At 64.2% G+C, this 767,504-nt stretch carries 696 protein-coding genes, 10 tRNA genes, 2 rRNA genes, 1 other RNA gene and 10 pseudogenes (2 of these 719 cut by a window edge); 356 read left to right on the top strand and 363 right to left on the bottom strand.

Going from position 1 to position 767,504, the window contains the following annotated elements; translation table 11 throughout:
- The 4 genes from U1700_RS04190 to rplQ form a co-directional block, all read left to right on the top strand.
- A 23S ribosomal RNA gene (locus U1700_RS04190) occupies window positions 1-1,619 on the top strand (it extends 1,177 nt beyond the left edge of the window).
- Window positions 1,620-1,776: 157 nt separating this feature from the next.
- A 5S ribosomal RNA gene (gene rrf / locus U1700_RS04185) occupies window positions 1,777-1,891 on the top strand.
- 128 nt (window positions 1,892-2,019) lie between these two features.
- Window positions 2,020-2,096: transfer RNA gene (locus tag U1700_RS04180), tRNA-Met, on the top strand.
- Between the two features lie 94 nt (window positions 2,097-2,190).
- A complete protein-coding gene (rplQ, locus tag U1700_RS04175) occupies window positions 2,191-2,613 on the top strand; it encodes a 50S ribosomal protein L17 (protein WP_332750411.1) in 423 nt (140 codons plus the stop codon).
- 59 nt (window positions 2,614-2,672) lie between these two features.
- Here rplQ and U1700_RS04170 read toward each other — a convergent pair whose 3' ends face one another.
- Entirely contained in the window at window positions 2,673-3,392 is a 720-nt protein-coding gene (locus U1700_RS04170; protein WP_332750410.1) for a DUF2334 domain-containing protein, read from the bottom strand.
- 89 nt (window positions 3,393-3,481) lie between these two features.
- Here U1700_RS04170 and U1700_RS04165 point away from each other — a divergent pair, with 89 nt between their 5' ends.
- The 5 genes from U1700_RS04165 (at window position 3,482) to U1700_RS04145 (ending at window position 9,311) form a co-directional block, all read left to right on the top strand.
- Window positions 3,482-4,678 carry a glycosyltransferase gene (locus U1700_RS04165; protein ID WP_332750409.1) on the top strand — a complete coding sequence of 399 codons (1,197 nt, stop codon included), beginning with the start codon at window positions 3,482-3,484 and terminating at the stop codon, window positions 4,676-4,678.
- A gap of 60 nt (window positions 4,679-4,738) precedes the next feature.
- A complete protein-coding gene (locus tag U1700_RS04160) occupies window positions 4,739-5,959 on the top strand; it encodes a M20 metallopeptidase family protein (protein WP_332750407.1) in 1,221 nt (406 codons plus the stop codon).
- A gap of 91 nt (window positions 5,960-6,050) precedes the next feature.
- Window positions 6,051-8,057, top strand: coding sequence for an OPT family oligopeptide transporter (locus tag U1700_RS04155; protein ID WP_332750405.1), 2,007 nt, complete (start codon window positions 6,051-6,053; stop codon window positions 8,055-8,057).
- Between the two features lies 1 nt (window position 8,058).
- A complete protein-coding gene (gene queF / locus U1700_RS04150) occupies window positions 8,059-8,508 on the top strand; it encodes a preQ(1) synthase (protein ID WP_332750403.1) in 450 nt (149 codons plus the stop codon).
- On the top strand, window positions 8,505-9,311 hold the full coding sequence (locus tag U1700_RS04145) for a sulfurtransferase (RefSeq protein ID WP_332750401.1): 807 nt from the start codon (window positions 8,505-8,507) through the stop codon (window positions 9,309-9,311). Before queF ends, U1700_RS04145 begins: the two co-directional genes overlap by 4 nt.
- Here the strand turns inward: U1700_RS04145 and U1700_RS04140 are convergent.
- The 6 genes from U1700_RS04140 to U1700_RS04115 form a co-directional block, all read right to left on the bottom strand.
- A complete protein-coding gene (locus tag U1700_RS04140; RefSeq protein ID WP_332750399.1) occupies window positions 9,301-9,645 on the bottom strand; it encodes a hypothetical protein in 345 nt (114 codons plus the stop codon). The two genes, U1700_RS04145 and U1700_RS04140, sit on opposite strands and share 11 nt — an antisense overlap.
- Before the next feature lie 51 nt (window positions 9,646-9,696).
- A complete protein-coding gene (locus U1700_RS04135; RefSeq protein WP_332750397.1) occupies window positions 9,697-10,245 on the bottom strand; it encodes a winged helix-turn-helix domain-containing protein in 549 nt (182 codons plus the stop codon).
- A 5-nt stretch (window positions 10,246-10,250) separates the two neighbouring features.
- Window positions 10,251-10,658 (bottom strand): DUF3035 domain-containing protein, encoded by a 408-nt coding sequence (locus U1700_RS04130; RefSeq protein WP_332750395.1) that lies wholly within the window; start codon window positions 10,656-10,658, stop codon window positions 10,251-10,253.
- On the bottom strand, window positions 10,651-11,157 hold the full coding sequence (gene lspA / locus U1700_RS04125; protein WP_332750393.1) for a signal peptidase II: 507 nt from the start codon (window positions 11,155-11,157) through the stop codon (window positions 10,651-10,653). Before lspA ends, U1700_RS04130 begins: the two co-directional genes overlap by 8 nt.
- Window positions 11,147-14,020 carry an isoleucine--tRNA ligase gene (gene ileS / locus U1700_RS04120; RefSeq protein ID WP_332750391.1) on the bottom strand — a complete coding sequence of 958 codons (2,874 nt, stop codon included), beginning with the start codon at window positions 14,018-14,020 and terminating at the stop codon, window positions 11,147-11,149. The genes lspA and ileS overlap by 11 nt, the downstream gene beginning before the upstream one ends.
- Before the next feature lie 140 nt (window positions 14,021-14,160).
- Entirely contained in the window at window positions 14,161-15,084 is a 924-nt protein-coding gene (locus U1700_RS04115) for a bifunctional riboflavin kinase/FAD synthetase (RefSeq protein ID WP_332750389.1), read from the bottom strand.
- A gap of 248 nt (window positions 15,085-15,332) precedes the next feature.
- Here U1700_RS04115 and rpsM point away from each other — a divergent pair, with 248 nt between their 5' ends.
- From rpsM to U1700_RS04085, 6 genes are all read left to right on the top strand, one after another.
- A complete protein-coding gene (gene rpsM / locus U1700_RS04110) occupies window positions 15,333-15,701 on the top strand; it encodes a 30S ribosomal protein S13 (RefSeq protein WP_332750387.1) in 369 nt (122 codons plus the stop codon).
- 67 nt (window positions 15,702-15,768) lie between these two features.
- Window positions 15,769-16,158 (top strand): 30S ribosomal protein S11, encoded by a 390-nt coding sequence (rpsK, locus tag U1700_RS04105; RefSeq protein ID WP_332750385.1) that lies wholly within the window; start codon window positions 15,769-15,771, stop codon window positions 16,156-16,158.
- Between the two features lie 92 nt (window positions 16,159-16,250).
- Window positions 16,251-17,324 (top strand): DNA-directed RNA polymerase subunit alpha, encoded by a 1,074-nt coding sequence (locus U1700_RS04100; protein WP_332750383.1) that lies wholly within the window; start codon window positions 16,251-16,253, stop codon window positions 17,322-17,324.
- A 225-nt stretch (window positions 17,325-17,549) separates the two neighbouring features.
- Entirely contained in the window at window positions 17,550-18,092 is a 543-nt protein-coding gene (locus U1700_RS04095) for a hypothetical protein (RefSeq protein ID WP_332750381.1), read from the top strand.
- A 144-nt stretch (window positions 18,093-18,236) separates the two neighbouring features.
- Window positions 18,237-18,404 carry a hypothetical protein gene (locus U1700_RS04090; protein WP_332750379.1) on the top strand — a complete coding sequence of 56 codons (168 nt, stop codon included), beginning with the start codon at window positions 18,237-18,239 and terminating at the stop codon, window positions 18,402-18,404.
- 35 nt (window positions 18,405-18,439) lie between these two features.
- Window positions 18,440-19,429, top strand: coding sequence for a hypothetical protein (locus U1700_RS04085; RefSeq protein WP_332750377.1), 990 nt, complete (start codon window positions 18,440-18,442; stop codon window positions 19,427-19,429).
- Window positions 19,430-19,594: 165 nt separating this feature from the next.
- Here the strand turns inward: U1700_RS04085 and U1700_RS04080 are convergent, their stop codons facing one another.
- Window positions 19,595-20,188 (bottom strand): NADPH-dependent FMN reductase, encoded by a 594-nt coding sequence (locus U1700_RS04080; protein ID WP_332750375.1) that lies wholly within the window; start codon window positions 20,186-20,188, stop codon window positions 19,595-19,597.
- 70 nt (window positions 20,189-20,258) lie between these two features.
- Between U1700_RS04080 and U1700_RS04075 the strand changes: the two genes are divergently transcribed.
- Together U1700_RS04075 and U1700_RS04070 are read left to right on the top strand one after the other, a co-directional pair.
- Window positions 20,259-20,732, top strand: a complete 474-nt coding sequence (locus U1700_RS04075; protein WP_332750373.1) for a hypothetical protein — start codon at window positions 20,259-20,261, stop codon at window positions 20,730-20,732.
- A complete protein-coding gene (locus U1700_RS04070) occupies window positions 20,717-20,977 on the top strand; it encodes a 4a-hydroxytetrahydrobiopterin dehydratase (RefSeq protein ID WP_332750372.1) in 261 nt (86 codons plus the stop codon). The genes U1700_RS04075 and U1700_RS04070 overlap by 16 nt, the downstream gene beginning before the upstream one ends.
- Here U1700_RS04070 and crcB read toward each other — a convergent pair.
- On the bottom strand, window positions 20,954-21,310 hold the full coding sequence (crcB, locus tag U1700_RS04065) for a fluoride efflux transporter CrcB (protein WP_332750371.1): 357 nt from the start codon (window positions 21,308-21,310) through the stop codon (window positions 20,954-20,956). The genes U1700_RS04070 and crcB overlap by 24 nt on opposite strands.
- A complete protein-coding gene (locus U1700_RS04060; protein ID WP_332751126.1) occupies window positions 21,307-22,263 on the bottom strand; it encodes a DUF808 domain-containing protein in 957 nt (318 codons plus the stop codon). Before U1700_RS04060 ends, crcB begins: the two co-directional genes overlap by 4 nt.
- Window positions 22,264-22,412: 149 nt before the next feature.
- Between U1700_RS04060 and serS the strand changes: the two genes are divergently transcribed.
- The 7 genes from serS (at window position 22,413) to U1700_RS04025 (ending at window position 31,127) form a co-directional block, all read left to right on the top strand.
- Window positions 22,413-23,663, top strand: coding sequence for a serine--tRNA ligase (serS, locus tag U1700_RS04055; protein ID WP_332750370.1), 1,251 nt, complete (start codon window positions 22,413-22,415; stop codon window positions 23,661-23,663).
- A complete protein-coding gene (locus tag U1700_RS04050) occupies window positions 23,660-24,388 on the top strand; it encodes an alpha/beta fold hydrolase (protein ID WP_332750369.1) in 729 nt (242 codons plus the stop codon). The genes serS and U1700_RS04050 overlap by 4 nt, the downstream gene beginning before the upstream one ends.
- 192 nt (window positions 24,389-24,580) lie before the next feature.
- Window positions 24,581-25,345, top strand: coding sequence for an ImuA family protein (locus tag U1700_RS04045; protein WP_332750368.1), 765 nt, complete (start codon window positions 24,581-24,583; stop codon window positions 25,343-25,345).
- Window positions 25,254-26,909: a Y-family DNA polymerase gene (locus tag U1700_RS04040; protein WP_332750366.1), complete on the top strand. Its 1,656-nt coding sequence runs from the start codon at window positions 25,254-25,256 to the stop codon at window positions 26,907-26,909. The genes U1700_RS04045 and U1700_RS04040 overlap by 92 nt, the downstream gene beginning before the upstream one ends.
- Window positions 26,910-26,972: 63 nt before the next feature.
- Window positions 26,973-30,218 (top strand): error-prone DNA polymerase, encoded by a 3,246-nt coding sequence (locus U1700_RS04035; RefSeq protein WP_332751124.1) that lies wholly within the window; start codon window positions 26,973-26,975, stop codon window positions 30,216-30,218.
- An 88-nt stretch (window positions 30,219-30,306) separates the two neighbouring features.
- The gene (locus U1700_RS04030) at window positions 30,307-30,714 is read left to right on the top strand and encodes a DUF2147 domain-containing protein (RefSeq protein WP_332750365.1); all 408 of its coding nucleotides are present in this window, start codon (window positions 30,307-30,309) and stop codon (window positions 30,712-30,714) included.
- On the top strand, window positions 30,711-31,127 hold the full coding sequence (locus tag U1700_RS04025) for a DUF2147 domain-containing protein (protein WP_332750364.1): 417 nt from the start codon (window positions 30,711-30,713) through the stop codon (window positions 31,125-31,127). Before U1700_RS04030 ends, U1700_RS04025 begins: the two co-directional genes overlap by 4 nt.
- Here U1700_RS04025 and U1700_RS04020 read toward each other — a convergent pair.
- From U1700_RS04020 to U1700_RS04000, 5 genes are all read right to left on the bottom strand, one after another.
- Window positions 31,124-31,303, bottom strand: coding sequence for a hypothetical protein (locus U1700_RS04020; RefSeq protein WP_332750363.1), 180 nt, complete (start codon window positions 31,301-31,303; stop codon window positions 31,124-31,126). The two genes, U1700_RS04025 and U1700_RS04020, sit on opposite strands and share 4 nt — an antisense overlap.
- A 56-nt stretch (window positions 31,304-31,359) precedes the next feature.
- Window positions 31,360-32,571, bottom strand: coding sequence for an imidazolonepropionase (gene hutI, locus U1700_RS04015; protein WP_332750362.1), 1,212 nt, complete (start codon window positions 32,569-32,571; stop codon window positions 31,360-31,362).
- Between the two features lie 81 nt (window positions 32,572-32,652).
- Window positions 32,653-34,230, bottom strand: a complete 1,578-nt coding sequence (locus tag U1700_RS04010) for an ATP-binding protein (protein ID WP_332750360.1) — start codon at window positions 34,228-34,230, stop codon at window positions 32,653-32,655.
- An 87-nt stretch (window positions 34,231-34,317) separates the two neighbouring features.
- The gene (locus tag U1700_RS04005; RefSeq protein WP_332750359.1) at window positions 34,318-35,064 is read right to left on the bottom strand and encodes a molybdopterin-binding protein; all 747 of its coding nucleotides are present in this window, start codon (window positions 35,062-35,064) and stop codon (window positions 34,318-34,320) included.
- Entirely contained in the window at window positions 35,061-35,864 is an 804-nt protein-coding gene (locus U1700_RS04000) for a cytochrome b/b6 domain-containing protein (RefSeq protein ID WP_332750358.1), read from the bottom strand. The genes U1700_RS04005 and U1700_RS04000 overlap by 4 nt, the downstream gene beginning before the upstream one ends.
- A gap of 79 nt (window positions 35,865-35,943) precedes the next feature.
- Here U1700_RS04000 and U1700_RS03995 point away from each other — a divergent pair, with 79 nt between their 5' ends.
- The 8 genes from U1700_RS03995 to U1700_RS03960 all read left to right on the top strand — a co-directional run bounded on the left by U1700_RS03995 (window position 35,944) and on the right by U1700_RS03960 (window position 41,345).
- Window positions 35,944-36,708 carry a sulfite exporter TauE/SafE family protein gene (locus tag U1700_RS03995; RefSeq protein ID WP_332750356.1) on the top strand — a complete coding sequence of 255 codons (765 nt, stop codon included), beginning with the start codon at window positions 35,944-35,946 and terminating at the stop codon, window positions 36,706-36,708.
- Complete coding sequence (gene moaA / locus U1700_RS03990; protein ID WP_332750354.1) at window positions 36,705-37,685, top strand: GTP 3',8-cyclase MoaA; 981 nt, start codon at window positions 36,705-36,707, stop codon at window positions 37,683-37,685. The genes U1700_RS03995 and moaA overlap by 4 nt, the downstream gene beginning before the upstream one ends.
- Window positions 37,685-37,918: a MoaD/ThiS family protein gene (locus U1700_RS03985; RefSeq protein WP_332750352.1), complete on the top strand. Its 234-nt coding sequence runs from the start codon at window positions 37,685-37,687 to the stop codon at window positions 37,916-37,918. The genes moaA and U1700_RS03985 overlap by 1 nt, the downstream gene beginning before the upstream one ends.
- Window positions 37,915-38,367 (top strand): molybdenum cofactor biosynthesis protein MoaE, encoded by a 453-nt coding sequence (locus U1700_RS03980; protein ID WP_332750350.1) that lies wholly within the window; start codon window positions 37,915-37,917, stop codon window positions 38,365-38,367. Before U1700_RS03985 ends, U1700_RS03980 begins: the two co-directional genes overlap by 4 nt.
- On the top strand, window positions 38,354-38,881 hold the full coding sequence (gene moaB, locus U1700_RS03975; protein WP_332750348.1) for a molybdenum cofactor biosynthesis protein B: 528 nt from the start codon (window positions 38,354-38,356) through the stop codon (window positions 38,879-38,881). Before U1700_RS03980 ends, moaB begins: the two co-directional genes overlap by 14 nt.
- Window positions 38,878-39,348 (top strand): cyclic pyranopterin monophosphate synthase MoaC, encoded by a 471-nt coding sequence (gene moaC, locus U1700_RS03970; protein ID WP_332750346.1) that lies wholly within the window; start codon window positions 38,878-38,880, stop codon window positions 39,346-39,348. Before moaB ends, moaC begins: the two co-directional genes overlap by 4 nt.
- On the top strand, window positions 39,345-40,535 hold the full coding sequence (locus U1700_RS03965; protein ID WP_332750344.1) for a molybdopterin molybdotransferase MoeA: 1,191 nt from the start codon (window positions 39,345-39,347) through the stop codon (window positions 40,533-40,535). Before moaC ends, U1700_RS03965 begins: the two co-directional genes overlap by 4 nt.
- A 114-nt stretch (window positions 40,536-40,649) precedes the next feature.
- Window positions 40,650-41,345, top strand: a complete 696-nt coding sequence (locus tag U1700_RS03960; RefSeq protein ID WP_332750342.1) for a GntR family transcriptional regulator — start codon at window positions 40,650-40,652, stop codon at window positions 41,343-41,345.
- Window positions 41,346-41,540: 195 nt separating this feature from the next.
- Here the strand turns inward: U1700_RS03960 and U1700_RS03955 are convergent, their stop codons facing one another.
- Window positions 41,541-41,807 (bottom strand): hypothetical protein, encoded by a 267-nt coding sequence (locus tag U1700_RS03955; protein ID WP_332750340.1) that lies wholly within the window; start codon window positions 41,805-41,807, stop codon window positions 41,541-41,543.
- Between U1700_RS03955 and U1700_RS03950 the strand changes: the two genes are divergently transcribed.
- Entirely contained in the window at window positions 41,801-42,043 is a 243-nt protein-coding gene (locus tag U1700_RS03950) for a hypothetical protein (RefSeq protein ID WP_332750338.1), read from the top strand. The two genes, U1700_RS03955 and U1700_RS03950, sit on opposite strands and share 7 nt — an antisense overlap.
- Window positions 42,044-42,331: 288 nt before the next feature.
- Here U1700_RS03950 and leuD read toward each other — a convergent pair whose 3' ends face one another.
- From leuD to ilvC, 7 genes are read right to left on the bottom strand one after another with little or no spacing between them, the layout of a single operon-like run.
- Complete coding sequence (gene leuD / locus U1700_RS03945; RefSeq protein ID WP_332750336.1) at window positions 42,332-42,892, bottom strand: 3-isopropylmalate dehydratase small subunit; 561 nt, start codon at window positions 42,890-42,892, stop codon at window positions 42,332-42,334.
- A complete protein-coding gene (gene leuC, locus U1700_RS03940; protein ID WP_332750335.1) occupies window positions 42,889-44,316 on the bottom strand; it encodes a 3-isopropylmalate dehydratase large subunit in 1,428 nt (475 codons plus the stop codon). Before leuC ends, leuD begins: the two co-directional genes overlap by 4 nt.
- Window positions 44,313-45,392, bottom strand: coding sequence for a 3-isopropylmalate dehydrogenase (leuB, locus tag U1700_RS03935; protein WP_332750333.1), 1,080 nt, complete (start codon window positions 45,390-45,392; stop codon window positions 44,313-44,315). Before leuB ends, leuC begins: the two co-directional genes overlap by 4 nt.
- 3 nt (window positions 45,393-45,395) lie before the next feature.
- Window positions 45,396-47,006: a 2-isopropylmalate synthase gene (locus tag U1700_RS03930; protein WP_332750331.1), complete on the bottom strand. Its 1,611-nt coding sequence runs from the start codon at window positions 47,004-47,006 to the stop codon at window positions 45,396-45,398.
- On the bottom strand, window positions 47,003-47,257 hold the full coding sequence (locus tag U1700_RS03925; protein WP_332750330.1) for an ACT domain-containing protein: 255 nt from the start codon (window positions 47,255-47,257) through the stop codon (window positions 47,003-47,005). Before U1700_RS03925 ends, U1700_RS03930 begins: the two co-directional genes overlap by 4 nt.
- Complete coding sequence (gene ilvG, locus U1700_RS03920; RefSeq protein WP_332750328.1) at window positions 47,254-48,960, bottom strand: acetolactate synthase 2 catalytic subunit; 1,707 nt, start codon at window positions 48,958-48,960, stop codon at window positions 47,254-47,256. The genes U1700_RS03925 and ilvG overlap by 4 nt, the downstream gene beginning before the upstream one ends.
- Window positions 48,960-50,000 carry a ketol-acid reductoisomerase gene (gene ilvC / locus U1700_RS03915; protein ID WP_332750326.1) on the bottom strand — a complete coding sequence of 347 codons (1,041 nt, stop codon included), beginning with the start codon at window positions 49,998-50,000 and terminating at the stop codon, window positions 48,960-48,962. Before ilvC ends, ilvG begins: the two co-directional genes overlap by 1 nt.
- 404 nt (window positions 50,001-50,404) lie before the next feature.
- On the opposite strand from ilvC, the gene ilvD reads away from it, so the two are divergent.
- Window positions 50,405-52,099 (top strand): dihydroxy-acid dehydratase, encoded by a 1,695-nt coding sequence (gene ilvD / locus U1700_RS03910; RefSeq protein ID WP_332750325.1) that lies wholly within the window; start codon window positions 50,405-50,407, stop codon window positions 52,097-52,099.
- On the opposite strand, the gene thrC is transcribed toward ilvD, so the two are convergent.
- The 5 genes from thrC to proB form a co-directional block, all read right to left on the bottom strand.
- Window positions 52,096-53,388 (bottom strand): threonine synthase, encoded by a 1,293-nt coding sequence (gene thrC / locus U1700_RS03905; protein ID WP_332750323.1) that lies wholly within the window; start codon window positions 53,386-53,388, stop codon window positions 52,096-52,098. The genes ilvD and thrC overlap by 4 nt on opposite strands.
- The gene (locus U1700_RS03900) at window positions 53,388-54,332 is read right to left on the bottom strand and encodes a homoserine kinase (RefSeq protein WP_332750322.1); all 945 of its coding nucleotides are present in this window, start codon (window positions 54,330-54,332) and stop codon (window positions 53,388-53,390) included. The genes thrC and U1700_RS03900 overlap by 1 nt, the downstream gene beginning before the upstream one ends.
- A gap of 1 nt (window position 54,333) precedes the next feature.
- On the bottom strand, window positions 54,334-56,082 hold the full coding sequence (locus U1700_RS03895) for a homoserine dehydrogenase (protein WP_332750320.1): 1,749 nt from the start codon (window positions 56,080-56,082) through the stop codon (window positions 54,334-54,336).
- Between the two features lie 373 nt (window positions 56,083-56,455).
- Complete coding sequence (locus tag U1700_RS03890; RefSeq protein WP_332750318.1) at window positions 56,456-57,691, bottom strand: glutamate-5-semialdehyde dehydrogenase; 1,236 nt, start codon at window positions 57,689-57,691, stop codon at window positions 56,456-56,458.
- Window positions 57,688-58,848, bottom strand: a complete 1,161-nt coding sequence (proB, locus tag U1700_RS03885; RefSeq protein WP_332750316.1) for a glutamate 5-kinase — start codon at window positions 58,846-58,848, stop codon at window positions 57,688-57,690. Before proB ends, U1700_RS03890 begins: the two co-directional genes overlap by 4 nt.
- An 80-nt stretch (window positions 58,849-58,928) precedes the next feature.
- On the opposite strand from proB, the gene U1700_RS03880 reads away from it, so the two are divergent.
- The 7 genes from U1700_RS03880 to lysA all read left to right on the top strand — a co-directional run bounded on the left by U1700_RS03880 (window position 58,929) and on the right by lysA (window position 65,888).
- The gene (locus U1700_RS03880) at window positions 58,929-59,504 is read left to right on the top strand and encodes a chorismate mutase (protein ID WP_332750314.1); all 576 of its coding nucleotides are present in this window, start codon (window positions 58,929-58,931) and stop codon (window positions 59,502-59,504) included.
- The gene (gene aroA / locus U1700_RS03875; protein WP_332750312.1) at window positions 59,501-60,799 is read left to right on the top strand and encodes a 3-phosphoshikimate 1-carboxyvinyltransferase; all 1,299 of its coding nucleotides are present in this window, start codon (window positions 59,501-59,503) and stop codon (window positions 60,797-60,799) included. Before U1700_RS03880 ends, aroA begins: the two co-directional genes overlap by 4 nt.
- Window positions 60,796-61,329 (top strand): prephenate dehydratase, encoded by a 534-nt coding sequence (locus U1700_RS03870; RefSeq protein WP_332750311.1) that lies wholly within the window; start codon window positions 60,796-60,798, stop codon window positions 61,327-61,329. Before aroA ends, U1700_RS03870 begins: the two co-directional genes overlap by 4 nt.
- Entirely contained in the window at window positions 61,326-62,411 is a 1,086-nt protein-coding gene (gene aroC / locus U1700_RS03865) for a chorismate synthase (protein WP_332750309.1), read from the top strand. Before U1700_RS03870 ends, aroC begins: the two co-directional genes overlap by 4 nt.
- Entirely contained in the window at window positions 62,408-63,508 is a 1,101-nt protein-coding gene (gene aroB / locus U1700_RS03860; protein WP_332750307.1) for a 3-dehydroquinate synthase, read from the top strand. Before aroC ends, aroB begins: the two co-directional genes overlap by 4 nt.
- A 223-nt stretch (window positions 63,509-63,731) precedes the next feature.
- Window positions 63,732-64,589, top strand: a complete 858-nt coding sequence (gene phhA, locus U1700_RS03855) for a phenylalanine 4-monooxygenase (protein ID WP_332750306.1) — start codon at window positions 63,732-63,734, stop codon at window positions 64,587-64,589.
- A 36-nt stretch (window positions 64,590-64,625) separates the two neighbouring features.
- On the top strand, window positions 64,626-65,888 hold the full coding sequence (gene lysA / locus U1700_RS03850) for a diaminopimelate decarboxylase (RefSeq protein ID WP_332750304.1): 1,263 nt from the start codon (window positions 64,626-64,628) through the stop codon (window positions 65,886-65,888).
- Here lysA and cysN read toward each other — a convergent pair.
- Genes cysN through U1700_RS03815 form a run of 7 tightly spaced genes read right to left on the bottom strand, consistent with a single transcriptional unit; the run spans window position 65,885 to window position 73,110 of the window.
- Window positions 65,885-67,570: a sulfate adenylyltransferase subunit CysN gene (gene cysN, locus U1700_RS03845; RefSeq protein ID WP_332750303.1), complete on the bottom strand. Its 1,686-nt coding sequence runs from the start codon at window positions 67,568-67,570 to the stop codon at window positions 65,885-65,887. The two genes, lysA and cysN, sit on opposite strands and share 4 nt — an antisense overlap.
- Complete coding sequence (gene cysD, locus U1700_RS03840; RefSeq protein ID WP_332750301.1) at window positions 67,570-68,487, bottom strand: sulfate adenylyltransferase subunit CysD; 918 nt, start codon at window positions 68,485-68,487, stop codon at window positions 67,570-67,572. Before cysD ends, cysN begins: the two co-directional genes overlap by 1 nt.
- A complete protein-coding gene (gene cysG, locus U1700_RS03835) occupies window positions 68,484-69,926 on the bottom strand; it encodes a siroheme synthase CysG (RefSeq protein ID WP_332750299.1) in 1,443 nt (480 codons plus the stop codon). The genes cysD and cysG overlap by 4 nt, the downstream gene beginning before the upstream one ends.
- Window positions 69,923-70,648, bottom strand: a complete 726-nt coding sequence (locus tag U1700_RS03830; protein WP_332750298.1) for a phosphoadenylyl-sulfate reductase — start codon at window positions 70,646-70,648, stop codon at window positions 69,923-69,925. The genes cysG and U1700_RS03830 overlap by 4 nt, the downstream gene beginning before the upstream one ends.
- Entirely contained in the window at window positions 70,645-71,127 is a 483-nt protein-coding gene (locus U1700_RS03825) for a DUF934 domain-containing protein (protein WP_332750297.1), read from the bottom strand. The genes U1700_RS03830 and U1700_RS03825 overlap by 4 nt, the downstream gene beginning before the upstream one ends.
- A complete protein-coding gene (locus U1700_RS03820) occupies window positions 71,114-72,790 on the bottom strand; it encodes a nitrite/sulfite reductase (protein ID WP_332751123.1) in 1,677 nt (558 codons plus the stop codon). Before U1700_RS03820 ends, U1700_RS03825 begins: the two co-directional genes overlap by 14 nt.
- Window positions 72,790-73,110: a DUF2849 domain-containing protein gene (locus U1700_RS03815; RefSeq protein WP_332750295.1), complete on the bottom strand. Its 321-nt coding sequence runs from the start codon at window positions 73,108-73,110 to the stop codon at window positions 72,790-72,792. Before U1700_RS03815 ends, U1700_RS03820 begins: the two co-directional genes overlap by 1 nt.
- Before the next feature lie 214 nt (window positions 73,111-73,324).
- On the opposite strand from U1700_RS03815, the gene U1700_RS03810 reads away from it, so the two are divergent.
- Both U1700_RS03810 and U1700_RS03805 read left to right on the top strand, forming a co-directional pair.
- On the top strand, window positions 73,325-73,789 hold the full coding sequence (locus U1700_RS03810) for an Lrp/AsnC family transcriptional regulator (RefSeq protein WP_332750293.1): 465 nt from the start codon (window positions 73,325-73,327) through the stop codon (window positions 73,787-73,789).
- A 176-nt stretch (window positions 73,790-73,965) separates the two neighbouring features.
- The gene (locus tag U1700_RS03805; protein WP_332750291.1) at window positions 73,966-74,685 is read left to right on the top strand and encodes a Crp/Fnr family transcriptional regulator; all 720 of its coding nucleotides are present in this window, start codon (window positions 73,966-73,968) and stop codon (window positions 74,683-74,685) included.
- Here U1700_RS03805 and U1700_RS03800 read toward each other — a convergent pair.
- On the bottom strand, window positions 74,682-75,080 hold the full coding sequence (locus tag U1700_RS03800) for a nuclear transport factor 2 family protein (RefSeq protein WP_332750290.1): 399 nt from the start codon (window positions 75,078-75,080) through the stop codon (window positions 74,682-74,684). The two genes, U1700_RS03805 and U1700_RS03800, sit on opposite strands and share 4 nt — an antisense overlap.
- Window positions 75,081-75,313: 233 nt before the next feature.
- On the opposite strand from U1700_RS03800, the gene U1700_RS03795 reads away from it, so the two are divergent.
- Complete coding sequence (locus U1700_RS03795; RefSeq protein WP_332750289.1) at window positions 75,314-76,186, top strand: hypothetical protein; 873 nt, start codon at window positions 75,314-75,316, stop codon at window positions 76,184-76,186.
- Window positions 76,187-76,290: 104 nt separating this feature from the next.
- On the opposite strand, the gene U1700_RS03790 is transcribed toward U1700_RS03795, so the two are convergent.
- The 3 genes from U1700_RS03790 to hflK all read right to left on the bottom strand — a co-directional run bounded on the left by U1700_RS03790 (window position 76,291) and on the right by hflK (window position 79,883).
- Window positions 76,291-77,844 (bottom strand): Do family serine endopeptidase, encoded by a 1,554-nt coding sequence (locus U1700_RS03790; RefSeq protein WP_332750287.1) that lies wholly within the window; start codon window positions 77,842-77,844, stop codon window positions 76,291-76,293.
- Window positions 77,845-77,937: 93 nt separating this feature from the next.
- A complete protein-coding gene (hflC, locus tag U1700_RS03785) occupies window positions 77,938-78,792 on the bottom strand; it encodes a protease modulator HflC (RefSeq protein WP_332750285.1) in 855 nt (284 codons plus the stop codon).
- On the bottom strand, window positions 78,789-79,883 hold the full coding sequence (hflK, locus tag U1700_RS03780) for an FtsH protease activity modulator HflK (protein WP_443025901.1): 1,095 nt from the start codon (window positions 79,881-79,883) through the stop codon (window positions 78,789-78,791). The genes hflC and hflK overlap by 4 nt, the downstream gene beginning before the upstream one ends.
- 93 nt (window positions 79,884-79,976) lie before the next feature.
- Between hflK and U1700_RS03775 the strand changes: the two genes are divergently transcribed.
- From U1700_RS03775 to U1700_RS03755, 5 genes are all read left to right on the top strand, one after another.
- Entirely contained in the window at window positions 79,977-80,234 is a 258-nt protein-coding gene (locus U1700_RS03775; RefSeq protein WP_332750282.1) for a type II toxin-antitoxin system CcdA family antitoxin, read from the top strand.
- Window positions 80,235-80,534, top strand: a complete 300-nt coding sequence (locus U1700_RS03770; protein ID WP_332750280.1) for a CcdB family protein — start codon at window positions 80,235-80,237, stop codon at window positions 80,532-80,534.
- Complete coding sequence (locus U1700_RS03765; protein WP_443025873.1) at window positions 80,534-81,463, top strand: Mrp/NBP35 family ATP-binding protein; 930 nt, start codon at window positions 80,534-80,536, stop codon at window positions 81,461-81,463. Before U1700_RS03770 ends, U1700_RS03765 begins: the two co-directional genes overlap by 1 nt.
- A 31-nt stretch (window positions 81,464-81,494) precedes the next feature.
- Window positions 81,495-81,926, top strand: a complete 432-nt coding sequence (locus tag U1700_RS03760) for a CoA-binding protein (RefSeq protein WP_332750279.1) — start codon at window positions 81,495-81,497, stop codon at window positions 81,924-81,926.
- Window positions 81,927-82,028: 102 nt separating this feature from the next.
- Window positions 82,029-82,889, top strand: a complete 861-nt coding sequence (locus tag U1700_RS03755; protein ID WP_332750278.1) for a hypothetical protein — start codon at window positions 82,029-82,031, stop codon at window positions 82,887-82,889.
- A 44-nt stretch (window positions 82,890-82,933) separates the two neighbouring features.
- On the opposite strand, the gene U1700_RS03750 is transcribed toward U1700_RS03755, so the two are convergent.
- From U1700_RS03750 to U1700_RS03740, 3 genes are all read right to left on the bottom strand, one after another.
- On the bottom strand, window positions 82,934-84,280 hold the full coding sequence (locus U1700_RS03750) for a TldD/PmbA family protein (RefSeq protein ID WP_332750277.1): 1,347 nt from the start codon (window positions 84,278-84,280) through the stop codon (window positions 82,934-82,936).
- A gap of 18 nt (window positions 84,281-84,298) precedes the next feature.
- Complete coding sequence (gene ubiA / locus U1700_RS03745) at window positions 84,299-85,243, bottom strand: 4-hydroxybenzoate octaprenyltransferase (RefSeq protein ID WP_332750275.1); 945 nt, start codon at window positions 85,241-85,243, stop codon at window positions 84,299-84,301.
- 77 nt (window positions 85,244-85,320) lie between these two features.
- Window positions 85,321-85,617, bottom strand: coding sequence for a PilZ domain-containing protein (locus U1700_RS03740; protein ID WP_332750273.1), 297 nt, complete (start codon window positions 85,615-85,617; stop codon window positions 85,321-85,323).
- A 140-nt stretch (window positions 85,618-85,757) separates the two neighbouring features.
- Here U1700_RS03740 and U1700_RS03735 point away from each other — a divergent pair, with 140 nt between their 5' ends.
- From U1700_RS03735 to purL, 5 genes are all read left to right on the top strand, one after another.
- Entirely contained in the window at window positions 85,758-86,498 is a 741-nt protein-coding gene (locus U1700_RS03735; protein ID WP_332750271.1) for a 16S rRNA (uracil(1498)-N(3))-methyltransferase, read from the top strand.
- A 9-nt stretch (window positions 86,499-86,507) separates the two neighbouring features.
- Window positions 86,508-87,878, top strand: a complete 1,371-nt coding sequence (locus U1700_RS03730; RefSeq protein ID WP_332750269.1) for a glutamate--cysteine ligase — start codon at window positions 86,508-86,510, stop codon at window positions 87,876-87,878.
- A gap of 12 nt (window positions 87,879-87,890) precedes the next feature.
- Window positions 87,891-88,847 (top strand): prolyl aminopeptidase, encoded by a 957-nt coding sequence (gene pip, locus U1700_RS03725; protein ID WP_332750267.1) that lies wholly within the window; start codon window positions 87,891-87,893, stop codon window positions 88,845-88,847.
- 65 nt (window positions 88,848-88,912) lie between these two features.
- On the top strand, window positions 88,913-89,884 hold the full coding sequence (locus U1700_RS03720; RefSeq protein WP_332750265.1) for a sensor histidine kinase: 972 nt from the start codon (window positions 88,913-88,915) through the stop codon (window positions 89,882-89,884).
- Window positions 89,885-90,053: 169 nt separating this feature from the next.
- Window positions 90,054-92,333 carry a phosphoribosylformylglycinamidine synthase subunit PurL gene (purL, locus tag U1700_RS03715; RefSeq protein ID WP_332750263.1) on the top strand — a complete coding sequence of 760 codons (2,280 nt, stop codon included), beginning with the start codon at window positions 90,054-90,056 and terminating at the stop codon, window positions 92,331-92,333.
- Here the strand turns inward: purL and U1700_RS03710 are convergent.
- The 7 genes from U1700_RS03710 to panB form a co-directional block, all read right to left on the bottom strand.
- A complete protein-coding gene (locus U1700_RS03710; RefSeq protein ID WP_332750261.1) occupies window positions 92,330-93,112 on the bottom strand; it encodes an alpha/beta fold hydrolase in 783 nt (260 codons plus the stop codon). The two genes, purL and U1700_RS03710, sit on opposite strands and share 4 nt — an antisense overlap.
- Window positions 93,113-93,154: 42 nt before the next feature.
- Complete coding sequence (locus U1700_RS03705) at window positions 93,155-93,559, bottom strand: Hpt domain-containing protein (RefSeq protein ID WP_443025900.1); 405 nt, start codon at window positions 93,557-93,559, stop codon at window positions 93,155-93,157.
- Window positions 93,560-93,668: 109 nt separating this feature from the next.
- A complete protein-coding gene (gene der, locus U1700_RS03700) occupies window positions 93,669-95,090 on the bottom strand; it encodes a ribosome biogenesis GTPase Der (RefSeq protein WP_332750257.1) in 1,422 nt (473 codons plus the stop codon).
- A gap of 66 nt (window positions 95,091-95,156) precedes the next feature.
- A complete protein-coding gene (locus U1700_RS03695) occupies window positions 95,157-96,482 on the bottom strand; it encodes an outer membrane protein assembly factor BamB family protein (RefSeq protein WP_332750255.1) in 1,326 nt (441 codons plus the stop codon).
- A 45-nt stretch (window positions 96,483-96,527) separates the two neighbouring features.
- Window positions 96,528-97,229, bottom strand: a complete 702-nt coding sequence (locus U1700_RS03690) for a tetratricopeptide repeat protein (protein WP_332750253.1) — start codon at window positions 97,227-97,229, stop codon at window positions 96,528-96,530.
- Between the two features lie 354 nt (window positions 97,230-97,583).
- Window positions 97,584-98,591, bottom strand: a complete 1,008-nt coding sequence (locus U1700_RS03685; RefSeq protein WP_332750251.1) for a sensor histidine kinase — start codon at window positions 98,589-98,591, stop codon at window positions 97,584-97,586.
- 159 nt (window positions 98,592-98,750) lie between these two features.
- Window positions 98,751-99,623, bottom strand: coding sequence for a 3-methyl-2-oxobutanoate hydroxymethyltransferase (panB, locus tag U1700_RS03680; protein WP_332750249.1), 873 nt, complete (start codon window positions 99,621-99,623; stop codon window positions 98,751-98,753).
- A gap of 177 nt (window positions 99,624-99,800) precedes the next feature.
- Between panB and U1700_RS03675 the strand changes: the two genes are divergently transcribed.
- A complete protein-coding gene (locus U1700_RS03675) occupies window positions 99,801-100,097 on the top strand; it encodes a hypothetical protein (RefSeq protein ID WP_332750247.1) in 297 nt (98 codons plus the stop codon).
- An 81-nt stretch (window positions 100,098-100,178) separates the two neighbouring features.
- Here U1700_RS03675 and U1700_RS03670 read toward each other — a convergent pair whose 3' ends face one another.
- The 3 genes from U1700_RS03670 to U1700_RS03660 are packed head-to-tail and all read right to left on the bottom strand — an operon-like array spanning window position 100,179 to window position 102,620.
- Entirely contained in the window at window positions 100,179-101,066 is an 888-nt protein-coding gene (locus tag U1700_RS03670; RefSeq protein ID WP_332750245.1) for an SDR family NAD(P)-dependent oxidoreductase, read from the bottom strand.
- 10 nt (window positions 101,067-101,076) lie between these two features.
- Entirely contained in the window at window positions 101,077-102,366 is a 1,290-nt protein-coding gene (fahA, locus tag U1700_RS03665) for a fumarylacetoacetase (protein ID WP_332750243.1), read from the bottom strand.
- 56 nt (window positions 102,367-102,422) lie between these two features.
- Entirely contained in the window at window positions 102,423-102,620 is a 198-nt protein-coding gene (locus tag U1700_RS03660) for a hypothetical protein (protein WP_332750241.1), read from the bottom strand.
- A 103-nt stretch (window positions 102,621-102,723) separates the two neighbouring features.
- Between U1700_RS03660 and U1700_RS03655 the strand changes: the two genes are divergently transcribed.
- Window positions 102,724-103,272, top strand: coding sequence for a hypothetical protein (locus U1700_RS03655; RefSeq protein WP_332750239.1), 549 nt, complete (start codon window positions 102,724-102,726; stop codon window positions 103,270-103,272).
- A gap of 55 nt (window positions 103,273-103,327) precedes the next feature.
- Window positions 103,328-103,582, top strand: a complete 255-nt coding sequence (locus U1700_RS03650; protein WP_332750237.1) for a DUF2171 domain-containing protein — start codon at window positions 103,328-103,330, stop codon at window positions 103,580-103,582.
- Window positions 103,583-103,674: 92 nt separating this feature from the next.
- Here U1700_RS03650 and pepN read toward each other — a convergent pair whose 3' ends face one another.
- Window positions 103,675-106,278: an aminopeptidase N gene (gene pepN / locus U1700_RS03645; RefSeq protein WP_332750235.1), complete on the bottom strand. Its 2,604-nt coding sequence runs from the start codon at window positions 106,276-106,278 to the stop codon at window positions 103,675-103,677.
- Between the two features lie 125 nt (window positions 106,279-106,403).
- Between pepN and U1700_RS03640 the strand changes: the two genes are divergently transcribed.
- Window positions 106,404-107,726: a M48 family metallopeptidase gene (locus U1700_RS03640; protein WP_332750233.1), complete on the top strand. Its 1,323-nt coding sequence runs from the start codon at window positions 106,404-106,406 to the stop codon at window positions 107,724-107,726.
- Here the strand turns inward: U1700_RS03640 and U1700_RS03635 are convergent.
- From U1700_RS03635 to U1700_RS03620, 4 genes are all read right to left on the bottom strand, one after another.
- Window positions 107,621-108,568 carry a DMT family transporter gene (locus U1700_RS03635; protein WP_332750232.1) on the bottom strand — a complete coding sequence of 316 codons (948 nt, stop codon included), beginning with the start codon at window positions 108,566-108,568 and terminating at the stop codon, window positions 107,621-107,623. The genes U1700_RS03640 and U1700_RS03635 overlap by 106 nt on opposite strands.
- Entirely contained in the window at window positions 108,565-109,566 is a 1,002-nt protein-coding gene (locus U1700_RS03630; RefSeq protein ID WP_332750230.1) for a threonine aldolase family protein, read from the bottom strand. The genes U1700_RS03635 and U1700_RS03630 overlap by 4 nt, the downstream gene beginning before the upstream one ends.
- A 98-nt stretch (window positions 109,567-109,664) precedes the next feature.
- Window positions 109,665-109,823, bottom strand: a complete 159-nt coding sequence (locus U1700_RS03625; RefSeq protein WP_332750228.1) for a Flp family type IVb pilin — start codon at window positions 109,821-109,823, stop codon at window positions 109,665-109,667.
- Between the two features lie 83 nt (window positions 109,824-109,906).
- Window positions 109,907-109,981: transfer RNA gene (locus tag U1700_RS03620), tRNA-Thr, on the bottom strand.
- Window positions 109,982-110,086: 105 nt separating this feature from the next.
- Here U1700_RS03620 and U1700_RS03615 point away from each other — a divergent pair.
- Window positions 110,087-110,218, top strand: coding sequence for a hypothetical protein (locus U1700_RS03615; RefSeq protein WP_332750226.1), 132 nt, complete (start codon window positions 110,087-110,089; stop codon window positions 110,216-110,218).
- Here the strand turns inward: U1700_RS03615 and U1700_RS03610 are convergent.
- The gene (locus U1700_RS03610; protein ID WP_332750224.1) at window positions 110,215-112,008 is read right to left on the bottom strand and encodes an aminopeptidase P family protein; all 1,794 of its coding nucleotides are present in this window, start codon (window positions 112,006-112,008) and stop codon (window positions 110,215-110,217) included. The two genes, U1700_RS03615 and U1700_RS03610, sit on opposite strands and share 4 nt — an antisense overlap.
- Before the next feature lie 66 nt (window positions 112,009-112,074).
- Here U1700_RS03610 and U1700_RS03605 point away from each other — a divergent pair, with 66 nt between their 5' ends.
- Genes U1700_RS03605 through U1700_RS03590 form a run of 4 tightly spaced genes read left to right on the top strand, consistent with a single transcriptional unit; the run spans window position 112,075 to window position 115,990 of the window.
- A complete protein-coding gene (locus tag U1700_RS03605; RefSeq protein WP_332750223.1) occupies window positions 112,075-114,129 on the top strand; it encodes a S9 family peptidase in 2,055 nt (684 codons plus the stop codon).
- Window positions 114,126-114,527 (top strand): acyl-CoA thioesterase, encoded by a 402-nt coding sequence (locus U1700_RS03600; RefSeq protein WP_332750221.1) that lies wholly within the window; start codon window positions 114,126-114,128, stop codon window positions 114,525-114,527. The genes U1700_RS03605 and U1700_RS03600 overlap by 4 nt, the downstream gene beginning before the upstream one ends.
- A 9-nt stretch (window positions 114,528-114,536) precedes the next feature.
- On the top strand, window positions 114,537-115,178 hold the full coding sequence (gene maiA / locus U1700_RS03595) for a maleylacetoacetate isomerase (protein ID WP_332750219.1): 642 nt from the start codon (window positions 114,537-114,539) through the stop codon (window positions 115,176-115,178).
- A 14-nt stretch (window positions 115,179-115,192) separates the two neighbouring features.
- On the top strand, window positions 115,193-115,990 hold the full coding sequence (locus U1700_RS03590; protein WP_443025899.1) for a class II aldolase/adducin family protein: 798 nt from the start codon (window positions 115,193-115,195) through the stop codon (window positions 115,988-115,990).
- Here the strand turns inward: U1700_RS03590 and U1700_RS03585 are convergent.
- Window positions 115,987-116,856, bottom strand: coding sequence for an aldo/keto reductase family oxidoreductase (locus tag U1700_RS03585; protein ID WP_332750216.1), 870 nt, complete (start codon window positions 116,854-116,856; stop codon window positions 115,987-115,989). The genes U1700_RS03590 and U1700_RS03585 overlap by 4 nt on opposite strands.
- A gap of 128 nt (window positions 116,857-116,984) precedes the next feature.
- On the opposite strand from U1700_RS03585, the gene U1700_RS03580 reads away from it, so the two are divergent.
- Window positions 116,985-117,677 (top strand): type 1 glutamine amidotransferase domain-containing protein, encoded by a 693-nt coding sequence (locus U1700_RS03580; protein WP_332750215.1) that lies wholly within the window; start codon window positions 116,985-116,987, stop codon window positions 117,675-117,677.
- Window positions 117,678-117,688: 11 nt separating this feature from the next.
- Here U1700_RS03580 and U1700_RS03575 read toward each other — a convergent pair whose 3' ends face one another.
- Together U1700_RS03575 and U1700_RS03570 are read right to left on the bottom strand one after the other, a co-directional pair.
- The gene (locus U1700_RS03575; protein WP_332750214.1) at window positions 117,689-118,384 is read right to left on the bottom strand and encodes a UTRA domain-containing protein; all 696 of its coding nucleotides are present in this window, start codon (window positions 118,382-118,384) and stop codon (window positions 117,689-117,691) included.
- Window positions 118,381-119,736, bottom strand: coding sequence for a formimidoylglutamate deiminase (locus U1700_RS03570; protein ID WP_332750212.1), 1,356 nt, complete (start codon window positions 119,734-119,736; stop codon window positions 118,381-118,383). The genes U1700_RS03575 and U1700_RS03570 overlap by 4 nt, the downstream gene beginning before the upstream one ends.
- A 99-nt stretch (window positions 119,737-119,835) precedes the next feature.
- Here U1700_RS03570 and hutH point away from each other — a divergent pair, with 99 nt between their 5' ends.
- The 3 genes from hutH to hutU are packed head-to-tail and all read left to right on the top strand — an operon-like array spanning window position 119,836 to window position 123,796.
- Window positions 119,836-121,350 (top strand): histidine ammonia-lyase, encoded by a 1,515-nt coding sequence (gene hutH, locus U1700_RS03565; RefSeq protein ID WP_332750210.1) that lies wholly within the window; start codon window positions 119,836-119,838, stop codon window positions 121,348-121,350.
- A complete protein-coding gene (hutG, locus tag U1700_RS03560; RefSeq protein ID WP_332750208.1) occupies window positions 121,347-122,138 on the top strand; it encodes an N-formylglutamate deformylase in 792 nt (263 codons plus the stop codon). Before hutH ends, hutG begins: the two co-directional genes overlap by 4 nt.
- On the top strand, window positions 122,138-123,796 hold the full coding sequence (hutU, locus tag U1700_RS03555) for a urocanate hydratase (RefSeq protein ID WP_332750207.1): 1,659 nt from the start codon (window positions 122,138-122,140) through the stop codon (window positions 123,794-123,796). Before hutG ends, hutU begins: the two co-directional genes overlap by 1 nt.
- A 72-nt stretch (window positions 123,797-123,868) precedes the next feature.
- Here the strand turns inward: hutU and U1700_RS03550 are convergent.
- The 3 genes from U1700_RS03550 to U1700_RS03540 all read right to left on the bottom strand — a co-directional run bounded on the left by U1700_RS03550 (window position 123,869) and on the right by U1700_RS03540 (window position 125,669).
- Window positions 123,869-123,945 (bottom strand) — tRNA-Pro (locus tag U1700_RS03550).
- 72 nt (window positions 123,946-124,017) lie between these two features.
- Window positions 124,018-125,322, bottom strand: coding sequence for an FAD-dependent oxidoreductase (locus tag U1700_RS03545; RefSeq protein WP_332750205.1), 1,305 nt, complete (start codon window positions 125,320-125,322; stop codon window positions 124,018-124,020).
- A 26-nt stretch (window positions 125,323-125,348) separates the two neighbouring features.
- On the bottom strand, window positions 125,349-125,669 hold the full coding sequence (locus U1700_RS03540; protein WP_332750204.1) for a polyhydroxyalkanoic acid system family protein: 321 nt from the start codon (window positions 125,667-125,669) through the stop codon (window positions 125,349-125,351).
- A gap of 63 nt (window positions 125,670-125,732) precedes the next feature.
- Here U1700_RS03540 and U1700_RS03535 point away from each other — a divergent pair, with 63 nt between their 5' ends.
- The gene (locus U1700_RS03535) at window positions 125,733-126,458 is read left to right on the top strand and encodes a hypothetical protein (protein WP_332750203.1); all 726 of its coding nucleotides are present in this window, start codon (window positions 125,733-125,735) and stop codon (window positions 126,456-126,458) included.
- Here the strand turns inward: U1700_RS03535 and U1700_RS03530 are convergent.
- Complete coding sequence (locus tag U1700_RS03530) at window positions 126,389-127,513, bottom strand: phosphatase PAP2 family protein (RefSeq protein WP_332750201.1); 1,125 nt, start codon at window positions 127,511-127,513, stop codon at window positions 126,389-126,391. The genes U1700_RS03535 and U1700_RS03530 overlap by 70 nt on opposite strands.
- A 79-nt stretch (window positions 127,514-127,592) precedes the next feature.
- On the bottom strand, window positions 127,593-127,838 hold the full coding sequence (locus U1700_RS03525) for a DUF2474 domain-containing protein (protein WP_332750199.1): 246 nt from the start codon (window positions 127,836-127,838) through the stop codon (window positions 127,593-127,595).
- Window positions 127,839-127,903: 65 nt separating this feature from the next.
- Here U1700_RS03525 and clpB point away from each other — a divergent pair, with 65 nt between their 5' ends.
- Entirely contained in the window at window positions 127,904-130,483 is a 2,580-nt protein-coding gene (gene clpB, locus U1700_RS03520) for an ATP-dependent chaperone ClpB (RefSeq protein WP_332750197.1), read from the top strand.
- Window positions 130,484-130,489: 6 nt separating this feature from the next.
- On the opposite strand, the gene U1700_RS03515 is transcribed toward clpB, so the two are convergent.
- Window positions 130,490-131,872 (bottom strand): L,D-transpeptidase family protein, encoded by a 1,383-nt coding sequence (locus U1700_RS03515; protein ID WP_332750196.1) that lies wholly within the window; start codon window positions 131,870-131,872, stop codon window positions 130,490-130,492.
- Between the two features lie 184 nt (window positions 131,873-132,056).
- Between U1700_RS03515 and U1700_RS03510 the strand changes: the two genes are divergently transcribed.
- On the top strand, window positions 132,057-132,356 hold the full coding sequence (locus U1700_RS03510) for a PilZ domain-containing protein (RefSeq protein ID WP_332750194.1): 300 nt from the start codon (window positions 132,057-132,059) through the stop codon (window positions 132,354-132,356).
- 5 nt (window positions 132,357-132,361) lie between these two features.
- Window positions 132,362-132,679, top strand: coding sequence for a PilZ domain-containing protein (locus tag U1700_RS03505; protein WP_332750192.1), 318 nt, complete (start codon window positions 132,362-132,364; stop codon window positions 132,677-132,679).
- 2 nt (window positions 132,680-132,681) lie between these two features.
- Here U1700_RS03505 and U1700_RS03500 read toward each other — a convergent pair whose 3' ends face one another.
- Window positions 132,682-133,293 carry an arylesterase gene (locus U1700_RS03500; RefSeq protein ID WP_332750190.1) on the bottom strand — a complete coding sequence of 204 codons (612 nt, stop codon included), beginning with the start codon at window positions 133,291-133,293 and terminating at the stop codon, window positions 132,682-132,684.
- 50 nt (window positions 133,294-133,343) lie between these two features.
- On the opposite strand from U1700_RS03500, the gene U1700_RS03495 reads away from it, so the two are divergent.
- The 3 genes from U1700_RS03495 (at window position 133,344) to U1700_RS03485 (ending at window position 136,818) form a co-directional block, all read left to right on the top strand.
- Complete coding sequence (locus U1700_RS03495; RefSeq protein ID WP_332750188.1) at window positions 133,344-134,012, top strand: ABC transporter ATP-binding protein; 669 nt, start codon at window positions 133,344-133,346, stop codon at window positions 134,010-134,012.
- A complete protein-coding gene (locus U1700_RS03490) occupies window positions 134,009-136,483 on the top strand; it encodes an ABC transporter permease (protein ID WP_332750186.1) in 2,475 nt (824 codons plus the stop codon). Before U1700_RS03495 ends, U1700_RS03490 begins: the two co-directional genes overlap by 4 nt.
- Before the next feature lie 77 nt (window positions 136,484-136,560).
- Window positions 136,561-136,818 carry a hypothetical protein gene (locus U1700_RS03485; RefSeq protein ID WP_332750184.1) on the top strand — a complete coding sequence of 86 codons (258 nt, stop codon included), beginning with the start codon at window positions 136,561-136,563 and terminating at the stop codon, window positions 136,816-136,818.
- A 7-nt stretch (window positions 136,819-136,825) separates the two neighbouring features.
- Here U1700_RS03485 and U1700_RS03480 read toward each other — a convergent pair whose 3' ends face one another.
- Window positions 136,826-137,695: a peptidylprolyl isomerase gene (locus U1700_RS03480; RefSeq protein WP_332750182.1), complete on the bottom strand. Its 870-nt coding sequence runs from the start codon at window positions 137,693-137,695 to the stop codon at window positions 136,826-136,828.
- Window positions 137,696-137,836: 141 nt separating this feature from the next.
- Here U1700_RS03480 and purT point away from each other — a divergent pair, with 141 nt between their 5' ends.
- From purT to U1700_RS03450, 6 genes are read left to right on the top strand one after another with little or no spacing between them, the layout of a single operon-like run.
- A complete protein-coding gene (gene purT / locus U1700_RS03475; protein ID WP_332750180.1) occupies window positions 137,837-138,988 on the top strand; it encodes a formate-dependent phosphoribosylglycinamide formyltransferase in 1,152 nt (383 codons plus the stop codon).
- Between the two features lie 37 nt (window positions 138,989-139,025).
- Window positions 139,026-140,033: an N-acetyl-gamma-glutamyl-phosphate reductase gene (gene argC, locus U1700_RS03470; RefSeq protein ID WP_332750178.1), complete on the top strand. Its 1,008-nt coding sequence runs from the start codon at window positions 139,026-139,028 to the stop codon at window positions 140,031-140,033.
- The gene (gene argJ / locus U1700_RS03465; protein ID WP_332750176.1) at window positions 140,030-141,190 is read left to right on the top strand and encodes a bifunctional glutamate N-acetyltransferase/amino-acid acetyltransferase ArgJ; all 1,161 of its coding nucleotides are present in this window, start codon (window positions 140,030-140,032) and stop codon (window positions 141,188-141,190) included. The genes argC and argJ overlap by 4 nt, the downstream gene beginning before the upstream one ends.
- Window positions 141,187-142,140: an acetylglutamate kinase gene (gene argB / locus U1700_RS03460; protein ID WP_332750174.1), complete on the top strand. Its 954-nt coding sequence runs from the start codon at window positions 141,187-141,189 to the stop codon at window positions 142,138-142,140. Before argJ ends, argB begins: the two co-directional genes overlap by 4 nt.
- Window positions 142,122-142,580, top strand: a complete 459-nt coding sequence (locus tag U1700_RS03455) for an arginine repressor (RefSeq protein ID WP_332750173.1) — start codon at window positions 142,122-142,124, stop codon at window positions 142,578-142,580. The genes argB and U1700_RS03455 overlap by 19 nt, the downstream gene beginning before the upstream one ends.
- An 11-nt stretch (window positions 142,581-142,591) precedes the next feature.
- Entirely contained in the window at window positions 142,592-143,011 is a 420-nt protein-coding gene (locus U1700_RS03450) for a hypothetical protein (RefSeq protein WP_332750172.1), read from the top strand.
- Window positions 143,012-143,093: 82 nt separating this feature from the next.
- On the opposite strand, the gene U1700_RS03445 is transcribed toward U1700_RS03450, so the two are convergent.
- The 4 genes from U1700_RS03445 to galE all read right to left on the bottom strand — a co-directional run bounded on the left by U1700_RS03445 (window position 143,094) and on the right by galE (window position 146,444).
- Complete coding sequence (locus U1700_RS03445) at window positions 143,094-143,363, bottom strand: hypothetical protein (protein WP_332750171.1); 270 nt, start codon at window positions 143,361-143,363, stop codon at window positions 143,094-143,096.
- A gap of 205 nt (window positions 143,364-143,568) precedes the next feature.
- Window positions 143,569-143,694 carry a type B 50S ribosomal protein L36 gene (ykgO, locus tag U1700_RS03440; RefSeq protein WP_006833921.1) on the bottom strand — a complete coding sequence of 42 codons (126 nt, stop codon included), beginning with the start codon at window positions 143,692-143,694 and terminating at the stop codon, window positions 143,569-143,571.
- Between the two features lie 84 nt (window positions 143,695-143,778).
- A complete protein-coding gene (locus U1700_RS03435) occupies window positions 143,779-145,422 on the bottom strand; it encodes a M20/M25/M40 family metallo-hydrolase (protein WP_332750158.1) in 1,644 nt (547 codons plus the stop codon).
- Window positions 145,422-146,444, bottom strand: a complete 1,023-nt coding sequence (gene galE / locus U1700_RS03430; protein ID WP_332750157.1) for a UDP-glucose 4-epimerase GalE — start codon at window positions 146,442-146,444, stop codon at window positions 145,422-145,424. The genes U1700_RS03435 and galE overlap by 1 nt, the downstream gene beginning before the upstream one ends.
- Before the next feature lie 136 nt (window positions 146,445-146,580).
- Here galE and U1700_RS03425 point away from each other — a divergent pair, with 136 nt between their 5' ends.
- Window positions 146,581-147,726 carry a M14 family metallopeptidase gene (locus U1700_RS03425; protein ID WP_332750156.1) on the top strand — a complete coding sequence of 382 codons (1,146 nt, stop codon included), beginning with the start codon at window positions 146,581-146,583 and terminating at the stop codon, window positions 147,724-147,726.
- On the top strand, window positions 147,726-148,412 hold the full coding sequence (gene gpmA / locus U1700_RS03420) for a 2,3-diphosphoglycerate-dependent phosphoglycerate mutase (RefSeq protein WP_332750154.1): 687 nt from the start codon (window positions 147,726-147,728) through the stop codon (window positions 148,410-148,412). Before U1700_RS03425 ends, gpmA begins: the two co-directional genes overlap by 1 nt.
- A gap of 38 nt (window positions 148,413-148,450) precedes the next feature.
- Here gpmA and U1700_RS03415 read toward each other — a convergent pair whose 3' ends face one another.
- Window positions 148,451-149,008, bottom strand: coding sequence for a GGDEF domain-containing protein (locus U1700_RS03415; protein WP_332750153.1), 558 nt, complete (start codon window positions 149,006-149,008; stop codon window positions 148,451-148,453).
- Window positions 149,009-149,164: 156 nt separating this feature from the next.
- Between U1700_RS03415 and purE the strand changes: the two genes are divergently transcribed.
- Window positions 149,165-149,653 (top strand): 5-(carboxyamino)imidazole ribonucleotide mutase, encoded by a 489-nt coding sequence (purE, locus tag U1700_RS03410; protein ID WP_332750151.1) that lies wholly within the window; start codon window positions 149,165-149,167, stop codon window positions 149,651-149,653.
- Window positions 149,580-150,725, top strand: a complete 1,146-nt coding sequence (locus U1700_RS03405; RefSeq protein ID WP_443025871.1) for a 5-(carboxyamino)imidazole ribonucleotide synthase — start codon at window positions 149,580-149,582, stop codon at window positions 150,723-150,725. Before purE ends, U1700_RS03405 begins: the two co-directional genes overlap by 74 nt.
- A 32-nt stretch (window positions 150,726-150,757) precedes the next feature.
- Here U1700_RS03405 and U1700_RS03400 read toward each other — a convergent pair whose 3' ends face one another.
- On the bottom strand, window positions 150,758-153,562 hold the full coding sequence (locus U1700_RS03400) for a M16 family metallopeptidase (RefSeq protein ID WP_332750147.1): 2,805 nt from the start codon (window positions 153,560-153,562) through the stop codon (window positions 150,758-150,760).
- A gap of 170 nt (window positions 153,563-153,732) precedes the next feature.
- Between U1700_RS03400 and lepA the strand changes: the two genes are divergently transcribed.
- The 4 genes from lepA to U1700_RS03380 all read left to right on the top strand — a co-directional run bounded on the left by lepA (window position 153,733) and on the right by U1700_RS03380 (window position 160,806).
- Window positions 153,733-155,553, top strand: a complete 1,821-nt coding sequence (gene lepA, locus U1700_RS03395) for a translation elongation factor 4 (RefSeq protein ID WP_332750145.1) — start codon at window positions 153,733-153,735, stop codon at window positions 155,551-155,553.
- Window positions 155,554-155,662: 109 nt separating this feature from the next.
- Window positions 155,663-156,769: an alpha/beta fold hydrolase gene (locus tag U1700_RS03390; protein WP_332750144.1), complete on the top strand. Its 1,107-nt coding sequence runs from the start codon at window positions 155,663-155,665 to the stop codon at window positions 156,767-156,769.
- 88 nt (window positions 156,770-156,857) lie between these two features.
- Window positions 156,858-157,445: a DedA family protein gene (locus tag U1700_RS03385; RefSeq protein ID WP_332750143.1), complete on the top strand. Its 588-nt coding sequence runs from the start codon at window positions 156,858-156,860 to the stop codon at window positions 157,443-157,445.
- Window positions 157,438-160,806 carry a polysaccharide deacetylase family protein gene (locus U1700_RS03380; protein ID WP_332750142.1) on the top strand — a complete coding sequence of 1,123 codons (3,369 nt, stop codon included), beginning with the start codon at window positions 157,438-157,440 and terminating at the stop codon, window positions 160,804-160,806. The genes U1700_RS03385 and U1700_RS03380 overlap by 8 nt, the downstream gene beginning before the upstream one ends.
- Before the next feature lie 35 nt (window positions 160,807-160,841).
- Here the strand turns inward: U1700_RS03380 and U1700_RS03375 are convergent, their stop codons facing one another.
- The 3 genes from U1700_RS03375 to U1700_RS03365 form a co-directional block, all read right to left on the bottom strand.
- Window positions 160,842-163,184 (bottom strand): putative bifunctional diguanylate cyclase/phosphodiesterase, encoded by a 2,343-nt coding sequence (locus U1700_RS03375; protein ID WP_332750141.1) that lies wholly within the window; start codon window positions 163,182-163,184, stop codon window positions 160,842-160,844.
- 96 nt (window positions 163,185-163,280) lie between these two features.
- Window positions 163,281-165,206: a M1 family metallopeptidase gene (locus U1700_RS03370; protein WP_332750140.1), complete on the bottom strand. Its 1,926-nt coding sequence runs from the start codon at window positions 165,204-165,206 to the stop codon at window positions 163,281-163,283.
- A gap of 53 nt (window positions 165,207-165,259) precedes the next feature.
- On the bottom strand, window positions 165,260-165,742 hold the full coding sequence (locus U1700_RS03365; RefSeq protein WP_332750138.1) for an SspB family protein: 483 nt from the start codon (window positions 165,740-165,742) through the stop codon (window positions 165,260-165,262).
- A 48-nt stretch (window positions 165,743-165,790) separates the two neighbouring features.
- On the opposite strand from U1700_RS03365, the gene U1700_RS03360 reads away from it, so the two are divergent.
- The 4 genes from U1700_RS03360 to U1700_RS03345 all read left to right on the top strand — a co-directional run bounded on the left by U1700_RS03360 (window position 165,791) and on the right by U1700_RS03345 (window position 169,977).
- Window positions 165,791-166,168 carry an HIT domain-containing protein gene (locus U1700_RS03360; RefSeq protein ID WP_332750136.1) on the top strand — a complete coding sequence of 126 codons (378 nt, stop codon included), beginning with the start codon at window positions 165,791-165,793 and terminating at the stop codon, window positions 166,166-166,168.
- A gap of 115 nt (window positions 166,169-166,283) precedes the next feature.
- Window positions 166,284-167,876: an amino acid permease gene (locus U1700_RS03355; RefSeq protein WP_332750134.1), complete on the top strand. Its 1,593-nt coding sequence runs from the start codon at window positions 166,284-166,286 to the stop codon at window positions 167,874-167,876.
- A gap of 83 nt (window positions 167,877-167,959) precedes the next feature.
- Complete coding sequence (locus U1700_RS03350; protein WP_332750132.1) at window positions 167,960-169,174, top strand: sensor histidine kinase; 1,215 nt, start codon at window positions 167,960-167,962, stop codon at window positions 169,172-169,174.
- Entirely contained in the window at window positions 169,171-169,977 is an 807-nt protein-coding gene (locus tag U1700_RS03345) for a LytR/AlgR family response regulator transcription factor (RefSeq protein WP_332750131.1), read from the top strand. The genes U1700_RS03350 and U1700_RS03345 overlap by 4 nt, the downstream gene beginning before the upstream one ends.
- A 3-nt stretch (window positions 169,978-169,980) precedes the next feature.
- On the opposite strand, the gene U1700_RS03340 is transcribed toward U1700_RS03345, so the two are convergent.
- Window positions 169,981-171,777 (bottom strand): M14 family metallopeptidase, encoded by a 1,797-nt coding sequence (locus tag U1700_RS03340; protein ID WP_332750129.1) that lies wholly within the window; start codon window positions 171,775-171,777, stop codon window positions 169,981-169,983.
- Window positions 171,778-171,864: 87 nt separating this feature from the next.
- Here U1700_RS03340 and U1700_RS03335 point away from each other — a divergent pair, with 87 nt between their 5' ends.
- Window positions 171,865-172,626: an isocitrate lyase/PEP mutase family protein gene (locus tag U1700_RS03335; RefSeq protein ID WP_332750127.1), complete on the top strand. Its 762-nt coding sequence runs from the start codon at window positions 171,865-171,867 to the stop codon at window positions 172,624-172,626.
- Here the strand turns inward: U1700_RS03335 and U1700_RS03330 are convergent.
- Together U1700_RS03330 and U1700_RS03325 are read right to left on the bottom strand one after the other, a co-directional pair.
- Window positions 172,623-173,855 (bottom strand): ABC transporter permease, encoded by a 1,233-nt coding sequence (locus U1700_RS03330; protein WP_332750125.1) that lies wholly within the window; start codon window positions 173,853-173,855, stop codon window positions 172,623-172,625. The two genes, U1700_RS03335 and U1700_RS03330, sit on opposite strands and share 4 nt — an antisense overlap.
- A complete protein-coding gene (locus tag U1700_RS03325; protein ID WP_332750123.1) occupies window positions 173,856-174,797 on the bottom strand; it encodes an ABC transporter ATP-binding protein in 942 nt (313 codons plus the stop codon). It lies immediately after the preceding gene.
- A gap of 35 nt (window positions 174,798-174,832) precedes the next feature.
- On the opposite strand from U1700_RS03325, the gene queG reads away from it, so the two are divergent.
- A complete protein-coding gene (queG, locus tag U1700_RS03320) occupies window positions 174,833-175,861 on the top strand; it encodes a tRNA epoxyqueuosine(34) reductase QueG (RefSeq protein WP_443025870.1) in 1,029 nt (342 codons plus the stop codon).
- Here the strand turns inward: queG and U1700_RS03315 are convergent.
- Window positions 175,858-176,229, bottom strand: a complete 372-nt coding sequence (locus U1700_RS03315) for a hypothetical protein (protein ID WP_332750119.1) — start codon at window positions 176,227-176,229, stop codon at window positions 175,858-175,860. The two genes, queG and U1700_RS03315, sit on opposite strands and share 4 nt — an antisense overlap.
- Window positions 176,230-176,317: 88 nt before the next feature.
- On the opposite strand from U1700_RS03315, the gene U1700_RS03310 reads away from it, so the two are divergent.
- Genes U1700_RS03310 through U1700_RS03300 form a run of 3 tightly spaced genes read left to right on the top strand, consistent with a single transcriptional unit; the run spans window position 176,318 to window position 179,315 of the window.
- Window positions 176,318-177,310 carry an adenosine kinase gene (locus U1700_RS03310; protein ID WP_332750117.1) on the top strand — a complete coding sequence of 331 codons (993 nt, stop codon included), beginning with the start codon at window positions 176,318-176,320 and terminating at the stop codon, window positions 177,308-177,310.
- A gap of 32 nt (window positions 177,311-177,342) precedes the next feature.
- Window positions 177,343-178,734, top strand: coding sequence for a class II fumarate hydratase (gene fumC, locus U1700_RS03305; protein ID WP_332750116.1), 1,392 nt, complete (start codon window positions 177,343-177,345; stop codon window positions 178,732-178,734).
- Window positions 178,735-178,790: 56 nt separating this feature from the next.
- On the top strand, window positions 178,791-179,315 hold the full coding sequence (locus U1700_RS03300) for a DUF4142 domain-containing protein (protein ID WP_332750114.1): 525 nt from the start codon (window positions 178,791-178,793) through the stop codon (window positions 179,313-179,315).
- Window position 179,316: 1 nt separating this feature from the next.
- Here U1700_RS03300 and U1700_RS03295 read toward each other — a convergent pair whose 3' ends face one another.
- Together U1700_RS03295 and U1700_RS03290 are read right to left on the bottom strand one after the other, a co-directional pair.
- The gene (locus tag U1700_RS03295) at window positions 179,317-179,841 is read right to left on the bottom strand and encodes an acyloxyacyl hydrolase (protein WP_332750112.1); all 525 of its coding nucleotides are present in this window, start codon (window positions 179,839-179,841) and stop codon (window positions 179,317-179,319) included.
- Between the two features lie 80 nt (window positions 179,842-179,921).
- Window positions 179,922-180,482, bottom strand: a complete 561-nt coding sequence (locus U1700_RS03290) for a DUF2585 family protein (RefSeq protein ID WP_332750110.1) — start codon at window positions 180,480-180,482, stop codon at window positions 179,922-179,924.
- Between the two features lie 146 nt (window positions 180,483-180,628).
- On the opposite strand from U1700_RS03290, the gene U1700_RS03285 reads away from it, so the two are divergent.
- The 4 genes from U1700_RS03285 (at window position 180,629) to U1700_RS03270 (ending at window position 185,138) form a co-directional block, all read left to right on the top strand.
- The gene (locus U1700_RS03285) at window positions 180,629-181,603 is read left to right on the top strand and encodes a magnesium transporter CorA family protein (RefSeq protein ID WP_332750108.1); all 975 of its coding nucleotides are present in this window, start codon (window positions 180,629-180,631) and stop codon (window positions 181,601-181,603) included.
- Between the two features lie 71 nt (window positions 181,604-181,674).
- A complete protein-coding gene (locus U1700_RS03280; protein WP_332750107.1) occupies window positions 181,675-182,082 on the top strand; it encodes a hypothetical protein in 408 nt (135 codons plus the stop codon).
- 117 nt (window positions 182,083-182,199) lie between these two features.
- On the top strand, window positions 182,200-184,875 hold the full coding sequence (gene acnA, locus U1700_RS03275) for an aconitate hydratase AcnA (protein WP_332750106.1): 2,676 nt from the start codon (window positions 182,200-182,202) through the stop codon (window positions 184,873-184,875).
- A gap of 20 nt (window positions 184,876-184,895) precedes the next feature.
- Window positions 184,896-185,138, top strand: a complete 243-nt coding sequence (locus U1700_RS03270) for a CBU_0592 family membrane protein (protein WP_332750105.1) — start codon at window positions 184,896-184,898, stop codon at window positions 185,136-185,138.
- Here the strand turns inward: U1700_RS03270 and ygfZ are convergent.
- Window positions 185,095-185,793 carry a CAF17-like 4Fe-4S cluster assembly/insertion protein YgfZ gene (gene ygfZ / locus U1700_RS03265; protein WP_332750103.1) on the bottom strand — a complete coding sequence of 233 codons (699 nt, stop codon included), beginning with the start codon at window positions 185,791-185,793 and terminating at the stop codon, window positions 185,095-185,097. The genes U1700_RS03270 and ygfZ overlap by 44 nt on opposite strands.
- 28 nt (window positions 185,794-185,821) lie before the next feature.
- On the opposite strand from ygfZ, the gene pyrC reads away from it, so the two are divergent.
- Window positions 185,822-186,835, top strand: a complete 1,014-nt coding sequence (pyrC, locus tag U1700_RS03260; RefSeq protein WP_332751120.1) for a dihydroorotase — start codon at window positions 185,822-185,824, stop codon at window positions 186,833-186,835.
- An 83-nt stretch (window positions 186,836-186,918) separates the two neighbouring features.
- Entirely contained in the window at window positions 186,919-187,410 is a 492-nt protein-coding gene (locus U1700_RS03255; RefSeq protein ID WP_332750101.1) for a hypothetical protein, read from the top strand.
- A gap of 7 nt (window positions 187,411-187,417) precedes the next feature.
- On the opposite strand, the gene U1700_RS03250 is transcribed toward U1700_RS03255, so the two are convergent.
- Window positions 187,418-188,167, bottom strand: a complete 750-nt coding sequence (locus U1700_RS03250) for a Crp/Fnr family transcriptional regulator (protein WP_332750099.1) — start codon at window positions 188,165-188,167, stop codon at window positions 187,418-187,420.
- 248 nt (window positions 188,168-188,415) lie between these two features.
- Between U1700_RS03250 and U1700_RS03245 the strand changes: the two genes are divergently transcribed.
- Window positions 188,416-188,505: transfer RNA gene (locus tag U1700_RS03245), tRNA-Ser, on the top strand.
- 139 nt (window positions 188,506-188,644) lie between these two features.
- On the opposite strand, the gene U1700_RS03240 is transcribed toward U1700_RS03245, so the two are convergent.
- Window positions 188,645-188,914 carry a metal-sensing transcriptional repressor gene (locus U1700_RS03240; protein ID WP_332750097.1) on the bottom strand — a complete coding sequence of 90 codons (270 nt, stop codon included), beginning with the start codon at window positions 188,912-188,914 and terminating at the stop codon, window positions 188,645-188,647.
- A gap of 75 nt (window positions 188,915-188,989) precedes the next feature.
- On the opposite strand from U1700_RS03240, the gene U1700_RS03235 reads away from it, so the two are divergent.
- Complete coding sequence (locus U1700_RS03235) at window positions 188,990-190,315, top strand: MFS transporter (protein ID WP_332750095.1); 1,326 nt, start codon at window positions 188,990-188,992, stop codon at window positions 190,313-190,315.
- Between the two features lie 76 nt (window positions 190,316-190,391).
- Here the strand turns inward: U1700_RS03235 and U1700_RS03230 are convergent, their stop codons facing one another.
- From U1700_RS03230 to hisD (U1700_RS03215), 4 genes are all read right to left on the bottom strand, one after another.
- Window positions 190,392-191,552 (bottom strand): cellulase family glycosylhydrolase, encoded by a 1,161-nt coding sequence (locus tag U1700_RS03230; RefSeq protein ID WP_332750093.1) that lies wholly within the window; start codon window positions 191,550-191,552, stop codon window positions 190,392-190,394.
- A gap of 249 nt (window positions 191,553-191,801) precedes the next feature.
- Window positions 191,802-192,614: a phytanoyl-CoA dioxygenase family protein gene (locus tag U1700_RS03225; RefSeq protein ID WP_332750092.1), complete on the bottom strand. Its 813-nt coding sequence runs from the start codon at window positions 192,612-192,614 to the stop codon at window positions 191,802-191,804.
- A gap of 171 nt (window positions 192,615-192,785) precedes the next feature.
- Window positions 192,786-193,556 carry an SDR family NAD(P)-dependent oxidoreductase gene (locus U1700_RS03220; protein WP_332750090.1) on the bottom strand — a complete coding sequence of 257 codons (771 nt, stop codon included), beginning with the start codon at window positions 193,554-193,556 and terminating at the stop codon, window positions 192,786-192,788.
- Window positions 193,549-194,883 (bottom strand): histidinol dehydrogenase, encoded by a 1,335-nt coding sequence (gene hisD, locus U1700_RS03215; protein WP_332750089.1) that lies wholly within the window; start codon window positions 194,881-194,883, stop codon window positions 193,549-193,551. The genes U1700_RS03220 and hisD (U1700_RS03215) overlap by 8 nt, the downstream gene beginning before the upstream one ends.
- A 91-nt stretch (window positions 194,884-194,974) precedes the next feature.
- On the opposite strand from hisD (U1700_RS03215), the gene U1700_RS03210 reads away from it, so the two are divergent.
- Window positions 194,975-195,919 (top strand): cupin domain-containing protein, encoded by a 945-nt coding sequence (locus U1700_RS03210; RefSeq protein ID WP_332751118.1) that lies wholly within the window; start codon window positions 194,975-194,977, stop codon window positions 195,917-195,919.
- A gap of 70 nt (window positions 195,920-195,989) precedes the next feature.
- On the opposite strand, the gene U1700_RS03205 is transcribed toward U1700_RS03210, so the two are convergent.
- From U1700_RS03205 to U1700_RS03160, 10 genes are read right to left on the bottom strand one after another with little or no spacing between them, the layout of a single operon-like run.
- A complete protein-coding gene (locus U1700_RS03205) occupies window positions 195,990-196,736 on the bottom strand; it encodes an HpcH/HpaI aldolase family protein (protein WP_332750087.1) in 747 nt (248 codons plus the stop codon).
- Window positions 196,736-197,866, bottom strand: a complete 1,131-nt coding sequence (locus U1700_RS03200; RefSeq protein WP_332750085.1) for a cobalamin-independent methionine synthase II family protein — start codon at window positions 197,864-197,866, stop codon at window positions 196,736-196,738. The genes U1700_RS03205 and U1700_RS03200 overlap by 1 nt, the downstream gene beginning before the upstream one ends.
- Window positions 197,863-198,561 carry an alpha/beta fold hydrolase gene (locus tag U1700_RS03195; protein ID WP_332750083.1) on the bottom strand — a complete coding sequence of 233 codons (699 nt, stop codon included), beginning with the start codon at window positions 198,559-198,561 and terminating at the stop codon, window positions 197,863-197,865. The genes U1700_RS03200 and U1700_RS03195 overlap by 4 nt, the downstream gene beginning before the upstream one ends.
- Window positions 198,558-199,193, bottom strand: a complete 636-nt coding sequence (locus U1700_RS03190; protein WP_332750082.1) for a hypothetical protein — start codon at window positions 199,191-199,193, stop codon at window positions 198,558-198,560. Before U1700_RS03190 ends, U1700_RS03195 begins: the two co-directional genes overlap by 4 nt.
- Window positions 199,190-200,260 (bottom strand): hypothetical protein, encoded by a 1,071-nt coding sequence (locus U1700_RS03185; protein ID WP_332750080.1) that lies wholly within the window; start codon window positions 200,258-200,260, stop codon window positions 199,190-199,192. The genes U1700_RS03190 and U1700_RS03185 overlap by 4 nt, the downstream gene beginning before the upstream one ends.
- Window positions 200,257-201,336 carry a nuclear transport factor 2 family protein gene (locus U1700_RS03180; protein ID WP_332750078.1) on the bottom strand — a complete coding sequence of 360 codons (1,080 nt, stop codon included), beginning with the start codon at window positions 201,334-201,336 and terminating at the stop codon, window positions 200,257-200,259. Before U1700_RS03180 ends, U1700_RS03185 begins: the two co-directional genes overlap by 4 nt.
- On the bottom strand, window positions 201,318-202,358 hold the full coding sequence (locus tag U1700_RS03175) for an arginine N-succinyltransferase (RefSeq protein WP_332750076.1): 1,041 nt from the start codon (window positions 202,356-202,358) through the stop codon (window positions 201,318-201,320). The genes U1700_RS03180 and U1700_RS03175 overlap by 19 nt, the downstream gene beginning before the upstream one ends.
- A gap of 48 nt (window positions 202,359-202,406) precedes the next feature.
- Window positions 202,407-203,456: a LacI family DNA-binding transcriptional regulator gene (locus U1700_RS03170; RefSeq protein WP_332750074.1), complete on the bottom strand. Its 1,050-nt coding sequence runs from the start codon at window positions 203,454-203,456 to the stop codon at window positions 202,407-202,409.
- A 25-nt stretch (window positions 203,457-203,481) separates the two neighbouring features.
- Window positions 203,482-204,825, bottom strand: coding sequence for a glycoside hydrolase family 1 protein (locus U1700_RS03165; RefSeq protein WP_332750070.1), 1,344 nt, complete (start codon window positions 204,823-204,825; stop codon window positions 203,482-203,484).
- A gap of 2 nt (window positions 204,826-204,827) precedes the next feature.
- The gene (locus U1700_RS03160; protein WP_332750068.1) at window positions 204,828-207,668 is read right to left on the bottom strand and encodes a TonB-dependent receptor; all 2,841 of its coding nucleotides are present in this window, start codon (window positions 207,666-207,668) and stop codon (window positions 204,828-204,830) included.
- 173 nt (window positions 207,669-207,841) lie between these two features.
- On the opposite strand from U1700_RS03160, the gene U1700_RS03155 reads away from it, so the two are divergent.
- From U1700_RS03155 to U1700_RS03145, 3 genes are read left to right on the top strand one after another with little or no spacing between them, the layout of a single operon-like run.
- On the top strand, window positions 207,842-208,921 hold the full coding sequence (locus tag U1700_RS03155) for a nuclear transport factor 2 family protein (protein ID WP_332750066.1): 1,080 nt from the start codon (window positions 207,842-207,844) through the stop codon (window positions 208,919-208,921).
- On the top strand, window positions 208,918-210,327 hold the full coding sequence (astD, locus tag U1700_RS03150; protein WP_332750064.1) for a succinylglutamate-semialdehyde dehydrogenase: 1,410 nt from the start codon (window positions 208,918-208,920) through the stop codon (window positions 210,325-210,327). The genes U1700_RS03155 and astD overlap by 4 nt, the downstream gene beginning before the upstream one ends.
- 4 nt (window positions 210,328-210,331) lie before the next feature.
- Complete coding sequence (locus U1700_RS03145) at window positions 210,332-211,933, top strand: tetratricopeptide repeat-containing sulfotransferase family protein (RefSeq protein WP_332750062.1); 1,602 nt, start codon at window positions 210,332-210,334, stop codon at window positions 211,931-211,933.
- Here the strand turns inward: U1700_RS03145 and U1700_RS03140 are convergent.
- Window positions 211,930-214,365, bottom strand: coding sequence for a TonB-dependent receptor (locus U1700_RS03140; protein WP_332750060.1), 2,436 nt, complete (start codon window positions 214,363-214,365; stop codon window positions 211,930-211,932). The two genes, U1700_RS03145 and U1700_RS03140, sit on opposite strands and share 4 nt — an antisense overlap.
- 110 nt (window positions 214,366-214,475) lie before the next feature.
- Window positions 214,476-215,483, bottom strand: a complete 1,008-nt coding sequence (locus U1700_RS03135; RefSeq protein ID WP_332750058.1) for a nuclear transport factor 2 family protein — start codon at window positions 215,481-215,483, stop codon at window positions 214,476-214,478.
- Between the two features lie 109 nt (window positions 215,484-215,592).
- On the opposite strand from U1700_RS03135, the gene U1700_RS03130 reads away from it, so the two are divergent.
- Complete coding sequence (locus tag U1700_RS03130) at window positions 215,593-216,696, top strand: nuclear transport factor 2 family protein (RefSeq protein WP_332750056.1); 1,104 nt, start codon at window positions 215,593-215,595, stop codon at window positions 216,694-216,696.
- Complete coding sequence (locus U1700_RS03125; RefSeq protein ID WP_332750055.1) at window positions 216,689-217,882, top strand: MFS transporter; 1,194 nt, start codon at window positions 216,689-216,691, stop codon at window positions 217,880-217,882. Before U1700_RS03130 ends, U1700_RS03125 begins: the two co-directional genes overlap by 8 nt.
- On the opposite strand, the gene U1700_RS03120 is transcribed toward U1700_RS03125, so the two are convergent.
- Window positions 217,879-219,303 (bottom strand): MFS transporter, encoded by a 1,425-nt coding sequence (locus U1700_RS03120; protein WP_332750053.1) that lies wholly within the window; start codon window positions 219,301-219,303, stop codon window positions 217,879-217,881. The two genes, U1700_RS03125 and U1700_RS03120, sit on opposite strands and share 4 nt — an antisense overlap.
- Window positions 219,304-219,443: 140 nt before the next feature.
- Here U1700_RS03120 and U1700_RS03115 point away from each other — a divergent pair, with 140 nt between their 5' ends.
- Both U1700_RS03115 and U1700_RS03110 read left to right on the top strand, forming a co-directional pair.
- A complete protein-coding gene (locus U1700_RS03115) occupies window positions 219,444-220,472 on the top strand; it encodes a LacI family DNA-binding transcriptional regulator (RefSeq protein WP_332751117.1) in 1,029 nt (342 codons plus the stop codon).
- 225 nt (window positions 220,473-220,697) lie between these two features.
- Window positions 220,698-221,960 carry a hypothetical protein gene (locus U1700_RS03110; protein ID WP_332750051.1) on the top strand — a complete coding sequence of 421 codons (1,263 nt, stop codon included), beginning with the start codon at window positions 220,698-220,700 and terminating at the stop codon, window positions 221,958-221,960.
- On the opposite strand, the gene U1700_RS03105 is transcribed toward U1700_RS03110, so the two are convergent.
- Entirely contained in the window at window positions 221,957-222,091 is a 135-nt protein-coding gene (locus U1700_RS03105; protein ID WP_332750049.1) for a hypothetical protein, read from the bottom strand. The genes U1700_RS03110 and U1700_RS03105 overlap by 4 nt on opposite strands.
- A 134-nt stretch (window positions 222,092-222,225) precedes the next feature.
- A complete protein-coding gene (locus U1700_RS03100; RefSeq protein ID WP_332750047.1) occupies window positions 222,226-224,688 on the bottom strand; it encodes a glycoside hydrolase family 3 protein in 2,463 nt (820 codons plus the stop codon).
- A gap of 302 nt (window positions 224,689-224,990) precedes the next feature.
- Between U1700_RS03100 and U1700_RS03095 the strand changes: the two genes are divergently transcribed.
- Both U1700_RS03095 and U1700_RS03090 read left to right on the top strand, forming a co-directional pair.
- Window positions 224,991-225,914 (top strand): glycoside hydrolase family 16 protein, encoded by a 924-nt coding sequence (locus U1700_RS03095; RefSeq protein ID WP_332750045.1) that lies wholly within the window; start codon window positions 224,991-224,993, stop codon window positions 225,912-225,914.
- Window positions 225,915-226,979, top strand: a complete 1,065-nt coding sequence (locus U1700_RS03090) for a LacI family DNA-binding transcriptional regulator (RefSeq protein ID WP_332750043.1) — start codon at window positions 225,915-225,917, stop codon at window positions 226,977-226,979. It abuts the gene before it with no gap.
- 79 nt (window positions 226,980-227,058) lie between these two features.
- Here U1700_RS03090 and U1700_RS03085 read toward each other — a convergent pair whose 3' ends face one another.
- Window positions 227,059-230,265 (bottom strand): TonB-dependent receptor, encoded by a 3,207-nt coding sequence (locus U1700_RS03085; protein ID WP_332750041.1) that lies wholly within the window; start codon window positions 230,263-230,265, stop codon window positions 227,059-227,061.
- A gap of 171 nt (window positions 230,266-230,436) precedes the next feature.
- Between U1700_RS03085 and U1700_RS03080 the strand changes: the two genes are divergently transcribed.
- From U1700_RS03080 to U1700_RS03060, 5 genes are all read left to right on the top strand, one after another.
- Window positions 230,437-231,942, top strand: a complete 1,506-nt coding sequence (locus U1700_RS03080; protein WP_332750039.1) for a tryptophan halogenase family protein — start codon at window positions 230,437-230,439, stop codon at window positions 231,940-231,942.
- A gap of 734 nt (window positions 231,943-232,676) precedes the next feature.
- Window positions 232,677-233,033, top strand: a complete 357-nt coding sequence (locus U1700_RS03075; RefSeq protein ID WP_332750037.1) for a hypothetical protein — start codon at window positions 232,677-232,679, stop codon at window positions 233,031-233,033.
- Between the two features lie 71 nt (window positions 233,034-233,104).
- Entirely contained in the window at window positions 233,105-234,370 is a 1,266-nt protein-coding gene (locus U1700_RS03070) for a TolC family protein (RefSeq protein ID WP_332750035.1), read from the top strand.
- Window positions 234,367-235,596 carry an efflux RND transporter periplasmic adaptor subunit gene (locus U1700_RS03065; protein ID WP_332750032.1) on the top strand — a complete coding sequence of 410 codons (1,230 nt, stop codon included), beginning with the start codon at window positions 234,367-234,369 and terminating at the stop codon, window positions 235,594-235,596. Before U1700_RS03070 ends, U1700_RS03065 begins: the two co-directional genes overlap by 4 nt.
- A complete protein-coding gene (locus tag U1700_RS03060; RefSeq protein ID WP_332750030.1) occupies window positions 235,593-238,724 on the top strand; it encodes an efflux RND transporter permease subunit in 3,132 nt (1,043 codons plus the stop codon). The genes U1700_RS03065 and U1700_RS03060 overlap by 4 nt, the downstream gene beginning before the upstream one ends.
- Before the next feature lie 51 nt (window positions 238,725-238,775).
- Here U1700_RS03060 and U1700_RS03055 read toward each other — a convergent pair whose 3' ends face one another.
- From U1700_RS03055 to copC, 4 genes are all read right to left on the bottom strand, one after another.
- Complete coding sequence (locus U1700_RS03055) at window positions 238,776-239,090, bottom strand: hypothetical protein (RefSeq protein ID WP_332750028.1); 315 nt, start codon at window positions 239,088-239,090, stop codon at window positions 238,776-238,778.
- Between the two features lie 78 nt (window positions 239,091-239,168).
- Window positions 239,169-241,427: a heavy metal translocating P-type ATPase gene (locus U1700_RS03050; protein WP_443025897.1), complete on the bottom strand. Its 2,259-nt coding sequence runs from the start codon at window positions 241,425-241,427 to the stop codon at window positions 239,169-239,171.
- Between the two features lie 670 nt (window positions 241,428-242,097).
- On the bottom strand, window positions 242,098-243,009 hold the full coding sequence (copD, locus tag U1700_RS03045) for a copper homeostasis membrane protein CopD (protein WP_332750024.1): 912 nt from the start codon (window positions 243,007-243,009) through the stop codon (window positions 242,098-242,100).
- Window positions 243,010-243,013: 4 nt separating this feature from the next.
- Complete coding sequence (gene copC / locus U1700_RS03040) at window positions 243,014-243,379, bottom strand: copper homeostasis periplasmic binding protein CopC (RefSeq protein ID WP_332750022.1); 366 nt, start codon at window positions 243,377-243,379, stop codon at window positions 243,014-243,016.
- A 127-nt stretch (window positions 243,380-243,506) separates the two neighbouring features.
- Between copC and U1700_RS03035 the strand changes: the two genes are divergently transcribed.
- The 5 genes from U1700_RS03035 to U1700_RS03015 all read left to right on the top strand — a co-directional run bounded on the left by U1700_RS03035 (window position 243,507) and on the right by U1700_RS03015 (window position 248,053).
- A complete protein-coding gene (locus tag U1700_RS03035) occupies window positions 243,507-243,782 on the top strand; it encodes a hypothetical protein (protein ID WP_332750020.1) in 276 nt (91 codons plus the stop codon).
- Window positions 243,779-244,231 (top strand): periplasmic heavy metal sensor, encoded by a 453-nt coding sequence (locus tag U1700_RS03030; protein WP_332750018.1) that lies wholly within the window; start codon window positions 243,779-243,781, stop codon window positions 244,229-244,231. Before U1700_RS03035 ends, U1700_RS03030 begins: the two co-directional genes overlap by 4 nt.
- Window positions 244,232-244,241: 10 nt before the next feature.
- On the top strand, window positions 244,242-244,805 hold the full coding sequence (locus tag U1700_RS03025) for an RNA polymerase sigma factor (protein WP_332750016.1): 564 nt from the start codon (window positions 244,242-244,244) through the stop codon (window positions 244,803-244,805).
- Window positions 244,806-244,898: 93 nt separating this feature from the next.
- Window positions 244,899-246,881: a copper resistance system multicopper oxidase gene (locus U1700_RS03020; RefSeq protein WP_332750014.1), complete on the top strand. Its 1,983-nt coding sequence runs from the start codon at window positions 244,899-244,901 to the stop codon at window positions 246,879-246,881.
- Complete coding sequence (locus U1700_RS03015; RefSeq protein WP_332750012.1) at window positions 246,878-248,053, top strand: copper resistance protein B; 1,176 nt, start codon at window positions 246,878-246,880, stop codon at window positions 248,051-248,053. Before U1700_RS03020 ends, U1700_RS03015 begins: the two co-directional genes overlap by 4 nt.
- A gap of 114 nt (window positions 248,054-248,167) precedes the next feature.
- Here the strand turns inward: U1700_RS03015 and U1700_RS03010 are convergent, their stop codons facing one another.
- Genes U1700_RS03010 through U1700_RS03000 form a run of 3 tightly spaced genes read right to left on the bottom strand, consistent with a single transcriptional unit; the run spans window position 248,168 to window position 253,174 of the window.
- Complete coding sequence (locus tag U1700_RS03010) at window positions 248,168-249,532, bottom strand: HlyD family type I secretion periplasmic adaptor subunit (RefSeq protein WP_332750010.1); 1,365 nt, start codon at window positions 249,530-249,532, stop codon at window positions 248,168-248,170.
- Window positions 249,529-251,268, bottom strand: coding sequence for a type I secretion system permease/ATPase (locus U1700_RS03005; RefSeq protein ID WP_332750008.1), 1,740 nt, complete (start codon window positions 251,266-251,268; stop codon window positions 249,529-249,531). Before U1700_RS03005 ends, U1700_RS03010 begins: the two co-directional genes overlap by 4 nt.
- 16 nt (window positions 251,269-251,284) lie before the next feature.
- Window positions 251,285-253,174: a cellulase family glycosylhydrolase gene (locus U1700_RS03000; RefSeq protein ID WP_332750006.1), complete on the bottom strand. Its 1,890-nt coding sequence runs from the start codon at window positions 253,172-253,174 to the stop codon at window positions 251,285-251,287.
- Window positions 253,175-253,671: 497 nt separating this feature from the next.
- Here U1700_RS03000 and U1700_RS02995 point away from each other — a divergent pair, with 497 nt between their 5' ends.
- The 4 genes from U1700_RS02995 to U1700_RS02980 all read left to right on the top strand — a co-directional run bounded on the left by U1700_RS02995 (window position 253,672) and on the right by U1700_RS02980 (window position 256,784).
- The gene (locus U1700_RS02995; protein ID WP_332750004.1) at window positions 253,672-253,830 is read left to right on the top strand and encodes a hypothetical protein; all 159 of its coding nucleotides are present in this window, start codon (window positions 253,672-253,674) and stop codon (window positions 253,828-253,830) included.
- Between the two features lie 122 nt (window positions 253,831-253,952).
- Window positions 253,953-255,353, top strand: coding sequence for an exopolysaccharide biosynthesis polyprenyl glycosylphosphotransferase (locus U1700_RS02990; RefSeq protein WP_332750002.1), 1,401 nt, complete (start codon window positions 253,953-253,955; stop codon window positions 255,351-255,353).
- Window positions 255,354-255,424: 71 nt separating this feature from the next.
- Entirely contained in the window at window positions 255,425-255,667 is a 243-nt protein-coding gene (locus U1700_RS02985; protein WP_332750000.1) for a hypothetical protein, read from the top strand.
- Window positions 255,668-255,722: 55 nt separating this feature from the next.
- On the top strand, window positions 255,723-256,784 hold the full coding sequence (locus U1700_RS02980; RefSeq protein WP_332749998.1) for a glycoside hydrolase family 5 protein: 1,062 nt from the start codon (window positions 255,723-255,725) through the stop codon (window positions 256,782-256,784).
- 54 nt (window positions 256,785-256,838) lie between these two features.
- Here U1700_RS02980 and U1700_RS02975 read toward each other — a convergent pair whose 3' ends face one another.
- The 6 genes from U1700_RS02975 to U1700_RS02950 all read right to left on the bottom strand — a co-directional run bounded on the left by U1700_RS02975 (window position 256,839) and on the right by U1700_RS02950 (window position 264,616).
- Window positions 256,839-258,179, bottom strand: coding sequence for a hypothetical protein (locus U1700_RS02975; RefSeq protein WP_332749996.1), 1,341 nt, complete (start codon window positions 258,177-258,179; stop codon window positions 256,839-256,841).
- A 37-nt stretch (window positions 258,180-258,216) separates the two neighbouring features.
- Window positions 258,217-259,113 (bottom strand): hypothetical protein, encoded by an 897-nt coding sequence (locus tag U1700_RS02970; protein WP_332749994.1) that lies wholly within the window; start codon window positions 259,111-259,113, stop codon window positions 258,217-258,219.
- A gap of 10 nt (window positions 259,114-259,123) precedes the next feature.
- Entirely contained in the window at window positions 259,124-259,894 is a 771-nt protein-coding gene (locus U1700_RS02965) for a hypothetical protein (protein WP_332749992.1), read from the bottom strand.
- Between the two features lie 77 nt (window positions 259,895-259,971).
- Window positions 259,972-261,372 (bottom strand): GumC family protein, encoded by a 1,401-nt coding sequence (locus U1700_RS02960; protein WP_332749990.1) that lies wholly within the window; start codon window positions 261,370-261,372, stop codon window positions 259,972-259,974.
- Entirely contained in the window at window positions 261,365-262,636 is a 1,272-nt protein-coding gene (locus U1700_RS02955) for an ATP-binding protein (RefSeq protein ID WP_332749988.1), read from the bottom strand. Before U1700_RS02955 ends, U1700_RS02960 begins: the two co-directional genes overlap by 8 nt.
- A 114-nt stretch (window positions 262,637-262,750) precedes the next feature.
- Window positions 262,751-264,616 carry a WecB/TagA/CpsF family glycosyltransferase gene (locus U1700_RS02950; RefSeq protein ID WP_332749986.1) on the bottom strand — a complete coding sequence of 622 codons (1,866 nt, stop codon included), beginning with the start codon at window positions 264,614-264,616 and terminating at the stop codon, window positions 262,751-262,753.
- A 141-nt stretch (window positions 264,617-264,757) separates the two neighbouring features.
- Between U1700_RS02950 and U1700_RS02945 the strand changes: the two genes are divergently transcribed.
- From U1700_RS02945 to U1700_RS02935, 3 genes are read left to right on the top strand one after another with little or no spacing between them, the layout of a single operon-like run.
- Window positions 264,758-266,326 carry an oligosaccharide flippase family protein gene (locus tag U1700_RS02945; RefSeq protein WP_332749984.1) on the top strand — a complete coding sequence of 523 codons (1,569 nt, stop codon included), beginning with the start codon at window positions 264,758-264,760 and terminating at the stop codon, window positions 266,324-266,326.
- 58 nt (window positions 266,327-266,384) lie between these two features.
- Window positions 266,385-267,089, top strand: a complete 705-nt coding sequence (locus U1700_RS02940; RefSeq protein WP_332749982.1) for a polysaccharide biosynthesis/export family protein — start codon at window positions 266,385-266,387, stop codon at window positions 267,087-267,089.
- Between the two features lie 56 nt (window positions 267,090-267,145).
- Window positions 267,146-268,576, top strand: a complete 1,431-nt coding sequence (locus U1700_RS02935; RefSeq protein WP_332749981.1) for a mannose-1-phosphate guanylyltransferase/mannose-6-phosphate isomerase — start codon at window positions 267,146-267,148, stop codon at window positions 268,574-268,576.
- Window positions 268,577-268,640: 64 nt separating this feature from the next.
- On the opposite strand, the gene U1700_RS02930 is transcribed toward U1700_RS02935, so the two are convergent.
- Window positions 268,641-269,735: a TonB family protein gene (locus tag U1700_RS02930; RefSeq protein ID WP_332749980.1), complete on the bottom strand. Its 1,095-nt coding sequence runs from the start codon at window positions 269,733-269,735 to the stop codon at window positions 268,641-268,643.
- A 518-nt stretch (window positions 269,736-270,253) separates the two neighbouring features.
- Here U1700_RS02930 and U1700_RS02925 point away from each other — a divergent pair.
- On the top strand, window positions 270,254-270,979 hold the full coding sequence (locus U1700_RS02925) for a glycosyltransferase family 4 protein (RefSeq protein WP_332749979.1): 726 nt from the start codon (window positions 270,254-270,256) through the stop codon (window positions 270,977-270,979).
- Here U1700_RS02925 and U1700_RS02920 read toward each other — a convergent pair.
- Together U1700_RS02920 and U1700_RS02915 are read right to left on the bottom strand one after the other, a co-directional pair.
- Window positions 270,954-272,297, bottom strand: coding sequence for a hypothetical protein (locus U1700_RS02920; RefSeq protein ID WP_332749977.1), 1,344 nt, complete (start codon window positions 272,295-272,297; stop codon window positions 270,954-270,956). The two genes, U1700_RS02925 and U1700_RS02920, sit on opposite strands and share 26 nt — an antisense overlap.
- A gap of 99 nt (window positions 272,298-272,396) precedes the next feature.
- Window positions 272,397-273,164 (bottom strand): WecB/TagA/CpsF family glycosyltransferase, encoded by a 768-nt coding sequence (locus tag U1700_RS02915; RefSeq protein ID WP_332749975.1) that lies wholly within the window; start codon window positions 273,162-273,164, stop codon window positions 272,397-272,399.
- 370 nt (window positions 273,165-273,534) lie between these two features.
- On the opposite strand from U1700_RS02915, the gene U1700_RS02910 reads away from it, so the two are divergent.
- Window positions 273,535-274,005 (top strand): universal stress protein, encoded by a 471-nt coding sequence (locus U1700_RS02910; RefSeq protein WP_332749973.1) that lies wholly within the window; start codon window positions 273,535-273,537, stop codon window positions 274,003-274,005.
- Window positions 274,006-274,038: 33 nt separating this feature from the next.
- Here the strand turns inward: U1700_RS02910 and U1700_RS02905 are convergent, their stop codons facing one another.
- On the bottom strand, window positions 274,039-274,473 hold the full coding sequence (locus tag U1700_RS02905) for a hypothetical protein (RefSeq protein ID WP_332749972.1): 435 nt from the start codon (window positions 274,471-274,473) through the stop codon (window positions 274,039-274,041).
- Between the two features lie 108 nt (window positions 274,474-274,581).
- On the opposite strand from U1700_RS02905, the gene U1700_RS02900 reads away from it, so the two are divergent.
- On the top strand, window positions 274,582-274,845 hold the full coding sequence (locus tag U1700_RS02900) for a DUF6356 family protein (protein ID WP_332749970.1): 264 nt from the start codon (window positions 274,582-274,584) through the stop codon (window positions 274,843-274,845).
- A gap of 128 nt (window positions 274,846-274,973) precedes the next feature.
- Here U1700_RS02900 and U1700_RS02895 read toward each other — a convergent pair whose 3' ends face one another.
- From U1700_RS02895 to U1700_RS02865, 7 genes are all read right to left on the bottom strand, one after another.
- Window positions 274,974-275,654: a hypothetical protein gene (locus tag U1700_RS02895; protein WP_332749968.1), complete on the bottom strand. Its 681-nt coding sequence runs from the start codon at window positions 275,652-275,654 to the stop codon at window positions 274,974-274,976.
- A 365-nt stretch (window positions 275,655-276,019) separates the two neighbouring features.
- The gene (locus U1700_RS02890; protein WP_332749967.1) at window positions 276,020-277,024 is read right to left on the bottom strand and encodes a DUF2806 domain-containing protein; all 1,005 of its coding nucleotides are present in this window, start codon (window positions 277,022-277,024) and stop codon (window positions 276,020-276,022) included.
- A gap of 3 nt (window positions 277,025-277,027) precedes the next feature.
- Entirely contained in the window at window positions 277,028-278,083 is a 1,056-nt protein-coding gene (locus U1700_RS02885; protein ID WP_332749965.1) for a ribonucleotide-diphosphate reductase subunit beta, read from the bottom strand.
- Window positions 278,084-278,133: 50 nt separating this feature from the next.
- Complete coding sequence (locus U1700_RS02880) at window positions 278,134-278,535, bottom strand: PepSY domain-containing protein (protein WP_332751116.1); 402 nt, start codon at window positions 278,533-278,535, stop codon at window positions 278,134-278,136.
- Window positions 278,532-278,774 (bottom strand): hypothetical protein, encoded by a 243-nt coding sequence (locus tag U1700_RS02875; RefSeq protein ID WP_332749963.1) that lies wholly within the window; start codon window positions 278,772-278,774, stop codon window positions 278,532-278,534. The genes U1700_RS02880 and U1700_RS02875 overlap by 4 nt, the downstream gene beginning before the upstream one ends.
- Before the next feature lie 64 nt (window positions 278,775-278,838).
- On the bottom strand, window positions 278,839-279,240 hold the full coding sequence (locus U1700_RS02870; RefSeq protein ID WP_332749962.1) for an endonuclease domain-containing protein: 402 nt from the start codon (window positions 279,238-279,240) through the stop codon (window positions 278,839-278,841).
- 88 nt (window positions 279,241-279,328) lie between these two features.
- Window positions 279,329-281,194: a ribonucleoside-diphosphate reductase subunit alpha gene (locus tag U1700_RS02865; protein WP_332749960.1), complete on the bottom strand. Its 1,866-nt coding sequence runs from the start codon at window positions 281,192-281,194 to the stop codon at window positions 279,329-279,331.
- Window positions 281,195-281,383: 189 nt separating this feature from the next.
- Here U1700_RS02865 and U1700_RS02860 point away from each other — a divergent pair, with 189 nt between their 5' ends.
- Window positions 281,384-281,599, top strand: a complete 216-nt coding sequence (locus U1700_RS02860) for a hypothetical protein (protein ID WP_332749957.1) — start codon at window positions 281,384-281,386, stop codon at window positions 281,597-281,599.
- On the opposite strand, the gene U1700_RS02855 is transcribed toward U1700_RS02860, so the two are convergent.
- From U1700_RS02855 to U1700_RS02840, 4 genes are read right to left on the bottom strand one after another with little or no spacing between them, the layout of a single operon-like run.
- Window positions 281,589-282,500 carry a diacylglycerol/lipid kinase family protein gene (locus U1700_RS02855; protein WP_332749955.1) on the bottom strand — a complete coding sequence of 304 codons (912 nt, stop codon included), beginning with the start codon at window positions 282,498-282,500 and terminating at the stop codon, window positions 281,589-281,591. The two genes, U1700_RS02860 and U1700_RS02855, sit on opposite strands and share 11 nt — an antisense overlap.
- A gap of 46 nt (window positions 282,501-282,546) precedes the next feature.
- Window positions 282,547-282,897: a hypothetical protein gene (locus U1700_RS02850; protein WP_332749953.1), complete on the bottom strand. Its 351-nt coding sequence runs from the start codon at window positions 282,895-282,897 to the stop codon at window positions 282,547-282,549.
- Window positions 282,894-283,415, bottom strand: coding sequence for a DUF3617 domain-containing protein (locus U1700_RS02845; RefSeq protein WP_332749951.1), 522 nt, complete (start codon window positions 283,413-283,415; stop codon window positions 282,894-282,896). Before U1700_RS02845 ends, U1700_RS02850 begins: the two co-directional genes overlap by 4 nt.
- A 49-nt stretch (window positions 283,416-283,464) precedes the next feature.
- Window positions 283,465-285,177, bottom strand: a complete 1,713-nt coding sequence (locus tag U1700_RS02840; RefSeq protein ID WP_332749950.1) for an N-acyl-D-amino-acid deacylase family protein — start codon at window positions 285,175-285,177, stop codon at window positions 283,465-283,467.
- A 63-nt stretch (window positions 285,178-285,240) separates the two neighbouring features.
- Between U1700_RS02840 and uvrB the strand changes: the two genes are divergently transcribed.
- Window positions 285,241-287,439 carry an excinuclease ABC subunit UvrB gene (uvrB, locus tag U1700_RS02835; protein ID WP_332749949.1) on the top strand — a complete coding sequence of 733 codons (2,199 nt, stop codon included), beginning with the start codon at window positions 285,241-285,243 and terminating at the stop codon, window positions 287,437-287,439.
- Between the two features lie 136 nt (window positions 287,440-287,575).
- Here the strand turns inward: uvrB and U1700_RS02830 are convergent, their stop codons facing one another.
- Complete coding sequence (locus tag U1700_RS02830; protein WP_332749947.1) at window positions 287,576-288,055, bottom strand: hypothetical protein; 480 nt, start codon at window positions 288,053-288,055, stop codon at window positions 287,576-287,578.
- A gap of 104 nt (window positions 288,056-288,159) precedes the next feature.
- On the opposite strand from U1700_RS02830, the gene U1700_RS02825 reads away from it, so the two are divergent.
- Window positions 288,160-288,741, top strand: a complete 582-nt coding sequence (locus tag U1700_RS02825; RefSeq protein ID WP_332749945.1) for a hypothetical protein — start codon at window positions 288,160-288,162, stop codon at window positions 288,739-288,741.
- A gap of 56 nt (window positions 288,742-288,797) precedes the next feature.
- On the opposite strand, the gene U1700_RS02820 is transcribed toward U1700_RS02825, so the two are convergent.
- Together U1700_RS02820 and U1700_RS02815 are read right to left on the bottom strand one after the other, a co-directional pair.
- Window positions 288,798-290,621 (bottom strand): autotransporter domain-containing protein, encoded by a 1,824-nt coding sequence (locus U1700_RS02820; protein WP_332749943.1) that lies wholly within the window; start codon window positions 290,619-290,621, stop codon window positions 288,798-288,800.
- 179 nt (window positions 290,622-290,800) lie between these two features.
- Window positions 290,801-292,147: a M20/M25/M40 family metallo-hydrolase gene (locus U1700_RS02815; RefSeq protein ID WP_332749941.1), complete on the bottom strand. Its 1,347-nt coding sequence runs from the start codon at window positions 292,145-292,147 to the stop codon at window positions 290,801-290,803.
- A 112-nt stretch (window positions 292,148-292,259) separates the two neighbouring features.
- Between U1700_RS02815 and U1700_RS02810 the strand changes: the two genes are divergently transcribed.
- From U1700_RS02810 to U1700_RS02800, 3 genes are all read left to right on the top strand, one after another.
- Window positions 292,260-292,820 carry a glycoside hydrolase family 108 protein gene (locus U1700_RS02810; RefSeq protein WP_332749938.1) on the top strand — a complete coding sequence of 187 codons (561 nt, stop codon included), beginning with the start codon at window positions 292,260-292,262 and terminating at the stop codon, window positions 292,818-292,820.
- Between the two features lie 68 nt (window positions 292,821-292,888).
- Window positions 292,889-293,302, top strand: a complete 414-nt coding sequence (locus U1700_RS02805; RefSeq protein ID WP_332749936.1) for a holin family protein — start codon at window positions 292,889-292,891, stop codon at window positions 293,300-293,302.
- Window positions 293,303-293,340: 38 nt separating this feature from the next.
- A complete protein-coding gene (locus U1700_RS02800; RefSeq protein ID WP_332749935.1) occupies window positions 293,341-294,231 on the top strand; it encodes an alpha/beta hydrolase in 891 nt (296 codons plus the stop codon).
- Here U1700_RS02800 and U1700_RS02795 read toward each other — a convergent pair.
- Entirely contained in the window at window positions 294,220-295,608 is a 1,389-nt protein-coding gene (locus tag U1700_RS02795) for a Mur ligase family protein (RefSeq protein WP_332749933.1), read from the bottom strand. The two genes, U1700_RS02800 and U1700_RS02795, sit on opposite strands and share 12 nt — an antisense overlap.
- Window positions 295,609-295,654: 46 nt before the next feature.
- Here U1700_RS02795 and U1700_RS02790 point away from each other — a divergent pair, with 46 nt between their 5' ends.
- Together U1700_RS02790 and U1700_RS02785 are read left to right on the top strand one after the other, a co-directional pair.
- Window positions 295,655-296,467 carry an LD-carboxypeptidase gene (locus U1700_RS02790; protein WP_332749931.1) on the top strand — a complete coding sequence of 271 codons (813 nt, stop codon included), beginning with the start codon at window positions 295,655-295,657 and terminating at the stop codon, window positions 296,465-296,467.
- 77 nt (window positions 296,468-296,544) lie between these two features.
- Entirely contained in the window at window positions 296,545-296,823 is a 279-nt protein-coding gene (locus U1700_RS02785; RefSeq protein WP_332749929.1) for an SWIB/MDM2 domain-containing protein, read from the top strand.
- 201 nt (window positions 296,824-297,024) lie between these two features.
- Here the strand turns inward: U1700_RS02785 and U1700_RS02780 are convergent, their stop codons facing one another.
- Window positions 297,025-297,774, bottom strand: coding sequence for an NUDIX hydrolase (locus tag U1700_RS02780; RefSeq protein ID WP_332749928.1), 750 nt, complete (start codon window positions 297,772-297,774; stop codon window positions 297,025-297,027).
- A gap of 132 nt (window positions 297,775-297,906) precedes the next feature.
- On the bottom strand, window positions 297,907-298,188 hold the full coding sequence (locus tag U1700_RS02775; RefSeq protein ID WP_332749926.1) for a hypothetical protein: 282 nt from the start codon (window positions 298,186-298,188) through the stop codon (window positions 297,907-297,909).
- Between the two features lie 108 nt (window positions 298,189-298,296).
- Between U1700_RS02775 and ssrA the strand changes: the two genes are divergently transcribed.
- The 3 genes from ssrA to U1700_RS02760 all read left to right on the top strand — a co-directional run bounded on the left by ssrA (window position 298,297) and on the right by U1700_RS02760 (window position 302,902).
- Window positions 298,297-298,660: a transfer-messenger RNA gene (gene ssrA / locus U1700_RS02770) on the top strand.
- A 120-nt stretch (window positions 298,661-298,780) separates the two neighbouring features.
- On the top strand, window positions 298,781-300,823 hold the full coding sequence (locus tag U1700_RS02765) for an amidohydrolase family protein (RefSeq protein ID WP_332749925.1): 2,043 nt from the start codon (window positions 298,781-298,783) through the stop codon (window positions 300,821-300,823).
- 75 nt (window positions 300,824-300,898) lie between these two features.
- A complete protein-coding gene (locus tag U1700_RS02760) occupies window positions 300,899-302,902 on the top strand; it encodes a response regulator (protein WP_332749923.1) in 2,004 nt (667 codons plus the stop codon).
- 33 nt (window positions 302,903-302,935) lie between these two features.
- Here U1700_RS02760 and U1700_RS02755 read toward each other — a convergent pair whose 3' ends face one another.
- The 5 genes from U1700_RS02755 to U1700_RS02735 form a co-directional block, all read right to left on the bottom strand.
- Window positions 302,936-304,972 carry a M13 family metallopeptidase gene (locus U1700_RS02755; RefSeq protein ID WP_332749921.1) on the bottom strand — a complete coding sequence of 679 codons (2,037 nt, stop codon included), beginning with the start codon at window positions 304,970-304,972 and terminating at the stop codon, window positions 302,936-302,938.
- Window positions 304,973-305,031: 59 nt separating this feature from the next.
- Window positions 305,032-307,056, bottom strand: a complete 2,025-nt coding sequence (locus tag U1700_RS02750; protein ID WP_332749919.1) for a M13 family metallopeptidase — start codon at window positions 307,054-307,056, stop codon at window positions 305,032-305,034.
- 119 nt (window positions 307,057-307,175) lie between these two features.
- Window positions 307,176-308,513 carry a sensor histidine kinase gene (locus tag U1700_RS02745; RefSeq protein ID WP_332751114.1) on the bottom strand — a complete coding sequence of 446 codons (1,338 nt, stop codon included), beginning with the start codon at window positions 308,511-308,513 and terminating at the stop codon, window positions 307,176-307,178.
- 92 nt (window positions 308,514-308,605) lie between these two features.
- Window positions 308,606-309,271 (bottom strand): response regulator transcription factor, encoded by a 666-nt coding sequence (locus U1700_RS02740; RefSeq protein WP_332749917.1) that lies wholly within the window; start codon window positions 309,269-309,271, stop codon window positions 308,606-308,608.
- Between the two features lie 135 nt (window positions 309,272-309,406).
- Complete coding sequence (locus U1700_RS02735; RefSeq protein ID WP_332749916.1) at window positions 309,407-309,715, bottom strand: hypothetical protein; 309 nt, start codon at window positions 309,713-309,715, stop codon at window positions 309,407-309,409.
- Window positions 309,716-309,904: 189 nt separating this feature from the next.
- On the opposite strand from U1700_RS02735, the gene U1700_RS02730 reads away from it, so the two are divergent.
- On the top strand, window positions 309,905-311,689 hold the full coding sequence (locus tag U1700_RS02730; RefSeq protein WP_332749915.1) for an ABC-F family ATP-binding cassette domain-containing protein: 1,785 nt from the start codon (window positions 309,905-309,907) through the stop codon (window positions 311,687-311,689).
- 6 nt (window positions 311,690-311,695) lie between these two features.
- On the opposite strand, the gene prsR is transcribed toward U1700_RS02730, so the two are convergent.
- Window positions 311,696-313,075, bottom strand: coding sequence for a PEP-CTERM-box response regulator transcription factor (prsR, locus tag U1700_RS02725; RefSeq protein WP_332749914.1), 1,380 nt, complete (start codon window positions 313,073-313,075; stop codon window positions 311,696-311,698).
- On the bottom strand, window positions 313,072-315,177 hold the full coding sequence (gene prsK, locus U1700_RS02720; protein ID WP_332749912.1) for an XrtA/PEP-CTERM system histidine kinase PrsK: 2,106 nt from the start codon (window positions 315,175-315,177) through the stop codon (window positions 313,072-313,074). Before prsK ends, prsR begins: the two co-directional genes overlap by 4 nt.
- A gap of 90 nt (window positions 315,178-315,267) precedes the next feature.
- Between prsK and U1700_RS02715 the strand changes: the two genes are divergently transcribed.
- Window positions 315,268-316,200, top strand: coding sequence for an aldo/keto reductase (locus U1700_RS02715; protein ID WP_332749910.1), 933 nt, complete (start codon window positions 315,268-315,270; stop codon window positions 316,198-316,200).
- On the opposite strand, the gene U1700_RS02710 is transcribed toward U1700_RS02715, so the two are convergent.
- Genes U1700_RS02710 through U1700_RS02700 form a run of 3 tightly spaced genes read right to left on the bottom strand, consistent with a single transcriptional unit; the run spans window position 316,197 to window position 318,845 of the window.
- Window positions 316,197-316,853, bottom strand: coding sequence for a DUF4893 domain-containing protein (locus U1700_RS02710; RefSeq protein WP_332749909.1), 657 nt, complete (start codon window positions 316,851-316,853; stop codon window positions 316,197-316,199). The genes U1700_RS02715 and U1700_RS02710 overlap by 4 nt on opposite strands.
- A gap of 40 nt (window positions 316,854-316,893) precedes the next feature.
- Complete coding sequence (locus U1700_RS02705) at window positions 316,894-317,679, bottom strand: 3-hydroxybutyrate dehydrogenase (protein WP_332749907.1); 786 nt, start codon at window positions 317,677-317,679, stop codon at window positions 316,894-316,896.
- Window positions 317,679-318,845, bottom strand: coding sequence for a patatin-like phospholipase family protein (locus tag U1700_RS02700; RefSeq protein WP_332749905.1), 1,167 nt, complete (start codon window positions 318,843-318,845; stop codon window positions 317,679-317,681). Before U1700_RS02700 ends, U1700_RS02705 begins: the two co-directional genes overlap by 1 nt.
- A 116-nt stretch (window positions 318,846-318,961) precedes the next feature.
- Here U1700_RS02700 and ypfJ point away from each other — a divergent pair, with 116 nt between their 5' ends.
- Window positions 318,962-319,858 carry a KPN_02809 family neutral zinc metallopeptidase gene (gene ypfJ / locus U1700_RS02695; RefSeq protein WP_332749904.1) on the top strand — a complete coding sequence of 299 codons (897 nt, stop codon included), beginning with the start codon at window positions 318,962-318,964 and terminating at the stop codon, window positions 319,856-319,858.
- 41 nt (window positions 319,859-319,899) lie between these two features.
- Here ypfJ and U1700_RS02690 read toward each other — a convergent pair whose 3' ends face one another.
- Both U1700_RS02690 and U1700_RS02685 read right to left on the bottom strand, forming a co-directional pair.
- The gene (locus U1700_RS02690; protein WP_332749902.1) at window positions 319,900-320,883 is read right to left on the bottom strand and encodes an NADP-dependent oxidoreductase; all 984 of its coding nucleotides are present in this window, start codon (window positions 320,881-320,883) and stop codon (window positions 319,900-319,902) included.
- A 133-nt stretch (window positions 320,884-321,016) separates the two neighbouring features.
- A complete protein-coding gene (locus tag U1700_RS02685; RefSeq protein WP_332749900.1) occupies window positions 321,017-321,997 on the bottom strand; it encodes a DUF2171 domain-containing protein in 981 nt (326 codons plus the stop codon).
- A 206-nt stretch (window positions 321,998-322,203) separates the two neighbouring features.
- Between U1700_RS02685 and U1700_RS02680 the strand changes: the two genes are divergently transcribed.
- From U1700_RS02680 to U1700_RS02655, 6 genes are all read left to right on the top strand, one after another.
- Window positions 322,204-322,279, top strand: a tRNA-Ala gene (locus tag U1700_RS02680).
- Window positions 322,280-322,404: 125 nt separating this feature from the next.
- Complete coding sequence (locus U1700_RS02675) at window positions 322,405-324,504, top strand: malate synthase G (RefSeq protein ID WP_332749899.1); 2,100 nt, start codon at window positions 322,405-322,407, stop codon at window positions 324,502-324,504.
- Window positions 324,505-324,712: 208 nt separating this feature from the next.
- Window positions 324,713-325,726, top strand: a complete 1,014-nt coding sequence (locus U1700_RS02670) for a sulfate ABC transporter substrate-binding protein (RefSeq protein ID WP_332749897.1) — start codon at window positions 324,713-324,715, stop codon at window positions 325,724-325,726.
- A gap of 8 nt (window positions 325,727-325,734) precedes the next feature.
- Window positions 325,735-326,631 carry a sulfate ABC transporter permease subunit CysT gene (gene cysT, locus U1700_RS02665; protein WP_332749895.1) on the top strand — a complete coding sequence of 299 codons (897 nt, stop codon included), beginning with the start codon at window positions 325,735-325,737 and terminating at the stop codon, window positions 326,629-326,631.
- Complete coding sequence (cysW, locus tag U1700_RS02660) at window positions 326,628-327,464, top strand: sulfate ABC transporter permease subunit CysW (RefSeq protein WP_332749894.1); 837 nt, start codon at window positions 326,628-326,630, stop codon at window positions 327,462-327,464. The genes cysT and cysW overlap by 4 nt, the downstream gene beginning before the upstream one ends.
- The gene (locus U1700_RS02655) at window positions 327,461-328,495 is read left to right on the top strand and encodes a sulfate/molybdate ABC transporter ATP-binding protein (protein ID WP_332749892.1); all 1,035 of its coding nucleotides are present in this window, start codon (window positions 327,461-327,463) and stop codon (window positions 328,493-328,495) included. The genes cysW and U1700_RS02655 overlap by 4 nt, the downstream gene beginning before the upstream one ends.
- A gap of 12 nt (window positions 328,496-328,507) precedes the next feature.
- Here U1700_RS02655 and U1700_RS02650 read toward each other — a convergent pair whose 3' ends face one another.
- Complete coding sequence (locus tag U1700_RS02650; protein ID WP_332749890.1) at window positions 328,508-329,671, bottom strand: alpha-hydroxy-acid oxidizing protein; 1,164 nt, start codon at window positions 329,669-329,671, stop codon at window positions 328,508-328,510.
- A gap of 83 nt (window positions 329,672-329,754) precedes the next feature.
- Between U1700_RS02650 and U1700_RS02645 the strand changes: the two genes are divergently transcribed.
- From U1700_RS02645 to U1700_RS02635, 3 genes are read left to right on the top strand one after another with little or no spacing between them, the layout of a single operon-like run.
- Window positions 329,755-330,864: an S-(hydroxymethyl)glutathione dehydrogenase/class III alcohol dehydrogenase gene (locus U1700_RS02645; protein ID WP_332749887.1), complete on the top strand. Its 1,110-nt coding sequence runs from the start codon at window positions 329,755-329,757 to the stop codon at window positions 330,862-330,864.
- Complete coding sequence (gene fghA / locus U1700_RS02640) at window positions 330,865-331,698, top strand: S-formylglutathione hydrolase (protein ID WP_332749885.1); 834 nt, start codon at window positions 330,865-330,867, stop codon at window positions 331,696-331,698.
- The gene (locus U1700_RS02635) at window positions 331,695-332,933 is read left to right on the top strand and encodes an NAD(P)/FAD-dependent oxidoreductase (protein WP_332749883.1); all 1,239 of its coding nucleotides are present in this window, start codon (window positions 331,695-331,697) and stop codon (window positions 332,931-332,933) included. Before fghA ends, U1700_RS02635 begins: the two co-directional genes overlap by 4 nt.
- 230 nt (window positions 332,934-333,163) lie before the next feature.
- Here U1700_RS02635 and U1700_RS02630 read toward each other — a convergent pair whose 3' ends face one another.
- The 13 genes from U1700_RS02630 to U1700_RS02570 form a co-directional block, all read right to left on the bottom strand.
- Window positions 333,164-333,913 carry a hypothetical protein gene (locus U1700_RS02630; protein ID WP_332749881.1) on the bottom strand — a complete coding sequence of 250 codons (750 nt, stop codon included), beginning with the start codon at window positions 333,911-333,913 and terminating at the stop codon, window positions 333,164-333,166.
- 127 nt (window positions 333,914-334,040) lie between these two features.
- Window positions 334,041-336,455, bottom strand: coding sequence for a polyribonucleotide nucleotidyltransferase (pnp, locus tag U1700_RS02625; RefSeq protein WP_332749879.1), 2,415 nt, complete (start codon window positions 336,453-336,455; stop codon window positions 334,041-334,043).
- Window positions 336,456-336,609: 154 nt separating this feature from the next.
- Complete coding sequence (gene rpsO / locus U1700_RS02620) at window positions 336,610-336,879, bottom strand: 30S ribosomal protein S15 (protein WP_332749877.1); 270 nt, start codon at window positions 336,877-336,879, stop codon at window positions 336,610-336,612.
- Between the two features lie 14 nt (window positions 336,880-336,893).
- Window positions 336,894-337,790 (bottom strand): tRNA pseudouridine(55) synthase TruB, encoded by an 897-nt coding sequence (gene truB, locus U1700_RS02615; protein ID WP_332749875.1) that lies wholly within the window; start codon window positions 337,788-337,790, stop codon window positions 336,894-336,896.
- Window positions 337,787-338,404 carry a thymidine kinase gene (locus tag U1700_RS02610; protein ID WP_332751112.1) on the bottom strand — a complete coding sequence of 206 codons (618 nt, stop codon included), beginning with the start codon at window positions 338,402-338,404 and terminating at the stop codon, window positions 337,787-337,789. The genes truB and U1700_RS02610 overlap by 4 nt, the downstream gene beginning before the upstream one ends.
- On the bottom strand, window positions 338,404-338,949 hold the full coding sequence (locus tag U1700_RS02605) for a GNAT family N-acetyltransferase (RefSeq protein ID WP_332749873.1): 546 nt from the start codon (window positions 338,947-338,949) through the stop codon (window positions 338,404-338,406). The genes U1700_RS02610 and U1700_RS02605 overlap by 1 nt, the downstream gene beginning before the upstream one ends.
- Window positions 338,946-339,338: a 30S ribosome-binding factor RbfA gene (rbfA, locus tag U1700_RS02600; RefSeq protein WP_332749871.1), complete on the bottom strand. Its 393-nt coding sequence runs from the start codon at window positions 339,336-339,338 to the stop codon at window positions 338,946-338,948. The genes U1700_RS02605 and rbfA overlap by 4 nt, the downstream gene beginning before the upstream one ends.
- Before the next feature lie 147 nt (window positions 339,339-339,485).
- Entirely contained in the window at window positions 339,486-342,020 is a 2,535-nt protein-coding gene (gene infB, locus U1700_RS02595) for a translation initiation factor IF-2 (protein ID WP_332749869.1), read from the bottom strand.
- Window positions 342,017-342,772, bottom strand: a complete 756-nt coding sequence (locus U1700_RS02590; RefSeq protein ID WP_443025868.1) for a DUF448 domain-containing protein — start codon at window positions 342,770-342,772, stop codon at window positions 342,017-342,019. Before U1700_RS02590 ends, infB begins: the two co-directional genes overlap by 4 nt.
- Complete coding sequence (gene nusA / locus U1700_RS02585) at window positions 342,753-344,396, bottom strand: transcription termination factor NusA (RefSeq protein WP_332749867.1); 1,644 nt, start codon at window positions 344,394-344,396, stop codon at window positions 342,753-342,755. Before nusA ends, U1700_RS02590 begins: the two co-directional genes overlap by 20 nt.
- Entirely contained in the window at window positions 344,397-344,936 is a 540-nt protein-coding gene (gene rimP / locus U1700_RS02580; protein WP_332749865.1) for a ribosome maturation protein RimP, read from the bottom strand.
- Between the two features lie 128 nt (window positions 344,937-345,064).
- Window positions 345,065-345,574, bottom strand: coding sequence for an isoprenylcysteine carboxyl methyltransferase family protein (locus U1700_RS02575; RefSeq protein WP_332749863.1), 510 nt, complete (start codon window positions 345,572-345,574; stop codon window positions 345,065-345,067).
- The gene (locus U1700_RS02570; RefSeq protein ID WP_332749861.1) at window positions 345,571-346,512 is read right to left on the bottom strand and encodes a type III polyketide synthase; all 942 of its coding nucleotides are present in this window, start codon (window positions 346,510-346,512) and stop codon (window positions 345,571-345,573) included. The genes U1700_RS02575 and U1700_RS02570 overlap by 4 nt, the downstream gene beginning before the upstream one ends.
- A gap of 143 nt (window positions 346,513-346,655) precedes the next feature.
- Between U1700_RS02570 and U1700_RS02565 the strand changes: the two genes are divergently transcribed.
- Window positions 346,656-347,903: a PQQ-dependent sugar dehydrogenase gene (locus U1700_RS02565; protein WP_332749859.1), complete on the top strand. Its 1,248-nt coding sequence runs from the start codon at window positions 346,656-346,658 to the stop codon at window positions 347,901-347,903.
- A gap of 61 nt (window positions 347,904-347,964) precedes the next feature.
- Here U1700_RS02565 and U1700_RS02560 read toward each other — a convergent pair whose 3' ends face one another.
- From U1700_RS02560 to U1700_RS02485, 16 genes are all read right to left on the bottom strand, one after another.
- Entirely contained in the window at window positions 347,965-348,447 is a 483-nt protein-coding gene (locus tag U1700_RS02560; protein ID WP_332749857.1) for a YybH family protein, read from the bottom strand.
- Between the two features lie 264 nt (window positions 348,448-348,711).
- Window positions 348,712-349,395, bottom strand: a complete 684-nt coding sequence (gene trmB, locus U1700_RS02555; RefSeq protein WP_332749855.1) for a tRNA (guanine(46)-N(7))-methyltransferase TrmB — start codon at window positions 349,393-349,395, stop codon at window positions 348,712-348,714.
- Window positions 349,392-350,897 carry an apolipoprotein N-acyltransferase gene (gene lnt / locus U1700_RS02550; protein WP_332749853.1) on the bottom strand — a complete coding sequence of 502 codons (1,506 nt, stop codon included), beginning with the start codon at window positions 350,895-350,897 and terminating at the stop codon, window positions 349,392-349,394. The genes trmB and lnt overlap by 4 nt, the downstream gene beginning before the upstream one ends.
- A gap of 134 nt (window positions 350,898-351,031) precedes the next feature.
- On the bottom strand, window positions 351,032-351,910 hold the full coding sequence (locus U1700_RS02545; protein ID WP_332749852.1) for a hemolysin family protein: 879 nt from the start codon (window positions 351,908-351,910) through the stop codon (window positions 351,032-351,034).
- Window positions 351,910-352,431 carry an rRNA maturation RNase YbeY gene (gene ybeY / locus U1700_RS02540; protein ID WP_332749851.1) on the bottom strand — a complete coding sequence of 174 codons (522 nt, stop codon included), beginning with the start codon at window positions 352,429-352,431 and terminating at the stop codon, window positions 351,910-351,912. Before ybeY ends, U1700_RS02545 begins: the two co-directional genes overlap by 1 nt.
- The gene (locus tag U1700_RS02535; RefSeq protein ID WP_332751108.1) at window positions 352,431-353,405 is read right to left on the bottom strand and encodes a PhoH family protein; all 975 of its coding nucleotides are present in this window, start codon (window positions 353,403-353,405) and stop codon (window positions 352,431-352,433) included. The genes ybeY and U1700_RS02535 overlap by 1 nt, the downstream gene beginning before the upstream one ends.
- A 170-nt stretch (window positions 353,406-353,575) precedes the next feature.
- Window positions 353,576-354,889: a tRNA (N6-isopentenyl adenosine(37)-C2)-methylthiotransferase MiaB gene (miaB, locus tag U1700_RS02530; RefSeq protein WP_332749849.1), complete on the bottom strand. Its 1,314-nt coding sequence runs from the start codon at window positions 354,887-354,889 to the stop codon at window positions 353,576-353,578.
- Between the two features lie 10 nt (window positions 354,890-354,899).
- Window positions 354,900-355,637, bottom strand: a complete 738-nt coding sequence (locus U1700_RS02525; protein ID WP_332749848.1) for a lysophospholipid acyltransferase family protein — start codon at window positions 355,635-355,637, stop codon at window positions 354,900-354,902.
- On the bottom strand, window positions 355,634-356,056 hold the full coding sequence (locus tag U1700_RS02520; RefSeq protein ID WP_332749846.1) for a Fur family transcriptional regulator: 423 nt from the start codon (window positions 356,054-356,056) through the stop codon (window positions 355,634-355,636). The genes U1700_RS02525 and U1700_RS02520 overlap by 4 nt, the downstream gene beginning before the upstream one ends.
- 74 nt (window positions 356,057-356,130) lie before the next feature.
- Window positions 356,131-356,553, bottom strand: coding sequence for a MucR family transcriptional regulator (locus tag U1700_RS02515; RefSeq protein ID WP_443025896.1), 423 nt, complete (start codon window positions 356,551-356,553; stop codon window positions 356,131-356,133).
- Window positions 356,554-356,671: 118 nt separating this feature from the next.
- On the bottom strand, window positions 356,672-357,160 hold the full coding sequence (locus tag U1700_RS02510; RefSeq protein ID WP_332749842.1) for a GNAT family N-acetyltransferase: 489 nt from the start codon (window positions 357,158-357,160) through the stop codon (window positions 356,672-356,674).
- A complete protein-coding gene (gene tsaB / locus U1700_RS02505; RefSeq protein WP_332749841.1) occupies window positions 357,157-357,798 on the bottom strand; it encodes a tRNA (adenosine(37)-N6)-threonylcarbamoyltransferase complex dimerization subunit type 1 TsaB in 642 nt (213 codons plus the stop codon). The genes U1700_RS02510 and tsaB overlap by 4 nt, the downstream gene beginning before the upstream one ends.
- Before the next feature lie 62 nt (window positions 357,799-357,860).
- Window positions 357,861-358,448: a NifU family protein gene (locus U1700_RS02500; RefSeq protein ID WP_332749840.1), complete on the bottom strand. Its 588-nt coding sequence runs from the start codon at window positions 358,446-358,448 to the stop codon at window positions 357,861-357,863.
- A gap of 36 nt (window positions 358,449-358,484) precedes the next feature.
- Window positions 358,485-359,399, bottom strand: coding sequence for a 3-hydroxyisobutyrate dehydrogenase (mmsB, locus tag U1700_RS02495; RefSeq protein ID WP_332749839.1), 915 nt, complete (start codon window positions 359,397-359,399; stop codon window positions 358,485-358,487).
- Window positions 359,400-359,837: 438 nt separating this feature from the next.
- Window positions 359,838-360,332 carry a hypothetical protein gene (locus U1700_RS02490; protein ID WP_332749837.1) on the bottom strand — a complete coding sequence of 165 codons (495 nt, stop codon included), beginning with the start codon at window positions 360,330-360,332 and terminating at the stop codon, window positions 359,838-359,840.
- A 138-nt stretch (window positions 360,333-360,470) separates the two neighbouring features.
- Window positions 360,471-360,779, bottom strand: a complete 309-nt coding sequence (locus U1700_RS02485; protein ID WP_332749836.1) for a hypothetical protein — start codon at window positions 360,777-360,779, stop codon at window positions 360,471-360,473.
- A gap of 192 nt (window positions 360,780-360,971) precedes the next feature.
- Here U1700_RS02485 and U1700_RS02480 point away from each other — a divergent pair, with 192 nt between their 5' ends.
- Window positions 360,972-361,715, top strand: a complete 744-nt coding sequence (locus U1700_RS02480; protein WP_332749834.1) for a hypothetical protein — start codon at window positions 360,972-360,974, stop codon at window positions 361,713-361,715.
- 38 nt (window positions 361,716-361,753) lie between these two features.
- On the opposite strand, the gene U1700_RS02475 is transcribed toward U1700_RS02480, so the two are convergent.
- The 3 genes from U1700_RS02475 to uvrA all read right to left on the bottom strand — a co-directional run bounded on the left by U1700_RS02475 (window position 361,754) and on the right by uvrA (window position 365,547).
- Complete coding sequence (locus U1700_RS02475) at window positions 361,754-361,984, bottom strand: BrnA antitoxin family protein (protein ID WP_332749832.1); 231 nt, start codon at window positions 361,982-361,984, stop codon at window positions 361,754-361,756.
- Window positions 361,985-362,003: 19 nt separating this feature from the next.
- Complete coding sequence (locus U1700_RS02470) at window positions 362,004-362,444, bottom strand: EF-hand domain-containing protein (RefSeq protein ID WP_332749830.1); 441 nt, start codon at window positions 362,442-362,444, stop codon at window positions 362,004-362,006.
- 148 nt (window positions 362,445-362,592) lie between these two features.
- Entirely contained in the window at window positions 362,593-365,547 is a 2,955-nt protein-coding gene (uvrA, locus tag U1700_RS02465; RefSeq protein ID WP_332749829.1) for an excinuclease ABC subunit UvrA, read from the bottom strand.
- Between the two features lie 136 nt (window positions 365,548-365,683).
- Between uvrA and U1700_RS02460 the strand changes: the two genes are divergently transcribed.
- A complete protein-coding gene (locus U1700_RS02460) occupies window positions 365,684-366,307 on the top strand; it encodes a peptidylprolyl isomerase (RefSeq protein WP_332749828.1) in 624 nt (207 codons plus the stop codon).
- Between the two features lie 6 nt (window positions 366,308-366,313).
- On the opposite strand, the gene U1700_RS02455 is transcribed toward U1700_RS02460, so the two are convergent.
- The 3 genes from U1700_RS02455 to coxB all read right to left on the bottom strand — a co-directional run bounded on the left by U1700_RS02455 (window position 366,314) and on the right by coxB (window position 369,759).
- Entirely contained in the window at window positions 366,314-366,640 is a 327-nt protein-coding gene (locus U1700_RS02455; RefSeq protein ID WP_332749827.1) for an excalibur calcium-binding domain-containing protein, read from the bottom strand.
- Between the two features lie 294 nt (window positions 366,641-366,934).
- Window positions 366,935-368,626: a cytochrome c oxidase subunit I gene (ctaD, locus tag U1700_RS02450; protein ID WP_332749826.1), complete on the bottom strand. Its 1,692-nt coding sequence runs from the start codon at window positions 368,624-368,626 to the stop codon at window positions 366,935-366,937.
- Between the two features lie 11 nt (window positions 368,627-368,637).
- Window positions 368,638-369,759: a cytochrome c oxidase subunit II gene (coxB, locus tag U1700_RS02445; protein WP_332749824.1), complete on the bottom strand. Its 1,122-nt coding sequence runs from the start codon at window positions 369,757-369,759 to the stop codon at window positions 368,638-368,640.
- A 186-nt stretch (window positions 369,760-369,945) separates the two neighbouring features.
- Between coxB and pyrE the strand changes: the two genes are divergently transcribed.
- The 6 genes from pyrE (at window position 369,946) to U1700_RS02415 (ending at window position 374,752) form a co-directional block, all read left to right on the top strand.
- Window positions 369,946-370,524, top strand: a complete 579-nt coding sequence (gene pyrE / locus U1700_RS02440; RefSeq protein WP_332749822.1) for an orotate phosphoribosyltransferase — start codon at window positions 369,946-369,948, stop codon at window positions 370,522-370,524.
- Window positions 370,521-371,480: a serine hydrolase domain-containing protein gene (locus tag U1700_RS02435; RefSeq protein WP_332749821.1), complete on the top strand. Its 960-nt coding sequence runs from the start codon at window positions 370,521-370,523 to the stop codon at window positions 371,478-371,480. The genes pyrE and U1700_RS02435 overlap by 4 nt, the downstream gene beginning before the upstream one ends.
- Entirely contained in the window at window positions 371,477-372,217 is a 741-nt protein-coding gene (locus U1700_RS02430) for a pyridoxine 5'-phosphate synthase (RefSeq protein ID WP_332749819.1), read from the top strand. The genes U1700_RS02435 and U1700_RS02430 overlap by 4 nt, the downstream gene beginning before the upstream one ends.
- Before the next feature lie 139 nt (window positions 372,218-372,356).
- The gene (gene acpS, locus U1700_RS02425; RefSeq protein ID WP_332749817.1) at window positions 372,357-372,764 is read left to right on the top strand and encodes a holo-ACP synthase; all 408 of its coding nucleotides are present in this window, start codon (window positions 372,357-372,359) and stop codon (window positions 372,762-372,764) included.
- On the top strand, window positions 372,764-373,666 hold the full coding sequence (gene lepB / locus U1700_RS02420; protein ID WP_332749816.1) for a signal peptidase I: 903 nt from the start codon (window positions 372,764-372,766) through the stop codon (window positions 373,664-373,666). The genes acpS and lepB (U1700_RS02420) overlap by 1 nt, the downstream gene beginning before the upstream one ends.
- 21 nt (window positions 373,667-373,687) lie before the next feature.
- Window positions 373,688-374,752, top strand: coding sequence for an AI-2E family transporter (locus tag U1700_RS02415; RefSeq protein ID WP_332749815.1), 1,065 nt, complete (start codon window positions 373,688-373,690; stop codon window positions 374,750-374,752).
- On the opposite strand, the gene U1700_RS02410 is transcribed toward U1700_RS02415, so the two are convergent.
- Both U1700_RS02410 and rpsU read right to left on the bottom strand, forming a co-directional pair.
- A complete protein-coding gene (locus U1700_RS02410; RefSeq protein WP_332749813.1) occupies window positions 374,753-375,316 on the bottom strand; it encodes an FKBP-type peptidyl-prolyl cis-trans isomerase in 564 nt (187 codons plus the stop codon).
- 27 nt (window positions 375,317-375,343) lie between these two features.
- Window positions 375,344-375,550, bottom strand: a complete 207-nt coding sequence (gene rpsU / locus U1700_RS02405) for a 30S ribosomal protein S21 (protein WP_332749812.1) — start codon at window positions 375,548-375,550, stop codon at window positions 375,344-375,346.
- Window positions 375,551-375,897: 347 nt separating this feature from the next.
- Between rpsU and U1700_RS02400 the strand changes: the two genes are divergently transcribed.
- Genes U1700_RS02400 through U1700_RS02390 form a run of 3 tightly spaced genes read left to right on the top strand, consistent with a single transcriptional unit; the run spans window position 375,898 to window position 378,370 of the window.
- Window positions 375,898-376,575: a murein L,D-transpeptidase catalytic domain family protein gene (locus U1700_RS02400; protein ID WP_332749810.1), complete on the top strand. Its 678-nt coding sequence runs from the start codon at window positions 375,898-375,900 to the stop codon at window positions 376,573-376,575.
- A 49-nt stretch (window positions 376,576-376,624) separates the two neighbouring features.
- Window positions 376,625-377,302, top strand: a complete 678-nt coding sequence (locus U1700_RS02395) for an MOSC domain-containing protein (protein WP_332749807.1) — start codon at window positions 376,625-376,627, stop codon at window positions 377,300-377,302.
- 21 nt (window positions 377,303-377,323) lie between these two features.
- Entirely contained in the window at window positions 377,324-378,370 is a 1,047-nt protein-coding gene (locus U1700_RS02390; RefSeq protein WP_332749805.1) for a DUF3667 domain-containing protein, read from the top strand.
- Here U1700_RS02390 and U1700_RS02385 read toward each other — a convergent pair.
- The 8 genes from U1700_RS02385 to ptsP form a co-directional block, all read right to left on the bottom strand.
- Entirely contained in the window at window positions 378,367-378,735 is a 369-nt protein-coding gene (locus tag U1700_RS02385) for a hypothetical protein (RefSeq protein ID WP_332749803.1), read from the bottom strand. The two genes, U1700_RS02390 and U1700_RS02385, sit on opposite strands and share 4 nt — an antisense overlap.
- Window positions 378,736-378,776: 41 nt before the next feature.
- Window positions 378,777-379,175: a hypothetical protein gene (locus U1700_RS02380; RefSeq protein WP_332749801.1), complete on the bottom strand. Its 399-nt coding sequence runs from the start codon at window positions 379,173-379,175 to the stop codon at window positions 378,777-378,779.
- Window positions 379,176-379,257: 82 nt separating this feature from the next.
- Entirely contained in the window at window positions 379,258-381,198 is a 1,941-nt protein-coding gene (gene ftsH / locus U1700_RS02375; protein ID WP_332749799.1) for an ATP-dependent zinc metalloprotease FtsH, read from the bottom strand.
- A gap of 81 nt (window positions 381,199-381,279) precedes the next feature.
- Window positions 381,280-381,648, bottom strand: coding sequence for a DUF423 domain-containing protein (locus tag U1700_RS02370; protein WP_332749797.1), 369 nt, complete (start codon window positions 381,646-381,648; stop codon window positions 381,280-381,282).
- A 10-nt stretch (window positions 381,649-381,658) separates the two neighbouring features.
- Complete coding sequence (tilS, locus tag U1700_RS02365) at window positions 381,659-382,615, bottom strand: tRNA lysidine(34) synthetase TilS (protein WP_332749795.1); 957 nt, start codon at window positions 382,613-382,615, stop codon at window positions 381,659-381,661.
- A gap of 4 nt (window positions 382,616-382,619) precedes the next feature.
- The gene (locus U1700_RS02360; RefSeq protein ID WP_332749793.1) at window positions 382,620-383,549 is read right to left on the bottom strand and encodes an outer membrane protein assembly factor BamD; all 930 of its coding nucleotides are present in this window, start codon (window positions 383,547-383,549) and stop codon (window positions 382,620-382,622) included.
- 20 nt (window positions 383,550-383,569) lie between these two features.
- On the bottom strand, window positions 383,570-384,415 hold the full coding sequence (locus U1700_RS02355) for a helix-turn-helix domain-containing protein (protein WP_332749791.1): 846 nt from the start codon (window positions 384,413-384,415) through the stop codon (window positions 383,570-383,572).
- Window positions 384,416-384,479: 64 nt separating this feature from the next.
- Window positions 384,480-386,747, bottom strand: a complete 2,268-nt coding sequence (gene ptsP / locus U1700_RS02350; RefSeq protein ID WP_332749789.1) for a phosphoenolpyruvate--protein phosphotransferase — start codon at window positions 386,745-386,747, stop codon at window positions 384,480-384,482.
- A 223-nt stretch (window positions 386,748-386,970) separates the two neighbouring features.
- Here ptsP and U1700_RS02345 point away from each other — a divergent pair, with 223 nt between their 5' ends.
- A complete protein-coding gene (locus tag U1700_RS02345; protein WP_332749787.1) occupies window positions 386,971-387,318 on the top strand; it encodes a hypothetical protein in 348 nt (115 codons plus the stop codon).
- A 57-nt stretch (window positions 387,319-387,375) separates the two neighbouring features.
- Here the strand turns inward: U1700_RS02345 and U1700_RS02340 are convergent, their stop codons facing one another.
- Together U1700_RS02340 and U1700_RS02335 are read right to left on the bottom strand one after the other, a co-directional pair.
- On the bottom strand, window positions 387,376-388,359 hold the full coding sequence (locus U1700_RS02340) for an NAD(P)H-dependent flavin oxidoreductase (RefSeq protein ID WP_443025895.1): 984 nt from the start codon (window positions 388,357-388,359) through the stop codon (window positions 387,376-387,378).
- A 74-nt stretch (window positions 388,360-388,433) separates the two neighbouring features.
- Window positions 388,434-389,678, bottom strand: a complete 1,245-nt coding sequence (locus U1700_RS02335) for an aspartate kinase (RefSeq protein ID WP_332749785.1) — start codon at window positions 389,676-389,678, stop codon at window positions 388,434-388,436.
- 51 nt (window positions 389,679-389,729) lie between these two features.
- Between U1700_RS02335 and ubiG the strand changes: the two genes are divergently transcribed.
- Window positions 389,730-390,458 (top strand): bifunctional 2-polyprenyl-6-hydroxyphenol methylase/3-demethylubiquinol 3-O-methyltransferase UbiG, encoded by a 729-nt coding sequence (ubiG, locus tag U1700_RS02330; RefSeq protein WP_332749784.1) that lies wholly within the window; start codon window positions 389,730-389,732, stop codon window positions 390,456-390,458.
- Between the two features lie 14 nt (window positions 390,459-390,472).
- Here the strand turns inward: ubiG and U1700_RS02325 are convergent, their stop codons facing one another.
- Window positions 390,473-391,366 carry a LysR substrate-binding domain-containing protein gene (locus U1700_RS02325; RefSeq protein WP_332751103.1) on the bottom strand — a complete coding sequence of 298 codons (894 nt, stop codon included), beginning with the start codon at window positions 391,364-391,366 and terminating at the stop codon, window positions 390,473-390,475.
- 251 nt (window positions 391,367-391,617) lie between these two features.
- Here U1700_RS02325 and U1700_RS02320 point away from each other — a divergent pair, with 251 nt between their 5' ends.
- From U1700_RS02320 to U1700_RS02285, 8 genes are read left to right on the top strand one after another with little or no spacing between them, the layout of a single operon-like run.
- The gene (locus tag U1700_RS02320; RefSeq protein WP_332751101.1) at window positions 391,618-392,826 is read left to right on the top strand and encodes an aromatic ring-hydroxylating oxygenase subunit alpha; all 1,209 of its coding nucleotides are present in this window, start codon (window positions 391,618-391,620) and stop codon (window positions 392,824-392,826) included.
- Window positions 392,816-394,075: a cystathionine gamma-synthase family protein gene (locus tag U1700_RS02315; RefSeq protein WP_332749782.1), complete on the top strand. Its 1,260-nt coding sequence runs from the start codon at window positions 392,816-392,818 to the stop codon at window positions 394,073-394,075. The genes U1700_RS02320 and U1700_RS02315 overlap by 11 nt, the downstream gene beginning before the upstream one ends.
- On the top strand, window positions 394,072-395,538 hold the full coding sequence (locus U1700_RS02310; protein ID WP_332749779.1) for an FAD/NAD(P)-dependent oxidoreductase: 1,467 nt from the start codon (window positions 394,072-394,074) through the stop codon (window positions 395,536-395,538). The genes U1700_RS02315 and U1700_RS02310 overlap by 4 nt, the downstream gene beginning before the upstream one ends.
- On the top strand, window positions 395,535-396,671 hold the full coding sequence (locus tag U1700_RS02305) for an NAD(P)/FAD-dependent oxidoreductase (RefSeq protein ID WP_332749777.1): 1,137 nt from the start codon (window positions 395,535-395,537) through the stop codon (window positions 396,669-396,671). Before U1700_RS02310 ends, U1700_RS02305 begins: the two co-directional genes overlap by 4 nt.
- Window positions 396,668-397,924 (top strand): sarcosine oxidase subunit beta family protein, encoded by a 1,257-nt coding sequence (locus U1700_RS02300; protein WP_332751099.1) that lies wholly within the window; start codon window positions 396,668-396,670, stop codon window positions 397,922-397,924. Before U1700_RS02305 ends, U1700_RS02300 begins: the two co-directional genes overlap by 4 nt.
- Window positions 397,921-398,184: a sarcosine oxidase subunit delta gene (locus U1700_RS02295; protein ID WP_332749775.1), complete on the top strand. Its 264-nt coding sequence runs from the start codon at window positions 397,921-397,923 to the stop codon at window positions 398,182-398,184. The genes U1700_RS02300 and U1700_RS02295 overlap by 4 nt, the downstream gene beginning before the upstream one ends.
- Window positions 398,181-400,952, top strand: a complete 2,772-nt coding sequence (locus U1700_RS02290) for an FAD-dependent oxidoreductase (RefSeq protein ID WP_332749773.1) — start codon at window positions 398,181-398,183, stop codon at window positions 400,950-400,952. The genes U1700_RS02295 and U1700_RS02290 overlap by 4 nt, the downstream gene beginning before the upstream one ends.
- Window positions 400,945-401,436, top strand: coding sequence for a hypothetical protein (locus U1700_RS02285; protein ID WP_332749771.1), 492 nt, complete (start codon window positions 400,945-400,947; stop codon window positions 401,434-401,436). The genes U1700_RS02290 and U1700_RS02285 overlap by 8 nt, the downstream gene beginning before the upstream one ends.
- Here U1700_RS02285 and U1700_RS02280 read toward each other — a convergent pair.
- Window positions 401,433-402,755: an alpha/beta hydrolase family protein gene (locus tag U1700_RS02280; RefSeq protein ID WP_332749769.1), complete on the bottom strand. Its 1,323-nt coding sequence runs from the start codon at window positions 402,753-402,755 to the stop codon at window positions 401,433-401,435. The two genes, U1700_RS02285 and U1700_RS02280, sit on opposite strands and share 4 nt — an antisense overlap.
- A gap of 16 nt (window positions 402,756-402,771) precedes the next feature.
- Entirely contained in the window at window positions 402,772-403,620 is an 849-nt protein-coding gene (purU, locus tag U1700_RS02275) for a formyltetrahydrofolate deformylase (protein WP_332749767.1), read from the bottom strand.
- A 369-nt stretch (window positions 403,621-403,989) separates the two neighbouring features.
- On the opposite strand from purU, the gene U1700_RS02270 reads away from it, so the two are divergent.
- From U1700_RS02270 to U1700_RS02235, 8 genes and pseudogenes are all read left to right on the top strand, one after another.
- Window positions 403,990-406,758, top strand: a complete 2,769-nt coding sequence (locus tag U1700_RS02270; protein ID WP_332749765.1) for a TonB-dependent receptor — start codon at window positions 403,990-403,992, stop codon at window positions 406,756-406,758.
- Window positions 406,759-406,898: 140 nt separating this feature from the next.
- Window positions 406,899-407,258: pseudogene (locus U1700_RS02265) on the top strand (tetratricopeptide repeat protein); the annotation flags it as partial.
- A gap of 489 nt (window positions 407,259-407,747) precedes the next feature.
- Window positions 407,748-408,929, top strand: a complete 1,182-nt coding sequence (locus tag U1700_RS02260; protein ID WP_332751097.1) for a sulfotransferase family protein — start codon at window positions 407,748-407,750, stop codon at window positions 408,927-408,929.
- 13 nt (window positions 408,930-408,942) lie between these two features.
- Window positions 408,943-410,247: a spinster family MFS transporter gene (locus U1700_RS02255; protein ID WP_332749763.1), complete on the top strand. Its 1,305-nt coding sequence runs from the start codon at window positions 408,943-408,945 to the stop codon at window positions 410,245-410,247.
- Between the two features lies 1 nt (window position 410,248).
- Window positions 410,249-411,682 (top strand): aldehyde dehydrogenase family protein, encoded by a 1,434-nt coding sequence (locus tag U1700_RS02250; protein ID WP_332749761.1) that lies wholly within the window; start codon window positions 410,249-410,251, stop codon window positions 411,680-411,682.
- Entirely contained in the window at window positions 411,679-412,863 is a 1,185-nt protein-coding gene (locus tag U1700_RS02245; RefSeq protein WP_332749759.1) for a mandelate racemase/muconate lactonizing enzyme family protein, read from the top strand. The genes U1700_RS02250 and U1700_RS02245 overlap by 4 nt, the downstream gene beginning before the upstream one ends.
- Window positions 412,863-414,482 carry a GMC family oxidoreductase gene (locus tag U1700_RS02240; protein ID WP_332749756.1) on the top strand — a complete coding sequence of 540 codons (1,620 nt, stop codon included), beginning with the start codon at window positions 412,863-412,865 and terminating at the stop codon, window positions 414,480-414,482. The genes U1700_RS02245 and U1700_RS02240 overlap by 1 nt, the downstream gene beginning before the upstream one ends.
- Before the next feature lie 64 nt (window positions 414,483-414,546).
- On the top strand, window positions 414,547-415,458 hold the full coding sequence (locus U1700_RS02235; RefSeq protein ID WP_332749754.1) for a LysR substrate-binding domain-containing protein: 912 nt from the start codon (window positions 414,547-414,549) through the stop codon (window positions 415,456-415,458).
- Here U1700_RS02235 and U1700_RS02230 read toward each other — a convergent pair.
- Window positions 415,455-416,408: an NAD(P)-dependent oxidoreductase gene (locus U1700_RS02230; RefSeq protein WP_332749752.1), complete on the bottom strand. Its 954-nt coding sequence runs from the start codon at window positions 416,406-416,408 to the stop codon at window positions 415,455-415,457. The two genes, U1700_RS02235 and U1700_RS02230, sit on opposite strands and share 4 nt — an antisense overlap.
- Before the next feature lie 155 nt (window positions 416,409-416,563).
- On the opposite strand from U1700_RS02230, the gene U1700_RS02225 reads away from it, so the two are divergent.
- From U1700_RS02225 to U1700_RS02210, 4 genes are read left to right on the top strand one after another with little or no spacing between them, the layout of a single operon-like run.
- A complete protein-coding gene (locus U1700_RS02225; protein ID WP_332749750.1) occupies window positions 416,564-418,984 on the top strand; it encodes an FAD-dependent oxidoreductase in 2,421 nt (806 codons plus the stop codon).
- Window positions 418,985-418,989: 5 nt separating this feature from the next.
- Window positions 418,990-421,434 (top strand): GcvT family protein, encoded by a 2,445-nt coding sequence (locus U1700_RS02220; protein ID WP_332749748.1) that lies wholly within the window; start codon window positions 418,990-418,992, stop codon window positions 421,432-421,434.
- Entirely contained in the window at window positions 421,434-422,684 is a 1,251-nt protein-coding gene (locus tag U1700_RS02215; RefSeq protein ID WP_332749747.1) for an aromatic ring-hydroxylating oxygenase subunit alpha, read from the top strand. Before U1700_RS02220 ends, U1700_RS02215 begins: the two co-directional genes overlap by 1 nt.
- Window positions 422,681-423,751 carry an alcohol dehydrogenase family protein gene (locus U1700_RS02210; RefSeq protein ID WP_332749746.1) on the top strand — a complete coding sequence of 357 codons (1,071 nt, stop codon included), beginning with the start codon at window positions 422,681-422,683 and terminating at the stop codon, window positions 423,749-423,751. The genes U1700_RS02215 and U1700_RS02210 overlap by 4 nt, the downstream gene beginning before the upstream one ends.
- Before the next feature lie 8 nt (window positions 423,752-423,759).
- On the opposite strand, the gene U1700_RS02205 is transcribed toward U1700_RS02210, so the two are convergent.
- The 6 genes from U1700_RS02205 to U1700_RS02180 form a co-directional block, all read right to left on the bottom strand.
- Window positions 423,760-425,076, bottom strand: coding sequence for an aspartate aminotransferase family protein (locus U1700_RS02205; protein WP_332749744.1), 1,317 nt, complete (start codon window positions 425,074-425,076; stop codon window positions 423,760-423,762).
- Between the two features lie 97 nt (window positions 425,077-425,173).
- Complete coding sequence (locus U1700_RS02200) at window positions 425,174-426,532, bottom strand: aspartate aminotransferase family protein (protein WP_332749742.1); 1,359 nt, start codon at window positions 426,530-426,532, stop codon at window positions 425,174-425,176.
- Window positions 426,532-427,638, bottom strand: a complete 1,107-nt coding sequence (locus U1700_RS02195; RefSeq protein WP_332749740.1) for an ABC transporter ATP-binding protein — start codon at window positions 427,636-427,638, stop codon at window positions 426,532-426,534. The genes U1700_RS02200 and U1700_RS02195 overlap by 1 nt, the downstream gene beginning before the upstream one ends.
- A complete protein-coding gene (locus U1700_RS02190; RefSeq protein WP_332749738.1) occupies window positions 427,638-428,474 on the bottom strand; it encodes an ABC transporter permease in 837 nt (278 codons plus the stop codon). Before U1700_RS02190 ends, U1700_RS02195 begins: the two co-directional genes overlap by 1 nt.
- Window positions 428,471-429,373, bottom strand: a complete 903-nt coding sequence (locus U1700_RS02185; protein WP_332749736.1) for an ABC transporter permease — start codon at window positions 429,371-429,373, stop codon at window positions 428,471-428,473. The genes U1700_RS02190 and U1700_RS02185 overlap by 4 nt, the downstream gene beginning before the upstream one ends.
- Before the next feature lie 5 nt (window positions 429,374-429,378).
- Window positions 429,379-430,518 (bottom strand): ABC transporter substrate-binding protein, encoded by a 1,140-nt coding sequence (locus U1700_RS02180; RefSeq protein WP_332749734.1) that lies wholly within the window; start codon window positions 430,516-430,518, stop codon window positions 429,379-429,381.
- Between the two features lie 166 nt (window positions 430,519-430,684).
- Here U1700_RS02180 and U1700_RS02175 point away from each other — a divergent pair, with 166 nt between their 5' ends.
- Window positions 430,685-431,599: a LysR family transcriptional regulator gene (locus tag U1700_RS02175; protein ID WP_332749732.1), complete on the top strand. Its 915-nt coding sequence runs from the start codon at window positions 430,685-430,687 to the stop codon at window positions 431,597-431,599.
- A 178-nt stretch (window positions 431,600-431,777) separates the two neighbouring features.
- Here U1700_RS02175 and U1700_RS02170 read toward each other — a convergent pair whose 3' ends face one another.
- The 4 genes from U1700_RS02170 to U1700_RS02155 are packed head-to-tail and all read right to left on the bottom strand — an operon-like array spanning window position 431,778 to window position 436,619.
- Window positions 431,778-433,157, bottom strand: a complete 1,380-nt coding sequence (locus U1700_RS02170) for a glutamine synthetase family protein (protein WP_332749731.1) — start codon at window positions 433,155-433,157, stop codon at window positions 431,778-431,780.
- The gene (locus tag U1700_RS02165; RefSeq protein WP_332749730.1) at window positions 433,154-434,419 is read right to left on the bottom strand and encodes an NAD(P)/FAD-dependent oxidoreductase; all 1,266 of its coding nucleotides are present in this window, start codon (window positions 434,417-434,419) and stop codon (window positions 433,154-433,156) included. Before U1700_RS02165 ends, U1700_RS02170 begins: the two co-directional genes overlap by 4 nt.
- A gap of 3 nt (window positions 434,420-434,422) precedes the next feature.
- Window positions 434,423-435,814, bottom strand: coding sequence for a glutamine synthetase family protein (locus tag U1700_RS02160; protein WP_332749728.1), 1,392 nt, complete (start codon window positions 435,812-435,814; stop codon window positions 434,423-434,425).
- Between the two features lie 16 nt (window positions 435,815-435,830).
- Window positions 435,831-436,619, bottom strand: coding sequence for a TorF family putative porin (locus U1700_RS02155; protein ID WP_332749727.1), 789 nt, complete (start codon window positions 436,617-436,619; stop codon window positions 435,831-435,833).
- A gap of 236 nt (window positions 436,620-436,855) precedes the next feature.
- Between U1700_RS02155 and ald the strand changes: the two genes are divergently transcribed.
- From ald to U1700_RS02135, 4 genes are read left to right on the top strand one after another with little or no spacing between them, the layout of a single operon-like run.
- Window positions 436,856-437,956 carry an alanine dehydrogenase gene (gene ald, locus U1700_RS02150; RefSeq protein ID WP_332749725.1) on the top strand — a complete coding sequence of 367 codons (1,101 nt, stop codon included), beginning with the start codon at window positions 436,856-436,858 and terminating at the stop codon, window positions 437,954-437,956.
- 38 nt (window positions 437,957-437,994) lie between these two features.
- A complete protein-coding gene (locus U1700_RS02145) occupies window positions 437,995-439,425 on the top strand; it encodes a gamma-aminobutyraldehyde dehydrogenase (RefSeq protein WP_332749724.1) in 1,431 nt (476 codons plus the stop codon).
- Window positions 439,426-439,432: 7 nt separating this feature from the next.
- Entirely contained in the window at window positions 439,433-440,182 is a 750-nt protein-coding gene (locus U1700_RS02140) for a gamma-glutamyl-gamma-aminobutyrate hydrolase family protein (protein ID WP_332749723.1), read from the top strand.
- A 9-nt stretch (window positions 440,183-440,191) separates the two neighbouring features.
- Window positions 440,192-441,565 carry an aspartate aminotransferase family protein gene (locus U1700_RS02135; RefSeq protein ID WP_332749721.1) on the top strand — a complete coding sequence of 458 codons (1,374 nt, stop codon included), beginning with the start codon at window positions 440,192-440,194 and terminating at the stop codon, window positions 441,563-441,565.
- Between the two features lie 1,280 nt (window positions 441,566-442,845).
- Here U1700_RS02135 and U1700_RS02130 read toward each other — a convergent pair.
- Window positions 442,846-444,132, bottom strand: a complete 1,287-nt coding sequence (locus U1700_RS02130; RefSeq protein ID WP_332749719.1) for a cystathionine gamma-synthase family protein — start codon at window positions 444,130-444,132, stop codon at window positions 442,846-442,848.
- A 131-nt stretch (window positions 444,133-444,263) separates the two neighbouring features.
- Between U1700_RS02130 and U1700_RS02125 the strand changes: the two genes are divergently transcribed.
- Window positions 444,264-444,773: an Lrp/AsnC family transcriptional regulator gene (locus U1700_RS02125; RefSeq protein WP_332749717.1), complete on the top strand. Its 510-nt coding sequence runs from the start codon at window positions 444,264-444,266 to the stop codon at window positions 444,771-444,773.
- 189 nt (window positions 444,774-444,962) lie between these two features.
- On the opposite strand, the gene U1700_RS02120 is transcribed toward U1700_RS02125, so the two are convergent.
- The 13 genes from U1700_RS02120 to U1700_RS02060 all read right to left on the bottom strand — a co-directional run bounded on the left by U1700_RS02120 (window position 444,963) and on the right by U1700_RS02060 (window position 457,286).
- Window positions 444,963-445,163 (bottom strand): helix-turn-helix transcriptional regulator, encoded by a 201-nt coding sequence (locus U1700_RS02120; RefSeq protein ID WP_332749715.1) that lies wholly within the window; start codon window positions 445,161-445,163, stop codon window positions 444,963-444,965.
- A 139-nt stretch (window positions 445,164-445,302) separates the two neighbouring features.
- Window positions 445,303-445,527: a DUF2274 domain-containing protein gene (locus U1700_RS02115; RefSeq protein WP_332749713.1), complete on the bottom strand. Its 225-nt coding sequence runs from the start codon at window positions 445,525-445,527 to the stop codon at window positions 445,303-445,305.
- A gap of 14 nt (window positions 445,528-445,541) precedes the next feature.
- Window positions 445,542-446,735: a TrbI/VirB10 family protein gene (locus U1700_RS02110; RefSeq protein ID WP_332749712.1), complete on the bottom strand. Its 1,194-nt coding sequence runs from the start codon at window positions 446,733-446,735 to the stop codon at window positions 445,542-445,544.
- A 113-nt stretch (window positions 446,736-446,848) separates the two neighbouring features.
- Complete coding sequence (gene trbG, locus U1700_RS02105; protein WP_332751095.1) at window positions 446,849-447,625, bottom strand: P-type conjugative transfer protein TrbG; 777 nt, start codon at window positions 447,623-447,625, stop codon at window positions 446,849-446,851.
- Window positions 447,626-447,795: 170 nt separating this feature from the next.
- Complete coding sequence (trbF, locus tag U1700_RS02100; protein ID WP_332749710.1) at window positions 447,796-448,620, bottom strand: conjugal transfer protein TrbF; 825 nt, start codon at window positions 448,618-448,620, stop codon at window positions 447,796-447,798.
- Entirely contained in the window at window positions 448,620-449,921 is a 1,302-nt protein-coding gene (gene trbL / locus U1700_RS02095; protein ID WP_332749709.1) for a P-type conjugative transfer protein TrbL, read from the bottom strand. The genes trbF and trbL overlap by 1 nt, the downstream gene beginning before the upstream one ends.
- An 80-nt stretch (window positions 449,922-450,001) precedes the next feature.
- Window positions 450,002-450,751, bottom strand: a complete 750-nt coding sequence (gene trbJ / locus U1700_RS02090) for a P-type conjugative transfer protein TrbJ (RefSeq protein ID WP_332749707.1) — start codon at window positions 450,749-450,751, stop codon at window positions 450,002-450,004.
- 39 nt (window positions 450,752-450,790) lie between these two features.
- Window positions 450,791-453,220 (bottom strand): conjugal transfer protein TrbE, encoded by a 2,430-nt coding sequence (gene trbE, locus U1700_RS02085; protein WP_332749706.1) that lies wholly within the window; start codon window positions 453,218-453,220, stop codon window positions 450,791-450,793.
- The gene (locus tag U1700_RS02080) at window positions 453,214-453,501 is read right to left on the bottom strand and encodes a VirB3 family type IV secretion system protein (protein ID WP_332749704.1); all 288 of its coding nucleotides are present in this window, start codon (window positions 453,499-453,501) and stop codon (window positions 453,214-453,216) included. The genes trbE and U1700_RS02080 overlap by 7 nt, the downstream gene beginning before the upstream one ends.
- A complete protein-coding gene (locus U1700_RS02075; RefSeq protein ID WP_332749702.1) occupies window positions 453,498-453,821 on the bottom strand; it encodes a TrbC/VirB2 family protein in 324 nt (107 codons plus the stop codon). Before U1700_RS02075 ends, U1700_RS02080 begins: the two co-directional genes overlap by 4 nt.
- On the bottom strand, window positions 453,821-454,840 hold the full coding sequence (trbB, locus tag U1700_RS02070) for a P-type conjugative transfer ATPase TrbB (protein WP_332749700.1): 1,020 nt from the start codon (window positions 454,838-454,840) through the stop codon (window positions 453,821-453,823). Before trbB ends, U1700_RS02075 begins: the two co-directional genes overlap by 1 nt.
- Window positions 454,837-455,256 carry a CopG family transcriptional regulator gene (locus U1700_RS02065; RefSeq protein ID WP_332749698.1) on the bottom strand — a complete coding sequence of 140 codons (420 nt, stop codon included), beginning with the start codon at window positions 455,254-455,256 and terminating at the stop codon, window positions 454,837-454,839. Before U1700_RS02065 ends, trbB begins: the two co-directional genes overlap by 4 nt.
- Window positions 455,257-455,267: 11 nt before the next feature.
- Window positions 455,268-457,286 carry a conjugal transfer protein TraG gene (locus U1700_RS02060; RefSeq protein ID WP_332749696.1) on the bottom strand — a complete coding sequence of 673 codons (2,019 nt, stop codon included), beginning with the start codon at window positions 457,284-457,286 and terminating at the stop codon, window positions 455,268-455,270.
- Window positions 457,287-458,332: 1,046 nt separating this feature from the next.
- Here U1700_RS02060 and U1700_RS02055 point away from each other — a divergent pair.
- Window positions 458,333-461,650 carry an Eco57I restriction-modification methylase domain-containing protein gene (locus U1700_RS02055; protein WP_332749695.1) on the top strand — a complete coding sequence of 1,106 codons (3,318 nt, stop codon included), beginning with the start codon at window positions 458,333-458,335 and terminating at the stop codon, window positions 461,648-461,650.
- Between the two features lie 99 nt (window positions 461,651-461,749).
- On the opposite strand, the gene U1700_RS02050 is transcribed toward U1700_RS02055, so the two are convergent.
- Entirely contained in the window at window positions 461,750-462,574 is an 825-nt protein-coding gene (locus U1700_RS02050; protein ID WP_332749694.1) for an IS5 family transposase, read from the bottom strand.
- A 315-nt stretch (window positions 462,575-462,889) separates the two neighbouring features.
- Here U1700_RS02050 and U1700_RS02045 point away from each other — a divergent pair.
- Window positions 462,890-463,111, top strand: a pseudogene (locus U1700_RS02045) (IS630 family transposase); the annotation flags it as partial.
- A gap of 159 nt (window positions 463,112-463,270) precedes the next feature.
- Here U1700_RS02045 and U1700_RS02040 read toward each other — a convergent pair.
- The 4 genes and pseudogenes from U1700_RS02040 to U1700_RS02025 form a co-directional block, all read right to left on the bottom strand.
- Window positions 463,271-464,434, bottom strand: a pseudogene (locus tag U1700_RS02040) (IS3 family transposase).
- A 65-nt stretch (window positions 464,435-464,499) separates the two neighbouring features.
- Window positions 464,500-465,429, bottom strand: a complete 930-nt coding sequence (locus tag U1700_RS02035) for a 2-dehydro-3-deoxygalactonokinase (RefSeq protein WP_332749693.1) — start codon at window positions 465,427-465,429, stop codon at window positions 464,500-464,502.
- On the bottom strand, window positions 465,413-466,117 hold the full coding sequence (locus U1700_RS02030; protein ID WP_332749692.1) for an SDR family NAD(P)-dependent oxidoreductase: 705 nt from the start codon (window positions 466,115-466,117) through the stop codon (window positions 465,413-465,415). Before U1700_RS02030 ends, U1700_RS02035 begins: the two co-directional genes overlap by 17 nt.
- A 53-nt stretch (window positions 466,118-466,170) precedes the next feature.
- Entirely contained in the window at window positions 466,171-468,777 is a 2,607-nt protein-coding gene (locus U1700_RS02025) for a TonB-dependent receptor (RefSeq protein ID WP_332749690.1), read from the bottom strand.
- Window positions 468,778-468,997: 220 nt separating this feature from the next.
- Between U1700_RS02025 and U1700_RS02020 the strand changes: the two genes are divergently transcribed.
- Entirely contained in the window at window positions 468,998-469,918 is a 921-nt protein-coding gene (locus U1700_RS02020) for a dihydrodipicolinate synthase family protein (RefSeq protein ID WP_332749688.1), read from the top strand.
- On the top strand, window positions 469,915-471,099 hold the full coding sequence (locus U1700_RS02015) for a mandelate racemase/muconate lactonizing enzyme family protein (protein WP_332749687.1): 1,185 nt from the start codon (window positions 469,915-469,917) through the stop codon (window positions 471,097-471,099). The genes U1700_RS02020 and U1700_RS02015 overlap by 4 nt, the downstream gene beginning before the upstream one ends.
- Here U1700_RS02015 and U1700_RS02010 read toward each other — a convergent pair.
- Window positions 471,077-472,321: an MFS transporter gene (locus U1700_RS02010; RefSeq protein WP_332749685.1), complete on the bottom strand. Its 1,245-nt coding sequence runs from the start codon at window positions 472,319-472,321 to the stop codon at window positions 471,077-471,079. The genes U1700_RS02015 and U1700_RS02010 overlap by 23 nt on opposite strands.
- Window positions 472,322-472,391: 70 nt before the next feature.
- Window positions 472,392-473,126 (bottom strand): IclR family transcriptional regulator, encoded by a 735-nt coding sequence (locus U1700_RS02005; RefSeq protein ID WP_332749683.1) that lies wholly within the window; start codon window positions 473,124-473,126, stop codon window positions 472,392-472,394.
- A gap of 295 nt (window positions 473,127-473,421) precedes the next feature.
- Between U1700_RS02005 and U1700_RS15565 the strand changes: the two are divergent.
- A pseudogene (locus U1700_RS15565) lies at window positions 473,422-474,556 on the top strand (IS3 family transposase).
- 193 nt (window positions 474,557-474,749) lie between these two features.
- On the opposite strand, the gene rlxS reads toward U1700_RS15565, so the two are convergent.
- The 6 genes and pseudogenes from rlxS to U1700_RS01960 form a co-directional block, all read right to left on the bottom strand.
- Complete coding sequence (gene rlxS / locus U1700_RS01985; protein ID WP_332749679.1) at window positions 474,750-476,723, bottom strand: relaxase/mobilization nuclease RlxS; 1,974 nt, start codon at window positions 476,721-476,723, stop codon at window positions 474,750-474,752.
- Window positions 476,724-477,383: 660 nt separating this feature from the next.
- A pseudogene (locus tag U1700_RS01980) lies at window positions 477,384-478,395 on the bottom strand (IS110 family transposase); the annotation flags it as partial.
- Between the two features lie 328 nt (window positions 478,396-478,723).
- Window positions 478,724-479,329 carry a lytic transglycosylase domain-containing protein gene (locus U1700_RS01975; protein ID WP_332749678.1) on the bottom strand — a complete coding sequence of 202 codons (606 nt, stop codon included), beginning with the start codon at window positions 479,327-479,329 and terminating at the stop codon, window positions 478,724-478,726.
- Window positions 479,317-479,886, bottom strand: a complete 570-nt coding sequence (locus U1700_RS01970; protein WP_332749677.1) for a S26 family signal peptidase — start codon at window positions 479,884-479,886, stop codon at window positions 479,317-479,319. The genes U1700_RS01975 and U1700_RS01970 overlap by 13 nt, the downstream gene beginning before the upstream one ends.
- Window positions 479,879-480,106, bottom strand: coding sequence for a helix-turn-helix domain-containing protein (locus U1700_RS01965; RefSeq protein WP_332749676.1), 228 nt, complete (start codon window positions 480,104-480,106; stop codon window positions 479,879-479,881). The genes U1700_RS01970 and U1700_RS01965 overlap by 8 nt, the downstream gene beginning before the upstream one ends.
- A 172-nt stretch (window positions 480,107-480,278) precedes the next feature.
- Entirely contained in the window at window positions 480,279-480,575 is a 297-nt protein-coding gene (locus tag U1700_RS01960; protein ID WP_332749674.1) for a DUF736 domain-containing protein, read from the bottom strand.
- Window positions 480,576-481,224: 649 nt separating this feature from the next.
- On the opposite strand from U1700_RS01960, the gene U1700_RS01955 reads away from it, so the two are divergent.
- Window positions 481,225-481,374 carry a hypothetical protein gene (locus U1700_RS01955; RefSeq protein WP_332749672.1) on the top strand — a complete coding sequence of 50 codons (150 nt, stop codon included), beginning with the start codon at window positions 481,225-481,227 and terminating at the stop codon, window positions 481,372-481,374.
- A 108-nt stretch (window positions 481,375-481,482) separates the two neighbouring features.
- Here U1700_RS01955 and U1700_RS01950 read toward each other — a convergent pair whose 3' ends face one another.
- The 9 genes from U1700_RS01950 to U1700_RS01915 all read right to left on the bottom strand — a co-directional run bounded on the left by U1700_RS01950 (window position 481,483) and on the right by U1700_RS01915 (window position 491,193).
- Window positions 481,483-483,306, bottom strand: a complete 1,824-nt coding sequence (locus U1700_RS01950; RefSeq protein ID WP_332749670.1) for a ParB/RepB/Spo0J family partition protein — start codon at window positions 483,304-483,306, stop codon at window positions 481,483-481,485.
- A gap of 82 nt (window positions 483,307-483,388) precedes the next feature.
- Window positions 483,389-483,652: a hypothetical protein gene (locus U1700_RS01945; protein ID WP_332749668.1), complete on the bottom strand. Its 264-nt coding sequence runs from the start codon at window positions 483,650-483,652 to the stop codon at window positions 483,389-483,391.
- Window positions 483,649-484,674 (bottom strand): ArdC family protein, encoded by a 1,026-nt coding sequence (locus tag U1700_RS01940; RefSeq protein ID WP_443025894.1) that lies wholly within the window; start codon window positions 484,672-484,674, stop codon window positions 483,649-483,651. The genes U1700_RS01945 and U1700_RS01940 overlap by 4 nt, the downstream gene beginning before the upstream one ends.
- Before the next feature lie 345 nt (window positions 484,675-485,019).
- Window positions 485,020-485,631, bottom strand: a complete 612-nt coding sequence (locus U1700_RS01935) for a DNA -binding domain-containing protein (RefSeq protein ID WP_332749664.1) — start codon at window positions 485,629-485,631, stop codon at window positions 485,020-485,022.
- Window positions 485,624-485,860 carry a transcriptional regulator domain-containing protein gene (locus U1700_RS15560; RefSeq protein ID WP_443025867.1) on the bottom strand — a complete coding sequence of 79 codons (237 nt, stop codon included), beginning with the start codon at window positions 485,858-485,860 and terminating at the stop codon, window positions 485,624-485,626. The genes U1700_RS01935 and U1700_RS15560 overlap by 8 nt, the downstream gene beginning before the upstream one ends.
- A gap of 154 nt (window positions 485,861-486,014) precedes the next feature.
- Window positions 486,015-486,677, bottom strand: coding sequence for a S24 family peptidase (locus U1700_RS01930; protein ID WP_332749662.1), 663 nt, complete (start codon window positions 486,675-486,677; stop codon window positions 486,015-486,017).
- Between the two features lie 438 nt (window positions 486,678-487,115).
- The gene (locus U1700_RS01925) at window positions 487,116-488,351 is read right to left on the bottom strand and encodes an NAD(P)/FAD-dependent oxidoreductase (protein ID WP_332749661.1); all 1,236 of its coding nucleotides are present in this window, start codon (window positions 488,349-488,351) and stop codon (window positions 487,116-487,118) included.
- Window positions 488,352-488,383: 32 nt separating this feature from the next.
- Window positions 488,384-490,609: a TonB-dependent receptor gene (locus U1700_RS01920; RefSeq protein WP_332749659.1), complete on the bottom strand. Its 2,226-nt coding sequence runs from the start codon at window positions 490,607-490,609 to the stop codon at window positions 488,384-488,386.
- 65 nt (window positions 490,610-490,674) lie between these two features.
- Window positions 490,675-491,193 carry a TetR/AcrR family transcriptional regulator gene (locus U1700_RS01915; protein ID WP_332749658.1) on the bottom strand — a complete coding sequence of 173 codons (519 nt, stop codon included), beginning with the start codon at window positions 491,191-491,193 and terminating at the stop codon, window positions 490,675-490,677.
- 168 nt (window positions 491,194-491,361) lie between these two features.
- Here U1700_RS01915 and U1700_RS01910 point away from each other — a divergent pair, with 168 nt between their 5' ends.
- From U1700_RS01910 to U1700_RS01890, 5 genes are read left to right on the top strand one after another with little or no spacing between them, the layout of a single operon-like run.
- Window positions 491,362-492,519: an alpha/beta fold hydrolase gene (locus tag U1700_RS01910; protein ID WP_332749656.1), complete on the top strand. Its 1,158-nt coding sequence runs from the start codon at window positions 491,362-491,364 to the stop codon at window positions 492,517-492,519.
- A gap of 1 nt (window position 492,520) precedes the next feature.
- The gene (locus U1700_RS01905; protein WP_332749654.1) at window positions 492,521-494,230 is read left to right on the top strand and encodes a DUF885 domain-containing protein; all 1,710 of its coding nucleotides are present in this window, start codon (window positions 492,521-492,523) and stop codon (window positions 494,228-494,230) included.
- Window positions 494,220-494,984 (top strand): alpha/beta fold hydrolase, encoded by a 765-nt coding sequence (locus U1700_RS01900; RefSeq protein ID WP_332749653.1) that lies wholly within the window; start codon window positions 494,220-494,222, stop codon window positions 494,982-494,984. The genes U1700_RS01905 and U1700_RS01900 overlap by 11 nt, the downstream gene beginning before the upstream one ends.
- Entirely contained in the window at window positions 494,981-495,952 is a 972-nt protein-coding gene (gene pip, locus U1700_RS01895) for a prolyl aminopeptidase (RefSeq protein ID WP_332749651.1), read from the top strand. The genes U1700_RS01900 and pip (U1700_RS01895) overlap by 4 nt, the downstream gene beginning before the upstream one ends.
- The gene (locus U1700_RS01890; RefSeq protein WP_332749649.1) at window positions 495,949-498,003 is read left to right on the top strand and encodes a M3 family metallopeptidase; all 2,055 of its coding nucleotides are present in this window, start codon (window positions 495,949-495,951) and stop codon (window positions 498,001-498,003) included. Before pip (U1700_RS01895) ends, U1700_RS01890 begins: the two co-directional genes overlap by 4 nt.
- Here U1700_RS01890 and U1700_RS01885 read toward each other — a convergent pair.
- From U1700_RS01885 to U1700_RS01875, 3 genes are all read right to left on the bottom strand, one after another.
- Entirely contained in the window at window positions 497,991-499,388 is a 1,398-nt protein-coding gene (locus tag U1700_RS01885; protein WP_332749647.1) for an MFS transporter, read from the bottom strand. The genes U1700_RS01890 and U1700_RS01885 overlap by 13 nt on opposite strands.
- Window positions 499,389-499,475: 87 nt before the next feature.
- Window positions 499,476-500,429, bottom strand: a complete 954-nt coding sequence (locus U1700_RS01880; RefSeq protein ID WP_332751091.1) for a dipeptidase — start codon at window positions 500,427-500,429, stop codon at window positions 499,476-499,478.
- 252 nt (window positions 500,430-500,681) lie between these two features.
- Window positions 500,682-500,990, bottom strand: a complete 309-nt coding sequence (locus U1700_RS01875) for a hypothetical protein (protein ID WP_332751156.1) — start codon at window positions 500,988-500,990, stop codon at window positions 500,682-500,684.
- Here U1700_RS01875 and U1700_RS01870 point away from each other — a divergent pair.
- The 3 genes from U1700_RS01870 to U1700_RS01860 all read left to right on the top strand — a co-directional run bounded on the left by U1700_RS01870 (window position 500,884) and on the right by U1700_RS01860 (window position 503,090).
- Window positions 500,884-502,269, top strand: coding sequence for an alpha/beta fold hydrolase (locus tag U1700_RS01870; RefSeq protein ID WP_332751089.1), 1,386 nt, complete (start codon window positions 500,884-500,886; stop codon window positions 502,267-502,269). The genes U1700_RS01875 and U1700_RS01870 overlap by 107 nt on opposite strands.
- A 12-nt stretch (window positions 502,270-502,281) precedes the next feature.
- Window positions 502,282-502,533: a hypothetical protein gene (locus tag U1700_RS01865; protein ID WP_332749645.1), complete on the top strand. Its 252-nt coding sequence runs from the start codon at window positions 502,282-502,284 to the stop codon at window positions 502,531-502,533.
- A gap of 107 nt (window positions 502,534-502,640) precedes the next feature.
- Window positions 502,641-503,090: a hypothetical protein gene (locus tag U1700_RS01860; RefSeq protein ID WP_332749644.1), complete on the top strand. Its 450-nt coding sequence runs from the start codon at window positions 502,641-502,643 to the stop codon at window positions 503,088-503,090.
- Window positions 503,091-503,312: 222 nt separating this feature from the next.
- Here U1700_RS01860 and U1700_RS01855 read toward each other — a convergent pair whose 3' ends face one another.
- Window positions 503,313-504,518, bottom strand: coding sequence for a tyrosine-type recombinase/integrase (locus U1700_RS01855; protein ID WP_332749642.1), 1,206 nt, complete (start codon window positions 504,516-504,518; stop codon window positions 503,313-503,315).
- A 246-nt stretch (window positions 504,519-504,764) separates the two neighbouring features.
- Window positions 504,765-504,850: transfer RNA gene (locus U1700_RS01850), tRNA-Leu, on the bottom strand.
- Window positions 504,851-504,945: 95 nt separating this feature from the next.
- Between U1700_RS01850 and U1700_RS01845 the strand changes: the two genes are divergently transcribed.
- The 6 genes from U1700_RS01845 to U1700_RS01820 all read left to right on the top strand — a co-directional run bounded on the left by U1700_RS01845 (window position 504,946) and on the right by U1700_RS01820 (window position 508,795).
- On the top strand, window positions 504,946-505,938 hold the full coding sequence (locus U1700_RS01845) for a complex I NDUFA9 subunit family protein (RefSeq protein ID WP_332749641.1): 993 nt from the start codon (window positions 504,946-504,948) through the stop codon (window positions 505,936-505,938).
- Between the two features lie 11 nt (window positions 505,939-505,949).
- Entirely contained in the window at window positions 505,950-506,750 is an 801-nt protein-coding gene (locus U1700_RS01840; RefSeq protein ID WP_332749639.1) for an undecaprenyl-diphosphate phosphatase, read from the top strand.
- A gap of 82 nt (window positions 506,751-506,832) precedes the next feature.
- Window positions 506,833-507,282 (top strand): hypothetical protein, encoded by a 450-nt coding sequence (locus tag U1700_RS01835; protein WP_332749638.1) that lies wholly within the window; start codon window positions 506,833-506,835, stop codon window positions 507,280-507,282.
- 124 nt (window positions 507,283-507,406) lie between these two features.
- The gene (locus tag U1700_RS01830) at window positions 507,407-507,598 is read left to right on the top strand and encodes a hypothetical protein (protein ID WP_332749636.1); all 192 of its coding nucleotides are present in this window, start codon (window positions 507,407-507,409) and stop codon (window positions 507,596-507,598) included.
- Between the two features lie 49 nt (window positions 507,599-507,647).
- Window positions 507,648-508,319, top strand: a complete 672-nt coding sequence (locus U1700_RS01825) for a glutathione S-transferase family protein (protein WP_332749634.1) — start codon at window positions 507,648-507,650, stop codon at window positions 508,317-508,319.
- A gap of 104 nt (window positions 508,320-508,423) precedes the next feature.
- Window positions 508,424-508,795, top strand: a complete 372-nt coding sequence (locus U1700_RS01820; protein WP_332749633.1) for a hypothetical protein — start codon at window positions 508,424-508,426, stop codon at window positions 508,793-508,795.
- 4 nt (window positions 508,796-508,799) lie between these two features.
- On the opposite strand, the gene U1700_RS01815 is transcribed toward U1700_RS01820, so the two are convergent.
- Entirely contained in the window at window positions 508,800-509,192 is a 393-nt protein-coding gene (locus U1700_RS01815; protein WP_332751087.1) for an MAPEG family protein, read from the bottom strand.
- An 83-nt stretch (window positions 509,193-509,275) separates the two neighbouring features.
- On the opposite strand from U1700_RS01815, the gene U1700_RS01810 reads away from it, so the two are divergent.
- The 3 genes from U1700_RS01810 to U1700_RS01800 all read left to right on the top strand — a co-directional run bounded on the left by U1700_RS01810 (window position 509,276) and on the right by U1700_RS01800 (window position 512,075).
- Window positions 509,276-509,800, top strand: a complete 525-nt coding sequence (locus U1700_RS01810; RefSeq protein ID WP_332749631.1) for a gamma carbonic anhydrase family protein — start codon at window positions 509,276-509,278, stop codon at window positions 509,798-509,800.
- Between the two features lie 38 nt (window positions 509,801-509,838).
- Window positions 509,839-510,531 (top strand): pirin family protein, encoded by a 693-nt coding sequence (locus U1700_RS01805; RefSeq protein ID WP_332749630.1) that lies wholly within the window; start codon window positions 509,839-509,841, stop codon window positions 510,529-510,531.
- 92 nt (window positions 510,532-510,623) lie between these two features.
- Window positions 510,624-512,075: a hypothetical protein gene (locus tag U1700_RS01800; RefSeq protein ID WP_332749629.1), complete on the top strand. Its 1,452-nt coding sequence runs from the start codon at window positions 510,624-510,626 to the stop codon at window positions 512,073-512,075.
- Between the two features lie 50 nt (window positions 512,076-512,125).
- On the opposite strand, the gene U1700_RS01795 is transcribed toward U1700_RS01800, so the two are convergent.
- Both U1700_RS01795 and U1700_RS01790 read right to left on the bottom strand, forming a co-directional pair.
- Window positions 512,126-512,821 carry a hypothetical protein gene (locus U1700_RS01795; protein WP_332749628.1) on the bottom strand — a complete coding sequence of 232 codons (696 nt, stop codon included), beginning with the start codon at window positions 512,819-512,821 and terminating at the stop codon, window positions 512,126-512,128.
- A 65-nt stretch (window positions 512,822-512,886) separates the two neighbouring features.
- A complete protein-coding gene (locus tag U1700_RS01790; RefSeq protein ID WP_332749626.1) occupies window positions 512,887-513,549 on the bottom strand; it encodes a YoaK family protein in 663 nt (220 codons plus the stop codon).
- A 350-nt stretch (window positions 513,550-513,899) separates the two neighbouring features.
- On the opposite strand from U1700_RS01790, the gene U1700_RS01785 reads away from it, so the two are divergent.
- The 3 genes from U1700_RS01785 to U1700_RS01775 all read left to right on the top strand — a co-directional run bounded on the left by U1700_RS01785 (window position 513,900) and on the right by U1700_RS01775 (window position 516,330).
- Window positions 513,900-514,466, top strand: coding sequence for a DUF1993 domain-containing protein (locus U1700_RS01785; protein ID WP_332749624.1), 567 nt, complete (start codon window positions 513,900-513,902; stop codon window positions 514,464-514,466).
- 136 nt (window positions 514,467-514,602) lie between these two features.
- Entirely contained in the window at window positions 514,603-515,703 is a 1,101-nt protein-coding gene (locus U1700_RS01780) for an alpha/beta hydrolase (protein ID WP_332749623.1), read from the top strand.
- 66 nt (window positions 515,704-515,769) lie between these two features.
- A complete protein-coding gene (locus U1700_RS01775; protein ID WP_332749621.1) occupies window positions 515,770-516,330 on the top strand; it encodes a J domain-containing protein in 561 nt (186 codons plus the stop codon).
- Here U1700_RS01775 and U1700_RS01770 read toward each other — a convergent pair.
- From U1700_RS01770 to U1700_RS01715, 13 genes and pseudogenes are all read right to left on the bottom strand, one after another.
- Complete coding sequence (locus U1700_RS01770) at window positions 516,293-516,802, bottom strand: hypothetical protein (protein WP_332749619.1); 510 nt, start codon at window positions 516,800-516,802, stop codon at window positions 516,293-516,295. The two genes, U1700_RS01775 and U1700_RS01770, sit on opposite strands and share 38 nt — an antisense overlap.
- Before the next feature lie 53 nt (window positions 516,803-516,855).
- Window positions 516,856-517,479, bottom strand: coding sequence for a DNA-3-methyladenine glycosylase family protein (locus tag U1700_RS01765; RefSeq protein WP_332749617.1), 624 nt, complete (start codon window positions 517,477-517,479; stop codon window positions 516,856-516,858).
- A complete protein-coding gene (locus U1700_RS01760) occupies window positions 517,479-518,216 on the bottom strand; it encodes a TrmH family RNA methyltransferase (protein ID WP_332749615.1) in 738 nt (245 codons plus the stop codon). Before U1700_RS01760 ends, U1700_RS01765 begins: the two co-directional genes overlap by 1 nt.
- Window positions 518,217-518,243: 27 nt before the next feature.
- Window positions 518,244-518,738: an ATP-binding protein gene (locus U1700_RS15555; RefSeq protein WP_443025893.1), complete on the bottom strand. Its 495-nt coding sequence runs from the start codon at window positions 518,736-518,738 to the stop codon at window positions 518,244-518,246.
- Window positions 518,727-518,915: pseudogene (locus U1700_RS15550) on the bottom strand (histidine kinase dimerization/phospho-acceptor domain-containing protein); the annotation flags it as partial. The gene U1700_RS15555 and the pseudogene U1700_RS15550, both read right to left, overlap by 12 nt.
- 404 nt (window positions 518,916-519,319) lie before the next feature.
- Window positions 519,320-519,751 carry a hypothetical protein gene (locus U1700_RS01750; RefSeq protein WP_332749611.1) on the bottom strand — a complete coding sequence of 144 codons (432 nt, stop codon included), beginning with the start codon at window positions 519,749-519,751 and terminating at the stop codon, window positions 519,320-519,322.
- 45 nt (window positions 519,752-519,796) lie between these two features.
- Entirely contained in the window at window positions 519,797-520,138 is a 342-nt protein-coding gene (locus U1700_RS01745) for a hypothetical protein (protein ID WP_332749609.1), read from the bottom strand.
- A gap of 65 nt (window positions 520,139-520,203) precedes the next feature.
- Entirely contained in the window at window positions 520,204-520,779 is a 576-nt protein-coding gene (locus tag U1700_RS01740) for a helix-turn-helix transcriptional regulator (protein ID WP_332749607.1), read from the bottom strand.
- A 226-nt stretch (window positions 520,780-521,005) separates the two neighbouring features.
- Window positions 521,006-521,992: a class II fructose-bisphosphatase gene (glpX, locus tag U1700_RS01735; protein WP_332749605.1), complete on the bottom strand. Its 987-nt coding sequence runs from the start codon at window positions 521,990-521,992 to the stop codon at window positions 521,006-521,008.
- Between the two features lie 56 nt (window positions 521,993-522,048).
- On the bottom strand, window positions 522,049-522,528 hold the full coding sequence (locus U1700_RS01730) for a DUF2721 domain-containing protein (RefSeq protein ID WP_332749603.1): 480 nt from the start codon (window positions 522,526-522,528) through the stop codon (window positions 522,049-522,051).
- A 36-nt stretch (window positions 522,529-522,564) separates the two neighbouring features.
- The gene (locus tag U1700_RS01725) at window positions 522,565-522,978 is read right to left on the bottom strand and encodes a hypothetical protein (RefSeq protein ID WP_332749601.1); all 414 of its coding nucleotides are present in this window, start codon (window positions 522,976-522,978) and stop codon (window positions 522,565-522,567) included.
- 73 nt (window positions 522,979-523,051) lie between these two features.
- Window positions 523,052-524,230: an LL-diaminopimelate aminotransferase gene (locus U1700_RS01720; protein WP_332749598.1), complete on the bottom strand. Its 1,179-nt coding sequence runs from the start codon at window positions 524,228-524,230 to the stop codon at window positions 523,052-523,054.
- Window positions 524,231-524,274: 44 nt separating this feature from the next.
- On the bottom strand, window positions 524,275-524,907 hold the full coding sequence (locus U1700_RS01715; protein ID WP_332749596.1) for a trimeric intracellular cation channel family protein: 633 nt from the start codon (window positions 524,905-524,907) through the stop codon (window positions 524,275-524,277).
- 92 nt (window positions 524,908-524,999) lie between these two features.
- Between U1700_RS01715 and U1700_RS01710 the strand changes: the two genes are divergently transcribed.
- The gene (locus tag U1700_RS01710; RefSeq protein WP_332749594.1) at window positions 525,000-526,751 is read left to right on the top strand and encodes a PHA/PHB synthase family protein; all 1,752 of its coding nucleotides are present in this window, start codon (window positions 525,000-525,002) and stop codon (window positions 526,749-526,751) included.
- Window positions 526,752-526,780: 29 nt separating this feature from the next.
- Here the strand turns inward: U1700_RS01710 and hisIE are convergent, their stop codons facing one another.
- The 8 genes from hisIE to U1700_RS01670 are packed head-to-tail and all read right to left on the bottom strand — an operon-like array spanning window position 526,781 to window position 533,565.
- A complete protein-coding gene (gene hisIE, locus U1700_RS01705; RefSeq protein WP_332749591.1) occupies window positions 526,781-527,392 on the bottom strand; it encodes a bifunctional phosphoribosyl-AMP cyclohydrolase/phosphoribosyl-ATP diphosphatase HisIE in 612 nt (203 codons plus the stop codon).
- The gene (gene hisF, locus U1700_RS01700; RefSeq protein WP_332749589.1) at window positions 527,389-528,153 is read right to left on the bottom strand and encodes an imidazole glycerol phosphate synthase subunit HisF; all 765 of its coding nucleotides are present in this window, start codon (window positions 528,151-528,153) and stop codon (window positions 527,389-527,391) included. The genes hisIE and hisF overlap by 4 nt, the downstream gene beginning before the upstream one ends.
- The gene (locus U1700_RS01695) at window positions 528,153-528,896 is read right to left on the bottom strand and encodes a 1-(5-phosphoribosyl)-5-[(5-phosphoribosylamino)methylideneamino]imidazole-4-carboxamide isomerase (RefSeq protein ID WP_332749587.1); all 744 of its coding nucleotides are present in this window, start codon (window positions 528,894-528,896) and stop codon (window positions 528,153-528,155) included. The genes hisF and U1700_RS01695 overlap by 1 nt, the downstream gene beginning before the upstream one ends.
- Complete coding sequence (hisH, locus tag U1700_RS01690) at window positions 528,893-529,474, bottom strand: imidazole glycerol phosphate synthase subunit HisH (protein WP_332749586.1); 582 nt, start codon at window positions 529,472-529,474, stop codon at window positions 528,893-528,895. Before hisH ends, U1700_RS01695 begins: the two co-directional genes overlap by 4 nt.
- On the bottom strand, window positions 529,471-531,120 hold the full coding sequence (gene hisC / locus U1700_RS01685; RefSeq protein ID WP_332749584.1) for a histidinol-phosphate transaminase: 1,650 nt from the start codon (window positions 531,118-531,120) through the stop codon (window positions 529,471-529,473). Before hisC ends, hisH begins: the two co-directional genes overlap by 4 nt.
- Window positions 531,117-532,370 (bottom strand): histidinol dehydrogenase, encoded by a 1,254-nt coding sequence (gene hisD / locus U1700_RS01680; RefSeq protein WP_332749582.1) that lies wholly within the window; start codon window positions 532,368-532,370, stop codon window positions 531,117-531,119. Before hisD (U1700_RS01680) ends, hisC begins: the two co-directional genes overlap by 4 nt.
- Window positions 532,370-533,254 carry an ATP phosphoribosyltransferase gene (gene hisG / locus U1700_RS01675; RefSeq protein WP_332749580.1) on the bottom strand — a complete coding sequence of 295 codons (885 nt, stop codon included), beginning with the start codon at window positions 533,252-533,254 and terminating at the stop codon, window positions 532,370-532,372. The genes hisD (U1700_RS01680) and hisG overlap by 1 nt, the downstream gene beginning before the upstream one ends.
- On the bottom strand, window positions 533,251-533,565 hold the full coding sequence (locus U1700_RS01670) for a YerC/YecD family TrpR-related protein (protein ID WP_332749578.1): 315 nt from the start codon (window positions 533,563-533,565) through the stop codon (window positions 533,251-533,253). The genes hisG and U1700_RS01670 overlap by 4 nt, the downstream gene beginning before the upstream one ends.
- A 76-nt stretch (window positions 533,566-533,641) precedes the next feature.
- Between U1700_RS01670 and arsC the strand changes: the two genes are divergently transcribed.
- The 13 genes and pseudogenes from arsC (at window position 533,642) to U1700_RS01605 (ending at window position 546,340) form a co-directional block, all read left to right on the top strand.
- Window positions 533,642-534,058, top strand: coding sequence for an arsenate reductase (glutaredoxin) (gene arsC, locus U1700_RS01665; protein WP_332749577.1), 417 nt, complete (start codon window positions 533,642-533,644; stop codon window positions 534,056-534,058).
- Window positions 534,055-534,733: pseudogene (locus tag U1700_RS01660) on the top strand (aquaporin). The gene arsC and the pseudogene U1700_RS01660 overlap by 4 nt, the downstream one beginning before the upstream one ends.
- A gap of 184 nt (window positions 534,734-534,917) precedes the next feature.
- Window positions 534,918-535,931 carry a 3-deoxy-7-phosphoheptulonate synthase gene (aroF, locus tag U1700_RS01655; RefSeq protein WP_332749576.1) on the top strand — a complete coding sequence of 338 codons (1,014 nt, stop codon included), beginning with the start codon at window positions 534,918-534,920 and terminating at the stop codon, window positions 535,929-535,931.
- Complete coding sequence (locus U1700_RS01650) at window positions 535,928-537,490, top strand: anthranilate synthase component 1 (RefSeq protein ID WP_332749575.1); 1,563 nt, start codon at window positions 535,928-535,930, stop codon at window positions 537,488-537,490. The genes aroF and U1700_RS01650 overlap by 4 nt, the downstream gene beginning before the upstream one ends.
- Window positions 537,487-538,080 (top strand): aminodeoxychorismate/anthranilate synthase component II, encoded by a 594-nt coding sequence (locus U1700_RS01645; protein ID WP_332749574.1) that lies wholly within the window; start codon window positions 537,487-537,489, stop codon window positions 538,078-538,080. Before U1700_RS01650 ends, U1700_RS01645 begins: the two co-directional genes overlap by 4 nt.
- A complete protein-coding gene (gene trpD, locus U1700_RS01640) occupies window positions 538,077-539,108 on the top strand; it encodes an anthranilate phosphoribosyltransferase (RefSeq protein WP_332749573.1) in 1,032 nt (343 codons plus the stop codon). The genes U1700_RS01645 and trpD overlap by 4 nt, the downstream gene beginning before the upstream one ends.
- Window positions 539,101-540,462 (top strand): bifunctional indole-3-glycerol-phosphate synthase TrpC/phosphoribosylanthranilate isomerase TrpF, encoded by a 1,362-nt coding sequence (gene trpCF / locus U1700_RS01635; protein WP_332749571.1) that lies wholly within the window; start codon window positions 539,101-539,103, stop codon window positions 540,460-540,462. Before trpD ends, trpCF begins: the two co-directional genes overlap by 8 nt.
- Window positions 540,463-541,626: a tryptophan synthase subunit beta gene (trpB, locus tag U1700_RS01630; RefSeq protein WP_332749569.1), complete on the top strand. Its 1,164-nt coding sequence runs from the start codon at window positions 540,463-540,465 to the stop codon at window positions 541,624-541,626.
- Window positions 541,623-542,438 carry a tryptophan synthase subunit alpha gene (gene trpA, locus U1700_RS01625; protein ID WP_332749568.1) on the top strand — a complete coding sequence of 272 codons (816 nt, stop codon included), beginning with the start codon at window positions 541,623-541,625 and terminating at the stop codon, window positions 542,436-542,438. The genes trpB and trpA overlap by 4 nt, the downstream gene beginning before the upstream one ends.
- A gap of 41 nt (window positions 542,439-542,479) precedes the next feature.
- Window positions 542,480-543,226: an energy transducer TonB family protein gene (locus U1700_RS01620; RefSeq protein WP_332749567.1), complete on the top strand. Its 747-nt coding sequence runs from the start codon at window positions 542,480-542,482 to the stop codon at window positions 543,224-543,226.
- 57 nt (window positions 543,227-543,283) lie between these two features.
- Complete coding sequence (locus U1700_RS01615; RefSeq protein WP_332749565.1) at window positions 543,284-545,224, top strand: CocE/NonD family hydrolase; 1,941 nt, start codon at window positions 543,284-543,286, stop codon at window positions 545,222-545,224.
- Window positions 545,225-545,337: 113 nt separating this feature from the next.
- Entirely contained in the window at window positions 545,338-545,883 is a 546-nt protein-coding gene (locus U1700_RS01610) for a hypothetical protein (protein ID WP_332749564.1), read from the top strand.
- Window positions 545,884-545,902: 19 nt separating this feature from the next.
- Complete coding sequence (locus U1700_RS01605) at window positions 545,903-546,340, top strand: DUF411 domain-containing protein (RefSeq protein ID WP_332749562.1); 438 nt, start codon at window positions 545,903-545,905, stop codon at window positions 546,338-546,340.
- Window positions 546,341-546,562: 222 nt separating this feature from the next.
- On the opposite strand, the gene rplA is transcribed toward U1700_RS01605, so the two are convergent.
- The 4 genes from rplA to ppc all read right to left on the bottom strand — a co-directional run bounded on the left by rplA (window position 546,563) and on the right by ppc (window position 552,089).
- On the bottom strand, window positions 546,563-547,261 hold the full coding sequence (gene rplA, locus U1700_RS01600) for a 50S ribosomal protein L1 (protein WP_332749560.1): 699 nt from the start codon (window positions 547,259-547,261) through the stop codon (window positions 546,563-546,565).
- 4 nt (window positions 547,262-547,265) lie between these two features.
- Entirely contained in the window at window positions 547,266-547,697 is a 432-nt protein-coding gene (gene rplK, locus U1700_RS01595) for a 50S ribosomal protein L11 (protein ID WP_332749558.1), read from the bottom strand.
- A gap of 123 nt (window positions 547,698-547,820) precedes the next feature.
- Window positions 547,821-549,389 carry a sensor histidine kinase gene (locus tag U1700_RS01590; protein WP_332749557.1) on the bottom strand — a complete coding sequence of 523 codons (1,569 nt, stop codon included), beginning with the start codon at window positions 549,387-549,389 and terminating at the stop codon, window positions 547,821-547,823.
- Between the two features lie 18 nt (window positions 549,390-549,407).
- Window positions 549,408-552,089 carry a phosphoenolpyruvate carboxylase gene (gene ppc / locus U1700_RS01585; protein WP_332749556.1) on the bottom strand — a complete coding sequence of 894 codons (2,682 nt, stop codon included), beginning with the start codon at window positions 552,087-552,089 and terminating at the stop codon, window positions 549,408-549,410.
- A 145-nt stretch (window positions 552,090-552,234) separates the two neighbouring features.
- Here ppc and U1700_RS01580 point away from each other — a divergent pair, with 145 nt between their 5' ends.
- The 3 genes from U1700_RS01580 to U1700_RS01570 all read left to right on the top strand — a co-directional run bounded on the left by U1700_RS01580 (window position 552,235) and on the right by U1700_RS01570 (window position 554,854).
- Complete coding sequence (locus U1700_RS01580; protein WP_332749555.1) at window positions 552,235-552,747, top strand: DUF2231 domain-containing protein; 513 nt, start codon at window positions 552,235-552,237, stop codon at window positions 552,745-552,747.
- Window positions 552,744-554,099: a PQQ-dependent sugar dehydrogenase gene (locus U1700_RS01575; RefSeq protein ID WP_332749553.1), complete on the top strand. Its 1,356-nt coding sequence runs from the start codon at window positions 552,744-552,746 to the stop codon at window positions 554,097-554,099. The genes U1700_RS01580 and U1700_RS01575 overlap by 4 nt, the downstream gene beginning before the upstream one ends.
- Before the next feature lie 98 nt (window positions 554,100-554,197).
- Window positions 554,198-554,854, top strand: coding sequence for a hypothetical protein (locus U1700_RS01570; RefSeq protein WP_332749551.1), 657 nt, complete (start codon window positions 554,198-554,200; stop codon window positions 554,852-554,854).
- A gap of 121 nt (window positions 554,855-554,975) precedes the next feature.
- Here U1700_RS01570 and U1700_RS01565 read toward each other — a convergent pair whose 3' ends face one another.
- The 6 genes from U1700_RS01565 to U1700_RS01540 all read right to left on the bottom strand — a co-directional run bounded on the left by U1700_RS01565 (window position 554,976) and on the right by U1700_RS01540 (window position 558,939).
- Entirely contained in the window at window positions 554,976-555,659 is a 684-nt protein-coding gene (locus U1700_RS01565; protein WP_332749550.1) for a spermidine synthase, read from the bottom strand.
- A gap of 119 nt (window positions 555,660-555,778) precedes the next feature.
- A complete protein-coding gene (locus tag U1700_RS01560) occupies window positions 555,779-556,105 on the bottom strand; it encodes a DUF6481 family protein (protein WP_332749548.1) in 327 nt (108 codons plus the stop codon).
- 2 nt (window positions 556,106-556,107) lie between these two features.
- Window positions 556,108-556,647 carry a transcription termination/antitermination protein NusG gene (nusG, locus tag U1700_RS01555; protein WP_332749547.1) on the bottom strand — a complete coding sequence of 180 codons (540 nt, stop codon included), beginning with the start codon at window positions 556,645-556,647 and terminating at the stop codon, window positions 556,108-556,110.
- A gap of 21 nt (window positions 556,648-556,668) precedes the next feature.
- Window positions 556,669-556,869, bottom strand: a complete 201-nt coding sequence (secE, locus tag U1700_RS01550) for a preprotein translocase subunit SecE (RefSeq protein WP_332749545.1) — start codon at window positions 556,867-556,869, stop codon at window positions 556,669-556,671.
- A gap of 127 nt (window positions 556,870-556,996) precedes the next feature.
- A tRNA-Trp gene (locus U1700_RS01545) sits at window positions 556,997-557,072 on the bottom strand.
- A 112-nt stretch (window positions 557,073-557,184) separates the two neighbouring features.
- Complete coding sequence (locus U1700_RS01540; RefSeq protein WP_332749543.1) at window positions 557,185-558,939, bottom strand: fatty acyl-AMP ligase; 1,755 nt, start codon at window positions 558,937-558,939, stop codon at window positions 557,185-557,187.
- A 156-nt stretch (window positions 558,940-559,095) separates the two neighbouring features.
- Between U1700_RS01540 and U1700_RS01535 the strand changes: the two genes are divergently transcribed.
- The 5 genes and pseudogenes from U1700_RS01535 to U1700_RS01515 all read left to right on the top strand — a co-directional run.
- Window positions 559,096-559,644 (top strand): regulatory protein RecX, encoded by a 549-nt coding sequence (locus U1700_RS01535; protein ID WP_332749542.1) that lies wholly within the window; start codon window positions 559,096-559,098, stop codon window positions 559,642-559,644.
- 71 nt (window positions 559,645-559,715) lie between these two features.
- Window positions 559,716-560,288 carry a cold-shock protein gene (locus tag U1700_RS01530; RefSeq protein ID WP_332749540.1) on the top strand — a complete coding sequence of 191 codons (573 nt, stop codon included), beginning with the start codon at window positions 559,716-559,718 and terminating at the stop codon, window positions 560,286-560,288.
- Between the two features lie 104 nt (window positions 560,289-560,392).
- Window positions 560,393-560,755 (top strand): DUF192 domain-containing protein, encoded by a 363-nt coding sequence (locus U1700_RS01525; RefSeq protein ID WP_332749538.1) that lies wholly within the window; start codon window positions 560,393-560,395, stop codon window positions 560,753-560,755.
- A 52-nt stretch (window positions 560,756-560,807) separates the two neighbouring features.
- A complete protein-coding gene (locus U1700_RS01520; protein WP_332749536.1) occupies window positions 560,808-561,197 on the top strand; it encodes an NADH:ubiquinone oxidoreductase subunit NDUFA12 in 390 nt (129 codons plus the stop codon).
- Between the two features lie 2 nt (window positions 561,198-561,199).
- Window positions 561,200-561,571: pseudogene (locus tag U1700_RS01515) on the top strand (DUF2155 domain-containing protein); the annotation flags it as partial.
- 35 nt (window positions 561,572-561,606) lie between these two features.
- Here the strand turns inward: U1700_RS01515 and aat are convergent.
- The gene (gene aat / locus U1700_RS01510) at window positions 561,607-562,362 is read right to left on the bottom strand and encodes a leucyl/phenylalanyl-tRNA--protein transferase (protein ID WP_332749534.1); all 756 of its coding nucleotides are present in this window, start codon (window positions 562,360-562,362) and stop codon (window positions 561,607-561,609) included.
- A 183-nt stretch (window positions 562,363-562,545) separates the two neighbouring features.
- On the opposite strand from aat, the gene U1700_RS01505 reads away from it, so the two are divergent.
- Both U1700_RS01505 and U1700_RS01500 read left to right on the top strand, forming a co-directional pair.
- Window positions 562,546-563,133: a YMGG-like glycine zipper-containing protein gene (locus U1700_RS01505; protein ID WP_332749533.1), complete on the top strand. Its 588-nt coding sequence runs from the start codon at window positions 562,546-562,548 to the stop codon at window positions 563,131-563,133.
- A 16-nt stretch (window positions 563,134-563,149) separates the two neighbouring features.
- A complete protein-coding gene (locus U1700_RS01500; protein WP_332749531.1) occupies window positions 563,150-564,466 on the top strand; it encodes a L,D-transpeptidase family protein in 1,317 nt (438 codons plus the stop codon).
- Here the strand turns inward: U1700_RS01500 and U1700_RS01495 are convergent.
- From U1700_RS01495 to U1700_RS01470, 6 genes and pseudogenes are all read right to left on the bottom strand, one after another.
- On the bottom strand, window positions 564,463-565,194 hold the full coding sequence (locus U1700_RS01495; RefSeq protein ID WP_443025866.1) for a glutathione S-transferase family protein: 732 nt from the start codon (window positions 565,192-565,194) through the stop codon (window positions 564,463-564,465). The two genes, U1700_RS01500 and U1700_RS01495, sit on opposite strands and share 4 nt — an antisense overlap.
- Window positions 565,154-565,789 (bottom strand): 3-oxoacid CoA-transferase subunit B, encoded by a 636-nt coding sequence (locus U1700_RS01490; protein ID WP_332749528.1) that lies wholly within the window; start codon window positions 565,787-565,789, stop codon window positions 565,154-565,156. Before U1700_RS01490 ends, U1700_RS01495 begins: the two co-directional genes overlap by 41 nt.
- Entirely contained in the window at window positions 565,789-566,109 is a 321-nt protein-coding gene (locus U1700_RS01485) for a DUF5076 domain-containing protein (RefSeq protein ID WP_332749526.1), read from the bottom strand. Before U1700_RS01485 ends, U1700_RS01490 begins: the two co-directional genes overlap by 1 nt.
- The gene (locus tag U1700_RS01480) at window positions 566,109-566,819 is read right to left on the bottom strand and encodes a CoA transferase subunit A (RefSeq protein ID WP_332749524.1); all 711 of its coding nucleotides are present in this window, start codon (window positions 566,817-566,819) and stop codon (window positions 566,109-566,111) included. Before U1700_RS01480 ends, U1700_RS01485 begins: the two co-directional genes overlap by 1 nt.
- Window positions 566,820-566,873: 54 nt before the next feature.
- Window positions 566,874-567,843: pseudogene (locus tag U1700_RS01475) on the bottom strand (DUF2855 family protein).
- 128 nt (window positions 567,844-567,971) lie between these two features.
- Window positions 567,972-568,268: an SCP2 sterol-binding domain-containing protein gene (locus U1700_RS01470; RefSeq protein ID WP_332749523.1), complete on the bottom strand. Its 297-nt coding sequence runs from the start codon at window positions 568,266-568,268 to the stop codon at window positions 567,972-567,974.
- A 93-nt stretch (window positions 568,269-568,361) separates the two neighbouring features.
- Here U1700_RS01470 and U1700_RS01465 point away from each other — a divergent pair, with 93 nt between their 5' ends.
- The gene (locus U1700_RS01465) at window positions 568,362-569,789 is read left to right on the top strand and encodes an NAD-dependent succinate-semialdehyde dehydrogenase (protein WP_332749521.1); all 1,428 of its coding nucleotides are present in this window, start codon (window positions 568,362-568,364) and stop codon (window positions 569,787-569,789) included.
- Window positions 569,786-571,444 carry a thiamine pyrophosphate-binding protein gene (locus U1700_RS01460; RefSeq protein WP_332749519.1) on the top strand — a complete coding sequence of 553 codons (1,659 nt, stop codon included), beginning with the start codon at window positions 569,786-569,788 and terminating at the stop codon, window positions 571,442-571,444. The genes U1700_RS01465 and U1700_RS01460 overlap by 4 nt, the downstream gene beginning before the upstream one ends.
- Window positions 571,445-571,474: 30 nt before the next feature.
- Here U1700_RS01460 and U1700_RS01455 read toward each other — a convergent pair whose 3' ends face one another.
- Window positions 571,475-572,188, bottom strand: coding sequence for an energy transducer TonB (locus U1700_RS01455; protein WP_332749518.1), 714 nt, complete (start codon window positions 572,186-572,188; stop codon window positions 571,475-571,477).
- Window positions 572,189-572,255: 67 nt separating this feature from the next.
- Here U1700_RS01455 and U1700_RS01450 point away from each other — a divergent pair, with 67 nt between their 5' ends.
- The 3 genes from U1700_RS01450 to U1700_RS01440 all read left to right on the top strand — a co-directional run bounded on the left by U1700_RS01450 (window position 572,256) and on the right by U1700_RS01440 (window position 573,531).
- Window positions 572,256-573,050, top strand: coding sequence for a thymidylate synthase (locus U1700_RS01450; protein WP_332749517.1), 795 nt, complete (start codon window positions 572,256-572,258; stop codon window positions 573,048-573,050).
- A 110-nt stretch (window positions 573,051-573,160) separates the two neighbouring features.
- Window positions 573,161-573,289 carry an entericidin EcnA/B family protein gene (locus U1700_RS01445; RefSeq protein ID WP_332749516.1) on the top strand — a complete coding sequence of 43 codons (129 nt, stop codon included), beginning with the start codon at window positions 573,161-573,163 and terminating at the stop codon, window positions 573,287-573,289.
- A 113-nt stretch (window positions 573,290-573,402) separates the two neighbouring features.
- Window positions 573,403-573,531 carry an entericidin EcnA/B family protein gene (locus U1700_RS01440; protein WP_332749514.1) on the top strand — a complete coding sequence of 43 codons (129 nt, stop codon included), beginning with the start codon at window positions 573,403-573,405 and terminating at the stop codon, window positions 573,529-573,531.
- A 320-nt stretch (window positions 573,532-573,851) separates the two neighbouring features.
- On the opposite strand, the gene rpoC is transcribed toward U1700_RS01440, so the two are convergent.
- Both rpoC and rpoB read right to left on the bottom strand, forming a co-directional pair.
- Window positions 573,852-578,186, bottom strand: a complete 4,335-nt coding sequence (rpoC, locus tag U1700_RS01435) for a DNA-directed RNA polymerase subunit beta' (RefSeq protein ID WP_332749512.1) — start codon at window positions 578,184-578,186, stop codon at window positions 573,852-573,854.
- 82 nt (window positions 578,187-578,268) lie between these two features.
- Window positions 578,269-582,438 carry a DNA-directed RNA polymerase subunit beta gene (gene rpoB, locus U1700_RS01430; RefSeq protein WP_332749510.1) on the bottom strand — a complete coding sequence of 1,390 codons (4,170 nt, stop codon included), beginning with the start codon at window positions 582,436-582,438 and terminating at the stop codon, window positions 578,269-578,271.
- A 371-nt stretch (window positions 582,439-582,809) separates the two neighbouring features.
- Between rpoB and U1700_RS01425 the strand changes: the two genes are divergently transcribed.
- The 3 genes from U1700_RS01425 to U1700_RS01415 all read left to right on the top strand — a co-directional run bounded on the left by U1700_RS01425 (window position 582,810) and on the right by U1700_RS01415 (window position 586,515).
- A complete protein-coding gene (locus U1700_RS01425) occupies window positions 582,810-584,306 on the top strand; it encodes an ATPase domain-containing protein (protein WP_332749508.1) in 1,497 nt (498 codons plus the stop codon).
- Window positions 584,303-585,982 carry an ATP-binding protein gene (locus tag U1700_RS01420; protein WP_332749506.1) on the top strand — a complete coding sequence of 560 codons (1,680 nt, stop codon included), beginning with the start codon at window positions 584,303-584,305 and terminating at the stop codon, window positions 585,980-585,982. Before U1700_RS01425 ends, U1700_RS01420 begins: the two co-directional genes overlap by 4 nt.
- Before the next feature lie 128 nt (window positions 585,983-586,110).
- On the top strand, window positions 586,111-586,515 hold the full coding sequence (locus U1700_RS01415; RefSeq protein ID WP_332749504.1) for a response regulator: 405 nt from the start codon (window positions 586,111-586,113) through the stop codon (window positions 586,513-586,515).
- Between the two features lie 3 nt (window positions 586,516-586,518).
- Here the strand turns inward: U1700_RS01415 and U1700_RS01410 are convergent, their stop codons facing one another.
- The 3 genes from U1700_RS01410 to rplJ form a co-directional block, all read right to left on the bottom strand.
- Window positions 586,519-588,045, bottom strand: a complete 1,527-nt coding sequence (locus U1700_RS01410; RefSeq protein ID WP_332749502.1) for a PAS domain-containing protein — start codon at window positions 588,043-588,045, stop codon at window positions 586,519-586,521.
- A 206-nt stretch (window positions 588,046-588,251) separates the two neighbouring features.
- Window positions 588,252-588,623, bottom strand: coding sequence for a 50S ribosomal protein L7/L12 (rplL, locus tag U1700_RS01405; protein WP_332749500.1), 372 nt, complete (start codon window positions 588,621-588,623; stop codon window positions 588,252-588,254).
- A gap of 56 nt (window positions 588,624-588,679) precedes the next feature.
- Window positions 588,680-589,195 (bottom strand): 50S ribosomal protein L10, encoded by a 516-nt coding sequence (gene rplJ, locus U1700_RS01400; RefSeq protein WP_332749498.1) that lies wholly within the window; start codon window positions 589,193-589,195, stop codon window positions 588,680-588,682.
- A 746-nt stretch (window positions 589,196-589,941) separates the two neighbouring features.
- Between rplJ and U1700_RS01395 the strand changes: the two genes are divergently transcribed.
- Window positions 589,942-590,790: a hypothetical protein gene (locus U1700_RS01395; RefSeq protein WP_332749496.1), complete on the top strand. Its 849-nt coding sequence runs from the start codon at window positions 589,942-589,944 to the stop codon at window positions 590,788-590,790.
- A gap of 168 nt (window positions 590,791-590,958) precedes the next feature.
- Here the strand turns inward: U1700_RS01395 and ppk2 are convergent, their stop codons facing one another.
- Window positions 590,959-591,738: a polyphosphate kinase 2 gene (gene ppk2 / locus U1700_RS01390; protein ID WP_332749494.1), complete on the bottom strand. Its 780-nt coding sequence runs from the start codon at window positions 591,736-591,738 to the stop codon at window positions 590,959-590,961.
- Between the two features lie 75 nt (window positions 591,739-591,813).
- On the opposite strand from ppk2, the gene pgl reads away from it, so the two are divergent.
- From pgl to U1700_RS01375, 3 genes are read left to right on the top strand one after another with little or no spacing between them, the layout of a single operon-like run.
- Window positions 591,814-592,515 (top strand): 6-phosphogluconolactonase, encoded by a 702-nt coding sequence (gene pgl / locus U1700_RS01385; RefSeq protein WP_332749492.1) that lies wholly within the window; start codon window positions 591,814-591,816, stop codon window positions 592,513-592,515.
- Between the two features lie 16 nt (window positions 592,516-592,531).
- A complete protein-coding gene (locus U1700_RS01380) occupies window positions 592,532-593,902 on the top strand; it encodes an alpha-amylase family glycosyl hydrolase (RefSeq protein WP_332749490.1) in 1,371 nt (456 codons plus the stop codon).
- Between the two features lie 19 nt (window positions 593,903-593,921).
- Window positions 593,922-594,962, top strand: coding sequence for a YeiH family protein (locus U1700_RS01375; RefSeq protein ID WP_443025865.1), 1,041 nt, complete (start codon window positions 593,922-593,924; stop codon window positions 594,960-594,962).
- On the opposite strand, the gene U1700_RS01370 is transcribed toward U1700_RS01375, so the two are convergent.
- From U1700_RS01370 to U1700_RS01355, 4 genes are all read right to left on the bottom strand, one after another.
- Window positions 594,959-596,611, bottom strand: a complete 1,653-nt coding sequence (locus U1700_RS01370) for an MFS transporter (RefSeq protein ID WP_332749488.1) — start codon at window positions 596,609-596,611, stop codon at window positions 594,959-594,961. The two genes, U1700_RS01375 and U1700_RS01370, sit on opposite strands and share 4 nt — an antisense overlap.
- 173 nt (window positions 596,612-596,784) lie before the next feature.
- A complete protein-coding gene (locus U1700_RS01365; protein WP_332749486.1) occupies window positions 596,785-597,282 on the bottom strand; it encodes a DUF3833 family protein in 498 nt (165 codons plus the stop codon).
- Between the two features lie 38 nt (window positions 597,283-597,320).
- On the bottom strand, window positions 597,321-599,246 hold the full coding sequence (acs, locus tag U1700_RS01360) for an acetate--CoA ligase (protein ID WP_332749485.1): 1,926 nt from the start codon (window positions 599,244-599,246) through the stop codon (window positions 597,321-597,323).
- On the bottom strand, window positions 599,243-600,307 hold the full coding sequence (locus U1700_RS01355) for an NAD(P)-dependent alcohol dehydrogenase (RefSeq protein WP_332749483.1): 1,065 nt from the start codon (window positions 600,305-600,307) through the stop codon (window positions 599,243-599,245). Before U1700_RS01355 ends, acs begins: the two co-directional genes overlap by 4 nt.
- Before the next feature lie 242 nt (window positions 600,308-600,549).
- On the opposite strand from U1700_RS01355, the gene U1700_RS01350 reads away from it, so the two are divergent.
- Entirely contained in the window at window positions 600,550-601,626 is a 1,077-nt protein-coding gene (locus U1700_RS01350) for an extracellular catalytic domain type 1 short-chain-length polyhydroxyalkanoate depolymerase (RefSeq protein ID WP_332749482.1), read from the top strand.
- Window positions 601,627-601,669: 43 nt separating this feature from the next.
- Here the strand turns inward: U1700_RS01350 and U1700_RS01345 are convergent, their stop codons facing one another.
- Window positions 601,670-602,062 (bottom strand): winged helix-turn-helix transcriptional regulator, encoded by a 393-nt coding sequence (locus U1700_RS01345; protein WP_332749480.1) that lies wholly within the window; start codon window positions 602,060-602,062, stop codon window positions 601,670-601,672.
- Window positions 602,063-602,221: 159 nt separating this feature from the next.
- On the opposite strand from U1700_RS01345, the gene U1700_RS01340 reads away from it, so the two are divergent.
- Together U1700_RS01340 and U1700_RS01335 are read left to right on the top strand one after the other, a co-directional pair.
- Window positions 602,222-602,773 (top strand): FMN-dependent NADH-azoreductase, encoded by a 552-nt coding sequence (locus U1700_RS01340; protein ID WP_332749478.1) that lies wholly within the window; start codon window positions 602,222-602,224, stop codon window positions 602,771-602,773.
- A 112-nt stretch (window positions 602,774-602,885) separates the two neighbouring features.
- A complete protein-coding gene (locus tag U1700_RS01335; RefSeq protein WP_332749476.1) occupies window positions 602,886-603,122 on the top strand; it encodes a hypothetical protein in 237 nt (78 codons plus the stop codon).
- Window positions 603,123-603,165: 43 nt separating this feature from the next.
- Here U1700_RS01335 and U1700_RS01330 read toward each other — a convergent pair whose 3' ends face one another.
- The 4 genes from U1700_RS01330 to U1700_RS01315 all read right to left on the bottom strand — a co-directional run bounded on the left by U1700_RS01330 (window position 603,166) and on the right by U1700_RS01315 (window position 608,200).
- Window positions 603,166-604,551, bottom strand: coding sequence for a DUF2867 domain-containing protein (locus U1700_RS01330; protein ID WP_332749475.1), 1,386 nt, complete (start codon window positions 604,549-604,551; stop codon window positions 603,166-603,168).
- 77 nt (window positions 604,552-604,628) lie between these two features.
- Window positions 604,629-605,906, bottom strand: coding sequence for a dihydrolipoamide acetyltransferase family protein (locus U1700_RS01325; RefSeq protein WP_332749473.1), 1,278 nt, complete (start codon window positions 605,904-605,906; stop codon window positions 604,629-604,631).
- Window positions 605,907-606,920 (bottom strand): alpha-ketoacid dehydrogenase subunit beta, encoded by a 1,014-nt coding sequence (locus U1700_RS01320; RefSeq protein WP_332749471.1) that lies wholly within the window; start codon window positions 606,918-606,920, stop codon window positions 605,907-605,909. It abuts the gene before it with no gap.
- Window positions 606,917-608,200, bottom strand: coding sequence for a 3-methyl-2-oxobutanoate dehydrogenase (2-methylpropanoyl-transferring) subunit alpha (locus U1700_RS01315; protein WP_332749469.1), 1,284 nt, complete (start codon window positions 608,198-608,200; stop codon window positions 606,917-606,919). The genes U1700_RS01320 and U1700_RS01315 overlap by 4 nt, the downstream gene beginning before the upstream one ends.
- A 199-nt stretch (window positions 608,201-608,399) precedes the next feature.
- Between U1700_RS01315 and U1700_RS01310 the strand changes: the two genes are divergently transcribed.
- Entirely contained in the window at window positions 608,400-608,696 is a 297-nt protein-coding gene (locus U1700_RS01310) for a DUF3297 family protein (protein ID WP_332749467.1), read from the top strand.
- 95 nt (window positions 608,697-608,791) lie between these two features.
- Here the strand turns inward: U1700_RS01310 and U1700_RS01305 are convergent, their stop codons facing one another.
- Window positions 608,792-608,989: a hypothetical protein gene (locus U1700_RS01305; RefSeq protein ID WP_332749465.1), complete on the bottom strand. Its 198-nt coding sequence runs from the start codon at window positions 608,987-608,989 to the stop codon at window positions 608,792-608,794.
- 254 nt (window positions 608,990-609,243) lie between these two features.
- On the opposite strand from U1700_RS01305, the gene U1700_RS01300 reads away from it, so the two are divergent.
- The 6 genes from U1700_RS01300 to hmgA all read left to right on the top strand — a co-directional run bounded on the left by U1700_RS01300 (window position 609,244) and on the right by hmgA (window position 613,209).
- Complete coding sequence (locus tag U1700_RS01300) at window positions 609,244-609,384, top strand: hypothetical protein (protein ID WP_332749463.1); 141 nt, start codon at window positions 609,244-609,246, stop codon at window positions 609,382-609,384.
- On the top strand, window positions 609,377-610,192 hold the full coding sequence (gene pspA, locus U1700_RS01295; protein ID WP_332749462.1) for a phage shock protein PspA: 816 nt from the start codon (window positions 609,377-609,379) through the stop codon (window positions 610,190-610,192). The genes U1700_RS01300 and pspA overlap by 8 nt, the downstream gene beginning before the upstream one ends.
- Complete coding sequence (locus tag U1700_RS01290; protein ID WP_332749461.1) at window positions 610,189-610,581, top strand: PspC domain-containing protein; 393 nt, start codon at window positions 610,189-610,191, stop codon at window positions 610,579-610,581. Before pspA ends, U1700_RS01290 begins: the two co-directional genes overlap by 4 nt.
- On the top strand, window positions 610,578-610,814 hold the full coding sequence (locus tag U1700_RS01285) for a hypothetical protein (protein ID WP_332749460.1): 237 nt from the start codon (window positions 610,578-610,580) through the stop codon (window positions 610,812-610,814). The genes U1700_RS01290 and U1700_RS01285 overlap by 4 nt, the downstream gene beginning before the upstream one ends.
- A 62-nt stretch (window positions 610,815-610,876) precedes the next feature.
- Window positions 610,877-611,941: a 4-hydroxyphenylpyruvate dioxygenase gene (gene hppD, locus U1700_RS01280; protein ID WP_332749458.1), complete on the top strand. Its 1,065-nt coding sequence runs from the start codon at window positions 610,877-610,879 to the stop codon at window positions 611,939-611,941.
- A complete protein-coding gene (hmgA, locus tag U1700_RS01275; RefSeq protein WP_332749456.1) occupies window positions 611,938-613,209 on the top strand; it encodes a homogentisate 1,2-dioxygenase in 1,272 nt (423 codons plus the stop codon). Before hppD ends, hmgA begins: the two co-directional genes overlap by 4 nt.
- Window positions 613,210-613,365: 156 nt before the next feature.
- Here the strand turns inward: hmgA and U1700_RS01270 are convergent, their stop codons facing one another.
- Complete coding sequence (locus U1700_RS01270) at window positions 613,366-614,487, bottom strand: aldo/keto reductase (protein WP_332749455.1); 1,122 nt, start codon at window positions 614,485-614,487, stop codon at window positions 613,366-613,368.
- A gap of 80 nt (window positions 614,488-614,567) precedes the next feature.
- Between U1700_RS01270 and U1700_RS01265 the strand changes: the two genes are divergently transcribed.
- On the top strand, window positions 614,568-615,182 hold the full coding sequence (locus tag U1700_RS01265) for a TetR/AcrR family transcriptional regulator (protein ID WP_332749453.1): 615 nt from the start codon (window positions 614,568-614,570) through the stop codon (window positions 615,180-615,182).
- 717 nt (window positions 615,183-615,899) lie between these two features.
- Here the strand turns inward: U1700_RS01265 and U1700_RS01260 are convergent.
- Window positions 615,900-616,835, bottom strand: a complete 936-nt coding sequence (locus tag U1700_RS01260; RefSeq protein WP_332749452.1) for a HEPN domain-containing protein — start codon at window positions 616,833-616,835, stop codon at window positions 615,900-615,902.
- 81 nt (window positions 616,836-616,916) lie between these two features.
- A complete protein-coding gene (locus U1700_RS01255) occupies window positions 616,917-620,531 on the bottom strand; it encodes an SIR2 family protein (protein WP_332749449.1) in 3,615 nt (1,204 codons plus the stop codon).
- 652 nt (window positions 620,532-621,183) lie between these two features.
- Between U1700_RS01255 and U1700_RS01250 the strand changes: the two genes are divergently transcribed.
- A complete protein-coding gene (locus U1700_RS01250) occupies window positions 621,184-622,554 on the top strand; it encodes a hypothetical protein (protein ID WP_332749448.1) in 1,371 nt (456 codons plus the stop codon).
- 242 nt (window positions 622,555-622,796) lie between these two features.
- On the opposite strand, the gene U1700_RS01245 is transcribed toward U1700_RS01250, so the two are convergent.
- Both U1700_RS01245 and U1700_RS01240 read right to left on the bottom strand, forming a co-directional pair.
- A complete protein-coding gene (locus U1700_RS01245; RefSeq protein WP_332751083.1) occupies window positions 622,797-625,403 on the bottom strand; it encodes a DEAD/DEAH box helicase family protein in 2,607 nt (868 codons plus the stop codon).
- Window positions 625,403-626,929 (bottom strand): site-specific DNA-methyltransferase, encoded by a 1,527-nt coding sequence (locus U1700_RS01240; protein WP_332751081.1) that lies wholly within the window; start codon window positions 626,927-626,929, stop codon window positions 625,403-625,405. The genes U1700_RS01245 and U1700_RS01240 overlap by 1 nt, the downstream gene beginning before the upstream one ends.
- 518 nt (window positions 626,930-627,447) lie before the next feature.
- On the opposite strand from U1700_RS01240, the gene U1700_RS01235 reads away from it, so the two are divergent.
- From U1700_RS01235 to U1700_RS01210, 6 genes are all read left to right on the top strand, one after another.
- Window positions 627,448-627,684 (top strand): hypothetical protein, encoded by a 237-nt coding sequence (locus U1700_RS01235; RefSeq protein ID WP_332749447.1) that lies wholly within the window; start codon window positions 627,448-627,450, stop codon window positions 627,682-627,684.
- Between the two features lie 684 nt (window positions 627,685-628,368).
- Window positions 628,369-631,353 (top strand): MobA/MobL family protein, encoded by a 2,985-nt coding sequence (locus U1700_RS01230; RefSeq protein ID WP_332749446.1) that lies wholly within the window; start codon window positions 628,369-628,371, stop codon window positions 631,351-631,353.
- A 516-nt stretch (window positions 631,354-631,869) separates the two neighbouring features.
- Window positions 631,870-632,697: a hypothetical protein gene (locus U1700_RS01225; RefSeq protein WP_332749444.1), complete on the top strand. Its 828-nt coding sequence runs from the start codon at window positions 631,870-631,872 to the stop codon at window positions 632,695-632,697.
- An 85-nt stretch (window positions 632,698-632,782) separates the two neighbouring features.
- Window positions 632,783-633,388, top strand: a complete 606-nt coding sequence (locus tag U1700_RS01220; protein ID WP_332749442.1) for a hypothetical protein — start codon at window positions 632,783-632,785, stop codon at window positions 633,386-633,388.
- Between the two features lie 99 nt (window positions 633,389-633,487).
- Window positions 633,488-634,360, top strand: coding sequence for a hypothetical protein (locus U1700_RS01215; RefSeq protein ID WP_332749441.1), 873 nt, complete (start codon window positions 633,488-633,490; stop codon window positions 634,358-634,360).
- A 463-nt stretch (window positions 634,361-634,823) separates the two neighbouring features.
- Window positions 634,824-636,254 carry a DUF2235 domain-containing protein gene (locus tag U1700_RS01210; protein ID WP_332749439.1) on the top strand — a complete coding sequence of 477 codons (1,431 nt, stop codon included), beginning with the start codon at window positions 634,824-634,826 and terminating at the stop codon, window positions 636,252-636,254.
- Window positions 636,255-636,351: 97 nt separating this feature from the next.
- Here the strand turns inward: U1700_RS01210 and U1700_RS01205 are convergent, their stop codons facing one another.
- The 5 genes from U1700_RS01205 to U1700_RS01185 all read right to left on the bottom strand — a co-directional run bounded on the left by U1700_RS01205 (window position 636,352) and on the right by U1700_RS01185 (window position 644,480).
- Window positions 636,352-637,275, bottom strand: a complete 924-nt coding sequence (locus U1700_RS01205) for a diacylglycerol kinase family protein (RefSeq protein WP_332749437.1) — start codon at window positions 637,273-637,275, stop codon at window positions 636,352-636,354.
- 346 nt (window positions 637,276-637,621) lie between these two features.
- On the bottom strand, window positions 637,622-638,878 hold the full coding sequence (locus U1700_RS01200; RefSeq protein WP_332749435.1) for a glycosyltransferase: 1,257 nt from the start codon (window positions 638,876-638,878) through the stop codon (window positions 637,622-637,624).
- A complete protein-coding gene (locus U1700_RS01195; RefSeq protein WP_332749434.1) occupies window positions 638,875-642,114 on the bottom strand; it encodes an efflux RND transporter permease subunit in 3,240 nt (1,079 codons plus the stop codon). The genes U1700_RS01200 and U1700_RS01195 overlap by 4 nt, the downstream gene beginning before the upstream one ends.
- A 6-nt stretch (window positions 642,115-642,120) precedes the next feature.
- Window positions 642,121-643,275: an efflux RND transporter periplasmic adaptor subunit gene (locus U1700_RS01190; protein WP_332749433.1), complete on the bottom strand. Its 1,155-nt coding sequence runs from the start codon at window positions 643,273-643,275 to the stop codon at window positions 642,121-642,123.
- Complete coding sequence (locus tag U1700_RS01185; RefSeq protein ID WP_332749432.1) at window positions 643,272-644,480, bottom strand: TolC family protein; 1,209 nt, start codon at window positions 644,478-644,480, stop codon at window positions 643,272-643,274. The genes U1700_RS01190 and U1700_RS01185 overlap by 4 nt, the downstream gene beginning before the upstream one ends.
- A gap of 747 nt (window positions 644,481-645,227) precedes the next feature.
- Here U1700_RS01185 and U1700_RS01180 point away from each other — a divergent pair.
- Window positions 645,228-645,698, top strand: coding sequence for a DUF3833 family protein (locus U1700_RS01180; protein WP_332749430.1), 471 nt, complete (start codon window positions 645,228-645,230; stop codon window positions 645,696-645,698).
- A 35-nt stretch (window positions 645,699-645,733) separates the two neighbouring features.
- Window positions 645,734-646,978 carry a sodium:proton exchanger gene (locus U1700_RS01175; RefSeq protein ID WP_332749428.1) on the top strand — a complete coding sequence of 415 codons (1,245 nt, stop codon included), beginning with the start codon at window positions 645,734-645,736 and terminating at the stop codon, window positions 646,976-646,978.
- Window positions 646,979-646,995: 17 nt separating this feature from the next.
- Here U1700_RS01175 and U1700_RS15545 read toward each other — a convergent pair whose 3' ends face one another.
- From U1700_RS15545 to U1700_RS01160, 4 genes are all read right to left on the bottom strand, one after another.
- Window positions 646,996-647,385: a cupredoxin domain-containing protein gene (locus U1700_RS15545; RefSeq protein WP_443025864.1), complete on the bottom strand. Its 390-nt coding sequence runs from the start codon at window positions 647,383-647,385 to the stop codon at window positions 646,996-646,998.
- Between the two features lie 166 nt (window positions 647,386-647,551).
- Window positions 647,552-647,971: a hypothetical protein gene (locus U1700_RS01170; RefSeq protein ID WP_332749426.1), complete on the bottom strand. Its 420-nt coding sequence runs from the start codon at window positions 647,969-647,971 to the stop codon at window positions 647,552-647,554.
- Between the two features lie 62 nt (window positions 647,972-648,033).
- Window positions 648,034-648,624 carry a hypothetical protein gene (locus U1700_RS01165; protein WP_332749425.1) on the bottom strand — a complete coding sequence of 197 codons (591 nt, stop codon included), beginning with the start codon at window positions 648,622-648,624 and terminating at the stop codon, window positions 648,034-648,036.
- A 137-nt stretch (window positions 648,625-648,761) separates the two neighbouring features.
- Window positions 648,762-649,499 carry a hypothetical protein gene (locus U1700_RS01160; protein ID WP_332749424.1) on the bottom strand — a complete coding sequence of 246 codons (738 nt, stop codon included), beginning with the start codon at window positions 649,497-649,499 and terminating at the stop codon, window positions 648,762-648,764.
- Window positions 649,500-649,883: 384 nt separating this feature from the next.
- Between U1700_RS01160 and U1700_RS01155 the strand changes: the two genes are divergently transcribed.
- The 3 genes from U1700_RS01155 to U1700_RS01145 are packed head-to-tail and all read left to right on the top strand — an operon-like array spanning window position 649,884 to window position 652,422.
- The gene (locus tag U1700_RS01155; protein WP_332749423.1) at window positions 649,884-650,381 is read left to right on the top strand and encodes a hypothetical protein; all 498 of its coding nucleotides are present in this window, start codon (window positions 649,884-649,886) and stop codon (window positions 650,379-650,381) included.
- A 5-nt stretch (window positions 650,382-650,386) separates the two neighbouring features.
- Window positions 650,387-651,172, top strand: coding sequence for a PepSY domain-containing protein (locus tag U1700_RS01150; RefSeq protein WP_332749420.1), 786 nt, complete (start codon window positions 650,387-650,389; stop codon window positions 651,170-651,172).
- Window positions 651,169-652,422 (top strand): hypothetical protein, encoded by a 1,254-nt coding sequence (locus U1700_RS01145; protein WP_332749418.1) that lies wholly within the window; start codon window positions 651,169-651,171, stop codon window positions 652,420-652,422. The genes U1700_RS01150 and U1700_RS01145 overlap by 4 nt, the downstream gene beginning before the upstream one ends.
- Before the next feature lie 246 nt (window positions 652,423-652,668).
- Here U1700_RS01145 and U1700_RS01140 read toward each other — a convergent pair whose 3' ends face one another.
- The 12 genes from U1700_RS01140 to U1700_RS01085 all read right to left on the bottom strand — a co-directional run bounded on the left by U1700_RS01140 (window position 652,669) and on the right by U1700_RS01085 (window position 664,991).
- Window positions 652,669-655,086, bottom strand: a complete 2,418-nt coding sequence (locus U1700_RS01140; protein WP_332749416.1) for a PAS domain S-box protein — start codon at window positions 655,084-655,086, stop codon at window positions 652,669-652,671.
- 317 nt (window positions 655,087-655,403) lie between these two features.
- On the bottom strand, window positions 655,404-655,907 hold the full coding sequence (locus U1700_RS01135; protein WP_332751079.1) for a phosphatase PAP2 family protein: 504 nt from the start codon (window positions 655,905-655,907) through the stop codon (window positions 655,404-655,406).
- 423 nt (window positions 655,908-656,330) lie between these two features.
- Window positions 656,331-658,049, bottom strand: coding sequence for a DUF6538 domain-containing protein (locus tag U1700_RS01130; protein WP_332749414.1), 1,719 nt, complete (start codon window positions 658,047-658,049; stop codon window positions 656,331-656,333).
- Between the two features lie 76 nt (window positions 658,050-658,125).
- Window positions 658,126-658,200, bottom strand: a tRNA-Glu gene (locus U1700_RS01125).
- Window positions 658,201-658,271: 71 nt separating this feature from the next.
- A complete protein-coding gene (recJ, locus tag U1700_RS01120) occupies window positions 658,272-660,029 on the bottom strand; it encodes a single-stranded-DNA-specific exonuclease RecJ (protein ID WP_332749412.1) in 1,758 nt (585 codons plus the stop codon).
- A 58-nt stretch (window positions 660,030-660,087) separates the two neighbouring features.
- Window positions 660,088-660,174, bottom strand: a tRNA-Tyr gene (locus U1700_RS01115).
- Between the two features lie 191 nt (window positions 660,175-660,365).
- Window positions 660,366-660,439, bottom strand: a tRNA-Gly gene (locus U1700_RS01110).
- Between the two features lie 25 nt (window positions 660,440-660,464).
- Entirely contained in the window at window positions 660,465-661,490 is a 1,026-nt protein-coding gene (locus U1700_RS01105; protein ID WP_332749411.1) for a site-specific integrase, read from the bottom strand.
- A 119-nt stretch (window positions 661,491-661,609) separates the two neighbouring features.
- On the bottom strand, window positions 661,610-662,704 hold the full coding sequence (locus U1700_RS01100) for a DNA-methyltransferase (protein ID WP_332749408.1): 1,095 nt from the start codon (window positions 662,702-662,704) through the stop codon (window positions 661,610-661,612).
- A 195-nt stretch (window positions 662,705-662,899) separates the two neighbouring features.
- Window positions 662,900-663,805: a DNA N-6-adenine-methyltransferase gene (locus U1700_RS01095; protein ID WP_332749406.1), complete on the bottom strand. Its 906-nt coding sequence runs from the start codon at window positions 663,803-663,805 to the stop codon at window positions 662,900-662,902.
- A 191-nt stretch (window positions 663,806-663,996) separates the two neighbouring features.
- Window positions 663,997-664,641 (bottom strand): hypothetical protein, encoded by a 645-nt coding sequence (locus U1700_RS01090; protein ID WP_332749404.1) that lies wholly within the window; start codon window positions 664,639-664,641, stop codon window positions 663,997-663,999.
- Entirely contained in the window at window positions 664,638-664,991 is a 354-nt protein-coding gene (locus U1700_RS01085; protein ID WP_332749402.1) for a hypothetical protein, read from the bottom strand. Before U1700_RS01085 ends, U1700_RS01090 begins: the two co-directional genes overlap by 4 nt.
- A gap of 1,275 nt (window positions 664,992-666,266) precedes the next feature.
- Here U1700_RS01085 and U1700_RS01080 point away from each other — a divergent pair.
- On the top strand, window positions 666,267-667,703 hold the full coding sequence (locus U1700_RS01080) for a hypothetical protein (RefSeq protein ID WP_332749401.1): 1,437 nt from the start codon (window positions 666,267-666,269) through the stop codon (window positions 667,701-667,703).
- Window positions 667,704-668,035: 332 nt separating this feature from the next.
- Here the strand turns inward: U1700_RS01080 and U1700_RS01075 are convergent, their stop codons facing one another.
- The 4 genes from U1700_RS01075 to U1700_RS01060 all read right to left on the bottom strand — a co-directional run bounded on the left by U1700_RS01075 (window position 668,036) and on the right by U1700_RS01060 (window position 671,148).
- Window positions 668,036-668,290 carry a hypothetical protein gene (locus tag U1700_RS01075; RefSeq protein ID WP_332749399.1) on the bottom strand — a complete coding sequence of 85 codons (255 nt, stop codon included), beginning with the start codon at window positions 668,288-668,290 and terminating at the stop codon, window positions 668,036-668,038.
- A 35-nt stretch (window positions 668,291-668,325) separates the two neighbouring features.
- Window positions 668,326-669,300, bottom strand: a complete 975-nt coding sequence (locus U1700_RS01070) for a hypothetical protein (protein WP_332749397.1) — start codon at window positions 669,298-669,300, stop codon at window positions 668,326-668,328.
- 142 nt (window positions 669,301-669,442) lie between these two features.
- A complete protein-coding gene (locus tag U1700_RS01065; protein WP_332749395.1) occupies window positions 669,443-669,772 on the bottom strand; it encodes a hypothetical protein in 330 nt (109 codons plus the stop codon).
- Between the two features lie 134 nt (window positions 669,773-669,906).
- Window positions 669,907-671,148 carry a hypothetical protein gene (locus U1700_RS01060; RefSeq protein ID WP_332749393.1) on the bottom strand — a complete coding sequence of 414 codons (1,242 nt, stop codon included), beginning with the start codon at window positions 671,146-671,148 and terminating at the stop codon, window positions 669,907-669,909.
- Between the two features lie 260 nt (window positions 671,149-671,408).
- Here U1700_RS01060 and U1700_RS01055 point away from each other — a divergent pair, with 260 nt between their 5' ends.
- From U1700_RS01055 to U1700_RS01025, 7 genes are all read left to right on the top strand, one after another.
- The gene (locus U1700_RS01055; protein ID WP_443025863.1) at window positions 671,409-674,438 is read left to right on the top strand and encodes a BPTD_3080 family restriction endonuclease; all 3,030 of its coding nucleotides are present in this window, start codon (window positions 671,409-671,411) and stop codon (window positions 674,436-674,438) included.
- The gene (locus U1700_RS01050) at window positions 674,435-675,361 is read left to right on the top strand and encodes a hypothetical protein (protein ID WP_332749389.1); all 927 of its coding nucleotides are present in this window, start codon (window positions 674,435-674,437) and stop codon (window positions 675,359-675,361) included. Before U1700_RS01055 ends, U1700_RS01050 begins: the two co-directional genes overlap by 4 nt.
- A 2-nt stretch (window positions 675,362-675,363) precedes the next feature.
- Window positions 675,364-678,315 carry a site-specific DNA-methyltransferase gene (locus U1700_RS01045; protein WP_332749387.1) on the top strand — a complete coding sequence of 984 codons (2,952 nt, stop codon included), beginning with the start codon at window positions 675,364-675,366 and terminating at the stop codon, window positions 678,313-678,315.
- A 1-nt stretch (window position 678,316) separates the two neighbouring features.
- A complete protein-coding gene (locus U1700_RS01040) occupies window positions 678,317-678,628 on the top strand; it encodes a hypothetical protein (RefSeq protein ID WP_332749385.1) in 312 nt (103 codons plus the stop codon).
- Between the two features lie 13 nt (window positions 678,629-678,641).
- The gene (locus U1700_RS01035; protein ID WP_332749384.1) at window positions 678,642-679,118 is read left to right on the top strand and encodes a hypothetical protein; all 477 of its coding nucleotides are present in this window, start codon (window positions 678,642-678,644) and stop codon (window positions 679,116-679,118) included.
- A gap of 9 nt (window positions 679,119-679,127) precedes the next feature.
- The gene (locus tag U1700_RS01030; protein ID WP_332749382.1) at window positions 679,128-681,215 is read left to right on the top strand and encodes a 3'-5' exonuclease; all 2,088 of its coding nucleotides are present in this window, start codon (window positions 679,128-679,130) and stop codon (window positions 681,213-681,215) included.
- A 632-nt stretch (window positions 681,216-681,847) separates the two neighbouring features.
- The gene (locus U1700_RS01025) at window positions 681,848-682,282 is read left to right on the top strand and encodes a hypothetical protein (RefSeq protein WP_332749380.1); all 435 of its coding nucleotides are present in this window, start codon (window positions 681,848-681,850) and stop codon (window positions 682,280-682,282) included.
- 130 nt (window positions 682,283-682,412) lie between these two features.
- On the opposite strand, the gene U1700_RS01020 is transcribed toward U1700_RS01025, so the two are convergent.
- On the bottom strand, window positions 682,413-682,772 hold the full coding sequence (locus tag U1700_RS01020) for a hypothetical protein (protein ID WP_332749379.1): 360 nt from the start codon (window positions 682,770-682,772) through the stop codon (window positions 682,413-682,415).
- Window positions 682,773-682,809: 37 nt separating this feature from the next.
- Complete coding sequence (locus U1700_RS01015) at window positions 682,810-683,388, bottom strand: recombinase family protein (protein ID WP_332749377.1); 579 nt, start codon at window positions 683,386-683,388, stop codon at window positions 682,810-682,812.
- Window positions 683,389-683,438: 50 nt separating this feature from the next.
- Here U1700_RS01015 and U1700_RS01010 point away from each other — a divergent pair, with 50 nt between their 5' ends.
- The 5 genes from U1700_RS01010 to U1700_RS00995 all read left to right on the top strand — a co-directional run bounded on the left by U1700_RS01010 (window position 683,439) and on the right by U1700_RS00995 (window position 686,786).
- Window positions 683,439-684,461, top strand: a complete 1,023-nt coding sequence (locus tag U1700_RS01010; RefSeq protein ID WP_332749375.1) for a hypothetical protein — start codon at window positions 683,439-683,441, stop codon at window positions 684,459-684,461.
- Window positions 684,462-684,907: 446 nt separating this feature from the next.
- Window positions 684,908-685,126 carry a hypothetical protein gene (locus tag U1700_RS01005; RefSeq protein ID WP_332749374.1) on the top strand — a complete coding sequence of 73 codons (219 nt, stop codon included), beginning with the start codon at window positions 684,908-684,910 and terminating at the stop codon, window positions 685,124-685,126.
- Window positions 685,127-685,714: 588 nt separating this feature from the next.
- Window positions 685,715-686,302, top strand: coding sequence for a hypothetical protein (locus tag U1700_RS01000; protein ID WP_443025862.1), 588 nt, complete (start codon window positions 685,715-685,717; stop codon window positions 686,300-686,302).
- Window positions 686,274-686,465: a DUF3293 domain-containing protein gene (locus U1700_RS15540; protein WP_443025861.1), complete on the top strand. Its 192-nt coding sequence runs from the start codon at window positions 686,274-686,276 to the stop codon at window positions 686,463-686,465. Before U1700_RS01000 ends, U1700_RS15540 begins: the two co-directional genes overlap by 29 nt.
- Window positions 686,466-686,498: 33 nt before the next feature.
- Window positions 686,499-686,786 carry a hypothetical protein gene (locus U1700_RS00995; protein ID WP_332749372.1) on the top strand — a complete coding sequence of 96 codons (288 nt, stop codon included), beginning with the start codon at window positions 686,499-686,501 and terminating at the stop codon, window positions 686,784-686,786.
- Window positions 686,787-686,880: 94 nt separating this feature from the next.
- On the opposite strand, the gene U1700_RS00990 is transcribed toward U1700_RS00995, so the two are convergent.
- Window positions 686,881-687,222, bottom strand: a complete 342-nt coding sequence (locus tag U1700_RS00990) for a hypothetical protein (protein ID WP_332749371.1) — start codon at window positions 687,220-687,222, stop codon at window positions 686,881-686,883.
- A gap of 208 nt (window positions 687,223-687,430) precedes the next feature.
- On the opposite strand from U1700_RS00990, the gene U1700_RS00985 reads away from it, so the two are divergent.
- Window positions 687,431-687,982: a recombinase family protein gene (locus U1700_RS00985; protein ID WP_332749370.1), complete on the top strand. Its 552-nt coding sequence runs from the start codon at window positions 687,431-687,433 to the stop codon at window positions 687,980-687,982.
- Window positions 687,983-688,002: 20 nt separating this feature from the next.
- On the opposite strand, the gene U1700_RS00980 is transcribed toward U1700_RS00985, so the two are convergent.
- Window positions 688,003-688,302 carry a hypothetical protein gene (locus U1700_RS00980; protein ID WP_332749369.1) on the bottom strand — a complete coding sequence of 100 codons (300 nt, stop codon included), beginning with the start codon at window positions 688,300-688,302 and terminating at the stop codon, window positions 688,003-688,005.
- Between the two features lie 266 nt (window positions 688,303-688,568).
- Complete coding sequence (locus U1700_RS00975; protein ID WP_332749368.1) at window positions 688,569-688,853, bottom strand: hypothetical protein; 285 nt, start codon at window positions 688,851-688,853, stop codon at window positions 688,569-688,571.
- A gap of 239 nt (window positions 688,854-689,092) precedes the next feature.
- Between U1700_RS00975 and U1700_RS00970 the strand changes: the two genes are divergently transcribed.
- Window positions 689,093-689,530, top strand: coding sequence for a hypothetical protein (locus tag U1700_RS00970; RefSeq protein WP_332749367.1), 438 nt, complete (start codon window positions 689,093-689,095; stop codon window positions 689,528-689,530).
- A 177-nt stretch (window positions 689,531-689,707) separates the two neighbouring features.
- On the opposite strand, the gene U1700_RS00965 is transcribed toward U1700_RS00970, so the two are convergent.
- Window positions 689,708-690,067 (bottom strand): hypothetical protein, encoded by a 360-nt coding sequence (locus U1700_RS00965; protein WP_332749365.1) that lies wholly within the window; start codon window positions 690,065-690,067, stop codon window positions 689,708-689,710.
- Between the two features lie 253 nt (window positions 690,068-690,320).
- Here U1700_RS00965 and U1700_RS00960 point away from each other — a divergent pair, with 253 nt between their 5' ends.
- Both U1700_RS00960 and U1700_RS15535 read left to right on the top strand, forming a co-directional pair.
- Window positions 690,321-690,611 carry a hypothetical protein gene (locus tag U1700_RS00960; RefSeq protein WP_332749363.1) on the top strand — a complete coding sequence of 97 codons (291 nt, stop codon included), beginning with the start codon at window positions 690,321-690,323 and terminating at the stop codon, window positions 690,609-690,611.
- A gap of 575 nt (window positions 690,612-691,186) precedes the next feature.
- Window positions 691,187-691,384 (top strand): DUF6538 domain-containing protein, encoded by a 198-nt coding sequence (locus tag U1700_RS15535; protein ID WP_443025860.1) that lies wholly within the window; start codon window positions 691,187-691,189, stop codon window positions 691,382-691,384.
- Here the strand turns inward: U1700_RS15535 and U1700_RS00955 are convergent.
- On the bottom strand, window positions 691,341-692,003 hold the full coding sequence (locus U1700_RS00955; protein WP_332749361.1) for a hypothetical protein: 663 nt from the start codon (window positions 692,001-692,003) through the stop codon (window positions 691,341-691,343). The two genes, U1700_RS15535 and U1700_RS00955, sit on opposite strands and share 44 nt — an antisense overlap.
- Before the next feature lie 191 nt (window positions 692,004-692,194).
- Between U1700_RS00955 and U1700_RS00950 the strand changes: the two genes are divergently transcribed.
- The 3 genes from U1700_RS00950 (at window position 692,195) to ligD (ending at window position 697,297) form a co-directional block, all read left to right on the top strand.
- On the top strand, window positions 692,195-693,667 hold the full coding sequence (locus tag U1700_RS00950; RefSeq protein ID WP_332749360.1) for a hypothetical protein: 1,473 nt from the start codon (window positions 692,195-692,197) through the stop codon (window positions 693,665-693,667).
- 248 nt (window positions 693,668-693,915) lie between these two features.
- Window positions 693,916-694,809, top strand: coding sequence for a non-homologous end joining protein Ku (gene ku, locus U1700_RS00945; protein WP_332749359.1), 894 nt, complete (start codon window positions 693,916-693,918; stop codon window positions 694,807-694,809).
- Between the two features lies 1 nt (window position 694,810).
- Window positions 694,811-697,297 carry a DNA ligase D gene (gene ligD, locus U1700_RS00940; protein WP_332749357.1) on the top strand — a complete coding sequence of 829 codons (2,487 nt, stop codon included), beginning with the start codon at window positions 694,811-694,813 and terminating at the stop codon, window positions 697,295-697,297.
- Between the two features lie 297 nt (window positions 697,298-697,594).
- Here the strand turns inward: ligD and U1700_RS00935 are convergent, their stop codons facing one another.
- Entirely contained in the window at window positions 697,595-697,885 is a 291-nt protein-coding gene (locus tag U1700_RS00935; RefSeq protein WP_332749355.1) for a GIY-YIG nuclease family protein, read from the bottom strand.
- Between the two features lie 143 nt (window positions 697,886-698,028).
- Window positions 698,029-698,415, bottom strand: coding sequence for a hypothetical protein (locus tag U1700_RS00930; protein ID WP_332749353.1), 387 nt, complete (start codon window positions 698,413-698,415; stop codon window positions 698,029-698,031).
- Window positions 698,416-698,521: 106 nt separating this feature from the next.
- Here U1700_RS00930 and U1700_RS00925 point away from each other — a divergent pair, with 106 nt between their 5' ends.
- The 23 genes from U1700_RS00925 (at window position 698,522) to U1700_RS00815 (ending at window position 724,351) form a co-directional block, all read left to right on the top strand.
- Window positions 698,522-698,746, top strand: coding sequence for a hypothetical protein (locus tag U1700_RS00925; protein ID WP_332749352.1), 225 nt, complete (start codon window positions 698,522-698,524; stop codon window positions 698,744-698,746).
- Complete coding sequence (locus U1700_RS00920; protein WP_332749351.1) at window positions 698,743-699,489, top strand: hypothetical protein; 747 nt, start codon at window positions 698,743-698,745, stop codon at window positions 699,487-699,489. Before U1700_RS00925 ends, U1700_RS00920 begins: the two co-directional genes overlap by 4 nt.
- A 370-nt stretch (window positions 699,490-699,859) precedes the next feature.
- A complete protein-coding gene (locus U1700_RS00915) occupies window positions 699,860-700,351 on the top strand; it encodes a division/cell wall cluster transcriptional repressor MraZ (protein WP_332749350.1) in 492 nt (163 codons plus the stop codon).
- Window positions 700,348-701,385, top strand: coding sequence for a 16S rRNA (cytosine(1402)-N(4))-methyltransferase RsmH (gene rsmH, locus U1700_RS00910; RefSeq protein WP_332749349.1), 1,038 nt, complete (start codon window positions 700,348-700,350; stop codon window positions 701,383-701,385). The genes U1700_RS00915 and rsmH overlap by 4 nt, the downstream gene beginning before the upstream one ends.
- Window positions 701,382-702,065 (top strand): hypothetical protein, encoded by a 684-nt coding sequence (locus U1700_RS00905; protein ID WP_332749347.1) that lies wholly within the window; start codon window positions 701,382-701,384, stop codon window positions 702,063-702,065. Before rsmH ends, U1700_RS00905 begins: the two co-directional genes overlap by 4 nt.
- Window positions 702,065-703,774: a peptidoglycan D,D-transpeptidase FtsI family protein gene (locus tag U1700_RS00900; RefSeq protein WP_332749345.1), complete on the top strand. Its 1,710-nt coding sequence runs from the start codon at window positions 702,065-702,067 to the stop codon at window positions 703,772-703,774. The genes U1700_RS00905 and U1700_RS00900 overlap by 1 nt, the downstream gene beginning before the upstream one ends.
- Before the next feature lie 3 nt (window positions 703,775-703,777).
- Window positions 703,778-705,226 (top strand): UDP-N-acetylmuramoyl-L-alanyl-D-glutamate--2,6-diaminopimelate ligase, encoded by a 1,449-nt coding sequence (locus U1700_RS00895; protein WP_443025859.1) that lies wholly within the window; start codon window positions 703,778-703,780, stop codon window positions 705,224-705,226.
- Complete coding sequence (locus tag U1700_RS00890; protein WP_332751075.1) at window positions 705,223-706,608, top strand: UDP-N-acetylmuramoyl-tripeptide--D-alanyl-D-alanine ligase; 1,386 nt, start codon at window positions 705,223-705,225, stop codon at window positions 706,606-706,608. The genes U1700_RS00895 and U1700_RS00890 overlap by 4 nt, the downstream gene beginning before the upstream one ends.
- Window positions 706,596-707,666: a phospho-N-acetylmuramoyl-pentapeptide-transferase gene (gene mraY, locus U1700_RS00885; protein WP_332749344.1), complete on the top strand. Its 1,071-nt coding sequence runs from the start codon at window positions 706,596-706,598 to the stop codon at window positions 707,664-707,666. The genes U1700_RS00890 and mraY overlap by 13 nt, the downstream gene beginning before the upstream one ends.
- Window positions 707,663-709,084 (top strand): UDP-N-acetylmuramoyl-L-alanine--D-glutamate ligase, encoded by a 1,422-nt coding sequence (gene murD / locus U1700_RS00880; protein ID WP_332749343.1) that lies wholly within the window; start codon window positions 707,663-707,665, stop codon window positions 709,082-709,084. Before mraY ends, murD begins: the two co-directional genes overlap by 4 nt.
- Window positions 709,081-710,301 carry an FtsW/RodA/SpoVE family cell cycle protein gene (locus U1700_RS00875; protein WP_332749342.1) on the top strand — a complete coding sequence of 407 codons (1,221 nt, stop codon included), beginning with the start codon at window positions 709,081-709,083 and terminating at the stop codon, window positions 710,299-710,301. Before murD ends, U1700_RS00875 begins: the two co-directional genes overlap by 4 nt.
- Window positions 710,301-711,458: an undecaprenyldiphospho-muramoylpentapeptide beta-N-acetylglucosaminyltransferase gene (gene murG / locus U1700_RS00870; protein WP_332749340.1), complete on the top strand. Its 1,158-nt coding sequence runs from the start codon at window positions 710,301-710,303 to the stop codon at window positions 711,456-711,458. Before U1700_RS00875 ends, murG begins: the two co-directional genes overlap by 1 nt.
- Entirely contained in the window at window positions 711,455-712,888 is a 1,434-nt protein-coding gene (gene murC, locus U1700_RS00865; protein WP_332749338.1) for a UDP-N-acetylmuramate--L-alanine ligase, read from the top strand. The genes murG and murC overlap by 4 nt, the downstream gene beginning before the upstream one ends.
- Entirely contained in the window at window positions 712,885-713,775 is an 891-nt protein-coding gene (murB, locus tag U1700_RS00860) for a UDP-N-acetylmuramate dehydrogenase (protein WP_332749336.1), read from the top strand. Before murC ends, murB begins: the two co-directional genes overlap by 4 nt.
- A gap of 23 nt (window positions 713,776-713,798) precedes the next feature.
- Window positions 713,799-714,722, top strand: coding sequence for a D-alanine--D-alanine ligase (locus U1700_RS00855; RefSeq protein ID WP_332751072.1), 924 nt, complete (start codon window positions 713,799-713,801; stop codon window positions 714,720-714,722).
- Window positions 714,719-715,666, top strand: a complete 948-nt coding sequence (locus U1700_RS00850; protein WP_332749335.1) for a cell division protein FtsQ/DivIB — start codon at window positions 714,719-714,721, stop codon at window positions 715,664-715,666. The genes U1700_RS00855 and U1700_RS00850 overlap by 4 nt, the downstream gene beginning before the upstream one ends.
- 2 nt (window positions 715,667-715,668) lie before the next feature.
- Complete coding sequence (gene ftsA, locus U1700_RS00845) at window positions 715,669-716,922, top strand: cell division protein FtsA (protein ID WP_332749334.1); 1,254 nt, start codon at window positions 715,669-715,671, stop codon at window positions 716,920-716,922.
- A 169-nt stretch (window positions 716,923-717,091) separates the two neighbouring features.
- A complete protein-coding gene (gene ftsZ / locus U1700_RS00840) occupies window positions 717,092-718,459 on the top strand; it encodes a cell division protein FtsZ (RefSeq protein ID WP_332749332.1) in 1,368 nt (455 codons plus the stop codon).
- Window positions 718,460-718,624: 165 nt separating this feature from the next.
- Window positions 718,625-719,920 (top strand): tetratricopeptide repeat protein, encoded by a 1,296-nt coding sequence (locus U1700_RS00835; RefSeq protein WP_332749330.1) that lies wholly within the window; start codon window positions 718,625-718,627, stop codon window positions 719,918-719,920.
- Window positions 719,917-721,074: a deoxyguanosinetriphosphate triphosphohydrolase gene (locus tag U1700_RS00830; RefSeq protein WP_332749328.1), complete on the top strand. Its 1,158-nt coding sequence runs from the start codon at window positions 719,917-719,919 to the stop codon at window positions 721,072-721,074. Before U1700_RS00835 ends, U1700_RS00830 begins: the two co-directional genes overlap by 4 nt.
- Window positions 721,075-721,077: 3 nt before the next feature.
- Window positions 721,078-721,713 carry an NAD-dependent dehydratase gene (locus U1700_RS00825; RefSeq protein ID WP_332749326.1) on the top strand — a complete coding sequence of 212 codons (636 nt, stop codon included), beginning with the start codon at window positions 721,078-721,080 and terminating at the stop codon, window positions 721,711-721,713.
- 50 nt (window positions 721,714-721,763) lie between these two features.
- Window positions 721,764-723,203, top strand: coding sequence for a DUF1800 domain-containing protein (locus tag U1700_RS00820; RefSeq protein WP_332749324.1), 1,440 nt, complete (start codon window positions 721,764-721,766; stop codon window positions 723,201-723,203).
- A 2-nt stretch (window positions 723,204-723,205) separates the two neighbouring features.
- Window positions 723,206-724,351 carry a DUF1501 domain-containing protein gene (locus U1700_RS00815; RefSeq protein WP_332749322.1) on the top strand — a complete coding sequence of 382 codons (1,146 nt, stop codon included), beginning with the start codon at window positions 723,206-723,208 and terminating at the stop codon, window positions 724,349-724,351.
- Window positions 724,352-724,357: 6 nt separating this feature from the next.
- Here U1700_RS00815 and U1700_RS00810 read toward each other — a convergent pair whose 3' ends face one another.
- Both U1700_RS00810 and U1700_RS00805 read right to left on the bottom strand, forming a co-directional pair.
- Window positions 724,358-725,113, bottom strand: coding sequence for an SIMPL domain-containing protein (locus U1700_RS00810; protein ID WP_332749321.1), 756 nt, complete (start codon window positions 725,111-725,113; stop codon window positions 724,358-724,360).
- 113 nt (window positions 725,114-725,226) lie between these two features.
- Window positions 725,227-725,598 carry a hypothetical protein gene (locus tag U1700_RS00805; RefSeq protein WP_332749319.1) on the bottom strand — a complete coding sequence of 124 codons (372 nt, stop codon included), beginning with the start codon at window positions 725,596-725,598 and terminating at the stop codon, window positions 725,227-725,229.
- Between the two features lie 187 nt (window positions 725,599-725,785).
- Here U1700_RS00805 and argS point away from each other — a divergent pair, with 187 nt between their 5' ends.
- From argS to tatC, 9 genes and pseudogenes are all read left to right on the top strand, one after another.
- A complete protein-coding gene (gene argS / locus U1700_RS00800; RefSeq protein ID WP_332749317.1) occupies window positions 725,786-727,516 on the top strand; it encodes an arginine--tRNA ligase in 1,731 nt (576 codons plus the stop codon).
- A 119-nt stretch (window positions 727,517-727,635) separates the two neighbouring features.
- Entirely contained in the window at window positions 727,636-728,295 is a 660-nt protein-coding gene (locus U1700_RS00795; protein ID WP_332749315.1) for a hypothetical protein, read from the top strand.
- 16 nt (window positions 728,296-728,311) lie between these two features.
- Complete coding sequence (locus U1700_RS00790; protein WP_332749313.1) at window positions 728,312-729,019, top strand: SPOR domain-containing protein; 708 nt, start codon at window positions 728,312-728,314, stop codon at window positions 729,017-729,019.
- The gene (gene nagZ, locus U1700_RS00785; protein ID WP_332749312.1) at window positions 729,019-730,026 is read left to right on the top strand and encodes a beta-N-acetylhexosaminidase; all 1,008 of its coding nucleotides are present in this window, start codon (window positions 729,019-729,021) and stop codon (window positions 730,024-730,026) included. Before U1700_RS00790 ends, nagZ begins: the two co-directional genes overlap by 1 nt.
- 20 nt (window positions 730,027-730,046) lie before the next feature.
- Window positions 730,047-730,790: a segregation and condensation protein A gene (locus tag U1700_RS00780; RefSeq protein WP_332749310.1), complete on the top strand. Its 744-nt coding sequence runs from the start codon at window positions 730,047-730,049 to the stop codon at window positions 730,788-730,790.
- A complete protein-coding gene (gene scpB / locus U1700_RS00775; RefSeq protein WP_332749309.1) occupies window positions 730,790-731,356 on the top strand; it encodes an SMC-Scp complex subunit ScpB in 567 nt (188 codons plus the stop codon). The genes U1700_RS00780 and scpB overlap by 1 nt, the downstream gene beginning before the upstream one ends.
- A gap of 32 nt (window positions 731,357-731,388) precedes the next feature.
- Window positions 731,389-731,586 (top strand): annotated as a pseudogene (locus U1700_RS00770) (twin-arginine translocase TatA/TatE family subunit); the annotation flags it as partial.
- Window positions 731,587-731,844: 258 nt separating this feature from the next.
- A complete protein-coding gene (locus U1700_RS00765; protein WP_332749308.1) occupies window positions 731,845-732,225 on the top strand; it encodes a Sec-independent protein translocase subunit TatA/TatB in 381 nt (126 codons plus the stop codon).
- Window positions 732,222-732,992, top strand: a complete 771-nt coding sequence (gene tatC, locus U1700_RS00760) for a twin-arginine translocase subunit TatC (RefSeq protein ID WP_332749306.1) — start codon at window positions 732,222-732,224, stop codon at window positions 732,990-732,992. The genes U1700_RS00765 and tatC overlap by 4 nt, the downstream gene beginning before the upstream one ends.
- A gap of 263 nt (window positions 732,993-733,255) precedes the next feature.
- Here tatC and U1700_RS00755 read toward each other — a convergent pair whose 3' ends face one another.
- Complete coding sequence (locus U1700_RS00755; RefSeq protein ID WP_332749304.1) at window positions 733,256-734,779, bottom strand: sensor histidine kinase; 1,524 nt, start codon at window positions 734,777-734,779, stop codon at window positions 733,256-733,258.
- 45 nt (window positions 734,780-734,824) lie between these two features.
- Window positions 734,825-735,022 (bottom strand): NepR family anti-sigma factor, encoded by a 198-nt coding sequence (locus tag U1700_RS00750; protein ID WP_332749302.1) that lies wholly within the window; start codon window positions 735,020-735,022, stop codon window positions 734,825-734,827.
- A 311-nt stretch (window positions 735,023-735,333) separates the two neighbouring features.
- Between U1700_RS00750 and U1700_RS00745 the strand changes: the two genes are divergently transcribed.
- The 5 genes from U1700_RS00745 (at window position 735,334) to U1700_RS00725 (ending at window position 740,513) form a co-directional block, all read left to right on the top strand.
- Entirely contained in the window at window positions 735,334-736,134 is an 801-nt protein-coding gene (locus U1700_RS00745) for a response regulator (RefSeq protein WP_332749301.1), read from the top strand.
- Between the two features lie 88 nt (window positions 736,135-736,222).
- The gene (locus U1700_RS00740; RefSeq protein ID WP_332749300.1) at window positions 736,223-736,360 is read left to right on the top strand and encodes a hypothetical protein; all 138 of its coding nucleotides are present in this window, start codon (window positions 736,223-736,225) and stop codon (window positions 736,358-736,360) included.
- A 79-nt stretch (window positions 736,361-736,439) separates the two neighbouring features.
- Window positions 736,440-737,102 (top strand): sigma-70 family RNA polymerase sigma factor, encoded by a 663-nt coding sequence (locus U1700_RS00735; protein ID WP_332749298.1) that lies wholly within the window; start codon window positions 736,440-736,442, stop codon window positions 737,100-737,102.
- Between the two features lie 344 nt (window positions 737,103-737,446).
- Window positions 737,447-740,080, top strand: coding sequence for a bifunctional [glutamate--ammonia ligase]-adenylyl-L-tyrosine phosphorylase/[glutamate--ammonia-ligase] adenylyltransferase (gene glnE, locus U1700_RS00730; protein WP_332749297.1), 2,634 nt, complete (start codon window positions 737,447-737,449; stop codon window positions 740,078-740,080).
- Complete coding sequence (locus tag U1700_RS00725) at window positions 740,070-740,513, top strand: peroxiredoxin (RefSeq protein WP_332749295.1); 444 nt, start codon at window positions 740,070-740,072, stop codon at window positions 740,511-740,513. The genes glnE and U1700_RS00725 overlap by 11 nt, the downstream gene beginning before the upstream one ends.
- Here the strand turns inward: U1700_RS00725 and U1700_RS00720 are convergent.
- A complete protein-coding gene (locus tag U1700_RS00720) occupies window positions 740,510-742,708 on the bottom strand; it encodes a TonB-dependent receptor (RefSeq protein WP_332749294.1) in 2,199 nt (732 codons plus the stop codon). The two genes, U1700_RS00725 and U1700_RS00720, sit on opposite strands and share 4 nt — an antisense overlap.
- 203 nt (window positions 742,709-742,911) lie before the next feature.
- On the opposite strand from U1700_RS00720, the gene U1700_RS00715 reads away from it, so the two are divergent.
- The 5 genes from U1700_RS00715 to U1700_RS00695 all read left to right on the top strand — a co-directional run bounded on the left by U1700_RS00715 (window position 742,912) and on the right by U1700_RS00695 (window position 748,965).
- Window positions 742,912-745,041, top strand: coding sequence for a prolyl oligopeptidase family serine peptidase (locus U1700_RS00715; RefSeq protein WP_332749292.1), 2,130 nt, complete (start codon window positions 742,912-742,914; stop codon window positions 745,039-745,041).
- A 62-nt stretch (window positions 745,042-745,103) separates the two neighbouring features.
- Window positions 745,104-745,883 carry a succinate dehydrogenase iron-sulfur subunit gene (locus tag U1700_RS00710; RefSeq protein ID WP_332749290.1) on the top strand — a complete coding sequence of 260 codons (780 nt, stop codon included), beginning with the start codon at window positions 745,104-745,106 and terminating at the stop codon, window positions 745,881-745,883.
- A 72-nt stretch (window positions 745,884-745,955) separates the two neighbouring features.
- Entirely contained in the window at window positions 745,956-746,381 is a 426-nt protein-coding gene (locus U1700_RS00705; RefSeq protein ID WP_332749288.1) for a PaaI family thioesterase, read from the top strand.
- Entirely contained in the window at window positions 746,378-747,481 is a 1,104-nt protein-coding gene (zapE, locus tag U1700_RS00700; protein WP_332749286.1) for a cell division protein ZapE, read from the top strand. The genes U1700_RS00705 and zapE overlap by 4 nt, the downstream gene beginning before the upstream one ends.
- 56 nt (window positions 747,482-747,537) lie before the next feature.
- Window positions 747,538-748,965 (top strand): M20/M25/M40 family metallo-hydrolase, encoded by a 1,428-nt coding sequence (locus tag U1700_RS00695; protein WP_332749285.1) that lies wholly within the window; start codon window positions 747,538-747,540, stop codon window positions 748,963-748,965.
- 51 nt (window positions 748,966-749,016) lie between these two features.
- Here the strand turns inward: U1700_RS00695 and U1700_RS00690 are convergent, their stop codons facing one another.
- On the bottom strand, window positions 749,017-749,448 hold the full coding sequence (locus tag U1700_RS00690) for a hypothetical protein (RefSeq protein WP_332749283.1): 432 nt from the start codon (window positions 749,446-749,448) through the stop codon (window positions 749,017-749,019).
- A gap of 230 nt (window positions 749,449-749,678) precedes the next feature.
- Here U1700_RS00690 and mdh point away from each other — a divergent pair, with 230 nt between their 5' ends.
- The 5 genes from mdh to lpdA are packed head-to-tail and all read left to right on the top strand — an operon-like array spanning window position 749,679 to window position 757,123.
- Entirely contained in the window at window positions 749,679-750,644 is a 966-nt protein-coding gene (mdh, locus tag U1700_RS00685) for a malate dehydrogenase (protein WP_332749281.1), read from the top strand.
- On the top strand, window positions 750,641-751,525 hold the full coding sequence (gene sucD, locus U1700_RS00680) for a succinate--CoA ligase subunit alpha (protein WP_332749279.1): 885 nt from the start codon (window positions 750,641-750,643) through the stop codon (window positions 751,523-751,525). The genes mdh and sucD overlap by 4 nt, the downstream gene beginning before the upstream one ends.
- Window positions 751,526-751,531: 6 nt before the next feature.
- The gene (locus U1700_RS00675) at window positions 751,532-754,366 is read left to right on the top strand and encodes a 2-oxoglutarate dehydrogenase E1 component (RefSeq protein ID WP_332749277.1); all 2,835 of its coding nucleotides are present in this window, start codon (window positions 751,532-751,534) and stop codon (window positions 754,364-754,366) included.
- Window positions 754,367-754,375: 9 nt separating this feature from the next.
- A complete protein-coding gene (gene odhB, locus U1700_RS00670; RefSeq protein ID WP_332749276.1) occupies window positions 754,376-755,713 on the top strand; it encodes a 2-oxoglutarate dehydrogenase complex dihydrolipoyllysine-residue succinyltransferase in 1,338 nt (445 codons plus the stop codon).
- A 9-nt stretch (window positions 755,714-755,722) separates the two neighbouring features.
- A complete protein-coding gene (lpdA, locus tag U1700_RS00665) occupies window positions 755,723-757,123 on the top strand; it encodes a dihydrolipoyl dehydrogenase (RefSeq protein WP_332749275.1) in 1,401 nt (466 codons plus the stop codon).
- A gap of 19 nt (window positions 757,124-757,142) precedes the next feature.
- Here the strand turns inward: lpdA and U1700_RS00660 are convergent, their stop codons facing one another.
- Together U1700_RS00660 and sppA are read right to left on the bottom strand one after the other, a co-directional pair.
- Window positions 757,143-757,679 carry a GNAT family N-acetyltransferase gene (locus U1700_RS00660; protein WP_332749273.1) on the bottom strand — a complete coding sequence of 179 codons (537 nt, stop codon included), beginning with the start codon at window positions 757,677-757,679 and terminating at the stop codon, window positions 757,143-757,145.
- Complete coding sequence (sppA, locus tag U1700_RS00655) at window positions 757,667-759,538, bottom strand: signal peptide peptidase SppA (protein WP_332749271.1); 1,872 nt, start codon at window positions 759,536-759,538, stop codon at window positions 757,667-757,669. Before sppA ends, U1700_RS00660 begins: the two co-directional genes overlap by 13 nt.
- Window positions 759,539-759,639: 101 nt before the next feature.
- Between sppA and U1700_RS00650 the strand changes: the two genes are divergently transcribed.
- Window positions 759,640-761,040: an MATE family efflux transporter gene (locus tag U1700_RS00650; RefSeq protein ID WP_332749269.1), complete on the top strand. Its 1,401-nt coding sequence runs from the start codon at window positions 759,640-759,642 to the stop codon at window positions 761,038-761,040.
- Here U1700_RS00650 and U1700_RS00645 read toward each other — a convergent pair.
- Window positions 760,995-761,549 (bottom strand): L,D-transpeptidase family protein, encoded by a 555-nt coding sequence (locus U1700_RS00645; RefSeq protein ID WP_332749267.1) that lies wholly within the window; start codon window positions 761,547-761,549, stop codon window positions 760,995-760,997. The two genes, U1700_RS00650 and U1700_RS00645, sit on opposite strands and share 46 nt — an antisense overlap.
- 243 nt (window positions 761,550-761,792) lie before the next feature.
- On the opposite strand from U1700_RS00645, the gene groES reads away from it, so the two are divergent.
- The 4 genes from groES (at window position 761,793) to U1700_RS00625 (ending at window position 766,201) form a co-directional block, all read left to right on the top strand.
- Window positions 761,793-762,080 (top strand): co-chaperone GroES, encoded by a 288-nt coding sequence (gene groES / locus U1700_RS00640; RefSeq protein ID WP_332749266.1) that lies wholly within the window; start codon window positions 761,793-761,795, stop codon window positions 762,078-762,080.
- Between the two features lie 94 nt (window positions 762,081-762,174).
- Window positions 762,175-763,821 (top strand): chaperonin GroEL, encoded by a 1,647-nt coding sequence (gene groL, locus U1700_RS00635; RefSeq protein WP_332749265.1) that lies wholly within the window; start codon window positions 762,175-762,177, stop codon window positions 763,819-763,821.
- A gap of 262 nt (window positions 763,822-764,083) precedes the next feature.
- On the top strand, window positions 764,084-765,022 hold the full coding sequence (lepB, locus tag U1700_RS00630; protein ID WP_332749263.1) for a signal peptidase I: 939 nt from the start codon (window positions 764,084-764,086) through the stop codon (window positions 765,020-765,022).
- 438 nt (window positions 765,023-765,460) lie between these two features.
- Window positions 765,461-766,201, top strand: a complete 741-nt coding sequence (locus tag U1700_RS00625; RefSeq protein ID WP_332749261.1) for a PspA/IM30 family protein — start codon at window positions 765,461-765,463, stop codon at window positions 766,199-766,201.
- 73 nt (window positions 766,202-766,274) lie between these two features.
- Here U1700_RS00625 and U1700_RS00620 read toward each other — a convergent pair whose 3' ends face one another.
- Window positions 766,275-766,535 carry a circumsporozoite protein gene (locus U1700_RS00620; RefSeq protein ID WP_332749259.1) on the bottom strand — a complete coding sequence of 87 codons (261 nt, stop codon included), beginning with the start codon at window positions 766,533-766,535 and terminating at the stop codon, window positions 766,275-766,277.
- Window positions 766,536-766,715: 180 nt separating this feature from the next.
- Here U1700_RS00620 and U1700_RS00615 point away from each other — a divergent pair, with 180 nt between their 5' ends.
- On the top strand, window positions 766,716-767,504 hold the start of the coding sequence (locus U1700_RS00615) for a protein-disulfide reductase DsbD family protein (RefSeq protein ID WP_332749257.1). 1,200 nt of this gene lie beyond the right edge of the window; 789 of the gene's 1,989 nt are visible here — the first part of the coding sequence; the start codon lies at window positions 766,716-766,718; its stop codon lies beyond the right edge, outside the window.

Below are 767,504 nucleotides of genomic sequence, written 5' to 3'. Positions count from 1 at the left end.
AAAGTGATGCACCGAAGCTTAGGGTTCGATCTTCGGATCGAGCGGTAGCGGAGCGTTCCGTAAGCTGATGAAGCGTCCTGGTAATGGGGCGTGGAGGTATCGGAAGTGCGAATGCTGACATGAGTAGCGATAAAGAGGGTGAGATGCCCTCTCGCCGAAAGACCAAGGGTTCCTGCGCAAGGCTAATCCGCGCAGGGTGAGTCGGCCCCTAAGACGAGCCCGAAGGGGGTAGTCGATGGGAACACGGTTAATATTCCGTGACCTGGTGGTGTGTGACGGATCTAGTAAATTGTCAGCCCTTATTGGATTGGTGCTGGCAGTGAATAGGTTCCAGGAAATAGCCCCACCGTATAGACCGTACCCGAAACCGACACAGGTGGTCAGGTAGAGTATACCAAGGCGCTTGAGAGAAGGGTGTTGAAGGAACTCGGCAAATTGCCTCCGTACCTTCGGAAGAAGGAGGCCCCATATAAGCGCAAGCTCTTATGGGGGGCACAGGCCAGGGGGTAGCGACTGTTTAACAAAAACACAGGGCTCTGCTAAGTCGGCTTCAAGACGACGTATAGGGTCTGACGCCTGCCCGGTGCCTGAAGGTTAAGAGGAGGTGTGCAAGCACTGAATTGAAGCCCAGGTAAACGGCGGCCGTAACTATAACGGTCCTAAGGTAGCGAAATTCCTTGTCGGGTAAGTTCCGACCTGCACGAATGGCGTAACGACTTCCCCACTGTCTCCAACACCTGCTCAGCGAAATTGAATTCCCCGTGAAGATGCGGGGTACCCGCGGTTAGACGGAAAGACCCCGTGCACCTTTACTGCAGCTTCAGAGTGGCAGTGAAAAACAATTGTGTAGAATAGGTGGGAGGCTTTGAAGCTTGGGCGCCAGCTCGAGTGGAGCCAAAATGTGAAATACCACCCTGTTGTTTTTTACTGTCTAACCTCGCACCGTTATCCGGTGCAGGGACCCTCTGTGGCGGGTAGTTTGACTGGGGCGGTCGCCTCCTAAAGAGTAACGGAGGCGCGCGATGGTGGGCTCAGGACGGTTGGAAACCGTCTGTTAGAGTGCAATGGCATAAGCCCGCCTGACTGCGAGACTGACAAGTCGAGCAGAGACGAAAGTCGGTCATAGTGATCCGGTGGTCCCTCGTGGAAGGGCCATCGCTCAACGGATAAAAGGTACGCCGGGGATAACAGGCTGATAACCCCCAAGAGCTCATATCGACGGGGTTGTTTGGCACCTCGATGTCGGCTCATCACATCCTGGGGCTGGAGCAGGTCCCAAGGGTTTGGCTGTTCGCCAATTAAAGTGGTACGTGAGCTGGGTTCAGAACGTCGCGAGACAGTTTGGTCCCTATCTGCCGTGGGCGTCGAAATTTGAGAGGAGTTGACCCTAGTACGAGAGGACCGGGTTGAACATACCTCTGGTGGACCTGTCGTGGCGCCAGCCGCGCAGCAGGGTAGCTATGTATGGACGGGATAACCGCTGAAAGCATCTAAGCGGGAAGCCTCCCTCGAGATAAGATTTCATCGAGCCGTCGAAGACCACGACGTTGATAGGCCAGGTGTGGAAGTGCGGTAACGCATGAAGCTAACTGGTCCTAATTGCTCTTTTCGCGCTTGAGAATCTCGCCATCATCGAGAGTCCTGTTGGACTGTCGAGAAGGGTTTGATCTCAGCTAGATGACGCTGAAATATATGGTTGCACGATTTCTAGAACTTGACGCTCCGCAAGGAGGCGAAAGGACAGCAATGTCGTTTCGTAACGCACTGGCCCCATAGCTTGGTGGTCATAGCGTCTGTGACCCACCCGATCCCATCCCGAACTCGGCCGTGAAACCAGACTGCGCCAATGGTACTTCAGCTTAAGCTGCGGAAGAGTAGGTCGCCGCCAGGCTTTGAAGCCAGTGCAAGCGGTTCCCATCAAAGGAGTACTTTGATGGGTTCCCGATACGTCAAGAACCCATTCACAAGTTAGAAAAAGCCGCTGCCGGGGTCTCCCCCAGTGGCGGCTTTTCTGTTTGTCGCGGGATGGAGCAGCCCGGTAGCTCGTCAGGCTCATAACCTGAAGGTCGTAGGTTCAAATCCTACTCCCGCAACCAACACTTTTTGATTTCCAAGGGATAATGGCGGCTCCCCAAGCCCGCCTGGCTGGCGTTACCTCGTACGGGCGCCCGACGAACGAAGGACTGACCCATGCGTCATCGTAATGCCCATCGCAAATTGCAGCGCACCAGCGCTCATCGTACCGCGCTGTTCCGCAACATGTCGGCCGCGCTGATCAAGCATGAGCAGATCACCACGACGACCGCGAAAGCGAAAGAACTTCGCCCCTACATTGAAAAGCTGATCACGCTGGCCAAGAAGGGCGGCCTTTCAAACCGTCGTCTCGCCCAGTCGCGGCTGATGGACGACACCCAGCTGACCAAGTTGTTCGACGTTCTTGCCGCGCGCTACGCAGACCGCCAGGGTGGCTACGCCCGGGTCATCAAGGCCGGCATCCGCATGTCGGACTCGGCGCAGATCGCGGTTATCGAACTCGTCGACCGTGATGTCTCGGCCAAGGGTCAGGATTCAGGTCCGGTGATGATCGACGACGATGGCGATGCCGACGCCTGAGCCCATCGCTTACCGCCAAATAATCAAGGGTCGCTTCGGCGGCCCTTTTTTTGTGCCCGTTACAGATCGGCGTAGCGCCCCGGGGCGTGCGTCCTGAGGATCGCAGCCAGCGTCGCCGAGATGCTCGCCAGCAGCGCCGACGACGTCACGTCCCCAGGATGCACCGCCATCCGCACCACCGTTGCCAACGGCACGACCCGCGCCGCTGCCGCCACCGCCAGCGATGACCAGCGCCGCATCCGCGTCCGGCTCGCCCAGGTAATGACCGGACCCTTCGCCAGGACCTTGCCGGTCACCGGATTCCACACCCGAAGGTGATCTTCGGCAATCGGCATCCCTGTCGCCTTGAGGGCGGCATGCGCGCCGTCGCCATAGAGCCATGCCGGCGCGACGAACCCCGTCACCGGGCGCCCGATAATGTCCTCGAGCAGGGCTCGTCCGTCCCGGATCCGCCGTTCGGCTTCGGTCGCATCCAGCCCCAGGAACTCGCCCTCGCCAGCGGTCATATGCTTCGCTTGGAACCCCGCGACCCCAGAGTGCTTACTGGCATCGCGATGAAACCATCCGTGAAGAAAAATTTCATGGCCCGCGTCGCTCAGCGCGCGCAGCCGCGTTGCGAACGGCGTCCCCGCGACGATCGGCGCTTCGCCCCAATGATCGGGCACGACCAGCAACGCGGGCCGCTCGACCCCCAGTGCCCCGAACCGCGCATGAAGCGCATCGAACGCGCTTTCGCTGCGCGGACCGACGTCGTGGATCGAGGCAAGCAGGGTCCGCATCGCGCCCTCCTATCGCACCCAGCCGCCCCAAACTACCGCCAGTTCCTCGCTCATCTTTTGTTCATCGTGGATCAAGCTATGATATTCTCATGCGGATCGTCGATGTTTGTGCCTTTTACACACCCCACGGCGGAGGGGTCCGCACGTACATCGACCGCAAGCTTCAGGCCCTTCCCGCGCTCGGCCACGAAATCGTCGTCATCGCGCCGGGCCCCCACAATTCGGTGGTCGAGCGTGCCCCCGGCGCGATTCTCGTGACGATCGCCCAGCCGGCGCTGCCGTTCGACCGCCGCTATCATTTCTTCGACGATCGCAACGCGCTCCACGACGCTCTCGATGCGTGGCGGCCCGACCTTGTCGAGGCCAGCTCACCCTGGTCGAGCGCCACCAAGGTCGCCGAATGGCAGGGATCGGCCCCGCGCGCGCTGTTCATGCACGCCGACCCGCTGTCGGCCTATGCCTATCGCTGGCTCGGCCGCATCGCCAGCCGCCAGCGCATCGATCGCGTATTTTCCCCTTTCTGGAATCACCTGCGCACCCTCGACGCCGGCTTTGACCTCGTCGTCAGTCCGGGCGCCAGCCTGACTCGCCGTCTTACGGAGGGCGGCCTCGACAAGGTCGTCACCGTCCCGCTCGGGGTTGAACCCGGCATCTTCCGCCCCGCCCGCTCCAGCGCTGAAGTCCGCGATGAAATGCGTGCCCGCCTCGGCTTGCCGGAAGATGGCCTCATTCTCCTCGGGGTCGGTCGTTTCGCGTCGGAGAAGCGCTGGCCGATGGTCATCCGCGCTGTTGCCGCTGCCGGGCGGGATCGTCCCGTCGGCCTGCTCCTTGTCGGCGCCGGCAAGCAGCGCGCCAAGCTTGAGCATGAGGCTGCGGCCTTCCCCCACATCGTCGTTGCCCAGCCGACCGCCGACCGGGACGAACTCGCCGCCATTCTCGCCAGCGCCGACGCGCTCGTTCACGGCTGCGAGGCCGAGACCTTTTGCCTTGTCGCCAGTGAAGCGCGCGCCAGCGGCCTACCGATCATCGTCCCCGACGCCGGTGGCGCCTTTGACCAGCTTAGCGCCGGCGCCGGTCTCTCCTATGCCGCGACCAGCGAGGCGTCGCTCGCTGAGACCATCGTCCGCTTCCACGACGCCGCGCCCGGCGCGTTCGACCGCCGCCCCGCGACCGCCGCCCGGGTCCGCACGATGGACCAGCATTTCTGGGACCTGATGGTTCGCTACGAGCGCCTCGCCCCCGACGTCCCCTCGCGCCGTTCCCACCTTCACCGGGCGATCGCCTAAACAAAAGACATGCGCGCGAGAGGCTTGCGCGCGAACGGCTTAGGCCGCACCTTGCCACGCATGGACAAGCCCATCGACATCGACTGGACCGCCGCTGCCGAGGCCGAGCATGCCGATACGATCACGCTTCGCCGCGCGATCCACGCCGATCCCGAACTCGGCCTCTTATGCCACCGCACCACCCACAAGCTAAAATCGGCGCTCGCCGGCCTGCCGCTGACCATCCGCGACAGCAAGGCCAGTTCGGGCTTCGTCGCCCGCCTCGACGGTACCAAGGCGAGCGGTGAGCCCGGCCGCACCATGCTGCTGCGCGGCGACATGGATGCGCTGCCGATCCATGAAGACACCGGGCTCGCTTTCGCCTCGGCCACCGCCGGCCACATGCACGCCTGCGGCCACGACACCCATTCGGCCATGCTTGCGGGCGCCGCGCGGATCCTGTGCGCCCGCCGCGACCAGTTTGCCGGCACCATCCTGTTCATGTTCCAGCCGGGCGAAGAGGGTCAGGCCGGCGCCCGCCACATGATTGAGGAAGGCCTGCTCGACGATCCCACCCCCGAAGCGGCCTTCGCCATCCACATCTTCCCCAACGTCCCCGGTGGCACCATCGCCTGCCGCAGCGGGGCGTTGCTTGCCGCGACCGACCAGCTGTTCGCCACCATCCACGGCAAGGGCGGCCACGCGGCGATGCCCCATGACGCCATCGACCCGATCCCGGCGGCGTGCGAGGCGGTGCTGTCGCTCCAGTCCTACATCGCCCGGCGAACCACCTTCACCGACCCAGCGATCCTCTCGATCACTCAGATGCACGCCGGCTCGACCCACAATGTCATCCCCGACAGCGTCGAGTTGAACGGCACATTGCGGACTCTGTCCGAACCGCGCCGCGCCGACGCCCATGCCGCCATCGCCCGCATCCTGTCGCACGTCGCCCAGGCGCATGGCTGCACTGCCGAGACACGTATCGCGCCGGGCTATCCGGCGACGATGAACGACCCGCGCGCGGTCGCGCTGGTCCGCGCCTGCACCACCGATCTGTTCGGGTCTGGCGCCTATCACGACATCCCCGCCCCGATCATGGGCGGGGAGGATTTTGCGTTCGTTCTCCAGAAGCTTCCCGGCGCCATGGCCATCCTCGGCGTCGCCCCGCCCGAGGGAGACGCCGCCGCCCGCGCACCAATACACAACGCCAGGATGCTGGTCGACGAAGCCACCCTTGCGCGTGGGGTCGCGCTGCACTGCGCGGTCGCAACCCGCTTCTTGGCGCAGGGCTGGAATTGATTTCGTCATTGCGAGGAGCGCAGCGACGCGGCAAGCCAGTGCGGCGAGGCTAGGTTGCCGCGCTGCGCTTGCAATGACGGAGTAAAAACTGATGGCCACCGCACCCACGGACCCGATCCGCGAACTAACCATCCGTGGCATCATCCTCGGCGCGATCCTCACCGTCCTGCTGACCGCCGCCAATGTCTATCTCGGGCTGAAGATCGGCATTACCTTCGCCACCTCAATCCCCGCCGCGGTCATTTCGATGGCGGTGCTGCGCAACTTCTCCGGCGCGACGATCCAGGAAAACAACATCGTCCAGACCATCGCCAGCTCGGCGGGCACGCTGTCGGCGATCATCTTCGTCCTACCCGGGCTGATCATGGTCGGCTGGTGGACCGGCTTCCCCTTCTGGCTGTCGGTTGCGGTGATCGCCGTCGGCGGCATCCTTGGCGTGATGTACTCGGTCCCGCTGCGCCGCGCGCTCGTCACCGGCTCTGACCTGCCCTATCCCGAAGGTGTCGCTGCCGCCGAAGTGCTCAAGGTCGGCACCGGCGACGGCGGCGCGGAGGAGAACAAGCGCGGCCTCGGCATGATCGTCATCGCCTCGCTGGTCTCGGCCGCTTACCAGTTCCTGACCTACATGGGCTTCGTCACTGGCGAGGCGTCAAAGACGTTTCGGACTGGTGACGGGGCCACCAGCGTGTCCGCGCTCATGTCGATGGCACTGATCGGCGTTGGCCACCTTGTCGGCATCGCCGTCGGCATCGCCATGTTCATCGGCATGCTGATCAGCTGGGCAGTGCTCGTCCCCCATTTCAGCGCGATCGACCCCGCGATGGCGACTAGCGGCGACCTCGCGGCGTTCGTCGGTTCGGTGTTCAAGTCGAAGGTCCGCTTCATCGGCGCCGGAACGATCGGCGTCGCCGCGATCTGGACCCTGCTCAAGATTATCGGGCCGATCGTCACGGGCTTGCGCGCCGCGCTCGCCGCGAGCCGCGCCCGCGCCGCCGATGGCAACGCCAGCCTCGACATCACCGAACGCGACCTGCCGATCGGCATCGTCTTCGGCACGATCATCGCCTCGCTGATCCCGATTGGCCTGTTGCTCGCCGCCTTCGCCCAGACCAACCCGATCGCCGCCAACCCTGCCGCGACGATCGGCTTCACGCTGGTTTACATCCTGATCGCTGGCGTCATCATCGCCGCCGTATGCGGTTACATGGCCGGGCTCATCGGCGCCTCGAACAGCCCGATCTCCGGAGTCGGCATTCTCGCCGTACTCGGCATTTCGCTGATCCTCGTCGCCATCTTCGGGCGCAGCCTGGGCATCGACGCGACCAAGAGCCTCGTCGCCTACGCCCTGTTCGTCACTGCGATCGTGTTTGGGGTCGCGACCATCTCCAACGACAATCTCCAGGATCTCAAGACCGGCCAGCTCGTCGGCGCCACCCCGTGGAAGCAGCAGGTCGCGCTGATCCTCGGGGTGATCTTCGGCGCGCTCGTCATCCCGCCGATCCTGACCGTCCTCAACACCGCATTCGGCTTCGTCGGCGCCCCCGGTGCCGGCCCCAACGCGCTCGCCGCCCCGCAGGCCGCGCTTATCTCCAGCATCGCGCAAGGGGTGCTCGGCGGCAATCTCGACTGGAACCTGGTCGGGATCGGCGCCGCCATCGGTGCGGCCGTCGTCATCGCCGACGAGATCCTCCGCCGCGGTGGCAAGTACAGCCTGCCCCCGCTCGCGGTCGGCATGGGCATCTACCTCCCCATGTCGATCACCCTGCTGATCCCGGTCGGTGCGTTCATCGGCTGGTTCTACAATCGTTGGGCGGAACGCTCGCCCAACCCTGCCTTCGCCGAGCGCCTCGGCGTGCTGATGGCGACCGGGCTGATCGTCGGCGAGAGCCTGTTCGGGGTTGCTTTCGCCGGGATCGTCGCCGCCACGCGCAGCGACGCCCCGCTTGAAATGGTCAAGGATTTCGCAATGGCGATCCCGCTCGGGCTTATCCTGTTCTTCGGCTCGATCGCCTATCTCTACTTCAAGACCCGCAGCGACGCGGCCAAGCCGATTGTCGCCCCCGACGGCCCGATCATCACCGAAGCGACCTACCGCTAGCATGACCGACCCGATCCACCTCGGCCAGTCGAGCAGGCTTCCCGCCTCCCCCGAGGCGGCAGTCCTCGACTATGTCCCCAACCCTCGTTCGGGCACGCTCTACCTCGTCCGTTTCGCCGCGCCCGAATTCACCTCGCTGTGCCCGGTCACCGGCCAGCCCGATTTTGCCCATCTCGTCATCGACTATGCGCCGGGCGAGACGATCGTCGAATCAAAGTCGCTCAAACTTTTCCTCGGCAGCTTCCGTAACCATGCCGGCTTTCACGAAGACGTCACGGTCGGCATCGGCCAGCGCCTTGCTGCCGAGATGAAACCGCAGTGGCTGCGAATCGGCGGATACTGGTATCCCCGCGGCGGCATCCCGATCGATGTCTTCTTCCAGACCGGCGCCCCGCCATCGGGCCTGTGGGTTCCCGACCAGGGCGTCGCGCCCTACCGCGGCCGCGGATGAACAGCCTCGTCGCCACCGAATGGCTCGCTGCCCATCTCGACGATCCCGGCCTCGTCATCCTCGACGCCAGCCTCGCGCCGCCCGGCGCCCCCGCCGACATGCGCGCCGTATTTGAGCGTCAACACATCCCGGGCGCGCGCTTCCTCGACCTCGCCGCGCTCAAGTCCGCGCCCAGCTTTGCCGCCGCAATGCGCGACCTCGGGATTGCCAATGACAGCATGGTCGTCGTTTACGATCAGACCCCGCTGCACAGTGCCACGCGCGGCTGGTGGCTCCTTCGCCAGCACGGCGCGCCCCGGGTTGCGGTGCTCGACGGCGGCCTTGGCAAGTGGCTCGCCGAAGGTCGCGTGACCGCCAGCGGCCCTGCTCAGGCCCATCCTGCGACCTTCACCGGTGACCGCAATGCGGCGGCGCATGTCACCAAAGGCGACATCCTCGCCGGGCTCGACCTCCCCCTCGTCGACGCCCGCGATGCGGCGCGCTTTGCCGGCACCTCGAGTGACCCCCGCCCGGGCATCGCCGACGGCCATATACCCGGCGCCCGCAACCTGCCCTTCGCCGCGCTCTACCAGCCCGACGGGACGTTCAAATCGCTCGAAGATCTGCGCGCACTCTTCGCCGTCGCCGCGATCGACCCGGCACGCCCGTTCGTCGCCAGCTGCGGGTCGGGCGTCACCGCCACCTCGCTGCTCTTCGCTGCGCATTTGCTCGGTAATGACGACGCGAAACTCTATGAGGGAAGCTGGACCGAATGGGGCGCGGATCCCGCCACCCCGAAGGAATTGGGTCCGCCTACAGGCTGAACAACCGGTCGAGATCGGCCAGCTCGGTACGCAAGGTCAGCGCCAGCCGCTCGACCGACCGGGGATGCGCCTCGGCTCCCGAAACCTGCTGCGCCGCCATCATTTCCAGCCCGGCCGCCGCGCCCTGCGCGAGCTCGATCGACCGTGCTTCGAAACAACGTTGCCGCGCCGCGCTTGCCTGCGGCCATGCCAATGGAACTTGCGGCACCTCGCTCGTCTCCATGCCCGCCGCCCGCTCGGCCAGGTTCAGCGCGGTGCGAATACTCGCCAGCCGCCCGACCGCCTCATTATAAGGGGTCGCGGTGGCAAAGCTGTCGGGCAGAAAATGGATCATGTGCCCGTGTGTACGCGCGCACCCCTAACGAAGGCTTAAGCACCCGCTTGCTTACGCCGCCCCAGCCTCGATGTCGCGCAGGATCCAGCCGCGCTGCGGGATCGTCTCGATGAATTCGGCCCCGTTCGACGCCATCCGCAATTTCTTGCGCAGCTTGGAGATGAACACGTCGATGATTTTGGGCTGGGGCTGGTCGTCGGCGCGACGGTAAAGATGCTTCAGCAGCATGTTGCGCGTGACGACATTGTTGCGCGCATAGGCGAGCAGTTCCAGCACGCGATATTCCATCTCGGTGATGCCGATCGGGTGGCCGTCGATGCGGATCAGCCGCTGCGTCTGGTCGACCGCCAGTCGTCCGCCGCACAGCGTCGCGGGCATGTCCCCGCCCGACGCCTTGATCGAGTTGAGCAGCTTCGACGCCGCCTCGTCGGTCTCGTCGGCGGTCATCGTCGCCGGTGATCCCAGCAGCGCCTGCTGGATATCGCCGAGCAGGCCGTGCGCTTCATCGACCAGCCGAGCGCCTTCCTCGAACCGCCGGCGCGACCGGTCGAGCAGCGCTTCGACTTCGACCAGCCGGGCGGAGAGGGGTTCGCTCGACATGCGGCTTAGCGCGGAGTCGCTTGTGCGTCCTGGCCGTCCCCGGCCGGTGCCGCCAGGATGGTCGGGGTCGCCGCGCCCTTGTCGACGACCCGAGTCGCGGGGTCGCCCGCGGTCGATCGCGCGCCGACCGGGGCACGGTCGCGGCCGGCACTGTCGAGCATGCTCGTCTCGGTCGAGCTGCGCCCGGCGGGGCCGCCGAACAGCGCGTCGATCGCCTGGCTCTGCGCGTCGGTTGCGCTCAGCCCGATCGTGCCCGCGACGGGCGGGGTCAGCGTATAATCGGGCGGGATCACCAGCGGGGCGTTGCGCGCCACGGCGAACTCGTCGAGCGCCTTGCCGCGGCCCTTGCCGAGGGCGCAGCCGGACAGCGCGACGGCGGTGGCGGCGAGGATCAGGATCGGGGCCTTACGCATTGAGATTCTCCTTGGGGTCCGGCTCGGCCCGCGTCCAGAAGGCGCGGATCAGCAGGATCACGACGCCGATGCTAATCGCGGCGTCGGCGATATTGAAGACCAAAAACGGGCGATACGACCCGAAGTGAAGATCGGCGAAATCGACGACATAACCCAGCCGTATCCGATCGAGGATGTTTCCGACAGCCCCGCCGAGCACCATCCCCAGCGCAATCCGGTCGCCATGGCGCGGTTCGCGCAGGATCCACACCAGCATCGCCAGCGCAATCGCCGCCGTGACCCCGACGATCGCCCACCGCGCGGCGTCGCTGTCGGCACGAAACAGGCCGAGCGAGATGCCCAGGTTATGCGTGCGGGTGAAGTTGAAGAACGGTAGGACGTAATGCTGGTCACCCTCCCGGCTGAGACCAAGCGGCCCGACCACCCACCATTTGACGATCTGGTCGAGAACGAACGTCACCCCCGCGACCAGGAAGGCATAAGCGCGATTAGGCTGCATGAACCACCCCCTCGCACCGACCGCAAAGATCACCGTCCTCGGTCACTTCGGGAAGGTGCCGCCAGCACCGCCCGCATTTGTGGTTGGTGGTTTTACGGAGAGCAGTGGATAACCCTTGGCGGACGGTCGATACGATGAACAACTCGCTCAAGTCGACCTGGCCAGCATCGCCCGGATAATCCACTTCGACCTCTAGCGATGATCCGATTTCCTTCGCTCGGCGCATTGGCTCAATTGCTTCGTTAACGATCATTCGCGTCGCGCGAAGTTCACCCCATCGCTTTGCGATTGCCCCGTCTAGCCGATCGCCGATCTCCGGCCACTCGGCCAAATGCACCGACTCCGCGTCCGGCCACCGCGTCCCCCACACTTCCTCGGCGGTAAACACCAGTACCGGCGCCGCCCACCGTACCATCGCCTCGAAGATCGCGTCGAGCACGGTCCGATAGGCGCGTCGCTTGTCGGTCTGCACCCCCGTCTCGGCATTCACGTCGCAGTAGAGGCTGTCTTTCCGAATATCGAAATAGAAGGCCGACAGGTCGTTGTTGGCGAACTCACCCAGCAACCGCGTGTACGAATTAAAGTCATAATCCGCGACCGCGGCCCGCAACTTGCCATCAAGCTCGGCCAGCAGGCTGAGCATGTAGCGCTCCAGCTCGGGCATATCCTCGACCGCCACCCGCTCGCCCGGCTCAAACCCCTCCAGCGCCCCCAGCAAGTACCGGAACGTATTCCGCAACTTCCGATACTGGTCGGCGACCCCGGCAAGGATCTCTTTCCCGATCCGGTGATCCTCGGTGAAGTCGACCGACAGCGCCCACAACCGCAGGATATCCGCGCCATAATCGCGCATCAGGTCGATCGGGTTGATCGTATTGCCCAGGCTCTTGGACATTTTCATGCCCTTGGCATCCATCGTGAAACCATGCGTCAGCACCGCGTCATAGGGCGCTCGCCCGCGAGTCCCGCAGCTTTCCATCAACGACGACTGGAACCAGCCGCGATGCTGGTCCGACCCTTCGAGATACAGGTCGGCCGGCCATTGCAGATCGGGCCACCGCGCGCTTTCCAGCACGAAGGCATGGGTGCAGCCGCTATCGAACCACACGTCGAGAATGTCGGTCACCCGCTCATAATCGTCGGCGACGTAATCCGCGCCCAGATACTCCTGCGCCCGCTCATCGGACCAGGCATCGACTCCGCCCGCCTTCACCGCCGCAACAATCCGCGCGTTCACGGCAGGATCGAGCAACGGCGCATTGGTCCCCCGCTTGACGAACAGCGCGATCGGCACCCCCCACGCCCGCTGGCGGCTGATCACCCAGTCGGGCCGGTCGGCGACCATCGAGCCGATCCGGTTGCGCCCCTTCTCGGGCACGAACCGCGTCGCCGCGATGGCCTGCGTCGCGAGGTGGCGGAGTGTCGGACCCGCGCCTTGGATCGAACCGCCCTCATTGTCCCAACGCTGTTCGGCAAAGCTTTCGCAATGCTCGGCGCTGAGCGGCATATCCATCCCGATGAACCATTGCGGGGTACAGCGATAAATCACCCGCGCCTTGGACCGCCACGAATGCGGATAGCTGTGCTTGAAATCGCTCGCCGCCAGCAACGCCCCCGCCTCGCGCAGGTCCGCGCAGATCTGCCCATCGGGCGCATTGAACTTCGTGTTGATGACCGAGCCCTGCCCGCCGAGCCAAGCCCAGTCGGCGCGATACTTTCCGTCCCCTTCGACCGCGAACACCGGCTCGATCCCGTTGGCCTTGCACAGCGCGAAGTCGTCCTCGCCATGATCGGGCGCCATGTGGACGAGGCCCGTGCCGGTATCGGTCGTGACGAACTCGCCGGGGAGAAAGGGGCGCGGCTTTGCGAAGAAGCCGCCGAGGTGGTGCATCGGGTGGCGGGCGATGGTACCGGCGAGGTCGGAGCCCGTACCGTTCCAGGAAATATCGTCGCCGGGTTTCTTCGTCCACTCCGAGCGGGGATGTTCTGCGGCTAACCAGCGCTTATCGAACTCTGCGCCGAGCATGTTAGCGAGCAGATATCGTTTTCCAGCATATTCTGAGACGTAATACTCAACCTCAGGCCCATATGCGATCGCCTGGTTCACCGGGATCGTCCACGGCGTCGTCGTCCAGATCACCGCATAGGCCCCGACCAACTCCGGAACCGGCGACTCAACAATCTCGAACGCCACATCGATCTGGGTGCTCGTCACATCCTCATATTCGATCTCGGCCTCGGCCAGCGCGGTCTTCTCGACCGGGGACCACATCACCGGCTTGGCCCCGCGATAGAGCTGCCCGCTCTCGGCGAACTTCATCAGCTCGGCGACAATCGTCCCCTCGGCCTCGGGGTCCATCGTCAGATAGGGCTTGTCCCAGTCCCCGCCGATCCCGAGCCGCTTCAGCTGCTCGCGCTGCACATCGACCCAATGCTGGGCATAGGCCCGGCACTCGGCGCGAAACTCGACCAAGGGGACCTGGTCCTTGTCGAGCTTCTTCTTGCGATATTGCTCCTCGACCTTCCACTCGATCGGCAGCCCGTGACAGTCCCACCCCGGAACGTAGGGCGCATCCTTCCCGAGAAGGGTCTGAGTGCGAACCACCATGTCCTTCAGGATATGGTTGAGCGCATGGCCGATATGGATGTCGCCATTGGCATAGGGCGGGCCGTCGTGGAGAATATACTTCTCCCGCCCCGCCCGCGCGGCGCGAAGCTGCTGGTAAGCGCCATCGGCCTGCCACTTGGCAAGAATCCCCGGCTCCTTCGCGGGAAGGCCGGCCTTCATCGGAAAGTCGGTCTTCGGCAGGAAGACGGTCGAGCGCCAATCAGGCTTTGCGGGAGTTTCGTGAGTGTCAGACATTGCGCGCGGCTCTAGCGGCTGTGGAGGGGGATGCAAATGCCACTCTCGTCACCCCGGGCTTGACCCGGGGCCTGCCTGCCTACGTCCGCCACGAAGTGAAGCCAAAGAATGCAGGTCCCGGGTCAGGCCCGGGATGACGCCTACCCCAGCACCCGCCGCGCCTCGGCACTGTCCGCATCCATCTGCGTTACCAATGCACCCATGTCGTCGAACTTCAGCTCAGGCCGCAGATACGCCACCAGCGCCACTTCGATCGTCCGCGCGTACAAATCCCCCGCCCAGTCGAAGATAAACGTCTCCAGCATTTCGACCGGCGGATCGAAGGTCGGGCGGATGCCTAGGCTCGCGACTCCCTTATGCTCGCTGCCGTCATCGAGCCGCACACGCACCGCGTAAATCCCGTACTTCGGGCGCAAATACGGCCCCAGCGGCACGTTGGCGGTGGGATAGCCCAGCGTCCGCCCGCGCTTGTCGCCGTGGCCGACCACGCACTCGATCGCGAAGGGCCGGGTCAGCAGCCGTGTCGCCGCGCCAGGATCGCCCGCCGTCAGCGCCGCGCGCACCCGGCTCGACGAGACCGCTTCGCCATCGAGCAGCACCGGGGCGACCGTCTCGGCGACAATCCCCGCCCTGGCGCCTAGCTCGGCCAGCACTGCGGCATTGCCTGTGCGGCGTGCGCCAAAGGTATAGTCATTGCCCGTGATCACGCCCGCCGCGCCGATCCGCTGTCCCAGCAAGCTGGCCACGAATTCTTCAGCACTGGTCGCCGCCAATTGCCCGTCGAAGCCGAATACCATCATCGCATCGGCCCCGGCCTGCCCGAACAATCGCTCGCGCTGGTCCAGGCTGGTCAACCGGAACGGCGCCGCGTCGGGCTTGAAGTGGCGCACCGGGTGGGGATCGAAGGTTGCCACGATCACTGGCCTGCGCTCGTGCGCGCCACGCTGCACCGCGCGCCCGACCACCGCCTGGTGGCCAAGGTGAAAGCCGTCGAAATTGCCCAGCGCCAGGATTGCGCCGCGCAAGGCTTCCGGTACAGGCGTGTCGAGGGTCAGCCGCTCCATTGACGTCTCGTTAGCGGCGCCGCCGCCGCGATGCAAAGTGGGCCGTTGACCGCTTGACTCACAGCCTGCGGACTCCTAGTTACAGCCAATCCCGTTTCACCGGTTGCCGGCGGCGCTTTGTTGCGTGCGCCGTTTTGCTGTTGAAGTTGAGGCCACCGCCGTTATGCATCGCTCGCGAAGCATAACAGACCAGTGCTATGAGATAGGGTGCGCGTGCCACGCCGCCCTGTGGAGCTAGGAGATTATCAATGGCACGTATTGCGGGCGTCAACATCCCGACCAACAAGCGCGTAGAGATTGCGCTTACCTACATTCATGGCATTGGCCGCACCAAGGCCGTCGAGATCACGAAGAAGCTGGGCATTGAGCCTGCGCGCCGGGTCCAGGACCTGACCGATTCGGAAGTCCTCCACATCCGTGAAGCGATCGACGCCGACCACACGGTCGAGGGTGATCTTCGCCGCCAGGTCGCGATGAACATCAAGCGGCTGATGGACCTCGCCTGCTATCGTGGGCTTCGTCATCGCAAGGGTCTCCCCGTCCGCGGCCAGCGCACGCATACCAATGCACGCACGCGCAAGGGCAAGGCCAAGCCGATCGCCGGTAAGAAGAAGTAACGTCGTTCGCCGTCACCGCGAACATTCGTGAACATTCGACCGACAGCTATAATCAGGATTCTCTTAAATGGCCCAAGCACCACAGCGTCTCCGCCGCCGCGAACGCAAAAATATCACGTCGGGGGTGGCTCATGTTAATGCCTCTTTCAACAATACGATGATCACGATCACCGATGCGCAGGGCAATGCGATTGCCTGGTCGAGCGCCGGGACGATGGGCTTCAAGGGGAGCCGCAAATCGACTCCCTACGCTGCCCAGGTCGCGGCCGAAGACGCCGGCAAGAAGGCCGCCGAACATGGCGTCCGGACGCTTGAAGTCGAGGTCAAGGGCCCCGGCTCGGGCCGCGAATCGGCGCTCCGTGCGCTCCAGGCGGTCGGCTTCCAGATCACCTCGATCCGCGACGTGACCTCGATCCCGCACAACGGCGTCCGTCCGTCCAAGCGGCGCCGCGTCTGATCTGCCGGCCGGGGCAAACGTCCTGGCCAATCGAAGTTTGAACATCATAGGAGCCAAGCGGGACGCCGCTGCTCCGCTGCCAAGGGATGAACATGGCCGTCAACGCAAAGAACTGGCAGGAACTCAAGAAGCCGACCGCACTGGAGCGCAAGCCCGGTGGCGACAGCCGCCGCAAGGCGGTGTTCGTCGCCGAGCCGCTGGAGCGTGGCTTTGGCATGACGCTGGGCAACAGCCTGCGCCGCGTGCTGCTGTCATCGCTGCAGGGCGCCGCGGTCACCGCGATCCGCATCGAGGGCGTGCTGCATGAATTCAGCAGCCTTGCCGGCGTCCGCGAGGACGTCACCGACATCGTGCTGAACATCAAGCAGCTGGCGCTCAAGATGGAAGGCGAAGGTCCCAAGAAGCTTCAGCTGAGTGCCACCGGCCCGGGCGAAGTCACCGCCGGCCAGATCGCCACCACCGGCGATATCGAGGTCACCAACCCCGAGCTGGTCATCTGCCACCTCGACCAGGGTGCGACGCTCAACATGGAACTGACCGCAGACGTCGGCAAGGGCTATGTTCCCGCCGCCAGCAACCGTCCGGCCGACGCCCCGATCGGGCTGATCCCGGTCGACGCGCTCTATGGCCCGGTCCGCCAGGTGGCGTACAAGGTCGAGAACACCCGCGTCGGGCAGGAGCTGGACTATGACAAGCTGACGCTGACGGTCGAGACCGACGGCACGGTCAGCCCCGAGGATGCGGTCGGCTATGCCGCGCGCATCCTGCAGGACCAGCTGGCGCTGTTCGTCGGCTTCGAGGACGGCGCAATGCGCCCGGCATCGAGCCCGATGATGGGTGGCCAGTCGTCGGCGGCAAGCCCGGCCGAAAGCCAGGCCGACACCAACCAGCTCAACCGCTATCTGCTGAAGAAGGTCGACGAGCTGGAACTGTCGGTGCGCAGCGCCAACTGCCTCAAGAACGACAACATCATCTACATCGGCGACTTGGTCCAGAAGACCGAAGCCGAGATGCTGCGGACCCCCAACTTCGGCCGCAAGTCGTTGAACGAGATCAAGGAAGTCCTGTCGAGCATGGGGCTTCGTCTGGGCATGGACATCCCCGGCTGGCCGCCTGAGAATATCGAGGAAATGGCCAAGAAGCTGGAGCAGGAATTGTTGGGCTGAAAGCCCTAGACTGTCCGGGGGACAGCGGTATCAATTCTTTTCTCGGATAGCCGAGAGGCATCTGTTCGAAATCACGGGCGGTCCCATTGGGGGCCGCCCTTTTTTTGTTCCGTGGCGGGGGCGAAAGGGGCGCGGTCAACAGGCTTGGGAAGTCCAATCCATAACGGATGAACTTGGACGCGGCACTGGCGCATAATGGCGTTAGAAGGCACCAAGGAAGCCAATGTGATCGAGGGGCAGATCCAGCCGCACCGTGCCGTGCGAACCAACATGTTCATCGCCGCTGTGCTGCAGTGGGACGGCTGTTCGGCGCCGGTGACGATTCGCAACATGTCGCCCGGCGGAGCATTGGTGGAAGGCGCGACGCTGCCGCCGCCGGGAACGTTCGCCACGCTTTGCCGCGGCAGCCTGTCGGTAAGCGGCAACGTCACCTGGTCAAACGAGCGCCGCTGCGGCTTGCATCTGACCGGCATGCTCGACGTTGCCGGCTGGATGGCCCGCCCAGGCAATATGGGCCAGGCCCAGATCGACCGCGCCGTGCAGCAGTATAAAAGCGGCGTTGGTCCACTCACCGCTGCGCCACCGCCGCTGCCCGCGCCGCCCCTCTCGTGTGGCGCGCAGCAGGTCGCCCACATTCGCGCGCTCGAACAACTTGTCGCCGACCTCAGCGAGGCCCTGGCTTCCGACCCCGAAACCATCATCCGCCACGGCGCGGCGCTTCAGAAGCTCGACCTGCTAGCGCAGGGACTGGAGCGGCTGCACGGCTAAGTTCACAGCATTGACTCCTGCCGCAGTGTCGCCCTCACCCTGCTCGCTTCGTGAGTCGCACTCTCCCGGGGGGAGAGGAGCGAAAAAGCTTGACATTGTGAACCAATCTGGTTAGTAGTTCTTCCGGTTTTGGGGAGGCGTGTCATGGCGATGGATTGGGATCGGTCGGGCGAGGGTGCTGGGGCGGTGCGGTTGGGGATTGCGACCGGGATGGCCTGGAGCGCTGGGGAGGGGATTTCAAATAACGGTCAGCTCGATGCGTTCTCGTCATGGCTGGCGCATGTCGATGCTGGCCGGATTGCGGTCCGCTGATGCCGCGGGGGCGCAGGGTGGGGGAGGTTCGGCGGTTGCCTGACGAACCTTTCTGGTGTGCCGTGTTTCTGGAGGCGCTCGCGCTTACGGGGAATGTGGCGGCGGCGGCGCGCCTCGCCGAGATCGATGCGGCGGGTGTGTATCGGCGGCGGCAGCGGGATGACGTGTTTCGCGCGCGGTGGGCTGAGGTGCTGCGTGCGCGGGAGGCGCGGGCGAGCGGGATTGCGGGGGCTGGTGATGCGGCTGACGGGGTGCCTGCGCCTGAGTCGGCCAGCAAGGGAGCCAGGGCGGTGGCCAAAGAGGTTGCGGCGATGGGGTTGGAGGCGCGGGTGACGTCGTCGGGGGCGAAGCTGGCGCGGCCGAGCACGCGGCGGTGGACTGCCAAGTGGGAAGCGAAATTCCTCCACATGGTGGCGGGCGGGGCGAGCGTGGCGGTGGCGGCCGAGCATATCGGCTTTTCAAAGCAGGCAATCTACAAACGGCGGCTGAAGGACCGGGGGTTCGCGGCGGCGTTCGAGGCGGCGATCGGGATCGGCCAGGTCGACGTCCAGTCGGGGCTGGTTGTCCATGCCGGGCGATCGTGGGAGCCGGGCGGTGGGGCGCTGGAGCCGTGGGAAGTGGCCGAGGCGGCCGAGGCGGTCGACCGGATGACCGTCGCCGAGCGGCTGGCGGTGGCCAAGATGAACATCGGGCGGCAGGCGGCGGGGAACGGTGCGGCGGGACGGGGGGTGCCCTTTGCCTATCCCGACTCGCTGGCGATCCAGGCGGCGGAGATGACCCCCGCCGAGCTGCTCGAGGTGCGCGACAGCATTCTCCTCAAGCTGTGCAAGGTCCGTCGCCAAATCATGGACGAGCGGCGGCGCAAGGGCGGGCTTGAGGTCGGGCGGCTGGTGCTCGATCCGGACTGGGTGTGGACTGGCGAGGGACCGCCGCCGCCAATGCCGGGGCAGGACGACGACGAGGGCTGGGACGCGATTTTCGAGGCTGAGAAGAAGAGGCTGGGGAAGGGCGGAGGTGCGGGGTGAGCGTGGTGAGTCTTTTGTTGCGAAGAACTGTACCGGCCCACTCCCCCACCCGACCTCCCATAGCGTAAACTGTTTGGGAGGTCGGCCATTTCCCCAGAGTGTCCCCCGGACACTCTGGCTCATAGCGGGAGTGGGCTGGTGCCGAACTAACGAAGCGCCAACAAACTACGCCTCCCCCGTTCCCGTTAAACTCGGGTCGGCCATGCGCATCTTGGCGAACTGGACCGTCTGGTGGCCGACGAGGGTCAGCTGGTTGGCGGCCGCGGGGTCGGTGCAGGCGCCGTCGACAAAGGCGCCGGGGCCGGTCTTGACGCCCGCGCCGAGCGGGGTCGGCCAGCCGCGCAGGGCATGGACGATCGAGCGCAGCGTGGCGATGGTGCTGGCGGTCGCCTGCCAGCCATAGGCGGTGGCGATCAGCCCGACGGGGACCCCGTCGAGATAGACGCGCGGGTCGCGCGCGGTTTCCTCCAGATAATCGATGGCGTTCTTGACCAGCCCCGAGATCGAGCCGTGATAGCCCGGGCTGGCGATGACCAGCCCGTCGGCCTTGCGGATCGCGGCGATGAGATCGGCGCCGGCATCCTTGCTGCCGGGGGCAAGATAGTGGGGCAGGCCGGCGAGATAGTCGCCACCGAACAATCGGGTTTCGGCGCCGTCGGCGGCAGCGGCAGCCAAGCTGAGCACGAGCGCCTGTTCGGTCGAGCTGTTGGGAATGGCCGATCCGCCGAGGCCGACGATGAGGGGGCGCGAGTGAGGCATGGCGCAGGGTTAGGCAAATTATCGCCGCGCCGCTAGAGCGGTGGCGGGGCTCTGAACAGGGCTGGAGATAATGATGCTTGCGATAATGATGGCGGCGTTGGTGCAGGTTGCAGCCCCGTCGGCACGCGTGCTGCCGCCACCGAGCGCCGAGGCGCTCAGGCTGGGGCGCGAGCTGGCGGATGCCGGGACGCTGGCGCACCTGCTGCCGCTGATGGAAAGCGCACAGGTGGCCGAACTGGTCGGCGAGAATGTCGACATGGCGGCGAGCGACCAGGCGGCGCTGCGGGCGACCGCGCACAAGGTATTCGTGGGCGGAGCCGAGCGGCTGCTGGCGGGCGAGGGGCTGAGCTATGCGCGGCTGCTGAGCATAAGCGCCCTGCGCACCATCGTCGGGTTCGAGCGCAGCGCGGCGGGGCGGGCCTATCGCGCGGTGACCCCGCAAGTGATCACCGGGACGATGGCAGCGGTCGGCAAGATTGACTTCAAGGGCGAGGTGCGCGCGGCGTTCTGCAAGGAGAAGGGCAAATTATGTCCGGGGAAATGAGCGGTTGGGAGGAGCGCGACGGGGCGCTGTGGCGGAGCTTTACCTTCGCCGATTTTTCGGAGGCGTTCGGGTTTCTGACGCGGGTCGCCTTCGCGGCGGAGAAGGCCGATCACCACCCCGAGTTTACCAGCGTGTGGAACCGGGTCGACTTCAGGCTGACGAGCCATGATGCGGGCGGGGTCACGCCGAGGGATCATGCGCTGGCGGCGGTGATCAGCGGGTTAGCGGGTGAGAGCGAAGCCTAGGGCTACTGCGACCAAACTGACGATGACCGACACCGCGACATAGGCGGCGGCGTGGGCCGGGCTGGTGCGGTATAGGGTCAGCGCGTCAAGCCCGAAGGCGGAGAAGGTGGTGAAGCCGCCGAGAATGCCGGTGAGAAGGAACAGTTTTGCGCTCTCGCTGCCGCCATTGCGGGTGAACCAGCCAGCGAGCAGCCCCATGATCAGGCAACCCAGGATGTTGACCCCGAGCGTGGCGAACGGCGGGGCGTAGCCGGCGAGGATCGTCGCGCGCCCGGCGGCGTAGCGGAGCAGCGCGCCGAGGCCGCCACCGAGGAAGACGAGAAGCGGGTTCATGGCATCGCCTTGGCTGCGACCGGCTTGTTGCGCTTTGCGAGGTGGAGGGCTGCCACGATCAGCCCGCCGACGAGCAAACCGGCGATTGCGCCGCCGATGGCATTGAACAGCCATTCGAACGCCCCGACGGCCACCCCGATTGCCTGCGCGGCATGGCGCGCGCCATCGTGGACGAGGCGCGGGATGGTGGTGGCGCCAAGCTCGTCGAGCCCGTGCAGCAAGATCTGCCCGCCGACCCACAACATGGCGGCGGTGCCGATGACCGACAGCGCGGCGAGAAGTTTGGGGACACCGCGGACGAGGCCCCTGCCGACCGACTGTGCCAGCCGCGACGCGCGCCGCGCGAGGTGGAGGCCAATGTCGTCGAGCTTCACGATCAGCCCGACCGCACCATAGACGCCGACGGTGATCGCGATCGCGACGACGGCGAGCGCGAAGCCCTGCATGACGAGGCCATTGCCCTCGAGCGTGCCGAGCGCAATCGCCATAATCTCCGCCGAGAGAATGAAATCGGTGCGGATCGCGCCCGCGACCTGGCGCTTTTCGAGCTCTTCGGGGGTGTCGCACTCGGCCAGTTCGGCTTCTTCATGATGATCGCCGCTGAGCTTTTCCCAGATTTTCTCGGTGCCTTCATAGGCGAGATAGGCGCCGCCGATCATCAGCAGCGGGGTGATCGCCCACGGCGCAAAGGCGGCCAGCAGCATCGCGGTGGGGAGCAGGATGAGCAGCTTGTTCCGCAGGCTGCCGATGGCGATCTTGAGGATGATCGGCAACTCGCGCTCGGGGGCGAGGCCGACGACATAGTTGGGGGTGACGGCGGTGTCGTCGATGACGACCCCAGCCGCCTTGGCGCCGGCCTTGGCGGTCGCGGCGCCAATGTCGTCGAGCGACGCGGCGGCGAGCTTGGTGAGGGTTGCGACGTCGTCGAGCAGCGCGATGAGACCGGAGGACATGGGGGGCAGATAGGGGGAGTGGTTCGTCATTGCGAGCGAAAGCGAAGCAATCCCGCAGTTCAACTAGGACTGGGTTGCTTCGCTGCGCTCGCAATGACGGGGTGTTGCGGAAAATGCGACTTTCGCGCAGGGCACTGGCCATGTTGAGCATGGATTATATCAAGCGCGAGCGGGCGCAGGTCGAGCGGGCGGTTCGGGACAAGGGGGTCTCGGTCGACCTCGATGCGCTGCTGCGTTTTGAGGAGGAGGTGCGCGGGGCCAAGACCGAGATCGATGTGCTTCGGGCGGAGCGCAATGCGATCAGCGCGAGCTTCAAGGATGCCGCGCCAGGGGACAGGGCGGCGCTGGGCGCGCGGGCCAAGGAAGCGGGCGCGCGGGCGAGTGCGATCGAGGAAGGGATTGGGGCAAAGGAGGCCGCGCTTCGGGGCATGATGCTGCGGCTGCCCGGGATCCCGTGGGAGGGGGCGCCGGTCGGGCCTGACGAGGACAGCAATGTCGTCATTCGAACCGAGGGAGTGCTGCCGACGTTCGACTTCGAACCGCTCGATCATGTCGCGCTGATCGAGCAGAATGATTGGGCCGAGCTGGCGCGGATTGTCCAGGTGTCGGGATCGCGGATGTATTGCCTCAAGGGGCGATTGGCGCTGCTCGAGACGATGCTGATGGGCTGGACGTTGCAGCAGGTCGCGGCAGCGGGGTTCACGCCGATCACCGTGCCGTCGCTGGCCAAATATTCGGCGTTCGTGGGGACGGGGCATTTCCCGGGGCATGAGGACGAGGCTTATGCCGTTCCGGCCGATGACCTGTACCTGGCGGGGACGGGGGAGATTGCGCTGACGTCGCTGCATTCGGGCGAGATACTGGATGGGGCGTCGCTGCCGATCGCCTATGCCGGGCTGTCGCCCTGTTTCCGGCGCGAGGCGGGGAGCGCGGGGCGCGATGTGCGCGGGCTGCTGCGGGTCCACCAGTTCCTGAAGGTCGAAGCCTATGTCATTTGCGAGAATGACGAAGCGGTGTCCGCGGCATGGCACGCCAAATTGCTGGGGCTGGCCGAGCATTTGCTGCGCGAATTGGAGATCCCCTATCAGGTGGTCGAGACATCGACCGGGGACATGGGGCTGGGCAAGTATCGGATGAACGACATCGAAAGCTGGGTGCCGAGCCTGGGCAAGTATCGCGAGACGCACAGTTGCTCGACGCTGCACGAGTGGCAGGCGCGGCGGGCGAATCTGCGGTATCGGGATGCCGAGGGGAAGGTGCGGTTTGCGCACACGCTCAACAATACCGCGCTGGCGAGCCCGCGCATTTTGGTGCCGCTGCTGGAAAATCACCAGATGGCCGATGGGCGGGTGCGGTTGCCCAAAGCGCTGCAGGCGATGATGGGGTCGGAGTTTCTTTGAGCGACGGGGCCGACGAGACAAACCCGCTTGATCCCGACGATCGGGCCCCCTCGGGCTGGCTGCGGTTCGGGGAGATTGCGTGGCATTTGCCGCGGCTGGTGGCGGGGCTTGGGCCGCTCGGGCCGAGGGGTCCGGAGCATGGGCCGCCGGCGCTGGTGCTGCCCGGGTTCCTGGCCGACGACCGCACGACGATGGAGCTTCGCCGGGCGCTGTCGCGGGGCGGGTGGCGGACCTATCCGTGGGAGCTGGGGACCAACAAGGGGGCGAAGGCCGACACGCTCGACAAGCTCGGGCGGCGGCTCGATGCGGTCCATGATCCGCGCAAGGTGCTGCTGGTCGGGTGGAGCCTGGGCGGGCTGTTCGCGCGCGAACTGGCGCGGACCCATCCCGACAAGGTGCGTGGCGTGGTGACGCTGGGGTCGCCGTTCTCGGGGGATTTGCGGACCAATACCAATGTCCGGCGGCTGTATGAATGGGTCGCGGGGCATCCGGTCGACCAGCCGCCCTTCCCCCGGATCACCGACAAGCCGCCGGTGCCGACGCTGGCTTTGTGGTCGCGGCGTGACGGGATCGTGTCGGTGCGATCGGCGCGGGGCCTTGCGGGGGAGGCGGACAAGGCGGTCGAGATCGACACCAGCCACATGGGGTTCGCGGTGTCGCGCCCGGTGCTCGAGCGGGTGGTGAAGGAGATTGCGGTGTTTCTGGAGGAGGTCGAGGGGAAGTAGCGACGGATGCGGGGACGTTTCCCGTTTCGCTTCGCTCGCGCTCCATCCCCTCCATTCCCCGAACAGGTTCGGGGAGGATTTTTAGGCCGTTGACTCCCTCCCCCTGACTCGCGGTACAAGAACAAAAGTAGAACATAGCGATGCGAGTCGATGGCGGCAGGATTTTCCCTGGTCGCTGGCGAAGGCAGTCTCATGCCGTCCGTGGGGACCACGGGCGGGGGGCGGAGCTTTGCGCCGGTTGGCGATGCGCCTCCTGATCGGGGGCAATGGAGCCTGCTGTCCGCGCTCCCCCGGCCCGAGGTTGCGACCCTGTCCGAGCTGTTCGTTGGCGGCGCTCGTAATGGCGGCGCGCGCGATGGCGGGGCGACGGGGTTCCTGCTGGCGCAACTGGGCCGGGCGCTGGCGGGGCGCGGGGGGCCGTTGCTGTGGGTGCAGGAGCGGATGGCGATCGTCGAGGGGGGACGGATCTATCCCCCGGGGATCAATGTCGCGGCGCTGATCCATGTCGAGGCGAAGGATGCGCGCGCGGCGCTGTGGGCGATGGAGGAGGGCTTACGATGTGCAGCGTTGGGCGGCGTGATCGGCGAGCTGTGGGGGGACCCGCGCGCGCTCGATTTCACCGCGTCCCGGCGGCTGGCGGTGGCGGCCGAGCGATCGGGGGTGCCGGCGTGGCTGGTGCGATTGGGGGGCAGTGCGAATTTGAGCGGGGCGCGGATGCGGTGGCGCGTGGGAAGCGCGCCGTCGGGGGAGAATGTGCTCGACCCAAGGGCGCCGGGGGCGGCGGCGTGGGACGCCGAGCTGTTCCGCGCGCGGGGAGTGGCGCCGGGGCGATGGGTGGTTAGCGATGAGCGCGGAGAAGCAAAAGGTGGAGCGGAGAATCCTGTCGGTATGGCTGCCGCGGCTGGCGATCGAGCGGTGGATGAAGGGCGCGAACAATGGGGGCGAAAGTGCGCCTGAGGTGGCGGTGGCGTTAGTGATCGAGGGGCCGCATGGGCAGATCATCTCGGCGGTGACCGATGCGGCGCGCGCGGGCGGGGCCAGGATCGGTGCGCGGCTGACCGATGCGCGCGCGCTGGAGCCGGGGCTGGTCGCGGTGGCGGCGGACGTGGCGGGGGATGCCGCATTGCTGGTGCGGCTGGCGCGCTGGGCGGGGCGCTGGTCGCCGCTGGTCGAGGTCGACGGGGCGGACGGAATCCGGATGGACGTGTCGGGGGTGGCGCATTTGTTCGGGGGCGAGGCGGGGCTGGTGGCGGATGTCGAGGGACGGTTTGCGAAGGCCGGGGTGACGGCGAGGTGCGCGGTGGCGGGGACGGCGGGGGCGGCGTGGGCGCTGGCGCGATATGCCTCTCCCGTGGGAGACGAAGGGGCCCGATCGACGCAGTCGAGTGGGAGGGTGAGGTCGGCGCGTCATCCTCACCCTTCCGCAGCCGTTGGCTGCTCCCTCCCTCTCCCAAGGGAGAGGGAAAGATTGTTTCCGCTGCCGGTGGCGGCGCTCAGACTTTCGGCGGCGGCTAACCATACGCTTAATCGGCTTGGATTGAAGACGATCGGGGCGCTGGTCGGGGTGCCGCGGCGGAGCCTGGCGCGGCGGTTTCGGGAGGCGGACAATCCGCTCGATGCGCTCGACCGGCTGATGGGGCGGACGCCCGAGCCGCTGACCGGGCTGGCCGACGAACCGCCGCCGCGCGCCGTGCTGCGGCTGGCCGAGCCGGTGGCCGACCCGGGGATATTGGCGAGCGCCTTGGCGCGGCTGGCGGATCCGCTGGCCGAGCAGCTGGCGGCGCGGCGGCTGGGGGCGCGGCGCGTGGCGCTGGTGGCGTGGCGGGTCGATGGCGAGGTGCGCGAGGTCGAGGCCGAGACATCGCTGCCGACGCGCGAGGCGGGGCACATTGTGCGGCTGCTGGCGGAAAAGGTGGCGGTGATCGACCCGGGCTATGGAATCGATGCGTTCGCGCTCGAGGCGCGGTGGTGCGAGCCGCTGGCGGCGGGGCAGGACGCGCTGATCGGCGAGCCGCCACGCGAGCTGGAACTGGCGCGGCTGATCGACCGGCTGGTGGTGCGGCTGGGCGCGATGCGGGTGCGGCGGCCGGCGGCGCGCGAGAGCCATGTGCCCGAGCGGGCGAGCGAGTGGGTGAGCGGGATTGATTCGTCATTGCGAGCGAAGCGAAGCAACCCAGCGGACCAAGGCCTGGATTGCTTCGCTTCGCTCGCAATGACGGGAGGGAGGAATGGCCCTGCGCGGCTGCTCGACCATCCTGAAGCGATCGGGGTGGTGTATGCGACGCCCGAGGGGGTGCCGCGGCGGTTTACGTGGCGGCGCGGCGTGCATGACATCGCGCGGGTCGAGGGGCCCGAGCGGATCGCGCCCGAGTGGTGGCGCGAGCCCCGGGGCACGCGGCTGCGCGATTATTACCGGGTCGAGGATGGTGCGGGGCGGCGATACTGGATCTTCCGCGAAGGGGTGATCGGCGACGGGCGCGGGGGCGCGCCGATGTGGTTTATGCACGGGTTGTTCGGGTGATGCGGCAATCGGACAGGGCGATCAGTGCCTGAATATACGGGCTTTGCGCGGCGCAAGCTGGTGATGGACGATGACGCGCCGCTGCCGGTCATCGCGCGGGCGGACTATGTCGAGCTGGGGGTGACGACGCCGTTTTCGTTCCTGCGCGGGGCGTCGGATGCGATCGAGCTGGTGCTGACGGCGCTCGACCTGGGGATGGATTCGCTGGGGGTGGCCGATCGCAACACGCTGGCGGGGGTGGTGCGGCTGCACAGCGCGGCCAAGGGAGCGGGATTGCGCCCGCTGATCGGGTGCCGGGTGGAGCCGGTGGATGCGCCGGCGCTGCTGGCTTACCCGCGGGATCGCGAGGCCTATGGGCGACTGTCGCGGATGTTGTCGCTCGGCAAGATGCGCAGCGCCAAGGCCGAGTGCGACCTGCTGCTGAGCGAGGTCGCGATGCACTCGGAAGGGATCGCGTTCATTGCGCTTCCGGGGGAGGATTTGCCCGCGTTCGAGGCGGCACTCCCGGCGATGGTCGCGGCGCTGCCGGGGCTGCGGCATGTCGCGGGGGTGAATCATTATCGGGGGGACGACCTCGCGCGGATCGAGCGCATCGACCGGATGGCGCGGGCCAATGGCTGCACGCTGCTGGCGACCAATGACGTTCATTATCACGCCCCCGAGCGGCGGCCGCTGCAGGATGTGATGAGCTGCATCCGCGAGAAGGTGACGCTGGCGGGGGCGGGCTATGTGCTTGAGGCCAATGCCGAGCGGCACCTGAAATCGCCCGCCGAGATGGCGCGGCTGTTTGCGCGCTGGCCACATGCGATTGCAGCGACGCGCGCGTTTGCCGATGCGCTGGATTTTAGCCTGGACGAATTGAAATATGAATATCCGCGCGAGAGCGTGCCCGAGGGGCGGACCCCGCAGGAGCAGCTGATATTGCTGACCTGGGCGGGGGCCGGGCGGCACTGGCCGGAAGGAGTGCCGGACAAGGTGGCGGGGCAGTTGCGCCACGAGCTGGCGCTGATCGAGAAGCTGGATTTCGCGCGCTATTTTTTGACGGTGCACGATATCGTCGCCTTCGCGCGGAGCCTGGATCCGCCGATCCTGTGCCAGGGGCGCGGGTCGGCGGCGAACAGCGCGGTGTGTTACTGCCTAGGGGTGACCGCGGTCGATCCGTCGACCAATTCATTGCTGTTCGAGCGGTTCATTTCGGAGGAGCGCAAGGAGCCGCCCGACATCGACGTCGACTTCGAGCATGAGCGGCGCGAGGAAGTGATCCAGCATATCTATCAGAAATATGGGCGGGATCGGGCGGGGATTGCGGCGACGGTGATCCATTACCGCCCGCGATCGGCAATCCGCGAAGTGGGCAAGGTGATGGGCCTGTCGGACGATGTGACCGCGGCGATCGCGGCGACTCACTGGGGCAGCATGGAGGCCGATATCGCCGAGGAGCGGGTCGGCGAGGCAGGGCTGGATTTCGCCGATCCGCACTTGCGGCGGGTGATCGCGCTGGCGAGCCAGCTGATCGGGATGCCGCGTCATTTGTCGCAGCATGTCGGCGGCTTCATCCTGACCGAGCGACCGCTGATCGAGACCGTGCCGGTCGGCAATGGGGCGATGGACGAGCGGACGTTCATCGAGTGGGACAAGGACGATATCGAGGAACTGGGGATCCTCAAGATCGACGTGCTGGCGCTGGGGATGCTGACCTGTGTGCGCAAGGCGTTCGATCTGATCGAGGCGCATCATGGGACAAGCTGGGAGCTGGCGACGGTGCCGCGCGAGGAGCCGGGGGTCTATGACATGCTGTGCAAGGGGGATTCGCTCGGCGTGTTCCAGGTCGAGAGCCGGGCGCAGATGAACATGCTGCCGAGGCTCCGCCCGCGCTGTTTCTATGATCTGGTGATCGAAGTAGCGATCGTCCGGCCGGGGCCGATCCAGGGGGATATGGTCCATCCGTTCCTGAAGCGGCGGCAGGGGCGCGAGCCGGTGACTTTCCCGTGCCCGGCGCCCGAGCATGGCGAGTGGGACGAGCTGGAAAAGATCCTCGGGCGGACGCTGGGCGTGCCGATCTTCCAGGAGCAGGCGATGAAGATCGCGCTCGATGCGGCCAAGTTCAGCCCGGCCGAGGCGAACCAGTTGCGGAAAGCGATGGCGACATTCCGGTCGCGCGGGACGATCGAATTGCTGCAGGGCAAGATGGTCGGGCGGATGGTCGAGCGGGGTTATGATCCCGATTTCGCCCAGCGCTGCTTCGACCAGATCAAGGGGTTTGGCGAATATGGCTTTCCCGAAAGCCACGCGGCGAGTTTCGCGCACCTGGTCTATGTGTCGAGTTGGCTGAAGTGGAAATATCCGGCGGTGTTCGCATGTGCGCTGCTCAACTCGCAGCCGATGGGATTTTATGCCCCGGCGCAGATCGTGCGCGATGCCAGGGAGCATGGGGTCGAGGTGCGCGCGGTCGATGTGAACCACAGCGAGTGGGATTCGACGCTTGAGGGGGGCGCCCTCCGCCTTGGCCTCAGGATGATCGACGGGATGCGGCTCGATGCGGGGACGCGGGTGGTGGGGGCGCGGGGGGACACGGCTTATGGCTCGGTCGAGGAGGTGAAGCGGCGCGCGGGGGTCAATGTCGCGGCGGTCGAGAAGCTGGCCGAGGCCGATGCGTTTCGGTCGATCGGGATCGACCGGCGCGGGGCGCTGTGGGATTCCAAGGCGCTGAAGGGAACTCCAGACCTGCCGCTGTTCGCGCATGCCGAGGCGCGCGACGAGGGGTGGGAAACCGAGGTGGTGCGATTGCCGACGATGCCGTTGGGCGAGCAGGTGGTGGCCGATTACCAGACGATCCGGCTGTCGCTGAAGGCGCATCCGATGCAGTTTTTGCGCGATCATTATGGGGCAAGAGGGTTCACCACGGCGGACCAGTTGCGCAGTCTGAAATATGGGCGGCGGGTGAGCCTTGCGGGGCTGGTGCTGATCCGCCAGCGGCCGGGGAGCGCCAAGGGGGTGTGCTTCATCACGCTGGAAGACGAGACCGGGATCGCCAATCTGGTGATCTGGCCCGATGCGTTCGCGGCGCAGCGCAAGATCGTGATGGGCGCGCGGCTGATGGTCGTCCACGGGATGGTCCAGCATGACGAGGCGGTGGTCCATGTCGTGGCGCGGACCCTGGAGGACGATACGGCGATGCTGCGGGCGATCAGCGAGGAAGCGATGCCGTCGACGCTGAGCGCGGGGGATGGCGGGGGGAGCTGGCGGGCTCCTGTTGGGACGCACCCGCGCAACGTCCAGTGCATCCCCAAGAGCCGCGATTTCCATTAAGAGCTGCCCAAGTCTTGCCATGTTGATGAACCAGGGGAAACCAGGGGCGACACCGCGGGTTAAGCATCGCGAAGGCAATGAGGCGCGCATGACCAAGACATCACTCACCGCCGCCGCGTTTTTCGCTGCGATTGCCCTTGCCGCCAGCCCGGCGATCGCCGGAGCGCCAATCGAGGGCAATTGGACCAATCCATCGGAAAATATCGTCGTCAAGATCGCGCCCTGCGGGGCGGCCCTGTGCGGTCATGCCATCTCGGCCAGCGCGCGCGCCAAGGGGAAGGCAATGAATTCGGGCTTCGGCAATATCCTCGGCGCGCCGCTGATGAAGGGCATGATGCCTGCCGGTGCGGCCAGGTGGAAGGGCACGGTGTTCGTCCCCGACCGCAATATCCATGCTCCGGGCACGATCCAGATGATCAATGCCGACCGCATCAAGGTCAGCGGTTGTGTATGGGGCTTGTTGTGCAAGGCCCAGGTGTGGAAGCGAGTCGGATGATGATCAAATTTGCAGTTGCCGGACTGGCGATGATGATGGCGGGGGCGGCCTCCGCAGCGGGCCCGATCGAGGGCAATTGGGTCAACCCGAGCCGCACGGTAACGGTCCATATCGGTCCGTGCGGGGCGCAATTGTGCGGGCGGGTGGTGGCGGCCAGTGCCAAGGCGCGCGACGATGCGGCGGCGGCGGGAACCGCGCGACTGATCGGAACGCGGCTGATGAGCGGGCTGGAATCGACCGGCGAAGGCGCGTGGCGGGCAGATATTTTCGTCCCCGATCGTAATCTTCATGCGCCGGGAGAATTGCGCCTGACCGGGCCGCGCACGCTGGATGTCCAGGGCTGCCTGGGCGGGCTGATCTGCAAGACGCAGACGTGGGTCAAGGTGGCGAGCTCGGTGAAGCGCAAGCATTAGGGGGAAGCCGGCCGGGGCACGCGCTTGCCCTTGGTGCGGCTGGTCAAGTGATAATGATCGCCGCGGTCGCAGCGATAGGGGCGAAGCGTGATCGTGGCGTCGGCGGCGGCGAGGTGCGCGGCGGCGGCGGTCGGATAGCGCGCCTTGCGGAGGCAGATGGCGAGACGGGTGTTCATCGCCTCCATCGAGAAGAAGCGGGAACCCGGGTCAAGCCCCGGGTAATGGTTAAGGGTTACGCATCCCTCCCCGCGACCACTCGCCGCACCGGGCCGGGGAGGCCGATCCAGTAGGCGAGTTCGGCGGGATCGGCGATGTCCCAGGCACACAGGTCGGCGGCCTTGCCCGGGGCAAGGCTACCGACGTCAGCGTCGATGCCCAGTGCGCGCGCAGCGTTGATGGTCATTCCGGCAAGGCACTCGTCGGGGGTCAGCCCGAACAAGGTCGCGGCCATGTTCATCGCCAGCGTGGGGGAGAGCAGGGGCGAGGTGCCGGGGTTGCAATCGGTCGCGATCGCCATCCTGACGCCATAGGCTCGGAGCAGATCGACCGGGGGCTTGCGGGTTTCCTGAAGGGCGTAAAAGGCGCCGGGGAGGAGGACGGCGATGGTCCCGGCGTCGGCCATGGCGGCGATGCCATCCTCGTCGACATGTTCGAGATGGTCGGCCGACAGTGCGTCATATTTGGCGGCGAGTGCGGCGCCCCCGCTGTTGCTGAGCTGTTCGGCGTGGAGCTTGACCTTGAGCCCGTGGGCGGTGGCGGCGTCGAACAGGCGGTCGGTTTCGGCCGGGGTGAAAGCGATGGTCTCGCAAAAAGCGTCGACCGCGGTGGCGAGCTTCAGCCGGGCAACCGCGGGGATGAGCTCGTCGATCACCTGGTCGACATATTCGTCGCGGCGGGCGGCATAGTCGGCGGGCAGGGCGTGGAGCGCCAGTAGGGTCGGCACGATCCGCACGGCCTCGGAGTTGCCCAGGGCGCGGGCCGTGTTGAGCATGCGGATCTCGCTCGCCGGATCGAGGCCATAGCCCGATTTGATCTCGACCGTGGTGCAGCCCCCGGCCATGAGCGCATGGAGGCGTTTGCGGGCCGAGGCGATGAGGTCAGTCGCGCCCGAGGCACGAGTGGCGGCGACGGTCGAGACGATCCCGCCCCCGGCGCGGGCAATGTCTTCGTAGGAAGCACCGGCGCGGCGCATGGCGTGCTCGGCCGAGCGATTACCGCCAAAGACGAGATGGGTGTGGCAGTCGATCAGGCCCGGAGTGACCCATGCACCGTTCAACGGCACGACCTCCGCCGCGCGGAAGCCGGCGAGTTCGGTGCGCTTGCCGACGCGGACGATACGACCGTCCTGGACCCCGATCGCGGCGTCGCGCTGGACCCCCATCGGGTTGCCGTTGGCGTGAACCATGGTGACGGCATGGCAGTCGACGAAGAGGCGGTCCCACATGGTGGTCGGCCTTAGAGACTGATCGGTGGCGGTGGAAGCGGCGTGCGGTCGCCACCAGCGTCGATCCGGCCCGTCACCGGGTCAGGCCGCCGCGACGGTGTCGAGGAGCAATTGCGAATCGACCGGCTTGGCGAGGATTTCGGCCTTGCCGTTGAGTGCGGCATCAATCGCGGCGCTGTCCGAATAGCCGCTGACGAAGACGATGCGCTGGGTCGGGCGCTGTTCGAGGAGGTGACCGGCAAGCTGGGCGCCGTTCATTCCGGGCATGGCGAAATCGAGCAGGACGAGGTCATATTCGCGATCCTTGAAGGCGGCGAGCGCGGCCTCGCCCCCGGGGACGGCAGTGACCTGGTGCCCGGCGTTGCACAGCATGTCCTCGATCGCGGTGCGGACGACTTCGTCATCGTCGACCAGCAGGATCATCTTGCGGGCGGGGACCGGGACCGGTTGGCTGGTCACGGTGGAGAGTGTCGCGGTGGCGTTGGCGGCTGGCAACTGGCCAGTCAGTGGCAGATGGATGGTGACGGTGGTGCCGCGCCCGACCATGCTGTCGATGACGAGGTCGCCGCCCGCCGCCTGCGCGACGCCATAGGCCATCGACAGGCCGAGCCCGGTACCGCTGCCCGGACCCTTGGTGGTGAAGAAGGGCTCGAGCGCGCGCTCGGCGACATCGGGGGTCATGCCCGTGCCATGGTCGGTGACGCGGATCGCAACCATCGCCACGCCACGCTCGACCGCGATGTCGACCGTGCCGCCGTCGGGCATCGCGTCGCGGGCGTTGACCGCAAGGTTGAGGACGGCGAGCTCGAGCTGGGTGGCGTCGGTTTCGACCGGGCAGGTGCCGGGGTCCGCAGTGATCCTGAGGTCGATGGCGGGGCCGACCGACTGGCGAAGGAGCGGGTCCATCGCGCCGACGAGCGCGGCGGCGTCGATCACCCGCGCCTCAATTCGCTGGCTGCGCGAGAAGGTCAGCAATTGCCCGGTGAGGCGGCGCCCGCGGTCGACGGCCTGCAGCGCATTGCCCGACCAGCGCGCGATCTTGTCGGGGTCGGGGGTGCCGGCGCGACCGGCGATGAGCTCGAGATTGCCGGCGATCGCCTGGAGGAGATTATTGAAATCATGCGCGATGCCGCCGGTGAGCTGGCCGAGTGCCTCGATCTTCTTGGCCTGGACGAGCGCATCCTCGGCATGCTGGCGTTGGGCGGCTTCCTCGCGCACCCGGTCGAGCGCGTCGTCGCGCTCGGCGACCATGACCGCCAGATTCTCGTTGGCGGTCTGGAGCTGGCTGGGGGAGGGCAAGGCGAGCAGGCGCGGGATCAGCGGCCACAGGATGATCGCGGTCGGGATCGAGGCGGCGGCGGTGATCGCCTTGACCACCGCCTCGATGCCGTAATCGCCGTGCCACAAATTCCACACCGACAGGATGTGCGTCATCCCGCAGGCCAGGATGAACACCGCGAACAGCATGAATATCCACGAGAATTCCAGATCCTTGCGGCGGCGGATCAGGCTGACGAGGGCAAGCGGGATCGAGAAATACGCGGCGGCGATGAGCAGGTCGGAGACGACATGGGTCCAGATCAGCCCGGGATTCCACAGCAGGCAATAGCCATGGGGTTCATAGCTGCCGTCGAAAAACGGCTTGAGCATATCGTGCATGGCGCCCCTCTTGCCGGGCAGTCGTTGCTGCCCCGGAAAAGTGACTAATATTTCACCGCGGTCAATTCCAGTGCGTTTTGGAGCAACCTAGATTCCGGCATACCATTGGTATCCAGCGACATCCTCCCAATAGCCGCCCTTGCCCCCGAACAGGCCGGACAAGCTGGCGACGGCTTCGATGCGCATGACATATTTGGCCTGCTTGTAGCCCAGCTGGCGCTCGACGCGGAGCCGGACGGGGGCGCCGTGAGGGACCGCCAGAGGAGTGCCGTTCATTCCCCAGGCAAGGATCGTCTGGGGATGGAAGGCGTCGATCAGGTCGATCGATTCATAATAAGGCGCGCCGCCGCTGTCGTCGGCACAGTGGAAGACGATGAAGCGGGCGTTGGTCGAGAGGCCGGCCTGTTGCAGGAGAAGGCGCAAGGGGGTGCCGGTCCACTGGCCGATCGCGCTCCATCCCTCGACGCAGTCGTGGCGAGTGATCTGGGTGCGGTGAGGGGCGGCGCGAAGCTGGGCGAGGGAGAGTGACAGCGGGCGCGCGACGAGGCCGTCGACGGCGAGCCGCCAGTCGGCGAAGTTTCCCGCGACATGGGATGCGTAATCGGCCGAGCCGGGCATGGTGTTGCCGTTGGTACGGAAGGTCGGGGACATTTGTGCTGCTGCAAATTCAGGGGCGAGCGCGGCGCGGTCGGTGACCAGCCGCTGGGCCGAGAAGGTCGCATCCTCGCCGAGGCTGAGCAGCTTGCGGACGTTGGGCGAGGCGTCGATCCGGTCGCAGCCGGCGATGACGAGGCCGCCTATCCCGGCGAAGAGGGTGCGGCGGGTGACGATCATGGCGTGACCTCCGCGACCGGTTCGGGCGCGGGATCGGGGGGCACGCGATACCAGCCCGAGATCATCGAGCGCACTTCGTTCAACGGTCCGGCGAGGATGACCATGACGAGATGGACGATGATGAAGGCGGCGAGGCCCATCGCGCAGATGAAGTGGATCGATCGCGCCGATTGCCGCCCGCCAAACAGGTCGAGCAGCCACGGCCAGGCGGCGTTAAGCCCCGGCGACATGGTTATTCCGGTGAGGATCACCCCGGGGATGAACAGGAAAATCACCGCGCAATAGGAAAGTTTCTGGAGGATATTATAGCGCGTCGCGGCCTGACCAGTGGGAAAGCGGAGGCGGGCGTGCTGGCTGATGTCGTGGGCGATGTTGGCGGGCGCGATTTCGGCGCGGGTCGGCCACAGGTCGCGCTTGTGGCGCCCCCACAGCGTCCAGCCGAGGAACAGGATTCCGGGGACGACGAGGATCCACGCAAAGGCAAAATGCCACTGGCGCGACCCGGCGAGGTCGTAGTGGGTGGGGATGGTGAAGAGCGGATTGACGGTATAGGCGCGGCCATCCTTGATCACCCCGAAAATGCCCAGCCCGGGGAGGGTCAGCGGGCCGACACGGACGTGACCGGGCGATATCTCGAACCAGGCGGAGTCGCTGTTGGCGCCGTATTTGCCCCAATAGAGGCGCGGGTGGGCCGAAAGGATCATCAGCCCGCTCATCAGCATGACGATGACCGACAGCGCGTTGGTCCAGTGCCACAGGCGGGTGGGAAGGCGGTGACGGTAGGTGCGGGTGTCGGCCATGGGCTGTGACTATCTCGTAAAGAGGGGCGGTGGGCAATGGTCCTCAAGCGAAGTACGTGTGGCGCTTGACGGAGGTTACATGATCGGGCTGGTGGCGACGTTTTTCCTGACGGCATTGCTGTACGCCTCGGTCGGTTTCGGCGGGGGATCGACCTATAATGCGCTGCTGGTGCTCGGCGGCGTAGATTATCGCGCGATCCCGGTGATTGCGCTGTTGTGCAATTTGATCGTGACGAGCTTTGGCAGCTGGCGCTTTGCGCGGGCGGGAGAGATCGAGTGGCGACGAGCGTGGCCGCTGTTCACCTTGTCGGTGCCGCTGGCGTGGGTCGGCGGGCGGATCGTGGTGCCGCAAATCTGGTTCGTGGGATTGCTTAGCGGATCGCTGATCGTGGCCGGGCTGGCGATGCTGTGGCGGCGCGAGGCCTTGCCCGAGGGCACGACGACGGGCGTGACGTGGCGCGAGCCGGTGATCGGCGGAGCGTTGGGATTGCTCGCCGGGATGGTCGGAATTGGCGGCGGGATTTTTCTCGCCCCCATCCTCCACCTGATGCGGTGGGGCGGGGCCAAGGCGATCGCGGGGACGTGCGCCCTGTTCATCCTGGTCAATTCGATTGCCGGGCTGGCGGGGCAGCTGGCCAAGTCGGGGGTGGCTACGGTCGGGGCGACGGTGACGGCGCACTGGATGCTGTTCCCGGCGGTGGCGATCGGCGGGCTGGCGGGGGCGGTGATCGGGGCGACGCGATTGAAGCCGCGCCATGTGGCGGTGGTGACTGCCGTGCTGGTGCTCTATGTCGGCGGGCAACTGGCGGTGCGCTTTGCCGGCATGCTATCGAGGACCGCATGATCGATCCCTTCGGCCGGCTTGTGACCTACCTGCGCCTGTCGGTGACCGACCGGTGCGACCTTCGCTGCACCTATTGCATGCCCGAGAAGATGCGGTTTTTGCCGCGTTCCGAAATATTGTCGATCGAGGAACTCGACCGGCTGGCGTCGGCGTTCGTGCGGCTGGGGGTGCGCAAGCTTCGCCTGACGGGGGGCGAGCCGCTGGTCCGGCGCGGGTTGATGACGCTGGTCGAGGGGCTGGCGCGGCACCTGGACAGCGGGGCGATCGACGAGCTGACGATGACGACCAACGGGACGAGATTGGCCGAGTTTGCGGGCGGCCTTGCGGCGGCGGGGGTGCGGCGGATCAATGTCTCGCTCGATCATCTCGATCCCGAGGAATATAAGCGGATCACGCGCGGCGGCGATGTGGCGAAGGTGATTGCCGGGATCGATGCGGCGATGGCGGCGGGGATTTCGATCAAGATCAATACGGTCGCGCTGGCACAGGACAATGCCGATCATCTGGTGACGCTGGCCGAGTGGGCGCACGCGCGCGGGGCCGAGCTGAGCCTGATCGAGGTCATGCCACTGGGGCAAGTCGAGGCCGATCGGATCGACCAGTATCTGCCGCTCAGCGTGGTGCGGGCGATGTTTGCGGAGCGCTGGACGCTGACCGACATGGCGCGGTCGACCGGGGGGCCGGCACGCTATGTGCGGACCGATGAGGGCGGGACGATCGGCTTCATCACGCCGCTGACGCATAATTTCTGTGGCGGGTGCAACCGGGTGCGGGTGACCGCGACGGGTCAGCTGTTCCTGTGCCTTGGCAATGACGCCGATGCCGACCTGCGCGGGCCGCTGAGGTCGGCGGGTGACGATGACGCGCTCGATGCAGCGATTGCCGAGGCGATGACCCGCAAGCCAGAGCGCCACTCGTTCGACCATGGCCAGAAGGCGCCGGCGGTGGCGCGGCACATGTCGATGACGGGGGGCTGATGCGGGTCGCTTATTATGGGCGGCTGGCCGAAGCTGCTGGGGTGCGGAGCGAGGTGATCGTGGATGCGCCTGCGACGGTCGCGGAATTGCGGGCGATGCTGGCGGCAAGGGGTGCCGGGATCGGTGATGCGGGCAAGGTGCGGGCGCTGGTTGATGATGTTCTGGTGGGCGAGGATCATGCGCTGGCCGGGGTCGCGGAAGTCGGGTTTTTGCCCCCGGTGAGTGGCGGATGATTTGTCCCGAGGCAATCGATCCGGCGGCTTTGCTGGTGCGCTTTTCGGAAGCGAACCGCGCGGCGGGGGCGGTCGTCAGCTTTACCGGCGTGGTGCGGGGGGGCGATGGTGTGGAGGCGATCGAGCTCGATCATCATGCGAGTTATTCGGCCAAGGTGATTGGTGCGATTGGAGACGAAGCCAAGGCGCGGTTCGACATATCCGACTGCCTGGTTGCGCACCGCGTCGGGCGGGTGGCGGCGGGGGAGCCGATCGTGTTCGTGGCCGCTGCCGCGACGCACCGCCGCGCGGCGTTCGAGGCGGTCGATTATTTGATGGATCGACTGAAGACCGAAGCGCCGCTGTGGAAGCGCGAAATCGGGGCCGATGGCGGGGGCAAGTGGATCGAGGCGCGCGGGGCCGATTGGGTCGATGCCGCGCGGTGGGGAGTGCAAGATGCCGATCGATGAAAGCCTTAGCTTCAGGCCGGTGCGGGTGGCAGTGCTGACGGTGTCGGATAGCCGGTCGCTGGCCGAGGACACGTCGGGCGAGATACTGGCGCAGCGGATCGTCGCGGCGGGGCATGAGCTGGGCGACCGGCGGCTGGTGCGCGACGATATCACCGAAATTCGCGCCGTGTTGGGCGAGTGGATCGACGATGGCGAAATGGATGCGGTGGTGACGACGGGGGGCACCGGGCTGACCGGGCGCGACGTCACCCCCGAGGCGGCGCGGCCGTTGTTTGACAAGGAAATCGACGGGTTTTCTGTCATCTTCCATATGGTCAGCTTCGGGACGGTGGGGCTGTCGACGCTCCAGTCACGAGCCTGCGCGGGGGTGGCGAAGGGGACCTTCATCTTCTGCCTTCCCGGGTCGAACGGGGCGGTCAAGGACGGCTGGGACAAGGTCATTTCGATGCAGTTGGATTCGCGGCATCGGCCGTGCAACCTGGTCGAGTTGATGCCGCGATTGCTCGAGCGATGAGCGGGCTGACCCACTTCGACGAGGCTGGCAAGCCGCGCATGGTCGACGTGTCGGGCAAGGCCGATACGGCGCGCGAGGCGGTGGCGCGGGGGCGGGTGCGATTGGCGGAGGCGACGCTGGCGCTGGTGACCGCAGGGAGGGTCGGCAAGGGCGACGTCATCGGGATCGCCGAGCTCGCCGGGATCATGGGGGCCAAGCGGACGGCCGAGCTGATCCCGCTGTGCCATCCGCTGGCGCTGAGTTCAGTAACCGTGCGGGTGACGGTCGCGGAGCCGGGGCTGCTGGTCGAGGCGACGGCGCGGACGACGGGACCGACCGGGGTCGAGATGGAGGCGCTGACGGCGGTCAGCGTGGCGTGCCTGACCATCTACGACATGCTCAAGGCGGCCGAGCGCGGGATCAGCATCGAGGCAATCGAACTGGTCGCGAAGTCGGGGGGCAAGTCGGGCGAGTGGCGGCGGGGATGATCAGCCTGGACGAGGCGCGGGAATTGCTGCTTGCGGGCGTAGGCGTGCTGGCGAGCGAACGCGTGGCGATCGGGGAGGCGGCGGGGCGGGTGCTGGCCGCCGATGTCGTTGCACCGCGCGACCAGCCGCCGAGCGCGGTGTCGGCGATGGATGGCTATGCGGTGGTTGCGGCGGCGGTCGGGGATACGCTGCGGGTGATCGGCGAGGCACCGGCGGGGGCGCCGTTCGCGGGTGTGGTGGGACCGGGCGAGGCAGTGCGGATTGCGACCGGCGGAGTGGTGCCCGAAGGCGCGACGCTGGTCGTGATCCAGGAACATGTCGAGTGCCAGGGCGATGGCATCATGGTTCGCGAGCTGTCGCAGGCAAATCACGTGCGGCCGACGGGCGGAGATTTCCGGAACGGCGCGGTGGTGGCGATTGCCGGTGACGTGCTGACGCCCGGGCGGATTGCGCTGGTCGCGGCGACGGGGGTTGCGGGAGTTGCGGTGGTGCGGCGGCCACGCGTGGCGATCATTGCCAGTGGGGATGAACTGCGCGCGCCGGGCTCGCGCGATGTGGGCGCGATCTTCGATTCGGGCGGTCCGGCGATTGCCGCGCTGGTCGAAGCATGGGGCGGGAAGCCGGTGCGGCTGCCGATCCTGCCGGATGATCGCGTGGCGCTTGATGCGGCGCTGGCGGGCGCGGATCTCGACGTCGATGTGATCGTGACTTTGGGCGGGGCATCGGTCGGGCATCGCGACCAGCTGCGCCCGGCGTTCGTGGGCCTGGGCGCGGTGATCGCGTTCGACAGGGTGGCGGTAATCCCGGGCAAGCCGACGTGGCATGCGCGCTTTGGCGACGGGCGGCTGCTGGTCGGGCTGCCGGGCAATCCGGCCTCGGCATTCGTCTGCGCACATCTGTTTGTGGCGCCGTTGCTGGCGGCGCTGACCGGGCGCGATCCCGGGCTACGGCTTGAAGTGGCTCGGCTGGGGCAAGCGATCGGCGCCAATGGCCTGCGCGAGGCATGGCTTCGCGGGCGGGTGGCGGTCGACGATGAAGGGCGGCGGATCGTGAGCGTCGACGCGCGCCAGGACAGTAGTTTGACGACCCCGCTGGCGGCCGCGAACGTGCTGGTGCGGCGCCTGCCTGACAGTCCGGCACTGGGCGTTGGCGACAAGGTTGAAACCCTCGCCATAGGCGCTTTCTGATCGGCTGATTCACGACCAGCCTCTATGGACGAGGCCCGCTGGCCGCTCTAACATGTGGGATCCCAAAATACTGGTGAGTGTCATTTCCCGTTTGTTTTCAAGAAAGTCGCGCTGATGGCCGAAACCAGTGTCGCGCAGCGCATTCGCCAGTTGATCATTTCGGGCGAACTTCCCGGGGGCGCCCGCGTCGCCGAGGCCACAATCGCCGAGCGGCTGGGCGTGTCGCGCACTCCGGTCCGCAACGTCATCCCCGCGCTCGCCGCCGAGGGGTTGCTCGAACCGGTCGGGCGGCGTGGTTACGCGGTCCGCCGGTTCAGCATCGAGGACAGCTTCCGCGCGACCGAATTGCGCTGCCTGCTGGAAGGCCAGGCGGCGCGGGCGATCGCAGCGAAGGGTGCCGGGCCCGAATTGATCGCGGCGCTGCGCGAGGTGCTCGACGAGGGCGACCGGGTGGTGGCGCAGGAGCGGATCGTGCGCGACGAGCAGGAAGCCTATGCGGCGATGAACCTGCGTTTCCACACGCTGATCGTCGACGCCGCGGAGGACGCGCTGCTCGCCGACCTGATCCACCGGGTCTATGCCGTGCCGTTCGTCTCGCCGGGCGTTGTCGCCTCGACCGGGATCCCGGCCGAGGATATTCCCGGCATCCTGCAGACCGGCCAGCGCCAGCATCACGCCATCGTCGACGCGATCGAGGCGGGGCAGGCCGATTTGGCGGAGATGCTGATGCGCGGCCACTCGGCGCCGGCGAGGAAGACGCTGGGTCTCGACGGCCCGCGCGAGGGAGATGTTCGCGACGTGGCGCTGTAGCGCGGGCGAATGTTCACGAATGTTCGCGCTCGTGAGCGGTTATTTCGGCTCGCCTTTCGCTGCCGCTCGCTCGCGTGCGTAAAGCGGGAAAGGGGAGAATCGGTGCGCATCGCGTCGGGCTAGGCGCATCACTTGCCTGTAGGACAGGAAAATCGACAATTCCGGGGGATTGGGTGGTAAGTCGGCGCTAGAGGGCTAAGCTCTCATAGCCGCAAGTATAAGTTCTCGGCTCCATAGGCCGACATAACGCGGAAAATCCCAACCCATGCGATAGTCGCGCAAATAGGCCAGAGGCTTGGGTAGCGAAATCGGCTGCATTTCGAGATCCAGATAGCGCCATCCACCGACAGGAACATCCAGGTTGCGGTGAAATGCTCGGCTGCGATGAGTCGTCAGCAAGGCGTACGGAATGCCAGACCGCAAAAAGTTCTCAAGCGCCAGTTTGATGTCAGCGAATGGCAAGTGAAAAAGCAATCGCGGCAGTGCCAGACATCAGCGGCGGGGAATGCATCGGTGCAAATGTCGAAGGCTCGCAGGTCAAGCTCAGGATGAGCGCGACGAATGTCTTTTATCAAGGTCGGGGAAATGTCGCCACCGATATAGTGTCGCCCTTCCATGACACCCAATATCCAGTTCAGGTCGCCGCAGGGTGCATCAAACACCGTGTCTACTTCGAGCCGGTCGAGACAATCCCGTAACTCATTAACGTAATTCTGTGTGCGTCGGACTTCTGAGCCAGGCCCGCTGCGGCTCTCAGCGGACTTCCAGCCGTTGGCCTGGTAGATCGCATCGAAAGATGAGCGCCTATCGCCGTGTGCTGTCGCGTTGGGGAAGGCTCGAGGAACTGGATTGAAGCCAAACGGCTTACCAACGGCGTTGGCAGCGCGGATTGCGATAAGCGGAAGCACTCCTCCACCTACTCGCGATGGTCGCTAGTGACAATCACCAGACGACAATTGGGGTGCAGCTAATGGTCCGCATTGTTGCTAGACCCCGACCCGCTCCTCATACGCCTTGATCGCCGCTTCGCTTTTCAGCGTCAGGCCGATTTCGTCGAGGCCGCTCATCAGGCTTGCCCGGCGGAAGGGATCGAGGGTGAAAGCGAACTGTTCGTTGCCGGCGGTGACGGTCATGTCGGCGAGGTCGATGGTAACCGGGGCGTGCTCGGCGAGGTGCATCAGGCTGGCAACATCGGCGGCGGGCAGGACGACGGTGACGAGGCCGTTCTTGTAGGCGTTGCTGCTGAAAATGTCCGAGAAGCCCGGGGCGATGACGGCGCGGATGCCCATGTCGTCCATCGCCCAGGCGGCGTGCTCGCGGCTCGATCCGCAGCCAAAATTGGCGCCGGCGATCAGGATCGGAGCGTTGGCGAACTCGGGGTCGTCGAACACATTGCCGGGCTCGGCACGGATCGGGGCGAAGGCGTATTTCCCGAGCCCGCTGCGCGTCGTCGTCTTGAGGTGATCGGCGGCGATGATCACGTCGGTGTCGATATTGTCGCGGCCGAGCGGGTAGGCGCGGCCCGAGATGCGGTTGACGGGGGTCACTTGATCAGCTCGCGGACGTCGGTCAGGCGACCGGTGACGGCGGCGGCGGCGGCCATTGCCGGGGACAGCAGATGGGTGCGCGCGCCGGGCCCCTGGCGGCCGACGAAATTGCGGTTGCTGGTCGAGGCGCAGCGCTCGCCAGGCGGGACCTTGTCGGGGTTCATCGCGAGGCACATCGAACAGCCGGGCTCGCGCCATTCGAAGCCGGCATCGAGGAAGATTCGGTCGAGCCCCTCGGCTTCGGCCTGGCGCTTGACGAGGCCCGAGCCGGGGACGACCAGCGCCTGGCGGATCGAAGGGGCGATGTGGCGGCCGTTGGCGACTTCGGCGGCGGCGCGCAGATCCTCGATGCGGCTGTTGGTGCAGCTGCCGATGAAGATATGCTCGACCGCGACGTCCTGCATGCGGGTGCCGGGGGAAAGGCCCATGTAGGCGAGGGCCTTCACGGCGGCGGCGCGCTGGCCGGGGTCGGCGAAGGTTTCCGGATCGGGGATGGATCCGGTGATGGCGACGACCTCGTCGGGGCTGGTGCCCCAGGTGACGTTGGGGGCGATGTCGGCGGCGTTGAGGGCGATGGTCTTGTCGAAGGTCGCGCCGGGATCGGTGACGAGGGTACGCCAGCGGGCGACGGCGGCATCCCAAGCGGGGCCGGACGGGGCCATCGGACGACCCTTGAGATAGGCGAAGGTCGTGTCGTCGGGGGCGAACAGGCCGGAGCGGGCACCGGCCTCGATCGACATGTTGGCGACGGTCAGCCGCTGTTCGATGGTCATCGCGTCGAAGGTCGAGCCGCGATATTCGATGACATGGCCGGCGCCGCCCGCGACCCCCAGCTTGCCGATGATGGCGAGGATTACGTCCTTCGCCGAGACGCCGAAGCCGAGCGCGCCGTCGACCCGGACGTCGAGCGTCTTCGAGCGTTTCAGGAGCAGGGTTTGCGTGGCGAGGACATGTTCGACTTCGCTCGTGCCGATGCCGAAGGCGAGTGCGCCCAGCGCGCCGTGCGCCGCGGTGTGGCTGTCGCCGCAGACGACGGTGGTGCCGGGCAAGGTGAAGCCCTGTTCGGGGCCGACGACGTGGACAATGCCCTGGCGGGCGTCGAGATCGTCGATGTAGGGGACGCCAAATTCGGCGACGTTGGTGGTGAGCGCGGACAGCTGGGTGGCGCTGGCGGTGTCGGCGATGGCGACGCGATTGCCGGCCAAGTCGACGCGGGCGGTGGTCGGGATATTATGGTCGGGGACAGCGAGCGTGAGGTCGGGGCGGCGGACGCGGCGGTTGGCGCGGCGCAGGCCCTCGAAGGCTTGCGGGCTGGTCACTTCATGGACGAGGTGACGGTCGATGTAGACGAGGTCGGTGCCGTCGGCGCGCGCCTCGACGACGTGTGCGTCCCAAATCTTGTCGTAGAGCGTGCGCGGGGTCATGCGGCGGCCTGCGTGCTTGGTCGATCACGGTCGGCCAGCGCATCGGCAAGTTCGGCGAGGACTGCGGTGCCGAAGTCGGAGCAGCTCGAATAGCCGCCAAGGTCGCTAGTACGGGTGCCATGAAGCAGGGTCGCATCGAGCGCGTCGGTGAGCAGCGCGGCCTCGTCGCCATGGCCGAGATGGCCAAGCATCAGTGCCGCGCTGGCGATCATCCCGCCCGGGTTGGCGCGGTTCTGCCCGGCGATGTCCGGGGCCGAACCATGGATCGGCTCGAACAAGGCGGGGGTGCCGGGCGCGCCGCTCGACGAAGAGCCGAGCAGGCCGATCGAGCCGCCGATGACCGACAGCTCGTCGGAGAGAATGTCGCCGAACAGGTTTTCGGTCAGGATGACGTCGAAGCGGGTCGGCGAGGTGACAATCGCCATCGCGGCGGCATCGACATAGAGATGGTCGAGCGCGACGTCGGGGTATTGGGCCGACAATTCGGTGACGACACGGCGCCACAATTTCGAGGTGGCCAGGACATTGGCCTTGTCGACCGAGGTCAGCTTGCCGCGGCGGGCGCGGGCGGCGGCGAAGGCAATGTGGGCGATGCGCTCTATCTCGGGGCGCGAGTAGGCGCACAGGTCGGAGGCGTCATCGTCGGACAGTGATTTCTCGCCGAAATAGAGCCCGCCGATGAGTTCGCGCACGACGAGGACGTCGGCGCCGGTGGCGATTTCGGGCTTAAGCGGTGAAAGATGCTCGAGCCCGGGGATGATGCGGGCGGGGCGCAAATTGGCGAACAGGCCGAGTTCGCTGCGCAGCGCGAGCAGGCCCTGTTCGGGGCGGCGCGGGGCGTCGTCCCACTTGGGCCCGCCGACCGCGCCCATCAGGATCGCATCGGCGCCTTTGCAGGCGGCAAGCGTAGCGGGGGGAAGGGGGTCGCCGTGACGGTCGATCGCGATGCCGCCGAAGTCGTGATGGTCGAAGGCGAGATCGAGGCCGCGTGCCTTCGCCACCGCCATCAGGCAGGCTACCGCGACGTCCGCGACTTCGGGCCCGATGCCGTCACCGGGCAGGACGACGATGTTCATCGCTCAGGCCGCCTGCGGGGTGGCGTGCTGGATGGCCTCGGGTCTGCTGCGGACATTGCGCACCGCTTCGGCATTGCTGGCCGCGTCGATGTAGGCCGAGACGAAGCAGGGCAAGATGTCACGACCCCGCGCGCGTCCGGCGAACAGTTCGCCGTCCACTTCAAGCGTGATTTCGGTCAGCACATTGGCGCCCTGCCCGTCGGGGGCGGGATCGTCGGCGTCGATCGCGATGTATTGCATGTCGAGCTGGTCGACGCGGGCGGGGATGTTCATCATTTGCGAGACCGCGAGGAAGGCGGCGTCGAGCGCGCCGGGGGCCGAGGCAATGTCCGTGACGCGACCGCGCTCGCCATGTTCAAGCTCGATCCGCGCGACCGGCCAGGCGGTGGCCGAAACGGGCGAGCGAATGTCGACCTTGTTCAATTTCCACAGCCGTTCAGGCGCGCCGCTGTCGATGCCGCTGAGCAGCGAGAGGAGGCGTGCGGAGTCGACGATGCCAATCTCGTCGGCGACGGTCTTGAAGGCGGTGAAGGCGCGGTCGAGGCGATCGCCGTCGAGGATGAAGCCAAGCGCCTTGGCACGCGCGGCGAGCGCGTGGCGGCCGCTGTGCTTGCCAAGGATGATGCCTTCGGCAGCGAGGCCGATGTCTTCGGGTTTCATGATCTCGTAGGTTTCCGGATTCTGGAGCATGCCATGCTGGTGGATGCCGGATTCATGCGCGAATGCGTTGGCCCCGACGATCGACTTGTTGCGCGGGGGTGGCGAGTTGGTGACCTGAGCCAGCGTGTGGCTGGCGGCCATGATCCGCTTCGTGTCCACCCCGGTGGTTACTCGGAAGGTGTCGGCGCGGGTCTTGAGCGCCATGACGACATCCTCGAGCGCGCAATTGCCGGCGCGCTCGCCGATGCCGTTGACGGCGCATTCGACCTGGCGCGCGCCGCCGCGGATCGCCGCGAGGCTGTTGGCGACGGCCATGCCGAGATCGTCGTGGCAATGGGTCGAGAAGATGGTTTCGGACGAGCGGTTGACATGCTGGGCGAGGAACTGGAACAGGTCGAAAATCTCGTCGGGGGTGGTGTAGCCGACGGTGTCGGGGACGTTGAGCGTGGTGGCGCCGGCGGCGGCAGCGGCGGACAGGCATTCGACGAGATAGTCGCGCTCGGTGCGGATCGCGTCCTCGGCCGAAAATTCGACATCGTCGGCCAGGCTCCGGGCGTGGGCGACTGAAGAGCGGATATGTTCGAGTACCGTCTCGCGGCTCATGTGAAGCTTGAAGTCGCGGTGGATCGGGCTGGTGCCGAGAAAGACGTGGATGCGCTTTTTGGCGGCGGGAGCGAGGGCGCGCGCCGAGGCTTCGACATCGCCGCGAGTGGCGCGCGACAGGCTGCAGATAATCGGGCCATGGATGTCGCGCGCGATCCGTTCGATCGACGCGAAATCGCCCGGCGAAGCGGCGGCGAACCCGGCCTCGATGACATCGACGCGAAGCTCGGCCAGCGCGCGCGCCATGCGCAGCTTGGCATCCTCGTTCATCGAGAAGCCCGGCGCCTGCTCGCCGTCGCGCAGCGTGGTGTCGAAGATGCGGACGCGGTCGGGGGCGGCGATATCGGTCATTGGACGGATCCTGACGGAACTGTGACGGAGGTGACGCCAATGAGGCGCTGTAACTGGAGGTCGAGGACATCGAGCCGGCGACTGGCGTCACGGGCCACGAGGTCGAGGGTCATGGCGGCGGTCGTGCTATCGGCCTCGGTCATGGTCATCGCGCGACATTCGAAGCCGCGCCGCTCAACCAGCCCGACGATCCGCCCGATCGCGCCCTCGCCAGGCGCGAAGCGGATCGTGATTCGAGACGGCTCGGTCACCAGCGGGTCTCCATCATCTGGACGTTGGACGAATTGGGCGGGACCAAGGGCCAGACATTCTCGCGCGGGTCGATGCGGACGTGGCACAGGACGGGTCCGCTGGTCGCCAGCAACCGGTCGATCGCGCCGTCAACGTCTGAGCGGTGATCGACAGTGAATGCCTCTATCCCGAACGAGCGCGCGACTTCGGCGAAATCGGGGTTGTCGCTGAGGTCGATTTCGGAGAAATTCTCGTCGAAGAACAATTCCTGCCATTGACGGACCATGCCCAGCTGGCTGTTGTCGAGCAGGACGATCTTGAGTGGCAGGCGGTAGCGGCGAAGCGTCGCCAGCTCGTGGATGTTCATCATGATCGAGCCGTCGCCCGAAACGGTGATGACGGTTGCGTCGGGCTCGGCGATCAGCGCGCCCATGCCGGCGGGAATGCCATAGCCCATCGTGCCGAGCCCGGCGCTGGTGAGGTGCGCCTGGGGGCGGACGAAGCGGCAATGCTGCGCGACCCACATCTGGTGCTGGCCGACGTCGCAGGTGAAGATCGCCTTGTCACCGGCGCGTTCGGACAGAGTCTTGAGCAGTGCCGGCGCATAGACGCCATTGCCGGGGGCGTCATATTTGTTGGCCCACAATGTCTTTTGCGCGGCGCACTGGTCGCGCCAGCTTTCGGCGTCGGCGGGAGCGGCGGTGAGCGCGTCGAGGATGGTCGTGAGGTCACCGGCGAGCGCGACTTCGGGGCGGCGCAGCTTGCCGATTTCAGCGGGGTCACCGTCGAGATGGATGACCCTGGCATTGGGCGCAAACGTGTCGAGCTTGCCCGTGGCGCGGTCGTCGAAGCGCGCGCCGACGCAGATCAGCAGGTCGCAATTGTCGATCGCGACATTGGCGCCGCGAGTGCCGTGCATGCCCAGCATGCCGAGGTAGCTGCCGGTGTCGGTCGGGATCGCGCCCAGCCCGCGCAGGGTCGCGACCGAGGGGATGCGGGTGCGGGCAGAGAAATGGCGCAGGGCCTGCTCGGCGCGGGCGATGCCGATACCGCCACCGAAATAGAGGATGGGCTGACGGGCCGCGGCGATCAGCTCATTGGCGTGGGCAATGGCGGCCGCGTCGAGCGGGACAACCGGGGCGGCGGGCAGGGTGACGGGCGCGGGACTCGCGGTCTTGACGGTGACGTCCTTGGGCAGATCGATCAGCACCGGCCCGGGGCGACCCGAGCGCGCAATCTCGAACGCTTCGGCGAAGATGCGCGGAATATCGGCGGTGTCGCGGATGACATAGCTGTGCTTCACGATCGGCAGGGTGATCGCGAAAATATCGACTTCCTGGAAGGCGTCTGTGCCCATCAAGTGGGACGCGACCTGGCCGGTGATGGCGATCATCGGCACGCTGTCCATATAGGCGTTGGCGATCCCGGTGACGAGGTTGGTCGCGCCGGGGCCCGAGGTGGCGAGGCACACGCCCGGGCGGCCGGTAACGCGGCCATAGGCATCGGCGGCGAGCGCCGCAGCCTGCTCGTGCCGGACGAGGATGTGAGTCAGCGAAGATCCGGGCAGCGCGTCATAAACGGGCATGATCGCGCCGCCCGGATAGCCGAAGATATGGGTCACGCCTTCGCGCTCAAGCGCTTCGACGACCAGCCGCGCCCCGCTGAGCGGCGCAGGCTGGGGAGCCGGGGATGCGTCGTCAGGGCGGGGAGCGGTGTTGGTCATTACGCGGCCTTTGCTTCGGTTTGGGTAGTCGCAGTCGCAGCCTTGGTGTCGGTGTTGAGCCACGCCATGTGGCTGCGCAATTCGGCGCCGACCTTTTCGAGCGGCAGGTCGAGATCGGCCTGCATCATGGCGTCGTAATTTTTCTTGCCGGCTTCATTCTCGGCGATCCAGTCGCGCGCGAACTGGCCCGACTGAATGTCGGTGAGGACTTCCTTCATACGCGCCTTGGTCTCGGCATTGATGACTCGCGGGCCCGAGACGAGGTCGCCGTATTTGGCAGTCTCGGAAATGAAGCTGTGCATCTTGGCGAGCCCGCCCTCGTAGAGCAGGTCGACGATCAGCTTCAGTTCGTGAAGGCATTCGAAGTAAGCGACTTCGGGCTTGTAGCCGGCTTCGACCAGCGTTTCGAACCCGGCGTTGATGAGCTCCGACGCGCCGCCGCACAGCACGGCCTGCTCACCGAACAGGTCGGTTTCGGTTTCTTCCTTGAAAGTCGTTTCGATCGCGCCGGCGGTGGTCCCGCCGATGCCGCTCGCATAGGCCATCGCCTTGTCGCGGGCCGTCCCGGTCGAGTCCTGGTGGACCGCGAACAATGCCGGCACGCCGCGGCCGATTTCATATTCGCGGCGGACCAGGTCGCCCGGGCCCTTGGGGGCTACCAGGATGACGTCAATGTCCTCGCGCGGGGCAATCTGGCCGTAGAGGACCGAGAAGCCGTGGGCGACGAGCAGCGCCGCGCCGGGGGCGAGGTTGGGGGCAATGTCGTCGGCGTAGGACGCGCGATGCGCCATGTCTGGGGCGAGCAGCGCGACGAGCTTTGCCTCCTTCGCGGCATCGGCGGGCGATACGGTGCGGAAGCCGTCGGCCTTGGCGGTACGTTCGGCCTTGCCCCCGGCGCGGGCGCCGACGATGACGTCATGGCCGCTATCGCGCAGGTTGCGGGCGTGGGCCCGGCCCTGGCTGCCATAGCCGATGATCGCGATCGTCTGGCCCTTGAGGGCGGCCTGGTTGACGTCGCTTTCGGTATAAATCCGTTCCACCGTATGATCTCCTGTTGAACCAATATCGTAGATAAAATTAAACCCCCGCTCCGGGGGGAGCGGGGGTCGGTCTTGTCCGGTTCCTGTCGAACCGATCAGCCGATCGCCGCCCCGCACTGCGAGGGGATAAGTACGAGCGTAAGGAGCAGGCGCACGTCGAGGATCGCGGCCGGGGCCCCGCTCAGTGTCTCGTCGGTGGCCAACTTCGTCATCACGGTCGCGAATCATCCCCTTGCGGAATCCATGTCGGGATCCCGTTCGCCCTCTCCCTATGCCGATAGCGAGCAAGGATTCAAGGACATTCGCTCTTGTGGCGGCATTTTTGGAGGTTATGGAGTGGGCGCAGCGGTGGCCCGGGGGCGGCCATTGTGTCCCAAACTTGCCTTCAAAAGACTGGAATTTCCATGACGCCCGAAGACCCGGTTTCCCCAAATTGGCCGTCCCGCGAATTGGTCGAAGGGCCGGCCCGTGCCCCCGCCAGGGCCATGCTCCACGCCGCCGGCTATGACGCCGAGGCGCTGTCGAAGCCGATGATCGCGATCGTCAACAGCTGGTCGACGGTGACGCCGTGCAACATGCATTTGCGCGCTCTTGCCGAACATGTCCGGCGCGGGATCCTGGAAGCGGGCGGGACCCCGGTCGACTTCAACACGATCGTCGTGACCGATGGCATCGCGATGGGCACCAAGGGGATGCGCGCCTCGCTCATCAGCCGCGAAGTGATCGCCGATTCGGCCGAACTGGCGGTGCGCGGGCACAGCCTTGACGGGGTGGTGTTCCTGGTCGGCTGCGACAAGACGATCCCGGCGGCAGCGATGGCGGCGGCGCGAATGGATTTGCCGAGCGTCATCTTGTACGGCGGATCGATCATGCCGGGGCGGCTGGGCGACCGCAAGCTGACCATCCAGGATGTGTTCGAAGCGGTCGGCGCGCACAGCAGCGGCAAGATCAACGACGCCGAACTGGCCGAAATCGAACAGGCGGCATGCCCCGGGGCGGGGGCGTGCGGCGGGCAGTTCACGGCCAACACGATGGCGCTGGCGATGACCTTCCTGGGCCTTTCGCCGATCGGACTGAACGATATTCCTGCCGTTGCTCCAGCCAAGAGCGAGGCGGCGGCCGAGGCCGGGCGGATCGCGGTCGCCGCGGTCAAGGCGGGGCTCAACGCGCGCCAGATGATCACCCCGACCGGGCTTCGCAATGCGGCGGTAGCGGGGTCGGCGACGGCGGGGTCGACCAACCTCGTGCTCCACCTGCTCGCGATCGCGCGCGAAGCGGGGCTGGGCGAGGATGAGTTTGCGTTACCGATCTTCGACGAAGTGTCGCGAAAGACCCCGGTGATCGCCGACTTGAAGCCGGGCGGTTGTTACATGGCGCCCGATATGAGCGCGGCAGGCGGGTCGGCCTTGCTCGGCCAGCGGTTGCAGGAGGCGGGGCTGCTGGTCGATGCGCCGACGGTGACGGGCAAGTCGCTGTTCGAAAGCTTCGTGGGCGCCAAGGAGACCCCGGGGCAGGACGTGATCCTGTCTGCGGCGAAACCGCTCAAGCAGCGCGGCGGGTTCGGGGTATTGTTCGGGAACATCGCGCCAGACGGCTGTGTGGTGAAGCTGGCGGGGCATGAGCAGATGCTGATGGATGGGCCGGCCAAGGTGTATGACGGCGAGGAAGCCTGTTTCGCGGCGGTGACGCATGGCGAGATCGAGCCTGGCGACATCGTCGTGATCCGCGGCGAGGGGCCGGTCGGGGGGCCGGGGATGCGCGAGATGCTGGCGATCACTGCCGCAATCCAGGGGCGCGGGCTTGGCGACAGTGTCGCGCTGGTCACCGACGGGCGATTCTCGGGCGCGACCTATGGCTTCATGGTCGGGCATATCGCGCCGGAAATGGCCAAGGGCGGACCGATTGGGAAGCTGCGCACCGGCGACCGGGTGGTGATCGACGTCGAGCGGCAGGTGATCGAGACTGACGCCGATCTCGACGCGCGCGAGGCAGCGCCGGTGCTCGACAAGGGCGAGCAGTTGACCGGGGTTTACGCGAAATATGCCGCGCTGGTGGGTTCCGCGTCGCAGGGCGCGGTGACCAGCGGGGCGGATCGCTAAGCAGGAATTGAGAGCAGCGCTTCCAACTCGGCGAGGCTCGGGCCAATGCTGTCCTTGGTGCTTGGTCGCGACAGGATCGCAGCGAGGGCGCGGGGGGCGGGTATCGTCTCGCCGGTCAGGGGTTCGATGACGTCGGCGAACTTATACGGGTGCGCGGTGGCCGCGATCAGCCACGGTTGGTCGTCGCGCATTGTTTGCGGCAGGCGGGCATAGGCTTCGGCGGCGGCGGCCGAGTGCGGGCACCATAGATAGGTCTTCTGGTCGGCGATAATCCGCGCCTTGATCGCATCATCGGTGACGAGTTCGACGGTCACTTCGCGTAGTTCGACCGGGAGTGAAATCAGCCGTTCGAAATTGCTTGGGGCGCCGACGTCCATCGCATTGGCGATCGTCGCGACCGACGGGCGTGGCTCGTACAGCCCGGTCGCGGCCCAGTCGGCGAGCGTGCGATTTTCGTTGGTGGCGAGGTGCAGCGGGCCAATCGGCGCGCCCATCGCGCGGGCATAAAGCGCAGCGAAGCCGTGGCCGAGATTGCCGGTCGGGATGACGAAGCCGGGCTTGTGGCCGGTCTCGGCGAAAATGCGCGTGGCGGCAAAAGCGACATAGGCCATTTGCGGCATCAACCGGCCGATGCTGATGCTGTTGGCCGAGGTCAGGTTGAGCGCCTTCGTCATCGCGGGATCGGCGAAGGCGGCCTTGGCGAGGCGCTGGCAATCGTCGAAGTCGCCATCGACCTCGATCGCGCGGACGGGGGCATTCCAGCAGGTCAGCTGATGCTCCTGAAAGGGCGAGACGCGCCCCTTGGGATAGAGGATGACGGCGCGCACTGCTGCACATCCTTCGGCCGCGCAGCCGACCGCGCCGCCGGTATCGCCCGAGGTTGCGGCGAGGACGGTCAGCGGGCGGGCGGGCCCACTCTTGCTCGAAACCCCCAGCCGGTCGAGGCAGGCCATCAGGAAGCGCGCGCCGAAATCCTTGAAGGCACCGGTCGGGCCGTGGAAGAGCTCAAGCACGCGGCGGCCATCGGAGAGGGTTTTAACCTCGATCGGAAAGTCGAATGCGGTGGTACAAATGGCGGGAAGGTCGGGCTCGAGTTCGTCACCGGCGAAAAACGGGGCGAGGAAACGCGCGGCGAAATCGGGGAGGGACAGCGCGGGGTCGAGCGCGGTGGGATCGGCCACGATCTGGCGCTCGGGCAGATACAATCCGCCGTCGGGCGCGGCGCCATTGCGGATTGCCTCGCTCAGGGAAACGGTGGGCGACTGGCCGCGGGTGCTGGTGAAACGCATCAAGCGGCCCTCGCCGAAGTCTGTTCGACCCGGGCACCCGCCGAATCGATTGGCGCGCGATAGGCGCGCGCTTCCAGCCCGGCATCGGCAAAGGCATTGGCCATGGCGACTTCGACCGCGCGGGCCTCGCTGTCGGGGACCCACGCGAAGACCGAAGGACCCGACCCCGAAAAGCTGCAGCCGAGCGCGCCCGCGCCCAGGGCGGCGGCCTTGACTGCGGGCAGGGTCGGGAGGAGGTGCGCGCGCTGAGGTTCGATCAGCACATCCTCCAGCCCGCAGCGGATGAGCTCCAGGTCACCCGACACGCACCCGACCATCAACGCCGCGAGCCGCCGACTATGTTCCACGATCGTTGCCATCGGCACTTCCTTCGCCAGAAGTTTGCGCGCACCGCTGGTCTCGATCTCGGCCGCCGGGTGGAACAGGATACACGCCACCCCGGCCGGCGTGGGCAGCCGCGCCAGCCTGACCGGTGCCTCGCGCGCACCCAGCACCAGCCCGCCGAGCAGGCTCGCCATGACATTGTCCCAATGCGGCGGATCCGACGCCACGCGCTCGCCTTCGAGCGCGAAAGGGAATAAATCCTCAATCGAATAGGGGCGATCGAGCAACGCATTCGCCGCGACCGCACCGGCTACCGCCGACGCCGCCGATCCGCCCATTCCGGCCGACATCGGCACGCCCTTGTCGATCGACAGCCGCACGCCGAACCGCGCCCCGGCGGCATCGAGCACGGCCCGTGCCGCCGCCAGCGCGGTGTTTTTCGCCGGGCTGTCGGGCAGGCTCGTGACGAGGCCGGTGACCGCCCCGAGACGGACCCCCAAAGCTTCCTCGCGCACCGCAACGACGGTGTCACGCACGGCATCGAACGCCTGGCCGAGAATGTCGAAGCCAGGGCCGAGATTTGCGATGCTGGCGGGTGCGCTGGCGGTCGCCTGGGTCATGTCAGGCGGTCATCCGCAGGGGCACGACGCCCGATCCGGCGGTCGGCGCGGCGCGCTGGCACGGGGCCGAGCGCTGCAGGTCCATGATGTCAGCGAACACCGCGGCGGCGGTCGGCCATCGCCCGGCGCCATGGCCGTGGACTTCGTGGACCGATCCGTCGGCAGCGGTGATCAGCACGCTGTTCTCGGTATTGGTGACCTTGGCCAGCGGGTGTGCCATCGGCAGCGGTTCGATGCGGACCGAGGCTTCGACCTTGCCGTCGGGCAGCAGGCGCGCGCGGCTGACCTGCTTGAGCACCTGCCCCTTGGCGAGCGCGGCAAGGATTGCCTCGGCGGTGACGGTCATCAGCGAATCCTTGGGAATGTCCTCGGCGGCGACCGCCACTCCCATGGCGTCACGGATGAGCAGCGACAGCTTGTAGGCGGCGTCATGGCCTTCGACGTCGCTGGTCGGGTCGGCCTCGGCGAACCCGAGTTCCTGGGCCTTGGCCAGCGCGCGGTCGAAGGTCCAGCCATTGGCGAGGCGGGCGAGGAGGAAGTTGACCGTGCCGTTGACGACCCCGTCGAGCGCGACGACTCCGGGATCGCTCGCCAGCCGGGCGACCGCCTCCAGGACCGGGGCGCCGCCGCCGACCGCGCCCGAGTAAAGCAGCTTCGCGTTGCCTGCAGTGGCGCAGGCGTGGAGCGCGTCATAATGGGCCGCGACGACCGCCTTGTTGGCGGTGACGACATGGATCCCGGCGCGCAGGGCGTCGCACAGCGGATCGGCATATTCATGCGCGCCGCCCATCGTCTCGACGATGATATCGACTTCGCCGGCGAGCGCTTCGGCGAGGCTGTCGGTATAGAGCACGGGCTGGTCGCGGCGATCGGGCGAGCGGACCAATACCTTGTTGAGGACGAACAGGTCCGAGCGGTTGAGGAGATAGTTCATCACGCCTGCGCCGACCGTGCCGCAGCCGAGCAACGCGACTTTCAGTTTGGCGCGCTGGAGGGGGAGGGACTTGACGAGGGGAAGTTTCGCGACGGTGGTTTCCTCGGCCGAGCCGATCGACGCAACTTCGATCATTACATCATTTTCGGCGGCGGCGCGGATCGCTTTTTCCTGGATGAGGCCGGCGCTGACGCGGACGGCATCGTCATAGCCCAATTGGGCAAAGCGTTCGGCGAGCGGGTTCTTGGCGGGGTCCTGATCATAGACGCCGTCGACATCCTTGATCAGGCGGACGCGGTGGGCGTCGAGCCGGGCGGCGAAGAAGACTGCGGTAAGGTCGGTCCCGCCGCGGCCCAAGGTGACGACGCCATGGGTCGCGTGGCCGGCAGTGAAGCCGGGGACGACGAGCACGTCATGGCTGTCGAGCGTAGCGAGGACGGCGTCGGCGTCGAGCCCGGTGAGGGTTGAATCGAGCGGATCGCCAGTCGCGATAAGGCCCATTTCATGGGGGTCCATCGTCGTCGCGCGGACGCCGATCTGGCCGAGCGCGAGGGCGAGCAGGGCGGCCGAGTGAAGTTCGCCGGTGCGGGCGACGCGGGCGAGGAGCAGCGGCTGCTCGCCGCCGACGCGCATCCCCTGGTTGAGCAGAGCATCGGTCTCGCCGGCCAGCGCCGAGACGACCGCGACGACCTTCTCGCCATTGCGGACGTGGCGGTAGCATTCGTTGGCGACCGCGGCATAGTCGCCCTCGGTTTCGAGCACGCTCGACCCGAATTTGAGGACGCAAAGTCGCTTGGGCGCGGGGCGTTGGTTCATCGTCGTCAGCCTTCGTCTTTTTCGGCGTTCGGGGCCATAAAAAAACCCGCTCGCCTGGTTGGGGAGCGGGTCGGAAATGTCGGCCTGTCAGATGATGATCAGCCGATATCCCCCCGCGGGCGGGTAATAATCGTCGTGGTCATCATGATGGCGGCGTTGGTCATGTTGGGCAGGGCAATGCGTCGAAATGCGGACCATGGTCAAGCCAAAAGCACTATTTGGGATCCCGTTTGGCGTTTTTGGGTGTGATCGGTGCGGTTAGGTCACGGATTTTTGATCTGCCTCGTCATCCCGGACTTGATCCGGGACCTGCCTTCTTCCGGCGCAGAGGTTAGGCAGGTCCCGGGTCAAGCCCGGGATGACGATCATTTGGTTAGGGGCGAATCCGGCCCCCGCCGCGAACGACATATTTGAAGCTGGTCAGCTGCTCGGGGCCGACCGGACCACGGGCGTGGAGCTTTCCCGTGGCGATGCCGATTTCGCCGCCGAAACCAAACTCTCCGCCATCGGCGAACTGGGTCGAGGCATTGTGGAGGACGATCGCGGCGTCGACCTTGTCGAGAAAAGCATTGGCGGCGGCTTCGTCATCGGTGATGATCGCCTCGGTATGGCCGGTACCGTAGCGGCGGATATGGGCGATTGCCTCGTCGAGCCCAGCGACGATGCGGACGGCGAGGATCGGTTCGAGATATTCGCACGACCAGTCGGCATCGGTTGCGGCGACCATGGGGACGATGGCGCGCGCTTCGTCGTCGCCACGAAGTTCGCAATCGGTCAGGGCGGCGGCGATTTGGGGAAGCAATGTTGCGGCGACGGCGCGGTCGATCAGCAGCGTCTCGGTCGCGCCGCAGACCGACGTGCGGCGCATCTTGGCGTTGCGGACGATAGCGATGGCCATGGCGGGATCGGCGGCGGCGTGGACGTAGCTGTGACACAGGCCCTCGAGGTGGCCGAGCGTGGGAACGCGCGATTCGTTGGTGACGCGCTCGACCAGCGGCTTGCCGCCGCGCGGGATGATCAGCTCGATCGAGCCGCCCAGTCCTTCGAGCATATGGCCGACGGCGGCGCGGTCAGGGGTTGGGACGAGCTGGACGACATGCGGCGGGAGGCCGGCTTCGGCGAGCCCGGCTTGCAGCGCGTCGTTGATCGCGACGCAGCTGGCAAAGGCTTCGGAACCGGGGCGAAGGATGACGACATTGGCCGAACGCAGGCACAGTGCGGCAGCGTCGGCGGTAACGTTGGGGCGGCTTTCGTAGATCATGCCGATAACCCCGATGGAGGTGCGGATGCGGGCGATGTCGAGCCCGTTGCCGGGAGTCCAGCGGGCCAGTTCCTGACCGACGACATCGGGCAGGCCAGCGATGATATCGAGCGAGGCGGCCATCGCTTCGATGCGGGCTTCGTCGAGGCGCAGGCGATCGACGAGCCGGGTGGCGGCAGCGACATCGGCCCTGTTGGCGGCGAGGATGGCGGGGGTGGCAGCACGGATGTGGCGGGCCATGGCGGCGATGCCGACCGATCGCTGTTCGGCGGGGACCGAACGCAGGGCGTCGGCGGCAGTTTTGGCCTGCGCGCCGAGGAGGAGCATCTGGTCGGAAAGGTCGGTCATAGCATCACCAGATCGTCACGATGGATGAGTTCGTCGCAGCGCGAATAGCCGAGGCGGGTCGCGATGTCGGCGCTCGGGCGGCCTTGGATGGCCTGCGCCTCGACGGCGGAATAGGCCGCGATGCCGCGCGCAATCTCGGTCCCGGCAGGATCCAGGATGCGGATGCAGCTGCCCTGGTCAAAGCGGCCCTCGACCTGGGTGACCCCGGCGGGGAGAAGGCTTTTGCCTGCGGTAAGGGCTCGCGCGGCGCCGGCGTCGATGTGGACCGACCCGCCGGGGGCCAGGCTGCCGCGGATCCATGCCTTGTAGGCCGAAGCGGGGGAGCCCGAGGGGGCGACGAGCGTCGCGCGGGCGCCGTCGGCGAGGCGGGCCAAGGGGTGGAGCTCGCGGCCATTGGCGATGATCGTCGCACAGCCGAAGCCGCTGGCGATTGCAGCAGCGTCGAGTTTGGTGCGCATGCCGCCGGTGCCGACTCCTGCCGCGCGGGCACCCCCGGCGAGAGCCTCGATCTGGGGGGTTATGGCGGCGATGTGGGGCAGGTGCTCGGCCGACGGATCGCGCGCGGGGTCGGCGGTGAACAGGCCGTCGACGTCGGATAGCAGGATCAGCACGTCGCTGTGGATCAGCTGGGCAGCGCGGGCCGAGAGGCGGTCATTGTCGCCATAGCGAATCTCGTCGGTGGCGACGCTGTCATTCTCGTTGATTACCGGCAGCGCGCCAACCCCGAGCAGGGTTTCAAGCGTGGCACGGGCATTGAGCGAGCGGCGACGCTGTTCGGTGTCGTCAAGGGTGAGGAGGAGCTGGGCGACAGGGATGGCGTGAGGGGCAAGCGCGCGCTCCCACGCCTGCATCAGGCGCGACTGGCCGGCGGCGGCGGCGGCTTGCTTATGATCGAGCCGAGCCGAGACGGGCAGGCCGAGGTGGCGGCGGCCGAGCGCGATTGCGCCTGACGAGACGAGGAGGAGTTGCTTGCCCTGTCCGCGCAGGGCGGCGAGATCGCTGCCGACCGACGCAAGCCAATCAGCGCGCACCCCGCCGTCATCGCCGACAATCAGCGACGAGCCGATCTTGACGGTGATCCGGCGGGCGTTGGCTAGCGCGTTCGGGACCGCGCTGGCGAGCGCGGCGGGGGCGGATATTATGGACGACCGAGTCACGCGCGCTCCTTTCATCCCGCCTCATGGCGACGGGATCCCAACTTGACAATGCGCGGCCTCACCGGGAAGGCGGCGGAACGATGACCGATGTACCGCCAAACCTGACCGACCTGCGCGACGAGATCGATGCGCTCGACGATGCGTTGCTTGAAATACTCGAGCGGCGGATGGCGGTGGCGAGCGAAGTTGCGCGGCTCAAGGGCGATGACGGCTTGCTGAAGCTTCGGCCCAAGCGCGAGGGGGCGATTGTCGCGCGGCTGGCGGGCAAGGCGACGATCGCGAGTGAAGCCCTGATCGCCCATGTCTGGCGCGAGCTGATGGCGCATAGTCGCCAGAGCCAGGCGAAGATGGAGGTTCGGCTTTACGCCCCGACTGCGGCGGTGGCGCTGCGCGAGGCGGCGCGCGAGCGGTTCGGGCGGGTCACTCCGATCGTCGAGGCGGGATCGCCGGCAGAAGCCTTGTCGGCGGCGGCGGGTGGCGAAGTGGTCGCGCTGATCGAGTTGGACGGCGCGGCGTGGTGGCGCGATTTGCCGCCGGGGGTGGCGCTGTTCGGAGTGATCGGGCCAAAAGAAGGGCGCGCGTTGCTTGCGGGACGCATGGCCGAGGCTGATATCCCTGACGAGGACTGTGCGGCGTTGAAGGATATCGTCGCGTGAGCGGCGAGCAATTGACGGCGCGCGCGTCGGGTCCGCTTGGCGGGACGATTGCGGTGCCGGGGGACAAGTCGATGTCGCACCGCGCGCTGATCCTCGGCGGGCTGGCGGCGGGAGTGACGCACATCACGGGTCTGCTCGAGGGCGAGGATGTGTTGCACACCGCGCAGGCGGTGACGGCGCTCGGGGCGAAGGTCGAGCGCACCGGCGGCGGCGAGTGGCGGGTCGAGGGGTGCGAGTGGCGGTCGCCCGAGGGCGAGGTTTATTGTGGCAATAGCGGGACAGGCGCGCGCCTGCTGATGGGGGCGGCGGCGGGCTTTCCCATCTCGGTCACCTTCACCGGCGACGAGAGTTTGAGCGGTCGGCCGATGGGGCGCGTGCTGGGACCGCTGCGCGACATGGGCGCCGGGGTCGAGGCGAGCGACGGCGACCGGATGCCGCTGACCATCCATGGCGGCAATCTCAACGGGCTGCGCTTCGTCAACACCAAGGCGTCGGCGCAGGTCAAGTCGGCGATCCTCTTCGCCGGGCTCAGGGCAAGCGGGGCGGTCGAGGTGGTCGAGCCGATGCCGACCCGCGACCATAGCGAGAATATGCTGCGGGCGTTCGGGGCCGAAGTAGCGACACGGTCGGACACGGTATCGCTGGGTGAAAAACGTGAGCTTTTTGCGTGCCTTGTGGCGATTCCGGGGGACCCCTCTTCGGCCGCTTTTGCACTGGTCGCGGCGCTGGTCGTTCCGGGGGCGAAACTAACTGTGACGGGGGTGATGTTGAACCCGCTGAGGACGGGGCTGTTCACGACTTTGGTCGAGATGGGGGCGAATCTCACCATCGCCAACGAGCGCGACTTTGGCGGCGAGCGGGTCGGGGATATTACATCCAAGTTCAGTAACTTGCGCGGCGTGACGGTGCCAGCGGAGCGATCGGCGAGCATGATCGACGAATATCCGATCCTGGCCGTCGCGGCGGCGTTTGCGAGCGGGCAAAGCGTGATGCACGGGCTGGCCGAACTGCGGGTCAAGGAAAGCGACCGGCTGGCGGCGATCATCGCCGGGCTGGTGGCGTGCGGGGTCGATGCGCGCGAGGACGGGGACAGCCTGGTGATCGAGGGGCTTGGCGGTCCTCCCCGCGGCGGCGCGGTGATCGACGCCAATCACGACCACCGCATTGCGATGAGTTTCCTGACCCTGGGGATGGCGTCGGCCAAGCCGGTGCAGGTGACGGGGACGGCGACGATCGCGACCAGTTTCCCGGGCTATGCCGAACTGATGCGCTCTCTTGGAGGTCGGATCGAATGACGATCGGCTATGCCGGCGCCCCGGGGGCGTTTGCCCACGAGGCAGCAAGCCTGTTCGCCCCCGATCAGGTCCAGATTGCCTTTGCCAGCTTTACCGCAGTGGTCGAGGCGGTGGCGTCGTCGGCGGTCGAGCTTGGCGTGCTGCCGGTATCGAACGGGCGCGTGGGCAAGGTGCCGGGGGTGGCGGCGCTGCTGGCCGATGCGCGGATCGAGGTGATCGAGGAGCGCGAAGTCGCGGTGCGGGTGCATTTGCTTGCGCTTCCCGGCGTCACGCTGGATGAAGTGCGGATGATCGCATCGCATCCCGTCGCACTGGCGCAATGTGCCGAGCATCTGGCCGCACTGGGGATCGCGACCGAGGAAGCGGCCAATACGGCGGTTGCGGCGGCGGCGCTCGACCGGCGCGACAAGGGCGTGCTGGCGTCGGAAGCGGCGGCCGAAGCCTATGGGCTGGCGGTGCTGAAGCGCGATCTTCACGACGATCCTGACAATCGGACGCGGTTTGCGCTGATTGGGAAGGTGGCGGCGTGAGCGTCAACAGCTTTGGGCGGATGTTTCGCTTTTCGACCTGGGGCGAAAGCCATGGGCCGGCGATCGGGGCGATCGTCGACGGTTGTCCGCCGGGGATAATGCTGTCGGAGGGCGACGTGCAGCCGTGGCTCGACAAGCGCCGACCGGGGACGTCGCGCTTCACAACGCAGCGACAGGAGCCCGACCAGGTGCGGATCCTGTCGGGGGTGTTCGAAGGGCGGACGACAGGGACGCCGATTTCGCTGATGATCGACAATGTCGACCAGCGCTCGAAGGATTATGCGGAGGTCGCCAAGGCGTATCGTCCGGGTCATGCCGACTATAGCTATGACGCCAAATATGGCCATCGCGACTGGCGCGGGGGTGGGCGGAGCAGTGCCCGCGAGACGGCGTCACGGGTCGCGGCGGGAGCGGTCGCGCGGCTGGTTTTGCCCGAGGTGTCGATATTGGCTTACCTCGTTGAGATGGGTGGGGACCGGATCGACCGGGCGGCGTTTGACGCGGACCAGATTGCGGCCAATCCCTTTTACTGCCCCGATGCTGCGGCGGCGGCACGGTGGGAAGTTGCGCTCGATGCGGCGCGGAAAGCGGGATCGTCGCTGGGCGCGGTGATCGAGTGCGTCGCGACCGGGGTGCCGGCGGGATGGGGAGCGCCGCTTTATGCCAAGCTCGATGCCGAGCTCGCCAGTGCGTGCATGTCGATCAACGCGGTCAAGGGGGTCGAGATCGGTGACGGGTTCGATGCCTCGCGGTTGCGCGGGGAGGAGAATGCCGATCCCATGCGTGCCAAGATCGGGGGGGGCGGAAGTGATGGTCCAAGCTTCCTCGCCAATCACGCCGGCGGGATCGCGGGCGGAATTTCGACCGGGCAGCCGGTGGTGGTGCGGGTGGGGTTCAAGCCGACCTCGTCGATCTTGACCCCGGTCGAGACGATCGACCGCGAGGGCAAGGAAACCGAGATTGTCACCAGGGGGCGGCATGATCCGTGTGTCGCGATCCGCGGCGCACCGGTGGTCGAGGCGATGATGGCGCTGGTGCTGGCCGACCAGAAATTGCTTCATCGCGGGCAGTGTGGGCAATGACCATCATTCCGGTTGCGCTCGGCAATCGCAGCTATGATGTCGTGATCGAGGACGGGCTTTTGGGCCGGGCGGGAGCAAAACTCTTCCCCTTCGCGCGCAATGGGCGGCTGGTCGTGGTGACCGACGAGAATGTGTGGGCGGCGCTGGGCGACACGTTCGTGGCGGGGCTTGGCGGGCTCGAGGCGGCGACGATCGTGATGCCCGCGGGCGAGGTCAGCAAGAGTTGGGCGGGGTTGTCGACTCTGATCGACCAGCTGCTCGCGCTGGGGATCGAGCGACGCGATCATGTCGTCGCGCTTGGCGGCGGGGTGATCGGGGACCTCGCCGGGTTCGCGGCGGGGATCGTCAATCGAGGCTGTGGCTATGTGCAGGTGCCGACGTCGTTGCTGGCGCAGGTCGACAGCTCGGTGGGGGGCAAGACCGCGATCAATGTTGCGGCGGGCAAGAACCTCGTCGGGGCGTTTCACCAGCCCGAGCTTGTGCTGATCGATCCGGCGGCGACCGCCACCCTCGACCCGCGCCATGTCGCGGCGGGCTATGCCGAAATCGTCAAATATGCGCTGATCGAGGATCCGGGGTTCTTCGAGTGGCTCGAGGCAAATGGCGCGGCGGTGATTGCCGGGGAGGCCGAGGCACGGGTCCATGCGATCGCGACCGCCGTGGCGGGCAAGGCCAGGGTCGTCGCCGAGGATGAGCGCGAGACCAGGGGGCGGCGGGCGTTGCTCAATCTGGGGCATACGTTCGGCCATGCGCTGGAGGCCGCGACGGGGTTTTCGGACCGGCTGTTTCACGGCGAGGCGGTGGCGGCGGGGTGCGCGCTGGCGTTTGATTTTTCGGCGTCGCGCGGGCTGTGCAGCGCCGAGGATGCGGCGCGGGTGCGGGCGCATCTGGCGCGGGTTGGGCTTCCGGCGGGATTACGCGAGGCGGGGGTCGAGGCGTCGGGGGCCGAGCTGGTCGCGGCAATGATGACCGACAAGAAGAAGGAGGGCGGGCGATTGCCGTTCATCCTGGCGCACGGGATCGGGCAGGCGTTCGTCGACAAGTCGGTCGAGCTGGCCGAGGTCGAGGGGTTTCTGGATGGGAGCGCTAAACCTTGACGGGATCCCGTTGGCACCTATATGGGCGGGGTATGACCACCGCGTTCGCCTCGACTATCGCTGCCAAACGTAGCAGCGCTGCGCGTAAAGCCGATGGCTATAAGCCCTATTATCTGTGCCTGGTGGGCATCGACTGACGCGCGCTTTCCGCCGCTGAGTTCGAACCCCGCCAGGATCGCCCCGGTGGGGTTTTTTATTGTCTAACAGCCCGAGAGTAACCCGCATGACCGATCAGTCGAACAGTCCCAAGCATGGCGCGCTGGCATCGCCGACCCCGCCGCCGGGGGTCAATGCCGACTGGACCGTGCCGCAAAAGTGGGATGAACTGACTGCGGTCGATCATCAGGTTTGGGATACATTATTCGCGCGGCAGCGGGACCTGCTCCACGGCAAGGCGACGGCGTCGTTCGAGGAAGGGCTTGACGTCCTGAGCCTGAGCCATCCCGGCGTGCCCGACCTCGAGGAGCTCAACGAGCGGCTTCACAAGCGTAGCAACTGGACCGTCGTGTCGGTGCCCGGCGTGGTGCCCGACGATGTGTTTTTCCGGCACCTGAGCGAGCGGCGGTTCCCCGCGGGCAATTTCATCCGCAAGCTCGACCAGCTCGATTATCTCGAAGAGCCCGACGTGTTCCACGATGTGTTCGGTCATGTCCCGATGCTCGCCCAGCCCGAGGTTGCCGACTTCATGCAGGCGCTGGGGCACCTTGGGCTGGAGGCGTTGGCGCATGGCTCGCTCGACCGGCTGGCGCGACTCTACTGGTACACGGTCGAGTTCGGGCTGTGCCGCGAGGATGGCGATCTGAAGATTTATGGCGCGGGGATTTTGTCGAGCTTTGGCGAGGCGCATTACAGCCTTGAAAGCGATGTTCCCAAACGCTTCGGCTTCGATTTGAAACGGGTGCTGCGCACGCGGTATCGCACCGATGCGTTCCAGCAGAATTACTTTGTGATCGACCGGTTTTCGGACGTTCTCGACCTGGTTCAGCGCAACGACTTGCCGGCAATTTATGCCGCCCTCGACGGAATGCCGGAGATTGCGGCAGGCGACGTCGATCCTGCGGATCGCTTGCTCGCCGCCTGAGGCCACGGGCGGCGGGACCGCTGACGAAAGAAGAAAATGGATCATTTCGAAGTTTCTGGCGGCGTCCTTCATTGCGAGGGGGTCGCGCTTCCAGCGATCGCCGCGGCCGTCGGCACGCCGGTCTATGTCTATTCGACGGCAACGATGGTGCGCCATGCGCAGGTTTTTCGCGATGCCGTCGCCGCGACGGGGGATCCGCTGATCGCCTTTGCGGTCAAGGCCAATCCCAATGGCGCGGTGCTGGCGACGCTGGCGCGCGAGGGACTGGGGGCCGACGTCGTGTCGATCGGCGAGTATCGCCGCGCGATTGCGGCGGGGGTGCCCCCTGAGCGGATCATTTTCTCGGGCGTCGGCAAGACTGCGGCCGAGATGGAATATGCGCTGAGGGGTGGGCTGCTTCAGTTCAACCTGGAAAGCGTCGAGGAGGCCGAGATGATGTCGGCGGTGGCAGATCGGCTGGGCCTGCGCGCGCCGGTCGCGTTCCGGATCAATCCCGACGTCGATGCGCGGACCCACAAGAAGATTGCGACCGGCGGCGCGCTGAGCAAGTTCGGCGTGCCGATCGACGAGGCGCTCGACTGTTACGCTGCGGCGCGCGACCTGCCGGCGTTGGATGTGCAGGGGGTGGCGGTTCATATCGGCAGCCAGCTGACCGACCTTGCACCACTGGAGAGCGCGTTCGGCAAGGTGGGCACGCTGATCGGGGAATTGCGCGAGGCGGGGCATGACATTCGCTTTGCCGATCTGGGCGGCGGGCTGGGCGTGCCTTATGATCGCGACATGCCGCATCCCCCGGGGCCGGCCGAATATGGCGCGATGGTGGCGCGGATCACTGCCGACTGGGATGTGCGGCTGGTGTTCGAACCGGGGCGGCTGATTGTCGCCAATGCCGGGGTGCTGCTGTCCGAGGTCATCCGGGTGAAGCCCGGGGTCGGGGACGACTTTGTTGTGGTCGATGCGGCGATGAACGATTTGATGCGGCCGAGCCTATACGATGCCTATCATGCGATCGACCCGGTCAGGCCGGGCAACAGCCAGATGACGGTCAATGTCGTCGGCCCGATCTGCGAGAGCGGGGACACGTTCGCGACGGGGCGGACGATGGGGACGGTCGGCGCGGGCGACCTGGTCGTGTTCAGGACCGCGGGAGCTTATGCTGCGACGATGGCGAGTACCTATAACAGCCGGCCGCTGACCCCCGAGGTGATGGTGTCGGGGGACCGGTTCGCGGTGATCCGTGAGCGGCAGGATATCGAGGCACTGATCGCAGCGGATGTGTTGCCGGAGTGGCTGGGTTAGATCACCCAGTCGTCGCCTTCGTCGGCGTCGGGTTGGTCGCTGTCGATGTAGTGGCCCGGGTGGGCATCGGCCTTGCCGGCGCCCGTGTCGATCAGGACATGCACGCCGGCGCGGGCTAGCAGGCGGGCGGCTTCGCGGGCTCGGCGGAGGGTCTCGGGTGACGCGCTGTCGAGGTCGGCATTAAGGTCTGCGAGACCGACCGTGTCGAGCAGGAATACCGGGTGGCCCGACGCCTGGAGGCGCTGGCGCAAATGGCCGATGAGCGTGCCGCGCCTCGCTGCCGAGGCGCCGCCGATCCAGTGGATGCGGCTGGCCTCGTCATCGTCGGTGCGGGTGCGCGCGCCGGCCCGAAGCGAGCGGATCATGCCGGCGGCAACGGTTGCGTGGCTGACCTTGTCGATCAGGATGAAGGCGCCGAGCTGGCGATTGTCGGCATAGGCCAGCGCCGGGATGGCGCGGTCGAGATCGAGCCGGCAGTCGGCGATGTCGTTGAGCCCGAGCGAGGTGGCGGGGGCGCGGGCGAGCGTATCGACGTCGATCTTCTGGTCGATCGCGGTGACCGAGGCCGACAGCATCTGGGTGCCGATCTTCATCAGATACGACCGGCGCGGGGCGAGGCGATCCTCGGCCATCCAAACCAATGTGGCGTCGAGCCCGGCGGCCAGCGCGACGGGCTCGGCGGCGAGCATGTCGCCGCGCGCAATGTCGAGCTCGTCGGCGAGCGTCAGCGTGACCGACTGGCCGGCGGTGGCGTGGGCCAGTTCGCCATCGAAGCTGACGATGCGGGCAACGGTCGACGACAGGCCGGTGCGCGAGACGGTCAGGCGGTCGCCCGGGCGCACGCTACCGCTGGCGATCTGGCCGGCATAGCCGCGGAAGGCGGCGTTGGGGCGGTTGACCCACTGGACCGCCATGCGCGCCGGGGCGTCGGCCTCGGCCGGGGCGGCGACGGGGACGGTTTCGAGATGCTCGATCAGCGTGGGGCCCGAGTACCAGGGCAGGGCCGCGCTGCGGGTCGCGATATTGTCGCCGGTGAGGCCCGAGACGGGGATGGCAGTGAAGGTGGCGATCCCGGCCTCGTCGGCAAAGGCGCGATAATCGGCGACGATCTCGTCGAAGCGGGCTTGGCTATAGTCGACCAGGTCCATCTTGTTGATCGCCAGCACGATGTTGCGGATGCCGAGCAGGTCGACGAGGAAGCTGTGGCGGCGGGTCTGGGTCAGCACCCCCTTGCGCGCATCGATCAGCAGCACGGCGAGCTCGGCGGTCGAGGCGCCGGTGACCATGTTGCGGGTGAACTGCTCGTGGCCGGGGGTGTCGGCGACGATGAATTTGCGCTTCGGCGTGGAGAAGAAACGGTAGGCGACGTCGATCGTGATGCCCTGCTCGCGTTCGGCGGCGAGGCCGTCGACGAGCAGCGCCATGTCGAGCGCGGCGCCTTGGGTGCCCGACTTGCCGCTGTCGATCTCGAGCGTCGCGAGCTGGTCCTCGAACAACGTGTGCGTGTCGTAGAGCAGGCGCCCGATCAGCGTCGACTTGCCGTCGTCGACCGACCCGCAGGTGAGGAAGCGGAGCAGCGACTTCTTGGCGTTGAGCGCGAGCCAGGCGTCGAGTTCGGCGCGGGCTTCGCCCTCTCGAAGACTTAGGGCGCGGTCGTTGATTGTGCGGGCAGCGGTGGCCATCAGAAATAGCCCTCCTGCTTCTTGATCTCCATCCCCGCGCCGCCTTCCTTGTCGATCACCCGGCCCTGCCGTTCCGACGTGGTCGCGACGAGCATTTCGGCGATGATCTCGGGCAGGGTCGCGGCCTCGCTCTCGACCGCGCCGGTGAGCGGATAGCAGCCCAGCGTGCGAAAGCGAATCGAGCGGTCGACCGGGACTTCGCCGGGGTTCAGGCGGAAGCGGCCATCGTCGACCATGAACAACTGGCCGTCACGCTCGACCGTCGGGCGCATCGCCGCGAGGTAGAGCGGGACGATCGGGATGTCCTCGGCATAAATATATTGCCAGATGTCGAGCTCGGTCCAGTTCGACAGCGGGAAGACGCGGATGCTTTCGCCGGGCGATAGCCGGGTGTTGTAGAGGTTCCACAACTCGGGGCGCTGGTTGCGTGGGTCCCAGCGGTGACTGGCCGAGCGGAACGAGAAAATGCGCTCCTTGGCGCGGACTTTTTCCTCGTCGCGCCGGGCGCCGCCAAAGGCCGCGTCGAAGCCATATTTGTCGAGCGCCTGCTTCAGCCCCTCGGTTTTCCACATGTCGGTGTGGCGGCTGCCATGGTCGAACGGGTTGATGCCGAGCGCCTCGGCCTCGGGGTTCTTGTGGACGATCAGCTCCATCCCGCTCATCGCGGCGACCTTGTCGCGCAGTTCGTACATGGCGCGGAATTTCCAGGTCGTGTCGACGTGGAGCAACGGGAACGGTGGGGGCGCGGGGAAGAAAGCCTTGCGCGCCAGGTGAAGCATCACCGCCGAATCCTTGCCGACCGAATAGAGCATCACCGGGCGATCGGTCTCGGCGACGACTTCGCGCATGATGTGGATGCTCTCGGCCTCGAGCTGTTCGAGGTGGGTGAGGGCAGCGATGCTGGACGGGACGTTCATTCGGCGGCCTTGGCGAAGGGGGCGCTGGCGGCAAGTTCGTCGCGGGTCACCTGACCCAGGATGACGAGGACGGGGGCGCCGGCGGGGAGCGTTTCGGTGTGGGCGGCAAGATCGCCGAGCGGGGCGGCGATGTGGAGCTGGTCGGGTCGGGTGGCCGAGGCGACGGCCACGGCGGGGGTTGCCGGATCGAGCCCGGCGGCGATCGCGGCGGCGACGAAATCGGCCAACGTCTTGCGCGGCATGTAGACGACGGTGGTCGCCTTGGGGTCGGCGATGGCGGGCCAGTCGATGTCGGTCGGCAGCTTGCCGTCGGCGCCGTGGCCGGTGACATATTGGACGCGGCGGGCGTGGTGGCGTTCGGTCAGCGAGAAGCCGAGGGACGCGGCGGCGCCCTGTGCGGCGGAGATGCCGGGGATGATCGACACCTCGACCCCGGCGGCGTGGCAGGCATCGATCTCCTCGGTGGCGCGGCCAAAGATCAGCGGGTCGCCGCCCTTCAGGCGAACGACGGTCTCGCCAGCCAGCGCGAGGGTGACGGCTTGCGCGTTAATGTCGACCTGGCTGCACGACGGGCCGTGGCCGGTCTTGCCGACGGCGATGCGGCGGGCCTCGCGGCGGGCGAGCTCGAGGATTTCGGGCGTGACGAGGTCGTCGTAGAGGATGACGGTGGCGGCCTGGAGCGCGCGGACGGCTTTCAGGGTCAGCAGTTCCGGGTCGCCCGGACCGGCGCCGACGAGGATGACGCGGCCGCGGCGTTCGGACGCTTCGTAGCGGCCGAGGAGGGCTTCGAAATCGGCCTCGTCGGGATCGCGGTCGATATGGTCCCAGGCGTGGGCAGTGAAGCGGCCCCAGAAGTCGCGGCGCTCGGCGAAGGTCGTGATGCGTTGCTTGAGACGCGGGCGCCAGCCGATCGCGGCGCGACCCCAGGCGGCGAGGCCGAGGGGGAGGATGCCTTCGATGCGGGTGCGGATCGACTGGCCGAGCATCGGCGCGCCGCCGCTGGTCGAGATGGCGACGATGACCGGCGAGCGGTTGACGATGGTGCCGAGCTGGAAGTCGCACAGCGGGGTCTGGTCGATGATGTTGACCGGGGCCCCGGCGGCTCTTGCGGCAGCGACGAAGGCGAGGGCTTCGGCATGGTCCGATATGTCGGCGAAGGCGAGCGCAGCGCCGGTCAGGTCGGCGGCTTCCCAGCGGCGGGGCAAGACGGTCAAGGCGACACGGTTGGACACGGTATCGAGCGAGTCGAAGAGGGCTGCATTTTCCTCAGCCAAAACAATAACTTGAGCGCCACACGCGAGCAATAGTTCGGCCTTCCACAAGGCGCCTTCGGTACCGCCTGCGACGACCACTTTTCGGCCCTCCAGCTTGTGGAAGGCGGGGAAGGTGGCGAGGGGGGCGATGCGCGCCGGGGTGGGCAGGGGCTGGCGGTCGGTCATGCCGTCACGCGCGACCGGACGAGGGTGCCGTCGGTGCCGATGTGGAGGCCGCATTCCTTGGCCTCGTCGCTTTCCCACCACCACCGACCCGCGCGCTCGGGCTCGCCCGGCGCGACGGCGCGGGTGCAGGGTTCGCAGCCGATCGAGAGAAAGCCTGCCGCGTGGAGCGGGTTGACGGGGACGGCTTCGCTGGTGGTGAAGGCGACAATCTGGTCGCGGGTCCAGTCGTGCAGGGGCGCGGCCTTGACCAGGGCGTGGGTCTCGTCCCAGGCGGCGAGCGGGACGGCGCCGCGCGCGCCGGACTGGTCGCCGCGAAGCCCGGTGACCCAGCCTGCGGCGCCGGACAGGGCGCGTTGCAAGGGCTCGACCTTGCGCACGCCGCAGCAGCCCGAGCGGGCCTCGGCGGCGTGGTAGAAGCCGTTGATGCCCCAATCGGCGACGAAGCCCGCGACGGCATCGGCATTGGGATAGTAAGCGGCGATCCGGCGCGAATAGCGTTCTTCGGTGTCGGCCCACAGCTTGTAAGTCTGGGGAAAGAGACGGCCGGTGTCGATCGTGACGACGGCGATGTCGAGGGCAGCGTCGAAAATCATGTGGGTGAGCGCCTGATCCTCGATCCCGAAGCTGGTGGTGAAGACGATGCGGCCATCGACAGCGCCCCGCAGCGAGGCGAGGCGTTCCTGCGGGGTGGAGCCGGTGATCGAGGCGATGAGATCCTTCAACGGGTGGCCTTACGCCGTTCAAAGATCGAGGGGGTGCCGTCGGGGGAGGACTGGTAGCTGAGGGTCAGGTCGCCGAGCGCGGAGAGCCACTGGTCGAGCGGCTGGCGGGCAAGGCGGGCGTCGTCGATCTCCACCTCGTCGAAGCCGCACTGGAGGGCGAAGGCGAACTGGTCAGGGAGCATTTGGCCGGTGGCGCGCAGCGTGCCGGTATAGCCGCCCTCGCGGAGGGCGTTGGCGATGCTGAACCCGCGACCATCGGCGAATTTTAGGAAGGCAACGGCGATCAGGTCGATGCCCCCCTGGGTCGGGATGCTTGTGGGCACGGCGGTGTTGGGGACATCGACACCGATCCGCTGGCCGGAAGGGCGAGCGGCGATGGCGGCGTCGAGATCGGCCAGCGGCACGATAATCGCCAGAGCGGCGGGGTCGTCTCGGGTGAAGAGGTCGGGCACGAGACCGGTGCGATCAAGCAAGGGCATCGGCGGCCTCCGGTGACACGAGCGCGGGCTTGAACGGGTCTAGCCCGACGCGGCGGACGGTGGCGATGAAGGCTTCGTCGTCGCTGGTGCGGAGCGACAGGTAAGTCTCGACGATCCGTTCGATTGCGCCAGGAACGGCGTCTCCGTCGATCCCCGCGCCGAGGCGTTCGCCAAGGCTGGCATCGGTGCCGGGCTCTCCGCCGAGCGTGATCTGGTAATTTTCGACCCCGCCTTTTTCGAGCCCGAGGATGCCGATCGCGCCGACATGGTGGTGGCCGCAGGCGTTGATGCAGCCCGAGATCTTGATCCCCAGCTTGCCGATCTCGCGCTGGCGGTCGGGGTCGGCGAAGCGCTCGCTGATCGCTTCGGCGATGGGGATCGAGCGCGCGGTGGCGAGCTTGCAATAGTCCATGCCGGGACAGGCGATGATGTCGGTGATCAGGCCGGCGTTGGGAGTCTCGAGCCCGGCGGCGACGAGCGCGGCATGGACCGCCGGGACGTCATCGAGGCGGACGTGCGGCAGGACGACATTCTGGACATGGGTGATGCGCAGTTCGTCGAGCGAGTAGCGCGCCGCAATGTCGGCAAGTCGGTGCATCTGCTCGCCCGAGGCGTCACCGGGAGGCGCGCCAACGGGTTTCATCGAGACGGTCAGTGCGGTGTAGCCGGGGATCTTGTGGGGAAAGAGGTTGTTGGCGGCGAAGCGGTCGAGCGCGGGGTCGCTGGCGCGCGCGGCGTCGAAGCTGGGCGAGGTGGCGGGAAGGGTTTCATATTCGGGGGGCGCGAAATAGGCGGCGATGCGCGCGACTTCGGCGGGATCGGCCTGAACGCTGGGGCGGGGATTGGCGGCATATTCGGCCTCGACCCGGGCGATGAACGCCTCGGTGCCGGTTTCGTGGACGAGGATCTTGACCCGGGCCTTATACTTGTTGTCGCGGCGGCCTTCGAGATTATAGACCCGCATGATCGCTTCAAGATAGCCGAGCAGCTCGGCTTTCGGGAGATATTCGCGGACCGTCTTGGCGATGAACGGGGTGCGGCCCATGCCGCCGCCGACGAGCACCTTATAGCCGATCTCGCCAGCGTCGTTGCGCAGGATCTGGAGGCCGATGTCGTGAACCGCGATCGCGGCGCGGTCGTCGGCGGCGCCGGTCACCGCAATCTTGAACTTGCGCGGCAGGAAGCTGAATTCGGGGTGAAACGTGGACCATTGGCGGATCAGCTCGGCGGTCGGGCGCGGGTCCTCGACCTCGTCGGCGGCGACCCCGGCAAAATGATCGGCAGTGACGTTGCGGATACAGTTTCCGCTGGTCTGGATGGCGTGCATTTCGACGTCGGCGAGTAGGTCGAGAATGTCGGGAATGTCGCGTAGGACGGGCCAGTTATACTGGATATTCTGGCGGGTGGTGAAGTGGCCGTAGCCGCGGTCATATTTGTCGGCGATGAGCGCGAGCTGGTGGAGCTGCCTTGAATTGAGCGTGCCGTAGGGGACCGCGACGCGCAGCATATAGGCGTGAAGCTGAAGATAAAGGCCGTTCATCAGGCGGAGGGGGGTAAACTCCTCCTCGGTCAGCGAGCCGTCGATGCGGCGCTCGACCTGCCCACGGAATTGCGCGGCGCGTTCGCGGACGATGGCGTCGTCAAATTCGTCGTAGCGGTACATCATTGCTCTCCGGGCACGAAGGCGGGGCCGGCAAAGGCGATCGTCGGGCCCGACAGGCGGTAGATGTCGCGATAGTGGCGCGGGGCGATCTTGCCGTCGGGCGAGAGAGTGACCCCGGCGAGATAGGGGTCGATGATCGCGCCGCGGACAAGCTCGGCGCGGCCGAGGGCATCGAGCGCGTCGGCGGCATCGGCGTCCGTCGCGACCTGCGCGTCGGCGAGTCTGGGCACCCAGGCGGCGCCGTCATGATAGACGGTGTAGCCCGACAGCGTGTCATTGGCGGTCAGGACAAACGGCAGGGCGGGGCGCTTGGCGTCCATTATGGCCGCTCACCTTGCGGCGCTAATTGAGAATAATATTCCAAGATCATCTTGCAAATCGCCTGGGCTGCCGGGTAGTGGCGCGCGGAACGCCAGTGTGATGGCAGATACTTGTCGCAGGCGCTTTTGGGAACGGCGCCCTGCAAAAGGCGTCAATCTTTCACGGGGGCACGGCCAGCGAGCATATTCTTGCGGCCAGACGGGACGGCACGAAATGGATCAGACGGACCTCAAGATTTTGGCGATCCTGCAGGAGGATGCGTCGCTGCCGGTCGCCGAGATCGCGGCGCGAGTCCATCTGTCGCAAACGCCGGCGTGGCGGCGGATCCAGAAGCTGGAACAGGCGGGCGTCATCCAGCGGCGGGTGGCGATCCTCGACCCGCAGGCGATCGGGCTTGGCCTGACGGTGTTCGTCGAGATCGAGAGCGGGGATCATAGCGCCGAATGGATCGAGAGCTTTGCGGCGAAAGTGTCGGCGATGCCCGAAGTGATGGATGTCCACCGGCTGGCGGGAGACGTCGACTATCTGCTGCGCGTCGCGGTGCCGGGGATGAGCGATTACGACGCCTTCTACAAGCGGCTGGTCGGGACTGTGCCGTGCAAGAATGTGACGTCGCGGTTTGCGATGGAGCGGGTCAAGTCGACCACTGCCTATCCATTGCCAATCGAGCGACGGTGAGCGCTAAAACTCTATAATATTTGAAAATAAATTAGAAATCCGGCTTGATTAAGTATAAGGTCGACCCATCACCAGCGCACTAACGTGGCTTACTGGTGGCTGAGAGATGCTTGTGCTCCCGCCTTGCGGAGAGCCGTGTGAGTACCGAGTGTCTGGATCATCCGCTTGCGCCCGTCGTGCGCAAACTGTCGCGCTGGGCAACGCTCAGCGTGGAGGACGAGGCAGCGATCATGGCGTTGCCGTTCATCGAGCGTGAGCTCGATCTTGGCCAATATGTTGTATGGGATGGCGACCGGCCGCAACATTGCGGGCTGTTGCTGTCGGGATTTGCCTATCGCCACAAGCTGGCCGGGGACGGCGGGCGGCAGATATTGTCGATCCACATGAAGGGCGACCTCGTCGACCTGCAGAACTCGCTGCTGGGGACCGCCGATCATAATGTGCAGATGCTGACCCACGGGCGGCTGGCGCTGGTGCCGATCGAGGCGATCCGCAAGGTTGCGTTCGGCCATCCCACGATCGGCATGGCGATGTGGTATGAGACACTGGTCGAAGGTTCGATCTTCCGCGAATGGATCCTCAACATCGGGCGGCGCGACGCGCGCAAGCGGATTGCGCATCTATTGTGCGAGATTGCGCTGCGGATGGAGCTGGCCGAGCTTGGCAAGCAGACCGAATATATGCTGCCGATCAGCCAGGAACAGCTGGCCGACGCCGTGTCGCTGACCCCGGTGCACGTCAACCGGACGCTGATGCGGTTGGAAGCCGAGGGGCATATCCAGCGGTCGAAGCGGATGATCGTGATCGCCGACTGGCAGAAAATGGCCGAAGTGGCGGATTTCGACCCGCGCTATTTGCATGTCGGGGCGCGGCAGCACGAGGTTGGCGGAAGCTAGTTTCGCGCCTTGGCGGCGGGGATGAAGCTGGTGTGGCGGCGCAGGACTTGCCAATCGTCACCGTTCTTGACCCAGACGTCGGTCAGCAGCACCCGCTCGTCGATCGTCTGGCCGAGGTAGCGGACCTTCCAGCAGGCATCGAGTGTGCCGACGATGGTGTCGTCGGTCCCGACCGCGTCGATGACGTGCATCTCGACCGTGACGATATCCATGCGGTCGAGCGCGGCGATCCAGTGGTCGACGTCGATCGACAGCGCTTCGCCCGACTGGCGGACCCCGACGAGCCGGAATTCGGGACGAATCAGGGTGCGCAGTGCGTCCTTGTCGCGGGCGAGCAATGCCGCCCGCCAGCGCTCCTCCAGCGCGCACAGGATGGCTGCATGATCAGTGGCCACGGACGTGTCCGCCAACAAAGCGTTTCCTAAGATAGCAACCCAAATCCTGCTCCCTTCCCGGTAATCGCACCGAGAATATCCTGCCGCGCGTAATTGCCGACTTGGCGTCGATCGAGCTGGCCGCAGCCCGACCACGCCCTAAATGTCAATTCTTGTCCAGCCGGGGTTGATCATGACCGCTACGTCGGCCAATCCTACCCATACAGCGCAAGTGTGCAAAGGGGGATGTGAGCATGTCCGACGACAAGCCAGCGGCAGAAGTCGACGTCACCAAGGAATGGCGCGCGACGCACGACCAGGGCGCGGCCGCCAAGCGCCTGCGCATCTTCGCGGCGCTCGCATGGATCGTCGCCATTGGCGGCGAAATCTTCGGGATCGTGCTCCTTCGCCAGCACAAGTTCGATCACGGCAATCTGCCGCTGCTGATCGGTATCCTGGTCGGGATCGCAATCTTCGCGATTGCCGGCAGCCTGATGTGGAAGGCGGCCAACAAGCAGGACCCGGCTCGAGCGTCCGACAAGGCCAAATTCTTTTTCCAGAACCAGCTCGGCGCGATCATCACGCTGGTCGCCTTCCTGCCGCTGGTTGTCCTGATCTTCATGGACAAGGACATGGATCCGAAAAACAAGAAGGTCGCGGGCGGCGTGGGTGCCGTCCTGGCGGTGGTCGCGACGCTGATCGGGGTGAGCTGGAACCCGCCGTCGGTCGAGCAATATACCAAGGACATGAACAGCTGCGCGGACCAGATCAAGGCTGGCCAGCCGACGACGGCCTGTTCGCCCGAAGTCGCCGCCCAGGCGCAGGACATCGCCCGCGATTCCAAGACGGTGGCCGAGGCGACCAAGGACGCGGCCCATCCGACCGGTCAGAACATCGTCTACTGGATCGCGCCGGAGGGTGGGGCCAAGAAGTCCGCGACGCCGCACGTCTTCCATATTTGCCAGGGCGTCAGCCCGCTGCGCTCCAAGACGGTGAACCACGGGTCGGTGACCGAGGCTTACGCCGAGAATGCGACCCGCATCACCAAGCAGATCCCGATGGAGCAGGCGCAATGCGGGCTCGCCGGTGCAAAGGGTGAGAAAGCCGCGAGCCAGCCCGCAGGCTGATTGTTCGGCCGACGCGGCCTGTCTCGCGCCCCTCCATTCCGCCCCGGTTTGAGGCGGCGTGGAGGGGCCCGCACATAGCCAAGTCAGTTCAGCGCATTGCCCGTTTAGCGCGGGATGATGTTGATGCCGAAGAAGGCCTCTGGCTGATTGCCGCGCTTGACGAGCAGCAGGACACCGGTGCGACCAGCGGCACGCGCCGCCGCGACGACGCTGCTGACTTGCGCCGGGGTCGTGACCGGCACGCGGTTGGCCGAGATGATCACGTCGCCACGCTTCAGCCCCTTGTCCGCCGCATCGGACGACGGATCGACCGCGGTGACGACGACGCCGTGCGCGCCGGGGGGTAGGCTCAGCGCTTGGGCGATCTGCCCGGTGAGCGGCTGGAGCGAGAGGCCGAGCGCCTTGGTCGCGGGGCCGGTGGGAACGCCGTCATCACTGCCGTCATCGCTGCCGCCACCGGCCTGCTTGGCGACGACGTCCTCGGCCGGACGCTGGCCGACCGTGATGCCGAGCGCCTGGCGCTTGCCGTCACGGAAGATCTCCAGCGGTACGCGCGCGCCGACCTGGCTGTTGGCGATGAGATAGCTGACGGTCTGGTCGGGGGTGACCTGCTGGCCACCGACGCGAAGGATCACGTCGCCCTGCTGGAGCCCGCCCTTGGCGCCGGCCTGACCGGGCACGAGCGCGCGGACGAGTTCGCCCTGGTCCTTGGGAATGCCGAGCGAGGCGGCGATATTCTCGTCGAGCGGCTGGAGGCTGACGCCGAGATAGCCGCGCGACGGGCGCTGGCCCCGGCGCAGCGTCTCGATGACCGGCTGGGCAAGCTCGGCGGGGATGGCGAGGCCGATGCCGACGCTGGCCCCGGTCGGCGAGATCAGCGCCGAGTTGATGCCGATGACATTGCCGTTGAGATCGAACATCGGACCGCCCGAATTGCCCATGTTGATGCTGGCATCGGTCTGGATATAGCGGTCGTAGGCGCCGTTGCCGGTGATCCCGCGATGGAGCGCCGAGACGATGCCGGCGGTGACGGTGCCGCCCAGCCCATAGGGATTGCCGATCGCGATGACCCAGTCACCGACGCGCGAACGGGTTGAATCGCCCCAGTTGACGAACGGCAGGTTGGTGCCGTCAATCTTGAGCAGGGCAAGATCGGAGGCCGTGTCGCGGCCGATGATCCGCGCCGTATATTCCTTGCGGTTGGTCATGATCACGGTGACGGTGTCGACGGTGCCGCCATTTTCGCCAGCGACGAGATGGTTGTTGGTGACGATGTAGCCATCGGGCGAAATGATGAAGCCCGACCCCAAGGAGCCGGCCTCGCGGGTCTGGGGCTGGCCGCCGTTGGGGGCGGGTTCCTGCTGGCCCGGGGCCTGGCCGCCGAACTGGCGGAAGAATTGTTCGAACGGGTCCGACTGCTGCTTCACCGCGACGCGCTGCTTGGTCGAGATGTTGACCACTGCCGGCTGGAGACGGGCGGCGAGATCGGCAAAGCTCATCGGCGCGCCGGGGCGCGGGGACATGGCGGTCGGCGAGTTTTGCGCAACCTGGGCGCCAACCGGACCGGTGGCGAGCGAGAAAGCGGTGCCGCCGATCAGCAGGGCACCGGTTACTCCATAAGCGTAGCGCACGATCGGAGACTCCTTGAGGAAACTCATTCGAAAAACCCTCATCTATTTAAGCGTAACTGGGCCCGACGCTAGGTTGATTGCATGAACGCGATTTGAACGGTGGCAGACGCCGTGCCCCGATCAGCGCCCCGAGAATTGCTTGAGATACTCGCTTTGCGGCGAGAGGATGACCGTGGTCGGGTTGGGCTTGTTCACGCCATCGCCGACGATCGTGGTCTGGTAGGACTGCATCGCGCGGTAGAAATCATAGAAGGACGCATCCTTGTTGAAGCTGGTCGCGTAGATTTTTGACGCATCGGCATCGGCCTGGGCGCGGATGATCTGCGCCGTTTTGGCGCCTTCTGCGCGGATCGAGCGGGCTTCCTGTTCGCGCGCGGTGCGCATCCGGTCGAAGGCGCTGTCGAGCGGCGTGCCGGTGGGCAGGTCGGCCTTCTTGATGCGGACATCGATCACTTCGGCGCCGTACTGGCGAGCGACCCGGTCGAGACCGCGTCGGACATTGTCCATCACGCCTTCGCGTTCGGGCGATAGCAGCGAGGCGAACGGGCGCTTGCCCAGTTCGTTGCGGAGTTCGGAGCCGAGGTTGGGGACCAGCGCGGCCTGCAAGCCGTCGACCGAGCGGGCGCGGATATACATGCGCAGCGGATCGACGATGCGATAGCGCGCGAAGGCGTCGACTTCGAGCCGCTGCTGGTCCGTCGAGGTGACTTGGCGGCCTTCCATGTCGACATCGAGCACGCGCTTGTCGACCCACACGAGATTGTCGACGAACGGGATCCGCCAGTTGAGCCCGGCGCCGTCGGAGCCGAGTGGCTGGTTCGGACGATACTGGTTGAGGATGTAGATCGGCTTGCCAAAGCGGGTGATGATCGCCTGGCGGGTTTCAGGGACAACGATGACCGTATTGAGCAGGATGATCAGCAGCGCGAAGGCAATCGCGGCGCTGGCCAGCGGACGGCGGAAGAGGAAGCTCATTTGGCTGCTCCCTGGGGCGCGCTTCGCGTGACGGCGGGAAGCGACTGGTAATTGTTGACGCCGGGGGCATCGACGATGGTCTTGTCGACGCCTTGCAGCACGCGCTCCATCGTCTCGTAATACATGCGACGACGAGTGACTTCGGGGGCAAGCTTATACTGTTCGTAGACCTTGTCGAAGGCGACCGCCTCGCCCTGTGCCTTGGCGGTCAGCTGGGTGGCGTAGGCGTTGGCGCCATTGATGTAGCTTTGCGCCTGCTGCTGCGCCGCCGACACTTCCTTGAAGGCGTCGAGTACCTTGGCCGGCGGATCGGCCTGGCGGATGGCGATGCCCTGGACCTGGACGCCCGAATGATAGCTGTCGAGGACGCGCTGCATTTCCTCCTGGACGCGGTTTTCGATCTCGCCGCGCTTCTGGGTGGCGTCGCGCAGGGTGACGTTGGCGATCGCCGCGCGCATCGCGCTTTCAGCGACCTGGCGAATGGTCTCGTCGGGCTGGGCCAGCTCGAACAGATATTGTTCGGGGACGCGGATATTGAAGCGCACCTGGTAGGCGATATCGATGATATTGCCGTCGCCGGTCAGCATCAGCGTCTCGCTCTCTTCAGAACCGAGGTCGATCGTCTGGATCTTTTCGACATCGACCTTGCGCACCTTGTCGATCGGCGCGGGCAGGGTGATCCCGACCCCGGGCGAGAGCGTGTAGGCGTAGCGGCCGAAGCGGGTGACGACGCCGCGCTCCTGGGGGGCGACCGAGTGGATCGAGGTCAGCAGGAGCCATAGCGCGGCAAGCGCGGCGGCGGCCCACAGGAAGATCGATCCATCGGGGCGAAAGCCGATCCCGCCGCTAGCGCCGCCATTATTGCCACCGCCACCGCCGCCAAACTTCTGGCGTCCGCGACGCAGCAGTTCCTCGAGATTGGGAGTGCCGGGCGTGCGCCCGGTCGGGCCTTCGGATGGGCGGCCCCACGGATTTTCAGCGGGCGAAGGCGCGTCATCATGAGGCGCGGGCTTCACGCCCTCTTCATCATGGCTGCCCGAGCCCCACGGCCCCTTGCTGTCGGCGAACAATCGCCCGATCAAATTGGTCATGAACAGTGTATAGGCACGGCGCGGTCGGAAAAACAGGGGAAGCGAGCGGATGCGACCGTTGCGCAACCTGAATGCGCATAATATATGCGCATGATGGCAAGCCGATCGCACCGCTCAGACCCTGCCGCTTCACGCAAGCGGGCAACCAACGTCTCGCTGTCGGAAGCGCTGGTCGCGGAGGCCAAGCAGCGCGGGATCAACGTATCACGTTCATGCGAGGAAGGGCTGGCGCGAGCGGTCAAGGCGCGGCGCGAAGCAGAGTGGCTGGCTGCCAATCGCGTGGCGCTCGAATCGAACCACTCATGGATCGAGACCAACGGCATTCCGCTTTCACAATTTCGGAAATTCTGATTGAGCCAGTATGACGTCTATCGGCCGAAGGGATCGGACGTACCGGTGGTCGATTGCCAGAGCGACGTGCTTGCCCATCTGCCAACTCGGTTCGTGATCGCCATGCTGCCGATCGACAAAGCCCCGGTCCCGGCCGAGCGATTCAATCCGGTTCTTTCGTTCGCGGGTGCCGACTATCAGCTCAGTCCGCAATATGTCGCCTCTCTGTCGATGACCGAGCTTGGGGAGCCGGTCGGATCGCTTGCCGGTGACCATCACGCGATCGTTACCGCGATCGATTTCCTGATCGGTGGATATTGATGACCGAGGATGACGGCGTTCGCATTCGATCGCGCAAGGAGGCGGGGGGCGTTGTCACGCTGATTGTCGACGGGGGCGGGCTGGAGAAGGTCGAGCGCGAGGCCCTGTACGAACGGATCGAGGCGAGCGAGAAGGCGGCGGGCGCCAGCGAGGTGCGGATCGCGATGACCGCAGCCAAGCAGGGGCGGACGATCATCGCCATCGCCAGCGGCAAGGGCGGGGTCGGCAAGTCGACCGTGTCGGCCAACCTGGCGGTCGCGCTGGCGCGGATGGGCAAGCGCGTCGGGCTGATCGATGCCGATATTTACGGGCCGTCGCAGCCGCGTTTGCTGGGCACCACGGCGCGGCCCGAGGCGCGGGACAAGACGCTGATCCCGGTCGAGGCGCAGGGGGTGCGATTATTGTCGGTCGGGCAGCTGGTTCCGGCGGGTCAGGCGCTGGCGTGGCGCGGGCCGATGGCGGCGGGCGCGCTGGCGCAGCTGATCGACGGGGCGTGGGGGGATACCGAGATCATCCTGGTCGACCTGCCGCCCGGAACCGGGGACGTGCAATTGTCACTGGTGCAGAAGGCGCGGCCGGCGGCGGCGGTGATCGTGTCGACGCCGCAGGATCTGGCGCTGATCGACGCCGAGCGGGCGATCGACCTGTTCGGGAAAACGGGGGTGCCGATCGTCGGGCTGATCGAAAATATGGCGGGCTATGCCTGCCCGCATTGCGGCGAAAGTTCGGACCCGTTCGGGAGCGGGGGCGCGGAGGCGGCGGCGGGTCGGCTGGGGATCCCCTTCCTTGGGCGACTGCCTTTGTCGGCGAGCCTGCGCGAGGCATCGGATGCGGGCACGCCGCCGGCGGCAAGCGACGGTCCGGCGGGAGCGGCGTTTGCGGCGCTGGCGAGGGCCTTGCTGGCGCAGATGGAGAAAGTCGCTCGCTGAGGCATTGGTGGAGTGGAACAGGAGAAATGACGTGCCGCTGACCACCGACGCCGAGATTGATGCGCTGCTTGCGAGCGCGAAGACGATCGCCATCATCGGCGCATCGGACCGCCCCGACCGGGCGTCATACGGGGTGATGAAATTCGTCCAGGATCGCGGCTATCGCACGATCCCGGTCAATCCGCGCATCACCGGCGAGCATGTCCATGGCGAATTTGTATGGCGCGAGCTGGCGCAGATTGGCGAGCCGATCGATATCGTCGACATTTTCCGCAAAAGCGAAGACGTTGGCCCGGCGGTCGACGAGGCGATTGCGGCGGGGGCCAAGGCGGTGTGGATGCAGCTTGGCATCGCCAATGCCGAGGCAGCGGCCAGGGCCGAGGCGGCGGGATTGAAGGTGGTCGAGGACAAGTGCCTCAAGATCGAGCTTACGCGGAGCGGGGCGCGCGCGCAGACTGAATAGCCTCGGCTTGACTCGAACTGGGTGAAGGCGGACAAAACCGTGTCCGCCGCCTCGTCCGTCGCGGAAGTGTTGCATCCGACGACGTTCACAAGGGGGCAGGATATGATCAGCAAGATTTTGCGCGCCGCACTTCTGGCCGGCGTTGCGCTCGCCGGTGCGACGCCGACGATGGCGAATAATGCCTGGGGCAATTATCATTGGGCCAAGACTGGATCGACGCTGTCGCTCAAGGTCAACAAGGCGGTGACTTCTCAGTGGACGACCTACGTCGATACGGCAATCAATACCGACTGGAACGGGCGGTCGATTCTGAGCCTGACCAACCAGGCGGCGCCGGGCGGAACCAGCGCCAAGCGTTGCAGCCCGATTACCGGGCAAGTGCTGGTATGCAACGACAGCTATGGCAATCGCGGCTGGCTGGGGATCGCCTCGATCACGGCGGATGCTTCGTCGCACATCACGTCGGGGACGACCAAGCTCAACGACAGCTATTTCAACACCGCCCAATATAACAAACCCGAGTGGCGGGCGATGGTCGCGTGCCAGGAAATCGGCCATGATTTCGGGCTCGGGCACCAGGACGAGGCATTCGCAAACTACAACACCGGCAGCTGCATGGACTATACCAACGCGCCGCAGGGCGGGGTCGTCAGCGGATTTGACTATGGACCGAACAACAAGCATCCTAATGACCACGATACCGCAGAGCTGGGCCTCATCTATAATCATGCGGACGGCTACACGACGAGCACGGCGGCAACCAATTTCGGGGTGCGGCAGGTCGGCAAGGCGGTGCCGCAGGCGCTTCCTGATGCGGGCGATACGCGCGCCGAGTGGGGCGCCGCGACCCATCGCGACGGCAAGGGACGGCCCGACATGTTCAGCCGTTCGTTGCCCGGTGGCGGCAAGCAGCTGACGCACGTGTTCTGGGCGCTCGATGCAGATGGGCATGAGGCGGATTAGGCTTTTGTGACGGCGCTGGGCCAGGCAGGTCCAGCGCCGAAGCCTTACGCCGCAGCGATCATCATCTCCGGGATCATCACGGTCGGGCTGTCGATGCCTCGACGCAGGGCGAGGTCGTTGCCGGGCTCGAGGCTCGCAAACATGTCGAGCAGGGTCGAGGCGATGGTAATCTCGCTGATCGGGCCGACGATCTCGCCATGTTCGACTAGGAAGCCCGCGGCGCCGCGGCTGTAGTCGCCGGTGACGCCGTTGACGCCCATGCCGATGAGTTCGGTGATCAGGACGGCGCGGGGGTGGGCGGCGAGGAGTTCGGACGGGGTGCGGGTGCCGGCAGCGAGGTAAAGGTTGCCGGGGCCGGCGCCGGGCGCGCCCGAGACGCCACGGACGGCGTGGCCGGTGGGCATGATGCCGAGCTGGCGGGCGGCGGCGCTGTCGGCGATCCAGCCGGTGAGGGTGCCGTTGTCGATCAGCTTGCGCGCCGAGGTGGGGAGCCCCTCGCCATCGAAGGCGCGCGAGCGGAGGCCGCGCTGACGATGGGGATCGTCGTGGATGTCGATGCCGTGGGCGAAGATTTGCGCGCCGAGCTTGTCGATCAGGAAGCTCGACTTGCGGGCGATGCTCGACCCGCTGATCGCGCCGACGAAATGGCCGAGCAGCGAGGAGGCGACGCGCGGGTCAAAGATGACCGCCATCCGGCCCGAGACGGGTTTGACCGGGTCGAGCCGGGCGGCGGCGCGGCGGCCGGCGCGCTGGCCGATGATTTGGGCCTCCTCGAGGTCGGCTAAGAAGCGGGCGCTGTCATAATCATAGTCGCGCTGAAGCGCACCGGCCTCGCCCGCGACGACGCTGGCCGAGATGCCGTGGCCCGAGGAGCGCGAGGCGGCGGCGAAGCCCGCCGAGGTGGCGAGCGCGAGGACCGACTGCGAAACGGAGGCCGAGGCGCCGCCGCTGTTGGTGATGCGCGGGATGGCGAGGGCGGCGGCCTCCGCCTCGAGCGCGCGGGCCTTGAGCTCGGCGGGGTCGACATGGGTCGGGTCGAAGCTGTCGAGGTCGGCGGCGGTGTCTTGGAGGAGCAGTTCGGACGGGGCGAGCCCGGCATAGGGATCCTCGGGGGCTTCGGCAGCCATGGCGAGCGCGCGATCGACAAGGATCGCGAGCGCGTCGGGGGTCAGCGCCGAGGAGGCGACGCTGGCCGAACGGTGCCCACGAAAGACGCGAAGCCCGATCTGCTCGCCTTCGGACGAGGAGACATCCTCGAGCGCGGCCATGCGCACCTGCACCGATTGCGACAGGCCGCCGATATAGATGGCGTCGGCGGTGTCCGCGCCAGCTGCGCGGGCGCGCTCGACGAGGGCGGCGGCGGTGTCGCGGGCTTGGTCTGGGGTAAGCATGGCAGGCGAGTTAGGCGGTCAGGTGGCTGCGGACAAGCTGCCTGCCGACGCGAGTCCAACCGTGAGCATTGCAAGGAAGACGAGCAGTCCCGTCGTGCGGTTCGAGCGGAACAGCGCGAGCGCGAGGGTGCCGTTGGCGGGGTCGGCGCGGGCGACCTGGCTCGCAAGGTGAAGCGTCGCGGGGAGCAGGGTGAGAAGTGCGAGGGCGCGCGGCTGGACACTCCAGATCGCCAGTCCCCATCCGGCGAGCGCGGCAATGTAGCAGATGGCGATTCCAGTGGCGGCGTGGCGGCCGAGGCGGCGGGCGCTGCTCTTGACCCCGACGAGGGCGTCATCCTCGATATCCTGGACGGCGTAGAGCGTGTCGTAGCCGATCACCCAGGCGATACTTCCCGCCCACAGCCACAGCGCGGGGGCAGCGAGAGAGCTGGTGACCGCCGGCCAGCCGACGATCGCGCCCCATGAGAAGACCAGTCCTAGCCACGCCTGCGGCCACCAGGTGATGCGCTTCATAAACGGGTAGGCGGCAACGGGGAGGATCGAGGCGAGCGCGGCATATTGGGCGGTTCGGGGGAGCTGGAGCAGGACGATCAGGCCGACGAGGCATAGCGCGAGGGTCAGAATCCAGGCGGCGCGAAGGCTGGTGCGGCCGCTGGCGAGGGGGCGAAGGCGGGTGCGCTCGACCCGGGCGTCGAGGTCGCGGTCGACGATGTCGTTATAGACGCAGCCGGCCGAGCGCATCGCGAAGGCGCCGAGTGCGAGCCAGGCGAACAGGAGCCAGTGGCCGCCGACCCCGGCGAGCGCGACGCTCCACGCGCACGGCCAGTAAAGCAGCCACGCGCCAATCGGGCGGTCGAGCCGCATCAGGCTGGCGAGCGGACGGAGCGCGGCGGGGAGCGCACCGATCAGGCCGCGCGCCTCACTATCGGGGACAATGTCGGGGATGGTGCGGGAGTCGGTCACTGGGGCGGGTCTAGCGAAGCGCGGGGCGCGTGTCGCGGGCCGGGCGGAAATTGTCCAGGCTGAAGCCTCCGCCCCGGTCAGGCGGCCTTCTGGCGTTCCAGCAGCATGGCGAAGACCGAGGGGTGGAGCGGCTTCCTGAACTCGACACCGGCGACGAAATCGCGGGTCCAGCAGACATCGGCCTCGAGGCTTTCGAGCCCCGGAAACTTGATCCAGATAATCTCGTCCAGTTCGACCCGATCGACCAGGTTGATCGAGCAGCCTTCTGGCGAGAAGTCGCGGACGGTCACCTGATATTTCATTCCGCGAGTTCGGCGAAGGTCGATCTCGGCGTCGAACGGGAGCCGCGCCGTCCGGCGCTCGATGGGTTTCATGTCCTTAGTCATCGCAATTCATGGCCCCCCATTGGCGATTCTGCCTGTCAGTAACACAAGTTGCCGCCGTTGTGAGGCAGGATTGCGACCGGAGCGGTGCGATGCTGGCGGGGACCGCGGCGGCAGGCTAAGCCGTGGCCATGCCTGCAACCCCCGCCTGGCCCCCCAAATCGCTTCCGCGCCTGTTCGTGGAGGCGGCGCTGTCAGAGCAGGCGACGGTCACGCTCGACAGTGCGCAGGCCAATTATCTGGGCAATGTGCTGCGGCTGGCGGTCGGGGGACAGGTGTTGCTGTTTGACGAGGCAAGCGGCGAATGGATCGCAACCGTGGCGCAGATGACACGCAAATCGATGCAGTTGACGGTCGAGCGGCGAACGAAAGTGGCCGAAGCGGTGCCCGACCTGTGGCTAGCGTTCGCGCCGGTCAAGCGGACCCAACTCGACTGGCTGGTCGAGAAAGCGACCGAGCTTGGCGTGGCCAGGCTGTTGCCGGTGATGACCCGACGGACAGTGGTCGAGCGGATCAAGGGCGAGCGGCTGCGATCGATCGCGGTCGAGGCGGCGGAGCAATGCGGGCGGACGATGCTGCCGGCAATCGATGAACCGGTCGCGCTGGAGCGGATGCTGCAGGATCGCGACCCGGCGCGGACACTGTATTTTGCCGACGAGACCGGCGGGGAGCCGATGGCGAAGGCGTTTGCACCTGGGCCGGGGCTGATCCTGACCGGGCCCGAGGGCGGGTTTACGAGTGAGGAGCGCGCGATGATCCGGGCGACGGCGGGGGTGAAGGCGATCTCGCTCGGGCCCAGGATCCTGCGCGCCGAGACGGCGGCACTGGCGGCAGTGGCGGGATGGATGGCGTTCGCTGGCGACTGGAAGTAGGGGCGATCCATGACCACCAGAACCGACACCAGCGAGACCCCGTTCATCGAGAGCCGCGAGGACCTGCTTGCGGTCTTTTCGGGCGGGGAGAAGCCGCGCGACAAGTGGCTGATCGGCACCGAGCATGAGAAGTTCGTCTATCGGACGGCCGACCATCGCGCGCCGAGCTATGATGAGCCGGGCGGGATCCGCGACCTGCTTGCCGGTCTGACCGAATTTGGCTGGACCCCGGTCGAGGAGGGCGGAAAGGTCATCGCGCTCGCCGGCAAGGACGGGACGATCAGCCTTGAGCCTGCCGGGCAGTTGGAACTGTCGGGCGCGGCGCTATCGGACCTGCACCTGACCTGCGCCGAGGCGGGACGGCATCTCGAGCAGGTCAAGGCGATCGGGGACCGGCTGGGTCTGGGGTTCCTCGGGCTGGGGATGTGGCCCGACAAGGCGCGGGCCGATCTGCCGGTGATGCCCAAGGGGCGCTACGAGATCATGCTTCGGCACATGCCGCGGGTGGGCTCGCTCGGGCTCGACATGATGCTGCGGACCTGCACCATCCAGGTCAACCTCGATTATGCGTCCGAAGCCGACATGGTGAAGAAGTTTCGCGTCGGGCTGGCGTTGCAGCCGGTGGCGACCGCGCTGTTCGCCAATTCACCGCTGACCGAAGGCAAGCCCAATGGCTTCAAGTCGTTCCGCAGCCATATCTGGGAAGATACTGATCCACATCGGACCGGAATGCTGCCGTTCGTGTTCGAGGAGGGGTTCGGATACGAGCGATATTGCGACTATGCGCTCGACGTGCCGATGTATTTCGTCTTCCGCGACGGCAAATATATCGATGCTGCAGGCAAGAGTTTCCGTGATTTCCTGGATGGGAAACTGGACGTGCTGCCGGGCGAAAAGCCGCGCATGTCGGACTGGGTCGATCATATGTCGACGGCTTTCCCCGAGGTCCGATTGAAGAGCTTCCTCGAGATGCGCGGGGCCGATGGCGGGCCCTGGGGACGGATTTGTGCGCTGCCTGCGCTGTGGGTCGGACTGCTTTATGCCGACGGCGCGCTCGACGCGGCGTGGGACCGGGTCAAGCATTGGACGATCGAGGAGCGCGAGGCGTTGCGCCATGCCGTGCCGCGCCAGGCGTTGGCGGCGCCGGTTCCGGGTGGCGGCACGATGCGCGAACTGGCTGCCGAGGTGCTAAACATTGCCACCGCCGGGCTGACCGAGCGCGCTGCGCTCAATGGCGCGGGCGATAATGAAGGTGGCTTCCTCGACCCGCTGCGCGAAGTGGTGGCGAGCGGGATGACCTTTGCCGATCGGCTGCTCGAAAAATATCACGGCGAGTGGGGCGGCGATGTGTCGCGGGTATATGACGAGTTTTCGTTCTAGGCGGAGAAGATCATGACGGAGCGCCGCACGCTGTATCCCGAGTTTGAACCGCGCGAGGCGGGAATGCTCGACGTCGGCGACGGCCATTCGCTATACTGGGAGCGGAGCGGCAATGCGGTGGGCAAGAAGGTCGTCTTCCTCCACGGCGGTCCCGGCGGCGGGTCTAGCCCGAGCCATCGGCGGCAATTCGATCCGGCGCGCTATGACATCCTGGTGTTCGACCAGCGCGGGGCGGGCAAATCATTGCCGCATGCCAGCCTGGTGGCGAATACGACGGCGCATCTGGTGGCCGATATCGAGACGTTGCGGACGCACTTCGGGATCGACCGCTGGATGGTGTTCGGCGGATCGTGGGGATCGACGCTGAGCCTGGCCTATGCCGTCGCGCACCCCGATCGGGTGACCGAACTGGTCCTTCGCGGGGTGTTCCTGTTCGATCAATATGAAGTGGATTGGCTGTATCGGGAGGGCGGCGCGTCGTCGCTTTACCCAGAAGCGTGGGACGATTTCGTGGCGCCGATTGCCGAAGAGGAGCGGGGCGACCTCGTCGGGGCCTACCGGCGGCTGCTGACCGGGGACGACGCCGTGGCGCGGCTCGTTGCGGCCAAGGCGTGGAGCAAATGGGAAGCAGTGACTGTCACGCTGCTGCCGAGCAAGGACACCGAGGATCATTTTACATCCGACGAGGTTGCAATTGCGATCGCGCGGATCGAGAATCACTATATGGCCCATAAGGGGTGGCTGGCCGAGGGCGAGTTGCTGGCGGGGGCGGCAAAGCTGCGCGATATTCCGGGGGTGATCGTGCAGGGGCGTCATGACTGCTGCACCCCGCCGCGCGCGGCCTGGGCGCTGAAGCAGGCATGGCCCGAGGTCGAGCTAAATATTGTCCCCGACGGTGGCCACTTGTTCAGCGAACCGGGTGTTCTTGACGGGCTGGTGCGAGCAACCGACCGATTTGCCACAGTCTGATGCAAAAGTACCGGACCGCTATGAAATCACTGGAATGATACGATAAACTAAATAATCTTGGTGGCATGAATATCGCGTGGGGTAATTTCAACACCGGCCTCCAGTCTGTCCTCGACACCGCGCTCGACGCGGTGGTCGTCATGGGCGACGATGGCGTTATCATCGGCTGGAACAGCAGCGCCGAACGGATGTTCGGATGGACCGCGGCGGAGGCGATCGGCCAGTTGCTGAGTTCAACGATCGTCCCGCAGGTCCACCGCAAGAATCATGAAAATGGGCTGTCGCATTATCTGCAGACCGGCGAGGGGCCCGTGCTGGGCAAGCGGATCGAAGTTCCGGCGCGACGCCGCGATGGAAGCGAGATCCCGGTCGAACTGTCGATCAACGCCACCGAGCAGTTCGGCGCGCGAATGTACGTCGGCTTCCTGCGCGATATTTCGGACCGCCATGAGGCTGCCGAGCGCCAGCAGCGGGTCCTTCAGGAATCCGAGCATCGGGTGAAGAACATGCTCACGGTCGTTGCCGCGATCGCGCAGCAGACGGCGCGGGCGTCGCCCGATCTCGACAGCTTCAGCGAGGCGTTTTCGGGGCGATTGCAAAGCCTGGCCAAGGCACATCAGCTGCTCGTCGGGCGCGCGGTGTCCGACGTCGCGCTGACCGCGCTGGCCGAACAGGTGCTCGGCGCCGACGTGTCGCAAGGCCGCGCGCGGTTCGGTGGCCCTGAGATATTGCTTGAGCCCGGGCAATTGCTCGGTCTTTCGATGATCCTCCACGAACTGTACACCAACGCCGTCAAATATGGCGCGCTGTGCGGCGACGATGGCGAGGTTGCGCTCGACTGGGAAATCGAGGGCGACGAGATCGCCATGCGCTGGATCGAATGCGGACCGGCGTGCGAACCCGAGGGTACGAGCAGTGGCTTCGGCCAGCGGATGATCGCATTGAGCGTCAAGTCCGACCTTTGCGGGACGATCGAGCGCGACTGGCGGCCCGAGGGGCTGACGGTCATGCTGCGCTTCCCGCTCAAGACCGGCTAGAATTTCCGCCGCAACACGTTCCGTTGAGACCCTGATTCACGTTTGAGGTGGAAGAAGTAAGTTCTTCCACCTCAAACGATCAGGCTTTTTAGTCAGACCCTGATTCACGCTTTCGGTGGAAGAACTAAGTTCTTCCACCTCAAACGATCAGGCTCTAGAGCGCGGGGCCATGAGCAACACGCCCGCGATCACCCCGCAAATCGTCGCCGAGCACGGCTTTTCCACGGACGAATATGAGCGGCTGCTGCACGCCATGGGGCGCGAGCCGAACATGGTCGAGCTTGGCATATTCTCGGTCATGTGGTCCGAACATTGTTCTTATAAATCGTCGCGGGTGCACCTCAAGAAGCTGCCGACCACCGCGCCGTGGGTGATTTGCGGGCCGGGCGAAAATGCCGGGGTGATCGATATTGGCGAGGGGCCGGGTGGCACGAAACTGGCGGCGATCTTCAAGATGGAGAGCCACAACCATCCCTCCTACATCGAGCCCTACCAGGGCGCGGCGACCGGGGTCGGCGGCATATTGCGCGACGTGTTCACCATGGGCGCGCGCCCGGTGGCGAACCTAAACGCCCTGCGGTTCGGGCGGCCCGATCATCCCAAGACGCGGCACCTGGTCGCCGGCGTAGTCGCGGGGATTGGGGGATATGGCAATTGCGTGGGCGTGCCGACGGTCGGCGGCGAGGTGAATTTCGACGCGGCTTATGACGGCAATATATTGGTCAATGCGATGACCGTGGGAATCGCCGATCAGGACAAGATCTTCTACTCGGCGGCGTCGGGGATCGGCAACAAGATCGTCTATGTTGGATCCAAGACCGGCCGTGACGGGATCCATGGCGCGACCATGGCCAGCGCCGATTTCTCCGAGGATTCGGACGAGAAGCGTCCGACGGTCCAGGTTGGCGATCCGTTCACCGAGAAGTTGCTGATCGAGGCCTGCCTGGAGCTGATGGCGTCGGATGCGATCGTCGCGATCCAGGACATGGGCGCGGCTGGCCTCACCTCGTCGAGCGTCGAGATGGCGTCGAAGGGCGGGGTCGGCATCCGCCTCGACATGAACGCGGTGCCGTGCCGCGAGGAGGGGATGACCCCGTACGAAATGATGCTGTCGGAGAGCCAGGAGCGGATGCTCATGGTGCTGAAACCCGGGCGCGAGGGGTTTGCGGAAGGCATTTTCCGCAAATGGGAGTTGGACTTCGCGGTGATCGGCGAGGTGACTGATACGGGGCATATGGTGCTCGAATGGAATGGCGAGATCGTCGCCGACATTCCCCTCGGGCCGCTGGCCGACGAGGCGCCGTTGTATGAGCGGCCGTACTTGAGCCAGGACGAGTACAAGGCGTGGGCCAAGGTCGAGCCGCTCGGAGATATTCCCGAATCGACCAACATCGGCGCGGATTTGCTCAAGCTGATGGCGAGCCCGGCGATCGCCTCGCGGCGGTGGATCTGGGAGCAATATGACAGCCAGGTCGGCGCCGACACCGTCCAGACCGGGGGCGACGCCGCGATCGTGCGGATCCACGGGACCGAGCGGGGCCTCGCGATGACCACCGATTGCACGCCGCGCTATTGCTATGCCGACCCGGTCGAAGGGGGGAAGCAGGCCGTCGCCGAAGCGTACAGGAACCTGTGCGCGGTGGGGGCGACCCCGCTGGCGGTGACTAATTGCCTCAACTTCGGCAACCCCCAGCGGCCCGAGATCATGGCCCAGATTGTCGGGTGCCTGCAGGGGATGAGCGAGGCGTGCGTGGCGCTCGACATGCCGATCGTGAGCGGGAATGTGAGCCTCTACAACGAGACCAAGAACGACGACGGGACGGGAAGTGCGATATTGCCGACGCCGGCGATCGGGGCGGTGGGTGTGATTGAGGATGTAAGGAAGGCTGTGGGGATCGGTTTCAAAAATGATGGCGACCATCTTTGGCTCATCGGCAACGATGTTCATTCTGGCGAGCTCGGTCAATCTCTCTGGCTTCGCGAGGTGCACGACCTTCGAGACGGGCCGCCCCCGGCTGTCGACTTGCAACTTGAGCGCAAGGCAGCGGAGGTTGTTCGACAGGCGATTGCAGAAGGTTGGGTGACGGCAGTCCACGATGTCTCGGACGGCGGCTTAATGACAGCCATAACGGAAATGGCGCTTTCTGGGAATCTCGGCGCGACGATTGATGGGCAAGCAATCTACACGTCGAAAGCTGGAATGGCGGCTATCGCATTTGGGGAGTCGCAAGCGCGTTACGTAATCGCTGTCCGCGACTCCGATGACTATCGAGCGATCACGCTTGCCAAGGAGATGGGCGTTCCCTCGACCTGGCTGGGGATGTGCGGTGGAGATAGCATACAGTTGGGCGACTTCGGCCAATTCTGCGACGTAAGTCTCACCGACCTCCGCGCCGCGCACGAGGGGTTCTTCCCCGCGCTGATGGGTGCGGACGGGGCGCTGGCCTAGGCCGTTGTCGCGAGGATGAGCTCCACGGCTTCCTGCGGCTGATCCCACATGGGAAAGTGGCCGCAGTCTTCAAACCAATAGAGTTTGGCGCTGGGGAAGGCGGCCTTGGCGCGGGCGGCCTGACGGGGGAGGCAGAGGCGGTCCTGGCGGCCCCAGCCGATGACGAGATTGCCAGTCGACGGCGCGGCGGGACCGGGTTGGCTCGGGCCGGTCGAGAGGTCCTGGACGAGTGCGCCGAAGGTCGAGGTGTCGGCAAAGGCGCGCAATTCGTGGGCGGTCATCGCCGGGTCCAAACCCGAGGGACGATTTACAAGCTGGAGCAGGGTCGCGCCCCGGGTCAGCGTATGAGCGGCGATGCGGGGGAGCAGCGGTCGGATCAGGCGGAGGAGCCGACCCGACGCGCCAAGCGTGATCGCGAGATATTTGGCCTCCCAGCCCTGCCAGAAACCGCCGGGGTCGAGCGCAATGCAGTTGCCGACGCGACCGAGGCGGGCGAGTTCGAGGACGATACGACCGCCGAGCGAGCTGCCGACGACGTCGATGCCGGTCAGGCCATGCTCGTCGAACAGGGCGTTCATGCTTCGGATCAGGCCGACGAAGGTGCCACTGTCGGCCTCAGCCGCGGTCATGCCGTGGCCGGGTAGTTCGAAGGTGATAACCTCGCGGTGCCTGGCCAACGCGGGCAACACCATGTCCCACGCGTGCGCAGTGGCGCCGAGTCCGTGGACGAGGAGTAGGGGCTTGCCGCTCCCGGTGCGATGAAGCGTTGGACCTGTCATCACCGTAGAACGCGACGCGCGCTGCTATGGGTGCAACGGCGGCTAGATCCGGCCGAAGCTCTGGTTGGTCGACTTGCGGCCGAAGGCGCCCTGCGGCACGGCGCGGGTGAGGAGGGGGTTGGTGGCCTTGTCGAACAGCTCGACCGTCGCGTTGAACAGGCGGCGCAGTTCGACCACTTCGGGGATGAGTTCGTCGGGGAAGCGGCGGGTCTCGACGCAGCTTCGCGCGGTATTCTCGATCGTCTCGGCGACCGCCGCGAGGGGTTCGGCGCCGAACATCAGCGCTTCACCCTTCAGCGTGTGCGCGGGGATAACCAGCGCGGCGCTGTTCTGCTCGTGCATCGCCGCCTCGATCGCCGCGACCGACTTGAAGCCGTCTTCGCGGAAATAGGTCAGGATGCGGATGAAGCCGCCGCCAAGCTCGGCGCGGCTCTTTTCGAAATACATCCAGTCGACGAGGTCGAGTTGGTCGTCGGTCACTGATCGTCCCCTGCCCCAAGCGTCATCGCCGGGCTGCTTCGCCAGAGACGCTACGCGCGAAAGGGTAAAGACGGGGTTATTTTCGGCGGGTTCTCGGCGCCGCGGGAGGCTTGCCGCCGCCGGGGTTGGCGTCGTGATACGGATTCTTGGTCGAACGCATCGTCAGGCGCAGCGGGATCGCGCCAAGGCCGAGGTCCTTGCGCATCGAATTGACGAGGTAGCGCTGGTAGCTGTCGGGCAACTGGTCGACGCGGCTGCCGAAGATGACGAAGCTGGGCGGGCGCGACTTCACCTGGGTGACGTAGCGCAGCTTGATCCGCTTGCCGCCGGGGGCTGGTGGCGGGTTGGCGTCGACCGCTTTTTCGAACCAGCGGTTGAGCTCGCCGGTGCCGACGCGGCGTGACCAGGCATCGCGCAGGTCGAAAGCCGCCTTGAAGAGGACGTCGATGCCCTTGCCCGACTTGGCCGAGACAGTCAGCAGGGTAACACCCTTCAATTGCGACAGCCCGTCCTCGAGCGCGCCCTTGACCCCGTTGAACAGCGAGGAGGCGTTCTCGGCGACGTCCCATTTGTTGAGCGCGATGATCAGCGCGCGGCCTTCCTGTTCGACCGAGTCGGCGATCTTGAGGTCCTGCACCTCGAGCCCGCGAGTCGCGTCGAGAAGGAGGACGACGACCTCTGCATGGTCGATCGCGCGCTTCGTGTCCTGGGTCGACAGCCATTCGAGCTTGTCGTCTATCTTGGCGCGTTTGCGCAAGCCGGCGGTGTCGACCAGCCGGACGGGGCGCGGCTGGCCCTCTTCGTCGACCCAGTTGTAGTCGGTGGTGATCGAGTCGCGGGTGATGCCGGCTTCGGGCCCGGTGATCATCCGTTCCTCGCCAAGGATGCGGTTGACCAGCGTCGACTTGCCCGCATTGGGGCGGCCGACGATGGCGAGCTTGAGCGGGCCGCCTTCGGGCCAGGCATCATATTCGTCCTCGTTCGGACTTTGCGCCTCGAACGCGTCGCAGATCGGCATCAGCGCGTCGAACAAGTCGGCCATGCCTTCGCCATGTTCGGCGCTGAGCGCGAGCGGGTCGCCAAGCCCGAGCTTGTAGGCGCCCAGCCGCTCGGCCTCGGCCCCGCGGCCTTCGGCCTTGTTGGCGGCGACGATGACCGGCGTGTCCTGCGCGCGCAGCCAGCGGCCGATTTCCTCGTCGAGCGCGGTCAGGCCTTCGCGGGCGTCGATCAGGAACAGCGCGACATCGGCGTCGGCGACCGCCGCCTCGGTCTGCTGGCGCATCCGGCCGGGGAGTGAGACGGGATCCTCGTCCTCGTAACCGGCGGTGTCGATGACGCGGAACTCGAGCCCCATCAACTGGCCCTCGCCCTCGCGGCGATCGCGGGTTACGCCGGGGCGATCATCGACCAGCGCGACGCGCTTGCCGACGAGGCGGTTGAACAGGGTCGATTTGCCGACGTTGGGTCGGCCGACGATTGCGACGACGGGAAGCGGCATGGGCTAGCCCCTGCCCGCTGGCGGGGCGGGGGTCAACGTTTGGGCGAAGAACGCCGGTACAGCCCTCTACCGATACGCCGCCAAACGGCCCGAATCGGTCAATATATAAAGCGTCTGGTTGGCGACGACGGGGGGCAGGCTGACGGTGCCGCCGGCGTTGGTCTGGCTCTGGAACGAGCCGTTGGCGGGGTTGAGGTTGATCAGCGTACCGTTCGATCCGGTCAGGATCAGCCGGTCGCCGGCCATGATCGGACCTTCATAGCTGATCGATCCGGCCTTGGCCTTGGCCTTGCGATAGCGCGGCAGCTGGCTGATCCAGCGGACCTTGCCGGTCGAGCGCGCGACCGCGACCACCTTGGCTTCGTCGGTGACGATGAACACCCAGTCACCAACGACGCAGGGGGTCGAGATTCCGGCGAGATTGAGTTCCCACAGCCGCTGGCCGCTGACGAGGTCGAGCGCGACCATCCGCCCGCCCTGGCCAAGGGCGAACACCTGGCCCTGGTCGATCACCGCATCGGCGTCGACATCGGCGAGGCTGGAGACGCTGGTGCGGACCGAGGTGCGGGCGAGCGTGTCCTGCCACACCATGCGGCCGTTTTCGTAGCGATAGGCGTTGAGCTCGCCCGACGAGAAGCCGGCGATGACCGTGCCCTGGCCGATCGCCGGGGAACCGGCGCCGAACACGCCAGCGATTTCGAGTGCGGCGGCGTTCGACCATTTGGTCTTCCCGTCGGCCTGGCTCATGGCATAAATCTGGTTGTCCTGGCTGATGGCGTATAGCGTGCCGTCGGCGACCGAGGGGGCACCACGCAACGGGCCGCCCGGACGGACCTGCCAGACTTTGCCGCCATTGCCGGTGTCGAGCGCCGCGACGAAGCCGAGCCCGTTGGTGGCGAATACGCGCCCGCCGTCGACCGCGACCCCGCCACCGAACAGCGACTTGGCGCCGCGCGCCGCGGTGCCGAACTGGGTCGCCCATAGCGCAGCACCGGTGCGGGCATCGAAGGCGCGGACGGTCGAGGCGGTGTCGATCGTGAAGACCTTGCCGCCCGAGACGACCGGGGCGGCGGCGAGGCGCGCGCCCTTGGCATCGCCAGCGCCGATCGACACGTTGAACGCTTGACCGAGCGACTTGCCGAGCGCGAGGTGGCCGGGCGACTTGCCGGGCGCCCCGCCGGGCTGGCTCCAGTCGCTGTTCACCTGGGCCGGGGGAAGCGTCATCGGGATAGCGGCGGTGGCCGGATCGACCGAAATGTCGAGCTCGGTGGCAAGGATCGAGATGCGCTCGCCGAGCACCGGGGTCTTGGGCTTGCCCTTGCGCAGCGTGCTGCACCCGGCAAGCGCCGCGCCGAGCATCAGGGCCGTGGTCAGAGTGCGAAAGCGAGTCATGGCGAAGTCCTTGATGGCAAGAAGAAAGCGCTGGGTAGCAGCGGGTTAGCGAGAAACTTGCGGGAGCGAAGCGCTGGCGTCGACTCCGAGCGAGCCCGCCATCTGCACCGCGCGGCCGCGGATCGAATCGGGGACGGTCGGGTCGGCGGCAATCTGGCCGAACAGGCGTCCGGCCTCGCTCTTGCGATTGGCCTTGAGCAGCGCGAGCCCGGTCATTTCGCCGGCGCTTCCGAACCACGGCTGGCCGGGCTTGGCGAGCGGGGCGAGGCGGGCGATGACGGCTTGCGGGGTGAGGCTGTCAAAATCGAGGCTGGTGAGGCGGATGGTGGCGAGGTCGCGCCACGGCTGGGGCACGCTGTCGTCGGCGGCGACGGCGGTGTAGATCGAAATCGCGCGCGGCCGCTGGTTCTGCTGGAGCGCAAGCGCGGCATTGGTCAGCCGGGCCGAAATGGCGATGGCGTCGGCATTGGACTTTTCGAGCGGGGCGAGCTGGGCCGGGACGGTCGCGGTCTTGCCGTTGCCGATATCCTCAATCGCCTGCGACAATTTCTCGCCATCCGCAGCGGCCTGCTTCGCCTGCTGGTCGCGCCAGAAGAACAGCGCGGCGATGGCAATGAGCAGCAGGACGAGCCCGGCGATGGCCCATTTGCCATAGGCGCGGGCGGCATCGCGCAGATTGTCACGGCGCAGATTCTCGTCGACTTCGCGGGCGAAGGTCGTTGCGGACTGATCGGGGGCAATCGCCAAGGGACATCCTCATTGGCCTCATCGCGAGGCATCGGGCGCGGGGAACGTGGTGGCTTCTTCCCCCCGCCAAGCTGAACAAAAGCTGGCGTGGCGGTCCTAGCGGGAGGGGCGGGCAAAGGCAAAGGGGGGAAGGCGGGAGTCTTTATTGGCTCACCTGTCGCTGGGTTTTTGAATGTTCACACATGTTCGCGGTCGTGACGATGTTTTGCCGTTGCGTCGGGTAGGGCGCGAAGGCGTGATCCGGAGGTTCGAAAGAGCCGACCGGGACGGTGGCATATTTGGAGTGCTGTAGGACAGGAAAATCGGTGAGAGGCGAGATTGCGAGGACGACCACCTCAACAATATTGGCGATGGCTAGGCCGCCAGGCGATCCTGACGCATGCGCAGCGTGACTACCAGGCCGCTCGCCTGCCAGTCATACCCGAGCATTCCGCCCAATTGCCCGGAGACGCTACGCGCGATGAGCTTGCTCCCATAGCCTTTCAGGACGGGCTCATCGATAATCGACGGGCCCCCAGTTTCGGCCCAGATCAGGCAAATATCGTCACCGTCGATCAAACTGGTGATGTCGAGCGACCCCGCCGCGCACGACAGGCAGCCATATTTGACCGAGTTGGTCGCCAACTCGTGAACGACCATGGCCAGCGCAGTTGCCGCGCGCTCGCCGACTCCCATCCGCGCGACCGCGACCCGAATGCGCCCGGAAAAGGCGGCAGTTTCGTCATAGGGGGCGAGCAGGATCGAAATGAGGTCGCCGAGCAGCGCCGCCTTGCCCTGCTCCCCCGGCAGCGGACGGACAAGGTCATGGGCGCGCCCGAGCGAGGTCAGCCGCTGCGTCAGTTCGCTGGTCATCGCCTCGACCGAGATTGCCGAACGACCCGTCAACTGGGTCAGGCCGGCGGCCAGGGCGAGCAAATTCTTGACCCGGTGGCTCATTTCCCCGGCCAGCAGTTCGCTGCCCTCCTCGGCCTGCTTGCGGCCGGTGACATCGATGAAGATCCCGAACATCACGCGATCGACGATGCCGACGTCGGCCCCCTGGCCGCGGGCCGAAATCCACCGCACCTCGTCGCCCAGGCAGATGCGGAAGTCGATTTCATAGGAACCGGCGACCGAGCGGGTCGCGGAGAAGGCCGCTCGCACCCGGTCGCGATCGGCCGGATGGATGTGCGTGGAGAGTTGTTCGAAGCTGACCTGGTCTGCCCATGGCAGGCCCCACAGGGTGAACGACCGCTCGTCCATCGCGAAGCTGTCGAGATCGACCTGCCACGACCATAAGGCGACGCACGCCGCCTCGACCGCCAGGCGGAGCTGCTCTTCACGCCAGACCGGTGGAGCGGATTGCCCGGACGCCAAACGCATTCCTTTCAGGAACCAGCCGCGAGCCATGTGCCCGGCAGGCGCGATGCGCAAGCGCGAAGTGGGGGGGGGCTTCGCTATCCGAGAACCGACCCAAGCCTAAACCTGCTGCCGGTGGGTCCGTCCGTTTGACCCTAACCAAATGCAATGGATGGATGTAAGTTAAATTGCCTTCGCCCGATACGTCTCCGCCTCAGTCGGGAATGCCCTGGCCTTCACTTCCCCCGCATAGCTTGCCACCGCGTCGGTGATCCTTGCCGCCATGTCGTCGTAGCGTTTCACGAAGCGGGGGGTGCGTTCGAACAGGCCGAGCATGTCTTCGGTGACGAGGACCTGGCCGTCGCAACGGGCCGAGGCGCCGATGCCGATGGTGGGGATGGCGACGGCCGTGGTGAGCTGGTCGGCGAGGCTTTCCAGCACCCCTTCGATGACGATGCAGAAGGCGCCGGCGTCGGCGACGGCGCGAGTGTCGGCGAGGATGCGGTGCGCTTCGGCGTCGCTGCGACCGCGCGCGCCATAGCCGCCCAATTGGTTGACCGCCTGGGGGGTGAGGCCGACGTGGCCGATGACGGGGATGCCGCGCTTCGAGAGGAAATCGATGGTCGGGGCGATCGCCTCGCCGCCTTCCAGCTTGACCGCCGCGCAGCCGCTTTCCTTCATGATCCGCGCGGCCGAGGTGAAGGCTTGTTCGGGCGAGGCTTCGTAGCTGCCGAAGGGCATGTCGACCGCGACCATGCTGTGCCAGCTGCCGCGAACGACCGCTGCGCCATGGTTGCACATCATCTCGAGCGTGACGGGAACGGTCGAGGGAAGGCCATAGATGATCTGGCCAAGGCTGTCGCCGACGAGCAGCATGTCGCAATGCGGATCAAGCAGTTGCGCCATGCGCATGGTGTAGGCGGTCAGCATCACGATCGGGTCGGCAGTGGTGCCGCCTACCTTGCGCTGGCGGATGGCGGGGACGGTGATGCGCTTGCCGGGGACGGGCGAGGGGGTCGCGCGGCTGGTCGCTGTGTCGAGGGTGAAGGTGGACATGGGGCCAAGTGTAGCCACCGCGCGACGAGTGGACCAGCCCGTTCGGTCGACCCCGCGAGCCGAGCAGACTGACGACAATCGCAATCATTAACGAAAGCGCGCCCCTAGACCGATGAGGCGGCGCACCATTCCCCCTGTGCGCGTCGCATTCCCTGAATGAACGAGAAGGTATTTTTTATGACCAAGCGCATCATCCTGGCCGCGGCGTCGACGCTGGCGTTGCTGGCCGGTCCGGCGCTGGCCCAGACGGTTGGCGCATCGGGCGGTGTTTCGGGTAGCGTAACGGCGCCAGTGCCGGCGCTGCCGCCCCTGCCGAGCGTGACGACTCCGGCGGTGTCGGCGAGCGGATCGGCGGCGGCTGACCTGACGACCCCGCCGGCGGACATTGCGGTGACCCCGACGGCGAGCGATCCGCTGGCCCCGGTGGCTGGCAAGACGGGCAAGGCGGCCAAGGCGAAGAAGCGGGCGCGCTAGGCGACAAAGGTGCGGGGGGCGAGAGTCCCCCGCATCACTTGGCGCATCACTTGGCGCATCACCCCGCGCAATACCATTAGCTTAGCCGCGAGCGGCGAGGGCTTTCTGAATTTCGAGCATCCCCTGCGCGGCGCCCATGTCGGGGACGGTCGCGCCTTCGCCGATCTGGTCCCATTCGGCGAGGATGCGGTCCGCGGCGTCGGCGGGCTGGTCGTGGCCGATGTAAATGCCGTGGCTCATGGTGATCGTCGCGCGCTCGATCCCGCTGGCCCCCGCGAGCAGGATGGCGCGGGTTGGCGCATTGTCGGCGACGAGCGCGAGGAGCGCGGGGCTGACCCGGTCGGGGTCGAGCAGCTCGAGCGCCTCGGGCGGGAGCAGTCCCTCGGTCATCGCGGTGCGCGCGGTCGGGGCGAGGCAATTGACGCGGATATTATTCTTCGCGCCTTCGATCGAAAGGGTCTGCATGAGGCCGACGAGCGCCATTTTGGCCGCGCCATAGTTGGACTGGCCGAAATTGCCGTAGAGCCCCGATGACGAGGTGGTCATGACGATGCGGCCGTAGTTGTTGGTGCGCATCTGGTCCCACAGCGCGTGGGTGCAGAGGTAAGCGCCGGTGAGGTGGACGTCGATCACGTCGCGCCAGTCGGCGAGGGTCATTTTCGAGAAGCTCTTGTCGCGCAGGATGCCGGCATTGTTGACGAGGATGTCGACCTTGCCGAAGCGCCGGGTGGCTTCGTCGACCATCGCGCTGACGGCGGCTTCGTCGGTGACCGAGGCGGCAATGGCATGAGCGGTGCCGCCGTGGCCTGCAATCTCGGCGGCGACGGCGTGGGCCTTGTCGATCGACTGCGGGATGTCGTTGATGACGATGTTGGCGCCGTGGGCGGCGAGAAGGTGGGCGTGGGCGCGGCCGAGGCCGGCCCCGGCGCCGGTGATGAGCGCGGTGCGGCCGGTGAGATCGATCGACATGGGAGTTTCCTTAGCGGGAGGGAACGACACGGCCGGAGCAGCTGCCGAAGCCGATGCGGACGGCGCCGGAAGCTTCGCACCAGCCGGTGAGGGTGAGCTCGTCACCGTCTTCGAGGAAGCTGCGCTGTTCGCCGCTGGGCAGGGTGATCGGGGCTTTGCCGCCTTGAGAGATTTCGAGGAGCGAGCCCTGGCCGGTGGCGTCGGCGGTCGACAGCGTGCCGGTGCCGATGAGGTCGCCGGGGGAAAGGTTGCAGCCGTTCGAACTGTGGTGCGCGACGATCTGCGCGGCGGACCAGTACATGGCGGCGGAGGCTTCGCCATTGCTCAGGATGTGGAGCGGGAGGCCGGCGGTGCGCATCGCTTCGGTCGAAATGGTGACGATGAGGCTGATGCCGAGTGCGCCCTGCTCGCGGTCGGCTGGGTCGTCGAGATAGGGGAGCGGGGCGGGGTCGCCGGCCGGGCGCGGCGGCATGGGCTTGCGGAAGGGCAGGAGCGCGTCGGCCGAGATGATCCACGGCGAGACACTGGTCAGGAAATTCTTGGCGAGGAAGGGCCCCAACGGTTGATATTCCCACGCCTGGAGGTCGCGCGCCGACCAGTCGTTAAGCAGACAGTAGCCGGCGATATGGCCCCCCGCCTCGGCGATGGGAACGGGCGAGCCGAGTGCATTGCCGCGGCCGATCCACAGCCCGAGCTCGAGCTCATAATCGAGGCGGCGCGAGGGGGAGTAGGTCGGTTCGGTCGCTTCGGGGGGCTTGCGCTGGCCGCTCGGGCGGATGACCGGATGTCCCGACACGCGGACCGAGCTGGCGCGGCCGTGATAGCCAATGGGGACATATTTATAGTTGGGCATCAGCGGCTGATCGGGGCGGAACTGGCGGCCGACGTTGGTGGCGTGGTGGATCCCGACGTAGAAATCGGTGAAGTCGCCAATCTGGACGGGGAGGTGCATCGTTACCGCCGATTGGGCGACGAGATGCGGCTCGAGCGAAGCGCGGTGGGCGGGGTCGCTCAGCAGGCCGGACAGGCGGCGGCGAAGCGCGCGCTCGTCGGCGGGGGTACGGGCGAGCCAGCTGTTGAGGGTGGGCTGCGACAAGGCGCGCTGCCACGCCGGATCGAGTAGTGGGGCGATCGCGGCGAGGTCGAGGATCTGGTCGCCGATAGCGCAGCCGATCGCTGCGTCGTCGCCGCGCTGGAAGACCCCGAGCGGCAGGTTCTGGATCGGGAAGTCGGGGTGACCGTTGGCGCTATCGACCCAGCTGGTGCGCAGCGGATCGTGAGTTTCGTCGAGCGTCGTCATTGCACTTTCCCCGCGCCGGTCAAGGCGCGGGGGTTAGGGCGAGCCGCCGAAAAGGTCTAGTTTACGTTGACGTTGATCTTGTCGGGAATGTTGATCGTGGTGGCCTTGCTGCCGAGGCCAAGCTGGTCACGGAAAACATAGAGAAGGCCGAGGACGACGATGATCAACACGACCACCGCGACGATCCCGCCGCTGCCGCCGCCACCGTTTTCAATGATCGTGGTGTGCTCCACTGGCCGTTCGTCATTGTCCATGATGCTGCTCCCTGGGTTGCTTGTTTGATGTGCGAAACAATTTGCGGCGGACGTGGTTCCAGATGTCCCGGAACGAAGCGGAGGCTAGGCCGGTTAAGGGGCAATGAGAATCATTTTCGTGTGCGCGCTGGTGATCGTCGGCGGGTGCCATCAGAATTCGCCGGTCGCCGAGCGCGCGACCCCGGTCAATGCGGCAGTCGCGATCGGATCTCCGACGGCGCCAATCGCAAAAGCGCCCGTTGCATCGCCCAACCAAGGCCGGTTGGCCGAACCGAAAGGCAAAATCGACCCCAAGGGTCCCGAAGGGGCTAGGCAAGTCGTGCAACGCTACGCCTCGCTTATCGAGGGCGGAAAGGGTGCCGAGGCGCAGGCGGCGTGGGGCAAGGGGATCGAGCAGGGCATGCTCGGCCCGGCCCGGCTGGCGGCGCTGCGGGGGGTCCATTTCGAAGTCGGCACGCCCTATGACCAGGAGGGAGCAGCTGGTTCGATCTACATCATGGTGCCGCTAACGCTGACCGCGACCGACAGGGCAGGGAAGCCCGTCCGATACGCGGGGCCCGTCACGCTGCGCCGGGTCAATGACGTCGACGGGGCGAGCGCCGAGCAGTTGCGCTGGCACATGGTCCAGGGCGAACTGGTCGCGACGAAGTGACGCATCTTTCGGCGACGCGCGGCGTTGATCGGATCGAGACATAAGGAGAAGAGCAATGTCGGGCTTTGAGGACATCAAGGAACATATGGAAGTCATCGGCGCCGACGGTGTGCATGTCGGCACGGTCGACCATACCGACGGCGACCGCATCAAGCTGACCAAGATGGACAGCGGCGAAGGCAGCCATCAGGGCCACCATCATTACATCTCGCGCGGGCTCGTCGCCGGGGTCGAAGGTGACAAGGTGCGACTGTCGGCCAATGCCGATGTCGCGGTGACGTTCGAAGAGGAAGAAAGCGGCGCCGCTTAAGCGCGCTGCTTGCCAGGAAAACGGCGCGGCGTAATTTGCGTTGTTTGCGTACGGAAGGGGCGCGCTGTCGAAAGACGGCGCGCCCTTTTTCGTTACACCAGCGATTTCGAGACTTGTTCGAACAGGTCCTTCGACAGGCCGGGCGTCGCCGCCATGCGTTCGAGTTCGGTGCGCATCAGGGCGGCTCGGCCGGGCTCGAAGCGGCGCCAGCGGGCAAGCGGGGTGACCAGCCGCGCGGCGGACTGCGGATTGATGCGGTCGGTGTCGAGCAGCATGTCGGCAATGAAACGATAGCCCGCGCCCGAGGGGTCGTGGAACGCCCACTGGTTGGCGCCGAAACTGCCGAGCAGCGAGCGCAGGCGGTTGGGGTTGGTCATGCTGAAATCGGGGTGGCTGGCGAGGGCCTCGACTGCCGATAGCGTGTCGGTCCGCTGGGCGGCGGCCTGAAGCCCGAACCATTTGTCGAGGATCAGCGGGTCCCCGGCGGCGCGATCGTGGAAGGCGGCGAGGGCGGCCTCGCGTTCGGGCCCGTCGAGGCTGACGAGGATCGACAGCGCGCCTTGGCGGTCGGTCATATTGTCAGCGGCGTCAAATTGCGCCTTGGCGAGAGTGGCGCCGCGGACAGGATCGCCGGCAGCAAGCAGGCCGAGCGCGACGGTGCGCAGGCGGCGGATGCCCTTGGCGGCGGGGGACAGGTCGTGGCCGGGGGCGGTTTCGCGCTGGGCGGCGGCGAGGGGTTCGGCGAGGGACTGGCCGATGGCGGAGCGAAGCGCCTCGCGCGCGGCGTGGATCGCGCCGGGATCGACGAGGGCCATGCGGTCGCCGATCAGGCTTTCGGAGGGGAGCAGGAGTGCTTCGCCCTTGTAGGCGGGATCGAGCGCATTGGAGGCAAGGGTGCGGCGCATCGACTCGATCACCGGGGCGGGATCGGCGGGATCGCCCTTGGCCCCGGCAATGAGGGTGCGCAGCATCAGGTCCTGGAGCGCTTCGTAGCGGGCGAAGGGATCGGGATCATGTTCGGCCAGCGCTTCGAGTTCGCCGGGCGCACGAGCTACGTCGAGGCTGATTGGGGCGGAGAAGTCGCGGTTGATCGACAGCATGGCGGGTTCGGTGACGCCGTCGAAGGCGATGCTCTGCTCGGCCTCCGTCAGGAGGATCAGGCGTTCGGGGGCGAGCTCGGCGCCGCTGTCGCGGCCGATCAACGCGGTGCGTAACGGGATGACCATCGGCTGCTTGGTGGGCTGGCCGGGAGTGGCGGGGACTGTTTGCGACACATGGAGGATGGTGGTGCCGTTCGACTGGTCGAGGCGGGCGGTGATGGTGGGTGTGCCGGCCTGCGAATACCACAAGCGGAACTGGGTGAGGTCGGTGCCGCTGGCGTCTTCCATCGCCTTGACGAAATCCTCGCAGGTCACGGCCTGGCCGTCATGGCGGTCGAAGTAGAGGTCGGAGCCGGCGCGGAACTTGTCGGGCCCGAGGATGGTGCGCATCATGCGGATCAGCTCGGCGCCCTTGTTGTAGACGGTGGCGGTGTAGAAGTTGGTGATCTCCATGTAGGATTCGGGGCGTACGGGATGGGCGAGCGGACCGGCGTCCTCGGGGAATTGGGCCATGCGCAACATCCGGACATCCTCGATCCGCTTGACTGCGGCCGAGCCCATGTCGGCCGAAAAGCCCTGGTCGCGGAACACGGTGAAGCCTTCCTTGAGGCTAAGCTGGAACCAGTCGCGGCAGGTGACGCGGTCGCCCGACCAATTGTGGAAATATTCATGCGCGACCACTGCAGCGATGGCGTCGAAATCGGCATCGGTGGCGGTGTCGGGATCGGCCATGATGTAGCGCGAGTTGAAGATGTTGAGGCCTTTGTTCTCCATCGCGCCAAAGTTGAAATCGTCTACGGCAACGATGTTGAACAGGGACAGGTCATATTCGCGGCCATAGACGCGCTCGTCCCACGCCATCGATGCTTTCAGCGCGCCCATTGCGTGGGCGGTCTTGGCGAGGTCCTGTTCGCGCACCCAGATGGCGAGGTCGACGGTGCGGCCCGACATGGTGGTGAAGCAGTCGCGGTTGGCGGCGAGATCGCCGGCGACCATCGCGAAGAGGTAAGATGGCTTGGGGAAGGGATCGTGCCATTCGGCCCAGTGCGTGCCGTCGGCGCCGTCGCCGCTGGCAGTGCAGTTTCCGTTGGCGAGGAGGATGGGGAGGAGCGCCTTGTCGGCGGTCATGCGGACGCGATAGGTCGACAGGACATCGGGGCGATCGGGGTGGAAGGCGATGCGACGGAAACCCTCGCTTTCGCACTGGGTGCACAGGATCCCGCCCGAGGCGTAGAGCCCCATCAGTTTCTTGTTGGCCGAGGGGGCGAGGGTGACTTCACTGTCGATCGTGGCGCGGTCGCCGGTGATGGTGATGATCAGCGCGCCGTCGTCGGTGACGGGAGTGATGGTGGCGCCATCAAGACGGATCCAGTCGGCGACGAGATCATCGCCTTCGAGGCGGAGCGGTCGGTCGTGATGGCCGTTGCGGACGACGGTCAGCGTGGCGCGGACGGTCGAGCGATCGGGATCGAGCGTCACGTCGAGCGAGACGTCGGGGACCAGCCAGTCGGGTGCGCGATAGTCGGCGCGGCGGGTTTCGGCATGAGCGGGGGCGGCGGGGGTGGGCGCGGCAGATGGCGCGGTGCGGATATCCATCGTCATGATCTAGGGACGAGGGCGCGGACGGGCAATGCGCAGCGCCGCCGTTGGTCGATCTGCCAATGGTGATGGTCATGGCTGTAGTGCTGATATAATACACTACCGTCATTCAGGGGACGACCATGCTGCTTCATATTATCGCCGCCGCCATCACGCCGCCGTTCGACGTCGAAATCGCGTCGCGCGCCTATCTCGACACGCTGAAGGGCGCCGCGCGGGCCAAATCCGACGCCTATTTCGAGGGTGGTTACTGGCTGACACTGTGGGGCGCAGGCGTGACGATGCTGTCGTATTGGGTGATGTTGCGCACGGGCTGGTCGGCGAAATGGCGCGAACTTGCCGAGCGGATCACGCGGTGGCGGTTCGTTCAGGCGCTGCTCTATGCGCTGCCATTCGGGATCGTCGGCGCGCTGCTGACGCTGCCGTGGATGATCTACGAGGACTATGTCCGCGAGCAGCAATATGGGCTGATGAACCAGTCGCCGGGCAAGTGGGCGGTGGAGCAGTCGATCGTGCTGGGAGTCAATACGCTGATCTTCGCGCTGGTCGTGGCGGTGGTGTTCGCGCTGATCCGCTGGTCGCCGCGGCGGTGGTGGCTGTGGTCGGCCGGCGCGGTGACGCTGTTGCTGGCAGTTTTCGTGATGGTCACGCCGGTGTTCATCTCGCCGCTGCTCAATACGTACAAGCCGATGGCGGCGGGGCCGATGCGCGACCAAATACTGGCGATGGCGCACGCCAACCATATCCCGACCGACAATGTCTATGTTTTCGATGCGTCGAAACAGTCGAAGCGGGTGTCGGCCAATGTCTCGGGACTGGGGCCGACGATCCGGATTTCGCTCAACGACAATCTGCTTAATCGCGCGAGCCCAGCGGGGGTCAAGGCGGTGATGGGGCATGAGATGGGCCACTATGTCCTTAATCATGTGCCGTGGATGATCGCTCAGTTCGCGGTGTTGCTGCTGGCGGTGATGTTTGCGCTATGGTGGTCGGTGCCGCGGCTTATCGCGCGTTGTGGGGGGCAGTGGGGCGTGAGCGGGGCGGCCGACCTGGCGGCAGTGCCGGCCTATATGCTGATCGTTACGCTGATCTTTCTAGTGGCGACGCCGGTGACCAACACGCTGATCCGGCGTCACGAGGCGCAGGCCGATGCGTTCGGGCTGGATGCCGCGCGAGCGCCCGACGGCTTTGCCGAAAGCGCGATGCAGCTGAGCGAATATCGCAAGCTGGAGCCGGGGCCGATCGAGGAGGCCTTGTTCTATGACCATCCCTCGGGATCCGAGCGGGTCCATCGGGCGATGGCGTGGAAGGCGGCGCACCTGGCGCAATTGCCGGTCGATCAGCGCGGCGTGGTGCGGCCCTTCCCCGCGCCTTCCGATAGAGCGAGCAGCATGCCGAGCAACGCCAGTGTCCCACCCGCAGCCGCCAGCAGCGACCAGCGATAGCCCTCGAACGCGGTCGACAAAGCCATCGCGATGATCGGGGTCAGCACGCCCGACCACGCCGCCTTGCCCGGCCCGATCCGCCGCACCACCGGGAAATAAAGGCTGAACGCCAGCACCGACGCGACCAGTGCGAGATAGATTAGCCCGAGCCAATATTCCGGTCGGGGATCGAACCGTGGCGGCCCGGTCATCTGCCATGCCAGACCGGCATCGATCACCGCCCCGACCGCCATTGACCAGGTCAGCAGCACCGGGATCGGTACTCGCCGCACCCGCTCCAATGCTTGATAGACGTTCGCTACCGACGCTCCGACCATGCCCACGACGGTCAGCAACAACCCCAGCCCAATCTCTGGCCCGAACGCCGGATGATCCTGCGCTTCATGGACGAACAGCAGCGCGATCCCGGCCACCGCGACTGCGCCCCCGGCCAGGAAACGCCTGCTTACCCGATGCCCGAGCCACGCCCAGGCGAGCAGGCTGTTGGGGATCAGCAACAGCGCGAAAACTGTCGCCACCAGCCCCGACGTGATGTGACGCTCGGCCAGATAGACGGCGTTGAAATTGACGCAGAACTGCATCAGCCCGAGCAGCAGCGCCGCGCGCAGTAAGCCACGATCGGGGCGGAGGGAGTGTCCCTGAACCCTCGACACCACGGCCATCGCCGCCCCTGCGATGATGAAGCGATAGGTCACCGACCATTGCGCGGGCACCGGGCCAAGCTGAAAGCGGATGACGAACCAGGTCGAACTCCAGATCAGCGTGAACAGGATGAAGGGAAGAATGATCTGGCGGAAGCGATGTTCGTTCTGGCGGTGATCGGTCGGGGGGTTTTGGCTCACAGCGCGCGGATCGCGTCGGCAAGCTGGCCGACCGCAGCCATGTCCTGGTCCCAACTGGTCATGAGTCTGACTTCGCCGGGGCCCCAGTCGTAAAAGTCGAACCCGGCGGCGCGCAGGGTCGCAGCTTCGGTCGGGGTCATGCGGACGAACAGCTCATTAGCTTCGACGGGGTGAACCAGCCGTTCGGGACCAGTCGCGTCGGCCAGGGCGCGGGCGGCGGCGTTGGCGGCGCGGCCGTTGGCGAGCCAGCGGTCGTCTTCGATCAGCGCGAGCAATTGTGCGGCGCTATAGCGACCTTTGGACAGGAGATGGCCCGAACGCTTGCGACGGACAAGGGTGACATCGGCGAGTTCGGGTTTGAAGAAGATCAGCGCCTCGCTGTTCATCCCGCCATTCTTGACGAAGCCGAAGCTGAGCGCATCGACCCCGGCGCGCCAAGTGACGTCGGCCAGCGATTCACCCGTCGCGGCCATGGCGTTGGCAAGGCGCGCGCCATCCATGTGAAAGCCGAGCCCGCGGCGTTTGGCGACGTCGCCGAGCGCAGCGACTTCGGCGGCGCGGTACACGAGGCCATATTCCGTCGCGTTGGTGATCGACAGGGCGCGCGGCTGGACCTGGTGGACGTCGGCGCGAACCCGGGCACAGGCAGCCTCGACCGTGTCGGGCGTGAGCTTGGCGCCGACACCGTCGAGCAGGGTCAGCTTGGCGCCAGTGAAGAAGCCCGGCGCGCCCGCCTCGTCGACTTCGATATGCGCTTCGCGGTGGCACAGGATGGCGCCTTCGGGCGGGCACAGCGCGGCGAGTGCGAGGCAGTTCGCGGCGGTGCCGGTGGTGATCCACAGGGCGCGCACCGAAGTCTCGAACAGGTCGGAAAAGGCACCGTCGAGCCGGCGGCTCCACGCATCGCCGTCATAGGGAGTGTCGAGCCGGTTGGCGGCAACCAGCGCATTGAGCACCACCGGGTGACATGGTGCGGCATTATCGGAAAAAAACTGCATGGATTTGGCGATGGCGAGCGGCGTGGCTGCGGTCAACGACGAAAACCCCTGCGCCGCGTGGCGCCGGAGCTTTCATCCTAGTCTACGAACGACTGGTTCTAGAGTGAGCCGCTGACGTTGGTGAACGTTACGCTCAGTTTCGAACCGACAGCGGTCATCGCGCCAATTGCGGCGACGGCAATCAAGGCCGCAATCAGGCCATACTCGATCGCGGTGGCACCGCGATTATTCCGCGCGAGCTTCAGAAAAGTGCGCATGTCGGTTTTCCTTCAATGGTGATGAAGGGATAAGCCGCCGATGTTAAGAAAGTCTGAAACGGAGCCCTGTCGTGTCCGGAAAATGGTGCTGCCGAAGGGGATCGAACCCTTGACCTCAGCCTTACCAAGGATGCGCTCTACCACTGAGCTACGGCAGCATTGTCGGCGCCGGGATGGGCGGGGGACGCGGGGCCTATGGCGGGCGGGGCGGGTCGCGTCAAGGCGGGTTGCGGTAGGCGGGGTGATCGCCCTAGCGTCAGCCGATGAGCGAGAAGAGCAAGGACGAGCGGCTGGCCGAGGCGCTGCGCAACAATCTGCGGCGCAGAAAACAGCAGGCGCGCGAGGTCGATCCGGTGGTCCCCGAGACGTCGCCCAAGGAACAGGGCGGCTCTTAGAGCCGGGCGCAGGCGGCTTCGAGCCAGGCGCGGTCCTCGCCGTCGAGCTGCGGACCGATTTTTGCCAGAACCTGTGCGTGATAGTCGTCAAGCCACGCGAGTTCGGTGGGGAGGAGCATTTCCTTGACGATCAAGCGGCGTTCGATCGGGGCGAAGGTCAACGTGTCGAAACCGAGCGTTTCCTTGTCGGCGTTGGCTTGGGGTTTTTCGACCACCAGCACCAGATTCTCGATGCGGATGCCATAGGCGCCGGCCTTGTAATAGCCCGGCTCGTTGGACAGGATCATGCCCGCAGCAAGCGGTTCGTCGCCGCCCGACTGGCTCGATCCGGCGGGCGAAATCCGTTGCGGGCCTTCGTGGACCGACAGGAAGCTGCCGACGCCGTGGCCGGTGCCATGGGCATAATCGAGCCCGGCTTCCCACAGCGGGCGGCGCGCGAAGCTGTCTAGCTGCGAGCCGCGCACACCTTTGGGGAAGATGGCTGAGGCGAGCGCGATATGGCCGCGCAGGACGCGGGTGAAACGATCGCGCATTTCGTCGCTCGGGGTACCGATGGCGAGGGTGCGGGTGATGTCGGTGGTGCCGTCGGCATATTGGCCGCCCGAATCGATCAGGTAGAGCGAGTCCTGGTCGAAGGTGCGATTGGTTTCGGGCGAGGCCTTGTAGTGGACGATCGCGCCATTGGGTCCGGCACCAGAGATTGAATCGAACGACAGGTCCTTGAGCAGGCCGGTGTCGGCGCGAAAGGCTTCGAGCCGGTCCGACGCGGTGAGTTCGTCGAGCTGGCCCTTGGGGGCTTCGATTTCGACCCAGCGCAGGAAGCGCGCGATCGCGGCGCCGTCGCGGGCCTGCGCCGCCTGGTGCCCGGCGATCTCGACGCGGTTCTTGATCGCGCGGGGAAGGACGGTGGGGTCGCGCTGGCTGATGATGGTCGCCCCGGCGGCATCGAGCGCTTCGAAGATCGCCGCGACCGAACGTTCGGGATCGACCGCGACATTCTTGGGGCCGAGGGTACGAAGCGCGGCTTCGAAATCGGCGCGCTCGTGGAGGCGGACGCCATTGCCGAGGTGCTGGGCGACGTCGGGGCCGACTTTTTCGGAGGCGACGAACAGGTCGGCAGTGCCGTCGGCGTTGACGAGGGCATAGGCGAGCGCGACCGGGGTGTGGCTCACGTCGGCGCCGCGCACGTTGAAGGTCCAGGCGATCGAATCGAGCGCAGCGAGGACGGCGGTGTCGGCGCCCTGCTTGACCAGCCAGTCGGCGATGGCGCTGCGCTTGTCGGCCGAGGACTGGCCGGCAAATTCATCGGGCTGGACGACGAGGCGGGCCTTCGACGCTTCGGGGCGGTCCTGCCAGACGATGTCGATCGGGTTGAGCGCGACCGCGACAAGCTCGGCTCCACGAGCCTTGAGTGCGTCGCTAGCCTGCCGCACCCAGTCCCGCGAATGGAGCCACGGGTCGTAGCCAATGCGGCCGCCTTGTGGGGCATGATCCTTGAGCCATGAGGCGATGCTGGTCTCGGGGACCGACTGATAGCTCCACTGGTCGCCCGAAACCTGGCTGCGGACCTGAAGCGTGTAGCGGCCGTCGGTGAAGATCGCGGCTTCCTGAGGCAGGACCACCGCCGAGCCCGCCGAGCCCTTGAATCCCGTCAGCCATTCCAGTCGCTGGGCGTAACTGCCGACATATTCGCTCATATGCTCGTCGGTCAGGGGGACGACGAAACCGTCGAGCCGGTCCTCGGCAAGCTGGGCGCGAAGGGCGGCGAGACGGTCGGCGTAGCTGGACATGGCAATCTCTCGTTCGGACGCTAGAAGGCCCCGGGATAGACCCATTCGCTGCTCGCAGGAACCCCGATGACCCTTCCCCCGCCACCTGTCGCCGACCGGCGCCCGCATCAATCGACCCATCATGGCGTGACGATCAGTGACGATTGGGCGTGGCTTCGCGATGCCGGCTATCCGACCGTCACGGACGAAGACGTGCTGTCCTATCTGAAGGCGGAGAACGCCTATTTCGAAGCGGCGATGGCGCCGCAGGCCGCGCTCGTCGAGACGCTGTTCCAGGAGATGAAGGGGCGGATCAAGGAGGATCTGGCGAGCGTTCCCGCGCCTGACGGACCTTATGATTATTGGTGGGCGTACAAGCCGGGCGAGCAATATCGGCAATGGTATCGCCAGCTGCGCGATGGCGGCGCCGAGGAGCTGATCTTCGACGAAGTCGCGGCGGCGGCGGGGCATGATTATTTCCGGTTGGGCGCGCTGGTGACGTCGCCCGATTATCGGCTGCTGGCGACGCTGGTCGACGATGACGGGTCCGAGCGGTTCAAGCTGCGGGTCCGCGATATCGCCAGTGGCGAGGACATCGAGACGATCAGCACGGTGGTCAACGGGGCGCCGGTATGGGCGGCGGACAGCGGCGGCATCGCCTATACCGAAGTCAACGAGCATTGGCGCAGCGACAAGGCCAAATATCACCGGCTGGGCGACGACCCTGCCCAGGCGGCGATCCTGTATGAAGAGGTCGACGACAAGGGGTTTCAGGTCGGGCTGGGCAAGTCGCAGGACGATGCGCTGATCTTCATCGGCACCGGCGACAATACGACCAGCGAAGTGCGCTTCGTGCCGGCGAGCGACCCGACGGCGCCGCCAGTGCTGGTTGCGGCGCGCAAGGCCAATGTCGAATATCAATGCGATGCGGCGCACGGACGACTGTGGATCGTGACCAATGACGCGCACGTCAATTTCCGGCTGGTGTCGGCGGCGATCGAGACGCCCGGCGAATGGCGCGAGGAGAAGGCCGGGTCCGATCGGGTCTATCTTAGGGGGGCGACGTCGTATCGCGATCACCTTGCGCTGACGACGCGGATCGACGGGCTCGATGCGCTGGTGCTTCGCGGATATGACGGGGACGAGCGCGCGATCCCGTTCGGCGAGGCGGCCTATTCGGCCGATTTCGGAGGCAATGCCGATTTCGCGCCGGTTGCCTATCGGGTCGGCTATTCGTCGATGGTCACCCCGCCCACGGTTTATGATTATCATGCCCACGATGACCGGCTCGAAACGCTGCGGGTGCTCGAGATTCCGTCGGGGCATGATCCGGCCGATTATGTCATCGACCGCCGGCTGGTTGCCGCGCGGGACGGGGCAATGGTGCCGGTCTCGATCGTGCGTCGGGCGGACAGCAAGCTCGACGGGTCGGGGCGGTTGTTTCTCTATGGCTATGGCGCCTACGGGCTGGCGATTCCGCCGGGCTTTTCGCCGAGCCGGCTAAGCCTGGTCGACCGGGACTTCTCCTTTGCGATTGCGCATATTCGCGGCGGAGATGACCTTGGCCATGGCTGGTATCTCGACGGGAAGCTGACCAGGCGGACCAACACGTTCAACGATTTCGTCGATGTTGCGCGCGGGCTGATCGACCTTGGCTATGCCACGCAAGGCCGGATCGCGGCGCAGGGCGGGTCGGCCGGGGGCGAGCTGATGGGGGCGGTAGCCAACCAGGCGCCCGAGCTGTGGGGCGCGATTGTTGCCGATGTGCCGTTCGTCGATGTGCTCAATACGATGCTCGATGGCGACCTGCCGCTGACGCCGGGCGAATGGCCCGAGTGGGGCAATCCGATCGCGGACAAGGCGGCGTTCGACCTCATCCAAGGTTATTCTCCGTACGACAATGTCGAGGCGAAGGCCTATCCGCCGATGCTGATCACTGGCGGGCTCAACGACCCGCGCGTGACCTATTGGGAGCCGGCGAAATGGGCCGCTCGGCTGCGTGCGACCAAGACCGATGACAATCTGCTGCTGCTCAAGATCAACATGGGCGCGGGCCACGGCGGCAAGTCGGGGCGGTGGGACAGTTTGCGTGAGCAGGCCGAGGCCTATGCCTTTGTTCTGGGGCAGATGGGCAGCGAATGAACCCCGTCTTCACGCAGGCGATTACCGCGAGCGAAGCGGATATCGACGAGCTGGGGCACGTCAATAATGCGGTGTGGGTGCAGTGGATCCAGACGGTCGCGGTGGCGCATTGGGATGCGGTTGCCGAACCGCTGCATCATGAGGCCTATTTTTGGGTGATCGTGCGGCACGAGATCGACTATCTGCGCGCCGCCTTTGCGGGCGACCTGATCACCGCGCGCACGTGGGTCGGCGAGGTGCCCAAGGGCGCCCGGTTTGATCGGCACATGGAGTTTGTCGGCGCGGACGGGAAGCTTCGCGTTCGCGCCAAGACGCAATGGGCGATCATCGACAAGGCCGCCGGACGCCCTATCCGAGTGCCCCTCGAAGTGGTGGCGCCGTTCCTCGCAGCGGACTAGGATCGCCCGATGAGCAACATCATTCTCCACGATTTCTGGCGCTCGTCGGCGAGCTATCGCGTTCGCATCGGCCTCAACCTGAAGGGCGTCGCCTACACCTCCCACTCAGTCGGTCTGCCCGCTGACGAGCATAAGTCGGCCGACTATCGCGCGCTCAATCCTCAGGGTTTCGTGCCGATGCTGGAAATCGACGGCCACCGCCTGACGCAGAGCCTGGCGATCCTCGACTACCTCGACGCGACCCACAAGGAACCGCCCTTCGTCCCGCATGATCCCGCCGAGCGCAGCCATGTGCTGGCAATGGCCCTGGTCATCGCATGTGATATCCACCCCCTCAACAATTTGCGCGTCCTCAAATATCTCGGCAGGCCGCTTGGCCAGACCGAAGCTGTTCGGGACCACTGGTATCGCCATTGGATAGCCGAAGCCTTCCCTGCGCTGGAAGCAATGGCCGCGCGCTCAGCCGGACGGTGGCTGAGTGGCGACGGGGTCAGCCTCGCCGACATTTGCCTGGTCCCGCAAATATATAATGCGCGACGCTTCGACGTACCGCTCGACGCCTATCCGACCCTCGTCAGGATTGATGCCACAGCGCAAAATCATCCCGCCTTCGCCGCCGCGCATCCCGACCGCCAGGAGCAGCCAGCATGAACCGAGTCGCCACGATGAACCGCGGGATCGAGCATGCCCGCGCGCTCGACAGTGTTGAGATCCCGAGCCTGGAAGGGCAATGCTCCGCGGAGGAGTGGGCGATCCGGGTCGACCTTGCCGCGGCCTATCGGCTCGTGGCCTATTATGGCTGGGATGACCTCATCTTCACCCACTTGTCGGCGCGGGTGCCGGGGCCGGAGCATCATTTTCTGATGAACCCCTATAATCTCATGTTCGAGGAAGTGACCGCGTCGTCGCTGGTCAAGATCGATGTCCACGGCCGTGCGGTCGACCCGACGCCGTTCGTCACCAATCCGGCGGGCTTCACGATCCATTCGGCGATCCACATGGCGCGGGACGATGCCCATGCGGTGATGCATCTCCACACGCCTTTCGGCCAGGCGGTGTCGGCGCATGGCGAGGGACTGTTGCCGCTGACCCAGACCGCGATGCTGGCGCGGGGCGACATGGCGTTCCACGATTACGAGGGCGTCGCGACCGACCTTGACGAGCGCGAGCGGCTGGTCGCGGACCTAGGCGACAAGACGTCGATGCTGCTGCGCAATCACGGCACGCTGACGGTTGGCAAGACGATCGGCGAGGCGTTCGTGCGGATGTATTTCCTCGAGCGGGCGTGCGAGGCGCAGGTTTATGCACTGTCGGCGGGGGACAATATCAGCAATCCGCCGCAGGGAACGCCCGAACTCGCCGCGGAGCAGGCCCGGGCGACGATCCCACTCGGGGCAAATCTGCTCGCCTGGCCGGCGCTGAAGCGCAAGGCGTATCGGCTCGACCCGGGGTTCGCAACCTAGCCCAATGCCTCCAGCTGGGCGATCGCTTCGGGCGGAAGGGTCAGGTGCGCCGCCGCCATATTTTCGCGCAAATGAGCGCGCGACGAAGTGCCCGGGATGAGCAGGATGTTGGGTGCGCGCTGGAGCAGCCACGCCAGCGCGACCTGCATCGGGGTGGCGCCTAGATCGGCGGCGACCTGCGACAGGCGGTCGGATTGGATCGGGGAGAAACCGCCGAGCGGGAAGAAGGGGACATAGGCGATGCCGTCGGCGGCGAGGCTGTCGATCAAAGCATCATCGTCGCGGTAGACGAGATTATACTGGTTCTGGACGCACACGATGTCGGTGATTCGGCGGCCGTCGGCGACCTGTTTTGCCGTGACGTTGCTGAGGCCGATATGGCGGATGACGCCTTCTTTCTGGAGATCCGCAAGGACCGCGAGCGGCTCGTCGAGCGATCCTTCGGCGGGGCCCATCTGACTGAACATGCTGCGCAGGTTGACGACGTCGATCGCCTCGCGGCCCAGGCGGCGAAGGTTGTCGTGGATCGCCCTGGTGAGCTGCTTTTTCGAGAACGCCGGCTTCCATGAACCGTCGTCGCCGCGCAGCGCGCCGACCTTGGTCACCAGGACGAGGTCCGCAGGATAGGGATCAAGCGCCTCGCGGATGATTTCGTTGACGACGAACGGCCCGTAATAATCGCTCGTGTCGATATGGTTGACCCCGCCGGCCACTGCCTCGCGAAGCACGGCGATGGCTTCGTCGCGGTCGCGCGGCGGGCCGAAGACATGGGGCCCGGCGAGCTGCATCGCGCCATAGCCCATGCGATTGACGGTAAACGAGCCAAGCGGCGCGACCTGGTGGGGCAAGCCAGTTTGATTGGGCATCGGGGGAACTCCGGGTGGGGGCCAAGCGATATGGGGATGAGAGTCTCGACTGGCCAGCCCATCTATCGGTGACGCTGGCTTACAACCCATCGCCGCCCGCGTCCTGCGCACGAACCGGAGAGTTTCGAATGAACATATTGATGGTCCTGACCAGCCACAGCGAGCTTGGCGATAGCGGCAAGAAAACCGGTTTCTGGCTGGAGGAATTCGCCGCGCCTTATTATGTGCTGAAGGACGCCGGGCACGAGATCACGCTGGCCAGCCCGAGGGGTGGGCAACCCCCGCTCGACCCCAAAAGCGATGCCCCCGACGCGCAGACCGATGCGACCCGGCGCTTCAAGACCGATGGCGCGGCGCAAACGCAATTGGCGACGACCGAGCGCCTGTCCGATATCGATGCGACCATGTTCGACGGGGTATTTTATCCGGGCGGGCACGGGCCGATGTGGGACTTGGCCGAGGATGCAGATTCCAAGGCGCTGATCGAGGAGATGATGGCGGCGGGCAAGCCGGTGGCGCTGGTCTGCCATGCCCCCGCCGCGCTGAAGAATGTGATGACCCCGGGCGGCGCGCCGCTGGTACGGGGGAAGAAGGTGACAGGCTTCACCAATGGCGAGGAAGATGCCGTCGGGCTGACCAATGTGGTGCCGTTCCTGCTGGAGGAAATGCTCAAGGCCAAAGGCGGAGACTATGTGAAGGGGCCGGATTTCAACCCCTATGTGGTTACCGACGGGCTGTTGATCACTGGGCAGAACCCGCCTTCGAGCGGGCCCGCGGCGGAAGCGCTGATGAAGGCGCTGACGGCGGAAAGCGTCGCATAGGCTCTTAGGCGCTAGCGCCCTTCGGGGGTGAAGGTGGCGACCAGATCAAAGCGATCGCCGCGGAATGTCTGGCCAACGACGGTCACGGCATTTCCAGCTCGCCAGGTCGACCGTTCGACGAGCAGGCACGGCGTGTGGCGCGAAATGGCGAGGTGATGGCTGGCGTCGGTGCCCGCACCTACGGCGCTGATCCGATGCCGCGCCTGGGTCCACGGCACCTGGGCCAGCAGCCACTCGCCCGGAGACTGCGCCGCGAAGTCCGCCTCGGCCGCTTCAGGGACGCATGTCAGGCTGATCAACCGATCTTCGAACGCGAATGGACCGTCTTTGCCGTGGTGAACGCCAGTGACATGGCGCAGGCGTGTGCCGACGGCAAAATCACCGCTGCGCCCATCATCGGTGACGATGCGCGAGGACAGGAGGGCGAAACGATAGCTGCCGGTCCGTTCGGCAATGGCCTTGCCGATGTCCGGTATGTCGAGAATGGCCGACTGGACATGGGGATAGGCGACGAAGGTGCCCGCCTTGCGCCGCCGCTCGATCAGGCCGGCGCGGACGAGGTTGGTCAGCGCCTTGCCAACGGTCGCGCGGGCGCAGCCATATTCAATGACAAGCTCATGCTCGAACGGGATGCGGTGCCCCGGCGGCCATTCGCCTGATGCGATGCGCGCTTCGATGTCGCGTCCGATGCGGTTGGAAATGGTCATGCCGCGAGGATCCGGTCGATGACCGCGAGATAGCGTTGGGTGACCTGCACGGCGTCGCGATGGCGACCGGCGGAGACGAGTCTTTCGCCCCGCCGCCAGACCGAATCGATGCAGTTGCTGCGCGACGCGAACACCATATTGTCGAGCAGCTGGTCCCCCGATCGGCCGTGCATGGCGGGGTGGCGAGGATCGAGCGTCATGAAATCGGCCGAGTGGCCGACCGCCAGCCCGGGCGCGATGCCGACCGCCTGTGCGCCGCCGGCCAGGGTCGCGCCGAACAGTCGGCGGGCGACCGACGGGCAGGCATCGCTGGCCAGCACGTTGCGCGACCGGTGCGCAAGCCGCTGGCTATATTCAAGCGCACGCAACTCCTGCGAGGGATCGATCAAAATGTTGGAATCGGTACCGGTGGCGATCCGTCCGCCGGCGTCGAGGAAGCGCTTGGCAGGGAAGATGCCATCGCCCAGATTGGCTTCGGTGATGGGGCACAGGCCGGCAACCGCGCCGCTGACCGCCAGCCGGTCGGTCTCGGCATCGGTCAAGTGGGTCGCGTGGATGAGGCACCAGCGGGGGTCCAACGCGACATTGTCATCGAGCCATTCGACCGGGCGTTTGCCGAGGAAGGCGAGGCAGTCGGTCACTTCCTTGACCTGTTCGGCGGCGTGGATGTGGATCGGGCCGTGGGGGTGCATGGCGATCAAGTGGGCCAGCTGTTCGGGGGTAACCGCGCGCAGGCTGTGCGGGGCGATGCCGAGCCTGTCGCCGTCGGCCAGCAATGGTCGACAGGCGTCGAGAAGGCGGGCGAAACTGTCGAGATTGTGGATGAAGCGACGCTGGCCCGGCGTGGGCGGGGCGCCGCCGAAATTGCTGTGCGCGTAAAACACCGGGAGCAGGGTCAGGCCGATGCCGGTGGCGTGGGCGGCGGCGGCGATGCGGGCGGCCATCTCGGCAGGGTCGGCATAGGCGCCGCCCTCGGCGTCGTGGTGCAGATAGTGAAACTCGCCGACGTGGGTGTAGCCGGTCTCGAGCATCTCGGCATAGGCCATTGCGGCGATGGCCTCCATGTCGTCGGGGGTCAGCCGGTCGAGGAAGCGGTACATGACCTCGCGCCAGCTCCAGAAATTATCGTCGGCTTTCGTGCCGCGATGTTCGGCGAGGCCCGCCATTCCGCGCTGGAAGGCATGGCTGTGGACGTTCGCCAGTCCGGGCAAGAGGATGTGGTGATGATCGTCGCCGGGGAGGGCGGGCGTGCCCGTATCGATCGCGCTGACCAGGCCATGATCGATCGTGATGCGGACGTCCTTCGCCCAGCCATCGGGCAGCAGTGCCGTTGCGGACCATAATGTCGGCATGACCAATCTCCCTGAGCGTTAATAATATGTCTAGACATAATCACACCGGTCTGCAACCACTGGGTGTAAGCCGCGAACGGGATGGGTGAGGCGATGGACATGATCATGACGGCGGGGTCGGTGCCGCTTGGCGGATGGCGGAGCATCTATCGCGGCGAAACGCCCGTGCTCGATCCGTCGTGCGAAGCCAGCATCATCGCCAGCGCGGCGGCGGTTGCGCGCATTCTGGCGCGGAACGAGCCGGTTTACGGGATCAACACCGGCTTCGGGAAACTGGCGAGCGTCAGGATCAGCGACGACGACCTGCAAACGCTCCAGCGCAACATCGTGCTGAGCCATGCGGCGGGAGTCGGCGAGGCGATGCCAGTCGCCATCGCGCGGCTGATGATGGCGCTGAAATTGGCGAGCCTGGCGCAGGGCGCGTCGGGGGTGCGGATGGCGACGGTCGCACTGATCGGGGCGATGCTTGCCAAACAGCTGACCCCGGTGATCCCGGCACAGGGATCGGTCGGCGCGTCGGGCGATCTTGCCCCGCTGGCGCATATGGCGGCGGCGATGATCGGCGCGGGCGAGATCTGGGTTGAGGGGGTTGCAGTGCCCGCGGCGCAGGCGCTGGCCGATGCCGGGCTCGCACCGCTCGTGCTTGGTCCCAAGGAGGGGCTGGCGCTGCTCAACGGAACCCAGTTCAGCTGCGCCTATGCGCTGGCGGGATTGTTCGAGGCCGAGCGGCTGTTCGCCTCCGCGCTGCTGACCGGCGCCTTGTCGACCGAGGCCGCCAAGGGATCCGACGCGCCGTTCGATCCGCGGATCCATGCGCTGCGTGGTCATGCCGGACAGATTGCGACGGCCGATGCGCTGCGCGGGCTGATGGAGGGATCAGCCATCCGCGCGTCGCACCTGGTCGACGACAGCCGGGTACAGGACCCTTATTGCCTGCGCTGTCAGCCGCAAGTGATGGGCGCGATCCTTGACCTGTTGCGCCAGGCGGCGACGACCCTGCTGATCGAGGCCAATGGCGTGTCGGACAATCCGCTAATCTTCGCCGACACCGACGAGGCGCTGTCGGGGGGCAATTTCCATGCCGAGCCGGTCGCATTTGCCGCCGACATGATCGCCATTGCAATGTGCGAAATCGGGTCGATCGCGGAGCGGCGGGTGGCGATGCTGGTCGATCCCGCGCTGTCGGGGCTGCCGGCCTTCTTGACGCCTCGGCCGGGGCTGAACTCGGGCTACATGATCCCCCAGGTGACGGCGGCGGCGCTGGTGTCCGAGAACAAGCAGCGCGCCTATCCCGCGAGTGTCGATTCGATCCCGACCTCGGCCAATCAGGAAGACCATGTGTCGATGGCGGCGCACGGGGCGCGGCGATTAATGGCGATGGCCGACAATGTCGCGGCGGTGCTGGGGATCGAATATCTGGCGGCGGCGCAGGGCATTGATTTCCTGGCGCCGCTGCGGTCGAGCGAAACGCTCGAGCGGGCGCGGGCGCTGTTGCGCGCGCAAGTCCCGACGCTCGACGAGGATCGCTATATTCACCCCGACATGGCCAAGGCGCAGGCGCTGGTGGCGTCGGGTGCGCTGGCGGAATTGGCCGACCTGCCGGGGCTGACATGACCGACTGGTTGATCGTCGAGCGCGGCGATGCGCCGCTGGTGGTCAGCATTCCTCATGCCGGGATGCTGATCCCCGAGGATGTCCACGGGCTGGTGTCGCGTGAGCAGGCGACGCACGATGCCGATCATCATGTCGAGAAACTCTATGCCTTCGCGCGAGGGATGGGGGCGACGATCCTCCACAGCCGGATATCGCGGACGGTGATCGACCTCAATCGCGATCCGTCGGGCAAGTCGCTGTATCCGGGACAGGCGACGACCGGGTTGTGCCCAGTGACGAGCTTCGACGGGGAGCCGCTCTACGTGGCAGGAGCGGAGCCCTCGGCGGCCGAGATCTTGCGTCGGCGGTCATGCTATTTCGACCCCTACCACGCCGCGTTGCGCGGGGAGATCGACCGCTTGCGCGCCCTCCATCCGGCGATCGTGCTCTACGACGCCCATTCGATCCGTAGCCATGTACCGCGCCTGTTCGACGGGGAATTGCCCCAGTTCAACATCGGCAGCTTCGACGGGGCGAGCTGCGATCCGGCGCTGACCAACGCGATTGCGGCGCACTGTGCGAGCGCCAGCCATGTCGTCAACGGGCGCTTCAAGGGCGGCTGGATTACGCGCCATTATGGGGCGCCGATGCACGGAATCCACGCCGTGCAGATGGAGCTTTCGATCCGCGGATACGCCGCCGAGGATGGCGCCTGGCCGCCGCCGTGGGACCCGGTTCGCGCCGCGCCGATGCAGGCGATGCTGGGCGCAATTCTCGCTACCTGCCTGGACTTTGCGAAGGACCAATGATGAACCGCATCGACAACAGCCGCGTCATCCGGGCCGACCGCGGGACAGAACTCAGCGCAAAAAGCTGGCTGACCGAGGCGCCGCTGCGGATGCTGATGAACAACCTCGATCCCGATGTGGCCGAGGATCCGGCGTCGCTGGTGGTCTATGGGGGGATCGGCCGCGCCGCGCGCAACTGGGCCTGCTACGACCAGATCGTCGAGGCATTGAAGCGGCTGGATGACGACCAGACCTTGCTGGTCCAGTCGGGCAAGCCGGTCGGGGTGTTCCAGACCCACAAGGATGCGCCGCGAGTGCTCATCGCCAACTCGAACCTCGTGCCCCACTGGGCGACATGGGAGAAGTTCAACGAACTCGATCGCGCCGGGCTGATGATGTATGGCCAGATGACCGCCGGATCATGGATCTACATCGGCTCGCAGGGGATCGTGCAGGGCACGTACGAGACGTTCGTCGAGCTTGGTCGCCAGCATTATGGCGGCGACCTGGCGGGCAAGTGGATCCTGACCGGCGGGCTGGGCGGGATGGGCGGGGCGCAACCGCTGGCGGCGACGATGGCCGGGGCATCGTGCCTGGCCGTGGAATGCCAGCCGTCGCGGATCGAGATGCGGCTTCGCACCGGCTATATCGATCGCCAGACCGACAGCCTGGACGAGGCGCTGGAGATCATGGCCAAGGCCGCTACGCCGGTCTCGGTCGGCCTGTTGGGCAATGCCGCCGACGTATTCCCCGAAATCTATCGGCGCGGGGTGCGGCCGCATGCGGTCACCGACCAGACGTCTGCGCATGACCCTATCAACGGCTACCTGCCGCAAGGCTGGACGCTCGACCAGTGGATGACGGCGCGTGAGCGTGACCCGGCAAGTGTCGAACAGGCAGCGCGTGCGTCGATGGCGGTGCACGTTCGCGCAATGCTCGATTTCTGGCGGGCCGGGGTTCCGACACTCGATTATGGCAATAATATCCGTCAGGTCGCGAAGGACGAGGGCGTTGCCGACGCGTTCGATTTCCCGGGGTTCGTGCCGGCCTATATCCGGCCCTTATTCTGTCGCGGGATCGGCCCCTTCCGCTGGGTCGCGCTGTCGGGCGACCCTGAGGATATCTACAAGACCGATGCCAAGGTGAAGGAGCTGATCCCCGACGATCGGCACCTCCACCAGTGGCTCGACATGGCGCGCGAGCGGATCCAGTTCCAGGGGCTTCCCGCGCGCATCTGCTGGGTCGGGCTGGGGCAGCGTCACCGGCTGGGACTGGCGTTCAACGAGATGGTGCGCAGCGGCGAATTGAAGGCGCCGATTGTGATCGGGCGCGATCACCTCGATTCAGGATCGGTCGCCAGCCCCAATCGCGAGACCGAGGCGATGAAGGACGGGTCTGATGCCGTGTCGGACTGGCCGCTACTCAACGCGCTGCTCAACACCGCGAGCGGGGCGACGTGGGTGTCGCTCCACCATGGCGGCGGGGTCGGCATGGGCTTTTCGCAGCATAGCGGGATGGTCATCGTCGCCGACGGCAGCGACGACGCGGCGCGGCGGTTGGGGCGGGTGTTGTGGAACGATCCCGCAACGGGGGTCATGCGCCATGCCGATGCCGGTTATGACATCGCGCTGGATTGCGCCCGCGAGACCGGCCTGGACCTGCCCGGCATCTTGGGCTGACGCTCGCTGGAGCGGATCGCCTCCGCCGACCAGGTGGCTGAAATCAGTCACTTGGCGGCGAAACGCGAAAAATGGTCGGGGAGAGAGGATTCGAACCTCCGGCCCCTGCCTCCCGAAGACAGTGCTCTACCAGGCTGAGCTACTCCCCGACACGGGCTCGGCCGGACCGAAGTCCGGTGCAGGGCTCGCGCCTCCTAGCGGCGGGTCGGGGCAAGCGCAAGCTACTCGCCGAGGGATTTGAGCCAGTCGTCGTGGCGGACCATTTTCGAGCGCGGGGCGCCTTCGCGGGCCGAAGCGATTTCGGCGGCTTCGATCGTCCGCCAGTCGGCGAAGCTGGTCGGGCGGACTTGGCGGGAAGCGAGTAGCGCGTCGAGCCCGGAGGACCCGGACTTGCCACCTTCGCTTCCCGGCGGAGCAGCGGCGATGATGCGATCGGCGACTTCATAGCCATCGGGCCGGTTGGTGCCGATCGTACCCGACGGCCCGCGCCGCGCCCAGCCGACGCAATAGAGACCGCCCTCGATATGGCCGTGATCATTGGCGAACTTGCCGCCGCGATCGTCATAGGGGACGCCGGGGATCGGCGGGGTGCGATAGCCGATGCAGCTGACGATCAGGCTGGCGGGGATGGCATAGGTTTCGCCGGTGCCGATGCTGTTGCCGTTGGGATCGAGGCTGGTGCGCTCGACGATCAGGCGTTCGGCGCGGGTCTCGCCCTCGATACGCACCGGGCGGGCGAAGAAGTCGAACTCGATGTGTTTGAGCTTATCCTCGTGCGGGCTGGCGAAGTCGCGCAAATGGGCAACCGACTTGCGAACGCCAAGGTCAAGTGCGGCGTCGGCGTCGGCATCGGGGAAGTCGCCGGGCTCGGCATGGGGGACGGCGGCTTCGAGGTGGCCAAGCTCGCCCAGCTCCTTGGGAGTCATCGCGATCTGGTGGGGGCCGCGGCGGCCGACCAGCGTGATCTGGCGAATTGCAGAGCCTTCGAGCGCGTCGAGCGCATGGTCGACGATGTCCGATCCGGCGAACTCGGCGCGGGTCTTGGACAGGATCCGCGCGACGTCGAGCGCGACATTGCCATTGCCGATGATCGCCGCCGCCGCGCCGTCCAGCGGCGGGTCGAGGTCGGCAAAATCGGGGTGGCCATTGTACCAGCCGACGAACGCCGCCGATCCGACAACCCCCGGCAGATCCTCGCCCGGGATGCCAAGCGGGCGGTCGTTGGGGGCACCGGTGGCCAGCACGACCGCGTCGTAGAGGGTGGTCAGTTCGGCGATAGTCACGTCGCGCCCGACCGCGACATTGCCGACGAAGCGCACCGCTTCCTCCTCGGCGACCTTGTCATAGCGGCGCGAGACCGCCTTGATCGACTGGTGATCGGGGGCAACCCCGAAGCGGATCAGCCCATAGGGGACAGGCAGCCGATCGATCAGGTCGATGTGGGCATTGGCGCCATAAGCCTTGGCGAGCGCCTCGACGGTGTAGAACCCCGCCGGGCCCGAGCCGATCACTGCGAACTGGCGCATCCGTCCTCCGTATTTTCTTAGCAGACTTATTTCTTGCGATGATCCTCGAGCAGTTCGGGACCCCTCGATTTGAGCATCGCCTCGATCGGGCGCGCAAACAGCCCGAGCATCCCGGGCAGCATGATGTGACAGCGGACCAGGCTTTCCTCAACAGTAATGGTCGCCTTGACCGCCGCACCCATCGCCGCGACGGTCAGGTTGAGCGTGTCGCCGACCCAGTTGTGGGTGACCTCCGCCGAGCCGCCGGGGATATGGTCGGCAAGTTTGTGGATGTTGCTGGCGAGCCGCTCGCGCGCTGCTTGCTTGCCGAGCTTGTGGGGAAGGGTGACGTCGATCGGTTTTTCCATGGCGCCGGTGTGGCGCCGTGCGCAATGCTTTTCAAGCGCTTCGCACCGTGTAGGGTGAGGGTGATGCGACGCTTCGGATATATTGCGATGCTGCTGGCGGCACCGGGGCTTGCCCAGCCGACGGTCAACGCCGCGTCGCCCTACATTACCCCCGGGCAGGACGAGCCGGGCTATCGCGCATGGGTAATAGCCGATCCCTCGCGGCCAACAGCGGTGGCGGCCTATTATGCTTTCCTGAGCGGGCGCGGCGTGGCCGGGATCGTGCCGACGTGGCAATTGCTGCGAACCGCGACCGACTGGCAGAAATGTGCTGCCGAGCCGTTCGACGTGCCCCCGCCCGAGCAATGGCCGCATATCGTCGAGACGCTCGACTATGTCCGTGCGCATGTCGTGCCAGTGATCGGGCCGGTCGAACCGGTGTCGGTTTATCGCAATCCCGCCCTCAATGCCTGTGCCGGCGGAGCAAAGGAAAGCGCGCATGCCCAGCTTTATGCGATGGACCTGGTGCCGCTGAGGCCGATCCAGCGCGGGGCGATGGTCCGGTCGCTGTGCGCGATCCACTTGTGGCGGGGGACGGGATTCGACGTCGGGCTGGGCTTCTACAAGGGGCTGCGCTTCCACGTCGATTCGAAGAAGTTTCGCAAGTGGGGCGGGGACGGCAAGGGCGAGAGTTCGCCCTGTGCGGCGATGGTCGCCGAGCTCGATGCGGCAGCGGCGCCTCAGGTAGCGAGCGGGACCCCGATATCGCCGACGATACCGCCCGTCGACCCGCTGGCACCTAAGCCCTGAGCAAGCGGGGTCATAGCGCTTCGCCCGGGATACATCAGGCAAGCAAGCGGGGCGCTGGCCTTCCAGATGGCAAGGATCATCAGCGCAGCGACCGGGCCGTCGACGAAATAATGCCAGCCGAAGAAGATCGACCCGATCCAGATCAGGAAGGCGTAGCTGCTCAGGACGAAGCCCCACGCACGGTTGCGCTGGAAGCCGGCGATGCCGATCAGGGTCGCCAGGGCGACGTGCATCGAGGGCATGGCCGAAATCCCGCCAGCGACACGCAGACCGTCATGTTCGCGAAAGACCTGGAGCAGGATCGGTTGATATTGGAGGGTGGTGATCGCCTCGCCCTGGCTCGCGGCCATCCGGGCAAGGTGTGACAATCGCTCCTGCAGCAGCGCGTAGCTGGGGTCGGGGCCGATCAGCGAATTGAAATAGACCGGGCCCGCCGACGATAGCAGCCATGCTGCCACGGTCGCGATCAGTATCCATGTCGCGACCCAGGTGAAGATCAGGCGGAAGCGAGTGCGCGGATCGGGCACAAGCGCAGCGGTCAGTTGCGGGAAAGTGAAGGCCAGCGGGAGCCAGATGCTGTAGAGGAAGTCCAGCGCCCGCGCGCCCTTCACGCTGCCGAACACTTCATGGGTGATAACCCATGGCGACACACCAAACAGCGCGCGGCCGAGGTGCGCAAAAGTGCGGTCCCACAGGAAGCCGCGGTTGGGAAGGATCAGTTGCTTGAAGGTGCCGAAGAAAGGGATCAGCAACCAGGCGATGGTCGCGCTGACGATCAGCCAAAAAATCCGCGTCTTGATGTCGAACCGCGATTCGGGACGGAGCCACCAGGCGATCCCGGTAGGGATGCCGACCACCAGCATCGTGACCAGCGCGACCGGCTCATATTCGAACACCGTGGCGCTTTGCTCGCGCAGCGATACCCCGGCAATCTTGCCGACGATCAGCCCATAGGCGAGCACGATTCCAACCAGCAGCAGCGCCGCGCGGCGATCATGAAAGCGGAGCCGACCGAAGGACAGGCGTGGTCGAAGCGGATAGGCAACAGCTGCCAAGACTGGTCCTCCGTGTTACGTCCGATACGGAGTAAACAGGCGTGATTAAGAATTGGTTGAAGCGGTCGGCCGCGCGCGATCAGTGGATCACCAGGTGGATCGCATAGGCGACAAGGCCCAGCACGGCGACGCTCAGGAACCAGATCAGGACCAGCCTGCCGATGCGTTTCCACAGTGGTCCCGGGGCCTGTCCGGGCCCGCCCGCGCTGGTGATTGAGCAACCAGCGCTAGCCTTCCCTGACGCCATCGAAAACATGGTGCGGACTTTGGGGTTGGTTCGGCCCTTCAGATGGTCGCAGTCAAAGTGAAAGCGACGGGCCGCCACATTTAGGCTGACGAGGCCTTGTGTTGCCCAAGAGCCACACTAACTTGGACCCAACGGAGGACTTCATGGATTTCGAGAAATTGACCGAGCGAGTGCGTGGGTTCGTCCAGGCAGCGCAGACAATTGCTGTGCGCGAGAATCATCAGCGGATCGTGCCCGCGCACCTTGCCAAGGCGTTGATGGACGACGAACAGGGGATGGCGGCGGGGCTGCTGAAGGCGGCGGGCGGGGATGCGCCGGCTGCCAGGATCGCGGTCGACGCGCTGGTCGCCAAGGAGCCGAGCGTTACCGGCAATGGTGCTAGTGCCGCGCCGGGAATGGACGGCGCGACGATCCGCCTGATCGATCAGGCGCAGGAGATTGCGACCAAGGCCGGGGACCAGTTCGTATCGGTCGAGCGACTGCTGCTGGCGATGCTGCTCGCCAAGGGGACAGGGGTGGGAGACGCCTTTGCCAAGTCGGGGGTTTCGCCCCTGGCGCTCAATACCGCGATCGACAAGTTGCGCGGCGGGCGGACCGCGGACAGCCAGTCGTCGGAAGATCGTTACGATGCGCTGAAGCGCTTTTCGAAGGACCTGACGCAAGCTGCGCGTGACGGCAAGCTGGACCCGGTGATCGGGCGCGACGAGGAAATTCGCCGCACAATCCAGGTGCTGGCGCGGCGGACGAAGAACAATCCGGTACTGATCGGCGAACCCGGCGTCGGCAAAACCGCGATTGCCGAGGGGCTGGCGCTGCGGATTGCCAATGGCGACGTGCCCGACGGGTTGAAGGATCGCAAATTGCTGTCGCTCGACATGGGCTCGCTGATCGCCGGGGCGAAATATCGCGGCGAATTCGAGGAACGGCTGAAGGGCGTGCTCGACGAGGTCAAGCAGGCCAATGGGCAAGTCATCCTGTTCATCGACGAGATGCACACGCTGGTCGGGGCGGGCAAGGGCGAGGGGGCGATGGATGCGTCCAACCTGCTCAAGCCCGCCCTGGCGCGGGGCGAGTTGCACGCAATCGGCGCAACGACGCTCGATGAATATCGCAAGCATGTCGAAAAGGATGCGGCGCTGGAGCGGCGGTTCCAGCCGGTGTTCGTGGGCGAGCCGACGGTGCCCGACACGATTTCGATCCTGCGCGGACTGAAGGAGAAATATGAGCTTCACCATGCGGTGCGGATCACCGATGCGGCGCTGGTCGCGGCGGCGACGCTGTCGAACCGCTACATTGCCGACCGTTTCTTGCCCGACAAAGCAATCGACCTGATGGACGAAGCGGCGTCGCGGCTCAGGATGGAGGTCGAGTCCAAGCCCGAGGAGATTGAGAATTTGGATCGGCGGATCTTGCAATTGCGGATCGAGCGCGAGGCGCTGAAGCGCGAGACCGATGCCGCATCGAAGGACCGGCTGGGTACGCTGGAAGGCGAACTGGCCAACCTGGAGGAGCAATCGGGGGCGCTGACGACGCGGTGGCAGGCCGAAAAGGACAAGATTGCCGGCGAGGCCAAGATCAAGGAAGCGCTCGACGGGGCGCGGCTGGAGCTGGAACAGGCGCAACGGTCGGGTGATTTGGCGAAGGCAGGAGAGATCCAGTACGGACGCATCCCGGGGCTGGAGAAGCAACTGGCCGAGGCCGCGCAGGCGTCTGCCGGGGCGATGCTGCGCGAGGAAGTGACCGACCAGGATATTGCCGCGGTGGTCAGCCGCTGGACGGGGATTCCGGTCGAGCGGATGCTTTCGGGCGAGCGCGAGAAACTGCTCAAGATGGAGCAGCTGATCGGCAAGCGGGTGATCGGGCAGGAAGCGGCGGTGAAAGCCGTGTCGGCGGCGGTGCGGCGGGCGAGGGCGGGGCTGCAGGATCCCGGGCGGCCACTGGGGTCGTTCCTGTTTCTGGGCCCGACGGGGGTCGGCAAGACCGAGTTGACCAAGGCGCTGGCCGAATATCTGTTTGACGATTCAGCCGCGATGGTCCGCATCGACATGTCCGAATATATGGAAAAGCACGCCGTCGCGCGGCTGATCGGGGCGCCCCCGGGCTATGTCGGTTACGAAGAAGGCGGGGTGCTGACCGAGGCGGTGCGGCGGCGGCCCTACCAGGTGGTGCTGTTCGACGAGGTCGAGAAGGCGCACGGCGATGTGTTCAATGTCCTGCTGCAGGTGCTCGACGACGGGCGACTGACCGACGGGCAAGGGCGGACGGTCGATTTTTCGAATACGATCATCATTTTGACGTCGAATTTGGGATCGCAATATCTGGCTGCGCTGGGCGAGGACGAGGGCGTCGAAAAGGTCGAGCCGCAAGTGATGGAAGTCGTGCGGTCGCACTTCCGGCCCGAATTTTTGAACCGGCTCGACGAGATCATCCTGTTCCACCGGTTGGGGCAGGCGCACATGGGGCCGATCGTCGACATCCAGATCGGGCGGCTGGGGCGGTTGCTGGAAGATCGCAAAATCCGGCTCGAACTGACCGATGCCGCGCGGGCGTGGCTCGGGCGGGTCGGCTATGACCCGGTCTATGGCGCCAGACCACTCAAGCGCGCGGTGCAGAAATATCTGCAGGACCCGCTGGCAGACGCGATTCTGGCGGGGACGGTGATGGACGGCGCGACGGTGCACGTCGGTGAGGGCGATGGCGGGCTGGAAATCCAACCCGCCTGACGTGCATCACCGCGGGCGGAGCGGGTCGTTCTGGAGCTTGATCGGAGCGGGCTTGGGCTTGGGCGCTGAAACGGCGGCGGGCGCAGTGTCCGCCGCGGTCGTCGCGTCCTTGGCCAGGCTGGCCTCGGCGGCGGTCGATTTCTTGGCGGCGCGCGGCTGGTTGAGCAGCGCGGCTATGACCGTCCCGTCACGCTTGTAGACATCGTCGTAGCGAACGATCGTGCCATCGAGCGCGGCGGCGGCAGTGAAATAGACGATGTAGACCGGCAACGGCTTTACGAAGCTGGCCATTTGAGTCTTCTTGGACGCGAGGGTCATTGACACCTTGTCGGGGTCCCATGTTCCGGCATCTTCCGACAGCAGCAGCCGAGCAAGGTCGCCAATCTTGTCGGTGCGGACGCAGCCGTGGCTGAAGGCGCGAACCGAGCTGTTGAAGCGGCTCTTGGCGTTGGTGTCGTGGAGGTAGATGGCATAAGGATTGGGCATCACGAACTTCATCTGGCCAAGAGCGTTGGCCGGTCCCGGGGGCTGGCGCCAGCGCTGGACCGCGCCCGTGGTGGCGTTTTTGACCGCGACGAAGCCACCCTTACCGGCAACTTCATGGCTGATGCTGGTCGGGACTTCCCACCACGGATTGAGGATAACCCCGGTGGCCATCGCGCTGAGTTGGGGTGTGGGAGTCTTGATTGCCCCCGCGACCGCCTTGTGGCGAGAAATGGCGACGCCGTTTTCGACGAGTGTCGCGGTGTAGGCCGGGACATTGGCGATGATGTAACGGGTGCTAAGGTCGCGCGGCAGCCAGCGCCAGCGATCCATGTTGAGGCGGATGGTGTTGACCTGCGCCGCGTTGATCGGGTCGGTCAGCGCGACGCGCAGCGCGCCATATTGGGGGTGGGTCGGCAGCAGCCCGCGAAGGGCATCGCCGATGCGGTGGGTGGACAGGGCGAGGTCGAGCAACGCGCGCTGGCGGTCGTTGGTGAGGTCACCGTCGACGACGTGCCAGTCGATCCGGTCTTCGCCGCGGACATGGCCGAAGGCGAAGTCCGACGATAGCTTGTTGAAGCTGTCGGTGGCGACCTGGGCGACGCGGTTGGCATCGCGGCTGGCGATCGCATCGGCCAGCCCGGCGGGGTTATAATCCCTGGGAGTGAGTCCTTCGGCGCCGACCGACTGGATTACCGAGAGCAGGTCGGTAGCATCGGCGACGGGCCAGAAAGGCGGAGGCAGAACGACCGGCGGCGCGGGCGGGGTCGGGAGCGGGGCGGGTAGCTGGGCCGTGGGCAGCGGCGCGATCGGATCGGTCGTAACCTGCGCAAAAGCGCTGGCGGCGCTTGCCAAACTGATGACACCGGCGAGCGCTGCGACCAGGGTACGCGACGAGAATTTCATGATCGATCCTTTTGAACCCCGGCATCGAGCCGCCGTTTGACGCTGCCGCCGTATCGGTGGAGAGCCTTACACAGGATGAATATCGCGGGCCAGTGTTGCCGCGCCACAGTGATAAGGAACAGTAAGCGCGACAACCGGATGTTAAGACACGCGCGCCTAAGTCGTTGATCGTGGGGAACGAGTGATGAAATTCAGTCTTAGCGGATCGATGATTCCGCGCCATGTGAAGCGGTTGTTCGACCAACGCGGCGAAGCGCGGGACGAGCCCGATCCCGACACCGCGCTGCTCAGCTGGCGCGGACAGACGCTGGTCGTCCGGCTGGCCAATATATCGTCAACGGGGGCGATGCTGTGGTTCGACGAGATTCCCCACATCGGCGAGCGGGTAGCGCTGCAGCTGCTCGATCGGCGCGCGGTTCCCGCCCAGGTGCGCTGGGTCCGCGACGGGCGGGTCGGGATCAACTTCACCGGCCCGCAGGGCTGACCGCGATGGAGATGAATTACGCGATGATCCGCGCGCGGATTTCCGAAGCCGCCGAGGGTGGCGAGCGCCGCCGGGCCGACCGCCTGCCAGTCGCGATCGACGCCCGGGTGCGCGCACTGGGCGAGGAAGGCAGCGAGGCGAGGATCGTCAACATCTCCGAAACGGGCTTCATGGCGCAGGTCAGCGACGTCTATGAAGTGGGATCGCGGGTGTGGCTAATGCTGCCCGGTCGCGAACGATCGAACGCCGTGGTGCGGTGGATTGCAGGGGACAAGATCGGCGCGGAGTTCGCCGAGCCAGTAGTGCTTTCGGCCTTAAGCTAGAACTACTTCAGCGCCGCCTTCACCGACGGCAGGATGCCCGTGACGATCCGCTTCACACCCTCGAATGTCGGGTGGAGACCGTCGCCCTGCTGCATGCCCGAGACACCCACGACGCCATCCATGAAGAAGGGGTAGAGCGCGGCGCCATGGGCCTTCGCGAGCGCCGGGAAGATCGGGTCGAATTTCGCGACATAGGCGGCGCCGAGGCTGGGGCTGGCGCGCATACCGGCGACGAGGACCCGGATGTGGCGGCGGTCGAGCTCGGCCAGAATCGCGTCGAGGTTGGCGCGGGCAATGGCGGGGTCGAGAGTGCGCAGCATGTCGTTGGCGCCAAGCTCGACGATGATCAGGTCAGGCTTGCGGGGCAGCCCATCGAGGGTCCAGCCGAGCCGCGCCCTGCCGCCCGTGGTGGTATCGCCCGAAACCCCGCCGTCGGCGACGGTCGCGGCGATGCCGTGGCGGCGCAGGCTCGCCTGCAGCTGGGGTACGAAACCCAGGCCGGGCGCGAGGTTATAGCCCGCGGTGAGGCTGTCCCCAAAGGCGAGGATGAGAGTCTTGGGAGCGGGCTGGGCGGCGGGCGCAGCGGCGAGGAGTGCGAGGGCGGCGAGGATCATATATTGACCCTACCATTGTGGCGGGGTCGTGCCATCCCTAGCTCCGCGTCATGACCAATCCCCTGATCGAGCTTACCGACGTCCGCCTGACCCTTGGCCACGGCGAGGTGCGGACCGAGATTTTGAAGGGGATTTCGCTTAGGCTCGACCCCGGTGAGAGCCTGGCGATACTGGGGCCGTCTGGGTCCGGGAAAAGCAGTTTGATGGCGGTCGTCGCGGGGCTGGAGCGGGCGACCAGCGGCACGGTGCGGCTGCTGGGGCAAGATGCCAGTGCGCTTGGTGAGGATGCGCTGGCGCGGATGCGCGGACGAGACATCGGCATCGTGCTCCAGTCGTTCCAGCTGCTGCCGACAATGACGGCGATCGAGAATGTATCGGTTCCCCTGGAACTCGCCCGCGTGTCCGACGCTCGGGCGCGGGCCGAGGCCGAGCTGGTGTCGGTCGGGCTGGGGCATCGACTGACCCATTATCCGGCGCAATTGTCGGGCGGCGAGCAGCAACGGGTGGCGATCGCCCGGGCGACTGCGCCGCGGCCCAAATTGCTGCTGGCGGACGAGCCGACGGGGAACCTCGATACCGGGACCGGGGGGTCGATCATCGACCTGCTGTTCGAACGGGCGAGCGCAGCGGGAGCCGGGTTGCTGGTGATCACCCATGACGCGGCGGTGGCGGCGCGGGCGGGACGGCGGATCGAGCTGGCCGACGGGCGCGCCAAGTGAAGGAAGCGATCGCGCTAGCGCAGCGGGATCTGCGTGGCGGGCTGGGGGGCCTTGGGCTGTTGTGGCTGTGCCTGTGGATCGCGGTGGCGGCGATCGCCAGCGTGACAAGTGTTGCGTCGGCGATCGACCATAGCATCGCGGCCAATGGGCGCGCTTTGATCGGGGGCGACCTGGTGCTTCGATCGGCGCAGCGGCCGGCCAATGCGGCCGAACTGGCGGCGATGCAGGGGCTGGGGCGGACTTCGTCCAGCGTGACGTTGCGGTCGATGGTCAGTGGCGCCGGCGATACCGCGCTGGCGGAATTGAGCAGCATAGATCAGGCGTGGCCGCTGGCGGGCAGCATGGTGTTGGCGCCGGGCGGACGGCGGCCGCACGGGCGCGAGGCGGTGATCGGACGCGAACTGGCCGAACGGTTGGGAGTGGCGAAAGGCCAGTCGGTGCGGATCGGCTTTGGCGATTATCGCGTGACCGGGATCATCGAGCAGAGCCCGTCAATATCCGGCTTTGCCTTTGCCCCGCCGGTACTGGTCGACGAGGCCGGGATAGGGGTGACCGGGCTTGTCCAGCCGGGGAGCTTGGCGAGCTATAGCTATCGGCTGCTGCTTCCCGCGGGGCGTGATCCGGGGGCGCTGGGCAAGGCGTTTCAGGCGAAGTTCGGCGACGGCGGCTGGTCGGCGAGCGATCGCAACGACGCCGGGCAGGGGACGCGGCGGTTCGTCGAGCGGGTGGCGGAAATGCTGCTGCTGGTGGCATTGGCGGCGCTGGCGATCGGCGGCCTGGGAATTACCAGCGCAGCGGCGGCGTTCGCTTCGTCGCGGCGGGCGACGGTGGCGACGCTGAAATTGCTTGGCGCGGGGCGGGCGAACTTGGCCGCAATGCTGGGGATCGAAGTCGCGCTGATCGCGGCGGCGGCGATTGTAGCGGGGCTGCTGGCTGGGGCGATTGCGCCGGCAGTCGTGGCGGAATTTGCCCGGCAGTCGCTGCCGATCGTGCCTGAGGCGAGCCCGCAATGGGCGGCGCTGGCCGAAGCGGCGGCGTTCGGGGTGCTGGTGACGATTGCCGCAGCATGGGGTCCGCTGGCGAGCGCGATTGATACGCGCCCGGCGAGCCTGCTGCGCGGTGATGTCGGCGAGGGACCGGCGCGGCGGCGCTTTCTGGTGCCGGTGGTGGCGTTGCTGGGCGCGGGCGGGTTGGCGGTGGCCAGCGCGCAGGATCCGCGCTTTGCAGCCTATGGCGTTGGCGCAATCGCGGTGCTGGCGCTGCTGTTCGCGGGGGTCGGGTGGGTCATCCGGCTGGTGGCACGGGCGAACCGGCATCGCGGCGGGCCGATCATGCGACTGGGAATTTCGGCGCTTGACCGACCGGGCGCGGCGACGGTGCGGCTGTCGATAGCGTTGGGGCTTGGCCTGGCCTTGCTGGTGACGCTGGCGACGACCGCACAAAGCCTGCTCACGACGATCGACGAACAGGTCCCCGGGCTGGCCCCAGCGCTGTTCCTGATCGACATTCCGGTCGCTGAGCGGGCGCGGTTCGAGGCGGTCGCCAAGGCCAGCGCGCCCGATGCCGAGTTGCGGTTGGTGCCGTCGCTGCGCGGGCCGGTGGTCGCAGTGAAAGGGGTACCGGTGACCGAAATGAGAGAGGTTCCCGAGGGAGCGTGGATCCTGAAAGGTGATCGTGGGCTGACCTTTGCGCGCGATCTGCCGCTAGGCAATCGCGTGACCGCAGGTGAGTGGTGGCCGGCGAATTACCGCGGGCCGCCGATGATCAGCATCGATCAGGATGCGGCAAAAGCGCTGGGGCTCAAGGTCGGGGACTCGATGACAATCGCGGTGCTGGGGCGGCCGATCGAGGCCCGGATCGCTTCGCTGCGCGAGATCGACTGGCGGTCGATGGGGTTCAACTTCGCGATCATCTTTGCGCCAGGTGCGCTCGACAATGCGCCTTATTCGCTGATGGCGACGGTATCGCCCAAGGCGGGGGAAACGGTGGTGCCGCTGGAGCGCGCGCTGGCGAAGGCATTGCCGATGGTCAGCGTGATCCGCGTCGCCGAAATTACGAAACAAGTACGGGCATTGCTGGTCGCGCTGGCGGCGGCGGTGCGGATCGCGACCGGGGTCGCGTTGCTGCTGGGGGTGATCGTGCTGGCGGGGGCGGTGGTCGCGACGCGGCGGGCGCGGGCGCGCGATATGGTGCTGCTGAAGCTGGTTGGCGCGACGCGCGGCGAAGTGCTGGCCACGCAGGCAATCGAGTTTGCGATTTTGTCACTAGTGGTGACGGCGAGCGCGGTGGCGGCGGGGCTGGGGGCGGCATGGTTGTTGCTGGCGAAGTCGTTCGGACTGGACTTCCGGCCCGACTGGGCGAGCCTCGCCGGGCTGGCGGTGGGATCGGTCGTGGTGACGGTCGGGGCGGCGCTGATGGCGGCGATCCCGGCGCTGAATACTCGTCCCGCAATGGCACTTCGTTCGCTGTGAAGCGTCGGTGCAGCCGTAATGGAAATGAAACCAAGTCTGATTTCGGTCGTTTTCGACCGATGAAAGGACTCCTCCCGATGACGAGCATCCCCACCCTGAGCGATCTCAACATGTCGCATGACCCGGCCCAGCGCGGATATCATGCCGTGTATCGCGAGCATCAGGTGAACCACTGCCCGGGGTGCGGCCGGACGCATTGGCTCATCGGGCGGATGTCGGCGGAGTGCGCCTTCTGTTCAACGGCCTTGCCGCTGGCCGAGGCGAGCATGCGGTCGCACACGTCGGCGGCGGTAATCCAGCATCGCAACCGGCCGCAGGCGGCTTGGGCAGCGTAGTTTTCCGCTAAGGTTTGGCCCTGACCGGTACGGGGGCATTGCACAGATCCACCCCGCCGGCGGGGCGCTCGTAGAAAGCATCGTGACGATTGGCACGAAGGCGGACGAGCCGCGCGAACGTCGGGCTGGCCGTGTCCATCACTTCGAATGACGGGCGCTCGGCGGGCGGGATGTCGCTAGCGAGCCGAGTGGTCGCGATCGGCGTGTCCGACGAGCGGTCCTTGTAAAAGCCCATCGGTGCAGGGCCGCGGGGCAGGCTGCTCATCGCCTCAATCCCCGAAATCACCCGGCCGACGATGGCGATGTTGCGGTCGAGCGCGCGCGGTGCGCCGCTGATGATCGAATAAAGCTCTCCGCCGGTGCCGGTGTCGGGGGCAAGGTCACGCCCGACGCCGACGGTGGCGTAGCAATGGGTGAGGTTGGCGCGGGCGCCGCGGACGGCGACGGGCCAGCCGCCCGCAAAGCCGGCTGCGGGGGCATAGGCGTCGCGATAGGGGAAGGGCGTGATGGCAAGGCCGCGCACGGCACGATCATATTCGGCGGGGGGCCTGGCGACGACGCCGGGAGGCATCTTGCGTTCGTCATTATGGCCCCATTGCGCGACATAATTGTCCTGGACGCGGTAGATCGCCGCGCCATCCCACCAGCGGCTGCGGGCAAGGGCGCGGATGTTGGCGACGTGAACCGGAGCAAAAGCGGGGGCGAGCTGAATGACGATCCGCGTGCCCGATTTCAGGTCGAGGACGAGCAGGTCGTCGGCGGGGATGGCGCGCCATGCCGAGGCGGGGGCGGCGGCGATCAGGTCGGGCGGCGTGAGGGGCTTGGGCGCGGCTGCCGTCAGAAGCAGGGCGGTGGTGGCGAGCAGGATCGTGCGCATGGGATTCTTTCAACGGACAGACGCCAAGTGGAGAAGAAGCCGGGTCCCGGGTCAAGGGTGCCCATTAAACTCGTAGTTTGATGAGACCCAAGCCCGGGATGACGGTTTGCGGTGATCGGACGGCGGCGCTAGTCGGGGACGATGTATCTGGCGACGATCATGCTGCTCGGTTCGGGCGAACTGGGGCGCGAAGTGGCGATCGCGGCGAAACGGCTGGGGTGCCGGGTGATCGCGTGCGATCGCTATGACGATGCCCCGGCAATGCAGGTTTCGGACGCGCGCGAGGTGTTCTCGATGCTCGACGGAGCGGCATTGAGGGCGGCGGTCGAGAAGCATCGGCCCGACCATATCATCCCCGAGATCGAGGCGATCGACACCGCCATGCTGGGGGTGCTGGAGGGCGAAGGGTGGCATGTCGTCCCTTCTGCCAAGGCGGTCCAGCTGACCATGAACCGCGACGGGATCAGGGATTTCGCAGCGGAGGAGCTGGGGCTGACGACATCGCGCTATCTGTTCGTCAAGAGCCGGGACGAGGCGATCGCGGCGGGGGCGACGATCGGCTTTCCGTGCGTGGTGAAGCCGGTGATGTCGTCGTCAGGCAAGGGCCAGAGCGTGGCCCGCGATGAGGGCGAACTGGGCGCGGCGTGGGATTATGCGGTGGCCAACATGCGCGGCGACCGAGCCCGCGCGATCGTCGAGGAATTTATCGATTTCGACAGCGAGATCACGCTGCTGACGGTCGCGACGCGCCAAGGGGTAATGTTCTGCCCGCCAATCGGACACCGCCAGGAAAAAGGCGATTATCGGGAAAGCTGGCAGCCCGCAGCGATGAGTGAGGCATTACTCAAGTCCGCGCAGGAACAGGCGGCGAAGGTGGTCGAGGCGCTGGGCGGATACGGCCTGTTCGGGGTTGAATTTTTCCTGAGTGGCGAACGGGCAATCTTTTCGGAATTGAGCCCGCGGCCGCATGACACGGGGATGGTGACGCTGATCGGCCAGTCGCCCAATGAGTTTGAATTGCATGTGCGGGCGATCTTGGGGCTGCCGATCCCGTCGATTGAGCTGTCGGGAGCGTCGGCGTCGGCGGTGATCCTGGCCGATCGGCGGGCCACGCAGTTTGGTTATGAGGGGGTTGCGGAGGCGATGCTCGGCGGGGCCGAGGTGCGGTTGTTCGCCAAGCCCGAGACGCTTCCCGGGCGGCGAATGGGGGTCGCCTTGGCCCATGGATCGAGCGTCGAGGCAGCAATGGAGGCGGCAGTGGCGGCGGCGGCGCTGGTGAACATCGTCGAATAAACTTGCATAAACATGCAGGTTTTTGCATAGATCATCGATGATCAAGGCGGCCATCCTCGGTGCTTCCGGCTATGTCGGTGGCGAATTGCTCAGGTTGATTGATGCGCACACGGGGATTGACGCGGTCCGCCTGTTTGCCGCGTCCAATGCCGGGCAGCCGGTCGCGGCGGTGCATCCGCATCTGGGACTGGCGTATGCCGGACGGTCGTTCGAGGCTTATGAACGCGGCGCGCTGAGCAGTTGCGACGTTGTGTTCGCCGCGCTGCCGCACGGCGAAACGCAGAAGCTGGCGGATGATTTCCTGTCGAGCGGGGCGAAGATCGTCGACCTCGGCGCGGACTTCCGGTTGGAATCGGCGGCAGAATATGAGCGCTGGTACAAGGAGCCGCATGCCCGGCCCGAGTTGCTGCGCGAGTTCGTCTATGGCCTGCCCGAGGTCAATCGCGCGGCGATCGCGGGCGCACGGCTGGTCGCGGCGCCGGGCTGCTATCCGACGGCGGCGACGCTCGCGCTGCGGCCGCTGGTCGAGGCCGGGCTGGTGTCGCGCGAGGGGTTGATCATCGATGCCGCGTCGGGGGTCAGCGGGGCCGGACGCGTAGCATCGACGGGGACGCATTATTGCAGCGTCGAGGGGTCGATGCGGGCTTATGGGTTGCTTGGCCATCGCCATACCGCCGAAATGAAGATGATGTTGGGAGGCGAGCCGCTGTTCACGCCCCACCTAGTGCCGATGAGCCGAGGGATTTTGGCGACCTGCTATGGCCGGGCGACGGGAAGCGGGGATCCGATGGCCGTGCTTCGCAAGGCTTACGCGGGCGAACGGTTCATCGGGGTGACCGAAGCGCTGCCCGAGACCAAGTGGACGGCGGGATCGAACGCGGCGTTTGTCACCGCGCGGTTTGACGAGCGGACCGGCATGGTGGTCGCGGTCGCGGCGATCGACAATCTGGGCAAGGGCGCGGCGGGACAGATGATCCAGTGCGCCAATCTGATGCTCGGGCTTGACGAAAGTACGGGCCTTTCGAGCATAGGGACATATCCATGAGCGTCACCGCTGCCGAGGGCTTTGTTGCGTCGGGGATGCACGCCGGGATCAAGCGAGCGAAACCCGACCTGGCGCTGATCGCGACCGACGATGGACGGCCGGTGGCGTGCGCCGCAGTGTTCACGACCAACAAGTTCGCCGCGCCCCCGATCGATGCCTGCCGCGAGCAGCTGGCGGCGAGCGGGGGACGTGCTGCTGGGGTGATCGTCAATTCGGGCAATGCCAATGCCGGGACGGGCGCGCCGGGGCGGGCCGATGCCGAGGCGATGTGTGCCGCCGCTGCCGCCGCGATCGGCTGCGATGCTGGTGAGATGCTGGTCAGTTCGACCGGGCTGATCGGCTTTCCACTGCCAATGGAGACGATCCTTGGCGCGACGCCGACGCTTGCGGGCAAGCGGTCGCGGGAGGGCGGGACCGATGCTGCCGAGGCGATCCTCACCACGGACACGAAGCCCAAGGAGGCGGTCGTTCATGGCGACGGCTTCACCATCGGCGGAATGGCCAAGGGATGCGGAATGATCGCGCCGAACATGGCGACGATGCTTGCCTACCTCACTACCGACGCCGACATCGACGCCGCGACGATGCAGGCCATGCTCCGCCGCGCCGCCGCCGCCACCTTCAACGTCCTGAGCGTTGACGGTGCAACTTCGACCAACGATACGGTGTTGTTGTTTGCAAGTGGTCGGCGGTCGGTCCCCAGCGCGGAGGGGTTTGAGGACGCGTTGCACCGGGTTTGCGAGGAACTGATGTTGCAAATGGCGCGTGACGGCGAGGGAGTGACGCGCGTCGTGCAGATCCACTGCACCGGGGCAGCAAGCGATGACGAGGCGCGCCATGTCGCCAAATCGATCTCGCGCAATATGTTGATCAAGTGCAGCTGGGCCGGGTCGGATCCTTATTGGGGGCGGATATTAGGCGAGGCGGGAGCATGCGGCGCGCAGTTCGTCACCGAGACATCGTCTGTCGCCTATGGCGGGATCATCGTGTCGCGCGGCGGGGTCGAGATCGCACACGATGCCGCAGCCGTTCATGCCCACATGGTCTTGCCCGAGATCGAGATCATCATTGACCTTGGCATCGGGACCGGGATCGGGCGCGCGGTCGGGGTCGACCTGGGCCCGGGCTACATCAAGGAAAATGTGCAAACCTCATGATCATGACCCCCAACGACACCGCGCAACTGCTGATCCAGGCGCTGCCCTACATCAGGCGCTATGTCGGCAAGACGATGGTGGTGAAGGTCGGCGGACTGCCGATGACCGATCCCGAGCGGGCGCGGAGCCTGGCCAAGGATATCCTGCTGCTCCACTCGGTCGGGATCAGGCCGGTGCTGGTCCATGGCGGGGGGCCGCAGATCGATGCGCAGATGAAGCGCGCGGGGCTGGTGCCCGAGTTCCGCGAGGGATTGCGCGTGACCGACGCCGACACGCTCGACATTGTGCGGATGGTGCTGGTCGGCAAGATCAACCGCGAGCTGGTGGCGGCGATGAACGCGCTGGAGCCGGTCGCGGTCGGGGTAGCCGGCGAGGACGGGCGGCTGCTGGAGGCCGAACCGCTCGACCCGGCGCTGGGATACGTCGGCACGGTCACCAATGTCCGCGCGGGATTGCTCCATGCACTGCTGGATGATGGGCTGGTGCCGGTGGTGTCGACGGTCGGGGCGGATACGTCGGGGCAGCCGTACAACGTCAACGCCGACGATGCCGCGCGGGCGATCGCGGTGGCGATGGGGGCGGAGAAGATCATCTATCTGACGGGCGCGCCGGGGTTGCTGGCCGATCCGAATGATCCCGACAGCCTGATCGATCAACTGACGGCAGGCGAGGCCCGCGCAAGAATTGCCGATGCGAGCGTGACGGGGGGAATGATCCCCAAGCTGACCAGCTGTGTCGAGGCGGTCGAGGGCGGGGTCGGCAGCGCGGTGATGCTGGACGGGCGGGCCGAGCATTCGCTGCTGATCGAGCTGTTCACCGACCAGGGAATCGGCACGATGGTGTGCGCGGACGACAAGCGTCCGCTGATGGTTTGCGCAGACGACAAGCGTCCGATTGTGGTGTGCGCAAACGACAAGCGTCCGCTGGCGGCGTGCCCCGAACCCCGATGAACGCCAGGGACCAGCGACGGGCAATGATTGCCGACTGGCTTCGCGCAGGCGGGGTCGGGGGGCAGGAGATGCTGGTCGAGCGGCTGGCCGAGGCCGGGGTGTCGGCGACCCAGGCGACGGTGTCGCGCGACCTTGAGGCGTTGGGCGCGGTCAGGGTGCGGTCGGGCTATGTGCTGGCCGAGGGGCTTCGCGCGAGCGGTCCGGGACTGGCGGCGATGCTCGGCCAGTGGGTGACGAGCATCATCGCGGCGGGGCCGCTGGTGGTGCTGAGGACTCCGCCGGGGTCGGCCAATATCGTTGCCCATGCGATCGACCAGGCGGCGCTGGGGGAGATTGCCGGGACGATCGCAGGGGACGATACGGTGTTCGTGGCGCTGTCCGACGGGGTCGCGCCGGGTGATGCCGCAGCGATGTTTCGTGCGTTGAGAGCGCAAGGGTGATGGAGAGTGTCATGCGGCAGATGGTGATGATGACGGCGGTGCTGAGCACGTTGGCGCTGCTGGGCGCGTGCGGTCCATCGACGCCGCCGCCGCCCAAGCCCGAGATCAAGGTGCAGGGCGAGGCGCAGAAACAGCTCGCCAGCGCCAGCGAAATGAATCGGGTGATCGGCCTGAAGCGGGCGATTCATGATTCGGGCCATTACTGCAAGCGGATCATTGGGTCGAACGCGCTGGCGCCATGGAAGAATTTGCAGGCATGGCAGGCCGATTGCGATGACGGCAAGAGCTGGACGGTGTTCGTGGCCGCTAATGGCGTGGCGCAGGTCAGCTCGTGCGATGACGCAAAGGAGTTGAAGTTGCCGCTGTGTAGAGCGCCCGCCAAGGACGTGGATGCGGGCAAGAAAACGGCGGGCACGAAGCCCGCCGCTTGAGGATGGGTTGCCGGAGTTTCCTCTCCATCACTCAGCTTCGCTGAGCGGTCCCTATCCCCTCGAAAACGAGGGGACGATTAAATCAGTCGCACTTGCGGGTTTCGCTATAGTCGCCGCTGGCGGACTTGGCCTTGACCGTGGTGCACTGGCCCTGGCGAACTTCCTCGCGCCAACTGCCGTCGGCGGCGGTGACGCGATTGGCCTTGGGCACCCGCTTGCCGTCGCGGATTTCATAGTTGAAGCCCTTGGGAGTCGACGGGGCGTCCTGGACGATGACGGCATTGGCCGAGCCGGCCACGAACAGCGCCAGCGCTGCCCCCGTAACCCACTTGATCATTCCGAACCTGCGCATCGCATGTCTCCTTGCCCTGATGGTCTATATAGCAACGAGTGAACCGGTGATGAAGATGAAACGAGAGGATTTTGCGACGGATCGATCGGTGCGAGGGCCGAAACGACCGATCGCCCGGTCCGCTGGTGAGCGGCCGGGCGATCGATTGGTCGTTGGATGCAGGCCGGGAGCGCGGGCGATTAGCCCCGCGACTTAGCCTTGGAGCTTAACCCTGTCTGGCTTTGAAGCGACGGTTCGTCTTGTTAATGACGTAGGTGCGGCCACGGCGGCGAATCACCCGGCAATCGCGGTGGCGCGACTTGAGCGACTTCAGGGAATTGCGAATCTTCATGGCCGGAACGCCTGCTTACGTGTTTGAATGACGATGGATTCGGCCGAAACCGAAGCGGCCCCCTAGCCGGAGGGGGGGCGGGCGTCAAGGCGCAAGGCGGCTCGCGCGCGGCTCGCCGGGGGCGAAGCGGTCGCCGAAATAGTCGCCGGGATACCAGCGCGGCCGGGCGGGATCGTCGGCCAGCGCGCGGGCGATGGCATAGTTGAGCATGCCGTAGCGGGCGAGGCTGCGCCACATGATCGGCTGCGACAGGTCGTCAGCGGGGCTGTGGTACACCTTGGCCATGAAATGCTTCCAGACCGGCTCGCCGCCATTGGCGTAGCCGGTCATGAGGAGGATGGCGGGGACGCCGCGGCGCACGAAGCTGTAATGGTCCGAGCGGACGAAGATCGATTCCTGCGGCATCGGGTCGGGCGAGACGCCAATACCCATGCTCTTGCCGGCCAGCGCAACGGTACGGGCGAGGGTCGAGTGATCGGCGCCGAACGCGATGACATCGGTGAAGTCGTAGAGCGGCAGCGGCATGTCGAGATCGACGACGCTAACGATCGAAGAAGGGGGAACCGGGGGGTGGGCGGCGAGATAATCGGCGCCGAGCAGGCCCTTCTCCTCGCCGGTATTGGCGATGAACAGGATCGAGCGGGCGGGACGGCGGCCACTGGCGACGAACTCGCGCGCCGCCTCGAGCATGGTCGCGACCCCGGCGGCATTGTCGAGCGCGCCATTGTAGATGCGATCTTCGCCGGGCCCGCTCTTGGCGGTCTGGGCATCGGGCTTGACGCCGAGATGGTCGAGATGGGCCATCAGGACGACGTTTTCCGAAGCACGGACGGGGTCGGTGCCGGGCAGGCGGGCGATCACTTCGGGGCTGGTGAAGTCGGTCCAGCTGGAATCCGCGTTGAGGGTGATGCGACCGGGGAGGGCGAATCCGGTGGGGCGGACGTTGGTGACGACCTGCGCGCGGATGTCCTTGAGCGAGGTCGGTGCGCCGTCGAAGATCTTGCGCTGCCAGTCGGGAGACAGGGTGAGGCGGGCGCGCAGGCCCGAGGAGTCGCCGGTGCGCCCGGCGGGGTCGATCCAGCTGGTCGCGGGGCGAGCGCCGCTGGCGACATCGCCCCGGTCGCGGCCGGTGCCGGCCAGCGTGATGAGGCCGACCGCGCCGTGGCGGGCGGCGGCTTCGGCGCGGGTCGAGCCGACGTGAGCGGCAATCTCGGTCGGCAGGCCATTGGGAGTGCCATCGAGCGCGACGACAATTGCGCCGCGGACGTCGATATCATGATAATCGTCGAGCCCGAGGAGGGGCTCGTCGAGGCCGTAGCCGACAAAGACGAGCGGCGCGGTGAGCGCGCGATGGGCTTCGGTGAGGCTGGGGCGGAGGGTGACGTCGGCAGCCCAGCGCAGGCTTTGCGTGCCGCCGGGGGTAGTGATGGTGACGGTCGGGGTGGCGGCGGTGGTCGCGCTGCGCAGGGGGACTTCGATAAACCAGCTGCCGTTGGTGCCGCCCGGCTCGAGCCCCATTTCGCGAAAGCGGCTGGCGACGTAGCGCGCGGCGATGGCATGCCCGCGCGAGCCCGTGTCGCGCCCTTCGAGCAGGTCGTCGGCGAGGAATTCGACATGGGCACGGACACTGGCCATGGCGATCTGCTCAGTGGGGGTCGGGGCCGGGGGTGCTGGAGCAGCGCCCACGAGAAGCAGGTAAAGTGGCACGAAGGCCAGTCTCTTTCGCATCAAACAGGGGTTCCATCGGCCAGCTTGCGTTCCCACGCGAGTGCGTCGGAGATGATCCGGTGGATATCGGCATGCGCCGGGGTCCAGTCGAGGGTTTCGACCAATGCGCGGTTGGAGGCGACGAGCTGCGGCGGATCGCCCGGGCGGCGCGGGCCGATGACGCGGGGGACCTTGCGCTGGACGACGGTATCGAGCGCGTCGAGCACTTCGATCACCGACAGCCCGGTGCCGTAGCCGCAGTTCAGGAGGAGGTTTTCAGACGGGCGTTCGATCAATTTTTCGAGCGCGGCGACATGTGCGGCGGCGAGGTCGGAGACATGGATATAGTCGCGGATGCAGCTGCCGTCGGGGGTCGGGTAATCGACCCCGAATACATCGACATGGGGGCGCTTTTCGAGCGCCGCCTCGGTCGCGATCTTGACGATGTGGGTCGAGGTTCTGCCGATCTGCCCCGAGCGCAATTGGGGATCGGCGCCGGCGACGTTGAAGTAGCGAAGCGCGGCATAGTTGAAGTCGTGGACTTTTGAGGAGGCAGAAGGGCGCGCGGCGTCGGCGAGCATCTGCTCGGTCATCCATTTCGAGACGCCATAGGGGTTGATCGGAAGTTTGGGGTCGTCCTCATCGATGGGGAGACGCTCGGGCGCGCCATAGATGGCGGCGGTCGAGGAGAAGACGAAATGGGGGATGCCCGCGGCGACGACTTCCTCGATCAGGACGAGGCTGGCCTGGGTGTTGTTGCGATAATATTTGAGCGGGTCGGTGACCGATTCGGCGACGAGGATCGATCCCGCGAAGTGCATGATCGCGCCGATCCGGTGATCGCGCAGGGTTGCGGCAACCAGGGCGCGGTCGGCGATCGAGCCTTTTACATAAGGCACGTCGGCCGGGACGAGCACCCCGGTCGAATTGCTTTCATCGTCGAGCACGACAACGGGCCAGCCGCCATCGCGCAGCGCAAGGACGGCGTGGCTGCCAATGTAGCCGCCACCACCAGTGACGAGGACGGTGATCTTGTCGGTCATGAAGCCCCTTTGCGCGATAAGGCGGAGTCGTGCGAGCCCGATTGCGTAATGAGCGCGCCCGTTTGCGGGTTCCCACCACCGTGCCGACTGATTATCAGCGGCGACGGTTTTTCATGCACATAGCCAGGGTGAGCAGATGACGATCAGCATTTCGAGCGCGTTCGACGCGGGCAATATCCGCGTCGTCGGGATCGACGGGACCACCGCCAACCTCGAAATCGTCACCGATCATATGAGTGACTTCTTCCAGTGGTTCCACTTCCGCCTGGCCGGGGGCGGGGGCCGCGAGGTGACGCTCAACATTACCAATGCGGGCAAGTCGGCCTATCCCGGCGGCTGGCCGGGCTATCGCGCCTGCGTGTCGATGGACCGCGAGGACTGGGTGCGGGCCGACGACACCAGCTATGCCGACGGTACGTTGACGATCCGCTTTACCCCCGAGACCGACCTGGTGTGGGTGGCCTATTTCGCGCCCTACTCGATGGAGCGGCACCACGACCTGGTGTCGACCGTCGCGGCGTTGCCGGGGGTCGAATATCGCTCGCTGGGCAAGTCGCTCGACGGGCAGGACATCGATTGCCTGACGGTCGGCGAGGGCGACATGACGGTGTGGCTTTATGCGCGCCAGCATCCCGGCGAGACGATGGCCGAGTGGTGGATGGAAGGCGCGCTGGAGAAATTGACCGATCCCGACGACCCCGTCGCGCGGATCCTGCGGCGCGACTGCACCTTTCACGTCGTGCCCAACATGAACCCCGACGGGTCGCGGCGTGGGCATTTGCGGACCAATGCGGTCGGCGTGAACCTCAACCGCGAATGGCATGAGCCGACCGCCGAGCGCAGCCCCGAAGTGTTGTGGGTCAGGAATGCGATGGACGAGGCCAAGCCGGTGTTCGCAATGGACGTTCATGGAGACGAGGCGATCCCGGCGAACTTCCTGGCCGGGTTCGAGGGGATTCCGTCGGTCACCGATCGCCAGCTGGAACTGTTCAGGCTGTTTTCAAAGACGCTGGAGCGGGTCTCGCCCGACTTCCAGACGCGCCAGGGCTATGAACTGTCGGGGGCGGGTCGGGCCAATCTGACCATGTCGACGACCCAGCTCGCCGAGCGGTACGGGTGTGTGTCGATGACGCTGGAAATGCCATTCAAGGACAATGACGACCTGCCCGACGAGGTGTACGGCTGGAGCCCCGAGCGGTCGAAATATCTGGCGGGGTCGTGCCTCGACGCGCTGTACGCGATCCTGCCCGAGCTGAAGGTCGCCAAGGTCGGAAGCGCCTGATGCCGACGCTGATCCTGCTTCGCCACGGGCAATCGGCGTGGAATCTGGAAAATCGCTTCACCGGCTGGTGGGATGTCGATTTAACCGCGCAGGGAGTCGAAGAGGCACGCGCGGCGGGGCGGATGCTTCGCGACAAGGGCTATGACCTCGACCGGGCTTATACTTCGCTCCAGTCGCGCGCGATCCGGACGCTCAACCTGGTGCTGGAGGAGATGGGGCGGTCGTGGCTGCCGGTGACCAAGGCGTGGGAATTGAACGAGCGCCATTATGGCGGGCTGACCGGGCTCAACAAGGCCGAGACGGTAGCCAGGGTCGGCGAGGAACAGGTCAGGATATGGCGGCGATCGTTCGACATTCCGCCGCCGGTGCTGGACGCGGGGAGCGACTATGACGTGGCGAGCGACCGGCGCTATGCCGGGATCGACGTGCCAACGACCGAGAGCCTGAAGGACACGATCGCGCGGGTGCTGCCTTACTTCGAGAACCACATTGCCCCGGCACTGCAGGCGGGGGAACGGGTGATCGTGGCGGCGCACGGCAATTCACTGCGCGCGCTGGAGAAATATCTCAGCAAGATTGCGGATGAAGATATTGTGAGCCTGGAGATCCCGACTGGTCAGCCCATCGTGTACGAGCTGGGCGATGATTTCTCGGTGACGGAGCGTTTCTACCTTAGCGAGCGGTAGGAGTTTTTGTTGCGGGCTGGCACCGCCGCTTCAAACGATTAAGCCGCGGCTTTGCCTTGGTACATCGCCGCGTCGGCGCGCGCGAGGATCGCGGCGGGGGTATCGTCGACTTCGATAAGGGTGAAGCCGATCGCGACCGAGAGGGGGACGGCGCGGCCATCGACGATGAAGTCGGCGTCGGCGATGGCGTCGATCAGCCGCTCGGCAGTGTCCATCGCGGTGATTTCGCAGGCGTGATCCAGCAGGACCGCAAACTCGTCTCCGCCGAGCCGTCCGACAGTATCCGATTCGCGCACCCCGCGCGTCAGGAGCGTGGCGACATGGACCAGCGCGGCGTCTCCGGCGGAATGGCCAAAGCTGTCGTTGAGCATCTTGAGCCCGTCGAGATCGACGAACAGGACCGCGGCGGGGTCTTTGTAGCGCTTCAGCCGGGCAATGGTCTGTTCGAGCTGGCGAAGGAAACCACGGCGATTGGGGACGGGGACCAGCGTGTCGTGGTGGGCGAGGCGGTCAAGCTCGGTGCAACGCCGTTCAAGCTCCGCGATGCGGCCGTGAAGCTCGGCAAGTTCAGCCTCGCGGCTGGGCTGTTTGGTCACTTCATGCACCGTGTCCGACTCTTGCCGTGGCGATATCGTTGAGGATGCATAACGCAGATCAGTCGAATCGGAAATCTGTGCTTCGTGACTGTCCCGCATTGCACCACCTCCAACACGCCCCTAAACCCGCCGTTCCTAAGGGGAGCAGCAGCGACCATGAGCGCTGACGGGGTCATAGTCGGGATCATCATGGGCAGTCGATCCGATTGGGATACGATGTCCCACGCGGCGCGGATGCTCGACGAGCTGGGAATTTCGCACGAGGCGCGGGTGGTGTCGGCGCATCGCACCCCGCAGCGGCTGGTCGAATATGCCAGCGGCGCGGCGGCGCGGGGACTGAAGATCATCATCGCCGGGGCTGGCGGGGCGGCGCATTTGCCGGGGATGGCGGCGGCGATGACGCGGCTGCCGGTGCTGGGCGTTCCGGTCGAATCGAAGATGCTCAAAGGGATCGATAGCCTGTTGTCGATCGTCCAGATGCCCGCGGGGATCCCGGTGGGGACGCTGGCGATCGGCAAGGCGGGTGCGGTCAATGCGGCGCTGCTGGCGGCGGCGATCCTGGCGCTGGGCGATGACGCGCTGGCGGGGCGGCTCGAGGCGTGGCGCGCGGCACAGACCGAGGCGGTGGGCATGTCGCCCGAATGATCGCCAAATGCACATGATCTCGCCGGGCGGGACGATCGGGATCATCGGCGGCGGGCAGCTTGGCCGGATGGTCGCGCTTGCCGCGGCGCCGCTGGGCTACAAGGTGCATATCTTCGACCCCGACGAAGCGCCGTGCGCGGCGGACGTCGCGGCACGGTTCACGCGGGCGACGTTCGATGATGCAGCGGCGCTCGCGCGGTTTGCGGCGGCGGTCGATGTCGTGACCTATGAGTTCGAAAATCTGGCGGTGGCGCCGTTGGAAGTGCTTGGGCAAAAGCTGAGGCCCGGCACCAAGTCCCTGGCGATTGCGCAGGACCGGGCGGTCGAGAAGCGCTTTATCGAGGCCAATGGTGCGCGCGTCTCGCCGTGGCGGGAAATCGACAGCCTGGCCGATGTCGAGGCGGCGGTGACGGCGCTGGGGCTGCCGATCGTGCTGAAGTCGCGGCGGCTGGGGTATGACGGCAAGGGCCAGGCATGGGTGCGTGTCGCGGGCGAGGCGGCGACGGCATGGGATGCGATCGGGCGGCAGCCGGCGGTGGCCGAGGCGGCGGTTGATTATCTGGCCGAGTTTTCGGTGCTGATGGCGCGGACGGCGGCGGGCGAAATTGCCTGCTGGGACGTGCCGCGCAACGAGCATGAAAGCGGGATTTTGCAGCGGTCGACGGTTCCATCGGGACTCGATGGGCTGGCCGAGGCGCTGGCGATGGCGCACGGTCTTGCCGAGGCGCTGGCACATGTCGGAGTGATGACGGTCGAGTTTTTCGCGACGGCAGACGGCCCGATCGTCAACGAGATTGCGCCGCGGGTGCACAACAGCGGGCACTGGACGATCGAGGGGGCCGAGACGTCTCAGTTCGAACAACATGTTCGCGCGATCTGCGGGCTGCCGCTGGGGCCGGTCGGTCTGACGGGGGCCAGCGTGACGATGGACAATTTGCTGGGCAACAAGATCGATGGCTGGGCCGAGATCATAGCGGAGCCGGGCGCGCACCTGCATCTTTACGACAAGGGTGCGGCGCGGCCCGGTCGCAAGATGGGCCATGTGACGCGGGTGGTGCGGTCGGTCGCCTGATCCTCCCCCAGCGAACTGGAGGAGGATAGGGCTTATTTCGCCTCGACCAGCTCGATCGGGTAGCCGATTTTTTCGAGTTGGGGGCGGACCTTGGCGGCGTCGCCGACGATGATCCAGGTGAACCCCTTGGGGTCGACCGCAGCGCGGATCGCGCGATCGAGTCCGGCGGTGGTCTGGGCACGGTAGCGGGCCGGCAGGCTGGTATAATAATCGTCGGGCCGGCCGAGCAGGTCGCTTTGCATCATCGCCCCGAGCAGCGCCCCGCCGGTCTCGAATTCGCCGGGCAGCTGGTTGATGCTGTTGGCGACGGTGAGTTCTAGTTCTTCACTGGTCACCCCCTTGGTCGACAGGAAATCGGTCACATCGGCGTTGATCGCGGTCAGCGAATCGCCGGTGCGGTCGGCCTGGACCGGTGCATAGACGGCGTAAGCGGTGGCGTTGGCAAGGAGCTGCGCGCCGCCGCCGACGCCATAGGACCAGCCCTTGGTCTCGCGCAGGTCCATGTTGAGTCGCGACAGGAAGTTGCCCCCGAGCACGTCATCTGCGGTACTGAGCGGCACCGTGTCGCTACGCGGATCGACCGGCAGGAGCTGCCCCCCGAAAATCGTCGACTGGGGCGCGCCGGGCCGATCGATCAGCAGGATCCGCGGTGAGGTTGCACGCGGCGTGGGCGCCACGAACGCCTTGACTCCGCGCGGTGCCGCCGGCGCCGCCCAGCTGCCGAAGCGCGCTTCGAGCAGGGGCTTGAGCTCGGCCAGCGGGCGGTCGGAAACGATAAACAGCTTCATCGTGTCGGGGCGCAACCAGCGCTGCTGGAAGCCGGCGAGATCACCCTGAGTGAATTTGGCGATGGCCGCCGGATCACCGCCCGACGGGCCCCCATAGGGATGATTGGCGCCGAATAGCGCGACCGGCAGCATCCGCTGCGCGACCCGCGTCGGATCCTTGAGGGTCTGCGCGATCGAGGCCAGCTTCTGGGCGCGGACCCGGTCGATGTCGGCCGACAGGAAGGCGGGGCGCTGGACGATGTCGGCGAGCAGGTCGAGGCTGGGCGCCAGATTGGGGGTTAGCGACGACAGGATGACGGTCGAACGATCGGCCGAATTGCTGGCCGAAATGTCCGCGCCGAGACGCTCCTCGGCTTCGGCGATCTGCTGCGCGGTGCGCCCGCCGGCGCCTTCTTCGAGCAAGCCCATCGTCATTCCGCCGAGCCCGCGCTGAGTCAGCGGATCGGCCGAGTTGCCGGCATCGAACGAAAGCGCGAGCTGGGTCAGCGGGACCGCGCTACGCTGGGCATATTCGACCATGATCCCGTTGCCGAGCCGATCATGGACGATCGGCGGGATCTGCAGGGCGGCAAGCTGGCCGACCGGTGGCGGGGTGCGCGTCGGCTTGCCGATCACATCGGTGACCTTGGGCGCAGGGGCGGCGGTGACCTTGGTCTCGGCATAGGCTTCACGCTGACCGGGCGAGAGGGTGATGGTCAGCGCCGGGCGGGTCAGCCACTGTTGCATTGCCGCGCGGACGCTGGCCGGGGTGACCGCAGCATAGGCGGCGAGCGTGCGCTTGTAGAAGTCGCTGTCGGCGGCGAAGGTCTGGCCCTCGGCGAGGGTAACCGCCTTGCCGCCGAACCCGCCGACTTGCTCGAGCCCGCGGATTCGACCGGCGATTTCGGCGGTGACCGCGCGCTGCACCTCGTCGGCGGTCGGGCCCTTGGCGATGAAGTCGGCGAGGATGGCGTCGGCGCGCGCAGTGACCGCAGCCGAATCCTGCCCCGGGCGGGCGATCGTTTCGATCTGGAAGATGCTGGCGCGCTGAAGCGACTGGAGATTGGCATCGGCCTTGAGCGCGACCTTATCGTCGCGGACGAGCGTTTTCTTCAGCCGCGAACTGGCGAGGCCGCCGAGGATCGAGGCGCCGACGTCGAGCGAAGCGACCTGGGGCGAGAGCATGCCCGGCACGGCCCAACTGCGCTGGACGATGGTGTAGGCGAGCGCATCCTTGAGCGCGATCGTCCGGGGCGCGGCGAGGGTCGGGACGCCGGCCATCGCCGGACGATTGACCGGTCCGCGTGCGATGGCACCGAAATAGCGCTCGACCAGCGGACGCGCCTTGGCCAGCGTGGTGTCCCCGGCGATGACCAAGACGGCGTTGTTGGGGCCGTATTTGTCGACGAACCACTGCTTGACGTCGGTCAGGCTGGCGGCGTCGAGGTCGGCCATCGAGCCGATCACGCTGTGATGATAGGGATGGCTCGCGGGGAAGAGATTCTCGAGCTGGGCATAGTCGGCGAGGCCGCCGGGCTGGCTGTCGCGCTGGCGCTTCTCGTTCTGGACGACGCTTCGCTGGTTATCGAGGACGCCTTGCGTCACCGCACCGAGCAAATGCCCCATGCGGTCGCTTTCCATGAACAAGGTCCGTTCGAGCGCGCCGGCGGGCACGGTTTCGAAATAGTTGGTGCGGTCGAAGAAGGTCGTGCCGTTGTAATCTGTCGCGCCGATCTGCTGGAGATATTTGAAAAAGTCGCCGGGGAGGTTCTCGCTGCCGTTGAACATGAGATGTTCGTAAAGGTGGGCGAAGCCGGTCTTGCGCGCAGGTTCGTCCTTCGAGCCGACGTTGTACCAGGTCGAGACCGCGACGATCGGCGCCTTATGGTCTTCGTGGACGATGACGGTGAGGCCGTTGGCGAGGCGAAACATGGTGTGGGGAATGGCGACCTGGCGGACGAGGCTCGACACGGGTGCGGCGGGCGCGGGGGCAGCGGCGGCGGGGACGGCAGCGGCGGGGACGGCAGACAGGGCGGTCGCGGCGAGCAGGGCGGCAAGGGTCAGGCGCATGTGTCGAATATCCCCGGTGATTTTATTGTCGGGAGGAGCCTAATCGGTGACCGGCAAGCGCAATCGGGCTTCTCGCCCGGCGGGCGGCACGGTTCGACCAACGGCGGAAATTCAAGGGGATGAACGGCGGGACTGACATCGGCGCGCCAGCCCGCTAGAGGCATCGCGACATGACCGACCTCAAGCACATCCGCAATTTTTCCATCATCGCCCATATCGACCATGGCAAGTCGACGCTGGCCGACCGATTGATCCAGCGCACCGGCGGGCTGACCGAGCGCGAGATGTCGAGCCAAGTGCTTGACAACATGGACATCGAGAAAGAGCGCGGGATTACCATCAAGGCCCAGACGGTGCACCTTGAATGGGTTGCGGCGGATGGCGAGAATTACACGCTCAACCTGATGGACACGCCGGGGCATGTCGACTTCGCCTATGAAGTGTCGCGCTCCCTTGCCGCGTGCGAAGGCGCGCTGCTGGTGGTCGATGCGGCGCAGGGGGTCGAGGCGCAGACGCTGGCGAATGTCTATCAGTCGATCGAGCATGACCATGAGATCGTGCCGGTCATCAACAAGATCGACCTGCCCGCCGCCGACCCCGAGCGGGTTCGCGCCGAGATTGAGGAAGTGATCGGGATCGACGCGTCCGAAGCGGTACTGGCCAGCGCCAAGTCGGGGATCGGGATCGATGAGGTGCTGCAGGCGATCGTCGACAAGATCCCCCCGCCCAAGGGCGACCGCGATGCGCCGCTGAAGGCGATGCTGGTCGATTCATGGTACGACCAGTATCTTGGCGTCGTCATCCTGATCCGCGTGATCGAGGGGCAGCTGAAACGCGGCCAGCTGATCAAGTTCATGGCGACGGGGACCCAGCATCTGGTCGACCGGGTCGGCTGTTTCCGCCCCAAGATCGAGCAGCTTGAGGGATTGGCGGCAGGCGAGATCGGCTTCATCACCGCGCAGATCAAGGAAGTCGCGCAGACCCGGGTCGGCGACACCATCACCGACGCCAAGCGCCCGACCGCCGAGGCGCTGCCGGGCTTCAAACTGGTCCAGCCGGTGGTGTTCTGCGGGCTATTTCCGGTCGATGCCGCCGATTTCGAGAAATTGCGCGAGAGCATCAGCAAGCTGCGGCTCAACGACGCCAGCTTCAGCTTCGAGATGGAGTCGAGCGCTGCGCTGGGGTTCGGTTTTCGCTGCGGGTTTCTGGGCCTGCTCCACCTCGAGATCATCCAGGAGCGGCTGACCCGCGAATATGACCTCGACCTGATCACGACCGCGCCGTCGGTGGTCTATAAGCTGGTGCTGTCGCATTCGAAGACCGAGCCGGCGCAGACGATCGAGCTCCACAATCCGTCCGACATGCCCGACGTCAACCGCATCGAGAGCATCGAGGAGCCGTGGATCGAGGCGACCATCTATGTCCCCGACGAATATCTCGGGCCAATTCTCAAGCTGTGCCAGGACCGGCGCGGGATCCAGAAGAACCTGACCTATGTCGCGGGACGCGCGCAGTTGACCTACGAACTGCCGCTCAACGAAGTGGTGTTCGATTTCTACGATCGGTTGAAGTCGATGTCGAAGGGCTATGCCAGCTTCGACTATCACCAGATCGGGACGAGGCCGGGCGACTTGGTCAAGATGAGCATCCTGGTCAACGAGGAGCCGGTCGACGCGCTGTCGATGATCGTCCACCGCGGGACGGCGGATACGCGCGGGCGCGGGATGGTCGAGCGGCTGAAGGAGCTTATCCCTCGGCATATGTTCAAGATCCCGATCCAGGCGGCGATCGGCGGCAAGGTGATCGCGCGCGAAACGATCGGTGCGATGCGCAAGGACGTGACCGCGAAATGCTATGGCGGCGATGCGACCCGCAAGCGCAAGCTGCTCGACAAGCAGAAGAAGGGCAAGGCGCGGATGCGGGAATATGGCAATGTCAGCATCCCGCAGGAGGCGTTCATCGCCGCCCTCAAGATGGGCGACGAAAATTAGGCGAGGCCTGCTCGACGACCGTCGCATTCGGGGATAGCGTTTCGACTGGCCGTCGGTGCTGGCGAGTCGGTTCGGGAGATTGCCTGTGCGATTAATCGGTCATGCGCTTGTGCTGCTTGTTGCTTGCTCGTTCGGGGTCGAAGCTGCCGCCGCCCCGCCCGGAACTCTGGTCTCGTCCGATCCCGTCGTTGACACTCCCGCCGGCGCGCAGGCGTGGCGAATCCGTTACTGGACGACGAGCGACCGGGGTCAGCCGATCGAAGTGACCGGGATGGTCGTCGCGCCGCGCGAGGCGCTGCCCACCCGCCCGCGCGATGTGGTGGCGTGGACCCACGGCACGTCGGGAGTAGTCGAGCGGTGCGCGCCATCGAACAGCCCACAGTTTTTCGCCGCGACGCCCGGGCTGACCGAGGCGATGAAGCGTGGCTATGTCGTCGTCGCGCCCGATTATCCCGGGCTCGGCAGTGGGACGGCGCATGCCTATCTGGGCGGGGTCAGCGCGGCCAATGCGACCCTCGATGCGGTGCGGGCGGCACGCGACATCGCCGGGGCGGCGGCAGGCAAGCGCTTTGTGGTGTGGGGCGAATCGCAGGGCGGGCATGCCGCGCTGTGGACCGGGCAGCGGGCGCGCGCCTATGCCCCCGACCTTAATTTGCTGGGCGTGGCGGCCGCCGCTCCGCCGACCGACTTGGTTGAGAATTTGCGCGGGGGCAGCGATCCGTCGGTGCGCGCCTTCCTGACCGCCTTCACCGCCTATAGCTGGTCGCAACATTATGGCGCGCCGCTGGCGAGCCTCGGCAATCGCCAGACGCAGGGAATCATCACCCGGCTGGCGCAGAACAACTGCGTCGAGCTGGGGAAGAAGCCCAAGCTTGGGACGGTGCTGGGGGTGATGGCGCTTCGCAGCAGCCTGAAGAATGTCGATTTGGGGTCGATCCGGCCGTGGTCGGACATTGCGCGCACCAACAGCGTGCCCGTGCGCAATCCCGGGGTGCCGATGCTGATCACGCAGAATCCGGCGGACAAGATCGTCTCGCCCGCAGTGACCCGCGCGTATGTGGCAAGGATGTGCCGCAGCGGCGCGCGGCTGCGCTTCGAAAGCGTCAACGGCCAGGGGCATGAGACGAGCGCTCGCGATGCCACCGCGCTGACCATGGAATGGATCGCGAGCCGGTTTGCCGGCGCGCCAGGGCCAAGCAATTGCGGGAGGGCCTGATCAACTGGTTGTTCCTAATTTCCAGCTAATTTAGAGACATTAGCGAATATGGAGGCAACACCCTCCGTCATGCGTTAGAGCGCCATCCATGTCACTCGACCTTCACCATTTGATCGAGCGGTTCGGCGCGATCGGCGTCGGGCTGGGCGGCGCGATCGAGGGCGAGAGCGCGGTGGTGATTGGAGGCGCGATCGCTCGCCACGGGATGTTCTCGCCATGGGGAGCGGCGCTGGCGGCGTTTATCGGCGCATTCTTTTCGTGCCAGCTATTCTTTTATGTCGGTCGGTCGCAGCGCGAGCATCGGCTGGTCCAGCGGATCACCGAGAAGCCTGTCTTCGCCCGCGCGCTGATCCTGATCGAGCGGCACCCGCGGCTGTTCTGCTTCGGCTTTCGGTTCATTTACGGATTCAGGATCGCGGGGCCAGTGGCCATCTCGATGAGCCGGGTCAAGGCGCGGGACTTTGCGCTGTTGCAGCTGGCGTCGGCGGCAATCTGGGGACCGGGCCTGGTTTGGCTGGGATACACGTTCGGGCGGCAGATCGTGTGGCTGGTGAAATTGCTGTTGACCCCGGCCAATGCGGTGATTGCGGCGGCGGCCGGGATTGGGTTGCTGCTCGGCTGGCTCGAGTGGCGGCGGCGGCGCGTGCCGACGAGCGGGCGACCCGAGCTTGGCTGAGCGCGCAGTATTTTTCGATCCGACCGGGCGACGGCGACGGCGCTTTGCGGTGTCGGCGATCCTGTTTGTGCTGCTGGTGGTGCTGTCGCTGGCGGGGCTGGCGGCGACGATCCAGCTGCTGCCCGCGGCCGAACCCCTGCCCGTCGCGCTCGAACGGGGCAAGGCGCTGCCACCGCCGCGCACGAGCCTGCTCGCTCAGACCGAGCGGTCGATCAACAATGCCATCGCCCGGCTGAAAGGTGCGCGCCCGCCCAGTGCCCGGAAAGTCGGGGCAAAACAGGCGACCGCGACTGCAACGGCGATGGGCAGGCCGCTCGCTATCGGCTTTTATACGCCGTGGGACGTCAGTTCGACCGCGTCGCTCCAGCGCCATATCAATGACATCGACTGGCTCGCGCCGGTGTGGCTGACGGTAACGGGAGACACGCATGACCTCAATGTGCTGCCCGATCCGCAAGGCCGGGCGATCCTCAACACGAGCAAATATCGGCCGCTGATCCTGCCCGTGGTGCAGAATGCCCAGCTTGGCGTGTGGCAGGGCAAGCAGGCCGGCGCGCTATTCGCCGATCGCGCGGCCCGGCGCGCATTGCTGGTCCAGATCGAAGCCTTCCTGGTGGCCAATCATGCATCGGGCGCGGTGTTCGATTTTGAGGAGCTGGATCCGGCGGCGCAGGCCAATTACCGGTCGTTCCTGGCTGAGGCCAACTCCGCGTTCGACAAGCATGGCTGGATCACGACGGTGGCGGCGCCGGTCGATGGCGGGTGGGATCTGCGCGCCACCGCCGCCGCCGTCGATCGCGTGTTCCTGATGGCCTATGACGAGCATTCGAACGATGGCCCGGCGGGGCCGATCGCGTCGCAGGGCTGGTGGGCAACGACGTTGGCGAAAGCGCTGCGCGAGGTGCCGCGCGACAAGGCGATCGTGACGATCGGCAATTATGCCTATGACTGGCATGAGGGCAGCGGCGATCCGCTCAATGTCGAGGAAGCGTGGCTCGACGGGGCGGACAGCGACGCGATGCCAATGTTCGATCGCGCGAGCGGCAATTCGAGCCTGGCCTATGACGATGAATATGGCCACCGGCACACGCTGTGGATGCTCGACGCGGCATCGGCGTTCAACCAGCTGACGCTGCTCGACAAGGCCGGGACCAACAGCGTCGGGCTGTGGCGGATGGGCGCCGAGGATCCGGCGCTGTGGTCGGTGTTCGGGCGGAGCGCGCCAATCCCCCGCAATCCAACCCTGATCGAGCATTTGCCGCAGGGGACCAATGTCGATGTCGAGGGGACGGGCGAGATATTGCGTATCTCGTCGCTGCCCACGCCGGGCGAACGGCGGCTGGTGCGGGGCAAGGACGGGCTGATCGAGAACGTCAGTTTCGCCAGCCTGCCGCGACCCTACACGATCACGCGGACCAATTATCAGCCGGGCATGGTGGCGCTGACCTTCGACGATGGACCCGATTCGCGCTGGACCCCGCAGATCCTCGATATCTTGAAGGCCAAGGGCGTGCCCGCGACCTTTTTCATCGTCGGCGAAAATGCGCTGACCGAGCGCGGCCTGCTCAGTCGGATGCTGGCCGAGGGGCATGAGATCGGCAACCACACCTATACCCATCCCAATCTGGCGACGACGGGTCGGACGCAGACCTTGTTCGAGCTCAACGCCACCCAGCGCCTGTTCCAGGCGTTTACCGGGCGCACGATGAAATTTTTCCGTGCGCCCTATTTTGGCGATGCCGAGCCGACGACTGCGGATGAAATCAAGCCCGCTCTCGAGGCACAGCAACGCGGCTATATTTCGGTTGGGCTCCATGTCGATGCCCAGGACTGGCAGCGGCCCGGCGTGACTGCGATCGTCAACAATGTCGTCACCGGAGTGGTGTCGAAGACGGGTAATATCGTGCTGCTCCACGATTCGGGGGGTGAGCGCAGCCAGACGATCGCCGCGCTGCCCGCGATCATCGACCGGCTGCGCGCGGCGGGGTATAAATTCGTGCCGGTTTCGACGCTGGCGGGGCTGAGCCGAGATCAGGCGATGCCATTGTTGTCACCGGGGGACCGGGTGGCGGCGCGGATCGACCTGGCGGTGTTCGAGAGTCTTGGCTTTTTCGTCAACGCGCTGTCCTTCCTGTTCGCCGCCGCGATCAGCCTTGGTATCCTTCGCGCGGTGACCCTGAGCGGGTTGGCGCTGATCGGGGCGCGGCGCGAGAACCGGACGATTTTCCCGGCGATCGATCCCGAGCGCTTCGTCAGCGTGCTGATTCCGGCCTTCAACGAGGAGCGAGTGATCGAGCGGTCAATCCGCCAGGTGCTGGCGAGCGAACGGGTCAGGATCGAGGTCATCGTGATCGACGACGGGTCGAGCGACGGTACGTCGGCGGTGGTCACCGGGCATTTTGCCGAAGATCCGCGCGTGCGGCTGCTGACCATTCCCAATGGCGGCAAGGCGGTGGCGCTTAATCGCGGCCTGGAACTGGCGAGCGGCGAGATCGTGGTCGCGCTGGATGCCGATACGCAGTTCGAGCCCAAGACGATCGCCCGGCTGGCGCGCTGGTTCGTCGATCCGAAACTGGGTGCAGTGGCGGGCAATGCCAAGGTCGGCAATCGCGTCAACTTGGTCACCAAGTGGCAGGCGCTGGAATATATCACTGCGCAAAATCTGGAGCGGCGGGCACTCGCGCAACTTGGTGCGATGACGGTCGTGCCGGGCGCGGTCGGGGCATGGCGCAAGGCGGCGATCGCCGAGGTCGGGGGCTATCCGCCCGACACGCTCGCCGAGGACCAGGATTTGACCATCGCCGTCCAGCGCGCCGGGTGGACGGTGATGCACGACCAATATGCGGTGGCGTGGACCGAGGCGCCACAGTCGCTCCGCCAGCTGGCCCGGCAACGATTCCGCTGGGCATTCGGGACGATCCAGTGCGTGTGGAAGCACAAGCGCATCCTGGCGAGCGGACGGCCGAGCGGGCTAGCAATCGTCGGGCTGCCGCAGGTCATGCTGTTCCAGCTGGTCTTTTCGATTATCTCACCGATCATCGACCTTGCGCTGATCGTCAACATCGTGGCGACGCTGACCTCGATCCACGAACATGGGATGACCGCGGTCAAGGGCGATCCGGCGCGAATGGGGATGTTCTGGCTTTTGTTCGCGGCGATCGACCTGACCGCCGGGCTGATCGCCTTCGTGCTCGAAAAGCGCGAGAACAAGCGGCTATTGCTATGGCTGGTGCCGATGCGGTTCGTCTATCGCCAGACGATGTATTATGTGGTGATCAAGGCGATCGTCCAGGCGCTGCGGGGCCCACGCGTCGGCTGGTCGTCGATCGCGCGCAGCGGCGAGGCGAAGGTCGGCGCCTGAAACCGGCAGCGTCCCGACGAAGGCAAATTCCCCCGCTAGCCCGCCAGTTTTTGCTTCGCGCTGAGACCGTGGGCCATTTCGCTGGCGCGGGCGTAGCTGAGCGGGCGGCCGAAGAGATAGCCCTGGATCGTGTCGCAACCCAACTCGCGCATCCGTTCAAAATCCTGTGCGGTCTCGACACCCTCGGCGGTGACCGACATGCGGAACGACTTGGCGAGCTGGACGATCGACTGGATGATCGCGACATTTTCGGGCCGGGTGCCGGCCTCGCGGACGAAGCTGCCATCGATCTTGAGCTTGTGGAACACCGCCTTGTTCAAATAGCCGATCGACGAATAGCCGGTCCCGAAATCGTCGAGCGCGATGCCGACGCCGAGGCTGCGCAAACGGCGAAGCACGTCGAGGGTCGCACCGTTATCGCCGATGAAGACGCCTTCGGTGACTTCAAGTTCGAGTCGGTTGGCCGGGACCTTGTGCCGGGCGAGTGCCTGGCTGACGATGTTGGGCAGGGCCGGCTGGATCATCTGCTTGGGGCTGATGTTGATCGCCAGGGTGAGCGGCTCGGGCCAGGTCGCGACGGCGCGGCAGGCTTCCTCAATGACCCAGTCGCCGATGGTCGGCATTAGCCCCGATTCCTCGGCGACGGGAATGAACACGAACGGCGGGACCAGCCCGCGCTGGGGGTGATTCCAGCGGATGAGGGCTTCGAACCCGACGAGCTTCTGGCTTTTGGCCGAGACCAAAGGCTGGAACAGCAAGTGGAACTGCTTGAGCGCGATCGCCTGGCGGAGGTCGGATTCGAGGCGGACGCGGTCCTCCTGCTCGGACTGGAGTTCGGAACTGAAATATTTGGCCATGCCGCGCCCGGCGCCCTTGGCCTCGTACAAGGCGAGATCGGCCTTGAGAATGAGGTCGTCGACCGTCGCGCCGTCGATCGGGCCGAAGGCGCAACCGATCGACACGCCGATCATGATCTCCGTCTGGTCGATCATGTAGGGCTGTGCGATCGATCGGATGATGCGGTCGGCCAGGCCCTCGATCTTGCGGCGCGACTGGGCGTCGGGGATGACGATGGCGAATTCATCGCCGCCCATCCGCCCGACATGGCCGTCGCCGGCCACTTCGTCGCATAGCCGCTTGGCTACCGCTTGGAGGACAGCATCGCCCTTGGGGTGGCCAAAGGTGTCGTTGACCGGTTTGAACCCGTCGAGATCGAGGAACATGATCGCGCACGGCACATTGCCCACGGTGGCGGCGCGCAACGCCTCTCCGAGGAGCTGGCGGACCCGACCGCGGTTGGGCAGCCCCGACAGGACGTCGACATTGGCGAGGTGGGTCAGTCGTTCCTGCGTCTGGCGAACTTCGGTGATATCCGATCCGACCCCGCGAAAGCCTTCAAAGCGCCCGGCGGTATCGATGATCGGATCGCCGGCGATCGAGATCCAGCGCGTGCCCCGCGCGGTGCCAAGCTCCATTTCGAGCGAGGTGAAGGCCTGCTTGTGAAGCAGGACGCGGCCCAGCTCGGCATGGCCGCCGAGCAGCGAGGGCAGCGAATGGCCGAGGATCTGCGCTGAAGGACGATTGAGCAGCGCGGTCATCCGGCTCGAGATATAGGTTACCCGATTGTCGGCATCGATTTGCCACAGCCAGCCGACGCCGCGCTGTTCATATTCCTGGAGCAGGAGCGAGGCCGATTCGCTCTGGCTGCCGATGTCGGCATTGGTCTTGAGCTGTTCGAACGCCCAGCGCGCAATCGACAAGACCCCGAGCACGGCGAGGCCAAGCGTGAACACTGCCCCGAGCATGTGCTGGAACGGGATCGAGGAACGACCAAGGAAAAGTTCGACGGTGAGCCCGGCGACGAACGCGCTGAGCCAAACGGTGGCGCAGGTCGGGATCATGATCAGCCCGACCGCGGCGGTGCCAACCGCGGCGGTCAGCGAGGCGACCACGATCTGGTCCGACGGGCCAAGCGAGGGGAACAGGTAGAGCGGTAGCGACAGCCAGACGATTGCGCGGCCGACGACGTCACCCTTCATGTGCAGCGCGGGGACATTGCGTCCCGAGCGACCGACGTGGGTGATCGCCTGGGTTTGGGCAAATTTGGTCGCAAGGAGGTTGGCGCCGATGACCCCAGCGGCCCATGGCGCCAGATAGATGGCCGATACATTCGGCCATAGCGCGGCGCAGACGCACAGCATCGCGACGATGTTGGCAGCCGAGAAGAAGACGGCAAGCTGGCCACGCGAGATCAGCTGGATATCGCGAAGCGGCGAGGAGCCGTCGTCGTCGCCGACCTGGTTGGTCAGCCCGAGCGATTCCCCACCCGGGAGCCGGGCAGCAGTCAGCCTTTTATATCGGTCCGGTGCTTCGTACATTCCCACGTCCAATTGGTAGGATGCAGGAATAGGCCGGGGAGGGTTTAGAGCGAGTTAAGGCCAGCCCTCAAATATCGCTTATTTTCGAGTCGGCATCTATTTTGAGAGTCCAAGCGGATCAAGCTCGCGGGTGACGAGCGGGTGATAGAGCGGCCGTGCGCGGGGATAGAGGGCGTTGGCGATCGGCCGGCCCCAAGCGCTGTCCTTGGCCATCGCCTTGAACAGCGGCTTGACGAACTTGCCGCGACCATTGGCCAGCAGGAACTGAGCGATACTCGGCCGGGCGGGGTCGAAGCGGTTGGCGATGGCGAGGTCGAGCCAGGCAAAGCGGACTTCGCTGTTGGGGCTGTCGTTGAGCGCGAACGCGGTGTTCAGGGCAGCGAGGCGGCCGGGGGCAAACGTGCGCGGGACATGGGTGAGGAACTGCAGCCGCTCGTCGGTCGTCCAATGGCCCCACGCGGCGGGATCTGGCGCACCACCGGCGGTAAAGGCGGCGACCGCCTTGTTCTGGTCGGCGAAGGCGGCGGGATCGGCCGGGATGGCGTTGGCGGGGATGCCGGGCTGGTAGACCCAGTCGTCGAGCATCAGCTTTGTCTCGAGCGCCTTGTCGCCCTTGATCAGATGCTGACGAATGTCGGCGAGGAAGATCGACGAGGTGACGGGGCGGAAGGCGTGGCGATCGAACCAGCCCTTCAGATAGGCGTCGAATGCCGGGCGTCCGACCGCGGCTTCGATCACGCGAAGGAAGGCAGCGCCTTTTTCATAGGCGATGTCGGTCAGCCCGTCGTCGGGGTGGCGGCCCGCAAGATTCTGGTGAAGCTGGGTGTCCTTCGAGGTCGGGCCGCCGGCGTCGGTGACCGCTTTGTCCTGCGAGTCGATACCGAGCGCGACCTGCTGCGATGCGACTTTCCTGCCATAGAGCTGCTCGACGATACGGCGCTCGGCGTAGGTCGTCATGCCCTCGTTCAGCCAGATGTCGCCCCACGTCGCGTTGGTCGCCAGATTGCCCGACCAGCTGTGTGCCAGCTCATGGGCGACGAGGCTGACGAGGCTCTTGTCGCCAACGATGAAGGTCGGGGTGAGGAAGGTCAGGTTGGGGTTTTCCATCCCGCCGAAGGGGAAGGAGGGCGGCAGGACGATGACGTCGTAGCGACCCCATTTATAGGGGCCGTAAAGCTGCTCGGCGGCGCTGACCATCTTCTCGCTGTCGGCGAGCTCGGTGGCGGCGGCGGGCAACGTGGCGGGTTCGGCCCAGACGCCGGTGCGGGCACCAAGCGATCGGAAAGCGAGGTCGCCGACGGCGATGGCGATGCCGTAGCTGGGGACCGGATGCTGCATGCGATAGGCGAAGCGCGCCTTGCCGGCGGGGAGGGCGGCGGAATCGGCGCGATCGTCCTTCTGGCCACTCATGACCGCGGTGAAGCCGGCCGGCACGGTGATCCTCGCTTCCCAGCTCTGGCGGATGCCGGGCGAATCCTGGGTCGGGATCCAGCTTCGATTCTCGATCGATTCACCCTGGCTGAACAGGAAGGGGAGTTTCTTTCCGGCGGTCTGGGCCGGGGTCAGCCATTGCAGCGCGCCGGCGTCGGGGGCCGATTTGTAGTGGACGACGAAGTGGCGGGCGGCGCCGATCCGGACGGTCAGCGGGGCGCCCAATTTCGGGTCGACCGCGCCGACCTGCCACGGCAGCGCCTTGCCATGGCCGTCATCGATCGAGGCGATGTCGAGGCCCTTGTCGTCGAGGATGATGGTATCGACCCCGGGCCTGGCATCGACGTCGAGTGCGGCGGTGCCGGCGATGCGCTTGCCCGCCATGTCGACATCGAGGTCGAGCGCGACATGGGTGACCCGCGCGTCGAGCGGCTTGGCGAAGCTGTGAGGATCAACCGCGTCGGGGGCATCGAGGATCGGCGCGATGTCGCCGGCGCTGGCGGTGGTTGGGGCGGCGGCGTTGCCCTGGGGCAGCGCGCCTTGCTGGCAGGAGGCGAGCGCGAAGGCAGTGACGGCAATCAGGTTACGCATGATCGGTCCTGGGGTTGGACCCGCAGCAACAGCGCGGGCTATTTTCGGTCGGGCTATTTCTTGCGGGTGAAGTCGACAGCGACGACGTTGCTGCCATCGTCGACCTGGGGGGTGACGGGGATGTCGTTCTGGGGAAGATCGTGGGTCTCATGCTCGAGCGGGGCGCCGCTGGCGAGGAACTTCAAGCTGAAGTCGACCGCCGGATCGACGAAATCGGTGACCGCCGCGAACGGTACGACCAGCGTCGAGGGAATGCCGCCGAACGACAGGCCGACCGAGAAAAACTCGTCCTCGACCTTGAGGTCCCAGAAGCGGTGCTGGATGACGATCGTCATCTCCTCGGGGAAGCGCTCCATGAGGTGCCTGGGGATCGACACGCCGGCGAGCCGGGTGCGGAAGGTGATGTAGAAATGATGCCCGCCCGGCAGCACGCCGGTCGATTCGACTTCGCGCAGAACCCGGCCCACGACCTCGCGCAGCGCCTCCTGCACGATCTCGTCATAGGGAATGAGGCTTTCAGGCGTGTCGTCGACCATCGTGTCGTGGTAGCGCCGGGGTCGCCCCGGTCAAGCGGAAGAGATAAGATGCCAATCGATGCCAGCCTGCCTTACGACGACAGCAACGTATTCGCGCGGATTTTGCGGGGGGAATTGCCCGCCAAGAAAGTCCACGAAAGCGAGCACAGCCTTGCCTTTCATGATCTCCACCCGCTGGCGCCGATCCATGTGCTGGTGATTCCCAAGGGCGCCTATGTGTCGTGGGACGATTTTTCGGCCAAGGCGTCGGATGCCGAGATCGGCGATTTCGTGCGCGCGGTGGGCGACGTTGCGCGGATGACGAGGGCCTCGGCGCAGGGCTATCGCCTGCTAAGCAATTGCGGCAAGCGCGGCGGGCAGGAAGTGCCGCATCTGCACGTCCATTTGTTTGGCGGGGCGCCGCTCGGGCCGATGCTGGCGCGATAGCCGTCGGCTGGCGCGATAAGCCCTTCTGATCTGGAGGGATTGCGCGAACCGCGCGACACGCTAGGCTCTGCGCCCAATAAGCCCGCGCCCGAGCGCGCAGCCCAAGGGGAAGTCCATGTTGTTCGACCGCGTAAAATCTTTGGACGCGATCCTCGCGACCGCCGAGAAGAAGGGGCTGCACCGATCGCTCGGCGCGTTCCAGCTGACCATGCTCGGGGTCGGCGCGGTGATCGGCACCGGGATTTTCGTGCTGACGTCCGAAGCCGCGCAAAAGGCCGGGCCGGGCATGCTGCTCAGCTTCGTCATCGCCGGCTTCGTCTGCGCGGTTGCGGCGCTGTGCTATTCCGAACTGGCGTCGATGGTTCCGGTATCGGGCTCGGCCTACACCTATACTTATGCCGTGATGGGCGAGTTGATGGCGTGGATGGTCGGCTGGGCGCTGATCCTGGAATATGCCGTGGGCGCATCGGCCGTGGCGGTCGGCTGGTCGGGCTATTTTGTCGGCTTCATGGGCCATATCAATGACTTCCTGCCATTTATCCCCAACATGACCATCGCCAAGGAATTTGCGGTCGGGCCAAGCCAGGGCGGGCTGATCAACCTGCCGGCCGTCGTCGTCTCGATCCTTGTCACGCTGCTGCTGATCGCCGGGACGACCGAAAGCGCACGCTTCAACGCCGTGCTGGTGTCGATCAAAATTACCGCGCTAACGCTGTTCATCATCCTCACCGTCCCGGTCATGAAGGGCGTCGAATTCCATCCGTTCGTGCCCAATGGCTGGGGCACGATCGGGGTCGTTGGCGCGGCGTCGTCGATCTTCTTCGCCTATGTCGGCTTCGATGCGGTCTCGACTGCGGCCGAGGAAACCAAGAACCCGCAGCGCAACGTTCCGATTGGACTGATCGGAAGCCTGGCGATCTGCACCATCTTCTACCTGCTCGTTGCCGCCGGTGCGATCGGCGCGATCGGGGCCCAGCCGGTCGCCGGTGTCAATGGCGAAGTGCTTTCGCCAGGTTCGTCCGAGCTAGCTGCGCGCTGCGCCGCAATCGTGGCGAGTGGCGTGAGGGAGCCGCTGGCATGCAGCCACGAGGCTCTGGCGCACGTGCTGCGCAGCGTCGGCTGGACCAAGATCGGCAATTTGATGGGGGTTGCCGCCTTCCTCGCGCTGCCGTCGGTCGTGCTGATGATGATGTTCGGCCAGACCCGCGTGTTCTTCGTCATGGCACGCGACGGGCTGCTCCCCGAGAAGCTGGCCAGCGTTCATCCGCGCTTCAAGACCCCGCACGTCGTGACGGCTTTTACGGGCATTGTCGTGACCATCGCGGCGGCCTTCCTGCCGGTTGGCAAGCTGGCCGATTACTCCAACTCGGGAACCTTGTTCGCCTTCGCGATGGTCGCCATCGCGGTGATGGTGCTGCGCAAGAAGGACCCCAGCCGCCATCGTCCGTTCCGCACCCCGGCGATCTATGTGGTCGCGCCGCTGGCGATTGTCGGCTGCGTCGGGCTCTACCTGTTCCTGCCGTTCGTGGCGCAGATGGTGCTGTTCGGCTGGGGCGCGATCGGGTTGCTGATCTATTTTGGTTATTCGCGCAGCCGCAGCCATGTCGGGCTTGGTCGCAGCGAGGTCAATGAACTCGACCCCGATGCGCCGCCGCAGCCGGTCCCGCCGCTGCCGGGCGCGCATACCCCTGGCGGCCGGGACGCCTGAGCTCAGATAGGGCGGGGCGCTTGGGCTTTCCCGGCGCTCCGCCTATATCGACCCGATGACGACCCTTATCCCGCGAAGCTTCCATGGCGCCTGACGGTGCGCGGATGATCGACGAGGCAGCGCGCGATGACGCTGCCGCGCAACCGGTGCCCGCCGCGCCGCGATATCCGGTGCGCCGCAAGAGCGCGGCATCGGGCAAGGGACCGGCGCGCCCGATCCTCGAACGGGTCAACCTCGACAGCCCTTTTTTCGACGACAAGAACAAGGCGTTCTGGCTGCTCCAGTCGGCCGGGTGGACGGGATATTTCATCCTCCGCTCGCTGAACGGCATCGCCAATTCCATGGGCCTGATGTTCCTGGTCCACACGCTGCTGCTGACCGCGACCGGCTATTCGCTGACGTTGTTGATGGCATCGCTCTATCGCCGGCTGATCACGATGCGATCGCTGTGGACCGCGACGATCAGCTTGGGGACGGTAGTGTTCGCCTCGGCCGCCTTCTCGTTCATCGAGACGTGGAGCAATGCGACCTTCGTGCGGCCCGACGCACGCCCGGTGGGGATTGAGTATCTCGGTGCGATCCTGCTCGATTTCGCGCTGCTCGCGGCATGGTCGGCACTTTACTATGGGATCAACTATTACCTTCTGCTCGAGGAAGAAATCGAGCAGCGTGAGGAAATGGAGAGCCAGGCCTCGTCGGCCCAGCTGGCGATGTTGCGCTACCAGCTCAACCCGCATTTCCTGTTCAATACGCTCAATTCGATTTCGACGCTGGTGCTGCTTCGCCAGACCGAGCGGGCCAATGCGATGCTGTCGCGGCTGGCGAGTTTCCTGCGCTACACGCTGATCAACGAGCCGACCGCACAAGTAACGCTGGCGCAGGAAGTCGAGACGCTGAAGCTCTACCTCGAGATTGAGAAGATGCGCTTCGAGGATCGGCTTCGCCCGCATTTCCGGATCGATGCCGAAACGATCGGCGCGCGGCTGCCGTCGCTGCTGCTTCAGCCCCTGGTTGAAAATGCTATCAAATATGCCGTCACGCCGAGCGAGGAGGGCGCCGACATCTGGATCACCGCGTCCCGCGAAGGCCGCGCGGTGAGGATCGAGGTCGCCGACAGCGGGGCGGGGGCGGGCGGCCACGGCACGGCGACCGAGTCGACCGGGGTCGGACTTGCCAATATTCGCGACCGGCTGACCCAGGCGTACGGCGCAGCGCATGGATTCGAGAGTCGAGCGAACGATAAGGGGGGCTATAGCGTTATCCTGGAAATCCCGTCCGAGAGCGAGTATCGATCATGACCATCCGCACCATCCTCGTTGATGACGAACCGCTTGCGACCCAAGGACTGCAACTGCGGCTCCAGGCGCATGACGATGTCGAGATCATTGCCACCGCCGCCAACGGGCGCGAGGCGATCCGCGCGATCAAGACCGACAAGCCCGACCTTGTCTTCCTAGACATCCAGATGCCGGGGTTCGACGGGTTTTCAGTCATTCAGGGGCTGATGGAAGTCGAACCGCCGTTGTTTGTGTTCGTCACCGCCTATGGCGACCATGCGCTGCGCGCGTTCGAGGCGCAGGCGGTCGATTATCTGATGAAACCGGTCGAGGAGGATCGGCTGGCGGCGACGATGGACCGGGTTCGCCAGCGGCTGGCTGAGCGGCGCGGGGCCGAGGAAGCCGGACGGCTGAAGGAAGCGCTCGAGGAACATGCTCCCGAGGCGGCCGAGACGCTGGCTGAGGAGACGAGCAGCGACGGACATGCCGCCAACCGCTTCGAGAAGATGATCAACATCCGCGACCAGGGCCAGATCTTCCGCGTCGACGTCGACACGATCGAGCGGATCGACGCCGCGGGCGACTATATGTGCATCCAGACCGGCGACAATACGCTGATCCTGCGCGAAACGATGAAGGATTTGGAAAAGCGCCTCGACCCCAGACGCTTTCAGCGGGTCCACCGTTCGACGATCGTCAACCTCGACCTGGTCAAGCAGGTCAAACCGCACACCAATGGCGAATGTTTCTTGGTGCTCGACTCAGGGGCGCAGGTGAAGGTGTCGCGCAGCTATCGTGATGTGGTCGCGCGGTTCGTTCACTAACCGCTATTTCTTCAGTTCGCGCCCGACGGGATAGAGCAAGAAGCGATCGTCGTAATAGGGGGTGCGCTCGTAGAACCAGCCGAGCCGTGCGTCGGGGTCGGCGGCGAATTTCGGGTCGGCGGCGAGCTTCGCCTTGAACTGGGCCCGAAGCGCAGGATCTGTTGCAAGCATCCGCTCGGCAAGCGGGGCGATGACATAGCCCTCCATATATTCGGTCCGCATCAGGATCTCGGGGTAAAAATTCCACGCCAGCAGCGAATCGGGGCTTTCGGGCTCGAGCATCGCGGCGGCGAGGAGGCCGAGCGGCTGGTTGGACGATACGCGGACTGACCCGGCGGGGTAGGTCTCGCTTCGCGCGGAATGAGCATAGGCGGCGGCAACGAGCGGGACATGGCCCTCGTCGGCGGCCTTGAGCTTGGGCCCGCGCAGGCGGACCATGTCGAGCGTGATGGTGCGCGGGGCGGCCAGCGTCTCGACCTCGACCCCGTGCAGCTTGAGCAGCGCAATGACGTCGGGCTTGGTCACGGGCACCCACCAGGCGGCGGGAAGAGTCACGACCGTGTCGGGATCCTTGCCGATCACGGGCATGCGCTGGGTCACCGGACGCCCGAGCCAGCTTATTTCTCTGCCGCCCGATGCGGGGGACAGGCGGAGCGTGTGGGCGATGCCCTTATAGTCGGGGATGACGTAAAGCGGCGTCGGCCTTGCCTTCCACGTCATGACCTCGGTCGCCGGGCGGCTGGCGCGGTCGGTGGCGATCGCCTGGTCGAGCGAGGCCCCCTCGGCGCCGAGCAGCCGCAGCGACTCCTCGACCAGCACATAGGTGCCGAGCACGCGCTGACGATAGGGTTTGAGCGAGTGGGTTTCCACCAGCACCGTCGGCTGGCGGGCAAGGTCGCCATAGCCGGTCGAGAAACGCGGCGTGTCGGGGCTAAGCGCAATCCCCTTGTCGGGATCGCGCGGGTCGAGCGCGTCGACATAGACGCCGGGGATATGCCCCTGCCCCGCCAGCGCCGCCGTAACCGCCGGGCGGTAGCGCGTGTCGAGCCAGCGGCCGATCGCCGGCGAGTGGGCGAAATAGCCTGCCCAACCGGGGAAGGCGAAGGTGATGTCATATTGATAATCGACCCCGTCGGTGACGTGGAGATCGAGCACCAGGTCGGGTTGGATGCGGTTGAGATAGGTCCGCATGGCGCGCATTTCGGGCGTGTCGGCCTTGAGATAATCTCGGTTGAGGTTGAGGTTCTGCGCGGTGGTGCGCCAGCCCTGGTTGACCGGCCCGCGCTGGTTGGGGCGGTTGAAGGGCGAGGTTCGCTCATGCCCGTCGACGTTGAAGATCGGCACGAATACCAGGTCGGCATGGTCGAGCAGCCGGTCCTTGCCGCGCAGCGCAATGTCGCGCAGCAGCATCATGCCCGAGTCCTTGCCGTCGATTTCGCCCGAGTGGATTCCGGCCTGGACGAACAGCAAGGGCTTTGCGCCGGAACCATGTTTCGAGGCGCGGATGGCGTAAAGCTCGCGGCCCTGGGCGGAGTGGCCGAACACTTCGAGGCGAAGCAGCGGCGAGGCGGCGACCAAGCGTTCGAGCCAGGCGCGAGTCTCGGCATAGGATGGAGTGCGGTCGAAGCCGCTCGCCTCGATCGGGGTGATCCACGGGTCGTTTGGGGTCGCGACCAGGGCCTCGCTGGCGCCATGCCAAGGTAGGGTCGGCGGCAAAGGCGCGGATAAATTGGCGGGCTGTGCCGCGATGTTCGAAGCCAGAAGAGCAAGGCCGGCAATAGCAAGGGAAAAGGTGCGCATGAGCCGAGACTAGGGACGCCGATCTGGCATGGCAATCGGCCGCGGTGAGGCCTAGTTTGGGGGCGAATCCTTGCGGGAGATCCGATTATGCCGACACCCAGCCCGTCGCTCTTTGCCCGTTTTGCTGCGCTGCACGTGCCCGGCGACCCGGTGGTGCTGTTCAACGTGTGGGACGCGGGCAGTGCGAAGGCGGTCGGCGCAGCGGGGGCGAAGGCGCTCGCCACCGGCAGCCATCCCGTCGCCGACGCCAATGGCTGGCCCGATGGCGAGACCGTGCCGATCGCTTTTGTGCTGGCCAACGCGGCGCGGATCATGGCAGCGGTCGACCTGCCGCTGTCGGTCGATTTCGAAGGGGCCTATTCGACCGATCCCGCGCGCGGCGCCGAGAATGTCGCCATTCTCGCCGCGACGGGGGTCGTCGGCTGCAATTTCGAAGACCAGGTGATCGGCGGGGAGGGGGTCCATCCGCTGGCGCTGCAGGGACAGCGGATTGCCGCGATCCGGCGCGCGGTCGGGGATGCTTTCTTCATCAACGCGCGCACCGACATCTTCCTCAAGGTCAAGCCCGAAGCGCATGACGCGGCGCTGGCTGACGAGGCGATCGAGCGGGCGCGGGTGTTCGCCGACAGCGGGGCAAGTGGTTTCTTCATTCCGCGACTGGGCGACCTCAAGCTGGTCGAGCGGGTCGTGCGGGCGACCTCGCTACCGGTCAACGCCATTGCCTATCCGGGCGGGCCGACGCGCGCGCAATGGGCCGGGGCGGGGATAGCGCGAATTAGTCACGGACCCTTCCCGCATCGCGCGCTGATGGCAACTCTAGAGGAACGCGCACGCGAGGCGATTGGCTAGACGCTGATGTCGGGGATGGCCTTGGCTCGTTTCCACCATTTGCCCTGAGGTCCCGATTTCAGCACGCTGCGACGGAACAGGCGAGCACCGCCGCGAAGGATCAGCGAGACCCACAGTGCCTGCCACAGCAAGGCGGCGAGATGCGGCCAGATGAGGTCCTGCTCGGCGGCGCGGGCAATCATCGTGAACGGCGAGGAAAGCGGGAAGATCGCCGCTGCCAGCCCGCGCGGCTCGTCGAGATGGCCGACCGCCGAGGCGCCGAAGAAATAGATGGCGCTCTGGGCGAGGACAACCGGCATGTTGATCGTCTGAATCTCGCGGACGCTGCCCGCCTGGCTGCCGATGGCGAGGAACACCGACCCGATTAGCAGATAGGCCATCGAAAAATAGGCGACCGTCAGCGCGATGAACAAGGGCCAGCCGACGGCCGGAGCGGGGAGGCCCGAGAGGCCGCCGGGGCTCCAGGCCGAGATGGCGATCGCTCCGGCGGTGACCCACACGGCGATGCCGACGAACGAGATGGCGAGCATGGCGAACAGCTTGCCGACGAAGATCGCCTCGACCGGCACGGCGGCGGCAAGGATTTCGATCGCCTTGTTCGACTTCTCCTCGATCAGCTGCGACAGGACCGCGCCCGCGAGGAGGATGGTGAGCAGGAAGATGATCGTCTGGCCGGCGCGCGCGGTCAGGCCCTGCGCGCTGGCCAGCGTGCCTCCCGATTGCTCGGTCGAAACCACGGTAATCGCGGAGCCGACGCTGCCGTTATCGGCGGCGCGGTCGCGCGCGTCGGACATGATATGGTCAAGCTGGGCCGCGGTGCGCCCATCGGGATGGACCGTCCCGGTCAGCGTCGGGTTCGCCGGGAAACTGTCGAGCACGGCCATGATTGCGGGGCTTTTCTGGGCGAGCAGCGCCGCACGCTGAGCGGGAAGGTCGCCTGTCGGGTTGGTCTGGACCAGTTCGACGGGCGGGTCACCGGACACTGCCGCCAGCCGGTTGCGGGCGGCGGCGAGCGGGGCGAAGTCAGTCGGCGAGGCAATCACCGCCACCGCCGGTTTGACACTGTCCTCGGCAAGCTTGGCGCCCATGCCGCCGAAGCCAACCCCCATCAGCACCGGGAACAAGGGCCCGAGAAGAAACAGGAGGAAGGTCTTGCGAAGGACCGTCGCGGTGAAGTCGCGGCGGGCAATGACGAAGGCGGCGCGGATGATTTCTGGAAGCTTGATCATTCAGGCGACCTCCGCCGGTTGCTCGGCCATGGCGCGCGCGGCGGCCTCGCCGGCGATGGCGACGAATGCGTCATGAAGGCCCGGGCGCTCGATTGCCAGCGTTTCGATCCCCGCGCCGCCGTCGAGCAGCGCGCGGAGCAAGGGCTCAGGCCCGCCCTCGGGCAATTCGAAGGTCCATTCGTCGCCGTCGCGCCGGGCGCCGCCGGGGATCGCGACACGCCATGGACCCTCTGCCGAGCGAGTCTTGAGGCGGACGATCGGGCGGAGCCGGTCACGCGCTTCATCGACTTCGCCTTCGAACGCGACTTTGCCCTCGGCGATGATCGCGACCCGCTCGCACAGGCGTTCGGCGTGGGCGATGACGTGGGTCGAGAAGATGATGGTCGTGCCCGATGCCGCCTCGCGTTTGATCAGTTCCTCGAGCTTGGCCTGGTTGATCGCGTCGAGCCCCGAGAAAGGTTCGTCGAGGACAATCAGGCGGGGCTTGTGGACCAGGGTGCCGAGCAGCTGGACGGTCTGCGCCATGCCCTTGGACAAGGTGCGGATCGGCTTGTTGGCCCAGGCGCCGAGGCTATGCCCCTCGAGCAGTTCGCGCCCGCGGCGCTTGCCTTCGCGCAAGGGCAGGCCACGAAGCGCGCCCATGAAGGCGATCGCATCGACCGAGGTCATCGACGGGTAGAGGCCGCGTTCCTCGGGAAGATAGCCCACTTCGCGCGCCGCCTCGATCGGCTTCGACCGGCCGAGCAGGGTCGAGCTTCCCGCCGACGGGTCGATGATCCCCAGCAGCATGCGCAGCGTGGTCGTCTTGCCCGCGCCGTTGGGGCCAAGGATGCCGTAGATGGCGCCGGTCGGAACCGACAGGCTGACCCCGTCCACCGCCCGCTTGTCGCCGAAATCCTTGATGAGATTGTGCGCGGTCAGCGCGACGCCAGTATCGTTCATGGCGCCAAGTGGTAGAGGGTCGAGGGTAAATGACAATGAGCATCGAAACCCGGATTCGCGAAAAAGCCGCCGAGCTGGGGTTCGTTGCGTGCGGATTTGCGGCCGCCGATGCGGCGCCCGAGGCAGGCGTGGGCCTGCGCGAGTGGCTCGGCGAGGGGCGCCACGGGGGCATGGCGTGGATGGAGGCGCGGGCCGATGAGCGGGAGTCCCCCACCGGCCTGTGGGACGGGGCGCGGTCGATCATCGCGCTGGGGATGAGCTATGCCCCGGCCAGGGATCCGCTGGCGCTGGCGGGGGTAAGCGAACGCGGGCGGATCTCGGTCTATGCGCAGGGCGGCGACTATCACAAGGCGGTCAAGAAGGGGCTGAAATCGCTTGGGCGATGGCTGGCGCAAGAGACGGGATGCCAGCTCAAGGTGTTCGTCGATACAGCGCCGGTGATGGAGAAGCCGCTTGCCGCTGCGGCGGGGATCGGCTGGCAGGGCAAGCACACGAATTTGCTCAGCCGCGAGCATGGCAACTGGCTGTTCCTCGGCATCGTCATGACCAGCCTTGAGCTCGTCCCCGATGGGCCCGCCAGCGACCATTGCGGGTCATGCTCGCGCTGCATCCAGGCGTGCCCAACAGGCGCGATCACCGCGCCCCACCGGATCGATGCGCGGGCCTGCATTTCCTACCTTACGATCGAGCATCACGGGCCGATCCCGACCCGATATCGCGCGGCGATGGGCAATCGAATCTATGGCTGTGACGACTGCTTGGCGGTGTGCCCGTGGAACCGCTTTGCCGAGGCAGGGCGGGCCAATCAGGCATTTCTGCCGAGAGCCGAACTGGCGGCACCCGCGCTCGGCGACCTGCTCGGCCTTGACGAGGCGGGGTTTCGCGAGATGTTTGCGGGCTCGCCGATCAAGCGCATCGGCTGGGCGCGGATGATGCGCAATTGCCTGGTCGCGGCGGGCAATAGCGGGTCGGCGGACCTTCGCCCGAGGGTCGAGCGGTTTGTCGATCATGCGGACCCGGTGGTCGCCGAGGCGGCCGAATGGGCACTCGCCCGGCTGGCCTAGCGCTTGCGCTCGATTTGGGCTTCGCAGGCGGCGGCGTCAGTGTCGGCGCCGCTGGTGAGGCGTGCGTCGACATGGGTCACGCGCTCGACCCCCTGGCCGCTTTCGGGGGCGTAGAGATAGGCGTCGAGGACACAGCCGCCGCCGCGATATTGCAGCTTGAGCCCGGCGCCTTCGCGGACCTGGAAGCTCGGCGTGCCGAACAATTCGCCAAGGTCGGGAATGGCAAGCCCGATCAGCCGGCCGTGCTGATGCACGCCGGACCCGGCCGAGACGGGTGGCGGCACGTCGACCGGCGCGCGGGAGTCGCTGGCGCAGGCGGCCAGCAGCAGGGTCAAGGCGGTGGCGATGGGGCGAACGAAACGGCGCATCGCGGCTTGCTAGCCGGGCGCGGCGGTTGTGTCATCCGCCCCCCGCCGCTAACCGGCGCGCATTCGTTATTTCCCGGCAGGACCAGATATGACCGACAAGCCCCTCGACGTGCTCGCCATCGGCAATGCGATCGTCGACGTGATCGCCGATGCCGACGACGCCTTCCTTGTTGCGCAGGGGCTCGACAAGGGGGCAATGCGGCTGGTCGACGAGGTTGAGGCGGTCGCGCTTTATGGCAAGATGGGCCCGGGGCGCGAGAGCAGCGGCGGATCCGCAGGGAACACTGTGGCCGGACTTGCCGCGCTAGGGCTAAGCGCGGGCTTCATCGGCCAGGTCGCCGACGACGAGCTGGGCAAGATCTTTGCGCACGACCTGCGCGCGACTGGGGTCGAGTTTGGCACCCCGACCCGCAACGACGTCGGTGCTAGCGCGCGCTGCCTGATCCTGGTCACGCCCGACGCCCAGCGCACGATGAACACCTTCCTTGGCGCGGCGCAGCGGCTTCCCGCCAGCGCCATCTCGGCGGCGCACGTGGCGACGGCCAGGATCCTCTACCTCGAAGGCTATCTGTGGGATCCCGAAGAGCCCCGCGCGGCGATGGAGGCGGCAATCGACGCGGCGCGGGCGGCGGGGACCAAGGTCGCCTTCTCGCTGTCCGATGCCTTCTGTATTTCGCGCCATCGCGACGGCTTCAACCGGCTGATCGACGACGGCCGGATCGACATCCTGTTTGCCAATGAGGACGAGATCCTCAGCCTGACCGGAGCGGCCGACTTCGACAGCGCGGTTGCTGCGGTGGCGCCCAAGGTTCTCGTGCTGGCGGTCACGCGCGGCGCGGCGGGTGCGGTCGCGGTGTCGGGCCAGGAGCGCGCCGAGGTTGCCGCCGAGCCGATTGCGAAGCTGGTCGACACGACCGGCGCGGGGGACTTGTTCGCGGCGGGATTCCTGGCCGGCCAGGCGCGGGGGAAATCGCTGGAAGTGTCGCTCAGGCTCGGCGCGATCGCCGCGGCTGAAGTCATCCAGCATTATGGCGCGCGGCCCGAAGCGGACCTCAGGGCGCTCGCCGGAGAATTGCTTTAATTCGATCCATTCACTCAGCCGGGAGTCTCGACATGACCAGCACGCGTAGCGAAACCGACAGCTTCGGCGCAATCGACGTTCCTGCCGACAGCTATTGGGGCGCGCAGACCGAACGCTCGATCGAGAATTTTCCGTTCGGCGAGCGTGAGCGGATGCCGATCGAGATCGTCCACGCGCTGGGCTTCGTCAAGCAGGCCGCCGCACGGGTCAATGCGCGCATCGGCGGGCTCGACGCCAACGTTGCCGAAGCCATCCAGCAAGCCGCAGCCGAAGTCGCGCGGGGCGATCTCGACGGACAATTCCCGCTGGTCATCTGGCAGACGGGCAGCGGCACCCAGTCGAACATGAACGCCAATGAAGTGATTGCCGGTCGCGCCAACGAGCAGCTTGGCGGCGCGCGCGGCGGCAAGTCGCCGGTCCACCCCAATGACCATGTCAATCAGGGCCAGTCGTCGAACGACAGCTTCCCGACTGCGCTTCATGTCGCGGCGGCGCGCGGGGTGAGCGACCGGCTGATCCCGGCCTTGAAGCTGATCCACGCCCGGCTCGATCAGCTGGCGAAGCAGTGGGACCATATCGTCAAGATCGGGCGAACCCATTTGCAGGACGCCACCCCGCTAACGCTCGGCCAGGAATTCTCGGGCTATGCCCAGATGATCGCCGACAATATCGCACGGGTCGAAGGCGTCATGCCGCGGCTGTTCCGGCTAGCGCAGGGGGGCACTGCGGTTGGCACCGGGCTCAACGCGCCCAAGGGCTTTGGCGAGGCATTCGCCAAGGAAATGGCCAACTTGACCCGGCTGCCGTTCACCTCGGCGCCCAACAAATTCGCCGAACTGGCCGCGCACGATACCTTGGTCGAGCTATCGGGAGTGATGAACGTCGTCGCCGTCTCGCTCAGCAAGATCGCCAATGATATCCGCCTGCTCGGATCGGGACCGCGCTGCGGGTTGGGCGAATTGAAGTTGCCCGAAAACGAGCCGGGCAGCTCGATCATGCCGGGCAAGGTCAATCCGACCCAGTGCGAGATGCTGACGATGGTCTCGGCACAGGTCATGGGCAATCATGTCGCGGTGACGATCGGCGGGCTTCAGGGCCATTTGGAGTTGAACGTGTTCAAGCCGCTGATCGGCGCCAATGTGATCCGGTCGATCAACCTGCTGTCGGTCGGGATGGAGAGCTTCACCGAGCGCGCGCTGGGCGGGATCGAGGCCGACGAGGTGCGCATCGCCGAGCTGATGAACAAGTCGCTGATGCTGGTCACCGCGCTAGCCCCCGAGATCGGCTATGACAATGCCGCGACCATTGCCAAATATGCCCACAAGAAGGGGCTCACGCTGAAGGAGGCCGGGGTCGAGCTGGGGCTGGTCGACGAGGCGACGTTCGACCGGGTGGTCATTCCGGAATCGATGCTCGGGCGCTAGATTGGCGTCGCGATGCAAGCTGGGTTAGGCTGGCCCCGACAGGGGACGGGGCAATGATGAGCAAGAAGATGAAATGGGCGCTCGCGCTCGGCATGACGGCGCTGGTTTGCGCCTGTTCGACGGGTGGCGAGCGGCCGACGCCGGTGCCGCCGCCGATCACGGTCGATCTTGGCCTCTCCCCGGCGGACTATGTCGAGCAGGCCGGATCGCTCGACCTGTTGATGGTCAAGTCGTCGCAACTGTCCTTCACCCGCTCGGGCAATCCGCGGATTCGCAACTATGCGCGAATGATGATCGACGAGCATGTCGGGCTGGCAGCGCAGCTGTCCTTTGCTGGGCGGCGGTTGGGGGTCTTGCCCGCAGCCGTGCTATTGCCGCGCCATCAGTCGATGCTCGACGGGCTAACGGCAAGCCCCGACTTCGACCGCGCCTATCGCAGCCAGCAGGGTGAACTTCACCGCGTCGCGCTTCGGTTGCACAGCGACTATGCCGCGCGCGGGTCGAGCCCGACGTTGCGCCCGGTCGCCATTTCGGCGGTGCAGGTCATCCGCCGCCACCTTGCCATGTTGCAGGGCCTCTAGGTCAGAAGGCGAAATTTGCCCGGGCGCCGATATTGTCGATGCCGGGGTTCTGGCGGCTGAAGACCTGGCCTTGGCTCATATGGATCCAGTTGGCCTCGACCGAAGTTCGGGGGTTGAGCTGATAGCCGATGCCGAGTTCGGGCTCGAACAAAATGCGATTGCCGAAGGCAATGCGGTCGGGGTCGTCGAACCGCCCGGCCGAGCCATTGTGGATGGCGAGGCCGATGCCCGGTCGGACATAGAAGGTCTTGCCGAAGCGCCATGACAGGCCGGCAGCGGCGTAGCTGGTGTCGCCGGCACTGTTGAGCGCGCCGAAGGCGTAGGGCTGGAGGCCGAGGCCGGGGATGATCTTGCCGCCGCGGATGCCGAGCATCAGGTCGACCCCCTGCTCGCGGCCGCCTTCGAGGCTGAACGGGGTCGAGACGGCGTGGCTGTAGATCCCGCCGAACAGCTCGGTCGCGGAGGCGGGGAAGGCGACACCGTTGGACACGGTCAGGAGCAGCGCTAGGCGGGACAGGCGGATCATCGTAACTCCTTCTGATCCAACATCTTTCGCGTCGGCCTGATCCCAGGTCAAGCGAGCAAATGGCAAGTGCTTTGGTACCGTCAGATCGCGGCGGCCTGCCAAGTGCGGATGGCGTCGATTGGGTGGACCAGCATGATGATGTTGAGGGTAAGATTGTCGCGGATGGCGGCGAGCGGGATGAGTTCGAGGGTGATGACGGTGGCGACCGAGGCCCACAGCGGCAGGCGGCGGGCGATGAGGAAGCCGATCGCCATCATGCTGATGTCGCTGACCGAGTTGAGCACGCTGTCGCCCGAATAGCCGACCGATGCGGTTGCACTTCGATAGCGTTCGATGATCCACGGGCTATTTTCGGCGAATTCCCATGCCGCTTCGATGCAGATGGCGATGGCCAGGCGGGTCGGGAGCGAAAGGCGGCGGGCGACGAGCCATAGCAGCCCGAAGAAGAGAAAGCCGTGGATGAGGTGGCTCATGCTATACCAGTCGGCGAGCATCTGGCTGGTTTCGGCGCTGGCCGGGCTCGACACCCATAGCGAGACATAGCCGCAGGTGCAGATCGGCGGGCGGCCCATCGCGAGGAGGATCGCGGCGGCCAGCGGGATGAGGAGCAGCGGCCTCAGCCCGGGGCGCGAACGGATCATGGGGTCGTCATAGTCGAGAATCCTTTCCAGACTATGCAACCATCGGACTCGCTGTGCGGAGGTCAGGCAGGTCCCGGATCAAGTCCGGGATGACGGGGAGCGCTTGACGCTTGCCAAGTGCGTCGGGGCGCGCGACACCGGCCGCGATGCTTCGCTTGTTCGGTCCCAACTGCGACGGTTCGCCGATCGAGGTCACGCCGACCACCCACATCCCCGCCGATGTCGTATGGCTCGACCTGCTCGAGCCGACCCGCGAGGAGGAATCCCTCGCCGAGAAGTTCATCGGGTCGAACGTGCCGACCCGCGCCGACCTGCAGGAAATCGAACCGTCGAGCCGACTCTACCAGCGTGGCCACACGCTTTACATGACGGTGTCGACGCTGGTCGGGATCGACGAGGGCGAGCCGACATCGACCCCGATCGCCTTTCTGCTGACCGAGCATCAACTGGTCACGGTGCGCTACGCCGACCCGCGCCCGTTCAAATTGCTGGCCGAGCAATATAAGCGCGAACCGACGATGGCGTCGGATGCATGCCACATGTTCATCCGCCTGCTCGATGCGATCGTCGATCGGCTGGCCGACGAGATTGAGCGGTCGCATGGCGAGAGCGAGAAATTGTCGCTGCATATTTTTGCCAAAGACATGGACGAGCGACGGATTCCGGCCAAGCGGCTGACCGCGCTGCTGACACGGATCGGAAGGGCGCAATCGCTGCTTTCGCGAATCCGCGAGACGGCGGTGAGCACGAGCCGGCTGCTCCATTTCCTGTCGGCCACCCAGCGGGTAAAACGGCTGGACGACGAGCGCGATCATGTTGCCAGCATGATCGCCGACGTCTCCGCGCTGATTGACCATTCGAGCTTCCTGTCCGAGCAGTTGACCTTCCAGCTCGATGCCTCGCTGGGGCTGATCTCGATCGAGCAGAATGCAGCGATGAAGTTGTTCAGCTGGGCCGCGGTAGTGTTCATGCCGCCGACGTTGGTCGCCGGAATTTATGGAATGAACTTCGAGCATATGCCCGAGCTCAAGTGGATCTACGGCTATCCGATGGCGCTGGTGATCATGGTGTTGAGCGGCGTGCTGCCATGGTTCTACATGCGCAAGCGCGGGTGGATCTAGGAGCCGACCGACCGTTCCTCCCGATTGTGACGGCTGCGCAACCTATCGTCCAATCAGTGCGTTGCAGCGCCATGGCGTCATCCCCGAAGTCCAAATTCGTTGTCATCGGTGACCGGGTCTCGGCCTGGACCGCTGATCTGTTTGCCCACCCCGGGGTCCAGATCGGGGTGATCATCTTCTGCATTGCATGGTTTGCGCTGGGGTTGAAAACCGACCTGCTGACTGCCGCGCTGTCGATCCTGGCGATCACGCTGACCCAGATGGTGCTCAACAGCCAGAAGGAGCGCGAGTGCGACGACTATCGCCGCGATGTCGCGCTGCACGCCAAGATCGACGAACTGCTGATCGCGATGAAGGGCGCCCGAAGCGAGATGGCGGGAATCGAGGAGCTCGATGTGGAAGAGATCGTCGAGCTGAAGGAAAATGCGCAGGATCAGGTCGAGACGCTCGAGGAAGAACTTGAGGATCGCGGTCAGTAAGCTGGTGCCGCCAAGGCAGTATGACCGCGTCAGGGTGAAGCGTTGGCGCAAGGCTTTGCGCGATGAGACAGTGTTGCTAAGGCGCCGGAGAAATACCCTCATCTCGCAGGAACCGCCATGATCCCGACCGGCCAGGACAGCCTCAAGACTCGCTCGACCCTCAGCGTGGGCGGGGCGAGCTTTGCCTATTATGACCTGGGCAAGGCTGGCGCGGCGCTGGGCGATATTAAGCGGCTGCCCTATTCGATGAAGGTGTTGCTGGAGAATCTGTTGCGCTTCGAGGATGGCGTGACGGTCACCCGCGACGATCTGCAGGCGATGGTCGACTGGCAGAAAGAGCGCAGGATCAGCCGCGAGATCCAGTATCGCCCGGCGCGCGTGCTGATGCAGGATTTCACCGGGGTGCCCGCAGTGGTCGACCTGGCGGCGATGCGCGACGCGATGAAGCAGCTTGGCGGCGACCCCAAGAAGATCAACCCGCTGGTCCCGGTCCACTTGGTCATCGACCATTCGGTGATGGTCGACGAATTCGGCACGCCACGCGCGTTCGAGGACAATGTTGCGCTGGAATATCAGCGCAATGCCGAGCGCTATGAGTTTCTGAAGTGGGGCAGCCAGAGCTTCGACGACTTCAAGGTGGTGCCGCCTGGAACGGGGATCTGCCACCAGGTCAATCTGGAGAATATCGCACAGACGGTGTGGACCGGGCCCGACCAGACCGGCGAGATGGTCGCCTATCCCGATACTTTGGTCGGCACCGACAGCCATACGACGATGGTCAACGGGCTGGGCGTGCTGGGCTGGGGTGTCGGCGGGATCGAGGCCGAGGCAGCGATGCTGGGGCAGCCGGTGTCGATGCTGATCCCCGAAGTCGTCGGCTTCCGCTTGTCGGGGTCGCTGTCGGAGGGAATTACGGCGACCGACCTGGTGTTGACGGTGACGCAGATGCTGCGCGCCAAGGGCGTGGTCGGCAGCTTCGTCGAGTTTTTCGGACCGGGGCTGGCGGCGCTGAGCCTGGCCGACCGGGCAACGATCGCCAACATGGCGCCCGAATATGGCGCGACCTGCGGCTTTTTCCCGATCGATGCGCGGACGATCGAATATCTGAAGCTCACCGGACGCAGCGACGACCGCATCGCGCTGGTCGAGGCCTACGCCAGGGCGCAGGGCATGTGGCGCGACGAAAGCGCGCCCGAGCCGTTGTTCACCGACACGCTCGAGCTCGACATGCTGTCGGTCATGCCGTCGCTTGCGGGACCACGGCGGCCGCAGGACCGGGTCGTGCTGGCCGATGTCGACGACCGCTTCAACGACGAGCTGGAAGTAACCTATCACAAGGCGACCGACCCGCGCGTGGCGGTCGAGGGGGCAGACCACGACCTTGGCAATGGCGACGTCGTGATTGCGGCGATCACCAGCTGTACGAATACGTCCAACCCGTCGGTGCTGGTCGCGGCCGGGCTAGTGGCGCGCAAGGCTCGCGCGCTAGGGCTGACGCGCAAGCCGTGGGTCAAGACCAGCCTCGCGCCGGGGAGCCAGGTGGTCACCGCCTATCTCAACGAGAGCGGGCTGTCGGAGGATCTCGACGCGATCGGGTTCAATTTGGTGGGCTATGGCTGCACCACCTGCATCGGCAATTCGGGGCCCTTGCCCGAGCCGATCAGCAAGGCGATCAACGAGCATGACCTGGTGGCGGTCAGCGTGCTGTCGGGCAATCGCAACTTCGAAGGGCGGGTGTCGCCCGATTGCCGCGCCAACTACCTCGCCTCGCCGCCATTGGTGGTCGCTTACTCGCTGCTCGGAACGGTGCGCGCCGACCTGTCGACCGATCCGCTGGGCAAGGGCAAGGACGGGCAGGACGTGTACCTCAAGGACATCTGGCCGACCAATGACGAGGTGCGCGCGCTGGTCGACGCCCATGTCCATTCGGCGATGTTCAAGGAACGCTATGCCGACGTCTTCGCCGGCGATGCGCGCTGGCAGGGGATCGCGGTGACTGGCGGGGCGACCTACCAGTGGCCCGCAGGATCGACCTACATCGCCAACCCGCCTTATTTCGAAGGCATGACGATGACCCCCAAGCCGCTGACCGACATCGTCGATGCCAAGACGCTGGCCGTGTTCGGCGATTCGATCACCACCGACCACATCTCGCCGGCGGGATCGATCAAGGCCGAGAGCCCGGCGGGGCGATTCCTCCAGGATCACCAGGTCAACCGGGGCGAGTTCAACAGCTATGGCGCGCGGCGCGGCAACCATGACGTGATGATGCGCGGCACCTTCGCCAACATCCGCATCCGCAACAAGATGCTGCCCGGGGTCGAGGGCGGGATGACCCGCGGGCCCGACGGCGAGGAGCTCGCCATCTATGATGCGGCGATGAAGTATAAGGACGCCGGCACCCCGCTGGTCGTGCTGGCGGGCAAGGAATATGGCACCGGCTCGTCGCGCGACTGGGCGGCCAAGGGCACCGTCCTGCTAGGCGTGCGCGCGGTCATCGCCGAGAGCTTCGAACGGATCCACCGGTCGAATCTGGTCGGCATGGGAGTGTTGCCGCTGCAGTTCGAGGATGGTTGCGGGGCGAACACGCTCGGGCTCGATGGCAGCGAAACCTATTCGATCGACGGGGTCGCCGACCTCACGCCGCGCCAGGACGTGGTCGTCAAGGTGACCAAGGCCGACGGCACGGTGATGAGCCTCAATACGCGGTGTCGGATCGACACCTACAACGAGCTGGAATATTTCCGCGCCGGCGGGATCCTGCCGTTCGTGCTTCGGAAGCTGGCCGCCTGACGCTCGAGACCGCCATCGAGGTGATCGGCTGGCTGGCGGCGGGGATGATCCTTGCAGCGTACGGCCTGATGACCGCGCGCCGGATCGCGTCGGACAGTCACGCCTATCATTGGCTCAACGTGATCGGGGCGTTCGGGATTTTGGCCAATGCCGCCTGGCATCGCGCGGTGCCGTCGGTGGTGCTCAACATCATCTGGGCCGGGATCGGGATCGTCGCGCTTATCCGGATGAGACGAGGGCGTCCTCAAGCCACGCCGGAATAAGCGCGTCGGGCGGGAGTGCGTCGGTCCTGGCGTGGACAATGGCGAGCCCGAGCTCGGGGTAAAAGGCGCGGCCGCGATCGGGCAACGCAGTCGCGGGGACGACGAACAGACGGCGGTTGACCTTCGATCGCCAGTTCATTCGCGCGGTATTTTCCTGCCCCACGAAACAGCCCTTGGTGAAGCTGACCCCGCCCAGTTCGGCGGCATTGCATTCGAGCCAGAGCAGGTCGGTCAGTTCGGGGCCTTCGGCAACCCCGAGGGCGAGGCGATGGGCGAGGTAGGCGCCGGTGGGCTCTCCCGCCGGGCCGAGCGAGCGTGTCCCCAATTCAGCCAGGCGGGGGTCGTTGCCGGGCTCGGGGGACCAGTGGACGGCCAGCGTCTCGTCGCGCGCGATCGTGATCGGGCGGCGGAGGCGGTACATCGACAGGCGGCGGATGAGAGCATCGGCGTCGTCGGTGTGGACATCGAGCAAGAGGTCGTCGCCATCGGCCGATATGAAGAAGTCGGCGATGACCTTGCCTTGTGGGGTTAGCAGCGCGGCATAGACCGGGAGGTCGCCGGTGACGCTGCTCGTGACCAGCCCGTCGAGGAAGCCGCGGACATCCTCGCACGAGAGGCGGATGATGCTACGGTCGATGAGGGTGGATGCGGTCATGTCCATGAGGTAGGGGCGCCAAGTGAATATGCAATCGATCAGCATCCGCCGGCCCGACGACTGGCATGTCCATTTGCGCGACGGGGCGATGCTCGACACGGTTGCGCCCTTCACCGCGCGGCAGTTTGCGCGGGCGATTGTCATGCCCAACCTGTCGCCGCCGGTGACGAGCGTGGTCGCGGCGAGCGCCTATAGGGAGCGGATCGTGGCGGCGGCGGGTGGCGACTTTACGCCGTTGATGACCTGTTACCTGACCGACGATGCCAGTGCCGACGAACTGGCGCGGGGCCATGCCGAGGGGGTGTGGGTCGCGGCCAAGCTTTATCCCGCCAACGCCACCACCAACAGCGCGCATGGCGTGACTGACCTGCGCAAGCTGTGGCCGGCGCTGGAGCGGATGCAGGCGATCGGGATGCCGCTGCTGGTTCATGGTGAAGTGACCGACCCCGAGGTTGATATTTTCGACCGCGAGGCGGTGTTTATCGAGCGGGTGCTGGGCGGGCTGGTGCGCAACTTCCCGGCGCTCAAGATCGTGCTCGAGCATATCACGACCGCCGAGGCGGCGCAGTTTGTCGCCGACGCCCCCGTCACGGTGGCGGCGACGATCACTCCGCAGCATCTCCACCTCAATCGCAACGCGCTGTTCGCCGGGGGGCTTCGGCCGCACGCCTACTGCCTGCCGGTGGTGAAGCGCGAGAAGCATCGCCTGGCGGTGCGCGCAGCGGCAGTCTCGGGATCGGCGAAGTTCTTCCTCGGCACCGACAGCGCGCCGCACAGCGTCGAGGCGAAGGAGGCGTCGTGCGGCTGCGCGGGGATTTTCAACGCGCCGAATGCGCTGGAAAGCTATGCGATGGTGTTCGACGAGGAAGGCGCGCTCGACCGGCTGGAGGGGTTCGCTTCGGAGCATGGGCCGCGCTTTTACGGGCTGCCCCTCAACGAGGGCCAAGTGACGCTGGAGCGAGCCGAGGTGTCGGTGCCCGAGCGAGTCGCGGGGCTGGTGCCGTTCCATGGCGGGGCGACGATCGGCTGGCGACTGGCTTAAGTCGTTCCGGTGGCGTCTCTTTTTGTGAGTGCTTGCCGGGCCCCGAAGCAAAGCGCATCCTGCTGCATTGAGGGAGCAGGATCATGAACAATATCGCCAAATATGCCGCGATTGCGAGTGTCGTGATGGTCGCCGCAGTGCCCGCGGGCGCGACGGACTTCACTGTCGTTGGACTGTCAAACGGCGTCAGCATGAACTACGCCAAGATCGAATGGGCCCGAATTGCGGGCGCGATGGAAACGGGTGTGGTCAAGTTCCGCTGTGACGGGGGCGCCATGACCGGCGCGTGGCTTTATTCGCCGCGCGACGTGGCGACGGGCCAGGCAAGCGGCAAGCGAATGCACAAGCCCATCACGTTCGTGAAGGAATGGGGAGCGGCGTCACCGGCAGTCTCGAAGGGCAGCTGGGACCTGGCAACGGGCAAGGGCGCGCGCAGTGCCGGTGGCGTCAGCGCCATGGATGACTGGACGGCGATCACCGTTACCGGGCTGGACCAGGCCTGTTCGTCGAAGCTCAACAACAATCCGGCATTCCAGGATTCGGGCATGGCTGGCGAGATGCCTGCCCCCAAATAGCTCAGCGTTAAGGCGGAGTGCCGACCCCCTTGAGCCCGATGATCGAGGCGAAATGGCCTTCGACCGCGGCGTAGCATTCGCACGCCTGGCGCTCGAGCCCGCGGCGGTCGAGGACCTGGATCGCACCGCGGCGATAGGCGATGAGGCCTTCGTCCTGGAACTGACGAGCGACCGCGTTGACCGTGGTGCGCTGGACCCCGAGCAGCCCGGCGAGTGCTTCCTGGGTCAGCGCCAGCCGGTCGCCGCCGACGCGGTCCTGCGCGGTCAGCAGCCAGCGGGCCGCTCGCGATTCGATTGAATGGAAGGCGTTGCACGCGACCGACTGCATGACCTGGGCAAGGAGATAGTCGGCGTAGCGGCAGAACAGGTTCTGGATGAAGGGCGAGTTTCGCTTGAGCTCCTCGAGCGCGTCGAGCGGGATGGCGATGGCCGGGCCGGCGATCTGGACCTGGGCCTGGGCGTAGGCGGGGGCGTGGCCGCAGCTGACGATCCCGCCGACTGCGCCCTCCTTGCCGATCGAGCAGACCTCGACTGTCCGTCCGCCGTCGAGTTCGACGATCATCGAGATCATCAGCGAATCATAGGGAAACAGGCTGTGGGTGACGGCCTTGCCGGCGTTGAGCACCATGTCGCCGCGAGCCAAGTCTACCAGCGTCGCCAGCGGTTCGATCAGCGCGCGAACATCGTCGCTGAAGGTCGCCAGCAGGCGATTGCTGGCAAAAGCCGACGCAAGGCGAGTGTCGCGGGAAACGATCATCTGATCCACCTGACCCAAATTACCGCAAGGCATGACTAAGTGATTGTTGCGCCCGAACGACGCACTCCCACCCCGGAAGGCAGTTACGCCAACGTTCCGACCGCTAGCAATAGTTTATTTTTTCAGAGACTTAACTGGGCTGCTAAGTCGCCTCGCCGACATAGTGTGGCCGGACATGATGGCCCGGTCACACATGCGGTTGATCCCGCGCCCTGCGCTCGCTACAGCGCACCCGCCGCAAACGGTCGGGAGACGTGGGTGAGTGGCTGAAACCAACGCTTTGCTAAAGCGTCATACGGGAAACTGTATCGAGAGTTCGAATCTCTCCGTCTCCGCCACAATGCCATCGGTTTTCGCAATGCCGTCGCGGGCAAAGCATTTGGACTCACCGCTCGGCTCGAGCCGGATCGGCCATATTTCGCTGGACCGTAGCGGACGGCAACAAAAGCGCGTGCGATCAATCACTCGGTTTTGGCCTCACAGATATTTCGAGATCGCTCGAAACTGCTCGATGGCCGCGCGGGGACCCTCGCCTTCTTCGGCATGGACCAGGCAATGGTCGATATGATCGTTGATGAGGGCGCGCTTGGCGCTCGCCACGGCGTTCTCGACCGCCTGTAGCTGTTGGGCGATGTCGACACATGGTTGCTCGGATTCGATCATCTCGATGACGCTTCGCAGATGACCGCCAGCGCGGCTCAAGCGCTTGACGATGGCGGGATGGCTAGCGTGGGTGACGTGGCTCATCCGCGTTTCTTCTCATGGCGGCCTTTATCTGTCGAGCCTTGTTGACTTATCCCCGGTGGGGGATAGGGCGGCGGGATGTTATCCGTTCTTGCCAACCGCACCTATCGCCATTTGTTCCTGGCCCAGGTCATCGCCCTGATCGGGACGGGGCTCGCTACCGTCGCGCTGGGATTGCTCGCCTACGATATAGCGGGAGGCAACGCCGGGGCGGTGCTGGGGACGGCGCTCGCGATCAAGATGGTCGCGTATATTGGCGTGGCGCCGGTCGCGGGCGCCTTCGCCAACCGGGTCCCGCGACGCGCCTTGCTGGTGGCGATGGACGTCATTCGCGCGGGGGTGGCGTTGTGCCTGCCGTTCGTCGACCAGGTGTGGCAGGTCTATGTCCTGATCTTCGTCCTGCAGTCGGCGTCGGCCGCATTCACGCCGACCTTCCAGGCTACCATTCCGGACGTGTTGCCGGACGAGCGCGATTATACCCGCGCGCTTTCGCTGTCGCGGCTCGCCTATGACATGGAAACCCTGACCAGCCCGATCCTTGCGGCCGGGCTGCTGACGCTGATCAGCTATCATTGGCTGTTCTCGGGCACTGCGATCGGTTTCGCAGCATCCGCGCTTTTGGTCGTCTCGACGGTGCTTCCCCGTCCCCAGCCGGTCAAGGACGAGGGCGGCATCTACGACAAGACGACGCGTGGCATCCGGATTTACCTCAAGACGCCGCGGCTGCGGGGCTTGCTCGCGCTGACGCTCGCGGCAGCGGCGGCAAGCGCGATGGTGATCGTAAACACTGTCGTCATCGTCCGCGGGCTCGGGCTGAGCCAGCGCGACGTGGCGCTGACGCTTGCGGCGTTCGGTGGCGGCTCGATAACCGCCGCGCTGACGCTGCCAAAGATCCTCGACCGAGTTTCGGACCGCCGCGTGATGTTGATCGCGGCAAGCATCATGGCGCTTGCCCTGGCCGGGCTTGCGGTTGCAGCGCGGGTAATGCCGCCCGGCAGCGACTATTGGCATGTGCTGATTACAGGCTGGATCGTGCTCGGCCTGGCCTATTCGGCGAGCGTGACGCCTTCCGGCCGCTTGCTCCGCCGCTCGGCCAATGCCGAGGACCGCCCGGCTTTATTCGCCGCCCAGTTCGCCTTGAGCCATGTCTGCTGGCTGATAGCTTATCCGCTCGTCGGCCAAGTTGGCGCGCACGTGAACATGGCCGCCGCTTTCGCTGCCATGGCAATCCTTGCCGCGATCGGCGTCATCGCCGCGGCCCGGCTCTGGCCGGCCGAAGACCCCGCCCGGATCGAACATTCGCATGGCGATGACGACGTCGGACCCGAGCACCGCAAACTGCACGCCGACGGTGGCCACGACTTCGTGATCGACCGGCAACATACTCGTTGGCCATCGCGATAGGGTTTGGACTGCCTTCCGTGACGCCTTCCCGACGGCTGTTCGGACCTCCTTCGTCGTCAATCTTCAAGGTGCGATGCTAATTTCGCTTCTTGACCGCACCCGTGATCTTGCGAAGGAATTCCACTTCATGTGGGCGATGCGGCCGGCCGTCGGGATGGAGTACGTCATGGAACCACATGTCCCGCGCTTTTTTGTCCTTCTTCAACGGTTTCCACGGAAGATGGGTCTGCGTTCGCCCTAGCACCAGGCCCCAGCAGAAGGCAGCCACTCCTTGTTCCTTGGCCACTGGCAGGATCGTTTCAAACGTGCTCCCCGTGGTGCGCGCCATGAACTCCGTGCACAAAATTGGCCGTCCGAAACGCTTCAGCCAGCGTACACGCTGCCGAAATGCGTTGGCCTTCAAATAGCTATGGAAACTGACGACGTCCGAGCAGCCAAGTTGCAGGCGCTGGATGGCGCTGAGCAAAACCTCGTCAGACCAGTCACCAAGCCATATCCCGCTGGTCAGGGGCTGGCTCGGGCTGGCGTGCCGTGCCCATTCGAACGCTTGCGCTAGAACAGGAGCGACAAGCGCACCCTTGGCTGCGAGCACCGCCGGTTTGCACTGGTCCACCTCGTGGCCATTATCCGGCTCGTTCCAAATATCCCAGGCAAGCACCCGCTCGTCGTCTCGAAAAGCTGAAACGATCGCCGTGACATAAGCTTCGAGCCGCGGGTGCTGCGAGGGATCGGATAATGCCTTCAGTCCAGGCGACTGGACCCACCCAGAATTGTGGACGCCCGGCGTAGGTTGCCGCTGAGGACCCAGCTGGGGCTCCGGATGCCAGCAGCTATCGAACAGGACGAGCATCGTCCGAATACCATGTCGTGCCGCCACAGTCAGATAGGCGTCAATCCGCTCGACGAAACCGACCGGGTCGGCGAGCCACAAAAGATCGTGAAGATACACTCGCGCTGCATTCATGCCGAGCTCGGCTGCCCAACCGAGTTCACGATCGATAACGCCAATGTCGAATGATTCTGCTTGCCAGAAATCAATCTGATTAATGGCGTAGGACGGGGTAAAATTGCAGCCAACCAACCACGGCAATGCGGCGTACCACTCCCGCGCTTGTTGAAGGCTCCATCGCTGATGCTCAAGCGGCAGCGGCGCATGCTCGGTGATCGCGCCGACCGGCATTTCATTACGGCGATACACTTCATTCGAACGAGCGACGGCTCGCGGGACCGAAGACATCAACGATATTCCTAAATCATGTTCTATGGGAGCGGGCCACAACCCTGGGAGAAATTCTAGTTATAGATATCTGAACCCGCAATGACGTTTCTGCCATCGGCCGCCCGGAGCAATTGACAGAAGGGACATGCATTCACTCGCCCCCCTCTTGGGAGGCGAGGGCATCCGCAAGCCGACGTCAATTGAGTCAAGACACCAACTCCGCTGGAACCGGCAGCCATGAGCGAGCCTCCTGGTACCTGCACGTCGTCAATATGCCGGGCTGAGGAGGCCGCCGATGACATGGTTTTGGATCACCGGTGTAAGTTGGTCGACGACGCGGCAGCACAGATGTTCGCGCACGCGGGGCGGCAGTCGCGCAAGATATGTTGGTGTCACCTGCAAGTCGTGATGAGCGGAATTGGTGGCATCGGGTGCGTCCACTCCTACGACTAGCACTGGGCGAGCTTCCGCCGACCGGTTTGCCGTGCCGCGATGAATCGTCAGTGCCGATCGCGCCGATATGTCGCCACGTTGCGCCATGCTCGACCGCGCTTTGGCGGAATAGCGGGGCCAGGAGTGCTGAGGAGGGAACATGCCCTTTTCGCAGCCTTCAAACTCATCCCATTGCGTCCCCGGGGCTATCTCGAACGGACCCATCTCGGGTCGAGTATCAACTGCGGTCAGGTTGAACGCGAGCGAGTTGAGGCGTCGCTGAAGTCGAGTTGTGTCGGGTACGGCGAAGTCGCGATGCCATGGTTGGTCTGCGGCCCCCGGAAAAGGGATGTCGAATCCGATTTCGACGATCCGATAGTCGGAGCCGAGCACCGCTTCACATACGGCGACGAACCAGGGGTGAGTTGCAATCTCGACAAACCCGCGGATCCGTTCCGGCTGAACCTCGACGTACCAGCGCTCTGGCCCGCGCGGGAGCACGCCGCCCTCTACCAGCCTCGCTTCCGCGAACAATAGCTCGATGTCTTCACGCAACTCGTCTGCGAATATTGTGTCGAATGCGTTGGGCAGCGACGTGATCCCGTCACCGTAGATCGCGCCCATAATCGCGGCTCGCTCGAAACTCACGGTAAAGTCCTTTTCACGGCGTTGCTTTGGAGCGCGGGTTTGTTCGTAACTCAGAAATCATCTTACCTCGCTTTCGTTAAAACGGCTAAATTCAGATCCTCTCAATCCTGTTCGCCGGCCCATCGGCAATAGGTGGAAGCGGAGCCGGCGCACGTGGTGAGAACCATCACTTCAATCCGCGGTCCATCCGCCGTCGATGAGGAGGCTGGTGCCCGTGACCAGGGCGGATGCGTCAGACGCAAGGTAGATTATCGCGCCGAGAAGGTCCTCGACCTGGCCAATACGGCCAAGCTTGATCTTTGCAAGGACTGAGGCCTTGAACTGCGCATCCTCAAAGAAGGGGCGGGTGAGCGGCGTTTCGATAAAAGTCGGGGCGATTGTGTTTGAGCGAATTTGACGCGGCGCAAGGTCGAGGGCAAAAGCCTTCGACATCCCTTCCAGCGCCCATTTGGAGGCGCAATAGAGCGAACGATTGGGACCGCCGACATGGCCCATTTGCGAACTCATGTGAATCAGCGATCCGCGTTTGCCGGCCTTGATCAAGCTGCGAGCGCAGCCCTGCGCGACGAAGAACGCGCTCTTGAGGTTGAGGTCGAGGACGGCGTCGTAATCGGCTTCGGCGACCTCTTGCATCGGCATGGGCCGATTGGTTCCGGCATTGTTGACGAGGATTTCGAACGGTCCTCGCTCGTCGAAAAAGCGTGCGACGGCGACGAGGTCAGTGACATCGAGCTGGGCGGCTTCTGCCCTTCCGCCGGCTTGCCTGATCTGTGCCGAAACAGCCGCAATTTCATTCGGACTACGCGCGACCAGAGTTACCTCGGCACCCGCATTCGCCAACGCGGCTGCAGCGGCGCGTCCGATGCCTCTTCCCGCCCCCGTAACGAGCGCGCGGCGGCCGTCGAGTCTGAAACTCGGGGTACGCGGGAGCGGCTCAGGCATCGATCCGGGTGCGTTCGGAGGGTTCGACCGCGCCCGCGTAAGGAACATTGCGCCCGCCGTAGCGACGGACCCGGATGTTGGCTTGCTCACCATGACCGGCGAACCCTTCGAGCGCACACAGCCGGCTGCAATATTCGCCGATCAGCGTCGTCGCCTCATCGGTAAGAACGCGCTGGTAGGTGCAGGTCTTGAGGAATTTGCCGACCCACAATCCGCCCGTGTAGCGGGCCGCCTTCCTGGTGGGCAGCGTATGATTGGTCCCAATCACCTTGTCGCCATAGGCCACGTTGGTGCGCGGGCCGAGGAATAGCGCGCCGTAATTTGTCATGTTTTTCAGGAAATAGTCGGGGTCGCGAGTCATCACCTGGACATGTTCATTGGCGTAAACGTCGGCGACGCGGACCATCTCGGCCTCGTCCTCGCACAGTACGACCTCGCCATAATTCGCCCAGGCCTTGCCCGCGATCCCGGCTGTCGGGAGAATAAAGAGCAGCCGCTCAATCTCGCGCATCGTATCCTCGGCCAGGCGGCGGCTGGTGGTGATCAGGATCGCCGGGCTCTCGGGGCCATGTTCGGCCTGGCCGAGCAGATCGGTCGCGCAAATTTCGCCATCGACACTGTCATCGGCAATGACCATCGTTTCGGTCGGACCCGCGAACAGGTCAATTCCGACGCGGCCGAACAATTGGCGCTTGGCTTCGGCGACAAACGCATTGCCCGGGCCAACGAGCATGTCGATCGGCGCGATACTCTCCGTGCCGATGGCCATTGCGCCGATCGCCTGGATGCCGCCGAGCGCATAGATTTCGTCGGCGCCGGCCATCGCCTGGGCGGCAACGATCGCCGGGGCGGGCTTACCCTCGAACGGCGGTGCGCAGGTGATTACCCGCGACACGCCGGCGACCTTGGCGGTGATGACGCTCATGTGCGCCGACGCGAGCAACGGATATTTGCCGCCGGGGACATAGCAGCCGGCGGCGTTGACCGGGATATGCTTGTGACCCAGGACGACGCCGGGGAGCGTTTCGACCTCAACCTCGTGCATGCTGTCGCGCTGAATTTGCGCAAAGTTGCGCACTTGGGTCTGCGCAAACTCGATGTCCTTAAGGTCTTGCCCGGTCAGTTGGTCCATGCAGTCCTGGATTTCACGCGCGCTCAGCCGATAGTCGGCGCGGTCCCAGCCGTCGAACTTGATCGACAGGTCGCGGACCGCCGCATCGCCGCGCGCCTGGATGTCAGCAAGGGTCGCTTCGACCGTATCGCGAACCTTGCGGTCCAGATCAGCGCGAACCTCAGCACTGGCGCCACGCTTTAGCCACTCGGCCATCGATGCTCTCCCCAAACAAACAACAGGCCTACCTATTGACTGCGAATGCAACACTGTTCAAGAAGTTTGTGAAGCAGGGGTGAGCGTGACTATGACGACGGAACTATCTTCAGCACGCGCGGCCGTCGCGGAATTGGCCAGGCGGGTCGTCCGCTACGCCGAGCTTAGCCCGTGCCGCAACGCTTTCATCGATACGCGCACGCCGGGGTCGGAAGAAAAAGAAAATTTCACGATCATCGGACCGGGTGTGTCGGAAAATCCCGATCAATTCGTCCATATGGAAGAGCCCCACGGCTTCAACATTGGCGGCGCGCGCCAGCCGCCTCATTGCGTCAATTCGCAACACAGCCACGACACCGCCGAAGTGTTCGTCGTCCATAGCGGTAACTGGCGCTTCGATTTCGGCGAACATGGCGACGATGCGCAGGTTGAAGCGGGTCCAGGCGATGTCGTGTCCTTTCCAACGAAGGCCTTCCGCGGCTTCACTAACATCGGCACGGGGCCGGGCTTCCTGTGGTCGGTCCTCGGCGGTGATGATCCCGGACGCGTCACCTGGGCGCCAAGTGTGTTCGAGATGGCGAAGAATTATGGCCTGGTGCTGATGGAAAACGGCTCGCTGGTCGATACGGCGGCGGGACAGGAGCTTCCTACCGGGATCGCACCGATGCGACCGACTACCCCTGCCGACGTCGCCGCGCTGCAGCGGCTGACCCCGGCCGATACCGGACAAGTCATCGCGCGTGATAATGCGACGCGCGGCGTCAAGGAGCGACTTGTCATCGGCGACGGCGGCCTGCTTGAGCCGACAGACGACTTTATCCTCCGTCGCAGCGACCTGGCCGAAGGGGAGCAAATCGACGAGGCCGCGAGCGCGCATCAGGAGGTCCTTTTCGTTCACCGCGGCGCAATTGCGGTCGAGGCCATGGATGGCGAAGTGATGCTGGGCGAAGGCGATACGCTGTCAGTGCCGGCCGACACGCCGCGCCGCTATCGAGCGGTGAAGCCAACGGCACTGTTCCGGGTCAACGCTTGTTAAAAACTGATCGTCTGAGCCGAAAGCGCGAGGTGCTTCCGCCGATGAGCGTATTCAGTCTCTGATCAAATGCCTAGAGTCCACAGGCGGCGCGCATCGCGCGCGTACCGGCGCGCACCGCGCTATGGTCGGATCCCTGCAGGAACAAGGTTACCCCCTTGGCGCGCCAGCCAACAACGTCGGCGTCACGCGGTACGAACATGCCGACCGGACGCCCGGCGGCCCGGCAGGCCGTCAGGATCTGTTCGATCGCATCCAGCACCACGCGATCGTCGGGGCTCGCCGCGTCGAGCGAGACGGTGAGGTCGATCCGCCCAATGAACAGGGCGTCGATGCCCTGCTCGGCGGCGATCGCCTCGATCTCGTCGAGCGCCTCGCGGTCCTCGATCTGGGCGATGACCGTAGTCCGTTCGGCGGAGCGTGCGCGGTGGTCGGCCATGCTGCTCAGGCCGTAGCCAGCGGCGCGGCTCGATCCGGCATAGCCGCGGCCCCCGGGGCGATAGCTCGCCGCCTCCGCCAGCACGCGCGCCTCGGCGGCCGAGCGGATGTGAGGGACGAGGACGCCGTCGGCGCCAACGTCGAGCGCGTTGAGAATTTGCTCTGGCGCGTTGCTAGCTGGACGGACAAGCAGTGGGAAGTTGGCGGCGCGCGCAGCCATCGCGCACAGGTCGATCGCGGCACGGTCGAACGGGGCATGCTCGGCGTCAAGGCACAGGCAGTCGAGCCCGGCCGTGGCCAGTACTTCGACCAGGATTGGCGAGGGCGTCTTGAGGAAGGTGCCGAGCAGCGTGTCGCCGGCAGCGAGGCGTTGCTTGAACATCAGTTGCGCGCCGAGGCCAGCGCCGCGCCTTCGGCAAGCGCGCCCAGCTTGGCATAGGCAATGTCCGGATCGACTGCGCCGAACCCGGCGAAGGTTGAAAAGCCGCAGTCGGTCCCGGCAATCACCCGCTCGGCCCCCACCAGTTCGGCGAACGCCCTGATACGTTTGGCGACCAGCCTGGGATGTTCGATAAAGTTGGTCGTCGAATCGATCACGCCGGGGATCAGCACCTTGTCGTCGGGAATGATCGCCAATTGCTCAGCGATGGTGTCGACATCGTGCTGGTGGCGCGGGTTGGCGGTTTCAAACAGCAGGCCCGCCGGGCGCGCCTTGATCAGGGTCGGCAGGATCACCGCCATCTCGACGTCGCAGTGGTGCGGGCCTTCGTAATTGCCCCAGCAGACGTGCATGCGCATTTCCTCGGGGGCGATGTTACGGGTCGCGTGATTGAGCACTTCGACATGGCGTTCGATCCGCGCGAGATACTCGTCCTCGCTGCGATCCTTATACATCGTGTGACGGCCGAGGCCGAGGTCGGGACTGTCGAGCTGTAGCACCAACCCGGCAGCGACGATCGCTTCATATTCGGGCCGCATCGCTTCCGCGAGGGCTTCCAGATAGGCGTCGTCGTTGGGATAGTGATCGTTGGGCTGGAACAGCGCGATGACCCCGGGCGAGGCGGCATTCATGAACCCGGCGGGATCGCCATGCGCTGTGCACGCGGCGGCGAAGCGGCGAATATCATCGTGGAGCGGCGCGAGATTGACGCTGCGGACTTCGCCAACGCAACGCGGGCGGCGATAGGTTGGGGTGCCGCCGCTCGACGCCTGGCGATGAAGAAAGCCAGGAAAGGCCTCCAGATCCGCTGGCGCGCGGCGCGGCGAGTCGCCGTCGAAACCCGAAACGCGGTCCTTGATGTAGGTCGCGTAGCTAATCTTGGCCATTTCCCCGTCCGACACGATGTCGATCCCCGCGCCCCTCTGGCGGGCGACCGCCTCATCGACCGCCGCGGCGATAATGGAATCGGCGTCGGCTGGGAGCGCCTCGCCGCGTTCGGAGGCGAACAGCAGATCGGCGACGGCGGCGGGGCGCGGCAGGGAGCCGACATGGGTGGTGCGGACAGGCATCATAAACTCTCCAGCCAGGGGCCCAGCGCGGCAGCTAGCGCGGCGGGCTGCTCAAGGGGTAGCATGTGCCCGGCGCCGGGGATGATGTGAAGTTCGGCGCGCTTCATCCCGGCGGCGAGCCGTGCGTGCCATTCGGGCGGACATAGCCGGTCCTCGGCACCGACTGCGACGAATATCGGGCAGTCGAGCGAGGGCGCGACATGGGCGTGGCTGGGACGGGTACGAAGCGCCTCGCTCTGGCGGACGAAGGTGTCGGGGCCGAGCGCCATCGCCATATCGCGTAGTAGCGTCAGAAGCGGCTCGTTTCGGAGATTTTCGTCGGCCAGATAATTGGGCTTGAGTTCGTCGACCACCACGTCGAGCAGCCGTCCGCAGCGGACATCAGCCTGCTGGCGCGGGCGCACGGCGGCGCGCTCGGGCAGGTCTGCGGCGGGGTTGCAATCGAGCAACACCAGTCCGGCGAGCCGTTCGGGCGCGCGCTCGGCGATGGCGAGCGCGACAATCGCGCCCATCGAAAAGCCGACCGGGAGCAGCGGGCCCTCAGCGGCCGCCAGCGCCCGCTCGGCCATTGCCGCAATGCTGTCGTCATGGCTCAGGTCGACGTCGCGCGGGCGCGGCAACAGCGCCCTAATGGCGGGCGTCCACAGCCGCTCGTCGCACATGTTGCCCGCAAGCAGCAGCGCGGTCGCGTCAGTCAAAGCCGCGGGGTCCACGGCACCGATATGGCCTGATCCTTGATGATATGCTGCGATCCGTCACGTAGGGCGACCGCCTCGAAAGCGAACCCGCTCGACCGCACCTCGCCGCCCGAAAGGCGGTGGACCGCGAAAAGTGCAGCGGCGCGCTCACCGGTCGAGAACGCGCGCACCAAGAACGCGCGTGCGCGATGCTGGCGGGCCCCTGTCGGCGCAGCGATCAGCTCGGTCGCGGCTGCCTCGATGGCCGGGAGATGCGCCGTGGCCAGCAGCGGATGATCTTCGGCGCGGGCGTAAACTCCGCCGCGCGGCTGGCGCAGGTCGGGATCGAACGCCACCGACACTGCAGGTTCCGTTGCCGGCGTCTCGCCCGGGCCAAGCCGCCACAGCCGTCCGATGCGCCCGTCATAAAGGTCGGCGAACAACATCGAGTCACCCGAGAACCAGGCGGCATGTTGCGCACAGTCGAGCAACACTGCTTCCTCGTGGGCGACCATCGGCGCGGCGCGAAAAGCCTCGCCGATCGCCTCTTCGCCATAAATTTCCGCACCGGCCCACTCGCACTTGCAGTTGCCGATCAGTAGCGGCGATTGGCCGGTCGTGCCGAGTTGCACCATCGACTCGCGAATATTCATGCGCCGAGCCCCCCCGCAGCCTGGCGGAGCGCGGCGACTTCGTCGAAAACGGTTACATCCTCGACGATTGCTCCTGCCCGCAACCGATAATGCGATACCGCCATGAGCAGTATCTCGCGTCCCGAAGGTTCGCCCCATGGCCCCATGCCGCCGTGGCGGCCGACGATCGACCAGCGCAGCGCGACCGCGACGTCGCCGTGGGGCAGGGGACGCGCAGCGATGTGTTGGAGCCGGTAGGAGCAGTCGTGAAGCATCGCACGCAGCTGCATGACGCAACCGGTCCAGTAGCCGCGGCCGTAGCCTCGCCGATTGGACGGCCAGTGGATCTCGGCGGCAGGTGACAGGGTCTGCGCTGCCTCGCCGAATAGATCATCAACGAACGCCGCGCGGAGCATCGCGGCGGGAAGTTCGGCGGGATGAGCTGGCGGTACCGCGATGTCGGACTGCTCGCGGACTTCGGCAATCATCAATCTACGCCAATCGTGTCGCCCCTGGTCGTCGGCGCGGTCGGCCTCCGCCTGCGCCTCGGCCAATGCGCGCGGATCGGCGCCGACCTGCCACAGCGCGCGGAGGTTGTCGCGGACCAGCCATTCCTCGACGATGCGATTGGCGACGACCTTGCAGTCGGCGATCGTGGTCGTGCCGCTGCCACGCATTGTCGCCGCGCCGATCCCGGCCTCGTCACCGAAATGGGTCGAGCGGCTCATGATGCGGTGCGACGTATAATAGGTCCCCGGCGAGTCCTCGCTCCAGATGACATCCTCGGCCATCACGACGCGATCGGCATAACCGGCGAGCGCGCCGATCGTGTTTTGCGTCACGACCTCGGCCCCAACCGCCGGACCGGCGAGCGTATGGAGCTGGCAATCCTCGCCGTAGTGGCTGCGGCACAGCCCGACGTTCTTCTCTTCCCAGATGCGGTGGGTGCAGCGGATGATATAGTCGACGATGTCGCGATAGACCGGCTCGAAACCCTCGAGCTGTTGCCGTGGTGGTCCCTCGGCGAGCAGGTCGATCATCGGCTGGCCGACGGGCGATAGGACGCCAGGATCCTGGTCCCAACTCATTGGCGATAGGCCTGAACGAGAACGCCGACTTCGTCGAACAGCATCCATTCCTCGACGATCCGCGCGCCAACCAGCCGCAGGTGGCTGATGCCCATCATCCGAACCGGGCGCCCGGCGGGACATTCCCCGAGTACGCCGCCCGGCGCGGTACGGCCCTCGAGCGTCCAGCGGACCGCGACGATCACGCCGTCCCGCTCTTCGCTGTGGCAGACATGCTCGACGCGCAGGACGCCGTCGGGAATTGCCGCGAGCAGATGAACGAAGAGGGTCTGGATATCGCGCGGTCCCTGGGCGTAGCGCCCCCCCCCGGCGTGGACGATTGCGTCGTCGGCATAGTAGCGGTCGACCCAGTCGAGCCGACGGCGGTTGACGAGGTCGTGGTAGAGACCCTCGACCCAGCCACGCATCGTCGAGCGGTCGCCGCTGGGCTCGGTAGCAATCGCCTCGCCCTGCAGCCGCTGCGTCGGGGTAACAACTTCCTGCTCGCTCGTTCCCGCAGCGGCGATGGCGCGCGCTGCCTCCTGCAGATCAAAGCCGAGCTGCCGGAGCGCCGCGCCATTGTCGCGGACCAGCCACTCGGTGTGAATGCGATTGTCGCGGCTGATGCAGTCGGCGGCGAAGCGAATTGACGTGCGTTTGCCGGTCGCCGGCCCGAAGCCACTGCGACCGAGGTTGGTCGAGCGGCTATGGCCGAGATGACTGGTATAGAACCCTTCTTTCTCATCACCGCTCCAGGCGACGTTAAGGTGATGAATTTCGCCGTCGGGATAGCCGTTGAGCGTGGTCACCGTGCCGGCGACGACTTCCTCGATCGAGCGGACGACGCCATACGTCGAGTAGATGGTGCAGTTCTTGTCATATGTGTCGTAGATGTAGCCGATTCCGCGATCGATCCAGATCTCGTCGGTGATCCGCACGATATAGTCGACGATATCGGTAAAGCGGTCCTCGAAGCCGGCCAGTGGCTGGGTCCGCTTGCCCGGGGGGGGCGCGACCGCCGGTTGCTGGCGGAGTTGGCGTACCAATGCCCGCTCGGGCAGCGCGAAGGGCAGCGAGGTCATTGCGCGGTCAGACAAAGCAAATCTCCTTCGGCCGCACCCAGTGCCTCGGCCAGCCGCCGCTCGATCGTCACGTCACTGGGTTCGCCAAGAAGTGTCGGCGCGCTTGCCTCGACTATCCCGGCCGCGGCACGGAACTGCGCGCCATGACCATGCGACAGCAGCATTTCCTCACCCACAGCGAGGTCTTTCACGAGCAGTGCGACCCGTCCGTCGCTTGCTCGGCGCAAGGCGCGAAGCGCGTCGATGTCGGCGACCAAGGTGGGGCCGCCGTCGAAAATGTCGACATATCCTTCGTCGCGAAAGCCCTCCTCAAGGAGCATGTCGCGCGCCGGCCGACCATCGTTGTGCGGCTGCCCGAGCGCGCGTTGCGCGTCCGCCGGAAGCATCGACACGTAAAGCGGATAGCGCGGCCCCAGATCGGCGATGAACTGGTTGCCCTGGATCGCGCCGGTGCGGTCGGCCTCATGAAAATCCATGTCGTAAAAGTGGCGCCCGATTGCTTCCCACACTGGCGAACGACTCATCTCATCCTGCCAGCCGCGCAATTCGGCCATGACGCGGTTGGCGAACCAGTCGCGGTGCTGGCCGATGAACAAATATCGTGCGCGCGCCATCAGCCGGCCGATCGAGCGCCCGCGCGCCGCCGGATCAACCAGCAAGCCCCCAACTTCGACTTCGCCGTCAAAGTCGTTGACGAGGTTCAGGACTTTCTGCGCACGATGCCGACCAAGCGCGCGCGACACGGCGGCCTGACGGGTGAGGCGATAGCTGTAGAAGGGCCACTCCGCTCCTACGCGCGCAAAGATCATGCCGGTAGCGACGACATCTCCACCAAGCTCGGCGACAAGCATGATCGCTGCCCCGCTGTCACGCGCTTCAGCCGAACGGATCGCGAGTTCGCTCGCTGCGATCTTGGACGCAAGTGTCTTGCGTTCAGGGGGCAGACTGGTCAGGCCGCTGCCACCGCGCCCGGCGAGCGCAAGCACCGCGTCAAGGTCGTCAGCGCGAACCGAACGAACAAAGGGAAGGCCAGTCATCTCGCCCATTGAACGCGAATTGCATTCGCAGTCAACAGAATTGCAAATTCAATCATTTGATCCGAGCATAGCCGAGCGTCCTTCGAGCAGCTGTCCCGCGAAGGTGCGCGTTTCCGGGGGCAGTCCCGGGGTTTCGATGCGTTCGACGATCATCGTGACCGCGGCGTCTGTCATACGATTGACCGGCTGGCGGATGGTGGTTAGCAGATAACTTGGCCAGCGCGCGGGTCCCACCCCGTCGAAACCGACGATCGACAGGTCTCGCGGCAGGTCGAGTCCGAACTCGTGCCGCGCCGCGTCGATCGCGCCGATCGCCATGAGGTCATTGGCACAGATGATCGCTTCTGGCCGCTCCTTCGTCCCAAGCAGCGCACGCAGACCGGCGGCGCCGCTGTCATGGCTGAAATGTCCGCCCACGATAGCTGGAGTAATGCCGTGTGACTTCAGCCGCGCCGCCGCGGCTTCGACCCGCTGGCGCCCGACGAAGCTGTCCTCGGGACCACCGATTATCCCAAAACGGCGATATCCCGCCGCCAGCAGTCGATCGACTAGAATGTTTTCGCCGTCCACAGAGTCGCAGCACACACTTGCGGCCGGCGCGCCCTCCCCGGTGCGGTTGTACAGCACCACGGGCACCTTGTGGCGCTCGAAGGTGCGGAGCTGCGCGGCTGACAGCCGCGCCGCGCAGATTGCCCCATCGACACGGTAGCGCCAAACTTGGTCGAGCGCCGCATCGATGTCGCTCTCATGTTCCAGCGCGAACAGTAGGACGCGCATGCCGCGCTGATCGAGCCGGTGAGACAGGGCTGCCAGCACTTCCGGATAGTAGAGGTTGGTAAGGTTCGAGATGATCACCGCGACGAGGTTCGTGCGCTTGGTGATAAGACCCGATGCAAAGGCATTTGGCTGATAGCCCAGCTTGGCTGCGGCCGCCTCGACCCGCCGCCGAGTCTCGGGCGCGATGCTGCCCCCCGCGCGGAAACAGCGCGACACCGCGGACTGAGAAACCCCGGCCATCTGAGCCACATGATAGGAGGTCGCCCTGCCGAGCGCGTCAGTCGCGACGACCTTTTCGAGATGTGCTTTCCGATTCGCCATCGGCTCCCCTTAGCGCCAAAGCACTTCAGGTGCGCGTGTTCCGTTCAATATGCCGATCATGAATTCGCGCCTGCGCGACTAATGAGCGATAAAGCGCGACGCTGGGCTTGGCGGTGCGGCGGAAACTAGTGCGATCGACCGCGTAAAGCCCGAAGCGTGGCTTGTAACCTGAGCCCCATTCGAAATTGTCGAGCAAGCTCCAGTGGATATAGCCGAGCAGTGGCAGACCCTCTCGCCTAAGTCGCCGGACGACCGGGAAGACGCGGTCGAGATACGCCATGCGTAGTCGGTCGTCGGTTGCCGTGACACCATTTTCGGTGATCAAGATGGGCGCGCGGCAATGGTGCGTAATTTCATGGGCTACTCCAGCAATCGCCTCGGCATCGGCATCTCGACCCCAGGCGTCATTGGTCGCGGTCGGGGAAGTTGGCAGGTAGCCGGAGGGTCCGGTCGCCATGCGGTTATAGGTTTGCATACCAATGAAGTCGTCTCGATCGGCCAAGGCATAATATGGAGCGCGCGACTCATCGAAAATGCGTCGATACAGCGCTTCTCCGCCCGGCCCCGCCGACAGGTCCTGAAGTGCGAGGGTGATCCCGACTTTCATGTGAGGTGCCACGCCTTTGATCGCCTCAACCCCCCTGCGATGGGCAATCAGCGTGACGTCGCGAACCTTGAGTGAGTCCCCCTGGAAAAAGGCGTGGAAGCGGTCCGAGCCCGTGGCGCGAGCCGCCTCAGCCCGAATTTGGGCTTCGCGGGCGAAGGGCTTGCCGTTCGCGACGACATAGGAGGTGACTTGCGCATTCGGTTCGTTGATGGTGCAGCCCCAGTCGACGAAATCGCCAATGGCGTGCGTTACCCGCTCGCAATAACGGGCAAAGCGGTCGGCGGTTTCGGGATTTTCCCAACCGCCGCGCGCGGCGATCCAGCGCGGACTGGTGAAATGATGGTAGGTGACGACGGGGCTGATCCCGGCTTCCCGGCATGCCGCGCACATTCGCCGATAATGGTCGAGCACTGCATTTGAAAACACGCCCGGTTCGGGTTCGATGCGGGCCCATTCGACGGAAAAGCGATACGCATTGAGCCCGAGACCGCGGACTAGGGCGACATCCTCGGGCCAGCGTTCCCAGCTGTTGCAAGCGTCCCCCGAGGGTTCCGGAAAGCCCGTGCCCGCAACATTTTCGAGCAGCCAGTAATCGGAGTTGACGTTATTGCCCTCGATCTGGTGCGCCGCCGTCGCGACACCCCACAGGAAGGGATGATGTTTCGCCGTCCCCTTGCCCCGGGGGGCCGCCGCGGTGACGGGAAGAAGCGCTCCCGCCGCCGCAGCGGCACCAATTACGCGGCGACGTGATAGCGGCTCCATGATTAGAAGCGATAGCCGAGCTTGACGCCGTACGTGCGCGGATCGTCATACGTCCCTTGCACCTGGCCGTTCGAGCTTACCGTGATCCGCCCCAGCGTCGCTTCTTTCTCAATATTATGGACGAACACCTGTCCGCTTAAGTGACCGTCGGCCGAGACCCAGCTAATACGCGCGTCCGTTTTGAAATATGACTTCTGCTCAATATTCGGTGCTTGCGGCGACAACAAATATCTACCGCTCCAAATCGTATTGAACTGCGGTGTCAGCGTACCGGCTCCGCCAAGATCAATTCGATAGGAGGCGCCAAACTGCGCGGACCAGTCCGGCGTATTTTGCACGCGCCGGTCACGAGGGATATAGGCATATTGGAAACCGGAAATGCCCGTGTTGACGAAGTCCCCGGGATTGGTCTGAGCGTTTCCAAAATATCCACCACCTACGCCGTAGTTCGCGGGCGCGTTGGAGGAAAATGTACCGCCCTGGCAACCGCCGACCAAGTAGAAACAGATGAAGCTGGGCGGGATGTACGACGGGTACGGCTTGTAGCGCGCGTGCAGATAATTAAGCGATCCGGTCAGGGTCAGCGCCCGCGTCGGCTTCGCGATTATCGCCACTTCTGCGCCAGGCGCACGTTCGGACCCCGTATTGAAGATCGTCGTAACGTTTCTCGTCACGCCGTTAATGACCACCTGCTGCGTACCCTGAGCCTGAAGCTTGGTGTAATAGTTGAGGAAGGCGGTAACGTTCAGCTGTAGCCGGCGATCGAAGAACTGGTTCTTGGAGCCGATCTCATACGCTTTCACGCCTTCCGAATCGAAGGTTGTGAAAAGACCGGGGCTGCCGGCCGCGAACGCACCGGCTCCGAACCCGCCCGAGTGCCGTCCGGTACTGAAGCTGGCGTAAACCATATTGTCGGGCGTGATCTTGTAATCCACCGCCGCCCGGTAGGTCCCGAACTTGAATTTCCGACTGCCGCAAAGTGTGTAAAAATAGTTCGGCACAGTCGCCACCGGGGTACTACTCTGGGCGGTGGAGATCGGCTGCGGCGTAAAGCCGCCACAGGTCAAATTCGCGAAATTGTCGCTGTAGGACGGATTGACCGCGTAATAATTGCCGGGATTGGCAAAGCCCTGTGCCGCGGCATATTGACCGGCAAATGAAGTGCCATTGGCAGAACTCTGAGCGATCGATTTGAAGGTTTTGTCGTCGACCGTGTAGCGAGCGCCCAGTGTCAGCGTCAGCTTGGTGTCGATCGTGTAGGAGGCCTGACCGTAGATGGCATATGATTTGGTTGTTGCGGCGCTCTCGCTACGTGAATCAAAGAGATTACCGGTCGTATAATTCAAATTACATGCGGCCGTGGTCCTAAAGCTGAACTGACAGCCGTTGGAGGCGCCGAACCCGCCGATGCCGCCGTAGAGCACCGGCAAACCCTGCGCCGCTGCGGTCGCGGTCGTATAGGTTCGATTCAGATAATAATAAGACGATGCCTCTCGGGCCTTCTCGTTGAGATAAAAACCGCCGATCGTATATTGAAACGGACTTGCCGCATTGGCTGATTGCAGCTGAAGTTCCTGCGTGAAGGTCTTGGAACGCGTCCCGGTTACAAAATATTGCAGGGGGATCGGGCCACCGTCCCCGTCGCCGCCGTTGACGGTGCGAAAATTCGTGTACGAGGTGATCGAACGGACACGGATTGCCGGGCTGAGCTCGTAGCCGATCGTTGCGCTATACTGCTGCTGCTTCAGCTTTTCCGATGCCGGAGCATCATAGACTGACTTGTATTTGCCGGGCAGCGGGATGCCGACGTCAGCACCGTTTACGTCGGCAATGCCGTCGCGGAACGCATTGGTGAAGGGATATAAATCGCCCGTGCCGGGGTTCAGGCCGTTGAAGCCGCCGAGGCCATTGCCTGGGGCCGTAAAGGTGAAGCTTTGCCCGTTGTAATTCAGCGTGCCGCCCGGTGCGGTTACGAGTGACGGGTCGACCGCGACGCCAATCACCTTGCCGTTTACCGAGTTAAAGCCGTGGTCGTCACGCTTGTAGTAGGTGCCGTGCAGTAGCACCTCGAGACGGTCGCTAAGCGACGGCGGCGCCCACCGCAACGAGCCACGGAAGTAAAATTCCTTTTTGTCCTGAAGGTCGGCACGGCGGTTGACGATGCTTTTCAGATAGCCGTCATGCCGCTCGAACTCAGTCGCGACACGGATCGCAAGGCCGTCGGCGAGCGGCTGGTTGAAGAACCCCTCCACGCGAACCCTGCCGTAGTTGCCGTAAAGGGCATCGATCCCGCCCTCGACTTTCTTGTCGTTGGGCTTGGCGGTCGTAAACGCAATGTTGCCGCCATAGCTGTTGCGGCCGAACAGAGTTCCCTGTGGGCCTTTCTGGACTTCGACTCGTTCCAGATCGACCAGCGTTGCCGTCGACTGTTGTGGGCGCGACTGATAGACTTCGTCGATATACAGGCCGATCCGCGGATCCGAATTCAGGCCGATCGCTTCGGTGTAGACGCCCCGGATCGCCGGCCGCTCAGACGCACCCGAACGGCCAAGCCGCAGGCCCGGCACAACCTGCACCAGTCGGCTGACGTCACTGATGTCCTGCTTGCGGATGTCTTCGCCGGTGATCGCGGAGATCGAGAGCGGCACCTGCTGCAGCCGCTCCTTGCGGCGTTGCGCGGTAACCACGATGTCGCCCGGGTTGTCGGAGGCGGAATTGCCAGCACTGGTTGGCGCAGGCAAGGCGCTGATGGGCACAGATGACTGCGCAACCGCGAAATTTGCTGAAAGAGCTAGGTATGCAACCGACGAAACCAGTCCGGACCGAACCAACATCTTGCCCATTTTAGCCCCCTAAACTAATATCTTGCCGAACCGGTATATGACAGAGTTTTGATTGTTGCAATCGGATGCACGTACAACCTTCCCTTGGCGTCTCTTATTTGGCACAGGACGGGTGTAGGTAGCTCTAGCCGTCCGGGCTGCGGCAGTCCGTCAGGGTCGCGAGGGAGAAGAGTGTGGCAGGGGAGAATGAGGCAAAGGAACTGCTGGCAGGCTTGCTTGCAATGCTGGGCGAATCCTCGCCGGCGGCCAACTCACTTGACCGCTTTGCGCACCCTGACTGTCGCTGGGACATTTTCCATCCGTTCAATCAACTGGATGGAAATCGCGCGGCGGCAGCACAGTTTTGGGGTCCTCTGCGTGCAGCGCTTCCCGATTATGAGCATCGCACTGCGTTCATGCTTGCTGGATCCTACGAAGGCCGCGCGATGGTCAGCAGCATGGGGCATTTGATCGGGACCTTCGATCACCCGCTGGCCGGAATTCCGCCAACTCGGGGCCTGATCTTTCTGCGGTTTGGTATCCATGGCACGGTTCGCGATGGACTGTTCTCCCACATCCATATCCTGCTCGATCTTGTCGACGTGATGCGTCAGGCCGGGGTCTATCCATTCCGAACCATGCCCGGCTCATCCGAGCAATGGCCGTTTCCGCCAAGCGATACCGGTGCAAGCAGCCATACGATCGATTCTACACGAGGCGTGAGATCGCTGCAGATCGTTCACGAAATGCAGATGGGCCTGCCGCCGGCAGGAGCAAAAATTACCGCAGAATCTTCTAGGGCGAACCATAGTCACCATTGGCACGGAGATATGAATTGGTATGGCCCGGCAGGAATTGGATCCACGCGCGGGCGGCGCGGATTTCGAGATTTCCATGGCGCCCTATTCCTTCAGGCTTTTGGCGATCGAACGGGCTTTCCGCGAATCGAAGGGGGCTCAGCCGACGCGCCGGGCCATTTCATCCGCCTCGGCGACGGCAATTACGCAGTAACCAGCGGGTGGCCGTCGCTTCATGGGACGCATACAGGTTCCGAATGGCTTGGGCTGCCGCCGACCGGCCGGAGAGTCGAGATGCGGGTTGCCGATTGGTACCGAATCGACGAGCAGGAAAAGATCATCGATAATTGGGTAATGATCGATATTCCGCACATCGTTTACCAGATGGGGCTCGATATATTTCACGACCTTAAGTTTCGCGTTGATCCGTCGATCGAGCGGCTTCCCGAACCGCCGCTTGCGTCGGCTGGCGAATGACCCTCCGTTCGATCGATCCGGCAACCGGCGACACGGTTTGGGAAGGCGAGGTCGCCGATGCCACGCGCTGCAGAGCCGCTGTTGCAGGCGCGCGCGCAGCCTTCGCTGGATGGGCGCGATCGCCGCTTACCGAACGGATCGCGGTGGCCCGCCGCTTCGCCGAGTTGCTCGGCGCTAATCGCGATACCCTTGCCGAGACCATCTCGCGTGAGACTGGCAAGCCGCGCTGGGAAACGCTGACCGAAGTCGCGTCGATGCTTGCGAAGGTCGAAGTATCTATTGCTGCGCAGGCGGAGCGCGCCGGCGAGCGGTCAAGCACGCTGGGGTTTGGCCAATCAGTGCTTCGCCACCGCGCGCACGGCGTCATGGTGGTGCTTGGCCCCTATAATTTCCCGGGGCACTTACCCAACGGCCATATTGTGCCCGCACTTCTCGCCGGCAATGTGATCGTGTTCAAGCCGTCCGAAGAAACGCCTGCAACGGGCGAGGCAATGGTGCGGCTGTGGACCGACGCGGGCCTGCCTACTGGTGTCTTGACGCTGGTCCAGGGAGCGCGTGAGACCGGTGCGGCGCTTGTCGAGTCCGATATCGACGGGCTCCTCTTCACCGGCTCGGCGAGCGCAGGCGCGGCGCTTGCCCACGCGACGATCAACCGACCCCATCTCATTCTCGCGCTGGAGTTGGGCGGCAATAATCCGCTGATCGCGTGGGATGGAGATCCGTTTGCGGCAGCGTCGATAATCGTTCAGTCAGCGTTTATCACTAGCGGCCAGCGCTGCTCCTGCGCACGCCGCCTGATCGTCCCTCACGGTGCCGACGGCGATGCAATTGTTGGCGCGGTCGACGAACTTTCCGGGCGCATTCGCATTGGTGCCTGGAACGACGATCCCGAGCCATTCATTGGTCCATTGGTCTCGGTCGCGGCAGCGCGCCGCGCGCGTGGTCAAGTCTCCGAGCTGAACAATTCCGGCGCGCAAATAATCCGCGCGTTCGGGCCAGTCGACGGGCTCGGCGATGCCTTCGTCACTCCAGGGATAATCGACGTTACCGGCGTTACCGTCCCCGACGAGGAGATATTCGCGCCAGTTCTGCAGGTCATCCGCGTCCCCGATTTCGGAGCCGCAATCGCTGTCGCCAATGCCACTCGTTTCGGGCTTGCTGCCGGGCTCATCAGCAACGAGGATTCGTTGTGGGATCGCTATCTGCTCGAAGGCCGCGCGGGCGTGCTTAATCGTAATCGACCGACGACCGGAGCGGCCGCGGGAATGCCATTCGGAGGGGTCGGCGCTTCGGGCAATCACCGCCCGAGCGCCTATTACGCCGCCGATTATTGCGCCTATCCGGTCGCGAGTTTCGAAGCCGCGCGAGTCGTCGATCAGACGGTCGACATCCGCGGTCTCTCGTGATGCCATGAGCCTCGACTTGCAGGCCGTACTCGGCGCCGCGCAGCGTGACCCGTTGCTGGTCGAGGCGGCACTGGCGCTGCAGCAAGCCCGCCTCGACGCCGCCGAGGCAGCGCTACGCAGCCGGCTGCGCGAACGCCCAACGGACATCGCCGCGATCCGCATGCTGGCGGAAGTCGCGGCGCGTATCGGGCGCTACCCCGACGCCGAGAAGTTGCTCGCACGGGCGCTGCAGCTGGCGCCCGATTTCCACGCGGCGCGGGCCAATTATGTTACGATTCTCCAACGGCAGAGCAAGTTCGTCGAGGCCGAGGCCGAGGCAGACCGGCTGATCGCCGCCGAGCCCCAAGAACTGGGGCATCTGGCTCTGAAAGCGGCAGTCCTGGTCCGCACGGGAGGCTATGACGAAGCGATCGCCGCCTACCGCCGCGTCCTCGCCGCGCACCCGGACCAGCCGCGCTTGTGGATCAGCCTTGGCCATGTTCTCAAGACCGTCGGGCAACGCGACGGCAGTATCGCCGCTTATCGCCGCGCGATCGACCAGCAGGACACGCTCGGCGACGCATGGTGGAGCCTGGCCAATCTCAAGACGCTGAGCTTTGGTGACGGGGACATCGCGCGCATTAGAGATGCGCTTGCGCGGGCGCCGACCGACCAGGATCGATATCATCTTCACTTCGCGCTGGGCAAGGCGCTTGAGGATCGCGGAGAGTGGGAACGCTCTATGTCGCATTACGTCGAGGGCAATCGACTTCGCCGCGCCGAACTGCCTTATGACCCCGAGCGGACGACGGCGCACCTCGATCGCTCGTGTTCCTTGCTGACGCGCGAAGCGTTCGCGAGTCGCGTTAGCGGGCATCCGTCGGACGAGCCGATCTTCATTGTCGGGCTGCCGCGCGCCGGATCGACTCTAATTGAACAAATCCTTGCCTCGCACAGCGCGGTCGAAGGAACGATGGAACTCCCCGACATCGGCACGATTGCCGCAGACTTGGCCGGACGGAGCGGGGACGGCGATTATCTCGACGCCTTGCTGGCGCTCAATCCGCGCGAACGCCATGCGCTCGGCCAGCGATACCTTGATGGAACGCGCATCCAGCGTAAGACCGCGCGTGCGCGCTTCATCGACAAGATGCCGAACAATTTCGCGCATATCGGGCTGATCCACCTAATCCTGCCCAACGCGACGATCATCGACGCGCGTCGGCATCCGATGGCCAATGGCTTTTCCGCGTTCAAGCAGCATTTCTCGCGGGGCCAGGGCTTCACCTATGATCTAAGCGAGATCGGGCGATACTGGCGCGACTATGCCGCGCTGATGACGCATTTCGACGCGGTCCTGCCGGGCCGGGTCCACCGCGTCCTTCACGAGCAGTTGGTGGCTAATCCCAAGTCCCAAATCCGGACGTTGCTCGACGATGCCGCGCTGCCGTTCGAGCCCGCCTGCCTAGTCCCGCACCGCACCGACCGTGCGGTGCGAACGGCGAGTTCGGAGCAGGTGCGCCGCCCGATCAACGCCGAGGCCATCGATCACTGGCGCCACTACGCGCCGTGGCTCGGCGAGCTGAAGGCGGCGCTAGGCGAAGCGGTCTCCGCCTACCCCGCTTAGAATTTCTGCCCGAAGCGGATTCCCACGGTGCGCGGCTGGATGTAGACCCGATAGACTTCGCCGATCGGGTCGGCCGACGACGGTCCGCAATAATTGATGTTGCACCGTGCAGCCCGTGTCTGCTGTCCGCGTGCATCGGTCAGGTTGCGGCCGTAGATTTCGAACCTTGAATTGCCGAAGGTGAGTCCAGCCGAGGCTTCGAGCGTGAAATAGGCTGGAAGCGTCCCCGTCTTGATGAGATCGCGTTGCACCACCACAGGATTGCGCCTGCCAATATAGGCGCCGGCAAGCTGCACATGCGCCTTGTTCGCATTGCCGACGATCCATTCGTAACGGCCGATCAGATTTCCCTTAAATCTGGGCGTGAGCGGCAGGCGGGAACCTGCGGGGGCAGTCACCGCGCCATAGAGGATGAACGGGCTGAGCAGCTTCGCGTCAATGTAGGCCGCCGAGCCACTCACCGTGAAGCCACTATGCGCGCGATAGGAGAAATCGCCCTCGATCCCCCGCGATCTCGCCTTGCCGACGTTGCCGATAAGGGCAACCCCTCCGCCGCCGGGTGGCTGGTAGGTCACCTGGACATTCTTCCAGTCCTCCTGGAAAATGTCCGCGTTCAGCGTCAGCCGGCGATCAAGAAAACTGTTCTTGGTCCCGATCTCATAATTGGTCAGCTTGTCGGCGCCGAATGGAGCGGTCCCTGGATCGCGGTTGATGCCGCCCGGCCGGAAGCCCGTCGACGCCGTGATCCACACCATGTTGTCGGGGGTGAAACGGTAAGTCGCGTTCGCGCGCCACGTTACGCCGGAGCCCTTCGAGAATTTGGGCGAGATAGACCCGTCGGCGTTCAGCACGCCGAGGTTGGTGCACGGCGTGCCGGGAACGACCGCGAGACCATAGCCATAAGGTCCCCCGCCGGCCGCGCGACCGAGACATTGCCGGACGCCGGTGCCGTAGTAGGTGGTGTTGACGCCGTAAAAGCCGACCAGGCTGTTCTTGAACTTGTAGCCACGCGCACCCCCGGTCAACGTCAGTTTGTCAGTCACGTCGAAGTCGGCCTGCCCGAAAATTGCATAGTCGCGATCGACGCGGTTTTCGAGCGTCAGCCAAACCTGGCCGGGGCGACCCGGGATCGACAGGCGATCGGCAAATCCTGGGGTCAGATAGTCATTCTCGTCGAGTTGCGTCTGACGCTGGAAAAACAGGCCGGCGACCGCGCGAATATGATTTTGGCTTGGGGTCGCGACACGCAACTCTTGGCTGTGTTTGGTCAGGTGCGCGTGGTTGCGATTGACCTGTGACGGGTCGATCAGCTGCCCGGCGTTGTTGACCACGCCCGAGCCCGAGCCGGCAACGAGATCATAGAAATAGCCATAATCGGCATAGTCGTTCTGGTCGGCGCGGCGACGGTCCATATAATAGCCGGCGTAGGTAACATCGAGATCGGCGACCTTGCCGGTGATCGTGCCACCGGCTTGAATAAATTCGTCGCGGCCATATTCGGGGAAATAATGCGCGGTCTTGAGTTCGCCGACCTTAGTGTCGTCGGACATGAAGCTGCCGTTCCAGCGCGACTTCTGATAATTAACCGACGGCGTGACGGTCCAATTGTCGTCGAGGTCGATGCCAAGTTGGGCGCGCAGGCCATAAATGTCGACGTCGTTGGCATTGTCCTTGACCGTCGAGCTATTGGTCTGGACGATGCCGGAGGTGGGAAAGCGGCGTGAGCGCAGCACATTGTCGATGTAGCCGCCGGTGTGGTCGTACCAGGCGACGGTGCGCAGCGCGATGCGGTCCTTGACGATCGGCAAGTTGAAATAGCCTTCCGCCTGGCCGCCAACGCCTCCCCGGAAAATCTTGTTCAGTTCGAGGTCGTAGGAACCGCTCGCCTTGTGAGGATCGGGCTTGTTGCTAATGATCCGGATTGTGCCGGCTTCGCTCGACGCGCCATATAGCGTGCCCTGCGGACCAGCGAGCGCCTCGACCCGGGCAATGTCGTAAACATGGATATCGACCGTGCCAACGACCGAGGTGATCGGCTGCTCGTCGAGATAGGTGCCGACTGTCGGGAGCGTGCCAGACAGGTAAAGGCCGCCGTCGGTGACGACGCCACGGAACGATGCCGACGCATTGCCGGGTGTACCGGTCGTTCCCGTCGTGTAGCTGGTGCTCGGCAGGTAGGCGACATAGTCGGCGAAGTTGCGCACCTGGAGGTCTTCGAGCTTCTTGGCCGTTAGTGCCTGGATATTGAGTGGCACGCGCTGGAGATTCTCCGAACGCTTTTGCGCGGTGACGATGATCTCGGCCGGATCGGTTTGGGGCTGGGCCGTCGTCGCGACGGACTGGGCCCATGCGCTGGTTCCGCTTGCAAGCACCGTGCTGACCAACAGTGTCCGCAACAGCAACCGCGAAGACAAGATATCCCTACCACTCATGTCAGATCCCCCAACCTACGCCTTCCGCTCCATCATTCCGATTGCGGATGGCCTTGACGAGCTAGACTGACACGAACTGCATGCGCATGCAACAAAAACTCGTCACGCGGCTAATAGCGAGCGATATTCGCCATCCGCGCGAGGACATCGAGCCCCTGCAGGTTGAGGTAATGGAGTAGGTCGATGAAGATCCAGTTTTCCGCGAGCTTGCCGTTCTGTTCGCGGTACAGATCGACGACTCGCATCTCGGATGGGCCGGGCCCTGCGGTCATCCCAAGATAGCCGCCAGCGTTGGTCAAGGTGAGGTTTGCCCACCCGAAGAAGCCCCCGAAATGACCTTCGGCCATGCGGCATAGATGGCCATTGAAGCGGTAGCCTTCGGACAGCGCGTCGTCGAACGGTTCGCAATGCTGGCGGAGGTAGCGCGGGATTGTATAGGTTGCGCCGATCCCGGCCGGTCCCCACCAAATCATGTCGTCGTGCCACACCCGTGCCAGCCGAGTGGCTTCATCAACATTGTGAAATTTAGCGCCGGGATTGTCGAGCATGGCATTGATCGCGGCGAGAGTCCGCTCGCCGATTTCGGCGGGCTGAGCGTCGAACATCAGGCCTTCGTGGGTCATCGGTCCGGGCTGAATCAGCATGGCGCCGGTTTGCGGCGGGAAAGGGTTCTGCCCCGCCTGAATCATCAGGTGCGGAATATCGACGAACATCGCGCTCTCGACAATGCGGCCGTCGGCGACGCGGTTGAACTCGGCGAACCGTAGCATGGCGATCTTGCCGGTCGGACGAATCCCAAGCCAAGGTTGGTCGAAAAGCCCCATGAGGTGACCCATCTGGACCACCCAACATCCGTTGAACCCATCGATTTCGTTCAGCCCGGCCATGAAGATGTCGGGGCGGCGTTGAAGCCCAGTCATAGCGGTCATCAGGGGGACCCAGAACTGCTCAGCGACCGCGGCGGCCCCATGCTGCTCGTGGAACGGGTGCATGCCGCGCCAGTGCCAGTCCGGCGCGGTAAACCGATCAAGGACGCTTGTCGCGGTGGCAACGTCCGCCGCGGCAAGCGCGGCATGATAGTCGCGCACAAGGGCCTTCTCGGCTTGGAAGTCGGTCATCGGTGCTCCTTACCGTCACTCGATCCCTCATTCCGATGCGTATTGCAAGCGCTTGCAAAATCCGATTCGAAAAGTCATACGTTTGCCTGTTTTGTACCGGAGACAAGAAGTGGCAGATAGTGAAGTCGAACCCCGGGTGCCTTTTCGTCTCGATCGGCGACCAGGCGTAACGCAGGTCCGCCATCGCTCCGAACCCGAGCTCCTTGCGGCCACCGCCGGCACCGATCGTGATCTTGCCGGTTTCCCCGACGATTACGCCGACATTGTTGACTTCATCGTCAAGATCACCCGGCGTATCTGGGTCGATGGCGCGATTGGCCTGATTTACGATACCTATGACGCCAATTGCGTCGTCTACACCGCCGCCGACGTCGCGCGGGGAGTCGACGTCGTGGTAGAAAACACGACAGTTTCGATGGCGGCCTCTCCCGACCTCGACAATCACTTCCTCAACATCGCATGGAGCGGCAACGCTCGCGACGGCTTCTACACCAGCCACCTTGGTTTTGGCACGGGCCTAAACCTGGGCGACACGATCTACGGCCCCGCAACCGGCAAGAGTGCAACGATCCGCTTTTGCGCCGATTGCATCTCGCTCGGCGGGCGCATCCACACTGAATGGCTGGCGCGCGATAATGGCGCGCTAGTCCGCCAGCTCGGCATCGACCTCCACGACGCCGCTCGGCGAGTGGCGGCGATGCCTCCGCAAGAACTGTATGTACGCGGCGCGCCCGAAAAGCTCGACGGGCAGACCGCGCCGCAACCGCTCGACGGGCCGCGCGATTCGCTCGAGCAGCATTTGCGGCACCTGTTTCATGACCTGTGGAACCGACGGATGTTCGACCAGCTAGCGGTCCATTACGACCCGGGTGCTCGGCTTCATACGGCTGGCGGACGGGTCGGCGAGGGGATTCGCGGCATTCGCGCCCTTCACCTTTCGCTCCTCGCCGCCATGCCCGACGCGCGGATGACCGTCGCCAATGTGTGCTGGTCTGTGGAGGTCGATGGCGTCATCGGTGCGGTAAGATGGGAGCTTGTCGGTACCAGCAGGTCGGGCGGATGGTTCGGCGCGATGCCCGCAGGCGTGCCTTTCGCCATTCCGGGAATGACTCACTGCCGGTTTGGCCCGGATGGCCGGATCGTGGAGGAATGGACAGTGTTCGACGAGGTTGGCGTGCTTGCCCAAGTCTATCGCGCCGCGCCCCTTGCCTAGCGCCGTCCCGCTCGCCCGGCGGATCGCGGCCTACGTCGCGGTGCTCGTCGGTTATCTGTTCTATTGCTATAACTTCAACGTCGTCGACTATGTCCGGCCATATCTCGTCAGTGATTATCACTTCTCGCTGACCCAGACCGCCAACCTGTCGGTGGCGCAGAACATCGGGGTCACCGCAGGGGCCTTCTCATGGGCGGCCTTCGTCGCCTGGGCAGGCAAGCGCAGGGCAGTCGGCGCCATCGCCGCCTCGATCGGGACGCTCGCCATCCTGCAGGCGCTGGTCACGACGTTCCCTTTATGGTTCGGCGTGCGCGGGATGATGGCGGCGGCGCTCGGCGGCTATTATGTCGTCGCCACTGGCCTCGTCGTTGCCCTCTTTCCGGTATGGATCCGGGGCCGGCTAATCGCGCTCAATTCGGCAATGTACCCGCTGTCGAACATCCTGCTCGGCATGCTCGGCGGACGGCTCGGCGACGCGCATTGGCATGTGCTTATGTGGCTCGGCGCCATCCCGCTCGCGGTCGCGCCGCTGGCAATGCTGCTCGTTCCGCGTGACCTTGCCGAAGGTGACGCGGTCGTTCCGACGAAAGAAGAGCCCGGCGGCTGGCGCGAGATGCTGTCGGGCCGACTGCGCTGGATCACGATCGGCTGCATCCTGCTGTCGGGTATCGACTTCAACGCCTACCAATTGTTCGCGTCGTTCGTGACTCTCTACCTCAAGCAGTCGCTTCATTATGACGCAGTCGGGGTCGGCAAGACCGTTGCGCTCCTCGGCAGCGGCTCGCTGATCGGCGGGTTCGGCTGGGCCTGGCTGTCGGACCGCTACGGCCGACGCAGCGCCGCCTCGGGCTATGTGCTGTGCGCGGGCGCCATCGCCGCCTTCCTCTACGGCGGCATGACCGGCGACGCGCTGAATGCGATTGCGGTGGTGTTCGGGGTCGGTCTGTCGTGCACCTCGGCGTGGGGCGTGTGGTTCACCGAGCTTTACCCCGAGCGTCTGCGACCGCACGGCGCCGCCTTATTCCACGCGGGCCATATCATCGCGATGGCGGCGCCGCTGTTTATCGCCATCTTCAGCCCGACGCTGGGCCTGCGCGGAGTGATGCTGTGCGGTGGCATCGTTTATCTGATAGGCGCAGCCATCTGGTGGGCGCTACCCGAGACACTCGGGCGCAACTCTCCTTAGGCCTCGGCGGCGATCTGATCCAGCCCAGCGCGGGTCCGGTCATAGCTTCCGCGTGAGATACCGAGCCGGACATAGCAAGCCGCCGCGATAAGCCCCGGAATGGTCGACAGGATGAAGGCAAATGCCAGGCCGTGCAGGACCGGCTCGGGCACCTGGCCCGGCACCGCGGACTTGGGAAAGGCGATCAGCGAAAGTGCCCAGCCAGCGAGCGCCGCACCAACTGCCTGGTCGATCCGGCCGAAGAAGGTCTGGGTTGAATAAAGCACCCCCTCCTGCCGCTCGCCGTAGCGCAGCTGGTTTTCGTCGGCGATGTCGGCAAGCATCGAATAAAGCGTCGTTGTCATCAGGCTGTAGGGCAAGTGCTGGAGCAGCGAGAAGCTGATCAGGATGACGAGAATCCCGGGGGTCGCCGCGCTGATCAGCCCGAGCCAGCCGAGGAACAGTGGCAGCGCCGGCCCAAGCGAATAGACCGCCACCGCGATCGTCCCGGTCCAGCGCTTGTCGAGGCGGCGGTGGACCCAGGCGACGATGATCGAACCGCACGAGTAGCTAATGAAGCTGCCCAGCGCGAACCAAGTGATCTGGGCGTTGGTCAGCTGCCAGAAATAGGTCGCGGTATAAATCCACAGCCCCCCGCGCACGCCCTGCATCATCGACAAAAAGAACAGGCTGACAAGTAAGATAACATAGTTGCGGTTCGACAAGGCGTGACGCACGTCACGGATGAACGCGCGGGGCGAGAAGCCCTCCATCCCCGGGGGCGCCTTGGGCAGGAACGGAATTCGCTTGCGCGTGCCGAACGACGACGTGAACAGGATGATTACGACCAACACTGCGATGGTGGTCGAGAACAGCGGGTAGCGCGTCGGGTCGAGCGCGCCGTTGGGGAAGCGCTTAGTCGCACCGAAGAACAGGCCAAAGGTCGTCAACCAACACAGCGTGTCGCCCGCCCACAGGAAGAAAGTATTATAGCTCATCACCCGCGTGCGCTCGATATAGTCGCCGCTGAGTTCTCCGCCCAGCGCAAGGTGGGGCGTGTGGAAGGCAGTCAATGCCTGCTGCAACAGAATGTTGAACAGCGCCAGCCACGCGAGTTGCTGCCATTGCAGCAACCCGCTGGGCGGATTGAAAATCGCAAAGAAGGCCAGCGCGACGGGCAAGATCGCGGCGAACATGAACGGATGGCGGCGACCGAGGCGCGAGCGCGTGCGGTCTGACCAGCTGCCGACGATCGGATCGATAATGGCGTTGACCGCGAGCCCTGCGGCGATCGCCATGCCTACTTCCGCGGACGACAGGCCGCGTACCTGGTTGTAGAACAGCATGACGAACTGGGTAGTGGAGGAATATACCACGGCTTCAGCCATACTGCCCACGCCATAAGCAAGCTTGAAGCGGCGGGTCAGCGGTGGCGCGTCCAAAGCAGGCGGGGTATCTTCGTTGATAGCCAGTCCAATCACGTTTAGGGTCGAGCCATGAACCAACCAAGCCTAACCGGCGTTGCATCCGTTTGCAATGCGTTGGCGGGCGCTCCTTGAGCCGACGCTTGACCTCCCAGGACGTGGCACGTGCGGCAGGCGTTTCAGCGTCCGCCGTGTCGCGTGCCTTCACCCCCGGGGCCAGTGTTTCAGCCGACAAGAAGGCACGCATTTTGCGCGCCGCCACCGAGCTGGGTTATCGGCCCAATGTGATGGCACGCGCTGTCGCAACACGGCGCTCGAACGTCGTCGGTCTGATTTTATTCAACGAGACCAATCGCCATTATCCCGAGGTCCTGCTCGCATTGTCGAACGCTTTTTCTGCGGTTGGCGTTCGTATCATGCTGTTCTTGCTGGAGGACGACGACGAGATCGACGAGACCATAGACCACGTCCTGTCCTACCAACTCGATGGGGTAATCACCGCAGCGCCGATCCCCGATGGCGCGCTGCAACAGCTTCGCGCGGCGCGAGTGCCGCTATTGTTCTACAACCGGCCCGGTGCAGAAGGTTGTGCATCGGTCAGCTGTGACCATGTTGCATCGGGTATCGCCATTGCCCGGTACGTGCTGGCGCAAGGTCATCACCGAATCGGCGTCATTCGCGCCTATCGCGATTCTTCCGTTGGAAGCGAACGAATGGCTGGAGTGGAGCAGGAACTGGCACGCGGGGGAGCGGCCATTGTCGCCGAATATCGCGGTGATTTCGACTATGACAGCGGTCTTGCGGCAGTGCTGGACTGGGAAGAGCGCGGCGACGTAACCTTCACTGCGTTAATCGCCGCAAACGATATGATGGCGATCGGAGCGAGGGATGGACTTGCACACCTACTCGGGCGGCGCGTCCCCAACGAAGTTCTGGTCGTCGGCTTCGACGGGATCGAGGCGTCGCGCTGGATAGGCAACGCCATTCCTTCGGTCGCGCAGCCGATTGAACAAATGTCGCTTGCTGCTGCGAGTATGATGGTCGAGCGAATTGCGGATCCAGATCGTCTAGCCGAACGGCGACTATTTGCGGGTCGATTGTCGCAGCCCTCAACCCGAGACCTAAATTCCGATCGCGGCTGGAATCCCAATCATTCCCCGAATGAAGGTTGCAACGCAGGAAATTAACCAGACCTCATCCAATCGGGAGAGAGCCTCGCCAGTCGATCCGGAATCTTTCATGGTTGGATTCGGCCTCGCGTAGTCATTCGGGCGCGTAGTCATTCGGGCAGCACCGACACGCTTACTCTCCGCAGCGTCCGATCAAAAACGCGCCGCCATCTTGATTGCGAACGTTCTCACCATCATGACAGCATAGTTCCTCTACGTACAATCGCTTTGATGGAGACGCGCATGTTCAACTTGGTCAAACGTGCCCTAGCCGCCACCTTCGCTTTCGCGGCTTTCCTTGGTGCTCCCGCTAGCGCGCACCTTACTGCGGGCACCGGTAAGGCAAAGATCGATCCCGCTGCGTCGTTATTTCCCGTGGACAACGGCTCGGGTGACGCTCCGTTCAACGGCGTGCATGATTCGCTTTTTGCGCGCGCACTTGTGCTGGCGCAGGACGGCGTAAGAACGGTTATTGTTGTGACCGATACGGTCAATCTGCCTGACGATGTCTACGGTCGGCTCGTCGTCCGGATCGCTGACCGGTATCGCGTCGCGAAGGACCGGATTTGGCTGACTGCCACCCACGTGCACACAGTGCCGTGGAGCTTGGGCAAGGGTTACGAGCAGACGATCACTGATGGAGTTTTTGCGGCAATTGGCGATGCGCTGAAGACGCCGGAGGCCGTGACGGTCGGGTCCGGTGCAGGCATGGCATTCCTCAACGTGAACCGAGATGAGCGGACAGCAAAGGGGTTCATTCTGGGTCAGGACCCAACCGGTCCGTCCGACAAGACGGTTCGGGTTGTCGGCTTCTTCCGGGCGAACAACACCCCTAAGGCGATCCTCGCCAACTACGCCGTTCACGCCGTGGTCCTACACAGTTCGGTTACCGGTGTTGGTCGGAATTCGCTGATCAGTGCTGACCTTCCCGGTGCGACGGATGACTTCGTCGATGCGCACTATGCCGGCGCGATGACGTTCTGGACGAGCGGCGCGGCCGGTGATCAGAACCCGATCATGATGTCTTACTACGCCGAACCTGGTCCAGACGGGACGTCGGTGCCAACGGACTTGAAGGCGACGGGATTTGCACTGGTTGACCGGTGGGGCCAGAATCTCGGCCTAGAGATTGTCCGAGTGGTCGACGCCATGAGGCCGAAGCCGTTGACTGAGCCGATTCGTGCGGCGCAGACGATCTTGCGCTGCCCAGTGAAGGCCGCTGGTGGGGCACTAAAGCCACTTCGCGTCTCGTGGCTAGGCATCGGCTCGATTGACTTGGTGGGCGTGTCAGGCGAGGTCGGCACGGTAATCGACCACCGCCTGCGCGAACGGACTGGCCGACGGAAACCCATCCTAGTGACCTTGACCAATGGTTACGCCGGCTATCTTCCGGACGATGCCAGTTATACGCGTGGCAATACGTTCGAGGTCGACCACAGCTTCTTCCTACCAAACTGCACCGAGAGCGGCATCATCGATGTAGCCGCGCGGCTGTTGACGCTTTAACTCTTTGCGCATTGCTGAAGATAATCGTCGACCCGAAGCCAGCCGCTTCTGGCGAGCGTCATCAGCGAAACGAACGGCGGGAAGTGAGACGAATTGCCGTCAAGCTGGTTCTGGACCTGCAACGACGCCACCGCTTCGAACCCGATCGGCGTGCCTAGTCAGTCAACGGCTTGCGCGGCGAAAATCTATTGAACCAGCGACGGCACGGTCGAACGCGCCTTGCCGCGCACCTTGTGGCTAGAAATCACCCTGCGATAGGCGCGCCTTACGGGCAGCGCTGGTCGGCAACCGCTTCCAGCTCGATGCGCTCGACCGTCAGGGCAAAATTGCCGTCGGTCTTGAGCCGGAAGGGGTTGCCGACGCTGGTCACTTTCGCCTTCTCATCGGTGAAGCAATGCAGAGGGACGACGATCCGGGTCATGCCCTTGGCCGTCACCAGCTTGCTGATGTCGCGATCGAATCCGGCAAAACTCAGCGTCACCGGGGTACTCGCCGGCTGGTCGATCCGGCCGTGAATGACGAGCGCGAACCCTTCGAGCAGTTCGCGCGACACATCGCCACCGGGCCCCTCGATCGCGACCGATGCGGCACCCGTCCAGGTGAAGGCGAGGCTGTCTTCCTGCGCGGTCAAGTCGACGCTGCGTGCGGACAGCAGTCCGCCGGGGCTGGTGGTGGCGCCGGTCGTCACGGGGCGGGCGCCACCGCTGTCGTTGAGCGTCATCGTCCACGGCGCGAGGGTGCGCCCCTTGGCAAAATATTTGTCGAGGTTAAGCGCGGCGGCAATGTCGATCCCGGGGGCTTCGGCGAGTGCCGAGACATGGGTCGGCCGAGCGTAGCTTTGGCCATAGCCGACCGGGAACAAAGGGCGGATCATCGGCGAACGAGCATCGCGCGGCCAGGCAAAGGACAGGCGTCCGCTGAAGTCCTTTCGGGGGCGACCGTCGCGAGCCGCGATCAGCACGTCGGCGACGCCATCACCCTCGGTCCCGGGCAACCATGCCGCCACAAACGCATCGGAGGCGTTGATCTCCGGCGAGGTGAACAGCGGGCGTCCCGAAAGAAACACGGAGACGACCTTGATGCCGTCCTGCTTCAGGCGTCGGAGCAGTTTGAGGTCGCTGTCGTCTTGCGGGCGGAAGGCGAGGGTGGGGACGTCGCCCTGGAATTCGGCGTAAGGAGTTTCGCCGAACACGACGATCGCGACATCGGGTCTTGCGTCATAGCGGCCGTCGACCGACAGCGTCGCCTTGCCCCCGCTGGCGGCGACCGCCGTCGCGATGCCGTCGAAGATTGTCGAGCGACCAGGAAAGTCGCGCTTGGTCGTGTCGGTCCCTTGCCAAGTGATGGTCCAGCCGCCGGCTTGCTTGGCCATGTTATCAGCGCCGTCGCCGGCCACCAGCACGCGCATGCCGGGGCGGATGGGCAGCACCGATCCTTCGTTCTTGAGCAGGACGAGACTTTCGGCGACCGCCTGTCGCGCGATCGCACGATGCGCGACGGTGCCGATCCGCGACGGGTCATCGCGCACCGGGCGACCGTCGAGCAGGCCAAGCTTGGCCTTTACGCGCAGGACACGGCGCACCGCATCGTCGATCCGCGCCATCGGGATCCGGCCGGCGCGGACGTCCTCCAGCGTATTGTCGTACAGCCCCTTCCAGCTGTCGGGCGCCATGAACAGGTCGAGCCCGGCGTTGTAGGTCTGCGGGCAATGGACGGTCGTGCAGCCGTCGACCTGGCCGTGCGCGTTCCAATCGCCCACCGTCAGGCCGGCGAAACCCATGCGGCCTTTGAGTATGTCGGTGATCAGCGATCGGTTGGCGTGGTTCTTGGTCCCGTTCCAGCTGGAAAAGGAGATCATTACAGTCAGCGCCCCGGCATCGATCGCTGCCGGATAAGCCTGCGCATGGCGGGTGACGAGCTCGGCTTCGGCCAGCTTCGCGTCACCTTGGTCCTTGCCGCCGAAGGTGCCGCCGTCGGCGAGGAAATGCTTTGCGGTCGCGGCGACATGATTGGCGGCGACATGAAGACGGGGCAGCAAAGACCCCTGCAAGCCGAGCGTCATCGCCCGGGCATAGCTCGTAACCAGCGCGGGGTCGGAAGAGTAACCTTCATAGCTGCGGCCCCAGCGCACGTCCTGCGGAACGGCAAGGGTCGGCGCGAAGGTCCATTCGATCCCGCTGGCTGAAACCTCATCGGCGGTGGCCGCCCCGATCCGCTGGATCAGCGCCGGGTCATGCGTTGCGCCAAGGCCGACATTGTGGGGGAAGATCGTCGCGCCGGGCAAGTTGGAGTGGCCGTGGACCGCGTCGACTCCGAACAGGATCGGGATGCCCGACGCCATGCTGTGCGCACGATACTGGCGGACGAGTTCGGCCCAGCGCCCGCTAGTCGCGCGCTCGTCGCCGAACGGGCCGCTGTTGCCCCCCGCCAGGATCGACCCGAGCGGGTAGCGGTCGAGATCTTCGGGTGTGATGGTACTGATATCGGCCTGGATCGTTTGCCCGACCTTCTGCTCGACGCTCATGCTCGCGATCATCCGGTCGATGCGAGCTTCGGTCGCCGAATCGGTGATTGCAGCGGGGCTATGCGCCTTGGGCCAGCGCACGGGATGGGCCGTAGATGAAGAAGCGGCGGCGGCGCTGATGGCGGGGATCGATCCCGCCATCAGTGCGCCGAGCGATGGCAGGAACAGCCGGCCAAGCCCTCCGACCCGAGTGTTCACACGCATTGCCATCCCCCGCCTTTTCGCCTCCGCTCTTCTATGAGAACGTTCCCAAGAGTTGGCACGGTTGCGCGAGCAAGGCAAGTCGCGACGACCGTTGCGGATTGTCGCCACTTGTCTCCATACGAGCAATATGGATAAGGCGTGTCGTCGCCCGCCACGCTTGACAAGGTGAACGTTAACATCAAAGTCGAATGCACAAGGGAAGGCGCGACCAACTGCGGCTCACCAGCATGGAGAAGGCGAACATGCCCCGGGTCACTCACTCGATTGCGTCCGCAATACCACAGAGCCTCCGCACGATAGTCGTGGCATTGTTTCTCGCGGCAAGCGCGACCGCCGCCCCGCCCGCGCCGACGGTGGCGTCGGATGCTGGCTGGCGCATGGTGTGGTCGGATGAATTCGAGGGCAAGCGCATCGACCGTCACAAGTGGGACTTCGATGTCGACTGTGCCGGCGGCGGCAATGAGGAGCGGCAATGCTATACCGCGCGCCGCAACAACGCGCTGGTCAAGGATGGCATGCTGTCGATCATCGCCCGCCGCGAAAGCTGGCATGGTCCGGCCCAGATGCACGGCCAGCCGGCTAAGGACGGGACCATCCAGGAAGCGACCAAGCCGTTCACCTCGGCGCGAATGGTCACCCGCGGGCGGGCATCGTGGCGCTATGGCCGGGTTGAGGTCCGCGCCCGGTTGCCGCAGGGACAGGGCAGTTGGCCGGCGATCTGGATGCTGCCCGAAGAATGGCATTATGGCAGTTGGCCGCGATCGGGCGAGATCGACATTATGGAGGCGGTCAACCTCGGCACTCCATGCAGCACCTGCGCCGGCGGCCGTGAGAACCACGTCCTCGGCACCATTCACTTTGGCGACTTTGCTCCGCGCAACAAATATCTGTCGACCAACGTCGAACTGACCGGTGCAATCGATGAGTTCCACGTCTATGGCATGGAGTGGAACCCCGACCGGATTGTCTGGACGGTCGACGGAAAGCGTTATGCCGAACGCCACATCGGCGAATGGTCGACCCCGGCCTCGCCCGATCGCCACGCGCCGTTCGACCGTCCGTTTCACCTGATTCTCAACCTGGCCGTCGGTGGCCATCTCGCCGAGGAACGCAATCTCCGTGGGGTCGCCGACCGCGGGTTTCCGATGACCATGCAGGTCGACTGGGTCCGCGTCTGGCAGCAAGAAAACGGCGCGGCTTCAACGACCCTGGCCAAGGAACGATAGGTGGCACGCCGCCGCCAGAGCGTGACGATCAAGCATGTCGCTGCCGACGCCGGCGTGTCGCTGCAGACCGTTAGCCGCGTCATCAACAGCGGGGCCAATGTCCACCCCAAGACTAACGAGCGCGTTCAGGAAGCGATCGACCGACTGGGTTATGTCCCGTCGATCGCGGCGCGGCGCATGGGCGGGTCGAGCAGCTATCTGATCCTGTCACTCAACGACCGCGACCGGACGATTGCCGACTGGACCAATCGCGAAGGCGCCGACTGGGTTGACCAGATGCTGTTCGGGGGCATGATCAAGTCGGCCGAACTCGGCTATCGGCTATTGCTCGAACTGGTCGACACGCACAACGACCATGTCGAGCGCGAGCTGCGTGAGACCATCGCCGCGCTCCAGCCCGATGGCGTGATCCTGACCCCGCCGCACAGCGAAAATCCGTTGATTACGACCCTGCTCGACGAAGAGGGGATCAGCTTTGCGCGCATCGGATCGCTCGGGGCGGGGCCGGGAATTGCCCTGACGATGGACGACGAGGAGGCCAGCAGTCTCGCGACGCGCCATCTCATCGCACTCGGCCATCGCCGCATCGGCTTCATTGCCGGATCGAACGAATATTCGCTCAGCGCGCGGCGCGTCGCGGGGTGGCGTGACGCAATGGCACAGTCGGGCCAATCGGTCGCAGAGCTGCTCGCCCCGGGCGACTTCAGCTATGCGTCGGGTGAACAGGCCGCCGCTACGCTGCTGTCACTGGCCGATCCGGCGACCGCGATCATTGCCAGCAACGATCAGATGGCGCTGGCGACGCTAAGCGTCTGTAACGCCCGCGGAATGGTGGTGCCCGACGACCTCTCGCTGATCAGCTTCGACAACACGCCGATCGTCCGTTTTGTCCAGCCGCCGCTGACCGCGATCGACCAACCGATTGCGCAATTGGCATCCAAGGCGGTCGAGCTGATCGTCACGGCGCATCGCGGCCTTGGCGTGCCCGATTGCCCGGTGGTTGTCCCGGCCAGTCTAGTCGAGCGCAAGTCGACGGCGCCACCGCGCCCCGCCAACCCCCGCTAGACGCAGCACCAAACAATGAAAAACGGGCCAGGGTCACTCGACCCCGGCCCGCTTTCATGTCGATCGGGAAAACCCGATCCTAGAAGTCGAAACGCGCGAGTACCGTGTAGCGGCGGTCATTGCGGAACGCGGAGCGCGTTGCTCGGGTACCCTTGAAGTCGATCACCTGCGAGGTGCGGGTGACTTCGTCGAGCAGGTTAACGCCCTGGACCCCGAACTTGATCTGCTTAGTCGCCGCGACGAAGACCGAGGCGTCGAGTTGGCCCGTCGCTTCGCCATAGATTGGCGAGAAAGGGAAGATCACATCACGCGGGGTCTGCAGGAAGTCCGAGCGCCAGTTGTAGGCAACCCGGGCCGACAGCGGACCCTTTTCGTAGAAGGCGACGGCATTGATGGTGTGCTTGGAAACACCCGCCAATGGCAGACCGCCGGACAGCGGGCTCTGCTCGGCGCCGAGCGACGAATTGTTGAAGTCCTTCGCATCGACATAGGTGTAGGTAAGCTGCGACCCTAACCCGCTCAGGAAGCCGGGCAGGAAGCCATAGGTCTGCTGATAGGAAACCTCGACCCCCTTCAGACGCCCGCCGTCGGCGTTGACCGGGCCATTAACCAGCACGTCAGTGCTGACCCCAGAGGGACTGGTGAAGCGCCGGACGACCGCACCGCTATTGACGATGCCCTTAATGTCCTTGACGAATGCCGAGATGGCGAGCGAACCGACCTTGTTGAAATACCATTCGAACGACAGGTCATAGTTCCACGACTGGACCGGCCGGAGTAGGCGGTTGCCGGTTCCGATCTGGAACAGCGGTCCGGTATCGAGCGTGCCGCCGGCCTTGAGGTTGAAGGTATTATCGGAGATCGCACCGCCGGTCGCGAAGGCCGACAAATCGGGTCGCGAAATCCCCTTGGACACCGCGGCTCGGATCAGCATGCCGTTGCCGAAATCGACCTTGGCGTTGAAGCTTGGCAGCCAACTGCGGAACTTGATCGTCGAGCTGTCGTCCAACGTTTCTCCGGTGAAGACAGCTGCGAATTCGGCAAGGCGCGCGGGCGTCAGGCTGCAATAGCCCGGCGCCACTTGACCAGGCTGGATCCGACCGCACGCGGCCTGGAGTTCGCCGACGCTGACGATGCCATCGCCATTGCCGTTGGGCGCTGCGTCGAAGAACTGGCCCGACGGGAAACCGATGGTCCCGCCGCTGCGGATCTTCGTCTCAACAACGCGAACGCCGATATTGCCGACCAGCGTGGTCCGGCCGCCAAGGTCCGCGCCAAAGTCAGCCCGCGCATAACCGCCGAGCGTCTTTTCACCGACATCGGAAATTTCGCCAACGGTCCACGGTCCGCCGGGGACCAAGTTGTTGCGCGCCAAGATCGGATGCCATGCATTGGGCGTCAGCGTGAAATCGGTGATCGCGCCGGCCTGCTGGGTGATGGCGCCGTTGAGATAATCCGAAACCAGATTGTCCCCGCCGAAATAGAAGGCCGAGCCATTGCCGAACGGCACGGGCGCGCCGCCGCGCTGGAAATTGTCGCCGAAGGGATTGACCAGCTGCGACGAGCCCGGGAAGTCCTTCACATAGGCACCGCCGCAGCCAAAGGCCTGATAGTCACCGCAGTTCCAATTGCCGCCACGACCCGTCCACGGCGCGCCCAAATTGCCCCAATTGCTGAAATTGGCATTGCGCGTGACGCGATTGCGGTCGCTCCAGCGTGCGCCAAAGCGGACCTTCTTGAGGAAGCCATCGTTGCTGACATCATAGTCGCTGTCGATCCGCAGGCTGTTGAGCTTGCCTTCGTTACGCACCTGGTTGTCGAGCAGAAACCAATAAAAGGTCTTCGCCGGATCGTTGAAATAGTCGGCCGAAGAGCCGGTCGAGCCAGGCACAAGGAACTGCACCTGCGGGGTCTTGCCCGTGTTGTCGATGGCAAGATCGGTGTAGGTCTGCATCGCACCGATGAAGCCGGTTTCGGTCCGGTCGGAACGGAGATGCTGACCTTCGACATTGAAGCGCAGGCGGTCGGTCGCATTGAACTTGAAATTAGCCGAGTAATCCTCGGTCATTGCCTTGTCCCTGCGCTGGAAGCGCAGCAGCTCGGTCGGGATTCCCCGCCCGCCGGTGAACGGCTGGAGCTGCGTCAGCGTGCCCTTGACGAACTGGCCATTTTCGAACGTCGGCGTCGTCCCGGGCGCGATGACCGGGAACAGGCCGTCGTCGTTGACCAGCGCGAGCGCAGAATATTCGTCGAGCGATCCCTTGGTCTTGGCCCGCAGATATTCGAACGTCAGCAGCGCGCGACGGTCGCTGCTTTCCCACTGACCAACCGCAGAAAAGGCGTTGCGGTTGCGGACGAGGTTGGTGGTGCGAACACCTGCTCCCTTCGGCACGAACACCGTTCCCGCGGGCGGGAAGTTGGACGCGTCATATTGCTGGCTTCCGCCGAACCCGCCCGACCCGACCGGTCGGACGCGAATGCATGGGCCATCCAGCGTGATCGCACGATAGCAGGGGTCGGTGATCTGCGACGCATCGGTACGCGTCACCAGTTTAGACTGGGCATAGGCCAGCTGGATCCCGAAAGTGCCAATACCTGTCTCGAAGGTCTTCGATCCGAGCACGGAGAAGCCTGGCGACCACTTCTTCGCAAGGTCGCCATAGTTGGCCTCGAGCGTGCCCGAGATATGAAAGCCCCTGCGATCCAGCGGCTTGCGGGTGACGAGATTGACCGTCCCCGAAATCCCCCCGTCGATCATGTCGGCGGTGGTGTTCTTGAACACTTCAACCCGGCCGAGCAATTCGGGCGAGACGTCGTTGAACGACAGTTCGCGGCCACCGTTGGCGGAGAAGATGTCGCGGCCGTTAAGCTCGGAGCGGACGAACGGCAGGCCACGGATGATCACGCCCGACCCCTCCACCGAGAAACGGTCGGGATCGTTGCGCTGTTCGAAACGGGAGATGTTGACGCCGGGAACGCGCTGCAGTGCTTCGGCGACGGAACGGTCAGGCAGCGCGCCAATGTCCTCGGCCGAAATGACGTCGACGAAGGTGTCGGCGGTGCGCTTGATCTTCTGCGCGCTTTGGAGGGATTTCTTGTAGCCGGTGACCACGATCTCTTCGCCGTCGGGCGCAGCGTCGGTCTTGTCCTTGGCTGCGGGGACGGTAGTTTTTGCCTGGGCATAGGCAGGCTGCGCGGCAAGGGCGCACATTGCAAAGGTTGAAGCGCTGGTCAGTGCCGCAATGCGGCGCAGGCGCCCCGCCATGGTTTCAAAGCTGCGAGCCAATTTAGCCTCCCCCTTACAACGCCATGGGAGGTGTTTTCCCTCCTCTGACCAACTCTTATGATACATTGAGAGCCTTCACAAGTTGAAAAATGAACGTTCACAATTGGCGCTCTACCGCAATGCTGCTATCCCGGCGGCCGCAAGTTTTCAGTCGGTGAGAGGATCGGTTCGTTGGCGATTGACAGGATAATCATCGTTGGCGGCGGCACCGCCGGGTGGATGGCGGCCGCGGCGCTGTCGCGCCTGAAAACCGGGCGGCCAGTGGCGATTACCCTTGTCGAGTCAGAGGCGATCGGCACCGTCGGAGTCGGCGAAGCGACGATCCCGCCGTTCCTCGATTTCAACAAATTGCTCGGCGTCGACGAGCGCGAAATGCTCAGCGCGGTCCAAGGCAGCTTCAAGCTAGGCATTCAGTTTGTGAATTGGGGCAAGCTCGGCGACAGCTATATCCACCCGTTTGGAAACTATGGTTATCAAATCGGCGGGATTTCTTTCCATCACTTGTGGCATAAATATCACCAAGCTGGCGACAAGCGCCCGATCCAGCTATTCAACATGGAAACCATCGCCGCCCACTTCAGCCGCTTCGCTCGCACTGACGATTATCAGCGCGACGACCTTCCGCCGATCAATTACGCCTATCATGTCGACGCCACACGCTACGCCCGTTTCCTGCGCAGCTATGCCGAAACGCGCGGTGTCGTTCGCCGCGAAGGCAAGGTCGCCGACGTCGCGCTCGATGGCGAAAGCGGGTTCGTCACGTCAATCACGATGGACGATGGCGACGTCATCGGCGGCGACCTGTTCATCGACTGCTCGGGCTTTCGCGGGCTGCTCATCGAGCAGGCGCTAAAGACCGGATATGAGGACTGGACTAATTATCTGCCTTGCGACCGGGCGGTCGCGCTCCCGTGCGTACGCGAAGACGGCAGCGGGCCGTTGCCCTACACCCGCTCCACGGCGCATTCGGCCGGGTGGCAATGGCAGGTCCCGCTGCAGCATCGCAACGGCAACGGGCATGTCTATTGCAGCGAATATATGTCCGACGACGAGGCACATGGCATCCTCGTCGGTAACCTCGCGGGCAAGCCCGGAGCCGAGCCCAATTTCCTCCGCTTCGTGACCGGGCGACGCAAGAAATTCTGGAACAAGAATGTCGTTGCGCTGGGCTTGTCCGCGGGCTTCATGGAGCCGCTCGAATCTACCTCGATCCACCTGGTCAACACGGGCATCAACAAGCTGATTGCATTGCTTTCGCTCGATGGGATCACTCAGGTTCAGGAAGATGCGTTCAATCGGCTCACGGGCAAGGAATATGCCCGGATCCGCGATTTCCTGATTCTCCACTATAATTCCACGACGCGCGACGACAGCGCCTTCTGGAACTATTGTCGCAATATGGACGTGCCCGATAGCCTGACCGAAAAAATCGAACTCTTCCGCCACAATGGCCAAATCTTCCGTGAAGACGACGAGCTGTTCACCGAAACCAGCTGGGCTGCGGTGATGATGGGGCAGGGGATCGCGATGACCGGGCATAATGCCATGGCCGACGCCCTGCCCGAACCTGCAACGCGAAAGGAATATGATGCTATCCAGCAATCGATCCGCTTCGTGGTCGATCACATGCCCCAGCATGGTGACTATCTGCGAAACTATTGCCCCGCCCCCGACTGACCCGCGGGCGCAGAAAAATGGAAACGGAGCGGCGATGACAACTCTGGATGATCGAATGGTAAATTTCGCGCCTCTCTCGCAATGACCGCCTTGCGGAAAAGATTGGGATACCCATTCGTCAGCGAGCAATCACAAAACCCGCGAAGTCGCTGATACCTGTTGATATCGCGCAAGGCTGCTGGTCCGCAGGCGTCTCCAAACAAGTGTTGCATGTCGCCTGACGCCTAATAAACCTCCGCTTCTTCGCAGTGTCGAAATCGTCCCGAACGGCAGCAGGTAGCGCGAAGCCGTCATGATTATAGCAGCCTTTCGGCGGAATCGCCGAGTGCCATCATTGGATGGTGGAAGGAACTGCAGACCGACAGTAGTCTGACCCTCGAGGCCGTCGCGTAGCGCGAAGGCATTACAAGCCCCTACGTGTTGCGGATTGTTCGCCTCTCCTTTTTATCGCCGCAGATGCTTGACAGCATCCTGGCGGGCACGATGCTAGCCCATCAATCGGCGGATCGCGACCACGGCGTCGCCGCCCGTTGGGATGATCAGCAACACTGACTCACTGCTATGGCCGGTTTTTTCTACACCGACCAATACTGTACCTTGGAATTCGCCTTCCTGCAGCGGCACTAGAAATTGACAGTTCTTCGATCGTTTCCTGCCAGTCGTGCATTGCATGTCTATAATCGGCGGCAGCGCCGCAATTGACTTTGCATGCTTCGCCCGTAGGGTCGCATACCGTGAAACGCTTGCTTCATCTTGGGCTCCTGCTTCTGGCGCTGACCGGCCTCGCTGGCCAGTCGATTGCGCACGCGACGACGTTCGAGCGACTTGCGGGTCCGATGCAAATGTCGTCCGGGTCAATGGCGTGCGGCGGCGCAGCCGCGCAGTCGGATCGCGACAAGGCTCCGTGCAAGCAGGTTGGGCTGCAGTGCCTGGCGGCGATGGGCGGCCCGGCGATGACAATGACCATATCTCCCGCGGTTCCTGACCAATGCGCCGCGATCGAAGCGGTAAGGTCGGTTCCGGCGATTGCTAATGCGCTGCACGGTCGCTCCGGTGTCCCGGAGCTTGAGCCACCCACCCTCCTGATCTGACGCCCGACCTCCGCATGCCGCTGCTTTGGGCGGTGGCTGCGCAGATTTGCCTCAAATCAGGATGTCACCCGATGCTGTTTAAGCGATGCGCCGATCGTGGCGCGAACACGCGCCGCGTTGCTGGCTTGGCAGCCGTGCTCGCCGCCGCCGCGCCTGTCAGCGGCGCGCCATTGACCTTTGAAGGGGCGATTGCAGCTGCCCGCGTCAACGCGCCTTCGCTTCGAGCCAAGGGGCTGGGCGCGGCGGCAAGCCAGTCCGCCCGCCAGGCCGCGGGCGCGTTGCCCGATCCGAAGGTCTCGGTCGGCGTCGAGAATTTCCCGATTTCGGGACCGCTGGCATTCAAACCGTCGCGCGACGACTTCACCGGTATTCGCGTCGGCCTGTCGCAGGATATTCCAAACCCCGCGAAACGCCGTGCGCAGCGAAACCGCGCCGATGCCGATATCGCAGTTGCCATTGCCGACGTCGGCGTGGAAGCGCGCTCCGTCGAGGTCGAGACAGCGGTCGCCTGGATAACCCTCGCCTTCGCCCACAAGCGCCTGGCGGCACTCGATGGTGTGCGTCATGGCTTGGCGCAAATCGTTCGAGCGACCCCGGCGTCGGTCGCGGCGGGATCCGCACGACCTGCCCAGACGGTAGCAGGCAAACAGGCACTGGCGGCGCTTGACGACCGCCGCGACGAATTGGTCGCCGCGCTGTCGACGGCGCGCGCCAACCTTACGCGGTGGACGGGCGATCCTGACCCTGTCGTCACGGGTCGAGTGCCGGAGTTCTATGTCAAAACGGTCGAGCTGATGAGCTCGCTGGACGGCAACCCCGTGCTTGCGCCGCTTGCCGCTCGCTCCGAACAGGCTCACGCGGACGTGCGGGTTGCGGAGGCGGAGCGCCGTCCCGACTTCGGCGTCGACGTATCCTATTTGAGGCGCGATCCCCGCTTCGGCGACTATGTTTCGGCCGGCGTGACGGTCGGACTTCCGCTGTTCCAAAAACGTCGCCAGCTGCCGATGATAGCGGCGCGCCAGGCGGAAGCTGCGCAACGGCTGGCCGAGCAGGAGGCGTCCCGGCGCGAGCTAAGGGCAAAGCTGCAGGCAGCGCTTGCCGACCATGCCATGCACCATGCGCAATTTATGCGGTCGCGGGACACGCTCGAACCGCTGGCGCATCAGCGGGTCGAGCTCGAGACCGCGAGCTTTGCCGCCGGGCGCGCGAGCCTGGTCGATATCGCCGAGGCCGAGACGGCGCTGGCCGAGGCTGCACTGGTGACGCTCGATCGCGCGGCGCTGGTCGCGATCGACGGTGCGCGCCTGACAATGACCTATCGGGGAGCCGTTCGATGACGCCGCAGGATCTTGTTCCCCGCACGCCGCTCGCCCGCCTGGCTATTGCGGCGATCGTGATGAGCGGACTCGTCGGCTTTGGCATCGCGCGGGTGACGAACCCGACGCCGGTGCCGCTCGTCGCTGCTCCGCAGAAGAAGGTTCTTTACTGGTACGATCCGATGATCCCGGCCGAGCATCATGACGGACCGGGATTGTCGTCGATGGGCATGAAGACCATCCCGCGCTACGCCGACGTGGGCGAGGCCGGGGAAAGCGGCGGGGTCCGGATCGATGCGTCAGCGACGCAGAATCTAGGCGTCCGCCTTGCCACCGTCGAGCGTGGAGTGCTGCAATCCGACCTGACGGTGACGGGAGCGATCGATTTCAACCAGCGCAATGTCGCTATCGTCCAGGCACGCGCTGCGGGCTTCGTTCAGCGCGTTTATCAGCGCGCGTCGGGCGATATTATTGGCGCGGGCGCACCGCTTGCCGACGTCCTCGTACCAGAGTGGGCAGGAGCCCAGATCGAGGCGCGGGCAGTGCAGCGCACCGGTGACCGAGCGCTGATCGCGGCGGCGCGCCAGCGCTTGCACCTGCTCGGCGGTAGCGGGTCTGGCGGGGGCGGAATGACGACCATTCGCAGCCCGATCGGCGGGGTCATCCAAACGCTCGACGTGCGCCAGGGGATGACGCTGAACGCCGGGCAAACCCTTGCGCAGGTGTCGGGACTGGGCAGCGTCTGGCTCAATGCCGCCCTGCCTGAGGCGCAGGCGGGGCAGGTCCGCGTCGGGGCGGCGGTTCGCGCGGAACTGGCGGCATTCCCGGGCCAGAGCTATTTTGGGAAGGTTATTGCCATACTTCCGACGGCGCAGGCGGACAGTCGAACCCTGACCGTGCGGATCGAGCTACCCAACCGCGGCGGGCTCCTTCGTCCCGGAATGTTCGCGACGGTGCACTTTACGGGCAATGGTGCCGTCGCGCTGCTCGTACCGAGCGAGGCCGTCATCCGAACAGGCAAGCGCGATGTCGTGATGGTGGCCGGTGCGGGCGGTCGTTACCAACCCGTCGAGGTCAAGGTGGGACGCGAGGGTAACGGCAAGACGGAAATCCTCGCCGGTCTTGGCGATGGGCAGAAGATCGTCGCCTCTGGCCAGTTCCTGCTCGATTCGGAAGCGAGCCTGAGCGGGACGAAGGTTACCCCGCTCGGCGGGGAGCCAATGACGCCAACGGAGCAAAGGCGTTGATCGCTGCGCTGATCCGCGCCGCGATCCGGGGGCGGGTGTTTGTCCTCATCGCAGCCGCGCTGTTGGCGGCGGTTGGCGTCTGGTCGGTACGCTCGACGGCGCTCGACGCGCTGCCCGACCTGTCCGATATCCAGGTCATCATCCGCACCAGCTATCCGGGCCAGGCGCCGCAGATCGTCGAGAACCAGATCACCTATCCGCTGGCGACGACCATGCTGTCCGTACCCGGTGCGCGCGTCGTGCGCGGCTATTCGTTCGTCGGCGACAGCTTTGTCTATGTCCTCTTCAAGGATGGCACCGACCTCTATTGGGCACGCAGCCGGGTGCTTGAATATTTGAGCCAGGTGCAGGGACGCCTCCCAAAAGGCGCGACCGCCTCGCTCGGGCCCGATGCGACCGGGGTTGGCTGGGTCTATGAATATGCGCTCGTCGACCGGAGCGGCCGTCACGATTTGTCGCAATTGCGCAGCATCCAGGACTGGTTCCTGCGCTACGAGTTGAAGAGCGTGACCGGCGTGTCCGAAGTTGCGAGCATCGGCGGCATGGTGCGCGAATATCAGGTGGTGCTCGATCCCGCCAAGCTTGTGTCTTACGGCGTGACGCAGGCCGATGTGACCAAGGCGCTGGAAGGCGCCAACCAAGAGACTGGCGGATCGGTCGTCGAGATGGCCGAAGCCGAATATGTCGTGCGCTCGACCGGCTATCTGAAATCGCTCGATGACTTTCGTGCGGTTCCGCTCAAGACGGCGGGCGGGGTGCCGGTGCGGCTGGGCGACGTCGCGACAATTCAGGTCGGTCCGGAAATGCGGCGGGGAATTGCCGAGCTCAACGGTGAAGGGGAGGTCGCGGGCGGGGTAATCGTGATGCGATCGGGCGAAAATGCGCGCGCCGTGATCGACGCCGTCAAGGGGAAGCTCGCGACCCTGAAGACGAGCCTTCCGCCGGGTGTCGAGATCGTCACGACCTATGACCGTTCGCAGTTGATCGATCGCGCGGTCGATAACCTCAAGGAAAAGTTGCTCGAGGAGTTCCTGGTCGTCGCGCTCATCTGCGGGCTGTTCCTGTGGCACGTTCGCTCCGCGCTGGTTGCGATCCTGACGCTCCCGCTGGGCGTGCTGATGGCGTTCATCGTCATGCGCCAGCAGGGCATTGACGCGAACATCATGTCGCTGGGTGGGATCGCGATCGCGATCGGGGCGATGGTCGATGCGGTGGTGGTGATGATCGAGAATGCTCACAAGCATCTGGAGCGGTGGCAGCACGCGCATCCCGACGAGGCGATCGGGACTGCCGAACGATGGAGCGTGATCGCCGAGGCCGCCGTCGAGGTCGGACCGGCGCTGTTCCTCAGCCTGCTGATCATCACCTTTTCGTTCCTGCCGGTGTTCACGCTCGAAGGGCAGGAGGGGCGGCTGTTCGCACCGCTTGCGTTCACCAAATCCTATGCGATGGCGGGGGCGGCAATCCTGTCGGTGACGCTTGCGCCGGTATTGATGGGACTCATGATACGCGGGCGGATCCCGGCCGAAGACGCCAATCCGATCAATCGAGTTCTCACGCGGGTGTATCGCCCGGCGCTCGATTGGGTGATGCGACGCCCCAAACGGACGCTGGTCCTTGCCGCGCTGGTGTTTGCGACCTGCCTGTGGCCGATCAGCCGGGTCGGTGGCGAGTTCATGCCGTCGATGGACGAAGGCGATCTGCTTTACATGCCGTCGGCGCTGCCTGGTGTGTCCACCGCTCAGGCGGGACGGCTGCTCCAGCTGACCGATCGGCTGATCAAGACCGTGCCCGAGGTCGAGAGCGTGTTCGGCAAGGCGGGCAGGGCGGAAAGTGCTACCGATCCAGCGCCGATGGAGATGTTCGAAACCGTCATACGATTTCGCCCGAAGAGCGAATGGCGGGCCGGGATGACGTCGGCGAAACTCGTCGAGGAGCTTGATCGCACGGTCAAGGTGCCCGGCCTGTCGAACATCTGGGTTCCGCCGATCCGCAATCGCATCGACATGCTCGCGACCGGCATCAAGAGCCCGATCGGGATCAAGGTCGCGGGATCGGACCTTGCCGAAATCGACCGCGTCGCACGCTCGGTCGAAGCGGTCGCAAAGGGTGTCGGGGGGGTCAGCTCCGCCTTTGCCGAGCGGCTGACCGGGGGCCGTTATATCAACGTCCAAATCGATCGCGCCGCCGCTGCGCGCTATGGAATGAACATTGCCGACGTCCAGTCGATCGTCTCGGGCGCGATTGGGGGCGAGGTGGTTGGCCAGACGGTCGAGGGGCTTGCGCGCTATCCGATCAACGTCCGCTATCCGCGTGAATTGCGCGACGACGTCTCCAAGATCCGCGACCTGCCTATGCTGACACCCTCGCGCCAGCAAATCACGCTGGGAACGGTTGCCAATGTCCAGGTCGAGCCCGGACCTCCGATGCTCCGCAGCGAGAATGGCCGACCCGCGACGTGGGTCTATGTCGATGTGCGCGACCGCGACCTCGCGTCAGTGGTGCGTGATCTTCAGGTTGCGGTTGGCCAGAAAGCCCGGCTCTCCCCGGGTCTGAGCATCGCTTACACCGGGCAGTTCGAATATCTGCAGCGGGCGACCGAGCGCCTCAAGATTGTCGTTCCGGCAACGCTGCTCATCATCTTCCTGCTGCTCTATCTTACCTTTCGCCGACTCGACGAAGCGCTGCTGATCATGGCGACGCTGCCGTTCGCGTTGACCGGTGGATTCTGGCTGCTTTACCTGCTCGGCTTCAATCAGTCGGTCGCGACCGCCGTCGGGTTTATCGCATTGGCGGGCGTGTCGGCCGAGTTCGGGGTGGTGATGCTGATCTATCTCAAACAAGCGCTGGCGGAACGCGGGGCCGATCCCGACGATGCATCGATGGACGCTGCCGTGCGCGAGGGCGCCCTATTGCGTGTCCGGCCCAAGGCGATGACGGTCGCGGTGATCCTCGCGGGCCTGTTTCCGATCCTGATCGGGTCCGGGACGGGGTCGGAGGTCATGCGGCGCATTGCTGCGCCGATGATTGGCGGCATGATCACCGCGCCATTGCTATCGATGCTGGTCGTGCCGGCCGCCTATCTACTTGTTTTAAAGCGGCGAAATCGGGTGCGACGACGCCCGTGACCGACACGCTCCGGCCGGTCGATGCCGGAGCGTGCCCAGACGAAGCGCGAATTACATCGCGTGCTTCATCATCTTTCCATGCTTCATCATTTTGCTGCACGTGCGGCTCTTCATCATGCGAGAATGCGACATCTTGTGGCACATCGCGATGGTCTTTTTAGACATGCCCGCATGGTTCATCGGCATCATGTGCGACTTGCTGCCCATACCCTTGTGCATCATGCCCTTGTCCATCGAACCCTTACCCATCGAGCCGCTGCTCATGCCTCCCATGCTGTTGCTCATGGTGTTGGTCGACTGAGACATTGCTGGCGTCGCGACGAGACCCAAGGCCGCGATGGCGGCGAGAAGTTTGATGCTGTTCATGTGTCATCTCCGTGTCCGCGTTTTTGATATCCTTCGAGAAGCGGGCACTCGGAGGAATTTCTGGGACGATGTGGCTGATTACAGTTTGACCGTGTTCAGCCGCAGCGCGTTGAGCACGACGGTGAACGACGACAGCGCCATCGCCGCTCCCGCCAGCATGGGCGAGAGCAGGATTCCGGCAACCGGGTACAGCACGCCCGCCGCGATCGGCACGCCGATGCCGTTGAACAGGAACGAGAAGAATAAATTCTGGCGGATGTTGCCCATCGTCGCGTGTGCCAGTTTGCGAGCACGGACGATCGCGGAAAGGTCGCCGCGGGTCAGAGTCATCCCGGCGCTTTCGATCGCGACATCGGTGCCGGTGCCCATCGCCAGTCCGACGTCGGCGGCGGCGAGGGCCGGGGCGTCGTTGATGCCGTCGCCCGCCATTGCGACCTTTGCGCCGCTTGCCTTGAGCTCGTTGACGATGCGCGCTTTGTCCTCGGGCTTGAGGCCGGCACGGACCTCGTCGAGCCCGCCGACCGCGCGCGCCACTGCGTCGGCGGTCGTCTGGTTGTCGCCGGTCAGCATGACCACGCGCAGGCCTTCGCGGCGCAGCTGGGCGATCGCGTCGCCAGCGTTGGCGCGGACCGGATCGGCGACCGCGAGCAGGCCAGCAAGCTTGCCGTCGACAGCAATCAACATGACCCCGGCCCCCTCACGGCGATAGCGCTCGGCTGCCTCGTCGAGCGGGGTGGGATCGGCGCCGACGCTGCTCATCTGCGCGGCATTGCCGACCGCGACGCTGCGCCCATCGACCATCGCAGTGACGCCAAGTCCGGTCTGAGAGGCGAAGTCGGTGACAGTGCCGAGTTTGAGCGCCTTGTCCTTCGCCGCCACCGCGATGGAATGGGCGAGGGGGTGTTCGGACGAGGCTTCAACCGCTGCCGCCAGGGCCAGAAGTTCGTCCTCCCCGATCGCCCCGCTGGTTTCGACCGCAATCAGCTTGGGCTTGCCCTCGGTCAATGTGCCAGTCTTGTCGATGACGAGCGTGTCGACCTTCTCGAACGCCTGGAGGCTCTCGGCGTTCTTGACCAGCACGCCCGCCTGAGCGCCGCGCCCGGTGCCGACCATGATCGACATCGGCGTTGCCAGGCCCAGCGCGCAGGGGCAGGCGATGACCAGCACTGCGATCGCGTTGAGCAGCGCATGGCCCATGCGCGGGTCGGGTCCGACCAGCGACCAGACGATGAAGGTCGCGACCGAAATCAGCACGACGAGCGGCACAAACCAGCCCGAGACGCGGTCGGCGACGGCCTGGATCGGCGCCCGGCTGCGCTGTGCCTCGGCGACCATCCGCACGATCCGCGCGAGCATCGTGTCGGCGCCGACCGCGCGCGCCTCCATGACGAGGCTGCCGGTGCCGTTGACGGTGCCCCCGGTGACGTGCGCATCGGCCTCCTTGAGTACCGGGGCGGGTTCGCCGGTGAGCATCGACTCGTCGACCGAGGAACGGCCCTCGACGACCACCCCGTCGACCGGGATTGCCTCGCCGGGGCGGATGCGCAGCCGGTCACCCGTCGCGACCAAGGCAACCGCAATTTCCTCCTCCGCGCCGTCGGCACCGATCCGGCGCGCGGTCTTGGGGGCGAGGTCGAGCAGTGCTCGGATGGCGCGACCGGTCGCCGCGCGGGCGCGAAGTTCGAGCACTTGGCCGAGCAGGACGAGCGTGACGACTACGGCGGCGGCCTCGTAATAGACGGGCACCACGCCATCCATCCGAAACGACGCCGGGAAGGCGCCGGGGACCAGCGTCGCGAACAGGCTGTAGAGAAACGCCGCGCCGACCCCGAGCGCGATGAGCGTAAACATGTTGAGGTGGCGCGTGACGACCGAGCGCCAGCCGCGAACGAAAAACGGCGCTCCAGCCCATACTACAACCGGCGCAGCAAGCGCGAACTGGACCCATGGCGAGGCGGTCGGGCTAACGAGCTGATAGCGGAACAGCTCGGCGAACATCGACACCGCCAGCAACGGGATCGTCAGCGCGGTCGCGATCCACATCCGGCGGGTAAAATCGACCAGCTCGGGATTGGGTGCGTCATCGAGCGACGGCTCCTCGGGCTCGAGCGCCATCCCGCATATAGGGCAGCTTCCAGGGCCAACCTGACGAATCTGGGGATGCATCGGGCAGGTCCAGATTGCGCCGGGCGGTGCCGTGGGTTCGGGCTTCGGTTCAGCACCGAGATAAGCGGCCGGGTCCGCGATGAACTTGGTGCGGCACCCCGCGCTGCAGAAGTGATATGCGTGGCCATCATGCTCAGCAAGGTGCGCGGTCTTCGCCGGGTCGACCGTCATCCCGCACACTGGGTCCTTCACCAACGCCTCGCCAGTTGCGATCTTGCTGCCCGAGCAGCAGCCGCTCGCATTGGCCTGATTATGGGGATGCTCGACCGACGCGTGACCCAGTGGGGCAGTTGCACAGCATGATGCCGATACGGTTTTCGTGTCAACGACGGCGATGTCCGCCTCACGCGTGCCCGAACATCCGCATCCGTCGGATTTTGTAACGGCTGCTACCGGGTCGTCCATGACGCTTGTCTCCAACGATGCAAAAAATCATTCCCGGCATTGAACGGAGGTCAGTCCCTGAGCCGCATGCCAATCTTTATTATGATCTACGTCGTGTGATCCGATTGCCCTCGAAAACAGCCGGAGGGCGCCGGACGATCAATGCATTCTTGATGATCGCTAGCCCCTAACGCTCACCTCGCCCTGAAAGCCCCGGGGGGACGAAGAAAACGGCTAAGCAGGCTCGCTAACGCTGCTCGCCTTCGTCGGGGCCATCATCATTGTTATCAAGCGCGGTCGCTAGGTAATGTACGCTTTGCGGCTTCGTTGGCCCTTGCCATCGTCGAGCGCTCTGTACCGCGCCGGCCGTTCGACGAACGCGATCATGTTACGCGCGACCTCGAGCGTGAGCCGGTGAGGGGTCACGCTCTGCCACCAGCAGGGGAAAGCCTCGGCCTCACATCGCCGATGCGGGCGGGGCCAAGGTACCGAGCAAGGCGACCAGCGCCAGGATGGCCGTCACACAGGCCGTTTCGAAGGCCAGGCTCTTCCGAAGCGCACCGAGCGCACCGCGATGATCGGCGGCGGCGATCGAATGCTCGAATGCCGGGGTCAGGCGAAAGCGGTTGAGCGCGGCGAGCGCCAGCATCACCGCGAACAGTGCCAGTTTGGTAAGGAGAAGCTGGCCGTAGAGCGTGGTCGCGAGACTGCTGAGGTTGCCGATCCCGACCATGAACCAGCTGTTGATCAGGCCCGTCACCACGATCGTGGCGACCACGAACGTCCCGACGGGACCGAAGCCGTGCAAAGCGCGGTGCGTCATGTCGAGGTGGTTGCGATCGACCCGCACGATCGGGCGCGCTACCAGCAAAATCAGGCCTACCAGCGCGCCCACCCAAGCTGCCGAGGCAATCAAGTGGAGAATATCCGCCCCAAGGTGCGCCCAACCGGGCATACGCTCGCCCACGGATCCATGGCCGGTCCACGCCAGCGAGGCGAGCGCGACCGCTGACGAAGCTGCAACGACAGACAGCCACCGCGTGCGGGTGGCCGCCAGTCCCGCGATCACGAGGGCAATCATGCGGACTTTCCAGGCGGTCCCGATTGCGCTGCCGGTCAGCAGGTCGTCGATCGCCGCGCGATCGACAGGCCAAAGCGGAACGTCCGCCATCGATGATGCCATGAGCAGCAGCCAGCTGGCCGACAGCAGCAGTCCGGCGATCGAACTTGCGATCAGCCAGCCGCGAAGAGCGAGCGCACCGCGCCCGCCCCCTCGCAAACCATAAAGACCAAAGGCTGAGAGTCCGAATAAAATTGCGAGCGTTGCATAAACGCCGAAACGGACCGCGATCAGCTGCCAGTCGGACATGGGCCTATTTCACCGCGAAGGCGGTGCGCCCGGTAACCTTGTGCGTGTCGCTCGACACCACGCGCCACCCGACAATGTAGCGCCCGCGAGCAAGGCGCGTCTTGGGCGTGACGACAAGCGTCTTGCCATCGGCGGCCACTGTCGTCGCGCTCGCCATCTTCATCGCGCCCATGCCGGGCATGGCGGCCATCGTCAGCTCGGCCTTCGAAAAGGCAGGCATCAGTGTCTCACTGAAACGAAGGCTAATATGCGCCGGTGCCGCGATGGTTGCATTGGCGGCGGGGGTCACTGACAAGAGCTTGGGATGGGCATTTGCGGTGCCGGCGATCGAGAGCAAGGCGACAGCGGTCAATATCGGATTGAAGTGCATGGCAATGTCTTTCGGTTGATAGTCCCTGTCTCTACGATACGCGGCACCGCGCGAAACCCCTTGATCGCGGTTGAGGGTATTGGACTGGTCGCGCGTAACTTGATCTGCAGGGGCGGGGATTTGGAACATGGATAGGCTCGATACGGTTTTTATGCAGCTTGCCTCGACGCCCGTGCCAGCGGGTCTCGACGCGATCGACGTTGGCGTGTTCGCGGGGCTGGCAGCCAGTCCGGCGCATGGCGTTCGGCGCGGGGCCGGCGCGGCGACGGTCGCGGCCGCGCTCGTTTTCGGAATCGCTGGCGCCACATTGCCGTCGCGCGATGCGGGAGCGATTTCGCTCACCCCCCTGGCTTCGATGCCCCCGCTGTCGCCAGCTACGCTGCTGCTTGGTGGAGAACAATGAACGGCTCTCGAAGTGGTCGTGGCTGGTTGGCATTTGGCGTGGCCGCTTGCTTCCTTGCGGCCATCGGCGGTGTCTTCGTCGGGCGGATGTTATTTCCAGCGCCGCCACCGCCAGGTGCCGAACTCCATGATGTGCTCCACCACCGGCTGACCCTCGACGCCGGGCAGCAGGCACAGCTGCAGCTGCTCGAGCAGCGGTTCGCGGTTCAGCGCCGCGCGCTCGAACTCGACCTCAGGGCCGACAATGCGCGACTGGCGGAAGCGATGGAGGCCGAACATGGCAACGGGCCGCTTGTCACCGCGGCGGTTGACCGTAGCCATGCCGTCCTGGGCGAACTGCAGAAAGCGACGCTCGCCCACATCTTTGCCATGCGGCAATTGCTCCGTCCCGACCAGACGATGCCGTTCGACAAGGCTGTCGTGAAGGCACTGACCGACGACGGTCAGTAAGGCTCCGAACATGAGCCTGGACTGGACGACACTAACCGATGGCGAATTGGCGACGCTTAGCATAGCTGGTCGCCAGGCGGCGTTTGCCGAAATTATGAACCGCTATCGCCAGCCGGTCTTTCGCCTGATTCGCGCGTCGGTGGGCGATGCCGAGGAAGCGCTCGACCTTACCCAGGAAAGCTTCATTTCGGCCTATCAGGCCCTGGCGCGGTACGATCCCGACCGTCCGATGCGCGCATGGCTATCGACGATTGCCATAAACAAATGCCGCGATTGGGGCCGCAAGCGAAAAGTGCGCCGCTTCCTGACGTTTGGTGGAGCGCTCGGGGCCGAGGGCGAACGCGTCGCCGATGACCGCGTAGCTGCCGATATTGCGGCGTCCGATCGACAAGAACTGGAGCACGTGGCCAAGGCGATCACCGATCTCCCCGCGAATTTGCGCGAGCCGCTGGTGCTCCGGACCATCGAAGGTCTCAGCCAGGCTGACACAGCCAGCATCCTCGGCATTAGCGAAAAGGCCGTCGAGACACGATTATATCGGGCGCGAGCCAAGCTCGAAGCTGCAATCAGATAATATTGATCGATTGTGAGGGCCCCTTCGTGCGCCCGCGTAGTTGTTTGTGAAAAGCGCAGCGTCGCTCATCCTCACGACAATGGTTAACTCCCCATGCTGGATTCCCTGACCCTCGAACGACGCGGCTTTCTTCGCGCGGTTGGCCTCGCCGGCCTTGGTGCGGCGGCCGGAAAGGTCCTGCCGGCCTGGGCACAACCAGTCTCGGGGGGGATCGTCAGGCCGCTTCCCACCGTCAGCGGCAACAACATCGCCTTGTCGATCGGCAATGTCGCGGTGCGTGTGGACGGCAAGGTCAGCAAGGCAATCGGGATTAATGGCACCGTCCCGGGACCGCTGATCCGTCTGAAACAGGGCCAGCAGGCGCGGCTGCGGGTCACCAACACGCTCGCCCAGGACAGCTCGATCCACTGGCATGGTGTGCTTGTGCCTTTCACGATGGACGGCGTGCCGGGCGTGAGCTTTCCCGGCATCGCGCCGGGCGCGACGTTCGATTACACTTTTCCGATCGTCCAAGCCGGGACCTACTGGTATCACGGCCATTCGGGCTACCAGGAGCAGGACGGGCTGTACGGCCCGATCGTGATCGATCCCGAGGGTCCCGATCCGGTCGCCTACGACCGCGAGCATGTCATCATCCTGTCCGACCACAGCCCGATGCTCGGCGCCACGATCTTCCGCAAACTGAAGCAGATGGGCGGCGGCTATTTCAACATGCAGCGGCAAACGCTGTCGGGGCTGATCGCCGGGCGTGACCAGACCCAGAAGGAGCGGCTCGAGTGGGCTAAGATGCGGATGGACCCGGCCGACATCGCCGATGTCACCGGATCGACCTACACTTTCACCGTCAACGGGCACGGGCCGTTCGATAACTGGACCGGGTTGTTCACGCCCGGCGAACGGGTGCGGCTGCGAATCATCAACGCCGCCGCGCAGACCAATTTCAATGTCCGCATTCCGGATCTGCCGATGACGGTTGTCCAGGCCGATGGGCAGAACGTCCGGCCGGTGATGGTCGACGAGTTCCAGATCGGGGTGGCCGAGACGTTCGACGTGATCGTCACGCCGGGCGACCGCGCGTACAGCTTTGTCAGTGAATCAATTGATCGCTCGGGCCTCGGCCGGGCGACATTGGCACCGCGCGCCGGAATGAGCGCCCCGGTCCCGCCGATCCGTCCGCGTCCGCTAGTGACCATGATGGACATGGGCATGGGCATGGGCGACATGGCGGGAATGGACATGAAGGATCCGGCAATCAAGCGCGGGATCGATCCTTCGGCCCAGCAAAATGCCTCGCGCCTGCTTGCCAAGCTCACGGGGTGGAAGGAGCCAACCGATCATGGCTCTATGGCGGCCAGTGCTGCTGCATCGATGGCCGGCATGGCCGGAATGTCGGACGGATCGATGGCGGGGATGACCGGCATGGACCATGGCGCGGCAGCGACGGCCGGAGCCGCGATGCCCGGGATGGATCATTCGGCGGCAGGTCCTGCAAATGCTGGATCAGGCCACGCGATGAGCATGAATATGCGCGACGGAAAGAATGCCCCGGGCGTCAAGATGGGTCCCGGGGTCCAGACCATCTCGCCAATGCCGACGGATCGGAGCGGAGAAGCGCCGCAAGGGCTCGACGGGCTCGACCACCGCGTGCTGGTCTATCGCGATCTCGTCGCGCTCGATCGTAATCCGGATGTGCGCGCCCCGTCGCGAGCGCTCGACATCCACCTCACCGGCAACATGGAACGCTACATGTGGTCGTTCGACGGGGTCAAGCTCAGCGACCCCGCCGAACCGATCCCGTTTCGGCTTGGCGAGCGGGTCCGCGTGACGCTGATCAACGATACGATGATGCCGCACCCGATTCACTTGCACGGTCATTTCTTCGACTTGGTCACGGGGCATGGCTCGTCGGCGCCGCGAAAGCATACGGTGAACGTGCCACCCGGCGGGAAGGTCAGCTTTGATCTCACGGCCGATGCGGCGGGGGATTGGGCGTTCCATTGCCACAATCTGTACCACATGGCCGCCGGAATGATGCGCGTCGTGACGGTTCGCCCGACGACGGGAGAGCCAGCATGAAGCGCCGCGACCTCAGGCTGGTGGCGGCGGCGGCCGGACTGGCGATTGCAACTCCGGCGGTCGGTCAAATGAACATGCCCGGGATGGATATGCCCGGAATGAAGATGCCCGCTGCCAAGAAGACGAGTGGAAAAAAGAGTCCGACCAAGACTGCGTCAAAAAAGGCGGCCGCCAAGGCGCCGCCCGCGCGCAGGAAGCTTGCCCCGACAAGCAAGGTGCCTGTTGCTACCCACGACATTTCGTCGATGCCTGGCATGGCGATGCCACCGGGGCATTCCATGGAGGGCATGCCCGCAATGACGACGCAACCAACGCATGACATGTCGTCAATGCCCGGGATGACCGTGCCCCCCGGCAAGGACATGAAGGATATGCCCGGCATGGCGACCCCCTCGTCGCCCGTTGTCGAGTCGAATGGGACCGATCTGCCTGCTGGGAATGCACCGCCTCCAGCACCTCCGACCGATCATGCTGCCGATCAGGCTTATGGCGCTGCGGCGATGGCGATGGGTCGTCATCACCTCGGGCAGTTCCACGGGGGCCAGAAGCTCACGCAGGTAATGCTCAATGTTGCCGACTATCAATTTAAGCGCGGCCGCGATGGGTTCGAATGGGTCGGCCAGGGCTGGTACGGCGGCGACATCGACCGCCTGTGGATCAAGAGCGAAGGCGACGGTGAGTTCGGCGGGGGCATTGGGCGAGCCGAGGTACAGACGCTCTACAGTCATGCCATCGGTCCCTATTTCAACCTTCAGGGCGGGCTGCGCTACGACTTCAAGCCGAATCCTTCGCGCACCTATGCGACAGTTGGCGTCGAAGGCCTCGCGCCAGGCTTTTTCGACTTGGAGGCTGCGCTGTTTCTGTCCAACAAGGGCGAGGTGATGGGCCGCGTCGAGGGAAGCTACGACCAGCGCATCACCCAGCGCTTGATCCTCCAGCCGCGAGTCGAGGTCAATCTTGCGGCGCAAAACAGCCCCGCAATCCGCACAGGGGCGGGCTTGTCGGACGCCGAGGTCGGGGTGCGCTTGCGCTACGACCTCCGCCGCGAATTCTCACCCTATGTGGGCGTTCAGTACAAGCGCTCGTTCGGCGCGACCCGCCGTTATGCGCGGGTGAACGGTGACAGTCCCGGCGGGTGGAGCTTTCTGACGGGCATCAGGGCGTGGTTCTAGTCGGCGGGCGATGCTGAAACCCTCAATCCTCGGATATCTGGTCACGTCAATCGGGTGACGCCGTCCACCGACTCGCGTTGCGCCAGGAGCCGCTCAGCACCCTACGACTGGCCGTTATTCGCTGGACGTCCCGCGGAGCGAGCCGAGCAGTGGTTCGAGCGCGAATTGCAAGGCGGTCCGCGAGCGGCCTGGTATCTGGACCGAAACCGGCATGCCCGCGCGCAGCGAATGACGCACCGCAAGCTGATCGATGCGCTTCATCTCCGAAGGAGGAACCGACACCTCCGCCGTGTAAAAGGAAGCACCGCTCTTCTCGTCGGTAAAGGCATCTGCCGACACGCGCGATATTTTCCCTTTCAAGGCGGGCAGCGATCGTTCGTGAAGCGTGTCAAAGCGGACGAATGCCTGTTGCCCCACACTGATATCATCACCGTCGCTGACCGCTACCTTCGCTTCCACGACCAGTGATGAACGGTTCGGGACGATGTCCATCATTTTCTGTCCGGGAGCGACGACGGCACCCTGGTGGAATACCGAAAGGCCGATGATCGTGCCGTCCGTGGTTGCCCGAATGTCGATCCGCGCAAGCTGGTCACGCGCCGCCTGAAGCTTAGGGAGGCAATCGTTGAGGCTTGTCTCAACCTCCCGCAATTCGGTTGCGATCTTGTCGAGATAGCCGCTTTGCGCCTCCAGCACCTGCAATCGCGTTTCCGCACCACGGCCCGCAGATTGCCCCGCCCCGGCAGCATATTCACCGCGCTGCGCCACAAGCCGGGCACGCTCCCGCTCGGTCGCCCTGATGCGGTTCTGGGACACGAAGCCCTGTCGGCCGACCGAGCGCAAGCCGTCCAGCTCCTCGTCGATCAGGCGGATCTGCTCGCTTGCCCCGGTAACCTGGCTGTGAAATCCCCCGGCCGCGCTGCCCGCCTCGGCGGTCCGTTCGTGGATGATCCCGCGCTGCGCGGCGAGCAGCGAACGCCGAGCAGCCATCTGCGCTTCTTGCGTGTGCATGGCTTGATCGGCGATCGCCCGCTCGGCGGGTTCGAGGGTTGCGAACTGCGCGGGCAGGGTGATGGTCGACTGACTTGCTTGCTCTGCCCGCAGGCGAGCCTGTTGTGCAAGCAGCCCGATGGCTTGCGACGAGAGCCCGCGTTCCAGCGCACGGGCTTCTTCGCCAGCCAGGCGGATCATCAACTGGCCACGCCGGACATGATCGCCTTCGCGGACCAGAACCTCGCTGACGACGCCACCTTCCTGATGCTGCACCGTCTGTCGCGAACCACTGACGGCGAGCCGACCGGAGGCTGCAGTGGCTGCGCCCAGCGGCGCCACCGCCGCCCACCCAAGAAACAGGACGAAGAATAATGCCGCAACAATCAGGCCCAGCCGAATGTCGGCTGAGGGATCCGACCGGCCTTGCAATGTTTGTGATGCAGGAAAGGGTTCGAGGAGCGTGCCCCGATCGACGACCAGTTTCATGCCGCGCGCCCCCCCGCGGCAAGAATGGGAGCAGCAGCCATGGCGGGCGCAATCGTCCGCAGAACATGATCTCGCGAGCCAAAGTGCGCCACCCGACCGTCACGCAGGACAAGCAATTTATCGACTAGCGTGAGCATGGTCAGGCGGTGCGCGGCGATAAGGATCGTCGTTCCACCAGCCTTTAGTTGCTCGAGCGTCGCGATAAGTTGGGTGTCCCCTTCGGCATCGAGGCTTGCATTGGGTTCGTCGAGGAGAAGGAAGGTCGGATCGCGAAACAGCGCCCGGGCCAAGGCGATGCGTTGGGCTTGTCCGGCCGATAAGCCACGTCCGGTCATTCCGATTACATGATCATAGCCGCCGCGCAGGCCCAGGATCAGCTCGTGCGCTCCGGCCAGCTTGGCGGCGCGGATGGTCTGTTCGTCGACCAGGAGAGCATCATCCGATCCGGGCCGCGAAAAGCCCGAGATGTTTTCGCCAACCGTGCCGGCGAGCAATATCGTTTCCTGCGGCATGAAGCCAACATGACGGGCGAGCTGATCAGCGTCCCAGTCGTTGCGGTCCGCACCGTCGAAGCGAATGGTCCCCTCACCAATTGGCTCGGCACCGGCGATCGCGCGGATCAGCGTGGATTTGCCGGCGCCGCTGGGCCCGACAATCGCAAGGATCTCCCCCGGATTGACGGCGAAACCAACGGACTTCAGAATCGGCTGGCGTGGATCGGGGCCAACGATCAACTGGTCAATCGAGAGCCGACCGGCGGGAGCCGTCAGTAAGGTGCGCTGGACCGGAACGGGGGCGGTGTGGAACAGACCGTCAAGCAGGGCGATCGCTCCGCGCGCCTGGATCATGGCTCGCCAGCTTCCCACCAGCTGATCGATCGGAGACAAGGCGCGCCCGACGACGAACATAGACGCGAATACCGCACCGGGGCTAATCTTGGCGCTGATTGCCAGAAGTGCACCAACCGCCAGCGCGGCGGATTGAAGCGCCAGTCGCACCAGCTTGCTTTGGGCCATCAGGCGGGCGCTGGTCATGCCCGCAGTCGTCTGCAGGGCGATCATCGTCACGCGGTCCTGCAGGTGCCGGTCGACGAGTGCATCGCGGATGCCCAATGCATGGATAACATCCGCCGACGCGAGCGACGCGTCATACAAGGAATATGACCGGCTGGCCGCCATATTGGCCTCTTGCAGCGGAGCCTGCGTTGCGCGCTCATTATACCAGGCCAGTCCAAGGATCGCGACCACGCCACCGAGCGTGAGCATGCCGATCCAGAAGTGGAGCAGGAAACCGATCAGGATATAAAGCGGAACCCACGGCAGATCGAGAAGGGCGGGCAGCGTTGCGCCAGTCAACGCCTGACGCAGCGTATCGAGTTCACGCAGCGCCTGTCGCAGCACTCGGGGCGAACCGTGCTGTAGCCGCAGTGTCGCACGCATGATCGGCCCCGCCAATGCCTCGTCGATCCGGACACTTGCCCTGACGAGCAGCCGCGACCGGATTGCCTCCAGCGCAGTCAAGGTGGCGAGCGAAAAGAGCAAGACCAGCGACAGCAACAGCAGCGTCAATCGGGCTTGTGCCGGGATAACCCGGTCGTAGACCTGCAACATGTAGAGCATCGGCGCCGTCAGGAGGATGTTCAACAATCCACTGAAAAAAGCCGCGTAAACGATGTGCCGGCGGCATACGCGCAGGATCGTCATGCTGGTTTCGCTGGTACGCAGGCGAGTGAACATGGAAAGTCACTTCCGACTAGAGGATCAGGCCGAGGCTGCTCGCCGGATGATTTCCGTCCAACGTGATGGTGAAGTCGGCGATACGGTCACCATTGACGTCACCCGCGACATAGGTCGTGTTGTTGGCGACATAGACCCGCAGCTGTCCGGCTGCCCCCGTGAAGGCTTGGGCGCCGATGAGCTTGAAGGCCTGGTCGCCAGGAAATCTCGAGTTGGCGTCGATCAGGCTTAGGTCGAGCCGATCGCCGATCGTGAAGTCCGTGACACGATCGCCATTGGCGTTGGCGGGCGAGTCAAAGACAAAACGGTCATTCCCCGGCCCACCGGTCAGGATGTCTGCCCCGCCACGACCATTTAGCACGTCATCACCTGCGCCTCCGACCAGCGCGTTCACTCCGGCATTGCCTGAAATTATGTCGCTAAAATTGCTGCCGACTATTCGCTCAATGTTGATCAGGCTGTCACCTTGGGCATCGCCGCCGATCTGGATCAGCCGCGACATATCGACATTCACTGCAGCGCTGCTGTCGGCATAGCTGGCAGTATCGTAGCCGCTGCCGCCGTCGATAGTGTCGCCACTTCCGCCGCCAATAAGAACGTCGTCTCCAGCGTTGCCGATCAGGATGTTCACGCCGGCGTCACCGTGAAGTGTGTCGGCATAAGCACTACCGGTAACGTTTTCGAAGTTGGAAAGCTGGTCTCCCTGCGCGTCGCCGTTGAATTGGGACGCGCGCTGTAGATCGACATCGACCGCTGCGCCCGAAGTGGCGTAGCTCATCGTGTCGGTGCCGGTTCCACCATTTAATATGTCTGTGCCGCCGCTGCCCATCACGGTGTCATTGCCGCCAGCTGCATCGACTTTGTCGGCGCCCGACGTCCCCCACATTAAATCAGCATTGGCGGTACCGAAGATTGTCGGATCAGGTGCCGCGACGATGACTGGAGGGGGCGGGGGAGGCGGAGTGGTGGGCGCGCTTGGGGACGCGGTGACATTGTGCGCCAGCGTCTGGAGGTATGTGAACTCGGCCGAATCCGCCGTCCCGCCGCCACCAAGGCGCATCACATAGTCCGGGTTCCACCAGAAGCCCCCGCCCCAAGCGGTGCCGGAGATTCCGTTCGCGTTCATCGCCTTGACGAAACCATCAAGCACGGTCAGCCAGCGAGCGTCGTTGCTGGGGACGCCGAACTCGCCGATGAAGCCCTGCGCATTATGAGCTTTCAACCAGTCCGCGAAGGGCTGCAATCGATCCGCGCCCATGTTGGCGTAGGCACCTTCGCTGTCATAGCCGCCGCTGTAGACGCCGGAGTTATTCCGATCGAAATATTGGTGCGCTTCATAGATCAGCTTGTGCGCCGGATCATAAACGTTGAGACCGGCATTATACTGTTGCCAGGTCGACGCGCCCGACCAGTTGTCGCCTTCGACATAGACCGTGGTCGTCATGTCGACTTTGCGAATGGCATCGACCGCCGCTTGGGCAGCCGTTGGCCATGCCGTAGTGCTGGACATGTCGTGCGGCTCGTTCATGATGTCGTAACCGGCTAATCCGGGAAGGCCCTTCAATGCCGATGCAAGTTTGCCCCAGAAATCGGCAAATTGCTGATAGGATACGGCTGACGAGCCAATGGTATTGCCACCATAGCGGCCATAATTATGGAGATCGACGATAACCGATATACCCAGGGACTGGGCGTTACTAATCAACGTCTTCATATAGCCGAGTTCAGACGACGACAAATCCCCACCCAGAGCAGGCTGCATTCTTTCCCACGTAAATGGAAGCCTGATGCTGGTTACGCCGCGTGCTGCGTAATAGGACAGCTCGTCAAGACCAGGATAATGATAATCCGATCCATAATTTGTGCCCGACCCAAATTCCGCGCCAGATAGATTGATACCGATCATGAGGTCCCCCCCGGGATACGCAAAGCGTCCAAGTGGAAAAGCCCACTTGCTCCCGACCTCTTTATGACAATTAAAGGTTAAAGGATTGTCTAAATCAGGCCATTGTCGTGAGTTATCGACGGAAGGCCTGAAAATGCCGCCAAAGCACGCGGCTTTAATTTATGCTTGTTAATCAGCGGTATTCACGATCATGCCGCAAAAGGTTAATGAACTTTCAATTGCCGGAACGTATTGCACAAATGGTTAACAGCGAAGCTTAACCTATGAGTGGCAACTTGCACAAAAACGAGAAGCGGCGACAAATGCATGGTCGCGCTTTCGATCAGGCTGGGAACGCAGAAGCAAGGGCGGCGACCAACGGTCGATTAGGCAAATTGCGCGATGGAGGCGAATATCCATGGCTCAGGTGCTGCGTCGGTTGACGCTGATAATCATAGTTCCTATGTCATCTTATTGAAGCGTGACTGGTCATCATGGACCGGCGAGGCTTCGGAGAGGTGCCAGTGAAGCACGAGAAATTCTCGGTCGAGCCAAGCCGCCTCAATGGCGGGGACGAGTTTGACCAGCCATCGAGCGCGTTCGTCCGTTCGCTGATCGCATGCCTGATGGCAGGCGGTGTATTCTGGGCGGCGGTCGTTCTGGTTTTCGTCTGGTAAGTCGCTGACGCGGGGTGGACTGTCGGCCCCGTCGAGTGAATATCGGCGGGTTAAATAGAAATTATCCAAGAGTCAGTGTGCATCCATCGGCCGTTTGAGTCGTTGGTGGGCATTGAATTCTTTTGGTAGTTTTGATGACAGTAGATGGCGTACTCATTGCTTCGGCAACTGATCAGTCTTTGGTTGGACGAGCCTCCAGCCGTCCTCTCAGGGTAAAGCTCTATCTGACGCTCGTGCTGAGCGACATGACGTGCCTCATCGGTGCGTTTGTCGTCGCGGCGTTGATTCGCTTCGGCGGGCTTGACGCTATCGGCTGGGCAGGCGTTGCAGGATCGGTCCTGTCGCTGTTTCTGGCCAGTGCAACATTGACCGGTGCCTATTCGATCGACGTATTACGTAGTCCGAGCAAGGGCATCGCGCGATCAATCGGATCGCTTATGCTGGCGTTCACCCTGCTGTTTCTCCTGTCCTTCTTCCTCAAGGCTGATGTCCGCTTTTCTAGGGTGCTGGTGAGTACGGCGTTTGTGCTCGCATTCGCGAGTATCGCGTTTACCCGGCAAATGCTGAGCGACTGGATCCGGCATCGCTTCCGCGGGCGCTTGACCAATGAAGTAGTGCTTTGCGATGGGGTCGAGATAGATGTGTCTGATGCATATCGGACGGTCGACGCAGTTGCGATCGGGTTGCGTCCAGACCCGCGTGACGCAACGATGCTGATCTTGCTAGCGAGCATTTTGCAAGGTGCCGATCGGGTTGTCGTCGCGTGCGGTCGTCCGGCGGCACAGAAATGGGCGCAGATGCTCCAGGGAGCCGACATCCAGGGCGAGATATTGGCCAAGGAGTTTGATACGCTGGCGCCGACTGGAATTGCACAACTCCACGGACTGACGACGCTGGTGGTGTCGTCGGGGCCGCTCAATGTTCGCCAGCGGCTGACCAAGCGTATCTTTGACCTTGCCTTGGCGGTACCGGCAATGATCTTACTTGCACCGGCATTGTGCATGATCGCCGTGCTGATCAGGCTGGACAGTCCCGGGCCGATCTTTTTCAAGCAGCGCCGCGTCGGTCTCGGCAACGGCTTATTCGAGATCTATAAATTCCGCTCCATGGCGGTTGAACGCAGCGACGCCGATGGTCGGCAGTCGGCGCGGCGTGACGATGACCGGGTCACCCGCGTGGGCAAGATCTTGCGGCGCACCAGCGCCGACGAACTTCCGCAACTGCTCAACGTACTGTTCGGCTCGATGAGCATCGTCGGGCCGCGGCCTCATGCGCTGGGTTCTTTGGCGGGCACGGAGTTGTTCTGGCATGTCGACGAGCGCTATTGGCATCGCCATTGCCTGAAGCCTGGCATAACCGGTCTGGCGCAGGTGCGCGGTCATCGCGGCGCGACGCACACGCGCGAGGATCTAACCTCGCGGCTACGATCCGATCTTGAATATGTCAGTGGGTGGTCATTGTGGCGCGATATTTCGATCGTTGCGCGAACCGCCCGCGTGCTGTTTCACCGCAATGCGTATTAAAGTCCATAATATTCCGGGGCTTAACGATTTGTTGAGGGCTTATTGTCCAACTCATGCGGCAAAGGATCCGCATGACCAGTCTAGACAAAACAGATTCAGACCAGCGAAGCGCACGTGGCTTCGCCGTCACCGACACCTCGGCCCACACCTTTGTCGATATCCATGCGCTTCTGTCGCGCGACAATCTTTCCGACTGGCTGTTGCCGTGCAAGCCATTGACCATCGGCGAGAAGATCGTCCGTTTCGTCTCCAGCGCTGCGGGTCCAGTATTGGTGGTCGCCGCATACGCGCTACTTATCAGGGCGTCTTTCTAGCCGAGGCCCACTCCCTTGCGGAAGGCAAACCCCGGCGTCGCTCGAGCTTCACGCGATGACGCGGCGCCTAAGGATGGGGCAGGCGAGCACGATCGCCGGGTTATTGCTGATCATGTCGAGCGCCGGTTGGCTGCTCGCCGCCTCGCCGCCTGCAAGTCCGCCGGCTGCAGGCAAGCCGGCCTATTATGGCGTCAATCTCGCCTCGGCCGAATTTGCGCCCGAGAAGATTCCCGGGGTCTATGCGAAAGACTATATCTATCCCTCGCGGCAGACTGGGGCGCCATTTCTCGCGGCGGGAATGAACAGCGTGCGCCTGCCCATCCTGTGGGAGCGGATCCAGCCGCACGCCCTGAGTCCGCTTGACGCCGCCGAACTGGCCCGTCTCGATCGTAGCCTAGCGGAGTTGGACGGGTTTGCGATGGTTATCCTCGATCCCCATAATTCAGCGCGTTATCGGGGGCAGGTGCTGACAAAGGCGCCCGGCTCAATCGAGCTGATGCCCGATCTATGGCGGCGTCTCGCCGAACATTACAAGGGCCAGCCAAAGATCGCCTTCGGCTTGATGAACGAGCCGCACGACATGGACGGTAAGGAATGGCGAACGATCCTCGACCGGACGGTGCTGGCGATACGTGCCACCGGCGCGCGCAATTTGTTGCTTGTTCCCGGCATCCGTTGGACAGGTGGCCATTCCTGGTTTGAAGGCGGAGACAAGTCGAACGCGGCGTTACTCAGCGGCTTTACGGACCCCGCCAATAATTTCCTGTTCGAGATACATCAGTATCTTGACGCAAATTCTTCCGGCACCAGCCGTCAATGCGCTGGTCGGACCATCGGTCGCGATCGGCTGGTTATGCTGACGCAGTGGCTTCGCCGTGAGAGGGCCGGTGCAGTGCTGGCCGAGTTTGGTGCATCATCGTCGGCGGAGTGCCTGGCGTCGCTCGACGACCTGCTCGATTTTCTCGATACCCACGCCGACGTATGGCGAGGCTGGAACTATTGGGCGGCGGGCGACTGGTGGGGCGACTATTCCTATGGCATCCAGCCTGATGGGGCGACCGACAAGCCGCAAATGGCAGTCCTCCGACGCCACCTGCATTATGGACAGGCGCATTGAATATCCGGTCAAACCATGGATTACAATGCCGGGGATCGACCTGAACGAACAATCTTAGACTGGAGCCCAGCGGTGGCCTGTCGGGTCATTGACATCGCGCAGAGGCCGCGCTCCGCCTTGCTCTCGGTCGGCAGCGACCTGCGCGCCATCCGCACGCAGAAATCCGACCAAAAGCCATATCAGCGCGGCGATCTTGATCGTGAATACCGCGTTGCCCGCAATGAGCAGGTTGATAAACACAAATAGCGAAAGCATCAGGCCGCAGCGCCGCTGATCGACGTTCCGGTTCCCCGACGCGAGCGAAAAGAGCAGCCACATCACTAGCATGCCGATCAGCGATGTCGCATAGATCAGATAGGTATAACCGCTATCGACGAAATCGATGGCGGTCGGGGCTTTGGCGCCGATCAATGCCATCGGATCGAGATCGGCAAGGCTCCGTATCGTAAGGCCCACCCGGCCGACAAAGGTGTCTTCCTTGCTCGGTGGCAGGCTGTAGGTAATGATCGTTCCCGCAACCAGGATAAGCGGCATCACGGCCAGCGTGGCATATCGGGAGAGGCGCGGCGCCGCCCAATAGACGATTGGGGCTCCGATCGCGAGGGCAAGGCCGGCGCGTGTATTGTTCGAAAGCAAGATCAGCGCGATGAGGCCGATATAAAACACGCGGACGCCAAAATGAATGCGTTTCCACAATGCGACTAGATAGATGACCAGCACGGTCGAGAAATTTGCCAAAGAAACTTGTTCGAGGAACAGCGAGGCGGTGCGGTGGTTCGAGATGCTGGAGATCGCAAAGCGCCCCTCATACCAGACCGCATTCCGGAACAGGCCAAGCTCGTCGATGTCGGCCAGTGCGATGCCGCGTGTCTGCGCGAAATACGTACCGGGCTGCAACAGCGCGGCATAGCTTTTCACCGAGACCAGCTCGAGCACCAGACACGCCGCGATCAGCAGGCTGACGATCAGGAAGCAGGCCTTGAGTGCGCGTTCGTCAATCCGCGACCCCAATAGCATGAACAGCACGATGATGGCCCCATTGCGTGCCATATCCACGAACAGGGCGCCACTGAGCAGCGAGACCAGCAAGGCATTTCCGAGGAAGAAGGCGAACAGGGCAAAACCGGCTGAGTCGATGCTACGACGACCGCTGCTGACTACCAGCATCAGTGCCGCGGCCAGAACAATACCCTCTGTGATTGCCACCATCGCGCGATTGATTGAAATGCCATGGGCGTTGGCGAAAGCGAGAACGGCGTTGTAGAAAACCGCTGCGAGCACGATCGCGATGATTTTCGGGCCATGCCGTCCGGCAGACGCAATCGCTCCGGCGTGCGCCTTGCGCCTGGCTTCGCCAATGAAGATGTTGGCATGGCCCGCAGTCGACCCGGTCACCTTGCCGGATCCGGACCTGGCCGGGGCGGTCGGACCGTTAATCAAGGCGCTGCATCATATTCCGCAGCGCGCGTGCGCTGAGGTACAGGATAATGAGGATAACCTGCCCCGCCTGGTCAACCGTGATCCGGACGCCCGATGCCAATAGCGCCGCGCCAACACTGAAAAATAGCAGGAAGGTCACAAGGTGGAGCGGCAGGCGCTGGCGATTGCCACCGCTGCGATACACTACATAAGCCGTCCACCGAGCGACCGCGTGGGCCAGGCACAGGATCCCGCCGACCAGGCTGATTTTGAACAGCAAAGCATAACCAAAAACCCGCGCCAGTTGCATCATCATCATCGAAGTCAGCCGCGAATCCGGCGTGGAATGATTAAACGCGTAGAAGATCAGACGCGTGACAAGCTGCAAACCCGTAACAAGCGCCCAGTTCGACCCAAAAGTAGCCAGGCGGCTGGCATCGCTATCAAAAAATGGACCGCTCAACTGGGCGGCGCCCTGCAGGGCGGCGCCGGCCGCGCCGAACATCAGCCCGCTGATCCACCCCAGAGCCGGGGAAAATCGGTACGATTGCTCCACAAACGCCGGATGGACGATCGGCAATCTTTCGAGCTTGGCGGCGACCTTGTCGTTCTCGAAATATCCAATTTCATACGTTGCGAAAAAAGCCATGATATACAGCCCGAGGCACGCGACAACGAGCGCTGGCCGGGGCGAAATTGGCGCATAAGCAAGCGCTGTCACCAGCAAGTCGTAGCCAACAACTCCATGCAGAATATAATGTTCGTCGGGTCGCTTGATCTTTGCTGTATATTCGAGCGGTAGAAACAGTCTTGCCGACCGGCCTGGAGCTTTTTTTATGGGCTCGACAAGACCGGGCTGCCAACGCCGACTCACTTTACTGAAGGCGCCCCGCAAGACCACGTCCGTCAAAATTCTCGGCTTATTCGATAATCAGGATGGAGGAGTTGTGAACTCCCTCATCGCTGAGCAGGCGCATGGTCGCTTCGAGCGTCCGGATCGACGAAACATGCCGCTTTACCGCGATGACGACATTGTCCACGCCAGCCGATATCCGCGCGAGGAGCGAAGGGGGCAGACCCGACGCATCGATGATGATATAGTCGAACGCACCCGCGATCGGATCCAACCTGTGCTTTACACGCTGCCGCGACAGGAGGCTGGCGTAGTTCGACACGCGAGACCCTGCGCAGATTACCGCAAGATTGGGGATCGAAGTTGCTTGCGGCAGAAGGTTGGGGGGATTGGCGCTGCCCAGCAGGTCGGACAGGCCAAAGCCGTTCGCCAGGCCGAACATCGAATGGAGCCTTGGCCGCGACAGATTGGCATCGACCAGCAGGACCTGGAACCCGGTCACGGCACAGGTTACCGCCAGGCTGGCCGCGACGACCGATGAACTTTCGTCGGTACCCACTCCGGACAATACGATCGAATGCGCCCCGGCTTGCGCCGTTCTGTTTGCGCTCAGGGTCGCCACGAGTTCTCGGAGCTGGGTCGCAAACCTGCTGTTTGACTGGCGCCGAATAAGCGCGGTTTCAGCATTGCCGGCGTCGTCGACGTGCACCTGCAGCGGCATCAGATTGCGCGATCCGTCGATGCTGTTGATTGCGGCTGGTGTTTCGACTTCCGCAACATCGTCGTTGGCGGTGGTCGAAGCATCGCCCACCTGACGCATTCCCAGGGTCGCGAGCACTTCCTCTGCCGGGCGCGAGTTGCGATCACTGGATCGACTGACCTTCCCGAGGAAGGACGAACTATTCTGAAGTCGCATCAGGCATGCCCTCGTTCGAGTAACAACGGTCCATCCCGGGGCAGTGTCAAAGTCGCCAGTACCGGAGCACCGAGGAGACGCTCGAGGCCACTCCAGCTGCGCACGCGAGGATCGAGCGCTTCCAGCACAATTGCCCATATAGCGCCGAGGATCAGCCCTAGGAGGATCGTCAGGGCGATGATCAGGCCGGGCTTGGGCCAGGTCGGCTCTAGCGGCGGGGACGCGCGGTCGAGTATTTGGACCTCGGTTTGAGGTACGTTCCCCTGAAGCCGCATGCGTTCGAGGCGATCGTTGAGGTCGTTGAAATTTTTCTGTGAGGCTACGAATTCGTTCTTGAGGCGGCCATATTCGGCAAGATTGACGCCCATTTTTTCCACGCGCGCCCGCTGTTGCGAGGCGAGCGAACGGAGCCGGGCTTCGCTGGCCCCGGCCGCTCCGCGTTCGGCGGAGGCTTCTCCGCTGCGTGCGGCCCCAAAGGCGCCGGTCGTCGAGGACAATTGCTTGGTCAGCTGTCCCTGGAGCGTGTTGAGCTCGGCTTCAGTGCGCTTGACGTCGGGATAGTCGGGCCCGAAAGTCGCGCGCATATTCGAGAGTGTCCCGCTGGTCACGGCGACCTGCTTCCGCAATTCCTGAATCGAGACGCTTTTCTCGGCGTCGCCTCGGCTTTGCGCGCCAGCAAAGGTCGACTGCCGGGCGGCTGCGGCCCGTGCCTCGGCTGTCGCCAACTGCGTCGCCACCTCTGCCATCTGGGTTCCCTCGCTACTCATGTCGCCGTCATTCGTGATACCCGTGGCCCGAACAAAACTACTCAGTGCGTTTTGCGACTGGATGACATTATTCTTTGCTGTTCCAAGTCGCTGCTCAAGCCAGACGGCGTAATTCTTGGCCGGTTGGGTACGCAGCCGATATTGTGACGCGACCGAGGCGGTTGCGAACCCGTTGGCAATCCGCGCAGCTTCGACCGGATCCTTCGACTTGACCTGAATGACTAAGATGTTGGAATCCTTGCCCGGAACGACATCAAGCGACTTCAACATCCGTTCGCGCATCCATCCATCGAACGGCTTGTCGCCGTCAGTTTCCTTTTTCCATTTGGCGATCACGTTGGGATCTCGATTGACGCCCGCATTGGCGGCCGCCAGGTCACTCACCGAGGGCGACCGGATAAGATCGGCCTGGGTTGCAATGATCTCGCGTGCATTATCCTTCGAATCGTCCGACTTGTTATCGCGAAGCGGATCGGCCGCCCGCGTGTCGAGCAAAAGCGACGAGCTGGCCTGGTAAGAGCGCGGGGCAATAATCACGTAGAGAAGCGCGATAAGGGTAAGAACGAAAGTAACCAGGGCTACCAACTTCCAACGAAAACGGACCGCCTCGATCCAGTCGGCAAAGCTAAGCACGGGGGGCGACCTTTTTGGCTAAGGGCATGATCTTTTCGGCCGAACGGCACAAAGCAATGAGAAATTGAGGCGCCGTCGCATCACGGAAGGTCACAACTCCGTCGAGCCGTTCGAGGGCCGGCGCCAGCGCTCCCTGCTCTTCAGCGGTCAAGGATGCGCGATCGTCGCGATCGTCGGTGGACGCGCGACCGACGCTGCTCCGCGCGAACCGGGCGTAAGGCTCGTTGTCGCCGAAGTCGCCCTCGGCGACCCCCTGGATTGCTTGGCCGGCTTCAGGGTTCATTAGCGCCCACTCAGCGAAGGCGCGGCGCAGTCCGGCAAGTGCCTGGTCAATACCAATGGAGGGCTGTCCGCCTTTGATGGCGCATAAGGATGCGTGCATCCCAAATAGCCGTGCATGGTATGGAGAGCCGCAGGCGACGTCTTCGATGAGGTCAAGCGCAGCATCGGTGAAGGTCAGTTCACAACGTGCCGCGCAGTCGCGCAATATGGCGATGATCGCATCATGGTCGAGCGGATCGGTCGTTACCCTGGTAATGTGGCGGGTCAACGAGGGATGGCTTTGAACGATCGTGTCGAACGCCGAGGCATCGCCGACCAACACAAAGCGCACGGAAATTCGCGCATCGGAAAGCAGCTTAAGCAGTGAGGCGATCTTCCAGCGCAAGTCGGGATCCGAAACGCGGTCGAATTCATCGGCAATGATGATGACTTGAGCGTATTTCACTTGAGCAAGCAGGCCGATAATCTGGTTCGGTGTGGCGTCCGAGCGGAGCGCGCCTATTCGCTCGCGGATTAATCCCACCATATCGGGCTCGAACGACGAAACCGGGATTTGCTCGAGATATTCGCGCATGAGGTCGCCAAAACGCGTGCCATTGTCACAAGCCGAGTAGAGCACGACGACGCCGTCACGGTCGGTATATTGGCCAAAAGTACGAACGAGGGACGTCTTTCCCGAGCCACGCGGCCCCGAGATTATCCCATGGTTGCGACGGAAAAGCACTCCGCTCACCAGTTGGGCAACTTGGGTCTCTCGTCCCCGCAAGTCGCCCGGTTGATCGACCGGCTGCGACGCATCGAAACTTGTATAGACCAGGTCGGCGTCGTCCGAACGGAGCGCCAAGATACCGCGGTCATCTCCTCGTGCCGATAGCAGCCACTCGCCGGCGATCGCGCCTTGATCGAGCGTCCGATACTCCTCCGGCGCGGTCCACAGCTCGAGTGCCGGGACATGCTCGTTCCGGCCACCAAGCTTGTTCATGACAAACTGCGTGATCGATTGCCATTCCATCTCAATCACCCGACCGATAATACATTTTAAATTCCCTCTTGTGGCCAGTAACGTTCATTTCGCCCGCCGCTGACCCAAGCGGCTCTACAATCTCGGGCCGACCAATCGCTGACCGGCAAGTCGCCACAAAAAGGCAATGTTACCAAGCAGATATCGGCGCGCAAGGCGGCGTGGTTCCTGCGCGAGCCGATAAGCCCATTCGAGGCGCAGTCGCCTGAAACCGACGGGTGCACGCGGGACTTCCCCAGCCAGGAAATCTAGCAATGCACCTACGCACAGACAGGGACCTGGAAGGTCGCGCCAGTGACGTTGAGCCCACTCCTCCTGCTGCGGCTGGCCCATCGCCACCAGCACCATGTTGGCACCACTTGCCGCAATGCGACCTAACTGCCTCTCCTCTTCGTCCCGTTCGAAATAACCGTGATCGAAGCCGACAACGGTCACGTTAGCGAATCGTTTAACTAACGTATCGGCCGCGCGTTCCGCGACTCCGGGCACGCCACCCAAAAGGTATAGGCGCAGTGGATGCGTGGTACTGGCGAACAGATCTGGAACGAGATCTGTGCCGTTGAGATTGCTGGGGAACGGCGCGCCGAACAGCGCCTTGCTAGCGATATCGACGCCCAACCCGTCGTTGAGCAGCAAGGCTCCGTCCATCGCTGCGACAAATGCGCGGTTGTGGCTGGCGAGGTTGACGGAATGCGCATTTGCAAACGCGACCATCAGCGGCTTGCCCGCCGCGGCACTTGCCGAAATTCGCCGCTTCGCTTCGTCCCGACTGCAGACGTCGATCGACAATCGCCCGATCCTGCGTCGATCGGTGCCGATCACCCGGCGGTAGACCTCTTCAAAGTGCGGCGCCGAGGCCGCCCAGTCGAACGGCTCTACCGCCCGGCGGGTCGCTTCCCGTCCGAACCGGCGCTGGAATGCGCTTCGGCTCGAAGCTAATCTGTCATAGCTGGCGGGCCATCCGGCGACATCATCAAAGTCGATCAGCTCGCCAAACCCGAGCCGCTCGATGCTGGCGGCAAAGGGAGGAATGTCGCTCAGCGCCAGGAAGAGCCCGGCGCTTGCGGCCTCGACCGCAGCCAAGCCGAATCCTTCATAGGAAGAAGCGCACACATAGACCGAGCTGCGGGCCACCAGCGCCCCCAAGGCCTCGGTGTCAGGGCTGAGGTGGAATTCGACCCGCTCGTTGATATTGAGCAATTCCGCCTGTTTGCGAAGCTCGTCGATGTCTGTGCCCATCGGCTTGCCGGCAATAATCAGCCGGGCATGGGGCTGGATCGCGGCCAGCCCGGCAAACCACGCGAGCAGCAGATCGACCCGCTTGTTGGGGGCGATCCGCCCAAAGTAGATGAAGACGGGACTCGTGGGGTCGGCCTTGCCGGCGAACTTGTCGATGTCGACCGGGTTCGCGATGAGCAGCAGCCGATTGCCGGAGATCGGCCGAAAAAGACGCTCATCCTCCGTACTGCAAGCGATGACCGCGCCATATTGGGAAAGCGACGCGCGAGTGATCGAGGCAAAATAGAGCCGTTTGAGACTCTGGGCGAATTCGGTGTGAAAAAATCCGCCGTGAGTAGTCAGCACCATTGGCTTGCGATGGATGGCGACCGTTGCAGCAAGGTAGTCGGCAAAGAAATCGACTGCATGGACGTGGATGATATCGGCATCGCCGATACTGCCCAGAATCGAGGGAGCAATCGGGTAGCGCATGGAGCCGCGGAAAGGGATCCGCTCGATCAGGTAGCCGTCGCGACCTTCGCGCGCCGGCAGGATGACATCATGGGGATCGGCGAAGATGCGATTGAGCGTGATGACCCGGACATCGTGACCCGCCAACGCCTGGTGCCGCGCCAACTGTGCGACAAATTCCTCGATTCCGCCTAGCCCCGGATGAAATTGCCGGACTACGTGCAGGATTTTTAGCGTGCCACGTTCAGTCATTTCGTTACTTTAACTCGCCCACTGCGTTACCAAGCACGACGCATAAACGCCGGGCGACCGATCCGGGTGCAAAGTCCTGTGCAGCGTGGGCATAATCCAGCGCTGAAAAATTGCACCAATCGCTAACGGAATCACTGCTCCATGTCGTTCTTCGTTCGAATCCTTAGACATTCTTCGCAAAGTATCGTCGCCGGCCTCACTGGCGCGGTCGGATCATTTGTCGCCGCCGCCGTTATCGCGCGAACCTTGGGTGTGGAGGGTACGGCGACGGTCGGCATGGCATTGTGGATCATATTCCTGACGACCACCCTTGCCGACATTGGGATTACCGGAACGCTCTCCCGCTTCCTCGCCGCGCAGCCCCACGACAGAGATCGCCGCGATTTTCAAAGGCTGACCGCTTATGGAATGAGGATCTTCAGCTTGGCCACGATCGCTGGCCTGATCCTGACTGCTGTCATTTTGAGACTCTATTGGTCTGATATCATTGCGAAATATGCGGCTAGCGAGCGGGAGGGGGTGATTTTTTGCGTCATCGTCCTGCTCTGCTTCTTGGTGCATATGCTCTATGCCTTCTCCTATCAGCTGCTGCGTGGTCTGCGGGCGTTCGGGACAATCACTCTTCTGTCTCTGGTCGGGACCGTCGCGCAGATCATTTTGGTGTTCGTCGGCATCCGCTGGCTCGGCGCCAACGGCGCGCTGCTCGCCTATGTCGGCTTTAGCCTGCCGATGTTGTGGGCGCTGACCAAGCTTCGCCCGGCCGACGGTCTGCCGCCACTTTCGGCCCGCCGCCAGATGCGCAGCTACGCCACCAGCTTTTATGCGGCAGCGTTGTTTTCGCCTTTGCTGTGGGTCCGCATTGACGTTATTTTCGTCGATCAGCTGCGTACGGCGCGCGAAGTCGGGCTGTTCGTCGCCGCCTCGACCTTGGCGGCGTTGCTGCTCCAGGTCAGTCAAATGGTCTGCAACGCCTTGCTGCCAAATATCGTGCATGCCGCCAAGGACGGTGAAGAGCATTTGCGGCAGGCCAGCCGGACGGCAGTCCGCTTTGGCTTGTTTCTCCTGCTGCCGGCTTCTGCGATTGTCGCTGCGGTCGCGCCGCAGGTGATCGTCGCTATCTATGGTGCCGCCTTCGCGGGCGCCGGGATAACTGCCGCGCTATTGTGTCTGGCGGCGGGCGCTTCAAGCATGACTCTGGTGGTTTCAAGTGTGCTGAGCGCAGCGGACGCCAATGCACCCTTGGCCCGTAACGGGGTAATTGGGGCGGGACTGACGATCGTTTTCGGGGCCGCGCTGGTTTGGCAGTTCGGGCTGGTGGGCGCTGCTGGTGCAAGGATTTTTGCACAATCGGCGGTTGCGTTCCTAAATCTCGCTGCCCTGCGACGGCGCCTTCCGGATATTGTGCAACTGGGATGGCTGGTGCCGCTGATCGCGGCGAGCTTATGTGGCGGGGCGGCTGCCTTTGCACTCATCACTGTAGCTGCGGGGATCCTTATTGTACCCCTGGCCATGGCGCTTGGCGGCATCGTCTATCTGGTCGTGGCCCTGATCTGGCTGAATCCCAGTCACTCCGAAATAGCCAGCGCTGACCGATTAGCCTTGGCCCAGCCGCCATTCATCGCTGCGATCATGACCAAGTTGGTCAGGCTAGCCGGTTGGCGGCAAAAGAACCGCACATTCGATAATTCATCAAATCCGCCTGCGAAATGAACCTACGCTTCGCTCGTTCATTTTGCATTTCAGGTTCTGCTCTAAAAGGTTATGCAGCATGTTCATGAAATTGAGCCATGTATCCGCCATGGTCGCTGTTGTGGCTCTTTCGTCATGCGGCGGTCAGACCCTTGGCGCTGGCAGCAGTGCGGTGTCGGTCGCCAAGGCGCTACCGCCGCCCGATGCGCCAATCATGCTGTCCGACTTTACAAGTTATCGGCTGGGGCCGCTCGACGTGGTCAGCATTGAGGTTTTCGGCGCACCAACGCTGACGCGCGAAGGAGAAGTGGATGCGGCCGGAAATCTGGCCGTGCCGCTTGTCGGTACCGTGGCGGCCGGTGGCAAGACGCCCAAGGAGGTCGCCACGCTGATCGCCAACGGCCTGCGCGGGCGATATGTGAACGACCCACAAGTCACCGTAAACATCAAGAAGGCGGTCAGTCAGACCGTCACAATCGATGGCTCGGTTCGCGAGCCGGGCATTTACCCCGTCGTCCGCCGAATGACCCTGCAACAGGCTATTGCCTCTGCCAAGGGAGCAGACGACCTAGCCAATCTTGATAATGTCGCAATTTTTCGCACGGTCGGTGGAGAAAAAATGGCCGCGCTCTTCAGCCTTAAGGCAATTCGAGCCGGGCGCATGCCCGATCCGCAAATCTATGCAAATGACATTGTCGTCGTCGGCGAAAATGCGACTAGGCGACTGCTCAAGGACATCAACAATATCCCGATCCTCGGCTCGTTCGGCCGGTTCATCCCTTAATCAGCCCCAGCCATCAGACCATCTTTGATCGACCGAACCCAGGAGCTTTGCATTTTATGACGAAGATACGTCCGGTGATCTTGTCCGGGGGCTCCGGAACGCGGCTGTGGCCATTGTCGCGCCGAACCTTTCCCAAGCAGCTCCTGCCCATCGTGGGTGATGAGTCGATGCTTCAGGTCACGGCTCGGCGAGTAAGCGGCGAGGCATTCGAGCCCCCGCTCGTAATTGGCGGCGAGGATCATCGTTTTTTCCTAAAGAGCCAACTTGAAGAAATTGGCCAAGCGGTGGAGGCGATCCTGCTGGAGCCGGTTGGACGCAATACGGCCAGTGCTGCGGCGCTTGCAGTTGAGTGGGTGCTGGCGCGCGGCGATGACGAACTGCTTTTGCTGATGCCGTCAGACCATGTGATCGACGACCAGCCGGCGTTCGAGCGAGCCATCGCTGCAGCCACGGAGCAGGCGATAAATGGAGGCATTGTCACATTCGGCGCCAAGCCGATGTCGCCAAGCTCGGACTATGGATATATTGAAATCGGCGAGCCGTTTGATGAGGGCCGCGCCCTGCCTATCGCAAGCTTTGTCGAAAAACCCGACGAAGCCCGCGCGGCGGAATTTATTTCTTCGGGCCGATACCTCTGGAATTGTGGCATATTCCTGTTTCGTGCAAGCCATTATCAGGCGATGTTTCGCCAGTTTCTGCCGCACAGCGCCGACGCCGTTGCGCGCTCGATCGAGTCCAGCAGCCGCGATGGAATTTTTGTCCGTCCCCAGCGCGATGCGTTTGCATCGGCAGAAAATATTTCGATCGATCATGGCATCATGGAAAAGACCGCCGAGAAATTCGTCCTGCCCACGAGCATGGGCTGGTCCGACGTCGGAACCTGGAAATCCGTCTGGGAAAAGGCTGAAAAAGACGAGTACGGCAATGCGGTCAGCGGTGACGTCGTGCTGCAGCAAACGCATAATTGCTTGATCAGGAGTGATGGGCGGGCAGTCATTGCCGGCCTTGGGCTGGAGAATATCGCGGTCATTGCCCAGTCGGATGCGATCTTCATTGCGCCCCTCGACCGGGCATCGGGTGTCAAGGCGCTGGTCGATCAACTCGGCGAAGCCCAGGTCGTCAACTTGCCGCCGCGGGTGGCACGGCCGTGGGGATCGTATGAGACGATCAGCGAAGGTGCCCGCTTCCAGATCAAGCGGATCGTCGTGTCGCCGGGCGAGCAACTGTCGTTGCAGATGCATTTCCACCGGGCCGAACATTGGATTGTGGTCAGCGGCACTGCAGAGGTCACCGTCGATGACGAGGTGAAGCTGCTTCAGGAGAATCAGTCGACTTATATTCCGGCCGGCGCGCGGCATCGTCTGGCCAATCCCGGCAAGGTCGCTCTGGAATTGGTCGAAGTCCAGTGCGGACCTTATCTTGGGGAAGACGATATTGTTCGGTTTGACGATGTTTATGGTCGCCACGCAGAATCGGCGGGTACTTGACGAACGGAATTTGGCGCGGCTGTTTCCGTGGTTTGCGAACAATGGGCACTGACCGGACCAGGCGCTAGCGCCGCTGGTCGCGTCGGCCCCATCTTGTGGTCGTTCGAACTTCGCTGGGGACCGCTTTTCCTTGCGCATTGGTGGCCGGATCAAATCGCAAGCGTTCCGTCAAAAGCTGGCAGGTAAGTTGGTCAAGGCGCGGATCACCGCTGCTGCGTTCGGCGCGGCAGTTGCTGATCGATCCCTTAGGTTCAACAACGAACCGGATTCCTACCGTTCCGACCAGTTGGCCATCCATATTGTCACCGTCGGTAAGCCCGCCGCCAAGCCAACGTGCTGGCGCGTCCTTTCGGTCAACGGTCCTGGCCGAACGATCGCCCGGAGCGGCCGGCGGGGCCGGGACGGGCGACAAAGTGGTTTTGTCCGCCACGCCAGGCTCCTTGGAAACCGTTACCCCCTGATTATCGGCTGGCGGTTTCGTGGCCAAGGGAGCCAGCGCGGCTGCAGTGTCCCCAGGAGGCGGGACCGCCGACCCCTTTCCTGCAACTTGCCCGTCGCTCAGCACCCCACCTGCGCGGTCGCTCAGCTGGGAAGGCTGCTCTGTTTGTGGATCGGTTGCCGCTGGCGTCTTGTCCGTCGGTAACGGCGTAAAACTGCCTTCGGATAAACTGTTTGACCCCTGTTTGCCGGGTCGTGCGGAGTACGAATTGACATCGGCTTTAACCGTAGCCGGCAGATGATCGACGATCGGGGTCGGATAGAAGGTCATCAGCATGATGGTGGTGGCGCCCAGCGCGATCAATGCGACGCCGAGCGGGTACCAGATGCGCTTCCGCTGTCGCATGGGCTCTTCGCTATCGTCGCCGAAATCGGCCCCCTTCCAACCATCGTTCGGCAAGGCCGACTGCGGTGTCTTGAGCAGGGTAGCTCCTGCAGGACCCGCAATGGAGTCGTCGTATTGCCGCCGCTTGACGGGGTTTTGCAGGATAGTGTGCGCGATGTTGATCCGGCGGGCCCGCTCGATGCGAACAGGATCGGGTTCGCCCGGCCGGTCGCGGTGGACGCGGATCAGCGAGCGATACGCGTCATGGACCTGCTGTGGTGTCGCATCTGACGTTACGCCCAAGGTCTCGTAATGATCATGATCCGCTGTCGCCATATGGTCGAAACGAACATCCTCGTTACAAGTTCTCCCACAGTCGGCACCGGTTACAAATTGCCGAGGGCGGGCGGCACGTCGAACGGCGTCGGGCGTCGCTATATTCTGCCAATGCTCGCCGCCGTAACTTTATCTAGTGAATAAGTGATCTGGATGAGCATATTGAGTTTAAGCAGCCGAGGAGGAGAGGGGCTTCAGTGCGAGTATTGCAGATCGTCAATTCGCCCGATCCAGGAGGTGTCCTTGCTCTAGCGAATGAGATCGGGTCAGCGCTGCGCTTAGACGGGCTGCGGGTCACGACCATCTTCCTCGCCCCAGAAGTGGACGTTTCGAAAATTGCTAAGTTGCGCGGGGCCTTCAGAGCGGGACGGCGGCTATTGGGGGGCGGGTTCGACACGGTAATTGCTTATCAGGCCGCACCTGCGATCATCGTCGGCCTCGCAGGACTATTTCGCCCGGGGATCCGGCGGATTGTTCATCAAACTACCGTGCCGCGGGCTACCGCCGGCCCGCTCCGCTTGCTCGACCGGATTTTCGGGACGCTCGGCTTGTACACTGCGAATATCGTCAACACGGGTTTTACGCGCGACGAGTTCGCCGCTTATCCAGCGGCCTATCGTCGCCGGCTCATCCTGATCGAACATGGGGTACCAAAACCCGCAGTCATTCAATCCAGGGTAGAGACGCTGCGGCAACATGCCGTCCCGAATGATCGCAGGATCATTCTTGCTACCGCCCGACTAGTTGAGCAAAAGAACCTTCAATTGCTCGTCAGGGTTCTCCCTGATCTGCCCAATGCGCGCCTGATCATTGCCGGAGACGGAAATCTTCGTCACCATCTGGAACGCCTGGCCCGTGATCTGGGGGTTAACGACCGCCTTCATTTGCTTGGGCCGCTGACCCACCGCGATACGGCGCAGCTATATGGCGCTGCTGATATTTTTGCTTTTCCGTCGCTTCACGAAACCTTCGGAATATCTGCCGTCGAAGCCGTCATCATGGGGCTTCCGACGATCGTCAGCGACATTGTGGTTCTCAAGGAAGTGCTCCGGATCGACGCCGCCTCGCCTGTCGCCTTCCTCCCGCCAACCGACGCTGCTGTCTGGGCCGGTGCCATCGGCAAATGGCTCGACACGCCGCCCCCGATACAGGTTCGCGACCAGTTTGCGACCGCGATGGCGCTGAAATACTTACCAGACCGGATGGCCCGATCTTATCTTAGCCTGGTTCGGTCCGCTCGATAGCGCGCCTGCCCGAATAACTGCTTCCTCGCCTTGTCGACGGCATTTGGCTTGTTGGAGACGTCTCTTCGTCCTCATCAGGCAATACCGCATCGCGCGACGCCGTATCTTCGTCGGCGGCAATCGTTTGGCCAAGCAGGATCCACAGCAAAGCCGCGGTCTTGATCGAGAATAGAGACCAGCTGACGATCAGGTTGAGCGATAGATAAAGCGCCACGCCGAAGTGAACATAGCGACTTTCGAGCGTTTTGGCGGGCTTGGCGAACAAGATTGTCCAGATCAGGATGGCTACCACCAGCGACTGCGAGTTGATCAGATAGGCAAACCCGGCGTCTTGGGTCGCCGCCATGTGGCTGAGCGATATGCCGCCAAGATCGTCGAGCGTGAACTTGCGCAGCGTCTCCACGCTATATGCGACGCGCCCGGGGAAATCATCGTTGCCCGCACGAAGGTTCAATATCGCTACGGCAATGAATGTGGCCGCGATTGTGGCGGGGGCCATTACGAGCGGAACAACCGCGGGCAGTCGCTTCTTGAACGGCGCTGCGGTCAGGAGAATCACACAGGCGATTGTCGCCAGCCGACTGTCGCAACCGACAAGCAACAATAAATTGGCAAAGGCCGCGACAATCACCATCCACCTCGGCATGTGCCGCCAGAAGCCGACCAGCCAGACCGTCGCCAACACCACATAATTACCAAGCGACACCGGCTCCAGAAACACCGACGACAACCTGTGGAGTGGCAGGTTGCTGAACAGGAAACGGGCCTCGGGCCGGATGGAACTGATGTACAGCCCGTTGTTCACCCACCAATCATCGACCGACTGCCCCCGAGTGTGCGCAAAATACTGGCCGACCGAAAAGACCGACACGAAACCCGTGGGTGCAATCGCCTCCCACAAGGCGAAAAAGAGGATGACGAGGTGGAGACGAAATATGCTGACGTGAAGGCGACTGTTCCTGCACGTCATGCCGACGATGATGAAGATCGGGATGATTGCAACGTCGCGAAACAGCTTGGGATCGGCGGTCCCGCGGACAATCGACAAGACGAGCCAGGTTACCAACAGGAATGCGAATAGTATGTCCCAGCGACCGGGGCGCCGGGCGGGGCTCAGGAATGGCAGGCCAACCGCGGTCGCCAAAATCAGCGCTTCGCCCAGGATGACCTCCTGTTGGCCCAGCCTGACGATGTTCGTATCGATGAAGCACAGCAGCAGGTTGAACAGGACACTCGCCCACAGCAGGCCGTGCGACCAGGTCGAGGCCGAGTCCTGGCGGGGCGACGCGTGACCCGCGGCCTGCGGGGAAAGCAGCATTGGACGACGATCTGACCCATTTAACCGCGACACGGCGCCCGCGGGGGGAGCGCTCATCGCGCTGATCTCGCCTGCTTGCCGCGCTGCATAACCAACGTGTCAGCCCCTTGTCCGCTCACGGCGCTGGTCGTCGGCAACGGCCAGGAAAAAACCGAACGACCTGACGAAGTAGCGACTGAACAAGCGTCTCGGCTCAAGCAGGAAGCGCCAGAACCATTCCATTCCAAAACGCCGCATGAGCACCGGTGACCGCACCTTCAGGCCCGTCACGAATTCCACTGCCGCGCCTACGCACAGGACCGTTGCGTTGCCGATCGAATCGCGATGATGATAAGCCCAGATTTCAGACTTGGGGGCTCCGACTGCCATGATCAAATGGGTCGCGCCAAAGTCGCGCACATTTGCCGCCAGTCTGTCACCAAACGCCTCATCGCTATCAAATCCTAACGGGGCAACCTCGATCGTTAGGTTATCGTTGCTGAATTTCCGGTCGACCATGGTCTCGCGTATCCTGTCGGCTACTTCGTCATTGCTGACCAGTAAGAACAGGCGGTGCACCATCGGGTCCCAGCGAAGCACGAGTTCCGCAAACAGATCAGCGCCCGTTATCCGTTCCTTCAAAGGTAGGCCAACGACCTTCGCATAAAGATAGACCGGTGCACCATCCGCTGTGATCCGCCAGGCGGAGCGATAGGCATCCTGAAAGGCGACATCGGTTCGCAGCGTCACAACATGATCGACATTAACCGTTGCAACCAACCGTGCGAGACCAGACTGGTCAGGCTTTAGTATCTCGTCGATTAATTCTTCTTGGGTGAGAGAACAGATTGGCAGGCCGAAGACGCGACTTCGCTTTGCGTCGCTCACGCCCATCGCACCCCACCCGTAGGCGAGGGGTCGCCGTCAGAACTAACGCCAAACATGCTCCACCTTAACGCAATCAATTGGACCGGCACAGCATCAACACCGCCAATGGAGCGATGTTCCTGCTGCATCGTGCGGCCATGGCCATCAACCCGTGAGTGCAAGCCCTTGTCCCCTCGACTTTGGCGTCCGGGATATTCCCACCGGGTGATCAGCTGGCGACGAAGCTGCTCGGTTAATCGGGCTGGCCGCGTCCGGGCAATGCCCGCGCTTCCCGATCCGGCGCGAGACGGTGGCTCCGAGGAATAATGGCCGGAAATTGCAATGACATGTAGCACCGCCTATCCCTCGAGCGGGTGGGTGACGGACGGCTATGTACAAGAGAATCCTGTTGGCGGCGGACTGCTCACGGCAGACGCTGGTTGCGTTGCGCGAGGGTGCGCTGATCGCGCAGATCTTCGCGGCGAAGGCGCATCTGCTGATCATCGATCGCGCCGCCGCCGGCTGGGTGACCGCCGATGGCCTCTCGATGGTGCACCAACCGTCCGAAGGGCCCGACCTGCTCAAGCTGGGCCTTGAGCGATTGTCCCGCCTGGGCGTCGCCGCGACGGGGGAAATTCGGCGCGGTGACCCTGCCCAGCTGATTGCGACGACCGCCGTGCGGATGCGCGCCGACCTCATCATCATCGGCCATCGGCGGCAGACGTTCCTGGAACGCTGGTGGTTGACGTCGCCCGGCAGTTCCATCATCGACTCTGTCCAGTGCAGCGTCATGATCGCCCGGGAAACGGTCAGCGATGCACAATTCGAGGCGCATTTCCGGGCGGCACCCGACGCCGAGTGAACCACAGCCGCGCCGCTGCGCCCTGCCGCGACGCTAGCCGCCGCAGATCGGGTTGATGCTCCCCGCCGTTCCCGGCAGCAACACCGCCACCACGAACAATATCGCGCAGCCCAGCGAGACCAGCGCGATGAAGCGCCGTTCGGGGGTTTCATGGCTGTGGTAGGCGACCCCGATCGAGCCCATCGCGCCGATCCCGATGCACAGCAGCCCGAGCCCAAGCACTGCCGCCATCACCGCCGGCGAATAGCGCGCGCAATCGTTGAACAGCCCTGTCGAACCCCATTGGTGAACAACGGCGATTCCAGCGAACCCACCAATGATCCCCGACCAGGGCAGGAAACGACCAATTCCAGTGCGCCGACGCCGGCTCATGCGGCCGCCGGCGACTCGATGGCGCGGGCACTGGTCGGTGCGGGCAGGGCGGCGGCGCTCATTGGGGATATGCTCGATGAAAGGATGGGTCGCCATAGGCCACATAAGTCCGGGCATGCAACCGATTGACGCCGCGGCAAAAAGCGGGCGCGCCGGGGACTAAATTGGGCTATGGCCGGGACCGACCAACCGCGGAGCGCCCCCATGAAGCTGTTCACTCGCCATCCTGCCTCGATCGGCGAAACCTATGGCGAACATCTCGCCGTCGCGTTCGGCTTTGGCGCGCGGATGATCGCGGGCGGCGCCGCCTGCTGCCTCCACGCGCTGCTGCCGTTCGCCTTCGAACGGACCGGCAGCCAGACCGTCGCCGCGCTCTATGCCCAGATGATCGAACATCGCGCCGCGCGATCGGAAGCGCGCAGGGCAAGCGAATATGGCGCATTCGGCGAGTTCGACTGGGCGATTTAAAGCGTTTTTGTTGGCTCGGAGTCTTTGTGCGCTCGCCTTTCGCTGCCGCTCGCTCGCGGGCGAATGTTCACACATGTTCGCGCTCGTGACGTCGTTGTGGCTTGCCTTTCGCTGCCGCTCGCTCGCGGTCAATCCACCGGCACATCGGTCAGCGCGGCCATCAGCGCGGGGAAGGCGGCCTGGACGTCGGCTTGCGGATCGGACAGGTCGCCCGAGCGGCGCTCCCACGGCCCGGCAAAGCGTGCCGGATCAAGCCGCGCGAGCAGCCAGGTCAGCAGCCGATCGGACGGCACGCGCTTCTCGCCGATCAGTTCGTCGCCGCACCAGATCTGCTCGACCCGGCCATTGATCGCGCGGTCGAACACCAGCGCCGACAATCGCCCAACGGCCAGCTGCTGGGCGGCGTCCCACGCGCGGGCGAACGCTGCCGAGCGGATCCTCAGGCCATAGGCACTGCGCGCCGACAGCCCGGCCGACTTCGCCGCCAGATGAACCGATCCGGTTTCCGCAAGCGTGCCGACGAACAGATGCTGGCGCGACGCCGACCAGCCGCCAACCTTGCGGCTCGGCTCGGGCGCAAAGGGCACGGCGTGAAGCGTGGCGGGAGAGGTCAGCTGATCCGGCGCCGCGTCGACCTCGTCGGGCAAGATCTCGAGGCCGAGCCGCTTCGGTTGCGGGACGAACGACAGCCGCGGCCCGCCCTCCTCGTCAGCAGCCTTGCTGCACGCCTTGAAGCTGTCGACCGAGGCGGACCAGGCATCAAACTCCTCCGGCGAAATGTCCCGCACCCTGTTCTTCCGCCGCGCCATGCCCGTCCTCCCGTTGGTCAGGACGGCTCTATGAACCTAAAAGGTTCGTGTAGGACAGCAAAATCTTTTTGGGGGTATTCGGATAAGGGTAAATTCGCGAAGCGGACGTCGGTCGTCGTCCTGGCGAATGCCGGGATCCCTGTCGCTAGAGAATTGAAAAGACCACGCAACCGCCTCTTGGAACCGCCACCACTGGATGTAGCCGAGCTACTGCTGCAGATCGCGCGCGCTCGTATGTTCGGCGCCATGGTTGTTACGACGCCTTAGCGCTTCGAACGAGGGTTGGGTGGCGGACAAAGATCGGTCGGCCAAATGCTGCAATCGGCTACTCAAGGGGTTTGAGTAAACCGTTACCGTAATCTAATTTACTCGGTCGCTGGTGGCTGAGGCGCTTTCAAAACCTCAGTTTGCATCCAGTTGATCTGGCCCGGGCCTGTCTCACTTAGGACAACACCTAACGTGATTGAGGTAGTGACGGGCGGCATAAGGGTTGCGAGTTGTCGGAATGCCCCGTCTTGAGGGATCTGTGGGAGAACGGTGAGAAGGTCCAAGCCAGCTCGGGAAATCAATATGATGCCAACTTGAATTTGGTGCCCCGCAGGACCCTCGGCAACAAATACCAAGTTACCTGCACGGTGGACGAAGTTTCCCTCATCATTGAAATTCCAAGTGAAATTCAGCATTCCGCTGACTTCTCGTAGATAACCGGCGTCTTCAAGAGCTGATAATTCAAGAAGTTCTTCGCCCTTGGTATCCTCATCGTCCTTAAGGAGAAACTTACCTTCAAAAACGTTGCAAACGTGCTTCTGAAACAATTCCGCGAGTCGCTGATCAGTTTCGCTCACGACTCGGAGCGTACTAAGGGAAAAAGAGCCCGGCTTCCTCGACTCGCTTGCGAGTATCTTACCCCACAGTTGACGCACGTGATCCGCGGTGGCTTTTTCCGCGCAAGACTCAAACCAATTCAGCCAATCATCAGATATATCACCTTCGAAGTTCTCGTCCGAGGCACATTCGGACTGTCCTTCTCTAAGATCCTCGAGAGCGAACGCAGCGACGCTAGCTAAGTTTAGGAGCCGTTTAGTCTCTCTTTCTTGAGAAATGTACGCAGCCGCTAAGCCAAGCTGCGCGAGTTTTAGCTCTCCGGCCAGCTGAAGTTCAGCTTTTTGCCGCATTCGCTGGCGGTCTAAGTCGGCTGACAAACGAGTTCGCGCGACCCGCGCTTCAAGGTGGGTCGCAGGCAACGAGAATATTCCGCCGAACAGCCGGTCGATCGCTGATACAAAGCGGCTCCGCGCGTTTAGTGCGACGCCACTTTCCGTAAGCGAAGCTTCAATAGAAACTAGTTCGGGCGGCTCATCTTGGTCCATACCCTACTCCGCCGCCACTCCAGCCCTAGCAAACATATCCTCGCCCTTGTCCTCGATCGCGACGACGTCGTTGCTTGCCTTCGCCTTCGCGCGCACGTCGAAATTGTCCCACACTTCGCCCCAGTTGCCGCGCGTCGCCGCCTTGGAATATTCCGTCGCCCTCGTTTCGAAGAAGTTGGCGTGCTCGACCCCGTTGAGGAGGGGTGCGAGCCAGGGGAGGGGGTGTTCCTTGACCTTGTAGATCGGCGGCAGGTGGAGCTGGCTCAGGCGCCAGTCGGCGATGTAGCGGACGTAGAGCTTGATATCGTCGGCGTTCATGCCTTCGACCGGGCCGGCCTCGAACGCCAGGTCGATGAACGCGTCTTCCAGCCGCACGGTCTTGAAACACATGTCGGTGATGTCGTCGCGGACGGCGCGGGTGAGGCAGTCGCGCTCCTTGGTGAAGGCGTGGAACAGCTTGATGATGCCCTCGCAGTGAAGGCTCTCGTCGCGCACGGACCATGACACGATCTGGCCCATGCCCTTCATCTTGTTGAAGCGCGGGAAGTTCATCAGCATGGCAAAGCTGGCGAACAGCTGCAGCCCCTCGGTGAAGCCGCCGAACATGGCCAGCGTCTTGGCAATGTCCTCGTCGGTGTCGACGCCGAAGGTCGACAGATAGTCGTGCTTGTCCTTCATCTCCTTATACTGGAGGAACATGCCATATTCGCTCTCGGGCATGCCGATGGTGTCGAGCAGGTGGCTGTAGGCGGCGATGTGGACCGTCTCCATGTTGGAGAAGGCGGCGAGCATCATCTTGATCTCGACCGGCTTGAAGATGCGGCCGTATTTCTCGTGATAGCAGTCCTGCACCTCGATATCGGCCTGGGTGAAGAAGCGGAAAATCTGGGTGAGCAGGTTGCGCTCATGCTCGGAGAGCTTCTGCGCCCAGTCGCGGCAATCCTCGCCCAAGGGTACTTCCTCGGGCATCCAGTGGATCTGCTGCTGACGCTTCCAGAAATCGAACGCCCACGGGTATTCGAACGGCTTATACTGGTTGCGGGTTTCGAGAAGGGGCATGGCGGTGGCTCCTGGGTCCTACGAGTGAATATGGGGGCGGGCGGCGGCGATCACCAGAACAGGCGCCGCGGATGGCTGTGGCGGTGGGCGCGGCGGCGGTACATCTGGACGTACATCCACATGCCGGAGATGGCGAAGAAGATCAGGCCGAGCCCCGACAGGATCGAGATGACCACGCCGACCGGCCCGAACTGCTCGCCCGAGTGGAGGTGGTGGAGGAAACCGACGTTCCAGGCGCCGGGCGCGGGCTTAGGACGGCAGTTCATGGTTGCGGGGCAGACGAAGCCGGCGGGGACTGCGGGGGCGGCAGCTCCGGCGGTTGGGCGATCATCGTCGTCCATCCCGCCCTTGTTGACGAGCTCGCCGACCTGGCTGAGCACCCCAGTGACCGCGATCCACAGGATGAAGACGCCGAACAACACGCTCAGCCAGCGGTGGTACTTGCGCATCAGCGGGACGCTCCCAGGTTCATGTCGAGCGGCTTGGCCGTGGTGAAGCCGATCGCGAAACCGGCGAGGAGGAGACCGAAGGCGGCAAGCATCATGCCCGCGATGAGCAGGCCATATTTGGCAGGCTCGCTGTCCTTCGCCCCGATCAGCCGGCGGATCAGCGACGGGCGAAGCAAGGTGACCAGTCCGAGGATGAGGGCCGTTGCACCGGCGAGGGTGAAGACGAGGTTGGCGGTGGTCATTATGTCCCTCTCCCCTTGGGAGAGGGAGGGAGACGCGAAGCGGCGGAAGGGTGAGGGCGAAAGGTCACGGCCTCACCCCGCTCAGCTCCGCTGAGTCGCCCTCTCCCAAGGGAGAGGGGTTTAGAGCGTTCGCGACGCTGGTAACCACGCCTTCGAGGTTTTCCAGCACGTCGTTGTTCCAGAAGCGAAGGACTCGATAACCCTGCGCTTCGATGAAACGTGTTCGGGCGGCGTCATATTCGCCGGCCTCGGCATGCTGGCCGCCGTCGAGTTCGATGACGAGGCGCTCGTTAAAGCAGGCAAGGTCCACGAAAAACGGGCCGACGGGCATTTGTCGGCGCCATTTGCGATCGGGGAAGCTTTCCCGGAGCGCGCTCCACAACCGCTGCTCGGGCTTGGTCGAGTCATGGCGAAGCTGGCGGGCGCGGAGGACGGCGCCAGTTCGTGCCGTGTCGTAGGTCTTCACGGCCTCACCCTTTCGGCGCTGCGCGCCTCATCCCTCTCCCATTGGGAGAGGGAAGGAGCGGCGCCGCCGCGGTAGGGTGAGGGAGTGATCACTGACACGCGAGGCATTCGTCATAGTCCGTCGTTGCCAGCTCATATTTCGGCGCTTCGACCGTATTGTCGGCTTCGACCCCGCCGGCGAACCCGGCGCGCTGGACCGATTTCGAGCGGAGGTAATAGAGCGACTTGATGCCCAGTTCCCACGCGCGGAAGTGAAGCATCATCAGGTCCCACTTGTCGACGTCGGCGGGGATGAACAGGTTCAGCGACTGGGCCTGGTCGATGTAGGGGGTGCGGTCGGCCGACAGTTCGAGCAGCCAGCGCTGGTCGATCTCGAAGCTGGTCTTGTAGGTGTCCTTCTCCTCGGCCGTGAGGAAGTCGAGGTGCTGGACCGACCCGCCCTGCTCGAGGATCGAATTCCACACGTTGGCCGAGTCCTTGGACTTGTCCTGCAGCAGCTTCTCGAGGAACGGATTCTTGATCGAAAAGCTGCCCGACAGCGTCTTGTGGGTATAGATGTTGGCCGGGATCGGCTCGATGCACGCGCTGGTTCCGCCGCAGATGATCGAGATTGACGCAGTCGGCGCGATCGCCATCTTGCAGCTGAAGCGCTCCATCACGCCCATGTCGGCGGCGTCGGGGCAGGGGCCACGCTCTTGTGCGAGCATCATCGACGCCTGGTCGACCTGAGCGCGGATATGCTTGAAGATCTTGAGGTTCCACGACTTGGCCATGGCGCCCTCAAACGGCAGGCTACGCGCCTGGAGGAAGCTGTGGAAACCCATCACGCCGAGGCCGACCGAGCGTTCGCGCTCGCAGCTATATTTGGCGCGCGCCATCTCGTCGGGGGCGCGGGCGATATAGTCCGACAGGACATTGTCGAGGAAGCGCATGACGTCCTCGATGAAATCCTTGTCGCCGTTCCACTCGTCCCACTTTTCCAGGCCGAGCGACGACAGGCAGCAGACCGCGGTGCGCTCGGCGCCGAGATGGTCCTTGCCCGTCGGCAAGGTGATTTCACTGCACAGGTTCGAGGTCGTCACCTTGAGGCCGAGGTCGCGATGATGCTTGGGCATCGACCGGTTCACCTGGTCGATGAAGATGATGTAGGGCTCGCCGGTGGCGAGGCGGGTCTCGACCAGCTTCTGGAACAGCGATCGCGCATCGACCTTGCCCCGCTCGGTCTGGTCACGGGGACTGCGCAGGATGAACTCGTCGCCATTTCGCACGGCCTCCATGAACTCGTCGGTGACGAGCACGCCGTGGTGGAGATTCAATGCCTTGCGGTTGAAGTCGCCCGAGGGTTTGCGGATCTCAAGGAATTCCTCGATCTCGGGGTGCGAGACGTCGAGGTAGCAGGCGGCCGAGCCACGGCGCAGCGAACCCTGGCTGATCGCGAGGGTCAGGCTGTCCATCACGCGGACAAAGGGGATGATCCCGCTGGTCTTGCCGTTGAGGCCGACCGGCTCGCCAATGCCGCGGACATTGCCCCAATAAGTGCCGATGCCGCCGCCCTTGGACGCCAGCCACACATTCTCGTTCCACGTATCGACAATGCCGCCCAGGCTGTCCGACACCGAGTTGAGGTAGCATGAAATCGGCAGCCCGCGCCCGGTGCCGCCGTTCGACAGCACAGGGGTGGCGGGCATGAACCACAGCTTCGAGATATAGTCATAGACCCGCTGGGCATGGTCCTGGTTGTCGGCGTAGGCCGAGGCGACGCGCGCGAACAGGTCCTGATAGGATTCGCCCGGGAGCAGGTAACGGTCGTTCAACGTGTCCTTGCCGAAGTCGGTCAGGAGCGCATCGCGGCTCGAATCGGTGACGACGTTGAAGGCGCGCGTATCGATCGTGTGGCTGTCGCGCACGGGCGCCACGTCGGCGGCGTCGACCGTGCTGCTGCTTGCGAAATCCATGACCGGCTCCTGCTTTTCCGGGGAAGCGAATGGCTTCCCATGTTCTATATCTGTTCGACTCGCGACCATGGCCCGAGCCTAGCGTATTTTGCACCGTCGCGGGTCTTTTTCTGTGGCCTGTCCCCGATATCCACAGGCACAGCGCCTCCGTTACCGGATATAGGTATATCCAGTCCCAACCACTAGGTGTTGAGTGAAGCCCCCGTCGCTACACAATGGATAGTGTTTGAAAGTGACGCCGGACGCAAGATAGATTTTAACGATCCGTTAAAAAATCGGACGATTTTCGATGAAATGGCTGAAACGCGCCACAGTCGCCCCTTCGGCGCCAAGACGATGTCGATCCGTCTTTGGTGGTGCGGATACAGCGTGCTCACGGTCGCCGACGAAAGGCTCAGCCCTTAGTCGCTTCGGGCTCGGGTGGCGGTCCCATGACGCGCAGCGCACCCTTGCGGATCTTATACTCAAGCGGCGACTGGAGTTGCTCGGTCTCGCCGTCGACCGACACCGTCAAATGGCTTCGGCGGCTTTCGACACGCAATGTCTCGACCGCGTCGAGGCGGATCATGTCATCGTCGCGGGCGCGGTTGAGCAGGGTGCGGAGCGCGACCGCGAACAGGCCCCAGCGGCCCTTCTTGCGCAGCACCAGTACGCACAATTTGCCGTCGACCAGCGACTTGCGCTGCCCGGGGGTCGGCAAGGCCACGGCATAGTCATTATTGCCGATGAACAGCAACGGCGTCTCGATCGCCAGCCGGTCGCCATCGGCGCAGATCGTGATCCGGGCATGGCGAAAGCGGACCAGCGTGCGCAGCGCGGCGATCATCATCGCCGTTTTCTTCGACCGGCCGAGGCGTTTCTGCTGGGCGTCGCGGTCGACCACCATCAGCGGGTAGAGGCCAAGCGCGCTATTGTTGACAAACACCTGCCCGTTGAGGTCGGCGACGTCGATACGGCGGTCGTGCCCGCCGCCGATGATCACCGCCGCCTTGTCGATGTCGAACGGGATGGCGAGGTCGCGCGCAAGGTGGTTGAGCGTGCCCAGTGGCAGAATGCCGAGGATTGTCTCGGTCCCGGCGATGGCGCCCGCCGCCGCGCTGATCGACCCGTCGCCGCCGCCGGCGATGACGAGTTCGGCCCCCGCCGCGACCGCTTCCTGCGCCCGCCTGGCAACTCCCGCGCCGTCGAGCAACTCGACCTCGCCCTCGATGCCCGCTGCGCGCATCGCCGCCTCGACCTTCTGGCCGATCTGGTCGTCGCCCTTGGCGGTCCCGCCCGAGCGGTTGATGAGGATGACTGCTTTCATGGGCGGCTTAACGCAGCGAGGCGCGCAATGGGTGCGCGGGACCAGATCAGTGCCCGAGCAGGACCAGCGCGGTCGCGAGCCCGACTGCGACGACAAGGATCAGCAGGAGCCACGGAATCTGGCGATATTGCGCCTGGCGCCGTCGCTCGACCACCGCTTCGTCAAAGAAATAGCGTCCTCCGCCAACGTCCTTGATCACGTCGATTGCTTCGAGCCGGAGGAGCCATTGCCGCTCCATGAATGTCGGTCGGTCGAGCGAGATCGCCTTTGTGCGGTCGGTTGCCCCATGGCTCGTCAACCGCTCGATTAGCCGGCGCCGTGCCATTTCGGAAAAGGCCGCGATCAGGATCGTAAAGAGCGGCGCGACCGCCGGCGCGTGGCGGGTGAGGTCGCTCATGCCTTGGCCGGAGCTCCCGCCGCCGCCGCCGGGCAATTGCCGACGCGCTTGCCGGTCAGGCTGCGATTGGCGACATAATCATCGGGGCTGATGAAGCTGGTGCCCGTGGTGACCTTGGCGGTGAAGCCGTCGGCGGTGAACTGGCCGTCGATCGAATAGTTGACCGACCCCGACTTGCCCTTGCGCTGGCAGTTGTACTGGATGTTGAGGATCGCGCCGCTCGAATAGCTTTGGGTCGCCCTGCACACGTCGCCGGGTTCGATGAACAGCGTCGCCTCGGGCGTCCCGTCGGCAGCGACGCAGCCCTTGAGCGTGGTCATGTCGCCGACCTTGGCCGTGGTCGCGGGGGCTTCGCGGTCGGCCTTGGCCAGCGTGTCGAGCTTGGCCGACACCTCATAGGCGCCCGCGGTCAGCTGCTTGGCCTCGCCGGCGCGCTTGTCGACCTTGGGGGCATCGTCACAGGCGGCGAGGAGCAGTAGCGGCGCGGCGGCAAGCGCCCAGCGAAGGTCGGTCATCATTTTATTCCCCTTGGAGTTTTCTGGTGGCGCATTGATTTGATCGAGCGTTTCATTTTGGCGGACACCTCCCCGTACCGGGACCGGTGACGGCACGGCCGGGGCGGGCGAGGGTCATCTGGCCGTCGAGCAACACCGGCTGGCCGTTGACCAGCACGTCGCGCATGCCGACCGCGAATTGCTGCGGCTTGTCAAAGGTGGCGGTGTCGGCGATTTTGGCCGCGTCAAAGATCGCAAGGTCGGCGTGCATGCCGGCGCGGATCATCCCGCGATCCTTAATGCCGAGGTTCGACGCCGGCTGGTAGGAGAGCTTGCGCACCGCCTCGGCCAGCGACAGCTTCTTGTCGTCGCGGACATATTTGCCGAGCAGCCGCGAGAAATTGCCGTAGGTGCGCGGGTGGACGCTCGACAGCAGAAATTTGCCCCGTGGTGCTTGCGAGCCGGCGTCGCTTCCAAACGACATCCACGGCAGGGCGGTCTGGCGCGCGACATTCTCCTCGCCCATCAGGAAATAGGCGGTGCCGACACGCGTCCCGTCCTCGATCACCAGGTCGATCGCAGTGTCTTCCGGGCTGGTCCCCCGCGCCTTCGCCACCTGGGCAAGGGTCATGCCGGTATATTTCTTCAGCGCCGGATTCTTGAACTGCAGGAACAGGACCTTGTCGGGGCCGCCGGCCTGGAAATAGAGGCTGTCCCAGCCGACCGGGCGAAGCTTCATCTCGGCGATGACTTTCTTGCGCATCACCGGGTCGAGCAGCCGCTTGCGCCATTGGTCATAGCCCCCCGCGCGGACCCATGGCGGCATCGCCGCGTCGAGCCCGGTGGCGCCGGCGGTGTAGGTGTACATGTCCGCCGTGATGCGGATGCCCTGCGCCCGCGCCGCCTCGATCCGGTCGATCATCGGCTTTTGCTTGTCCCAATTGCCCGTGCCGGCCTGCTTCATATGATAGATTTCGGCCGGGCCGCCCGAAGCGCGAGCGATGGCGATCAGCTCGTCGGTCGCGTCGAGGACATGGTCGCTCTCGTTGCGCATGTGGCTGATGTACATGCCGCCGCACTGCGCCGAGGCAGTGGCGAGCGCGATCAGCTCGGGGGTTTCGGCGAAGGTCGCGGGGGCATAGATCAGCGACGATCCGACCCCCATCGCGCCCTCGTTCATCGCCGCGCGGACGAGGTTCTGCATCTCGGCGAGCTGGGCCGGGGTCGGGTCGACATCATCTTCACCCAGCACAAAGGTGCGAACCTGGCTGGCGCCGACGAAGCTGGCGACGTTGGGGGCGATGCCCTTTTTCTCGAGGAAGTCCCAATAGCCGCGCAGGCTGCGCCAGCTGATCGGATATTTGATGTCGACCTGCTGCGCCTCGGCGTTGGCGATCATCTTGTCGTTGTAGGGGCCCTCACTGTCGCCCTCGCCCATCACTTCGAGCGTGACGCCCTGGCGGATGTCGCTTTCGCTCGCGCCATCCTCGACCAGCGAGTCATTGGCCCAGCTGAGCATGTTGACGAAGCCCGGCGCGACGGCGAGGCCGGTGGCGTCGATCGTCCGACTGGCCATGCCGTCGAGGTGCGGCGCGACGGCAACGATGCGGTCGCCGCTGATGCCGACGTCGCCGGTGAACGGCTGGCCGCCGCTACCGTCGACGATGGTCCCGCCGCGAATGATGAGGTCGAACTGCTGCGCCGTCTGTGAAGGGGCGCGTGCGGGGGGCGGGGCGCTGGCGCAGGAAGCCAAGAGGAAAGAGAGCGAAGGCCATAAAGCACGCATGAAATCCCCCCCCCGGAACGCCCGCGTTGCGCAGGCCGATTGGCGGCACCATATCGCCAAGCGATGGCAATACAAATCCGAACCTCGCTCGCCGAGCCCGATATGGGCGACAGCTTCGTCCCGCACCGTCCGCAGCGGCCTGAGAAAGCCGAGGGTGGGCGCAAGTTCGTGCTCGCTTCTTCCTATGATCCGGCCGGGGATCAGCCAACCGCAATCAGGGAGCTGAGCGAAGGCATTGATGAGGGCGAAAAGGATCAGGTGCTGCTGGGCGTCACCGGGTCGGGCAAGACCTTCACCATGGCCAAGATGATCGAGAAATTGCAGCGCCCGGCGCTGATCCTCGCCCCGAACAAGATCCTTGCGGCGCAGCTTTACGGTGAGTTCAAAAGCTATTTCCCGGACAATGCGGTCGAATTTTTCGTCAGCTATTACGACTATTACCAGCCCGAAGCCTATGTCCCCCGCTCGGACACCTACATCGAGAAGGAAAGCTCGGTGAACGAGGCGATCGACCGGATGCGGCACAGCGCCACCCGGTCATTGCTCGAACGCGACGATGTGATCATCGTCGCGTCGGTGTCGTGTCTCTATGGCATCGGCTCGGTCGAGACTTATTCGGCGATGATCTTCTCGATGAAGAAGGGCGCCCACGCCGACCAGCGCGAGATCATCCGCAAGCTCGTCGCGCTGCAGTATAAGCGCAATGACGCGGCCTTTGCGCGCGGCAATTTCCGGGTCAAGGGCGATAATCTGGAGATTTTCCCGTCGCATTATGAGGACACCGCGTGGCGGATTTCCTTCTTCGGCGACGAGATTGAGGACATCGTCGAGTTTGATCCGCTGACGGGCAAGAAGGTGGCGTCGCTCGACAGCGTGAAAGTCTATGCCAACTCGCATTATGTGACTCCGGGGCCCACGCTCAAGCAGGCGATGGAGGCGATCCGCCACGAGCTGGCCGAGCGTCTGAAAGAGCTTGAGGCCGAGGGCAAGCTGATCGAACACCAGCGGATCGAGCAGCGCACCAATTTCGACCTCGAAATGATCGCCGCAACCGGCTCGTGCGCCGGGATCGAGAATTACTCGCGCTTCCTGACGGGGCGGATGCCGGGCGAGCCGCCGCCGACCTTGTTCGAATATCTGCCCGACAACGCGCTGTTGTTCGTCGATGAAAGCCACCAGACGGTGCCCCAGATCGGGGCGATGGCCAAGGGCGATCACCGGCGCAAGATCACGCTCGCCGAATATGGTTTTCGTCTGCCGAGCTGTATCGACAATCGCCCGCTGCGCTTCAACGAATGGGACGCGATGCGGCCGCAGACGACGTTCGTCTCGGCGACTCCCGGCCCATGGGAGATGGAGGCGACCGGCGGAGTCTTTTCCGAGCAGGTCATCCGCCCGACCGGGCTGATCGATCCGCCGGTCGAGATCAAGCCGGTCGAGGACCAGGTCGACGACCTCGTCAACGAGGCGAAGAAGGTCGCCAAGGCGGGCTATCGGACATTGGTCACGACGCTGACCAAGCGCATGGCCGAGGATCTGACCGAATATCTCCACGAGGCCGGGCTTCGCGTTCGCTATATGCATAGCGACGTCGAGACGCTGGAGCGGATTGAGCTGATCCGCGATCTGCGCCTCGGCGTCTATGACGTGCTCGTCGGGATCAACCTGCTGCGCGAGGGGCTCGACATTCCCGAATGCGGGCTGGTTGCGATCCTCGATGCCGACAAGGAGGGGTTCCTGCGGTCCGAAACGTCGCTGATCCAGACCATCGGCCGCGCCGCGCGCAACGTCGACGGGCGCGTGATCCTTTACGCCGACCGAGTGACGGGCAGCATGGAGCGCGCGCTCAACGAGACCGATCGCCGCCGCGAAAAGCAGGTCGCCTACAACCTTGAGCACGGCATCACCCCGGCGTCGATCAAGAGCCAGATCAACGACATCATGAGCGACGTCAGCTTGCGCGACGGCGTGCTGGTCGAGACCGGCGACGACGAGCGGCCGCATTTGGTCGGGCATAATTTGAAGGCCTACATCGCCGACCTCGAAGGGCGGATGCGCAAGGCCGCGGCCGACCTGGAATTCGAGGAAGCCGGGCGCCTTCGCGACGAGATCCGACGGCTGGAGGAAGACGACCTCGGCATTCCCCAGCAACAACGCCGCGCCCCGCGCCCGGCCGGCAATTCGAACGAAGGCAAGCCAGGGACACGGAAGGGGCGGTACGGAAAGCAGTCGCGATTCAAGTCGGGTGGATCTGGGCGATAGCTAACGGCCAACCTTTGCCGGTGGCGGTTGTGTAAACGCCAACGATGATTCGCAATTTCGCAGACATGGAAACCGACATGGAAGAAGTTCGCCTTGCGGAAGGCGTTGAATTAGCGAGAATTCGGCCTCGCGCCGCCTAACGCAACACCCCGCGCGCCTTCATCCGCTGCGCATACAACAGTAGCGCGATCGCGATTCCCCAGATGGCGAAGTCGAGGGCCAGCATGCCACCGGTCTGGGTCTCCCCCGGCGGCGGGTTGACGAACCATTGGTAGGCGCTGCTCACGGCCAGCCCGGCCAGCGACACGCCGAACACCGCGACCGCGTGGCGGCTTCGCGCAAGCAGCAGCAGCGACCCCGCAATCGCCCCCCACACGCCCAGCGCCCACGCCGCCACTTCCCATGCCGGGAAGCCCGCGAACCAGGCGATCTGAGCGGGGGTCGCGGCGGCGAGGTAGGCGGCATTGTGAGTCTGGGTCATGGTGTAATCGATCCCGCCGATCGCATTCCACGCCAGCGACAGCAGGCCGACCGCCCATAGATGCCACGGCGTGCGTCCGACGCTAACTGGCGTCCCGATCGGTGCCGCATCGGCGGTGTGCAGCGTCTCGTCCATCATATCCTCCCCCGGGTGTTGATCAACGACGGCTATTGCGCGCCCACTGTCGCCGACTGTCAAGCCGCAACGCAACCCCGCCGGGCGCGGCGCGTTGCCGCTTGATGACCAAGATCGTTACGCACCTGTTCCTTGCCGCGCTCGTATCCACCTTAGGGGCGTGCAACGACAGCTCTCCGGTGGCGAACAATGCCGTCGCCCCGCCCGACAATGCCGTTGGCGACGCGCCCGCGTCCGGGCTTGCCGCACCCGCAAATTCGGGCGTGGCCGAAGCGGTCGCCAAGGCGTCGATGCCGCTTCCGACCGACGGCATGCATTGGCACTGGAACGAAGCATCGGGGTCGGCCGATTATGGCGGCGGACCCGGGGCGATCACTTTCTCGATCGCCTGTCGCGGGGGCAAATTGCTGTTCCACCGAGCCGACGCCGCGCCCGAGGGGGGCAAGGGCACGATCAGCTTCACCGGCAACGCCCGCGCCGCCTCGGTCCCGGCATTGGCGGTCGGTGATACCGCGGCAATGACCAGCAGCTGGCTGGCGAGCGAGGCGCCGTCGGACATGACCAGCGCCGTCGCCCGCGTCTTTTCCGGCCCAGGCCCGGTCGAAATCGCGCTGACCGGGACGATGCGGCTGGTCACCAAGCCCTCGCCGATCCCGCTGAAGCCGTTCGCGCGCTGTCGCACATAAAAGGGCGGCCCCGATGTGGGACGGCCCTCCTACCGTGACGAAAGTCTATCCGGTAATCAGAAGCCGACGTTGAACCCGATCTGGCCCGAGGTCTCGTTGCCCTGCTTCTTGCCGAAGGTCCCCGACACGCCGGCATCGACCGACAGCGCCGACGAGATTCCGGCGCCGAAGCCCAGGTTCAACCGGCCATAGGTCTTCTTGCTGGCGTTCTCGAAAGCGAAATGGTTGACGATCGTCGGGGCCGAGGTCTGGGCGTAGTAGACGGTTCGTCCGTCGCCCTTGAAATCCTTCTCGGCGAGCAGCGCGGCAAACGGGCGGAAGTGCATGCCGCCCAAGTCCATATCCCCGCGAAGTTCCAGCCCGGCCGACCCGCGCAGCGATGAGAAGCGCTGCGAATTGACGTTGAGGGTCAGCGCTGCGTCGCCCGTTTCGGTATAGCCATCGACCTTGGCCTTGGCATAATCGAGCGCCACGACCGGTCCGGCACGAAGCCCGCCGAGGCCCATCAGATAGCCCGCCTTCGCGCCCGCCAGCACATGGCTGCCCGACGGCTTGGCCGACATGGCGTCGATCACGCCCATGCGGCTGATGCGATGCTTGTCCTTGCCATAGCCGAGATAGCCTTGGGCAAAGCCGCCCGCGAGACCGAAGCCGGCAAAGGCGCCGATCTGGTAGCTGCGCGAGCGGGTATCGGCGACGCCTGCGCCGACCTTGGCCTTGGGCTTGGAGTAGTTGGCGGCGATCCCGGCAGTCCCGCCCGAAAAGCCGGCCTCGAGCCCCAGCGTCGCGCCAACACTGGTGGTCTTGATCTGGTCGCTGGTGAAGGTGGCATCGGCGGTGCGGCTGAACGTGTCACCCAAAGCGAACAGGCGCACCCCCGACAGCAGTTCGCCATCGCGCGGGCTGCCTGCATCCATGCGCGTCATCATCGTCCGGCCGAACTGGCGGGCGGTGTCGAGCGCCAGGTCGCTGGTCGCCTGAAGCGTCAGCGGGGCTTCCATCTGCGCCGCGATATATTTGGCGACGATGCGGAACCCGTCCGAGGTCAGGTGAAGCTGGTCGCCATAGAAAAGATAGCCCGAGGCATTGACGACGCAGGTCGGGTTGGGGAAGGCCGGGCAGACCAGGTTGGTGATGCCATAGGCCGCAGGCGTCGCGGTGATGCGCGCGCCGACCAGCCCGACGTCGAGATAGTTCACGATCGCGCCATTGGCGGCATAGCCCGCCAGAGGGGCCTTGATCCCGGCGTTAAAGGTCGACGAGAAGGCGCCGCGAACGGCCTGCGCCGGCAGGTTCCCAGCTACTTCGGGGGCGGTCGAGGCGTCGAGCGCGATGTAGCTGATGTTGCGCGCCCCGGCCGCGACCAGTGCATTGGTGTTGGCGGTGAAGTTGGCGACCGCGACATTGGCGGCGGCGGTTGCGCCGGCGACGGTGCCGCCCGACTGCTGATATGCGCGCGCGTCATTGCCTCCGACCGAAATCGCCAGCAGATCGTTGGGGCCAAAAGTGGCCGGGCCCGCCGGGAACAGCGTACCGCCGCCTGCGAGGAAGCTTCCGACCTGCGTCGAATAGCCGAGCGGCGCCGGGACCGTGACGTTCGCCGAACCGGTGGTTGCGCCGCCGATGGCATAGTTGACTTGGGGTGCGTTCAGCAGGGTCGACAGCGTGTCGATATAGTTGGTCCCGCCCGAGAATCGCCCGGTGGTGTAGACCGTCGTCGAAACCGGATTGAGCCCGATGATACGGAACAGGTTGCCGGTGTCGGCATAGCTGTCACCAAAGGCGACGATGCGCGTGACGCGCTGCGCCGATGCGGGCGTGGCGGCAACCAGCGCGGTGGCGGCAAGCAGCGATGCCGCTACGAAACGACGAATAGTCATGAAAACATCCTCCCCTGCGGCCGTGACCGGCCTGTCCAGCGCGACTAATACGCCACGCGTTCGCCCAGGGAAGTGGCGCGGGCGCAACAGTCGTGAAGTTTCAAGCAGTTGCCGCTACGTCAAGCTTGGCTACGTCGATGCGCAGCCCCGTCAGGCGTGGCTCTGCCAAGGCGACACGATCAGCGTTTCTCCGCTGCCAATCGGCTCATCAATAGTGCGGCGCGCTTGGCCTGGCGGAAGATCGACGGGATATCGACCGTCTCGGCCGGCGTATGATCGCCCGTGCTCGCGGGCCCGAGCCCGGCCAGCCCGTCGACATCGGCGGCAACGAAGCTGATGTCGCCCGCACCGCGCTTGAGCGGGTCGAGTTCGACCATCGCCGCAAGCCCCATGTCGGCATTGACCCGGTTGAGCCGCGCCAGCAGCGCGCGATTGCCCGGGGTCGGGGCCATTGGCGGATAGACGTCGTCGTCGAAGCTGATGCTGCTCGTTGCGCCGGGCAGGGGTGCCCCGACGATCGCCTTCATTTTCGCCACGGTGCGGGCATATTGGTCACGGGTCAGCGCGCGCAGGTCGCCGCGTGCGACGGCGGTCGCGGCAATGATATTGGTCTTGCCCGCCGCCGTCAGCCGGATCTTGGCCGCGTCCGTGACCGCCTCCTGCCCGCCGCCGAACAGCCCGACATTAAAGGTCAGCTTGTCATCGCGCAACTGGGTGCGGAAGGCATCGATGATCCGCGAGAGTTCATAAATCGCGCCATAACCAGCCTCGCTGGAGAAAACGCCGCTCGAGTGGCCGGGCTTGCCGGCGACCGTAACCGTCCACCCCGCCACACCGCGCCGAGAGACCGATCCCATGTCGACCAGCCCGCCCCGGGCGTCGGGCAACCGGATCAGCCCTTCGAAATCGAGCGCGACATCGGCCGCCTTCCCCGCCGCGATCAGGTCGCGCCGGGCGATCTCGATCGGCGATCCGCTATCCTCCTCGTCCCCAGTCAGGAAGACCGTGATGTCGGCATTCTTCAGCGTCCCCGCCGCCTGCATCGCGCGCAGGGCCGCGACCATGACCGCGTCGCCGCCCTTGTCGTCGCTCGCCCCCGGGCCATTGGCCCGATCACCGGAGCCACCGCCACTGCGGACCCACTTCTGAAACGGGCTGTCGGCCTCGAACACCGTGTCGAGATGGCCGATCAGAAGCAATCGCTTGCCGGTGCCCTGATGATGCGCGACCAGATGCCCCGCACGCCCCGTCTGGCGCAGCGGAAGGAAGCGCACTGCGAACCCCAGCGGCTCAAGCTCGGCGCGGATCATCTTGCCCACCGCCTCGACCCCGGCGAGATTGTGCGACCCGCTGTTCTGGTTGACCCACCGCTCAAGCATGGCGAGCGTCCGGCCCTGCTCGGCATCGACCGTCGCGATCATCCGCCGTTCGGTCGAGGAAGGCGCCGCCGACGACGGGACAGCGATCAGCAGCGCCACGGCGGCTGCGGCGATATGGACGAAGGGCGAACCTGGAAATCTGCTCATCGACCAAGGCTAGCCGCCCGTGGGCAAACCCGCAATTCCACCGACGCCAAAAAAAGACTGTCCTACACCATAACCAATGTGGTTCATGCAATTCGCCAACGAGGAACATGAGATGACCGATTCGGCCTGCCCTACCATCGATGCTCTGATCGATGCCCTGATCGACCGCGAAGGCGGCTATGTCGCCAACTCCGCCGATCGCGGCGGCGCGACCCGCTTCGGCATCACCGAAGCCGTCGCCCGCGCGCACGGGTTCGGTGGCGCAATGAGCGAATTTCCCCGGGCCGAGGCCGTCGCTATCTATCGCCGACTCTACTGGCTCCGGCCGGGCTTTGATGCGGTCGCAATCCGCGCCCCCCGGCTGGCCGCCGAACTGTTCGACACCGGCGCCAACATGGGCCCGGCGGTGGCGGCGACCTTCCTCCAGCGCGCGTTGACCGCGCTTAACCGTAACGCGCGCGACTATAGCGACCTCGTCCCCGACGGCCGTATCGGCGTCACCACGCTGGCCACGCTCGACGCCTTTCTCGCAACTCGGGGGGTGGCCGGGGAGACCATCCTGCTGCGCGCGCTCGATGCGCTCCAGGGTGAACGCTACCTCCGCCTGGCCGAGCGCCGCCCCGCCAACGAGGCTTTCCTCTACGGCTGGCTCGCGAACCGCGTCGGCACATAGGCGCCCGTCAAAGCATCGTCACGACCGCGAACATGTGTGAACATTCGATCCCTAAAAGGAGACAGGACATGGCCTTACTCGACAGTATCATCGGCCCGATTTCACAGCTTCTCGACCGCATCATTCCCGATCCGCGCGCCCGCGACAGTGCCAAGCTGGAACTATTGAAGCTTCAGGGCGACCAAGAAATGGCGAGCCTTGCGACTCAGATGCAGGCGATTGTCGCCGAAGCCCAGTCGCCCGATCCGTGGACCAGCCGCGCACGCCCGTCGTTCCTCTACATCATGTATGCGCTGATCCTGTGGTCAATCCCGATGGGGCTGATCGCCGCAGTCCAGCCGTCGATGGCCAGCGCCATCGGCAACGGCATGTCGTCCTATCTGCGCGGCATCCCCAATGAACTCTACACCCTCTTCGGCACCGGCTACCTCGGCTATACCGCCGCACGCACCTGGGGCCAGATCAAGGGAGTCGAGCGGTAAAATGCGTCCGGATTGATCGGGGCGGCGTTACGGATGCCATGAACCATATTCTCCGCCGCCTCGCCGTTCCGGCATTTTTCGCCTTGGCCTCGGCCTGCTCGCCGCCGAACCTGCTCAGCGGGATCAACCGGTTCGTCCCCGGCGACCATGGCGCGCGACGCGTCGCCGAGGGGATTACCTTCGCGCCGGCGACTGGGCTCAAGCTCGACGTATGGGCACCCGCCAAAGACCGTAAGGCGGCGTCCAACCACAAGCTGCCGGTGGTCATTTTCCTCTATGGCGGCGGCTGGGTCGCGGGGTCGCGCAGCGGCTATGCCTTCGCCGGAGCCGGCTATGCAGGCCAAGGGTTCATCACCGTCGTCCCCGATTATCGCCTGGTCCCGACGGTGCGCTTCCCGGCGTTCATTGAAGACGGCGCGCTGGCGGTCAAATGGACCCGCGATCATATCGCGGCGCTTGGCGGCGACCCCGACCGGATCGCTGTCGCCGGGCATTCGGCAGGCTCGTACAACGCCGCGATGCTGGCGCTCGACCCGCATTATCTGGCCGATGCCGGGGTGCCCGCCGGCACGATCAAGGCGGCCGCCTTGCTGTCCGGCCCCTACGATTTTTACCCCTTTACCGAACAGCGCGGGCGCGATGCGCTCGGGGCGTGGCCCCGCCCGGCGGAGACCCAGCCGATCAACTTTGTGACCCGTTCGGCCCCGCCGATGCTCCTCGCCACGGGCAGCGCCGACGACATCGTCATGCCCCGCAACAGCCAGGCACTGGCCGCGAAACTGGCCGCCGCAGGCGTCCCGGTCGAGCTGAAAATCTATTCCGGCAAGGGCCATGTCGACCTGGCGAAATCGCTGTCAAGACCGTTCCGCGGCACCACTCCCGCGCTGGCCGACAGCGCGGCCTTTTTGCACCGCATTTTAGGGAGCTAGCCTCTTCACCAACTCGGCGGCGAATTCGCTCAGCGTGTCGTCGCGCGCGCCCATCACGACGATGCGGTCGCCGACGCGCGCGGTGGAAATCAGTGCGTCGCCGATCGCGCTTCGCTCGGGTAAATGGGTCGCCCCGAACCCCGCTGCGCGAACCGCCTCGGCCAGCCAGTCCGATCCCCGCGAGCGATCGACCGTCCCGCCCTGATAGACCGGATCGGGTAGAAACAGCTCGTCCTGCTCGCGAAGCCCATTGGCAAAAGTCTGCGCCAACTCGTCGCCCATTTTGGCGAGCGGGCCAAAGCCATGCGGCTGGAACATCACCAGCAATCGTCCGGGCTGCGCGGTCAGCGTGGCGAGAGACGCTGCGATCTTGTCAGGATTGTGGGCAAAGTCGTCGATCACCGTTACCCCGCCCGCCGTCCCGACCGTCTCGAGCCGCCGCCGAAGCCCGGCGAACGAGCCCAGCGCCGCGACCGCCTCGGCCAGCGGCACGCCCAGCGCACTGACCGCCGCCAGCGCCGCCAGCGCATTCGAGGCATTGTGGCGACCCGGCACGCTCATCCGTACCGCCGCCTGCTCGCCGGCGTGATCGACGGTGAACGCCACGCCATCGGGTAATAGCTCGAGGTTGCGTGCCGCGAACGCCGCGCTCGGGCTGTCGAAGCCGTAGCCGAGCAGTTGTCCCGCGGGCACCTCGTCGGCCAGCATCCGCGCTTCGGGATCGTCGAGGTTGATGACCGCGCGGCAAGCGACCTTGAGGAAGTCGCCGAACAGCGCGCGCAACGCTTCCATCGAATGATGGTCGAGGCTGACATTGGTCAGCACCGCGACCGTCGGGCGATAGAGCGAAATCGATCCGTCGCTCTCATCGACCTCGCCGATGAACAGCGCTGGATCGCCTACCAGCGCGCTGGCGAACGGCGCCGCCGCGGACACGAAATTCTTCATCACCGCGCCGTTGATCACCGTCGGGCGGCGGTGGCAGGCCGACAGGATCCAGCCGATCATCCCGGTTACGGTCGACTTGCCCGAGGTGCCGCCGATCGCCACCGACTGGCCTGCGGCGTTCATCAACTCGGCAAGCAGTTGCGGCCGCGTGACATGGGCAAGGCCAAGCTCATTCGCCCGCACGACATCCAGGATAGTCGCCTCGACCGCTGCCGACGTGACCAGCGTCGTGCCCTCGCTCAATCCCGATCCGTCCTGCGCGAACAGATCGATCCCGAGCGATGCAAGATAGTCGAACTTGGCACCCAGTCGCCCGGCGTCGAGCGCCCGGTCGGACCCGGTGACCTTCGAGCCCGCTGCCCGGACGATGGCCGCGAGGGGAAGCATGCCGCTGCCGCCGACGCCGCAGAAATGATAGTGATTGCTCATGCCCGCTGCCCTATTGCGGGGCGAGCCGATTGCATAGGGAGTGGGCATGCGGATTGCGGTGGTCGCGCCGAGCAGCGCGTTGAGTGAGGTTGCAGCCGACCGGGTCCAGGCGCTGGTGGCCAAGCGAGGCGACGCCGAACTGGTGATCCACCCGCAATGCCTGCTTCGCGATGGCCACTTTGCCGGAAGCGATCGTCTGCGCCTCAACGCCCTGCGCACCGTGATGGCCGATCCCCGCATCGACGCGGTGTGGTTCGCGCGCGGCGGCTATGGATCGAACCGCATTGCCGAGGGCGCGCTCGCCGACCTGCCCGATGCGGCGCGGGCCAAGACCTATCTTGGCTATAGCGACGCTGGCTTCCTGCTGGCGGGGTTTCACAAGGCGGGACTAAAGGTCGCGCACGGGCCGATGGTCCAGGACGTGCTGCGCAGCGGCGGCGAGGTTGCGGTGGCGCGCTCGCTCGACTGGCTGGTGAGGCGCGATCCGGCGACGCTCGAACCCGGGATCGGTGGCCCAGCGATGGCCTATAACTTGACCGTGCTGTCGAACCTGCTCGGCACTCCGCTCGAACCCGATTTCAGCGGGATCGACCTGATGATCGAGGATGTCGCCGAATATCTCTATCGCATCGACCGGGCGATGTTCCACCTCACCTCGTCCCCCGCAATCCGCCGCGTGAACTCGCTTCGGCTCGGCCGTGTGAGCGATGTTCCCGCCAATGATCCGCCGTGGCGCGGTGACGCGGAAGCCATTGTTAGGGGCTGGTGCGAGCGGTCCGGAATCGCCTTTGCCGGACCGGCAGACATTGGTCACGACGCCGGTAACCGCATTGTCCCTTTTCCACTTGCCGCAAGTTAATCGTCCTCGTCGCGCTACGCTCTTGCAAGGGGGGCGCGATTGCGCTCTATCTCCTCACCGAACAACAGGAGGGCCAAATGGCAAAAGCAACGACCGGTACACCGCGCAAGGCTGGGGGCGGGCTCGCTCGTCCGGTCACCCCGTCGCCTGAACTGGCAGCAGTGGTTGGTTCTGACCCGCTTCCGCGCAGCGAAGTGGTGTCGAAAGTATGGGCTCATATTCGCAAGCATAATCTGCAGAATCCCGCCAACAAGCGCGAGATTTTGGCGGACGACAAGCTCAAGAAAGTGTTTGGCAAGGACAGCTGCACCATGTTCGAAATGAACAAGCATCTGTCGGCTCACCTCAAGGCATAGCCGTATCCCGCATGGGAGACGAAGGGCTCGCGGGAAACCGCGGGCCCTTTTTCATTGGCGCAGGCGCGATCCGACTCGAGTTTTTTTCAGCCAATCTGAGTGCGGCACCAGCCCGCACCCCCACCCGGCCAACCCACTCAGTGTATCTTATGGGTTGGCCGGGTGGGGGTACGGGCCGGTTCCGTTCGACTGAAACAGATTCTAGCCGCGCAGGCTTTGATCGAGTCTTTCGGCGCAAAGCGGGTAGCCGAGGTGGTCGGGAATGGTCAGCCACTGCTCCCCGTTCCGCTCCTCGACCCACGGCGTGATCGTCTCGACCGGGTGGGCAAGTGCGTCGGCGCGCATCGCGGCAACGCTTTCGTGGAGGGCAAGCCGCTCCAGATTGCAGCGGGTCGGAAAGATGATACTCGCGCGCCCGGCGGCGCAGCGGTCGAGCGTGGCGCGCGCGGAAAGCCATTCGGCGCTTCGATTCTCTGCCTCGCCGACGATCGGATGCCACTCGCCGGGCGGCGCTTCGGCGAGGAAGAACAAGGTGTCGAAGCGGCGCGCCAGGTGCAGATTGGGCAGCCACCGCGCCCATGGCAGTAGCAAATTGGCGTCGAACGCCAGGCCGTGCTGCGCGATGACGTCGGCCAGCGGCCGCTCGGCCAGCAGCGATCGCTGAAGCTCGGCGGCGAGCGCGGCGTCGGGCAGCGGAGACAGCGCGATCGGGACCGCGGTCTCCTCGATCGTCTCGCGCACTGCCGCCACCAGCGCGGCGCCATGATTGACCCCCAGCGCATCACCCAGCGCATGATCGGCCGGGTCGATCCGCCCGCCCGGAAAGACCATCGCGCCGGGGGCGAAGGCCATGGTCGATGCGCGCTCGACCATCAGCAGTTCAGGCGGGCCCCCGGGCACATCGCGGGCCAGGATCAATGTCGCGGCGGGGATGGCGGGCGTGTCGTTCATGGCTTGCCTTAGGTCATCGCCTGACGACAAAAAAGGCCGACGTCGCCGTTGGCCGGCAACAAAAAGGCCGGCACCGTTTCCGGCGCCGGCCTCCTGTCTTGTCCTTCCAACGCAAGCGCCGAGGAAGCGAAATTACATCGCGTTGACGGACTTGTTGGCGGTCGCTTCCGACACGTTGCCGGCGGCGACGTTGTCAGCGAGCTTGTCACCCTTGTCCTTGAGCGCGTCGGCCTGGTTCGATAGCGTGTCGGCGGCGGCGTCGTTCGAGGTGTTCGATGCGGCCGCGTCAAGGTTGTCGGCGATGTTGCCGACATTGGCTTCGACATTGTCGGCCGCAACCTTGTTTTCGCTCTTCTGGCAGGCGGCCATGGTCAGCGCCGCGGCACCGAGCAGTAGAATTGAAAACTTCTTCATGGAATAAACCCCTTGTTATGGTCACGCAGAACGATGTCGCAAGGCGCAACACAGACCGTCCCAACGTCGGCTGTGCATGCAAAGTTCCCGCTGGCGGCCAATATGTCAATCATTGCGAAACCGCGCCCGCGCGCCTATCTCAGCCACGCCGGGCAACCGGCTATGTCGGTAGAATGTTAGGTGGAATAGGCATTTCGGACCCGGGGGGCAGTACCCCGGCGCCTCCACCACCAGCGGCGGATCGCGGCTTTTTTGAAGCCAAGCGCCGTTGCTGATGGGGGCGAAATAGGATCGACGAGTGCAATAAAGTCCTGATTGCCGATCGGCCTGAATGCGCCGTAAAACCGTTCATAACCACAAGTGCCAACGACAACGTAGCACTCGCGATTGCCGCGTAACTGAGGGCCTAACGGCCTGACGTTATAATGACAAAAGCGCGGTTGGACCCCACCGGGCAACAGAAGGGGATTCCAGCGGCCGCCGGGGGAGCCGGGCAACAGAATCCCCCGGACCTTGACGGGTCCAGTTTGCGCTTGCCGCGCCCATTTCCCCAGCGCAGACTTGTCCGCGATCAATCCGGGGGAAATCACCGATGTCGGCTGTTCGTTTCATGCTTCTGGCGGGCTTCGCCACCTCTGCTGCCGCTGCGCCGTTGGCCAAAGAGCAGCTGATGGTCGTGCCCGACGGCGCTCGCCATTTCACGATCAGCTCGACCGCCGCCAAGCATGGCGATGTCTGGTCATGGCGCCTGCCCGACGGGCGCGTCGCCTATCGAATGTCGATGTCGCTGCGCGGCTGGATCACCGAGACCGACGAGGTCGTGACGTCTGGTGCCGACGGCCGCGTGATTGCGAGCGAAGTGCGCGGATTTACCGATTCGGGTGATGCCAGCGAGAAGTTCAGCGTCGGGAAAGACGGCATCGCCAATTGGGCGACTGCGGTCGATAGCGGGTCGGCGCCATTCGGGGCCAAGCGCTACGAAAGCTATGGCGGGCCATGGTTGGCGAACGAGCAAGGCATTGCTGCGCTCGTTGCGGCTGGGCCAAGGGGGATCGACCTGCTGCCCGGGGGCCATGCGTCGATCAGCATCGGCCAGTCGACCCGGATCGTCGGCCCTCGCGGACCCGAAACGGTGAAGCTTGCCTTCACCAGCGGATCGGGCTTTGCGCCGTCGCCGGTTTGGCTGACCAGCGACAACCGTTTCTTCGCCTCAGTCGGATCGATTTCGCTGATGCCCGAAGGCTATGAGGCGGTCGCGCCAACCCTGAAGGCGATCCAGGAAAAGGCCACCGCCGACATGGTCCGCGCCACCGCGCACCGTTTCCTCAGCGCGGCCGGTCGCCGCCCGACACTGTTCGACCATGTCAAATTGTTCGATTCGGTCGGCGGGCGCTTCCTGCCCGACCGCGCAGTTCTGGTCGCCGATGGCAAGGTCGCGGCAGTCGGCAAGGGCGGATCGCTGCGGGTCGCGTCGGGCACGCGGCGGATCGACGGGCGCGGCAAGACCTTGCTTCCGGGGCTGTGGGACTCGCATCTCCACGTCGGCGGGGACGACTGGGGCCTGCTCCAGAATCTCGCCACGGGAATGACCAATTACCGCAGCCCCGGGTCGATGATCGATGAGGCGCAGAGCATTTTCCGGCGCCGCGCTGCGGGCGATTTGCTCGCCCCCGAAGGCAAAGTGTCGGTGATCATCGATCGCAAAGACCCGCTCGCCGCGCAAATTGCGCTGACCGTCTCGTCACAGGCCGAGACCATCGCTGCGGTCGACAAGATCAAGGCGGCGGGCATGTGGGGCGTCAAATTCTACACCTCGATGAATCCGGCGTGGATTGCACCCGGTGCGGCCGAGGCGCATCGCCTCGGGCTCCACGTTCATGGCCATGTCCCCGCCGGGATGCGCCCGCTCGACGCGGTTCGTGCAGGCTATGACGAAGTCACCCACATCAATTTCATCATGATGCAGGCGATGCCCCAGTCGGTCGTCGACAAGGCCAATACCGCCGCCCGGATCGAGGGGCCGGCGCAATATGCCAAGGACGTCGACCTCGATTCGCCCGACATGAAAGCATTTTACGCCGAACTCGCGAAGCGCGGGACGATCGTCGACCCGACGCTGGTGGTGTTCGAGCAATTGATGGCGTCCGACGGGACGGCCGTGACGCCCGCCTATTTGCCCTATGTCGCCATTTCGCCGCCCGCCGTGGCGCGAGGGTGGAAGATTGCCGGCTATCCGCTGTTCGGCGGGCTGACCCGAGACGATTTTCGCAAGAGCTTCGCCAAGATGGCCGGGCTGGTCGGGCGGCTTCACCAGGCAGGCGTGCGGATCGTCGCGGGGACCGACGGCTCGGGGGTCGAATTGGTCCGCGAGATCGAGCTGTACCACCAGGCCGGGCTGACCAATGCGGAGGCGTTGCAGACCGCGACGATCATTCCGGCGCGGATGGTCGGCATGGCCGGGCGGGTCGGATCGGTTGCCCCGGGCAAGACCGCCGACCTCGTGCTGGTCGATGGCGATGTCGAGGCCAGGCTCGGCGCGCTGCGCCAGGTCGACAAGGTCGTGCTCGACGGCGTGCTGATGGATGGCGACGCGCTGCGTACTGCATCGGGCTTCAGCGGACGGCCGACGCGCTGAGCCAGTGGATCATTCTTGGTGGGGATTGCGTCTGGCACGACTTGCCTGCCAGTCGGCATCGCTTAGAAGCGGCGCATGGGTGATTTGCGGCGACTGGCGTGGCTGATAGCCGCCGCGGCACTGGTGCCGTTGCTGATGTTCTGGATCATCGAGGCTGGGTTCAAGGCGCGCGAGGAACGCCGCACGATCGAGGCCAATGCGGTGTCGACCGCCGAATCGTTGCAATATCGGGTAGACGGCGTGGTCGAACGGCATCTCGCCGCGCTGGCCGCGATGGCGACGACGACCGCGCTGAAAAAGGGCGACCTGCCCGGCTTCCGCGCCCGCGCGGCCGAATTGGTTACGCTCAATCCCGGCTGGGTCGCCGTCACCCTGGTCGATGCGCCCGGAGAGCCGATCGCTGATGTCGGCGCGGGCAAGCGCAGCGTCGTGCTCGATCGCCCCGTCCCGGGCGCTGGTGCCGCCCCCTATCTCGCCGGCTATGCTCGCGGCGATGGCTGTCCGTGCATGGTGTTCACCCATGGCGCGCTGGTCGCCGGCAGGCCCGCGACCGTCCGCCTGTTCGTCAGCAACCGCGAGCTGGTCGCGATGTTGCCTCCAGCCAGCGGCGATTATGCCGTCAGCGCGGTGGTCGATCCCGCCGGCCGGTTTATCGCGCGCACGGTCAATGGCGATCAGCGCTTCGGGACGTCGGGATCGAAATATCTGCGCGGCGCGGTGTCGGCGCGGTCGCTCGCCGGCGTCTATCGTGGATTCACGCTTGAGGGGATGGAGAATTTCACCGCCTATCGCCGCTCGGCGCTGACCGGCTGGTCGAGCCATGTCGCGCTCAAATCCTACCAGGTCGACGACCGCGCGCGGCGGTTTATCCAGTCGCTCGGGGTTGCCGCGCTGCTGTCGCTGCTGCTCGCCGCGATCCTCCTATGGTTCGCGCTTCGCCAGATTGCCGAGCGCCGGCGGATCAGCGATCGGATGGAGCAGGCGCAGAAATTGGAAGCGCTCGGCCAGCTGACCGGAGGGATTGCGCACGACTTCAACAATCTCCTGACGCCGGTGCTCGGCGCGCTTGATTTCGTCGCCAACAAGCCGACCACCGATGCGGGCAGCAGGCGACTGCTGCTCGGCGCGCTGAGTTCGGCCCAGCGCGCAGGCAAGTTGACGGCGCAGCTGCTCGCTTTCTCGCGCAAGCAGAAGATGCGCATCGAATCGATCCGCATCGCAACCATGCTTGACGAGATTGCCGACCTGTTCCGCCAGTCGATCGGCGACTCGCATCACCTGGCGATCATCGCTGCCGACCGCTCGCTTTGCGCGCTCGGCGACGTCACCCAGCTTGAGCTGGCCGTGCTCAACATCATGATCAACGCGCGCGACGCTGCGCCCGCCGGATCGACTATCACGGTGCGCGTCGTAGGCAGCGGCGAGCCTGCCACGGGCGAGGTCGCGATCGCCGTCACTGACGAGGGCGAGGGGATGGACGAGCCGACCCGCCGCCGCGCGATGGAGCCCTTTTTTACCACCAAGGCGCTAGGTCACGGCACCGGTCTGGGGCTGGCGCAGGCGTTCGGCATGGCCGAGCAATCGGGCGGGCGGCTGGAAATCGCCTCGGTCGAAGGCAGCGGAACGACGGTAACCATCTACCTTCGCCGCTGCGAGGAGGGCGAGGCACTGGCCGACTCCGTGCGTTCGACTCAGCCGGCCGAACTTGCCCCGCTTCGCCTGCTAGTGGTCGACGACGACGCTGCGGTACGTTCGGCAATCGTCCGCCCACTCGAGGAGGCGGGCCATGTCGTCGACGCGGTCAGCGACGGTCCGACCGCGCTCACTGCGATCAGCCAGCGCAAATTCGACCTGGTGCTGGTCGATTTCGCCATGCCCGGGATGAACGGCGCCGAAGTCATTCGCCGCGCGCGCATACTTTGCCCCGACACGGCCTTCCTGATCGTTAGCGGCTATTCGGACAGCGACGCCATCGCCACCGCCGCCCCGGGCACCCCGGTCCTCGCCAAGCCGTTCGGCAATGCCACGCTGCTGGAGATGGTGGCGGCGCTGAGGCATGAGAAAGGCGCGCAGGGCTGACCTGCGCCAGTGTTTGGGTGATCGCAATAAAGCCTAACGCCAGATATGCACCCGTTCCGCCGGCGCCAAGTACAGCTTGTCCCCGCTCTTTACCCCGAACGCGGCAACCCATTCGTCCATGTTGCGGACGACGCCGTTGACTCGATAAGTCGCTGGCGAGTGTTCGTTGGTGAGCAATTGCGCCCGAAGTGCGCCCTCGCGCTGCTTGGTCTGCCATGAATAGCCATAGGCGATGAAAAAGCGCTGGTCCCCGGTCAGCCCGTCGATCAGCGCCGGTTCGCCATGCTGCGCGACATAACGGCGGTAGGCGGCGTAAGCGACTTCGAGCCCGCCCAAATCGCCGATATTCTCGCCCAGCGTCAGCTGGCCCTTGATGTGCACCCCGGGCACGGGTTCATAGCCATTATATTGCTTCACCAGTTCAGCGGTGCGCGCCTCATAGGCCTTGGCGGCGGCGGGGGTCCACCAGTCGCGCAGCCGGCCGGTCGCATCATATTGCCGCCCCTGGTCGTCGAAGCCGTGGCCAATCTCGTGGCCGATAGTCGCGCCGATGCTGCCATAGTTTGACGCGGGGTCGGCGTTGGGATCGAAATAGGGCGCCTGAAGGATCGCCGCGGGAAAGGTGATCTGGTTCATCGACGGGTCGTAATAGGCATTGTTGGTCTGCGGGGTCATGTACCACAGCGAACGGTCGACCGGTTTGGGCAGCCGCTTGAGCTCAAGCGCGTGGCCAAATTTCTCCGCCGCCATGACATTGCCGAGCAGGTCGTCGCGGCGGATCTCCATCGACGAATAATCGAGATACTTCTTGGGATGGCCGATGCGCGGATCGAAGCTGGCAAGCTTCGCCAGCGCCTCGCGCTTGGTCGACGGGTCCATCCACGCATTGCGCCCGATGAGGTCGCCCAGCGCGGCGCGGATGTTGGTGATCAGCTCGCCCATTTCGGCATCGCTGGCGGGCGGATAGTGGCGCGCCACGTAGATTTGCCCGACGCCCTCGCCCAGCGAGCCGTTGACCAGGTCGACCCCGCGCTTCCACCGGTCGCGCTGGGTTGGCACGTCGCGAAGCGTGGTCGAGTAGAAACCGAAGTGGGCATTGTCGAACGCGCTCGGCAGATAGGGCGCGTGGCCGTCGATGAAGTGGAACGTTGTATAATCCTTCCACGTCGACAGCGGGGTCGCGGCGAACAATCGACCTTCGGCGGCGACCGCGCTGTCCTGCCCGACGACGACCTTGGCTTGCGAACCATAGCCCGACTTGGCGAGCAGCAGCGGCCACTGGAACTGCGGCGCCAATTTTGCCAGCTGGACGCGGGTCATCGGTTTGTAGTTGGCCTTGACGTCGCGCTCGCGCTCGGGAGTCCAGTGGATCTTCGCGATCGCTGTCTCCAGCGCGATGATCCGGTCGGCCTTGGCCGCGGCATCGGCAATGCCGGCGAGCCCTTGGAGCTTGATCACATAGGCGCGGTAGGCGGCGCGAAAGCCGTCATATTTGGCCCCGGAGAGCAGATAATAATCACGGTTGGGCATGCCGAGGCCGCCCTGGCCGGTATAGATGGTATAGCGCGTCGGGTCCTTCAGGTCGGGGCTGATGCCCAGCCCGATCGGCGCCGGAAAGCCCGGCTCGGCGAACAGCGTCACCAGGTCGGTACGCGACTTCGCGGCGGCGATGCGCGCCAGGTAGGGCTTCAACGGCGCGCCCCCGCGTGCTTCGATCCGGCCCGTGTCCATCCAGCTGGCGTAAAAGTCGCCCACCTGTTGCCCGATCCGTCCCGATTGCGCCGGGTTTTTGGCCATATCCTCGACGATTGCCCGCACATTCCGGTCGGTCTCGTCGTTGAGCACTGAATCTATTCCGACATACGTCTTGTCCGGGGCGATATCGGTCTTTTTATACCATGCTCCGTTGACGAAGCCGAAGAAGTCGTCCCCCGGCTTGACCGCGCGGTCCATCGCCGCAGCGTCATAGCCCCAGCTGCCATAAACCGGCTTGCCCGCCGTCTGCGCGATCACGGGGGCGGCCAGCGACAGGCTCGCGGCGGCAAGCAGCAACAGGTGAGAGGGGCGCATCGACTGTCTCCGGATAGGGGCGCAAAAAAAGGGGGCGCCGCGAATGACGCCCCACAGGCTTACCAGATGTGTACGCGCTGGTCAGGCGCGAGGTAAAGCGCATCGCCCGACTGGATGTTGAACGCCTTGTACCAGGCATCGACATTGCGGACGATGCCGTTGACCCGATATTTGCCGGGCGAATGGGGGTCGGTCAGGATTTGCTGCCGCTCGGCATTTTCGCGATCCTTTTCCTGCCACGCCTGGGCATAGCCGATAAAGAAGCGCTGGTCGCCGGTCAGCCCGTCGATCACGGGCGCCGCGCCATGCTTGGCCTGATATTTCTGGTAAGCCGCATAAGCCGCCTCGACCCCGCTTAGATCGCCAAGATTCTCGCCCAGCGTCAGCTTCCCGTTGACGTTGACCCCGGGGTAGGGGCTGAACGCATTATATTGGCTGACCAGCTTGTCGGTGCGCGCCGAATAGGCCTTGACCGCTGCCGGGCTCCACCAGTCGCGAAGCGACCCTTTTGAGTCGAACTTGCGCCCTTCGTCGTCGAAGCCATGGCCCATCTCATGGCCGATGACCGCGCCGATCGCGCCATAGTTGGTCGCCGCGTCAGCCGCCGGATCGAAGAACGGTGCCTGCAGGATCGCTGCCGGAAAGGTGATCTGGTTGTTCGACGGGTCGTAATAGGCGTTGATCGTCTGCGGGGTCATTCCCCACAGGCTGCGATCGACCGGCTTGGGAAAGCGCGACAGCTCGAGCTGATGCCCGAATTCCTCGGCGCGCAGGGCATTGCCGAGCGGGTCACCCTTGATCACCTTGAGCGTCGAATAATCGATATATTTGGTGGGGTGCCCGATGCGCGGCTCGAACGCAGCAAGCTTGAGCAACGCTTCCTTGCGGGTCGCCTCGTCCATCCAGCTGTTATGCGAAATCCGCTCCTGGTAGGCATCGCGCAAATTGCCGATCAATTCGGTCATCTGGCGCTCGGATGCGGCGGGATAATGGTCGCGCACGTAAATCTCGCCGACCGCCTCGCCCATCGCGCCGTTGACCGCGCGAACGCCGCGCTTCCACCGCTCGCGCTGGACCTGGACGCCGTTCAACTCTCTGGAATAGAAAGCAAAGCGCGCGTCGTCGAACGGCTTTGAAAGCAGGCCGGCGTGATCCGATGCGAAGCGGAAGGCCAACCATTCCTTCCACGTCGACAGCGGCACCGACGACAGCAGCGATCCCGCGCCCGCGACGGCGGAAGGTTCGGTGACGATGATCGTCGGCGCGGCCGGCAGGCCATAAGCGGCGAGCGTCGAGTTCCAGTTGAATTGCGGCGCCAGCTTGATCAGCTGGGCCTGGTTCATCGGATTGTAGATCTTGTCGATGTTGCGGCGGTCGGCGGGTTCCCACTGTGCCCTGGACAGCGCCGTCTCCAGCGCGATGATGCGATCGGCCGAAGCCGGGCCGCCGGGCAGGCCGGCGAGCTGCTGGATTGTCTGGATATAATTGCGATAGGCGGCGCGATAGCCGACCATCTTGGCGTCGGTGCCCAGATAATACGCGCGGTTAGGCAGGCCCAGCGTCTTCTGGCCGGTCGTGGCGACATATTTCGCCGGGTCCTTGAAATCGGCAGTGATGCCAAGGTCGATCGGGCTTGCAAAACCCGGCTGGACGAAGAGCGCGACGAGTTGTGCGCGCGACTTTACCGCGCCGATCCGGGCGAGATAGGGCTTGAGCGGCGCAGCACTGGCGGCGTCGATCGCGGCGGTGTCCATAAAGCTGCCATAATAGTCGCCGACCTGGCCGCCGAGCGCGGTCCGCTGGGGTGCGTTGGCGAGGCTGTCGACAATGGCACGAACGTCTTTTTCCGACTGATCGGACAGCGTCACGAACGGCCCGGCAGACGAGCGGTCCGGCGCGATCGGGGTGGCCTTGTCCCAGCTGCCGTTGACGAATGCCCAGAAGTCGTCGCCCGGCTTGACCGCACGGTCCATCGCTGCGGCATCATAGCCCCAGCTGCCATAGACTGGCCTCGTCTGCGAAACGGCGGTCGTGCCGAGCGCAATCGTTGCGGCGGCGGCGAGAAGGAATACGCGAACGGACATGGGCGAGGGATCCCGAACAATGAACACAAGAGGAGAAGGACATAGTCGCCGCTGAAACGTTCCCGCGCATATTTCGACCAACGGTCAGGGGGTTAGGCGAACGGCGGAAGCCGCTTGGCTCAGGCCGCAGGAAGCGTCAGCCGCGCCAGCAACCCGCCCAGGTCCTCGCTCTCGTCGAGGCTTACCTTGCCGCCATAGATGACCGCGACATCGCGAACGATCGCCAGCCCCAGCCCGGTGCCCGGCTTGTCGGTATCCAGCCGTGCGCCGCGCGTAAACAGCATGTCGCGCTCGCCCTCGGGGATCCCCGCGCCGTCATCCTCCACCAGAATCTCGACCATTCCGTCGGCCGGCTTCTCGACCGTGACGAACACCCGCCCACCGCCATATTTCGCGGCATTCTCGACCAGATTGCCGAGCATTTCGTCGAGGTCTTGACGTTCGACCCTGACGTTCGCGCTGCGGTCCCCGGCGATGTCGACAGTGACGTCGGGATAAAGCCTGCTGACCGCACGCTCGACCGGTCCCACGCTGTCCCACACCGTGGCGCGCGCCTGGCTCGATGCGCGCCGCCCGATCGCTCGCGCCCGCGCGAGGTGATGGTCGACTTGCCGCCGCATCACCGACGCCTCGCGGATTACGGTCTCGGCCAGGTCGGGGGCGTGTCCGGTGGCGGCATTGTTGACCACCGTCAGCGGGGTCTTGAGCGCGTGCGCCAGATTGCCGGCATGGCGCCGCGCTTCCTCGGCCTGCTCCTCGCTGTGCGCCAACAGCAGGTTCAACTCATGAACCAGCGGGTGGATTTCTTGCGGATAATCCTCGCCGATCCGGTCCTGGCGCCCGGCGCGCACCCGCACCAGCTCGCGCCGTACCCGGCGCAGGGGCCATAAGCCAAACAGCGCCTGGAGCGCGGCCAGCGCGATCAACCCCGCACCAAGCGCACCAAAGCTCCACAGCAGAGTCGTGCGCAGCGCCTCGATCTGCTCGTCGATAGCATCTCGCCGTTCCGCGACCTGGAAGCGCCAGCGGATCGGCGATCCCGGCAGGATGACATCGCGTTCCACGATTCGCAGCGGCTCGTCGGGCCCGAATTCCTTGCTATCATACTGGTGCAGCTTGGTGTCGTCATGCGCCTCGACCTTCAATCGCCGGTCCCACAGCGATCGCGAGGGGTAACAGGTCGGCGTGTCGATCTTCAGCCGACAGCTGTTGCCGGGCAGGTCGGTGATCTGGAAATAGAGCCCCGAATAGGACTCGATGAAGCGCTGGTCGGCCGGCTGGCGGTTGAAGCGCACTTCGCCGATCGGGTCGATCTCCGACGACGCCAGCATGGCATTGAGCACATAGGTCAGCTGCGCGTCGAAATTATCGACGATCGACCGCGACAGTACGCGATCGAGGGCGAAGCCGCCGCCCAACAGCAGCACGCCGATCCACAGCGCTGCCACCCCAATCATTCGCCGGGTCAGCGATCCAGTGCCCCGCGGCAATTTCCCCCCGCTCGCCGCCCGCCCCTTCGTCAATACGGGGACGTCGGCGACCGCCTCGCTCAAGCCGGCACGTCCTCAAGGCTGTAGCCAAGCCCGCGAATAGTCGTGATCACGTCGGCGCCCAGTTTCTTGCGGATGCGCGTCACGAACACCTCGATGGTGTTGGAATCACGGTCGAAGTCCTGGTCGTAGATATGCTCGATCAGCTCGGTCCGGCTGACGACCTTGCCCTTGTGGTGCATCAAATAGCTCAGCAACTTATATTCCTGCGCGGTCATCTTGACCGGCTCGCCGGCCTTGGTGACCTTGCCCGACCGCGTGTCGAGGCGAATGTCGCCCGAGATCAGCTCGCTCGACGCATTGCCCGACGCGCGGCGGATAAGGGCCCTCAGGCGCGCGATCAGCTCCTCGGTCTGGAAGGGTTTCGCGAGATAGTCATCGGCCCCGGCATCGAGCCCAGCAACCTTGTCCGACCATGAATCGCGCGCGGTTAGGACCAGTACGGGCATCCGCTTGCCCTCCTTGCGCCAGCGGTCGAGCACGGTCAGGCCGTCGATTTCGGGAAGTCCCAAGTCGAGCACCACCGCATCATAATTTTCCGTACTGCCCAGGTAATGCCCGTCCTCGCCATCGGTGGCCAAGTCGATGGCATAGCCTGCACCCTCGAGCGTGGAGCGCAGCTGGCGCCCCAAATTGGGTTCATCTTCGACGATCAGCACACGCATTCGGATCTTCCCAATAAGGTCGTTGTGGCATGAACACGCGCGAAGCTGAACGGTTGCGCAACGGCAACGAGTTGGGGCGGGGCGGGGACAAGGTCAAGACGGTTGGATTCAGAAGCAGCGAAGCCGAAAGAGACTCTACTGCCCGACCTGGTTGACGACCCGTCCAGTAGCGGCATCGACATCGACCCAGATTACCCGCCCGTCGCGGACGAACTTCAGGCGATAGGTCTCGCCGTGGAATTCAGGTCCCAGATAGTCGGCCCCGCCCATCATCGGCACCACGCGGCGCTCGATTCGCGGCAGCGGCATGGCACGGCCGTCCTGGGTCGCCCGAAACGCCCGGTCTTGGTCGCGCGGGCGCTCGGCGACGGCCGGCGCGCACAGCAGCGCTCCACCGATGGCGGCGGCGACGATCGTCGGGAACTGGCGGATCAGGTTGGTCATGTCGAAGCCGGTGGTAGGTACAAGGCATTGAATGTCCTATGAATGACCCTGTCAGCAAGCGATATGATTCGCCGCGTGACGGATTAGCCACACGCCGCTGATCTAACGATATGTTCAGAGACTGATTCAAGCCATCGGCGGTAGCGCGACGCGCTTCCACCACTGAAGATCAGGCTCTAGAGGGCGCGTATGGCTCCCCCAATTCTTTCCTATGAAGACCTCGGCCTCGTCCAGGGTGAAGGCTGGCTGTTCCGCCACCTCGACATCCATGTCGGGCCGCGTGATCGGCTGGCGCTGATCGGACGCAACGGCGCAGGCAAGACAACCCTGCTCAAATGCATCGCCGGGGTCATCGATACCGACGAGGGTAAGCGTTCGATTGTCCCGGGCAGCCGGGTCGTGCTGCTCGAACAGGATCCGGTGATGACCGCCCATGCCACGCTCGGCGAGTGGGTGCTGGCCGGCGCCGACGCCCCCGAACCGCACGAGGCCGCCGCCATCGCCGACCAGATCGGAATCGATCTCGATCGCCCGACCGTAACCGCCAGCGGGGGCGAGCGACGCCGCGCCGCGATCGTCCGCGCTCTTGCCGTCGATCCCGACGTCCTGCTGCTTGACGAGCCGACTAACCACCTCGACCTCGCGGCGATCGACTGGCTCGAACAATGGCTGGGGCGGTTCAAGGGCGCGTTTATCGTCATCAGCCACGACCGGACCTTTCTCACCCGCCTGACCAAAAGCTGCCTGTGGCTCGATCGCGGCACGATGCGCCGGGCCGAGATCGGCTTTGGCGGCTTCGATGCGTGGACCGACGCCGTTTATGCCGAGGAGGAGCGCGCCGCCGACAAGCTCGACGCCAAGCTCAAGCTCGAACTTCACTGGCTCGAGCGTGGCGTGACCGGCCGCCGCCGCCGCAACCAGGGGCGCTTGGCGAAACTCAACGAGATGCGCGCCAGCCGGGCGGCAATGCTCGGGCCCCCAGGCACCGCCGGGCTCGCGCTCGCCCGCGACGATGTGAAGACCAAGAGCGTGATCGAGGCCGACAAGGTCATCAAAAGCTTCGGCGAGCGGACGATCATCAAGGATTTCTCGCTCCGCATCCAGCGCGGCGACCGCATCGGGCTGGTCGGCTCCAACGGTGTCGGCAAGACCACTTTGCTTCGGCTCCTGACCGGCGAACTCAAGCCCGACAGCGGCACGATCCGCCAGGCCAAGACCCTGTCGGGGATCGTCATCGATCAGCAGCGCAAGCTGATGGAGCCGCAGCGGCGCGTTCGTGACGTGCTCGCCGAAGGCGGTGACTGGATCGAGGTGCGCGGGGTCAAGAAGCATGTCCGCGGCTATCTCAAGGAATTCCTGTTCGCCCCCGAACTGATCGACGCGCCCATTGGATCGCTGTCCGGCGGAGAACGCTCGCGGCTGCTGCTCGCCCGCGAATTTGCGCGCGAATCCAATCTGTTGGTTCTCGACGAGCCGACCAACGATCTGGACCTCGAAACCCTCGACCTGCTCCAGGAAGTGATCGGCGACTATGACGGAACCGTCCTTATCGTCAGCCACGACCGCGACTTCCTCGACCGCACGGTTACCGTCACCCTCGGGCTTGACGGGTCGGGCAAGGTCGACATTGTCGCGGGCGGCTATGAGGACTGGATGCGCCAACGCGCCGCCGCATCCGCGCCTAAAGCCGCGCCCAAGGCGACCGCCGCGCCCGCTCGCACCGCCGCCGCCCCGGCGCGCAAGCTGAGCTACAAGGACCAGCGCGACCTCGACCGGCTACCCGGCGAGATCGACTCGATCGAGGCCGATATCGCCCGCGCCGAGGAAGCGCTTGCCGACCCCACGCTCTACGCCCGCGACCACAAGAGGTTCGACGAGCTCACCCGGCTGATCGACGTGAGGCGCGAGGCCAAGGAAGCCGCAGAATTGCGCTGGCTCGAAGTCGCTGAAATGGCTGAGGCGCTTCCCGGCTGACCGTCGTTACGCCTGCAGATGATATTGCTTCAGCAGGTCGTACAACGTCGGCCGTGAGATCCCGAGCAGCTTGGCTGCGCCCGAGATGTTATGCTCCGTTCGTGCCAGCGCAGACCGGATCGCGCGGCGGTCCGCGACTTCGCGCGCGGCGCGCAGGTTGAGCGCCAGCTCCTCGCCCTCGTCGACCGCAGCGCGGCTTCCGGGCAGGTCGAGGTCGGCCGCGCCGACCAGCTTGCCGTCGGCCATGATCACCGCCCGCTTGAGCCGGTTCTCCAGCTCGCGGACGTTGCCCGGCCACGGATAGGCGTCGATCACCGCCAGCGCGTCGGCGCCAAGGCCATGTACTTGAGGATTCAGCTCACGCGAGAAGCGCTTGGCGAAATGCCGTGCCAGCAGCACCGCGTCGCCCGGTCGCTCGGCCAGCGTCGGGATCTTCACGACGATTTCTGCCAGCCGGTAATAAAGATCCTCGCGGAAGCTTCCGGCTACCTGCATTGCGTCGAGGTCCTGGTGGGTCGCACACACGATCCGCGTGTCGACCGCGATCGGCGAGCGCCCGCCGATCCGCTCGATCACCCGCTCCTGCAGGAAGCGCAACAGCTTGACCTGGAGCGGCAGCGGAATGTCGCCGACCTCGTCGAGGAACAGCGTGCCGCCCTGCGCCAGCTCAATCTTCCCGGGCGTCGTCTTGACCGCCCCGGTGAACGCCCCGCGCTCATAGCCGAACAGCTCGGCCTCGAGCAGGTTTTCGGGAATGGCGGCGCAGTTGATCGCGACGAACTGGCCATTGGCGCGCGGGCTGAGCTGATGGACCGCGCGGGCGAGTAACTCCTTGCCGGTGCCCGACGCGCCCAGCAGCATGACCGACACGTCGGCCCCCGCGACCCGCTCGACCGTTCGCGCCACCTTGGTCATCTCGGGCGCCGCGCTCAGCAGCGAGCCCAGGATCGTGCCACCGCCCGAGTCCCGGTCCTCGAGCAAGCGATTTTCGGCCTCGATCGCATGAAGGTGGAACGCCCGCGCCACGATCAGCCCGAGTTCGTCGATGTCGATGGGCTTGCGATAGAAATCATAGGCGCCCAACGCGATCGCCCGAAGCGCACTTTCGCGCGCGCCATGGCCCGATGCCACAATCACCTTGGTGTCGGGTTTCAGCGCCAGTATTTCGGTCAGCGTCGCGAACCCCTCGGCGGTCCCGTCGGGATCGGGCGGAAGGCCAAGGTCAAGCGTGACCACGGCCGGCTCATGGGCGCGAACCTGCTCGATCGCCGTGGCGCGGTCGCCCGCAATGACCACTCGATACCCCTCGTAGGCCCATTTCAACTGGCGCTGCAGCCCCTCGTCATCCTCGACGACTAGCAGCACTGGGAGGTTCAAATCGGTCATGCGATCTTCCGCTGGAGAGGCTCGGCCGCGGTGGCGGCGGTGAGGTGAATGACAAAGCTGCTGCCCTTGCCGGGGGTCGAGCTGACGACGAGGCGCCCGCCCATCGCATTGACCAGGCTGCGCGCCTCGAATGCGCCGACCCCAAAGCCGCCCTGCTTGGTCGATGCGAACGGCTGGAACAGGCGGTGGCGAACGAACTCGGCGTCCATTCCACACCCCGCGTCGATGATCTCGACCTGGACGCTGCTATCATCATGGCTGACCCGCACGACCACCGCAGCGCCGTCGGGCGAGGCGTCGATCGCGTTTTGAAGCAAGTGGCCGACCGCCTGCTCAAGCCCCAGCGGATCGACCAGCGCCCACAGCGAGGTATCGCCCAGCAAGCGCACGTCATGGTCGCGGCGCTTGGCGGCGACCGCAGCCGACAGCAGGTCGCGCAGCGGGGTCGGCTCGGCGCGCTCGCTGCGCTGCCCGGCCTGCGGCGACAGCCGCGCGAGCAGGTCGTTCATCTTGCCGACCGATCCTTTCAGCGTCGCGACCATGTCGGCGCGGAATTCCGGATTGTCGGCGTGGCGTTCGGCATTGCGACTGAGCAGCGACAATTGGCTAACGAGGTTCTTCACGTCATGAAGGATGAATGCGAAGCGGCGGTTGAACTCCTCGAACCGCTGGGCATTGGCGAGCGCTTCTTGGCCATGCGCTTCAGCCAGGCTCGATGCCGCCTGGCGCCCGGCGGTGCGCAGCAGGTCGAAATCCTCCCAGTCGAGCGCGCGGCGATAATCAGGCGCGGCGAGCAGGACGAGCCCGACCAGCCGGTCGTGGTGGATCAATGGCACTCCGACCCAGGCGGCTTCGTCGGCCAGCATCCAGTCTGGGATGGGCAGCTGGTCCTTGGCGCTGCCATGCTGCCGCCGTGCCGAATCGAGATCGAGGATCCGCCCCTCGGTCTCGACGATGCGCCAGAAATCGGCGGCCGGGCGCGGCTCACCGGTCGCCAGCGCCGTTCCCGTCCAGTGCCACGCCGCCGCCGGATCGATCGCCCCGCTTTCGTCGGCGACAAGTAGAAGCCCACCGGGCACGTCGAGGATGTCGGCGAAGGCCTCGATCACCCGCTCGCCGAGCGGGGCGGCGCTCCCGCCGCTGCGTCCGATCGTCCCGGTGAAGCGCAGCCATTCCGCGCGATAGTCATAGCGATGCTCGAAGAAATGCTTGGCCAGCTTGACCTTGGTCCATGCCCGCGCCCGCGACGACGGCAGCAGAACGACCGCGCCAAGCGTCATGATCGCGATCCCGATCACGCTCAGGCCACGCGACCAGTCCCACCCGCTGCCGCGAAGCGCGGTCGCCAGGAAGGCCATCATGATGAAATAGGCGCAGATCGCGAGAAGCGACAGCGACTGAAAGGTGGCGGCGTGCGACAGGCGGATGCGCCAGCCCGAATCGCGATCGCGGCTAAGCGCGAACAGCGGTACCGTCGCGGCGATGACCAGCCCGCGCCACACGACCAGTCCGTCGGCAAGCGGCGCCCCCAGATAGGCCAATGTGTAGAGATTGAGGTCATAGCCCCACGTCGCGGCAAGCGCGAACATCGCCAGCTTGATCGATCCCCGGCTGGACGGCGCCGCCTGGGCATAGACATTGTGGATGATGATCAGCGCGCCCGCCGCCATCACCACCCGCAGCAGGCGCGATGTCTCGTCGAACGCCCGGGTCAATTCGGGGGTCATCGCCGCAGTCAGCGCAAACAGGCCAAGGATCAGCTCGAGCCCGATGACAAGCGCCTCGGCACCGAACACTAGCCGCAGCCCGCGCGCGGCAGCCTCGCCCTTCGCCGACGCCGCGCCCGACAGATTGTATAGGATTACCACCCACAACAGGTTGCGGACGGTCTCGGCCAGCACCGGCAGCGGCGCGGTCGGCCCCTCGATCGCGACCAGCCACGCCCAGGCGGCGGTAATGGCATAAGCGGCAAGCAGCAGAAACTGGTCGCGCCGGGTCACGCCCGCGCGCAGCCGCCACAGCAACAGCACGGCAAAACCGACCGCCGCCAGAGCGTGGGTCCAAAAGGCCGCCGAGGCCAAGGGTGTCAAATCGCCCGACATGCCACCACTGTCGGCAAAATTTACAAAGAAGTGGTGAACGCTTGGCGGCTGCGCTCTTTTATCCCAGTGGTGCGGGCGAAGGAAATTGGCATGGGCAAACGGTTGGTTGGATCGAGCGGGATCGAGGTTGCGCCGCTCGTGCTAGGTGGCAACGTGCTGGGCTGGACCGCCGACGAGGTGACCAGTTTTGCGCTGCTCGACCGCTTCGTCGATGCCGGAGGTACAATGATCGACACCGCCGACGCCTATTCGGCATGGGTGCCCGGTCACACGGGCGGAGAGAGCGAGACGGTCATCGGCAAGTGGCTCCGCCAGTCGGGCAAGCGCGATCGGGTTGTGATCGCCAGCAAGGTCGGGATGATGACGGGGCTCGCTCCCGACACCGTCACCGCCGCCTGCGACGCGTCGCTCAAGCGGATGGGGATCGACATGATCGACCTCTATTATCAGCACAAGGACGACGAGGGCGTTCCGCTTGCCGACAGCCTTGGCGCGTTCGACGCGCTGGCCAAGGCCGGCAAGATCCGCGCCATCGGCCTGTCCAACTTCGCGCCACCCCGGATCGAGGAAGCACTTGCCGCCGCGCACCACCATGGGCTGATGGCTCCGTGCGCATATCAGGGTTGGTACAACATGCTCGAGCGCGACAAATATGAAGGGGCGCTGCAGGACTTCGTGACCCGGAACGATCTTGCGATGTTCCCCTTCTACAGCCTCGCCAACGGCTATCTGACCGGCAAATATCGCTCGGAAGCCGACCTTGCGAAGTCGGTCCGCGGGGTCCGCAGCCGCAACTATCTGATGGGCAAGGGCGTGGCCGTCCTTGCCGCGCTGGACGCGGTTTCGGCCGAGACCGGGGCTCCGCTGGCAGCCGTCGCGATTGCCTGGACCCGAGATCGGCCGGGCGTGACGGCGCCCATCGCCAGTGCGACGACCCTTGCGCAGCTCGACGAGCAGTTGCGGGGCCTGACGCTCGAGCTCAGTGCGAGCCAGGTCGAACATCTCGACCAGTCAAGTACTTAACCCGCCGGCACCAGTTCGATAACGTCGATCTGCGATTCAAAGGTCGGGTGCGGCATGATCAGGCGCCACTGGCGCGGCCCCAGCCGTTCGATATAACCCGCCACGTCGCGATCGGGATCGCCGCCATATTGCATCGCGCGATTCTCGTCGCCTAGCATGAGCGTCCCCAGGAATATGTTGCGCATTGCATCGCCGGGGAAAATCAGCCCGACCTGGCGTTGCGACCCGGTCAGCTTGGCAAAACCCTGCACGTTGCGCTCTTGCCTGACTCGGCAGACGAACGGCGGGTAGGTGACGAAGTCGAGCATCCCGGCCGACTTGGCGCCAAGCTTGATCGTCCGGCAGCGATAGGTGCCGTTGGGGATTGCGGGCCCGGGCAGCGCCGCGTCGGGGCGAAGCAGCGCGCCCTCGGCATCGATCTTTGGCCCCGCGCCAGAACGTCGCGCCGAGGCCAGGCCATTGACGAACGCGGGCCGCCAGTCGCGCAAGCGCGCCCGATCCGCCACCGTCGCGACAAGGTGCCAGTCGCGCGTCGGCTGGTCGACCAATGCCCCTTCGCGGTCGAGCGTTCGCTCCATGGAAGCGCAGCCGCCCAGCGGGAGGACGGCGAGGGACAGGGAAACTGAAAGGAAAAAGGACGGGGAATGACGCATTGGCCAAGGCTAGGACGAGGCCGCCCCGTCGGCAAGTCGCCTATTGCGCAGTCCAGCCGCCATCGACCGACATGTTCGCCCCGGTGATCGATCGGGCGTCGTCGCGGCACAGGAACAGCGCCAGCGCCGCCACTTCCTCGGGGGTGACGAATTTCTTGGTCGGCTGCGCGGCAAGCAGGACGTCGTTCATCACCTGATCGCGGGTTAGTCCACGCGCCTTCATCGTGTCGGGGATTTGGTTTTCGACCAAGGGCGTCCAGACATAGCCCGGCGAAATGCAATTGACCGTTATCCCGTCGGTCGCGACTTCCAGCGCAATGGTCTTGGTTAGCCCGGCGATGCCATGCTTGGCCATGACATAGGCGCTCTTGTTGGGGCTCGCGACCAGGCTGTGAGCTGAGGCAGTCGACAGGATCCGGCCCCATTTCTTCGCCTTCATCAGCGGCACGACGGCGCGCGTCAGGTACCAGGCCGCGTTCATGTTGAGCGCGATGATCTTTTCATATTGCTCGGGCGGAAAATCCTCGATCGGGGCGACGTGCTGCATCCCGGCATTGTTGACGATGATGTCGGGGCCGCCGGTCGCCTCGTGGCACGCCTTGACCATCGCCTCGATCGCGGCCGGATCGGTCATGTCGGCGTTGCTGTAATATGCGTTCGCGCCCGCCGTTGCCTCAAGCGCGGCCCGCTCGGTCTCGATCGCGGCGGCGTCACCGAAGCCGTTGATCGTGACGCTCGCGCCCTCGGCGGCGAAAGCTTTCGCAATGGCCAGGCCAATGCCCGACGTCGAGCCGGTGACGATCGCGGATTTGCCTTTGAGCAGCATCAGGAAACTCCTGTGGAAAGGATTGGCTTGGAAAGATCGAACGAGGCACTTTTGCCGGTGGCGATATTCTCGGCAACTAGGCGCGCGTTGGCCATCGCCTGCGCCACCGATGCTTGCCCCGCCTGCCAGTGTTCGCGCATCGTCCGCGCCGAAAATTCATAGTCCCGCGAGCCGCCTTCCCAAGCATTGGCGCGATAGATGAGCTGGACAAGGTTGACCGGGCGATCAGTCGCAAGTTCGGCGCATTTGCGCGCGGCGGGAGTGTCGCGAAGTTTGGCCGGAAGCTCGTCCAGCAGGGCCCGGACGGCTTCGCGCGCGGCGAGGATCTTCATTGCCTCGGTCGAGACTTGCCGCGTCCGGCTGGAGAAGCGGATTTCCTTTTCGCGCGCCATCACGTCCATGATCGTACGCGGGCGTTCGGCGGCGGTGGCAGTAAACAGGTCGACCTGGAACACCAGTATCTCGCCGAGCTGCTCCTCAAGCAGATAGGTCAGCGGGGTGTTCGAAACGAGCCCGCCATCCCAATAGTGGCAGCCGTCGATCTCGACCGGCGGAAAGCCCGGCGGCAGCGCGCCCGACGCCATGATGTGGCGCGCATCGATCGTTTCGCGTTCGGTATCGAAGAAGCGGAAATTGCCGCTGTCGACATCGACCGCGCCGACCGACAGTCGCATCGGCCCCTTGTTGACCAGATCCCAGTCGACCAGCCGATCGAGCGTAGCGACCAGCGGGGAGGGGTCGTAATAGCTCAGCGCGGCGGCGCTCCCCGGGGGCGCAAAGGTTGGCGACAGCATCCGCGGACGGAAGAATCCCGGCACCCCCGACAGCGCGACAAACCCTGCCGACCATTCGTGGAGGAATTCGCGTTCGCGCTCGTCGCCAAGGATCGGGAAGCTCGGCAGAGAACTTGATACCGTCGTCCAGAAATCGCGCAGCGCGGCGACCCGCGTGTCGGGCGGATTGCCTGCAATCAGCGCGGCATTGACCGCCCCGATCGAGATACCTGCCACCCAGTCGATCTCGATCCCGCCTTCGGCCAGCGCCTCGGCGACGCCCGCCTGATAGCTTCCCAGCGCACCCCCGCCCTGAAGCACCAGCGCCACTGTTTCGGGCAGCGGCAGGGCGCCGGCGTGGCGCATCGAGTGGTTGTTGTCCGCATCGGCCATGCCCCTAGATGGCTTGTGCAGCGCAGCAAGCCAAGTCCCGCGCGAGCTTCCCCCGATTGAATGTTTTGCAACCGCCACGTCATCCGCGCATTAAGCCGGACGACAGGGAGAAGATCATGCGGCTCGACGACCAGCGCGAAAGCAGCAATTTCGAAATTGATTCGGGACGCGGCGGCGGCGGCGGAATGGGCTTTGGCGGCGGTGGCGGCGGGCTTGGCATGATTTTCGGCCTGATCGCCAGCCGCTTCGGCATCGTCGGCATCATCATCTTCGCACTCGGCTATTGCGCGCTGACCTCGCTCGGCGGGCTCGGCGGCGGGATGATCAGCTCGCCTTCGACCAGCCAGTCGCCAGCGGGCGCTGGCGCTTCAGGAGTGATCGATCCGACCACCGAGCGCTTCGCCAACAAAATCCTCGGCTCGACCGAGGATACGTGGGCCAAGATCTTTGCTGCGGCGGGCCAGAAATATGAGCCGACCCCGATCCATTATTATCGCTCGGGCACGACCTCAGGCTGCGGCGCGGCGCAATCGGCGATGGGCCCCTTCTATTGCCCGACCGACAAGAAGATCTACCTCGACGCCAGCTTCTTCGACGAGCTGTCGCAGCGTTTCCAGGCGCCGGGCGATTTCGCGGAGGCATATGTCATCGCGCATGAGGTCGGCCATCATGTCCAGGACCTCGAAGGCACGCTCGACAAGGCGCACAACGCCCAGGCGCGAATGGGCGACACGCAGGGCAATGCCGTCCAAGTCGGGGTCGAGCTGCAGGCCGATTGCTATGCCGGAGTGTGGGCCAAGAATGCCCGCGATTCCAAGGGGCAAGCGATCATGGAAGCCGGCGATATCGAGGAAGGACTCAAGGCCGCTAATGCCATCGGCGACGACACACTCCAGCGAGAGTCCCAAGGCCGGGTGATGCCCGACAAGTTCACCCACGGTTCCTCGGCCCAACGCGTCGCGGCGCTGCGCAAGGGCTATGAAACGGGCGACCCCGCCCAGTGCGCGATGTGATTATTCCCTCCCCGGCCCAGCGGACCGGGGGAGGAACTTGCCTATAGCCGGACCAGCATCTTGCCCGTGTTCTTGCCGGTGAAAAGCCCCATGAATGCCTCCGGCTGCTGCTCTAGCCCGTCGACGATCGTGTCGCGGCTCTTGACCTTGCCGGCCGCGATCCAGCCGCCCATTTCCTCGTAGAACTTCGGGAATTGTGCCGCATAGTCGGTGTAGATGAAGCCCTGCACGCGGATCCGCATCGCGATGATCCGCATGATGAAGCGGAAGCAGGTGGGCTCGCCCTTGTTGTAGTTGGCGATCATCCCGCAAATCGCGAAGCGCGCATCCTTGTTGGCATGGGCAAAGGCGGCATCGAGATGGTCGCCCCCGACATTGTCGAAGTAGACGTCGATGCCGTTCGGCGCGGCTTCACCAAGCTGCTTGACGAGGCTGCCTGCCTTGTAGTCTATCACCTTGTCGGCGCCGAGCGACTTGACGAATTCGCATTTCTCGGGCCCGCCGGCGGAGCCGATCACGGTCATGCCGCGGGCCTTGGCAATCTGGACCACTGCGGATCCGACCGCGCCGCCTGCCGCCGATACGAACACGACATCGCCTGGCTTGGCCGACGCGGCGTCGAACAGGCCGAAATAGGCGGTCCCGCCGGTCAGGCCGAGGTTACCCAAGAAATCCTCGATCGGCACGCCAAGTTCAGGCAGCTTGTTGAGCGCCGCCGCTGGGACCACCGCCTCGTCGCGCCAGCCCAGCATGTGCATCACCTTGTCACCGACCGCGAAGCCTGCAGCGCGGCTTTCGATCACTTCGCCGACTGCGCCGCCCTCCATCGGAGCGTCGATGGCGAACGGCGGGACATAAGATTTCACGTCGTTCATCCGCCCGCGCATATAGGGGTCGACCGACACGAAGCTGTTCTTGACGCGGACCATGCCGTCGCCAAGTTCGGGCGCTATGTCCTTGAGGGCGAAATTCTCGGCGGTGGGCATTCCTTGCGGGCGGCTCATCAAATGCCAGGCGCGGGCCATATCTGTCTCCTGAAGTCTGGTTGTTGGTTGACGCCCGCCTTGCCCCCGCGCGGCGCAAAAAGAAAGCGCCGGTGGAGGGGGCTCCACCGACGCTTCCTCTGCGGCCCGGCCTGTGGAGGCGGGCCGAAGCGGGTTAGCGCTTGTCGTCGGGATAAGTGCCCGAGAAGCTGCGTTCGAGGTTGTGCGGACCTTCGCTCATTTGCGATTGCTGGCGATCCTCTCCGTGGCCAAACCCGTGATCGCGCTGGTCACTGGAGTTGCGTTCGTCGAACGAGCGCTCTTCGGTGAGCCCTCGCTTTGCCTCATCGGCGGGTTGCGTGAGGAACAGCCGATCGCCCTCGATGCGGTCGATCGACGCACAGCCGAGCGACTTGTGAACACCTCCCTGACTGTCCTTGGTCAGGATGATCTTGTCGCCGCGCACCTTGTCGACCACGCCGACGCTCTGCTCGTCCGACCCGACCACTTCCATGTGCTCGCGCACCTGGGCCAGCATCTGGCGCTTGGTCTGGCGAGTGCCGCGCCATGACGAAAAATCATTGTCGAACTTCGACTGATGCTCCCGGCGATATTCATCATAGTCATGGTCGAGCGCGTCGATCTGGCGCTGGCGCCATTCGCTGTAATGCGGGTCGTGATCGCGGGTTCGCGGGGCCGGCCGGCCAGAGCGGTCGCCGAACATGGCGCCGGCTGCCGCGCCGACCGCTGATCCGAAGCCGCCGCCACGCTGGCGTTCCTCGCGATACCGTTCGCCCGGATTGCCGCCGCCGCGACCATAATCGCCCGCGAACGGCCGGTAGTCGTCGCGCGGACGCTCCTGCGAACGATCAAACTGGCCGCGCTCGTTGCGATCCCACTCAGGCTGGCGGGTCGACGACGAGGCACCATAATTGCCGCGCGGGGGTTCGCTGGGCCGCGATCCAACCGAACGATCGTCGCGATCACGCCGACGCTCGGCGTCATCGTCACCGAACCAGCTTGAAATCTCTTCGCCGGCGCGTTCGAAAAAGCCGCGTCCGCCGCTGCTGTGACCTTCCGGCTGGCGCTCGCGGTCGGAGCGATGGCGAGCGCCGAACTGCTCGTCTCGCGGATTTTCGTAACGGTCGTTGGCCATGATCATGCTCTCCCAGTAACCGGCCCCCGCCGCACTTCTTGTTTGAGGTCGATCAACGAAGCGCCTCGTTCAAGCGTTCCCGCAAACGCGTGGCGCCGGGCCAGTCTGAGCAGGCACGGCGCTGAAGCGAAGCGAAAGGGGCGGCGGCAAAACAGGGCGTTGCCAGCGGGCGCGAGCACCGCTAATGGGCCTGTCACCGACGGCGCGGGGCTGTAGCTCAGATGGGAGAGCGCTGCAATCGCACTGCAGAGGTCAGCGGTTCGATCCCGCTCAGCTCCACCACCCGCCGTCGCCCAGCTACCCGCTCCACGGGATCCCAAATATTCGCACAGAGCCTTGATCGGGCTGGACCGCCGGGTTCGCCCGAGGCATGGCGCGCGCTGAGCGCAAGATCGAGGGAAGCAAAAGTGGGCTATGTCGACAAGGGTGACGTAAAGGTCGCCGCTGAACTTGCCGCCTTCATCGACGATCGGGCGTTGGCCGGCACCGGGCTGGATCCTGCCGCCTTCTGGGCTGGGTTTGCTGCACTGTTCGCGCGTTTCGCCCCTGAGAATGCCGCGCTGCTGGCTGTCCGTGATAACCTCCAGGCGAAGATCGATGCATGGCATGGCGAGCGCGCCGGGCGGCCTATCGACCAGGCCGATTATCAGGCGTTTCTTCGCCAGATCGGCTACCTTGTTCCCGAGCCCGCGCCATTCGCCGTCACCACGATCAACGTCGACGACGAGATTGCGCGGATGGCAGGCCCGCAACTGGTCGTGCCGGTGCTTAACGCGCGCTTCCTGCTCAACGCCGCCAACGCCCGTTGGGGCAGCCTCTACGATGCGCTGTACGGGACCGATGCGCTGCCCGGCGGGGCGTCGGGCAAGGGCTATGACCCGGTCCGCGGCGCGCAGGTCATTGCCTGGGCGAAGACATTTCTCGACGAGGCGTTCCCGCTCGCGGCGGGTTCATGGACCGACTATTGCGGTGGCGCTCTCAACCTTGCCGACCCCTCCCAGTTGGTCGGCACGGCGGGCGACAACTTCCTCCTTCGCCACAACGGGCTGCATATCATACTGGTGATCGACAAGGCGCACCCCGTGGGCGCGGGCGATCCTGCCGGTCTGGCCGACCTAGTACTGGAATCGGCACTGACCGCGATCGTCGATCTCGAGGATTCGATTGCCGCGGTCGATGCCGAGGACAAGGTCGCAGCTTATTCGAACTGGCTCGGCGTAATTGACGGCAGCCTGTCGGCCAGCTTCACCAAGGGCGGCCAGACGCTGACCAGAGCGCTTGAGCCCGACCGCCATTTCACCGCGCTCGACGGGTCCCAAATCATGCTCCCCGGTCGAAGCCTGCTGTTCGTCCGCAACGTCGGCCACCTGATGACCAATCCCGCAGTCCTCCTCGCCGATGGACGTGAAGCGCCCGAGGGGATCCTCGACGCCATCGTCACCAGCCTGATCGGGATGCACGACCTTGCCGGCAGCAGCGCCTTTACCAACAGCCGGACGGGGTCGATCTACATCGTCAAGCCCAAAATGCACGGCCCCGACGAGGCCGCCTTCACCAACCGCTTGTTCGACGCGGTCGAGGACCTGCTCGGGCTCGCGCGCTACACGGTCAAGGTCGGCGTGATGGACGAGGAACGCCGCACCTCGGCCAATCTCGCCGCCTGTATCGCCGCGGTGAAGGACCGCATCGTGTTCATCAACACCGGCTTCCTCGATCGCACCGGGGACGAGATGCACACCTCGATGCGGGCGGGAGCGATGATCCGCAAGGGCGAGATGAAGAACAGCGCATGGATCAAGGCCTATGAGGACCGTAACGTCCAGATCGGGCTCGCCTGCGGCCTGTCTGGCAAGGCTCAGATCGGCAAGGGGATGTGGGCCGCGCCCGACTGCATGGCCGACATGCTTAACCAGAAGATCGGCCATCCGCTGACCGGCGCCAACACCGCCTGGGTGCCAAGCCCGACCGCCGCCACGCTCCACGCGACGCATTACCACCGCGTCGACGTGTTCGCCCGGCAACGTGAGCGCATGGCCGAACCGATCGCCTCGCTCGATGCGCTGCTCGATGTCCCCGTCGCCCACGGCCAAAACTGGTCGCGCCAGGAGGTGCTCGAGGAACTCGACAATAATGCGCAGGGCATTCTGGGTTACGTCGTCCGCTGGATCGACCAGGGTGTGGGCTGCTCCAAGGTCCCTGACATTCATGACGTCGGGTTGATGGAGGATCGCGCGACGCTGCGCATTTCGTCGCAGCACATGGCCAACTGGCTGCTGCACGGCGTCGCCACCCGCGCCGAGGCCGACGCCGCATTCGTGTCCATGGCGGCGAAAGTCGACGGCCAGAATGAGGGCGATCCGCTCTATCTACCAATGGCTGGCAATCCCGACAGCCTGGCGTGGCAAGCCGCCCGCGCACTGGTGTTTGAAGGGGTCGAGCAGCCCAATGGCTACACCGAACCGCTGCTCCACCAATATCGCGCCCGGGCGAAAGCCAGACCCGATTAAGGCCATCGACGCGAACAATATGCGCCGCGATGGACTAGAAAGAGGGCCAATTGGGCAAGATTCTTTCATTCTGGCGACGTTCAGCAGCCGCTTGTCTGCTTCCTTCGTCCACCCTCTTGCAAAGCGTCGCGCTTGCCGCCTTGGATGCCGCCACGACGATCGCTCCGGGGTCGAATCACCGCCTCCGGCACAACAGGGACAGTTTGACATGGCCAAGTGGATTGCCGCGGCGCTCGCCGCGACCATCGTCCTGACCGGGTGCAGTAAGAGCGGCGGCGACGCCAATTCGCCCAAGCTCCTGAACGTCAGCTACGATCCGACTCGTGAGTTGTACAAGGACATCAACACCGCTTTTGCCGCCTCGTGGAAGAAGGACCACAAACAGGACGTGGCCTTCGAGATGAGCCACGGCGGGTCGGGCAAGCAGTCGCGCGCGGTCATCGACGGGCTTGGCGCCGACGTCGTCACGCTGGCGCTGGCCGGCGATATCGACGCCATTGTCGAAAAGAGCCACAAGCTGCCCGCTAACTGGCAGACGCTTCTGCCCGACAATAGCGCGCCCTACACGTCGACGATCGTGTTCCTGGTGCGCAAGGGCAATCCAAAAGGGATCCGCGACTGGGGTGACTTAGTCAAGCCGGGGGTCGAAGTGATCACCCCCAATCCCAAATCATCGGGCGGCGCGCGCTGGAACGTGCTTGCGGCGCTCGCCTGGGGCCGCGCCACCCTCGGCTCGGACCAGAAGGCCGAAGCCTTCGTTGGCGAGCTGTTCAACCATGTCCCGGTGCTCGACAGCGGCGCGCGCGGCGCGACCACGACCTTCGTCGAGCGCGGTATCGGCGACGTGCTGATTGCGTGGGAGAATGAGGCGCTCCTCGCGCAGCAGAAGCTGGGCAAGGACAAGGTTCAGATGATCGTGCCCTCGGTATCGGTCCTCGCCGAGCCCCCGGTCGCGGTGATTGACGAAAATGCGAAGAAGCATGGCACGACCGAGATCGCCAACGCCTACCTCAAGTTCCTTTACACCCCCGAAGCGCAGGAACTGATCGCGAAGAACTTCTATCGTCCGCGCGACCCGGTGGTCGCCGCCAAACATGCCGCCGACTTCCCCCAGCTCAAGCTGGCGACGATCGGCGACTTCGGCGGGTGGAAGGTCGCCCAGAAGAAATATTTCGCTGACGGCGGACTGTTCGACACGATCATGGCGAAGAAGGCCAACTGACCAGCGCAATGGCCTTGCCGGCCGCGCCGGACACGGGATTTGTACCGCACCTGCCGCGGCCGACGCCCCGTGTCCGGCGCATTCGCCGGTCGATCATTCCCGGCTTCGGGCTGACGCTGGGGCTGACCATCGCCTGGCTGTCGGCGATCGTATTTCTGCCGCTGGCGGCGCTGCTGCTCAAGGCGGCGGGGATGGGCCCGGCAGAGTTCGCGACTGCGGCACTCAGCACCCGCGCCATCGCCGCCTACAAGGTCAGTTTCGGCACGGCGATGGCGGCCGCGCTGATCAACGCTTTGTTCGGGACACTGATTGCGTGGGTGCTTGTGCGCTATCGTTTTCCCGGGCGGCGGCTGGTTGGGGCGATGGTCGACCTGCCTTTCGCGTTGCCGACTGCGGTCGCCGGGATCGCGCTCACGACCCTCTATGCCGAGAACGGCCTGATCGGCGGACTGCTCGCCCCGCTCGGGGTCAAGGTCGCCTTTACCTGGATCGGCATCACCGTCGCCTTGACCTTCGTCGGACTGCCGTTCGTTGTCCGCGCGATCGAGCCGGTGCTCGCCGACCTTGGCCATGATGTCGAGGAAGCCGCCGCCACGCTTGGCGCCAATCGCCTGCAAACCTTCAACCGGGTGATTTTCCCGGCTATCTTTCCTGCGCTGCTTACCGGCTTCGCGATGGCGTTCGCGCGCGGGGTCGGCGAATATGGCTCGGTCATCTTCATCGCCGGCAACATGCCCTACAGAACCGAAATCGCGCCGCTGCTGATTGTCACGCAGCTCGAGCAATATGACTATAACGGCGCCAGCGCGATCGCCGTCGTGCTGCTGCTCGCCTCCTTCTCGGTGCTGGTCGTGCTCAACCTTTATCAAAGCTGGATCGCACGGCGCGGGGAGCGCGGCGAATGAGACGCGCGGTCGGGCATGGCCGGCGCGGAAGCACCGTCCTCATTGTCATTGCGCTGGCGTTCCTGGCGCTGATGCTTGCGTTGCCGCTGGCGACGGTGTTCGGCCAGGCACTCGATCATGGCGTGCCCGCCTTTCTCGATGCGATCCGTCAGCCTGACGCGTTGGCAGCGATGCGCCTGACCCTCACCGTCGCTGCGATCGCCGTCCCTGCCAATGTCATCTTTGGGCTCGCCGCGAGCTGGGCGATCACCAAGTTCGACTTCCCCGGCAAAAGTCTGCTGACCAGCCTCATCGACCTGCCGCTGTCGGTCTCGCCGGTGGTATCGGGACTGATCTATGTCCTTTTGTTCGGGGCACAAGGATGGTTCGGTGAGTGGCTCGCCGAGCATGACGTGCAGATCATCTTCGCGGTGCCCGGGATCGTGCTAGCCACGATGTTCGTCACCTTCCCCTTCGTCGCGCGCGAGCTCATCCCTCTGATGCAGGGCCAGGGCCGCGACGACGAGGAAGCCGCGCTGTCGCTGGGCGCCACCGGTTTCCAGACCTTTTTCCGTGTGACCCTGCCCAACATCCGCTGGGGGCTGCTCTACGGCGTCCTCCTCTGCAACGCCCGTGCGATGGGCGAATTCGGTGCAGTGTCGGTTGTCTCGGGGCACATCCGCGGCCAGACCAACACCATGCCGCTCCATGTCGAGATCCTTTATAATGAATATGATTATGTTGCGGCCTTCGCCGTCGCCGCGCTGCTCGCCTTGCTCGCGCTCGTGACGCTGGGGCTCAAGACGCTGCTTGAATGGCGCTATGGCCACGGCCCTGCGGGAGCGGCGCATTGAGCATCTCGCTCCGCAATATCAGCAAGACGTTCGGCAATTTCGCCGCGCTCCACGACGTCAGCCTCGATGCGCGCGACGGCGAGTTCCTCGCCCTGCTCGGCCCCTCGGGTTCGGGCAAGACGACCCTGCTGCGGATCATCGCCGGGCTCGAATTTCCCGATAGCGGGCAGGTCTTCTTCGATGACGAGGATGTCACCGACCTGAAGGCCGCCGCCCGCCGCGTGGGTTTCGTCTTCCAGCACTATGCGCTGTTTCGCCACATGAGCGTCGCCGACAATGTCGCCTTTGGGCTTGCCGTCCGCAAGCGCCGCGACCGTCCGCCCGCCCGCGAGATCAAGCGTCGCGTCGGCGAATTGCTCGAGCTGGTCCAGCTCGGTGGCCTCGGCGATCGTTATCCGGCGCAGCTGTCGGGCGGCCAGCGGCAGCGGATCGCGCTGGCCCGCGCGCTGGCGGTCGAACCGCGCCTGCTGCTGCTCGACGAGCCGTTCGGCGCGCTGGATGCCAAAGTCCGCAAGGATCTGCGCCGCTGGCTGCGCACGCTTCACGACAGCATGGGGGTAACGTCGGTGTTCGTCACCCACGACCAGGAAGAGGCGCTCGAACTCGCCGACCGGGTCGTCGTCATGGATTATGGCCGGATCGAGCAGGTCGCCGCGCCGCGAACGATTTACGATCGGCCCGAAAATGCCTTCGTCTACGACTTTGTCGGGGACAGCAACAAGCTGCCCGTGGTGATGGTCAAGGGCGTCCCCAGCTTCCACAACCGTCCGTTGGCGCTACGCCTGCCGGCCGCGCCCGATGGACCCGCCGACCTGTGGTTCCGCCCGCACGAAGTGCGGCTGACCAATGGCGAAGGCGCGCTCGAAGGCCGTGTAACCCTCATCCTTCCCCGTGCCGGAACGCTGCGGGTCGAAGCCGAGGTTGACGGCCTCCCGCGCCCGGTCGAACTCGACCTGCCGCTCGATGCACCGGTGGCCTATGGCGAGCTGGTGCGATTCATTCCGACCGAACCGCGGATCTTCGACGCTTAGGCCCTTTGCTGATCAATCCAGCCGTCGCGCGCCCTCCCGCCGCACGTCGGCGATCGTGGGCATTCCGTTGACCGCCATCATCAGGTCGGCTTCGGCGAGAATGCAGCCCAGCGCATGCGCCGCCCCTTCGGCGCCGCCCAGCACCAGCCCGTAATAATAGGGCCGCCCGACCCCGACCATGCGCGCCCCCAGCGCCAGCGCTTTCACCACGTCGCTGCCCGACCGCACCCCGCTGTCGAACAGCACCGGCACTTCGCCCGCCGCCGCGACCACCCCGGGCAGGCAGTCGATCGCGGCGATCCCGCCATTGGCCTGGCGCCCGCCGTGATTGGAGCAATAAATGCCGTCCGCCCCAGCCTCGACCGCGCGGCGGGCATCGTCTGGGTGGCAGATCCCCTTGAGCAGGATCGGCAGGCTGGTCAGCGATTTCAGCCAGCCGATGTCGTCCCACGTCAGCACCCGCCCGAACAGGCTGGCCCATAGCGTCACCGCCTCCTGGCGATTGCCCTCGACCGGTTTGCCGAGCAGTTTGAGGAACACCGGATCGGAGAAATAATTCTCCATCACATGGCCCTTGAGCTGCGGGAAACTGCCGTTGTTGAGGTCGCGCGGGCGCCAGCCGGTGACCCATGTGTCGAGGGTCACGACGATCGCCTTCGCCCCCACCGCTTCGGCTCGGGCGACCAGGCTCTGCGCCAGATCCTCGTCCTTGGGGGTGTAGAGCTGGAAGAAGCAGGGCGTCTCACCTGCGGCTGCGATCACGTCCTCGACTGGATCGTTGGACAGCGTCGAGGCGATCAACGGCACTCCGCTCATTGCCGCCGCGCGCGCCGCCGCGATGTCGCCATGCCCGTCGCTCGTCGCCAACCCGGTTACCCCGATCGGCGCCATGAACAGCGGCGAGGGAAAGGTCATCCCGAACAGCTCGACCGACAGGTCGCGGACGCGCGTGTCGATCATCATCCGCGGGATCATTCCCCAGTCGGCAAAGGCGCTGGCATTGCGGCGCTGGGTTGCCTCGTCGCCGCACCCGCCCTGGACATAGTCGAGCAGATAGGGCGGCATGGCCTTCGCCGCCGCGGCCTCCATCGTCGCGAAATCGACCGGCACTTTGGGCAGTATGCCCTGCAGGCCCTGGCCGTAGATCAGATTCTGGTAATCGCCATAGTGCGGCATGCACGCATCCCTTTTTTCGCTAACGCACCTGCTTCTAACGTCAGCTCAATTGGCTATAGCGGCAGCAAGCAAAGGGGAAGTCCATGAAAACTCGTGCCGCCGTCGCGTTCGAGGCCAAGCAGCCGCTCGAGATCGTCGAGCTAGACCTCGATGGCCCACGCGCCGGCGAAGTGCTGGTCGAAATCATGGCGACGGGCATCTGCCACACCGATGCCTACACGCTCGACGGGCTCGACAGCGAGGGGATCTTCCCCTCCGTGCTGGGCCATGAAGGCGCGGGCATCGTGCGCGAGATCGGCGCGGGGGTGACCTCGGTTGCGGTCGGCGATCATGGGATCCCGCTTTACACCCCCGAATGCCGCCAGTGTAAGTCGTGCCTCAGCGGCAAGACCAACCTGTGCACCGCGATCCGCGCTACGCAGGGCAAGGGAGTCATGCCCGACGGGACGTCCCGCTTTTCGTACAAGGGCCAAAGCGTCTTCCATTACATGGGCTGTTCCACCTTTTCGAACTTCACCGTCCTGCCCGAGATCGCGGTGGCGAAGATCCGCACCGACGCGCCGTTCAAGACAAGCTGCTACATCGGCTGCGGCGTGACCACCGGGGTCGGCGCGGTGGTCAATACCGCCAAGGTTCAGGTCGGCGACAATGTCATCGTCTTCGGTCTCGGCGGGATCGGGCTAAACGTGCTCCAAGGCGCGCGGATGGCCGGTGCGGGGATGATCGTCGGGGTCGATATCAACCCCGACCGTCAGGAATGGGGCAAGAAGTTCGGGATGACCCACTTCGTCAACCCGAAGACCATTGAAGGCGATATTGTTGCGCATCTGGTGGCGCTGACCGACGGCGGGGCGGACTATACCTTCGACTGCACGGGCAATACGACCGTGATGCGCCAGGCGCTGGAAGCCTGCCATCGCGGCTGGGGGACGTCGATCATCATCGGTGTCGCCGAAGCGGGCAAGGAAATCTCGACCCGCCCGTTCCAGCTGGTCACCGGGCGCAACTGGCGCGGGACGGCGTTCGGCGGGGCCAAGGGCCGCACCGACGTGCCCAAGATCGTCGACTGGTACATGAACGGCAAGATCGAGATCGACCCGATGATCACCCATGTCCTGACGCTCGACGAGATCAACAAGGGGTTCGACCTGATGCACGCTGGACAAAGCATCCGCTCGGTCGTGGTCTACTAGATGGAGACCGTCTCGACCGTCCGCGCTCACGGTGGCACGCAGGGCGTCTACAAGCACGCCTCGTCGGCGACCGGGACCGAGATGGTCTTCTCGGTGTTCGTCCCCGACCATGCCGAAGGCGTGAAACTGCCCGTCGTCTGGTATCTGTCGGGGCTGACCTGCACGCACGCAAACGTCACCGAGAAGGGTGAATATCGCGCCGCCTGTGCCCGCCATGGCCTGATCTTCGTCGCCCCCGACACCAGCCCGCGGGGCGAGGGCGTCGCCGATGCCGAGGGCTATGACTTTGGCCAGGGCGCGGGCTTCTACGTCGATGCGACCGAGGCCCCGTTCGCCGGGCATTTCGCGATGTGGAGCTACGTCACCGACGAGCTTCCCGCGTTAGTCGCGGCCGAGTTTCCGGCCGACCCGGCGCGCCAGTCGATCATGGGTCATTCGATGGGCGGGCATGGCGCGCTTACCATCGGGCTAACCTACCCCGAACGCTACCAGGCGGTCTCGGCCTTTGCGCCGATCGTCGCACCGTCGCAGGTGCCTTGGGGGCAGAAGGCGCTGGCTGGTTATCTGGGCGAGGATCGCGCGGCATGGCGCAAGCATGATGCGGTCGCGCTGATCGAGGACGGAGCGCGAGTTCCGGCGCTGCTGGTCGATCAGGGCGAGGCCGACAGTTTCCTCGTCGAACAGCTTAGGCCGGAACTGCTGGCGGCGGCGTGCAAGACCGCCGGGATCGACCTGACGCTCAGGATCCATCCGGGCTATGACCATAGCTATTACTTCATCTCGACCTTTATGGCCGAGCAGATCGACTGGCACGCGCAAAGACTGACTGCATGAGCAGATCATATGACGTGGTCATCGTCGGCGCCGGGCACGGTGGCGCGCAGGCCGGAATCGCGCTTCGCCAGCATGGCTTCGCGGGCAGCATGGCCATGCTCGGCGATGAGCCCGAGCTTCCCTACGAGCGACCACCACTGTCCAAGGATTACCTCGCCGGGGACAAGGAGTTTGCCCGGATCCTGATCCGTCCCGCCGCCTTCTGGGAAGAGCGCAATGTGACGATGTTGCTCGGTCAGCGGGTCACTGCGGTCGATCCGGAACCGCACACCGTCACTAGGTCCGACGGCGAGGTCATCTCCTATGGCAAGCTGATCTGGGCAACCGGCGGAAGCCCGCGACGGCTGACCTGCTCTGGCCACGACCTGGTCGGGGTCCATGGCGTGCGGACCCGCGCCGATGTCGACCGGATGATCGGCGAGCTTGGCGACACGCGCGAGGTCGTCGTTATCGGCGGTGGCTATATCGGGCTCGAGGCGGCGGCGGTGCTGACCAAGCTGGGCAAGCATGTCACCGTGCTCGAAGCGCTCGACCGGGTGCTGGCGCGGGTCGCGGGCGAGCCCTTGTCGCGCTTCTACGAGGCCGAGCATCGGGCGCATGGGGTCGATGTCCGGACGGGCGCGATGGTCGAGTGTATTGAGGAAGATGATGGCCGCGCCACCGGGGTGCGGCTGGCGGGGGGCGAGGTGCTGCCGGCACAGATGGTCATCGTCGGGATCGGGATCATTCCTGCGGTCGAGCCGCTGCTCGCCGCCGGGGCCGAGGGCGGCAACGGCGTCGCGGTCGATGCCCGGTGCCGGACCAGCCTGCCCGATGTGTTCGCGATCGGCGACTGCGCGGCGCATCCCAACGGGTTTGCCAGCGGAGCGACGATCCGGCTCGAGTCGGTCCAGAACGCCAATGACCAGGCGACTTTGGTGGCCAAGGCGATCGTCGGTGGCGAGGTCGAGGACTATGACTCGGTGCCGTGGTTCTGGTCGAACCAGTATGACCTCAAGCTGCAGACCGTTGGGCTGTCGACCGGTTTCGACGATGCCGTGCTCCGCGGCGATCCGGCAACGCGGAGCTTCTCGATCGTCTACCTCCGCGCTGGCCAGGTGATCGCGCTCGACTGCGTCAACATGGTCCGCGATTATGTCCAGGGCCGCGCGCTGGTCGTCCAGCGCCTGTCCCCCGACCGCGCCGCGCTGGCCGATCCTTCTATCCCCTTGAAATCACTGGTACCTGTGGCCTGATACGACGGATGTCGTGTCGCGAATGTTCACACATGTTCGCGCTCGTGGAGCATTTTTACGTTCCAGCTTTTCGTCCCTGCGGCGGCGCATCACTCCCGCCGCATCGTGACGCGAATGACCGGAACGGGGTGAGTCGAAATGCATTTGTCACGGCTAGGCCGGTCACCCGCCTGTAGGACAGCAAAATCGACAAGGTTAAAGTTTGCCCCAATCGGAGGCCGCAAAAAGTCTCAGACCCCCAGAAGCGGATGGGCGATGCTCAGCCACCACGCGCTGTTCCCGATCGGCACTTCGGTAAGTCCGAGCAGCAACAGCGTGACGGCGCCGATCAAGGTTGCGGGATGGATCGTGCGTCGGCTGGCCAGGTCATAGGCGGCGAGCGATGCGATGAGCCCGAAGAAGATGTACTGGCCAAACGCGCTGATCTCGGGAATGCGACCGATTGCGGCGCCGATCAGGCCGAGGCTGCCCAGGATCACCCACCGTTTGTGATAGTCGGGCTTGTGGGTCAGCAGCATCGCGGCGCCCGCGAGGAGGCCGAACATCGCCAGATCGGCCAGTTCGCCGTAGAAAAATGACAGCGCTGCGTCACCGTCACCGGCCTTGTAATCATGCACCGTGTCGCGCGCCGCCACGATGCTGCCAAGGATAAGCATGGGCAGTACCAGCCAGCGTGCGATCGCCCCGATCGCCCGATGTGCTTTGAGCCGCTTCGTTGCCGCCAAAAACGCCTGGATCACCAGCAGCCCCGTCCACGCGAAAAACAGGGCACCATGGAAGTGGACGACCAGCGGCTTTGACAGTGAGCCGTGGGCGATGGGGATGAAGAAAGTTCGCGAGAAGCCGACCAGCACGATGGCAGCGAATAATAGCGTGAAAGCGATAAAATAGCCGTGGAGCTTGCGCGGAACGGGGCGGGTGCCCCCGCGGCGAACCGGCGCCGCAGGGCCATCGGCAGCTTGGCTTATGCCTTGTCTCATCAGACCCCCTCTGGCGTGATGAGAGCATGGAGCGCCGCTGATCGCAACTGCGCCAAGGTGGGGCGGGGCCGACAACGAAAAAGGGCCCCGCATTGCTGCGAGGCCCTTCTGCTACTTTGGACTTGGATTATTCGTCGTTGCCGCCGGTCAGGAAGGCGGGGGCGAATTCGGGCGCGGGGCCGTCTTCGCGCGATCCGCCACCGTCACGGCGCGGGCCGCGATCGCCACCGCGACCGCCGCCATCACCCCGGGGACCGCGATCGCCGCCGTCACGGCGCGGGCCACGGTCACCGCCGCCGCCGCCCGGGCCACGACCTTCGCCGCCACCGGGACCACGACCGCCGCCGCCATCACGGCGCGGGCCGCGATCGCGATCACCGCCGCCGCCATCGCGACGCGGACGGTCGCCGCCTTCGCGCGCCTCACGCGGAGGACGGGTGTCCTCCAGCTCGGCACCGGTTTCCTGGTCGACAACGCGCATCGACAGGCGGACCTTGCCGCGCTGGTCGACTTCAAGCAGCTTGACCTTGACGTCCTGGCCTTCGCTCAGCACGTCGCGAACATTCTCGACCCGCTCATTCTTGATTTCCGAGACGTGGACGAGACCGTCCTTGCCCGGCATGAACGTCACGAACGCGCCGAAATCGACGATGTTGGCAACCTTGCCCGAGTAGATGGTGCCGATCTCCGGCTCGGCGACGATGCCGTGGATCCAGGCGCGAGCGGCCTCGATCTGGGCGATGTCGCTCGACGAAATCTTGATCACGCCCTCGTCGTCAATGTCGACCTTGGCGCCGGTTGTCGCGACGATTTCGCGAATGACCTTGCCGCCGGTGCCGATGATCTCGCGGATCTTGTCCTTGGCAACCGACATCGTCTCGATGCGCGGAGCATGGGCCGACATTTCGGTGCGGGTATGGTCGAGCGCCTTGGCCATCTCCTCGAGGATGTGCGCGCGGCCTTCCTTGGCCTGGGCCATGGCGACCTTCATGATCTCCTCGGTGATCCCGGCGACCTTGATGTCCATCTGCAGCGAGGTGATGCCCTCGCTGGTGCCGGCGACCTTGAAGTCCATGTCGCCCAGATGATCCTCGTCACCGAGGATGTCGCTGATGACCGCGAAATCCTTGCCTTCGAGGATCAGCCCCATCGCGATGCCGGCGACCGGACGCTTGAGCGGAACGCCCGCGTCCATCATCGACAGCGACCCGCCGCAGACCGTCGCCATCGACGAGGAGCCGTTGCTCTCGGTGATGTCGCTGAGGACGCGGATGGTGTAGGGGAATTCCTCGTTCGACGGCAGCACCGGATGCAGCGCGCGCCACGCCAGCTTGCCATGGCCGATCTCGCGACGACCCGGCGCGCCGAAGCGGCCGACTTCACCGACCGAATAGGGCGGGAAGTTATAGTGAAGCATGAAGCGCGAGTAGCTCAGCCCGTCGAGGCCGTCGATCATCTGCTCTGAGTCCTTGGTGCCCAGGGTAGTGGTGCAGATCGACTGGGTCTCGCCGCGCGTGAACAGCGCCGAACCGTGGGTGCGCGGCAGGAAGCCGACCATCGCCTCGATCGGGCGGACGGTCTTGGTGTCGCGACCGTCGATGCGGCGGCCTTCCTTGAGGATGGCGGTGCGGACGATGTCTGCCTCAAGGCTCTTGACGGCCTTGGACGCCGACATCTGCTCCTGCGCGTCGGCATCGGCGAAGGCAGCCTTGGCCTTGTCGCGGACCACGGTCAGGGCAGCCGAACGCTCGGACTTGTCGGTCAGGCGATAGGCGGCCTCGATGTCCTTGCCGACGACGGTCTTGAGCTTCGCCTTGGCGGCGGTCTTGGCGTCGCTGGTGGCGAGATCCCACGGATCCTTGGCAGCCTTTTCGGCCAAGTCGATGATCGCGTTGCAGACCTTCTGGCTGGCGCGATGGGCGAACATCACGGCGCCGAGCATGACCTCTTCCGACAGCTCCTTGGCTTCGGATTCGACCATCATCACGGCGTTGGGGGTGCCCGCGACGACGAGGTCGAGGTCACTGACCTTGATCTGGTCGGGGGATGGGTTGAGGACATATTCGCCGTCGATATAGCCGACGCGCGCGCCGCCGATCGGGCCCATGAAGGGCACGCCCGACAGGGTCAGGGCGGCCGAAGCGGCGATGAGCGCGAGGATATCGGGCTCATTCTCGCCGTCGTAGGACAGGACCTGCGCGATCACGAGGACTTCATTGTAGAAGCCTTCGGGGAACAGCGGGCGGATCGGGCGATCGATCAGGCGGCTCGTGAGAGTCTCCTTTTCGGTGGCGCCGCGCTCACGCTTGAAGAAGCCGCCCGGGATGCGCCCGGCGGCCGAGAATTTTTCCTGGTAGTGGACGGTCAGCGGGAAGAAATCCTGCCCCGGCTTGACCGACTTGGCAGCGGTGACGGCGCACAGGACGACGGTTTCGCCCAAGGTCGCGAGGACCGAGCCATTGGCCTGACGGGCGACGCGCCCGGTTTCGAGCTTCAGCGTCTTGCCGCCAAGGTCGACTTCTACGGTTTTGATATCGAACATGTTGTTTCCTTCACCCGGGCGCCAAATGCGGCCGGGACATCATTTGCGGGCAATCCGGCCTGCAGCGGTTTCGGGCCCTTTGGCCCTCCCGGAAACGGTCGCCTTATTGCGACTGCCCCAGATGTGCGAAGGGCGCCCGAAGGCGCCCTTGCGGTTACTTGCGAAGACCAAGCTTCGCGATGAGTGCGGTGTAGCGGCTGGCGTCTTCACGCTTGAGATAATCGAGCAGCGAACGACGCTTGTTGACCATCATGAGCAGGCCGCGACGCGAATGATTGTCCTTCGCGTGGGTCTTGAAATGCTCGGTCAGGGTAAGGATGCGGCTGGTGATGATCGCGATCTGGACCTCGGGCGAACCCGTGTCGCCTTCGGTGCGACCATGTTCAGTAATCAGCTTCTGCTTGTTTTCAGCGGTAATCGACATCGGATACTCCTTGATTAGATGTTGAACCCGCGGACGACCGTGAGGCCATCGGTGCCGGCTTCGACCAGGGCCACCGGACGACCAGCGTCGGTGGCAAGGTGAAGGCCCGGTGTCGCGAGCGTCCGTGTCAGCTTCTGTCCGTGGCGGAGCAGGGTGGCTTCTGCGGGAGTGACGGGGAGGGCCGGGATGTCGTCCAGCCCCGCGGATAGCGGGAGGACCGCCCCATCAAGCGAGCGCGCCGTAGCAAGATCGGTCAATTTGTCCAGCGATATCGCGTGGGAGAGGTCGAACGGCCCGGCCTTCGTACGGCGGAGCATGGTAACGTGACCGACGGTGCCGAGCGCAATGGCGATGTCGCGGGCGAGGGAGCGGATATAGGTGCCTTTGGAGACAGTGGCGGAGAGGGTGACGCATTCCAATTCCCCCCGAGCGAGATCGGGGCGGATTTGCAGCAAGTGCACCGTCACCGCACGGGTCTTGAGCGCGAACTCCTCGCCCGCGCGTGCCATGTCGTAGGCGCGCTTGCCGTCGACTTTCAGCGCCGAGTAATTGGGCGGAACCTGCTCGATCGGGCCGGTAAAACGGGGCAGGACGGCCTCGATAGCGGTCAGCGTCGGGCGGACGTCGCTGATGGCGATGACTGCGCCTTCGAGGTCGAGCGTGTCGGTCTGCGAACCGAACGTGATCGTAAACTCATAGACTTTGGTCGCGTCGAGCATCCGCCCGGCAAGCTTGGTCGCTTCGCCGATGGCGATCGGGAGCACGCCCGTCGCCAAGGGATCGAGCGTCCCGCCATGGCCGACGCGATGCTTGGGCTCGCCCGCCTCGCGAAGCGCGCGCTTGACCGCCGAGACGCCCTGGGTCGAACCCAGCCCGAGCGGCTTGTCGAGGATCAGCCAGCCGTTGATCATGTTCTCGGGATGGCAAGGCTCAGCTGGCGCGCCTCGCTCTCGCGCAGGCGGTCGAAGAAATGGCGGCGGCACAGCGCGATATAGCGGTCGTTGCCGCCAATCTCGGTCTGCGCGCCGGCCGAAACGGCATGGCCGTCGGCGTCGACACGCAGGTTCATCGTCGCTTTCCGCCCGCACTCGCACACCGCTTTCAGCTCGACCAGCGCATCGGCCAGCGCGAGCAGCGATGCCGAGCCGGGGAACAGCGCCCCGAGGAAGTCGGTGCGAAGCCCGTAGCAGAGCACGGGGATCTTGAGCTGGTCGGCGACGCGGCACAGCTGGAGGACGTCATCGGGAGTGAGGAATTGCGCCTCGTCGACCAGGATGCAGTCGAGCTTGCGCCGGATCAGCTCGCGCACGATGGCGTCGAGCAGGTCAATCTCGGGCGAGAAAGCGTGGGCATCAGTCTCGATTCCGAGGCGCGAGACGATCTTGCCCGCGCCAGAGCGGTCGTCATGCGCAGCGGTCCACAGCATCGTCTCCATGCCGCGCTCGCGATAGTTGAAGTCGGCCTGGAGCAGGGTCGTCGACTTGCCCGCATTCATCGCCGCATAATAGAAATAGAGCTTGGCCATCAGCGCGAATTCGCGATCGGCCACTCGTCGCGCAGGATTGCGAACAGCACGGTGTCGCGGACATGGCCCGTCCAGGTGATGCGGTCGGCGCGAAGCACGCCCTCGCGCACCGCGCCGAGGTTGCGCATCGCCGCCTGGCTGCGGGCGTTGCGGCGGTCGACGCAGAACAGGACCCGCCGATATCCGCTGGCAAAGGCGCGCTCGAGCATCATCGCTTTCACCCGGGCGTTGAAGCCGGTGCCGCGAAGATGCGGGCGGTAGAACGTGTTGCCGATCTCGATCGTCTGGCGGGCGTCGAGCCGGTTGAGGTAGGCCGACATGCCGGCAAATTCGTCGCCGTCGAACAGCATGAACAAATGCGCGAAAGGGTCGGCGATCAGGCGGTCGATGCTGGCGTCGAAATGGTCGGGATCATAGCTGACGCCGTACATCGCCCAAATGTCGCCGTCCTCGGCGCAGGCGGCGCGCAGCGCCTCGCGATGGTGCTCGGCGAACGGCTCGGCGCGGCAGCCCTCGCCGCTCATCGGCGCGGCGAGATCGGTCATTCCTCGCCGAGATCCTGGGCGACATGTTTGGTCCGCAGCAGCGCGTCGATCCTGCCGCCCTCGTCGAAGCTCTCGTCGGCGCGGAAGCGCAGCTTGGCGGCATATTTGAGCGAGACGCGGCGTGCGACCTCGCGCTGCAGGTAAGCGGTATTGGTGCGCAGTGCCTTGAGCACGACCTCCTCGTCCTGGCCGAGCAAAGGCTTCACGAACACGATCGCGTGGCGCAGGTCGGGGGTCATCCGGACCTCGGTGACGCTGACCAGATGCGACGCGAGCGTATCGTCATGGACGTCGCCGCGAGTCAGGATGTCGGACAGGACATGACGCATCTGCTCGCCAACGCGAAGCAGGCGGACCGATCGTCCTTCGGGGGTTTCAGCAGTGCGCATTCTGTCTCCATTTCCTCTCCCACTGGGAGAGGAAGGGGCCCGCCCGGCCATCCGGGTGGGAAAGTGAGGGTGACCGGCGCACGTTCGTCGCCCTCACCCTTCCGCCGCGGTGCGGCTCCCTCCCTCTCCCAGTGAGAGAGGGATTGTTCACAACGTCCGCGCGCGCTCCTCGACTTCGTAGGTCTCGAGGTAATCGCCCGCCTTGAGGTCGACGAAATTCTGCGTGAAGGTCACGCCGCACTCCAGACCCGCACGCACCTCTGCAACATCGTCCTTGAAACGGCGCAGCGAGGCGATCTCGCCGGTGTAGGTGATGACGTCCTCGCGCGTGATACGCGCTTTGAGTGCCTTGCGGATGATGCCTTCGACCACCAGCAGCCCGGCGGCCTTGCCATGCTTGCCGGCCGAGAAGACCTCGCGGATTTCGGCCTTGCCGACGACGGTCTCGATGATCTCGGGACCAAGCTCGCCGGCCATTGCGCCCTTGGCCCAGTCGGTGAGGTGGTAGATGACGTCGTAATAGCGCAATTCGACCTTGTGACGCGTCGAGATTTCGCGCGCCTTGGCGTTGGGGCGGACGTTGAAGCCGATGATCGGCGCGCCCGAGGCCGAGGCCAGGGTAACGTCGCTCTCGGTGATCGCGCCGACCCCGGCGCTGAGGATCCGCACCTTGATCTCGTCGGTCGACAGGCGGTTGAGCGCGTTGACGATCGCTTCGGCCGAGCCCTGGACGTCGGCCTTGATGACCAGCGGGAACTCGATCATCGTCGAGGCCTTGTCGGCAAACATATTTTCGACGCTCATCGGCGCCGTGGTCGTGCGCTTGGTGTCGCGCAGGCCCTGGCGATAGGCCGCGACTTCGCGCGCGCGCGCCTCATTTTCGACCACGGTGAACGGATCGCCCGCCGAGGGGACCGCGCCGAGCCCGAGGACTTCGACCGGGACCGAGGGACCCGCAGTCTTGACCATCTTGCCCTGGTCGTCGTGCATCGCGCGGACCTTGCCCGAGACGGCACCGGCAACGAACACGTCGCCGACCTTCAATGTGCCGCGCTGGACGAGCACGGTCGCGAGCGGGCCGCGGCCCTTGTCGAGCTTGGCCTCGATCACGGTCGCCTCGGCGGCGCGGTCTGGGTTGGCCTTCAGTTCGAGCAGTTCGGCCTGGGCTTCGATCGCCGCGAGCAGCTTGTCGAGCCCGGTCTTCTTGAGCGCCGAGATTTCGACGTCCTGGACGTCGCCGCCCATGTCCTCGACCACGATCTCGTGCTGGAGGAGCTCCTCGCGAACCTTTTGCGGCTTAGCCTCGGGCTTATCGATCTTGTTGATCGCCACGATCATCGGCACGCCAGCGGCCTTAGTCTGGTTGATCGCCTCGATCGTCTGTGGGCGAAGGCCATCGTCGGCGGCCACGACCAGCACGACGATGTCGGTGACGTTGGCGCCGCGCTGGCGCATTTCGGTAAAGGCTTCATGGCCGGGCGTGTCGAGGAAGGTGATCTTCGAGCCGTCGGGGATGGTCACCTGATAGGCGCCGATATGCTGGGTAATTCCGCCGGCTTCGCCCGACTGGACCGAAGCGCCGCGAATGGCGTCGAGCAGCGAGGTCTTGCCGTGATCGACATGGCCCATGATCGTGACCACCGGCGAGCGCGTTACCATCGTGGCATCGGCATCGACGTCGGCGGCCGAGTCGATGTCGACATCGCTCTCGCTGACGCGTTTGATGGTGTGGCCATATTCGGTGATCAGCAGTTCGGCCGTATCCTGGTCGATGACGTCCTGCTGGGTCGAGGGCAGGCCCATCTTGAACAGCGACTTGATCAGGTCGGATCCGCGCTCGGCCATGCGATTGGCGAGCTCCTGGACGGTGATGCCTTCGGGCACGACGACTTCGCGGAACTGCTTGGACGACGGTCCGGCCGACTGTTGCGAGCGTTTCTGCTTCTCGCGCTCGCGGCGAAGCGCGGCCAGGCTGCGGGCACGATTATCGTCTTCACCGGCCAACGCCTTGGTGACGGTCAGCTTGCCCGAGTGGCGGCGATCGTCACCCATCTTGCCGCGCGCCGGGCGCACGATTTCGGGACGCTTGACGACCTGGACCGGGCCGGGCTTGCGATAGACGCGGTCGTCGCCGGGGGCGGCGCTGGCGCCAGCATCGGGCTCGTCGGGGGCAGCGGCGTCGACGGACGGCGCGGGAGCTTCCTCGGGGGGCAAGGCGGCGACGCGCGCGGCCTCGACCACGGCGGCCTCATCGGCCTTGCGATTATCTTCGGCGCGGCGCTTTTCTTCCTCGGTCTGTTCGACCTTGGCGCGATCGTCGCGGCGACGGGCGTTCTCGAGCGCCGACATGCGGGCTTCGTCGGCCTCGCGCAGCAGCTGTGCCTGAAGCTCGCGGCGAGCACCGATATCGTCGGCCGGGCGGCGCTGGACGGGGGCAGGCGGGGGCGGGGCGGCGCGGACGGGCGCCGGTGGCGGCGTGGGCGCAGCCGCAACGGGCGCCTCGACCACAGGGGCCGCAGCTTCACCGGGCTTGCCGAGAATGCGGCGCTTCTTGACCTCGACCACGACGGTATTCGATCGGCCATGGCTAAAGCTCTGCTTCACCTTGCCGGTCTCGACCGTGCGCTTGAGGCCCAGCGGGGGCCGGGTGCCAAGCTTGGGCTTGTCGCTCTGGTCGGTCATTCTTGTCCTTCGTCTTCGTCAGTCGAGCCAGCGGCTTGAGCGGCGCGCTGGCCGCCCTCTAGCCCGGCATCGGGATCATTGAAAGCACGCCACCGGGCAATCGCGCTGGATACGCGAGCGGCGGCGGCGGCATCGGTCAGCGCGATATGTACCACATTTTCGCGGCCAAGCGCCATCGACAAGATGGTGCGGGTTTCGGGAAAAACCATACCCCGGTCATGGCCGCGACGGTCGGCACCGCCGACTCGCCACGCGGCGTCAAGTTTCTTGTTGCCGTCTATGCTGGCGTCGGCGGCGTGGATCAGCAGGTGGACCTGGCCAGACCGGCACGCCGTCTCGACCTTGTCCGAGCCCGACAGCAGGGTGCCGCCGCGCGCTTCAAGCCCCAGCCGGTCGAGCAAATGCTGGCGAAGCGCGCCTTCGATCTTCTCGCCAAGGTCGGCAGGAATGGCGAGGTCACTGGTCTTGAACGCGCGGGCGAGCGCGCCCTTCAGCTTGCCCTTGGCGTTGGCGGCGTCGAGTGCGGCGCGGCCGACCCCGATCCACGCGCCGCGCCCAGGGGCTCGGGCACGCACGTCGGGCGCGACCTGGCCGTCGGGGCCGAGCGCCAGGCGGATCAGCGTATCACGCGTTCCGGGCGCACGGCTGAGGACGCAGGTGCGGACATTGTCCGCCGCCCGCGCCGCTCGCCCGTTGACGGGGCCGTCCAGCGTCGATGGATCGCCTAGCGGGTCATTCTGCTTGTTCCGCAACCGCGTCCTCCCCAGTCGGAGCAGCAGTAGCGTCTTCGTCCTCGAACCAGTGCGCGCGGGCGGCCATGATGATCTCATTGCCCTGCTCTTCGGTCAGGTTGAAATCGGCCAGCAAACCGCCCTTGTCCTCGGGCCGCTTGACTGCGGTTTCGGCCCGTCGGCGCGGCTCCTGGCGCTTCTTCTGGATCAGCTCGTCAGTGGCGAGGTCGGCAAGATCGTCGAGCGTGCGGATATTGGCCTTGCCCAGCACGACCAGCATCACTTCGGTCATGTGCGGCAGCTCGGCCAGCGCATCGTCGACGCCAAGGGTACGGCGCTGCTCGCGCGACGCGGCTTCGCGGCGTTCGAGCGCTTCGGCGGCGCGGCTCTGGAGTTCGCCGGCGATCTCGTCGTCGAGCCCTTCGATCGAGGCGATTTCGTCGCTGTCGACGTACGCGACTTCCTCCATCGAGGTGAAGCCTTCGGCGACCAGCAATTGGGCAAGCGTCTCGTCGACGTCGAGTTCTTCCTGGAACATCGTCGAGCGTTCGATGAATTCGCGCTGGCGCTTCTCGCTGGCATCGGCCTCGGTGAGAATGTCGATCTGGCTGTTGGTCAGCTGCGACGCGAGACGGACGTTCTGGCCGCGGCGACCGATGGCGAGCGAAAGCTGGTCATCGGGAACGACCACCTCGATCCGGCTCTCTTCCTCGTCGATGACGACGCGGGCGACGGTCGCGGGCTGGAGCGCGTTGACGACGAAGGTCGCCAGATCCTCGCTCCACGGGATGATGTCGATCTTTTCGCCCTGCATTTCCTGGACGACCGCCTGAACGCGGCTGCCCTTCATGCCGACGCAGGCGCCGACCGGGTCGATGCTGCTGTCATAGCTGATGACGCCGATCTTGGCGCGGCTGCCCGGGTCGCGGGCGGCGGCCTTGATCTCGATGATCCCGTCGTAGATTTCGGGGACTTCCTGCGCGAACAATTTCTTCATGAAATCGGGGTGGGCGCGGGACAGGAAGATTTGCGGACCGCGCGCCTCACGGGCCACGCGCAGGATCAGGCTGCGGATGCGGTCGCCAACGCGGACCATTTCGCGCGGAATCTGCTGGTCGCGGCGGATGACGCCCTCGGCGCGGCCCAGGTCGACAACGACATGGCCGAACTCGACCCGCTTGACGACGCCGGTGATGACTTCGCCGCCGCGTTCCTTGAATTCTTCATATTGCCGGTCGCGCTCGGCGTCGCGGACCTTCTGGAAGATGACCTGCTTGGCGGCCTGGGCGGCGATGCGACCGAACTCGATCGGGGGCAGCGGATCGACGATGAAGTCGCCGATCGCGGCGTCCTTCTGCAGCTTCTGCGCGCCCTTCAAATCGACCTGCTTGAAATAATCATCGACCTCTTCGGTGACTTCGACGACGCGCCACAAGCGAAGGTCGCCCGTGACGGGATCGAGCTTGGCGCGAATATCGTTCTCGGCGCCGTAGCGGGCGCGGGCGGCGCGCTGGATGGCATCCTCCATCGCCTCGATGACGATCGCGCGATCGATCAGTTTCTCCTTGGCGACCGCGTCGGCGATGGCGAGAAGCTCGGCCTTGTTGGCGCTCGGACCGGCGGTCTGGGGGGCAGCGGTAGCCATTTAACTCTCCGTCTTGATGGTATCGGCGCCGTCGGTGCTGATCGGCGCAGTCGCGTTGATGAGCTTGTCGGTCAGCAGCAATTTTGCCGCGGCGATCGACGAGAAGGGAAAGGAGCGTTGCCCCTTGGGACTGGTGATCGTGACAGTCCCGCCGTCGTCGATCCCGTCGATGATCCCGCTGACCTGCTTGGCGCCGTCCTGCGGTTCGGTGAACTTGACGCGCACTTCATGCCCGGCCCAGTCGGTATAGTCCGCCGCACGGGTCAGCGGGCGGTCGATCCCGGGGGACGAGACTTCGAGCCGATAGGCGCCCTCGACCGGGTCGCGCCCGGCGGCTTCTTCGGCATCGATCACGTCCGAAATCCGCCGCGACAGGGCCTCGCAATCGGCGAGCTCAAGCTGCCGGGTCGAGGCTTTCTCGGCCATCACCTGAAGCGTGGGGTCCGATGCCCCGCCGATCATGATCACGCGCACGAGGCTGAGCCCGAGGGCTTCGGCCTCAGGCGTGATGAGCGACGTGATGGTGGCGATATCGGCCAAGCAAGGGTCCTGAATCAAAATAAGCAGTCTCGGCGCCGGGTTCCGGAAGGAACCCAGCCTCAGCATCCGGCGATGTCGAGGAGTGCAGATGATATAGGCGCGTCGCCGAGTCGGCGCAAGCGGTCCGCTTAGCCCCTCAGTGCGACCCCCTCGGCGCGGATGCGGATGGCGAGGACGGCGGCGTTGAGGAGCGAGAAGACGATTGCGGTTCGCACCAGACCGAACACCAGCGGGAGGACCAGAATCTCGCCGATCACGATCAAATAATTGGGGTGATTGACGAAGCGATACGGGCCGCGCGCGACAAGCGTCTCGCCCGGCAGGATGATGATCCGCGTCGTCCATCGCGGGCCAAGCGTTCGCAGCGTCCAGATGCGCAGGCCAGTCAGCACCCCGAACAGTATCAGGAAGCCGATATGGACCGGCCTGCCCGGCGCCTGGAGCCATAGCGCGGCAAGCCAGGCGATGTGGACCGCGACGATCAGCGGGTAATGGCCCGGCGCGACTTCATGCGCGCCCTGCTCCACCAGCCGCTTCGTATTGGCCCTGGCGACAGGAAGCTCGCTCACCCGCTGGAGCGTAACGAAGCTCAATATGGCGATCGCCGGCCACAGCGGGCCGGGGCCGAACGGGATCATGCCGGGCGTTTCAACGATAGCGCCGCCAGCGTGAACCCCGGCCCGAGCGCAGTCATCAACGTGCGCGACGGCAGCCCGCGCTCGATCAGCGCCTCCAGCACGAACAGCACCGTCGGGGCGGACATGTTGCCATGCTTGCGAAGCACGGCGCGTTCGATGTCGAGCGTTCCGGTCTGCAGGCCCAGCGCGCTCTCCATCGCGGTCAGCACCTTGGCCCCGCCGGGGTGGCTGCACAGCCGGTCGACGTCGGCAAAGCTCAGGCCCAGCCCGTCGAGAATCGCATCGAGCCCCTCGCGCAAATTGCTTTCGAGGAACGGCGGGATGGCGCGGTCGAAGACGACGGCGAGCCCGGGATCCTCGACCCGCCAGCCCATGATCTCGAGCGTTCCGGGCCATAGCCGCTCGCCCGATCCCTCGACATGGGCGAGCGCGTCGCCCTCGGTCGAGATCACCGCCGCAGCGGCGCCATCGCCGAACAGCGCGGTGGCGACGATCGCGGCAGGGTCGTCGCTGTCGAGGCGGATCGAGATCGAGCAGGTCTCGACCGTGACGAACAGCCAGCGCGAGCCAGGCTCGGCCGCGGCCAGTCGTGCGGCGGTGGCGAGGCCGCTCACGCCGCCAGCACAGCCAAGCCCGAACACCGGGACCCGGCGGATGTCGGGGCGGAAACCGATCGCCTGCGCATTGCGTGCCTCGAGGCTCGGCGTGGCGATGCCGGTGGTCGAGACCGCGACGACTCCGTCGATATCGGTCGGGCTCAGCCCGGCGCGTTCGATCGCGGCGCGGGCGGCGTCGACGAACAACGTGTCGGCGGCGGCAAGATAGGCCTTGTTGCGCTCGGCCCAGCCGTGATTTTCGCCATACCAGGCAAGCGGCGCGACCAGCTGGCGCTCGTCGATCCCGGCATTGTCGAACACCCCCGACAGCCGGTCGAACAAGGCCTTGCGGCCGGCGAACAGCGCGCGGCCGGTCGCCTTCGCCTCGTCCTGGCTGATCGGGAAGGGGGGGCTTGCGGTCGCGAGCGAAAGGAGGGAAGCGGTCAGGGGGAAACTTTCACTGGTGCGGGGGAGTAACGGTCGTCATGAGCTACTTGATGCAAAGCCCGCTGGCACGAACATTGTTCCTTGTCGCCACGCTTGCCGCCTGTTCGGCCGGGCCGGCGAGCGAGGCGGAGAGCAAGGCCAAGGCCAACACTGGCCCCACCAAGCCGTTCGTCGCGACTCCGGTGGGAACGTTCGATACGCCGTTCGCGATGGCCTTCCTGCCCGACGGGTCGGCGCTGGTGACCGAAAAGGCGGGGCATCTGCAGCATTGGCGTTCAGGCCAGCCCAACGCCGAAGTCGCCGGCGTCCCGGCGGTCAAGGCCGGCGGGCAGGGCGGGCTGCTCCACGTCACATTGTCGCCGGGCTTCACGAGCGACCGGACGGTCTACCTGACTTACTCCGAACCGTCGGCCAATGGCGGCGCCGGGCTGGCGATGGCGCGCGGGATGCTGGGGGAGGCCGGCGGGCGCATGCAGCTGACCGGCGTCCGTGTCCTTTGGCATGATCCGCAGGGCGGCAAGGGCGGGCAATATGGCGGGATCATCGCCTTCGCGCCCGATGGCCGGTCGCTCTTCCTAAGCTCGGGCGAGCGACAGCGCTTCACCCCCGCGCAGGATGCGAGCCAGCCGCTCGGCAAGATCCTTCACCTGACCCTAGACGGCCAGCTCGCGACCGGCAATTTCGGGGCGGGCAAGGTCGGGGCAGCGAGCACCACCCTCACCGATCCGCCGGCCAATAGCAGTGCGGCGAAGACCGCGCGCGGGCGCGGCTTCAGCTGGCCCGGCGCCAATCGCACCCCTGCCGAAACCTGGTCGAGCGGCCACCGCAACCCCTACGGTCTCGCGTTCGACGAGGCCGGTCGACTGTGGGAAACCGAGATGGGGCCGCAGGGCGGCGACGAGCTGAACCTCATCAAGCCCGGCGCCAACTATGGCTGGCCGAACGCCTCGAACGGCAGCAACTACGACGACAGCGACATCCCCGATCACCGTCCCGGGGACGGCTACGAAGCCCCCAAGACATGGTGGAACCCGTCGATCTCCCCCGGCGGCCTGATCATCTATCGCGGCGGCAAGTGGCCACAATGGAAAGGCGACGCCTTCATCCCCGCTCTGTCCGCCAACGCCCTTATCCGCGTCCATCTCTCAGGCGAAAGTGCGACGAAAGCCGATCAATGGGACATGGGCGAACGGATCCGCAGCGTGGCACAAGGGCCGGGAGGGGAGATTTACGTGCTGGAGGATGGGAGCGGAGCGCGGCTACTGAGGCTGGACAAGGCCCGATAGTGCGCGGCGCGTGAACTCCGCTACCGACCCAAAAACGGACATTAGTTGGACAGTATGAAACTTAGCAGCCGGGTCCACGACAACCGAGGGTGACGTAGGTTTCGGACACGACTCGCCACTGGCCCGTCGACTTCGACCAGTGAACGAAGTAGCGGCCAAAAGGCCGGGACACTCCGGCAGTTTTGTGGTCGATACCTTCCCACCGACCAAGCTCGGCGGCTCGGAGCACTCCTTTGCGCTTGCCGACATCAACCAGCGTGGTCGTGCGCACGTAGCGATCATGTCCCTCGATAGCGAACTCCTCAGCCCAGCCCATCCGGTTTTCAGCCGGGCTGCGTTCAATGCTGCTATTGCCACCAATCATCACATAATCGTCTGCGACGATGCGCATTGCGCCGTCCAGATCGTGAGCTGCAAGCGCTCGATTGTTCTCTGCTCTCAACGCAAGGATTGTCTTCTTTTCATCCGCGTAGGTCGGAGCGGCGTGTAGTTGCGCGCTGATCAGTGTCATGCCTAACACAGCATAAGAGGTTTTTGAAAGCATGTTACCGTCCCCCTAGCTACTGGATGAACTGTGTGCCGTCAGCGCCGTTGGGTCAACATCCGCCTTCCACCCATCTCGGCCATCGACGATTTTCCTGTCCTACAGGCGACCGTTTATGCTTGGCTCGCCCGATGATATTTCGCGCCATCCTGACCAACGCTTGCCCGTTGACACGCGGGTCACGCATGACACCACCGACGCGGATGACATGGTTGTCACAAAACCGCGCCACACTGTCTACTTGTCCAAAACGCCGCCGCGCAGCTACCGTCGGCGATAGCGGAAATAATAGGGCTGGCGGCCTTCGCGGCGGGATTTCGCGCCATAGCGGGTTTCGATCCAGCCGCTGGGGGGCAGAAGGAAATCGGACGGCTTTTCGCCGAGCCATTCGAAGCTCGCCTCGTGCCGCTGCATCACCATCAGCGACCAGTCGAGATAGACGGCATGGTCGGTCGCGAGGCGGAATTCGCCGCCGGGCCTGAGCTTGGCGGCGATGAGGCCGAGCGGGCCGGGGTTGATCATCCGCCGCTTGGCATGGCGCGCCTTGGGCCATGGATCGGGATGGAGGAGGTAGACGAAACTGAGCGCGCCATCGGGCACCCGGGCAAGGACTTCGAGCGCGTCGCCCATGTGGAGGCGGATGTTGGCGAGGCGTTGATCGCGGACATGGCCGAGCGCGGTGGCGACCCCGTTGAGGAACGGCTCGCAGCCGATGAAGCCATGGTCGGGGAGAATGTCGGCGCGGCTGGCGAGATGCTCGCCGCTGCCAAAGCCGATCTCGAAATGGAGCGGGCGCGGATCCCCGAACAACGTTTCGGCGGAGACTTCGCCGGTGGCGGGGACCGAAATGGCGGGGAGCAAAGTCTCGACCAGTTCGGCTTGGCCCTTGCGCAATTTATGCCCGCTCGACCGGCCATAAAGCCGGGCGATGGTCAGCGGATCGGTCATTTGGAAATCGGCTCGCGACCTCGCCATAGCCCGACGAAGAGCAGTCCGAAGGCGAACAGCAGGGGCAGGAGGTTGCCGAAGCGCGCGAACGGGGTCGGCGCGCGGGCGGCGGGCAGGTGAGCGTCGATCTGGCCTGGTTCACGCCATTCGAGCGACTTGAGCAAGCGGCCATCGGCATCGACCAGCGCGCTGATCCCGGTGGGGGTCGAGCGGACCACGGGAAGACCCTCCTCGGCGGCGCGAAGCCGCGCCTGGGCGAGGTGCTGCGGCGGGCCCCAACGCCCGAACCAGGCGTCGTTCGACGGGTTGAACAGAAAGTCGGGACGGTGGGCGCGGTCGACCACTTCGCCCGAAAAGATGATCTCGTAGCAGATCTGCAGCCCCATCCGGCCAAAGCCCGGCAGGGTCAGCGTCTGCGGCCCGGGGCCGGGATCGAAGTCGACGTCGCCGGGGGCCAGACGCGACAGGCCAAGGCGCGACAGGATCGGGCGCATGGGGAGATATTCGCCGTAGGGGACGAGGTGGGCCTTGTCGTAGCGGCTGAGCAGCTGGCCCGAAGGAGCGAATACGAACAGGCTGTTGCGGACCCCGGCGGCGGTCTGGCCGTCGGTCGAGCGGACCCCGAGCCCGCCGGTCAGCAGCAGGTCGTTGGGGCCCAATGCGCGGACGATTGCCGCACGCTGCTGGGCGACGAACGGGGCGGCGCCGTTGCGATTGTCCTCAAGCGGGGCGGTGACTGCGGCTTCGGGCCACATGACCAGGCGCGGCTCGACGCCGGGGGTGCCCGAAAGGGAGAGGAGGCGGGCTTCGGCGGTCGCGGCGGCGCCGGGCTGCCACTTGCTGTCCTGGCCGATATTAGGCTGGACGATGCGCAGCGCGGGCCCCTGGCGGTCGGGGGCGTGGGGCAAGAGGAAGGTTGCGAGGCCGGCGGCAAGCGGGACAGTGAGGGTCACCCCGGCATCGCGCAGGCTTCGCATCCCAAGCCACAGCGCGCCGCCGATCAAGACGGTCAGCCCCGACAGGCCATAGGTGCCGATGAAGCCCGATGCGCGGCGCAGCGGAGTGGATACGAGGGTCACGCCGACCGGGTTCCAGGCGAAACCGGTGAAAATTCCGGCGCGCAGATATTCGCACAGGATCCACCCTGCGGCGAGGGCGAAGACCAGCGCGATCGGCTGGCGCCGCCCGATCCGCCAGGCCAGCCCGGTGGCGAGCATCGGATAGACGGCGAGATAGAGCGAGAGCAGGACCACCGCGAGCCAGCCGAGCCACGCCGGCATCGCTGCCTGATAGGTGAAGCTGGTCGCGATCCAGTTGAGGCCGACGCAGAACTGGCCAAGCCCGAAGCCCCAGCCGAGCGCCAGTGCGGCGCGCATCCTGGGCGCGCTGGCGACCAGCCCGGCAAGGATGGCGAAGGCGACCGGCATCAACGGCCACAGCCCGAACGGCTGGAAGGCAAAGGCCGACAGCGCGCCGACGATGACCGCGATGAGGAACTTCATGGCAAGGAGGCGGGGCGATTGGACATGGCGCGGCCCTTACGCAAAACCGTGCAGCGGGGAAATGATTTCGCTCAGCGCCGCCATGATCGCGACCTCCGCAGAAAAACCGATGCTGTCGCTTGGGGGGACGCGACCTAGTCTGTGCCCGATGCCTCGTCGGGGGCGTGGAGGCGGAGGCGGATCATGCGGCGGGTGTCGGCCTCGATGCACTCGAACCGCCAGCCCGAGGGATGCTCGACCGATTCGCCCGGAGGGAGGATCCGTCCGGCAAGCAGGAAGGCGAGCCCGCCAAGCGTGTCTATATCGTCCTCGCCCGCGACCAGCCGCGGGTCAATCGTCGCGGCGACTTCCTCCAGCTCGGTGCGCGCATCGGCTTCCCACAGGCCATCGTCGAGCAGGAGGAGGTTGCCGGTCGCCTCCTCGTCATGCTCGTCCTCGATATCGCCGACGATCTCCTCGACGACGTCCTCAATCGTGATCAGTCCCTCGGTCCCGCCAAATTCGTCGACGACGATGGCAAGGTGGGTCCGCTCGGTCCGCATCCGTGCGAGCAGGTCGAGCACGCCCATTGATTCGGGCACGAACAGCGGGGTGCGGAGCAGGCCTTCGATGGTGCGCGAGCGGCCGGGATTGGCAAGCGCGGCGAACACGTCCTTGATGTGAATCATGCCCACGACGTCGTCGAGGTCGGCTCCGGTCACTGGAAGGCGGCTGTGCTCGGCCTCGGCAAAGGCGGCGACCAGTTCGGCAAAGTTCAAGGTCTGCGGGACCGAGACGATATCGCCGCGCGTGACCGCCACTTCACCCGCAGTCCGATCGCCGAAGTGGAGCAGGTTGCGCAGCATCTGGCGTTCGATCGGGGACAGGTCGCCGCGCTGCGTCGGCACCGTCTCCGACGCGTCGATGGCGTCCTCAATCTGGTCGCGAAGGCTGGTTTCGCCATCGTCGCCGAAAATCAGCGCGCGCATTCCGCGCCACAGGCGGGATCCAGGTTCGTCGGGGGTCGACGCCATCAGCGGTCGCCCTCTTGGCTGATCGGCTCATAGGGATTGGCGATCCCAAGCCGGGCCAGCGCCCGCGTCTCGCGCGCTTCCATATCGTCGGCGGCAGCGTCGTCGCCATGGTCATAGCCGAGCAGATGAAGCGTGCCGTGGACCATCAGATGCGCGGCATGGTCGGCGATCGGGATGGCTTTCTCGGCGGCCTCGGTCGCGCAGACATTGTGGGCAAGCACGATGTCGCCGAGCATCAGTTCGGGGCCATCCGCCGTGCCGAGGTCATTGAACTCGTCGGTCGCCACCATAGGAAAGGACAGCACGTTGGTGGGCTTGTCCTTGCCGCGCCATTGGGCGTTGAGGCCTCGCACTTCCGCGTCACTGGTCAGGCGAAGCGCGATCTCGACCGCACGCAGGCTGTGGGCAAGTTGCGGAAAGGCGCTCTCGGCGACGGCGGCATGGGCGGCGCGCTCGGCGAGCGGCCCCCACGCGATGCTACTGTCCCATTCCGCATCGGCTTCGGTGTGCACGTCGAGCATCACTGGCCCGGCCCCTCATAGGCTTCGACGATTTTGCCGACGAGCGGATGGCGCACGACGTCCTTGGCCGAGAAGCGGATCATCGACAGCTTTTCAATCCCCTCCAGCTTTTCGACGGCATCGTTGAGCCCCGACTGGACACCGCGCGGAAGATCGGTCTGGTTGGGATCGCCGCAGATCACCATCCGGCTGCGCATGCCGAAGCGGGTGAGAAACATCTTCATCTGCGGCGCGGTGGTGTTCTGCGCCTCGTCGAGGATGATGAACGCGTCGGACAGCGTGCGTCCGCGCATGAAGGCGATCGGCGCGATCTCGATCTCGCCCGACGCAATGCGGCGTTCGACCTGCTCGGTCGGCAGCATGTCGTAGAGTGCGTCGTAGAGCGGACGCAGATAGGGATCGACCTTCTCCTTCATGTCGCCGGGGAGAAACCCCAGCCGCTCGCCCGCCTCGACCGCCGGGCGCGACAGGATCAGGCGATCGACCTGCCCCGAAATCAGCATCTGCACCGCCTGCGCGACCGCGAGATAAGTCTTGCCGGTGCCCGCCGGCCCCAATGCGAAGATCATGTCGTCGCGGCCGAGCGACTGCATATAGGCGGTCTGGGTCGCCGAGCGCGGCACGATCGTTTTCTTGCGCGTGCGGATCATCACGCCCGGCGCATTGGCGACTTCGGGCGCGATCAGGCCGTCGAGGATCGGCTGGTTGGCCATGCCGATGACCGCCTCGACCGCGGCGCCGTCGACATCCTGGCCCTGGTCCAACCGGTTGTAGAGGCCGAGCAGGACATCGCGGGCGCGAGCGGCGGCATCGGGCTCGCCATCGATCATCACGCGATTGCCGCGCGCCGAAATGTTCACGCCCAGCCGCTGCTCGATCATCACCAGGTGGCGGTCATAATCGCCGAATAGCGGGCCCAGCAAGTACGGCTGGTCGAAATCCAGCTCCATCCGGGCGCGGCCGAAATTGTCCATGCTGGTGTCGGACTGGCTGGTTGCGGGGTTAAAGTCGGGCTTGCGCGGGGGCATCAGGCGGAGACCTGCGGAGGTGCCAAGTGCGGATGCCTTTCAATCGAGTGGATTCGGTGCCCCATGTCCGCCCAAGATAGAGCGGCTTCGAAGCGACGCAAGCGGGCGTGAAGTTTTCAGGCGGCTTTTGCCGTCGCCAGCACCCCGGCCAGACTGTTGGGCAGCGCGGCGGTAGTGACGACGTCTACCATCTCGCCGATCGCGGCACTGGTTTCGACGAATACTGACTGGAGCCACGGGGTCTTGCCGATCATCTGCCCGGGCAGGCGCCCCTTGCGATCAATCAGGATCCTCGTCGCCTTGCCGACGGTGGCCTGGTTGAACGCCAGGCTGTGGACGGCGAGGCGTGCCTGGAGCCGCTGGAGCCGCTCGTCCATCACCTGCGGCGGCACCTGGTCGGGCATCGACGCGGCGGGGGTGCCGGGGCGCGGCGAATATTTGAAGCTGTAGGCGGCGGCGTAGCGAACCTTGTCGATGATACTGAGCGTCGCTTCGAAATCTTCCTCGGTCTCGCCAGGGAAGCCGACGATGAAGTCGCCCGAAATGGCGATGTCGGCGCGCGCGCGTCGGGCCTGCTCAATGATGCTCACATAACTGGCGGCGGTGTGGCTGCGGTTCATCGCTTTCAGGATGCGGTCGCTCCCCGCTTGCACCGGCAAATGGAGGTAGGGCATCAGTTCGGGCACCTCGCCGTGCGCGGTGATCAGCGCCTCGGTCATGTCCGTCGGGTGACTGGTCATGTAGCGGATCCGCTCGACGCCCGAGATTCGCGCGATGCGGCGGATCAACGTGTCGAGCCCCGAACTGCCGTCGCTCCACGCATTGACGTTCTGGCCGAGCAACGTGATCTCGCGCGCGCCGCTTATCGCCAGCGCCTCGGCCTCGGCGATGATGTCGCTCGCCGGGCGGCTGATCTCGGCCCCGCGGGTGTAGGGGACGACGCAATAGGTGCAGAATTTGTCGCAACCCTCCTGCACCGTCAGGAAGGCGCTCGGCCCGGTGCGGCGGCGGGCGGGCAGCGCGTCGAACTTGCTAATCGCGGGCATGTCGGTGTCGACCGGGCGCTGGCCCGATGCGGCAGCGGCAACCATTTCGGGCAGGCGGTGATAGGCTTGCGGGCCGACCACCATGTCGATCATTTTCGATCGGCGCTTGGCCTCCTCGCCCTCGGCCTGCGCGACGCAGCCGGCCAGTGCGATCAGCGGCTTCGACCCGTCGTCGCGGCGCAGGCGGCCGACGTCGGAATAGGCGCGATCGGCGGCCTTCTCGCGGATGTGGCAGGTGTTGAGCACGACCAGGTCGGCGGCGCTGGCATCGGCGGTCGCGGTCATCCCTTGCGCGCCAAGGAGTTCGGCCATCCGCTCGCCGTCATAGACGTTCATCTGGCAGCCGAAGCTTTTGACATGATAGGTTTTGGGCAGGTCGGTCATTGTCCGGCGCCTATAGGGCAGGCGCGCCGCCGTTTGAAGCCGAGTCCTCAAGCGCCTGTTCGATCGCCGCGCGCGCCGAGCGCGCCAGCGCCTTGCGGTCGAGGCTTGCGTCGAGCGGGGCGAGCAGGCGGACCGTCACCGCGAAGCTGCCGCGGCGACCGAGCAGCCGCATCGCATTGACCTTGCCGCTCTCGCCGTCGGTCCAGCCGAGCAGGGACCGCATTGCGCCATAGTCGATTGCCACCGGGCGGACGGTCGTTCTCGGCGGGGCCTTGGCGATCGCCGCGAGCAGCGAAGGGCGGAACGGCAGGAGCAACTCGCCATCGCCCGTCGTCCCTTCGGGAAACAGCGCTAGTGGCTCGCGGCCGGCGAGAGCGTCGGCGACCGCGCGCGCCTGGTCGAGCACCGCGCTGCGATCGGACCGTTCGATGTAGAGGGTATGGTTCTGGTCGGCGAGCCAGCGCAGCAGCGGATGATCGCGGACCTCGGCCTTGGAAACGAATCGCGTTCCCGTCGCCCCGGCCAGGACGAGGATATCGAGCCAGCTGACATGATTGGCGAGCAGTAAAGTGTGCGGCGCGATCGGCTCGCCGGTGACGCTTACCCGCGCTCCGCAGGTCCACCCCGCGCTGCCCAGGAACCAGCGCGGGAAGGGCGATCGCGCGACCTGCTTCCACAGCCAGTGCGGCGGCGCCATGATCGCCAGAAGCACCAGCAGACCGGCGATGCGCAGGCCCGCACGAATCACCGGCTGCGGTCGGTCGCCACCCCGTAGAGTTCCATGCGATGGTCGACGAGGCGGAAGCCGAGCCTTTCGGCGATGCGGCGCTGCAATTCCTCGAGTTCCTCGTCCACGAATTCGATGACCTTGCCGGTCTCGACGTCGATCAGATGATCGTGGTGGGCGTCCGACGCGGCTTCGTAACGCGAGCGGCCGTCCCCGAATTCATGCCGCTCGAGAATCCCTGCCTCTTCGAACAGGCGGACGGTACGATAGACAGTCGCGATCGAGATGCGTGGGTCTACCGCAGCGGCGCGGGTGTGGAGCGTCTCGACATCGGGATGGTCGTCCGATTCGGACAAGATGCGCGCGATGGTTCGCCGCTGGTCGGTAATGCGCAGGCCCTTGGACGCGCACAGGGCTTCAATGTCGATCGAGTGGGGCATTGGCACATGGGTAGGCGAGCGCGCGAGGTCAGGCAATCCTCCCCGGACGGTGTCCGCCCGGGGAGTTGATCACCTCAGCGCTTGCCCGCAGTGACAGGACGCTTGCGCTTGGTCCCAAGACCGATTGCCTTGGCCAGCGTACGGCGCTGTTCGGCATAGTTGGGGGCGACCATCGGATAGTCGCTGTTGAGACCCCACTTCTGGCGATACTGGTCAGGAGTCATTTGATAGTGAGTCATCAAGTGCCGCTTGAGCATCTTGAGCTTCTTCCCGTCTTCAAGGCAGACAATATAGTCGGGCTTGATCGACGAGCGCACCGGGACCTTGGGCTCGGGCTTGGCTTCGGGCACCGACGAAGCGCCGCCGAGACCAGCGAGCGCGCTGTGAACGTTGGCAATCAATTGCGGCAAGTCATTGACGGCAACGCTATTGTTGCTGACGTGCGCGGCGACGATGTCGGCGGTGAGGGTCAGCAGCGTATCGTCGGTAGAGTCCATATCCATTTGAGGTGTCCCGATCTGTTCAGCTAATCGCCCGCGTCGGCATGGCGCGGTGAAGTGCTGCTGTAATAATCAAGGTCGCTTTAGGCAAGACGGCAGCCCGGCTTGCGCCAGATCAACTTTCGTTCGACGCATGCACCAGTGTCAATGCGTCGAAGTTGCCAGTAGAACCACGGTAATAGTCGCGGCGGCGACCTGCGATTTCAAACCCGGCGGCGCGGTAAAGGCCAAATGCGCCATTGCCGTCACGCACTTCAAGGTGGAGGCGACTGGCGCCCTGCTGCCGCGAATGACTGATGAAATGGTCGATCAGCGCGCGCCCGACCCCGCGCCGCTGGGCATGCGGGGCGACCGCGACCAGCAGCAGTTCGGCCTCGTCGGCGACGGTGCGGAGCAGCGAGAAACCCTGCGCCGCTTCGCTTGCGACATCGCGCGCCAGGAACAGCGCGACTCCCGCCATCGGCAGGATCCCGGCGCATTGCGAACGGGTCCACGCCTCGCCGAAATTGGGCGAGAAGGCGCTCGCCATGATCGGCATCACCTCGTCGAGGTGGCTGGCCTCGCAACGCGTGAACAACAGCGGACGCGGCGCGACGCTGCTCATGCCGCTTTCGGCCGGGCGTCGGGGGCACGGATGTAGAGTGGAGCGGGGGCGAGGCTGCGGAGTAATGGCGGCAGGCGCAGCGCGGCACTGGCGGTCGGGACAAGGTCAGCCAACGCCGTCCCGCCGCGCGCTTCGGCCAGCGCCAAGGCACCACTGCCGACCGGGGTTGCGGTGGCGAACAGCGCAGCGGCGTCGCGCGGCGTGAGGTTGAGCGGCGCGCTGGTCGCGGCGAAGGGCGAGCGGTCGAATGCCTGGACGAACAGTTCGCCATGCCCGCCGCTCATCGCCGCAACGACGGGTTCGTTACCGGGGGCCGAGGCGGCAAGGAGGGCGAGGCTCGGCAGCCCGTGAAGCGTCGCGTCCCAGCCGATCGCCAGGCCATGCGCGGCGGCGATCGCGACGCGCAGCCCGGTGAAACTGCCTGGCCCGACCCCGACGACGATCTCGCTGGGCACGCGACCGTCGAGCAATTCGGCGATCATCGGCACCAGCCGTTCGGCATGGCCGCGACTGATCAGCTCGTCACGCGCGGCGATCAGCGTGCCGTCGGCAGCGAACAGTGCGGCGGTGCAGGCCGCAGTCGAACAGTCGAAGCAAAGGATCAGCGCACTGTCTCCTGGTCGTTCGGACGGGGCCAAGTTGAGCCCAAGCCCGGGCCAAGGCAAGCCCCTACGATCGCCGACTTATCAGACCGCTTCGCTTACACTGCTTCGACCGTCTCGACCTCGGGCACATAATGTTTAATCAGCCCCTCGATCCCGCGTTTGAGCGTGATCGCCGACGACGGGCAGCCGGCGCATGCGCCCTGCATTGCGAGGTAAAGCGTGCCCTTGGCATAGCCGCGATAGACGATGTCGCCGCCGTCCTGCGCCACTGCCGGGCGCACGCGTGTCTCGATCAGCTCCTTGATCTGCTCGACGATATCGGCGTCGGCAGGGTCTTCCTCGACCGCCATGGTCGCGCCATCGTCCTGCGGGTCGACCGCGATGCCGCTCGCGCTGCCGGCCACGAACAGCGGCGCGTCGGTGACGAAATGGTCGAGCAGGATCGACAATATGTCGGGCTCGAGCGCTTCCCACGCGGCGTCTGGACTAGCGCTGACCGACACGAAATCGCGCCCGAAGAAGACTCCGTCGACGTCTCCTGTGGCGAACAGCGCGGCAGCGAGCGGGCTTGCCTCGGCGGCAGTTGCATTGGGAAAGTCGCGGCTGCCGGCGGTCATGACGGTGCGGCCCGGAAGATATTTGCGGGTCAGCGGATTGGGTGTGGTTTCGGTCTCGATCAACATGAGGGCGATGTGGGCGCGATGGGCTCGCCGTTCAACCTACTTCGCATTGCCGGGCGCCGGCGGGACCTGCCAGCTGTCGTCGATCATCTTGATCAGCGCCGAGAAATCCTTGCCCGCGCCGCCACGGTCGGCGAAGCGCTGGTACAGCTCCTCGGCCTCGCCGCCCATCGGGACATAGGCACCGACCGATTGCGCCGCCTCCATCGCCAGCTTCATGTCCTTGAGCATCAGCGCGGTCGCGAAGCCGCCTTCATAGTCACGGTCGGCGGGGGTCTCGGGACCGACCCCGGGGACCGGGCAATAGCTAGTCATCGACCAGCTCTGGCCAGACGCCTTGGATGAAATATCGTAGAATGTCTGGAGGTCGAGGCCGAGCTTTTGTGCCAGCACGAATGCCTCGCACGTCGCCGCCATGGTCGCGCCGAGCAGCATGTTGTTGCAGATCTTGGCGGCCTGTCCAGCGCCGGCATCGCCCGCGTGGATCACGGTTTTGCCCATCACGTCGAGGAATGGCTGGGCGGCAGCGAACCCCTCGTCCGTTCCGCCGACCATGAAGGTCAGCGTGCCCGCATCGGCTGCGGCGATCCCGCCCGACACAGGGGCGTCGACCATCGTGAAGCCGGCCGCACCGGCCTCGCCCGCGACGGTCTTCGCAGTGGCGACGTCGATCGTCGAGCAGTCCATCAAAATGGCGCTTTTCGGCGCGGAAAGAAGTACGGCGGTGCGGTAGACTTCGGCAACATGGCGCCCGGCGGGGAGCATAGTGACGACCGCCTCGACGCCTGCCAACGCATCGGCCGGCGAGGCGGCGGGGGTACAGCCCTTGGCCGCGGCTCGCTCCATCGCGTCGCTGCTGAGGTCGAAGGCGTGGACCTCATGCCCGGCCTTCGCGAGGTTCGCGGCCATCCCGCCGCCCATGTTGCCAAGCCCGATGAATGCGACGCGTGCCACTGCTCTCTCCTGCCGATCTGGCTAGCGCCCTAGCGAAGAACGCGGGAGCGGCGCCAGCCCTGTCGCGGCGAATGTTCACACATGTTCGCGGTGATGACGCGTTTTTGTTAGCTCGCCGGTCGCTTCCGCTCGCGGGTCTTTGTTTGCTCGCCGGTCGCTGCCGCTCGCGGGTCTTTGTTGGCTCGCCTGTCGCTGCCGCTCGCGAGTCTTCGTTGGCTCGCCGGTCGCTTCCGCTCGCTCGCCTGTCGCCCGCGGGCGTTCAAGTATGCGACGGTTGACTCGAAAACTGGCCGAAACCTCGTTCAACAATACGATGATGACGATCATTCCCCCGGATGATGTCAGCCGCCGCCCGACTCGGGCGCATTCACGACGATGGCAGAAGCGGGTGGCTGTAGGACAGCATTTTATCGAGTCCGGCTTTATCGGGACCGGCCCCTATTCCTCCTTCTTCGCCGGGTGCCAGCCGCGTACGGTGACCTTGGCGTAGCTGAGCGTGACGGCGTCGGGGTCACAGCGGGTTACGACGACGCTGCTGAACGCATAGCTGGCGGCGGCATCGTCGAGCGTGGCGTCGGGGACGGTGGCGCCGACGCGGCAGTCGGTCCACGGGAAGCGGACCTTGACCCTGAGTTCGCCAGCGCCGGGAGGCGGCGCGTCGCGGCCCTTGATGGTGCCGTCCCAGCCCTTGCGGCCCTTGATCGAGCCATCCCACCCCTTGCGGCCGTTGCTGGTGCCCCACGACCAGGACGAGACCTCAATCCAGTCCTTGTGCCCGGAGCGGGCGGCGGAAGTGGTGGGGGCGGGGGTGCCGCCGATCTTGAGAAAGGCGTTGAGCGCGGCGCTGGCGGGGGTGGCGGCGAAGGTGGCGGCGAGGGTCGCGGCGGCGGCGAGGGTGATGGTGCAAAGAGTGGGTTTGGTGACGATGGGCATCGCTCGGGTCCTTTGACGGGAGGCCATGGAACGGAGCCAGATACGCGGCCGGGCAGGGGGGCAGTGTAGGCGTGTTGCGCGCGAGGGGAAGCCCGCGAGCGAGCGGCAGCGACAGGCGAGCGCACGAAGACTCCCCTCTCAGAATCGGATGCGGATGCGGGCCATGACGCGGTTGGTGGGGATGGGGCCGATGCTGCCCTGTTCGGTCACGACCCCGACGCGGGCGCCGGCGATGCCGAACTCGGCGGGGCCGAACCGCGGCGTGTCGGCGGGGGCGAGCGGGGGGAGGCGATAGCGGTCCGCCTGCCGGGTCCCGCAGACGATGATTTCGCCGGTCGGGGCGGCGGGGCAGGCGGTGGTCAGCGTGGCGAGGTTTGCGGGCGGCGCGTCATGGCGCGGGGTCGAGCCGGCACTCGCCTGAAGCAACAGGAGCAGGGTCGCGAGCATCAGGCACCTCTCGCGGAAGTGTGGTCGAGGGGCGGGGCGGGGGCAAGGGTTTTAAAGATGGGTATTGACGGCAGGGGGTGGGACCGGCTCGCGGTGAGGCCCGCGCCCACAGATATGGGTTGACCGGGCGGGCGCCACTGGTCTGAAGATGGCGGTGCAAGCGCGGTCGAAACCGCCGCGAAGGAGAGGCCGATGACGGGGCAGGATCGCAGGCGGCGGCCGGGGCTGGCGGTCATTGCCGCGTGCATAGCGGTGCCTGCGGCGGTAGTGTTGTGGCCGGTGTTCGGGCTGGGCATCCCGCCGCGCATGATATTGGGCGATCCGTCGACCTTTACCGAGCAGCCGGCCTATCTCGGGCTGATTTCCGATCTTGGTTTCGTTGGCTGGTGGACGGCGGCGGTGGCCTGCCTGATTGCGGCGTCGGTGACCCCGGTTGCGACTTATCGGCGCGCGCTGGTGGTGGGCGGGGTCCTGTCGGCGGTGCTATGCCTCGACGACCTGATGATGCTCCACGAGACGTTCGGGGAGAAGATCTTCTTTCCTTTCTATGTCGTGGCGTCGGCGCTGTATCTGTGGCGCGAGCGGGCGCTGCATCGCCGGGTCGGCCCGGCGTTGCTGGTCACCGGACTGGCGTTGCTGGCGACGAGCCTGGCGATCGATTCGGTCGCGGACCTGGCGGAGGGGCATCCCGCCTGGTTCGACCATGCCGCGCGATCATGGTTGCATCTCGACCTGGCGGCGTGGTCGGCGGGGCGCAATCCGGCGGTCGACGACCTCCACTCGACGGGCGTGTTCCAGCCGATGCGGATGGCACTCGACGACTGGCGACGGATCGCCGAGGACGGCACCAAATTCGCGGGGATCGTGAGTTGGGCGGTCTATCATGTGTATCTGGCGCGATTTTGTCTGGTGAGTGGGGGTGAGGGGCGGGGGTGAGGGTTGAGGGGGTGAGGGTCGAGGGGAGCTTGCTCCCCCTAGACCCCCGCCGCTTTCCTCAGCGCCTCGTTCATTCGCGATTGCCAGCCGGGGCCCTGGGCGCGGAAGGCGGCGATGACGTCTTGATCTAGGCGGAGCGAGACTTGCGCCTTGGCCGAACCCGGCGGACGGCCGCGGCGGGCGGCCATTCCGCCGACGCGCAGTTCGGCGCGGTCGAGCATTTCGGTGGTCCAATCGGGCGCATTATCCGGATCCACCCAGCTGCTCACCAAACTCGGCTTGCGCCCGTTAGCCCTCGGCCGGCCTGGGGGCGTGGCGGGAGGCGTCGGCGCGCTCGGCGGCGGTGAGGATGCCGTCGTGGTTGACGTCCATTTCGTCGAAATGGGCGAGCATGGCGGCTTCGAACTGGGGCCGGGTGACGGACTGGGCGGTGGCGAAGCTGCGCTTCATATAGTCGAGCGTGTGGCCCCCGATACCGGGCGCGACGTCGCGGTGGAGGGCGGCGCGGCGCAGGAGCAGTTTCCCGCCGACGCTGCGCGCTTCCTCGCGCGTGACGAGGCCGTCGTGATTGGCGTCGAACTGCGCGAACAGGCTGTCGGCGCGCTCAAGGGCTTGCGCGCGGGTCATGTCGGGCGGGGTGGCGCCGTCGCGGGCGTGCGCGTGGGCAAGCGCGGGGGCGGCGGCCGCAAGCAGGGCTGCAGCCATGAGTGAGAGGGGCGGAAACGACATCGCGAGCTCCTTCGGTGCGGGTCGAACCGGCCGAAGGATTGCGGGCGGCTTCGACGCAAACCACCGTGGGCTGGGGCCGATGAATGAGGGGTTGCTGGCGATGGAGCGAGCGGGCGAGGGGTCGAGACGACCACCGCGGGGGCGGGCCTCAGACGTCGAGGGTTGCCGCTTGCTTGGAGCGTTTGGGGGCGTGCTTGACGAGGGGCATATCGACGCGTTCTTTTTCGAGGAGGGGCTTGAGGTAGAAGCCCGTTGCGCTCTTTTTCTCCGCCGCAATTGCCTCCGGGGTTCCGACCGCGACGATGTCGCCGCCTTTGACGCCGCCGTCGGGGCCGAGGTCGATGACCCAGTCGGCGGTCTTGATGACGTCGAGGTTGTGTTCGATGACGACGACGGTGTTGCCCTGCTCGACCAGCGCGTGGAGGACTTCCAATAGTTTGCGGACGTCTTCGAAATGGAGGCCGGTGGTCGGCTCGTCGAGGATGTAGAGGGTCTGGCCGGTGGCTCTACGCGACAGTTCCTTGGCGAGCTTGACGCGCTGGGCCTCGCCGCCGCTGAGCGTGGTCGCCTGCTGGCCGACCTTGACGTAGCCGAGGCCGACTTCCTGCAACATCGCCATCTTGTCGCGGATGCCGGGGACCGCTTTGAAGAAGTCGACCGCATCCTCGACGGTCATGTCGAGTACCTGGGCGATACTCTTGCCCTTGAACTTCACCTCCAATGTTTCGCGATTGTATCGCTCGCCGTGGCAGACGTCGCAGGTGACGTAGACGTCGGGGAGGAAGTGCATCTCGATCTTGAGCAGGCCGTCGCCGGTGCACGCCTCGCAGCGGCCGCCCTTGACGTTGAAACTAAAGCGGCCGGGCTTGTAACCGCGCGCCTGGGATTCGGGGAGGCCGGCGAACCAATCGCGGATCTGGGTGAAGGCGCCGGTGTAGGTCGCGGGGTTGGAGCGCGGGGTGCGGCCGATCGGCGACTGGTCGATGTCGATGACCTTGTCGAGATGTTCGAGCCCGGTGATCCGGTCGAACTTGCCGGCGAGGATGCGGGCGCCGTTGAGAGCGCGGGCGGCGGCGGCGTAGAGCGTGTCGATGGTGAAGCTGGACTTGCCCGAGCCCGACACGCCGGTGATGCAGGTGAAGGTGCCGAGCGGGATCGAGGCGGTGACGTTGCGAAGGTTGTTGGCGGTGGCGCCGTGGACGGTGAGCTTCTTGCCCGAGCCTTTGCGGCGTTTGGCGGGGAGAGGGATCGAACGGCGGCCCGAGAGATAGTCGGCGGTCAGGCTGCCCTCGCAGGCCATGAGATCGGCCAGCGTGCCCGCGCACACGACTTCGCCGCCGCGCACCCCTGCGCCGGGGCCCATGTCGATGATATGGTCAGCCGAGCGGATGCTGTCCTCGTCATGCTCGACGACGAGGACGGTGTTGCCGAGCGATTTGAGCCGCTGGAGGGTTTCGAGAAGGCGGTCATTGTCTTTCTGGTGGAGGCCGATCGAGGGCTCGTCGAGGACGTAGAGGACGCCCGACAGGCCACTGCCGATCTGGCTGGCAAGGCGGATGCGCTGGCTTTCGCCACCCGACAGGGTGCCGGAGGTTCGGTCGAGATTGAGATAGTCGAGCCCGACATTGTCGAGGAAGCCGAGGCGCTCGTTGATCTCCTTGAGGATGGCGCGGGCGATCTCGCGCTGCTGGGGGCCGAGCTGTTCCTCGAGGCCGCGGAACCAGGCGAGGGCGTCGGACACCGAGCGGCGGGCGGAGAGGCTGATATCCTCGCCGATGATCTTGACCGACAGGGCCTCGGGCTTGAGGCGGGCGCCGTGGCAGGTCTCGCACGGCTGGGCGGCCTGGTAACGCGAGAGCTCCTCGCGCATCCAGGCGGACTCGGTCGAGGCCATGCGCCGCTCGAGGTTGCCGATGACGCCTTCGAAGGATTTCTTGACCTCATAGGATTTGCGTCCGTCGACGAAGCGCAGGGTGATCGCCTTGCCCCCGGTGCCGCGCAGGACGGCGTATTGCGCGGCCTCTGGCAGCTCGTTCCACGGGGTGGCGAGGTCGAAGTCATAGGCGCGGGCGAGGCTGCCCAGCACTTGCATGTAATAGGGGGAGGGCGGGTTGGACTTGGCCCACGGCACGACCGCGCCCTTGGCGATCGAGAGGGTGTGGTTGGGGACGACCAGATCCTCGTCGAACAGCATCTTCATGCCGAGCCCGTCACAGGCGGGGCAGGCGCCCTGGGGAGCGTTGAAGGAGAACAGGCGGGGCTCGATCTCGGCGATGGTGAAGCCCGAGACGGGGCAGGCGAATTTCTCGGAAAAGACGATCCGGCCGGGGGCGCCATAGTCGAGCTTCATGCCCGAGGCGGTGACCTGTTCGGGGGCGTCGCTGGGGTCGGCGGGGTCGAGGAAGGCGAGACCTTCGGCCAGCTTCAGCGCGGTTTCGAAGCTGTCGGCCAGCCGCGACTGGATGCCATCGCGGATCGCGATGCGGTCGACCACCACTTCGATGTCATGCTTGTATTTCTTGTCGAGCGCGGGGGCGTCTTCGATGTCGTAAAATTCGCCGTCGATGCGGACGCGGGTGAAGCCGGCGCGCTGCCATTCGGCGAGTTCCTTACGATACTCGCCCTTGCGGCCGCGGACGACGGGAGCGAGGAGGTAGTGGCGCGAGCCTTCGGGCAGCGTCATGGTGCGATCGACCATTTGGCTGACGGTCTGCGCCGATATGGGCAGGCCGGTCGCGGGGGAATAGGGCACCCCGACGCGGGCCCACAGCAGGCGCATATAGTCGTAGATTTCGGTGACCGTGGCGACGGTCGAGCGCGGGTTGCGGCTGGTCGTCTTCTGCTCGATCGAAATGGCGGGGGAGAGGCCGTCGATATGCTCGACGTCGGGCTTCTGCATCATCTCGAGAAACTGGCGGGCGTAGGCCGAAAGCGATTCGACGTAGCGGCGCTGGCCCTCGGCATAGATGGTGTCGAAGGCGAGGCTGGACTTGCCCGATCCCGACAGACCGGTGATGACCGTCAGCGCATCGCGCGGGATTTCGACGTTGACGCCCTTGAGGTTGTGCTCGCGGGCACCCCTTACGGAAATGTGGGTAAGCATGAAGTGAACTGTTCCATATTTGTTCGCATGGGGCAAGCGGGCGGGGGCGAGGGTTTGGAGATAGGGGCGATGCGCTTCGGTTCAACCGCTCGCGGGCGGCGGTTGCGCTTGGAACAAGATGCGCTAGCTTGCTGTAATGATGTGTCGATTCCTTGTCGCCGTGGCGCTGGCCGCTGTTTCCCTGAATGGCGCGGGGGTGGCGCAGGTTGCGGCGCCCGTTTCTGTCGCGCCCGCCCCGGCCCCCAAGGCCGATATCGTCAAGGTTGCGATCGTAACGTCGAAGGGGCGGATGGTGATCGCGCTCGACCGCGGCCATGCCCCGATCACGGTCGCCAACTTCCTCCATTATGTCGACACGAAACGCTATGACCGGCAGAGTTTTTACCGGGCGATGCCGTATGACAAGGGCGGGCTGATCCAGGCCGGGATCACGAGCAATGCCAAGCTGCTGTTCAAGCCGATCGCGCATGAGCCGACGTCAGTTACGGGGCTGAGGAATGTGCGGGGCACGATTTCGATGGCGCGGATCGAGCCGGGCAGCGCGCGGAGCGACTTCTTCATCCTGACCGAGGATATCCCGGGGTTCGACGACGATGTCGCCGACCCGGGCTTCGCGGCGTTCGGGAGCGTGGTCGAGGGGATGGATGTGGCGGACAAGATCTTCCACGCGCCGGTGTCGCCGACCAGGGGAGTGGGGGCGATGAAGGGGCAGATGCTGGCGCCGGCGGTGAAGATTTTGCGGGCGGTGAGGGTGAAGTGAGGGGGGCTAGCGCAGCCGATATTTGGGCAACGGCTCGCACGCGAGGCCATCCTGATCGGCATCAAGGCCGTCGCGGTAACCCGGTTCGCCACGTTTGATCGACTTGGCACCATTCATTTGCGCCCAAGAGCAACTGGGATAGTAGGTCGGCAAAAGCCGCCGGATTGAATTCCAGTTCGTGATCGCCAATCCAGCAACGAAGACGGCCATTGCAAGGCCAGCGATTAGGCCGACCGTTTTGTTTCTGATCGAACGGCGTTTTTGCTCCTCTCCAGCCAGAGCATATGGCCCCAGCTTTACAGGCTGAGCTCGGAATGGCTTTCGAAAGCTCATTATCAAAAGATAATATGATTGCGACGCAACCCGCAAGTGCCCGCACTTTTGTCATCCCCGGACAGGCGGGGACCCAACTGGTGGGGGTTGCTTCGGTGGGCTTGGGGAGATCGGTTCCCGCTTTCGCGGGAATGACGGGGGAGCAGATGACTACCCACGCCACGCCCTCACGGGGATAAACCCCGTGACGTCGATCCTGTCGCTACGCGCAGGTCGGCCGGCTTTCGGCAGCTCTTCGACAGAAGGCCCGGAACCGCGTTGCGATTCCGGGCCTTCTGCTCGGCGCCTCAAGACCTAGTTGATCTTCGGCAGGGTTTCGAACTGGTGATAGGGCGGCGGGCTCGACAGGGTCCACTCGAGCGTTGTCGCGCCTTCGCCCCAGGGGTTGTCGCCGGCCTTCTTGCCCGCGGCCAGGGACCAGAACAGGTTGACAAAGAACACCGCCATGCCCGCGACCGTGACCATGTAGCCGTAGGTCGACACCACGTTCCACTTCTCGAACGCCGGAGTGTAGTCAGGGATGCGGCGCGGCATGCCGTCAAGGCCGAGGAAATGCTGCGGGAAGAAGATGATGTTCACGCCGACGAACATCAGGAAGAAGTGCAGCTTGCCAAGGGGCTCGTTGAGCATCTTGCCGCTCATCTTGGGGAACCAGTAATAGAAGCCCGAGAAGAGGGTGAACACCGCCCCGAGGCTGAGCACATAATGGAAGTGCGCGACCACGTAATAGGTGTCCTGCATGTAGGTATCGACCCCGCCGTTGGACAGGACGACCCCGGTCACGCCGCCGACGGTGAACAGGAAGATGAAGCCGATCGCGAACAGCATCGGGGTTTCGAAGCTGATCGAACCGCCCCACATGGTGGCGATCCAGCTGAAGATCTTCACGCCGGTGGGGACCGCGATGATCATCGTCGCGGCGGTGAAGTACATCTTGGTGTTCACGTCCAATCCGGTGGTGAACATGTGATGCGCCCACACGACGAACCCGACGACCCCGATCGCGACCATGGCGTAGGCCATGCCGAGATAGCCGAAGACGGGCTTTCGGCTGAACGTCGCGATGACCTGGCTGACCATGCCGAAGCCCGGCAGGATCATGATGTAGACCTCGGGGTGGCCAAAGAACCAGAACAGGTGCTGGTAGAGGATCGGATTGCCGCCGCCGGCCGCATCGAAGAAGGCGGTGCCGAAGTTGCGGTCGGTCAGCAGCATGGTGATCGCGCCGGCCAGGACCGGAAGCGCGAGCAGCAGCAGGAAGGCGGTAACCAGCACCGACCACACGAACAGCGGCATCTTGTGCAGGGTCATCCCCGGCGCGCGCATGTTGAAGATGGTGGTGATGAAGTTGATCGCGCCGAGGATCGAGCTGGCGCCCGCAAGGTGAAGCGCGAAGATCGCCATGTCGACCGAGGGGCCGACCGAGCCTGAGGTCGAGAGCGGGGCATAGACCGTCCAGCCGGTGCCGGCGCCGAGCCCGGTGCCGCCCGAGACGAAGCTGGACCCGAGCAGGAGGATGAAGGCCGGGACGAGCAGCCAGAAGCTGATATTGTTCATCCGCGGGAAGGCCATGTCGGGCGCGCCGATCATCAGCGGCACGAACCAGTTGCCGAAGCCGCCGATCATCGCCGGCATGACCATGAAGAACACCATGATCAGGCCGTGGGCGGTGATCAGCACGTTCCAGTGGTGGAGCGCCTCGTCGAAGTTGGTGGTGCCCGAGCCGAGCGGCCACGCCTGGTTGAGGATCTGGATGCCGGGATGCATCAGCTCGGCGCGCATGATGCCCGAAATAGCGCCGCCGATGATCCCCGCGACGATCGCGAAGATCAGGTAGAGGGTGCCGATGTCCTTGTGGTTGGTCGACATGAACCAGCGGGCGAAGAAGGCCGGCTTGTGATCGGCGTCGTGATGGTCGTGCGCATGGTCGTCATGCGCGGTCAGCGGGAGGGCTGCTCCGTCGACGGTGGGGGCGATGGTGCTCATGGGACTGGGACCTAGCGAATATTGTTGGTCGCGCCCTGCGTGGGCGCGGTGGTGACGGGCTTGGAAGTCGGTGCGGTTGCCGCCGGGATCGGCGTGGCGCTGGCGACTTGCGGAGCGGCGGCCGGGGGCGTGCCGCCGGGCGACAGCGGCGAGACCGCGGTGGCGTCGGGGCCGGTGGCAGGTTTGGCCGCCGTGGGCATGGTGCCGCCCTTCGACGCGATCCATTTGGCATAGTCGGCGTCGCTGACAACCTCGACCGCGATCGGCATATAGCCGTGGCGCGCGCCGCACAGTTCGCTGCACTGGCCGAAATAGACGCCGGGGCGATCGACCTTGACCCACGTCTCGTTGAGGCGGCCGGGAACGGCGTCCATCTTGGTCCAGAAAGCGGGGACTGCGAACGAGTGGATGACGTCGGCGCCGGTGACGATGAACTTCACCACGCGCCCGACGGGGATGACGATCCGCTCGTCGACGGCGAGCATCGGCGGGCCATCGGCGTCGGTCCGGGCGCGCTCGCCGGGCTTCACGTCCTTGGCCTCCTTGAGCATGTTCGAGGTAATCTCGAACCCGCCATTGTCGGGGTACTGGTAGCTCCAATACCATTGGTTGCCGATGACCTTGATCGTCACATCGGCCTTGGGCGGCGAATATTGATGGCTCAACAACCGGATCGAGGGGATCGCGATCGCGACCAGGATGAACACCGGAATGACCGTCCAGGCGACTTCGAGGAAAGTGTTGTGCGAGTTGCGCGACGGCACCGGATTCTTGCCGCGGCGGAACTTGAAGATCGCGTAGGCGAGCAGCAGCAGCACGACGATGCTGATCGCAAAGCATAGCGGCACGAGCCAGTGATTGTGGAAATTGGCGGCTTCATTGCCGATCGGGGTGACCTGGTCCTGAAGACCCATGCGACCGTCGGGCATGCCGATTCCCGGAGTCGGGACGACTTCGGCGGGCGCGGCAGGTTTCACTGAAGAGGCAGGAGCGGCGTCAGGTTTGGTGGCGGCAACAGTGGTCGGCGTCCCGGTTGCCGTTACGGCAGGGGCGGTTGCAGCGGTAGTTTGCGCGGCAAGCGGGCTAAGCCCGGCGGCAGCAAGCGCAATCACGAAACCCAGAATCTTCATCATCACTCCGGCGTGGCAGAAGCCCGCACGGTGCGGCGGACCCTAAAAGAAATCGGCGGCTTTGTAGGCGGCCCCTTAGACCGGCTCAAGCAACTGTGCCAGCCTCTTTTGCAGGCTTTTGGGACGGGGTGTTGAAGGGCGCGGGCGCGGGCCGTAAGGCGCTTGCGAAAGTTTGGCGGGGACGGGTTAATGACCGAGAATGAAGTGCTGGGCGAATTTCGCGCTGCGGGCGCGCTGCTCGAGGGGCATTTCATCCTGTCGTCGGGGCTGCACAGCCCACGTTACCTGCAGTGCGCGCGAGTGTTGATGGACGCCAGGCGGGCCGAGCGGTTGGCGACGGCGCTGGCCGAGAAGTTGGGGGCGCTGCGGGGGCAGATCGACGTCGTGGTGTCGCCGGCGATGGGGGGCGTGATCATCGGCCACGAGATGGGCCGCGCGCTGGGCGTGCCGGCGATGTTCGTCGAACGGCCCGATGGCGAGTTCCACTTGCGCCGCGGGTTTGCGCTGCAGGCGGGGGCGCGGGTGCTGATGGTTGAGGATGTGGTCACCACCGGGCTGTCGTCGAAGGAAGCGATAAAGGCGATCGGGGCGGCGGGGGGAGTGGTCGTGGCGGCGGCGAGCCTGGTCGACCGGTCGGGGGGAGCGGTCGAGCTGGGGGTGCCCTATGTGGCGCTGGTCGCGCTCGACGTGCCGACGTTCGCGGCGGATGATCTGCCGCCGTCACTGTCGGCGTTGCCTGCGGTGAAGCCGGGGAGCCGCGCAGCGTGATCGTGCTCGCATTCACGCTCGCCATCGCTGGTGCGAGCGTCCCGGCGCGGGTCGCAGAGGTCGCCGCCAAGGCTGGCTTCGCCGGGGAGATATTGGTCGGGCGGGGGGACCGGGTCATCCTCGACCGGGGCTATGGGACGGTGGCCCCCATCGCGGGGGGGCGTCGGCATCGTGCGGGTGCGACGTGGCGACTGGCGTCGATCACCAAGCAAGTAACGGCGACACTGCTATTGCGCACTCACGCCACCGACCTCGACAAGCCGATGATCCCGCCAGCGCCGAATCTTACACTACGGCAATTGTTGACTCATCACAGTGGCTTGGCAAACCCAGACACGACGCCGGCAGGTGCAGATGGGGTGCCCGCCTTCTATCGACAGACGCCGCCGGATTATGGTTTTTGTTTATCGAAGCTTGCGAAACCGGGGAGCGAGTTCAGTTACAATAATTGCGACTATCTGGTCGCTGACTTCGCCTTTGAAGGAATGCTTGAGTGGCCCGCCGGGATGCGGATGGCGCGTGGCGGGGAGATGGGGGTTGCGGGATTTGTCGCGGGCAAGCCCGAGCCGCATTATGAGCTCGCGAGTTTTGGTGCGGCGGGCGGGCTGATGGGCAGCGCCCGCGCGGTCTTCAATTTCGACCGCAAGTTGATGACCGGCAAGCTGCTGTCGCCCGCCGCTCGGGCCGAATTGTGGAAGCCGGAGGGTGGGCGGAGTTACCAGGCGCTGGGCCAGTGGGTGTTTCCGGGCCAGGTCAATGGTTGCGCATCCCCCAAGCGGATCGTCCAGCGCGATGGCGAGATCGGCGGGGTGCAGACGCGCAACTATATCCTGCCTGACGACGATCTGGCGGTGGTGGTGTTCACCAATCGCGGGCCCGACGATTTCGCGATCGGCGAAATCTGGCAGGGCAAGGGCTTTGCCTATGACCTGCTGTCGGCGGTGGCGTGCTCATGACCGGCAAGCTTCGCCTGGGGGTCAATATCGACCATGTCGCGACGATCAGGAATGCGCGCGGGGGCGAGCATCCCGATCCGCTGCGTGCGGCGCAGGCGGCCGAGCGGGCGGGGGCGGACGGGATCACGGCGCATCTGCGCGAGGACCGGCGGCATATCACCGATGGCGATATCGACCGGCTGATGAAGGGAATTTCGCTGCCGCTCAATTTGGAGATGGCGGCGACACAGGAGATGCTGCGGATCGCGCTTGCTCATCAGCCGCATGCGGCGTGCATCGTTCCCGAAAAGCGCGAGGAGCGGACGACCGAGGGCGGACTCGACGCCGCCGGGCAGTTTGACGCGCTGGTGCCGATCGTCGACCAGTTGGGGGCGGCGGGGATCAGGGTCAGCCTGTTCATCGAGCCCAGCGAGCGGCAGGTCGATGCGGCCTTGCGCCTGGGCGTGCCGGTGGTCGAGTTTCATACCGGGCGCTTTGCCAGTCTTTTCGCAGACGTTCCGGGAGAGGATGCCGTGGCCGAGTTGCGCCGGATTACTGACGCCGTGGCGCTGGCCGCGAAAAACGGGATCGAGGCGCATGCCGGGCATGGACTGACCTTCGACAATGTCGTGCCGGTGGCGGCGATCCCGCAGGTGGCCGAGCTGAATATCGGACATTTCCTGATCGGCGAGGCGATTTTTACCGGGCTGGAGGCGAGTGTCGCGCGGATGCGGGCGCTGATGGACGGGGCGCGGTGAAGATCCTCTCCCCCTGGGAGAGGAAGGGGCCCGCCGCGCAGCGGTGGGAAGGTGAGGGTGACGATCGTCGCTTGGTCACCCTCACCCTTCCCACGCCGTTGGCGCGGGCCCCTTCCCTCTCCCAGCGGGAGAGGGATTTATGATTGTCGGCATCGGGTCGGACCTGTGCAATATCGAGCGGATCCAGTCTTCGCTCGACCGGTTCGGGGAGCGGTTTCTCAATCGGGTGTTCACTCCCGTCGAGCGCGCCAAGGCCGAGCGGCGGCCGTTTACGCGGGCGGGGACGCTGGCCAAGCGCTTTGCCGCCAAGGAGGCTTTTTCGAAAGCGGTCGGGACGGGGTTCAAGCGCGGGGTGTATATGAAGGACATCGGCGTGGTGAACGCACCGTCGGGCGCGCCGACGCTGGCGCTGACCGGTGGGGCCCGCGCGCGGCTTGACGCGTTGACCCCGCCGGGGCACGCCATCGATGTCCATTTGACGATGACCGACGATCATCCCTGGGCGCAGGCGTTCGTTATTTTATACGCGCGAAAACTGGAGTCCTGATGAGCGACAGCGTCGATATCCCGTCCGAGGCGACGCCCGAAGCGGGGCCAGAAGTGCCGCCTGAATCGAATGCGGTTAAACCAGACGCCAAGCCCGAGGGCAGCGCGGTGTGGCGCGAGATCAAGGGCATCTTCTGGGTGCTGCTGGCGGTGCTGGCGGTGCACAGCTTCATCGCCAAGCCATTTTACATCCCGTCGGAATCGATGATGCCGGGGCTGCTCAAGGGTGACCGGCTGGTGGTCAGCAAATATCCCTATGGCTGGTCGTGGGTGTCGGCCAGCTTCCACGTGTTTCCGCACTGGAGCGGGCGATTATTCGGCAAGATGCCCGAGCGCGGCGATGTGGTGATTGTCACCCCGCCGGGGCGGAGCGACGATTATATCAAGCGCGTGATCGGGCTTCCCGGCGACACGATCGAAGTGCGCGGCGGGCGGCTGATCCTGAACAATGTGCCCGTCAAGGCCGAGGTCCGCCCGGCGGCGATGATCGCGATCGACGATAATGCGCCATGCGCGCCGACCCAGTTCCAGGGAAATCTGGTCGAGGCCGGGGACGGGCGCCAATATTGCCGGCTGCCGATCGTCCGCGAGACGCTTCCGAACGGGCCGAGCTATGACACGGTCGAGCTTGGCCAGAGTCCCGGCGACGAATATGGCCCGGTGACGGTCCCCGCCGACCATGTCTTCCTGATGGGCGACAATCGCGACCGCAGCGCCGACAGCCGCTTCAGCCTGGCCGATGATGGGCTTGGCGGGCCGGTGCCGTGGGAGAATATCGGCGGGCGGGCGGAATTCCTGACCTTCTCGCTCGACGGGTCGGCGAGCTGGTATAACCCGATCAGCTGGTTCCAGTCGCTGCGATCGGGACGCGCCGGGCACAGCCTGCGCGCGAGCCGCGGCTAGGTGGGGCAAGAGGGGGACCGGGTGGTCGTCGAGCCCCCTTTAACGCCGCACGTAGAAAAACCGGGGCCGGCCGACTTCCGCGACCCGGTCACCCACACCGAGATCAAGCGCGCGACGGTGTGGATTTCAATGGCCCTGCTGGTCGTCGGGGTGATCACGCTGGCCCAGCCGCTGATGCTGATCGTCGGCGGGCTGGTGTTTTCGGTGTTGCTCGACGGGGGCACGCGGTTGCTCGGGCGCGTGCTGCCGATACGGCGCGGGTGGCGGCTGACGATCGTGATCCTGAGCGCAGTGGCGTTCATCGGCTGGGTCGGCTGGTTCGCGGGCACGACGCTGGCGGCGCAGGCCGAGGCGTTGCGCAGCGTGGTCGCGTTCCAGGTCGAGCGGCTGATGGGTTGGGCGAGCGGGATGGGGCTGCTGCCCAAGGGCGAACGTTTCGACGTTGGCGCGCAGATTGCGGGGTCGGTGGGGCGGCTGACGAGTGCAGTCGGGACGGCATTGGGGGCGGTGACGAGCGCGATCCTGATCATCGTCATCGGCATTTTCATCGCGGTCGAGCCGCGGCTGTACGACCGCGGTGTCGCGTGGATGCTGCCGCTGCGCCACCGCCAGCCCTTCTATGTGATTTCAAGCCGGGTCGGGGCGACGCTTCGGCGATTGCTGTCGGGACGGCTGGTGGGGATGGCGTTCGAAGGGGTGTTCACCTTCGTCATGTTGTCGCTCGGCGGGGTGCCGATGGCGGCGCTGCTCGGGCTGATCACGGGCTTGCTGGCCTTCCTGCCCAACATTGGCGCGATCGTGTCGGGCGTGCTGATGGTCGCGGTCGGGTTCAGCGCGGGCAACGGCGAGGGGCTGTGGGCGCTGTTCGTCTATTTCTTCGTGCAGCATGTCGATGGCTATCTGGTAGTGCCGTACATCGCGCGGCGGACGGTTGACCTGGCCCCGGCGCTGGTGCTGGCGGCGCAGCTGATCATGGGGGCGCTGTTCGGGATTCTGGGGCTGCTGCTGGCCGACCCGGTGCTGGCGGGGCTCAAGGTAACACTGGAGGAACTGAGCCGGATGCGAGCCGGGGAAGTCGTGGAGTAATTAGCGCGTCGGCTCGGGGGCGGGCTGTTCGCCGGCGCCCTGCTGCATTTGTTGCATCTGCGCCTGCTGCTGGGCCTGCTGGGCGGCCATCTGCGCGGCGTTGGGAACGAGCTCGACGATCTCGACATCGAAATCAAGGTCGGCGTTGGGGGGGATCGGGGCGCCGCGCGGCGGGGTGGCGCCATAGGCCAACTTGCCGGGGATGCGGATGCGGTATTTGCCGCCCTTCTGCATTTCGGTCAGCGCCTTGCCGAAGCCGGGGATGACCTGCCCGGGAAGCATCGGCACGGGCTCGCGCCCGCTATTGCTGTCGAAGGTCGTACCGTCGGTCAGGCGCCCGGTATAGTTGACCATGACGCCGTCGTTCATCGTGACCTTGGGGCCGTGGCCGGGGCGAACGGTGCGGACGATCAGGCCCTCGCCGACGTCGCTGCCGCGCATCCGTCCAGCGCCGGCCCAGGCCAGCAGCAAGCCGGCGGCGACGAGCAGGCCAATGCCGAGCAACAGCTTGGCAAGGCTGCCGCGCTTAAGCGGCTGGATCGGGACGGCGGTGACGGTCGACATGAGAGCGAGCCTCAGTTCAGGAGAGGCTTACTTGACGCCTTCACGCTCGGCGCGCTTGCGCTCGAGCTTGCGGGCGCGACGGATCGCGGCGGCGCGTTCACGAGCACGGCGCTCCGACGGCTTCTCGTAATGACGACGAAGCTTCATCTCGCGGTAAACGCCTTCGCGCTGCAGCTTCTTCTTGAGCGCACGCAGCGCCTGGTCGACATTATTGTCGCGAACGATGATTTGCATAAAAGCCGCTTCACTCCTTGAACCCGCCGCCTCGAATCAGTCGAGGCGCCGGGCAGCAACACCATCTCGCCCCGCGCCGTGCGGAGAGCAAATGGCGATGCCCATGAACATTGATCACCGGGAGCAAAGCCCCTCGATGGACGCGCGCCCCTAGCAGTGTCGGATGGCATGTTCAAGGCTGGGAAGGGGTTAGCGCACGGCCGATGCGAATCGGGAACCGCGTTCATTTCGATCCTTCGATCGCGACGAATCGTGGGTGTAGCGCGACGAACCCGCCGAAACGGGGCGCCCGGTTATCGGCGCTTAATCTTTTCCATGCTATTAGAGACGCTCACCGGAGGGCGAATATGTCATTGAATCGGCGTGAAATGTTGCGACTGGGTGCAGTGGGTGCGGGCGGCTTGCTGCTTTCATCGGCGGCAAGCAGTGTCGGCCTTCCGTCGCTGGTGTTCAATGTGCCGCTGCCCAAGGCCGATCCGCTGTCGCCGCTGACCGCGTCGCCGGTTTCGCCGATCGGGATCAATCCCAAGCTGTTTGCCAAGGCCAAGGCCGCGCTCGATTCGCGCCCGTGGATCGCGCGCCGCGACGTCATCGGCGTGGTCGACTTCTCGTCACCCTCGGCCGACCCGCGCTTTCACCTGGTCGACCTGTTCAACGGTACGGTCGACAGCCATCGCGTGGCGCATGGTCGCGGATCGGACCCCGATCATTCGGGCTATCTTGAGCGTTTCTCGAACAGCTTCGGGTCGGAGGCGAGCTCGAACGGGGCCTATGTCACCGCCGATTATTACGAGGGCAAATATGGCACCTCGATGAAGGTCCGCGGGCTCGACTGGTCGAACAATAATGCCGAGAGCCGGGCGATCGTGATTCACAATGCCTGGTACGCCGAGGACGAGGTCGCTCGCGATTTCGGAAAGCTGGGCCGCTCGGAAGGCTGTTTCGCGTTCAGCAAGACCAGCCAGCACCAGGTGATGAGCCGGCTGGCGGGCGGGCGGATGATCTACGCCGAGAAGCTGGCGTAGTTTTGCACATTATGGTGGCGTGAGGTCGCAGCCGGGCTAGATTGTCCCGATGCTGCGCAACATCCCGTTCCTGATCGACGCCCTGCTGACCGGTATGATCGACCCCGACTTTGCGCCGGGGCGCGGTGACAGTGCAATCGCCAAGCGCGCGGTGACGGGGTCGCGGCGGGTCGGCCTGCTCGGGATCGAGGGCGATGCGCAAGCCGATCTCACTGTCCACGGCGGGCGCGACAAGGCGATCCACCATTATCCGCGCGATCATTATGCCGGCTGGGCAACCCTGATTGGCGACCATGCGCTGCTTCGGCAAGCGGGGGCGTTCGGGGAAAATATCTCGACGACGGGGATGACGGAGGAGGCGGTGTGCCTTGGCGACCGCTACCGGATGGGCAGCGCGCTGGTCGAGGTCGCGCAGGGGCGGCAGCCATGCTGGAAGCAAGCGCATTATCTGGGCGTGCCGAGGATGGTTGCGCTGATGGTCGCGAGCGGGCGGACGGGCTGGTATTATCGAGTGATCGAGGAGGGGGCGGTGGCGGCGGGGGATGCGCTGGTGCTGGAGGATCGGCCGTGCCCCGAGTGGCCCGTGGCGCGCCTGTTTGGTCTGCTGATCGGGGGCAAGCATCGTGGCGAGGCGGAGGCGCTGGCCGAGTTGGCCGGGCATCCGCTGCTGGCCCAGGAGTGGCGGCAGCGGGCGCGGGGGCTGGCGGGGTCCGCGCGGCGCCGGTAGGAAACGCCCAGGGGGGCTATGATGGACGATCTGGATTCAATCGGGACGATGATGAGTGGGGCGGTACTCGCCGGCACGATCGAGGCCGAGCGCGCGCCGGGTCGCGACGGGCATACCCATGAGCATGGCTGTCTCAACTGCGCCACGCCGCTGACCGGGCCATTCTGCAATGCGTGCGGCCAGCATGCCCATGTCCACCGGACGCTCGGGGCGTTTTTCCACGACCTGGCGCATGGGGTGTTTCATGTCGAGGGACGGACGTGGCGGACGCTGCCGCTGCTGGCGTGGCGCCCGGGTGAGCTGACGCGGCGCTATATCGAGGGCGAGCGGGTGAAGTTCGTCTCGCCGATGGCGCTGTTCCTGTTCAGCGTGTTCCTGATGTTCGCGGTGGTCAGCAAGATGGTGCCGGTGACGGTCATGGCCGACCCCAAGGCGCAGGATGCGATGCGCAGTGAAGCCGACGGATCGGCGGCCAACCTTGCCAGGCTCAAGCAGCAGCGAGCGGTGATGAGAACCAGGCATCAGCCGACCACGGCGATCGACGCGCAGATCGTCGAAGCAACCCAGCAGACGACGTTCATGCAGTCGATGGCCAAGGACGGCGTGATCAAGGGCGGCGCGGTGACGGTATCGGACGATGTGCCGGCGTGGTTGCGTGAACCGATCCGCCACGCGTCGGCCAATCCCGACCTGCTGCTCTACAAGCTCAAGAGCGGGGCGTATAAATGGAGCTGGGCACTCATTCCGCTGTCGGTGCCGTTCCTGTGGCTGCTGTTTCCCTTTTCGCGGCGGTTCCGACTGTACGACCACACAGTGTTCGTGACCTATTCGCTCAGCTTCATGACGCTGCTGGTCGTCGCGGTCGCACTTGTGTCCAAGGCCGCACTGTCGGCGGCGCCGATCGCGCTGTTCCTGATCCCGCCGGTCCACATGTATCGCCAGCTGAAAGGCGCTTATTCGCTGTCGACGGCGGGGGCGCTGGTGCGGACGCTGGCGCTGTTGTTCGCGGCGGTCCTTGCGCTGACCTTGTTCGCCATGGCGATGGTCGCGGTGGGGGTGCTCGACTAGCGCGGGCAGGGATAATCACGCGCGAAGACGGCGCGCATTGCCTGCTTGATATCCATCCGATCGAGATCGGCGGGGGGGAGGGCGTGCATCCCTTCGATCAGTTCGCGCGGCCCGAGATATTTGGCGGCGGGAGCGCACCAGTCGGTCGGCTGGTGTGACGACATGCGCTCGGCATGTTCGACATGAAGCTCGTCGCCGGCGGCCTCCGCCTCGAACTGGAGGGTCTTCAGGTCGGCCGATAACAGGGCGAGTGGGCCGCGCGCGCGGAGGGCGTCGGCTTTCTTGAGGAACAGGCTGGCCGGCATTCGCGCCGCAGCTTGAGAAGGCGAGCCGACGATTGCCGCAGCCGCAAGTCCTGTCCACATCCACCACACAGCATTTCCCCCCGCCCCGCGCTGCTTGTTCGTCAGGCGGCGGATTTTTGCAACGGGCCGCGGCAGGGGTATTTCTTTTCCAGCAGCGAGCGCAGCACGTCCTTGGTATCGGTTGAGCGGCGATGGGCGACGGGGACGGCGCGCAGGGCGGAGAGATATTCGGTCTTCGACACGCGCGGCTTGTCGGCAACCGGGGGGCAGAAGGCAGTGCGGTGACCGAGTGCCTTTTCGCGGGCAAATTCGAGTTTCAGCTCGTCGCCATTGGCCTCGACCAGCCGCTTGAGGCGGTAAAAGTCGGGCGAGAGCAAAGCGAACGGGCCGCGTGCGATGAGCGTGTCGACGCGGACGAGGAAGTGGGCGACGTCCTGCGCGCTGGCAGCGGTCAGCGGGGCGACGACCAGCAACAGTCCCAGAGCGAATCTCGATTTCAAGCAATTCTCCATCGTCCGGCCCCCGATGAGCGAATGGGGGCCGGGCAATGAACGTCCGATGAGCCGGTTAAGGCCCAGCGTGCTATGCCCCGGCGGGCGCGGCACCACCAATCGCGGTCGGGCGGCGACTTTTGGGGATTGACGTGCCGCCGGTCGGGAGCAGCGGCGCGGCCGGGCCGGTGCGGTCGATCTTGCCTCCGGCGATGAGCGTCTTGATTTCCTCGCCGGTCAGTGTCTCGAGCTCGAGCAGCGCGTTGGCAATGAGGTCGAGCTGGTCGCGATGCTCGGTCAAAATCGATCGGGCGCGTTCCAGTCCCTGTTCGACGAAGCGGCGGACCTCGCTGTCGATCAGCTTGATCGTGTCGCCCGACATGCGCTTTTGCTGGGGCGCGAAATAGCCGGTCGGGGTTTCCTCGCCTTCGGAGAAATCGAGCGGGCCGAGCGCATCGGACATGCCCCATTTGGTGACCATGGCGCGCGCGAGGCGGGTCGCCTGCTGGATGTCGCTTGACGCACCCGACGAGACTTTCTCGTGCCCGAAGACGATTTCCTCGGCGGCGCGGCCGCCGAAGGCGACGGCAATGTCGGCGTGCATCTTGTCGCGGTGATAGCTGTAGCTGTCGCGTTCGGGCAGCGGCTGGACCATGCCGAGCGCAAAGCCGCGCGGGATGATCGTCGCCTTGTGGATCGGGTCGGCGGTGGGCTCGTGCGCGAAGACGAGTGCGTGGCCGGCCTCGTGGAAGGCGGTCATCCGCTTTTCGTCGTCGGTCATCGCCATCGAGCGGCGTTCGGCGCCCATCATCACCTTGTCGCGGGCGTCGTCGAATTCCTGCGCGGCGACGAGGCGCTTGCCGCGGCGGGCGGCGAGCAATGCGGCTTCGTTGACGAGGTTGGCGAGATCGGCGCCCGAGAAGCCCGGCGTACCGCGCGCGATCGTGCGGGGCTCGACATCGGGGGCAAGCGGGACCTTCTTCATGTGGACGGCGAGGATCTGCTCGCGCCCGTCGATGTCGGGGCGCGGGACCATCACCTGGCGATCGAAGCGGCCGGGACGGAGCAGCGCCGGGTCGAGCACGTCGGGGCGGTTGGTCGCGGCGATGATGATGATGCCTTCATTGGCTTCGAACCCGTCCATCTCGACCAAGAGCTGGTTGAGGGTTTGCTCGCGCTCGTCGTTTCCGTTGCCGAGGCCGGCGCCGCGATGGCGGCCGACGGCGTCGATCTCGTCGATGAAAACGATGCAGGGCGCGGATTTCTTGGCCTCGGCGAACATGTCGCGGACCCGGCTGGCGCCGACGCCGACGAACATTTCGACGAAGTCCGAACCCGAGATGGTGAAGAAGGGCACGCCCGCTTCGCCCGCAATGGCGCGGGCGAGGAGGGTCTTGCCGGTGCCGGGCGAGCCAATCAGCAGTGCGCCCTTGGGGATCTTGCCGCCGAGGCGGGCGAACTTGCCCGGATCCTTCAGATATTCGACGATTTCCTCCAGCTCCTCGCGGGCTTCGTCGATCCCGGCGACGTCGGCGAACGTTACTCGGCCGTCCTTTTGATTGAGCATCCGCGCGCGCGACTTGCCAAAGCCCATCGCGCCCGAGCCCGAGCCCTTCTGCATCTGGCGGAAGACGAAGAAGCTGACCCCCAGGATGAGCAGGAAGGGCAGCGAATTATAGATCATCAGCATCAGCAGCGAGGATTGCTCCTCGGCCTTGACCTGGACCGCGACGCCCTTGGCGATCAACCGGTCCGAGACGTTGGCGTCGGACGGGGCGATGGTGCGGAAGTCCTTGCCCCCGGCGATCTTGCCGTTGATGACCGCGCCCGACCCGACCCCGGCCGAGGTCATGGTGACGGCGCGGATATTGCCCTCGTCGACCTGGCGGACGAAATCGGAATAGGGGATGGTGTCGCTCGCCGAAGCGCGGCCGCCGCCGTCGATCATCTGCACGAACAGCACCAGCGCGAACAGGATGCCGACCCAGATCAGCAGCGACCTGGTCCACGCGTTGGGCTTCTTCTCGTTCATCTCTGGCTCGTCCTTGGCGTCGGCAATAGTCGCCGAGACGCTAAGATAAGCCGATATGCCCCAATGACAATGATCTGGCGGTCAGCGATCGGTCGCGAGGAGGGCGAGGGCGATCCAGCCGCCGATGAGCAGTAGCCCGCCGATGGGGGTGATCGCGCCAAGCCAGCGGGGGAGGCCGAGCGCCATTGCGTACAGGGTGCCCGAAAAGATGATGGTGCCAGCGGTAAACAGCGCGGCGGGGATGGCGGGGCGGCGCAGCGGGAGCGCGGGGATGGTGAGCAGGGCAAGGGCGTGCGCGAGTTGGTAGTGGACCCCGGTCTGCCACCAGCCGAGCTGTTCGGGGGCGAGGCGCGCGCGCAGGGCGTGGGCGGCGAACGCGCCGAAGATGACGGCGGTGGCGCCGAGGAAGGCGGCGGTGCGCAGGATGAGGCGGGGCGTGGGTTGGAACATGGCGCCGGGCCTAGCGCGGCGTGCGGGGCGGGGCGAGGCTAATGTGCCACTGCGCGCCGCCCGACAGCTTGAGCGGGCCCAGCGTGACGGTGTCGCCCAGGGTAAGGGCGGCGATCGCGCGGGCGAGGTCTGGACCGCGCGGGGCAGGGGCGGCGAGCATGGCAAAGGCGGCGAGGAGCAAGCGGCGCTGGAGCTCGCGCGGGAGGTCGGTCGGGTCGAGGCGGAGCGAGTCGCCGTCGCGGCGGATGCGGTCGAGACGGTCGAGCGACCAGTCGAGCGCCTCGTCAGCTTCGCGCAGCCAGGCGGCGCTGGCGGCGAGGCGGGGGGCGGCATCGGGCGCGAGATCGGCCAGCATGGCGCGGACGCGGGTGCGGTCGTGGCGCGGGTCGTGGTTGGCGGGGTCGTCGGCGGGGACGAGGCCGTCGGCGACGACAATCGCTTCGAGTTCGGTTTTGCGCCAGCCGAGCAGGGGGCGGATGAGCGGGATTGTGGCGGTTAGCGGGCGCGACGGGCGAGTGCCGGCAAGACCGCCGACCCCGCTGCCGCGGGCAAGACGCATCAGCAGGGTCTCGGCCTGGTCGTCGGCGTGGTGGGCGGTGGCGACAGCGGTCAGGGTGCGGGAGGTCGCCCACTGGCCGAGAAGGGCATAGCGTTCGGCGCGGGCCTCGGCCTGGAGGTTGGCAGTGGGGGGAGTGGTCCAGCGAGCGGTGAGGATGGCGTGGGGGATGCCGAGGGTGGCGCAAATGTCGGCGACGGCCTCGCACTCGGCGCGGGCGGCGGGGCGGAGGCGGTGGTCGACGGTCGCGGCCTCGATCTTTTCGGGGCGCGCGGCGTGGGCGAGCAGGAGCAGGGCGAGGCTGTCGGGACCGCCGGAGATGGCTAGGCCGAGACGGCCCCCCTCCCCGTACTGGGGAGCACTGAGGGCGGCGAGGTCGGTCGCGAAGCGCTCGACCTCGGCTTGCGTCATCGGCTTAGTTGCACCCAGCCTGGGCGCGGGCGGCGGGGAGCATTGCGGCGAGCTGGGGACGGAGTGTCGCGCCATAGACTGCGCCTAGTTCCTCATAGGCCTTGCACGCCTGTTGCGGCTGGCCGAGCTTCATCGTCGACTGGCCGAGGTAATAGAGGCTGTCGGCGGCGCGCTCGCCCTTCGGATTGCCACGGTAATTGGCCAGGAAGGCGGCGGCGGCGGCGCGCGTTTCGCCCTTGTCGAGCAGCGCGCGGCCAACGAGGTTGTTCGCCCAGCTGACGCGGCGGTGGCCGGGGAAGCTCGATGCCATGGCGCGCAGCTGGGTGATTGCCGATTCGTATTTCTTCGCGCTCCACAGGTCGAAACCGGCGGTGTAGGCGGCCTCCCCGGCGGCATCGAAGCTGACCGGGGCGGACGCGGTGGGGCGCGGGTTGGGACGCGGGGTCGGGATGGGCGCGGGCACATCGGTGACGGGTTGGGGCAGGTCGCCGGTGGGCACGGCGCCGGGGCCAGCCTCGATCGCCTTGAAGCGGCCGTCATTGTCGGCGCGCATGCGGGCCAAGTCAGCCTCGATCACGCTCAGCCGGTGGGTGTTTTCCTCCGAAGTGCGGACGAGGTCGGTCAGTTGGCGTTCGACCGTGTCGAGCCGCGCAGCGAGGGTGTCGGTCACTTCCTTGCTGGCGGCGGGATCGTCGGAGAAGCCGGCGGTGTCGGCAGGCTGGCCCTTGGGATAGACGGTGCGCTGGATCTCGCGGACCTGGAGCTCGACCCGGCGGATGCGCTGTTCGGGAGTGACCGGCTCGCGCGCCTGTGCGGCGACGATCGGGGTAGCAGCGAGGAGCAGGGCGAGGAGCGTCTTGGGCATGGTCATGGTCGAGAGTTCCGGTCGTGAACGGGCGCCGCCCCGATCGCCGGGGCGGCTTGTCGGGCTCATGAGTATCTAGCGGATCATATCTAGCGGATCGCGGGTGTGCCAGCACTGTTCGCGACGGGCGGGGTCGGGTTTGCGGAGGGCGCCGCGCCGGTTGCCAAAGTCGCACTACCCTTGGCGAGGTCGGCGGGGAGGAGGCTGACCTTTGATACCGGACGCCCGGGCTTGCCGATCGGCGGCACGCCCTGCCCGGCGACGGTGACGCTGAGCCCCTCGGGCCGGCCGGCGTCGAGGATCGGTGCGGTGGCGGTGGCGGGAATGTCGAACCGCTCGCCCGGCTGGAGGGTGGTCTCCTTGATCGTCCTGCCATTGTCGCGGACGCGGATCCAGACGGGGGACGTGGTCGCGGCGAGCGTGACCTGTCCGCTGGTCGGGACCGCGGCGGGGGTGGGAACGGTCATTGCGGCCGGGGTCGCGCCGGAGTCCGTGGCCTGCGCCGCGGCGGGGGTCGTGGTTACGGTGGGATCGAGTTCGCGATTGCGAAGGAAACTGAGCACGGCGAGCACGATCAGCACGGCGATGACCGCACCGACGAGCAGCCATTTGGGCATCGATCGCTTGGGGTCGGCCGGCTGGAACACTTCGGGCTGAATCGACTGCGGGCGGGTGCCACCCATCTCCATCCTGAGCTGGTCGGCGATGGCGGCGCGGTCGAGCCCGACGACGGTCGCGTAATTCTTGGCAAAGCCGATGGTGTAGGTCGGTGCGGGCAACGTGCTCCACTCGCCGTTTTCGAGCGCGAGCAAGTGGCGGGTCGGAATGCGGGTGGTCGCGGCGACGGTATCGAGGGTCATGCCCTGCGCCTCGCGCGCCGCACGAAGCTGTTCTCCTGCGGTCACGATGGCTGCATTTTCCTCGACGTCGTCCAATGCCTGTCCCCTTAGCCGCCGCTTGTCTTAGGGCCGGAAGGCAGTGTCAACATGGGTAAGGCGCTCAATCGATGGCAACTTGATGTTTCTTGGCCCAGTCACCGATCGACTTCCGCATGTTGCGCGGCGGGCGGGCGAGAAGTTCGGTCATCTTGGCGCGAATGGCCGGGGCGTCGATCGACCGGACCATCGCCTTTACCGGGCCTACCGCCGCGGGGGTGATCGAGAAATGCTCGATGCCGATGCCGATCAGGGCAAGTGCTTCCAACGGACGGCCACCCATTTCGCCGCACAGCCGGACAGTCACTCCGGCTGCATTGCACTGCGCCGCGACGCGGGCGAGGAAGCGCAGGATCGCCGGGCTAAGCCAGTCGTAGCGCGCAGCGAGGCGCGGGTCGGCGCGGTCGGCGGCGAACAGGAACTGGGTGAGATCGTTGGTCCCGATCGACAGGAAGTCGAGCCGGGGCAGGAGGATGTCGAGCATTTCGGCGAGGCTGGGCACTTCGAGCATCGCGCCATATTCGATCTTGTCGGGCAAGCGACGCTTGGCATCGCGCGCCCAGGCGAGCTGCGCTTCGAACAGCGCGCGGGCTTCCTCATATTCCCATGGTTCGGAGACCATCGGGAACATTACGCGCAGAGTACGACCCCCGGCAGCCTCGATCAGCGCGCGGGCCTGGGCCTTCATCAGGGTCGATCGTTCGAGGCTGAGGCGGAGCGCGCGCCAGCCCATCGCCGGATTCTCGCTCTCGTCGCGATGGTCCTGAAGATAGGGCAGCGCCTTGTCGCCGCCGATGTCGAGCGTGCGGAACACGACCGGCTTGTCCCCGGCGCCATCGAGCACGCTCTTGTAGAGCCGCTGCTGGCTTTCGCGCCCGGGCAGGGTGGCGGCGATGAGGAACTGGAATTCGGTGCGGAACAGGCCGATCCCGTCTGCGCCTGTGATGGCGATTTGCGCTGCGTCGTCAGCGAGCCCGGCATTGACCATCAGGGTGATCCGCGTGCCGTCCTTTGTCAGAGGCGGCAAATTGCGGATTGCGGCGAACTCGGCACGGCGGCGCTGGCTGGTCGCCATGCGGTTTTCAAACTGGTTGGTCAGGCTTCGCGTCGGGCGGACGACGACGGTGCCGAGGTCGCCGTCGACTAGCACGGTGTCGCCTTCGCTGGCGACGTGGCGAATATCGCTCAATCGGCCGACGACGGGGACGCCCATGGCGCGCGCGACGATGGTGACATGGGCGGTGAGGCTGCCTTCCTCGAGGATCACTGCCTTCAGCCGGCGGCGGTCATATTCGAGCAGTTCGGCCGGGCCGAGGTTGCGCGCGATAAGCACGGTATCCTTGGCCAGCCCGGTCTGGGCAGCGGTGCCCATCCGGCCCGAAACGATGCGGAGCAACCGGTTGGCGAGGTCGTCGAGGTCGTGCATCCGCTCCTTCAGCAAGGGATCGTCGATGTCGCGCATGCGCGCACGGGTGCGTTGCTGAACCCGCTCAATTGCGGCCTCGGCGGTCAGCCCGCTGTCGATCGCCTCGTTGATGCGGCGGCTCCAGCCCTCGTCATAGGCGAACATCTTGTAGGTCTCGAGAATCTCCTGATGCTCGCCGATCGTGCCGAACTCGGCCTCGCGGGTCATGTTCTCGATCTGCTCGCGCATCTTGCGGAAAGCGGCATAGACGCGGGTGCGCTCAGCCTCGGTATCCTCGGCGACGGTCTGGTGAACGATCACTCGCGGCTGGTGGAAGACGGCGATGCCGCGCGCCATGCCGCTGACCAGCTTGAGGCCCGCAACGCGAACCGCGCCGGTGTCGCTGTTGGCGCCGCGGCGGGTGAGGTCGACGAGACGGGCCGATGCAATCAGCTCCGACAGGACCATGGCGACGGTCTGCAGCGCTTCGATCTCGACATCCTCATAGCCGCGCGGGTCGCTGTGCTGGACCGACAGCACGCCGATGACGTTTTCGCGCTGGATGATGGGCACCCCGGCGAAGCTGTGGAAATGCTCCTCGCCGGTTTCGGGCCGGTAGACGAATTCGGGATGTTCGGCGGCTTCGGCGAGGTTGAGGATGCGCGCCTCGCGAGCGATCGTCCCGACCAGCCCCTCGCCGAGCGCGAGGCGGGTGACATGGACGGCTTCCTTGCGCAGGCCGTGGGTGGCGTAAAGCTCGAGCAGATTGTCGCTCATCAGGTAGATGGAGCAGACCTCGCTCTGCAGCGCCCCGGCGATCAGGTCGACGACATGGTCGAGCTTGGCCTGCGGCGATCCGCGGCGGGCCATCAACGCGTGGAGTCCGGTCAGGATTTCGCGTGCGGCGGCAACGGCGGGCGTAGGCATGGCACTTCGCTAGCAGGCGCAAGGGCAGGGGCCAAGTCGAGGTGAAGATAGCGCGCATTTCGGCGGATCTCGCCTCCGCTTTGGACATGGTAGCGCGCGCATCGGCGGCGTGACCCGCGCATAAGGGCACCGGGTCGATATCAAGCCGCAAAGGGCAGCCGTGACGCGTTCCTTATCATCCCCGCCCGAGTGTGCCACGACGGCTGGGGCCGCGACGGGCGTCATGGCTGCCCCCGAAAGGTCCGATTTGCATCGGGCTGATTCGCTTGAGGAACTGCAGGCTGAGGCGGCGGAGACGATCCGGCGCGAGCTGTCGCGGCTGACCGCGCTGCTTCGGCGGCACTTCAGCCAGGGCGGCGCGGAAAGCCTGCTGCCCGCGCTGGCCGACACCAGCAACACGGAGGCAGCGGCAGGTGCGCGCGCCTTCCTGACCCAGATCCGCACCCTGGCCGAAGGGCTGGAGGCGGATGCCCGGCGGTGGGCAGACTCGGCGCCCACCGCCGGCGCTTTCGCCGATTTCAGGCGCGAGGCGCTGGCGTTGCTGGCGGGGGTCGAGGACCAGATCGCCTAGGTAGGCAAGTAGGGGAGTTGCTGCAAAGCGCGGCCGCGGGAGCACCTGCTGGCTGAGCTAGCTCCGGCTACCCAATGCGCTCGCCGCTTCGTTGACCAGTTCGGCAATGATCGCGGCGACGGGTTCTTCGCGTTTGACCATGCCGACCGATTGCCCGGCCATGACCGAACCGCTTTCGATATCGCCGTCGATCACCGCGCGGCGCAGCGCTCCTGCCCAATAATGTTCGATCTGGAGCTGGGCTTCGGTCATGTCGAGCGCGCCGTCGTCGAGCGCGTTGGCGATTTCACGCTGTTTCGCGGCGAAATTCTCGGTCTCGCGATTCTTGAGCGCGCGGACCGGGATGACGGGCAGGCGCGGGTCGAGCTGGACCGAGGGAACGGCGTCGCGGGCCGAGGCGCGCAGGAACGCCTTCTTGAAATTGGCGTGGGCGATGCTTTCGGTCGCGCAGACGAAGCGGGTGCCGAGCTGGACCCCGACCGCGCCCATTTCGAGATAGGCGGCGATCGCCTCGCCGCGGCCAATTCCGCCGGCGACGAACACCGGCACATCGGCGGCGATTTCGGGGAGGATTTCCTGGGCGAGGACCGAGGTCGAGACGGGGCCGATATGGCCGCCGGCCTCCATGCCTTCAATGACGAGGGCGTCGGCACCGGAACGGCGCAGTTTCTTGGCGAGCGACAGGGCCGGGGCGAAGGCGATGAGCTTGGCGCCCGAGGCCTTGATCCGGTCGATCGCGCCGCCGGGGGGGAGGCCGCCGGCGAGGACGACGTGGGTCACCTGGTGCCTGGCGCAGACGTCGATTAGCTCGCTCAGCATCGGGTGCATGGTGATGAGGTTGACCCCGAACGGCTTGGCGGTGAGGGCTTTGGTCGCCTCGATCTCGCGGTCAAGCAGGTCGGGGGTCATCGCCCCGCAGGCGATCACGCCGAAACCGCCGGTGTTGGAGATGGCCGAGACGAGGTTGCGTTCGCTGACCCAGCTCATCGCGCCGCACATGATCGCGACCTCGCAGCCGAGGAAATCAGTGCCGCGCTTCATCAGTTCGGCCAGGCGGGTGGTGCCTTTCCCGGATGCGTGCATGGCGCGCGGTTCGGCGATCAAACCCTCTCCGCTCATGCTGCGGCTCCGGCGATGGCGGCGGGGGCATCGAGCCCGAAAGCGGTGTGGAGGACGCGGACGGCGAGCTCGGTGTAATCCTCGCTGATCAGCACGGAGACCTTGATCTCGCTGGTCGAGATGGCGACGATGTTGATCTGGCGTTCGGCCAGCGTGTCGAACATCCTGGCGGCGATCCCGGCGTTGGAGCGCATGCCGACCCCGACCACGCTGACCTTCACGATGTCGGTGTTGGTCAGGATTTCCTCGAACCCGCCGGTCTCCCTGACCCGGGCGAGCGCGTCGACGCTGTGCGCCAGGCTGGCCTTGGGGACGGTGAAGGTGACTTCGCTCTTGAGGCCGGCGCGCGGGGCGGACTGGACAATCATGTCGACGTTGATGTTGGCGTCGGCCAAGGCACGAAAAATCGCCGCCACGGTCCCGGGGCGATCAGGAAGCCCGATCAGCGTGATGAACGCCTCGTTTCGGTCATGCGCGATGCCGGTGATGATATTGCGTTCCATGAGGCTTCCTTCGTCCGCGACAATCATTGTGCCCGGCAAATCTTCGAATGAGGAAAGGACTTGAAGCGGCATGCCGAAGCGCATCGCCAGCCCGACCGAGCGGGTCTGCAGGACCTTGGCGCCGACCGAGGCGAGTTCGAGCATTTCCTCATAGGTGACGACGTCGAGTTTTTTCGCGCGCGGCACGATGCGCGGGTCGGTGGTGTAGACCCCGTCGACGTCGGTGTAGATGTCACAGCGGTCGGCCTTCGCCGCGATCGCCAGCGCCACGGCCGAAGTATCCGACCCGCCACGGCCAAGCGTTGCGAGCGCACCGTCGGAAGTGACACCCTGGAACCCGGGGATGACCGCAATGCCGTTATCGTCGAACACGCGGTCGAGGACGGCGACGTCGATCCCGTCGATCAGCGCCGAGGCGTGGCCCGAGGCGCGGATCGGCAACTGCCAGCCCATGTAGCTGCGGGCGTTGAGCTTCATTCCCTGAAGCGTCATGGCGAGGAGGCCGGCGGTGACCTGCTCACCCGAGGCCACGACGACGTCATATTCGCGCGGGTCGTAAAGCGGGGCGGCTTCCTTGCACAGTTGCACCAGCCGATCGGTCTCCCCGGCCATTGCCGACACGACAACCGCAACCTGATTGCCATTGGCGACCTCGCGCCTGACGCGGTCGGCAACGTGGCGGATCCGCTCGATCCCGGCCATCGACGTGCCGCCGAATTTCATCACGATGCGGGGCATAGGGGGCGAGCGGTCCTTGGGTTGTCGGCGGCGCCCTGTTAGGAGGGGCGGATGAGCGAGACAAGTATCGTAGCGCGAGAAGCGGCGCACTTCGGATCGATGGCGGGCGACTGGTGGGATCCGGACGGCGCGTCGGCGATGCTGCACAAGTTGAACCCGGTGCGGCTGGCCTATGTGCGCGACCGGATCGACCAGCACTGGTCACTTGATGAATGCAAGCTCAAGCCATTGGCAGGCAAGCGCGCGCTCGATGTCGGGTGCGGGGCGGGGCTGCTGTGCGAACCGCTGGCGAGACTGGGGGCGCAGGTGACCGGGGTCGATGCAGCGCCCGAGCTAATCGCGGTGGCGGCGGCCCATGCGGAGGCGTCGGGACTGGCAATCAATTATCGATCCGTCGGGGTCGAGGCGGTCGAGGGGGTGTTCGACCTCGTTACCTCGATGGAAGTGATCGAGCATGTCGCCGACCCGGCGGCATTCGTGCACGCGCTGGCGGCGCGGGTCGCGCCGGGCGGGCTGTTGGTGATGTCGACCCCCAACCGCACTGGCCTGTCGAAGCTGCTGACGATCACACTGGCGGAGGGGTTCGGGCGGATCCCACGCGGCACTCATGATTATGACAAATTCATCGGTCCCGATCGGCTGGGCGAGCTGCTCAAGGCGGCGGGAATGATCTGCTGCGACGTCAAGGGGATCGCTTTCTCGCCGACCCGCGGTCTACATCTGAGCGAAGATCTGCGGCTCAATTATCTGGTTGCGGCGAAGCGGGCCGACGCGGCCTGACAGGGTGCGCCCGGTCAGGCCGGGACGGACGCCCGGCGCGGATGGTCGGCGAAGCGGTTGATCAGCCAGGTGCGGAACACCGAGATGGCGGGATCGGCGAGGTCGTCGGCGTGGAGTTTAAGATAATAGCCATAGCCATCGTCGATCGACATGACGAACGGCATGACCAGTCGTCCGTCGGCCAGTTCCTGCGCGAACATGTCGTAGTCGCCAAGGAAGACGCCATTGGCCGCCATCGCATATTGCGCCGCGGCGATGGCGGTGTCGAACGCCAGCCCGCCCTCGGTCGGAATGGCGAGCGTGCACTGGCGGGCAAAGGTCGCCCACAACAGGTCGCGCGGTTCGTCATCGAGCTTGACGTGAAGCAATTCTTGCCCGGCGAGGAAGTCGGCAAGCGACGAGCCCGCGCAGTCGCGTGCAGTCTGGGGCGAGCATAGAGGCGCGACGCGGACATTCCACAACAGGTCGGTGACTCGATCGTCGACATTGGGCCGGTCGAACACGATCGCCATGTCGAGGTTGGTCGCGGGAAGTCCGGTGACATGCGCGCTCGACACGTCGATGCGGATGTCGGGATGCTCGCTTTTGAAATCACGAAGCATCGGCAGCGCAAGTTGCTGGAGCAGCGAAGGCGGGATGTGGATCCGGAGCGCCCGTTTGGCGGTATCGTCGTCGCGGATCCCGTTCATCGTCTGCTCGAGCCGATCGAGGCATTTCCGGACGACCGGAAGCAGTTCCTCGCCCGCCGCAGTCAGGGTCAGCTTGGGCGTGTCGCGGTGAAACAGCTGCTTGCCGAGCAATTCCTCGAGCCCGATGACATGGCGGCTCATCGCGCTTTGCGACACCGACAGCGCGGCCGCCCCGCCGGTGAAACTGAGGTGCTGCCCAACCGCGTCGAACGCGCGCAGGGCGTTGAGCGGGAGCCAGCGACGATTGATCGAGCCACGATTTGAGATAGCACGGCCCCTTTCCCCGGTACGCGGCGTGCATGATCCGCGCCACCGGCACAGGATGCAAGCGACTATCCGTGTCCATCGCCCGATTTGGCAGCGCCAATTCGCTATCGCCCAATTTGACATGGGCGTATCAAATAATGGGATTATCGGCAGCGGCGATCCTCGTCCTATCAGTGAGGCTGTTCACCAGGAGGGGCGCCTTGATGGATCTTGGCCAGATTCGCGGCAGTTTTGAGGCTCGTCAGGTCGGCCACAGCCTGCCCCAGGCGCTGTATAATGATCCAGCGGTGTTCGCGTTCGACATGACGGCAATCTATGCCACCAGCTGGCTGATGGCCGGGTTCGAAGTCGAACTGCCCAAGCCGGCAGGCTATCTGGCGCTGATGATCGGCCAATGGCCGGTGATCATCATCCGCGACAAGGCTGGGGAGATTCGGGCCTTTCACAACAGCTGTCGCCACCGCGGATCGATGCTGTGCGCGGCGGGATCGGGATCGGTTCCCAAGCTGGTCTGCCCCTATCATCGCTGGACCTACAACCTTGACGGGTCGCTGTTTTCGGCGGGGCGGATGCCTGACGATTTCGAGAAAGCCGATCATGGGCTCAAGCCGATCGGCCTAGAGATTGTCGCGGGCGTGATGTTCATCTGCCTGGCCGACGAGCCGCCCGCCTTTGACGAGTTCAGGACCCGGATGACGGCCTTTGCCGAGCCCCACAATTTGAAGGACGCCAAGGTCGCGTTCGAAAGCGTGCTGGTCGAACATGCCAATTGGAAGCTGGTCATGGAGAATGCCCGCGAATGCTATCATTGCGGCACGGGACACCCGGAGCTCGCCGCTACCTTCCCGGTCGGCATGTCGAAACATTTCGATTTTGGCGAGGAAGGCCTTGCCAAGCAATTCGAAGCCGCGATGGGGAAGCATGGTTTCGACCTTGGTCCGGTTGAGGGCGATTGGTGGCAACTCGCCCGGTTCCGCTTGAACGACGGAAGCCTGACGATTTCGATGGATGGGAAGCCAGTGGTCGGCAAGCTGATGTGCGAAGCCAATGGCGGCGACATCGGTTCGATGCGATGGGCGCTCGATCCGCATTGTTTCGCGCACGCCACGGGCGACCATGTGTTCATGTTCAGCGCCATGCCGATCGGCCCCAATGAAACGCACGTCCTCGGCAAATGGCTGGTCCACAAGGACGCGGTCGAAGGGGTCGATTATGACCTCGACCGGTTGACCGAACTATGGACGCGGACGAATTTGCAGGACAAGGCGCTGGCCGAGAATAACCAGCTCGGCGTCAACAGCCTGGGCTATACGCCGGGGCCTTATTCGCAGGAGGCGGAGATGCTCGCACAGCGGTTCGTCGACTGGTATTGCGACAAGGCCATGGCATATCTTGACGCCCATGCCGGCTGATCCGCCGCAGGGGCTTCGTCCCGAAACGCTCGCGGTCAGCCACGGCTATGATCCCGCCATGGGAATGGGCGCGGTCAAGCCGCCGATCTTCATGACCTCGACCTTCGTCTATCCTTCGGCGCAGGCGGCCAAGGATGTTCACGAGGCGTTTTTCGAGGGCACCGGCCCGGCAGTCGGAGCGACCAACCACATCTACGCACGGCTCGGCCATCCGGGGCTCGACATGCTCGAGGCGCGGCTGGCGGCAATCGACGGGGCCGAGGCGGCGGCGGCGTTTTGCAGCGGCATGGCCGCGCATTCGACAATTGCCCTCGCCCACGTCCGGCCCGGGGACAGCGTGCTTCACGGGCGGCCAATCTATGGCGGCGTGGATATGCTCTACAACAGGTTTCTGCCGCAATTCGGCGCGCATGCGGTGGCCTATCTCGACGGGACCGATGACGCAGGGGTACGGTCCGCCGCCGAGGCAGCGCTGGCCAAGGGTCCGCTGGCGCTGATCATCGCCGAGAGCCCGGCCAATCCGACCGCCGCGATCGTCGATCTGGCGTTGATGGTGCGAATTGCCGACGAGGTTGGCAGCAGGACGGGGCGGCGGCCGCTGGTGGTGGTCGACAATACGCTGCTCGGGCCGTTTGCGCAGCGGCCGATCGAACATGACGTCGATTTGTGCATGACCTCGCTGACCAAATATTGCGGCGGGCACAGCGATTTGCTGGCGGGCGGGATCACGGGTGCCAAGACACTGGTCGATCCGCTGCGCCAGCTGCGCACGACGCTCGGCAATCACCTCGATCCGCACACGTCGTGGCTGCTGATGCGATCGCTCGAGTCGGTTCATGTTCGCACAGAGCGGGCGATGAGCAATGCCCGCGCAGTGGCTGATTATCTGCGCGATCACCCCAAGGTCGCGGGGGTTACCTATCTTGGCCATCTCGCCGAGGGATCGCGGCAGCGCGCGGTTTATGACCGGCAGTGCAAGGCGGCGGGATCGACCTTCTCCTTTCACCTCCATGGCGGCGAGGACGAGGCGTTTCGGATGCTCGACTGCCTCCGCCTGATGAAGATGGCGGTGAGCCTGGGCGGATCGGAGACGCTGATCTGCCATTCGGCGAGCACCACCCATTATGCCGTCGCTCCCGAGCAGCGGCTGGCGGGGGGCATTACCGACGGCACGATCCGCCTGTCGGTGGGGATCGAGCATGTCGACGATCTGATCGCAGATCTTGGCCAAGCATTGGATGCGGTATGATGGAGCTCAATTTCAACGGCACCGACATTTGCGCGATCAACGGCACGCGCAGCCCGGCCGAGGCGCATTACGACATCGTCGTGGTCGGCGCCGGGCCGAGTGGAATTGCCGCCGCGATCGAGGCCGCTGAGAGCGGGGCGTCGGTCCTGTTGGTCGACGAAAATCCGGTCTCGGGCGCGCTGATGGGCAATGACGTGCCGCTTTATTTCGGCGGACGAATGACTGCGGCGACGCAGAACAGCGACCGCATGCTCGAGGCGATCTTCATGTCGATGCCCGCGATTGAGACCGCGATGGACGCGGGGGTTGAGGTTTTGCTCGGGACGACCGCGTGGGGGGTCTATCGCAACGGCCCTGGGGTCGCGAGCCTGCCCGAGCAGCTGGTCGGGCTGGCCGACGGCGAGCGATCGTGGATGGTCTCGTTCGGCGGGATCGTGCTGGCAACCGGCGCGCGCGACCTGGCGATGGCGTTTCCCGGGTGGAACCAGCCCGGCGTAATGGGCGCGGCGGCGTTGCAGATGCTGCTGAGCCGCTATGACGCCTTTGCCGGGCGGCGAGTGCTGGTGCTGGGGTCGCATGATCTGGCGCTCGAAACGGCGCTGCTGGCGCACGAGCGGGGGATCGAGATCGCAGCGCTGGTCGAGGTGCGCGATGCGCCGCAGGGCAGTGCCGAGTTGCTTGCCAGGGTCGAAGCCGCCGGGATCGCGATCCGATGCGGGCAGGTAATTACCCTTGCCAGGGGTGGGGTCGACGGCGTCTCGGGCGCCACGCTGTCCGGCGGCGAAGAGGTCGTATGCGACACGATCTGCGTCGCGATCGGGCTAATCCCATCGATTGAACTGGTCGACGCGATGCACGGCGCGCGCGCACTCAGTGTCACGCGCGGCGGCTATATTCCCTCTAGCGAGCCGACTGTCTCGGCCGTCGGCGATTGCGCGGGGCTAGCCGACATCGGCTTCGACCATATTGCCTATCGGATGGAGTGGATGCGCGGCCTGTCGGCGGTCAGCGCGCCCGACACGATCATCTGCCAATGCGAGGAGGTCACGCGGGCCGACCTGATCGGAGTCCAGCCGCCCAACTATCTCACCCGACCGCCGGCAATGTGCGCGCGCTCGCTCGAAACACTGATCGCCGACGGCCCGCCGCATCCCGACCAGGTCAAGCGGCTGACCCGCGCCGGCATGGGCGTGTGCCAGGGCCGCCGCTGCCGCGACCAGGTCGCGATGCTGCTGGCGATCGAGGCCGACAAGCCGTTCGGCACCATCCCGCTCGCCTCGCACCGCGCCCCGGTTCGTCCGCTGCCGCTCAAGATCATCGCCGACTGGCATGAGACCGAGGCGATGACCGCCGCGTGGGACGTGTGGTTCGGCATCCCGACGCAATGGGTTCCGGTCCAGGACCTTGGCACGGTCCACGAGGAAGAACATCGCCAGATGCTCTACACCGGAATGTACGAATGAGCGGGTCGGAGGTCGTCATCGTCGGCGGCGGCGTGACCGGGCTCAGCGCTGGTTGGTGGCTGGCGCGGTCAGGGGTCAAGGTGACCGTGATCGACAAGGGCATCGTCGGCTGGGAAGCGTCGGGCCGCAACGGCGGCGGCGCATCGCATTACCAAAGCCCGCTATTCGACGAAGAGCATCGGCTGTGGCCACAGATGGACGAGCTGCTCGGTTATCCGACCGAACACCAGCGCGAACGGATCATCATTGCCATGACCGAGCGCCAGTGGGAGCAATATCGCTTCGTCGCCGCGCGCCACCATCGCCTTGGCCACCCGGTCGACCTGCTCGATAGCAAGCAGGTCCAGGAGGCGGTGCCGCTGGCCGGGGAGAAGAGTTTCGGGGGAGTCCATTATCGCTTCGGCGGCCATGCCAATCCGCAGCGCACGGTACAGGCCTATGCCTGGGCGCTGCAGGACCTCGGCGGAACGATCGTCCAGCATTGCGCGGTGACGGGGTTCGACACGGCCGGGGGGAAAGTGACCGGGGTCAGGACCGCCAACGAAACCCATGGCTGCGATTCGCTGGTCATCGCGGCGGGCCCGCAAACCGACCGGCTGACCGCGCAGCTGGGGGTCGAGATCCCGCTCGCCGCCGCCCGCGCCGAGATGATCATCACCGAGCCGGCGCCGATGATGAAGATCGGCGGGGTCGACGGGCACAAGCTGTACGGCCGCCAGACGATGCGCGGAAACCTTGCCTATGGCGGCGGCCCGCACGAATGGGTCGATATCGAGGAGGGCGGTCCGGTGGCGCGTCCGTCGACCCCGCTGATGCGCAACCTCGCCTCGCGCCTGGCCGAACTGCTGCCCAAGGCGGCGCATCTCAATGTCATCCGCAGCTGGGCGGGGGTGATCGAGAATACCCCCGACGGGCGCCCGATCATCGACCGACTGCCCGGTTCCGACAATGTCGTCGTCGCGACCATGTCGGGGGTCGGTTTCGGCCTGTCGCCGGCATCGGGCCACGCGATTCGCGACCTGGTGATCGACGGCGTCTGCTCGTTCGCCGATATTGGCATCCTCGGCCTTTCGCGCTTTGCCGACCTTCCCGCCGACTGGCGCCAGGAGCGTGGGTGGCTGCCGATCACATGAACCGATATTCGGCGCTTGGTCTGGTTCGCGGTGCGCTGGGGGGCCACAAGCATTGGCAACCCGCGTGGCGCGATGCCGAACCCAAGCCGAGCTATGACATCATCATCATCGGCGGCGGCGGGCATGGGCTGGCGACCGCCTATTACCTCGCCAAGGTCCACGGCATCCGCAATATCGCGGTGCTCGAAAAGGGCTGGATCGGCGGCGGCAATACCGGCCGCAACACGACCATCGTGCGCTCCAATTATCGCCTCGCGCCGCTCCATGATTTGTTCGAATTTGGGCTCAAGATGTGGGAGCATCTAAGCGATGAGCTCAACTATAATGTGATGTTCAGCCCGCGCGGGGCGATGTTCCTGGGCCACTCGGATGCCGACATGACGCGGCTTGCCGAGCGCGGTGACGCGATGCGCTGCAGCGGGATCGACGCCGAGCTGATGACGCGGGACAAACTGGCCAAATTCGAGCCCCTGCTCGACCTGTCGCGCAGCGCCCGCTTTCCGATCGAGGGCGCACTGATCCAGCGGCGCGGGGGCACGGCGCGGCACGATGCCGTCGCCTGGGGCTATGCCCGTGCGGCTGACGGTCTGGGCGTCGACATCATCCAGAAGTGCGAAGTCACCGGCTTCGTGCGCGATGGCGATGCGGTCGTGGGGGTCGAGACCACACGCGGACGGATCGGCGCGGGGCGGGTTGGGATCTGTGTGGCGGGCAACAGCGGCCATGTCGCCGGGCTCGCCGGGCTCAGGCTGCCAATCGAATCGCAGACCTTACAGGCAATGGTCACCGAAGGCGTCAAGCCGATGGTCAACAGCGTCATCATGTCGCAGTCGATGCATTGCTACATCAGCCAGTCGGACAAGGGCGGGATCGTGTTCGGCGGCGATCCCGACAATTGGCCAAGCTATGCCCAGCGGGGCATCCCGATGGTGATGGACGGCGCGATCGCACAGGGGATCGCGCTGATGCCCGCACTGTCGCGGCTGCGGATGGTGCGGACCTGGTCCGGCGTCACCGACATGAGCTTCGACGGCGCGCCGATCATCGGCGAGACCCCGGTCAAGAACCTCTTCCTCAACGGCGGCTGGTGCTATGGCGGGTTCAAGGCGACCCCGGCATCGGGCTGGACCTATGCCCACACGCTCGCGACCGGCAAGCCGCATGCGCTCAACGCGCCATTTGCGCTCGACCGTTTCCGCCGCGGCGACACCATCGACGAGACCGGGACCGGCCCGATGCCGAACAGCCGATGATGCAGATCGACTGCCCCCATTGCGGAAAGCGCGCGCAAGGTGAGTTTACCTACGAGCGCACAGTCGATTCGGTCGTGTCGCTCGACGCTTCGCCCGATGCGGCGATGGAGAGCCTGTTCACCCGCGCCAATCCGCGCGGGCTTGACGAGGAGATATGGCGCCACACCTTTGGCTGCCGCGCATGGCTCGTGCTGACCCGTCATCGGGTGAGCCATGTGATCGAGGCGGTCCGCGCGGTCGGGCCCGAGGCGCTGCCATGAGCGGGCCATCGCGCGTCTCCGGTGACGAGACTTTGTCCTTCACCTTCGACGGGAAGCCGTATCGCGCGCGCCTTGGCGACACGCTCGCGGCGGCGCTGCTGGCCAACGGCATCGGCCTTGTCGGGCGCAGCTTCAAATATCATCGGCCGCGCGGGATCATGACCGCAGGGGTCGAGGAACCCAATGCGCTGGTCACCGTCGGCGAAGGCGGACGGACCGAGCCCAACACCCGCGCGACCGACGTGTTTGTGTATGACCGGCTGGTCGCGAAGAGCCAGAATAGATGGCCGAGCCTGCGCTTCGATGCCGCGGCGGTGATCGGGCTAGTGTCGCGATTTCTGCCTGCGGGATTTTATTACAAGACCTTCTTCGGCTCGGCCAAGCGGTGGATGGTCTATGAGCATTTCATCCGCAAGGCGGCGGGTCTGGGCCCGGCACCGAACGAGGCCGACCCCGATCGCTTTACGCAGCGGGCGGCGTTTTGCGATGTGCTGGTTGTGGGAGCTGGGCCAGCCGGGCTCGCGGCCGCACTCGACGCCGCTGAGGCGGGCAAGCGGGTCATCCTCGTCGAGCAGGACCGCATCCTCGGCGCCTCACTGATCCGCGATCCGCAAGCCCTCGACACTGCGTGGATCGACGCGACCGCAGAACGCATTCGCGCGGCGGGTGGGCGAATTCTTACCCGGACAACCGCGTCGGGCTTTTGGGACCATGGCTTCCTCACGCTGAGCGAGCGGCTCGCCGAGCCGGGGCAAGTCCCGCCGAATGGGGTTGCGCAGCGGATGTGGCATGTCCGGACCGGAGAGGTCATCCTCGCCACCGGAAGCATCGAGCGTCCGGTCGCTTTCGCCCAGAATGACGCGCCCGGCGTGATGCTGTCGCAGGCGGTTCGCACCTACATCGCGCGCTTCGGGGTGCTGCCGGGCAAGCGCGTGGTGATCGCGACCAACAATGACGACGGCTATGCCACCGCGGATGCTGTCACCAATGCGGGCGGAAAGGTGATTGCCATCCTTGATGCACGCCCGGCCGGCGAGGGTGGCGAGCAATCGCAATTCCCTGTCTATCACGACGCGGTGCCGGTCTCGACCAAGGGCACGCGCCATCATTGCTCGAGGGTCACTGCCCGCGTTGGTGGTGTACAACACAGCTTCGACATCGACCTGCTCGCCGTGTCGGGCGGCTTCACCCCGGTCGTCCACCTCCACATGCAGGCCGGCGGCAAGCTCGACTGGAACGACGCCGCACAGGCGTTTGTGGCAGGGGCATCGCCGCAGAACGTCCGCACCATCGGCGGCGCGGCCTCACCCGCCCCGGTCTTCACCACCGCGCCCGCAGGCGACCCGCGCAAGTCGTTCGTCGATTTCCAGAATGATGTGACCTTGGCCGACGTCGACCTTGCCTGGGCCGAGGGCTATCGTTCGGTCGAGCATCTCAAGCGCTACACGACGCTGGGCATGGCGACCGACCAGGGCAAGCTTGGCAACATGGCCGCGCTTGGCCGGCTTGCGGAGCGCCAGGGCGTGGCGATCCCGGAGGCGGGGCTAACGACTTTCCGGCCGCCCTATACGCCGGTGACGATGGGGCTGCTCGCCGGGGCAGGAGCGAAGGACGGTGGTGCGCCGGTGCGGCGGCTCGCCCTCCACGACCTGCACCAGGCGCATGCGCCGCTGTGGCAGCCACTCGGCTATTGGTATCGCCCGCGCGCCCATCCGCGTGGCGGGGAAACCCTGGCGCAAGCCGCGCTTCGGGAGGCGAAGACGGTGCGCACCAATGTCGGCGTGACCGATGTCTCGACCCTCGCCAAGTTCGAAGTGACCGGCCCCGACGCCGCCGCATTCCTGGAGATCGTCTGCGCGACGAACGTCTCGAAACTGGCGGTCGGGCGCGGGCGCTACACCTTCATGCTGCGCGAAGACGGGTTCGTGTTCGACGACGGCACGGTATGGCGGCTGGGCGAGCAGCGCTACCTGCTGACCAGCTCGACTGGCGGCGCCGACCGCATGGCGACGCTGATTTCCTATGTGCGCCAATATCTCTGCCCGCGGCTGCGTGTTTCTGTGGTCAATGTGCAGGAACATCATGCCGGGATCGCGGTCGCCGGCCCGAGTGCGAAAGCGGTGCTGGCGGGCCTGATCGGGGAAGATCCGCCGCGTCACATGTCGACGATTGCCGCGACGATTGCGGGGCTTCCGGTGCTCGTCCTCGCGGCCAGCTACAGTGGCGAACGCGCGTTCGAAATCTATGTCGAGGCGACCTGCGCCGGTACGGTCTGGACTGCATTGGAGGCGGCGGTGACCGCGCAAGGCGGCTGCCTCTACGGCATGGAAGCGATGGAATTTCTGCGCATCGAGAAGGGCCATCTGGTGGTCGGCGGCGAGATTGACGGGCGGCTCACCCCGCATGACCTCGCGCTCGACAAGATGCTCAACAAGGCGGGTGGTTTTATCGGAGCGGCCGGGCTCCAGCGGCCGGCGCTGGCGTCATCCGGCCGCCGCCAGCTTGTCGGGCTGGAAGCGGTCGCGGGCTGGATACCCGAGGGCGCGATGCTCATTACGCGCACCGGCGATAAGCCGCAGGGCCATGTCAGCGCCGCGGGGCGGGACGTCCTTGGCGGCGGTTCGCTCGCGCTCGGTCTGCTCGAAGGCGGGTTCGCCAGAACCGGCGAGGAGCTGGTCGCGACATCTCCAACGCGCGGGCAGGAAGCGCGGGTGCGCGTCGTCGCGCCGCATTTCTACGATCCCGCCGGGGAGCGCTATCGTGACTGAGGTGACGATCACCGCGCTGCCCGCAGCCCCGCTCCACGCGCTCGAAATCTGGAGCAATGCGCCGGCCGTCGCCAGGCGATTCGAGGCCGCAACCGGTTTTGCCCTGCCGCGCCTCGGCACGTCGGGCGGGTCCGATGCGCTGTGCCTGATCCGCTTCGAGCCAACCGTCTGGCTGGTCGAAGGCAATGCGAGCGGGCTTGCCCGGATCCTCGGCGAGGATGGCGCGGTGACTGCGATCGGCGGCGGTATCGTCCGCGTTCGCCTGTCAGGCCCCGGCTGGCGTACGCTCCTGATGGAAGGCGGCATGTTCGACGCCGAATCGCCCGCATTTGCGCCGGGCTGCAGCGCCGCGACGATCATCGACCATGTGGCGGTGCGGCTGTATGTCGTCAGCGACGAGGCGTGCGACGCCTATGTGCCCGCCAGCTTCAGCGCGGGGCTGATCCACTTCTGGCAGCAGGCCGCCGCGACGCTAGTCGCCTAATCGTCGAGCATGACGCCCGCGTGGCGCAATATCATCCCGCGGGCGTGGCGCCGCTGGAAACCTTTCCACAGCGTCACGCCAGCACCGCCAGGGCTGAAAGCGCTCCACGCGGTCATGGCAGGCGCATTCCACACGCCGTCGTCGCTGTTCGCGACGGGCACATCGAGATAGGTCGCCATGTCGGCCTTGGCACGCAGGTGGAGGTCGAGGAAGGCGGTGATGAAGTGGAGGTTGATCGCGTTGATGCGGTCCTGCCGCCAGATCGGATCCTCGAACCAGTCCATGTCCCAAACGCTGCCGTGCATTTCGGTCGGAGCGGGATTGAGCGCGATGGCGTGGCCCGCCTGGCGATAGGTCAACAAATAGCGGTCCGAATGCACCGCGCCCGCGAACACTGCCAGCGCGCCGGTCCGGTAATCGACGACGGGGTCGGCATCGCCCTGAATTAGCAGCAGCGGCGCCCTGATCGCGGCGAGGCCCGCCGCGCCCCACGCACTGGTCGGCAAGCCGCCAGCCGGGGCGAGCGCGACGATCGCCTTGACCCCGGGCACCACGATCTCGCCCGCGCCCGGCTGTCCGCGCGCCACTTTGCTGAGCCAGCCGCCAGCGACCAGCGGCATGTTGGGGCCGGTGGGATCGAGGCTCGCCCCGCCAGCGGTCAGCACGCCATAGCCGCCCTGAGAATAGCCGATCAGCGCGACCTGCGCCGGATCGATCTGGCTGCCGAGCATCGCGCGCAGCCGCGCCGCAACGAAGGCGATGTCCCGGGGCCGGTTATAGTTGGGCGCCGCGCGAACGCCCGCCGGGACGATATAGGGGTCGGGATCCTGATGATGGATCCCCGCGACAACATAGCCCTTCGATGCCAGGTTTTCAGTCAGCCAGATCATCACCGCGGGTGCATTGCTATAACCGTGGCTGAGGATCACCAGCGGATGGCCGCGGCCGACCGGCGTTGCGCCCAGCACCGCCAACCCGACCTGGGTGAAGCCGACCGGCGGGCGCGGCGGCTCGCCGAACAGCGTGCCGTGATAGGTCACGGGCCTGGCCCCGCGAGATAGCGTCGCGGGATACCAGATATCGACGACCAGCTTGCGGTCATGAAGCGGGATGGCTGCCTTTGGATCGCCCGCCTCGAGCATCGGCTGGGCGCGGTGGACCAGGGTCAGGGTCCGAAACGCGACGCCGCTCGGCCCCATCGCCGCGAGCTGGGGCGCATCGACACCCGGCACGCTCGGCGGTCGGGCCGATGAATTCGGCTGGGCCATGGCGGGGCCAGCAACCGCAAGCAGCGCCAGGAAACTAAAGGTAATCCTCACCGCGTGCGCCCCTTGTTCAGTCGCGGAAGACGACGGTCTTGTCGCCATTCAGGATCACTCGACCGTCGAGGTGGAGCCCGACCGCGCGCGACAATACCCGCCGCTCGATATCGCGGCCTTTGCGGACCAGGTCCTCGGCGCTGTCCGAATGGCTGATCCGCTCGACATCCTGTTCGATGATCGGGCCCTCATCGAGGTCGGCGGTGACATAATGGGCGGTGGCGCCGATCACCTTGACCCCACGCGCATGCGCCTGATGATAGGGCTTGGCGCCCTTGAAGCCGGGCAGGAAGCTGTGGTGGATGTTGATGCAGCGGCCGTCAAATCTGGCTGACATGTCGTCCGACAACACCTGCATGTAGCGCGCCAGGATCGCCAGTTCCGACCCCGTCTGGGTAAAAATCTCCCAGATGCGGGCTTCCTGCGCGGCCTTGTCGCCCTTGGTGACGGGCAAATGGTGGAACGGGATGTCGCCGAGGTCCAGGCCGCCGAAGCTTTCGCGTGCATGATTGGAGATGATCGCGGTGACGTCCATCTCCATCTCGCCGATCCGCAGGCGGTAGAGCAGATCGACCAAGCAGTGGTCGAATTTCGAGACGAGGATCAGGACCTTGCGGCGCTGGCTGGTCTCGCGGACGAGCCACTTCATGTCATATTCGGCGGCGAGCGCGTCGAACCCGACCTCGTTCGCATCGGCAGGAAGCCCGAACGCTACGCGCATGAAGAAGCGGTTGGTTTCGGGATCATGATATTGGTTGGAATCGCGGATATTGCCGCCAGCCTCGAAGATCAGCGTCGACACGCGCGAGACGATCCCCGGTCGATCTTCGCACGCCAGGGTCAGGATGAAGTTACGGTCGGCCAAGGTCGCTCTCTCTTGCGGTCACTGAGTACAGAAAAAGATCAGTTATTCGTGGAACGCAAACAGTGCGAGGCCAAGCCACCGCGTGGATCGGGCGGTCGCTATTCTGCCCTGGCCTCGACCAAGGGAGTGACATCTCCCAGTGCCATCGCTGCATGCATAAAAGCGATATCCCGGGGGCATTTTGATATGATGCTGGGCGCCAAGATAATGCTTAGCTCCTGTTCTCTACCAGTCGTGGCGACGGTAAATTTTCTTACCAATCGCTGAAAATTGGTCATTTGCTTCCATGAGGCGATCTCAACAGTCTCGATCGATTACGGCAACAAATATATTGGCCTTCAAGGCCAGGCGAATTCCGGGGGGAAAGTCATGAAGAACAGTTGGAAACTATCCACAGCGATCCTTGCGCTGCTCGCGATGGAAGCCGCCGGTTCACCTGCGCTGGCCCAGCAGGCGGCGCCACCTCCGGCTCCTACCCCTGCGGCCGACAATGGCATTCCTGAAATCATCGTGACCGCGACCCGCCGCGAAGAGTCGGCCAACCGGGTGCCGATCGCCATCCAGGCGCTGAGCGGTGACTCGCTGGGCAAGCTCAACGTCACCAACTTTGAAAAGCTGGTCGAATACCTGCCCAATGTGCGCACGGCGTCACGCGGGCCGGGGATCTCATCAATCTATATCCGCGGTCTGGCCACCGATACTGCCGGTGCCCAGATCCTTGGCGTTGCCGGGGTCCAGCCCAGCGTCGGGCTCTACCTCAACGATGCGCCGGCTTCTACTCCGGGCCGCAACCTCGATATCCACGCGACCGACCTCAACCGGATCGAAGTCCTGGCCGGTCCGCAAGGCACCCTGTTCGGGGCAAATGCGATGGGCGGCGTGGTGCGCTACATCACCAACAAACCCGACCTCGCCGATTTCCATGCCGGAGCTTCCGGCAATGCCGCCGCCACCAAGGGCGGTGCTGCCAGTTTCGGAGCCGAAGGGTTTATCAACGTCCCGATCGTCAAGGACAAGCTGGGGGTCCGCCTGACGTTCTACAGCGATCATCAAGGCGGCTACATCGACAATGTTGCCGGAACGTACCGGATGCCGTGGGATCCGGGTGGCGCGGGCCGCTTGCCAACCGGCAATCCGCTGCTGGTTCAGCAGGCAATCCAGTCGTGCGTCGGCGTGCTCAATTGCGTGGCGACGGCCACCGGCACCAGTGGCGGCTTCAAGGTGCCGCTGCGCCGGTCGATCAGCAACAATGCGTTCATCGAAGACAATTACAACGACGCCAATTACAACGGTGGACGCGGCGCGATAACCTACAAGGTAAACGATGACTGGTCGCTCGAAGCGATGTCGATGTATCAGGAGCTCAAGACCAACGGCGTGTTCGACTATGCACCGGGGGTCGGCGACCTGAAGGTCCAGCAATATGGCCCGAACACCCTGAAAGACACGATCAGCCTGTCCACGCTGACCCTCAAGGGTCGGTTAGGCATTCTGGATATGATCTATACCTCGTCCTACCAGGATCACCATTCGGTGCAGCAGGCCGACTATGCGAAATATGCCAACATTGGCCTGTTCATGCCCTACTACAACTGCGATCGCGGTGTGTACTACGCGGGTTACGCCAACTCGGCCTCCAACGGCCAGACCTGCTATTCACCGGCCAACAGCTACAAGGTCAACGATCGCAACCGCCGCTGGACCCAGGAATTCCGCGTCAACACCCCTGCCGACAAGCGTGTGCGTGGGACGTTTGGTTTATTCTATGACGTCAACCGCATTTACGACGTGACCCAGTGGAACTACGTCCTTCCAGATGCCGGGTTCGTTTACAACCTCGCGCCAAACCCTGCGGTCAATCAAGAGATTAAGGCAGGCGTTCTGCCCGGCGCGGGCTTCGTCAACACAATCTTGCGGCGCGACCGCCAGTACGCCGTCTATGGCGAAGCTTCGTTCGACATCGTTCCTGACAAGCTGATCGTGACGGGTGGAGCACGATACTACAACGAAAAGGCGGGCATGTATGGCGGGTCCAGTACAAGCTTCGTCGGCGGAATTCGCCAGAACTGCAGCGCGGTCACGACCGATCCCGCGACCGGTCTGACGAGCTGTGTTTACACACCTCTTGCCACACCGCCGACTGTTCTTGGTGCCAGTTCGGTGCTCTCCAGCCGGCTCGCCGGGATCAACCCGACGACGTACACGGGAGTGCTGTTGAAGGCTAACCTGACCTACAAGATCAATCCGAGTTCACTGGTCTACGCTACTTTTTCGGAAGGGTTCCGCCCCGGCGGCTTCAACCGCAAAGGCTGTAACAGTGCGAGTGGGTCGGGCGGTCTAACTGCGGCCGCCTGCTCGGCCAATCGTTCCTATGCTCCCGATCACGTCAAGAACTACGAAATCGGCGTCAAGTTGGGGCTGTTCGATCGGCGGCTTCAGATCAATCTTGCCGCATATGTCATCGACTGGCGCGATATCCAGATCGCGGCGTTCGACCAGAACATATCGAACCAGACCTTTGTGAGCAATGCGGCCAATGCCCGAATCCACGGGATCGAGGGGGATATTACCGCGCGGCCCATTTCGGGCCTGACGATCGGCTCCGGCTTCTCGTATAATGATAGCAAACTGACCGGTTGCTCCTCGGGCGCGGTCGCCCAGACATTGTGCGCGCAGGGTGTGATCGCTCCGGTGGGAACCGCGCTCGCGCTCAGCCCCAAATTCCAAGGCAATATCCGCGTCCGTTATGAATGGGAGACGGGTTCGGGGCTCAAGCCGTTCATTGCCGGCGGGGTTCACTATGTTGGCAGCACGATCACCTCTGACCTTGTCAACGCCAACATTCTGTATGGTTGCGCCTCGCCCTATACGAACTGCGGGGTGAATTCGACCATCAACGGTGTCACTGTGCATCCGGGGGATTCGATCACGAACTTGCAGAACCTGTTCACCCAGCCTTCCTATACCACCTTCGAAGCCTCGGTCGGGGTCAGCAAGGACAATTGGTCGCTGACGGTTTACGGTGAAAACCTGAGCGACGCGCGGCCGCAGCTGTTCACCAGCGCGAATGACGGTGAAAAGCGCGTCACGACCTCGCGCCCGCGCACGATCGGGCTGCGTGTGTCATACAAGATGTGACGAAGGCTCGCCCGGTCTCAAAAACTCACGGGCAGAGACCTTCGGGTCGGGCGAGGGCAGCGCGTAATTGCGCTGCCCTCTGTCGCAACCGGCCCAACTTGGGGATTGGATAATTGGCGCAGTCCGGCCAGATTGACCGAATGGAAACCGACAAGACAACGTATCGCACGCCATCAGGCGCGCCAGACGAAGCGGAACGACTGGTCGAAGCTGCTCGGTCCGATCTGCAGCGCGGCAAACTGGGCGATGCCGAAGGCAAGTGCCTCGACGCGCTGCGCCAGATGCCCGATCACCATGAAGCGCTTTACCTGCTGGCGGTGATCCAGCGCTTTTCCAAGCGGCCGCTCGAATCCCTGGCGAACATTGCCAGGTTGATCGATGCCGATCCCGGCAACGGACGCGCCTATCAGGAACGCGGGCATTGCCTGCGTGCACTCGGGCGGACCGATGACGCCCTGGCCGCGTTTCAGGATGCGGTTGCCTACAATAGCGGATTGCTCGCGAGCTGGCGGGTCTTGGCGGATATGCACGAGCGCGCCGACCGCAAGGAAGCCGCGGGCTTTGCCCGGCAGCAGTGCGCCTTTCTGGAAAGCCTGCCCGACGAACTTCAGGCAGTGATCCGGCTGATCCAGGAAAATCGTCTTCGCAAGGCAGAAAACCTGTGCCGCGCTTACCTTCAGCAGCATGGCCACCACACTGAGGCGATGCGCCTGCTCGCCGAAATCGGCACCAAATTCAATTCCTATGACGAGGCCGAATTCCTGCTCGAATCGTGCATTGTGCTTGAGCCGGATAATACCAACGCCCACGTTGACTACGTCAACGTGCTGCACAAACGACAGAAATTCGGTGAAGCGCTGGAGCAGGCGCAGGTGCTGCGGCGCAAGGCTCCGGGCAAACCGCAGTTCGACCTGCTTTATGCCAACCAGAGCCTTGCGGTCGGTGAATTCGATGAGGCTGTGGGGATTTATCGTACGCAGCTCGGCGAGATGCCGAATAATCCGACGCTGCACCTGTCAATCGGTCACGCGCTCAAGACGGTTGGCAAGCAGGCCGAGGCGATCGACGCCTATCGCGGTGCCTACCGCGTCGCGCCAGATTTCGGTGACGCTTACTGGAGTCTCGCCAACCTCAAGACTTACCGCTTCGAAGAAGCCGAGATCGAGGGCATGCGGGAGTATGAAGCTGCCAGCACGACCAAGCTCGTCGATCGCTACCACCTGTGCTTTGCGCTGGGCAAGGCATTGGAAGATCGGGGTCAATATGCGGAATCGTTCGATTACTACGAACGCGGCAACCGGCTGAAGCGGGAAGAAGTCCGCTACGACTGGACGCGGATCGACAAGGAAATGAAGCTTCAGATCGAACATTGCACTCCGGCCTTGTTTGCAGCCAACCAGGGGTCGGGCTGCCGCGCGCCAGACCCCATCTTCATCGTCGGCCTGCCGCGCGCCGGATCGACCCTGCTCGAACAGATCCTCGCCTCGCATTCGATGGTCGAGGGTACGATGGAGTTGCCCAATATCCTGGCGCTGGCCCACCGCATCGACGGCCGCCGCCGGATTGGCGAGGAGGCGCGCTATCCAGCCAATCTGGCTGAGCTGACCGCCGACGAGCTGACCGGCTTCGGCGAGGCCTATGTCCGCGACACCGCGATCCACCGCAAACTCGGCACGCCCCATTTCATCGACAAGATGCCCAACAATTTTCGCCACATCGGGTTGATCAGCCTGATCCTGCCCAACGCGAAAATCATCGACGCGCGGCGCGATCCGATGAGCTGCTGCTTCAGCGGCTTCAAGCAGTTGTTCGCCGAGGGGCAGGAGTTCACCTACGGTCTCGAGGAAATTGGCCATTACTATCGCGGCTATGTTGACCTGATGGCGCATTGGAACGACGTGCTCCCCGGCCGGGTGCTCCGCGTCGACTATGCCGACGTCGTCGGCGACCTCGAAACGCAGGTCCGCCGGATCCTCGATCATGTCGGCTTGCCGTTCGAGCAGGCCTGCCTCGACTTTCATCAAAGCGAGCGCGCGGTGCGCACGCCAAGCTCCGAACAGGTCCGCCAGCCGATCTTCACCAGTGGGCTAGACCAATGGCAACATTACGACCCCTGGCTGGCGCCGCTGCGTGCCGCGCTGGGGCCCCAAGCGGAAGCACATACTCCTTAAAAAGGGCGCGGACATGGCGACGACGACGGCGACGATCCCGACCACCGATGACCATTCGATCGGCCAGCGCTGGTATGTCCTGATCATCATGATGATGGTCTACGCCATCAACATCGCCGACCGCTATGTCATGTCGACCGTGCTGGAGCCGATCCGGGTCGAACTTCACCTGACCGACGGCGGTATCGCTTTCCTCACCGGGGTGTCGCTCGCGTTGTTTTACGTGACGCTCGGTATCCCGCTGTCGTGGGTTGCTGACCGATATAACCGGCGCAACCTGCTCGCCGGGTCGCTTGTCGCTTGGTCGGCGATGACCGCGCTGTGCGGCTTGTCGCGCGGCTATACCCAGCTGCTCCTCGCACGGATCGGCGTCGGGGTCGGCGAGGCGGGGGGTACGCCTGCGTGCAACTCGATCGTCGCCGATTATTTCCCTGCCAGCCGCCGCCCGATGGCGATGACGGTGTTCGCACTAGGCGCGCCGATCGGGGCGTGGATGGGAGCCGACATGGCGGGCGCGGTCGCCAACGCCTATGGCTGGCGCGCGGCGTTCCTGGCGCTTGGTGTCCCTGGGGTGATCGTCGGTGCACTCGTCTATTTCACCGTTCGCGAACCCGTCCGCGGCCGGCTTGACGCGCACAAGGATGATGCCACCCCGACGATGGCCGACACGCTGCGCTTCCTGTGGAAACAGAAGGCGGCGTTCCACCTTGTCATGGGCGGCGGCGTCTCGGCTTTCTGGGGCTGGGGCCTGATGTGGTTCACCCCGACCTTCCTCCAGCGCAGTTTCGACCTCAGTGTCGGCGCTGCGGGCGCGGTTGTCGGTCCGATCCACCTGATTGCCGGAATTGCCGCGTCGTTGTTTACCGCCTGGTTGCTGGCCCGTCCTTCGTTTGTTGATCCGCGCCGCATCCTGTGGCTGCTCGCGGGGGTCACCGCCGCCGCGACCATCCCTTCGTTCATCGTTTACTACACCCACTCGCTACAGACCGCGACGATCATGCTGTGGATCTTCATCCCGGCGATTTATTTCTACATCGGCCCGGCGATGGCGCTGATTCAGAACCTTGCCCCGTGCAAGATGCGCGCGATGTTCATCGCCGTTTCACTGCTTTCGGCCAATGTCCTCAACCTGATTGTTGCGCCGCAGGGGGTGGGTTGGCTAAGCGACTATTTCGCAGGGCCCGGCGGCCCGACGGCGGCGTCGCTGCGCATGGCGCTGCTGATCCTTGCCCCGACCGGTTTCTGGGCGGCGTGGCATTACTGGATGGCCGGCCGGACGATCGTCGAGGATCAAAAACGCGCGGCAGGAGCGCTGTGACATGGACCTGTTGAAATCCTATATCGGCGGTGAATGGCGCCTGCCACTGACCTCGACCGCAGTCGCCGACGCAATCAATCCCGCGACCGAGGAAATCGCCGCGCGGGTCGCGCTCTGCGGGCCCGACGATGTCGATGCCGCGGTTCGGGCCGCGCGCGGGGCGTTCGACGGCTATGCGGCATTGACCCTCGACGACCGCATCGCGCTGGTCGAAAAATTGATCGCGGTGTTCGAAGCGCGTTACGGCGAGATGGTCACCGCCATTTCGACCGAGATGGGCGCGCCTTACGACCTGTCGTTCAACGCCCAGGCCGAATGCGGCCCCGGCCACCTGAAGGAAACCATCAAGGCGGCGCGCGCCATGGCGTGGGACAGCCGCATCGGCGACCATGCCAGCCTGGTCCACGAACCGATCGGGGTGTGCGTCCTGATCACACCATGGAACTGGCCGATCAACCAGCTCGCCGCCAAGGTCGGCCCCGCCCTCGTCGTTGGCTGCACGATGGTGCTGAAACCAAGCGAGGTCGCCCCGCTTTCGGCCCAACTGTTCGCCGAGTTCATCGATCAGGCGGGCTTCCCGCCCGGCGTGTTCAACATGGTCTATGGCACCGGCGCCGCGATTGGCGATGCGCTGACCAGCCACGCTGAGGTCGACATGGTCTCGTTCACCGGGTCGACCCGCGCTGGCATCCAGGTCGCCAAGTCCGCCGCCGACACCGTCAAGCGAGTCTCACAGGAACTTGGCGGCAAGTCGGCCAATATAGTCTTCGCCGATGCCGACCTCGAAGCCGCGGTCACGCGCGGGGTTCGCCATTGCTTCGAAAACGCCGGCCAGTCGTGCAACGCCCCGACCCGGATGCTGATCGAAGCGTCGGCCTATGACGAAGCCGTCGCGATCGCTGCGCGCGTCGCTTCCGGGATCAAGCTTGGCGATCCGACGGCCAAAGGCTCTCACCTCGGCCCGGTCGTCAGCAAGCTGCAATATGACAAGATTCAGCGGCTGATCCAGGTCGGCATCGACGAAGGCGCAAAGCCGGTCGCGGGCGGCGTCGGGCGCGCCGAGGGCTTCGATCGCGGCTATTACGTCCGCCCGACGGTCTTCGCCGGAGTTCATAACGGCATGGCCATCGCGCAGGAGGAAGTGTTCGGTCCGGTGCTGGTGATGATCCCGTTCGCCGACGAAGCCGACGCCATCCGCATTGCCAATGATTCGCCCTACGGCTTGGCTGGCTATGTCCAGAGCGGCGACATCAACCGCGCCCGCCGGGTTGCGTCGAAAATCCGCGCCGGCAGCGTCCATATCAACGGTGCCGGCCAGGATTATGGCTCCCCCTTCGGCGGTTACAAGCAGTCGGGCAATGGCCGCGAATGGGGCGCGTTTGGCCTGCACGACTTCCTTGAGGTCAAGGTGGTCAACGGCTTCTACCCGGGATGAAGCTAACCGATATCAAGACGTTCGTCGTCGGCAATCCCCCGCCCCATTTCGGCGGTCGCTATTTCGTATTCGTCAAGCTGACGACCGACAATGGCGTGTCCGGCATCGGCGAGGCCTATTGCGTCCCGTTCGACCCGCACCTCGTCGCAAAAATGATCGAGGATGTGTTCGCGCGTTACGCCGCGGGCAATGATCCGCACGATATCGAGACGCTGTGGCGGCGGATCTATTCGAGCGGTTTTACCCAGCACCCCGACCTCACCCTGATGGGGGTGCTCAGCGCGATCGAAATGGCGTGCTGGGACATTATCGGCAAGGAAGCCAACCAGCCGGTTTACAAGTTGCTCGGCGGGAAGGTCCATGAACGGCTGCGCGCCTATACCTACATCTACCCCCGGCCGGGCGACACAAGCGACGTCTATCACGATCCCGATCTCGCAGCCGAGCGGGCGAGCGAGTATCTGGCGCAGGGCTTTACCGCACTGAAGTTTGATCCGGCGGGCCCCTATTCGGCGTTCGACGGGCGGCAATTGTCGCTCGATGCGCTCGATTTGTGCGAGCGGTTTGCGGCAAAGCTGCGCGAGGCAGTCGGCAATCGGGCCGACCTGCTGTTCGGCACCCATGGGCAAATGACCGCAGCAGGCGCGATCCGGCTGGCCAAGCGGCTCGAACCCTATGACCCGCTGTGGCTCGAGGAACCCGTCCCGCCCGACGCGCCCGAGGAAATGGCCAAGGTCGCCCGCGCCACCACCATCCCGATCGCGACCGGCGAGCGGCTGACCACCAAATATGATTTCGCCCGCCTGTTGAAGGCCGGCGCCGCTGCGATTCTTCAGATGAACCTCGGCCGCGTCGGCGGAATCCTCGAGGCGAAGAAGATCGCCGGCATGGCCGAAGTCGACCACGTCCAGATCGCGCCCCACCTTTATTGCGGCCCGGTGGTCGGCGCCGCCAACATCCAGATCGCGACCTGCTCGCCCAATTTCCTGATCCTCGAGAGCATCGAAAATTGGGGCGGTTTCCACAGCGAGATATTGAAGACCTCGATCCGGATCGAGGAAGGCCATGTCATCCCCCCGACCGCGCCCGGGCTGGGGGTCGAGCTCGACGAGGCGGTGGCTGCGGCCAACCCCTATACCGGCACCATGCTTCACCTCGAAATGACCCAGCGCCCCGTCTGATGGACGATGCATACGACTATGTCATCGTCGGCGCAGGAACGGCGGGCTGCGTGCTGGCCAACCGGCTGTCGGCGGACGGCAAGGCGCGCGTCCTGCTGATCGAGGCGGGGGGATCCGACCGGACGATCTGGATCCAGCTGCCGATCGGCTATGGCCGGACCTTCTTCGATCCGCGCGTCAACTGGATGTACGATACCGATCCGGTAGCCGGGCTCAATGACCGCACCAGCTACTGGCCGCGCGGAAAGGTCATTGGCGGATCGGGATCGATCAATGCGATGGTCCACGTCCGCGGCCAGCCGCACGACTTTGATGACTGGGCGGCGGCCGGGAATTCCGGCTGGAGCTGGCACGACGTGCTGCCCTATTTCATCAAGTCCGAAGACCATCATCACGGCGCCAGCGACTGGCACGGCGCGGGCGGGCCGCAACGGGTCAGCGACATCGCTGACCTCGCCCACCCCCTGTGCCGAACCTTCATCGCAGCGGGTGAGGCGCTCGGTTTTGCTGCGTCGGCTGACTTCAACGGCGAACGCAGCGAAGGCGTTGGGGTGTTCCACTTCAACACCCGCAACGGCCGCCGCGCCTCGACCGCCAACGAATATCTCCGTCCCGCGCTCAGGCGTCGCAACCTCACATTGCGGACGAAAGCCCACGCGACGCGTATCCTGTTCGAGGGGCGGCGAGCGGTCGGAGTGGAATATCGTCGCGAGGGCCGGATCGAACAAGTTCGTGCCACGCGCGAGGTCATCCTTAGCGGGGGCGCGATCAACTCGCCGCAACTGCTTCAACTGTCGGGCATCGGCCCGGCGCCCTTGCTCCAGTCGCTTGGCATCGCGCCCCTGCTCTACGCCCCTGCGGTCGGCCAGAACCTTCAGGACCATCTCGCGGTGAGCTATTTCTACAAGAGTTCGGTGCCGACGCTTAACGACATCCTCAGCCCCCTATCGGGCAAAATCCGCGCCGGGCTCCACTATCTTCTCAACCGCGGCGGCCCGCTGTCGATGAGCGTCAATCAAGGCGGCGGGTTCGTTCGCGCGCGCCCCGACGATCCGCGCGTCAACCTGCAGCTCTATTTCAGTCCGGTAAGCTACACCAAAAGCCCGCTGTCGGAGCGCAAGCTGCTCAATCCCGACCCCTTTTCGGCCTTCCTGCTGTCGTTCAACAGCTGCCGCCCGACCAGCCGCGGGCATCTCTACATCACCTCGCCAGATCCGTTCGCGCACCCCGTCATCCAGCCCAACTATCTCTCGACCGAGCACGACCTCGCCGAGGCCCGCGCCGGTTGCCGACTGCTGCGCACCTTGGCGGCGACCGCACCGCTTTGCGACATCATCGTCGACGAACTGGTCCCGGGCAGCCACGTCCATACCGATGACGAATTGCTCGTCGATTTCCGCGCCCGCGCCGACACTGTCTATCACCCCAGCTCGACCTGCACGATGGGCGCGAACCCGGCGACCTCGGTGGTCGACGCCCGCCTGCGGGTCCATGGGATCGACGGACTGCGCGTGGTCGACGCCTCGATTTTTCCAACGATCACATCGGGCAATATCAACGCGCCGACGGTGATGGTCGCCGAAAAGGGCGCGACCATGATTCTCGAGGACAACAGGTAAATTTATCTTACCGGTTGCACTCGGCCTCGCAGTGCATACAGTCGGGCCCCAAGGGGAGCGCGCCATGTCGAGCCAGACGAAGATCGACCTGCGGCAACTGCCGCCGCTGAAGGCTCTCAAGGGGTTCGAGGCCGCAACCCGCCGCCAGAGCATCCGCGACGCCGCCGACGAACTGTGCCTCACCCACCCCGCCGTCAGCCACCAGGTCCAGCTGATCGAAGATGCGCTGGGCGTGCAACTGTTCGCGCAAGTCGGCCGTCACATTATTTCGACCGAGGAAGGCCGGGTCCTCTACCCTTATGTCCGTGCGGCATTCGAATCGCTGATTGAAGGGGTCGAAGCGGTCCATCGCCACACGCTCGACAAGCCGCTGCGGGTGCAGACCTATGTCACGGCATCGATCCGCTGGATGGCGCGGCGGGTGCCGCAGTTCCTGACCGAGAATCCCAAGGTGAAGCTGTCGCTGAGCACCTGCGCGGTCGAGTGGGAATTCGACGAGGTCCACGCCGATGTCGGCATGGTCTATTGCGAGACGGTCCCCGACCCGAACAAATATCACTGGATGCCGCTGTTCGAATATAGCCTGTTCCCGGTATGCAGCCCGGCACTGGCGGCGCGGATGGGGCCGACTCCAACCCCGGCCGACCTGCTCAGCCTGCCGCTCGCCACCATCTCGACCGAAGTGCGCAACTGGCAGTCATGGTTCGCCTCTGCCGGGCAGGAATTCGACCCGTCATCGCCGCACATGGTGGTCGATACGCTGGCAGTGGCGCTGGAACTGGCGCTCGACGGCGAGGCGATCGCGCTGGTCAACGGCCCGTTCGTCGATGCTGACCTGGCCAGCGGGCGACTGGTCAAACCGGTCGATCACCGCACCATCTGCCCCGGCGAATGGGGCCTGATCTGCCGCAAGGACATGAAGGAGAATGTCCGCGTGCGGGCGTTCATGGACTGGGTTTCAGCCCACTCCGCCTAGCGCTTGGGCACCACCTCATAACCCGGCGCTTCGGGCTCATCGTCGCACATCTGCGCCGGAAAGCCCGTGCCCAGCACCTTGATCCCGAGCGGCTCTTCATAGCGGCGGATGATGTTGGGCGAATGTTCGCGCGGGCCGAACCTTTTTTCGCCATCCTTGAAGATGCCAACGATCAGCGGCGACAGCTCAACCGGCACATGATGCTCGCGGGCAATGGCGTCGAACAGGCCGACGTCCTTCGACACCAGGTCCATGGTGAAGTTGATGTCGCGGCTGCCGTTGAGGATGACCTGGCTTTCGGTTTCATGGACAAAGCTGTTGCCCGACGAGATGCGGATCGCTTCATAGGTCGTGTTCATGTCCATCCCCGCGGCCTTGCACACGGTCAGCGCTTCGGCGAGCGCGACCAGGTGCGCGGTGCACAGGAAGTTGGTCATCACCTTCAGTTGCGACGCGGTGCCGAGCGCGCCGGTATGGAGGATCCGGCGGCCCATCGTCGTCAGGATCGGCAACACCGTATCGAACGCCGCGCGCGGCCCACCGGCAAAGATCGCGATATTGCCGGTATCGGCGCGGTGGCAGCCACCCGACACGGGGCATTCCAGCATCATTCCGCCGCGCGCCTCGACCAGCGCACCCAGCCGGATGATCTCGCTGTAATCGGTCGTGCTCATTTCGAGCCAGACCTGCCCCGGGCGCATCACGCCGAGGAAACCATCGGGTCCTTCGGCGACGGCGCTGCTGGCCGCGGGGGAGGGCAGGCAAGTGATGATCAGGTCGACCGCGCCGCCAAGCTCGGCCGGGGTGGCGGCGGCGACCGCGCCCCGCGCGACATAGGCCGCGACCAAGGCGTCATCGAGGTCGCGCACGGTGATGTCATGGCCGTTGCGAATGAGGCTCCCCGCCAGCTTCCCGCCGACGTTGCCGAGCCCAATAAATCCGATTTTCATGGCGCTGACTAAATCGCCCGCGCGAAATCGCCACAATTGAAAATTTTGACCCGTATCGTGAAATTTTTTGAGCCAATCGGCGCGAAATGCTAATTTGTGCAGCGCGCCCCTGTAGCCCTAGCGTCGCCGGAACATTGGCATCCAAGAACAGGGCGATGATGCAGACAAGCGCACGGGTCGTGATCATCGGCGGGGGCATCATGGGTGCCTCGCTGCTCTATCATCTGGCCGAACTGGGCTGGACCGATTGCCTGCTGATCGAAAAGGACGAATTGACCTCGGGCTCGACATGGCACGCCGCGGGGCAGTGCCCGAGCATCACCGGCAGCTATAATCTCGCCAAGATCCACGCCTACAGCAACGACCTCTACCCGCGGCTGGAGGAGCTGACCGGCCAATATGTCAGCTGGCACAGATCGGGCGGCATCCGCCTGGCAACCAACGAGCGCGAACTGTCGTGGATGAAATATATCCATGGCTATTCGAAGAATATCGGCTTCGACATGGAGATCATCTCCCCCGAGGAGATCCGCCGCATCAACCCGTTCATGGCCACCGACGGCGTGATTGCCGGCGCCTACACGACCAGCGACGGCCACGCCGACCCGTCGGGCCTGTGCAACGCGATGGCGATCGGCGCGAAGAATCTCGGCGCGACGATCGTCCGCAAGACCTTGGTCACCGGGCTGACCCAGCTTCCCACCGGCGAGTGGGACGTCATCACCGACAAGGGCATTGTCCGCGCCGAAATCGTCGTCAACGCGGCGGGCTGCTACGCGCGGCAAGTCGCGCAGATGGCGGGCATCGACATTCCCGTCACCAACATGGAACATCATTACATCGTCACCGACCCGATCCAGGCGTTCATCGACCGCGAGGGCGAGATACCGGTGATGCGCTGCCCCTATGTGTCGGGCTATTTTCGCCAAGAGCAGAAAAGTGGCCTGATCGGCATCTACGAAGACATCGGGTTGGCCGAAGCGTGGGCGCCGGGGGGACAGCCTCAATGGGCCTCGACCAGCGAGCTGTTCATCGACGATCTCGACCGGATTTCGAAATGGCTGGAGCGGGCGATCGAACGGATGCCGGTGTTTGGCGAGGTCGGCATCCGGCGAATCGTCAACGGCGCCATTCCCCACACCCCCGACGGCGGACCCTTGCTCGGCCCGGCGGCGGGACTGCGCAATTTCTGGCATTGTTGCGGGACCTCGTTCGGGATTGCGCAGGGCGGTGGCTCGGGCAAATATCTCGCCCAGTCGATCGTCTATGGCGATGCCGACATCAACATGACCGAGTTTGATCCGCGTCGTTATGGCCCCTTCGCCGACGAGGATTACAGCCGGGCGAAAGTGTTCCTCGACTATCGCTTGACCTTCACCACTCGGCTCCCGGGCGAGGAGGAGCCCGACGGGCGCCCGCGCAAGGTGTCACCGATCCATGACCGCCTGCTCGCGGCGGGGGCGGTGCACAGTGAGACCTACGGCTGGGAGCGGCCGAAATGGTTTTCGCTCGACGGACGCGCGGAAGAGTCGGGCTATGCGCGCACCAATGTGTTCGAGGTCGTGGCGACCGAAGTGCGTGCCGTCGCCGAGCGCGTTGGCGTGCTCGACCTCACCGGTTTCGCCAAATATGACGTTACCGGTCCCGACGCCGAGGCATTCCTCCACCGCATCTGTGCCAACCGTATGCCGCGCAAGCCGGGCGGGATCGGGCTGGTCCATTCACTTTCGCGCCAGGGTCGCATCCATGGCGAGATGACCGTCACGCGGCTGGCCGACGATCATTATTATTGCCTCTCCGCAGCAGCGGCAGAGCAGCGCGACCTCGACCTGATGATGCAAGCCAGATTGCCGCACGAGCAGGTCACCATCACAAACGTGACCGAGGATCGCGGCGTGATCGTGCTGAGCGGCCCGCGCTCGCGCGACCTCCTCGCGACGCTGACCGATGCCGATTTGAGCAACGACGGTTTCGGTTGGCTGCGCGGGCAGGAAATCGTCGTCGCCGGTTTACGGGTCCGCGCGCTGCGGGTGTCCTATGTCGGCGAGCTGGGGTGGGAATTGCACCCACTGATGGTCGATGTCGCCGACCTCTATGACGCGATCTGGGCGGCGGGACAGCCATTCGGGATCGTCAATTACGGGCTCTACGCGGTCAATGCGATGCGGATGGAAAAGGGCTACAAGGCGTGGGGGTCGGAGCTTACCAACGAACTCACCATGATCGAGGCCGACATGGGTCGCTTCATCAACTTCAAGAAAGATGATTTCGTCGGCAAGCAGGCGACGCTGGAGGCGCCCGAACGGCCGCTGCGGATCGTCTACGGCGAGGTGGATGCGGCGGATGTCGACGTGCGCGGGGCCGAGCCGGTGATGGTCGGCGACACGTGCATCGGCCTGACAACCTCGGGCGGCTTTGGTCATCGGACGGGCAAGAGCCTGTTCTTCGCCTGTGTTCCCCCGGCCTATGCCGACCCGGGCGCACGCTTCGACATTTACCTGCAGGGCGAAATGCGCGCCGCCACCGTATTGGCCGATCCCGCCTATGACCCCGACAACGCCAAGATGAAGGCCTGACCGCGATGGCCGAACTCCCGGGCAAGGCGCGCGTCGTGGTCATCGGCGGCGGCGTCATCGGTTGCTCGATCGCCTATCATCTGACCAAGATCGGCTGGGACGATGTCGTCCTGATCGAACGCAAGCAGCTGACCAGCGGCACGACCTGGCACGCCGCCGGGCTGGTCGGGCAATTGCGCCCCAGCATCAACATGACCAAGCTCGCCAAATATACCGGAGAACTCTACCGCGGGCTGGAGGCGGAGACGGGCCAGGCGACCGGCTATCGCCAGTGCGGGTCGATCTCGATGGCGACCACCATGGAACGGTTCGAGGAGCTCAAGCGCAGCGCTTCGATGGCCAAGGTGTTCGACCTGCCGGTTCACGTCATTACCCCGCAAGAAATCCGCGAACGGGCGCCGATCGTCAATGTCGACGACGTCGTCGGCGGCATCCATATTCCCAGCGACGGCTATGCCAATGCGGTCGACATCACCCAGGCGCTGGCCAAGGGGGCGCGGGCCGGGGGGGCGCGGATCTTTGAAAATTGCAAGGTTACGAAAATCCGCCATGACGGCGAACGGGTGACCGGGGTCGACACCGCCGAAGGTTCGATCGACGCCGACTATGTCGTGATCTGCGGCGGCATGTGGACCCGCGACCTTGCCGCCAGCATCGGCGTCGCCGCGCCGCTCCACGCCTGCGAACATTATTATGTGCTGTTTGAGGGCGTGAAGGGGATCGACCCCACCCTGCCGGTGCTGCGCGACTATGATTATTGCGGCTATTATAAATATGACGCGGGCAAATTGCTGGTCGGGGCGTTCGAGCCAAATGCCCGGCCGTGGGGCATGGACGGCATTTCGGAAGATTTCTGCTTCGACGAGATCGCCGGCAGCTTCGAGCATTTCGAGCCGCTGCTGCTGGACGCGATGCGGCGCGTGCCCGCGCTCGAGCAGGCAGGCATCCAGAAATTTTTCTGCGGGCCTGAAAGCTTCACGCCTGATGTCCGCTATCACCTTGGCCAGGCGCCCGAGCTGAAGGGCTGCTTCGTCGCCGCCGGGCTTAATTCGATCGGGCTCCAGTCGGCGGGCGGGGTCGGCAAGGTGATGGCTGAATGGATCCGCGACGGCATTCCCCCCGCCGACCTGTGGTCGGTCGACATCCGCCGCAACATGCCCTTCCAGAGCAACCGCAACTATCTGCGCGAGCGGGTCACCGAAAGCCTCGGCCTGCTCTACGCAACGCACTACCCGTACAAGCAATATGCGACCGCGCGGGGGGTGCGAAAGTCGGCGATCCACGACCGGGTCAAGGCGGCGGGCGCCTGTCATGGCGAGGCCTATGGCTGGGAACGGCCCAACTGGTACGGCGATCCGGGCAGCACGCCCGACTATGCTTACAGCTATGGCCGCCAGAACTGGTTCGAGGCAAGCGCTGCCGAGTGCCGCGCCGTTCGCGAAGGCGTCGGGCTGTTCGACCAATCCTCGTTCGCCAAGTTCCGCCTCGAAGGCCGTGACGCCTGCGCGGCGCTCAACCATGTCTGCGCCAACGACGTCGATGTCGCCCCGGGCAAGCTGGTCTATACCCAGTGGCTCAACGACAAGGGCGGGATCGAGGCCGATCTGACCGTGACGCGGTTGAGCGAAACCGCGTTCCTGATCGTCACCGCCGCCGAGACCGAAGTGCGCGATTTCGACTGGCTCAAGCGCCACATCGCGCCCGACGCCCACGCCGTGCTGACCAATGTCACCTCAGGGCTCGGGGTGATCTCGATCATGGGTCCGCGCGCGCGCGACCTGCTCCAGTCGCTCACCCCCGACGATCTGTCGAACGCCGCCTTCCCGTTTGCGACCAGCCGCGAGATCGAGCTGGGCTACGCCATCGTTCGCGCCTCACGCATCACCTTTGTCGGCGAGCTCGGATGGGAGCTCTATATCCCGACCGAATTCATGCTCGGCGTGTACGACGCGATCGTTGCGGCGGGGGCGGCGTTCGGCCTCAAGCATTGCGGCTATCACGCGCTCAACTCGCTGCGGATGGAGAAGGGCTATCGTCACTGGAGCCATGATATCACCGACGAGGACACGCCGCTCGAGGCCGGGCTCGGCTTTGCGGTCAAGATGGACAAGCGCGGCGGCTTCATCGGGCGTGAGGCGCTCGTTCGTCAAAAGGAGAGCGGCCTGAAGCAACGCCTCGTCCAGTTCCTGCTCAAGTCGCCCGGACCCTTGCTCTATCATAACGAGCCGATCTGGCAGGGAACGCGCATCGCCGGCTATATCCGCTCGGGGATGTACGCCCATACGCTCGGCGCGGCGTGCGGGCTGGGTTATGTCGATGCAGCCGATGGCGGCGTGGTCGGACCGATCGGCGCCGACGATTACGAGATCGAGATCGCCGGGGTACGCCATCCCGCGACCGCCTCGCTAAGGCCGATGTTCGACCCCACCAGTGCGCGGATCAAGTTGTGATGAGCGAAGCCCCGACCGACATGATGCAGCGCCTCGCCGCCGCCACCCGCGCCGGCTACAGCCTGCCGCAGGAATTTTATGCCAGCGACTCGGTGTTCCAGGCCGACATGGACCGGGTCATCGGCCAGAAATGGATCCTCGCCGGGCATGTCAGCCAGGTCCCGAAGAAGGGCGACTATTTCCTGTTCCGCATCGGTGTCGAGCAGATCATCGTCATTCGCGAGAGCGCCACCAGCGTGCGCGCCTTCTTCAACGTCTGCCGCCATCGTGGATCGATCATCTGCTCGGCCGACAGCGGCAATGCCCCGCGGCTGGTGTGCCCCTATCACGCCTGGACCTATGGCCTCGACGGTCGGCTGATCGCTGCGCGGCTGATGCCCGACGATTTCGACAAGGCCGACAACGGCCTGCTGGCCTGCCACATCCGCGTCTTCCACGGGCTGGTCTTCCTCAACCTGAGCGACGGCGAGCCGGTCGATTTCGATACGACCTTCGGCGACATGGAGCCGATCCTCGATTATCACGGGCTTGCCGACGCCCGCATCGCCCATCGCGGCAGCTACCCGACCACCGCCAACTGGAAGCTAGTCGTCGAGAATTTTTTCGAATGCTATCACTGCGTCCCGTCGCACCCCGAATTCTGTTCGATGCACGCGGCCGAATCGATCGTCGCGGTGGGGGCGGGGCCAAGCTCGGGACCGGCCGATGCCGTCGCCGGCTTCATGCCCAAACTTCACGCCTGGGAAGAAAGCGCGGCGGCGCTCGGACGCCCGATCGGCAATATCGATGATGCCGCGGACAGCAGCCATTTGCGCCTGCTGATGCAACGGATGAACAAGGACGGTTGGTCGGCGGAGACGCAGGACGGAACGCCGCCCGCGCCGCTGATGGGCAAGCGCACAGCGCCCGACGGCGGGCGAATGCACCTGAGTTTCAGCCCGTTCAGCCAGATCGTCGCCGACGACCATTTCGCGATCCTGTTCCTGTTCACTCCGCGCGGACCGCTGGCCTCGGACGTCGAGATGATCTGGCTGGTCGATGGCCGCGCGGGCGAGGCCGAGGTCGACATCGACAAGATGATCTGGGGCTATCACGCGACCACGACGCAGGACAAAAAGATCACCGAGGATAACCAGGCGGGGATCATGTCGTCGCGCTACCGCCCCGGCCGCTATTCCGACCAGGAAGGCAGCGTGATCAAATTCCAGGCCTGGTATCTGGCGCAATATGGGCTGGCCCCCGGGGGATGAGCCTGCCCGCAACCATGCGCGCGGTGCTGCTGACCGGCAACGGCGGGTTCGACCGGCTTCAGCTACGCGACGACATCCCCGTCCCGTACCCCGGGCCGGGCGAGGTGCTGGTCAGGGTCGGCGCGGCGGGGGTCAACAACACCGATATCAACACCCGCATCGGCTGGTATTCCAAGGCCGTAGCGGATGCGACCGAGGTCGGCGGGACGACCGGAATCGTCGGGGCCGAGGATGACGGCTGGTCGGGGGCGGCGTTCAGCTTTCCGCGAATCCAGGGGGCCGACGCGTGCGGGCGGATCGTCGCGGTGGGCGCGGGAATCGACCCTGTGCGGATCGGCGAGCGCGTACTGGTCGAGCCGGTGTTTCACGGATCGTCCCGGTTCGACGGGCGCTATTTCGGGTCCGAGGTCGACGGCGCCTTTGCCGAATACGCGCGCGTGCCCTCGCCCCACGCCCACCGCATCGAGTGCACCCTGACCGACGTCGAACTGGCGAGCTTCCCGTGCGCCTATTCCGCCGCCGAAAACATGCTGACGCGCATCGGGCTGACCGCAGGCAAGCATGTCCTCATCACCGGCGCCTCGGGCGGGGTCGGGTCGGCTGCCGTCCAGCTCGCCAAGCGCCGCGGCGCGCAGGTGACCGCGATTGCCGGGGCCGACAAGGCGGAAGCAGTCCGCGCGCTCGGCGCCGACCGGGTCATCCCGCGCGACGCCGATCTCGCCGCGCTGTTCGGGGACGAGGTGTTCGACGCCGCCGTCGATATCGTCGGGGGCGCGCAATTCGCCGCAATCCTCGCCTGTCTCAAGCGCGGCGGTCGCTATGGCGTGGCGGGGGCCATCTCGGGCCCGGTGGTCGATCTCGATCTGAGGACCCTTTACCTCAAGGACCTGCGCCTGCTCGGCTGCACCATCCTCGACGAGGGCGTGTTCGCCAATCTGGTCGGTTACATCGAACGCGGCGAAATCAGGCCGCTGGTCGCCACCACCTATCCGCTAGCCGACATCGTCGCGGCGCAGCAGGCCTTCCTGACCAAGCGCCACGTCGGCAAGATCGTGCTGACGCTCTGACGCGTCGCTTAGTCGATCGTTTCGACCAGCTCGGCGATCCGCCCGACGATTTCGTCGATATGCTCTTTGTGGAGGATCAGCGGCGGCGACAGCGCGATGATGTCGCCGGTCGCGCGGACCAGCAAACCATGGTCGAAACAGGCATGGAACAGCTCCATCGCGCGCTTGCCCGGCGCTCCGGCGCGGGGTTCGAGTTCGATCCCGGCAACGATCCCCATGGTCCGGATGTCGATGACGTGGCGCTTGCCCTTCAGGCTGTGAACCGCGTCCGCCCAATAGTCGTGAAGCCCAGCCGCATGCTCGAAAATCGCCTCGTCGCGATAGAGGTCGAGCGTGGCGATCCCGGCGGCGGCGGCGAGCGGGTGCCCCGAATAGGTGAAGCCATGGAAAAGCTCGATCCCGTCGGGTCCGCCCTCGACGACGGTGTCGTGTATCGCGCGGGCAATCGCTACCGCCCCCATCGGCACGGCGGCGTTGGTCAGTCCCTTGGCCATGGTGATCATGTCGGGAATGACCCCCAGCGTCTCGGCCGCGGTCGCCCCGCCGATGCGCCCGAAGGCGGTGATGACCTCGTCGAAGATCAGCACGATGCCGTGCTTCGTGCAGATCTCGCGCAATTTCTGCAGGTAGCCGACGGGTGGGACAAGCACCCCGGTCGACCCCGCCATCGGCTCGACGATTACCGCAGCAATAGTCTCGGCGCCATGCAGCGCAACGATCCGCTCGAGCTCCTCGGCGAGGTGTCCGCCCCACGCCGGCTGGCCGCGCGTAAAGGCGTTGTGCGCCAGGCTGTGAGTGTGGGGCAGGTGATCGACCCCGGTCAGCAGCGTGCCGAACTGGCGCCGGTTGCTGACGATCCCGCCGACCGAAATTCCGCCGAAGCCGACCCCGTGATAGCCGCGCTCGCGCCCGATCAGGCGGGTCCGCGTGCCCTCGCCGCGCGCGCGCTGATAGGCGATCGCGATCTTCAAAGCGGTGTCGACCGCTTCCGATCCCGAATTGGTGAAGAAGATCCGGTCGAGCGGCTCGGGCATGATCGCCGCCAGCCGCGACGCCAGTTCGAACACCAGCGGATGGCCAATTTGGAAGGTCGGGCCGAAATCAAGCTCGCCGGCGGTCTTGCGGATCGCCTCGACGATCGGCGCGCGGCAATGGCCGGCGTTGACGCACCACAGGCCGGCGGTCCCGTCGAGCACCTGCCGCCCGTCGCTGCTGGTGTAATGCATGTCCCTGGCACTGGTCAGCAGGCGCGGGGTCGCCTTGAAGGCGCGGTTGGCCGTGAACGGCATCCACAGCGCGGCGAGCGGATCATTTTCGAGTCTCATCGGTCAGGACCTTGGCGTCAGGTAAGAAGAAAACAGAATGAAAAAATTGTCGCGACTGGAAAATTATCGGTCGCGGCCAGTCCGGAACCGACCCTAGTCACCCCGCGATCCCCGCCACCACCGCGCGGGTCGCCGCGACCAGCTGAGCGATATCGTCATCGCTCGTCGCGGGCGAGACCAGCATCATGTTGTGGAACGGGGCGATCAGTACCCCCTGGTTGAGCAGCCCGATGTGGACCGCCTGCTCCAGCTCGACGAGATGCGCCGCTTTGGCCTCTGTCCCGTTGCGCAGCGGCTTTGCGGCGAAGATAAACTCGATCCGCGCCCCGACCCGTGCGACGTGCCATGGGAGCCCGGCAATCGCCTCGGCCAGCCCGTCGGCCAGCCGCTCGGCGCGCGCCTCCATCGCAGCGTAGTTGGCGGGCGTCATCACCTGCTCCAGATTGGCGCGAAGTGCGGCCATCGACAGGGCATTGGCGGCGAGCGTCGTGCCGATCCCGCTATGCCCCGGCGGCTTGGCGCCAAGCGCCGCCTCATACCCCCGCGCGACGGCGTCGGTCATGCCCCACACTGCGGTCGGGACACCCCCTGCTATCGCCTTGCCGCAAACCCATAAATCCGGATCTAGACCGTGTCCGAGCGTATAGCCTCCGTAGCCCGACGAGATCGTATGGGTCTCGTCGATCAGCAGCAGCGTCCCCGCCGCCCGCGTCAACCTGCGAAGTGCGGCGTGGAAACCGGGGTCGGGCAGGACCATCGACGAATTGGTCAGCACCGGCTCGGTAATGACGCAGGCGATGTCCCCGGAGGCAAGCGCCGCCTCCAACGCGGGCAGGTCGTTGAACTCGACCACTGCCGTTCCCGCCGTCAGGTCGCGATACTCGCCGAGCAGGCCGACGCGGGTGCGCGGGTGGCCATCGTGGAGCTCGACCATGCATTCGTCGACCGTGCCATGATAGCAGCCGTTGAAGACCAGGATCCGCGGCCGACCGGTGACCGCGCGCGCGACCCTCAGGGCAAAGCGATTGGCGTCGGTCGCCGACAGCGCGACCTGCCACACCGGTAGTCCGAACGCCGCGCGCAACAACCCGCCGACGACCGCCGCATCCTGGGTCGGCAACATGTGGGTGAAGCCGCGCGCCGCCTGTGCGCTCGCCGCTGCGACCACCGGCGGGCTGGCGTGGCCGAACATTGCGCCAGTATCGCCCAGGCAGAAGTCGGCATAGTCATGCCCGTCGACATCGGTCAACCGGCTGCCCGCGCCAGACTCGATGAACAAGGGATAAGGCAGCGGCCAGTCGGTCATCCACTGCATCGGCACGCCATTGACCCAGCCGTCACGCGCGTCGCGGGCGAGCCGCGCCGAAACCGGGCGCGACGCACGGTACATCAGCTCCTGATCGCCGCGACAGGCGCGCAGCCGGTCGATCATTATTCCACCGAGCATCTCACCCATCAGGACAGCAGCACGACCGGGCTGGAAGGGTGCCAGCTCAGCGCTACCTTGTCTTCCCAGGTGAATTGCAGCTGGTCGGTGCGCGACAGGTTGGGGCGCGACACGCGAACCTTGCGCCCGGTCGTCAGCTCGACTTCGTAGATGGTGATGTCGCCCAGATAGGACATTCCCTTGATCACCCCTTGCGCATGATTGGCGCCGTCGGGAGCATCGTCGCCATCACGTTCGCCGGGGCGCTTCATGTGGATCTTCTCGGGCCGGATCGCGACCCACAGGTCGGCGCTGTGGGAACCGGTGACGCCATGGTTGAGGTAGATGCGGCCAATCTCGGGGCAGTCGATCATTGCCTGTTCGGGCTCGTCGATCAGCATCCGCCCGTCGAAGATGTTCACCGATCCAATGAAGTCGGCGACGAAGCGGTTGGCGGGATATTCATAGAGGTCCGAACAGCCTGCAAGCTGCGCAATTTGCCCCTTGTTGATGACCGCGATCCGTGTCGCCAGCGACAGCGCCTCGTCCTGGTCATGGGTGACGGTGACGAAGGTGATCCCGACCTTTTCCTGGATGTCGGCGAGCTCGAACTGCATCTGCGCGCGCAATTTCGCGTCAAGCGCGGACAGCGGTTCGTCGAGCAGCAGCACCTTGGGCTTCATCACCAGGCTCCGCGCTAGTGCGACCCGCTGGCGCTGCCCGCCCGACAACTGATCGGGCATCCGCTCGCCCAGCCCGTGGAGCTGGACCAGCGACAGCGCTTCCTCGACCCGCTCGCGGATCTCGTTTTTGGGCGTCCGCGCGATCTTCAGGCCGTATCCGACATTGTCGGTCACCGACATGTGCGGGAACACCGCGTAGCTTTGGAACACCATGTTGACCGGGCGCTTGTTGGGCGGGACGCTCGCCATGTCCTGCCCGTCGATCAATATCTGGCCTTCGGTCGGTACTTCGAACCCGGCGATCATCCGCAGCAGCGTCGTCTTGCCGCAGCCCGAGGGCCCGAGCAGCACGAAAAACTCGCCGGCCTTGATGTCGAGGCTGATATTGTCGACCGCGGCAAGGTTGCCGAAACGCTTGGTGACATTCTTGATCTGGATGATCGGGTCGGCCATCAAGGGGCTCCGCTTTCGCCCGAGATGTCCTGCATCTTGAGCGCGATGGTGGTGAGGACGACGGTCAGCAGGATCAGCAGCGCCGACACCGCGTTGACCGCGGGCGTGACCGAAAAGCGGACCATCGAATAGACTTTCACCGGGAAGGTGATGGTGTTGGGTCCACTGGTGAAAAAGGTGATGACGAAATCGTCGAGACTGAGCGTGAAGCTGAGCAAGGCGCCAGCGATCAGCCCGGGCTTCATGTGCGGCAGCAACACGTCGCGAAATGTCTGCCACTCGGTCGCGCCAAGGTCTTTCGCCGCTTCCTCCTGCTCGCGGTTGAAGCTGGCGAGGCGCGCTCGCACCACCAGCGCCACGAACGGGAAGCAGAAGGTGATATGGGCAATGGTGATCGCGCCGAGGCTGAACGGCCACGGCAGATCGTTGGGCCAGCCGATCGCCGCGAAGAACACCAGCATGGCGACCCCCATGCAGATTTCGGGGACCACGATCGGCAATGACATCGCGCCCTCGACGCTCGCCTTGAACGGGAAGCGGAAACGCCACAGCATCACTGCCGCCAGCGCGCCGAGCACGACACTGGCCAGGGTCGCGAGGAACGCGATCGTCAGCGAATTGCCGAGCGCCACCATCAGCGTGTCGTCGGCGAACACCTTGCCATAATATTTGAGCGTGAACCCCTTCCAGACGAGGTTGGCCTTGCTGTCGTTGAAGCTGAACACGATCAGGAAGACGAGCGGCGCGTACAGGAATACCGCCACCGCCCCGACCCAGGAACGCAGCCACAGCCGCCGCCCATATTCGAGCGGGGCAATCGGCACGCGGGCGCTCACGACCGCGCCTCGGCCTTCTTGTTGCGCATCGCCTGAAGCGCGATCAGAATGAAGGTCGCGTACATCAGCAGGAACGACAGCGCCGCCCCGAACGGCCAGTCGTTGGCGCGCTTGAATTGGCGCTCGATGACGTTGGCGATCATCTGGCTGTCGGTCCCGCCCATCAAATCGGGGGTCAGATACGCCCCCAGCGCGGGGACGAAAGTGATGATCAGTCCCGAGATGATCCCCGGCGCGGCGAGCGGCGCGACGATCCGCGTGATCGTCCGGAAATGCCCCGCGCCAAGGTCGAGGCTGGCCTCAATCAGGCTTTTGTCGAGCCGGTCGAGCGCGGCGTAGAGTGGCAGCACCATGAAGGGCAGATGGACATAGACCAGCCCAAAGATCACCGCGAAATTATTGTAGAGCAGCGGCACCGGCTCGAACGCGTGAAATGCCCCGAAGCCGAGCAGCGCCGAGACATGGCTCGACCCGTTCCACAATTTCTCAAGGCCTCCATTGGCAATCCCGCGCGTCCCCATCAGCGACAGCAGGGCATAAGTGCGAATGAGCAAATTGGTCCAGAAGGGCAGCATCACCAGCAGCAGTAGCCATGGCTTCCACTTCGGTTGCGCAAACGCGATCGCCATCGCCACCGGGAAGCCGACGGCGAGGCAGATGGCGGTCGTCAGCGCTGCCACTGCCACCGATTTCAGGAAAATGCCGAGGTAGAGCGGCTCGATCGCATGGGCGTAGTTGGCAAAGGTCCCGCTGATGCGGATATTGGTCAGCCCGTCGTTCTGGCCAAAACTATAGGCCCATACGATCGCCAGCGGCACGATGAAGAACAGCAACAGCCATCCGATCGGCGCGCCCGCGACCGAGGCGAAGGCGCGCCGATGCCAGGACCAGTCCTGCACGCTCGTCAGGCCGCGCGAACGCGGGTGAAGGCTTCCTCGTACAGCGGCTGAACGTCGGGACGGAAACGCGCATACTCGCACTTGGCGAGTTCGGCCGCAGGCGGGAAGACGACCGGATTATTCTTGTACGTGTCGGGCATCAGCGCCTTGGCCGCGGCGTTCGGGGTCGGATAAAGGATCGTGCTGGTGATCCCCTTGCCGACCTCGGCGTCGAGCAGATAGTTGATGAAGGCGTGGGCGTTCTTGGGGTGCGGCGCGCCGACCGGGATGCACAGCGTGTCCGAATTGAGCTGGCTGCCTTCCTTGGGCAGGACGAAGTCGATGTCGTCGTCCTCGACCATCTTTTGCGCAATGTCGCCATTATACTCCAGGACCAGGTCGATCTCGCCCTTGACCAGCAGATCCTGGCCATTGTCCTCGTGGAACACCTTCACGAACGGCTTTTGCTTGATCATCATCTTCTCGATCACCGCAATGTCCGCCGCGGTCAGCGCGTTGACCGACTTGCCGAGATATTTGCCATAGAGGCGGAACAAGTCGCCGGCCTCGCTCAGCAGCCCGATCTTGCCGGCATACTCATTCGAATCGAACAGGACTTTCCAGCTGTCGGGCGGCGTCTTCACTTTGGACTTGCGATAACCGATGCCCAGCACCAGCCAGGTATAGGGCATCGAATATTTGCGGCCCGGATCATAGGGCACGTCGATGAAGCTGGGGTCGATATTCTTGATGTTGGGAATCAGACTGTGATCGAGCGGCACAATCATTTTTGATTCGACCATTCGCTCGACGAAATCGTTCGACGGCACGATCACGTCGAAGCCGGGGTTGCCCGCGCGCAGCTTGGCGAACAGCTCGTCGTTGGTCGCGAACAGCGACATGTTGACGGGAATGTCGCTTGCCGCCTTGAAATCGGCCAGCGTGGTTTCGCCGATATACGTGTCCCAGTTGTAGAAGTTGAGCTTCTTTTCCTCGCCGGTCGCGGCGATCTTGGCCTTGGAGCCAGCTGCTGCCTCGTTGCCGCCACTGCCCTTGCCGCACGCCGCCAGCCCGCCGAAGCTCAGCCCGATCGCGGCGACGCCAAGTCCTTGGAGGATCGACCGGCGATTGGCCTTGAGTTCACCCAGCGTGATGCGCGTATCCATTGATGCCACCCCTTACCGAAATTTGAGCCCGTCTTGTGTCTCGCCGACGAACCGCGCGCAAGCGCCGCGCCGCCGGCTGGCGACAATAACCACAGCAAGCCCCGTCTTGCTTCCCTAAGCCAGCCTGTTCTGCAACAAGGCGGGCATCTGGGAAACCGATAGCACAATGAATATCACCTTCAGACAGATGCGTTACTTTATCGCTGTGGCCGAAATACGCTCTATTTCCGGGGGTGCGGCCAGTGTCGGCATCTCGCAAAGCGCCGTGACCGACGCGATCCGCTTCATCGAGGCCGAACTTGATTGCGAAATGTTCGCACGCCATGCCCGCGGCGTCGTGCTGACCCGCGAAGGGCAGCAATTTCTTCGCCACGCGCGCAAGATCGTCGAGGCGATGAACGATATCCGCGGTGGCGTCGGCCACGAGTCGGCCAGTGTCGGCGGGCGGCTGATGGTCGGCGCCACCCCGACCGTGACCGGCTATTTCCTGCCCGACTTGCTTGCCCGCTACCGCCAGGCGCTGCCCGACGTCCAGGTCGTGATCGTCGAGGAAAAGAGCGATTATGTCGAACATCTGCTGGTCAACGGCGAGCTCGACCTCGCCATCCTCGTCGTCCCCGGGCTGACCCGCCCCGAGGCGCTCGACCATGACGTGCTGCTGCGGTCCGAAATGCGGGTGTGGATGGCGCCGGCGCACCGCCTGTCGAACCAGGACAGTTTCAGCCTGGCCGAACTCGCCGACGAACCGCTGATCGACATCAACCGCGAGGAGTTGCAGCTCGTCTCCAACGCGGTCTGGGCACGCCAGCCGGTTCATCGCCGCCCGGCCTATCGCAGCGCCTCGGTCGAAGCGATCCGTGGCCTTGTCGGGACCAATGCCGGGCTCGCGATCCTGCCCGACCTGCTCTACCGGCCATGGTCGCTCGACGGCGACCGCATCCTGGCCAAGCGCAGCCGCGATCCGCTACCGACGGTCGACATCGGTCTCGTCTGGCGCCGCCTGAGCCGCCACAGCGAGGCCGCCGAGCTGTTCATGGAGGCCGCGCGGGGCAAGCGAACGATGCGCGGGAAACAGGGTTGAGCAGCCTCATCATTGACTTTTTGTGCAGTGCAGCATAAATGTTGCCGGTCGGGCGATGGTGTCCGACGTCACATCCAGTTGAGAATATTCATGCCCGCGTTCGCCCTGCTGTCGATCATCAAGCTGCTTTTTCCAGCCCCGCACCAGCGCTGAGCCCGTCGCGGCTCGCTGACGGGCGTCACGCCGGCCGCAGATACCATTCATAATCCAGCGCCGGGACTTCGCCGAAATAGCGGTCCTGTTCCTGTCGCTTGACGATCGAATAAATGTCGACGAACCGCTCGCCCAGATACTCCTTCATCAGCGCCGATGCGGCAAAGCGGTCGACCGCGCTGAACCAGTTCGACGGCATTGCCTCGGCACTGGGGTCAGCGGGGGCTTCATAGCCATTACCGGTCACCGCCGGCCCCGGGTCGAGCTTGCCCGTGATGCCATGGTGCATCGCCGCCAATAGCGCCGCGACCGCCAAATAGGGATTGGCGTCGGCCCCGCACGCGCGATGCTCGACATGGCGGCTGGCGGGCGATCCAGCGGGAACGCGGAACGACACGGTGCGATTATTGACCCCCCAGGTCGGCGCGACCGGGGCATAGCTGTTGGCCTTGAACCGGCGATAGCTGTTGGCGTTGGGGGCGAAGATCGCGAAACTGTCGGCGAGTAGCGCCTTCATCCCCGCAATCGCCTGCTTCAGGATCGGCGCGCCTTCGGGGTCGTCCGACGCGAACGCATTCTTGCCGCTCTCGTCGAGCATCGACACGTGCAGATGCATGCCATTGCCCGCGCTGTCGGCGAACGGCTTGGCCATGAAGGTCGCTTCCAGCTCGTGTTGGTTGGCGCTCGCCTTGACCAGCCTTTTGTACATCAGCGCATCGTCGCAGGCGCGCATCGCGTCGGGTTTGTGCCGCAGCGTCAGCTCGAATTGCCCCGCGGCATATTCCGAGATCGCGCTTTCCAGCGGGATGCCCTGCGCGTCGGCCCCGGCATAAAGCGTGTCGAGGAACGGCCTCTGGTCGTCGAGCTCGGCCAGCCCGTAAACCTGGATATCCCTCCGCGCGACGCCCCGCGACCGGGCGATGCGCGGAAGCCCGTCACGACCATGCTTCGCCTCGAGCAAGTAGAATTCCAACTCGACCGCGACCACCGGCGTCAGCCCGATCGCGGTCAACTTGTCGATCACCCCCTGCAACACCATCCGCGGGTCGAGGTCGTGCGCGCGCCCGTCAAGTTCGTGGAAACTGGCGAGGAACTGCGCCGCATTGGGCCCGCCCCACGGCGTCGGCACCAGCGTCCCCGGCACTGGCCAGCAATGGCAATCGGCATCGCCCGTTTCCCACAACAGCCCGGTCTCCTCGACATCGCGCCCGGTAATATCGGCGAAAGTGACCGAAATCGGCAGGAAGCGCCCGCTCTCATAGACTGCCAATACCTCATGCTGGCGCAACCGCTTGCCGCGCGGCACGCCGCACATGTTGGTGAAGATCATGTCGATCGCGTCGATGTGCGGATGCGCCGCAAAAAAGGCGCGGGCTTCGTCGATGGCGGAAACGGGAGCGGTCATAATCTGTCCTTCAGCGCATAATAGAGCAGGCCGAGCGTCGCGAGCGGCTTGGCAAAATGTCGGCCCCCGGGAAAGCGGCGGTGGGGCAGGGCAGCGAGCCTATCATAATCGGCGCAGTCCCCGTCAATCGCCTCGGCGAGCAGCTCGCCCGCCAGCGTAGTCAGCAGCGCGCCATGTCCCGAAAAGCCGTGCGCGAACCAGATTGCGCGCTCGCGGCCAAGGTGGGGCAGGCGGTTCATCGTCACGCTCACCACGCCGCCCCAGCCATAATCGATCGGTACGTCAGCAAGCTCGGGAAACACCCCGGCCATGTGCGGGCGGACGAAATCGGCGATGCTGGCGGGCGGGGTTTGACGATATTTCTCGCCCCCTCCAAAAATCATTCGCTTGTCCGCGCTTAACCGGAAATAGTTGAGCACGAAGCGGCTGTCGGCGACCGCCGCGTCGCTCGGTAGCAGCGTGTCCGCGAGCACACCGAGCGGCGCCGTGGCAATGTTGTAGTTGATGATCGGCACCGTCATCCCGCGCGCTTCGGGCAACAGCGTGTCGGTCCACGCATCGGCCGCGACGATCGCTTGCGGTGCGATCACCGATCCGCCGGCCGTGACCACGGTTACCTGGCCCCCTTGGCGAAGCTCGATCACCCGGCTGTCCTCGCAAATCACGACCCCCGCCGCCAGTGCCGCCCGCGCCAGCCCAATCAGATAATTTAGCGGATGAAAATGCCCGCCGCGACGGTCATAAACCCCGCCATGATAGAGGCGCGTGCGGATATGCCGTTCCATCTCGCCGGGCGCGACCAGCTCCAGATCATCCCGCCCGAAATCGCGCGCCAGCAGGTCGGCCTCGCGCGCCATCGCCGCCAGGTGCGCCGGCCTCCACGCTGCCTCCAGATGTCCGCTCTTGTAGTCGCAGGCGATGCCATGCCGCTCGATCCGCGCTGCGACCCGCTCGACTGCCATCATCGCCACGGCATGGATCGCCTTGGCTTGGGCAATCCCGAATTCGGCGACCAGCTCGCCCGCGCTCCAGCGCAGCCCGGGGATCAGCTGCCCGCCATTACGCCCCGACGCGCCGTCGCCGATCTGCCCGGCCTCGACCAGCACGACCCGCCGCCCGCGCTCGGCCGCGCTGAGCGCCGCCGCCATCCCGGTAAAGCCGCCACCGACGACGATCAGGTCGGCGCTTGCCTCCCCCGCCAGCGCCGGCTGCGCCACCCAGCCATTCGCCGTCGCGCGATAATAATTGCTCTCGTTCTCCACGCGTCAGACGCGCAGCAGCAGATGCTCGCGCTCCCACGAGCTGATCACCGACTGGTAATTCTCGAGCTCGCTTTCCTTGATCGCGTAAAATAGCTCGAAAAACTCGTCGCCGAGCAGCGCGCGCACCGGGCGGCAGGCGCGAAAGCGGTCGAGCGCGACCTCCAGGTTGCGGGGCAGGGTGCGCGCCCGGGCATAGGCATTGCCCTCCATCGCCTTGGGCGCGATCATCCGCTCGATCATCCCGATATAGCCGCACACCAGTGACGATGCGATCGCCAGATAGGGGTTCGAGTCCGCCCCCGGCAGGCGGTTCTCGATCCGCCGGTTGGCCGAGTCGGAAACGGGGATGCGCAGCCCACAGCTGCGATTGTCGCTGCCCCACTGGACATTGATCGGCGCGTCGCTGTCGGGGCGCATCCGGCGAAAGCTGTTGACGTTGGGCGCGAACATCGGCGCGACATGGGGAAGCAAGCGGGCCAGTCCCGCAATATAGCTGCGGAAGGCCGAACTGTCGCGGCCGTCGGCGCGGCTGAAGATATTCCGGCCCGAAGAAATCTCCAGCACCGACTGGTGGATATGCATTGCCGATCCCGGCTGTCCGCTCATCGGCTTGGCCAGAAACGTTGCATAGACGTCATGCTCCAGTGCGACCTGGCGCACGATCCGCTTGAACAGCAGCACCTCGTCGGCCAGCCGCAGCGGGTCGCCGTGAAGGAAATTGACCTCGAGCTGGGCCGCCCCCGACTCATGGATCATCGTGTCGATGTCGAGCCCGGCCTTTTCGCAATTCTCGTAGATATGCTCGATGATCTCCTCGAATTCGTTGAGCGCTTCCAGGCCATAGGGCTGGCTCGCGGTTTCGGGCCGCCCCGATCGCCCGACCGGCGGGACCAGCGGGAAATCGGGATCGAGGTTGCGCGAGACGAGGTAGAATTCGACCTCGGGGGCGATCACCGGCTTCCACCCCTTGTCGGCGTAAAGCTGCAACACGCGCTTGAGGATCATCCGCGGCGCGATCGCCACCGCCGCGCCGTTGCGGTCGAACGCGTCGGCGATGACATAAGCGGTGCGCGTCTTAAACCCCGGCGCCTCGCAGATCGTCGAGGCGTCGGGGACCATCATCTGGTCGGGATCGGTGACCGGCACGATATGGCCGATCCCGTCGGGATATTCGCCGGTAATGCTGACCGAAAACACGCTGCCCGGGATTCGCAGCGTGCCGTCCATGACCCCCGACAGAAATTTGCCAGCAGGCAACACCTTGCCGCGCTGCACTCCGTTCATGTCGGGGACGATGCATTCGACCTCGGCGATGTCATGCTCGGCGATCCACTCGGCCAGTCTGGTCGATGTATCGCTCGCCTTTCGCTCGTCCGAAGATCGTCCCCGTGCCATGATCAATCGCCCACGATCAACGAATGTCGGTCGAAAAGCTGCGGCTCAGCGACAGCACCAGCCGAGGCACACCGTTGGGATCGCCAAAGGTGTGCCCTGCGCGAACATAGGCGCCCCCGACGATGAACCCGCCGACATCGGCCGACAGCCCAACCGAATAGTCGCGCTTGTTCGAATAGAAAGCATTGTCCTCAAGCCCGACCGATCCGGTCACCGAAAGCGGGGTGTGGGGGATGGCATAGGCGGCGTTGACCGCGCCATAGAGCCCGCGCGTCGGCGCCGCCGTACCCTGCTTGGGGGTGTAGGCCAGCGTTGTGCCGATGGTCAGATTGCCGAAGGCATGGCTCGCGGTGCCGATGAACTCGACATAGTTGAGCCCGTGGGTGCCCGGATAGACATAGCCGGTTGCGCCGATATCGACCGTCAGCGGGCCGACCGTACCGCCCCAGCCGCCGATCAGGTCGAGCTCGTTATTGTCGCCATCGTTGGGGGTGATGTTCGATCCCCACGCGCCGACGTGAAATCCGGACTTATGGGTCACGGTGAAGCTCGGCTGGAAAGCGGCCTTCTTGTCGCTCAGCGAGATCCCGCGAAAGCGGTAATCCGACACCCCGCCAATCGTCAGGTTGAGCGAGAAGTCTGCCGCGGGCGCTTCGGCCTTGGCGGGTTCGGCGGCGGCCTGGCCGGCATCGACCTTGGCGGCGGTGCCCGATGTCGCCGCTGGCGGCACATCCTGTGCTGCCGCGGGAGATGCGAAGAACGCTGCAGCCGCGAGCAGCAGATATCCCTTGTCCGTCTTGACCATGTGAAAGCCCCCTTGATGTCATCGAGATGACGGTCGTTGCCGCCTTGAGCCCCCATGGGGCCACAGCTAGGCGCGAAAGGCCAGTCCAAATCTGCCTAGGACTAGTATCGGGAAAACCGATATGAAGCCGGGATGTGATTGCGGATTGTAGCAGTCGTGCTGCGCTCTAGAGGCTAAGCGTGGCGACTCAAGGTGGCACAACGGCCCCTCAAGACCATCGGATAAGGAACAACCCCATGCGCGTCGGTGTCCCCAAGGAAATCAAGAATCACGAATATCGCGTCGGTCTGACCCCGGCGTCGGTGGCTGAACTGGTCGCAGCAGGGCATGAAGTGGTGATCGAGACCAGTGCTGGCATGGGCATCGACTTTCCCGACAACGCCTATGAGCAGGCCGGTGCCTCGATCCTTCCCGACGCCGCGGCGGTGTTCAGGGCCGCCGACATGATCGTCAAGGTCAAGGAGCCCCAGCCCGCCGAGATCGCGATGCTCGAACCGCGCCACATCCTGTTCACCTACCTCCATCTCGCCGCCGACAAGCCGCAGGCCGAGGGGCTGATGGCGTCGGGTGCGACCTGCATCGCCTATGAGACCGTCACCAGCCGCTCGGGCGCGCTGCCCCTGCTGAAGCCGATGAGCGAAGTCGCCGGCCGCATGTCGATCCAGGTCGGCGCCCATTATCTGGAAAAGGAGCAGGGCGGCCGCGGCGTGCTGCTCGGCGGCGTGCCCGGGGTTGCCCCGGCCAAGGTCGCAATTCTCGGCGGCGGGGTAGCCGGCATCAACGCCGCGCAGATCGCCACCGGCCAGCGCGCCGACGTGACCATCTACGACATCAACAATGACCGTCTGGCCGAACTCGATATGCACTTCGGATCGACCATCAAGACGGCCTTCGCGTCGAAGGCCGCGATTGCCCAGGCGGTCAAGGAGGCCGAACTGGTGATCGGCGCGGTGCTGGTCCCCGGAGCAGCGGCGCCCAAGCTGGTGACCAGGGCGATGCTCAAGACGATGAAGCGCGGATCGGTCCTCGTCGACATCGCCATCGACCAGGGTGGCTGCTTCGAGACAAGTCACGCCACGACCCATGCCGACCCGGTCTACACGATCGACGGCGTGATCCATTATTGCGTCGCCAACATGCCCGGCGCGGTGGCGCGCACCTCGGCCTTTGCGCTCAACAATGCGACCCTGCCGTTCGCGCTCAAGCTCGCCAACCTCGGCGCCGACGCGGCCATGGCCGCCGATCCCCACCTCGCCAACGGCCTCAACGTTTCCGACGGCAAGATCCGCCACCAGGCCGTCGCCGAAGCCCTCGACCTGCCGTTCGTGGCCGCCTGATGCCGACGAATGCCGACCCGCACGCTGGAGAGAAGAGCATGAGCGACCTTCCCGGGCTGCTGGTTGACGGCGCGTTGCGCACCGGCGACGGCGAGGCGGACCAGGTCTATGATCCCAGCGACGGGTCGGAAATTGTCGCGCTGGCCGGGGCCAGCCGGGCACAGGTCGATGAAGCCGTCGACGCCGCCGATCGCGCCTTTCCGATCTGGTCGGGCTTTTCGCCCAAGGAGCGCTCGCTCGCGCTGCTGCGCATTGCCGACCGCATCGAATCGCTCGGCGACGAGTTTGCCGAGCTTGAGATGCGCAACTGTGGCAAGCCGCGCGGCACCGCGCGGGCGGTCGATGTCGGCAATACCGTCGACGTGTTCCGCTTCTTCGCCGGCGCGCTTCGCACCACCGGGGGAATCCCCGCCGGCGAATATCGTTCGGGCTTCACCTCGATGCTTCGCCGCGATCCGCTGGGCGTCGTCGCCGGGATCGCGCCGTGGAATTATCCGCTGATGATGGCCGCGTGGAAAGTCGCTCCGGCGATTGCCGCGGGCAACACGGTCGTGCTGAAGCCGTCCGAACATACCCCGCTGACCGCGCTCCGCCTCGCTGAAGTATGCGCCGAGTTTCTTCCGCCGGGGGTGTTCAACGTCGTCAGCGGCAATGGCGCCGATGTCGGCGCGACGCTGGTCGCGCATCGCAAGGTTCGGATGGTCTCGCTGACCGGCGACATCGCCACCGGGCGCAAGATCCTCGAAGCGATCGCGCCAACCATCAAGCGAACCCATTTCGAACTTGGCGGCAAGGCCCCGGTTATCGTCCTCGACGATGCCGATATCGATGCCGCTGCCGAAGGGATTGTCGACGCCGGCTATTACAACGCCGGGCAGGATTGCACCGCCGCCAGCCGGGTCTATGCCCAGGCCGGGATCGAGGAAAAGCTCGTCGCGGCGATCGAACAGAGGGTCAAGGCGCTGCGCATGGGCAATCCGCGCGACGCAAACACCAACCTCGGCCCGCTGATCTCCCAGCGCCAGCGCGACCGGGTCGAGGGCTTCGTCCGCCGCGCGGTCGAACATAACAAGGCCGATCTCGTCACCGGCGGCAAGTTCGGCCCGGGCGACGGCTTTTTCTTCGAACCCACGCTCATCGCGGGCGCCCGGCACAATGACGAGATCGTCCAGCGCGAAGTATTCGGTCCGGTCGTTTCGGTCACGCGCTTCGACGACATCCCGCAGGTCATCGATTGGGCCAATGACAGCGATTACGGTCTCGCCTCGTCGATCTGGACCCGCGATGTCGGCCACGCCTCGGCGATCGCGGCGAAGCTCCAATATGGCGTGACCTGGGTCAACACCCACAGCGTCAACGTCACCGAAATGCCCCATGGCGGGGTCAAGTCGTCGGGCTATGGTTCGGACCTCTCAATCTATTGCCTCGAACATTATACGACCGTGCGCCACATCATGTTCAGGCATTGAGGCGATCATGAGCGCGCGCCCCGTCCTCGGGATCATCTGCGATAATCGTGATGTTGGCGGTCGGCCGGCGCAGATCGTGCTCGACCGCTATGTCCGCGCCGCGATCCACTATGGCGACGTCGCGGCGCTGCTCATCCCGTCGCTGCCCGACCTGATGCGCGCCGCCGAGGTCGCCGGGCGGCTCGATGGGGTGCTCCTGACCGGCAGCCCGTCCAATGTCGAACCGTCACGCTATGGCGATGGCGACGATGGCGCGGGCCCGTTCGACCCGGCGCGCGACGAACTCGCGATGGAGTTGATCGACGCGGTGACGGGCAGGGGTCGCCCGGTGTTCGGCGTGTGCCGCGGTTTCCAGGAAATCAACGTCGCGCTTGGCGGAACCTTGCGCCGCGACACCAGCGCCAGCGACGACCTCATCCGCCACCACGCCCCAGACGGTGCCAGCTACGACGCCATGTTCGACCATCGCCATCCCGTCGCGCTGACCCCCGGGGGGATGCTATCGGCGGTCTATGGCAAGCATCAACTTAACGTCACTTCGGTGCACTTTCAGGGCATTTCGACCCTCGCATCCCAGGTCAGGATCGAGGCCGTTGCGCCCGACGGATTGGTCGAAGCCTACTCCGCCACGATCAATGGCGCGCCCCTGCTGGCGGTCCAGTGGCACCCCGAGTGGGACACCGATTCCGACCCCGACAGCCAGACTTTCTTCCGTCTCCTCGGCCGTGCGTTGCGCGGTGAAACCCTGAATTCCTAAGGATTTAGCATGCCGCGCAATTATGACATCGCCGAACTCCGCCGCCTCGACGTCGCCCACCATCTCCCCGCCCAGCAGGACTATGCGCTGATCGAGCAGATGGGCGGCAGCCGCATCATCACCAGTGCCGACGGCTGCACGATCGTCGATGGAGAGGGAAACCGGATCCTCGATGGGATGGCGGGACTGTGGTGTGTCAATATCGGCTATGGTCGGGACGAGTTGGCGGAGGTAGCGGCCGAGCAGATGCGCGAGCTGCCGTTCTACAACACCTTTTTCAAGACGGTCACCCCGCCAGCCGTCATGCTCGCCGCCAAGATCGCCAGCCTGACCGGCAATCGCCTGCCGCACGTCTTCTTCAACACCTCAGGCTCCGAAGCCAATGACACCATCTTCCGCATGGTCCGCCATTATTGGAAGACCAGGGGCGAGCCCGAGCGGACGGTCTTCATCAGCCGCCACAATGCCTATCACGGATCGACCGTCGCGGGGGTTAGCCTGGGTGGGATGAAGGGCATGCACGCGCAAGGCGATTTGCCGATCCCAGGGATCGAGCATGTTCGCCAGCCTTATTGGTACAACGAAGGCCGCGACATGGACCCCGAGGCGTTCGGGCTGCTCTGCGCCAAGGCGATCGAGGACAAGATCCTCGAGGTCGGCGCCGACAAGGTCGCGGCATTCATTGGCGAGCCGATCCAGGGCGCCGGCGGGGTAATCATCCCGCCCGCGAGTTATTGGCCCGAAGTCGAGCGAATTTGCCGCAAATACGGCATCTTGCTGGTGTGCGACGAGGTCATCAACGGGTTCGGGCGAACCGGCAACTGGTGGGGCCACGAGACTGTCGGGGTGAAGCCCGACATGATCGCGATGGCGAAGGGTCTGTCGTCGGGCTACCTTCCGATCAGCGCGGTGGCGGTATCGAGGGAGATTGTCGACGTCCTCAAGACCGGCGGTGATTTCGTCCACGGCTTCACCTACTCGGGCCACCCGGTGTGCGCCGCAGTGGCGCTACGAAATATCGAGATCATTGAACGTGAGGGCCTCGTCGAGAGAACCCGCGACGATACAGGACCCTATTTCGCGAAGGCTCTGGCCGCCCTCGCCGAGCATCCCTTGGTCGGCGAAGTGCGCAGCGCAGGGCTGATCGGCGCGGTCGAGATCACGTCCGACAAGGCAACCGGCGCTCGCTTCGGCGGGGCGGAGGGAACCGCCGGGCCGATGGTCCGCGACGCCTGCATTGCCAACGGCCTGATGGTGCGCGGAATCCGCGACACGATCGTGATGTGCCCGCCGCTGATCATCAGCCACGCCCAGATTGACGAGATGATCGCCATTATCCGCCGCTCGCTCGACCAATGCAGCGAAGACCTGCGCGCGGGATGAACGACGACAGCTTCCCCGGGCTGTGACACGTCGCGGCCCGGGGTCTGCAATTCGTGCCTCTAAGCGGCGCTGTGACGGCGGTTTTTCCTGCCTCTCGGCAAAAGGAAACTGGCTGCGACCAGCTATAGTTGGGACACACCGGCTCAGGCGGGACCGATACGAGCTATGAGCAGGCTGAACCTGCGGCCTAGCCGTTAGTATCGAATGTAGTGAAGGAGGCTCCTCCGCAACACCATCCCGAACTCGTCGCCGGAGTCGCGGTCGGTGACGATCGCCCCGGCCCCGAAAGGGCGTTGTGGGCATATTCCACGTGGAGGTTGGCGATCTTATTGGTGTAGAGGAGGTTGTAATTGACACCCGCGCGCACGGCCTGTTGCCGATCGCGCGCTCGGCATAGCCGCAGGCGGTGCGCAAATTCTCCCGACTGATAGACCAACTCGGCATTGGGATTAACCGATAAGCTCTGGGCGGTGTGCGGCGCGAGGTCTGTTGGATCCGCGGGGGCTCGCTCTTCTTTGGAGCCGACGGACCGGGCAAGGTTTGCGCTGTCGCCGGTGCCGCAGAAACGGCTCCATGCCGCCTGCGCGGATCAGTTCGAGCACGGTGCGCGAGGTTCCGCACTCGGGATTGTGAAAGACGATGATATCGCTCGGCATCAGGCGACCTCCGCGTGCGGTGAGGTGACGCCGTCGCTTCGTCGGATCTCGCGAGCATCAGCAAAAAGGAAAATGGTGCCAGGAGAGGACTCGAAGTTGGCAGCTAAGTATATAATAATTAACGAAAAAGCTTAATTGACTTTTTCCGTGGCCCGCTTGATGGCCCCTGAATGATCGCGATTTGGTGGTTCGAGTCAGAAACGAGGACTCACTCTCAAAAATGTCTCATATTTTCTTCAGACGATCCGCGCTAATTTTACCTTTTCGGATTGCGCAGAATGGAGCTCACGTAGACGCGCCGAAAGCCTGACAAGGTACTTCCCTTCGGATAGCCGAGGCATCGACCGCGCGGACATAGGGTAGGTCACTTATAAGGGCTCTGTGCGCCATTTTACCGATCTTGGGGCAGCGAGCCGGCTGCTCTGCTGCGAATGGACGGTCTGCCGAATTTATATTCGTTCACGCGATGAGCCCATGCCCAGGCCCGCTCTATGCTTTCAGTCTGCATAGCCGACGCCTCCCGGGGAAGCTGATCAACTTACCGTGCGGCTGATCTGGGTACGAACCCGTGGATAGAGTTGCTCTGACAAAACCGGCCCGCATGGCGACCGCTGGGACTAGCGACTAGACTTGATCAAGTGCCTGAGCAAAGTCAGCGATCAGATCTTCGGGCTCCTCAACGCCGATCGACAGTCGTACCAAGCTTGGAAGGATGCCGGTTGCCAGCTTGGTCGCCTCATCGACGTCTACGTGGGTCATGCCGAACGGGTACGACGCCAGACTTTCGGTCCCGCCCAGGCTAACCGCGAGCTTCACGAGCTTGAGCGCGTCTAATAGTCGGAAGGACTCCGGCTCGCCCCCCTTGAGAATGATTGAGAAGGTGGAACCTGAGCCCAGGCACTGCCGTGCAAAAATTCGCCCCTGTTCACTGTCCGGATCGAGGAAGCCGAGGTAGCTGACGCTTTCGACCTTGGGATGGTCACGCAGAAAAGCAGCAACGTCGCGCGCGCTTGCTTCCGCCTTACGCATCCGCAGCGACAGCGTCTCCAGGCTGCGCAGCAGTAGCCACGCAGTATGCGGATCGAGCATGCTGCCGAGTATGGTGCGAAATCCGCGAATACTGGCCAAGTCTTCCTTTTTGCCAAGGCATGAGCCGGCGACCAGATCGCTGTGGCCACCGACATATTTGGTGAGGGAATAAACGGAAACGTCGACGCCATGATCGAGCGGGCGCTGCCACAATGGCCCCATCATCGTATTGTCGACGATCAGTTTGGGCCGCCCGCCGGGTTGGTCAGCAAGGTCGTTGGCCACCCGCGCAAGCATGGCGAGATCTACGAGTTTGTTGGTCGGGTTAGCGGGCGTTTCAGCAAAGATGATGGGGACGCGTCCGTTGCCTGCGTAACGCTCAACACCACTGCGCAGAACGTCCTGCACCTCCGCCTCGCTCGCTTCGGCCTGAAAGCTAATCGCGCGGATGCCAAAAAGAGGCAGCAATTTCTCGAACAGATAATCCGTACCGCCATAAACCGGGCGACCATAGGCAATTACGTCGCCCGGACGGGCAAAGCTTAATATGGTGGTCGAGATGGCCGCCATGCCACTGGCGAACACCAGTGCTTCTTCGGCGCCGTCCCACAGCGTCAGCCGATCTTCGAGTATCTCAAGCGTTGGATTATTGATCCGCGAGTAAATCAGGCTGGGGTCTTCCGCCGGCTTTCGCTCCCGTAATCCATAGGCAAGCTGCATTGCGCTTTTGCCCGCCGCCGCGCTTTCGAATGCGAAAGTCGACGTCTGGAAGATCGGGCACTTGATCGCTCCTTCAGACAATTTCGGATCGAAGCCGTAGCTCATCATCAACGTCGACGGGCTCAAGCGGTGATCACCGATCAAGGTGCGGGTGCGGCTCATGGTCATTCCCTTCGTAGTTGCTCGATCCTGCGAAGGGATTGTGAGCTTGGCAGAGAGAACCTGCATTGCCGGGCTTTGCAGTATCTCAAACAATGATTTAGCCTAATTACTGATCGGAAATCGGTCTAATTTTGTTGTTTGCCACGTCGATATTGGCAGAATATGCCAAGCAGGAGCTTCAAATGGATGAGAAAGATCGACAAATTTTACGGGCGCTTCAGGACGACGGTCGCCTTTCGAATCAGGCATTGTCCGAGCGTGTCAGTCTGTCGCCTTCCCCGTGCCTGCGAAGGGTGCGGCGCCTAGAGGAGTGTGGCATCATTCAAGGCTATAGCGCGATCGTTAATCAGAAAGCCTGCGGCCTGCCTGTTACCGCTTTCCTGACCGTCCGCCTGACTCGACATAGCGCGGAGGAAGTCCGCGATTTCGAGGCCCAAATCGAGAGGCTTGAGGAAGTGACGGACTGTTACCTCATGACTGGTGCAGCAGATTATCTCCTCCGTGTCATTGTCAGAGATCTCGAAAGCTATGAGGCTTTCATTCGGCAAAAAGTCCATCAGATTGCAGGCGTCGCGGCGCTCGACACCAGCTTTGCTTATGGAACAATCAAAGCTGGGCGGACCGTCAACCTGTCATCTTGAACAACTTGATCTCCATTACAACAAATTCGCAATTTTTTTATCTGCTCGGCGTAGCTTGCTGACATCACCGCCACCCTCTGTGTGTACCAGATCAAGGCAACTTTGACGCCGTTGGCGAGGAGTTAAGGAGCCCGTCAAGAATATCGGCAAGCCGGAGCATCACTGGCGCAAGAATGTACTGTACCCGGGTCAATGATCAGCAGGTGTGTTCCCACAATCCTTAATCCAGGCATCGACTGCGGACTGACGCCACGCGCAGCAGCGGTCGCTTATTTTAATCTGGCTTGGAAATGTGCCGCTCTCAATCTTCCGATACAGGGTGGAGCGGCTGAGGCCTGTCCTGGCGAGCACAGTTTTGATGCGCAGGAAGCATTCTGGTTGGAACGTCATCGTGATCTCCTTGGGTCAACTTGGCTCGCCTCAGGAAGCTCTTGGAATCCAACCTTGCAAGACGGTCGGGATCGGCCTGCGTTCGAACTGCGCTGGATTGCGTCCGTCGGTGTCGGCCGATGAGATGGCCACCGACATCTTACGCCTTGACGGCCGTCTGCCGACGCCGTTGAAAGGCACGATCGCTTTCGAGGAAGCCACTCAACATTGCAGGGATCAGCTCAGTCACCGGCTCCTCGTGTCCATAGTTTTCGGCGTACAAAGCCGCATATCTGGCAAGCGCGTGATGCAGGTCAGGCGGCAAGGTGATGGTGAGTTTGACCGGCGTGCGGTCGGGCAACCTCCCCAGCTTGAGATCAATCATGCGTATCTCCTCCTTCATCCGCGCCATGGCGCGAGGATCAAGTCTTTCTGCACTACCAGTCGAACTGGCGTTCCAGACCGGATGGTGATGGTCGGCTGGACGTTGAGAGTCTTCGACGTCAGCTGATCGCCGGCATGGGCGACGTTCTGCTGACCGGACTGGCGGATGGCTTGAACAAGTCCACTGCCTCCCGAGAACTGAAGCTCGGAGCCGACCCCCAACAGTGTCGAGATGACGACTCCCTTGAGCAGCGCCCAGCTGTGCCCGTCGACCTTGTCGGCAAGACCGGCATAACCCGAGGCGTCGCTCGCTGGCACGTTGTCGAGGCCGAGCGAGCTTCCGTCTGGCAAGACGATCCGCTGCCAAACGACCAGTGCGCGTTTCTGGCCGTAGGCGACCACGCTATCGTATTTGCCGATCAACCGCGCGCCCTGGGGGACGAGGAGGATGCGTCCCGTGGCGCTGTCGAACACATTCTCGATAACCTGCGCCGTGACCAGTCCGGGCAGGTCCGAACGGATGCCCGTGATCAGGCTTCCGGCAATGACCGTGCCGGCGCTGAGCAGGTATGGCGACACCAGCCGCGTCAGCATGTGCGGATCGACGCTATCCTCCTTGACAGATCGCGCGAGGAAGTCGGACTTGCGCTGCTGGCCGTTCGGATCGCGCTCAGGATCGAGCGCGACCTCGCCCGCGTCTGTTGCTGCCGTAAGGTCAGTCGAGGCGGACGCTGGGGACGCCGCAGTCTCAATGCGTCCGCCAGACTGGACCAGCAGCGCCGATCGGCGGGCGGCCTTGAGATCGGCGAGCTGGCGCTCACGTTCCGCCTGGGCCGCCTGCTCGGCCTGCGCCTTCGCGTCCGATAGCGGTGGCGAGACCCCTGACCCGTCGGTCAATAGTTGCTGTTGTCGTTCGAGGATCGGTCCGCCGAGGTCACCGGGGAGCGGCGGGCCAAGCCGCGGCACGTCGCCGTAGGTCTTGGGCAACGCGCTGAGGGCATCCGCCGGTGCCCGCGCGCCGAGGTCGGCTTTGTCTTCGCCGTTCGCGATCACTTTGAATACCGACGGCTTCAACGCGATGCCTGTGACGCCCACGAGCGCGATGACCCCGACAGTGGTGATGCCGATAACGACTTTTCGCTTGAACCGGATCGCTCGGAGCGGGGACGCCCGAATGACGAGCGTCTCGGGATCGACCTTCGGCGCCATCGGCGGTGCTCCCTCGTCCGGAGCAGCTTGAGGTGGGATGGGTCGGGGTGCCGAGAACAAGTCCGGATTGAGCTCACGGGGCGTCGGCGCTTGCGACGTGGTGACGCGCTCGCTCATGACGCCCTCCGCGCGGCCGAGCCGTCGCGCAATCGAGTGATCCGAACGATCTGCTGACGCTTCAGGCCGAAGCGCAGTTCGACAACGTCGAACAGGCGATCGACCACGTAATAGTGTCCGCGCATGCGATAGTTGACGAGCTCAGCGCTGCCATTGGCGCCGACCATGAACAACGGCGGGGCAACGCCGGTCGCGATCTGCGCCGGGAACTCGATGAAGGTCTGCCGCCCGTCATCGAATGCGCGAACCGGACGCCAGTCAGGCTTGTCGCCGCTGACCGCATAGCCGAAGTGAAGCTGGTCGATCGCCAGCCCTGACGCCACCGGCGCCGCGGCTTCGGCGGCTTCCGCCCGCTTCTGAAGCGCGATCAGCTGATCCTGCGGATAGGTCCACGACAGGGCAGTCAGCGCCGTGCGCGTCGTGCTGGTCAGCGACAGATGATAGACGTGCCGGTCGGTGGTGATGACGAGGTTAGTCGAAAGCCCGACGACCGACGGTTTGACCAGCACATGGCTGCGCCGCGTCTCGCCAGCGCCACTCGCGGTGTCGCCGATGATCCAGCGCACCGTGTCGCCCGCCGCGACCGCGCCAAGCGTTTCGCCGGGCTGAAGGGCGATATCGGTGATACGGCCGGGCGCGGTATAGACGTGATACACCGAGCCCTCGGCGTAGGGATAGACCGACGAGGCATTGACGAACCCGGTCGGCTCTTCGGTCGCGGCGCGCGTTGCCGCCGCAACGCGCGACGCATGCGTCCAGCGAGCGTGGCGCATGGCTGCATGACGTACCCGCGCCTTGGGTATCACCTTATGCACGACCGGCACTTTCGGAAGTGGCTTCGGCATGACGAGGGACTTGGCCACGATGGCGGATCGTGGCGCGGGCGCCGCTGCGCAAAGCAGCAACGCTGCGCCGCTCAGGACAAGACAATACTTCGCGTTCATCACTGGGCCTCCTGGTTCGACGCCGGGGTGGCGTCCGGGTTGGGAATGGGCACGGCATCCAGGGCCGGCGCGGTCTGTTCGGTCGGACTTGGCGTGGATGCCGGTGGCGAAGGGGGCGTCGTCGCTGTAGGCGGCGTTGGCGGCTCGAGCTCGCGGCTCCAGTCGATCGCATCGACGTAGAGGCCGAGCGGGTTCTTGCGCAGCGTTTCGGCCGAGGTCGGCGGCTTGACGATGACCGTCACCATGGCAGTCCAGTGCGACGTCCCCGCCTGGCTGCCACGTTCATAAGCCGTCTCGGTCCATTTGACCTGGAACGAGCGATCAGACGCCCGGACCACGCTGGTGACCTGGACCGACACGGTGCGCTCGCCGATGTTGGCGAACGGATCGGCCGACCGGGCATAATCGCCGAGGAACTGCGCGCCGTGCCCCGTCGCGAAATCATAAGCTTCGAGCCAGCTGGCGCGCATCAGCACCGGGTCGAGCGAGACCGAGCGGACATTGCCAATGAAATGGCCGAGCGCCCACGCAATCTGCGGATCGGTCGGTCGATAGCTCGCCTCGGCCTCGCTGATCGCGCGCGGCTCGCCAAGCCGGTCGACCGCGACGACATAGGGGACGACCCGGCTTTGCAGCGACTGCCAGACGAGCGCGCCGGAGAGACCCGTCGAGAGGACAAGCCCGCCGAACGCCATCAGCCGCCAGTTGCGCGCCTGGACGCGGGCCGAGCCGATGCGCTCGTCCCACAGCTGGCCCGCACGTTGGAATGGTGTTTCCGGTTCGGGCGTCCGCCCGTAGCGCTGGATCGATCGTTTGAACTGCATCAGTCTTCCCTTTCCTTAATATCGGGGGTGGCGGAGGCGCCGCCTCGGTCGCCTTCCTTGAGGGTCTGCAGAGCAACGTGACGGTGGTGGCGCGCGGACTGCTGCGACTTCAGATCGCGGGCCCAACCGGGGGCGTCGCCCGACGCGCCTTGCGCATCGGGCGAAGGACTTGATCCGCCGGCCCCGCTGCCCTTGAGCGCATTCCATGCCGCGTCGCGGCCACTGGCGGCGGCGTCCGAAAGTCCGAGCGCGTTGGAAGCGCCGCTGCGGGCCGCATTGCCAGCAGCCTTGGCGACGCCCCCAAGGCCAGCACTTACCGATGATGTGCCTGCAGCTTCCTGCCCAAGCTGGTAAGAGGTCGATGCGGCGGACCCCATCGCAGTGCCCGCCCGAACTGCGCCAAGCACAGCGCCGCCGGCGGCGCTGGTAGCGCCAGCGCCAAGCATCGTCACGCCAGCGGCGCCGATCACCGTGCCCGCGACCGCACCAGCGCCGAGCTGCGGCGCTCCGGCAACCAATCCCGACGCGATGCCGGGACCGAAAATGCCAAGTCCGAACAGCGCGAGACTGGCCAGCACCAAGCTCATCGCTTGGCCGATTTCGGGCTGCTGCCCATTCAGCGCGGCGGTGAACTGCCCAAAATAGTTCGAGCCGATGCCGACGATAACGGCGAGCACCATCACCTTGATGCCCGAGCTAACGACATTGCCGAGCACGCGCTCGGCGAGGAAGCCGGTACGGTTCCACAGCGCGAACGGCACGAGGATGAACCCGGCGAGCGTGGTCAGCTTGAACTCGATGATCGTGACGAACAGCTGCACGGCGAGCACGAAGAAGGCGACGATGACGATGGCCCACGCAAACAGCAGCACCGCGATCGTCAGGAAATTGTCGAAGAAGCTGGTGAACCCCATCAACTTCGAGGCTTGGTCAAGCAATGGCCAGGCGGCGGCAAACCCGGTGCCGGCGAGATGGCCGGGCTTGAGCAGGTCGGCGGCGGTCAGCGTGCCCCCGCCTGCCGTGAGCCCAGCCTGCGCAAACGAGCGGAAGATGATATCGGCCAAGCTCGAGAAGCGATTGAGGATGAATGCGAACGCGCCGACGTAGAGGATCTTCTTGAGGAAACGGCCGATGACATCCTGCTCGCCGCCCATCGCCCAGAACAGGCCGGCGAGGGTGATGTCGATCCCGATCAGGGTCGAGGTCAGGAACCCGACGTCGGGACCGAGCAGCCCGAACCCGCTGTCGATGTAGCGGATGAAGTCCGCCATGAAGCCGTCGATGACGTTGAGGTCGGTCACTGGGCGTTCGTCCTATTGAAAGGGTGACGGCGGGATGATGATCAGACAGTCAGGTCGGCGGGCCTCGGCCCTCCGAACCGTCAGTGCGGGGTGTAGGCCGAGCCCGTGCCGAGGAACTTGGCGGTCGCCGCCTTCGCCTCTGCTTCGGCCTGGACTTTGCGCGCCTGCTCGATCGCTTCGGCGCGATACTGCGCCGCCATCAGCTGCTGGATCTGGAACTGCTGCTTGGCAGTGAGCGCGAGCAGCTGGTTGGTGGCTTGGGCCACCTGCAGCGCGCCCTCCGCCCCCTGGCTGCGCGCGACGATGCCGGTTAGCGCCTGCGCGTCGGCCTCGACATTCTCGGCGACCCGCGACTGGACCATCATGGTCTGCTTGTAGGCGGCCATGCTGGTATCTAGCCGGGTCCGTGCTGCGACCACCCGGGCGTTGACCGTCAGCGCCTGGTTGAAGCTTTGCGGAAACATCTGCCGGAACTGCTGGTCCAATCCGGCAACACGGAACCTGATGCCCTGCGCCTGGCCCATCAGCTGGTTGATCTGCTGGATAGTCTGGGTGATCGCCTGCAGCTCGGGGAAGCTGACGGTCGTCAGATTCTTGGCCTGGTTGGTCAGGCTCGTCGCCTGGTTCTGGAGCATGCGGATCTGATTGTTGATCTGCTCGAGCGTGCGCGCGGCGGTGAGGATGTTCTGACTGTAGTTGCTCGGATCGAAGACGATGACCGCCTGCGCCGGGGTCGCCGCCACTGTCGTAACGGCAATGACCGAGCAGGCGGTGCCGAGCGCGACGATCAAGTGCGCGAAACGGGTCTTGAGATGAAGATTGTGAATCATGGTAATTCTCCTTGGGGGCAGGGGGTCAGGGGTTGGCGATCAGGCAGGAAAGTCGGCGAGCAGAAGCGCGGCCCAGGCGAGACCGGCATCGGCAAGGAAGCGGGCGGCGAAGTCGGCATCGCCATGCTCGGCGAGCAGCGTGTCGATCCGCTGCTGGCTTGCCGGGTCGGACGCACCGCAAAGTGCGAGCGCGATCGGCCCGAGGCCAAGCTCGAAGAGTCGATTGCCGCGCGCGGACTGGAGATAATAATGGCGCTTGGGCGTGGCTCTGCTGATGAGCTCGATCTGGCGCTCGTTGAGCCCGAACCGCTCGTAGGCTTCTCGGCTTTGCGGCTCGATCGCCCGGTCGTTGGGCAGCAGGATCCGCTGCGGGCAGCTCTCGATGATCGCCGGTGCGATACTGCTGGCGGCGATGTCGGCCAGGCTTTGGGTCGCGAACAGCACCGCGACATTCTTCTTGCGCAGCACCTTGAGCCACTCGCGGATGCGCGCAGCGAACAGCGGGTGGTCGAGGAAGACCCACGCCTCGTCGAGGATAAGCAGCGTCGGCCGCCCATCGAACCGCTCTTCGAGCCGGTGAAACAGATAGGTCAGCACCGGCGCGACGACGCCCGAATGGCCCATCAGCGCCTCGGTCTCGAAGCACTGGACATCGGCGAACGCCGCGTCGGGTTCCGCAGCGTCGAGCAGCCGACCATAGGGCCCGTCGAGCGTGTAAGCAGCGAGCGCCGAGCGCAGAGCGTTCGACTGGAGCAGCAGGGCGAGCCCGGTCAATGTGCGCTCTTCAGTCGGGGCCGAGGCGAGACTGCCGAGTGCCGACCAGACGCTTTCCTTGACGTCCGGCGTGACGCTGACCTTCTCGTGGGTGAGCAGCGCTGCGATCCAATCGGCCGCCCAGGCGCGTTCGCTTAAGCCGTCGATGTGGCGCAGAGGCTGGAAGGCAAGAGTCTCGCCCGTCCCCTGCCCACCGCCAAGTCCGAGCGCATGATGCTCGCCGCCCATGGCAAGCACGGCGGTGCGCGCGGAATAGCCCTTGTCGAAGATGAAGACCTGCGCGCCTGGATAGCGGCGGAACTGAAGCGCGATCAGCGCGAGCAGAACCGACTTGCCGGCTCCGGTCGGGCCGACCACCATCATATGGCCGACATCGCCGACATGGGTCGAGAGGCGGAACGGGGTCGAGCCAGCGGCCTGCGCATAAAGCAACGGCGGACCGCTGAGGTGCGCGTTGTACGCCGGGCCCGCCCAGACGCTCGACAGCGGCATCAAGTGGGCAAGATTGAGGGTGTGAACCAGCGGTTGTCGAACGTTGGCATAGACTTGGCCGGGCAGGCTCGACAGCCATGCCTCGACCGCGTTGACGCCTTCGCGGATCGTCGTGAACCCAAGGCCGTTGACGACCCGCTCGATGCGGCGGACCTGCTCCTCGACCCGGGTGCGGTCAGTGTCGGCCAGCGTGATCGTGGTGGTGAGATAGCCGAACGCGACATGGTCGGCGCCGAGCGCCTGAAGCGCGAGGTCGGCGTCCACGACCTTGTTGTCGGCATCGCTGTCGAGCAGCTGGGTCGGCTGATTGTACATGATCTCGCGCAGCAGCGCGGTGATCGACTTGCGCTTGTTGAACCATTGGCGTCGAAGGCTGGTCAGCGCCTTGGTCGCATCGCTCTTGTCGAGCGCGATGAAGCGGGTCACCCAACGATAGCCGAAGTCGAGATGGTTGAGCGCGTCGAGCAGTCCGGGCCGGCTCACATTCGGAAAGCCGAGGATAGTCAGCGTGCGGAGATGCTGTTCGCCAAGCATCGGCTCGAGCCCGCCGACCAGCGGCGTGTCGGCGAGCAGCCCGTCGAGACACATCGGGGTCGACGGCACCGCGACCGGGTGACGGCGGGACGAGATGCGACCGTGAAGATAGGTCAGCGTCTCGGCCGAGCCGAGCGCCTGGGTCTCGGGCATAAAGGCCGCGAACAGGTCGAACGCGCGGTCGGTCTCGGCGATGAAGGTCGCCAGCGCCGCGCGCCAGTCGCGCGTGCTGTTGCCCTCGGGACGATCGACCAGTGAGCGGCCTGCCGCGTCGCTGCTGTCGGCAGTCGGCAGGAAGGTCAGCGTGAGGTGATAGACGCTCTCGTAATGGCCACCCTCGGCGACGAACCCGGCACGGCGTTCCCGATCGACCAGCCAGGAGGCGGCGTCGGGGAAATCGCTGTCGGGATAGGCGATCGCCTCGCGGCGTTCGGCCTCGAAGAACAAAGCCCAGCCCGTGCCGAAGCGCTTCAATACATTGTTGGCGCGGGCCGAGGCAGAGACCAGCTCGGCCTCGGTTGCGGACTCAAGATCGGGGCCGCGAAAGCGAAGCGTGCGCTGGAAGCTGCCGTCCTTGTTGAGGATGACGCCGTCGGCGACCAGCGCCGCCCACGGCAGATGGTCCGCAAGCCGGTCGCTATGGTGACGATACTCAGCAAGGTTCAGCACGAATAATGGCCTTTCTGACGGAGATGACGGAGCAGAACCGGCGCGAAGTGCGGATCGCGGCGGGCGGCGAAGACGGCGAGGCTGTGCCCCACCGCCCACAGGACGATCCCTGCGATCCATTGCTGGAGCCCGAGCCCGACCGCTGCGGCGATCGTGCCGTTGACGATGGCGAGGCCGCGCGGCGCACCGCCCAGCAGGATCGGCGTTCCCAGCGAGCCGTGGATCGGCACTTCGAAGCCGGCGATGTGCTCGGCCCCTGAGTGATGGAAGGGCCCGCTCATGCGATCAGCGCCCCGCCGCCGAAACTGAAGAAGCTGAGGAAAAAGCTCGATGCCGCGAACGCGATCGACAGGCCGAACACGATCTGGATCAGCCGCCGGAACCCGCCCGCACTCTCGCCGAACGCCAGCGTGAGACCGGTGACGATGATGACGATGACCGCGAGGATCTTGGCGACCGGTCCCTGGACTGAGCCGAGCACTTGCTGGAGCGGCTGCTCCCACGGCATGCCGGTGCCCGCCGCCTGCGCGGCGGTGGCGAACGAGGTCGAGGCGAGTGCGGTCGCTGCAGCGGCGATCGAACGAATGCGCAACTTGGCCATTAATTATCTCCTTGAGGTTGGGCTGGGGTGATGAGGTCGGTGAGCGCGTAGCCGCCGCGGGCATCGAGCCCGTCGACGCGGGCAATGGTGGTGACGCGGCGGTCGAGCCCGCGACCGGCGATGAACACGACGAGATCGATCGCGCCGGCGATCAGTTCGCGCGGGACGGTAACGACGGCCTCTTGAACGAGCTGTTCGATGCGATGGAGCGCGCGCAGGGCACTGTTGGCGTGGACCGTTGCGATGCCGCCGGGGTGGCCGGTGTTCCATGCCTTGAGCATGTCGAGCGCCTCGGGCCCACGGACCTCGCCGACGATGATCCGGTCGGGGCGAAGGCGGAGCGTCGAGCGGACGAGGTCGGCCATGGTGACGCTGCCCGCGCCGCTCGAGTTCCCAGGGCGCGTTCGGAGCGCGACCGTATCGGGCGCCGGGCATTGCAGCTCGCGTGTGTCCTCGATGAGGATGACCCGCTCGTCGAGCGAGGCCATCTCGGCGAGCAGGGCATTGGCGAGCGTGGTCTTGCCGGTGCTCGTACCTCCGGCAATCAGGATGTTGTCGCGGCGGATGACGGCGGCGCGGAGCTGCTCCGCCGCTGCCGGCGCGATGATGCCGTCGGTCACGTAATCGGCGAGCGTGTAAAGCCGGGTCGCGGGCTTCCGGATCGAGAAGCATGGACCTGTCGCCACCGGTGGCAGCACTCCTTCGAACCGCTCCCCAGCGCGGCCATCAATGCTGGCCGGAAGCTCTGCCGAAACGATCGGTGCGTCGCCATGGACCTCGGCGCGCGCGTGACTGGCGACGAGGCGGATGATCCGCTCGACTTGCGACGCATCAAGCCGATCGCCCGTGTCGACCCGGCCCTGGCCGAGAATGTCGAGCCGAAGCGCGCCGTCAGGGTTGACCATGATCTCGATGACGCGTGGGTTCGCGAGCGCGGCGGCGATCGCCGGACCCATCGCCGTGCGGAGCATCGCGCGACGACGATCGTCGGCGCCGCCGGGAAATGCAGCGGCGCTCATCGCGCCTGATCCTTGCCGATTGCCGAGAGTGGGTCGGGCGCCAGCGTCCGTCGACCACTCGCCAGCCGCTCGCCGACGCGGGCAACGAACTCCTCGAACCGGGCGCGACCGACCGCGCGCGCAGCGTCGTCGCCCTTGGGCAATGGCGCGTTGACCGTAAGCTCGATCAGCACGAACAGCGCCAGCGTCTCGAGCAGGACGTGACCGTCGCGCTCGATTCGCCCCACCGCATTGGTCATACGATCGAGCCGGGTCCCGAACTTGTCCTCGAGCTCGCTCGCTGCACGGCGATTAAGCCAGGCGGTCAGCGCGTCGACGAGGATAGCCGACTTGGTCGCGCCGGGTTTGCTGGCCAGCACCTCGAGGCGTTCGCTTAACTCCTTCGTCAGGAACAGCTGGTGACGGATGCGATCCATGGGGCCGCTCCTCAGAAGCTGGGGAGCAACTCATCATGGTCGCTCCCTTCGTTGATGGCGTGCGCGCGGACGACCGTGTTTGCAGCCTGCGCCGCGGCCATGGCGCGCGTGTCGGCAGCGATATCGCCATCGTCATCGACTCCGAGGTCGGGCTTCTCGGGTTCGACGGAGGGGGGAGCGCTGTCCTCGGCGAGGTCAGGCGCGCGCTGCTGCTGAAGCCCGCCGTCTTCGTCGCGTTCGGCATCGGCCTTCTGGTCGAGCCGCGCGTCGTGCTGGCGCACGAGCCCGCTCCAGTCGTCGGGACGCGGCGTCGGGCGGTCGCGATACGGGCCATCGGTCAGCGCGGGCGCGGGTAACGCGCGCGCCTTGAAGGTCGGGTCTTCGTAATAGCGCAGCTTCTTGGCGCGGATCGGCGACAGGCCCGAGACGAGGATCAGCTCGTCTGTGGCGGGCAGTTGCATCACCTCGCCTGGGGTCAGCAGGGCACGCGCGGTCTCCTGGCGGCTGACCATGACGTGGGCGAGCCACGGCGCCAGCCGGTGCCCGGCATAGTTGCGCATTGCGCGCTGCTCGGTCGCCGTGCCAAGCGCGTCGGAGATGCGCTTGGCGGTGCGCTCGTCGTTGGTCGCGAACGCGACCCGCACATGGCAATTGTCGAGGATGGCGTTGTGATCGCCGTACGCCTTCTCGATCTGGTTGAGGCTTTGCGCGATGAGGAAGGCGCGCACGCCGTAGCCGGCGAGGAAGGCCAAGCTGGTCTCGAAGAAATCGAGCCGTCCCAGCGCCGGAAACTCGTCGAGCATCATCAGCAGTTTGTGCCGGCGACCCTGACCCTCCGCGTGAAGCTGCTCGGTCAGCCGTCGGCCGATCTGGTTGAGCACGAGGCGAATCAGCGGCTTGGTGCGGCTGATGTCCGATGGCGGCACGACCAGGTAGAGCGACACCGGTGACCCGCTCTCGACGAGGTCGGCGATGCGCCAGTCGCAGCTCGACGTCACCGCCGCGACAGTCGGGTCGCGGTAGAGGCCGAGGAACGACATGGCGGTCGACAGCACGCCCGAGCGCTCGTTATCGCTCTTGTTGAGGAGCTCGCGCGCCGCCGATGCGACCACGGGATGCACCGCCGGCGCCGCGGGCGTGCCGAGATGATTGGTGGTCATCATCCGCTCAAGCGTCTTGGCGAAGCTGCGCTGTGGATCGGATAGGAAGGTCGCAACGCGGGCGAGGGTCTTCTCGTCCTCGGCGTAGAGGACGTGAAGGATCGCGCCGACCAGCAGCGAGTGGCTGGTCTTCTCCCAGTGATTGCGGCGTTCGAGCGCGCCTTCGGGATCGACGAGGATGTCGGCGATGTTCTGGACGTCGCGAACTTCGTTTGCGCCGCGGCGTACTTCGAGCAGCGGGTTGTAGCGCGCCGAGCGCGCATCGGTCGGATTGAACAGCAGGCAGTGCGAGAACATCGAGCGCCAGCCAGCAGTCAGCTGCCAATTCTCGCCCTTGATGTCGTGGATGACTGCCGAACCGGTCCAGCCGAGCAGGGTCGGAACGACGAGGCCGACGCCCTTGCCCGAGCGGGTCGGCGCGAACGCCATGATATGCTCGGGGCCGTCGTGGCGCAGATACCGGCCGTCATGCTGGCCCAGGAAAACGCCCTCAATATCGCGAAGACCAGCGCGCTCGATCTCGCGACTGTTCGCCCAGCGGGCCGAGCCGTAAGTTGTGACGTGGCGGGCTTGGCGTGCACGCCACAATGATCCCGCAATGGCGGCGGCGCATCCGATGAAGCCACTGGCACCGGCGAGAAGGCCAGCCTTGTTGAAGACGTGCGGCGCGTAGGCATCGAAGTGATACCACCAGGCAAAGAGCGCCCATGGGTGATAGACCCGGTGCCCAAAGGCGATCGCCCATGGTGCGCCAAGCTGCGGCTGATAGGCGAGCTGCGCCGCGATCCACTGGGTCGACGCCCACAGCCCGGCGATTACGATCGCGAAGACGATCAGGATCTGGCCGAAAAGCAACTTGGTCGGGGTCATGCGTGGGCTCCGACCGAACCACGATGGTGGTTCGGATCAGGCGCCTAGATCAGGCATTCTCCCGGGCATTCGCATTGCCGTTCCGACGAAACAGGGCGCGAGCGGCGGCAGTCGGCTCGTATTCGTGTAATTTTTTGAAGACAGGTCTTCTGAACTTGGCCGGTGAGGTCAGCCACTCGCGATCGACACCTGCACCAGCCTTCCTGCGTCTTATGGCCTCCCATCCACGGTTCGACTAAAGTCGGGCGAAGGGGTTCCCATTGTCCGATTCTGCGTTGTTCATTTCCGGGTCGCTTTTGACGGTCGACTATCTGGTGGAGGCAGTCGCCGCGACCCCCGCCTACCAAGATGTGGACGTTGCCGGCCTTCGCGCTACCCTTGACCTGATTGCCGCCAGGTTTCCCAAAAACTCCCGGACGAACGAAAGCCAGACTGAAGACGACTTCATCTGGCCCGTGCTGGCCGCCCTGGGCTGGTCGGAATCGCTCCGCCAACAAAATCTGACCGTCGCGGGACGAGACGATGTGCCAGACGGTGTGCTGTTCAAGGATGCCGCTGCGAAGGCCGAAGCGAATGCGCAAGACGACCAATGGCGGCGCTATTCGCATGGCCTGGCAGTCGTCGAGAGCAAGCGTTGGGCGCGTCCGTTGGACCGGGCGTCGGGCCGCGACGAAGCGACGGCGCCATCGACCCAGATGCTCCGCTATTTGCGCCGTATCGACGACCTGACGACTGGCAAGCTGCGCTGGGGCATCCTTACCAACGGCATGAAGTGGCGGCTCTATTGGGCTGGTGCGCGGTCGGTGTCCGAAGAGTTTCTGGAAATCGACCTGGCACGCGTGCTTGGCTTGGACGGTCGCGATGGTCTGTTCGCCAGCGATGCCGACCGCGACCATTGGTTGCGCGTGTTCGCGGTCATGTTTGCGCGCGAGGCCTTCATCAAGGATGGCGCGGATAATCGCTCATTTCACGAGCGGGCGCGGGCGACTGCAGCGTTCTATGAAGAGCGCGTCGCCGCCAGCCTGTCGAAGCTCGTCTTCGAACAGGTGTTCCCCAGCCTTGCCTCTGCGATCGCCGATGCCTCGCCGCAAGCGCCGCTCCAGCACGTGCGCGAAGCCGCGCTTGTGCTGCTCTATCGGCTACTGTTCCTGCTCTATGCCGAAGACCGTGACCTGCTGCCCGTCAACGACAAGCGCTATGATGATTACGCACTCAGGCCACTTCGCCTCGATGTCGGCAAGCGGGTCTCGGAGGGCGATGCACTGTCATCCTCGGCGGCGCGCATCTGGAGCCATATTTCTGACCTGTCGCGCATCATCGACAAAGGCGATGCATCGGTCGGCATCCCGCCCTATAACGGCGGCTTGTTCGCCAGCGGCGGCGCGTCGTTGCTCGATGCGGTCCGCATTCCCGACAGCGTCATGGCTCCCGCGCTCGATGCGCTGTCCTACGAACGCTCGTCAGGCGAACGACGCTACATCAACTACCGTGATCTTTCAGTACAGCAGCTTGGATCAATCTATGAACGGCTGCTTGAATTTGAGATTTGCCGCGGCGACGATGGTGCGCTCGAAGTGCGCCCGAACCTTTTCGCGCGGAGGAATTCGGGTAGCTATTACACTCCTGATGAATTGGTCGGACTAATCCTCGATCAAACGCTCGAACCGCTTATATCCGAACGGCTCGAAGCCTTTTCGTCGGCGCTCAAGACGCTCGATCCCAAGGACGCCGAAGATTATCAGCGCAATCTGTTGCGAGATGTTGACCCGGCGACATCAATCCTGAACCTGCGCGTCTGCGACCCAGCGATGGGATCAGGTCATTTCCTCGTCAGCCTCGTCGATACTCTCGCTGATCACGTCCTCGATGCGATGGCAGAGGCCGCCTCACTCGGGGCCGATCTCGGGTACGCATCCCCGCTGGCGACCAAGATCGAAGATATCCGCGCGACCATCACGAAGAACGCGCGCGCCGCGAGCTGGACCATCGACGAGGGTCAGCTTGACGACCGACATATTGTCCGCCGCATGGTCCTTAAACGCTGCGTCTATGGCGTCGATAAAAACCCGATGGCAGTTGAACTCGCCAAGGTGGCGCTGTGGCTTCACACCTTCACCGTCGGCGCTCCGCTTTCGTTCATCGACCATCATCTCCACGCCGGAGACAGCCTGTTCGGGATGTGGGTGCGCGATGCGATCGACAAGGCCGGGAAACTCGGCGGCGAACTGCTGTGGAACGAAGCCCTACGCAACGCGCAGCGTTCAGCGGAAGCGATGAAGACCATCGAAGCCTTGACGGATGTCGAGATAGCAGAGGCGCATCGGTCGGCTGCGATGTATCAAGATGTCGAGCTTATGACCGGCGAACTCGATGGGTTTGTCAATTTCATGCACGCGCTCGATTGGCTGAACCTCAAAACCGCCGATAAGGGACTGGTGCGCCTTTGGCTCGATGGCCGGTTCGGCGATCCGGTGCCTATTGCACGCGGCAAGAAAGGACCTGAAACCGGCAAGGCAAAGGCCGAGGAAGTCGATGCGTTCACGTCGATTTGGGAGCGCGCCCGTGCGCTGATCAGCGAAGAACGGTTCCTAAACTGGCAAATTAGCTTCCCCGGCGTCTGGGACAACTGGGCCAGTAAAGGTCTCGAAGGCGGATTCGATGCCGTGGTCGGCAATCCGCCGTGGGACCGGATCAAACTGCAACAGGTCGAATGGTTTGCCGCGCGTCGTCCCGAAATCGCGCTGGCCGCTCGGTCGGCCGACCGCGCCCGTATGATCGCGAAGCTGAAAACCGATGGCGATCCACTTTGGGAAGACTTCGCCCATGCCGAACAACGCGCGGTCGATACGGCGCGAGCGGCTCGAAAGTCGGGTCACTATCCGTTGCTGTCGGGCGGAGACACGAACCTCAACTCCCTGTTCGTCGAGCGCGCACATGCGCTTGTTAAGCCGGGGGGAATGGTGGGGCTGTTGATTCCTTCGGGTATCGCTTCCGATCAAAGCTCGTCGGCATTCTTCAGAAAGGTGACGGGCGATAAGCAGGTTCACCGTGTCATCGACTTTTTCAACCGGCGCTACGATGGCACGCTGTTCTTTGCCGACGTGTATTATCGGTTCAAATTCTGCGCCTACATCGCGGGGGGTGCAGAACGTAAGTTCGAGGGTGCATCCTACGGCTTTTTCATCCGCGATTTGGCTGAGGTAGACGATCCTGACCGCGTGTTCCCGTTAACCGCTGAGGAAATTGCGCGGATCAACCCGAACAGCGGCACCGCTCCGATATTTCGGTCACGCCGCGATAAGGAAACTACGTCACAAATTTACGCGCGCTTGCCGGTCTGGACAGATCGCTCCGCGGGCGATGGTCAACCGGTTTGGCCTCTGCGCTATGTGACGATGTTCCACATGGCTAACGATAGCGCTAAATTTCGCACCCGCGCCGAATTGGAAAATGCGGAAAATGCTTGGCCGGTCGGTGGCAATCGGTTTGAATCGGCAGCGGGCGAATGGGTCCCACTTTACGAAGGCAAGATGGTGCAGGCGTTTGACCATCGTGCGTCGGACATTGTGCTAGCGGAAGCCAATGTGTTCCGGTCCGGCCAGGGCGCCGACTTGAAAGATGAAGATCATCGCGATCCAGCGCGTCAGCCGATACCGCGCTATTGGGTGAAGTCTTCGGACTCGGGGTGGGACACCCCGACTGATTGGTGCTTGTCACTCAAGGACGTGACGTCGGTCACGAACGCCCGCACGACGATCACGACGATAATCCCTCGTTTCGGGGCTGGCCACACGTTGCCGGTGCTGTTTCCGGCAAAAGGCGCCGAAGGCGCCAGCTACATCGATGCCGCGCCGCTCGTCACTGCGAACCTCAACTGTCTAGTGCTTGACTATCTGGCGCGGCAAAAGGTCCACGGCAATCATCTCGCATGGTATCTGCTCGAACAACTACCGATGGTGCCACCTCCGGCATATGCGCGCATGTTCGGCCCTAAAGCCGCCTCCGACATTGTCCGCGAAGCTGTTCTCGAACTCACCTATACCGCCCACGATCTGGCCCCATTCGCGCGGGACATGGGTCATGTCGATGCGACCGGCGATGTGTTGCCGCCGTTTGCGTGGGATGAGGAGCGCCGCCTGAAGCTTCGCGCCAAGCTCGATGCCCTATATTTCATCCTCTACGGAGTCTTCGATCCTGCCGATGCATCGCTTGGCCGGGATGATATCCGTTACATCTATTCGACCTTCCCGATTGTCGAGCGTGAGGAGATAGGGCGCTGGGGGAATTATCGCAGTCGGGATTTATGTCTTGCGTGGGTCAACGCGCTGACGTCGGGTCAGCCAGACGCAACGATTGATGCATAACCGCTGCGTCCTCAAAGCGACAGGAATTGGGCCGTTAGGAGACCGTCAGTTATTGGAGCCAAAATCTTAGAGTCTGACTCATAATCATTTGCATTGATTTCATGCGCTTGCGATTCTGCGGGTGATGAGCTGGATGGAGGCGAGATAGAGCCACGCGGTGGCGCTTTCGATGGTTCGTTCGAAGTCCTTGGCGAGCCGGCGGTTGCGCCCCAGCCATGCGAAGGTGCGTTCGACGACCCAGCGCCGGGGCAGGATTTGGAAGCCCTTGGCGTGGTCGGAACGCTTGATGATCTCGATTGTCCACTTGCCGATTTTGGTGAGCGCCGTGCGAAGTTTGTCGCCGGCATAACCTCCGTCCGCGAAGACATGGCGCAGCCAGGGGAAGCGGTGGCGGATGCTGGCGAGCACATCGGGCGCGCCATCACGGTCCTGCACATCGGCGGTGTGGACGATGGCGCCGACCAGGAAGCCTTGCGTGTCGGTGATGATATGCCGCTTCCTGCCCTTGATCTTCTTGCCTGCATCATAGCCGCACGGGCCGCCGCTCTCCGTGGTTTTGACGCTTTGGCTGTCGATCACCCCGGCCGACGGCGATGCCTCGCGCCCCGCCGCCTCACGCACCGCCATCAGCAGCGTGTGATTGATCGAAGACCATAATCCCATGTCACGCCAACGGTAGAAGTAATGCTGCACCGTGGTCATCGGCGGGAACAGATCGGGCGGCAGCATCCGCCACGGCAACCCGCCGCGCAGCAGATAGAGCAGGGCTTCAACGATCTGCCGGTAACTCCAGAGCGGGGGTCGCCCTCGGTGCGAACGAGCCGGAAACAGCGGCTCCAGAACCTCCCATTCCGCGTCGGTCAAATCGCTTGGCAAACGCAGGCTGCTTCGGGCAAACTGCCTTCGGGTGGTGTCAGTCCACATGGGATCCTCCGTCGATGCTTCGCAACACCGATTGAATCACATCACACTGATATCACCCAACTTCTTTTTCGGTCAGGCTCTTAGAAAGCGGATGTTGGCTTACTCGCGGCCGGATGTCAGCTTTGCTCAGTAGTATTCCGCAAAGCTGCCAATCAGCTACCGCCCCAATTGCGGACGCGCGCCGGCGGTCACAAAATTGATGAAAGACGACATTGAAGCTTAGAGCGGATTTCGACCGGCATGAATCGCTGGGGGATTCCCAAGGGTCTGAAAGTCTGATTCAGAATGCAGGCTGGGATATGGAGGCCAGCATGCATGGGTCAGCCTCTCTCGATGGATTTGCGCACGCGGCTTTTGGCCGCGATTGATGCGGGAATGAGTTGCCGGTCGGCGGCGGTTCGGTTTGGCGTGGCGCCCTCGACCGCGATCCGGTGGCAAGCGCGGCGTCGCATGACCGGGAATTTTGCGCCGAAGCCTCAGGGCGGGGACACACGTTCGCGTCGGATCGAAGAGCGTCGGGAGGAAGTCTTCGCCATACTCTAAGTGGCACCTCGACGAACTCGATCCCGACGTCGACGAGCGTGGTCAGGACATCGAGTGCGTCGGCGGTTGGCAGCCCGCGAAGGATCGCGATAATCCGCGTCCGGCGCAGCGCCTCATCGAAGCGTCGGGTCGTCATGACGTGACCCCCGTCTTTCATCCAGCTGCAGCCAGAGACCGACCGGTGTTGTCGCGCATGAGCGCGGGTGAGGCAACGGGTGGGATTAAATCCGCCCGTTGCTGTTCGAGTTCGGCGGCGAAGGCCGCCGGGGTGACGTAGCCGAGCGAGGAGTGCGTCCGCTCGGTGTTGTAATCGTGCATCCAGCGGGCGAGGATCAAGCGCGCCTGGCCGATTGTGAAGAACAGCGTCTCATTGAGGAGCTCGTCGCGCATGCGACCATTAAAGCTCTCGACGAACCCGTTCTGCGTCGGCTTGCCCGGCGCGATGTAATCACTCGACCCCGGCGTCGCCTGACCAGGCGAGCACCGCGTTCGAGGTCAGTTCGGTGCCATTGTCGCTGACGATCATCTTGGGCTTGCCGCGCTCGGCGATCAGATCGGTCAGCTCGCGCACGACCCGCCGTCCGGAGATCGACGTGTCGACCACCGCCCGCAAGCACTCGCGCGTCACGTCATCGACGATGTTGAGCACGCGGAACCGCCGGCCAGTCGCCAGCTGGTCATGCACGAAGCCCAAGCTCCAGCGCTGGTTGGGAAGCGCCAGCACCGGGGCAGGCGCCCGCGCGCCGACGGCGCGCTTCCGTCCCTTCCTGCGGCGCACCGTCAAGCCTTCCTCGCGATACAGCCGCTGGGTCTTTTTGCGGTTGATCGTGATGCCGTCGCGGCGAAGCAAGATGTGCAATCGCCGGTAGCCGAACCGACGACGCTGTTGCGCCAGATCACGCAAGCGCGACCGAAGGTCGCCATCATCTGCCCGGCACGAGCGATAGCGCATGCTCTTGCGATCAGCCCCGACGACAGCACACGCCCGCCGCTCGCTCATCCCCAGCGTCGCCTGGAGATGGGCAACAGCTTCCCGCTTCGCGGCGGGCGCTACCATTTTTTTGACAGCAGGTCCTTCAGACCAGCGTTGTCCATGATCGCTTCCGCCAGCAAGCGCTTGAGCTTGGCGTTCTCGTCCTCGAGCGCCCGAAGCCGCCTCGCGTCCGACACCTCGAGCCCGCCGAACTTGGCCTTCCATGCATAGTAGGTCGCGCTCGACAGGCCGTGCTTGCGGCACAGCTCCGTTACCACCGCGCCCGCCTCGGCCTCCTTCAGGATGCCAATGATCTGCTCTTCCGAAAACTGCTTCCGCTTCATCTGTCCGTCCCTTCGATGGGTCGGACCCTAGCTCCAACTGGAGGAAAAAACGGGGGTCACGTCAGTCAACACAGTTTCATGCTTTGAAGATCAAGCGCGACGAAGCCCGCAACGGTCGCGTCGCGGCTGTCGACGATCTCTGCTGCGAATCCGAAGAAGGGTGCGGCTGCCTGATACAGGCGGCACAGTCCTGGATTGCCGACCAGCACGATGGTGTCGTCCGTCGGCCCGATACCGAGGTGCGCCGCATCGGCAAACTCGCTCCCGATAAGCAGCCCGCGAAGGTAGGATGCGGCATCTGAGCGATCGACGGTCCCGCGGATGACGCCAGCCCGTACGCCGAACAGCGCAGTCGTCAATCCCAGCCCATCCGATCCCTCAGCCAGCCCCTTTTGGAAAGCGTTGCCTGGGATGGCCTCGTCCGAGACAATTGAAGCCAAAAGGCCGCCCGCCGTGAGGCGGTCGAACATCTCCCCCGCCATGCTGGTGAAGAATTCGACGAGGTAACCATCCTCGATATGGGCCCATTTGGTGTGGGTGCCCGGCAGCACGATGGTCCTGCCCGATGCTTCGGCACCGCGCAGGGCAATTGCGCCAAAAATTTCCATGTCTTCGCCGCGAAGGATGTCGGGGCGGCCGTCGGCGCGGCGAACGCAGGCCAGGCCGGGCGCCAAATACACGGTGGTTGGCCCAATCTTGGTCGGTGCACAGGCAGCGGCCAGGTCGGCCAGCGAGACTGGGCATTCGAGATAGGGTCTCTCCGTCCAGCCGATATTTGATCCAATCATGCCAGTTGCGATTATTCGGGCAACGGCGGGCCAACGAGCCGTCACCTCGTCAATGACAGTAGCCATCGCTTGCCGGTCGAGGCCTACCACGCCCGACGACGAAACAAGTTGATCCTTAACAATCCCGTCTGGACCGACGAGCCATGCGCGAAAGGCACTGCTGCCCCAGTTGATTGCGATCAGACCGCCGTCACCTTCGCGTGACATGCGCCCCACCGTCGATCGGATGAACCCCGCCGGTAATCCAGTCAGCCTCGATCGAACACAAAAATGCGATCAAATGAGCTACCTCCTCTGGAGCTCCAAGACGGGCCAAGGGATGACGAAGCGCATTTTCCCGGAGTGCCTGCTGAGGATCGGGGGCATCGGCGAACGACGCTCTAAGTAACGGAGTGTCGATCGATGCAGGAGCAACGGCGTTGACCCTGACGCCGCTCGGCGCAAGTTCGACTGCGGCAGTCATCACTAAGTTTTCGAGGCCCGCCTTCGAAGCCGCGTAAGCGGCAAGAGTTGGCGTGGCAAAACGGGCATTGACCGAAGAAACCATGACAAAGCTACCTCGGCCCTTTTCGATCATGGCTGGGGCACAAGCCCGGATCAGGCGAGCCGCGCCTATGACATTGACGTCGTAAAGCCTGGCAAAGTCGGCGCTCGAGGTGGTCATCACCGATCCGGAAACACTCGCCGCGGCCGCATGAATGACGATGTCGGGCAGGCCGGTCGTCGCACGCACTTTTTCCATCGCCGCGGCAACGGAAGCGTCACTCCCCAAATCGGCGACGATGTTTGCGTTTCCCTCCTCGCTGAACGTGAGGTCGAGGACGGCAACGCGAACACCGTGATCGCGCAAGCGCCGGACCGTCGCGCGGCCGATACCGCTCGCCCCGCCCGTCACGAGAGCGATCGTATCGTCGGCAAACCTCACGCCCGTCCTCGCTTTCAGCGCAGTTAGAATTTTACGCTGATTTTGGCCTTAAACTGCCGACCATAGATCGCGTTCGTCCGCAGCGCCTCCCGAACGCCATCATAGGTCCGCTGCCGGCTGTTGAGGAGATTGTTTCCTTCGATGCTGAGCGACACGGCCTTATCGAAATCAAAGCGGATCGTCGTGGAAAGATCAGTGTATTTGTCGTTGTAGATGCCAGTCGCGGCTGCGGAAAGCCCGACCAGATACTGATCGCGCCAATTATAGGCGACCCGAACGCTCAGGGGGCCGCGCTCATAGTATCCGATCAGATTGACGTTGTTCTTCGAAAGGCCAGGAAAAGGCAGCGTGCGGCCGCTGATGTCGGTGATTGGCGTTTTCGAATCGATCAACGAATAGGTCGCCACGATACCGAAACCGTCGAACGGAGCTGGCAGGAAATAGAATGGCAACTGGGCGAGCATCTCCACGCCCTTGACCTTGGCCCCCGCCCCGTTGACGTTGCGATTGATCAGGTAATTGACGCCACCATAGCTCTCCGCACTTTGCCGCTGGACGATGAAGCTCGAAATGTCCTTGTAGAAAAGACCGAGTGAAACAAGCGCCTGCTTGCCGAAATAATATTCGATTGATCCGTCGAGCTGTTTCGCCTTGAATGGATTGAGCCCCGGTGCACCACCCGTGCCCGTGCCCGGCGACGTCTGAACCCCATTCACGAAGACGGCATTGTTGCTGAGCGTCACACCATTGTTCAGGTCTTCGGTATTGGGGAATGCGACGACCTTTGCAGCCCCGAGCCGCAGTACCAACGCCTTTCCGACCGCCAGTTTCGCAACACCCGAGGGCAACCATTCGCGGTCTTGACGCAGAAACACCGTAGGCGTCGCGCCGCCTGCGGCATTGATGATGTTCCCGATCGACGTAAGGTCACGGTCGACATAGCGAAGTCCGACGTTTCCGGTTAACTTGCTGGCGGCGAGTTCGGTCCCGAAGTTCAGCTTGCCATAGGCGTCTACGAACCGCTCCTTAACCTGAAAGGTGCCGGCAAGCGAGTTGGTGGTTGTCCCCGGACTTGTGCACTGAATATTCTGGGATATCGCAGGAATGGAAGTAAAGGCAGCGCAACCGGTAACGGTGTTGGGATTTGCCGCAAGGAAGGTTCGGGGCAGACCCATGAACCCCTGCGGCAGAAAGTTGGGATTGGCGTAGGTCGTCACGAAGTCGCCAAGCGAACTTGCCACGAGACCGCCAGCGGGCCGAATGTCGGCGCGCAAAGGGTTCTGCAGCGAGTGCAGACGGCTATAGCGCGCGCCGAATTGCAAATTGTCGAGAAAGCCGTTTCCAGTATCGACTGTCCAATCCGACCGGGCGTCGAGACTGTCCGTCTTTGCGCGGAAAAGCTGGTCGAACAGGATCGTGAATCGAAGCTGCGCAGGGTCTGTCAGGTTGATCCCGTTGATTACAAAGCTGCCATATGGCGTGTTCGTGAAATCGAAGGCGACCGTTGGCGTTATCGTCGAGATCGGTTGAAGCCGAAAATAGAGCTGTCGATAGCTCGACGTTGAGCGACCGTAAGAAACTTCGGCAGATGTCGTGATGGCGTCGCTCAAACGAACCTTGCCGCGCACAGCGGACGACCAGACATCCGAACCGACCGTTGCAAATTCGGTGTTCGTGAGAACGGCCGTCGTCGCGGCTCCCTTTAACAGGATATTATTGGGGGAATAGGTAGCTCCGCTCAGGCCCGCGGTGGGATTGAAGGAAAGCCAGTGACGGTTCCGGTCGGAATCGAGCTTCGAATAAAAAGTGTCGGCGATGATTTCGACATCGGTGCTGGGCTGCCATTGAATGGTGCCCGACAGTCCTAGCTTGCGACGACGCTCGTTGATCTCCTGCGCGCGCACATCGGCGTTACCAAAGCGGAATACTGCCGGGGTCACGGTTGCGTCAGAAAAACGCCTGTAGCCCGAGAAGGTGTCGAGGCTTTGCTGCGACAGGTCGCGCTGCGAATACGAGGCGGTTACCAAGATCCCGAGCGTCCCATCGGCGGTGCGCGTGTTAGCAATTCCGAACAGTTCGAAGCCCGGCTTCTTGGCCAGCTGATCGTATGACAAGGCGGCGCTTGCAGCGATCTGGCTCCGCGTGCCTTCAAGCGGCTTGCGCGTCTGGATATCAACGACTCCGCCGATCGACCCTGCGATCTGATCGGCACCGGCCAGCTTGGTTACCGACAGTCGCGAAATCAGCCCCGACGGAACCAGCGCCAACAGCCCGTAGGTCGAGGTGCCGAGCTGGTCGAGGCCGTTGCCTCCGCGACCGGTCGCATCGTAGATCTGACGGCCATCGAACAGAATGACGTTCTGGCGCAGTCCCCGAATCGAAATGTCGGTGCCTTCACCAATTCCGCGGTCGACTTGAACGCCGGAAACGCGCGCGAGCGATTCGGCAACATTGGTATCGGGCAATTTGCCGATATCGCCGGCTACGATGGCATCCACGAACTGCGTGGATTCTCGCTTGATATCTCGCGCGGCGGCAAGGCTGCGTCGGATACCGGTCACAACGATATCATTCGGGCCTGTTGCAACAGCAGGAGCACCTTCCGCGGGGGCCGCCGTCTTTTGCGCCATGGCCGGAGACGCTAGTGCTGTCGAAACTGCCAAAACCGCTGGCCATGAAATCCGGATCGCTGATCTCGTCATCTCGACACCCCCTGTCTACTTGCTTCTTAAATTGCGCTTCGAATGTGTCTATGGAAGCAACGAAAGCTACGCAAGACTTATTTGACTCATCATCGAGGATCCTTCTATTGCTTTACAAGCAACAGTGCGGAACTGACAGGGGCGAGTGATGGTCGATTTATCCGGTGTGTTCCCCATCATGCCCACCGTCTTCGACGTCCACGGTGAGCTTGACCGCGAGGGCATGCTCAACGTGGTCGATTACCTCGTTCGGTGCGGCGCAACCGGGGTCGTATTTCCAGGTCTTGCGAGCGAACATGACCAACTCACACGTCAGGAGCGGATCGCCACTACGCAGGCTATCGGGGAGTGGCTGGCCGGTCGTGCAACGTTCATCGTTGGAGCGAGCGCCGCAACGCCGGCCGACGCAATCACTTACGCCCGGGCCGGTGCGGAGGCGGGGGCGGTGGCGGCGATGGTTCTTACACCTTCAGCACTGGGGTCCGATGTCGAGGCGTTGACCGGGTTCTACGACGCGCTTGGTCGGCAGGCCGGGCTGCCGATCATGCTCCAGAACGCACCGGCACCGATGGGTGCCGGATTATCCCCATCTACCGTGGGGGAATTGGCCATGAAGGTTGATGTGATCCGGTTTGTCAAAGAGGAAGCAATGCCATCAGGCCAACGAATCACGGCGCTTGCCCGATATAAGACGGCGCTTGATGGCGTGTTCGGTGGAGCCGGCGCGCGCTATGTCATCGACGAATTGCGACGGGGGGCAAAAGGCACGATGCCGGCCTGCGAGATCACCGAAGTTCACGTCGCCATGCTTGCGGCGTTCGAGAGCGGCGACGAAAATCACGCTCGCCAGCTGTTCGAACGCACCTTACCGCTCCTTAGTATGCAGGCGGTATTCCGCTGGCGGCTGACGAAGGAAGTGCTCCGCCGGCGTGGCTTGATACGCTCTGCTTTCGTGCGCGCGCCCGGCCCCGAACTCGATCCGTTCGACCACCGCGAACTCGGCGTCTTGCTCGAACGGATCGCGGACCTACTGCACATCGCACCTGTCGTGGCTGAAGCCGCCCAATGAACCCCGTCGTCGCCATCGAGACATTTATTGTCACCTCGCCCCGCGACGTCCCCTATCTTGGGCCGCTCGGCCCTGGCGAAGCGATCAACGCCAAGGGATACGTAGTCAGGAAGGGCAACGGGACCCTCTACCCAACGACGGATCGGTCCGTGGCGGTCCGAATTACGGCCCGGGACGGCACCGTCGGGTGGGGAGAAACCTACGGGATTTGCGCGCCACGCGCGGTTTGCGAAATCATCGATGACCTGTTTGCCCCGGTCGTAGTCGGGACCGAGCCCGGCGACGTGGAGTCCACCTGGGACACGCTTTACGGACTGATGCGCGTGCGCGGTCATTCCAGCGGCTTCACGGTGGACGGCATTGCTGCCATCGACATCGCACTGTGGGACCTACGGGCACGCCAACTCGGCTTGCCTCTGTGGGCGGTAATCGGCGAGCGCGTCCACGACCGAATTCCCAGCTACGTTTCGGGGCTACCCGCAGGGTCGCTCCAGCAGCGGGTTGCTCTCGCCGTCCAGTGGAAAGAAAAGGGGCATCGGGCGATCAAATTCGCCGCCGTCATCAGCCACGACGGCATCGCCGAAGAGTTCGCTGCGCTTCGCAGCGCGCTTGGTCCCGACGTCGACCTGATGGCGGACCTTCACTGGAAATTTGACCCTCCAACCGCAGTGGCGCTTTCTTCGCGGCTCGCACCTTTCACCCCGCGATTCATTGAGGCCCCAGTTAGCCCCGAGGATGTAGGCGGCCTAGCCTACGTCATTGCTCACAGCGAAGTCCCGATCGCCGCTGGCGAGGAATGGAGCACCGAATATGAAGCCGCGCTTCGCCTCAATGGAGGCGGGCTTGCGTTCATCCAGCCCGAAATGGCGCACACGGGGGTCACGCAATTCTTACGGATCCTCAGATTAGCCGAGCGTGCTGGCATCGCTGTCGCGCCCCATGCCACCATTGGAACTGGCATCTTCCTGGCAGCCAGTCTGCACGCCTCGGCGACGAGCTCCGGACTGTGGCGGCACGAATGGCAGCCCTCGGTGTTCGACGGCAACTTGAAGCACTTACAGACCAGCATGGCTGCGGACTCTGAGGGTTATTTGCTTCCCGAAGGCATGGGGCTGGGTGCAACCCCGGCGGAGGCATTCTGGCGTCGCGCCGAACCCATCACGAGTTTTCCAGTGCCGTGACCCTGCGTCCCGCCAACCGGAACGCGAAGAAGGCGACGATCCAGGCGAGCGGATGTAATAAGGCCATCAACGTGAAAGCCCGGTCGAAATTACCCGAGGTTACCAGCATTCCCACTGCTTGGGTCGAGAGCAGTCCACCCAAGCCGCTTCCGGCAGCGATGACCCCGAAGACCGTCGCAACGCGACGCTGGGGGTATATATCGACGATCAATGTACTGATATTTATCTGAAACACGAGGTGCGCGAACGCCACCGTCGAGGCGATTAGGTACAGCGTTGGGAGCGCGGGGTGGGTAGCCGCAAGCGCGCCAACCGGCGCAATGGCCGCCGCCATCGCCATGGCCATGATCCGGCTCTTCTCGGGGGCGGTTCCACGCGAAACAAGGCGGCTTGAAATCATTCCGCCCCCGACACTTCCGAGGTCGGCTGCGAGATAGACCAGCCAGGCGGAGGCGGCGACAGCGGATAACGCCATTGACCGTTCGTCGGTCAAATATTTGGGGAACCAGAACAGGTAGAAATACCAGACGGGATCCGCGATAGCACGCGACAGCGCAAGCAGCCAGATTGTCGGATCAGTCAAGATCTCGCGCCACAGCGCCGGCTCGGATTCAAGCCGTTCGGCTCCAGGCACGACCTTCAATAATCCTCGGCTGACAAACATCCACCCCAGCAGCCAGACCAGGCCCGCCGCTCCCGTCGCCATGAACGCGGCCCGCCATCCGAAGGTCAGCGCAATTCCGCCGATCAGCGGCGGAGCAAGCGTTGCACCCACCATTGCCCCTGCCGTGTAGATGCCCAAGGCCAGTCCGCGTTCCCTTGGTTCGAAAAGCTCGGCGACGAGTTTCGGTCCGACGGTGTAATTGCCCGCCTCGCCCAGTCCGAGCGCAAACCGAGAAGCGCCGAGTTCGGCGGCATTTCGCACCAGTCCGGTCAACATGTTGGCAATTGACCACCAGGCGACGAACAGGCCCAAAGCCAGCCGGCTTCCAAGCCGATCGGTGATGCGTCCCGCAAGGAGATACGCAAGCGTGTAAGCCGCCAGGAACAACTGGACGACGTGCGCATATCCGATATCGGTGATTCCCAGATCTCGCTGAACCGTCGAAGCGAGGATCGAAAGTGCCTGCCGGTCCAAGTAATTGAGGACCGTCGAGCCGAACAACATCGCCAGGATCGCCCATCGAACCCCCGACCGCGGCAATCCGAGCACGATTGTCATGCCATCACTCCCCAAACCATCTGTTGCACTGATAGCAATAACGAGAGGCGATGCAATGCGTGTCGGAGGTTCAGTCGCGGATGTCCTGCGTCGCCTTGTGCAACGCTTCTACCAAGGGTTGCGTCGCGGACTCGGGTATCCACCCCGACATTGCGACGCCCGCATGGGCAGGATCGCCGGTGGTTACGGCAACGATGTGATGATCACGATCATCCGCGACGTGAACACGGGCAAAGCCTTGCGCGCGGACAGTCGCCAACAGCGCAAGCAAAGCATCAATGCCGTCCGGGAACCGCGGGATGTCTCGTCCAGCATAAAGGCTGCGTATCTCGTCGTCGTCCCGCTCCGCGAGCAGTGCGATGCCGATGCCACTCGTCGTTGCCGGAAGCAGGCCGATACGACCAAGGCCGCGCGACGCTTCGATGCCCGGCGGCGCATGGAAAAGGTAGCTTACGTTGTCGTTCCACAGAACGCCCATTGCGACGGTGTGACCAAATCGTCTTAGCTGCTCGAGTTCGGGGAGCGCGCGACGCACCAGCCCCGATGCGAAGAGGCTTTGCGCCGCAAGGACATGCATCCCCGGACCTGCCGTATATTTGCGATTAGCCGTCTGCCTAGCGATCCCGAGATAAGCGAGCGTCTTGAGCAAACGGTTCACCTTCGATGGATCCAAGGCCAGCGCGCGCGCCAGTTCCCGGCATCCTACGGGCTCGGCCGAGGATGCCAGCGCCTGCAAAGTCGCCATGCCATCAATCAAACTCTGGTTTGGCTGAGCGCTGTTTTGAGCGGACATGATATAATCCATGAAGACTTTGTATTGCCTAGAGACACATTCACCTTACAACGCAAGCCGCTAGGTCGCATCGTGAAAAGACAAGGAACTCCCGCAACGCGGCCGTTGAGCCGGAATCGAGAAATGGTCTTGATCGGAACAGAATTCAGACGATCGCTTTGAGCCACGGTTGATAGCGCATGATTCCCTTCACCCGCTCCATCGCTATCACGCTTCGATCATAGAGGTGGCCCGGCAAAACTGGACAGTGCGTTAAGTGGAGTGTCTGCCTGAAGGTGGCCTGGATGGCTGTCGAACAGGAGAGATGATGACGAAGCGAACGCGCCGGAACCACAGTCCGGCATTCAAGGCGAGAGTGGCGCTGGCAGCCGTGAAGGGCGAGAAGACGCTGGCCGAGTTGGCGCAGCAGTTCGACGTTCACCCGAACCAGATCACGACCTGGCGCTCGCAGCTTCTGGAAGGCGCCGCCGGTGTTTTCGGATCAGACGTGCGAACTGGACCTGCGGAGCCGATGATCGACGTGAAAACGCTGCACGCCAAGATCGGCGAGTTGACGTTGGTGAATGATTTTTGTCCGGGGCGCTCGGCAAGGCGGGACTGTTGCCGAGCGCAAAACGATGATCGACCGTGTCCACGCGCTGCCGATTGCCCCGCAGGCGCGGGAGCTGGGGATCAGCCGCGGCAGTGTTTATTATATGCCAAGGCCGGTGCCGGCGTCCGATCTTGCCATCATGCGGCGGATCGACGAGCTGCACATGGACTTTGCGTTCGCTGGCAGCCGGATGTTGCGCGATCTGCTTGGAGCCGAAGGCGTCAAGGTCGGCTGCCTGCATGTTGCCACGCTGATGAAGAAGATGGGCGTGGCGGCGATCTACCGGCGGCCGAACACGTCGAAGCCGGAGCCGGGCCACAAGATCTATCCGTATCTGCTGCGCAAGCTGGCGGTGACGCGGCCCAACCAGGTCTGGGCCACGGACATAACCTATATCCCGATGGCGCGCGGGTTCGTATACTTCGTCGCATCGTTGACTGGTTCAGCCGGCGGGTGCTGGCCTGGCGGCTGTCGATCACGCTGACGACGGACTTTTGCATCGAGGCTTTGGAGGAAGCGCTGGCGCGCTTCGGCAAGCCCGACATCTTCAATACCGACCAGGGCAGTCAGTTCACGAGTATCGGCTTCACCTCTGTCCTCCAACGCGAGAAGATTGCGATCAGCATGGACGGCAGGAGCGCCTGGCGGGACAATGTGTTTGTTGAGCGCCTGTGGCGCTCGGTCAAATACGAGGAGGTCTATCTGCGGGCTAAATGCCTCGGTCAGCGATGCCCGCTCGTCGATCGGCCGGTATCTGACGTTCTACAATACCCGACGGCCGCATTCTTCACTTGACCGCAAGACACCCGATCAGGCCTACTTCAACCAACCGCTCCTCGCAGCGGCATGAAACCGGCAGACGCTCCACTTAACAAACGCGCGAGCCTGTTCAAACAAACCGAGCCACCTCTCTCGACTATCTAGCCGGAAAGCCGACCGGCGGCTTTCGGGAATTGACTGTCGATGTCGGAACGACGGGGACTGGGCGCACTCCGGCCGAGCCACGACAGGAGCTTGCGCTCGGGCCGCGATACCGATGACGGTCACTCAACGGAAGGCCCGGATCTGCCTTTCCCGATGACCCAACTCACTCCACCGTCTCGAATGACGCCGGCAACAGACTTACCCACGTGACGCTCAAGAATGGGCCGCCACGGAACCAGCGAGAACTCGCGAGACTTTTCGATCAGTGCGAAGCGGCCGCTTGCCAGGTCTATCCGTCGCCTGAATACACCGTCGATCCGATCACCCTGCCGCGCTTCCTCGAACGGCTTGCCAAGCTCTTCCGAGAGCCGCTTCCCCATCATCAAAAGCTCGCGTTGCTGGAGCGTAGACAGCATGTCGGGGCGATAGGTCATTCGTCCGCTGACTTGCTCGGCTAGCTCGTGCTCGATCAGCCACGCCTGCCGGGACATCTGAGCGGAACGGATTTCGCGACCGAACCCCGCGTCGCGAACCGGTAGAGGCTCGGCTGAGGTCAACTCGCGATCGAGCCAAGTAGCCGCGTTCATGGTCCTAAGCCTATCAAGCGGAACGCTGGACAGGACTTCGACAGTCACGGGCCGATCGACCGTAAGCCTAGCTTCGAATGCGGACGCGCGTTCGAGATGATCCGGTCCAATGACCCAGCGTCCGTCGGGTTCACGGTCGACGCTGCGCATAATCCGCCGCAACGCCTCAAGTCGGCGGACATGCGTTTCGGCGAACGCCTCGCTTGCGTTAGGGTCGAAGCGAAGGTGAGCGTCGATTGTGTAGTTGCCGTCATTCGCCGCTGCGACCGCAGCAATTGTTCGATCAACCTCACGCACACCTCGCGGTGAGCCCACGACACGTATAATCGCGTCCTGAAGCAGAGGTTCGACCGCATCGCCCTTGCCGATGCCGATGTAGTGGCTGCGCCCATCGATCCCGTCGACGACCAGATAATGGCGATCATTAAGTTCATCGGCGAGGCCACGCGCGACGACGCGGCCCACGATCGGCTGCATTTCGCTGCTGTCCTCGATGACCTGGTCGGCGGCGGCGCGCTCGGGAAGGCGGGCACTCAGTTCACGCTGCATCGTGCGGATGATGTCGCCGCGCTCGCCCATCCGGCGGAGCGTATCCTCAAGGCTGTCAGCAAGCTGCCACCGACCACCGCCTCGGTAATCCGCGAGGCCAAGTCGTTCGAGGGTCTTGAGTCGACCAGCGCGAAGCGATTGTTGTAGCGGATCGCGGTCAGCCGACGACACCATCCTATCACCATCCATGGCACGAACGAGCCGGCGATCGATCGCGGTCAGGCGTTCCTGGCCAACATCGTGGCGCAAACGCTCTTCGATCTCGAGGTCGGTGCGCGGTCCGAGGTCGAGACTCACGAGGGCACACGCGCGCTCGCGGAATCCGTGGGCAATATACTCGTGGGCGATGATCAGATTTTCGCCGCGATCATCCTTGCCGCGGAGCATGATGTGCGAGTGTGGATGACCGGTGTCGCGATGGTCGGCGGCAACCCAATCGAGCTTGGTCCCCAGATCCTCTTCCATCTGCGTCATTAGCCGCCGCACGAATGGTTTAAGGTCGGGATATTCATCGCCGTCCTCCGCCGATACAATGAAACGGAACTGGTGACGATCGCCGCTGCCACGCTCGACGAAGGCCGCGCCATCGGCGACGTCGCGATCAGCCGAGTAGAGGCCGGCAGGTGCTCCGTCGGGTGTGGCGCTGTCACGCTGGATATAGCGCAGGTGGGCGCGACTCGCCGAGACCCCTTTCGTGCCTAGCTTGACTAGCCGCGCCTTGATAACGACGCGACGGCTGCGGAGACCGGAATGGCGATCGCCGCCGCGCAGCACTCGGCCGACGCTCGCGCCTCGCCCAATCCGACTGCCGTCGAAACGGCGTGATCTGACGCCGGTAGACGCGCCCGTCCGCGCTGTCGCAGCGACAATCCGGCCAAGGAATTTCCGAGTGCGCTTGCCGCTCGGCCCGCTAGCGCGAAGGCGGCCAAGGCGAGGCTTGAACTCGTCGTCCGTCATGGCAGGAGCACGCCAACGAGCGCTCGCGTGGCGGCGGCTCGACGATAAGAGGAGGACCTAGGGCGTTGCTCGCGATCTGCGCGGGAAAGCGCCGGATTACTGCCATTCCTATTCGACCTATCTCCCTCAAGCGAGACCCTGTCTCGCGATAAAAAGATGTGCAGACAGACACTTAGCAGGGCCAGCGAGGCACTGCCTTTATCTTGCATTCTTATTTGGGGTCGTTTTTCTGCAAGTCTTCGCCATCGCCATTCTCCCTTTTTACCAGTCAAGGCCGTAGTAATCCACGCCCACTTCAAAGGTCGCTCGCAGTCGTCGAGATCAGATACGCCGTGCATTCTTCCGTGCTCATCGAGGGCAGTTTTAGGTGGCACGAAGCCAGCGTTCGAACCCTCGAGGCACATGTCGCTATCGGAGTCACGGGGCAGCATCACAGGCAATACGGCGTGGTCCGGCGTGGCCGGCCACAGGCAAGATACCGTGCTTCCCGTCTTCCTGGTCTGTATCATCGCTCATCCGCTTGCGCGGATCTCCTCAGCTTGTTGAACCGCTCACCGGCGGCGTGAACAGGTGATCATCATCCTCATGACCGCGCGTAACTCAGGCGCTTTTCCTTGGCGGTGACCCATGTTGCTACCTGCTCTGCGGTCGCATCGAGATCGCCGACATAGAAGGTCCCGTCGCGCCACATCGCGTGCATCACGACCGCCAGCTTGCGCGCAACCGCGACGCGAGCCTTGGCATGACACTTGGTCTGGGCCAGCTTGAGACCCCAGCTTTTGATCGTATCGCTGCCCTTGAAGCGCGTCAGCATCGCCGACGCAGCCTCGTACAACGCGCGGCGAACATCTGGATCGCCGGCCTTGCTGATGCGACCCTTGATGTCGATCGAGGTGCCCGACTGCCATCGTTTGGAGGTCAGGCCGAAGTAGGCCGCGACGTCGCGCGAGCGCCGGAACCGTGTCGGATCCTCGATCGCGGTGCTGAAGCTGAGCGCGGTGACAGGCCCCACGCCGGGGATTGCCATCAGGCGGCGACACAGCTCGTCCCGCATCGTGATCTGCACGACCAGCTTGTTCAGCGCGAGGTATTCGACCCACAGTGCCGACCGGGCGCGGAGCATCGCTTCCATCAGTCCCAGCGTCATTGGATCGCCCTCGACCGCCTTCAGGACGGCGCGTTCGAAGCCGCCGCGGCCGACCTTCCCAAGCTTGATCCCGAACACCTTGAGCGAGTGACGGACGCTGTTTTCGAGGTCGAGGAACTTGCGTTTGAGGTTGCGGCGCTGGCTCAGCAGCAGTCGTAACCGGTGGCAGGCCGCGCTCTTCACATGCGCCTCCCGGAACCACCCCGTGCGCATGAGATGGGCGATTCCGAGCGCGTCAGCCGCGTCGGTCTTGTTGCGCTGCGCGGCCATCGCTGCACGAACGTGGCGCGTTTCCATGCAGATAACTGGTACTCCGAGCGCGAGCAGCTCGGCGTGCAGCCACGGAGTCAGTGATCCGGCTTCATGGCCGACGCGTCGCATTCGGTCGGCGAACTTCTCCAGGGCCTGACCGATCATCGCGGGATCGGTTGTGACCGACGTGCGCATCACGACATCGCCGCCGTCGGTGACGACGCAGATGGCGGTCTCGTCGATCGACACATCGAGGCCTGCAAAATACTCCATTTGACGGCTCCTTCGCTTGCGTTTTGCCACCGCAAGCGTCGGCCCAGAGGTAGAGTCGACGCAAGGAACCAGTGCGTCACTCGGCTTGGACTGGGCCGCCCGGTCGTCCGCCAAGTCACGCCCAAATACAGCGGCAATCCCTTCTCTCCCTCCATTTCTCCCCCATCCTCGCCAACCAAACAAGAATTGGCATCAGTTTCCCCCCGCCATTTCGCCGTCGGAGTACCGTCCAAAAGGGGCGCTATCGAACGTCCCTTTCGCTGCCGCTCGCCCATAGAATAGGCGCCGCCAGACCTCAGATTCGGGGTTGCTGCGCTTCGCTTTTCAGTCATTGGTGGGGCCGTTCGATCGCGAATATGCCGTTGTTCTGAGCTGGATTTCGCCCTGTCGGTGTCGCGTTCGTTAGGTCGCGCCGAAGCACGAACATCAGTTCGCGCGGCTGGGTCTGCGGGGTGATTGCGGTTGCCGTTGCTCGCCCCGTGACCGTATTGAGATAGGCTACCGTCTCGGCTGGCAGCCGCTGCCGCCGCGCAAGATAGGCCGCGTAGCGTGCCGGTCCAGCGTTGTAGGCGGCGATCATGCCAGGGTAGCCAAAACGTGTCCCGAGCTTGCGCAGGTAGGCAGTCCCAGCAAGGATATTGTCGCGTGGGTCATGAGGATTGGGCCCAAGTCGAAGCTCGGATCGAAGCTCGGCCCACGTCCCGGGCATCAACTGCATGAGCCCCATCGCGCCCGCCCGGCTGGCGATCGGGCGGCCGTTGAGCGTCGTTCGTCCGCCGCTTTCTGCGCGAATGACCGACGCGATAATGCTTTGGGAGACGCCGAACCGTTGCGACGCCTCGGCGATTAGCGGCTGCCACCGGCCAACCGACGACGGTCCAGCTGGGGCGTCACCGACCAACGCGACGGCCATGGCCAGGCTCAGCGCTGCCATAACAACACCGCCTTGCCATGGATCGCCTCGTTCGCGACCGGCCCGAAATAACGGCTGTCGAATGACCTGGCCGGGCGATTGAGGAGCAGAAACTGGCCCGCTCGGAGTCGACGACAGCCGTTCCACCAAGGCATTAAGCGGCCCTCGGCGTCACGCTTGCGCCGATGCGCAAGGGTCAGCCCATTGACGATAATGCGCGTTCGCATCGCGCACACCCGGCTCCCTTGCATGGCTGCGATGCGCTTCACGAGAGGCACGCCGGAGGGCAGATAACCGCGCATCGCGGCGAGCTTGCGGACACCCGCCGGTGTCCGCACGGCGACCATATCGCCGATCTCCAGCGACGTTCCCGGAGTGATCAGGTAGAGCCCGACCGGGGCGCTGGCGCTCGCATTCCACAGCAAGCGGACCTTCGGCGGATGAGCAATCGTGCCGAGCAGGATGCCGATCCCGAGACCGATGAGCGAAGCGCGAATAAGCAGAGAGCGATGCCTGGAGAAAATCTGAATGCCCGGTTCGGCGGGCGGGAGACCGCCCTCTTCTGCCGCCTCAAACACGTGACTGATCCACGCCGCGCACGTCGCGCGACCAGGTGTCGAGGTCGTCGATGTGGTAGCGGACGAAGCGGCAGTGGCGGCGAAACGGCGGGCCGCCGTCGCTGCTGCGCATCATCTGGAGCGTGCGGGGGCTTAACCCCAGATAGAAGGCGGCTTGCTCGGTATTAAGAAACGGGCTGCCCTTCTTGGCGCGCTGGGCGCGGTCGAAATCGTCTTCCATGGATCCTCGGCGTGTTTGGCGGAGGGCACCACGCCGTCCGCTGCGCCGGGAATGGCCGCGCCCGACGGTCGCCGGGAGGCTCGCAAATCGACCCTCCCGATTTGCGATCCGGGTCGACTTGACCTGATGGAAAAGGCCCCGCCGCGCATCGCGCGGCGGGGTGATCCGAGGCTCAGCGGGACCAGATCAGCGCCTGCTCGCCGCCCTCGCCTTCGATCAGCGAGGCGTAGATCGGACCCGGGAAGCTGGGGTCATCGAGCTTGAGAGAGAGGTAGTCGCGGCCCTCGCGCGAGGTCTTCTTCCACGCCGCGCCGAACTCGACGGCGGCGTTGAACACGCGGTAGTCGGGGGCCTTGTCATTCTCCTTTTCGGACGGGCGGATAGTCGCTTTGACGTTGAGGGTGAGGGTGCGGATGGTGCCGGCGAGCATGCCATTGTCGCCGCTGGTGAAGGTTCCGATCTGTGCCATGATGTTATTCCTTGTGCTGGTCGCGACCGCCTGATGCGGCCTCGATGGCGCCTTGAGGCGCTGCGGCGGTCGGCCCGCACCCGTAGGGCCGAAGCGCAGCGGAGGACGGCGGCGGACGGGGTTTTTGCTGCGCGAGGAGCCGCAAAGCGGCGGGGAAAAAGCTCGTCGGCCGCCGTTGCGGGCATGAGGCCGGGGCGCGAAGCGCCCGAACCGCAGCGCCAGGCCAGCCAATCGACGAGGCCGTGAGGGCGGTTGTGAGCAGTGAAGTGACCCTAAGCCCGCGCTGATCGGGATACCGCGCCATGGTCAAAATTGCTTGCGCTTTACGCCAGGCTGTCCCTTCGACGCGAAGCGCACTGGCCATGAAGAAGGAATGAAGTGCAGGCAACCGCCACGCGTTCAGCTTATCGCTGGACTGCGCCGGAAGAACTCAAGCGCCTCGGAGAGCCACGAATATCTCCAACCGACGTCATCACGAAAAAGCGCGGTCACGATCGTGTAACGAGACGGTGGCGTAACAAGGCTCGTTGTCGATCTGTTCTCGCGAGTCGGCAATCGGCATCCCGCATGCCCGCGAACGACCGGGGGGTCAGCCATGTCGTCGAACAATGTCGAATATTATCGTAAGCGTGCGAGTGACGAACGGCGTTTGGCGCTGGCGGCGAGCCAGCAAAATGTCGCCGCGATTCACGAGGAACTGGCGAATCAGTATCAGGCGCTGGTCGATCAAGCCGAGCTGCGGCCGAAGCTGCGGATCGATTTCGCGGGCATCTCATCCTCAGATCAATCCGCCGCGTAAGCGGCAAAATTTCAACAATCAAAGCCGCGCGCCGTTGCCCGAAGGCGACGGCGCGCGGCGATTTTTCGAGCGACAAACGGGCGGCGGCGCATGCCACCGCCCGCATCGTCATGCGGCTGCAAGCGTCTCTTCGTGCGCGTCCTCGCCAGCGGGATCGGCCTCCGCCTCGATCACTGCCGCGACCTCTTGCACCTCCTCTGGCAATGTTGCGGCCTCGAATAAGGGTGCAACCTGGAGGGCATGGCTGACCGTCCGGAACCCGCCCCGGTCGGTGTAGGCAGCGGGCGGAAACGCCATCCAGCGCGGCAACCATGCCCGCTGGGGCCGACCGTTGGTCCCATCGATGAAGTCACGGACCAGCTGCTTTTGCGCCTTTACCTTCTCGCCAGCGTTCGCGCTGGCGACCGCCTCGCCGCCGATGTCGGCGAGCAGCGCATTGACGATGGCCTTGTCGCGGATCAGCTCGAAGAAGGCTGCATCGGGCTGCCACAGCGCAGCAATATCGACCCCGAGGTGAAGCCCGACCGCCTCGACGACCATGCTGCCCGCCTCAAGGCTCTCGCCCATCGCGACCGCGATCACATCGAGGATTTGCGCTTCGGTCAGGGTCAACAGCTTGGCGAACAGCTCCGCCGTGGCGTAGCCATCGCCGAACCTCCCGACCACCGTTGCCGCGTCCGGATCGAAGTCGAGCATGGCCAGTACAGCGCGCCGCTTAGCATCGAACGCCGCTTCGGCGGGGGCATTCTCGATGCTTTCGGCGATCATGTCATTGCCGCTTCGCTGCGGCTCGGCTTGGACCCGGAACAGGTGCGACCCGGCAATGACATGCGCGACCATCAGCCGAAGCGCAGCGCCGTGATGATCGGTCAGCGTAGCGCGTACCGCCGCATGTCGGTGCAAGTCGACATAGGTCTGCATGCTGCTGCTGACCTCGGGGCGGGCGGGCTTGATCAGCTCGACCTCGCTCTCGCCACGCGCGGCGCGGCGCGCCTTCTCCGCCTCGCGGCGGCTGACATAGCCTTCGTGTAACGCGACCTCGCCGCGATGCGAGATGGCAATATAGACCTTGCCGCCTTTCGACTTGGCGGTCTTCTCATGCTCCCACGACTGGAAATAGTCGTGCGGCCCGAGGATCACGACCTCGCTCCACCCGGCCTCAAGATAGGCCAGTCGCCGCGCCTCAACCGCCGCGCGCTGGGCTTCCCAAAACGCGTTGGCGTCGGCAAAATAGCCTGCATCGCCGAACAGGTCAGCGACGATCTGGCCGGTGAAAGAGGCAAGGTCGAACAGCGCGACGCCGGTAGCGATGGGCTGGCCCCCGAACAGCCATTGCTTCAAACTATGACCGGTCGGGGCATAGGCGTCCTTGTCATTCAACAGCGCCAGCCACTCCTTCTGCTGCGCCTTGCTCGCCATTGTCAGATGGCGGACGCTAGCCGGATCGATCTCGTCGCGGGCATAGGCTTCCCTGATCTTGGGCAGGAGATTGCCGAGCGCCAGCGTGCGGCGAACCTGCACTTCCTCCATTCCGAAGGTCGCGGCGATATGCTCGGGGCGGCGTCCTTCCTTGGTGACGAGCCGGGTGAACGTCTCCCATTGTTCGACCTCGTGGGCGTCCAATCGCGCGACATTCTCGATCAGCGAGGCTTCGAGCGCGGCGGCATCGTCGCCCGGCTCCATCACCGCGCAGGGCAGCGGATCGCCGCTGCCGCCCTCGTCGGCAACCGCCTTGGCGGCGAAGAAGCGTCGGCGACCGGCGACGATCTCATAGGTATCGGGCGAGCCGTTGGCGCGAACGAGCAACGGCACAAGCACGCCACGCGCGCGGACGGAGGGGAGGATATCGCTTATCTCGGGCAGCTTTTTTGAGGCGCGCATGTTGGCGGGCGAGATCGACAGATGGTCGAGGGCGATGTGGGCAAGTTGCATGATGAGTTCCTTTCTTGGGATTGCCTCCGCTCGAAGACTGGGCCGAGCGCCGGGAGGCGCGGCGCGCGGCCCAAACCGGTTTTCAGGGTGGCGGCTGGCGTTCGGGGTCAGTGCGCTGCGCGCGCCCGCTGATCCCGAACAGGTCGAGCTGGTTGCGCGCGGCCATGTCGAACAGGCCAAGGTCGAGCGGCTTTTGCGGGCGGGTCGGCAGCAAGGGCGCGGCCATCCGCGCCTGCAACCGGTCGCGCATCGTGATCGGCACGACGCCGGGGACAAGTCGCTGCTCGCCGACGGGCGTCGGTTCGGACAGGTGCGCGGACGCGATTGGAAGGGGCGATGCGGTCACGATGCCAGCTCCATGCGCTCGGCTTCGGCGACTGCCGGGGCGGCGATTGCGGCCTGATTGTCCTGCGGAGCGTCGGGCTGGAATGCCAGCAGATAGTCGGCGGCGCGGCTGGCGTGGCTCGCAGCGCGAAAGATCGCGCGCGGATCGGCGCGCAACACCTCAAGCCACGAGGCCAGATAGTCGGCATGGCGAACGGTCGGCACGATCCCGAGCGCGGCGCAGAGATAGGCGGAGGCCAGTTCGGCGCATAGTTCTTCGCGGGCATAGTCCGCCGACCCGAACGGGTGTGACTGATCACGGCCAAGACGCGAGTGATGCCCGGTCCAGTGGCCAAGCTCGTGCAGCGCGGTGCGGTAATAATCGATCTGGTGATGGAAGGCAGGCTGCGGCGGAACCTGCACATAATCCGCGCCCGGTGCGTAATAGGCCTTGGCTCCGCCGATGCGGAAGTCCGCTCGGCAAGCGACTATCAGCGCCTCGGCAATCGGCATCGTCTCGCACTCGGGAAGCGGCGGCGCGGCAATGGCGAGACGCTCGGGCAAGCCATCGCACTGGTCGATGTTGAACAGGGCGAAGCGCTTGAGGAAAGGGATCGTGCGGGGATCGTCGCCCTCGCTCCGCGCCCGTTCGCGCTCGTTCTCGGGGGTAAAGCAGTCGGCATAAACGACCGTCACGCCGCGCTCGCCTTTGCGGACGCACCCACCTGCGTCGAGCGCCTGGGCGAAGGTCAGCCAGCCTTGCGAGGCATGACCGCGCTCGATCACTGCGCCCCACAGCAAGAGAATATTGATCCCCGAATAGCGTCGCCCGGTGACGGCATTGCACGGCAGGCCCGGCGCGGCGGTCGCGCTGCTCCACGGTTGGACCCACGGGAACCGTCCCGCCTCCAGCTCGGCAATTATGCGCGCTGTGACCTCGGCATACAGCGAAACGCGCGGCTGCTCGCTTTCAGCGCGTGCCCCGCGAGCGCCTCTTCCGCCTCGCGCCCGGCCTTTGCCCGCACCCGCGCGCGAAGTGCGCATTGTCCCGTCGTGACGCATCGGTCCTTCCTTTCAAATCTCACACCGGACCCCGGAGAAGCGGGGTGGGCGGCGACTGGCGACCTGGAAGGTCCGCATTGAGCGGACGGCGGCACCGGAACGGCCGCAACGCAGTGGAGGACTGGCGCGAAGCGCCGGTTGCCGCTGGCCGCGGCGGACCTAGAGGGGAGCGCCGGCCAACCCGCTTGTCCGGGTCCGGCAATAATAGCGCCGCGCCGCGCAAGCGGCGCGTCCATGTCAGGGACCGAGGGTCCCGTCGCGCCATGCGATCGTCACCCGTAGGGCCGGGACGCTCCGCGGCCTGGCATGGTAGAGCGCGGTCGCGCGTCAGCGCGAGGCGTCGGACCTCAGGTCATGCGAGCCACGAAGCAAATCGAGATAACCGCCGCCGATCATCCCATTCGCATCGCGCAGCAGACGCTGGACGCGCAGTCGGAGAAAGTCGGATCGTGTTCGCCATTCTCCGACCACATCGGGACCGAACAGCACCCCGGCGATGTCGCGTTGCGAGGCGCCCAAGGTACTTAAATCATGTGCCCGGAGCATCATTACCCACCGCTCGGCCTTGGGTTCACGCGGATGAAGGCGACGCGAAAACCGGCCGAGACGGTGCAACGCCAACAATCGCTGCAGGGTCAACATCTGCGCTTCGGAGTTTTCGAAGCCCGCGAGCCGATAGTGAAGTTTGACGGAACCTTGGAGCAGTGTCCCCGACACGACATCGAGCCGGATGCGCTTCATTCCGTCGGATATCGACAGATGCTCCGAGCCGGACGTCCCGACGATCGTCGTAGTGGGAATAGTCAGTCGATCAATGCGGAAGGCATCGGAATGGTCCGGAGCGATCGGCTCGGCAGCACAGGAAACAACAGAATGATCGACCGTGGCGCTCCAGACGACATGGTTGGAAATCGCGTGCGAGGGCGCTGCCTCAGCCATAGTGAAGTCCCCAGCGCAGCAAGCTACATTCCATCGCTGTCTCAGAGTGAATAACGATGACTGAGCTGGTCGCAGTACGCGCTATTGTCGTTAGTGCAGGGAACGTAAAATCCGGATTGCGGCGAAGCCATTCCCACGCCCAACCGGCCCTATCCAGTTCACGCAGATGCCCATAACTCGACGTCAGACTGGCGGAGTGGGCGACAGAAACCCGCAAATCTGACGACACGCTCGTTCCTCCAATTCAGGAGGCGACCAACAAGATCGACTCCGACTAGAACGAAAAATGAAGTTGCAGGGTAATTCCTATTTTAATCCAACAAAACGACGATGCGCTCATTTTGTCGGATTTATGCGCGTGGGATGAGCGGGCATACGGTCCGTTAGCGGAGGCGGCGCCCTACCCAGACGACTCGCCCGATGATGTCGACGTCAGCCAGCTCGCAGTCCGGCCAACTAGGATAGCTGTCATTGTCGCTCTGGATGATGATCCGCCGGGATGCCGGACTAGGAGCAATACGTTTCACGAGAAGAACATCGTCGCGGCGCAGAACGTAGATCCCATCGCGCAGCCGCTCGACGCCGTCGCCGGCGTCGACGAGAATATCGTCTCCGTCCGAAAGCGTCGGTGTCATCGAGTCGCCCTGAACTTTGATCACCGACAAGTCACTCGACTTGCTCCGAGACACACGTCGAAGCCACCTCTCGTCAAACCCGATATGAGCGTTTTCGCTCTCGCTGTCGTTGAACGCGCCAGGCCCCGCAGAAGCGTCGACGTTGAGACGGGGCACCGGGATGAGGGACGAAGAGGTTCGTGAAGCATCACTTGAATCGTGCCCCGGACCGCCCAGTTCGACTTCCGATATCCCGAAATAGCGAGCGAGGGTGTGACGATCGCTCTCGCTCAGCCGCTTGGGTACGCCCCGCCGGATAAACTGCTGAATATAGGCGGAGTTTCGCCCGATCAGCCGCGACAGGCTGGCATAATCCTCGCGGCGCTCCTGGATCAGGCGCTCAAGCACGGCTCGTTGATCGACGTTTGTCATATCCAGAACATAGGACGGACATTTACCCTAGACAAGTAGGAATTGACTAACGATCATAGGGCTTGATCGAGTCGAGGTTGTTATGCTGCTGCACCGCGTTGAAAAGTATCTCCGGGCCACTCGGACTCCACCCACTCGCTTCGGCCGCGAGGTGTTAGGAGATTCGCGCTTCGTATTCGATCTTAGGTGCGGACGCGACCCGCGACCATCGACCGTTCAAAAAGTAAGTTCATTTCTTGACAAAAACCCGATCTGACTAACGACCTGATTATGACGATGGCTACCCGATGCCGGCACAGACGGCCGAAGGCGGAGGGCCATACGCGAGACTTTCCCAGGTAGTCTCAACTTCCGTGAGGTGCGCCATTGCGCCGCATGCACTGAGGGTAGAGTGAAGTGCAGAACTTTGTTCGCCTCTCTTCCACCGATTACACCAGCCTAGGCAAGGGCACTTTTGGTTTGTACACTTATCGGAGCGCGATTGACGCTGAGAAAGCCTGGGTCGGCGAACGTATCGAAATGATCCTGATTGCCAGTGATGGACCGAGCAATGAGGCTTCCAATTGATGGAGCAAGTTTAAATCCATGCCCGCTGCAGCCATTCGCAGCATAGAAGCCCGACAAGGCCGTCTCGCCAACGATCGGATGAACGTCTGTCTCGTTGATAGTATAGAGCCCGCTGTAGCCTTTTACTCCACGAATCGGGAGAGCTGGGAAGCGGTGGGACAATGCATGGAGTTTCGCAGCCACAAACTGTTGATCGACACCTCGATCGAACAGGTCGGGGTCACCAATCTTGTCCTGTTCGTCGGCTTCAAGCACCGAACCGACAATGATTTGCTGGCTGCCTAACTGTTCGCGAAAGTAAATTCCGCTCGTTAGGTCGGCACAAATTGGTAGCTGATTGTGATAGGCAGACGGGCAGTCAATATGGACGATCTGGATACGGGTAGGAGCGAGCGGCCAAGTCGCCAATCCAAGGTCCTTGAATAGATCGTCGCACCACGGCCCAGCGGCATTCACGACGACACCGGCGCACAGAGTCGTTCCGTCCTTGAGGAGCACGCCAGTGGCCCGCCCCCCCTCACTCTGCACTTGCGTGGCCTTGCAACCAAACTGCACTTTCCCGCCGCGCGCACGAACTGCTTCGAGCAGATCGGCCGCCGCGGCCATGGGGTCCATGTAGCCAGCATCTTCTTCAAGTAGGTGCACTCCGCCGCCCTCGCAGCAGTGGTCGGCACCGGTTTCTAGGTCCGGGGAACGGATACAGCGGCTCATCAGAGGAAAGCGGCTCGCGAGCGCCGTATCGTCTAGTACCGACGCGCTTACGCCAAGCCGCATGAGCCGGGCCGCTTCGGGCTCGGCCCAGCTACGCCCGTATGGAGTGAACCAGAGATTGCCCTGGCGATGATAGGTGCCGGCAGGTGAGGTGAGGCCCAGGAATTCACTCCAATTGCGATAAGCGGCGACCCCGTCGCGTGCCAGCAGCACCATCTCGTCGTTCGAATAGCGGAACCGGCAGACGGCGGACGAGGCACCGGTCGATCCCTCGCCGAGCCCCGCTCCCTTCTCGAGCACCAGAACATCGAGGCTGGAGCGGCGCAGTATCTGGTGCGCGATGCTCAGCCCGACGATCCCCGCGCCAACGATGATGACGTCGGCCTGATTTTTCACTTTAGTCCCGATCGATGAGTTACCAGTGAAGTTCAGTACTGGATTCGCATGCCGAACCCCAGCGTTCGCGGGCGAGTGCGGATGGGTTCGAAGAATGCACCAAAGGCAGGGTTGATGATCTTGTTCTCATCAAAAATATTGTTCGCGAAAACATACAGTTCTGCATTGCGCACATTAATCCCGGCACGCGCGTTCGCAATCACTCGGGACTCGGAGAAGAACACCGGCTGAAGGCCCAACGGCTCGAAGTTGCGCAGGATGATCGAGGCTTTGCGTGTGTAACCGGCGTCCGCGTGGAAAACCAAGCCAAGCCCTTCGCGCAACTGTGGCGTGTAATCGATGGATGTGGACCAGGTCCAGCGGGGCACCTGGTCCAGCGGATCGCCGGGACGGCGGTCCGGCGAAAGAGTCTTGTACTTCACATCGTTCCAGCCAATTGTAGCACTCAGGCTGAGATCGCGTCGTGGCTTCGCAATTAGCGTAAAATCCGACCCAAAGCCGTTGGCCTTACCGGCATTGCGAGTCCCGGCGAGGGTGGCGCCCGACTGGATGATGGTTGCCTGAATACCCTTGTAGTCGTTGTAATAAACTGCAGCCTCAATGAGGATGCGATTATTCATCAGGCCCTGGCGAGTTCCTACCTCGTAGCTCCAGAGCTTTTCGGGGCCGAAAGTCGCCGGGGTCGTCGGGTCGACTACCTGATTAAAACCGCCGCTGCGGAAACCCTTGGCGGCATTGGCGTAAATAATTCCGTTTTTTGACGTTTTGAATGTGATGTCGGCTCTGGGATTGAAGCTATGGAATGCGCCCGATGCCTGCGCAATGCTCGGCGGAACGGGAAAGCCAATTAGAGTGAAAACGCTGTCGACCGAGCGCCGGTCGCGGAAGAAACGCCCGCCGACCCCGATGTTGAGACGGTCCGTAATGTCGTAGTTTAGGTTTCCGAAGAGTGCCCAAACCTTCGACCGTGTAGCAGAGTTCAGGTTGAACACCACGCCAAGCGCGCTGGCCGGTAGCCCGGGAACGAGCGACTCTCCGTTGCCATCGATTTTGCTGCTCGTCTTGGCATCGGAATAGCTGGCGCCGACCAGATACTGGAGCGGGCCATGCCCGTTGGAGGACAGCCTGACTTCCTGAGCGAAACGCTTGAATCGGCCGCGCGTATCAGTGACCGCCGTGCGAAGCAGCGGCGCGCCGAACAGCTGATTGAAGAAGCGCCCAGAGTCATCGACGCTACGCGACTTTTGATCGAGGTAGCCGGTCGAGCTGAGGAGCGTGACAGGGCCAAAGTCATAGGAAGCGACTAGATTGGACAGGGCGTAGCGTTGAGATATTGGCGACGGCACGATTTGCTCAGTCGTGCGATTTTTTAGGCTGTAATTTTTCACGTCCTGATCCGACTTATGATACAGACCGAGTAGCGAAATCGATAGGGCGGCGGTTGGGCGGATCAGCAATTTGCCGCGGACGACGGTCGTATCCTGGTCGTTTCCATTCTTGCCAAAAGTGGCGTCGGCGTAGCCTGGCACGGTCTCGCGGGCGGCCGCGATACGCAGGCCGACCTCATTGGTAACCAGCGGCAGGTTCAAAACGCCTTCGGTGCGGAAGCCGATTTCGCCATCTTTCACTGACGAGATTTCATTCACGAATTCGCCGGACGTCCGGTCGAGCTTGGGGGATGCTGTAACGTAGCGGATCGTTCCGCCCATCGAGCCCTCGCCGTAAAGCGCGGGCTGCGGGCCTCGGAGCACCTCGACCCGATCCATATCGAGCAGACGAATTTCGGCCGAGCCGGACGCTCCCTCACTATTGACGGAGAATTCGTCGATATAGTTCCCCACCGTCGGCAGGCCGAGATATTGAGAAATGCCGCGCAGCTGGATCCGCTGCGATCCGGGTCCGATATCGACGATGCGCAGGCCCGGGACCGACGCCTGAAGTTCGCTCAAGGTCGTGACGCCACGATTGGCAATATCCTTGGCAGTGAAGGTTGAAATCGAAATAGGCACATCGATCAGCCGCTGCGCCCGGCGCTGCGCGGTGACCACGATATCCCCTGGCGCGCGGTCGCCATTGTCTTGCGTCGTGCCGTCAGCAGCCGCTGGCATCTGGCTCGACGGCGGGATCACCTTTTTGTCTTGCGCCAGTGCCGGGGTGACGAAGCAAGTCCCGGCAAGCAGCATCGCGACGCTATATCCTGGTCCCTTGAGTCGCATTGAATCCCCCTCCTGCGCGAATGACACGAACAAAAGTGTCACCTTCGCGTCAAAAGGTCAATACACCCTTGTATCGAATATATTCAAGCTGGTCGGCTGGGAATCGATCAGTCAAGTCCGGTCAGGATGCGGTCGTAGAGCGGGATAAGGGTCAGCCGGCGGGCGCGCGTCTCTTCGAGGCCAAGCGTGTAATAGCCGACCTGATGAAAGTAGACGATTCTTGCCCGGATCATCGCCTCATCCGTTTCCTGCCCTGCCTCGAGAAACAGCTTTTGCAGGGCTGCGATCCGTTGCTCGTCATTCTCCCGAACGCGAGCGCGAACCGCCTGATCGATGCTTCCCCATTGCCGCACGGCGCCGTCAAGCGCAGGATTGAAGTCTTTTTCGTCAATGAAAAGGCGGACCAACCGCCGGTACCGCTCCTTGGGCGTGCCCGAGCGCTCAAGCGCGACAAGAAAATTGCGGCTATTGGTGCTTTCCCAATGGTCGAGAAGATGATTGAGCAGGTCTTGGCGATTGCGAAATCGCCAGTAGAACCCGCCGCGGGTGACACCTAGCCGTTGGGCGAGGGCGTTAATCTGCAGGGAGGCCACGCCCCCCTCGATGAGCATCTTGAGGGCAGCCATCAGCCAGTCATGCTCCAGGGGAGCAGGCTGGTCCTCCGCTACAGGTTTGGATGGGGTTGCCACAGGTTCGCCTTGTTAGAGCCAGCCCAAACATCGCCCTTGGATCATCCGCTGACAAGCTGCATCAGTGCGCTTGACCTTTTCGCGATACAAGGCTGTATTGATTGAATGTCCGATCGACTGCTCTTGATCTTGAGCCGTGAGTGGCTCGCAGTGGCGGTCGGGGCCGTTCTGGCCTGCGCGGGCCTGTCGCTTTTCGCCCGTCATTCTTCGGCTTTCGCGCTCGGCATCCTCGTTGCGCTGCTTGGGTTTCTGCTCATCGTCGGCGGATGCATCCACCTGCTTCGATTGGGCCGCGCGCGGCTCCGCCATCCCCCACCAGGAACACTCGTTAAACTAGGTAAAGCACGCGTACACGTCTACGCCGAGGGACAGGAGGACGGGACCTATCCGGTCGTCTGGTTCGGTGGCGCTCACTCTGCCGGACTGACAATGGATCATCTTCACCGGGCACTTCGCGGCAAGACACGGTCGATCCTCGTCGATCGGCTGGGCACCGGCTGGAGCGACACAGGCAGCTTTCCTCGGCGCACGGAGCAGGAGGCCGATGAAATTCCCAACGCTCTGCGCGAGGCCGGCGAAGCGGGTCCGTTCGTCCTCGTCGGATATTCTTTCGGCGGCTTGCTTGCGGCCAACATCGCGCGCCGGCATCCCGAACTCGTGGCGGTCCTGATACTGCTCGACGCCACTCCGCTCGAAACCATTGTTTTCGGACCGCGTCTTGAGGCCTTGCGAGCAATGCGTCGCGACGCGTTGTTGAGCGGCCTGCTGCGCCTCGTCGGCATCCCGGCCGACCTTTCCCGGAAACGAAGCCAAGCCGCCGGACATTCCGCCGCGACGGAGCGGTTCGAGCGGGCGCTTGGGCCAGCGCTCGACACGCTCCGTGCCGTCGAGGTCAGCGCGGGCAGTCAGTTCGCCAACTATTCGAGCTATCAAGATCTGGCTGGTCCCACGATCGCCGATCGTGGGTGGGAAACTATGGTCTATGACGGCGACCTTGGCGATATGCCGGTCTGGCTGGTTGCGCCGGGAAATGCATCGGAGGTCATAGCGGAAAAGGAGGTCGCGGGCGCTGGTAAAGAGCAGGAGCGCATGGTCCGGTTCTTCGCCCGCAGCCGTGAGCGCTATCTCGCAATCTCGTCCAATGCGCGGCGCATCATGACCCCTTTCGGTACCACGCACCAGTTCGTCTATGAAACACCAGAGTTCGTCATTGGGGTCGTCGAGGAAGCGATCCGGCACGGCCAGAACAACAGGGAGAAATAGGTTGATTGAACGCACCCCGGGTCAGCGGCTTGCAGAGCTTGCCGAGCGCTACTGGAAGCAAGAATGCGAGGAGTCGACGCTTACCGCGGTGTTGGCAGGCGAGCCAAGCGACGCCACATATCTGTTTCGCGCGTCGCCAGCGGATGCTGCGCGGCGCGACCGGGCAGCGGCGGACATGCTGTCGGAACTCGACAAGATTTTTCAGCAGGAGCTTCTTCCAGGAGACCGGATCACCCATGGCCTCCTTCGCCGCGAACTGAACGCTGTGCGCGAACAATTCTCCGTTCAGGCTCATCTCAAGCCTTGGCTGCTGCCTGCAGGCCCCGAGTTTAACACCATCTTCTTCGCGAATTCGACCGCGCTATCGAGCGCGGAGGATGCCGCGCTTTATGTCGAGCGGCTTCGTTCCATTGAGGGTTTTCTGGGTGACATTCGAGCGAGCCTGGCGGCGGGGCTGGAGGCGGGGCACCGCTATCCCCGAACCGTGCTGGAGGCCGCGCTCCCCGCGATCCGTGCGCTTGGCGGCGGCAACCCACGCGAAACCGCCTGGTACGGACCGTTCAAGCGAGCCGCGATCCACGGAGGCGAATTCGATGAAGCGGCCGAACGCGCAGCGTCGGTGATCGAAGAGGTCGTCCAGCCGGCACTGCGCGCCTATTCCGACTTCCTGGCCGGCCCGATGTCGGCCGCTGCCCGCGAGACGCTTTCCTGCACCGATGCGCCCAATGGCCGGACTTATTATCAGTCGTTCGTCCGCTATTTCACGACGACTGACATGAGTCCGGACGAAATCCATCAACTGGGCTTGAACGAAGTCGCGCGAATCGCCGGGGAAATGGACACCGTCTCAGTTAAGGCGGGGTTTGCATCCATGGAAGCCTACCGCGAGCATCTGTCAACCAGCCCCGAGTTCGTCATCGACGATCCCGAGCGCCTTCGTGAGCAACTGGAGGCACTGTGCAAGCGGATCGACCGGCGCATTCCGGCTTTCTTCAAGCGCCTGCCACGGATCACCTACGGCGTGGAAAGCATGCCCCCTACGCTCGCCGCAAGCATGCCGCCTGCCTATGCCCAGCCGAGCCCGGCGGATAATAGCACGGCGGGCATTTTCTGGGTCACCTCGCTACCCGAGCGCTGTCCAACTTACATGCACTTGCCACTCGCGCTGCATGAGGCATGGCCCGGCCATCTCATGCACATCGCCATGCTCCAGGAGGCGGACAAGCTGCCCGCGTTCCGACGCAACGGCGCGGTCAAATATACGGTGCTGGTCGAAGGCTGGGCACTTTACTGCGAGACGCTTGGTATCGAGATGGGGCTTTACGAGACGCTCGATCAGCACTTTGGCCGCTTGCAGATGGAAATGTGGCGCGCCGTGCGCCTCGTCGTCGATACCGGGCTGCACTGGCACAACTGGTCGCGTGAACAGGCAATCGGCTACTTTGCAAAGCACGTCGCCCTGCCCGAAGAGACGATCGCGCAGGAAGTGGACCGGTATGTCGCCTTGCCGGCGCAGGCGCTTGCCTATCAGATCGGCAATCTCAAGATGCGCGAATTGCGCACGCGAGCGGAACGGGCGCTAGGTAGCCACTTTTCCGTCAGGGACTTTCATGCCGCCATCATCAGCGGCGGGGCGGTCAGCCTGCCGGTGCTCGAGATGATCGTCGATGACTGGATCGAAGAGCAGAAAGTAAATTCCCTTGCCGCATGATCCCGTCAGCGGCGTCTATTATGAGGTGCACGGGAGCGGCGTTCCGCTAGTTACGGGCCTGCCGTGGTTTGCATCGCAACGCGACATGCTCGGTGACGCAGCGGCAGATGCCCGAGATGCCTTTCTCGCCGCTTTGTCCGACCGTTACGCGATACTCGTCATGGATTATCCCGGTAATGGCCAAAGCCGGGACATCGTGCCCGACGACCTGTCCGCCGACCGGGTCGCGCAGGATCTTCTCAGTGTCGCGTCGCATGCCGGCTTCGACCGCTTTGCCTATCACGGCTATTCGTGGAGCGCTGCCGCCGGGCTCCAGCTCGCCGCGCGGACGCCCCGCCTGACTGCCTTGGCAATTGGCGGCTGGCCGCCACTCGATGCTCCGTATCCGGCAATCTGGGCGGCGGTTTGCGAGCGGATCGGCAGTGTCGACTCTGGCGCGATGCGGGTCCTTCGATCGGCGGACCAGTATCGGCAGTGGGACGCATTCTACCGCAGCTTTGTCGGCCACTGGGACGAGCGCGCGAGTGTCGAGGCGATCAAGTGTCCGCGGCTCGTCTACTTCGGGGGGAATGGCGATCTGGTCGAGGAGGGACATGCAGTGTCAATCGCCTCGACCATCCGCAAAACTCGTTCGGAACTGGAACAGCTCGGCTGGCGGGTGAGCGAGATCGCGGGCGAGGGGCACGAAGTCGGGATCAATGCCGAACTGGTGATTCCGCTGCTTCGCCCCTTCCTCGACGAGGCACTGGCATGACAAGCCCCTCGAACGATCCGCTTCATTTCCTCTACCCGATCGTAGAGTCCGATGCTTCCGGCATGCTCAACGTGAGCGACGGGCACAATATCTGGTGGGAGGCGAGCGGCCGACGCGACGGCGTCCCGGTGCTGTTCTTGCATGGTGGTCCCGGTGCGCCGGCCAGGCCCTGGCATCGCCGCTTCTATGATCCCGACTTTTATCGTCTGATCGTGATGCATCAGCGGGGCTGCGGAAATTCGCGGCCGTTGGCGGAAACGGCCGGCAATACGACGCAGTCGCTGATCGCAGACATCGAGTTGTTGCGGACACTTGTCGGCGTCGAGCGCTGGCTTGTGAGCGGGGGCAGTTGGGGAAGCAAGCTCGCGCTCGCATACGGAGAACGCTTTGCCGGACGCTGCTTGGGCTTTTCCCTTGCGGGGATCACACTTGGGCGGCCGCACGAGATGGATTGGTGGTGGCGCGGGGCCGGCATGCTGTTTCCCGAGGCGCACGATGGCCTGATGGAGGCGCTCCCGCTTAACCTCCGCGGCGATCCGCTTGGCGGTTATTACCAACTCCTGATCGATCCAAACCCGGCTGTCCATCTCCCCGCCGCGAAAGCCCTTTGCATTTATTCGGCGGGTACGGTGAACATCGTGCCGAGGTCCGAACTGGCCGCTTCCTACGACGACCCGGACGTTGCACTGCCGCTGGCGCGCCTGTTCGTCCATTACGCGGTTCACGGCTTCTTCCTCGAGCCTGACGAGATTTTGATGAACCTCCACCGCATTGCTCATCTTCCCTGTGAACTGGTTGCGGGGCGCTACGACGTGACGACCCCCTGCGAAGCGGCATGGACGTTGCACAAGGCGTGGCCCGGGTCCAATCTGACGATCGTCGCGGACGGCGCTCATGGCATTGCCGACCCCTCCTCCGCTGCCGCATTTCTGGCCGCAAACGAGCGCATGAAAGAGTGGATTTCGTGAGCACTTCACCAGACGCAATACGGCATTTGCTTGGTCCATGGCCGGGGCCAATTGGAGGCCTTCCTCCGCTCGATCAAGTCACGCCCGAACTGATCGAAAAAGCCGTGATGACTGCCATCGAGGAAAAGCGCTGCGCGATCTCGGCGATCTGCTCCAGTTTCGACGCGGCGACTTTCGGCAACACGGTGCAGGCACTCGAGGAAAGTGGCCGTTCCTTGCGAAATGCAGAGGCCATCCGCTCGTTGATGACCAACACCGCTGCGCTGGGCGAGATGCCTGCTGTCGGCAGGCGCCTGTCCTCACTCGTCGCGGAACTGGCTGACGAAATCGCTCTCAACGATGTGCTGTTCGCACGTATTGAAGCGGTGAGCGCCGGTGGCGAGCGGCTGGACGAGAACCAGGCGCGACTGGTGGAAGTAACGCGTGATCGCCTCAGGCGGCAGGGCGCGGGGCTGGCGCCGGACCGGCGGGCTCGGCTTATCGAAATCAACCAGTTGATTGCAGACAAGCAATCCCAGTTTCACGAACGGGAACTGGGCGAAGGTCAGCGAATGTTGTGGGTAAGCGACGCGGAAGAGCTGAACGGCCTTCCCACCGAGACGGTCGAGTGCGCCGCGCAACTGGCGCAGGCCAACGACCGTGGCGGCGAATGGGCCTTCGCCAACCGGCGTGCGGTCGTATGGACGGTTTTGCAAAGCTCCCGGCACCGCGGCCTTCGCGAGCGGATGCGCGACATGTGGGCGGCACGCAACGCCCACGGGGACCAATTGGACAATCGAGTACTGGTGGCGGAAGTCGTCACTCTTCGCGGCGAAAAAGCACGCCTACTCGGCTTTCAGAGCTTCGCCCATCTAGTGACTTCGGCGCGCATGGCCCAGACTCCTGAACGAGCGCTCGCGCAGTTGAAGGCCATTTGGGGACCGGCGCACAGGGACGCGCTGGCACGGCTCACGGAAATGCAGGAGCTTGCGAAAGAGGATGGCCTGATCGAAGCGATCGGGCCGCACGATTATCTCTATTATGCCGAGCGCCTGCGCGAACGGCGTTTCCACTTCGACAGCAGGGCGGTGCGCGAATATTTGAAAGCGGACAATGTGATTGCCGCGCTGTTTGACGTGGCGAACCGCTTGCATGGATTGTTGTTCCGGAAGCTCGACACGGTGCCAGTGCTTGATCCTGAGGTGCGCGTCTATGAGGTGAGCCGGTCCGGCGAGCTTGTCGGAGTTCTGTACCTCGATTTGTTCGCGCGGCCGGGCAAGATGCCGAGCGCATGGCAGCAGGAGCTACGTCAGGCCGAAGGGCTGGAAGAGCGTCTCCCGCCCTTGTCCGTCATCTGCGCGAACATCGAGCAACCGGGCGACGACGGTCCGGCCCTGATGGGGTGGGAGATCGCCAACGTCCTGTTTCACGAGTTCGGGCACGCACTCCACATGCTGCTCAGCCGGGCGCCCTATCCGTCGCTCGGAAGTATCCACGTTGAATGGGACTTCGTCGAATTGCCGTCGCAGCTAAACGAGCGTTGGCTTTACGATGCCGAGCTGTTGCGCCGGCATGCGCGCCATTACCGAACCGGCGACCCGATGCCTGTTGCGCTGATCGATTCCTTGATCGCGGTGCGAGATGATGAGCGAGTGACCAGCGTGACCCTTCCCTATCTGGCTCCGGCAATCGTCGACCTCCAGGTCTATCTCGCGGCTTCGGGAGAGCCGGTCGACGCGCTGTCGATAGAACAGCAGGTTTATGCCAGGCTCCAAATGCCGCAGGCGATCGACCCCGTCTTCAAATTACCTGCGCAGCACCATAGCTTCACCGACGCCTATGCCGCTGGCCTGTATTCCTACCTGTGGGCCGACGTCATGGTTGCGGAAGTACTCGAAGCCTTCGACACAGCGGAAGAGGGAATCTATGACCGGGCGGTCGCGATGCGCTGGCACGACGAGCTGCTCAGTGTCGGCAGCATGCGCCCAGCGGCCGAGGCGTTCCGGAATTTCCGGGGACGGGATCCGGACCCGGCAGCGCTCGTGCGGCGCTTCGGACTTCACCCCGCCTGAAGAGCTTCGGCGGCACCCGTCTCGTGGGGCTCGCCGTCAGTCGGCGACACCTCGCCCGCGTCGGCCACCTCAACCGCACGCAGCGTCGCGGGCACCGCCTTCGACCCCCACCAAAGGAAGAGCAGACCGACCGCAAATGAGGGAATGACCACCGCCGACATAGCGTTCAATATTCCGCGCGGTCCGGCAAAAGCGGCGGACAGCGTGCCGACCATCAATGGCATAATCGAGCCGAAGAGGATCGTGACCATCCCACCGATGGCAATTACCCGGCCGCGCATTCGCGCCGGGGCGATTAGCTGAAGCACTGTCGGTGCAAGCGAGGTCGCCATGAAGGTCAAGCCAAGTTTGACGAGCACTATCGTATAATATTGCGTCACAGTTTGCGCGAAAGGCATAAACAAAGCGACGATCAAGCCACCCAGTAGCGCCCACTGGGCAATCATAAGAGCCGTCTGGTCGCCGTAACGCGGCCGAAACCTTCGGGCGAGCAGGACACCCATAAATACGCCAACTAGTGAACAGACCGCACTGCCGTAGCCCAGGACTTGACCGATATTCGCGGGGTCCGCACCGAAAACGCGTTGAACGATCACCGGGCTCCACACCCCGTTGGCTCCGAACGCGGCATAGCTAACGCCGAACCCGAAGAAGATTCCCGTAAGCGCGCGGGCGTGCGTCTTAAAATGATCGATCACGTCCCTGTTCGTCGCCATGGGCACACCGGGCAGTGTTATCCGCTCCAGCCTCAGGAACAGGAGCATTAGCGCCAGCAATGGGCCGCCCGTCGCCACGACCAGCATCGCGATCCGCCACGGCTCAAGTCCAGCGACGATCGCCGGAACCGCCCCGCGGTTGTTCGTCACGAAGCCGAGCAAGGTGCCCGCGAGACCCATGCCGACGTAGCTACCCACGAGAACGGTTGCGACGAACACGCTATTGACTGCAACCCATTTCGACCGCGGAAACAGGTCGGGGATCATTGAATAAGTCACCGGCCCGAGTACGGCTTCGCCCAGACCGATCGCCATCGCGGCGACGAACAGCGCCGGAAAATGGGTCGACAGGCCAAAGGCAACGCTGCCCGCCGACCAGATCATGACACAGATAGAGAGAAGCCAGCGCCGGTCCATCTTGTCGGCAAGCCAGCCAACTGGAATCGTCGCGATTGCCGTAATGAAGGTCAGCGCAAGGCCATTGATGAGTCCTAGGTGCTGGTCCGTGAGCCTGAGAGATATCCGAAGGGACTCGCTGATCAGGGGTATGACCCCCTTGGCAACGATCGACCCAACGATCGACGCAAGTGCAATTATGCCGAGCCCGTACCAGCCGTTTGCCGCGCTTGTTCGCGGCGTCAATTGATCAGCCAAGTCCGAAGCGTCCATGCGGCGAGCCCCCTACCAATCCATCACGATTAGGCTGCCCGACAATGCCCGATACAGGGGTGTATCGCAACTATGAAATGGTGGAGCCTAGTGCCACACCTGAGCGGCGACCCTTTGCCAATTCCCGCCGAGGATCTTTGCAAGTGAGTCGGTGCCGAAACCGCGCCTTTTCAGCTCGTGCGCGACAAGGGCAATATGGCTGTCGTCGAGCATTGCCAGCGCGTCGGTCGGATCGTCATCGGGGAAGGTGTGCCGCATCTTCGCCAGATATTCCTCCAGCTCGTTGCGATCGAAGACATAATCTAGTGCAAGGCCCACGTGATCGTCACCCACGCGGGTCGCGACATATTCAACATGATCGGCGACGCGTTCGGGAGTCGCATTCCCGCCGAGGAAGACGCCGAGACCGTTGATTCCCACGACCCCGCCACTCGCGGCGCACGCGTCGATCAATTCATCCGGAATGTTGCGCGCATGATCGTCGAGCGCGCGGACGTTTGAGTGCGAAAAGATGACCGGCATTCCAGCATGTTCGATCGCCTCGATCGCCGTCCGCCGCCCGGTGTGAGAGCAGCAAAGAATCATGCCCACCCGTCGCATTTCATCGATGACGTCGCGGCCATACTGAGTCAGTCCGGTATCGACTTCGTCGTAGCAACCGGAGCCGGCATCATTTGCGCGATTATAAGCGATCAGCATCCAACCGACAGCGGCCGCTCGAAACGTCTCGACCAGATCGATCCGCCCATTGTTCAGCGGAGCCATTCCCTCGACGTCGAAGATTATTCCAAGTTTGCCGCTCGCCCTCGCAGCCGCGACGTCGCTTGAGGATCTGACGATCAAGTAATCGTCCGTTCGACAGTCCAGCCAGTCCGTGAAACTGCGCAACATGGCCAGGTGTTCGTCCGGCCCCGTAGGCCCAAACCCGACGTTTAGGCTGAGGATATCCACTCCGGCGGCACGGACATCTTCTAGCTTAGGCAAGAAGCTCGTATCATCGGGCCGCAACGGCATGCAGCCGTGATTATTCCAGATGATCATGCTATGCAGCGCATCCGGGCCGGCTTCGTCTGGGGTCGTCGTCATGGACAGCGCTTTCCGTTTTTTACGACTTTAATTTCGCCGGCCTGAAGAACAAGCTCCACATTCTCGTGCGACCGCCTTTCATGCCAAGCTCGTCAAAAGAGGGTCGCACATCAGGGCGCATGCCAATGAGAGCTACAACTGGATGACACCCGGTTTTTCGGTCACTCAAATAATGTCCGACAACGCCAGCACCTGAAAAATGAAGCGTCACGGCTGCACCGTCGGTCCCAGCCAGTTTTTCCCGTCTTGAATTTCGGCACGCCCCGAGCTGCGGTTGTAGGCGCAAAGCAAGCGTTTCATGTGCCCCTTGGCATCGCGTCCACGGATCATCCGCAAATCGATGCCGATAACGTCCGAAAAGCTGTTTTTGAATGCTAGCAATTCAGGCCTGGCTAGGCCGCTGATAGCTATGCATGTGCGGCCCGACTTACGATCAAGCTGTTTCCAGCTCTCCGGCGTGGACGCAGCGAGGCTTGAAGCAAAGACCAGTGCCAAAACAAGCGCGTATTTGTACATGCTTCGTTCCTACGTCAAGTTCTTGCCGAGCGACCCTCATGCCCGCTTCCCACTTGGCATTTGTTCCGCGGTCGTTGCAAGTGCGGAACTGGCTTGCCACCTCGGGGGAAGAACCGCATTCTGCGCCAGCAGTACAGAGGGAATCGCCATGGGTTTCGTAAATCGTGTTATCTTGGTGCTCGCATCGACTGCGACGGCCGTTGCCGCCCCTGCGGCACCACCAGGGACACTCAGCCACTCGGATCCAGTGGTCGAAACGCCTGTCGGCGCTCAGGCTTGGCGGATCCGCTATTGGACAACAAGCGATCAAGGTCAGCCGATTGAAGTGACCGGGATGGTCGTTGCCCCCCGCGAAGCAATTCCGGCGAAATCACGAGCAGTGCTAGCCTGGACTCACGGCACTTGGGGTGTCGCGGAGCAGTGCGCTCCGTCGCGCAGCGCTAACTTCTTTGCGGCCACTCCCGGCCTTAGTGACGCCATGCGGCGCGGCTTCGTGATCGTCGCCCCCGACTACCCCGGGCTCGGTAATCCGACGTCTCATGCCTATCTTGGCGGCATCGAAGCCGCCAACTCCACTCTCGATGCCGTCCGTGCGGCGCGACAGATAGCGGGTGCTGCCAGCGGATCTCGCTTCGTGGTGTGGGGAGAGTCGCAGGGCGGGCACGCCGCGTTATGGACTGCGCAGCGGGCACGAACTTATGCCCCCGACCTGCAGCTACTTGGTGTCGTTGCAGCCGCACCTCCCACCGACCTGGCCGCAAATCTGCGTGCAGGAAGCGATCCCTCGGTTCGTGCCTTCCTCACCGCATTCACCGCCTATAGCTGGTCTCGTCATTACGGAGCACCGCTCGCCAACCTCGGTAATCGATCCACACAGGGGATCATCACTCGGCTTGCGCAAAACAATTGTGTCGAGCTCGGCAAAAAGCCGCGACTTGGGACCATGCTCGGCGTTCTCGCGCTGCGGAAGAGCCTTCAAAACGTCGATCTCGGGACGATCGCGCCTTGGTCTGACTTTGCGCGCCGGAATAGCGTTTCGGCCTCACTGACGGGCGTGCCGCTGCTGATCGCCCAGAACCCCAACGACAAGATTGTCGATCCCAAGGTCACCCGGGCGTTCGCAAGCCGCGTGTGTCGAAACGGCGGACGCCTTCAGTATCTGCCGATCTCGGGCCAAGGCCATGAGACGAGCGCGAAGGATACTGCAGCGGCGACCCTGACCTGGGCGGCTGCGCGCTTCTCAGGCACGCCCGCTCCGAGTAACTGCGGTCATTTTTAGCCTGACATCTCAGTGATCGGTCATTTCTTCGCCCATGCGCCGCTTCTCCTCGCGGGACTGGCGCTGTTTATCGCAATGGTCCTCGCTCGCGAGCTGGGAGCCTATGCGAGTCACGTCGCCGCTCGTCGTCATGAAGCCAACCCGGACACGAACGGTGACGCCAACGTGCTCTTGTCGGTTGCACTTGGCCTGCTGTCCTTGTTGATCGGCTTCGCGTTCTCCCTGTCTCTCAGTCGCTTCGACCACCGCGAGAACTTGTTATAACCGAGGCAAGTGCGCTGAGCACAGCGGCACAACGTATTCAGCTGCTCGATAACCCTGCTCGCGATGCATTGACGAGCCGCCTACATGATTATGTCGCAGCGCGCGCTATGGCGGGCACAAGCGATGTTGATGAGCAGCGCCATCAACTCGAGCGAAAGGCGGAAGACCTGTCCGTTCCGCTTATTCAGACTGCCCTTGCAGCTGTCATGCCGATCCGTGGGACATCGACTGCATCGTTCGTACTCGATGGCGTCGATCACGCCGTTGACCTGGCCGACCAGCGAGCTGCGGCCGCCGAAGCAAGGCTACCAGACAGGGTTGTCGAAGCCCTTTCTATCTATTGCGTCGTGGTTGCCGGACTGTTCGGCTACGCTTTAGCGTCTACTTCCTCCCGAAACAGGGTCGCTAGCTATCTAGTTTTTGGCCTGTTTGCCTTTGCGATCGCCACCATTCTGGACCTCGATCGACCTCGTGGTGGATCCATTATGGTGGGCGAGGAGCCGATGATGACCGTATTGCAGAAGTTGGCCGTTCATCCGTCCGGACCAGTTCAATAATTTATCCGCCCAGTTTATGGCGACCTCTGGTTTCTGCTTCCTGCGTAAAGTGGCCGCTCTTAGATCGCCGACTAGGGGAAGACTTATTGACATTTGGCGCAATTTTTCGTTCGACACGGCGCCACGCCTATTAAGAATCCCATCATCGCTTGGCGGTAACCTTTTCCGTCGAGGACCCAGCCGCCGACCGCGCGATGACGTCCGCCTTACGAGCTGACACGTTCAAGTTTTTAGGTTGATCGTTGCTTGATCACGAAGTTCATCGAGGTAATCGCTCCACCACTGATGCATCGCGACCCGCTCCTCCCAATAGGACCCGCGGTTATAAGTGCCCCGAATTGAATCCGCGTCGGCATGGGCAAGGGAGCGCTCGATCGCATCCGGGCTCCACTTCCCGCTCTCGTTTAGCAAGGTGGATGCGGTGGTACGAAGACCGTGAGCCGTGATCTCTCCGACCGCGTAGCCCATTCGGCGAAACGCTTGGTTAATCGTATTCTCGCAAAGTGGTCGCCGCGAGGTGTAAAAGGCCGGAAACACAAAACCGTCCGGTCCGGTCAGCGGGTGAAGCTCGTTGAGGTAGGCGAGAACCTGTCGCGACAGCGGTACCGCGTGAGGCCTGCGCATCTTCATCCGTTCTGCCGGGATTTTCCAGACCGTTTTGTCAAAGTCGAATTCTGACCATTGGGCCTGCCTGATCTCGCCGGGGCGAGCCATTACGTGGGGAGACAGCTTCATCGCAAGGCGGGTGATGAGATGGCCCGAATAGGCGTCAATCGACCGCAAAAGTTCGCCGACTGCAGATGGATCAAGGATAGCACTATGGTGTTTGGTCTTCGGCGTGATCAGCGCTCCACGAAGAAGGGAGGTCGGATCGGTTTCAGCTCGCCCGGTAGCCGCAGCGTAGCGAAAGACACGACCCGCGAACGAGCGGCAGCGGCGGGCGGTCTCGAGCTTACCCTTGGCTTCCTGGCGTTTCAGGGCAGCGAGGACGTCAATCGGTTTAAGGTCTGCAATCGGCTGATCTGCGATCGGCGCTAGTTGCTCCAGAAGCCAATTCGCCTTGGTCGTCGTCGTGGCCGCCAGCCCCTCGGCCACCATCTTGTCGATGTATTCCCGAGCCAAGTCACCGAACGTATTGGCGCCCTTGTAAATCGCCAGGAGCTTGTCGCGCTTACGCTCCGCGGCGGGATCAACACCTTCGTAGAGCTTGCCTTTGACCTCATCACGCTTTCGGCGGGCCTCCGCCAGGCCAACTTCAGGATAGCAACCAAGCGCGATTCGCTTGTCCTTTCCCAAGTAGCGATACCTGTAGCGCCATAGTTTCGTGCAATTTGGACTGACCTCAAGGTACAGGCCGCGATCGTCCGTTGATTTGTACGGTCGATCGCCCGCCTTGAGTGCTCGAATCTTCACGTCAGTTAGTGACATTTGCCGTCTCCCCACCCTTAGGCGACCAGAAGCGCAGTTTGCTCTCACCTTTTCAGCACTTTGGCTCAGAAATGGGGCCATCGGGTTTGGAAGGAGGCCGATGGCCCCTTTCATGACCCCTTATATGGCCCCATTTTCGACGGGATGAACTGAAACAGGATCGGACACTCCGGGACAAAACCAACGCTAAAGTGGCATATTTCAAACGTTTTGTCGAGTGTTTTGGGAGGTTATGAAAAGAACAAATGGTGCCCAGGAGAGGACTCGAACCTCCACGGCCTTGCGACCGCCAGCACCTGAAGCTGGTGCGTCTACCATTCCGCCACCTGGGCACGGTGCATCGAACGTCAATCGGGTAGAGGCGGGCGGTTAGCGTTGGCATCGGCGGCTTGTCAACCGGCTTGGGGCAAGGCTAGAGCGCGATGCCATGATCGCCAGCCCTTCCGACGCTTCGCAAACCCCCGACTTCATGCCCAGAGTCGTAACCGTCATCGGCGGCGGCGGCTTCATCGGCCGCTATGTCTGCGAGGCGCTCCTTCGCGTTGGCGTCCGCTTGCGCGTCGCCCAGCGCGATCCGCGTAGCGCCTATTTCCTTCAGCCGCTGGCCGGGGTCGGGCAGGCAAGCTTCATCGCAGCGTCGCTCGGAAATCGTGAAAGCCTTGATCGCGCCTGCCACGGGTCGTCGGCTGTCATCAACCTGGTCGGCATCCTTAAGGGCAAGTTCGACGCGGTCCATGTGGAGGGCGCGCGCCATGCCGCCGAGGCCGCGGCGGCGGCGGCGGCGTCGGCATTTGTCCAGGTCAGCGCGATCGGCGCATCGGCCACCAGCCCGTCTGCCTATGGCCGGTCGAAGGCCGGGGGCGAGGCCGCAGTGCGCCTCGCCTTCCCGGGTGCGACGATCATCCGCCCCAGCCTGGTGTTCGGGCGCGAGGACCAGCTGACCAACCGTTTTGCGCAAATGTCGCGGTTGCCGATCCTGCCGGTGATCGCGGGGGGCACGCGCTTCCAGCCGGTCTATGTCGCCGACCTGGCACAGGCGATCGCGGCGGCGGCGCTCGATCCCAAGTCGCATGGCGGCCAGACCTACGAGATTGGCGGACCCGAGGTGATGACGATGCGTTCGCTCAATGAGGCGATTGCCGCGCTGGCCAACCAGTCACCCGCTGTCGTCGGGGTGCCCGATTTTATTGCGGCGCAAATGGCCCGGCTGGGCTTCTTGCCCGGTGCGCCGCTGACCCGTGACCAGTGGGCGATGCTCCAGTCGGACAATGTCGTGGCGGCCGAGATGCCAGGGCTCGAGGCGTTCGACATCACCCCCACCCCGCTTGCCGCCGTGGCGTCGGCATGGCTCGACCGTTTTCATCGTGGTGGACGCTTCGCCCCGCGCAAGATTGCGTCTGCCGACCCCGCTTCCCTGTAAAAGGAACGCCCGTGCCGATCATCATCGTCGTCATCCTGCTCGGCATCGTCGAGGGGGTTACCGAGTTTCTCCCTGTTTCCTCGACCGGCCACCTGATCCTCGCCAACGCGCTGCTCGGCTATCATCCTGAGACGTGGAAAGTGTTCAACGTCGTCATCCAGCTGGGGGCCATGATGGCGGTGGTGGTGCTCTACTGGCGGACCTTCGTGGCGGTGATCATGGGGCTCATCAAGCGCGAGCCCGGGGCCTTTGCGTTCGTCCGCAACATCCTCATCGCCTTCTTGCCGGCGGCGGTGATCGGGCTTGTCATTCACAAGCAGATCGAGGCGATGCTGGGATCGGCGATGATCGTGTCGGTCGCGCTGATCGTCGGCGGGATCGCGATCCTGGTCATCGAGCGCGTGGTCAAGCCGGGCGATATCGCCTCGGTCTCGGCAATCCCGTGGAAGACCGCGATGGCGATTGGTTTCATCCAGTGCCTGGCGATGATCCCGGGGGTCAGCCGGTCGGGCGCGACGATCCTTGGCGCGCTGTGCCTCAAGGTCGAGCGGCGCACTGCGGCCGAGTTCAGCTTTTTCCTCGCGCTGCCGACCATGGCGGGGGCGACCGTGCTCGAGCTGTTCACGAACCGCCACGACCTCGGGCCGATCGGATTGCCGATGATCGGTCTGGGGATGCTGGTTTCGTTCGTGGTCGCACTGGTCGTGATCAAGGCGTTTCTGGCGATCGTCACCAAACGCGGGTTCGGGCCGTTTGCCTGGTACCGGATCCTGGCTGGGGGGGCCGCGCTGGCGTGGTTGACGACGATCTGAGGCGTGACGCTCGGAGACGGTCAAATATTATGCTATGGCATTGGCGAGTCGCGATAATATTCACTGAATGTAGGATTTCGATATGCGCCTTCTGGTCCTTGTCCCGCTGCTCCTGCTGACAACCCCGGCGGGCGCGCAGTATGCCCCGCCACTGCCCGCTCACGGGGCCGTGCCGAGCCTTCCGCCGCAGGTGATGGACCCGGCGCTTCCGGGACAGCTGGCTCGGATGGCGGGGGCGTTGACCCATGCGTTCATGAACCTGCCCGTCGGCGAGATGCAGGCGGCGGTCGAGGGGCGACCGGTCACGCCGCAGGATCGTCGCCGGACGGTGGGCAGCGAGACGGCGCGGAACAACCCCTATGTCGCGCAGGACATCCAGCGCGATGTCGCGAACCAGACGGTCATGGTCCAGAACATGGCGCGCGGCATGCAGCGCGCAATGCCGGCGATCCAGCAGGCGCTGGGGCAGGCGGCTGCGGCGATCGAGCGCGAAACCGCCAATCTGCCGAGCCCTGACTACCCCCGGCGCTAAGCTGATCGGGCAGGCATGTCCGCAACCCGATACGTTGCTTAGCCGAAACTTTATTTTGCAAAGTGTCGGGTGGCAGACTCGATCACCGAATAATTTTGTGAAATCTAGGCGATGGGGAGGGCCCATGGCCAGTTACCGTCTATATTGCCTTGATCTGCAGGGGAAAATCGCGTCCGCCGAGTGGGTCGAGGCCGAGGATGACACGGCGGCGACCGCGGCGGCGCGGGCGCTGGCCAAGCCGACCGATTGCGAGCTGTGGCTGCGCAACCGGATGATCGACCGGATCGAAGCGACCCAGCCGACAACCGAGGGATAATCGCCTCAAGCCGGTGGACGCGCCCGCTGCCTGCGTTAAAGCAAGCCACATGTGGCAACTGTTCCAATTCCCGCTCTGTCCCTTTTCGCGCAAGGTTCGCCTGGTCCTTGGCGAGAAGGGCGTGCCGCATGAACTGGTCCGCGAAAACCCGTGGGAACGGCGCGACGAGTTCATGGACCTCAACCCGGCGGGCGAGACCCCGGTGCTGGTCGAAACCGAGCTTGGCCTGACGCTGATCGGGAGCCAGCCGATCTGCGAATATTTCGACGAGACGGTCGACAAGTCGCCGATGCTCCACGGCAATTCGGCGATGCGCGCCGAGATCCGCCGGCTGACCCAGTGGTTCGACGAGAAATTGTTTCGCGAAGTGGTCGAGCCGCTGATGCACGAGCGGATGCGCAAACGGCTGGTCAGTCGCGAAAGCCCCGATACGGGAGTGCTTCGCCAGGCGATGAAGGTCGCCAACGGGCATCTCGATTACCTCGATTATCTGCTCGACCACCGCCGCTGGATTGCCGGGCCGGGACTGAGCCTGGCCGATTTTGCCGCCGCCGCGCAATTGAGTGTGGTCGACTATCTGGGGGCACTCGACTGGCGCGGGCACAAGCAGACCAGGGACTGGTATGCGGTGATGAAAAGCCGGCCCGCGTTCCGCCCTTTGCTGGGCGAGCGGATGGAAGTGATCGTGCCGCCCGCGCACTACGACAAGGTCGATTTCTAGATCCATTTCCAAATTGATTCCCGGGTCGACTTCAGGGCGATCCGGCCCGCATCCGGGCGCGCGGCGAAGTCGTATCTGCGGCGTAACAAGCCGGGAGCAAGCAGATGAACAAGTTCGCAAAGATCATGGTCGCCGTGGCCGCGATGGTGCTGCCGTCGGCGGCGTGCGCGGGGCACAGCGAGCTGACCGTGCCGCCGTCGGACACGTTCGAACTCGGCGGCGACCAGTCATCGCCGATGTCGGTCGCGGGCAAAAATGTTGGCCAGACCGGGGTGGTTATCCTGTCGCGCAGCAAGACGGGCGAAACCAGCATCGCCAGCGTCGCCCCGGGCGGGACCTTTGCGCATGACTTTGCGGTCGGCGAGACCGCGCTGATCCGCAACGCGTCGGCCGCTACGCCTGCCCGGCTGAGCGTCGACTTCAGCGGATCGCCGTCGAGCCTGTCGATGACCTATTCGCTGCCGCCCAAAAAATAGCGGCTTACCGCAGCAGGGGCCACAGCAGCATGACGATCCCGACCATGCTGACCATGAACGCGACGCTGCGGACGACGGGGATGCCTGCGGCGTAAAGCGGCAGATAGATGACCCGTGCGCCGAGCCACAGCATGGCACCGAGCATGGTCAGGGCGCTGGTCCGGTGGGTCGCTTCGATCATCAGGATGGCAGCGGCGACGATCGGGAAGGTTTCGAAGAAATTGGCCTGCGCTCGTTCCATCCGCCCGACCAGCGGGCTTGGCGGAGGGACAGCCTCGTCGCGTGCGCCCATGTTCCACTTGGTACCATATTGCTTCGTCCTGACCCGCCCTGCGGCGAAGACGTGGATCAGCGCCAGCAGGCAGCCCCACGCTAGTATCCTGAGTTCGATGCTGATCATAAAGTCCCCCTGTGCGTGTCCCGGTGTGGCGGGTGGCGGGGACGCTGTCAAAGCGGGGGGCGTCGCGCTAGGCTGTGGTCATGGCGATCCATGAAATCGACGGCGCCGTGCCGCTGCTGGGCGCGGGATCATGGGTCGCGCCCTCGGCCGACCTGATCGGCGAAGTCATCCTGGGCGCGAACGCCAGCGTGTGGTTCGGGGCGGTGATCCGCGCCGACAATACGCCGATCGGGATCGGGTCGATGAGCAATGTCCAGGATGGCGCCATTTGCCACAGCGATCCCGGCGCGCCGCTGACGGTGGGCGCACAGGTCACCGTCGGGCACCAGGCGATCCTTCATGGCTGCACTGTCGGGGCGGGATGCCTGATCGGGATGGGCGCGCGGGTGCTCAACCATGCCGAGATTGGCGCCGGCTGCCTGGTCGGGGCAGGGGCGCTGGTGACCGAAGGCAAGAGCTTTGCCGCGGGGATGCTGATCGTCGGATCGCCGGCGCGAGCCATGCGGGCGCTGACCCGGGAGGAGCAGCAGCGGCTGCTGGAATCGGCGGTGCATTATGCCGACAAGGCGGCGCGCTATGCGGCGGGCTTGCGGTTACATCGGTGACACTTGGCGGCGGCGCGCCGACGTCCCATCTTGGCTGCATGATCGACATCCGCCCCTTCGCTTCGCTCGGCCACGCCGACCATGGCTGGCTTGACGCCCGCCACCATTTTTCGTTCGCCAGCTATCATGAGCCCGCCCGCATGGGGTGGGGCGCGATCCGGGTGTGGAACGACGATCGCATTGCCGCGAAATCGGGCTTCCCGCCGCATCCCCACCGCGACATGGAGATCGTCACCTATGTGCGGACAGGCGCGATCACTCACCAGGATTCGCTTGGCAACAAGGGCCGCACCGGGGCCGGCGACGTGCAGGTGATGAGCGCCGGCACGGGGGTCACCCACTCCGAATATAACCTCGAGGACGAAGAGACGACGCTGTTCCAGATCTGGATCGAAAGCGATCGCCGCGGGGTCAAGCCCGGCTGGGGCGCGATGCCCTTTCCCAAGGCGGCACGCGACGGGTCGTTTCAGCTACTGGCAAGCGGGGACGAAAGCGACGGTGCGCTGACCATCCATGCCGATGCCAGGGTGCTGGGGGCGACGCTCGCGGCGGGCGAGACGCTGGTCTACGAAGCCGATCCAGGCCGGCACTTGTACCTTGTCCCGTCGGCGGCGGTGACCGTCAATGGCGTGGCGGCGGGGGCGCGTGACGGGATTGCGATCACGGGCGAGGCGCGGGTCGAAATTGTGGCGAGCGAGGCCGCCGAACTGGTGCTGGTGGACGCCCGGTAGAAACCTGCCTGCTTGACCCGGCGGCGCGGTTGGCGGCATGAGGCCGCGGGGGCTGGAGGATCGCGGTCGGCGCCGTGCAACAAGGCATTTGAATGATGAACTTCTCGCGCGGACGGCAGATGATGCGCCGCGCTTTCCTGGGCGGAGTGGCGGGGATCGTTGCCGGCGTGTTGCCGGTGGCGGCGCTTGGCCAGGCCGCGCCTGCCAATAGCAGTGGCAATTCGAGCGGCAATAGCGCGGGCACGATCGGCCCGGCGCAGCTGCGCGACTTTTCGCTCGGCAGCAAACCTGCGGCGCAAGTGCCGCCGTCGACCGACGTCCCGCCCGACCTGATCACGCCCCGCGCCGTGCCGGGCCGCCCGCGCACCCCGCCGCGGGAAACGGCGCCGGCGACGAACACTGCCCCGGCCCGGACGACTGCGCCGCCGCCAGCGCCCGCCACGGTGACCACTCCGTCGGCAGCGCGCCCGGTCGCGGTGGCACCGCCGCAGCCGGTCGCGAACCAGCCGTCGAGCGGCGGCGGGGTGACTGTCACGCTGCCGCCCGCCGATCCGCTGGGCACCAGCCCCACGCCGGCCAATGAGAATGGGGTCGCGGGGATCGCCGGACAGCCAATCGGCTCCACCGGGTCGCTGTCCCCCGATAGCGAGGGCAGCGCGCGCTTTCTGCCGTGGCTGATCGCGCTGCTGCTCGCTGGCGGGGCGGTGGTGGCCTGGCTGCTGCGGGCCCGCTGGCGGCGCGAGCCGGCGTATGACGGTGCGGGGACTTTTGTGCCCGAGCGGCCCGAGCCGGTCGGCTACGTCCCGCCGCAGGCGCCGCCAGCGCCTGAAGCCATCCCCGAGCGTCAACGAGCCCCGACCGCAGCGCCGCTGCTGCGAGCGCCGGTCAGCGGCGGGATAACGGTCAAGCGGCCCGACGGCTTTGCTCCGGTTGCGCCGCCGCCGCCTCCGCCAACCCCATCGACCACGCCATCGCTGCAGACCATGGGAATCGTCTCGACCCGGCTCAGGCCATGGCTCGAGATCGAGCTGGTCCCGAGCCGCGCCATCGTCGACGAGGCGCAGGCCAGCGTCGAGTTCGACGTTGTCGTCACCAACAGCGGCAACGGCCCGGCCCGCCAGGTGCTGGTCGAGGCGTGCATGATCAATGCCGGCGAGGAGCAGGACGACGAGCTCAAGCGCTTCTTCGACGCGCCGGTCGGGGCGGGGGACCGGATCGACGCGATCGCGCCGCTCTCGACGATCACGCTGAAGAGCGCGGTCAGCCTGCCGCTGGCCCAGGTTCGGGCTTACGAGGTCGGCGGGCGGAGATTGTTCGTGCCGATCGTGGCGTTCAACGCGCTTTATGAGTGGGGCACCGCCAAGGGCCAGACCTCGGCCAGCTTCCTGCTTGGCCGCGCCACCGGGGTCAGCGACGAAGTGCCTGGTGACGAGGGCGAGGCGCCGACCATCGACCGCCGAATGGCGCCGCTCCGCCTCGACCTAGGCCCGCGCGTCTTCCGCCGGCTTGATGCGCGGCGGCATTCGATGGGCAAGAGACGCTAGTTCGCGAAGAACGGCACCGGGCTGGCACAGCGCTTCAAACAAGAACGCCCCTACTTCTTCAGCAACACAAGATCGTAGGTAGAGGTCATCGGTTTGCCGCCGCCCTTGGGCGGGGTCTTCTCGGCGAGAGCATTGGTGCTGCAGGTCGCGACCGGAGTGTAGAGCGGATTGGTACTGGCGTGCGCCGACGACATGTCGGACTGCGCCTTGTAATAATCATAGCCCTTCTTCGATTGCCACATGTGGATCAGCGGGGAGACGGTGCGCTGCTTGATGAGGGTGACGTGGCCGACGTAATTCTTTGCGGTCGAGCCGTCGCCGAACGCCGATAGCGGCACGGTGAACCGGACGGTCGGCGCGCTCGCGTCGCCCGACAGGTCGCAAGTTGCGCCCTTGGGTTGATCAGCGCCGTCGGCTGCACGGATGACGCACGTGTTGTTCATGCCGCGGCCGTTGTTTGCGCCGGTGCCCTTGGTGTTGATGGCGTGGGCCGAGACCACAGGCGCGCCATCAGGGCCGGTCGAAACCGCAATCTCGATCCCGCCGTCGCCGCTAGAGTCGAACGAGACGGTACCGGTGCCGGAGAGGGAAGCCGGCGAACCGGACAGCGCACAATCGAAGCTGCGGAAGTTCGAGACCATCCACGCTTTCTGCTTGACGCCGACCATGGCCGACCCGTCCTGCGCAAGGCCCAACGAGGGCGTGAACAATAACGCGGTGGCGGTGACAAGCTTCAGGCTGCGCATAGGTCCACTCCCCGACTCGGCGCGTGATCGCGTCCGGCAACGGGAGGATAGCATGGATCGGCGCATCAGCGTGTTTCGGGGGCGGTGAGGGGGTGGCGAAGGACGATCAGGGTCATCAGCGCCGCCGCGCCGGTCGCGATCCACAGCGTGCCGAGCCCGAGCCAGCCGAACGTCAGCGCGCCCGTGATCGCCCCGGCGACCAGCCCGAGCCACAGCAGAAGGAACGGCGCCCAGGCCCAGCGATCGCCGCCGCTGAGAGCGGTGGCGAGCCGCTGGCCGATGCGGACCAATGTACCGGTCATGTAGGTGACGCCGAGGCGGACATCTCCCTTGCCGTCGAGGGCGCCGTCGAGGATCATGTTGATGGCGCCCATCGCCACCGCGACGACGGCAAAGGTGGCGAGCGGCGGCGCCAGGGGGGCGAGGATCGCGGCGAGCGCAAGCAGCGCGGTGACCAGCAGCAGCACGACCGGCGCGCGGCGCGGGCCGGCGCGCTGGCCGATGAGCGCGGCGATCATCACGCCGGCAACGAACGCCGCGACGAGGGCGAGCGCAGTCGCGGCAAAGGCGGCATTGCGCGCAACCCCGACGGCAAGACGGGTCGAATTGCCGCTCATGAACGAGACGAAGAAGCCACCCGTGCCAAGAAAACCGATCGCGTCGACGAACCCGGCGAGCGCGGACAGGGCGGCGGCGAGCAGGCGCGAGCGGGTGTCGAGACTGGTCATTTACGAGACTGGTAGGCTTGGTGCGTTTGTTGGCTCGCCTGTCGCTGTCGCTCGCTCGCGGGTCGCTGCCGCTCGCGAGTCTTCGTTGGCTCGCCTTTCGCTGCCGCTCGCTCGCTCGCTGGCGAATGTTCACACATGTTCGCGGTGATGACGAGTTTTCCGGATCCTGTTTCTCCGCCTTGCGGGAGGGTGACGTGAGGCAGGGCAGGTGAGTCGGCACGCATCGGATCGGGCTAGGCGCATCGGTTGGCTGTAGGACAGGAAATTCGTGAGGATGCGCTGCTCAAGCCGATGGACAGCCCGCCCAGCCATCGGATAGCGCGGTTCGGTCACCTCGATGAAAGCTGGCCATGTCCCTGACGAAACTGCTCGTGCCGACTTTCACGCAGATGCTCGGCACACTGTCCGGATGGCTGACCAAGGCGCAGGAGCAAATGCCGGGTGACGAAGCCGAGACCCTGCTGTCCGCGCGACTGGCGCCGGACATGTTTCCGCTCTCGACCCAGATCCGCTTTGCCTGCATGCAGGCGCAGGAAGCGGTGGCGCGGCTGACCGGACAGGATCTCCCCGATGCGGTCGCGACCCTGCTCGATGAAGGGCGCAATGCGGGCGAGCGGCCCGGCTCGATCACGGATGCCCAGGCCCGGATTGCGGAGACGCTGGCATTGCTGGACGGCCTTGCGCCCGATGCGCTCGACCGGGAGCCGGACAGCGCCCTTGCCCACCCGCTTCCGAACGGCATGACGCTGGATTTGACCGCAGAGCAATATGCGCGCGACTGGACGCTCGCCCAGTTTTATTTCCACGTCATGACTGCCTATGCGATCCTGCGCAGCCACAAGGTGGCGCTCGGGAAGGCCGATTACGTGCCGCACCTGCTGCCTTATTTCCGACCGCAAGTGGCGCCTGGCGCCTGACCGTCGGCGAACGACGTGACCGCAGGCGCGGCGCGCAAGATGCGACTCCACCAGAGCCCGACGCAATGTAGGCCATGGAACGCCTTCGGCTGCGCCGGGTTAAGTCATTGGGGGAATGACAGGAGTTTTTGCAGCAATGACATCCAATTTCGCCCGCGCGGTTCTCGCGGCGCCGCTCGTGCTGCTTGCCAGCACGGCCATTGCGCAAAGCTCGCCGACCGGTTCACCCGATGCCCGGCCACCGATGTTCAGGCCCCAGTCGCGCCAGCTTCCCCCGGCCGCGGCGCCCGACATGCAGGCTGTGCTCAACGGGCTCGCCAAGCTGGGTGCCCGCCCGATCCATTCGCTGACCCCGGCCCGGGCCCGCGCCCAGCCGTCGCCCGCCGATGCCGTCGCCGTCGTGCTTCGCCGGCGCGGGATGAGCACTGCGCCCGATCCCTCGGTCGTCACCCGCGAACTCGCCTATGGCCCCGACAAGGAACAGGTCGTCCGCATCTACACCCCTGCCGGACGCACGCGCGGACTGCTGCCGACGGTCGTCTATTATCATGGTGGCGGGTGGGTCATCGCCAATCTCGACGTCTATGACTCGACCCCGCGAATGCTGGCGAAGAAGCTTAACGCGATGGTCGTGTCGGTCGAATATCGCCACGCGCCCGAGTTTAAATTCCCGGCGCAGCATGACGATGCCGTCACCGCCTATCGCTACACGCTGGCCAACGCGGCGAAGTGGGGCGGGGATGTCCGCCGGCTGGCCTTTGTCGGTGAGAGCGCTGGCGGCAACCTTGCCATCACCACTGCGATTGCCGCACGTGACCAGCATCTGCCGATGCCGCGCCACATCGTCTCAGTCTATCCGATCGCCAATTCGAGCATGATGCTGCCCTCGCGCCGGATGGCGGCCAATGCCAAGCCGCTGAGCACCCCCGACCTGCCGTGGTTCGGCTATTATTACACTCGAACCCCGGCTGATTTGCAGGATCCGCGAATCAACCTGGTCAAGGCAGACCTGCGCGGGCTTCCGCCGGTGACGATCGTCAGCGCGCAAATCGATCCGTTGCTGTCGGACGGGCTGACGCTGACCACCGCGCTTCGCCGCGCCGGGGTGAGTGTGGAGCAGCACACCTTTCCCGGAGTGACTCATGAATTCTTCGGCATGGGCGCGGTCGTTCGCGGCGCGGCAGCGGCCAATGACTATGCCGTCGCTCGCCTCCGCCCGGTGCTCGACCGCCGATAGGGCCGCGGCGGTTCGGCGGAGCGGGCGTTTTGACGACGGCTCGATCTTGGGTATCATCGCGGGGTGATGGCCAGCGACGATTATTACGCGATCCTCGGAGTCGCTCCGGGCGCGCAAATTGCGGTGATCCAGGCGGCGTACCGCGACTTGATGCGGCGGTTCCACCCCGACGTGAACGCAACCGCCGAAGCCGACGCCCGGGCCAAGGCGATCAACGAGGCCTATGCCTGCCTGCGCGACGAGGCACGGCGGGCGAGCTATGACTGGCAGCGTGGGGCGCGGTCGGCGAATGCACGATCGGCCCGGGCACGGTCGGCCTACGCGCGGTCGGCCTATGCCCGGTATGCCGATGTCGAATCGAAGCCTCAGCGATCGCGACCGGGGTGGAGTGGGCCAAGTAGCGCCGGGGTGCGATCGAAAGCGTTCACGCTGACGTGGGGCAAGGCGGTAGGGCTGGGCATTGCGGCGCTGATCACGCTGATCACCTTCGCGATGACCTCGGCGACGCCCCCGCCGGGTGCGGTGGTGATAGGCCGCGACGGGGAGGTGGTGATGAAGGTGGTGGCAGGGCCGGATTTACCCGACGCATTCAGTAGCGGTCGAAACCGTGGGCGTCCTGGCCGATGAACGTCCATTCGCCGCTGCCATTTTTGAAGAAATAGCCGGTGGTGGCCGCCTTGGCCTTGATGCCGTAATTTTGCGTCACATAGACGTCAGACTTGCAGAAATAGGCGCCGGGGGGATGCTCGCCGATCAGCGGGCGTGCATCGGCATCGACGTTCCCGGGATCGATCCGTTCCCAGTTGCAATTGGCTACGGTCACCTTGTCGATCGGGTCGATGTTGCGCAGGGCCAGGATGCCGCCTTCGATCTGAAGCTCTTTTAACAGCGTCGTGCGATCAATGACGGTCGCAATCGCCTCGTTGGGAAATTCACTGGCCTTTGCCACCGGGCGACCCTCGAACATGTCGGCCAGCGCCAACTCTCCGGCGATATAGCCAGTTTTCGCCTCAACCTCGGTCGGCGGGCCGTAGGCGGGATCGGGCAAGGACGAGCATGCCGAGAGCGAAAGCGCGACCAGCGCGAATAATTTACGCAAGGAAGATCTCCAGCAGTTCAGTCCGCCATATGCCGGATCAAGATTAGCATCTTCTAAATCGCGGTGCCGACCATATTATAGCTGTGCCACGCCAGCACCGCCGCGGCGCCGCGGTGGGGGCTCCACTTCTCGGCGAGGGCGCGGAGCTGTTTTTCGCTGGGGCGGTCGGGGAGGCCGAGGAGGCGGCCGACTTCGATCTGGACGGCGAGGTCGCCGGCGGGCCAGATGTCGGGGCGGCCTTCGGCGAACAGCAGATAAATCTCCGCTGACCAGCGGCCGATGCCCTTGATCCGGGTGAGTAGCGCGATCGCTTCCTCGTCGTCGGCGGGCAAATGGGCGAGGTCGAGTTCGCCCGAGCGGACAAGCGCGGCGAGACTTTTGAGATAGGACGCCTTCTGGCGCGACTGGCCGAGTGCGCGCAGTTCCTCGTCGGTCGCGGCGAGGATGGCGTCGAGATCGGGGGGCGAGCCGAATGCGCCTTCCAATTTGGCCCACATCGAGCGCGCGGCGGCGACGCTGACCTGCTGGCCGACGATGGTCCGCATCAGGCTGGCGACCCCGCGATCGGACTGGCGCGGTTCGGGGTGGCCGTGGCTGGCGAGGACCTTCGCAAAGCCGGGCTCGATCGCGGCGAGCGCGTCAAGGCTGGCGTGGAGGGTTTCCACGCTGTGGACCATCAGACGATGCTGGCCGCGTAAAGGGCGATGGCGGCGGCGTTGGAAACGTTGAGGCTTTCGACCGCAGCAGAGATCGGCAGGCGGGCGAGCGCGTCGCTATGGTCGCGGGTGTTGGCGCGCATGCCGGGTCCCTCGGCGCCAAGGATCAGCGCGACGCGGGGCGGGCCGAGCGCGTCCTTGAGGTCGGTCGTGGCGTCGCCGGTCAGGCCGATGCGCCAGAAGTCGGCTTCGGCGATTTCCTCCAGCGCGCGGGCGAGGTTGACGACGCGAACCCACGGCACCCGTTCGAGCGCGCCCGAGGCGGCTTTGGCGAGGACCCCGCCCTCGGTCGGCGAGTGGCGGTCCTGGGTGACGATGCCGATCGCCCCGAACGCCGCGGCCGAGCGGAAGATAGCGCCGACATTATGCGGGTCGGTGACCTGGTCGAGGACGAGGAGGACGCCTTTCGGGGGGGCGTCGGCGAGGACGTCACCGAGCCACACATCCTCGAGCGGATCGACTTCGATGACGAGGCCCTGGTGGGGGGCGTCGTTGGGGACGAGGCGGCCAAGGTCGGCGACATCGGCCATGGTCACCGGGATGTCGGCGGGGAAGTTCATCAGCGCGGCACCCTCGCGCGTCGCCCAGGCGCGAAGCACGCGGCGATCGGGATTGTCGAGCGCGGCGGCGACCGCGTGGCGGCCCCAGAGACGCGGGCGGTTGCTGCTGTGGGCGGGGTGGGAACGCTTGCGGGCCATGCGCGTCCCCATGCGGCGCGAACGGGCTCAGAGCAAGGGGAAGGCGACCGCGACTTCGGTCCCGCTACCGACCACCGAGCGAATATCGAGCGCGGCGCGGTGACGTTCGGCGATATGCTTGACGATCGACAGGCCCAGCCCGGTACCGCCCGAATCGCGGCTGCGCGCGGCGTCGATGCGATAGAAACGCTCGGTCAGGCGAGGGAGGTGATCGGGCGATATGCCCTCGCCCTGATCGATGATGCGAAGCGTTGCGCGGTCAGCGGTGGTTCTGGTTTCAATGTGAACTGGAGTGCCGCCGCCATAGCGCACGGCATTGGCGACGAGATTGTCGGTGAGCTGGAGCAATTGGCCGAAATCACCCGCGACGGGGCCGGCGGGCGCCACGTCGAGGATGATCTCGCATTGACGCAGCGCAGCGAGTGGGGCGGCGTTGACGGCGGCGATGCGGGCGATCTCGTCGAGCATGATCGGATCGGTCGGGGGGACGAAGCGGTCGGCCTCGATCCGCGACAGGCTCATCAGATCCTCGACGATGCGCAGCATCCGCCGCGCCTCGCCGTGGATGGTGGTGCCGAAGCGGATGCGAAGGTCGTCGGGGATGGCGCCCTCTTCGGCCAGCGTCTCGGCATAGCCGATCATGGTGGTCAGCGGGGTGCGCAGTTCATGGCTGGCGTTGGCGACGAAATCGGTTCGCATCCGCTCGGCCGAAAGGGTCGCGCTGCGGTCGATCAGGCGGACGAGCTGAACCCCGTCGGGCAGCGGGCGGACGATGATCGTCCACGGCTGCTCGCGCCCGCCCAAAGCACCGATCTCGCGCGATCCGCCGCGCCCCGGAAGAATGACCTCGAGCGCATCGGGGTGGCGCAGCACGAAGCGGATGTCGCGCCCGACGATGCGCTCGCCGAGCAGGGCAAGGGCCGGGACGTTGGCGGCGGCGACCCGCTCATTCTCGACGACGAGGGCGGGTTCCTCGATCGCGTCGAGCAGGGCAATCGAGAGGGTCGGGAGTGCCATGCCCCCCCTTAGCCGGTCAGGCGGTGGGGTGGCCAGTCTCCCCTGAGCCGATCAGGCGGTGCGGTAATCGGGCTCCCCTGAGCCGATCAGGCGGTGGGGCAATCAGAGGCGCGCCGGCGGCGATGCGCGCGCCACGCGCCGATGACGAGGATGAGGAGGATGGGGTAGCTCCAGAACACGGTCGCCGCGCCATAGGCCCGCGGCAGGAGCGACCAGTCGATCGCCTTGAGCACATGACCGATCAGGGTGGTCAGCTGAAGGCCGGCAATCCACAAGGGCCAGAAGCGCGAGCTGCCCAGCGCGATTGCGGTAAAGCCGGCGAAGGTGGCGAGATCGACCGCGAACACCCCGGTTTCGACCGAGGCGAAGCGGTGCGTGACCGGCTGCAGCAAGAGTTGTGTCATCACCACCGCGCCGACGCACAGCGCTGCCGCCAGCCGACTTTCGCGATCGCCGCGCCAGAAGGAATAGGCTGCGGTCGCGGCCAGCAGCACGGCGAAGAAGAGGAGCCTGGTCATGGCGAAGCGGCCGGACCGCAGCAAAGCGACCCGGCCAGCATCATCTCAGGCAACGACGCGCAGCGGCGCGACGGCGGTTTTGGGGGGACATTCGGCGTCGCCGAAGCTGACCGTGCGAAGGCCCGGGACGACCGACTTGGCGTCGAGCAGGGCGGCGTGGCAATTGCCCATCCCGCCACGGGCGACGACCAGCGAATGAAGCGTGGTGGCAAGATGCTCGAGGGCGTCATGCCCGGTGCGGACGCCGACGCCGGCGACACTGCGCGCGCGCATCATGCGGCCCTGAAGCTCGGCGATCTCGGAAAGGGCGTTGTCGATCGTATCCTCGACCGTGCGGACCTGCTCGGCGACATCGAAGGCGGCGTTCTCGATCATCTGTTTGCGCATGGCTGTTCCTTTGCCCCGGCTCGAAGTGCGGGATGGCTGGGCCAGCATCAGGGATCAGCGCCGTATCAGTGACCCATCAACCGGGAGAGGCTTTCCAGACCGGCGAGATACATTCCCGCCGAAAAGGTCGTGCCAATCGCGATGCCGACTATCCAGGTCAGTTTCTGAGCGACGCTCATCTCATTGCTGGGATGGCTCCTCGTTGCGAACGGCAAAACCAAAGGGGACCGGGAAAGCGTCTTCTGCTCGGTTTCGAAGCCGGTATCCCCGGCCCCCTCTGCACGATCAGCGTGCCGAATCTGATAACTGATCGCCCCGCTTTGATGCGCAATATTATCTGGTTCGGCGATGTACGGCGGTTGATGTATCAATGGCTGATATGCGGCCGGGGGCCGTGACGGGGGCTGGGGCTGAAGGGCGCCCGACCGCTGGTCGCCCTCGATCAGCATTCGCGCCGCCTGGCTGCGCCGTTCGACCCCCAGCACCTGTAGCGCGCCGCGGATGCGCTGGTCGACGGTGTGCGGCGAAATGCCATGCTGGAGCGCGATTTCCTTTGACGACAGATGCTGGGCGACAAGGCGCAGGCAATCCGCCTGCCCCTTGGTCAAGCGGTCGACCGGCCGGATATCCGGATGGTCCATCGCGTTAAACTCCCTCAGCGACGAAGCCGCAGTTGCCATGAACCGTCCCCCAACTTGGCGACAGCCTACAGGCTTGAACCGCAAGTTGCACGCTAAGAGTTAATAGTCTGAATGTGCTGCAAGTTAATACAGCAAGACAATATGGGGCGACTACCGTGCGATGCCGAAATAGGCTGCCGGAAAGAGTTTTAGCATACATGAAATTCCTGGCTTAAACTGTATCAGTTCAGACCATGCCCTTGTAATGCTCACCAGTGATTCGCCGCACCGTGCCCGAACTGGCGCGCATGACGATGCTTTCAGTCTTGAGCAGTCCGCCGCGAAGACGTTTGACGCCCGACAGCAACGATCCGTCGGTTACCCCGGTGGCGGCGAAGATGCAGTCGCCGCTGGCCATTTCTTCAAGCTGGTAAATGCGGTCGAGATCCTCGATCCCCCAGCGGCGGGCGCGGGCGCGCTCGTCGTCGTTGCGGAAGAACAGCCGGCCTTCCATCTGCCCGCCGATGCAACGCAGCGCGGCGGCGGCTAGCACGCCCTCGGGCGCGCCGCCTTGGCCCAGATAAATGTCGACCCCGGTGTCGGGATCGGTCGTGGCGATGATCCCGGCGACGTCGCCATCGGGGATGAGCATGATCCCGCAGCCCAGCGCGCGAAGCTCTGCAATGATCGCCGAGTGGCGCGGGCGATCGAGCACGCAGGCCATGATCTCGCCGACCTCGACCCCCTTGGCCTTGGCCAGCGCGGTGACATTCTGCGTCGGCGAGCGGGTCAGGCTGACGAGGCCGGGCTCATAGCCGGGGCCGATCGCGATCTTGTCCATATAGGTGTCGGGGGCGTTGAGGAGGTGGCCCTGCTCGGCGATGGCGAGCACGGCAAGCGCGTTGGGCCCGGCCTTGGCGGTGATCGTCGTCCCTTCGAGCGGGTCGAGCGCAATGTCGATCCTGGGGCCAGTGCCCTGCGCCGAGCCGACTTTCTCGCCGATATAAAGCATCGGCGCCTCGTCGCGCTCGCCCTCGCCGATGACGACGGTGCCGTCCATCGGGAGTTCGTTGAGTGCGGCGCGCATCGCTTCGACGGCGGCGGCATCGGCGGCCTTCTCGTCGCCGCGGCCGACCAGCCGGGCCGCGGCGATCGCGGCGGCTTCGGTCACTCGGACCATTTCGAGGACGAGGACGCGGTCGAGGACGCTACTGGCGCGCGGTGTTTCGGACATTGATGGCTCCTGAACTGGTGCGCGGGCGATAGATGCGGGGGCGGGGGTTGTCGAGATTAGTCAGGGTCCTCGACCCGATGCTCGAGCAAATGGGAGCGGACGCGGACCGCCGTCGTGCCCAGCCTGGTCTCGTAGAGGAACACCGCGAAGCCGCCGGCGGTGGTCAGCATCGCGGCGATGAACAGCAGCGCGATTTCGGTCCCGAACTGGAGGCCGACGAGGCGCCCGGCGAACAGCAGGATGACAACGAGGCAGATCAGCACCGCCGCGCTGACCGAGAACAGGACGGCCGCGTTGACGATCCGAATTCGCCGATCGAGCAGGTGGAGTTCCTCGATAATCCGGTCATGTTCGACGCCGCGGCTGGCGAGCAGCCTGGGCTCGAGGTTGCGCGAACGGTCAACGATCCGCGCGAGGCGGCCGACACAGACGTTGAGGAAGGCCCCGATCCCGGCAAGGAGGAACACCGGCGCCACCGCCGACTGGATGACCGTCGCGACTTCGGTGTTGGTCGTGTTGAAATCGGGAATCAGCATCCCCGCGCTATGCACGGCGCGCCGCGAAAATACCAATTAGCGGCGGCGGTAGCGGCCGTTGGAGCTGCTGGTTCCGACCGAAATGGCGACCGCCGCGTTGCAGCCGAGCGGGACGACGGCGGCGCCATAGGTCCCCGAATAGCCGCCGCTGCCCATCTCGACCCCCATTTCGCCATGCGGTTTGGTCGGGCAGGGGCGGGCTTCAGTGATGCCGGTTGCGGGACCTTCGCCGACGCCGCTTTCGCCAACCACCGCATCGGCGGGGCGCTTTCCGGTTTTCGCCAGGATTGCATCGACCTGTTCAGGGGTCAGGCGGCGTTCGGAGGCGGTCGACGACTGCGACGTCTCACTGGCGGCCTGCGGCGTGACGGGGGCGACCCCGGGGACGTTCTGGGCGGCGGCGAGGGTGGGGACCGTAACGAACGCGAGCGCGGCGAGAAACTTGATCATGGCACCGACCTTTCCGAACTGCCCGCCTGCGCCCCGCTTCCTGTCGCGGCGATGAATAGACGCGTTCGATCAGCTATTGGCACGAGAGCAATTTCTTCACGCCGCGCGCGGCCTGGCGCAGGCGCTGCTCGTTTTCGACCAGCGCGATGCGGACAAAGCCCTCGCCTTCCTCGCCGAAGCCGACCCCGGGAGCGACCGCGACATGGGCGTGGGTCAGCAATTGCTTGGAAAATTCCATGCTGCCAAGCTTGGCGAACTGTTCGGGGATCGGCGCCCAGGCGAACATGCTCGCTTGCGGGACGGGGATCGTCCAGCCGGCGTTGGCAAAGCTTTTGACCAGCACATCGCGGCGTTTCTTATAGAGCGCGCGATTTTCGGCGATAATGTCCTGCGGGCCGTTGAGCGCGGCGGTAGCGGCGGCCTGGATCGGGGTGAAGGCGCCATAATCGAGGTAGGATTTGACCCGGGTCAGCGCGCCGATCAGCCGCTTGTTGCCGACCGCAAAGCCCATCCGCCAGCCGGCCATCGAATAGGTCTTGGACATGGACGTGAACTCGACCGCGACCTCCTTCGCGCCCTCGGCCTGGAGGATCGACGGGGTCGGCACCTCGCCGAAGTAAATCTCGGCATAGGCAAGGTCGGAAATGACGATGAGGTCATGCTCGCGCGCGAAGTTCACCAGCCGCTGGTAGAAGGGCAGGTCGGCGACATAGGCGGTCGGGTTTGACGGATAGCCGACGACCAGCACCTTGGGCCGCGGCACGGTATAGCGCATCGCCATTTCGAGCCGGTCGAAGAATTCAGGGCCGGGCGCGGCGGGGATCGACCGGATCGCGGCGCCGGCGATGATGAAGCCGAAGGTATGGATTGGATAGGACGGGTTGGGCGCAAGCACGACGTCGCCAGGCGCGGTGATCGCCTGCGCCAGGTTGGCGAGCCCCTCCTTCGAGCCCAGCGTGACGATGACTTCGCTGTCGGGATCAAGGTCGACGTCCCAGCGGCGCTTGTAATAGGCGGCCTGGGCCTTTCGCAGTCCTGGAATCCCCTTGGACGCCGAGTAGCGGTGCGCGGTTGGCTTTGACGCGACTTCGCACAGTTTTTCGATGACATGCTTCGGCGGGGCGCCGTCGGGGTTGCCCATGCCAAGGTCGATAATGTCCTCGCCGCGCGCGCGCGCCGCGGCCTTCATCGCGTTGACTTCGGCGAAGACATAGGGGGGCAAGCGGCGGATGCGGTAGAATTCTTCGTCCATGGGATCCCGTCTGGCGGATTTTGCTGCGCTGCGGAAGAAAAAAACTAGCGGGCGGTATAGCCGGGAAGTTTTAATCCGCGCGCAATGGCAAGGCCACGAAGCGCGAAAGCCGCGACGAAGGCGACCGCTGCGGCGGGGAGGGCAGGAAGCCCGACGACAGTCAGCGCGACGAACAGCGCCGACGACAGCGCCGCTGCGGTGACATAAATCTCGGGCCGCATCAGGATCGACGGCTCGCCTGCCAGCACGTCGCGGATGATGCCCCCGGCGCAGGCGGTCAGCACCCCCATCGCAAAGGCCGGGATCGGCGCGACGCCATGGCCCAGCGCCTTGGACGCGCCATAAGTCGAGTAAGCGGCGAGACCGAGTGCATCGAACCACAGCAAGGCGCGCTCGTTCCAATGGTGGCGGGCGGTCAGCCAGACGGCGAGCCCGGCGGCGAGGCAGATGCCCAAGGTGATATTCTGGTGCACCCAGAACACCGGCGCGCCGATGAGGAGGTCGCGCAGCGTGCCCCCGCCGACCCCGGTGACGACCGCAAAGAACAGGAAGGTGACCAGGGTCTGGCGGCGCTCGGCGGCGAGCAGCGCGCCTGAAATGGCGAACACCGCCAGCCCGAAATAGTCGAGCAGGTAGAGCGTGTCGGGGATTGACGGAGTGGGGAGGACCGGGGGCATATTTCGTCATTGCGAGGAGCGATGCGACGAATCAACCCAGCGGCGAGAATGGATTGCTTCGCTCCGCTCGCAAAGACGGTTAGGATCGCCCCATGACCGACAAGCCCGACTCCGCCACCACACCCGCCGCCTCCGTCCCCGGGCTCGAGGATTGGCAGCACTGGACGCTCGTCATGGGACGCGCGCAGCAGATGATGATGAATGCCTGGGCCGAGCGCGCGGGCAAAGACGAGGGCGCCCTGCCCACCGCCGCCGCCATCCCGGCAAGCCTGCCCGACCCGATGCCGTGGCTCGCGGCGGGGGCCGAGGCGTGGTCCAAGGGCCTTGAGGCATGGGGCCAGATGCTGACCGGCTTCGAAAAGGCGGGCGAAGTTCGCGACCGCCGCTTCGGCGCGGCCGAATGGCACGACTATCCGTTGTTCGACACCATCCGCCAAACCTATCTCGCCATTTCCGACCAGCTTTTGGGATCGGTCGACAAGATCGATGGCCTCGACGAGGCCGCGCGGCAGAAATTGCGCTTCACGACAAAAAGCTTTGTCGATGCAATGTCGCCGTCCAACTTCGCACTGACCAACCCCGAAGTGATGAAGCGCACGCTGGAGACGAAGGGCGACAATCTGCTCAACGGGCTGAGCAACATGCTGGGCGACATCAAGGCCGGGCAGATGAGCCAGAGCAAGGCCGGGGCGTTCGAGCTTGGCCGCAATTTGGCGATGACCCCGGGCAAGGTGATCCACGAAACGCGCCTATTCCAGCTGATCCATTATGCGCCGACCACGCCCGACGTGCTGGCGACGCCGCTGGTGATTTTCCCGCCGTGGATCAACCGCTTCTACATCCTTGACCTCACGCCCGAAAAATCATTCGTGAAGTGGTGCGTGGGCCAGGGCGTGTCGCTGTTCATGGTCAGCTGGAAATCGGCCGACGAGAGCCTCGCCGACGTGACCCTGGACGATTATGTCGCGGCGCAGATCGAGGCAGTCGACGTGATCCGCGAGGCGCTCGGCGTGCCGGCGGTCCACACCATCGGCTATTGCGTCGCGGGGACGACACTGGCGGCGACGCTGGCACTGCTCGCCGCGCGGGGCGAGGCCGACAAGGTAGCGAGCGTCACCTTCTTCACCGCGCAGGTCGATTTTGCCGACGCCGGGGACCTGACGCTGTTCCTGGGCGACGAGACGATGGGGCTGCTGGGGCAATTGACCGAGGACAAGGGGTATCTCGACGGGCGCTACATGGCGGCGACCTTCAACCTGCTGCGCGGGCGCGACCTGATCTGGTCCTATGTCGTCAATAACTACCTGATGGGGCAGGAGCCGGCGCCGTTCGACCTGCTCCACTGGAACGGCGACACGACCAATTTGCCGGCCTCCTGGCACCGCGATTATCTCGACCGTTTCTACAAGCAGAATTTGCTGGTCAAGGCGGGGGCGATCACGGTCGACGGGACGCCGATCGACCTCAAGAAGATCCGGACTTCGGCCTATATCCAGGCCGGGCGCGAGGATCATATCGCCCCGCCCGAAAGCGTGTGGAAGCTGATGGATTTCCTGTCCGGTCCCAAGCGGTTCGTGCTCGCGGGGTCGGGACATATCGCGGGGGTGGTCAACCCGCCCGCGCTTGGCAAATATCAATATTGGCGCGGGGCCGAGGATGCCAGGAGCCTGGCCTCGTTCGTCGAGGGCGCGACCGAGCATAAGGGCAGCTGGTGGCCCGACTGGATCGAGTGGCTGCGCGAACGGGCGCCGAAAACGGTCGCGGTCAAAGGGGCGCGGGTGCCGGGGATGGGCAAGCACAAGGCAATCGAGGATGCGCCGGGGCGGTTTGTCAAAGCTAGATAATCGCGACGCTTCATCAGGGTCGGATCCGGTCATTGATGACGGGACTGAAGCTCCCCCACGATATCACCCCACGCCAATCCTCGCGCCTTCAGCAACACCGTAAGGTGATAGACCAAATCCGAAGCTTCCGAGATCAGCTCCGCGTCATCGCCGCATCGCCCAGCAAGCGCTGTTTCGACCCCTTCTTCGCCGACCTTTTGCGCGGCTCTTGCGGGGCCTTCGGTTAGAAGTTTCGCGGTGTAGCTGGTGGTAGGGTCGGCGCCTGCTCGGGACTGGATGACGCGTTCCAGCTCGCCGATGAAGCCGACGCCCGGCGCGCCCTGGTCGCCGAAGCAGCTGGTCGTGCCAGTGTGGCAGGTCGGGCCTCTGGGGGTGGCGAGGACGAGTAACGCGTCCTGGTCGCAGTCCATGCGCACCTCGACGAGGTCGAGGATGTTGCCGCTGGTCTCGCCCTTGCGCCACAGCGCGTTCTTCGAGCGGCTGTGGAAGGTGACCATCTTTTCGGCCAGCGTCGCGTCGAGGGCGGCGCGGTCCATGTAACCGAGCATAAGGACTTCGTCCGAGGCGGCGTCCTGGACGATCGCCGGGACCAGGCCGTCCATCTTGGCCCAATCGAGCGTCTTGGGATCGAACTCAGTCACAGGCGAACCTCCACACCCATTGCGCGAAGCTGGGCTTTCAAGTCGGGGATGGCGATGCGGCGGTCGTGGAACACGCTCGCGGCGAGCGCGCCGCTGACGCCTGCGCCGAATGCGTCGGCAAAATGCTGGACCGTGCCGGCGCCGCCCGAAGCGATGACGGGGACGCCCAGCGGGATGATCGCAGCGGTCTGGGCGAGGTCATAGCCCTGGCGCACCCCGTCGCGGTCGATGCAGTTCAACACGATCTCGCCCGCGCCTAGGCGGACGGCTTCGGTCGCCCACGCCACCGTCTCGCGCCCCGCGTCGATCGTCGCTTCGGGCTTGCCGGTATATTGCTTGACGATCCAGCGACCATCAGCCGCCACGAGGCTGTCGATGCCGACGACGACGCACTGCCGCCCGAAGGCGTCGGCCAGTTCGGCGATCAGCTCGGGGCGTTCGAGCGCGGGGGAGTTGACCGAAATCTTGTCGGCGCCGCTTTCGAGCACGCGCGCCGCCTCGTCGACGCTGCGGATCCCGCCCGCGACGCAGAACGGGATGTCTATCACGGCGGCGACGCGGTGGACCCAGGCGGTATCGACCCCGCGGCCTTCGGCGCTGGCGGTGATGTCGTAGAATACGAGTTCGTCGGCGCCCTCGTCGCGATAGCGCAGCGCGAGGTCGACAATGTCGCCGACGTCGCGATGGTCACGGAACTTGACGCCTTTCACCACGCGCCCTTCGGCGACGTCGAGGCAGGGGATGATCCTGGCCGTGGGCATTACGCGTCCGCCGCCTTCAGCGCCTGCTCGACGGTGAAGCGGCCTTCCCACAGCGCCTTGCCGACGATCGCCCCGTCGGCGCCCGACTGGAGCAGGAGCGCCAGGTCGTCGAGGGTCGCGACCCCGCCCGAAGCCTGCAGCGCGACTGCGGGATACCAGTCGACGATCGCCTGAATCAGCGGGATGTTGGGGCCAGTAAGCATTCCGTCGCGACCGATGTCGGTGACGAGCAGGTGGCGCACGGCCGGGAACTGGTCGAGCACCTCGTCGAGACTCTGGCCCGATCCCTCGGCCCAGCCGTGGGTGGCGACCATCGCCTTGCCGCGATCGACGATCTCGCCCGCGATGCGGACATCGAGCGCGAGGGTCAGGCGGTCGGGGCCGAATGTGTCGAGCAGGGCGGTGAAGGCGGGGGGATCGTTGACCGCGAGGCTGCCGACGACGACGCGGGCGACTCCGGCGTCGAGGAGGGCGGCAACGTGATCGGGGGTGCGAATCCCGCCGGCAACCTGCAACTTAAGTGGGGATGCTTTCGCGAGGTCGGCGAGGAGGGCGTGCTGACGGGGTTCCTTGGCGCGGGCACCGTCGAGGTCGACGACGTGCGCCCAGCTTGCCCCGGCATCGGCAAAACGGATCAGCGCATTAGCGGGGGCTTCATCATAGCCCGTCTCACGATCGAAATCGCCTTGGCTCAGGCGGACGCAGCGGCCGGCGATGAGGTCGATGGCGGGATAGAGGATCATGCGCTGAGATAGGCATTCAGAAAGGCGGCGCCGGGTGCGGACGAGCGCTCGGGATGGAATTGCGCGCCCCACAAATGGCCATGGCGAAGCGCGGCAGGGAGGGGATCGGCGTAGGTCATGCGGGCGGCGGTGGCGGGACCGTCGTCGCAGGCGAAGCTGTGGGCGAAATAGACGTGGTCGCCGTCGTTCAGCCCGATGTCCGGGGCGACATCGTGCACGGGCGTCCAGCCCATGTGGGGGATGGGTTTGCCCGGCGCCGGGGCCATCGCGCGGACGCGGCCGGGGACGAGGGCGAGGCACTCGGTGTCGGCCTCGTCCGATCCGTCAAACATCAGCTGCATGCCAAGGCAAATACCGAGGAGGGGCTTGGTGCGGGCGCGAATTGAGTCGACGATCCCGAGAGCATGGAGCTGCTCCATGGCATAGCCCGCTGCCCCGACCCCGGGGAGAACGAGACGTTCGGCGGCGAGGACGTCAGCCGGGGTCTTCACCAGCGCGACCTCGGCGCCAAGCCGGGCAAAGCCGAGGCGGATTGATTCCACATTGCCATAGCCCAGGTCGAGAATGGAGACGGTCAAAGGACCCCCTTGGTGCTGGGCAGCGTATCGCTGCCGCCGACCGACAGCCCCATGCGCAGCGCGCGGCCGAACGCCTTGAAGCAGCCTTCGACCTTGTGGTGGTCATTGTCGCCCTCGACCTTCACATGGATCGCGCAGGCCATCGAATCCGCCAGGCTGCGGAAGATGTGGGGGACCATTTGCGTCGGCAGGCCGCCCACCTCGGGGGTGTCGAAGTGGCCGTCGAACTTGCTGAACGGGCGGCCGGAAAGGTCGATGAGGACCTCGGCGCGGACCTCGTCCATTGGCAGGGCGAAGCCGAAGCGGCCGATCCCGCGCTTGTCGCCGAGCGCCTGCCTCAACGCCGCGCCGAGCGCGAGCGCGATGTCCTCGACGCTGTGGTGGGGGTCGATCTCGAGGTCGCCGGTACAAGCGAGGGTCAGGCTGAACCCGCCGTGCGCCGCGACCTGGTCGAGCATGTGATCGTAGAAGCCAATCCCGGTGTGGATCGAGCGCGGCTCAGACCGGTCGAGGTCGATCGCGACCGCGATGCGGGTCTCCTTTGTGTCGCGGACGAGTTCGGCGCGGCGGCCCGGGCGGGTGGTTTCGGTGAGCCCGAACACCGCGAGCATTGCGGCATTTTCGGCCTCGGTGCCGACCGTGACGCGGACCCCGCCCGGCGCTGCATTGGGGCGGAAGCGGAGGCGGATTCCGGCGGCGGCGAGGCGCTGCGCCAAGGCAGCGGGGTCGGCCACTTCAAGGAACAGGAAGTTGCCGCCGGTGCGGATGCTCTGGATTTCGGGAACGGCGCGGAGCCGGGACGCAAGGGCGTCGCGGTCGGCTTTGAGCCGCGCGATGCGCTCGGCGTGGAGCGGCATCCGCTCGGCCGCCAGCGCGTCAAGAGTCGCGGCGATGGAGAGGCTCGGGAGCGGGTAGGGGGGGGATGCGCGCGACGCCAGTTCGATGATCTCGGGGTCGGCGATGAGGCAACCAATGCGCGCGCCCGCCAAACCATAAGCCTTCGACAGGGTGCGCAGGACGAGAAGGTTGCCCCCTACTTGCGGCACGAGGCTCGGCGTGTCGGCAAACTCGATGTAGGCCTCGTCGGCGACGACCAGTGTGTCCGGGAGCGCCCGCGCGATGGCGAGCACGTCGGCCGGGTCGACCGGAGTGCCGGTCGGGTTGTTGGGGGTGCACAGGAAGAGCAGTTTTGGTTTGGCGTCCACGCACGCCGCGATCACGGCCTCCGCGTCGAATAGCAGGTCATCGGTCAGCCGGGCCGAGATGACCCGCGCGCCCTGCACCCGGGCAAATTGCGCATAGGCCGAGAAGGTCGGCTCGACGATCGCGATGCTGTCGGTGCCGGGGACGCAGAAGGTGCGGATGAGCAGGTCGATCGCGTCGTCGCTGCCGCGCGTCGCCCAAAGCTGCGAAGGCGCGCAGCCGTAGAGGTCGGCGAGGCGCTGGCGGAGCGCGACGGGTTGCGGCTCGGGGTAGCGATTCACCGACGCGGCGATGCTGCCCGCGACCAAGGGCGCGAACGGATTTTCGTTGGCGTCCAGCTTGATCGAGCGGCCGATCGGGGCGCCGCCCGCAGCCGCCGCGGTATCGGTCGGAGGGAGGGCGAGGATCTCCGGGCGGGCGAGGCGCTGGGCGAGCGATATCATGCGCGCAACTCCGCTGCTCTTGCGTGGGCTTCAAGCCCTTCCAACCGCGCCAAGGCAGCAGCTGACGCGGCGACAGCGCGCGACGCGGCGGGGGTGGCGCGGAGCACGCTGACTTCCTTCATGAAACTGAGCACCGTCACTCCGCCATAAGCGCGCGCGGCGCCCCCGGTGGGGAGGACGTGGGACGAGCCGGCGAGATAGTCGCCGAAGCTTTCCGCCACGCCATGCCCGACGAAGATCGCGCCGGCGTTGCGGATGAGGGGGACCAGCGCCTCGGGGTCGGCGACGGCAAGGCTGAGATGCTCGGGCGCCCAGTCGTTGGCGATCGCCACGGCCTCGGCGAGGGTCGGGACGATAACTGCCCTGGCGTGCCCCATCGCGGCGCGCGCGGGAAGAATGTCGGCGAGCTGACGGTCGGCCTCGGCGATCACCCGCTCGGCCAGCGCGGCGTCGGTGGTGACCAGCACGACCTCGGCGTCGGGGTCATGCTCGGCCTGGCTGAGCAAGTCGGCGGCGACGGTCGCGGGATCGGCGCTGGCGTCGGCGATGACAAGCAGCTCGCTCGGTCCCGCGGGAAAATCGATCGCGGGGCCGCCGGGGGTGCTCGCGACCATTGCCTTGGCTGCGGCGACCCACGCATTGCCGGGGCCGGCGATCTTGGCAACGGGCGCGATGTCGCCTGCACCGAAGGCCAGCGCGGCAATCGCCTGCGCCCCGCCGACGGTCCAAATCGCGTCGATCCCGCACATCTCCGCCGCCAGCGCAATCGCCGGGTCGAGCCCGCCGTCGGCGCGCGGCGGGGTGACCACGACGATCTCGCGCACCCCGGCGGCGCGGGCGGGGATGGCGAGCATGAGGAGGGTCGAGAACAGGGGCGCGTTGCCCCCGGGGACGTAGAGCCCGACCCGGTCGATCGCGCGCCACTCCTTGGCGACGGTCAGCCCCGGCATCGTCTCGACCATCGCGTCGCGCGGGCGGGTGCCCTCGTGGAATTTGGTGACATTGGCGAAGGCGAGCTCGACCGCCGCCAGCGTCTCGGCGGGCCATGTCGCGCGGGCTTGCGCGGCGAAGGGCGCGACCTCGACAAGGCGCGGCGGCGCCCGGTCGATCCGCTCCGCTTCGGCGACGAGCGCGTCCCAGCCGCCTTCGCGCACGCGCTGCACAATCGCGGCAACGGCCTCGCGGAAGACGGGGTCCTCGCTCCGCGTCCGGCGATCGAGCGCGCCGGGCTTGTTGGCGACGATACGCATTACAGCATCATCTTTTCGATCGGCATGACCAGGATCGCCGACGCGCCGGCCGCCTTCAATTTCTCCAGCGTCTCCCAGAACACCGATTCCTGGCACACCGCCTGGACCGCATAATGGCCCGGCCGCCCCGCCAGCGGGATCACCGTCGGAGCCTCGGCGCCAGGCAGGATCCGCGCGATTTCGGCAAGCGATTCCTCGGTCGCGTTGAGGACGATATACTTTGATTCTGCGGTCGCGATGACCCCGTTGATGCGGGTCATCAGCGCGGTCGCCCGCTCGGCCAGCGCCGGAGCGACGGGCTTCAGCGTGCGGACCAGCACCGCCTCGCTGGCAAATACGGTTTCAACCGCCGCCAGCCCATTGGCCTCCAGCGTCGCCCCAGTCGAGACGAGGTCGCAGACGAACTTCGCAATGCCGAGGCGCGGGGCGAGCTCGACCGCGCCCTTCATTGTGACGATCTCGGCCTCGATCCCGCGCTCGGCAAGGAAACGCTGGGTGAGGCGCGGATAGCTGGTGGCGATCCGCTGCCCGGCCAGCATCGCCGTCTCATATGCCATGCCCTCCGGCGCCGCGATCTTGAGGCTGCAGCGCCCGAAGCCCAGGCTTGCAACGGTCTCGAAGCGCGGGCTCGCGAACCCCAGCGCATATTCCTCGAGCACATTCTGGCCGCAGATGCCCAGCTCGCACACTCCGTCGGCGACGAAGGTCGGGATGTCGTCGTCGCGGACGAACATCAGGTCGAGCGGAAAATTCTCCGCCCGCGCCGTCAGCGCATTCTTCGCCCCCTGCACGCGAAGGCCAGCACCTTTCAGCAAGTCGCGGCTCTGGTCGCTGAGGCGGCCCGATTTCTGGATGGCGATGTGAAGGCGGCTGCGGTCGGTCACTTGGGCTCTTTCAATTTGTCGAGCGAGAGGCGGTCGAGCAGCAGGCGGTATCCGCCGTTCTGCTCCTCTTTCAAGAACCGCGCGACCCGCACGATGGTGGTCGTGCTGACCCCCGTCGCATCGTGGATTTCGCGATAGGTAAGCTGCCCCGCATCGAGCAATCGGGCCACCTGCCACCGCTCGGCCAAGGTGCGGATTTCGGCCGGGGTGCACAGGTCGCGAAGCAGCGCCCGCGCCTCATCGTCCGAGCGAAGCGCGGCCAGCACGGCGGCAAGGTCCTCGACGGGACGGGCGGGAGCGGCGGCGGTCATATTGTTACAGCATGATAGAACAATGATACGGCAGATGCAAGTGGCGCCGCGCCGGGTTGGCCGATATATGCCCGTCATGGACGTCATCATCTATCATAATCCTGCGTGCGGCACGTCGCGCAACACGCTCGGCTTGATCCGTAACAGCGGGGTCGAACCCCATATCATCGACTATCTAAAGTGCCCGCCGAGCCGCGCGATGATCGAAAGCCTGGTCAAGCGGATCGGCACCGGGGCGCGTTCGCTGCTGCGCGAGAAGGGCACGCCGTTCGCCGAGCTCGGTCTGGGCGACCCCTCGCTGTCCGATGCGGCGTTGATCGACGCAATGGTGGCGCACCCGATCTTGATGAACCGCCCGGTTGTAGTGTCGCTCAAGGGGGTCAAGCTGTGCCGCCCATCGGAGCAGGTGCTTGACCTCTTGCCCCCGCAACAGGGGGCATTTCTCAAGGAAGACGGCGACATCGTCGTGCCTGCCGAACCCCCCGCGGCATGACCCCGCCGCTGCCGCGCCGCCTGGTCGCCGAAGCGCTTGGCTCGTTCCTGTTGTTTGCCACCGTCGTCGGCTCGGGGATCATGGGCGAGGCGCTGGCGGGCGGCAATGATGCGGTCGCACTGCTCGGCAATACCGCCGCGACGGGGGCGATGCTGTTCGTGCTGATCACCATGCTTGGCCCGATTTCGGGGGCGCATATGAACCCCGCCGTGTCGATCGTCGCGGCGATCCGGGGCGATTTGCCGGCCCGCGATGCTGCTGCTTATTCGCTCGTCCAGCTTGGTGCCGGGATCCTTGGCGTGTGGTGCGTGCATTTGATGTTCGAACTTCCGATCGTGCAGTTTTCGGTCAAGGCGCGCAGCGGCATCGGCCAGGCGGCAAGCGAGGCGCTGGCGACGTTCGGGTTGATCTTGACGATCCTCGGCACCGTCCGCCATCGCCCTTGCCGCAGTCCCGGCGTCGGTCGCCCTATACATTACCGCAGCCTATTGGTTCACCTCGTCGACCAGTTTCGCCAACCCCGCGATCACCGTCGCGCGAAGCCTCAGCAACAGTTTCGCCGGAATTTCCCCGGCGGACGTCCCGCTGTTCGTCGCGGCACAGTTGGCGGGGGCGGGACTGGCCGCGCTGGTCGCCCATTATCTGTTCGACGGCGACGCGCCTGAAAAATCCTGAGTTGACAAAAGATATCCCGTTCGCGCATTTGGCCGCCATGTCGATCAACTCGCTCAGCAGCCTGACCTGGTGGCGCTCCTCGCAACGATGGCGCGCGCGCGGTTGATTCTCGTCTTGTGACGATGTCCCCGGGTCCGCGTTTCGCGGGCCTTTTTTTTCGCCATTTGCGCTCAGGAAATTTCCAATGATCATCGTAATGAAGCCCAATGTCCCTGACGAGGCGGTCCAGGAACTGCTCGAGCGGATCGAGGCCAAGGGCCTTCGCCCGCTGCACATGCCGGGCAGCGAGCGGGTCGTGCTCGGCGCGCTTGGCGACGAGCGCGTCCTGGCAGATCTCGCGCTCGAAAATCACCCCTATGTCGAGGCGGTCAAGCCGATCCTGGCGCCCTACAAGCTGGTCAGCCGCGAGCTTCATCCGCACGACACGATCGTCAATATCGGCGGGGTCAGCATCGGCGGCAGCCGGTTTGCGCTCATCGCCGGACCCTGCGCGGTCGAGAACGAGACCCAGCTGCTGGCCAGCGCCAAAGCCGCGAAAGCCGGCGGCGCGCGGATCCTTCGCGGCGGCGCGTTCAAGCCGCGCACCTCGCCCTATTCCTTCCAGGGCCATGGCGGCGACGCGCTCCTGTTGCTCGCCGAGGTCGGCAAGCAGGTCGGCATGCCGGTCGTCACCGAGGTGCTCGAAAGCAGCGATGTCGAACTCGTCGCGCGCCATGCCGACGCGATCCAGGTCGGCGCGCGCAACATGCAGAATTTTTCGCTGTTGAAGGCGGTTGGCCAGACGCGAACCCCGGTCGTGCTGAAACGCGGCATGTCGGCCACGGTCGAGGATTTGCTGCTGGCGGCGGAATATATCCTGGCCGAGGGCAATGACCAGGTCGTGCTGTGCGAGCGTGGCATCCGCACGTTCGAAACGGCGACGCGCAACACGCTCGACCTTTCGGCCGTGCCGTTGCTCAAGATGAAGAGTCATTTGCCGGTGGTGGTTGACCCAAGCCACGGCACGGGCATTCGCAGCCTGGTCACGCCGATGGCGCTGGCGGGGGCTGCGGTCGGGGCCGACGGGCTGATGATCGAAGTGCATTACGACCCGACGGTCGCGCTGTGCGACGGGGCGCAATCGCTTTATCCGGCGCAGTTCGAGGCGCTCGGCAAGCAGCTGGCGCAACTCCTGCCGGTGGTCGGGCGCAACCTGTGAGCACATTGGGCGCCGGAACCGCAGCAAGCCTCGTCCGGCGCCTCGCCGGGCCGGTCGTCGCGCGTGACCTCCACGCCGCGCTGCTCGCCGACGGCAAGGGCACCCCGCCATTGTTCATCCAGCGGACCGGCGGCCCCGCGCTGATCGTCGAGGCGGCGGCGATCAAGGCAGTGTGCCGCGGGCAGGAGGTCGTGCTGACCGCGCTGACCGAGAGTGGGCGCGTGGCGCTTGCCGGGCTCTCGGCCGTGCTCGGCGACGCCATTGCGACACGCGCCGATGATCGGCTGGTGGCGCGCTTCACCCGCTGCGACGCGCCGGAGGAATTTGACCGTGCCCACGCCAGATCACCGTTCGATGTCCTGCGCGCGCTGGCCTTCGGCCACGTTCCGCAGGACCGCGACGAACCCTTTGCGCTGACCGCAGCCGGGGTCGTTGGCTTCGACCATGTCGACCTGTTCGAGGATCTGCCGGCAGGACCAACGAGCGACTTCCCCGATTATGTCTTCTGGCTCGCCGAAAGCCTGGTGGTGGTCGATGCGACCGGCGCCGGTCGGCTGATCTGCACCGCCTTTGGCAGCGACGATGCCACCACGGCGCATCGCCAGCGCAGCCTTGCCCAGGAAAGGCTCTCCAACTTCTCCGCCCGGATCGACTTCGCGCGCGAGATTGGCGCCCCCGCGATGGTCGCTGAAGGATCGGGCGAGGCCGAAGTGACGACCGATCTCGACGACGCCGGCTATGCCGATGTGGTCGCGCGTCTCAAGGATAATGTCGCCGCCGGGGACGTCTTCCAGGTCGTGCCGAGCCGGGCCTTTCGCACCCCCTGCGCCGATCCTGCTGCCGCCTTCGCGCGCCTCGCCGCCGCCGATCCCAGCCGCTACCTGTTCTTCGTCGACAGCGAATTTGGCACGCTGTTCGGCGCCTCGCCCGAGACCGCGGTCGCCGTCCGCCGCGATGGCGACGAGCGGATCGTCGTCGTCACCCCGATCGCCGGCACCCGCCCGCGCGGAAAGACAATCGACGAGGACGACCGGATGGAGGCCGACCTTCGCCTCGATGCGAAGGAAGTCGCCGAGCATATGATGCTGGTCGACCTGGCCCGCAACGACGTCGCGCGGGTCGCCGAGCCGGGCACCCGCCGCGTCGCGACCCTGCTGTCGGTAGAGCGGTTCGCTCGCGTCATGCACCTCGTCAGCCGCGTCGAAGGCCGCCTCGAAACCGACCGCGACGCAATTGACGCGCTGATCGCCTGCGTCACGTGCGGGACGTTGAGCGGGGCGCCGAAATTGCGCGCGCTCGAACTGATCCGCGCGGCCGAAACCAGCGCCCGCGGTCCCTATGGCGGCGCGGTCGGCTGGATCGCGAGTGACGGCAGCATGGATACGAGCATCGTCATCCGCTCGGCGCTGGTGGTCGACGGCATCGCCGAAGTCCGCGCCGGGGCAGGGGTCGTCCATGACAGCGACCCGGTTTCCGAAACGGCCGAAACCCGCCAGAAAGCGAGTGCAATCCTCGCCGCGATCAAGGGTTTTTCGTTTCACGCAAAGGTTGCAGCATGAAAATCTTGCTGATCGACAATCGGGACAGTTTCACCTTCAACCTGGCCGATAGCTGCGCCCGGCTCGGTGCCTATGTGAAGGTCGTCCGCAACAGCATTTCGGCGTCCGCCGCGCTCGATCGCGCCCGGCGCGAGGGGATGATGATCATGCTTTCCCCCGGCCCCGGCCACCCGCGCGACGCCGGCTGCTGCATGGAATTGATCGCGCTGGCCAAGGGCCGCGTTCCGCTCATCGGTATCTGCCTCGGCCATCAGGCGATGGTGCTCGAAGCCGGGGGCACGGTCGAGCGCGCCGCGGCCATTGTCCATGGCAAGACCAGCCTGATGCGCCACGACGGGCAGGGGCCCTTCGCCGGGCTGCCCAACCCGCTCGCCGTCGGCCGCTACCATTCGTTGTGCACGCCAAACCCCCCGGCCAATTTCACCGTCCATGGCGAGATCAATGGGATGGCGATGGCGATCAGCGACGAGAAGGCCCTTCAGGTCGGGCTTCAATTCCATCCCGAATCGATCCTCACCCCGATGGGCGATCCGCTGCTGGCCAACATCCTGGCGTGGGCCGCCACCAAGGTTCCGGAGCCCGTCCTATGACCTTCCTCGACCTTGGACCCGTCCCCAATCCGCTCCCCAAATTGCTCTCGGGCGAGGATCTCCCGATCGAGGATAGCCAGCACCTGTTCGAACGCCTCGTGCTCGGCAAGCTCGAACCCGCCGAGATTGCCGCGACCCTCGTCGCGCTGCGGATGAAGGGCGAGACCGTCGATGAAATGATCGGAGCGGCGACAGCGTTGCTCGAAGCGGCGCTGCCGTTCGATCGCCCCGACTATCTCTACGCAGATTGCTGCGGGACCGGCGGCGATGGTTCGGGTCTGATCAATGTCTCGACCGCTGCGGGCTTCGTCGCCGCTGCCTGCGGGCTGCCGATTGCCAAGCATGGCAATCGCTCGGTCAGCTCGAAATGCGGCTCGGCCGACGTCCTCGAAGCGTTGGGGGCGAGGATCGAAGTCGATCCCGCGCTTGGCCGCCGAAACCTCGATGATACCGGCTTCTGTTTCCTCTACGCGCCGATGTATCACCCGGGGATGAAGCATGCCGCGCTCGTCCGCCGTCAGTTGCAGGTGCGTACCGTGATGAACCTGCTCGGCCCGTGCGTGAACCCGGCGCGGCCCCCGGTGCAATTGCTCGGGGTCGCCGATCCGCGCCTGCTCCGCCGCATCGCCCAGACGCTCGCCGCGATGGGGGCGAAGGAAGCCCTTGTGGTCCATGGCTCCGGGCTCGACGAGGTTGCGCTTCATGGCGAAACTCGTGCCATCCGCCTGTCGGGCGGCGAACTTCACGAACTTTGCATCACCCCCGAGGACGCAGGACTGGAACGCGCGCCGTTGACCGCCGTGACGGGCGGCAATGCGCCCGAAAACGCCGCCCGCCTACGCCAGCTGCTCGACGGCCGGGGGGAGCCCGCCGAGAGCGATATTGTCGCCCTCAACGCTGGTGCGCTATTGATGACCGCAGGGTGCGCGAACAATCTTCGCGACGGAACCGGGCAGGCGCTCGACGCGCTCGGATCGGGCGCGGCGGGACGGGTCCTTGATCATTGGGTGGAGGCAAGCCGTGGCTGATGTGCTGGGCGAAATCGTCGCGGCGAAGCGGATCGACGTCGCCGCGCGGTTCGGTAACCGGACCGCCGATGACCTGCGCGCCGGGGTCGAGCCGACGACGCGCAGCCTCGCCGCCGCTTTGTCCCAGCCCGGCGCGCGCTTCATCATGGAAGTCAAGCGCGCCTCGCCCTCGGGGCACCGCAGCACTGTCGATCCCGCCGACGTCGCGCGCGCCTACACCGGGGTCTCCGACGCCATCAGCGTGCTGACCGACGGCCCTTATTTCGGCGGCTCGATCGACGATCTGCGCACCGTCCGCGCAATCTTCGACGGGCCGATCCTGGCCAAGGATTTCGTGGTCGACCCGCGCCAGCTAATCGAAGCGCGCGCCGCCGGGGCCGATGCCGCCTTGGCGATGCTGTCGGTACTGACCGATGCCGAAGCTTCCGCCGTCTATGCTGAGGCGCAACGGCTGGGCATGGATGTCATCACCGAAGTTCATGACGAGGAAGAACTCGCCCGAGCCAAGTCCCTCGACGCCAAAATCATCGGCATCAACAACCGCGACTTGAAGACCCTCACCACCGACCTCGCCGTCACCATGCGCCTCGCCCCCCTCGCCCCGCCCGACGCCATTCTCATCTCCGAATCAGGCATCGCCACCCGCGCCGATGTCGAGCGGCTCGGCCGCCACGTTGACGCCTTCCTCGTCGGCTCATCGCTGATGGCCGCGCCCGATGTCCGCGAGGCCGCGCGCGCGCTGGTCTTCGGCCGGGTCAAGATTTGCGGCCTCGCGCGCGACGAGGATGTCGCGCTCGCCGCCGCACTTGGCGCCACCCACGCCGGTTTTATCCTTGCCCCCGGCACGCCGCGCGCGCTGACCGAGGCGCAGGCCGCGCCGCTGGTCAAACACGCGCGCAGCCTCGGCCTTACCCCCGTCGGCGTGTTCCGCGACGCCGATCCCGAGATGGTCGCCAACCTTGCCGAAGACCTCGGCCTCGCCGCGGTCCAGCTCCACGGAGGCGCGGGCTATTCGGCCATCGCCCGGATCAAGCGCAGCTTTGCCGGCGAAGTCTGGGCAGTCAGCCGCGACGGCGCCGAGGCGGTGTGCGACGCCGCCGACCGCACCCTGTTCGACAGCGGGACCGGAGGAACCGGGCAGACGTTCGACTGGACCCTGCTCGACGGCCGCCGCGACCTCGCCACCGCCTTCCTCGCCGGAGGAATCACCCCCGCCAACGCCGCCGCCGCCGCTCGCGTCGGGACCTACGGCATCGACCTCAGTTCGGGCGTCGAAGCCCAGCCCCGCATCAAGGATCCCGTCAAGATGGCCGCTCTGTTCACTGCCCTCCGCCCCGCCAGCAGGGCCCGTTAGATGCGCCAGTCCGGCCGCTTCGGGCGCTTCGGCGGCGCTTACGTCCCCGAAATCCTCGTCCCCGCGCTCGAACAGCTCGAGGCGGCGTTCCTTGATGCGCAGGAAGACGAGGCGTTCAACGCCGAGCTCCAGAACCTGCTCACCACCTATGCCGGGCGCCCGACCCCGCTGACCCGCTGCCGCAACCTCGGCAGCGAGCGCACCCGCATCTATCTGAAACGCGAAGACCTGATCCACGGCGGGGCACACAAGACCAACCAGACGCTGGCGCAGGCGCTGCTGGCGAAGCGCATGGGCAAGACCAAGCTGATCGCCGAGACCGGGGCCGGCCAGCACGGCGTTGCCACCGCGCTCGCCGGGGCGCTGTTCGGGATGGAGACCAAAATCTACATGGGCGCCGAGGATATTGCGCGCCAGTCCCTCAATGTCTTCCGCATGGAGCTGATGGGCGCGACCGTGGTCCCCGTCGTGTCGGGTTCCAAGACCCTCAAGGACGCGGTCAACGAGGCATTGCGCGACTGGACCGCCAGCTTCGCCGACACCCATTATATCCTCGGCACCGCCGCCGGGCCGCACCCGTTTCCGCTGATGGTCCGTGAGTTTCAGCGCGTCATCGGCAAGGAATCCCGCGAGCAGATCCTCGAGATCGAGGGCCGCCTGCCCGACGCGGTCATCGCCTGTGTCGGCGGCGGGTCGAACGCGATCGGCATCTTCGCCGACTTTGTCGCCGACGAAGCGGTCCGGCTGATCGGAGTCGAACCCGCCGGAAGGGGCCTCCACGGCCACGAGCATGGCGCGACGATCCTGCGCGGATCGCCCGGCATTCTCCACGGCGCCTCGACCCTGCTGCTCCAGGACAGCGACGGGCAAGTGGCCGAAAGCTGGTCAATTTCGGCCGGGCTCGATTATCCCGGGGTCGGCCCGGAACACGCCCATCTGAAGGATATCGGCCGCGCCGAATATGTCGGCTGCGAGGACCAGGCCGCGCTCGACGCGTTCGTCCTGCTCGCGCGGAAGGAGGGCATCGTCTGCGCCTTCGAAAGCGCCCACGCGCTGTCCCACGCACTTGAAATGGCGAAGGCCGATGAAGACCAGATCCTCCTCATCAACCTGTCGGGGCGCGGCGACAAGGACATGACCCAGGCGCGGGAGTTGCTCAAGTGAGCCGCCCCGAGCATCGGCCGTTGAGCCGCTACACCGAGATGTTTCAGCGCCTCGCCCAGCGCAATGAAGCCGCGTTCGGCGCCTTCCTCATGCTCGGTGATCCCGATCCCGAAACCAGCGCGGCGCACCTCGACGCCTGCGCCAATGGCGGCGCCGACATGATCGAGGTCGGCATCCCGTTCAGCGATCCCGTCGCCGACGGCCCGGTCATCCAGGCCGCCTCCATCCGCGCGCTGGCCAATGGCGCCCGGGTCGATGACGCCTTCGCCCGCATCGCCGAATTGCGTGCGAAACATCCCGCCATCCCGATCGGCATCCTGACCTACGCCAACCTGCTCGCGGCGCGCGGCGAGGCCCGGTTCATGGCGGATGCCAAGGCGTGCGGCGCCGACTCGATCCTCATCGCCGACGTGCCCAGCCTTGAGGCGAAACCCTATGCCGCCTGGGCGCGCGAGGCCGGGCTCGACCTCGTCATGATCGCCGCGACCAACACCGCCGCCGACAAGCTCGCGACCATCGCCGCCTTGTCCTCGGGCTACACCTATTGCGTCGCACGCGCCGGGGTCACCGGGATGCGCGATGCCTTGTCGCTCGATCACGCCGCGCTGTTCGCCGGACTGGCCGACGCGGGTGCCCCGCCGCCGGTGCTCGGCTTCGGCATTTCGACCCCCGATCATGTTCGCGCCGCGGTCGCCTCGGGCGTCGCGGGGGTCATCAGCGGCTCGGCAATTGTCGCGCTGGTGACCGAAGCGGACTCCACCACGAAGATCGAGGCGTTCGTCGCCCAGATGAAAGCCGCGACGGCACGCTGAATCATACCGCAACCGAAACCAGCGCGCTTCGTTCAACGGCGGTGTATTCAGGGGACCTTTCGCCGCGCGACCGCGCCGGGCCGATCATCGCGGTGGTCGCGGTCCATGTCGGGCTGGCGTTCATGCTGCTCGGCATGGCGGGGCACCTGACCCCGGCGGCGTTGCAGGACAGCCTCAAAGTGTTCGACGTCCGCGAGGTCCCTCCGCCTCCGCCCGAAGTCCAGCCGCCGCCGCTTAAGCCGAAACCAAAGCCCAACCCCGCCTCGGCCAAGCCGAAAGCCGCTGCCCCCCCGGCCAAAAAGGCCGAGGCAACCCCCATCGTGCTGCCCAAGCCGCGCGTCGTCATCCCTGTCCCGCGCACCGTCGCCGTCGCACCCAAGGCCGGCACCGGCGCCGCCCCGTCGCAAGGCGCCTCGACCGCCGGCACCGGCACCGGCGCGGGCGGCACCGGATCGGGCACCGGCGGCGGAGGCAATGGCAATGGCGCGGGCGGAGACGGCGACGACGGCACCGGCACCCACCCGCGTCCGCTGTTCCGCCCGCTCAACCCGCGCGGCTTCCCCCGGGCGCTGGTCGAACCATTGCCTCCCGGCGCACGCGTCCTGATCATCTTCACCGTGCAACTCGACGGCAGCATCACCGGCTGCTCGGTCCGCCAGTCGAGCGGCAGCGCCGGGCTCGACGCGCTCGTCTGCCAGGTCGCGACCCAGCGCTTTCGCTACGAACCCGCGCGCCACGTCGATGGGCGGCCTTATGTCGCCAAGTCGGCCTATATGCAGGTTTTCTGACCCGGCTGGACAGCGTCTGCGCAAACGCTAGGTTCGCCCCGACAAGGGGAACTGACCATGACCACGCACCGCATTGCCTTGAGCGCCGTACTTACCATCGCGCTGCTCGCCGCTTCGGCATCGGCCCCCGCCGCCAAGCCGCCCCGCCCGGCCGACTATAACGACACCCCCGCAACGGCGACCGTCCCCACCGCCGACTGGGGATACACTCGCCGCACCGCCGAAATCCCGATGCGCGACGGGGTCACACTCCACACCGTCATCCTGGTGCCCAAGGGCGCTGCCGGAGCGCCGATTCTGCTCACTCGCACCCCTTACGACGCCAACGGCATGACCAGCCGCGGGCACAGCGGCAATCTGGCCGCAGTGCTCGATGGCTATGACAATGCGGTCGATACGATCGTCGACGGCGGCTACATCCGCGTCGTCCAGGACATTCGCGGCAAATATGGCTCGAAGGGCACGTACGTGATGAACCGGCCGCTGGTCGGCAATCCGCTCAACCCGACCAAAGTCGACGATTCGACCGACGCCTATGACACCATCGACTGGCTGGTGAAGCACACCCCCGAAAGCAACGGCAAGGTCGGCATCATCGGGATCAGCTATGACGGCTATGAACCGCTCGTCGCGACGATCAACCCGCACCCTGCGCTGAAAGTATCGGTGCCGATGAACCCGATGGTCGACGGCTGGCGCGGCGACGACTGGTTCCACAACGGCGCCTTCCGCCAGGCTGGCATCGACTACATCTTCGAGCAGGAAGCGACCCGCGACAACAGCGTCAATTTCGCGTGGAGCAGCTACGACACTTACGACAATTTCATGCGCGCCGGATCGGCCGGGGAACTTGGCCGCCAGCACGGGCTCGACCAGGTCGGCTTCTGGCGCCAGATCACTGCCCATCCCGCCTATGATAGCTTCTGGCAGAGCCAGGCGATGGACAAGATCCTTGCCGGACAGCCGCTCAAGGTGCCGATGATGATCGTCGGCTCGTTGTGGGATGCGGAGGATATTTACGGCGCCCCTGCCGTCTATCGCGCGCTCAAGCCGAAGGACATGACCGGCGACCAGGTCTATCTGACGCTCGGCCCCTGGTATCATGGCCAGGGGATCGACCAAGGCCGCAATACCGGCGCGATCCAGTGGGACCAGGACACGTCGAAGGCGTGGCGGCGCGACGTGCTCGCCCCGTTCCTTGCCCATTATCTCAAGGGCACGCCGATGGACGTCGCCCCGGTCACCGCCTTCCAGTCGGGCACCAATCGCTGGCAGCGGCTGGCACGCTGGCCGACCGCAGGGGAGGGGAGTGCCTCGCCGTCACGCAACCTCTACCTCGCCCCCGACGGCGCGCTCGGCTTCGTCCCAGCCACTGGAGCCCCCGCCCAGACCGCCGACTATACGTCGGACCCGGCGCATCCGGTGACCTACGTCCCGCGCCCAACCCGCGCGTCCGGCTATGACGATGATCACTGGAAGGCATGGCTGACCAGCGACCAGCGCAACGTCGCCACCCGTCCCGATGTAGTCAGCTTCACCGGCCCGGTGCTGACCGCTCCGCTGACCATCGCCGGCACTCCCGTGGTCCACCTCACCGCATCGACCAGCGGGACCGACAGCGACTGGGTGATCAAGCTGATCGACGTCTATCCCGACGAAGTCGCCGGCGACCGCGCGATGAGCGGCTACCAGCTGCCGATCGCGATGGACATTTTCCGCGGCCGCTATCGCCAGTCGCTCGCCGAGGCCAGGCCGCTGACCCCCGACACCCCGCTCGGCTATCGCTTCGACCTGCCGCAAGCGAACCACGTCTTCCTCCCCGGGCACCGGATCATGGTCCAGGTCCAGTCGAGCTGGTTCCCGCTCTACGACCGCAATCCGCAGAGCTTCGTCCCCAACATCTTCTTCGCGAAACCCGCCGACTATATCGCCGCGCGCCAGAAGATCATGGTCGCAGGACCGCAGCAGAGTTTCATCGAACTGCCCGTCACACCCTGACGCCCCCCACGGCGATGCAATGGTGAGGGCGACTAGCACCTCACCAGCCTCTTCCCACCGCCCCCCAACAGGCATATCCTTGTCCGGCAACTGACTCCTCGGAGGCTAGCATCATGCCCGTACATTTCGCCGGACGACATCTCGCGCTGATCACTGCGCTGACCCTCGCCGCCGTCCCTGCCGTCGCCGCACACCCCACCTCCGCCGGGTTGATGATCGCCAGCGCCACCAGCGCCGCCCCGGCGTCGATCGGCGCCAAGGCCGCGGTGATGGCCGGTGACGGCAAGCTGCTGCGCAAGGGCAGCAACGGCTGGACCTGTATGCCCGACAACCCCGCCACCCCCGGCCCAGACCCGATGTGCTTCGACAAGGGCGGGCTGCACTGGGCGATGGCGTGGATGGCGCACAAGCTGCCGACCCCCAGCACGATCGGCTTCGCCTACATGCTCGCCGGCGGGGTCGACGCCAGCAATACCGATCCGTTCGCCACCAAGCCCGCCGCGAAGTGGGTCCGCACCGGCCCGCACCTGATGATCCTCAACGCCGCCGTCGCCGAAGGGTCGCCCTACCCCTCGCGCGAAGCGAAACCCGATACGTCGAAACCCTATGTCATGTTCGGCGGCACGCCCTATGCCCACATCATGATGCCGACCAACTAGCACGAAAAGGATCGCCCCCATGAAATCCCGCCTAGCCATTGCCGCCGGCCTCGCCCTGTTCGCCACTGCCGCCACCGCCGCCAGCGACATCGTCATGCACCGCGACCCCGGCTGCGGCTGCTGCGAGAAATGGGCGATGCAGGTCAAGGCCGCGTTCGGTCGCAAGGTCCGCGTGATCGACGACGCCAACCGCGCGGGCTTCAAGGCGGCGGCCGGGGTCCCCGCGACGCTCGCCGGCTGCCACACCGCAGTGATCGACGGCTACAGCTTCGAAGGCCATGTCCCGATCGCCGACATGAAGCGCCTTATCGCGACCCATCCCCGGGGCGTCCGCGGCCTCGCCGTCACCGGCATGCCGGGCGGCTCCGCAGGAATGGAAATGGCCGGCATGGCGCCCACCCACTACAACGTCATCGCGTTCGGCGCGGGCAAGCCGACGGTGTTCGCGCGGCATTGATGTGGGCGGGCTCCACCCTCCCGAACTCGTCAACCCTGGCTTGACCCGGGGCCTGCCTGACCTTTGCTCCGGCAGAAGGCAGGCCCCGGATCAAGTCCGGGGTGACGATCAACTACGCGGAAAATGTTTCAGCCAAAACCCACCCATAGAAAAAGGGGCCGAAGCTCGCGCCCCGACCCCTCTCCCTAAAACTCGATCAAAGTAGCACTTTGATCGAAAAGCCTACGCGCCTGCCATCTCCGACACATCGACCTTGACGCCCGGGCCCATGGTCGAGCTGAGCGCGACCTTCTGGATATATTTGCCCTTGGCGCCGGCCGGCTTGGCCTTGGCGATGGCGTCGACGAAGGCGTCGAAGTTCGCCTTGAGGTCGGCCGCCGGGAAGCTTGCCTTGCCGATGCCGGCATGAATGATCCCGGCCTTCTCGACGCGGAATTCGACCTGGCCCGACTTGGCGTCGGTGACCGCCTTGGTGACGTCCATCGTGACCGTGCCCAGCTTGGGGTTCGGCATCAGGCCCTTGGGACCCAGCACCTTGCCCAGCCGTCCGACGATGCCCATCATGTCGGGGGTCGCGATGACGCGGTCGAAGTCGGTCTTGCCGCCCTGGATCGCTTCCATCAGATCCTCGGCACCGACGACTTCGGCGCCCGCCGCAGTCGCTTCGTCGGCCTTGGCGCCGCGCGCGAACACCGCCACGCGAACGTCCTTGCCGGTACCCTTGGGCAGGTTGACCACGCCGCGGACCATCTGGTCGGCGTGACGCGGATCGACGCCCAGGTTGATCGCGACTTCCAGCGTCTCGTCGAACTTGGTCGAGGCGAGCGACTTCAGCAACTCGATGGCGGCATCGACCTTGTACAGCTTCATCGGCTCGACCTTGCCGTCGAGGCTCTTCTGCTTCTTGGTGACCTTGGTCATGTGCTTAACCCTCCACGACCTGAAGGCCCATGGCGCGAGCCGAGCCTTCGATGATCTTCGTTGCCGCTTCGATGTCGTTGGCGTTGAGGTCCTTCATCTTGGCCTCGGCGATTTCGGCGACCTGTGAGCGCCGGATCGTGCCGGCCGAGATCTTGCCCGGCTCCTTGGAGCCCGACTTCAGCTTGGCGGCCTTCTTCAGCAGGAAGCTGGCGGGGGGCGTCTTGGTCGCGAACGAGAAGCTGCGATCGGCGAACACGGTGATGACCGTGGGGATCGGCATGCCCTTTTCCAGCTCCTGCGTGGCGGCGTTGAACGCCTTGCAGAATTCCATGATGTTGACGCCGCGCTGGCCAAGCGCCGGGCCGATCGGCGGCGACGGGTTGGCCGCGCCCGCGGGCACCTGCAATTTGATATAACCGGTAATCTTCTTTGCCATGTGGCTCACTCTGTCGGGGACCGGACGCCAGGGCGTCGGCCCGGTTCAAGTTTAGCGGTTCAAGCGGACAGGGCGAACCCCATCCTCCCGCAGCGTGTTTCCAGATGCTGGAAGCGGCGTCCCCTAGCGCAACGGGGGCGTGCGATCAACCCGCGTCGGCAGTGGCGGAACCCCCCCGCCGGGCGATGATGCCTGACCCTCGATCGGCAGGGTGACGATAAAGCAAGCCCCGCCCTGTTCGCCCGGCTCGCCCGCAATTGTCCCGCCATGCGCCTCGACGATCGTCCGGCACAACGGCAGGCCAAGCCCCAGCGAGACGTCCTTGGTCGACCAGAAGGGCTCGAACAATCGCTCGGCGTCGCGGTCGCCAAAGCCCGGCCCGCTGTCCTCGAAGCGAAGCACCACCGTCTTGCCCACGGTGCGCGCGTCGATCGCGATCGATCGTGCCTCGGTCTCGGTCGTGCTCATCGCCTGCGCCGAATTGGTCAGCAGATTGAGCAGCACCTGTTCGATCTGGACATGGTCGCACGCCACCAGCGGCAGGTGCCGCTCGATGTTGAGCGCAAAGTCGATCCCGCGCGCCGCCGGGTGGACGCGAAAATCGTCGACCACCCGTCGCATCAGCACGGCGATATTCTCCGCCCTGCTGGCGACCTGCCCGTGCGCGGTGAACTCGCGCATGTGGTGGATGATCCGCCCTGCCCGCAGGCAGCTCTCGCCGCCCTGCGCCAGCAGCCCGTCGATCAGCACGCGGTCGACCGTCTCGCTGCGCTTGAGATGCTCGCGCGCCGCGCCGACGAAATTGGCCGCCGCGCCGATCGGCTGGTTGAGCTCGTGCGCCAGGGTCGATGCCATCGCCCCCATCGCGCTCAGCCGCGACACGCGCAGCAGATTTTCCTGCGCCTGCCGGGCCTCGGCCTCGGCTGCACGACGCGCCGTGATATCCAGATAGACCGCCGCGACCTGGCGATCGGCGTGGCGATAGGCGCGGATCTCGAACACCCGGTCCATCGCGGGGACTTCGGCCTCGATTGTCTCGCTCGCCCCGGTCGTGGCGACCCGAGCAAATACTTCGACCAGCATCGGCGCGGCATCCCCGGTCAGCGTCGTCAGGCTCGATCCCATCGCTTTTCCCGGCGGCAGCCCGGTCAGCAGCTCGAACTGCCTGTTGCTCTTGACGATCACCGCGTCGACCGCGCTGCCGACCTTGTCCACCTCGACCTCGAGCACGACGAACCCCTTCTGCATCTCGTCGAACAGGTTGCGCCAGTCGGCCTCGGCCTGGCGAATGCGTTCCTCGGCCTCGATTTGGGCGCTGATGTCGACATTGGTGCCGAACCAGCGGACCACCGTTCCGCCTTCGTCGCGGATCGGCACGACGCGCGTCAGGAAGGGGCGAAAAATGCCATCGGCGCCGCGCAACGGGAACGTCAGCTCAAGCATGTTGCCGCTGGCGATCGACTCTGCCCACACCGCGCTGACGCGGGGCAGTTGCGTGGGATCATGGACCGATGCCCAGCCCCAGCCCTCCATGTCGACGGGCTCGGTGCCGGTGTAATCATACCATTTGCGATTATACCAGAAGATGTATCCGTCGGCGTAGGCGATCCACGCCGGATTGGGCAGATTGTCCGCCAGCGCCGACAATTCCTGCCCGGCAACGCTCAGCGGACTTTGTTCGGGCATCGTCATAGGGACATCTGTCTACCCCTATCCGCTGTTGCGCAACGCCGTCGCAATGGCATTGATCGACAGCTGGATCCCTTCGCTGATACGCGGGTCGCGCTCGCCCGATCGGTGGCGCTTGATCAGCTCGATCTGGAGCAGGTTGAGTGGCTCGATATAGGGCATGCGCAGCCGGATCGAGGCATCGAGCGCCGGGTTCTTCTCCAGCAGTCGCGACTGGCCGGTGACCTCCAGCAACAAATCATGCGTCCGCTGCCAGCCATCGCGGATCCGCCCGAAGATCGCCTCGCCCGCAGCCTTGTCCTCGACCAGCGCGGCATAGCGCGCGGCAATCCCCATGTCCGATTTCGCCAGCACCATTTCCAGATTGGCCAGCGTCGTCTGGACGAACGGCCACTCCTCGATCATCTCGCGCAGCAGCACCGGGTCGCCAGCGGCCAGCCCGTCGCCCGCGCCATACCAGCCCGGCAGCATGACCCGCGCCTGGGCCCAGCTGAACACCCACGGGATGGCGCGCAGATCCTCGATCGCGTCCGATTTCTTGCGGCTCGCCGGGCGCGACCCGATCTTGAGGTCGGCGATCTCGGCGATCGGGGTCATTTCGCGAAAGAAGGTCCGGAACCCCGGGGTCTCGTACACCAGCCCGCGATAGGCTCCGAACGCCGCTGCCGACATCTTGCTCATCGCGTTCGAAAAGCGCGCCCGTTTGTGCAGCGCGCGCGGCTTCAAACTGGCGAGCAGCGTCGCCGATGCCATCGCCTCAAGATTGGCCGACGCGCTTTCGGGCGTGCCATATTTGGCGGCGATGACTTCGCCCTGCTCGGTGATGCGAATGCGTCCTTGGACCGTGCCTGCCGCCTGCGCGCGGATCGCGGCGAATGACGATCCGCCACCGCGTCCGACCGCCCCGCCGCGCCCGTGGAACAACTGCATCCCGATTCCCGCGCCCCCATTGGCCTTGGCAAAGCTCTCCGCCAACTGCTGGCTCGCCTGGTGAAGGCTCCACACCGACGTCAGATACCCGCCGTCCTTGTTCGAATCCGAATAGCCGACCATCACTTCCTGATAGCCTCGCGCCCGCCCCAGCGCGGCGACTTCGGGCAGCGCCAGCCACTCGGCCATGATCCCCGGCGCGGCCTCCAGGTCACCGATGGTCTCGAACAACGGCACCGCCATGATGCTCGCCGACGGCACCTCGCCCGGCCGATACAGCCCCGCCTCCTTCAACAGGAGATGCACTTCCAGCATGTCCGAAATGCTTTGCGCCATCGAAATCACGTAAGTGGTGATCGCCGCCGCGCCGTATCGCGCCTGCGCCTCGGCCGCCGCGCTTACGATCGCCAGTTCGCTCGCCGTCTCGTCCGAATAAGTCGCAAACGGGCTCGCCAGCACGCGCGGCTCGGCCAGCAACCGCCGCAGCAACCCCGTCCGCTCGCCTTCGTCCAGCCCGAGATAATCCGCCTCGACCCCGGCCACGCTGAGCAATTCGGCGACGACCCGCTCGTGGACCGCGCTGTTCTGGCGCATGTCGAGCGTTGCGAGGTGGAAACCGAACGTGTCGACGCTGCGGATCAGCCGCCCCAGTGGACCGCCCTCCGCCAGCATCCCCTTGCCCTCGGCGCCCAGCGCCGCCGCGACCGTCGCCAGGTCACCCCGAAACGCCGCCGCATCGGCATAGGCCTCGGCCCGCAACCGCGCCGGTCGTGCCGGGGCGCGTCCGACCAGCCCCTCGAAGGTCGCCGCCAGCCGCGCGTAAATCCCGGTCAGCGCGCGGCGGTAGGGCTCGTCACTGCGCGCCACGCCATCGTCACCCGATACGTCGGCCAGCGCGCTGAGCTCAGGTGTCACCCCCGCAAGCTCGCTTGAAATCGACAGCTCGGCGCCCAGCGCGTGGACGCTGTCGAGATAATGGTCGATCACCGTCTCGGCGCCCCGCGCCAGCGCCAGCCGCAACGAATCCGCCACCACGAACGGATTGCCGTCGCGGTCCCCGCCGATCCAGCTGCCGATCCGCAGGAAACTCGGCGGGCGCGCGCCCAGCACCCGCTCCCACCGCGCATACAGCGCGGGAAGCACCGGCAGGAACACCTCGCGCATCGTCGCCAGCGCCGACTCCACCTCGTCGGCGACGTACAGCTTCTCGCGCCGCAGCGGCCGCGTTTCCCACAACAGCGCGATCTGCCGCATCAGCGCTTCCTCGACCGGGTCGCCATCACTGGTCTCGGCCGCTCCCGCATCGCGCAGCCGCATCAGCTCGGCGATCCGGTTGCGATGATCGAGCATCGACTTGCGCCGCACTTCGGTCGGGTGCGCGGTCAGCACAGGCGCGACCAGTGCGCGCTCGAGCAGCGCCATTACCTGTGCCCCGTCGACTCCGTCCGCCGCCAGCGCCGCGACCGCTTCGGCCAGCGTTGCGCCGGCCTCGCTCGCCACGCCCTGCCGGTCCTCGGCCAGGTTGGCGAGCATCGAGAACAGCATGAACCCGCGCACGAAGCTCAGCGTCTCGTCGAGCCCCAGCGCGTCGAGCCCCGGGTCGACCGCGTCGGCCGCAGTCACCCCGCGATGGCGGTCGACCGAGGCCGAGCGGATATATTCGATCCGCCGGAACAGCGGCTCGCCGCCAAACTCGCGAATGACGTCGCCCAGCAACCGCCCGAGATAGCGGATGTCGGGGTTCTGCTCGATGCTGCCTGCTGTGCTCGCCATTGCCGCGCCATGCTCGCCCGCCCCCACCAACGCAAGCGGCTGACAAGGTTTCACGCCATCCAAGGTTTCACGCCATCCCGCGCCGACCAACGGAACGACCGCCGCGTTCGCTCGTAGAGCGCCTGTACGACGAGAGGATGTTGCGATGGCGGACTATGTCGAGGATCAGCCGATCGGCGAACCCTATGTCGAAACCCAGCGCGAGACCCGGCTCGAACCTCACCGCAGCGGGATCGCTTCGGGCGTCCACCGCTTTCTCGGCGGCTTCCCCACTGCTTTCTTCACGCTCGCGCTGGTCACCGACTATGCCTATATGCAGAGCGGCACCCTCCAATATCAATATTTCTCGACCTGGCTGATCGTCGCCGCGCTCGTCACCGGCGGCTTTGCGGTGCTTGCCGGGATCGCCGACTGGATCACCGGGCCGAAGGGCCGCCGCGGCTTTGGCTGGCACTTTGGCCTGACCATCCTCGCGTTGCTGCTCGGCCTGCTCAACGCCTTCGTCCACAGCCGCGACGGCTGGGTCGCGGTCGTCCCCCAGGGCATCCTTCTCAGCCTCGCCACGGTGGTCGTCCTGTATGCCGGGGGCTTCATCGGCGCGATGATCGACCGCCGCGCCCGCACCCGTGAAACCGACGCTTCGGAGTATCAGGCATGAACCGCGCGACCCTCCTCCTCGGCGCCGCGCTGATCGCCTCGCTGTCGGCCTGCCAGGATCCGCCCTATGACGCCAACAGCCAGCTCGGCCCCAACCCGTCGCTGCCGGAGCCAAAGAATTTCCTCTTCCCGGCGATGGGCATTTCGCCCGGTATCGGCTGGAAGCAGGGCGAGCTGCCCAAGGTCGCCCCGGGCCTCGTCGTCAAGGCGCTCGCCACCGGGCTCAACCACCCGCGCTTCGTCTATTCGCTCCCCAATGGCGACGTCCTCGCGGTCCAGGGCGACGGCCCCGGCACCGAGCCCGTGCTGAAACCGAAGCAGTTCGCCTTCAAGATCATCCGCAAGGGCGCCAGCAGCGGGCCCGGCGGCAAGCCGCTCAGCCGCATCACCCTCATCCGCGACGCCAATGGCGACGGCACGCCTGAAATGACCTCGGTCCTGCTCGATCACCTCTCGTCGCCGTTCGGGGTCGCGTGGATCGACAACCTCCTCTACGTCGCCAACACCGACGGGGTGATGGTCTATCCCATGCCGCTCGGCACCACGACCATCACCGCGCCGGGCAAGCTGCTCACCCCGCTCCCGGGCGGCCCGATCGATCATCACTGGACCAAAAGCCTGGTTCTCTCGCCCGACGGCCAGCGGCTCTACGCCACCGTCGGCAGCAATTCGAACATCGTCGAAAACGGGTTCGAAGCCGAGAAGGGCCGTGCCGCCGTCTGGGAAATCGACCGCGCCACGGGCCGCAGCCGGGTCTTCGCCGGCGGCCTGCGCAATCCCAACAGCCCGGTCTTCTACCCCGGCACCAACGACCTTTACGTCGTCGTCAACGAACGCGACGAACTCGGCTCCAACCTCGTCCCCGACTATATGACGCGGGTGCAGGACGGAGGCTTCTACGGCTGGCCCTACAGCTATTGGGGCAAACACATCGACGAACGCATCCCCCCGATGGACCGCCGCCCCGACCTCGTCGCGAAGGCGATCATGCCCGATTACGCCCTCGGCAGCCACGTCGCCGCGCTCGGCCTTGCCTTCAACACCGGCACGCTCTTTCCGCAATATCAGGGCGGCGCGTTCGTCGGCGAACATGGCAGCTGGGACCGCTACAGCCCGTCGGGCTACAAGGTCGTCTATATCCCCTTCGTGGGCGGCCGGCCGAGCGGCAAGCCGGTCGATGTCGTCGCAGGCTTCCTTACCCCCGACAACAAGAACACCTTCGGCCGCCCGGTCGGCGTCGCGATCGACCGCTCGGGCGCGCTGCTCGTCGCGGACGATGTCGGCAACGCCGTGTGGCGCGTGACGCCCGCGACGATGCCGGTGGCAGCAGCCAGAGAGCCGACGAAGCCCTAATTTTTGTTGCAAAGAAGGTGCCGAACCGGCGTAGCAAAGCGAAACGCCGCAAAAACACGCTGCTTGACTAGTAGGATATTCCTCGCGAACCCTGCTCGATGCCCCGGCCCACCTCCCCGCATCAACTTGCCGCCTTTGTCGGTGCGCTGGTCGAGACCGGCAACGTCACCCTGTCCGCCGAGCGCGTCGGCCTCGCCAAGTCGGGTATCTACAAGCGCCGCGCGCGCGATTCCGGTTTCGACCGGATGTGCCGCGACGCGATCGCCGATTTCGACGTCGGGAGCATCCCTGACGCACCCGACCATTTCGCCGATCCTGCCGCCGCCCGCACCCGCAAGCATGAACTGGTCCATCTCCCCGCCCACGCCGGCCGCCCGGCGCAGCTTCGCCGAAGCCCCGGCGGCGCGCTAAAACCCTCGGCGATGGCGATCTTCCTCGCCCACCTCGGCGAGACTGCCAACGTCCGCGGCGCCGCCCGCGCCGCCGGCATCGCCCACAGCAGCATCCTCCGCCGCCAACACCGCGACCCGGCCTTCGCCGCGGCGATGGCCGAAGCGATCGATATCGGTGGATTCAGCCTCGAAGCCGCGCTCAACGAAGCCGCGCTGGTGTTCCTTGACCCGGCCAAGCTCGACCCTACCCGCCCACCGCTGCTGCTCCCCTCGATGAGCGTCAAGGCCGCCATCGACATCGTCAATTCCGCCCACCGCCGCAAAGCAATGCGCGACATGATTTTGCGACAAGGGGAGGGGTGAGGGCAGGGAGGGGGAGGGGAGAACGAGCCAGTCTGCTTCGTCGGTCATTGCCTCACAAACACGTCAACCTTCGTCCTTGCGAGCGAAGCGAAGCAATCCAGTCTTCAACGAACCGGCAGCCCTACCTGACCGTCGCAAACCAGATCATGTGGATCGGGCCCTTGCCATTCTCGCGCGCCCTCACGCGCACCGCGTCGACCTCGAACCCGGCGCTCGCCATCTTGGTCGTGAAGGCGACATCGGGCGCCGCCGACCAGATCGCCAGCACGCCGCCAGGCGCCAGCGCGTCGCGCGCATTGGACAGGCCGCGCCCGGTATAAAGCTTGTTGTTGGCATCGCGCGACAGGCCGTCGGGGCCATTGTCGACGTCGAGCAGGATCGCGTCGTAACGCGGCTCGATGCCTTGCGCGGCATCGTCGATCTCGCGGATGACGTCGCTCACGTGCAGCGTCACGCGCGGGTCGTCGAGGCAGGTGCCGGTCATCTCGCGCATCGGCCCCTGCGCCCAGTCGATGATCTCGGGGACGATCTCGGCGACCACTACGTCAGCCTCGGGCCCGACCCCGGCGAGCAGCGCGCGCAGCGTGAATCCCATGCCGTAACCGCCGACCAACACGCGGGGGGCGGCGGGGCTGCCCAGTCGCTCGAGCGCCATCGTCGCCAGCGCGACTTCGGACCCGCTCATCCGCGTGCTCATCAGCTCGTGGCGTCCAAGCGAGATCATGTAGTCGGCGCCGCGGCGATAAAGCGACAGCGGCGCACCGCCCGGGACTTCGGCCGTCCCGACCAGCTCACGCAGGATCATGGCGTTTTTGTGAGGCGCGCGATCATCGCCTGCGCGCCTTGCGCTTGGCTAAAGATCAACGCTTCCGCGCTTGCTGGTCGAAGCGCGGCATCAACGCGCTTGCTGGTCGAAGCGCGGCATCAACGCTTCCGCGCTTTGCGAGCGGCGTAGCGCGCGTCGCGGATCGCCTTCTGCTCCTCGGCGGTCAGTGGCTTGGCGGCAGCCGCCTCGGCGGCTTCGCGCTCGGCCTTGGCGGCTTCCTTGGCGGCCTTGACCTCGGCCATTTCCACCCGGCGCGCTTCACGCTTGGCTTCGGCGGCGACCTGCTTGGCGGCGGCGGCTTCGACCTTGGCAGCGATCGCGGCGGGATCGGGGGCGGGCTTGGCGCGCAGTTTCTCCAGCGCGCGTTCCTTCGCCTCGCGGGCCAGCGCGGCGCGTTCGGTAAAGTCGGGGACCTTGAAACCCATGACTATTTCGACCGCTCGACCTGTTCGAACTCAAGCTCGACCGGGGTCGCCCGGCCGAAGATCGAGACCGAGACCTTGACCCGGCTGCGGTCGAAATCGAGTTCCTCGACCAGGCCGTTGAAGCTCGCGAACGGGCCGTCGAGCACTTTCACCGAATCGCCGATTTCATAATCGACCTTGATTCGCGCCTTGGGCGCAGCCGCTGCCGCCTCTTCCTTGGTGTTGAGGATTCGCGCTGCTTCGGCTTCGGTGATCGCCTGCGGCTTGCCGTTCGGGCCCAGGAAGCCGGTGACCTTGGGCGTGTTCTTGACCAAGTGATAAACCTGATCGCTCATGCCCAGCTTGGCCAGCACATAGCCCGGGAAGAACTTGCGGTCGCTGGTGACTTTCTTGCCGCGGCGAACCTCGGTGACCTTTTCGGTCGGCACTTCGACGGCTTCGACCTGGTTGGCCAGACCCAGGCGATTGGCCTCGGCCAGGATCGAATCGCGGACCTTGTTCTCGAAGCCCGAATAGGCGTGAATGATATACCAGCGGGACATATTTGGTCGCTCTTTTGTCGGTTACTTGGCCAGAAGGCCGAGGAGGAACTGGACGATCGTGCTGAACATCGCGTCGACCCCGAAGAAGAAGACGGCCAGGATGCTGGTCAGCAGCGCGACCATGATGCCGGTGGTGACGGTCTCGCGGCGGCTCGGCCAGACGACCTTGCTTCCTTCGGCGCGAACCTGACGGAAGAATTCGCCGGGGGAGACTTTAGCCACCTTTTCGTCACTCACTTTGTTGGCGTGGAAAAACAGATAGAAAAAAGAGGTCCGCGGGGGGTGCCCGCCAGACCTCGTTGCACCGCATGTAGCGCGATTAGCGACACGCTTCAAGCATGCGGCGGCCTGGCAGGGGCAGGGGGACTCGAACCCACGACCCTCGGTTTTGGAGACCGATGCTCTACCAACTGAGCTATACCCCTAGGCCCCGCCCCCCTACCCTCACAAAAAATTGGGGGCAAGGGCGTTGGGTGGTGCTTGTCCCGCGTGTCGGTCAGTGCTTGTCTCACGCACGACGGAAATAGGACAGGAAAATCAGGCGGCGACGTCGAACGGCTGGATCTCGCCCGAAAGGTAGAGGTTGCGCGCCTTGGTCCGGCTCAGCTTGCCAGACGAGGTGCGCGGCAAGCTGCGCGGGGGGATGAGTTCGACCACCGGGGAAATGCCGGTGATCGCCCGCACCCGCTCGCGGATGTCGTCGCGCAACCGACTGCGCTCGCCGGCGTCGCTGGTACGGCAATGGACCAGCACGGCGGGGGTTTCCTCGCCCGACGGCCCAGTGATGGCGAAGGCGGCAATGTCGCCCGACTTGAACCCGGGCAATTGCTCGACCGCCCATTCAATATCCTGCGGCCAGTGGTTGCGGCCGTTGATGATGATCATGTCCTTCGCCCGGCCGACGATGAAGATGTATTCACTGGACAAATAACCCATGTCGCCGGTGTCGAGCCAGCCGTCGGGGGTAAGGCAGGCATCGGTCGATTCCTGGTCACGAAAATAGCCGACCATGACGCTGGTACCGCGGCAATAGACTTTGCCGATGCCGCGGTCCGGCAGGATTGCGCCGGTGTCGTCGCGGATCTGCAACTCCATTCCCTCGACGGCTTTCCCGCAATTGACGATCGCGCGATAGCGACGCGGGCGCTCTTGCGCCGGAGTGCCGACCCCCGACAATTCGCTTTCCTCGACCAGTTCGAGGCGGATTCCTTCGCCCGGCGGCATCAGCGAGACGGCGAGGGTCGCTTCGGCGAGGCCATAGCTTGGGCAGAAAGCGCTCGCCTTGAACCCGGCATTGGCGAAGCCGTCGACGAACGATTGCATCACGTCAGGGCGGATCATGTCGGCGCCGTTGCCCGCGATCCGCCAGCGCGACAGGTCGAAGCGATCCTCGACCTTGGTGATCGACGACAGTCGCCGCGCGCAAATGTCATAGCCGAAGGTCGGCGAATAGCTGACCGAGGTGCCCGGATTGCGGCTGATCAGTTCGAGCCACGCCAGTGGGCGGCGGGCGAAATCCTCGGTTCTCTGGTAATCGACCGATAATTGGTTGGCGAGCGGCGACAGCATGCAGCCGACCAGCCCCATGTCATGATACCATGGTAGCCAACTGATCACCCGGTCGGTGTCGCACATCGCGAGCCCGATGCCATGCGAGCGAAGATTGTCGAGCAGCGCACGATGAGTGACCGCGACGCCGTGCGGAAAGCGGGTCGATCCGCTCGAATATTGGAGATAGGCGATCTCGTCGGGGTTGCCCGGCGGCAGCGCGCAATGCTCGTCGACGACGACATCGACCAGTCCTTCCCATTCGCGCCCGGGGACGCCGACCGCAATGCCAGCAGCATTGGCGAAGTCGGCGAATTCGGCAGGGAAGAGGAACAGCTTGGGATCGCTGCTGGTCAGCATGACCTTCAATTGATCGACATAGGCCTCACGCCCGCCAAAGCTGGTCGGCAGCGGCAGCGGCACCGGCCATAGCCCGGCCAGTACCGCGCCGAAGAAGCAGGCGGCAAATTCCGGACCGGTCTCGGCCACCAGCGCCAGCCGGTCGTCCTTGACCAGCCCGAGCGCCACGAAGCGGCGCGCCATGGCGATCGCGTCGGTGCGAAGTTCGGCATAGGGGTAAGCGCGCAGCAGCGTCCCACGGGCATCGTGGAAATTCATCCCGCGACTGCCCTGCGCAGCATAATCGAGCGCGTCCTGCAGCGTGGTGAAGTCGGAAATGCGCCGCGGGTGGGCGTCGAGGGTCGGCGTGGCGCCCGGCGGCGAAAGAGTGTCGACTTTGCTCACGTGCATTCCTGTCTCTGGCGGGCTTCGGGGCCAGCCTTTGATCGGCACTGGCGCATTGCCCATGCCGCTGGATCTTGGCCGGCGCAAACCAGCGCGGGAACAGCTTCGGCTCCCGCTATGGTGAATGGAAAGTGACTGTGGCACAAACAAGGCGTCATGCCGCCCCGAAACGGTCACCGGCCCCGCCCACCCGTTGGCGCGGCGAAGCTCGACGAGCTGGCATTAGCCTATGTCGGGCGCTTCGCCACGTCGCGCGGCAAGCTGGTCGACTATCTGCGCCGCAAGCTGCGCGAGCGCGGGTGGGAAGGGGAAGGCGACCCGCCATTGGCTGACATCGCCGACCGGCTGGCACGGCTCGGCTACATCGACGACGCGGCCTATGCACTGTCGAAAGCGCGGGTTTTGGGGGGGCGCGGCTATGGCGCGCGGAGGGTCGAACAATCGCTCCACATTGCGCATATTGACGAAGACGATCGCGGCGGAGCGATGGAAGCGGCGCAGGAGGGACGGGTCGAGGCGGCGTTGCGGCTGGCGAAGCGGCGGCGGATCGGACCCTTTGCAACCACGCCATTGGATCCCATAGCGAGGCAGAAGGCGATCGGCGCGATGCTTCGTGGCGGTCACCCGCTGGCGCTTTCGCGGGCCATCGTGGAGATGTCGCCGGGACACCGTATCGACCACAGCTATCTTGCGGAGTTGCGCTAGATTAAACTATATGTCGGTTTGCAGACACTAGAAGGTAGGCTATGCTTTCGGCTGTGGAACGAGTTGGTGTGGTGGGGCCTGATTCAGCAATGGCGGATGACGATCGACCCGACGATGTCTCGCCAGAGCCTAGCGGCATGGTCATTCGCGGCCGGGTCAAATGGTTCGACGCCACGCGTGGTTTCGGCTTCCTTGTCAGCGACGATTGCGAGGGCGACGTCCTCATTCATTTCAGTGTGCTGAAAGATCATGGACGCCGCTCTTTGCCCGAAGGTGCGACCATCGAATGTGAATGCGCGGTCCAGTCGCGCGGGCTGCAGGCGATCAAAATCAGCGAGATAGACCTGTCAACGGCCTTGCCCTCGGCGCCGCGTCCGGCCATTCCTGCCGCCGACCGGGCCGATCGCGACGCACTTGCCGACGCGGCCGGACCGTTTCTGTCGGTGGAGGTCAAATGGTTCAATCGCGTCAAGGGCTTCGGTTTTCTGGTCGAGCCGGAGGGCACGCCGGGGGACATCTTCGTCCACATGGAAACGGTGCGGCGGGCGGGCCTGGTCGACCTGCAACCGCTGGACCGGCTCCAGGCGCGAGTCGCCGAGGGGACCAAGGGCCGGACCGCAGTGGAGCTTCGCGACGCGGACTAGTCGCCGCGCTGTCGCTCGGGCTGGGACTTGCTCTCGCCGCGTGCCAGCCTAGCGCCAGCCTGGCGACCCCGGTTGCGGCCACGGCTCCGTCGGGACTGGCGCAGGTGCCACTGACGGTTGCAAGCGCCAACGGCACGCACCGCTTCACCGTTGAAATTGCGGCGACCCCGGCGCAGCAGGAATATGGCCTGATGAACCGACAAAGCTTGGCCCCCGATCACGGGATGATCTTCCCCTTTGCGCAGCCGACCAATGCGACCTTTTGGATGAAGGACACGCTGATCCCGCTCGACCTCCTCTTCGTTCGCAGTGACGGAACGATTGCCAATATTGCGGTCAATGCCCAGCCGATGAACCTGTCGCTGATCCCCTCGGTGGGCCCCGTGACGGCGGTCCTCGAACTCGCCGGCGGACGGTCGGGCGAGCTTGGCATTCGCGCCGGCGACAAGGTCAGCTGGCCGCATTGACGGCGATGCGCTCTGGTTGCGCAAGCGCGTGGAACACGGCAAAGGCGGCGCCATGGGACTGATCCGCAATTTCTTTCGCGCGACCTGGTGGAACGGGGCGACCTTCGGCACCGCGATCTTCTCGCACCGCCACGGCAGCGCGGTCGGCAAGGACGATGCCGGCAACAGCTATTTCCAGCACAAGCGCGATCCGCGCCGTCGGTGGGTGATGTATGCCGGAAACAATGACGGCAGCATCGTTCCGCCAGGGTGGCAGGCGTGGCTTAAAAGCACGATCGACGATCTGCCCGAGCGCGAACTGCCCCCGCGCCGCCCGTTCGAGCAGCCCGCCTCGATCAATCAGACGGGGACTTTTGCTGCCTATCGCCCCGGTGGATCGCTTGGCCGGGACGGCGTCCGCCCCGCCGCAACGGGCGATTACCAGGCGTGGACCCCGGAATAGGCATGCGCCGTACCGCCCTGACGATGGCCGCGCTCGGCCTGCTGCTTGCGGGCTGCGATCGCGCCAAGCAGAATGAAGTCACGGGCCCGATCGTCAATGCCCGCAAGGGCGCGGTCCTGCAGAATGTCGGCGAGACCCCGATGGCCGAGCGGGTCGCGGTCATCGGCCTGCTCAACAAGCGCAACGGCATCGTCCGCAACCTGACGATGAAGCCCGGCGAGGCGCTCCGACTGCGCGATGTCATCGTGCGACTGCGCGCGTGCGAGACGACCGCGCCTTGGGAAAGCCCGCCACTGACGGGGGCTTTCCTCCAGCTCGATATCGAACAGCCGAGCAAGGAATGGCGGCGAGTCTTTTCGGGCTGGCTGTACAAGGAATCGCCGTCGCTCAACGTCGTCGAGAACCCGCTTTACGACGTATGGCCCAAAAGCTGCACGATGAGCTGGCCCGGCGCGCCGGTTGCGGCGCCGGAAACCTCCGCGCCCGTCGATCGATCGTCGAGCAAGCCGTCGAGCGCGAAAAAGTCCGCTGGCAATGCCTCGTCGCCGCCGTCCGCGCCGGTCGCTGCCGAACCGCTCGAACCTGCTCCGGCGACTCCCGACCCCAGCGCCACCCCGAGTAACCGCACGTAGCGGTGGCGCGAGACGCTGACTGCGCCAAGCGAGGCGAGGTGGGCGGTCATGAACTGGCAGTCGAGCAGGGTGAAGCCGCCGACCCTGAGCCGTGCGACAAGCCACGCCAGCGCTACCTTCGATGCGTCGGTCGCGGTTGAGAACATGCTTTCGCCAAAGAAGGCGCGGCCCAGCTTTACGCCATACAGCCCGCCGACCAGCTCGTCCCCCTCCCACACCTCGACCGAATGGGCATGGCCGGTGGAATGGAGCCCCAGCGTCGCGCGCTCGATCGGCTCGTTGATCCACGTTTCCTCGCGCGCCGCACAGTGGCGCAGCACCTCGCCGAATGCCTGGTCGACGGTTACGCTGAACCGCTTCGACCGCACGCGCCGGGCAAGCGACCGCGACAGGCGAAACCGGTCGATCGGCAGGATTGCCCTGCTACGCGGCTCGACCCAGAAGACGTCGCTGGCCGCGCGGCTGTCGGACATCGGGAAGGTCCCGGCGGCATAGCCACGCAGCAACAGCCGGGGATCGAGCGTGGCAGTCATCGCACGACTGTAGCAAGCGTTGCGCCCATTCGTCACGCCGATCCTGGATCACCCCCTGTTCAGGCTGGGACCACTAGCGGAACGATCGAGCAGGGGGGTCGTTTCTTGGATCGTGGCCTTTTGCGCCGCGCCGGGGCTGCGTCCCGCGCCAAGGTCGCTGCAACGAAACAAGGGAGAATGACCATGACCAAATCGATGATCGCCGCGCTGATGGCCGGCACAGTCGCCCTGTCCGCGTGCGCTACCACTGGCGACAATCGCACAGCGGGCAACCTTGCCACCGGCGCTGCTTATGGCGCGGCTGGCGGCGCGGCGCTCGGTGCAGTCGTGCCCGGGGTCAGCGTTGCCGAAGGCGCGCTGGCGGGTGCTGCGATCGGCGGGATCGCCAACGCCGTGTGGGCCGACCGTAACAATGACGGTTATGTCGATGGCTACGTCCAGAACGGCCAATATTACAGCGGGACGCCGCAAAGCTATGACTCGACGCTTCGCCGCGTCGCTACCGGCGCCATCGGCGGAGCAGTGCTTGGCGCGGTGGCCGGAGCCGTCATTCCGGGCGTCAGCGTCCTGACCGGCGCCGCGATCGGGGCTGCGGTCGGCGGCGTTACCGGCGCGGTGTGGGCCGATAAGAATGGCGATGGCCAGCCCGATGGCTATGTCGAGAACGGCCAATATTACCCCGGTGCGCCGCAGGGCTATCAGTCGGCGCCCGCACCAGCGCCGACCTATGCACCGCCGCCGTCAGCCCCGGCGCGCGGCGAACGCGGCTAGTCGACGAGGAAAGCCGATGGCCGTTGTGAGTCGTTTCATTCGCCTGACCCGCCGCGCCCTGTTTGGCGCGGCGGGGCTGGTGCTTGTGCTAACCCCGGCGACGAGTTTTGCTCGCACCGCGAGCAGCTTTCGACTGGCGCAGGGCGACGTCGCCCAGTGGCAGGCGCATTCGCAACGGTCATTATGGATCCAGGACGGCCAGCTCCGCCCCGAGGCGAACCAGCTGATCGAGCTGGTCCGCAGCCTCCAGACCGATGGGCTCGATCCAGATTCCTATCGCATCCGCAGTCTGGAAGGCATGGTGCGCGCTGCTTATGGCGGCAATCCCCGCGACCTCACCCGCGCCGATTTCGCTTTATCGCAGACCTTTGCCGCGGTCGTTCGCGACATGCGCACCGTGCGCTGGAGCGAGATGAAGTTTGCCGATACTGCCGCAGTTCCACCCGCGCCGAGCACGCAACTCCTCCTCGACGCCGCCGTTCGTGCGCCGTCGCTGTCGGCTTTCCTCGACGCCATGCCATGGATGAACGCCGCTTATGCCCCGCTGCGCGCTGCGTTGCGCGAAACCAGTGACCCGCGCGACGTGCAGCGGCTGCGGATCAACATGGAGCGTGCCAAGGTCCTGCCGAGCGCGCTTCACCCCGGGCGCTACGTCATGGTCGATGCTGCCGCCGCGCGGCTCTACATGGTTGAAAACGGCATGGTGAAGGACTCGATGCGGGTCGTTGTCGGGCGGACCGACAATCCCACCCCGATGCTTGCGGGGATGATCCGCTTCGCCATCCTCAACCCCTACTGGAACGCCCCGCCCGATCTTGCCGCGACCCGGCTCGCGCCGCATGTGGTCAGCGAAGGCGTCGGCTATCTCACTCGCGCCCGCTATGAAGTCCTCAGCGACTGGGGCGACAATGCCAAGCGAATCGACCCCAAAACGATCGACTGGCAGGCGGTGGTCGACGGCAAGATGCCCGACATCCGTATGCGCCAGCTGCCCGGGCCCGACAACAGCATGGGCAAAATGAAGTTCATGTTTCCCAATGACATGGGGATCTACCTCCACGACACGGACGACAAGAGTCTGTTCGCCGCCCCGGCGCGGCAGAAAAGCGGTGGCTGCATCCGGCTGCAGGCGGCGGCTCGGCTGGGTAGATGGCTATACGGCAAACCGCTCACGACGACGTCGAAGAAGCCCGAACAGAAGGTCGCGATCCCCCATCCGGTGCCGGTCTACGTCACCTACCTGACCGCCGCGCCGGAGAACGGCCAGATCGCCTATCGCGACGATTTCTACGGCCGCGACAATGTGGCCGCGGCGCGGGTCGCTGTGCGCTAGTCTTTCTGCCTGAAGTCGGCGATGATCGATCCGGCAGCGGCGAGTTCGGCCTCGTGACTCGCCTCGCGCCAAGTCTCGGCCAGCGCCTGCTCTTCCCATTCTAGCATCGGCGGCAGCGCCAGCATGCGATCGACCCACGCCGCCCCGAGCGGGCCGACCGTGATCCCGAAGGTGCGGATCCGATAAACGACGGGGGCGAAGAACGCATCGGCGAGGGTGAAGGATTTTCCCGCCAGAAACGGCCCGCCAAACCGGGACAGCCCCTCCTCGAAAATCTCGAAGATGCGCGCGATGTCGCGGGCGAGGGCAAGGGAGCCGGGGCCGCGCCTTACTCGCGTGCCGACATTCATCGTGCAGTCGCCCCGCAGCGCCGAAAACCCTGAATGCATTTCGGCACTGACGCACTGGGTCCAGGCGCGGGCGTCGGCGTCGGTCGGGAATACCCCGTCGTGGCGGTCGGCGAGATAGAGCGAAATCGCCAGACTGTCCCAGACCCGCCGCTCGCCATCGACTAGCAGCGGAACCTTGCCATTGGGACTGAACTCACGAAAATCATCATGATTGTCGGGCTTCGAAAATTCGATCCGCTGATCCTCGAACGGCAGGTCGAGCATCTTCATCAGCAGCCACGGGCGAAGCGACCAGCTCGAGTAATTGCGATTGGCGGTGACCAGCTTCACTGCCGCCTCACGCGACGTAATGCGCGGTGGTTTTCCTGGCGACGGCATCGGCCGTCACCCCCGGGGCGCATTCGACCAGCCTGAACGGCGATCCGTGGTTGGGCCGTTCGAACACCGCGAGGTCGGTGACGATCATGTCGACGACATTCCTGCCGGTCAGCGGCAGGGTGCAGGCGGGAATGAATTTCGGCGAGCCGTCCTTGGCGGTGTGCTCCATGACGACGATGATCCGCTTTACCCCGGCGACCAAATCCATCGCCCCGCCCATGCCCTTGATCATCTTGCCCGGGATCATCCAGTTGGCGATGTCGCCGTCTTCGGAAACTTCCATCGCGCCCAATACGGTCAGGTCGATATGCCCGCCGCGGATCATCGCGAAGCTATCGGCCGAGGAGAAATAGCTCGAGGATGGCAATTCGCTGATGGTCTGCTTGCCGGCGTTGATGAGGTCGGCGTCGACTTCATCGGGGTAGGGGAAGGGGCCAATCCCGAGCATGCCATTTTCGGACTGCAGCGTGACCGTCATCCCGTCGGGGATGTTGTTGGCGACGAGCGTCGGAATACCGATGCCGAGGTTGACGTAATAGCCATCCTTCAACTCGCGCGCGGCGCGGGCCGCCATCTGGTTGCGGTCCCAAGACATTAACTAGGCATCCCTGCTTGATCTGAAACTAAGTTCGCACGTTCGATGTCGAAGCCGTCAAAAATCCGTTGCAGTGCTTCATCTTCAGACATTCCTGTCTGGGCCGAAAAGGCGACTGCGGCGGTGTGAATGCTCTCGACCAATATCGAGCCCAAAAGCTCGGGCTGCCACCCTTCTGGATAGCCGACAGCAACAAACGACCGGTCCTTGTCGACCCAAAAGCGAGCCACCTCAAACGCATCATCGGTCAGGTTAGGAAAAGACGGCCTCAATAAGATTTCGCCTGGGTGGCCCTTACCCGATCGAAGGAAGCTGAACATCAAACAGCCTCCCTCTCGCGGGTCGTCATGAATTCGATCTTCTTTTCGTAGGGCGCGCCGTTGACGAGGCGGTTGATGTAGATCGAGGGCAAATGGATGCAGTCGGGGTCAAGGCTGCCCACCGCGACAATCTCCTCGACCTCGGCGATGCACATCTTTCCGCAGGTCGCTGCCGGCTGATTGAAATTGCGCGCGGTCTTGCGGAACACCAGGTTGCCCACCTCATCGGCCTTCCAGCCTTTGATGATCGCCAAGTCGGCGACGATACCGCGCTCGAGGATATACTCCTCGCCGTCGAACGACTTGGCCTCCTTGCCCTCGGCGACCTTCGTGCCGACCCCGGTCTTGGTGTAGAAGCCCGGGATGCCCGCGCCGCCTGCGCGCATGCGTTCGGCGAGGGTCCCCTGCGGGCAGAATTCGACCTCAAGCTCGCCCGACAGATATTGCCGCTCGAATTCCTTATTCTCGCCGACGTAGGACGAGATCATCTTTTTCACCTGACGCGTGCGGAGCAGCTTGCCGAGCCCCTCGCCGTCGATCCCGGCGTTGTTGCTGGCGATGGTGAGGTCCTTGACCCCGCTCGCCACGATCGCGTCAATCAGCCGCTCGGGGATGCCCGACAGGCCAAACCCGCCAGCGGCAATGGTCATCCCGTCGAACAAGACGCCCTGTAGTGCCGCAGCGGCGGTGTCGTAGATTTTCTGGGCCATGCGCGGTCCTTAGGTAAGCGCCGTGGCGCGGGCAAGCGGGTCGGGGCGTGGCGCTCAGGGGCGGATCAGCACGCCTGCGCGGAGGTCGGCGCGGCCCGCAACGGCGTCCTGATAGGCGGCGAGCGCAGCGTTGGCGCCGTCGCTTACCTCGATCCGAAACAGGGTGCGCGCATCGTGGAGGAAATGGGTCCACGCCGCCGCCATGCGATCGCGAAATCCGCCCGGACCCCAATCCTTCGACCGTTTCTCGACCCGCGCTGGGGCAAAGAAACCGATCGCCGGAAAGCGTTTCCCCGGGACTGAATCCCAATGCGCCTTTCCGACGATGAGGGTCAGCAACAGCTTGTCGCCAAAGTGATCGTGGAGCGCGGCGGTGACGTCGCTGTCCCCGGCAATCGACGAAGGCGGCAGGAATGGTCGGGTCGATCGCGGCGATGTCGTCATAGAGGATGAGCTCGTCATACAACCCCGCCTCGGCCAGGAACGCGCGCCCGCGTGACGAGGTCAGCCCGACCAGCCGGGGCCGCTCCTCGCGCTGGAGCATGGCGTGGGCAAAGCCGATCGCGGTCTTGGACGAGGCGCTGGCGACGATCACCTGCCCAGCCCCATAATCGGCTTCGTCCTCAAACTGGTCGGCGATCAGCCCGCCGGTGAGATAGAGCGGGCGGAATACCGGCCACCAGTCGCGGTCGCCCTCGATAAAGTCGCCCAGCGCCGACACGCGCGCATAATGATCATAGACTGATGGCATCCCCTCGCGATGCGGCGCCACGTCGACGAATCCGCCCGGATTGACCCGCCCCGGGGTCAGACGGACATGCGACGCCATCGGATAATAGCCGTAAAACTGCTCGCCCTCGGCGATCCCATCAGCGGCGCTTTGAGTGACGGTGGCAAAGCCCCACACTGGCAATCGCCCCGGCCCATCGCCCCCGGGCGAGAAAAAATCCCAATAGCCGCGGCCATTGTCGAACAGCCCGACCGGCTTGCCGAGCGCGGCGTAGGTGACATTGTTGGCGGTCATCGCGAAGCTATCAAGGCGCACCTCGATTGTTCCGGGGGCGAGCGACGGCGGGGGCTCGTCGACCAGCGAGGCCTGCCCGATGTCGTCCCGATCGATGTCGATCGCCCAGCGCGCGCCGGTCATGCTGGCTACTTCAGCTTCGACAGCACGCCCTGCAACTGCATCGCGTTCGACATGTCGCCCTCGACTTTCAGCTTGCCGGTCATGAAGGCGGTCATCCCGTCGAGCTGGCCCGCGGCAAGCGCTTCCCAGTCGGCCCAGCTGACCTTGATCGTGGTGTCGGCGGCGGCGTCGCTTTCGCTGACCGTGTTGGCGTTGCCGTCGAGCAGCAGCACGCCATCGTCACCAAAGTCGATCTTGACGGTCTTGCCGGGGATCACGGCGCCGGCGTCCTGCATCTGGGTGGCGAGTTCGGACTTGGTCATGGCAATATCTCCTTTGGATCCCGCCTAGCGACGCCGGCGGTGTGCATCAAGCGGGGGTTGGCGAGCGGCGCGTGCACGCCTATCTCGCAGCTCATGACCTATGACACAGAGCTGAAACTCTTCATCGACGGCAGCTGGCGAAGTGGCGAAGGCCGCGACGCGTTCACCGTCGTCAACCCGGCCACTGGCGGGGGCATCGGCGAAGTGCCGCTTGCCAGCACCGCCGACCTCGACGAGGCGCTGGCTGCGGCCCAGCGCGCCTATCCGCTTTGGCGCGCGACCGATGTCGAGAAACGATCGGCAATCCTGAGAAAGGCCGGCGCCCTACTGCGCGAACGGGCCGATGCGATTGCCCGCCTGCTGACCCAGGAACAGGGCAAGCCCCTCGCCGAGGCACGCGGCGAAGTCATCGGCGCGGCGTCGATGTTCGATTGGTACGCCGAGGAGATTAAACGCGATTATGGCCGCACGCTGGTCCGCCCCGCCGGGCAGCGTGCGATCGTGCTGCGTGAGCCGGTGGGGGTCGTCGCGACCTTCACCCCGTGGAATTTTCCGATCTATTTGCTCGCCAAGAAGGTCGCTGCCGCGCTTGCGGCGGGGTGTGCCGTGATTTCCAAGCCGCCCGAGGAAACCCCCGGCTGCACCGGCGCGCTCGCTCGTGCGCTCGACGATGCGGGCTTGCCCAAGGGCGTGTTCCAGCTTGTCCACGGCGTCCCCGACCAGGTTAGCCGCCACCTCATCGGATCGCGCATCGTGCGCAAGTTTAGCTTCACCGGCTCGGTCCCGGTCGGCAAGGCGCTGATGAAACTCGCCGCCGACAGCATGACGCGCGTGACGCTCGAGCTCGGCGGCCATGCGCCGGTGCTGATCTTCGACGATTGCGACCTCGACAAGACGCTCGACATGGTCGTGCCGCAGAAATTCCGCAATGCTGGCCAAGTGTGCGTCTCGCCGACGCGCTTCTATGTCCAGGAATCGATCTACGACGCCTTCATCACAGGGTTTGCGGCGCGCACCGCCAAGGTCGTCACCGGCGACGGCCTGGCCGATACCACCAGCATGGGCCCGCTTGCCAATGCCCGCCGTCCCGCCGCGATCAGTGCGCTGGTCGACGACGCCAAGGCCAAGGGCGCACGCGTCATGGCCGGTGGCGAGCGCGGGGAGGGAGGCTTTTTCTTTCAGCCGACGCTGCTTGCCGACGTGCCGCTCGATGCCGACATCATGAACAATGAGCCTTTTGGCCCGGTCGCAGTGACCGCCCGGTTCAAGGATTTCGACGACGCCATTGCCCAGGCCAACCGTCTTCCGTTCGGACTCGCCGCCTTCGCCTTCACCGAAAATGGCCGCCGCGCCAATCTGTTGGGTGACGCGATCGAAGCCGGGATGATCGGGATCAACTCGTTCGGCGTGTCCTCGGCTGACTCGCCGTTCGGCGGGGTCAAGGATTCGGGCTTCGGATCCGAAGGCGGCAAGGAAGGGCTTGAAACCTACCAGGTGGTGAAAGCAATCCACCAGGCATGACCAGTAACCTCCGCACCGGCGGTCGCATCCTTGTTGACCAACTCGTGGCCCAGGGCTGCGACCGGGTGTTCACCGTGCCCGGCGAAAGCTTTCTCGCCGTGCTCGACGCGCTCCACGATACGCCGTCGATCGAGGCGGTCGTCTGCCGCCAGGAGGGCGGGGTTGCCTATATGGCCGATGCCGACGGCAAGATGACCGGGATGCCCGGAGTCGCCTTCGTTACGCGCGGGCCGGGGGCGACCAATGCCTCCGCCGGGGTCCATGTCGCGATGCAGGATTCGACCCCGATGATCCTGTTCGTCGGCGACCTCGATCGCGGCGACCGTGACCGCGAGGGGTTTCAGGAAATCGACATGGCGGCCTTCTTCGCGCCGATCGCCAAATGGTCGGCGCGGATCGACGATGCCCGCCGCATCCCCGAATATGTCGCCCGCGCCTATCGCGTCGCTACCGCCGGCCGGCCCGGCCCGGTCGTCCTCGCTATCCCCGAAGACATGCTTCGCGATTCCGTCGAGGCGATCGACCGCCCCGCTATTGCGCCGATTGCGCAGCCCGCCTGCGCCGGAGCGATGGGCGCGCTATTTGAGTTGCTGAAGGATGCTGCCGCCCCCGTGGCGATCATCGGCGGGGCCGACTGGAGCCCGGCCGCGGCGCATCACTTCGCTCATTTCGCGCACCGCCACGGTATCCCCGTCGCGGCTGCCTTCCGCCGGCAGGATGCGATCGACAATGGCTGCGGTGTTTACGCCGGCCAGCTTGGCTATGGCCCCAATCCAAAGCTCCAGCAGCGCATCCGCGATGCCGACCTGCTGCTCGTCGTCGGCGCGCGGCTCGGCGAAGCGACCACCGACGGCTACACACTGGTCACCCCCGATCATCCCGGCCAATTGCTGGTCCACGTCCACCCCGACGCCAACGAGCTTGGCCGGGTTTATCGCCCCGACCTGCCGATCTGCGCCGACATGGCCGAATTTTCCGAGACGGCGGCGGGGTGGGGCGACCCCGATCTTGTCCGCTTTTCGGCCGGCGACGAGGCTCATGGCGAATGGCTCGCCTGGTCCGACCCAAAGCCTCGCGACGGGGTCAGGCTCGACCTTGGGCCGTGCGTCGCGGCGATGCGCGATGCCCTTCCGGCCGACGCGATCATCTGCAATGGCGCGGGCAATTTCTCGGGCTGGTGGCACCGCTACTGGCGCTATGGCGCGATGCCGTGCCAGCTTGCCCCGACCTCGGGCACCATGGGCTATGGCCTGCCCGCCGCGGTCGCCGCCAGCCTTCGCTTCCGCGACCGGGTCGCGGTGTGCGTGGCCGGAGATGGCGACTTTCTGATGAACGGACAGGAACTCGCTACCGCCGTACGCTACGGCGCCGACGTGCTCGTCATCCTGGTCGACAATGGCGCCTATGGCACGATCCGCATGCACCAGGAGCGCGACTATCCAGACCGCGTCAGTGCCACCGGCCTGACCAACCCTGATTTCGTGCAGTTGACACAAGCTTATGGCGGCTGGGCCGAGCGGGTCGACGCGACTGCCGACTTTGCGCCCGCGCTGGCCCGCGCGATGGAGCGCAAGGGCATCCGCCTGATCCATTGCGTCACCGATGTCGAGGTGATCAACAGCAGCACGACCATCGCGGAGCTACATTCGCGCTAGTGGCCGCATCGCAATGACGTGGCGTTCCGGTCATCGTCGCCTCGCTACCATCACGAAGCGAAACCGGCGACCCGACATCTCCTCGACGGGCTTGCCTGCAGGGTCGAGTGCCGGATTGTAGAGCAGGCGCTGTTCGATGATGCCGCAGGTCATCCGGTCGAGCTCGGCGCTTCCGCTCGAGTGATCGATCTTGCACTCACGCACCCGGCCGTCGACCTGGACGATGAAGCGAACATCGACCACGCCTTGAAGCCGGGCGCGCTTGGCCGCGTCGGGATAGTCGCGGTTGGTGAGGCCGCCGCCGACCCACTCGGCGTGCCGCGCGATTCCGCCGCCGCCACCGCCGCCGCCGCTACCGCCAGATCCTGTCCCCGAACCCAAGCCGGGCGGCCCACTGCCGACCGATGCGCCGAGATCGACATTCGCTGCCGCCTCGACGGCGGGCACTGGCACCGGGAGGGGCGAAGGCGGCTTCACCGTCGGCGGGGGCGAACGTCCGGGCGGGGGCGGTCTGGCCTTGCGGGGCGCGGGCTCCGGAGGATCGGGCCGCGACGGGACAGGGGGCGGCAGAGGGATGGTGACGAGCTTGAGCGCCTGGTCACGCACCCGCAGCAATTGATCCTGGGGCATGGCAATCAGCAGCGCGAGGATGCCGAAATGCGCAAGTACCACCGCCGTGAGGAGCGCAAAGCGACGCCGCCCGTCGGGTCGATCGCTCCATCGTCGCTGGTCGCGCGCCTTCATGACCATCTGAACGCGTCACGCGCCACTTGGTTGAGCCCGCCCGGCAGCCGGGCTAAGCTTGCCGGCGATGAAGCAATATCTCGATCTCATGGCCCAGGTCCTTTCCCAAGGCGTCCCGCAGGCCGACCGCACCGGCACCGGCACCCTTTCGCTGTTCGGCGCGCAGATGCGGTTCGATCTGGCCGACGGCTTCCCGCTGGTCACGACCAAGAAGCTCCACTTGCGATCGATCATCGTCGAACTGCTGTGGTTTCTGCGCGGCGACACCAATGTCCGCTGGTTGCAGGATCGCAAGGTGAGCATTTGGGACGAGTGGGCCGACGCCGATGGCAGTCTGGGCCCGGTCTATGGCAAGCAATGGCGCGACTGGGAGACGGCGGACGGCCGCCACATCGACCAGATCCGCGACCTGATCGACCTCATCAGGCGTGACCCCTCGTCGCGTCGCCAGATCGTCACCGCCTGGAACCCCGGCGAGATCGGCCAGATGGCGCTCGCCCCGTGCCACTGCCTGTTCCAGACTCAGGTCGCCGCGGGCCGCCTCAATCTCCAGCTTTATCAACGCAGCGCCGACCTGTTCCTCGGCGTGCCCTTCAATATCGCCAGTTACGCTCTTCTCACCCACATGCTGGCGCGCGAGTGCGGGCTCCAGCCTGGAGTATTCGTGTGGACCGGCGGAGACGTTCACCTCTATTCGAATCACCTCGATCAGGCCCGAACCCAGCTCGGCCGCGACCCGCGCCCCTTGCCGCGCCTGACGATTGCCGATCGCGGGCAGGCGATTGACGGCTACGAATTTGAGGATTTTGCCTTCGACGGCTACGATCCGCACCCCTCGATTGCCGCACCGATCGCAGTTTAGCGCGCTTTTCCTGTGTGATGGACCCGTTCGCCTCGACGGGCGTTGATGGGTTGCTGAATTAAGCAGTCACGAACGACCCAACTTCGGCGTGACATCAAGGGAGAAAAATCATGGTTCGCAAAATTGTAACGATCGCCCTCATCGCCAGCGGCCTGACGATGGCCGCCTGCAACACCGTCCGCGGGGCAGCCCGTGACGTGAACTCGGCAGCGAACGCTACCCAGAACGCGATGCACTAAATCCCTCCCCCTTGGGGGACGGGAAGAAAGAAGATCGGGCCGCTGTTCAGACTCTGGACAGCGGCCCTGCTTTTGAATCATGGTCGCACCACAACCAAAGGGAGGGACTGATCATGGTTCGCAAGATTCTGACGCTCACGATCATCGGCGGCGCGCTCGCGCTGGCGGCCTGCAACACCGTTCGCGGGGTAAGCTCCGACATCGGCTCGGCCGCCAACGCCACCGAAAATGCGATGCACTAAGCGCGCACCGACCGGAGTAAACAGCAGCCCTGTCGGTTGAAAAACCGGCGGGGTTGTTGCGTTATCCGGCCGCGAATGTTCACGCATGTTCATGGTCGTGACGATGTTCGCGCTCGAGCTACGTCCGCCATGGCCACCATCCACGAGCCTAATAATATTCGCTTGCGATGGCGGTGCCGCAGACGAAGAATTATGATTGCTGCACATCGGGCATGACTAGGCCAGGCGCTGCCCTGTAGGACAGGGTTTTCTTCTATCTGCGAAAAAGGCCGCTACCCCCGGGGGGACAGCGGCCTTGTTCCTATCGCGGGCAGGATGCCTTAGCTGTTGAGGTAGTCCCCGGCGTCGGCATCGCTGCCGTCGCCCGACATCGCCACATCGCCCAGCGGATCATTGCCCATCGCGGCTTCGGGGCCCTGTGCCAGTTCGGCAGCATGCTCCTCGGCCGCACTCTCAGGCGCGATCAGGCTTTCCTGGATCTTGATCGGCGTGGGGGCAGGCGCCGGCGCCGGAGCCGGAGCAGCGGTTGCCGCCATCGCCTCCTGGAAGCGCTTTTGCTGGGCGCGGAGTGCCGTGTCACGGCTGGTCGCCGCAACCCGCATCCGGCTCATGCCCGCGCCAGTACCCGCCGGGATCAGCCGGCCGACAATGACATTCTCCTTGAGGCCATTGAGCGTGTCGATCTTGCCCTGGACCGACGCCTCGGTGAGCACGCGCGTGGTTTCCTGGAACGACGCCGCCGAGATGAAGCTGCGAGTCTGCAGCGACGCCTTGGTAATGCCGAGCAGGACGGGCTTGCCCTCTGCCTTCTTGCCTTTCTTGTCGAGCTTGGCGTTGGCCTCGTCCATCTCGTCGCGATCGAGCTGTTCGCCGGCGAGCAGGACGGTGTCGCCACCATCGGTGATCTCGACCTTCTGCAGCATCTGGCGAACGATTACCTCGATATGCTTGTCGTTGATCTTCACGCCCTGGAGACGATAGACTTCCTGGATCTCCGACACGAGATATTCGGCCAGCGCGACGATCCCGAGCACTTCGAGAATGTCATGCGGATCGGGCGAGCCGCCGACGAGATTGTCGCCGCGCTTGACGTAATCGCCTTCCTGGACGTCGATCACCTTCGACTTCGGCACGAGGTACGCGACCTCCTCCGAGCCGTCGTCGGGAATGATCACGATCTTGCGCTTGGCCTTATAGTCCTTCTTGAAGCTGACCTTGCCCGAGATCTTGGCGATGATCGCATTTTCCTTGGGCTTGCGCGCTTCGAACAGCTCGGCAACGCGCGGCAGACCGCCGGTGATGTCGCGCGTACGAGCGGCCTCACGGGGAAGGCGGGCAAGCACTTCGCCCGCTTCGACCGTCGCGCCGTCCTCGACCGCGATGATCGCGCCCGGGACGAGGCGATAGACGCCCGCCTCGGCGGCATCGGCCCCGGTCAGGGTCAGGCGGGGACGAAGGTCCTCTTTCTTGGACTTGGCGATATCGTCCATAATCACGCGCTGCGAGATGCCCGTCGACTCGTCGGTCACTTCCGAGAGAGTACGGTTGTCGATGACATCCATATACTTCACGACGCCCGCCTTTTCGGTGATGACCGGCGCGAACGACGGATCCCACTCGGCGATGCGATCGCCGCGGCTGACGATGTGCCCGGTCTCGCACAGCAGGTGGGCACCATACTGGACGCGGTGGGTCGACAGTTCGCGACCGTCCATGTCGAGGATCGCGATTTCACCCGAGCGCGACAGCGAGATGTGGCGGCCACGCGGATCGGTGATCGTCGGCATGTCGCGGAACTCGACGGTGCCGTCGACCGGCGCCTCAAGGTTCGACTGCTCGTTGAGCTGCGCCGCGCCGCCGATGTGGAAGGTCCGCATCGTCAGCTGGGTGCCCGGCTCACCGATCGACTGGGCTGCGATGACCCCGACCGCTTCGCCGATGTTGACCGGCGTGCCGCGGGCCAGATCGCGCCCATAGCATTTGCCGCAAACGCCGACCTTGGCCGCGCACACCAGCGGTGAGCGGATCTTGAGCGCCTGGAGACCGATTTCCTCGAGCTTGAGGATCATTGCTTCATCGAGCAGCGTGCCCTCGGGGATCATCGGCTTGGACGTCTTGGGGTCCATGATGTCCTCGGCGGTCGTGCGCCCAAGGACGCGATCGCCGAGCGAGGCGATAACCGCGCCGCCCTGAACGATGGCACGCATTTCGAGCGCCTGGTCGGTCCCGCAATCGAGCTCCATCACGACGCAATCCTGCGACACGTCGACAAGGCGGCGCGTGAGGTAACCCGAGTTGGCAGTCTTCAACGCCGTATCCGCAAGGCCCTTGCGGGCGCCGTGGGTCGAGTTGAAATATTCGAGGACGGTCAGGCCTTCCTTGAAGTTCGAGATGATCGGGGTCTCGATGATCTCGCCCGACGGCTTGGCCATCAGCCCGCGCATACCCGCAAGCTGCTTGATCTGTGCCTGCGAACCACGGGCACCCGAATGCGCCATCATGTAGATGGAGTTGATGTCTTCCTCGCGGCCATTTTCGAGCATTTTGACCGACGAGATTTCCTTCATCATCTCGGTCGCGACGCGGTCGCCGCAACGCGACCAGGCGTCGATTACCTTGTTGTACTTTTCCTGCTGGGTGATCAGGCCGTCCTGGTACTGCTGCTCATAATCCTTCACCAGCGCCTTGGTCTCGTCGACCAGCTGGATCTTGGCACCCGGGATGACCATGTCGTCCTTGCCGAACGAAATGCCGGCCTTGAACGCGTGGCGGAAGCCCAGGCTCATGATCGCATCCGCGAACAGCACGGTCTCCTTCTGGCCGGTGTGGCGATAGACGATGTCGATGACGTCGCCGATTTCCTTCTTGGTCAGCAGGCGGTTGACGGTCTCGAACGGCACCTTGTGGCTCTTCGGCAGCGTCTCGCCAAGCAGCATGCGGCCCGGGGTCGTCTCGAAGCGTTTCATATACTGCTTGCCAGCTTCGTCGGTCTGCGGAACGCGGCTGATGATCTTGGTGTGGAGCGTCACCGCCCCCGCCGCAATCGCCTGATGCACTTCCGTCATGTCCGACAGCATCATGCCCTGGCCCGGCTCGTTCTGCTTCTCGATCGAGAGGTAATAGAGCCCCAGCACCATGTCCTGTGACGGCACGATGATCGGCTTGCCATTGGCGGGCGAGAGGATGTTGTTGGTCGACATCATCAGGACGCGCGCTTCCAGCTGGGCCTCGAGGCTCAGCGGAACGTGCACGGCCATCTGGTCACCGTCGAAGTCGGCATTGAACGCGGCGCAGACCAGCGGGTGAAGCTGGATCGCCTTGCCCTCGATCAGCACCGGCTCGAACGCCTGGATGCCGAGGCGATGGAGCGTCGGCGCGCGGTTGAGCAGCACGGGATGCTCGCGGATCACCTCGTCGAGGATGTCCCACACTTCCTTGCGCTCTTTCTCGACCCATTTCTTGGCCTGCTTGAGGGTCATCGACAGACCCTTGGCGTCGAGACGCGAGTAGATGAACGGCTTGAACAGCTCGAGCGCCATCTTCTTGGGCAGGCCGCACTGATGAAGCTTGAGTTCAGGACCGGTGACGATGACCGAACGGCCCGAATAATCGACACGCTTGCCGAGAAGGTTCTGGCGGAAGCGGCCCTGCTTGCCCTTGAGCATGTCCGACAGCGACTTCAGCGGACGCTTGTTGGCGCCAGTGATCGTGCGGCCACGGCGGCCGTTGTCGAACAGCGCGTCGACGGCCTCCTGAAGCATGCGCTTTTCATTGCGGACGATGATGTCCGGAGCGCGCAATTCCATCAGCCGCTTGAGGCGGTTATTGCGGTTGATCACGCGGCGGTAGAGATCGTTCAAGTCCGACGTCGCGAAGCGGCCGCCGTCGAGCGGCACCAGCGGGCGAAGCTCGGGCGGGATCACGGGGACGACCTCGAGGATCATCCATTCCGGGCGATTGCCCGATTCCAGGAAGCTTTCGACGACCTTCAGCCGCTTGATGATCTTCTTGGGCTTCAGTTCGGACTTGGTCTCGGAAAGCTCCTTGAGCAGGATTTCCTTTTCGCCGGCTAGGTCAAGATCCATGAGCATGATGCGCACGGCCTCGGCACCGATTCCGGCCGAGAAGGCGTCCTCGCCAAAGCTGTCCTGCGCTTCGAGCAGCTCGTCCTCGGTGAGGAGCTGATACTTCTCAAGGGAGGTCAGGCCCGGCTCAATGACGACATAGGCTTCGAAATAGAGAATCCGCTCAAGCTGCTTCAGCTGCATGTCGAGCAGCAGGCCGATGCGGCTCGGCAGCGACTTCAGGAACCAGATGTGCGCGACCGGGGCGGCGAGCTCGATATGCCCCATCCGCTCGCGGCGGACCTTCGAGACGGTGACCTCGACGCCGCACTTCTCGCAGACGATGCCCTTGTACTTCATGCGCTTGTACTTGCCGCACAGGCACTCGTAATCCTTGATCGGACCGAAGATGCGCGCACAGAACAGGCCGTCACGCTCAGGCTTGAACGTGCGGTAGTTGATGGTCTCGGGCTTCTTGATCTCGCCGAACGACCACGACCGGATCTTGTCCGGCGAGGCAATGCCGATGCGGATCTGGTCGAAGGTTTCCGGCTTGGCGATCGGATTGGCGAAGTTGGTCAGCTCGTTCATGTCTTACTCCTGGCCCCCGGGTGACGGGGGTTGGGGTGAAATATCGTGGGGACGGGCAGGCGGGCCCGTCCCCTGATGATCATTACTCCGCGGCGATTGCCGCCGGTTCGGCATTCGGATCGACGATCGAGTCGAGATCGACCGACAGGCCGAGGCTGCGCATTTCCTTGACGAGCACGTTGAAGCTCTCCGGAATGCCTGCCTCGAACGTGTCGTCGCCCTTGACGATCGCTTCATAGACCTTGGTGCGGCCGATGACGTCGTCCGACTTGACCGTCAGCATCTCCTGCAGCGTGTAGGCGGCGCCGTACGCTTGAAGCGCCCACACCTCCATTTCGCCGAAGCGCTGGCCGCCGAACTGGGCCTTGCCGCCCAGCGGCTGCTGGGTGACCAGGCTGTACGGCCCGATCGACCGCGCGTGGATCTTGTCGTCGACCAGATGGTGAAGCTTGAGCATGTAGATATAGCCCACGGTCACCTTGCGATCGAACGGCTCGCCCGAGCGCCCGTCGAACAACGTCACCTGGCCCGACGGGTCGAGACCCGCCTTCACCAGCATCGCCGACACATCGGGCTCGCGAGCGCCGTCGAACACCGGAGTGCCCATCGGAATGCCGCCAACTAGATTCTGCGCCAGTTCCTGCGTCTGGACGTCGTCGCGGGCATCGATCTCGGCGTAATAATTCTCGCCGTAGATGTCCTTGAGCTTGTCCTTCATCTCGCTGACATCCTTGCCAACGAAGCCCTGACCACGGTCGTGCATGTCTTCGAGCATCTTGCCGATCTGCTGGCCAAGACCGCGCGCGGCCCAGCCCAGATGGGTTTCGAAGATCTGCCCGACGTTCATGCGCGACGGCACGCCGAGCGGGTTGAGCACGATGTCGACCGGGGTCCCGTCCTCAAGGAACGGCATGTCCTCGTTGGGCAGGATGCGGCTGATGACGCCCTTGTTGCCGTGACGGCCGGCCATCTTGTCACCCGGCTGGAGCTTGCGCTTCACGGCGACGAAGACCTTCACCATTTTCAGCACGCCGGGGGGAAGCTCATCGCCGGCCTCAAGCTTGGCGACGCGATCTTCCAGGCGAGCCGTGATGACGCCGACGGCTTCATCATACTGGCCCTTAACGGCTTCCAGATCGGCCTGGCGCTGATCGTCCTTGACCGCGACTTTCCACCAGTCATAGCGGTCGATCGCATCGAGCTGCTCGTCGTCGAGGGTCGCGCCCTTCTTGACGCCCTTGGGCGCCGCAGTTGCGACCTGGCCGATCAGCATTTCCTTCAACCGCCCGAAGGTCGCGCGGTTGAGGATCGCGCGTTCGTCGGCGGCGTCCTTGCGGAGACGCTCCTTTTCCTCGGTCTGGATGGCGCGCGTACGATCGTCGATGTCGATGCCGTGGCGGTTGAACACCCGCACTTCTACCACCGTCCCGGCAACCCCCGGGGGCAGGCGGAGCGAGGTGTCGCGAACGTCCGACGCCTTTTCACCGAAGATGGCGCGGAGCAGTTTCTCCTCCGGCGTCATCGGGCTTTCGCCCTTCGGCGTGATCTTGCCGCACAGGATATCGCCCGGCTCGACCTCGGCCCCGATGTAGACGATGCCCGCCTCGTCAAGGTTGCGAAGCGCTTCCTCGCCGACATTGGGAATGTCGCGGGTGATGTCCTCCGGCCCAAGCTTGGTGTCGCGCGCCATGACTTCGAATTCCTCGATGTGGATCGAGGTGAAGACGTCGTCCTTGACGATGCGCTCGCTGATGAGGATCGAATCCTCATAATTGTACCCATTCCACGGCATGAACGCGACGAGCACGTTGCGGCCGAGCGCGAGCTCGCCGAACTGGGTGGAGGGGCCGTCGGCGATGACTTCGCCCGCAGCCACCGTCTCGCCGACCTTCACCAGCGGACGCTGGTTGATGCAGGTGTTCTGGTTCGAGCGCTGGAACTTCATCAGCGTGTAGATGTCGACGCCGCTCTCGCCCGGCTTGAGATCGCCGGTTGCGCGGACGACGATGCGGGTCGCATCGACCTGGTCGACGATGCCCGAACGACGGGCAGCGATCGCCGCGCCGGAATCGCGCGCAACAGTCTCTTCCATGCCGGTGCCGACCAGCGGCGCGTCGGCCTGCAGCAACGGCACGGCCTGGCGCTGCATGTTCGATCCCATCAGCGCGCGGTTGGCGTCATCATTCTCCAGGAAGGGAATGAGCGACGCAGCGACCGAGACGAGCTGCTTGGGGCTGACGTCCATCAGCGTGATGGTGTCGCGCGGCGCCATCAGGAAGTCGCCCGAGCGACGGCTCGAGACGATTTCCTCGACGAAATGACCGACGTCGGACAGTTCGGCGTTGGCCTGGGCGATGGTGTGCTTGGCCTCTTCCATCGCCGACAGATAGACGACCTCTTCGGTCACCTTATTGTCGATGACCTTGCGGTATGGGGTCTCAATGAAGCCGTACTTGTTCACGCGGCTGAAGCTGGCGAGCGAGTTGATCAGGCCGATGTTCGGCCCTTCGGGAGTCTCGATCGGGCAGATGCGGCCATAATGGGTCGGGTGAACGTCGCGGACTTCGAAGCCGGCACGCTCACGCGTAAGCCCGCCCGGCCCGAGCGCCGACACGCGACGCTTGTGGGTCACTTCGGACAGCGGGTTGGTCTGATCCATGAACTGCGACAGCTGCGACGAGCCGAAGAATTCGCGCACCGCGGCGACCGCCGGCTTGGCGTTGATCAGGTCGTTGGGCATCACCGTCGACACGTCGACCGAGCTCATCCGCTCCTTGACCGCACGCTCCATGCGCAGCAGCCCGACGCGATACTGGTTTTCGAGCAACTCACCCACCGAGCGCACGCGGCGGTTGGCGAGGTTGTCGATATCGTCGATGTCGCCCTTGCCGTCCTTGAGGTTCACCAGCTCCTGAACGACCGCCAGGATATCCTCGCGGCGAAGCGTCGTCACGGTATCCTCGGCGTCGAGGCCGAGGCGCATGTTGAGCTTGACCCGGCCGACGGCGCTGAGGTCGTAGCGGTCGGGATCGAAGAACAGACCGTAAAAGAGCGCATCGGCGGTCTCGCGCGTCGGCGGCTCGCCTGGGCGCATCACGCGGTAGATGTCGCTCAGCGACTGGTCCGCGTCCTCGGACTTGTCGGCTTTCAGTGTGTTGCGGATCCACGGGCCCGTGTTGACATAGTCGATGTCGAGCAGTTCGAGCCGGTCGATCCCGGTCTTGTCGAGCTTCTCGAGATTCTCCGCCGAAATTTCATCGCCGGCCTCGACGTAAATCTCGCCAGTGGCTTCGTCGATCAGATCATAGGCCGAGAAGCGGCCATAGATTTCCTCGGTCGGGATGATCAGGTTGAGGAGGCCGTCCTTGGCCGCCTTGTTGGCGGTGCGCGGAGTGATCTTCTCGTGTGCCTTGAACATGATCTCGCCGGTGTCGGCGTTGATCACGTCATGGACCGGCTTCTGCCCGCGCCACTGCTCGGACACGAACGGGATCTGCCAGCCGTTGGAGCCGCGGACGTACACGACCTTGTTGTAGAACTGGTTGAGGATTTCTTCGCTCGACAGGCCCAGCGCGTGAAGCAGCGCGGTCACCGGCAGCTTGCGCTTGCGATCGATGCGGACGTTGACGATGTCCTTGGCGTCGAACTCGAAATCGAGCCACGAACCGCGATAGGGAATGACCCGCGCGGCGAACAGGAACTTGCCCGACGAATGGGTCTTGCCGCGGTCATGGTCAAACAGGACGCCCGGCGAACGGTGCATCTGGCTGACGATGACGCGCTCGGTGCCGTTGATGATGAAGGTGCCGTTCATCGTCATGAGCGGCATGTCGCCCATGTAGACGTCCTGCTCCTTGATATCGATGACCGACTTGGCCTCGGTATCGGGATCGATTTCGAAGCTGGTCAGGCGCAGCGTGACTTTCATCGGCGCGGCATAGGTCAGCCCGCGCTGGCGGCACTCATCGGTGTCGAACTTGGGGGGCTCGAGCTCATAGCGGTCGAAGTCGAGATGCGCGGTGCCGGCGAAATCCTGGATCGGAAAGACCGAGCGCAGCGTCTTCTCGAGACCCGAGACGTACGAGATTGAAGCATCCGAACGAAGGAACTGCTCATAGGATTCGCGCTGGACCTCGATCAGGTTCGGCATCTCGCTGATCTCGTGAATATTCCCGAAAATCTTGCGGATGCGGCGCGTGCTGGTCGGGCGCGGCGCCGTCGTCGGGGACAATTCGATCGCTTTGGTAGCCATGAGAGTTCCTGCGCTGTTGCTCGCACCTCCGGCGGACCGGAGAGGCGAGGCTGGACCCCGGATGCCCGGGGCGAGAAGGTCGGAGCGCTTGGTTCCCGGTAATCCTTCTCCATGCGTGCGGCCCGTGCGCGGTTCGGGCCCTGTCCCGGAGAGGGCAGGAAAAGGCTCCGGGCGCACGAAAGGATGCGGACGGAGCCGTGATGTTTTGGATGAAGACGGGATATAGCGCGTGGAACCAAAAAGAAAAGGGGGTGTTGCGGCTTTTACGACAGTGGCGCGCGTGGTGGCATTTCCGCGGCTTGTCGATCAGGGGCAGCAACGTCTAGGATAGGTCATGCTGGTCCACCAGGCGGGCGCGAAGAGGGACCGGGATGAGCGATCTGGAGGGCAAGGCAGGAAGCGGGGTCGAGGGACTCGACGATATCCTGTCGGAGGGATTTAATCGCAATCGGCTCTATCTGCTCGAGGGCAGTCCCGGCACCGGCAAGACCACCATCGCCACCCAATTCCTGCTCGAAGGTGCCAAACGCGGGGAACGCGGGCTTTATATCACCTTGTCCGAAAGCGAGCAGGAGCTTCGCGAAAGCGCCGCATCGCACGGCTGGACGTTCGACGCGCCGCTCGAGATTTTCGAACTCGTACCTCCCGAAAGCCTGCTTGACGACGATCAGCAGCAAAGCCTGCTTTATTCCTCTGACCTCGAACTCGGCGAGACAACCAAGCGGGTGTTCGAGGCGATGGAGCGGGTCAAGCCCAGCCGGGTCGTGCTCGACAGCCTCAGCGAAATCCGCCTGCTGGCGCAAAGTTCGCTCCGTTATCGGCGGCAGGTGCTAGCGCTCAAACATTATTTCTCGAAGCATAACGTCACCGTCCTGCTGCTCGATGACCTCACGACCGATGCGCTCGACAAGACCGTGCACAGTGTCGCTCACGGCGTCTTGCGCCTTGTAGAGCTCGCCCCCGACTATGGCGGCGAGCGGCGGCGGATGCGGATCATCAAATATCGCGGCCAGAAATATCGCGGTGGCTATCATGACTATGTCATCGATACCGGCGGAGTAGTGGTTTTCCCGCGTCTTGTTTCATCCGAACATCGCATTGCTTTCACTCGCGACGTGCTGAAATCCTCGTCGGAAGGCCTCAATTCGTTGCTTGGAGGCGGCATCGAGCGAGGCTCGAGTACCCTCGTCCTGGGTCCTGCTGGCACCGGCAAATCCTTTCTCACGCTTACGTTCGCAATGGCGGCCATCGAGCGCGGCGAAAAGGCGGCGATGTTCATCTTCGAAGAAGAGCTCGGCCTGCTCATCGAACGGGCCAAGGGCCTTGGCCTCGACCTCCAGCCGCTGATCGACAGTGGACATTTGATGCTTGCCCAAATCGATGCTGCCGAACTCGCACCTGGCGAATTCGCACACATGGTTCGCACCTGTGTCGAAGAGCGCGGGGTCAAGACCGTCGTGATTGACAGCCTCAATGGCTATCAAGCGGCGATGCCCGAGGAGCGGCAGTTGATCCTCCACATGCATGAGCTTCTGCAGTTCCTCAATCGCCAGGGCGCGACGACCTTTCTCACCGTCGCTCAGCATGGGATCGTCGGAGACATGCGTGCTCCGGTCGATCTAACCTACCTCGCCGATACCGTGATCCTGCTGCGCTTCTTCGAGGCCGCCGGTCACGTTCGCCGTGCCATCTCGGTCATCAAGAAACGGACCAGCGCCCATGAAGACACGATTCGCGAATATCGCCTCCACAGCGGCGGGATAACGCTCGGCGAACCGCTGACCGGCTTCCAGGGCGTGCTTAGCGGTGCTCCCGAGTGGATTGCGTCCGCTCGCCCTACCGGGCGACCTAACGGCCTGAGCGATTGAACGATCAGCTTTCCGAACGTGCGTTGATCCTTGCACCCGGCGGTCGCGACGCTGGCGTGGCGGCCGCCATGCTCGGCGAGGCGGGGATCGCCGGGACCTCCTGCACCGACGCCCAAGGTCTGGTCGATGGCCTTCAGGCGGGCGCCGGTTTCGCGCTGGTCACCGAAGAATCGCTAATGCGGGTCGACCTCCACCGTCTCTCCCAATGGATCAACGCCCAGCCCGAATGGTCCGACCTGCCATTCATTGTCCTCACCCAACGTGGTGGGCTGGAGCGCAATCCTGCCGCCGGACGACTGCTCGAACTGCTTGGCAACGTGACCTTCCTCGAACGGCCGTTCCACCTGACCACCCTCATCAGCGTCGCCCGTTCGGCGTTGCGCGCCCGCCGGCGCCAATATGAGGCCCGTGCCCGGCTGGTGTCGCTCCAGCACAGCAAGGAGACCCTTCGCCAGGTCAATGAAACCCTCGAAGCGCGCGTCGACGAACGCACCCGCGAGCATGAGCGCGCCATGGCCCAGCTCCACGAAGCGCAGAAACTCGAGACGCTTGGTCAGCTGACCGGCGGGGTGGCCCATGATTTCAACAATCTCCTCACCCCGGTGATCGGCAATCTCGACCTGCTCCGCCGCCGCTTCCCCGATGATCCCCGCGCCCAGCGGCTGATCGACGGCGGCTTGCAGGCGGCGAGCCGCGCCGCGACCCTCGTCCAGCGCCTGCTCGCCTTCGCCCGCCGCCAGGATCTGCAGCCGCGACCGGTCGCCATCCCCGCCCTGCTCGAAGGCATGAGCGACATGCTAGCCCGCTCGCTCGGGCCGACAATCGACGTCCACATTGCCTTCACGCCTGATCTACCTGCCGCCCGCGTCGACCCCAACCAGCTTGAACTCGCCCTGCTCAACCTCGCCATCAACGCCCGCGATGCCATGCCCGACGGTGGCCCGCTGCGGATCGAGGCAAGCGCGGTCGACCGCCGCAGCCTGGGCGCGCTATCTGCCGGCCACTATATCCGCATCGCGGTGATCGACGGCGGGCTCGGCATGGACCGCGACACGCTGGCACGCGCGGTCGAACCCTTCTTCTCGACAAAAGGCGTGGGCAAGGGCACCGGTCTTGGCCTGTCGATGGTTCATGGCCTCGCCGCCCAGCTCGGCGGAATGCTGACGCTGACCAGCACGCCCGGGCAGGGGACCACCGCCGAAATCCTCCTGCCGACTACCACCGAGCAGCCCGGCGAGACCGAGCATGACAGCGTCGTCCTGCAGGAAGCGGTCGTTCGCGCCACCATCCTGCTGGTCGATGACGAGGAGCTGGTCCGCAACGGTACTGCCGACATGCTGCGCGACATCGGCTATGAGGTCCTTGCTGCGGCATCGGGCGCCGAAGCGCTGATGCTGCTGCGCTCGGGGACCGAGATCAACCTCCTCGTGACCGACTATCTCATGCCCGGGATGAACGGCGTCGACCTGGTCCAGGCGGCGGGGAGCGTTGTTCCCGGCCTTCCGGCCCTGCTCATCACCGGCTATTCGAACATCGCCTCGGGTCCTGGTGCCGCCCTGCCGCGCCTTGCCAAGCCGTTCCGCCAGGTCGATCTTGCAGCGCGTGTCGCCGAATTGCTGGTTCAGCGTTCGGCTGACGTCGTCCCGATCCGATCCGACAGGCGCAACCAACCATAAGGTTGGTCCTTAATCCGACAGTTCAGCACTGTATTCGTTCAGCTCATCAGCCATTTTTCGCCACAATGATCGCGGCGAGGATTGTGAGCCCATGTGCCGGATGCATCACGCTAATCAAAGGTGAACCGGTGTCCAAGACGATCCTCATTGTTGAAGACGAAATTTTCGTGGCGATGGACATCGAGCGAATACTTGCCGACGCTGGCTATCATGTCGCGGCCATCGCCGCCGACCGCGAAACTGCACTGACGGTCGGTGAGCCGGTCGATATCGCATTTGTCGACATCAACCTTCGTGACGGACAGACCGGGCCGACGATCGCCTGCGACCTGGCCGATCGGCACGGCACCAAGGTGTTTTATGTTACCGCCAACCCGGCCCAGATCGATCCAATAGCGGGCACGGCGGTCGGCTATATTCGCAAACCCTTCAGCGAGGACGCGATCCGTGCGGCGGTCGCACTTGCTTCCAGTCCGCTTCCGATCACCGATCCCCGGCATAGCGAGATCACGCTTTTCCACACCGAACACTGAACTTCATCCGCGGCGCATCGAGCTGAGCGGTACTTTGATTGAGACGGCCAGACCGTCCGCATGCCAATGGCGATCGATCGTCCCGCCAAGCTGCTGCTCGACGCTCATTGCAATCAGCCGCGACCCGAACCCAGCGGCGCGGGGCTCCGCGACCGACGGCCCGCCGCGTTCGCGCCAATCGAACATTGCCTTTTCGTCGGCGCAAGAGATAGTCAGTTCAACCGACCCGTCTTCGCTCGACAGCGCGCCATATTTGGCGGCGTTGGTGGCCAGCTCGTGGAACAGCAACGCCATCGGGGTCGCCGATCGGTCGTCGATTCCGGGGTCTTCGCCGCAGATCCGGATGCGGTCCCTGCTGTCCGACTGATAGGCCGCAAGCAGCTCCTCAAGCATGCCATGAAGGCTGGTCTGCTCGCCCGCCGGGCGGGACGTGGCGCTGTGCGGGCGGACGAAATCATGCGCCTTTCCCAGCGCCATCACCCGGTTGCGCAGGTCGTCGGCGACGGGCTTGATCTCGGGATGCTGGCGGCTCGACACCATGATGAGCCCGCTGATGACCGAGAAGATATTCTTGATCCGGTGGCTCAGCTCATGGCTGATCAGCTCGCGCTGCTCCATCGCTCTTTTCTGGTCGTCGATATCGGTACATGTCCCGAACCAGCGCGTGATCACCCCGCCCTCGTCGAGCATTGGCACCCCGCGGCCCAATACCCAACGATAGCTCCCGTCATGGTGCCGAATGCGATATTCAATTTCGTACAACTCGCCACTTGTCACCGATTCCTGCCATCGGTTCCAGGCGCGGTCCTGGTCATCTGGATGGAACACCCCGGTCCAGCTTTCGCCATCGGTAGTCCCTTGGGGTACTCCGGTATATTCGTACCAGCGGGCGTTGTAATAATCGACGCGCCCGTCGGGCGGAGTAGACCACACCATTTGCGGCATCGAGTCGGCCAGCACTTTGAACCGTTGTTCACTATTGTCACGCTCGTCGCGTGCCACACTGGTTTCGGCCTGCATTGCAATGGTCGAGCGATTGGCCTCAAACAAGGTCATGACCGATTGGGCAAGTGTCTCGAGGCCGTGTCGCTCAAGGTTGCTGAAGTCGGGATGCGGTACCGTGTCGATCACGCACAGCGTCCCGATCGGCGCACCCTCGACCGTGCGAAGCGGGGCACCGGCGTAGAAGCGGATGCCGGGCTCCGCCGTGACCAGCGGATTGTTCGAAAAGCGCGGGTCGGTCGAGGCGTCGAGAACGACCATTACGGTATCGCAGCCCATGGCCTGGGCACAAAAGCTGTTTTCGATCGGGGGCTCGGCTGCATCGAAGCCGGTGCGGGCGAGGAAGATCTGGCGGTGATCCTCGACCAGACTGACCAGCGCGGTCGGGGCATCGCAGAGGTCGCCGGCGAAGTCGGTGATCGCTGTCAGTCTCGGATCGTTGCGCAGTACCTCGAACTGGTAAGGCGCGAACAATGCCTCGCGGCTCGGGATCGACGGCAGCTGGTCGAAGGCGGTTGGCGCAGTCATTGAGCTCCGGTCCCGGCATTTGCGAGCGGCCCGAACGGCTTACGCCGACTGAGTCTAAACGTGGTCGGCCTTTTGCGCCAGTCCCGACGCATCGAGGGCGGCACCGGATCGAACGGAAAAAGGGTGACCCCTTGCGAGGCCACCCTTTCCCGATCACGGGCGCTTCAAGACACCCGCAAAACCGGTTTCGCCGAAGCGAAGCAGGATTACTTGAGCTCGACGGTGCCGCCGGCCTCTTCGATCTGCTTCTTGATCTTCTCAGCTTCTTCCTTGTTGACGCCTTCCTTGATCGCCTTGGGAGCGGATTCGACGAGCGCCTTGGCTTCGCCGAGGCCCAGGCCGGTCAGGGCGCGAACTTCCTTGATGACGTTGATCTTCTTGCCACCGTCGCCGGTCAGGATCACGTCGAATTCGGTCTTCTCTTCTTCGACCGGGCCAGCGGCAGCAGCCGGGCCGGCGACGGCGACGGCAGCAGCGGCCGAAACGCCCCACTTCTCTTCGAGCAGCTTGGCGAGGTCAGCGGCCTCGAGAACGGTCAGCGCCGACAGGTCGTCGACGAGCTTGTTAAGATCAGCCATGGTAAACTCCTTGTGGGCCTAAGCCCTTGTAAGTGCGGTTAAAACGAAACGAAGAACTATGCAGCAGCCTTGTCGGCATATGCCGCGAACACGCGCGCCAGCTGGGCGGCGGGTTCAATGGCAATGCGCGCGATCTTGGTCGCCGAGGCCTGCATGAGGCCGATAAGCGTGCCACGCAGCTGATCGAGTGACGGAAGCGCGGCAAGCGCCTTGATCCCGTCCATGTCGAGCAGCGTATCGCCCATCGCGCCACCAACGATTTCCAACTTGTCGTTGGTCCTGGCGAACTCCACTGCAACCTTGGCGGCGGCAACGGGGTCGATCGAGGTGGCAAGCGCGGTCGGGCCAGTCAACAAATTGCTGATTGGACCATAGCGCGTGCCCTCGAGGGCGATGACGGCCAGCTTGTTCTTCGCGACTTTGAACTGGGCGCCGGCGTCGCGCATCTTCAGGCGCAAGTCGGTGGACTGGGCCACCGTCAGGCCGAGATTGCGGGTGACTACCACCACGCTCGTCTCGGTGAAGACGCTCTTCAGCTCGGCAACCAGATCGGCCTTTTGCGAACGATCCATGCCAACTCCTTGGTTCGGCCACGGGAATGTCCCGGGACCGAGCTTCACAAACCCCCGGCCCGCAGATGCGCACCGAGGAACGATGTCCGTGGGGGCTGGATCAATGGCGTCGCTTCGTTTCGCAACGCACGGCAGCAGTACTGCCCGAATTCCTGTCCCCGCCTCGGTCGCAGATTAAGGAGGAAACCCCCAGCGACTGTCTCGGACGGATGCACCGGATCGGTCGAGACTGGCCCGGTACGGCGCCGCCTATAGCGCAACGGCGGATTTGAGCAAGGGGCGGGAGCGCGCGAGCGAGCGGCAGCGACAGGCGAGCACACAAAGACTCGCGAGCGGCAGCGACAGGCGAGCACACAGAAATCCAGCCGGCGTTTTGGACATGCTGGACAGTGTGGCGCGATTTTGTGGATGTCGTGTCGGGAATGTCGCTTGTGGCGAAGCTGTCGCTGGAGTCGCCGGGCGTGACCGGTTGGGAGGGGCGAGGCGCCTATTTGTGGACAGTGTGTCAGGCGTGTCGGCAGTGTCGCGCGTGTCGTCGGGAGCAGCCGGATCGGCCCGGCGACGCGCATTTGTGGCAAGCATGTCAGGCGAGTCGGCGGTGTCGCCAGCGTCATGAGTGACGGTGAAGTCGGGGGTGACGGCGGAAGGGCCGGGCGTTTCGCCACGGCGTTCGGCGTCAGGATGCGCGCGAAGGCTCATGCGGCAAGCCAAGCATAAACGGTCGCCTGTAGGACAGGAAAATCGACATGGCCGCTTCTGGGGGGGGAAGCGGACGTCAGCTTCCTTTCAATTTTGACGACCCTGACGTCGCAACTAAAATTGCTTGCTGGTCGGCGGGCCGTGGGCTTAGCTTAACCAATCGGGGGGATCAGATGGGAAATCCAAGGGCGCGGGACCGCGCCAGCCGCATCTATCTCGGCTTCGGTTTGGTCGGTCTAGCTGCCATCGCGGCTGGCTTCAGCACGACCTTTTTCCTCCCGATGTATCGGGGCACCTTTGTCGCCCCGGCGATTGTCCATCTGCACGGCGCGCTCGCGCTCAGCTGGATCATTCTGTTAATTACGCAATCATCTCTAGTTCGCGCTCAATCAACCCCGCTCCATCGCCGGACTGAACTGATCGGCCTGCCGCTCGCGATCGGCATCCTGGTGACCGGCGTGTTAGTCGCGTTGTGGGCGGCGCGTCGTGACTATCCATCGCAAGGTCCAGTAGCGGCCTCGTTGATGATCGGCGTTTTCACCACGCTCACGCTGTTCGTGCTGCTGGTTGGCTTGGCGATCCTATGGCGTCGCTGGCCGGACTGGCACAAGCGCCTGATGCTATTGGCGACCATTCTTGTCCTGTGGCCCGCATGGTTCCGGTTGAGACACTTGATGCCGTGGCTTCCCCGACCAGAGTTCTGGCTTGCCTATGTTTTGGCACTCTCGCCGATTGGCCTAGCGGCGCTCTACGATCGGTGGAAATATGGCTTCGTGCACCCAGTCTGGATCTATTTCGGCACAGCCATCATCCTTGAGCAGGGACTTGAAGTGCTTGCGTTTGACAGCCCTGCTTGGCGGTCCGTCGGGATGTGGCTTTTTCAGACATTTGCCTAAGCAATCCCGAAGTCGTCGGCGTTTTGTAGCTCCGAATTTGTCTAATGCCTGCTTGGTCGCTGCGCCAATGTCCGTTTTTGGTCGATACCCGCCCTTCTTCATGTCTCCGTCGAGAAGAAGCGGGACCCCGGGTCGAGCCCGGGACGACGAGTGAGATGACAGCGAACCTTACGCCCCCTTCTTCGCTGGCCACGGCGCGATCGGTTCGAGCGCGGAGTAATGCTCCCTCGACGGCGGGTTCTGCAGCTCCGGGAAGACCGGCAACTCGAGCGGGATGCGCATGTCGGGCATTCGGTCCAGCAGGTTGCGGATGAGCGTCAACCGCCCGCGCTTCTGGTCGTTGAAGTCGACCAGGGTCCATGGTGCGTGGGGGGTGTGGGTGGCCCTGAGCATGGCTTCGCGGGCGTGGGTATAGTCGTCGTAATGCTGGCGCGCGGCGAGGTCGACCGGGGACAGTTTCCATTGTTTGAGCGGGTCGGCGAGGCGCTGGGCGAAGCGCGATTCCTGCTCCTTCTGGTCGCAGCACAGCCAATATTTGAACAGCAAGATGCCTTGGTCGGTTAGCCCTTTTTCAAAGGCCGGGACCGCGGCGAGGAAGTCCACCGCCTGTTTTTCGGTGCAGAATCCCATGACCCGCTCGACCCCGGCGCGGTTGTACCAGCTGCGGTCGAACAGCATGATCTCGCCGGGTGCGGGCAGGCGGGTGGTGTAGCGCTTCAGATAGGCCTGGGTCGGGAGCACGCGGGGCGGCTTGCCAAAGGCGACGATGTGGCAGTCGCGCGGGTTGATATGCGCGTGGATGGCGTCGATGGTCCCGCCCTTGCCGGCGGTGTCGCGGCCTTCGATGACGACCAGGATGCGCTGGCCGGTGACCTTGGCCCAATGCGCCATCGCGACCAGTCGGGCGTCGAGCTCGGCCAGTTTGGCGTCATACTTCCTGCGCTTCATGCACTTCCTCCGCTCGCCCGCGTTGCCCTCTTGCGGCCACTCGCTATAGCGCGTTCGACGCGATGGAGTAGACGGATGATCGAGGCTGAATTCTGGGATTATGACTCGGTGGACGAGATGGCGGCCGCGGTCGCCGGGGACATCGGCTTCATCATCGAAAGCGCGCTGGACGCGCGCGGCTCGGCCTTGCTCGCCTTTCCCGGCGGATCGACCCCGCAGCCGATCTTCGCCGAGCTGGTCAAGGCCAAGCTGAACTGGAAGAAAGTCACCATCTTCCCCGGCGACGACCGGCTGGTGGCGATGGACAATGAACTGTCGAATGTCCGCGGCATCGCCAAGGCGTTCCTGCCGACGGGCGCGCGGGTGTTCCCGATCACCGCCCCGATCGACGATTACAAGCTGGCTGGCAATTCGGCCGACGCGCGCCTGGCTGATTTGCCGTGGCCGCCCGACCTGGTCTGGCTGGGGATGGGCGAGGACGGGCATACTGCGTCGATCTTCGCCGGGCCCGACCTTGAGGCTGCGCTCGATGCGCCCAAGGCGCGGCGGATGGTCGGGGTGATGCCCGATCCGCTGCCGGTCGAGGCGCCGGTAGCGCGCGTGACGCTGACCCGCGCCGCGATCCTCCAGGCGCGCACGATCCTGATCACCATCAAGGGCCAGAAGAAGCGCGATTTGCTGGAACAGGCGATCGAGGATGGTCATTCGTCGAAACTGCCAATCGGGCGAGTGCTGGCCGAGTGCGACCAGCCGATCGACATTCACTGGTGTGCCTGAACCAAGGAGACTGACGATGCACCGCCTGATCGCTGGACTTGCCGCTGCCCTCTCACTGGTCGCGAGCCCGGCGATGGCGGCGCGTGACCCCTATACGCCGGCGAGTTTCGAGGGGGTCACGCACCCTGCCTGGTCGAAGCAGGCGGTCATCTATCAGATCAACACGCGGCAATTTACGGCTGCGGGGACGCTGAATGCGGCGCGTGGCGAACTGCCCCGGCTGAAGGCGCTCGGGGTCGATATCCTTTGGCTGATGCCGGTCCAGCCGATCGGGGTGAAGAACCGCAAGGGCACGCTCGGCAGCCCCTACAGCATCCGTGACTATCGCGCCGTGAACCCCGAGCTCGGCACCATGGCCGACTTGAAGGCGTTCGTCGCCGCCGCGCATGGGCAGGGGATGCACGTCATCCTCGACTGGGTCGGCAATCACACCAGCTGGGACAATGCGCTCGTCGCGCAGCACCCCGACTGGTACAAGCATGACTGGCAGGGCAAGATGCGCCCGACCCCGTGGTGGGACTGGTCGGACATCGTCGACCTTGATTATTCCAAGCCGGGGCTTCGCCGCTACATGGAAGAAGCGATGCTGATGTTCGTGCGCGACGTCGGGATCGACGGGTTTCGCTGCGATGTCGCCGCCTATGTCCCGCCCGATTTCTGGGCCAAGGTCCGCCGCGATGCGAACGCCACAAAGCCGGTCTGGATGCTCGCCGAATGGGGCCAGCGCGACGTTCATATGTCGACTTTCGACGCCAGCTATGGCTGGGAGTGGGCCAAGCCGCTGATGGCGATCGGGCAGGGCAAGGGCGATGTCACCGGGCTGTTCGGCTATTATAGCGAGAATGAAGGCGCCTGGCCGAGCGGGGCGCAGCGGATGCTGTTCACGTCGAACCATGACGAGAATAGTTGGTCGGGGACCGAATTCGAGCGCTACGGCCCGGCGCTCGCCAACGCCACCGTTCTGCAGTTCACCGGCGAGGGCATTCCGCTGATCTATAATGGCCAGGAAGCCGCCAACGACCGCCGCCTGAAATTCTTCGAGCGCGACCCGATCGTGTGGAAGGACGCGCCGCAAGCCGTGGAATATCGCCGCCTGATCGCGTTTCGCGACGCTCACCCCGCGCTATGGAACGCGCCGTGGGGGGCGCGGATGGTGCAGGTCGTGAACTCGGAGCCGGCCAAGCTGTTCAGCTTCGTTCGCGCGAAGAATGGCGACGCGGTGATGGTGCTCCAGAATTACTCCGCCGCGCCACTGACCGCGACCCTTGCCGCCGTGCCCTATCCGGGGCGGTGGCAGGAGGAGGGTGGGGGTGCGCAGGCGTTCGACAAGGGGACGTCGGTGACGCTGGCGCCCTGGTCGAGCCGCCTGTTCACGCGCCGCATTTGACCGGTCCGGGCGCCATCTGATGAGCGAGACCCGTCGCCCGGTGATGGCGGCCGACCTTTACGGCGATATCGAGCCTGATCCCCAGACCCGCTGGCGTGATGTCGTCCCCGGGCTGCTGATCGTGGTGCTGGGTACACTGGCGGCGGGGTTTCTGTCGGACCATTATCACGCGCCGCTGACGCTGATGGCGCTGCTGATCGGGCTGTCGTTGAACTTCCTGTCGGCCGACACCCGACTTGCCCCGGGGACCGCCTTTGCCGCGCGGTCGCTGCTGCGCTGGGGGATCGTGCTGGTCGGGGTGCGGATTACCGTCGGGCAGATCGCCGACCTCGGCCCGGCGGCGCTGGTCAGCATCGTCGCCATCGTCGCGCTGGTCATGGGCGGCGGGATCCTCGCCGCACGCAGGCTCGGCTTCAGTCCCGGTTTCGGCACGCTTGCGGCGGGGGCGGTCGCGATATGCGGGGCCAGCGCCGCGCTCGCCATCGCCACCACGCTGGGCGAACGCCGCGCGAGCCAGGCGCAGCTGACCCTCGTCTTGGTCGGCATTTCGGCGATGAGCGCGGCGGCGATGATCCTCTATCCGTTGCTCGCCCACGCGCTGGGGCTGAGCGATATCAAGGCCGGCTTCATGCTCGGCGCGTCGATCCACGATGTCGCCCAGTCGCTCGGTGCGGGCTACAGCTACTCGCAGGGCGCGGGGGAGATTGCGGCGATCGTCAAGCTCACGCGGGTCGCGCTGCTCGCCCCCTTGCTGGCCATCGTCGCCTTGTTCCTGCCGCGCGGCGAGGCCGGTCGCGGCGGGCCGATCCTGCCATGGTTCGTCGCGGGCTTCTTCGTCATGGCGGCGATCAATTCGCTCGGCCTCATTCCCCCCGCAGTCGCCATCTGGGCCGAACGCGCGGCCAGCGCGCTGCTTGCCGCCGCCGTCACCGCGACCGCGCTCCGCTCGCCGCTGCCTAAGCTGATGGAGGCGGGGCCCAGGCCGCTGCTGGTGATCCTGGCGGCGAGCATGGTCGCGCTGCTCGCCTCGCTCGCCGCCGCAGTCTGGGTCGTAGCCTAGGTCAGCGGCTGGCCGCTGGTTTCCTTGTAGAGCAGCAAGCAGGTCACGACCGAAATGGCGGTGAAGGCGAAGGCGTACCACAGCCCGGCGTAGAGGTTGCCGGTGATCGCGACGATGGCGAAGCTGGTCACCGGCAGGAAGCCGCCGACCCAGCCGGTGCCGACATGATAGGGCAGGCTCATCGCGGTGTAGCGGACCCGGGTCGGGAACATCTCGACCAGCGCTGCGGCCATCGGTCCGTAGAGTGCGCAGGCGGCGGCGGTGAAGAGCAGCAGCCATGCCATCAGCGTGAACCAATCGACTTGTCCGACGTCGGCGCTGGCGGGATAGCCGGCGGCGGTCAGCGCAGCCTTGAGCTTCTCCCCGGTCGCGGCCTTGAGCGCCTTGACCCCCTTGGCGTCGAGTCCCGAGCCGTCGGGAACGGGGACCAGATTGCCCCCGACCGAAATGGCCGAAGCGTCACGCTCGGACACGGTCACGCTGTAGCTGATGCCTGATCCCGCCAACAGACTTTTCGCGATATCACAAGCAGTTGCGAAGTGGCGGGTGCCCGCGGGGTCGAACTGGACCGAGCAGGTTTGGGGACGGGTGATGACGGTCACCGGGGTGTTCGCCTGCGCCGCGATCAACGCTGGGTTCGCGGCGCGGGCGATGGCGTGATAGCCGGGGAAATAGGCCACCAGCGCGACGATCATTCCGGCCAGCATGACTGGCTTTCGGCCCCATTTGTCGGACAGCCAGCCGAACAGGATATAGAGCGGGGCCGACACCAGGACCATCGCCATGACGACTTCGTTAACCGTCCGCCCGGGCAGCCCGACCATCTTTTCCAGGAACACCTGCATGTAGAAGAAGGTCGAGTACCAGACCGCACCCTGTGCGCACATGAAGGCGAAGAAGGCGATTCCGACCTGTTTGAGGCTTTCCCGTTCGGCAAAGGCTTCGCGCAACGGGGCTTTGGAGAGGTTTCCCTCCTCTTTCAGCGCGGTAAAGGCCGGGCTTTCGGCGAGCTTGGTGCGGAGCCAGATCGAGATCGCTAGAAGCACCGCCGACAGCAGGAATGGCACGCGCCAGCCCCAGGCGGCGAACGCCTCCTCGCCGAGCAGGGTGCGGGTCAGCAAGATGACGCCAAGTGCGGCGATCAGCCCGAAGGCGGCGGAGGACTGGATCCAGCTCGTCGCCAGCCCGCGGCCATCGGCAGGGGCATGCTCGGCAACGTAAATCGCCGCGCCGCCATATTCGCCGCCGAGCGCAGTGCCCTGGCAGATGCGCAGCACGATCAGCAGGGCCGGCGCGATCCACCCGGCGGTGGCATAGGTCGGCAGGCAGCCGATGAGGAAGGTCGCCCCGCCCATCAGGCTGATGGTGATGAGGAACGCCCCCTTGCGCCCCATGCGGTCGCCAAGGCTGCCGAACAGGATCGCGCCCAGTGGCCGGAAGGCGAAGCCGGCGGCAAACAGCCCCAGTGCGGCGATCAGCGAAGCAGTCGCGTCGAGCCCGGCGAAGAAGGTCTTGGAGATGATCTGGGCAAGGCTGCCGAAGATGAAGAAGTCATACCATTCAAACGCGGTCCCGGTCGACGAGGCGGCGATGACCCGCGCCAGTCCTGTCGTCGTCGGCGCTGTCCTGCCCTGCTGTTCGCCCGCCATTCACTGCTCCCCGTTTTGTGGGGACGATAGCGGGGGTGGGCAGGGGAGCGCCAGAGTCTGTTTGCGAAGAACGGCACCGGCCCGCACCCCCACCCGGCCTCCCATAGCATAAACTGATTGGGAGGTCGGGTGAGGGTGCGGGCCGGTGCCGACTCAGCGCAGCCAAACAAAAACTACCCCTTGACGATGACCTCGTCGACGCGGGCGAGTTCGAGGCCGAACTTGGTGACGGTGAGTTCATTGTCGAGGGTCTTGCCGTCGGGGCGAAGGGTCAGCACTTGCGCCGCTTTGAGCCCGCCCTTCATCGGATAGGCGATGTCGAGCCGGGGGCCGGCGACCCTTGCCACGACCGGGCCATTGGCGTCGGTCAACGTCCCGGTGAAGCGGCCCGGACCGGCGGGAACGAGGTGCCAGCTGCGCACGCGGGCGGGTTTGCCGGGTTCCTCGATCCGCTGGTCGAGAAATACTCCGCCCTTGCCGTCGCTGCGCCCGGCCGAATGAACCAGGATCGATTCGGGCTTGCCCATGATCTTGTGGAGCGTCGCACGCCCCTCGGCCGTGCCGGTAAAATAGGCGATCGGGTCGAGTGTCGCGGTCGAGACGGGCGGGGGCGGCGGCGCGCTTTGAGCGCAGGCCGACAGGGCGAGGGGGAGCAGGGCAAATAAACGCATGGGGGGTAAACGCCGGGGGGCGGGTGATGGGCCCACGGTCAGGAGTCCCGCACCTTCACCAGCGCGTCGACTACCGCCGGATCGGCGAGCGTGGAGGTATCGCCGAAGCCGTCCGACTGCCCCTCGGCGATCTTGCGCAGGATGCGGCGCATGATCTTGCCCGAGCGGGTCTTGGGCAGCGCCGGGGCGAACTGGATCCGTTCGGGCGTGGCGAGCGCGCCGATGTGCTGGCGCACCCCGGCGTTCAATTCCTTGTGGAGGTCGGGATGCGGATCGACCCCGGCGTTGAGGGTGACGAAGGCGTGGATCGCCTGGCCCTTGATGTCGTGCGGCACCGCGACGACCGCCGCCTCGGCGACATGGTGATGGGCGACGAGCGCGCTTTCGACTTCGGCGGTGCCGATGCGGTGGCCCGAGACGTTGATGACGTCGTCGACCCGGCCGGTAATCCAATAATAGCCGTCCTCGTCACGACGGCAGCCATCGCCGGTGAAGTAGAGACCGCGATAGGCGGTGAAATAGGTCGCGAAAAAGCGTTCATCGTCGCCCCATATGCCGCGCATCTGGCCGGGCCACGACGAGCGCAGGCACAGGTTGCCGGAGGTTGCGCCGGCCAGTTCGCGGCCCTCGGCATCGACCAGCAGCGGTTCGACCCCGGGCAGGGGCCGGGTCGCGCTGCCGGGCTTCATGTCCATGGCGCCGGGGAAGTTGGCGATGAGGATGCCGCCGGTCTCGGTCTGCCACCAGGTATCGGTAACGGGGCAGCGCTTGTCGCCGACGACGCGCCAATACCAGTCCCATGCCTCGGGATTGATCGGTTCGCCAACTGTGCCGAGCAGGCGCAGCGAGGCGCGGCTATGCTTCGTCACCCACTCGTCGCCTTCGCGCATCAGCGCGCGGATCGCGGTCGGGGCGGTGTAGAGGATGGTCACGCCCAATCGGTCGCAGCTTTCCCACAAGCGGCCGAAATCGGGGTAGTTGGGAACCCCGTCGAACATCACGCTGGTCACGCCGTTGAGCAGCGCGCCATAGACGGTGTAGCTATGCCCGGTGATCCAGCCGACATCGGCGGTGCACCAGAAGATGTCGTCCTCGCGCGGCCCGAAGATCCAGTCGAACGTCGCCGCCACCCACACCGCATAGCCGCCGGTCGAATGGACGACGCCCTTGGGCTTGCCGGTCGATCCCGAGGTGTAGAGGATAAATAGCGGGTCCTCCGCGGCCATCGGCTCGGGCGGACAGTGGGGGGCAAAAGTCTCGCGAAGCGCCGACCAGTCGAGATCGCGTCCCTCGACCATCGGCACAGCGGCGCCGGTGCGGACGATGACGATGACGGTGTCGACCGGGCTTGTTTGGAGCGCCGTGTCGACATTGGCCTTGAGCGGGATCGACTTGCCCCCGCGGCGGCCCTCGTCGGCGGTGATGACCGCGACGGCGCCGCAATCGGCGATCCGCCCGGCGAGGCTTTCGGGGCTGAAGCCACCGAACACGACCGAGTGCACGGCGCCGATCCGCGCGCAGGCGAGCATCGCCGCTGCGGCTTCGGGGATCATCGGCAGGTAGATCATCACCCGGTCGCCGCGCTTCACGCCGCGCGATTTGAGCGCGTTGGCGAGGCGGCAAGTCTCTTCGTAGAGCTCGCGATAGGTGAGGGGCCGCCCTTCGCCGGGCTCGTCGGCCTCGAAGATCAGCGCGATCTTGTCGCCCTTGTCGGCCAGGTGGCGGTCGAGGCAGTTGGCCGACAGGTTGAGCTTGCCGTCGGCGAACCAGTTGATGCGGAAGTCGGCTTCGTCGAACGACCAGTCGCCGGCGGCCGTCGGCTCGTCGATCCAGTCGATCCGCTTCGCCAGCGCCAGCCAGAAGGCGTCCGGGTCGGCGGCGTGCGCGGCGTGGAGCGCGGCGAGTTCAGCCGGGCCGATGCGGGCGTCGAAGCCCTCGGGGACTGCGACGACCGCCTGGCTCATGACGCCTGCGACGCTTTGAATTCGGCCATGTCGATCACGAAGCGATAGCGGACGTCGTTCTTGAGCAGGCGCTCATAGGCTTCGTTGACCTCAGACATCTTGACCATCTCGCACTCGGGATAGACCTCATGCTCGGCGCAGAAATCGAGCATTTCCTGGGTTTCGGGGATGCCCCCGATCGCCGACCCGCCGACCGCCCGGTTGTGCGACAGCAGGTTGAAGCTGTGGAATTCGGGCATCATGTCGATCATTCCGACCAGCACCATCCGCCCGCTCCGCCCCAGCAGCTGGAGGTAGGGAGTGATGTCATGCTTAACCGGGATAGTGTTGAGGATGAAGTCGAAACGGTTCTTGGCTGCCTTCATCTGGGCGGGTTCGGTCGAGATGATGACGTCGTGCGCGCCAAGTTCGCGGGCGTCGGCGCCCTTGGCCGGCGTGGTGGTGATCATGGTGACGTGCGCGCCCATCGCGGCGGCCAGCTTGACCCCCATGTGACCAAGCCCGCCAAGCCCGACGACGGCAACCTTGCTGCCCTCGCCGACGCCATATTGGCGAAGGGGCGAATAGGTCGTGATCCCGGCGCACAACAGCGGCGCGACGCGAGCGACGTCCATGCCGTCGGGCACCTTGCAGCAGAAATGGTCGCGGACGACGATATGGTCCGAATAGCCGCCCTTGGTCAGCGATCCGTCATGCTTGTCGGTGCCGTTGTAAGTGCCGACCTGGCCATTTTCGCAAAAGACTTCCCAGCCTTCCTTGCACTGGTCGCACTCCATGCAGCTGTCGACCATGCAGCCGACCGCAACGGTGTCGCCGACCTTGTGGTTGCTGACCTCGGGCCCGACCGCGGTAACGGTGCCGACGATTTCGTGCCCGGGGACGACCGGATAGCGGCTGTTGTGCCAGTCGTTGCGGCACTGGTGGAGGTCCGAATGGCAGATGCCGGCGTGGGTAATGTCGATCGCGACGTCATTGGCGCGAAGCGCTCGGCGTTCGAAGGTCATCGGTTTGAGCGGCTGGTCCGCTGCCTCGGTGCCCCATCCGCGTGCGCTCGTCGCCATGATCATCTCCTGAATGCCTGGGCTCTTAAATAGGTGCGGGCACACGGATTGTCAGCCCGGCGTTAGTGATAATCCTCATGCCTTTTTCGCAAACGCCTTGTCGGAACAAGGCAGTACGCCAATTTATTGTGCACTGCAGCAATTATGCAAATAGTGCGTCGCCGCGCTGTTCCGCCCTGGAGATTAGTATGCGCCGCTTCGACCAACCCCTCGCTGCCGCCTTTCGCAAGGCCCGACGCGCCATGCCGACGCAATCAGCCACCGCCCGGCTCGATCCGTTGAACGACCTTGGCGACAATCCGGGCGACTTGCGCGGTTTCATCCATGTCCCGCGTGACTTGCCGCGCGGGGCGCCGCTGGTCGTCGTGCTCCACGGCTGTACCCAGGACGCGGCCAGCTATGATCGCGGCAGTGGCTGGTCGGCGCTGGCCGACGAGCAGGGGTTTGCGCTGCTTTTTCCGGAGCAGCAGCGGGGCAACAACCCCAGCAACTGCTTCAACTGGTTCCGCCCTGGCGATGCCAGGCGCGGGCGGGGCGAGGCTGCATCGATCCGCCAAATGGTTGCCGCGATGGTCGATGCCCACGGGATCGATCAGCGCCGCATCTTCGTCACCGGCCTGTCGGCGGGCGGGGCGATGACCTCTATCATGCTGGCCGCCTATCCCGACGTCTTTGCCGGGGGCGCGGTGATCGCCGGGCTGCCGTTCGCGGTGGCCAATTCGGTTCCCGAAGCCTTGACCCGGATGAACAGCGCGGGCGAGATTGACGGTGATGCGCTGGGCGCGCTGGTCGCCGACGCCTCCCCGCATGACGGGCCGTGGCCGACGCTGTCGGTGTGGCACGGCACCGCCGACATGACCGTCAGCCCCGACAATGGGGCGGCGGTGGTCGAGCAGTGGCGCGGGCTTCACGGCGCGTTGGTGGCCACGAGCGAGACCGTCGACGGCCATCGCCGCGACGTGTGGCGCGACGCCGCCGGGCGCGAGGTCATCGAACGCTACACCATTGGCGGGCTCGGCCATGGCACGCCGCTCGGTACTACTGGTGATGAGGGCAATGGCGCGGCGGGCCCGCACATGATCGAGGCAGGGATCAACTCGACCCGTCGGATCGCATCCTTCTGGGGGATCATCGGTCAGCCGAGTGTCGCCGCCTGGGGTGAAGCCGCAATCGTCGCGCCCGCCCCCAAGGCCACGCCGGTGCGCGCCGAACCCCCGGTCTTCGCCCGCCGCATCCATCGCCCCGCATCGCATCCCAGGCTGGCCGGCGTCGCCGAGACGATCGACAAGGCGCTGCGCTCGGCCGGGTTGCTGCGCTGATCTTGTTGCAAAGAGCGGCACAGTAGTTCCCAACGAAAAGACGCTAGTCTGAAGCACCCCGCGCGTCGAACGCGGCCTGGGCGGTGCGGATGCAGGCGATGTGGGCGATCGCCCATTCGCCAAGCGCGCTGACGGGTTCGCGCAGCGACTGGCCAAGCTCGCTCAGGGCATAATCGACTCGCGGCGGGATCGACGGGGTGACCTTGCGCGTGACGAGCCCGTCGCGCTCGAGCCCGCGCAGCGACAGGGTCAGCATGCGCTGGGAGATGCCGTCGACCAGCCGCTTGAGTTCGTTGAAGCGGCGCGGGCCGTCGGACAGGATCATCACGATCAGCATGCTCCACTTGTCGCCGACGCGGTTGAGTACCGGGGCAACGTTGCGGCAGCCGGCGTGGGCGAGGGGTGCCGACTCGGCGGGCGCGGAGACGGCAGGCACATCCTCCTGCCGACTTTGTAAGGCAGGCACATCCTCCTGCCGACTTTGGAAGGCAGGCACAGGCGTGTTCCTTACGAACAAATTTTTGCGTTCTTGATGCGTGTCCATGGGTAGTTATTTAGCCATCCTCGGTTACAAATCAATACCAAGGATCAAACCATGACCATCCTCCGTCTCGATAGCAGCATCACCGGCGAGCACAGCGTCAGCCGCACGCTCACCAACGCCATCACCGCCCAGCTGACCGCCGCCAATCCGGGCGAAAAGCTCGTCGTCCGCGACCTTGTCGCCGCGCCGCTTGCCCACCTCACCCTGCCCGAATTCGCCGACACCAGCGTGATCGATGAATTCCTTGCCGCCGACACCATCGTCATCGGTGCGCCAATGTATAATTTCAGCGTTCCCAGCCAGTTGAAGGCGTGGATCGACCGCATCGCGGTGGCCGGCAAGACCTTCCAATATACCGCCGAGGGACCGGTCGGGTTGGTCGGCGACAAGCGCGTGATCGTCGCTTTGTCGCGCGGTGGCTTCTATGGTCCGGGCTCGCCGGCGGAAAGCTTCGAGCATTTGAAGACCTATCTGTCGACGGTCTTCGGGTTCCTGGGCGTGGCCCCCGAGTTCGTCCATGCCGACGGCATCGCGGTCGGTCCCGAACAGCGCGCGGCGGCCATCGCCAGCGGGCTTGAGGAGGTCGTGGCGCTCGCCGCCTGACCTTGGGCGGGCGTCGCATTTCTCTCCCCGAGCCTCAATGCGACGCCCGTCCTTCACCTCGGATTCAGGATCGAAGGCCGATCCAGAGCTCGTCATCCCACCGGAGCGTCCCATGATCAGCATCACCCCGTTCGACCTCAACGCGTGGCCCGCAGCCGAGCCGGCGACGGCGCGCGAGGATTTCTCCGAAGTCGAATATCTGCTCAAGCGCGCCGACCAGGAGAGCATCGCCGCGATCCGCGCGGTCGACCCCCGGGTTCATGAAAGCCACCTTGGGCTGGCGCGGGGCTATTCGCGCGCGAGCCACACGCTGATGGCCAAACTCGACGCCGAACGCGCGCACGGGTGAGTTTCGAGCGGATCGGCCGGTCGTCGCCTTTTCGCCGGGACCATTAGCTCAGGTCGCGCAATGCCCATCCGACGGCATGACGAAGCATCGCCGGGGCAATGAGCCGGCGGTGAACTGCGCGGATCGCACCCATGTAGAAATGGCCGAACCGATTGGTGCAATGAACGGCGTTCTCGAGGGAGAAGAGCAGTTCATGATCGCCGACGACCGTTACGCTGACGCCGCTGCGGAACGACAGGTGGCGATCGTCGGCGCCAAGCACTACTTGCGCCTCGCTGTCGCTTATCTGCTGGTCGAGAACCGGATAGCGCCCACGGAATAAATTTCCCGTGGCAGGGCCGATCAATGACGAAACGGGACAGCCGAGCGGCGATCGCCTGAGCCCCATCGGCATCACCAGCAGGTTGCGCAGGCCCATCAGCCGACCGACGAACACGGGCGGATTGAACAGGAAGCCTTCAAGGACGGCCTCGAGTAAGTCGCCGGCACGGTGTTTGGAACCGTCGATACCGGAGACGCGGATGCTGTTGATGTCCTGATGGTCGATCGATTGCCCCGGAAACTGGGCGGGAAGCAGCGACTCCGGCGGGAGTTTTTCACCCCGGGAGACTTCACCCATCGACAGGAAGGACATGAAGCCCAGCTTGTCGAAGGGCTTGGCAAGTCCCTGGCGCATCGTGCCCATGTTGCCACGAAACAGGTTGCAGGCGAGGCGGTGAAGCGTCCCGTGTGGTGCGTCGAGCGAGAGCGACACGGTCGGGATCTGGCGCAGGATATCGTCCCGTTCCAGCCATTGTCCGATATCGTCGTCGAGCAATTCGGTCAGCGTCGGGATGTCGGACTCATCGGACAGGACCATGGCCTTCAGTTCATCGTTCAGATCGCCGCCAAGCTCATCGGTGTGGCACGACAAGGCAAACATGACTGGATGGCGGCTGCCGCGAATAATGGGCGCAAACTGGTGCCAGATATTTCCGCCGAAGCGCACGGTAAACAGGCAATCGGGCGGAATGTTGATAAATCGGAGCGTCTTGAGGAACGCCTCGGCTCCCTTTGCCAGCGTGGCGTCATCGAGCGTGGAAAAGCGCAACTGTGCTCCGCCGCTGCCCGATATTGCCGTGAAGATACGGTGTCCGGCGTGACGATGAAACGGGTGGCCCTCAGGTCCCACGGTAAAGGAATAGAGCGAGGTGGCATCACCACGATCGAAGTGCGGAGCGCCGATCTTTGCCGACGGCTCGCTCAACTCGTCGACAAAGCGCTCATGGTTTCGCTGGCGAAACGACACGTTGGCGAAAACATGATCGCCAGCCCCATGTCCCAGTTGGGTAATCAGCGACACATCGATCGGAAGGTGCCGCTCGTCGCCCGACAGCTGGACCGAAGGGAAAGTACGAATGGCCTTGGTTAAGACAGGCGCATTGAGCATGGCGAACGTTCTTCTCAGCGCCCGCCTTTTATGAGCGATCGGCGGCGGGTTCAATGCGTCGAACAGGGAGCCGCGCGCTAGGCCGACAACAGCCGCATCGGGTTCTCGATCAGGGCCTTCATCGCCTGCAGGAAACTCGCTGCGTCCCAGCCGTCGACGACGCGGTGGTCGCAGCTGAGGGAGAGGTTCATCCGCTTGCGCGCCTCGATCTCGCCGTCGACGATGACCGGAAGCAGCTGGACCTTGTTGACCGCGATGATCGCGACTTCGGGGCGGTTGATGACGGGGGTCGAGGTGATCCCACCCATCGGGCCGAGGCTCGACAGGGTGATGGTCGAGCCGGTCAGTTCGTCGCGGGTGGCCTTGCCGGTCTTGGCGGCATCGGCGAGGCGGGCGATCTCGCTGGCCAGCGCCCATACCGACCGGGATTGCGCGTCGCGGATCACCGGGACCATTAGCCCGCCGGGGGTCTGGGTGGCCATGCCGAGGTGCATCGATCCGTGGCGGGTGACGGTCATCGCCTCGTCGTCGAAGGTCGCGTTGAGCATCGGCCAGTCGGGAAACGCCTTGCCCATCGCGGTGATGAGGAAGGGGAGGAGGGTCAGTTTCGGTTGGTCGCCGCGATCGCGGTTCATCATCGCCCGCGTCGCCTCGAGGTCGGTGACGTCAAACTCCTCGACCAAGGTGAAATGGGGAATGCGGCGCTTCGCTTCGGCCATGTTCTCGGCGATCTTACGGCGCAGGCCGACGACCTTGCTGACCTCGTCGGCGCGGCTGGGGGCGGAGCCTGACACGGTCCCGCCGTGGTAGAGGAGGTAGGCGTCGAGGTCGGCGTGGCGGATGCGGTCGGCGGTAGTGCGGACTTTTGCGAGGTCGATGCCAAGGTCGCGCGCGCGGCTGCGGACGGCGGGGGAGGCGAGGGACTTTGACCCGGCAGGAGCGGAGGGTTCGACCGGCGCAGGGACAGTAGCGGAAGCCGGAGCCGGAGCCGGAGCCGGAGCGGTGACCTCCTCGGTTGCGCTCACTGGGATCGCTTGCTCCATCGCCGCACTGGCGTGGACCGCGCCGTCGCCGAGCGGCTGTTCGTCACGGCTCTCGACCGCGCTGGTGTCAGCGTCGCTCTCGATCTCGACCAGCGAGGCGCCGATCGCGACCATGTCGCCGACTTCGCCCGCCAGTCGCATGACGGTGCCCGCGACCGGGCTCTCCATCTCGACCGTGGCCTTGTCGGTCATCATGTCGGCGAGCTGCTGGTCCTCCTCGACACGATCGCCGACCTTGACGTGCCACGCCACGATCTCGGCCTCGGCGATGCCTTCGCCAATGTCGGGCAGCTTGAAGACGAACAGCGACATCTAGGACTCCAAAACCTTTTTGAGGGCATTCTTCATCCGCAGCGGACCCGGAAAATAGACCCATTCATAGGCGTGCGGATAGGGCGTGTCCCACCCCGCGACGCGGACGATCGGGGCTTCGAGGCAATAGAAGCAGCGCTCCTGGACCAGTGCCGACAATTCGGCACCGAAGCCCGAGGTGCGGGTCGCTTCCTGGGTGATCAGGCAGCGCCCGGTCTTCTCGACCGAAGCGGCGATCGTTTCCATGTCGAGTGGCATCAGTGTGCGCAGGTCGATGACCTCGGCGTCGACGCCATTCTCCTCGGCGGCGGCAAGCGCGACATGGACCATTGTGCCGTAGGCAAGGATGGTCACCGCCTCGCCGGCGCGGACGATCTTCGCCTTGCCCAGTGGCACGGTATAATGGCCATCGGGCACCTCGCTGTCGGGATGCTTGGCCCATGGCGTGACGGGACGGTCGTGGTGGCCGTCGAACGGGCCGTTGTAGATCCGCTTGGGCTCGAAGAAGACCACCGGATCGGGATCCTCGATCGCGGCGATGAGCAGGCCCTTGGCGTCATAGGGGGTCGAAGGGATGACGGTCTTGAGGCCCGAAACGTGGGTGAACAGCGCCTCGACCGACTGGCTGTGGGTCTGCCCGCCAAAGATGCCACCGCCATAGGGCGAACGGATCACGACCGGCATGGTCCACTCGCCGGCGGTGCGATAGCGCATCCGGGCAAGCTCGCTGACGATCTGGTCGTAGCCGGGGTAGATATAGTCGGCGAACTGGATCTCGACGACGGGCCTGAGGCCATAGGCAGCCATGCCGATCGCGGCGGCGATGATGCCGCCTTCGCTGATTGGCGCGTCGAAACAGCGGGTCCTGCCAAACTCTTTCTGCAGCCCCTCGGTGACGCGGAAGACCCCGCCGAAATATCCGGCATCTTCGCCGAACACGACGATGTCGGGGTCGCGGGCCATCATGACGCGGTGGGCGTCGTTGATCGCCTGGATCATGTTTCTGGTCGTCATTTGGGTTCGTGCCCCAGGAATTCGCGGGCTTCGGCCAGTGCCTCGTCGCGCTGCTCGGCAAGGTGCCACGGGGTATCGGCGAAGACATCCTCGAACATCGACCCGATCCGTTCGAAGCCCTGCTGGGGAAGGACGCCGTCGGTCTCGGCGCGTTTCTGGGCGGCGCGGACGGTGGCGTCGATCTCCTTGTCGAGCGCGGTGTCGCGCTCGTCGTCCCATTCGCCGAGGTGCATAAGATGCTGTTTCAGCCGGGCAATCGGGTCGCCAAGCGGCCAGGCGCCGGCCTCGCCCGCCGGACGATATCCGGTCGGGTCGTCGGAGGTCGAATGACCCTCGGCGCGATAGGTGAAGAACTCGATCAGCGTCGGGCCATGGTTTGACCGCGCGCGATCGGCTGCCCAGCGCACCGCCGCATGGACCGCGAGCGCGTCATTGCCGTCGACGCGAAGCCCGGCGATGCCATAGCCGACGGCGCGCGCGGCAAAGGTCGACTGCTCGGCCCCGGCAAGCCCCGAGAAGCTCGAGATTGCCCACTGGTTGTTGACCACCGCGAGGACCACCGGCGCCTGATAGACCGAAGCGAAGGTCAGCGCCGAGTGGAAGTCGCCCTCGGCGGTCGCGCCCTCGCCGATCCAGCCCATCGCGATGCGGCTATCGCCCTTGATCGCCGAGGCCATCGCCCAGCCGACCGCCTGCGGGTATTGCGTGCCCAGATTGCCCGAGATCGAGAAGAAGCCGTGCGCCTTGTCCGAATACATGATCGGCAGCTGGCGGCCGTGGAGCGGATCGGCGCGGTTCGAGTAGATCTGGCACATCATCGTTTCGAGCGGATAGCCGCGCGCCACCAGCAGCCCCTGCTGGCGATAGGTCGGGAAGTTCATGTCGTCGCGGTCGAGCGCGTGGGCGGCAGCAACCGCGATCGCCTCCTCGCCGGTGCACTTCATGTAGAAGCTGGTCTTGCCCTGCCGCTGGGCGCGATACATGCGATCGTCGAATACGCGGACGGTCTTCATGTCCTTGAGCATCTGGCGCAGCGTGTCGGGGTCGAGACGCGGATCCCATGGCCCGACCGCGCGGCCATCATCATCAAGCACGCGGACGAGATGGGTCGTGAGGGGATGAGTCTCGCTGGCCGGGGCGGCGACGTCGGGACGCGGGGCACTCCCCGCGGCGGGGACCGAAACGCTCGAAAAATCGGGTGCATCGCCGGGCCGATAGGTCGGCTCGGGGACATGAAGGGCAAGCGGCGGCCGATTGGCGCGCGCGGCGGGGTCGTTCATCCTGATCCTTCCAGCCGACTGTCCGTCGGGCCGATATGTTTGACCCTCCCTAGTCGCTTGGGCGGGGCGGGTGAAGAGGGTACAGATGCAACCGCTCAGGGGAGCGCAACTCCGCCGCGCTGCTTAAATCGTGTCCATCCGGGTCGATGGTTGACGATCGTCAATTGACCCGATGCATCGGCGGCGGTTAGGGCGCGGCATGTCCCAGACCAGCAACTTGCCCGACCGGCTCTCGCTCGATCCGCGCAGCCCCCATTTTGACAGCGACGTGCTGCAGCAGGGGGTGCGGATCAATTTCAACGGGGTCGAGAAGACCAACGTCGAGGAATATTGCGTGTCCGAGGGGTGGATCAAGGTCGCCGCCGGGCGCAGCCGCGATCGCCATGGCAATCCGATGATGCTCAAGCTCAAGGGCAAGGTGGAGCCCTATCTGACCGAGAGTGAAGACACGGAAACGGCGCCCGAGGCTCCTACGGACGCCGCTTCGGACGCGTAACTGGCTGGTCCCGCCCGCCGACTGCCCCGTTCCCCAAGGAACTCACTCCAGGCCGAGGCCGAGAACGGGACCGCCAACGGGCGGAACGGCGTGGGTCAGGCCGCAGGGCGCTGACGAACGCGGTAGTCGTTGAGCTTCTTGCCGTACCCGGCCGCCAGCAGCAGCACGAGCGGCTTGGCGCCGCGACGCGCTGCGACGGCGGTTGCTGCCCCTGCCAGCGCACCGGTCCCGCCACGATTGAGGCGGCTGAACAATTTTTCGCCGACATAAGCGCCGAGGATCTTGCCGAACATGTTGATATCCTTCGTGAGTATATATTTGCAGGCCTGAACCCGCCGCGCGCCGAGCGGTTCCGCGCACGATAAGCGAGCTGTGTTTCGCCGATTGGGAGGGCGCGCCAACTGATGGTGGGAAATCCCGCCACTTTGCCGATGCCATTGTCTTTTGAACGACGTTTTTCCCGCGAAACCGCGATTGGCACGGCTCTTGTATTACTCCTTGCATCAGCCCGCGACGACCGCGGGCAGGATAAAAAGGGAGTTTTCAAATGTTCAATCGTGGAATGATCCAGCGCCAGATCGCGGTGTTCGCCGCTGCCCTGCTGATGAGCTCGATCGCGGTCGGTGCCGCCATCGCCCCGGCCACTTCGGCGGTCAGCCCGTTCGCCGTTGCGGCGACCTATGCCTGAGTTTGACCTCGAGCCGATCGAGGCGGTCGCGCCGGTTCGCCCGGTGCGGATGGAGCAAGGCCATGCCGGCGCCGATGCGCGCCCCAGCATTCGCTTTGCTCCGCTCGCCGGGCTGTTGTCAGGGCCGGTGTTCAGCCGGGCCCGCGACATCATCGCCGCCAACATGACCGAGCTGCTCGATCGCGCCGAGGACCCCGCCCGAATGATCCGCGTGATCATCATCGAGATGGAAGAAACGCTGGTCGAAGTGCGCGCCACTGCGGCGCGGACGATTGCCGACATGAAGGAAATGGGCCGCGCGCTGAGCCGGCTCGACCGGATTGCCGACAATTGGACCGAGAAGGCCGAACTGGCGCTGTCAAAAGGCCGCGAGGATCTGGCGCGGTCGGCGCTGGTCGAGCGGCAGGAAGCCACGGCAATGGCCGACGGTCTGCGCGAGGAGATCGACGGGCTGAACGCGGTGCTCAAAGGCTATGAGCAGGACATCGCCCGGCTCCAGGGCAAGCTGCGCGAGGCGCGGATTCGCCAGGCGTCGATTTCGGCGCGGATCGACAGCGCGATGAGCCGCGCCCGCGTCAGTGAAGCGATGCACGGCAGCCGCGCCTCCGAAGCGTTCGCGCGCTTCGAACAGCTCGAGCGCCGCGCCGACCTTGCCGAGGGAATGGCCGATGCGCTGGGGATGCAGGGGCCCAAGAGCCTTGAGCAGGAAATTGCCGAATTGCGCAGTAGCGAACAGGTCGATGCCGCGCTCGACGAACTGAAAGCGGCGCGCGGCGCGCGTCCGGTATCAAAAGGGGAAGACCAGTGATCTCACGCTATTCGATGAAGCGCCGCGACAAGAAGGTCGCTGGAGTCTGCTCAACACTGGGCGATGTGTTCGCGGTTGACCCGACGATCCTGCGCATCGGCTTTGTCGCTTTCGCGCTGATCGTCAGCATCAAGCTGGCGCTGATCGCTTATGTCGGGGCGGGGCTGTGGCTCCATTTCCAGAAGCGCTCGGCTAACCGCGCGGTGCGCGATCGGCGCAGCGACTTCGACCGGATGGAAGACGTCGGGCGGGTGCGCCCGTCGGTCTATGCCATGCTCAACCAGCTCGACGCGACCGACCGTCGGCTGATGGCGATCGACGATCATCTTGCCAAGCCCAACGACAGCCTGGCGCGCGAGATCGAAGCCCTGCGGGAGAAGCATCAATGACCGATCCGATGTCGATTGCGCTAGTCGGCGCGAGCATCATTGCGACGCTGCTGGTGGCGTCGGTGGCAATCCTCAAGGGCTGGCACGGCTGGCTCGAACTCAAGCGGATGGAATTCGACCGGGCGTGTGACGGCGTCCCGGTTACCCATGCCACGGGCGGACGGATCGAAATCGCCGACTTGCGGGAGCGCGTGCGCAAGCTGGAAGCGATCGCCGAAGGGATTGATTACTGACGGGCTTGTCGATCGAGGTGAACTGGGTTAGTTTCAGATGAAACGACATCGGAGTCGCCACTATGACCGACAATCCCATGGGCCTCGACGGGTTCGCGTTCGTCGAATTCACCGGTCCTGATCCCGATGCCCTGGCTGGCCTGTTCCTGAGCATGGGCTTTACCCATGTCGGAACGCACCGGTCGAAAAACGTCCGACGCTATGCCCAGGGGGACATCAATTTCCTGCTCAACATGGAGCCGGCAGGGCAGGTCGGCATCTTTCGTGCCGAACATGGGCCGAGCGCCAATGCGATGGGGTTTCGCGTTGCCGATGGCGCGAAGGCGCTCAAGCTGGCGGTCGAGAAGGGCGCGCGTGCGGTCACGAGCCATGTCGGGCCGGGCGAGCTCAACCTGCCGGGGATCGAAGGCATTGGCGGGTCCAACCTCTACCTCGTTGACGAACGCGGCGGGGCGAGCATCTGGGACATTGATTTCGAGCCGGTTGCGGGCGCCGGGGCCGACGATCATTCGGTCGGGCTGCACACGCTCGATCACCTCACGCACAATGTGAACCGCGGCCGGATGGCGCATTGGGCAGCGTTTTACGAGAGCATCTTCAACTTCCGCCAAATCCGCTATTTCGATATAGAGGGGCAGTCGACCGGGCTGTTCTCCAAGGCGATGACCGCGCCCGACGACAAGATCCGCATTCCACTCAACGAGAGCCAGGACGAGCATAGCCAAATCGAGGAATTCCTTCGCGATTATAATGGCGAGGGGATCCAGCACCTCGCGCTGGCAACCGACGATATCTTCAAGACGGTCGATGCGTTGCGGGCGAACGGGGTGCGCTTCCAAGATACCAATGAGGCCTATTTCGACCTCATCGACCAGCGCCTGCCGGGGCACGGCCATGACGTCGAGGAAATGCGCAAGCGGCGTATCCTGATTGACGGCGCGCCAGAGACTGGCGGGGGGCTGCTGCTGCAGATCTTCACCGAGAATATGGTCGGGCCGATCTTCTTCGAGATCATCCAGCGCAAAGGAAATGACGGGTTCGGCGAGGGCAATTTCAAGGCCTTGTTCGAAAGCCTCGAACTCGACCAGATGCGTCGCGGGGTGATTCCGGGTATCAGCGAGGGATGACCGATTATCTGACCGGCTTTGGTAACGGCTTCGCAAGCGAGGCGGTCGCCGGTGCGCTCCCGGTCGGGCGCAATTCTCCGCAAAAGCCGGCCTATGGGCTTTATGCCGAGCAACTGTCGGGGACGGCCTTCACGGCGCCGCGCCACGAGAACCGGCGGAGCTGGCTGTACCGGCTGCGGCCGAGCGCAAGCCATTCGGCTTATGTGCCTTATGCCAGTGCGTTCGATGGGGCGGCGAGTGAGGAGCCGCTGGCGCCCAACCGGCTGCGCTGGTCGCGGCCGACGCCGACCAGCGGGACCGACTTTGTCGACGGGCTGCGACCGATGCTTGGCAATGGTTCGGCCGAGCGGCTGGAGGGGTGCGGCGTGCATCTCTATGCGGCCGACCGGAGCATGGAGCGGCGGGTCATGTTCAGCGCCGATGGGGAGCTGTTGATCGTGCCCCAGGCGGGGGCGATGGAGATACGTTCGGAGACGGGCAAGTTCGAGCTTGGACCCGGTTCCATCGCATTGATTCCAAGGGGATTAAGGTTCCAGATTCGGCTCCTCGACGGACCCGTTTCGGGCTATGTTGCAGAGAATTATGGAAGCCTGTTCCGTCTGCCCGAACTGGGGCCGATCGGGTCCAACGGGCTGGCCAATGCGCGCGACTTCGAGACACCGGTGGCATGGTATGAGGATCGCGACGAGCCGACCGAGATTGTCCAGAAATATGGCGGAAGGCTGTGGTCGACGACGATCGATCACAGCCCGCTCGATGTCGTCGCATGGCACGGCAATTTGGTGCCCTACCGCTATGATCTGGCGCGGTTCAACACTATCGGAACGGTGAGTTTCGACCATCCCGATCCATCGATCTTCACCGTGCTGACCTCGTCCAGCGACACGCCGGGGCGGGCCAATTGCGACTTCGTGATCTTCCCGCCGCGATGGATGGTGGCCGAGGACACGTTCCGGCCGCCGTGGTTCCACCGCAACCTGATGTCGGAAGCGATGGGACTGATCCACGGGGCCTATGATGCCAAGGCCGAGGGGTTCGAGCCCGGCGGGCTGTCGCTCCACAACCGGATGAGCGCGCATGGCCCCGATCTCGACAGCTGGCGGGGGGCGAGCGAGGCCGCGTTGCGGCCGCACAAGATCGAGGGGACGATGGCGTTCATGGTCGAAAGCGCGCTGCCGTTCGTGCCGACTGCCGCCGCGCTGGCGAGTGCGCAACCCGATTATGACGGGGCGTGGAGCCAGTTCCCGAAGGCGGTCATTCCACGCTGATTCAGTCGAGCGGCAGGCCAACGTGAGTTCCGAAGGGCAGTCCGGGCGGTTTTCGTCCCGCGAAATGAATCGAGTTCGGCCATTTGCAGCCTGCGCGACAAGCCGTCCGATTGATGTTTCTCTTGCCTGGAACGCGAAGCGCTTGCTCCGTACCGGTCAGGGCGCGATGCCACGCTCGCCGCGTGCCGCAACCGAATGGCCGCCGAAAATTACCTGACGGCGCATAGACGGCGCGGAAAGATCAGAGATGCTGGGCGCGGGACGGCTGGCTTCGTCGAGTGCGGCGAGATGCTCGCGCCCAAGATGAAATCCGAGCGCGGCGATATTGTCGTGCACCTGGGTGACTTTGCTGACGCCGATTAACGTGGTGTCGACTCCCGGCCGCGACACGACCCAGGCGAGTGCGACGCGCGCGGGAGGCACGCCGAGTTCAACCGCCACCTTCTTGACCGCGTCGACGATGCCCCAATTGCGGTCGGTGAACAAAGTATCGCCGAAGGGATTGGCGCCATCGAGCCTCTTCTCGTCGCCGTCACGCTCTCCGCCGGTCGCCGGGCTGTCGGGGAGGCCGGCCTGCAACGGTCCGCGTGCCTCAACAGAGGCGCGGTGATAACGGCCGGTGAGCAGGCCATAGGCCAGCGGGCTCCACGGCATCATGCCCAGTCCCACCTCGCGGGCAAGAGGCAGGTGCTCGGCCTCGACGTCACGGCTGACCAGCGAATACCAATATTGTAGCGCGATCGGGCCCGGCATTCCGCGTTCCGAGGCCAATGTAACCAGCCGCGCGACATACCAAGCCGGGGTGTTGGAAATGCCCCAGTAAAGGATCTTGCCGGTGCGGATCAGCGACGACATCGTCTCCAGCAGCTCCTCTGCCGGGGTCACGCCATCCCACACGTGGATCCAGTAGAGATCGACGTAGTCAGTGCCGAGCCGCCGCAGCGACCCTTCGACCGCGGCACGGACATGGCGCGCGCTATTGCCCCCGGCACCGAGGTCGCGTCCCGCCGAAAAGCCCGACTTGGTCGCGATCACCAGCCGATCGCGAAGTCCGCGTTCCTTGATGATGTCGCCCAGCATCTCCTCGCCGCGCCCTCCGGCATAGACGTCGGCGGTATCGACCAGATTTCCCCCCGCTTCGACATAAGCATCGACCACTGCCGCCGCCTCATCGCGCTCGATTCCCCAGCGATCGACCCCGAAGGTCATGGTGCCAAGCGCGAGTGGGCTCACGACCAAACCCGAACGGCCGAGCGTGCGATAATCAGTGAGAGTCATGAACATACTTTCATAGTGATTGCTACGGAACCCTTTGGCGCGCGTTGCGCCCGGCGTCAACGTCTTCTATAGCGATCGCTATGAAAACTGTTTCAAACAGCGCCACGCGGCCGGGGCGCCCGCGCTCTTTCGATCGGTCGCAGGCGCTGGAGGCGGCCAAATATGTGTTTTGGGCGCAGGGCTATGAAGGGACATCGGTTGCGGATCTGACCCGGGCGATGAAGATCACCCCGCCCAGTCTTTATGCCGCATTCGGCGACAAGCGCCGCTTATTCATCGAGGCAGTCGACGATTATCTCGGTGGGGCCGACAATTTGGTCGCCGCCATTGCCTCGGCCCCGAGCGCGCGTCAGGCGGCACACGACCTCCTGCATGCCGCCGCCGACGGGAATACCGGCGCTCACACCCCGGCCGGTTGCCTCCTTGCCAGCTCGATCGTCAGCAGCTCTGCTGCAGCGGCAGACGTGCGCGAGAGCTTGGCGCTCATCCGGCGCCGGATCGAAGTTGCGTTGCGCGATCGAATCGCGATCGATGCGGCCGCCGGATTATTGACCCGGGACATCCCGCCCGAGGGGCTTGCGGGGCATGTCTTCGCTGTCGTCCAAGGAATGTCGACGCTCGCCAAGGACGGCGCCGATCGCGCGAAATTGCGGTTGATCGTGGATACGGCGATGAGGGTCTGGCCTCAGGACTAAACGCCCAGGAATCCATATCCCGGCCACGCAAACCCTCTTTCGTGCCACTCCCTTGTGCCGATGGGGCAGTTAATAAGTGGTTGGTTCTCGCGGTTTCCGCAGATTTCTTGCTGATTTGAAGCGAGCTGGTGACCCCTACGGGAGGGGAAACAACTGAAAAAAATCGCGTAAAAACAGCAGTTTTAGGGCCAGCAGCCTGAACAAGTGTAAGCGGTTAGGGATGACAAGTGTAAGCCAGTGTCGCCAATGATCCAACTGAATTTCTACCTGAAAAATCATTCAAAATCTTTTTTGTCATCAAAGGCAGAGGAAAGTTGCCAACGGAAATACCATGGGCTTCCAGTAGGAATGCTCGACGTGGTGGCAAACGCTGTTCGGGGAGCCGATGAAGGGAATCCGCTCCAATTCCTGATATAATCGAGAACGCCAGAAATCCGCGGTTTTCTGATATGTCCGCGACCCTTGTGCTACAGCCTTGTGCGACAGGCAAGTGTGCATAACCGTGATGGTCCGGAATGCGCCCAAACTCAGCCGTTCGGCTGGTCGCAGGCTGATCCCGAAAGCGGCATTCCGTTTGTAGACCCACAACCGGCATAAGTCGTGGAATGCGGTTCGTTTGCTTCGAGCCGCAGATTGATCATTCTGCTCGCTCGTTCGCTTCATGACCTCTTCAAGCACAGAGACGGCTTCAGAGAAGCTATCGTTTTGATACGAAACTCATGGGTCCTCAAAGCGCGACAAGCCGCCGATCGACAAAGCGAGGTTCGCGCCGGCCTCACGCAGTATGTTAATGAGTTCATAAGCCGCCTTTTGCGCGGCTAGGGCCTCGTCGCGAGAGCAGGGCTCGTCGCCGTAGCGAATACCTGGCGAGCATTGAATTGCCGCGATCTGTGCGCTCGCGTTGAAAACGAGGCCTGTAGAGGTCAGCGCATTTGCGAGCGCAGTCAGATTGTGCGTGGGCTTCGGTTCGGCCCCGGCCCGATCGATCGCCGCCTTGAGCACCTTCTCGGCGACCTGCAGCGAGGCCCATTTGGCATCGCCATAGCGGCCGCCCCGCGCCATCAGCGCCTCGACCGCAACTCCAGCGTCGCCGAGCGCGATCGCCGTTAGCGGATGATCGGTCCCTTCGAGCGTATAGGCGGCCAATACCACCGTCTCGAACGCGGAGCCGATCGTTTCGAGCCCCGCGTCCGAGAGGCGCGCCGCCTTGGCCGGAGTCATCCCGTCGATCAATTGGACGATATTCGCGGTCGCGGGACCGCGCGAAATGCCGGGAGCGTCGAGCCATTGGCGGGTGACCACGAAATTGACGCTGCCGAAGATGCGTGGGACGCGCAGCGCATAGAGGTCGCCGTCGAGCAGCAGGACTATACGCGCCGGGCACGGGTCCTCCTTCAGACGACCACCGTAGTTAGTCTTATACCAGCGGTCGATCGCATCGCTGAGCGCGGCGTTTTGCCGCAGATTTGGCGGCAGCCGCGCCGGGTCGCCGCCACTAAGCGGCATCTCGAGCTGGTAGCGCAGCGACACCTCGCGCAATGCGAGCATCGGCCGCGACGGAATATCGACGCCGTCCTGCGTCAGTTTGAAGTCGATTTGAGCCATCATCGCTTCGAACTGCGGGCCGTGTTCGGCCGGCCTTGCCACTGTCATGACTGGGCTGACTTTGACCCACGGATTGCCTGACGGACCCTTGCTCCGCAGTCCGGTTCAGCCTGACCGTTTCCGGTAGGATCACTCATAGCGGACGGCCCTCTGTTCCAGCCACTGCAGGCGCCGGTCCGTCTCGATTGCAGGCATGGCGGCCACTAGGCGGTCAAGAATCTTCGGGACGCTGTGAAGGTTGCTAGTCGTCCCCGGGCCATACAGCCTCCACAGCAGCGCCAGGGTGTCGCGTGGGAAACGCTCGGGAGCCTCGGACCGCTCGATCGTGAAGGTGCCGCCGTGGCCCTCGATCTGCGTGATGTAGGGCATCAGCTGTCCGAGCGCGTCCGGGAACGCGTCGGCGCTTTGGACCGCGAGGTCGGCGAAGTGCCGGCTGAGGCCACGCTCACTGAACCTTCGCTCGCGTGGCCAGACCTCGCGCAGCATGGGTCCGATGCCCGCGCGCCAGGCAATGGCGCGATCCGTGTCGATCTGGTGGATCCACTGCGTCAGCAGTTCGGCGGCGCCGATTCGGAGCCCCGGCGGGCCGGTCCTGAGCGCGCGCGAGACGGCCGCGGTCCCGAAGCCCCAATCGGCGTCCGTCTGCTCTCCGCGGACGATGCCGAGCGCCGGACCAATGATCTTAGCGGCCGCGTTAGTCAGGTCGTGCCCCTGTCCCGTCAGTTCGTCGAGGCCGCGCAGGATCGCGGCGCCGAACGTCCGCGACGCGATCGACGACAGGCGGCCGTCGGTCACCAGCACGCGGCGGAGCGCACGCCCCTCGTCGCCGTCGTCCGTCAGCGCGGCCCCGAGCGGCTCGGCCATCTGCTCGCCGACGACGGTGAGGACGAAGCCGGCGGCGTAGACGAGCGCGCCGCGCGCCATCGTGCCCTGCCGCCCGGGGGCGGCGGCCGCCGTCCAGATCGCATCAAGCAGCGCCGGATCGATCGGCGTCCCCTCGGCGCGGAGCACCTCGATGTCGACGAGCGCGGCTTGCGTGAGGCGGCCCGCGGGCGTGTTGATGAGATCGGCGTAAAGGTCGCGGGAGGGATCGAGCGCCTCTTCGTCGCGCGCCACGGCCGCCGCGAAGAGTCGCGGCCACCAGGCGGCGATCGCCGGCTCCAAACGTCTCGGCGAAGACCAGTAGAGGTCGGCGAGGCGGCCAGCGACCAGCTGCAGGAAGGCGTCGTCCGCGCCCTCAAGCGCATGGAACACTGCCACGACGATCCGCCGACGTCCGGAGTCTAGCTCGTCTTCCGGGAATGAGAGCCCGCCCGCTAGGTCGCGCCACAGGGGCGCGTTCGCCGCGTCGAGGGGCGCGTCCGCGAGCGTGTCGAGCGCGCCTTGGGGATTGGTCCGGCAGAAGACGCTCCATCCCTCGCGCTTCTCGATGTCGTGGCTGCCGATAACCTCCCTCGCGACCTGCAGCCGCTCGCCGTCCGCGGCGTGGACGATGGGTTGCGGATCGCCCACCACGAGGTGGACGCCGGTCGAGTAGGAGCGGAAGAAGTCGCGATCCTCCACGTCGCGGTCCAGGTAGGGACGGCGGTGCCTGATCGCCGCAAGCTCGGCCGCGCCCGCGGGCGACAGGCGCCTGGCCTGGCCAAGCATGTTCAGCCGCAGCCAGACCTCCGCGTCGAGCGCGTGCGCCGGCCAGTCCGGCTGGCCCTCCTCGACGCTGTAGCGAGAGTAGTAGGCCGCGCCCTCAGTTAGGAAGCGTCCCTCGACGTCGGCCACGATCTGGAACGGGGCTGCTCCCGCGCGATCGCGGAGCAGGACCGCCAACTCGCGCCTCACCGTCCAAAACGCGTCGAGCGGGAGCCCTGCCACGCCGGAAAGCGCCTCTTCCGCTCCGAAGAGCTGCGGTTGCCGCAGCGCATGGAGCCACAATCGCAAGCCGAGCCTGCCGGGCATCGTTTTCCAAGACGACGCAATCCTCCGCACCGCTTCGCGATCCGCGGCGGCCGCGGGCTCCAGCGTCCGGGCGATCAGCTCGACAAGAAAGATTGGGCCGTCGTGATGCTCGTTCTGGGCGTGCGGCTCGATCGAGGGGACCGCGGTGTCGCTCGCGTCGTAATCACTGTCGGTCATGCGGGCGTCGACCGACAGCCCGGTCGCCGTTCGGAGCCTCGCGGTCGCGATCTCGAGGACGGTGAGGGGCTCGGACGTGTTCGCGAGCGCGTCGACGAGCTCGGGGGCGCCTCCGCGGTCGGGCAGGGTGAGTCGTGGCCAGCACAGGTCCGATAGGCGCTCCGGAGTATCGATGATCGCCTCGTCCTCGTCGAAGCCCATGCCGGATCTGAGCTCCAGAGTGGGGGCAAGCAGGGTGACCGCCCGTTCGAGATCGTGGTGGAGCACCACCGGCCCCTTAAGGACCGCCATCAACGCGTAAGCGCGGTCCTCCCAGATGTCCGCGCGGTCTGGTCTGCTAATCGTGACGAGCCGCCACAGCCTGAGCCAGTTCTCGGGCACGTCCTTCGCCTGCCAAAGGCGGCGCTCCATCTCGTCGGCGAAGGCTGTCCCGAGTTTGCCGATCCAGTCGATAGCCTTTCGGCACCGCTCCACCGACTGCAGGTCCCTGACCATCCAAGCGGCCACGATCCACGGCGCGTCCCGCTCTCCCCAGAGCCGGCGCTCCGCGAAGAAGTCCAGCCATGCCGGGTCTGACACGCACTGGATCGCCACGGGCCAGAGATCCTGCCGGCCGTCGAGAAGCCATGCAACGTGGTCGAGGTCGGCCGCGTCCGTCTCCGCGATGGGCCGTGACAGGATCGTTTGCGCCCACTCGCGTCGGCCACGGCGCGGTCGCTCCACGAGGTCGGCGAGGCGCTCGAGGTCACGCCAGAGGGCCGCGTGGCTCGTCAGGTCGCCGTTCCCGTTCGGCAGGAGCTCGTAAGCGATCGGCTCGACGGCGAGCGCGGCCCAGCGCACGTCCGCATGCTCGCGCGAGGTCACCCCGTCCACAGCGTAGACGGGGCGCAGGTCCGGGAATCGCTCGCGGTCGGCCTCTAGCACGTTCAGGAAGTAGCGGACGGGGGCGTCGCCCGCGCTGTAGCCGACCAGCACGATCGTCTTGCACCGGCTAAGGTCGAAGAGAAACCGCGAAGCCCAGCCCGCCCGCATGTAGGCGTCGCCGTAGTCCGCGCTCGTCACAATAAGCGGCGTCTGATTAACGCGGACGACCGGGTCGGCGATCCGGCCGTGGATGTGGATGATGCCGCCGAAGCCTGCGCTGCCGGGCGGGGGCAGGTCCTGCCCTGCGAAGCTCAGGCCGCGGACGAACTCGCCCTCCTCCTTTTCGAGGAGGGCACGCTCGATCAGCGTATCGAAGTTGGTGGTGACAACCGCCGGCCGGTTCTCCAGGTCGCGGGAGAGGCGGAGGATCGTCCGGTGATGCGACAGGTCGGCGTCGAGGGGGACCTGGAGTTGGTCTACAACGGAGCGGATCATTTCGGTCGGGTCGACGATCCGGCGGCTAAGTGATCCGAGCGCCTCCTCGAAGCGGAGCGTGTCGAACGAGAGCTTCTCCGACAGGCTCATCTCTACGTTGAGATCGACGAAGCAGCGCGTCACGAGGGCGCCGAAGCCCGGCAACTGCGGCGCGCTCACGCCCGCCCCGCACAGGAAAACCACATCACCCGTCAGGAGCGCGTCGACCAGCTGCTCGGGGAACTCGGGGCCAGCTGTTGAAAAGCGCAGGCTCACGTCTCTACTCGCATCGGGGTTCAAACCTGCTGAGTCTTAGCGCGTGTATTGTGGAGTATAATAAAATCGATCGCTCCACATGCCCGACTGTCCCCACGAGCAAAAACTTGCGCATTCTATCCACTTAGTCGATTTCTGCTCGGCACGATAAACCAATTTCAAACCATATCTGACCAGAATGCGCGTGCCGGTGCGACCAGACATCGATGCCGGGCTTCGCTGCAACAATTTAATCCGATGCTTTCTACATGCAGCGACCCAGCAGCGACGGCGGCGTCCACAGCCTCCAGCATGTTCCGCCAAACCCCTTTTTGGCCGGAGAGAGAGTCCTTCTACCATGTTGAAAGCGACGGTCATATTGATCTCATGCTCCGCGAGATTTGGGTGCGTGCATTGAAAGGAGTCCGGTCGACGATGTGGCCACAGGCCTTGAACGGATCCGACAGCGTGGCTTGTTCAAGAACGTCGCACTTCGCGGGACAACGGGGGTAGCTTGTCTCGTCGCTTCTACAAGCACCGGACAATCATCCGCACGAAGATGAAGCGACGCAGAGCATCGCCAAATGCTGGTCGCACGCTGGAAGATGAACACTAAATCAGTGCCGATAAGAAGATCAATGTATTCAGATCGTCAGGTCTCATCGGTTTTACCGTGAGAGAGGAAAAAATATTCATGTCAGATCAGCTAGAGAGCAGCGGGCCCGGATCATTCTCGCGCCTGCAGGAGATATTAGAAGACGTCGCCACGCCTGTCGGCACGCGGCTCGCCGATGCACTACTGTGTGCGCTTGCAGTGGATTGTCGGCAGAGTGGCGACCGCTCTGCATTCGAAAAGCTGGAGAGTCTGTCTGTTGACGACATGATCGATGTTGCTCTCGACTTCAAGTGGGCTCTCCAAGCCGAGTTTGAATTCACCCTGCCGCTTGGCACCAAGGTGAAAGGCAGTGATCCAGGAAGCGTGCAGATCGGATCCGAGCTGTTTGTTTTGGATGCTGGTCGAGACGGTCTCTTCCCAGTGAAAACGACAAGCCGAGCGGCAGAGGGGCCAAATCTTGCCTTGCTTCGGGCAGAGATCGAGCGACTAACTCGGAGGCTCGCATGCCGGCGCATCGGTCTCCCCTCCAGTATCTATCTGGTCGACAGCGACTCTCATCAACTCCAGTTTCCACCTCTTGAACAAGCAGCCGGAGTGGTTTTGCAACGCAATGCTCGCGAAACCGGAGCAGACCGGTTCTGCTCGGCAAACCCCGCGCAGATCAAGGCTTTCGCCGAGGACATAGTCCTCGACATGCGCGCGCTCTGGTGCAAGCGAGGCAAAGTCGGGAAGCAAGTAACATTGGTCCGGGCCGCGGTCGAGAGTGCGTTGATAGAGGCTTCTGCCCCTGGCAGTGTGCGATCGATCGCAATCCAAATGAACGATCAGCGGGGACAATCGTCCTTTGTGCTATCCGTAGAATACGAAGGCACGGATCAGGCGATGCGCGACGGCATATTGACGAGTGCCGTCCCGCCTTCGCATCTCCCTGGAAGGTTGCCGCTATACTACAGAGCCGCAGCCGCCATGAGAGAACGTGACTGGCTCAACAGCCAAGGTGCCGACGGCCGGATCGACGAGATAGCTTTGAACATCCTTTCGGCAGCACCCGAGGGAATAATGGCGGTGCTCGAGAAGCTTGCAAAGTCCCACTCGACCGTTCTCAGCGTCCCAGTCGGCCGAAAGCAGCTATCCGCCACGTTATTCTGGCGGTTCGGTTGCATTCGGGCGCACGTTTGGCTGGCAGGCGAACTCGAAATAAGTCATGAGACATTGTTCTGCGAGGATTGCAGTTTGCCGGAGAGCCTGTTGTCTCAACTTGCCGGACGAAGCGTCAGTTCCTTAATCGAGCTGCCTTTTGAATGCAGCTGCAAGATCGAAGCCGCCCGAATAGATTCGGCGCAAGAACTTCGTCTCGATCTCGCGCCTCTCCTTTATCTCGTGAATCTCTCATCCGGTAAAGTTTGGCTTGAGCCAGAAGGACCATAATCCCCTTAACAGGTTTTGCCTGCCGGCAACTCAGGCTGCCAACAGCACGCACTTGATTCCGCCGAGCTTGCGTAACGGCCTGCAGGTGTCACTGTCCACGACTCTCGAAAACGCTTACTCAGGCGGGCGGCATGCAACCTGGAACAGCCACTTGGCAGACTTCTCCGCTTCACTCGACGAGATAGCGCAAAGTCCGCTCATTCAAGCACTGGCCACGAAGTGACGAGCTAGTTTCTCCCAAGCTAAGCGCAGATGACGGCGTTGAGCCGTAGCGTGAAGTCAGGAGCTTTGGATCGTTCTGCCATCCAAAACACAACTTTTCGTTTGCTGATTTCTTGCAATCTTGCGCCTACATTCGCCTTCTCCAGCGTATCGGGGTCATGGATGAGGTGCGCTCCCTTGTATTCGATCACCATGGTCCTCCCATCTATGAGTTCAGCCACGAAATCTGGGTAAAAGCGATCCGTCGAGGTCGGCAGCCAATAGGCGTGCGGCCCGCGAACGATATTGCGGACCCAATGCCGAACGGATGGATGGCTATCGAGGGCCACGGCGCAACGGAATTCCTCGCCGGCGTCCTTCAAATCATCAGGGCGAGGGAAAAAATGCTTCTGCCATGTGTAACTGCCGGCATAGGGCCGCGGGGGAAAGTATCGGCCATCGGCGAACATAAATGCGTTATCGCCTAAGCCCAGCGCGGGCGTGATATCACCCAGCAGCAGTTGCATGCCTCGTCCGCCGGCCGCCATTCTTAACTCAGACACGCGCATTGCGATGGCTCGCTTCAAGACGTCCTTCGCGCGCACTAGGGCGGCCAGCGACATTCCGCGCTGGTCGACGAGACGAGTAACGACGCGGCGGCAAAATTCGAGAAATATCGGCTGCGACACGTCCACCTGGCGAGTCATCCCGTCGAGCCAGCGGGATAGATCCCCGACCGTCCACAAGGTCTCATCTTCAAGCTGCAACGTCATCTGCGAGCTCGCCCGGCTTATCCGAACTTGCCCATCATTCACATCAACCACGACGGTGTCGGTCGTTTCACTCAGCTGGAATCCGGGGAGGCTTGGATCCACGCCGTCTAATGTCCACCCAGAAAGGTCGAGGAGCGTGTCTGGATAGACCAGATCAAGCTCGCCGTGTTGCTCCAGCGCCAGGCCTGGCACCGTGAAAGAAGCGCCTTGCTGGGACGGTGTTGCTGCGGCCTGTCGCCGTTCCACATGAGCGGCGATCGCGGGGCGCGGGTCTTGGTCGCCCGCCAGCGACGCCAGTGCTTCGCCTACAAGCGCCAGCACCTCGTCGCTGGCGTCCGGGTTGATGATCACCGAGACGCCTTCGCCTTCGCCGATCACCGAAACGGCATCGCGCACCTCCGGTGGCAGGGCTGCGAGGTCCGGTCGGGCAGAGAGAACGACAGGCGGTATCGCCATTGGGATAGGCATCGGCAGAACGGCCGCCGCGGCATCGGAAACCTGCTGCGCAATAATCTCGTCGCGAGCGGTTCGCTCGTCAAAGCCCATGGCAACCAGCGTGTCCTTGAGTTTGTTCGCGGCCGCGTGAAAGCCAACGCCCGTCACATGAGCATACGCCCGGTTCAGTTCCTCTGTGGTTCGCCTTTTGGCAAACGGCATACGAAGCACGCGGCCCAGCAATTGCTCGACTGCCGTGGAGGACTGAATGTTTGCCACCGAGCAGAATACGTAGGCAAAGCTGCAATCCCACCCTTCTCGAAGGGCTTCGACTGTTATGATGTGTTCGATGGGGCAGGCAGGGTCGAACAAGTCGATGCCAGCAAGTTCGCGCTGCGTGCCGGTCGCAATGGCAATGGAATTCTCGGCCACGCCATGTGCAACCAGCGTTGCCTTCACCACATCGACTGTCGCCTCGGCCCCAACCGTGGCCGCTCGCGCCTGGTAAAGTGCGATCGGCCGGATCGGTTCGTTCGCAGCACGCGCGACTGTTGCCAGACTCGCACGCTGCTGCAATGCGTGGACGATCGCCGACTCCCAGCCTGTATGCTGGGTAAGGTGGATCGGGAGCTTGATCATCTGCTCCGCCTTCAGCTCGTCGGCGGTGGCAGAAACGATGACGTTGGATCGAACCGGCGTGGCGGTGAATTCGATGATAGCGCTTGGGTTGAGCCGGGCGCCGGTCGTCTCCGATAGACCGGTCACGAAATTGTGCGCCTCATCGACGATCATGATGGGGCGCACCAGCCGCATGATGTTGGCAAACGAACAGCTGGTCTCCCCGGGCCGCACCACCGCGTCCTCTGTGTTGCGCATCATGTCATCGGGGAGGACTCGGCCCTTGAAGAACGGCTCATAATTCTCATCGTCTTTGTAGACGTTGCGCTGGGCCGCTTGGGCAACGCGGAAAGCCTGCACCGTGGCGACAAAAACATGCGCCGCGGTCGCCAGATCCTGCGGCGTGATCTGGCGCCGTTCATCAATACCCAATACCCGGACATTGCCGCCAAACGCCGTCTCCAGCGCAGCACGATAAGGATGACCCGGCGTCTTAAGCGCGCCAAGGGTCTGGTCGGCGATCGTGGTGGAGGGGACCAACCACAGCGCTACCGGATATTGTGGCCCGTCGACCCTATGCTTGTGGGCAATGCCGATCGCGTGTGCACCGAGCAGCGTCTTGCCACCACCGGTCGGCAATCGGAGGCAGCAATATGGCACACTGCGAAGATAACCGAGCGGCTCATAGATCGATGCGTAGAAGCCCGGATCGCCGACCTTGCAGGCGATGTTGTAGGCGACGCCATGCGGCTTGGTCACCGCTTCAGATAAGAAAATGTCGAGGGCATCGAGCGCGCGCCGCTGATATTTCTTAAGCTGCATCACCGTGACTTCACATCGTAGGGGGTTTGCTTGAAAGTGACGCCAGCCGCCGCCAGGCGTGCCGCACCCAGCCGGCAGGCTTCACCATATACGATCCACGGACCATCGTGTTCGGGCAGGGTCGCGTTCAGGTGAGCGAGCAAAGACGCAGTCAGAACATTGCCGCCATCCGCTGTGCGATCGCCCAAGATGCCGTTGTAGAGCAGCGCGAAGGCGACGCCGGCATGAACGCCCAAGACGGGCGATGCCTTAGTATGGATGCCTGAAGCGGGCTCGCCCGTCTCGGCGAACCAGATATGCGCCGCCAGCGCGTCGAAGCGGATGGCCGGATCAATTCGCCCACTGGCATCGAACGCCGGTGAGCCGAGGCGATAGTATCGATAGCCTCCGCCGCCCTGCCAACCGACCGTGGCGCTGATACCGCCCTGTTCGCCGGCGATGACCTTGTCGAGCCGGGGCTTGCAATGGGTTTCGGCATGGTCGCCCATCTCAATTCCTATCCATTGTCGCCCCATTTTCTGCGCAACGGCGGCTGTGGTGCCGGAGCCGAGAAAGCTGTCGAGGATCAGGTCGCCAGGATTAGTCGCGATGTGAATGATGCGCTGCATCAGGCGTTCGGGCTTAGGCGTCCCGAAACTAACATCAGAACCAAAGAGCATGTTCGCTTCTTTTTTGCTCTCGTCGGTATGGCCCACCTCGTCATGCGGCCACCAAGTCCAAGGCACGAGCCCTTCAACTTCCGACAAGTATCGGATGACACTGGGCTGGGCATTGCCATCCTTGCCCCAATAGATGCGATTGGCAGATCGTAATTTCTCAAATTCCGTTTCGATCATCGACCAACAACGACCTTCCGGTGGTCGATGCGTCTGTCCGTTGTCGGCAACAATTTCATACATCTGATTGGGTCGGAAACCTTGGGCTGTCATAGGCAGGCCACGCCAGCGCTTGGTCGGGTCAGTTTCCCTTGAATTTGTGGAGTCACGGTAGATCTTAGCCTGACGCTCATCGAGTGGGAGAAGGTTGCGCCTCGATTTAAACTTCTCGACTGACTTCGCGTAGACCACGATATATTCGTGAACGTCGCCGATCGCCCCGCGATTTTCGCGGGAATACCGCTTTTGCCAAACTGGGCTAGCGACAAAATTCCGCCGCCCAAACACTTCGTCCATCAGGACCTTGAGGTAATGTCCCTCGTTGTCGTCGATCGACGTCCATATGCTCCCGTCCTCAGCCAGCAGCTCGCGCAGCAATATGAGCCGCGGCGTAATCATCGCCAGCCATTGCGCATGCTCCAGATTATCGTCGTAATGATCGAAGGCACTGCGCGTGTTATAAGGCGGATCGATGTAAATGCATTTTACCCGCCCGGCGTAGAACGGCAGTAGCGCTTTGAGCGCGTCAAGGTTGTCCCCCTGGATGAGCAAGTTCGCGGAATCCGCGTCTCCCCCGTCTAGCGCCGGCACCGCCTCCAGCATCCGATACGGCACGCGCGCATGAGCGGTGATATCCGCGCTCCGCGTCATCCAGTCCAATGTCGGCAACGACTATACCCCCAATACGCCCGAAATGCGGGGGTTAAAGCCGCCCAATCCGCCATCCAGCATCATCCTGTCCTATAAGGTATTTGCCAAGCGCATATTCGCGCAGAGAGCCAGAAGGAAAGACTGAGATGAACTACCATCCCACGCAAAACCCATTCGACGGGCCGAACGACACCCCAACCCGCTCGGGACTAACCCCCGGTCATGGGAACACGAGTGGCCTACCGCAATTGCCGATTGGGCCACCGGCACAGCCACCGGCACAGCCACCGGCACAGCCACCGGCACAGCCACCGGCACAGCCACCGGCACAGCCACCGGCACAGCCACCGGCACAGCCACCGGCACAGCTACCGGCACAGCCACCGGCACAGACGTCCGTATCCGCCTTAGCGAGTGGGTCAGCGCAGCAACCTAAACAGCCGACGACCCCGTCCGCGCAGTTGCCGAGGTCTGGGACTGGTTCGTCCGTGGGCACGCGGCCGATGATCTCGGTTAACATGACGACGGAACAGCGCGCGGCTTACATTGCGGGCATAAAGATACCCACATCGCGCAAAAAACTTCGCCCATCGCTCGACCGATATCTGGAACTGCTCGAGGAATGCGTCAGAAACAACGCGCCGCTAGGCCGCGTGTTCGATGACCTTACAGCACTAGACCCGGCCGTGCTCGAGGAATTCGGACCAGATGGGCACCGCAAGTTCCGCGCTTGTCTCAAGCGTAAGTTCAAGTAATGTCGATAGTAGGGCCGCGTTCTCCCGCGCCGCCCTTGGTCAAAACAATATCTCAGGATCAAGGCACATCAGCAAACCAAAGACAAAATAGTCTAGGACCAAATCAGATTCGTTGTTTGAACGGTTTCAGCACGACTAAGAAAGAACCAGAATGCCCCTAATCAACAAGGGTAAAGGAATTGTAACAAGAAGACCAAAACGATAGTTTAGGAAGTAGTAAACAGGTTATGAAGGTAGGTGCATTAGCGCAAATTTTATGACTTATGCCATAAAGCTTGCTAGATTGATGCTTGGACCGCATATAATGGTCGATGAAGGGCCAGCACAACAATAATTCCGAGAAGGTTAGCTAAGGTGGAGCAAGGTTCTGCCATTACAGCCGCGCGCGAAGAGATCGAGGAAAGCTTGGCACGATCCAAGGCTCGCCGGCTCGAACGGGAATTTGGGAAGACTATAAGGCTCGTTCAAAGTGTCCGCAGGTCTGAGCCGACAAGCGGTGGAGGCTCATTCCGTAGGAAAGCTACAAGTCGGCTTTATTCCGGCACCAGCCGCTCAATGCCATTCAAACTGCCGGTCGTGGTTGGAGGGCGGGCCCGCCTCCCGGGTGGGAAAGCTCCATTCACCTTCAAGATCGCAGCTATCCCCAAGACTAGGATGGAACGAAAGCTTCGTAATGGGACAAAGGTGAGCCCGGGCGCCGCCGGCAGAGGAGCAAGATACTCAGCAGGCGAACGCGGCGGCTACCTGGTTAGCGACCGAACCCAGGTCAACGAGATCGGAAACATTGAGCTAATCAGCAACATAGACACCGACGTTGAGAAATGTATAGAATTCTTTGACGCCGTCGAACGTTGTGAGCGCAACCCGTCGGTCGATCAAGTGGAGATTGATTTTGATAAATCCCGCTGGCTCTGGCGCAAGGTTGTCGATCATCCAGCGTGTGACCCGGCGATAATTGCTGCTTATCGGCAAAACCCCGATGGTGAAGCCGTTGTCCAGCTCTGCCGTGGCGGAATGGCCCTTCAAGATATCATCCGAGAATGCGATTTTCGGCCTCCGGTGAAGCCCCGCAATCAGGTAGCACGTGACCGCGCCGATGGCATCAAATGGCGGCTAGGCCGGGGCGGGCGGACGCAATGGCGAGTCGTCGTCAGCTTCCCTTCAGAATTTAGCGCTGCTCAGCGGGTTGAAGCGCTCGAGCTCATCTGTGCACGCTTTCTGGCTCTGAATTGCATGTATATGGCGGTCATTCACGAGCCGTCAGCAAAGAATGATCGCCGAAATGCCCACTGCCATATCGACATTTATGACCGGCCGTGTCGCCGTCTCAACGGTATCGAAAAGGACGATTTGGCCAACGTATCGGCCAGGTGGATAGACGATGTCCGGGAAGACTATCGGGCCGGGAAATTTGACAAGGACAAACGGCGCTGGGATTTTGAGGTCATCCGGGAATGCACTTATGCTTCAGGAAACAAGCGACCACAGAAGGTCTTCCGGCAGAATAAATCGGAACCGATGCGTGCCTACTCAGTGCCCAAAGAGAGTAGGCGAGACATCGCGCTTATCATAAACAAAATAGCGATACGGGATTTTGGCCGCGTGCTCGTTGACCATCGTAGAAACGAAGAAAGAGGGATCGACAAAAAGCCCGACCGCCCGCTTGGCCCTGACGCTCACGCGCTGGAGCGTAGAGGCTTCGCCGCGGAGATAGGGCTTCGCAACGAGCAAAATCATGCCGAAGCTGCCCGCAAGGAAATCGCGAAGCTTTACAATAATCGGATGACTGAGCTCGATGTCGCCCAGGTAGCTTTGGCTGGTCAGACAATGGATGCAATGCTGTTGGGTGCTCGCTTTAGAGAGCGCAAGGCAGCAGCTGAGGGCTTTCAAATTGCTCGTTCGCTGGCCGCGAAGAAGCGAGACGCGGCCTCCTTGCAGCTGGAAATAGATCGCAATCTATCAAGCGCCTATTTGGCCATAAAAACGAACCTTCGCGTTGTGCGCCACGGTGAGGATAGGCATGGAAAACATGCGACAATCGTGAACGCAGCGCGGCGATATTGGCGGGAATGGGTGGCAGCCCATCCCGATGACGTGTCGTGTCTCAAGGAGCTGAAAACATCGATCAAAGAGCTTGAAAAGGGTCCTGACCTGCAATTGCTCATCGACCGGGCCAGCGATCCGCTCTCCGCTGAGGAGCGCGCGGACCTTCACTTTCGCCGTCTGCCAAAGCTCCCAATTCTACCAACGAGACGTATGCAATCCATGCTTCGGCAGTCCGCCGCAGAGCCGCAGGCCCCAAGCAAATTTGAATCGCTGGCCCCTCAAAGCCCGCGTCTCCCAGCAGCTGCCGTGCCCCAAAGCGACAACATTGTCCAAACGGTTGTAACCCAACCCGCGTTCAAATCGTCGGTCGTTCCGCCGCTTGTCCGGAGCCCAAAATCACCTGCACCTCGCGTTGTTCCTCCTTTGGTCGCCTCCGCGAAAACTCAAACGGAGAAGCCTGGCGTCGTCGGCGCCGATGGGGCCATTAGCCCTTCGTTAGTGCCCCCCGAGGCGCTCTTGTCATGGGCGAGCAAAATGGAGCGATTCACCCGCTTGAGTCTTGAAATTGATGCCGCGGACAGGTCACGGTCACATGGATCGCCCGCTCAAGCGCCGGCGGAGGGCATAGCAAACCCACGTTCAAGCCTTGGACGCGAGCTCGCCCAAAAGCTGGCAAATGGCCCCGATCCAGAACTGAACTATATCTCGACCCCTACCGAGCGCCCGTCTCAGGCAGCCGAGACGAGCAAGGAAATTTCGGCCAATCCGGCTGTAACCCGCGAAATTAATCCGGGGCCGCTTAATGTTGCACCCAAGGATGACTCACCTTCAATCATTAGTTCGACGTCTCACCAAGTCAATCGGCCCGGCCCGGTTGACCTGGATACGCAAGTTTTTGTTGAGGGGGGTGGGCGAGGAAGTGAACTAGTCAATCGATCCTCGGTCGACGCGGGTGGGCTTACCGAACCGGTCGCTCCTGCCGGTCTGGATCGGCAGGAGGTGGATTCCGCTGCATGGATCGTTAAGGGCATGCTGGATGCCTTCGTCAAAAGGCTTGAAGAAAGAAACGTCCTTCTCATCGAGAAGGATGGTGTGGTTTTGGCGGCACCAGACCAAGAATTGGAGCGTGGTGATCCTGCCCTCATCGGTCAAAGGCAATTAGCCTTGCGAGCTGTCAAAGCTCGACAGGATCTGATAGCTCTTGAGGTTGCCAAGGACCTTTGGACTAATCGTGAGTTGCTGGCGGCAGGTAGAACGAATGCCCTAGACCGCATGACTCTCGAGTTGATGGAAAAGTGGCCGATCCATCCGAATATCGCATGGGCTGTCGCTCATATCGAGCCCCCACTCCTAGCAGAACGAACACAGCCAGAAATCGTCGTTGAAGCGGCAAAAGCTGAGCCACAGCAAGCGAGCGTCTCGGAACCTCTCCTGCTTTGCCATAATTTTATCTCCGCGAAGACAACAGAAGAACGATTGAAGACGGCAGCCGCAATCAGGCGCAGTCCGGCAGCTCTGAAATTGATCGGGTCGAGTGCAAAGGAGGCTTGGGAAGCTGAGCAAATCCGGTTCGTTCATGCACAGCGTGACGGTGCCGGGGGTTCCGGAGGCATTGGTGGCTAGTGGATCGGCTCACGTTTGTTGGCCATCGCAGGGCGCCGCCCGGGGTTAGTCGCGTCATCCGGTTACACGTCCTTCTGAACTGACCGCCAACCAGTATGGATGCTCACCCTGCAAGAAGCCGTCCGCCATGACGGCTAATGGAGCAGCGTCAGGCCGATATTGACTAACTATTTAACTCGGCCGTCGCCAAACAATCGGTCTCGACATTCCAAGACATTTTCGAGAGTCGTCGGGCATCGGCGGCCTGCCCACTGCGGGAGGCCCAGATTGCAGGATTTGTCTTTTGGCCGCCTAGTCTCGATCGACGTGCAAGGTGCCGGCAATCGCCGCACCCCAATCAGTGCGATGGCGCATGAGCTTATTCGTGGAAAAGTCGACCGCCGCCGCGGCGGCTGCGACATTCCAGGGCGAAGTAAAAGAGCTTCAGGGAAGGGCTTCCGGTGAGACCCGGAAGGGAGAGGAAAATAGTCGGCAAGTCGCTGACGGCTCCCGCCGGGTCTGAACATGGAGACAGTTATGCACTTTAATCAAACCTACAATAAGGCGCCAAGCCATCTTGCGGTGCTCGATATCGAGACCTTGGCCCCGGCGCGGCCAGATGGCGGGTTCCCACCATGGCCGCTGCATCGACCGCTTGTCGCAAGCGTGCTGGTCGCAGATCAGGCTGAATATGGGCAGTGGCAATTCGCGATCGAAAGCGTCGAGTTTCGTGACGAAGGAGCGGCAATCGCTCGCATCGACGAACTGCTCAAGGGCCGACGGACAATCACGTTTAATGGAAAGGGATTCGACCTCAGCGTGCTTTCAATGGCCGCTTTCCGGGCCTCCGCTTACGAATGCCGAAACCTTACGGACGCGTGGGCATCACCCCGCTTTGGCGGCAGCCACATCGACGTTGCCGAGCTCATTACCAATTTCGGAGCGGCCCCGCGGGCCAGCCTCGAGATGCTCTGCGAAGCAGCACTGATCCCATCGAAGCAAAATGGTCATGGCGGTGATGTTGCCGAGATGCTGCGTGACCACGGCATCGAAGCTGTGAAGCGGTATTGCGAAGAAGACGTAGGCTCAACTCTTGTCTTGTTCGCGATGGTGCAGGCCCTCCGCGCCAATGACGCCGCATTTGCCGCGAGCTTGATCGGCGACTTCGCTAACTGGGTCGGCGATGCCGGTCTGGACCACCTGGACGAGTTCCAGAAGCTGTCCGGCAACGCCGTGCTGGAGCGCGTCCGACTGCTTCACCGCGTCGACGAAGGCATTCGCGCTCTCGATGATCGAGTAACTGATCGGCACTTCGAGGAGCAAGCGCGCAGCGCGCCAAAGTCCCGCCAAAGCACCGTCGGCTAAGCCGGCCTAACCAACCGTTACGAGCTTCCGTCACCGCTGCGAGCCCGCGGTCGTAGGCGCTCGCCCTCAGTAAAAGGAAGTATTTATGTCAAACTACCCAGCCAAGATGGCGGTCGTCGTTCCCGGCTTCGTCATCGTTGATGGAGATCAGCAAAAAGCCAATCCAACCAAGCTCGTTTACCTCAACGGTTTCGCCATTCTGAAAGTCGAGCGGAGGGGACGCGGCTTCAAATTCGAGGAGTTCCGCCAACTCGATGAGACCGGCACCCAAAGCGCTCGCCTGCTCAAGGACCTCGCGTTTCATCTGGATCCTGACACGACGTTGGCCGGTCATCGCCTTGACTTAATGGTTGATGCCTTGATCCGTGTGCCTTGCGGCGATCAGAATGAAGCTGGCTGCAAGCCTGCCTTGCTGCGTCTACAGGCGGCGCTGACCAACGAGGTCCAAGATGCGTATTGGTGGGATCGCGATCGCCACCGCTCGCTTGAGGTCTTAGCCAGCGAATACGCCCTGCCGGCCGAGTGGCACCGACCCAATCGGCAGTGCAATCCAAACAAGCTGGGGCAGGAACTCTCAGCCAAGGCGCAGTCGATTTGGCTCATAATCGCGCATGAGTGGCTGACCAAAACCGAGCTTTGCCGGGCAACCGCAGACTATGACCAATGGCGGACGGCGCACTCGATCGCCTGAGCCTCACCTTACCACCAACGACTTTCGACAAGGCCCGCCATCATGCGGGCCTTGTCGCATCTAGCGCCCGCAAGTGGCGCCGCATTAAGGAGAATATACGTGAACGACAAACATTTCAGTGAAGCTCAACCCCGCTGCTATATCGTGCTCGACGTCGAAAGCGCCGTAGCCGACGAGGCAGGACACCGGCGCTATCAGGCCATGGAACGATGGAGCGGCAACGACGACGAGAGCCGCCGTGGCTACAAGCGCGACGACGACCCTCTTAAGACCCCTCGCTGGCCTTTTCAGACGATTTTTGCGGTGTCCGTCATGGTGTTGTTTGAGCACTGTCAGGGCAACATCCACGTATCGCGCTTTGAGACTTTTGCGGCGCCCGATCTCGATGAGCGCGGGCTAATGGTTGCCTTATATCAAGTCCTTGGTGAGCTTCCGGAAGGTGCGGAAATTGTTTCTTGGGGCGGTGGCTGGCATGATTTTCCGCTGATCAAGATTGCGACCCTCCGCCATGGGCTGTCACTTCCGCCACGCTTTCGATGGATGGCGTGGAGCGGCGAAGGCAAAGCCAATCACATCGACTTATGCCGAGTGTTGACAGGTGGCTCCAAAATGAAACCGGTCCACATGAGCGAATATGCGGCCTCGCTTAACATCCCAGCAAAGATCACTGCGCCGCCGTTCGCGGTGGCAGGCCTGATCAAGGGTGGCGACTTCGAAAGTTGCCAGGAATGTGTTGAAGTTGATGTGATTACCACAGTGCTGATCCTAGCTCGCTGGCGCAAGCTGCTCGATCCGGGCGCCCGTAGCGAGGTGGTCGAAGACCGTATCCTCCGTCAGATTGAAGAACTGAAGGGCACTCGGCGGTATATCCCGGCATTGCGCGCGCACCGCGCCATGCTTCAACGGCAGATGATGTTGGCAGCAGCCAACGACGTCGATGCAATCAATAACGAGGGTTCGATTGCGGCCTAACCGCCAGGTTTTGCATGGAGGAATTGTGCAATCGCTGGTTGCCTCCACGACAGCAAAGCTCGAGCTAACGACACGTGGGGCCGGTTACGACCGGCCCCTTCAGCGGCTCGCTAGTGGTATTCAGCAGGTTTTACATCGTGGGAGTGACCACTCGTCGCAAGCCAGCGCGAGCGCCGTTCCGATCAACTCATTAAGGGGATGATGGCGCATGCAGCCATTGGCCGCTCAAGACTGTTCCACGGCCAAGGACGGGATCCTTCTGGCTGCATCGCCAGCACCGAGTAAAAGAGGGCAGTCGGTTGGCTGAGCCTAATTTTGCCGTCGACCCCATTGTTTGGTCCATTTCAAAAGAGCCACCATTTAATTTTCGGGTTCGCGCATGTTGCTAGGTTGTTCTCGTAGTGCCATTGACCTCGGGGGAGGCAGGCAGTGTCCTCGGGGCTTACGGACGGGGGGAGTAGGCGTGCCGAAAAACTTAGTGATCTTTTCGGATGGGACCGGCCAAGCGGGCGGTGTGCGGCCGGACCAGCGCCTAAGCAATATCTATAAGCTGTTCCGAGCCAGCCGAACTGGTCCAGACAGCTCTATCGACCCTGCGGCCCAAGTCGCCTTTTATGAAGCGGGCCTTGGAACTGACGACGACATTAAGGGAGCGCCGACGCGGTTCATTCGCTGGTTACGAAAGCTCATGGCCTCTGCGACTGGACGCGGCATCACGGACAACATCATCGAGTGCTATGCCAACATTCTGGATAACTACGATGAAGGCGACCATATTTTCATCTTCGGCTTTAGCCGGGGTGCCTACACGGCGCGCTGTGTTGCAAACTTACTTGAGCTGTGCGGTGTTCCGACAGTCGGTCGTGCCGGCCAGCCATTTCCTCGTCGCAAACCGGAGGCAGGTTCGATCGCCGAAGAGGCCGTAAAGACGGTTTACGAACACGGTGCAGGGCGGTCAGCGGCCAAGTTTGACGAAGAGCGCAAGGAGCTGGCCCGTCGCTTTCGTTCTAAATACGCTTCAGGCAACCTCGACGAGTCCAACGTCCATCCGCATTTTGTCGGGGTATTTGACACGGTGGCCTCGTTGGGCGCTCGAGGCATGGTGCGAGTAGCATTGAGCCTCGCTTTGGTTGGCGGGCTTCTCGTGCCCAGCATGGCCATCGCCGCAGTATCTAAAGCTGCCTTTGCGACATCTTTCTGGATGGCAACTGCAACGCTTATGATCGGCGCGCTGCTGATTTTCACCTACTCCAGCGTGCGTTCCACGCTCCACGTGATGCGCGACTTCCCAAAAAAGGGTGACCTCCGTTGGCACATCGCAAAGTGGCAGATGAAGAATTACGACCAACGGCGCCCGCAAGGGATCAGGTTCGCCCGGCATGCCCTCGCGATCGACGAGACTCGTGCTGACTTCCCGCGCGTGAAATGGGGGTGGAAGGGCGTCATCGATGAACGGAAGGAAGGCGAGCCGGAGCGTTTTATTCAATTGTGGTTTGCAGGTAATCACTCTGACATTGGCGGTAGCTACGCGGAGGAGCAATCTCGTCTTTCGGACATCGCCCTTAATTGGATGGTCGGCGAGGCCATGTCTATACCGGACCCGCTGATCGTGGATCGCACTAAGCTAAATACTTTTCCGTCACCTGCTGGCATCCAGCATTGCGAAGTCGACGCTATGCGCGATGCAGTCGCGCGTTGGTTGCCCGGATGGCTCAAGCGGCGTTGGTCGCCGAGCTGGAAAGAGGCGCTTCGAACCGAGGCAGCGGGGGCCCCATTGCACCCCAGTGTTCAACAAAGGTTCGATCTCGCCGGGGTTTGGAAATGTGGCCATTTCGCCCGTTACCAACCCGAGAACCTCCGCGCTGATCCGCGCTTTGATCAATATTATGGGTAGTCAGCGTCATTGACGCTAGCAGACTATTATTGAAGCCTTCTTCCATCCCAGGCAGCCGAGCGGCAGCTACGGTTTCGCTGGCCTCATAGCCGCTTGGTCAGGTTGTAAACTGCCCATCTTCCGGCGCCGCCACCTCGATCGCGCCTCGTGCCACACTCACTGTCACAGGCGTGCGCGCGGCAATTTCCCCGTCTATGGAGATGTCGAGCTCCGGTCGGGTTATCAGGCGCATTCGCCGCCCTCGAAATTCGCACGTGGTTCCATGCCGCGATCGGAGGCGGAGCACGGTTGCGAACCAGCTCCATGCCAATCCCCACACGCTTGTTCCTGTCACCGCCTGAATGACGATCTCGCCGCTGTCGATCTCGTGATTCTCTAGGATTTCTACTCCGCCGTGATGTGTTCCGTTCGCGATCCGCGCTTCCGTCGCCCACACTTTGTCACGGTGGCCGTCCTCATGTTCGATGACCATGCGAAAAGGGCGAAACTCGAATGCGCAGCGTATTGCCCAGAGGAGGTAACCGACCATGCCAAGGTAGCGCTTCAGATTATGCGGCACGGTTTTTGCGATCATTGGCGACAGGCCAATTGCTGCGGCATTCACAAAGAAGTCTCCGTCGATACAGCCGAGGTCGATACGCTTTCGTGTTCCTGACGCAATAACTGCAATGGCACCGTCAATGTCCTTCGGAATGCCTAGCGTCCCAGCAAAGCTATTCGCGGTGCCCAGCGGCACAAACGCGAACACCGTATCCTTTCCCATAAAAAGATCGACGTTGGTCGACAGCGACCCGTCCCCTCCACCAAGGATGACCATTGGCGCCTTGGCGATGGCATCCTGAACCGTTCGCTCCATTTGCTCGGGCTGGTCGATCGCGTGCGCCTCGAGCAGCTCAACGCCGGCGTCGATGAGTTTGGTTCGAACTTCCTCGAACGCGTCAGCACCGCGACGGCTCATTGCGTTGACAACTAGGATCGCTTGCTTGGGAAGCGGCCTCACTTTGAGTTTCGTTGCCAACATTTAGACCCCGGGCTCATTACGTCTTTGGTCGGATTGTGGCGAAAAGGGCCAGGACAGCAGACATGCTAAAGCGATGAGCGGAACTAGTATTAAACCAGCGAATCCAAAAAGGTATATCCAAATTTGATACTTTTTGTTTTTGGACGTGGTCAAGTCGTCAAGCAAAGCGAGACTTGTGCGGTGATTTCGTCCCCGGAACTCATATTCTTGTGCCATGACAGCCATCCCCCACCCTAAGGTGTTTGAAAAACTCAATTACTAATCAGTCGAGATTATCGACAGCAATAAAAAGTCAGCTAAGCCGAATAAGTTTAACATAAGCTCGTAGGATTTGTTTTGAGCATTATTAACTTTGACCACGCGATAGCGCTGGAAGACAGGTGTTATACAGCGCGACAGAATAAACCTTCGTGAACAGCGTTCTCATTGTTTGGTCCCACGAGAACTTTGTCTCAACGTGGTTGCGCCCAAGATGACCCATTGCGCGGGAGCCATGTGCCCACACTTCAAGAATATTCGCTGCCATCTCGCGCGCGTCGTCCACTGCGCCAAGCCGCCCCGTAGCAGGTGAAATTCTGTCGATCATAGCGCCGGCTTTCACACCAACGATTGGCAGGCCTGACGCTTGGGCTTCGATTACCGAGATTCCAAATGTTTCATCGGCCATTGCCGATACATAGATGTCTGAACTGGCAAGCCAGCGCGCGACCTCGCGCCGATCACGCAGAAACCCAGGTGCAATTACACCATGGGCAAGGAGGCTTTGTCTTAACGGCCCCTCGCCGAGCATCACGAGTTTTGCTCCCACTTCGGGGGGAAGTAGCCGGAATGCTTCGAGCACGATTTGGGCCCGTTTTTCGTGATCAAGCCGGCCTGCATAAATGAGGACGGGCTGCTTCTCACTCACGCCGATTGATGCTCGCAGATCATGGTCGCGGCGATCGGGCGTGAAAACCGACAGATCGATGCCCAATGGAACGACTGGGACGTTAGCCAGGCCCGCAGCCTCAAGCTTATCCGCGCCTCCGTGCTTCGACAGCGCAAACACCGCATCGAACTTTCCATAAAGCGTTCGGCAGTAATGCATTGCTATGCCCCGGCCCCATTCCCCGATGCCGGCCGAGAGGAAGCGAGTGAGCGGACGTTCTACGTAGACGGTGGGAAGGTCGGTCATATATGCAGCGACCAGGGCGCAATCGAGATACTTCTCACGGTGCGCGATTGCCGCCCAAGGCAAGTTATAGGCATCTTGGCACTCGATGAGCGTTGGCCGATACAGTTCAAGAATTCGACGGACCGCCCGGTTTCGCAGCAGCAATCGATAATGCGGGCTTCCAGGAACTCGCGGCGACTTGACGAAAACGGTTATACAACGGTCTTCGGTGATGGTTTCGTCCTTGGGTCCGGGGATGATCAGCAGATGTCGGTGCTGAGTATTTTCCAAGATGTGTTGGCGCTTGCGCATGAGATAAGTGCGCACGCCGCCGCCGACCTCGGACCAACTCTGCGTAAGATCGCAAATCATTTTTGAGCTGTCATGCACGGGTGCCTGCACATCAAAGTGGCTGGTTTGAGGGACCGTCGCAGCGCCAGTTAGTGTCATGTCGACGACCCGAACTTTGCGGCTTCTTGAGGCCTAATCGAGGCCTGGGTCGTCCTTCGCTCGCGCCAACGCAAGGCGATTTCGGTCAGGACGGGAAGGACAAACAGGGTTAGGATAGTCGCCGTCATCAGGCCACCGATGACCACGACGGCAAGTGGCTTCTGCACCTCCGCCCCGGTTCCGTGAGCAATAGCCATGGGCACGAAGCCAAGCGATGGCACGACTGCTGTCATGACGACCGAACGAAAGCGTTCTATGGCGCCGTTCGACACGGCTTCGCCAATTTCATTACCCATCGCAAGCCGCGACTGGATGCTGGTCATCATGACAAGCCCGTTTAGGATCGCAACGCCGGACAGGGCGATGAAACCTACAGCAGCCGATATTGAAAATAGCTGGCTGGTCAGCAGCAGAGCAAAAACGCCACCCGCAAGCGCCAGTGGGACCGTGGCAAAGATGACGGCCGACAGGAGTATATCTCCGAGCGCCATGAATAGCAGCAAGAGGATGACCGCAGCGCAAATTGGCACGACGATGGCAATCCGGGCTTGAGCTGCTTTTAAGTTTTCCGACTGGCCGCCCCACTCGAGAAACACGCCCGGCGGAAGTCGCAGCTGCTCATTGACCTTTGCTTTGGCAGTCGACGTGTAGGAGCCCGCGTCCGTGCCCCGAACGTTCGACTGGACGACGACACGCCGCTTCCCATTTTCGCGACTGATCTGATTGAGTCCATCCACGTTGGCAAAGTGCACTAGGGTGCGCAGCGGGACGGATTGGCGAATGCCTTGTCCTCGATCTGGCAACGTGATTGGCAAAGCCCCAATTGCATCGAGGTTATTGCGGAGAGGATCGCTCAACCGAACGACAATAGAAAAGCGGCGATCGCCCTCAAATACTTGTCCGGCTTCCTTTCCGCCAAGCGCCGTTGACACCGCCGACGTAACTTCGTCGATCGTTAGGCCTGCCGCCGAGATTGCAGCGCGATCAAACTGCAAATCGAGAGTTGGGAAGCCACCAGTTTGCTCCACGCGAACGTCTGCCGCCCCTGGGATAGAGCGAAGGATGGTAGCGATCTGATCGCCGATCCGGGTCATCTGCTCTAGGTCTTCGCCGTAGACCTTGATGGCAACGTCGCCGCGGACACCGGCAATGAGTTCATTGAAGCGTTGCTGTATAGGTTGGCTAAAGCTGTAACTACTGCCAACGAGCTTGGAGAGCTTGCGGTCGATCTTTTCAATGAGTTCAGCTTTTGACATCGATGGATCAGGCCATTTGTCATGCGGTTTTAGCATGACGAGGGCGTCTGAGGAACTTGGGGGCATGGGGTCCGAGGCGACCTCGGCGGTTCCGTTCTTCGAGACTACGCGCTCGACCTCTGGAAAAGTGAGCAGCTCACGTTCCAGCTGAAGTTCAAGCTGCACTGAGGTATTCAGGGAGGTTGAAGGAATCCTGACGATTTCAAGCGAGAAGTCTTTCTCGTCGAGTTGAGGCATGAATTCACGCCCGACACCGCCGAAAATGAGAAAGGCGGCTACGAAAACACCAACAGCTGTGCCGATAGCGACGAGTGGTTTGTTTCTCGCCCACGCCAAGCCCCGGATATAATGCGCTTTCGTAAAAGCGATGACCCGGACTTCCTTCTCCTCGACCTTGCCGGTAATCAGCAGAGCAAGCATCGCGGGGACGAAGGTCAAGGATAGGACAAACGCTCCGGCGAGTGCCAACATTACGGTGATCGCCATTGGCGAAAAGGTTTTGCCCTCCACGCCCTGGAAAGTCAGCAGCGGAATGAACACGATGAAGATGATCGCCTGGCCAAAAAGTGTAGGTCTGACCATCTCTTTGACGGCATCCGTAACCTCTTGAAGCCGTTCAGCTAGCGAAAGCAGGCGGCCCGTTTCATGTTGGCGTTCGGACATTCGTCGAAGAAAATTCTCGACAATGATGACGGCCCCATCGACAATCAAGCCGAAGTCGAGCGCCCCTAGGCTCATCAGATTTCCCGACACTCCCAGCCTCGTCATGCCGATGGCCATCAGCAGAAATGACAAAGGAATCACGAGCGCTGTTATCAGCGCCGCTCGGATATTACCGAGCAGAAGGAACAACGCGACGATTACGAGCAACGCGCCTTCAATGAGGTTCTTTTGCACTGTGGCAATGGTCGCGTCGACGAGCTTAGCCCGATTGTAAACAACCTCTAGCGCGATGCCCGCGGGTAGTGATTTACTGACGTCTTCCAGCTTCGCAGCCACAGCGGCCGAAACCGTCCGGCTGTTTTCTCCAACAAGCATCAGCGCTGTTCCAATGACGGCCTCGTCACCGTTTTCGCTTCCGGCGCCCGTCCGTAACTCGCCGCCGATTTTAACGCTTGCTACGTCCGCAACGGTGACCGGAACGCCCGCTTTGGTGGCGATCACCGATCGAGTAATCTCTTCGATCGTCCTGATACGAGCATCTGCCCGGATCAAAGATGCTTCGCCGCCGCGTTCAATAAAATTCGCGCCAACCGAGATGTTCGCCTTTTCAAGACTGGCGGCGAGATCTTCGAATGAAATGCCATATGCCGCGAGCCGGGCGGGATCTGGCTGCACCAAAAACTGCTTTTCGTATCCGCCAATCGAGTCAACGCCGGCGATACCGGGGACTGACTTGATTTGCGGTGCGACGATCCAGCTTTGCACCGTGCGCAGGTAAGCCGCTTGGGCAACCGGGTCGGCGAGGATCTCGCCTTCGGGCGTTCGATAGCTTCCATCGGCTTGCCAGCCGGAAACACCCGTGACCTTGCGTGGCTGCTTGTAGCGGATCGACCAGGTTAAAACCTCGCCTAGTCCGGTCGACACGGGACCCATGGCGGGTTGGACGCCGCTCGGAAGCTGATCACGCGCTTGTGCCAGGCGCTCCGCCACCTGCTGCCGAGCGAAATAAATATCGACACTGTCGGCAAAGACGGCCGTAATCTGGCTGAACCCGTTGCGAGAAATAGACCTGGTGCTCACTAGCCCCGGAATGCCTGCAAGCGCGGTTTCGACCGGAAATGTGACTCGCTTTTCCATATCCAGCGGGCCGAGCGCCGGATCGAGGCTATTGATGATGACTTGCTTGTTCGTAATGTCAGGAACGGCGTCGATCGGCAGAGCGCTAAGCTGGTATATGCCGAATGCCGCCGCGATGCTTACGAACAGCAGCACCAGGTATCGATGAGCGACCGAAAGGTCGACGAGCCGGGCGATCACCGTCGATTACTCATCGCTCGGCGTCTTCTGAAACTCCGCCTTCACTAGGAAAGCATTTTTACCGGCGATCGTTTCGCCGTCTCGCAGGCCCGACAAAATGGATACGCGACCACCACTCCGAATACCGATCGTTACAGGGCGAGCAACGAAGGCGCCTCTGGTGCGGACGAAGACAACGTTATGCCCAGCAACGGATTGGACCGCTTCTTCGGGCAACATCAACGACGACGGGCCGGTGGCGGCTGTTTTCAGCGCAACTTGGACGAACTGACCGGCTCTCAACAGGCTTGATCCACCGTGCGGGTCAATGACTACTGTCGCCGCTCGACTCTCAAGCGTTGCGGACGGTGTAACGGCCCGGACCCGTCCGGTGATTTCTGTTCCCCCGAAGAGCAAGCGAGCGCTATCTCCAGGCTTTACTCGGTAGGAATCACTGACTGGAAGGGCCGCCTCAACTCGAACGCCCACGCTGGTCGCGATCCGAAATAATTCCGTTTGGGCCGTCACGTATGTGCCAAGCACTGCAGGCGCTGCGGTGACGCTTCCGGAAATCGGAGAACGAACAGTAATAAATCTCCCGTTGGCATTGGCGGCAGCCTTGGCAGAGCTTGCCCGGCCTGCTTCCGCGCGTGCGGTCTCATATTCGGCAATCGCGGACTCATAGTCAGCTTTGGCAGTGACTTTTTCGAAATAAAGCTTTCGCTCACGCTCGAATCTCGCTTGCGCAAGCCGCAGTTTCGAACCGGCGACGATTTGGTCCGCAGAAATCGTTGCGGCCTCGCGGCTCTCTATCAGAGCAACGCCTTGCCCACGGGCAACTGGCTCCCCGAGCCCTTTTTCGATCTTGACGATGCGACCGTCCGCGCCAGCGCTCAAAACGGCGAGGCCGTTTGGTGAGGAGACGATCGTGCCCTGAACGAGTATCTCGGAGCCCTCGCTCTCGAGATGTGGAGTTACTAACCCAATCTGGGAAAGACGAATCTGGTTATCGCTGAGCGCAACCCGGTCCTTGGCTCTCTCCGGCGCCGAACTCGCGACTGCCTTAGCTGGCACAGACTGCGGAGGGGAATTCGGCGGGTCGTGAGACCAGACCACGGCGCCCAATGTCGCGACCGCAGCGATACCCAAAATCCACTGCCAGCGTGCGTTTCCGTTGCTCATCGTGCTGTCACCTTTGCAAGGGTCGCGGCGGCCTGTGCTCGCGCCAGCTTGGCATCAAGGAGCGACGACTCCACTTGATTGAGGGCGGATTGGGCATCCAGCAGCTCAAGGAGTGAAAACTTACCGGCTCGATACCCAATCTCCGCCAGTCGCACTGCTTCTCGGGCTTCACGCAAGCCGGAGAGTTCGAGGGCTACGACCCGTGCGTTCGCAGCGGTGAGGCCAATTCGAGCGTCTCGCACTAAGCGAGTGTCCTCCCGTTGGGCCTGCGTCAGTCGTGCCTCGGCCAATTCGGCCTCAATGCGTGCTGCCTGCACCGCATTCCGGTTATTATTAGCCAACGGGATCGGCACCGAGATTCCGGCAACTAAAGCTAGATCCCTACTGCTCTCGATGCGCCTAATGCCGAAATCGCCGGTGACGTCTGGGATCGCGCCGGCCTGCTCCAGGCGCAATCGAGCGCGCGCTGCATCGCGCTCGGCCAGTGCCAGCTGAATCGGGAAGGAGGGTGTTACGGTCAAACGGCTTGGGGTCATTGCTTGCGAGTTGAGCATTTCTTGGGGAGCAAGCTCGTATGGACCCTCAGCTTCAACTTGGGTTTCACCTTGCCCGAGGACAGAGGCGAGCGCGCTGCCGGCTTGCAAGAGCGTAGCCTCCGCTGCTCGGCGCGCAGCCTCGACTTCGGCCGCAGCGGCCTGGGCGCGCAAGGCTCGTAGCGGTGGTTCGCGTCCTGCCTCGACCAACAAGCGGACAATGCGTGCCAGGTCGCGAGCTCTTGCCTCTGAAGACATCGCGAGAGCCAATCGGTCACGCGCCACCGACAGTTCAGCGAAACGAGACGTCGCGCTTGAGGTTGCCTCGGTCTTCGCCTGAAGCAGCCTTATTTGGGCACCGCGAAGCTCGGCCTCGGCAACGTCACGGCGGGCCGTGCGCTTTCCGCCCAGCTCGAAGCGTTGACTTATTGACAGGGTGGTCTCGGATTGGCGAATGCCGCGATATTCCCCAGTGCCACCAAACCCTTCGACGGCAAGTCCCACCTCGGGGTTCAACCGAAGGCCAGCCAGGCGCGCTCTAGCTTGCGCGGCTGAGACCGCGCCGCGCGCCTGGACGACTGCCGGTCCTACGTCAGTAGCACGATGCACCGCCTCGGAAATAGTAATGGGGCTTGCGGACACAGGAGAGCTAACAAATGCACTGATGCACATTGTCGCCAACGCCCTGCGCACGGCGGAGATTCGGGAAGCCATGGTATACCCTGAGCAAACGGAACAGGCGGCCGCCGCTCATTGCGACGGCGCGAACTGTTAGCTCAGTGGTGGACGATCACCCGGACCGAGGTCCCTGTTCGTCAAGACTCTCGTCAACTTTGGATAGTCCGTCGTTGAAGGCCTGCTTGACTGCACCGAAGCTGGGCGCGGGAGGGCGGCAAGGTTGTATCCTGACAGCGTGAATTGCCCGGTCGATATGCCAACGAGTCCGCTTGGCTCACCCTGACGCGCTGCTATCGTTCTGTTATCAAGGGACTCAATACGCTGGGCTTGGCGGCCGCCATCGTCGCTCGCCTCGACATAGCATATATTCTGAGCAAGCGCTGGGGAAACAGCGCACAAGAACACCGATAGCGCCATCACCACGCGCAGCCAGAACTTTTTCAATGTCAGTCCGCGGCTGAGCAAAAGTAGACCCTTAAGCAATGCCAAGTCGATACAAGGGCGCGGTAGACAGTCCTTTCCTGTCGTGTCAAGCACGATCGCACGAACCTGCATAATCTCAAGGCCCCTACCTGTCTTATCGGACTATGGGATAAGCTGTTGGTTCTCCCGGACAAACTTGCTTGACGACTCACGACGCCCTCGGCGAAAGGGCCAACCGTCGCGTCCTAGGGCGCGGGACGCTTCCTACTTCATCCCCCTCGGAACGGTCCAATGTATCTTAGTCTAGTTAGATTTTTCTTGGCCGCGGCGCTCGTTTTGTCGAGCCCTGCTGGGGCCAAGCCGCTAGTTGACCCGCTAAGTTTTTTCGAAGGGCGCACGGAGAGTTCTGGCTCGATAAAGGTTTTACTGCAAGATCCATATCGTTCGCACAGTGTCGGACAAGGTCGCATCGGAGCGGATGGCAGCCTTTCACTTGTTCAGCAGGTTTATGAGCAGGGAAAGCCGCCAGCGGTTCGCAAGTGGCAAATTCGAAAAACGGCTAATGGGCATTATGTCGGCACAATGTCGGACGCTAGCGGTCCGGTTGTTATTGATCAGATCGGCGATCGGTTCAGGTTTCGCTTCAAATTGAAAAATAATCTGTCTGTGGAACAATGGGTTGGTCCATTGTCGGATGATGCGATCGCCCGCAATCTCATGACGGTTCGCAAATTTGGCTTTACCGTTGCAACCGGTGACGGGATAATCCGGAAAATCGCTCCCGGGTGAATGCCCAACTTGTTTACGCGATGGAGGCACGGTCGATGCATCGTTTTTTGACCTATCTCTTCATTGCGATGTTGGCGGCGAGTCCCGCCATATTCATGCGGCTGCATGGCACAAGCGCGGGACCTCTGGTCCAAGCAGGGGTTTTTGGAGGCGCCATTCTCGCGGCGGGTTTTATGTTATCGTGGGGGGCGGAGGCAGCTGAAAGCCGGGTGTCCCAAGGCCTGATGCTTGCTGGACTCGCGCTGGTCACCGTCCTGCCGGAATATGCGATCGATATCTATTACGCGTTCCGTGCTGGCCAGGCGCCGGACAGCAATTACGTCCATTATGCTGCTGCGAACATGACCGGAGCTAACCGCCTATTGGTAGGCGCCGCTTGGCCGATGGTGGTTTTTCTCCATTGGCGCCGGACACGAGAGCGGGCGATCGAGTTGAAGCCTTCGAACCTCGTCGAACTGTTCTTTCTGCTCCTTGCCAGCCTCTACGCATTCGTGATTTTGATCAAAGATCGGATCGACCTCGTCGATTTCGCGATTTTGCTAGCAATTTTTGGGGCGTATATTTGGTGTGTTTCCCGGTCTTTGCGCGGCGGCGAAACTCACGTGGACGAAGATGAGGATGACGACGATGACGCCGAGCCGGGGCCGGCGGCAGTCCTCGAAACGCTTACGCCGCGTGCCCAATGGGCTTGGACCGCAGGCCTGACGCTAGTTGCCGGAGCGATCATCCTCCTGTCAGCGGAGCCGTTCGCTAACGCAATGATCGGCTCCGGTCGGGCACTCGGCGTTGACGAATTTCTGTTGATCCAGTGGATAGCGCCTTTGACGGGTGAATCGCCTGAGATTTTGTTGGCCGTATTGTTTGTTTATGCGGCGCGCCCCGGGTCTGCGCTCATTGCGCTTGTCAGTGACAAGATCAACCAATGGACGCTGCTGGTTGGCGCCTTGCCCGTTGCTATGAGTATCGGCGCGGGGAGTCTCATCGCCCTCCCGCTGAGCGAGCGGCAACATGAGGAGTTCTTTCTCACCGCGGCGCAATCACTATTTGGCATTTCATTGCTGCTTGGCCTTCGTCTTCGGTTAGTCGGAGCCTTCGCGCTAGCGGTGCTTTTCGGCGGACAGCTCGTTTTGGCCTTTTCGCTCCAGCACAATCCCGCGGCGGAAATTGCCGCTTTGACTGGTCTAGGATGGGTTTACCTCGTGCTCGCCGCGATCGTCGTGGCGGCGCAGTGGCGCGCCATCGCCGCCATGTTTAAAGCACCTTCGCGGGTAGCGGATTAACGCCGATCGGCCGAGCTTCAGTCTACCTGAATGACGCCCTTCATTTCGAAGGCGGAATGCATCATGTGAGAGCACCTCAACCGATACGAGCCTTTGGCAGGGGCCAAGCTGATATCCACCGTGCTGCGTCTAGCAACCTCGACCGTCCCGTTGCGCACCATGCTGACGGCTGATGACAACAGCCGTGCGGTCTTAAAAAATTCGGGTGCACTAAAACTGTGAGCACTGCCGGCCGAGTTTTGGAGTCGGAGCGTAATCGGCACTCCGGCCCTAAGACGGATATTCGGCGGGCTAAATCTAAAGTTTGAAAGGTCCACCGCCACAACCGTCGGCAAGCTCGTTTGCGATCGCGCAGGGGGCGGGAGGAAGGCTGCTATGAAGAGTAAAGCAATGCTTAGTCGGGCCATAAATCACCTCCGACTCCGGGTAGTAGCATGGTGGCAAAACTCGTCCAACCTAGGCTCAAATTCATACGACAAACGTCCGACAAAGGCGGCGGGTTGAACGGGTGGTCGCAATGCTTCACTCTTGGGTTTGCAATGGAGTGGCAGCGATGAATCAGCCTGCCGGCACTCAATCGCCAGACAGGATCTCGCGCTGGATACCCTTATGATCTCGGAACACGAGCGTCTTGCTGACACCGTTTTCGAATTCGAGGACTTCCGAACCCTTGGGTATGTCGGTCACGCCGTATTCGGCGTCATTCCCGAGCGGCGGGGCGTCCTTGTATTCCTCATGAGAGACCGTCCGCACTCGCATCTTGTTGCAGGTGTCCCAGGCCTTATAGATCAGGTTCCCCCCGTCCGCCCACTTCCCCTCGATGATACAGATCGCTTTGGGGCGGCCCTCCAGTGATCGGCGTCCGACTTTAAACACTTTTAATGCTGGCGGTTGGGCGGCCTCCAGTGCTGAGGTTGCAAACAGGCAAATCGCCAGCACGCCGAGCAGCAAGACGCTCTTCGGAACCGGAAAACCTAAACGGGACGTCGTCATAAGGTGCCTCCTGAGGGTCATACAGTCGTCTCCGATCCTCGCGCGCAGAAGTTGTCGCGCGATCAGTTTCGGTCGACCCAGTCGATTTTGTCGATGAGCCATGTTCCATCCATCAGGCGGAACGAAGTGGTCACGTTGCGCGCCTCGCCGGAGCTTGGCGATACGAAGTAAGTGCGGATCGAAAGCGAGTTGGACGTTGGCCGCTGAAGGCCGGCAACTCTGGCCACCTGCATGCAGTTGCGACGGTCATGGGTCATCAGAGAGCCGAGACCCATTGCCGTGTAGTGCAGGTCGTCATCGACGCTCGAGTAGGTCTCCGGCGTGATCCGGTCGCGGTTGAGGCTATGAAGAGCCTTGGCGCTGGTGGCACACCCCATGGTCATCAATAGGCGTTCGACGACCGGGCGCGCGGCTGCCAACGACCGTGCCGCAGCCGTTTTGGGTGCAACGGCCCTATCAAGCGCCGTCTTCATGCTTGCAACGTCGGCAGCCTTCGCCGGCACGCTTACGCTAGCAAAGTTAGTTTGCCCCGGTGCCATTGGTGTCAGGCCACCTACGACGCCCTTGATGGTGCGCAGAAATCCGTTGAGAGGGTCGGCGCTGGCCTGCGTCGCCGACAACCCGATGAAAACGGCTGTGATCAATTTTTTCATAATGCGATCCCTTGATTTAAGTTGGATAATGCTGGGGCAGCACAGCGATGATGCTTCGACGGTCGGCGACACATGCCTACCTCCACGATGACGGGATGGTAGGGTCACGTGCGCGGGACTTCGTCCTTGGCCCGTCGTCATGCTTCCAGCCTGCGGATGGACGCGCAAAGTTCCTCGACCACGCGCCGATCAGAACCTCCGGGCACGGTCACCGTGCTGACGGGCCCGTTCTTCTCCATCTGATACCGGATCTCGAGAACGTATTCGTCGACCGTGCTGGTCACCGAGGTCGAGCGGCCACCCATGGTGTAAGCCATGCCGAATGAGCCGCCCAAGCCCGCTATGCTAGTTCGGCCGCCGTGGTGCGTCTGCGTGATCTGCTGCGACTGCCGCTCGACCCGGACATCAGCGATCTGATGGGGTGCCAGCCGAAGCGGTTCGTATTGGTGGGCATGATCAAGCATGACGACCTCGCCTGATCGGGTAATCGCCATCGAGCCCGGAGCACCGATGGTCCAGCTGAAGGGACCGACGGCGACGTCCCCGCCCGCCTGCACCTGCGCGCGAAGCCTGGTGGCCGCCCGATTGTAGCGGATCCGCCGACTTGGCTCGAGGATCAATGCCCTCAAGCCCCGGCCGACCAGTTTGGCGATGAAGAAGGTGAAGACGGCACCGATGATCATGCCAAGAACATCGCGGTGAGGGTTCACCAAGGTCAGGAGCGCAAACACGCCCCACACAGCAAGCATGGTGGCCATAGGCAGGCTGCGTTCCAACCGCTCTTGGCTCGCCACGCAGCGGATTACGTCGTCGTTAGCGTGGGTGGCCAACGCCTGCCACATGTCGTGGTCCGTGGTCGCGACTTGAGTGTTCACGCAGTTACTCCCCGCATCGCCAGCTGATGGACAGCCGGCGGCATCTCCCCGTTGCGAGGCGATGCCGGCCTTGGAACCGGATGTTGGAAACCTGCAGTTAGACAGGCGCGAGCGCCTTTAGCCGGATAGCCTGGACATACGCGCCCGCCACCCGGTCGACCAAGGGTCGATACCAGCTCTAACTGTCGAGGTTTCCACGCCTCGGCCCACAATCCTGTGGGCACCGGCAAGTTAGGTCCATCACCAGCGAAAGAAAAGAAGTTTCGTGCCGCGCCCTCGCGTGCCGCAATCGCCTGCGTGACACGCCGCGAACAGAGGAAGGCTCAACGGGAAGGAGATGCGTGACTGATCCCACTGATGGGAAAAGTTACAAGGAGTAAGAGAATGACCAATGCAATTATGCAAATGGCGGCGATGTCCGCAGCCCTGCGCATGCTTCTGGCTGGCGATCCGCTGACGAAACCTGATGACTTGCTCATCTGCGCGAGCAACGAGTTAACCGAGCAACTCATCAAGGATATGGTGGCGAACGCAGCCAATGGGCGCACGACCTTCCTCACCTTGTTTTATATCGAGGACGACACGGCCCGACTGGATAAGGTCATGGTTGTGGACGGATCGACCGAGAAAAACCAGATCAACGTAGGCGGAGGTAAGCTGGTCGAGAAGGCTAACGGCAGCTTCGCAATCCTGTCGCTTAATCGCGATAAGCCTTATGAATACGCGTTCGGCCGTAATGGTCATCGCTTAGAGCGCCGGTCGGTTGCGGATGTCACCGACCGGGCGATGATGGAGTTGCGCGGCTTGCAGGCGCTCCTCGCGATGGCAGAAACAGCTGCCTGTGTAGCAGAAGCGCAGAGTGCGTCGGTCAGCCATTGCTAATCAAGGTGGGCGCCGTCAGGTGCCCACCACTACCGCAGGATCTAAGCCTCGTTGCTGTAGCCCGCAGCTTTCGGGATGCTTTCGCTGCGCGTCAAACTTCTGAAAGTGGTAGAGGGAGGTCTGGCCGGTTATGGCGCACACGAGCCCAAAGCGGACGCGGCCGACTCGTGTTGAGTGGCACTTGTCCCGTTGCAAGAACGGAGAATGCCGTGCCCCCATCGTCAAAGACGCGTCGGCTGACCTCGCGCCAGTTTCATCGCTGGCTGGGAATCGGCGCGGCGGTGCTGTTCCTGCTCGTGTCGGGCACTGGCGTTGCGCTCCAATATCAACAGATATTCGGGTCAGAGGAAGCGGCGAAGGAGGCCGCAGCGACCATCGTTTCCCCGCTGACGCTCGCCAAGCCCACCGGCCTTGACCCGGTCGCGCTTGACCGTGCGCGCACGACGCTTCTCGCGCGCTACGGCAACCGCCCGGTTGCGGGGGTAGACTGGCACATCAAGGCCCCGACCCCGGCTTTCGTGTTCCACCTCGACGGGGCTGACCCGCGCAAGGTGGCGGTCGGCGTGGCGAGCGGCGCGATCCTGTCCGACGAGCCCGACGGCGAGGATTGGCTGATCAAGCTTCATTCCGGTGAGATCATCGGGGACGGCGGCAAGTTCCTTGGCCTGCTATGGGGACTGGGGCTGGTCGCGATGACGCTGACCGGCGTGTGGATCTATATCAAGATGTATCGCGCGCGGCAGAAGGGTTCGGCATCGCAGCTGACCGGCTGGCGACGGTATTTCTGGTGAAATCCACCCTGACTGTCGTCCTCGCGGCGCTGATCGCTGCAACACCAGGGCACGCCCAGACCACCGGCACTGCGGGTGATGCCACTCCGCAGCCCAAGGTTCCTGCGCCGACGCGACAGGGTCTTTATTTCAAGCCCGATGCGGGGATCGTCTACCAGTCGGGCGACTTTCGCCTGACCGCATGGGGGTTTGCCGAACGGCTGATCGATCCTGACGGACCCGACACCTTCCGGCGCGTGCGACAGGGCGCGGAGATCGACTTGCCGCGCATCGGCGATCATCTGCGCATCGCCGGCGTCTATGAGATCGACCTGACCGACACGAATGCCTTTGGCATCAACCCCGGTCCTGCCGGCCCCCTGAACAGCCACGATTTCGAGAACCTCTTCGTCGCGGTGCAAGATGCCGAAGACCCGGCAAAGTTCCGGCTGCTGTTCGGCCACAACACCAGCATCCTGTCCCGCGACGACAATCTTTCATCGGGCAATCTGCCGACCATCAACCGCTCGCTCATCCTTGAGGAGCATGGCTCGACGAATACGTTCGGCGCTCAGCTTGGCCTGCAAGTGCAAAGGATGCTGTCGCCCAAGGTAACGCTGCTCGGCTCAATCGGCGACAACCGGGGCGGCCTCAACGCCCAACAGGTCAAATTCTCGTTCGGTCGCGCCGTCGCCGGCAAGATCGTGCTGACCCCGATCAGCGACGACAAGGGCGGGCGCAAGCTGACGGCGGGCCTTGCCATCGACCGCACGACCGGCATCCGCGACCGCAGCTTCAATCTGGACACTGCCGTCGCACTTGCGCCAATCGGCGGCGTGGCGGCGACCGGCACCAAGACGAGCGGCGAGGCCGATATAGCTTACACCTTCCCAATCGCTGGTCATCCGACGACGATCGAGGCCGAGGGCATTTATTCGCGCTTTTCGGAAAGTCGCAGTGACGTCTATGGTGGCTATGTCATGGGGCAGGTATCATTGTTCGACGCTCCGAGGACGGGAGACCTCGATCTGTTTGTGCGCTACGATGTCGTGAGCCTTGGGGCGGATCACCTTACGCGGCGTGCCACCCAGCAGGCATTTCGAACCGGTCTGAATTACAACCTGCCCTACGCCAACAAGCTTGCCAGTCTTCACGTCGAATATGGCCACAGCAGGGTCGCCGGACCGGACGCCATTGTCAGCGACCGCCGCAGCGTCGATGAGGTCCGCGTCGGAATCAGGCTAAGCTTGCAGCAGTATGTCCGGCACTGATCAGGGATCAATCAATGTGCGTTCGAACGCGAGCCTCTGCTTGAGAGCCCATGACGATAACATGAAACCTTTAGCGTAGCTAAGGCATCTGCGTCCGAGAAAAGGCCGAAAAGTCTCACAAGACTTCTCATAAGTCGTAGCCGACTAGCAGCTTCCAACGGTGTCACGAAGTTGGCGGCCAGCGGCCAGTTCTCACCTAATAACGAAAGCGGCAAAGCTGACGAGCAGCGTGAGAGCACCAGCCGATCAAATATTTCGAACCGACTGCCATGCAACAGCCTTGCGGAGCACGCGCGACAACTGCTCAATCGAGTAGGGCTTGTGCAGGAGTTCAAAACCATGTCGGCCGTTTTGAGCTAAGACATGGCTGTAGCCGCTCGTGAGAACGATTGGCAGGTCCGGGTATAGGCGACGCACCTCGTCGGCGAGCTGTATACCGCTCATTCCCGGCATGACGACATCAGAGAAGACAACGTTGAACCTTGCGGCGTCCGTCTGAAGTAACACTAAAGCGGCTCGTGCGTCGACGGCAAAAACACTGTCGTAGCCGAGGTCCCGGAGCGCCGCTGTCGCGAAGATGCCGACGTCCTCATTGTCTTCCACGACAAGGATGCATTCTCCATTGCCATAGATGCGGCCAGTTTCCTCATTTTGATAAGGTATAATCGTCTCGTCTGACGAAGCGCGCGGAAGGTAGAGTGTAAAGATCGTGCCTTCGCCCGGGGTGCTGGCCACCCGAATGTCTCCGCCCGATTGTTTCGCAAACCCGATCACTTGGCTCAATCCCAATCCCGTTCCCTGACCGACACCCTTGGTGGTAAAGAACGGTTCGAAGATACGGCCAAGCTGGTCTTGGGCAATACCCGAGCCACTGTCGCCGATGGTCACTGCAATAAACTCGCCGGGGACAGCGGGATGACCCCGAATTTCTGGAATTCCGGACACCGGTCCTGTCGAAATGGTCAATCGTCCTTCGCCGCTCATAGCGTCGCGCGCATTGATACCCATGTTCACGATGGCCGTGTCAAATTGGCTTTTATCAGCGACAATAAAGTAGGGTTCGCTTGGCAGCTGAAGTTCTAACTGGATGCGTGAGCCGGTCATGGTCCGGAGCATGGTCGCGATATCGCAAAGCGAGGCGCCAACGTCGAACAGGTCTGCGCTGAGCGTTTGCCGCCGAGCAAAAGCAAGCAATTGGCCCGTTAGCTTTGCCGCGCGGTCGGCCGTGTCCCCGATCGCCTTGATGTAGCGTTCGCGTTTCTCGTCGGAAAGATTGCCCCGGCGCAAAAGGTCGGCCGATCCGCGTATCACGGTCAGGAGATTGTTAAAATCATGGGCAACGCCGCCAGTCAGTTGGCCGATCGCCTCCAGTTTCTGGCTCTGGCGCAATGCCTCCTTCGCCGACTCCAGCTCTACCGCCCGATGCTTATCTGCGGTAATGTCGCGGCCCGTAGCATAGGTCATGTCCTCCGCTGGTGCTGCAGACCAAGAAATCCAGCGCACCGAGCCGTCCTTGTGTCGGTAGCGGTTGACGATAACGGGCAATCCTCCCGCTGCAGCCAACTCGTATGCGTGGATGGTGCCGGCATGATCTTCGGGTGTCACGAATTCGCTCACGTGATGACCAACTAATTCCTCTGCTGCGTAACCCAGCACGGTGCTCCAGGCTGGGTTTACCCGGCGAAATACACCCTCAAAGTCGATAACGAGCATTAGATCGGGCGAAGTTTCCCACATGCGGTCGCGCTCCGCCGTTCGGTCGGCGAGCTCGGCCTCTCGCTCCTTGTCTAATGTGATGTCACGCGCATTGCAGTAAATCTTGCCGTTATCGGGAACGGCAACCCAAGACAGCCAGCGCCAATTTCCGTCTTTGCAACGATAGCGGTTGTCGAAGCGCAGCACGGGTGCTGCGCGTTCGCTTACGTCCACCCAGGCCGCTTCCGATCTGGCCAGATCGTCAGGGTGGATAAAATCACGGAAGACCATGCGCGAGACTTCGTCTTGCGACCATCCGAGCGTTGCCTCCCAAGCCGGGTTCGATTGCTCGAATACTCCGTCCGCATTCAGGACGCCCATCAGGTCGGGACTAACCTGCCAGGTTTGACCTCGCGCCATCGCGCGTTCTGTGATTTTGCGTTCGAGGTCGGCTTTAGCGTCCTCACTCTCAAGAATTGCCCGACGCAATTCCAGCTGAGCCATGACCTGGCGGGCGAGTTGACGCAGAGCGCGCTGCTGAAATTCGTTGAGCGAGCGCGGCTTATAGTCGAGCACGCACAGCGTGCCGATCGGTAACCCGCTGGGCGACTTTAGTAACGCACCCGCATAAAAACGCAGGCCTTCCTCAGCAGTTACCAGCGGATTACACACAAAGCGCTCATCTTGGGTCGCGTCAGGAATCAGCAGGAAATCCTCCTCGAGGATTGCGGTGCCGCAGAACGACGTCTCCAGCGGCGTGCTATCGACGCCGAGCCCGACCTCGGCCTTGAACCACTGTCGGTTGGTTTCGATCAGGTTTATGACCGCGATGGGCGTCCCGCAGATTTCTGCGGCGAGGGCAACTAAGTCATCGAAACCGCCTTCGCGCGGCGTGTCCATCACCCGATATTGCGCGAGAGCCGCTAGCCGCCTCTTCTCGGTAAGTTCTGCGGGGTCATCGTTTGTCATGGCGGTAACGATTAATGACAGAAAACTATATGTCCATATCGCGTAGCGGCTTGGACTGTCGAGTTCAGATCTAACGACTAAAGCTCGTTTTCAATACCTTGAACACAATCGCGCGCTGTTTTTTCTCGGAGCGGTTCGATAGCGACCGATTCAGGCGAGGCACCCCGTGTGTGCATGAGTGCCTTGGGCTTGTGCGCGACGAAATTGACACGAAATTTCGAAGCTGGGTCGTTCGGACCAGCATTTAATGACTATGCAGGTCGTCCGCAGTCATTTTGCACCGACCCTTGTTGCGAGGGGTTCAAACACCCCGCTCGCTAAAATCGGAGGGCAACTGTCGCGCCAGCACTATGCGTGTCGCCCCACGGAACCCACTGCGTCCGGGCATCTCGTTTAGAACTGAGCAACAAGCCGGACGCCTCGCCAATCAAACCACCCGCAATCACGTCGCGCACATAATGTTTTCGAGCCTTGACCCTTGCAACGCCGACAAATGCGGCAAGCAAATGAGCCGGCACGCCGATTTGCCAGCCATAGCGTTTTTCCAGGGTAGCCGCTGCCGCAAAGCTCACCGACGTATGGCCAGAAGGAAAGCTCTGTCGATTGCTTCCGTCTGGACGGGTCTCATGGACCGTCACCTTCAGCAACCCGGTCAGGGCAAAAGCGGAGCCCATTCCCAGCGCAGCCTGCTTGTCACCTTTCCAGTCGCCTTGCAGGGCGGGATAACCCAGCGCCGCAAGGACGATAGCATCACGACCAATACTGCTCGCCTGATCCCAGCCATGGGCTCCGGCGAGCGCGGGCGTGGGGGAAGTCACCATCAACAATGACCAGGCACCGACGGAAAGTCGCTTCGTTCGAGATACTCTCGGCATGATACCCCCCCAACGCCGACTCGATCATCTGCGGCGCGGCTGTCTGAGGGATCGCGGCAGTTCCGGCAATAGCCGCTCGTCCTCGCATCGGCGGTATCCGCACTCTTCAAGTGATTCGATAATTGTAAGCAGACCCAATGGCCCCAACTGGCTCGGCAGCCGACAGTCTCTCCTATTTGCTATTCCATAGTCGGGAGCGGCGGTAGCGGGCGAACTCCGACTGTCCGATTTCGGGCAATGAGAGGTGAGAACCCTCCGTTGCTGGTTCCGCCCTCTCCCACCTACGACTCGTCCGTTTTGTGCGGTGGACACCGGAAACATTTCCAGAGACCAATTAAGCTTTCGGGCTGCCTGCCCGTAATTGCCAGCCTAAGCCACGCTGCGCAACCGCTCCGGATAGCGGCGTAAGAGATCCGCTACCACTAAGTCCCAGTCGATCGTGGACCACGCGGTCTTGACTGGATGCCAATTGACCATGTCAAACTGTATCTTCGAGACATTGGACGCAAGAACCGGCAAATAGGCCTCACCATATTTTTCACTTTCGTCGCGCGGAGAGTGACCGCTCAGTTGACGCAAAGTTCGTTCTTTCATGTCGGTGTTTTCGGCTGCGGCGATCCAGGTATGCCGAAAAGAGTAGTAGCAAACCTTTCTCCGCGTTGTGATCACATCGATGCAGCGATTTAGGAGGCGCGAAGCTTCATGAGTGGAGGGACATCCGGACTGCCAAAGATCCGGGAACAGGCGACAGGCGCCAGCGCGGCGAAGGGCGTCGACGAAATTTCCGAACCCAAGTTCGACGAGGATCGGGTGTATGACAAGAAAGCGCTCGCTATCATCGGTCTTAATCGATTTACGATCGACAGGCGGTTGGTCTCCATTCGTTTCTAACCCTTCTGCAGTTTCGGCGGTGACGCGAACTGCGATGACCCGGCCTGTGGTGACGATGTCAACAAGTTCGGCTTGGCCGACTTCTTTAAGTCGTGGTCCGGAGGTCAGGCCGATAAGCATCAGCCATGCCAGCGTAACGTCGCTCACAGCTCGCCCATACTGCCAGCTGCCCGGCTTAAGCAGCGGCAATTTGAATATTGCGGTGATCTCGTCAGGAAGGAATTGGGCTCTCTTCCCTCCCTTATGTTTGGGGCCGGTTTTTATTCGACTGCCCACGTTAAGGGGTAAAATACCTTCCCCGCATCCAAAAGAAAGAAGAGCCTTAAGGAGGGTAATTTTTTTCCCGACCGTTGTGCAACTAATGCGTGGACCGGGAAGTCGTTCTCGCTCACCGAGAGCAAGTGTTCGACTCTTAGTGGGCATCGATCGCGGTTGTTTAAGAAGTCGTGCTTTGAAATCCCGAATGTCGTTTGCGGTTATATCCGCGGCTGCGATGTTCCCGTAGACCCCTACGAAATCCCTTATCGTGCCTGTCACTTCATCGAAACTCGACTTCGCCGGCTTCTGCTTCTCAGCCCATACCTTCTTCAGTTCTGGAAGCGTAATTGTCAGGTCCGGCTCAGGTATGTCTGGAGTATGCAACCGTAATACGGCGATTGCGCTGTTTTCAGGTGGCAAAATAGGTGCCATGATCTTAGCAAGATTATCTGTGACGTAGCGAACAAATGACTCTTGGGTCGACGAAGGCATTGGTCCTAAGTCGCTATGACACACTACATCACGAACCAACACGTCGACGAATTTTGAACGATGATCCTGCCGCCAACTTGCCAAACGCTCCTCAACCTGCAGACCTGAAGGTAGCTTCACGATTAAAAAAGCTTGGAGGAGCGAAAGCTCCAGCTCTTCCAGCGCCCCGAACCACTCAGAAACGAGTCGTTCGAAGAAAGCGGGCTGACTAGCCATGTCGATCGACCAGCCGTTCATGCAGTGTCGCCGCTGATCAAAGTCAGCGTCCATCTGGCTATTCAAACTTGGAAAGCGGCGCGCTGCCTCGACCGGATCACGCGTTCCCAAACTCTTCTGGACGAATTCGCCTTTAAATAATGGACGCAGGTCCTTGGGAACCCGCCGGCGGGCAAAATAGCGACCTTTCGAGTCTCGAAAGGGTGTTGGCAGACGTCCATTCTTAGCCATATGTGTAACCTACATGTGTAGGCTTAACACTTGTTTAAAGCCAGAAAACGCCTATTTTCGCCAATTAGAATCAATTTGGTGACCCCTACGGGAATCGAACCCGTGCTTCAGCCGTGAAAGGGCCGCGTCCTAACCGCTAGACGAAGGGGCCGTGAGGCGTGGCGGGCGATTAGGCGAGGCAGGACGAGGGGTCAAGGCGGCGCGCGGAGTCTTTGTCGTTCTTCATGCCGGCGCCGCGTCGTCGACATGCATTTCGGCCGCGTTGCCACCGTTCCACTGGTCGCGCTTGATCGATCCGGCGAGCCACCAGCGGCGGTCGGGGGTCGAGGCAAGGAGCGCCTGGCCGAGCGGGGTGTCGGCTGCGCGAAAGGCGATCCACTTGAAGCTTTTCCCGTCATCTCCCGCCGCGATCCCGCGGACATGGCCATTGCCGACAATGGCGACCCGCATCAGCCGGGCGGGACCGGCGGCGACGCGCGGCGAGGGCCAGCCGGCGCCGTAGGGACCGCCGGCCTCAAGCTGGTCGCACAATGTCCCGGCGACCCCGCCGGGCGCAAGCAGCGCATCGAGCAGCAGCGCGCGCGTGCCGCTGGCGGCGGCGACATCGGCGGCGAGGCGATCGTGGAGAAAGGCACGCAGCGGCTCGATCCCGCCCGGCGCCATGGTCAGCCCGGCGGCCATGGCGTGACCGCCACCGGCGACGAGCAGTCCGCTGTCCTTCGCGGCAAGGATCGCGGCGCCCAAGTCTACCCCCGAGATCGACCGGCCCGATCCCTTGCCGACACCATCCGCGTCGAGCGCGATGACCAGCGCGGGGCGGTTGAATTTTTCCTTGAGGCGGCTGGCGACGATGCCGATCACACCGGGATGCCAGCCCACCCCGGCGACGATGATGAGCGGGGCCTCGGACTGGCTCCCGGCGGCAGTCGTCGCCTCGTCGATCACACTGAGCTCGATCGCGCGGCGTTCCTCGTTGAGCCGGTCCAACTCGGCGGCGATGAATTCGGCTTCGGCCGGGTCGGTGGTGGTGAGCAGGCGAACCCCGAGGTCGGACTTGCCGACGCGGCCGCCGGCATTGATCCGGGGCCCAAGCGCAAAGCCCAGATCGCGGCTGCTTGGCGCGCCCGTCAGCCGGGCGGCATCGGCCAGGGCGGCGAGACCGATGTTGGCGCGCCCCGCCATGACCTTGAGCCCCTGGGTGACGAAGGCGCGGTTGAGCGTCGTGAGCCGGGCGACGTCAGCCACCGTGCCGAGCGCGACGAGATCGAGCAGGTCGATGATCCTGGGCTCGGGCGTATCGGCAAAGCGGCCGCGACGGCGAAGTTCGCGGATCAGCGCAGTACCAAGCAGGAAGGCCATGCCGACCGCGGCGACATGGCCGTGGGCCGCCCCCGTCTCGCTCTCGTCGAGGCGGTTGGGATTGATCATGCTGTGCGCCCGGGGGAGGGCGGTGGCGCACTGGTGGTGATCGCACACGATGACGTCGAGCCCGGCGGTCGCAGCCTCGGCGAGCGCTTCGAACGCCTGCGCGCCGCAATCGACCGTGATGGCGAGGCTCGCGCCGCGTCCCTGCAGGTCGACCAGCGCCTTGCCGCTAGGTCCATAGCCTTCCATCAGCCGGTCGGGGATGTAGACGATCGGGTCATTGCCAAGGCGGCGAAGCAAGAGTGTGAGCAGCGCCGCCGAGGTTGCGCCGTCGACGTCATAGTCGCCAAAGATAGCGATCGTCTCGCCCGCTTCGACCGCATCGGCGATCCGGGCCGCGCCGCAGTCCATGTCGGCGAAGTGCGATGGATCGGGCAGGAAATCGCGGATCCTGGGCTCGCGGTGGCGGGCAAGATCGTCGTTGGCGATGCCGCGGGCTAGCAACAGCTGGTCGACGAGATCGAGGCCAAGATCGTCCCCGCCGTTCCGGCGCCAGCGCCATGGCTGGGACAGGAGTGACGAGGTCACTCCGCAAACATGGGTGTCGCGGCTCATCGGCCGATCCTAGCGCAGCGGGGAAGGGGTGTCGCCTGCTCGTGTCCATCGGCAGCGATGGTGGAGAGGGCTGGATTCGAACCAGCGTACGGGAAACCCGGGCAGATTTACAGTCTGCTGCCTTTAACCACTCGGCCACCTCTCCATGAGGCGTGGCGTCCCAATAAGGGGTGACGCCGGGGTGTCAACGGCGGGGAGGTCTAAGACGGGTTGAATGCCGTGAAAGGCATCACACGCGCTGAACTAACGGAAGAATGACCACTCGCGTGCCAGTCGCCCTCGCGGCGTTGCCGCTCGGCGCTCCAGAACAAGACCATGCCCCGCATGGCCTTGTTCTGGAGCGGGTGAAGGGAATCGAACCCTCGTCGTAAGCTTGGAAGGCTTCTGCTCTACCATTGAGCTACACCCGCAACCTGTTAGAAAGGTTGGGTTTTCTTAGTCTAGAAGAACGCGGTTTACAGTTCGGTTTACAGCGGTCGCTGCAATCCGCTCACCGATTGCCACGACAACACGAGCTTGGTCAACATAAACGCGTCGAATATGGGAGACGCGTTCGGGAGCCCAACCCATGATCTCGGCGACTTCGTGATCCGTCGTTCCGGCGAGAATTAGGTCAGTGGCAAAGGTTCCTCGGACATCGTGGAGATGTTTCTTGCGGACGACCCCCGTCTCGCTGTCAACATGGACAATGTTCGCGTCATCGCGAATTCGATTGAAAGAGCCGCCAAAGCCGTCCTCAGTCCAAGGTAGGCCACGGCTATTCACAAGGAGCGTCCGAACTCCGGGCTCCCGTTGTCGGGTCGCTAGTTCCGACAGAAGCAGGTCAAGTTGAGGGAGGCGCGGCATCGTGGCCATCCGCCGTTTTCCACGACTGGCCTTGAGCGCCTTCTTGCTGATTGTGTGCTGGTAGACATTCGCGTCGCTCATGGAAACGAGGTCGGCTCGTCGAAACCCGGTCATTTTGGCCAGCATCAAGCCATCTATGATATGCGGCCTTTCAAGCATGATTGCATGCCAGCAGAACCGGTCAATGTCCTCTTCAGTCCAGATTATCTCAGCGCGGTTTCCACCCCGATAGAGGGTCGGAATCCCTGCCGCCGCATTTTGCGAGACTAGTCCTCTCAACTTTCCGAATTTAAGAAGCTCCCGGAGAACCATTACCCCCAAATCGGCGGCGCGTGGCGTCGATGAACGGGTATCACGCCAGTCCATGACCTTCGATTGCATGCGGTAGTCATTCCACAGCGACAGTGGGGTCGTTCCCCACCGGTCTTCGATGATCCGCAACTGGCTTCCCCAAGTCTTCTGCGTGCCGGGAGCTAGAGCCGCCCATTCCGGACTGGAGCCGCGTTCAGGATCGTAAGATCGCCAGCGCCGGATAAGGGAGACGAGCAAGCGAGGGTCAGGCTGTGTCTGCTGGACAAGATGCTTGCTCAGCGTCGCGACATCGTTGGCGTCCAAGCTCGGCCTGCAACCGCCGACCTGCGATTTGATGCACGGGCCTCCTCGCCAAGCATAGACATACCACCGCACGGGCTTGCCCGGCCATTTCTTTTTAACATAGTGCACGCCTCGGATCGTCACAGCCGGGACTCCCACCGCTCGAACTCGTCCGCCGGACCGAGGCCATCTGACGACGACACGCGGATCGATCCCTCCGGGGTTACCTCGATGTTTCGAATTTCAACTCCGGCCCTCTGAGCCGCGCGAAGGACTCTTTCGATTTGGGTGGAAGGTGGATAACCGAGCCTCTTCCGTATCACCGGGCCAGTTTGAACGGAAACCGGCTCGACGGCGATCTTGTGCTCACGACAGGATTTTTGGCCGAGCACTTTCCTCCCATCAAACTCTGACCAATCCAGCGCATGTCCTGCACTGGAATGGCGCCGCATGCGTAGCAGCGCATCGGTGCGCCAAAGTTCAGGCGCGAGGCGTTCGAACGATTGCTGGATATATTTCTTCTCAAGCTCGATGCCGACGAAGTTACGACCTTGCTCGATGCAGGCGAGTCCGGTCGTTCCCCAACCCGAGAAGGGATCGAGAACAAGCCGTTTGTCGGGGGCACTGCGAAGACAGCGTCGCGGCAACTCTATCGGATAAGGGGCAGGGTGGGGGGAGCCGCGCTGCTGCGGAATGTTCCAAACGGTGCCAAAGCGCCGACACTCCTTGGCCACCTCAAAATTAGGCCCGGCAAAGAAATAAATTATTTCCGAGTTGGGGAGGAAGCAGCCCGAGGTATGGTTGTTCGAGCCCGCACGCTCCCAAGTGATCCGCTGGCGCACCGGTAAACCACCGATGATCTCCTCAGGTGTTTCACGGAGCCCGTTTTGCATCCGCTCCTTAAGATTCATAAAGATCGCCCCGTCGTCGGGTATCAAACGGATCATCTCAGTTGTGCATGCCCGTAACCAACGCTTGTAATGTTCTCGCGGATGGTCATCGGAGTTCAGACCATAGCCATTTGGTAATTTCGAATTTGCCCAATTGCCTGAACTCTTCGACCGAAACCCACCGCCCGATGAATTGCGGATGTTAAATGGCGGGGAACAGACAATGAGCGGAACAGAGCCGGTAGCCATCTCGCGCATTATCTGAAGACAATTGCCTTCGATTATCTCGATAAGGGGATCGGTAGCGTCGGTTACTTTGTAATAATCTGAAGTATCATTCAACATTGCAGTGGGCACGATAGTTCTCCGATAAGTGCAAAGACGGGTGATCATCAAAACTGTTATTCTAATTTTGATGATCCCCGGCTCCTCGGAGACCGGTGAAGCCACTTATGGGCCGCGCTTGGGATCGTGACATTTACAAAGCAACAAATAAGGCAACACTTCTCAGAAATCAAGTTGGGTTTGCAAGAGATCGAATTATACACGCCGGGATGAGCTAAAGACCTGAACTGCCCCTGTTAAGATCATTGTGCAGCTTAGTTCTGAAGCAAGCTGCTGCACTAGTTGATCGTCGCCTCCCCATACCGCCAGCATCACTCCGTAAGCGATGCCCCCGAGGGCCGCGCCACGATCAGGAGCGCCGAACCGAGGCGTGCCCCGCAAGAAAATCATTTTGGCTTGCCCGGCCACATAATCGTGGAAGCCGGACGCATTCGTCCTGACGGGCAGCAAGGCGATAACCGTGCCGGAGTGACCGTGGTGCCATTCTTGCCAAGCTTTTCTGATCCACAGCGCTGCTTGCGAAAATGGCGGATTCACAAAAACAGTTTTGCCATTCCACGCGGCTGCTAATCCGTCTTCAGCCTCGGTGATGTGACGCTCGGCCTCGATGCGTTTGGTCATGGAAGCGCAAGGGTCGAGCGAGATTGGGCCAAACACATCGGTGATCAACGCGAGTAGCCACTCGGGCGTGTGCCTGTCGTCTCGCGACCCCTTGTTCCAGTTGGCGCGTTCGGATTTTCTGGTTCTTGCCTTGGGCGCGAGGATTGGAATGACGGCTTCAAGGCTGCGGATGTGCCCGAGCCCCACTTCCAAATTGCGGACGGCGGATTCCGCGATCTTCGCTTTTCTAGCAAGAGTCGCCACTGACAGCTTATCTCGACTGCGAGCACTGGCGACTTGCTGCGCAATCCTGTGCCCCCTCGCTAGCCCAGCGATCCTGAAATCAATTTGATCTGCTATCGCTTGGAGCACCGGCAGGCTTCCCGTCCCATTCTCTAAGTTCGCTGCGGCGCGCGGCGAAACACCGGCGGCGGCCGCGACTTCGTCGCGAGACCGACCGGTGGCCTTCCGAGCTTGCTTGATGGCTGGGCCAATGAGCATGCGGTTTCCTGCATGATTAGTTGCGCGAAAGCGAGGAGTGAAGCGGTGCTTTGGCGTAAAGCTGGCTAGGAGGCTCGCCAGCAGCAGCCGGAGCGTCGCGGTAACCTTCTATGAGGGCGGGGGGATACGGTCGGTTAGGAACCATGACAAACCCGACCGTCCTGACCGCGAGCACATCGTTGGCGGCTGGATTATTTAGGCTGTGTTGACGCGCACTCAGCCTCGATTACGCAGTAATTGGCTTCCAATCTACCGTGTAATAACCGACCGTCCGCATAAAACGGCTCGGCATGGTAACTATTAACGCAATATCCGTATTCTTCAGATAGCGCGTCGGCGACAATCGTGTCGTCGTCACTATATTCTTCGTCATCGACATCCAAAATGATTTCCTTCGGAAGGTCTACGCCTTCCCCGTCGTCGTCCCAGTCAATGTTCGTGATGCGCAGTCTCATTATATAGGGATTTCGGCTTGCATCGCGGATGCGTGCCTCACATCCAACATCGACCTCCTCGTATTGCAGAGCAAATTCAAATTCCTCCTCGTCTTCGTCGTCGTCGTCCAGCCCGAGGAAATTGAATAACTCGTCGGTATCGGCTTTGAGGTGGAGCACCAGCCCCTCCTTGGGATTCACGCGGAACAACTCGGCGCCCTCGATGAGAAACCGATAATGAAGATTCTCACAGTTGCTCTCGTCCTCGTCCTCAGCCAGATCGCGAACCCATAGTCCAACGCTTCCGTCGTCTCCAATAACTTCATGCGAACACTTCGAATAGTAGCTGCCTCGCGTGAAGGCTTCGTCAATCGCCACCGCGCATTCGTAAGCTTTGCTCACCACTTTTTCCTTCCTCCAATGTCGCGACGCTTCTGGTCATTGTCCCGAAGCAACTCATCCTTCTTCAACTTCAAAAGTCCGAGCTTATCTTCCAATTCCATGCGCGTCACATAACTCTCCATGTTTTTCGCCGTGGATTCCGCTAGTAGTTCATAGATTGACTTGCATTCAAGAAAAGGCTGCGAGCGCATCGGGTTCTTTCGGCTCCCAACTTTAAAGTTGAAATAGTTTTCGGCGAAGTAGTTGATCTCACTAACTCGCCATTCCTTCAAATCAGTCTCTGCGACCCACTTAGACGCGAGTTTGCAAAGTTTTTCAGCTTCATGCAGAAACATGGTTGGTTTACCCATTTCCTAAAACTGTCAAACAAACTATACTTTGGGACACTCGCGAGCGGTAATCTGCCTCTGTATAAGGTATGTCAAGGGAAGGACGGAAGAGACCGAACTCTATAGCCTTGCTTAATTAGGAGAGTTCTTAATCAAACCTTGCGATGGCTCTGTGGCGCGACTCGCGATGGTTAGGAAAACGACGGAAAAATAATTTGATGTTTTTGGAGATTGGGGGGGTCGGTGGCCCAACGCAGTCCGAAAACTATTTTAGAGTAGAACTTGAACTTGACCGCTCCCCGCTTGTCCCCAAAATGGAGATCGAGGCCGCCATCAGACCTGAAAATAGTTTTTGCCCCTAGCTCTTCCTCAATGACCGGAAGTTTAGCCCGCTGCATCGCCAACATATCGTCGCCGTAGCGGTAGCCTTGGGCCGACCATCCTCGGAAAGATTTCCTAGATCACGGATTCTTGCATAATTTCGTGCGGAAGAGCGAGGGGACGAAAGTTCGGCGTAAAGTTGGCTAGGACGCTCGTCAGTAGCGGCCCGAGCCTCTCGGCTACCTTTTCTCGCATGAGAGGCCTACTCCGCCGCTGGGCGGCCCCCAGAGGGGTCCCGGCAGTAACTGAACCAGTTTGAACTGTGCCACGGTGTAGTGACAGCCACCAATTTGAGCGCTCGGCTTTCCCCGACTTTTGGCGACAGTTCAGGGAAAACCGTCGAGAGGGGTTGGCCGTGTTTAGTCACGCGCGTCTTTGGGCAAGTCTGGCGGCTTCGCCGCTTCATTTCCAAAACCTGTTTTCCGTCGAGGGGAGCGAGTGAACACGAGCGAGGCCGTGACGGGAAACAGTTGATTGCCGAAGGCGCGTTCGCGGCTGAGGCAATCACCTCAACTGAATCTGAGAGAAGGAGACAATGGCCTTGCCCAAACTCCTATCCAGCCTAGTTCCGAAAGAACGCTCGCTGCGCTCGCGATCTTTCAGAAGTCGCCCGTCTGGCCGATCTAATTGAATTGCAATACCGGTCGCTAGCGCTCCCGCTATTGCAATTAAATCTAGATCGGCAATTTGAATAATGAAATATGGCCGTGTGTCGATCTATTATGAGCTATGACTTACAGAGATTTAGATTCTGAGCGATGTCACACTATCTCTTCTAAGAAGGACGAGTGTGACCCATTTGAAGTCCATGCAACACCATCTTCGGACTTCTCAATTACTCCAATCACCGCACGCCAAGGCACGCGGGTTATTGAGGTGTTGTCAGGCCCGCCCGGCTGCTCAAAGAGCGAAACAATGCTTAGGGAGGCGGCGACGACACCGGGGCGCTATCTCTTCGCCTGTCTTACAACGAAGCTGGCCGATGAGCAGGCGGGTCGTTTCCGAGTAATGACCTCGACTGCCGCCGTCGATGTCATTCATTCCGAGTGTGGGAAGGGAAGTGCGGGCGGTCGTCTCGCTAAGCGCCGCACTGGCTCGATGGAGAGCGATCACCTCGTGGTGTTCATCACACATGAAACGCTCATGACGACTGACCTGAAGGACTTTGAGGGTTGGCACCTTCGCATTGACGAATGCCTAAACGCCACTGGCTCAAACTACCTCAAGCTGTCTAAGAGCGCGGCCTATTATCAAGCCGCCTTTGAACTATCCCCGTTCGAGGCCGGATGGTCGCTAGTCAGGCAGGTGGGAAATCCCAGTTCATGGAAGGACATCCAGCGCGATACGATAGCAAGTTCGATAACTGATCTCCAATCATGGGCCAACCGTCCTGCCGATCTCCTGCTGAACCTGAGCAGCTTTACGGGGCCGGAAATCAAGAAACGGGTCTCTTGGATCGCGGTTTGGAAATCGGATCAACTCACTGCCTTCGCGACTGTGACCATTGCCGCGTCCAATTTTCTGGGTAGCATCACCCACAGGATTTGGGATTGCCTTTACTCCTCCGACATCGAGTTCCGCGAGCGGCCACTCACCGTCCGCCGGAAAGCGCAGCCAGCGATCCGAGTCCATTTTTTCACGAACTCACATGAAGGTTCGATCAGCTTCTGGGGTCAGTCCGAGGGGCGCAAACGCCTCGCCCAAATTGATGCGTGGATGAGAATTAATAGGGTCACGCCGGGCTATTGGTCGGGAAACCGGATCGTTCGGGATCGCTTTGAGCACAACATCAACGGAAGGATGGAAAGCCCCAAACTAGCCGGTCTGAACTGCCTGCGCGACGAAACTTCGTGTGCGATTTTTTATTCATCAAAGTCCGTTCCAGCGGACGGGCCGATCATGAAAATGTTCGATATCCGAATGGAAGACATTCGGGCCTCCCGCGAAGACGAGGACGTCTTTCAGTTCGTGTGCCGAGGGGCGATCCGGAATCCCGATTATGGCGGGGCCTATGATGTTTACCTGTATTCGCAGGCGCAAGCGGAGCGACTGACCGGGAAACTTGCTAGTGCTGGGTTCACCGATGTGGACTGCGTTCCGGTCGAAGACGCAGGCATGATGTCGGTGGAACGGACATCGTTCTCGAATGCGCGGGACGCTGGAGATGACGAAGAAGCCAAAGCCATCAAAAAAAGGGAAGATGCGAAAATCCGGAAGAGGTTGAGCCGCAAGAAACTGAAAGGTCAGAAAGCTGCGACGAGTTCAGCCACGCCGATCATGGGCACCGGGCCATTGGCCTCTTCGCCGGAGACATGGCCGAACCCCGTATTGGCGCTAAGGCCAGTCTCGTAGAAATTGCCATCAAGCGCCGGGGCATCGACAAAACGCCAGCCCGCCGACGCGAGTGCGCCCGTCGCAAGGCTTTCAAGCGCTCGGCGAAGGCTGTCTGGATGTTCGCCCAAGCATGCTGTGCCATCGTTTGCGACCAGTCGGGCGTAGTAGCCAACGAACACCCGGGATCTACCCGTGTGCACCGTGCCCAGTTCATAACACGCGCCCAATTTCGTCTCCGCCGTGGCGATCAAGCAAGGCCCGTTAGAGATCGGCTCGTATCGCCGCCAGACGGACTTATTCTGAAGTATCTCTGTCATCCTCATTCAACTAACTGCACGTTGAAAGAGCGTTCACGATGGGTCTCCGTCCTCTGGTTTGCCGACCGAAAGCGAAACCCGGTAATCTTCCAAATTGTGGGCCTTGAGCAGTGCGACGTTCGCCGCTGACTGCTTCTTCATCTCGTCGATACCTGCACGCATCAGATCAAAATACATGTCGAGGCTTAGCCGAGCCGGATGCCCTCGGGGAAGTTGTCGCATCCTGATAGCGTAGCTCATGATGCTCTCGTCGCCGTGACCGTGGTAAAGTTCATAATAGTCGTCCATATGTTATTTAGGCTAGGAACCGATCCCCGCCGGGCCTAATCGGCCCAGTCCCACATGTGGGCGCGCGTCAGCCGACGGAGGACATTCCACGGGCCGATGGCCTCAAAGTGGCGCGGTCGGGGCCGAATGCCGTGACCGGCGAGGTAGTCGAGTGCTGCGGAATAAAGCTGGGGGGCCACCGGCCCATTTTCCTTCGCGTGCACCCCTTCGACACTCCACTGCCCTTCGTGCTGTTTAATGTGGACCACACATGTCCCTGCAGCCGTGAACTCGGCGAATGCGCTCTCGGAATTGAGCGCTTGGGCGAGATATTGTTTGACGCAATTCCGATAGCGAAGTGAGACCCCCCGTAATTCCATCCCCGACGTGACAGGCGTGTAGCACTTGGATGACGGAATCGGGTGTGCCGGGAAGACCGACTTCAGCGACCACCGGTTCCACAGGGCGGACAGTTGATCCGCCGTCGTAACTCGATGGAGAGCGTGATAAAGCGCATTTTCGTTGATCCCGTTTCCGATCAGCAACTCGACCAGCTTAGCCACATCCGCAGCGACCGTCGGGCTCCGCACCAACTTGACGAGGTTCGGGGTGCATATCGCCGGTGGCAAGGTTTCAACTATCAGCAGGCGAGACGGATCGAGTTCATCAAGCTGACGGATCGTGGCCGCGAATTGCTTATCCTCGGGTGATGCCAGCAGCCGACGAAGGCTCCAATAAAACTGCTTACGATGTGGGCGAGGGCCTGACCTTGCCAAGGCGGTGCGAAGGCCCGCGGGGGGCTCACCATAGGCAGCGCGCAAAAGCGCACGATGATCGGCCCGAGTGATGAGGTCGGCGAGTTCGCCGCTTTCCGACGGCTCCGTGGAACCCATCCGTGTGGACAGATAAGCCGCGACGACTTGGCGGCGTTCATTGCTGGCACGCAAAAACGCGCCCGCCGTTCCCGGGGCGTGAATGTCGAGTTCGACGACGAAGTTGAGGCACCATCCCTCAGCCGGGCTGATTTTCATGTTCGCTCCTTTATCTTCGGAGCGGCCTCTTCGTTAGTTTGTGCATCATCGAAGGCTATCACGATTCTAAAATCTGGCAATAATTATCGTCACCAATTTCTGTTGGCACGGAGAAGCCAGCATCCGAGCGATGGGTTTTAATTCACGGCTCTTCGCGAGGTGGCGGCTCCAGCATGTGCTTACGGCGGTCAGCATGCGAGGGATGATAGCCCCACCCGCTATTCTGGCTCAGGCCGCTTTCTCGCCATTCTGGGGCTAGTCCGATAGCTAGAAGCGTCCAGCCATCGCTGTGCAACGCCTCAGCGGCCTTCCTGAGGGCTTCCCTGAGCGAATGCCGGTCCTCGCCCAGCCACTCGTCACCGTTGGGTGAAAGGATGCGCACGTAGTAGCCGTAAAAAGTTTCTGTGCGGCCAGTCGAGATCGTGCCGTATTCTCCGTCAGCCTTGACGATGACGTAATCGGCGTCACCCACCGATTGAGGAGAAGCTAGCAGGCACGGTCTATGTGGACCCGCGTAGAGTTTCCAAGGGCGGGCTTCGAGGAGTTCGTGGTAGCGCATGCTATATTTAGCGAGACGAAGGCCCTCCGCTGTGACCGGACCGCGGATCACTTCACGCGATAGATACGTTCAGCATATTCGCGAACATCTTCCGATGCGCCATTCGCCAGTTCGTCGAGATAAGCGATAAAATCGTCACCATCCGCAAAGGAAAAAATGCGTGCCTTTAGCCCGAGCTTTCGAAGCTCTTTCGTTTCGCTCAGGATATTGGCGAATTCCTTGTCGATGAACATTGCATCTACATAGGGGCCGTAAGTCGAGATGGCCTTGATGTCGTTGTAGACACCGCGCGTTGTCGCTTTCTGCCCAAGTGCGAAGCGCCTACCCAACCCCGCCCAAAGGTGGCTGGCGATGCGATGAACGGGCATGTCGCGATTGCGGTCCCACCGCCAGAATTCAAAAATAGTCTCCATCGCGCCAATCTCGTCATCTGGGTCGAGTTTGAAAACCTCCATGAGGGCGCGCTTCTCATCGAAAATCGAGTCAAGATGCGTGCCGATTATCGCCTCAGGATCACCGCCGTCCATTGCGTCGAATGCGCGTTGCAGCTTAACGAGATAGCCTTTGCATTTCGCGTCGCCGTAGAGCGACAGTTCCCGCTCTAAGATTTCTGCGAAGGACGGCTTATCGCGTTGCCAGCGTTCGTAAACGACCTCCATTTCCTCGTGATTAGCCTCACGACGATGGCGAATGCCACCCGCATACGCGCCGTAGTCCGCGTTCACTCGAATGTGCATGTCTGGCAACCAATCGTTGCGCGGGCTGCTAAGCACCTCATCGGAACAATCGGATAGAACGGGGTCACGCCTGTCGCGGTAGGCGGTAGCGAACTCAATGATTTGGCTTAGCTCTACGTCCACCGTTCGCACGAAAGCGATGTCGCCGCCGATGAACTCATAGGAAGCGCGGAGATTGCCAGCGTCTTGGCCGAACACAATCGTCTCTTCTGAGTGAAGGTCGGAGTGGGGAAAGACGGCTTGCTGGAGCAGCACTGCGCGACACACCTTCTCGTGTAATGCCTTGCTGAAGTCTTCGTGCCCTTTCGGGAGCCGCCCGCCCGACCGCGCCTTGAAGATGACGCTGAACGCGTTTTGGTCGAGGTAGATGACCCTTTTGTCAAGTTTGGGAAGCACCCAACCGATCTCATATCGGCATTTCGCGCACCGCTCTGTCATCAGGTCGCGACCTGCACTGAGAAGGCCGAGTGCTATCTCACCACAACGCTCGCACTTCTTGAACGGCTTACGCTCCCACGTGAATCCGGGCGGGAAGATTGGTGGACGACCCATCACGCGAACTTAGGCGATAGTAGGCACCGGGCAAAATTTTCTCCGCTCCGCAGCGTGCCCTCATGCAAGGTCCGCTGAAGCGCCTTCCGCAATACATGACGATCTCCGCGAACCCGGTCGTCCCATTCGGAGTGGTGCTGCGATGCCGCAGTGTCGAATTTTAGCGGGGCCGCAATCGGTGAGTCGATCATTAACTTCTCGCCATGCTCCTTGTGTTTCCGAACGGCCGGAAATACTCCACTCGGCAGGGGGGGAGCGTTTTGTCCCAGAGTTTCTTCGATCGACCCATTCTCAATTCGCCCTACGTCGTGCCGACGCTGCACCACTCGCTCGACGCGGATGGGCAGCCGCTCGACCTGCCCCCAATCCTCGGACGACGCCCGTGCGACTTCATAACGCCGGTTCCGAGGCCGAAGCGCAGATCGAGCAGCGCCACGCAGAGCGCCATGGTTTTCGATGATGCTACTGGCCTCAGCGACGCCGATCAGGAATACAACCCGAAGCCCATTATCAACGGAATTCGTAGTCACATCGACACTTGGCGCTCCCTGCCGAGCGACCGGGACTGGGGCGTCACACCCGCCACGGCCAAGCTCCTGCACCACTGGCGGCGAGCCGACATCGAGGGTCTCCGCCCATTCTTCTGTCAGGTCGAGGCGATCGAGACGCTTATCTGGCTTACGGAAGTTGCCGGAAGCCGCAAGCAATATGCGCACATCTGGACCCACCTGAAAGGCGCGAACGAGCAGTCCAATCCCGATCTGATGCGCCTTGCGCTGAAGATGGCAACGGGCGCTGGCAAGACGACCGTCATGGCGATGATCATCGCGTGGCAAACCGTCAATGCGGTGCGATCTCCCGCAAGCCATTTCAGCCGGGGCTTCCTGATCGTCGCACCGGGCATCACGATTAAGGATCGCCTCCGCGTGCTGCTGCCAGACGATCCCGACAACTATTACCGCTTCAGGGACATTGTGCCCTCAGACATGCTCGGTGACATCGGCAAGGCCAAGATCGTCATCACCAACTATCACTCGTTCAAGCGTCGCGAGACGATGGACGTCTCCAAAATCGGCAAGGGTTTGCTGCAAGGCCGGGGCGAGGCACCAAGGACGCTCGAAACCGAAGGGCAAATGCTCCAGCGCGCCTGCGGCGACTTGATGGCGATGAAGAATGTCATCGTCATTAACGACGAGGCGCACCATTGCTATGAGGAGCGCCCGCTTGGCAGCGTCGAGGAATTGAAGGACGCCGACAGCAAGGCCGAGGCAAAGCAGAATAAGGAAGCGGCAAGGCTCTGGATCAACGGCATCAAGGTGCTCAAGCGCAAGGTCGGCGTGCGCGCGGTCTATGACTTGTCGGCAACGCCGTTCTTCCTCTCCGGATCAGGCTATGCCGAGGGCACGCTGTTCCCATGGGTGGTCAGCGACTTCTCGCTCATGGACGCGATCGAGTGTGGGATCGTCAAGCTTCCGCGCGTCCCGATCGCGGATAACCTGCCGGTCGCCGACATGCCGATTTATCGCAAGCTGTGGGACTATATCGGCAAAGAAATGCCCAAGAAGGGCACGGCCAAGTCGGGCGACCTTGATCCATTCAAGTTGCCGACCGAACTGCTTACCGCGCTCGACGCGCTCTACAATCACTACGTAAGAGTCGATGAGGAGTGGCGGCGCGCGGGAATCGCAGTGCCGCCCGTGTTCATCGTCGTCTGCAACAACACCTCGACTTCGAAGCTCGTGGCCGAGTGGATTTCAGGATGGGACAGGCCGAACGCAGATGGCGAGATGATAAACGTCCACCGTGGTCATCTCGAACTGTTCCGCAACTACGATGAGCACGGCAACCGGCTCGCTAAGGCACCGACTTTCCTGATCGACAGTGCCCAGATCGAAAGTGGCGAGGCGCTCGACGCCGAGTTCCGCAAGATCGCAGCCCCAGAGATCGAGCAGTTTCGCCGTGAGCGGCAGGAGCGTTCGGGTCGGGTCGAGGATGCCGACGACATCGAGCCCGCCGATTTGCTGCGCGAGGTGATGAACACGGTTGGCAAACCGGGCCGCCTTGGTGAAACGGTTCGCTGCGTCGTCTCGGTGTCAATGCTGACCGAAGGCTGGGATGCAAACACCGTCACACACATCCTTGGAATTCGCGCGTTCGGCACGCAATTGCTGTGCGAGCAGGTGGTGGGTCGCGCCCTCAGGCGGCAATCCTACGAACTAAACAGCGACGGTCTGTTTGATGTCGAATACGCCGACATCCTCGGCATCCCGTTCGACTTCACTGCCAAGCCGGTCATCGTCAAGCCGACGCCGCCCAAGATCGTTACCCGTGTCCACGCAGTGCGCGAGCGGATCGCAGCCAAGCCCGAATTAGAAATCGAGTTCCCACGCGTCGAGGGCTACCGCGTTGATCTGCCCGAAGAGCGGATTATGGCGCAGTTCAGTCCCGACAGCCGTCTCATTGTTGATCCTCAAATGATCGGTCCTTCTCGGGTCACGATGAGCGGAATCGTCGGCGCGACCGAGGAACTGCGCGCAGCGGGCCTCGGAGACCAACGCCCAAGTGCCATTGCCTACAGCCTTGCCGCGCACCTCCTGAAGCGGTTCGCCGGGGACGATGGCGATCTGCCGGTGCACCTGTTCGGTCAGGTGCGTCGAGTAGTGCGCGAATGGCTCGACGGTGGTTATCTCGTCCTCAAGGGCGTGCCGATGGGCGTGCTCGACTATCTGGAGATTAAAGATCAGGCGGCGGAGCGAATCTTCCTCGCCTGCCAGCGGTTCGAGCATGGGCCGCAGCGGATCAAGGCAGTCCTCGATCCCTACAACCCGAAGAGTAGCACGCGCTTCGTCAACTTCACGACGAGCAAGGGTACCTTCAAGACGGACGCTCGGCGGAGTCACGTCAGTCATGTTGTCTGCGACAGCACATGGGAGGCGGAGATGGCTGCCGTTCTCGAATCGCACCCGCGCGTCATTGCCTACGTGAAGAATCAGGGCCTCGGCCTCGAAGTCCCCTATCGAGATGGCTCGACGTCGCGCCGCTATCTTCCGGACATGCTTGTGCGGTTGGATGTTGGTGAAGCGGAGCCGGTGCACTTGGTTCTGGAAACCAAAGGCTATCGCAAGGGTGATGCGCAATTGAAGGCGGAAACCATGAAGACGATGTGGATACCGGGGGTCAATAACCTCGTGAGTTATGGCCGCTGGGTCTTCGCCGAGTTCACCGATGTGTTTCAAATCGAAAGTGCATTCGGCGTCATGCTTGACGAACTATCGAGGAAAAGCATGTGAAAGCGTCCCCTAAGAAATACGCCGCGACAAACGCGAATCTGGATGATCATGCCCTCGCACCAGCCATGCGATTTCTTATCGCCGTTGCGTTGGATGGTGATACGATGACTTACGGCGCACTCAAGCAACGTTTGGAGGATGACGCAGACTTTTCAACTATATTTGCGACGCGCATCGGGCACGTCGCTGGCACCCTGATGAACGCCATTCAAGCCATTGATAAGACTGCGCCCCTCATCAATGTCTTAGTGGTGAGCCAACGAGATGGAATGCCGAGCCGGGGGGCGGGAAGTTATATGGCGACCCGACACGGCCAGCCCCGTTTGGCACAAGAAAATGCGAAGAGCCGCTTCCATAAACTTTGGAAAAATTGCTTCAATCGGTCGGCGGCAGAAGTTTACGCTTACGCTGCTGAAGATTGGTCCGCCTTATATCAACAGGTGTTCGGCCAGCCCCTGACCCACCAACAGATTGAGATCGAGAGGGAAATACGAAAGCAAGGAAATGAGGAAGACGACCAAGTCGGTTCGGGGAAATATGGAAAGGGTGGAGAAGGCCCTTTCCACAAGGCCTTGAGGCTCTGGGTTACAAAGAATCCTGAGGCGATCAGTCAGCGGTTCCGCAACGCGAGGGCAGAGACCGAGGACGAGCTATTCTCGGGTGACCGTGTCGATGCGGTTTATTATTCCGGACTCAAGACCGTAGTGCTCGAAGTGAAGTCCCGCATCTCCAACGAAGTTGACCTTCGAAGAGGGGTTTTTCAATGCATTAAATATCGCGCCGTGAAGCAGGCGATGGATGTCCGCCATGATGCCGTTGTCGAAGCGTATCTGGTAACCGAGCAACCGCTCTCAGGCGATGTCACTGCTTTGCTTAAGCGCCATGACATCAGACATTTTCAGGCACCGAAAGAGAGAAGCTAACGATGGCCCGCACACCAAAGGGGCCGAAGCAGATTGGCTCCCTCAATTATGGCCATGATGGCCGGGTCAACATCCCCACTGCCGAGATGGCCGACCTCGCGGCGATGCAGGAGGAGATGGCTCCGCTCGCACCCGTTGCCTATCCGCGTGCGCGGCCACTGGCCAAAGGTGAGACGCGTGAGCGCGACGAAGACCTCGATCCCCAGATCGTGTGGAACGGCGCGGAGATCACGCTGACCAAGGATCAGGTCGCCCAGCTTAACGCGATCGGCAGCATCGAAATTGGCGACGCCCAACTTGTCTGGCGCGGCAAGGATCGGCAGGACTGGTCCGACCTGATCGTGACCGCGCCGATGATCCACACGCAGGAGAAGGTGCACCCCAAAGCCATCATCGACGATCTCGTTCGGCAGTCGCAAATCGCAAAGGATGAACCAAACGATGCTCCCGACCTGTTCGGAGACTTCAACGGCCTGACTGATCCGATGGCACGAACCGAATTCTACCAACACGACCAGCATTGGTCGAACCGGATGATCCTCGGCGACAGCCTTCAAGTGATGGCCAGCCTTGCCGAACGGGAAGCATTGAAAGGCAAGGTGCAGGCGATTTATTTCGACCCACCTTACGGCATTAAATTCAATTCAAACTGGCAGGTTTCGACGCAAAGCCGCGACGTGAAAGACGGCAAGCAGGCTGACATCAGCCGGGAACCTGAGCAGGTGAAAGCCTTTCGCGACACATGGAAGGACGGCATCCACTCCTACCTTACATACCTGCGTGACCGTTTGACGGTGATGCGTGAGTTGCTGACCGATAGTGGTTCGATTTTCGTGCAAATCAGCGACGAAAACGTGCACCGATTGAGAGTGCTGCTTGACGAGGTATTTGGATCAGAGAACTTCATAGCTCAGATCGTTTTCTCCAAAACCGCAGGGGCTACCTCCCAGTTTATCCCCGGCACCTACGACATCATTTTGTTCTACGCGAAGCGCAAAGAGGCTCTGAAGTTTAGGCTACCCCACAAGAGGAAGAAGTTATCGGGAGAAGGCGGTTCGGCCTATTCTCGCGTGCGCTATGCTGACCTTTCTGCACGCTCTTTAACGGCGCGAGAGAAGCTTGAACCCGAGACCCTCCCGCAAGGTTCGCGTATCTACCGAATCGACAATCTGACGAGCCAGAGTGTCGGAAGGGAAAAAGGCGAGGGAGCAGCCTCTTGGTTTGCAGTTGACTTCCAAGGAAGAGAGCTACGCCCAAGCCTGAAAGTTCGCTGGAAGACGAGTGAACCCGGCATGGAGAGATTGAAGAAGAGCGGTCGCTTGGAATCGACTTTGGGAGGGCTTTATTACGTTCGATATTTCGATGACTTCGCTGTCTTTGCAGAAACTGATGTTTGGTCCGATACGGGCATTGCGGGCTTCGCGTCTGACAAGCAGTATGTGGTCGAAACGTCGACTAAGGTGGTCGAGCGCTGTCTGTTAATGGCTTCCGATCCGGGCGATCTCGTGCTTGATCCCACCTGCGGTTCTGGCACGACGGCTTACGTCGCCGAGCAATGGGGTCGGCGTTGGATAACGATCGATACAAGTCGTGTCGCGCTGGCGCTCGCACGCACGCGCGTCATGGCCGCGCGTTACCCATGGTATCACCTACTCGACAGCGCTGACGGTCGCCGCAAAGAAGCCGAAGTCACAGGAAAGCCGCCGACTGATGTGGCAACATATGGCGATGTGCGGCAGGGCTTCGTCTATGAGCGAGTGCCGCACGTCACATTGAAATCAATCGCCAACAATGCCGAGATCGATGTGATCTGGGACAAGTGGCAGGCGGCGCTCGAACCTCTCCGCGCCGAACTCAACCAGTTTCTAGGGAAGAGTTGGCAGGAATGGGAACTCCCGCGAGAGACCGATCCGGCTTGGCCGTCCAATGTGGCGAGCGTCCATCAGTCATGGTGGGAAGCGCGGATCGCGCAGCAGAAAGAAATCGACGCTTCGATCGCCAAGGCGGCGGATGTCGAGCACCTTTACGACAAGCCTTATGCCGACCCAAGCCGCGTGCGCGTCGCGGGACCGTTCACTGTTGAAAGCCTGTCGCCGCACCGTATCGTTCCCGCCGATGCCGACGAACTGATTCACCTTGTCGATGCGGCAGACGGCAAGGTCGCGGGTGAGCCACAATCATCTTCGGAGACAGACTTCGCGGCCATGGTGCTCGATCATCTCAAGACCGCTGGCGTTCACCAGACCGATCGTGATGATCGCATCACTTTCACCAGTCTGACGCCTTGGCCGGGGAGCTACATCGGCGCTGAAGGCCGCTTCATGGAAAGCGAGACCGAGCGGCGCGCGGCGATCTTCATCGGGCCTGAGTTCGGCACAGTTTCGCGGGTGCAATTGACGGCGGCGGCGCGCGAGGCGTCAGAAGGCCGGTTCGATGTCCTGATCGCAACTGCATTTGCATTCGACGCTCATGCCTCCGAGATTACCCGCCTCGGCCCGCTGCCGGTGCTCAAGGCCAAGATGAATCCCGACCTGCACATGGCAGGCGACCTCAAGAATACCGGCAAGGGAAACCTTTTCACCATCTTCGGTGAACCCGACATCGACATTCTTGAGGAGGCCGATGGCCGCATTGCGGTGCGCGTCAACGGCGTCGATATTTACGATCCCAACACCGGCGAAGTCCGATCGAACGATGTGAAAGGCATCGCCGCGTGGTTCATCGACACAGCCTATAACGAGGAAAGTTTCTTCGTCCGCCACGCCTACTTCCTCGGCGCGAACGAACCCTACAAGCAGTTAAAGATCGCGTTGAAGGCGGAAGTCGACGAGGAAGCTTGGGCCACCCTGAACCGCGCCACATCGCGCCCCTTCGCACGCCCGGAATCAGGCCGAATCGCAGTGAAGGTCATTAACCACTTTGGCGACGAAGTGATGAAGGTGTTCGGAGTTTAGGATGTCCAAAGGCGGCTACAACGGAGGTTCCACGTTGGTTGGGTTCGGCGGTGCATTCTCTGGCGCTCAAAAGAAGAAACTGGCTCACGCGACGAATGTGGACGCTCATCACAACAAGCAGGCCCGGAATTTGGCGAGATCGGCGGCGGATAGGATGCTACCAAAGATCAAAGTCGCGACGAAATTGACGAAATCGGAGCGGAAAGCTGAGGCGTTGGCGAGGAAGAAGTTTCGTGAGACGCAGGCCGATGTAGTCGTCGAACATCGAGTGAAGGGGATCGTGGCCACCCGACGCACGATCACGCAGACGTAAGGAGATCAAGCGAATGTCACAACTTCCTGCTCACGTTGCGATGCTTGCGCCGGTTCCTCTGGAACACCTCCTTTCGGGCCGCGAGACCAGCGCCAAAGTAGGCAAGGTCGCCTTTGGCAGTCGGGCCTTCGAGGCGCTGCACAAACTGACTGAGTTGGCGGACGGTGCCCCTTGCGATGTCCTGATTTACGCGTCTGATGCGCATCTTCCCGGACCACCGAAGGTGACTTGGCGCGCCCGTTTCGAGAGATGGGTCGAGGCGAAGGCGGGCGGACATCCTGCCGGGATGAAATATCGCCCGCACACTACCTCCCAACATAAAGCTGACAATCACGGCCACTGGTTTGTCTTTTGGGAGGTTACCGACCTTCGCGAATTGCCGCCCGCCGAACATATTCTCATCAGCGATCTGAAGGGGGTCGATAAGAGAAGTAAGTTGGCGAAGACTTTCATCCCCCTTGGGCCAATTGTCGTCGAAGCGGCGGATTGAGGCGTCGAAGTGAACTTCCACATCGCTGACAGCTTCACCGGTGCACTTGCCCGCCTCACGGGACAGGAGCAGAAACAGGCCAAGACTGCGGCGTTCGATTTGCAGCTTAATCCTGCAACACCGGGATTGCAGATGCACCGGCTGACGAATGCACGTGACCCGAATTTCTGGTCGGTGCGTGTTAGTCAGGACATCCGAATTATCGTCCATAAGACCGAGGCGAGCTTCATGCTCGCCTACGTCGATCACCACGACAAAGCCTATTCTTGGGCCGAGCGGCGTCGCATCGAGACCCATCCCCGGACCGGGTCGATCCAAATCGTCGAAGTCCATGAGCGAGTCGAAATCGCCGCCCCAGCATTCGCGCAATTCGCCTCGTCGATCGAGCCGGAAGTCGAGCATGCTCCCGCGCCTGCAATCTTCGCCGCGCTCACCGATGACCAGCTAATGGACGTGGGCACGCCCGAGGATTGGCTCGCGGAAGTCCGGGGATGGACAGAAGAACGGTTTTTTGAGCTTAGCGATCATCTCCCCGCAGAGGTGACCGAAGCCCTACTCGACTATGCGGTCAGCGGACGGTTGCTGAAGCCTGAGCCGATCGCGTTGGGTGGAGAGCCATTCGAACACCCGGACACGTTACGTCGGGTTCGAGCCATCGAATCCAGCGAAGAGCTTCGACTCGCACTCGACTTCCCTTGGGACAAGTGGAGCGTCTTCCTTCACCCCTCCCAACGCGACGTTGTCGATCGCAACTTTTCCGGTCCAGCCCGTGTCACTGGGTCGGCGGGGACAGGTAAGTCTATTGTTGCCCTGCATCGCGCTGCCCGCGCAGTTCGCGAGGACGCCCACGCACGAGTGCTCTTAACGAGTTTCTCCCGCCCGCTTGCAAACGCGCTGGCCGTGAATATGGATGTGTTGACTGGCGACGACCGAGGCATGCGTAACAGAATCTCGATCGCCTCGTTCGAGGACGCAGCCGCCGACCTGTTCCAGCTTACCATGGGTCGTAAGCCGGTGGTTGCATCGCCCGAAATACAGCGCGCGGCAATAGAACGGGCGATGTCCGACTGCGGCTATTCGGAACTCGGCCTGCGCTTCGTTGAGGCCGAGTGGCGACACGTGGTTGACGGGTGGTCGATCCACGATGACGAATCCTACGCGTCTGTCCCACGGATCGGGCGACGCAATCGGCTAAGTGCGAAGCAACGGGAGCGACTCTGGCCGGTGTTCGAGACCGTTCGGAAAACCCTATCCGAGCGGGGCATGAGAACTCAGAATGAAGTCTTTGGCACGGTTGCCGAAGCTTACGAGGACCGGACGGACAAGCCTTTCTCGCATGTCATTGCCGACGAAGCACAAGACTTGGGCGTGAGCGAACTTCGGATGATGTCGGCTATCGCTTCTGGTCCCAACGCGCATTTCTTCGCCGGTGACATCGGTCAGCGGATTTTCCAGCAGCCGTTTTCGTGGAAGGCTCTTGGCGTTGACGTGCGCGGTCGCTCATCGAGCCTACGGATCAACTACCGAACATCGCGCCAAATCCGCCACGCGGCTGATAAACTGCTGCCGCTGGCCTTGCGGGATGTGGACGGGGTTCAAGTCAGCCGCGCCGATGCACAGTCGGTTTTCGAGGGACCGACGCCGGTCATTCTGGAGCTTGAAAGCGAAGAAGCCGAGATCGAAAAGGTTGCCGCCGTTCTGGCGAGTTTGACGGGCGAGGGAATTTCATTGGCGGAAATCGCAGTTTTCGTCCGCTCAGGGGATCAACTGGCCCGCGTGCGGCGCGCCGTCAAAGCCGCAGGCTTAGAATGTCGTCAGCTATCCGAAAGCTCCGAAATAACCACTGACTGCATTTCCATCGGCACAATGCACTTCGCCAAGGGATTGGAGTTCAAGGCTGTTGCGGTCATGGCGTGCGACGACGAGGTGCTTCCTCTCCAGACTCGCATCGACGAGGCGACAGACGAAGACGAGCTTCGCGAGGTCTTTGAGACGGAACGTCACCTTTTCTATGTTGCATGCACGCGTGCGCGAGATCGGCTGCACGTCAGCGGCGTGAAACCGGTCTCGGAGTTTCTGGCCGACCTTCAGTCGTAAATGACCTCATGTGGGAGACCGAGATACCGATCGTTACGCGCGGGATCGATGAGGATCAGGCGCTGAACTTTCCGAACCGAAGTCTCGCAATTACGGCTCGCGGCAGTGAGGCGGGCGAACTTGACAATGTAATCGGCCAGCCAGTGCAGCCTGCAGGTTCCGCCACTCGCGGCCCGAAGCGAGGTCAACCGTGGTCACCCGAGCGTCGTGCAAAGGCGGCGGAAACACGCAAAGCGAAACTTGCCACGGTCAGCAAGCCGAAGCGCCCGAAGAAGTAGACATCAGAGCCGGGGAATGGCGGCAATCCTAGCGCCCCGTTCCGTTAATCCTGCGCGAACATCCCCTAACAATCCGCAGATTTGCGCGCCACTACGATCAGCCGATTACGCGTTCCGAAAGAGGTTGCGGTTGGAATGGGGGTCTCGGCCGAAGTCCTTCAAAAAGAAGATGTGCAATCGTCCCGGGGCAAGGAGCGTAAATAGCCGGGGATGCGCTATCCATTGTAGCGGCTTTGTGCCAGTTCCTAATCTAACGAGCGCTTAAAAGTAGCGTTGTGGAATGAGACCGGCGGATCTTGGAGTAGACCATTGTCATCTCGTTATGTCTATCGAACTTCGCGGTGGTGGGGTTTGTTGATCGTGGTAGCCTTCCTGCTTTTCATCGTATCGATGGGCTGGTTGGGAGCAGTGACGCATACGCGAATTGTCGCTGTAGCGGGAAGTGGAGTGGTGCTCCTCGCGTCTTATTTCATTTTCGGCCTTTGCCAAATATTCCGCCCAGTTGTGCTCTTTTTGACAGCAGGGGGGTTTGAATATCGTCATCCGTTCCACGGCGCTGAGCACTCATGGAAAGATATAGAAGATGTGTGGCTTCAAAAAACTCGCGGTATGGAGACGGTCGTCTGGCGATTGAAACTGAATTCAAAGCCCAACCTGCCGAGAATTCCAGCGAAAGGAGCTAAGTTCGACGGGGCCGTTTCGCCTATTTTCCGGAAAAGGAGAGTCGAGATCGCTTGGCGCATGATCAATGCGCTCGATGTGCATGCGCGCGCCTCGGCCCAACGGTAGCAAATCTTTGCCCCGTCGCTTCCGAACGGAATCAAGCAGCATCCGATCATCGATGCTTCTCGTTTGCGCGATAGGTCACTCGATTAAGTTGACTAGCCGTCCGCTATGCACGTTCTCTTTGGCCAAGCGATCAACCAAGGATGTGATCGATGATCGCGACAACCATTCCGGCAATAGTCAAGACGTTGCAGAGCGCAATTATCGTAGGGCCATTCAACAGCACGACAATGGCTCTCCACTCGGGCTGAGGAGCGTGAGACAAAAGCGTGAGGGCATCGATAGCTGATCCGGCCTGCCTGCGATCTGCGTTGCTGAGATTTGCCTTTGCGATCAGTTCGTCGAGCTTAGCGATCTCGTCCAATATCGTGGCGACGGCGACGGGATCGTCCGCGAGGCGCTGGGCAATGCCTGTCCAGTCTGCGCTACTTATTGCGTGCGTTAGCTCTGCCGAACGCGGGACACCTTGATTGAACAAGAGGAGCAGGCTCAAGCTTTACGTCCCTTCAAAAGTTTTGGCGACGGCGCCTTTATGCCGCCGCGCAGTAGCGCTTCACGGTCGGGAGCGAGATGTGAAAATGCTGCGCGGTCTGGCTGATGCTCGCACGGTTCTCGCGCCGCCATGCGGCAACAGCCTTCGGATCGTGAATCTTCGACCGGCCAAGGCTTGACTTGCCACGATGGGTCTTTTGAGTTGCGGCGAGCGATGCGCGGGCAGCGTCCCGACCAGCGGCACACCGCTCTTTGATCCGAGTGCGCTCCATATCGGCGACCTGCGCCAACACAGCTAGGATGAGTTCGCCGACGCCGCGCCCGATCTGTCCAAGGCCGAGCACTTCGATGGTGACGCCCTTGTTCAGGAGCATGCGCACTGTCGATTGGATGTCGAGCGCGTCGCGCCCAAGCCGATCGACGGCATACAAGCTGACGGAGTCACCCTCACGCACATAGCCGAGAAGCTCCGCGAACGCTGGGCGATCCTTAGCGAGGATTGATCCCGAAACGCCCTCGTCGATGAATTCCTTATCGAAGCCGCTGCCAAGAGCGTTTCGCTGCGCCTCGACCGATTGATCGAAGCTCGAAACGCGAAGGTAGGAAATGCGGCTCATCAGTCAATTCTTAGCTCACAGGTTAAGCCACGATTATGAGCTAAGCTCATATGAATGTCAAGATATCTTATGAGCCATCTTTCGTTTCACTTCTCTGGACGGCTCAAAGCTTACAAGTTCTGATCCAAGCGGCGGGCGTGGACGCAGCCACGTCCTCGTCCTCATCACTTCGTAGCCAATCGACCAACAACATCTCTATGGTGAGACAGTGGGGCGCTAAGCTGACGGCGGCCACGCCAGCCCAAGTCGAAGAGGAATTGATGGCTTACGAAGACCGATACGTTGCCTTCATAGACATCTTGGGTTTCCGGGAGATGGTAGCGCGGATGGCGCGGGCACCCAAGTTTTACGGCGACATGCTGGAGAATCTGCGCGCAATGCGGCGCACCTTTCCTCCGAGGGAAGAAAAGGCAGCGACTGACCTACGCGTCCAGACGTTTTCAGATTCAATCGTTTTATCAACAGGGCCGACCCCGGACGGCCTGTGGCATCTATTGTTCGTGGTTCATGATTTGGCCAATGCTCTGTTGCCCCGTGGTATATTTATTCGCGGCGGAGTGAGCCGTGGCAAAATGCATCACGAAGACGATATTCTCTTCGGCGACGCCATGGTCGAGGCCTACGACATCGAGAGCAAGGTGGCGGGGCATCCGCGAATAGTTCTGTCGAAGCGCGTCTGGCTGGACAGTCAAATTGCCGCTCAAGCGGACCCGGCTTGGGCAACTTACCATAGCTCTCGGCTAATACGCGCCTCAGATGGCCCTGCTTTCTTGCACGTGCTTTGCGAGTATCAAGCCTTTAACGCGACGGGCCGAGATGTTTCGCCTCCCGGAACGAGGAAGAACTCAACTTACTTGAAGGGCGAAAGGGTGAGGAAGGCGATAGCCGAGCGACTTGAGGAAGCCATGGATGCACCACACCATTTCCTGAAAGTCAGAGCGTTCGCTGAATACTGGAACGCGACGGTAGTCCAAAACCGATTCGGTGTGTGGCTGGACCATGTTGAATTACCGACAGGCGAGCCTGTTGGACCGGTGCTGCCATTTCGGGGAGTCCCTGTTCCGTCCGATTAGTCACTCGGACCCAACCTGCTGCACTTAAGCCTGCGCCTATATATCCGATGCCCCCACAAAACTGTCGCCGTGCGGGCCTTGAAGACGCGAGCAGCGAACGTCACTCTCCCGCACGGGTCCATGTTTTGATGTCGCACTTTGGCGAATCCTTAGTGTCATTCAATTGTTCATTCTGGCATTCCAGCGCAGGCAGCATATAGGTAGCGGCGACTGGAGCCGACTTCGGTAGCAGGCACCCACCAGCCTTCATCAAGTCGAGGATTATGCTGGCCCGGATGAGTTCATTATTGTCGTGCATAGCCCGCATGGTGGCGCGAGGAGCGCTGCCGTCGCCCGCCTCTGATCACTTCTTCGGCTTAGCATTTACGCAATCAGTTCCTCGACTTCAGAATGATGCATAGACGGGCTTTACTGCCGTGCTAACCCAGCACGATGAGGAGGGATTAATGACCGGAGAATCGACTGTTGCACTTGAGCAGGTCTTCGTTCAAGCAATTAGTAAGGCAAAGCCCGACGAATGGATGAGAGCCGCGAGTGCGCTGGGCATTTCCCTTGCCGAGTGTCAGCGCGCCCTTTCGACGGACGGCTGGAATGCCCGCGACATAGGAAGATTTGGGAACAATTGGGCCCGCACCATTTCGACTGGCGTTCCCAATCGCGACTAGCTTTAGTCTGTAGTCCGTCCAATGTAGACATCATCTTCGGACAACGGCGTGCGAAATCGTCCTATTCGGTCGGTCGAGCCCAAATCCCCCAACGACGGCAAGTTCTCCGTCGGCACGAACAAATGCGCTGCGCTCAACGAATGTTCGTAAGTCCAGCCTTCGGGACAAATCAACTCCCTACTCAGGCTTCCTGCGAGGCGACAGCAAGGCACTCTTCGTCGCGCATCTCCTTTCCATTCGGTGCTTCCAAACTCTAGCCAAGGGGTTCGCGTCATCGGTCCTCGTATCTGGTCGGTCACAGTCAGGTCGCGAGCCTCACCGCCCTGATTGTATTGAAGGCCGACGAGTTCGAGGCTTCTGACGAAGGACTGAACGTCTGACGGGGCCATAAAGCCGACACGGGCGAGTTCACCGTCGGCGCACAGCGTGGAGTTCGGGACGGTGCTTTTGAACCGATTGAAGTCGCCGCCGTAAGCTCCGAGCAGTGCATCCGCCTTGATTATCACGGAGATTGCCTCAGCCAAAACGACCATAGCCGGTCTCCCATCGCAGCGTGGCACGCTTCACCACTCACCATTGACAGAGGTCATGCCCCTGTCTGATCGTAGCGCGCAATCAAATTGCGTCAGCGTCTTTCAGGTCAAACGTATTGGATCAGCGATGACTGATGAAGAGCTAATCGCCAAGTTACAAGCTCGCCAACCGAAACGGGAAAACTACCCAACACAGGACGAGTTTGAGGAAAGTTTAGGGTTCTGGCGCAGCCGTGAGGGCCGAATGCTGGCAAACCTAATTCGCCCTAGGAAGCCCGTCCAAGGGATGTCGGAAGAAGATAAAGCCGAATTGTCTAACGCGATAACGAAGGGCTTCAGACATCAGAACGAGTTTGCCGACCGAGTCGGTGCTCTCGGAGATGTGCGGACGGAAGTCCCTGAGGTCACACTGCAAACTTACAAGGACGCTGTTTACCGCGTCGGAACACAGCCGCCTCTCTTCCTCAAGGTCGATCTACCATCTCCGGACCTCGCGCGCCTTTATGACAATCTCGGCGTCAAAACTGCTGCGTTCCTGACGGCGTGCAATCCACTGGGACACCCGCTGCGGGAGGAGGCAAACGAAGCTCGGCAAGGACGGCTTCGTTCCGATCTTGAGAACTCGAGACCTGCATTACATTGATGGCATTGGGTGCGACCCAAATGGTAGATGGGCAGGTGAGCCGTCCTTTCTCGTCCTCGGCATCGTGTTCGATCAGGCGAAGGCGCTAGGAGACCAATACCAGCAAAACGCGATCCTATGGGCGAGTGAAGATGCGGTGCCGAGGCTAGTGACCCTTCGCTGATACCTTCGATAGGCGTCCTGCCGATGCTGGCGCGTGTTCCTCCGAACGAACGGCGCACCCATCGAACCCAACATGGTCACCATCTGGCTCGACGAGGAAGAAGCTAGCGGGATCGTCATCCGGGAGACTGGATGGCTCCGGCGGACCGCACACATCATCGCCAGCGACCCCGGCTACATCGTCAGCGAACGGGGGTGGGCCACGCTCGACGAACATCTCGCGAATGAGCGGAGAGCGTGCCGTGAGCCTTCCCCGGCCGACCCACCAGTGCTGACGGCGAAGGAGACAGGCCCGCATGCGCTGATCACGATGGGCGACTAGCAGATCACCTCGGAAGCTAGACGACTGACCTTGATGGCGTTGGTCAAGGCCCGAGGTGAGATCGGCTGACAACTCGCCGAGGGAGGCTGAGAGTTCAACCTTTGCGCGTGAAGTTGCGGATTTCTCCAAGCAAAGACTCTACGTCGGATTTCGACATTGTAGAATCGCTCCACGTTCCGGTTGCATCGAACCTCTCGCCATCGGGCCATGGCTCATGATTAGCGCCGTCAATGGCAACGATGGCCCGTCCGGTTGCGGCATCTTCGATTCGATAATTTGGAAACTGGCCCGTCCCTGTAATTCCGAGCCTCATCGCGACGTGCCCGTGGTCCCTCGTTTGCCGATGCATCACACCGAAGGCACGGCTTACAAACGCGTCCCGGTCGGCAAGCAGCGGCATCACCGTTCGAAGAGTAGAATCCTTCGGTACGCCCATTTGTTCGGCTCCTTTATCCTCGCCTCGGCTACAGGGCCGCGCGCAAAGTTGGAAGACCAGTCGTGTCGCGTGAATGAAACCATTCCCCAAGCCTCATTTAGGTAAGATCACACGAGGTGTCGCAGCACCGGTGGAAAGCCCGTCGCAAATAAATCGATTGCCGATTTTGAAACATGTGAGAGTCTGCCTCTAGGATCAAAAGAGACATGTGGGTCGATTGTTAGTCGGTTACGGACGAGTAAGCTCAGCGTCGCAAAGCGTCGACATCCAACAGGAGGCACTGGCCCAAGCAGGATGCGAGAAGGTCTTCGCCGAGAAGATGTCGGGACGCTCGACCACCGACCGTGAGCAATTGGCCCTCGCCATCGACTTCGTCCGGGAAGGCGACACCCTCGTCGTCACCCGGCTCGACAGACTCGCAAGGAGCGTCGGCGATCTTCACCGGATCATCGAGAAGCTTACGGCCAAGGGCGTGGCCTTCCGCTGCATCAACCAGTCAGGCGTCGATACCGGCAGTTCCACGGGACGGCTGATGCTGGCGATGCTCGGAGCCGTCGCGGCCTTCGAGAATGACATCCGGCGCGAAAGACAGATGGAAGGCGTGGCAAAAGCGAAGTTGCGCGGAGCCTATCGTGGGCGTCCGCCGTCGATCAAACCCGACGATGTCCGCGAACTCCACGCCCAAGGACTTGGCGCAACCGAGATCGCCAACCGGCTCAACATCGCTTGGGCCAGCGTTTGCCGGGCATTGGCCGTTTAGCGTGATATTCTGCTCAACCGTCACGCCTCATACTTAGACCCCATTACATAGCGGGACAGAGCCAAAAAAGTTAGGATCACCAGCCAAATCACCAAGGCAGTCGTGAACGCGATCAAGAATGCCATTGGAAAATAATCAAATAGTCCGACCTGAGGCTCTAAGACGCCCGTGCAAGGTGCAGCATCGCCGTTGTGCATATTTCGACAGGAAAAAAATTGGTCGTTTTTGTAGCCGATCGCCTTGTCGCCCTCGGTAAACCCAAGATAGCCGGTGACCCCGATCAGGTAGAAGCCAGTGAGCACTATGCCCAACCGTTTCATTACGCCTTTACGCAAAACAGATACTCCCAATGGTCGTGCTGTCTGACCTATCAGCGAGATCACAATTCCGAATTAACGGGCACGAGTCCGAGCGATGTCAGGCGTAAGGCGCGACCTTTACGATGGTGGGCTACGCTGCGCGCCCAAGTTCAGCCTTCTTAGTGAGGTCGAAGATAGCCAAAAGTGACGACAGAGTGGGCGGTTATTGATCGTTCATAACGGCATCGTCGAGCTTACAATCCTAAGATGGCCTAGTATGTAGTGTCTTAAGTCAGATACCTTTCCCAACGCACTTGAAAGTGGTCTTTATCGGCAGGCGAGTATAGATTCACCTTCACCCCGTGAACTCTGACGCCGCCGTCTTTGGTGATGTTTTCGACTGAACCTATCTCAACGAAAAAGCCGTAGCGAAAAGATGCTTCGTTGAGCCATTCGATCATGTCACGGAACTTAGGCCAAGGCAGGACACCTAATTCAGCGTGCCACTTATCTTCGTCTTTGTTTGCGGCGAACATAGCTAAGCCTTTTAATTCGCGAAAATGGCGGAGCACCTTTCCAGACGAGTAGCAAATTTTCATCCTGATGCATCGGATTGAATAGATGTGTGCGCCCGCTACCGTCGAGAGCGTATGTGGCCGTCGCTCTATGCGCTAGACCTGAGCCGCCTGTCAGGCTTACCCTTTGTTCGTTCGCCACCTGTCCTAGCAAATGGGGTGCCTCGTCCGCAACGAGACGGCAGTGGTCCAATGGGCTAGGATATTTTGTAGAGTCTTTGTGGAGGAGCAAACCGGTGGAGTGGACAAGGGAAAAGCTCGAAGCACTGACGCTCGAACGACGCGAGGTGCTGTTCGATAATGCGCGGGCGAAGGGGACAACCGAAGCGCAGCGGATCATCGACCTCATGGTCGAGCACGATTTGCTCGTGCGCTCCGGTGGCGGACTGCCCCGCGAACATCCAACGATCCAAGAGATCGAGGAAGTCATCAGGTCAGACGAGGGCAGGAAGGCGGGGAAACAAGCCTCCGACGATGGCCTTCCCGCCATGGCCGGGGTCGATCACATGCTGGCCGACGCGCTCGGTTCGAAATACGGCGACCACGATACCACCAGTTGGGCCGGGAAGTTGATGGCCGAGGTCATGGCCGAGGCGGGCTATGTCCAAACTAGAAAGAAACCGATGCCCAGAGGCTGCATCGCAAAGACTGCCGCCTTCTTCGAGAAACGCTGACTCATGATCGGTTCTGACATCGCCAATCGGCTCAATGGGTCGAGCAAGCTTTTATCGAGCGCTCGCCGCTTGAACGGCATCTAAGCGATCAGACGGGCAATCAATGTCTCTATGTTTGTCAGTAAGGCGCTCAGGATCGACACGATGCCGATCCTGAGCGCGAGCTTTGATTACGAATTAGCCCTTCATGTCGAGAGCGAGGTTGCCACCGAAGGTATAAATTGATCCGCTCCCATAGCGCGAGGTAACCGTGACCTTCACGCCGCGACGGACCCACTTGCCACCGAGATGCTCAACAATCTGACGGACAACGCGGCCCGTATACTTCTTCATCTCATCAGTGAATCCTGCATCGCCGACGAGCTTTGCGATGAACGGCTCGGTGGCGATGACGGGAGGACGCGAGGGTGCTGCGATCACCGCGCCCATCAGCACAGCAACGCCCAAGCGCGAGGTCAGGAAGTCGTGGATCGCCTGTCCCGTCTCGGAATCGTGTGCGGCGATATGCGAGCCGGGATAGAAAAACAGATCGATCATGTTGGGATCGGTCTGGAGCGATGTGGAGTCGAGAAGATAAGAGTTCTTAGGCATAGTGTTCGTCCTTCGATGAGGTAGCCGTTGGCGTAGCCGTCGCGTTGATGCGTAAAGCGCATCCTGCTCAGGCAAGGGGGCATATAAGCGACTTTAGTGTGGAAGTCAAGGCGGCATATAAGCCGTCTCGAAAGCCATTGGTCATGGCACGACATCGTGTGTAGCTGAGTCGGCCTCACTCATCTCCAAGGAGGCCATCATGACCCACAACACCAAGTTCGCCCTGATCGACACCGATGGCGACGAACGCTTCGCCGCCGTCATCGACGGCACCTTCCAGATCGGCAAGGATCGCCGAGCCAAGCCAACCCGCATCGAGGACTTCGCCCGAGCCATCCTCATTGATGGCGAAGACGGACGCTTCATCTGCGCCGATGGTCGAAAGCCCGCCGTCCTCAAATTTAGCGGCAAACCCCGAAAGGTCGTTGCCTATCGTCTCGACCAGATGATCGCCACCCAACTCGGCATCCCCGCATACGCGACCCGCTGATCCAGTTACCGCACTGTCGAAGATGTCACCTTCTCCGCCTTCGATGGGGGATGGAGCCGCGTTCTCGGACGCGGCCACTATCTTTGCTCTTCCCTGAAAGACCCTTCCCAGACCGCCTGAGAGCGTCCAGAATCGTCGTTTACGCATCATCGGAGGAATGAATGGTCTCGCGTCCCGACGATCCCCACGAGGCTCCTGACGGCCTCCCCGAGGACGATGACGAAGACCTTCCACCCCGAGCGTTCAACGAGGCTCTACACTACGGTCTAGCTGACGATGACAGGCTCGTCAGCGATATTTCAGACCGGTATCCTGAGCCGTCATCATACGATGTTCGGGACCAGCCCCTTGCCGACAAACCGTCATTCAAGGCCATCGTCGAGCGCCTCCGCTGATCAGTTGGAGCCATGCGAACACCCGTTCCCGAAGCCCGCTGTCTCTCCTCCCTTCGCCCGCTCCAAAAGTCTGCAAACCTTTGAAAACCGTCAGTTTTACCGTTCCGAGCGGTCGATTCGACGTTGGCTCCACAGACTTTCAACACGAAGGGAATGGTCTATTCGGCGTTAAGTCTCTGAATGACGAGGGAAATCGCCCAAACTCTTGCTACACAATATTGCTTACAGGATTTGCGTGGCGGGCTAGTTCGAATGGGGAGGTGGTTTCATTTCCGTCGAAGGGTTCCTGACGCTTTGCGAACCGTCTTCGGACGTTCTGACATCTGGCAAGCCCTCAACGAACCCATCTCCCATAAGCCCAATAAAGAGCAGCAATGACGATTGGAGCAATGCTGATTACTTCAAGTTTCATTAACTCACCGTCTCCCATCGCGTCCCAACCGCCGACATGAAAGGGATCAAAAATACGCGCATAGACCTGCATAAATGAAATCCACGCTCCAGAACTGAACACTGTGAACCGAAACACTGCACTCTGCCGTCGCCACCAACTCACTTTTGGATTGGTCAGCGAAAAGTTTATGTTACCCCGCCTATTGCCTCTACCCGGTTTGCCGTCAGCGATGCGTTTCTCCGCGATTTTCTCGTCGGTAGCTAATAGCCGGTCGAAAACTTCCCTGATCTCGGGGGGTGGTCCCTTTGGACTTCGTCTCACTCGTTCTTGCGTGAGCGGCGAAAATACCGATTGAAGTTCTAAAGATGGCGCAACACCCGAAGCAAGATAGCTTGACCAAGCTTCTTCAATCTTAACAATATGCTCCGGCTGTAACTCGCCTTCTTGATGGCCGAGGAAATTAGCCATAATCTTCCAGTTGTTCACTATGCGGGCTGGAGCTTCGACTCGTTTGCTGTCCTCGTGAAGCTGGGTAACGAATAACACGCCCATGTTGAGCATCATGTTGGAATTTTCAAAGAAGGTGAAAGGCTTATCGGGCATTGCCTCGGGCACTCCATCAAGACCAACAAATTCGGCGACTTATTCGCCTCACGCGAAAAAATCGTATGCGTGCGAACTCGCCGAGCATACCACACGGGCCAAGTCTTGCACGATTGAACCGTCAGTGGGGGTGAAAGTCTTTCGTTGTTACAAATTGGGGAACGGCTCCGTTCTAAAGTTGCGAGATTGTGATGAGTATCCGTGAAGAAATGAGAGACGGGTTGATAGAGGCTTACAAGCCGAAGGCAATCGATGGTGCGTCATGTATGATCTGCGGGCAGGCGGGCGGAAGGCTTTCGCTTCACCTAATCGAAGCGGTTATCCCGGAAGCCCAACGACTCCCCTCAGGCTCAGTGCCAATGATCCAGAGTCGTGGCACAATTCGTTGTAGCTTTGCTGTCTGCGAAGCGTGCGCCCCCGCCTGCTCCATGTGTGGGATCGCGGTAAGGACGAAAAGGGTCTTGCGCGCATACAGGGTGCTGGAAGAATCAGCTTGGGCAGGCTCAAAAGTGTATTTGGGTAATGGCTTTTGCCAACACTGGAATCTTATCACCCGTTATCGTTTAAATGGTTTACCTTCGAGCTTCGTCAGCCCTTTCGAACTTAGTAAGCCGCGACTGCCTGCGGTCACCTTTACCGCTGACGCAGACCACCCCGTGCCAAAACGCTCCAGTCCCTTTTCCGCCAACGTGTCAGGCGTGCAATCTACGCAGATGGGTGACCCTACGGTCGAGAATTATCGCCAGAACTTGCTTGCTTCGAAACCGGTCAGAACGAACTTCGATAGCGACGACGAATTTGAAGAATGTCTCGGATTTTGGATGAGCCGCCAAGGGCGTATCTTAGCTCACATGGCAACAGCGAAGAGACGGGCGATCGGAGTTGAGCTATTCGTTGGTGACATCGCTGCCCTGTCAGGCACTGTCTATATTGCTTGGTTCATTGCCAACCCGAACGGCCCAACCGCGTTCGCTATGGGCGCGGTGGAGACGACAACGGGGAATAGATTATTCTACCGCTACATGCACTTCCTTAAGCAGGAGACATGGCTTCTCGGAGACCTCCAAAGCCTCATCTCTGATTGTGGAAATGATTTCGGCGCGCTCTTGGAGCGCGGTGTTGGGAGTCTTGACGAACATCTAGCATCGGTGAGCAAAGCCGGAGTTTCAGTCCTGAGTGCGATACCAAGCTTTGTGATCCCAAACGAGAACCCATCCATATGGTCGTCATTCCAAAAAATGATAGGCTTAAGATTGGCCAATGAGGACTGGGGTAAGGAACTCTTTTTCCGGCAAACTTACGGCACCGACTTTTTTGGGAGAGCAGGTGAAGAAGTTCGTGAAGCTTACGAGGCGCTCAAGTCCGATCCTACTACAGACCCGAATTTTCTAAATTTTATGTGGGCTCGGTATTCAGAAATTCCGTCTTTTATTAATTGGAGACCATCCAAACACAAGTCTCAGTTGGCATCGCCAGCCGTTGTTGCATTGTGGTGGCAACACGCCGTCGCACGAACTACGGTGAATGAGGGGTTGGCCCAGTTCAAATTGATGTGGGACGGCGCTTCGGGACTGGTGCACCCGTCTGGAACGGAGGTGCCAGCACTTTCTTTCGCCGAGGTTGAACAGTTCTTTGCCAACTTCCAGCTTCCGCTGGATAGCTGATATAATTCGAATCCGGTTTACAGCTATTTATGAAGCCCTTGGATCAAAAGCCTTTCGTAGGCAGCAAGTTTACAGCGGAAGCGCCAGAAAACAGGCATTTTTTTGAGCTTGGAAGGCTTCTGCTCTACCATTGAGCTACACCCGCGTGTGGATGCGCCCTTGCCATTGCTCGACGCCAACGGTCAACCTTCGGGAACGACTCTCGCCTCCGATGATTGAATCGGCTCCACAACAATAGGGGCGAGAATATGGCAGCGCGGCCGGCATGGCGGGGACAGATCAGGCTAGCGCTGGTCGCGATCCCGGTCGAGATTTTCCCCGCGACCAAAAGCGGCGCCTCGATCGCCTTTCACCAGGTTCACGAACCGTCGGGCAAGCGGGTCAAATATGAAAAGGTCGTGCCCGGGATCGGGCCGGTCAACGTCGACGAGATCGTCAAGGGCTTCGAAGTGTCGAAGGGCGAATATGTCCTGCTCGAGCCCGAGGAAATTGAAGCGGTCAAGCTGGAGAGCCGCAAGACACTGGAGCTGACCCAGTTCGTCGATTATGGCGACATCGACGCCATTTATTACGACAAGCCCTATTATGTCGTCCCCGCGGACGACCTGGCCGAGGAAGCGTTTGTGGTCCTGCGCGAGGCGTTGCGGACCGCGAAGAAGGTTGGGGTCGGGCAGCTGGCGATGCGGGGCCAGGAATATGTCGTGTCGCTCAAACCTTGCGGGCGCGGGATGGTGCTCGAGACGCTGCGCTATTCGGACGAGGTCAACAAGGCGGCGAGCTATTTCCGCGAGATCGGCGATGCCAAGCCCGATGCCGACCTGCTCGACCTCGCCGCGACGCTGATCGCCAAGAAGGCGTCGAGCTTCGACCCGGCCGAATTCCACAATCGCTATGTCGACGCGCTGAAATTGCTGATCGAGGAGAAGCGCAAGAAGAAGGGCGGGCTGGTCATCCAGGACGACGACAAGAGCGACCCGGCCAAGGGGTCGAATGTCATCGACCTGATGGCGGCGCTGAAGAAGAGTTTGGGGGGCGCGGAGGGCACACGCTCGGACACGGTCAAGCCGGTCGGAAAAAGGCCTGTTTCCAAAGCGAAGCCGGCGGCGGCGAAGAAGGTCGCGGTCGCGAAGAAGCGGGCCTGACATGGCGGTCCGCAAGCTCGACATCGAGACCTATAATGCGAAGCGTGACTTCGCCAAGACGGGCGAGCCCAAGGGACGCAAGCTCAAGGGCAAGGGCGACAGCTTTGTCGTTCAAAAACATGATGCTAGTCGACTCCATTGGGACTTTCGGCTGGAGCTGGACGGGGTGCTCAAGAGCTGGGCGGTGCCGCGCGGGCCGAGCCTGAACCCCAAGGACAATCGCCTCGCGGTCCGGACCGAGGACCATCCGATCGATTATGGCAGTTTCGAAGGGACGATCCCCCGGGGAGAGTATGGCGGCGGCACGGTGATGCTGTGGGACCAGGGCAAGTGGATCCCGCATCCCGACAAGGACCCGCGCAAGACGATCGAGGAGGGCCATCTCCACTTCACGCTCGAAGGCCATCGCATGAAGGGCGAGTGGGTGATGTTTCGCCTGAAGGGCAAGCCCGGCGAAAAGGGCGAGAACTGGATGCTCAAGAAAGTCACCGACGCGTTTGCCGACGAGGCGGGCGAGGCGCTGGTCGAGCAAGGGCTGACGAGCGTCACCACCGGTCGGGCGATGGCCGAGATCGCGTCTGGCGCGGACGTCTGGCACAGCGAGCCGGCCAAGGGCGTCAAATCGGGCCGCACGACGCGCAAGCCGTCCGCCGCCCCGCCCAAGTTCCGCCCGCCGCAACTGGCGACGCTGGTCGATGCGGTGCCGGCCGGATCGGACTGGCTGTTCGAGTATAAATATGACGGTTACCGCCTGCTGGTCGCGACCGGGGAGGGGGCGGCGACGGCGTGGACGCGCAATGGCAATGATTGGTCGGACAAGTTTCGCGGGATCGTGAAGGCCGCCGCCGAGCTTCCCGCCGGATGCCTGATCGATGGCGAGGCGGTGGCGCTTGGCAAGGAGGGCAAGCCCGACTTCGGGCTGTTGCAGGCAACGCTGAAGGACGGCGGGGCCGAGCTTGCCTATTATGCCTTCGACTTGATCGTCGATCGCGGCGAGGATCTTTCGAAGCTCGGCAACCTCGAGCGCAAGGAGCGGCTGGCGGCGCTGCTGAAAGGGATCGGCGGGCCGATCATCTTTGGCGACCACATCATCGCCAAGGGCGAGGCATTGTTCGAGGCGATCTGCAAGGAGGGCGGGGAGGGGATCATCGCCAAGAAGGCGAGCGCGCCCTACACGGACAAAAGGTCGAAGAACTGGCTCAAGGTGAAATGCACCAACCGGCATGAATTCGTGATCGTCGGCTGGCAGGAGAGCGACAAAAGGCGCGGGTTCCGGTCGCTTCACCTCGCCGCGAAGCAGGGCAGGGCGCTGACCTACGCCGGTCGGGTCGGAACCGGCTTCGACACCGCGTTGCTCGAGAGTTTGAGCGAGACGATGGCGCCGCTGGAGGTTGAGAAGCCGCCGCTCGATGTGCCCAGGGCGATGCTGCGCGGATCGCACTGGATCGAGCCGAAGCTCGTGTGCGAGGTTGCGTTCACCGAATTCACGCGGGAGGGGACGCTTCGCCACCCCAGCTTCATTGGCCTGCGCGACGACAAGCCTGCCGCCGAAGTCGTTCGAGAAATTCCCGAGAAGGTCGCCAAGCCCGCGAAGAAACAGAAGTCCGAACTCGCCACTTTCGCTTCGCTCGGCGCGCGGATCACCAATCCTGACCGGATTATTTTCCCGGGCGACGAGATCAGCAAAGGCCAGCTCGCCGACTATTATGCCGCGATCGCCGCGCCGATCATGGTCGATGCCGCCAACCGTCCGCTGACCCTGATCCGCTGTCCGCAGGGGCGGGCGAAGAAATGTTTTTTCCAGAAGCATGACACGGGGTCGATGGGCGATTTCGTCCACCATGTCCCGATCACCGAAAAGGACGGATCGACCGAGGATTATCTCTATGTGGAGCGGGTCGAGGGGCTGCTCGGCTGCGTCCAGATGGGGTCGATCGAGTTTCACGGCTGGGGCAGCCGGATCGATCCACTCGAGAAGCCCGACCGCATGTTGTTCGACCTCGACCCCGACGAGGGGCTCGACTTTGGTGCGGTCCGCAACGGGGCGGAGAAGTTGCGCGCGCTGCTCGGCGACCTGGGGCTGGTAAGTTTTCCTTTGCTGTCGGGGGGCAAGGGGATCCACGTCGTCGTGCCGCTCGACCAGACCGCCAACTGGCCGACGGTGAAGTCGTTTGCCGAGCGGTTCAGCCGGGCGATCTCGGAGCAATTCCCGAAGGAGTTCACCGCCAACATTCGCAAGAACCAGCGCACCGGACGGATCTTCGTCGACTGGCTCCGCAACCAGCGCGGCGCGACCGCGGTGCTGCCCTATTCGGCGCGGGCGCGGGAGGGAGCCCCGGTGGCGGCGCCGATCGACTGGAGCGAAGTGGCGGGGACCAAGGGGGGCAACCGGTTCACCATTCGCGATGTGGAGGAACTGCTGGAACGGGCGGGGTCGAAGTTGTTGGCGGGATGGGGGCAGGCGAAACAGGGGCTGCCGGATTTGTAGGGGGGTGGGGAGGCTCAGGCAGGCCCCGGGTCGAGCCCGGGGTGACGCTGGTGGTTAGATCAGGAGCTGATCGAGTAGCTGCAAGGGGTTGGTAGGAGTCATTCTTGCCGGCAGGATCGTCACCCCGGGCTTGACCCGGGGACTGCCTTATCTTCCATGACCGTATTGGATGTTTCTCGTGCATGGCCACTTGATGGCTCAGTTCATCAATGCCCGCAATCGGATCGGAAGCGGTCATCCGCAATTGCATCTAGTCGTCGCCCCGGGCTTGACCCGGGGTCCCGCTTCTTCGGCCGGTCAGCCAAGCGTATCGTGGAGGTCGAGCCAATCGGGGTTGGCCTGCTCAACGAGCGCGAATTTCCATTCCCGCCGCCACCGCTTAACGCGCTTCTCGTGCGCGATACAGTCGGTGATCGAGTCGCCGTGCTCGGCCCAGACCAGTCGGGTCAGGCCGTAGCGTCGGCAAAAGTCTGATCCTTCGCCGGTGCGATGCTGGAAGGCACGCGCAGCGAGATCGGCGGTGACGCCGACGTACATCGTTCCTCGGTAGCGATCCGACATGATGTAGACCCAGCCGCCCTTTTCCATCGCTCTATCGAGAAGAAGCGGGGCCCCGGGTCAAGCCCGGGATGACGGGTTTGGTGGGGGCGCTGCATCCAAGCAATGCGCCCCCACAAAAAAACGGCGGACCGTGGGGCCCGCCGCTGGTTATCGCGAATGAAAGCTCGGCGTTACGCCTTGCAGCTCTGCGTGCCCTTGCCGGGGCGCTCTACGCTGACCGAGGCGGCGTCCTTGGTGCCGGTGAGCGAATAGCCCGCACCCGACATCGGCTTGCCGGCCTCGGTGGCGATGACGCGGTTGGGGGTGCCTTCCTTCGAGGCGTGGATGTCGGCGGTCTTCTTGTCGTTGAGCCAGTCGATGTAGACGACCGTATTGTCCTTGCAGCGATACGACTTGCTGGCTTCGATCATCGGCGGAAGGACGACGCCCGCCGTGTTGACCGGGGCGTTGGCGGCCTGGCCGCGCTCGGGCGTGCCGGCGACAATGGTGTTGTTGGATTTGCCACAGCCGGCGAGCACGGCGGAAGCAAGAAGGGCGAGGGTGAGGGTGCGGTTCATGATATTCGCCTTTGCGGGTCGAAGGAGCGCCGTCAAGGCGCGTTTGCAATCGAAACTCGCGAGCCTTACGCTGGGTTGCGTGGGGACGATGCATGGGAAGGGCGATGTGCAGCGCATAAGGATCGGACTGACGGGGCTCGCCTTCGTCTTCTTGCTGGTCTTGCTCGGCGCGGTCGTCAGCAAGTCGAGCCGCGACAGCCAGGTCGTGCCCAATGCCGCCAGCAGCGCCCAGAATAGCCAGCCGAGCGATCCGCTGTCGGACCTGGGGGTTGCGCCCGGCGCGTCCGCTGAAGCGGGAAATGGCAGCGCGGCGACCAACAAGACGCGATGAACCGGTGGGCAATCGCCGCCGCTGCCGCGCTGATCGGCGTGGCCGGGGCGGGAGCATTTGTCGGGGCACAGCGGGAGGCGCCGGCGATTGCGGACCGGGCGCCGGGCGATCGGCCCGAGTTGATGCTGCTGAGCAGCCTGCCGATTATCTTCAGCGAAAAATTCACGCTCGCGCCGGGGAAGGGTGCGGGCGGGTCGATGATCCTGTCGCGGCTCGAGCGACGCTATCGCATGCGGCCGATCGCGCTGGCCGATTCGGCCGGGCTGGGGCGGGGACGGATGCTGCTGATGGCGCATCCGCGGGCGCAGACCGCCGAGGCGCTGGTCGATCTCGATGCGTGGGTGCGTGGCGGCGGGCGATTGCTGCTGATGGCCGATCCGATGCTCGACTGGCCGAGCGAGCGCGGGCTGGGCGACCCGCTTCGCCCGCCGCCGGGCTATGCCGATACCGGGCTGCTGGCGCATTGGGGGATGGCGCTGGAGCGACCGGCGGCGCGGGGGCCGGTGCGGGCGATGCTCGACGGACGTCCCCTTCTGCTGCTGTCGCCGGGGCGGTTGCGGGCGCCCGGGTGCACCCTGCTCGCCGGCCGGATCGTGGCGCGCTGTCGCATCGGGCGCGGCGCGGTGACGGTGATTGCCGACGCCGACCTGATCGACCCGGCCCAGTCGGGGAAAGCGATTGGGGGCAATCTCGACTCGGTCGTGGCGGAGCTTGCACGGCTGGAAACCAGCCCAGCACGTTGATTTCGCGCGGGTCTCGCGACGCGCATCGCTTTACTTGAAATCGACTGTGGCGCGGCGGCACCGTTGCTTGCCAACAGGGTTATCCACAGGCTTGTCCGCCTGAGAACAACAAGTGAACGCAAGAATAAGTGGTGCCCAATTTATCCCGGAAAACTCACGCTAATCCGATTGGTGGCATGAATTCCCCAGTAATGGCATCAATTCCCATTGTATCCCCGCTTAACCTGAGTTACCAACAGTCACCGTAGCGTGGGGCAACCCTATTGGAGTCGATCTTCTCCCGTCGTGACCCGTGTCGCGCCGGACGGGGAAGCTCTGCGCTTGGACGACGGAGGCAAGCGCCAAGGCGCAACAGGGGAGCAAGCAGTCGGTGGCGTTGGAGCATCTGTTCCAGGGAAGCGCGCTGAACGCGGTCGACGCCAAGGGGCGTGTGTCTGTGCCGGCGTTCCTGCGCCAGGTGATCGAGCGTCGCGGCGATGCCCGCACCATCGTCCTTGCCAAGCACGACCAGTTTCCCGCGCTGTCGGCCTATGACCCCGGTTTCGCCGCCGCTCGCCACCTGAAGCTGGAGCGGTTGCTGGAAAAGGAAGAGACCAACCCCGACGCCGAACTGGCCTATCAGCAGCGCAACATGATGGCCTTCGCCGCGACCGAAGAGACGCCCTACGACACGTCGGGGCGGATCGTGTTGCCGCCGATGATGCGCGCCAAGGGCCAGATCGGCGAGCTCGCGCTGTTCCTTGGCACCGGCGAGACGTTTCAAATCTGGAATCCAAAGCTGTTCCTTGAGGATGCACGCATCCCCGAGGACATGAAGGACATCGCCCGCTTCCGGCTCGAGGAACGGGGTCTTTCGGCATGAGTCCCTTTGCCGAAATGACCGTCCCCACGGGCCACGTGCCGGTATTGGTCGATGAAGTCGTCGCCGCGCTGGGGGTCGTGCCTGACTCCTGCGTGGTCGACGGCACGTTCGGAGCGGGGGGCTATACCAAAGCCCTGCTCGGAGCGGGGGTGGGGCGAGTGATCGGCTTCGATCGCGATCCGGATGCGATTGCGAACGGGCCGACGCTCGTCCCTGACCCCAGATTATTGCTGATCGAGGAACGCTTCAGCCAGATGGACCGGGTGCTCGAGGAGCGCGGCCTGTCGCCGGTCGATGCGATCGTGCTCGATATCGGTGTCAGCTCGATGCAGCTCGACCAGGCCGAGCGGGGGTTCGCGTTTGGCCAGGACGGACCGCTCGACATGCGGATGAGCCAGGCCGGGCTGACCGCGGCGGAGTTTCTCAACGAGGCCGACGAGGCCGAGATTGCGCGCGTCATCAAGGAATATGGCGAGGAGCCGCGGGCGCGTTCGGTCGCCCGCGCGATCGTCGCGGCGCGGCCGTTGACGCGCACGGCAGAGCTGGCGACGGTGGTGCGCAAGGCGCTTCGTTACCATGCGGGGATGAAGAGCGACCCCGCGACGCGCACCTTCCAGGCGATCCGGATTCATCTCAACGCCGAGCTCGACGAATTGGAGGCGGGGCTGCGCGCGGCGGAGAAGTCGCTTCGTCCCGGCGGTCGGCTGGCGGTGGTCACCTTCCACAGCCTGGAAGACCGCATCGTCAAGCGCTTCATGAAAGAACGCAGCGGCGACGTGCCGGCCGGATCGCGCCATCGCCCGCTGGCCGCCGCCGGGCCGACCCCCAGCTTCACCGACATTGCCAAGCCGTTGTCCGCATCGGACGCCGAATTGGCCCGTAACCCGCGCGCGCGCTCGGCCAGGCTGCGGTCCGCAGTCCGCACCGATGCGCCCGCGTGGGACCAGCCGCTGGTGCTTCGTGCCACTGCTGGGTCGTCACGCCAGTCTTCTGGCCAGTCCCCCAAGCGTAAAACTTCAGGAGGCCGCGCATGAGCGTCCGTTCCTTCCGACCCGTCGTGTCGGTCGCCACCGTCGCCGTTGCCGCACTGGGTTGTTACCTGGTGTCGCTGAGAGTCGCCGCCGAGCGCGCCGGGCTCGAGGAGGTCGAGAACAGCATCGTCCTGGCCCAGCGCGACATTCGCACGCTGCAGACCGAGATCGGCACGCGCGGCCGGCTTGAGCAACTCGAGCGGTGGAACGTCAAGGTGCTCGCCCTGTCGGCGCCCAAGGCCGATCAGTTCGTCGACGGCGGCTATCAGCTGGCGCGCCTCGCCCGGCCGAGCGACGAGATTGACATGACGGCGCCGGTGGTGCTGGCGGCGGCGCCCAAGCCCGCCCCGGCGCGTCCGATCAGTGACGATGACGCCGATGTCGCGGCGAGTTCGTCGGTGCCGAGCCAGCCGGCGCCTGCTTCAACTCAGCAGGCAACTCCCCGCAATGGCAGCGCGGCAAGCATGATGCATGTCGCCAGCTACAGCCCGTCAAACGATCCGACGGCGGCGGCGCCGCCGAAAATATCGCGTAAACTCGCTGGAACTCCCGCGATAACGACGAAGTCCGTCAAGATCGCGACGGCCGCCCGTCAAGCGCCCTTGCCGTCGGCCAAGCATGACGCCAAGGCGTCAGTTACGCCGGTCAAGAGCGGCACCACCAGGGACAAAGCCAACCACTGATGAACGCACCGACGCCCGCTCTCGTCGCCCGGCCCGAGCGGCTCCGCCTGGTCGGACAGCGTCGGCAGATTCTTGCGGTTCTCCACCAGCGGCTGATGTTCGGCCTGATCGTCTATGGCGTGATCATCGCGCTGATCGTGTGCCGCCTGCTGTGGCTCGCGGCGTTCGGCGATCATGCCGGGCGGCGCGGGATGGTCAGCGCATTGATCCCGCCGCGCGGGGATATCGTCGATCGTGACGGCCAGCCGCTGGCAAGCTCGATCGACGTGTGGAGCATTGCGCTCCAGCCGACCAAGGTCATCGGCGACAAGCTGGAACTGGCGCGCAACCTGGCGAAGCTGATGCCCGAAAAGGACGAGGCGAGCTATTTTGCCATGATCCGCTCGGGCAAGCCGTTCTTCTACCTTCGCCGCCGCGCCTCGCCGCAGCTGGTCGAGGCGATCAATGCGCTGGGCGAGCCCGGCATGGCGCTCGAGCGGACGCCTGATCGCCTGTATCCGCAGACCAGCCTGGCCGCGCATGTGCTGGGCTTCACCGACATCGACGGCCATGGCGCCGCCGGGGCCGAGCGGGCGTTCGACAAGCGGCTGTCCGACCCCGCAACGCGCGGCGAGCCGCTCACCCTGTCGATTTCGAGCAAGGTCCAGCAGGCGCTCGAGCATGAGCTCAATGCGGCGATGACCGAATTTTCGGCGATCGGCGCGGCGGGCGTGGTGATGGACGTCCATACTGGCGAAGTGCTGGCGATGACCTCGCTGCCGACGCTGAACCCCAATATCGCGGGGCAGGGGTCGCCCGAGGCGCGCTTCAACCGCGCAACGCTCGGCGTCTATGAGCTGGGATCGACCTTCAAGCCGTTTACCGTCGCCATGGCGATGGACTCGGGGATCGTGAAGTCGATGGGGCAAATGTATAATTGCCCCAAGGAATTCCACTACGGCAAGGTGACGGTGCACGACACCCATCCCTATGGCCGCGCTTGCTCGGTCGCCGAGATCATGATGGAAAGCTCGAACATCGGCACGGCGCAGATCGCGCTTCAGGTGGGGGCTGCACGCCAGCGGGAATTCCTGACCAAGATGGGCTTCATGGCGCCGGTCGCGATCGAGCTTCGCGAGCGCGGGCGGACGCTGACCCCGGGCAATGACTGGGGCGAGATTGCGACGATGACCGTCGGCTTTGGCCACGGCATCGCGGTCACCCCGCTCCATCTTGCAACAGGCTATGCCACCCTGTTCAATGGCGGCGTTTATCATCCGGCGACGATCCTCAAGGTCGACAAAAATCATCCGGTCGGCCCGGCGCACCGCGTGTTCACCGAGGAAACGAGCTACAAGTCGCGATCGCTGCTGCGGCTGGTGGTGATGAAGGGCACCGGCAAAAATGCCGACGCGCCGGGCTATCGCATCGGCGGCAAGACCGGGACCGCCGAGAAGATCGTCGGCGGCCATTATACATCGGCGTCGGTGGTCACGACCTTTGCCGGGGTCTTCCCGATGGAGGAGCCGCGCTATGTCATCGTCGCCATGCTCGACGATCCCAAGCCGACCCCCAAGACCTTTGGCTTTCACACCGCCGGGTGGAACGTCGCGCCGCTGGTCGGTCGCACGGTCAGCCGGATCGCGCCGATGCTGGGCGTGCGCCCCGACATGAAGCGCGACGCCAATATGAGTGAGGTCCTGCCCTTCGTTCACGAAAAGGAGAAGTGAGCGGTGCGCCTCGGTGATCTGATGAAGATCGACGACAGCGGGAACGCTGATCTGGTGAAGATCGACTCTGACCTGGAGATATCCGGCGCGGCGATCGATAGCCGCAAGGTGACCGCGGGCTGCTTGTTCGGCGCCTTCCCCGGCAGCGTTCACAATGGTGAGGACTATATCGCCAGCGCAGTCGAGCGCGGCGCGGTGGCGGTCGTCGCCCGGCCAGAGGCGGTGGTTGCAGGCGCGGTGCACTTGGCCGATGCGGAGCCGCGGCGGCTGTTCGCAAAGCTCGCCGCCAAACTTCTCGCGCCCTATCCCGACACGATCGTCGCGGTCACCGGGACCAACGGCAAGACATCGACCGTCGAAATGGCGCGGCAATTGTGGCGGATGGCGGGCTATCGCTCGGCGTCGATCGGGACGCTTGGCGTGACCACCGCCGACGACCAGGTGACGACCGGGCTGACCACTCCCGACATCGTGACCTTCCTGTCGAACCTGTCGGGGCTCCGGCGGATGGGGATCAGCCACGTCGCCTATGAGGCCTCGTCCCACGGGCTCGACCAGTTTCGCTCCGAGGGGCAGCGGGTAGCGGCCGCCGCTTTCACCAATCTGAGCCGCGATCACCTCGATTATCATGCCGACATGGACAGCTATTTCGCCGCCAAGATGCGCCTGTTCGACGAGGTTGTCGCCGACGACGGTGTGGCGGTGGTGTGGACCGGCGATCCGCGATCGGGCGCGGTCATCGACCATGTCCGGGCGCGTGGACTGAACATTGTTACCGTCGGGCCGGGGGCCGAGACGATCGAGCTGGTGTCGCAGGCGCCGACCCCGCTGGGGCAGGTGCTGGTGCTTCGCCATGATGGCAAGGAGCATAAGCTCAGCCTGCCGCTGATCGGCGCTTATCAGGCGGCCAACGTGCTGGTCGCGGCGGGGCTAATGCTGGCCACCGGCGCGTCGTTCGACAAGACGCTGTGGGGGATGGGGCGGCTGGCCCCGGTGCGCGGGCGGCTGGAACGGGCAGTGATCACGGCGGGTGGGGTGCCGGTCTATGTCGACTATGCCCACACCCCCGATGCGATCGAGGCGGCGATCGTCGCGCTTCGACCCCACGTCAGCGGCCGCCTGATCATCGTGTTTGGCGCGGGCGGGGATCGCGACATGGGCAAGCGCGGACCGATGGGCGAGGTTGCAGCAAGGCTCGCCGATATCGGCATCGTCACCGACGATAATCCGCGATCGGAAGACCCCGCCACGATCCGCGCTGCCGTGATGGCCGGGGCTTCCGGCTTGCGCGAAATTGGCGGACGGCGCGAGGCGATTGCCGCCGCCATCGCCGAGGCGCGCGAAGGGGATATCGTGCTGCTTGCGGGCAAGGGGCATGAGCAGGGCCAGGTCCTCGCCGACCGCACCGTGCCGTTCGACGATGTCGCGGTCGCGCGCGAGTGCGCCGCGTGACGATATTGTGGACCAGCGCCGAAATCGAGGCTGCGACCGGGGGCCGGGCGAGCGCCGCCTTCGAGGCGAGCGGCGTGACCTTCGACAGCCGCGAAGTCGGCCCGGGCGACTTGTTCGTCGCGATGCCGGGGACCGTCGCCGACGGGCATGATTTCGTCCTGTCCGCCTTCGCCGCCGGGGCGAGCGGGGCGATCGTGTCGCACGCCGTCGAGGGACCGCATGTGCTGGTCGAGGACGTCGCCGCTGCGCTTGCCGCGCTCGCCGTCGCGGCCCGCGCGCGCTGTTCGGGGGTCGTCATCGGCATCACCGGATCGGTCGGCAAGACCAGCACCAAGGAAGCGCTTTACGCCGCGCTCGATCGCGGTTGCCGCGGCCAGGTCCATCGCTCGGTCAAAAGCTACAACAACCACACCGGCGTCCCGCTCAGCCTCGCGCGGATGCCACGCGACAGCCATTTCGCGGTGCTCGAAATGGGCATGAACAATGCCGGTGAGATTGCCGCGCTGACCCGGCTCGTTCGCCCCAACATCGCCATCGTCACTTCGATTGCCGCCGCGCATATCGAAAATCTCGGATCGATGGAGGCGATCGCCGCCGCCAAGGCCGAGATATTCGAGGGGCTGGAGGAAGACGGCGTCGCCATCGTGCCCGAAGAGACCCCCCATCGCGACCAGCTGGTCAAGGCGGCACGGCGCCACGCCGGCGAGATCATTACCTTCGGCGGGTCACAGGCCGATGTCGCCGCGCTCCACGCCGTCCGCGCCGACAATGGCGGCAGCCTGATCACCGCCCGCCTGATGGAAAGCGACCTGACCTATACCATCAGCCAGCGTGGCGACCATTGGGTGACCAATTCGCTGGCGGTACTTGCGGCAGTCGAAGCGGCGCATTGCGACCTGGCGCTGGCCGGGCTCGCGCTGGCCGACATGGGCGGGCTGAAAGGCCGCGGCGAGCGCCATCGGATTGCCCTCGACGGGGGATCGGCGCTGCTGATCGACGAAAGCTACAACGCCAACGCAGCGTCGATGGCGGCAACACTCAAGAGCCTTGGCGAGGAACGCGGGGTCGATCGGCGGATCGCCGTGCTCGGCCCGATGCGCGAAGTCGGGGAGCATGGCGACGCGCTCCACGCGGGGCTGGCCCCCGGGATCCTCGACGCGAAAGTCGACCGGCTGATCCTCATCGGCGATGAATTTCGTCCGCTCGAGACCGCGCTTGAAGGCGCCGTCGCTATCGACCAAGCGACCAATGCCGACGAGGCGACCGCGCTCCTTCTGGCGATGATCGCCCCCGGCGACGTGATCCTCGTCAAGGCATCGAACTCGGTCGGGCTTGCGGCGCTGGTCGAACGAGTGGCAGGGGGTCAGCCATGCTTTACCTGATCGCCGAATATTTCGGATTTCCGCATCTTTTGAACCTGGTTCGCTACATCAGCTTTCGTGCCGGTGCGGCCAGCGTGACTGCGCTGGCGATCGGGCTGTTGTTCGGCCCGGCGTTCATTCGCTGGCTCCGCTCGAAGCAGGGCAAGGGCCAGCCGATCCGTGCCGACGGCCCGCAAAGCCACCTCGCCAAGCGCGGCACCCCGACGATGGGCGGACTGCTGATCCTCATCTCGATGATGGTCTCTGTCCTGCTGTGGATGGACCTCGGCAACCCCTACGTCTGGGCCTGCCTGCTGGTCACCGCGGGCTTCGGGCTGATCGGTTTCCTCGACGATTATGACAAGGTCAGGAAGGCAAGCCACAAGGGGCTGTCCGCCAGGACGCGGCTGCTGTTTGAATTCCTCATCGCCGGGGTCGCGACCTGGCTGATGGTCCGCCACCACGGCACGCATCTCTACGTGCCCTTCTACAACGGCCCGGTGATCGACATCGGCTGGCTGTACATCCCGTTCGGGGCGTTCGTGATCGTGGCGTTCGGCAATTCGGTCAATCTGACCGACGGGCTCGACGGGCTGGCGACGATGCCGGTGATCATTGCCGCGCTCGCCTTTTTCATCATCAGCTACCTCGTCGGCAATGCGAAATTCTCGGCCTATCTCGGCATTCCCCATGTGCTGGGTGCGGGCGACCTCAGCGTGCTGACGATGGCGATCGTCGGGTCGGGGCTCGCCTTCCTGTGGTTCAATGCGCCCCCGGCGGCGGTGTTCATGGGCGATACCGGCAGCCTCGCGCTGGGCGGCGCACTCGGCGCGATCGCGGTCGCGACGCACCACGAGCTGGTGCTGGTGATCGTCGGCGGGCTGTTCGTGCTCGAAGCGGTCAGCGTCGTGGTCCAGGTGTTCTGGTTCAAGCGCACCGGGCGGCGCGTGTTCAAGATGGCGCCGATCCACCATCATTTCGAACATCTCGGCTGGAGCGAGCCGACGGTCGTGATCCGCTTCTGGATCATCGCCTTCATCCTCGCCCTCGCCGGCCTCGCCACGCTGAAGCTGCGGTGATCACCGCCAAGGCTTTCGCCGGCAAGCATTACGCGGTTTACGGGCTTGCGCGGTCAGGGCTGGCGACCGTCGAGGCGCTGCTGGCGAGCGGGGCGAAGGTCACCGCGTGGGATGGCAAGGAGGAGGCGCGGATCCTCCCCGGCACGGGGAGGGGGACCATTCCGCACAGCGAAATGGTGGAGGGGTCCCGCGACGCGAGTTCATCTCATGCCGAGGGACCCCTCCACCATCCTGCGGATGGTCCCCCTCCCCGTACCGGGGAGGATTTAATCATCGCCGACCTCGACACCGCTGACCTCTCCCAGTTCGATAGCCTGGTCGTCACCCCCGGCCTGCCGCTCAACCGCCACCCGATCGCCGCCCGCGCCCGCGCCGCCAATCTCGAGATCATCGGCGATATCGAGCTGTTCGCCCGCGCCCGCGCCGAGCTCCCGCCGCACAAGGTCGTCGGGATTACCGGCACCAACGGCAAGTCGACCACCACCGCGCTGGTCCACCACATATTGCAGACGGCGGGGGTGCCGAGCCTGATGGGCGGCAACATCGGCCTGCCGATCCTGTCGCAGGACCCGCTCCCTGAAGGCGGGGTCTATGTGCTCGAACTGTCGAGCTACCAGATTGACCTGACCCAAAGCCTCGACTGCGACGTCGCCGTGCTGCTCAACATCACGCCGGATCATCTCGATCGATATGATGGGTTTGAAGCGTATGCGGCATCGAAGGCGCGGCTGTTCGAGATGCAATCGGAACGGGAGATTTTCGGAAGAGTTTTCGTGACCGACGATCCTGAAACTGCCCGCGCTGCGTCACGCTGGGAAAGATCGTTCACAGTTGGTGAAAAATGGCTCTCCCAACGAGACCCTGCGTATTTAAGCCTCCAAAGCCATTGGCCCGCGTTGCAAGGTCCACATAACGCCTGCAATGCCGCAGCTGCAATTACCGTCGCGAGGTGGCCTCTCGAAATCGATTGGATCCCGATCAACCATGCCCTTCGCACCTACCCCGGCCTCCCGCACCGCCTGGAGCGGATCCGCGAGAAAGACGGCGTGCTGTTCGTCAACGACAGCAAGGCGACCAACGCCACCGCCACCGCCCCCGCGCTCGCCGCCTTCCCCGCGATCCGCTGGATCTGCGGCGGGCAGGCGAAGGCCGACAATCTCGACGAGTGCGCGCCCTTCTTCGGAAACGTCCGCACCGCCTACACCATCGGCGAGGCGTCCGACCTGTTCGCCCGCCTCCTCGCCCCGCACATCAAGGTCGCAGAATGCGGCGACCTCGCCCACGCGGTGCTGCGCGCGGCCCATGACGCGCAACCGGGGGAGACCGTCCTGCTTTCCCCGGCTTGCGCCAGTTTCGATCAATTCACCGATTTCGAAGCGCGCGGCGATGCGTTTCGACGGCTAGTGGGGGGCTTATGAACGGCATCATCGCGGGCACCATCAAGGCGCGGCAACTGGTCGATCCCAATCGCTATGGCCGATCGGACCGGTCGGCGATGAGCCGTTGGTTCTGGGAGATTGACCGCGTCCTGCTGCTGCTCGTCGCGGTGCTGATCGGGATCGGGCTGATCGCGGTCGCTGCCGCCTCGCCCGCGGTCGCCGAACGCTATTCGGGGGGTACCGTCCATCTCGCCTCGCTCCATTATTTCTATCGCCAGCTGCTGTGGATCGCGGTGTCGCTGCCGGTGATGATCGTCATTTCGATGATGCCGCGCGAGCGGGCCCGGCGGCTGGCGCTGATTGGCGCTGTGGTATGCATGGTCGCGCTGGTGTTCGTGCCGATCATCGGGCCCGAAGTGAATGGCGCCAGGCGCTGGATCGGGGTCGGCATCGCGCAGGTCCAGCCTTCGGAGTTCCTCAAGCCCTTCTTCGTCGTCGCGCTGGCGTGGCTGCTGTCCCTGCGCGAGACCGACAAGACGCTGCCGGTGTTCCTGCTCAGCGGCCTGCTCACGGCTTGCGTCGCGATCCTCCTGATGCGCCAGCCCGACTTCGGATCGACGATCATCTTTGGATCGGTGTGGGTGGCGATGCTCGCGCTCGGCGGGGTCAAGCTGCGCACGCTCGGCATCCTTGCCGGGGGCGGGCTGGTTGCCGTCATCCTCGCCTATCTCTTCTATTCGGTCGCGACGACCCGCATCAACGCCTTCCTGTTCGGCGAGGGCGATACCTTCCAGGTAGACAATGCGCTGCGCACGCTGACCGCGGGCGGACTGTTCGGGATGGGTCCCGGCGGGGGCACCCGCAAGTTCGGGCTGCCCGAGCCCCACACCGACTATATCTTCTCGGTTATCGGCGAGGAGTTTGGCCTCATCGCCTGCCTCGCCATCGCCCTGCTTTATTGCGCAATCGTCGCCCGCGTCCTGGTCAAGCTGCTCGACGAAGAGAATATGTTCTGCATCCTTGCCGGGGCCGGGCTGGTCATCGAATTCGGGCTTCAGGCGCTGATCAACATGGCGGTCAACGTCCAGCTTGCCCCGTCGAAGGGGATGACCCTGCCGTTCATCAGTTATGGCGGGTCGTCGATGCTCGCGCTGTCGATCGGGATGGGATTGCTGCTCGCCTTCACCCGGCGAAATCCCTATCTGGCGGGCTCGGCCTATGTCGTGAAATGGAGCGGCGATTGTCTTCCCGATTGATGATCTTCCTCGCCGCAGGCGGGACCGGCGGGCATATGGTCCCGGCGCATGCGCTGGCCGGCGAGTTGCGCAGTCGCGGCCATGCGGTCAAGCTGGTCACCGACGATCGCGGCGCCCGGATCCCCGGCCTGTTCGACGGGATCGAGACCCACATTTTGCCCGCCGGACGGCTCGGCGGCGGCCTTTTCGGCTGGCTCAAGGCGGGGCGATCGGTGCTGGCCGGGCGGCGCATGGCCAAGGGATTGTACCGCGAGGCCAGGGCCGACGTCGTGGTCGGGTTCGGCGGCTATCCGGCCTTCCCCTCGCTGCTCGCGGCTAGCTCGCTCGCCATCCCGACGATCATCCATGAGCAGAACGCCCTGCTCGGCCGGGTCAACCGCATGGTCGCGGGCGACGCCGCCGCCATCGCCACCGCCTATGCGCACGTCGAACGGCTGAAGCCCGCCTTCGCCGACAAGACCGTGCTGGTCGGCAATCCGGTGCGCCCGTCGGTGGCAAAGCTGGGCGAAATGCCCTTCCCGCTGTTCGACGACTATGCCCCGCTCAAGATCCTCGTCACCGGCGGAAGCCAGGGCGCGAGCGTGCTCGGCCAGGTCGTTCCCGCGGGGCTCGGCGCGCTGTCGCCGTCGCTCCGCCTTCGCCTCCAGGTCGTCCAGCAATGCCGCCCCGACGACATCGACGCCGTCCGCGCCCAGTACCAGAGCCTCGGCATCCCTGCCGAACTGATGACCTACATCCCCGACATGCCCGACAAGCTGGCCGACGCACACCTCGTCATCGCTCGCGCCGGCGCCTCGACCATCGCCGAGCTGACCGCCGCCGGACGCCCCGCGATTCTGGTTCCCTTGCCCAGCGCGGCCGATGATCACCAGACCGTCAACGCCCGCGAAATGGCCGCGGCGGGGGGCGCGCGGATGATCGCGCAGGCCGATTTCACCCCCGACACGCTCGCCCGCCAGATCGAGGCGCTCGCCGCCGATCCGCAGGCGCTGGCCAATGCCGCCTCGCGCTCGCTGTCGGTCGGCCGCCCCCACGCCGCGCGTGACCTCGCCGATCTTGTCGAGCGGATCGCCAACGGCAGGTCGCCGCTACTGGTCGGCTCCACTCTCGAGCCACGCAAGGCCTCGGCCGCCCCCGCCAACGGAGTCGCCGCATGAAAGCCATGGGCACCGAGATTGGCCTCATCCACTTCGTCGGCATCGGCGGGATCGGCATGTCGGGCATCGCCGAAGTGATGCATCAGCTGGGCTACAAGGTGCAGGGCTCGGACCAGGCCGAGGGCTATGCCGTCGAGGGCCTGCGCAAGGTCGGCATCCCGGTGGCGATCGGCCATTCGCCCGACAATCTGGGGGATGCTTCGGTGGTGGTCTGCTCGACCGCCATCGCCCGCGGCAATGTCGAGGTCGAGGCCGCGATCGAGCGCCGCCTACCGCTCGTCCGCCGCGCCGAGATGCTCGCCGAGCTGATGCGGATGCAGTCGACCATCGCGGTCGCCGGCACCCACGGCAAGACGACGACGACCAGCATGATCGCCGCAATGCTCGACGCTGGCGGGATCGATCCGACCGTGATCAATGGCGGGGTCATCAATGCTTATGGCTCCAACGCGCGCTTGGGCAAATCCGACTGGATGGTGGTCGAGGCCGACGAAAGCGACGGCAGTTTCCTGCGCCTCGACGGGACGATTGCGGTCGTCACCAACATCGATCCCGAGCATCTCGAACATTATGGCGACTTTGAATCAGTCAAGGACGCGTTCGTCGAGTTCGTTGAGAATGTCCCCTTCTATGGTCTCGCGGTGCTGTGCGTCGATCATCCTGAAGTGCAGAACATGCTCAGCCGGATCCGTGACCGCCGGGTCGTCACCTACGGCTTCTCCGCGCTGGCCGACCTTCGCGCCGACAATGTCACCACCGGCGCCGACGGCACCCGCTTTGACGCCGTCGTGCTTCAGCGCGACGGCTCGCGGCGGACCATCGCCGGGATCCATGTGCCGATGCCCGGGCGGCACAATGTCCTCAACTCGCTCGCCGCGATCGCGGTCGGGATCGAGCTCGGCATGGCCGATGCGATCATCGCCAACGGCTTTGCCCGCTTCGAAGGCGTCAAGCGCCGCTTCACCCGCGTCGGAACGGTCGATGGCACGGTCATCATCGACGATTACGCCCACCACCCGGTCGAGATTCGCGCCGTGCTATCGGCCGCGCGCGAAGCCGCCTCGCCGAGCGACGGATCGGTCGGGGGCAGGGTCATCGCGGTCGTCCAGCCGCACCGCTTCACCCGGCTTCGCGACTTGATGGAGGACTTCCAGAATGCCTTCAACGAGGCTGACGTGGTGTTTATTACCCCCGTCTATGCCGCCGGCGAGCAGCCGATCGACGGGATCGACAGTGCCGCGCTCGCCGAGGGATTGCGCGCCCACGGCCACCGCGCCGTTCGCACCGTCACCGACCAGGACGACCTCGGCCTTGCGCTGCGCGACCTTGCCGCGTCGGGCGACCTCGTTATCTGCATGGGCGCTGGCGACATCACCAAATGGGCGGCGTCGCTGGCCGACGGGATCCGCGCCGTCCGGTCGCGCAAATGAGCGTGGCGGTCAGTGCTCGCGGGCGGATCACGCCCAACGCCCCGCTGGCGCCGCTGGTCTGGTTCAAGTCGGGTGGCGCAGCAGAAACCCTGTTCGAGCCCGCCGACCAGGATGACCTGATCGCCTTCCTCCACGACACCGACCCCGCAACCCCGCTGATGGCGCTTGGCCTCGGCTCCAACATGATCGTGCGCGACGGCGGAGTCCCCGGGATCACCGTTCGCCTCGGCAAGCCCTTCGCCCGGGTCGAGCGGCTCGATGATACCACGCTTCGCTGCGGCGGCGGGACAAGCGGGATCCTCGTTTCCTCGACCGCGCGCGACGCGGGCATCGCGGGCCTCGAATTCCTCCGCGGCATTCCCGGCACGGTCGGCGGCTTCGTCCGCATGAACGGCGGTGCTTATGGCCGCGAGGTCGCCGACATCCTCATCGACGCGACCCTCGTCATGCGCGACGGCGGCGTCGAGACCTGGCCGCTCGAACGGCTCGGCTATACCTATCGCCACAGCGACCTTCCCGACGGCGCCGTGGTCGTCTCGGCAACCCTGCGCGGCACCACCGGCGACCCCGCCGCGATCGGCGCCGAGATGGACCGCATCGCCCAAGCCCGCGAAGACACGCAGCCCTTGCGCAGCCGCACCGGCGGATCGACCTTCAAGAACCCGCCGGGGCACAAGGCGTGGGCGCTGATCGACGAGGCCGGCTGCCGCGGGCTGACCATCGGCGACGCGCAAGTATCGACAAAGCATTGCAACTTCCTGCTTAACCTCGGTAGTGCGACGTCACGGGACATTGAAGCGCTGGGCGAGGAAGTCATTCGCCGCGTCGAGGCCCGCTCGGGCGTCCGGCTCGAGTGGGAAATCCAGCGACTGGGAGCAGAAGGGTGAGCGTGGCCGGGGTCGATCGTGACATGCATATCGTCGTGCTGATGGGCGGCTGGTCGGCCGAACGCCCGGTCTCGCTGATGAGCGGGGCAGGGGTCGCAGCGGCCCTGCGGACACGCGGCTTCACGCGCGTTACCGAAGTCGACATGGACCGCCAGGTCGCGGCCCGGCTGTACGATCTTGAGCCCGATGTCGTGTTCAATGCGCTCCACGGCACCCCGGGCGAGGACGGCACCGTCCAGGGCATGCTCGACCTGATGGGCATCCCCTATACCCATTCGGGCGTCACCACCTCGGCGATCGCGATCGACAAGGAATTGACCAAGGCGGTGCTCGTCCCCCACGGCATCCGCATGCCGGCGGGCACGATCGTCGACAGTGAAACCCTCTACGCCGCCGACCCGATCGCCCGCCCCTATGTCCTCAAACCGGTCAACGAGGGTAGCTCGGTCGGGGTCGCGATCGTCACCGACGGCGGCAATATGGGCAACCCCATCGGCCGCGACAGCGAGGGCCCGTGGAAGCATTTCGACCGCCTCCTCGCCGAACCCTTCGTTCGCGGCAAGGAACTCACCGTCGCCGTGCTGGGCGGCAAGTCCTTGTGCGTGACCGAGTTGAAGCCGCACAATGTTTTCTATGACTTCGAAGCCAAATATACCGACGGCGTGACCGAACATGTCTGCCCGGCCGACATCCCCGCCGACATTGCCGCATCGATGTTGGACATGGCCGCGCGAAGCCATGCCCTGCTCGGCTGCAAGGGCGCGTCGCGCTCGGACTTCCGTTGGGACGATGAACAGGGCGAGGCCGGCATCTTCCTCCTCGAGGTCAACACCCAGCCCGGGATGACCCCGCTCAGCCTGGTCCCCGAGCAAGCGAAACAGTGCGGCATCAGCTACGGCGAACTGGTTGAACAGCTCATCTCGGAAGCATTGGACTCCGCAGCATGAACGCCGCAGTGCGCGGATCTTCGGTCTCGCGGCGCAAGCCTGTCCCCAAAGGCGTGTCGAAGCGCATTGCTGCCAGGCTTCCCGCCCACACGGCCGAGGCCAACCGCCTCGCCCGCGGCGTGTTCGCTTTGTTCGTCGTCGCGGTAATCGTCGTCGCCGCCATCGCGCTCGACCTGCCCGCCAAAGCCGGCAATGCGCTTGGCGACGGGCTCGGCCGCGCCGGTTTCGCGGTCGACGGCTACCAGATCGTCGGGCTCAACAAGATGAAGCGCAGCCTGGTCGACGAGGTCGTCACCGACGAACTCCACCGCGCCGCCGAGATGGGTACCGCCGGGGGCAAGCCCGCCGAGGCGCTGGTCGATGTCGACGCGATCCGCGAGCGGCTGCTCCAGTTTGGCTGGATCAAGGATGCCCGGGTCTCGCGCCGCCTGCCCGACGGGCTGGTCATCGATATTGTCGAGCGCACTCCGACCGCGCTGTGGCAGGATAATCAGCAACTCTCGTTGATCGACAGCAATGGCGTCGTTCTCGACCGCGTGCCCGTGTCGCAAATGCCCGATCTGCCGTTGCTGATCGGCCCCGGCGCCAATCGCCAGGCGAGTTCGCTCGACCGGCTGATGGCCGACGTGCCGACGCTGAAACCCCAGCTTTCCGCCGCCAGCTGGGTCGGACAGCGTCGCTGGGACCTCGCCTTCCAGTCGGGCGAGACGATCGTCCTGCCCGAAGGCGAAGCGGCCGCCCGTGATGCGCTCGCCAAATTCGCCAGGCTCGACAAGTCGGCCGGGCTACTTGGCCGCGGGCTAAAACGGTTCGACCTTCGCCAGCCCGGCAAGATGACCGTCCGCTTGCCGCGCGCCCCGGGCGAAGCGATCGCCCCGCCAGAAGCTGCCAACGCGGCCGCCGCCAACGCCGCTGTGCCCGCACCACCTCCGACCAAGGATTGACGGTGGCGGCGAACAACGACTCCCCCCTGTTTACTGCGCTCGACATCGGCTCGTCGAAGGTCAGCGCAATGATCGTCGCGCGCGATCCCGACGGTCGCCTGCGCGTGCTCGGCACCGGCCAGCGCGAAAGCCGCGGGGTCAAGCGCGGCTACATTACCGACATGGAGGCGAGCGAGGTCGCGGTCCGCGAAGCCGTCGAACTCGCCGAACGCATGGCCGGGGTCAGCGTCGACGACGTTTTCGCCAGCTATGGCGCGGGCGGGCTGATCAGCGAACAGGCGACGGTCGAAGTCGAGCTCGGCGGCCACCAGGTCGAACAGGGAGATGTCGACCAGCTGCTGCTTGCGGGCCGCGGCGCCATCCAGCGCGAACGCCAGGTCGTCCTTCACGCCAATCCCGCCTTGTTCACGATCGACGACAATCAGGGTGTGCGACAGCCGATCGGGCTGTTCGCCAACAAGCTTGGCGTCGATATCCACGTCGTTGCCGCCGACGAGGCCCCGCTCAAGAACATCGACTATGTCATTCGCTCGGCGCACCTCGGCGTCAACGCGATCATCGCTTCGCCGGTCGCCGCCGGGCTCGCCTGCCTGACCGAGGAAGAACGCGACATCGGCGTTGCGCTGATCGAGCTTGGCGCCGAAGTCACCAACGTCTCGCTCCATGCCGGCGGAATGCTCGTCGGGCTCCGCTCGATCCCCTTGGGCGCCAAGGACATCACCGAGGATATCGCCTGCGCGTTCGGCATCCAGCGCCGCGACGCCGAGCGGCTGAAGACCTTCTACGGCTCGGCCATGACCAGCCCGCGCGACAATCACGAGATGATCGACGCGCGCCCGGTCGGCGGCGATGACTTGGGTGAGCCGCTACGCCTGACCCGGGCCCAGCTGATGACCGTCATCCGCGCCCGGATCGAAACGCTGACCGGCGAAATCGAAAAGGCGCTGAAGGAACTCGGCTTCACCGGCCCGGTCGGGCGCCAGGTCGTGCTTACCGGCGGCGGGGCCGAGCTCAAGAATATCGCCGACTATATGCAGGGCGTGCTCGGCCGCGCGGTCCGCGTCGGCCGTCCGCGCAGCATCACCGGCCTGCCCGAAGCCCATTCGGGCCCGGCCTTCGCCACGCTCGTCGGCCTCGCCAATCTCGCCGCCAGTGGCTCGGGCGACATTCGCGACATCGCCCGCCCGGTGCGCGAGCGAAAGGCCGCCACTGGCTTGGTCGGAAAGCTGCTCGCCGCGCTGAAACAGGGTTATTGAGGCGTTTTGGACTCACTTAGATGCAACACAGACTCACTGCTGTGCCATAATGAATCAGTTGGTCACCTTTTTTGCCCCCGAGACCATTTTTCGCTTGGGTGGCGGGTGTCGTTAGTGCAAGATTCCGCGCATAGTTTTCGCACGCGTTGGCAATTTGGGGGTTGATCCTATGAGCATCGATTTCGTCCGTCCGGAAGTCGACGAGCTTCGGCCGCGGATTACCGTTATTGGCGTCGGCGGCGCGGGCGGCAACGCCATCGCCAACATGATCAAGTCGGACGTGCAGGGGGTCGAGTTCCTCGTCGCCAACACCGACGCGCAGGCGCTCAACGCCAGCTCGGCCGATCGCCGCATCCAGCTTGGTCTCAAGATCACGCAAGGGCTCGGCGCCGGATCGCGCCCCGAAATCGGTCGCGCCGCCGCCGAGGAGACACTGGAAGACATCGAACGCGCGCTCGACGGCGCGCACATGTGCTTCATTGCTGCGGGCATGGGCGGGGGCACCGGCACCGGTGCCGCCCCGGTCATCGCCAAGGCGGCGCGGGATCGCGGCATCCTGACCGTCGGCGTCGTGACCAAGCCGTTCGCCTTCGAGGGCTCGCGCCGGGGCCGCGCGGCCGACGCCGGGATCGAGGAGCTGCAGAAGTACGTCGACACGCTGATCGTCATTCCCAACCAGAACCTGTTCCGCCTCGCCTCGGCCGACACGACCTTCAAGCAGGCTTTCGAAATGGCCGACGAAGTCCTCCAGCAGGGCGTTCGCGGGATCACCGACCTGATGGTCATGCCCGGTCTCATCAACCTCGACTTCGCCGACGTCCGCTCGGTGATGGGCGAAATGGGCAAGGCGATGATGGGCACTGGCGAAGCGTCGGGCGACAATCGCGCGATCGAGGCTGCCGAAAAGGCGATCTCCAATCCGTTGCTCGACGGCGTTTCGATGAAGGGCGCCAAGGGCGTCATCATCTCGATCACCGGCGGCGAGGACATGCGCCTGATGGAAGTCGACGAGGCCGCCAGCCACATCAAGGAACTGGTCGATCCCGACGCCAACATCATCTGGGGCTCGGCCTTCAACAACAACATGGAAGGCCGCATCCGCGTCTCGGTCGTCGCCACCGGGATCGAGGTTGACGCCGTCGCCGCACCGCAGCCGGGCAAGGTCTTCACCTTCCCGACCAGCCGCGCACCCGCCGCCGCCCCGACAGCGGCGACCCCGACGACCCCGGTCGCCGTCACTGCCCCTGCGCCGACCGCCTTTGTCGATGACGAGCCGCTCGAGCTGACCGACGAGGCCGGCGACGACGAGTTGCTGCTCGATAGCGACGATATCCTCACCAGCCCGGTCGCCTCGGCGCCGATTACTGCCCCCGCCGACGAGGGTGAGGCCAAGCGCGAAAGCGGTACCTTGTTCGAACGCATGTCGAACATCGCCCGCGGCGCGCCCAAGGCCAATATTGACGAGGAAGACGGCCCCGGCTTCCGCCGCGAACCGATCGACATCCCGCGTTTCCTCAACCGCCAGAACAACCAGTAGTCGGGCGCGGAAAACCACCTATTTGCGAAGGGCGGGGGGCAACCTCCGCCCTTTTCATATCCGCCATCAACCACCCGTCTCGTTTCGCCTTCTCCCCGCCACGCCTCGCCGCGAGCCGCTTCCCAGCAAGGCTGGAGCAAGCTGAAGTGGGGCATGGGGAGGATCATGGCGCAAATGTTCATGTCGCGCGGCGCGTTGGGGCTGTGCGTGCTGCTCGCCGCAGTTCCGGCGAGTGCCCAATATATCGACGGCAGCCCGCCGCCGCTGCCGGTCGCCCCGCTCGGCGGCGAACGGCCGTCCGACGCCCTGGCGCGCTATGTCCGCGTCCTCGCCCAAAGCCCGCGCGACTATCGTGCGCTGGTCGGCGCCGGCCGCGCCGCGCTCGACACTGGCGATGCCGAAGCCGCGGTTGGCTTCTTCGGTCGCGCCGCCGATGTCTCGCCCAACGCCCCGGCGCCCAAGGCCGGGATGGGCGCCGCTTTGGTCGCGATGGGGGAGGCGGGGCACGCCCTGACCGAGTTCGACCGTGCCGCCAGGGCCGGAGCACCCGTCTCCAGCTACGCCGCCGACCGTGGCCTCGCGCGCGACCTGCTTGGCCAGCAATTGCTTGCCCAGGCTGATTATACCCTTGGCCTCGCCGGCCCCGATCCTGACGAAGCCCGCCGCCGCCTTGCGCTCAGCCAGGCGATTTCTGGCAACCGCGCCGCTGCCATCGCCACCCTCGCCCCGCTCGCCGGTCGCCGTGACGGAGAGACTGCGCGCGCCCGCGCGTTCGTCGACGCGCTGGTCGGTGATGTCGCCGCCGCCGACCGCTCGCTCGACGCGACCATGCCGGGGATGTCAAGCAGACTTGACCCCTTCTTCCGCCGCCTCGCTGGCCTTACCGCAGCGGAGAAAGCGGCAGCGGTCCATCTGGGTATAATGCCCAGTAACGGAACGGTTTTTTCGAGCACTTCACCGTCTCCGACCGTGTCGCCTTCGCCCCCCACCTCGACCTTCGCCACGATCGCCCCGCGCCGCCCCGCCGGCCCCCGCCGCGATCCGGCGGTGGCCGATCGACTGGGCGGGATCGACGCCCTGCTCCGGGAGCCGACGCCGCCTCCCGTCCAGGGTCCGCCCGCCGGGGCGCAGCAACAGGTCGCCAGCGTCCGCACTGCGTCAGCCCCGCCCGCCGCAATCGTCCCTGCGGCAAGGCGCATCTGGGTCCAGCTGGCCAGCGGTGTCGACGAGCGGGCGCTTGGCGGCCAGTTCGCCAGGATCGCCGCGCGCAAGCCCGAGCTGTTCGAGGGGATCCGCCCGTTTGTCGCCGAGGTCGACGGCCGCACCAAGCTCCTCGTCGGCCCGTTCAAGGATCGCGAGAATAGCGAAATCTTTCTCGACGAGCTTGCCGCCGACGGCATCAGCAGCTTTAGCTGGACCAGCCCAGAAGGGCAGCCCGTCAGGAAACTCGTCACGCAATGAATCTCGCCTCGCTTGCCGCGCACCCGTCCCGATCGCGCGGCCGTCGGTTCACCGAACCCGACAGTGGACCGCGCGGGCCTCGCGACGCCTTCCAGCGCGACCGTGATCGCATCGTCCACTCGGGCGCCTTCCGCCGCCTGCGCCACAAGACCCAGGTCTTCATTGCTCCTGACGGCGATCATTTCCGCGTACGCCTGACCCATTCGATCGAAGTCGCCCAGATCGGCCGGACCATGGCGCGGGTGCTCGGCCTCAACGAGGATCTGACCGAGGCGCTGAGCCTGGCCCACGATCTTGGCCATCCGCCGTTTGGTCATGGCGGCGAGGAAGCCCTCCAGCAAAGCCTCGCCGACGTCGGCGGGTTCGATCACAATGCGCACACGTTGCGCCTCGTGACGGCGCTCGAAGGGGTCTATCCCGAGTTCGACGGGTTGAATCTAAGCTGGGAGACGCTCGAGGGCCTGGCCAAGCATAACGGCCCCGTCGTCAGCCCGTCCTGGGCGCTGGCCGAAGCCGACAGTGACTTTGGACTCGACCTTGCCACCTGGCCCGGACTCGAGGCACAGGTCGCCGCGATCGCCGACGACATCGCCTATGACAACCACGACATCGACGACGGGCTTCGGTCGGGCATCCTCATCCTCGACGAACTTCTTGAGGTCCCAATCGTGGCGCGCCACTGGGCCGCGATTGGCCAACGTCACCCGAGCCTGTCGACCGACCGCCGCCAACGCGCCCTGGTCCGTGACATGATCGGCACCATGGTCGGCGACGTTCTGGACGAAACGCGAGCGCGGGTCGCGGCCGCCGGCGTGACCACCATCGACGACGTCCGCCTCGCCGGGCGCCAGCTTGCCGGCTTTTCCCCCGCCGTCGGCGCCGAAGAGCGTGAACTGAAGCGCTTCCTCTATGCGCGTCTGTACAACAGCGCCGCGCTGACCCCGATCCGGATCGAGGCCCAGCGCATCGTCGCCGACCTTGCCGCGGCCTATCGCGACGGGGTCGCCCCGCTGCCCCCCGGCTGGCAACGCGGCGAGGGGGAAGTCGCCCGCCTGCGCGGCATCGGCGATTTCATTGCCGGGATGACAGACCGTTTCGCCATTGCCCAGCATGAGCGGCTGATCGGTCCAGTCACGCTTCCGGATCGCTTCTAGGTGATGAAGGTCGCGATCATCGGTGCAAGTGGGCTTGTCGGCGGCGAAATCGTCCGGCGCCTTCCGGCCGCCACTCTGACCCTCGTCTCCCGTCGGCCGACTGGCCAGGTTGCACGCGAGATTGTCCTTCCGGTCGAGCGCTGGGCCGAAGCCCTCGCGGCCGAGCCAGTCGGGATCGCAATCAGCGCGCTCGGCACGACCATCGCCAAGGCCGGCTCACGCGACGCCTTCGACCGCATCGACCGGCGCGCCGTCGTCGATTTCGCCCGCGCTGCCAAGGTGGCTGGCGCCCGTCAGATGATCGTCATCTCCTCGGTCGGCGCCGATTCGGCGTCGCGCGGTTTCTACCTCGCGACCAAGGGCCGGATGGAGCAGGAAATCGGCCTGCTCGGCTTCGACCGGCTCGATATCGTCCGCCCCGGATTGCTTCGTGGAGAGCGCGCCGAACACCGGCTGGGCGAGTCGATCGCCATTCGTCTAAGCGCGCTGACCGATTGTCTGACCCCGGCGCGCTCCGCCGCTTACCGATCGATCGCCGCCACCGACGTTGCGGCCGCCATCGTCGCGCTATGTGGCGCCAGCGGCTCCGGCCGCTTCATCCATCAGGGTACCGCGCTGATCGAGCTGGCCAGTCACTAGCGGTTAAGCTCGCCCGACTCATACTTCCCGCTGGTTCGGAAGGTGTCGCCATGATCTCGACCAGTTTCGCCGAAAGTCGCTTTGGTCTTGGTGCGCGCGGGGACGATCCTGCGGCGGGCGGCGACCCGCGCGGTTGGGCCTCCGCCCAGCTGACCCGCTTCGACCCCCACGTCGCGGGCATTCCCGACAGCCACAGCGTCGCGGTCGAATTGGCCGACTATCTCGACCTCAAGCAGGCCGAGCGCCGCCTTGCCCGCGACCAGCAGGCGATGATGCCCGCTGCCTCGTCGATGCTCACCCCCGCGGCCATGCCAAAACCCGCCAGAACGCCGGAAATCATGGCCGCCCAGCAGGCCGGCCGCTCGGCCTATGCGACCCTGGTCGGCGCGCGCATCAATAGCTCGCTTGTCACGCAGACCCCCTTTGCCGAGCGGCTCACTCATTTCTGGGCCAATCATTTCGCGGTCTCGGCGGCCAAGCAGACCACGGTCGGCTTTGCCGGGCTGCTCGAGTTCGAGGCAATCCGGCCGCACATCATGGGGCGCTTCGGCGACCTGTTGCTGGCGGTCGAGCAGCACCCCGCGATGCTGTTCTTCCTCGACCAGGCGACCTCGATCGGCCCCGATTCGATGATTGCCCAGCGCGGCCGCAATCGCGCGAAAAAGGGCCTCAACGAAAATCTGGCCCGCGAAATCATGGAGTTGCATACGCTCGGCGTGCGGTCGGGCTACACCCAGGCCGACGTTACCGAATTCGCCCGCGCGCTGACCGGCTGGACGGTGGCCGGAATCGGGCGGGGGCAGGCGGCGCAACTGGCGCAAGGCGACCCCGGCCAATTCACCTTCGTCGACGGACTCCACGAACCCGGCGACCGGACGATCATGGGCAAGCGCTATCGTGATGGCGGGCAGGAACAGGCGCGCGCGATCCTGTCGGACCTGGCTGTCCACCCTGCGACGGCGCACCATCTTGCCACCAAGCTTGCCACGCATTTCGCCTCGGATGTGCCCCCGCCGGCAATGGTCAAACGGCTCGAAAAGGCGTTTCTGGAGAGCGGCGGCGACCTGCCGACCGTCTACCGCGCGTTGATCGCGTCGCCCGAGGCGTGGACGATGGCCACGCCCAAATTCCGCAACCCGTGGGACTGGACCGTCGCCTCGCTGCGCGCGATCGGGGTCGAGCGCATCGACGGCGACGCTACTGCCAATCTGCTGAACCAGCTTGGCCAGCCGATCTGGAAGCCCGACAGCCCAGCGGGATTTGACGATATCGCCGCCGCCTGGGCCGGACCCGATGCGCTGGTCCGGCGGGTCGAGGCGGCGCAGCGGCTGGCGGCCCGCGCCAGTTCGAAGGTCGATGCGCGGCTGATCGCGCCGCTTGTCCTCGGCGCTCAGCTGACCCCCGCCACCGCGACCGCCATTTCGCGTTCCGAAAGTCCTGCAACGGGGCTCGCGCTGATGCTTGTTTCGCCAGAATTCTTGCGGAGATGAAAATGTTGGACCGCAGAAAATTCCTGTTTGCCGGATCGGCCGGGGCGGCCGCGCTGCTTGCCAACCCGAGCATCGCCTTCGCTCGCGCCGAAACCGACAAGCGCTTCCTGTTCATCATCCAGCGCGGTGCTGCCGATGGGTTGGCGATCCTGGCTCCGACCGGTGACCCCGCCTATTCCGGGCTTCGTGGCGATCTCGCCAAGGATAGCGCCAGCGGGACGCGGGTCGATCCAATGTTCACGCTCCACCCGGCGCTGGCCGAAACGGCGAAAATGTATGCCGCGAAACAGGCGCTGCTGATCCACGCCATTGCCTCGCCCTATCGCGACCGGTCGCATTTCGATGGTCAGAACGTCCTCGAGAGCGGCGCCGCGCGGGCCTATGGGCTGAAGGACGGGTGGATGAACCGGTTGTTGGCGCAATTGCCCGGGGACCGCGCCATCGCGCTGTCGCCGGCAGTACCGCTCGCGTTGCGGGGTGCCATTCCGGTCGAAAGCTATGCCCCGTCTGCGCTGCCCAATGCTGCGGATGATCTCATGCTTCGGGCAGGTGATTTATACGCGCGAGATGTCCAGCTTGGGCCGCTGTGGAACCAAGCGCTCGCCGCCCGGGCGAAGGCAGGCGAGACTGCGGGGGGCAAGGGCGGCGCCGCGCTCGGCACTCTTGCTGCGCGCCAGATGAGCGGGGCTGACGGCGCGCGGATCGGGATGATCGAGACCAACGGCTGGGATACCCACACTGGGCAGAATTACCGGCTGGCCGCCCAGCTTAAGCAGCTGGACGCGACCATCGCCGCCTTCCGCGACGGGCTCGGCAGCGCGGCCTGGGCCAATACGGTGGTGCTGGTCGCGACCGAGTTCGGGCGGACCGCCAAGGCCAATGGCACTGGCGGCACCGACCATGGCACCGGGTCGGTGGCAATGCTGATGGGCGGCGCAGTCGCGGGCGGACGAGTGATCGCCGACTGGCCTAGCTTGGCAACGGGCGCGCTTTACGAGGGCCGCGACCTCAAGCCGACGAGCGACCTCGACGCGTTGGTCGCGGGCGCAATGGCCCAGCATTTCGGGCTCGATCCGGCGCGCGCGGCGGGCTTGCTGTTCCCCGAGACACGACCGACGGCGATGGCTCAGAGGCTGGTTATCGCCTGACCGCGTTCAGGGCGCGATTTCGTACATCACGGTGACCATTGCGGCGGTCTCGATCGGTTGCGGGTTGAGGTCGACTGCAATTGCCGGGGCGGGCGGCGGCGGCGGCGGGGCCGATTCATAGCGCCGAGCAGTGACGATGATGTCGTTGCGCACGTCGCCCATCGCATTGCCGTTGGTCGCGGCGAGCAGGCGTCCGAGGTGGCGGCTGGTCCCGGCTGCGATCGCCTCGGCCTTGTCGCGGGCATCGGCCAGCGCGGCGGCAATCGCGCGGCGCTGCGCCAGCTTGGGATCGGTTAGCGTGAAGTCCGACAGCGACGGCGATGTCCCCTCGAGCCGCCCGATCAGCCCGACCATCGTTCCCGCGCGAGCAACGTCCCCGGTACGCAACGTCGTCGGTAATTCGGCGACAAAGCCAAGCACGGTGCATTCGCCGACCGACAGCCGCGCCGGGCCATATTGAGGGCAATCCTTACCGCGGACCTCGGTGATGGCCATTCGTCCGGTGCGCACTTCGACCTTGGCGCCGAAGGTGCCGAGACCGGTTTCGATGCGGTTTCGGCGGGCAACCAACGCTCCGACCGCGGCGTCGCTGGTCTGGCCTTCGCCGCGAACGCTATAGTTGATAACCGCGACGTCGGGTGCCGTCTTGACGGTGCCGGTGCCGACAACCGAGATTCGCGGTGGCTCGACGCTTTGGGCAGTGGCGGGCTGGGAGAAAGCGGGGCTGGCGGCGGCCAGCGCGAGGATGATCGGGAAACGCATGTCACTCTCCTGTTGTGCAGGAGGCTAATCGCGGTCCGTGGTTTCGCCAAGCGGACAAGAAAAGGGGAGGGCGTGAACCCTCCCCTCGATCTTCGCTCGTCCGGGCCGAAGCCCTAGCGCCAGCGGCGATAGTGACGGCGATGACCGTAATTACTGTAGATCGGGACCGAGTATCCGTAGCTGTAGCTGGGGTAGGAATAACCGTAGCTGTAGGCCGGATAGCTGCTGTAGCCATAATTATAGGCCGGCTGGCTATAGCCGTAGGCGGGGTAGCCATAACCATAGCCCGGCTGGTCGTAGCCATAACCGTAGCTCGGCTGGTCGTAGCCATAACCATAGCCATAGCCGGGGTTATAATTGGAATAGCCATAGCCGGAGTAACCCGAGCCGATGCTGACCGAGATGACGCCGCCGGCCGAGGCGGGGGTGACGGCAACGAGGGTGCCCGCGGCAAGCGCGCCGGCAAGAAGCAGTTTACGCAACATGAGCTTGTCCTTTCTGCTCAATTATGAGCTCCGTAATGGATCTAAGCCGCTGAATAGTGGCTGAATAGTTTGTGCGTTCAACGCGCGGATGCGCAGCCACAGCGGGAGCGTACGGGACGCCGCCCTTTCGCCCGCGCCGCCGAGCGATTAGAGGCGCTGTTTCTTTCAAGATCGATCGGCCTGCACCTTGTCCCTCTATGCCCATTATTCGCTGATGCTCGACGAGGCGCTTGCCGCGCTCGAAGCCGAGGGGGCGCTGCCCGTCGGGATCGATCGCAGGAATGTGGCGGTCGAACCGCCGCGCGATGCGAGCCACGGCGACCTTGCGACCAACGCCGCGATGGTGCTGGCGAAACCCGCGGGGACCAACCCGCGCGCGCTTGCCGCGCTGATCGCGCCGAAGATCGAGGCGATGTCGGGGGTAACCTCGGTCGAGGTCGCGGGGCCGGGGTTCATCAACATCCGCCTGACCGATCAGGCATGGCGCGACGAACTTTCCGCGATCATCGTCGCGGGCGAAAGCTATGGCCGCTCGACCGTCGGCAAGGGCAGCCGCGTCAATGTCGAATATGTCTCGGCCAACCCGACCGGGCCGATGCACATGGGCCATTGCCGCGGCGCGGTGGTCGGCGACGCGCTGGCAAGCCTGCTCGAGGCCGCGGGCTTCGACGTCACGCGCGAATATTATGTCAATGACGCCGGCAGCCAGGTCGATACGTTGGCGCGGTCGGTCCACCTTAGATACCGCGAGGCGCTCGGCGAGGATATCGGCGAGATTCCCGAGGGCTATTATCCAGGCGACTATCTGGTTCCGATTGGCCAGTCGCTGGCGAGCGAATTTGGTGCCAAATATGTCGGCTCGCCCGAGGGTGAATGGCTCGCCCTGTTCAAGCGCAAGGCGGTCGTGGCAATGCTCGACCTGATCCGGTCCGACTTGGCGCTGCTCGGCATACACCATGACGTGTTCGCGTCGGAGATGGAGCTTCAGGAGGCAGGGCTCGTCACCAGGAGCATGGCGACGCTCGAGGCCAAGGGGCTGGTCTACCAGGGCGTGCTCGAAGCGCCCAAGGGCGAGGCGGCCGACGACTGGGAGCCGGTCGAGCTGACCCTGTTCCGGTCATCGCAGTTCGGTGACGACCAGGACCGGCCGATGAAGAAATCCGACGGCAGCTGGACCTATTTCGGCGCCGATGCAGCTTATCACCTGCAAAAGGCAGCGAGTGCCGACCACCTCGTTAACATCTGGGGGGCGGACCATGCGGGGACGGTCAAGCGGGTCCAGGCGGCAGTTACCGCCCTGACCGACGGCCGCGTCGATCTCGACGTCAAGCTGGTCCAGATGGTTCGGCTGTTCCGTGCCGGCGAACCGATCAAGATGTCCAAGCGGTCGGGCAATTTCGTGACGCTGGCTGACGTCGTGCGCGAAGTCGGCAAGGACGTGGTGCGGTTCATGATGCTGACCCGGCGGGCCGACGCCCCGTTGGATTTCGACTTTGCCAAGGTAGTCGAGGCTTCGAAGGATAATCCGGTATTCTACGTTCAGTACGCCCATGCCCGCGTGGCGTCGCTGGGGCGCAAGGCAACCGAGATGGGGATTGCCACCGATGGCCCGGCAGACCTCACCCTGCTTGATGCCGAGGAACTGGCGCTTGTCCGCCACGCCGCGCAATATCCGCGCGTGGTGGAGGCAGCCGCATTGGCGCATGAGCCACACCGGATCGCCTTTTTCCTGAGTGATCTGGCGGCAGCGTTCCATGCGCTGTGGAACCGCGGCAACGACGATCCGTCGCGTCGCTTCGTGTTGGAAAATAAGCCCGAATTGACCCGCTCCCGGCTTGAGTTGGCGCGCGCGCTGGCGCAAGTCATTCGCAGCGGGCTGGCACTGATGGGAGTCGCCGCCGCCGAGGAGATGCGGTGATAGCGAGCGACCCGCCCCGGCATGATCGAGACAGCGATGAGCAGCGCCTGCCGTGGCTCGATGGGGACCGCGCCACGCCTACGTCTGTCGCGGTCTCCCATGAGCCGGTAGGCCGGGGGATGCGCTGGTTCCTGTCGCTGCTGATCCTGGCGCTGGTTGCGGCGGGAGCATTCGTGCTCGGCAAGGGAAGTGACCCGGTCACACCAGCGACCACGCCGGTCGTCGTGCCGATGCCGCGGGCCGCTCCGGCCGCATCGCCGCCGCCTCTCGCCCCGCCGGCCGTCGCGGCTCCCGGCGCGACCCCGCCGGCGCTTGCCCGGGTCGCCGGGAATGATCCTGCCGGAACGGTTCCGCCAGCGGTCACGCGGGTCGTCCATGTGGTCGAAGCGCGGCCGGCCGGTGGTCTTCACCTCACCGACGCGCAGGTCGTCGCGCTGCGCAAAATCGCGCGCGAGGCCGAGGTCAACGTCCATCGCAACCAGCAGGCCAAGGCGACGCCACCACGGGTCGCCTTTGCACCGCGGGTCGGGCCGTCGGGACGGGTGGTCCAGCTAGGCGCCTATAACAGTGCCCGTGATGCCGAGGCGGCGGCGCAACTGTTCCGCTACAAATATCGCGGACTACTCGCGACGCTGCCCAAGGCGGTCCTCCCGTTCCGGCCCAAGGGTACAAGGCGGATGTTCTACCGGGTCCAGTTCGTGACCCCTAGCCAGGCCTACTCCGAAGTCACCTGCCAGCGGCTGCGCGCGGCGGCCAAGACCTGCATCGTATTATACTGATGGGAAAAGATCGACCATGACCGACCGCCGTGCCGCGTTTGACGAGGAAGGACTGCCGTGGCTCGAGGCAGTCGCCGACGAGGATGGCCCGCAGGGGGTGTCGGCAAGGAAGATGCTCGCAGCACTGGCGATGGTCGGGCTGGCGGTAGCGCTGGTCGCGGCAACAATGTTCGTGATCGGGCGAAGCAATGCCGGGCCGACGAGTGGCCCGGCCGAACTGATCAAGGCTGACCTGCGCCCCTACAAGATCAAACCGACCGATCCCGGCGGGCTGGACGTCGCAGGCGACAGCGAGACAGCGTTTGCGACAAGCGCGGGGGGCGACACCGATGCCCAGATCGACATGAATGCGGTGACCGAGGCGCCGGTGGCGCGGCCTGAGACCAAGCCCAAGAGCTTCCCCGCCAACGAGACTCGCGAGCCGGTTGTGCCAACGGGCGAAAAGACGGTGCCGGTGCCCGTCGCGGTGCCCGAAGCGGCGCCATCGGGCGGGGCGGGGACGGTGATCCAGTTGGGCGCCTTTTCGTCGGGAACGAAGGCCGAGGCGGCGTGGAAGGCGCTGACGGCGCGGTTCGGCGCGCTTGGCGCGATGAGCAAGATCATCACACCGGTCTCGGGCAGTTCGCTGTTCCGCCTTCGCGCCGGGGCGGCGAGCCCGGCGGACGCGAAGGCGATGTGCCAGAGCCTGCGGGTTGCGGGCGAGAATTGCGTGGTCATCGGCTGATGATCGCGGCGATCCTGAGCCTGGCCGGGCCCGTCCTTGCGCCCGACGAAGCGCAGCTGTTCCGCGAGTGCGATCCGGCGGGCTATATCCTGTTCAGGCGCAACATCGCGGACCGGGCGCAGCTGAAGGCGCTGACCGATGCGTTGCGGGCGCTCCATGGGCGCGACGATGTGCCGATCCTGATCGACCAGGAGGGGGGGCGTGTCGCGCGCATGCGGCCGCCCGAGTGGCCTGCCTTTCCCGCAAACGAGGCCTTCGACCGCCTGTACCGACTGGCGCCATCGTCGGCGATGCAGGCGGCACGGTGGAATGCGCGGGCGATCGCGCTGACGCTGGCCGAGGTCGGGATCAACGTCGACTGCCTGCCGATGCTCGACGTTCGCCAGCCCGGCGCAAGCGACATCGTCGGCGACCGCGCGCTGGGGTCGGAACCGATGCAGGTCTCCGCGCTCGGCCGGGCACAGCTTAAGGGGCTGGCCTCCGCAGGCGTCGTGGGCGTGGTCAAGCATATCCCCGGGCACGGCCGCGCGCTGGTCGACAGCCACAAGGAATTGCCGTTCGTCGATGCGAGCGACGAAGAATTGGCGATCGACCTCGAACCGTTCGAGCGGCTGGCCGACGCGCCAATGGGGATGACCAGCCACATCGTCTATCGCGCCTGGGACCCCGATCTCCCCGCCAGCCAGTCGCCGACGATCATCCAGCAAATCATTCGCCAGCGGATCGGCTTCCACGGCTTTTTGATGAGCGACGATATCGGGATGGAAGCGCTTTACGGCGACATCGCCGTGCGCGCGGCGGCGTGCGTCGCGGCGGGATGCGACGTCGCGTTGCATTGCTCAGGCGCGTTCGAGGAAAGCGTGCGGATCGCCAACGCCGTGCCGGGCCTGACCGACGAGGCCGAGGCACGGCTGGCGCGGGCGATGGCGACCCGCTTCACCGATGGCGAGGGCATGAGCTTTGCCGACGCGGTCGAGACTCGCGACCAGCTGTTGGCGTTGGCCTGACGAGCCGCTAGCCTCCCGCCATGGGGGATTTGCTCAGTCACGACGAAGACAGCCTGACGCTCAGCCTGGGCGCGTGGGAGGGGCCGCTCGACCTGCTGCTGACGCTGGCGCGGAGCCAGAAGGTCGACTTGCGTGAGATTTCGATCTTGGCGCTGGTCGAGCAATATCTCGATTATCTGGACGGGGCGAAGGAGCTCAGGCTTGAGATTGCTGCCGACTACCTCGTGATGGCGGCGTGGTTGGCCTATCTGAAATCATGCCTGCTACTGCCCAAGGACGAGGAAGCCGACCCGAGCCCCGAGGAATTGGCGTGGCGCTTGCAGCAGCGGCTGGCGCGCCTGGATGCGATGCGTGATGCAGGCGCGCGGTTGATGGGCGGTGATCGGCTGGGTCGCGACGTATTCCCGCGCGGAAACCCGGAGGGATTGCGGCTGGTGCGCCAGTCGGTGTGGCAGGCCACCCCCTATGACCTGTTCGCCGCCTATGGAGCGCTGAAAGCACGGACCCAACCGGCAATGCACATTGTCGCGCACCGCGCAGTAATGGCGCTCGACGAGGCGATCTCGCGGGTCGAACGGATGCTCGGGATGGCGATCGAGTGGACCCGGATCGAGGCGTTTGTGCCGGCTTCGCTCGATGTGGCCTATGCGCGGTCGGCGCTGGCCTCGTCGTTCGTCGCGGCGCTGGAATTGGCGCGGCAGGGGCGGCTGGAGCTGTCGCAGGAAGCGCCGTTCGCCCCGCTCGAAGTCAGGGCGGCGCGCTGATGGACGAATTTATCCGCTCGGTCGAAGCCGTGTTGTTCGCCTCGCCCGAGTCGATGAGCCCGGAGGAGATCGGCCGTCATGCCGGGGAGGGGAATGTCGCTGCGGCGCTGGCGGGGCTGGCCGAGCGCTATGCCGGACATGGCATCGAACTCGTCGAGCGCGGCGGGCGGTGGCATTTCCAGACTGCGCCCGATCTAGCGCATCTCCTCAGGCGAACCCGCGAGGAACCACGACGATTGTCGCGGGCGGCGACCGAGTGCCTCGCGATTGTCGCCTATCACGAGCCGGTGACGCGGGCCGAGATCGAGGCGATTCGCGGGGTGCAGATTTCCAAGGGCACAATCGACGTGCTGATGGAGGCGGGCTGGGTGCGAACGGCAGGGCGGCGGGAAAGCCCGGGGCGACCGCTGCTCTATGCGACGACACCGGGATTTTTGACGCACTTCGGACTGGGCTCGCGGCGCGACTTGCCGGGGATCGATGATCTCAAGGCCGCGGGGCTGCTCGATCCACTGGATGAGGCGGCGCTCGCCCTTTCGCTGGAAACGGGCGACGATGAGGACTAGATAGGAGACAAGTCTTTATCGGAGTGACGAACATGGGCGGTTTCAGCCTCATCCATTGGCTCATGCTGGGAGTGGTCGTACTCCTGCTGTTTGGCGGCAATCGCTTCAGTTCGATGATGGGCGACGTCGCCAAGGGGCTCAAAAGCTTCAAGCAGGGCATGGCCGACGATGATCCGGCTCAGCGTCCGGTCGATCCGCGCGCACTTCCGCCGCAGGTCCCGCCGGTGCAGTTGCCGCCGCAGCAGCAGACTTATGCTCCCCCGCCGCAGGCCTATACGCCTCCGCCCCAGGCTTATTCGCCGCCCCCGGTCGCGGCCCAGCCGCCTACCGCCCCGCCGCCCGAACCGGTCGTGCCCAAGTCGCCCGCCGCGCACCCCGACCACGTCGAAATGGCGCCCGATCGTCCGCCGAGCCAGACCGAGAACCAGCCGTCGCCGCCGCGCGGCGTGCCCCCGGGCGGGGACCAGACCAGCTAGAAAGCGCCTTCGATGTTTGGCATCGACAGCTCCGAATTGCTGATCGTCGCCGTGGCGGCGCTAATCTTCATCGGGCCCAAGGACTTGCCGCGCGTGATGATGATCGTCGGCCGGTGGGTCGGTCGCGCCCGGGGTTATGCGCGCCATTTTACTGCAGGGATCGAGAATATCGTGCGCGAGGCCGAACTGGAGGAAATGGAAAAGAAATGGCGCGACGAAAATGCGCGGATCATGGCGCAATTTCCGTCGACCGCGCATTATCCTGAGCCGCTGGCCGGGTCAGCGCCAGCAACCCCACCGGCGATAAATGATGCCGCGCCGCCGACCGAGGTCCACGCGCCTGCAGAGCCGACCCTGCCGCTTGACCTGCCACCCCCGCGCGAGCTCCCATGATCGGCGATATTGACGACAGCAAGGCGCCGCTGCTCGAGCATCTGGTTGAGCTTCGCCGCCGCCTGCTGTGGTGCGTGGCGACCCTTGTGATCGCGTTCGGGGTGTGCCTGACCTACGCCAAGCCGATCTTCGCGGTGCTGGTCCAGCCGTTGCTTGCGGCGGGGCAGGGCAAGCTGATCTACACCGATATTTTCGAAGCATTTTTCGCCGAAGTTAAGGTCGCCTTCTTCGCCGCGCTGATGATCAGCTTCCCGGTGCTGGCGACGCAGATCTGGCGGTTCGTGGCGCCTGGCATGTATGCCAAGGAGAAGCGCGCTTTCCTGCCATTCCTGCTGATGACGCCGTTCTTTTTCGGCGGTGGGGCGGCCTTTGCCTATTTCGTGACCATGCCGTTCGCGCTGCACTACCTGCTCAGTTACCAGGGCAATATCGGCGGAGTGCAGCAAGAGGCGCTGCCCGGGGTCGGCAATTACCTGACCTTCGTGACCCGCTTCCTGTTCGGTTTCGGGGTTGCCTTCCTGTTGCCGATCCTGCTGATGATCCTTGAACGGGCTGGTGTGATTACGCGCGAGCAATTGTCCAAGTCGCGGCGCTATGCGATCGTCGTGGTGCTGGCGATTTCGGCAGTGCTGACCCCGCCCGACGCCGTGTCAATGCTGCTGCTCGCAGTGCCGCTTTATGCGCTTTACGAATTTGCGATCGTAGCGATTCGGGTGACCCACTGGCGTGCCGCGCGGGTCGCCTCGAGCGAGACCACCGACGTCTGACAAGCTTGCAAACAAGCCAGCTAGAATTCAATTTGTAGACGGACCCCTTGCAAATTTTTGGGCCCGGAAGCGCAACCGGGGGGGGGGAGGGTTGGCGGTTCCGGGCCCATGTAGTTGGATAGCGAGAGCGGGGGGGCAAAAGGTCGCTATCCAAATAGTACAACGTCCTTAATTCCGCGACGGTTCCCGCTGATCGGCAAAAAAATAAGGTGTGCTGGAGAAAGTTTGACGCCACCGAAATGAGTACACCAGAGGCCGTTGATTCAGGCCGGAAAAATCGGCAACTCCACACTCATGCGGCCAAGCCGAAGCTCGAGCGAAGACCGTAGTTGCCTAGCCAGCCCGGTGATCACCCGCTCAAACTGGACCTTGTCCTTGTCGTCGCCATCGATCTCGGTCAGCACCGCGCTTTCAATTGTCAGCCGCCCGGTTAACTCGCTCGTCCGGCGAAGGTCGATCTCGATCGGCGCAGTCGGCTGGCGGAGCATAGCGAATTCGACGACTTCGGTGACAAGGAAGGCCGCGGCGACCGCGACGTCCTGGGTCGTCGCGGCGCTGTCGACGTCGAGCGTGATCGCGGTGCGGCGGGCCTCATCGGGCGCCGAACCGCGCAGGCCAGCGGAGAGTTCGGTCAGCAACGGACGAAGCGCAATACCGCGATTATCCTCGCCCTCGGCAAAATGGTTGCGGTGGACGACCGCGAGTGCGTCGACCCGGCGTGCAATGGCGGCATAAGCCGAGCGGCCTTCAGGGGCGATGACATTGCGACCGTGGATGCTGAGCAGCGAGGCGACGACCTGCAGGTTGTTCTTCACGCGGTGATGAACTTCGCGAACGAGTCGACGCTGACCTTCGAGCGCGTCGCCCATTTCGCGCTCGCTCGTCTCAATTCGCTCAACTGATCGGGCGAAAGCCTCGCCAAGGCTTTCGATCTCGACCGCTGGACCGATGCCGCGCGGCAGGACAAATCCACCCGCCGCCGGATCATAGGTCGCAACCGCCCGTTCGAGACGGCGCAAGGGCAGGATCAGCAGTCGTGAGACGAGCAGCCAGCTGACCACTGCGGCAATCACCCACATCGTCAGCGGCAGCAGCAGCAGCAGCCAGTCGCCGACGCTCAGGCGATCGGTCGGGACCGATACGCGAATCGACAATTGGCCGCCGGCCATGTGGTGCGTGCTGGCGCGAACCCGGCGAGGAGCGCCGCCGGGGCGCCCGATTACCGCCGCTTCGCTGACCCCGTCATCAAGCTGGAGCGAAAGGACGTCGGGCGCGACATCGCGCGCTGCAGACGCGAGTTCGGAAAAAGGCAGGCGGTCGGTCGCCATGCCGCCAATGAGCCCGACGCGGACGAACAACGCATTACCCCCCGGATCAAGCCACAACGCGATCCCGCCCGGCTTGGCAAAGCGCGCGCCGCTAGGGGGGAGAAAGTTGGGGGTGACGCAATGTTCGCTGCCATCGGCAAGCTCGATCGAGAAGTTGCGCGACACGCCGGGCGCGATGGCCAGCGAGCGACCAACTTCCTCGCAGTCGCGGGTATCGGGCGTGGCAATGGCGGCGGAAGCAGCGACCCTTAGCGCCAGCGTATTGCGGGCGATGAGGCTTTCGATCGCGCGCGAAGCGGCCTGGTCCTGCTCCTCGGCGCGCTGGTCGAGCAGCGCGTTGGCATGACTGATGCCGCGGTGCGCCGTCCACACCATCGCCACGCCTACCGGAAGCAGCGCCAGTGACATGATCAGCAGTAATTTGGCCGCGGTTGGCAGCGCGCTAAAGGTCGAACGCATCAGTCCGCGCCCTGGACGGGCCGGACGGGTCGGTGCGGAAACTTGCTAACCGAGACGGCCGAGCAAGTCCTGCAGATCAAGCGGGATCTCTTCGCGCAACGTGTCGTCATAGACCGAACGCAAGGCACGGCCGACATCTGAAGGCCTGCCCGATGGCTTCTTTTTCGATGCCGACTTCGCTTCCTTGCCGTCGTGCCGGCCATCGTCGCTGCTGCGCGGTTCGGCCTTGTCGCTGCCACTCAACCTCTCGTCCCCCTTGGGCGGGCGAGGCACGCTACCTCACTCGACTCATTACCAGTAAACGCAGCACCCGTTAACGATGTGCGCAGCCCCTAGGAGTGCACCGGCAGAGCGTCAATCCGACCGCCGGATGCAAGTATCCCGCTGCGGGAAACCAAGTGCGCTGTTGTTTGTTCCGACAAGCGAGAAAATAACAGCGCGACGGTATTTTTACGTCCATCTTGTGGTTCGTTGCGAACGAGTTGCGCTTGCATCGCTCCGGCGCGGCGCCCAATAGGGCCGACGCTTGTAGATAAACAGGAGTTTCCCCGTCTATGTCGCTTGGTCAGGACCTTGCTCCGCATCTTCCGTTCCTGCGCCGCTATGCGCGCGCGCTGACCGGGAGCCAGGCGCACGGCGACGCATTCGTCCGCGCCGCGCTCGAGGCGATTGTCGCCAGCCCTGAGGATTTCCCCAAGGATGTCGATCCCCGCCTCGGTCTCTACCGGACCTTCCACGCGATCTGGTCGAGTGCCAATGTCGAGGAAGGTGAGGAGCCGGGCGACGGGTATAACAATGCCGAGGGAATTGCCCGCGCGCGTTTGTCGCGGATCACGCCGTTGAGCCGCCAGGCGCTGCTGCTTACCAGCCTTGAGGGCTTTTCAACCGACGACACTGCCTATCTCATCGGATCAAGCCCCGAGGACGTCGACGGGCTGGTATCCGAAGCGATGGCCGAGATCGAGCGCCAGACCCTCGCCGATGTGCTGATCATCGAGGATGAGCCGATTATCGCCATGGATATCGAGACGATCGTTCGCGACCTTGGCCACAACGTTACCGGTGTTGCCGTGACGCGCGACGAGGCTGTTGCCCAGGCCCGTCAACATCCCCCGGGATTAGTCCTGGCCGACATCCAGCTTGCCGACGATTCGTCGGGGATCGATGCGGTCAAGGACATCCTCGCCGAATTTTCGGTGCCGGTGATCTTTATCACCGCCTTCCCCGAGCGGCTGCTGACGGGGACGCGGCCCGAGCCGACGTTCCTCATCACCAAGCCCTTCCAGCGATCGACGGTCAAAGCCGCGATCAGCCAAGCGCTGTTCTTCGACGCGGCCACGGTCCCCGCCGTCTAAATATTGCAGGCCCGGCCGTGGGAACATGGTCGGGCCGGCTTCGTTGCCATCCCGAACTGAAATCAATTCGCGGGACGGACAAAGCCTCATGGCCGATGAACCAGAAGAACTTACGACGACCGAGGCGCGCGCAGGAAGCACGCCGGGTGTCGCGCGCAATGTCCTTGCTTATGGGCTAATCCTTGTCGTCATCATCTTTGCGGTGATCTTGTTCGTTGCCCGATGAGACATTAGGTTAGGCTTGGCTCGTAATATATGTCGTTTGAGCGCCGACTTCGGTCAGGGCGTGCACTAGGGTGGGCACATTGATTATCGACGAAGACGATGAAGATTATGTCGAGCCGCCGCGCCCCGAGCCCGTGCCGCTGCCCGATGACGAGTTCAAGGATCAGCTCGGCGCGGTGATCCCGCACCTGCGCGCCTTTGGCCGCTCGCTGTCGGGAAGCCGCGATCTCGCCGACGATCTTGTCCAGGAAACACTGCTTAAGGCCTGGGCGGCGCGCAAGCGCTTCCAGGCGGGCACCAACATGCGCGCATGGACCTTCATCATCCTGCGCAACCTGTTCCTCAGCCAGATGCGGCGCGCGCGCTTCAAGGGTGAGTGGGACGACATCACCGCCTCGAAGATCCTCGCCGCCCCGGCCAGCCAGGACCGGCATATCGAGCTTGGCGACATGCAGCGTGCACTGCTCCATCTGCCCCAACCCCAGCGCGAGGCGCTGATCCTGGTCGGCGCGGGCGGTTTTGCCTACGAGGAAGCAGCCGAGATTTGCGGCTGTGCGGTCGGCACGATCAAGAGCCGGGTCGCGCGCGGCCGGGTCGCGCTCGAGGCGTTGCTGACGGGCGGCAAGCTGCCGTCACGGCGCCAGCATGTCACCGATCGCAATACGACCGTGCTGCAGACCATCATGGACGAGGTCGATGAGCTTAGTCGGGATCATAGCTCGCCGAAAGATGTTCAGGCCTGAAGTGGCTCGATAATCGCCGTTGGAGGTTGTCGCGAGCGCCTAGTTCAACCGCGAAAGCAATGCGTCGAGGGCACGGCCGCTATCGTCTAAATCAACTGGCGGACCCTCGAAAGCGCGGCGTAGCGCTGCGGCAATGCCGGCCTGGGCTGGCGGAAACTCGACCCTGATCAATCGGCGATCCATCTGGTCGGTCTCCCACTCCCGCAAAGGGTGACGTAGTGAACTCATCAGTCCATAAACGGACCGACGCGTGGGATGTTTCGTAAAATGGGTAAAACAGACACGAATTTGTCATGACGGACACGGTTCGATTGACCGCGCGCGAGGGTGCAAAGGCGCGTGCAATGTCGTTTGCTCCCTACCTTCGAGAGGCGATTAACGCCTTGCCCACGTTGACAAATATCTTCCTCGAGCAAGGGGCGGAGGATGCCGTTGCCGGTGCTCTTGCGCTGCTCGACGGCGAGGGCGGAGTGTTGCTCAGACGCCGCAGGCGGGCGCTAGCGCTGGCGGTGGCGCTGGGCGATCTGGCCGGCGAATTGCCGCTTGAGCGCGTCACGGCGGCGCTCTCGGACTTCGCCGACGCCGCGCTGAACCAGGCCATTTCGCAGGCAATCGTCGAGCGCGTGCCGGGTGCCGAACCCGTCGGAATGGCGGCGCTGGCGCTGGGCAAGCTGGGCAGCCGCGAGCTGAATTATTCGTCCGATATCGACTTGATCCTGATCTTCGACCCCAAAACTCTGCCGCGCAGGGAACGCGACGACCCAGGCGAAAGCGCGGTGCGGATCGCGCGGCGGGTGGTCGAGCTGATGCAGGCACGGACCGCTGACGGCTATGTCGCGCGGGTCGATCTCCGGCTCCGTCCGTCATCCGAAATAACTCCGATCGTGCTGCCGGTCGATGCCGCCATCGCCCATTATGAATCAAGTGCGCTGCCATGGGAGCGGGCGGCGTTTATCCGGGCGCGGGCGGCGGCGGGAGACATTGCCCTCGGCCAGCATTTCCTTCGCGAAATTCATCCCTTCATCTGGCGCCGCGCGCTGGACTTCGGCGCGATCGACGAGGTTCGACAGCTGTCGGTCCGCATTCGCGACCATTATGAAAAGGGCCAGGCGTTCGGGCCCGGCTATGACCTGAAGCGCGGCACCGGGGGAATTCGCGAGGTTGAATTCTTCGCCCAGGTCCAGCAGCTGATCCACGGCGGGCGCGATCCGTCGCTGCGGGCCCCGGCGACACTCGATGCGCTCGATGCACTGGTGACGGCGGGCTGGGTCCATCCGGGGGTCGGCGCGGAAATGGCGGAGGCCTATCGCGCGCTGCGCACCGCCGAACATCGGGTGCAGATGGTCGATGATCAGCAGACCCATCGCCTGCCCGCCGATCCCGCCGCACTCGACGGGGTCGCGCGGCTGGCGGGCTATGCCGATGCGGCCGGGTTCACCGGCTGGCTCGCACCCCATGTCCGCGCGGTCAGCGCCCAATTCGATGCGCTGCTTGGGGACTCGGGTGAGCGGCTGTCGCTCGATCCGCAGCGGCTGGTCGATGAATTGGCCGCGCTTGGCTTTGCCGACGTCGCCACCGCAGCCAAGCGGATTAATGACTGGCGGAGTGGGCGGGCGCGGTCGCTCCGTTCTCCTGCGGCGCTAGCGGCGTTCGAGGCGATGCTACCGGCGATCATGGGCGCGATCGGCGGGGCAGGGGACCCGCCGCATGCGCTCAACCGGCTCGCCGACCTGATCGAACGCGTGCCGAGCGGGGTTAATCTGTTCCGCCTGCTCGAAGCGCGACCGGCCCTCGCACAATTGCTGGCGGTGTTGCTGAGCCATGCGCCGCTGCTCGCCGACCAGCTGGCGCGGCGGCCCGACCTGCTCGACGGCGTGATCGACGACACCAGCTTCGACGCGCCGCTCGAGGCTGGCGCGATCAAGGCCGAACTCGCCCACGCGATTGACGGCGAACCGCTCGACCGGGCGCTGGAAATCACTCGGCGGACGGTCAACGAACGCCGCTTTGCTTATGGCATCCAGCTGGTCACCGCGCACCGCGATCCGCTTGATATTGCGCGGGGCTATAGCGAATTGGCCGAAGGCGCGATCGGGGCGCTGGCCGACGCGACCGCCGCCGATTTCGCCGTCGCGCATGGCGTGGTTCCTGGCGGCGAGCTGATGATCCTCGGGCTCGGTCGATTGGGTGGCAAGGGCCTGACCCACGCCTCCGATCTCGACCTCGTCTTCCTGTTCGACGCCCCTGAGGGTGCCCGCAGCGACGGCACCAAGCCGCTCACTGCAACCGATTATTACAACCGCCTAGCCAGCCGCATCGTCTCTTCGCTGAGCATTTCGACTGCGGCCGGACCGCTGTACGAGGTCGACACGCGCCTCAGGCCGCAGGGCAGCGAGGGGATGCTGGCGGTGACGCTCGACGGCTTCGACCGATATCAGCGCGAGGAAGCGTGGACGTGGGAGCATATGGCGTTGTGCCGGGCGCGGCCGGTCTACGGCAGCTTTGCGGGCCGCGATCGGCTGGCGGAAATTGTTCACGCGCTGGTCGCCATGCCGCGCGATGCCGACAAGGTCCGCGCCGACGCGCGCCAGATGCGGTTCGAGATGGCGCGCCACAAGCCGCCGTCGGGGCCGCTCGACGTCAAGTTGGGCGACGGCGGGCTGGTCGACCTGGAATTTGCGATCCACACGCAACAACTCGTGTCGGGGGTCGGGCTCGATCCGCAGCTCGAGGTGGCGATCGCCGCGCTGGCCAAGGCTGGTCTCGCCGATCCTGCAATTGATGGCGACATGCGGCTGCTGCTCAGGATGCTCGTCACGCTGCGGCTGGTGGCGCGCGGGGGAGAGCCGGCGCCATCGAGCCGACAGCTGGTCGCCGAAGTGTGCGGGGCCAGCGACTGGGAGACGCTGCTTGCCGCCGAGCGCGCGGCGCGGCAGAGGATCTCCACATATTGGAATGAGGTGAAGCATGATTGGTGAAGGTGATACGGTCCCGGCGATGACGCTGGCGCTCAGCGACGGGACGGGCGTCAACCTCGCGGGTGACCCGGTGGTGCTGTATTTCTACCCCAAAGACGACACGTCGGGCTGCACCCGCGAGGCGCAGGATTTCACCGCGCTGGCGGCTGACTTCGCCACGGCCGGTGTGCGTGTCGTTGGCGTCTCGCGGGACCCGATGAAGAAGCATGACAAATTTATCGCCAAATATGATCTCGCCGTGCCGCTGGCGAGCGACGAGGACGGGGCGCTCAGCGACGCTTTCGGAACGTGGGTCGAAAAATCCATGTACGGGCGCAAATATATGGGGATGGAGCGCGCGACCTTCGTCATTCGCGGCGGCAAGGTGGTCAAGGCGTGGCCCAAGGTGAAGGTCCCGGGCCACGCGCAAGAAGTGCTAAACTCGCTCAGTTAGAACTTCTTCGTAATCCCCGCAAAAATTCCCCGCCGCGTGCCGTATTGCGGCGCGCCGACGCCGACGCCCGACCCGTCGCGGATGAGGTAGCTCTTGTCGAACAGGTTGACGACATCGATCCGGATCGTGACGCCCTTGAGCGCTCCGGGCCGGGTGAAATTCTGTGCAAGGCCGGCGTTCACCGTGAAATAAGCGGGCAGCTTGCCGCCATTGGGGACGATCCCTGCCGGATCGTTGCTCCTCAGCCCGCTGCCATAAAGAAATTCGGCGGTCGGCACGAGCGTGCCGGCGCCATCGTGGATCGTCACGCTGCCCCCGCCCGACGCGGTCCAATCCTGGCTGTGGTCGGTGAAGATATAGTGATTGGCGATATAGCCGAGCTCGGCGGGATCGAAGAAATATTGGCTCGAATTGATATTCTTGCCCTTCTCCGCCCCGCGCGCGACATTGGCGTAGAGATCGACCGGGCCATGGGCGTAGCTTGCGCTCAACTCGACCCCCCATGCCTTGCCCTTGGCATAGTTGAACGGCGACAGGACCAGGGCCGACCCGAACTGTCCCTCGTCGAGCAGGTTTTTCTTCAGCTTGTAATAAGTGTCGAGCCCGATCTTGAGGCCATTGCCGAAGCGATGCTCCATCCCGACGTCGAAATAATGCTCGCGCTCGGCGCGGACTGGGTCGGCGGTGGTCAGTTGCGACTGTTTCGCGGTGCCTACGAACAGCGCCAGCGTCGGCGCGCCGATCAACTCCTGCGGTGGCGGCGTGAAGTTGCGCGCATATCCCAAGTGGACAGTGGTCCCCTTGCTCGGCAGCCAGACGAGGTTGAGGCGCGGGCTCAGTTGCTGCTCCTTCGTATAGGCCCGCACCGCGTCGAACCGCGCGCCATAGTTAAGCGTCAATGACGGCGTGATCGACCATTCGTCCTGCAGGTAGATCCCGTACAGCTGGCCATTGCGGCCGCCACGATCGGCGATCGTGCGGGGGATATCGCTCGACTGGGTGAAGTTGAAATCCTCGTCGAAGCTGCCGTCGAGCACGCGGCTCGTGACCGCGCTTCTCGTTCGCTCGTTCTGGAAAAACAGCCCGAACCGGACGGTGTGGTCGGCGCCCAGCTTGGTGCTGCCGTCGGCCTGGATACCGGTAGCGAGGCTCGACAGGGTCGCGCTGTCGGCAAAGCCGTTGAAGATGATGTCGCCATTGTTGGGGTCGGGCCGGAACTCGGTCTTCGAATAGCGAACGAAGGGGGACACCTGGAAGTCGACCTTGGCGCCCGAGTATTGATAGGACAGCACCCCATAGTGGGTCGTCTCGCGCTGGTTGAGGTCGAGCTTCGCGCTGTCGAAATCGGACACGCCGTTGACCGTGAAGGCGGGCGCCTGGCCGGGCACGTTGGGAATCTGGAACTTGCCGATCGAGGTCCCTCCGAAGGCCGAAATCCGGCTGCTTTCGGACAAGATGTCGGAGACATAGACGAAGCCGCGATATTGCTTGGTGCGGTCATGGATGGCGGTCCGCGTCGGCGCCGGGTTCTCGACCCCGAGATCGTTCTGGAGATAGCTTCCGGACGCAAAATAGTTGAACCCACCGCTCGACCCCTGAATGCTCGCGCTGGGCTGGATCGTGCCGCGACTGCCCCCGTAGACCCCGATCTCGCCACTGTTCGCGAACGCCCCGGACTGAGTCTTCAGATTGATCACGCCCGACGTGCGATAGCCATATTGGGCAGGCAGCGTGCCGGTCAGCAGGTCGATCGAGTTAGCGATGCGCTGGTCGAAGGTCGCCCCGAAGCCAGAGATGCTTTCGGGCACGATCACGCCGTTGAGGCGGTATTGGAGGTTGCCATGCTCGTTACGGACATGAACCGCGCCATAGCTGTCCTGCGTGACCCCTGGCGCCTGCAACAGCACGCCCGACAGGCTGACGTTGGCGCCGCCGGGCTGCTTGTCGAGTGCAGCACGGCTGAAACTATAGTCGCTCGCGCCAAGCGCTGGTGAGATGGAGTCGCGCGCTGCATCGAGCCGGCGGCCGGTGACGATGATCTCGCCGCCAGCGGGGGAAGCTGCTCCGGTTGGCTCCGTCGCGGGGTCGCGCGCGGCACCAACCGGCGGAGCAGTCTCGCCAGGCGCGGCAATCGCCGGCGCAGCGGTCGCGGCGAGCAGCAGCGCAAGGCAGGACAAGGACGAAACGCGATTCATGGAGATCACCTGAGATTGGTCGGGGGAGTTTTGCTGCGGCTGCACATGGCCGTGCCTGCCTCGTGTTACAACATATCATTGGAGCAACATTGTCGGAATTTCGATGAACGGTGGCTGACAGCAGACCAGCGCCCTAAGTCGCGTGATATCTTGACCACGCGCCCGGGTTCGACGACCTTCGTCCCGAAATTGTGGAGTGGCATATGCGCAAGATTGGGTGGCTGATGGCGGGACTGACAGTGTTGGGCGCGGGCGCCGCGATCGCCCAGTCGGTCGAAGATCCCTATCTGTGGCTGGAGGAGTGGACCACCCCGCGCGCCATGGCGTGGGTGGAATCGCACAATGCGAAAACCACCACCGAGCTTGAGGCCGATCCGCGCTATGCCGCCTATTTCGCCGAGGCACTGACCTTGGCGCAAGCCAAGGACAGGCTTCCCGGCGGCAATTTCATCGGCGGGAAAATCTATAATTTCTGGCAGGATGCCGACCATGTTCGTGGGCTCTGGCGGCGGACGAGCGTGGCCAGCTTCGCCAGCCCGACCCCGGCGTGGGAGACGGTCATCGACCTCGACAAGTTGGCCGCCGACGAAAAGGCCAATTGGGTGTGGAAAGGCGCAGCCTGCGCTCGCCCCGCCGAGCGCCGCTGCCTGGTCGAGCTGAGCGACGGCGGCGAAGATGCGGTCACGGTCCGCGAATATGACCTAGTCACCGGCACCTTTGTCCCCGGCGGCTTCACCCTTCCCAAGGGCAAGCAGGAGGTGTCGTGGGAAAGCGAGAACAGCCTGCTGGTGTCGCGCGAGTGGGAACCTGGGCAGCTGACCAACTCGGGCTATGCCTATGTCGTCAAACGCCTCAAGCGCGGCCAGCCGCTCAGCGCCGCGACCGAAATTTATCGTGGGCAGAAAAGCGACGTCGCGACCAGCGCAGTCGTACTCCGCGACGCCGAGGCCCGCACTCTGCCGCTCGTCGTTCGCGGCAAGGATTTCTATCATAACGAGACGTACATGATCGGCGCCAAGGGCGTGGTCCGGCTTGGCCTGCCCGAAAAATCCGCCCTCCATGGCATGGTCAACGGGCGCGTGATTGTCGAGGCGAAGGAGGACTGGCGCCCCGCAGGGTCCTCCACGACCATCCCTGCAGGCTCACTCGTCGCGCTCGACCTTGCCCAGCTGCGCGCCGACCCCGCCCACCTCAAGCCCACGCTGATCACCACCGCCGGCCCGCGCGAGGCGCTCGAGGGCGTCGACGTCACCCGCGACAATGTGGTTGCCACGATGCTCGACAATGTCCGCGGGCGACTGGTCCGCTTCACGCCGACGGCCAAGGGCGGATGGCGCCGATCGGTCCTCAAACTCCCCGACAACAGCAGCGTCGGGGTCGCCGACACAACCGATCACGACAATCGCGCGCTGGTCCAGGTGACCAGTTTCCTCGTCCCCCCGTCGCAATGGTTCGTCGACACCAGCACCGGCGCGGCGCACGAAATCCGCGCCCAGGCGGCAAAGTTCGATGCGTCGAACCTCGTCGCCGAACAGCATGAGGCGGTGTCGAGCGACGGGATGAAGATCCCCTATTTCCTCGTCCACCGCCGCGACATGCCGCTCACCGGCAACAACCCGACCTTGCTCTATGCTTACGGCGGGTTCGAGCAGTCGATGACGCCGAGCTATTCGTCGACCACGGGCAAGCTGTGGCTCGAAAAGGGCGGGGTCTTTGCCCTCGCCAACATCCGCGGCGGGGGCGAGTTCGGCCCCAAATGGCACGAGGCTGGGCTCGGGGTAAAGCGCCAGATCATTTATGACGACTTTGCCGTGGTCGGTCGCGACCTCATCGCGAGGCGGGTCACCAGCCCCCGCCGCCTCGGCATTCGCGGCGGCTCGAACGGCGGCCTGCTGACCGGGGTCCAGTTCGTCCAGCACCCCGAATTGTGGAATGCGGTCATCATCGAAGTCCCGCTGCTCGACATGATTCGCATCTCGAAAATCGCCGCTGGCGCCTCGTGGGAGGGCGAATATGGCAGCGTCGAGAATGACCCTGCGGTGCGTGCCTTCTGGGACAAGACCTCGCCCTACCAGAACCTGCGCCGCGACGGCCATTACCCCCAGCCGTTCATCTTCACCACCACCAAGGATGACCGTGTCGGCCCCCAGCATGCCCGCAAGTTCGCCGCGCGGATGGAGGAATACGGCCTGCCCTTTTATTATTACGAAAACACCGAAGGCGGACATGCCGCCGGGGCCAACCTGCGCCAGGCGGCACGCACCAATGCGCTCGAAATGATCTACCTAACGCGCAAGCTGATGGATCCGGTCGAGCCGGGAAAGGGCAAGTAGTTATTTGAAACCCGGCGGCGGCCATGATAGCGGCTCCTCGCAACCCCTTGCAGGAGCCGTCCGTGGCTGAGTTCACCCTTCCCAAGAACAGCGTCATCAAGAAGGGCGTGCGCCACGCCCCCGACCAGGGCGGGCGGCTGAAATCGTTCAAAGTCTATCGTTATGACCCCGACAGTGGCGCCAACCCGCGCTACGACACCTTCACCATAGACCTCGACAAATGCGGGCCGATGGTGCTCGACGCGCTCATCAAGATCAAGAATGAGCAGGATCCGACGCTGACCTTCCGCCGTTCGTGCCGCGAGGGGATCTGCGGTTCCTGCTCGATGAACATGGCGGGCAGCAACGGCCTCGCCTGCACCACCGCGATCGAAGACCTGAAGGGCGAAGTGCGGATCACGCCCTTGCCGCACATGGACGTGGTCAAGGATCTCGTCCCCGATTTCACCCATTTCTACGCCCAATATGCTTCGATCGAGCCGTGGCTGAAAAGCGCCTCGCCGCCGCCGTCGGGCAAGGAGCGCTTTCAGTCGCCGGAGGACCGGGTCAAGATCGACGGGCTCTACGAGTGCATCCTGTGCGCCTGCTGCTCGACCTCGTGCCCGAGCTATTGGTGGAACGCCGACCGCTTCCTCGGCCCCGCGATCCTGCTGGCCGCCTATCGCTGGCTGGCCGACAGCCGCGACGAGATGACCGGCGAGCGACTCGACCAGCTCGAAGACCCGTTCCGCCTCTATCGCTGCCACACGATCATGAACTGCGCCAACGTCTGCCCGAAGGGACTGAATCCGGCGAAAGCGATCGCGGAGACGAAAAAACTCATCGCGGAGCGAGCCGCTTGACGGGTCGCGACCACCAAGATCGGGAGCGAGCCGCTTGACGGGTCGCGACCACCAAGACCGGGACTGCGCGGCTTGATTGATTCTGACGCCGGCTGGCTGAGTTTCGGCGATATCCCGCCGCAAAGTTTCGCAGGGTCGATCGGGCCGCTCCACTATCGCGATGCCGGGAGCGAGGTCGTCCAGGTGCGCATGATGCCGACCCCGACGATGCTCAACATGGGCGGGTCGATCCACGGCGGCGCGGTGATGACCTTCATCGACATGGCGATCTTCGCCGGGGGCCGCATCCTCGGTCGCGCACCGGGACATTATGTCACGCTCGACTGCGCGACCCATTTCATCGCCCGCACCATGCCAGGCGAACCGCTCGATGCCTTCGTCCGCATGGTCGGCCAGACCAAAGGCGGGCTGGTGTTCATGGCTGGGTATTGCGCGCAGGGCGGCACGACCACGCACAGCTTCACCGGCACGCTCAAGAAGATCCGCGACCGAACGTGAGCGGCCCCGTCGTCCACGCCTATGACGCGCTCGTTGCGGCGGGCGAGCTCAAGCCTGATGCGGACCAGGCGAGGGCTGCTGAAGCGCTCGACCGGTTCGGATCGGCGAAGTCCCCCGGATTCATTGGCAAGCTGCTGCGCAAAACGCCCGATGCCCCCGCCGGTGTCTATCTGTGGGGAGGGGTCGGGCGCGGCAAGTCGATGCTGATGGATCTCGCCTTCGCCCAGATCGCGATCACGCCGAAGCGCCGGGTGCATTTCCACGGCTTCATGCTCGACGTTCACCAGCGGCTCCGCGCGGCGCGCGCGACCGAAGAGGGCGATCCCGTCATTGCGGTCGCCAAATCGCTGGCGAGCGAAGTCGAGTTCCTTGCCTTCGACGAAATGATGGTCACCAACCCGGGCGACGCGATGATCATGTCGCGCCTGTTCGCGGCGCTGATCGACGAAGGCGTGCGGCTGGTCACCACTTCCAACCGTCCGCCCGCCGACCTCTACAAGGACGGGCTCAACCGCGAGCTGTTCCTGCCGTTCATCGCGCTGCTCGAAGCGCGGCTCGAGGTGCTCGGCCTCAACGGCCCGACCGACTATCGCCTCGACCGCTTGCAGGGGGTCGTTACATGGCACATCCCCAACGGGCCCGCCGCGAGTGCCGCGCTCAGCGATGCTTTCTTCCGCCTGACCGATTATCCTGTCGAGGACCGCGCCCATGTCCCGACCGAGGAGCTTGACGTCGGCGGCGGGCGGACCCTCCATGTGCCCAAATCGCTCAAGGGCGTGGCGGTCCTTTCGTTCAAGCGATTGTGCGGCGAGCCCCGGGGGGCGGCGGACTATCTCGCCATCGCGCGCCATTTCCACACCGTCATTATCGTTGGCATTCCCATCCTTCGCCGTGAAAATCGCAACGAGGCGGCGCGCTTCGTCACACTGATCGACCAGCTCTATGAGCATAAGGTAAAATTGCTCGCCGCCGCCGATGCCGAGCCTGCCGGCCTCTATCCCGCCGGCGACGGCAATTTCGAATTCCAGCGCACCGTCAGCCGGCTCGAGGAAATGCAGAGCGCCGACTATCTGGCGCAGGGCCACGGGCTGGCCGACTAGCCTCTCGACAGGCGACCACGAACCTTTACTCTCCCACGCAAATCAGGGAGACTTTCATGCGTTTGTTGATCACCGCGCTGCTGCTCGCTTCATCCTCAGCCGTAATCGCTGCCCCGCCGACCCTATCGCCCACGCGATCCGCCGCGACCCGCGCCATGTTCGAACATGTCGTCAACATGCCGACCGTAATCGGCCGTCACCAGGTCCCGGCGATGGTGCAATATCTCGCCGACCAATATCTCGCGGCTGGTTTCGTCAAGGCCGACATCCACGTCATGCCCTACCACACCGGCAGCGCGACCACCGGCGAGGATGACACCGCCGCACTGATCGTCCGCTGGCGCGCGAGCGGCACGCCGGTGAAAAAGCCGATCCTGCTGCTCGGCCACATGGACGTGGTCGAGGCCAAGCGCGAGGACTCGACTACCGATCCGTTTCAGCTGACGGTCAAGGACGGCTATTATTACGGCCGCGGCACGATCGACATGAAGGATGGCATCACCGGAATCACCCAGGCATTGCTCGACCTGAAAGCATCGGGCTTCAAGCCGACGCGGGACATCGTCGTGCTGTTCACCGGCGACGAAGAAACCAACGGCATCGGCGCCGACAAGGGGGCGAGCGAGTGGATGAGCCTGCTCGGCAACCCCGAATATGGCCTGAATGCCGATGGTGGCGGGGGCGGGGTGCTTCCCGACGGAAGCCCGGTCGGCTTTGCCGTTCAGACTGCCGAGAAGACCTTTGCCGGCTACACGCTCACGGTACGCAATCGCGGTGGTCACTCGTCGAAACCCCGCGCCGACAATGCAATTTACAGTCTGGCCCACGCGCTCGACAAGATCGAGGCGTATCGCTTCACGCCGATGCTCAGCGAGACGACCCGCGCCTATTTCACAGCCCGGGCACGGATGGAGAAGGGCGCGCTTGGCAATGCGATGCGCGCTTGGCTGGCCAATCCCGGCGACGGCGCGGCGGCCGACGCGGTCGAAGCGAGCGAGAGCGAAGTCGGCTTGACCCGCACCCGTTGTGTCGCGACCCGGCTCTTCGCCGGACATGCCGACAATGCGCTTCCCCAGCTGGCGACGGCGATGATAAACTGCCGCATCTTCCCGGGAATTGACCCCAACGCGGTCCAGGCCGAACTGACACGGATCATCGCCGACCCGACCGTGATGGTGTCGCGCAATGACGATTATGTCGCGAGCATTTCGTCGCCGCTTCGCCCCGACGTGGTCAATGCCTTCACCCGCGCGGTGACGACGCTTCATCCGAGTTTCCCGGTCTTCCCCGAAATGTCGACCGGCGCGAGCGATGCCCGTCCGTTCCGCGTCGCCGGAGTTCCGGTCTATGGTGTCAATGGTGCAATGGTCGTCGTGCCGACCGATTTCCGCGCCCACGGCAAGGACGAACGCCTGCCGGTCAAATCGCTCGACGAAAATGTGGTGCACTGGAAACTGATGTTGCGGGATCTGGCGGGAAAATAAAAAAAGCCGCCCGGTTTACCGGACGGCCCTTTTTCAAATGCTCACCAAATCCTAGCGGACGATGCCGCCCAGGATCTGCTGGATGATCTGCGTGCGCGGATCGACCTGGTAGATGGTGTTGTCGCGATAGATGTAGCGGTTGTTGCGATCGAGGTCATATTGATCGACGTAGCGTTGCGGGATCTGGTTATACGGCGTGTAGCCATAGCCCGACGGCACCCGCCCGCCGCGCGCCCACTTGCGATACTGGCCCGGCGCCATGCAGCCATTATGCTTCTTGGCCAGGCCATGCGGGCAGCGGCGATAATTGTTGTAGCCATAGCGGCGGTCGTCGCGGTTGTAGCCGCTCGAGTAGCGGTCGCCCTCGCGGTCGCCATGCTTCCACTCTTTATTGCCATGGCCCTTGCCACCAGGATCGGCGAGCGCCGGGACGGCGGTCAGTGCGACGCCAGCGGCAGCGGCGAGGATTATGAAATTTTTCAACGGATTTCTCCAGTTTCTGTCGGGCGATGCGTCACCCAGTCGAAAATAAAACACTGCGTGACCCGTAACGTTCCCTTAATTTGGGATCCCGAAACGGCGCGCGACCCTCACTTTGACCGATCCAGCGGTTGCCCCTGCGGCATGGGGCGGCTAAGCGACCTCTCGTTTTCCCGTTCATCCGCGCGTGGCAAAGAAGCCCGCGCGACCAGACCATTTGGAAAGGGGTTTCGATGGCCCGCAAGAAGATCGCCCTCATCGGCGCCGGCAATATTGGCGGCACCCTCGCGCACCTCGCGGCGCAAAAGGAATTGGGTGACATCGTCCTGTTCGACGTCGTCGAAGGCGTGCCCCAGGGCAAGGCATTGGACCTTAGCCAGTGCGGCCCGATCGAGGGCTTCGATGCGAAGATCACCGGCTCCAACGACTATGCCGACATTGCCGGCGCCGACGTCATCATCGTCACCGCCGGCATCGCCCGCAAGCCCGGCATGAGCCGCGACGACCTGCTCGGCATCAACCTCAAGGTCATGAAAGCGGTCGGTGAGGGCATCAAGGCCAACGCCCCGGGCGCCTTCGTCATCTGCATCACCAACCCGCTCGACGCGATGGTCTGGGCGTTGCGCGAATTCTCCGGCCTGCCGCACCACATGGTCGTCGGCATGGCCGGCGTGCTCGATAGCGCGCGCTTCAGCCACTTCATCGCCGACGAGTTCCAGGTGTCGGTCAAGGACGTCAACACGTTCGTCCTCGGCGGCCATGGCGACACGATGGTCCCGGTGGTGCGCTACTCGACCGTCAACGGCATCCCTGTCCCCGACCTCGTCAAGATGGGGCTGAGCTCACAGGAAAAGATCGACGCGATCGTCAAGCGCACCCGCGGCGGCGGCGGCGAGATCGTCGCGCTGCTCAAGACGGGCTCGGCCTTCTACGCCCCCGCGACCAGCGGCATCGCGATGGCCGAAGCCTTCTTGCGCGACCAGAAGCGCATCCTCCCGTGCGCAGCGTTCGTCGACGGCCAGTACGGCCTCGACGGGCTATACGTCGGCGTTCCGGTCCAGATCGGCGCAGGCGGGGTCGAGAAGATCGTCGAGATCGAACTCGACGCCGACGACAAGGCTGGCCTCAAGGTCAGCGTCGACGCCGTGAAGGAACTGCTCGACGCGTGCATCGCCATCGACGGGAGCCTGGCCAAATGAGCATTCTCATCGACCGCAACACCAAGGTCATCACGCAGGGGATGACCGGCGCGACCGGTACCTTTCATACCGAGCAGGCGCTCGCTTATGGCACCAAGATGGTCGGCGGCGTCACCCCCGGCAAGGGCGGCACGACCCACATCGGCCTGCCCAATTTCAACACCGTCGAGGAGGCCAAGGCCGCCACCGGCGCGACCGCGAGCGTGATCTATGTCCCGCCGCCGTCCGCCGCCGATTCGATCCTCGAGGCGATCGACGCCGGGATCGAACTGATCGTCTGCATCACCGAGGGTATCCCGGTGCTCGACATGGTCAAGGTCAAGCGCGCGCTGTCGGGCTCCAAGTCGCGCCTCATCGGACCCAACTGCCCCGGCGTCCTGACGCCCGAAGAGTGCAAGATCGGCATCATGCCCGGTAGCATCTTCAAGAAGGGCAGCGTCGGCGTCGTCTCGCGCTCGGGCACGCTCACCTATGAAGCCGTCTTCCAGACGACCAACGAGGGGCTCGGCCAGACCACCGCGGTCGGCATTGGCGGCGATCCCGTCAACGGCACCAACTTCATCGACATGCTCGAGCTGTTCCTCGCCGACGACGCGACCAAGTCGATCATCATGATCGGCGAAATCGGCGGCGCCGCGGAAGAGGAAGCCGCGCAATTCCTCGCCGACGAGGCCCGCCGTGGCCGAAGCAAGCCAATGGTCGGCTTCATCGCCGGCCTCACCGCGCCCCCCGGACGCCGCATGGGCCATGCCGGGGCGATCGTGTCGGGCGGCAAGGGCGACGCCGGATCGAAGATCGCGGCGATGGAAGCCGCTGGAATTCGCGTCAGCCCAAGCCCATCTGAGCTTGGCACGACACTTTCGGAGCTGCTGAAGGGTTAAGTCCACATGGACGCTGAGAACGAAGTCGAGACCGGCCCGAGCTGGGCCCGCGCGAACTGGCCGCTGGCCGAGCTCGACGCGGTCAATGCCGGGCTCGACCCGACCGACGCAGTGATCGAACGGGTCGCGGCCAAGGCGAAGGAAGTCGCCGCCTCGGCCTCGACGACCGGCCCCGTCGACGAAGCCGCGATCCGCCATGCCGCAGAAGACAGCATCCGCGCGATGATGCTCATCCGCACCTATCGCGTACGCGGCCACCTCGCCGCCAAGCTCGATCCGCTCGGCCTTGCCCATTACGAGCTCCCCGCCGACCTGACCCCGGCATTCCACGGCTTCTCCGACGTCGACCTCGACCGCAAGATCTGGCTCGGCGGAACGCTTGGCTTCGACCAGGCGACCGTGCGCGAACTCGTCGCCGTGCTTCAGGCCAATTATTGCGGCCCTGTCGGCCTCGAATATATGCACATCAACGACCTTGATGAGCGCCGCTTTCTCCAGGACCGGATGGAGGGAAAGAGCGCAGAAATCACCTTCACCAGGGACGGCAAGCAGGCCATCCTCGAAAAGGTCATCCACGGCGAGCAGTGGGAAAAATTTCTCGCCAAGAAATATGTCGGGACCAAGCGTTTCGGGCTCGACGGCGGCGAAAGCGCCATCCCCGCGCTTGAATCGATCATCAAATATGGCGGCCAGATGGGCATCACCGAGATCGACATCGGCATGGCCCATCGCGGGCGGCTCAACGTCCTCGCCAACGTCATGGGCAAGCCCTATCGCGCGATCTTCAGCGAGTTCGCCGGCGGCGCCGCCAACCCCGACGATGTCGGCGGGTCAGGCGATGTGAAATACCACCTCGGCACCTCGTCGGACCGCGAGTTCGACGGCAACAAGGTCCATCTGTCGCTGCTCCCCAACCCGTCGCATCTCGAAGCCGTCGACCCGGTCGTGCTCGGCAAGGCGCGCGCGGTGATGACCCTGCGCGAGGATTGGCATGGCAAGACCGTGCTCCCCATCCTGCTCCATGGCGACGCGGCCTTCGCGGGCCAAGGGATCGTCGCTGAATGTTTCGGCTTCTCCGGTCTTCCTGGCTATGGCACCGGCGGCACGATCCACTTCGTCATCAACAACCAGATCGGCTTTACCACCAGCCCGCAATACGGCCGCTCGTCGCCCTATCCGTCGGACATGGCCAAAGCCGTCCAGGCGCCGATCCTCCACGTCAACGGCGACGATCCCGAAGCGGTCACTTTCGCCTGCAAGCTGGCGATCGAATTTCGCCAGAAGTTCGGCCGCGACATCGTCATCGACATGTGGTGCTATCGCCGCTTCGGCCACAATGAGGGCGACGAGCCCGCCTTTACCCAGCCCCTGATGTACGCCGCAATCCGCCAGCATCCTCCGATCAGCGAGATTTACGCAAAGCGGTTGATCGAGCAGGGCGTCATCGACCAGGCGTGGCTCGACGAGAAAACGAAGCAGTTCACCCTGCTGCTCGAAGGCGAATTCCAGGCCGGGACCAGTTTCAAGCCCAACAAGGCTGACTGGTTCGAAGGTCGCTGGAGCGGGTTCGGTCGTCCCGACGAGCCCGTACTGGGCCGGCGCAACGTCTCGACCGCGATTCCGGAAGACGAGTTCGACCGCGTCGGCGGAGTCCTCACCACCGTTCCCGAAGGGCTGACGATCCACAAGACGCTCGGCCGGATCCTCGATGCCAAGAGGGCAATGTTTGTATCTGGGCAAAGCTTTGATTGGGCAACTGGCGAAGCCTTGGCGTTCGGGAGCCTCGTCGCCGAAGGGCGTAACGTGCGCCTATCTGGACAGGATTCAGGTCGCGGCACCTTCTCGCAGCGTCATGCCGTCTGGGTCGACCAGACCAATGGCGACAAATTCATTCCGCTGCGCACGATCCCCGGTGGCCGGTTCGAAGTCCGCGACAGTCCGTTAAGCGAATATGGCGTGCTCGGCTTCGAATACGGCTATTCGATCAGCGACCCGCGCACGCTCGTGCTGTGGGAGGCCCAGTTCGGCGACTTCGCCAATGGCGCGCAGACGATCATGGACCAGTTCATCGCGTCGGGTGAATCGAAGTGGCTGCGCGCCTCGGGCCTCGTCCTGCTTCTTCCCCACGGCTTCGAAGGGCAGGGGCCGGAGCATTCGTCCGCCCGCCTCGAACGCTATCTCCAGCTGTGTGCCGACGACAATATCCAGGTCGTCAACTGCACCACCCCGGCCAATTATTTCCACGTCCTTCGCCGTCAGCTGCTTCGCGACTTCCGCAAGCCGCTGGTCATCATGACCCCCAAGTCGCTTCTCCGCCACAAGCTGGCCGTTTCGACCCGCGCCGATTTTACGGGGACAAGCCATTTCAAGCGGATTCTGTCGGACATCAACCCGCCCGCCCCGGGCAAGACCCGCCGCGCCATTTTGTGCTCGGGCAAGGTCGCGTTCGAGCTGATCGAGGCGCGCAATGCCTCGGGCGCCAGCGACACCGAAGTGATCCGCATCGAGCAAATCTATCCCTTCCCGTCAGAGCCTCTCGTCAAGCGATTGAAGGCAATGCCGAACCTGGCCGAACTGGTCTGGGCACAGGAAGAACCGAAGAACAATGGCGCATGGCATTTCGTCGAAAGCTGCCTCGAGGAATGCCTGACCAGCGCCGGCAAGGCGGGAATGCGCGCGCGTTACGCCGGTCGCGCCGCTTCGGCCTCGCCGGCTACCGGACTTGCCAAGCGCCACGCTGCCGAACAGGCCGCCCTGATCGCCGATGCGCTTGGACAAGCCTCTGACCATGCCGCCGCCTCGGCGGGAAACCAACCAGCCGCCGCCGCCGCGGCCGAGTAAGGGACTGATATGCCAACCGATGTGAAGGTGCCGACGCTCGGCGAATCAATCACAGAAGCGACGCTGGGCACCTGGCTCAAGCAGCCCGGTGATCCGGTTGCGGCCGACGAGCCGATCGCCAGCCTCGAGACAGACAAGGTCAGCGTTGACGTTCCTTCGCCCGTCGCAGGTATTTTCGGCGAGGCACTGGTCAAGGAAGGCGACACCGTTGCCGTCGGCGCACTCATCGCGCGGATTGGCGAGGCTGGTGCTGTTGCTGCCGCTCCCGCTCCCGCTCCCGCGACTTCGTCGGCGGACACTGTCGCTGCCGCTCCGCCCGCTCCCGCCGTCGATCCGGCCCCCGTCACCAATCCTGCCGGCCCCGCCGAAACCCCCGCACTCAAGACCGACGAGCATGCGCCGACCGCCGACAGCCCCGGTTCGGCCAACGACGCCGCGCTTCGCCTGTCCCCCGCGGTCCGCCGCGCAGTGCTCGAAAATCATGTCGATCCGTCGGCGATCCAGGGCTCGGGCAAGGACGGCCGCCTGACCAAGGACGACGTCCTCGCCGCCGCCAAAAGCAAGGCTGCGCCTGCACCTGCTGCAACGCCTGCGCCTGCTGTCTCCTTGTCTTCGGACCCTGTCGCTGCTGCTTCGTCCGCGAGTGATCGCCGCGAAGAGCGGGTGAAGATGACCCGCCTGCGCCAGACAATCGCCACCCGCCTCAAGGAGGCGCAGAACACTGCCGCGATCCTGACCACCTTCAACGACGTCGACATGACCGCGGTGATCGACGCCCGCGCGCGCTACAAGGATCTGTTCGAAAAGAAGCACGGCATTCGCCTCGGCTTCATGGGCTTCTTCGTAAAGGCCGCCGCGCTCGCCGCCCGCGACGTCCCCTCGGTCAACGCCAGCCTCGACGGCGACACGATCGTCTATCACGACTATCTCGACGTCTCGGTCGCGGTCTCGGGGCCAAAGGGCCTGTTCGTCCCCGTCGTCCGCTCGGCCGACAAAATGTCCTTCGCCGAGGTCGAGCAGGCCATTGCCGGCTATGGCAAGAAGGCCAAGGACGGCACGCTCAGCATGGACGACATGAAGGGCGGCACCTTCACCATCTCCAACGGCGGCGTCTTTGGCAGCCTGCTGTCGACCCCGATCATCAACCCGCCCCAGTCGGCCGTCCTCGGCATGCATCGCATCGAAGATCGCCCCGTGGCGCGCAACGGCCAGGTCGTCATTCGCCCGATGATGTATCTCGCGCTAAGCTATGACCACCGGTTGGTCGACGGGCGCGAGGCCGTGACCTTCCTCGTCCGCATGAAGGAAGCGATCGAGGACCCGACGCGCCTGCTGATCGATCTGTAAGGACCATAAATGGCTGACACCAATTACGACGTTCTCGTCATCGGCTCGGGACCCGGCGGCTATGTCGCGGCGATCCGCGCGGCGCAGCTGGGGCTCAAGACCGCCTGCGCAGAAGGCCGCGAGACGCTCGGCGGAACGTGCCTCAACGTCGGCTGCATTCCGTCCAAGGCGATGCTCCACGCGTCCGAACTTTATGAGGAAGCCCACTCGGGCGCGCTCAAGAAATTCGGCATCAACATCGAAGGCGCGACGCTCGACCTCGACCAGATGCACGCCGAAAAAGCCAAGGCCGTTACCGAACTGACCGGCGGCATCGCCTTCCTGTTCAAGAAGAACAAGGTTGACTGGTTGAAGGGCTATGCCACCTTCGAAAGCGCCAACTCGGTCAAGGTCGGCGGCCAGACGATCACCGCGAAAAACATCATCATCGCCACCGGCTCCTCGGTCACCCCGCTCCCCGGAGTCGCGGTGGATAATGATGCCAAGATCATCGTCGACTCGACTGGTGCGCTGGCGCTGCCGAAAGTCCCCGACCATCTCGTCGTCATCGGTGGCGGGGTCATCGGGCTCGAACTCGGCTCGGTGTGGAAGCGCCTCGGCGCCAGGGTCACCGTGGTCGAATTTCTCGACCAGATCCTCCCCGGAATGGACGAGGAAGTCCGCACCGAATCGGCCAAGCTGTTCAAGAAGCAGGGCTTCGACTTCCGCCTCGGCACCAAGGTCACTGGCGCCACCGTCGCCAACGGCAAGGCCACGCTGACTGTTGAATCGTCGAAAGGCGGCGCCGCTGAAACCATCGAAGCCGACGCCGTGCTCGTCGCCATCGGCCGCCGCCCCAACACCGAAGGGCTCGCCCTTGACAAGGCTGGCCTCGCGGTCAACGCCAAAGGTCAGGTCGACACCGACCATGATTTCCGCACTTCGGTCCCCGGCATCTGGGCAATCGGCGACGTCATTACCGGCCCGATGCTGGCCCACAAGGCGGAAGATGAAGGCCTCGCCTGCGCCGAGAATATCGCCGGGCAGACGGGCATCGTGAACCACGCCGTCATCCCGTCGGTGGTCTATACCATGCCCGAAATCGCCGGGGTCGGTCTGACCGAGGAAGCCGCCAAGGCGCTCGGCGAGATCAAGGTCGGCAAATTCCCCTTCGCCGCCAACAGTCGCGCCAAGACCAACCGCGACACCGACGGCTTCGTGAAGATCATCGCCGACGCCAAATCCGACCGAGTGCTGGGCGTGTGGATCATCTCGAGCCTTGCCGGCACACTCATCGCCGAAGCCTGCATCGCGATGGAGTTCGGCGCGACCAGCGAGGATATCGCCTACACCTGCCACGCTCACCCGACCCACGCCGAAGCCATCAAGGAAGCCGCAATGGCGGTGCGGGGCAAGGCTATACATATCTGACGTGAAGAGGCGTTCTTCGCTACAACAGCATGCCCGGCTCGCTCGGTGGCACCGCCCGCTCGGCAAGGTCGCGCTGCCAATAGCCGATGTCGACCCATTCCCCGAGCTTGTAGCCGGGCGCCTTGATCCGTCCGGCGAGCGTATAGCCAAACGCCTCGTGCAACCCCGCGCTCGCCGCATTGGGCAGCGAGATACTGGCGATCGCCGTGACGAACCCGGCCTCGACCAGCGCGTCGATCAGCCCGGCCATCAACGCTCGCGCCACCCCGCGGCGCTGCGCTGCCGCGGCGACATAGACCCCCGTCTCGACCGCCCAGCGATAGGCCGACCGCTGGCGAAAGCAGCCCGACGAGGCATAGCCAAGCAGCCGCCCATCCTCCTCCGCGACCAGCCACGGATAGGCGATCCCGCCGCCCAATATCCGCCGTGCAACCTCGTCCGCATCGGGGGGCACCTCCTCGAACGTCGCCTGACTGGTCGCTACGAACGGAGCATAAAGCGCGGCGATCGCGGCGGCGTCATCGGCCCCCGCGCGCCGGATCCTCAGCTCGCCCACAGCCACTTTGCGATCGTCGCCAACACGCCGTGCGGCACATCGCCCTTTACCGTCACCCCGGCGCTCGGGCCGCACTCCAGGCAACGCACCTGGATCGATGGCCCGGCCATGATCTGCTGCACTTCGGCCAGCGCGCGGCTGACGTCGCTCGCCGGGGTCGGCGACAGGCTGGCGAAGGCGTCGGTCGTCCCGGCCTCGTCACTGTCGCTTCCGGCAATCGCCGCCATCAGGCCTTCGCTCAGGCTGGTCGGGCGGTCGAGGTAGCGCACCCCGCGCTCGTCGCCCAGATTGGCCAGCGCCGCCGCCTTGGCGATCGCCGCGTCCATTCCGCCGAAGCCGTCGACCAGCCCCAGCTGGTGCGCCGTCCCGCCGTCCCACACCCGGCCTTGCGCGATCTTGTCGATCTCCGCCGGGCTCTTGTGCCGCGCTGCCGCGACGATCCCCAAAAACTTGCCATAGACGCTGTTGATCCCCGCCTGGATCAGCGCCCCCGCCTCGGGCGACGGTCCGCCCAGCAAATCAGGCTCGCCCGACAGCGGGGTCGTCTTGATCCCGTCGGCGCCAACTCCCAGCTTGGCCAGTGTCCCCTGGAAGCTCGGCAGGATACCAAACACCCCGATCGACCCGGTGATGGTCGATGGTTCGGCGAACACGTAGCTGGCGGGCGTCGACACCCAATATCCGCCCGACGCGGCGACCGATCCCATCGACACGACGATCGGAATTTTCTTTTCCTTCACACTGAGCAGCGCCTGGCGGATCCGCTCCGACGCCAGCACCGATCCGCCGGGCGAATCGATGCGTACGACCAGTGCCTTCATGTCGTCGCCGCGAAGACCCTTGCGGATCGCGGCGGCGATGCTGTCCCCGCCGGCGGTGCCGAGCGGCGCCTTGCCGTCGACGATCTCCCCGGCGATCGTCACCACCCCGATCGGCCCGCGCGGGCTGCGGTCGACCTTGTCTTTCAGATAGCTGTCGAGGCGGATCGACTTATAGCCGCCGGCTGCCTTGTCATCCTCGCCGCCAAGCTTGGCGAGGTGGATTTCATACGCGCGCCGATCGGCGACCTGGTCGAGCAGCCCGCTGTTCTTCGCCGCCAGCGCCAGGTCGCCGCCCGCCGCCTTCACTGCGCCAACTTCGTCCTTCAAATAGGCATCGATCTTCGCGGCCGGCCGCGCTTTCACGATATCGTCGCGCCAATTCTGCAGCAGCACCCCGCCCAGTGCCTGTCCCGCGGCCTTGGCCTCGGGCGACATGTCGTTGCGGATGAACGGCTCGACCGCCGACTTGTACGTCCCCACGCGATAGACGTTGGCGGTCACGCCCAGCTTGTCGAGCAGCCCCTTGTAATAGAGGTTCTTGCCGCCCGGCCCGCGGACCGCGACGGTGCCGAAGGGGTTGAGCCAAATCTCCGACGCATGCGCCGCCAGCTGGTAGCTGCCGTCGGTGTAACCCGTCGCATAGGCAACCACCGGCTTGCCCGACGCCTTGACCCGCGACAGCGCCGCGCCAAGCTCGCCAATCGCCGCGCCGCCGCCGCCAAGGAAACCGTCAAGGTCGAGCGCCACCGCCTTCACCCGGTCATCGGTGCGCGCCGCATCCAGCGCGGCGGTAAGGTCGCGCAGCTGATATTGGCGGACCCGCTCGCCCTGGCCCGACAGAAGTGCCGACGCGCTCGGCTTCGATGCCTGCTCGACCAGCGACCCGTTGAGCGTCAGTGCGAGCACACCGTCCCTGACCGGGGGCGAACCCGCCGACAGCGCGGCGTATATCCCGCCGAAGAAGATGAGCATGAGCAGCAGGACGAGCGCGTCCTTGACCCCGACCAGCAATTTCCAGATCGCGCGAACGAGACGCATGAGATTGTCCTTATTTGTGTTGATCGCCTGCTAGCCTGAACGCGCGCTGCCCGCCAGACGGGGAGTTGCGCTTGTCTTCATCCGCCCGCAAAGACCCGGCCGTGAAATCTTCCCCCCGCCTCGACGAATTGCGCGCGACACTCACCCTGGCGTGGCCGCTGATCCTGTCCAACCTGACGATGGCGCTGATCCAGGCGACCGATGTCGTGCTGATGGGCTGGCTCGGTCCGCATGCGCTCGCCGCTTCGGCGCTGGGGCTCAACCTGACCTTCGCCTTCCTGCTGTTCGGGATCGGGGTGATCACCGCTTCCTCGCCGATGATCGCCACTGCCTTCGGGCGTAAGGCGCATAGCGTCCGCCAGGTTCGGCGCACCTTTCGCCAGGCGCTGTGGCTGGCGGTCATGCTCAGCCTCGCCATCTGGGCGCTGCTGTGGAATGCCGAACCGATCATCCGCGCGCTCGGCCAGCAGCCGTCCCTCGCCCATGATGCCGGCCGTTTCCTGCGCGGTTATATGTGGAGTGCGCTGCCCTTCCTGCTGTTCCAGGCAATGCGCAACTTCCTGTCAGCGCTTGAACGGCCCGGCTGGATCCTCGGCATCAGCCTGATCGGCATCGCGCTCAACGCGCTCCTCGGCTGGGCCTTGATCTTCGGTCATTTCGGGCTTCCCGCGCTGGGCATCATCGGCGGCGGCATGGCCAGCAGCATCGTCTGGGGCATCCTTGCGCTCGCGCTTGGGATCGTCCTCGTCACCGACCGCCAGTTCGCCCGCTTCCATCTCTTCGGACGATGGTGGCGCGCCGACTGGCCGCGCTTTTTCGCCCTCGTGAAGCTTGGCCTGCCGATCGGCCTGGCGATGAGCTTCGAGGGCGCGGTGTTCGGCGCCGCGGCCTTCCTGATGGGGTTGATCGACGCGGAATCGGTCGCCGCCCACGCCGTCGCGCTCCAGATTGCGGCCTTGAGCTTCATGGTCCCGATGGGGCTTGGCCAAGCCGCCACGGTCCGCGTCGGGCTTGCTCTCGGCCGCGGCGACCGCGCCGGGATTACCCGCGCCGGATGGACCGCGTGGGGCCTTGGCGTCGGCTTCATGGCGCTGATGATGCTGTTGCTGTGGCTTGCCCCGCGCCCGCTGATCCTGCTCTTTCTTGAAGACACGCCGGCCAACGCTCGCGTCATCGCCCTCGGGGTCAGCTTCCTCGCCATTGCCGCCGTCTTTCAAGTCGTCGACGGCGCGCAGGTCGTCGGCGCGGGCATGCTTCGCGGGCTTCACGACACCCGCGTGCCGATGTTGTTCGCGCTCCTCGGCTATTGGGGGATCGGGATCGGCGTCGGCGCGTGGCTGGCGTTCCGGCGTGGCTGGGCAGGGCAGGGGATCTGGGCCGGTCTCGCACTCGGCCTCGCGATCGTGTCTGTGCTGATGATCCTCCGGTGGCATCGGCGCGACCGACTCGGGCTGGTTCAGCCTTCGATGAAGATCACGTCACCGGTCTTGACCACGCCATAGAGCTTCTTGGCGAACGCCATCGGCAAGCGGATACAGCCGTGGCTCGCGGGGTAACCCGGCACCACCCCGCCATGAAGCGCCACGCCCCAGCGGTTGAGCCGCAGCATGAATGGCATCGGCGCATTGCTGTAGCGGTTCGACCGGTGGAACATTTCCTTCGCCAGGATCGGGAACTGGCCGACGGGGGACTCATGATCCTTCTTGCCGCTTGAGATGGTCGTCGCCGCAATCATCTTCTCGCCGCGATAGACCCACGCCATCTGGTCGGACAGGCTGATGACCATCTTCGTCGTCCCTGCGGTGGGAACGTCGGCGATCCAGCGCGAGTCTGCCGGCTTCAGCGCCGCCGTCCCGAATGTCGCCGCCATCTCGGCCTTGGCCTTTTCGCTATAGCCCCAGCCATATTTGGTGGGCACGGGCGCCGCGACGGGGCCTGCGACCGGAGCCATCTGGGTGGCGCACCCGCTCAGCAAAAGCGCAGCAGCGACGGCAGTAACGATCGACTTCACGGGATGCTCTCCTTGAAGTCGGCTTCATGCCGCCATCGCGCTGCAATAGCCAATGATACTGCGCGTTTAAGCCTCGCTGATCACGCTTCTGTCATGAACGCGCTACTCGAAAGAGATCGAACCGATATTGTACGTCAGATGCTTGACGCTTGTGTGCCGCACACCCATATGCGGGGCATCGCTGGCACTCCCAACCGGAGAGTGCCAAGCGGCTAGGTCCAATATTAAAGGGAAATCAGGAAGATGGGTTTCAGGCCACTTCATGACCGCGTGCTCGTTCGTCGAATCGAAGCCGAGGCAAAGACCGCTGGCGGGATCATCATCCCCGACACCGCCAAGGAAAAGCCACAGGAAGGCGAAGTCGTCTCCGTCGGCACCGGCGCCCGCAATGAGCAGGGCACCGTCCATCCGCTCGAGGTCAAGTCGGGCGACAAGATCCTGTTCGGCAAATGGTCGGGCACCGAGGTCAAGGTCGACGGCGAAGACCTCATCATCATGAAGGAAAGCGACATTCTCGGCATTGTTGGCTGACGCCAACGGGCCCGGGAGTTCTCGGCTGAACTTCTCGAACACGCTCACGAGCGTGAACATTCGGAACATTCGATAGTAGGAAAGGGTAGCCACCATGGCATCCAAGGACGTAAAATTCGGCCGCGACGCGCGTGAGCGCATTCTTCGCGGCGTCGACATCCTGGCCGACGCGGTCAAGGTCACGCTCGGCCCCAAGGGCCGCAATGTCGTCATCGACAAGAGCTACGGCGCGCCGCGCATCACCAAGGACGGCGTCACCGTCGCCAAGGAGATCGAGCTCAAGGACAAGTTCGAGAACATGGGTGCGCAGATGCTGCGCGAAGTCGCCTCGAAGACCAACGACATCGCCGGTGACGGCACCACCACCGCGACCGTCCTTGCCCAGGCGATCGTTCGCGAAGGCATGAAGTCGGTTGCTGCCGGCATGAACCCGATGGACCTCAAGCGCGGCATCGATCTTGCCGTCGTCAAGGTCGTCGAGGATCTCAAGGCGCGCTCGAAGCCCGTCGCCGGGACCAAGGAAATTGCCCAGGTCGGGATCATCTCGGCCAATGGCGATACCGTCGTCGGCGAGAAGATTGCCGAAGCGATGGAAAAGGTCGGCAAGGAAGGCGTCATCACCGTCGAGGAAGCCAAGGGTCTCGAATTCGAGCTCGACGTCGTCGAAGGCATGCAGTTCGACCGCGGCTACCTCTCGCCCTACTTCATCACCAACCCCGAGAAGATGTCGGTCGAGCTCGCCGACCCGTTCATCCTCATCCATGAGAAGAAGCTCTCGAACCTCCAGGCGATGCTCCCGATCCTCGAGAGTGTTGTCCAGTCGGGCCGTCCGCTGCTGATCATCGCCGAGGACATTGAGGGCGAGGCCCTGGCCACGCTCGTCGTCAACAAGCTTCGTGGTGGCCTCAAGGTCGCAGCGGTCAAGGCGCCCGGCTTCGGCGATCGTCGCAAGGCGATGCTGGAAGATATCGCGATCCTGACGGGTGGCGAGATGATCTCGGAAGACCTCGGCATCAAGCTCGAGAATGTCACCACCGCGATGCTCGGCACCGCCAAGCGCGTCACCATCGACAAGGACAACACCACGCTCGTCGATGGCGCCGGTGACAAGTCGGGAATCGAAGGCCGCGTCACCGCGATCCGTCAGCAGATCGAGAATACGACGTCGGATTACGACCGTGAAAAGCTGCAGGAGCGTCTGGCCAAGCTGGCCGGCGGCGTTGCGGTCATTAAGGTCGGCGGTTCGACCGAGGTCGAGGTCAAGGAGCGCAAGGATCGCGTCGACGACGCCCTCCACGCGACCCGCGCCGCGGTCGAAGAAGGCATCGTCCCCGGTGGCGGCACCGCGTTGCTCTATGCAACCAAGGCGCTCGCCAACCTCAAGGGTGCCAACGACGACCAGACCCGTGGCATCGACATCATCCGCAAGGCACTTGAAACCCCGCTTCGCCAGATCGCCACCAATGCCGGTGTCGACGGCGCCGTGGTCGCGGGCAATCTGCTTCGCGAAGATGACGAGACGCGCGGCTTCAACGCCCAGACTGAGACCTACGAGAACCTCGTCGAAGCCGGCGTGATCGACCCGACCAAGGTCGTCCGCACCGCGCTCCAGGACGCCGCCTCGGTGGCCGGCCTGCTCATCACGACCGAAGCGGCCGTGAGCGAGCTCGCCGAAGACAAGCCGGCAATGCCGATGGGCGGCGGCGGCGGCATGGGCGGCATGGGCGGAATGGATTTCTAAGCCGCAGCGGCCTGACTTAGCGAAGCGAATGCCTTGCGTTCGTTAGCTAAGTCAGGACTCGCGAAAGCCCAGTTCCACGTCAGCAGCGGCTTCGCCGCTGCCCCGCCAAAGCGAAAAGAAAGGCCGGCCGGGATCACTCCCGCGCCGGCCTTTTCTTGTGCGACAACAAGGCGGGCGTCGGCCTACGTTCGAGCAACGACCGCAAACATCCCCTCTATTCAGCCTAGTGCGCCGGTCATACGTAGAAACAAAGGGATGCAACATGAACGACGAACCTAGTGATGGTGCGGACTTTCGAAGCTACGGTGCGCGCGCTGGTATTACAGCGCTGAACTTGATCGCGCCTGGGCTGGGTCTTCTTCGCGTGGGTAACTGGCGCGCGGGCGTAATCCTATTGATGGCTCCCCCGGCATTGATGGCGCTCACGACGCTGGCGATGGGACATTTGCCGATCTCCGGCTATCGTCAGATCATCATCGCCCTGGCAGTCATAGTTAGTGCGGCGGGAGCGATCTACGTTGCTTCGGGAGTAATGACATGGCGTCAAAGCAAGCGCTTTACGCCCGCGCGGGGCTGGTCGCGCTGGTATGGATTGACCGCCGTCGCGACGTTCGTCCTGATCCTGTCGCCATTTGAGACCCATCTGCTGCACCGTTTTTACAAACCATTTTTTGCGCCGTCAGAAAGCATGGCGCCGACCATTGGCAAAGGCGACAAGTTCCTCGCTAACATGATGTTTCGAGGCCCATTCAAACGAGGCGACATCATTATTTTCACGGCGCGAGATGGCATCAGGATCAGCCGCATCGCAGGAATTGCGGGAGACTCGATCGCAGTTCAAGCTGGTGTGCCGATCTTGAATGGCAAAGCTGCGTTACAAACGGCGCACGGGCGGACCGAGTTCGTGCGATCCGACGGTCCCGAATCCGGGGCCGTCCTGAACGAGCAATTGCCTGGCGAGGCGTCGCCGCATCGCATTTACGATATAGGCCCATCGCCGTACGACGACATGCCGGAGGTCGTCGTGCCTTCTGGCCACCTCTTCGTCCTTGGCGACAATCGCGACCGCTCCGCCGACAGCCGGGTCCCGCCTGAATTTGATGGCGTGGGAATGGTGCCCTGGACGTCGGTGATTGGACGACCAATGTACATCCATTGGAGCAGCGATCACGCGAAGGTAGGGACGCGCCTCGACCAATAGTGCCCTACTGACGATTTTCCTGTCCTACAGAAGAGCCAATATGCTTGGCTCATCCGATGATTCTTCGCGCCATCCCTGACCGATGGACACCCGTTGCCAGCCGAGGGCATGTCCGCGTCCTCCCGACGACACGCACGACACGCACGACATCGCTGACATGCATGACACAAAACCGCGTTACACTGTCTACTTGTCCAAAACGCCGGCGCTGCCGCTCGCGGGTTTTTGATGGCCCCTGTCGCTACCGCTCGGAGTCTTTGTTTGCTCGCCTGTCGCTGCCGCTCGCTCGCAGGCTCGCGTGCGCTAACCGCTTTGTAACCGTCTTCGCTTAATCGGATCATCGAACAGGAAACCGGGGCGCTGGCGTTGAGTGCAATTTTCGCAATTTTATGCATCGTTTTCTTCTGGTGGGCGCTCATTGCGGGCGCCCGGCAGGTGATGCGGCGCCTGTTCGGCTTTTTCGCCGGCATGTGGACCGGCGGGCGCAGCTTTGACGAGCAGCGCTATTATTCGAACGCCGCCGATACCACCCGCGCTCCCAACCTGGAATCGGTCACGCGCGAGATGGAAGCCACGCTCGAGCGCGAGCGCAATGGCGCCGCCGACCTGCTCGCCCAGTCGGCCGATCGCCATGCCCTGCTCAAGGACGCCGAAAAGGCCATCGCCGGCTGGGACGAGAAAGCCCGCACCGCCATCGCCGGCAATCGCGACGACCTCGCCCGCGCCGCGCTGACCGAGCGCTTCAAGGCGACTGAATGGGCTGATGGCCTGCGCGACGAAATTGGCCGCATCGACGATTTGCTGCGCGGCTACCAGGTCGATATTCGCGGGCTCCAGACCCGGCTCGGCGAAGTCTATCGCCGCCGTTCGATGGCCGATGCCCGCATCCAGCGCGCCAACACCGGGGTCGACGCCTATTCGCTGCTCAAGGGCGACAAATGGGAGCAGGCCGCCCCGGGGCTCGACAGCCTAGACCGCAATGCCGATTTCGCCGAGGCGCGCCTGGAGGCCATGAGTCTTGGCTCGGCGCCATCGACCTTTGGCCGCCGCGCCCCTGCCGCCGCCCTCTCGCCGTCGTCCGCACAGGCCCGCCTGCTCGAACCGCTGTCGCGCGCCGCGCCTTCGGCGATCGACACCGAACTCGCCGCCATGAAAGCCCGCCTCGCCGGGCAAGCATAAGGAGCATAAAAAAAGGGCCGCGAGGTTGTCCCCGCGGCCCTTTCCGATTTTCGGTCACTAAAGACCGAAAGGCTTACTTGGCGGTGTTCGCCACGGCGTTGGCCGAAGCGTTCAGGCCGTTCGCGGTCGCATTGGCGGTGTCCGCAGCGGCATTGGCCGTCGCGTTGCCGGCGGCGTCGAGCGCGTTGTCGGCGCCGTTCATCGCGGTGTTGGTGTCAACCGCAACGGTGTTCTCGGTGGTCACCGTGTTGTTGTCGACAGTGGTTTCGGTCTTCTTGGTGCAGGCAGCGAGGCCAAGCGCGAGGACCAGAGCGGTCAGTGCAATCTTCTTCATGATCGTTCCATTCCTAATCGGTGACGAGTTCCCTCGCCAGAGGCTCGGCCTGCCGCATAAATCGGTCAAGCCAGCGCGCGCCCATATAGGGGAGTGAGGGGTCACGCAATCGTCATTTATATTTGCTGCGACGAAATGAGGACGCTCGACGACGCCGTGAAGCCCGGGTAGCGGGGTTGAATGACGCGTCTTCTCCTCCTGTGGCTTGTCACTTTCATGCTCGTCGGCAGCCCGGCGATGGCGGGCGGTCTGGCTAATGGGCGCAACGCCATCCAGCCCGAACTCGTTGCCGAATCGAGCGCCGTCCCCGGCGAATCACTCGACCTCGCCATCGTCATGCACACCACGCCGGGCTGGCACGGCTATTGGCTCAATCCCGGCGAGGCCGGGCTGCCGATGACCGTCGCCTGGCAACTGCCCGCCGGAATGTCCGTCGGCGATCTTCGCTACCCCGTGCCGACCCGTCTGATCCTCTCTGGCATCACCAACTACGTCTACGACCGCGACTATGCCCTGCTCGTCCGCGTCGCCGTGCCGAAAGGGGCCAGCGGCATCATCCTGGTCCGGGCCAAGGCCCACTGGCTAGCCTGCACCGAGGAAGTGTGCGTGCCCGAACATGGGCTCCTGTCGCTCGACCTGCCCGTCGGCGACGGCAGCGCACCGCTGCGCCAGCGGTTCGACGAGTGGCGCCGCGCTTTGCCCCGACCCATCGCCACCCCGGCGCGGTTCGCCGTCGAGGGACAGGCGATCCACCTCGCCATCCCGCTTCCCGCCAGCGTCACCACCGGCACGCCTTACTTCTTCCCCGGCGAAAATGGCCCGATCGACCTCGCCGCACCGCAGAAGTTTCGCCGCAGTGGCGACTGGCTCGTCGCCGACCTCGTCCGCAAGCGTGGCAACCCGGCAGGGCTGAGCGGCGTCATCTCGCTGGGCGACGGTCGCGGCCTGTCGTTCGAAGCGACCCCGGGC

The organism is Sphingomonas sp. RB1R13, from assembly GCF_036663775.1.
Taxonomy (GTDB): Bacteria; Pseudomonadota; Alphaproteobacteria; order Sphingomonadales; family Sphingomonadaceae; genus Sphingomicrobium.
The sequence above is the reverse complement of the archived record's forward strand: the minus strand, read 5'-3'. Positions and strand labels throughout refer to the sequence as shown.

Bases quoted from the DNA above. Each gene is read 5' to 3' on its own strand.
- rplQ (WP_332750411.1), top strand. From the start codon at position 2,191: ATGCGTCATCGTAATGCCCATCGCAAATTGCAGCGCACCAGCGCTCAT.
- U1700_RS04170 (WP_332750410.1), bottom strand. From the start codon at position 3,392: ATGCGGACCCTGCTTGCCTCGATCCACGACGTCGGTCCGCGCAGCGAA.
- U1700_RS04165 (WP_332750409.1), top strand. From the start codon at position 3,482: ATGCGGATCGTCGATGTTTGTGCCTTTTACACACCCCACGGCGGAGGG.
- U1700_RS04160 (WP_332750407.1), top strand. From the start codon at position 4,739: ATGGACAAGCCCATCGACATCGACTGGACCGCCGCTGCCGAGGCCGAG.
- U1700_RS04155 (WP_332750405.1), top strand. From the start codon at position 6,051: ATGGCCACCGCACCCACGGACCCGATCCGCGAACTAACCATCCGTGGC.
- queF (WP_332750403.1), top strand. From the start codon at position 8,059: ATGACCGACCCGATCCACCTCGGCCAGTCGAGCAGGCTTCCCGCCTCC.
- U1700_RS04145 (WP_332750401.1), top strand. From the start codon at position 8,505: ATGAACAGCCTCGTCGCCACCGAATGGCTCGCTGCCCATCTCGACGAT.
- U1700_RS04140 (WP_332750399.1), bottom strand. From the start codon at position 9,645: ATGATCCATTTTCTGCCCGACAGCTTTGCCACCGCGACCCCTTATAAT.
- U1700_RS04135 (WP_332750397.1), bottom strand. From the start codon at position 10,245: ATGTCGAGCGAACCCCTCTCCGCCCGGCTGGTCGAAGTCGAAGCGCTG.
- U1700_RS04130 (WP_332750395.1), bottom strand. From the start codon at position 10,658: ATGCGTAAGGCCCCGATCCTGATCCTCGCCGCCACCGCCGTCGCGCTG.
- lspA (WP_332750393.1), bottom strand. From the start codon at position 11,157: ATGCAGCCTAATCGCGCTTATGCCTTCCTGGTCGCGGGGGTGACGTTC.
- ileS (WP_332750391.1), bottom strand. From the start codon at position 14,020: ATGTCTGACACTCACGAAACTCCCGCAAAGCCTGATTGGCGCTCGACC.
- U1700_RS04115 (WP_332750389.1), bottom strand. From the start codon at position 15,084: ATGGAGCGGCTGACCCTCGACACGCCTGTACCGGAAGCCTTGCGCGGC.
- rpsM (WP_332750387.1), top strand. From the start codon at position 15,333: ATGGCACGTATTGCGGGCGTCAACATCCCGACCAACAAGCGCGTAGAG.
- rpsK (WP_332750385.1), top strand. From the start codon at position 15,769: ATGGCCCAAGCACCACAGCGTCTCCGCCGCCGCGAACGCAAAAATATC.
- U1700_RS04100 (WP_332750383.1), top strand. From the start codon at position 16,251: ATGGCCGTCAACGCAAAGAACTGGCAGGAACTCAAGAAGCCGACCGCA.
- U1700_RS04090 (WP_332750379.1), top strand. From the start codon at position 18,237: ATGGCGATGGATTGGGATCGGTCGGGCGAGGGTGCTGGGGCGGTGCGG.
- U1700_RS04080 (WP_332750375.1), bottom strand. From the start codon at position 20,188: ATGCCTCACTCGCGCCCCCTCATCGTCGGCCTCGGCGGATCGGCCATT.
- U1700_RS04075 (WP_332750373.1), top strand. From the start codon at position 20,259: ATGATGCTTGCGATAATGATGGCGGCGTTGGTGCAGGTTGCAGCCCCG.
- U1700_RS04070 (WP_332750372.1), top strand. From the start codon at position 20,717: ATGTCCGGGGAAATGAGCGGTTGGGAGGAGCGCGACGGGGCGCTGTGG.
- crcB (WP_332750371.1), bottom strand. From the start codon at position 21,310: ATGAACCCGCTTCTCGTCTTCCTCGGTGGCGGCCTCGGCGCGCTGCTC.
- U1700_RS04060 (WP_332751126.1), bottom strand. From the start codon at position 22,263: ATGTCCTCCGGTCTCATCGCGCTGCTCGACGACGTCGCAACCCTCACC.
- serS (WP_332750370.1), top strand. From the start codon at position 22,413: ATGGATTATATCAAGCGCGAGCGGGCGCAGGTCGAGCGGGCGGTTCGG.
- U1700_RS04045 (WP_332750368.1), top strand. From the start codon at position 24,581: ATGCCGTCCGTGGGGACCACGGGCGGGGGGCGGAGCTTTGCGCCGGTT.
- U1700_RS04035 (WP_332751124.1), top strand. From the start codon at position 26,973: ATGGACGATGACGCGCCGCTGCCGGTCATCGCGCGGGCGGACTATGTC.
- U1700_RS04030 (WP_332750365.1), top strand. From the start codon at position 30,307: ATGACCAAGACATCACTCACCGCCGCCGCGTTTTTCGCTGCGATTGCC.
- U1700_RS04025 (WP_332750364.1), top strand. From the start codon at position 30,711: ATGATGATCAAATTTGCAGTTGCCGGACTGGCGATGATGATGGCGGGG.
- U1700_RS04020 (WP_332750363.1), bottom strand. From the start codon at position 31,303: ATGAACACCCGTCTCGCCATCTGCCTCCGCAAGGCGCGCTATCCGACC.
- hutI (WP_332750362.1), bottom strand. From the start codon at position 32,571: ATGTGGGACCGCCTCTTCGTCGACTGCCATGCCGTCACCATGGTTCAC.
- U1700_RS04010 (WP_332750360.1), bottom strand. From the start codon at position 34,230: ATGCACGATATGCTCAAGCCGTTTTTCGACGGCAGCTATGAACCCCAT.
- U1700_RS04005 (WP_332750359.1), bottom strand. From the start codon at position 35,064: ATGATCGTCACCCGCCGCACCCTCTTCGCCGGGATAGGCGGCCTCGTC.
- U1700_RS04000 (WP_332750358.1), bottom strand. From the start codon at position 35,864: ATGGCCGACACCCGCACCTACCGTCACCGCCTTCCCACCCGCCTGTGG.
- U1700_RS03995 (WP_332750356.1), top strand. From the start codon at position 35,944: ATGATCGGGCTGGTGGCGACGTTTTTCCTGACGGCATTGCTGTACGCC.
- moaA (WP_332750354.1), top strand. From the start codon at position 36,705: ATGATCGATCCCTTCGGCCGGCTTGTGACCTACCTGCGCCTGTCGGTG.
- U1700_RS03985 (WP_332750352.1), top strand. From the start codon at position 37,685: ATGCGGGTCGCTTATTATGGGCGGCTGGCCGAAGCTGCTGGGGTGCGG.
- U1700_RS03980 (WP_332750350.1), top strand. From the start codon at position 37,915: ATGATTTGTCCCGAGGCAATCGATCCGGCGGCTTTGCTGGTGCGCTTT.
- moaB (WP_332750348.1), top strand. From the start codon at position 38,354: ATGCCGATCGATGAAAGCCTTAGCTTCAGGCCGGTGCGGGTGGCAGTG.
- moaC (WP_332750346.1), top strand. From the start codon at position 38,878: ATGAGCGGGCTGACCCACTTCGACGAGGCTGGCAAGCCGCGCATGGTC.
- U1700_RS03965 (WP_332750344.1), top strand. From the start codon at position 39,345: ATGATCAGCCTGGACGAGGCGCGGGAATTGCTGCTTGCGGGCGTAGGC.
- U1700_RS03960 (WP_332750342.1), top strand. From the start codon at position 40,650: ATGGCCGAAACCAGTGTCGCGCAGCGCATTCGCCAGTTGATCATTTCG.
- U1700_RS03950 (WP_332750338.1), top strand. From the start codon at position 41,801: ATGGCAAGTGAAAAAGCAATCGCGGCAGTGCCAGACATCAGCGGCGGG.
- leuC (WP_332750335.1), bottom strand. From the start codon at position 44,316: ATGACCCCGCGCACGCTCTACGACAAGATTTGGGACGCACACGTCGTC.
- leuB (WP_332750333.1), bottom strand. From the start codon at position 45,392: ATGAACATCGTCGTCCTGCCCGGTGACGGCATCGGGCCCGAAGTCGCG.
- U1700_RS03930 (WP_332750331.1), bottom strand. From the start codon at position 47,006: ATGACCGATATCGCCGCCCCCGACCGCGTCCGCATCTTCGACACCACG.
- ilvG (WP_332750328.1), bottom strand. From the start codon at position 48,960: ATGACCAACACCGCTCCCCGCCCTGACGACGCATCCCCGGCTCCCCAG.
- ilvD (WP_332750325.1), top strand. From the start codon at position 50,405: ATGACGCCCGAAGACCCGGTTTCCCCAAATTGGCCGTCCCGCGAATTG.
- thrC (WP_332750323.1), bottom strand. From the start codon at position 53,388: ATGCGTTTCACCAGCACCCGCGGCCAGTCGCCCACCGTTTCCCTGAGC.
- U1700_RS03900 (WP_332750322.1), bottom strand. From the start codon at position 54,332: ATGACCCAGGCGACCGCCAGCGCACCCGCCAGCATCGCAAATCTCGGC.
- U1700_RS03895 (WP_332750320.1), bottom strand. From the start codon at position 56,082: ATGAACCAACGCCCCGCGCCCAAGCGACTTTGCGTCCTCAAATTCGGG.
- U1700_RS03890 (WP_332750318.1), bottom strand. From the start codon at position 57,691: ATGACCGACCTTTCCGACCAGATGCTCCTCCTCGGCGCGCAGGCCAAA.
- U1700_RS03880 (WP_332750314.1), top strand. From the start codon at position 58,929: ATGACCGATGTACCGCCAAACCTGACCGACCTGCGCGACGAGATCGAT.
- U1700_RS03870 (WP_332750311.1), top strand. From the start codon at position 60,796: ATGACGATCGGCTATGCCGGCGCCCCGGGGGCGTTTGCCCACGAGGCA.
- aroB (WP_332750307.1), top strand. From the start codon at position 62,408: ATGACCATCATTCCGGTTGCGCTCGGCAATCGCAGCTATGATGTCGTG.
- phhA (WP_332750306.1), top strand. From the start codon at position 63,732: ATGACCGATCAGTCGAACAGTCCCAAGCATGGCGCGCTGGCATCGCCG.
- lysA (WP_332750304.1), top strand. From the start codon at position 64,626: ATGGATCATTTCGAAGTTTCTGGCGGCGTCCTTCATTGCGAGGGGGTC.
- cysN (WP_332750303.1), bottom strand. From the start codon at position 67,570: ATGGCCACCGCTGCCCGCACAATCAACGACCGCGCCCTAAGTCTTCGA.
- cysD (WP_332750301.1), bottom strand. From the start codon at position 68,487: ATGAACGTCCCGTCCAGCATCGCTGCCCTCACCCACCTCGAACAGCTC.
- cysG (WP_332750299.1), bottom strand. From the start codon at position 69,926: ATGACCGACCGCCAGCCCCTGCCCACCCCGGCGCGCATCGCCCCCCTC.
- U1700_RS03825 (WP_332750297.1), bottom strand. From the start codon at position 71,127: ATGCCCTTGCTTGATCGCACCGGTCTCGTGCCCGACCTCTTCACCCGA.
- U1700_RS03820 (WP_332751123.1), bottom strand. From the start codon at position 72,790: ATGTACCGCTACGACGAATTTGACGACGCCATCGTCCGCGAACGCGCC.
- U1700_RS03815 (WP_332750295.1), bottom strand. From the start codon at position 73,110: ATGGACGCCAAGCGCCCCGCCCTGCCGTTTGTCCTGACCGCCAATGAC.
- U1700_RS03810 (WP_332750293.1), top strand. From the start codon at position 73,325: ATGGATCAGACGGACCTCAAGATTTTGGCGATCCTGCAGGAGGATGCG.
- U1700_RS03795 (WP_332750289.1), top strand. From the start codon at position 75,314: ATGTCCGACGACAAGCCAGCGGCAGAAGTCGACGTCACCAAGGAATGG.
- U1700_RS03790 (WP_332750287.1), bottom strand. From the start codon at position 77,844: ATGAGTTTCCTCAAGGAGTCTCCGATCGTGCGCTACGCTTATGGAGTA.
- hflC (WP_332750285.1), bottom strand. From the start codon at position 78,792: ATGAGCTTCCTCTTCCGCCGTCCGCTGGCCAGCGCCGCGATTGCCTTC.
- hflK (WP_443025901.1), bottom strand. From the start codon at position 79,883: ATGACCAATTTGATCGGGCGATTGTTCGCCGACAGCAAGGGGCCGTGG.
- U1700_RS03775 (WP_332750282.1), top strand. From the start codon at position 79,977: ATGGCAAGCCGATCGCACCGCTCAGACCCTGCCGCTTCACGCAAGCGG.
- U1700_RS03765 (WP_443025873.1), top strand. From the start codon at position 80,534: ATGACCGAGGATGACGGCGTTCGCATTCGATCGCGCAAGGAGGCGGGG.
- U1700_RS03755 (WP_332750278.1), top strand. From the start codon at position 82,029: ATGATCAGCAAGATTTTGCGCGCCGCACTTCTGGCCGGCGTTGCGCTC.
- U1700_RS03750 (WP_332750277.1), bottom strand. From the start codon at position 84,280: ATGCTTACCCCAGACCAAGCCCGCGACACCGCCGCCGCCCTCGTCGAG.
- U1700_RS03740 (WP_332750273.1), bottom strand. From the start codon at position 85,617: ATGAAACCCATCGAGCGCCGGACGGCGCGGCTCCCGTTCGACGCCGAG.
- U1700_RS03735 (WP_332750271.1), top strand. From the start codon at position 85,758: ATGCCTGCAACCCCCGCCTGGCCCCCCAAATCGCTTCCGCGCCTGTTC.
- U1700_RS03730 (WP_332750269.1), top strand. From the start codon at position 86,508: ATGACCACCAGAACCGACACCAGCGAGACCCCGTTCATCGAGAGCCGC.
- pip (WP_332750267.1), top strand. From the start codon at position 87,891: ATGACGGAGCGCCGCACGCTGTATCCCGAGTTTGAACCGCGCGAGGCG.
- U1700_RS03720 (WP_332750265.1), top strand. From the start codon at position 88,913: ATGAATATCGCGTGGGGTAATTTCAACACCGGCCTCCAGTCTGTCCTC.
- purL (WP_332750263.1), top strand. From the start codon at position 90,054: ATGAGCAACACGCCCGCGATCACCCCGCAAATCGTCGCCGAGCACGGC.
- U1700_RS03710 (WP_332750261.1), bottom strand. From the start codon at position 93,112: ATGACAGGTCCAACGCTTCATCGCACCGGGAGCGGCAAGCCCCTACTC.
- U1700_RS03705 (WP_443025900.1), bottom strand. From the start codon at position 93,559: ATGTATTTCGAAAAGAGCCGCGCCGAGCTTGGCGGCGGCTTCATCCGC.
- der (WP_332750257.1), bottom strand. From the start codon at position 95,090: ATGCCGCTTCCCGTCGTCGCAATCGTCGGCCGACCCAACGTCGGCAAA.
- U1700_RS03695 (WP_332750255.1), bottom strand. From the start codon at position 96,482: ATGACTCGCTTTCGCACTCTGACCACGGCCCTGATGCTCGGCGCGGCG.
- U1700_RS03685 (WP_332750251.1), bottom strand. From the start codon at position 98,591: ATGCGTTTGGCGTCCGGGCAATCCGCTCCACCGGTCTGGCGTGAAGAG.
- panB (WP_332750249.1), bottom strand. From the start codon at position 99,623: ATGTCCACCTTCACCCTCGACACAGCGACCAGCCGCGCGACCCCCTCG.
- U1700_RS03675 (WP_332750247.1), top strand. From the start codon at position 99,801: ATGACCAAGCGCATCATCCTGGCCGCGGCGTCGACGCTGGCGTTGCTG.
- U1700_RS03670 (WP_332750245.1), bottom strand. From the start codon at position 101,066: ATGTCGATCGATCTCACCGGCCGCACCGCGCTCATCACCGGCGCCGGG.
- fahA (WP_332750243.1), bottom strand. From the start codon at position 102,366: ATGACGACGCTCGACGAAACTCACGATCCGCTGCGCACCAGCTGGGTC.
- U1700_RS03660 (WP_332750241.1), bottom strand. From the start codon at position 102,620: ATGGACAATGACGAACGGCCAGTGGAGCACACCACGATCATTGAAAAC.
- U1700_RS03655 (WP_332750239.1), top strand. From the start codon at position 102,724: ATGAGAATCATTTTCGTGTGCGCGCTGGTGATCGTCGGCGGGTGCCAT.
- U1700_RS03650 (WP_332750237.1), top strand. From the start codon at position 103,328: ATGTCGGGCTTTGAGGACATCAAGGAACATATGGAAGTCATCGGCGCC.
- pepN (WP_332750235.1), bottom strand. From the start codon at position 106,278: ATGGATATCCGCACCGCGCCATCTGCCGCGCCCACCCCCGCCGCCCCC.
- U1700_RS03640 (WP_332750233.1), top strand. From the start codon at position 106,404: ATGCTGCTTCATATTATCGCCGCCGCCATCACGCCGCCGTTCGACGTC.
- U1700_RS03630 (WP_332750230.1), bottom strand. From the start codon at position 109,566: ATGCAGTTTTTTTCCGATAATGCCGCACCATGTCACCCGGTGGTGCTC.
- U1700_RS03625 (WP_332750228.1), bottom strand. From the start codon at position 109,823: ATGCGCACTTTTCTGAAGCTCGCGCGGAATAATCGCGGTGCCACCGCG.
- U1700_RS03615 (WP_332750226.1), top strand. From the start codon at position 110,087: ATGAGCGAGAAGAGCAAGGACGAGCGGCTGGCCGAGGCGCTGCGCAAC.
- U1700_RS03610 (WP_332750224.1), bottom strand. From the start codon at position 112,008: ATGTCCAGCTACGCCGACCGTCTCGCCGCCCTTCGCGCCCAGCTTGCC.
- U1700_RS03605 (WP_332750223.1), top strand. From the start codon at position 112,075: ATGACCCTTCCCCCGCCACCTGTCGCCGACCGGCGCCCGCATCAATCG.
- U1700_RS03600 (WP_332750221.1), top strand. From the start codon at position 114,126: ATGAACCCCGTCTTCACGCAGGCGATTACCGCGAGCGAAGCGGATATC.
- maiA (WP_332750219.1), top strand. From the start codon at position 114,537: ATGAGCAACATCATTCTCCACGATTTCTGGCGCTCGTCGGCGAGCTAT.
- U1700_RS03590 (WP_443025899.1), top strand. From the start codon at position 115,193: ATGAACCGCGGGATCGAGCATGCCCGCGCGCTCGACAGTGTTGAGATC.
- U1700_RS03585 (WP_332750216.1), bottom strand. From the start codon at position 116,856: ATGCCCAATCAAACTGGCTTGCCCCACCAGGTCGCGCCGCTTGGCTCG.
- U1700_RS03580 (WP_332750215.1), top strand. From the start codon at position 116,985: ATGAACATATTGATGGTCCTGACCAGCCACAGCGAGCTTGGCGATAGC.
- U1700_RS03575 (WP_332750214.1), bottom strand. From the start codon at position 118,384: ATGACCATTTCCAACCGCATCGGACGCGACATCGAAGCGCGCATCGCA.
- U1700_RS03570 (WP_332750212.1), bottom strand. From the start codon at position 119,736: ATGCCGACATTATGGTCCGCAACGGCACTGCTGCCCGATGGCTGGGCG.
- hutH (WP_332750210.1), top strand. From the start codon at position 119,836: ATGATCATGACGGCGGGGTCGGTGCCGCTTGGCGGATGGCGGAGCATC.
- hutG (WP_332750208.1), top strand. From the start codon at position 121,347: ATGACCGACTGGTTGATCGTCGAGCGCGGCGATGCGCCGCTGGTGGTC.
- hutU (WP_332750207.1), top strand. From the start codon at position 122,138: ATGAACCGCATCGACAACAGCCGCGTCATCCGGGCCGACCGCGGGACA.
- U1700_RS03545 (WP_332750205.1), bottom strand. From the start codon at position 125,322: ATGCGCCAGTTCGCAGTGATCGGCTCGGGCCCGGCGGGGTTCTACACC.
- U1700_RS03540 (WP_332750204.1), bottom strand. From the start codon at position 125,669: ATGGAAAAACCGATCGACGTCACCCTTCCCCACAAGCTCGGCAAGCAA.
- U1700_RS03535 (WP_332750203.1), top strand. From the start codon at position 125,733: ATGCGACGCTTCGGATATATTGCGATGCTGCTGGCGGCACCGGGGCTT.
- clpB (WP_332750197.1), top strand. From the start codon at position 127,904: ATGGATTTCGAGAAATTGACCGAGCGAGTGCGTGGGTTCGTCCAGGCA.
- U1700_RS03515 (WP_332750196.1), bottom strand. From the start codon at position 131,872: ATGAAATTCTCGTCGCGTACCCTGGTCGCAGCGCTCGCCGGTGTCATC.
- U1700_RS03510 (WP_332750194.1), top strand. From the start codon at position 132,057: ATGAAATTCAGTCTTAGCGGATCGATGATTCCGCGCCATGTGAAGCGG.
- U1700_RS03505 (WP_332750192.1), top strand. From the start codon at position 132,362: ATGGAGATGAATTACGCGATGATCCGCGCGCGGATTTCCGAAGCCGCC.
- U1700_RS03500 (WP_332750190.1), bottom strand. From the start codon at position 133,293: ATGATCCTCGCCGCCCTCGCACTCCTCGCCGCTGCGCCCGCCGCCCAG.
- U1700_RS03495 (WP_332750188.1), top strand. From the start codon at position 133,344: ATGACCAATCCCCTGATCGAGCTTACCGACGTCCGCCTGACCCTTGGC.
- U1700_RS03485 (WP_332750184.1), top strand. From the start codon at position 136,561: ATGACGAGCATCCCCACCCTGAGCGATCTCAACATGTCGCATGACCCG.
- U1700_RS03480 (WP_332750182.1), bottom strand. From the start codon at position 137,695: ATGCGCACGATCCTGCTCGCCACCACCGCCCTGCTTCTGACGGCAGCC.
- purT (WP_332750180.1), top strand. From the start codon at position 137,837: ATGTATCTGGCGACGATCATGCTGCTCGGTTCGGGCGAACTGGGGCGC.
- argC (WP_332750178.1), top strand. From the start codon at position 139,026: ATGATCAAGGCGGCCATCCTCGGTGCTTCCGGCTATGTCGGTGGCGAA.
- argJ (WP_332750176.1), top strand. From the start codon at position 140,030: ATGAGCGTCACCGCTGCCGAGGGCTTTGTTGCGTCGGGGATGCACGCC.
- argB (WP_332750174.1), top strand. From the start codon at position 141,187: ATGATCATGACCCCCAACGACACCGCGCAACTGCTGATCCAGGCGCTG.
- U1700_RS03450 (WP_332750172.1), top strand. From the start codon at position 142,592: ATGCGGCAGATGGTGATGATGACGGCGGTGCTGAGCACGTTGGCGCTG.
- U1700_RS03445 (WP_332750171.1), bottom strand. From the start codon at position 143,363: ATGCGCAGGTTCGGAATGATCAAGTGGGTTACGGGGGCAGCGCTGGCG.
- ykgO (WP_006833921.1), bottom strand. From the start codon at position 143,694: ATGAAGATTCGCAATTCCCTGAAGTCGCTCAAGTCGCGCCACCGCGAT.
- U1700_RS03435 (WP_332750158.1), bottom strand. From the start codon at position 145,422: ATGCGAAAGAGACTGGCCTTCGTGCCACTTTACCTGCTTCTCGTGGGC.
- galE (WP_332750157.1), bottom strand. From the start codon at position 146,444: ATGACCGACAAGATCACCGTCCTCGTCACTGGTGGTGGCGGCTACATT.
- U1700_RS03425 (WP_332750156.1), top strand. From the start codon at position 146,581: ATGACGATCAGCATTTCGAGCGCGTTCGACGCGGGCAATATCCGCGTC.
- gpmA (WP_332750154.1), top strand. From the start codon at position 147,726: ATGCCGACGCTGATCCTGCTTCGCCACGGGCAATCGGCGTGGAATCTG.
- purE (WP_332750151.1), top strand. From the start codon at position 149,165: ATGAGCGCTGACGGGGTCATAGTCGGGATCATCATGGGCAGTCGATCC.
- U1700_RS03405 (WP_443025871.1), top strand. From the start codon at position 149,580: ATGACGCGCTGGCGGGGCGGCTCGAGGCGTGGCGCGCGGCACAGACCG.
- U1700_RS03400 (WP_332750147.1), bottom strand. From the start codon at position 153,562: ATGCGCCTGACCCTTGCCGCCCTGCTCGCCGCGACCGCCCTGTCTGCC.
- lepA (WP_332750145.1), top strand. From the start codon at position 153,733: ATGACCGACCTCAAGCACATCCGCAATTTTTCCATCATCGCCCATATC.
- U1700_RS03385 (WP_332750143.1), top strand. From the start codon at position 156,858: ATGTCACTCGACCTTCACCATTTGATCGAGCGGTTCGGCGCGATCGGC.
- U1700_RS03375 (WP_332750141.1), bottom strand. From the start codon at position 163,184: ATGTACGAAGCACCGGACCGATATAAAAGGCTGACTGCTGCCCGGCTC.
- U1700_RS03370 (WP_332750140.1), bottom strand. From the start codon at position 165,206: ATGCGTAACCTGATTGCCGTCACTGCCTTCGCGCTCGCCTCCTGCCAG.
- U1700_RS03365 (WP_332750138.1), bottom strand. From the start codon at position 165,742: ATGGTCGACGACACGCCTGAAAGCCTCATTCCCTATGACGAGATCGTG.
- U1700_RS03360 (WP_332750136.1), top strand. From the start codon at position 165,791: ATGCCAATCGATGCCAGCCTGCCTTACGACGACAGCAACGTATTCGCG.
- U1700_RS03355 (WP_332750134.1), top strand. From the start codon at position 166,284: ATGTTGTTCGACCGCGTAAAATCTTTGGACGCGATCCTCGCGACCGCC.
- U1700_RS03350 (WP_332750132.1), top strand. From the start codon at position 167,960: ATGGCGCCTGACGGTGCGCGGATGATCGACGAGGCAGCGCGCGATGAC.
- U1700_RS03345 (WP_332750131.1), top strand. From the start codon at position 169,171: ATGACCATCCGCACCATCCTCGTTGATGACGAACCGCTTGCGACCCAA.
- U1700_RS03340 (WP_332750129.1), bottom strand. From the start codon at position 171,777: ATGCGCACCTTTTCCCTTGCTATTGCCGGCCTTGCTCTTCTGGCTTCG.
- U1700_RS03335 (WP_332750127.1), top strand. From the start codon at position 171,865: ATGCCGACACCCAGCCCGTCGCTCTTTGCCCGTTTTGCTGCGCTGCAC.
- U1700_RS03330 (WP_332750125.1), bottom strand. From the start codon at position 173,855: ATGATCAAGCTTCCAGAAATCATCCGCGCCGCCTTCGTCATTGCCCGC.
- U1700_RS03325 (WP_332750123.1), bottom strand. From the start codon at position 174,797: ATGAACGATACTGGCGTCGCGCTGACCGCGCACAATCTCATCAAGGAT.
- queG (WP_443025870.1), top strand. From the start codon at position 174,833: ATGAGCATCGAAACCCGGATTCGCGAAAAAGCCGCCGAGCTGGGGTTC.
- U1700_RS03315 (WP_332750119.1), bottom strand. From the start codon at position 176,229: ATGCGCCGTTTCGTTCGCCCCATCGCCACCGCCTTGACCCTGCTGCTG.
- U1700_RS03310 (WP_332750117.1), top strand. From the start codon at position 176,318: ATGACCGACAAGCCCCTCGACGTGCTCGCCATCGGCAATGCGATCGTC.
- fumC (WP_332750116.1), top strand. From the start codon at position 177,343: ATGACCAGCACGCGTAGCGAAACCGACAGCTTCGGCGCAATCGACGTT.
- U1700_RS03300 (WP_332750114.1), top strand. From the start codon at position 178,791: ATGAGCAAGAAGATGAAATGGGCGCTCGCGCTCGGCATGACGGCGCTG.
- U1700_RS03295 (WP_332750112.1), bottom strand. From the start codon at position 179,841: ATGATCCGCCTGTCCCGCCTAGCGCTGCTCCTGACCGTGTCCAACGGT.
- U1700_RS03290 (WP_332750110.1), bottom strand. From the start codon at position 180,482: ATGATCCGTTCGCGCCCCGGGCTGAGGCCGCTGCTCCTCATCCCGCTG.
- U1700_RS03285 (WP_332750108.1), top strand. From the start codon at position 180,629: ATGCTTCGCTTGTTCGGTCCCAACTGCGACGGTTCGCCGATCGAGGTC.
- U1700_RS03280 (WP_332750107.1), top strand. From the start codon at position 181,675: ATGGCGTCATCCCCGAAGTCCAAATTCGTTGTCATCGGTGACCGGGTC.
- acnA (WP_332750106.1), top strand. From the start codon at position 182,200: ATGATCCCGACCGGCCAGGACAGCCTCAAGACTCGCTCGACCCTCAGC.
- ygfZ (WP_332750103.1), bottom strand. From the start codon at position 185,793: ATGACCGCATCCACCCTCATCGACCGTAGCATCATCCGCCTCTCGTGC.
- pyrC (WP_332751120.1), top strand. From the start codon at position 185,822: ATGCAATCGATCAGCATCCGCCGGCCCGACGACTGGCATGTCCATTTG.
- U1700_RS03255 (WP_332750101.1), top strand. From the start codon at position 186,919: ATGAACAATATCGCCAAATATGCCGCGATTGCGAGTGTCGTGATGGTC.
- U1700_RS03250 (WP_332750099.1), bottom strand. From the start codon at position 188,167: ATGATCGTTTCCCGCGACACTCGCCTTGCGTCGGCTTTTGCCAGCAAT.
- U1700_RS03240 (WP_332750097.1), bottom strand. From the start codon at position 188,914: ATGAGCCACGTCACCCACGCTAGCCATCCCGCCATCGTCAAGCGCTTG.
- U1700_RS03235 (WP_332750095.1), top strand. From the start codon at position 188,990: ATGTTATCCGTTCTTGCCAACCGCACCTATCGCCATTTGTTCCTGGCC.
- U1700_RS03230 (WP_332750093.1), bottom strand. From the start codon at position 191,552: ATGTCTTCGGTCCCGCGAGCCGTCGCTCGTTCGAATGAAGTGTATCGC.
- U1700_RS03220 (WP_332750090.1), bottom strand. From the start codon at position 193,556: ATGCCTGAGCCGCTCCCGCGTACCCCGAGTTTCAGACTCGACGGCCGC.
- hisD (WP_332750089.1), bottom strand. From the start codon at position 194,883: ATGGCCGAGTGGCTAAAGCGTGGCGCCAGTGCTGAGGTTCGCGCTGAT.
- U1700_RS03210 (WP_332751118.1), top strand. From the start codon at position 194,975: ATGACGACGGAACTATCTTCAGCACGCGCGGCCGTCGCGGAATTGGCC.
- U1700_RS03205 (WP_332750087.1), bottom strand. From the start codon at position 196,736: ATGTTCAAGCAACGCCTCGCTGCCGGCGACACGCTGCTCGGCACCTTC.
- U1700_RS03200 (WP_332750085.1), bottom strand. From the start codon at position 197,866: ATGATGCCTGTCCGCACCACCCATGTCGGCTCCCTGCCGCGCCCCGCC.
- U1700_RS03190 (WP_332750082.1), bottom strand. From the start codon at position 199,193: ATGAATATTCGCGAGTCGATGGTGCAACTCGGCACGACCGGCCAATCG.
- U1700_RS03185 (WP_332750080.1), bottom strand. From the start codon at position 200,260: ATGAGTTGGGACCAGGATCCTGGCGTCCTATCGCCCGTCGGCCAGCCG.
- U1700_RS03175 (WP_332750076.1), bottom strand. From the start codon at position 202,358: ATGACTGGCCTTCCCTTTGTTCGTTCGGTTCGCGCTGACGACCTTGAC.
- U1700_RS03170 (WP_332750074.1), bottom strand. From the start codon at position 203,456: ATGGCGAATCGGAAAGCACATCTCGAAAAGGTCGTCGCGACTGACGCG.
- U1700_RS03165 (WP_332750070.1), bottom strand. From the start codon at position 204,825: ATGGAGCCGCTATCACGTCGCCGCGTAATTGGTGCCGCTGCGGCGGCG.
- U1700_RS03160 (WP_332750068.1), bottom strand. From the start codon at position 207,668: ATGGGCAAGATGTTGGTTCGGTCCGGACTGGTTTCGTCGGTTGCATAC.
- astD (WP_332750064.1), top strand. From the start codon at position 208,918: ATGACCCTCCGTTCGATCGATCCGGCAACCGGCGACACGGTTTGGGAA.
- U1700_RS03145 (WP_332750062.1), top strand. From the start codon at position 210,332: ATGAGCCTCGACTTGCAGGCCGTACTCGGCGCCGCGCAGCGTGACCCG.
- U1700_RS03140 (WP_332750060.1), bottom strand. From the start codon at position 214,365: ATGAGTGGTAGGGATATCTTGTCTTCGCGGTTGCTGTTGCGGACACTG.
- U1700_RS03135 (WP_332750058.1), bottom strand. From the start codon at position 215,483: ATGACCGACTTCCAAGCCGAGAAGGCCCTTGTGCGCGACTATCATGCC.
- U1700_RS03110 (WP_332750051.1), top strand. From the start codon at position 220,698: ATGTTCAACTTGGTCAAACGTGCCCTAGCCGCCACCTTCGCTTTCGCG.
- U1700_RS03100 (WP_332750047.1), bottom strand. From the start codon at position 224,688: ATGCGTGTGAACACTCGGGTCGGAGGGCTTGGCCGGCTGTTCCTGCCA.
- U1700_RS03070 (WP_332750035.1), top strand. From the start codon at position 233,105: ATGCTGTTTAAGCGATGCGCCGATCGTGGCGCGAACACGCGCCGCGTT.
- U1700_RS03065 (WP_332750032.1), top strand. From the start codon at position 234,367: ATGACGCCGCAGGATCTTGTTCCCCGCACGCCGCTCGCCCGCCTGGCT.
- U1700_RS03055 (WP_332750028.1), bottom strand. From the start codon at position 239,090: ATGAACAGCATCAAACTTCTCGCCGCCATCGCGGCCTTGGGTCTCGTC.
- U1700_RS03050 (WP_443025897.1), bottom strand. From the start codon at position 241,427: ATGACGGTCGACCCGGCGAAGACCGCGCACCTTGCTGAGCATGATGGC.
- copD (WP_332750024.1), bottom strand. From the start codon at position 243,009: ATGTCCGACTGGCAGCTGATCGCGGTCCGTTTCGGCGTTTATGCAACG.
- copC (WP_332750022.1), bottom strand. From the start codon at position 243,379: ATGCACTTCAATCCGATATTGACCGCTGTCGCCTTGCTCTCGATCGCC.
- U1700_RS03035 (WP_332750020.1), top strand. From the start codon at position 243,507: ATGGATAGGCTCGATACGGTTTTTATGCAGCTTGCCTCGACGCCCGTG.
- U1700_RS03030 (WP_332750018.1), top strand. From the start codon at position 243,779: ATGAACGGCTCTCGAAGTGGTCGTGGCTGGTTGGCATTTGGCGTGGCC.
- U1700_RS03025 (WP_332750016.1), top strand. From the start codon at position 244,242: ATGAGCCTGGACTGGACGACACTAACCGATGGCGAATTGGCGACGCTT.
- U1700_RS03020 (WP_332750014.1), top strand. From the start codon at position 244,899: ATGCTGGATTCCCTGACCCTCGAACGACGCGGCTTTCTTCGCGCGGTT.
- U1700_RS03015 (WP_332750012.1), top strand. From the start codon at position 246,878: ATGAAGCGCCGCGACCTCAGGCTGGTGGCGGCGGCGGCCGGACTGGCG.
- U1700_RS03010 (WP_332750010.1), bottom strand. From the start codon at position 249,532: ATGAAACTGGTCGTCGATCGGGGCACGCTCCTCGAACCCTTTCCTGCA.
- U1700_RS03005 (WP_332750008.1), bottom strand. From the start codon at position 251,268: ATGTTCACTCGCCTGCGTACCAGCGAAACCAGCATGACGATCCTGCGC.
- U1700_RS03000 (WP_332750006.1), bottom strand. From the start codon at position 253,174: ATGATCGGTATCAATCTATCTGGCGCGGAATTTGGGTCGGGCACAAAT.
- U1700_RS02985 (WP_332750000.1), top strand. From the start codon at position 255,425: ATGACCAGTCTAGACAAAACAGATTCAGACCAGCGAAGCGCACGTGGC.
- U1700_RS02980 (WP_332749998.1), top strand. From the start codon at position 255,723: ATGACGCGGCGCCTAAGGATGGGGCAGGCGAGCACGATCGCCGGGTTA.
- U1700_RS02955 (WP_332749988.1), bottom strand. From the start codon at position 262,636: ATGAACAAGCTTGGTGGCCGGAACGAGCATGTCCCGGCACTCGAGCTG.
- U1700_RS02950 (WP_332749986.1), bottom strand. From the start codon at position 264,616: ATGACTGAACGTGGCACGCTAAAAATCCTGCACGTAGTCCGGCAATTT.
- U1700_RS02945 (WP_332749984.1), top strand. From the start codon at position 264,758: ATGTCGTTCTTCGTTCGAATCCTTAGACATTCTTCGCAAAGTATCGTC.
- U1700_RS02940 (WP_332749982.1), top strand. From the start codon at position 266,385: ATGTTCATGAAATTGAGCCATGTATCCGCCATGGTCGCTGTTGTGGCT.
- U1700_RS02935 (WP_332749981.1), top strand. From the start codon at position 267,146: ATGACGAAGATACGTCCGGTGATCTTGTCCGGGGGCTCCGGAACGCGG.
- U1700_RS02930 (WP_332749980.1), bottom strand. From the start codon at position 269,735: ATGGCGACAGCGGATCATGATCATTACGAGACCTTGGGCGTAACGTCA.
- U1700_RS02920 (WP_332749977.1), bottom strand. From the start codon at position 272,297: ATGCTGCTTTCCCCGCAGGCCGCGGGTCACGCGTCGCCCCGCCAGGAC.
- U1700_RS02910 (WP_332749973.1), top strand. From the start codon at position 273,535: ATGTACAAGAGAATCCTGTTGGCGGCGGACTGCTCACGGCAGACGCTG.
- U1700_RS02905 (WP_332749972.1), bottom strand. From the start codon at position 274,473: ATGGCGACCCATCCTTTCATCGAGCATATCCCCAATGAGCGCCGCCGC.
- U1700_RS02900 (WP_332749970.1), top strand. From the start codon at position 274,582: ATGAAGCTGTTCACTCGCCATCCTGCCTCGATCGGCGAAACCTATGGC.
- U1700_RS02895 (WP_332749968.1), bottom strand. From the start codon at position 275,654: ATGGCGCGGCGGAAGAACAGGGTGCGGGACATTTCGCCGGAGGAGTTT.
- U1700_RS02890 (WP_332749967.1), bottom strand. From the start codon at position 277,024: ATGGACCAAGATGAGCCGCCCGAACTAGTTTCTATTGAAGCTTCGCTT.
- U1700_RS02885 (WP_332749965.1), bottom strand. From the start codon at position 278,083: ATGCCCCTTCTCGAAACCCGCAACCAGTATAAGCCGTTCGAATACCCG.
- U1700_RS02875 (WP_332749963.1), bottom strand. From the start codon at position 278,774: ATGACCACCGCCAACCTCGTCTTCACCCTCGCCGGTGCAACGGCCCTC.
- U1700_RS02865 (WP_332749960.1), bottom strand. From the start codon at position 281,194: ATGGATTTCGCAAGCAGCAGCACGGTCGACGCCGCCGACGTGGCGCCC.
- U1700_RS02855 (WP_332749955.1), bottom strand. From the start codon at position 282,500: ATGAAAGCAGTCATCCTCATCAACCGCTCGGGCGGGACCGCCAAGGGC.
- U1700_RS02850 (WP_332749953.1), bottom strand. From the start codon at position 282,897: ATGAGCGACCTCACCCGCCACGCGCCGGCGGTCGCGCCGCTCTTTACG.
- U1700_RS02845 (WP_332749951.1), bottom strand. From the start codon at position 283,415: ATGATGACCGACCTTCGCTGGGCGCTTGCCGCCGCGCCGCTACTGCTC.
- U1700_RS02840 (WP_332749950.1), bottom strand. From the start codon at position 285,177: ATGCGTGCTTTATGGCCTTCGCTCTCTTTCCTCTTGGCTTCCTGCGCC.
- uvrB (WP_332749949.1), top strand. From the start codon at position 285,241: ATGGCAATACAAATCCGAACCTCGCTCGCCGAGCCCGATATGGGCGAC.
- U1700_RS02830 (WP_332749947.1), bottom strand. From the start codon at position 288,055: ATGGACGAGACGCTGCACACCGCCGATGCGGCACCGATCGGGACGCCA.
- U1700_RS02825 (WP_332749945.1), top strand. From the start codon at position 288,160: ATGACCAAGATCGTTACGCACCTGTTCCTTGCCGCGCTCGTATCCACC.
- U1700_RS02820 (WP_332749943.1), bottom strand. From the start codon at position 290,621: ATGACTATTCGTCGTTTCGTAGCGGCATCGCTGCTTGCCGCCACCGCG.
- U1700_RS02815 (WP_332749941.1), bottom strand. From the start codon at position 292,147: ATGAGCAGATTTCCAGGTTCGCCCTTCGTCCATATCGCCGCAGCCGCC.
- U1700_RS02810 (WP_332749938.1), top strand. From the start codon at position 292,260: ATGACCGATTCGGCCTGCCCTACCATCGATGCTCTGATCGATGCCCTG.
- U1700_RS02805 (WP_332749936.1), top strand. From the start codon at position 292,889: ATGGCCTTACTCGACAGTATCATCGGCCCGATTTCACAGCTTCTCGAC.
- U1700_RS02800 (WP_332749935.1), top strand. From the start codon at position 293,341: ATGAACCATATTCTCCGCCGCCTCGCCGTTCCGGCATTTTTCGCCTTG.
- U1700_RS02795 (WP_332749933.1), bottom strand. From the start codon at position 295,608: ATGAGCAATCACTATCATTTCTGCGGCGTCGGCGGCAGCGGCATGCTT.
- U1700_RS02790 (WP_332749931.1), top strand. From the start codon at position 295,655: ATGCGGATTGCGGTGGTCGCGCCGAGCAGCGCGTTGAGTGAGGTTGCA.
- U1700_RS02785 (WP_332749929.1), top strand. From the start codon at position 296,545: ATGGCAAAAGCAACGACCGGTACACCGCGCAAGGCTGGGGGCGGGCTC.
- U1700_RS02780 (WP_332749928.1), bottom strand. From the start codon at position 297,774: ATGAACGACACGCCCGCCATCCCCGCCGCGACATTGATCCTGGCCCGC.
- U1700_RS02775 (WP_332749926.1), bottom strand. From the start codon at position 298,188: ATGAAGAAGTTTTCAATTCTACTGCTCGGTGCCGCGGCGCTGACCATG.
- U1700_RS02765 (WP_332749925.1), top strand. From the start codon at position 298,781: ATGTCGGCTGTTCGTTTCATGCTTCTGGCGGGCTTCGCCACCTCTGCT.
- U1700_RS02760 (WP_332749923.1), top strand. From the start codon at position 300,899: ATGGGTGATTTGCGGCGACTGGCGTGGCTGATAGCCGCCGCGGCACTG.
- U1700_RS02755 (WP_332749921.1), bottom strand. From the start codon at position 304,972: ATGCGCCCCTCTCACCTGTTGCTGCTTGCCGCCGCGAGCCTGTCGCTG.
- U1700_RS02750 (WP_332749919.1), bottom strand. From the start codon at position 307,056: ATGTCCGTTCGCGTATTCCTTCTCGCCGCCGCCGCAACGATTGCGCTC.
- U1700_RS02745 (WP_332751114.1), bottom strand. From the start codon at position 308,513: ATGATTGGGGTGGCAGCGCTGTGGATCGGCGTGCTGCTGTTGGGCGGC.
- U1700_RS02740 (WP_332749917.1), bottom strand. From the start codon at position 309,271: ATGCGTGTGCTGATCGTCGAAGATGAACCCAATTTGGGGCGCCAGCTG.
- U1700_RS02735 (WP_332749916.1), bottom strand. From the start codon at position 309,715: ATGACCAACCTGATCCGCCAGTTCCCGACGATCGTCGCCGCCGCCATC.
- U1700_RS02730 (WP_332749915.1), top strand. From the start codon at position 309,905: ATGGCTCCCCCAATTCTTTCCTATGAAGACCTCGGCCTCGTCCAGGGT.
- prsR (WP_332749914.1), bottom strand. From the start codon at position 313,075: ATGACCGATTTGAACCTCCCAGTGCTGCTAGTCGTCGAGGATGACGAG.
- prsK (WP_332749912.1), bottom strand. From the start codon at position 315,177: ATGTCGGGCGATTTGACACCCTTGGCCTCGGCGGCCTTTTGGACCCAC.
- U1700_RS02715 (WP_332749910.1), top strand. From the start codon at position 315,268: ATGGGCAAACGGTTGGTTGGATCGAGCGGGATCGAGGTTGCGCCGCTC.
- U1700_RS02710 (WP_332749909.1), bottom strand. From the start codon at position 316,853: ATGCGTCATTCCCCGTCCTTTTTCCTTTCAGTTTCCCTGTCCCTCGCC.
- U1700_RS02705 (WP_332749907.1), bottom strand. From the start codon at position 317,679: ATGCTGCTCAAAGGCAAATCCGCGATCGTCACCGGCTCGACGTCGGGC.
- U1700_RS02700 (WP_332749905.1), bottom strand. From the start codon at position 318,845: ATGGCCGATGCGGACAACAACCACTCGATGCGCCACGCCGGCGCCCTG.
- ypfJ (WP_332749904.1), top strand. From the start codon at position 318,962: ATGCGGCTCGACGACCAGCGCGAAAGCAGCAATTTCGAAATTGATTCG.
- U1700_RS02690 (WP_332749902.1), bottom strand. From the start codon at position 320,883: ATGGCCCGCGCCTGGCATTTGATGAGCCGCCCGCAAGGAATGCCCACC.
- U1700_RS02685 (WP_332749900.1), bottom strand. From the start codon at position 321,997: ATGGCCAACGACCGTTACGAAAATCCGCGAGACGAGCAGTTCGGCGCT.
- U1700_RS02670 (WP_332749897.1), top strand. From the start codon at position 324,713: ATGGCCAAGTGGATTGCCGCGGCGCTCGCCGCGACCATCGTCCTGACC.
- cysT (WP_332749895.1), top strand. From the start codon at position 325,735: ATGGCCTTGCCGGCCGCGCCGGACACGGGATTTGTACCGCACCTGCCG.
- cysW (WP_332749894.1), top strand. From the start codon at position 326,628: ATGAGACGCGCGGTCGGGCATGGCCGGCGCGGAAGCACCGTCCTCATT.
- U1700_RS02650 (WP_332749890.1), bottom strand. From the start codon at position 329,671: ATGCCGCACTATGGCGATTACCAGAATCTGATCTACGGCCAGGGCCTG.
- U1700_RS02645 (WP_332749887.1), top strand. From the start codon at position 329,755: ATGAAAACTCGTGCCGCCGTCGCGTTCGAGGCCAAGCAGCCGCTCGAG.
- fghA (WP_332749885.1), top strand. From the start codon at position 330,865: ATGGAGACCGTCTCGACCGTCCGCGCTCACGGTGGCACGCAGGGCGTC.
- U1700_RS02635 (WP_332749883.1), top strand. From the start codon at position 331,695: ATGAGCAGATCATATGACGTGGTCATCGTCGGCGCCGGGCACGGTGGC.
- U1700_RS02630 (WP_332749881.1), bottom strand. From the start codon at position 333,913: ATGAGACAAGGCATAAGCCAAGCTGCCGATGGCCCTGCGGCGCCGGTT.
- pnp (WP_332749879.1), bottom strand. From the start codon at position 336,455: ATGTTCGATATCAAAACCGTAGAAGTCGACCTTGGCGGCAAGACGCTG.
- rpsO (WP_332749877.1), bottom strand. From the start codon at position 336,879: ATGTCGATTACCGCTGAAAACAAGCAGAAGCTGATTACTGAACATGGT.
- truB (WP_332749875.1), bottom strand. From the start codon at position 337,790: ATGATCAACGGCTGGCTGATCCTCGACAAGCCGCTCGGGCTGGGTTCG.
- U1700_RS02610 (WP_332751112.1), bottom strand. From the start codon at position 338,404: ATGGCCAAGCTCTATTTCTATTATGCGGCGATGAATGCGGGCAAGTCG.
- U1700_RS02605 (WP_332749873.1), bottom strand. From the start codon at position 338,949: ATGACCGATCTCGCCGCGCCGATGAGCGGCGAGGGCTGCCGCGCCGAG.
- rbfA (WP_332749871.1), bottom strand. From the start codon at position 339,338: ATGCGCACTGCTGAAACCCCCGAAGGACGATCGGTCCGCCTGCTTCGC.
- infB (WP_332749869.1), bottom strand. From the start codon at position 342,020: ATGACCGACCAGAGCGACAAGCCCAAGCTTGGCACCCGGCCCCCGCTG.
- nusA (WP_332749867.1), bottom strand. From the start codon at position 344,396: ATGGCTACCGCTGCCCCCCAGACCGCCGGTCCGAGCGCCAACAAGGCC.
- U1700_RS02575 (WP_332749863.1), bottom strand. From the start codon at position 345,574: ATGATCCCGTTCGGCCCCGGCCCGCTGTGGCCGGCGATCGCCATATTG.
- U1700_RS02565 (WP_332749859.1), top strand. From the start codon at position 346,656: ATGAGCTACTTGATGCAAAGCCCGCTGGCACGAACATTGTTCCTTGTC.
- U1700_RS02560 (WP_332749857.1), bottom strand. From the start codon at position 348,447: ATGCTTTCAAAAACCTCTTATGCTGTGTTAGGCATGACACTGATCAGC.
- trmB (WP_332749855.1), bottom strand. From the start codon at position 349,395: ATGACCGATCCGCTGACCATCGCCCGGCTTTATGGCCGGTCGAGCGGG.
- lnt (WP_332749853.1), bottom strand. From the start codon at position 350,897: ATGAAGTTCCTCATCGCGGTCATCGTCGGCGCGCTGTCGGCCTTTGCC.
- U1700_RS02545 (WP_332749852.1), bottom strand. From the start codon at position 351,910: ATGGCGTCGACCCCCGACGAACCTGGATCCCGCCTGTGGCGCGGAATG.
- ybeY (WP_332749851.1), bottom strand. From the start codon at position 352,431: ATGCTCGACGTGCACACCGAAGCCGATGCGGAATGGGACAGTAGCATC.
- U1700_RS02535 (WP_332751108.1), bottom strand. From the start codon at position 353,405: ATGGACAATTTCGGCCGCGCCCGGATGGAGCTGGATTTCGACCAGCCG.
- miaB (WP_332749849.1), bottom strand. From the start codon at position 354,889: ATGACCGACCTGCCCAAAACCTATCATGTCAAAAGCTTCGGCTGCCAG.
- U1700_RS02520 (WP_332749846.1), bottom strand. From the start codon at position 356,056: ATGCCCCACTCGATCGACATTGAAGCCCTGTGCGCGTCCAAGGGCCTG.
- U1700_RS02515 (WP_443025896.1), bottom strand. From the start codon at position 356,553: ATGGACTCTACCGACGATACGCTGCTGACCCTCACCGCCGACATCGTC.
- U1700_RS02510 (WP_332749842.1), bottom strand. From the start codon at position 357,160: ATGAGCAGCGTCGCGCCGCGTCCGCTGTTGTTCACGCGTTGCGAGGCC.
- U1700_RS02500 (WP_332749840.1), bottom strand. From the start codon at position 358,448: ATGTTGATCGAGACCGAAACCACACCCAATCCGCTGACCCGCAAATAT.
- U1700_RS02490 (WP_332749837.1), bottom strand. From the start codon at position 360,332: ATGCCCATCGTCACCAAACCCACTCTTTGCACCATCACCCTCGCCGCC.
- U1700_RS02485 (WP_332749836.1), bottom strand. From the start codon at position 360,779: ATGCTCGCGACCCTGCTCCTGTTGCTTCAGGCGAGTGCCGGCTCGACC.
- U1700_RS02480 (WP_332749834.1), top strand. From the start codon at position 360,972: ATGACGGGGCAGGATCGCAGGCGGCGGCCGGGGCTGGCGGTCATTGCC.
- U1700_RS02470 (WP_332749830.1), bottom strand. From the start codon at position 362,444: ATGTCGTTTCCGCCCCTCTCACTCATGGCTGCAGCCCTGCTTGCGGCC.
- uvrA (WP_332749829.1), bottom strand. From the start codon at position 365,547: ATGCTTACCCACATTTCCGTAAGGGGTGCCCGCGAGCACAACCTCAAG.
- U1700_RS02460 (WP_332749828.1), top strand. From the start codon at position 365,684: ATGATGTGTCGATTCCTTGTCGCCGTGGCGCTGGCCGCTGTTTCCCTG.
- U1700_RS02455 (WP_332749827.1), bottom strand. From the start codon at position 366,640: ATGAGCTTTCGAAAGCCATTCCGAGCTCAGCCTGTAAAGCTGGGGCCA.
- ctaD (WP_332749826.1), bottom strand. From the start codon at position 368,626: ATGAGCACCATCGCCCCCACCGTCGACGGAGCAGCCCTCCCGCTGACC.
- coxB (WP_332749824.1), bottom strand. From the start codon at position 369,759: ATGATGAAGATTCTGGGTTTCGTGATTGCGCTTGCTGCCGCCGGGCTT.
- pyrE (WP_332749822.1), top strand. From the start codon at position 369,946: ATGACCGAGAATGAAGTGCTGGGCGAATTTCGCGCTGCGGGCGCGCTG.
- U1700_RS02430 (WP_332749819.1), top strand. From the start codon at position 371,477: ATGACCGGCAAGCTTCGCCTGGGGGTCAATATCGACCATGTCGCGACG.
- acpS (WP_332749817.1), top strand. From the start codon at position 372,357: ATGATTGTCGGCATCGGGTCGGACCTGTGCAATATCGAGCGGATCCAG.
- lepB (WP_332749816.1), top strand. From the start codon at position 372,764: ATGAGCGACAGCGTCGATATCCCGTCCGAGGCGACGCCCGAAGCGGGG.
- U1700_RS02410 (WP_332749813.1), bottom strand. From the start codon at position 375,316: ATGTCGACCGTCACCGCCGTCCCGATCCAGCCGCTTAAGCGCGGCAGC.
- rpsU (WP_332749812.1), bottom strand. From the start codon at position 375,550: ATGCAAATCATCGTTCGCGACAATAATGTCGACCAGGCGCTGCGTGCG.
- U1700_RS02400 (WP_332749810.1), top strand. From the start codon at position 375,898: ATGTCATTGAATCGGCGTGAAATGTTGCGACTGGGTGCAGTGGGTGCG.
- U1700_RS02395 (WP_332749807.1), top strand. From the start codon at position 376,625: ATGCTGCGCAACATCCCGTTCCTGATCGACGCCCTGCTGACCGGTATG.
- U1700_RS02390 (WP_332749805.1), top strand. From the start codon at position 377,324: ATGGACGATCTGGATTCAATCGGGACGATGATGAGTGGGGCGGTACTC.
- U1700_RS02385 (WP_332749803.1), bottom strand. From the start codon at position 378,735: ATGTGGACAGGACTTGCGGCTGCGGCAATCGTCGGCTCGCCTTCTCAA.
- ftsH (WP_332749799.1), bottom strand. From the start codon at position 381,198: ATGAACGAGAAGAAGCCCAACGCGTGGACCAGGTCGCTGCTGATCTGG.
- U1700_RS02370 (WP_332749797.1), bottom strand. From the start codon at position 381,648: ATGTTCCAACCCACGCCCCGCCTCATCCTGCGCACCGCCGCCTTCCTC.
- tilS (WP_332749795.1), bottom strand. From the start codon at position 382,615: ATGACGCAAGCCGAGGTCGAGCGCTTCGCGACCGACCTCGCCGCCCTC.
- U1700_RS02360 (WP_332749793.1), bottom strand. From the start codon at position 383,549: ATGAGCCCGACAAGCCGCCCCGGCGATCGGGGCGGCGCCCGTTCACGA.
- ptsP (WP_332749789.1), bottom strand. From the start codon at position 386,747: ATGCCTACGCCCGCCGTTGCCGCCGCACGCGAAATCCTGACCGGACTC.
- U1700_RS02345 (WP_332749787.1), top strand. From the start codon at position 386,971: ATGGCTGCCCCCGAAAGGTCCGATTTGCATCGGGCTGATTCGCTTGAG.
- U1700_RS02340 (WP_443025895.1), bottom strand. From the start codon at position 388,359: ATGAAGCGCGGCACTGATTTCCTCGGCTGCGAGGTCGCGATCATGTGC.
- U1700_RS02335 (WP_332749785.1), bottom strand. From the start codon at position 389,678: ATGCCCCGCATCGTGATGAAATTCGGCGGCACGTCGATGGCCGGGATC.
- ubiG (WP_332749784.1), top strand. From the start codon at position 389,730: ATGAGCGAGACAAGTATCGTAGCGCGAGAAGCGGCGCACTTCGGATCG.
- U1700_RS02320 (WP_332751101.1), top strand. From the start codon at position 391,618: ATGGATCTTGGCCAGATTCGCGGCAGTTTTGAGGCTCGTCAGGTCGGC.
- U1700_RS02315 (WP_332749782.1), top strand. From the start codon at position 392,816: ATGCCGGCTGATCCGCCGCAGGGGCTTCGTCCCGAAACGCTCGCGGTC.
- U1700_RS02310 (WP_332749779.1), top strand. From the start codon at position 394,072: ATGATGGAGCTCAATTTCAACGGCACCGACATTTGCGCGATCAACGGC.
- U1700_RS02305 (WP_332749777.1), top strand. From the start codon at position 395,535: ATGAGCGGGTCGGAGGTCGTCATCGTCGGCGGCGGCGTGACCGGGCTC.
- U1700_RS02300 (WP_332751099.1), top strand. From the start codon at position 396,668: ATGAACCGATATTCGGCGCTTGGTCTGGTTCGCGGTGCGCTGGGGGGC.
- U1700_RS02295 (WP_332749775.1), top strand. From the start codon at position 397,921: ATGATGCAGATCGACTGCCCCCATTGCGGAAAGCGCGCGCAAGGTGAG.
- U1700_RS02290 (WP_332749773.1), top strand. From the start codon at position 398,181: ATGAGCGGGCCATCGCGCGTCTCCGGTGACGAGACTTTGTCCTTCACC.
- U1700_RS02270 (WP_332749765.1), top strand. From the start codon at position 403,990: ATGAAGAACAGTTGGAAACTATCCACAGCGATCCTTGCGCTGCTCGCG.
- U1700_RS02260 (WP_332751097.1), top strand. From the start codon at position 407,748: ATGCCGAATAATCCGACGCTGCACCTGTCAATCGGTCACGCGCTCAAG.
- U1700_RS02255 (WP_332749763.1), top strand. From the start codon at position 408,943: ATGGCGACGACGACGGCGACGATCCCGACCACCGATGACCATTCGATC.
- U1700_RS02250 (WP_332749761.1), top strand. From the start codon at position 410,249: ATGGACCTGTTGAAATCCTATATCGGCGGTGAATGGCGCCTGCCACTG.
- U1700_RS02245 (WP_332749759.1), top strand. From the start codon at position 411,679: ATGAAGCTAACCGATATCAAGACGTTCGTCGTCGGCAATCCCCCGCCC.
- U1700_RS02240 (WP_332749756.1), top strand. From the start codon at position 412,863: ATGGACGATGCATACGACTATGTCATCGTCGGCGCAGGAACGGCGGGC.
- U1700_RS02235 (WP_332749754.1), top strand. From the start codon at position 414,547: ATGTCGAGCCAGACGAAGATCGACCTGCGGCAACTGCCGCCGCTGAAG.
- U1700_RS02230 (WP_332749752.1), bottom strand. From the start codon at position 416,408: ATGAAAATCGGATTTATTGGGCTCGGCAACGTCGGCGGGAAGCTGGCG.
- U1700_RS02225 (WP_332749750.1), top strand. From the start codon at position 416,564: ATGATGCAGACAAGCGCACGGGTCGTGATCATCGGCGGGGGCATCATG.
- U1700_RS02220 (WP_332749748.1), top strand. From the start codon at position 418,990: ATGGCCGAACTCCCGGGCAAGGCGCGCGTCGTGGTCATCGGCGGCGGC.
- U1700_RS02215 (WP_332749747.1), top strand. From the start codon at position 421,434: ATGAGCGAAGCCCCGACCGACATGATGCAGCGCCTCGCCGCCGCCACC.
- U1700_RS02210 (WP_332749746.1), top strand. From the start codon at position 422,681: ATGAGCCTGCCCGCAACCATGCGCGCGGTGCTGCTGACCGGCAACGGC.
- U1700_RS02205 (WP_332749744.1), bottom strand. From the start codon at position 425,076: ATGAGACTCGAAAATGATCCGCTCGCCGCGCTGTGGATGCCGTTCACG.
- U1700_RS02200 (WP_332749742.1), bottom strand. From the start codon at position 426,532: ATGGGTGAGATGCTCGGTGGAATAATGATCGACCGGCTGCGCGCCTGT.
- U1700_RS02195 (WP_332749740.1), bottom strand. From the start codon at position 427,638: ATGGCCGACCCGATCATCCAGATCAAGAATGTCACCAAGCGTTTCGGC.
- U1700_RS02180 (WP_332749734.1), bottom strand. From the start codon at position 430,518: ATGGATACGCGCATCACGCTGGGTGAACTCAAGGCCAATCGCCGGTCG.
- U1700_RS02175 (WP_332749732.1), top strand. From the start codon at position 430,685: ATGAATATCACCTTCAGACAGATGCGTTACTTTATCGCTGTGGCCGAA.
- U1700_RS02170 (WP_332749731.1), bottom strand. From the start codon at position 433,157: ATGACCGCTCCCGTTTCCGCCATCGACGAAGCCCGCGCCTTTTTTGCG.
- U1700_RS02160 (WP_332749728.1), bottom strand. From the start codon at position 435,814: ATGGCACGGGGACGATCTTCGGACGAGCGAAAGGCGAGCGATACATCG.
- U1700_RS02155 (WP_332749727.1), bottom strand. From the start codon at position 436,619: ATGGTCAAGACGGACAAGGGATATCTGCTGCTCGCGGCTGCAGCGTTC.
- ald (WP_332749725.1), top strand. From the start codon at position 436,856: ATGCGCGTCGGTGTCCCCAAGGAAATCAAGAATCACGAATATCGCGTC.
- U1700_RS02145 (WP_332749724.1), top strand. From the start codon at position 437,995: ATGAGCGACCTTCCCGGGCTGCTGGTTGACGGCGCGTTGCGCACCGGC.
- U1700_RS02140 (WP_332749723.1), top strand. From the start codon at position 439,433: ATGAGCGCGCGCCCCGTCCTCGGGATCATCTGCGATAATCGTGATGTT.
- U1700_RS02135 (WP_332749721.1), top strand. From the start codon at position 440,192: ATGCCGCGCAATTATGACATCGCCGAACTCCGCCGCCTCGACGTCGCC.
- U1700_RS02130 (WP_332749719.1), bottom strand. From the start codon at position 444,132: ATGAGCCGCACCCGCACCTTGATCGGTGATCACCGCTTGAGCCCGTCG.
- U1700_RS02120 (WP_332749715.1), bottom strand. From the start codon at position 445,163: ATGACGTTCCAACCAGAATGCTTCCTGCGCATCAAAACTGTGCTCGCC.
- U1700_RS02115 (WP_332749713.1), bottom strand. From the start codon at position 445,527: ATGATTGATCTCAAGCTGGGGAGGTTGCCCGACCGCACGCCGGTCAAA.
- U1700_RS02110 (WP_332749712.1), bottom strand. From the start codon at position 446,735: ATGGCGCCGAAGGTCGATCCCGAGACGCTCGTCATTCGGGCGTCCCCG.
- trbG (WP_332751095.1), bottom strand. From the start codon at position 447,625: ATGCGCCACGCTCGCTGGACGCATGCGTCGCGCGTTGCGGCGGCAACG.
- trbF (WP_332749710.1), bottom strand. From the start codon at position 448,620: ATGCAGTTCAAACGATCGATCCAGCGCTACGGGCGGACGCCCGAACCG.
- trbJ (WP_332749707.1), bottom strand. From the start codon at position 450,751: ATGATTCACAATCTTCATCTCAAGACCCGTTTCGCGCACTTGATCGTC.
- U1700_RS02080 (WP_332749704.1), bottom strand. From the start codon at position 453,501: ATGAGCGGGCCCTTCCATCACTCAGGGGCCGAGCACATCGCCGGCTTC.
- U1700_RS02075 (WP_332749702.1), bottom strand. From the start codon at position 453,821: ATGGCCAAGTTGCGCATTCGTTCGATCGCCGCTGCAGCGACCGCACTC.
- trbB (WP_332749700.1), bottom strand. From the start codon at position 454,840: ATGAGCGCCGCTGCATTTCCCGGCGGCGCCGACGATCGTCGTCGCGCG.
- U1700_RS02065 (WP_332749698.1), bottom strand. From the start codon at position 455,256: ATGGATCGCATCCGTCACCAGCTGTTCCTGACGAAGGAGTTAAGCGAA.
- U1700_RS02060 (WP_332749696.1), bottom strand. From the start codon at position 457,286: ATGACCCCGACCAAGTTGCTTTTCGGCCAGATCCTGATCGTCTTCGCG.
- U1700_RS02050 (WP_332749694.1), bottom strand. From the start codon at position 462,574: ATGTGGACTGACACCACCCGAAGGCAGTTTGCCCGAAGCAGCCTGCGT.
- U1700_RS02035 (WP_332749693.1), bottom strand. From the start codon at position 465,429: ATGTCACGCGAAGGTGACGGCGGTCTGATCGCAATCAACTGGGGCAGC.
- U1700_RS02025 (WP_332749690.1), bottom strand. From the start codon at position 468,777: ATGGCGCAAAAGACGGCGGCCCCCGCGGAAGGTGCTCCTGCTGTTGCA.
- U1700_RS02020 (WP_332749688.1), top strand. From the start codon at position 468,998: ATGGTCGATTTATCCGGTGTGTTCCCCATCATGCCCACCGTCTTCGAC.
- U1700_RS02015 (WP_332749687.1), top strand. From the start codon at position 469,915: ATGAACCCCGTCGTCGCCATCGAGACATTTATTGTCACCTCGCCCCGC.
- U1700_RS02010 (WP_332749685.1), bottom strand. From the start codon at position 472,321: ATGACAATCGTGCTCGGATTGCCGCGGTCGGGGGTTCGATGGGCGATC.
- U1700_RS02005 (WP_332749683.1), bottom strand. From the start codon at position 473,126: ATGGATTATATCATGTCCGCTCAAAACAGCGCTCAGCCAAACCAGAGT.
- rlxS (WP_332749679.1), bottom strand. From the start codon at position 476,723: ATGACGGACGACGAGTTCAAGCCTCGCCTTGGCCGCCTTCGCGCTAGC.
- U1700_RS01975 (WP_332749678.1), bottom strand. From the start codon at position 479,329: ATGGCAGCGCTGAGCCTGGCCATGGCCGTCGCGTTGGTCGGTGACGCC.
- U1700_RS01965 (WP_332749676.1), bottom strand. From the start codon at position 480,106: ATGGAAGACGATTTCGACCGCGCCCAGCGCGCCAAGAAGGGCAGCCCG.
- U1700_RS01960 (WP_332749674.1), bottom strand. From the start codon at position 480,575: ATGGCACAGATCGGAACCTTCACCAGCGGCGACAATGGCATGCTCGCC.
- U1700_RS01950 (WP_332749670.1), bottom strand. From the start codon at position 483,306: ATGCAACTTGCCCACATCGCCCTCGACCATCTGTCGATCTCGCCCGCC.
- U1700_RS01940 (WP_443025894.1), bottom strand. From the start codon at position 484,674: ATGCGCACTTCGCGCGCGGGTGCGGGCAAAGGCCGGGCGCGAGGCGGA.
- U1700_RS01935 (WP_332749664.1), bottom strand. From the start codon at position 485,631: ATGGCTGAGGCAGCGCCCTCGCACGCGATTTCCAACCATGTCGTCTGG.
- U1700_RS01930 (WP_332749662.1), bottom strand. From the start codon at position 486,677: ATGACAAACGTCGATCAACGAGCCGTGCTTGAGCGCCTGATCCAGGAG.
- U1700_RS01915 (WP_332749658.1), bottom strand. From the start codon at position 491,193: ATGGCTGCCCTCAAGATGCTCATCGAGGGGGGCGTGGCCTCCCTGCAG.
- U1700_RS01910 (WP_332749656.1), top strand. From the start codon at position 491,362: ATGTCCGATCGACTGCTCTTGATCTTGAGCCGTGAGTGGCTCGCAGTG.
- pip (WP_332749651.1), top strand. From the start codon at position 494,981: ATGACAAGCCCCTCGAACGATCCGCTTCATTTCCTCTACCCGATCGTA.
- U1700_RS01885 (WP_332749647.1), bottom strand. From the start codon at position 499,388: ATGGACGCTTCGGACTTGGCTGATCAATTGACGCCGCGAACAAGCGCG.
- U1700_RS01880 (WP_332751091.1), bottom strand. From the start codon at position 500,429: ATGATCATCTGGAATAATCACGGCTGCATGCCGTTGCGGCCCGATGAT.
- U1700_RS01870 (WP_332751089.1), top strand. From the start codon at position 500,884: ATGCATGTGCGGCCCGACTTACGATCAAGCTGTTTCCAGCTCTCCGGC.
- U1700_RS01875 (WP_332751156.1), bottom strand. From the start codon at position 500,990: ATGTACAAATACGCGCTTGTTTTGGCACTGGTCTTTGCTTCAAGCCTC.
- U1700_RS01860 (WP_332749644.1), top strand. From the start codon at position 502,641: ATGGCGGGCACAAGCGATGTTGATGAGCAGCGCCATCAACTCGAGCGA.
- U1700_RS01855 (WP_332749642.1), bottom strand. From the start codon at position 504,518: ATGTCACTAACTGACGTGAAGATTCGAGCACTCAAGGCGGGCGATCGA.
- U1700_RS01845 (WP_332749641.1), top strand. From the start codon at position 504,946: ATGATCGCCAGCCCTTCCGACGCTTCGCAAACCCCCGACTTCATGCCC.
- U1700_RS01835 (WP_332749638.1), top strand. From the start codon at position 506,833: ATGCGCCTTCTGGTCCTTGTCCCGCTGCTCCTGCTGACAACCCCGGCG.
- U1700_RS01830 (WP_332749636.1), top strand. From the start codon at position 507,407: ATGGCCAGTTACCGTCTATATTGCCTTGATCTGCAGGGGAAAATCGCG.
- U1700_RS01825 (WP_332749634.1), top strand. From the start codon at position 507,648: ATGTGGCAACTGTTCCAATTCCCGCTCTGTCCCTTTTCGCGCAAGGTT.
- U1700_RS01820 (WP_332749633.1), top strand. From the start codon at position 508,424: ATGAACAAGTTCGCAAAGATCATGGTCGCCGTGGCCGCGATGGTGCTG.
- U1700_RS01810 (WP_332749631.1), top strand. From the start codon at position 509,276: ATGGCGATCCATGAAATCGACGGCGCCGTGCCGCTGCTGGGCGCGGGA.
- U1700_RS01805 (WP_332749630.1), top strand. From the start codon at position 509,839: ATGATCGACATCCGCCCCTTCGCTTCGCTCGGCCACGCCGACCATGGC.
- U1700_RS01800 (WP_332749629.1), top strand. From the start codon at position 510,624: ATGATGAACTTCTCGCGCGGACGGCAGATGATGCGCCGCGCTTTCCTG.
- U1700_RS01795 (WP_332749628.1), bottom strand. From the start codon at position 512,821: ATGCGCAGCCTGAAGCTTGTCACCGCCACCGCGTTATTGTTCACGCCC.
- U1700_RS01790 (WP_332749626.1), bottom strand. From the start codon at position 513,549: ATGACCAGTCTCGACACCCGCTCGCGCCTGCTCGCCGCCGCCCTGTCC.
- U1700_RS01785 (WP_332749624.1), top strand. From the start codon at position 513,900: ATGTCCCTGACGAAACTGCTCGTGCCGACTTTCACGCAGATGCTCGGC.
- U1700_RS01780 (WP_332749623.1), top strand. From the start codon at position 514,603: ATGACATCCAATTTCGCCCGCGCGGTTCTCGCGGCGCCGCTCGTGCTG.
- U1700_RS01775 (WP_332749621.1), top strand. From the start codon at position 515,770: ATGGCCAGCGACGATTATTACGCGATCCTCGGAGTCGCTCCGGGCGCG.
- U1700_RS01765 (WP_332749617.1), bottom strand. From the start codon at position 517,479: ATGGTCCACAGCGTGGAAACCCTCCACGCCAGCCTTGACGCGCTCGCC.
- U1700_RS01760 (WP_332749615.1), bottom strand. From the start codon at position 518,216: ATGGCCCGCAAGCGTTCCCACCCCGCCCACAGCAGCAACCGCCCGCGT.
- U1700_RS15555 (WP_443025893.1), bottom strand. From the start codon at position 518,738: ATGAGCCTGTCGCGGATCGAGGCCGACCGCTTCGTCCCCCCGACCGAT.
- U1700_RS01750 (WP_332749611.1), bottom strand. From the start codon at position 519,751: ATGACCAGGCTCCTCTTCTTCGCCGTGCTGCTGGCCGCGACCGCAGCC.
- U1700_RS01745 (WP_332749609.1), bottom strand. From the start codon at position 520,138: ATGCGCAAACAGATGATCGAGAACGCCGCCTTCGATGTCGCCGAGCAG.
- U1700_RS01740 (WP_332749607.1), bottom strand. From the start codon at position 520,779: ATGGACCATCCGGATATCCGGCCGGTCGACCGCTTGACCAAGGGGCAG.
- glpX (WP_332749605.1), bottom strand. From the start codon at position 521,992: ATGTCCGAAACACCGCGCGCCAGTAGCGTCCTCGACCGCGTCCTCGTC.
- U1700_RS01730 (WP_332749603.1), bottom strand. From the start codon at position 522,528: ATGCTGATTCCCGATTTCAACACGACCAACACCGAAGTCGCGACGGTC.
- U1700_RS01725 (WP_332749601.1), bottom strand. From the start codon at position 522,978: ATGATCAAGTTTCTCGCCGCGCTCGCGTTCGTTACGGTCCCCACCCTC.
- U1700_RS01720 (WP_332749598.1), bottom strand. From the start codon at position 524,230: ATGGACGAAGAATTCTACCGCATCCGCCGCTTGCCCCCCTATGTCTTC.
- U1700_RS01715 (WP_332749596.1), bottom strand. From the start codon at position 524,907: ATGCCCCCGGTCCTCCCCACTCCGTCAATCCCCGACACGCTCTACCTG.
- U1700_RS01710 (WP_332749594.1), top strand. From the start codon at position 525,000: ATGACCGACAAGCCCGACTCCGCCACCACACCCGCCGCCTCCGTCCCC.
- hisF (WP_332749589.1), bottom strand. From the start codon at position 528,153: ATGCCCACGGCCAGGATCATCCCCTGCCTCGACGTCGCCGAAGGGCGC.
- U1700_RS01695 (WP_332749587.1), bottom strand. From the start codon at position 528,896: ATGATCCTCTATCCCGCCATCGACCTCATCGCCGGCCGCTGCGTCCGC.
- hisC (WP_332749584.1), bottom strand. From the start codon at position 531,120: ATGATATCGCTCGCCCAGCGCCTCGCCCGCCCGGAGATCCTCGCCCTC.
- hisD (WP_332749582.1), bottom strand. From the start codon at position 532,370: ATGCGTATCGTCGCCAACAAGCCCGGCGCGCTCGATCGCCGGACGCGG.
- U1700_RS01670 (WP_332749578.1), bottom strand. From the start codon at position 533,565: ATGACCGCCGCCGCTCCCGCCCGTCCCGTCGAGGACCTTGCCGCCGTG.
- arsC (WP_332749577.1), top strand. From the start codon at position 533,642: ATGGACGTCATCATCTATCATAATCCTGCGTGCGGCACGTCGCGCAAC.
- aroF (WP_332749576.1), top strand. From the start codon at position 534,918: ATGATCATCGTAATGAAGCCCAATGTCCCTGACGAGGCGGTCCAGGAA.
- U1700_RS01645 (WP_332749574.1), top strand. From the start codon at position 537,487: ATGAAAATCTTGCTGATCGACAATCGGGACAGTTTCACCTTCAACCTG.
- trpD (WP_332749573.1), top strand. From the start codon at position 538,077: ATGACCTTCCTCGACCTTGGACCCGTCCCCAATCCGCTCCCCAAATTG.
- trpB (WP_332749569.1), top strand. From the start codon at position 540,463: ATGCGCCAGTCCGGCCGCTTCGGGCGCTTCGGCGGCGCTTACGTCCCC.
- U1700_RS01615 (WP_332749565.1), top strand. From the start codon at position 543,284: ATGACCACGCACCGCATTGCCTTGAGCGCCGTACTTACCATCGCGCTG.
- U1700_RS01610 (WP_332749564.1), top strand. From the start codon at position 545,338: ATGCCCGTACATTTCGCCGGACGACATCTCGCGCTGATCACTGCGCTG.
- U1700_RS01605 (WP_332749562.1), top strand. From the start codon at position 545,903: ATGAAATCCCGCCTAGCCATTGCCGCCGGCCTCGCCCTGTTCGCCACT.
- rplA (WP_332749560.1), bottom strand. From the start codon at position 547,261: ATGACCAAGGTCACCAAGAAGCAGAAGAGCCTCGACGGCAAGGTCGAG.
- rplK (WP_332749558.1), bottom strand. From the start codon at position 547,697: ATGGCAAAGAAGATTACCGGTTATATCAAATTGCAGGTGCCCGCGGGC.
- U1700_RS01590 (WP_332749557.1), bottom strand. From the start codon at position 549,389: ATGACGATGCCCGAACAAAGTCCGCTGAGCGTTGCCGGGCAGGAATTG.
- ppc (WP_332749556.1), bottom strand. From the start codon at position 552,089: ATGGCGAGCACAGCAGGCAGCATCGAGCAGAACCCCGACATCCGCTAT.
- U1700_RS01580 (WP_332749555.1), top strand. From the start codon at position 552,235: ATGGCGGACTATGTCGAGGATCAGCCGATCGGCGAACCCTATGTCGAA.
- U1700_RS01575 (WP_332749553.1), top strand. From the start codon at position 552,744: ATGAACCGCGCGACCCTCCTCCTCGGCGCCGCGCTGATCGCCTCGCTG.
- U1700_RS01570 (WP_332749551.1), top strand. From the start codon at position 554,198: ATGCCCCGGCCCACCTCCCCGCATCAACTTGCCGCCTTTGTCGGTGCG.
- U1700_RS01565 (WP_332749550.1), bottom strand. From the start codon at position 555,659: ATGATCCTGCGTGAGCTGGTCGGGACGGCCGAAGTCCCGGGCGGTGCG.
- U1700_RS01560 (WP_332749548.1), bottom strand. From the start codon at position 556,105: ATGGGTTTCAAGGTCCCCGACTTTACCGAACGCGCCGCGCTGGCCCGC.
- nusG (WP_332749547.1), bottom strand. From the start codon at position 556,647: ATGTCCCGCTGGTATATCATTCACGCCTATTCGGGCTTCGAGAACAAG.
- U1700_RS01535 (WP_332749542.1), top strand. From the start codon at position 559,096: ATGCCGCCCCGAAACGGTCACCGGCCCCGCCCACCCGTTGGCGCGGCG.
- U1700_RS01520 (WP_332749536.1), top strand. From the start codon at position 560,808: ATGGGACTGATCCGCAATTTCTTTCGCGCGACCTGGTGGAACGGGGCG.
- aat (WP_332749534.1), bottom strand. From the start codon at position 562,362: ATGACTGCCACGCTCGATCCCCGGCTGTTGCTGCGTGGCTATGCCGCC.
- U1700_RS01505 (WP_332749533.1), top strand. From the start codon at position 562,546: ATGACCAAATCGATGATCGCCGCGCTGATGGCCGGCACAGTCGCCCTG.
- U1700_RS01500 (WP_332749531.1), top strand. From the start codon at position 563,150: ATGGCCGTTGTGAGTCGTTTCATTCGCCTGACCCGCCGCGCCCTGTTT.
- U1700_RS01495 (WP_443025866.1), bottom strand. From the start codon at position 565,194: ATGCCGTCGCCAGGAAAACCACCGCGCATTACGTCGCGTGAGGCGGCA.
- U1700_RS01490 (WP_332749528.1), bottom strand. From the start codon at position 565,789: ATGTCTTGGGACCGCAACCAGATGGCGGCCCGCGCCGCGCGCGAGTTG.
- U1700_RS01485 (WP_332749526.1), bottom strand. From the start codon at position 566,109: ATGTTCAGCTTCCTTCGATCGGGTAAGGGCCACCCAGGCGAAATCTTA.
- U1700_RS01480 (WP_332749524.1), bottom strand. From the start codon at position 566,819: ATGGCCCAGAAAATCTACGACACCGCCGCTGCGGCACTACAGGGCGTC.
- U1700_RS01470 (WP_332749523.1), bottom strand. From the start codon at position 568,268: ATGACCAAGTCCGAACTCGCCACCCAGATGCAGGACGCCGGCGCCGTG.
- U1700_RS01465 (WP_332749521.1), top strand. From the start codon at position 568,362: ATGACCTATGACACAGAGCTGAAACTCTTCATCGACGGCAGCTGGCGA.
- U1700_RS01460 (WP_332749519.1), top strand. From the start codon at position 569,786: ATGACCAGTAACCTCCGCACCGGCGGTCGCATCCTTGTTGACCAACTC.
- U1700_RS01455 (WP_332749518.1), bottom strand. From the start codon at position 572,188: ATGAAGGCGCGCGACCAGCGACGATGGAGCGATCGACCCGACGGGCGG.
- U1700_RS01450 (WP_332749517.1), top strand. From the start codon at position 572,256: ATGAAGCAATATCTCGATCTCATGGCCCAGGTCCTTTCCCAAGGCGTC.
- U1700_RS01445 (WP_332749516.1), top strand. From the start codon at position 573,161: ATGGTTCGCAAAATTGTAACGATCGCCCTCATCGCCAGCGGCCTGACG.
- U1700_RS01440 (WP_332749514.1), top strand. From the start codon at position 573,403: ATGGTTCGCAAGATTCTGACGCTCACGATCATCGGCGGCGCGCTCGCG.
- rpoC (WP_332749512.1), bottom strand. From the start codon at position 578,186: ATGAACGAGCTGACCAACTTCGCCAATCCGATCGCCAAGCCGGAAACC.
- rpoB (WP_332749510.1), bottom strand. From the start codon at position 582,438: ATGGCTACCAAAGCGATCGAATTGTCCCCGACGACGGCGCCGCGCCCG.
- U1700_RS01425 (WP_332749508.1), top strand. From the start codon at position 582,810: ATGAGCGATCTGGAGGGCAAGGCAGGAAGCGGGGTCGAGGGACTCGAC.
- U1700_RS01410 (WP_332749502.1), bottom strand. From the start codon at position 588,045: ATGACTGCGCCAACCGCCTTCGACCAGCTGCCGTCGATCCCGAGCCGC.
- rplL (WP_332749500.1), bottom strand. From the start codon at position 588,623: ATGGCTGATCTTAACAAGCTCGTCGACGACCTGTCGGCGCTGACCGTT.
- rplJ (WP_332749498.1), bottom strand. From the start codon at position 589,195: ATGGATCGTTCGCAAAAGGCCGATCTGGTTGCCGAGCTGAAGAGCGTC.
- U1700_RS01395 (WP_332749496.1), top strand. From the start codon at position 589,942: ATGGCCGCTTCTGGGGGGGGAAGCGGACGTCAGCTTCCTTTCAATTTT.
- ppk2 (WP_332749494.1), bottom strand. From the start codon at position 591,738: ATGAAGCGCAGGAAGTATGACGCCAAACTGGCCGAGCTCGACGCCCGA.
- pgl (WP_332749492.1), top strand. From the start codon at position 591,814: ATGATCGAGGCTGAATTCTGGGATTATGACTCGGTGGACGAGATGGCG.
- U1700_RS01380 (WP_332749490.1), top strand. From the start codon at position 592,532: ATGCACCGCCTGATCGCTGGACTTGCCGCTGCCCTCTCACTGGTCGCG.
- U1700_RS01375 (WP_443025865.1), top strand. From the start codon at position 593,922: ATGAGCGAGACCCGTCGCCCGGTGATGGCGGCCGACCTTTACGGCGAT.
- U1700_RS01370 (WP_332749488.1), bottom strand. From the start codon at position 596,611: ATGGCGGGCGAACAGCAGGGCAGGACAGCGCCGACGACGACAGGACTG.
- U1700_RS01365 (WP_332749486.1), bottom strand. From the start codon at position 597,282: ATGCGTTTATTTGCCCTGCTCCCCCTCGCCCTGTCGGCCTGCGCTCAA.
- acs (WP_332749485.1), bottom strand. From the start codon at position 599,246: ATGAGCCAGGCGGTCGTCGCAGTCCCCGAGGGCTTCGACGCCCGCATC.
- U1700_RS01355 (WP_332749483.1), bottom strand. From the start codon at position 600,307: ATGGCGACGAGCGCACGCGGATGGGGCACCGAGGCAGCGGACCAGCCG.
- U1700_RS01350 (WP_332749482.1), top strand. From the start codon at position 600,550: ATGCCGACGCAATCAGCCACCGCCCGGCTCGATCCGTTGAACGACCTT.
- U1700_RS01340 (WP_332749478.1), top strand. From the start codon at position 602,222: ATGACCATCCTCCGTCTCGATAGCAGCATCACCGGCGAGCACAGCGTC.
- U1700_RS01335 (WP_332749476.1), top strand. From the start codon at position 602,886: ATGATCAGCATCACCCCGTTCGACCTCAACGCGTGGCCCGCAGCCGAG.
- U1700_RS01330 (WP_332749475.1), bottom strand. From the start codon at position 604,551: ATGCTCAATGCGCCTGTCTTAACCAAGGCCATTCGTACTTTCCCTTCG.
- U1700_RS01325 (WP_332749473.1), bottom strand. From the start codon at position 605,906: ATGTCGCTGTTCGTCTTCAAGCTGCCCGACATTGGCGAAGGCATCGCC.
- U1700_RS01320 (WP_332749471.1), bottom strand. From the start codon at position 606,920: ATGACGACCAGAAACATGATCCAGGCGATCAACGACGCCCACCGCGTC.
- U1700_RS01315 (WP_332749469.1), bottom strand. From the start codon at position 608,200: ATGAACGACCCCGCCGCGCGCGCCAATCGGCCGCCGCTTGCCCTTCAT.
- U1700_RS01310 (WP_332749467.1), top strand. From the start codon at position 608,400: ATGTCCCAGACCAGCAACTTGCCCGACCGGCTCTCGCTCGATCCGCGC.
- U1700_RS01305 (WP_332749465.1), bottom strand. From the start codon at position 608,989: ATGTTCGGCAAGATCCTCGGCGCTTATGTCGGCGAAAAATTGTTCAGC.
- U1700_RS01300 (WP_332749463.1), top strand. From the start codon at position 609,244: ATGTTCAATCGTGGAATGATCCAGCGCCAGATCGCGGTGTTCGCCGCT.
- pspA (WP_332749462.1), top strand. From the start codon at position 609,377: ATGCCTGAGTTTGACCTCGAGCCGATCGAGGCGGTCGCGCCGGTTCGC.
- U1700_RS01285 (WP_332749460.1), top strand. From the start codon at position 610,578: ATGACCGATCCGATGTCGATTGCGCTAGTCGGCGCGAGCATCATTGCG.
- hppD (WP_332749458.1), top strand. From the start codon at position 610,877: ATGACCGACAATCCCATGGGCCTCGACGGGTTCGCGTTCGTCGAATTC.
- hmgA (WP_332749456.1), top strand. From the start codon at position 611,938: ATGACCGATTATCTGACCGGCTTTGGTAACGGCTTCGCAAGCGAGGCG.
- U1700_RS01270 (WP_332749455.1), bottom strand. From the start codon at position 614,487: ATGACTCTCACTGATTATCGCACGCTCGGCCGTTCGGGTTTGGTCGTG.
- U1700_RS01265 (WP_332749453.1), top strand. From the start codon at position 614,568: ATGAAAACTGTTTCAAACAGCGCCACGCGGCCGGGGCGCCCGCGCTCT.
- U1700_RS01260 (WP_332749452.1), bottom strand. From the start codon at position 616,835: ATGACAGTGGCAAGGCCGGCCGAACACGGCCCGCAGTTCGAAGCGATG.
- U1700_RS01245 (WP_332751083.1), bottom strand. From the start codon at position 625,403: ATGCAGCTTAAGAAATATCAGCGGCGCGCGCTCGATGCCCTCGACATT.
- U1700_RS01240 (WP_332751081.1), bottom strand. From the start codon at position 626,929: ATGACGCGGAGCGCGGATATCACCGCTCATGCGCGCGTGCCGTATCGG.
- U1700_RS01235 (WP_332749447.1), top strand. From the start codon at position 627,448: ATGACGACGGAACAGCGCGCGGCTTACATTGCGGGCATAAAGATACCC.
- U1700_RS01225 (WP_332749444.1), top strand. From the start codon at position 631,870: ATGCACTTTAATCAAACCTACAATAAGGCGCCAAGCCATCTTGCGGTG.
- U1700_RS01220 (WP_332749442.1), top strand. From the start codon at position 632,783: ATGTCAAACTACCCAGCCAAGATGGCGGTCGTCGTTCCCGGCTTCGTC.
- U1700_RS01205 (WP_332749437.1), bottom strand. From the start codon at position 637,275: ATGTTGGCAACGAAACTCAAAGTGAGGCCGCTTCCCAAGCAAGCGATC.
- U1700_RS01200 (WP_332749435.1), bottom strand. From the start codon at position 638,878: ATGACACTAACTGGCGCTGCGACGGTCCCTCAAACCAGCCACTTTGAT.
- U1700_RS01190 (WP_332749433.1), bottom strand. From the start codon at position 643,275: ATGAGCAACGGAAACGCACGCTGGCAGTGGATTTTGGGTATCGCTGCG.
- U1700_RS01185 (WP_332749432.1), bottom strand. From the start codon at position 644,480: ATGTGCATCAGTGCATTTGTTAGCTCTCCTGTGTCCGCAAGCCCCATT.
- U1700_RS01175 (WP_332749428.1), top strand. From the start codon at position 645,734: ATGCATCGTTTTTTGACCTATCTCTTCATTGCGATGTTGGCGGCGAGT.
- U1700_RS15545 (WP_443025864.1), bottom strand. From the start codon at position 647,385: ATGGCCCGACTAAGCATTGCTTTACTCTTCATAGCAGCCTTCCTCCCG.
- U1700_RS01170 (WP_332749426.1), bottom strand. From the start codon at position 647,971: ATGACGACGTCCCGTTTAGGTTTTCCGGTTCCGAAGAGCGTCTTGCTG.
- U1700_RS01165 (WP_332749425.1), bottom strand. From the start codon at position 648,624: ATGAAAAAATTGATCACAGCCGTTTTCATCGGGTTGTCGGCGACGCAG.
- U1700_RS01155 (WP_332749423.1), top strand. From the start codon at position 649,884: ATGACCAATGCAATTATGCAAATGGCGGCGATGTCCGCAGCCCTGCGC.
- U1700_RS01140 (WP_332749416.1), bottom strand. From the start codon at position 655,086: ATGACAAACGATGACCCCGCAGAACTTACCGAGAAGAGGCGGCTAGCG.
- U1700_RS01135 (WP_332751079.1), bottom strand. From the start codon at position 655,907: ATGGTGACTTCCCCCACGCCCGCGCTCGCCGGAGCCCATGGCTGGGAT.
- U1700_RS01130 (WP_332749414.1), bottom strand. From the start codon at position 658,049: ATGGCTAAGAATGGACGTCTGCCAACACCCTTTCGAGACTCGAAAGGT.
- recJ (WP_332749412.1), bottom strand. From the start codon at position 660,029: ATGAGCCGCGACACCCATGTTTGCGGAGTGACCTCGTCACTCCTGTCC.
- U1700_RS01100 (WP_332749408.1), bottom strand. From the start codon at position 662,704: ATGTTGAATGATACTTCAGATTATTACAAAGTAACCGACGCTACCGAT.
- U1700_RS01095 (WP_332749406.1), bottom strand. From the start codon at position 663,805: ATGCTCATTGGCCCAGCCATCAAGCAAGCTCGGAAGGCCACCGGTCGG.
- U1700_RS01085 (WP_332749402.1), bottom strand. From the start codon at position 664,991: ATGGGTAAACCAACCATGTTTCTGCATGAAGCTGAAAAACTTTGCAAA.
- U1700_RS01080 (WP_332749401.1), top strand. From the start codon at position 666,267: ATGCTTAGGGAGGCGGCGACGACACCGGGGCGCTATCTCTTCGCCTGT.
- U1700_RS01075 (WP_332749399.1), bottom strand. From the start codon at position 668,290: ATGGACGACTATTATGAACTTTACCACGGTCACGGCGACGAGAGCATC.
- U1700_RS01070 (WP_332749397.1), bottom strand. From the start codon at position 669,300: ATGAAAATCAGCCCGGCTGAGGGATGGTGCCTCAACTTCGTCGTCGAA.
- U1700_RS01060 (WP_332749393.1), bottom strand. From the start codon at position 671,148: ATGGGTCGTCCACCAATCTTCCCGCCCGGATTCACGTGGGAGCGTAAG.
- U1700_RS01045 (WP_332749387.1), top strand. From the start codon at position 675,364: ATGGCCCGCACACCAAAGGGGCCGAAGCAGATTGGCTCCCTCAATTAT.
- U1700_RS01040 (WP_332749385.1), top strand. From the start codon at position 678,317: ATGTCCAAAGGCGGCTACAACGGAGGTTCCACGTTGGTTGGGTTCGGC.
- U1700_RS01035 (WP_332749384.1), top strand. From the start codon at position 678,642: ATGTCACAACTTCCTGCTCACGTTGCGATGCTTGCGCCGGTTCCTCTG.
- U1700_RS01015 (WP_332749377.1), bottom strand. From the start codon at position 683,388: ATGAGCCGCATTTCCTACCTTCGCGTTTCGAGCTTCGATCAATCGGTC.
- U1700_RS01010 (WP_332749375.1), top strand. From the start codon at position 683,439: ATGAATGTCAAGATATCTTATGAGCCATCTTTCGTTTCACTTCTCTGG.
- U1700_RS01005 (WP_332749374.1), top strand. From the start codon at position 684,908: ATGACCGGAGAATCGACTGTTGCACTTGAGCAGGTCTTCGTTCAAGCA.
- U1700_RS01000 (WP_443025862.1), top strand. From the start codon at position 685,715: ATGCCCCTGTCTGATCGTAGCGCGCAATCAAATTGCGTCAGCGTCTTT.
- U1700_RS00990 (WP_332749371.1), bottom strand. From the start codon at position 687,222: ATGGGCGTACCGAAGGATTCTACTCTTCGAACGGTGATGCCGCTGCTT.
- U1700_RS00980 (WP_332749369.1), bottom strand. From the start codon at position 688,302: ATGAAACGGTTGGGCATAGTGCTCACTGGCTTCTACCTGATCGGGGTC.
- U1700_RS00965 (WP_332749365.1), bottom strand. From the start codon at position 690,067: ATGATCGATCTGTTTTTCTATCCCGGCTCGCATATCGCCGCACACGAT.
- U1700_RS00960 (WP_332749363.1), top strand. From the start codon at position 690,321: ATGACCCACAACACCAAGTTCGCCCTGATCGACACCGATGGCGACGAA.
- U1700_RS15535 (WP_443025860.1), top strand. From the start codon at position 691,187: ATGACGAGGGAAATCGCCCAAACTCTTGCTACACAATATTGCTTACAG.
- U1700_RS00955 (WP_332749361.1), bottom strand. From the start codon at position 692,003: ATGCCCGATAAGCCTTTCACCTTCTTTGAAAATTCCAACATGATGCTC.
- U1700_RS00950 (WP_332749360.1), top strand. From the start codon at position 692,195: ATGAGTATCCGTGAAGAAATGAGAGACGGGTTGATAGAGGCTTACAAG.
- ku (WP_332749359.1), top strand. From the start codon at position 693,916: ATGGCAGCGCGGCCGGCATGGCGGGGACAGATCAGGCTAGCGCTGGTC.
- ligD (WP_332749357.1), top strand. From the start codon at position 694,811: ATGGCGGTCCGCAAGCTCGACATCGAGACCTATAATGCGAAGCGTGAC.
- U1700_RS00935 (WP_332749355.1), bottom strand. From the start codon at position 697,885: ATGGAAAAGGGCGGCTGGGTCTACATCATGTCGGATCGCTACCGAGGA.
- U1700_RS00930 (WP_332749353.1), bottom strand. From the start codon at position 698,415: ATGAACCGCACCCTCACCCTCGCCCTTCTTGCTTCCGCCGTGCTCGCC.
- U1700_RS00920 (WP_332749351.1), top strand. From the start codon at position 698,743: ATGAACCGGTGGGCAATCGCCGCCGCTGCCGCGCTGATCGGCGTGGCC.
- rsmH (WP_332749349.1), top strand. From the start codon at position 700,348: ATGAGTCCCTTTGCCGAAATGACCGTCCCCACGGGCCACGTGCCGGTA.
- U1700_RS00905 (WP_332749347.1), top strand. From the start codon at position 701,382: ATGAGCGTCCGTTCCTTCCGACCCGTCGTGTCGGTCGCCACCGTCGCC.
- U1700_RS00900 (WP_332749345.1), top strand. From the start codon at position 702,065: ATGAACGCACCGACGCCCGCTCTCGTCGCCCGGCCCGAGCGGCTCCGC.
- mraY (WP_332749344.1), top strand. From the start codon at position 706,596: ATGCTTTACCTGATCGCCGAATATTTCGGATTTCCGCATCTTTTGAAC.
- U1700_RS00875 (WP_332749342.1), top strand. From the start codon at position 709,081: ATGAACGGCATCATCGCGGGCACCATCAAGGCGCGGCAACTGGTCGAT.
- murG (WP_332749340.1), top strand. From the start codon at position 710,301: ATGATCTTCCTCGCCGCAGGCGGGACCGGCGGGCATATGGTCCCGGCG.
- murC (WP_332749338.1), top strand. From the start codon at position 711,455: ATGAAAGCCATGGGCACCGAGATTGGCCTCATCCACTTCGTCGGCATC.
- murB (WP_332749336.1), top strand. From the start codon at position 712,885: ATGAGCGTGGCGGTCAGTGCTCGCGGGCGGATCACGCCCAACGCCCCG.
- U1700_RS00855 (WP_332751072.1), top strand. From the start codon at position 713,799: ATGCATATCGTCGTGCTGATGGGCGGCTGGTCGGCCGAACGCCCGGTC.
- U1700_RS00850 (WP_332749335.1), top strand. From the start codon at position 714,719: ATGAACGCCGCAGTGCGCGGATCTTCGGTCTCGCGGCGCAAGCCTGTC.
- ftsZ (WP_332749332.1), top strand. From the start codon at position 717,092: ATGAGCATCGATTTCGTCCGTCCGGAAGTCGACGAGCTTCGGCCGCGG.
- U1700_RS00835 (WP_332749330.1), top strand. From the start codon at position 718,625: ATGGCGCAAATGTTCATGTCGCGCGGCGCGTTGGGGCTGTGCGTGCTG.
- U1700_RS00830 (WP_332749328.1), top strand. From the start codon at position 719,917: ATGAATCTCGCCTCGCTTGCCGCGCACCCGTCCCGATCGCGCGGCCGT.
- U1700_RS00825 (WP_332749326.1), top strand. From the start codon at position 721,078: ATGAAGGTCGCGATCATCGGTGCAAGTGGGCTTGTCGGCGGCGAAATC.
- U1700_RS00820 (WP_332749324.1), top strand. From the start codon at position 721,764: ATGATCTCGACCAGTTTCGCCGAAAGTCGCTTTGGTCTTGGTGCGCGC.
- U1700_RS00815 (WP_332749322.1), top strand. From the start codon at position 723,206: ATGTTGGACCGCAGAAAATTCCTGTTTGCCGGATCGGCCGGGGCGGCC.
- U1700_RS00810 (WP_332749321.1), bottom strand. From the start codon at position 725,113: ATGCGTTTCCCGATCATCCTCGCGCTGGCCGCCGCCAGCCCCGCTTTC.
- U1700_RS00805 (WP_332749319.1), bottom strand. From the start codon at position 725,598: ATGTTGCGTAAACTGCTTCTTGCCGGCGCGCTTGCCGCGGGCACCCTC.
- U1700_RS00795 (WP_332749315.1), top strand. From the start codon at position 727,636: ATGCGCTGGTTCCTGTCGCTGCTGATCCTGGCGCTGGTTGCGGCGGGA.
- U1700_RS00790 (WP_332749313.1), top strand. From the start codon at position 728,312: ATGACCGACCGCCGTGCCGCGTTTGACGAGGAAGGACTGCCGTGGCTC.
- nagZ (WP_332749312.1), top strand. From the start codon at position 729,019: ATGATCGCGGCGATCCTGAGCCTGGCCGGGCCCGTCCTTGCGCCCGAC.
- U1700_RS00780 (WP_332749310.1), top strand. From the start codon at position 730,047: ATGGGGGATTTGCTCAGTCACGACGAAGACAGCCTGACGCTCAGCCTG.
- scpB (WP_332749309.1), top strand. From the start codon at position 730,790: ATGGACGAATTTATCCGCTCGGTCGAAGCCGTGTTGTTCGCCTCGCCC.
- U1700_RS00765 (WP_332749308.1), top strand. From the start codon at position 731,845: ATGTTTGGCATCGACAGCTCCGAATTGCTGATCGTCGCCGTGGCGGCG.
- tatC (WP_332749306.1), top strand. From the start codon at position 732,222: ATGATCGGCGATATTGACGACAGCAAGGCGCCGCTGCTCGAGCATCTG.
- U1700_RS00755 (WP_332749304.1), bottom strand. From the start codon at position 734,779: ATGCGTTCGACCTTTAGCGCGCTGCCAACCGCGGCCAAATTACTGCTG.
- U1700_RS00745 (WP_332749301.1), top strand. From the start codon at position 735,334: ATGTCGCTTGGTCAGGACCTTGCTCCGCATCTTCCGTTCCTGCGCCGC.
- U1700_RS00740 (WP_332749300.1), top strand. From the start codon at position 736,223: ATGGCCGATGAACCAGAAGAACTTACGACGACCGAGGCGCGCGCAGGA.
- glnE (WP_332749297.1), top strand. From the start codon at position 737,447: ATGTCGTTTGCTCCCTACCTTCGAGAGGCGATTAACGCCTTGCCCACG.
- U1700_RS00725 (WP_332749295.1), top strand. From the start codon at position 740,070: ATGATTGGTGAAGGTGATACGGTCCCGGCGATGACGCTGGCGCTCAGC.
- U1700_RS00720 (WP_332749294.1), bottom strand. From the start codon at position 742,708: ATGAATCGCGTTTCGTCCTTGTCCTGCCTTGCGCTGCTGCTCGCCGCG.
- U1700_RS00715 (WP_332749292.1), top strand. From the start codon at position 742,912: ATGCGCAAGATTGGGTGGCTGATGGCGGGACTGACAGTGTTGGGCGCG.
- U1700_RS00695 (WP_332749285.1), top strand. From the start codon at position 747,538: ATGCGTTTGTTGATCACCGCGCTGCTGCTCGCTTCATCCTCAGCCGTA.
- mdh (WP_332749281.1), top strand. From the start codon at position 749,679: ATGGCCCGCAAGAAGATCGCCCTCATCGGCGCCGGCAATATTGGCGGC.
- sucD (WP_332749279.1), top strand. From the start codon at position 750,641: ATGAGCATTCTCATCGACCGCAACACCAAGGTCATCACGCAGGGGATG.
- U1700_RS00675 (WP_332749277.1), top strand. From the start codon at position 751,532: ATGGACGCTGAGAACGAAGTCGAGACCGGCCCGAGCTGGGCCCGCGCG.
- odhB (WP_332749276.1), top strand. From the start codon at position 754,376: ATGCCAACCGATGTGAAGGTGCCGACGCTCGGCGAATCAATCACAGAA.
- lpdA (WP_332749275.1), top strand. From the start codon at position 755,723: ATGGCTGACACCAATTACGACGTTCTCGTCATCGGCTCGGGACCCGGC.
- sppA (WP_332749271.1), bottom strand. From the start codon at position 759,538: ATGCGTCTCGTTCGCGCGATCTGGAAATTGCTGGTCGGGGTCAAGGAC.
- groES (WP_332749266.1), top strand. From the start codon at position 761,793: ATGGGTTTCAGGCCACTTCATGACCGCGTGCTCGTTCGTCGAATCGAA.
- groL (WP_332749265.1), top strand. From the start codon at position 762,175: ATGGCATCCAAGGACGTAAAATTCGGCCGCGACGCGCGTGAGCGCATT.
- lepB (WP_332749263.1), top strand. From the start codon at position 764,084: ATGAACGACGAACCTAGTGATGGTGCGGACTTTCGAAGCTACGGTGCG.
- U1700_RS00625 (WP_332749261.1), top strand. From the start codon at position 765,461: ATGCGGCGCCTGTTCGGCTTTTTCGCCGGCATGTGGACCGGCGGGCGC.
- U1700_RS00620 (WP_332749259.1), bottom strand. From the start codon at position 766,535: ATGAAGAAGATTGCACTGACCGCTCTGGTCCTCGCGCTTGGCCTCGCT.